615 protein-coding genes and 3 tRNA genes are annotated in these 801,758 nt (G+C 47.7%); 245 read left to right on the top strand and 373 right to left on the bottom strand.

Translation table 11 applies throughout. The features are described from left to right. Nucleotides 1-377: 377 nt before the first annotated feature. Nucleotides 378-638: a hypothetical protein gene (locus FHW36_RS14715; RefSeq protein WP_145670203.1), complete on the top strand. Its 261-nt coding sequence runs from the start codon at nucleotides 378-380 to the stop codon at nucleotides 636-638. Between the two features lie 5 nt (nucleotides 639-643). Further along, nucleotides 644-847, top strand: a complete 204-nt coding sequence (locus FHW36_RS14710; RefSeq protein ID WP_145670201.1) for a hypothetical protein — start codon at nucleotides 644-646, stop codon at nucleotides 845-847. A gap of 26 nt (nucleotides 848-873) precedes the next feature. On the opposite strand, the gene FHW36_RS14705 is transcribed toward FHW36_RS14710, so the two are convergent. Beyond that, entirely contained in the window at nucleotides 874-1,731 is an 858-nt protein-coding gene (locus tag FHW36_RS14705) for an MBL fold metallo-hydrolase (RefSeq protein WP_246121155.1), read from the bottom strand. Nucleotides 1,732-1,879: 148 nt separating this feature from the next. Between FHW36_RS14705 and FHW36_RS14700 the strand changes: the two genes are divergently transcribed. After that, nucleotides 1,880-3,460, top strand: a complete 1,581-nt coding sequence (locus tag FHW36_RS14700; protein WP_145670195.1) for a glycosyltransferase family 39 protein — start codon at nucleotides 1,880-1,882, stop codon at nucleotides 3,458-3,460. On the opposite strand, the gene FHW36_RS14695 is transcribed toward FHW36_RS14700, so the two are convergent. The 14 genes from FHW36_RS14695 to FHW36_RS14630 all read right to left on the bottom strand — a co-directional run bounded on the left by FHW36_RS14695 (nucleotide 3,461) and on the right by FHW36_RS14630 (nucleotide 21,789). Next, complete coding sequence (locus FHW36_RS14695; protein WP_145670192.1) at nucleotides 3,461-4,369, bottom strand: haloalkane dehalogenase; 909 nt, start codon at nucleotides 4,367-4,369, stop codon at nucleotides 3,461-3,463. 61 nt (nucleotides 4,370-4,430) lie between these two features. Continuing rightward, nucleotides 4,431-5,018: a Crp/Fnr family transcriptional regulator gene (locus FHW36_RS14690; RefSeq protein WP_145670190.1), complete on the bottom strand. Its 588-nt coding sequence runs from the start codon at nucleotides 5,016-5,018 to the stop codon at nucleotides 4,431-4,433. Nucleotides 5,019-5,169: 151 nt separating this feature from the next. Beyond that, nucleotides 5,170-6,165 (bottom strand): terpene synthase family protein, encoded by a 996-nt coding sequence (locus tag FHW36_RS14685; protein ID WP_145670186.1) that lies wholly within the window; start codon nucleotides 6,163-6,165, stop codon nucleotides 5,170-5,172. Nucleotides 6,166-6,208: 43 nt separating this feature from the next. Then, nucleotides 6,209-7,204 (bottom strand): terpene synthase family protein, encoded by a 996-nt coding sequence (locus FHW36_RS14680; RefSeq protein ID WP_145670183.1) that lies wholly within the window; start codon nucleotides 7,202-7,204, stop codon nucleotides 6,209-6,211. Nucleotides 7,205-7,514: 310 nt separating this feature from the next. Beyond that, a complete protein-coding gene (locus tag FHW36_RS14675) occupies nucleotides 7,515-9,317 on the bottom strand; it encodes a DUF4091 domain-containing protein (RefSeq protein WP_246121154.1) in 1,803 nt (600 codons plus the stop codon). A gap of 45 nt (nucleotides 9,318-9,362) precedes the next feature. After that, nucleotides 9,363-9,905: a gluconate 2-dehydrogenase subunit 3 family protein gene (locus tag FHW36_RS14670; protein WP_145670181.1), complete on the bottom strand. Its 543-nt coding sequence runs from the start codon at nucleotides 9,903-9,905 to the stop codon at nucleotides 9,363-9,365. Then, nucleotides 9,906-11,606, bottom strand: coding sequence for a GMC oxidoreductase (locus FHW36_RS14665; RefSeq protein ID WP_145670176.1), 1,701 nt, complete (start codon nucleotides 11,604-11,606; stop codon nucleotides 9,906-9,908). Between the two features lie 73 nt (nucleotides 11,607-11,679). Then, the gene (locus FHW36_RS14660) at nucleotides 11,680-12,132 is read right to left on the bottom strand and encodes an ROK family protein (RefSeq protein WP_186452448.1); all 453 of its coding nucleotides are present in this window, start codon (nucleotides 12,130-12,132) and stop codon (nucleotides 11,680-11,682) included. A 4-nt stretch (nucleotides 12,133-12,136) separates the two neighbouring features. Beyond that, nucleotides 12,137-12,868 carry a 6-phosphogluconolactonase gene (locus tag FHW36_RS14655; RefSeq protein ID WP_145670170.1) on the bottom strand — a complete coding sequence of 244 codons (732 nt, stop codon included), beginning with the start codon at nucleotides 12,866-12,868 and terminating at the stop codon, nucleotides 12,137-12,139. An 8-nt stretch (nucleotides 12,869-12,876) separates the two neighbouring features. Further along, complete coding sequence (locus tag FHW36_RS14650) at nucleotides 12,877-13,974, bottom strand: Gfo/Idh/MocA family protein (RefSeq protein ID WP_145670168.1); 1,098 nt, start codon at nucleotides 13,972-13,974, stop codon at nucleotides 12,877-12,879. A gap of 9 nt (nucleotides 13,975-13,983) precedes the next feature. After that, on the bottom strand, nucleotides 13,984-16,221 hold the full coding sequence (locus FHW36_RS14645; protein ID WP_145670166.1) for a glycoside hydrolase family 3 N-terminal domain-containing protein: 2,238 nt from the start codon (nucleotides 16,219-16,221) through the stop codon (nucleotides 13,984-13,986). Nucleotides 16,222-16,253: 32 nt separating this feature from the next. Continuing rightward, on the bottom strand, nucleotides 16,254-17,069 hold the full coding sequence (locus FHW36_RS14640) for a glycoside hydrolase family 16 protein (protein ID WP_145670164.1): 816 nt from the start codon (nucleotides 17,067-17,069) through the stop codon (nucleotides 16,254-16,256). 32 nt (nucleotides 17,070-17,101) lie between these two features. Continuing rightward, entirely contained in the window at nucleotides 17,102-18,637 is a 1,536-nt protein-coding gene (locus FHW36_RS14635) for a RagB/SusD family nutrient uptake outer membrane protein (protein ID WP_145670160.1), read from the bottom strand. 71 nt (nucleotides 18,638-18,708) lie between these two features. Then, nucleotides 18,709-21,789 carry a SusC/RagA family TonB-linked outer membrane protein gene (locus FHW36_RS14630; protein ID WP_145670158.1) on the bottom strand — a complete coding sequence of 1,027 codons (3,081 nt, stop codon included), beginning with the start codon at nucleotides 21,787-21,789 and terminating at the stop codon, nucleotides 18,709-18,711. Nucleotides 21,790-21,984: 195 nt separating this feature from the next. On the opposite strand from FHW36_RS14630, the gene FHW36_RS14625 reads away from it, so the two are divergent. From FHW36_RS14625 to FHW36_RS14605, 5 genes are all read left to right on the top strand, one after another. Then, nucleotides 21,985-24,894 (top strand): ligand-binding sensor domain-containing protein, encoded by a 2,910-nt coding sequence (locus FHW36_RS14625; RefSeq protein ID WP_145670155.1) that lies wholly within the window; start codon nucleotides 21,985-21,987, stop codon nucleotides 24,892-24,894. A 237-nt stretch (nucleotides 24,895-25,131) separates the two neighbouring features. Further along, a complete protein-coding gene (locus FHW36_RS14620; RefSeq protein WP_145670152.1) occupies nucleotides 25,132-27,729 on the top strand; it encodes a DUF7133 domain-containing protein in 2,598 nt (865 codons plus the stop codon). Between the two features lie 166 nt (nucleotides 27,730-27,895). Beyond that, nucleotides 27,896-28,912 (top strand): phosphotransferase enzyme family protein, encoded by a 1,017-nt coding sequence (locus tag FHW36_RS14615; protein ID WP_145670149.1) that lies wholly within the window; start codon nucleotides 27,896-27,898, stop codon nucleotides 28,910-28,912. Nucleotides 28,913-28,993: 81 nt separating this feature from the next. After that, nucleotides 28,994-29,914, top strand: coding sequence for a GIY-YIG nuclease family protein (locus tag FHW36_RS14610; RefSeq protein ID WP_186452447.1), 921 nt, complete (start codon nucleotides 28,994-28,996; stop codon nucleotides 29,912-29,914). A 170-nt stretch (nucleotides 29,915-30,084) separates the two neighbouring features. Next, nucleotides 30,085-30,966, top strand: coding sequence for a DMT family transporter (locus FHW36_RS14605; RefSeq protein ID WP_145670144.1), 882 nt, complete (start codon nucleotides 30,085-30,087; stop codon nucleotides 30,964-30,966). 121 nt (nucleotides 30,967-31,087) lie between these two features. Here the strand turns inward: FHW36_RS14605 and FHW36_RS14600 are convergent, their stop codons facing one another. The 4 genes from FHW36_RS14600 to FHW36_RS14585 form a co-directional block, all read right to left on the bottom strand. Further along, the gene (locus FHW36_RS14600) at nucleotides 31,088-31,306 is read right to left on the bottom strand and encodes a hypothetical protein (RefSeq protein WP_145670142.1); all 219 of its coding nucleotides are present in this window, start codon (nucleotides 31,304-31,306) and stop codon (nucleotides 31,088-31,090) included. Nucleotides 31,307-31,446: 140 nt separating this feature from the next. Next, a complete protein-coding gene (locus tag FHW36_RS14595) occupies nucleotides 31,447-31,908 on the bottom strand; it encodes an SRPBCC family protein (protein ID WP_145670137.1) in 462 nt (153 codons plus the stop codon). Nucleotides 31,909-31,965: 57 nt separating this feature from the next. After that, a complete protein-coding gene (locus tag FHW36_RS14590; protein WP_145670133.1) occupies nucleotides 31,966-32,823 on the bottom strand; it encodes an RNA polymerase sigma factor in 858 nt (285 codons plus the stop codon). A gap of 63 nt (nucleotides 32,824-32,886) precedes the next feature. Further along, on the bottom strand, nucleotides 32,887-33,690 hold the full coding sequence (locus tag FHW36_RS14585; protein ID WP_145670130.1) for an SDR family NAD(P)-dependent oxidoreductase: 804 nt from the start codon (nucleotides 33,688-33,690) through the stop codon (nucleotides 32,887-32,889). 184 nt (nucleotides 33,691-33,874) lie between these two features. On the opposite strand from FHW36_RS14585, the gene FHW36_RS14580 reads away from it, so the two are divergent. The 3 genes from FHW36_RS14580 (at nucleotide 33,875) to FHW36_RS14570 (ending at nucleotide 36,598) form a co-directional block, all read left to right on the top strand. Continuing rightward, the gene (locus tag FHW36_RS14580) at nucleotides 33,875-34,429 is read left to right on the top strand and encodes an RNA polymerase sigma factor (RefSeq protein ID WP_145670127.1); all 555 of its coding nucleotides are present in this window, start codon (nucleotides 33,875-33,877) and stop codon (nucleotides 34,427-34,429) included. A 160-nt stretch (nucleotides 34,430-34,589) separates the two neighbouring features. After that, on the top strand, nucleotides 34,590-34,787 hold the full coding sequence (locus FHW36_RS14575) for a hypothetical protein (RefSeq protein ID WP_145670125.1): 198 nt from the start codon (nucleotides 34,590-34,592) through the stop codon (nucleotides 34,785-34,787). Between the two features lie 149 nt (nucleotides 34,788-34,936). Beyond that, complete coding sequence (locus FHW36_RS14570; RefSeq protein ID WP_145670122.1) at nucleotides 34,937-36,598, top strand: ArnT family glycosyltransferase; 1,662 nt, start codon at nucleotides 34,937-34,939, stop codon at nucleotides 36,596-36,598. A gap of 74 nt (nucleotides 36,599-36,672) precedes the next feature. Here the strand turns inward: FHW36_RS14570 and FHW36_RS14565 are convergent, their stop codons facing one another. From FHW36_RS14565 to FHW36_RS14530, 8 genes are all read right to left on the bottom strand, one after another. After that, the gene (locus FHW36_RS14565; RefSeq protein WP_246121153.1) at nucleotides 36,673-37,539 is read right to left on the bottom strand and encodes a 2OG-Fe(II) oxygenase; all 867 of its coding nucleotides are present in this window, start codon (nucleotides 37,537-37,539) and stop codon (nucleotides 36,673-36,675) included. A 216-nt stretch (nucleotides 37,540-37,755) separates the two neighbouring features. Continuing rightward, nucleotides 37,756-39,903, bottom strand: coding sequence for a hypothetical protein (locus tag FHW36_RS14560; RefSeq protein ID WP_222429077.1), 2,148 nt, complete (start codon nucleotides 39,901-39,903; stop codon nucleotides 37,756-37,758). 254 nt (nucleotides 39,904-40,157) lie between these two features. Beyond that, nucleotides 40,158-41,231 carry a DUF4998 domain-containing protein gene (locus FHW36_RS14555; protein ID WP_145670120.1) on the bottom strand — a complete coding sequence of 358 codons (1,074 nt, stop codon included), beginning with the start codon at nucleotides 41,229-41,231 and terminating at the stop codon, nucleotides 40,158-40,160. A 30-nt stretch (nucleotides 41,232-41,261) separates the two neighbouring features. Next, nucleotides 41,262-42,470: a DUF4959 domain-containing protein gene (locus FHW36_RS14550; RefSeq protein ID WP_145670118.1), complete on the bottom strand. Its 1,209-nt coding sequence runs from the start codon at nucleotides 42,468-42,470 to the stop codon at nucleotides 41,262-41,264. Nucleotides 42,471-42,522: 52 nt separating this feature from the next. Further along, on the bottom strand, nucleotides 42,523-44,415 hold the full coding sequence (locus tag FHW36_RS14545) for a RagB/SusD family nutrient uptake outer membrane protein (protein WP_145670116.1): 1,893 nt from the start codon (nucleotides 44,413-44,415) through the stop codon (nucleotides 42,523-42,525). Nucleotides 44,416-44,441: 26 nt separating this feature from the next. Continuing rightward, on the bottom strand, nucleotides 44,442-47,828 hold the full coding sequence (locus FHW36_RS14540) for a TonB-dependent receptor (RefSeq protein WP_246121152.1): 3,387 nt from the start codon (nucleotides 47,826-47,828) through the stop codon (nucleotides 44,442-44,444). Nucleotides 47,829-48,063: 235 nt separating this feature from the next. Next, nucleotides 48,064-49,194: a FecR family protein gene (locus FHW36_RS14535; protein WP_145670105.1), complete on the bottom strand. Its 1,131-nt coding sequence runs from the start codon at nucleotides 49,192-49,194 to the stop codon at nucleotides 48,064-48,066. A 78-nt stretch (nucleotides 49,195-49,272) separates the two neighbouring features. Then, entirely contained in the window at nucleotides 49,273-49,878 is a 606-nt protein-coding gene (locus FHW36_RS14530; protein ID WP_145670103.1) for an RNA polymerase sigma factor, read from the bottom strand. 513 nt (nucleotides 49,879-50,391) lie between these two features. On the opposite strand from FHW36_RS14530, the gene FHW36_RS14525 reads away from it, so the two are divergent. Beyond that, nucleotides 50,392-50,913: a hypothetical protein gene (locus tag FHW36_RS14525; RefSeq protein ID WP_145670101.1), complete on the top strand. Its 522-nt coding sequence runs from the start codon at nucleotides 50,392-50,394 to the stop codon at nucleotides 50,911-50,913. A gap of 55 nt (nucleotides 50,914-50,968) precedes the next feature. On the opposite strand, the gene FHW36_RS14520 is transcribed toward FHW36_RS14525, so the two are convergent. Beyond that, nucleotides 50,969-51,640, bottom strand: coding sequence for a YceI family protein (locus FHW36_RS14520; RefSeq protein ID WP_145670098.1), 672 nt, complete (start codon nucleotides 51,638-51,640; stop codon nucleotides 50,969-50,971). A gap of 125 nt (nucleotides 51,641-51,765) precedes the next feature. Continuing rightward, nucleotides 51,766-52,071 carry an HP0495 family protein gene (locus FHW36_RS14515; RefSeq protein WP_145670096.1) on the bottom strand — a complete coding sequence of 102 codons (306 nt, stop codon included), beginning with the start codon at nucleotides 52,069-52,071 and terminating at the stop codon, nucleotides 51,766-51,768. 412 nt (nucleotides 52,072-52,483) lie between these two features. On the opposite strand from FHW36_RS14515, the gene FHW36_RS14510 reads away from it, so the two are divergent. Next, nucleotides 52,484-52,936 (top strand): macro domain-containing protein, encoded by a 453-nt coding sequence (locus FHW36_RS14510; protein WP_145670094.1) that lies wholly within the window; start codon nucleotides 52,484-52,486, stop codon nucleotides 52,934-52,936. Nucleotides 52,937-52,939: 3 nt separating this feature from the next. Here the strand turns inward: FHW36_RS14510 and FHW36_RS14505 are convergent, their stop codons facing one another. Further along, nucleotides 52,940-53,365, bottom strand: a complete 426-nt coding sequence (locus tag FHW36_RS14505; RefSeq protein ID WP_145670089.1) for a hypothetical protein — start codon at nucleotides 53,363-53,365, stop codon at nucleotides 52,940-52,942. 315 nt (nucleotides 53,366-53,680) lie between these two features. Between FHW36_RS14505 and FHW36_RS14500 the strand changes: the two genes are divergently transcribed. Next, a complete protein-coding gene (locus FHW36_RS14500; RefSeq protein ID WP_145670088.1) occupies nucleotides 53,681-55,141 on the top strand; it encodes a LamG domain-containing protein in 1,461 nt (486 codons plus the stop codon). Nucleotides 55,142-55,223: 82 nt separating this feature from the next. On the opposite strand, the gene FHW36_RS14495 is transcribed toward FHW36_RS14500, so the two are convergent. From FHW36_RS14495 to FHW36_RS30525, 4 genes are all read right to left on the bottom strand, one after another. Further along, the gene (locus FHW36_RS14495; RefSeq protein WP_145670087.1) at nucleotides 55,224-64,589 is read right to left on the bottom strand and encodes a Tc toxin subunit A-related protein; all 9,366 of its coding nucleotides are present in this window, start codon (nucleotides 64,587-64,589) and stop codon (nucleotides 55,224-55,226) included. A gap of 82 nt (nucleotides 64,590-64,671) precedes the next feature. After that, on the bottom strand, nucleotides 64,672-72,510 hold the full coding sequence (locus FHW36_RS14490) for a SpvB/TcaC N-terminal domain-containing protein (RefSeq protein ID WP_145670086.1): 7,839 nt from the start codon (nucleotides 72,508-72,510) through the stop codon (nucleotides 64,672-64,674). A gap of 233 nt (nucleotides 72,511-72,743) precedes the next feature. Beyond that, on the bottom strand, nucleotides 72,744-72,893 hold the full coding sequence (locus FHW36_RS30530) for a hypothetical protein (RefSeq protein WP_186452446.1): 150 nt from the start codon (nucleotides 72,891-72,893) through the stop codon (nucleotides 72,744-72,746). A gap of 189 nt (nucleotides 72,894-73,082) precedes the next feature. Next, on the bottom strand, nucleotides 73,083-73,226 hold the full coding sequence (locus FHW36_RS30525) for a hypothetical protein (protein ID WP_186452445.1): 144 nt from the start codon (nucleotides 73,224-73,226) through the stop codon (nucleotides 73,083-73,085). A 154-nt stretch (nucleotides 73,227-73,380) separates the two neighbouring features. Between FHW36_RS30525 and FHW36_RS30520 the strand changes: the two genes are divergently transcribed. Continuing rightward, entirely contained in the window at nucleotides 73,381-73,533 is a 153-nt protein-coding gene (locus tag FHW36_RS30520; RefSeq protein ID WP_186452444.1) for a hypothetical protein, read from the top strand. Here FHW36_RS30520 and FHW36_RS14485 read toward each other — a convergent pair. Further along, a complete protein-coding gene (locus tag FHW36_RS14485; RefSeq protein ID WP_145670085.1) occupies nucleotides 73,530-74,057 on the bottom strand; it encodes a hypothetical protein in 528 nt (175 codons plus the stop codon). The genes FHW36_RS30520 and FHW36_RS14485 overlap by 4 nt on opposite strands. Nucleotides 74,058-74,231: 174 nt before the next feature. Between FHW36_RS14485 and FHW36_RS14480 the strand changes: the two genes are divergently transcribed. The 6 genes from FHW36_RS14480 (at nucleotide 74,232) to FHW36_RS14455 (ending at nucleotide 85,179) form a co-directional block, all read left to right on the top strand. Next, nucleotides 74,232-74,816, top strand: coding sequence for an RNA polymerase sigma factor (locus FHW36_RS14480; protein ID WP_145670084.1), 585 nt, complete (start codon nucleotides 74,232-74,234; stop codon nucleotides 74,814-74,816). Nucleotides 74,817-74,939: 123 nt separating this feature from the next. Beyond that, nucleotides 74,940-76,151, top strand: coding sequence for a FecR family protein (locus FHW36_RS14475; protein WP_145670083.1), 1,212 nt, complete (start codon nucleotides 74,940-74,942; stop codon nucleotides 76,149-76,151). Nucleotides 76,152-76,413: 262 nt separating this feature from the next. Further along, nucleotides 76,414-79,683, top strand: coding sequence for a TonB-dependent receptor (locus tag FHW36_RS14470; RefSeq protein ID WP_186452443.1), 3,270 nt, complete (start codon nucleotides 76,414-76,416; stop codon nucleotides 79,681-79,683). Nucleotides 79,684-79,713: 30 nt separating this feature from the next. Continuing rightward, on the top strand, nucleotides 79,714-81,165 hold the full coding sequence (locus FHW36_RS14465) for a RagB/SusD family nutrient uptake outer membrane protein (protein WP_145670080.1): 1,452 nt from the start codon (nucleotides 79,714-79,716) through the stop codon (nucleotides 81,163-81,165). A gap of 118 nt (nucleotides 81,166-81,283) precedes the next feature. Beyond that, entirely contained in the window at nucleotides 81,284-84,706 is a 3,423-nt protein-coding gene (locus FHW36_RS14460; RefSeq protein WP_145670078.1) for a carbohydrate-binding protein, read from the top strand. A 95-nt stretch (nucleotides 84,707-84,801) separates the two neighbouring features. Further along, nucleotides 84,802-85,179 carry a 5-carboxymethyl-2-hydroxymuconate Delta-isomerase gene (locus tag FHW36_RS14455; protein WP_145670076.1) on the top strand — a complete coding sequence of 126 codons (378 nt, stop codon included), beginning with the start codon at nucleotides 84,802-84,804 and terminating at the stop codon, nucleotides 85,177-85,179. A 68-nt stretch (nucleotides 85,180-85,247) separates the two neighbouring features. Here FHW36_RS14455 and FHW36_RS14450 read toward each other — a convergent pair whose 3' ends face one another. From FHW36_RS14450 to pdxR, 11 genes are all read right to left on the bottom strand, one after another. Continuing rightward, entirely contained in the window at nucleotides 85,248-86,732 is a 1,485-nt protein-coding gene (locus tag FHW36_RS14450; RefSeq protein ID WP_145670074.1) for a S41 family peptidase, read from the bottom strand. A 28-nt stretch (nucleotides 86,733-86,760) separates the two neighbouring features. Continuing rightward, nucleotides 86,761-88,077 (bottom strand): MutS-related protein, encoded by a 1,317-nt coding sequence (locus FHW36_RS14445; protein WP_145670073.1) that lies wholly within the window; start codon nucleotides 88,075-88,077, stop codon nucleotides 86,761-86,763. Between the two features lie 10 nt (nucleotides 88,078-88,087). Further along, nucleotides 88,088-89,395, bottom strand: a complete 1,308-nt coding sequence (locus tag FHW36_RS14440; protein ID WP_145670071.1) for a MutS-related protein — start codon at nucleotides 89,393-89,395, stop codon at nucleotides 88,088-88,090. A gap of 11 nt (nucleotides 89,396-89,406) precedes the next feature. Then, a complete protein-coding gene (locus FHW36_RS14435; RefSeq protein ID WP_145670069.1) occupies nucleotides 89,407-91,740 on the bottom strand; it encodes a Gldg family protein in 2,334 nt (777 codons plus the stop codon). Nucleotides 91,741-91,749: 9 nt separating this feature from the next. Continuing rightward, nucleotides 91,750-92,676, bottom strand: coding sequence for an ABC transporter ATP-binding protein (locus tag FHW36_RS14430; protein ID WP_145670066.1), 927 nt, complete (start codon nucleotides 92,674-92,676; stop codon nucleotides 91,750-91,752). Between the two features lie 20 nt (nucleotides 92,677-92,696). Next, on the bottom strand, nucleotides 92,697-93,455 hold the full coding sequence (locus FHW36_RS14425) for a DUF4397 domain-containing protein (protein ID WP_145670064.1): 759 nt from the start codon (nucleotides 93,453-93,455) through the stop codon (nucleotides 92,697-92,699). 1 nt (nucleotide 93,456) lies between these two features. Next, a complete protein-coding gene (locus FHW36_RS14420) occupies nucleotides 93,457-94,953 on the bottom strand; it encodes a RagB/SusD family nutrient uptake outer membrane protein (RefSeq protein WP_145670062.1) in 1,497 nt (498 codons plus the stop codon). A 10-nt stretch (nucleotides 94,954-94,963) separates the two neighbouring features. After that, nucleotides 94,964-98,326, bottom strand: coding sequence for a SusC/RagA family TonB-linked outer membrane protein (locus FHW36_RS14415; protein WP_145670060.1), 3,363 nt, complete (start codon nucleotides 98,324-98,326; stop codon nucleotides 94,964-94,966). Nucleotides 98,327-98,468: 142 nt separating this feature from the next. Next, a complete protein-coding gene (locus FHW36_RS14410; protein WP_145670057.1) occupies nucleotides 98,469-99,626 on the bottom strand; it encodes a FecR family protein in 1,158 nt (385 codons plus the stop codon). A 62-nt stretch (nucleotides 99,627-99,688) separates the two neighbouring features. Beyond that, on the bottom strand, nucleotides 99,689-100,267 hold the full coding sequence (locus tag FHW36_RS14405) for an RNA polymerase sigma factor (protein WP_145670054.1): 579 nt from the start codon (nucleotides 100,265-100,267) through the stop codon (nucleotides 99,689-99,691). A 253-nt stretch (nucleotides 100,268-100,520) separates the two neighbouring features. Continuing rightward, on the bottom strand, nucleotides 100,521-101,936 hold the full coding sequence (gene pdxR / locus FHW36_RS14400) for a MocR-like pyridoxine biosynthesis transcription factor PdxR (RefSeq protein WP_145670052.1): 1,416 nt from the start codon (nucleotides 101,934-101,936) through the stop codon (nucleotides 100,521-100,523). Between the two features lie 151 nt (nucleotides 101,937-102,087). On the opposite strand from pdxR, the gene FHW36_RS14395 reads away from it, so the two are divergent. From FHW36_RS14395 to FHW36_RS14380, 4 genes are all read left to right on the top strand, one after another. Next, the gene (locus FHW36_RS14395; RefSeq protein WP_145670050.1) at nucleotides 102,088-102,318 is read left to right on the top strand and encodes a thioredoxin family protein; all 231 of its coding nucleotides are present in this window, start codon (nucleotides 102,088-102,090) and stop codon (nucleotides 102,316-102,318) included. 76 nt (nucleotides 102,319-102,394) lie between these two features. Next, nucleotides 102,395-103,117 (top strand): AAA family ATPase, encoded by a 723-nt coding sequence (locus FHW36_RS14390; protein ID WP_145670048.1) that lies wholly within the window; start codon nucleotides 102,395-102,397, stop codon nucleotides 103,115-103,117. Between the two features lie 290 nt (nucleotides 103,118-103,407). Then, complete coding sequence (locus FHW36_RS14385) at nucleotides 103,408-105,498, top strand: family 20 glycosylhydrolase (protein ID WP_145670046.1); 2,091 nt, start codon at nucleotides 103,408-103,410, stop codon at nucleotides 105,496-105,498. A gap of 146 nt (nucleotides 105,499-105,644) precedes the next feature. Further along, on the top strand, nucleotides 105,645-106,580 hold the full coding sequence (locus tag FHW36_RS14380) for a DUF6454 family protein (protein ID WP_145670044.1): 936 nt from the start codon (nucleotides 105,645-105,647) through the stop codon (nucleotides 106,578-106,580). 78 nt (nucleotides 106,581-106,658) lie between these two features. Here the strand turns inward: FHW36_RS14380 and FHW36_RS14375 are convergent, their stop codons facing one another. The 18 genes from FHW36_RS14375 to FHW36_RS14290 all read right to left on the bottom strand — a co-directional run bounded on the left by FHW36_RS14375 (nucleotide 106,659) and on the right by FHW36_RS14290 (nucleotide 137,719). Continuing rightward, nucleotides 106,659-108,179 carry a discoidin domain-containing protein gene (locus tag FHW36_RS14375; protein ID WP_186452442.1) on the bottom strand — a complete coding sequence of 507 codons (1,521 nt, stop codon included), beginning with the start codon at nucleotides 108,177-108,179 and terminating at the stop codon, nucleotides 106,659-106,661. A gap of 30 nt (nucleotides 108,180-108,209) precedes the next feature. Further along, entirely contained in the window at nucleotides 108,210-109,307 is a 1,098-nt protein-coding gene (locus FHW36_RS14370) for a discoidin domain-containing protein (protein WP_145670039.1), read from the bottom strand. A 41-nt stretch (nucleotides 109,308-109,348) separates the two neighbouring features. Beyond that, nucleotides 109,349-111,148 carry a RagB/SusD family nutrient uptake outer membrane protein gene (locus FHW36_RS14365; RefSeq protein WP_186452441.1) on the bottom strand — a complete coding sequence of 600 codons (1,800 nt, stop codon included), beginning with the start codon at nucleotides 111,146-111,148 and terminating at the stop codon, nucleotides 109,349-109,351. Between the two features lie 98 nt (nucleotides 111,149-111,246). Further along, a complete protein-coding gene (locus FHW36_RS14360) occupies nucleotides 111,247-114,504 on the bottom strand; it encodes a TonB-dependent receptor (RefSeq protein ID WP_186452440.1) in 3,258 nt (1,085 codons plus the stop codon). Between the two features lie 324 nt (nucleotides 114,505-114,828). Then, complete coding sequence (locus FHW36_RS14355; RefSeq protein ID WP_145670031.1) at nucleotides 114,829-116,082, bottom strand: FecR family protein; 1,254 nt, start codon at nucleotides 116,080-116,082, stop codon at nucleotides 114,829-114,831. Nucleotides 116,083-116,236: 154 nt separating this feature from the next. Beyond that, entirely contained in the window at nucleotides 116,237-116,818 is a 582-nt protein-coding gene (locus FHW36_RS14350; RefSeq protein WP_145670029.1) for an RNA polymerase sigma-70 factor, read from the bottom strand. A gap of 321 nt (nucleotides 116,819-117,139) precedes the next feature. Then, nucleotides 117,140-118,753 carry a glycoside hydrolase family 43 protein gene (locus FHW36_RS14345; RefSeq protein WP_145670027.1) on the bottom strand — a complete coding sequence of 538 codons (1,614 nt, stop codon included), beginning with the start codon at nucleotides 118,751-118,753 and terminating at the stop codon, nucleotides 117,140-117,142. A gap of 16 nt (nucleotides 118,754-118,769) precedes the next feature. Next, nucleotides 118,770-121,238 (bottom strand): beta-galactosidase, encoded by a 2,469-nt coding sequence (locus FHW36_RS14340; protein WP_145670024.1) that lies wholly within the window; start codon nucleotides 121,236-121,238, stop codon nucleotides 118,770-118,772. Between the two features lie 411 nt (nucleotides 121,239-121,649). Further along, nucleotides 121,650-123,344, bottom strand: a complete 1,695-nt coding sequence (locus FHW36_RS14335) for a discoidin domain-containing protein (RefSeq protein WP_145670021.1) — start codon at nucleotides 123,342-123,344, stop codon at nucleotides 121,650-121,652. Between the two features lie 50 nt (nucleotides 123,345-123,394). Further along, on the bottom strand, nucleotides 123,395-125,608 hold the full coding sequence (locus FHW36_RS14330) for a hypothetical protein (protein ID WP_145670019.1): 2,214 nt from the start codon (nucleotides 125,606-125,608) through the stop codon (nucleotides 123,395-123,397). A 7-nt stretch (nucleotides 125,609-125,615) separates the two neighbouring features. Beyond that, the gene (locus tag FHW36_RS14325; protein ID WP_186452439.1) at nucleotides 125,616-128,123 is read right to left on the bottom strand and encodes a glycoside hydrolase family 2 TIM barrel-domain containing protein; all 2,508 of its coding nucleotides are present in this window, start codon (nucleotides 128,121-128,123) and stop codon (nucleotides 125,616-125,618) included. 510 nt (nucleotides 128,124-128,633) lie between these two features. Further along, complete coding sequence (locus FHW36_RS14320) at nucleotides 128,634-130,382, bottom strand: RagB/SusD family nutrient uptake outer membrane protein (RefSeq protein WP_145670014.1); 1,749 nt, start codon at nucleotides 130,380-130,382, stop codon at nucleotides 128,634-128,636. A gap of 6 nt (nucleotides 130,383-130,388) precedes the next feature. Continuing rightward, nucleotides 130,389-133,730 (bottom strand): TonB-dependent receptor, encoded by a 3,342-nt coding sequence (locus FHW36_RS14315; RefSeq protein ID WP_186452438.1) that lies wholly within the window; start codon nucleotides 133,728-133,730, stop codon nucleotides 130,389-130,391. A gap of 283 nt (nucleotides 133,731-134,013) precedes the next feature. After that, nucleotides 134,014-135,150 carry a FecR family protein gene (locus FHW36_RS14310; protein WP_186452437.1) on the bottom strand — a complete coding sequence of 379 codons (1,137 nt, stop codon included), beginning with the start codon at nucleotides 135,148-135,150 and terminating at the stop codon, nucleotides 134,014-134,016. Nucleotides 135,151-135,258: 108 nt separating this feature from the next. After that, nucleotides 135,259-135,819 (bottom strand): RNA polymerase sigma factor, encoded by a 561-nt coding sequence (locus tag FHW36_RS14305; RefSeq protein ID WP_145670008.1) that lies wholly within the window; start codon nucleotides 135,817-135,819, stop codon nucleotides 135,259-135,261. 269 nt (nucleotides 135,820-136,088) lie between these two features. Beyond that, the gene (locus FHW36_RS14300) at nucleotides 136,089-136,529 is read right to left on the bottom strand and encodes a YqgE/AlgH family protein (RefSeq protein ID WP_145670006.1); all 441 of its coding nucleotides are present in this window, start codon (nucleotides 136,527-136,529) and stop codon (nucleotides 136,089-136,091) included. A gap of 37 nt (nucleotides 136,530-136,566) precedes the next feature. Beyond that, nucleotides 136,567-137,103: a GNAT family N-acetyltransferase gene (locus FHW36_RS14295; RefSeq protein WP_145670004.1), complete on the bottom strand. Its 537-nt coding sequence runs from the start codon at nucleotides 137,101-137,103 to the stop codon at nucleotides 136,567-136,569. After that, nucleotides 137,069-137,719: an FMN-binding negative transcriptional regulator gene (locus tag FHW36_RS14290; RefSeq protein ID WP_145670002.1), complete on the bottom strand. Its 651-nt coding sequence runs from the start codon at nucleotides 137,717-137,719 to the stop codon at nucleotides 137,069-137,071. The genes FHW36_RS14295 and FHW36_RS14290 overlap by 35 nt, the downstream gene beginning before the upstream one ends. 74 nt (nucleotides 137,720-137,793) lie before the next feature. On the opposite strand from FHW36_RS14290, the gene FHW36_RS14285 reads away from it, so the two are divergent. The 3 genes from FHW36_RS14285 to FHW36_RS14275 are packed head-to-tail and all read left to right on the top strand — an operon-like array spanning nucleotide 137,794 to nucleotide 140,421. Beyond that, complete coding sequence (locus tag FHW36_RS14285) at nucleotides 137,794-139,278, top strand: aminotransferase-like domain-containing protein (protein ID WP_145669998.1); 1,485 nt, start codon at nucleotides 137,794-137,796, stop codon at nucleotides 139,276-139,278. Nucleotides 139,279-139,328: 50 nt separating this feature from the next. Beyond that, a complete protein-coding gene (locus FHW36_RS14280) occupies nucleotides 139,329-140,216 on the top strand; it encodes a retropepsin-like aspartic protease (RefSeq protein WP_145669996.1) in 888 nt (295 codons plus the stop codon). Nucleotides 140,217-140,238: 22 nt separating this feature from the next. Beyond that, the gene (locus FHW36_RS14275) at nucleotides 140,239-140,421 is read left to right on the top strand and encodes a hypothetical protein (RefSeq protein ID WP_145669994.1); all 183 of its coding nucleotides are present in this window, start codon (nucleotides 140,239-140,241) and stop codon (nucleotides 140,419-140,421) included. On the opposite strand, the gene FHW36_RS14270 is transcribed toward FHW36_RS14275, so the two are convergent. The 9 genes from FHW36_RS14270 to FHW36_RS14230 form a co-directional block, all read right to left on the bottom strand. Further along, nucleotides 140,382-141,104: an SDR family NAD(P)-dependent oxidoreductase gene (locus FHW36_RS14270; RefSeq protein WP_145669989.1), complete on the bottom strand. Its 723-nt coding sequence runs from the start codon at nucleotides 141,102-141,104 to the stop codon at nucleotides 140,382-140,384. The two genes, FHW36_RS14275 and FHW36_RS14270, sit on opposite strands and share 40 nt — an antisense overlap. A 72-nt stretch (nucleotides 141,105-141,176) precedes the next feature. Then, nucleotides 141,177-142,064 carry a helix-turn-helix domain-containing protein gene (locus tag FHW36_RS14265; RefSeq protein WP_145669987.1) on the bottom strand — a complete coding sequence of 296 codons (888 nt, stop codon included), beginning with the start codon at nucleotides 142,062-142,064 and terminating at the stop codon, nucleotides 141,177-141,179. 116 nt (nucleotides 142,065-142,180) lie between these two features. Then, nucleotides 142,181-142,546 (bottom strand): SnoaL-like domain-containing protein, encoded by a 366-nt coding sequence (locus tag FHW36_RS14260; RefSeq protein ID WP_145669985.1) that lies wholly within the window; start codon nucleotides 142,544-142,546, stop codon nucleotides 142,181-142,183. A gap of 24 nt (nucleotides 142,547-142,570) precedes the next feature. Then, nucleotides 142,571-142,906 (bottom strand): ArsR/SmtB family transcription factor, encoded by a 336-nt coding sequence (locus FHW36_RS14255; RefSeq protein WP_145669982.1) that lies wholly within the window; start codon nucleotides 142,904-142,906, stop codon nucleotides 142,571-142,573. Further along, nucleotides 142,887-143,339 carry an SRPBCC family protein gene (locus FHW36_RS14250; RefSeq protein ID WP_145669980.1) on the bottom strand — a complete coding sequence of 151 codons (453 nt, stop codon included), beginning with the start codon at nucleotides 143,337-143,339 and terminating at the stop codon, nucleotides 142,887-142,889. Before FHW36_RS14250 ends, FHW36_RS14255 begins: the two co-directional genes overlap by 20 nt. Before the next feature lie 135 nt (nucleotides 143,340-143,474). Further along, nucleotides 143,475-145,076 (bottom strand): SusD/RagB family nutrient-binding outer membrane lipoprotein, encoded by a 1,602-nt coding sequence (locus FHW36_RS14245; protein WP_145669978.1) that lies wholly within the window; start codon nucleotides 145,074-145,076, stop codon nucleotides 143,475-143,477. A gap of 36 nt (nucleotides 145,077-145,112) precedes the next feature. Further along, nucleotides 145,113-148,697, bottom strand: coding sequence for a SusC/RagA family TonB-linked outer membrane protein (locus FHW36_RS14240; protein WP_186452436.1), 3,585 nt, complete (start codon nucleotides 148,695-148,697; stop codon nucleotides 145,113-145,115). 382 nt (nucleotides 148,698-149,079) lie between these two features. Next, nucleotides 149,080-150,156, bottom strand: coding sequence for a FecR family protein (locus tag FHW36_RS14235; protein ID WP_145669973.1), 1,077 nt, complete (start codon nucleotides 150,154-150,156; stop codon nucleotides 149,080-149,082). A 156-nt stretch (nucleotides 150,157-150,312) separates the two neighbouring features. Then, complete coding sequence (locus tag FHW36_RS14230; protein ID WP_145669971.1) at nucleotides 150,313-150,924, bottom strand: RNA polymerase sigma factor; 612 nt, start codon at nucleotides 150,922-150,924, stop codon at nucleotides 150,313-150,315. Between the two features lie 332 nt (nucleotides 150,925-151,256). On the opposite strand from FHW36_RS14230, the gene FHW36_RS14225 reads away from it, so the two are divergent. From FHW36_RS14225 to FHW36_RS14210, 4 genes are all read left to right on the top strand, one after another. Next, a complete protein-coding gene (locus tag FHW36_RS14225; RefSeq protein ID WP_222429075.1) occupies nucleotides 151,257-152,768 on the top strand; it encodes an alpha-L-fucosidase in 1,512 nt (503 codons plus the stop codon). A gap of 9 nt (nucleotides 152,769-152,777) precedes the next feature. After that, nucleotides 152,778-153,794, top strand: a complete 1,017-nt coding sequence (locus FHW36_RS14220) for a zinc-binding alcohol dehydrogenase family protein (protein WP_246121151.1) — start codon at nucleotides 152,778-152,780, stop codon at nucleotides 153,792-153,794. A 67-nt stretch (nucleotides 153,795-153,861) separates the two neighbouring features. Beyond that, nucleotides 153,862-154,737 (top strand): AraC family transcriptional regulator, encoded by an 876-nt coding sequence (locus tag FHW36_RS14215; RefSeq protein WP_145669968.1) that lies wholly within the window; start codon nucleotides 153,862-153,864, stop codon nucleotides 154,735-154,737. A gap of 317 nt (nucleotides 154,738-155,054) precedes the next feature. Then, on the top strand, nucleotides 155,055-155,582 hold the full coding sequence (locus FHW36_RS14210) for a class I SAM-dependent methyltransferase (RefSeq protein ID WP_145669966.1): 528 nt from the start codon (nucleotides 155,055-155,057) through the stop codon (nucleotides 155,580-155,582). Nucleotides 155,583-155,667: 85 nt separating this feature from the next. Here FHW36_RS14210 and FHW36_RS14205 read toward each other — a convergent pair whose 3' ends face one another. Then, complete coding sequence (locus FHW36_RS14205; RefSeq protein WP_145669964.1) at nucleotides 155,668-156,246, bottom strand: hypothetical protein; 579 nt, start codon at nucleotides 156,244-156,246, stop codon at nucleotides 155,668-155,670. A gap of 174 nt (nucleotides 156,247-156,420) precedes the next feature. Between FHW36_RS14205 and FHW36_RS14200 the strand changes: the two genes are divergently transcribed. Further along, a complete protein-coding gene (locus FHW36_RS14200) occupies nucleotides 156,421-156,783 on the top strand; it encodes a hypothetical protein (protein ID WP_145669960.1) in 363 nt (120 codons plus the stop codon). Nucleotides 156,784-156,967: 184 nt separating this feature from the next. Here the strand turns inward: FHW36_RS14200 and FHW36_RS14195 are convergent, their stop codons facing one another. Beyond that, complete coding sequence (locus FHW36_RS14195; protein ID WP_222429074.1) at nucleotides 156,968-158,512, bottom strand: S8 family peptidase; 1,545 nt, start codon at nucleotides 158,510-158,512, stop codon at nucleotides 156,968-156,970. Nucleotides 158,513-159,119: 607 nt separating this feature from the next. Here FHW36_RS14195 and FHW36_RS14190 point away from each other — a divergent pair. Further along, nucleotides 159,120-159,497, top strand: a complete 378-nt coding sequence (locus FHW36_RS14190) for a hypothetical protein (RefSeq protein ID WP_145669958.1) — start codon at nucleotides 159,120-159,122, stop codon at nucleotides 159,495-159,497. A 57-nt stretch (nucleotides 159,498-159,554) separates the two neighbouring features. Here the strand turns inward: FHW36_RS14190 and FHW36_RS14185 are convergent, their stop codons facing one another. Next, a complete protein-coding gene (locus tag FHW36_RS14185) occupies nucleotides 159,555-159,758 on the bottom strand; it encodes an efflux RND transporter permease subunit (RefSeq protein ID WP_186452435.1) in 204 nt (67 codons plus the stop codon). Nucleotides 159,759-159,889: 131 nt separating this feature from the next. Between FHW36_RS14185 and FHW36_RS14180 the strand changes: the two genes are divergently transcribed. Continuing rightward, nucleotides 159,890-160,393, top strand: a complete 504-nt coding sequence (locus FHW36_RS14180) for a heme-binding domain-containing protein (protein ID WP_222429073.1) — start codon at nucleotides 159,890-159,892, stop codon at nucleotides 160,391-160,393. Nucleotides 160,394-160,399: 6 nt separating this feature from the next. On the opposite strand, the gene FHW36_RS14175 is transcribed toward FHW36_RS14180, so the two are convergent. The 3 genes from FHW36_RS14175 to FHW36_RS14165 all read right to left on the bottom strand — a co-directional run bounded on the left by FHW36_RS14175 (nucleotide 160,400) and on the right by FHW36_RS14165 (nucleotide 163,176). After that, nucleotides 160,400-160,945, bottom strand: coding sequence for a hypothetical protein (locus FHW36_RS14175; RefSeq protein ID WP_145669956.1), 546 nt, complete (start codon nucleotides 160,943-160,945; stop codon nucleotides 160,400-160,402). Between the two features lie 243 nt (nucleotides 160,946-161,188). Continuing rightward, nucleotides 161,189-161,878: a GlxA family transcriptional regulator gene (locus tag FHW36_RS14170; protein ID WP_145669954.1), complete on the bottom strand. Its 690-nt coding sequence runs from the start codon at nucleotides 161,876-161,878 to the stop codon at nucleotides 161,189-161,191. Between the two features lie 116 nt (nucleotides 161,879-161,994). Continuing rightward, nucleotides 161,995-163,176, bottom strand: coding sequence for a FecR family protein (locus FHW36_RS14165; RefSeq protein WP_145669952.1), 1,182 nt, complete (start codon nucleotides 163,174-163,176; stop codon nucleotides 161,995-161,997). 464 nt (nucleotides 163,177-163,640) lie between these two features. Here FHW36_RS14165 and FHW36_RS14160 point away from each other — a divergent pair, with 464 nt between their 5' ends. The 3 genes from FHW36_RS14160 to FHW36_RS14150 are packed head-to-tail and all read left to right on the top strand — an operon-like array spanning nucleotide 163,641 to nucleotide 170,032. After that, nucleotides 163,641-167,153, top strand: coding sequence for a SusC/RagA family TonB-linked outer membrane protein (locus tag FHW36_RS14160; protein ID WP_145669950.1), 3,513 nt, complete (start codon nucleotides 163,641-163,643; stop codon nucleotides 167,151-167,153). 16 nt (nucleotides 167,154-167,169) lie between these two features. Continuing rightward, nucleotides 167,170-168,555, top strand: a complete 1,386-nt coding sequence (locus FHW36_RS14155) for a RagB/SusD family nutrient uptake outer membrane protein (protein WP_145669948.1) — start codon at nucleotides 167,170-167,172, stop codon at nucleotides 168,553-168,555. A 31-nt stretch (nucleotides 168,556-168,586) separates the two neighbouring features. Then, nucleotides 168,587-170,032 carry a peroxiredoxin family protein gene (locus FHW36_RS14150; protein WP_186452434.1) on the top strand — a complete coding sequence of 482 codons (1,446 nt, stop codon included), beginning with the start codon at nucleotides 168,587-168,589 and terminating at the stop codon, nucleotides 170,030-170,032. Between the two features lie 45 nt (nucleotides 170,033-170,077). On the opposite strand, the gene FHW36_RS14145 is transcribed toward FHW36_RS14150, so the two are convergent. The 6 genes from FHW36_RS14145 to FHW36_RS14120 all read right to left on the bottom strand — a co-directional run bounded on the left by FHW36_RS14145 (nucleotide 170,078) and on the right by FHW36_RS14120 (nucleotide 173,883). Beyond that, nucleotides 170,078-170,368: a hypothetical protein gene (locus FHW36_RS14145; RefSeq protein ID WP_145669944.1), complete on the bottom strand. Its 291-nt coding sequence runs from the start codon at nucleotides 170,366-170,368 to the stop codon at nucleotides 170,078-170,080. A 100-nt stretch (nucleotides 170,369-170,468) separates the two neighbouring features. Continuing rightward, complete coding sequence (locus tag FHW36_RS14140) at nucleotides 170,469-170,918, bottom strand: MauE/DoxX family redox-associated membrane protein (RefSeq protein ID WP_145669942.1); 450 nt, start codon at nucleotides 170,916-170,918, stop codon at nucleotides 170,469-170,471. A gap of 340 nt (nucleotides 170,919-171,258) precedes the next feature. Further along, the gene (locus FHW36_RS14135; RefSeq protein ID WP_145669940.1) at nucleotides 171,259-172,311 is read right to left on the bottom strand and encodes a cellulase family glycosylhydrolase; all 1,053 of its coding nucleotides are present in this window, start codon (nucleotides 172,309-172,311) and stop codon (nucleotides 171,259-171,261) included. 132 nt (nucleotides 172,312-172,443) lie between these two features. Continuing rightward, entirely contained in the window at nucleotides 172,444-172,956 is a 513-nt protein-coding gene (locus FHW36_RS14130; RefSeq protein ID WP_145669937.1) for a hypothetical protein, read from the bottom strand. A gap of 58 nt (nucleotides 172,957-173,014) precedes the next feature. Further along, nucleotides 173,015-173,425, bottom strand: a complete 411-nt coding sequence (locus tag FHW36_RS14125; RefSeq protein WP_145669935.1) for an energy transducer TonB — start codon at nucleotides 173,423-173,425, stop codon at nucleotides 173,015-173,017. 128 nt (nucleotides 173,426-173,553) lie between these two features. Further along, complete coding sequence (locus FHW36_RS14120) at nucleotides 173,554-173,883, bottom strand: hypothetical protein (RefSeq protein WP_145669933.1); 330 nt, start codon at nucleotides 173,881-173,883, stop codon at nucleotides 173,554-173,556. 556 nt (nucleotides 173,884-174,439) lie between these two features. Between FHW36_RS14120 and FHW36_RS14115 the strand changes: the two genes are divergently transcribed. The 10 genes from FHW36_RS14115 (at nucleotide 174,440) to FHW36_RS14070 (ending at nucleotide 186,330) form a co-directional block, all read left to right on the top strand. Next, nucleotides 174,440-174,892: a cupredoxin domain-containing protein gene (locus FHW36_RS14115; protein WP_145669931.1), complete on the top strand. Its 453-nt coding sequence runs from the start codon at nucleotides 174,440-174,442 to the stop codon at nucleotides 174,890-174,892. A 6-nt stretch (nucleotides 174,893-174,898) separates the two neighbouring features. Beyond that, nucleotides 174,899-176,578, top strand: coding sequence for a cbb3-type cytochrome c oxidase subunit I (locus FHW36_RS14110; RefSeq protein ID WP_145669929.1), 1,680 nt, complete (start codon nucleotides 174,899-174,901; stop codon nucleotides 176,576-176,578). After that, the gene (locus FHW36_RS14105; protein ID WP_145669927.1) at nucleotides 176,575-177,225 is read left to right on the top strand and encodes an SCO family protein; all 651 of its coding nucleotides are present in this window, start codon (nucleotides 176,575-176,577) and stop codon (nucleotides 177,223-177,225) included. The genes FHW36_RS14110 and FHW36_RS14105 overlap by 4 nt, the downstream gene beginning before the upstream one ends. After that, nucleotides 177,215-177,748: a c-type cytochrome gene (locus FHW36_RS14100; RefSeq protein ID WP_186452432.1), complete on the top strand. Its 534-nt coding sequence runs from the start codon at nucleotides 177,215-177,217 to the stop codon at nucleotides 177,746-177,748. The genes FHW36_RS14105 and FHW36_RS14100 overlap by 11 nt, the downstream gene beginning before the upstream one ends. Before the next feature lie 105 nt (nucleotides 177,749-177,853). Beyond that, a complete protein-coding gene (locus tag FHW36_RS14095; protein WP_145669923.1) occupies nucleotides 177,854-178,441 on the top strand; it encodes an RNA polymerase sigma factor in 588 nt (195 codons plus the stop codon). Nucleotides 178,442-178,553: 112 nt separating this feature from the next. Continuing rightward, nucleotides 178,554-179,531 carry a FecR family protein gene (locus FHW36_RS14090; RefSeq protein ID WP_145669921.1) on the top strand — a complete coding sequence of 326 codons (978 nt, stop codon included), beginning with the start codon at nucleotides 178,554-178,556 and terminating at the stop codon, nucleotides 179,529-179,531. Nucleotides 179,532-179,541: 10 nt separating this feature from the next. After that, nucleotides 179,542-182,955 carry a SusC/RagA family TonB-linked outer membrane protein gene (locus FHW36_RS14085; RefSeq protein ID WP_145669919.1) on the top strand — a complete coding sequence of 1,138 codons (3,414 nt, stop codon included), beginning with the start codon at nucleotides 179,542-179,544 and terminating at the stop codon, nucleotides 182,953-182,955. Between the two features lie 23 nt (nucleotides 182,956-182,978). After that, nucleotides 182,979-184,436, top strand: coding sequence for a SusD/RagB family nutrient-binding outer membrane lipoprotein (locus FHW36_RS14080; protein WP_145669917.1), 1,458 nt, complete (start codon nucleotides 182,979-182,981; stop codon nucleotides 184,434-184,436). 29 nt (nucleotides 184,437-184,465) lie between these two features. Then, nucleotides 184,466-185,746, top strand: coding sequence for a DUF5689 domain-containing protein (locus tag FHW36_RS14075; protein WP_145669915.1), 1,281 nt, complete (start codon nucleotides 184,466-184,468; stop codon nucleotides 185,744-185,746). 125 nt (nucleotides 185,747-185,871) lie between these two features. Further along, on the top strand, nucleotides 185,872-186,330 hold the full coding sequence (locus FHW36_RS14070; protein ID WP_145669912.1) for an SRPBCC domain-containing protein: 459 nt from the start codon (nucleotides 185,872-185,874) through the stop codon (nucleotides 186,328-186,330). 17 nt (nucleotides 186,331-186,347) lie between these two features. On the opposite strand, the gene cfa is transcribed toward FHW36_RS14070, so the two are convergent. The 4 genes from cfa to FHW36_RS14050 form a co-directional block, all read right to left on the bottom strand. Further along, nucleotides 186,348-187,469 (bottom strand): cyclopropane fatty acyl phospholipid synthase, encoded by a 1,122-nt coding sequence (gene cfa, locus FHW36_RS14065; RefSeq protein WP_145669910.1) that lies wholly within the window; start codon nucleotides 187,467-187,469, stop codon nucleotides 186,348-186,350. Nucleotides 187,470-187,686: 217 nt separating this feature from the next. Beyond that, on the bottom strand, nucleotides 187,687-188,943 hold the full coding sequence (fucP, locus tag FHW36_RS14060) for an L-fucose:H+ symporter permease (RefSeq protein WP_145669907.1): 1,257 nt from the start codon (nucleotides 188,941-188,943) through the stop codon (nucleotides 187,687-187,689). Between the two features lie 203 nt (nucleotides 188,944-189,146). Then, nucleotides 189,147-190,100 carry a bifunctional helix-turn-helix transcriptional regulator/GNAT family N-acetyltransferase gene (locus FHW36_RS14055; RefSeq protein WP_145669903.1) on the bottom strand — a complete coding sequence of 318 codons (954 nt, stop codon included), beginning with the start codon at nucleotides 190,098-190,100 and terminating at the stop codon, nucleotides 189,147-189,149. Between the two features lie 66 nt (nucleotides 190,101-190,166). Continuing rightward, on the bottom strand, nucleotides 190,167-190,730 hold the full coding sequence (locus FHW36_RS14050; protein WP_145669902.1) for a dihydrofolate reductase family protein: 564 nt from the start codon (nucleotides 190,728-190,730) through the stop codon (nucleotides 190,167-190,169). A 193-nt stretch (nucleotides 190,731-190,923) separates the two neighbouring features. Between FHW36_RS14050 and FHW36_RS30710 the strand changes: the two genes are divergently transcribed. Both FHW36_RS30710 and FHW36_RS14035 read left to right on the top strand, forming a co-directional pair. Then, on the top strand, nucleotides 190,924-193,401 hold the full coding sequence (locus FHW36_RS30710; RefSeq protein WP_222429072.1) for a DUF3748 domain-containing protein: 2,478 nt from the start codon (nucleotides 190,924-190,926) through the stop codon (nucleotides 193,399-193,401). Between the two features lie 91 nt (nucleotides 193,402-193,492). Continuing rightward, nucleotides 193,493-194,431 (top strand): DMT family transporter, encoded by a 939-nt coding sequence (locus FHW36_RS14035; RefSeq protein WP_145669900.1) that lies wholly within the window; start codon nucleotides 193,493-193,495, stop codon nucleotides 194,429-194,431. A 15-nt stretch (nucleotides 194,432-194,446) separates the two neighbouring features. Here the strand turns inward: FHW36_RS14035 and FHW36_RS14030 are convergent, their stop codons facing one another. Both FHW36_RS14030 and FHW36_RS30950 read right to left on the bottom strand, forming a co-directional pair. After that, on the bottom strand, nucleotides 194,447-195,373 hold the full coding sequence (locus tag FHW36_RS14030; RefSeq protein WP_145669898.1) for an AraC family transcriptional regulator: 927 nt from the start codon (nucleotides 195,371-195,373) through the stop codon (nucleotides 194,447-194,449). 189 nt (nucleotides 195,374-195,562) lie between these two features. Next, nucleotides 195,563-195,688, bottom strand: coding sequence for a hypothetical protein (locus tag FHW36_RS30950; RefSeq protein WP_262713394.1), 126 nt, complete (start codon nucleotides 195,686-195,688; stop codon nucleotides 195,563-195,565). Nucleotides 195,689-195,874: 186 nt separating this feature from the next. Here FHW36_RS30950 and FHW36_RS14025 point away from each other — a divergent pair, with 186 nt between their 5' ends. After that, nucleotides 195,875-197,104, top strand: a complete 1,230-nt coding sequence (locus FHW36_RS14025; RefSeq protein WP_186452431.1) for a thioredoxin family protein — start codon at nucleotides 195,875-195,877, stop codon at nucleotides 197,102-197,104. Nucleotides 197,105-197,165: 61 nt separating this feature from the next. Here FHW36_RS14025 and FHW36_RS14020 read toward each other — a convergent pair whose 3' ends face one another. The 5 genes from FHW36_RS14020 to FHW36_RS14000 form a co-directional block, all read right to left on the bottom strand. After that, a complete protein-coding gene (locus FHW36_RS14020; RefSeq protein WP_145669894.1) occupies nucleotides 197,166-197,765 on the bottom strand; it encodes a DNA alkylation repair protein in 600 nt (199 codons plus the stop codon). A gap of 81 nt (nucleotides 197,766-197,846) precedes the next feature. Continuing rightward, entirely contained in the window at nucleotides 197,847-198,221 is a 375-nt protein-coding gene (locus FHW36_RS14015; protein ID WP_145669892.1) for a VOC family protein, read from the bottom strand. A gap of 77 nt (nucleotides 198,222-198,298) precedes the next feature. Continuing rightward, nucleotides 198,299-199,105 (bottom strand): helix-turn-helix transcriptional regulator, encoded by an 807-nt coding sequence (locus FHW36_RS14010; protein WP_145669890.1) that lies wholly within the window; start codon nucleotides 199,103-199,105, stop codon nucleotides 198,299-198,301. A gap of 21 nt (nucleotides 199,106-199,126) precedes the next feature. Beyond that, nucleotides 199,127-199,636: an anthrone oxygenase family protein gene (locus FHW36_RS14005; protein ID WP_145669888.1), complete on the bottom strand. Its 510-nt coding sequence runs from the start codon at nucleotides 199,634-199,636 to the stop codon at nucleotides 199,127-199,129. A gap of 75 nt (nucleotides 199,637-199,711) precedes the next feature. Continuing rightward, entirely contained in the window at nucleotides 199,712-201,313 is a 1,602-nt protein-coding gene (locus tag FHW36_RS14000; protein WP_145669886.1) for a beta-N-acetylhexosaminidase, read from the bottom strand. A 184-nt stretch (nucleotides 201,314-201,497) separates the two neighbouring features. Between FHW36_RS14000 and FHW36_RS13995 the strand changes: the two genes are divergently transcribed. From FHW36_RS13995 to FHW36_RS13975, 5 genes are read left to right on the top strand one after another with little or no spacing between them, the layout of a single operon-like run. Next, a complete protein-coding gene (locus FHW36_RS13995; protein ID WP_145669884.1) occupies nucleotides 201,498-202,133 on the top strand; it encodes an START domain-containing protein in 636 nt (211 codons plus the stop codon). Then, nucleotides 202,120-202,923, top strand: a complete 804-nt coding sequence (locus FHW36_RS13990) for an SDR family NAD(P)-dependent oxidoreductase (protein ID WP_145669882.1) — start codon at nucleotides 202,120-202,122, stop codon at nucleotides 202,921-202,923. The genes FHW36_RS13995 and FHW36_RS13990 overlap by 14 nt, the downstream gene beginning before the upstream one ends. A 1-nt stretch (nucleotide 202,924) precedes the next feature. Beyond that, nucleotides 202,925-203,905, top strand: coding sequence for an NAD-dependent epimerase/dehydratase family protein (locus tag FHW36_RS13985; protein WP_145669880.1), 981 nt, complete (start codon nucleotides 202,925-202,927; stop codon nucleotides 203,903-203,905). A gap of 18 nt (nucleotides 203,906-203,923) precedes the next feature. Further along, nucleotides 203,924-205,000, top strand: a complete 1,077-nt coding sequence (locus tag FHW36_RS13980; protein WP_145669878.1) for a sensor histidine kinase — start codon at nucleotides 203,924-203,926, stop codon at nucleotides 204,998-205,000. Further along, the gene (locus tag FHW36_RS13975) at nucleotides 204,997-205,770 is read left to right on the top strand and encodes a LytR/AlgR family response regulator transcription factor (RefSeq protein WP_145669876.1); all 774 of its coding nucleotides are present in this window, start codon (nucleotides 204,997-204,999) and stop codon (nucleotides 205,768-205,770) included. Before FHW36_RS13980 ends, FHW36_RS13975 begins: the two co-directional genes overlap by 4 nt. 49 nt (nucleotides 205,771-205,819) lie before the next feature. On the opposite strand, the gene FHW36_RS13970 is transcribed toward FHW36_RS13975, so the two are convergent. The 5 genes from FHW36_RS13970 to FHW36_RS13950 all read right to left on the bottom strand — a co-directional run bounded on the left by FHW36_RS13970 (nucleotide 205,820) and on the right by FHW36_RS13950 (nucleotide 214,553). Further along, nucleotides 205,820-207,601: an SGNH/GDSL hydrolase family protein gene (locus FHW36_RS13970; RefSeq protein ID WP_246121150.1), complete on the bottom strand. Its 1,782-nt coding sequence runs from the start codon at nucleotides 207,599-207,601 to the stop codon at nucleotides 205,820-205,822. An 85-nt stretch (nucleotides 207,602-207,686) separates the two neighbouring features. Next, nucleotides 207,687-209,840: an SUMF1/EgtB/PvdO family nonheme iron enzyme gene (locus FHW36_RS13965; protein ID WP_145669874.1), complete on the bottom strand. Its 2,154-nt coding sequence runs from the start codon at nucleotides 209,838-209,840 to the stop codon at nucleotides 207,687-207,689. 24 nt (nucleotides 209,841-209,864) lie between these two features. Continuing rightward, nucleotides 209,865-210,779 carry a TIM barrel protein gene (locus FHW36_RS13960; protein ID WP_145669872.1) on the bottom strand — a complete coding sequence of 305 codons (915 nt, stop codon included), beginning with the start codon at nucleotides 210,777-210,779 and terminating at the stop codon, nucleotides 209,865-209,867. 45 nt (nucleotides 210,780-210,824) lie between these two features. Beyond that, nucleotides 210,825-212,948 carry an outer membrane protein assembly factor BamB family protein gene (locus tag FHW36_RS13955; protein WP_145669870.1) on the bottom strand — a complete coding sequence of 708 codons (2,124 nt, stop codon included), beginning with the start codon at nucleotides 212,946-212,948 and terminating at the stop codon, nucleotides 210,825-210,827. A 153-nt stretch (nucleotides 212,949-213,101) separates the two neighbouring features. Further along, entirely contained in the window at nucleotides 213,102-214,553 is a 1,452-nt protein-coding gene (locus tag FHW36_RS13950) for an alpha-L-fucosidase (protein WP_145669868.1), read from the bottom strand. A 230-nt stretch (nucleotides 214,554-214,783) separates the two neighbouring features. Between FHW36_RS13950 and FHW36_RS13945 the strand changes: the two genes are divergently transcribed. The 5 genes from FHW36_RS13945 to FHW36_RS13925 all read left to right on the top strand — a co-directional run bounded on the left by FHW36_RS13945 (nucleotide 214,784) and on the right by FHW36_RS13925 (nucleotide 219,557). Then, on the top strand, nucleotides 214,784-215,809 hold the full coding sequence (locus tag FHW36_RS13945) for a sensor histidine kinase (protein WP_145669866.1): 1,026 nt from the start codon (nucleotides 214,784-214,786) through the stop codon (nucleotides 215,807-215,809). Next, nucleotides 215,806-216,507 carry a LytR/AlgR family response regulator transcription factor gene (locus tag FHW36_RS13940; protein ID WP_145669864.1) on the top strand — a complete coding sequence of 234 codons (702 nt, stop codon included), beginning with the start codon at nucleotides 215,806-215,808 and terminating at the stop codon, nucleotides 216,505-216,507. Before FHW36_RS13945 ends, FHW36_RS13940 begins: the two co-directional genes overlap by 4 nt. A 99-nt stretch (nucleotides 216,508-216,606) precedes the next feature. Further along, nucleotides 216,607-218,631, top strand: coding sequence for a TonB-dependent receptor plug domain-containing protein (locus tag FHW36_RS13935; protein WP_145669862.1), 2,025 nt, complete (start codon nucleotides 216,607-216,609; stop codon nucleotides 218,629-218,631). A 19-nt stretch (nucleotides 218,632-218,650) separates the two neighbouring features. Then, nucleotides 218,651-219,289 carry a hypothetical protein gene (locus FHW36_RS13930; RefSeq protein ID WP_145669860.1) on the top strand — a complete coding sequence of 213 codons (639 nt, stop codon included), beginning with the start codon at nucleotides 218,651-218,653 and terminating at the stop codon, nucleotides 219,287-219,289. Between the two features lie 19 nt (nucleotides 219,290-219,308). Continuing rightward, entirely contained in the window at nucleotides 219,309-219,557 is a 249-nt protein-coding gene (locus FHW36_RS13925; RefSeq protein ID WP_145669858.1) for a hypothetical protein, read from the top strand. Nucleotides 219,558-219,626: 69 nt separating this feature from the next. On the opposite strand, the gene FHW36_RS13920 is transcribed toward FHW36_RS13925, so the two are convergent. The 4 genes from FHW36_RS13920 to FHW36_RS13905 form a co-directional block, all read right to left on the bottom strand. Then, on the bottom strand, nucleotides 219,627-221,120 hold the full coding sequence (locus tag FHW36_RS13920) for a RagB/SusD family nutrient uptake outer membrane protein (RefSeq protein ID WP_145669856.1): 1,494 nt from the start codon (nucleotides 221,118-221,120) through the stop codon (nucleotides 219,627-219,629). Between the two features lie 11 nt (nucleotides 221,121-221,131). Beyond that, nucleotides 221,132-224,305 (bottom strand): TonB-dependent receptor, encoded by a 3,174-nt coding sequence (locus tag FHW36_RS13915; RefSeq protein WP_186452430.1) that lies wholly within the window; start codon nucleotides 224,303-224,305, stop codon nucleotides 221,132-221,134. 239 nt (nucleotides 224,306-224,544) lie between these two features. Continuing rightward, nucleotides 224,545-225,588, bottom strand: coding sequence for a FecR family protein (locus FHW36_RS13910; protein ID WP_145669852.1), 1,044 nt, complete (start codon nucleotides 225,586-225,588; stop codon nucleotides 224,545-224,547). Between the two features lie 85 nt (nucleotides 225,589-225,673). Further along, the gene (locus tag FHW36_RS13905; protein ID WP_186452429.1) at nucleotides 225,674-226,207 is read right to left on the bottom strand and encodes an RNA polymerase sigma-70 factor; all 534 of its coding nucleotides are present in this window, start codon (nucleotides 226,205-226,207) and stop codon (nucleotides 225,674-225,676) included. A 248-nt stretch (nucleotides 226,208-226,455) separates the two neighbouring features. On the opposite strand from FHW36_RS13905, the gene FHW36_RS13900 reads away from it, so the two are divergent. Then, the gene (locus tag FHW36_RS13900; protein ID WP_145669850.1) at nucleotides 226,456-227,457 is read left to right on the top strand and encodes a S1C family serine protease; all 1,002 of its coding nucleotides are present in this window, start codon (nucleotides 226,456-226,458) and stop codon (nucleotides 227,455-227,457) included. A gap of 74 nt (nucleotides 227,458-227,531) precedes the next feature. Here FHW36_RS13900 and FHW36_RS13895 read toward each other — a convergent pair whose 3' ends face one another. The 6 genes from FHW36_RS13895 to FHW36_RS13870 form a co-directional block, all read right to left on the bottom strand. After that, nucleotides 227,532-228,839, bottom strand: coding sequence for a nucleotide sugar dehydrogenase (locus FHW36_RS13895; RefSeq protein ID WP_145670247.1), 1,308 nt, complete (start codon nucleotides 228,837-228,839; stop codon nucleotides 227,532-227,534). 104 nt (nucleotides 228,840-228,943) lie between these two features. Next, nucleotides 228,944-231,049 carry a copper-translocating P-type ATPase gene (locus FHW36_RS13890; protein WP_145669849.1) on the bottom strand — a complete coding sequence of 702 codons (2,106 nt, stop codon included), beginning with the start codon at nucleotides 231,047-231,049 and terminating at the stop codon, nucleotides 228,944-228,946. A gap of 9 nt (nucleotides 231,050-231,058) precedes the next feature. Continuing rightward, a complete protein-coding gene (locus FHW36_RS13885) occupies nucleotides 231,059-233,263 on the bottom strand; it encodes a multicopper oxidase domain-containing protein (RefSeq protein ID WP_145669848.1) in 2,205 nt (734 codons plus the stop codon). A 16-nt stretch (nucleotides 233,264-233,279) separates the two neighbouring features. Then, on the bottom strand, nucleotides 233,280-233,780 hold the full coding sequence (locus tag FHW36_RS13880; RefSeq protein ID WP_145669846.1) for a DUF3347 domain-containing protein: 501 nt from the start codon (nucleotides 233,778-233,780) through the stop codon (nucleotides 233,280-233,282). Between the two features lie 48 nt (nucleotides 233,781-233,828). Further along, entirely contained in the window at nucleotides 233,829-234,041 is a 213-nt protein-coding gene (locus FHW36_RS13875; RefSeq protein WP_145669845.1) for a heavy-metal-associated domain-containing protein, read from the bottom strand. 109 nt (nucleotides 234,042-234,150) lie between these two features. After that, the gene (locus FHW36_RS13870) at nucleotides 234,151-236,400 is read right to left on the bottom strand and encodes a heavy metal translocating P-type ATPase (RefSeq protein ID WP_145669844.1); all 2,250 of its coding nucleotides are present in this window, start codon (nucleotides 236,398-236,400) and stop codon (nucleotides 234,151-234,153) included. A 197-nt stretch (nucleotides 236,401-236,597) separates the two neighbouring features. On the opposite strand from FHW36_RS13870, the gene FHW36_RS13865 reads away from it, so the two are divergent. Continuing rightward, the gene (locus FHW36_RS13865) at nucleotides 236,598-238,556 is read left to right on the top strand and encodes a sialate O-acetylesterase (RefSeq protein WP_145669843.1); all 1,959 of its coding nucleotides are present in this window, start codon (nucleotides 236,598-236,600) and stop codon (nucleotides 238,554-238,556) included. Between the two features lie 55 nt (nucleotides 238,557-238,611). Here FHW36_RS13865 and FHW36_RS13860 read toward each other — a convergent pair whose 3' ends face one another. Beyond that, complete coding sequence (locus FHW36_RS13860; protein ID WP_145669842.1) at nucleotides 238,612-239,190, bottom strand: NADPH-dependent FMN reductase; 579 nt, start codon at nucleotides 239,188-239,190, stop codon at nucleotides 238,612-238,614. A gap of 48 nt (nucleotides 239,191-239,238) precedes the next feature. Between FHW36_RS13860 and FHW36_RS13855 the strand changes: the two genes are divergently transcribed. Continuing rightward, nucleotides 239,239-241,443 (top strand): GH92 family glycosyl hydrolase, encoded by a 2,205-nt coding sequence (locus tag FHW36_RS13855; RefSeq protein ID WP_145669841.1) that lies wholly within the window; start codon nucleotides 239,239-239,241, stop codon nucleotides 241,441-241,443. Nucleotides 241,444-241,537: 94 nt separating this feature from the next. Here FHW36_RS13855 and FHW36_RS13850 read toward each other — a convergent pair whose 3' ends face one another. Beyond that, entirely contained in the window at nucleotides 241,538-244,009 is a 2,472-nt protein-coding gene (locus tag FHW36_RS13850) for a hypothetical protein (RefSeq protein ID WP_145669840.1), read from the bottom strand. 237 nt (nucleotides 244,010-244,246) lie between these two features. Here FHW36_RS13850 and FHW36_RS13845 point away from each other — a divergent pair, with 237 nt between their 5' ends. Next, complete coding sequence (locus tag FHW36_RS13845; protein ID WP_145669838.1) at nucleotides 244,247-244,774, top strand: hypothetical protein; 528 nt, start codon at nucleotides 244,247-244,249, stop codon at nucleotides 244,772-244,774. A gap of 5 nt (nucleotides 244,775-244,779) precedes the next feature. On the opposite strand, the gene FHW36_RS13840 is transcribed toward FHW36_RS13845, so the two are convergent. The 13 genes from FHW36_RS13840 to FHW36_RS13780 all read right to left on the bottom strand — a co-directional run bounded on the left by FHW36_RS13840 (nucleotide 244,780) and on the right by FHW36_RS13780 (nucleotide 259,723). Next, nucleotides 244,780-246,159: a GDSL-type esterase/lipase family protein gene (locus FHW36_RS13840; RefSeq protein ID WP_145669837.1), complete on the bottom strand. Its 1,380-nt coding sequence runs from the start codon at nucleotides 246,157-246,159 to the stop codon at nucleotides 244,780-244,782. A 108-nt stretch (nucleotides 246,160-246,267) separates the two neighbouring features. After that, on the bottom strand, nucleotides 246,268-248,439 hold the full coding sequence (locus tag FHW36_RS13835) for an FN3 associated domain-containing protein (RefSeq protein ID WP_145669836.1): 2,172 nt from the start codon (nucleotides 248,437-248,439) through the stop codon (nucleotides 246,268-246,270). Beyond that, nucleotides 248,439-249,464: an NHL repeat-containing protein gene (locus FHW36_RS13830; RefSeq protein WP_145669835.1), complete on the bottom strand. Its 1,026-nt coding sequence runs from the start codon at nucleotides 249,462-249,464 to the stop codon at nucleotides 248,439-248,441. The genes FHW36_RS13835 and FHW36_RS13830 overlap by 1 nt, the downstream gene beginning before the upstream one ends. A 13-nt stretch (nucleotides 249,465-249,477) precedes the next feature. Next, nucleotides 249,478-250,932, bottom strand: a complete 1,455-nt coding sequence (locus FHW36_RS13825; RefSeq protein WP_145669834.1) for a DUF1501 domain-containing protein — start codon at nucleotides 250,930-250,932, stop codon at nucleotides 249,478-249,480. A 33-nt stretch (nucleotides 250,933-250,965) separates the two neighbouring features. Beyond that, nucleotides 250,966-253,284, bottom strand: a complete 2,319-nt coding sequence (locus tag FHW36_RS13820) for a PSD1 and planctomycete cytochrome C domain-containing protein (protein WP_145669832.1) — start codon at nucleotides 253,282-253,284, stop codon at nucleotides 250,966-250,968. A gap of 258 nt (nucleotides 253,285-253,542) precedes the next feature. After that, nucleotides 253,543-254,079 carry a 4'-phosphopantetheinyl transferase family protein gene (locus tag FHW36_RS13815; protein WP_145669831.1) on the bottom strand — a complete coding sequence of 179 codons (537 nt, stop codon included), beginning with the start codon at nucleotides 254,077-254,079 and terminating at the stop codon, nucleotides 253,543-253,545. After that, nucleotides 254,076-254,330 carry an acyl carrier protein gene (locus FHW36_RS13810; protein ID WP_145669830.1) on the bottom strand — a complete coding sequence of 85 codons (255 nt, stop codon included), beginning with the start codon at nucleotides 254,328-254,330 and terminating at the stop codon, nucleotides 254,076-254,078. The genes FHW36_RS13815 and FHW36_RS13810 overlap by 4 nt, the downstream gene beginning before the upstream one ends. A 10-nt stretch (nucleotides 254,331-254,340) precedes the next feature. After that, on the bottom strand, nucleotides 254,341-255,618 hold the full coding sequence (locus tag FHW36_RS13805) for a beta-ketoacyl-[acyl-carrier-protein] synthase family protein (RefSeq protein WP_145669829.1): 1,278 nt from the start codon (nucleotides 255,616-255,618) through the stop codon (nucleotides 254,341-254,343). Next, complete coding sequence (locus FHW36_RS13800; protein WP_145669828.1) at nucleotides 255,611-256,057, bottom strand: 3-hydroxyacyl-ACP dehydratase FabZ family protein; 447 nt, start codon at nucleotides 256,055-256,057, stop codon at nucleotides 255,611-255,613. The genes FHW36_RS13805 and FHW36_RS13800 overlap by 8 nt, the downstream gene beginning before the upstream one ends. A gap of 3 nt (nucleotides 256,058-256,060) precedes the next feature. After that, on the bottom strand, nucleotides 256,061-256,837 hold the full coding sequence (locus tag FHW36_RS13795; protein WP_145669827.1) for an SDR family oxidoreductase: 777 nt from the start codon (nucleotides 256,835-256,837) through the stop codon (nucleotides 256,061-256,063). After that, the gene (locus FHW36_RS13790; RefSeq protein ID WP_145669826.1) at nucleotides 256,831-257,883 is read right to left on the bottom strand and encodes a type III polyketide synthase; all 1,053 of its coding nucleotides are present in this window, start codon (nucleotides 257,881-257,883) and stop codon (nucleotides 256,831-256,833) included. The genes FHW36_RS13795 and FHW36_RS13790 overlap by 7 nt, the downstream gene beginning before the upstream one ends. Then, a complete protein-coding gene (locus tag FHW36_RS13785) occupies nucleotides 257,880-258,593 on the bottom strand; it encodes a methyltransferase domain-containing protein (protein ID WP_145669824.1) in 714 nt (237 codons plus the stop codon). Before FHW36_RS13785 ends, FHW36_RS13790 begins: the two co-directional genes overlap by 4 nt. Beyond that, entirely contained in the window at nucleotides 258,584-259,723 is a 1,140-nt protein-coding gene (locus FHW36_RS13780) for an NAD(P)/FAD-dependent oxidoreductase (protein WP_145669823.1), read from the bottom strand. Before FHW36_RS13780 ends, FHW36_RS13785 begins: the two co-directional genes overlap by 10 nt. A 232-nt stretch (nucleotides 259,724-259,955) precedes the next feature. Here FHW36_RS13780 and FHW36_RS13775 point away from each other — a divergent pair, with 232 nt between their 5' ends. Next, complete coding sequence (locus FHW36_RS13775) at nucleotides 259,956-260,264, top strand: histone-like protein 2 (protein WP_145669822.1); 309 nt, start codon at nucleotides 259,956-259,958, stop codon at nucleotides 260,262-260,264. Between the two features lie 71 nt (nucleotides 260,265-260,335). Here the strand turns inward: FHW36_RS13775 and FHW36_RS13770 are convergent, their stop codons facing one another. Next, the gene (locus tag FHW36_RS13770; protein WP_145669821.1) at nucleotides 260,336-260,917 is read right to left on the bottom strand and encodes a GNAT family N-acetyltransferase; all 582 of its coding nucleotides are present in this window, start codon (nucleotides 260,915-260,917) and stop codon (nucleotides 260,336-260,338) included. A gap of 382 nt (nucleotides 260,918-261,299) precedes the next feature. Between FHW36_RS13770 and FHW36_RS13765 the strand changes: the two genes are divergently transcribed. Together FHW36_RS13765 and FHW36_RS13760 are read left to right on the top strand one after the other, a co-directional pair. After that, nucleotides 261,300-262,598, top strand: a complete 1,299-nt coding sequence (locus tag FHW36_RS13765; protein ID WP_145669820.1) for a hypothetical protein — start codon at nucleotides 261,300-261,302, stop codon at nucleotides 262,596-262,598. Between the two features lie 38 nt (nucleotides 262,599-262,636). Further along, nucleotides 262,637-263,230 (top strand): hypothetical protein, encoded by a 594-nt coding sequence (locus FHW36_RS13760; protein WP_145669819.1) that lies wholly within the window; start codon nucleotides 262,637-262,639, stop codon nucleotides 263,228-263,230. A 70-nt stretch (nucleotides 263,231-263,300) separates the two neighbouring features. On the opposite strand, the gene FHW36_RS13755 is transcribed toward FHW36_RS13760, so the two are convergent. Then, complete coding sequence (locus FHW36_RS13755) at nucleotides 263,301-265,529, bottom strand: DUF5703 domain-containing protein (RefSeq protein ID WP_145669817.1); 2,229 nt, start codon at nucleotides 265,527-265,529, stop codon at nucleotides 263,301-263,303. Nucleotides 265,530-266,019: 490 nt separating this feature from the next. Beyond that, nucleotides 266,020-268,749, bottom strand: coding sequence for a glycoside hydrolase family 38 N-terminal domain-containing protein (locus tag FHW36_RS13750; protein WP_145669815.1), 2,730 nt, complete (start codon nucleotides 268,747-268,749; stop codon nucleotides 266,020-266,022). A 768-nt stretch (nucleotides 268,750-269,517) separates the two neighbouring features. On the opposite strand from FHW36_RS13750, the gene FHW36_RS30510 reads away from it, so the two are divergent. Beyond that, complete coding sequence (locus tag FHW36_RS30510; RefSeq protein WP_186452428.1) at nucleotides 269,518-269,655, top strand: hypothetical protein; 138 nt, start codon at nucleotides 269,518-269,520, stop codon at nucleotides 269,653-269,655. A 211-nt stretch (nucleotides 269,656-269,866) separates the two neighbouring features. Here the strand turns inward: FHW36_RS30510 and FHW36_RS13745 are convergent, their stop codons facing one another. The 4 genes from FHW36_RS13745 to FHW36_RS13730 form a co-directional block, all read right to left on the bottom strand. Beyond that, nucleotides 269,867-270,487, bottom strand: a complete 621-nt coding sequence (locus FHW36_RS13745) for a hypothetical protein (RefSeq protein ID WP_145669814.1) — start codon at nucleotides 270,485-270,487, stop codon at nucleotides 269,867-269,869. 134 nt (nucleotides 270,488-270,621) lie between these two features. Then, nucleotides 270,622-271,797 (bottom strand): glycoside hydrolase 100 family protein, encoded by a 1,176-nt coding sequence (locus tag FHW36_RS13740; RefSeq protein ID WP_145669812.1) that lies wholly within the window; start codon nucleotides 271,795-271,797, stop codon nucleotides 270,622-270,624. A 2-nt stretch (nucleotides 271,798-271,799) separates the two neighbouring features. Continuing rightward, complete coding sequence (locus tag FHW36_RS13735; protein WP_145669811.1) at nucleotides 271,800-272,945, bottom strand: glycosyltransferase family 4 protein; 1,146 nt, start codon at nucleotides 272,943-272,945, stop codon at nucleotides 271,800-271,802. Beyond that, complete coding sequence (locus FHW36_RS13730; RefSeq protein WP_145669810.1) at nucleotides 272,942-273,598, bottom strand: PIG-L deacetylase family protein; 657 nt, start codon at nucleotides 273,596-273,598, stop codon at nucleotides 272,942-272,944. Before FHW36_RS13730 ends, FHW36_RS13735 begins: the two co-directional genes overlap by 4 nt. A 313-nt stretch (nucleotides 273,599-273,911) precedes the next feature. Here FHW36_RS13730 and FHW36_RS13725 point away from each other — a divergent pair, with 313 nt between their 5' ends. Then, on the top strand, nucleotides 273,912-275,735 hold the full coding sequence (locus tag FHW36_RS13725) for an ABC transporter ATP-binding protein (RefSeq protein ID WP_145669808.1): 1,824 nt from the start codon (nucleotides 273,912-273,914) through the stop codon (nucleotides 275,733-275,735). Between the two features lie 67 nt (nucleotides 275,736-275,802). On the opposite strand, the gene FHW36_RS13720 is transcribed toward FHW36_RS13725, so the two are convergent. From FHW36_RS13720 to FHW36_RS13690, 7 genes are all read right to left on the bottom strand, one after another. Beyond that, on the bottom strand, nucleotides 275,803-276,639 hold the full coding sequence (locus tag FHW36_RS13720; protein ID WP_145669806.1) for a glycosyltransferase family 2 protein: 837 nt from the start codon (nucleotides 276,637-276,639) through the stop codon (nucleotides 275,803-275,805). Between the two features lie 397 nt (nucleotides 276,640-277,036). Continuing rightward, the gene (locus FHW36_RS13715) at nucleotides 277,037-278,500 is read right to left on the bottom strand and encodes a DNA/RNA non-specific endonuclease (RefSeq protein WP_145669805.1); all 1,464 of its coding nucleotides are present in this window, start codon (nucleotides 278,498-278,500) and stop codon (nucleotides 277,037-277,039) included. A gap of 98 nt (nucleotides 278,501-278,598) precedes the next feature. Beyond that, the gene (locus FHW36_RS13710) at nucleotides 278,599-279,006 is read right to left on the bottom strand and encodes a hypothetical protein (protein WP_145669804.1); all 408 of its coding nucleotides are present in this window, start codon (nucleotides 279,004-279,006) and stop codon (nucleotides 278,599-278,601) included. A gap of 384 nt (nucleotides 279,007-279,390) precedes the next feature. After that, a complete protein-coding gene (locus FHW36_RS13705) occupies nucleotides 279,391-280,332 on the bottom strand; it encodes a S41 family peptidase (RefSeq protein WP_145669803.1) in 942 nt (313 codons plus the stop codon). A 66-nt stretch (nucleotides 280,333-280,398) separates the two neighbouring features. Further along, a complete protein-coding gene (locus FHW36_RS13700; RefSeq protein WP_145669801.1) occupies nucleotides 280,399-281,181 on the bottom strand; it encodes a helix-turn-helix domain-containing protein in 783 nt (260 codons plus the stop codon). Nucleotides 281,182-281,185: 4 nt separating this feature from the next. After that, complete coding sequence (locus FHW36_RS13695; protein ID WP_145669799.1) at nucleotides 281,186-282,088, bottom strand: BPSS1187 family protein; 903 nt, start codon at nucleotides 282,086-282,088, stop codon at nucleotides 281,186-281,188. A gap of 77 nt (nucleotides 282,089-282,165) precedes the next feature. Next, nucleotides 282,166-285,780, bottom strand: coding sequence for a T9SS type B sorting domain-containing protein (locus tag FHW36_RS13690; protein WP_145669797.1), 3,615 nt, complete (start codon nucleotides 285,778-285,780; stop codon nucleotides 282,166-282,168). Nucleotides 285,781-285,925: 145 nt separating this feature from the next. Here FHW36_RS13690 and FHW36_RS13685 point away from each other — a divergent pair, with 145 nt between their 5' ends. From FHW36_RS13685 to FHW36_RS13675, 3 genes are all read left to right on the top strand, one after another. Further along, a complete protein-coding gene (locus FHW36_RS13685) occupies nucleotides 285,926-286,576 on the top strand; it encodes a DUF6304 family protein (RefSeq protein ID WP_145669795.1) in 651 nt (216 codons plus the stop codon). 107 nt (nucleotides 286,577-286,683) lie between these two features. Further along, a complete protein-coding gene (locus FHW36_RS13680; protein ID WP_145669794.1) occupies nucleotides 286,684-287,028 on the top strand; it encodes a TfoX/Sxy family protein in 345 nt (114 codons plus the stop codon). Between the two features lie 117 nt (nucleotides 287,029-287,145). Beyond that, nucleotides 287,146-288,378, top strand: coding sequence for a cation:proton antiporter (locus FHW36_RS13675; RefSeq protein WP_145669792.1), 1,233 nt, complete (start codon nucleotides 287,146-287,148; stop codon nucleotides 288,376-288,378). A 54-nt stretch (nucleotides 288,379-288,432) separates the two neighbouring features. Here FHW36_RS13675 and FHW36_RS13670 read toward each other — a convergent pair whose 3' ends face one another. Next, a complete protein-coding gene (locus FHW36_RS13670; RefSeq protein ID WP_145669790.1) occupies nucleotides 288,433-290,589 on the bottom strand; it encodes a glycoside hydrolase family 3 protein in 2,157 nt (718 codons plus the stop codon). A gap of 147 nt (nucleotides 290,590-290,736) precedes the next feature. Here FHW36_RS13670 and FHW36_RS13665 point away from each other — a divergent pair, with 147 nt between their 5' ends. Continuing rightward, entirely contained in the window at nucleotides 290,737-291,852 is a 1,116-nt protein-coding gene (locus FHW36_RS13665) for an aminotransferase class V-fold PLP-dependent enzyme (RefSeq protein ID WP_145669788.1), read from the top strand. Nucleotides 291,853-291,891: 39 nt separating this feature from the next. On the opposite strand, the gene FHW36_RS13660 is transcribed toward FHW36_RS13665, so the two are convergent. After that, entirely contained in the window at nucleotides 291,892-292,725 is an 834-nt protein-coding gene (locus FHW36_RS13660; RefSeq protein ID WP_145669785.1) for an aldo/keto reductase, read from the bottom strand. Between the two features lie 679 nt (nucleotides 292,726-293,404). On the opposite strand from FHW36_RS13660, the gene fusA reads away from it, so the two are divergent. After that, a complete protein-coding gene (gene fusA / locus FHW36_RS13655) occupies nucleotides 293,405-295,480 on the top strand; it encodes an elongation factor G (RefSeq protein ID WP_145669781.1) in 2,076 nt (691 codons plus the stop codon). A 63-nt stretch (nucleotides 295,481-295,543) separates the two neighbouring features. On the opposite strand, the gene FHW36_RS13650 is transcribed toward fusA, so the two are convergent. Both FHW36_RS13650 and dusB read right to left on the bottom strand, forming a co-directional pair. Next, a complete protein-coding gene (locus FHW36_RS13650; protein ID WP_145669778.1) occupies nucleotides 295,544-296,137 on the bottom strand; it encodes a nuclear transport factor 2 family protein in 594 nt (197 codons plus the stop codon). A 66-nt stretch (nucleotides 296,138-296,203) separates the two neighbouring features. Continuing rightward, nucleotides 296,204-297,241 (bottom strand): tRNA dihydrouridine synthase DusB, encoded by a 1,038-nt coding sequence (gene dusB, locus FHW36_RS13645; protein WP_145669775.1) that lies wholly within the window; start codon nucleotides 297,239-297,241, stop codon nucleotides 296,204-296,206. A 128-nt stretch (nucleotides 297,242-297,369) separates the two neighbouring features. Here dusB and FHW36_RS13640 point away from each other — a divergent pair, with 128 nt between their 5' ends. The 5 genes from FHW36_RS13640 to FHW36_RS13620 all read left to right on the top strand — a co-directional run bounded on the left by FHW36_RS13640 (nucleotide 297,370) and on the right by FHW36_RS13620 (nucleotide 303,544). Next, the gene (locus FHW36_RS13640) at nucleotides 297,370-298,749 is read left to right on the top strand and encodes a mercuric reductase (protein WP_145669772.1); all 1,380 of its coding nucleotides are present in this window, start codon (nucleotides 297,370-297,372) and stop codon (nucleotides 298,747-298,749) included. A 42-nt stretch (nucleotides 298,750-298,791) separates the two neighbouring features. Beyond that, nucleotides 298,792-299,733, top strand: a complete 942-nt coding sequence (locus FHW36_RS13635; protein ID WP_145669764.1) for an ABC transporter ATP-binding protein — start codon at nucleotides 298,792-298,794, stop codon at nucleotides 299,731-299,733. An 8-nt stretch (nucleotides 299,734-299,741) separates the two neighbouring features. Then, on the top strand, nucleotides 299,742-301,313 hold the full coding sequence (locus FHW36_RS13630; RefSeq protein ID WP_145669761.1) for an ABC transporter permease/substrate-binding protein: 1,572 nt from the start codon (nucleotides 299,742-299,744) through the stop codon (nucleotides 301,311-301,313). After that, complete coding sequence (egtB, locus tag FHW36_RS13625) at nucleotides 301,310-302,467, top strand: ergothioneine biosynthesis protein EgtB (protein ID WP_145669757.1); 1,158 nt, start codon at nucleotides 301,310-301,312, stop codon at nucleotides 302,465-302,467. The genes FHW36_RS13630 and egtB overlap by 4 nt, the downstream gene beginning before the upstream one ends. Nucleotides 302,468-302,554: 87 nt before the next feature. Continuing rightward, nucleotides 302,555-303,544: an L-histidine N(alpha)-methyltransferase gene (locus FHW36_RS13620; RefSeq protein ID WP_145669753.1), complete on the top strand. Its 990-nt coding sequence runs from the start codon at nucleotides 302,555-302,557 to the stop codon at nucleotides 303,542-303,544. 4 nt (nucleotides 303,545-303,548) lie between these two features. Here the strand turns inward: FHW36_RS13620 and FHW36_RS13615 are convergent, their stop codons facing one another. Continuing rightward, nucleotides 303,549-304,019, bottom strand: a complete 471-nt coding sequence (locus FHW36_RS13615; RefSeq protein ID WP_145669750.1) for a DinB family protein — start codon at nucleotides 304,017-304,019, stop codon at nucleotides 303,549-303,551. A gap of 180 nt (nucleotides 304,020-304,199) precedes the next feature. On the opposite strand from FHW36_RS13615, the gene FHW36_RS13610 reads away from it, so the two are divergent. Further along, nucleotides 304,200-306,890 (top strand): outer membrane beta-barrel protein, encoded by a 2,691-nt coding sequence (locus tag FHW36_RS13610; protein WP_145669747.1) that lies wholly within the window; start codon nucleotides 304,200-304,202, stop codon nucleotides 306,888-306,890. 3 nt (nucleotides 306,891-306,893) lie between these two features. On the opposite strand, the gene FHW36_RS13605 is transcribed toward FHW36_RS13610, so the two are convergent. Both FHW36_RS13605 and FHW36_RS13600 read right to left on the bottom strand, forming a co-directional pair. Then, on the bottom strand, nucleotides 306,894-307,802 hold the full coding sequence (locus tag FHW36_RS13605) for a DsbA family protein (protein WP_145669744.1): 909 nt from the start codon (nucleotides 307,800-307,802) through the stop codon (nucleotides 306,894-306,896). Between the two features lie 149 nt (nucleotides 307,803-307,951). Continuing rightward, a complete protein-coding gene (locus tag FHW36_RS13600; protein ID WP_145669740.1) occupies nucleotides 307,952-308,812 on the bottom strand; it encodes an OmpA/MotB family protein in 861 nt (286 codons plus the stop codon). 280 nt (nucleotides 308,813-309,092) lie between these two features. Here FHW36_RS13600 and FHW36_RS13595 point away from each other — a divergent pair, with 280 nt between their 5' ends. Beyond that, nucleotides 309,093-310,118: a LacI family DNA-binding transcriptional regulator gene (locus tag FHW36_RS13595; protein WP_145669737.1), complete on the top strand. Its 1,026-nt coding sequence runs from the start codon at nucleotides 309,093-309,095 to the stop codon at nucleotides 310,116-310,118. A 343-nt stretch (nucleotides 310,119-310,461) separates the two neighbouring features. On the opposite strand, the gene FHW36_RS13590 is transcribed toward FHW36_RS13595, so the two are convergent. Both FHW36_RS13590 and FHW36_RS13585 read right to left on the bottom strand, forming a co-directional pair. Continuing rightward, nucleotides 310,462-312,645 (bottom strand): S9 family peptidase, encoded by a 2,184-nt coding sequence (locus FHW36_RS13590; protein ID WP_145669732.1) that lies wholly within the window; start codon nucleotides 312,643-312,645, stop codon nucleotides 310,462-310,464. 160 nt (nucleotides 312,646-312,805) lie between these two features. Next, nucleotides 312,806-313,750 carry a hypothetical protein gene (locus tag FHW36_RS13585; RefSeq protein WP_145669725.1) on the bottom strand — a complete coding sequence of 315 codons (945 nt, stop codon included), beginning with the start codon at nucleotides 313,748-313,750 and terminating at the stop codon, nucleotides 312,806-312,808. A 152-nt stretch (nucleotides 313,751-313,902) separates the two neighbouring features. On the opposite strand from FHW36_RS13585, the gene FHW36_RS13580 reads away from it, so the two are divergent. The 11 genes from FHW36_RS13580 (at nucleotide 313,903) to FHW36_RS13530 (ending at nucleotide 322,693) form a co-directional block, all read left to right on the top strand. Continuing rightward, nucleotides 313,903-315,168: a dihydroorotase gene (locus FHW36_RS13580; protein ID WP_145669712.1), complete on the top strand. Its 1,266-nt coding sequence runs from the start codon at nucleotides 313,903-313,905 to the stop codon at nucleotides 315,166-315,168. 9 nt (nucleotides 315,169-315,177) lie between these two features. Beyond that, on the top strand, nucleotides 315,178-315,717 hold the full coding sequence (locus FHW36_RS13575; RefSeq protein WP_145669709.1) for a DUF4199 domain-containing protein: 540 nt from the start codon (nucleotides 315,178-315,180) through the stop codon (nucleotides 315,715-315,717). A gap of 15 nt (nucleotides 315,718-315,732) precedes the next feature. Further along, the gene (locus tag FHW36_RS13570) at nucleotides 315,733-316,731 is read left to right on the top strand and encodes a glycosyltransferase family 2 protein (protein ID WP_145669706.1); all 999 of its coding nucleotides are present in this window, start codon (nucleotides 315,733-315,735) and stop codon (nucleotides 316,729-316,731) included. Between the two features lie 17 nt (nucleotides 316,732-316,748). Continuing rightward, nucleotides 316,749-317,882, top strand: a complete 1,134-nt coding sequence (locus FHW36_RS13565; RefSeq protein ID WP_145669703.1) for a glycosyltransferase — start codon at nucleotides 316,749-316,751, stop codon at nucleotides 317,880-317,882. A gap of 45 nt (nucleotides 317,883-317,927) precedes the next feature. Further along, on the top strand, nucleotides 317,928-318,953 hold the full coding sequence (locus tag FHW36_RS13560) for a GHMP family kinase ATP-binding protein (protein ID WP_145669700.1): 1,026 nt from the start codon (nucleotides 317,928-317,930) through the stop codon (nucleotides 318,951-318,953). A gap of 27 nt (nucleotides 318,954-318,980) precedes the next feature. After that, nucleotides 318,981-319,556: a D-sedoheptulose-7-phosphate isomerase gene (locus FHW36_RS13555; protein ID WP_145669697.1), complete on the top strand. Its 576-nt coding sequence runs from the start codon at nucleotides 318,981-318,983 to the stop codon at nucleotides 319,554-319,556. After that, nucleotides 319,553-320,257 (top strand): nucleotidyltransferase family protein, encoded by a 705-nt coding sequence (locus FHW36_RS13550; protein WP_145669694.1) that lies wholly within the window; start codon nucleotides 319,553-319,555, stop codon nucleotides 320,255-320,257. Before FHW36_RS13555 ends, FHW36_RS13550 begins: the two co-directional genes overlap by 4 nt. 1 nt (nucleotide 320,258) lies before the next feature. Then, nucleotides 320,259-320,780: a D-glycero-alpha-D-manno-heptose-1,7-bisphosphate 7-phosphatase gene (locus FHW36_RS13545; RefSeq protein WP_145669692.1), complete on the top strand. Its 522-nt coding sequence runs from the start codon at nucleotides 320,259-320,261 to the stop codon at nucleotides 320,778-320,780. A gap of 26 nt (nucleotides 320,781-320,806) precedes the next feature. After that, on the top strand, nucleotides 320,807-321,784 hold the full coding sequence (locus tag FHW36_RS13540) for a hypothetical protein (protein ID WP_145669689.1): 978 nt from the start codon (nucleotides 320,807-320,809) through the stop codon (nucleotides 321,782-321,784). A gap of 101 nt (nucleotides 321,785-321,885) precedes the next feature. Next, the gene (locus FHW36_RS13535) at nucleotides 321,886-322,257 is read left to right on the top strand and encodes a VOC family protein (protein ID WP_145669686.1); all 372 of its coding nucleotides are present in this window, start codon (nucleotides 321,886-321,888) and stop codon (nucleotides 322,255-322,257) included. 10 nt (nucleotides 322,258-322,267) lie between these two features. Next, complete coding sequence (locus tag FHW36_RS13530; RefSeq protein WP_145669683.1) at nucleotides 322,268-322,693, top strand: MarR family winged helix-turn-helix transcriptional regulator; 426 nt, start codon at nucleotides 322,268-322,270, stop codon at nucleotides 322,691-322,693. Nucleotides 322,694-322,740: 47 nt separating this feature from the next. Here FHW36_RS13530 and FHW36_RS13525 read toward each other — a convergent pair whose 3' ends face one another. The 8 genes from FHW36_RS13525 to FHW36_RS13490 all read right to left on the bottom strand — a co-directional run bounded on the left by FHW36_RS13525 (nucleotide 322,741) and on the right by FHW36_RS13490 (nucleotide 335,796). After that, the gene (locus tag FHW36_RS13525; protein WP_145669680.1) at nucleotides 322,741-324,486 is read right to left on the bottom strand and encodes a RagB/SusD family nutrient uptake outer membrane protein; all 1,746 of its coding nucleotides are present in this window, start codon (nucleotides 324,484-324,486) and stop codon (nucleotides 322,741-322,743) included. Between the two features lie 26 nt (nucleotides 324,487-324,512). After that, nucleotides 324,513-327,983 (bottom strand): SusC/RagA family TonB-linked outer membrane protein, encoded by a 3,471-nt coding sequence (locus FHW36_RS13520; RefSeq protein WP_222429071.1) that lies wholly within the window; start codon nucleotides 327,981-327,983, stop codon nucleotides 324,513-324,515. 167 nt (nucleotides 327,984-328,150) lie between these two features. Next, nucleotides 328,151-329,182 carry a FecR family protein gene (locus FHW36_RS13515; RefSeq protein WP_186452427.1) on the bottom strand — a complete coding sequence of 344 codons (1,032 nt, stop codon included), beginning with the start codon at nucleotides 329,180-329,182 and terminating at the stop codon, nucleotides 328,151-328,153. A 51-nt stretch (nucleotides 329,183-329,233) separates the two neighbouring features. Continuing rightward, nucleotides 329,234-329,821, bottom strand: a complete 588-nt coding sequence (locus FHW36_RS13510; protein WP_145669671.1) for an RNA polymerase sigma factor — start codon at nucleotides 329,819-329,821, stop codon at nucleotides 329,234-329,236. Between the two features lie 206 nt (nucleotides 329,822-330,027). After that, a complete protein-coding gene (locus FHW36_RS13505) occupies nucleotides 330,028-332,568 on the bottom strand; it encodes a DNA gyrase/topoisomerase IV subunit A (RefSeq protein WP_246121149.1) in 2,541 nt (846 codons plus the stop codon). A 17-nt stretch (nucleotides 332,569-332,585) separates the two neighbouring features. Next, nucleotides 332,586-332,990 carry a hypothetical protein gene (locus FHW36_RS13500; RefSeq protein WP_145669656.1) on the bottom strand — a complete coding sequence of 135 codons (405 nt, stop codon included), beginning with the start codon at nucleotides 332,988-332,990 and terminating at the stop codon, nucleotides 332,586-332,588. Next, nucleotides 332,987-333,880: a DUF1835 domain-containing protein gene (locus FHW36_RS13495; RefSeq protein ID WP_145669646.1), complete on the bottom strand. Its 894-nt coding sequence runs from the start codon at nucleotides 333,878-333,880 to the stop codon at nucleotides 332,987-332,989. Before FHW36_RS13495 ends, FHW36_RS13500 begins: the two co-directional genes overlap by 4 nt. Before the next feature lie 8 nt (nucleotides 333,881-333,888). Continuing rightward, nucleotides 333,889-335,796, bottom strand: coding sequence for a DNA topoisomerase IV subunit B (locus FHW36_RS13490; RefSeq protein ID WP_145669637.1), 1,908 nt, complete (start codon nucleotides 335,794-335,796; stop codon nucleotides 333,889-333,891). Nucleotides 335,797-336,129: 333 nt separating this feature from the next. Between FHW36_RS13490 and FHW36_RS30505 the strand changes: the two genes are divergently transcribed. Then, a complete protein-coding gene (locus FHW36_RS30505; protein WP_168740448.1) occupies nucleotides 336,130-336,279 on the top strand; it encodes a hypothetical protein in 150 nt (49 codons plus the stop codon). Between the two features lie 364 nt (nucleotides 336,280-336,643). Here the strand turns inward: FHW36_RS30505 and FHW36_RS13485 are convergent, their stop codons facing one another. Continuing rightward, nucleotides 336,644-337,312, bottom strand: coding sequence for a response regulator transcription factor (locus tag FHW36_RS13485; protein ID WP_145669627.1), 669 nt, complete (start codon nucleotides 337,310-337,312; stop codon nucleotides 336,644-336,646). Nucleotides 337,313-337,360: 48 nt separating this feature from the next. Continuing rightward, the gene (locus FHW36_RS13480) at nucleotides 337,361-340,474 is read right to left on the bottom strand and encodes a sensor histidine kinase (protein ID WP_145669597.1); all 3,114 of its coding nucleotides are present in this window, start codon (nucleotides 340,472-340,474) and stop codon (nucleotides 337,361-337,363) included. A gap of 145 nt (nucleotides 340,475-340,619) precedes the next feature. Here FHW36_RS13480 and FHW36_RS13475 point away from each other — a divergent pair, with 145 nt between their 5' ends. Then, nucleotides 340,620-341,747: a beta propeller repeat protein gene (locus tag FHW36_RS13475; protein ID WP_145669586.1), complete on the top strand. Its 1,128-nt coding sequence runs from the start codon at nucleotides 340,620-340,622 to the stop codon at nucleotides 341,745-341,747. A 244-nt stretch (nucleotides 341,748-341,991) separates the two neighbouring features. Then, on the top strand, nucleotides 341,992-344,388 hold the full coding sequence (locus FHW36_RS13470) for a glycoside hydrolase family 31 protein (RefSeq protein WP_145669576.1): 2,397 nt from the start codon (nucleotides 341,992-341,994) through the stop codon (nucleotides 344,386-344,388). A gap of 353 nt (nucleotides 344,389-344,741) precedes the next feature. Here the strand turns inward: FHW36_RS13470 and FHW36_RS30500 are convergent, their stop codons facing one another. The 20 genes from FHW36_RS30500 to FHW36_RS13375 form a co-directional block, all read right to left on the bottom strand. Continuing rightward, nucleotides 344,742-344,900, bottom strand: a complete 159-nt coding sequence (locus tag FHW36_RS30500; RefSeq protein WP_168763624.1) for a hypothetical protein — start codon at nucleotides 344,898-344,900, stop codon at nucleotides 344,742-344,744. Nucleotides 344,901-345,041: 141 nt separating this feature from the next. Next, nucleotides 345,042-345,641, bottom strand: a complete 600-nt coding sequence (locus FHW36_RS13465) for a toxin-antitoxin system YwqK family antitoxin (RefSeq protein ID WP_145669565.1) — start codon at nucleotides 345,639-345,641, stop codon at nucleotides 345,042-345,044. Between the two features lie 157 nt (nucleotides 345,642-345,798). Next, a complete protein-coding gene (locus FHW36_RS13460) occupies nucleotides 345,799-346,707 on the bottom strand; it encodes a DUF4382 domain-containing protein (RefSeq protein WP_145669555.1) in 909 nt (302 codons plus the stop codon). A gap of 306 nt (nucleotides 346,708-347,013) precedes the next feature. After that, the gene (gene glgB / locus FHW36_RS13455) at nucleotides 347,014-348,966 is read right to left on the bottom strand and encodes a 1,4-alpha-glucan branching protein GlgB (protein ID WP_145669546.1); all 1,953 of its coding nucleotides are present in this window, start codon (nucleotides 348,964-348,966) and stop codon (nucleotides 347,014-347,016) included. 140 nt (nucleotides 348,967-349,106) lie between these two features. After that, complete coding sequence (locus FHW36_RS13450; protein ID WP_145669539.1) at nucleotides 349,107-350,879, bottom strand: DEAD/DEAH box helicase; 1,773 nt, start codon at nucleotides 350,877-350,879, stop codon at nucleotides 349,107-349,109. A 203-nt stretch (nucleotides 350,880-351,082) separates the two neighbouring features. Then, nucleotides 351,083-352,393, bottom strand: a complete 1,311-nt coding sequence (rimO, locus tag FHW36_RS13445; RefSeq protein WP_145669529.1) for a 30S ribosomal protein S12 methylthiotransferase RimO — start codon at nucleotides 352,391-352,393, stop codon at nucleotides 351,083-351,085. A 221-nt stretch (nucleotides 352,394-352,614) separates the two neighbouring features. After that, nucleotides 352,615-353,496 carry a cupin-like domain-containing protein gene (locus FHW36_RS13440; protein ID WP_145669520.1) on the bottom strand — a complete coding sequence of 294 codons (882 nt, stop codon included), beginning with the start codon at nucleotides 353,494-353,496 and terminating at the stop codon, nucleotides 352,615-352,617. Between the two features lie 209 nt (nucleotides 353,497-353,705). Next, a complete protein-coding gene (gene ftsY / locus FHW36_RS13435; protein WP_145669512.1) occupies nucleotides 353,706-354,668 on the bottom strand; it encodes a signal recognition particle-docking protein FtsY in 963 nt (320 codons plus the stop codon). Nucleotides 354,669-354,903: 235 nt separating this feature from the next. Further along, complete coding sequence (locus FHW36_RS13430; RefSeq protein WP_145669504.1) at nucleotides 354,904-355,077, bottom strand: DUF4295 family protein; 174 nt, start codon at nucleotides 355,075-355,077, stop codon at nucleotides 354,904-354,906. 74 nt (nucleotides 355,078-355,151) lie between these two features. Continuing rightward, nucleotides 355,152-355,334: a 50S ribosomal protein L33 gene (gene rpmG, locus FHW36_RS13425; protein ID WP_079468086.1), complete on the bottom strand. Its 183-nt coding sequence runs from the start codon at nucleotides 355,332-355,334 to the stop codon at nucleotides 355,152-355,154. 30 nt (nucleotides 355,335-355,364) lie between these two features. Beyond that, the gene (gene rpmB / locus FHW36_RS13420; protein WP_089759466.1) at nucleotides 355,365-355,601 is read right to left on the bottom strand and encodes a 50S ribosomal protein L28; all 237 of its coding nucleotides are present in this window, start codon (nucleotides 355,599-355,601) and stop codon (nucleotides 355,365-355,367) included. A 194-nt stretch (nucleotides 355,602-355,795) separates the two neighbouring features. Then, nucleotides 355,796-356,383: a carboxymuconolactone decarboxylase family protein gene (locus FHW36_RS13415; protein ID WP_145669495.1), complete on the bottom strand. Its 588-nt coding sequence runs from the start codon at nucleotides 356,381-356,383 to the stop codon at nucleotides 355,796-355,798. 89 nt (nucleotides 356,384-356,472) lie between these two features. After that, nucleotides 356,473-357,027, bottom strand: coding sequence for a peroxiredoxin (locus FHW36_RS13410; protein WP_142685120.1), 555 nt, complete (start codon nucleotides 357,025-357,027; stop codon nucleotides 356,473-356,475). Between the two features lie 428 nt (nucleotides 357,028-357,455). Next, nucleotides 357,456-358,367: a serine hydrolase gene (locus FHW36_RS13405; protein WP_222429070.1), complete on the bottom strand. Its 912-nt coding sequence runs from the start codon at nucleotides 358,365-358,367 to the stop codon at nucleotides 357,456-357,458. Between the two features lie 44 nt (nucleotides 358,368-358,411). After that, on the bottom strand, nucleotides 358,412-359,140 hold the full coding sequence (gene bshB1 / locus FHW36_RS13400; protein WP_145669485.1) for a bacillithiol biosynthesis deacetylase BshB1: 729 nt from the start codon (nucleotides 359,138-359,140) through the stop codon (nucleotides 358,412-358,414). Between the two features lie 35 nt (nucleotides 359,141-359,175). Then, entirely contained in the window at nucleotides 359,176-359,673 is a 498-nt protein-coding gene (locus FHW36_RS13395) for a hypothetical protein (RefSeq protein ID WP_145669476.1), read from the bottom strand. A 46-nt stretch (nucleotides 359,674-359,719) separates the two neighbouring features. Next, entirely contained in the window at nucleotides 359,720-360,271 is a 552-nt protein-coding gene (locus FHW36_RS13390) for a DUF4294 domain-containing protein (protein ID WP_246121148.1), read from the bottom strand. 153 nt (nucleotides 360,272-360,424) lie between these two features. Beyond that, a complete protein-coding gene (locus FHW36_RS13385) occupies nucleotides 360,425-361,426 on the bottom strand; it encodes an alpha/beta hydrolase (RefSeq protein ID WP_145669467.1) in 1,002 nt (333 codons plus the stop codon). A 132-nt stretch (nucleotides 361,427-361,558) separates the two neighbouring features. Beyond that, complete coding sequence (gene ccsA, locus FHW36_RS13380) at nucleotides 361,559-364,039, bottom strand: cytochrome c biogenesis protein CcsA (RefSeq protein ID WP_145669458.1); 2,481 nt, start codon at nucleotides 364,037-364,039, stop codon at nucleotides 361,559-361,561. Between the two features lie 106 nt (nucleotides 364,040-364,145). Next, a complete protein-coding gene (locus FHW36_RS13375) occupies nucleotides 364,146-364,544 on the bottom strand; it encodes a cytochrome c maturation protein CcmE domain-containing protein (RefSeq protein WP_145669450.1) in 399 nt (132 codons plus the stop codon). Nucleotides 364,545-364,777: 233 nt separating this feature from the next. On the opposite strand from FHW36_RS13375, the gene FHW36_RS13370 reads away from it, so the two are divergent. Genes FHW36_RS13370 through FHW36_RS13360 form a run of 3 tightly spaced genes read left to right on the top strand, consistent with a single transcriptional unit; the run spans nucleotide 364,778 to nucleotide 367,737 of the window. Then, the gene (locus tag FHW36_RS13370) at nucleotides 364,778-365,821 is read left to right on the top strand and encodes an agmatinase family protein (RefSeq protein ID WP_145669443.1); all 1,044 of its coding nucleotides are present in this window, start codon (nucleotides 364,778-364,780) and stop codon (nucleotides 365,819-365,821) included. A 16-nt stretch (nucleotides 365,822-365,837) separates the two neighbouring features. Beyond that, nucleotides 365,838-366,425: a hypothetical protein gene (locus tag FHW36_RS13365; RefSeq protein ID WP_145669435.1), complete on the top strand. Its 588-nt coding sequence runs from the start codon at nucleotides 365,838-365,840 to the stop codon at nucleotides 366,423-366,425. A gap of 16 nt (nucleotides 366,426-366,441) precedes the next feature. Beyond that, the gene (locus FHW36_RS13360; protein ID WP_145669426.1) at nucleotides 366,442-367,737 is read left to right on the top strand and encodes a radical SAM protein; all 1,296 of its coding nucleotides are present in this window, start codon (nucleotides 366,442-366,444) and stop codon (nucleotides 367,735-367,737) included. Between the two features lie 58 nt (nucleotides 367,738-367,795). On the opposite strand, the gene FHW36_RS13355 is transcribed toward FHW36_RS13360, so the two are convergent. Further along, nucleotides 367,796-368,683: an AraC family transcriptional regulator gene (locus tag FHW36_RS13355; protein ID WP_145669418.1), complete on the bottom strand. Its 888-nt coding sequence runs from the start codon at nucleotides 368,681-368,683 to the stop codon at nucleotides 367,796-367,798. Between the two features lie 171 nt (nucleotides 368,684-368,854). Between FHW36_RS13355 and FHW36_RS13350 the strand changes: the two genes are divergently transcribed. Further along, nucleotides 368,855-369,280: a hypothetical protein gene (locus FHW36_RS13350; RefSeq protein WP_145669415.1), complete on the top strand. Its 426-nt coding sequence runs from the start codon at nucleotides 368,855-368,857 to the stop codon at nucleotides 369,278-369,280. Nucleotides 369,281-369,306: 26 nt separating this feature from the next. Here FHW36_RS13350 and FHW36_RS13345 read toward each other — a convergent pair whose 3' ends face one another. Then, entirely contained in the window at nucleotides 369,307-370,545 is a 1,239-nt protein-coding gene (locus FHW36_RS13345; RefSeq protein ID WP_145669411.1) for an MFS transporter, read from the bottom strand. A 142-nt stretch (nucleotides 370,546-370,687) separates the two neighbouring features. On the opposite strand from FHW36_RS13345, the gene FHW36_RS13340 reads away from it, so the two are divergent. The 3 genes from FHW36_RS13340 to FHW36_RS13330 all read left to right on the top strand — a co-directional run bounded on the left by FHW36_RS13340 (nucleotide 370,688) and on the right by FHW36_RS13330 (nucleotide 374,509). Further along, complete coding sequence (locus tag FHW36_RS13340) at nucleotides 370,688-371,578, top strand: energy transducer TonB (RefSeq protein ID WP_145669408.1); 891 nt, start codon at nucleotides 370,688-370,690, stop codon at nucleotides 371,576-371,578. A 164-nt stretch (nucleotides 371,579-371,742) separates the two neighbouring features. Continuing rightward, nucleotides 371,743-373,218: a DUF5723 family protein gene (locus FHW36_RS13335; RefSeq protein WP_145669405.1), complete on the top strand. Its 1,476-nt coding sequence runs from the start codon at nucleotides 371,743-371,745 to the stop codon at nucleotides 373,216-373,218. A gap of 1 nt (nucleotide 373,219) precedes the next feature. Continuing rightward, entirely contained in the window at nucleotides 373,220-374,509 is a 1,290-nt protein-coding gene (locus tag FHW36_RS13330; protein WP_186452426.1) for a bifunctional folylpolyglutamate synthase/dihydrofolate synthase, read from the top strand. Nucleotides 374,510-374,511: 2 nt separating this feature from the next. Here FHW36_RS13330 and FHW36_RS13325 read toward each other — a convergent pair whose 3' ends face one another. The 5 genes from FHW36_RS13325 to fbp form a co-directional block, all read right to left on the bottom strand. After that, on the bottom strand, nucleotides 374,512-375,072 hold the full coding sequence (locus FHW36_RS13325; RefSeq protein ID WP_145669402.1) for an NUDIX hydrolase: 561 nt from the start codon (nucleotides 375,070-375,072) through the stop codon (nucleotides 374,512-374,514). 9 nt (nucleotides 375,073-375,081) lie between these two features. Continuing rightward, nucleotides 375,082-375,612, bottom strand: coding sequence for a YfiT family bacillithiol transferase (locus FHW36_RS13320; RefSeq protein WP_246121147.1), 531 nt, complete (start codon nucleotides 375,610-375,612; stop codon nucleotides 375,082-375,084). Further along, nucleotides 375,613-376,377 carry an ABC transporter ATP-binding protein gene (locus tag FHW36_RS13315; RefSeq protein WP_145669399.1) on the bottom strand — a complete coding sequence of 255 codons (765 nt, stop codon included), beginning with the start codon at nucleotides 376,375-376,377 and terminating at the stop codon, nucleotides 375,613-375,615. A 118-nt stretch (nucleotides 376,378-376,495) separates the two neighbouring features. Next, nucleotides 376,496-376,984 (bottom strand): CAP domain-containing protein, encoded by a 489-nt coding sequence (locus tag FHW36_RS13310; RefSeq protein ID WP_222429068.1) that lies wholly within the window; start codon nucleotides 376,982-376,984, stop codon nucleotides 376,496-376,498. A gap of 160 nt (nucleotides 376,985-377,144) precedes the next feature. Beyond that, nucleotides 377,145-378,155: a class 1 fructose-bisphosphatase gene (fbp, locus tag FHW36_RS13305; protein ID WP_145669396.1), complete on the bottom strand. Its 1,011-nt coding sequence runs from the start codon at nucleotides 378,153-378,155 to the stop codon at nucleotides 377,145-377,147. Between the two features lie 139 nt (nucleotides 378,156-378,294). Between fbp and FHW36_RS13300 the strand changes: the two genes are divergently transcribed. The 3 genes from FHW36_RS13300 to FHW36_RS13290 all read left to right on the top strand — a co-directional run bounded on the left by FHW36_RS13300 (nucleotide 378,295) and on the right by FHW36_RS13290 (nucleotide 382,431). Then, the gene (locus FHW36_RS13300) at nucleotides 378,295-379,563 is read left to right on the top strand and encodes an aspartate kinase (RefSeq protein WP_145669393.1); all 1,269 of its coding nucleotides are present in this window, start codon (nucleotides 378,295-378,297) and stop codon (nucleotides 379,561-379,563) included. Nucleotides 379,564-379,637: 74 nt separating this feature from the next. After that, on the top strand, nucleotides 379,638-379,919 hold the full coding sequence (locus FHW36_RS13295) for a hypothetical protein (protein WP_145669390.1): 282 nt from the start codon (nucleotides 379,638-379,640) through the stop codon (nucleotides 379,917-379,919). A gap of 70 nt (nucleotides 379,920-379,989) precedes the next feature. Continuing rightward, entirely contained in the window at nucleotides 379,990-382,431 is a 2,442-nt protein-coding gene (locus FHW36_RS13290; RefSeq protein WP_145669387.1) for a TonB-dependent receptor, read from the top strand. Here the strand turns inward: FHW36_RS13290 and FHW36_RS13285 are convergent, their stop codons facing one another. The 22 genes from FHW36_RS13285 to FHW36_RS13180 form a co-directional block, all read right to left on the bottom strand. Next, nucleotides 382,432-383,871 carry an NADH-quinone oxidoreductase subunit N gene (locus FHW36_RS13285; RefSeq protein WP_145669384.1) on the bottom strand — a complete coding sequence of 480 codons (1,440 nt, stop codon included), beginning with the start codon at nucleotides 383,869-383,871 and terminating at the stop codon, nucleotides 382,432-382,434. Next, nucleotides 383,858-385,309, bottom strand: a complete 1,452-nt coding sequence (locus FHW36_RS13280; RefSeq protein ID WP_145669381.1) for a complex I subunit 4 family protein — start codon at nucleotides 385,307-385,309, stop codon at nucleotides 383,858-383,860. Before FHW36_RS13280 ends, FHW36_RS13285 begins: the two co-directional genes overlap by 14 nt. A 23-nt stretch (nucleotides 385,310-385,332) precedes the next feature. Further along, entirely contained in the window at nucleotides 385,333-387,222 is a 1,890-nt protein-coding gene (gene nuoL / locus FHW36_RS13275; RefSeq protein WP_145669378.1) for an NADH-quinone oxidoreductase subunit L, read from the bottom strand. A gap of 12 nt (nucleotides 387,223-387,234) precedes the next feature. Then, entirely contained in the window at nucleotides 387,235-387,543 is a 309-nt protein-coding gene (gene nuoK / locus FHW36_RS13270) for an NADH-quinone oxidoreductase subunit NuoK (protein WP_145669375.1), read from the bottom strand. A gap of 5 nt (nucleotides 387,544-387,548) precedes the next feature. Continuing rightward, a complete protein-coding gene (nuoJ, locus tag FHW36_RS13265; RefSeq protein WP_246121146.1) occupies nucleotides 387,549-388,070 on the bottom strand; it encodes an NADH-quinone oxidoreductase subunit J in 522 nt (173 codons plus the stop codon). Continuing rightward, the gene (gene nuoI / locus FHW36_RS13260; RefSeq protein WP_145669370.1) at nucleotides 388,067-388,582 is read right to left on the bottom strand and encodes an NADH-quinone oxidoreductase subunit NuoI; all 516 of its coding nucleotides are present in this window, start codon (nucleotides 388,580-388,582) and stop codon (nucleotides 388,067-388,069) included. Before nuoI ends, nuoJ begins: the two co-directional genes overlap by 4 nt. Nucleotides 388,583-388,593: 11 nt before the next feature. Next, nucleotides 388,594-389,544, bottom strand: a complete 951-nt coding sequence (gene nuoH / locus FHW36_RS13255; protein ID WP_145669367.1) for an NADH-quinone oxidoreductase subunit NuoH — start codon at nucleotides 389,542-389,544, stop codon at nucleotides 388,594-388,596. A 4-nt stretch (nucleotides 389,545-389,548) separates the two neighbouring features. Continuing rightward, the gene (nuoG, locus tag FHW36_RS13250) at nucleotides 389,549-392,242 is read right to left on the bottom strand and encodes an NADH-quinone oxidoreductase subunit NuoG (protein ID WP_145669364.1); all 2,694 of its coding nucleotides are present in this window, start codon (nucleotides 392,240-392,242) and stop codon (nucleotides 389,549-389,551) included. Continuing rightward, nucleotides 392,229-393,503 (bottom strand): NADH-quinone oxidoreductase subunit NuoF, encoded by a 1,275-nt coding sequence (nuoF, locus tag FHW36_RS13245; protein WP_145669362.1) that lies wholly within the window; start codon nucleotides 393,501-393,503, stop codon nucleotides 392,229-392,231. Before nuoF ends, nuoG begins: the two co-directional genes overlap by 14 nt. A 2-nt stretch (nucleotides 393,504-393,505) precedes the next feature. Next, nucleotides 393,506-393,970 (bottom strand): NADH-quinone oxidoreductase subunit NuoE, encoded by a 465-nt coding sequence (gene nuoE / locus FHW36_RS13240; RefSeq protein ID WP_145669358.1) that lies wholly within the window; start codon nucleotides 393,968-393,970, stop codon nucleotides 393,506-393,508. A gap of 11 nt (nucleotides 393,971-393,981) precedes the next feature. After that, a complete protein-coding gene (gene nuoC / locus FHW36_RS13235; RefSeq protein ID WP_145669355.1) occupies nucleotides 393,982-395,727 on the bottom strand; it encodes an NADH-quinone oxidoreductase subunit C/D in 1,746 nt (581 codons plus the stop codon). Between the two features lie 89 nt (nucleotides 395,728-395,816). Further along, entirely contained in the window at nucleotides 395,817-396,455 is a 639-nt protein-coding gene (locus tag FHW36_RS13230; protein WP_145669351.1) for an NADH-quinone oxidoreductase subunit B, read from the bottom strand. A gap of 38 nt (nucleotides 396,456-396,493) precedes the next feature. Beyond that, a complete protein-coding gene (locus FHW36_RS13225; protein WP_246121145.1) occupies nucleotides 396,494-396,976 on the bottom strand; it encodes an NADH-quinone oxidoreductase subunit A in 483 nt (160 codons plus the stop codon). Between the two features lie 277 nt (nucleotides 396,977-397,253). Further along, entirely contained in the window at nucleotides 397,254-397,697 is a 444-nt protein-coding gene (locus FHW36_RS13220) for a CBS domain-containing protein (RefSeq protein WP_145669348.1), read from the bottom strand. Between the two features lie 208 nt (nucleotides 397,698-397,905). Then, nucleotides 397,906-399,720, bottom strand: a complete 1,815-nt coding sequence (locus tag FHW36_RS13215; protein ID WP_145669345.1) for a glycoside hydrolase family 35 protein — start codon at nucleotides 399,718-399,720, stop codon at nucleotides 397,906-397,908. Nucleotides 399,721-399,860: 140 nt separating this feature from the next. Continuing rightward, the gene (locus FHW36_RS13210) at nucleotides 399,861-401,558 is read right to left on the bottom strand and encodes a GMC oxidoreductase (RefSeq protein WP_145669335.1); all 1,698 of its coding nucleotides are present in this window, start codon (nucleotides 401,556-401,558) and stop codon (nucleotides 399,861-399,863) included. Nucleotides 401,559-401,568: 10 nt separating this feature from the next. Further along, nucleotides 401,569-403,266 (bottom strand): GMC oxidoreductase, encoded by a 1,698-nt coding sequence (locus FHW36_RS13205; RefSeq protein WP_145669320.1) that lies wholly within the window; start codon nucleotides 403,264-403,266, stop codon nucleotides 401,569-401,571. 98 nt (nucleotides 403,267-403,364) lie between these two features. Then, nucleotides 403,365-403,940 carry a gluconate 2-dehydrogenase subunit 3 family protein gene (locus tag FHW36_RS13200; protein WP_145669313.1) on the bottom strand — a complete coding sequence of 192 codons (576 nt, stop codon included), beginning with the start codon at nucleotides 403,938-403,940 and terminating at the stop codon, nucleotides 403,365-403,367. 191 nt (nucleotides 403,941-404,131) lie between these two features. After that, nucleotides 404,132-404,881 carry a L,D-transpeptidase family protein gene (locus FHW36_RS13195; protein ID WP_145669310.1) on the bottom strand — a complete coding sequence of 250 codons (750 nt, stop codon included), beginning with the start codon at nucleotides 404,879-404,881 and terminating at the stop codon, nucleotides 404,132-404,134. Between the two features lie 263 nt (nucleotides 404,882-405,144). Continuing rightward, complete coding sequence (locus FHW36_RS13190) at nucleotides 405,145-405,966, bottom strand: hypothetical protein (protein ID WP_145669308.1); 822 nt, start codon at nucleotides 405,964-405,966, stop codon at nucleotides 405,145-405,147. A gap of 287 nt (nucleotides 405,967-406,253) precedes the next feature. Beyond that, nucleotides 406,254-407,384 (bottom strand): 4-hydroxyphenylpyruvate dioxygenase, encoded by a 1,131-nt coding sequence (gene hppD / locus FHW36_RS13185; RefSeq protein ID WP_145669305.1) that lies wholly within the window; start codon nucleotides 407,382-407,384, stop codon nucleotides 406,254-406,256. Between the two features lie 44 nt (nucleotides 407,385-407,428). Continuing rightward, complete coding sequence (locus FHW36_RS13180; protein WP_145669296.1) at nucleotides 407,429-408,586, bottom strand: homogentisate 1,2-dioxygenase; 1,158 nt, start codon at nucleotides 408,584-408,586, stop codon at nucleotides 407,429-407,431. A gap of 886 nt (nucleotides 408,587-409,472) precedes the next feature. On the opposite strand from FHW36_RS13180, the gene thrA reads away from it, so the two are divergent. The 5 genes from thrA (at nucleotide 409,473) to rpe (ending at nucleotide 415,973) form a co-directional block, all read left to right on the top strand. After that, entirely contained in the window at nucleotides 409,473-411,917 is a 2,445-nt protein-coding gene (gene thrA / locus FHW36_RS13175; RefSeq protein WP_145669286.1) for a bifunctional aspartate kinase/homoserine dehydrogenase I, read from the top strand. 74 nt (nucleotides 411,918-411,991) lie between these two features. Then, nucleotides 411,992-412,918: a homoserine kinase gene (locus tag FHW36_RS13170; protein WP_145669277.1), complete on the top strand. Its 927-nt coding sequence runs from the start codon at nucleotides 411,992-411,994 to the stop codon at nucleotides 412,916-412,918. A gap of 21 nt (nucleotides 412,919-412,939) precedes the next feature. Beyond that, entirely contained in the window at nucleotides 412,940-414,235 is a 1,296-nt protein-coding gene (thrC, locus tag FHW36_RS13165) for a threonine synthase (RefSeq protein WP_145669270.1), read from the top strand. A gap of 24 nt (nucleotides 414,236-414,259) precedes the next feature. Further along, nucleotides 414,260-415,273 carry a tetratricopeptide repeat protein gene (locus tag FHW36_RS13160; RefSeq protein ID WP_145669267.1) on the top strand — a complete coding sequence of 338 codons (1,014 nt, stop codon included), beginning with the start codon at nucleotides 414,260-414,262 and terminating at the stop codon, nucleotides 415,271-415,273. Nucleotides 415,274-415,307: 34 nt separating this feature from the next. Beyond that, nucleotides 415,308-415,973 carry a ribulose-phosphate 3-epimerase gene (gene rpe / locus FHW36_RS13155; RefSeq protein ID WP_145669264.1) on the top strand — a complete coding sequence of 222 codons (666 nt, stop codon included), beginning with the start codon at nucleotides 415,308-415,310 and terminating at the stop codon, nucleotides 415,971-415,973. Here rpe and FHW36_RS13150 read toward each other — a convergent pair. Then, nucleotides 415,954-416,343 carry a response regulator gene (locus FHW36_RS13150; RefSeq protein WP_145669261.1) on the bottom strand — a complete coding sequence of 130 codons (390 nt, stop codon included), beginning with the start codon at nucleotides 416,341-416,343 and terminating at the stop codon, nucleotides 415,954-415,956. The two genes, rpe and FHW36_RS13150, sit on opposite strands and share 20 nt — an antisense overlap. Before the next feature lie 9 nt (nucleotides 416,344-416,352). Beyond that, nucleotides 416,353-419,004 carry a PAS domain-containing sensor histidine kinase gene (locus FHW36_RS13145; RefSeq protein ID WP_145669258.1) on the bottom strand — a complete coding sequence of 884 codons (2,652 nt, stop codon included), beginning with the start codon at nucleotides 419,002-419,004 and terminating at the stop codon, nucleotides 416,353-416,355. Between the two features lie 260 nt (nucleotides 419,005-419,264). On the opposite strand from FHW36_RS13145, the gene purE reads away from it, so the two are divergent. The 4 genes from purE to FHW36_RS13125 all read left to right on the top strand — a co-directional run bounded on the left by purE (nucleotide 419,265) and on the right by FHW36_RS13125 (nucleotide 422,280). After that, complete coding sequence (gene purE, locus FHW36_RS13140; protein ID WP_145669256.1) at nucleotides 419,265-419,720, top strand: 5-(carboxyamino)imidazole ribonucleotide mutase; 456 nt, start codon at nucleotides 419,265-419,267, stop codon at nucleotides 419,718-419,720. A gap of 93 nt (nucleotides 419,721-419,813) precedes the next feature. Further along, a complete protein-coding gene (locus FHW36_RS13135) occupies nucleotides 419,814-420,770 on the top strand; it encodes a PhoH family protein (protein WP_145669253.1) in 957 nt (318 codons plus the stop codon). Nucleotides 420,771-421,028: 258 nt separating this feature from the next. Further along, nucleotides 421,029-421,511 carry a DUF4878 domain-containing protein gene (locus FHW36_RS13130; protein ID WP_145669250.1) on the top strand — a complete coding sequence of 161 codons (483 nt, stop codon included), beginning with the start codon at nucleotides 421,029-421,031 and terminating at the stop codon, nucleotides 421,509-421,511. 229 nt (nucleotides 421,512-421,740) lie between these two features. Continuing rightward, entirely contained in the window at nucleotides 421,741-422,280 is a 540-nt protein-coding gene (locus FHW36_RS13125) for an inorganic diphosphatase (RefSeq protein WP_222429067.1), read from the top strand. A 126-nt stretch (nucleotides 422,281-422,406) separates the two neighbouring features. Here the strand turns inward: FHW36_RS13125 and FHW36_RS13120 are convergent, their stop codons facing one another. After that, entirely contained in the window at nucleotides 422,407-423,180 is a 774-nt protein-coding gene (locus tag FHW36_RS13120) for a C40 family peptidase (protein ID WP_222429066.1), read from the bottom strand. Between the two features lie 92 nt (nucleotides 423,181-423,272). Between FHW36_RS13120 and FHW36_RS13115 the strand changes: the two genes are divergently transcribed. The 4 genes from FHW36_RS13115 to FHW36_RS13100 all read left to right on the top strand — a co-directional run bounded on the left by FHW36_RS13115 (nucleotide 423,273) and on the right by FHW36_RS13100 (nucleotide 425,968). Beyond that, nucleotides 423,273-423,845: an RNA polymerase sigma factor gene (locus FHW36_RS13115; protein ID WP_145669244.1), complete on the top strand. Its 573-nt coding sequence runs from the start codon at nucleotides 423,273-423,275 to the stop codon at nucleotides 423,843-423,845. Then, complete coding sequence (locus FHW36_RS13110; RefSeq protein ID WP_186452424.1) at nucleotides 423,835-424,938, top strand: zf-HC2 domain-containing protein; 1,104 nt, start codon at nucleotides 423,835-423,837, stop codon at nucleotides 424,936-424,938. The genes FHW36_RS13115 and FHW36_RS13110 overlap by 11 nt, the downstream gene beginning before the upstream one ends. 74 nt (nucleotides 424,939-425,012) lie before the next feature. Beyond that, nucleotides 425,013-425,594 carry an RNA polymerase sigma factor gene (locus tag FHW36_RS13105; RefSeq protein WP_145669239.1) on the top strand — a complete coding sequence of 194 codons (582 nt, stop codon included), beginning with the start codon at nucleotides 425,013-425,015 and terminating at the stop codon, nucleotides 425,592-425,594. A 17-nt stretch (nucleotides 425,595-425,611) separates the two neighbouring features. Next, nucleotides 425,612-425,968 carry an anti-sigma factor family protein gene (locus FHW36_RS13100; RefSeq protein WP_145669236.1) on the top strand — a complete coding sequence of 119 codons (357 nt, stop codon included), beginning with the start codon at nucleotides 425,612-425,614 and terminating at the stop codon, nucleotides 425,966-425,968. 38 nt (nucleotides 425,969-426,006) lie between these two features. Here the strand turns inward: FHW36_RS13100 and FHW36_RS13095 are convergent, their stop codons facing one another. Both FHW36_RS13095 and clpB read right to left on the bottom strand, forming a co-directional pair. Then, the gene (locus FHW36_RS13095; RefSeq protein ID WP_145669233.1) at nucleotides 426,007-426,486 is read right to left on the bottom strand and encodes a nucleoside deaminase; all 480 of its coding nucleotides are present in this window, start codon (nucleotides 426,484-426,486) and stop codon (nucleotides 426,007-426,009) included. A gap of 144 nt (nucleotides 426,487-426,630) precedes the next feature. Further along, a complete protein-coding gene (gene clpB, locus FHW36_RS13090; protein WP_145669229.1) occupies nucleotides 426,631-429,231 on the bottom strand; it encodes an ATP-dependent chaperone ClpB in 2,601 nt (866 codons plus the stop codon). Nucleotides 429,232-429,613: 382 nt separating this feature from the next. Between clpB and FHW36_RS13085 the strand changes: the two genes are divergently transcribed. Next, nucleotides 429,614-430,897 (top strand): OmpA family protein, encoded by a 1,284-nt coding sequence (locus FHW36_RS13085; protein ID WP_145669223.1) that lies wholly within the window; start codon nucleotides 429,614-429,616, stop codon nucleotides 430,895-430,897. Nucleotides 430,898-430,971: 74 nt separating this feature from the next. Here the strand turns inward: FHW36_RS13085 and FHW36_RS13080 are convergent, their stop codons facing one another. Next, nucleotides 430,972-432,885 carry a DUF3857 domain-containing protein gene (locus FHW36_RS13080; RefSeq protein ID WP_145669215.1) on the bottom strand — a complete coding sequence of 638 codons (1,914 nt, stop codon included), beginning with the start codon at nucleotides 432,883-432,885 and terminating at the stop codon, nucleotides 430,972-430,974. A gap of 3 nt (nucleotides 432,886-432,888) precedes the next feature. Beyond that, a complete protein-coding gene (locus tag FHW36_RS13075) occupies nucleotides 432,889-434,904 on the bottom strand; it encodes a DUF3857 domain-containing protein (protein ID WP_186452423.1) in 2,016 nt (671 codons plus the stop codon). Between the two features lie 65 nt (nucleotides 434,905-434,969). Here FHW36_RS13075 and queG point away from each other — a divergent pair, with 65 nt between their 5' ends. Next, nucleotides 434,970-435,884, top strand: coding sequence for a tRNA epoxyqueuosine(34) reductase QueG (queG, locus tag FHW36_RS13070; RefSeq protein ID WP_145669207.1), 915 nt, complete (start codon nucleotides 434,970-434,972; stop codon nucleotides 435,882-435,884). A 3-nt stretch (nucleotides 435,885-435,887) separates the two neighbouring features. On the opposite strand, the gene FHW36_RS13065 is transcribed toward queG, so the two are convergent. Continuing rightward, entirely contained in the window at nucleotides 435,888-436,685 is a 798-nt protein-coding gene (locus FHW36_RS13065) for a DUF4350 domain-containing protein (RefSeq protein ID WP_145669202.1), read from the bottom strand. 403 nt (nucleotides 436,686-437,088) lie between these two features. Here FHW36_RS13065 and FHW36_RS13060 point away from each other — a divergent pair, with 403 nt between their 5' ends. From FHW36_RS13060 to FHW36_RS13035, 6 genes are all read left to right on the top strand, one after another. After that, nucleotides 437,089-441,174: a hybrid sensor histidine kinase/response regulator transcription factor gene (locus FHW36_RS13060; protein ID WP_145670229.1), complete on the top strand. Its 4,086-nt coding sequence runs from the start codon at nucleotides 437,089-437,091 to the stop codon at nucleotides 441,172-441,174. 518 nt (nucleotides 441,175-441,692) lie between these two features. After that, the gene (locus FHW36_RS13055) at nucleotides 441,693-441,878 is read left to right on the top strand and encodes a hypothetical protein (protein WP_145669197.1); all 186 of its coding nucleotides are present in this window, start codon (nucleotides 441,693-441,695) and stop codon (nucleotides 441,876-441,878) included. Continuing rightward, complete coding sequence (locus tag FHW36_RS13050) at nucleotides 441,875-442,189, top strand: carboxypeptidase-like regulatory domain-containing protein (RefSeq protein WP_145669188.1); 315 nt, start codon at nucleotides 441,875-441,877, stop codon at nucleotides 442,187-442,189. Before FHW36_RS13055 ends, FHW36_RS13050 begins: the two co-directional genes overlap by 4 nt. Before the next feature lie 216 nt (nucleotides 442,190-442,405). Then, the gene (locus FHW36_RS13045) at nucleotides 442,406-442,951 is read left to right on the top strand and encodes an RBBP9/YdeN family alpha/beta hydrolase (protein WP_145669185.1); all 546 of its coding nucleotides are present in this window, start codon (nucleotides 442,406-442,408) and stop codon (nucleotides 442,949-442,951) included. Between the two features lie 248 nt (nucleotides 442,952-443,199). Further along, a complete protein-coding gene (locus FHW36_RS13040; RefSeq protein ID WP_145669182.1) occupies nucleotides 443,200-445,029 on the top strand; it encodes an alkaline phosphatase in 1,830 nt (609 codons plus the stop codon). A 112-nt stretch (nucleotides 445,030-445,141) separates the two neighbouring features. Then, nucleotides 445,142-447,904 carry a glycoside hydrolase family 2 protein gene (locus FHW36_RS13035; RefSeq protein WP_145669179.1) on the top strand — a complete coding sequence of 921 codons (2,763 nt, stop codon included), beginning with the start codon at nucleotides 445,142-445,144 and terminating at the stop codon, nucleotides 447,902-447,904. 4 nt (nucleotides 447,905-447,908) lie between these two features. Here the strand turns inward: FHW36_RS13035 and FHW36_RS13030 are convergent, their stop codons facing one another. The 9 genes from FHW36_RS13030 to FHW36_RS12990 all read right to left on the bottom strand — a co-directional run bounded on the left by FHW36_RS13030 (nucleotide 447,909) and on the right by FHW36_RS12990 (nucleotide 459,132). After that, complete coding sequence (locus tag FHW36_RS13030) at nucleotides 447,909-448,613, bottom strand: NUDIX hydrolase (protein WP_145669176.1); 705 nt, start codon at nucleotides 448,611-448,613, stop codon at nucleotides 447,909-447,911. A 77-nt stretch (nucleotides 448,614-448,690) separates the two neighbouring features. After that, the gene (locus FHW36_RS13025; RefSeq protein ID WP_145669173.1) at nucleotides 448,691-449,353 is read right to left on the bottom strand and encodes an HAD family hydrolase; all 663 of its coding nucleotides are present in this window, start codon (nucleotides 449,351-449,353) and stop codon (nucleotides 448,691-448,693) included. A gap of 102 nt (nucleotides 449,354-449,455) precedes the next feature. After that, nucleotides 449,456-449,962: a hypothetical protein gene (locus FHW36_RS13020; protein ID WP_145669170.1), complete on the bottom strand. Its 507-nt coding sequence runs from the start codon at nucleotides 449,960-449,962 to the stop codon at nucleotides 449,456-449,458. A gap of 28 nt (nucleotides 449,963-449,990) precedes the next feature. Continuing rightward, nucleotides 449,991-451,163 carry a TlpA disulfide reductase family protein gene (locus FHW36_RS13015; protein WP_145669167.1) on the bottom strand — a complete coding sequence of 391 codons (1,173 nt, stop codon included), beginning with the start codon at nucleotides 451,161-451,163 and terminating at the stop codon, nucleotides 449,991-449,993. Nucleotides 451,164-451,182: 19 nt separating this feature from the next. After that, nucleotides 451,183-452,388 (bottom strand): AhpC/TSA family protein, encoded by a 1,206-nt coding sequence (locus FHW36_RS13010; protein WP_186452422.1) that lies wholly within the window; start codon nucleotides 452,386-452,388, stop codon nucleotides 451,183-451,185. A gap of 29 nt (nucleotides 452,389-452,417) precedes the next feature. Beyond that, nucleotides 452,418-453,803: a RagB/SusD family nutrient uptake outer membrane protein gene (locus FHW36_RS13005; RefSeq protein ID WP_145669161.1), complete on the bottom strand. Its 1,386-nt coding sequence runs from the start codon at nucleotides 453,801-453,803 to the stop codon at nucleotides 452,418-452,420. Between the two features lie 20 nt (nucleotides 453,804-453,823). Beyond that, nucleotides 453,824-457,312 carry a SusC/RagA family TonB-linked outer membrane protein gene (locus FHW36_RS13000; protein WP_186452421.1) on the bottom strand — a complete coding sequence of 1,163 codons (3,489 nt, stop codon included), beginning with the start codon at nucleotides 457,310-457,312 and terminating at the stop codon, nucleotides 453,824-453,826. Between the two features lie 251 nt (nucleotides 457,313-457,563). Next, nucleotides 457,564-458,517 (bottom strand): FecR family protein, encoded by a 954-nt coding sequence (locus FHW36_RS12995; RefSeq protein WP_186452420.1) that lies wholly within the window; start codon nucleotides 458,515-458,517, stop codon nucleotides 457,564-457,566. 69 nt (nucleotides 458,518-458,586) lie between these two features. Beyond that, entirely contained in the window at nucleotides 458,587-459,132 is a 546-nt protein-coding gene (locus FHW36_RS12990; RefSeq protein ID WP_145669151.1) for an RNA polymerase sigma factor, read from the bottom strand. 136 nt (nucleotides 459,133-459,268) lie between these two features. Here FHW36_RS12990 and FHW36_RS12985 point away from each other — a divergent pair, with 136 nt between their 5' ends. The 3 genes from FHW36_RS12985 (at nucleotide 459,269) to FHW36_RS12975 (ending at nucleotide 462,046) form a co-directional block, all read left to right on the top strand. Further along, the gene (locus tag FHW36_RS12985; protein WP_186452419.1) at nucleotides 459,269-460,252 is read left to right on the top strand and encodes a YncE family protein; all 984 of its coding nucleotides are present in this window, start codon (nucleotides 459,269-459,271) and stop codon (nucleotides 460,250-460,252) included. 134 nt (nucleotides 460,253-460,386) lie between these two features. Further along, nucleotides 460,387-461,187, top strand: coding sequence for an alpha/beta fold hydrolase (locus tag FHW36_RS12980; protein ID WP_145669145.1), 801 nt, complete (start codon nucleotides 460,387-460,389; stop codon nucleotides 461,185-461,187). Nucleotides 461,188-461,212: 25 nt separating this feature from the next. Beyond that, nucleotides 461,213-462,046: a hypothetical protein gene (locus FHW36_RS12975; RefSeq protein ID WP_145669142.1), complete on the top strand. Its 834-nt coding sequence runs from the start codon at nucleotides 461,213-461,215 to the stop codon at nucleotides 462,044-462,046. Here FHW36_RS12975 and FHW36_RS12970 read toward each other — a convergent pair whose 3' ends face one another. Genes FHW36_RS12970 through FHW36_RS12955 form a run of 4 tightly spaced genes read right to left on the bottom strand, consistent with a single transcriptional unit; the run spans nucleotide 462,047 to nucleotide 467,960 of the window. After that, nucleotides 462,047-463,150 (bottom strand): sensor histidine kinase, encoded by a 1,104-nt coding sequence (locus FHW36_RS12970; RefSeq protein ID WP_145669139.1) that lies wholly within the window; start codon nucleotides 463,148-463,150, stop codon nucleotides 462,047-462,049. 3 nt (nucleotides 463,151-463,153) lie between these two features. Beyond that, entirely contained in the window at nucleotides 463,154-463,735 is a 582-nt protein-coding gene (locus FHW36_RS12965; protein ID WP_246121143.1) for a chemotaxis protein CheB, read from the bottom strand. 3 nt (nucleotides 463,736-463,738) lie between these two features. Continuing rightward, entirely contained in the window at nucleotides 463,739-464,560 is an 822-nt protein-coding gene (locus FHW36_RS12960) for a CheR family methyltransferase (RefSeq protein WP_145669136.1), read from the bottom strand. Between the two features lie 7 nt (nucleotides 464,561-464,567). After that, the gene (locus FHW36_RS12955; RefSeq protein WP_222429065.1) at nucleotides 464,568-467,960 is read right to left on the bottom strand and encodes a response regulator; all 3,393 of its coding nucleotides are present in this window, start codon (nucleotides 467,958-467,960) and stop codon (nucleotides 464,568-464,570) included. Between the two features lie 284 nt (nucleotides 467,961-468,244). Here FHW36_RS12955 and FHW36_RS12950 point away from each other — a divergent pair, with 284 nt between their 5' ends. The 11 genes from FHW36_RS12950 (at nucleotide 468,245) to FHW36_RS12900 (ending at nucleotide 484,785) form a co-directional block, all read left to right on the top strand. Beyond that, nucleotides 468,245-468,616, top strand: a complete 372-nt coding sequence (locus tag FHW36_RS12950; protein WP_145669133.1) for a response regulator transcription factor — start codon at nucleotides 468,245-468,247, stop codon at nucleotides 468,614-468,616. Between the two features lie 3 nt (nucleotides 468,617-468,619). Then, a complete protein-coding gene (locus tag FHW36_RS12945; protein ID WP_145669130.1) occupies nucleotides 468,620-469,771 on the top strand; it encodes a HEAT repeat domain-containing protein in 1,152 nt (383 codons plus the stop codon). Beyond that, nucleotides 469,771-471,207: a glycosyltransferase family 2 protein gene (locus tag FHW36_RS12940; protein ID WP_145669128.1), complete on the top strand. Its 1,437-nt coding sequence runs from the start codon at nucleotides 469,771-469,773 to the stop codon at nucleotides 471,205-471,207. The genes FHW36_RS12945 and FHW36_RS12940 overlap by 1 nt, the downstream gene beginning before the upstream one ends. A 9-nt stretch (nucleotides 471,208-471,216) precedes the next feature. Continuing rightward, a complete protein-coding gene (locus FHW36_RS12935; protein WP_145669125.1) occupies nucleotides 471,217-472,704 on the top strand; it encodes a glycosyltransferase family 2 protein in 1,488 nt (495 codons plus the stop codon). A 10-nt stretch (nucleotides 472,705-472,714) separates the two neighbouring features. Continuing rightward, the gene (locus tag FHW36_RS12930; RefSeq protein WP_145669122.1) at nucleotides 472,715-475,576 is read left to right on the top strand and encodes a tetratricopeptide repeat protein; all 2,862 of its coding nucleotides are present in this window, start codon (nucleotides 472,715-472,717) and stop codon (nucleotides 475,574-475,576) included. A 22-nt stretch (nucleotides 475,577-475,598) separates the two neighbouring features. Next, complete coding sequence (locus FHW36_RS12925; protein WP_186452418.1) at nucleotides 475,599-477,824, top strand: DUF4838 domain-containing protein; 2,226 nt, start codon at nucleotides 475,599-475,601, stop codon at nucleotides 477,822-477,824. Nucleotides 477,825-477,900: 76 nt separating this feature from the next. Beyond that, nucleotides 477,901-478,518 carry a TetR/AcrR family transcriptional regulator gene (locus FHW36_RS12920; protein WP_145669116.1) on the top strand — a complete coding sequence of 206 codons (618 nt, stop codon included), beginning with the start codon at nucleotides 477,901-477,903 and terminating at the stop codon, nucleotides 478,516-478,518. 123 nt (nucleotides 478,519-478,641) lie between these two features. Beyond that, entirely contained in the window at nucleotides 478,642-480,003 is a 1,362-nt protein-coding gene (locus FHW36_RS12915) for a TolC family protein (RefSeq protein ID WP_145669113.1), read from the top strand. Nucleotides 480,004-480,017: 14 nt separating this feature from the next. Continuing rightward, the gene (locus FHW36_RS12910; protein WP_145669110.1) at nucleotides 480,018-481,061 is read left to right on the top strand and encodes an efflux RND transporter periplasmic adaptor subunit; all 1,044 of its coding nucleotides are present in this window, start codon (nucleotides 480,018-480,020) and stop codon (nucleotides 481,059-481,061) included. Between the two features lie 11 nt (nucleotides 481,062-481,072). Beyond that, nucleotides 481,073-484,201, top strand: coding sequence for an efflux RND transporter permease subunit (locus tag FHW36_RS12905; RefSeq protein WP_145669107.1), 3,129 nt, complete (start codon nucleotides 481,073-481,075; stop codon nucleotides 484,199-484,201). A gap of 68 nt (nucleotides 484,202-484,269) precedes the next feature. After that, nucleotides 484,270-484,785, top strand: coding sequence for a hypothetical protein (locus FHW36_RS12900; protein WP_145669104.1), 516 nt, complete (start codon nucleotides 484,270-484,272; stop codon nucleotides 484,783-484,785). 112 nt (nucleotides 484,786-484,897) lie between these two features. On the opposite strand, the gene FHW36_RS12895 is transcribed toward FHW36_RS12900, so the two are convergent. Further along, nucleotides 484,898-485,767, bottom strand: coding sequence for an aldose 1-epimerase family protein (locus FHW36_RS12895; protein WP_145669101.1), 870 nt, complete (start codon nucleotides 485,765-485,767; stop codon nucleotides 484,898-484,900). Nucleotides 485,768-485,860: 93 nt separating this feature from the next. On the opposite strand from FHW36_RS12895, the gene FHW36_RS12890 reads away from it, so the two are divergent. Then, the gene (locus FHW36_RS12890) at nucleotides 485,861-486,577 is read left to right on the top strand and encodes a 3-ketoacyl-ACP reductase (RefSeq protein ID WP_145669098.1); all 717 of its coding nucleotides are present in this window, start codon (nucleotides 485,861-485,863) and stop codon (nucleotides 486,575-486,577) included. A 54-nt stretch (nucleotides 486,578-486,631) separates the two neighbouring features. Here FHW36_RS12890 and FHW36_RS12885 read toward each other — a convergent pair whose 3' ends face one another. Together FHW36_RS12885 and FHW36_RS12880 are read right to left on the bottom strand one after the other, a co-directional pair. Further along, nucleotides 486,632-487,414 carry a porin family protein gene (locus tag FHW36_RS12885; protein ID WP_145669095.1) on the bottom strand — a complete coding sequence of 261 codons (783 nt, stop codon included), beginning with the start codon at nucleotides 487,412-487,414 and terminating at the stop codon, nucleotides 486,632-486,634. 30 nt (nucleotides 487,415-487,444) lie between these two features. Further along, nucleotides 487,445-488,266 (bottom strand): alpha/beta hydrolase, encoded by an 822-nt coding sequence (locus FHW36_RS12880; protein WP_145669085.1) that lies wholly within the window; start codon nucleotides 488,264-488,266, stop codon nucleotides 487,445-487,447. A 71-nt stretch (nucleotides 488,267-488,337) separates the two neighbouring features. On the opposite strand from FHW36_RS12880, the gene FHW36_RS12875 reads away from it, so the two are divergent. After that, nucleotides 488,338-488,754 (top strand): hypothetical protein, encoded by a 417-nt coding sequence (locus FHW36_RS12875; protein ID WP_246121142.1) that lies wholly within the window; start codon nucleotides 488,338-488,340, stop codon nucleotides 488,752-488,754. Here FHW36_RS12875 and xrtN read toward each other — a convergent pair. The 10 genes from xrtN to FHW36_RS12830 all read right to left on the bottom strand — a co-directional run bounded on the left by xrtN (nucleotide 488,741) and on the right by FHW36_RS12830 (nucleotide 509,895). Then, nucleotides 488,741-490,078, bottom strand: a complete 1,338-nt coding sequence (xrtN, locus tag FHW36_RS12870; protein WP_145669082.1) for an exosortase N — start codon at nucleotides 490,076-490,078, stop codon at nucleotides 488,741-488,743. The two genes, FHW36_RS12875 and xrtN, sit on opposite strands and share 14 nt — an antisense overlap. Further along, nucleotides 490,072-492,567, bottom strand: a complete 2,496-nt coding sequence (locus FHW36_RS12865; protein ID WP_145669079.1) for an XrtN system VIT domain-containing protein — start codon at nucleotides 492,565-492,567, stop codon at nucleotides 490,072-490,074. Before FHW36_RS12865 ends, xrtN begins: the two co-directional genes overlap by 7 nt. 146 nt (nucleotides 492,568-492,713) lie before the next feature. Then, nucleotides 492,714-496,679, bottom strand: coding sequence for a M61 family metallopeptidase (locus tag FHW36_RS12860; protein ID WP_145669076.1), 3,966 nt, complete (start codon nucleotides 496,677-496,679; stop codon nucleotides 492,714-492,716). Between the two features lie 12 nt (nucleotides 496,680-496,691). After that, nucleotides 496,692-499,106: a glycoside hydrolase family 127 protein gene (locus FHW36_RS12855; RefSeq protein ID WP_246121141.1), complete on the bottom strand. Its 2,415-nt coding sequence runs from the start codon at nucleotides 499,104-499,106 to the stop codon at nucleotides 496,692-496,694. Between the two features lie 197 nt (nucleotides 499,107-499,303). Next, complete coding sequence (locus FHW36_RS12850) at nucleotides 499,304-500,263, bottom strand: DUF5007 domain-containing protein (protein WP_186452417.1); 960 nt, start codon at nucleotides 500,261-500,263, stop codon at nucleotides 499,304-499,306. A gap of 13 nt (nucleotides 500,264-500,276) precedes the next feature. Then, nucleotides 500,277-500,948: a hypothetical protein gene (locus FHW36_RS30495; RefSeq protein WP_186452416.1), complete on the bottom strand. Its 672-nt coding sequence runs from the start codon at nucleotides 500,946-500,948 to the stop codon at nucleotides 500,277-500,279. A gap of 21 nt (nucleotides 500,949-500,969) precedes the next feature. Then, nucleotides 500,970-502,541, bottom strand: coding sequence for a RagB/SusD family nutrient uptake outer membrane protein (locus tag FHW36_RS12845; RefSeq protein WP_145669070.1), 1,572 nt, complete (start codon nucleotides 502,539-502,541; stop codon nucleotides 500,970-500,972). Between the two features lie 19 nt (nucleotides 502,542-502,560). After that, complete coding sequence (locus tag FHW36_RS12840) at nucleotides 502,561-505,746, bottom strand: SusC/RagA family TonB-linked outer membrane protein (protein ID WP_145669067.1); 3,186 nt, start codon at nucleotides 505,744-505,746, stop codon at nucleotides 502,561-502,563. 276 nt (nucleotides 505,747-506,022) lie between these two features. Further along, the gene (locus FHW36_RS12835; protein WP_246121140.1) at nucleotides 506,023-507,744 is read right to left on the bottom strand and encodes a DUF885 family protein; all 1,722 of its coding nucleotides are present in this window, start codon (nucleotides 507,742-507,744) and stop codon (nucleotides 506,023-506,025) included. 12 nt (nucleotides 507,745-507,756) lie between these two features. Continuing rightward, nucleotides 507,757-509,895: a S9 family peptidase gene (locus tag FHW36_RS12830; RefSeq protein WP_145669064.1), complete on the bottom strand. Its 2,139-nt coding sequence runs from the start codon at nucleotides 509,893-509,895 to the stop codon at nucleotides 507,757-507,759. A 191-nt stretch (nucleotides 509,896-510,086) separates the two neighbouring features. Here FHW36_RS12830 and FHW36_RS12825 point away from each other — a divergent pair, with 191 nt between their 5' ends. From FHW36_RS12825 to FHW36_RS12810, 4 genes are all read left to right on the top strand, one after another. Beyond that, nucleotides 510,087-510,986, top strand: a complete 900-nt coding sequence (locus FHW36_RS12825) for an AraC family transcriptional regulator (RefSeq protein WP_145669061.1) — start codon at nucleotides 510,087-510,089, stop codon at nucleotides 510,984-510,986. A 94-nt stretch (nucleotides 510,987-511,080) separates the two neighbouring features. Then, nucleotides 511,081-512,529, top strand: a complete 1,449-nt coding sequence (locus tag FHW36_RS12820; RefSeq protein WP_145669058.1) for an APC family permease — start codon at nucleotides 511,081-511,083, stop codon at nucleotides 512,527-512,529. A gap of 646 nt (nucleotides 512,530-513,175) precedes the next feature. Then, nucleotides 513,176-516,229, top strand: a complete 3,054-nt coding sequence (locus FHW36_RS12815; protein ID WP_186452415.1) for a SusC/RagA family TonB-linked outer membrane protein — start codon at nucleotides 513,176-513,178, stop codon at nucleotides 516,227-516,229. Nucleotides 516,230-516,255: 26 nt separating this feature from the next. Further along, nucleotides 516,256-517,722, top strand: a complete 1,467-nt coding sequence (locus tag FHW36_RS12810) for a RagB/SusD family nutrient uptake outer membrane protein (protein WP_145669052.1) — start codon at nucleotides 516,256-516,258, stop codon at nucleotides 517,720-517,722. A gap of 68 nt (nucleotides 517,723-517,790) precedes the next feature. Here the strand turns inward: FHW36_RS12810 and FHW36_RS12805 are convergent, their stop codons facing one another. Beyond that, the gene (locus FHW36_RS12805; RefSeq protein WP_222429064.1) at nucleotides 517,791-518,951 is read right to left on the bottom strand and encodes an aldose epimerase family protein; all 1,161 of its coding nucleotides are present in this window, start codon (nucleotides 518,949-518,951) and stop codon (nucleotides 517,791-517,793) included. A 200-nt stretch (nucleotides 518,952-519,151) separates the two neighbouring features. Here FHW36_RS12805 and FHW36_RS12800 point away from each other — a divergent pair, with 200 nt between their 5' ends. Next, on the top strand, nucleotides 519,152-521,518 hold the full coding sequence (locus FHW36_RS12800; RefSeq protein ID WP_145669049.1) for a glycoside hydrolase family 127 protein: 2,367 nt from the start codon (nucleotides 519,152-519,154) through the stop codon (nucleotides 521,516-521,518). Between the two features lie 121 nt (nucleotides 521,519-521,639). Here FHW36_RS12800 and FHW36_RS12795 read toward each other — a convergent pair whose 3' ends face one another. From FHW36_RS12795 to FHW36_RS12760, 8 genes are all read right to left on the bottom strand, one after another. After that, a complete protein-coding gene (locus FHW36_RS12795; RefSeq protein ID WP_145669046.1) occupies nucleotides 521,640-522,134 on the bottom strand; it encodes a family 43 glycosylhydrolase in 495 nt (164 codons plus the stop codon). A 64-nt stretch (nucleotides 522,135-522,198) separates the two neighbouring features. Next, nucleotides 522,199-524,175, bottom strand: coding sequence for an alpha-L-arabinofuranosidase C-terminal domain-containing protein (locus tag FHW36_RS12790; RefSeq protein WP_145669043.1), 1,977 nt, complete (start codon nucleotides 524,173-524,175; stop codon nucleotides 522,199-522,201). 289 nt (nucleotides 524,176-524,464) lie between these two features. Beyond that, complete coding sequence (locus FHW36_RS12785; protein ID WP_145669040.1) at nucleotides 524,465-525,184, bottom strand: NUDIX hydrolase; 720 nt, start codon at nucleotides 525,182-525,184, stop codon at nucleotides 524,465-524,467. Between the two features lie 81 nt (nucleotides 525,185-525,265). After that, nucleotides 525,266-526,948: a sodium:solute symporter family transporter gene (locus FHW36_RS12780; protein ID WP_145669037.1), complete on the bottom strand. Its 1,683-nt coding sequence runs from the start codon at nucleotides 526,946-526,948 to the stop codon at nucleotides 525,266-525,268. A gap of 137 nt (nucleotides 526,949-527,085) precedes the next feature. Further along, nucleotides 527,086-528,570: an L-arabinose isomerase gene (araA, locus tag FHW36_RS12775; RefSeq protein WP_145669034.1), complete on the bottom strand. Its 1,485-nt coding sequence runs from the start codon at nucleotides 528,568-528,570 to the stop codon at nucleotides 527,086-527,088. Nucleotides 528,571-528,580: 10 nt separating this feature from the next. Further along, a complete protein-coding gene (locus FHW36_RS12770; RefSeq protein ID WP_145669031.1) occupies nucleotides 528,581-529,279 on the bottom strand; it encodes an L-ribulose-5-phosphate 4-epimerase in 699 nt (232 codons plus the stop codon). An 8-nt stretch (nucleotides 529,280-529,287) separates the two neighbouring features. After that, nucleotides 529,288-530,961 carry a ribulokinase gene (locus FHW36_RS12765; protein WP_145669028.1) on the bottom strand — a complete coding sequence of 558 codons (1,674 nt, stop codon included), beginning with the start codon at nucleotides 530,959-530,961 and terminating at the stop codon, nucleotides 529,288-529,290. Nucleotides 530,962-531,042: 81 nt separating this feature from the next. Further along, complete coding sequence (locus FHW36_RS12760; protein WP_145669025.1) at nucleotides 531,043-532,578, bottom strand: alpha-N-arabinofuranosidase; 1,536 nt, start codon at nucleotides 532,576-532,578, stop codon at nucleotides 531,043-531,045. Between the two features lie 230 nt (nucleotides 532,579-532,808). Between FHW36_RS12760 and pepE the strand changes: the two genes are divergently transcribed. Next, nucleotides 532,809-533,516 carry a dipeptidase PepE gene (pepE, locus tag FHW36_RS12755; RefSeq protein ID WP_145669022.1) on the top strand — a complete coding sequence of 236 codons (708 nt, stop codon included), beginning with the start codon at nucleotides 532,809-532,811 and terminating at the stop codon, nucleotides 533,514-533,516. 40 nt (nucleotides 533,517-533,556) lie between these two features. Next, nucleotides 533,557-534,150, top strand: coding sequence for a TetR/AcrR family transcriptional regulator (locus FHW36_RS12750; RefSeq protein ID WP_145669017.1), 594 nt, complete (start codon nucleotides 533,557-533,559; stop codon nucleotides 534,148-534,150). 11 nt (nucleotides 534,151-534,161) lie between these two features. On the opposite strand, the gene FHW36_RS12745 is transcribed toward FHW36_RS12750, so the two are convergent. Together FHW36_RS12745 and FHW36_RS12740 are read right to left on the bottom strand one after the other, a co-directional pair. Continuing rightward, complete coding sequence (locus tag FHW36_RS12745; RefSeq protein WP_145669014.1) at nucleotides 534,162-534,881, bottom strand: SDR family oxidoreductase; 720 nt, start codon at nucleotides 534,879-534,881, stop codon at nucleotides 534,162-534,164. Nucleotides 534,882-534,961: 80 nt separating this feature from the next. Next, nucleotides 534,962-535,900: a helix-turn-helix domain-containing protein gene (locus tag FHW36_RS12740; protein WP_145669011.1), complete on the bottom strand. Its 939-nt coding sequence runs from the start codon at nucleotides 535,898-535,900 to the stop codon at nucleotides 534,962-534,964. Nucleotides 535,901-535,940: 40 nt separating this feature from the next. Here FHW36_RS12740 and FHW36_RS12735 point away from each other — a divergent pair, with 40 nt between their 5' ends. Next, nucleotides 535,941-536,294, top strand: coding sequence for a hypothetical protein (locus FHW36_RS12735; protein ID WP_145669008.1), 354 nt, complete (start codon nucleotides 535,941-535,943; stop codon nucleotides 536,292-536,294). A 171-nt stretch (nucleotides 536,295-536,465) separates the two neighbouring features. On the opposite strand, the gene FHW36_RS12730 is transcribed toward FHW36_RS12735, so the two are convergent. Continuing rightward, nucleotides 536,466-537,182 (bottom strand): toxin, encoded by a 717-nt coding sequence (locus FHW36_RS12730; protein WP_145669006.1) that lies wholly within the window; start codon nucleotides 537,180-537,182, stop codon nucleotides 536,466-536,468. Between the two features lie 4 nt (nucleotides 537,183-537,186). Further along, nucleotides 537,187-537,513: a hypothetical protein gene (locus tag FHW36_RS12725; protein WP_145669004.1), complete on the bottom strand. Its 327-nt coding sequence runs from the start codon at nucleotides 537,511-537,513 to the stop codon at nucleotides 537,187-537,189. A gap of 231 nt (nucleotides 537,514-537,744) precedes the next feature. On the opposite strand from FHW36_RS12725, the gene FHW36_RS12720 reads away from it, so the two are divergent. Next, a complete protein-coding gene (locus FHW36_RS12720) occupies nucleotides 537,745-537,978 on the top strand; it encodes a LexA family protein (RefSeq protein WP_145669001.1) in 234 nt (77 codons plus the stop codon). Nucleotides 537,979-538,068: 90 nt separating this feature from the next. Here the strand turns inward: FHW36_RS12720 and FHW36_RS31055 are convergent, their stop codons facing one another. From FHW36_RS31055 to FHW36_RS12705, 3 genes are all read right to left on the bottom strand, one after another. Next, nucleotides 538,069-538,272, bottom strand: a complete 204-nt coding sequence (locus FHW36_RS31055; RefSeq protein ID WP_394349217.1) for a transposase — start codon at nucleotides 538,270-538,272, stop codon at nucleotides 538,069-538,071. A 326-nt stretch (nucleotides 538,273-538,598) separates the two neighbouring features. Beyond that, nucleotides 538,599-539,930, bottom strand: a complete 1,332-nt coding sequence (locus FHW36_RS12710; protein WP_145668996.1) for a DEAD/DEAH box helicase — start codon at nucleotides 539,928-539,930, stop codon at nucleotides 538,599-538,601. 35 nt (nucleotides 539,931-539,965) lie between these two features. Next, entirely contained in the window at nucleotides 539,966-540,922 is a 957-nt protein-coding gene (locus tag FHW36_RS12705; RefSeq protein ID WP_145668993.1) for a DUF6528 family protein, read from the bottom strand. Between the two features lie 56 nt (nucleotides 540,923-540,978). Between FHW36_RS12705 and FHW36_RS12700 the strand changes: the two genes are divergently transcribed. After that, the gene (locus FHW36_RS12700; protein ID WP_145668990.1) at nucleotides 540,979-541,455 is read left to right on the top strand and encodes a hypothetical protein; all 477 of its coding nucleotides are present in this window, start codon (nucleotides 540,979-540,981) and stop codon (nucleotides 541,453-541,455) included. A gap of 73 nt (nucleotides 541,456-541,528) precedes the next feature. Here the strand turns inward: FHW36_RS12700 and FHW36_RS12695 are convergent, their stop codons facing one another. Then, entirely contained in the window at nucleotides 541,529-543,928 is a 2,400-nt protein-coding gene (locus FHW36_RS12695) for a TonB-dependent receptor (RefSeq protein WP_145668987.1), read from the bottom strand. A gap of 327 nt (nucleotides 543,929-544,255) precedes the next feature. On the opposite strand from FHW36_RS12695, the gene FHW36_RS12690 reads away from it, so the two are divergent. Then, entirely contained in the window at nucleotides 544,256-544,951 is a 696-nt protein-coding gene (locus tag FHW36_RS12690; RefSeq protein ID WP_186452414.1) for a DUF488 domain-containing protein, read from the top strand. 113 nt (nucleotides 544,952-545,064) lie between these two features. Here the strand turns inward: FHW36_RS12690 and FHW36_RS12685 are convergent, their stop codons facing one another. The 4 genes from FHW36_RS12685 to FHW36_RS12670 all read right to left on the bottom strand — a co-directional run bounded on the left by FHW36_RS12685 (nucleotide 545,065) and on the right by FHW36_RS12670 (nucleotide 551,225). Continuing rightward, nucleotides 545,065-546,126, bottom strand: coding sequence for an SO2930 family diheme c-type cytochrome (locus tag FHW36_RS12685; protein ID WP_145668981.1), 1,062 nt, complete (start codon nucleotides 546,124-546,126; stop codon nucleotides 545,065-545,067). A 14-nt stretch (nucleotides 546,127-546,140) separates the two neighbouring features. After that, nucleotides 546,141-547,421: a parallel beta-helix domain-containing protein gene (locus FHW36_RS12680; RefSeq protein WP_145668977.1), complete on the bottom strand. Its 1,281-nt coding sequence runs from the start codon at nucleotides 547,419-547,421 to the stop codon at nucleotides 546,141-546,143. Between the two features lie 18 nt (nucleotides 547,422-547,439). Next, a complete protein-coding gene (locus FHW36_RS12675) occupies nucleotides 547,440-550,190 on the bottom strand; it encodes a carboxypeptidase-like regulatory domain-containing protein (protein WP_145668974.1) in 2,751 nt (916 codons plus the stop codon). Between the two features lie 147 nt (nucleotides 550,191-550,337). Continuing rightward, complete coding sequence (locus FHW36_RS12670) at nucleotides 550,338-551,225, bottom strand: LytTR family DNA-binding domain-containing protein (protein WP_186452413.1); 888 nt, start codon at nucleotides 551,223-551,225, stop codon at nucleotides 550,338-550,340. Between the two features lie 140 nt (nucleotides 551,226-551,365). Between FHW36_RS12670 and FHW36_RS12665 the strand changes: the two genes are divergently transcribed. Next, complete coding sequence (locus FHW36_RS12665) at nucleotides 551,366-551,821, top strand: hypothetical protein (RefSeq protein ID WP_145668968.1); 456 nt, start codon at nucleotides 551,366-551,368, stop codon at nucleotides 551,819-551,821. Here FHW36_RS12665 and FHW36_RS12660 read toward each other — a convergent pair. The 6 genes from FHW36_RS12660 to FHW36_RS12635 form a co-directional block, all read right to left on the bottom strand. Next, nucleotides 551,818-552,333 carry a hypothetical protein gene (locus tag FHW36_RS12660; RefSeq protein WP_145668965.1) on the bottom strand — a complete coding sequence of 172 codons (516 nt, stop codon included), beginning with the start codon at nucleotides 552,331-552,333 and terminating at the stop codon, nucleotides 551,818-551,820. The two genes, FHW36_RS12665 and FHW36_RS12660, sit on opposite strands and share 4 nt — an antisense overlap. 29 nt (nucleotides 552,334-552,362) lie before the next feature. Continuing rightward, nucleotides 552,363-553,958 (bottom strand): Na+/H+ antiporter, encoded by a 1,596-nt coding sequence (locus tag FHW36_RS12655; protein ID WP_145668962.1) that lies wholly within the window; start codon nucleotides 553,956-553,958, stop codon nucleotides 552,363-552,365. A gap of 110 nt (nucleotides 553,959-554,068) precedes the next feature. After that, entirely contained in the window at nucleotides 554,069-555,016 is a 948-nt protein-coding gene (locus FHW36_RS12650) for a nitrilase family protein (RefSeq protein WP_145668959.1), read from the bottom strand. A 75-nt stretch (nucleotides 555,017-555,091) separates the two neighbouring features. Further along, nucleotides 555,092-555,928, bottom strand: coding sequence for a helix-turn-helix domain-containing protein (locus tag FHW36_RS12645; RefSeq protein ID WP_145668956.1), 837 nt, complete (start codon nucleotides 555,926-555,928; stop codon nucleotides 555,092-555,094). A 25-nt stretch (nucleotides 555,929-555,953) separates the two neighbouring features. Further along, nucleotides 555,954-557,729, bottom strand: coding sequence for an AMP-dependent synthetase/ligase (locus tag FHW36_RS12640; RefSeq protein ID WP_145668953.1), 1,776 nt, complete (start codon nucleotides 557,727-557,729; stop codon nucleotides 555,954-555,956). Between the two features lie 152 nt (nucleotides 557,730-557,881). After that, a complete protein-coding gene (locus tag FHW36_RS12635; RefSeq protein WP_145668950.1) occupies nucleotides 557,882-559,690 on the bottom strand; it encodes a serine hydrolase in 1,809 nt (602 codons plus the stop codon). A 176-nt stretch (nucleotides 559,691-559,866) separates the two neighbouring features. On the opposite strand from FHW36_RS12635, the gene FHW36_RS12630 reads away from it, so the two are divergent. The 4 genes from FHW36_RS12630 to FHW36_RS12615 all read left to right on the top strand — a co-directional run bounded on the left by FHW36_RS12630 (nucleotide 559,867) and on the right by FHW36_RS12615 (nucleotide 566,581). After that, nucleotides 559,867-560,427, top strand: coding sequence for an RNA polymerase sigma-70 factor (locus tag FHW36_RS12630; protein ID WP_145668947.1), 561 nt, complete (start codon nucleotides 559,867-559,869; stop codon nucleotides 560,425-560,427). 82 nt (nucleotides 560,428-560,509) lie between these two features. Continuing rightward, a complete protein-coding gene (locus tag FHW36_RS12625) occupies nucleotides 560,510-561,559 on the top strand; it encodes a FecR family protein (RefSeq protein WP_145668944.1) in 1,050 nt (349 codons plus the stop codon). Nucleotides 561,560-561,751: 192 nt separating this feature from the next. After that, nucleotides 561,752-565,006, top strand: a complete 3,255-nt coding sequence (locus tag FHW36_RS12620; protein WP_186452412.1) for a SusC/RagA family TonB-linked outer membrane protein — start codon at nucleotides 561,752-561,754, stop codon at nucleotides 565,004-565,006. A gap of 24 nt (nucleotides 565,007-565,030) precedes the next feature. Beyond that, complete coding sequence (locus FHW36_RS12615; RefSeq protein WP_145668939.1) at nucleotides 565,031-566,581, top strand: RagB/SusD family nutrient uptake outer membrane protein; 1,551 nt, start codon at nucleotides 565,031-565,033, stop codon at nucleotides 566,579-566,581. 73 nt (nucleotides 566,582-566,654) lie between these two features. Here the strand turns inward: FHW36_RS12615 and FHW36_RS12610 are convergent, their stop codons facing one another. From FHW36_RS12610 to FHW36_RS12580, 8 genes are all read right to left on the bottom strand, one after another. Beyond that, nucleotides 566,655-567,122 carry a CYTH domain-containing protein gene (locus tag FHW36_RS12610; RefSeq protein WP_145668936.1) on the bottom strand — a complete coding sequence of 156 codons (468 nt, stop codon included), beginning with the start codon at nucleotides 567,120-567,122 and terminating at the stop codon, nucleotides 566,655-566,657. Further along, nucleotides 567,107-567,652, bottom strand: a complete 546-nt coding sequence (locus FHW36_RS12605) for a DinB family protein (protein ID WP_145668933.1) — start codon at nucleotides 567,650-567,652, stop codon at nucleotides 567,107-567,109. The genes FHW36_RS12610 and FHW36_RS12605 overlap by 16 nt, the downstream gene beginning before the upstream one ends. Nucleotides 567,653-567,676: 24 nt before the next feature. After that, nucleotides 567,677-568,081, bottom strand: a complete 405-nt coding sequence (locus FHW36_RS12600; RefSeq protein WP_145668931.1) for an NUDIX hydrolase — start codon at nucleotides 568,079-568,081, stop codon at nucleotides 567,677-567,679. Between the two features lie 26 nt (nucleotides 568,082-568,107). After that, on the bottom strand, nucleotides 568,108-568,728 hold the full coding sequence (locus FHW36_RS12595; RefSeq protein WP_145668928.1) for a hypothetical protein: 621 nt from the start codon (nucleotides 568,726-568,728) through the stop codon (nucleotides 568,108-568,110). A gap of 37 nt (nucleotides 568,729-568,765) precedes the next feature. Next, nucleotides 568,766-569,065, bottom strand: a complete 300-nt coding sequence (locus tag FHW36_RS30705; RefSeq protein ID WP_222429063.1) for a hypothetical protein — start codon at nucleotides 569,063-569,065, stop codon at nucleotides 568,766-568,768. After that, on the bottom strand, nucleotides 569,032-569,397 hold the full coding sequence (locus FHW36_RS30700) for a flavin reductase family protein (RefSeq protein WP_222429062.1): 366 nt from the start codon (nucleotides 569,395-569,397) through the stop codon (nucleotides 569,032-569,034). The genes FHW36_RS30705 and FHW36_RS30700 overlap by 34 nt, the downstream gene beginning before the upstream one ends. A gap of 74 nt (nucleotides 569,398-569,471) precedes the next feature. Then, complete coding sequence (locus FHW36_RS12585) at nucleotides 569,472-570,698, bottom strand: RNA polymerase sigma factor (RefSeq protein ID WP_145668925.1); 1,227 nt, start codon at nucleotides 570,696-570,698, stop codon at nucleotides 569,472-569,474. A 53-nt stretch (nucleotides 570,699-570,751) separates the two neighbouring features. After that, nucleotides 570,752-571,105, bottom strand: a complete 354-nt coding sequence (locus FHW36_RS12580; protein WP_145668922.1) for a YciI family protein — start codon at nucleotides 571,103-571,105, stop codon at nucleotides 570,752-570,754. 171 nt (nucleotides 571,106-571,276) lie between these two features. Between FHW36_RS12580 and FHW36_RS12575 the strand changes: the two genes are divergently transcribed. The 6 genes from FHW36_RS12575 (at nucleotide 571,277) to FHW36_RS12550 (ending at nucleotide 578,013) form a co-directional block, all read left to right on the top strand. Next, nucleotides 571,277-572,299 (top strand): LacI family DNA-binding transcriptional regulator, encoded by a 1,023-nt coding sequence (locus FHW36_RS12575; protein ID WP_145668916.1) that lies wholly within the window; start codon nucleotides 571,277-571,279, stop codon nucleotides 572,297-572,299. 87 nt (nucleotides 572,300-572,386) lie between these two features. After that, the gene (locus FHW36_RS12570; protein ID WP_145668903.1) at nucleotides 572,387-573,523 is read left to right on the top strand and encodes a glycoside hydrolase family 172 protein; all 1,137 of its coding nucleotides are present in this window, start codon (nucleotides 572,387-572,389) and stop codon (nucleotides 573,521-573,523) included. A gap of 24 nt (nucleotides 573,524-573,547) precedes the next feature. Further along, nucleotides 573,548-575,098, top strand: a complete 1,551-nt coding sequence (locus FHW36_RS12565; protein ID WP_145668890.1) for an aldehyde dehydrogenase (NADP(+)) — start codon at nucleotides 573,548-573,550, stop codon at nucleotides 575,096-575,098. A 9-nt stretch (nucleotides 575,099-575,107) separates the two neighbouring features. Further along, nucleotides 575,108-575,890, top strand: a complete 783-nt coding sequence (locus tag FHW36_RS12560) for an L-fucose dehydrogenase (protein WP_145668880.1) — start codon at nucleotides 575,108-575,110, stop codon at nucleotides 575,888-575,890. Nucleotides 575,891-575,913: 23 nt separating this feature from the next. Next, complete coding sequence (locus FHW36_RS12555; protein ID WP_145668869.1) at nucleotides 575,914-577,146, top strand: DUF6786 family protein; 1,233 nt, start codon at nucleotides 575,914-575,916, stop codon at nucleotides 577,144-577,146. A 6-nt stretch (nucleotides 577,147-577,152) separates the two neighbouring features. Beyond that, the gene (locus FHW36_RS12550; protein WP_145668856.1) at nucleotides 577,153-578,013 is read left to right on the top strand and encodes a fumarylacetoacetate hydrolase family protein; all 861 of its coding nucleotides are present in this window, start codon (nucleotides 577,153-577,155) and stop codon (nucleotides 578,011-578,013) included. Here the strand turns inward: FHW36_RS12550 and FHW36_RS12545 are convergent, their stop codons facing one another. From FHW36_RS12545 to FHW36_RS12495, 11 genes are all read right to left on the bottom strand, one after another. Further along, complete coding sequence (locus FHW36_RS12545) at nucleotides 578,014-580,581, bottom strand: GH116 family glycosyl hydrolase (RefSeq protein WP_145668842.1); 2,568 nt, start codon at nucleotides 580,579-580,581, stop codon at nucleotides 578,014-578,016. Nucleotides 580,582-580,824: 243 nt separating this feature from the next. Beyond that, nucleotides 580,825-581,802, bottom strand: a complete 978-nt coding sequence (locus FHW36_RS12540) for a hypothetical protein (protein ID WP_145668828.1) — start codon at nucleotides 581,800-581,802, stop codon at nucleotides 580,825-580,827. A 29-nt stretch (nucleotides 581,803-581,831) separates the two neighbouring features. Beyond that, nucleotides 581,832-582,680: a putative zinc-binding metallopeptidase gene (locus FHW36_RS12535; RefSeq protein ID WP_145668816.1), complete on the bottom strand. Its 849-nt coding sequence runs from the start codon at nucleotides 582,678-582,680 to the stop codon at nucleotides 581,832-581,834. Between the two features lie 21 nt (nucleotides 582,681-582,701). Then, nucleotides 582,702-584,174 (bottom strand): RagB/SusD family nutrient uptake outer membrane protein, encoded by a 1,473-nt coding sequence (locus FHW36_RS12530; RefSeq protein ID WP_145668803.1) that lies wholly within the window; start codon nucleotides 584,172-584,174, stop codon nucleotides 582,702-582,704. Between the two features lie 11 nt (nucleotides 584,175-584,185). After that, complete coding sequence (locus FHW36_RS12525) at nucleotides 584,186-587,809, bottom strand: SusC/RagA family TonB-linked outer membrane protein (protein WP_145668789.1); 3,624 nt, start codon at nucleotides 587,807-587,809, stop codon at nucleotides 584,186-584,188. 99 nt (nucleotides 587,810-587,908) lie between these two features. Then, on the bottom strand, nucleotides 587,909-589,120 hold the full coding sequence (locus tag FHW36_RS12520) for a FecR family protein (protein WP_145668776.1): 1,212 nt from the start codon (nucleotides 589,118-589,120) through the stop codon (nucleotides 587,909-587,911). Between the two features lie 72 nt (nucleotides 589,121-589,192). Then, entirely contained in the window at nucleotides 589,193-589,747 is a 555-nt protein-coding gene (locus FHW36_RS12515) for an RNA polymerase sigma factor (protein WP_145668763.1), read from the bottom strand. A 213-nt stretch (nucleotides 589,748-589,960) separates the two neighbouring features. Continuing rightward, complete coding sequence (locus FHW36_RS12510) at nucleotides 589,961-591,595, bottom strand: RagB/SusD family nutrient uptake outer membrane protein (RefSeq protein ID WP_145668737.1); 1,635 nt, start codon at nucleotides 591,593-591,595, stop codon at nucleotides 589,961-589,963. A gap of 18 nt (nucleotides 591,596-591,613) precedes the next feature. Beyond that, nucleotides 591,614-594,919 (bottom strand): SusC/RagA family TonB-linked outer membrane protein, encoded by a 3,306-nt coding sequence (locus FHW36_RS12505; protein WP_222429061.1) that lies wholly within the window; start codon nucleotides 594,917-594,919, stop codon nucleotides 591,614-591,616. A 159-nt stretch (nucleotides 594,920-595,078) separates the two neighbouring features. After that, the gene (locus FHW36_RS12500) at nucleotides 595,079-596,008 is read right to left on the bottom strand and encodes a FecR family protein (RefSeq protein ID WP_145668723.1); all 930 of its coding nucleotides are present in this window, start codon (nucleotides 596,006-596,008) and stop codon (nucleotides 595,079-595,081) included. Between the two features lie 120 nt (nucleotides 596,009-596,128). After that, the gene (locus tag FHW36_RS12495) at nucleotides 596,129-596,683 is read right to left on the bottom strand and encodes an RNA polymerase sigma factor (protein ID WP_145668710.1); all 555 of its coding nucleotides are present in this window, start codon (nucleotides 596,681-596,683) and stop codon (nucleotides 596,129-596,131) included. A gap of 291 nt (nucleotides 596,684-596,974) precedes the next feature. Here FHW36_RS12495 and FHW36_RS12490 point away from each other — a divergent pair, with 291 nt between their 5' ends. After that, entirely contained in the window at nucleotides 596,975-597,487 is a 513-nt protein-coding gene (locus tag FHW36_RS12490) for a DinB family protein (protein WP_145668698.1), read from the top strand. A gap of 105 nt (nucleotides 597,488-597,592) precedes the next feature. Here FHW36_RS12490 and FHW36_RS12485 read toward each other — a convergent pair whose 3' ends face one another. The 3 genes from FHW36_RS12485 to FHW36_RS12475 all read right to left on the bottom strand — a co-directional run bounded on the left by FHW36_RS12485 (nucleotide 597,593) and on the right by FHW36_RS12475 (nucleotide 600,107). Beyond that, nucleotides 597,593-598,189 carry a porin family protein gene (locus FHW36_RS12485; RefSeq protein ID WP_186452411.1) on the bottom strand — a complete coding sequence of 199 codons (597 nt, stop codon included), beginning with the start codon at nucleotides 598,187-598,189 and terminating at the stop codon, nucleotides 597,593-597,595. Nucleotides 598,190-598,316: 127 nt separating this feature from the next. Then, nucleotides 598,317-599,420 (bottom strand): Gfo/Idh/MocA family protein, encoded by a 1,104-nt coding sequence (locus FHW36_RS12480; protein WP_145668678.1) that lies wholly within the window; start codon nucleotides 599,418-599,420, stop codon nucleotides 598,317-598,319. 156 nt (nucleotides 599,421-599,576) lie between these two features. Then, on the bottom strand, nucleotides 599,577-600,107 hold the full coding sequence (locus tag FHW36_RS12475) for an OmpA family protein (protein ID WP_145668669.1): 531 nt from the start codon (nucleotides 600,105-600,107) through the stop codon (nucleotides 599,577-599,579). Between the two features lie 271 nt (nucleotides 600,108-600,378). Here FHW36_RS12475 and FHW36_RS12470 point away from each other — a divergent pair, with 271 nt between their 5' ends. Further along, nucleotides 600,379-603,522, top strand: a complete 3,144-nt coding sequence (locus FHW36_RS12470) for a glycoside hydrolase family 31 protein (protein ID WP_222429060.1) — start codon at nucleotides 600,379-600,381, stop codon at nucleotides 603,520-603,522. Between the two features lie 78 nt (nucleotides 603,523-603,600). Further along, a complete protein-coding gene (locus FHW36_RS12465) occupies nucleotides 603,601-604,929 on the top strand; it encodes a GntP family permease (RefSeq protein WP_145668659.1) in 1,329 nt (442 codons plus the stop codon). Nucleotides 604,930-604,931: 2 nt separating this feature from the next. On the opposite strand, the gene FHW36_RS12460 is transcribed toward FHW36_RS12465, so the two are convergent. Beyond that, nucleotides 604,932-606,149 carry a trans-sulfuration enzyme family protein gene (locus FHW36_RS12460; protein ID WP_145668657.1) on the bottom strand — a complete coding sequence of 406 codons (1,218 nt, stop codon included), beginning with the start codon at nucleotides 606,147-606,149 and terminating at the stop codon, nucleotides 604,932-604,934. 127 nt (nucleotides 606,150-606,276) lie between these two features. Between FHW36_RS12460 and FHW36_RS12455 the strand changes: the two genes are divergently transcribed. The 5 genes from FHW36_RS12455 to FHW36_RS12435 all read left to right on the top strand — a co-directional run bounded on the left by FHW36_RS12455 (nucleotide 606,277) and on the right by FHW36_RS12435 (nucleotide 614,678). Further along, nucleotides 606,277-606,867: an RNA polymerase sigma factor gene (locus tag FHW36_RS12455; RefSeq protein ID WP_186452410.1), complete on the top strand. Its 591-nt coding sequence runs from the start codon at nucleotides 606,277-606,279 to the stop codon at nucleotides 606,865-606,867. Nucleotides 606,868-606,936: 69 nt separating this feature from the next. Next, on the top strand, nucleotides 606,937-608,097 hold the full coding sequence (locus tag FHW36_RS12450) for a FecR family protein (protein ID WP_145668644.1): 1,161 nt from the start codon (nucleotides 606,937-606,939) through the stop codon (nucleotides 608,095-608,097). A gap of 287 nt (nucleotides 608,098-608,384) precedes the next feature. After that, a complete protein-coding gene (locus tag FHW36_RS12445; RefSeq protein ID WP_186452409.1) occupies nucleotides 608,385-611,627 on the top strand; it encodes a TonB-dependent receptor in 3,243 nt (1,080 codons plus the stop codon). 17 nt (nucleotides 611,628-611,644) lie between these two features. Then, nucleotides 611,645-613,228 (top strand): RagB/SusD family nutrient uptake outer membrane protein, encoded by a 1,584-nt coding sequence (locus tag FHW36_RS12440; RefSeq protein ID WP_145668631.1) that lies wholly within the window; start codon nucleotides 611,645-611,647, stop codon nucleotides 613,226-613,228. Beyond that, a complete protein-coding gene (locus FHW36_RS12435) occupies nucleotides 613,218-614,678 on the top strand; it encodes an alpha-L-fucosidase (protein ID WP_145668622.1) in 1,461 nt (486 codons plus the stop codon). The genes FHW36_RS12440 and FHW36_RS12435 overlap by 11 nt, the downstream gene beginning before the upstream one ends. A gap of 36 nt (nucleotides 614,679-614,714) precedes the next feature. Here FHW36_RS12435 and FHW36_RS12430 read toward each other — a convergent pair whose 3' ends face one another. Then, the gene (locus FHW36_RS12430; protein WP_145668612.1) at nucleotides 614,715-617,228 is read right to left on the bottom strand and encodes a DUF5686 and carboxypeptidase-like regulatory domain-containing protein; all 2,514 of its coding nucleotides are present in this window, start codon (nucleotides 617,226-617,228) and stop codon (nucleotides 614,715-614,717) included. 114 nt (nucleotides 617,229-617,342) lie between these two features. Between FHW36_RS12430 and FHW36_RS12425 the strand changes: the two genes are divergently transcribed. Continuing rightward, on the top strand, nucleotides 617,343-618,191 hold the full coding sequence (locus FHW36_RS12425; RefSeq protein WP_145668610.1) for an NAD(P)-dependent oxidoreductase: 849 nt from the start codon (nucleotides 617,343-617,345) through the stop codon (nucleotides 618,189-618,191). A 415-nt stretch (nucleotides 618,192-618,606) separates the two neighbouring features. Here FHW36_RS12425 and FHW36_RS12420 read toward each other — a convergent pair whose 3' ends face one another. Further along, on the bottom strand, nucleotides 618,607-619,452 hold the full coding sequence (locus tag FHW36_RS12420; protein WP_145668608.1) for a protease complex subunit PrcB family protein: 846 nt from the start codon (nucleotides 619,450-619,452) through the stop codon (nucleotides 618,607-618,609). 162 nt (nucleotides 619,453-619,614) lie between these two features. Between FHW36_RS12420 and FHW36_RS12415 the strand changes: the two genes are divergently transcribed. Further along, nucleotides 619,615-621,630 carry a beta-L-arabinofuranosidase domain-containing protein gene (locus FHW36_RS12415; RefSeq protein ID WP_145668605.1) on the top strand — a complete coding sequence of 672 codons (2,016 nt, stop codon included), beginning with the start codon at nucleotides 619,615-619,617 and terminating at the stop codon, nucleotides 621,628-621,630. A gap of 20 nt (nucleotides 621,631-621,650) precedes the next feature. Here the strand turns inward: FHW36_RS12415 and FHW36_RS12410 are convergent, their stop codons facing one another. Then, the gene (locus FHW36_RS12410; RefSeq protein ID WP_145668603.1) at nucleotides 621,651-622,154 is read right to left on the bottom strand and encodes an Lrp/AsnC family transcriptional regulator; all 504 of its coding nucleotides are present in this window, start codon (nucleotides 622,152-622,154) and stop codon (nucleotides 621,651-621,653) included. A 209-nt stretch (nucleotides 622,155-622,363) separates the two neighbouring features. Between FHW36_RS12410 and ppsA the strand changes: the two genes are divergently transcribed. Together ppsA and FHW36_RS12400 are read left to right on the top strand one after the other, a co-directional pair. Beyond that, nucleotides 622,364-624,778 carry a phosphoenolpyruvate synthase gene (gene ppsA / locus FHW36_RS12405; RefSeq protein ID WP_145668598.1) on the top strand — a complete coding sequence of 805 codons (2,415 nt, stop codon included), beginning with the start codon at nucleotides 622,364-622,366 and terminating at the stop codon, nucleotides 624,776-624,778. A 307-nt stretch (nucleotides 624,779-625,085) separates the two neighbouring features. Continuing rightward, nucleotides 625,086-625,823, top strand: a complete 738-nt coding sequence (locus FHW36_RS12400) for a hypothetical protein (RefSeq protein ID WP_145668590.1) — start codon at nucleotides 625,086-625,088, stop codon at nucleotides 625,821-625,823. A 3-nt stretch (nucleotides 625,824-625,826) separates the two neighbouring features. On the opposite strand, the gene FHW36_RS12395 is transcribed toward FHW36_RS12400, so the two are convergent. From FHW36_RS12395 to FHW36_RS12385, 3 genes are all read right to left on the bottom strand, one after another. Beyond that, the gene (locus FHW36_RS12395) at nucleotides 625,827-626,522 is read right to left on the bottom strand and encodes a LytR/AlgR family response regulator transcription factor (protein WP_145668582.1); all 696 of its coding nucleotides are present in this window, start codon (nucleotides 626,520-626,522) and stop codon (nucleotides 625,827-625,829) included. 4 nt (nucleotides 626,523-626,526) lie between these two features. Continuing rightward, nucleotides 626,527-627,477: a sensor histidine kinase gene (locus tag FHW36_RS12390; RefSeq protein ID WP_186452408.1), complete on the bottom strand. Its 951-nt coding sequence runs from the start codon at nucleotides 627,475-627,477 to the stop codon at nucleotides 626,527-626,529. Nucleotides 627,478-627,580: 103 nt separating this feature from the next. After that, a complete protein-coding gene (locus FHW36_RS12385) occupies nucleotides 627,581-628,534 on the bottom strand; it encodes a histidine kinase (protein WP_186452407.1) in 954 nt (317 codons plus the stop codon). A gap of 297 nt (nucleotides 628,535-628,831) precedes the next feature. Between FHW36_RS12385 and FHW36_RS12380 the strand changes: the two genes are divergently transcribed. The 3 genes from FHW36_RS12380 (at nucleotide 628,832) to FHW36_RS12370 (ending at nucleotide 636,690) form a co-directional block, all read left to right on the top strand. Then, complete coding sequence (locus tag FHW36_RS12380; RefSeq protein WP_145668569.1) at nucleotides 628,832-630,073, top strand: TlpA family protein disulfide reductase; 1,242 nt, start codon at nucleotides 628,832-628,834, stop codon at nucleotides 630,071-630,073. Between the two features lie 443 nt (nucleotides 630,074-630,516). After that, nucleotides 630,517-635,961: an Ig-like domain-containing protein gene (locus FHW36_RS12375; RefSeq protein WP_186452406.1), complete on the top strand. Its 5,445-nt coding sequence runs from the start codon at nucleotides 630,517-630,519 to the stop codon at nucleotides 635,959-635,961. A 156-nt stretch (nucleotides 635,962-636,117) separates the two neighbouring features. Further along, nucleotides 636,118-636,690 carry a hypothetical protein gene (locus tag FHW36_RS12370; RefSeq protein ID WP_145668565.1) on the top strand — a complete coding sequence of 191 codons (573 nt, stop codon included), beginning with the start codon at nucleotides 636,118-636,120 and terminating at the stop codon, nucleotides 636,688-636,690. A 69-nt stretch (nucleotides 636,691-636,759) separates the two neighbouring features. Here FHW36_RS12370 and FHW36_RS12365 read toward each other — a convergent pair whose 3' ends face one another. Next, nucleotides 636,760-638,142 (bottom strand): SusD/RagB family nutrient-binding outer membrane lipoprotein, encoded by a 1,383-nt coding sequence (locus FHW36_RS12365; RefSeq protein ID WP_145668563.1) that lies wholly within the window; start codon nucleotides 638,140-638,142, stop codon nucleotides 636,760-636,762. A gap of 28 nt (nucleotides 638,143-638,170) precedes the next feature. Next, nucleotides 638,171-641,212, bottom strand: coding sequence for a SusC/RagA family TonB-linked outer membrane protein (locus FHW36_RS12360; RefSeq protein WP_145668562.1), 3,042 nt, complete (start codon nucleotides 641,210-641,212; stop codon nucleotides 638,171-638,173). 228 nt (nucleotides 641,213-641,440) lie between these two features. Between FHW36_RS12360 and FHW36_RS12355 the strand changes: the two genes are divergently transcribed. Beyond that, the gene (locus FHW36_RS12355) at nucleotides 641,441-641,983 is read left to right on the top strand and encodes an RNA polymerase sigma-70 factor (RefSeq protein WP_145668559.1); all 543 of its coding nucleotides are present in this window, start codon (nucleotides 641,441-641,443) and stop codon (nucleotides 641,981-641,983) included. Between the two features lie 35 nt (nucleotides 641,984-642,018). On the opposite strand, the gene FHW36_RS12350 is transcribed toward FHW36_RS12355, so the two are convergent. The 8 genes from FHW36_RS12350 to FHW36_RS12315 all read right to left on the bottom strand — a co-directional run bounded on the left by FHW36_RS12350 (nucleotide 642,019) and on the right by FHW36_RS12315 (nucleotide 650,197). After that, nucleotides 642,019-642,891 (bottom strand): EamA family transporter, encoded by an 873-nt coding sequence (locus FHW36_RS12350; protein ID WP_145668557.1) that lies wholly within the window; start codon nucleotides 642,889-642,891, stop codon nucleotides 642,019-642,021. Nucleotides 642,892-643,222: 331 nt separating this feature from the next. Beyond that, complete coding sequence (locus FHW36_RS12345) at nucleotides 643,223-644,065, bottom strand: carboxypeptidase-like regulatory domain-containing protein (RefSeq protein WP_145668554.1); 843 nt, start codon at nucleotides 644,063-644,065, stop codon at nucleotides 643,223-643,225. 33 nt (nucleotides 644,066-644,098) lie between these two features. Then, entirely contained in the window at nucleotides 644,099-644,674 is a 576-nt protein-coding gene (locus FHW36_RS12340) for a hypothetical protein (RefSeq protein ID WP_145668552.1), read from the bottom strand. A gap of 10 nt (nucleotides 644,675-644,684) precedes the next feature. Further along, on the bottom strand, nucleotides 644,685-645,026 hold the full coding sequence (locus FHW36_RS12335; RefSeq protein WP_145668551.1) for a hypothetical protein: 342 nt from the start codon (nucleotides 645,024-645,026) through the stop codon (nucleotides 644,685-644,687). Nucleotides 645,027-645,116: 90 nt separating this feature from the next. Then, entirely contained in the window at nucleotides 645,117-645,788 is a 672-nt protein-coding gene (locus tag FHW36_RS12330) for a hemerythrin domain-containing protein (protein WP_145668549.1), read from the bottom strand. 93 nt (nucleotides 645,789-645,881) lie between these two features. After that, on the bottom strand, nucleotides 645,882-647,675 hold the full coding sequence (locus FHW36_RS12325) for a sensor histidine kinase (protein ID WP_145668546.1): 1,794 nt from the start codon (nucleotides 647,673-647,675) through the stop codon (nucleotides 645,882-645,884). Nucleotides 647,676-647,678: 3 nt separating this feature from the next. Beyond that, nucleotides 647,679-648,317 (bottom strand): response regulator, encoded by a 639-nt coding sequence (locus FHW36_RS12320; RefSeq protein WP_145668544.1) that lies wholly within the window; start codon nucleotides 648,315-648,317, stop codon nucleotides 647,679-647,681. After that, nucleotides 648,314-650,197 carry a sensor histidine kinase gene (locus tag FHW36_RS12315; protein WP_145668541.1) on the bottom strand — a complete coding sequence of 628 codons (1,884 nt, stop codon included), beginning with the start codon at nucleotides 650,195-650,197 and terminating at the stop codon, nucleotides 648,314-648,316. The genes FHW36_RS12320 and FHW36_RS12315 overlap by 4 nt, the downstream gene beginning before the upstream one ends. A 310-nt stretch (nucleotides 650,198-650,507) precedes the next feature. Between FHW36_RS12315 and FHW36_RS12310 the strand changes: the two genes are divergently transcribed. Continuing rightward, entirely contained in the window at nucleotides 650,508-652,226 is a 1,719-nt protein-coding gene (locus tag FHW36_RS12310; protein ID WP_186452405.1) for an ATP-binding response regulator, read from the top strand. Nucleotides 652,227-652,232: 6 nt separating this feature from the next. Here FHW36_RS12310 and FHW36_RS12305 read toward each other — a convergent pair whose 3' ends face one another. Both FHW36_RS12305 and FHW36_RS12300 read right to left on the bottom strand, forming a co-directional pair. Beyond that, the gene (locus FHW36_RS12305) at nucleotides 652,233-653,096 is read right to left on the bottom strand and encodes a hypothetical protein (protein WP_145668532.1); all 864 of its coding nucleotides are present in this window, start codon (nucleotides 653,094-653,096) and stop codon (nucleotides 652,233-652,235) included. Between the two features lie 31 nt (nucleotides 653,097-653,127). Next, a complete protein-coding gene (locus FHW36_RS12300) occupies nucleotides 653,128-653,847 on the bottom strand; it encodes a metallophosphoesterase family protein (protein ID WP_145668524.1) in 720 nt (239 codons plus the stop codon). A 181-nt stretch (nucleotides 653,848-654,028) separates the two neighbouring features. On the opposite strand from FHW36_RS12300, the gene FHW36_RS12295 reads away from it, so the two are divergent. Continuing rightward, nucleotides 654,029-654,742 carry a 2OG-Fe(II) oxygenase gene (locus FHW36_RS12295; protein ID WP_145668516.1) on the top strand — a complete coding sequence of 238 codons (714 nt, stop codon included), beginning with the start codon at nucleotides 654,029-654,031 and terminating at the stop codon, nucleotides 654,740-654,742. Between the two features lie 3 nt (nucleotides 654,743-654,745). Here FHW36_RS12295 and FHW36_RS12290 read toward each other — a convergent pair whose 3' ends face one another. Beyond that, nucleotides 654,746-655,168, bottom strand: a complete 423-nt coding sequence (locus FHW36_RS12290) for a secondary thiamine-phosphate synthase enzyme YjbQ (RefSeq protein WP_145668509.1) — start codon at nucleotides 655,166-655,168, stop codon at nucleotides 654,746-654,748. A 231-nt stretch (nucleotides 655,169-655,399) separates the two neighbouring features. On the opposite strand from FHW36_RS12290, the gene FHW36_RS12285 reads away from it, so the two are divergent. Further along, complete coding sequence (locus FHW36_RS12285; RefSeq protein ID WP_145668500.1) at nucleotides 655,400-655,837, top strand: response regulator; 438 nt, start codon at nucleotides 655,400-655,402, stop codon at nucleotides 655,835-655,837. A 5-nt stretch (nucleotides 655,838-655,842) separates the two neighbouring features. On the opposite strand, the gene FHW36_RS12280 is transcribed toward FHW36_RS12285, so the two are convergent. After that, nucleotides 655,843-656,823, bottom strand: a complete 981-nt coding sequence (locus FHW36_RS12280) for a GlxA family transcriptional regulator (RefSeq protein ID WP_145668492.1) — start codon at nucleotides 656,821-656,823, stop codon at nucleotides 655,843-655,845. A 126-nt stretch (nucleotides 656,824-656,949) separates the two neighbouring features. Here FHW36_RS12280 and FHW36_RS12275 point away from each other — a divergent pair, with 126 nt between their 5' ends. After that, nucleotides 656,950-657,345, top strand: a complete 396-nt coding sequence (locus FHW36_RS12275) for a DoxX family protein (protein WP_145668484.1) — start codon at nucleotides 656,950-656,952, stop codon at nucleotides 657,343-657,345. A gap of 182 nt (nucleotides 657,346-657,527) precedes the next feature. On the opposite strand, the gene FHW36_RS12270 is transcribed toward FHW36_RS12275, so the two are convergent. From FHW36_RS12270 to nudK, 6 genes are all read right to left on the bottom strand, one after another. Continuing rightward, entirely contained in the window at nucleotides 657,528-658,202 is a 675-nt protein-coding gene (locus tag FHW36_RS12270; protein WP_145668475.1) for a class I SAM-dependent methyltransferase, read from the bottom strand. A 53-nt stretch (nucleotides 658,203-658,255) separates the two neighbouring features. Continuing rightward, the gene (locus FHW36_RS12265; protein ID WP_145668462.1) at nucleotides 658,256-659,521 is read right to left on the bottom strand and encodes an MFS transporter; all 1,266 of its coding nucleotides are present in this window, start codon (nucleotides 659,519-659,521) and stop codon (nucleotides 658,256-658,258) included. A 27-nt stretch (nucleotides 659,522-659,548) separates the two neighbouring features. Beyond that, the gene (locus tag FHW36_RS12260) at nucleotides 659,549-659,776 is read right to left on the bottom strand and encodes a hypothetical protein (RefSeq protein WP_145668451.1); all 228 of its coding nucleotides are present in this window, start codon (nucleotides 659,774-659,776) and stop codon (nucleotides 659,549-659,551) included. Between the two features lie 45 nt (nucleotides 659,777-659,821). After that, nucleotides 659,822-660,412 carry a TetR/AcrR family transcriptional regulator gene (locus FHW36_RS12255; protein WP_145668440.1) on the bottom strand — a complete coding sequence of 197 codons (591 nt, stop codon included), beginning with the start codon at nucleotides 660,410-660,412 and terminating at the stop codon, nucleotides 659,822-659,824. 98 nt (nucleotides 660,413-660,510) lie between these two features. After that, on the bottom strand, nucleotides 660,511-661,281 hold the full coding sequence (locus tag FHW36_RS12250) for a helix-turn-helix transcriptional regulator (protein ID WP_246121139.1): 771 nt from the start codon (nucleotides 661,279-661,281) through the stop codon (nucleotides 660,511-660,513). A gap of 62 nt (nucleotides 661,282-661,343) precedes the next feature. Then, nucleotides 661,344-661,922 carry a GDP-mannose pyrophosphatase NudK gene (gene nudK, locus FHW36_RS12245; protein ID WP_145668427.1) on the bottom strand — a complete coding sequence of 193 codons (579 nt, stop codon included), beginning with the start codon at nucleotides 661,920-661,922 and terminating at the stop codon, nucleotides 661,344-661,346. Between the two features lie 57 nt (nucleotides 661,923-661,979). Here nudK and FHW36_RS12240 point away from each other — a divergent pair, with 57 nt between their 5' ends. Beyond that, nucleotides 661,980-662,726 (top strand): DeoR/GlpR family DNA-binding transcription regulator, encoded by a 747-nt coding sequence (locus FHW36_RS12240; RefSeq protein ID WP_145668415.1) that lies wholly within the window; start codon nucleotides 661,980-661,982, stop codon nucleotides 662,724-662,726. 123 nt (nucleotides 662,727-662,849) lie between these two features. Here the strand turns inward: FHW36_RS12240 and mrdA are convergent, their stop codons facing one another. The 11 genes from mrdA to FHW36_RS12185 form a co-directional block, all read right to left on the bottom strand. Further along, the gene (mrdA, locus tag FHW36_RS12235; protein WP_145668402.1) at nucleotides 662,850-664,802 is read right to left on the bottom strand and encodes a penicillin-binding protein 2; all 1,953 of its coding nucleotides are present in this window, start codon (nucleotides 664,800-664,802) and stop codon (nucleotides 662,850-662,852) included. 120 nt (nucleotides 664,803-664,922) lie between these two features. Beyond that, nucleotides 664,923-665,822 carry a hypothetical protein gene (locus FHW36_RS12230; RefSeq protein ID WP_145668392.1) on the bottom strand — a complete coding sequence of 300 codons (900 nt, stop codon included), beginning with the start codon at nucleotides 665,820-665,822 and terminating at the stop codon, nucleotides 664,923-664,925. Nucleotides 665,823-665,882: 60 nt separating this feature from the next. After that, nucleotides 665,883-666,995 carry a glycoside hydrolase family 76 protein gene (locus FHW36_RS12225; RefSeq protein ID WP_145668384.1) on the bottom strand — a complete coding sequence of 371 codons (1,113 nt, stop codon included), beginning with the start codon at nucleotides 666,993-666,995 and terminating at the stop codon, nucleotides 665,883-665,885. A 32-nt stretch (nucleotides 666,996-667,027) separates the two neighbouring features. Then, complete coding sequence (locus tag FHW36_RS12220) at nucleotides 667,028-668,821, bottom strand: RagB/SusD family nutrient uptake outer membrane protein (protein ID WP_145668378.1); 1,794 nt, start codon at nucleotides 668,819-668,821, stop codon at nucleotides 667,028-667,030. Between the two features lie 18 nt (nucleotides 668,822-668,839). Beyond that, a complete protein-coding gene (locus FHW36_RS12215) occupies nucleotides 668,840-672,217 on the bottom strand; it encodes a SusC/RagA family TonB-linked outer membrane protein (RefSeq protein WP_145668373.1) in 3,378 nt (1,125 codons plus the stop codon). A 98-nt stretch (nucleotides 672,218-672,315) separates the two neighbouring features. Then, complete coding sequence (locus FHW36_RS12210; protein WP_145668363.1) at nucleotides 672,316-673,254, bottom strand: FecR family protein; 939 nt, start codon at nucleotides 673,252-673,254, stop codon at nucleotides 672,316-672,318. A 149-nt stretch (nucleotides 673,255-673,403) separates the two neighbouring features. Beyond that, complete coding sequence (locus FHW36_RS12205; protein WP_145668353.1) at nucleotides 673,404-673,994, bottom strand: RNA polymerase sigma factor; 591 nt, start codon at nucleotides 673,992-673,994, stop codon at nucleotides 673,404-673,406. Nucleotides 673,995-674,181: 187 nt separating this feature from the next. Then, on the bottom strand, nucleotides 674,182-675,630 hold the full coding sequence (locus FHW36_RS12200; RefSeq protein ID WP_145668342.1) for a SusD/RagB family nutrient-binding outer membrane lipoprotein: 1,449 nt from the start codon (nucleotides 675,628-675,630) through the stop codon (nucleotides 674,182-674,184). Nucleotides 675,631-675,649: 19 nt separating this feature from the next. After that, the gene (locus tag FHW36_RS12195) at nucleotides 675,650-679,102 is read right to left on the bottom strand and encodes a SusC/RagA family TonB-linked outer membrane protein (protein WP_186452404.1); all 3,453 of its coding nucleotides are present in this window, start codon (nucleotides 679,100-679,102) and stop codon (nucleotides 675,650-675,652) included. Between the two features lie 125 nt (nucleotides 679,103-679,227). Continuing rightward, the gene (locus FHW36_RS12190; RefSeq protein WP_145668322.1) at nucleotides 679,228-680,139 is read right to left on the bottom strand and encodes a FecR family protein; all 912 of its coding nucleotides are present in this window, start codon (nucleotides 680,137-680,139) and stop codon (nucleotides 679,228-679,230) included. An 85-nt stretch (nucleotides 680,140-680,224) separates the two neighbouring features. After that, the gene (locus FHW36_RS12185; protein ID WP_145668310.1) at nucleotides 680,225-680,755 is read right to left on the bottom strand and encodes an RNA polymerase sigma factor; all 531 of its coding nucleotides are present in this window, start codon (nucleotides 680,753-680,755) and stop codon (nucleotides 680,225-680,227) included. Between the two features lie 285 nt (nucleotides 680,756-681,040). On the opposite strand from FHW36_RS12185, the gene FHW36_RS12180 reads away from it, so the two are divergent. Continuing rightward, nucleotides 681,041-682,357: a sensor histidine kinase gene (locus FHW36_RS12180; RefSeq protein WP_145668300.1), complete on the top strand. Its 1,317-nt coding sequence runs from the start codon at nucleotides 681,041-681,043 to the stop codon at nucleotides 682,355-682,357. Nucleotides 682,358-682,367: 10 nt separating this feature from the next. Here FHW36_RS12180 and FHW36_RS12175 read toward each other — a convergent pair whose 3' ends face one another. Continuing rightward, a complete protein-coding gene (locus FHW36_RS12175; protein WP_145668297.1) occupies nucleotides 682,368-682,757 on the bottom strand; it encodes a hypothetical protein in 390 nt (129 codons plus the stop codon). 99 nt (nucleotides 682,758-682,856) lie between these two features. Then, nucleotides 682,857-683,621 carry an SDR family NAD(P)-dependent oxidoreductase gene (locus FHW36_RS12170; protein ID WP_145668294.1) on the bottom strand — a complete coding sequence of 255 codons (765 nt, stop codon included), beginning with the start codon at nucleotides 683,619-683,621 and terminating at the stop codon, nucleotides 682,857-682,859. Between the two features lie 151 nt (nucleotides 683,622-683,772). Here FHW36_RS12170 and FHW36_RS12165 point away from each other — a divergent pair, with 151 nt between their 5' ends. Beyond that, a complete protein-coding gene (locus FHW36_RS12165; RefSeq protein WP_145668291.1) occupies nucleotides 683,773-684,330 on the top strand; it encodes a hypothetical protein in 558 nt (185 codons plus the stop codon). On the opposite strand, the gene FHW36_RS12160 is transcribed toward FHW36_RS12165, so the two are convergent. Genes FHW36_RS12160 through FHW36_RS12145 form a run of 4 tightly spaced genes read right to left on the bottom strand, consistent with a single transcriptional unit; the run spans nucleotide 684,325 to nucleotide 686,620 of the window. Beyond that, nucleotides 684,325-685,092 carry a tRNA(His) guanylyltransferase Thg1 family protein gene (locus FHW36_RS12160; RefSeq protein ID WP_145668288.1) on the bottom strand — a complete coding sequence of 256 codons (768 nt, stop codon included), beginning with the start codon at nucleotides 685,090-685,092 and terminating at the stop codon, nucleotides 684,325-684,327. The two genes, FHW36_RS12165 and FHW36_RS12160, sit on opposite strands and share 6 nt — an antisense overlap. Further along, nucleotides 685,082-685,528, bottom strand: a complete 447-nt coding sequence (locus FHW36_RS12155) for an AAA family ATPase (protein ID WP_145668285.1) — start codon at nucleotides 685,526-685,528, stop codon at nucleotides 685,082-685,084. Before FHW36_RS12155 ends, FHW36_RS12160 begins: the two co-directional genes overlap by 11 nt. 3 nt (nucleotides 685,529-685,531) lie before the next feature. Continuing rightward, the gene (locus tag FHW36_RS12150; protein WP_145668282.1) at nucleotides 685,532-685,933 is read right to left on the bottom strand and encodes a hypothetical protein; all 402 of its coding nucleotides are present in this window, start codon (nucleotides 685,931-685,933) and stop codon (nucleotides 685,532-685,534) included. Between the two features lie 57 nt (nucleotides 685,934-685,990). Continuing rightward, nucleotides 685,991-686,620 (bottom strand): helix-turn-helix transcriptional regulator, encoded by a 630-nt coding sequence (locus FHW36_RS12145; protein ID WP_145668279.1) that lies wholly within the window; start codon nucleotides 686,618-686,620, stop codon nucleotides 685,991-685,993. Between the two features lie 228 nt (nucleotides 686,621-686,848). Here FHW36_RS12145 and FHW36_RS12140 point away from each other — a divergent pair, with 228 nt between their 5' ends. The 9 genes from FHW36_RS12140 to FHW36_RS12100 all read left to right on the top strand — a co-directional run bounded on the left by FHW36_RS12140 (nucleotide 686,849) and on the right by FHW36_RS12100 (nucleotide 697,049). Then, nucleotides 686,849-687,418: an NADPH-dependent FMN reductase gene (locus tag FHW36_RS12140; RefSeq protein WP_145668277.1), complete on the top strand. Its 570-nt coding sequence runs from the start codon at nucleotides 686,849-686,851 to the stop codon at nucleotides 687,416-687,418. 177 nt (nucleotides 687,419-687,595) lie between these two features. Beyond that, complete coding sequence (locus FHW36_RS12135; RefSeq protein WP_145668274.1) at nucleotides 687,596-689,338, top strand: ABC transporter ATP-binding protein; 1,743 nt, start codon at nucleotides 687,596-687,598, stop codon at nucleotides 689,336-689,338. Further along, complete coding sequence (locus FHW36_RS12130) at nucleotides 689,322-691,085, top strand: ABC transporter ATP-binding protein (protein WP_145668271.1); 1,764 nt, start codon at nucleotides 689,322-689,324, stop codon at nucleotides 691,083-691,085. Before FHW36_RS12135 ends, FHW36_RS12130 begins: the two co-directional genes overlap by 17 nt. Before the next feature lie 55 nt (nucleotides 691,086-691,140). Further along, nucleotides 691,141-691,725 carry a TetR/AcrR family transcriptional regulator gene (locus tag FHW36_RS12125; RefSeq protein WP_145668268.1) on the top strand — a complete coding sequence of 195 codons (585 nt, stop codon included), beginning with the start codon at nucleotides 691,141-691,143 and terminating at the stop codon, nucleotides 691,723-691,725. A 54-nt stretch (nucleotides 691,726-691,779) separates the two neighbouring features. Further along, nucleotides 691,780-692,577, top strand: coding sequence for a PhzF family phenazine biosynthesis protein (locus tag FHW36_RS12120; protein WP_145668265.1), 798 nt, complete (start codon nucleotides 691,780-691,782; stop codon nucleotides 692,575-692,577). 273 nt (nucleotides 692,578-692,850) lie between these two features. Then, nucleotides 692,851-693,846, top strand: a complete 996-nt coding sequence (locus FHW36_RS12115; RefSeq protein ID WP_145668263.1) for a hypothetical protein — start codon at nucleotides 692,851-692,853, stop codon at nucleotides 693,844-693,846. Nucleotides 693,847-693,905: 59 nt separating this feature from the next. Next, nucleotides 693,906-694,373: a hypothetical protein gene (locus FHW36_RS12110; protein WP_145668260.1), complete on the top strand. Its 468-nt coding sequence runs from the start codon at nucleotides 693,906-693,908 to the stop codon at nucleotides 694,371-694,373. Nucleotides 694,374-694,554: 181 nt separating this feature from the next. Beyond that, on the top strand, nucleotides 694,555-695,649 hold the full coding sequence (locus FHW36_RS12105) for a serine hydrolase domain-containing protein (protein WP_145668257.1): 1,095 nt from the start codon (nucleotides 694,555-694,557) through the stop codon (nucleotides 695,647-695,649). 134 nt (nucleotides 695,650-695,783) lie between these two features. Further along, nucleotides 695,784-697,049, top strand: a complete 1,266-nt coding sequence (locus tag FHW36_RS12100) for a glycoside hydrolase family 71/99-like protein (RefSeq protein ID WP_222429059.1) — start codon at nucleotides 695,784-695,786, stop codon at nucleotides 697,047-697,049. A gap of 241 nt (nucleotides 697,050-697,290) precedes the next feature. On the opposite strand, the gene FHW36_RS12095 is transcribed toward FHW36_RS12100, so the two are convergent. Beyond that, entirely contained in the window at nucleotides 697,291-697,680 is a 390-nt protein-coding gene (locus FHW36_RS12095; RefSeq protein ID WP_145668252.1) for a hypothetical protein, read from the bottom strand. A 250-nt stretch (nucleotides 697,681-697,930) separates the two neighbouring features. On the opposite strand from FHW36_RS12095, the gene FHW36_RS12090 reads away from it, so the two are divergent. From FHW36_RS12090 to bioA, 6 genes are all read left to right on the top strand, one after another. After that, nucleotides 697,931-698,602 carry a response regulator transcription factor gene (locus tag FHW36_RS12090; protein ID WP_145668249.1) on the top strand — a complete coding sequence of 224 codons (672 nt, stop codon included), beginning with the start codon at nucleotides 697,931-697,933 and terminating at the stop codon, nucleotides 698,600-698,602. Continuing rightward, entirely contained in the window at nucleotides 698,577-699,899 is a 1,323-nt protein-coding gene (locus FHW36_RS12085) for a sensor histidine kinase (protein WP_186452403.1), read from the top strand. The genes FHW36_RS12090 and FHW36_RS12085 overlap by 26 nt, the downstream gene beginning before the upstream one ends. A gap of 80 nt (nucleotides 699,900-699,979) precedes the next feature. Further along, entirely contained in the window at nucleotides 699,980-701,968 is a 1,989-nt protein-coding gene (locus tag FHW36_RS12080) for a TonB-dependent receptor plug domain-containing protein (protein ID WP_145668242.1), read from the top strand. A gap of 47 nt (nucleotides 701,969-702,015) precedes the next feature. Continuing rightward, nucleotides 702,016-703,968 (top strand): LTA synthase family protein, encoded by a 1,953-nt coding sequence (locus FHW36_RS12075; protein WP_145668240.1) that lies wholly within the window; start codon nucleotides 702,016-702,018, stop codon nucleotides 703,966-703,968. Between the two features lie 207 nt (nucleotides 703,969-704,175). Beyond that, nucleotides 704,176-704,577, top strand: a complete 402-nt coding sequence (locus FHW36_RS12070) for a response regulator (protein ID WP_145668237.1) — start codon at nucleotides 704,176-704,178, stop codon at nucleotides 704,575-704,577. A gap of 43 nt (nucleotides 704,578-704,620) precedes the next feature. Then, nucleotides 704,621-705,904, top strand: a complete 1,284-nt coding sequence (bioA, locus tag FHW36_RS12065) for an adenosylmethionine--8-amino-7-oxononanoate transaminase (RefSeq protein ID WP_145668234.1) — start codon at nucleotides 704,621-704,623, stop codon at nucleotides 705,902-705,904. Between the two features lie 91 nt (nucleotides 705,905-705,995). Here the strand turns inward: bioA and FHW36_RS12060 are convergent, their stop codons facing one another. The 5 genes from FHW36_RS12060 to sppA form a co-directional block, all read right to left on the bottom strand. Beyond that, nucleotides 705,996-706,490: a DUF2911 domain-containing protein gene (locus FHW36_RS12060; RefSeq protein ID WP_145668232.1), complete on the bottom strand. Its 495-nt coding sequence runs from the start codon at nucleotides 706,488-706,490 to the stop codon at nucleotides 705,996-705,998. Nucleotides 706,491-706,601: 111 nt separating this feature from the next. After that, on the bottom strand, nucleotides 706,602-707,132 hold the full coding sequence (locus FHW36_RS12055; RefSeq protein WP_145668229.1) for an SRPBCC family protein: 531 nt from the start codon (nucleotides 707,130-707,132) through the stop codon (nucleotides 706,602-706,604). A gap of 35 nt (nucleotides 707,133-707,167) precedes the next feature. Then, a complete protein-coding gene (locus FHW36_RS12050; RefSeq protein WP_145668226.1) occupies nucleotides 707,168-707,698 on the bottom strand; it encodes an SRPBCC family protein in 531 nt (176 codons plus the stop codon). A gap of 39 nt (nucleotides 707,699-707,737) precedes the next feature. Then, nucleotides 707,738-708,844: an ABC transporter permease gene (locus tag FHW36_RS12045; RefSeq protein ID WP_145668222.1), complete on the bottom strand. Its 1,107-nt coding sequence runs from the start codon at nucleotides 708,842-708,844 to the stop codon at nucleotides 707,738-707,740. A gap of 160 nt (nucleotides 708,845-709,004) precedes the next feature. Next, nucleotides 709,005-710,756, bottom strand: coding sequence for a signal peptide peptidase SppA (sppA, locus tag FHW36_RS12040; RefSeq protein WP_145668219.1), 1,752 nt, complete (start codon nucleotides 710,754-710,756; stop codon nucleotides 709,005-709,007). A gap of 86 nt (nucleotides 710,757-710,842) precedes the next feature. On the opposite strand from sppA, the gene folK reads away from it, so the two are divergent. Then, nucleotides 710,843-711,328 carry a 2-amino-4-hydroxy-6-hydroxymethyldihydropteridine diphosphokinase gene (gene folK, locus FHW36_RS12035; protein ID WP_145668216.1) on the top strand — a complete coding sequence of 162 codons (486 nt, stop codon included), beginning with the start codon at nucleotides 710,843-710,845 and terminating at the stop codon, nucleotides 711,326-711,328. Between the two features lie 40 nt (nucleotides 711,329-711,368). Further along, a complete protein-coding gene (locus FHW36_RS12030) occupies nucleotides 711,369-711,998 on the top strand; it encodes a deoxynucleoside kinase (RefSeq protein ID WP_145668214.1) in 630 nt (209 codons plus the stop codon). A 61-nt stretch (nucleotides 711,999-712,059) separates the two neighbouring features. On the opposite strand, the gene FHW36_RS12025 is transcribed toward FHW36_RS12030, so the two are convergent. Next, nucleotides 712,060-713,295, bottom strand: coding sequence for a BaiN/RdsA family NAD(P)/FAD-dependent oxidoreductase (locus tag FHW36_RS12025; RefSeq protein ID WP_145668211.1), 1,236 nt, complete (start codon nucleotides 713,293-713,295; stop codon nucleotides 712,060-712,062). Nucleotides 713,296-713,415: 120 nt separating this feature from the next. Here FHW36_RS12025 and FHW36_RS12020 point away from each other — a divergent pair, with 120 nt between their 5' ends. After that, nucleotides 713,416-715,878, top strand: a complete 2,463-nt coding sequence (locus FHW36_RS12020; protein WP_145668208.1) for an MG2 domain-containing protein — start codon at nucleotides 713,416-713,418, stop codon at nucleotides 715,876-715,878. 72 nt (nucleotides 715,879-715,950) lie between these two features. On the opposite strand, the gene FHW36_RS12015 is transcribed toward FHW36_RS12020, so the two are convergent. Continuing rightward, nucleotides 715,951-717,291 carry an anaerobic C4-dicarboxylate transporter family protein gene (locus FHW36_RS12015; RefSeq protein ID WP_145668205.1) on the bottom strand — a complete coding sequence of 447 codons (1,341 nt, stop codon included), beginning with the start codon at nucleotides 717,289-717,291 and terminating at the stop codon, nucleotides 715,951-715,953. On the opposite strand from FHW36_RS12015, the gene FHW36_RS30945 reads away from it, so the two are divergent. Further along, nucleotides 717,292-717,426 (top strand): hypothetical protein, encoded by a 135-nt coding sequence (locus FHW36_RS30945; protein WP_262713390.1) that lies wholly within the window; start codon nucleotides 717,292-717,294, stop codon nucleotides 717,424-717,426. Here the strand turns inward: FHW36_RS30945 and aspA are convergent. Further along, a complete protein-coding gene (gene aspA, locus FHW36_RS12010) occupies nucleotides 717,411-718,814 on the bottom strand; it encodes an aspartate ammonia-lyase (RefSeq protein ID WP_145668202.1) in 1,404 nt (467 codons plus the stop codon). The genes FHW36_RS30945 and aspA overlap by 16 nt on opposite strands. A 137-nt stretch (nucleotides 718,815-718,951) precedes the next feature. On the opposite strand from aspA, the gene FHW36_RS12005 reads away from it, so the two are divergent. After that, entirely contained in the window at nucleotides 718,952-720,052 is a 1,101-nt protein-coding gene (locus tag FHW36_RS12005; protein WP_145668199.1) for a lipase family protein, read from the top strand. On the opposite strand, the gene FHW36_RS12000 is transcribed toward FHW36_RS12005, so the two are convergent. Together FHW36_RS12000 and FHW36_RS11995 are read right to left on the bottom strand one after the other, a co-directional pair. Continuing rightward, entirely contained in the window at nucleotides 720,049-720,588 is a 540-nt protein-coding gene (locus tag FHW36_RS12000) for a hypothetical protein (protein WP_145668196.1), read from the bottom strand. The two genes, FHW36_RS12005 and FHW36_RS12000, sit on opposite strands and share 4 nt — an antisense overlap. A 209-nt stretch (nucleotides 720,589-720,797) precedes the next feature. Continuing rightward, nucleotides 720,798-722,003, bottom strand: coding sequence for a hypothetical protein (locus FHW36_RS11995; protein WP_145668193.1), 1,206 nt, complete (start codon nucleotides 722,001-722,003; stop codon nucleotides 720,798-720,800). Nucleotides 722,004-722,423: 420 nt separating this feature from the next. Between FHW36_RS11995 and FHW36_RS11990 the strand changes: the two genes are divergently transcribed. Next, a tRNA-His gene (locus tag FHW36_RS11990) sits at nucleotides 722,424-722,497 on the top strand. 210 nt (nucleotides 722,498-722,707) lie between these two features. Here FHW36_RS11990 and FHW36_RS11985 read toward each other — a convergent pair. Next, nucleotides 722,708-722,784: transfer RNA gene (locus FHW36_RS11985), tRNA-His, on the bottom strand. 230 nt (nucleotides 722,785-723,014) lie between these two features. Here FHW36_RS11985 and FHW36_RS11980 point away from each other — a divergent pair. The 3 genes from FHW36_RS11980 (at nucleotide 723,015) to FHW36_RS11970 (ending at nucleotide 729,001) form a co-directional block, all read left to right on the top strand. Further along, nucleotides 723,015-723,602, top strand: a complete 588-nt coding sequence (locus tag FHW36_RS11980; RefSeq protein ID WP_145668190.1) for a DUF445 domain-containing protein — start codon at nucleotides 723,015-723,017, stop codon at nucleotides 723,600-723,602. A 164-nt stretch (nucleotides 723,603-723,766) separates the two neighbouring features. Continuing rightward, on the top strand, nucleotides 723,767-726,343 hold the full coding sequence (locus tag FHW36_RS11975) for an outer membrane beta-barrel family protein (RefSeq protein ID WP_145668185.1): 2,577 nt from the start codon (nucleotides 723,767-723,769) through the stop codon (nucleotides 726,341-726,343). Nucleotides 726,344-726,514: 171 nt separating this feature from the next. Beyond that, nucleotides 726,515-729,001, top strand: a complete 2,487-nt coding sequence (locus FHW36_RS11970) for an outer membrane beta-barrel family protein (RefSeq protein WP_145668182.1) — start codon at nucleotides 726,515-726,517, stop codon at nucleotides 728,999-729,001. A gap of 42 nt (nucleotides 729,002-729,043) precedes the next feature. Here FHW36_RS11970 and FHW36_RS11965 read toward each other — a convergent pair whose 3' ends face one another. Beyond that, nucleotides 729,044-729,697, bottom strand: coding sequence for a protein-L-isoaspartate(D-aspartate) O-methyltransferase (locus FHW36_RS11965; RefSeq protein ID WP_145668179.1), 654 nt, complete (start codon nucleotides 729,695-729,697; stop codon nucleotides 729,044-729,046). Nucleotides 729,698-729,820: 123 nt separating this feature from the next. On the opposite strand from FHW36_RS11965, the gene FHW36_RS11960 reads away from it, so the two are divergent. Both FHW36_RS11960 and FHW36_RS11955 read left to right on the top strand, forming a co-directional pair. Beyond that, nucleotides 729,821-731,545 carry a phospho-sugar mutase gene (locus FHW36_RS11960; protein ID WP_145668177.1) on the top strand — a complete coding sequence of 575 codons (1,725 nt, stop codon included), beginning with the start codon at nucleotides 729,821-729,823 and terminating at the stop codon, nucleotides 731,543-731,545. A gap of 101 nt (nucleotides 731,546-731,646) precedes the next feature. Next, nucleotides 731,647-732,585, top strand: a complete 939-nt coding sequence (locus FHW36_RS11955) for a DUF2279 domain-containing protein (protein ID WP_145668174.1) — start codon at nucleotides 731,647-731,649, stop codon at nucleotides 732,583-732,585. A gap of 6 nt (nucleotides 732,586-732,591) precedes the next feature. On the opposite strand, the gene FHW36_RS11950 is transcribed toward FHW36_RS11955, so the two are convergent. Next, nucleotides 732,592-733,089 (bottom strand): phosphoribosyltransferase family protein, encoded by a 498-nt coding sequence (locus tag FHW36_RS11950; protein WP_145668171.1) that lies wholly within the window; start codon nucleotides 733,087-733,089, stop codon nucleotides 732,592-732,594. 127 nt (nucleotides 733,090-733,216) lie between these two features. Between FHW36_RS11950 and FHW36_RS11945 the strand changes: the two genes are divergently transcribed. Genes FHW36_RS11945 through FHW36_RS11935 form a run of 3 tightly spaced genes read left to right on the top strand, consistent with a single transcriptional unit; the run spans nucleotide 733,217 to nucleotide 735,860 of the window. Next, nucleotides 733,217-734,533 (top strand): (Fe-S)-binding protein, encoded by a 1,317-nt coding sequence (locus FHW36_RS11945; RefSeq protein WP_145668168.1) that lies wholly within the window; start codon nucleotides 733,217-733,219, stop codon nucleotides 734,531-734,533. A gap of 20 nt (nucleotides 734,534-734,553) precedes the next feature. Beyond that, nucleotides 734,554-735,333, top strand: a complete 780-nt coding sequence (locus FHW36_RS11940; RefSeq protein WP_145668154.1) for a (Fe-S)-binding protein — start codon at nucleotides 734,554-734,556, stop codon at nucleotides 735,331-735,333. A 23-nt stretch (nucleotides 735,334-735,356) separates the two neighbouring features. After that, entirely contained in the window at nucleotides 735,357-735,860 is a 504-nt protein-coding gene (locus FHW36_RS11935; RefSeq protein WP_145668141.1) for a hypothetical protein, read from the top strand. Nucleotides 735,861-735,996: 136 nt separating this feature from the next. Here the strand turns inward: FHW36_RS11935 and FHW36_RS11930 are convergent, their stop codons facing one another. After that, a complete protein-coding gene (locus tag FHW36_RS11930) occupies nucleotides 735,997-736,386 on the bottom strand; it encodes an XRE family transcriptional regulator (RefSeq protein ID WP_145668138.1) in 390 nt (129 codons plus the stop codon). Nucleotides 736,387-736,408: 22 nt separating this feature from the next. Beyond that, nucleotides 736,409-736,600: a type II toxin-antitoxin system HicA family toxin gene (locus tag FHW36_RS31050; RefSeq protein WP_145668135.1), complete on the bottom strand. Its 192-nt coding sequence runs from the start codon at nucleotides 736,598-736,600 to the stop codon at nucleotides 736,409-736,411. Between the two features lie 149 nt (nucleotides 736,601-736,749). On the opposite strand from FHW36_RS31050, the gene miaB reads away from it, so the two are divergent. From miaB to FHW36_RS11885, 8 genes are all read left to right on the top strand, one after another. Beyond that, entirely contained in the window at nucleotides 736,750-738,162 is a 1,413-nt protein-coding gene (gene miaB / locus FHW36_RS11920; RefSeq protein ID WP_145668132.1) for a tRNA (N6-isopentenyl adenosine(37)-C2)-methylthiotransferase MiaB, read from the top strand. A gap of 59 nt (nucleotides 738,163-738,221) precedes the next feature. Then, a complete protein-coding gene (locus FHW36_RS11915) occupies nucleotides 738,222-739,463 on the top strand; it encodes a sigma-54 interaction domain-containing protein (RefSeq protein ID WP_145668130.1) in 1,242 nt (413 codons plus the stop codon). 23 nt (nucleotides 739,464-739,486) lie between these two features. Beyond that, complete coding sequence (gene lptE, locus FHW36_RS11910) at nucleotides 739,487-740,011, top strand: LPS assembly lipoprotein LptE (protein WP_145668118.1); 525 nt, start codon at nucleotides 739,487-739,489, stop codon at nucleotides 740,009-740,011. 33 nt (nucleotides 740,012-740,044) lie between these two features. Next, the gene (locus tag FHW36_RS11905) at nucleotides 740,045-741,223 is read left to right on the top strand and encodes a hypothetical protein (RefSeq protein WP_145668105.1); all 1,179 of its coding nucleotides are present in this window, start codon (nucleotides 740,045-740,047) and stop codon (nucleotides 741,221-741,223) included. A 12-nt stretch (nucleotides 741,224-741,235) separates the two neighbouring features. Beyond that, nucleotides 741,236-741,592, top strand: coding sequence for a preprotein translocase subunit SecG (gene secG / locus FHW36_RS11900; protein WP_145668095.1), 357 nt, complete (start codon nucleotides 741,236-741,238; stop codon nucleotides 741,590-741,592). Between the two features lie 132 nt (nucleotides 741,593-741,724). After that, on the top strand, nucleotides 741,725-742,777 hold the full coding sequence (gene mltG, locus FHW36_RS11895; protein WP_145668092.1) for an endolytic transglycosylase MltG: 1,053 nt from the start codon (nucleotides 741,725-741,727) through the stop codon (nucleotides 742,775-742,777). Between the two features lie 89 nt (nucleotides 742,778-742,866). Next, entirely contained in the window at nucleotides 742,867-743,835 is a 969-nt protein-coding gene (locus FHW36_RS11890) for a YihY/virulence factor BrkB family protein (RefSeq protein ID WP_186452402.1), read from the top strand. Nucleotides 743,836-743,974: 139 nt separating this feature from the next. After that, complete coding sequence (locus FHW36_RS11885) at nucleotides 743,975-744,583, top strand: redoxin domain-containing protein (RefSeq protein WP_246121138.1); 609 nt, start codon at nucleotides 743,975-743,977, stop codon at nucleotides 744,581-744,583. Between the two features lie 69 nt (nucleotides 744,584-744,652). Here FHW36_RS11885 and FHW36_RS11880 read toward each other — a convergent pair whose 3' ends face one another. Continuing rightward, complete coding sequence (locus tag FHW36_RS11880; RefSeq protein ID WP_145668087.1) at nucleotides 744,653-747,193, bottom strand: M14 family metallopeptidase; 2,541 nt, start codon at nucleotides 747,191-747,193, stop codon at nucleotides 744,653-744,655. Between the two features lie 140 nt (nucleotides 747,194-747,333). On the opposite strand from FHW36_RS11880, the gene ggt reads away from it, so the two are divergent. From ggt to FHW36_RS11860, 4 genes are read left to right on the top strand one after another with little or no spacing between them, the layout of a single operon-like run. Continuing rightward, nucleotides 747,334-749,040 carry a gamma-glutamyltransferase gene (ggt, locus tag FHW36_RS11875; RefSeq protein ID WP_145668084.1) on the top strand — a complete coding sequence of 569 codons (1,707 nt, stop codon included), beginning with the start codon at nucleotides 747,334-747,336 and terminating at the stop codon, nucleotides 749,038-749,040. A gap of 26 nt (nucleotides 749,041-749,066) precedes the next feature. Further along, nucleotides 749,067-749,597, top strand: coding sequence for a DUF1572 family protein (locus FHW36_RS11870; RefSeq protein ID WP_145668081.1), 531 nt, complete (start codon nucleotides 749,067-749,069; stop codon nucleotides 749,595-749,597). A 3-nt stretch (nucleotides 749,598-749,600) separates the two neighbouring features. After that, entirely contained in the window at nucleotides 749,601-750,023 is a 423-nt protein-coding gene (locus FHW36_RS11865; protein ID WP_145668078.1) for a hypothetical protein, read from the top strand. A 6-nt stretch (nucleotides 750,024-750,029) separates the two neighbouring features. Further along, complete coding sequence (locus tag FHW36_RS11860; protein WP_145668076.1) at nucleotides 750,030-751,070, top strand: aminotransferase class I/II-fold pyridoxal phosphate-dependent enzyme; 1,041 nt, start codon at nucleotides 750,030-750,032, stop codon at nucleotides 751,068-751,070. A gap of 51 nt (nucleotides 751,071-751,121) precedes the next feature. Here FHW36_RS11860 and FHW36_RS11855 read toward each other — a convergent pair whose 3' ends face one another. Genes FHW36_RS11855 through FHW36_RS11840 form a run of 4 tightly spaced genes read right to left on the bottom strand, consistent with a single transcriptional unit; the run spans nucleotide 751,122 to nucleotide 757,568 of the window. Further along, on the bottom strand, nucleotides 751,122-752,105 hold the full coding sequence (locus FHW36_RS11855) for a DUF5007 domain-containing protein (RefSeq protein ID WP_145668073.1): 984 nt from the start codon (nucleotides 752,103-752,105) through the stop codon (nucleotides 751,122-751,124). Nucleotides 752,106-752,129: 24 nt separating this feature from the next. Then, the gene (locus FHW36_RS11850) at nucleotides 752,130-752,804 is read right to left on the bottom strand and encodes a fasciclin domain-containing protein (RefSeq protein WP_145668071.1); all 675 of its coding nucleotides are present in this window, start codon (nucleotides 752,802-752,804) and stop codon (nucleotides 752,130-752,132) included. A gap of 27 nt (nucleotides 752,805-752,831) precedes the next feature. Next, entirely contained in the window at nucleotides 752,832-754,394 is a 1,563-nt protein-coding gene (locus FHW36_RS11845; protein WP_145668069.1) for a RagB/SusD family nutrient uptake outer membrane protein, read from the bottom strand. 18 nt (nucleotides 754,395-754,412) lie between these two features. Then, nucleotides 754,413-757,568, bottom strand: coding sequence for a SusC/RagA family TonB-linked outer membrane protein (locus FHW36_RS11840; protein ID WP_145668066.1), 3,156 nt, complete (start codon nucleotides 757,566-757,568; stop codon nucleotides 754,413-754,415). A 751-nt stretch (nucleotides 757,569-758,319) separates the two neighbouring features. On the opposite strand from FHW36_RS11840, the gene FHW36_RS11835 reads away from it, so the two are divergent. Continuing rightward, nucleotides 758,320-763,113, top strand: a complete 4,794-nt coding sequence (locus FHW36_RS11835; RefSeq protein WP_145668063.1) for a translocation/assembly module TamB domain-containing protein — start codon at nucleotides 758,320-758,322, stop codon at nucleotides 763,111-763,113. Between the two features lie 120 nt (nucleotides 763,114-763,233). On the opposite strand, the gene FHW36_RS11830 is transcribed toward FHW36_RS11835, so the two are convergent. Further along, nucleotides 763,234-764,436 carry a bifunctional 3,4-dihydroxy-2-butanone-4-phosphate synthase/GTP cyclohydrolase II gene (locus FHW36_RS11830; RefSeq protein ID WP_145668061.1) on the bottom strand — a complete coding sequence of 401 codons (1,203 nt, stop codon included), beginning with the start codon at nucleotides 764,434-764,436 and terminating at the stop codon, nucleotides 763,234-763,236. Between the two features lie 459 nt (nucleotides 764,437-764,895). Between FHW36_RS11830 and FHW36_RS11825 the strand changes: the two genes are divergently transcribed. Continuing rightward, the gene (locus FHW36_RS11825) at nucleotides 764,896-768,102 is read left to right on the top strand and encodes a TonB-dependent receptor (protein WP_186452401.1); all 3,207 of its coding nucleotides are present in this window, start codon (nucleotides 764,896-764,898) and stop codon (nucleotides 768,100-768,102) included. A 143-nt stretch (nucleotides 768,103-768,245) separates the two neighbouring features. Then, the gene (locus tag FHW36_RS11820) at nucleotides 768,246-769,694 is read left to right on the top strand and encodes an OmpA family protein (protein WP_145668056.1); all 1,449 of its coding nucleotides are present in this window, start codon (nucleotides 768,246-768,248) and stop codon (nucleotides 769,692-769,694) included. An 8-nt stretch (nucleotides 769,695-769,702) separates the two neighbouring features. Here the strand turns inward: FHW36_RS11820 and FHW36_RS11815 are convergent, their stop codons facing one another. Continuing rightward, nucleotides 769,703-770,455, bottom strand: coding sequence for an alpha/beta hydrolase (locus tag FHW36_RS11815; protein WP_145668053.1), 753 nt, complete (start codon nucleotides 770,453-770,455; stop codon nucleotides 769,703-769,705). Nucleotides 770,456-770,512: 57 nt separating this feature from the next. Here FHW36_RS11815 and FHW36_RS11810 point away from each other — a divergent pair, with 57 nt between their 5' ends. The 5 genes from FHW36_RS11810 to FHW36_RS11790 all read left to right on the top strand — a co-directional run bounded on the left by FHW36_RS11810 (nucleotide 770,513) and on the right by FHW36_RS11790 (nucleotide 775,673). Continuing rightward, nucleotides 770,513-771,220 (top strand): esterase family protein, encoded by a 708-nt coding sequence (locus FHW36_RS11810; protein WP_145668051.1) that lies wholly within the window; start codon nucleotides 770,513-770,515, stop codon nucleotides 771,218-771,220. Between the two features lie 6 nt (nucleotides 771,221-771,226). Then, a complete protein-coding gene (locus FHW36_RS11805; RefSeq protein WP_145668048.1) occupies nucleotides 771,227-772,288 on the top strand; it encodes an ATP-grasp domain-containing protein in 1,062 nt (353 codons plus the stop codon). A gap of 154 nt (nucleotides 772,289-772,442) precedes the next feature. Beyond that, nucleotides 772,443-773,543 (top strand): carboxylate-amine ligase, encoded by a 1,101-nt coding sequence (locus FHW36_RS11800; protein ID WP_145668046.1) that lies wholly within the window; start codon nucleotides 772,443-772,445, stop codon nucleotides 773,541-773,543. 23 nt (nucleotides 773,544-773,566) lie between these two features. After that, nucleotides 773,567-774,463: a type 1 glutamine amidotransferase gene (locus FHW36_RS11795; RefSeq protein ID WP_145668042.1), complete on the top strand. Its 897-nt coding sequence runs from the start codon at nucleotides 773,567-773,569 to the stop codon at nucleotides 774,461-774,463. 10 nt (nucleotides 774,464-774,473) lie between these two features. Beyond that, nucleotides 774,474-775,673: a hypothetical protein gene (locus tag FHW36_RS11790; protein WP_145668040.1), complete on the top strand. Its 1,200-nt coding sequence runs from the start codon at nucleotides 774,474-774,476 to the stop codon at nucleotides 775,671-775,673. Between the two features lie 43 nt (nucleotides 775,674-775,716). On the opposite strand, the gene FHW36_RS11785 is transcribed toward FHW36_RS11790, so the two are convergent. Continuing rightward, nucleotides 775,717-776,472, bottom strand: a complete 756-nt coding sequence (locus FHW36_RS11785; RefSeq protein WP_145668036.1) for a hypothetical protein — start codon at nucleotides 776,470-776,472, stop codon at nucleotides 775,717-775,719. A gap of 176 nt (nucleotides 776,473-776,648) precedes the next feature. On the opposite strand from FHW36_RS11785, the gene FHW36_RS11780 reads away from it, so the two are divergent. Both FHW36_RS11780 and FHW36_RS11775 read left to right on the top strand, forming a co-directional pair. After that, nucleotides 776,649-777,776: a hypothetical protein gene (locus FHW36_RS11780; RefSeq protein WP_145668033.1), complete on the top strand. Its 1,128-nt coding sequence runs from the start codon at nucleotides 776,649-776,651 to the stop codon at nucleotides 777,774-777,776. Nucleotides 777,777-777,784: 8 nt separating this feature from the next. After that, complete coding sequence (locus tag FHW36_RS11775; protein ID WP_145668031.1) at nucleotides 777,785-778,177, top strand: RidA family protein; 393 nt, start codon at nucleotides 777,785-777,787, stop codon at nucleotides 778,175-778,177. A gap of 98 nt (nucleotides 778,178-778,275) precedes the next feature. Here the strand turns inward: FHW36_RS11775 and FHW36_RS11770 are convergent, their stop codons facing one another. The 5 genes from FHW36_RS11770 to FHW36_RS11750 all read right to left on the bottom strand — a co-directional run bounded on the left by FHW36_RS11770 (nucleotide 778,276) and on the right by FHW36_RS11750 (nucleotide 781,398). After that, nucleotides 778,276-778,581, bottom strand: coding sequence for a rhodanese-like domain-containing protein (locus FHW36_RS11770; protein WP_145668028.1), 306 nt, complete (start codon nucleotides 778,579-778,581; stop codon nucleotides 778,276-778,278). 52 nt (nucleotides 778,582-778,633) lie between these two features. Further along, a complete protein-coding gene (locus tag FHW36_RS11765; protein WP_145668020.1) occupies nucleotides 778,634-779,446 on the bottom strand; it encodes a PASTA domain-containing protein in 813 nt (270 codons plus the stop codon). 28 nt (nucleotides 779,447-779,474) lie between these two features. After that, complete coding sequence (locus FHW36_RS11760; protein ID WP_145668007.1) at nucleotides 779,475-780,461, bottom strand: D-alanine--D-alanine ligase; 987 nt, start codon at nucleotides 780,459-780,461, stop codon at nucleotides 779,475-779,477. Nucleotides 780,462-780,609: 148 nt separating this feature from the next. Then, entirely contained in the window at nucleotides 780,610-780,957 is a 348-nt protein-coding gene (locus FHW36_RS11755) for a 4Fe-4S dicluster domain-containing protein (RefSeq protein WP_145667997.1), read from the bottom strand. A 93-nt stretch (nucleotides 780,958-781,050) separates the two neighbouring features. After that, complete coding sequence (locus FHW36_RS11750; RefSeq protein ID WP_145667986.1) at nucleotides 781,051-781,398, bottom strand: 4Fe-4S dicluster domain-containing protein; 348 nt, start codon at nucleotides 781,396-781,398, stop codon at nucleotides 781,051-781,053. A 94-nt stretch (nucleotides 781,399-781,492) separates the two neighbouring features. Here FHW36_RS11750 and FHW36_RS11745 point away from each other — a divergent pair, with 94 nt between their 5' ends. Together FHW36_RS11745 and FHW36_RS11740 are read left to right on the top strand one after the other, a co-directional pair. Further along, nucleotides 781,493-782,491, top strand: coding sequence for an acyl-CoA reductase (locus tag FHW36_RS11745; RefSeq protein ID WP_145667975.1), 999 nt, complete (start codon nucleotides 781,493-781,495; stop codon nucleotides 782,489-782,491). Nucleotides 782,492-782,898: 407 nt separating this feature from the next. Continuing rightward, nucleotides 782,899-784,326, top strand: coding sequence for a trypsin-like peptidase domain-containing protein (locus FHW36_RS11740; protein WP_246121137.1), 1,428 nt, complete (start codon nucleotides 782,899-782,901; stop codon nucleotides 784,324-784,326). A 254-nt stretch (nucleotides 784,327-784,580) separates the two neighbouring features. Here the strand turns inward: FHW36_RS11740 and FHW36_RS11735 are convergent, their stop codons facing one another. The 3 genes from FHW36_RS11735 to proS all read right to left on the bottom strand — a co-directional run bounded on the left by FHW36_RS11735 (nucleotide 784,581) and on the right by proS (nucleotide 789,863). Further along, complete coding sequence (locus FHW36_RS11735; RefSeq protein WP_078672331.1) at nucleotides 784,581-785,342, bottom strand: LytR/AlgR family response regulator transcription factor; 762 nt, start codon at nucleotides 785,340-785,342, stop codon at nucleotides 784,581-784,583. Next, nucleotides 785,339-788,254, bottom strand: a complete 2,916-nt coding sequence (locus FHW36_RS11730; protein ID WP_186452400.1) for a sensor histidine kinase — start codon at nucleotides 788,252-788,254, stop codon at nucleotides 785,339-785,341. The genes FHW36_RS11735 and FHW36_RS11730 overlap by 4 nt, the downstream gene beginning before the upstream one ends. 133 nt (nucleotides 788,255-788,387) lie before the next feature. Continuing rightward, on the bottom strand, nucleotides 788,388-789,863 hold the full coding sequence (gene proS, locus FHW36_RS11725; RefSeq protein WP_145667954.1) for a proline--tRNA ligase: 1,476 nt from the start codon (nucleotides 789,861-789,863) through the stop codon (nucleotides 788,388-788,390). Nucleotides 789,864-790,148: 285 nt separating this feature from the next. Here proS and FHW36_RS30490 point away from each other — a divergent pair, with 285 nt between their 5' ends. Both FHW36_RS30490 and FHW36_RS11720 read left to right on the top strand, forming a co-directional pair. Beyond that, on the top strand, nucleotides 790,149-791,210 hold the full coding sequence (locus tag FHW36_RS30490) for a hypothetical protein (protein WP_186452450.1): 1,062 nt from the start codon (nucleotides 790,149-790,151) through the stop codon (nucleotides 791,208-791,210). A 159-nt stretch (nucleotides 791,211-791,369) separates the two neighbouring features. Then, the gene (locus FHW36_RS11720) at nucleotides 791,370-792,926 is read left to right on the top strand and encodes an OmpP1/FadL family transporter (protein ID WP_145667951.1); all 1,557 of its coding nucleotides are present in this window, start codon (nucleotides 791,370-791,372) and stop codon (nucleotides 792,924-792,926) included. A gap of 73 nt (nucleotides 792,927-792,999) precedes the next feature. On the opposite strand, the gene FHW36_RS11715 is transcribed toward FHW36_RS11720, so the two are convergent. The 6 genes from FHW36_RS11715 to FHW36_RS11690 all read right to left on the bottom strand — a co-directional run bounded on the left by FHW36_RS11715 (nucleotide 793,000) and on the right by FHW36_RS11690 (nucleotide 800,431). Further along, nucleotides 793,000-795,432: an ABC transporter permease gene (locus FHW36_RS11715; protein WP_246121136.1), complete on the bottom strand. Its 2,433-nt coding sequence runs from the start codon at nucleotides 795,430-795,432 to the stop codon at nucleotides 793,000-793,002. Between the two features lie 90 nt (nucleotides 795,433-795,522). After that, nucleotides 795,523-796,422 (bottom strand): tRNA (adenosine(37)-N6)-dimethylallyltransferase MiaA, encoded by a 900-nt coding sequence (gene miaA / locus FHW36_RS11710; protein ID WP_145667948.1) that lies wholly within the window; start codon nucleotides 796,420-796,422, stop codon nucleotides 795,523-795,525. A 103-nt stretch (nucleotides 796,423-796,525) separates the two neighbouring features. After that, the gene (locus FHW36_RS11705; RefSeq protein WP_145667945.1) at nucleotides 796,526-797,101 is read right to left on the bottom strand and encodes a plasmid pRiA4b ORF-3 family protein; all 576 of its coding nucleotides are present in this window, start codon (nucleotides 797,099-797,101) and stop codon (nucleotides 796,526-796,528) included. A 103-nt stretch (nucleotides 797,102-797,204) separates the two neighbouring features. Continuing rightward, nucleotides 797,205-798,641 carry a CCA tRNA nucleotidyltransferase gene (locus FHW36_RS11700; RefSeq protein ID WP_145667942.1) on the bottom strand — a complete coding sequence of 479 codons (1,437 nt, stop codon included), beginning with the start codon at nucleotides 798,639-798,641 and terminating at the stop codon, nucleotides 797,205-797,207. Nucleotides 798,642-798,709: 68 nt separating this feature from the next. Further along, nucleotides 798,710-799,276 (bottom strand): L-threonylcarbamoyladenylate synthase, encoded by a 567-nt coding sequence (locus FHW36_RS11695; protein ID WP_145667939.1) that lies wholly within the window; start codon nucleotides 799,274-799,276, stop codon nucleotides 798,710-798,712. Between the two features lie 15 nt (nucleotides 799,277-799,291). Further along, nucleotides 799,292-800,431, bottom strand: a complete 1,140-nt coding sequence (locus FHW36_RS11690) for a glycosyltransferase family 4 protein (protein WP_145667936.1) — start codon at nucleotides 800,429-800,431, stop codon at nucleotides 799,292-799,294. A 138-nt stretch (nucleotides 800,432-800,569) separates the two neighbouring features. Here FHW36_RS11690 and FHW36_RS11685 point away from each other — a divergent pair, with 138 nt between their 5' ends. Further along, a complete protein-coding gene (locus tag FHW36_RS11685; RefSeq protein ID WP_145667933.1) occupies nucleotides 800,570-801,382 on the top strand; it encodes a 2,3,4,5-tetrahydropyridine-2,6-dicarboxylate N-succinyltransferase in 813 nt (270 codons plus the stop codon). A 130-nt stretch (nucleotides 801,383-801,512) separates the two neighbouring features. Then, nucleotides 801,513-801,596 (top strand) — tRNA-Leu (locus tag FHW36_RS11680). The last annotated feature ends 162 nt before the right edge of the window (nucleotides 801,597-801,758 follow it).

Here is an 801,758-nt window from a genome sequence, read left to right as displayed (position 1 = left end):
AAATCAATATATTTCTCCACCTGAAACGTGGATAAACGCCCGATAAATACCAAAAATAAAAAAAGGGCTGTACCATTTATTTATGATACAGCCTCTTTTATTAGACTATGAACGATGCTCCGGTTGTCTCGCATATATTTCTGCAAAAACGATAGAGCTACAAAGCGTTGTCCCGTTGAAACTAAACGCTTCTTTCCCGTTCTTTTCTTTGATAGAGTACTGTTTACCAGTAATTTATCCGATCTTAAGTGGCCGAATAAAACTCATTCCCCAACGAATATGAATCCATTATTCCCGAATATTCATTTAAAGGCGGTCGTATTAAAAAATACTTATATCATTGATGCAGATTACACCTACTTTAAAATAACATTGAAATGAACAAAAAATTTACATTCAGTCAAAAGCCATTAGACTATGTTTACGCCCTTGTGTGGTTTGGGCTTTTTGTAGCTTTCGCCTACTATATTTTTTCAGGTAAAATGTTTCAACCCGACGCAAACGGAAAGATTCATATCGTAGCTATTTTAGTAGCATGGGTAGCGGAATATTTAACTCAAATTGGAACATCCATCCTGGTTTTATTGATAGGGTTATATATTTCCGGTAAAATGATTGTTAAAAAAGGCGTTAACTAACCAATATGCAGGTCAATTTTATCATACTGCTGTTTACCGGTATATACCTGGCAGGCACCCTACTCTACTATAAATATGCTGCAAAGAAAGGCATTGCCTTCAGGTATAAGCCTTTCACTCTAATAGTCGTATTTCTCTTATTCCTGCTCGCCCTCTATGGTATTATCACCCAGAAACCATATAATGAAATACTGCCTTTTATACGCTAGTAACCGGGAGCTGTTTCCTTCAACCTTTAAAATGCAAGCAGCTTCCCTTGTTCAGGGATGATCAACTTCACATGCAGCGGATTGTAAGCCTTTAGCTGCGTACGAATCACCTGTTCACGGTTGCCGCCAGGTTTGATATGCGTGATCACCACCGGGAAATTGTTTAACGCTTCCTTACCGGAAAGCAAAGCAAGGTCCTCTAATGAGGACATTAACCAGCGTGGGGTAAGATGCCCGAATAATTGTTTATCCGGTTGTTCATTGGCGAAAGAGACTTCAATAAAAAGCGCCTTCAATTTTTTGGCTTTCAGTAGCGGCGCCACGTGCTGCCATAGCTGATGCATTTTATCTGAATGTTCCACCGAATCGGCCCCTGTATCGCCCAGGTACAACACATAGGCCTCGTTATGACGCACCAGGAAAGCGGTGCTTTGATATGGGCTGGCATGACTTAATGAAAAAGCGGTTACCTCCATGTCGGTATTTTGTAAAGGTATTTCTATACCTGGCGTAAGTACCGTGTAATGGTATTTGCCCAGTGCAGGTTTCTCGCCTTCGTCGGCAAAGTTAGCCCAGCTTTTCCAGGAGAAGTATTTATCCTTGAGCACATCCACGCAGTAATCGAGGCCATAAATGTTTTTGCTGCTATCATCCGGCGAATTGATGATCATACCTGCCAGGTGGTCCAGGTGCGCATGCGATATGAGATATCCTTTGATATTTTTCTTCAATACCTCTTCGGCGGTGCCTCGCAGGAGTTTTGCCTGTACTGCTTTTTCAATGCCATAATGTAAGGTGCCTGCATCGAGGCATACATAGTCATTGCTTCCGGTTGGTGCAATCATGTAGGCAGACAGATTGCTTTCATCGATACCGCCTTTCACACCAAGCGGAATAACCTTGAACGAAGTTTGCGAAAAGGTGTTTTTGCAAAAAAGCACGCATGCAAAGAGAAGAATAGTTAAAACAGGTTTCATCGGTTAAAGATCAAAATTTCTGCTGAATGCTGCCAATTTTTTTTATCTTTTTCCTATGAAACCCATTCATCTTCTTTATCTCCTGGCGCTGATCAAGTTAATTTTACCCTTCTTTCTCCAGGATCCCGCCTGGGGCCCTCACCGGGACGAATTCCTTTACCTGGCGGAAGCCCGGCATATGGCCTGGGGCTATATGGAGGTACCGCCGCTGCTTTCTGTCTTTGCCTGGCTGACAAACTTCCTGGGTGGCGCGACGTGGGCCATCAAAATATGGCCTTCGCTGGGTGGCGCCCTGACATACCTCCTCGCAGGCCGTTTGGTGCTCCACCTGGGCGGCCGCTGGTTTGCCCTGGTCCTGGCCTGGATGCCCTTCGTGGCAGGCGCCTGGCTCAGGATACATTTCCTCTTCCAGCCAAACTTCCTGGATATATTCTTCTGGACAGCGATGGCCTACGGGCTAACCAGGTTTCAGCAGTCGGAAAAGCCCCTGCATCTTTACATGGCCGGTCTTAGCTTCGGCCTGGGCATGCTTAGTAAGTACACGATGGTCTTTTATGCCACGGGCCTGATGGCGGGTCTCCTCCTCACCTGGGACCGGAAGATCCTCACCAACCGCCATTTCTATTATGCGATCGGCCTGAGCTTCTTACTTTTCCTGCCTAACCTGCTCTGGCAAGTTCGCAATGGCTTTCCGGTTATCTACCACATGAAAGCGCTTCATGATGGCCTGCTTCAGTACGTGAGTAACTCCGATTTCCTAAAGGACCAACTGCTATATAATGTGGCCACGTTGTTTACGTGGGTAACCGGCCTCGTTTGGGTAGCACGCACGAAACAATACCGGTTCATTGCCTGGGCATTCTTCGTGACACTCGCACTCCTGATGGTAGGCCATGGAAAAAGCTATTATTCACAAGGGGCTTACCCGATCCTGTTCGCTTTCGGTGCTCCTGTGCTGGAAGCCTGGACGAATAAGTGGTGGAAGATAGGTATGATTGCCTTCAGTCTTTTCATAGGCATCCGCCTGGCCCCGCTCCTCCTGCCTTTTAAGGCGCCCGCCCCACTGGCAGCATATTACGTTCGTCACCCGTTGGCCAGTAAAGTGGGATTCCTCCGTTGGGAAGACCTCCAGGACCACTCCCTGCCCCAGGATTTCGCAGATATGTTGTCCTGGGAAGAGATGACCCAAAAGGTGGCCAACGCCTATGCCTCCCTCAACAGCACAGAGAAGGCCCGCACGCTGTTGTTCTGCGATAACTACGGCGAAGCGGGAGCCGTGAATTATTATGGTCCGAAATACCATCTTCCACCCGCATACAGCGACAATGCCAGCTTCCTTTACTGGATGCCCCGCGATTTCGATCAGTTCGAAGTGTTGCTGCTTGTTACAGACGATAAACAGGAAATGCAGCATGCCTTTATCAAAGAGTTCAAAGAGGTGCAGCTGGTAGACAGCATCACGAATCCTTATGCCCGGGAGCATGGCTCGCTCATCATCCTGCTGAAGGGACCCAGCGAGGCATTCCGGCAAGCATTCAGGGATAAAATCGACAAAAGTAAACTGAAGACCACCGCAGAAGGGGCTGTACAAACGCTGAAACCCAACCCACTGGAAGACGGTGGTGCGCTGCATTAACTAGCGCAACTTTCTTACAAACCCGGCAATGGCTTCACCTATTTCCATTGGGCTATCTTCCTGTAAAAAATGCTTTCCCTTTACAGTGATCTCTGTCTGATTGGGCCAGGTATTACAAAACGCCCGAAGGCTGTCGTTTTCTACGGCGCCGGGATTGCCATGAATCCAGAGCTTGGGAACCGGACTTTCTTTAAGCCAGTTTCCATAGTCAGTCACCACTTCAGCGACTTCTTTGGGCGATCCGTCCAAAGCAATCTGGCGTGGAAATGATAAGGTAGGGCGGCGATCTTCTCCCTCGTTAAGATAAGGTCGCCGGTATTCCGCCATCTCTGCCTCGCTGAGTTCCCGGAAAATTCCTCCGGGCAGTACTTTTTCAATAAACACATTGTTTTTCAACACCAACTCCTCACCGGCGGGAGAGCGCAATGTGCGGAAAAGGTCACGCACCTTCGGTTCAAATTCATCCCACTTAAAAGGGATCGCCAGCGCTTCCATGTGAACGATCCCCTGTACGCGGGAGCGGTGTTGATTGGCCCAGTCGAAGCCCAATACAGAACCCCAGTCGTGCAGCACCAGCGTCACATTCCTCTCCAGCTTCAACTCTTCCCAAAGGGCAAAAAGAAAACTGCGTTGCACGGAATAAGCATATTGCTCCGGTCCGGAACCGGGCAGCTTCTCTGAGTCGCCCATGCCAATCAGATCACAGGCAATAAGGCGTCCAAGACCCCGGCAATAAGGCATTATGTTCCGCCAGAGATAAGATGAGGTAGGATTGCCATGTTGAAATACGATTGGGTCGCCTTCGCCTTCATCGATGTAAGCCATACGGCGGCCTTTTATCTCAATAAATTTCTTTTCTGCAAAAGGCTTTTCGCTGAAAATGGTGGGTACGTTTGCTTTGTGTTCCATGTTTGTAATGATTTTATACTACAAAGCAACGCCCCAGGCATACGCCAGAAAATAAGGTACCTTAAGATTTTTTACGAAACATATTTGTTTTCATCTGGCTGAAGAATTCGGGTGTAACACCAATATAGGAGGCAATATATTTTTGTGAAATCCGGCTTTCAAGGTCAGGGTAAGCCTTGGTGAATAATTCATATCTCCCCTCCGCAGGTTGTGAGAGATTGGCATTTATCCTGTTTTGATGGAAGACAAAAGCATTTTGAAATAATATCCGGAAAAACCGTTCGAATGTGGGAGCCTGCTGGAACAAAATATCCAGGTTGTCTTTGCTGATTTGTAACAACGTGGTGGGTTCCAGCGCCTCCAGGTTATTGACGCTCTTTTGCCCGGACAAAAAACTATACAAATCACCGCTGCACCACCAATCTTCCGGCGCAAACATCAACACATGCTCCTTCCCGTTGGCGTTGATCGTGTAAGTGCGCAGGCAACCGTTGATAACAAAAAACTGCTGCCTGGCCACATCTCCTTCTTTCAACAAAATTTCTTTTCTTTTAACGGTTTTAGCGACTGCCAGGGATAGAAAAATGGCCGTTTCTTCCGGAGTCGGCTCGATGTGCCGTCGTAGGTTATTTATAATGGCGTCGTTCATTGGCTGGTGATAGTCGTTGTTTTATCTCAAAATACAACAAATATCAGGGCAGTTAGCATTGCCTTCAAAAAAGGAAAAATACCTGGCAACCGGTGGCGGGTGTCCGGTTTTGGCACATCCAGTCATTTAACAAGTACCCGTTAAAGGATCATCAACCTTTCGATGCCTGAGCCGCCTGGTAAACGTGCTTTGGAAATTCAGAGGGTATATACCGCACAGTAACTCCATTATACCAATCGTCCAGTCCCGTGATGTTAAGGGTGATATGGTATACATAGTTTTTTATGTCTTGCTGATGAATTCCGAAATCGGGCAAATCGGATACTATCGCGGCCATTTCATCCACATAGGCATCATGGATACGTTCGGTTTCCTGTATGGCCTCTTCCAGCGATATCTTGCGTTCATACTTCAACACGAGGATGTGATTACATACTTCAAACTTGCTGTCCACCATCTCTTTTTCCAGCGTATACCAATCGTTCTGCACTGCCATGATGCGACACAACAATGTTCTCAGCCGCATAATAACCGGATGTTCCATAATGTGCTTTGGCACCATATAATTCATGCCGGCTTCTATCATATCTCCGTAAGGATACATGGCAATGGTGTATTCCCTGAGAAACGATAACCGCAGCAGGCTGGGATAGCGCCCTTCCCGGCGATAGGGTGCTTCTTCCATTATGCCATAAGTAGTGTAGCGGTACATGTTTTTAGCGAGGCGCTCAATCCATTCATACGGCATATAAGTAAGCCACTCGTCCCTGCATTTAGCTATCTGCCGGTACATCCCGGTATCGGTGGGTTTAGGCGTATCACCCAGTATCACACCTATGATGCGATCTCTTTCTATCGCTATTTTATCTACCGGCCAGCGCTCATAATAATCATCATATAAAGTAAGCCACAAAAAGAAACGGGCAATAGGCCGCAGATGTTGAATGTTAGTTGTAGTAGGCGCCATCCAGGACGCTCCGTTTGCCAGGTTGTGTCCTTTGATTTTCGTGGTGGCTCCTTCCATCATAAATGTGGCATAGTCCTCGTCCAGCCACTGCCGCTCTTCTTCCGTAAAGTAGTCAGGATGCGACGGAGGGAAATGATCCCATGGATACTTCAGTGGCGGCATGTTTAATTTTCTTTGCATAACTTACTTTTTAGATTTGTACGGAGCGAGGGTTTTGATACTATTAATCGGATAACGCCGTCTTTTTGATTATTTCCGCGGAGGGAAAACCATGTAAGGAATTGTATCGCTCCAGCCGCGATGATACCGACTTCCATCCACTCAAGGTCATACTGATATAATGCACCCGGTTTACGACCACATCCTGCCATTCACCAAAATCGGGCAGCGATTGCTGCAGGCGGACAAACTCCTTAAGCTCTTCATTGTGAATCCGGACGTCTTCCAGGCATGCCTCTTCGAGCGAAAGGTTTTTATTATACTGGATAGCCTTCACTACGTTGTAATAGATGCTGTCGGTAGCTTCATCTTTCATAACAGACTGTACTTCGTTAAAATAAACCATCATCCGTACAGCGAGTGCACGTAATCGTTGCAACACCGGGTGCTCATTAACGCCCGGGGGCAATGGAATACCGGTTTCCAGGTCGGTGAGCTCCAGGAAAGGATACAAACAAAGCGAATCTTCCCGTATGGCAATACATTCTTCTATACTGGGAAAAGCTTTTTTCTGCTTGTATTCCAGTTCAAGCTCCACCCCCCTGAAATACCTGGAGAGTCCTGCAATAAAGCGTTGCAACGATTCTTCTGAAATGAATGGCAGGAGCTCTTCCCGCAGAGAGGCCAACAGTCCTCCCAGGGGAATACCTGATTGCGCGGCACTCACCTCTCCTTTTAATACTGCGATAGATTGCTGGTGGATAAAGCGGATCTGCTCAGGCGTTCCTTCTTCGTATTTGTCGTCGTTAAAGAGCGTCCACAACATAAAGCGGCAAACGGGTTTCAGGCGTTCCTGGCTGCTGGTAGGAAACCATTGCGACGCAATATGGGCCGTCTTTGTTTTCTTGTACTTCTGGCGGGTCTGCGGATCATCTTTGTATAACCAACGATATTCACCATCGATCCATTGATTGTCGGTAATCTCTTGCAAAGCATCTGCAAAAGGATTTTTCAGCGTGGGAAATGGGTAACGGAACAGGGAAAGCATTTTAGCATTCATGGCTATTTTGATTGAGGGTAAACAAATTGATATAGCAGTGCTGCCATATCAAATCAGAACAGGGGTATCATATTACAATATGATGTCATGAAGATAATTTTCTCCACTGTAATTCAACCTCAGTCAATAAAAAGTTCGGAACGCATACTAAACAATCTTAAATATTCACCAGGTTAGTGAAAGCAGCATGATTCCCCTCTTGAATCAGTGATAACAACTGACGGTCCGTTAGCTTTTCCATATCGGGAGCAAACTTAATATCCAGATATGAACTGAATATTAAGTTGCTGCTTAAATAATCGCTATTCTCTTAACGCCCCAACGCATCGCTCAAAGCCGTTATCAATGCTCTTCCTTTATCTACATCTCCCGTGATCTTCTCTTCATTAAAATCATGTTCTTTAGCGAAAACTCCCAGGTGCTGCTCCAGGGCTAACCACGCGCGCTTTGCCGCTTTGCTGCCAGATGCTGCTGCCTGCGCTTTCAGAATACGGATTTTTTCGTAATCCACCATCCCTTCCCGCAGCTTCTCGAAACGGATGCAGCTGTTACCTCCGGGATATACCAGGTAGCAATCTCCCGCAGGCCATGAGCCAAAACGGGCATCCCTCACCGGGTCTTCCGGCCAGCCATCGTAAGCCCAGCGCAGAAAGCCATCATAGCCACGTGCAAAAGAATACCAGCTGATCCAGCGCCCTTCGATAGGAGGAGAAAATACAAAGTTGTTGGGTACTGGCGGATTACAGCACACATAAAAAGTAGTGGTAGCTCCCCGGGCGCTACGTTGCCGCTGCTGGGCGTCTGTAGGCTCGTTACCATACAGGTAACAGTAATCATCCAGCAAGGTATCCAGTTCTGTATGCCAGTTACCCGCATAAGTGATACGCCATTTCGGGGAATGTTCCCTGATCACTTTAATGGCGGCCAATGTTTGGTTCATCTCATTTTCATTGATGCCCAGGTAAGTTTTGCTGAACCAGCCTTTCTTTTCCAGGTGTGCCTTCAGATCAGTTAAGAAATCATGCCAGCGGGTGCGGTACTCAGTTGTGCCGGGCGCCCATTGCGCATAAACATAATTGCCGGTGACGGCATCGGTATAACGGAAACGGTTACCCCAGGGCACCGGGGTATAGATCGTAATGGCTTTATCGATACCCAATGCCATGGCCATTTCCACATAATCGTCGAAGATATGGTAATCATATTTCCAGGAGCCATCTCTTTGCTTTATCCAGGTGATCATGCCTCCCTCTATCATATAGGAATTATCTGACCAGGGAGAATGTACGGCATAGGTGGTAATGTATTTACCTCCGGCATCGGCATATAGTTGCAGATGTTTCTTCAACAACGCCTTGTGTTCGGCCGACCAGGGTTCCAGGTGATTAGACCAGGCCACCGTCCATGGATTTTGCCAGAGATCAAGGCGGTATTGCCACTCGTGCGGTGGCGGCAACAATTGTTGTTGCACCCGGATCTTTATATACAACGTATCGGTATAACGTTCGGTATGTACCATCACTTTGCCGGTGTATTGTCCTGGTGCTGCATCTGCAGGTACATCGAGCGAAAGCCACACCGGCCGGGTGGTTTTGCCGGGCAGGTCGAACCGGTCGAAATCTTCAAACCGGTCCGGCATCAGGAATCCCTGCGTATAGGGTGTCTTCTCACAGTTGGCATCCTTTGCCCCGTAAGGGTAGTTCGACAATACATATCGCACCAAATGCAGTTTCGCGTGTTGGTGGTGAATCACCTTTCCATTTTCATTGATGAGATCACCTATGGTAAACCGTACCTGGCGAAGGCTGTCGGGCGACCATACCAGCAATTGTGCATTCAGCCGTTCATTTTTCCAGCCGGTAACTTCCCAGGTAGCGGTCACCTTTTGCGAGGGTACAGCTGTTCTGAAATAAGCATGTTCCGTGGAACCGAAAGCCGCATGTAAACCGCTGGCCTGGCCCCTCCAGGCAGCAGGATCTACCGGCTCATCAAACGTATATTCTGGCTGATAATGTGGCGACTGCGCCGGTAAACGGGCGGCATCTATTTGCCCGGGGTGCTGCGCAAAAGCGGTTGCTGAAACCAGGCAGCCGATGATGGTTAATTTCTTCACGCGCTCAATTTAATGTGTGACAGTTGCAGGAGTATGCCTCATTGCTTAAGACCACGCCGTTTCTCCACTATAAGCAATACATCCTTCATATTTCTCCGGCACAGGGAGATAGCGCAGTACTTGAGTGGCACCGGCCTTAGAAGTAAAGAAACCCAGTAAGGTGAGTTGCTTCATTAAGGTAAAATAATGCGGCGTATCGTCTGTGTTATGTTGGCGCTTTGCTGCGCCATCGATACCGCTGAGCAACGATTGCTTTTGTTCCGTAGAAAGTTGTATAAAAGGCTGCTTAAATTTCTCTTTCGATGCCGTATTTAACTGTATAATTCCCTGTTTTAATAACTGCTGTTGCGTGTTATCATAACAATCGGCGGCATATAAGGCCATAAACTTACCCACTTCGGCATCTTTCGCTCCCGGTGTATTGGTGCGGGGAATAATGGTTTCCGCCACCTCGTCCAGGAAGGCGATATCATTATTACTGAAAAGAAGGTCTTTTTTTCCTTTACATCCGGAGAGAAATAGTTCGCCGCCAACAAATGCTGCCCCGGTCAGCACGGCGATTGTTTTGATTAATTCGCGACGGTCCATTTACAACGCTCCTTTTTTTAGCAGATCCACTGCATAGGTAGCAGCTCTCGCGGTTAATGACATATAAAGAATAGAGGGACTCTGGTTGCCCGTACTTGTCATACAGGCGCCATCCGTCACGAATACATTTTTACAATGATGCAACTGGTTCCATTCATTCAGCAACGAAGTAGCAGGATCTTTCCCCATGCGTACCCCGCCCATTTCATGGATATCCAGTCCGGGCGGCTGATGGTTGTCGTACACTGCAATATTCTTAGCGCCTGCAGCAGTGAGCATGGCTTTTCCCTGTTCAATAAAATCCTTTACCATCCGGTCATCATTGTCGTCATAATCTACGGAGGTGATCAGCAACGGAATGCCCCATTCATCTTTTTTATCTTTGCTCAGTCTTACATGATTACTTTTCTTGGGAATCGTTTCGCCCTGCATATACATATAGGCGCCCCATTTTCCCGGTTTGCTGATCGCTTCTTTAAATTGAGGTCCTACCGCAGCCGGCAAGTTTTTGTCGCTTAGCTTTTCGCGGTAAGCAGCGCTGAAGATGACGTAGCCGCCTACGAAGTCGGTGTCTTTTTCATACACGTTGCGGAAGTTGGGAATAATACATTCCGACGGTTTCGATACCTTGTAGTACTTATCTTCAAAGCCGTCGAACTCCCCGCTCATGCCAGCCCGGTAATTATGAAAGCAAATGTATTTCCCCAGCAACCCATTGTCGTTCCCCAGCCCATTCGGAAAACGTTTGGAGGTAGAGTTCAGCAAAATAAGATTGGTATTTAAGGCGGAGGCATTAAGGAAAATAATCTTTGCATAGAACACCGTCGCTTCTTTTGTTTTGGCGTCGATCACTTTTACGCCTGTTGCCTTACCGGATTGTTCTTCATAAATAATGGAATGTACTACGGAGAAAGGCCGTATGGTCAGGTTCCCTGTTTTTTCCGCCCAGGGGAGTGTAGATGCATTGGAACTAAAGTAGCCGCCAAAGGGACATCCGCGCATACAGAGATTGCGGCTTAAGCACTGGCGATGCTGTTCCTTTTGAACCTCCTGCGGCTGCGTTACCTGGGCCCACCTGCCGGATACATAGTGCCGGTTGAATTGCGCTCTTACCACATCACTTATATGCTGCTCTACACAATTCAATTCAAATGCTGGCTGAAATTCGCCATCCGGCATGGTAGCAATGCCTTCCTTGTTTCCGCAAACGCCAATGAATTTTTCGACGTGGCTATACCACGGCGCAATATCTTCATAGCCGATGGGCCACTCAATTCCGTACCCATAGCGGTGCGGGGCGGTAAAGTCCATTTCGCTCCAGCGTGCGCAGGCCCGTCCCCATATGAGCGATTTTCCACCCACCTGGTACCCTCGTATCCATTCAAAAGGTTTTTCCTGGATATAGGGATGGTCGGCATCCTTTACAAAAAAATGTGCGGTACTGTCGTCGTATCCTGCCGCCCTGCTGATATAAGGATTGGCTTTCAATACCTCTTTCGGCACAGCACCACGGTACTTAAATTCCCAGGACGGCGTATTGGCCGTAGGATAGTCTTTCACATGTTCCACATTTCTCCCCCGTTCCAACACCAGTGTTCTCATTCCTTTTTCACACAGCTCTTTCGCAGCCCAGCCTCCACTGATACCACTACCAATCACAATGGCATCAAAATGCTTGGCTGCATCTGTATTATCGGCCATACATAAAAATTTTATTGGTTATTCATTGACTACAGGCGTCGGTCAGCCGTTGACAAATGCAATGCTGCTGCGCCTAAGATATTACTTCCTGCTCCCCTGCTATAATTCCCGCGCCCAGTCCGGTTCCTATCGTCAATCCCACCAGGGAGGTGAATGAACGCCCGGTGCCGAAATGAAATTCTCCCAACGCGAAACAGTTGGCATCATTTTCAATTTTGACGGCTACCTGGTAGCGCTGCTCCAACACTGCCCGGAGATCTGTTTCATTCAGCGATGGGATATTCACGATATCGTAAGGTATCCTGCTGGCCGGATCTACCAGTCCAGGCACTCCAATCCCGATGGCCTTCACCCCGGGGTTGATGATTTTGTCGATGATGCCAAAAATCTGTTCCAGGATTTGTGTCCTGTTTCCCTGTGCATACAGGGGTTTCGATACAACAGACTCACGAACGCTTTCATTGACAATGCCGGCACGTAAATTAGTTCCTCCCAGGTCAACGCCTATTATCTGCGTTTTCTCCATATCATTACTTATTTGATAAAGAGGCTGCCGCAGCTGCATCTAAAAATACGGTTACCGATGGATGCTGTAACAACAGGCTGGCCGGCACTTCATTCGTTGCAGGCGCCTCCAGCATTTCCCGGACAATCGCCGCTTTATGCTGACCGCTCACCATTAAAATAATATGCCTGCTTTCCAAGAGCGTACCCAAACCTAACGTGATCCCTTTATCCAATACCTGCGGCTGGCTAAAATACTTTTGACCCACCTGCTTCGTTACCGGGTGCAATGTTATTACCTGCGTTCTGCCATCAATGGCGCACCCTGGTTCATTCATAGCAATATGTCCATTCATGCCTACCCCCAGGATAGCTACATCTATTCCATTCCTGTTACTGATAAACTGCTCCGCTGCGGAGCATTCTCCAGGAAGATCCGTGGAGCGGCCATCAAAGAAGTAAATGTTATTTTCGGAAACATCGAGCGGCCGGAACAGGTCTTTGTCGATAGCATACCGGCAGCTGCCCTCATCTGTTCCATTAAGTCCTACCCACTCGTCCAACCCTACAAAACTCCAGTCAGCTACCTCCACTTGTTTTTCCTGGTATTTTTCCGCGAGCACCTTGTATAATCCCGCCGGCGTATCGCCGGATGCCGGGCATAGCAGCGGCTTTTCATATGCCGACATCAGCTGTATCACCTGCTCCGCTACTTTTGCCGAAAGCTCGGCATACGTTTGATAGATCGCTATTTTCACTCATCTGGTTATTTAGTGGTGGTGGTTGGGTTCAACCATAGATCAATTGGCTTTTCTACCTGCTGGTTAAAGGGAAGCGTTATCCGTTTGCCCTGCCCTGCAGATGCATAGGCGGCATAGATAATTTCCAGCACCGCTCTTCCATCTTTCCCCGTTACCAGTGGTTCACGGTCTTGTTGTACACATTCAATAAAGTGCTTCAATTCCTGCGGATATCCCTGGTTAAAGGCTTCTTCGAAGATGCAAAAGCTCCACCCTACAGTAGTATCTGTTTTTTCCATGGCATAACCATAGCCATTTTTACTATAGGCCAGCACGGAGTTCCCGGTAAAAAGATCCGCATAAGCCACCCCATCCAGGCCATGAATTTCACTGCGGTCATCCATACCGCCCTGTTTGGCCCAGGAGTTTTCGACTACGCCTGTCACCCCATTTTCAAATTCTATGATCACCACGGAGTTATCTTCTCCCCTGGTCCTCTTCTTGTGGAGCACCGTGTTCATAGATGCCATAACACTTACGGCTTTGCTGTTCTTTAACATCCACCGGAACCAGGCGATACCATGGCAACCCATGTCCATCAGTACGCCCCCGCCAGACTGATTTACATCATAAAACCAATCGGAATGCGGACCAGAATGTTTCTCTGATTGCTTTAACATATAAATCTCGCCCACTGCGCCTTCTTCCACCAGTTTCCGGGCGCGTTCGTACTTGGGCGCAAAACAAAGTTCTTCTGCATACATCAGCTTTACGTTGGCCGCTTCGCAGGCAGCAATCATTTCATCTGCTTCTTCCAGTGTAACCGCCAAAGGCTTCTCAATAATAGTATGCTTCCCTGCGGCAGCGGCTTTCAGCGTTGCTTCCTTGTGCAGGAAATTAGGGAGACAAATATCTACCACATCCACTTCAACCTGTTGCAACAACTCATCGATGGAAGAAAAATGCTGCGCAATATGATGCGTGTCGGCAAAGGCTTTTGCTTTTTCGGCATTTCTCGCATACACGGCTACGACTTCCGCTTCCGGAACAAACCGTGTATAACTTTCCATATGGATATCGGCAATAAATCCGGCTCCTAACAGGGCGACTTTCACTCGTTTCATAGTTTAATGTTAAAGTGGTTCACTAAAAATATTATTGATGGTAGCTGTTTGTAACCTGATATCATCAGATGCACTTCCGATCATGATCTGGCATGCTACAGGCAGTACAACTTTCTCTAATTTTTCATTGTAAGAACAGAGTTCTTCTTTTGTAAACACTATGGTAACTGCTTTAGTTTCGCCCGGTTGAAGGAAAACTTTTTTAAACCCTTTTAATTCTTTTACAGGGCGCAGTGGCCTGGATACAATATTATGAATATACAACTGGGAAGTTTCTTCTCCTGCATAATCACCCGTATTTTTTACCTGGAAGGACACTTTTATGTTTTCTTTCCCGGTTCTTTCCCATTTCAGATCGCTGTAAGCGAAGCTGGTGTAGCTTAATCCGTGTCCAAAAGCATAACGGGGAGAGTTGAGCAGATCGGTATAGGCCGACTTATAAAACCGGTCGGTATCGCTTGCCGGCGGCCTTCCTGTACTATAGTGATTATAGTAGATGGGAATTTGCCCTTCCGAGCGGGGAAACGTCATGGGCAGCTTTGCAGAGGGATTGTATTTACCGAGCAATACATCTGCCATCGCGTATCCTCCCTGGCTTCCTAACCACCAGGCATATACGATTGTGGGCACATGTTCCGATGCCCAGTCAAAAACCATGGGCCGCCCCGCCATCAATACCAGCACTACCGGCTTACCTGTTGCCACGATTGCCTTTATCAGTTCTTCCTGTATGCCCGGGAGATGTATGCTGGACCGGCTTTTAGCTTCCCCCGTCATGTCGGGGGCTTCCCCCATCGCCATAATCACCACATCTGATTTCCGGGCCACCGCTACCGCTTCTTCAAAGCCGGCGCGGGAAGAATCTGTAATCCCACAGCCAGGTGCGTACAGCAGCGGTGCATCCGGAAGCTGTGCATGCAAGCCATCCATCAGCGATGGGATATCTTCACCAAGATTAACATTCAAAGACCAAAATCCTTTTAATTCTCTTTTTGCTTTTACCAACGGGCCGATTAAGCCGATACTTTTACCGGAGGTAACCGGTAAGAGATGTTGGTCGTTCTTCAGCAACACGATGCTCTTTCTTGCCACCTCCCTTGCTACAGCAAGGTTTTCCGGCGTATAGAGCAGCGTTTGTTCCCGTTTGGCATCAATAAACCGGTAGGGATTTTCAAACAGTCCCAGTTCAAACTTCTTCCGGAGTATCCTGCGAACGGCATCATCGATTAACCGCACATCTACTTTCTTATCTGTTACCAGCTGTTTCAGATGCCCGATATAGCTCCCGCTTTCCATATCCATATCGCTTCCGGCCTGGATAGCTACAGCCGCCGCTTCATAGTTATCTTTCACATACCCGTGACTGACCATCTCTCCTATAGAGCCCCAGTCGCTGACTACAAACCCTTTGAAATTCCATTTTCCTTTAAGAATATCCCGTTGCAGGTAACTGCTGCCGGATGCCGGTATGCCATTCAGGTCATTAAATGAATTCATAAAGGTGGCTACACCGGCCTGCTGCGCGGCATAAAATGGTGGCAGGTAAGTTTCCCAGAGGGAATGCAGGCTCATGTCTACGCTGTTATAATCCCTGCCGCCAATGGCTGCTCCATAAGCTACAAAATGCTTGGCACAGGCCATGATCGCATCGGGGGAGCCCAGTCCTTTTCCCTGGAAGCCTTTTACCCTGGCCACGGCTATCTTTGATCCGAGGAAAGGATCTTCTCCGGCGCCTTCCATCACCCTTCCCCAGCGGGGGTCGCGGGCAATATCTACCATGGGCGAAAAAGTCCAGTTAATGCCTGATGCGGCCGATTCTATGGCTGCCACCCGTTCTGCTCTTTCAATAGCTTCCATATCCCAGCTGGCGGCCTGCGCTAAAGGAATGGGGAAAGTGATGCTGTAGCCATGTATCACATCCTGCCCGAATAGCAGCGGAATTTTGAGGCGCGACTGCATCGCCGCATCCTGGAAAGCCTTTACATGTTCCGTGCCCATGATGTTTAACACCGCTCCTACGCGACCCGCCTTAACGGCGGCTATCTTATCCCCCACCTGGGAAACAGGGCCGGTGGCTTCCCAGTTACCGTTATACTGATTCAGCTGACCAATCTTCTCTTCCAATGTCATCTTTGCCAGCAGCGCATTTACACGTACATCTACGGTATTTACCTGGCAGATAGCTTTATCAGCAACGCATAACAAGGCGGCAGCCGCAACGACTGCATATATTTTCCTAAAAGGCATGATTTCCGTTCTTTGAAATTTTTATCCGAGTGCTACTGCACCCATTCGTACATTCTTACGTAATCTACCTGCATGGCTGCAGGGAACACCGCTTCATCCACACCTTCCTTTCCGCCCCAATTGCCGCCTACGGCCACATTCAACAGCAAATAGAACTTCTTATCAAACGGCCATCCTTCATGACCTTTGTGTTCATTGGCTACCTGGTAATACACCTTCCCGTCCAGCAGGAAGGTGATATTATCAGGGGTCCATTCTATTGCATACACATGAAACTTGTCGTAGGGTTGTTTTATATAAACACCTTTTGTTTTCTGCGTTCCGATAACATGGTTATAGGTTTTGCTGTGCAAACTTCCAAAAATGCTGTCTTTCATATAGCCCACATGCTCCATCACATCAATCTCTCCGCTTTCCGGCCAGCCGCCGTATTCGTCGTCGGTCGACAACATCCAGATAGCAGGCCAAAGGCCTCTGCCCTTGGGAAGCATAGCGCTTACCTCCAGCTTTCCATATTTCCAGTCGCCTTTGTTTTTGGTAATCATCCTGGCAGAAGTGTATTGGCGATCGCCACTGCCGCCATTCCTGGCCGTTATAGACAATTTACCATTTTCTACTTTCGCATTATTGACATCGGCGGCGGTGTAAAACTGTAACTCATTATTTCCCCAGCCGGATCGCCCGGTTTGATAGCCCCACTTGGTGCTATCCGGCAACCCGTTGTAATTAAACTCATCGCTCCAGGTCAATTTCCATTTCGTATGACGTTTAATGGATTGGGCCTGGGATGTTGCGATAAAGCAACATCCCACCCAGGTTAAAACGAGACAATAGATACTTCTTTTCATTAGATTTAGCGCTTTCTTTACTATCATTAAAATTATTTCAGCAGGGAATTGATGTCTTCCTGTGCCTGTGGAATCGGAATGTATTCACTTCTTCCCTTTATAAATCCAGGGAGTACGGTAGCCGCCTGGTCGGTTCTCAACAGGTCGTTAAATCTCTCGCCCCACCATTCGCAGATTAGTTCTGCATGGCGCTCATCCAGGAGCTGTTGCAGGGTTACACCATTGATAGATGCCAGCTTTACCCGGTTTCTGACCAGGTTTACCTGGGCATCGCCGTTCTGGCCTTTGCGTATTTTAGCCTCAGCATTCATTAACAACGCTTCTGCGTAACGCATGATACGGACATTGTTATTGGCGCCATAATAATCAACCCTGCCCGGTGTCATTTGTGAGCTCGGCGTATATGATTTACCATTGAAATATTTCTTCCTGGATCCATTTCCGGAGATCGTATCACCATCTGGTGTAACGGAATAGGTGCCCGGAGCGCCATTAACGCCACAATACTGGATCGCCATTTTTAAACGTACACTATCATTACGTGATTTCAGGAAATCAACCGCTTTTTGTGTAGGCACCATCCAGCCTGGACCAGTAATAACTGAACTGTAGGTATTTTCAGGACCCTGGAAGAAAAAGAAGTTACCCCACTCTTCACCGGGGCCGCCAGAGATCACGATATCGCCACTGGATTTTCCGAAATCAGAATATTGCAGTTCTAAAATGCTTTCATCACACAACTTACCGGGCATTTTAAACAGCTGGTAGTAATTACTGAACAGGGAGAATTTACCACTGTTCACGATTTGGTTAGTACAATCCAGTACCACGTCCCAATAGGTGCTACCATTGTTGTTACCTGCCAGGTCCATGGCTGCTTTGGCTTTCAGCATCAGTGCAGTATATTTGGTCACCCCGCCAACGTGTGTAGCGGCATTAGGCCGGGCATCTTCGAGGTTGGCAATACAGAAATCCATTTCAGCCATCACATACTTATTCACGTCTTCTATACTGCTTTTCCCAACGGTTCCCAGCTTAGCCGGATCGTTGCTTTCCAATCCCAGGATGGGTACCGCGCCAAAGCTTCTGCCTAGCCAGAACTGCGCAAGCGCTCTATAGAAGCGCACCTCTGCCTGGTATCTTGCCAGCAGCTTATTTTTGTCTGCGTCAGCGGCGGGGATGTTTTTTCCAAATTTATCCAGCTCTGCCAATGCGCTATTTGCCCCCAGCACCACGGCATACATGCTGATCCACATGTCGTTGATGCCCCAATAGCTTTTTACGGTGACATCAGTTTGAAAATTGTGGATGCCTATTTGTCCGGCGTCATCATTTCCCGGCTCAATATCATCACTACGGGAAGACCGGATGGCCATGCTGATCCATTTTCCAAAAGTGCCGCTGGCAGCGGTTCTGTATACACCAGATACTGGCTGGTACATTAATGATAAATCAGTATAGTCGATAGTGGTTGCCTGCGGCTTATTTTCCGACGGTCGATCCAGGAACTTGGAACAACCGGAAGATAAAAGCAGTACGATGAGCAAAATTGATATGTAGTTTCTCATGTTTTCTTTTTTAAATTTTCTATAACGGGTATCAAGGATACTTTTCGTGTATCCTTACAAGTGAGCTTTCCTTAGAAAGCAGCCCTAACACCTAAACTGTAGGAAGAAGAAACCGGGTACACATTAGCATCATAGCCAGACACCGGGTAACCGCCAGCGGTATTGGTACCCACTTCAGGTGTAAAGCCGTTGTAGCGGGTAAATATGAATGGTCTGTCGGCGGTAGCAAATACCCTCATAGCGATAGGCGATTGTTTGCCCACATTAAAGTTATATCCCAGCTGGATGTTTTGCACGCGCAGGTAAGCGCCGCTTTCTACAAAGAAGGAGTTGCTCACTTTAAACCAACCTTGTCCCAGGGCATAAGCAGAAGGATAGGCATTGGTTGATCCCGGACCAGTCCAAAGGTTTGACGCAAATTTTTCATCCAGGTTCAGGGAAGTGGAAGCTTTATAAAGCCGTCCCCTGTTGAGATTGAAGATTTTATTGCCAGACACGCCCTGGAATGCCACGCTAAAGTCGAACTTCTTATAAGTAAGCGCTATATTGAAACCATAGGTAACCTTTGGTAAATAGCTGCCCATGTTGATACGGTCGTTATTATCCAATACCCCGTCGCCGTTCTGATCTTTATACTTCGGGAAACCAGGAACAATTTTCGAGGTAGCCGTTTGGTTGTAGTTCTTTGCAATCGGATCATTGTTGATTTCATCCTGCGTTTGATATACGCCGGTAAATTCATAACCATAGAAGTAGTTAATCGGCTGTCCTACAACGATACGGTTGGGGAATTCTGCGGTCCATTCAGGGAAACCGCTGGTGGAACTTGGCAGCGTTCCCAAATCGGTCACCTTGTTTTTCAGGGTCGACATATTCGCGCCGATCTGGTATCCCAGCTCACCAATTTTATCATTCCAGCTCAGTGCCACATCCCAGCCACTGTTCACCATACTTGCCCAGTTACCATATACACTCGCATAAGTGAAAGGAATTGGCTTGTTGAAGGCGGCCTGGGTAGTTTTCCGGTTGAAATAGTCAACGGAGCCTTTTAACCTTCCCCTTAGCAGCTCAAAGTCAACACCACCATCCCATTCAGTGACAACTTCCCAGGTAACATTGGTAAAGAACCTGTTCACGGAGTATCCGGGCACATATACGCCATTGGCGCCTGCGGTGCTACCAAAAACAGCGGAAGCACTGTTGCCGGTTTTTACGATAGCATAACCAGCATTGGAATTTACGCCGTCATTTCCAAGTTTTCCCCAGCTACCTCTCAGCTTTAAGAAATCGAAAATTCTCTGGTTCTTCATAAATGCTTCCCTGCTCAATACCCATCCAAGGCCCACTGACGGGAAATATCCCCATTTAGTCTGGTATTTCGAACTTCCATCTGCGCGGAAGGTGGCCGTCAGTAAGTATTTATTGTCATAATCATAGGTGCCGCGTGTAAAATAGGAAAGGCCGGCATTACGGGTACCATCTTCTCCGTAGTAGGCAGCGCTGGGCGTGCCCTGGCCGGCATACCACGCTTCTTCCACATTCGGTACGTCATCGGCTTCCGTCCGTGTCTGACGCCACCGCTCTTCCCTGGTAGATTGTCCCAGTAACAGGCTCCAGTGATGCAGCCCTTTGCTGTCCCTATAGGTAAGCAGGTTATCCAATATATAATTGGTGGTTCTTTCCTGGATAGATTTCAGATGAGATTTGACCGCGCCATCTGCACCAGGGCCCAGGTTCCTGGCAGGCAGGTAATTTGTTCCCAACAGCGAACCATAGATCTCACTCAACTGGGATCTGAAGGTGAGTTTATTCTGCCAGAAGCTGGCTTCACCATATATGGTCGGTAATATCTGGAAAGCCTTTGACCGGTCATAATTATAATAGGCGGAGGCCATCGGGTTTTTATCATCCGATCTTCCGATCACAGAAGCGGCGGTAAATTTCACCGGGAAAGCATTCACGTTGGCGTTGTCGTATACCGGGAACAGCGGAGAAGCCGTATAAGCATCCAGGAAAGCGCCGTAATTGGGATTAAACGTAGTAGAATTATTAAAGATAGCGGAGAATCCTACTTTCAGCCAGCTAAATGCCTTGGCCTCCAGTTGTAACCGGCCGTTATATCTTTTAAAATCATTCTGCGCGTTTAAAATACCATTCTGGTAGGTATAGTTCAGGCCCATGGAATAAGTTACCTTATCGCTTCCTCCCTGTACATCGATGCCATGATTTGTGATCAGGGCGCTTTTTCTCAATATTACATCATACCAATCAGTGCTGGTAGTAGGATTAAGCCCGGTGCCACCGAATCTTTCTGAAGACAGCAACACCGTACCGCTATCTGCCGCAGCACCCCGTTGCAGGGAAAACGAAGTATATTGCTGTCCATTGGCCATTTTGAGCACATGTGTGGGCTTTTGCACGCCTACATAACCATTATAGGTTACGCGGGTTTTCATATTGGCCTTCCCTTTTTTGGTGGTGATCAGCACCACCCCATTGGCAGCACGTACCCCATAAATGGCGGCGCCGGAGGCATCCTTCAGGATAGACATGTCGGCAATGTCGTTGGGATTCAGAAAACTAATGTCTGTCACAAACATTCCATCCACCACATATAAAGGATTTTCATTATTAAATGACCCTACCCCCCTGATGCGGACATTCGGAGAGCTTCCCGGGGCGCCATTGGCAACTACCTGTACACCGGGAACACTTCCCTGAAGGGCTTCCATTGGTGTAGCGGTAGTCCGTTTAAGCATGTTTTCTGTATTAACCGTGGTAACCGGGGCGGTGAGGTCAGCCTTTTTCTGTGTACCATAACCTACCACTATTACTTCTTCCAGTCCCGTTCTGGATGGCTCCAGCTGAATATTCAATACTGTGCCGGTGATAGCCACCGCCTGCCTTGCAAAACCAATCGCTGACACTATGAGAGAATCTGAACCGGAAGGTATAGAAAGCGTAAATGCCCCGGTTTCATTGGTGGCTGTCCCAATAGCTGTACCTTTTACACCTATCGAAGCGCCGATGACAGGTGCATTTTTGTCATCTTTCACCGTACCCTTCACAATTTTGTTTTGGGCATAGGTAGCAAGATGAACAAAAAGGGAAAGTACAAGGAGGACAAAAATTCTGGAGAACTTTTTTTTCATACGTGAGATTTAAGTTTTTTGGTCGTTCCTGATAAGCGAATCGTAGAGCAACAAATGTAACCTCACTGGTAAGAAAATGTTAAAAAAGCACCACTTCATTACTACGTCTTATCGCGTAATTCCCTATTTTTATAGCGAAAGACACTACTACAATACTACTACATCATTACTACATCGTTATGTGGGGATTGAAATATGAATAAGACACTGTTTAATATCTTGCTTTTCTTTAGGCTGTTATCCACCTGCTGTTATGCTGCTTATGCACAAAATGGATGTGGGCTTCCCGCTGTTGTCAACTATACCAAATTTGACTATCACGGAGGCAGCCAGAACTGGGGTATCGGACAAGATAAACATGGTGTGATGTATTTTGCCAATAACGATGGACTCTTAAGTTATGATGGAAGTCATTGGAAACTATACCCCTTACCCAACAGCACAGTAATTTGGTCGCTCGCAGTGAGTGATGACGGGAAAATTTATGTGGGGGGCCAGGATGAGATTGGGTACTTCGCCCCGGGTTCCAATGGCGTACTGACTTATACTTCTTTAAAAAACAATATTCCGGAACAGCACAAAAAATTTGCAGACATATGGCATATTGCCATTATGGGCAGCCGGGTATTTTTCCAGGGAGATGACCGCATCTTTGAGTACAATGGTAAATCAATCCGGGTACATCTTTCCAATGCGCAATGGTTTTTCATGGCCCGCGCCGGCGACCATATATACGCAGTTGATCGCGTAGCGGGGCTGCTACAATTCGATAACAACCAATGGGCCCCTGTTCCCGATGGCAAAAAAATTGCCGGGATGCTCACCGCAGGTATCGTTTCAATGGGCAAAGACAGTGTTTTCATTGTCAGCCGGACAAATGGCATCTTTTTATTACACAACAACTCGATAAGTCTGCAGCCAAACAACCTGCCCGGTCACCTCTACATCAACGGTGCTGCAAAAGTAAATGACGCCGAATTGATGGTAGCCAGTTCGGCGGGGGGAGCCCTGGTGGTAGATATCAGGAATAAGACCTGGCAGACTTTCTCCAATGACCAGGGACTTCAGAATAACAACGCCCTGAGCGTTTTCAAGGATGCCAGCGGTAACCTGTGGACAGGGCTGAACAGCGGTATCAGTTATATCAACTACAACTCTGCCATCAGGTATCTCCAGGTAGGTAAAACCAACAACCTGCCGGGTTATTCTGCCAGCATATTCAATAACAGGTTGTATGTGGCTACCTCCAACGGGCTGTATAGCGCCCTGCTGACCGATAATAAAAATATCCATGTGACACAGGATGATTTTGCCCTGGTAAAAAATACAGACAACCGGGAAGCGTGGAATCTTGCTGTGATAAACGGACATTTATTACTGGGCAGCGACAATGGCAGCTACGATGTACAGGGAAATGAAGCCAGGCTGCTCTCCGGAGATGCCGGCAGCTGGTATTTCCTTCCCCTCTCGTCCGTTTTCCCGGTGCAGGATATTATAGTGGGCACGTACTATGGTTTAAAGCGGCTCCGTTATGAAGACAATCATTTCAGTGATGAAGGCAAAATAGAAGGAACGCCCGACTCCTACCGGTTTATGGCGTTGGATAGCAACGGCGATATCTGGGCCTCCCACCCCTACCGGGGCATCTATCGCGTTAGCTTGTCACAAGACAAGAAAAAATACGCCTTCCATCTATATACCTCCAATGACGGCCTGCCCTCTACCTTAAATAATTTTGTATTCAAAATAAAGAACCAGGTCCTCTTTGCTACCTCTGGAGGTCTTTACGAGTTTAATACCTCCACCAATAAATTTTTTCTCTCCAGGTTTCTTTCCTCCGTTTTTGGCCGGATGAAAATACGCTATCTCATGGAAGACAAAGAAGGTAACATATGGTTCTGCGGCGAGAAAGGAACCGGCGTGGTGCATTTTTCCTCTACCGACACCACCCGTGCGCCCCAAGTCACTTATTTCCCTGAATTAGCCGGACAGCTCCTGCCAAAATTTGAAAACATCTATGCCTATAACCCCGAAAATGTGTTTATAGGCTCCGAAAAAGGATTAATTCACCTCAACTATCAAAGATATACGTCTGCCAAACAGCCTGTCGCCGTTCGCCTGGGCATGGTAAAGACTACCAGCAAATCCGACAGCACCATTTTTGGTGGTTACCAGGATGCTTACCTGGCGGCTTCTGCATCGGGCAGCGGCAAGCACCTGCTGGAATTACCATCTGCATATAATGCTTTTCATTTTGAATACAGCTCGCCGGTATATGATTTCCAGCAAAGCATTACGTATAGCTACCAGCTGGAAGGCTACGACCCCGACTGGTCTTCCTGGGATAGTAAAACAGAAAAAGACTATACCAACCTGCCCAATGGGAAATATACCTTTAGGGTAAAAGCGCGGGACTACCAGCATAACGAATCCACGGTAGTATCTTATAGCTTCATCATAAAAGCACCCTGGTATAAAACCATCTGGGCAATGCTCTGCTATATGGCCATTGCAGCCGGCCTGGTATTGCTGGTACGTAAATATTTAAAGCATAAGCTGCTGATTCAACAACAAAAATTTGAAGACGAGCAAAAGAAGCTCAAGTACATCCATCACCTGGAGCTGGAAAAAAATGAAAAGGAAATCATCAAGCTACAAAACGAAAAATTAGCACAGGAAGTACTGCTGAAGAAAAAGGAATTGGCCAATACCAGCATGCACCTCATGGAAAAAGCAGATACTTTAACGAAAATAAAGGAAAAGGTATCGCGCCTCAACACCGACGCCAACCCCGACAATAATATTAAGAGTATTACCGATCTGATCAAGGATGCAGAGAAGATTAATGCTAACTGGGACGTGTTTGCGGCACACTTTGATGAGCTGAACGACGACTTTCTGAATAAACTGAAAAAGCAATACCCTCAACTGACCAACTCCGATTTAAAAGTATGTGCTTATATTAAATTAAACCTGTCCACAAAAGAAATTGCGCAATTATTGAACATCACAGTACGAGGCGTAGAAGTAAGCCGGTACAGAATTAGAAAAAAGATGAACCTGCCCACAGAGCAGTCGTTAAGTACGTTTTTTAACCAGATTTAAATCGGCGTTACCAGTAAACGCCTATCTCCAATTAAAGCGAATAAACATCTGCCGGTTTTAAAAGCTATAGATTATGAGATTCTGATCCCTCATCGTCTCCTTCTCCCCTATTTCCATTAGCCCGCCTTTACCTCCTTCTGTCAAGAATATTCCAATATGGAAATTTATTTTTTATATCTTGACCGGCTATCCAAGTACTTAGTTATAGTAATAGTATCTAAAACACGTAGTAATTCAATGATTAAATTCCCACACACGCTGATTTGTTCTCTTACAGCGCTTAGTTTATTGAAACCGTTTTCGGGGTATGCTCAGACCGCCCCTTCTGAATTAACCATCACCCGATTTTCTGGTCCTTCCATTACCCCAAGCCCAGCCTGCCTGGCGGTAGCGCCTACCGGGGAAGTATATGTGGGGGTGGATGAGATAGGTTCGCTGGGAAAAGATCCGGGCAAAGGCCGGATACTTAAGCTGGTGGACACGAACAATGACGGAAAAATGGATCAGCATACCGAATTTGCCATGGTCGACAATCCACGCGGGATCATCGTTATGGGCAACCAGGTATTTGTATTACACACTACTTTTTCGAGCGAAACAGGTAAGGCCACCGGGATGGCCCTGGTGGTTTTTGAAGATAAAGATGGCGATGGGAAGGCCGATGGCCCTCCCAAACCACTGATTGAGCACCTCAGCAACACCAAATATATCCAGGAGCGCGGAACAGACCACGCTACCAACGGTATCCGCATGGGTATTGATGGCTGGATTTATATCGCGGTAGGCGACTTTGGCTTCCATGACGCCACCGACCGTTCCGGTAAAAAGCTGACTATGCTGGGTGGAGGCATCGTAAGGGTACGCCCTGATGGTACCGAAATGGAGGTATTTACCCACGGTACCCGCAACGTATATGATGTAGCCATTGACCCGTACATGAACGTGTTTACGAGAGAAAACACGAATGATGGCGGAGGATGGAATGTACGGTTCTCCCACCATATCCAATCCGGCGAATTCGGTTACCCGGTATTATTCCAGCATTTTACAGACGAAATATTACCAGCATTGGCCGACCTCGGCGGCGGCTCTGGTACGGGCGCCCTGTTTATGTCGGAACCCAATTGGCCGGAGAAATATAACAATGTTCCCATGATGGCCGATTGGGGAAGAAGCATGCTTTACATTCACCGCGTAAAGCCTGATGGCGCCACCTTCACACAAAAAGAAGAAGACTTTATTGCGCTGCCACAGATCACCGACCTGGATGTGGACGGATCCGGCCGGCTTTACCTCTCCGCCTGGGATGGCGCGGGTTATTCCGGTAGCGATACCATCGGCTTTGTAGTGCGGGCAGTACCCAATAACTGGACCTATAAAGCATTTCCAGACCTGGACAAGGCTTCGGTAGAAGAACTGGTGAACCTGCTGAAATCACCCAGCGCGGTAGCCCGGTTAAATGCTTCCCAGGAACTGCTCCAGCGGGGCGACCAGCAAGGATTAGCAGCTGCGCTGAAGATGGCATCGGATGCACAGCAGCCGTTATATGCCCGTGTAGCTGGTCTCTACACCTATGCCCAAGGCGCCGGCAAAAATGGTATCCCGGCTTTATTGGAGCTGACTAAAGATCCTTCTGTGAAAGAGCACGCCCTGCGTGCCCTGGCAGATCGTAAAGGCCTCCTGGCCGATGTGCCGGAGCAACCTTTCCTGGATGCACTGAAAGATCCATCTCCGCGCGTTCATGCTGCCGCCATCGTAGGATTGGGTCGCTTAGGCCGCATGGAAGCCGCCACTGCTTTGTTGCAAACCAAAGTGCCTGCGTCGTTCGTGGCTCCTCCCACCGATAAAGAAGGGCCCCATGCTACTCCTAATGCCGCCATTGTGCTGCCACATCTGGCGGTACGCTCCCTGGTAGCATTGAATGCCGTAGATGCTGCCGTATCGGCTGTCAACGGCCCCAACGCCACGCTGGCATTATGGGCTTTGCGCTATATGCACGATGAAAAAGCGGTGAATGGCTTAATTGCTGCCTACAAACAGTCGAAAGATGAAAAGCTGAAAAAGCAGATCCTGACTACCCTGGCACGCCTGTACAAAAAAGAGGACACCTATGATGCATCCTGGTGGTGGGGAACCCGGCCAGATTCACATGGACCCTACTACAAAGCAGTACTCTGGGAAGGATCACCCGTGATCGAAAAGTTCATGAAGAAAGAAGCCGCCAACCCGGCGCGTTTGGCTCTTTTCAGGGACCTCGACGCACGTCACAGGATGGAAATCGCTGCATTTGCGCCGCTGAAAAAAGCGGAACCCGTTGCGGCAAAAGAGCCTAAAGTAGACCTGGAGAAAATAAAAAGCAAGAAAGGACAAGTAGGTAAGTCTTCTATTGAAGATGTGCTGCTGGCGGTTAAACAATTAAAAGGAGATCCTGCCAAAGGCAAAATATTGTTCACCAACCAGGGCTGTGTGGCCTGTCATAGTCTCAGCAGAAGCGAAAAAATGAAAGGTCCTTTCATGGGACAGATCGGCTCTATCATGAACCGCGAACGGATTGCTGAGTCTATCCTGAAACCGAATGCTTCTATTTCCCAGGGATTTGCTACCTACACGATCACTGCCAAAGGCAATAAAACCTATGTAGGATTTATTACCGAAGAAACAGCGAACAAAGTAGTGATGAGAGATATTACCGGTGAAGTATACACGGTGAATGCGGCAGATATCCTGAGCCGTAAGGAAATGAAAACATCCATGATGCCAACCGGCCTTGCCAACGCCTTATCATACGAGGAATTTGCATCCCTGGTGAGCTTCCTGGAAAAACAAAAGAAATAACGCGGGACATTTTCTTATAGAAAAATTCCGGCTGGATAAAAAGACCTTACAATGCACTATTGTAAGGTCTTTTTGTTGTAATAAACAATCTGTGATCCTGCAATTAGTGGCTGATGACGGTCCGCCTATTTTCCCGGGTACCCGATATTGGAGTATCTTCATTTCTATGAAACCTATATTCCCCGCCGCTTATTCAACTCTTTGCCCCGACGCATTATCTTCACTCCTCTCAGAAAAATATGACGTAGGAACCGTTCAATGTAAACTCCTGGTCCGGGGCGTAGGCGACACTTACCTCGTAACATCATCTCAAAACCGTTATATACTGCGGGTGTACCGTACTTCCCATCGAAGCTTACCCCAGATAAGGGAGGAGGTGGCGTTATTAACGGCATTGAAAGAAGCCAATGTAGCGGTATCGTACCCCATTTCCGATATTTCAGGTCAAGCTATCCTTAAACTGGAAGCAGCGGAAGGAGAAAGATATGCCGTGCTTTTCAGCTATGCTCCAGGGCAGGCTGCCAGGCAATTGAATGAAAACCAGCTTCGCCACCTTGGTCATGAAATGGCCCGCTTCCATCACGTATCTGCTACCATCAGATTGGGAGGGGAAAGATGGAATTTTGACCTGGGAACAACTGTTTTTAAGCCTTTAGCCATGCTGAAGCCTGCCTTTGTTGAAGATGCCGAAGGATATGCCTGGCTGCTGGAAATGGCTGACCGTATAGCAAAAAAATTATCCTCTGTTCACACCGCTGAATTTTCCAAGGGCTATTGTCATTTCGACTTCCTCCCCAAAAACTTTCATTTTGAAAATGATGCGGTTACCTTTTTTGACTTTGATTTTATGGGTTATGGCTGGTTGGTGAATGATATCATGACCTTCTGGCAACACCTTGCCCTGGAAGTATACACCGGAAGAATGAAACAGCAAGCCGCGGATGATGCCTATCACATTTTCCTGGATGGATATCGTACATCTCGTACTATCAGTAAACAGGAACTGGCGGCGGTACCTTACCTCTCGCCTGGGTTCTGGCTTTTCTATATGGGATTTCATACTACCCATGATCAATTTTTTGCTTTTACCCAGCCTGCACAGGTAAAATCATATGTAGGATTTTTAAGGCATATTGTAAATACCTACTGGGATAAGGAGGGTGATTCACAGCATTTCGTTTAAACCTGCATCCTCCCAAAACTGCCCATCTCTCCAATATTTCGTATATTAAATCCATTATTCGGTTACCTAAAGCCAGAGATGATGTCGCAATATTCTTTCGGATTTGTTTATGTACTCACCAATAAAATAATGCCAGGACTGGTTAAAATTGGCTTGACAACGGGGCTGGCTGAAGACCGGGCTACTGGCCTTTTCTCCACTGGGTTGCCTGATCCTTTCGAGGTAGTTTTCAGGGCCACTACCTCTCACCCTGCTGAGTTAGAAAAACGGGTACATGAGCTGCTTAAAGAAAAACGATACCGTCCCAACCGCGAGTTTTTTGAAGTGACGCCGGAACTGGCCGCCAGCACCATTTTGCAGGCACGTCAGGAAACCGACGGTATAAAAGCCTGGGCAAAGAAATCGCAGCTATACCTGCAGCATGGCGATCGCCTGCTGTTATCCATGCGGGCAGGCCAGATACTTTTCTTAAGTGCCTATCCTTCCCTCGTTGCCCTGGAAGCCGCCATGATTGATCTCTGGCAGGTCCATACAGATGGAGATACATTTGAACTTTACTTTACCGATGATCCGGCACACCATTCTAATGACGAGTTCCGCTCCCCGGAAGGCGCGACTAATGCCGCAGACAACGACATTATCATTTATAAAGACCAATTGGTTCCTGGCGATCGCCTGCTCTGGATGGATGATACGGAGCCCCGCTTTATCAGTGCGCTTTTTGAATCTAAATGCCACTGCCAACTCATTGCACGCTCCCGCAACCCCAAGTTCACTGCGGAAGGACACCCCAAACTGATCAACGTAGATGCCGGCTGGACTGCCTCCTCCCAGGTAGCCACAGCGAAGCAATATGTTTGTTCTCTCCCACGCCCCAGGACCTGGGCGCCACGTCGTCCGGACACGACTAACGGTTGGGCTGATGTTGCCTGGAAAAATGCGCCACCGGCGTATTGGTTGCCGCAACTCAATCAACAGCCTGTTAACGGGGAAACCAAATAACTATGCCGTTTACAATCGGCCTATTCATTTTATTTGGATTGGCTTAGGAACATTCCCTTTTCAAAGGTAATTTTGTGCCCCTGTTAACTGGGTAAGTTGGCCAGCCTTTAAAATAGTACCCCTTGAATAATATCGTTCAATTACATCAAACATATGGAGCATAGGTATTAATGGAAAAGAAGTATATATTTTTAGTGCTGCTGATTATTGGCACCGCATTTTGGGGCATCTCATTCCCTGTCACCAAAATGGCCACGGACGCCGTTTCCCCCTCTACCTTCTTATTTTATCGGTTCCTGGCGGCGACTATTGTCCTGGCGGCGATCCTGTCGAAGCAATTAAAGCGGATCGACCGGTCGGCCCTTATCGCCGGCATGGCACTGGCTATCCCACTCACCTTTGGCATCCATTTCCAGACGCTGGGCATCAAGTACACACCCGCCTCTCAATGTGCATTTGTTGCCGGTATATGCGTAGTCATGATCCCTGTTATAAAGCAGCTGGTGTATAAAACGCGGGTAGACCTGAAAATATGGGTGGCTGCTATTATTGCGCTGGTGGGCCTCTTCATCATTTCTGTGAGGGGTAACCTGGTTATTGGCCGGGGAGATGTATATACGATTATCGGCTCCATTGGCTTTGCAATATATCTCATCCAGGTAGAACGTTACAGCACCGACCGTAATATCTTACCCACCATTGTGCCCATGTTTGCCACCTGCGCATTAATCATGCTCTGCATAGCCTTAGGTGATGAAACTGCCAACTGGCTACCGGTGAACCAGGGCTTCTGGATGGGTATCGGCTACTGCGCGCTCTTTTCCACGGCGTATATGTATACGATCTCCAACCTTTCCCAACGTTATATTTCCGCAGAAAAAGTGGCTATCATCTACTTATTTGAACCCATTTTTGCGGCCATTGCTGCCATTCTTATGCTGGGAGAACAGCTTTCCTGGCAGTTGTTGGTAGGAGGTGCACTGATTTTTGCCGGCACGCTGATTTCGGAAGCTAATTTCAAGCGAAAGGAGGCGTACAAAGATATCCATTGAACTGACTAGTCCGAAGAGGCTAACTATTTTCTAGTAGCTATCACACTATTGCTTTTTCTTCCTCCTGATCAGGGTTTCTTCATGTTTTTCCAGGGCATCTGATATCGCCATCCGGGAGCAATCAGGTGGCCAATTGTTTGCGTCTGCCTAGTTTCCTGCGGAGCCAATGTCCTTTCCACATCCAGAAACCGCTTAATGCCACTACCGGTAAAAACACCCAGCGCACTGCATTTGCTGCTGGCGGATTACTGGCTACCGGCCCGTAAATGTATCCCAGAATGGGAATACTCAGGATAATATGTAACCAGCGAATGATCTTACGTTCTACAGATGCTTTCATAAAAAATGCTTGTTACACAAAGCTAATTCGTGCACCGATAGCCTTTTTTGAAAGTAGACATGCAGGAAAAATGTGCCGATAAAATGGGAAAAATACGAGCGGAGTAGCGCCGGCGTCCCGCATTAATAGCACTGTTTTTCTTATATTGGTGTGATGCGGCGTTGTAAAACATCCGCTAAGGCATGCAGCATTTTTGCCCAGGCCGACTTTGCTCTTTCCACGAAATCAGCCCAGTTAGCGGGCATTTCCTGCGTTAATGTTAATTCGCAACCAGTCGAAAGCGTCGTAATGTCTATGAGGATACGACTGCTATCCGGCAGGTCTTGTCGTACTGCCCAGGAAAACAACAGGCGACGTGGTCTGTCTATTTCAATATATTCGCCGATATGCTCTATCTCGATGCCCTCGCGCCGGACAATAAAAGAGAAAGTACCGCCTACCCGCGCATCCGTTTTCAGCTGTACAATTTCTTCATCACGTAATGCGGGCCCAAACATAAATTTACCAATCATGCCGGTGTCCAGCCAGGCATCAAAAACCCGCTCTGGCGCTGCAGCGTATTTATGGGTAACAGTAGCATGTACAGGAAATGAGGTAGCCATCGTGATTCATTATTCGCTTACGAATATAAATGAAATCAGGCAAGCTACAGACAGGCACTACCGGGCATTGCCGGCCTTCTGCTCAAAAAAATCTTTTTTTTCACCAATAGCGGTTTTCACGCAATTCATAATAGATTCGTGCAAATCCGTACCCGCAGCATGCAGCGGGTCGATGGCCTTTACCAATACGGTTCGTAGCGCAAACAGCTGTTCCCGGTTATATTTTTTTGAGGCCTTCACCAGCTCCAGTTTCATCAATTCTTCCTGCTGATTTTGCTTAGGGTTAAAAATTTCATTGATATGGCTGCATTGATGGCAGACGCCGTTCTTGTTGACTAACGCACACCTATACTCGAAAATATCGGTCATAGTACTCCTGGCATCGTTCAATAAATGCTTTATCACGCCTTCCGTTTTTCCAAGGATGTCTGCAATTTCTTTGACAGAAAAATCATACATATCTTTCAGGATCAGCGCTACCTGGTTTTCTATCGCCAGCGTTTTTGAAATACAGGTGAAGCAAAAGTCGATATGCTCCCTCATTTCATAAGCGCCGGCCGGCGAGGTATCATGCGCTATCCAGAAAGCCCGCCTCACTTCCTCTGAGCCTATGGCCAGGTCTGCACCCCTATCCTGGGCGTCTGGCTGCCATCTCTTTAATTTCCTCAAATGATCATAAGCCAGGTTGGTGGCTATTTTAAATACCCAGGTTTTTAACGAAGACTCCCGCTGAAAAGTAGCTATCCTGGAAAAAGCTTTGATAAAAGTGTCGTGCGTAAGGTCGTCTACATCATTACGATCGGTGAGCAGGCGGTACAGGTACGATTTCAGCTGGCTTTGAAACGTGGCAAACAAGGTTTGAAATGCATTAATATCACCAGCCATGGCCGATGCTAAGACATCTTCGTTTTCCATTCCCATAATTTTTTTGCAATAATAGGGTTGCAGTCCCCGGAGGAGACTGCAACCACTAATGTACTATAATATGTTTAGCTTCCCGCAGTCCACATCCACGATATGACTGTTGAAAACAACTCCTGGTGCAGAAGCCAGGAAGGTGGCCGTTTCTCCTACGTTTTGCAGGGTGGGGCCTACCTTTAAAATATCGAAAACTTTATACTGCGCCTCCAGTTGCTCCACCGGTATATGGAGATTTTCAGCTGCTGCTTCAATCCATCCCGAGATGCGCTTCGTTTCCATAATAGCACCGGGGCAAATACAGATCACCTTAATACCTGCTCCGCCCCATTCGGCCGCCATTCCCCGCGTTAGCCCTTCCATAGCTGCACTGGCCGCCGTGATGCCGGCCATATTGGGGAGCTTAGACCTGGACAAGGCAGAAGTCAATAATAAGACGGTCCCCTCAGACCCGGTTTCCATCATATATTTCGCAGCCACCCTTGAAGTGAGGAACTGCGAACCACAGATCTTTTCCATCGGCGCCATAAATTGCCGGAAAGTAGCTACGGTAGTGGGGGGACGACCACCCATCTCACTATACTCAGCTGCAATGCCATTGAATACTACATCCAGTTTGCCATTGTCTGCCACCACCTGCTTTAAAAAATTGTCTATCTCCGTTTCATTCAGTGCATCTACCCGGGCGGCTTCTGCATACCCCCCATCGGCGTTAATGTCCCCGGCCAGCGCTTTTACCGCATCCAGGTTGCGCGCCGTAACATATACCCTGGCGCCATGTGCTGAAAATGAGCGCGCCACTGCTCCTGCAATCTCACCGGATGCCGCAAATACCACGGCTACTTTGTCTTTTAGATTTTTCATATTGCTTGTTTTCTCTATTGACGAATAAGCGCGGTAAAACGGTCGGTTTTTTACAAAAAAATTTACAACTCATTGATTACAAACCACTAATAACCCCTCCTGGCATATCATTAAAATAATTTTATTTTTATTGGGTGATAAAACACCACTCCTGGTATATAGTAGTGACTAAATTCGCTCCTGCATGCAAACAGTACCCGACAATACCCTGCTTACCCGGCTCAGCAACGACGATAACGCCGCTTTCGGGGTATTGTATGAACATTACTTTCCCGGCATAGCTGCCTATATTGTCAACAACTGCGGGAAAACTGAAGACGCGGAAGATATCTTCCAGGAGGCCCTTATCGTATTGCGTCATAAAATAAGACAACCCGATTTCCTGCTTACCGCTACCATTAAAACGTATCTCTTCTCCATTGCCCGGAACCTCTGGCTGAAACGCCTGCGGGATAACAAGCTATTGCCGGTGGCAGACGTATCCATCTATCATTGGGAAACAACCTCCTTTTCTACTACACTGCATCCCGAAAAGAGCAAAGATGAAAAAGTACAATCCTGGATATCCAGGATCACCAGGCATTGCCAACGTATCCTACACGCCATTTTCTTTTACCGGGAACCTATGGAAGTATTGATGAAAAAAATGGGTTGGAAAAACAAGCATACCGCTGCCAATCAACAATACAAATGTATTCAGCAGGTGAAAAAACTAAAACAGCAGGAAGAAGGCAGATAATTTTTTGGGTGATAATTATCATAACCCGGTATTAATAGATAAATCACCTTTAAAACTGTTTATCATGACTGCAAGAACAAAGATCATTCTCTGTATCACCTCCCTGCTCCTGACTGGCATCTGCCTTTATCATTTTTTCGGGTAATAAAAAATGAAGAAAATGAAGAGAGAAGTCAACATCTGGGGAATCAAAGCATTTGAGGGAGATGGGGAGAGCTGCCCGATAATTCCGGTGCATCTGCCCTGGTATAAAAAACTCGCCTTAACCTTTTTCCGTTTCGGGGTATGTCCGCTTTGTATTACGATGAGTGTGGGCTACAGTATCCGTCGTTTTTTCCGGCGGATAAACCCTGATTAAACACCGCGCGCGGAGGCAACTTCCACGCAAAGGCCCAACCGACGAAGCAGCACTTATCGACGCCGTGGTGGCGCAACAAAGTGCCTGATTTGCAAATGATAGTATATCAACATATATTTGTTCAATACAATCATTTACATACAGTACATATGCGTACACCCAAACTAATCACTATTCTTTTATTGGCATTAATTGCTGCGCTTTTCTTCATCCCTTTTCTGGGGCGGGTGCATCTGTTTGACTGGGATGAAATCAACTTCGCAGAGTGTTCGAGAGAAATGCTGAATCTGGACGATTACACCAGGATCTATGTCAATTTCAAGCCGTTCTGGGAAAAACCACCCATGTTCTTCTGGATGCAAAGCCTGTCCATGAAAATATTTGGTATCAACGAATTTGCCGCGCGCTTTCCCAATGCCATCTGCGGTATTGTGACCCTGATCGTGCTTTTCATTTGTGGTACCCGGTTATACGACAGAAAATTTGGTATTCTCTGGGCGCTGGCCTTTGGTGGCTCCCTGTTTCCGAATATGTACTTCAAATCAGGTATCATTGATCCCTGGTTTAACCTGTTTACTTTCCTGGCGCTCTACTATTTTATATTGTACCACTGGAAACGGAACGGATTTGATAAGGAAGGCGTTAATAAAAAACCGGTATTTTACGCCATCTGGTCCGGCATTTTTATGGGCCTGGCCATCCTGACCAAAGGACAGGTAGCCCTGATGGTGTTCCTGATGGTATTGGGCGTATATTTCTTTTATAACCGTTTCCGGCTCTTCTTTAACTGGGGCCATGCCCTATTGTTCCTGGTAGCTACTATGCTGGTAACCCTCACCTGGTATGGATATGAAACTGCCAAGAACGGGCCCTGGTTTATCACGGAGTTTTTAAAATACCAGTACCGTCTCTTTACCACGCACGACGCAGGACAGGCGGGCTTCTTCGGGTATCACTACGTGGTGTTGCTCGTTGGCTGTTTCCCCGCTTCCCTGTTTGCCATTCCTGCGTTCTTTAAAGGGCGTTACACCAGCCGGTATGATAAAGACTTTAAGATCTGGATGATCCTGTTGTTCTGGGTAGTCACCATTTTATTTACGATCGTACAATCCCGCATTATCCACTACTCCTCGCTGGCCTGGTTCCCAATTACCTTCCTGGCCGCCTATTCCTTTTACAAATGGGATAGAAAGGAAATGGATTATAAAAAATATGTAGGCGTACTCACCACCATCCTGGGCGCCATCATTGCGATAGTACTGCTGGCGGTAACCCTGATCGCCTTAAATATCAGGCGACTGATCCCTTATGTGCACGATACCTTTGCCCAGGCCAATATGGCGGCGGATGTACACTGGAGTGGCTGGGAAGGACTGGTAGGCATTTTACTGGTGGTAACGATTATCGTGGGATTAATACAGCTGCGTAAACGCAACTTTATCAATGCAGCCACCACCTACTTTGTAGGAACAGGCCTGGTTATTTTCCTGGCGGCTGCCGTTATTGTTCCGAAAGTAGAAAAGTATTCACAGGCGGCGGCTATTGAATTTTTTGAGCAAAGGCAGGGAGAAGATTGTTATGTAACCACCCTGGGTTATTGGAGCTATGCGCCTTTCTTCTATACTCACAAAGAGAAACCTGCCAATCCAAACTCTTATGAGGAAGCCTGGCTGTTGAAAGGAGATATTGATAAACCTGTTTATTTTGTTACCAAAGTAGACCGGGTAGATGATTACAAGCAGTATTCTTTAAAAGAACTGTATCGTAAGAACGGATTTGTATTCCTGAAGAGAGAAGTACCGGCTAAATAACCGCCGGTTATACGATAATAGAAAAGGCGTTGAAGTAAATTCAACGCCTTTTCTATTTATTATTTTGAACTGGTTTATTTCTTTTTCTTACCGGAAAAGAACCGCAGTATCTTACTTACTACTTTATCATTTGATCCCAGCATGCCTTTGATTTCCGTATAAACGGCCACCATGGTATTGTCCAGCTTCACCATAAATTTCTTTTTCTCTTCCCCGGGGCGTACCATGTAGTGGGTAGCTCTGCGGAAGGGCTGGGCTTCTTCGGTATAATAATACAAAGCGATAGACCTTCTGTGACGATCTTCCGGGCAAGTAGTAGGTTCCGGGTGTCCATGGTAGGAATCGGCATCTGTATTAAAAATCACACAGCGATTAAAAACCGGCAACACTTTCTTTTCACAGGCCTTCATCTGGGTATCCCACAGTTCTAGTTTACCACCCCACTCTTCTACCCAATCAGGGTTGAGATACACGAGCACGTTTACCCGGCGTTGCCAGTGGCGATGGTGCGGGTGTACGGTGAAATCGGCATGGATGTTCAGGTAACCTCCCCGCTTGGACTGATGTATGCCGCCTCCTTCCAGGAGGTCATCTTTCATCAGGCCTTTTATGCCGGTCAACTCACTGAGAAATGCCAGGAATTCCGGGGAATTCAGTTCATTGATGGTCCGCTTGATAGTGGCGGGCAACAGATCGAGTTTATTCAACCCGGCTTTGTTTTCATTGTAGTGAACATAGTTGATCCATCCATCTTCCTCATTTAATTTATCAAACTCCTGGGAGCATGTAGTTAATACATCCGGGTTCAGGAAATTTTCTAATACAATATGAGGATAAGGACTGGCTCCCTGGTAATCTTTACTTAATGTAGGGAGCTGACTATTCCAATGATCATAATCGAATAATTGCGTGTTTTCCGCTGTTTCAGTGATAGTTTGCACTTCTTGAGTTTTTAGGCATGACCTTCAAAGGAGCCATAAATATAATGTAAATATTATTTGTTTAGGCAAGGGGTTCGTCAAAATATTTTCTACCCGCGCAAAACAGCCCTGGAGCCGGGTTATGCCAGAGGCAATCACCCAGCTCCAGGGCTGTTAGCCGTAAGAGGCCGTTAAAATTATCCGAAGTATTTACCTGCTATATGGTTGCTTTTTTTCTCAATAACCACGCGCTCTTACGAGTCGGGTCAACAAGTGCTGCCCCGAACCATCGCGGTTGGATTGATACAAATTCCAGCTATTGGCATCTATGGCTTCCAGGTGAAACGACTTTGAAGGATCTGCCAGCGCCGTTTTCACCCAGCGGGGAAAGGCATTAGCCGCCCTGGCATCTTCCCAGGTTCTGATCGTCTTAAAAATGGCGTCTTTCTGCGGACAGCTCTCCACATCTTTCTGGTTCAGGTATAAGCTGTAAGTGGTACCTACCCCTACAGAAATAGCCTGTATATGCTCATATTGGGCCACGGTTGAATGTGCCTTAATAGGGAAATTGCCGCCCATGCCTACCGGGAAAAAATTAGCATACGTAACGTCCCGGAGATCTTTCCCCTGGCTGGTAGTACTTCCCCACTCCCGGGTATCGGCATCATACAGGTTCTTTCCACCGCCTACATTCCAGATACTCTGATAATGCCAGGAGCCTTCCGATAGGGTAGCGCCTGTAAAGCGGATGGAGGGAAGTCCCAGTTTAGCCGCCCGCTCAAACATTCCGCGGAAGAAACGTTTGGCGGAGTAGTAGCCATGCCCGTTGTTAAACAAAAACTCCTGTCCGTCAAAATCATAGTATTGCAAACCGTTGAGATAACAAACCTCCGCATAATGTGCGGCGATTTCATCCTGCAGCTGCATGTTAGGAATAATACCGTCGTAGCCATAGTTAACGGTTACCTGGAGCTTATACACGGTATCCCGTACTTTATGGCTAGCAGCCTGCGTATTCCAGTAACCTCGTTTTACATTCAGCAATCTATAAGGCGCTTTATCGGATACACCCAGGTAATGGATTAATTCCTTGCCAATTTTTATCATATTCAAATTGGCGCAATGCCCTTCCCAGCTGGCAATTTCTTCCAGGTGTTCAGGATTATCCACTACTATGACGGTATCGGTTGGGCTAAGGTCTTTCATCAGCAAACGGCGCTGCTGGTAGCACAGGCTGTCGCTGGGTACGGGGCTGGCATCCAGCGTGCCCGGCGCCAGCGAATTGGTGATAGTGGTTCTGCCTATGGTAATACCAAATTTGGCCGCCATCTCCGCAAATGCTTTGTGCGACACATTACCTGCGGTTAAATGAATAGGATGTTTCTCAAAATTCTTTCCATCGATATAACCGTTGTTACCCCGATCCGGTCTTAAAAAGCCCTGGTCGTATAAGCTAATGGTTTTAAAGCCCAGCCTGGATGTATAGGATATAATGCTGTCATACAGGTTACCACTGGTAATAGCGTCGGGCACATAAGCAGCCGGATCTTTTACCCATCTCCCATTAATAGTGGGATAAGGTAATTGCTCCGCTTTTACGATCTGTTGCACCACGTCCAGCAGCGCAGTGCTGTCAGGGCTACCCCACAAAGCAATGGAAGAGCCGATATAGTCTACTCCCGGCAATGGTTGCACCTGTATATGGTTGGGGATATTGGCTGCCATATGGGGGATCAGCGAATAATTTACTTCTCTTTCAAAAGAGCGGTCCCGCGACTGGTAGCTAATAGATATTCTTCCTTTATTATCCACCGCTGCTGCATCTCCATACATGATCCGGTAATAAGCTTCTTTATGGGCATAGAAAGCCACATCACTTACTCCATCGCCACCCAGGCTAAATACCTGGCCTTCATGCAGGCTATCCGGTAAAGGAAAGCGTTTAGCATCCGGTGAATGAATGATATATTGAAACGGGGCTGCATCGGCGATGGTGGCTGCTGTGCCTCCGAGCGTGTTATCATTTAAAGCCATCATGCCAATGGCATAATTCACGGCTGCACTGGTATCCCGGCTCACGCCAATGATTTCGCCCAGCAGGTTGGTAATATTGGTGTGGCAGGCGCCCCATTCAATAGCGTCAATACCATTTCGCGGTGCAAGGGATTGCAAGGTGAGCTTAAAATATTTTTCCTGCGGGAGAATGGAAACTTTGGCTACAGAGCCATTGGCGTAACTAAGTAGCAAGACTTTACCAGCCTTGTTATACGTAGCTTTTACAGGCTGATAGTATTTTTTCTGCTGGCTGTTATAAAGGCTTAACAAAGGAGAAGGCTTATCGGACGGACTGAATTCACGGTTAGGCTTCACCGTGATATTCTTCATACTGGTAATCCATCCTTTACCATCAATGTGAATTTTAAAGTATGCTGTTTTAAAATCACATTGTGCCCAAAGGCTGGAAGTAAGCGCACATGTCGCAAACAGTGTAATAATTTTTTTTAGGACCATTGCGTAAAAATAGCTACGAAAGCAGGCGAATTACAGTGCAAAATTATCCAATTCCTATGTTTTATTTGCATATCGCTCATAAAAGAGACAGGAGCCGCAAGCAGCTCCTGCCTGTAAAGCATCTCCTTTTACTTCATCGAAAAGGTTTCATCAAATGAAGTCCGGTGGGTTGCTCCTGGTTGGTTCATCCAATACTTTACTTTTAAAGTACGGGTGGCGGGGTCAAATTTATTTATACCCGAAGGGTCTAATTCTGCTGACCTTCCGTTGGAAGAAGGCTGTCCATATTTGTTAATGACGCTGATAACATTATAATTATTATCCAGGTTAAATACTACGCCAAATGATCCATAATATGAATTGCTTCCTCCACTCAGTATTTTATGGTAAACTTCGTTTGTTTGATCATTGTCTACCAATTCGAGTTGCGTGGCAGTGGCCGGGCGCAGTGTAACATTCCAGGGGTATGGCCCGGTCAGTGAGGCATTGGTATAGTCTACCATCTGGCCGGTGCAGGTATATTTTGCTGCAGCCAGGTTCACAGGCATTGTTTGCTGTGCATAAAAGGTATCGATGCCTGACAATGGTACATAAGCGGTTTTCAACACCACAGATGCAAGCTGTTTGGACGCATCTTTCAGCGTATCCTCGAAGGCGCCGGCATTGGTGTATTTCGCCGATCCGGTTGTGCCGGAGGCGGTAGTGTAAGCCGCTGTTGTATACTTACAGGTGGTATCCATAGAGCTAAAGCCAAGTATGATACCGGCCTGGCTGTTGGAAATATTCACCCGCCGCGTTTGCAGGTTATTTTCATATGCCTGTCCCAGGCTGGTTCCTGTAATCACCGCAGATCCGGGAGTGGATGGGTTCCCTGCCTTATCATATGCCACGATCTCGAATGCGTATTCCCCTTCTGTAAGGTTCGGAACTATCACCTGTTGGAGTACGCTGTCTGAAGCAGGTACTTCCAGCTTGCTGCTGCGGTTATTCCAGTAGATTACATACCTGGCGATATTGGGGTCTTTTGATTGGGTAAACTGTAACCCAACTCTTCCCCTGCCGGGATGTGCCACCAGGTTGGTGGGAACCCCGGTATAAAAAATCTCCCCGTTGGAGAGGTAGGGAGCATATTCATGATCCATTTTGGTACATGCACCTAATCCTGTTACTGTCAGCAATAGGGCATACATAATATTCTTCATGTTATTTTTTTTAAATGCTACCGGATATGATTACTTATAATCTCCCATGAACTTGATAGATGCCATTTCCAATCCTTGTCCGCCAGAAAAGTTCTGCAGGACAACCAGGCGGAAATAGCGCATGGTAACTGCCGGCAGCGGGAATGTAAATTCAGCTCCATTATTCACAACTTCGTAATCGGCGCTGTTGGTCTGTCCATAAGGAAGGCCGGATGGTTTTACCAGCTCGTATACCCCGCCTATTTGCGTCCAGGTATTGTCGAGGGCTCCGTTGGGGTTAGGATTCATACTGCCGTATACTTTGAAAAACCGCAGTGTACCGTTCCTGAACTCGGCCCCGCCGTTTTGTCGCATCCAATATCTGAAACGACTTAATACCACTGGCCGTCCAAAATCTACGGTCACCCGCGCCGGAACGGAATCATTGGGGCCGGTGCCCCCGTAAAAGGCCCAATCGCCCGATTTATACGGGTTAGAAAGCGGTACTCCCAGGTTAGAACCACAACATGCTGTCTGGTCGCCCGGCAGCACCAATCCATGCATTTTTGTACGATCCAGTTCCTGCTCATTCATGGACGTTACGCTTGCCCAGACGGTGTCGGATACATTTCCCCACCTGTCACGTACGAAGGCGCCAAACTTTCTTTCCTTGGCTGAAAATCCTCTTACAGAAAAATTACCTGATGTGTCCTTGGTATAGCTGGTATAAACCGTTTCAGGTTTCCCCAGCGTATCTACCAGCGCCACTACCGCGATATCGCTTCCTGCAATATTCCTGAACGCGATATTCGCCCCGCCAAAATCTGCCAGGATCTGCAGGGTGGATTTAACAGTGAGGTAAGGAGGTGTTTGCGGATGCACATTAACCTCGATCGGATCTGACTTTACCTCGCTCCGGCTAACGGTATACAGTTCCACCTTATAATCGGCCGATTTTTCAAAGCCCATGACTTTTAAAGTGTCGGTATAGTAAGAAGCCTTCACCTGTTGTTGCGACTTTTGATTGATCATAAAGTTGGCCTGTACATAGAGTATTTCCGGGTCGGCGGGAATATCATATATAATAAGGGCGCCACCGGGAAAGTTATTCACGTGCACATTTGTTACCACGGGAGGCTTTTTGTCGCTTTTGTATATGGGCTCCGGGTTGGAGCCGGTTTGTTTCTGACAGGAGTACAGCGCTGCCGCAGCTATTACCATAGTCATTACCAGTATATGTAGTACGGATTGTTTTTTCATTCTTTTGTGATTTAGTTAGTACCCGGTTTGCAGCGATCATTTATAGCAACTGCTACCATAGCGGATTCTGAACGAGATTAGGATTTACATACAGGTTATATTCTTTGATAGGCGCCAGGAAATCCCTGTATGTATTATGTGGTTGATAAATGGACCTCATCTTATAAAATGCGGCTGGCGTGCTTTGAGAAATATCCCAACCGGTAACAGGTCTGTTCATCAGGTCCAGTCGCTTCCATCTGCGCATATTCCAGTAGTTTTCCCCTTCGAAAATAAATTCGATCATGGTTTCCTGCTGGATAATGCTCCGCAGTCCTTCCCTGGTAGAAGGTTTGGCAGCATTCCTGGAATGCGCCGACCATGACTGCACGACTCCGTTCAATCCTGCGCGGCGGCGAACTTCATCGATATATTGATAGGCTTTGGCCGATGGGCCTTCTGATTCGTTGAGTGCTTCTGCATACATCAGGTAAAGTGCACTTAAACGGATGGCAGGCCAGGTATAGGCATCGGCAGTATAAGATCCGCCATCACCGGATGTTTTCCAGCTCACCAGTTTCTTGGGCCAGTAACCGGTAAAAGAATACCTTGACAACGTATTGGCTGATGAAGATCCCCACATGGTATTTATATACAGCAGATTGTCTTCATTGGGCCGTTGTTTCATAAAATAAGAGGAGCCATCAAAAGCCAGGTCCGCGTAGAAACGGTATTCCCGGTTCACATTAAAAGAAGAGGTGGTATAATTGGGTTTTAAGATGCTGCGCATATCACTCGACACGGTCACCAATTTCGTATACCGGTTGGCGTAATCCCAGTCGATGTCTTCTTCAATGGGCACACCATTCCCTGTATAAAATATTTCGCAGGCATTCATATTTGCCGCCCACAAGGCATAGGTATAAGAATACACATCATTCCTGGGGGCGCACTCGCGCTGTAATTCAGCTGTAGTAGACTGAGGAAAGCCCCAGATGCATTCCTGGTTCCAGTCTTCAGTAATTGCGCACCTGATGTCCATGCACTTTTTAGTAGTATCGCTGATATTGGCCAGGTCGAAAGGTTTTTCGAAATAATACAAATTGAAGCCTGCACTGTTAGCGGCAGTAATAGCTGCATTACAAGCGTCTGCGGCCTTTTGCCATTTCGATTTATCGAATGCGGTATTCACCAGCGCCCGGCCATCTTTGTTTTTCAGTGCAGCATAATCGGCATTTCCGTTAAAAATCGGGCTGGCATCCCATGTGAGCGCATAGGCTTTAATAGCCAGTGCAATCGGCGTAGTGATACGTCCTAACTCCTCCCGCTGGTTGGTGATCATTTGCGGCAGATCAGGCACGGCTTCGTCTACCAGTTGAGCAATATAGGCCGCCACATCATCTACCGGGTCCCGCTTTACCTTTACTGCCTCCACGTCGGCAGATACAGGGATGTTCTCCTTCATCATGGGAATGGGACCATACATGCGTAGCAGCAGAAAATGGTAATATGCTTTCAGCACTTTCACTTCTGCTATCCATCTTTTTCTTTCTACTTCTGTTATGTCAGGCACTTTGCCAATGTTATCCAGGAAAATGTTGCAGGTACGCATCCCGGCAAACATGGCTACACCGCCATTAGCGCCGTCCCAATAGTTAGCAATTGGGTTTACAATGTTCTGATAATCGTAACAAAGCTGCATAATCGATTCTGGTATTCCCGGCGCCTGCGAGCCAGGATATGGCGTTGCGATTTCCCGTGATCCCAGGAAAGTATAATTTTCCGAAACGCTGCCCAGCTTGGGCAGGTACGAATAACAGGTAAACAGGTATTTCTTGGCAGTAGCGCGCATCTGGAAGGCCTGTTCCAGCGTGGCTACGTTGTCGGGGATAATATCCAGGAATTTCTTGCAGGCACTACTACAGGTGATGATCATCCCCAGCAGCACTATTTTTATAGTTTTCATACTTGTTTTTTTTCGTTGCTTATTTACTATTTAAATGAACAGGTCACCCCAGCGTTAAACACCCGTTGAACAGGGTATCCCAGGCCATTACCGCCCATTTCCACATCCCAGAGATGAAATTTGCTGAAAGTAAACAGGTTGGTGCCATTCAGGTAAAACCGGGCGTTGGTAAGGCGCAGTCTTTTCATTAGCGGAGTAGGTAACGTGTAGCCAATTTCAACCGACTTAATGCGAAGCAGTGCGCCATTTCTCATAAACCAGGTGCTGGCTTGGTTATTATTAGCAATCAAACTGGTGCTGAGCCTGGGCCACAGTGCATAGATGTTCTGGTTATCTTCACTCCAATGGTTATCTGCCCATACTTTCAGCAGCTGGCGCTGATCATCGATAAAAGGCGAAGTAGACTTGGAATCTATCCAGAAAGATTCCCGGCCTAATCCCTGGAAGAAAATGTTGAAATCAAAGCGATCGTATCCTGAGGATATACCAAAGCCATACACGATTTCGGGAGTAGTGGGAAACCCGATGGGCGCCATATCCAGCTCGCTGATTTGTCCGTCACCATTTATATCCCTGTACTTAATATCTCCACCTCCATAAATACCAAAGTTTTGTTTGGGCGCATTTTTGGCATCCAGGTCGTCCACAAACAGGCGCTCTGCCACGTATCCCCATTCCTGCATCAGGGAATGGCCCACGTGCGACTTATTCTTTTCCGGGTAAGATGGTTCTTCATATACATCAAAGCGACTGGTGGCATACGTAAAGTTGGCCATTGCCTTGGCCCACCATTTCCGGGTGATCTGGTGAGAATAGTCCAGGGCTACATCTACACCATGTGCCGAAGCTTTACCCACGTTGGCGCTGAGAATGGGCGACAGCCCCATCGTAGTAGGAATAGAAGTACGGGGCATCAGGATATTGGATCTTTTTTCCTGGTACACATCTACCTCCAGGTTTAAACGGTCAAAAAAGGAAGTTTCAAATCCAATATTGGTTTTGGCCGCTTTCTCCCAGGTGATGTCATTGTTGGCATACCGGGTGATATCGATGCCGGAAAGATTATAATCTTTCAGGGTACCGAAGGTCATTCCTCTCTTGCTACTGTTCATTTCTACATTAGACAGGTAAAAGAAACGATCGTCAGAGCTGCCAATCGCGTCATTACCTACCAGGCCGTACGTGGCTCTTAATTTAAGCTTGGTAATTACATTCTTCAGGCTCTCCCAGTATTTTTCATTGGATACTGTATATGCGACACCGGCAGATGGGAAGAAACCAAAACGATGGGTTTTATAAAATCGTTCTGACCCATTGTAGCCAAAGTTGAACTCTGCTGCATACCGGTTATCATACAGGTAAGTGGCGCGGCCAGACAGGCCTACGTTCCGGAAAGGAAGGGAATTCTGCAGACTGCCGGCGTTCCCGGTAAGACTGTTTTTTGCGATGCCTACCAAAGTACCACTCAGGCCATGCACTTTATTAAATGTTCTACGATAGTCCAGCGCCAGTTCACCGTAAAAATCGGACGACAGCGTTTTATCACCTTCCGAATAGTTGAGATATTCCGTACCGGCGGGCGCCTGTGACTGGCCAACTTCCTGGTTGATTGCTTTCAGAGAATACCCTTTGGTTACATAGTCGTAGTCATATGCTACATAATAAAAAGGATTATATTGCCGGGATACTGAAAAGTACGCATTGCGCTGGATATTGAGCAATCCCCGGGCCGACAGGCCTTCCGTGATAAAAGACAGCTTTTGGTTCAGCGCCAGCTGTGCGTTGATAGCAGACCGGTTGAATTGTTTATAACCTTTCTGCAGATCGGCATAAGGATTATTAAACTTCCCATCTGCTGAGTTACCAAACATAATATGCCTCACGTACTTTGTTTCTTCAGTAGGCTGGTAATACGCCGGGAACAATACGGGATTTGATTGCATAATTTGGTTATAGATATCTTGTCCTCCTGAGATAGGACCGGAGTAATCATCAAAACTCCCGGATATACGTACAATCATTTCCGTAGAAGGCGTCAGGTTAATATTGACGTTACTCCTGATCGAATATGATTTTAGCTTAGAGTTACTGTTGAAATTACTTTTCTTGTCCATTTTCAGTATCCCGTTGTCCATGTTCATAGCGCCGGAAACGTAGTAGCGGGCTACTTTCCCGCCGCCGTTTACTGATAAGTTATAACGCTGATTCAGGGCTGAGTTGCGAAGCAGCATTTTCTGCCAGTCTGTTGCCGGAAATACTACGGGATCAGTACCATTTCTGGTATTCTCAATTTTATCTTTGGAATACAGCAAGCCTCCCAGGGGATTGCGCGTGAGCACTGCTTCATTGGCGAGTTCCATATAAGTAACAGGATCTGCCAGTTTCACATTCTGGGTAGAACGGGATAGCGAGTTTTCCGCCCTGAATGATACGGTGGCGGCACCTTCTTTACCTTCCTTGGTAGTGATCAGGATAATACCATTGGCTCCTTTTGACCCATACAGCGCTGTAGCGGTGGCGTCTTTCATAATGGAAAAGCTCGCGATGTCATCCACTTGCAGGCGTGCGAGGTCTGTGGGAGTGGCTTCAATATTGTCGATGAGGATCAGGGGCGATTTCCGGTAGCCAAAGGTAGTAACGCCCCTGACAAAGAAATCGGCGTTATCATATCCAGGTTCACCACTCCGCTGGTAAGCGATGATGCCGGCGAGCTTTCCTGCTAAAGCATTGGTGAGGTTGCTGCTGGGAATTTTCAGTTCAGATGGTTTGATAGAAGTTACCGCACCTACTACTTCTGTTTTCTTTTGCCTTCCCTGCGCTACCACTACTACTTCATCTACTTTAGACTCCAGTCGCTTCAGTATAATACGCATCATACCGGTGGAGCGCACCGTTACGTCCAGCGATTCATACCCGATAAACGATACGGTCAGCGATGCCCCGATAGCAGGTACCTGGATGGAAAAACGGCCGTAAGCATCGGTGGTAACGCCTTTGGCAGTGCCTTTCAGCTTAACCGTTGCGCCAGGCAATGGCAGGCCGTCGTCGCCCAGTACCACCCCCGTAACCTCAATCGCCGCTGGTGCAGTAGCCGACAGGGAATCTTTTCCCGGCGCTTCTGCCGCAGTGATAATGATCCTGTTTTTTGAAATCAGGTACGTTAAGGGCAGCCCTTTAAAACAGCTTTTTAAGGCATCTGGGAGCGGCGCATTACGTACGTCGATGGTAATCCCCGTAGCATTGTTTAACAGGTCATCTTCATAAAAAAAACGGTACCCGGTCTGGTGGTTGATTTCTTTCAACACCGTTTTCAGCGACACATTTTTTCCTGATAAGGTAACGCTCTGGCCGAAACCAATGGCGCTGGTCTGCATGCAAAAGCAGAGCAGGCTAAATGCGGTAAACTTCATCATCAACAATAGTTTTGTGATTGTTTTACATCGTGGGTGGGCACGGAAATGTCCTCTTAAATTCATACATTTGTTTTTGCAGCTACTCATTTTCAAATGAGTGCATGAGGGTAAATAAATAGAGAGTTATGTGCATAGCACTCCTTATCCGGATGATATTCCGGACAGTTTGCCCTTATATTAACGTCCTGTCTCGCACACAGGGCGTTTTTTTAAGGGTGGATTTTGGTGATATTTATTATGGTATTATAACTATTTTTCTATTGTTCACTTTATATTTGATTCCGGCTGTTTGCATAAATTCGAGTACTTCCGCAATACTGTCATTGCGACCAACGATACCTGTAAAACGTTTCTGGCTTACCGGCCCTTCATAGGATACTTCCACATCGTACCAACGGCAGATCTGGCGCATAATTTCCGGCAGGGTAAGACTATTGAAAACAAAATTCCCTTTCTTCCAGGCCATCACTTCATCAAGGTCGATATGCTCGTTTACATTGGCGCCATCGCCCGCTAATATAACCTGCTGGCCGGGTTGCAGCAGCACATTCTCCTTTCCACCGGCCACTTTTACTGCACCTTCCAATAAGGTTACTTTGAGGGATTTTTCATCCGTATATCCGTTTACGTTAAACTTTGTGCCGAGTACCTGTATCTCCGTTCCCGGGGCTTTCACATGGAATGGTGTGGGCGATTTTTCTATCTCAAAATATACCTCTCCCGTAATCTCCACGTTCCGGTCGTTCTTTGCAAACACGATGGGAAAGCGAATAGAGGAGGCGGCGTTCAGTAAGGCCGTGCTGCCATCCGGCAGTGTTACCTGGAACGTTTCTCCTTTAGGCGTCGATATTTTATTATATAATACTTCACTGCTTTTATCAGACGACGGCTGGTATACCACCTGTCCGTTGCCCTGTTTTAATACCAGCGTATTCCCCTGCCTGGCCACCATTCCGTTGCCCGAACTATCCAGCTCAACGGCGGTACCATCTGACAAAGTGAGGATTACCTTCTTTTTGGATGTACCAATGAGTTGCTGTTGCGCTATTTTCGCAGGATGCGCGTTGCCCTGGTAGTACCACCAGCCGGCCACCGCTATCAGCGGAAGCAATATAGCTGCCGCCCTTAACCAATATTTATAGAGAACAGGCCTGGCTGGTTCTTTCATTTTTACCGATTCCATTACGCGGGTAAACATGGCCTCCCGGCTGTCCGGACTGGTTAATCCGTCAGCGGCACCGGATTCAAGCTGCCCATGGATATCCGTATGCAGCTCATCATCATGAGCAGCCAGGTGCTGCGACAACTCCTCCTCCGACACTCTGCCCTCCAGGTATGCCTTTATTATACTGCGAAATCGTTGCATATTACTTGCTTTACCAGTGCCATTTAACTGATTCAAGATATAAAGACACTTGACTTTTGAAAATGTACCAGTGGGATACTAGGATAATGAGAAAAAAATTATTACAAAAAGAATGGTTTGTTCGTCGGAGTGTTCATGGAGGTATTCGCGTATGGACTGCAGGGCGCGTGACAAGTGATTTCTGACAGTATTCCGGGATAATCCGAGTTGCAGGGCTACATCGCCCAGCTTAAGTCCTTGTAGTTGGTTGAGCTGGTATACCAATTTCTGTTGGGGCGGCAGACTATTAATAGCCTTGGCAATAAGGCCGCGGGACTCTTTTAACACATATTCGCTTTCCGGCGATCTGAGGCAGTCGCCTTCTTCAGATAACAACTGTCGGAGATAATCTTTTTCCAGTCGTAAACGACGCAGTTCGTTGATAATCCGGTTCCGCGCAATAATAAAGATATAGTCAGCTATCTTGCTGATATCCGGCAAAGCTGTCCTTTTAAGCCATAGCTTAACAAAAACATCCTGCACAATTTCTTCAGACAGGTGTGCTGATTTGGTATAAGTAAAGGCAACGCCGTAAATTCTATCGGCATAGATCTCAAACAACTGCCGGAAGGCGGCTTCATCTCCATCGGCCACCTGGTGTAAAAGCCCGGAGTTACAAATGGACAGTGTGTTTGACGCAATCATACTAACTCAAAATTTTCCCTCAAAACGTGATTGCGTTAAAAGTAAGGATTATTTATGCTTGTTGGGAGTAGTGGGTGGGTGCATATAAAATGCCCGTATCAAAAATAAACTGCAGCACCTGGCCAGTTAATTTCCTTAAAGTCAATAACGATGTACCTCTTATCAAATTCTGCTTTTATGATAGCCTGCTGAAAAAGGATGTTATGCGGTTTATATTAGTCAAAAAAGCATCAAAATTTGATAACATCGTTGTGAAATTTGCTGTTTTGGGAGAAGAAGTTTTAATGGCTTCTAACAGCTAGGAAAACGGCATGGAGACACATTAATGGCAGTTAATAAATATTTTCTACTGCGTAATGGCGGGATATTAGCGTTAACATTGAGCCCGGAGCCTAATCGCAACCGGGGGCTGAAGTGATGACTGGTTGATAGTGATACACGGCAAAGATCAGTAGATGTAGTTATCCGGTAACATTTTCTGTTTTCATTCGTTTCACTGGCTAAACCTCCTGTATGAAAGCAAATATCTACGTATTGCTGCTATTCCTGACCGGCGTCCTGCTTACTTCCTGTAAGAAAAGCGATATCGCGTATGAAAACGATTTTAATACCAGCGTACGATACTGGATGAACTTCAAAACAGCATCGGGTAACTCCTACCGTTATGTCGTTAATTTCTCCTCGTGGGCCGGGTTTAGTACGGAAACCGTTATTACTGTTAAAGAAGGGAAAGTGGTGCAGCGTAGCTATACCGCCACACGTCGGATTGACAGCCTCCCGGGCCAGTCTGAGGTATACGAGCAGTGGACGGAAGATGAAAGTAAAGTAGGTTCACATGGGGCTGCCTATCCTCCTCAGACGTTAGATGAAATATACAAAGCAGCAAAGGACCAGTGGTTGTTAAAGCGCAGTAATGCCCAAACCTACTTTGAAACAAAAAATAATGGAATGATATCCAGTTGCGGGTTTGTAGAGAATGGCTGTATGGATGACTGTTTCCGGGGTATCAATATTAGCCTTATCGAAAAAATATAAAGCCTCGCAGGAATCCTGCGAGGCTGTTTTAATAAATGACTTATACTTAAGTATTTTACTTTTTTGCTGCCTTCAGGTTGAACCCAATTTCAACGTCTTTGCTGATCATCCAGTTTTCAGGGCTACCTTCTGTTTTATAGCTGATGCCCCAGGCAGATCTGTCGATCACAAATTTTGCGGTGGCAGTCACGTCGTTGGCTGCTACGGTGATTTGTGCAGGGAATGTGATGTTCAGGGTGCTGTCTTTCAGGGTCAGGTTACCGCTGATCAGGTTAGTAGCGCCAGGCAGCAGGCTTTTCTGTTTAGCGCTGTCATAAGGAGCTACGCCGGTGATCACAAATTTCGCGGATGGATACTTCGCTACGTCGAAGAAGTCGCCGCTTTTCAGGTGACCTTCCAGGTCAGATGCTTTCTTGTCTGGTTCGGTGATGGATGCCGGGTCTACGGCCAGGGCAGCCAGGTTCACATTAAAGCTACCGCCGGTAACAGTGCCATTTTCCACATTGAGACTACCATCTGTTACTTTGATTATACCAAAGCGAGGTGCAAATCCACCTTTGTGGGTAGCACGCCATTGAACGGTTGTAGTGGTTGTGTCGATTGCATATGCTGTGCCGGAGGCTACAGCTGCTTCTTTCTTTTCTTCGGTCTTCGCCTGGTCGGTAGAAGCACCGCCACATGCTGCCAAAGTGGCCAGCAGGATAAATGCAGGTACTGTTTGCTTCATAAATTCAAATTAAAACTATGTATAAGCCATCGAAATTAGGGGTTTAATTTAAACAACGGCACAATACATCGAAAAATATCAATATTATAACAATTCTTTTACATTACGATCTCAGGCGGCTCTATTTAAAGCATGATTACCGAGTCGATCCTGGACACCTCTTTATAGTAGGCAATCACTTCCTCCTCATCCTGCACCTGCACCTGTACCGTAAATGATTTGTACTTACCACCGGAAGAACTGGCCTCTGTGAGCCGGGCGCCCGTACCTTCGAACATAGATTTCAATGCGGTGATCTTATCGGCTTCTGCTTTTATAATGAACTTAAAAGTATACTCAGTAGGGAATACAATGGATTGCTGCAGTAATGAACGAAAATTTTCATACGGATCTCCGTTTAAGCTGGCATTTTTATTTTCATCTATAGACATATTGATTACCTGTTTAGCTATGTTAACTGGCAAAATTAGCTTAAAAAACAATTGCTCCTGCAATATTCTTGCAGCGGACAAACATGTAAAGGTCCATCTACTTCTATCACGCACTCATGCAGATTAGGCTAGAAATTTTACGCTGCCCGATTTGTTAACCACGAAGGACAGTGCCATAAGCATTTGCTTTGCTTGTCACGCATATTGAATGCGTAGGGTGTGATTACTTACTAAAGCAATCGTAACCGCTTCCCTATGTTTAATAGTATCCTCATCAACTATCACTTTCATAACAGGATATTTATTCTGAAAGCCCTGATAACTATATCTAATTATCAGGTCTTTCAATTACTTTCAACGCTACCAAAGATCTGTATATTACACTCTGTTTAACCCAAATCGCCACCACACTATGGTCACTTACATCAACGAAGGAGATATCTTCTACATTCCCGGCGTCAACAACTATGCACACGGGTGTAATTGCGCAGGTGCCATAGGCAAAGGAATTGCCGTTGCATTCAAAGAAAAATTCCCCAAGATGTACCAGGAGTACAAGCAATTATGCCGTAACAAGCAATTTACTCCCGGAAACGTTTATATGTATAACTATGGAGAAGGGATGGTATTCAATCTGGGCACACAGCAGTCCTGGACAACTAAAGCAACGATTGAATCAGTAGCATCCGCCATCGGAAAAATGCTGTTACTCGCAAAAGAAAACCAAGCCGACAAAATCGCGCTCCCCAAAATAGGCGCTGGCCTTGGAAAGTTAAATTGGGAGAGTGTAAAACAGGTAATCGACAAGCAAGCTGCCGCCTATCCAGATATAGCATTATTTGTGGTAGAGAATTTCAAAGGATAAATGCTACCAGGCAACCTGCTCCATATATGCTTTACCGATATATTCCCGGAAATCTCTTAACTTTTGTACGTCAAGCGTAGTTATATCCAGCTCCCAAACGGCTGCATTTTCCACCCATGGATCAGTCAATACTTGCACTATCCCGGGGCCGGACTGACGCATATCGTAAGGCCATGCCAGGGCAATATCGAAGGTTGCCTGGTTCTTCCAAACAGTTAATATCTCCCCACCACCCATTACGGCCCATTGCTCATCGCCGCTGATCACGGCACAAGTAGGATTTCCGTAGAACCAGTTGATATAAGTGACTTCTTTGGTAGCTAAATGAAATAAATAGCCATTTTCATACAGGCTACCTACCAACAGGCTTTTGCTCTCAACATGTTTCACAAAAGCAGTATCCCACTGTACTTTCCATAATTCTGTCATAGCGTTAAATATCCTTAGTATGAAAAAATAACACCCTTTCTTTCTCCTGTAATACCTTTGATTCCTATAAAGTTATCACACAAAATATTCTTTCAAGATAGCTTTTAAGAATAATCGTTTCAAAATCATAGGACATTGGAAATTTTACTTCAAATTTCAACTTTACAAGCCTTTTTTAAACTTCACGCACACATTCCCTTTGTTTACTTTTGCAAGTATATATGACGTCATATAAAACATGCTATATCTGTACAATTAATTTGACAACCCTTTTTTTTAACCAGTACCAGAACTGAATCATCCCACTACTTAATTATGAAAGCAACAAAAATCCTGAAAACAGTTAGCCTGTGTGGCCTAACTACGGCAGCGTTATTTTCCTGCGGAAAAGTATTTCTGTCCGCACCGGAAGCGCCGTCTAAATTAAACACCACCTTTGCCGGTGACTCTATTAGTGGCTTAATTGCCCACTGGCCAATGGACAGTGCTACGTCCGCGAACGATATATCCGGACACCTGCACCATGGTACCACCTTTAATACTACGCTTACAACCGATAGGTTCGGTAATAAAAACAGCGCGTTTTACTTCGATGGACAAACCAGTTATATCTCTGTAGAAGATCAGGCGGACCTCCGTTTGAACAACACCGATTTTACACTGAATGCCTGGGTAAAGCTGGACCAATACAATTCGTCGTATAACTCCAACATCCTGGCCAAACGTAACAATGACCCCAACGGTGGCTATGTGTATGCGGTAAGAGGATATGCCGGTAACACGCTCGGCGTATTACATTTCGGTCCGGGAGGAGATGATATCAACGCATATGGTTCTAAAGTAATTGCTACCAACGACTGGCACATGGTTACCTGCGTATACAACTTTGCCCAAAAGAAAATAAGTCTGTATGTAGATGGTGTGCTGGATAACATTACTAACGGTGTATTGCCTGCTAATGCTCCCGCATTAGCGAAATTATACATAGGCCGGGACGATGTCTACTCTCCTACCAACGGTTATTTCTTCAAAGGCGCGATGGATGACATCCGGATTTATGGCAAATCCCTGACGGTAGCAGAAATCCAGGAACTCTACAACCCCAACACCCTGAACAACGGTTTGATTGCTTACTGGCCACTGGACAGCCTGAGAGGCGCCCGTGATATCTCCGGCAATAATCATAACGGTAGCATCAGCAACACCGCTTATACCACCGATAGCCGGGGTAAATTCAACGGCGCCTTCTATTTCAACGGCATCAACAGCTTCATTACAGTGAATGATTCCGCAGATCTCCGTTTAACCAATACCAACTTCTCGCTGAACGCCTGGGTGAAACTGGACAGCTACAACTCATCTTTTGGTTCCAGTATCCTGACTAAACGCAACAACGAACCCAATGGCGGTTATGTGTACGCAGTAAGGGGATATGCTGCCAATACCCTCGGCGTATTACATTTCGGTCCCGGCGGAGATGATATCAATGCCTACAGCACCAAAGTGATCACTACCGGATCGTGGCATATGGTCACCTGCATATACGACCTGGCTCAACAGAAAATAAGCATGTATATAGATGGTGTACTGGATAATACAACTACCGGCGTATTACCTGCCAATGCCCCCGCCACTGCTAAATTGTATATTGGCCGCGATGAAATCTCTTCTCCTACCAATGGCTATTTTGTTAAGGGAGGAATGGAAGAAATCCGTATCTACGGCAGAACACTGACAGCTACTGAAGTACAACAACTCCTGAACCTGAACAACTAATCAGGTTTGTTCGGATAGAAAACGCCCATGCAGTAACTGCATGGGTGTTTTCATTTATCACGCTTTTATCCGTGCTATTCCACTACTCCATCGTATAATTTACAACCAGCCAAGCGCCTGCTATCGTAGCTTTCACCGTATTAAAATTCTGTACAGCAAAACTATAATCGATATGATCGCCAGCCAGCTTCAATGACCCGGTAATTGAACTGATCGGATCTATCAGCTGTATCTGGCTTCCAAACTTACTGGCATTCTTGGTCATAGCCTGGGCGGCGGCGCCGTTAACTGATACCATCAGGCTACCACTGTTGCTGCTGAGTACAAACAGGGCTACACTTTGTACAGTAACCTTTATAGCGCTATTCTGCGTAAAATACGGCAGGCCCGCCTTGGTGAGGCTACCACTGAAAGTACCAGCGCCATTCATAAAGGCATACCAGTTATCGGACAGTTCATGCCGCAGATCGAACATCCGGAAAAGTCCCGCTACCGGCATACTATCCACGATCTTCTTGAACAGTATTTTCAGGTAGTCGGTGGTTTCTTTCTTGAACAACCCTCCACCCTGCCGGGAAGTATAGCTCATCTGGATAATCACATCGGTGATACTCTGGTAATCGAATTGTGCCAGCGAAGCGGGGTCGTTCATTTCCAGGTGCCAGGAACTGATAGCGCCGGTACCTTCAAAAGGCAGGTATCGGTCATCATGGAAATTCAGTTCGAATAACCCGGTATCATTCTGGGCGTGGCTGGTGGCAATAGACTGGATAGCGCCGATGTTATACGTAAACCGGTCATCCCCACCGTCTTTTTCCACGTACTTATCATAGGCATCTGCCCCCGCCGGATTGAGCTGTGTATTCTTGCGATATTTATTGCTAACCTGTGACAAGGTGCAGGATACCGCTACCAATGGGCCGCTGATGCAAGGTATGCTTACCGAAATAGCTTTTATCCGGCGCAGGTAATGACCTGGATAGTCCATGTCAAACAACATTTCCGGAACATTGATATCGCATTGACCGGTATTACGCAACTGCATCAGGGCTTCCGGCGACAATGCAGCAATAGAAATATTCTTGGTCAGCTCAAATTCCCGCTGGTTATTCTTCAGGTAATTGGATTCCAGTCGTTTTACATCCAACAGCAGCCGGTCGCCCGACAAGAGTCCTTTCTTCATCGTATCCCAATAGTTATACTGGATCACATTACTATCTGCCGCCAGTTCAAACTGGTAACATTGTTCGGCCTGTTTGGCCATGGCAAATGCCAGCTGGTACGATTGGAAATAAAGGGTGCTGATCTGCCCGGTCATCCAGGCATACAGGTCTTTATTGGTATACTTGCTGGTCATAAATGTATTCACTTCCTGCGCCTGTTGAATCCGCAGCTGTTGCGTGGTGGTTTCTTTTACTGCAATATCTTTACGGATATTCGCCACTACTATCTGTTGGTCTACCTGTGCCATTTCCAGGCTGGCCAGGTCTTTCTGCAGATTCCAGTCGTCCATTCTGCGCTGGTATGCGCCAATGTTACCTATCAGGCCGGAAGTAGAATGCAGGATACCGGCAATGCCGCGGAACAGGGTACCAAACTGCCCGGTGGAACTGCCTACGTTGTTACCGCCAAAAGATACCGTCACCACGGGAGATCCGCCAAAACCGGCGCCACCACCGGTAATAATAGGTATCATATGTGTACCGCCGGATGTGGCATCCAATACAGTAGCTACGATCTCAGAGATAATGGCGCCGGCAGAAATACCAGCCTGGGCTATTTCCCATCCGTTCATAAAGTCACGGCTGCTGTAGTAATCGAATTTTTTCTGGGAAATGGCTTTGGTTTTCTGCAAGGCATCGATCGACTGTGTCGCCTCTTCCACCTGCGTTTGCCGGATGAGCAATAATTGTTGCTGGAGTTTTATTTCCTCTCCTGCCCTCAACAGGGCTAATGCCTCATTATCTTTCTTTTCCAGGGCCGACAACAATGCAGCTCCCATAGCTTTCACCTGCTCTGCCAGTTCTGTTGCTTTTTGCAGAATGACATGGAAGCGGTACAACGGCAGTGGCGCGTTGAGCATTGCGGTTACAGCACTGATATCTAATCCTGCTGCTGCAGCACGCACTAACATACCCGGATCTATTGGCGGTGCAAACAATGCCAGCACACGGTGTACGCCATTAATATCTTCACAGTTACGGATCTTGTACAACCTGTCGGCAATAGTATCCCAGTAAGACAACAAATGGTCGTTGGCCGGTATACAGAAGTAAAGGGAAGACACAGTGTTATGCGGTGTGGGTAACTCTGCCCCCTTATGTGGCAACAGGTTCAGGTCAGGCACCAGGTTCTCCAGGTCTACCATAGCGTTGCTGAAAGCATCCAGCTTTAATTCCAGCTGGTTGTAGGTCTCGTCAGGAACAGGCACCGCTGGTGGAATGATCATGGGCTTTGGCCCCAGCAACTTATCCGCCAGGATATACATCTGTGTGGCCTGTACGAGCGACTCCATGGTATTCTGCATAAACAGGTTGTCGCCCCATGCAATCAGGTTATCCAGGTATTTCATGAGCAGCGATTTCTGATAAGCCAGTGGCCGGGTACGGGCTACTTCATGCGGCATAAACGGATTTTCCCGCCAGCTTTCTACTGCGTTCACCAGGTCTTTATAAACAGTACCGGTAGGATCACTGGCGATATCAGTCAGGATAGTATCTATACGTTGGCTCACATAATCAAAGAACTCATGGAAAGGCTTCGTGATCCAGTACTTCTGCGGAGCGCTGCCACCGGCCCCTCCAATAGGATTGAAGATATAGTGATACCATTTCCGGGCCTCTTCAAATTGCTGGTTCTGACTCAGCTGGTTGCCTATGAAGAAAGGCAGGTGATAAAACAATTCCCAATTATAAGAAGAATAACTTCCTTCCGCATCAAAATCAATATTTTCTATTGGGTAAGGTGTGGCCACCGGCGACTGTGGTTGATAAGTTGTATTAAAATTAAAACTGTTGACCTTCGACTGCACTTCATAAGTCATTATAGCCGGCAATCCGCCCTTATACACCGTGCTCTTGATATAACATACCAACGGGTGATAGAAATTGCGGAACATCAGCTGGGGCTTATGCTTCTTATAAAAATCCCATTCCGCGGTAAGCCGGATGTATTCCGGGTCTGCGTACAACTGCTGTACCAACTTATTGAGGTCATGCGCGGGATCTGCCAACAGGATTTTCACATACTTAATCACTAACGCAATCAGGTCAGTCACGAATTTATAAATGTCGCTGAAGGTGCGCTCATTTTTACCATCTTCTCCAAAGAACCCTGGTATGATCACATACTCCCGAGAACCATCAGCATAGAAGAAAGGCATGAAACTGGCCATGGGTAATACCAACCTCCTATCGCTGGCAAACTCACTGTTAGTATGATAGGCATTTTTGGATGACATCAATTCCAGGGCAACATAAATCCAGTCGATCAATGAAAACTCGTGTGGATAGGTAATGCGGAAGATACCCGGTGTTTTGTTGAGGATAGTTTCGTATTTGTACGGACTCAATATGCTCCTCATCGACAAAGTATCCAGCGACCGGTTATCGTTTTCCCGGTATTGCATCTGCAGGAACTGGGTATCCATAAAATCCGGGATCAGGTCGAGATAAGGCAATGATTGCCCGCCCCAGTTAGCCACTTCCGGATAACCTTTACAACCGGTAAGGTTGAACATACCGATGGCGTAGCCGTCAAATGTACAGAGGATGCCATATCCCACGGTTCCCATATCAAAATCCAGCATGCGGAAAGTATCTTTCACGGGATTGAGGTCATTGTAATACCCCGTGTACAATACATCCTGCGAAGTCCGTTTAGGCTGCCATACCCCATTGATACACTCGCTGGTGGCCAGCTGTATCTTATAGCGTTTCAACGGCGCTGTTACCGGTTGATTAATAGGCGTACTTGGAATGCTCACGTTCTGCCCCTGCTGGATTTCTTCTGTGGGCAGGTGCCAGGCCAGGAACAGCCGGTTGTTGAGCATATAGGCCAGCAGGTGGTCGCCGGAAATATCTACGTCCACTTTTGTCCACGGCTCCCATTTGCGTTCTTTCACACCGGTGCGATAGTAATAGGTGCTCCCCCCTCGTACCCGGGCAATCACATGCATGGTATAAGTGCTCACATCATAATAGCAGGCGCGCACATCCAGGCTGGCCACATCGTCCAGTTTCTCCAGGTAATGTATGGCGGCTGTTTCTACGTTGTCGTCTGTAATTTCATTCTGTTGCAGTTCTGAGATCAGGTCAGCGAAGAAATAGGACTGGTCGGTACGCAGTTCTGGCTGTATCCAGTTTTCGGGGTACAGGAATACTTTCCTGTTGGCCACCCATACCTGGAAATTCTTCATCCACAGCCATTGGCTCCAGCCGTCATCCTGCGTTACGTCTGCAATGGCATTGGGCTCCAGCGCCATCAGGCAGCGTTGTATAAACAATTGAAGGATCCCATGCGCCATCACGATACGTGAACTTGGCTGCCCGGGTTGCATCAATACATCCATCAGGAAATAATCGTATAGGTCGTCTGGTCCGTTCAGATCAGGGTTAAATGCCAGCAGGTAGGCTACCAGCGCGTCTCTTTTCTGCGGACGCAGCACATCTTCCACGGGCTGGATAACGTTCAGCCATTGCTTGTCATCGTATTTATTGCGCAGTGTCTGGGTGATCAGGTCGGCCTCCACGTTCGTCAGCACGGGTTTAATAAATTGTGCAGCAGTGACCAGTGGTACGCCCAACAGCCGTAAAGCCGCTGTTGCCGCACCAAGCCGCTGCCAGGTGGCGGGCAGCTTAAAGTCAGCCGGATACGTATAGCCATACCAAGTAACCAGGTCATTCACATCGTTGATATCCCAACCGGTAAATAAGGCGAGGGTATGAATGGTATCTAATTGCGCTGCACCGGATGCCACCCGTCCCCATATATCTGTCCAGGATAATATCACATTAGGATCTGCCGGGCTTTGTACCGTACCATCGTTCTGCATTAGGTGTAATGCAGTCTGCCATTTCACCCATTTATCAAAATCTGCTGCGGGTACATCTCCCTGGTACCGGAGAGTATCCAGTTCCAGCCAGCCCATCACCGCATTGTTTTGCAGGAACCACTGCAAGTCTTTCGCCTGGATACCGATCTTGTTAAAATAGCTGACCATCAGTTTCAGCAGCCGGGTAGCCCGGTACTGTTTTTCAAATCCACCGGGAGTTATCACCGGTGGAATCGGTGGCGTATTCACCTGATCTATCAGCAAATCGTCCGATAATACGTCTCCGAGCACCTTAGCCGGGCCAGGGAATTTCAGGGAAGCGTATTGCAGCAATACCTGTGTAACGACATCAGTAGTACCAAAGGTGCTTTGCACAGCATTATACAACGCCGTTTGTTTGGCAGCCTGGAAGAGGTACAGGGAGATAGGCGTGCTGAAGGATTGTATCAATGCGTTTTGCGCAGCGGGAATATTGGGATCCCCCGGCGCCAACGCCAGCAATGCGGTGATCTTACTTTGGATGTCCAGGGTATTGAAATAGCCTCCCAGGTTGGCCGCCACGTAAGCCTGTGGCGACAAAGCATCCGCGAAGGTATTGCTCACAATGGCCAGCAGCTTATCTACTGCCGCAGCAGCTATGCCCGGCAGCAAATTCATTTGTTGCTTCAGGCCATTCTTATTTTCATCCGGCGTTAATGCGGCGTTAAAAGTAGACCGGGTGGTATTAAACGCTTGCTGATAGGCTCCCTGCAAGGTAGTGAGCCAGGTGGTAATGGCAGTATCCTGCATCGTGAGCAAACCAGTAGGATCACTGTTTTGCAAAAACCATTGCAGGTCGCTAACGGTAAAACCGGTTGCCTGCATAAACCGCACACTGGCCACCAATGCGCTGGTGCCAGCCGGCGTGGTAAATAACGGTAGCGTAGCCAGACTGCTATACGAAAACAGTTCCTGTACTTTTAGTCCCAGCAGGTTGGCCAGCAAACCATGCCGGTACAGGAATGCCAGGTTATCACGCGTCAGCGTAGTATCTGCAGGATTCAACTGGCTGATGAGAAAAGTGATATCAGCGGTCTTCAGCTTCAGGCTTAATCCCAGTGTAGTCAGATGCGCATTGAGTGTGTCGCGGCTACCTACCGGCAGGAGTTCGTTAGCCACAATATTCTTTACGGTAAATGCCACATCTATCGGGTTGGTGGCAATCCTGTTGAGATATATGGAAGTATACAGACTAACCGGTTGCTGCCCATAAAATGACAGGGCCTGTTCCAATGTAATACCCAGGCTGTTTTGCAGCTTGAGCAGGTCGGCGGTCAATATCAACGTAGCATCATTAAGTTGCTGGTTACCCAGGCCAGTATACATGATGATACTGTTCAGGTTATCCATGCTGATGCCCGTTCTGCGGTACATTCGCAGGAACCGGTGAATGCGGTCCAGCGCCGGCTCATCAAGATTTACAATGATCTTCTTTGCCGTATTACAGGTGTTATCCAGGTGTTGGATAAACAGGTTGTTGCCGGGATTGATAAAAGATTCGGTCAGCAGTTGTTGCAGGTCTACATAGCTCAACCCACTCTTTTTCAGGAATACATCTACTTCCTGCAAGGTAGTGATCAATGGCAGGGCGCCGGTATTCCAGTAAACCACCTGTCCTGCGGTAGTGGTATCTGGCGTTACGATCAATGTTCTTTCCGCCGGCGATATTTTCAGGTATACGGCTGCTTTGGATGGAGCATCAGGACCAGCAGCATTTCCCAACGTATCCATCAGGTCTGCCCGTTCTATATTCACTATCTCCAGCAGGCTACTGCTTCTTTGCTGATAGATATCAAAAGGAAGTCCGAAAGAAATATGTGACACCGACAACGCCTGGTAAGCGGCATCGTTTACATATTCCGGAGCGGCATTTAGTTCCGGGGCACTCAGGTGTGTTTGCCGAAGCTGTCTTACCCGCCAACCGCTGCCTTCTGCCGATATTTTAGTAGTGCTTTGGGTATCGCGCAACATATAGGTATCTATGCCTGCTGCGGAGTATTTAGGATACAACACCGCCTGGTCGGTGACATGCTTCATGCCATTGTCGGTGAGCCCTTTCAGAAGATGACTATTGATTTTCCCTATGACTATATCGGCAGTATAACTGCTATCGAGTAAAATGCCCTGGTCAGGGTTCACCGCATCTTCCAATACTTCGCATACCAGGTCGATATAGGGAATGGGGGTATTGGCGTTATCGCAGTTCAGGTCAATATCGCCGATATCTGGCCGCCGGGCAAACAATACGTCCTTGGCAGTTTTGGTGCCATTGGCCAGCAAGCGGTTCTTCAGGAACTGCAATACATCCGCCAGGTAGGCCGCCGGACCGTATACTGACCGGCAGTCCATGCATTCGCAGAGATCTGTTTCCTGGAACAGGCTTTTCAGGTTGGGGAAATCTTTCGATACCTGTTCTATCTTTAACGATAATGCTTCGCCATTTAGCACTTTCAGCTTACCTGCACTGCCGTACTCTTTCAATTCGGCACCAAGTGTCATAGCCGCAGTATGAATATTTACCGCTTTCTGATATATGGCAGCCGCTTCTTTCTCTGTAAAGGTTTGATCTTTACTGTAGCGGGTAACGAATTGTTTTTGTCCTAATCCTACTATGTGGTAAGCTGATGTGAGCTGATCCGCCTGCAATTTTTTGGCTTTATTATAGTCGGGTGTTAGCTTGTACAACCTTTGCAGGGAGCGGAGTTGTGCTTTCGCATTGTCCGACAGCGGGGAATCTTTCAGTTGTGTATCTATCGGTTTGCCTCCCAGGTCTATTACCGGTAGCTGTTTCATTTCTTCCATAGCGGCAGGCTGATCTCTTTTGAAGTCAGCCATGAAGGCCACGTGTGGATATTTTTGCCGGAAGCGCCCCTGCAAGATGGTGACATGCGTATCCAAAGCATCAGCACTGGCGGTCATGCTGGCGCGTAGTTGCTCATTAGGCAAGCGGTTGAGCATACTTTTCCACTCGTCAGTAGAAAGGGCCGCCAGTTGCGATACTTCCTGCTCATCTTTGATATTTGCAGTAGCTTTTACATGTTGTATCAGGGTATCATCGGTGCCCAGCAGGCTGGCGATGTTGATGTTTACTGCGGCGTCATTGGCTGTTGCCACATTCAAAAAAGGATTGGCGGTGATCAGGTTATTGAGCAGCTGTGGCAGGTTGCCGCCGGCGTTCTGGCTGATCAGTTCCACCAGTTTTTTGTAAGACCCCTCTTTAACACTGCCTACCAGGAGATTAGCCCATTGCCGGGGTCTTTCTTCCTGGATATATTTCTTTGCCTCTTCCTGTAGCCCCTGTAATTGCCGCAGCATAACAGGCAGTACTTTGCTTATATCCGGAATAATATGCGCAACAATAGCATCTGTAATGGCAGTACTGATTGTGTCGGTGTCTATCAATGCCGTTTCATATACCAGGGATTTCACTTCAGAAGAAATGTTGATGGTCACCCTGGTGGTAAGCCATTGTTGCAGGTCATTCTTCAGCAAAGTACCTTCTCTGAAAATAGCATAAAAGAAGGTTGGCTCAAACTGGAATTGCTGCCGGATTTTATGCGATAATGCCAGGTATTCAAGGTGGTGATAGTCGATACCGGTTTCCCGGTTTAAGAAAGTAATGTCCGGGTGGGTGGAGGATTCCTCGAGGGTATCCAGTGTTATTTTACCGGTTACGGGAGATAATACCCGCAGGTAGTTTTCATATTCACTGAACGTATTCCCTGCACTTTCTTTCAGGTGAATATCGATATTTACCCGGGGGGGAGCATTAAATACAATATCGTTGATATCTGTTTCAAACAGCAGCTGGTTGTCTTTATATACACGCATTAAGATATCCGCGCGTTGGTATTCATTTCTTTCTGCCCGCCGCTGATCGTAAGGGATGCTATATTTTCCGCTGGCATCAGTGAGGGCTTCTCCTAAAGTGGTTTCTGAGCGTAGGTCTTTGTCAAATGCTTTTACGGTGAGGTGTGGGGCGGGCGTATTATCCGGTTGATATACGGTACCGGTTACGATAGCGCTTTGTACGTCATCGTGGCCGCTTTTCGATTCTACTTCCAGCCCTATTTCTTCTGTTGTTTCATGTACATTCCAGCTTTTTGTATCATGGCTGCCGGAAAGGATGACTTCTTCCTGCCATATCCTGAAATAAATCTGCGGGTTATGCCGTAGTAATTCCTGTACCAGGCCTTCGTTGAAAGTCAGCATAAACCGGCCATTTTCGTCGGTAATACCGCTGGCTAGCGGCACGTTGATGAGTGCTTCGGTGCTCCAGGCCTCTATCCTCAATCCTTGGAGGGGGTGGCCAGTGCGGGAACTTTTAATGAACCCTTTGATGAGGTGTGCTTTCATTTTTTTTGGAATTAGAACAATGAAGAGGGATGTACAGGGTGCCGTGGTAATCTTCCGGTTACCACGGCGCCGGCTATACGTTTTATTGCTGGGCCTGTACACCACCTACCGTGGCGGCTGCGGGAGCAGCCACATTGGGCGTCAGACTTAGATATGGGCTGAGATAAGTTGGGTTGAACACGCTCGGCGATGCCACCCCTGTAATAACCGACGGTTGTACCAGGCCGGTGGTATGTGTACCGGCAAATGACACTACCGAGTTGTAGTTAACAGAACCCACAAAGTTGGTATACGCCGTGATGCTTCGTCCTGTTTCATTCGACAACGCCTGTACGGCAGCCGGATCATGGGCCACATTACACATTAACAGCGTAATCCGGCCCTGGGGAGCACTCTGTATCATGGGGGCCAGTTCGCCAATGGGCGCCATCGTTCCGGCGGTGGTTTGGAACAAACCTGGTTCACCATGACTACCGATAACGAAAACTCCCCTCGGAACAGTGGGTTCCATGGTAGCCATATTACTGATCAATCCCGTATCTGAAGACAGCTCGCGTGCCGCCCCACCAGAAAACCGGGAGATGCCGAAATTGGTAACACCATAGCCCAACTCTGCAACATTTCCGATCAATGCGCCTCTTTGCAGCCCCCTGTCGCCATCTACTGCCGCTCCTACCGTACCTCCTACCAATCCACCTGGCGAACTGAGTGAAGACACGGTACTCAATGCATGTTGCATTTCCCGGTCCTGCGCTGCGGTAGTGCCACCGCTATAGGAAACACCCAACTGTACTGCACTCGCGGTAGTCACCGCCACCCCACCTGCTGTAGCCATGGCGCCTGCCGCCAGTACCAGCAAAGGTGTAGCAGCACCGGCAGTGAAGATGGTGAGCAAACCGGCTCCTAACAATAACAGGCCACCGAGTAAGGTAGCACCACCGCGGCTCCAGAACGAACGTTCGCCACCACCACCACCGCTGCCGCTGCCTCCCGGCGTGCCGTTAGGACTGCCGCCAGGCGTACCTTGCGGGCTACCTCCTGCACTGCCTTGCGGACTACCTCCCGGCACTCCGCCTGGAGATCCACCCGGACTGCCGCCGGGTCCTCCCCCCGGAGATCCTCCGGGGGTGCCACCCGCGGCGCCTCCCGGCGTACCAGTGGGGCCACTTTGCGGGTGTGTATCCGGCGGTGGTGCACCCGCATCTCCGCCACTACCGGCGCCAGCACCCGTGGGAGGCGGCGTGGTACCAGCACCTGAACCGGAACCCGCCCCACCTCCACTGGGATGTGTAGCACCTGAACTATGGTGACTGCTACCGCTTCCCCGTGGTATGCGGTAAAGATTGTCATCACCGAAATTCCACCTGCCACCGGTGCCACTGGCATTCGGTTCCCAGGTAGGCATCCTGTGAAAATCATATCCCTGTTTTCTCAATACATTCCTGATGTCCGCTTCTGTTTCACGGCCGGTAGCATGACCAGAAATCGTTACCCGTCCTCCATCCGTACCGGTAGGATCCTGAATCATCACCGGGTTATTGGAACAATAACAATACAAATTCAATCCATCTACAAACCCGGCAGGATCACTGCTGATCCAACGTCCCAGCCAGGCCGCATAGTAACGTGCCCCGAAATAATAAAAACCTGTTTCCTCATCTCTTTCCTTACCGCAGAAACGATATCGCTTCATACTCAGGTTTGCACCGGGCTTGGCAATACGATAAGCAGACGTGCCGAAAGGATGATATTCTTCGTAAGAGATCACCTCTCCCGTACTATTGGTTTCCATCATTGCGGAACCAATATGATTGCCATACTGATAGCGTACTACCGGTACGTTTAGTGCTGTACCTGGATCGCTGCCCAGCGTATCAATGGTTTTGGTATCTACCTGGGCAATGACGCCGGTATTATCTGCTATCCGCAGTGTGTACCGCTCAAAATCAGGCGCACCCATACCGATACTTTCCCGGTAGATTTCCACCGCGCCGAGATAAATACGCTCCAGCCTTTTCCCTCCGATGCGTTCTATAATTTTCCGGCACCGTTGCCCACCGGAGCCATATACATAATAGGCCTGTCCACCGCCACCGAGGTTCACTCCACTCAACTGCGACTGGAAATTCCAGATCAGGCTGTTGGGCGCCGATAAATGCGGCATGGAAGTCATATTACCTCCGGCATTATGCACATACGTACCTGAAAATACGCCTGGTGCATCGCCAGGCATACTGGTGGCCTTCAACCGGTTGGTCACGTTGGATGGATCATCCTCGTATTCATAGTGATACCGCTGCTGCCAGGTGGCCCCGGATGCATTGTGTTTCAGCGACCGGATATTGCTACAATCATCAAAATCATATTGCTCCGTATATATCCTTACCGCTGTACTGTCATTCATTTCCGGCAATTGCGAAATAAATGCGATGTCTGTATTATTACGCTGCGTATCCATCGACAAGCCGGCATGCTCTCTGCCACTGGCTTTTGTCAATTGATAAATGGCATTGTATTCAAACTTCGACTCAGGATATACAACGGTATTCTTAAAAAAATGTGTTTGTTGCGCATCATCCCTGATCTGGGTGATGTTACCAATTGGATCGTACGTGAAAGAAATATTTTGCAGCGCTTCCGGCGTGGTATCTGTATCCTTTTGCAGTGTTAGCAAATCCGTCAGGCGGAAGGTCAGCGGGTCATAGAAATATTTCGTTATCGTGCCATTGCCATATTGCGCTATTTGCCTTTGCCCTCTTGCATCGTAGTCCTGGCTCTTCAGGAAGGGTATAAAGGCCCCTACCCCTCCGGGTTTCACATTCAGGGTAGCAATAAAATTGGCTTCATTGTAGATTGGCTGTACAATGGATTGATCCGGCAAGGTGGCTGATATAGGCCGGTTCAGCGCATCAAAGGTACCGGCCGAAGAATAGGTAGCCGTTTCCAGCAAAGGTTCGGCAGCGGTGAGAATATCGGGAATAACGATGAGTCCCTTCAGGGGTGTCCAATCTATCAGCTGCTGGTAGTGCTTAGTTAGCCTCTTTTCTGCCGCCGTAATGTTACCTTTAAAATCGATGCCTTTGATCGTACTTACCCCACTCTGGTCGTATACCTGGTATATCTTGCCTTTCATGTTGAGCGCCCTGGCCTGTGCATCGGGAAACAAGTCGCCATACACCACGCGGGCATACAACCATTCGGTAGCACCTACTTTCAGGTAGCTGCTCACTGGCCTGTCAAGGTCGTCGAACTCAAAACGATAGTACTGTCCGCCACCATTCCACATTTTATAGATGCGGCCCTGCACGTCCTGGAATACCCACTTCTCTCCTTTCTCCGCTGTTTTGGAATACATGGGTCCACCTGCCATATTGCCTGCGCCAAAGCTGATCAACCGCTTCAGTTGATCAAACGATTTGGAGTACCGCCCTAAGGCATCTGTTTCCACCCATACGGCAGTAGTTTTACCGGCGCCATAATCTGATATGGTCATCAGTGGCCGGCCGATGGCATCGGAGTGAAACATGGCCGGTGTAAGATTATGGCGTGTAGTGAGCCAGGCGGCCCTTGTTTCAGGATCGGACGGTTCCGGATCGCCTGGTAACGGGCTTCCCCGGTCGCTATACCACTGACTGGCGACTACATTGTCGTTTACATCAAAAGATTTAAAATACCAGGGGGTAAATTCAATATTGGAGAACGTGCCGTTCGGGAAAACAGTTTTTATTAAGCGCCCGGTAGGATCGTAATAACGGGTAGCGGTGACGCCGGTTTCCACCAGCTCAGCTTCTGATTCGTAGTCGGACGTGGTGCTGAAATAAGGCTCATATTTCTTTACGGCGTTGCCTTTGTTGTTATAGATGGTCCGGCCGTTGCCTATCCAGCGGGGATTGGCATCTACTTCATCTACCGTATGGGTAACGTTGTTCCATACTTTGGCCTTGCCCGGATTCACCTGGTTTTTGGTCATGATAACACCGCCGCTGCCATTGGAATAGGCGTAACTTTCCTGCCACCGTGGGTTGGCAGCGCCATGTTGTTCCCTGCTGAAGCAGTGTACATAATTAGGTTTGCCATTATTCACCCAGTTGAACAGGTCGTACTCCATGCGGTTAGTAGGATCTGCCAACGTATCGCCATCGCTGCTACCTGCCTTGCCCATCACAGCAATTTTAACAACGAATCCCAGCTCGTCAGTTTCCACGGCCGAACGGTTGCCGTTAATATCCGTGATCTGATGAGGCTTCAATACGCGGTAGTCATTATCTGCTGTAACGGTATTCCCGATGGCATCCGTGCTGCTCTCTACCAGTATGTGCAGGGCATCATATTGTATATGATGTTCCCTACCAAATACATCTTTGGTGCCGGTAGGGATATAAAAATCTGCTGCCGGTGTTGCAGAAAAAATATCCGTCCCGGAAGGCGCCCACCAGTGTACATCGGCTTCTGTGTGGGTATAACCCGCGTCTGCCAGCATGGTGGAGGTTACTTCTGTACCATAATATTTGGTCACCAGGTTTTGTGTAAACGTGAGCTGGTATTTTCTATGAACAAATCCCAGCGAAGAAAGCGTACCTAATGCCAGGGGGCCTGATAAATCGTCTTTCAGGTAGTAGATACGACCATGCGCGGATAATCTCTTCTGCACACCTCCACTGAATTCTTCTTCGTACTGGATAACGGTAGCGGCAGGTATTCCTGCCAGATTGGTTTTATGCAGGTAAAAGCCCGGAGGTTGACCGATACCACCTACTTCGTAAGCGCGCGATTCACATTGTTCGCGAAGGCGGTAGGTATCATCTGCGATCACATCTTTCGTATACCCTGTTTCGTTATAAGTAATGTGGAGCTGCCGTTGTTCGTCCCATACTTTATCGGGGATATCATTGGGAGCAGCGGGCCTGCTTAACCGCGGATATATTACCGCAGCAGCTTTCGTTGTATAGCCCAGGTCGTCTGTTTCCAATACAAAGGAATGGGCAATACGGGGGTCTGCCGGGTTTCTTTCATAGGCATAAGTAATACTTTCCGATGGCAGCAACTGGAAAGACGCGTAACGGTTGCTTCCCTTGGGCTGTATCAGGCGTATTGTATTGTTGGCCTGCATGGCAGTATAGGGATAGGACTGTTGCAGGCTGCCATCAAATGCATATACTTCTGTGCGCAGATGCTGTCCTTTGCAGGCACGTAATGCTTCATGGATTTCGTAAGGTTCCAAACCCGCTGGCAATATCGGATCTGGCATATCGTATGGCGTAATCCCATTAAAATACTCTGTGGCGCATTGGTGCAACAGTTGCTGGTTGGCCAGGTAAGCACCGGTATGGAACCAGGAGATGGTGGTAACAGGCGGTTGGTGCAGGTCTTCTTCTACCACGTTCAACGCCGTGTTGACCACAAACTGGCTGAATACTTCGGTGTCGTCCTGCTCTACCCGGGCAAACCCGCGGAATTCTTTTTCCGTGGCATCATAATAGCCGTGGCGGTAACGATAGGTGTTGGTAAAAATGGTTTCCCTTACTTTATCGGCAGTGGTGACGCGGGAAATACAATGCACCGGGAATGGGAGCTTCGTGATCCAGGGAATGCCTCTTAGTTTATCTTCCAGGTAGTAGAAGGTGGAAGATTTATATTCGATGGTCACTTCCCTGCCGCAATTATTTTTATACCCTATCAGCAATGCCGGCTTCTTGCTGCCCATCAGGTCGATATACTGCAAGGGTTTGCCGGCTATCGGCGACGCATATACGATAGTGGCGGTACCTGTGCCAAGGAAATCCATCACAGCGATGTGTGCCATCTGATTTACTGCCGGGAAAGTGGTGACTACTTCCGGCGTGGCTGCCCATTCGTTACCGTTCAGATTCATCCATACACTGAAATTATTTTTACCCAGGTAGATCACATCGGTGGTGCCGGAGCCATCGATATCTGCCAGCCTGAGGTAAGCGGGATTGAACTGCGCTGGATAGTCGAATACCGGTGCGTGGTCCATGTTTACTTTGGCACCAAACCGGCCATAACCCAGGTTGGGCCAGTAGCAAATCTCCCCGTTCCGGATACGTACAATATCGGTCAAACCGTCGCCGCTCATATCTGCGAGGAAAATACATTGCTCCTGGTCTGTAAAAACGATGGCTGGCCCCTGCTCTTCATCCGTTGCTTTTATCACGGTTTCCGGCACTTCAAAGCCTTTTTCTCCTGCGCCGGCATACCAGCGGAACTGGTATTCATCGGTATAGAGCATATCGGGCATATGATCGCCGGTGAGATCAATAAAGCGCATATTCTTTTCTTTCGGATAGAGCACCGGCGTTTGCTCGAAGTACTTCATGCCTTCCCAGGTGGCGTCTTCGGTCAGCTTAAAGAAACCATTGAACTTTTTATCTACCTGTACCAGGTACTTGATGCCATTGCCTTCCAGTTCCTGTATCATCACACCTTTGTTGAGGCCTCCATAGGATGGCCGGGGCGCTACCGGTTTTGCGGGAGAAAACTGACCGTTACCGAGATTGGATTTATAATACCATCCGCCGCCCTGTTCCGTGAGAATACCGGCGATTCCTTCGCTATAGAGATCTACCCAGAGATAGGTTTTATCATCGATACCTACCGGGGCATGGACCAGGTTATCGGGGCTTACCGCCTGTACACTGGTATTCCATTCATGCGATTGGTATTGCAGTTCCAGTTCGGGGAAATATTTTGTACGGTAGGCGTTGGCACCGGCATCCCAAAGGTGCCCGTTCTGCCGGGCTTTCACGAGAAAGGAATACCCATTTACCTGGCTGCCATTGCCCGTGAGCGACAGATGATCATCGTACAACAGTTGCAACGATTTTACCAGGCAGGGATTGACAGGTAGCTGTTCCTCCGGGAAGCAATGAAACATCATTACCCGGCAGCACCTGCGATAGGTACGGATTTCGAAGCCTGACCGATAGGAAGAAAAGGGATCTTTCCGGCAGGTCCAGCTATTCTTTTCCTGGTCTATATCTTTGGGGATATTGGCGGCGGTATCATGTTCGCCATAGTCGAAAATGACTTTGAAGAGAAAATTCTTTTCTTCCGGCATCGTATCACCCAGGTACCAGGCTTGCTGGTTTCCGTACAATATCTTCTTGATATATAGTTGTGTACAATGATGAAGGCGGTGGATTTCATTTTGTTGCGCTGGAATACCGGCAAAATCTTCTTGCTTATATACCAGTTGTACCAGGTTCCCTTTATCGTCGTGGGTACGGCAAAGCATCCATTTAAACACGCGGCTTCCGTTATCAGGGTCAACCAGTTGGCTGTCGGTGGTAAGCCCGTAGTAGGAAGTATGGTTATCGGCTGATATGATGCGCCAATGTACCTGGGAAGTGTTGGTATCTGTCCATTTTTCGATACGGGTAAAGGTGCCTTCTATCCGCGGGCGATAGCGCATCACCATGTACTGGACACCATCTACCGTTCTGGGAACGGGTATATTTTTCCACTCGCTGCCATTCCATTCCAGCAGGGGTACCAGGTCTTCGGCGCCGGATAAAACGAAGGTATCTGACTCTTCTGCATCGCGGTAGCGGGGTAGCCCATCTTCAGTTTTCCGGCTAATACACGGGATGGTTACTTCCCAGCCCAGTCCGAAACTACTGTTGCCACTACCGGAATGGTACGATAGCTCAAAACCCGGCAGGTAGCCGTTACGGCCGGGGCTGTATGGAATGGGGATAGAAAAAGCGGCGGTGCCGGTGACAGCGTTGACGTTAAATTTCTCATCAATACCTTTAATAGCTCCACCTCCTTTTGGCAATGCAACAACGGGCATCTGTATATCGCCGGGAGAAGATGAGGCGGAATCGTTGTTCGATGAGAATACGCTCTGTCCGCGATAATCCGGAGGATTACCCGTTTTTTTGGGGTCATGAAGAGGCATAATCTACTATTTACTTTTTGGGGTTTGGGGTTTCTGTAATAAAAATAAATCTTTTCTTGTAACCGGGTATCTTTTTTTTTGGGTTAGCAAAAAATTAATTTCGGGGGAAATAGCATCAATATGTACATTATACACAAACCAGAAACCATAATGTTGGGCTGGCTTTTTCCTGATTTGTTTATAGCTATTTATGATTTAAAAAAAGTATAACCGTAAACGTTAGTAATCATTATTCATTGTCCATACACTGGAAAGGGAATATTCGCCTCCCGTAATAATTGAATGGTATCTGCTTTTACACCTCTTGTTTGCAGCGCATACTGCAGCAGCGATGGCCCTTTCTCATCCTGCAAAACGCCTAGCTGGGGACACCGTACAATCATTATTAACCGTGGTGATGGTGGCGATGGTTACTACAACGGGAACAGATCAAACAGTTTAAACGGGACCGGAATGTGGATATTATGAATGCACAGCGGAATTATTATAAGTCATAGCGTTGTTAAAAAATAGCCGGCGCATGGGATCCCATGCGCCGGTTGTCATTGCTGACAAATAGGTTACCTACAGTACTAGCATACCCAATAAGTAGCAGGACAGGTTTTGTGCTGCGTAATCGGCAAGGTGCGGTTATGATCTTCCATTACAACAGTTTGACTAAGCACAGCAACTTTGATTGTAGCCAATTTCAATTTGGCAATGGGTTTCTTTTTCATAAATTACCGGTTTTAGTGATTAGAAATGCTAACAATTTATACTAAATCAAACAGACATAAAATCCTGCTTTTACGTGATTTTCCCTGCAGATATATGGCATGAACGAAAGCGCGGAAAAATAAGCATCCATCTTTACCCGGTAAACTCATAATAATGGGATTGGACCTATGGCATGCCAGGCCGATAGATAAAAAGAATAATTCGGTAGACTTTTTCTATGTAGATGAGCTAGATGAACATCCTTCATTTGTTGAAAATCACCAACAGCTGATCTGCGACTTGGTCGAGGCCTACGATGCCTCCTAACCAACCACCTCTCCCTCCAATAACTCCAACAACAGCTTCTTCGCTTTCCCACTCTCCGACTTAAACCCAATAGACACCATGGCAGCCCCTCCTATCCACATAAAAAAGGGAACCAGGGAAGGCATTATTGCTAGCCCCGGCTTCAATAGATGTAAATGGGTAATGCCATACGACAGCATTCCGATGCATACCAGGGTAACAATGCCCATCCACAATCCCATAAAAATAAGCACGGCCAGCGCCGGCGCCTGCCGGACAGATACCTCCGTTTTTCCCAGGTAGGTATTCATCTCTCCTTTTATGACTGGCAGGAAAGAGTTCCTATACTGAATGATTCTCGCTAACTCAAATTGGTTACCGGATACAGTCCCTGTAAATAATTTACCTGCCGCAGGCTGTTCGGGAAGCGAAAAAAGTCTCGTCCTGGGCGCAGTACTATCTATCATCCGTTTACTTATTTCGGGTATGCTCAGCTTCGTAACGAAGACGTATTGCTCAAAAGGGAGCAGGGATTTAATATTCATTTTCAAACAGGGGATAAGTAATAGCCAAGATAATCTTTTTATCGGAAGCGCCGGAAGAGATAACTTTAAGGCGTTTCGATATGCATTATTAAAAACGTTCACTACCCTGTCATTCCCGGGAAATTAAAAATCTTCCATAAGATTTTGCTACTTTAGCGACAGGGGCTATCCGGCATGCATGCGCAATCATATAATGATAAAGAACTCTTCCAGGCAATCTCTGAAGGCGATGAAACCGCTTTCAGGAAGCTTTTCCATATATATGTACCACAATTCCGCGCCATAGCCCAGCACATCACTAAAACAGCGGCTGTTACGGAAGATATTATCCAGGAAACCTTCCTCCGGTTATGGATTAGTCGCGACAAGCTGCCCGACATCGAGCAGCCGCGATCCTGGATGCTGCGTATTGTTTTTTACCAGTCATTTACCTATCTACGCAAACAGGCGGTACATCACAAGGCACTGAACACGCTGGCGCCCATAGAGCCGGCCTTCAGCATGGAGGAAAATATGGCCTATGCGTCTATGATAAAACAAGTAGGCATTGCCGTAGCCCAACTTCCGCCCAGGGCCCAACAAATTTACCGGCTCAGCCGGGAGCAGGGACTGAAGATACCGGAGATAGCCCAACAACTTTCCCTTTCCTCCAACACCGTAAAAAATTCCCTGGTACGCTCACTACAAGCTATCCGCAAGCACCTGGAAGCATCGGGTCATCTGATCCCCGCCCTGATATGGTGGTTATTGCGGCTCTAAAAAAAAATTTCGGGACCATAGGTCCTAGATGATCGCTTGCGCGTCTGTTGATATAGAAGGGACCTTTTCACGTTGCATAAAATACCACGTTATCCACGTTTAGAACTATAAAACAACCAAGAATTGTTGATACAAGAGCGTCTTACCTACCTGCTCCGGCAGGCGTTGAACCACTCAGCCACTGATGCAGAGCTGCAGGAACTGTCCGACCTGGTCAGGGATGACCTTACCGGAGATGTTGCGCAGCAGCTGGAAATGCTGTTACCCGACGATCTGCCGGCCGACAGCTATGATCCCGACTACTGGGATCATATCGCCAATAAAATACTGGCAGCAGATCAGCTCACCCCACACACACCGATTATTCCCCTGCCCACCCGCCGCCCGCTACGCTGGATACCCGCTGCTGCGGCTGTGCTGCTATTGTTATCAGCGGGCTGGTATGCGTGGCAGCATAAGTCGCGGCAAGCGCCTGCTGTTGCCAGCACTACGCCTGTGCTCAAAAACGATATGGCGCCTGGCGGCAACAAAGCCATGCTAACCCTCGCAGATGGTACCCAGGTACCTTTGGATAGCACTGGTGGCGAACCGTTGGCACAACAGGGCAACACCCGGATCAGCAGGCCTTCCGGCGGACAATTAATGTATACCGCAGGAGCAGGCAACTCCAATACTTCCGGAGCGCTTTCCTACAACACCTTAAGCACGCCGAGGGGCGGACAATTCCAGGTGACCCTGCCCGATGGCACTAAAGTATGGCTGAATGCCGCCAGCTCCCTCAAGTATCCCGTTGCTTTCAGTGGTCGCAGCAGGCAGGTGGAACTCACCGGGGAAGCCTATTTCGACGTGACGCCCAATGCCGCCATGCCATTCAGGGTAACAACACGCACCGGGGGCGACAGCCTCGAAGTGACAGTACTCGGCACCCAGTTCAATATCATGGCATATGAAGACGAAGGCCTGATGAAGACTACCCTGCTGGAAGGCGCCGTAAAAGTAAGCAACCACCGTAGCAGTCAACAGCTGGCCCCGGGACAAGGCGCCCAGCTCGATAAACAAAACCACCAACTGGCCATCGTGCCGCATGTGAATACAGAAGAAGCCATCGCCTGGAAAAACGGGTTCATACAACTGGAAGGCAACGACATTGCTTCCGCCATGCGCCTCATTGCGCGCTGGTATAATATGGAGGTGGTGTATAAAGCGCCTGTTACCGCGCACTTCCGCGGTATCATACCGAGAAATGTACCGGTATCCCAGGTATTAAAAATGATGGAAATGACAGGAGAAGCGCATTTCGAGATCAGGGGAAGACAGATTATCGTGTCACCCTGACATTTACCTATACGTTAAAACAACTGGTATCATGAGTCCTTAAGTTCCACTATCCCTTTACCCATACAGGCACAAAAAAACCGGAAGCGTTGCACCGCTCCCGGTAAAGCCTGGGTCTGTATGTAAATCGCTTGTGACAATTATTCATTATTTACCCAAACCATACAAATGTATGCAATTGATGCTTTTTTCCCAAGGCAGGCAAACTTGTGCCGCATGGGGCAAAAAATTTCCACGATTATCTCCAAAAACGGTACTGATCATGAAATTAACGGTGCTTTTGATGACCATCACCCTGCTACAGGTTCATGCAGCAGGGTATGCACAAACAGTTACCCTATCGCAACGGAATGCGTCCCTGGATAAAATTTTCCAGGAGATCCGGAAACAAACCGGATACAGTTTCCTGTATACAGATGAACAACTATTGCAGGGAAGAAAAGTAAGTCTCCAGCTAAAAAACGTTCCCCTGGAACAAGCGCTGGACGCCTGTTTCCTGGATCAGCCACTCTCCTGGTCTATTTCCGATAAGGTGATCATCGTAAAGCGGAAAGCCAATCCCGGGGAAACAACGCCCATCGTTGAAAAAGAAGTAAAGGGAAAAGTAACCAACGAAAAAGGCGAACCGCTGCCCGGCGCCACCATCCAGGTGAAAGGCACCAGCAAAGGCGTGGTGACAAATGAAAAAGGAGAATACACCATCGCGGTACCCGACGATAACGCTATATTGATCATCTCCTCTCTCGGGTACAACAAAATAGAAATACCGGTAGGCAACAGGAATAACTTACCTGTTATGCTGCGCCCCTCCGCTTCCAATATCAACGAACTGGTAGTTGTGGGATACGGTGAACAGCGGAAAGGTAGCCTCAGCAGTGCTATTACATCTGTCTCCTCGAAAGATTTCCAGGATGCGCCGGTCAACCGGCTCGACCAGGTGCTGCAGGGACGTACGGCTGGCGTACAGGTCACCAATTCCGCCGGGGCGCCCGGAGGCGCCGTACGTATACGTATCCGCGGTTCCAACTCTATCAATGGCGGCAACGATCCCATTTATGTAGTGGATGGTTTTGTAGGCGCAGACTTCTTTGCTATTAACCCGGATGATATTGAGTCGATACAGGTACTGAAAGACGCCGCCGCCACCGCCATCTACGGTAGCAGGGGCTCTAATGGCGTGATCCTCGTGACCACCAAAAAAGGCAATAAAGGTGGATTGAGCGTCAACTTCACCACCCGCCTGTCATCATCCACTGTATTGAAAAAACTGGACTTGCTCAACGCAGCCGACTTCGCCGAAACCGCCAATGCGCATGCAGTCGCTGTTGGAACCACGCCTAAGTTTACCGATGCGCAGATCGCGGAGTTTCGTACTAAAGGTGGCACTAACTGGCAGGATGAAATCTTTCGCGCAGCGCCCACCCAGGAGTATTTACTAAACCTTTCCGGCGGAAACGATAAATCCACTTACTTCATTTCCGGTAATTACCTGAACCAGGATGGGGTGATCAATAACTCTTTCTATAAACGTTATACGGTACGGTCCAATATCAATTCCAAACTATCCGATTGGGCATCTACTTTTCTCAATATCACCGGCTCTTATAGCACCGCACAAAATGTAGATATTCCTGCCGATGGTCCCAGCAGTCCCCTGGCACAGGCCATCACCTGGTCGCCCACCACACCGGTGCGCAATGCCGATGGCAGCTATGTTATCAGCGATCCTGTAGGGTCTTTGTTCTATAACCCGGTAGCACTCACCGAAAACCGGCTGGCAGTAAAAGATCGCATGCTCGCCAATATGATAGGTGGCTTCAAATTCAACATCATTCCCGGGCTTACGTTCAACCTGCAATACGGCGCCAATTACCTGCAAACCGACGACAAGAGCTTCGCCGGCAAAATCACCAACAACAATGTTTCCTCTTCCAGTATACGCTCCACCAAAGACATCGTGTTACAGAATACCAACACGCTGAACTACCGGAAAACATTTAACCAGGCACACAACATCGATATCACAGCGGTGATGGAATACCAGCAGGGCACCAACAATTATTCTGCTGCCGGCGCTTCTAATCTTACCTATGAAAACTTCCAGTGGAATAACCTGGCGCTGGGTACTCCTGGCAGCCCTTCCTCTGGTTATTCAAAGTGGGCGATATTTTCCCTGGTAGGACGTGCTAATTACAGCTACCGTGATAAATATCTCGTATCGGCCGCTATCCGTCGGGATGGGTCATCCAAATTCCAGGGCAATAATAAATACGGCCACTTTCCTTCTGTTTCCGCCGGATGGGTGGTGAGCAACGAACCTTTTATGCAGGACCAGCACGCCTTCAGCAACCTGAAAATACGTGGCAGCTGGGGACTTACCGGCAACCAGGCCATTAGTCCCTATAGTACGCTTTCATCCTATTCCAATATAGCCGCATCGTTTACCAACAACAGTCACCTGGTGGGATTGATGATGGGCAACATCGGCAACCCCGACCTGAAATGGGAAACTACGGAACAGCAAGATGTGGGAATAGACATCGGGTTATTAAAAGGTCGTGTAAACGTTACCGCAGATTACTTTGTAAAGAAAACTCGCGACCTCCTGCTGGTGGAAACCTTACCCATGTACCTCGGTGGGAACCCTATTACCAGGAACGTTGGCTCCGTACAGAATAAGGGCTGGGAATTTTCCATCGACGGCGATGTAATCAACCACAGCGCCATAACCTGGAATACGGGATTTAACGTGTCTTTCAACCGCAATGAAGTGCTTTCCCTGGGTGAAGGAAAAACCCGCATCTTTGATCCTAACAACCGGAGAATAGGTGGTGGCATGTCGCCGCAATCAGAATTCGTGGTAATGCCTGGGCAGTCACTGGGCGCTATCTGGGGCCTCACCTACCTCGGCACCTGGAAGCCCGGCGATGCCAAAGCCAGCCAGTACGGCGCCAAAGCCGGCGATTCCCGCTACCTCGACCTGGACAACAATGGCACCATTGATGCCAACGATTATCATGTGATCGGCACCGGTATTCCCAAAACATCTATCGGCTGGAACAACACCGTTGCCTATAAGCGATTTACGCTGAACTTACTGTTCCAGGGACTCTTTGGGTTTGACCGCCTGAACTACAACAGCGCCGCAGCCATGTACTATGGCGGCGATGCACGCGAAGCTACCCTGGCAGCCATCAAAGACCGCTACATTCCCGGTGTGAATGAAACATCAGATATACCGGCGTTCAGCACCACCAACCGCAACTTCACGCAAAGCAGCCGTTTCCTGGAAAAAGGGGACTTCCTCCGCCTGAAGAATGTGAGCCTCGCTTATACGCTTCCTAAAACAGCGCTGAAAAATACACTCGGCATTAAGGTATTTGTCAGCGCTACCAACCTGCTGACCATCACCAACTACAGCGGCCTGGATCCTGAAAGCAATTCATCTGCCGGCGATATCAGGCAGGGTATTGACTATGGCACTTACCCGAATGTGAAAACCATTACCGGCGGAGTAACACTCAGTTTTTAAAAAATAACGGTCATGACTAAACGATACAACATGAAACAGACTATATACCTGGTACTTTGCCTCGTGCTGGCGGCAGGGTGCAGCAAACAGCTTAATGAAGAGCCCCGTGGACTGGTAGCCGGCAAGGATGCCCTCAGCAGCCAGGCAGGCCTGGAAACGGTGTTGTCCGGCGCCTACGGCAGCCTGCTGGTGCCGTGGACCAGCGGCTTTACCTCCGTGGCACAAATAGCCATGACCATGGGCGGCGATGACCTCACCACGCATGCCGGCTCCAACAAGGAAGAGTTCAGGGAGTTCGACCGCTTCAATGTTTCCTCCCTGAATGGCCGGATGCCTCCCATCTGGTTGGGATGCTACAAAACCATACAATCCACTACCAATATCATCAACAACTATACGGCCGTACAGGGAGGCAATCCCGACAGCATCCGCGCCATGGTGGGTGAAGCCAGCTACCTGCGGGGGCTTTGCTACTACTGGCTCACCAGGCTGTGGGGAGAAGTGCCGATCATTCCCTCTGAAGTATATTCACCCGATTATCTTACGCTTAAAAAGAGCAAACCGGCCGAGGTATACGCCCTGATAGAAACAGACCTGAAGAGAGCAGAAGAGTGGATGCCCAATGCCCGCCGCAGCTCTGGCCGCCCCAATAAAGGCGCTGCCAAAGCCCTGCTGGCAGATGTTTATCTCACAGAAGCCGGATGGCCGCTGAAAAACCAGTCCAAATACGCGCTGGCAGCCGCTAAAGCCAAAGAAGTGATTGACAATAAAACGTTGTATGGATTTGATCTTTACCAGGGCGACTACCTGAAGATCTTCGCCGGCGGTACCGTAGAAGATGTATTCACTCTCTTCACCCGCGGACAGTGGATCACCTATAATTCCTTCTATGGCTTGTCTACCATGCCGGAAGATGAAGGTGGCTGGAGCGATTTCTTCCCCGAGCTCAACTTCTTCAACAACTTCCCCGCAGGCCCCCGGAAAGACGCTACTTTCAGTACACAGTTTACGCTGAGCGATGGTAAAACCATCTCCTGGCAACAAACCTCCACCAAGCATCCTTACTATAAAAAATTCACCATCCAGTCGGGCGCGCGCAACGTGTACATGTCGGCCAATCCCGTTATTATGATGCGGTATGCACATGTACTGCTGATTTATGCAGAAGCCCAGGCACGGTCTGCCGGCACGCCTAACAGCGACGCCTATACGGCTATTAATGCCGTGCGTCAGCGCGCAGGACTGGCCAACCTGCCAGAAGGTTTGTCCGGTGCTGATTTTGCCACCGCGGTGGTAAATGAACGCGCATGGGAATTTGCCGGTGAATGGAACCGCTGGTTCGACCTCGTAAGACTGGAGCAGGTAGAAGCGGCCAATGCGAATAAAAATCCGGGAGATCTGCCACCTTCCGGTACTATCACCAAAGCGAATTACTGGATGCCCATACCTGGTGCTGATGCTGTAATAAACCCGAATTTATGACCCTTTCGATGAACAAATGATCCTATGTAAGTAATCGTTTAACCACGTAAACAAAATCCGAAAACCCGGATCAGTCCCGCATAAAGCGGGGCTGATCCATCCACCAAAATGAAGCGTTATGAAAAAGATGTCTACACTCTTGCTGGTGTTGAGCATGCTGCTGTGCAGCCGCCTCCACGCCCAATACCTTCTGTTGGATGATATGGAAGGTCATGGTCCCTGCTCCGGCAAATGGACTTACTACGCCGGGAATACCACCACCGGGAAAGTAGAATTTGGTGTACCTAATCCTAATCCATCCGGGCTTAATACCAGCCCGCTGGTCGCTAAATTCACCAAAGATACCAGCTGCTTTGAGTACATGAGCACCTCCGTTTCCCTGAAAGATTCGTTTAATCTTTCTTCTAACAGCACGTTCAAAATGCTGGTGTATAGCAACGTACAGGAAGATATCATGTTTAAGTTGCAACCAGGCACCAATTACAGCAAAGCGGTATACTTTACCTACAGGCCCTCCCGCGTAAACCAGTGGGAAGAGGCCACCTTCAACTTTCAAAGCGTAAAAAAAAGGACCGACTTTAATACCATTGCCGTACAGTTTATCGATGGTAAGAAAGCCAATGGCATCCTATATTTCGACCTGGTGCAGGCGCCCAATCCTACCAACATCGTCTTAAAAGATACTACTATCAGGATGGGAAATGAAAACGGCGCTGTGCTCACCGCCAAAGTAAATGGCGGCGTATTCAGTTCCACCCTCCATACCAGCAGCTGGGTAGCCTCCAACCTGCCGGCTGGTGTTACGATCGGCAACGTACAACGGCTCAACGATACCATTGCCCTGGTAACGCTCAGCGGCAACTCTCCCGCCAACTATTCCCGCACTGCCCTTAAACTCACCGTGGCAGGCGCCGAACTGGACAGCGCTAACGTGGCCTCCTATACGGTAAAAGGCAACGTGGTATTTGAAGGTAATCCCAACTGGACCCTGGTATTTGCCGATGAATTCAATACCAACGGCATGCCTGATGCCGGCAAATGGAAAATAGATCCTCACCCCAAAGGCTGGATCAATGGAGAGCAGGAAGTATATACGGATAGCACACATGATAATGCGCGTGTCAGAAACGGTAACCTGGTGATTACCGGGAAGAAAGACTTCCCTAACGGCAATACCACCGAGCCCTGGTCATCCGGCATGTTGATTACACAAGGTAAATTTGATTTCCTGTATGGCCGGGTAGATGTGAGAACGAAGCTCCCCCGTGCCCGCGGCTCCTGGCCTGCCATCTGGCTCATGCCTACCTCCAGCGCCTACGGCGGATGGCCCAAAAGTGGAGAACTCGATATCATGGAACATGTGGGTAATAACTTCGGAACTGTATTATCGACCATACACACCCAAAACCATAACTGGACCAATGGCGGTGGCATTTCCAACAGCAAGAAACTGATGGATGCCGACACCGCCTATCATGTGTACAGTATGGAATGGGCGCCGGATACCCTCCGGTTTATATATGATTCCACAGTGATCCTCACCTACCCCAATCCACATACCGACTGGAAAGACTGGCCCTTTGACCAGAAATTCTACCTGATCCTGAACGTCGCTATTGGTGGAGGTATGGGAGGTACTATTGTAGAAGCCGACTGGCCAGACAGTATGCAGGTAGACTATGCACGCATCTACCAAAAAGGGCTGGGCACACCGGTACTGGACACCATTAAGGTAACGCCTGCAGACCTTTCCTTCCTCGCTGGCAAACAGCAGCAGTATACCGCCAAAGCATTTGACCAGAACGGGTATCCCATGGCCATTACACCGGTATGGAGCATTACCGGCGCAGGCAATACCATTACGGCCAACGGGCTGGCAACCCTGAACAGCTCCGGCAAAGTAAGCGCTACCGCCACCGTGGACACTATTACTAAAACAGGCAACACCAACGTCAACGTGCGGGCCACCAATTACCGAAACCTGCCCGTAAAAATACAGGCAGAGAGCTTCGACAACGGCAATGCCTGTTGCACCGAAACGACGGCCGACATCGGCGGCGGCCTGGACGTAAGCTATATCGGCGCCAATACCTGGTTTGAATATGACCTCAACGTACCCCGCGCTGATACTTACCGCCTGCAATTCCGTGTAGCGGTAAACTCGCTGGCCAGTTTGAAAATACAACTGGATACCGTTACCCTGCAAACCGTGAGCCTGCCTGTCAGCGGTGGTTGGCAGAAATGGATTACGGTTACGTCGGCGCCTGTACGATTGGAACAGGGGCAGCAAACCATCAGGATTGTATCCAACAAAGACGGCTGGAACTTCAACTGGTTAAGCGTCTTCCGCGCCGATTCCATTGGCTTGTCACGCGTTACCATCAAGCCCGACAGCGTTACCCTGAATACCGGTCAAACGCAACAATTCACCGCCACCGGCTATGGGCAAGACAGCAGCGTGTTTGCTATCACACCAGCATGGTCGGTATCCGGTGGTGGCAGCATCAGCGCCAGCGGCCTCTTTACGGCCGGCACTACCGGTAACTACGCGGTACAAGCCACAGCGGCAGGCATAACAGATACGGCCACCGTGCATGTGATTACGCCGCCGGCACTGACCCGCATTGTACTCACCCCCGATACGGTAACTGTACCACTAGGCGCCTCTCAGCAGTTCATCGCCAAAGGCTATGACCAGCGTGACAGCCTGTTTGCCTTTAAGCCAACATGGAGCACCAGCGACCCGGCGAATACCATCGACACCACCGGCGTATTTACTGCCGGTAATGCAGCAGGGACTTATAGCATAACCGCCAGCGCCGGCGCGATATCTGCTACGGCAGTAGTAGCAACAGGCTATACCTGCTCCGTAAATGATAAATACGAAGCAGAAAGCGCCTCCAACCGCGCAACAGGTCCTATACTGGAAACCTGTACCGATGTGGGAGGCGGACAGGATTTTACCAACCTGCATGTCAATGACTGGTGGGCATATAACACCCTGAATGTTCCTGTAAAAGGCAAATACACCATCAGCATCCGTGTATCGTCTACCGCCGCTGCCAGTGTATGGATAGGACATAGTGGGTTCAATTTCGGTACCATCAATATTCCATCTACCGGCGGTACCTGGCGCACTATCAAAGCAACAATCACATTGCCTGCCCTTAGCTATACCGGCATACATGTGCAATCGGGCGCCTTTAAATTCAACTGGTTCAGCATCGACAACTGCGCCGTAGATACTTCTACCGCCCGTATGGCCTATGTTAAACCAGCAATCGTAGCGGAAAGCGCCACAGCTGCAACACTACTGCCCTACCCGAATCCTACGAACGGGCAGTTAACCATTAACCTAAACAGCGCTACTTACCGGATGCTTACGCTGATGGATATACGTGGTAACATACTACGCCAATGGATTATTCCGAAAGGAGAAAAACAACTCAACAAAAATATCAGCACGCTGCCAAGCGGCACTTATATCCTAAAGCTGGAAGGAGATAATAAAGTAAAAACTTTCCGGGTAGTTAAAATTTGATGATCGCACACGCCATTGTGCTTTTATGTGAAGCTGGTCTGCATAGACCAGCTTTACTTTTTACGTATATTTAGGAGACACAATACACTGTCGATATGCCTCATTTTGTAATCGAATGCTCTAACAATGTGCTGGAACAGCAATCCCCTGAATTGATCATGGATACCGTGCACCAGGCCGCGGAATCTACCGGGTTATTTGCCGAAAATGATATTAAAGTTCGGCTCAACGCTTTTGCCCATTACAAACTGGGACATGGAAAAGACAGCTTCCTGCATATATACGCCAGTATTATGGGAGGGCGTACTACAGAACAGAAATCTCATCTATCTACTGTGATCATACAGCAATTAGCGCCGCTATTACCGGAGGTATCGTTTCTATCTATCAATGTGGATGATTTTGATCCGGAAACGTATTGCAACAGAGCATTGATTAACCCGGCGAATGTGGGGAGGAACCGGCATTTTTAAATGTGCCGGAAACAAAAAGGGCACATGCAGCTACCGCCGCATGGCCCCCACTCAACCGTTGCCACTAATTAATGTTTTTCTCCCGAAATCAACTCCAGGGTATAGCTCATTTCCGGGTCCTTACTGGCCTGGATATACGAAACAAACTTATTCATGGGCACTTCCTTGTCAGGAAGAATGCCGTGGCCTTTATCCGCTGTAGCGTTGAAGAAGTATAACTCCGACATCGGCACCGATAGTATGCTTTTGGTGCGGGGCAGCAGGTATTTCATAAACCAGGCTGCCGTGGTAGCGGCGGCACCGCTGCCAGTTTCTTTGCCGATAATCAAGCCTCTTTTATTTTGCTGTACCAGTGCGGCAAAGTAGGTGGCTGCTGATACGGTGCCGCCACCGGTAAGCACATATACTTTACCATGAAAGGCGTCTTTATCGGGCGGAAAGTTTTCGAGCAAACCGTCACGCAGCCGGGCGTTGCCGATATATAATCCGCTGCTGTCTTTATCGAAACGCTGGTAGAGGAAGTTCTTCTGGCTTTGCAAATCTTCGTCCGACAAGCGTCTCCCATTTTCTGCGATCGCATATTCAGGGTAGGCAATGTCGATGGTGCGGGTGCGGTAGTTGTATACATTCCGGAATGGCGCATCGGTAAGGAAGGAATACAGCAGTGCTGAGATGGCCGGATTACCGCCGCCATTGGCCCGTACATCGATGATTACCTGCTTATACTGACGCTTGTTGATCTCTTTAAAAAACTCACTGAATTCTTTATACGCATCCGATTCATTGATCGCGAAGGTGTTCACGGTGAGCACACCTGTTTTCGTATCATCGTAATAGTTATTGTAGATATAGTAGGCGCGCTGCAGCAGGTTCACCGGAAATACGCCCATCTTGCTGGCATGGAACGCCTGTGTAGGATCAGCGAAAGGCAGCGTTACCTTTTTGGTGTCGTTGCTGCCGGGCGTAATATAACTCACCTGGAACGTTGACTGGTTGGGCGACAACAGGCTGTACATCACCTGGAAGTTAGGATACAGACGGTCCATACCAGTGGTAATGTGGCCATCGCTGTAGGCGGAAGCCGACAATGCCTGGAGTATATCTTTCACCGGCATATTATTAATGCTGGTTACTTCCGCGCCAAAAGGAACAGGGCCGCCTTTGATATTAATAAATATCTTACCTCTCTCTATAACCACCGGGTAAGGAAACAGGTGGATCAGGCTATACAGCTCTTTCGCATTATCGTTGCTCACGCCCAGGTTGGTGTGCACATCACTCACGAGATAGACAGGTGAATATTGCAGGCAGGAAAGCACATCGGGCTGCCCCGCTGCCTTTTCCATCAGCGAATCCACCTTGCGCTGGAAGCTGATGGAGTCTATAAATTTATAAGGATTGGGATGTTGTTTCTTCAATATCTCCACTGCCAGTTTAAAATCTGCAATGAAGTCCTCTTTCGTCAGGTTGGCCAGTTTTTTCTCCTGGGCAGATACCCGCATACTGCAAAGCGCCAGCAACGCTAGGGCGCCGGAAATGATCAATCTCTTCATGTAATTTGTTTTGAAATGTATGAAAACGTCAGGAGCCGATTAATTCCAGGATACCTTCGTTGCGGATGATCATCATCCCCTGCCGGTCTTCCGTAATCCCTTCCTGGAGGCGGTAGGTATAACGCGGCCGCGCACCTTCCATTACCGTAGGCAGGAAGGCAAACCGGATGTTAGGATTCCCTTTCAGTGCCTCTCCCACTTCAATAATATGCGTAGACACGATGAACAGGCAGTCCTGGTACTCCGCGAAAGCAGAAGTAACCGCCAGCGTTCCATCGAAAGCATCTTTTACGTTGGTGCCCTTAAACAGCTCATCGAACATCAGCAGCAACCGTTTACCGCTGGCAGCTGCTTCAGCGGCCTGTTTCACGCGCATCACTTCCGCATAGAAATGGCTGTAGCCCAGGTGGATGTTGTCTGCTACGTTGATAGAAGAACAAATACCTTCTCTTACGGAAAACGACATCGTATCGGCCGCCACCGGGAAACCCATGTGGGCCAGGTACAACCCGATGCCGACAGATTTCATCAGTGTGGATTTACCGGCCATATTAGCCCCGGTGAGAAACAGTACATTACTATTTTCTTCCATAGCCAGATCATTGCCCACGGCGCCCTGCAGGCAGGGATGTCGCAAACCGGTAATCGTTAATTTGTTTTTTCCTTTCGGCAGCGCAGTGGCATAGGTGAATCCTTTGGCCCTGGCTATATCACTGACAGCAATGTTTACGTCCAGTTCATAAATAAAGGTCAATACCTGTTCCATGTCGTCGCGCAGACGCCCCTTCAGCAAATGATCATAGAAGGCGAGTGTGCTCACCGACAGTGGTTGATAGATATCAATGTTCATTAGCTTGTCTACCTGGCTGTTTGCGAGGATATCCCTGATGGCGCCCACCCGTGCGGCATATTGACCGGTAGTGGCAGGCAGCGTTTGCAGGAAACTGTAGCACCGTTTTAGCGTTACGATAGTAGCCTGCAGCCCCTGTACTTTCCGGCGATACCTTTCATCGCGGGTAAGCGTGGCCAGGCCCTTTTTGACAAGGGTATCTATCATGATTACGGCGGCACTGCGGGGAGCGCTGCCGTCGAGATATTCGCGCATCAGGTGCAGCTGCGGGGCATCGAACGGAAACGCCAGCTGCGCCTCCTGGAAGGCGCGGAAAATAGTCGCCCTTTCGTTGATAGCGGTGGCATCTTCCAATGGATGACGGAAGATGTTGTCCAGTACCTGTTCTCCTCCCCTCGTCTTCACCTGGTTGAACAGGTGGTATACAGAACCGTTACGGTATTTACCCAGCAGGTTCAGCTCATCTACGGTCTGTTTATCGATATTGAAGCTCATAACAGTTCTTTTATTGTTCCAATGCACGTTTACGGCCATTCTTCAGGATATCCGGTATCCCTTCGTTGCGAATGATGATCATCCCGTGACGATCATCTGTGATACCACGTTCAAGGGTATATGTATATTCCGGCGTATGCCCGTTCATGCGGGTAGGCAGATAGAGGAATCCCGTCCCCGGATATTGTTTCAGGTCTTCTCCTGCTTCCACAATATGGGAGGAGATGACAAACAGGCTGTTCTTCTTTTTGGTAAAGGCGCCGGTAATGGCTACCGTAGCCTCATGGGCGTCTTTTACGTTGGTACCGCGGAAAAGCTCGTCGAAAATAACCAGCAGCGATTTGCCTGCCCCCAACTCTGTCGCAATCTTTTTCACCCGCAGTACTTCCGCATAAAAGTGGCTGGCGCCCATGCCCAGGTTGTCGGGCAGGTTGATGGTGGTATAAATACCGTCCAGCACTACAAACTCCATCCGCCGCGCCGCTACCGGGAATCCCATATGCGCCAGGTATACGGCAATGCTCAGCGAACGCAGAAAAGTTGACTTTCCCGCCATGTTAGCCCCGGTCAGGAAGATGACATGTTCTGCGGCATTCAGCCGCACGTTATTGCCGATGGCGTTCTTCAGCCCGGGGTGATATACTCCTTCCAACAATAACAGATCGCCTCCCTTTTCCAGCGCTGTGGGAAATACAAAGCGCTGTTCTGTGGCTACTTTGGCTACTGAAATATATACGTCGAGGTAATATACATGCTGCAGGATTTTTTCAATGCGCTGGCGCTCCCGGGTGCGGAATAGCAGGTCATAGGCAGTTACCGCCGCATACGACAGCTTGCCTTTTCCCTTTTCTCCATGTACCGGCGCCAGCGCCGGATCATCCAGCAGGCTTACAATATCCTGGCGTTCGCGGGCATAAGCCGCAATGCCTTCCACAGCATCTGAATGAACGAAGGCGCCTACCTGTTGAATCAACTCGATGACGGCGCTCACGCCGTTGTTAATTTCCTTTTCCCCCAGGGCTGCGTTACGCGTAGCATTTTTCGTTTGTGCGTCGGCATTAGCCAGGTATTTCTCTGCCATATCAAACAAAGAGGCATTGAATGGGAACCGGATATTATATCGCGCAAAATGCTCAATGATGCTGCTTCTGCGGTTAATCTCCCCCCGGTCCGACAAAGGATGGCGGAACATATCTCCCAGTATCGCTTCACCTCCCCGGGTGTGGGTATGGTTATACAGGTCGTAGATGCCGCTGCTGTCGCGCTTGCCGAATATCCGGAGATCTTCTATAGTCTGGTCATCTGTTTGCAATATCATGCCTGTGTATTTTATTTTCTTTTTCTCCTGATCAATAATACGGTTCCTGTCAGCAATACCAGTCCGGGTAACACCCACACATATACGATTTTAAGAATGCCTGCACCGGTAGTGCCAATGGTCAGCAAGGTGTCCTGCGCCTTGGGTCTGGGCGTGTATATCGGGAAGTTGCCGTAGTCGAGCCAGGAGTAATACGAGCGACTGAGAAATGCGCCTCCCTGGCGCAAGTTGCTCATGAAATCGGCATCGGCACTCACAATAATACGCTGCTCTTTATTATTCACTTTCCGGCTAAGCGATACGGCGGTAGTATAATAAGGCGCCTGGCTATCGCCTTCTGCGGGACTATACACCGGTTGCACCGAATCAGTCACCAGGGCGCCGGCCTTCAGCCAAACCTTGCCTGCTGCGGTATTGAGCAATGGAGTAATCGTATAGCCGCTGTCGGTAGTAAATGTGAGGCCGGTCACGCCAGGCATCAGCATAGGCATACTATCCTCCTCCCCATGCTTAAGTCCGTCTTTCAGCAGCGTCAGGATAGGTTCCTGGGAAAGGTCTGTTGCCTCATGGGTAATGAATGGCTTCACCATATGCGGCATTTCATCTTTCGACAACTCAATCAGCGTACCATCCAGCATATGCACGCCCAGTCCCTGCAACAGCGGGTTGAGCATCTGCTGCTTGCCAGGCTCGCCCAATATCAGCATATTACCACCTTTGTGGAGATATTGCTGTACACGGTCCATAGTAGTAGTACTCAGCGTAGTTTTAGGATCTGCCAGCACCAATGTGGTCACATCTGCCGGGATATCATGTGTATCAGCAGACAACGTATCGGAATCAAATCCCAGGTTGATCAGGGAATAACGATTGTCTTTTGCTAATGAATGATAGCTATATTCCCGCTCTCCTTTCTTGGTAATATCGCGTTCGAGATTGCCGGTCAGGAAAATAGTTTTTGGCATTGATGGCTGAAGCAGTCGTTTAAAGGCAGCAGCTACCTGCTGTTCTTCCGGCCAAAAAGTGGCGTCATCGAAAGTGCGGAGGAAAGTGGTTTTGCCTTTGTATTTCAACTGCATGACCAGGCGGTAGTTCTCCGGCTGCAGGTCAATCGCTTTGCGCACTTCCGGGCCTGGCGTAAACAGCGACGGCTTGATGTCGTAGCCTTCGCACATCTTTTCCGCAATCTCTTTCGCGCTTTTGCCCACCCAGGTTTTATACAGGGTGCTGTCGTTATCAGCTACATCGTAATAGTATACATAGTTAAACTTCACATCCGGCTTAAACCGCAGGTAGGGTTCCCAGAGTGTCCAGAGGTAGTCGTTGCGGTTTTCAGGTAACCCACGGCTCACACCGCCGCCAAAGAGGTTACAATACAGCGTTACCTCCAGCGGCTCCCCTTTCATGTCGCGAATGATCTGCTGGGTATTGGCATGTAAGGTATTGCTTTTTGTAGCGGTGGTATCCCAGTAACCGATGTATCCCGGCCGGGAAGTAAAGTAGCCTACGATCAGCGTGGTAAGTGCTATCAGTGCATACCTGCCGACTTTCACGTACCAGGGCTTCGACTCACGACCTGCTTTTAATTTGATCAGCGTGAAGCCTACAAACATATATACGATCACAAGGAAATATACCAGGTCTTTGGTGGTGATCAGCCCTCTCAGCATTTTGGTGGTTCGGCCGGACAGGGACAGGAAATAAGTCAGGTCCCTGACGAAGTCGTACTTCTGCCACAGGCCACCAATGCGGCTTAACACAAAGATGAGGATGAAACTGCCTATCGCGGATACAATCTGGTAAGTGGTAAGGCTCGACATAAACAGCCCAATGGCGGTATAAGCGCATACGAGCAGGTAAAAGCCCAGTGCGGCCGATAACAGCACGCCATAATCTGCATGCCGGATGTTAATCAGTCCCGTTACCATGAAGATCCCTACAATCCCTACCAGCAACAGGTTATAGATCATAATGGCCAGGTATTTACCCAACACAATCTCTCTTACCTTTACCGGGGAGGAATATAATAGTTTGATGGTGCCATTGTTAATTTCCCGGCTGATCAGCCCCATGGTCAGCAGGGGCACAAAAAGATATAAGTTCTGTAATACGTTCGAAAAAATGCCATCTGGCGCCAGGAATATGCCGTTGGTCATGGATAAGCCAAAATCTTTGAACTTGGCCGTATTTTGTTGCAGCACCTCCTGCCATTTGGCCACAGGATACAAGGCATACGTGTAGTATATGCCGCATTGTACCATAAAGGCAATTGTTAGAAACCACGCTACCGGAGAATAGAAAAGGTTACGCAATTCTGTTCTCGCGATCTTGAATATCATCTTCATGTAAGAATATTATTGGAGAGATTGAATGGATAATTGCTTGAAAATATCGTCCAGCAGGCCTTTGTCGAGGTTGATCTCCCGCAGCCTCCATCCTTGCTGAACGCTGGCGCTGATGATCCTTTCGGTTATATCCTGGTCGCCATCGAAATAAATGCGTATCTGCCGGTCGCTCAGAAATTCAACTTTGGTAGCCCCTGGTATTTTCATCAGTTCTGTGGCGGAAGGAGGATTTTCCATGCGGGCTAATACGCTGTGTGGTTGTACGTAGTTGTTGAAAGCATCCATCGAGTCGGAGAAGATCACCCTTCCCCCTTCTATCATCACTATTTCCCGGCAAAGCAGGTGTACTTCCGACAGGATATGGGAAGAGAGCAATACCGTATGGTCCTGTCCTATTTCCCGTATTAATTTCCTGGCTTCGATCAGCTGGTTTGGATCGAGCCCGTTGGTGGGCTCGTCCATCACTACCAGTTTGGGCTTGTGGATGATGGCCTGCGCAATGCCTACCCGCTGGCGGTAGCCGCCCGAGAGATTGCCTATCAGTCGTGTGCTGAAATGGGCAATACCACACCGTTCCTTGGCTTCTTCTACCGCCTGTTTTATCTTTCCTTTCTCCATTCTACGCAGCTGGGCACAGTAAGCCAGGTATTCATCTACCGTAAGATCAGTATATACCGGCGGGTTCTGTGGCAGGAAGCCGATGTTCTTCTTGGCTTCTTCCGGGTTTTCCCGCATGTTGATGCCATTAACAGTTACTTGTCCTTCCGTTTGGTTCAGTACCCCGCACAGGATGTTCATGGTGGTAGATTTACCAGCACCGTTGGAGCCGAGTAGTCCTACTACCCCTGCCTGGTTTATTTCCAGGTTGATGTCACGTATAGCCCAGGCGCTGCTGTAGCGGTGCGAGAGCCCCTCTATTTTTAGTATTGTACTCATAGCGGTTGTTGAATGTTGACTCAATAATAGTTTACGACCATTACCGTTTGTTGCTGGGCACCAGTACCTCCCGGTACGCCTATCAGCGCCAGGGTGGCGTTCTGGTACAGCCAGGGATGCCGGTTTGGCGGCAACGGCGGATTTCGTATGCCCGTTGCCGTGTAAGTAGTAATAACCGCATCCGAGGCTGCGTCCCGGAACTCAAACACATAGTCTCCGTAATAGGTATTCACAGGATAAATAATAAAATCTGACATGGCCTTATAGGCGATACTGGTTACCTCTGGCTTATTCTTGCCCTGTACCACCACTTTCACCGGCCTGCTGCCGGGAGAGAGATTCAGAAACCGGATACCGGTGGTACTGTCGCCCAGGCGATGATATGGCAGGTGTTCTTCTACGAGCAGGCTATCCGGCTGCGCCAGCGTGCCTGTCACAAACAGCGAGTACATCGATCCTATGGGCAATTGCAGCTTCATTTTGAGCAACGGTACATCCTTGTCGGTCGTATCGGGATAGTTGTATATCCATAAAGGCTGTTCCCCGCTATAGGAGCTGTAGTGATTATTGATGGTGTTGAACTGGCCGTATTGCACCAATCTTAAGCGGTAGAAGTCGAATGGCAACTCTCCTTTCAGATTGGGCGCCAGCCAGCTGCTGCCTACTACGGCATTCACGATATTGAGCGAGGCAGTGCCTGGCGGGGTTACCGATTCCTTGCCACAGGATATCAATACGGTAGCTAACAGCCATGCATATATGAAAAAGTATGCTCTCATCTTAGTAACCTGGATTTTGGGTGAGGAAATGGTTGACAGTGATCTCCGGTACAGGGATTGGGTACAATGCCTGGAAGTCGCCCAGCCACGGTTGTTTGAGCGGAACGGCCGATAGCACATCATGCATCCGTTTGGTACGCTTCAGGTCAAACCAGCGGTGTCCCCATTCGGCAAAGAGCTCTGTTTGCCTTTCTTTTGCCACGGCGGCCAGCACCTGTTCTTTGCTGAGCGTAGCCGGTAAAGCAGGCAAACCAGCGCGACTGCGGATCGTATTCAGATCTGCGATAGCTGCAGCATTGCCTCCCGGACCACCATTGGCAGCGGCTTCTGCGCGAACCAGGTACATTTCCGCCAGGCGCAGTACCATGTAGTATTCTGCCGGTGGCATACCGAAGCTGCTGTTAGGACTGCCCACTTTATACTTTAACGGATAGCGGGTAACTCCCGGTTGGTTAGCGGTACCCATGGAATTGTCGGTACTGTCGGTCCATTTCTCCAGGCGCTGATCCCCTCGTTCAAAAGCAGATAACAGCGAAGGCGTGAGGCAAAACCGGGCCATTCCAACCTTCAATACGGCGGGTATCATCGCAAATCCTTCCGGAGTGCCATCTTTGAGGTACATATCCTGCAGCGACTGTTGCAGCTGCCAGATGGCTTCCCGGCTTCCTTTGAGAAATACCTTGTTAAGATCATTCTCCAACGTATAGTCGGCCGGGTTATTAATTACCGTGGTAGCCGCAGCCGCAGCATTGGCATAATCGCCCAGGTACAGGTATACCCTGGCCAGCAGTGCAGTAGCCGCAAAGCTGTTGGGCCTGGTGCGCTCCCCGTTGGTAGTGGGATAAGCGGCCGGCATGGAAGCGGCGGCGTCTTTCAGGTCCTGCAGGATCTGCTGATATACCTGCTGCTGTGGGGTACGCGGCAGGTGGGCCGTTTGGTTAAAATCTACCGTCATGGCCAGTGGCACATCTCCAAAAAAATTAACCAGGTAGAAATAACTAAATGCCCGTACAAACTTCGCTTCTCCGGTGAGCGCCTTTCTCACACTATCTTTTAGCATAGAAGATTTGGAATCTGCAATTCCTTCAATAACAGAATTAGCGCCGTAAATAGCGATATAGGCGCTTTCCCACATGGTCCAGGGCTGATCGCTGTTATAGATAGTGAGCTTATTGGTGGTAAGCCCGTAATATGATTGTTCTGCAGTACCGCGGTAGTTATACAGTTCGTCAGACGACAAACTGCCCAATACCGTAGAAAGGCCCGCAGCAAAGCTGGTCAGCCCGGCACCACTCGCATCACCTGTATTTTCACCATTGATCATACGGGTGTATACACCCGCCATAGCGCTGTTGGCTTGTTTTTCACTGCTGAATACCTGCCCGGTGGAAATGGTGTTGATCGGATCAGGTACCGTCACCAGCTTTTTACAGGCAGCCAACATTCCCAGCAGGAGGCAGCTGGAAGCGATCACAATTTTTCTCTGATATCTCTGCATAGCCGTTGATTTAGAAGTTAAAGGATAAGCCGCCGGTAATCGTTCTGGAAGGAGGAACACTGGAGAGGTCCTGTACTTCCGGGTCTATACCGGGATAGTTGGTGATGGTAAACACATTCTGCGTGCGGATAAAAGCACGGCAGGCGGTCATATGCGCCCTGGCCACCAGTTTTTCCGGCAGGCTGTAGGTGAGCGCCACATTGCGCAGGCGGAAGTAAGAAGCATTGATATATTGAGCATCCGACGACCCAATAGAGGTACCAAAACCATTGGTAAATCCCGGACGGGTGGCAATATCACCCGGCTTTTGCCAGTGATCCTGTATGGCGTCTGCCGGCAGGTTACCAAAGGCGCCCGGTACTACCACATATGGATTTAACCCGATCTGCCGCTTGAAGTCGAAGAACAGGTCCAGGCTCCAGCCTTTATAGATAAATGAGTTATTTACGCCTCCATAATACTTAGGATTGGTATCCACTTTTACATAGCGATCATCATCAGCAGTACCCGCCGGTACGCTGGTACTAACATTTACCAGCCCGTCTTTATTGAGATCTACAAAAGCGTATTTCCCGGTTTGCGGATCGATGCCCAGGTAGTGCAATACATATACGGTGCTGAGTGATTGCCCAACTTTATAAACAGAATAATAAGGCGACTGCTCAATGCCAGGATAAGAAATCAGCCGGTTCCTGTTGGTAGAGATATTGAAGGTCATGGACCAGCTGATATCTTTTTTATCGATCAGGCGGGCACGTACAAATCCTTCCCAACCAGCATTTTCTACTACCGCTGTCCAGTTGCCCACTACTGAGTTGAAGCCGGTATATTTCGGTGTAGGAATCCGTGTGATCTGGTTACCGGACCTGTTCTGGTAATAGGCACCTTCCAGGTTAACCCGGTCGTTGAGGAAGCTAATGCTCAGGGCAGCCTCATATTTTTTGTTGGACTCCCACTGGTATTCCTGGTTCACCGCATGAATAGGGGCAATAGGCTGCAACCCGTTGTAGGGGTTAAGCGGACGGCCGCCCGATGTGGTAGCCCATTGCGACAAATACTGGTAGTCGCCAATAGAGGCATCGCCACCGGTAATACCGTAGCTGGTGCGGAGCTTTACGAAGCTTACCCATTCGGGCAGCAACTGCTTCATCCAGGGTTCTTCAGATGCATTCCAGGCCAGGCCTACGGAACCGAAGTTGCCGAACTGGCTGCCGGGAGCAAAACGGGAAGAACCATCTCTCCTCGCATTGAGGTTAATGATATACTTGTTATTCCAGTTGTAGTTGATACGTCCGAATAACCCGGCGTATTTATAGCGGGCATAGGCCTCTGAATTAATTTGTATAGGCGCATTGTTGATGCTGCGCAAGAGGTTATCATCGCTGTACCCCAGTCCAAATACAGAGGCGCCATCCGTAATGGTCGACTGCAGGGAGCCGCCCACCTGTATTTTCAGATCGCCCTTGCCGATGAAACGGCTGTAGGCCATCTGTGGTTCTATGATCCAGTTGGTATTCTTAGTGGTTCCGAAATTGGCGGAGCCTACAGGATTGGTGATAGGATTTTGTGAAGCAATCGGCGTAAACATGTTACTGGAGCCAGTCATACTCGTATAGCCGGCAGTGGTAGAAACCGTGAATCCTTTCAGCAGTTCATAACTGATTCCCAGGTTGCTGCTGAACTGGTTCGTTTCGATAATATTATTCTGTTTCAGAAAAGCAAAGGGAAACCCGCTTCCGTTGCCGGTGGCATTCCAGTCGTCCCAGTTCAGGTCACCCTTGCTGTTGTAAATAGGAGGCGCATTGGGTGGCAACATAAATATGTTAGTCGAAGCATATACTGCGTCCACATGGGTATAGGAATAAGTAGTTCCCAGGGAAACATTGAGTTTCTGATTCTGGCTGCGGTGGCCGATGTTGGCGCTCAGGGTAGCCTGTTGATTGGAACCGCTTTTGCTGAGCACATCTACCTGCCGGGCATAGTTGCCGCTGATGCGGAAGGTATTATGGGTATCACCGCCAGAGAGACTGGACATGACCGACGTTTGGCTGCCGGTACCCAACAACACTTTTTGCCAGTCGGTATACCGCGTGGTATCCCAGGCCATCAGATCGGCTGCAGTTGCCGGCGAGGGCGCCACCCCGTCATTTTTGAAGGCCTCGCGGCGCATTTGCAGGTACTGCTGTGTATTCAGCATTTTACGGCGGTGTGGCACATCGATGTATCCCTGGTTAATATCCAGGGAGAAGTTGGTTTTGCCAGGCTTGCCTTTTTTGGTAGTGATCAGGATCACGCCATTGGCAGCGCGGGAACCATAAATAGCCGTAGCATCGGCATCTTTCAGTACCTCAATGCTTTCAATATCGCGCGGATTCATACTAAACAGCGGGCTTTGTCCGCCGGTAGCAGAAAAGCCGCCTTGTACAAAGCCGGAAGAAATCCCGCCATTATGTACTGAACCGGGTAAATCCAATACGGTTAGAGGTACGCCATCAATCACATAGAGCGGGTCGCCGAGGAAGTTACTTCCCAGGGAATTGCGCCCCCTGATTTCTACTTTCACCGGCGCATTGGCGTAACCGCTGGTTTGGGTGATCAGCAGCCCCGGCGCCTGTCCCTGCAAAGCCAGCAAGGGATTGAGCACAGGCTGCCTTTCTATTTCTTTGGCGGTGATCTTGGTAATATTACCAGTGGCCAGGCGCTTGCTGGTAACACCATATGCTTGTACCACGGCCTGGTCTAGTTCGCTGGTAGCGGCTTTCATCCGCACATTAAAGGATGATAACAGTTTGGCTACAGGTACGGATATCTTCTGGTAACCAATACAGGAAAAGGTGAGTATATCCTCTTCTGTTACTTTCTTCACAGTAAATAGTCCCTTTTCATCCGTCTGGGTTCCTTTGCTGGTACCGCTTATCACTACATTCACTGCCATCAGTGCGGCGCCTGTTTTGTCGTCGGATACCACGCCCGACACATCACGCGTGGGCGTTTTGTCGTCGGGCGTTATCTCCGGTTGACCGCTGTTTTTCCGGAATAGTACGATGGTGGTTCCTACAATGTTGTAGCTCACCGGCATACCGGAAAAAACGGTTTTGAGAAATGCTTCTAATGGCTGGTTTTTGGCATTGACTGGAATAGTGACACTAGCGTCTATCTGGTCTGGATTAAATATCACGACATAGTTCGACTGTTTCTTGATCTCTGCAAATACCTGCTGCAACGAAGCTTTTTTGTTGCTATAGGTAATTGTTTGCGCTCCTGCCTGCAGGGATATCCCCAGGCTGAAGGTCATCAGCAACACTACGGTCAGCTTTTTAAAAAGCCGGTTCCTCCGGGCAAACCGTTTATAAAAATTGGATGCTGGAATCATGGTAATTCTGGTTGATTAAATAATTAATTTTTAGTCAGGACAAAGCTCCGCCAGTAGCTTTCCAGCTTTTATTCAGCACAAGGCCTGTATGTTCATGCAATCTGTTGATGAGAATACGAGGTATGGCTCACATGACGGAATGTTACGGCATAATGATCAGTTTGTTGCCATCGACCCGGCAATGCACGCCCATGCTGCCCAGCACTATCAGTGCCTGTTTCAGGTCGAGGTCTCTTTTTATTTCGCCACTGAAAGGAACGTCTGGTACACCTTTCTCATACACCACCTCTACGTTGTACCAGCGGGCTAGCTGTCGCAGTACTTCATCGAGGGGGGTGTGATCAAAGCGGAACAGTCCATCCTTCCAGGCAACGGCCATTTCCGTATCGGTGTTGCTGGTCACATTCAACTGATCGTGACTGGCAATGGCCTGTTGTCCGGGCTCGAGTATGGCGGACTTCCCGTGGTGGGTCATCCTGACACTGCCCTGTAACAAGGTAGTGCGGATGGCTGGTTCGTCCGTATAGGCGTTCACGTTAAACGCCGTTCCCAGTACTTCTACCGTGGCTTTGCCATTTATGTCTACCATAAACGGGTTATTAGCCTGTTGTTTTACATCGAAATATACTTCGCCGGTCATTTTCACCTGCCGGTATTTTCCATTAAAGGCGGTGGGGAAGCGGATACTGGATCCGGCATTCAGCCAGGCGGTGGTACCATCCGGCAACAGCAGCTTATACTGGCCTCCCCGCGGCGTGGTGAGGGTATGGTATTCCATATTACCTGCCTTTCCCTCGTAATCCAGTTGGCCGCTGTCATTGTTCACTTTCAGCTCTCCGCTCTGCACGATGTTACCCTGGGCGCTGTCGAGCTGTATCTGGCGGCCATCGGCCAGCGTTAACACGGCATGATTGCCTTGTTTGGCTGGAGCGGCCAGGTTGCCGGCCAACGGCGGTGTGGTGTCCCGGTGGCGCATCAGCAGCATGGCGGTACCGGCGGCGGCCAGGATGAGCACCGCGGCGGCGGCATAGCGGAGCCAGCGCCGGCGTAAAGGCACTACCGGTGTAGCAGTACTGTCCATTAACCTGTTGAGGATACGTGCACTGGCAGCCGGCGAAAGCGCCGGCGGCTCCCCGAAAGAACGGTGATACACTGCTTCCAGCAAAGGCTCCAGTTGAGTATCTTCCTCCACAGGATTTTCCTTCAACCATGCAAACAAGGCAATACTCTCGGCATCCGTGAGGGTACCGTCCAGGTATTTTTGCAGCAGGTCAGCAACTGGAAAATTTTTTGGCTCCATATCAATAAGACTAATGAATAAAACAAATGGGTGGATGCGTTGGAAAAAAAATCCAACTTTTTTTATTTCAGGGATACCAGCAGTATCAGCAGGGAAATATTGCCATGCTCCAGCAGGTACTCCCGGATCGATTTAACGGCGAGCGACAGGTGCTGCTTAAAGGTATTACGGGAAATATTCATAAGAGCAGCCGCCTCTTCATAGCTTCTACCCTCCTGCCGGCAGAGGATAAACGCTTCCCGGCGTTGTGGCGGCAGGCTATTGATCGCCTTGTGCAACAGCTCTTCATATTGTTTGGCTTCCACGGCATTCATGAGCGACTGGTCGTCGATGCCCAGGGAAGTGCGATGCATTACCTCGTCGCGGATCGTATCAAACAAAGCAATGCGGTTCAATTGTGTAAGGGCGGTATTACGGGCCAGGCGGTACAGGTAGGCAGCAAACGACGACTTGATATCCAGCTGCGCCCGGATTTCCCATATCTTCAGGAAAACATCATGCACCAGGTCCTCCGTAAGCGCCGGATTCCGGGTAAACTTCAGCAGGTAATTATAAATACCGCCATGGTACTGCTGGTAGATAGCAGTAAACGCATCGCGGTTGCCGAGCGCCAGTTGTTGCAGTAGTTCCAGTTCATTCATCCCAATATAATGCCGTCAGCTCCCGTTCTCTGCGGCAGGGGTAAATTTAATACTAATTGTCAAATTTAATAGTGTGCAGGGCTTGGGAGCCTGCAATTATCAGCAGGAACCGCCTATATTTACAAGCAACCTAATTCGGCTGTATGACAACAAGAAACCAAAAACCGGAAGAAATTATAGGTTGGGCGAAGCGCAATCAGGAAATGGAAAATAATACCCGGAAATACCTCCGGGATACCAGGTCCCGCTAATACTATAGCAGCTTAGCCAGTGCCTGTATCCCTTCTTCCAGCTGCTCTTCTCCGGGAGAGGCGTACCCTAGCCGGATACCATTCACGGGGGCATCATAGCTGTAACTATCCGGGCAGATAATTTTAATACCTTTTGCCTGTAGCCTTTCCGAAATAAGGAACCAATCTACCGGTGCTTTGGGCACAATCCAAAACGCCAGTCCTCCATCGGGAACATGCCAGGTAGCTTTATGTTTCAGGTATTTTTGCAGCAACACTTCAGCAGCATCTCTCCTGGCTTTATAGTGCAGGCTGGCCTTTTTGATATGCCGTTTGATAGTCCCGTCTTTGATGAGCTGTAATACCGCCTGCTCCATGATATTATCTCCCTGAACATCAATAATTTTACGGAGGGCCGCTACCTTGTCGAGCAACTGCTGGTTGCTGCTGGCCAGGTAACCAATGCGCAACGCAGGGGCTACCACCTTGCTCATAGTGCCGATGTAGACATATTGTTTCAATTCAGCAAAAGTAGACAAGGGCAATACGGGGCGGTAGCCGAAGTGAAACTCATTGTCATAGTCATCTTCCACAATTGTAAACCCATACTCATTCGACAGCTCCACCAACTTCAGGCGCCGCTGCAGGCTCAAGGTAACTGTGGTAGGATACTGCCGGTGTGGTGTCAGGTAGATGGCCCTGATCTTCTTTCGTGATTTCAGATGCCGGATAACGTCCGTAATCACCAGCCCTTCTTCATCCACATTTACCGGTAACAATTTAGCGCCTGTGCTTTCAAAAGCCTTCCAGGCAGGCTTATAGCCAGGGTTTTCTATCATGATATAATCCCCCTTCTCCAATAAGGTTTGAGCCACCAGGTACAGCGCCATCTGGCTACCGCGTGTTATACAGAGCATCTGTGCCTGTATGCTCATCCCCCTTTGGTGGTTCAGCATTTGTGCCATCTCCTTCCGGAACTCCAGGTCGCCCAGTTCGGTCCCATATCCCATCATCTGCCATTTTGCTTTCCGGTTGAAGATCTGGCGGTAGGCCCTTGCCAGCTCGGCGATAGGCGCTATTTTGCTGTCGGGATAACCATCATCGAAAAAAATACGCCAGGGCTTCGTTGACGGAGCAGCAGTGGGTTTCACGCCCTTTTTTGAGGCATCGGGATGAAAAGGATAAGTAGCGGCTACAAAGGTACCCCGGCGTTCCCTGGACTCCAGCCACCCTTCTATCAGCAATACATTCAGCGCCTCCACGATCGTATTCCGGTTGAGTTTCAACTGCTGCGAAAGATACCGGCTTCCCGGCAATGCGTCGCCCGACTTCAATCTACCGGAATGAATATCTTTGATGATCGCATCTGCCACCTGGAGATAGATGGCCTTGTCAGATTGCTCATCCAATTGTACTTCTAATTTCCATGCTCTTAACATCTGGACTACCTGTTTTTGTAAATTCTGTACTAGTTACCTGGTCCAAATATAGTATACTTTTGTTTCATCATCACACAAAAGCCTGGCTGCTGAAGTGATGGCAGCCAGGCGCTCATCATACCAGTAAAATATTAACTAAATTTGCATCATCATGGGAAAAGCAATTTTCTACCACGCCGGTTGTCCCGTTTGCGTCAGCGCAGAGCAAGACATCTTACATCTTATCCCTGGAAACCAGGTAGAGGTGATTCACTTAGGGACCGACAAATCAAAAATTACCGATGCCGCCAACGCAGGCGTAAAGTCGGTTCCGGCGCTGGTAATGCCTAACGGCAACGTACTGCACATCAACTTTGGCGCTTCCATAGCAGATTTGCAGTAGTTGCCAGCTAACCCTCCTGGCATGCGGGAGGGTTGGTTGTACCAGCGAAAAAGGGAACCGCATAACAGTAACGCGAATGAATATATACGATTTGATCATCCATGATCAGCCAACCATACAGCTGGAGAATATTTTCCTCCCGGGTCAAAACAGGCAAGCAATTCAGCAGCTCATCAAAGAGCACCGGTTCATACATACACTCCATCAATATGGACTTCCGGTTAATAACAAACTGTTGTTATACGGTAGTTCCGGTTGTGGGAAAACAACTACCGCCAAAGGTATCGCCGGCGCCATGAACAAACCTTTGATGATACTGAACCTGAGTAACGTTGTTTGCCCCCGCATCGGGGAAACAGCTCAAAACATCAAATCGGTTTTTGATAAAGCTGCCAGGGAAGGCGCCGTCCTCTTCCTGGATGAGTTTGACCAAATTGGTAAAGCCCGTAGCGATGATGATAAAGATGTAGGAGAAATGCGTCGCCTGGTGAATACGCTGATCCAGCTGATCGATTACTACCCCGAAAAATCGTTGCTCATTTGTGCCACTAACCATATTGAAATGATTGATGCCGCCTTGCTGAGACGTTTTCAACTGCGCATCCGTTTTGAAATGCCCGGTACAAAAGAGCTAGATAATTATTACGAGCAACTACTGGCGCCCTTCCCACCACATTTACAACAAATCGACCGCACCTATAACATCTCCTTTGCCGAAGCCAAGGATATGGCATTTACACAGGTGAAGTCCAGGCTCATTGCTGAACTGGAGCTACACGCCACATTGACGGAAGTATAATGGACAGTATTCTTGAAAACATACAACACGTCCACCACAGGATACAGCGCGCCTGCGAAACCAGCGGGCGCGCTCTTCCAACGACGTAAAACTGCTGCTGGCTGCTAAAACGGTGCCCACTGAACGTATCCGGGTTTCCGCTATTTTGACCAATACCCCTCCTATCTTGCCTTTTACATAAGCGGATACAGAAAATCATCCGGAAGTTATTACATTAGATACGTGATAGCAACTGCTATCGCCAATGCCTGTCAGGCAGTCAATCAGTGAACAATGTTATGACTCATCAAATGAAAAAAGCTTTTCTTATTACCGGTTTAGCGCTAGGACTATTTCAGGGTAAAGCCTGGTCGCAAACTACCAACCCCGCTCCATTTGTAATACCTGGCCTGCAGGAGTGGCAGGGAGGCAACGGGCAATTTACCCTTCAACCAGCCAGTGCTATTGTATTGGAGCCAGCATCAGCAGCTGCTTTATCGGGTACCGCACAGGTGTTGCAACAGGACCTGTTGCCATTAACCCACGGTGTTTCCCTCGCTATCAGGACCGGAACACCCACAGCGGGCGATATTTTTCTACAGTTGAACAGCCCAGACACTGCGCTCGGCAAAGAAGGTTACCTGGTGACCGCCGGAAAGGAAGTGCTGCAAATAGCTGCACCGAGCGCCCGGGGCGTGTTCTGGGGTACGCGTACGCTGTTGCAGGTATTGGAACAGGACAGTCTCCATACTCATTTCCCCTGCGGTACGGCAAGAGACTATCCCCGTTACGACGTTCGCGGCTTTGTGCTGGATGCAGGACGTAAGTTCTTCAGCCTGGATTTTCTCCGGCAGTATGTGAAGTTCATGTCCTACTATAAAATGAACGATTTTCATATACATCTTAATGACAACGGTTTTAAGCAGTTCTTTGGAAAAAACTGGGATAGCACCTACGCGGCCTTCCGCCTGCAGAGCGATTTTTATCCCGGGCTTACGTCCAAAGACGGCTCCTATACCAAACAGGAATTCCGGGACCTGCAGGCGTTGGCAACTTCCTATGGTGTGAATATAGTTCCTGAGATAGATGTACCGGCACATTCCCTTGCCTTCACCAAACTCCGCCCCGAGATTGGCAGCAAAAAATATGGCATGGATCACCTCGACCTCGATAACCCGGTTACTTACCAGGTTATAGACAGCGTATTCATGGAATACCTGTCGGGCCCCAACCCGGTATTTACCGGCCCGGAAGTACACATTGGAACAGACGAGTATGCCAAAGCTGCAGCAGAGCAGTTCCGCGCATTTACCGACCATTACATACGCCTGGTAGAATCCTATGGAAAAAAGGCACGCATCTGGGGCGCACTCACACATGCCCAGGGCAATACTCCCGTGAAGGTAAAAGACGTAACCATGAATGTATGGTATAATGGCTATGCCGACCCTGTAGCCATGAAAAAGCTGGGATACAATATGATCTCCACTCCTGACGGATGGCTGTATATTGTTCCCGCAGCCGGCTATTACTACGATTACCTCAACTTACCTCAACTATACAACAAATGGGAACCAGTACAGGTAGGCGATGTACGGTTTAAAAACGGTGATCCACAGATCATGGGCGGTTCTTTTGCCGTATGGAACGACCACGTAGGCAACGGCATCACTGAAAAAGATGTACACGACCGGGTATTCCCTGCCATGCAGGTACTCGCTCAAAAAATGTGGAGAGGCGCCGATAGTACACAAAGCTATGCCTCCTTTGCAGCCAACGCTGCTAACACCGGCGAAGGCCCCGGCGCCAATATGCGTGGCAAACTAAAAGGCAAGAACGGGTTGGTGTTACAATATGAGCCTGGAAAAAATAAGAGTAAAGACAATTCCGGCAATCAAAGAAACCTCGGTAAAATATCCAATGCAGCCATCCAGCGCGATGGCCTGCATATCAACGGAGGTAGGAGTTTCGCACAAACGCCTGTTCCCGAAATCGGGTATGACTATACGGTAATGTTTACCGTTAAACCAGATGCCGGTAATGCACCCAATGCCGTATTATTCAGTTCTCCCAATGCCACCGTTAAACTCAAACAACAACAAACAGGTAAACTGGGCTTTTCACGGGAGGGCTACGATTATACTTTTGATTATACCGTACCGGCTAATCAATGGACCAAGCTCGCTATCAGCGGGGATCATAAAGGTACCCGCCTGTACGTTAATGGTCAACTGGTGCAAAGCCTGGAAAAGAAAAAGATCGGTTTTGCCGGCGCCAAAGATTCCATGGCGATTGTGCAAACATTGGTATTCCCATTGCAAAATATTGGTGACACTTCGCACGCCTTCAAGGGTGTGATAAAAGATATTCAGGTATGGAATATGGCCGATAAACTGAAATAGCAGGCATTTCCCGAAACATAATAATATTCCCGGGCTCAAATGAGTCCGGGTATATTATTTATAGCCATCCACGTTTGTTGTTAATTTTATAATATTGATCTTATTGATATTTATGTAACATTACCCACATAAACCTGGATAATAACATGCCTGCCAGAAGAGATTTTTTAAAACATAGCTTGCTCCCCCTGGGCGCACTTTGCCTGTCGCCGGATCTTAAAAGTCTCTCCCAACCCAAAAGATCAGAAAGCCACTTAAGCAAACGGCTGAAATCTATCACCCGGCATACTCCGTGGAACCAGGTGGCCGCTATTAAGATCCGGTTCAACACCTTCCATTGCCAGGGTATGGTTAAGATCGGAACAGATTTCTGGGTATCTTCCGTAGAAGTGCATCCCGGCAACGACCGATCCTCCGGAGCAGGGCACCTGTTTAAAATCGACGCCAGCGGTAACCTCCTGGCTGATATTGCCATTGGCGAGAACGCAATCTTTCATCCCAGCGGTATTGATTTCGATGGCACCCATATCTGGATAGCTGCGGCCGAATATCGACCCGACAGCCGGTCTATCATCTACCGGCTCGATCCCCGCCGAATGGCGCTGGAAGAGATATTTAGATGGGACGATCATATCGGGGGCATTGCCAGGAATCCTGATACCAACACCTTACATGGCATCAGCTGGGGCTCGCGCCGGTTCTATCAATGGGCATTGAATGAAACAGGTAAGGTACGCCATGCCAACGTCTCTCCCATTCCCAATCACGCCTATTACATCGACTACCAGGATAATCAATACCTGGGTGGTGGAGAAATGCTTTATACGGGGCTTAGCGCCTACAAGCGGCCAGGAAAGCCATCGTTTTCCCTGGGAGGTATAGAAATTATTGATCTGGACTCACATCAGCCAGTGCACCAGTTGCCCGTTGAGCTCTGGTCGCCTGCCACAGATGCTGTTATGACGCAAAATCCCAGCTTCTTTGAGCTGGGTGAAGGAGATAAAGTGCGTGGGTATTTTATGCCGGACGATAATGAGTCGACGTTGTTTATTTACGAAGCATCCGCGGCAGCACCTTTATAAATCTTCAACCATATCCGTATCGGCTTAAAAGCCCGCAGGCATATACCCGCGGGCTATTAATATATAAACATCCATCACTCAATATGCGCCAATCTCTGCCAGTGAGCAGGATTTTCCATCGTCATAACTGCTGGTAGTTACTATCCGGAAATACCGCGCATCCACTGGGGCAGTAAAAGAAATAAACTGGTCCATATCACTCTTCCTAAGCGTAAACACACCTTGCGAAGTCCAACTACCGGTAGCGGTTTTCGTATACACTGTCATTTCCTTGATGCCTGGCCATACACCCTGGCGATCCCGGAATGTAAGACCTTTCAGCTGATGAGATGTACCCATGTCGATTGTAAGCTGATGCGGATGCGTTGGCTCTGCACCACTGTACTGCGTATGCCAGTAGGTAGACGGATCATTATCCAGGGCATTGGTAGCCGGATAACCGTTCTCTTCTGAATCTACGTCGGCAATTACCCAACCTGTTTTGGGAATTTCAGGTTGGGAGCCAATAGCCGGATCAAGTACCGGCTCCTGGTTAATAAACGAATAGTGATAGGAAACGATCGTTTGACGATAACCGTTGTTGCCCAGCACGTCCACTCTCAGTGAATAACTTCCTGTCAGATCCCATAGCTCATTTATCGGCGTAGAGATGCTAAAACTGTCTGTTCCTATAGGAGCGGCCGACCAGCTGGGCGTATCATAGGAATCGGTGTTGGCATCGGGATCCTGGTACACATTAATCCCATTCACCGGCTGGGCAGCAAAAAAACGCCCGGTGATCACCATGTTACCATTGGCGTAACTGATATGTACCTTCTTCGCATAAATTTTAAAAGACTGTTGGTAGCCGGCTACTGTGGCGTTGTTAAATAATTCGCAGTTGTTCAATATAGCGCAGGCGGCTTTCGTCAGTATAGTCCCCTTGGTAAAATCGTTCCAGCTCATGAGCGAAGTACCCAAAGTAGCAGCATCACTTCTTTTTTCTTTGTCATGTGGCAAACCAAGGCCGTGACCCAGTTCATGCGCACTGCCTGCTACCCAGTCGATCCCAACCCCATATTGCCGGATGTCCAGTTTGTCGTGGTCTAATATAAATGCCCAGTTACCAATACCATAAAAGGGCACGTCAGCATGGGATACATCTGGTACCGGCGTGATCACGAGATAATGTTCACTTCTCTTTTCATCTGCATGCTGCGTAAAGTAAGCATTGATTTCCTCCATCATTGGGCCGGCGCCGCCATCGTATTTATAGGATGATGCCGGATGGGCGCCGCGAACAACTGAGAATATAACTTGCTTGCCGCTTGCATTGGTTTGTAGTCCGAAAGTTTTATTACCAAACCCGTTGCGCTTCATTTCCCCGCCATAAAAATCCCGGAAGAAAAACAACATATCAGTCATCCGCTCCCGGTAATGCAGCAGGGTGTCTTGTCCCTGTGGAACAAAATATACTACGTTCAGCTTATAGGTACTTTTGTTCACTTCTACGGCTGGTTTATCACCAGCCGTAGAAGTTCCGGAATGTTTAGCGCAATACATAAACGGAAGCGCCAGGCCTGTCAAAAAAATATACATCCATAGGTTAACCTTGCTCATATGCATGTGTTATTTTAAAGTCAAAAAAGCTTACAGTGCGCCATACAGATTAATCTCTCCCAGGAATCCATAGAAGTTAGGTCCTTTGGTCAGGACTACTTTCACATACTTCCATTGCTGCGGTGGTACTGAGAAAAATTGTTCTGCATTTTGCTGCACAAAAGGATAAGTGCCGAGATCCGCCCAGTTTTGACCATCCGTGCTTCCCATTAATTGTATTTCCGTTTGTCCGTCTTTGTGGCCCTGCCTGTTTACAAGGCCTACTCTTGAAATAGTGGTAACTTGTCCTATATTCACAGCAATCCAATGCGGATAAGGCGGTTCTCCAGATGACCAGGTAGTATGCCAAAAGGTATTGATATTGTCATCAATAGCAGCAGTGGCATAACCATTTACCGGCCCTTCTCCCCCATCTTCCTGGTCGCTGAACCCGGCAATAGACCAGCCGCTTTTAGACAGCTTGATTTCCGTTAATGGAGTAATCGTAGCGCTCACAGGGTTGGACTGGCGCCGCGATATATCCGTTACTGTTACCACTACGGTGATGGGGCTTCCACCAGGTATCCCGGAAAGATAACCTACCCCTTGCTGTACGGCCGAGGTAAACGCTTTACTTACCACTTTTCCGGTGGCCGGATCAGTATAAGCGGCGTTCACAATCACTGTTTTCCCGGAATTATTTTCCCACGCGATACGTGCTCCCCCTATAGAGGCTGTGATTTTGATGGTATTAGCGATGGCAATATACACCGGCGGTTTGGGGGTTATCGACATCGTGGAAATTTCGCTGATCGCTCCCTGGGGGCCTACCGTTTTAATGGTAAAAGTGTAAGGCTTGTCTGTCAAACTGCCTATCACCGCGGTATCGGTATAGCGGCTGAACTTCTGTTCGTTTACCTTGCCGGTGCTGTCAGTATAGCTGATAGAAGTATAGAGATAAATAGCAGAATCTTTCGGACTGCGGCCAATAGCATCCCAGGTAAAGATAGCCTCACCATAACCTGGCGTACCTTTTACGTTGGTCAACGCAGGAGGAGGTACACCTACGTCTTCTTTCTTACTACAACTGGCCAGGTGAAGGAATAAAAGTCCTGACAGTATGCCGAATAATAACTTTTTATGTAGCATGATGAAAAGTTGTTTGGATGATGAATTGTTTTCAAAAGCGACTACCAACCAGGATTTTGAACCAGGTTAGTATTCTTGCTCAATTCCTGCACGCTGATAGGAAACAGGTAGCCAGCCGGCGTACGGAATACCTGGTTAATGACTGGTGTTACCTGGTTAAATGTATTTTCATCGGTGCCCTGGAAATTCATGCCGTAAATAGTTTGATTCAGGTATTTGTCGCCCTGTTTCCAGCGGCGCACATCCCAGAAGTATTGTCCTTCAAACACCAATTCTATAGTGCGCTCCCTGCGTATAATATCCCGCATTTCATCCTGTGTAAATACAGGACCATGACCGGCAATGGCCCAGGAGGCTTGTACAGTGGGCAACATAGACCTTTGGCGGATCATGTTCAGGTTGTCCAGCACTGTTTGTTGTTGCGCTGCACCATAATACTCATTCAACGCTTCTGCATAAGAGAGGTATAGCTCAGCCAAACGAATGATAGGCCAGGGATAGTGAACAATGGTAAAATTGTTATCATCTGCTACGGTTTGTGGATGCACTACTTTCTGCACCAGGAAGCCAGTGAGTGAGTAGTTGGTAGCTCCGGAGCGCCACCCGTGTGCTTCTCCGGCTTTAAAGTGCATCGTTTCCGCTTCTCCATTTACCAGGTATTTACCATTGTCATAAGCTACAGATGCATAGTAGCGTGGTTCGCGGTGCAGGTTCACATTCATGGTGTGTGCATCCGGGTCTACCTCGTATCTTTTCCCATAAGCCCAGGTGGGGTCTTTATCTATCGGTAATCCATTTTCGGTGTAGAATGTTTCTACCGTTCTCATACTCGGCCCAATGCCATTGTAGGAATTACCCGACAGTGGCGCACAGTTCTGCTGCCATTGGTACCATCCTTCCGGCACAGAATAACCCCATATCAGTTCTACATTCCATGGGTCTACCATGGTAAAACGGTAGGCAATCATCCCGGTATCGCGGCGTGTTTTTTCAAAAATACCCGTTGGCCCTTTATAATCGGCAAATTGGTAAAGCCGTTTTCCATTCTGTGTGGCCACATCTATAGCATCTTTGATCGCATCTATGGCACGTTTCCACTTCTCCTTATCATAGGCAACATTCATCAGCGGCTGACCATTCCTGTCTTTGAAACTACTATAGTATTCATTGTTACCATTAAACAGCGGCGACGCAGCCGTCAGCAGTAAACGGGCCTTCATCGCTTTTACCGACACCGAGGTTACTCTTCCCAGCTCATTTTGAGCAGGAATAGTAGAGGGCAACATAGCTGCAGCCTCATCATATTTTTGTACAATATAATTCACACATGCGTCGTAAGGCTGACGGAATGGGAAAATATCCGTACCGCTGGTAGCACTGAAATCAATCTGATGATCAATCAGCGGGATAGGTCCATATTGACGCAGCAGGATATAGTGATAATAAGCAGCCAGAAAAGTTGCTTCCCCTTTCCAGCGTTTGGCTATGTCGGCAGTAACACCGGGCACTTTATCTATATTATCCAGGAAAATATAGCATTGCCGGATGCCCTCAAACAGGCTGATACCAGGCAAACTGTTCTTTCCCTCCCAATAGTTAAATAAGGGGTTGGAAGAATTCTGCTCCCCTCTCAATAACCTTGAAATCGTATTGCCCTGCCACACGGTAATAGCCTGGTCTGTAGCACAGGCGCTGATGTTGCCATAGCTGGCGTCATTTTCCGTAGGCATGTAAGCGTATAGCGAATACAGGAATCGCAGCGCTGTATTATAGTTTTGAAAAGCCGTATTAATAGTGGCTGTGTTGGGAGGTACAATGTCGAGATACTTTTTGCAGGACAACAATCCTGATGTAAAAAGGCAAACCAAAAGACCTCCGAATATATATTTCCGATTGAAGAGATGCATAATTTTCTTTTTCAGCTGATGAATGGATGTTATCAGAGATTAAACTGCGCGCCTAAATTGACTACTGCCTGTGGAGGATATCCTAAACCATTACCGCCCCCTTGTTCAGGGTCCCATAATTTAAATTTGGAAAACGTAAGCAGGTTAATGCCTCTCAGGTATATCCTGGCAATCTTCGCCGGGTTATAGCCTATTTCCACTTGCTTCAGGCGCAGGAAAGAGAAGTCACGCAACCACCAGGAAGAAGATTGTTCATTGTTGGGAGCCGACTCCAACGCTGTTAACCTTGGGTAGAAAGCATAGAGGTTTTGGTTGTCTGGCGACCAGTGATCGGCTGCAATAGCAGCTATCAGGTTGTTTTGCGCACGTCCGAAAGGCCGGAACCCATTGATGTAATCAGACATATGCGATAACCCCTGGAAGAAAACGCCCACATCAAACTTCTTGTAGGTAACAGTAAACCCTGCACCATATACAATTTCCGGCACTCTGGGCCATCCCATTGCCACCCGGTCGTTGTTGTTGATAGAGCCGTCGCCGTTGATATCCTTGTACTTGATATCACCGGCATGGGAAGCAATAAATACAGGACTGCTGGCTGCTTCTTTATCATCAATAAACAAACGCTCGGCCACCAGCCCGAAATTGGTATTCAGCGGATGTCCCATATATGAAAGGTTACCAAGCCCCAAGGCAGCATAATTTGGCTGGTCGTAATACAATATCTTGTTACGCGCGTAAGTAAATGTACCGCGGAACGATACCGCCAGGTCCCTGTTGATAGTATGATTATACAACAAGGTAGCATCTATACCATGGTTCAGCACCCGTCCGATATTGGAATAAGGCAATGCACTCGATACACCAGCCGTAGCGGGTATGGTACCACGCTGCTGATAGATATTGGTACGCATTTCCCGGAACCAGTCCAGGTTGAGGGTTAGGTCGTTAAACAAACCTAAATCCAATCCAACATTCAACTTTTTACTGATCTCCCATTGAATATTGTTATTAGGATAGCGGGTAATCTGGATACCAGACATCCCGTTATCGAAGTTGTACCCGGTGGTAAAACCGTTGCCACTATTCATATTCACGACGCTGAGGTAGGGAAAGCGGTCGCCCCCTATCTGGTCGTTACCTGACAACCCGTAGGAAGCGCGTACTTTCAACAGGTTAATATGGCTAGTCCATGTGGCTGTTTTAAAGAACGACTCATTGGAGGCTACCCAGGAAATACCTCCTGCGGGGAAGAAACCATAGCGGTGTCCGGCTGCAAAGTTTTCAGAACCCGTATAACCGAGGTTGGCTTCCAGGTAATAGCGCGAATCATATCCATACGCCAAACGGCCCGCCCATCCCTGTTTACGCGATGGCAACGCATCTACAATGTTACCACCAGGCGTATTGGTATTGTATTCATTTCTTAAAAACACCAACATACCAGACACATCATGTTTGTCATTGAACATGCGATTATAGTTCAACGTCGTTTGCATGTACAGTGTTCTGTCTCCGCTATTATCGCCCGACTGGCCCAGCGCCGTAGAGCCACCCGCGGCAGCAATCCAGTTCAGGTTATAAATATATTTACCATCGGCATCTTTACGGTAACTGTCCAAGGTATAGTAGTAGGGCGTATAGGTTCTCGTAATACTGCTGCTGGCCCAGTTTTTGAATGAAATGAGTGCATTGAAACTCAAACCTTTGGTAATCATGTTCAGGTCCTGTTTTCCCCTCAAAGTGGTCAACAGTGTTGAAGCAGCCGACTGGCTATATCCCTTGATCATGTCCGCGTACGGATTGTCGCGGGTATTGGCGGTCAGGAAGCCATCTGTTTTGTTACCGAAATAAATGTGATCCAATGCACCATCAGCGGGGGTAGGATAAAAGGCCGGAAAATCTACACCGTTGGCCCCCATTACACTACCAAACAAGGAAGAAGCGCTGGTGGCAGGTCCGGTGTTCCTGTAATAGTCTGCATTGATATTCAGCTCCAGTTCCGTGGTTTTCGTAGCTTTTACACTCACATTATTTACGAAATTGAAACGGTTGTTATCAATGTTATTTTTGAACCCGGTCAACAGGCCGTTGTTCAATATACCCATGTCTTTATAATAGGCTATTCCCATGTAATAACGCGCTACCTGTCCGCCGCCCTGCACGTTGAGGTTAGCGTGGTGGCTAAACGCATAATCCTTAAACAACATTTTATACCAATCGATATTTGGGTAGATGTAAGGATCTAATCCCTGTGCAGTACCGTTGATCTTCTCCTGCGAGTAACGATCCGCATTGTAAGGGTTATCATTACGCAGCGCTTCGTTATATAGTTTCATATATGACACGCCGTCTGTAAACTTCACGATCTTTGTTGGAGAAGACACAGAGCTTTCCACCAATCCGGAAATCTTTGGTTTGTCCATAATTTTACCACGTTTGGTTTCTATCAGTATTACACCATTGGCACCCCGGGCGCCATACAATGCAGTAGAAGAAGCATCTTTCAGGATAGAGAAACTTTCTATATTGCTGGGGTCAATACTATTAAGGTCGCCCGCAGATATTTCCACTCCATTAAGGAAGATCAATGCACCGGTTCCTCCATAAGTGGATACGCCACGGATCCAGAACTGGGCGCCGCTACCGGGTTCACCGGTAGACTGCCTGGCGATAACTCCCGATAATCTACCCGCAAAAGAGGAAGACAAGGTACTGGAAGGCGTTTTTAATTCCTGTGGAGAAATAGTGGTAATAGCGCCTACGATACTGATCTTCTTTTGCCTGGTATTGAATCCCGTTACTACTACGGAGTCGATGCCGATGGAAGATGGTGCAAGCTGTACTTCCAGGTAGGTTTGATTATTTACCGGCAACTCCTTCGTGGCATATCCCAGGTATTTAAACAACAGGATAGCATGTCCGTCTTTCACCTGGATCACGAATTCTCCTTTTTTGTCGGAATAAACGCCATTGGCCGTACCTTTCTCCTGTACGCCTACTCTTTCCAGGGGTTGTCCTTTTTCATCCGTAACATGCCCGCGGACGGTCATAGGAGGAGCGGGAGCGCTTTCTTCTCCTGACGCACCTGTCGGCGATTTTTTCAATATAATGGTATTATACCTGACAACGTAGGTAATCCCTCGTTTTTCAAGGCATATATCCAGGGCGTCCCGCAAGGATGCATCCTTTACGTTCAGGTCAATATTGGCCGCATCTTTGAGCAGGTCGGGATTGTATATAATCTGATATCCGCTCTGCTGGCCGATTACCCAAAAGATTTTTTCCAATGACAGGTTTTTCGCGGATATGCTAATCTTTTGCGAATACGCGTTGCCCCTGACTTGCAGGCAAGCAACCAACATAACAAAAAAAGCAAGTCTCATAACGATGTGTAGCAAGATTCTGGTTCTGCGCCAACTCCAATAAAATGAGCGCGCGTTTTGCACGTGCAAATACATATATTTGTATAGTTTCGTTTTTGATAACAGGATTACTACGCCTTGTCTAAAAAGCGGACATTACTACCGGAATACCGCCTGGCCGCGGGTTCCGGTTTATTTTTTTGGTTGATACGTGGTGTAATGGTACTATTTCATTGTTCCTCCTTATTCTTAAATACGTGATACGATAATTTTGTTCCCTGTGATCTGGAAGCGTAATCGGCCGTCTGCTTCCAGTATTTCTATTAATTCCCTGATATTTTCTTTTCTTTCTATATTTCCGGCAAAACGGATATCTGTCATATCTCCGTTGTAGTCGACGGTTACATCGTACCACCGCGACAATTGCCTCATAATGGTTTCTATATCGGTAGACCTGAACAGGAATCGTCCTTTCTTCCAGGCAATTTCTGCCTCGAGGTCAGCAGGTTTCACCTGGAGTGTATTGGTTTGTGGGAACCACAGCGATTGCTGTCCGGGTTTCAGCGTTACCGCATTTACACCTTTGCGCATATTTACCGAACCTTCTACCAGGGTCGTTTTTACGACCTTTTCATCATCATAGGCCATGATATTAAAATGAGTGCCCAATACTTTTACCACTCCTCCATCATCACCGGCACGCCGTATTTTTACCAGGAAAGGCCATTCCTCCTTTTCTCCTGAGGCATGTGCCACTTCAAAATAAGCCTCTCCTGTCAATACCACTTCCCTGTTATATTTATTAAAGGGCACCGGGAACTTCACCGTGGAGGCGGCGTTAAGAAAAACGTGCGTACCATCAGATAGTACCACTTCATACTTACCTCCTTTGGGGGTAGCTACCGTATTCCAGATCTCGCCCTGCGTAACCGCATCAGCTTTGTGATATACTAACACGCCTGCCTTCTGCTGGGCAACCAGGCTGCCACCTTGCATGGCCACGGTATCAGCAGTACTATCCTTCAAGGCTACCATGGCGCCATTCCCCAATACCAACGTAGCTTTATTACCACCTGGATTTATCTGCACCCCGCCAGCTACAGGCTCATATGCATGCTTACCCGTTTGCCGGGTAGTAATATGCCTGATCGCGATAAGCGTAAAACACAGCACGGCAGCAGCAGCGCTCCATTTCCAAAAAACAGGCCGGCGCCACAGGCCAACGGCAGGGCGGTCGGCACCCGCATACGGTGCCGGCAGCGGCAGATTCGCTGATGTAAAGATTCTTTGCGTCAGTGCATTGATATCATATTTACTGATAGCCTGTAACTCGTCTTTCCAATAAACAGGATCACTGAGCTGACGGAATGTGGCTTCATTTGCTTTGTCTGCCGCTATCCAGGCTTTCAATACCTGCAATTCCTCTTCCGTAATTCTCCCGGCTCTCAGTTGTTGTATCAAGGCTGCTATGCGCAACGCTTCGTCGATCCGTTCTTCTTTCATGACATGCAAAGGAATTTTCTATCTACAATAACAACGCCGCCTGGTACGGTTTGTACCATTGATTCCGCAGTTTTTTTTAAAAAAAATATAAACCGGACCACCAGCAACACCGGAATAAGTGTTCTAATGAGCCATGGTAGCTAATACTGGCCTGTTACCGTAACAACAGTAATAATGCAAGGTAAATTTCCAAATGAGACTGCTGTCCTAATTTGTTCCTGATAATGGAGAGGGCTTTTGTTTTCTGATTACGAACCGTTTGGTCCGAAAGATTTAATCGTGTAGCTATTTCCTGGTTGCTAAGCTGGTGTACATATCCCAGGACAAATACTTCCCGCATTTTGGCTGGCAATGCGGCGATGGCTTTCTGTAGTGCTGCCATCATTTCTGCATAAATTACCTCATCTACGGCGATGTCTGTATGCGTCTCATTAAATGCTTCGAATTTCCGCTGTTCCCGCTGCCGGTCCCTGATATACTGTAGGGAAGCATTCCGGGCAGCTACATAAAAGAATCTTTTCACGTTGGTAAATGAGTGAAACGTCTCACGCTTCTCCCACACTTTCACCAATACCTCCGTTACAATATCCTCTGCGGCAGCATTGTTCATGATGATTCGATCTGCATAACGACAAAGCACAGGTCCATATACACCGATAAGGTGGCGAAACGCGGATTCGTCTCCTGCCCTTAACCGGTTATAACAATCCTCATCATCTAATACTTCTAAAACCATAGCACAGGCAAGCACCTCAAGTTAGTACGTTAAAAATGCAGATTTTCTGGCGATTGAATAAAACTGCCGTAGCCGGCAAGACAATAATGTCGCTGGTAGCCCCTACTCTTTTTCATCAGGCATACAAACCCACATGCTTGCTAAAGTATTGGGCTACTTCCTATAAAACTACATCAAAAATGATTTATTTTATATGTTTTTTTTGCAACGGATTTATTGCCCGGAGAAAAAGTTATGGCAAAAAAATGGCCCCCCGGGAACGGGGGGCCAGGTTGAGCTATTCCACGTGCTATTAATAAAAGCATCTTTCTTTTTTACTGCTTATTGTCTTCCACCAGTAAAATGAAACCAGTTAAAATCAGCATAACCACCTTCATTTCCGGTAATAGTATTAAAGTTAAAGAGGGCAAAACGGTTGGCTGTCCACGGCAAGCCCAGCCCCATTTTCAGCTGATTGCCAAAAGGTATAAAGCGCTTGCCATCCAGGCTATAGGAAAAGCTGGCTATAAACCCTTTATCTGTTGCCGCCGCGCGGAACCAAATGTTTTTCTGTGCTATTGCCGCAATACTGTCTATCACTTTCCCATCATTGACCATTACCAGCTGAGCACCGGCCGCCTCTTTTCTGATACCAATAAAAGCATATGGTTCTTCAAAAATGCCCAGGCCTGCTATATCCCCGTCTTTTAACCCGGCAATATCCATTTCCACTATACCTGTACTGGAAGGTCCCTGCACCCGCTGTGTAAGCGTATTGCGTGCCTCCTTCCAGTTAGTTGCATAAGAAGCATGCAGGCGCATATATCCTTTTCTTTCAGTGAGCGACCATTTGCTATTGTCGGGATTATGATTCCATTGCCATTGAAGCCCCAATGGCGTAGTATTAAACTCATCCGTGGTAGCAGGCGCTTTTACTGCAAATGTTTTTCCTACATCCGGTTTTTTCCCGGTAACAAATCCTTTCCCGTTATCACCCAATATCGGCCATCCATCTACCCACTTCACCGGCAACAAATGCGGTACCCGCCCGATAGGACCACGATCCTGCATGATGATAAACCACCAGTCACCGTTTTTCAATTGTACCAGCCCTCCCTGGTGTAAGCCATTGTTGGGATATGAGCTTTCATCCTGGTAAATGATTTTTGACTCATAAGGGCCTGTAATCGATTTGCTGCGCAAACAAACCTGCCATCCTTCCGTGCCTCCGGCAGGATTGGTGATATAGTAGTAACCATTGATCTTATACACATGAGATCCTTCCATACCGTAACTGTCGTTGGGCGCTGAAGATCCCTGCGGGCGCTTAATTCCTCCCTGCCAGATCTTTACAGCCTTTTCTTTCACCGACAGTGCATCGGCCGCAAGCTCGGTCAGGTATAAAGTTCCCTGTCCATGTACTACATATACCCTTCCATCATCATCAAAAAACAATCCCGGGTCGTACAGAAATTCAGGGAAGATAGTGCGCGTCCAGGGCCCTTTCACGTCTTTAGCGGTGCAGATAGAAAAATGTCCCTTTTCAGTGCCCCATCCATACGGGGTACAGAATCCCACATAGAACAAACCGTTATGATGCCGGATAGTGGCCGCCCAGGAGCCATTGAGATATAGCGTACCTCCCTTCATATCATATCTTGGGTCTTCATCGTAGCGCGCTACTGCATAGCCTGCCATTTCCCAGTTCACCAGGTCCTTTGATCGTATGATGGGACATCCCGGTACATAGTGCATACTCGTAGATATCATATAAAACCAATCATCCACCCGGATTACATCCGGATCCGGCCAATCGCCCCATTGCAGTGGGTTGGTAAATGTTCCGTTGCCGTTATCTGCTGTCCATCCGGTAGAGTTACCTGTTTTCTGCGCTGAAGCAATGCCAGGAATTGCCGACATTGAAATCAGGAAAAGCGGGAATAATAATTTTTTCATTGTTACTGTAAATGTTTTAGTGCCTGAGCATGGCATCAGCGATACCCGGTATAATTGCTACTGCATGTAATTGCGCGCCATTGCTCGTTTGCCGGAGGCCAAATGTAAGTATATTCTTTTTCTGCTTACCCATATTCAGCCAGCATTCCGGCAGATAAAATTCCCGTTGCGGCCCTGCTTCCCAATGCCGGCCAATATTATGACCATTCAACCACATAAAACCATTGCCGGAGGCATTGATGCGCGCCATCCAGGGCACCCAGACACCGGCCGGAACATCCGGAAGTGAAAATTCAATACGATACCAGGTAAACAAACCCGTTTGTGTTCCTTTAGGCTGTACCCTGTTTCCTTTACGTGGTATTTCACCAGTAATATCGAGTCCAATGTTTTCCCAACCGGATGCATCAAAAGCTGACTGCCAGTAATTTTGCGTAACACCCGCTACATCGGCAGCGTACTCCCAGTTTAAGGGATGCGACAACAAGGTATCTGTTACTGATAGTCCGCCTGCCCGGATTCCTGCAGGTTCTTCCATAGGTACATAACCATGGGCATGTCCTAAATTTTCATAGGCCACTATTATTTCATTAGCCCCTTCCTTCAGTAATCCGGCTACATCAAAACGGTTGTCGAATTCGTTGGCCCTGATCCGTTCATCTGCGCCACGTGTAACCCAGGTCTGAGCATCCGCTTTTTCCGGAAACAGTCTTTTTGCAGGGACACCATTCACTGTTACAGAAACGATGTCGCGCGTAAACATATTAAATAGCAGAAATTTTTCTTTCCCGGTTTCGGCAGATGTTAATTGAAATGCTGTCCTGTAAAGACTGTACCTGAAATCGTTGATATCAAGGGCCGGTAAAGAAGCGCCGGCAGGCAGCGATTTCCATATTGCCTTATTTGTAGGATCTTCTGCTTTTTTAGCCCTACTGATACGTACTGGCTGAATAGTAAGCGCCGGGCGAACTGTTTGAACAGAAGCTTTAGGCCACCACTCGCCTTTTTCCGCGGATGCTCCCGGTGGTATTACCAATATCCTGGCTCCAAGGGCCGGTAAATCCACCTCTACGCTAAAAGCTGCCATCGTGAGAGCGCCCTGTGAAGTGGTATCTGCATCTTTCATCAATACCTTTTCTCCATACTGATTGATATTATACATAGGGGTAGCAGGCCTGTCCATTTTTCCCGGTACCAGCGTTACACTCCCTTTTACAGCATGGTCAGGATCCAAATTATGCAGAAATACAAACCGGGTACCATCAACGGCTATACGAATACCACCAAACATTTTTCCCGGCGCCCGCAGCTCACAAGGGCCACCCGTTGCACGAGCCAGTTTTTTGCCATATTGACCAATAAAGGCGCCAATACCTTTCGCTACGTCATACTTAGCACTCAATGCCCCATTCTCTCTGATTGCCGCATTATAATCGTAGCTGGTAGTCATCCCCCTGGCTCCCCAGCCGGCAAAATGGGTACCGCCATAAAACATATAATAATTTAGTCCCGTAGCCCCTCCCAGCAACGACATTAAACTAATCGCATTCAAATGCCGCGCATCAGAATAATTCTCTTCACTCAATCTCCCGGTAACCAGAGAAAACCATCCTCCCTGTAATTCGGTGACGAGCCCCGGCGCATCGGGCTGGGACTTACGGAGATTCACCATCCTGTGGGCACAACTGGGTGCTTCGGTCAGATCCACATAGTAGTTATCACAATCAAATACCTGCGACAGCTCCGGATCTTTACTGGCCCGGCACTCATGTGTAAGACAGGTAAACAACGGCACATCAACACCATTATCTTTAGCCGACCGGTAAAGCGCTTTTAACAACAACGCCTTATCCGGCGTACCATGCGCGTCATATTCATTCTCCAGTTGAAAGAGGATGATTCCTTTCTGTCCTTTTTTCTTCCGGGTAAGCTGTTCTCCCGCTACCGCTTTAGCTACCGCTTTAAACCAGTGTACCGACCACTTAATATGTTCGGGATCCGCGCTACGCAACCAGAGGTCGCCTTTACCCGGCCCTTTTAGACTTAACCAACGGGGATACCCTCCGCCAGACCATTCCGCACAAAGAAATGGTCCCGGCCGCACAATGGTATAAAGACCAAATTCTTCCTGCGCCATTTTTAACCAGGCTTTCAGGTCGCGGAAATCAAACTTTGATGTGTCGTTAATATCTGCCGGCATACTGCGCTCATGCCAGTTCCAGGGAATATAGGTTTCTACCGTATTAAATCCCGCCTGTTTTATTTTTCTGAAACGATCCCGCCAGAGTTCCTGCGGACAACGGAAATAATGAAAAGCAGCACTGTAAATAATTACATCTTTCCCCTCAATGGTTATACAACTACCATCATAGCGAATCCTGTCAGGATGCGGAAAATATTTAGCGGTGTCTGCATGCGAGTTCATCGCACTGCTATTGGCATTTATACCCAATGCCAACAACATAAACACGAATATCTTTCTCATTCAATACTTCTTTAAAATTTATATTTCTACAGCGATCATCAACTGATCACCTGGAAATTTTCGATCAACGGACAAGCGGCTGCATTCTCAATTTTTACCCCTACTGCATCCGGAAACTTTACACTTTAGCAGATGCGGCCCCCTGATGTACCTAGAAATATGTTTACCTAACCTGTTACTTTTAATTCGAAATATATAGGTATTAACTCCTGTCAAACAAATGCTATCTTACCTACTTTCTATCTTTTATTTGCATCCACGTTAAATTACCCGGCGCCATGAATGACGCCGGCTTAATAAGCGTGAAATTTTAAAATAAAGGATCTTTCACTCTTTCATCGTTATAATTCACATCATCTATTTACTAACATCATCTCCTGCCGACGATAGTAATCATGACTTTTGTTCCTGCTACTTTCCGCGGCTGACCCCGCACTCATTAAATGCGTCTACCCGGAAATAATAAGGCACCTGTTTATTGAGTCCCGTTAACCGCAGCCGGTGGTCACCATATACCATCACAGCAGTATACAGGCTGGCCGGCGTGGTGCCATAGTATACCACGTAGCCCGTCGCACTTTTATCTGCCTGCCAGGATACCTCTGCATGACGGCTGTCCGCGCTATCCCGGTTAATCAATACCTGGTTCACCACTGCTGGCAGGCGTCCCGGCGCCTTGCCAAACACCCGGAGATCGGACAATGAAAAGTAACCATCCGGCACCTGCACAGCGGTTACACGGATATAACGCGTATTCACCTGTTTGGCCAGCGTAATATAGTCATGCGTTATATTGGCATTGTTACCTGTTTTGTCGGTAAGCATATACCAATGCTGCGCATCTGCCGACCCTTCTATTTTATACCGGTAAGGCTTTATAGAATCAATGGCGGAAAGATGACTATCCTGGTCAGCAAAATTTACCTGCAACGCATGTACAGCGCATATCTTTCCCAGATCCATCTGTAACCATTGACCTGCATGACCCGTATCAGCACTCCACCAGGTACGCACATTTTCATCGGCCGCCAGTGCTGGTTCATGCCCGGGCAACGAAGAAGACGCCGTTATTTTTTTGTGGTACGATAGCAACATCCAGCCGGTAAAAAGGGAAGACTTCCCAAAGTCCATTTTTCTATTGGGCATCGTCATCGGGTAATCGCCAAAGGCCGTCAGGCAATGCAGCTGCCCCTGTTCATCAAAGAATGCAGGAAACAGCCCAATTCGCCGCTCAAACATATGACGCACCGAGATGGTCATGGTAGCGGAATGCCAGTAGTTGCCATATTTATCCATGAAGGTATTACCATGACCAGCGCCATCAATAAAACCACCCGGCTTATAACTAAACGGGCTATTATCCATGTAAGTGAATGGCCCCAGCGGTTTGTCGGCTATATAAACGCCATCGCCATAACCTTTAAACTCCGTTCCAGGCGCGGCGTATTGCAGGTAGTACTTTCCCTTATACTTATTCATCCAGCTACCTTCGTTCCAACCGGCTTTTCCCTTATCGTTATTCTCTCCGGGTTCCTCCCAGCCATGTTCCCTGAAACGGTGTGTTATCAATTCCTGCGGCGTACCAATAGTATCGAGGTAGTTGTTCGGGTTTAGCTCCACCCCCATAATAGGATTGGTCGCGGAGCAGCCATAGTAAAAATATACGCGCCCGTCATCATCCCGGAAGAGCGCGGGATCAGTCATATGTATAGGGAAATAGGCATTATATACTTTCCAGTTGTCTTTTTGAGGATCGGTGCTGTAATAAAGCTGTGCGTTTCCCTGGGAGGCAATAAAGAAAACCGTATCGCGAATGGTTGCCACTGCCGGCGCATAATCTTCTACCGGCAGTGTAGTACATGGCAGGTATTTCCATTGCAGCATATTGTCTGAGGTCCAGTAACCACCGGATTTGGAGGCATACAGGTAATATTTCCCCTTAAACAGATGAATCACCGGATCTGCCGCCTCCCGGTAGCTATCATTACCATAAGCGAAGCGGTAGTTCAGGTTCAGCGGGTTACAAAATGTAGACGATTGCTGCGACCACCCCGTAATGCTGCTCAGTAACAGGCAACCTCCTATCACCAGGTTTTTTATCTTCATATATTATGATCATATTTGTTTCGTGTCCTGCTGTTATACAGAAACAGGCACTAGCTTTTCTTCTCTTTCTTTAATATCCGCTTATTACCAAAGCTTCCATCGGCCGCTACACTATATAATATCCAGGTATTGCCATCCTGCTGTTCCAGGTGATAATGATTTCCTTCCTCCTGCATTTCCATTTTCAGGGATTTGCTGAACACCTGGGCATTCCTTGCATTTTGCCAGGTGCGGAAAGCCTTAAAAAGCGACTGTTTGTCTGCTCTGTTCTCTACTGCGCGCTGGCTGAGCCCCAGCATATAAGTGGCATCCCAGGCAATGGACTTAGACTGCAGGTTTTCGATAGTTTGTACATTCCAATCTTTTCCGATAGACTGTATACCAAAAGTGCAGGGGAAATAATTGCTGTTAAAAGAATAACGGATATCCTTTCCTTCTATACCCCATTTATTGTGAACAGGGTCAAACATATTATTGCCACCACCCACATTGCAAACGCTCATGTAGTGCCAGTTGCCTTCAAATACGCAAGAACCCATCACCCGCAGGTAGGGCACGCCCAGCTGTTTCAGTTCCTCAAAAAGGACACGCAAAAATCTTTTAAAAGGATATTGCCCATGCCCCTGGTAGGTGAAACTCTCAAAACCATCAAAGTCGATGAAGTTCATACCGCCATCATGCAAGAGGTTCGCGTAAAATTTTGCGTAGGTATCTCCTAATTGTACATCAGGTATAAATCCGCTGTAGCAGTTAATTTGCAGCTTGGTGAGGGTATCGCCCGACTGGTGGGCCTGCGCATTTGTTTTAAGCGCTCCGCGTTGTACGCCGGTGAGGATATATGGCGGTGTAGTGGTTACTGTTTTGTATTTGATCAGCTCCTGCCCTATCCTGATAACATTTACGCCGTTCTGGTCCCATCCGCCGGACTCATTCAGATAACTGGTATCCTTCACGGGTATAATAGTGTCTGTAGCGGTAATATTTCCCGCGATAGGTGTTGTCATTACTGTACACAAACCATCATTGGGAACCGGATGTACATCGCTGCTAAATGGTTGCACAAATTCTGTAAGGGTATGCAATCCATAAGCAATGCCCTCTTTGTTCAATTTATTTGTTAGTGCAGTAACGGGTTGTTTCTTTCCGTTCAATGTTACCTGCGTTCCGCCCCAGGGGTTGGCTGGATTTACATAATATTCTCCCAGTCCTTCGTCCTGTACAGCTTTAAGTCCCAATTGTGCCGCATAGGATGCCAGGCTGTCGTGCGGTCCTGACCAGGCCATATCTATTTCGTAATTGGCAGGGTCTTTTACCCATTTGCCATTCCGGGTTACATAAGGCAGCCCTTCTTTTTTCACTACCTGTTCAATTACTTTTAATCCCAACGAATCCGGGCAGGCATAAAAAGCGATCGATGAACCGATGTAGTCAACATCAACCGGCTTCAGTTCCATGTGGCGGGGCGCCTTGAGACTGGGAAAGTCATTGAATTCCGGGTAGAAAATAGTATATGGCTTTTTGCGATCGCGGGAGTGCATGGTAACGCTGGCCCCAAAGGCTGGTTCCAGCTTCGCGCCGTTGCCATTCATATACCGGTAATAGTCTTCCGGATGGGAATAGAAAGCTACGTCGTTAGAGCCATTTCCGCCGATCCTGAATCGTTGGCCTTCTTTTAGTTCGGCCGGCAAGGGATATTTTACGGGGTCCGGCGAATGGATCAGATAACTTGCCTGGGTCATATCTCCATCACGGGGTTCGCCACTGGTTGTATTATCATCCAATCCCAGTATGCCCACCGCAAATTCATCGTTGCGCATAACGGAAATAATTTCGCCGATATATTTTGAGATAGTGGTTTTATAGGGGCCCCATACCACGTTGTCCACATCGTTGCGGGGTGACAATGATAACAACTGGAAACGCAGGTAAGTGTCTTTTTGGTCTATTTTCACCGTAGCTACCGATCCATTGGAATAAGTAATCGCCAGGATTTTACCACCTGGTAATACTTTAGTGCTAACCGGGTAAAAATTCTCTTTATGCTTTTCCAGGGCCAGCAAAGGAGAATGCATACCTGGGGGAGTATATTCTTTCCCGGTTTTACGGTCTTTGATACTGGTAATATATCCATTGTCAATTTTCAGCGCCGCATACTTTGTCGATAAAGTTAGTTGTTGAGCGTTGGTGGCAGACACCATAAAAAAGCAGGATAAAGTGGATATGAAAGCAGTCAATTTCCGTTTACTGTCATAATTTCTTCCCATCTCTGTGTTAGTTAGCTTTTAGTAAAAAAGTTGGACTCTTCAGGTTTCCGGTGGCAACCTGGAGAGTGATTGTTTCTTTGTTTTTTCCTGATTGTACAATGAAAGTGGCAATACCTGCTTCTGCGTTTACTGTTGCGGGGCTTAGCAACCGGGCATTACCGGTGATACGGATAGTTACCGGCTGATACACGTCCCATAACAGCTGGCCTTTTGCATCGGTGAGTTTCGCATATACAAATATCATATCACCACCGGCCTGGAATGGTTTACCATTAGTGCCTGCTGTGAGTTGGATCTTCGCCAGGCTGCCGGGGGTAGCTACGCTGTATTCCTTTACGGGCTTTCCTTTTGCCAGCCCAACGGCTTTGAGCGTACCAGGTTCAAAGCGGTTAATATGAAATGTAAATGGAGGATGTTGCAGGTTGTTGGCATTTCCACCATCGAAGCCAGCGCCATCCGGCGAATAATCACTATGCCCGGTTTCCGGGCCGGCGTCCGGGCGTTGTTTGGCTACCAGCTTCCCATTAAGATACAGGGCCACTTCCTCGCAGTTGCTGAATACAACAATCCTGGAGGGATCTGATTGTGAGGTCCAGTTGGATGCGATAAACACAACGGGGCCGCTGGCAAAAGGCAGCAGGGGATTTAAAGCCAGTGGTTGCTGACTCTTATACATATAATAGCTGTACTTGGGTATGCGAAACAAATCGGCCACGCCCCAGCCTTCGATGCCTGCCACACAGCCGGCAAGCCCGTCAAAGAATGCCCAGTTAAGGTCGCCTAATGCCCGGGGATAGATTGGCCGGTTCTTATTATGCGACCACTGAAGGTTCCATGCCTGCTTCAATAATCCCACTTCTCCGGCGCCTCTCAGCTGACGGGTACTGCTGTTGCCGCCACCAAATTCATAATCACCATACTCCCTGATCAGGAAAGCGTTGTCGGGGTAAGTGGTATTATTACGTGCGCCGGGGTCACCATTCCAATCGTCATAGGGCACATCATAACAGGCTTTCGTGAGATAGGAATCGCCGCTGGTGAAAAAATTCTTTTCGTTTCTCCATTCGCTGCGGGCAACTGCCGCCTGGTGGCAGCGAAACGCTGCCGGAGGATAGGTTTCATTGAGGCTCACTTCCCATAATAGTATACTGGGGTGATTACGGTCTCTTCTCACCATCTGGCGTATGTCTCTCATCACATTATCTTCAAATACCTGGTTTTGATTAAAATACTGCCAGCCGGGAATACAGTTAATAATAAGTATGCCCAATTCATCTGCGGCATCCAGGAAAGAGGGATCCGGCGGGTAATGCGCGGCACGTACTGCATTCATACCGGCCGATTTTATCAGCCAGGCGTCGCGGTAAGAGGCCTCATCCGCTATCGCATTACCTATATAAGGGTAGTTTTGATGGCGGTTGGTACCCGTGATGGCAAAGGGTTCCCCGTTAATCAATAATCCTCTCCCCGCACTGATTTCAAAACTACGTATACCTATTGGCGTTATTTTCTCATCAAAAATTTCTTTTCCAAGCAGGACTCTTGTTCTGAGGTGATATAGATATGGATGATCAGGATGCCAAAGCATGGGGCGGGTTACTGTCAACTGCTGCACATAATGGCGTGCTGCACCGGCAGCAAGATTATACCCGGTTGACTTTTCAGTGGCCACACTGCGTCCTTCCTTATCCAGGATAGCCTGTTCTATAAAAAATGCTTGCGGTAATGTGCCATTGTTTTCCAGATGAGTTTGTACATCTACCATTGCACTTTCCTTGCTCACGGCAGGATAGGTCACAAAAACACCTCCGCCGGCCACCTGGTTGGCGGCAATACTATTGGTGATATGCAGGGGGCGGCGAATGTGCAGCCATACATCCCGGTAAATACCGGAATAATAAATAAAGTCCAGTTTGGCAACGGGCTTACCGGGAGGTACCACCGGGTTGGCCTTGTTGTTTACCTTGACCAAAATGGTATTTTTCTCTCCATACTTCGCCAGGCCGGTAATATCCATTTCAAAGGGGAGATACCCGCCGGTAAAACGGCCCATATATTTCCCATTTACCCATACCTGGCTTACCTGCATGGCTCCTTCGAACTCTATTGCCAATTGCTGGCCTTTCCAGGTTGCAGGTACGTCAAATACTTTCTGGTAATAAGCAATTCCTTCCCTGGGTTTAACAATCACCAGCGGTTCAGGAAATGCAATGTGGGGCAGTGATACTGGTTGCCAGTTGTGTCCTTTCAGCAGCGACCATTGCTTTTCAATGGCGGTATCTAATGCCTGTATCTCTTCTTGTTCATTAGTTTGCTCAATCATGAACTGGTCATTCCAGTTAACGCCCAGGCGTCTGAACGAGTCTACTTTCTCATTACTGGCAAACTCAATGGCAGTAAAGGTCCACCCGGCATTAAACAGCCGGTCCTGTGCATGTACCAGGTGGTTGGTCAACAATATGATCACGAGGCCGAGCGAAGCGGCTTTTCCGAACGACAATATTTTTGATTTCATTATACAGATAAATAGTGTGCACCAGGTTACCATCTCCTGTAGAGAGAGTTGCCTTACTACGGGTAAAGACAAAAAGATTCAACAGCCATAGCAAGCTGGTTGCGCCAAATAAAAAATGATTTCCCTGATAACGCGTCCTGGCCGGGGAAGCTATTATCCTGAAATAATAGAAAGGAGCGCGCCGTGTTTTAAATTATTACACCGTTTATTAAGCACTGGTATCGCGTCCAACAACACATTATAGCTGCTCTTATAACAAAAGCACGTTTAAAATTATTTATATCAATAGCATATCAGGGGTCCCAAAGGTGCAAAATATTTCCTGTTCTCTCCACCACGAAATTGACAATTTCAAGTATTTTTTTTGCGAAAAGTATGTTTAAACGCATATTGAACGGCACTTGATAAAGACACCCGCTGCTACCATCGGTTTAATACAATCTACCATATTAACATCCGTATAACAGGCATGGAAGCTGGCACGCCTCCATACCTGTTGCAAAATATCCACTACTGCAGGGGATCAAATGCTCCGCCCCAGTTATTGTTTTGTATTACTTTAGGATTTCTGTCCAGTACTGCTTTAGGGATTCCATAAATGTAATACTGATCACTCACTGCGATATCTTGTTTGTCGGTGGGGATGGCCGTATAGGTAAACTGGTCCCATATTGCGTTGATGTCTGCTTTAGGGTTTCCCTGGGCCCCGGTTTGTCCGGGTTTCAAGGCAATTCCTAATCCATGCCGTTGCGGCAGGCCTCTCAGGTAACCGAACATTTTCCACCTGCGCAGGTCATTCCAACGTTTACCTTCAAAGCAAAATTCTACGAAACGTTCTTTTTTATAGGCATCCCGAATCTGGTATTGCGTGGTGGCTGTAAGGCCGTAGTTACCGTTATTTCCCGGTAAAATTCCGGCCCGGTTCCTGATTTGTTTCAGCGCATCCAGCGCCTCTGATGATTTGCCCACTTCATTGGCACATTCTCCCAGGTTCATGAGCACTTCGGCATAGCGGATTTCCAGGCCATCTACCGTTGCCTGATCTACCTGGCTCCTGGTAATGTTTTTATCGATGGATTTAATACGATAAAAACTGGAGCCACTCCACAACGGATCTGGTGTGATCTGGTTATGATCTCCCTGTATGCCCACGGCGCTGTTATAATCGGTTACCCTATTGAAATAAGTCCACAGGTAAGTATTTTCATCACGCATGGCTTTAAGATACTGGTTAGGCGATCCGTTGTAATATATGTCCGCATAAAAACGGTCATCGCGTCCTCTAAAGAGGGTATCATACAGCCTGGGGATTGCATCCCAGGAAGATCCGTCTTTCATCGGAAAGGCGTTGACAAGTTCCAGGGAGGGCCTGTCTTTTCCTACGTCTCCACCTGACCAGTTAATCGGAATCAGTCCTCCCTGTGAGTATACTGCCTGCGGATAGCTATACCTGCGAAACATAATGCCTTCCTTATTCAGTTCATCATCCCAGATCTTGCTGTATGGAGCATACAATCCCTTGCCATGGGCATCCAGGAATTGTTTAGCTGCCGCATTGGCGTCGTAGGCCTTCTGCCAGGAAGCCACCCCATTTAAACCGTTAAATAAGGGGCTGGCATAAAACAACAGCACTCTTCCTTTAAAGGCCATCGCAGCTCCTTTGTCAATGCGGCCCACATCTTCGCCGGTAAAAGCATCTGGTAACAAGGCAATGGCATCATCGAGGTCTTTAAGGATCTGTGTCACACATTCCGACGTTTTATTACGGGGTTTTTGTAGCTGCGACAAATCGGAGGTGGGTGGTTGTGCCTCCAGTATCAGTGGCACGCCTCCATAGGCGCTTACCAGGCGATGATAAGCCCAGGCCCTCCAGAAAAGCCCCTGGCCTTTAATCGTGTTTTTGTCCGGCTGAGCAAAGGTGGCGTTGTCAATATTACCCAACAGGATATTGATAGACCGTATGGTATTATAAGTACCGAAATCATTGTTACTATCGAAAGTAGCGGTACCGGAAAACCAGCCATTTGTTTGTTTCTGGTAAGGCACCCCTTCGTCGGTATCATTTCCTGAACCATAAGGGTTACCAGGCATAAGGTTGGCATAAATATCATCCAGGTAGGCAGTGGCAATTTTAGCGTTGCTCCAAACGGCGGAAGGATTAACAGCTGACAGATTGGTTTTATCAAGCGCTTTGTTGCAGCTGCCTGTCATTCCTGCAATAGCGAGTGCGATCGTTATATTTCTGATCTGATATTTCATAACGTATTACAGATTTATGTTTAAGCCCAGGGAATATGTTTTTGAAGCAGGATATGCTGAAAAACCGTACAGTTCCGGGTCATAAAATTTGAATTTAGAGAGGTAGAATAAATTGGTAGCAGAAGCCCAGACACGGGCGCCGGTCAATCCGATTCTCTTCAGTGTATTTGCTGTAAGCGAATAGGATAAATTCAGGTTCTTCATCCTGATAAAGCTGCCGGGATAGGTATTGAAGTCAGACACCTGTACATACCCCTGTGCCCTGGCATCTCCCCAGGAATATAACCTGGGATGTGTTCCATTGGGATTATCAGGCGTCCAGGCATTGTCATGATAGATAGGCGTGAGGTTGCCATCAGCGAATTGTCTACCCCATGGATCATTGTAAACAATCTTAAACCCGGCCAGCCCGGAAAACAACATTTCCAGGTGCAGGTTCTTCCATCCCAGGTTCAACAGCAGGCCAAAAGATTCCTTGGCGCCTCCAGGTCCAAAGTTACTTCCCAGCACTACCCTGTCGTAGTTATCGATCTTTCCATCAGGAACACCGTTAGGCCCACTGATGTCCTGGAAATTCATCATGCCCGGTTCCGGTTTGGCGCCAAAAATGGTGTATCCCTGCGGGAGCTTATCTACTTCGCCCTGGGAACGAAGAATACCGGTTGTCCGGTAACCTGCCTGGTACGATAAGGATTTCCCATTTGGATTATCAACGTCCTGTGCATTGGCGGCAACATCCCTCTTAATCACCTTGTTCCCCGCAAAACCCAGATTGGCTTTTATACCTAATGAAAAATCATGACTCAGCTTAGTGTTGTACTCAAGCTCAAAGTCGGCCCCATGGCCATTCACAATGCCATAGTTTTCGCTGGGCAGGTTAGCGCCGTATTCCAGCGGCACCGCCAGGATACGTGAGCCCAGGATATCGTATGTATGCCGGGTCCAATAGTCAGCTGTCAGGTTAATGGACTTAAATATTCCCAGTTCAAATCCCACATCTACCGAATTAGATTTTTCCCAGGTCAGATTGGGGTTGGGAATACCACCATATGTTAGTCTTGGATTGGAGGTACCGTTAGTACCTTCGAAATAACTGTCACCAGAAATATTGTACTGCTCCAGCCAGGCCCAGCCACCTATGGCATCATTTCCCGTTTGGGCAAAGTTACCCCTCACTTTCAGGAAGTCTACAAAACTCAGATCAGCACTGTTTTTAAAGAAAGATTCATTGGAGATGATCCAGCCGGCGGAAACAGAAGGGAAAGTACCCCATCTTCTGTCGGGCGCAAATTTAATAGAACCATCTCTCCTCGCTGAAGCTGTAAAAAGAAATCTTTCATCGTAGTTATAGTTGATCCTGCCAATGTAAGATACCCGGCCATCCTGTCCTTCATTACCATTTATTCCCCAGTATTTACTATCTCCCGACGCAGCAAAGAACTGATCGAGAGGATACAATGGGAAACCTCTCCTATTGCCATTAAAAGCATATGATTGGTATTCATACTGCTCTACTATTGCATTGGCCTCCACCTGGTGTTTTCCAAATGAACGCTGGTAGTTCAATTGTCCGTTGAGCTGGTAAGAATTACTTTGTGACGTAGCATTGGCAATGAATTCTTCCGCTGGTGCATAGGATAAAGTGGTTCCGATTACCTCATTGGTAAATATCCGGCTGTTAGCACCTGCCATCTTGAATTTATACAACAGGGATTTACTCGCAAATTCCTTGGTGAAATTATTATTGTAATTCTTACTGAATGCCCCGTTTATACTCAGCCCTTCTACAAAGGGAATTTTATACTCAAAATTCAGCAATGCATCTACCTGCTGATTGCGGTTCTTCCTATAACCAGGTCCGGCAAGCAACGCCGCCGGGTTACCTATCCACCCGATATCTGGAAACTTACCGTCGATATTGGCAGGCACCCAGGGATTCATATACATGAAATTCTTGTAAAACTCCTGCTGATCAGCATTACCGCTGGTTTGCCCAAAGCTGTAGCCATTGAATATGGCGGTATTGGTGCTTACATTTAAGCCCACTGTCAGATTCTTAATAGACTTTACCTGTACATTTCCCCGCAGGTTGTATTTGTTATAATTAAGTTTAGACAAAAAACCATCCTGGTTATAGTAAGATCCACCTAAAAAATAGGTAACATCATTGCTGCCTCCTGACAGGCTGGCTGTATATCGCTGATCGCGTGGATTACGGTAAACAGACCTGAACAGGTTCATTCCATCCGGATTGTTTTTCACCAGCCAGTCTTTCTCTTCCGGAGAAACACTGTTGTATACACTGGCAATAGCGTCCATTGATTTTCCTGCCTCCATATATTTAGGCACCTGCGTATATCGCTCCGTACTCACCGTGGAACTTACTGCCACTACTGGCTTTCCGCTTTTTCCTTTTTTGGTAGTCACCATTAAAACCCCATTGGAAGAGCGGGAACCATAAATAGCAGCAGATGCTGCGTCTTTTAATACTGTTACTTCCTCCACTTCATTAGGATCCAGGGCATTAAAACTTTGTTCATCCCTGACTACGCCGTCAATTACGTATACCAACGGCGAATTATTCCAGGAGGTGTTAATCCTTACCCTGATACCTGATCCCTGGCCAGGAAATCCGCTTGAAGTCTGTACATAGGTTCCTGATAATCTCCCCTGCAAAAGGTTGGATAAACTTCCCGTGGGAATAGATTCGAACTCAGTTGCCTTCACCGTCGATATCGACGAGGTAAGCAAGGCCTTTTTCCGGGTGCCATAACCAATCACCACCAGGTCTCCCAGTTTAGAGGTAGAAGCTTTCAGGGCTATCTTCAGGTTGCTTCCTTTTGCAACCGCTATTTCCTGCGATTCGTAGCCCACAAAGGTGATTACAAGTGTGCCTCCTCCATTGGGTACTTTCAGCGAAAAATTACCGGAAGCGTCGGTGTTGGCTCCCTGGGCAGTATTCTTCCATTTCAAGGAAGCGCCAGGCAGGGGATTACCTGCTTCATCTGTTACTTTACCGCTGATCACCTGGTCTTGCACAACTTCCGGCGATGCTGCTTTCTGCTTTGTGATAACAATGTTTTTGTCGATGATTTCGAAAGTCAGTCCTCTTCCCTTCAGGACTTCGTCCATGGCTCGTTGAAGCGGCGCATTGTTAAGCTGCAGGGTAACGTTTTCACCCTGCCGCAGCAAATCCATCGAATAAAAAATTTCCCGGCCGGTTTGGGCCTTGATGAGGGTAAAAACTTTTCCCAGGGGCATATTCCTGACTGATAATGTAACCTGGGAATACGCCGTGGCGCCCAGGTGCATAATCGACACAAACAGAAAGGCAGTGGAAAGTTTCATGATCTTCAACGTTAGTTTTGATTTCCTTCGCCAGCCTGGCAAAGCTTTGCTAATTGCATTAAATTGCATACATTCATTTTTCATTTTGCTCCCTTCTGATGGCAGCATTGTGGTGAATAAATAGGTGATCTGACTTGGTTGCTTCTTTTCACCGCTAAACGGCTACATTGGAACGTGGAGGGTAATGACTCACCTTACAACTGCTTCGGTCGCGACCCGGAGCGGTTGTTCTTTAAGCCAATACTATCTTTCTTTAATATTTCAGTAACGTGGTGATTGCCCGCTAGGGACCTACTGTGATGACATTATTTTCTATTTTGCATTTAATTCCTCCTGTGGCCTCCAATATCTTCAGTACCTGGGAAATACTGGAAGACCTGGAAATAGATCCACCAAACTTCTGTTGAACATTGCCGGCATATATTACTTTCACATTATACCACCTGGATACCTGCCGCATAATGGCCTGGATATCGGACCCTTCGGGAAACAGGAAGCGCCCATTCTTCCATGCTATGACTTCGGCGATATCTGCATGATCAATTAATTGCAACTGTCCATCTGCTCTTACCTGCTGGCCGGGCCTCATACGCATAGATTTTCCTTCCCTGCTGACAAGCACAGCACCCTCTAATAAGGTAACGTTGGCAGTAGGCTCATCCTCATAAGTATTTATATTAAAATGCGTTCCTAACACCTTTACTTCCAATCCACTCTTCCGGTTAACGACTATAAATGGACGCTGTTGGTCGGCCGCTACTTCAAAATAAGCCTCTCCTTCTACCTGTACCTTTCTTGCTGTACCATTCATATTAACAGGATAGCGGAAGGATGACCCTGTATTGAGCGTAACCTGGGTGCCATCTGCCAGTGTAAGTGATACCGCTTTACTTCCCGGCGGATTGTACAAGGTATTGTAGGTTTCATTTCCAGTACCATTGCCGGGCATTTGCCTGTAAGCGGCATTACTACCAGCAATCCGGGTAAGCGGGGCGCCTGAATTCCCTCCACTGGTGATGGAGTCCAGCAACACGTTTTCTCCATTTGCCAGTACCAGCACGGCCTTACTGGATGCCGGCGCCGGTATATCCTGCACTAATACCCGTTGTGCCACTGGTGATGATACGGGCTGATGTTTTTTCAAAAACATAAAGCTTCCTCCCCCTACGCATAGCAATACCACGATAGCCGCCGCCACTTTAAATAAAGGTCTTTGCCAAAGAGGTATCACCTTTCGGTCTTCACCAAGGCTGACCTGTATCCTGCTAAAAAGCTGCTCTCCCACCTGTTCCAGCTCCGCTGTATCCGGTACTTCCTGCTGGAGGGGACCATACCATTGGTCTACCTTTTCCTCTTCACCAGGAGTCGTCTTTCCGGTCAGGTATTTTTTCAGGAGCCTGATGGCTTTGGGATACTTCATTCCTTTCATTTTAATTAACTGCCTTCCGGTTAAATTTATCAGACAACAGCACATTCCTGTTATGTAAATACCAGGAGAAAAGGGAAAGTACTAGTGCGGGGAAAAAAATTAAACGAAGAAGAAAAGAGAGGCATACTCGCGAAGCCGGGTGCGCAGCCTTTTTAGTGCGGTGGTAATGGTATTCTTAACGGTTTGCTCCGAAATATTGAACCGTTGCGCGATTTCAGCCAGTGGTATATTTTCGTCCCGGCTCAAACGAAAAATTTCTTGCATTCTGGCGGGTAGCTTATTGGTTTCATCCGCTAACACCCATTGTAGTTCTTTAAATTCAAGATGCTCGTTAACACCTTCTTCAGATAACTCCAGGCTTTCGACAGACAGTGGTAAATTTACGCCCTTTCCTGCTTTCCGATATACCTGCCTGATAATAGCATACTTCAATGCGCCAAATAAATAAAAAGAAAACGAACCAGCCGTTTGTATGTGATCCTTATTACGCCAAAAGCTGATAAAAACTTCCTGGACTACATCCTGGGCGTCTTCGCTGTTCCCGAGGCGCATCAACGCATTATGATACAGCACTTTCCAGTATCTTTCATATAATACACGGAAAGCCATGTTATCATCACCAGACAATAATATTTCCTTATCAGAAAGTTGTTTTGTCATGCGAGTTGCTGCTTACGCATAATCCTTTTTTGATTGACAATACTTATAACCGGATATTAAGGTTCAGATAGGAGCATGCGACTAATAATATATTATTTGCTGGCTGGGAAAGGATTATTTTTTCTTTTATTTCATTGTTCTTCCCGACAGCTATATTCTATAGATTCCTTTCCAAAAACATGTAAGTATATAACACACCAATCAAAGATTTAAAATAATCTTTGATTTTTTCTCCTTAAAATTAACTATTTCAGATGTTTTTTTACCCACTAAAAAAGCGCCCCTGTATTCTTTATCTCCCAACTGCCTTCTGCTATTTCTTCTTCCAACTCCAGCGGATCCCAGCCACAATAGCCGATAAACAACCGTATATCATGTGTTGCAATCGATTTATTATTGATATACTTTACAGCTGCTTTAAAATCTCCGCCCATATAAATATCACCGGCTACCGGTATACCTCCTTCAATGAGGTCCGGACGCCGGTGAAGAAAATAAAGATGTTCACGGTCTACCGGACCGCCATCATACAGCGGAAAGGCAATGCTATGGCGGAACTCTACGAGTTCATTAAACTTGCGGGGAAAAAGTTTGTTGACAACGAAACCCATCGCACCTTTGTCGTTCAATTCAGTAATGAACAGCTGCGTGTCCTCAAAAAAACTATCGTTCAGCAGTGACGTACTGTACAAAAACATACCTGCATTCATCGGCTTCTATTATGCCATGAAGGTAATTTTTTTCATACTATTTACGGGCCTCCCATTCTTCTTTGCCGATGCGATACAGGTAATTCAGCTTGGGTGGTTCACCATAGTAGTTCACTTCCTGGGTAGCGATATTCTTTGCCCCCAGCCGGCCTATGGCAACCTGGGAGCGGATATTATTGACCCCAATATGAAAATATACCTGGTCTACAAATTGAAAGGCGTGGTCCAACATTAATTTTTTTACGCCGGGGTTAATGCCGGTGCCCCAGTAAGCGGTGCCGTAAAAAGTATAGCCAATCGCCAGTCCGCTGGCGGTAGCATCGTAATCATAATAACGGGTGCTGCCAATTACCTGGCCGGTGGCTTTTTCCACGATCTTAAATGCGCCCTTGCTCTGGATAGCGCCCTCGAAGAAAGTACGGAACAGGTCGTGTTGCCAGCGGTCTTTATTGGGATGCTGCTCCCACACTTTAGGGTCGGAGGCAACGGCATACACAGCCGGGAAGTCAGTTTCCTCCAAGGGTAACAGGATCACCTGTTCATTTTCCAGTACGGGTTGTAACGTAAATTCCATGATACATGATTTGTAAATTCCTGATATGACGTGCTAAATCCTGATCGAGCGGTTGTACGCTCTTTTCCAGGTGTGCGGCAATGCGCTCCCGCTCCGCCACTGTTTTGTTCTGGCTTAATTTCTTTTGTCCCTGCAGGTTGGTCACCTCCAGTTCAAATGCTACGATCCCCTGTATCATGCCTTGCCGGTATTTGTCTGAAAGGCTATGCCACTGAGCCAGGTAAGCCGGATCGTAGAACGTGATCATTTGTTCCAGCACCTTCACTTTGGCAGCTGTATCACATAGAACCTGCGCCTGACCATAGGCATGTACCGCGATATAATCCCAGGTGGGCACACTTTCGTGTTTGTCGTAATGTGCCGGCGAAATATAGGCATGTGGTTCGGAAAATATGACCAGGGAGGGAGTGGTTTCAATATATTCCGCTTGTTCATTGGCCGCCGCAAAGTGCCCACTCAGCAATAGTTTGCCGGTGCTGTTGTTTACCACAAAAGGCAGGTGTGTGGCCACCGGCAACTGGTCTTTTATGGTCACGATGGTGGCAAAGCTATATTGCTTCATAAAGCCAATCATTGCTTCCTGGTCCTGGAACTGAAAAGAACGGGGTGTGTACATATCGATCCTTGCATTTATTGATAACACAAAAATATCAGGAAATTGGATTACCTTAGTATACCAATTTCAACAAAATGAATAGGCCAATTTCAAGACAGATTTTCACCGCTATACGCCTGCACCATACCGGTAAACGCCCCGTATACCTGCAATTGGCCGATGCCCTGCTGGCATTGATAAAAAAAGAACAGCTCCGGCCGGGGCAAAAATTACCCGGCTCACGCGACCTGGCCGAATGGCAGCAAATCAACCGGATCACTGCCGCCAAAGCGTATGAAGAGCTGCAAACACAAGGCTGGCTGGAAAGCTTTGTAGGACGGGGGACCTTCGTTGCCCGGCATTTGCCTACCATGCAGCCTAACCCCCTGCAACCTACACATACTGCCAGTTCCGGTGAAACAGCCGGCTTTTCAGTGCCTGCCCTCGCCTACCTCGCCGCAAGGTTGCCACTTGTTACCGGCCGACTGCATTTAGACGACGGATTTCCCGACCCTTCCCTTGCCCCATTGAAAGAGCTGTACCGGGCCTGGAGGAGCCAGTTGACCCGCAGTGGATTGTATTACAAATTCGGCAGCTACAGTCGCCCCGAAGGACCGGAACTATTCAGAACCGCCATTTCCAATTACCTCAACGATACCCGGGGACTCAACACCAGCCCGAAAAATATCCTGTCGGTCAACGGCACGGTAATGGGACTTAACCTGGTGTGTAACGGGCTGATTGAGCCTGGCGACGTCATCGTATCCGGCATACCTGGCTGGGGACGGGCAGAGCAAAACTTCCTGCATGCCGGCGCTAAACATATAGGCGTTCCCGTAGATGAACATGGCCTGGTAACGGAGGAACTAAAGAAAATCTGCCGCACGAAAAAAGTGCGCATGGTATATGTGACCCCACATCACCACTACCCTACCACCGTATCGCTGCGGATCGACCGCAGGCTGGAACTCCTGCAGCTGGCGCAGGAATATGGCTTTATCATTTTTGAAGACGATTACGACTACGACTTTCATTATAAGAACCGTCCCCTGCTGCCCCTGGCCAGCGCCGACGACCAGGGTATGGTGATCTATGGCGGCTCCTTCAGCAAAAGCTTTTCTCCTGCCGTTCGTATTGGCTACTTAGTGGCTTCCGAAAACGTGATACAACACCTGGCCAGCGTGCGCATGCTGCTGGACCGGCAAGGGGATCATATCCTGGACAATGCCATGGCTGAAATCCTCAACGACGGCACCGTACAACGTTACCTCAGAAAAACGCTGGCGGTATACAAAGAGAGAAGGGATTTTTTCTGCGATCTGTTGCAGCGGGAGTTGGGAGAGTTCGTCCACTTCACCATACCCGAAGGAGGCATGACAGTTTGGACTAACTTTGCGGAACATATTAACCTTGAAACGCTGGCTCAGCAAGCATCTCAGAAAGGGTTATATATTTCCGACGGGAAAGTACATCAGTATCCCGGCTATCGCACCAATGCTATCCGGCTGGGGTTTGCCTCCTCTACGAAAGAAGATATAGCCGCCAGTATAGCCATTTTAAAATCATTGCTGAAAAAATAGGGCCGCACCAAATACATCTCTCATTTACTATTTTTGCCAAAACGCAATAAATGAAATACGTACTGTACGCATTAACCCTCCTGCTGTTGCCCCTTACTACATTTTGCCAGCAGCCGGTAAAAGATGAAATTCCGTTCAACCTGCTGCCATCGGGGCATATCCTGGTAAAAGCCACGATAGACAATGTGCCCGGTAATTTTATATTTGATACAGGCGCCGGTATCTCCTTGTTCACAAAGCAGTTTTTTGAAAAACTGAAAGATACGCTCAGGGAAGATGGCGGCTACACCGGGTTTCGCGCTACCGGCGAACGCATGGATATTCCTCTCTACCATGTACGTAACTTTGAATTTGGCAGCCTGAAAAAAGACTGGGAAGAAGTGAGCTACTTTGATGTAAACCTGGGCGGCATTGATGGCATCCTCTCCCTGAAACTATTGGAAAACCAGCCGTTCACGATTGATTTCGATAAAAAAGTATTGCGACTGGAATCCGCAAAGGCATTAACGGTTATCAGGAAGACCGCAAAAAAAATGGGTATTCAGCTGGAACAATCCAGGGATAAATCGCTCACCATTTTTTCCTATTTTAAAATAAACGATCAACTGCAATTACAACTTTCCCTGGATGCCGGCGCTGGTAAAGACGTATATCGCCTCCATTCAAAGTACCTGCAACCACTGGGGATCAATATTAATGATACTGCAGCGGTTAAAAAGTTAGTTAAACGCAGCGAATTCCAGGATGGCTTTACCACTAATATTTACCTCACCCAGGTAAGCAAAATGGCGGCTGTCGGGCAACCTGATGTAGCCGTACAAAATTTCCCTGTACAGTTTGTAGATGGACTTATTTATGATGGTATTATCTGGATCAACTGGCTGGGCAGTAAAATTACTTTCGACCTGGAACAACAGGCATTGTGGATAGAACGCTAACGGCTTTTTATATTATTTCCCGATGAAAAAACTACCCCTCCTGCTATTCTGTATAACAGGCATTCATTGTAACCATACTATCCCCGGGCAACAGGCAGGTAAAGCTATTGCCAACAGGGATAGTATGGCCGGTCAAAAAACAAAGATCACAAACGACTCACACTATCACCACGCCATTTCCCCACCCGCTGCATCATTGCTGTAAAATTTCCCTGTTGGTCCATTCTCATCAAGTGTGGCAAAGCGTACAATAATAGCCGCTGCATCTTCTACGGTGCCTGTTCCCCGGTGCTGGTTGAAATCGGTGGCAGTATAACCCGGATCTATGGCATTTACCTTGAATGCGGTATCTCTCAATTCATACGCCAGTACTACCGTATAGGCATTTAATGCAGTTTTGGAAGGACCATAGGCGGCGCCTTTTACATTATAATATTTCCAGGACGGATCGGAGTGGTTGGTCAGCGAAGCTAAACCGGAGGTAACATTCACAATCCTTGGTTGTGCAGATTTTTGCAATAGATTCATCAACGCCTGGGTTAAACTGATAACGCCGAAAAAGTTGGTATCGAACACTTCCCGGATAGTGGAGCCGGGCGCGTTGATGGCCTGTTGAGCATAGCCACCGAGAATACCGGCGTTATTGATCAATACATCCAGGGAGCCGGTGGTGCTGCTTACCTGGTTGTGCGCTGCCTGGATAGAGGACGGATCGGTAACGTCCAGTTGTACAACAGCAATACGTTCCGAGCCTATCTGCGCAGCTGCTGCTTCGCCCTTACCCTGGTCGCGGCTACCTATATATACAAAATAACCATCGTTCCATAAACGCTTAGCGGTTTCAAAACCGATGCTCCTGTTGGCGCCTGTAATAAATACTGATTTCATACGATCTGTTGTTTTAAATGATGGTACAAAATTAGGCGCCCGGAGTGCCGATAAATGGTATCGGTACCGGCATTAATGGTACATTTTCCGGGTAGTATTCCGGTATAGTAAAGGTGTTTGTCCGCTGAGGCGTTTAAAGAACCGATTGAAGTAAGAGGCGTCTTCAAAGCCCAATTCGTAGGCGATTTCTTTAATAGAGTGATCGGTATGAAACAGCAGCCGCCGGGCTTCCAGCAGCAAACGGTCATGGATATACGCGATAGCGGTTTTGCCCGCCTGTTCCCGTATGGTATCTCCAAGGTGGCCGGCGCTGATATTCATCAGGTTGGCGTAGGCAGCTACTTCATGCAGATCGCGGTAATGCCGCTCTACCAGGTGGCTGAAATGTTTCAGCAGCTCCCGCCCGGGCTGCACGGCATCCTGGAACTGTTCGTTATATAACCGGCTGAGAAAGATCAGCAATACCTGCAAATAAGCAATGAGCATGGAGTTGTGCCAGGTGTCCTGTGCGCGGAACTCTGCCACCATACGTTGCATTGTATCTTTAATATGGCGCATGGAGGTTACATCGAGATTCATCTCGTGTCCACTGTGTAGATTCTGAATAATAGGAAGTTGCTTCAGGGAACGGGTTTCATCCCTGGCCAGGAAGGCATCTGTAAACCGGAGTATGATGCCCTTCATGGGCTTTGCCTGTTCTTTTACGTGCACCTGGTGGGGAGCGGAAAAATAAAAGTGGGATGGTTGCAGCGTATAAGGCTGCATATCCACCCAATGACGACTGCTGCCCTCTTCTACCAATACCAGGAAATAGTAATCTTTCCGATGGGGCTTCAGAAAAATGGCGGGATATTCCCGGTGTTCGCCGTTGACTTCCCAGATATCGAAGTGTATGGGTTGTCCGTCTGCTCCCTGCATTGGGTTATGGGGAATATTTTTGACGAGGGTATTACTTTCCATGTACTAAAGATAGCTATTTTCAGAGGTGATTGCCCGCGAAGCAGCAAAGCAGCAAAGCAGCAAAGGAATTCCTTTATTGCTTTGCTACTTCGCGTCTTCGCGTGAAAATCCCATTGTTAATACAGGAACTGCTCGGATATAATCTTCCCATCCGCTACCTCGTACAACATGATCTCATCTATTTTCACTCTTCCAAAATCCGCTACGGTAAAGTCCATCATGCGGCTTACAGCAAAGTGCCGTCCGGCTACTACCGGTGCAGAGGTAGTCAGTTGATGGATTTCCTGTATCTTTTTTACCCAGTCTTCTCCTTTTTTTCGGACAGCGGCTTTACCTTCCGCAAATCCAAAATAAGGCGAGTCTGCAGGGTCTATACTTTTTACATCTGCGGAAAAAAGCTCCTCCTGTATATCAAACCATTTTTCCTGCATGGCCAGTTCATTGAACCTGGTAGCCACGTCCTGCGTGCTGAGCGTTGTCATAATCATTGATTTTAACGTTTCCTATCAATGGCCTTTACTTTTATGGCCGGTGTTGTCCAGTAAATTTTCCAGCTTTTTCAGCCTGTGCTGCCAGAATACGTCGAAGAAGCTGATCCATTGCTGCAGGGCCTGGAAACCGTCCCGGTGCAGGGTACAATACCTTTCCCGGCCTTTGTCTTCGATGACAATGAACCCCGTGCTGTGCAGTATTTTTATATGCTTCGACACCGCCGGGCGGCTCATTTCAAAATGCGCCGCCAGGGCATTGATGGTGAGCGTATCCTGCGACAATAGCTGTAAGATCTGCCTCCTGCTGGGATCTCCAATAGCCTGGAATATATCAGGCGTTGGCTGCGTCATGTGGTACGGCGTTTAAAAGATCATCGATTTTCTGCAGCTTCTGCCTCCATCCGTCGTTCATGCCATTGTAGATATTGAAATCTTCTATCTCCCGGAAACCGCTATGCTCCAGTTTAATGGTGGTGCCTTTTTCATCCGACGAGAGCGTCCACTCTACCAGCGAATCCAATGATATTTTGCCACTCCCGGGGCCCGCTTTCCAGGAATAGGTCAACTTCTTAAAGGGTACTATCTCCAGCACTTTACAATACATAATGCCGTCTATGTCGAGGCTGGGTATTGGTTTAGTCCTGAACTGAAAATCATGCCCGACAACAGGTTCAAAATCATTGGGCATTAACCATTGCGACATCAACTCAGCGGTGGTCAGGTAGGTCCACACCTTCTCCACCGGATGTGCAAAGAAAAATTCGTGACGAATGGTCTTAGTCATAATATGTAACTTTTAGGTTACTCAAAAATATATGTAACTTTTGAGTTACGCAAATTTATTTTTGAGCGGGCAGCAGAAAGCCCCGGAGAAATACTTCCCCGGGGCCTTCTATGTAACTGCTATATGCGTAAATACTTACTTCATCCACCATACCTTCACCGTAGTGGAGTTACCTCCCATGCGGTTGGCCTGGTCGTTATAATTGGCCGTATTGTTCACTGATTCCTGTTGTGGATACTGTAAACGGTTAAAGTTGACGTAAGTAGCCGGGTTACCATCGCGCGGGGTACGACCGGTTCTTCTCCATAAGTTATAGGCAAGCCAGGGCTGACGGAAGAACGACAGCCATTCCTGCGCATAAATTTTATTCAGCTTCTGATCATCTGTACCGGTAAAGGCCACTTTAGGATTGGCAAAAAGTGCGGCCATCTGCACAGCTGTAGGGCTCGGAGGCGCTACCGCCGACCAGTTATCATTGGTAACATTGGTAGTATGTGCAATAGAATCCCAGAAGTTGACGGAAGAGGTAATACCACTGAAATATTCATTGCCGGCGCTCACCATGTCCTTATTTACACCCAGGCCGCGCGCATAGGCTTCCGCTTTCAGGAAATGTACTTCCGCGGCGGTCATGAACAATTCAGGCTGATAATAGATATCTCTCACCAACAGGTAATTAACCGGGGAAAATACGCAGTTGTCTTTGTTGGAAAAGTCAGCATCTCTATTCCCGTTATAGGGATTAGTATTATCGCTGGCTGTGCTGCCCGGCGCCAGTGGCGCCCATTTGCCGGCCTGGTTGGTTTCAAAAAACAGCTTTGCCCGCGGGTCAAAGATCTGTGCATCAGCAGTGCCATCTGCCAGCATATTCCAGCAGGTAGTACTCATACGCACAAATTTATGCGAAGTGAAAGACCAGAAACGGCTATCATTCAATACATAGTTATTGAGCTTCTGTGGCCACATACCAGCATCTTCATGTTCCCCGATCAGTGGTACCCCACTCAGCGCATATTGCAGATAAGGAGTTGCCGTAGCGGGATCTTTCTCTACTATCTGCATGGCATAACGCAATAGCAACGAGTTGCCAAATTTCTGCCACATGGTAATACTGTTGTTAAACAGTGTTTCAGAAGAACCCAGGGTTACATACGGCTTGCCTCCGGGTGTATTGGCAGTGGTGGTCAAGTGCTGGGAAGCCCATTTCAGCTGATCCAGGGTAGTTTTATAGATACTCTCCTGGGAGTCGTATGCCGGCCGGAAATCAGTCGATTGATTCGTGTAAGCGAGTCCTGCTTTAGAATAAGGGATATCTCCAAATTGGTCACTTATACGCAGCGTTTTGTAGGCTCTCAAAATATAAGCTATACCCTGGATATTATCCATCTCTGCTTTATCGCCTGCATAAGCATTGATCTTATCCTGGATCTGGTTCAGGTTCTGAAGCGCAGAATAATAGTCGTTCCAGATATCGGAGGCGCCATTCTGCACCAGGTAACCAGAATTACCACTGATGGTAGCCAGCTGCGTAATGGGATAGTAATACTCATTATGAATGGCCGCCTGCTCCTGCCCTTTCAGGAACAGGGTACTGATCACCCCATTTACCATGGGCGGAATGGTAGTGGCAGTAGGCAATCCCGGAGTGGTATTGATATCCTGGAAATCTTTCGTACAGGCGCCTAACGTCATCGAAACACCCGCTATATAAAGGAATATTTTTTTTGTCTTGTTCATGTTTGCACATTTTAATCGGTGAGTAGATCTGTTCCCTTAGAAAGAAACCCTTACCTGGAAACCTAATGAACGGAAACTTGGCAAAGACATAAACTCCAGTCCCTGGGCATTGCCGGCGCCATTTACACCTTCCGGGTTGATATGATCCGGTAAGGAAGTATAGAGATAGAAAAGATCTCTTCCTACGAGTGACAGCGATGCTGACTGGAATACTTTTGTCCGCTTGATAAAGCTTGATGGCACCTGGTAGTTGATGGATATTTCCCTCATCTTCACCCAGGTATTTTCCCGAACGGCATTCCTGTCGATCCAGTCACTTCCTTTTACGCCACCACCCAAATCGGTACTGCTCCACACACCATAAGGCATATATTTATAATAATAGTGTACTACGTTGTCGTTGATCTTACCATCAGGGAACACACCCGGCAATATTACGCCCCAGTTGGTTTTGGTACCATCTGGTGTAGTATAAGGTAATCCGCCTCCATCTCTTTCTTTCAGTGTTTCTCTTGCCTGACCCTGTTGCATAATGGTAGCATAGGTACCAGACCATATATCACCTCCTATTTTTGCATCAATCAATGCACTTAAAGAGAAGTTCTTAAACGTAAAGGTGTTGGTAATACCACCGGTTAATTTAGGTGTTGCATTACCCAATGGCACCAGTCCATCGGTTGCCTGGTACAGGGTACCATTCATTTCCGGTTTGCCATAAGGACTTGCCACCATCAATGGCAGGTGTGTTTTCGGATCATACACATAGTCGTAACCGTAAATGGTACCAAACTGATCGCCTACATGGGCAGATATTACAGGACCGTGCGCACCACCATCATTCCAGGCACTGGCCATATCTACGCGGTCCGCACCATCAGCCAAAGACAGCAGTTTATTATTATTATGTGCCAGGTTAAGGGCAACATCCCAGCCAAAATCCTTCTGTGCTATCACTTTTGCCCGCAATATTAATTCCAGGCCTGAATTTTCCAGCACTCCTGTATTCACAATAATACTGCTTACACCTGAGCTGATGGGCAGTGGCGAATTCAATATCTGGTTTTTTGATTTTCCCTTATAATACCTGAAATCGGCATTCAACCGGTTATTCAAAAAGCCTAACACGATACCAAAATCAGCTGTTTGATTGATGGTGGGCTTATAATTGAGTGCCGGCAATGCGCCTGGCAACAACGTTGCCGCCTGACCAGCAAAAGTAGATATGCTATAGGTATTGTTTACCTGGTAGGGATTCGGATCGGTAGCTGCCTGTGCCCATGCTACCCTTATTTTACCAAAGCTCAGTACAGACGGATCTATTTTAAACGCATCGGAGAATACAAAGCTACCGGCGAAAGATGGGAAGAAATAAGACCATTGGCCTTTAGGCAATGCAGAAGACCAGTCGTTGCGACCCGTGATATCCAGGAACAGGTAATCCTTGTACGACAGGTTGATGAAACTGTACACAGAGTTCATGCGTTTACGCAACTGGCTTTCTGTAGTCGGATGCGGATTACCCAGGTAGGTACCTGAATTCAGCGAGTATACAAACGGCGCCGCCCAGGTGTCGTTGTAGTTGAACATGCCCGCTGCTTCACGTTGATAAATAGTTCCACCTACAGAGAATTTACCGTTGAAATCACCACCAAATATTTTATCCTTGTGCAGGGTACCAATGAAATCCATGTTGGAAGCATTGTCGCGCTCTACGCCATGTGCATAGTATCCTTTAATTCCCAACACGTCTGTCGGCGTATTTTTCGTAGTCAGCTCATTGGTGTTATTATCCAAACCGCCACGGAAAATGAAGTCCAGGAAATCGGTGGCTTCATAGTTCAGTTGTACACCGGCCAGTAATTTGCGCCTGTTCTGGTCAGTGTTGTTTTCCATTATGTTCCATACTGTTGCTCCACCATTACCTACCCACGGAAAGTTGGTGAGCTGGTTCTGGGAACCGTCAGCATTTTTGTAAATGGGAATATCTTCCCCCCGGTAGTTTCTGCCGGCATTGTATACCAGGCGTTTCATCCAGGAGTTACCATCATCATTACCCAATTGTGGCGGGTTATGATACTGGTTTACGATATAGGAAGAGGTGAGCTGTACACTTACTCTCTTGGTTAATTTCATATTGGCGCCCAGGTTGAAAGTATTGCGATAATATTTGCTGTTGGGCAATACGGCCGAATTATCCAACCGGGAGAAAGACGCGCGTATAGATCCCCATTCATTACCGCCGGAAAGCGACACGTTATGGGATGACTGCATACCGTTCCGGAAAAGTAATTTGATATTGTCGGGTTGCGGTACATCCGCTTTCTGGGTACCATCCCACCAGGTGATCATTTTACCATCCATTTTTGGTCCCCAGGAAACGCCGGAGCCGGGCCATCCTACCTGGTTATAGGTATTGATACCGTAAGGACCGGAGCCTGTTTTTGGATCTACATACATACCATTCCAGTTCTCCGTGAGCCGGGGATTATTACCATTGGCATCTGTGAGATATTGGGGCGCATTGAGTGACACCATCCCCCCTGCACCATATTCATTCTGCAATTGCAGATAGCGGTAAGGATCTACGGTCTTATAGCCGTAGGTATAATCTACACCTAGTCCACTGCGTTTATTCCCTTTCTTAGTAGTGATGAGAATAACGCCATTGGCGCCTTTACCACCGTACAATGCGGCGGCAGTGGGGCCTTTCAGTACGCTGATGGTTTCAATGTCTTCCGGGTTGATCATGTTGATCGGACTACCGAAATCCTTGGGAGCGCTGGTATTACCGGCATCTGCACTGTTGCCGGCATACAAGGCGCTACCAGTAGGCGCAGAACGTACATCATAAGGGCGTGCCAGGTCGTTGGCCATTGGCATACCATCCACGATGATCAGTGGCTGGTTATCGCCCTGGATGGTATTGTTACCACCAATTACGATACGGGTAGTCCCTCCGTCCACACCGTTGGGACTGGTTACGTTTACGCCTGCCATTTTGCCTGCCATAGCGTTCAGTACGTTGGGCGCATTGGAGCGGGCCACTTCTTTACCGCCTACTTCTTCCTGGGAATAGCCCAGTGTCCGTACATTTCTTTTAATACCAAGGGCGGTGATGGCTACTGCGTCAAGGGAGGTAGCAGAAGATATCATCACGATGTTCATGATACCATTTCCACTAACGGTTACCCGTTGCTGGGCAAAGCCTACAGAAGAAAAGATCAGCACATCGCCTTCCTTGGCTTCCAGCTCAAAGTGTCCATCTACATTTGTAACGGTACCCCTGTTGGTGCCGGCGATCATGATGTTAATGCCGGGCAGGGGATCGCCCTCCTTTGATTTTACGAAACCGCTGATTTTCTGGAAAAGCACATTCAGACCATCTACCTCCATGCTGCCTTCATTGCTTTTCTCTTTCTTCAGAACAATCTGTTCATTGATCACTTCAAAAGTGATGTGCAATGGGCTGAGCAAACGGTATAATACCTCCCCTAATTGCTCATCGCGGGCAGTAACTGCAATACGCTGGCGCGCCGGCAGCGTATTATTGCTATAGGTAAAGTTGACGGATGTTTTCTCCGTGATAGTTTTGAGTATACTGCGCAGTTCACTGGGCGGCATATTCAATGACACCTTTTTACTCAAAACTTCCTGCGCGTGAACATTTTTAGCGAATGTGCAGGTAATCAGGCAAAACAGAAGCGCTATTTGTAGTAAGGCAACCCTCATAAAAAATATGACAGTCCTGTTGGAGTTTGCAAATTTGTGCATAACTTCAAATGTTTTGTTGTGATTAATAAAATCGATTAGTACGACAATTCATTTCCTGTGCAGTTGTCCAGACATTACAGGAAAAATTACCCGGGTGGCGATGTTAGCGCATCGCCACTTTCATTTTTGGTTGATACATTATGTAAACATTGGGTTCGTTTTTCGAGAATTACAAGTGAATTACAAGTGATTTACAAGTGAATAACAAGCGATTTATAAGTGAACAATACGGTTAGTTACAGGGTTTGCCGGTAATAAATACCTGGCCTTCCCTGATCGTATAACTGGCGTTGATAGCCGCGCAGATAATCTTTAACTTATTTTCAAACGTTTCATTCCTGATAGTGGTGGTGATAAAGCACTTGCCAAACGTTTCCTCGCTGGCATTAATCTTAATGCTGTAGGCGCTTTCCAATGCTTTAAAAATGCTGAGGACTGGTGCATTATCGAATGCAAAAGCGGGCATCTCCGCTGCCGGCTGGAGGGCCGCCAGCTGTTCGCTGTTCAGCGAATCGGCTACAAAGGCAGCGGTGCGGGCATCGAACCGTAATTGATGACCGGGTGTAATAATATAACTGTGCTGCTTATCGGTCATACTATACACGGCAATTTTTCCTGTCTTTACGGTAACCGTGAGGCTACCACTCTCTTCCGACACATTAAAACTGGTGCCCAGTACGCGGATGGCTACTTTGGGTGTATATACATAAAATGGCCGTTCCGCATCTTTGGCGATATCAAAAAAAGCATTTCCCTTCAGGTATACTTCTCTTTTAGATTGGGTAAGAAAGGCATCGTGCTTGATGGTGGCGCCTGTTTTTAATATCACGGAGGAGCCGTCTGTCAGCCACGCTACCTGGTCGGTCGTACTGGTATTAACCCGCACCAGCTGCTGCTGTTCCATATGGCTTTGCAACTTGTCGGCCAGCAGGTTTTCTTTTGTGGCGGATTTCCGGGAGATGGATACCATCGCGATACCTCCCGCTATTACAGCTGCTGCCGCCCACCACCATTTACGCAGGGAAGCCACCCTGGCGGTAGTTTGTACCGGCGCCGGCACTTCCTTGTCCAGGTACTGATCAAGAGAGGCATATACTTCTTCCAGCAAACGGTGATCTACCTTGTGGGGAACAGTTTTACCCAAAGTCTGTACCATTGTCCGGGCTTTTTCAAGCACAGGCACCCGCTCGGGATGGTCTGCCATCCATTGTTCCCACCATGCGGTATTGACTGCATCGGGAAACAATACCCATTGAACAAAATGATCGTCCTGTATAAATTCCCAGGTATCTTCTCCGAAATGCTTCATGCAACGATGATTTAAACGGCAATAAACTGCCCGTTTATCATAAATGACAAAAGCTTTGCTTTTATACTCAAAAAAAATAAAGTTTTTTTAACTTTTCTTTGAAACACCCTACCATCAAAGACATCAATAGGCTCATGAAGGAAAAATGAGGCCCGTTTATAGAAAAAAGTAGAAGGTTTCCAGCAAACGCCGGGCAAAAGGAGTTGTTTCCAGGGTTTCTTTAATACGTCCCAGCGCATTGTAAAGGAGGTTGCTGACAGACTGGTATTTCATATGCATCATTTCAGCAATCTGGGCATTGGTAAAACCCATATAAAAGCGGAGCATAATAATTTCCTGCTGACGCCGGGATAGCTTTTTAATAGCGTTGTTTAGCAACTGACTGCGTGAATCTTTTATTTCAGCATCAATGATTTGTTCTTCTACCGTGGCTTCCGGCTGAATATGATCGTGCAGGTATTGGTCTTGCTTGCCCGTGATGCTCCTGTATTGATAATTGGCCCTGATCAATTTATACTTAAGGCTGCGACACAAATAAAACCGTATGGCCACGTCTTCACTTACGTGATCCCGGCTATTCCATATCTCAATAAAAAGATCATGAATCATGTCTTTCAGTTTCTCCTGCTCGGTACAAAACCGAAAGCCATATTGAAACAAGTACACGGTGTATTCCCGGTAAATGAGCGTAAAGGCAGCTTTGTCACCAGCTTTAAATCGCTTCCATAAAGCCGCTTCGTCAAAACGAACATCTGTCATTGCAGGCATGCGTGGATCTTTTACAGCAAAACTGATTTTGGTCTTAATAATAGCTGGCTAAAACTTTTATTAGTATTGTCAATGTAGCTATTTTTTACCAATTGATCAAAAATCATTCAAATAGCATCTGTGATGCACATAAAAATATCAGTCAACCAGCCGCCAGACAGCCAAAACAATAAATGTAAATAAAACGGTTATCAGCTTCCGGCAAAATATTACCGGTATTTCGCCACTGGCAAAAAGATAAAATACACTATCAACCAGATAAAATTGTCGATCAGCGCCGGAAGTGATCATCTTATTTTTGACGGACATTGATTTTAAACAACACCGCTACTATGACCGGACCATTTACCAAACACACCCTGTATGCAGCCACCCTGGCCATTGCCATGACCCAGGCGGCAGTGGCACAGCAATTACCCGTTACTAAAGGCCCTTATCAACCTACCGACGCATCCCTTCAACAATATAAGTATCCCGATTGGTTCCGCGACGCCAAATTTGGTATCTGGGCACATTGGGGACCACAGGCCGTACCCCGTATGGGCGACTGGTATGCCCGACAGATGTATGAAGAAGGCAGCGCCGATTATCAATACCACGTGGCACATTACGGACATCCCTCAAAATTCGGCTACAAGGATATCATTCCATTATGGAAAGCAGAAAAATGGGACCCGGAGAAACTAATGGCACTCTATAAAAAAACCGGGGCCCGGTACTTTGTGAGTATGGGTAGTCACCACGACAACTTCTTTTTATGGAACTCCCGCCTCCACCCCTGGAACGCCGTAAAAATGGGCCCGAAAAAAGACGTGGTAGGCCTCTGGCAAAAGGCTGCAAAAAAAGAAGGACTTTACTTCGGCGTATCCGAACACCTGGCCGCCAGCTATACCTGGTTCCAGCCCAGCCATCGCGCCGATAAAGCAGGCCAGTACAAAGACGTTCCTTACGATGGCAACGACACCGCTTACGCCTCTCTGTATCATACCCGCGCGGCCGACAACGACAATGGCTGGCTCACCACCAATCCTGCCTGGATGAAAGTATGGTACGATGATGTAAAGGAACTGGTGGAAACCTACCACCCGGACCTCCTCTATTCCGACAGCCAGCTACCTTTTGGAGATACCGGCCGGAGTATGCTGGCCAATTTTTACAACGACAATCTGCAATATCATAAAGGCAAGGCTACCGCCATATACAACTGTAAGCAACCGTCCGACGGCAAGTGGGCCCAGGACCTGGAAAGAGGTGTACAGGATAGTATCAGCCCCTTCCCCTGGCAAACAGATACCTCTATCGGCGACTGGTACTACCGCACCGGGCAGCATTATAAATCGGCTACCGATATCCTGCGCATGCTCACAGATATTGTCAGCAAAAACGGGAACCTGCTGATCAACATCGTTCAAACACCGGAAGGCGACCTGGAACCGGATATCCTACATACCCTGGATGAGATAGGCCAATGGATGGCCGTAAACGGAGAAGGGATCTATGGCAGCCGTCCCTGGAAAGTTTTTGGAGAAAAATCCGACAACACAGCCACTATCAAAGCAGGTAATTTTAACGAAGACAAAATAAAATATACCGCCGAAGATATCCGGTTTACCACCCGCAACAACTACCTTTATGCGTATATCCTCGACAAGCCCGCCAAGGCTATACGGATCAAAGCATTAGGCAGCAACGCCCACCTGAATCATAAAAAAATTACTGCTATACAACTGCTGGGTAGTAAGGAACCGCTGAAATGGAAAGTGGAAGCAGATGCACTGGTAATCGATATGCCGGCACAACTCCCCTCCTGGACCGTTACCGGCCTGAAAATCAGCCTGAAATAACACAACGATATGATGCACGAACTGATCTGTTCTTCTCCCGGTCATCTGACCTATGCGCGCACGGACTTACCTGTATTGACACCGGGCCATGCCATTATCAAAATTAAACGGATAGGCATCTGTGGCACAGATCTGCATGCCTTTGAAGGCACGCAACCTTTCTTTCAATATCCCCGGGTACTGGGCCATGAATTATCCGGGGAGCTGATGGCCTTCGATAATGCTCCCGGTTTCCGGGAAGGCGAGGCCGTAACCTTCATTCCCTACTTCAGCTGCGGTACCTGTATTGCCTGTCGCCGGGGACTACCCAACTGCTGCGAGCAAATCAATGTGTTTGGCGTACATAGCGATGGGGGGATGAAAGAATATATTTCCATTCCTTCCGCGTCGCTGCTGCATGGTGAGGGACTGAGCTACGAAGCGCTGGCACTGGTAGAACCGCTGGCGATTGGCGCCCATGCCGTAAGGCGGGCCGCCATACAACCCGGCGAATATGTGCTGGTGACTGGCGCAGGACCTATAGGCCTCGCCGCTATGGAGTTCGCCCGCATTGCCGGCGCCCGCGTGATTGCCCTTGATGTCAACGCCGAACGCCTGGAATACTGCACCTCCCAGTTCCAGGTGCCCTTTGCGGTCAACGCCCGCGATGCCGATGCCAGGGAACAGGTAAAAGCCATCACCGGGGACGATATGCCCACCGTAGTCATGGATGCCACAGGCAATCTGCAAGCCATGAATAACGGCATCTATTACCTGGCGCACGGAGGCCGCTATGTACTCGTAGGCCTGCAAAAAGAAGCCCTGAGCTTCTCCAACCCGGAGCTGCATAAACGGGAAACCACCCTGCTTTGCAGCAGGAATGCCACCCGGGCCGATTTTGAACACGTGATCAGTAGTATTCAACAAGGCCTCATCAACCCTGCAGCATATATCACCCATCATATCGATTTTATGGCGGTAAAAGAGACCTTCCCTTCCCTGGCCGATCCGGCCACCAAAGTGGTTAAAGCGATGGTGACCCTGTAAATAAGGAATGATGGCAGAAAACAACTATTTTAGCGCTATCAGACGACTGTCTTAATCCACCACGTGTATGAAAGCAGTATTAAAAAATGTGTCTACCTCCCCTGAGTGTTCCTTTACCGTGAGAAGGGATATCGGAGAAAAAATGCGCAATAACTGGCATTATCATCCCGAACTGGAGCTGTTGTACATTAAGAAAAGCTCCGGCACCTGGCTGATAGGCGACTATATTGGTCCTTTTGCCAGCGGGGATGTGGTGCTGATAGGCGCCAACCTGCCCCACTCCTTCCGTCACGAAGAAACGTTTGTATGCGAGCAGAAAGATGTTTCCGGGGAAGCGGTGGTAGCCTTATTCAAGCAGGATATTACGCCGATGCTCACCGCTTTGCCGGAAATGCGGAAGCTCACGCACCTGTTATCGCTATCGCGACTGGGTCTGAAAGTAGAAGCGCCTACCGCCACCAAAGTGGCCCGCATGATGGAAGAGCTGCCAGAGCAATCACCCGGCAGCCGTTTGCTGTCTTTGCTGCAAATTCTTTTCCTGATTGCCGACAGCGGCGACTACCGGCTGCTGTCTACCCAAAGTATACCCGCTAATACCGCTCACCATGAAAATGAACGGCTAAAAGCGGTGATGGAATATACGCTCACCCATTTTAAAAATAAAGTCAGCCTGGAAGAAGCAGCTGCCATCATGCACATGACCAGCACTTCTTTCTGCCGGTATTTTAAAATACAGAAGGGTATCACCTATGTACGCTTTATCACGGAACTCAGAATAGGCCATGCCTGTAACCTGCTGATAGAATCGGATACCAGTATCAGTGAAATATGCTATGAATGCGGCTATAACACCCTCTCCCACTTCATTAACATGTTTAAACTGATTACCGGGAAAACACCCATGGAGTATAAGAAATTTCATTGCCGCCTGGATATAAGATAATCTCCGCAGTAAATAAATGGCCTCCAGACAATTGTCCGGAGGCCGGTAAAACATAGACAATATATGTCGCTTTACTGCCCTTTCCGATGAAGTACTATCTATCGGGCAGTTGAAGTGCCATCGAAATTTGCGTAATTATTTACTGCGTATAGGGATCCACGTTATATGGCTTCGCTTGCCTGCGCTAAAATGCATGGATTTCCGTTTAAGGACACTATAGTCAGTTATGAGGATATTGGTTTTCACTTATACAACGGGATAAAACGCGTATCCCTCTATTCGTGGAAATTTCCGGTTGTCGTGTATATTTACATCCTATGGAGCTGAGCGATGCTATTTCACTGATTCATCACCCTTATTTCAACAGGAGTCCCCACCAGGTATGGGCAGACCTGGGCGCCGGCAGCGGCTTATTTACCTTTGCACTGGCGCATTTGCTGGGTAGCAACAGTACCATATACGCCTTTGATAAGGCGCCGGTGCAGTTGCTGTCTTTACCCGATCCACCAGGGGTAAACATTCGTACCGGGCAACTGGATTTTGTAACAACACCGCTGCCCCTGCAACATCTGGATGGCCTGCTGATGGCTAACTCCCTTCATTATGTGGCCGATAAAACCGCTTTTATACGGGAAGTACAATCACATCTGCGGCCCAATGGCATTTTCCTGGTGGTAGAATACGATACCTCTTCTGCCAATACGTGGGTACCCTATCCTGTTCCTTTTAAAGAGCTGGTACAGCTGCTCCGGCGGGAGGGCTTTGGCAACGCGGTTAAAATAAATGAACGCCCCTCCGTGTTCCGGTCAGGGAATATGTATGCGGCGCTGTTCACTAGAAAATAAGACATGGAAAAGGCGGAATGCAGCAAAGAAGCACAAAACTTACGCTCTTTGCAGCTTTCCGCCTTTGCGTGACTAACTTACCTGATTACTTCGGACGGCCTTTGGTTTTAGGAATGGCTTTACAACAATTACCGTTGCTGTTTAACGGATCTGCCAGGTATACGCCATTCACTTTCTTATCTATCTTCTCTGTATACTCCGCATCTATATTGATTCTTCCTTTCTTTATTTCATAAAACCGGGACGGGAGATAATAGATAGAATCGGCCGAAGGGTGTGCCTTAGGCGCTTCGCTACCGCCAAACTCCAGCTGCCCGTCGTGGTCATAGTCTTTTACATCGGAAGCCACTGCGCTGAGCAGGGAATCGGCAATGGAGTTGTTGATACCGAATACGATCAACCTGTTCTTATTGGGAGCGGCGGTCACCTCCAGGAATAAGAACACATTGCCACCGTCTTCAATGAGGCGGTTGCGCCGGCTGTTATATACAATCTTGTCGGGCGACAATTGGTAGGTTTTGTTGCCGTTTACGAAAATAGTGCCTTTATATACCGCAATCAGCTGTTGCTTGCTGCTGGTAAAATGAAGGTTTTCAGTGGTTTTCTGAGCCGGGGCCGGCAGGCTGATCAATAGCAACAGGCAGTAGCTGAGTCGTTGGAGCATAGTATAGTTTTTAATTCCGCCCTGAACTTAAGCAAAATTCCGCGACTTTCTGCTGCCAGATAAGTGTATGGTTTTCTCCCCGCATCATTGCATTTACCAAATGTGATTATTATATTGTTATGACTTTATACCCCGGTACAACGGATAGTTACCTCCTCTCAAAAAATAACTGTTATGAAAAAATTATGCTGCATCCTGTTACTATGCGCCTTTGTTGCCCTTCCGTCAGCCCTGCTCCGCGCTGAAAGAAGCAGTACCGCCCGTTTTTTTAGTATTGGTCTTAATGTGTACAATGGTACCACATACACCGGCTCCATTTACCTTTACGGCCCCACTAACGTCAGCGCCTATCTGGACCCGTCTTCGGGTTCTTCCTATGGCCCATTAGCCGCAGGTGTATATACCATCAACATGTATACTTCTGCCCCCGGCTCACATACCTTTACTTTTGCCGGGCAATCCATCACTACCAGCTCCGGCTACGCTACCTTCAACAATGTAAATATTACAGGTACCGTTTTCGCCAGTATCTATTAATCTGCGGTTTACCTGTTGTAAGCATTTCCCCGGGATGATCATTCATGGAGGTAACTTTCCGTGTAATTGTTTGAACAGGTAACAACGTAGATAGTGCCGGGGCAGACGCCCCGGCACCGTTATTTTACTAATGGCGGCCCCGCTTACCTTATTCTAAACAGTGCCTTATCCCATAGATGTTTTTCTACTGCCCTACCGCTAAGCTGGCGTCCACATTCCCCCAACCAAACTGGTTACTCTTATGCTGGCTCAAACTGGCAGCTCTTATCATACGCGCCACAATACTGTCTTTAGGATAAGAAGGATATTTGCTCCATACCAAAGCAGCAATACCGGCACAACTGGCGGTGGCTACAGAGGAACCACCAACGGTAGAAGGATCATTACCTGTCATGGCCGTAGAAAGCGCCAGGTGGCTGTTGGATGCCTTTTCCATTACCACCGTAAACGCTACCTTGCTTCCTACGTGGCAATTGCCACAACGGTCGGTAAGGTTATCTTTCATACCGGTGACTGCATATACTTCCGGCTGATTTGCCGGGAAAATAACGCCTATAAAACTTCCGAAAAAGCTATTGGAAGTACCGGCAGCACAAAAGATCAGTTTTTGTTTGTTATAGGCATAACGGATAGCATCTATGATCACACTCACATCAATGATGGTACCCAGGCTCATACTGATGATCTTTACATCCGGATCATCTCCGCCAAGGATATACGCATTGGTTACACCGGTTACAGTCTCTTGTGAAAGAATGACCACGTTTTCAGCAGCATGCACGGTTACCAGGTTGCTGTTATAGGCAATACCTGCCGCGCTGCCACTGGTGCCCCTGGGTGCAGCCAAAGCACCAGCCATGCTGGTACCATGCCCACAAAGATCATCAGGCGTACCTCCCGGGTAAGTTACCAGTTTCTGGATAGTTCTGCCAGAAGAAAATCCCTGGTTAAACAAACTGCCCAAATTCGGTTGATCCGGGCTCACACCAGTATCAATGATCATTACTTTTACACCACTGCCGGTAGATTTGGTCCAGGCCTGCGGAATATTATGATAGGCATAATTCCAGGATTGCTTTGCACCGGGCGTAATGTTTGTGTAGTCGGCGCCAGCCACCAGGCCTGGTTCAGCGTTATTACTGCCGCATCCAAAATTCAGCAACGTAGATTCCACGCCTACTTTGCCGTCTGAGACCTTACCCGCCATATAGGCGCCATAGCCAATAGGCTCTGCATAGCGCACCAGCTTAGAGCTCCTCAATGATTTTAGTGTAGCCATGCGACTAACCTTTACATTGATACTCGGCAGTTTGTTACGGGACAACAACACCACCTCCTTTTCTGTCAAGGCAGGATTGCCCTTTTTTTCATTCTCCACGATCAGGTTAATCACCTGCTGTTTTGCTTCTTTCCAGCTTGTACTATTCAGATCAATCGCATGAATGTTATGACTAAGATCATTGAAATCTGCTGGCTGATAACCAACAGAGAGAATGCTATCTCCCTGCACCAGGGCACTCCAGGCAATATCGTTGCCCGCCATCTCCCATTTAAAATATCCGCTGTCTGCTAATTTTCCACGGATAAAGCGATTGATAGCAGATCTGGGAACTGCCGCCACAGGGTTTTTCTCGTTTGAAATGACGCCTGTTTGTGCGTTTTCATTTTTTTGACAGGAGAACAAGGCCAGGCACATCACTCCTGTCATCAGCCAATTAGAAGTTTTCATCTGTAAGAGTTAATTGATTAAAAAATAAATGGATAAAAGATTTTGGATTTCGGGTTTATGCAACGGTTCACCGTTAGCGGATACAGGATAAGCCTGGTTCCGCTAAAAATAGTATTCCCTTTGCCCGGACCATTAAATGGCCGGCAGTAAAACAGTTTTCGTTTTCGTGCAGATATAAAAGTTATATGCCGCGTGAGGCACACAGAATATTTACATCAACGTAAACAAAAAGTGATGTTGCTATATAAATTGCTGGGGCTTGCTGTGCAGGTGGAATGCGGAGCAGAGCATTTGCTATTAGTGCTTACTATTAATTAACAGGGCTTCAATAAATATAGGAATAATTCTTTAAGCTATATAATTTTAATATAAAAAAGTTCCCCTTCATTAAAACTATGCACGACCCCGATAACTAATGCAGCTGCATTTACCACAGTATATCTTGTGAAATAAAAGCCACACCAACCGCCATAATAAAGCATTGTAGCGTAAATATATTTTTTCACAAGGATGAGCGTGATCACGAAAATACTTCCCTAACACGCTTCTGGTATGTTAATTGCTTTTGGGGCATTGACTATTATTCTGTAACCAAAAATTTTAGTTTATGAAATCAATGCTTAAAATTATTGGGATACTACTATTAGCCGTCATCGTATTTGCATCTTGCAGCAAAAATACTGACCCGGCAGATACAGATATTTTTGCAGGCACCTTCAGGGGAAAAATCGGCTACATTGATAATGAAAAAAATATTAGCCAGGCGAATGGCAGTGTCTTCGTTACCAAGATAGATACCCGTTATGATTTCCGTTTTTCTGATGGTATTCCGGACCTCACCGGCGTGCAGTTTGAAAAAAAAGACGCTAACACCTTAACAAGTGTTGGATCAGATGGCACCGGACTTATTACCATTAATAAAGATAAACTGGTGATTGGATTTACCAGGAACGGCAGGACCTGGACAGCTGACTGTAACCGCTAAAAATATATTAATTATTGCCCGGCGCATCAGCGAAAACAAGCTAATGCGCCGGGTTATTTATGATCGCCTGCAATACGTCCAGCGCAATACAATTAGTAGTAACGGTAACGCCAGTATGAATCCACCGATAACTGCAATAGCCAATGGCTGATGCAACTGCGCGCCGGTACCTATTCCCATGGCAATAGGCATTAAGGCAATGATAGCCCTATGACCGTCCTTCACCCGGAAGTCTACCCATTTCGATATCCATAAGATCAATTTCCAGCCAAAAGTAATTAGCTGCCGAAAAACTGCATATCAATTTATTGTTAACATATTTTTTTAAACTCCTGGGACAGCATTTCCAAAATGCCAGAGATTACTTTACCTTCAGGTTATAAATAATTGTCATGAAGATCATCAAAAAACTCTTATGGGTATTACTGGGCATATTGCTCATCATCCAGTTCTTTCGTCCGGCGCCCAATGTATCCGCTGCAGTGAGCGACCATGACATTATGAAGGCCTACCCGGCTTCCCCGGAGGTACAGGCCATATTACAACGCGCCTGTAATGATTGTCATAGCAACAATACCATTTATCCCTGGTATTCAAAGATACAACCGGTAGCATGGTGGTTAAATAATCATATTGTAGATGGTAAACGTCATTTGAACTTCAGCGAATTTTTGGGCTATCGCATTGCCCGTCAATATAAAAAAATCGGAGAAGTAGCTGAAGAAGTGAATGAAGGCGGTATGCCATTATCTTCCTATACACTGGTACATACCAACGCAAAACTGAGTGCTGACGAGAAAAAACAAGTGAACGACTGGTGTGTTGGCATCCGTACAGCGATGCAGGCAAAGTACCCGGCCGACAGCCTGGTAATGCCTAAGCGGAAAAAAGCTTAGTGCTTATTAAAATACAACGCCCAGTGTAAATACATTGGCATTGACAGACCGGGTACCGAAATTAACCGACTGCCCGTCTTCCGCAATGCTTTTTGGAGACCGGTATTTATATCCCCGGTAAACATAGGAAATAAAAACGCCCATGGTGTTGAAGTGCCATGCTACGCCGGCACCGGCGCCATAAAAGAATTTACCCGACTGGTTGTAGGTAATGGATTGCTGACCACCACCGGTAGACAAGGGTACATTTTCGGTACGGTCTACACTGTATACATTATATCCAAACTGCCCGTTGATATAGGGCTCGATGTATTTAAACCGGTGCTTTACTTTCAGGTCCGCAAATACCGGCATCAGGGTGCGGCCTTCAAAGGAGGTAACTTCTACCCCGGGGCCAATGCCGATGGCATTAAATAATTCCACGTTACCTGTTAATCCTCCACCAATACTACCATCATGCGCCATTACATATACATACCCGCTCAACAACTTATTGATTTGGGCAAATCCCAAAGCGGGCAACAGCAGTAAACAGCATAGTAACTTTTTCATAACTGCCTTTTTATCGGGTTCTTTCTTGTGTAACAGCCAGCTAATCGATATTGTTGCCTGTTACCGGGTTCAATTTGCTAAAAAGCCCTGCAAATATGCCGCTGTATGCCCGTATACAGCTACATATTTACAAGGACTTTAAATAGCGTTTTTTAGCAGGCCCGTGTATTTGCTAAAAAACCGAACAGGATGCAATGTTAGATACCCGGGGTGACAACCCTATGTCAGCAGTTACCAGGAAAATTATTTCAATGGCCAGGCCTCCTGGTGATGCGGCGTATATTGGATAATCTTTGCCACCAGCGCTGCGATGGCCGGTCCACTATATTTCTCCACCATATGCAACGCCCCGTCGATACCGGACGATACGCCGGATGCAGTGACCAGGCGGCCGGCGTCCACATACCGTACATCCCTTACCAGCCGGGTACCGGGATACCGCGTCCCGAAATCCGTTGAAGCATACCAGTGCGTGGTAGCCGGCTTATCTTTGAGCAGTCCGGCCTGTGCCAGGAAATAAGCCCCGGTACATACCGACATCATCACCCCGGCCCCGTCTGTTAACCGCCTGAGCCACCCCATAAAAGCGGCATTACTCATCAATGAATCGATGGTTTCCAGGGGCGCGCCAGGGATCACCAGGATATCTGGCGGAGGAAAGGCCCCCTGCCCGCTGTACCCGGGCCGTATCGCGATGGTGTTGCGTTCAGTGGATACGATCTCCGGGGTCATTGCCAGGGAATATACCTGGTACTTCCCCCCGGTTACTCCGGCAGCTTTTACAAATACATCGGTAGCACCGGCGAAATCGAGTAATTCCACGCCGGGATACAAGAGTACGGCTACCCGGTATACTTTACTGGTGTCCGCCTGGGCATTACTTCGCGTAGCAACGCTAAGAAAGAGCAGGAAGATAAGATATTTCTTTAGCATAAAACAGCTTTGATGAAGGCATAAAATTATACCTGCATAGCAGAGAAGTAGCTTTACAAAGCGGGATAAGTTGTTAGAAAAACGGGGAAATACGAAACGGTCGGGCTGATGTCGTTTTAATTTAAAATAACCTGTCCGGGATGGACCTGGTAGGTAAGTTGGGTGACGGCACTCAGGTTATCCAGGAATATTTTGATGTCTTCGTCTTTATTAACGCCACCGGTAAACCGGAGATCCACCAGGGAAGGATTGTTATTCACTACTACAGACACCCCATACCATCTCTCCAGCACTGCTTTAATTTCAGCGATACCTGCATTCTGGAAGAAATAGCGGCCTTCTTTCCAGGACAGCTCTGTGCCTTGATTGGTGTTGTGTACCACAATTTCATCGTTGCTGGTCGTTGTAGCGGTGGTACCGGCTTTCAGGAGCATCTTTTGCTTAGCCGTCTGAATATTTACGGCGCCGCTTACCAATGCTACCCGGGTATGATTATTATCGTAGGTATTGACGTTAAAGGCGGTTCCCAGCACCTGTATATCTCCGTTACGCGTATGTACCATAAACATGCGACCGGGGTCTTTGGCTACGTTAATATAGGCTTCTCCGTTAATCCATATTTCTCTTTTACTGCCAGAGAATGCAAGGGGCAGGGATATGGTAGTATTGGCATTTATTTGTATATCTGACCCATCGTTTAGCTGGAGGCTAAAGATTTTACCGGGCGGTACTATCAGCTGGCCGGTACCGTTCATTTCTGCGGGTGCTTTTACCAGGAGCGCTCCCCTGCTGCGATCGAATTGAATGCCATATTGACTGAAATGTGTTCTTTCATCATCCAGGTTGATACTTCTGCCATCCGGGAGTACCAGGCGGGTGTTTTTCCCGCTTGGTTGCGCCGGAGCATTAACAGCTAGTTTAGGTTTAGCCGGGGCGAAATAATTCCCTTTGTATGCCAAAAGGATGATCGCCAATAACGCGGCTGCAGCTAATAAGGCTGCTATGCCGCTTTTGGGGGAAGCCAATATGGATAATGGCCGTTGCCTTTTTCTTTCAATTACTGGTGCAGGCCTTTCGATGGGAGCTAATGGTTCCCATAAGCGATCATCATGGAGCCTGACAAAATGACTATCGATATCTTCATGAGCATAACGCGAACAAAACTCCTCCCACCTGGCCTTTAAGGCCGGGTCGTCTTCCATCATTTCGTTTAAGCTGTTCAGTTCCCGGTCAGGTAAAGCATTCGACAGCTTCAATGTGAAATAAATTTCTATTTCTTCTTCGGTAAGTTTACCCATGATATCTTAAAAAACGCAGTACCCTTGTTAATCTTTACGCCTAAGCACAATCTATATATTTCATTTTCAGGGATTTGATGGCATGATTAAGATGCACATCAACCGCATAGGTGTTTACGAACTCAGATATGGCAATTTCACTAAATGTTAAAAGTTATGGTTTATTAATGCCGTTCAATCGCCCCAATAGTACAGCATATAGCGCGTTCAAAAAGTTAACAGAATTATCAAGCTGGCTATAAGCGATAAAATTCTCTATCCTATTTACTAACGAGATAAAACCAAAAATGGTTTTTGGACGTACTTATTTAATTTGGTTAAAGGTTTGTTAAGTGACAGATGGACAGGTGTCACGGGCAATTTACCTGGAAATGCGTTTACCAAAACAAGTCAACTAAACTAACATTGTCACGCTGGTAGGGTTTTGAGATTCAACGGTGTTTCCACCACTTAATGCTTCATTTATGACCATTTTTACCTATAGAGCATTTATTATAGGGATACTTTGTTTATTTACTTTTCATACAACGGTGGCCTTTCAGCAACCAGGAACCAGGTTGCCGGATGATATACCTGTTACCCTCCGTTTTACCAACGTCGAAATTGCAGAAATTCTGAACAGCATCCAACAACAAACAGGATTCATCTTTTTCTATAGCAACAACCTGCTCAACAACAAAGAGCGACGCACGATTAAGGTCAGCAAGGTCCCATTAGAACAGGCCCTGACGCTGATCCTGGACAATAAAAAATTCAGCTGGATCATCGACCGGAAACACAGGTCCGTTCGTATTGTGAGCCGCGAAGTCCAACGCCCTTCACCCACCATTGTAACCTCCGACTCCAGCTCTACGAGCACTATAACCGGGCAGGTAACAGATAAATCCGGTACTCCCCTGATCGGCGCCACCTTACGTATAGCCGGCACCGGTATAGGCGCCCTGTCGGACGCTGATGGAAAATTCACCCTCCAGCAAGTACCCCCAAATGCCCTGCTGCAGGTGACCTTTACCGGGTTTCAGCGCCAGGAACTCCTTATTACAGGTAGCCAACAAGACCTGCAAATAGATCTGGCGCCCAGCCCCAGCGAGTTAGGACAAGTAGAAGTGCTGTCTACCGGGTATCAGCAATTACCCAAAGAGCGGGCAACAGGGTCGTTTGATTACCTGGATCACCAGTTGCTCAACAGGAGTGTGAGTACAGACATCCTAAGCCGTTTGGAGGGTGTATCGAGTGGAGTGCTCTTCAACAAAGCGGCCAACCGGGTGGGTTTTCCGGGAAACGGCGGCGATCCCGCCATCAGCATTCGTGGCAGAAGTACCCTTTTTGCGAATACTGCGCCCCTTGTCATCCTCGACAACTTTCCATACGATGGAGATCTTTCCAACATCAATCCAAATGATATAGCATCTGTCACTATATTAAAGGATGCCGCGGCCGCCTCTATCTGGGGCGTTCGCGCCGGAAATGGTGTGATAGTACTTACTTCGAAGATGGGACAACGCAATCAAAAGCCCGTTATCTCATTCAACACCAATGTCACCATCGCCGGAAAACCTGATTTGTATGCGATACCACAGCTGACAAGTAAAGCATATGTAGACCTGGAAAAATTTTGGTTTGACCATGGAAAATACGATATCCCTCTTTCGTATATACCCTATATGCAGCAATCCCCTGTCATTGATATCCTGGATAACGAAAAAAAAGGACGCATTAGCCATGCCGATGCGGAGCAACAGCTAAACACGCTTTCTTCCATAGATACCAGGAGCGACTATTCAAAATATTTTCTCAGAAAAGCCATCTATCAGCAATATGCCTTAAATATGTCTGGTGGCAGCCAAAATGACCAATACTATCTTTCTGGCGGTTTTGACAGGAACTTATATAGTGCCGTCCCCGACAACTATAACAGGTTTACCTTAAATGCAAGAAATACCTATAAACTATTACAGGAACGCCTGGAGTTAACCAGCGACCTGTTTTTTACTAAAAGCCTGACACGTTCCAACCCTACACGCTACAGCTCTTTGTACCCCTATGAAAAAGTTGTTGACAGCAAAGGAAATGCACTACCGGTTATACGGGACTTCCGCCAGGCCAGCAAAGACGAATTGTCCAACCCCGACTATCTCGATTGGAATTACTACCCGTTTAATGAACGGTTGAACAATAATAACAAAACCGATCTTTCAGACTACAGAATAAATATAGGGCTAGAGTATAAGATTATTCCTGCATTACTTAGCCTGCATATCAACTACCAATATCAACAAGGTAATACCGATCAAGATATCCTCATGGCTCAGTCGAGCTATACGACCCGCTTACTCATCAATCAGTTTACGCAGATTGATCCCGCTGGCAATATTACTTACCCGGTACCACTGGGGGCTATTTTTGCCAATAACACCGCTAATTACAACAGTAATACAGGAAGGGCACAGCTTAATTATAATCAAACATTTTCAGCCAAACACCAGGTAACCGCCATTGGAGGTTTTGAAATAAAAGATTATAACAGTTTTACCCGCCGGACTACTTTGTATGGATACAACCCGGACAATGCAACTAATGTTCCCGTTGATTACTTTACTTACTTTACCAGGCTATTTGATGGTAACCCGGACAGGATTCCCAATATGGATGGACAGGGTGGCATCTCAGATCGTTTCCTGTCGTACTATATCAATGCCGCCTACACTTATGATCACAAATATTCGTTTTCGGTCAGTGCCAGGAGGGATGAATCAAATCTTTTCGGCGTAAATGCCAACCAGAAGGGAGTGCCGCTTTATTCATCCGGAGTCAGTTGGTTGATAAGCAGGGAAAAATTCTATCACCTGGACGCCATCCCCTACCTGAAAATCCGGATAACGCATGGATACAATGGTAACCTGAGTAAAACCCTTTCCGCATATACCACTGCCAAGGCAGATGGCCTCAACAATTATGGCGCACCGCAACAGGTGATTATAAATCCCCCCAATCCCGACCTGAGTTGGGAAAAAGTAAATATTCTCAATGCCGGACTTGATTTTGTCGCCAGGAATAACAGGCTAAATGGAAGTATCGATTTCTTTTCCAAGAAAGGTCAGAATCTTATCGGCAATAGCCCGGTAGCACCTCAGACAGGCAATACGCAATTCACAGGTAATACAGCCGACATGCTCACCAAAGGTATTGACCTAACGCTCAATAGTATTAACATAAAAGGGGCATTTACCTGGACAACCAACTTCCTGTTTAGCTATGTCAGGGACAAAATCACCGACTATAAACTTCAGACAGGCATAAATAACAATTACGTACAATCGAACTATATAAACCCCATCGTAGGGCGCCCCTATTCGGCCATATTTGCGTATGCCTGGGCGGGTCTTGACAACAACGGAAATCCGCAGGGGATCGTAGGTGGAAAGATCAGTGAAGATTATGGCGCCATCCTGAACTCTACCAACCGGGAGGGATTGGTGTATAAAGGCCCGGCAAGTCCTTCTTTCTTCGGAGGCATTCGTAACAACTTTTCCTATAAGGGCGCCGAGCTGTCGTTTAACATTACCTATAAAATGGGTTACTATTTCAGAAGAGGATCCTTCAATGCCACTAACGACAGCTATCAGCAGGCCGACTACGACAAGCGTTGGCAACATCCCGGAGATGAGAAAACTACCAGCGTTCCTTCCCTGACATACCCGGCAGATGATCAACGGGATGCCTTTTATAACGGGGCTGAAACGCTGGTGGAAAAAGGCGATCAAATTCGCCTGCAGGATATCCAGGTAGCTTATACGTTACACCGAAAAAACAATAAGTTTCCGTTTAGTAGTACAAAAATATATGGATACGTTAATAACCTGGGGATACTATGGCGGGCCAATAAACTGAAACTCGATCCGGATTTTGTGGGGAATGGAGGATATACCCTACCTACTCCCCCCAGCTATTCCATCGGAGCAACCTTCAATTTCTGATACTTAAACTTTTGCTATGGCTCACTATAAAAAATACACGGTATTGTTGACCTGCCTGCTTTGCATTGCCTGCTCCAAAAGCGACTTCCTCGACAAAAAGCCCAATACCAATATTGTGATTCCCAACAGTGTAGCCGACATGATACAGCTATTAGACAACCAGAATATCTTCAGGTCAAATAGCGCTTCCATGGGGATTATGTCAGGAGATGAATATTACTATGCTTCCGCTGATGTGTACCATGCGCTGGCGACAAAAACGGAAAAAAATTGCTATATATGGAGCCAGGATATCTATACCGGTGAAATTGCCATTCCTGACTGGAACATGCCGTATCAATCGATCTACTATTGCAACGCAGTATTGGAGCAATGGGACAAGCTGGAACCAGAACAAAAAAACAGCGTGCCCGGGCAATTTGTCAGGGGCGCGGCACTTTTCTTCAGAGGTTTCTCATATTATAATCTTGTTTCTGTTTTTTCACCAGCCTATGACGAAAGTACAAAAACAACCGACCTGGGCGTCCCCATAAAAGAATCGGCTAATATCAATGAAATTAAACAGCGTGCAACGTTGGGAGACACCTATAGCCAGGTACTTTCAGACCTGACGTCCTCCATAGGCTACTTCTCCAACACCTTTCCAGTACAGAATCGCAACAGGCCTTCCAAAGCGGCCGCCTATGCCCTGTTGGCGAGGGTATGTTTGAGTATGCGAAATTACGCCAGTGCAGCGAAATATGCCGATAGCAGTTTATCCTGCTATAACAAGTTAATTGACTACAATACACTTGATACCACTGCCAGGTATCCCCTCACCATTTACAACGATGAACTCCTATTATTAAATGCTACCGCTGTTTACTATGGCGCCGTTTTAACAGGATCTGCCTCCCTGGTGAATATCGACAGCAGCTTAATTAGCCTGTTCGATAGCAATGATTTAAGAAAACCTGTTTTCTTCAGGAATGAAACAGGGGCATTCATACCCAAAACAGTGTATGCTGGGAGCGGATCATATCCCTTCACAGGACTTGCTGTGGATGAAGTTTACCTGGTAAAAGCCGAAAGCGATGTCAGAACCGGCAGGCTAAACGAAGCCATTGCCGCCATGAACACATTATTAACAAAAAGGTACAAGGCCGGAACATTTAAATCCATTACACAGCAACCCGCCGACCAGCTATTGCGCTCAATCCTGTTAGAAAGAAGAAAAGAGCTGGTATGGAGGGGCACCAGGTGGACAGATTTAAAACGCTTAAACAAGGAAGGCGCAAATATTACTTTAAAGAGGGAGCTGGATGGTAAGACATTCACTCTTTCCCCCAATGACCCCAGATATGTGATGCCCATTCCCATAGACGAAATAGCGATTAGTAATATCCAACAAAATATAAGATAGTATGAAAAATTGCCTGCTATCAATTTTTCTGATGACTACCTTATTACACCACGCCTTTTCAAACGCCCCCGGAAATTGCGCAATCAGCTTCAAAGTAACCATTTCTGATGCTTCACTTATTGGGAAAGACCTCCGGGTGGAGCAATATATCTATTACACACCAGCTACCATTGGAACATTCTGTAGTACGTTCACTAAAAAAATAACCGGTAAAACGCTGTCCTTTTCTATTAAACAGGATCAGACCTTTGCATATATCAGGATTGTGCCACCAGCTCCTTACCTGGAGATTACCGATAAATTATTGCTGACCACATCGGGAGATGATATTGTCGTAAAACTGGATGGGGGCAAGGTCACTTTTATGGACGCCCCCCAATACCAATGTCAATGGGAATTAGCATTGGTGCCCCCTGAAACCACTTCTGAGATAACGCCAGACGATGCCAGTACGTTAGAAAGAAGATTCAAAGAACTGGACGACGTAATGGCCAGGCAGCTGTCGATACTTGCGGGGTACAAGACGAAGATCGATCGGCGTTCATGGGACATTCTCGAAATGAATGTTGTATATAAAAGTTATTCAGATAAGCTGACCTATTTCATATTCTACTTCCGGCAATCAAGGGATTCAATTATGCGGAGCAAAATGGCTGCAATTGTTGAAAAATTGATGGCGAGTATTGATTCGGCAGCAGTGAACCCCGCAACAGCACTCAATTCATCTCCATACCTGTACTACCTGTATCTAAAGGAAAGATGCCATGCAGAATCCCGTTATTTCAGTAACGACCCTAATAGCGACTACGGATTTAACGAATTACATTCCAGCTTTATGCAGCACTACTCCGGTGTAACCCGGGACAGGCTGTTAACTACATTAATATTTTCTACTAACTTTTTTGGAAAGATAAATTTACTGGATGTCCTGGAAAGAGATTTGCCTATCATTGCGGATCCTCTCAGCAGAAGTCTGCTTACAAATAAACGTAATGCATTGGGACGGGGGAAAAAAGCTTACCCATTCAAATTACCGGATGAACATGATCAATGGGTATCCCTGAGTGACTTTAAGGGGAAGGTAGTCATATTGGATTTCTATTTTAACGGATGTACCGGATGTGCGTACCTGGTCAGTGCCATTGAACCGGTTTACCAGGAATTCAGGAACCATCCCAATGTAGCTTTCGTATCTGTTACGATCGATTCATCCAAAGCGCTCTTCCTTGAGTCAGTAGCGTCGGGCATTTATACACATAAAGGAGGCATTAACCTGTACACTAACGGGGAAGGAATGGATCATGCCATCATAAAATACTATGGCATTACAGGATATCCGAAGCTTATCATCATTGGAAAAGACGGGAATATTGTTGATGGCGATCCACCCATACCGACAAACAATGGTTCCAACTCCGTAGATAAGCTAAGATCCATTATTGCCAATGCTATTGATACCACCAACAGCATAGACTGATATTGTGGAGGTTGCCTTTGGGCAACCTCCACAAACAGCCTCCTATCAAGGTAAATAAATCTTGTTAACATTCGTTTTTACCGAACCGCCGGCTGCCAGGATTTGAGTAGCCGTTGGCGTTACACCTGCTCCGAAATCTACCGGAGAGCTATAAGCACAAATCCTCGTAGATGAACTGGCGCAATTCGCAGCGTCGTAGGTAGTTGTCAGTTTGGTATAGGTACCATTGTTGAGTAAATTCACATAGGTGTAGTCGATACGGTGATTGGCGGCATAGGCGGTAGCCAGGCCAACGAAAGCGGCTGTTGCAGCCATGGCAAATTTTACGATTTTCATGTTTAGAGACTTTTAATGATTAACGATAGTGATTGAATGTTACTTACAAGTAATATGTTAGATTTTATGTTGCCTGTGATTGATTGTATTACCAGGATGGCTATCCCAGTACGTTCTGTTCGTTTGTCCTGGCCACGGATGTTTCTCCCATCAACCAAAATGCCAGTCCAATCAGGAGCATAATGGCTACATTCAGTACCAAATGCTCATTCCAGGTTAATGAAGAAATGAATCCTCCACAAGTACAAGGGATCTTCCCATAGTAGTTCAACTGTACTAACCCAATATATCCCGTGAACAACGTCATCAACGCCAGGGATAGATATAGTCCGGTTTTTCTGGTGAGTGGTAACACGAGCAGTATTACTGCCAGTATTTCTGCCGTCGGCACCGCATAAGTAAGAAAGGTACTAAACCAGGGAGCAAAAGGTTGGGCTTTCATCGTTAACACATACTCATGAAATTTCATCAGTTTGCTGGCAGGAGTATATACGAACAGGAATACCAATCCCATGATGATGAGCTCCAGCATTACTTGTTTCTTTTTCATTGCATTGTCTTTTGTCAATAATGTATTCGTTTTAACATCAGCTGGATGAAGGGAGGAGAATAATACACGTATCGCGTGGTATCATTATTATGATCGCATTTTCGGTTTTCAATTACTTTAAACGGCATCCTCATGACCTGGTTTCCTTAACGACAAATAGCTTCACTTCTGACATGATAATTTCAATGCAGAAGGAATCTTGCTGGACATAGTATAACTTTCCGGTTACCTCTTATGGAATAATGTTGGCATTTCTTTGTGTTGCAAAACTAATTTTTGCCACTGCGCTATATCTGCAGTGGGCAAAAATTCATAGTAGGGAAACCTGGCATGGCGCCTCTTACTTTTCCTGGGTAAGTTGCAGCAGCAAAGTTGTTTCTGCATTGTCAAACGGGCTACCATCCCTGTGAAAAATATCATGATACCACAGCACGGGCTCCTCTTCTCCCCCCTTATTTCCCTGCGGGAAATTTGTTTGTGTTTTGCCGGCCACCAGCCCCCAGTTGATGGCCGCGATATTGTTTTTCTTCAACATCGGCGTAATAATGGCAAACGTACTCTTGTTAACCCGCTTCATATACTCCGTACAAAACAGGGGCCTGTCGTACTTCCTGAGGCTATCAATTGCCTCCTGCATCACTGTGGAGTCCCGGTAATTGTGAAAGCTGATCACATCAGAGTTTTCCAGCTGAAAGGCATTGAAATCTTTGAAATCCTTGTTCCAGATGCCGATTGTTACCGGTTGGCTCAAGGCTATCGCCCGGGCCCAGGCCACTACATTCTTCAACAACGGCCAGCTTTTATCACCGTGCCCGAAATGACCTGGCTCATTGTACAAGTCCCAGGCCAGCACCCGGGTGTCATCTTTTAAAGCCGTTAATATATCTGTTACGTAGCGGTGTAGCGTATCCATTAATGCGGGTTCCCTGTCTATCCGGCCTCCCGGGTCTTTCAACCAGCGACTGTTATGCACGCCGGGAACAGGCGGTTCCTGTGGGCCACCATGGTATTCATCCCGCCAACAATCATCGAAGAAAACGAACATCGTTTTTACCTGGTGTTTATCCGCTATCGTCAGGTATTGCCCGATCCGCTGCTTAAACCCGGCAGGATCCTGTACCCAGGCCTCGTGGTGCAGGTATACACGCATCACGTTCATTCCTACTAATGCCGCATACCCCAGCTCCCGGTCTATTGTTTGTGGATCAAACGTGGCAGGCTGCCACATTTCCAATTGATTTACCGCCGTAGAAGGAATAAAATTAGCGCCGCAAAGCCACGGCTGAGCGGCATACCACCGTTGTGCTTTATCCTTACCCCAGGGCTGCTGCGCGTGGGTTGCCAGTGAATAAACTGAGAGTAATAATATAATGCGGGTAAAATAACGATTCATAGTATTGGTACTGGAAGATAACAAAATTGATTCCCTGCATGACTACATACCATGTCGAGGTGACACAATTAAAGCAATTCCGGGGTAACTAGTGTTAATCGGATGTTATGATTTGTTGATTCAGAGTATATATTATCTTTTTAAGCTATTATTCGGACGTGTGCCGACTGTCTTGCCAGATCTTATTAATTTCCCATTTACATATTCCTCTTCTTTCAATAACATTCCTTCTTTGTTGTAATATTTCCATATTCCTGTTCTGATTGGTTGATACCATGTCGATGTATCACGATGACGTTTCCCGGTTACAGGGTTTACAGCCCAACCATGAACTGTATCTAATTTAACAGCATCCGTGTAGCGACCGCTAAATACCATACTGCCATTGGATACCCTATGGCGTTCAAAATACATTTTCCCTTTACAACTAATCAACAGCATCCTTAAATAATAAGTCTCTCCCTCCTTAATCGTCATGGTATCTGAAGATTTGTCCAAGTAAGGTATTCCAGTTTTAATAGCATCAATATAAATTGACACCTTACATACATCATCACTAGTTTTGTGTTGGGCATTTGAGCGATATGCTAATCCAGTAAAAAGAATAAACATCCAAGTCCACTGAAAATTGAATTGAGCTAACATTTACGTTAATATTATTCTGAAAGGATTACACGTTTCTATAGTTATCATTCTTCAGGCGCTACAACCGTAAAGGCAACACAAACAATAAAGGAACAAGTTTTCCGGCACAGGAACCGGGCTTCCATTTAGGCATCTTATTCACTGCATTGACCAACGCTCGTTCCGCCGGTGACCATTCAGACGGCGATTTATTCAGGATTCCCACAGCAATTACTTTCCCGGTTCTATCAATTACAAAACGGCAGAAAAAAGTAGCCTGGAACTGATCTTGCTCAGAATTTCTGAAATTTCTGACAAGGAATCTCATTAATGCCGACTCTCCTCCGGGGAATTCCGGCATGTGGTCTATTTGTGTAAAAACGTTCATCCCTGCCAAAGTGTCGAACTGATGTGGGCATGTCTTTAATTCTGGGCTGCTGTAGCCTAAGCGTAGAAGGGTGGTTAATATTGTGATGATGATTATTTTCATCGTGTAGTTATAGGAATATCCATTTCATCATATAGAATTTACTATTTCCCCCAAGCTAGTACAAAAAAACAAATTCCAATAAAGTCCTAATATCACGAGTACTCATCCGTGCTACCCGGCGCCCCTTGCTACACTTTCACCACCGCAATCAGTGCCGCCAATATCGTTGCACCCAGCAACACGTAGTATGCCCATCTCGACAGCGGCCGTTTATCATAGATACCATTGATTACTCCCACCAGTAAAAATAAACTCAGTTTAGGGACGACCTTGTAATAGTTGACTACCGGGTATTTCAGGGCTACCAGGGCAATACCGGTGCATAGGATCAGGATGCCCAGTGGAAGTCCCCACTTGTCTTTCGCAGGTTGTTTTATGGGAAATAAAAGCGCCAGGCGGCATAAATACAACAGGAAAGCGCTCACGTGAAGGATCAGTATAATGTTGAATAACAGCATGTGAATAAAATTGATTTGTTATACCTGCAAAGCTATTCCGGCGCGCCTTGTTTTTGATGCACCTGGGTTAATAAATTGACTTACTTCAAAGAAAAGCTCGACATCCCTGGTGAACGTTCCTGCTGCCGGATATACGCCAGGGTCACCTGTTCAATATAGCTATAGAGCTGAAAGAGCCAGCTGGCCTGGGTAACACCCGGCAGCCGGTTCTAAATACGGGCATAGCAGGCCAACAGACACCCCGTTAAATACGCAGGAAAATGAAATTACAGCGCCTAAACGCATGCTATTTGCGCGGTTAAAATTGGTACATCAGGATAAATGCCGCCCGGTAACCAGGCTGGCCGACTTTTTTTCATGGGAGATAAACACTTTACTGCAATTATTTGTATTAGAAAAGAACATAAAACATTCTCTTATGCAAGACCCTAACCACCCCGAAAAATTCGTTCCCCGAGGCGCTGTGGCCTTCTTTATATTATTGGTAGTCATCGGGTTAGTGATTTGGTTCGGTATCTATTTTCTCATGCTTTCCAGGATCTAAATCATCGTCGTTATGATCGATAAATTTGAGAGAAACGTTATTATTACAGCATTCTGCCTGTCATGCCTGTTCATTTTTTCCCTCCTGTATGCCATGGGCTCCAGAAAGGCAGATGTAACAGAATGCCTGCCCTACGACAAATCGTATGAAACTGCCCGGGTAAACCAAGTCGACAAATCCACCTACCAGATCTTCTATGTGGCCAGGATGTGGAACTTCGAACCTGCTATTGCCTACATTCCGGTAGGCAGTGAAGTAGACCTGTTTCTTACCTCCCTCGATGTGGTACACGGTTTCGATATTTATAATAAAAATGTGAACCTCATGGGCGTTCCCGGTGGCGTAGCCAAAACTACAATCCGATTCGATCAGCCAGGTGTATACAAGGTGGTATGCCACGAATTCTGTGGCACTGGCCATCAAAATATGCAGGCCGAAATCATAGTCAATTTTCCCAAAAAATAATCAACAATGAATGTCAGCAGGTTCCTGAAGAACGTTATACTGGTCGAATTATTTGTACCGGTACTGTTACTCACCATTGGTATTTACCATGGCCTCATGCAGGTGATTTACCGCGCCGGCGTTATACATCAGGCATCGGTGGCTAAACTGGACTATTACCAGGGATTAACCCTCCACGGCGTCATCAATGCCATTGTACTCACCACCTTCTTCGCGGTGGCCTTCGGCCATGCTACCATCACCTTTTATCTCAAACGGGAACCTAATCCCAAAGCTACTATGTTGTCTCTCATTCTCATGGTAGCAGGTACACTGATGGCAGCGGTGGCTATACTGTCGGGCAAAGCCTCCGTACTTTATACTTTCTACCCGCCATTGAAAGCGCATCCCGCCTTCTATATCGGTACCGCCATGCTGATTGTTGGCTCCTGGGTGGCTTATTGGGACTGGGCCATCATGTATGTACAATGGAAAAAAGCAAACCGCGATATCAACACCCCGCTTGCCGTAATCGGAACGCTGGTCAATTTCACCATCTGGTTTGTCTGCACGCTGGCGGTTGCCTATGAAGTACTGGTATTACTGGTACCCTGGAGCCTGGGCTGGACTGCCACCGTTAACGTAGTGCTGGCACGTACCCTATTCTGGTTCTTTGGACACGCCCTGGTATATTTCTGGCTGCTCCCCTCTTATATCATGTTTTATACCTTGCTGCCCAAACTGGCCGGAGGTAAACTCTACTCAGGCACCGCCGGACGCATCGCTTTTTTCCTCTTCCTCATCCTCTCCATTCCCATCGGTGTGCATCACCAGTTTGGCGATCCATCTATAGGCAGAGGTGTTAAACTCACCCAGTCGGTGCTCACCTTCGGCGTAGCCATTCCCAGCTTTATTACCGCTTTCACTATTGCCGCATCACTGGAATACGCTGCCCGTCAGCGCGGGGGTACAGGCCTGTATAAATGGATATGGAAACTTCCCTTCTTCCGACAAGATGTATACCTGTTCGGCTACCTGATCAATGGACTGATCCTTTTTATTTTCGGTGGACTAACCGGCCTGGTAAATGCTTCCTATTCGCTGAACAACGTAGTGCATAACACCGCTTTTATACCCGGGCACTTTCATCTCACCGTAGCCGGCCCCGTGTTTCTCGCCATATTGGGTATGTCGATTTTTCTCGTCTCCCAGCTTACCGGAAAAAAAATATTCCTGCCGGTTATCAATACTATTATCCCCTACCTGTGGACCGTAGGCGTGCTTATATTCTCAGCCGGCCTGATGTGGGGAGGATTGATGGGTGAACCTCGCAGAACCAATATGGGACTCACTTATCTCAATCCTGCCAGCGAACAGTTTCACTCTTACTGGGTGATTTCCAGTATGCTGGGACTCGCAGGCGGTGGCATCATGTTTATTGCAGGCTTCCTTTACTTCGTGGTCTTCTTCGGTACCTTTTTCCGGAAACCCTCCTTCACCCCTGTCATCGATTTCCCCGTGAGCGAAAGCCTCCACCCGGAAAAAAGAATTCCCCTGTTCGATACCTTCCGCCCCTGGCTGGCACTGATGGTCCTCATTATACTGATGACCTATATACCTGCCATCTCAGACGCACTGAACAACACAGGCAGAAACGCGCCGCCTTACCTTCCCTCCGATCCTACACCTATTATCAATAAAAAATGAATACGCACAATTTCCATATACTCTCCTCCTGGAAAGCAGCACTGATAACATTAATCGGGCTTCCGCTGCTAGCCTGGAGCATCGTGTACTGGACCGAAAATAAATTTGGAACACTACCCCTCTATAGCCGTAATCAGCAATTGGCATCCACTGAAAGAGAAGCGGTATACCTTCCCCCCTTCTCCTTTATTGATCAGAACCAGCAAGCGACTACGAATGCCTGGCTGCAAAACCACATCTGCGTGGCAAATTTCTTCTTCACATCCTGCCCGGTAGTATGCCCCAAAATGATGCATCAGCTACAGCATTTAGCGGCGGCAGACAGCAGCATACGTATACTGTCGCTTACCGTAGATCCCGACCGGGATACCCCGGCTACATTACAACATTATGCCGCCAAATGGAACATATCGCCCCATACCTGGAAACTGCTCACCGGCAACAAAAAGAACCTCTACTATTTTGCCCGCAAAGGACTATACCTTACTGCCACAGATGGCGATGGAGGAAAAGATGATTTCATTCATAGCGATAACATCGTATTACTGGATCAACAGCAACGCATCAGGGGATATTATTCCGGTACCTCCGCCAGCGCTATCACCCTGCTCCTGTCTGATATCAAAAAATTGCAACATGAAAAATAAGGTTATCTACTTCGCCCTCTTATTGCTTTTCCCCGCCTTCCTCCGGGCAGCCGACCCCGTATCTGGGAAAAAACTATTCCAGGCCCGCTGCGCCTCCTGCCACAACGTAAATAAGAAGCTTACCGGTCCGGCCCTCGCAGGGGTGGAAAACAGACGTAGCCTGGAATGGATCCTCAGCTTTGTAAAATCTTCCCAAAGCATGATCAAAGCCGGTGATAAAGACGCATTGGCTGTATACAACCAAAACAACCAGGTAACCATGCCCGATCATCCCGACCTCAGTGATGACCTCATTAAAGATATACTCGCATATGTAAAAGAAGAAGCCGGCAAAACCCCCAAAGACGAAGCCCCCTTTGCACGGCCCCAACAAAAACAACCCCATCTCATGCCACTCACCATCTATAACATGCCTTTTATGATCGCCTATATTATGCTGGTCATCATCATCATCATACTACTCATCTTCCTCGTAAACCTCAAGAGCTATGAAAAACATATGGACGATAAAAGAAAAGAATAACACTTGCTCCTCATCAAAATATCCCCGGCGCAGTATGAACTTTTTATTAAATTAGAGCGTGTTGAAGTAATTAAACTATCCCCTTACTTAATTTCGCCACCCTATATGCAACCTGTATCAGAACTAAATGGAGCGGAGTGGAATCAACAGACTTTTAAAGTTTTGTATGATGAGTATTATGTACTGGTAAGCCGGTACTGCTACGCATTTACGGGCGATTATGAACTGGCCCGGGATATTGCCGCCGAATTGTTTTGTGACCTCTGGCGCCAGCGTGCCAACATCCGCGTGAACACCAATATCAAAAATTACCTGCTGGTAGCCGCACGCCGCCGCTGCAAAAAACATAAAGAGAAACTCCCCCTCACTGTCACCATCGCAAACGACCAACTGGAAAGCATATCGCATCATACCCCCGATACGCATATGGTGCAGAAAGAATCAAAAGCAGCGCTGCAACAACTCCTGTTGCGACTCGACCCGGTAAAAAAAGAAATCATCGATCTCAAACTATTGGGCCTCACCAATAAAGAAATTGCCCACCTCCTGCACGTAACTCCCAAGAAAGTAGAATACCAGCTAAACACCGCCATCCGGGTATTACAGGATGAAATAAAAACCATGCAGCTCACCGCACAAGACTGCGAAATTGGCCTCATGATCGGCTCCCTGTTACTGCTAATTCCTTCCTGAAAACCCTCCCAAACCCTTTACCGTATTGAAAAGCTACTTGTTAACAATTCATTAACACATATTCACAGGAATTTGGGACCGTCGCCTCCTCCTCTATAATAAATGGCTTACTTTGAACGCTAACATCTTATTTCGTTATATCCATGAACTATCAGATGCCGCCGAACGGGAAATGGTAGTTGCCTGGCTACAGGAATCGGAAAAAAACAGGGATATACTGGCCGCACTGGCGCAACGTAAACTGTCGCTCGAAAAAGCGGCCGACAAAGACAACGCCGCCAGCGACTGGCTGAAAATACAAACCGCTATACAGGAAGCGCCTGTCAAAAAAATGTTTCCCTGGAAACGATACAGTGCCGCTGCCGCCATAGCAGCCCTGCTCTGTACCGCCGCCTGGTACTCCACACATCGCCCGGCCCCCGTTACGCCACACCTGGTGAAACTGGCCACCACCGCCCGCGATAAGAAACGCATCACCCTGCCCGACAGCACCGAAGTATGGCTCCAATACAACTCCTCCCTTACCTACGACGCCGCCACCTTCCACAACAGCGAACGGTGCGTGACCCTGCAGGGAACCGCCTTCTTTAACGTTACCAGCAACGCAGCCAAACCCTTCCGGGTACAAACACCTCATACGGCCATTACCGTATTAGGTACTTCTTTCCACATCAATGCCCGCGAAAATGCACCGCAGGAAATTGCCGTGGCCACCGGTAAAATTAATGTGACCGCCGAGCAGCTCAACATCAACCTGCTACCGGAACAAAAAATCACCTACGACCCGGTTACGCATAAAACAACCACCAGCCATATTTCCCTGCACCAGGTGACTGGCCTGAGAGATAATAAACTGGTATTTGAAAACGACGACTTACCCGGCATTGCCGCAAAACTGGAACAATGGTATAACCGTAAAATTATTATCCGTGGTACACCACAACGGGTATCCTTCACCGGTAGTGTAGAAGACAATGGCATTCACGCCGTACTCGGTGGGCTCAGCTTCCTCGCAGGGATACAATACCAGGTGACCGCAGACAGTGTTATTCTTTCTTTACATTCAAATTCTCTCCGGAACAACAAATAAATAATGTAGCATGAAAAAAATTATTGGCGGGCTGTGTTGCCTGGTACTGGCGGGGTCAGTATGGGCGCAAACGGCTACCCGTGTCATCCAGTTTAGCAAAAAAAAGATGTCCCTGCAGGAGGTGATCACCACCCTCCAACAACAAGAGAAAATAGCGGTACTGTACGACGATAAAATAGTACGCGCACCTCATGAACTACAACTGCCTGCAGAAAAAATGCCGCTGGAAAAGCTGCTGGCCCTGATCGCCGCGCAAACCGGCTTCGATATAAAACTGCAGGGCAACAATATCTACATTAAAGACAAAGACACGGCCGCCGTAGAAAAAGTACCCGTAAAAGGTGTAGTATTGGGCAGCGACGCCGACGGCGCCTTGCCCGGCGTAAGCATCTCTGTCGATGGTAAAACTGCCGCCGTAACCGGTGAAAACGGCATCTTCGATATACAGGCCCCTGTTGGCAGCCACGTGGTATTCCGCGCCATCGGCCTCGTTCCATATACCTACCCGGTAGCCGGCGCTGCGGCCAATCTCAAAATAAAAATGCAGCAAAACATTACCCAGCTGGAAGGTGTAGTGGTAACAGCGCTGGGCATTAAACGTGATGAAAAAGCACTGGGATACGCTGTCAGCAAAGTAAGCAATGAACAACTTACCGACGCGCTGAGTAACAACTGGACCAACGCCCTCACCGGGAAAGTGGCCGGCCTCAATATGCTGAAATCCAACGGAGGCCCCGCTGGTTCCACTAAAATTATACTGCGCGGCGAAAACAATATCACCGGCAGCAGCGAAGCCCTCATCGTGGTAGATGGCGTTATTATCAACGGTAGCAGCGGCAAACAAACCGGGAATGGCAGCGGCTCCTATCTCGATGGCGATTCCCCCACCGATTTTGGTACCAGCCTGAATGATATCAATCCCGATGATATTGAAAGCGTATCCGTATTGAAAGGTCCCGGCGCTGCCGCCCTCTATGGCGCCAGGGGAGCCAACGGCGCCATCATTATCACCACCAAAGCCGGTAAAGTGAAAAAAGGCTTAGGCGTTACCGTTAACTCCAACGCTACCTTCGAAACGATTAACCGCTGGCCCGACTATCAATACGAATACGGGCAGGGCGCATCCGGGCAAGATACCTGGTACTCTTACGGCGCTACCGCCGATGGCGCCAGCACCCGCAGCACCAGCTCTGCCTGGGGCCCAAAATTCGACGGACAAATATACTACCAGTATGATCCCGTTACCCATACGGGTGGCACTGTCAGAACACCCTGGGTGCCTTATAAAAACAACCGTAAAGACTTCTTTAATACCGCCAAAACATTTACCAACAGCGTAACCCTGGAAGGCGGTAATAACAATACCTCCATCCGCTTATCCTATACCAACCTGAATAACAACTGGATCGTACCCAATACCGGCTACAGCAGAAACACGGTAGCATTATCCGTCAACCATAAAGTATCAGATAAACTGCAGATTGCTACCAAAGTAAATTATACCAATAAGAAAAGCGATAACCTGCCCTCCAGCGGTTACAACAACCAAACGATCATGTATTTCATCCGCGGTATGGTGCCCAACGCCAACCTCGACTGGTTCAAGGAATACTGGTTACCCGGGCAGGAACAAATGGCGCAAAACCGCCCTTTCAGCAGCCTGCTCGACAATCCTTACCTGCAGGCTTATGAAATGCTGAATAAAGTAAACCGCAACGGCGTTATTGGCAATATATCCGCTACCTACAACTTCACCAAAGACCTCAGCCTGATGGTGCGTACTTCGCTGGATTACAGCACAGAAAGCCGTTCCCAGCAACGTCCGAAAAATACCCAGAAGTTTGCAGATGGTATGTTCCGTACACAAAACATCTACTCCCGCGAACTCAACAACGACTTCCTCCTGCGTTACCACCGTGCGGTTACCCGCAAGTTTGACGCCACCATCTCCGTCGGAGGCAGCCAGATGCGCAACTTCTACAACCGCGACGAAGTACGGGCCGACAAACTCCGGTATCCCGGCGTATACAATTTTGCCAACAGCAAAAACATCCCGGTAGCATTGCCATACAGCTCCCAATATGCGGTAAACAGCTTTTATGGCCTGGCCCAGTTCAGCTACAATAACTACCTGTTCCTGGATGTGACTGCGCGTAACGACTGGAGCAGCACTCTCGCGTCAGAAACCTCCACGGACAACACCTCTTTCTTCTACCCGTCTATCAATGCATCGGCTATCCTGTCGGATATCTTTAAACTGCCGGCAGCCATCTCCCTGTTGAAGGTAAGATCCTCCGTTTCAGGGGTAGGTAGTGGCGGTACCACTCCTTACTTTACCCGCTTCGGCTACCTGAAAGAACAATTCCAGAGCGGTCTTTCCAATCCCGGATACATCGCCAACCCCAACCTGAAGCCGATGAAAACCATCAGCGTGGAAGCAGGGGTAGATGCCAGCCTGTTCCAGAACCGACTGGGCTTCGGCATCACCTTCTATCAAAACAATACACACAACCAGATTATACAAGCGCCGCTCGACAAAGCCACCGGCTTCAAAGGCGCCATCATCAATGCCGGTACAGTGGCCAATAAGGGTATTGAAATAGAAGCCAATGCCACACCGGTGAAAAAAACCAAAGGTATTACCTGGATCGTGAATGGTACTTTTGCCGCTAACCGCAGCCGTATCAGCTCTCTCCCCGATGGCATTGAAACCTATGTAATGTCTACCGGTCCCGCTGGTCGTGGTTCCATCGAAGCCCGCCCCGGCGGACGGATGGGCGATATCTATGGCCTGGGCTATCAACGCTCTCCCAACGGACAAATCATCTATAACGATCAGGGCTATCCGCTGTTGTCCGAAACCGCTTCTTACCTCGGTAATACCAATCCCGACTGGAAAGCAGGGATCACCAACACCTTTACCTATAAAAAATTCCGTTTCAGCTTCCTGTTCGACGGGCAAACCGGTGGGGTAGCTTACTCCCTCACCCACTCCGTACTGGCAGAAGAAGGCAAACTGAAAAAGACCATCCCCGGCCGTTATAACGGTATCATTGGCGATGGCGTCATCAGGAATGCAGATGGCACCTTCCGTAAAAATGAGGTGGTGGCGGCTAACATTCAAACTTATTATTCCGAACACTTCAAGCGGGACAATATCGAATCTAACCTGTTCAGCACCGACTTTATCAAATTGCGGGAAACCAGGTTGGACTACACGCTCACTCCACAATTCCTGAAAAAAATCGGGTTCACAAAAGGCACCATCGGCCTGTATGGCCGCGACCTGCTGGTATTCAGCCACTGGCCTTCCTTTGACCCGGAATTTGGTACACTGGGAGATGGAGACATCAACGCCGGTTTTGAAATCGGTCAGTTCCCCTCCACCCGGAGCTTTGGTATTAACCTTACCGCATCATTCTAGTTTTTATCGCAAAAAGAAGTATCATGAAAAATATCAGGATCACTGCCTTTTCTTTAGTGGCCGCCCTTTGTATCGGTATGATGGCCTGCAAAAAGGATTTCGTCAACATCAATAACGATCCCAACACATCGCCGGTAGCCACCCCGGAAACCTTGCTGGCGCCTGCATTATATAGCGTAATTAATAATAACCAAACCCGCGCGCTTCGCCTCACCAATGAGCTGATGCAGGACCATGTAACCACCATCAATTCCGATGAAATACACCGCTATGTCATCCGCCCCGGCGAATCAGATAATATGTGGAATAACTGGTACCTGGCCCGTACCAACTTCGTAGATATGTATAAAGGCGCCCAAAAATTGCAGTCCAGTACGTATATGGGTATCGGTTTGATCCTCGATGTATGGACCACCTCTATGATCACGGATATGTTTGGAGATGTGCCTTACTCGGAGGCCAACCGGGGGCGCGATACAATTTACCAACCCAAATTTGACGCGCAAAAGGATATTTACACCGACCTGTTTCGCAAGCTGGAAGAAGCCAATACCTTGCTCGCTAAAAAACAAACCGTTCCTACCGACGACGCCCCACTGGATCCCCTGTACAAAGGCGATTCCACGGTTAACCAATGGCGTAAGTTCGGCAACTCCCTGTACCTGCGCCTGCTGATGCGCGCATCAGCGAAAACAGAAATCAATGCAGCGGCGAAGATAAAAGAGATCGCAGAAACGAATACCGGCAACTATCCTATCTTCCAGAACAACGACGAATCCGCCATTCTCCGCTTTACCGGCGTACCTCCCTATACTTCCGCGTTTTATACTTACCGGGAGTTTGACTTCAACGGGGATAACGGGCTCTCCTCCTTCTTCATCAATAACCTGAAAGAATGGGGCGATCCCCGCATCGCCAAATGGGCTACTACCGTGAGCGGCGCTTATGAAGGCATTCCCAGCGGATATGCGCCGGGTAATATTCCCCAACGCCTGTCTTACTATCCCAAAGCACTCATGAATGAACCCTTGCTGGGGAACATCATGAACTATTCCGAGCTGCAGTTTATCCTGGCGGAAGCAGCCCTTAAAGGCTATATCTCCGGCAATCCTGCCACCTACTACAATAAAGGCGTGGAGGCCGGGATTACACTCTGGGGACTCGCTGTACCAGCGGGGTATACCAACCGCGAAGGCGTAAAATGGAACGACGCCCTTTCCCCGGAAGATAAAATGGAGATGATCATGGTGCAGAAATACTATAGCCTCTTCTTCACCGACTTCCAGCAATGGCATGAGTACAAACGCACCGGGCACCCCGTATTGCCTAAAGGACCCGGGTTACAGAACAATGGTGTGATGCCGGCACGCTTCAAATACCCGGTATATGTACAATCGCTCAACCGTACCAACTACCAGAAAGCAGTAACAGCCATGGGGGGCGATGACCTGAACGTGAAAGTATGGTGGAACAAAAATTAATTCTTTAGCGTAAATAAATAATATCAATCATGAAATATATACGTTTTTCAGCAACCCTCTTACTGGCAGGCATGGCCTTCACCGGTTGTCTGAAGAAAGATATCGACTATGCACATGGCACCCCCAGCCCAGTAGCCGCCGTGGAAGTATTGCGCAACACTTTTAAAGGCACCGCCTTTCAACTGACCACCGACCACCTGATGGGGGCCGGTCGCATCAATGGCGTAGTAATTTCCGATACCAGCTCCGGCAACCTGGCTGCCGGTAACCTGGTGATACAGGACCAGGGTCGCGGCATCCTCCGTGGTATTACCATTGCTTTGGGCGCCAGTACCGCCGTTAACTATAGTGTAGGCGACTCCGTTACCATCAACATCATAGGCGCCACCCTGTCGAATGCAACCGGCACCCTGCAACTCAGCGGCATCAGCCCGGATAAAATTACCCTGCTGAAACGGAAAGCGAAAGTTACGGTGAAGAGCATTTCTCTCTCCGAACTGGCAGCCAATTTCCCCAACTATGAAGGCACCCTGGTAAAAGTGAATGCAGATTTTAAAAACCTGCCATCCCCCACCGATACTTATGCGGGAGATAAACAGCTGTTTGATGGGTTGAATGCGTCCATCGTGTTACATACCCTGGAAAGCGCCGCCTTTGCAAAAGACAAACTGCCAGCCAGCGCCACCTTCACGGGTATCCCGGTGTACTATAACGCCAGCGGAAATTTCACGGACAGTAATACGGTTAAACAACTCCGTTTACGTACAGCCAAAGACGTTAGTAATGCCAGCGGACCTTTATATGCCGGTTACCCGGAAGATTTTGAATCGCCCGACGCCACAGAAAAAGGAAGCTACGCCGCGAAAGCCATCAACTTGAAAACAGGCCTGTGGTTGCTCGACCAGGCGATATTGGGAACCACGAAAGACCGCGACCGGTTCAATCCTACCGGCAAGCAATGTATACGTATGCAGCAAAACCTCGACAAGCCCGGGTATGTACAGATGAACTTTGATTTGCCCAATGGCGCGTCGAAGGTAACGCTGTCATATGGCGCCTACTATACCGATGCCAGTTGCAGCTGGTTGCTGGAATACTCTACCAACCAGGGCGCTAACTGGCTGCCCGCCAGCGATACTATCCGCGATGCCAGCGCCACCGCCAAAACTGCTACCTTCCTGATGAATATAAAAGGCCCTGTACGTTTTCGTATCAACAAGCTGGGATTAGGGACTACCGATAATCTCCACATCTTCAATGGTCGCCTCAGCATTGAAGATATTGCCATCTTTAAAGCGCTGAACTACTAACAAAATCAGCTACCTGCTATTACCCACTGACCTTCTTTCTAAAAAAGAAGGTCAGTTTCATTTTAAAGAGGCCTTCACAAGGCTCTTTTTCGTATATTCGTTATCCTCACCAAACACGCCCTGTTATGCAATCATTAGAAATCAATGCTGCTATCCAGGTAGCCAAACCAAGACAGGAAGTTTTCCAGGCCATTATCGATCCGAAGAAAATGTCGGGCTATTTTATTTCCAATGGCTCTGCCACGATGGAAGCCGGTAAAGAAGTGACCTGGCAATTCCCGGAATTTCCCGACCGATTTACCGTCAAAGTGCTGAAAATTGTACCGGATGAATTGGTTTCTTTTGAATGGGAAGGCGCTAAAGATCATCATCTCACCGTAAATATTGCACTCACGGAAAGACCCGGTAACGCTACACTGATAAAGATCTCTGAAGGCAAGATGGATAACAATGAAGCCGGTATCAAATGGCTGAAAGGAAATACCGAAGGATGGGCTAACTTCCTCGCTTGTTTAAAAGCATATCTGGAGTATAACATTAACCTGAGAACAGGCGGATTCGACTACCTGAAAAAAGAGGGATAGTATTTCCTGCAACCGCCCTAAGGCAGGTTAAACCGGTATCCTCCGGGAACACCATTTTTTGAAAGCACGATTTGCCACAACTGACTTTTCCTCGCCCGGAAAGAGCCGGCGCAGGAAAGCAGGTAGTACTTCCACATGCGGAAAAAAGTGGGATCATAACGGGATTTGAGCTGGTCCCAGTGCTGTACTACATTGTCGTACCAGGCCATCAGCGTACGATCGTAGTTAACGCTGAAATTTTGCCAGTGCTCCATCACAAACAATCCTTCTATAAACTGTCCTATCAGCCGGATGGTGGGAATCATGGCATGGGGAAAAATGTATTTATTCAGCCACCGGTCTGTAAACGGGTTGGCCGTATTGCCACCAATAGAATGTAGCAGAAACAACCCATCGTCTTTCAGGCAACGGTGCACCATTTGCAGGTAAGTACCATAATTTTTATACCCTACGTGTTCAAACATGCCCAGGGATACAATGGCATCAAATGGTTCGTGTACTGCGCGGTAGTCGGTAAGCCGTATGTCTACCGGCAGGCCTTTACAGAGGGCAGCCGCCAGCTCGGCTTGCTCTTTGGAGATGGTAATGCCGGTTACCTTTACGCCGTAATGCTCGGCAGCGTAGCGTGCAAAACTCCCCCAGCCGCAGCCGATATCCAGCACATGCATGCCGGGTTGCAACTGCAACTTACGGCAGCTCAGCTCCAGCTTATACTCCTGCGCTTCATCCAGGGTGTGCGCCTTTTCCCAGAAGCCGCAGGTATAAGTCATCCGCTTGTCGAGCATGGCTTCAAAAAGATCATTCCCGATATCGTAATGCGCGCTGCCATTGCGGTAGGCCAGGGAAGAGGTCTGGAAATTCAATAGTCGGGCCGCTAAAATCTCCGCCTGGAACGACAGGCTCTTTCTGACCTGTACATCCAGGTTGGCCCTCAATACTTTGGCAAAGAACTCATCGGGGCACTCGCAGTCCCATTGCTGATGCATATACGACTCCCCTAATCCCAGGGAGCCATTGTGCAATACTGCTTTATAAAAAGTGTCGTCATGTACCTGTATGTCCCATGGTTGTTGGCCGTTGACCGTAATGCCGGCGGAAGATAAAAGATGAGTGATGATTTCTTTTGGTGTACGGACCATAGCTGTTCGATCTTTGATGAATCAATGTATCTACAAAGTTAGGAACAATGAATGCGGCCCGTTTGTTCATCAGAATATCCCTTACGTTTGGTATTAATAAGAGTAACCACCATATCCAGGGTAGCCATATCGGGCCGCAGTTTGGCAGCGCCCCGTTGTGCCCAGTGCAGATAGGCCCGCCCGGAGCAGGCATATTACAAAGCGGTAGTTCATCTGCTTACCTTAGTTTATACAGTTTATAACCAAAAAGGAAAATCACCGCATAACAAACTACCGGCAGGTAGTATGCGGTAGCAATGTTGGTGTCGGCGATGCGGCCCATGAGGAAAGGAAATACGGCCCCTCCAAACATCCCCATCACAATAAAGGAAGAAGCCTGTTGGGTTTTTGGCCCAAGGTCCTTTAATCCCAGGCTGAAAATGGTGGGATACATGATGCTGAAGAAGAAGTTGATCATCAGCAGGGCGATGTAAGAAGTCCAGCCCCAGCCTTGCGCTACCAGTATGCACATCAGCATATTGCCGAGAGCAAAGGCTGCCAGCAATTTATTGGGAGCAATATAACGCATCAGGGCGGTGCCTACGAAGCGACCGGCCAGCATCATCCCCATAAACGGCAGCATAAAGTAACCCGCTTTCTCGTCGGAAAAATGCATTACCTCGTGGCCATAGTTGATGAAAAATGCCCAGGTGCCTGCCTGTGCGGCTACGTTAAAGAACTGGGCGACAACTGCCCATACGAAGTTTTTATGCTGAAATAATGTTTTGTGGTCATCCTTTACCACTGCTGCTTCCCCGGCCCCATCGTGCGGGTCTGTAACCGGCGGCACTTTCACTAAAGCAAACGCAATGGCGATAGCAGCGATTACGACACCGATATAAATATATAACTGCTTAACTGATACTAATTCATTTCCGGCCTCGTGGGTGGCGCTAAGCAGGAAATGCGTACCCAGTGTAGGGCCAACCATGGCACCAACGGCATTGAACGATTGCGCAAAGTTAATACGCTGGTCGCTGGTACGTTGATCGCCCAGGGCAGCCATAAAGGGATGCGCCACCGTTTCCAGCGTAGCCATGCCACAAGCCAGTACAAACAGGGCTATCCGGAAAACGGCAAAAGAGCCGGCATTGGCGGCAGGCACAAACAGGAAGGCGCCCATGGCATATAGAGTAAGCCCTAAAAGCACCCCATTTTTGTACCCCATCTTTTTAATAAATAACCCCGCCGGGACTCCCATCAGCGCATAGGCGCCAAAGATGGAAAACTGTACCAACCCGGATTGGGACTTGGATACATTCAATACGTTTTGGAAATGTTTGTTCAGCACGTCCCCCATCGTGAGGGCAATGCCCCAGCACATGAACAGAGAGGTAACGAATATCAGGGTAATCACATATTTTTTCTCGGTAAATTTTGCCGGGGCAGCGGAAGTAGCCCTCTTTTCGGCTGCCGGCGATTCGGGTGATAGCATCTGCTGAGTTTTTAATTTTTTTATATAACGTGGAACTGTCGTATTCAACGTTCCAATATACGGAGTAGAAAGCAAAAAGCATAAAGCGGAAAGCAAAAAGCTATTGAAGAGGATGACAAGAGCGGATATTATGTCCACTAACATCATTCGCGTCAATAGCTTTTTGCTTTCCGCTTTATGCTTTTTGCTTATAACAGCAACGACTATACGATATCTAAAGCCATTTGTATATTGGCGCGTTCGTAAGGAGAAGGCCGGTTCACTACTTTTTTAAAGCCCAGCTTTTCATATAAGCTGATGGCCGGTTTCAGGATGGTATTGCTTTCCAGGAATACATTGCGCGCACCCAGGGAACGTGCTTTCTCAATGATGGCTTGTCCCAGCAGCCAGCCTATGCTTTTGCCCTGGGCTTTGGGAGATACCGCCATTTTAGCCATTTCGTAATCATAGTCCGGGTCATCCATCTTTATTAAAGCGCACACCCCCACCGGTTCATCATTGAACAGCGCCACAAAAATATGCCCTCCTTTTTTAAGGATGTATCCTTCGGGGTTGTCGAGCGACTGATAATCGGCCGCCTCCATTTTAAACCAGCGGGATATCCATTCTTCGTTCAATGCCTTAAAGGCGGTTTTATACGCCGGTTGATAATCTACTATCTTTACTTTATCTGCTTCCCTTTTCTTCCACAAGGCGGTTACCCGGCTGATCAGCGATTGCTGCTCCAGCAGGTATTCCCACTCTGCAATAGCCTTCCACAAGTCGTTGGTAGTCTGTGCAGAAATAGCCTCGATGGCGTTACCAACATCTATCAGTTGCAGCTGCAGTGTTTCATTGAGCGCTAACCCTTTTTTGGTAAGCTGCACCAGGTTCCTTCTGCCATCGGCCTTGTCTTTATTTTCGGCTACCAGCCCTGCTTTCTTCATCTCCCCTATAATCTTGGATACAGAAGGATGCGAATGCCCGATTTCCTTGGCAATTGCCGTGATAGTTTTAGCGTCCCCCTCCGTTAATACATAATATACCGGGAACCATTTGGGTTGCAGGTTGGAGCCATATAACTGGTGAATCCGGGCAGCATCTTCCATAATGGTTTCCGTCAACATACGGAGTCTGCTGCCTATGGCAGCTTTGCCTGTTTTATTAAAGAAGTCCATACGAATCAGATTACGTAATTAATTACGTAAATATAATTAAATCGTTTGGAACAGGCAAAAATTACCCTACGCCGGCAGGTATTTGTTGAGTACTTTCCCATTTTTAAAGGGGATGGAGCGCTCTAATTTCAACACCTTCATTTCATTAAAAATGCTAAGCCCGCTACCGATAGCAACCGGATTACTGATGATATAATATTCATCCACCAGGTCATGATCAATCAGCGACCTCACGAAACCGGCGCCGCCGTACACCAGGATATCCTTACCTGGTTCTTTTTTCAGCGCCTGTACAGCTGTAGCCAGGTCCCCATTTTCCACCTCCAGGTTTCTGCCGGTAATCGCTGTTTCGGTATGACTAAAAGTAATCTTACGCATATTTACAATGAGCTGTGCCAAAGGCTGTGCGGGATGATCTGGCTGGTGATCTACCATATGCTCCCAATGATCAATGAATTCACGGGTCATTTTGCGCCCCAGCAAAATGGTATCACTGCTGTCGGCCAGCGCAATGATTTCCCTGAAACCAACTTCATCTGGCCCCGCCAGCCATACCCAGTCCTGCTCTCCATTCGGCCCTGCTACAAAACCATCAATAGTCATTTGCATTTGTAACTTTAATTTTCGCATAGCAATCGTTTTTAAAAGTGATCTTGTTGCTGTTACAAATATCTGTAGACTACTCATCATAGAGCGGGTATAATCACGACAATTAGGAGGCGATTTATACCATTATTAGCCCTTAGGCTGTTGTAAGGTTCCCCCGATTTTCTTATTTTTCAAAGATTATCCACGTAGTCCCTACGCTTAACTGAATGACAGCATGCTTTTACATAAAATATACCTGGGCCTGATGGTCAGTATTACCCTTTGTCAGGCTGACAGCAAGGCGCAGGTTCCCGGCACTGTTATCAATCACCGGCCTGCGGCCGACAGCCTGTACATTGGCTCTCCCAGCATCTGTACACTGCAGAACGGCACTTACATTGCTTCCCATGAATTTTTTGGCCCCGCTCTGAAAAATCAGCCCAATACCGTGCATGTGTTTGCCTCGCGCAACAAGGGTAAAAGCTGGCAGCAAGTAGGCCAAATCCACGGGCAGACCTGGTCGCAGCTGTTTGCCGAAAAAAATACGCTATACCTGCTAGGCCCGGAAAAAGAAGGCGGTGATGTGGTGATCCGGCAATCGACCGATGGGGGCCATACCTGGAGCAACCCGGAAAATGATACCACCGGCAGGCTGCTGAAAGGGCGGCATCATTGCGCGCCAACCCCGGTAGTCGTAGCCAACGGCCGTATCTGGAAAGGCATGGAAGATGTAAACGGCGGCGGCGGATGGGGTAAGCACTTCCGGTCATTTATCATGTCGGCCCCTCTTGGGTGCAACTACCTCGACGCCCGCAACTGGACTACCAGCAATGTGCTGGGATATAACGCCAGCTACCTGAACGGACAATTCGGCGGCTGGCTCGAAAGCAACGCAGTGCCGGCCCCCGACGGACATATGGTGATGATGCTCAGAACCGACTACCGCGTTAATGGTAACGAAAAAGCAGCCATCATCGATATCAGCCGCGATGGCAAAACAGCTTCCTTCCACCCGGAAACCGGCTTTATCGATTTCCCAGGAGGCTGTAAAAAATTCGCGGTTAGGTATGATTCCAAAAGCAGGCTGTATTGGTCGCTCACCAATTACGTTCCGGAAAAAGACAAAGGCGGCAACCCGGAAAGAACAAGGAATACCCAGGCACTGCTCTATTCATCGGATCTGTACCATTGGCAGATAAAAGGAATCGTATTGCATCACGACGATGTAGTAAAACACGGCTTCCAGTATATGGATTTTCAGTTTGATGGAAATGACATCATAGCGGTATCGCGAACAGCTTACGACGACGCTAATGGCGGGGCCGACAATCAGCACAACGCCAATTACCTGACCTTTCACAGGATCCATGATTTCAGGCACTTCAAAACCAGTAAAGCCTATGAGTCACTCCTGCCGGAAAAACAACCGACCACCGTACAACTCACCTATACCGCCGGGGGCCACACCCTCAATAGCACCCAATGCGTTTCTCCTGATGATAACTGGATAGTATATGATACCCGTAACTACGATACGCTGATCGCAGCCACGGGAGGCATCGCCATGGTAAACGTCTGCACAAAAGAAATAAGAGAATTATACCGCACTTCCCACCAAACGGATTTCGGGCCGGGGGTGGGCGCTGCCACTTTCTCCCCGGTGAAGAACAGGGTCCTGTTCCTCCACGGGATCCGTGATGCAGATAAAGATCATCCGTATAGTGTAAGTCGTCGTACAGGCGTAGCCGTAGATATCGATGCGCCCTTCCGCCCCCTGTTTATGGATGCCCGGAATATCACGCCGCCATTCACCCGTGGCGCCTTACGCGGCGGTACACATGCGCATACATGGAGCGGCGACGGGCAGTGGATCAGCTTTACATATAATGACTACGTGATGGAAACATTAAGTAAATCCGATCCCACGGTAAAAGACCTGCGCACGGTGGGCGTAATGTTTCCCGGGCCGGTAACCGTTTCCGTAAGCGATACCACAGAGAATAACAGCGGCGCCATGTTCGCAGTTGTCGTAACTGCTGTTACACCGGTGCCCAAACCCGGGAGCGATGAAATAGACAAAGCATTTGATGAAAGCTGGATAGGCGCCAACGGCTATATACGCCCGGATGGCAGCCGCCAGCGAAGAGCCATTGCCTTCCAGGGCAATGTGAGAGATAAAAATAACCAGGCGAAGACGGAAGTATTTGTAGCAGATCTGCCCGATGAGTTGACGACTGCTGTTGCCGGGCAACCACTGGAAGGCACAGCCAATAAGCCACCGGGCGTACCCGCCGGCGTGCGGCAACGACGAATCACCTTCACCGCAAATGGCATAGAGGGACCACGGCACTGGCTACGCACTACGCCCGACGGCAACCTGATTGCTTTCCTCGCTAAAGACACCGCCGGCTTTATCAATATATTTGCCGTATCCCCCAATGGCGGCGCCGTTCAGCAACTCACCTTCCACCGGTTTAATATCCAGGGCGGCTTTAATTTTAGTCCCGATGGCAGCCGCCTCGCCTATATCGCCAACAACACCGTGTTTATTACTCAACCTGCTACCCAGCGGAGCTGGCAGCTGACAAAGAACAACAGCGAAGCACCACTCACCGGCGCCGTTACCTGGTTGCACCACGGGAAATCAGTGGTATATAACCGCTATGTAAAAAACTACCTCCAGGTTTTTATGTCGGCCGTTCCCGGTAAATAACCCCAAAGCACCTCAGCCACCAGGAGATAATTTCCCATAATATCTGCAAATTTGCATACCCGTTGATCCCTTATCTCACCGGAAAGTATATATGAAACAAAAGACTACATGGCGGGGTATTATCCTGGCGCTTACGGCAGCAATATTGTGGGGAATATCCGGTACCTGCGGGCAATTCCTCTTTATGTACCGCAACATCAATACCGAGTGGCTGGTGACTGTAAGATTGCTGGTGGCCGGTATCCTGTTGTTGCTGATAGCCATGCGCCAGCATCCTTTGGAAGTGTTTGCGATCTGGCAGGATAAAAAGTCGGCCACGCAGCTGCTGGTATTCAGTATCCTGGGTATGCTGGCCGTACAATACACTTTTTTTGCGGCCATTAAACATTCCAACGCCCCTACTGCTACTGTATTACAATACTCCGGCCCCGTGATGATCGCTGTGTATATGGCCTGGCATTCCCGTAAGTGGCCCACACCCCTGGAATACCTGGCAATTGTGCTGGCCGTAGCAGGTACTTTCCTGATGGTCACACATGGGAAAACCGACAGCTTATCCATTTCCGGCCAGGCATTGGCATGGGGACTGGGATCGGCGGTAAGCATGGCATTCTACAGCATCTATCCTGCCAGGCTACTTACCCGTTATCAAACACCTGTCATTATTGGCTGGGCAATGATCATCGGAGGCGCACTGCTGGGATGCACCCATGCTCCCTGGAACATTTCCGGGGAGTGGGATATTTATACGCTGGCGTTCACCGCATTCATTATTTTGCTGGGTTGCCTGGTAGCATTTTACGCTTACCTCACGGCCGTTAAACTCATCGGGCCGCAAACCACCAGCCTGCTGGCTTCTGCAGAACCGCTTTCAGCCGCGCTGTTTTCCCTGATGTGGTTGAATGTGCCGTTTACCGTTATGGACTGGCTAGGTAGTATATGCATTATCTCCACCATATTTTTGCTGGCCAGGAAAAAACAACCGGCAAAGGTTGATCTCAAAAAAGATAACAAAGTGTACCAGGTCTGAAAAAATATTCTTGCATTATTCAGTGCAAACCAGTTGATATGTACCTGGCGTAACACCTTCCGAGCTCTTGAACAACCGGATAAAGTAGTTGGTATCATTGAAGCCGCATAGCAGTCCTACTTCGCTCACCGTTTTGTTCCGGTCGGCCAGCAGTTGCTTGGCCAGCTTGAGCCGCTCACGGTTAATGTATTGCAACGGCGTAATGCCGAATTGTTCCCTGAACCATTTGAAAAATACATTCCGGCTCAGGCAAGCTTTGTGACACAATACATCTACGGAAATATTTTCCGTCAGGTGTTCGTGTATATAGTGCAGTACATAATGCAAACGGCTGCTGTTGCTGTTGGTATTACTTTCCCGCGCAATCATACCCAAATGATCCTGCTGGATAATACGGATCAGCAATTCTTTCACACCCAGGTCGGCATATATATCCCTGGCCCGGTCGGGACTGGAGCACACCCGCATTAATTTATCTATCAGGGCAGCGGTATCCGGGTCGTTATTGAAATGATACTGGTTAAACTGCAGATGCCAGTCTTTGGTTTCTGTTCGTTCGCTGTTGTGGTACTCGTTCAGGTAATCCAGTGTTTTACCGATATAAGCCGCATCTACGGCCAGCGCCATACATTGGGTAGGATTGTTCATGGTGGCTTCGGGGAAATCGATCACCATCGTTTCGTTGGCCGGTACAATCACGGTTTCGCCGGGGCGATAATCAAAGGCCGGCTGATCGAAAAGATGCATGATCTTCTTGCCCTGTACCATGGTAGTGATTACGAAATTGTTGAAGGTAAGGGGGACCCGCCATGCTTGTTCATAACTTTCATAGATGTTTAGTTCACAGTTCTTTAAATTGAATACGCGCCTGTTTTCCACCAGTTGCTGCAGATGTTTGTGGGGAGTCAGCGCTACTGGTTGTACATAATGTTTTCCGGCCATGGTCACAGTTTTAACCCATAACAATTTAATACAATTTAATTACGCTACGAAAAACAGGCACAAAAAAAGAGCGGCTCCCCGTTATACCGGGAGCCGCCCTCATAGTGGATGTCATTATACTAATGGCCCATGCATATATACTTAACTTCCCATATAGCATAAGAGGTAGACTCCCTACCTTCAAAGGGGTCAGCACCAGGGTATCTTTTCAAAATGATACTGCGCAAAAGGACCCGGCGCGGAGGGGGCATTATCTTTTTTACATCCGGCCAGGTAAACTGCCGACAACACCAGGCAGGTAGCAAAACAGTTCATACATAAAAGCGTTTATATGTTAGAATGGTTGCCCGTAGGACGCAGGAAATAATAGAAAAGTTACACCGGCAGTTCACTTGGTATGCCTCTCTTTTTATCAACTTATCATGTCAAATAAATTCTCCTGGCGCCCCGGTGAACTACGTTAAATTAGCAAACAATCAAAACCACCAAAATCATATTAGCATGAAAAAATTATTTCTGTTAACCATCCTCGCGCCCATGATGGCGTTTGCGCAAGAGAAGGGCATCCATTTTGAACATGGCAGTACCTGGGCGGAAGTGAAAGCCAAAGCCAAAGCGGAAAACAAGTACATCTTCATGGATTGCTTCACTACCTGGTGCGGTCCCTGTAAGATGATGTCTGCACAGATTTTCCCACAGGAAAAAGTCGGCAACTTTATGAATGATAAGTATGTCAGCGTAAAGGTGCAGATGGACCAAACCGCGAAAGACAATGAGGAAGTAAAACAATGGTACGCCGATGCGCAACAGATTGAAAAAGAGTACAGCGTTCGCGCCTATCCTACCTTCCTGGTATTTGCGCCCGATGGCCGCATTGTAGACCGCCAGGTAGGAGGCAGTGAAGCCGACCAGTTCATCAACCGTTTTACCGCCTCCCTGGACCCTGCCCAGCAATATTATACCCAGCTGGATAAATACACCCAGGGTCAGAAAGACACCGCTTTCCTTCGTAAACTGGCCTACCTGGCACAGGAAAAATACGACATGGAAAATGCCGGTAAAATTGCCAAAGAATACCTGGCACAGCAGAAAGACCTGTACACACCTGTTAACCTGGAATTCCTGGGCAAATTCACCCAATCCAGCAAAGATCCGGGCTTTGATGTGTTCCTGCACCACGCCGATAAAGTAAATAAAGCACTGGGCAAAGATGTAGCTGAAAACAAAGTGATGGAAATTGCCGCCAAAGAAGATGTATATCCCCAGCTGATGAAGAAAGACAAGAGCGCACCGGACTGGGAAAGCGTAGAAAAAAGTGTGAAAGCCAAATATCCATCTATTGCGGAAGAACTGATCCTGAAAACAAAAATCCAGTACTACAGCTATGTAAAAGATGCCAACAACGCGGTGGCTAACATTGTGGCCTATATGAAAAAATATGGCCACAAAGCAGATCCACAGTCCCTGAATGAATTTGCATGGACCGTCTTCGAAAAATGCAACGATATGCAGTGCATAGAACAGGCGCTCGAATGGAGCAAACGTTCTTTCAAAGACAAGGAAATCCCAGCTTTCATGGATACCTACGCCAACCTGCTGTACAAAGCCGGTAAAAAAAGTGACGCCCTGGCCTGGGAAGAAAAAGCCATGAATAAGGCTGGCGGCGAAGAGAGAAAGAATTATGAAACTACCCTGGAGAAAATGAAGAAGGGAGAAAAATACTGGGAATAGTGACACCATTTCCCGGAAACACCGGTTCATTGAATGCTGTTAGCTTCAATGAACCGGTGTTTTATTTTACGATGAGCTTATACACAAACGCAATAACAGGATCACCCAATTCCCAGGTAGCTGTTTCCTGCTGTACCAGCGCCGCATTTTTCCTGCTGATATCCCGTAACGCATTACCCACCGATTTTCGCAGATACTCGCTTTCTTTTGACTTTAATGGGCTGATCAGACCAATGGCCACCTCGGGATGATCTTTGAAATAGGGGCGCCGGGTCCAGACCCGCAGCCCTTCTACCACGGCCCGGTTTACATTGGCAGCGGAACTTTGCAGCCAGCGTCGGATATCCGGCAACGATTTTTCATACCCTTTTGCCTGGCAATAATGATCGATCGCCTTGGCCAGCATTTCCTGTACCCGCCAGTTATTATCTGCCGCTACTTTTGTTTCCAACAGTTGCAGGGCCTCCCTGTTTTCAGGCGCCAGTAGTCCCAGCAGGTAGGTGCCCAGCATCCGTTCCTGGTAGCTTTCTCCCGACAATAAGGTAACAGCGAGGTTGAAATGGTTGGCTTGCTGATTCTTCATCAGCTCATCTCCCGCTTCCGTGATATGCTTAAAACCATGCTCTACCTTTTTCAATTGGGCGATTATCGAAGACAACATTTGCAACTGAATTGATCTATACTGAAGATACGGATAATTACAGCTCGTTAGGAGGTATTCAGTTAATGACCAGGAAAAGGTTTACTGCACAGACGTAATCCACCAGGTATTGCCAAATGGATCTTCCACACCGCAGGTACGTCCATAACTCTGGTCCGACAAAGGCAACACTTCCTTTGCCCCCGCGTCGATGGATTTCTGATAACTGTCATCCGCATTTTCTACGTAAATAAACAGGCCGGCATTCTGGGTCCCCCAATTGTCATTGGTTTGGCCAAACATAATCACACTGCCACCGATGGATATTTCTCCATGCTTAAACACCTTGGTTTCCTCGTCATATACCCGCATCTTTTCAACGGCGCCAAAGGCTTGTTGTGCAAATCCATAAAATTGTTCCGCATTTCTTATCACGAGATAAGGAATTACTTGCTGGTGTCCTTCTGGTAATTTCATCTTCATAAAATTTTAAGGTGAGATAGTCACACAAAATTGCAATACCCGGCTAACTTAAAATTGGAAAAAACCGACATTTATGCCAGATCTTCATCCCGCCAGGCGGTAGCCGGCGACCTGCCGGAGAAAAACTCCCGTGGATGCAGACCGGAAAAGGTTTTAAAATCGTTGATAAAATGGGATTGATCATAGTACCCGCACTCCAGCGCAATGCCAGCCAAACTACTCACCTCGCGCTTGTAAAAAGAAGCCGCTGCCTGGAAACGGACGATGCGGGAAAACAACCGGGGTGACAGGCCTGCATACTGTTTAAATTGCCGCTCAAACTGCCGCTCTGATAAATAATACTGTCCCGATAAGGTTGCAATAGGCACTTGTGGCCGGTAACGGATGATATCACGGATAGCGGAAAAAACCGGTAGTTCAATGGTATACCTTGCCGCCAGCCGCTGCGCTGTAAAATCACAAATAATCCTGCAACGTTCCTCGTTGTTTTTCGCCAACATTATTTTTTCTTCCAGTATACTTCCTTCCTGTTTCAGGAGGTACCGCAGTTCAGCCGTTTCATTGGTTAACTCCGCGGCGGACATATCAAACAATAAAGGAATCGCATGCGGGTAAAAGTAGACACCGAATATGCCAAATCCTTCTTCAATGGTATATTGTCGCAACACATGCGTTACCCCATGCAAACCGGCAGTAAACGATTTGCTTAAACGGCCGCTGGCAGTGATCTCATCAAACTGTCCGCGATAGTGAAATAACAACTCAGCACAAGCATCTGCCATATTGTGATGCGTATATGCGCCGGCTCCTTCCATGATCCAGAAAAAGCGGATAAGGTGTGCCAGGTGTGGCGGAGGTGGAATGGTATCATAACGCATACCCTAAATTACAAAGAATGTTTATCTTTTAGCTGCCTGCGCAGGAGCATCTTTGGTCAAACAAGCCATCACCGTCAATACCAGCGCTATAATACTGGCCCAGGTACGTACCGCATGCCAGTTGTTCCAGGCGCCGGCAAACGCCCTCCTCGCGGCAGCAGCCTGCTCCGCGGTAGCCCCGTTTACCACAAAGGTGGCCAGCTTGTCATTCAGCGGAATATTGCCCGCTATAGTAACGCCCAAAGAACCGATCCAGAATATCAGCGATGCGGCCAGCAGGTAGCCGGCCTTCCGCGAAAAAACAGGACGGGCATATATCCAGGTCACCAACGGCAACAATAAAGGTGCACCGAAAAAACTCAGGGAAAATGCAGGGTTAACGATAGCCACATTGATCTTATTCATGGCCTCGATATAGGCGCCATCCGGTAAACCAGCGAAGGCCGGGTTCACGGAAACAGAAAATGCGTAATACACGCCGGCGATAAGTCCTGTGGCAATAGTGGCAAGCGCCAGTAAAAAAGTCTTCATTGTTGGAAGGGGGGTTTTATATTCCCATGGCAATATTACCACCCTCCCCCTTCCTGAAATAGAACAAAACCGACACTAATCAAGATAGTGATCGGCCGACTTGCCCGACTCCTTATGCCAGCCGGGGTTGAATATATCGAAATAGAATAAACCGGCCTGCTTATATAATAGCTGCTGGGCTTTTAAACGATCAGTAAAGCCCTTAAAATCCTTCCGGTCAGCTGGCGTCCACGCGGTTTCTGCCAGCGCGGAAATACGGGGAAAAAGAAGGAAATCCAGCCGGTTGCCGTTATGCACGGTTTCCGTCCATATGCAAGCTTGCACGCCCAGGATCTGTGATTCATGCCCGGGTACGGCCGGCAGCTTCGCCGCGGAGAAATTGTAGACCGTTTCAAGGGAATTGAATGCGCCATTTGCTCCTCTGCGCCCAATATGGTGACTGCTATCCTGTACAAAATCAAAATAAAACGGTAACCGCGGGCACAATACCACGGAATAGCCTTTATTCAGCGCCATCGCCAGGGCTTCCGGCTTATCATGACGCCACCAGCATACAATGGTACTATCGGCCGGCAACGTGGCAGTGGCAATCTCGTCCCAGGCCATCACTTTATTATGCAGTTGTAATACGGTGTCGGCCATACGTTGTATAAAATAGTCTTCCACAGCTTTACGGTCTTTCAGGCCATGCTCCCGCTTCAACCGGGTAATCCCCGTATCGCTGTCCCAGCCCGCATTACCGAAGGTAACCTCATCACCGCCCAGGTGTATCATACCGGCAGGAAAAAGTTGAGCCGTTTCCGTTAGTATATCCGACAGGTACTTGTAAGTACCTTCCCTACCCGGGTTGAACGTAAACCGCGGATACCTGTCGGTACCGCCGCCGTCAAACGCGGGATAGGCCCTGTTGGCTGCCGCAGCATGACCCGGCATATCTATTTCCGGGATCACAGTAATATTGCGCTGCCCGGCATAGGCCACAATCTCCCGGATATCATCCTGGGTATAATACGCCGCCGGCGCAGCGGAATCAACAATATTACCGATCCCTCCTACAGTAGTCAGCAAAGGATATTTTTTAATTTCCAGGCGCCAGCCTGGAACATCCGTCAGATGCCAGTGAAAACGGTTCAATTTATAAAACGCCATCCAGTCCAGCAGCTGCAATACTTTCTTCTTCCCAAAGAAAAACCGCGATTCATCCAGCATAAGCCCTCTCCAGGCATATTGCGGCGCATCGCTAATTTGCCAGCCATCTATAGCCAGCACGCCACTATGCAAGGTTGCTGCTGTACCCAGCTGCAACAAGGTGGCTATACCATTAAAGATGCCTTCCCGGTGGGCAGCGATAATGGTGATTACTTTCTTATTCACTGTAAGCGTATAGGCATCTACGTTGGTACCCTTTCCATTTTGCTTTAAATAGATCGTTGTAGCTCCGGCTTTTTTACCGGCAGTTACCTGCAACTGGTACCGCCGTTGCAACTCCTCTTTCAGGTACACGGCCAGGGGCTGTAGTGAGGCATCACCTGCACAGATAACGGTTTGTGCGCTCAGTGGAAATACGCCAGACTCCTTTACCGCCTTTACAGGCAATGGGATCACCGGGCAAACGGTTTGCCCCCTACCAACAGAAAATACCACTACACCAATCAGCGTTAACAGGAAATGCTTCATAAACGATTGATTTTACACAAAAAAAGGCCCTCCGCGGGCGAATGGCGGCCAAAATAATAAAAACAACCAGATCCTGCAATAAAACGGCCCGTGTTTACAGGTCAGCCCTTTTATCCTACAACTCATCAGAAAATCGTTTGCCACCCGGCCACGCTGTGGCACTTTTGCTATAAATCATGAAGACATGGAGCGTTTGCAGCTATTTTGTATCGGCAGTTTAATGGTGATCAGGTCGTTATTTGCGGATACCAGCGACTTTAAGCTGGTAAAACAAAATGACGCTATCGCATTATATGAACGGTGGATTCCCGGCGCTGACGGGGAAAATGTAAGGGAAATAAAAGCAGTATTCCGGGTAAAAACTGCTGTACCCGCCGTGGTAAAGCTTTTCAAAGACCAGGCAAAAGGACGCCAATGGAATACCAACGCGAGCGACTATAAAATTGCATCCACCCCGGAAGCCGGGCGGTGGATTACCTATATCCGGTACGCCATCCCCTGGCCTATGGACGACCAGGACTGCTGCCTCCTCTATATGTACCAGCCCACGGCAGGCAATCAGGCGGAAATACGCTTTGAAAGTACTACCGACCACCGCTTTCCGCCCTTCAATAAAACTACCCGGATTACCGGCACACGGGGGAAATGGATGATGGAGCCCGCCAGCGACGGGCAATTGAAAATTACCTACCTCGTTACCACCGATCGCAGTAAGAAAATACCCCGCTGGGTATCTGACCCGATCATTCACGACAACCTGTTTAAGACCATGACAAAGTTCAAAGGTCTGCTTGAAAACGATGGATATGCCAAACAATAACTACACCCTCATCACCGGCGCCAGCTCCGGTCTGGGGAAAGAATTTGCCATTCAGTGCGCCCGCATGGGCAGGAATATCATCCTGGTGGCCTTACCTGGCAGCCACCTCCAATCGGTAGCCGACAACCTGATGCTGGAATACCGGGTGCAGGTAAAAGTATTTGAATTTGACCTGTCCAACAGTCAGCTGCTCAAAGAAGCGCTGCAACGCATGACGGAACTGTATGACATCGATTTTCTCATCAATAACGCCGGCGTAGGCGGCACTTCTCCCATTACCCATACCTCACGGGAACGGATAGACGATATTATTATGCTGAATGTAAGAAGTACGGTATTACTTACGCATCAACTCCTGCCCCACCTACTCCGACATCCACAGAGCTATATCATGAACATAGCCAGCATGGCCGCTTTTACGCCCATTGCCTATAAAACGGTTTACCCGGCATCTAAAGCCTTCATCTCTTCTTTTTCTCTGGGGCTGAAAGAAGAAATGACGAATACCGGCCTGTCTGTCAGCGTGGTATATCCCGGCCCCATCATGACCAACTCCCACACCTCCCGCCGTATCATCAGCCAGGGGATCAAGGGAAAGATGGGGTTATTGTCTACCCCCGCTATTGCCCGCATTGCGCTGAAAAAGACACTGGCAGGTAAACCAGTAATTATCCCGGGGATGATGAATAAAATTAACCATGCCCTGATGCAATTACTGCCCCTGTCACTAAAAATGAGAATTGTATCCAGGGAAGTAAAAAAAGAAATTCCATACACCTTATCTGTATAAAATGAATAGGAAGAAAGTACTGATTACGGGCGCCAATGGCTTCCTCGGCTCTAACCTGACCCGGGAATTGTTCCGCCTCGGATATGATATCCGGGTGATCATCCGTCCCACGGCCGATATACAAGGCATTGCGGATATTCCCTGCGATGTTTTCTATGGCCACATCGATAACAGCGACCAGGTACACGAAGCGGTAAAAGGTTGCGATATCGTGATCCACGCCGCCTGTATCACCGGCCAATGGGGCATTTCGTTTGAAGCGTATGAGCGGGCTAATTTCACCGCCACCAAATATATCACGGCCGCTTGTATCGCTCACCGGGTAGAGAAATTCATTTACGTGAGCACAGCCAACACCATTGGTCCGGGCAAGAAAAATAATCCCGGCAATGAACTCAATGGGTTCACGTTGTTCAACGCCAACTCCGGCTATATCAACAGTAAATACCTTGCGCAGCAATATGTGCTGGAACAGGTAACGAGCCGGCAATTACCCGCTGTAGTGGTCAACCCCACTTTCATGATAGGCCCGCACGACGTAAAGCCCAGCTCCGGCCAGTTGCTGCTCTATGGACTCAAACACCGGCTGCTGTTCTATCCGCCGGGAGGAAAGAATTTCGTACATATCAAAGATGTGTGTCGTGGTATCATCAATGCCATCTCCAAAGGAAAAACAGGCGATTGCTACCTGCTGGCCGGGCAAAACCTCAGCTACGGGGAGTTTTTCCGGCTGCTGAAAAAAATTTCCGGCAAACGCCAGGTTCTGATCCGTATCCCGGCCTTTGTACTGAAACTGGGAGGATTGATTGGCTCTATTCCCGGTATCTCCGGAAAATTAAACTATAGCACCGCTTATATGTTATGCCTGGATAACTATTATTCCGGCAAAAAATCCGAGCGGGAACTGCAATTAAGCTATACACCGGTAGAAACTGCCGTGAAAGGCGCATTTACCTGGTTTAAGGAAAATAACTATTTTTAGTAACAGACAAACGACCCGATGAATTTTCAAGAGAATGAAAAGCTATTTTCCAGCAAGCTGTTTCTGTACCTCTCCCGGATACTGATACTGTACACCTTCAGTACTATCTTCAAATCCTTTGACCACACCTTTGTAAAAGGGTTGCGGATACTGGATTTCAGGGGACAAATGTTCAGTCTCTTTTACGTGGTGTTCGGACTCATTGTATGGGAAGGCGCAGCCCGCCTGGCCGGTTGGCTGGAAAAGAAAACGATCCGTCATAACAACTCAGGGCGGCTCGTGATCCTCTGCGGAGGCCTGTTGCTGTACGGGATGATTGTAGCATTTTTATTCGGCTTCGGGTATGCAGTTTCAGACATCGGGTTGTTTCACCGGTATGAAGCCTGGGAAAGCTTCCGCAATTTCAGCTACGACCTGAACTTCGGCACCTTTATGTTTTACCTGCTGATCCTGACTTTCAACGGTATCATTTTTTATTACTCCGGCTGGAAAGAATACCAGCTACAGGCAGAGCGGCTAAAACGGGAAAATATACAGGCCCGTTATGATGCGCTGAGAAACCAGATAGACCCGCATTTTTTCTTTAACTCATTAAGCGTGTTGACCAACCTGGTATATAAAAGCCCCGACTTGTCGGCCGATTATATTACGCAGCTGGCGAAAACTTACCGGTACATCCTGGATAAAAAATTTGAGAACCTGGTCACCATTCAAACGGAGCTCGATTTTCTTGACGCCTACCTTTTTCTCATTCGCATCCGCCACCAGCAAAGCATACAGTTTAGTGTAGTACTGCCGGAAAAGGTAAAAACCAAAGGAATGATACCGCCGGTAACCCTGCAAATGCTGATTGAAAATGCTATCAAGCACAACCGCTTTTCGGCACAGGATCCTTTGCTGGTAAAGATCAGCGAAGAAGACAACTGCCTGGTAGTATCCAATCATATACGTCCCCGCACCAACCCGGAAATATCTTCCGGCATAGGACTGGAAAATATCCAGAAAAGGTATGCCTTAGTTGGGAATAGCAATGTAGTCGTGTGTCAGCGGGATGATCTGTTTATTGTAAAATTACCCATTATCACTTCCTCATGAGAATAGTAATTTTTGAAGACGAAATACACAATGCCGAACGGCTGATTCAATTGTTGCATAAATGTGATCCGGACATAGAAATTGTAGCGGTGATTGAATCGGTGGCGGAAGGCATGAAATGGATGGAACAGCAACAGCGGGTAGACCTGATGATGATGGATATCCAATTATCGGACGGCAACTGCTTTGAATTGTTCGATAAAACAAAAGTGCAGACGCCTATTATCTTCACCACCGCCTACGATGGTTTTGCTTTGCAGGCATTTAAGGTAAACAGCATTGATTACCTGATGAAACCTATTGAAGTGGAAGCGTTGCGGAATGCCTTAAAAAAATATGAACAGTTCCGCCCTGCCAATAATTACACCCTGGATATCAGCCGCATTGCAGAAGAGTTCCTGCGCCGCGACAGCACCCGTTTTATTGGCAGGATCAATAACCAGTTGATTTATGTAAAAGCGAAAGACATTGCCTGGCTCCAGTTTAACAAAGGCACTACCTGGGCCACTACCAATGCCAACCAGCGGGTACCACTGGATTATTCGCTGGACCAGATAGAGAAGCTGCTGGATAGGAATCAGTTTTTCCGTATTAACCGGCAGTTCATCATTCACCTCGACGCCATCAAAAAAATTACCACCTATTACAATAGCCGATTAATTCTTCAATTAGCACCTGATGTTGATACTGATGTTATTATTAGCCGTGAAAGAGTTACTGAATTCAAAAACTGGCTCGAAGGGAAGGAAGACCACCATACTACAGGCTAAGCAAGAGGATCACCGGCATAGGTAATCCTCTTGCTAAAAGTGGTTTATGTTACATTTTCAGGTACTTGTCGATCAATTCTCCCAGCTTCCCATAGCCTTCTTCATTAGGATGTAGCCCGTCAGAAAAAAGGCTCTCATCAATTTTTCCACCTGATTTCAGGAACAGTTTACCTGCATCCAGGAATTGTATGTCTTTGCCGGAAGGGATAATACGGGCGTAGCGCTTATTGATACCTGCTACCCTGCTTTCCATATTTCTCCTGGGTAAAAGCCCCATGAGAATGATATGCGTAGTGGGCAGCTTGGCACGGATCTCCCGCAACAGGTATTTGACTCCCGCTGTGATCTCTGCATCGGTGTTGAGTTGCAAGTTGTTGGTACCAATCATGAGTACCAGGTATTTGGGGGCTATGCCATCCAGTTCGCCATGCTGTACCCGCCACAACGCATTTTCTACGCGGTCCCAGCCAAAGCCCATGTTTTCAGCTTGTTTGGGCGCAAAGTATTTATCCCACGACTGGGTGCCTCTCCGGGTGCGGGCTACCGGCTCACCACCCCAGAAATGTGTGATAGAGTTGCCCATAAACACCACCTGGGGCTGATGTGTTTTATTGTATGCCATCACTTCCTGGTGGCGTACTTCCCAATCGTACGTGGCAAAGTCGCGCCGCTGGGTAATGGCCGTAGCAGTAATGCCCTCGCCATTTTGCATGTGCAGGATCTCCCGGATCTTTTTCGTATAAGCGTTGGCGTAGTTCATCATGCCCAGGTCATTGGGATGCGTGCCATCCACCATACAATCCAGGTCCTGCCCTATTTCTGCCTTGGATAACAGGCTGAGGCCCTTTACCCCGGCCTTTTGCAGCGAATCTACCACTTCCCGCAGGGTGGCATTCACCTGTTCATAGGCCGCCTTGCTGTCGGTATTGGTTTCATCGGTCGTATATCCGTCGTGTTCGGTGAGCAGGATAGGAATGCCGGGCCGTTTGGTTTGCAGCATAGTCACCGCATTGGTGATCCGTTTTTTCAGCTCTGCGCCTGCATAGGCGGCGCCGGTGAGATTGGGCAGGCAGTCCAGCACATAGAGGCGGGCGTTCACCTCTCCTACCAGATCCAGTACTTCTTTTTCCAGTCGCCCATTTCCGGAAAATGCCAGGTTAATGACTGGGCTTTCCAGCCGCCGGCTCAGGATATTGGTCCATGCCATACCCGGGCGGGAGGCACAGGCCCCCTGCGCAATGGAAGTACCGTAAACGACTACCGGCGCTTCGGTACGCACTGGCAATGGCGTAAACATACTTTCTGTTGGCACATCCACTGTTAGCCATTTTACCGAGTTGTACAAGGGCAGATACAAGGTATATTCCACATGCTTTACATGTTGGTCGGCCTGTTTCAGGTGAGAAAACCGGTATACGATGGTGTCGCCAAAGCTATACTTACCGCCACACCACATCCATCTGCCATCAATACTTTTCGCATACATATCTACACCGCTTACGCCGGTTGCAGGCATATGAGGCATTTGCTTGTCACCAGCCACGGCATACTTGACGATGATTTCATCGGCATCTGTCCGGAAGCGGAGACTCAGACCGGCGCTGTTATTTGACAGGCTCCAAACGGGTGGGCGTACATCTTTCTGCGCCCTTTCCGGAAAGCGGTCGTAGTAATTTCTAAGCCCTGTTTTCCAACCTTGCCCTTCCAGTGCATACACGGTATCGGTAGCAGGTGTCCAGGTTTTATAGGTACGTGAAGCAGCTTGCTGCGCCATGCTTCCCGCTGTAGTGAGGAGAAGAATAGCAATCGTGGAGATTATTTTCATTTTCATATTACCAGGTAAATTGTAATTGCCTTTTTCAGCAGCAGATAAAATACAAAAAGCAGGACGATTCCTTTAAAAAAAGGATGGCTGCTTAATGGTCTGTCACACAGCGGAATCCTAATGTGCCGGCACGATCCATGCCAGGCGACAGCAACAGGTATTTTCCATGCTGCGTCAGTTGCTGCGCCTGCGGAAAATACCAGTAAGACGTTTGCGGGTGATAGTAGCTTCCTCCTTTCAGCACGGCCGAACGGGTATGCGTGTCGGTATATTCGTCGGTCCACTGCCATACATGGCCGGTGAGTGCCATCACGCCAAAGGGACTGGCGCCTGCCGGGTACCCATCCACGAAAGGTGGCGCATTCCGCTCCCGGCTGGTATCAGCAGGTGGGATGCGACTGGAGTCGGCAGTCATGCCCCAGGGATGTAACCGTTGGTCGTTACCCTGTGCGGCATATTGCCATTCCCATTCATGCGGAAGCCTTTTCCCGGCCCAGGCGGCATAAGCCCTGGCATCTTCTATGCTAACCCACGTCACAGGGCGCTGCTCCCATCCGGGAGGATAGGTGCCCTGCTGCCAATCTTTCAGGAAATTGTGATCATCCGCCGGATGATAGCGGGTAGCATCCATAAATTGTTTGAACTGCCGGTTGGTAACCGGGTAGCGGTCTATATAAAAAGCGGGAATGGCCAGGGTGTGTTGATGATCGCGCTGCGGATGCGCTTCCCAGGGATATTGTACCCCGATGGCATTGGGCAGTTCATTGCCTTCAATCATCACCCCGTGCGACTCAAACCGGTATTCCTTTGCAGCAGGAATAAGGATCATGCCTTCCGGCGCTTGTGCAGGTTTCCTGGTGGTGGCAACCGGTGTAAGCCGTTGCATCAGGGGCTTGCTATCGGCGGATAACCCAGACAGAGGTACGCGGGCCTGTTGCCGGATCTTATCCAGGAAAGCATTGAAGCCTTTGCCGGTAAAGGTGTCGGGGAGAACGGCTATTGCGCCATAGCCACAGGCTTCCATATTGAAACGCAGTATCACGTTGCCTTGTTCCTTTACGGGTTGTAGTTCAACCCCGTTCCAGACGTCGTAGTACCGGTAGCCTCGTTTAGCCGCCAGCGTTATTTGCCGGCCGTTCCGGGCCACGGAATCCCTGTTGATGAAAGTATACAGGGTAGCTGCTTTTCCAGGGAATGCAGCCGCAAACACACCCGGTTGTATCACCGGGATATGCGGCTCCCACTGTTCGCTGCTCCATACTTCAGGAAACTGCCGGTATATCATCCTGATTCTGCGAATGACGGCGGCATAGCGCTCCGGCAGCTGGTTCCAGATGCCCCATATATTCTCCCAGGTATTATAACCTACACCGTTGAAAAACGCAGACTGTAAATCGTCTGTCTTATTCACCGACCAGCGGTCAGTAACATGTACCTGGTGCCGGGGTTCCAGCCATTTGTACAGGCTCACGCCGGGAATATATCCAAAGGCTGGACTACCCCATTTTAACCAGTAGTAGCCCCAGCTCATCGTATTCCAGGCTACCATCTTCAGGTCGCCGATATGTATCTCGGGTTGTAATACCAATGGATAACCCATACGGGTATACGCTTCTTTAAAATCGAGCGTTACGCCGTTCATGGTGTCACCATTCAATCCATCGGCGCCCAGCTCTTTCATTTCTTCGGTGAGCGCAGCGGCCATGGGAATGGTTATTTTACGGGTGCCATGATCCCAGATCATAATGGGAAAGAATACCCGTACGCCCCGTTGATGAAAGTCGCGGATCATTTGTTTCACCGCCGCCTTTCCTCCGGGCAAATCCGCTACCAGGTCAAACTGGTTACGGTTATCGATCCCTATATTGGGATAGGTAGGCCATATTAATACGGCATCCAGTCCACCGTACCGTTTTTCAAGATCATCCAGGAAGTGATCTACAGTATATTTCCGGCTTGCCGGGTCGTACAGGTAGCGGTCGTGCGCCATGATCTGTGCATACATAAAAGTAGTGCTGACCCAGCTGAATTCCTTTCTGCTATATTCGTCACCGTTATATTGCAACCTGTCTTTTTCGTGTAGCCGCCACTGTTGTATAGAATCTAACCATTGGGCCCGTTGTGAGGGGGATCCGGGGCCGGCAATGAGTTCTGATTCTGCTCCCTGTAACCTGACCTGCTGCGCAGTGAGGGCTGCGGGCAACAGTAAGGCGGCAACACCTAGTACTTGTGTGATTTTTTTCATTGAATAGTGTCGGATTTAATTTGACTAATACCCCCATTTTTTCATTATCTGTAAATCAACTTTTACAGCATCCAGCGGCGCCTGTCCCTGGTAGGATTCCTGCTCTATTATAAAGTAGCAGGTACCTCCCGATTGCTTTCCCAGGTCGATCACTTCCTTCACCGGGATCACGCCTTTGCCTAGCACAGTACTTTCATAACTGCTGCCCATTTCGCCTTTGGCACTTTTAATTTCATCCTTCACATGCATGAGCTCAAAACGGCCGGGATATTTTTTGATGATATCCAGGGCAATGCCGCCGGCATGATACATGTTGCCGATATCCAGCTGTTGCGCCACCAATGCGGGATCGGTGCTGGTTAATATCAGGTCAAAGATTTTTTGTCCATTCAGCTGCTGGCTGAATTCAAAGTCGTGGTTGTGATACCCAAACTTCATTCCCGAGCGTTTACACAGGGCGCCGCTTTTATTGAAAACATCCATATAGGCTTTGAAGTCGTCGTAGTTTTTACGCAGACTTTCATCCAGCCAGGGGCTGATCACGAAATGCTGCCCTACCGTGGCGGCATCTTCCACCGTCTGTTTCCACTCATCGGTAAAATCTTTTTTCGCCGTATCCCAGTGGTCTTTGCGCATCACCGTATGACCGCTGGGCATAGACAAGCCCAGGTCGCCGAGCCGTTTTTTAAATTCGGTAGCGCTATACCCGTAAAATTTCCGGTTGCTGTAGCCGGCATGCTCTACATATTTATAACCCATGGTGGCCAGCTGTTTGAGGGTACCGGCAGGATCTTTTTTCATATCCTCGCGGATAGAATACAGCTGTATGCCCAATATGGGCTTCGATGCAGCCGCCGCCAGCAATGACTTAGGCAGCAGCGCGGTGCCGGCAATCGCCAGGCTCCCTTTCAGCAGAAAATTTCTTCTTGAAATTTGCATAATAACAGATATTTAAATGTGGAATAGATGTCATCTTTGTGCTGCTTACAGCGAAAAAGCGAGATAAGTATCTCCGGAGGGTTTTCCCAGCTTACCACCACCACAGCTGATCACCACGTATTGTTTCCCCTTCACTTCGTATACTGCGGGTGTAGCAAAACCACATGCAGGCAAAGTAGTTTCCCATAGCAACTGCCCGGTTCTTTTATTATATGCCCTGAATTTACTGTCGGCCGTAGCGGCAATAAATAACAGGCCGCCGGCGGTAACTACGGGGCCTCCATAGTTTTCGGTACCGCTATGAATACCCCTGGCTTTCAGCTCCGGGTAATCGCCCAACGTATCTTTCCACAGCAGTTTCCCGGTGTTCAGGTCAATGGCGCTGAGGGTGCCCCAGGGAGGCGATACGGCAGGGTAACCTTCTTTCGTTAAAAATTTATTGTAACCGGTAGCCCGGTAGGGTAAATCTACGTATGGGTCCGACTTTTTCCGCATGGCCACAAAAGCGCTTTGCTGCTGCGTTTTCAGATCGAGGATAAAAGTGGCCAGGGCATGTTTTTCGCTGCTATCGAGCTGTTTGAAGGCGGGCATCATTCTCCTCCCGGCATCTACCAGCTGTGTAAATCCTTTTTCATCATATCGTTGATGAATGTCCAGGAGAGATGGGAAATTACCGCCCCCTTTCCGCTCCGGTCCATGGCAAACCATGCAGTGAGTAGTATACAGGCGTTTACCGGCCTGTAGCTGCGTTTCTCTGGCTACAGCAGGCTTTGCATCGGCATCTACCATGGTGAGCACCCAGGGCATTTCACTGGCGTTTACGTACAGGATGCCGGTAGCCGGATCAGCAGCCGGGCCACCCCATTCTGAACCGCCATCAAATCCCGGAAAAATGACAGTACCCTGCCGGGACGGAGGCATAAAAAGATGACCTTTCTTATAGGAGGCGAGTCGCGCCCGGATATCTGCATAGGAAGAGTCGGATACCAGGCGGTTAAGGTCCTGCTCCCCCAGCGACTGACGTACAAAAGGTGCAAAAAAAGTGGGCACTGGCTGTGTGAGCGATAGCAGTTCTCCCGGCAATACCGTATCTCCCGGTACGGGCGTTTCCGTAACCGGGTACAGGGGTAGACCAGTTTTCTTATCCAGCAGGAAAATAAAACCGGTTTTGGTGACCTGCACCACCGCATCAACAGGTTTACCTTCTTTTTTGACCGTTAGCAACATGGGCGCAGTGGGCAAATCCCGGTCCCATACATCATGATGTACCGTTTGAAAATGCCAGATACGTTTGCCCGTGGCTGCATCCAGGGCGAGTACACAGTTGGCAAACAGGTTGTTGCCCTTTCTTTTACCACCGTAAAAATCGTAAGACGCCGACCCGATAGGTGCATACACCACACCGTTTTCCTCATCCAGGCTGAAACCGGCCCACGCATTGGCGCCACCGGTATGCCGCCAGGCGGCGGTATCCTGCCAGGACTCATATCCAGGCTCTCCAGGCTGCGGAATGGTATGGAATATCCATTTCCGTTGCCCGCTGTGTACATCATACGCCCGGATATAGCCCGGCGCACCACCCGCTTCTTCCGATACCCGGGTGCCGATAATGATCAGGTCTTTATAAATAGTGCCGGGCGTGGTGGAGGTAATATACATACCATCCATATTCCATCCCATATCCCGGTGCAAGTCTACAAATCCGCTATCTGCAAAAGTAGTAATAGGCCGGCCAGTGGCGGCATTGATGCAATACAGCCTGGAGCCTACGGTATAAAACAGGCGTTGATCAGATGCGCCATTGTCATAAAATGCTACGCCCCGGCAGGTGTTGGATGGCCTGGTATGCGGATCAAAGACCCAAATCTCCTTGCCGGTCCCCGCGTCTACTGCAAATAATTTCAGGCCCGCAGAAACGCCATATAGCCGGTCGCCCACCACCACCGGGTTTACCTGCATCTGCGTCATCTCCTTCGCATCGCCGGTATGATAGGCCCAGGCAACTTTCAACTGCGATACATTGTTGGTGTCGAGCGCCGTTAACGCGCTGTAATGAATATTTTCTTTACTCCCACCATATACCTGCCAGGTACGGTGCGACTTATCTTGTGGAGTACAGGCAGCCCATAACGTGGAAAGGAGCAGCCACCGGAACAGAGTGGAACGCATGAAAAATAGCTATTGGTTTTCTACTCCTTTAAAAATATACTTTTTAAAATAATTTTTTAAGAAAACTACAACAGCGGTGGGTAACTTTTCAATTGACAAAAAATCCCCCCGCCGAATGGCGGAGGGATCTCATAAAATTGACAGATGGACGATTTATCCTTTTATTTTAATCACCAGCAACCCTTCCGGCACATCGCCATGACGCAGCGCTGATAAATCCACAACACAATCTTTTCCTTTCTGCGTCCATTTCACTGCTTTGCTGCTGCCTAACACGGTCACTACGGCGCCTTTAGCCGGTGTATAGTTACGGATAGTTACCTGCTGCCGGTAAGCTGGTGCAAAGCAGTACAATGCCCCCGGCTTAGCCGTAAAGAATAATTCGATGTTGGCATGATCGGCCGACTTCTTCACCAGGTCATTTACACTGTAGTGCGCCATATACGCCGCTTCTTTGGTTTCCGGGCGCTTGCCATTGCTCCACTGCCGGCTTTCTTTCCAGGGTTTGGTATCATAAATAGCCTCTCCGTTCACTTCCAGCCATTTACCAATGTCGAGCAATTTCTGCTGCATGATCACCGGGATACGTCCGTCGGCCGTGGGACCTATATCGAGCAACAAGTTGCCGCCTCTTGATACAATGTCTACCAGCATCAGCACCAGATCGCTGCTTTTCTTGTAGTCATCGGCAGTTTCCATACGGTTGTAACCATACGACTGCCCTATACCCTGGCTCTCCTCCCAGATCACGCCGGGCTGCATACCGCTGCCATATTCTGAAGTGAGGTAAGTAGCGCCATTATTTTTACCACGGGTATTATTGCCCCAGCGGTCATCTATGGCTACTTCGTCTTTTACCGGCGACTCATTAAACAGCCAGGCCAGCAACGAAGGGCTTTGCCAGGCGGTATCCGACATCTCCCATTCTCCATCAGAAAAAATAACAGAAGGCTTATAGCGGGTCACCAGGTCTTTGAACTGGGGAGTCATCACTTCTTTTACATAACGCTGACGGTCTTTCAGCCACAGCGGGTTAAACCACTCATACAGGGAATAATAATACCCCATTTTTAGTCCCTCCTTCCGCACGGCTTCTGTGAGGTCGCCCAGCAAATCGCGTTTAGGCGTGCCCGTCACCGCATTCCAGGAATGACCCCAGGATTCATTGGCTTGTTTGTTATCCCAAAGGCAATAACCTTCGTGGTGTTTGGAAGTTAACACCACATATTTAGCGCCCGAGCGCCTAAACACTTGTGCCCACTGCTGTGGGTTAAACAGCGATGCGGTAAACTGGCTCTCAAACTGTTCATAAGGAGTGCCCTTCCCATAACTCTTATCATGAAATGCCTGTACCTGCGCATGAGATCCTTCCTGCGTTCCTCTCAGGTTATACCAATACCATTCAGAATAACCACCCGGGCCTACTACGGCATAGGATGGCACCGCATATACGCCCCAGTGAATAAAGATCCCGAACTTGGCATTATTAAACCAGGCCGGAATACCCCGCTTATTGAGCGACTCCCAGTTGGCTTCATATTTTTGGGCAAAAACAAGTGAAGTACTTAGTAATAGTAACAACAACCCGATACAACGTTTTTTCATAACTCGTTTTTCATTTAAATCTATACGAACTCAAAAATAGCAACTTCCGCTCCCCATAATAATGGTATTTTCTCTGAGTATAATAATTACTTCCCATCGCCGTACTTTACGGTCTCATCGCAACATTTACGGGTATTATCTACACCTTTTCCTATATCTTCCTATTTGCAGTAATTTCACGGGGCTACCAGATAAAAGCGAAAAATCAGTAGCTTTAAGGAGCGCAACAAATGAGCATTCGTATTCCATTCAAAAAAATAACTATTGCATTACATATCCTGATCTGGAGTGTACTGCTGCTGCTACCTTACCTGGTGTCCAACGCAGCCAGTCAGTACAGTATTGGCGCTATTCCCGGGCTATTCTTTTCCCTGATAGTAATCATTCACATGGCTATATTTTATATCCATGCGTTACTGATTTACCCGGCCCTCTGTAACCGGCAATACTGGTGGCTGTATGTTCCGGCCGTACTTGTGCTGATCGGTGGCTCTTTCCCGCTGAAATATGCGATAATGGCCAACTGGTTTCCTGACATGCTACAGCATTATTCGGTATACAAATTTGTATTTGCGCCTTCAGTAGGCATCTACTTCATCAGTGTAGTATACTGTAAAGTAGTAGATAGAATACGGGCCGAAAATATCCTAAAGGAGAAACAGGCAGAACAACTCAGCACAGAACTCAAATTTCTCCGGTCGCAGGTAAGCCCGCATTTCCTGTTTAATGTACTGACTAACCTGGTATCGCTGGCCCGGAAAAAATCCGATCAGTTGGAACCTGCCCTGATCATGCTTTCCGATCTCATGCGTTATATGCTGTATGATACCACCGGGAAAAAAGTACTGCTCAGTAAAGAGGTAGCGTATCTCAACAGTTACATCTCCCTGCAAAAGCTACGCTTTGGTAATGATGTTAAAATCAACACGCACATGGCCGCAGATGCAGCCATCGCTCATTACACCATAGAACCCATGCTGCTGATTCCCTTCGTGGAAAATGCTTTTAAACATGGTACCAGCTATACGGCGCAGCCGGAAATCAATATTCGTTTAACCGTTCACGATGCCATCCTTACTTTTGAAGTAGCCAACAAATTTGACAACGATCCGCTGTCCAGCAAAGACAGCAACTCTGGTATCGGCCTTGCCAATGTACAATCCAGGCTACAGCTGCTCTACCCGGGCAAACACCAACTGTCGGTGGTACGGCAGGCTCCTCTATTCCATGTAACACTTATCCTCCAATTATCATGATACGCTGCATTGCCATAGATGATGAAGCCCTGGTGAGGGAACTACTGGAAGATAACATCCGGCAGGTACCTTTCCTGCAATTAGTCACTACCTGCAAAAATGCCATGGAAGCCCTCGCCGTCTTGCAGCGGGAAAAAATTGACTTATTGTTCCTCGATATACAAATGCCTGGGATCAATGGTTTACAGTTACTACAGTCACTACCGCAGCCACCACTGGTCATCCTCGTAACAGCCTACGAATCGTATGCGTTGGATGGCTTCAACCTGCAGGTAGTCGATTACCTGCTGAAACCCTTTTGCTTTGAACGCTTCCTGAAAGCCTGCAACAGGGCCAGCGAATTGTTCCGGCTAAAACAACCGCCAGTAGCCACTCCCCAGGAAGTACCCGCTTTCTTTGTGAACGTAGAATATACACAGGTAAAAATTGTACCCGCCCACGTGATCTATATCGAGGCATTGAAAGACTATGTCAAAATACATCTCCTCCACCACCCCAAACCAATACTCACCCGTATGACCCTGAAAGCCATGGAGGAAAAGCTGCCTGCCCCCGCTTTCATACGTACCCATAAATCCTGGCTGGTGGCGGTCGACAAAATCACCACGATCAAACGCGACCTGGTTTGTATCGGTGACATAGAAATTCCTGTCAGCGAATTTTACAAAGACAATGTCAACAAGCTGCTGAACCAGTAGGCTTTTCCCATTTCATCGCGACACTTATCCATCCTGTCTACACACCAAAAACGCAGTAGCTATTCCCGATAGCTTTGTGGACAGATCATTCTTCAAGCGATGAAAACATGCTCCATCATAGGTTTCCTGTTATTGTTTGCCGTTGGCACACCTGCACAGCAAAAAACGCCGGTAGCCGACAGTACCGTGAAGCCCGACACGACCATCAAAAGTACCAGGGGCTTACGCGAGGTAGTAGTCAGCGCCGGCGCTTTTGAAGCCAGCGATAAAGCCAAAGGCGCTGCCCTTACGCCAATAGATGCCGTCACCGTAGCCGGCAGCAATGGCGATATTTCCCAGGCATTGCGCTCCCTGCCCGGCGCCCAGCAAATCGGCGAACAGGAAGGACTTTTCGTGCGCGGCGGTACCAGCGATGAAACCAAACAATTTATAGACGGCACCCTGCTCAGAACGCCTAACTATCCAGCTGTTCCCGGCGTACCACAATACGCCCGCATTAATCCCTTTCTCTTTAAAGGCATCTTATTCAGCTCCGGCGGCTACTCCGCGTTATACGGCCAGGCCATGAGCAGCGCACTCATATTGGAAAGCGTAGACCTTCCGGAAAAAACGTCGGCCAGCTTCAGCATATTTCCAATGAACCTTTCTGCGGGTATGCAATGCCTGGCGCCAAACAACCGCAGCAGCTACGGCGCCAAAATTTCTTATAGCAACCTCGCATTGTATAACTCCATCGTGCCGCAAAAGCCCGATTTCTATGCCGGCCCCGCTTACCTCGATGGCAATGCCAACTTCAGGATACGTACCGGCAAAACCGGTATGCTCAAATTCTATAGCAACTGGGGCTACAGCGATGTAGGCCTGAACACCCCTGATATCGACAGCAGCGCCCTCAGGGCCGGTTTCCGGGTAAAAGGCTGGAACAGCTATAACAACCTCAGTTTCCGCAGCCTGCTCGGCAACAACTGGAAGATAGAACTGGGGGCGGCTTACAGCTACAACAAGCAACAGAACAGCTACCTGCTCAGTGATGCCAAAGGCGATCCGGTACACCTCCCTGCCGTTCCATTTCTCTATAAAAACGGCCAGCGTACTATCAACACTAACTTTGCACAGGCCAGGATATTGCTTACCCATTTCTTTTCACAGGGACAAGCGCTGCGTGTAGGAGCAGAACAATTCTATACACACGACCAGGGAAATGCCAACGATAGCGCCCTAAGGCTCACCGATCACCTGACTGCTGTGTTTGCCGAAGGGGATATCTACCTGGCCAACAATCTTGCCGCCAAAGCCGGCCTGCGGATGGAGTATGCCAGTGCATTGGGCAAGGTGGTGCTGGCGCCCAGAGTAAGCTTCGCCTACCGCCTCCATAACGGTGGGCAATTTAACCTGGCCTATGGCATCTTTTACCAGGAGCCGGCGAATGACTTTCTCTATCAATCCCGTCAACTGGATTTTTCCAGCGCTACGCACTATGTGCTAAACTATACCCGGAAAGCCAGCAACCGCCTATTCCGCGTGGAAGCATATTATAAACAGTATCAACGCCTGGTTAAAACAGTGCCGGCTCCAGACAATAACGGTAAAGGTTATGCGCAGGGAGTGGAATTATTCTGGAGAGATAAAAAAACGTTCAAAAACCTCGACTACTGGGTCACCTATACGTATCTGGATACCAAACGCAATTTCCTGGACTATCCCTACTCCATCCATCCATCTTTTGCCGCGCCGCATACAGCTACCATCGCGATAAAAAAGTTCCTGCCCGATATCAATACCAGCGTAAATGTATCCTGGGCCTTTGCTACCGGCCGGCCTTACTATCATATTACCAACAACGGCATCACCGACCAGGGCACTACCAATGCGTATAACACACTTAACCTGCACGTGGCCTACCTCTGCTCGTTCTTTAAGCATAGCCGCTGGAAAGACTTCTCTGGTATTGCTGCAGGCATCAACAATATTACCGGCACCCGGCAGGTGTTTGGATATAATTATAGCTATAACGGGCAAATCAAAGAAGCTATAACACCGCCGGCTACACGTAGTGTATTCATAGGAGTGTTTATGAGCTTAGGCATAGACCGTACAGAAGATTTTCTCAACAATGATTTATAAATCTCACAAAAAAAGAAAAATGAAAAAGCTACTCTTCACCCTATTTTCAGCGGTTTTATTGCAGTACAGCACGTATGCACAGTCTGGCAGCTTGTCGGCAGCTATTGCTAAGCTAGACCAGGCACAAACAGTAAAAGACTACGAGCAACTGGAAAAAACATTTACCGGGATCAGCGAACAGCCTACCTGGCTGGCGCCCTACTATGCTGCCTTCTGCAATGCTAAAATCGGTTTCCTCTTACAAGATGATGGCGACAAAATTGAAAACTATGCCAACCGCGGAGAAGAACAGGCCAAGAAAGCACTGTCGTTGCTGGATACAGGCTCCCAGCAAAAGGAAGCGGCGGAAGTGTACACCGTGCTGAGCATGATCTACCGCACCAAGGTATTTATCAACCCAATGACATACGGACGTAAATACGGCATGCTATCAGACCAGTTCCTGAAGCAGGCCACCGCCCTGGATGCACAAAATCCAAGAGCCTTGTACGTATCGGCCTGGGTGAAATATTATACCCCCAAGATGTGGGGCGGCGACAAAGACCTCGCAAAAAAACTCGCCGGCGAAAGCCTGGCTAAACTGAGTACCCCTGCCAATAGCAACTATCCGCGCTGGGGTAAGGCAGAAGACCAGGCCCTGCTGAGCAAATTCAAGTAATCTTTAAATCTGTGTTATTATGGGATTCGTGTTCATCATCATCCTGCGCATATTATTTGCCGCTTGTATGGTGTTTATTATCGGTTATGTTTTTGGCGGCTTTTCGAAAAAACCAGCCCTCCGAACCATCACCAAAGTGGCGGCTATACTGGTGATTGTATTGTTTATCGGCACTAATATGCTGTTGATGCGGTTCGCTTTCCGGCATGCCAATGGCCCCTGGTGCCACGACAGAGACCTGCCAAGAACAGAAATAAAACAGCCCTAGCTGTTCACTTAAAATGGCAGCAGCGAATGACCAAAGTCATTCGCTGCTGTTGTTTTATAAAGGTGGTTATTATTTGTATCCTTCATTCTGCACCAGGTTAGGATTGGCATCCAGCTGGGCCTGCGGAATGGGGAATAACCGACGGAAAGGCTGGTCTGCAGGATGAAACTGCCAGGTGCTATTCCACTTGCCAAAACGCACGAGGTCCTGCCGGCGGCAACCCTCCCAGATGAACTCCCGTCCCCGCTCAGCAAGGAGGTTATCCAGCGTGAGCGTGGTGAATGGGTTACCGTTTTCAAAATTGCGGCTTCTCACCTGGTTTACCAACGCTACTGCGGCGCCTTCCTGGCCGGTGCGCAACAGGCATTCTGCTTTCAGCATTAATGCATCAGCATAACGGAAAATTACCAGGTCGTTGTCCTGGTCGGAATAAGGCGTATTCTTCTGGATTTCATATTTCACAATGCGCACACCCTCTGTTTGCGTAGCATTAGCCAGATCGCCTATGGTACTGGTAAAGACCAGCGGCGCTCCCTGCTCGGTTTTCAACGGCGTACCATCCTGGGCATACTGCTGCCCGATCAGGAACATGGTTTTACGTTTATCATCGGCATCATAGGATTCGTAAAATGCTTTCAGGGTACACCAGCCATTCCACGGCGAGCTGGGCAGCCCGTAGGTATAACGATTGTTGTAGTGCAGCGTAAGGTAATGCAACATCATGCCCTTGGCGTTGATAGCATCGTAGGGCACCACGAAAATATTCTCTTTAGAATTTTCATTTTTTGTAGAGAAGTTAGCAAAGTAATCAGCTTCCAACTGATAGCCCATCTTGGTAACGGAGTCGCACATACGCATACAGTCGGCCCAGCGCTGGGTACCGGTGTACACTTCTGCATTCACATATAATTTAGCCAGCAGCATAAAAGCCATACCCCTGGTTACTTTGCCATAGTTTTTGGTATCCAGCGTGGTGGGCAGCGCCGCCAGGTTATCTTTGATCTCTTTTTCTATAAAGGCAAAAGCCTGTGCCCGGGGCGTATTCTTTGGCGGCTCCGTTTGTGCAAAGGAGGTTACAACGGGAATATTCCCGAAAGCATCCATGGCCAGGTAGTAATGAAAGGCACGCAATACCTTCATCTGCGCAATCAGCTGATCTTTGGTAGGCAGTACGATAGTTGAACCTTCCAGCTTCTGCAGGATGGCATTCACCGGGTTTACCCCATCGCGGTAAATGAAGTTCCACATATCGTTGATATATTGGTGGGTGATCGGAAACTCATGACTGATCAATACCCGCCATAAACCACCTTCATTCCAGTCGGCTCCGCGGGAGGGCACCGTAGTTTCATCGGTGGTGACTTCATTCATTTTCCAGTAACTGTCGCGGTATCCGCGCAACTTGGCATAAGCCCCGTTGGCAAAGGCATTCAGCTCATCTTCCGTCTTCAGGAAATTATCATCAGTACCCCTGTCATAAAATGTTTCATCCAGTTTGGTACAACTGAACAGGGAACATACCATCCCTGCGAGTAAAGTATATGTAAAGAAGGTTGCTTTCATGTGGATTGTTTTTATTTAAAGTTGACCGTAAAGCCCAGTGCAAACGAGCGTGTTTTCGGATAGATATTACGGTTATCGATCCCTGGCGCCAGGCCATCTATGGGCAGTTCAGGGTCGAGACCAGAATACTTCGTGATCACGAACAGGTTTTGTCCTGAAACATATACCCGGGGATTGGCAAACCACTTGCTATGCACTGCCGGGATATTGTATCCCAGTGAAAAATTATCCAGGCGGAGGAAGGCGCCGTTTTCAATAAAGCGATCGGATACATAGGTGCCTTTAATATTGCTGTTGGCATATTTAGCCATGGCATTGCGGCCGGGCAGGCGACTGAAACGATCGCTCAGCACCAGTTCGGTAGCATTAAAGATCTGGTAACCAAAAAGACTGCGCAGCAAAAAGTTCAGGTCGAAGTTTTTATACCGGAAGCTGTTGGCCAAACCCGCCTGGTATTTGGGCAGGCCATTCCCCGCCACGCGGCTGTCGCTGCGGAAATCGAATGTACCGCTGCCGTCGAGGTCTTCGAACTGCTGGTTACCATTTGCATCGGTACCAATGTAATGCGGAATGTAAAACGTACCGATAGAATAGCCGGGCACTACTTTCACAATCTGTACAGCGGTGAGTCCACGCGCACCCACAGTACCATCGTAAATAGCATCGCTTTTAAACTGGTCGTTGGCGATAGACAATATCTCGTTGTAGTTACGGGAAATATTGAAAGACGCACTCCAGCTGAAATCTTTATGATCGATAATAGCGCCATTCAACGACAATTCCACTCCTTTGTTGCTGATCTTACCTACGTTGGCCAGCATGGAAGGGAAAAGATAAGGCGGCGAAGGAACATTGTAATTGAACAGCAGGTCTTTGGTGCGCTTGTCGTAATATTCCAATGTTCCGCTCAGTCTTCCTTTAAACAGCGTAAAGTCTATGCCTGCATTAAATTGCGCGGCCGATTCCCAGCGGAGATTGGGATTTTCATTTTGCCCGATCTGGTAGGAAGTCACCCAGCGCCCATTATCCAGTACCTTACCACCGGGACTATAAGTGAGCGGCGATTTATAGTTCTGGATTTCCTGGTTACCAGTGATACCATAACCTACCCGTAGCTTAAGATCCTGCAACCAGCTACTGTTCTGTAAAAACGGTTCCTGTGTAATACGCCATGCCAGCGAGGCGGAAGGGAAAGTCCCCCATTTCTTGTCTTTCCCAAAACGGGTAGATCCGTCCCGGCGCACAGTACCGGTGAGCAGGTACTTATCGTTATAGCTGTAAAATACGCGGCCGATGAAGGATACCAGGGAATTTTCCTCTGCACCGGATGATACCGCTGGCTGATCGCCCTGGCCAGCACCTAAGTTATTGTAGCCGAAAATATCAGATACAAACTGGGTATTGCCGGCCGACATGCTATTAGCAAAGAAGTTCTGGTAAGAATATCCTGCGGTGGCTTTCAGCACATTCTTTCCCCAGGGCAGGTTATAGGTAAAATAAGTTTCCAGGGTTTTATTATCCCAGGTTTTGGATGCGCGCGTAGCGGTACCGTTGCTGCCGGCGCCTTCTGTTACCGGAGAGTATTTGGAATAATATAACCCGCGATCGCTGGAGGCGCGCTCCAGTCCCAGCAACAGGTCGTAGCTGAGGTGGGGGGTGATATCGTAGGTAGCTTTCGCTGTTCCTATAAAGCGATTCAGCGCCCGCTGGTGTTTAATTTCGTTTGCCAACGCTACGGGATTATAGTTATCGTTGATATCCAGTTTTTCGAAAAAGGAACCGTCCGGGTTATAAGCGGGCGCAGTGGGATTATAGGCGACAGATTGTTCCCAGATGCGGTTATCTCCGTTGCCGTCGGGGTCGAGGCCCTGGTATTTATTCTTCTCTCCCACATAATTCATGGATAATCCCAGGCGCAGGCGATTATCAAACACGCCCTGGTCCAGCGTAATGCGACCAATCATGCGTTCCAGGCCGGAGTTGAGCACAATGCCTTCATTGTTGAGATAGTTAACAGAGGCGCTGTAGCGGGTATTGGCCTTGCCACCGCTCATAGAAATATTGTGGCTATGGCTGATACCTGTACGGGTAATAGCTTTCTGCCAGTTGGTAGCAGCGCCCAGGTCGAAGCCTGCGGGATCGATGCTATTATCTTTCAGGTATTGGCGATAGGCAGCGGCGCCGAGGACATCATAGGTATTGGAGAGCTTTTCCATGCCGATATAGCCACTGTACGAAACCTGGGAGGCGCCGTCTTTACCACGGCGGGTAGTAACGATAATAACGCCATTAGCGCCCCTGGAACCGTAGATGGCTGCTGCAGAAGCATCTTTTAATACATCGATAGATACGATATCATCGGGAGGTACGGCATTGATATCGATACCCGGGATACCGTCTACCACGAACAGCGGCTGACTGCTGGCCGATAGAGAAGAAGCACCTCTCAGGCTGATGCTGATCTTACCGTTGGGATTGCCGCCGGGTTTACTGATCACCAGGCCGGCTACTTTTCCCTGTAACACCTGTACCGGGTTGCTGATGATGCCTTTGTTAAACTCCTTGGGTGTTACGCTGGCGATAGACCCGGTGAGGTCTTTTTTCTGTGTAACGCCATAACCGATTACCACCACTTCCGTGAGAGCGCTGGATGATTTTCTTAGCTGCACTTCCATATTCGCTTTGGCGGGCAGTTCCAGCGGTTCATATCCTACATAGCGAAACAGCAGGATGCCATCGGCAGGTGCGTCGAGAGAGAAGTTGCCGTTGGCATCGGTCACCGTACCGATGGCGGTACCTTTCACCTGTATCGTAACGCCGGGCAGGGCGGCCTGGTCGTCGATGCCGGTAACGCGGCCTTTTATTTTTATATTTTCCCAATGGGTATTTTCTGGGATGATCACCACCAGTTGTCCTTCCAGTTCTTTATAGGTAAAGCCGGTGCCGGCCAATACCTTGTCCAGTACCGTTGGCAGGGGTGCTTCCCAGGTATTGACGCTCACACGCTGTTGCAGGTCTACCTTACGGTTGCTGTACAAAAAGCGGACATCCGACTGTCCCGCAATGCGGTCCAGCACTTTTTTCAGCTCTGTATCTTTCAGGTTAAGGGTGATGCGCTTCTGGGAATACCCGGTGGCAGCCACCTGCATACATGAAAACAAGACAATAAAGAATGATAGCTTCATAATGATCAAATACTTGCGCATAGCCGTGCTTCGCCGGCATGCATCCGATTGGTTGACTTTTTCCATAAATTTGTGATAACGGGTGATAAAATAGCAAGGCCCTGCCGTCTGTTCCAAAAGGGGCCGGCGCTTTGCTGATTTGCCTTACACAGGAAATGTTAGCCGCATTTCCTGTTTTTTTTCATTGGACTGTGTTACAGGTTTTTAGTTTTTCATAAACGCTTTTTAAGTGAACGTGTTTAATATATAATGATCTGCGTGCCTTTATTTTCAAAGTGAAAATCCTCCGTCAGCTGTAACGCCTGTAAGGCCTGTGTAACTGATTCGGAAGCAAAAGAACCGCTGAATACATACTGTTTTACAGCATCGTTCCGGAATACGATCTGTATCCCATACCAGCGTTCGAGCAAGATGCCCAGCTGCTGGAAGTTGACCGAATCGAACTGCAGCCGGTTACTCACCCAGGCGGTTTCCCGTAAGGTACTGTCTATCGCCGGCTGCATCCCTGCTTTGGCAGTAACCGCTTTAGATACCACTGGTTTTATCTCCAGCTTCCCTGCCGGCAGTTCCCGGAGCTGGTTACGCGCCACCGCTATTTTTTCGTAGGGGCGTAACCGTATTTTATCATTGGGTGTCTTATCAGTGTATACTTCTACGGCTCCCTGCAACAGGGTAGTTTCAAACAGGGCGTCCCCGGGATAAGCTTTTACATTAAAGGCAGTACCCAGGGCGTGTATGTTGAGGTGATCGGCATGTACTGTAAAGGGGCGGGCCGCATCGGGCGCTACTTCAAAGTAAGCCTCTCCTTCCAGCCATATCTCCCGGCTACGGGCATTCAATTGACAGGTAAGCCGACTGGAAGCATTCAGGTGTACGATGCTACCATCGCTGAGGATAAGCTGTCTCCGTTCTCCATTGCGGGTGGCCACCAAGGCGGCGCCAGCAGCAGATTGTCCGCCATGCCACCAGGCCTGGTAACTGAGCGCGCCCAGCAAGCCGGCTACGGCCGCGGCAGCCGCCCACTTCCACCAGCGCATCCGCTTTATCACCGGGGCGTTCCCTGTTTCCTCTGCCGCCAATGCTGTTGTCATCATTTTATCAAAAACACCGGCAGCGGGTGCTTCCGGCGCCGGCGGCGACTGCCAGTATTGTTCCAGCAAACCAAGCTCCGTTCCCCATTCAGGGTGTTGCTCCAATAACGCCGCTAACTCCTGCTGCCCGCTCTCATCCAGCGTGCCGCTCAGTTTAGCGGTGATCAATTCATCCAGGCGATGCGCATTCATGTAAGATCGGTTTAATCGACAAAGGGTACCTTACCGGATAGACACCAGGAAAGAGACAATTACTTACAAGCGGAGAAAAAATTTTTCAGCGGCCGGGGATGGGCTGGTTAAAACCGCCGCCATATTGATGTAATGCCTGTCGCAGGCGACTGGTAGCCCGTACCAGCTGGGTTTCTACTGTACGGGGAGAGATCCCCAGGATATCGGCCACTTCTTTATACTTAAATCCTTCTTCCCGTACCAACCGGAAAATGGTCCGCCCCTGGGGAGAGAGGCTTTCCACGGCCCTATCCAGCCACCGTTGCATTTCTTTCCATTCCAGTTGCGGATGCACCTCATCCTCGGCAGGGAGCGCGTCTTCTGCCTCCAGCTCCAGCCATTGATGCTTTTGCTGGTCGCGGTGATGATTATAACAACGGTTACGTACGGCCGTATATAAATAGGTTTTAAAATACAGGATGGGATCTTCCTGTTTCCTGTTTTTCCAGAGCTGAATAAAAACATCGGCTACCAGTTCTTCCGCCGCTTCCCGGCTGATCGTCAGGTCCATGGCAAACCGCACTAATCCCGGGTAAAAATGATTAAACAGCTGGCGGAACGACTGTTGATCGTCCTCCATACAAACAGCTTTCCACAGTGCCTTTAAATCGATTCCTGGCATAGACTGTCAAAATAGGTAATTAAGAGCAGAAAGCGGAAAGCAGCAAGTAAAAAGCTATTGTAGAGAATGATTTTAGCGGGTATTTTTGGGTCATTCACGTCAGTAGCTTTTTGTTCCTTTCCGCTAACTTGTCATAAAAAAACGCCACTTAAATGCCAAAACGACATCTGCAGTAAACTGGAAATATATTTGACCCGCTAAAGATTATGGATAACTCAATTTCATTTCTTACGCACCAGGCGTCGAAAGACAGGAGTTTATTAGATGCCTATTCTCAGACCGTTACCGGCGTGGTAGGTACGGTGGCTGAATCTGTGGTACATATAGAAGTACAGAAAAAGATAAAGGCAAATGATCCGCGAACGCGGGATAAGCGCCCGCAAACAGGCGCAGGTTCCGGCTTTGTTATTTCCTCCGACGGCTTTGTTATTACCAATCACCACGTCATAGAAAATGCCGACAGCATCCGGGTATCTTTTGCGGATGGTCGTAAGGTAGCGGCAGAAATCAAGGGGACCGACCCGTCTACCGATGTTGCGGTATTGAAAATTGATGAAACCGGGCTGAAAGCCATGCAGCTGGCGGACTCGTCTGCGCTACAGGTAGGGCAGATTGCTATTGCCATTGGTAACCCAATGGGACTGCAACATACCGTTACTGCGGGCGTAGTCAGCGCCCTGGGGCGTACGTTGCGCGCAGCCAATGGCCGGTTGATCGACAACGTTATTCAAACGGATGCCGCCCTCAATCCCGGCAATAGCGGCGGACCACTGGTTAATTCGGAAGGCCAGGTAATTGGCGTTAACACGGCCGTAATTGCCGCGGCGCAAGGCCTTTGTTTTGCCATCTCCTCTAACCTGGCCGCGCAGATAGCCGGTCAACTGATCCTGCATGGCAAAATCAGGAGAGCCCAGCTGGGAATAGCCGCTCAACCGGTAAACCTCAGCAGCCGTATGATTGCCGCCAATAAACTGACCACCCAAACGGGCGTATACATTTTTGAAATTGTACCGGACGGAAATTTCTATAACAGCGAACTGCATATCGGTGATATCATCGTTGCCTTCGACCAGCAACCTGTAGCCGCTGTGGATGATCTCCATCTCCTGCTCTCTGAAAAACAAATTGGCAGAAGAATACCGGTCACTATTTTGAGAAATGGCGCCAGACAAGTGGTAGAAGTAATTCCAGGGGAAATCAACCAGTAAAAAGATGTAAAAAAAAATGAGGGCGTTTCCACAACAGAAACGCCCCCATTTTTTAATTTACTATCACAACTATCTTATAGTCTTCCATCTACCAATCCCCGGTCTATACAGGCTTTGGTATCGAAGATAACGCCATTGTTGCGCCGGTGCTTCGCGAAGTCAAAGCTCAGGAACTCTTTATGTGCCACCGCCACAATAATGGCATCGTACACCGCTCCTTCGTCAATAGCACCTAAGATCTTCAGTCCATATTCTGCTTCCACTTCCGCCGGATCGGCCCAGGGATCATAAATATCTACTTTCAGTCCAAACTGTTTCAGCTCGTGGTAAATATCCACCACCCGTGTATTCCGTACGTCCGGGCAATTTTCCTTAAAGGTAATACCCATGATCAACGCCCTTGAGCCCTTGATCTTATGGTCTTTGTCAATCATCAGCTTCACTACCTTGTTGGCTACAAAGTGACCAATATGATCATTTACCCGGCGGCCCGACAAGATCACCTGTGGATGATATCCCAGGGATTCCGCTTTATGCGCCAGGTAATATGGGTCTACCCCTATACAGTGACCACCTACTAACCCTGGTTTGTATTTCAGGAAATTCCATTTGGTGCCGGCAGCCTCAATGACATCGTTGGTATCAATACCAATTTTGTCGAAGATCAATGCCAGCTCATTTACAAAGGAAATATTCACGTCGCGCTGAGCATTCTCAATGGCTTTGGAAGCCTCCGCTACCTTCAGGCTGGGCGCTTTATGGGTACCAGCTGTGATAATGGAACCATATAACGCATCTACCTTGTCGGCGATGGCCGGTGTAGAACCACTGGTCACCTTTTTGATTTTGGTCAGCGTATTCACTTTGTCCCCAGGGTTGATACGTTCCGGCGAATAACCCACGAAGAAATCAGTATTGTACACCAGGCCGGAAGTCTTTTCCAGAACGGGCACACAGTCTTCCTCCGTACAACCGGGATAAACAGTGGATTCATAAATAACCAGGTCTCCCTTCTTCAATATCTTTCCCAGCATTTCAGAGGCTTTCAGAAGCGGGCCTAAGTCTGGCGCTTTAAAAGCATCTATAGGCGTTGGCACGGTAACAATAAAGACATTGTAGTTGCGCAGATCTGCTGTATCGGAAGAAAAAGAGAGTCCGACCGTTCCCTGGGTTTTCAATGCCATCACCGTCTTCAGGTCTTCCATATTGGCTTCCCGGGTGCGGTCAGCTCCCGCCGCCAATTCGGTTACCCGTTCCCGGTTAATGTCAAATCCCAGCACATCGTATTTTCTGCCAAACTCAATAGCCAGCGGTAATCCAACATACCCCAGGCCGATAACTGCCAAATGTATATTCTCCAGGCTTTGGATATTCGTCACCATATAATATTTAAATCCTCTTTTTGTTTTTACCCTGCCTTTCCATGGCAAAATAGTGATCAGTGCACGAATATACATAATATCACAATGTGACTTCCAGCCCCTGCTTATTTCCCCCCGTTCTTTACCTTCAGGAGACTGGCATTAATCGCTACCACCACAGTGCTGACGGTCATCAATACCGCGCCGGCAGCGGGACTCAGCAAGATCCCTTCTTTATACAGCACTCCCGCTGCCAGGGGAAGAGCGATGACATTATAGCCTGTTGCCCAGGCCAGGTTCTGCATCATTTTACGCCAGGTGGCTTTTCCGAATAATACCAGGTTCACCACATCCTGGGGATTGCTGTTGACGAGCACAATACCGGCGGTTTCGGCTGCAATGTCGCTGCCGCTGCCTATTGCAATGCCCACATTTGCCTGGGCCAGCGCCGGCGCATCATTGATACCATCTCCCGTCATGGCTACAAATTCCCCCTGCTGCTGCAGTTCCTTGATCTTGTCCAGCTTCTGATGTGGCAACACTTCGGCAATGAAGCTGTCCATGCCCAGTTGCTTGCTCACACTTTCTGCCACCACTTTATTATCGCCCGTCAATAGAGTAGTTTTGATATGATTGGCCTGCAACGTGGCAATGGCGCCTGCCGATTCTGGTCTTATCTGGTCTGCCAGGGCTATAAATCCCGCGATAGTATCGTTTACCACTACATATACCAGCGTTTCTCCTGCCTGTATGTTTACCACCGGTGCATTGCTAAACGCCGTGGTAGCATATCCGGGGCTTACCACTTGTACCTGTTTGCCGTCCACGCTGCCGGTGATCCCCTTCCCGGTAATGGCCTGGATGTTGGCGGCGGCGGGTAAGGATAACTGCAATGCCTGCGCTTTACTGATAATGCCCGTGGCAATAGGATGCTCCGAACTTCCTTCTACGGCTGCGGCCAATTGCAATACCGTTTCCCTGGATACACCCTGCTGTAGCGACTCAAACCGTACTACCTCAAAACGGCCGACGGTGAGCGTGCCTGTTTTGTCAAATACGATCGTAGTAATGTTACGGGAGTTTTCAAAGTCGGTGCGGTTCTTAATCAGCAAGCCATGCCGGGCCGATAAAGCGGTAGAGCGGGCAATGACCAGTGGTACCGCCAGTCCCAGCGCATGCGGACAACAGATCACGATCACCGTTACCATACGTTCTATCGCAAAAGCCAGGTCACGGCCACTTCCCCACCAATATAAAAAGGTGACGATACCCGATAAGATGGCAATACCGGTTAACCAACGCGCCGCTTTGTCGGCCAATAGCTGTGTTTTTGACTTCGACTGCTGCGCATCCTGTACCAGCTTTACTACCTGCGACAGGTAAGAGTTGGCGGCGCCGTGCGCAACGGCCACTTTAATAGCACCGTTACCGTTAATAGATCCTGCGATCACATTATCATTCTTTTGCTTTTCCACCGGTTTAGATTCCCCGGTTAGCATGCTCTCGTTCAACCAGGTGGTCCCTTCTATCACCTTACCATCTGCCGCCACTTTTTCACCCGGCTTTACCAGGATCACGTCGCCTTCTTTCAACGTAGCAGTTTTTACATCCATGATATGTTCCCCATGTACCAGGTGAGCGTCGTCGGGCATGAGCTGTACCAGCAACTCCAGCTCCCGCGAAGCACCGGCTACCGACTTCATCTCAATCCAGTGTCCCAGCAACATGATGAGAATCAGCGTAGTCAGTTCCCAGAAAAAATCCATTCCCTTCAACCCCGCTACAGTAGCTACGCTATAGATATAGGCTACCGTGATGGCGAATCCTATTAGTGTCATCATGCCTGGTTCCCAGCCCCTCATTTCTTCCCACCAGCCTTTTAAAAATGGCCAGCCTCCGTAGAAAAAGACTACAGAAGAAAGCAGAAGCAGCAGGTAATTATCTCCCGGAAAATGGATACTAATACCTAACCAATGCTGGATCATTTGCGAAAGCAACATGACAGGCAGGGTGAGTACCAAGACCACAAAAAATCGTTTTCTGAAATCTGCAATCATCATCGCATGATGATCGTGATGGCCACCCTGACCACCGTGATGGTCGTGTTGACTGTGTTTGCCTTGTTGACCATGTTGGCCCTGGTGCTGATGTTCACTGTGTTCCATAGCACTATGATCATGGGATTTTCCTCCGTCCATGTGTGTGTGATCGTGCTGATGCTGATGTTCCATAATAAAAAATTAATAGCTTAAGGTAATTCCCGCTCCAAGTCCCATATCACTATCATAATGTGTTGAAAAAGCAAAGTTCCTGGTAACGATATACCGGAAACCGGCCATATATTCCTTGTCGGTGTTGACCATAAAGCTAAACCGCAAACGTTTGGTAACCGGTACATCATCGCGCATCAGCTGGAACCGTACCCGGCCATCGGTATCTACCGATGCATCGGCTACAATCAGCATGGGCAATGTATATTCCAGGCCCACATGAAATACCTGCCTGAAATCTTTCGTATTACGTTGTCCGAATAAATTCTTTTCTTCTTCATGCATCTTACGGTAACGCATATCCCAACCAATGTAAGGAAACAGCCACTGCATTTTCCCCAGGTAACGTCCAAAATGGCTTTCACTTTCATAACCATGACGGTCATTCAATCCCAGCCTCCACTCAGTAGATAAGCGGTAACGCGTGTTGGCCACCATGATTTCTCCATCACTACCGGTGCTCTCCAGTCCTACCCTCGCCATCGCATGCAACATGCGATCATCTTTCTTCAGCATACGGTACGCCATAGCAGGATCCGGCACCTGTGGATTGGGAGGCGAGTCTTCATAGCTGAACACTCTTCCCATGCCGCTCATCATATGATACAGGATATGACAGTGAAAAAACCAGTCGCCACTTTCCGTTGCGGCAAACTCAATCGTATCTTTTTCCATCGGCATAATGTCCAGCACAGTTTTCAGTGGTGAATATTCACCCTGACCGTTCAGTACCCGGAAAAAATGCCCGTGCAGGTGCATCGGGTGCCGCATCATGGTGTTATTGTACAGCACAATGCGTACAATCTCTCCCTTTTTTATAAGGATCTTATCGGTTTCTGATACGGTTTTGTTATTGATACTCCATACATAACGGTTCATATTGCCTGTTAGTTCAAATTCCAGCAGCTTCACCGGCCCCGGCGGCAGCGTGGTTTTCTCCGGCGCCCGCAGCATGCCATAGTTGAGGGTTACAATATCCCCGGCGCTGCTGTCCATTTGCATACTATGCATATCATGTTGCATGGGCGCTGGTTTTTCTTCCCCGGTTATTTCAGGATACATCACGGTATTCATATCCATTTCCTGGTTGGTCATCTGCATACCACCGCTGGTATCGAGGTCGCCATTCATCTTCATCATGTCGTTCATCATCTTCATACCCTCGAAGTATTTGAGGCGTGGCAGAGGTTTGGCAGCCATTTTCATGCCCTGCCCCAACCACAGGGAGGTAGAGCCGGTGCGATCTTCCGCAGTGGCCATAAACTCGTACTGCATGTTGTCGGGGATGGTCACCTCCACATCATAAGTTTCTGATACACCCACGATGAGCCGGTCTACTTCTACCGGTACTACTTCTGCGCCATCGTTAGCTACAACTTTTATTTTGCCTCCGGCATAGTGCAGCCAGAAATAAGTGGAAGAGCTACCGTTAATCACCCGCAGCCTTACTTTGTCGCCTGCTTTAAACTGCGGGGCTTCATTGCTCGCTTTACCATTGGTCAGGAAGCGGTTATAGTACACATCGCTCACATCCATGGCGTTCATGCGTTTCCACTCGTTGGTCACTTTGGTACCGAAATGCTTGTGTTGTACCGCCTCCGAGTAGCTTTGTACAGATCCTTTCTTAATGGCAAACCAGTCGTTAGCGTTGTGCAGGTAGCGGTTTACCGTATGGGGATGCATGTCGGTCCAATCGCTGAGTAACAATGTATACGCTTTACCGGGAGTTTCATTTCTTTTATGAAAGATCAGCGCGCCATACATACCGCTTTGTTCCTGGAACATGGTATGACTGTGATACCAGTAGGTGCCATGTTGCACGATCGGGAAGCGGAATTTATGTGTTTGTCCGCCTTTAATCGGCTGGGTAGTCAGGTAAGATACGCCATCTTCCTGGTTGGGCAGGATTACGCCATGCCAGTGGATAGAGGTTTCTCCTTTGAGGGTGTTGTGTACATAAATTTCGGCAGTGTCGCCTTCGGTAAACTCCAGTGTAGGTCCGGGTATGGATCCGTTAATGGCCAGTGCATGGCTGTGTTTACCGGAATAATTTACCATGGTATCGCCTACATAGAGTTCGTAGCGTACCACGCGGGGTGGCTGGTTTAAAGAAGCCTGTGCGGCAGCAATGCTACACAGGCTCATAAAGGTGATATACAGAAAAAGTGCTCTCATGATGGAAATTAAAAAACTACTGAATGGTATCGCTTACTTTTCCGCAGGTCAGCATCTGGCTGCCGAAGTAAGGATTTTTGATGGCATTGCTGCTGCTTAACCAGTATGCTTTTTTCATGGGGCAATATTCCTGGTATACTGGTTGGGCAGATAAAGATACTGCTTTGGCCAGTTGATAAAAGTTATCGGAAAATGTTTTAAAGTAAGCCCGTTGTTTGCTGATATCTTTTGTATCGGCAATGGCCTGAGCGTCGGCCGCCAGTTTAGCTGAAAGTGGCATATACGCATCATGTGCAGCAGCAGGCATACTATTCATATCAATGGCGGCAGCAGTTTTTACGAAAGCGGCAGCTTCTGCGGATGCGGTACCGGCATTGCTGCCAATCAGTGCATCTTTAATATTGTAATACTCCGTCAGCAAAGGCGATAATTGTTTGGATACAGGGCGATCCTGCGCCATGCCGGGTTGTAAAAATGCTGCTACCAGTGCTATACCTGTCAATAATATCTTTTTCATATGAATCGGTTTTAATGTTGAATAATTGATGCCTGCGGCTGCTTAATTTTATGCCAGTGATTCTGCTCTATAGCCGGCTTTTTCTATGGCGTTGCGTACTTCGCTCTTATCGATATTTTCTTTGGCGATGGTTAACACTTTATCAGGGCTCTGCAGATCTACTTCCCAGTTATCTTCGCCTACCAGGCTGTTTAATACGGGAGTTACAGTGGCTATACATCCTGAACATTTGATATTGGTTTTGAATTGAGTCGTTTCCATGATATACTGTTTTTTATATTGTTATTGATTTGTTTGATAATGTAAAATTACTTCGACCCAGGGGGCATATCGTTATATAATTCATGTTTCGTTTTATATAATTACCGGCTTATAATTTAGCGGCTTTCAGTCGCAGGCTGTTACTTACCACGCTAACAGAACTCAGGGCCATGGCGGCGCCGGCAATCATAGGATCGAGCAGGAACCCATTGATCGGGAATAATACGCCTGCTGCTACCGGTATCCCGATGATGTTATATATAAACGCCCAGAAGAGATTTTGTTTAATGGTGCGCACTGTTTTTCCGGATAATTTCAGGGCCCGGGGAATACTATTCAGGTCGGAGGTGATGAGCGTCATTTTAGCCACGTCCATCGCTATATCAGATCCTTTACCCATGGCGATGCTTACATCTGCCTGTGCCAGTGCCTGGGAGTCGTTGATACCATCACCGGCCATGGCCACCACTTTACCTGCCTGTTGCAATTCTTTTACGAAGGCAGCTTTGAAGGCCGGCAGTACTTCCGCCCGGTAGTGTTTAATACCTGTTTGCCGGGCCACTGCGGCGGCAGTATGGGCGTTATCACCGGTGAGCATGTACACTTCAATACCACTACGCTGCAGGGTTTCAATGGCTGTTTTGGAAGTAGCTTTCACTTTATCGGCGATGGCTATCACTGCCAGTAAGGTAGTGCCGGAAGCAAAGTAGATCACGGTTTTGGCCGCAGCCTGTAAGGCGCTGGCACTGGCGGCGGTAGCGTCGCTGATCACCACCTGGCGGCTAGCCATCAGTTTTTGGTTGCCGGCATACCAGGTACGGTTTTGATAACGGGCTTCTACTCCCTGACCGGTAATACTTTCAAAATGAGGTAACGTTACCGGCTGTATGTTTTTTTCAGAGAGATGAGATACAATAGCTTCTGCCAGCGGATGCTCAGACTGTCGTTCCAGGGCATACAACACAGACCAGGCGGTATCCTCCTTGATATAGTCGAGCACATCGGTTACCACCGGCTTCCCTTCGGTAATGGTACCGGTTTTATCCAGTATCAGCACATCTACTTTATGGGCCAGCTCCAGGCTTTCTGCATCGCGGATCAGGATATTATTTTCGGCGCCCTTTCCTACACCCACCATGATGGCGGTAGGTGTGGCCAGGCCCAGGGCACAGGGACAGGCAATCACTAATACGGTAACCGCAGTCAGTAACGCATGAGTAAAGGCATTATCACCTCCCAATGCCATCCACGTAATAAAGGTCAGGATAGCGATCCCGATAACTACCGGTACAAAGATACCGGCAATGCGGTCTACCAGCTTCTGTACCGGAGCTTTGCTACCCTGTGCTTCCTGTACCATCTTAATGATCTGGGCCAGGAGGGTATTAGCGCCCACTTTCTCGGCCCTGAACTGAAAGCTTCCTTTCTGGTTAATGGTACCTGCAAACACCGGATCTCCGGCTTTTTTGGCTACCGGCACCGGTTCACCGGTGATCATACTTTCATCGATATACGAATTACCATTATCTACTTTACCGTCTACAGGGATTTTTTCGCCCGGCTTTACCAGCAGCAGGTCATTTACTTTTACCTGTGCAATGGCTACTTCAGTAGTATGGCCATCGGCGCCCACCAGCAGTACAGTTTTAGGCTGTAACCCCATCAGCTTTTTGATGGCAGAAGAGGTATTGGATTTTGCTTTTTCTTCCAATAATTTTCCAAGAGAAATAAACGCAACTACTACTGCTGCTGCTTCGAAATATACGTGGGCATGCAAGCCGCGCTGGTGCCAAAACTCAGGGTAAAAGGTGTTGAATGTACTGAATATCCAGGCGATACCGGTGCTCAGCGCCACCAGCGTATCCATATTGGCTTTGCCGTGGCGGGCCTGCTTCCAGGCGTTCACAAAAAAGTGGCGGCCCAGGAAAAATACTACCGGCGTGGCCAGGGCCATCATGATATAATTACCGTAAGGCATATCCATGAAAAACATACCGATAATGACTACAGGCAGCGATAATATAGCTGACCAGATGGTACGTTGTTTCACCTGGCGATAATGCCTTTGCTGGGCGCTGGCCTGTTCTTCTTCCTGGTTTTCCTTATCGATCAGCAGGTCGTATCCCACGCTGCGTACACTTTGTTGTAGCTGCTCCGGGGTAACAGCTCCCGGGTCGTATTCTACCCAGGCGCTCTGGTTGGCGAAGTTAACGCCGGCATCTGCCACGCCGGGTACAGATTTCAACATAGATTCTACGCTGACAGCACAGGCTGCACAAGTCATTTCCAATACGGGGAATGTTTCTTTTACCGGGCGTTTCGTGTGTGCAAAAGGTTGCATTGATATAGCGGTTGACATAATTTATTCGATTTAATGCAAAGCTACGCCGTCCCCCGGCCGGTCTTGTTACACTATTGCCTGTTAGTTTTATATCTTTTTAAGCCCCTGTTGGCGGCCAACAAAAAAAATATAAATATGAAATTTGTGTTTGCTACATTTATAGGCGCGATTCCACGGAGTTACCCTCCTTTCTTTATACAGACAATACCGACATCATGAAAAAAACAGTTCTTTTATTGGCGGCTGCCATGATCAGCACTGCCAGTTTTGCCACCGTTCGTTTGCCCAATATATTCGGGGATAACATGGTGCTACAGCGTGATAAACCCATCCCTGTATGGGGCTGGGCCGATAAAAATGAAAAAATTACTATCCAGTTCCACGACCAGGTAAAAACTGTAAAAGCAGATAAAAACGGTCAATGGAAAGTGTTCCTGCAACCTGAAACTGCGGGAGGTCCTTACAGTCTTTCTGTAAAAGGCAATAATACCATCACCCTGCGCGATATCCTGATGGGCGATGTATGGGTGTGCAGTGGACAATCTAACATGGAATTCCAGGTAAATGGCGTGATTAATGCTGCTGCCGAGGAAGCCGGGTCCGCCAACCCCGGTATCCGCCATTTTTATTTACCGAAAGATATTGCCATTACACCCCAAAGCGATGTAAAAGCAAGCGCCTGGAAGGCCGCAGATCCTGCTACTACCGGCAACTTCACGGCGGTGGGCTACTTCTTTGCCCGCACCCTGCAGGCACAGCTGCATGTGCCTATTGGCCTGATCCATACGTCCTGGGGAGGCACCATGGTGGAAACCTGGATCAGCCGCGATGGCATGGCCGGCAGCGAAACCTTCCGCGACCTGATGAAAGGCTTGCCGGTGCTCAACATCGATTCCCTTTCCCGCGTAGCCAAAGAAAAACAGGTCCAACTCATACAAAAGGTACAGGGCAGTCTCCCCGACGCAACTACCGCTGCGTCCTGGTCTTCCGTGAATACCGACGACCAGTCCTGGAAGAAAATGAAAGTCCCCGGCCTATGGGAGGAGCAACAGCTCCCCAACTTCGATGGGATAGTTTGGTTCCGCCGCAGCTTTAACATTGATGCCGCCGATGCCGGGAAACCAGCAGTACTCAGCCTGGGCACAATAGATGACAATGATGTTACCTATATCAACGGCACAGCGGTAGGCAATACCAATTCCTATAACACCGCACGTACCTACCAGGTTCCCGCCGGTGTATTAAAAGCCGGTAACAACGTGATTGCGGTTAAAATAGAGGATAATGCCGGTGGCGGCGGATTCTATGGCGAAGCCGCCAATATCTTTATCAAGGTAGATGACCACCAGCAACCGCTGGCCGGCGACTGGGCCTTCCGCATTGCATCAGCCATTTCACCGGAAAAAAGCGTAGGCCCCAACAGCTATCCTTCCCTGTTGTACAATGCCATGATACACCCGATCCTGCCCTTCGCCATCAAAGGCGCCATCTGGTACCAGGGCGAAACCAACGCCGGCCGCGCCTACCAGTACCGGAAAGCATTTCCGCTGATGATCAGCGACTGGCGCCGCCTGTGGAACCAGGGCGATTTCCCATTCTATTTTGTTCAACTGGCCAGCTTCAACGCCAACAATGGCAACAGCCAAAAAGGAAGCGACTGGGCAGAACTCCGCGAAGCCCAAACCCTTACGCTCCAACTACCTAATACCGGCATGGCGGTGATTACCGACGTAGGCGATCCGAAAGATATACATCCCCGGAATAAACAGGACGTAGGTAAACGCCTCGCCGCTGTAGCGCTTCACAACACTTACGGACAAAATATCGTGTATAGCGGACCTGTATTCCAATCTATGCAGATCAATGGTAATAAAGCCCAACTCAGCTTTACCGGCATCGGTTCCGGTCTGACGGTAAAAGATAAATACGGCTATATCCGCGGATTTGAAATCGCCGGCGCCGATCAGCAATTCCATTACGCAAAAGCCTATTTGGAGGGCGATAAAGTAATCGTAGCCTGCGATGAAGTGACTACCCCCGTAGCTGTACGCTATGGCTGGGCCGACGATAATATAGAAGACAACCTGTTTAATAAGGAAGGATTTCCGGCAGCGCCATTCCGTACGGATAACTGGAAAGGCATCACGGAAAACAAACAATTTACGGTTAATTAAAAACCATAATGAGCAACGGTGGCGCAGCGCCACCGTTGCTCATTATGATATCTTTCTAAAACAACGACGGCGGCGGCAAACAGGCAGTAACACTACCATCCGCCAATCCCGCGAGGGATTGTATCAACTTACGTATGGCTGCCAACGTTACTTCGTCGGTAATCACACCCTGGTCATTGACCTTAGTCCTCACCGACGACACCACCACCTGCGTATCGTCACTGATCCGCGATTCAATAATCAGCAAAGTTCCTAACAGCGACTGATGCGCCTTATGGCCGGAGGTTCCGGCGGTAATCAGCGCCACCGGCTTCTTCGAAAAATGCATGGAAGACACCGTCCAGTCAATCGCATTCTTGAGCGTACCCGGTACCCCAATAGCATATTCCGGTGTGCTGATCAATACAGCGTCGGCCTGTTCCAACTGCCGGCGAAAATCCTGTACAGGCGCTGGGGCACTGTCCGGCGCCATATCTTCATCGGGGTTGAAATGTGGCAAATGAGTAAGCTCCTCGTATAATTGTACATCAAAAATATCGTTGCTTAAAGCCGTAAAAGCCTTGATAATATTATGATTGGAAGAAGATTGCCGCGTGCTGCCGCAAATAGCCAGCACTTTTATTTTGTTGGTCATAATAGTTTATTACTTTTATTGGGATAGCCAAAGTTAAATGAATCCGTAATGCGTCCGTTCTTTTATATCCTTCTTATTTCTTCGCTGACCACCTTATCCGCCATCGCACAACAACGCGACCTGGTGCCCTACGTCAACCCGTTGACCGGTACCGCCAACAGTACTACGCTGACTGCTGTTAAACATGGCGCAGGTACAGAACAACTGGCCAACACCATCCCGGCGGTAGGCACCCCGTTTGGAATGACACAATGGACACCACAAACGCGACTCACTGAGCAAAAATGCGTAGCTCCGTACTACTACAAAGACAAACTTTTCAGCGGTTTCCGGGGCACACACTGGCTCAGCGGCTCCTGCACCCAGGACTACGGCAGCTTTACCATCATGCCCCTTTGCGGCACACCGAAAACACGGCCTAACGATTACGCCACTACGTTTTCGCACAACAGCGAAGTCGCCACGCCCGCTTATTATGGCATTACGCTGCCTCAATATCACCTGAAAGCAGAAGTATCCGCCACCGCCCGTTGCAGCATGATGCAATTCAGCTTCGACCAGGACGATGACTGCTATTTTATCATACGCCCCAACAGCGACCGTGGCAAAGGGGCGATATACATCGATCCACAGCACCACGAAATCAGCGGCTACAACCCGGCTTATCGTATTTACCAGGGACAGGGACAACCCGCCGGGTTCAGTGGCTATTTTGTGGTACAATTTGAAGAAAGCTTTGATGCACCCAGGGTATTCAACGATACCACACTAGCGGATGCCCGTAGCATCGAATCTCAACCAGGCATTGGTGGCATCGTTAAGTTCAAAGTGCATAAAGGCAGCATCCTCAAAGTACGCATTGGTACCTCTTTTACCAGCATTGCCGCTGCCCGCGAAAACCTCCGCGCCGAAATCAATCACTGGGATTTTAAGGCGGTCGCCAAAGCAGGCAACGATACCTGGAATCAGGTTTTGAATAAAATCATAGTGGACGGGTCTCAAGAAAAAACCAAAAAAATATTTTATACTGCCCTGTATCATACCATGCAGCATCCCCGTCTTTTTAACGATGTCAAAGGCACCTACCCTGCCTTCTCCCAATCCTACCAGGTAAAACAATTGGCGGCAGGCAATTACTACGACGATTTTTCCATGTGGGATATCTACCGGGCACAGTTGCCATTGTACGAGATACTAAAGCCGGAGTTAGTCAATGATTTTGTGCGCTCGCTGATCCTGAAAGGACAACAGGGCGGCTGGCTACCCATCTTCCCCTGCTGGAACAACTATACTGCGGCCATGATCGGCGATCATGCCATTGCTTTCATAGCATCGGCCTATAACAAAGGGATTCGTGACTACGATGTAGCAGCAGCCTATCGCCTCATGCGCCAAAATGCTTTCGATACCGCCGCACCGGCCGATTATCATCAGGGCAAAGGCCGCAGAGCCCTGGCCTCCTACCTGCGATATGGCTATGTACCGCTGGAAGATGCTGTGCCCTTTGCCTTCCACAGCAGGGAACAGGTGTCACGTACCCTCGAATATGCTTATGATGACTATGCCTTGTCGACTGTAGCGAAAGCACTGCATAAAAACGACGACTACCGCGCATTACAGCAACGGGCCCAAAACTATGTGCATGTATTTGACACCGCACTGGGCGATGTAAATGGCCGCTACGCCGATGGCAGCTGGTATCAACATCCCAACCGCGATCAGAAACTCTTTTTTATCACAGAAGGTACGCCTCGTCAATATGGCTTCTACGTACCGCAGAATATCCCCGGTTTGATCCGCCTCACCGGCGGCAAAGCCAAATTTGAAGCGGCGCTCGACAGTCTCTTTATCAAAAAAGAATACTGGCATGGTAATGAGCCTGGGCAACAGATTCCATTCCTATATAACTACGTCAACAGCCCTACGAAAACAGCCGCCTGCGTTCGGGAAATACTGACTAATGAATATGATGAGGGTCCCGGTGGCCTTTGTGGCAACGACGATGCCGGCCAGATCAGCGCCTGGTATGTATTTGCAGCCATGGGATTTTATCCGGTCAACCCCGTAGCGCCGGAATATGCGCTGACGGTTCCTTCATTTGATCGCGTTGTCATTCATACCGGGAACAATACGGTGACTACGCTAACTACCGGTTCCCAGCCCGGTGTTAAAAGAAATGGTAAGCCGTATTCGGCGCTGATACTGCGACATGAAGATTTGATGAAAGGCGGCGTGTTCGAGATTGGTAAATAAAGCGTAATGCCTCCTATAAAAGCAAAAGGCTGACTAAAAAGCGCAAGCGCTTTTTAGTCAGCCTTATTAATAAAAAGACATTTATTCCGCGGTCTTAGCGACCTGCGTGAATGATTTCCGGCGCTCCGCTGGCACGTACTTCAAGCTTCACATCTGCGCCATTTTCTCCGGAATACTTTCCATCAAAAACAATTTCATTGGCATTGCTAGATAGCACCGGTAAAGGTTTGCTCAGTTCCACCGTTTGTATTAGCTGCCATTGCTTGTTATACAACTTCACCACTTTGCCATCGCATTTCAGGAATTGATTCCTTTTCAGGCTTACCGGCAACACTAACGCATCCTGGTGATTGATAGCAATGGATATCTGATCGAAGGTAACATCCGGATCAAAATCCTTACCGCCAGCGAGAGAAATAATAAAGGAAACGGGTTGGCTGGCTGCCGGATTATTGAACTGGAACGTGGAAAAGACAGGCTCTCCGGGCTGTTTCATCTGTTGGCTATGCTTAAAGTAAGCATTGTATACCGGTGTTAACCGGTATTCATTCGTCCCTGTCATCTCCAGGTGGAATTCATGCTTCAGGCTCCGCATCTGCGCTTGCTGGGCTTCGCTGAAAATATGTTGCATACGCGCCTGTTCCCAGGTTTTGATCAATCCAAGTACCTCATCTTTTTTGCCGTGTTTCTGCAACGTTTCCAGGCTGGTCGACAGTCCGAAGCCGGCATTATATCCTGCTGCCATGGCCAGCATCCACTCTATATCTTCCGGTGTGGTTTCCGGACGCAGGCTGAACCAGCCCAACATAGAAGGCATCAGGTTGCGGCGGAAAAACTGCTGGTTCTTGAGGCGTAATTGTAACTGGCTTTCCCGGAAACCCGCGTACCAGGGCTCTCCCCAGTTCATCCGGGTGTAAATATGCCAGAAGTAGTGACCTGGCGTGCTGGCATCATTGATTACTTTTCCTTTTAATTCAGGCTTCAGGTGATCATACCATGTTTTGGTAAATAGTTGCCGGGCATATTGTCCCATACCAGAAGATAAGCATCCTTCAAGTCCGTCGAAAGAAATCTGCATCAGACCTGTTTCATTGAAAAGGTTGGCAATGGTGGTAGCCATTTCTTCCTGCAGCGCATAATCAGTTAGAAATACTTTGTAAGCATGATCCATCAATTTTCCTATACTATCATTTTGCTGGTGTGCAGCAGCATGAGTACCAAAGGCGCCACGCTGGCAGTCCAACAGTTTCCATGGAGCAGCGGCAGAAACACTTCCATACCGGATAATTTCATTACCAATAACCACCGACTTCAGTGTATTATTTTGAAATTGATTAAAGAAAACCGGGTCTTCGATGCCGATTTCCTTTGCGTTGGCATCGATCGCCTGGCTAAGTGTTGAATAACCCACTTTGCCCAATCTTGGATCAGGTACCGGTGTTACGTAGGGATCGTTGGTAGTAATAAAGTTGGATAAAGTATGTACGCCCAGTCGCACTCCTGCTGCTTTCGCCGTTTCAACACATTGCTTCATGCTTGCCCAGTTCTGCGGAAACTCCTTCGCATGCAGTTTGAAATGCCCCCAGGTATCAAAAGGATCGCCATGATAAAGATACCGGAGACCAGCCTGTTTGGTAGCCGCTATCGCAGCTGGCAGATTATCCACGCCAAAATCCATGATGAGATACGATTCCGATGCATGGCTGGCCTGCTTACCCCATTCGCCATCCAGTAAAGGATGTGGTAACCCTTCTTTTAGTTCAATCTGGGAAATGGTGGGTAACACCTCAGCATTGCTCACGCCAAACAGTGCAATCTTGCTACCCACAACACCGCCGTCTTTAAAGGCGGGCGCCAGGTACGCAGCATGTCCCCAGTTCTCAATCACCCGGTCCTTATCGCGATTGCGGCAATAGGCCTGCAACGAAGCCCCATATTCCGTTGGTCGCGCTACATCGCCCCTGAACAATTGCTTGTTCATGTCATCTGCTGTTACATCCAATCTATGGCCGCTTTCAAATATATCGTACGATGGCTCTACATCGCTTTCCGCGTTGGGGTACCCTCCCAGCGTTTTTATATTCAATGCCTGGATGCCGATCGCAAATTCCTTATTACGCACCACTCCCACCACTTCTCCTACGGTATCTGCTATGGTGGTAGGATACGGGCCCCATAACACCAGGTCAATGTGTTCAGCCGGCGCCAGGTTGATCAGCTCAAAACTGATATAGCTGTCGTTGCGCTGCACTTTTACGGTTGCTGTCACTCCCGCTTGTGGGTAAGATAACACCAGCTCTGATTTTTTCGGATTCCAGGTACAACTTTGAGAAGGAAGGATGGCCCCATCCTTTTTAATGCTCATTAACGCCGTTGCTTTGTCTGTATACAGAAATTCCTTCTGTAATGCAAGACTCTTCATACTGGTGAGTTTCCCGGAATTGTCCAACTGAAGGCTCCATTGCCGGGTTTTGAAATTTACTTGTGCCACCGCCGGCACCACAGCCACTCCTGTCAAAACTGCCAGGCACACAAACAGACTTTTAAAGAAACATCTTGGTTTCATTTCGATTTTTTACTTGATAAAGAAAATGCGCTTATTGAGATGCGCCTAAATTTGCGCATTCCAATCCCGCTATACCACACCATTCTTAGCTTTTTCTGCCGTTTTTTTTGCCATAGTATTTCAAATGAAGCACAGTTTTTGTAAAATTGCCGTACACCGAAACGAATAAAACGTCATATGGAGTATTGTAGCAGCATTATAAAACATCGGGAGAAGACTATCTGCCTCGCCCTTTTTATGTGTATCAGCACAGCGCTAAGCGCCCAAAAGAAGATCACAGGCATCTATCGTACCATGAATGACTACCTGAACAAACAGCTCAGCTATACGGCAGATAATGGGCAGGCTTCTAAAATAAAGCTGTATACCCTGGCGCCTAAAAGCTACGTGACTGTTAGCGCTGCGGGCAGCACCACTCACATCTATAAAAAAGATATCTTTGCTTATCAGCTCACCTCCGGGGAAATTTATCGCATTGAAGGGAATCACAGTTACCAGATTCTAAACAATAACCCCAAGCTGCTGCTTTACAAACGGAAAAAACCCACTTCTCCCAAAGAAGGACCTGCCGACCAGTTTAAATACTATTTTTCCGCACCCAATGGCGCCATGCAGGCACTCACTACCTGGAATATAAAGCAGGCATTCGCCAACACACATGCCAGTCTGCCCGACCAGGTGGATGCACTGTTTAAGCGCGACGCGGAGTTACTACATTACGATTCCTTTCACCGCATGTATAAGCTGGAATGGCTGTTGCAATAAGCCCCCTACCGATATACAGCACGCAAGATAAAATCCACGATAGGCGTAGGATCCGGAAAACTATGCGGATGATGGGCAAAACCTGGTTTATGCATCACCGTTATATTTCCCTTTAATGCTTTTATCTTTTCTTCAAAAGGAAGGGTGTTCTCCGCTGGTGGAACATCGGTATCGGCATCTGCCAATACATGTAATAAGGGGTACTTTCCTTTTACTATTTCTTTGGTCTTGTATAACGGGCTACCTTTAAAAAGCAGCGCAGCGCTGTCCGACGTCAACCCATAGTCCTGCTTAAACTGGTTCCACTCGTTACTGCCACTTCCCCGCTTTGCGGCACCACCAGGCCAGCTACATAGGTCCAGCACCGGGTTATCTACATATACCGCAACTACTTTCCCGGGATTTACCGCCGCCCAGTTATATGCATATACGGCTCCCCTGCTCATCCCTTCCAGCACCGCTTTAGTTGATAATCCCGCTTCATGCAGATAGGCATAATAGCGGTTCCATACCTGTATAGCTTCTGCATTGCCAAATAATTCCGCGACATCGCAAAACACCACATGAAAACCTCTTTCCAGCAAGGCAATATCTGCCTGTGGTTCATGCCCCCAGAAGCGGGCCCTCCAGATCCAGGGATGCCCCAACGCCGCTTTCTTTGGTGCTACTACTTTACAGGCATGCCCGGCAAACTGGAAGTCGGCACAACGATAACCATAAAAAGAGGAGATACTTTTCTCTTCCTTCAACCAGTCAATAAGATCGTAGGCATTGTCCCTCCCGGTATGCAATACTTCGTACAGGGTTTTGGCCATCAGCGTAGTCCCTTCCAGGTTAGGGTGAATACCATCCGGCAGTAAGGCAGGCTTGCCTTTGAGCAATGCGTTCATATTCACCAGCTCCACCTGTTCTTCATAAGCCACCTGCTGTACTTTGGGCAGAATGCGTTGAGTAATCACCGGGTCCCAGATTTGACTGGTATCAGTAACAAACGACACGATAGGTTGCAGCAACAAAATACGTGGATGCGAAGGCAAGGCCTTGAACGCACGTATCAATGCCCGATAATCAGGTACATATTCATCCAGGTGTATCCTGTTTACCAATTTGCTGTCATTACCTCCCAGGTCGATCAGTACAATATCCGGCAAGGCCGCCAGGGCCGCTTTATACTGATCTGTATTCCAATAGGGATGATCCCCTCCCTTCAATAAGGTAGTGCTGCTTACGCCGTAATTGGTTACCTGGTAACGGGCTCCCAGCTTATGCCCCAGCTGTGCCGGGTACGATTCATTTTCCGGATGCGCCAGTCCGGCGCCAGCACAAATGCTGGCACCTAAACAGGCTACTTTTATAGGATGTGGTTGTTGTGCGGATGTGACCATGCTGTTTAACAGCACTGATAAAAGCAAAAAACACCGGGAAAGCTGTTGCATAAATACGTGGAATGATGGATATTAAATTAATACATTCCTTTTATTTTTACGTATGTTTTAATTAAACAGGACCTCGTCGGCAAATACCCAACCATGGCCACCTTTCCCAGGATGCCACAGCGGTAGCTTATCGATAGGCGTTAGTACCAGCTTTACACAGCTAACAGTGGTCTGCGGAAAAGTACAGTCAATATTCATGGCCGTGAGCGGGTCGTCTTTCTGGCCCGCCGCCGGGATCATGCGCTTCAGCAACTTCATATGTTGTGCATCCATACCTCCCCACACTTCTACCTTGGTCGGCGGGAAGATATACGCGTTGATACTTCTCAGGATACCCACCGACACGGATTGCACCGACACGGGTTGCTTAAACAGCAACATCGCTTCAAGGTTATTGCCGGTATAACCCAGCCATTTCCCATTGCCCTGGTCCTGTCCTCCTTTGAGGCCGTCCGACAGGGTTTTGGCCCCACTGGCAACATAGCCGCTGTTAGGCTGTGTTAACAGGATCACACTGTCGGGCCTATAGGTAGATTTATAAAACGATACCTGTAGCGGGTCACTGGCCAGCCAACCTTTCTTGCAGGCGATAGCACGAATCGTTGTACTACCCTCCAGCAACAGGCTGTCTTTAAATACCGGTGAATGGACACTATCGGGCGTGGAACCATCGGTCGTATAACGTATTTCCACTCCCCTGATAGGATGTTTAAGCAATAACTGCATGTGTTGGTCAAATACCATGACGGTATTGCCCAGCTGCGGCTGGTTCAATTTCAGCAATTCGCTGCCATCGTTCACAAACCCTTTGATCACCGCTACCTGCCTAAAGGAGGCCTGCAAACGATCCAGGTCTGCCGGCGACAGGGCCGTATTCCACAGGTACAGCTCTTTCAGCTTGGTGGCCGATTTCAGCGCCTGCAGTTGCGCCAGCGTAACTGGCGTACCCGACAGCGATAAGCTTTCCAGGTGCGGCAGGCTTGCCAGGGCCGATAACGTTTGTCCCTTTACGTTAGTGAAGCTGAGATTCAGCACCCGCAGTTGTTCGAACCGCGCAATGGTTTTTAAATCCTCATCATGCACAGGCATTTTCTGCAGGTGCATTTCAATGATCTGCTTTTTTAACGGCAACAGCTCTTCTATTACTTTGCTGTTAAACTGGTCTTTGTTATAACAGTTTACCACCAACGGCGCTGCGTGCAGGGCTATCGGGTAAATAACACGGTAGTTATTGTTCAGCTTTTGCACCAGCTTTTCATCAGCGGCAGAAAAATCGTATACTTCCGGAGCGGCAGCAGCCGGTTTTAACAAGGTAGCGGCCACCAGGCGTAAACTATCCTGCGGAGGCAAACTGGCTACCTTCATTTTGAAGTCGGCGCCGCTCTTTATCCAATAATACAACAGTTCCGTTTCTTCAGGCGTTAGTTGGGGTTTTCCCGCCGGAGGCATATGTTTTTTTGCATCCAGCGGCAGGTGCAGTCTATCCATGAGCAAGCTCAGTTCCGGTTTGCCCGCTATAAACAACTTACCGCTCTTCCCGCCCTTCAGCAATTGCTGTGGTAGTTCCATGGCCAGCTCTCCTTTGGCCTTGCCGGCGTTATGACAACTCATACACTTCTCTTCCAATACAGGTTTCACCAGGTGCTCATATACCAATGCCTGGTCAAAGGGAACCTGCGGCTTTCCTGCCGGCATTACGGGACCCAGCACAAAGTTATTGCCATGGGTAATGTCGGCTCCCAGGTGCCCGGTAATCACCAGTAACAGGGTGGTTAGCGCAGCGCCAGCCTGCTGCCATCGTAGGCGGGGTACGGCCGATTGCCCCAGCCAGTACAGTGTGGAGGCGAGCCAAAGCATAGTAACGCCGCTCCATTTATGCCATTGCAGTTCCCCACTGCCATGGTAACCATCTTCTGTAGAAAGGAACAAGCCCATGATAACGGTAACGGCTGCACTGAGTGCCCCTGCCAGCAGCAGGGCTGCGGTGAGCTGCTGTTTCCAGCTTTCAGCTGCCGGCTCCCGTAAACGGATAAACGTTAAAATACCTGCGATGATGATCAGCACAATGGGAAAATGCAGCAGCAAAGGGTGCATGCGTCCCAATACCTGCAACCAGGGCGGTAATACCAACCGGCTGCTGAAAACCAGCAAAAACAGGATAAAAATATTTGCAGCAAATAACAGGCTACTGCCCACTTGCTGCCAACGAAAGCGCTGTTTCAATTTCATTACACCCTCCTGAGTTTATAGGGATACACTTTCCCGGCATTCCACTGCGCTACATATAAGTTTTCGTCATTATCCACACATACGTCATGCGGATGAACAAATATTTTTTCTGCCTGCTGCATAGGCTGTAACTGGCCATTGGTGTATACCGGCGCGGTACCACCTATATTGGATACTACCTTATTGTCTTTATCCAGGATGGTGACAAAGCCGCTGCCATTTGCATCCATATTGGGCGAGCGAAGCACCGCTGCATACAGGTGATCGCCCTTGATTACCGGGCGGCAAACACAAGCCCCTGGTAAGGTGATGACTTCCTGCAGCTTTCCATCCATGCTGAAACGCTTAAAGCTGTTGCGGGTCCGGTCGGTTACGATCAACGTAGGCTCGCCGCGGCGGGTATCTACGCAAATACCATGGGCATTATCCAGGTGTTCATGGCCTTCGCCACGGCCGCCGAAGTACCCCAGCAGCTTACCATTACGGTCATAACGCATCACATATTGCGCACCGTAGCCATCTGCAATATAAAAGTCGCCATTGGCTGCCACGGTAGTTTCAGTAGGAACAAACTCTTCTTTCTTCTTGTATACGCCGGTTTCTGCCGGGTAATCGATGGTCAGCAGGATCTTGCCATCCATCGTGGTTTTATATACCTGGTGCTTTTCTGTATCGGTGATGAATAAAAACTCGGTACCATTCTCATTCGTCAGGGTTAGGCCATGTGCCCCGGGGAATTCATGTCCCCAGTTTTCCAACAGTTTGCCGGATTTATTGTAGACGAGAATATTATTTTTGGTTTCATTGGTCAGCAGGATAATACGGCCTTTCTTGTCCTGTACCATTTCATGACAATCTTTTACGGGGTACCGGCTGCTGTCCAGCGTTCCCCACTTGGTGTCGAGGGCATACCGCATGCCATTATGACCATATACGGGTCCTTTGGGTTTGGCAAAAAGATCCCGGGAAATATAAAAGGAGGCAGCTACTAACGCCGACGACTGTATGAATTTTCTTCTTTCCATAATAATTGATTTATCAGGCCATTAATCCCGGTAGCACTTTACCGGCAACATCTGTAAGCCGGTAGCGGCGACCCTGGTGTTTAAAAGTTAGTTTTTCGTGATCCAGTCCCATGAGATGCAACACCGTAGCATGAAAATCATGCACGTGTACAGGATCTTTGACGATGTTGTATCCAAATTCATCTGTTTCTCCGTAAACAATACCCGGCTTTACACCTCCTCCGGCCATCCAGATGGAAAAGCAGCGGGGATGGTGATCACGGCCGTAATTGTCGGCCGACATCTTACCCTGGCAATAGTTGGTACGGCCAAACTCTCCGCCCCATATTACCAGCGTTTCATCCAGCAGTCCCCGTTGTTTCAGATCGGTGATCAATGCAGCAGAAGCCTGGTCTACATCTTTCGCCTGTCCGGCCATTTCATTGGGTAGGTTACCATGCTGGTCCCATCCCTGGTGATACAGCTGTATAAAGCGTACCCCGCTTTCTGAAAGTTTCCTCGACAACAGGCAATTGGCCGCAAAAGTGCCTGGTACCAGGCAATCCGGGCCATACAACTTAATAATATCATCCGGCTCCTTCGACAAATCAGTCAACTCAGGCACCGCGGTCTGCATGCGATACGCCATTTCATATTGCTGTATTTTGGTGCTGATTTCCGGGTCGCCGAACTCCTTGTAGGATTGGTCATTTAACGCCGCCAGCTGATCCAGCATCTGCCGGCGGTTGGCCATATCAATACCATCGGGGTTATTGAGATACAACACCGGGCTTTCCCCGCTGCTGAACTGTACGCCCTGGTGTATACTATCTAAAAATCCGTTAGACCATAATTTGGAATATACCCCCTGTCCATTCCCTTTTCCACGGGACAACAACACACAAAACGCCGGCAGGTTTTTATTTTCGCTACCCAGTCCATAGCTCATCCAGGAGCCAAAGCTGGCACGGTTTCCCTGCTGTGCACCCGTCTGAAAAAAGGTAAGCGCCGGGTCATGATTGATAGCTTCTGTAAACATCGACTTTACGATACAGATATCATCCACTACCTTGGCGGTATGGGGAAATAAGTCGCTGATCCATGCGCGGGAAGCACCGTACTGCTTAAAGTCATAGTGCGAACCTACCAGCGGGAAAGAAGCCTGACCGGAAGTCATCCCCGTTAACCGTTGCCCCATGCGGATAGAAGGCGGTAGCTCCTGTCCCATCATCTCCCGCAACTTGGGCTTATAGTCGAAGCTTTCCAGCTGCGACGGCGCACCGTTCTGGAACAGGTAAATAATCCGTTTTGCCTTCGGCGCAAAATGTGGAATACCTGGAATAAACGGCGCCTCTTCTGCACCGCCCTTACCAAAAATATCCGGGATCAGCAAAGAACCCAGCGCAATGCTGCCTACGCCTAAACTAAGGCGGGACAGGAACTTGCGGCGGTTCATATTCAGGTGATGTTCTATGAATTCATTTTTCATTTGCCTGGTATTGAAAGGGGATATCCCGATGAATTATGTTTTTGACAGTGTTTCCTCCAGGTTATAAATCGTGGTAATAACCTGCATCATGGCGGCCCAGGAAGCATTGTCGAGGTGCTCGGCCATGGGATACTCTCCATGGTGCAACAACTTCACCGCCGCAGCCGGCTGTTGTTTATATTGCTGTTGTTGCTGGTCATAATACTTTTGCAATAACGCCACTTCCTGCGGTTGTGGTGTACGGCACACAATCATTTTAAATGCCTGTGTAATATTCTTCGCCGGGTTAGTATCTTTTTCCAACAGGCGGGAGGCCAATACCCTGGAGGCTTCCAGCACAGTAGGATCATTCAGCATGATCAACGCCTGTAATGGTGTGTTGGTAGTGGAGCGTTTTACCTCGCACTGATCACGGTTGCTGGCATCAAAAATCATCATGGAAGGCGGCGGCACGGTACGTTTAATGAACGTATACAAGCCCCTGCGGTAAAGATCGTCGCCATGATCCTGTTTGTAAGTGGTCAATATGCCCCTGCCGGAAGTGGCCATTTCCCACAGCCCTTTGGGCTGGTAAGGCTTCACGCTGGGGCCACCGATGGTATGTACCAACAAACCACTGCTCTGCAATACCAGGTCGCGCACACCTTCCGCTGGCAGGCGAAAACGCGGACCACGGGAGAGATACATATTTTCGGGATCGGCTTTGAGTTTTTCTTTTGGCGCAATGGCCGACTGGCGATAGGTAGCCGACATCACCATCTGTTTCATCAACCGCTTGATATCCCACCCATGCTGCATAAAGTCGGTTGCCAGCCAGTCGAGCAGCGCAGGATTTACGGGCAGGTCGCCCTGCATGCCAAAGTCACCGGTGCTCTTTACAATACCGCGACCAAAGATCTCCTGCCATTGCTGGTTCACGAAAACCCTTGCAGTGAGCGGGTTACGTTTATCAAACAACCAGGCGGCCAATCCCAGCCGGTTAGCCGGATACTGCTTTATATCAAAAGGCAATACTGCATGCGGCGTTTCCGGGGTTACCTCCAACGTTGGGTTGTCGTAGTTACCACGTCCAAGGATATACGTTTTTCGTGTAGTATCCCGGTCTCCCATCACCGATACGATCAGCCGGTTGGTGTCTTGCTTGTTAATGAAATGCAACACGCCCTGGAGATCTTCTTTCGTGATCTCCATATAGGGGTTCTTTGCATAGGTATTCGGGCCACCCACGGTCGATTGCAGCCCCACTTCCTTCACGTTATTAAAGAAGGCAAACAGTTCGTAGTATTCTTTCTGTGAAAAAGGATCATATTTATGGTCATGGCAATGGGCGCATTCTATGGTGATGCCCAGCAGGCTTTTCCCGAAAGTGTTGGTACGGTCGGTTACATATTCAATGCGGTATTCTTCATCGATTACGCCACCTTCTTCAGTAATTTTGTGATTACGGTTAAAACCGGTTGCCAGCAGCTGTTCCCGGGTAGCGTTGGGCATCATATCGCCCGCCAGCTGCCAGGTAACAAAGTCTTTATAAGACAGGTTTTCGTTAAACGCGTGAATGACCCAGTCGCGCCAGGGCCACATGCTGCGGTAGTTATCATCCTGGTAGCCATGTGAATCCGCATAGCGGGCCACATCCATCCAGTGTACCGCCATTTTTTCGCCGTAGGCGCTGTCCTGCAACAGCTCATCTACCATGCGCTCATAGCCTTTATCGCTGGTGTCTTTGGCGAAACGCTCCATTCTATCCAGGGAAGGAGGCAAACCGGTAAGATCAAGACTAAGGCGTTTCAACAGGCGTTCATGATCCGCCACAGGATTGGGCTCCAGGCCTTTTTCTTCCATCTTTGCCAGCACAAAACGGTCTATTTCATTACGCGACCATTTTTCATTGTTCACTGCCGGCAATGCAGGTGCAACTGGTGCTACAAAAGCCCAGTGCGGTTTGTATTTGGCGCCTTGTTTAATCCATTTTTCAATCAGCTTAATTTCATACGCGGAAAGCGACATGTTAGAAGACGGTGGCGGCATACGCATCGCGGTGTCCTTGCTGCTGATACGCTGATATACCGCTGAGGCCATGGGATTGCCAGGCACCAGTGCGTGGGCTCCCGGCGTTTCCCGGAGCGCTTTATACGCGCTGTCGGCAATATCCAGTCGCAACCCTGCCTCCCGCTTATTGGCGTCGGGACCGTGACAGGCATAACACTTATCCGATAAGATAGGCCTTATATGAAAATTGTAATCCACTATTTCAGGTAACTTTTCCTCCTGCTGGCCAGGTGCACCACCGTTGTTGCACGCCGACAAAACCGCCAGGAAACAGATCATGGATCCTACATAACGCTGGAACATATCCTTACAATATTAAATATTCACTGTACGCGTCCCCCTCGATGATCGCGATACATTAATAACATGGAAACTCCTGTCTGATTGTCAAACTATAGCTAATGAGAGCATTTACTTCCGGTAAATATCGGGCATTCAGCCTTATATTTTCGGCAGTATTTTGATGTAAAATAACACTTTTTTGTAAATATGTATATACATACGTACAAATAAAGAATAAAGCACTAAAAAGGAGCAAAAGGACGAGGCTGATAAGAAGAGTCAGATGCTAACAATGCCGAGGTACTTTCCGTGGTGACTGACAGAAATGGGGCGGGACTCACAGGTATAACGGTTGCGGGTAAACGGCACTCCATCGGCGTCTTTATAAAAAACACGCCCGGGCAACAACGTGGTATAGTCTGTAGTAAAAAGATAACCGGTAAACACCTGCACCTCCTCCAGCAATGACGGGCTGGCGGCAGCCAGGGTATGGATACAGGCGCCCATACCGGTGCTTCTAAAAAACCAGGTTTGCTGCTGATGCGTAACGGTACCTGTGACTATGGTGCTGGTAACCTCCTGTAAGGCACAAACATAATGATGTGGGGCATATAGGCGTTCCCGTGTGTGACGGTGAATAATTTTATACACGGCTTCTTTACAACTCCAAAGCAACCATACCATAGTAGCCGGTTGAGTGGCCGCTGCAATGATATCCTGCTCTTCCGGCAAAAACAATTTGCCGAGGAAGCCCCGGCGGGAGATATTACTTTCTCTCTCCGCCAGGTGAAGGTCAATGATATCATTGCCGATCATTTTTCCTGTAACTTGGCGTTGACAATATCCATCGCAGCCTGCACATTCAGCATACGTTCCATCTCCTCATTCTGGATGACGATATCGTATTTTTCCTCCACATCCAGTACCACATCTACCAGGTTGGCGGAATTAATTTTCAGGTCGTTGATAAAATCGGTCGACAGGCTAATTTGCGCCAATGCGTCCTGGTTCTTCGCGTAAGGCTTTACTATCTCTCTTAATTCTGTAATAAATGTTGCTTGGTCCATCTCTGTTCGTTTAAGATTGCGGGTATTTTTTCAATATTACACAGGCATTTACATCGCCAAAACCAAAGCTCGCTTTTGCCACTAAATGTAGGTCTTTATACAATAGCTGACGGGGAATTCTTTCCGGGTCTACATATTCCAGTATGTCGGGGTGCAGGTCTTCGCAGTTAATATTGGGGAATATAAATCCTTCTTTCAATTGCAGGGCGGCGGCCACCAGCTCTATGCTGCCGGAAGCGCCCAGACAATGCCCTATTTGTGATTTCAGCGCATTGAGATAAGGAAAATCTGCCCCTGACCGGCCCAACGCAGCACTCCAGTTTTTTACTTCTTCCGCATCTTTGCCGGTAGCCGTGAGATGCCCATTGACCAGGTCTATATCTTCCGCCTTCACACCCGCTTGCATCAATGCGTCGGCAATGCAACGCTGTACTGCTTCGCTGTTGGGGGCAGTCATGCTGCCGCCATTCCGTTGTCCGCCGGAATTAATATTACCGCCCAGCACTTCTGCATAAATGGTCGCTTTCCGCTCCAGTGCACTCTCCAGCGATTCCAGCAATAAGGCGCCGGCGCCACTGCCCGGCACAATACCGCTGGCGCTGGCGCTCATAGGTCGCGAACCGGCTTCCGGGTGATCATTATGCCGGAAAGTACTCACCTTCATGGCATCAAAGCCGCCCCATATATAGGGGCCGCTATCGCTGGTACTCCCTGCCAGCATACGTTTGGCATGCCCGTACTTTACCCGTTCATAAGCCATCAGCAGGCTTTCCGCGCCGGTCGTACAGGCGGAGGAATTAGTAGTTACCTGGTTTCCCAGGCCCAGCTTACCTCCTAAAAAAGCACTGATACCGCTGGCCATCGTTTGGGTTACGGCCGTACTGCCTAAGCGGCGAACCTGTAGCTCATCCAGCTTATAAACGGCCTCCCGGAATTTATCGACGCCCGAAGTCCCGGTGCCAAACACCGTCCCACTGTCCCAATCCGGCGATGCCTCCTGCAGCAGCAGTAAACCGGCATCTGCCCAGGCCTCCATGCCTGCCATCACCCCGTAAATAATGCCCGATGCTTTTAATTGCTTCAGCTCCAGCTCATCAAAATAAGGATGCAGCATCGCCTCCTCCAGTGGAGGACGGCCCCCGATCTGGCAGGAAAACTGCAGCGCAGCCAGCTGCTCCTCATAACGGATACCGGATATACCATTTTTAATAGCTTCCCGGAAGGCCGCTATCCCTATACCATTGGGCGCTACTACACCCAGTCCTGTTATAACAACCCTGTTATGCATGTTGTGGATAAATGATCATACCGGCAATAACGCCATCGCAAACCAGTTTCCCGGCAGCGTTGTATAGCGATACCCGGCATTTCAGTTTATTGAATCTGAAATATATCTTTTCTGCCTTTACCTCTACGGTTTCACCGGGAAACACCGGCAGGTAAAAATCTACCTGGGTAGAAGTCATGGCCACCGTAGGAAACTGCTGCTTAATACTATCTCTCAATAAATAAATCCCCAGACACACGACCCCAATTTGTGCCATCACTTCCGTCAGCAAAACGCCCGGCGTAACCGGGTGCCCTTTAAAATGCCCTTGGTAGCAGGGCATATCCGGCTGAAAAGTATACCTGCCCGTCACCTTTTCTTCATCGATATCTATCAACTCATCTACAAACAGGAAAGGCGCTGCGTAAGGCAGGTGTTGTAATATTGCTGCTGTTGTCATAGCCTAATGAATATGTGTGCCCCCATCAACGGGTATAATAGCCCCATTGATCCATGCGGCTTCATCTTTACACAAGAGGTATACCACGTTTGCCACATCTTCCGGTGTGGTGACCCGTTGAAAAGGATTACGTGCTTTACTATGCTGCAACAGCTCACTCCCACCGGGAATCCGTTGCAGCGAGGCGGTATCGGTAACGCCTGCACGAATACAGTTAGCGCGTACACCCTGTGGTGCAAACTCCAGCGCTATACTCCTGGTAATAGCTTCCAGCGCTGCTTTGGCGGCAGATACGGCGGCGTAATGGGGTATCGCTTTATAACTCCCGTCGCTGGTAAAAGACAATACCCGGGCGTCCGGAGCAAACAGCAAGTGTTGAAGTATAGCCGCCGTCCACTCATACAGGCTGGTAGCCATATGTGCCACCGTGAGCTGGAAATCATCGCCACTCAACGCCGGCATAGCTTTGATATTCCCCCTGGCAATGCTGTGCAACAGGCAGCGAACCCGCCCCTTAGCACCCATGGCAGCCTGTAATTGCAACAGGATATCGTTACGTTTTTCCGGATTCAATACATCAGCGTTGAAGTGCAGCAATTGCACGCCTGTTGCCTGTATAGCGGCAAAAGACTGCTCAATACCCGGCCATTCCACCCGCGTATTGCGGTGCACAATACAGATATTCATGCCGTGTGCCGCCAGCTTATGCGCAGCCGCGAGGCCCAGTCCTGTACTGCCCCCCAATATCAATGCCCAGTAATCGCTAAACTCTTTTACCATTGCAATAAAATTCGCTGTGCAGAAAATCCCGGTCCGAAACTCAGCATCAGCCCTTTATCTCCTTTGGGGAGCTGCCGGTCCATAAATCGTTCCAGTACATATAACACAGTGGCGCTCGACATGTTGCCATATAAGCGCAAAATTTCTTTGGTATCATCCAATTTCTTGCCCATGGTGCGGAAAAGATCTTCCACCAGGCTGATAATCTTTTTACCCCCGGGATGGAAAATCAGGTGGTCAATATCTTCAATAGTCAGCTGATGTTTGGCGAGAAAAGGGTGGATAATGTCCCCAAAGTGCGCTTCGATCTTCTCCGGCACCTCTACATCCAGTACCATTTTCAAACCGGTATTAGACAGGTGAAAACCCATCAGGTAATCAGCATCATAAAAATGATACATCTCCTCCCCGATGATCTCCGGCCCGGGGTCCTGCTCATAGGAAGACAAAATAGCGCAGGCGGCGCCATCCCCGAAAATAGCAGCGCTGACAATATTGGCCATAGAAAAATCATCGAGCTGGAAAGTAGCCGTAGGCGATTCCACGGCAATCACGGCGGCTCTTTTGCCGGGGTTAGCCTGCAACATCTTTTTAGCGTAAATAATGCCTGATACGCCGGCAGCACAGCCCATTTCCGTTACCGGCAACCGCACAATATCCTGCCGTAACTGCAATTCATTGATCAGGTAAGCATCCATGGAAGGAATCATGATGCCGGTGCAGCTGACGGTAATAATAAAATCGATATCAGCAGGTTGCAGCTGTGCTTTTTGCAGCGCATTTTGCAAACAAGCCTTTCCCAGCGCAATAGCCTCACGCATATAGAGATTGTTCTTTTCTTCGAAAGACGTTTTGGTAAACACCTCTTTCGGTCCCATAATCCCATAACGGTTATCTACGCCCGCATTCTCAAATATCTTCTTTACTTTCTTTACGAAACGCTCTTCCTGCCCGGATAACCAGATATCTAAGAAAGGAAAAATATCCTGGGTAGATCTGGTATAGGGGGGCAATGCTTTCGCGACAGACTGAATTTTAACGCTCATAAATTATTAATTATCCATTGATACCGGAAAGCCCATTTCCACTGAAGGGAATACCGACCGATATTGAGAACCGCTGATAGTTGATGTAATTCTTTTTTCTTGAAACCACGGAGAATAGACACCTGCCCGTCATACCTGACCATGCTGTTGAGATTAAATACTACGCAGACCAGTTGAAACAGCCGGTAGGCCAATGCACTCCGGTGAAGATCATTGATGACAATCCCGATTTTTGCCTGTTGCCTGAAAATATTCATCAGGTGGTAAATTTCTTCTTCTTTAAAATGGTGTAAAGTGAGGGTACATAAAATAATATCATATTGTTGTTGCTGAAAAGCAGGATCCATCATGTCCTGGCAATGATATTGAATATCCGGCCAGGAACCTGATAATTCCCGTGCATACGTTACCGTAGCCGGGTTAGCATCTATCCCTGCCAGTTGAAATAACCGGTTATTTTTCCTGGCATAATCCGCTAACTCCCTTAACATATCTCCATTACCACATCCCACATCCAGGATGGTAATCCGTTGGTGGACAGGAATATTCTTTATCAGTGCAGATACGCCATTCCTGGTAATACGGTTGCCTCCCAGGAGACGGTTGATTTTTGCAATTTTGTGCAGGGTATCTTTCAATAACACCCCTTCCATGTTAAAATCATCCATGATCTCAGGAGCCTGACTTCGATGCCGGGTATCTACACGCATACTTCGGCCCCCTTTAACGGTTTACCATGGGTATGCCTGATAATACCGGGCAGGAGTCCGGGAAAGATGATCAATCCCTTCATCATGGTAGCCGACAATTTTTCGTTGCTGAATAATCGGGATAGTAAACGGCCGGTGCGCATACGGCCGCTGAACATTTTATTCCAGGCTTTCGTATAATGTTGTTCCATCGTTAGTCTATTCCCCGCTGTTACATTGAAATAGGCCAGTACATTTTCCGCTGCTATCTGCGCGCTCTGGATGGCCATCGCCATACCATTGCCACAAAGGGGGTGGATAAGTCCTGCCGTATCTCCAGTCATTAAAATATGATTGACCACTTTTTCCTTTTCCGAGAAAGATACCTGGCTAATCGTTAAGGGTTTATCGAATAGCGGCGTACTTCTTTCAAAAATTTCTTTCAGGTGTGTATTCCGCGCCAGTACCTGTTCCTGGTGTGCTTCTATATGCTTGTAGCCTTTAAAACTTTCATAGCTTACCAGGTAACAGATGTTCAGGATATCATCTTCCACCTTGGAAACCCCACAATAGCCTCCATCGAAATTATACAGCCCTACGGTATCGGCAGGGAATTCACCACGGTAATGTCCTTTTACCGCCAGCCAGGGCGATTTTTCATTCATGAAGGGACGGCCCAACTTCAGATCCAACGCCGCCCTTTTGCCATATGCTCCCAATACCACCGGCGCTGAAAATACACCCTGCTCATTGGTATCGATAAAAAAACGGTCGTTTTCGAAAAATACATTGGTCACTGTATCTGTAATCAGCTCTACCCCATTTTGCAACATCTGCTGCATCAGGAACTGGTCGAATGCATAGCGGCTGATCCCAAAACCACCCAGTGGCAAATCCGTTTCCAGCGTTTTGCCATAATGATCTGAAATAATTAAACGGCTGATCCGGGAAGGACCTAAAACGGCGGGATCGGCTCCCAGCGACGCCAGGTAAGGTAATACCTCGTTGGAAACATACTCGCCACATACTTTATGTAACGGATAGGTGTTTTTCTCAATCACCGTTACATGCAATCCGGCCTTCGATAAATGAATGGCACTGGTGAGCCCTGACAGCCCACCCCCGATAATAATGACATCTCTTGAACCCATACCCCTATGGTTAAAACAATAACAAGCTCCTACACAATGTGGTAGCTTACCTCCAATATAACGAATTTATAATTGATTTCCCTTTCGCCCATTCAAAGTACCAGGAACACATATATTTATTTTTTACATTACACATACCTCTTTTGTCCAAAGGACTATAAAACTTAACATTGACAATATTATATAATTGTTAATTTTGAATATCATCACTTTTTGTAAAAATTATAAATCCATGAGCGATTCCAGGAAACCAGTAGGCAAGCATCTGAAAAAAGAAGCTGGTTTAAAAGTTGCCGAAGTATTAACAGCCGCATTGGTTGATTTAAAAGAGAAACTGGGAGAGAAGAAATTCCTCCGCAATATTAAGAAAGCCAGTAAGGCCATGGTAGCAGGACTTTCAGACAAGAAAGCAGTAACGCCTAAAAAGAAAGCTGCTGGCAAAAAAACAGCTGCAAAAAAAACAACCGTCCCTAAAGCCAGTTCCCCGAAAACTGCCACCAAGAAAGCGGCTCCTAAAAAAGCGGCTGCCCACAAGAGCTAACTCAATAACCACGGTATAAAAAGTGTCTTTATTGTTCCGCTACATCGGAACAGCTGTCATTGTCATGCTGTTCAACGGCGGTCAATAAAGATACTTCCCGGCGGCGGATCGGTAGCCAACCGCGCATACATATTAATATCATAAGCCACACCATTCCACATCATCCCCTGCCGCAACAAGCCCTCATGTTGAAAACCTGTTTTCTCCAGCACCCGTTCGGATCCTGTGTTTCCCTGTAACACTTCCGCCTCGATCCGTTTTAACTGCAAAGTATCAAACCCATATTGTACCACGGCATTAATCGCTTCTGTCATAATCCCCTTGCCCCAGTATTCCTGCACCAGCGCATAAATTAATACCGCTTTATGACCCGCCACCCAACTGTTGAAACCGATGGTACCGATTAACTCCTGCTGATTTTCTAACGCAATCCCCCAGCGTATGGCCTGTTTATCCTGGAAACGCTGTTTCAGCATATCCACGATCTTCCTCACATCGGCCACTTCCCGCAATGGCACTACATGATAATACTGTGTTACCAGCTTGTCGGTAAACAGGTAAAATAAATCCGGCTGATGGACATGCTGTATTTCGATGAGGCGTAACCGTGAGGTTTGCAGTACAGGAAATTGATCGGGGAATAAATGGTGCATATTTATAAAAGTGGCTTGAAAAATTAAATATAGCACAGTTTTACTGTCTTCTATTATCTCTACTCAAAAAAAGCTATTCCCAGGAACTTTAAAAACATTGCAGACATAGCCCCTTCAAGGCTATTGTTGGAAAGCGTCACAAAATCAGGAAAAGGCTTCCCCCTATTAACACCGTTATTCAACCTGATGATATTTCAACATTAATACATCAACTCGAAGCATCAACGAGTGGCCCCGTTATTAAGCACTGGAAATTTAAGTACTACTACGTAATTATTTTTATCCGGTTTTTCACCGAAGCTGGCTTCATATGCCTGCGCTAGATTTGCCACCGCAAAGAGTAGCCCCTCTTTTATTTATCAAATTGTTATAAACAAGCATCATGTGTTCATTTTTTAAAAACTCCAAAACATTCCTCTTATTGGGCGGTATGCTGATCGCCCTTTACAGCTGTAAAAAGAACGATAACAATCAACCTGCAACGGTTCCCCAACATGGTACCGTACACGATAAAGGCGCCCCTGTGGGAGAAGCGGTACATGCCCAAATAGGCCCTGCTGGCGGCACACTTACCACCACCGATGGTCGCATGAAATTGGACGTGCCTGCAGGTGCAGTAACCAAAGAAACCGATTTTACCATTCAACCGGTTACCAATACATTGCCTGGTAGTCCCGGTAATGCGTATCGTCTGTTACCAGAAGGGCAAACCTTTACCAAACCGGTAACCCTCTCCTTCCATTACAACGACAACGACCTGGAAGGCACTGCAGCACAAGTATTATTCCTTGCATTCCAAAGCAACGATGGCATTTGGAGATGTATTCCGCAAACAGCTCTGGATGAAACGGCGCGCACGCTCACCGTCAATACCACGCACTTTAGCGACTGGGCGCCGTTTGCCGAATTCTGGCTGAATGTAGAACACCATGAACTGAAACCTAAAGGATCTACTACCGTCGACATTTCATCACCTTTCCTGCTGGCACCGCTGGGAAAAGACGATCCATTAGAAATAGCGGATACCCATGCTGAAGACAATCCTAAGAATATAAAGAACTGGCAGATATTCCAGGATGGTAAGCTCACGGTTGAGTCCAGCAACAAACGTGCGCTCTATACCGCCCCGGATCAGATACCAGGCCACAACCCGGTACAGGTAAGCGTAGAAATATACAATTTCATCCCTGCAGGGTATGTACGCCCAGGCGCTACCGGCAAAGCCGTGCTGCTGTCCAATATTTATATCGTGGATGAAACCTATTTCACTGCAGAAATAGATGGCATTCCGTATACCCTCAATAGTATCTTCTATATGATGGAAGATGGAAAGTTTATCATCAATGGTAATTTATCTGCCACCACCAGTATTATGCTGGTAACCAATGGCGCCAATTCCGGATTTTATCCATTCGCAGTAGAGGAAAGTGCAGGAACAGGCATCGCGGTATATAACGGCGGACCAGGCAATGGATACGTTCACAACTATACGCCTTGCATGTCGGACCCCATAGCCTCACCCGGCGGAATAGCGATAACGAAAACAGAAAAATCGGGAGATGTAGAATACCTGGAAGGTTCCTTTAGTGCCACTGTATATAAAGAGGAAGGCCTGTGCCCTAACCTGGTAGTGCGCCATAAAAATATGAAGGGCCGGTTTCGCGTCATCAGAAAAATGTAATCAACCCCATTACCAACATCCAATAAACGCTAGTTAATATGAGATTAAAATTACTCCGCTCCATAACAGGAACGGCATTAGCCACTATCTTGCTCAGCCTGAACATTGCCTGCAAAAAAAACAAAGACGATAAAGGCACTCCCGCTACTCCACGCACCGACATCACTACCGACATCGCCGGCGATTCCTGGTTTGGCCTCGATGAAGCAAATATGGATCCCGATCTGCATTTCAATCTTACAGTATACAATCCTACTACCGGCATTTGGTTTAACAACGCGCCTACCCCATGGGATATGGTACCGCGCCCAGGCAATGGTATCCGTTTCAGCGCTAACGGAGATTTTGAAATTTGCCGCTTTACCAGCTCAGGATTGGGTGGTTTGAAATCATATGCATTCTTTTATATGAAAGGTACCGCCGAACAAAAGGGAACCGATATCACCCTTCACCCTACTATCTATCGGAACAAATATAACAGCGTGAGTGATCCCAGCCTGGATTATGACAGGGAACTACCCAGGGATGCAATGAAGATAAAATATGCCACCCATCGGTATACCAACGGTTGGGATCATGTAGACATCACCTGGAGTGATAATACGGTTACCCGCTATTACCGGAAGTATTAAAAAATAATAGAAGCAAACGGGTTAAAAAATAAAGAGGGACCAGCTGTCCCTCTTTATTTTTTAATTTTCTCTATTTTTTCCCTTCCAGCTTCAACCGCCCATCTTCAACAGTACCTTTGTAAACTTTCTTCCCCGGTCCGGCTATTTTAAAACGCGCATTCCATTCCCGGGGCCATGCCGGCAATAACTGTACATCGTCGTCACCGTATTGGAGCAGCATACGCTGTAATGCAAGGGAGGCTACACTACCATGGTCCTGATCGGGTGTCCAGTCATAATTGGGTCCCCAAAAAGCGGGGAAACGAAAGTTGCTGTCCCATTTTGAAAAACTTTCCACAATCATTTTCCTCGCATTCTCCGCCAGTCCAAGATAAGCTGACTGAATTGCATTTTGTTGCCAGCCGCCGTTTTCCTTGTGTGCTGCTGCCGCAAATGTTCTGCGGGCCATTTCTATACCGGGTTTACCAACCCTGAACATCCGGTATGGAAATATGGCATACATTTCCGGGTTCTCCGAATTGGCCTTATTGCTGTAGCTATGCGCAGGCGCAAGCAGGGTATCATTACCCAGCATACGAATAGGTAATGCCGGCAAATCAGCTATTAATTTTGCCCACTTCGTTTTCCTTTCTTTGTTGGCCAGCTGCTCCGGTAAACGAAGCATTTTCCCCGCTACTACCGTAATGCCAACTATTTCAGGTAGTGGATTCACGGCGGTGTGAAAAGTTTCCAGTGACATAGCAGGATCAAAAAGTATTTTTCCGTCGCTACCACGTTTCCAGTGCTGGTCATAGAAAGTAAGTATCTCAGATACAAACGGAACTAAGGTATCTTTTGCAAATTGGTCGTCCTGCGTGAAAGAATAGTAGTCCAGCATCATGAGCGACAGTTCAAGTCCGCTTTGCCAGTAATAACGTACATAAGGATTCTTCACGTAACCATCTGCTATATTTTCGCGGTTACATCCATAATCTCCATCTGCATAAGTGCCCCAGAAATTCATGGTTTCAGGAAAGAATGCGCCACTATGTCCATAATATTTTGTGGTGGCCGCTTTTCGCAGGGGGAGCGCCTTCATATACATGGAAAAGAGTGGTGCCATCAGGTCAAAGTCGCCCGAAGCAAGCAACGACCAATATGGCAAACGCGTATTTTGCCACCAATAACATCCTCCCCAACGGCGGAAATCGGCATTGAGCCCGTGATATTCGTCATTACGGTGATAGGTATCCGCTGTAAAAATGCTGCCGTTAAACTTAATGGGGGAGCCTCCTCTTCCACTACCCGCATTCATGAAACGTTGTAAAATATAGCCTCGTGTTACCGTTTCCGCCTCAGTTCTATTTACCGAATCTTTTGCAGTGAGGAAAATATAAGAGCGGTTCCAAAAACCGGCCCACCACGCCTTGTGGGCCACCTCCCGCCTGGATGCTGGAATGGCCTTAATGGATTTCGCCCGGGCAAGAAGCGTTTGTATCCACGCTGCTACCTCACCTGTTTGTGTAAAGGGGAAAATATTTACCCGGAAACTATTAGCAGCGTTGTCGCTTACAAGCACGGTATCTGCAATATTTCTCATCCCCGAAGCGTCAATCAATAATCCAAAATTCCGGTGAAGCAATGGGTCCGGGCTTTGCGCCGCAACAGCAGACAATGCCTGTATTTCCATATTATTCTTCCAGATAGAATTAACATTATGGTGAAAAGCAATGATTGTCTCTGTGTTATTCAACATCAGCGAATCAGCTTCTGCATATATCACTTTCGAACAATCACCCGACATCTGCCTGTTTCCAAGCCCCCAAACACTCCATCCCTCATTCCCCGTCAATACCGTCCGCTCTTCACGCCAGTTTTCATAAGTCACCCGTACATTCACGGGTTTACTGCTTTTCACATCCACCTGCATAACAGGGTGATTGGCATCTATCCAACATTTGATTTCCGTGCCTCCATAGCTGACCAGGATTTCTCCTTCCGGTAGCTTCAACTCCTGTAAAAAGTCCTTTTCGTTAAATGGGTTAGGTGTAACAGACACCCGCACCTTCCCCAACTTCACCAGGCGCCCCAGGTCATCCCAGGCGTCCGTTTTGGAAACATAAAACGAAAGATCTCCGTTGGCTTCCACCCATACGTTGGCGCCAATATCACCGTTACCAATAGGCATAGACCCCTGTGAATTAATACCAGGCGTGTTCCACCTTATATTATAATCTTCCAGCGTTGTTTTCTGCGCGTAAACTATCAATGTATTTAATAGACAGCTCAGCAGCACCGTCGTTATTCGAATATTTTTCATAACGCAATAAATTTGTATCCGCCGCCTTAACCAGGAAAACCTGGCACAGTTGACAAAATCAGTAAAGTGTACCGCTAATAGTGTTATTGTTAGTAATCCTACGCGTATGCTTACTCCGGGCATCTTTTTCTGTGCTTCCTCAGCCTTCATGGTTTTAAGGGCACAGTCTATCATATCAGTGCTGCAGTACTGTATAATATCCTTTACCGGTGTGTATAGCCAATGTCGAAATGCGTTTTAAAAACGACGATGATCTCTTTCACAGGTGTGTTGACAAGCGAATCCCCGGAATGCCTGTTTTTTTTTTGCGACGGAATTTGGCTTCATCTCTTTACTGTAGCTATGTGCAGCTGCACCAATATTAAAAAGCTACCTTGGATTTTTTTATAGTTACGATTTTTTTTGTCAAGCCTTAATGCATGGTGCTGCCGTCCCGTTGATTACGGCGGCCAGCGATTGCGGCGCGTATGGCTCAACAGCATATAAGGAACTACTTCAATATAAATGTCCGTGGCTGGTTAGCGCCAATTTCAAATGTAAAAGAGCTGTTTGAAATTACAATCCCGTTTTTATCTAACAATTCCCCCCGCAAATTACACAGGTAGGCTTTTTTGAATGAAGCATTCCCGGGAAGCGTTACGGTACATTTCCCTGAACGACCTGCTTCTTCCCAAAACCGGATCTTCGCTTCAGCCCCGGTTTTGTTGAATGAAGTAACCAAAATCCCTTTCCGGTCAAGTGAAAGACCGCTTTGGATATTCGGCAGCTCACCGCTGGTTTCATAATTATACGCAAATGCCAACCCTGTTGGCGCATAAAAAGCTGCGCTCAATGGCGTGCGTGTTTCTTCTGCGGGAGTAATGAAGGAGGAAGCTGCATCATAGTTTTTGTAGCTCCAGATATAAAATTTCGCCGCGTGTGATCCCTCTACCCATTCAGTGAAATTTGTACCCCAAACATTGTTGTAAAGGTTAGAGAATACTGTGCCGGTAGAAAGTGTTCTTGTTTGGGAATAAACGCCTATTCCTGGCTGATCGATACTCACACCTGGCGTATGTGGGCAATTCAGCCCAATACCGCCCACGTTATCATACATTGCCATCGCGGTGTTGAGAAAATAAAAATCGTGATTGGTCTTGTTCACCAAATCCTTTTGCGGATCTACTATACCACCGGTACGCAGCAACCGGTATTCCGGTTTGTTTAAGGCAAAGGGGAAAGCCAGCCAACCCGCTTCAGGATTGGATACAGGCTTCTTGCCATCCAATCCAACGGTAATTTCTATATAGGGTTGGTTTTCATAAAGCGTATAACTAACCAGGTAACGCTGCGCACTGCTGTCATTTAGCTGGCACATAGCTGTGGCACGTATCATACTTTTGTCTTTAAGCCATTCTATTCTATCACATCTTCCCGTGAATCTTATGCGTTTTTGATTTGCCAGCTGATCTTTTAACCGGATGAACTCCTGACCAGCCCATCCCTCGTTTCCCGGCTTTATGTAATTATTGTTGTAGGTGGCTACGTCTTCTTGCCCCAGCTGTTCATAAACATACTCGCCAAAAGCATATTTACTCTGCGTATCCACCAGCTCCCGGTTGTTTTGTTTATCAAAGACCGACAGCAATGTTCCTGTAGAGGAGTTAATCGTCAATTTGAAATATTTATTCTCAAATATATTGTTTTGCTCATTAGCTGAAAGCGTTGGAGAAATGTCTGTATGCTCATCAGAAACAACAAAGGTTTTATATCCGCCGGCTGGAATATCAGTGGCATCAAAAGAAAGCAGGTTATGATCCTGGTATACGGGAATAATCTTTCCTGTTTCCAGATCTTTCAATGAGGTAACGGGTGGCACAGGATGTAACGGGTTTTCGTATTCGCTCTGGAACAACGCAACCCGCCCGCTTCTTTTCCAAGGCAGGGGGTTGTAAACAGTAACGTGTGCTGATTTATCCTGTACAGATTTCACTAACTCAAAAAGGAGATTACGTTTTAGTGGCCATATGGTTCTTTCTGCCATTTTTGTATAGGCTGATTTCTCCTCCCATGACTTTTCCAGGAAGTAGTAATTGCCGGCAGCCTTGTTAATTTTAAAGTCATCTCCATATTTCCAAAACGATTGATGTCCGTGCGAAATGGCAGCGCCAAATGTATGTTCGTCAAATAATAACATGTTCTCCATTGCTTTATTGACGTACCGGTCTATTGAAACATTTTTCCCTTTCCATAAGTTCATATGGGTATTCAACTGCTCGGCCACATAAGTTTCGCGTTGGAAAACTTTATTTGTTTTCACTTCTTCGGGCATCGACATAAAGCCATGAATCCAGGTATCCGGCATATCGCCTTTTATAACCGGCAATTTTGGATTTTCCTTCATCAACAAGTCGTAAAAATCAGCAATTCTTCCGATATGTATCCGCGCATTGGGCATTTTTTCCTTTGCTTCCTTTATCAAAGCAGCTACATCTTTAGGGTCCGGCGCACCCGTATTTTCATGCGTATGGATCATGGCCAGCCATGTTTTATGCGGCCAATTTTTGGGTGGCAAAATTCCGGAACCATAATATTGTGCCCAATAAAAAGTGAGGAGTTTCGAGCCATCCGGTCCCTGCCACCAAAACAAGGTGGGCACGTCGGGTGAAGCTGAACCGGGGTTACAACCAATATGCAAAATATCTATGCCTGCATTTTTTAATAATGTCGGAATGACCCACGAATGCTCAGGCACATCAGTGAACTTGGCGTCACGGGCAGGTTCAAGTCCTAACCGGCGATTGATATTGTCGGCAAATGACAGCCCCCGGGTAAGGTTTTCCATGTCGCTCGACTCGGTTTCCAGCGTAAAAGGCAGCGCATGCGGGATGATGCGTTTTTCTTTAATGGCCTTTTCCAACCGCACTTTATTTTCAGGCGTACAATTGTCAAGCATGTATTGCAAAGGCCAGGCAGGGATGGTCCATACAAACTGCTCACTCTTGGGTAGCGAAGCCGTTTGATCAATGAAGCTCAGTGTTTTTTCCAACATGTGACCCGAATATTTTTGAAGCACAGCCTCCGCCCAATCTGTATAGCCGATATCAACGTGCATTTTAAAAGCTACCACAATATCTGTAACCGTATTATTTACGGCCCCATTACCAGCATCCACAGCGGCAATCTGTGCATTTAACATCACTGGAAAGGTTAATAAAAGGATCAGTTTTAGCAATTTCATATGGAATAACCTGTATTTACTTTAAAGTATATATATTAACTACCCTATCACTCAGCTCCTTTTTAAGCTAACATCTTTTCTATCTCTTCCAGGCTTTTCCTTTTGTTTCCATTAGCTTACGCTTAGCATAGAAAAAAGAAAGCAAACAGAAAAAAGAAAAATTAAAAAAGGTCGCAGCGATTCCTAAACAATCTCTCATAACGGGAAACAGTTTCACGAACCAGTGGTCATAATAAAAACCTATACTACCGTACCCCGTATATGTGCAGGATTGGCTAGTCCCAATATGACCTGGTGAAAAGAACATCGTTCGTAACAATACCTGCCGACTTCATGATAGTAGGGCCATAAAAGAGAATGCCATTTTTCCTGTTCCCGGTTTTCATCCGTGTCCGAGCATTTAAAATTTATTGGTAAATCAATCTCTTGCTGCCAGGAGATACCAGGTTCCGAAAGAGATCATTAATGGTAATTTCCGGATCGTTTCCCGAGGCTATATATGTATATATGTACAAACATATCTCTAAATTGATAATTTCCAAAATATTTTCTTTCAAAATCGCAGTTAAATCCCATGAAAAATGGGGTTTACAATATACTCCGGGTAAACAGGCGCCCAAGAATCAATATAGTAACAATAAATAAGCGTCTAAACAGATCCGGGAGGCTAATTCCTGTTTGTGGTAAGTGGTAATGCCATCGTTACTCCCTGCTACGCTACGCACTGTAGATAAAGCAGTTGACCCGGTAACAATGCAAATATATGCTATGAAACGACCAGCCTGGTTAAAAGCGAATCGCTTTCTGAAAAGGATGGCAGCGCCTGGTCTCAGCTGTAATTCGCCCGCTAAAAATTTACCGGTAGCTTTCGTATTGATTTCTTCCCTGGAGAGATTAGCCCATTAATTATATTGCCTGAAAAAGTAAATCATATTTCAAAAAATCAGTAAAATGATATCAATATGTATATATGTATATACATTTAAAGAAATAAATTCCCGGCTGGGTGAACCGGTGGGAATACTAAACGGCAAATCCCCATACGAAAAATACAATGCCCCCAAAAGTTTCCAACTTTTGGGGGCATTGCAAAAAAGATGCTTCTTATTTTTATATTTTACTTCTTCACACACTTAACCACCTGCGACCCCGAGAGCTTTGTTCCCGGCGCATTTACCTGGGCCAGGTCTACAGTCAGTACTAAGGTATCTCCACTCCAGGATATTTTAGCAGCTCCGCCGGTTGATTCGGTACCAATCATACCCGAAACATCCTGGATGAATCCTTTCTCCATATAAATTGTATTATCATCCAGCTGCTTATAGGGAGCGGAAGAATTATATGGAGGCAAAGCCATACCCAGTGGCATAGTCATATCATTCAGTACGGTGCTGCCTTCAGATAAAACTGATCTGATACTTCCATCTAAAATATAACCCAAGTTTTTAGCAGTCATATTTTTACCGTCAAAAATAATATCACCCTGGTTGTCGACAGTTTTGTAAGAACAGGTCATTACAGCTGTCATTCCCTGCTGGGAAGAAGTGGCCACACTATAATTTGTGGCGCCTACAAAGCTCCAGGTGCCTTCTACTTTACTCTTGCCACCACCTGTGGAAGGTGTACCAGGGGGATTCACCGGCGTGGGGCCATCGGGATGCGCCATTTCAAGACTGCCACAGGCACTAAGGGTTAGCAGGGAAAACGCCAACAGATACAGGGATGTAAAACGACTCATTTTCATCGGTTTAAAAACACAAAAAGGGATTATGGTGCAAAGATAGGGGCTGGAAGTAATTATGAAGGGAATTAGTTACACATAATTATCTAGCTAATAGCACATCTTCAACACGGAAAGGATTAAAGCCATCCCTACCCCGCCATCCTGATCTCCTCAAAAAAAGGTGTCCGCCTTTCTGCTACACATTTCACCGCATATAGGTACAGCGCCGCGCTCCAGGTCTGCCATTCCTGCCCTTTGGCGCTTCCATCCTGCGCTTTAAGCCACTCGTTAAATCCATATGGTACAGTGCCGCTATTGCTGATGGTCACTACCCGTGTCAGTTCCACCAGCTTTTCTTCCGCCAGCCGGTACTTTTTGGCGGCCACCAGTGCGGCGATATAAAAGCCGCAGATAAATGGCCAGATGCCTCCGTTGTGATATTCTCCCGGCTGGTTGAAGATGGCATATCGCTCATGCCAGTCGTAATCTCCCGGCTTCGTATAGGGGAAGAAGTTAGGCGGCAGTTTTACGGCCAGCTGTCCGCTGTTGATCAGGGCGGCGCATTCTTCTTCAATCCAGGCCACCATTTCAGCAGCACGCGTGGGTGGCGCTATGCCGGAAAGAATGGCCAGGCTATTGCCCAGCAGGTCGAACCGCTCGCTGCTCAGTACTTTATACGACCACATAGCATAGTAGGGTTTATACTTCACCATCAGTCCTTCATGTACATGCCGGTGTTGTACACCGGCAGTGATGGTAAACCTTCCCATGTCTTGCTTTACTTTCGCTGCGCGTTCATGATGACCTAATATCCGCAGGTAGCTATATACCAGGGTGTTTACGAATAGCCCATAACCTAATACCCATTGCTCATCCCGCCAGTCGCTGGTAGGCTGCTGTGCTACCAGGTAACGGTCAGATGGCGTCTGGTATTCCATCCAGGTGAGCGATCTGTCTACCGCTTCTTCCAGGAAAGTGGTATCGCCGGAAAACTGCCGGTACATCCCTGTCGCCAACAGGAATAAAGGGGTGCTATCGCTGGAACCCAGGTCCTCTTTATCATGTACCAGGGAGGCAATATGTCCGTGCCGTGTCTGGTTTTTGGCCAGCGTTTCCAACACCCGCTTAATACTTTTGATGAGTACTTCATTCCCTGTTACTGCCACACCGAAAAACGACAGCAACAAATCCCTCGTATACGGCTCGGGATAGCCCCAGCCTGCAGTGCGGGGCAAACCATGAAACGGACCGTTTACATTATGCAGTAATACCTGCAGGGCAGCATCTCTTGCCGCGTTGATCGTTACCCAGGTAGCAGCTTCCATGTTCAATGAATATTAAGTTTTTCTTCCAGTATCTGCACAAATTGCCGGGCTACCGTGCGATAATCAAATTTGGAGGTTACCCGCTGCCGTGCTGCGTGTCCCAGTTGGCCCCGGTAAGTTTCATCATTCATTAATCGTTGCAAATGCGCGCGGATATCGTTGATGTCTGCACGGTAATCTACCGTACGTGGCGTACCGAATACCACTTTATGATTTTCCGGGTAGCCGGACTCCAGCCCCAGGATGACTTCATTCACTACAATTTGCTCGGCTACTTCAGCCATCAGGGCTGTTTCTTCATGTACCAACGTGTCCAGCATCCCCATGGCCTGAATACCGATCACCGCCTTACCACAGGCGCCGGCTTCTACCTGCGGCATGCCGAAACCCTCTAACCTCGACGGCCCCACGTACAGGTCGCAGGCATTGAGCAGGTACGGCATATAGTTTCGGGATACGATACTGGTCACATACTGTATTTTATGTTCTAGTCCCAACTGTCGCGCCAACTCCATATCCAGCTCATTTTGCAGCCGGGTACGTGGCTGCGGCCATACTTTACAAATATATTTCCAGTTGGAGGGTATGTCGCCGGCTAATCTTGCCAGCGCCTGCATTACTTCCCTGGCCCCTTTGGAACAGGCGTCCCCTCCTACGGTCAGCAGCATTAGCTCATCCGGCTTTACCCCCAATGAAGCGCGAACGGCGCTCACCCTGGGATGTTCTTTGGGCAAGGGTGTAAACAGGTCGGTATTGCACCCTACCGGTAATACCACGATGCGATCGCCGCAGATGCCATCACGTATATACATTTCCTTTACCCACTGTGAGGTGACTAATATCAACGGCAATTGGTTTAATACCTCCTGGTAGTTGGCGATATAACCATCTGCTACCAGCCAGGGGACCGGCTGCAAACCAAATTGCTGTGGATGCAGCACCAGCTGTGGCGTATATCCCCAGTAACCAACACCCAATACGATGTCTGGTTTAAACCATTGGTAATACCACTCTTTTTCCAGGGGTGAATCGTAATGCACAGCATGTGCTTCTACGCCGATGTCCAGTAAACCCTGGTACAATAAATTGCCTTGTGTGGCCAGTCCTCCCGGGGCTGGCGGATAGTCGTATAACAAAAGTATTCTCATAACGATGCAGATAAAGTATGAAGCCACTGCAGGGCTTCCTGAGGATGATGAAAACACCAGAATGCTTCTGCCAAAGGCGTGGTGGCTGCTTCCCAGCTATCTTCCCTAAAACCGTACGTGTTAGTCATCAACGCATATTTCCGCTGCCAGATCTCTTTCTCCAGTACATGGTAAATGGTAGCCTGCGGCACTGCTTCCGGATAATAAGCCCGCTGCCCGTCTTCATAAGCAAATACCCATAGTTCTGTTGCCTCCAATTTTCCTGCCGCCCATAAGGCAATCACTGCCCTGCTCACTTCTTCGTGACGCCGGTGCCGGGTATATTCTCCCTGTGGATGATGCGTAATAATAAGATCATAATGTTGTGCAGGCAACAAAGAAAGTACCTGGTGTTCTACTTCAGCTTCCGGCAAAGGCGTCTGTTCCGGCCCATCTTCCAGGTCTCCCAATACACCCTGTGCGCCTAATGCCTGTAATACTTTGAAAAATTTCGGCGCCCGGTCAGGATCGCTGGCCCGGCAAAGCCCTGCCACAGTCCAATCCCATTGCGGGTGAAACAGGATCGTTCCACCGGCCCATAATGTTTCGTCATCTGGATGAGCTACCACAACGGCAGCCTTCTTTTTCAGAACTGTAGGGGTTTCCGGGTGCATGGCTATTTGAATTTAATGGAGGATAAATAGGGGTATTTAAAGTTACTGAAACTTACGCAGGCTGACAAGACAGGCAAAACCTTATCAGCGGAAATTGCCGCCCCGCACGTAAATCTTTTGACAATTGAGGCAAAAGGGTTATTTTTGGAGATTGATCACAGTATTTACTGGTGATCTGCAGGCTTGAATGTGTGTTCAAAAAATAATTCTTTAAGTTATTGATAAATAGGAAATTAAAACTTAAGGAACCGCATCAGCAACGATGCGGTTTTTTTTATGCACCGTTCCAATCATTATTGATTATTATTTAAACATGAAGACATACTTCCGACTTTTATCATTTGCGAAGCCTATTAATAAATTTGCTTTCCCCTATATTATTTGCACGCTGCTGTCTGTTATATTCAGCACCCTCAATCTCGCACTGCTGGCTCCTTTGCTCGACACGTTGTTTAGCAAGGTGCCCGTAACGAAAGTGGTCCCGATGCCGGATAATTATTTCAAACTTTTTGAGATATTTAAACACTATACCTCTCTTATATCCGTAGAATATGGGCGGCTCACCAGCTTAAAGTTTGTGTGTATTACCATTGCTACCTCGGTGTTGTTGGGCAACCTGTTCCGCTACTTCGCCGATCGCACCATGGAAAACCTTCGCATTCAAACCTTGCTGAACCTGCGCAGAAGAGTGTTTAACAATGTAATGGACCTGCACCTGGGGTATTTCAGCAATGAACGCAAAGGTGATATTATCTCTAAAATCGCTTCAGATGTACAGGTTGTACAATTTTCCGTTACCGGCACACTCCAGGTATTATTCAAGGAGCCAGCCCAGCTGATAGCCTTCCTGGTAATGCTTTTCCTGATTTCTTATAAGCTCACGCTGATCTCCATGCTGGTTATCCCGGTGGCGGGCCTGGTCATATCCAGGATTGTAAAACGGTTAAAAACACAGGCTACCGATTCCCACGAAACTTATGGCATCATGATCAGCTACCTCGATGAGGCACTGAATGGGATCCGCATCGTAAAAGCCTTTAATGCGGTTAAGTTTATTACCGATCGCTTCGAAGGACAAAACAGGCGCTATTCAAAGATTACGCGCTCTATGGCTAAAAAGCAACAACTGGCTTCTCCCGTTTCTGAAACGCTTGGCGTATTGATGGTGGCCTTTATCGTGTTTTATGGCGGTTCCCTTATTATCAACAACCAGGGGGATATGGACGGTTCTACCTTTATCGTATATATTGCCCTCTTCTCCCAGATCATGCGCCCTGCTAAAGCGATATCCACTGCATTCAGTAATATCCATTCGGGCGTGGCTGCAGGCGAACGGGTGTTGCAGCTGATCGATGAAAAACCAGCGATCAACAACCTGCCGGGCGCGGAAGTACTGACCGGCTTTAATGATGCCATCCGCTTTGAAAATGTATCCTTCTCTTACGGCGATAAAAAAATATTGGACAATATAAATATTACGATCCCGAAAGGCACTTCTGTGGCGCTGGTTGGCCCTTCTGGTGGCGGTAAATCCACATTGATGGATTTAATTCCCCGGTTTATGGACCCGCAATCCGGAAATATAACGATGGATGGAAAAAACCTGAAAGCGGTTACCATGGAGTCGCTCCGCTCCCTGTTGGGCGTGGTGAACCAGGAATCTATCCTCTTCAACGATACCATTTTCAATAACATCGCCTTCGCAAAACCGGATGCTACGGCTGCTGAAGTAGAAGCGGCCGCCAGGATCGCCAATGCGCACGATTTTATTCTCAATACAGAAAACGGCTACCAGACAAATATCGGCGACAAAGGCTCCAAGCTTTCAGGCGGCCAGCGTCAACGTATTTGTATTGCCCGGGCTGTGCTATCCAACCCCCCATTGATGCTGCTCGATGAAGCCACATCTGCACTGGATACTGAATCGGAAAAACTTGTACAGGAAGCGTTGAATAACCTGATGCTCAACCGCACCTCCCTGGTGATTGCCCACCGCCTTAGTACTATACAAAATGCCGATCTTATTATTGTACTGGATGATGGTCGCGTAGCAGAACAAGGCACGCATACCCAATTGCTGGAAAATAACGGTATTTACAAACGCCTGATAGATATGCAGACATTTGCCAACTCATAAGCAACTATAACGCATAAAAAAAGCGGATGTAACCATATGGCTACATCCGCTTTTTTTATCAATATTTTTAGTCGGTCAACTGATGCTGATGATGGTGGTGATGGTGGTGATGCCGGTGATAACCATTCGCGCAGTAGGCAATCCCCCGATGCAAGGTATCCAGGTACACCCGGTAGTTAATCGTTTCCTGTCCCCGGTCATTATAAGGGTGATATAAGTGGTAGCACACCGCCTTTAGCTTTACTCTTTTCTGACGCAGCCCGGAGTTAATGAAACGTGCCGCCAATTCTATATCTTCATGGCCCCAGCCCGACAATTCATTGTTATAGCCATTCACTTTCATAAAGTCCTCTTTCCAGAAAGCACAATTGCAACCAATCCAGTTCCGGGAACGGCTGGTTCTCCTGATCAGTAAATAAGAAAGGAATGGAATACGAAGAGAGTTAAATTTATTACGTACATCGCTGCTAAGGGTATAAACAGGTTCAAAACTACCATTGCGGATACAACGCTTGGTGATCTTCTCCTGTAACAGTACCCGGCTTCCCCGGATATAATACCCTCGCTCGGCCTCGCTGATATGATCCTGTATGAAAAGCTCATGCAAAACAATATCTCCGTCAATCTGTATGATATACTTGGAAGAAGTACCGGTGATAGCCTGGTTAAGGATAAGCGTTTTGCGGAAACCTTCATCAGGGTGCCAGAAGTGCTTTACCGGAATATTGGTCTTTTTTCTGAACGCATCCACAACAGCCTTCGTAGGAGTCCCAGATCCATCATCCGCGATGATGATCTCATCAGGGAAAACAGTTTGTACCAAAACACTATCAAGTACCAATTTTAACGCTTCAGGCCAGTTATACGTTGTTATCAGTAAGGCCACCGACACTCTTTCACCCATATAGATTAGATATAAAATTAATATTTAAAATACTCACCTCGCTATCTCTGTAGCATATAACGCCGTCCTACCTTCATTATTTTATGTCCTGAGCTTTTTCACCTGCATAGTAGTATCCAGTCATGCGTTGCATATAATTAAGATTGTAGGTTTAATGCTGTAATAAATCGGCTAATTATATTTTCAAGTTAGCTTGTAATTACTAATAACGTTCCAAGGATTCAATAAGTTACATTCCAACGATACTTTCAATAAAATTATGCCAGTTTGGCCTTTTCCAGAATTTATCATGAGTTTTCTAAGGCTAAAAATGTTGGAATGGAAAAACATAATAATTTTATGCAATTTATAATATAATTATCATAACAACATAATATTTTTTAGATCACGAAAACCACTATTCTCCTGTATCAATTTTTTTAATCAGTTCCTGCCTTACTGCTGCTGGTATTTTGTCTAATAGTTTATAATGAGTGACCCGCTCAATATCATCCACTGTGGTCAGGTAAGCTGACCATCTCGTATTTACCTCGTTTTTATTAGGTGTATTTATGGCAATGATCCGGGTATGCTTATCTATACGTTGCAGGTCGTTATTTCCTTCCGGTAATATCACCAATATTTTCCATATATGATCGGGCACTATGATATTGCTATGGTCTATTGATTTGCTCATTCCCTTGCTGCCAACGCCCCCACTGCCATAACTTCCCATGATCACATACACCTCATTACCATCCATCACCAGCTCCCGCGTATAGTCTTCCAGGTTCTTCCATAAATGCTGATTGTGATTAGGCGCCTGGGGAATCATGTTGGTCATCAGGAAAGTAGCTTCATTGGCCTCGCGTGTAGCCGTACGATCACCGGAAGGGCAATTATGGCCTCTGTCAAAGCCGCTCCCTATATAGCTCGATTGCGTTACCTGGTACCAATCAACCGGCAAATCAGCATCCGGCCTGAAATCATTGGCACGCGACATAGACCCCAGGTCTTTACGCGACACATGCCAGCACACCCAATTGGGCGTCCCCCGGTCGCGGTTATAAGAAAGCTTGTAATAACCCTTATCCATCAGGTAATTGTTGGCCATTACCAGCGAACTTGCAGCACCACTGGGATTTCCCAGCAACAAATTATCATCGTCGCCACCAACACCACCAGCAGGCTTCGTGTCTGGGGCAGCCGGAGTCAATTGACCGCCGGCAGCTACCCGAAACACATCAAAGTTGATCCTGCTATTGCCTTTATCCGTTTTCCGGATATCAAATCGGATGGTACCTGTGCTGGTAGCAGCAGTGAAGGCAGCACTACGTAAAGTAGCGGCTGTAACAGTGACTGGCGCGCCTATACGAACATAACTTTGTCCCCGGTTCACAGATGCCCACAACTCCCAACTTCCGCTTTCATCTGCTCCATAGAGCGCATACTTCAACGTTACAGTAACAGTACCATTCACGGTGATATCAAAGTTCATCACCGCCATCCCATTGTCCCTGATACGCAATGCCTGGCTACCGGTTTTATGATCTTCGTCCAGGGCACCCGTAACGGCATCCTTGAATTTCCAGGGGCCACTCAACAAGGTCACTACGCCATTGTTGTAATTGGTTTTATTGCCCACTTCAAAGTCCTCCGCTAATAACGGCGCTGTGCGGGCAGCTGATTTATTATTTTTTTTCCGGTGAGATTTTTTCTTTGCAGTATGCGCAGATTTGCCCGGATCTCCGGGAATTTTGCGGGAACAGGTAGTAACGGCGAATGCAGCCAGTATTAATATAACAATAACGACTATACTACTGAAACCCTGGTTCTTCTTTTGTGTCTTTTGCTTTTTCTGCTTCTTTCTCTTCTTTGACATGGAATGGTAACGAACGCCCGCGAAGATAGAAAAAAGCAACAATCGAAACACTAAAAGTGTTTCGATTGTTGCTTTAAACTTTTACTTAAAAAATTCTGCTAGAAAAAAAGTTGTGACAACACGTTTGTTACATCATTGGTCTTGGGCTTCAATCCCAGTAATTTTGTGTATTGACTGATCGTGAGCAGTGTTTTCAGCTTGGAAAAAAGCCCGCTCTTCAAACCACCGAACTTCGACGTATAGGCGCTGGGGTTAGTTTGTTGTAAGGGCAGTATAGTCGCCTTCTTCTTCAAAAAAGTAGTCAGCAAACTTTGTACTTTGGGTTGCTGCGTATTGGTTAATCCCAGCGCAGGCGTAAGTTGACTTAATATACTGCCTGCATCCGGCAAAGCAGGGCTTTGTACTGTACCGGCAGCCTGCTTGGCCTTATCCAGGATGCTCTGCGCCTGTACGCCGGAAATACCTAAAAAACAAACACATGATAATGCGAGAACAATACGCTTCATAAAGAAGGGAATTTAATAATGGTGAAATAAATAGACTCTCCCACTAAATATAACGAAATACCCGCAATAACAAGCTGGCCGGTTCAAACAAAGAATTGACCCAAAAACGCATAGCCGCCACCCGCAGGCAGCGTAATTTTGTTTCCGCAAAATAATTGCGTGTACGCCAGCTATCGCGACGCACCGAACAAATATTTTTCCAATACCTGTAAGCAGGCAGCCAAACGCCCACGGCTTATAGGAGGCCCTTAGCTGGCATAGTCGCTTTCAGGAAAACGGAACCATGCTTAGAACCATTCCTGTGTAGTTTGATAGTGATGTGTGTGATGACAAAGAAGCCGGTTCTGCACTGAGAACCGGCTTTCTTTTTTATAGGTTACGCTTTTACTGCAAATGATTCATTTCTTCACCGGGCGCTGTTACTACATCCGGCTGTACACCTTTCAACTCCCAATTGTTCCGGGTACCTGGCAATACCGCTGCCATCACCGACACAGAAATAAATACCTGGTCATTGACCACATAAAACTCATTATGGTTGGCCGCCCCGGCAGACGCCTGGCCAATGATCTTCGCCCGGCGATGCGCCTGCATCACATAGGCAAACGCCTCCGCCGCGGAAGCGGTTCTTTTGTTAATCAATACATATAGCGGGCCATCATACCTATAGGCCGAATCTACCGCCACTGTACGATCTACTTCTCCGGGCCCAGTACCGCCATAAGACTCCAGCAACGTTAGGCCGGCCGGCAAAAAGCACCCCTCAAACACCAGGTCTATTTCACTACCACCACCGCCATTGTCCCGCAAGTCGATGATCAACGCCTTGGTACGGTGCACAAAAGCCATGGCCGCCTGTAATACAGGCAAACTCTCTGCTGAAATATTAATCTGGTCCAGTTTAATATACCCCGTATCGCCTTTCAATATCTTCACCTCACGGAAACCATAATTGTGCTCCCGCGCTTCCGGACTGTGAAAGAAATCATCTGTGCCACCACTCTCCTCACGCTGCGCACGGATACCCTTCACTCTTTCAGGGCTGTATCGCATATACAGGTGCCCATCCTGGCTAAACTGATGCAGTATAGTAGTGCCGATAGAGTCAAAGGCTTTCCAGCTGGGCAGATGATTAAAAGCACCGGCTTTATATTGCGCTTTAAGATGATTGGCGATAGCATCGCCTTTGTCCGCAAAAACATAGTGACGTTTGATAAGGACCGCAGCACTGTCTACCGCCCTGGCTACTTCTTTGGGGGCCAACTCCTGTTGTGCCTTTACCAGCAGGGGCATACAGTACAATCCCAGCCAGATAAATCTTTTCATACCTATAAAATTTATCTGCCAAAGATCCGATGTTCTTCCTTCCTGAAATAGTATAAAATTAGCCTGCTATATTTGTTGGTACCGGCGGGGCAGAAAACCGGTAACTGACTTGAAGGTCCGTATAAAGTGGCTCTGGTCAAAGAATCCACAGCTGTAAGCAATATCAGTAAGCGATGCTTCCTGCGTTTGCACCATTACCAGCGCCCGGTCTATTTTTATCTTGCGCATATATTCCCCCAGCGAGCAATTAAAATAAACAGGAAAATACCGGGAAATAGTCACCGGGTGTATGCCCAGGATAACAGACATCTCCTGCAGGGACAATGTTTCATTCCAGCGGTCGTTCAACAGCATTTTCAATTGCAATACCCAGGGCGGCATTTCGGCTTTACGCACCAGCGGCGCGGTAAACCCGGGCAACAACAGGGATGGAATGAGAGCCGCATCTCCCAGCTTACACGCCTGATAAGCCTTTAGCACGGCATATTTCATCTGCTCCAGTTGCTCCGGGAAACGGTCCACCGCACTGAACGACAATCCATAGTGCTTTAAAAAGCTATCAGGTATCTCCAGGTTGATGTTAACGGAAGGACACTGGGTATGGCTATTTTTATGCGACTCCCCGCTACGATAAAATAATACTTGCCCGGCCAGCACCTCTTTCTCCTTAACGGAACGATGCTCTACGTTTCCTCCTCTTACCACTACCGTTAAATGGTGATGCTCATGATAATGCCAACCCTGGTACACGGGAGGCTGCCTGTAAACAGCCTTGCTTACAATCACCCCTTCCTGGTGAAACACCCCATCCGCTTCTCCTAAAAACACGCCCGCTTCCAGTTTGCGCATAAATCTATTTTTTTGTTGCGTTGCTGATCATATAACGCCACACAGGCACAAATTCGGTACTCAGGGTGGAACCATGCGTATCTTTGCGGTCTATATCGGTCACCAGTATCTGCCGTTTACCCGCCACCGTTACACCGGGAGATACCATGGTGGTATCTGCGGCCGCAGGTCTTATAACCGCTGCCACATCCTGCGCCTGGTAGTCGAACACATAAGGATCGCGTACATGCAGGAAAGCATAATACCTTCCTACCGGCGTCAATCCATGTTCCCATTGCCAGCCGGCCGGCCGGTGGAACTGTTGCAGGTAATCCTGTGGTCCGGAAAATAACAGCACACCGCCCATCCGGAAATGTTTACCCATAAAAGCAGCATGACCGGCGCCCTGTGAATGGCCCGCCACAACAATCTTATCCCAGGCCGGCCCCCCCTGTTTTAAAAACATTTTCCAACCGGCATCTTTTCCTGCCAGATATTTCAACAGCGCCGTTACACGATGCACAATACTATTCATGGAATCTACTGCTACCTTGTCACTCACCGGGGTGCCAAACATAATTTCTTCCCTGAAATGATCAAAACAAGTACTGTCTTCACTCTTGGAACAAACGGTAGTAATCACGTTATTCATATAATCCAGGCTGATCACATAATATCCCATGGCGGCAAAACAGCTGTCGAAAGAACGCATATGTACTGCAGCCCCACCGGTACCCGGAATCATCAGCAACAGCCGATGCTGGTTGGTACCCGCCGCTGGCTGCATCGCCATATGTGGGGAATGAACGGTTTGTATACCCGCCTGCGTAGCTGCAGGATCTATCAACTGTACTTTCACCTGCGCATAAGCCGTGGCAGCCAGCAACCAGGTCGCGAAAAGAAGAACAATGGCTTTCAATATTCTCATAACAAACATAACAGGATTTGATGTCAAGATACACCTTTTGCAGCGCTTTAAACAGTGCGATGTGATATGTGGCGCAACTACCGGATCAGCGTCACTGCACCCTTTACCAACTGTGTACTGCCATCCATAAACTCTACCGTAGCGTAATAAACATAAGCACCCATCGCTGCCGGCTTATCGTTGATCATCCCGTTCCAACCGTAGCTCCGGTCGTTGGCTGGCGTGTTATGCGCTTCAAATACCTTATTTCCCGACCGGTTATAGATATAAAAGTCCCGGATCATCTTAATATCCCAGCTGCCTATCACATAAAACCAATCATTTTGCCCATCTCCATTGGGCGTAAAGGCATTAGGCATGGTAATGCCTGTATTGGTGAATGTTTTGATATAGACAGATGCCGTATCCGTGCAATAATATTTGTTGGCGGCCATCACCGTATAACGCATAGATGACAAAGCCGATGCCACCGGAGCCACGCAATTGCTGCAGGACAAACCTATAGCCGGCGTCCAGGCGTAAGAAACAGCTGGTCCTCCTTCTACAATGGCCAGCAACCCAGTTGCCGCCGGCCGGGGAAGCTCAATCAACGTTCGGTCCATGGTAACGGAAAACGGCGTATAACCAATGTTCGCCAGGTTATTGGCATAATCTGTTTCTTCCACCACATAGTTGGCCGATTGCCGGTTTACAACCGCCGTAATGTCCCGCCCCTGTGGCGAGGCCACCACCGTGGTAAATTCCCTGCAAACGCCATCTGTCACCGGCGTATAAAACAACGGCAACAACACGCCTGTCCGTTCGCTGGCTGGATCCCCATCATAAAAAGATATCGGCAATTTTGCCGGTATGCTGTCGTAACCATTGGCGGTACACACCTTAAACTTCACCAGCGTATGCTGGTTGTCATAACAGTCGGTCTGCAACAGATCTATTGTAAAATCCGGCGGGAAAATATGCACATACTGCCGGTCCCTGATCGTACAACCGTACCGGTTAGTCAGCTGCACGCCAATAAAAGCGCTGTCTTTCATCACTGCCTGGGGCGCAGCACAGGTGTAGCAACTCAACGTATAGGCGTTATCGTTCTGCCATAAAATATCCCTGGGTGTAAAGGCGGATACCTGGTAACGCAGCGGAAACGTTGCTTTCCGCATCACCATGGTATCTTGTGGAAAGATAGATACAGTAGGCCGCTTGTATTGCCATTGCGTAGTATTATTATGATAATCGGCTTCATTCAGCCCGGTTTCCGGCACCTGCGGCCGGGCATCCATATTCACGATGGCAAATACATTGCCGGTAGACGTTCCCTTGATATCACTGCCATAGTCTTCACAGGCGCCGGTACTGGCAACAGGCGTAATAAACCCATTACCCAGCACGTTGGCGGCAGGATCTCCCGGGGTCCTGTCGTAAAACGCCACCGTCAACTGCGCAGGGATATTACCCTTTTTATAGCCATTACAAAGAGAGAAAGTAACATGCAAACTATCTCCATGGGAACAATCTACACTTTTCACCTGCACCGTATAATCATCTACCACGGGGATATGCAGGGTGGCAATGGCACTATCGTAACAGGCATAGGGCGAGTAGGCCAGCACCTGGTCGGTAGTCACAGTATCTTTCCGGTAAGGTGCCGTAAAAGTAGGTGTTACACAACTAGTACAGCTGAGATAGTTACCCGTCCAGCTGGCACTTTGCAGGGTACCATTTACGCCTTTGGGTGTTAACACCACCTGTTGTTCCGGTGTCAGGGTAAAATCTGCCGGATCCAGGACCACCCTGAACTTAAACCCTTTCTTTATGGCGATATTATTACCATAGTTGGTTTCCACGAGGCTGGTATTGGGGAGAAGTAATGGCAAAGTGGAACCATTATCGTTCAGCACTACGCTTAGCGTATCTATCCCTGCCCTGCCTGCATCTACCACGGTAGACAGCAACGGCGTGGAGCATTTACCTGGAAGGTCCGATGGCAGCGGCCATACAGCACCGACCTTCTTCGTACCAGGCTTGCGGGGATCGCCATCGTAAAAAGATACTGGTGTGTTTTTGGGGATGGTATCGTAACCAAAATTATGGAAGTATAAGGTAACCTTTACTTTGGTTTGCTGATAGCATTCTACTTTAGTCACATATACGGCACCATCAGGCGTAGGATCATCTACAATAATCTGTACAACATTGGAGGTATCAAAACAGTGTCCATCAGTAGCGGCTAAACGAACATGGTAATTGCCGGGCGTTTTAAAAACGTATGTAAGTTGTTCGATGGTGCTGATTTCCTGTTCCACCATGCCCTTGTCGTTGCTCATCAACCAGCTCCAGCTAGTAGCGTTGCGCGACCGGTTATGAAACATCACGCTGTCCAGCGAAAAGCCGGCTTTAGAAGCAATCTTTCGCTTGCTGGGCCAGAAACGGGCAACCACGCCGCAGCTTACCTGTATCACATCATTGGTGGTGGCAAAGCACCCGTTCACGGTATTGGTTACACGCAATATAATTTCATAATTCTTCTTTTGTGTTACGGTAAGCTGTAAAGTGGGGGCATTCCCCTGTGGCACGCCATCTACCAGCCACTGATAGGCATTCCCACCCGTACCGGTGCTGGTAAAGGTAACCTTGTCGCCTACTACGGGGTATTCAATATCGCGGGTAAAAGCAGCAATGATATTATCCGTACAGGGATCGTTACAAACCGTACTGGCGAGCATTCCGGTGAGGGCTACGGCAATAAAATCGTGCATCCGCTGGGCTTGCCCGGCCGTAAATGATAACACACATCCGGTACCCTGGCCATAGTCCATGAAATTATCCGGCAGGTCGGGCACGTCGGTAGTAAACCCGGATAAGGTATCGGTACTACAGGAGTTCTGCGGAGCGGAACAGGCATATCCGCCGGTAATCGTTCTTTCCGGCGGTGTATCACACACTTTATCTCCATCTACCAAACAATCGTCGTTCTTACAGTCCCTGTTGGCAAAAGTATGCAACAGGCTCAGGTAGTGTCCCATTTCATGCGCCAGCACACCTACCCCTAACCCTGCCACCACAATATCGCCACCGGCGCTGGCATAACCGCCCATTTTTAGACGGGTCCATACGCCGCAGTTAAAGTCCTGCATATACTCCGACTTGATATCGGTAACTACCCATATGTTGATGTAACGGCTGCCGTCCCACTTACCCAATGCAGTAAGATCGCTGCCTTCCATTTCGTTGTCAAAATCAGATAAATAGGAATGTGTCCGTACAATGCCACTGGTTTTGCCACCATCGGGGGCTGTTTTAGCCAGGCAAAACTGGATCTTGGTATCGGTACGGGCGCCGGTGAACGCGCCGGTGGCAGCATAGGCGTCATTTAGTTCCTTTAGCGCCGCTATCACCGCCGCATCCGGAAATGCCGCCGGATCTTCGTTGATAATATGAAAAACTACCGGTAATACTACCGGTGCAAAGGAAGCCACCGAGCCTGGGGTGGTAATGTATTGGCGCTTCAGGATAGCATTGTTTATGGCCTGCTCCCGCGCCAGGTAAGAGGCATCCTTCCGCCATCGTTCCTGTAAGGCATCGGCGCCGCAAGGACGTATGTTCACTGGCATTCCTTCCTGTGCCCGTGCAACCACAGGAAATAAGAGGCATAGCAATAACAGTGCATGCAGGTTCTTCAAAAGTGGCAAGTGCATTAACGACAGATGTATTAAAGTAGAGCAAATATATGATCATTTTTGCTAATCAATAAAATTATCGCGTCGCACCATTAAAAAACATGATGAAATAAACTGGCAGCGGAATCGCTATCTTTATCGACGCATATAACGCCACTTTCTAATGACATTCCCTGTTATTTATACCGACAGCACCGGCACCGTACACACACAATTTACCAGCGATGGCGCAATGCTCCGCGTCCCCATCCGGGATATCACATTTACCGGCAGCAATTTCGACAGCCTGGAAAAAGACGATCCGGCACCACTGCCGCCAGGCATTACGCTCGATCCTTTTCAATATGTCACCAATTGCACCTTTCAAATAACCATCCCCATTAAGATGCGCATAGCCCAGGCTACAGCTACAGCAGCGTTGACTATCAGGCTGCTGCTCCGCAGCGGTATACAAGCCCGCTACGACCAATGCAGCCTCACCATCGATGGCCTAAATACCTATACGCTTCCGGATGGTGGTGGAGAATTTACAATGGAAGGAATATTATCTCAACTACAAAAACTATTGCCGCAAAACGCTGCTTTTCAATGTTGTTATTATTGCGCTTTTTCCCATTATCATCCGTTAGGAAACGATACTTTCGGTGGCATGAATTGTTACCGGTATTTAAAAAAAGAAATTCTCGGGGTAAGCAATAAACATGAACTGATGGAGCTTGCCCACCTGCACCGGCAGCAGATTCCGAACACCCAGGAAACCTGGCACTGCAGCGAGTTTACGGAGGCAACGCCAGATGTCTGGAGATACATATAAGCACGATAACGTATACGAAACCATTGCAGCATTAAGAGAAGCCCTGGAAAGCAGTACAGCAATTAGCGGGAAATCGTATCTTTATTATCTCCCAAAAAAATTACGCCATGGCATACAATGAAAAACTGGCAGACCGCGTTCGCGAAATATTATCCGCCACTACCACCAATATTGTTGAAAAGAAAATGTTTGGAGGCCTGTGCTTTATGGTCAACGATAAAATGTGTATAGGCGTACGACCCGATAAAATGATGGTAAGAATAGATCCCGCTAAATCTGATGAAGTGCTGGAAGCCAACAGCGGCGCAGAAGTGATGATACATGGCGGCAAAGAAATGAAAGGATTCATCTTCGTTGACGAAAACACCCTCCACTCCAAAAAGCAATTACAGTATTGGATTAAAATGGCATTAGAATTTAACGATAAAGCACCATCTTCCAGGAAAAAGTAAATCGAAAATGCAAATCAGCCCATGATTGCCTGCTTTTTTTCTATCTTTAAAGCCCTCCGGAATAACTGTAGCATCATTAGGAACCTGATTTTTTAACTGGCATTATTCGATTTGCTTATGAACACTTTCACGCTGATAACGGCATTAGTTACCATTAGTGCATTAATCTCCTATCTCAACAACCGGTTTATCAAACTACCCGGCACCATTGGTGTAATGGTAGTGGCTATCTTGTTGTCGGTCCTCATTTCCCTGACCGGTAAAATATTCCCGGATGTATTTTCCTTTATCAAAGACGTTACCCACGGTATCGATTTTACGGGCACCCTGCTGGATATTATGTTAGGCTTCCTCCTCTTTGCCAGTGCCCTGCATTTCGATTTCAATAAACTGAAAGAACAACGATACCCGGTGCTGGTACTTAGTACCATAGGCGTAGTGGGTTCTACCTTCATCTTCGGTTTCCTGCTGTACTGGGCCACAGCGCTAATGCATATCGATATCCCTCTCGTGTACTGCCTCCTCTTTGGCGCATTGATTTCACCTACCGATCCGGTAGCAGTATTGTCTATCCTGAAAAAATCAAAAGTGCCCGCATCCCTGGAAACGATTATCGGTGGTGAGTCGCTACTCAACGATGGTACCGGTATCCTCCTTTTCGTCATTCTCAAGGAAGTAGCCGGCGCCACGGATCCGCATGTTACCTTCGGCCATGCGGCCGCCGTTTTTTCCCAGGAAGTATTCGGAGGCGTACTACTCGGCGTCATCTCCGCCATTGTCGCTTACCGGACCATGAAACGAGTGGATGATTTCCAGATTATTGTGATGGTATCATTGTCCATGGTGATGGTTATTTCTGTGCTAGGCGCCATGTTACACGTATCTATTCCACTGGCGGCCGTTTCTGCCGGACTGATATTGGGTAACACTTCCCTGGGTACCAAACAGTCTGAAGATATACAACGCTACTTTCATAATGTATGGAATCTCATCGATGAACTCCTGAACACCATTTTATTCGTGATGATTGGCCTCCAGATTGTGATTATGCCCTTCCTGCAAAACTATTGGTTTACCGGCCTGGTATCGGCTATCTTTATATTGATGGCCCGCGCAGCCAGTATTGTAGGGCCTTCCGCTATATTTAAACGCACGCTGAAACTCAATTACAAAAGAATTACCATCCTGGTATGGGCAGGACTCCGGGGCGGCATTTCCGTAGCATTGGCGCTGTCTTTACCGGAATCTCCCTATAAAGAACTCATTTTATCCGCCAGCTACTTCGTGGTGCTGTTCTCTATCATTGTACAGGGACTCACGCTGAAGAGAGTGGTAGATCGCATGGCATAAAAGTAAATGGGCTGGTGTGATTACACCAGCCCATTTACTTTTATATACTATTGCTTACTTTATTTTGACATTTTCACTCAGCACAAAATTGTCAGAACTCTTGCCTATATTCACTTTATACGTCCCCTTATATAACTTCCACGCGTGCTTTTGCAGGTCCCACTTCTGTAACTCGGTAACAGGTATTTCCAATTGCACTACTTCCTGTCCTCCTTGTTTCACCATCACTCTTTTAAACGCTTTCAGTTCTTTTACCGGCATCCGCTCTACATCGGGGTAACTGATATATGCCTGTACTACCTCATCTCCATCGTAAGTACCGGTATTTTTTACAGCTACGGATACACGAATGGTATCTTTGCTGCCATATTCCTTTGCAGGCGCCTGTTGCCAGGCATAGTCAAAGGTGGTATAACTTAAGCCATAACCAAAAGGATATTCCGCTTTGCCTTTAAAATAACGATAGGTGCGATTCTTCATGCTATAGTCCTTATAATCGGGCAGGTCCTGTAAAGATTGATAAAAAGTTACTGGCAAACGACCTGCCGGTGAATATTTGCCGAAGATGATATCAGCGAGTGCATTACCACCCTGCTCACCGGGATACCAGGCCAGTATCACCGCATCAGCATAAGGAGCAATCGCTGATACGTCTACTGCGCTGCCAGCTGTGATCACGGCAATAATGGGTTTTTTATGGGCCTCCCGCAGCTTCTTCATAAACAGTACCTGTGAACGGGGTAAGCTCAGCGTGCTTTTATCTCCACCGGAAGCCGACAGGAAGGCATCTCCTTCTTCTCCTTCCAGCAAAGGCGTTAATCCTATCACCGCTACGGTTACATCGCAGTTCTGGGAAGCCCAGATACCGCCAAAATGCAGGGTATCGGTAAAGTCGCATCCCTGGTCGTACTGCATGGCCATACCCGGACCAGCAGCTTTGGCAAGACCTGCAGCAAAGGTCACCATGTTGCCGGATACGCCGTGATAATTACCCATCAATGCTTCCAGGGAAGCGGAGTTGGAACCGGCTACCAGCATAGATGTATACTTATCGGCCTTCAATGGCAATATCCCATCATTCTTCAGCAGCACCATGCTTTCCCTGGCCGCCTGGCGGGCCAGTTGCGCATGCCAGCTGTTGTTAACGCTATCTGCCCCAAACTGGCCGTAAAGGGCTGATGGCGCAGCATCAAATAATCCCAGCTTCATACGGGTACGTAAACTGGCCGCCAGGGCACTATCTACATCCGCATTGGTTAGCCATCCCTTTTGGATAGCCTTCATCACATCGTCCTGTAAAATGTTGGCGCAGTCGAGGTTTACCCCGGCTTTAATAGCCGCAGCAGCTACTTCTTCACGGGTAGGTATCGCCTTATGTCTTAACCAGATATCATCCAATGCCCAGCAGTCGGTTACCAACTGGCCACCAAATTTCCATTCATGCCGCAAAATGTCCTGCAGCAGGGTATTGCCGGTACAGCAAGGTTGACTGTTTACCCGGTTGTAGGCGCACATGATCGATTCTACTTTCCCATCTACCAGTTTTTTGAAAGCATAGAGATAGGTTTCTCTCAGGTCTTTTTCATCGATGATCGCATTAAAGCTATGGCGGTCAGCCTCAGGACCACTGTGTACTGCGAAATGCTTGGCACAGGCAGCCGTTTTCAGCTGCCCGGGGATATCTCCCTGTAAGCCCTGCACAAAAGCACCGGCCATCGCGGCGGTCAGGTAAGGATCTTCTCCATAGGTTTCCTGCCCGCGGCCCCAGCGGGGATCACGGAAGATATTAATATTGGGCGTCCAGAAATTCAGCCCCATATACTGTACATGCCGGTGTTGCTGTACGGCCAGGTTGTATTTGGCACGCGCCTCTGTAGAAATTGTATTGGCTACCTCTTTAGCTAAAGGGGCATTAAATGTAGCAGAAAGACCTATAGCCTGCGGATACACGGTGGCTTCCCCGCCACGGGCAATACCATGCAGGGCCTCATTCCACCAGTTGTACGCCGGGATCTGCAGCCGGTCTATCGACGGCGTGTTATACCCCAGCATCGAAATCTTTTCAGCCAGGGTCAGCGTATGCAACAAATCATTAACCCGCTCCTGTACAGGAGCATCCGGCCTTTTGAATAGCGCAGGTTGTTGTGCCCCGGCCTTCAACACAAACAAAAATACGGCCGCATAAATAACAAGATATTGTTTCCTCAACATGCTAAAAAAGTGAATTTGAAATGATATTGTTCCCTGCCCTGTCCGCAAGTTATCATATAAAAAACATAATCAGGACGCTCTGCCCCGTCAGTTGTTTATTTTGTTTATTATCGTGTAATAATTAATAAAATAGTATAACCGGCATATATGAATAAATGGGAAAAAATAAGGGCCGACTACCCGGTAACCAGCAAATGCGTATACCTGTTCACCAATGGCGGAGGCCCTGTAAGCACACCCTTTGTGCAACATGCGCACCACCTGCTGACCGAATTGTCGGAAAAAGGAAGGGAGGTAATGCCCGCATGGGATAATACCAGCAATGAAATACGCAGCCTGGTTGCCCGCATGGTCAATGCGCAGCCGCACGAAATCGCGTTCGTTACCAATACTGCACATGCCATGACCATGCTCTATGGCATGTTTCCCAAAGACTACGAAATCATCACCATGCGGGATGAATTTCCTACCAGCTTCGTGGGATGGCTGCACAACGGCTTTACAATCCGATTCGTCGGCAGCAACGATACCGGCCATATCTCACTGGAAGATATCGCTGCACAAATTACACCGGCTACCCGCATCCTCATTACCAGCCATGTGATGTTTAGAACCGGCTTCCGCCAGGACCTGAAAGCCATCGGCGAACTATGCCGGCAACATAATATTATCCATATTGTAGACGCTACCCAATCGTTTGGTGTAAACCCGATAGATGTGCAGGAATATAACATCGACATCCTCATTTTCCACGGGTACAAATGGGTAACTGCCGGCTATGGCGCAGGGGCTATGTATGTATCACAAAAAATACTGGAGCAATATCCTCCTACGCTGATGGGCTGGTATAACGTGGAATACGAAATACCGGATTTCCAGTCGGTGAAAGACTATACCCACTTTACCCCCAGGAAAGACGCGGGAGTGTTTGAAACCGGTACGCTGCCCTATATTAATATCCAGCTGCTGGGACATGCCCTGCAATACCTGGAGCGTATAGGCATCGCTGATATTGATGACTATATACAATCATTGATCAGCTACCTGGCGCAACAAGCTGCTGCACACGGCGTTCCACTACTTACTGCTTATCCGGAAGCGCACCGCTCTGCTATCCAACGACTGGATATCACCCCGGAACAATATGCCCGGGCTGCGCAGCAAAATATAGTGGCCAGGTATAAAAACAATCAACTCACCGTCGCCCTCAATTTTTACAATAACCAGGAAGATATCGACCGCCTCCTGGCGGCTATCGCATAAAACAAAACAGGGTGTGATCATCTCACACCCTGTTTATATTTAGAAATTGAAATTATCCGGATCCGGCCCTACCCGCTGCCCCCGGTCTAACGCAGCTATCTTTTGTACATCCTCCTCGCTGATGGAAAAATTAAAGAGATCGGCGTTGGAAATAATCCGGTCTCTGCGAACGCTCTTGGGAATAGTTACCACCCCTTTCTGTAAATCCCATCGCAGGATCAACTGTGCTACCGACACGTTATATTTTACCGCCAGCTCCTGCAGCAAAGGCACTTCAAAGGCTTTCCCCTGCATAAGAGGGCTCCAGGCTTCAAACTGGATCTGATGCTGCTGGCAGAAATCCAGTAAACGTTGTTGTACCAGGTAAGGATGAAACTCCAGCTGGTTTACCATAGGCGTTACTTTAGCCGTTTGGAAAAGATCTTCCAGGTGGTGCTGCAGGAAGTTGCTCACGCCAATGGCTTTAATTCTTCCATCCGCATACAGCTGCTCCAGCGCACGCCAGGTTTCTTTATACTTCCCTTTCACTGGCCAGTGTACCAGGTACAGATCCAGGTAGTCTGTCTTCAAACGGCCCAGCGAGGCATCAAATGCTTTCAGCGTACTGTCGTAGCCCTGATCCGCATTCCATACCTTCGTGGTCAGGAAAATATCTTTCCGGTCTACTGCATGCTGTGCAATGGCTACCCCCACCCCTTCTTCATTACCGTAAACAGCAGCGGTATCGATATGCCGGTAACCGGCATCCAACGCATAGGTTACAGCATCTACCACTTCCTTTCCTTCCTTCGTCTTAAAAACACCCAATCCCAGGTAGGGCATCTCTACACCATTGGACAGCCACACTGTCCCGTTCAAATTCGTAATATCCATAAAACATTATTTTATCCAGTTATTTGAAACGCCGGTAAGGCATATTTGTTCAAACGGAACGATAATTACCCCTTCAGCAACCGTCAAATTTACAACGGTTCACAGACGTATAACTGGTAAAAGTTAAAGATTTTTTTGTATAAAAATAAGAAGCCGGCCTTAGCAGATTTCAACAAACGTCCCGGTCGTCTTTCTTCATCGATTTCGTACCTTTGTAAAAGTATTGCTATTACTGACGACGCACTGAATTAGTTTTTTTAATGAATTATTACTATCTTTGCGGAGCATTTTAAAAACGTATGAAACGTATACTCACATATCAGACAAGCAGCTATTCAAATGCCGTTATCAGAGCGGTAATTGCAAGTACGCGTATTGTCTTAATTCAAGACGGGGAGGCAAATCCATCCCGGATATGAGAGGTTAATATATAATTCTCCTGAATTTATTTCAAGAGGCCTCTTCATCCGAAGAGGCCTCTTTTATTTGCTTCCCCCACGCTCCAAAATATCATTAGCACTACTAACATTTATTCATCATGAACGGCAACAGGAAATTTATTATTAAAGCAATTTTATCACTTACCTGTCGGTAATGCAGGGCTGCCTGTTGCATGTTTGCAAAAGCCTCTCATTACCAGATGAGAGGCTTTTTTTATGCTTCTTTTAAACAAGACTTTATGAAACGCTTAGCAGATTTCAGAAATATAGGTATCATGGCGCACGTAGATGCAGGTAAAACAACGCTCACCGAACGCATGCTTTACTTCACCGGCCTTACACATAAACTGGGTAATGTAGACGATGGGAATACCGTGATGGATACGGATCCACAGGAAGAAAAAAGAGGTATCACTATTTCATCTGCGGCCATCACTACTTATTGGAAATACAATGATAACACCTGGCAGATCAATATTATCGATACACCGGGACACGTGGACTTTACCGCCGAGGTAGAACGTTCCCTGCGGGTGCTCGACAGCGCCATCGCCGTATTCTGCGCCCGCTCCGGGGTACAGCCGCAATCCGAAACCGTATGGCACCAGGCTAACCACTACCAGATTCCCCGCATTGCGTTCATCAATAAAATGGACCGGCAAGGCGCCGACTTCCGGCGTGTAGTGCAGGAAATACGGGAACGCCTCAACGCCAATGTGCTGCCGGTACAAATACCCATCGGCGCGGAAGATGATTTCAGCGGCGTGATAGACCTGATCGCCATGAAAGCCCTGGTATGGACTACAGACGATGGTAAAACTTACGAGACCCGCGATATCCCGGCTGCGTTGCTGGAAGACGCGCAGGCCGCACGCCGTTATCTGCTGGAAGAACTTTCACTGTTGGATGAATCGTTGCTGAATAAATACGCCAGCGATCCGGCCACCATCAGTACCACAGATATACATCGCGCGTTGCGCAATGCTACCATCCGCCTGGAAGCAGTGCCGGTACTGGCAGGTGCCGCCTTTAAAAATAAAGGTATACAACCCCTGCTCGATGCCGTGGCTGCCTGGCTGCCTGCACCGTCAGATATTGCCGAAGTGAAAGCGACCGATCCAGATACGGATAACACGGTAACTATTACCGCCAGCGAACAATCACCTTTAGCCGCACTGGCATTCAAAATCATCACCGATGATTTCGTAGGGAAGTTAACGTTAGTACGTGTATATGCCGGCGTGTTACGCAACGGAGACACCCTCTGGAATGGCCGTACCGGCCGCAAAGTGCGGATCAGCCGCCTGATGCGTATCATGTCCGATAAATATGAAACGGTGAATGAAATAGGTGCCGGCGACATTGGCGCCGTAGTGGGACTGAAAGATGTGAAAACAGGCGACAGCCTCGCAGATCCGGATCATCGCGTATTGCTGGAAAAAATCAGCTTCCCTGAACCCATGATCGGTTACGCCATCGAGGCCAAATCCTCCAGGGATAACGACAAGCTGGGTGAAGCGCTGAGCAGGCTGCTCGATGAAGATCCCACCCTCAGCGTAACCGTAGATAATGCAACGGGGCAAACGATTCTCAAAGGTATGGGCGAACTACACCTCGAAGTAGTACTGGAAAAACTGGCTACCCAATACCAGGTGCAAGTCAACAAAGGCCAGCCACAGATTGCGTACAAGGAAATATTCACCAAGGTAGTTACCCACCGCGAAATCTATAAAAAGCAAAATGGCGGCTCCGGTAATTTTGCTAACATTGAATTTGAATTGTCGCCAAGAGCCGACGATGAACCTGGACTGGAATTCATCAACGAAATAAAAGGCGGCGCCATACCGAAAGAGTTCATTCCGGCTATCAGCAAAGGCTTTGAGTCAGCCATGCTCAATGGCGCCCTCGCCGGCTACCCGCTGAAGTCAATGCGCATACGCTTGCTGGATGGGGCCATACACCCCACCGACTCGCACGCGCTTGACTTTGAACATGCGGCGGTCATTGGTTTCAAGAACGTGGCAGCCCAGGCGGCTCCCCGCCTGCTGGAACCCTGGATGAAAGTAAGCGTTACCCTGCCGGAAGAATATACCGGCGCCGTAACGGGCGATCTCAACAGGCGCCGTGGCCTGATCAAACAGATAGCTACGGAAACACAGGTACAAACCATCACGGCGATGGTTCCCCTGTCGGAACTATTCGGTTATATCACCGCATTGCGCACCCTCACCTCCGGAAGGGCCACCGCTTCGCTGACGTTTGAACAATACCAGGCCGTACCTGGAAACATCAGTCAACAGGTACTCGCTAAATAAAAAGAAATGGCCCCGCGCTACAACAGCGCGGGGCCATTTTCATTTTTCACCAGTATATACAACTTATTTTAAAACAGGGGCATCTGCTCTCACATCCTGGTAAAATTGCTTTACCAGCCTGCTGTCCGGCAGCGAATTCAATACGGTAATGAACCATTCATCTCCCTTCTTCACCACTTTTCCTTTATAATATCCCACCGACATCAGTTGAATTTGTCCGTTGGTTAAATCGGTCCATAAACAGCTGGCATACATACTTACTTTTACGGTATCGTTCATACCAGGCGTAAACTGCATGTTGGTAATCATATGCCGTTGCTGGTAATGCGAATTACGTACACTTAATAACAGGGAATCGATTTTAGCCGTCCAGTTCTGCTTACCTTTTAATTTCACCCCATCTATATCGCCCCGGATATTATCATCCATATAGGCCACACATTTGTTCAAATCTCCATTGTCGAAATGTTCACAAAAACCATATATCACTTTTTCTATATGGCGCTGGTCCCTATAATTAAAATCGGTGCCGGCTACAGCTGCTGCGGAAATATTATTGGAGTCTGATAAAGGTTTTTCTTTTGGAGATGAATTACAGGAAAGAAGGCCTGTTAAACTGCCAAACAAGGCAGCTGTCATTAGGGAGTTTTTGAACATTTGTTGAATTTTATGATATAACAAAACAAACGCATAATAAGTTTTATTATAGCATAAAATTCCCCGTTATAACGGACACTTTTGATGATAATCAATCAGTTCAATAGGGCTATTTTCCAGTTCAATGCCTTTGTAATAAGCGGCTACCTCGTCCAGGGTGGCTTCTACTTCTTCAATCGTTTTGCCGGTTACCAAACGGGGACGAAACTGCTTGATATCCGGTAATCCTTTCAGGTAATTGGCATAACAGCCCCGCATTTCGTTAATCCCCTGTACGGGCCCTTTCCATTCTACCGACAGGCGCAAATGCTTCTTGCTAACAGCAATTCGCTCTTCCAACGTAGGTCCTGCCAGCAATTCGCCGGTTTTTACATAGTGCTTGATTTCCCGGAACAACCAGGGATACCCGATCACGGCACGGCCAATCATGATACCATCCACGCCATAGCGGTTTTTATATTCCACCGCTTTCTGGGGACTATTGATATCTCCATTACCAAAAATAGGAATATGTATACGCGGGTTGTTCTTTACTTTACCAATCAGGTCCCAGTCGGCCTGCCCTTTATACATCTGGCAACGGGTACGCCCGTGTATGGCCAGCGCTTTTATCCCTACATCCTGGAGGCGTTCTGCCACTTCTTCTATATTCTTGGATTCTTCATCCCAGCCCAGTCTTGTTTTCACGGTTACCGGCAAACGGGTAGCTTTCACACAGGCTTCGGTGAGCCGCACCATCAGGTCGAGATCCTTTAGCACGCCGGCTCCGGCTCCCCGGCCAGCCACTTTCTTCACCGGGCAGCCAAAATTAATATCCAGCAAATCGGGATTGGTAACATCTACGATTTTGGCAGCCATGGCCAGGCTGTCTTCATCACCACCGAATATCTGGATTCCCACTGGTCGCTCGTACTCAAAAATATCCAGCTTTTTCCTGCACTTGATGGCATCACGGATCAACCCCTCACTGGAGATAAATTCCGTGTACATCAGATCGGCCCCTGCGTCCTTACAGATAGCCCTGAACGGAGGATCACTTACATCCTCCATAGGCGCCAGCAGCAACGGAAAATCCGGCAGCGTTATGTTATCAATCTTTACCAAAATCTGTTTTTTTCAGAGAAACCGCAAAGATAAACAAATATTGCCGAACCAATGGAACGCCAGCATTCGTAAATTTTAACTACATTCCATTGGTATAATCTTTGGCCCCGCTCTCAAAAGCTCTCTGTATGCTGAAATTCGACGCTATTATCATCGGATCCGGTCAGGGTGGTAACCCCCTGGCAAGAAAACTGGCTAAGAAAGGATGGAAAACTGCCCTTGTCGAACAGCGATACCCGGGCGGCACCTGCATCAACGACGGATGTACACCCACTAAAGCGATGATAGCTTCAGCAAAGGTGGCGAACACCGTGTTTCACAGCAAATTCTGGGGCATCCATTCCCATGGGCTCTCCGCCGATCTCCCTGCCATCATATCCAGGAAAAACAATATCGTGGAAGATTTCCGGGAAGGAACCCTGAAAGGACTCCTCGATGATCATGTTGAGGTGTTCCTGGGCACCGCTGTATTCAGCGGTCTATATACTATCCAGGTAACCGGTCACCAGGACGAGTCTGATGTCCTCACCGCAGAACATATCTTCGTCAATACCGGCTCACGCCCATATATCCCCGATATCCCCGGCCTCCAAGAGGTGCCTTATCTTACCTCCACCACCCTGCTGGAAGAAGTAATCATTCCTAAAGACCTCATCATCCTGGGCGGTAGCTACATTGCCCTGGAAATGGGACAACTCTACCAGCGTTTAGGCAGCAACGTTACCCTTATCGAGTCGGCGCCGCAGCTGGTCAGTAAGGAAGATCCGGATGTAGCGGCGGTGATCAAGAAGATGCTGGAATCTGAAAATATGCAGATATACACCGGTACCCAGGCCACCCGCATCAGCAGATCAGGTAAGCAGATCAACGTAGATATAGTGACAGGTACCACCCGGGAAAAACTAACGGGCACCCATATACTGGTAGCCACCGGGCGTACACCCAATACCGCCGGGTTACAACTACAGCATACACAGGTACTCCTGGACGAAAAAGGGTATATACAGGTAAACAACCGCCTGGAAACCAGCGCACCAGGCATCTATGCCCTGGGCGATGTAAAGGGCGGACCTGCCTTTACCCATATCTCCTACAATGATCACCTGATTATTTACAAAAACCTGTTTGAAAACGCTAACTTATCCATACAAACCAGGCAGGTACCCTACTGCATGTTTACAGATCCGCAATTGGGTCGTATAGGCATGACCGAAACGGAAGCGAAGAACAATAATATCCCGGTGAAGGTGGCGCACCTGCCAATGGAAAAAGTTGCGAGGGCCATTGAAACCGGGCAAACAAGAGGATTTATGAAAGCGCTGGTACACCAGCAAACCGACAAAATACTGGGCGTAGCCATACTCGGACCGGAAGGCGGCGAAATCATGTCTATCCTGCAAATGGCCATGCTGGGCGGCATTACAGCCTCCCAGGTACGCGACATGATATTTGCCCACCCGTTGTATGCAGAGGCGTTGAACAACCTGTTTATGTCCCTGGAAAAATAGGCGGCATATTGAGCAAATTTTTCCCCATCTTATTTATCGCCCATGATTAAACTGGATCATGTTTTCAAAAATTTTGGACCGCAAAAAAATGCCGTCAACGATCTTTCATTGGAAGTAGCCGATGGAGAAACCCTCGTATTACTCGGCACCAGCGGATGCGGGAAAACAACCACCTTGCGCATGATTAACCGCCTGCTGGAACCAGATAGCGGACACATCTATGTAAACGGTAAAGAAATCAGGCAACTGGCCCCGGAAACACTCCGTCGCACCATCGGTTACGTACTGCAAAATACCGGGCTGTTTCCCCATTACACAGTCAGTGAAAATATAGCTATTGTACCTTCTTTACTGCAGTGGGATAAAGCCACTATTCAGCAACGGGTAATAACACTAATGGATAAACTCCGTCTCTCCCCCGCCGAATATGCCAACGCCTGGCCCCAACAGCTCAGCGGCGGACAACAGCAACGCGTAGGGCTGGCCCGTGCCCTGGCAGCCGATCCGCCAGTAATGCTGATGGATGAACCCTTCGGCGCCCTCGACCCGCTCACACGTATCAGCGTACGAAGAGAATTCAAAGCCCTCGATGAACTCAGCAACAGAACCATCATCCTGGTAACCCACGATGTGGAAGAAGCATTTGAACTGGGTAGCCGCATATGCCTGATGAACGAAGGAACCATTCAGCAACTGGGCACTCCTTTAGAACTCCTCCGGCGTCCGGCAAACGAATTTGTGGCCGCCTTCCTGGCTCCCCAACGCCTGCAGCTGGAATTAAAAGCATTAAAAATAAAGGATCTCTGGGCCTGGCTTCCACATCAGCACAGTCCCGGCTATACAACAACCCTCAGCGCCGATCAAACCTGCTGGGAAGCCATGGAAGCCGTCATCTCCCAGCCCATATTGGTACAATATGCGCAGGAACAAAAAATATTGGATAGCAGCGGGCTAATGCAAGCCATTGCCGCCTGGAAAAACTGATACCAAGAATGGAAACAAAGGAAACACTATTCGACTTCTTACAACAACAGTCCGGCAAATTACTGGAACAAACCCTCACACACACCGGGCTAACCTTTATATCCGTGCTGCTGGCCGTAGCCATAGGAGTACCCGCCGGCATATTCATCTCCAGGAGAAAAAAACTATCGGGCCTGGTACTCGGCTTTGCTGGTGTGATGCAAACCATTCCCAGCATTGCATTACTGGGCTTTATGATTCCCCTGTTGGGCATTGGCCCAAAACCCGCTATAGTGGCGCTCTTCCTTTATGCCCTGCTACCTATTATCCGTAATACCTACACCGGTATACAGGGAGTAGATGCCACCGTAATAGAAGCCGCCACCGGTATGGGAATGAGCCGGCGTCAGCTATTATACAAAGTACAACTTCCCTTAGCCATGCCCGTTATACTGGCAGGCGTCCGTACAGCTACCGTCATCAACGTAGGCGTAGCTACCCTCGCGGCTTATATTGCCGCCGGTGGATTAGGCGAATTTATCTTTGGCGGCATTGCCCTCAACAACACCAATATGATGCTGGCCGGCGCTATCCCCGCGGCATTGCTGGCTATCCTGTTCGACTGGCTGTTGTCCCTGCTGCAACATATCAATATCCGCAAAACCAGGAAAATGGTATACCTGCTGCCATTAATTTTCCTGGTATTATCTTCCTTCTATCTGCTGCCCGACACTTACAGGGGCAAAATGCTGGCAGGATTTACACCGGAATTTATGGGAAGAAAAGATGGATACCTCGGCCTCCGGTCCGTTTATGGCCTGCATATGCGCACCCTGGTGATCAGCGATATGATCATGTATAAAGCAGCCTATGAGAAAAAACTGGACGTAATCAGCGGCAGCAGCACTGATGGCCGCGTAAAAGCATTTGACCTGGTTGTGCTGGAAGATGATAAACATATTTTTCCACCCTACTATGCAGCCCCCATCCTGCGTAACGCCACCCTCACCAAATACCCTGCGCTCGCACCTGCCCTGAATCGCCTCGCCGGCAGGATTAATGATAGTATCATGACGGAACTGAACTACCGGGTAGATTATCTCAAACAAAATCCGGAAACGGTAGCCCGGGATTTTCTTCGGTCACAACACCTCCTGCAACCCGCAGGTAGCGGCACAGAAGGTACCATCCGCATAGGCTCTAAAATTTTTGGCGATGGCTATATCCTGGCCAGCATCTATAAAATGCTCATTGAAGGTTATACCAATTACGCAGCCGTTACTAAAACAGGATTAGGCGGCACCAAAATTGTTTTCGATGCACTGACCAATGACCAGATAGATCTCTACCCGGAATATACCGGCACCGGGCTGCTGGTGTTGTTAGAAACGCCACAACATATTACCGACAGCATTATTGGCGACAAACAAAAAGTATATAACTACGTGAGCCAGGCATTCAAAAAAGAATTTGATATCGTTTGGCTGACACCTATAGGTTTTAATAATACATATGCCTTAATGATGCGCAAAACAGACGCAGAAAAATGGCATATCAACAATATTTCAGCATTGACAGACTTTGTAAACAAACGGCAATGACATCATTACAGGCACAATACGAAACCGTGCGCCGCAGAACCGAAAGTATCTGTGCTCCACTAAAAACCGAAGACTATGTGGTGCAGCCCGTGGTGGATGTAAGTCCCCCGAAATGGCATCTGGGCCATACTACCTGGTTCTTTGAAACCTTTATACTGCTTCCTAACGACAAGGACTATACGGTATTTGACCCGCAGTACAACTATGTGTTCAACAGCTATTATGAATCTGTAGGCGCGCGGGTTATCCGCACCAACCGGGGAAACCTGAGCCGCCCGGCCGTAGAAGATATTATGCGGTATCGCCGGTATGTGGATAACGCCATGGGCGCGTTCCTGGCAAAGCACTCCCTCCCCCCGGGGCTACAGGCGCTGTTTATCTTAGGGCTCAACCATGAAGAACAGCACCAGGAGCTGCTTTATACCGACATTAAATATATACTGGGGCATAATCCACTATTTCCTCCTTACGATAGTACCCGCAAAGATATATTGCTGGTGAACAATCACGGCGATTCATGGTTAACTATGAAGGCTGGTATTTACGAGATTGGATTTTCAGGTGATGGTTTTTGTTTTGATAATGAACTAGGGAGACATAAAGTGTACCTGGGCGATTACAGCATCAGTCACCAGCTCGTAACCAACGCAGAATATCTTGCCTTCATCGATGCCGGTGGATACCAGGATTTCCGCTACTGGCATGCCGAAGGCTGGGATTGGGTAAAAAATAACCAGGTCACTACCCCTCTATATTGGTACCAGATAGAAGGACGGTGGATGCATTATAACTGGCAGGGGCTTCAACCATTGATGCCGGAAGCGCCGGTAACGCATATCAGTTTTTACGAGGCCGCCGCATTTGCTGCGTGGAAGGGTTGCCGATTGCCCACAGAGTTCGAATGGGAAGCAGCGGCGCCGCATCTTTCTTTCGGCCTTCGCTGGGAATGGTGTAACAGCGCCTATCTGCCTTACCCCGGCTTTGTACAGGCGCCTGGCGCTATCGGGGAGTATAACGGGAAGTTTATGGTAAACCAGATGGTACTGCGCGGTAGTTCCGAAGTTACTTCTCCCAACCACAGCCGTATTACCTATCGTAATTTTTTTCATCCCCCGTTGAGATGGCAATTTACGGGAATAAGATTGGCAAGGTGATTGAGCAGCCGTTATGAGATAAATCCACTTGCCGGTGCTGTCTGAGACAAACCCGGCATCCTGGCTTCCGAACATCAAAAAGTGTGTATGACTGTAATTCCGACAATGCTGGCTCCCGGCAAGCGCAAGCCTGCAACCGACATATTTTACCACGATGTAATACAGGGCCTCACCGCACCGCAGAAATACCTGGATCCCAAATATTTCTACGATGCCACCGGCGATGCCCTCTTTCAGCAAATCATGCAATGCCATGAGTATTATCTTACCGGATGCGAAATGGAAATTCTCCGCCAGCAGTCGGCGCAGATTGCGCAGGCTTTGCAATACTATGCCGGCACTTTCGACCTCGTGGAACTGGGCGCCGGCGATGCTACCAAATCGGTACACCTGCTGCAGCAGTTGGTTAATAACGGCGTCGACTATACGTATTTCCCGATAGACATCTCTGCCAATGTAATCAGCCAGTTAGAGAAATCCCTACCGGCCATGATTCCCGGCCTGCGCCTGCATGGGTTAAACGGCGAATATTTTCACATGCTCCAACAGGCCAATCTCCATACCAGCCGGAAAAAAGTACTGCTGTTCATGGGGGCCAACATTGGAAACTATAGCCTGCATGCTGCCAGGACTTTCTGCCAGCAACTGAGAGGCTACCTGCAACCCGGCGATCTGCTGCTGACGGGGTTCGATCTGAAAAAACACCCCAAAATTATCCTGAACGCGTACAATGATGCAGCCGGCATTACCCGTGCATTTAATTTTAACCTGTTACACCGCATCAACCGCGAACTACAGGCAGATTTTGATACCAACAAATTTGAACATTACCCTACTTATGATCCGGCTACAGGCGCTTGCAAAAGTTACCTTATCAGCCTGGAAGACCAGGTAATACATATAGGAAAAGAGGTAAGCATCCCCTTTGCAGAAAATGAATCGCTTTACATGGAGATATCCCAGAAATACAGCCTGGAAGAAACGGACCAACTGGCTGCACAAGCAGGTTTCAAACCAGTTGCCCGCTTTTTTGATCACCGGCACTGGTATACCGACTGTTTATGGAAATGTGTGTGAGCACTTACCCCCAGGCGCCTAAAAAACGCCGCAGGGCCACAATTTCCCCTACGTGATAACTGTTATGATCTATCAGTAAAATAGCCTCCCTGAAGAGATGCTGCCCCGTGCCATGCGGAAAAGGGGCAAACAGGTCTTTTGAAGTCTCCAGCAGGCCTACAAAAGCATGCAGATCTTTATCCACCTGCTCAATACTATGCTTCCAGGCCGCTTCGCTGTCTGGCGCGGTAGCCACCGGCCAGTAATCTTTGGGCCAGTCAGGCTCCTTGTAATCAGGATTACGCGAAAAATCAAGAATATCATGCTGGGCAATCCGGATATGTTCTACCAACTGCCAGATGCTATAGGGTATATGGTTGGGTACTACCCCTCTCAGCGCAGCGGGCAAATCCCTGACCGCATCTTTGAAAGTCACATGTGCATTGGCTTTCAACAACATTTCCTTTAAAGACTTTACTAAAGTTGGTGTTGTCATAAAATAGTACTGGGTTTTCGCTATAACATCCCTACCCGCCTGAAAGTTGTAAATGATTCGTTAATACGATCATTATTATTCTTTTTTCACACTTTTGCGAATATTCATGTTTGATTAACTAACTGTCAGCGCCCCCGCGGTATCATTGCAGTAATTCTTGTTTTTAACCAAATCGTACCAATGGTCAAATTCACGGTTACTATCATTACATGGTTGACAGTTATTCATTTCACAGTTTTTGCCCAACGGGAAATAAAAGGTCACGTATACGATAAAGACGACAGGAAACCGTTGCAGGAAGCCAACGTATTCCTCTTTACAGCAGAAAAATCCATCCTGAAAGGACAGGCAGTAACGGATCAGCATGGCGACTTTATCATTAAAAATATACCGCCGGGTAACTATGTGCTGACTATCAGCTTTATGGGCTACCGGGCAGCCACGCTCCCCGTAGAATTTACCGAAAGAGCAAGACTATGGCAAATACCGCTTCCCCAAACCGGGCTGCAAAAAAATGCCATCACCCTGAATAGTATCAGTATCAAAATAAACAAGCCGCTGTTTATCATCCGGAAAGATACGATCGAATTTTCCGCCAAAGATTTTCCTACAGCGGAAAACGCGTCGATGAAAAACCTGCTGCAAAAAATTCCCGGCTTAACAATAGACCAAGACGGAAATTTCTACTATCTGGGCCGTCGCATCCGTGAACTCTATATCAATGGACGCCCGGTTTTCTCGCAAGGGCCGAACTCCTCTGGCGATCCGCAAAAAATATCAAGAATGCTACTGGCCAACCTGGTGGATAAAATTCAGATTGCCGACAAAAAAGGCATAGATGGCATGATTGAAGGAGGTAAAAATGAAAAGGTCATTAACATTACCGTGAAACAGGACATGAAGAAGAAAATCAATGGGGTAGCCGGCGCCGGCTACGGCACTGATGGCCGTTACAACCTGGCCGCCAATGCCAACTTATTCAGGGATGATAAACAAATTATCACCTCGGCCAACATAAATAATACGAACGCCCAACAAGGCCCCTATTCAACTGATGATGCACTGTCAGCGGAAAACTTCGGCCGCGGAGTGTCAAAAAGAAGAACGCTCAATGGAAATGCCTCCATTGACCTTGCTCCCAAAGTTAAGCTGAACACTAACCTCATGGTTTACAGCGACCGCCCAACAAATGATCAGGAACTACAACGGGATAATGTACTGCCCGACAGCACTTTCCGTTACAATAGCCATACGCAAATGGAAAACACTTTTTCACAAAATATGCTGTTTGCCAACCTTAGCATACAGCTCAACGATCGAAATATTATCACATTGGATGTATCGGGAAGTGTGGGAAGATTCGATATCAATACTCAAAACAAATATGTATCTACCTCAGGAAAAAATAATGATACCATTAACCAGGGAAATACCAGCAATGCTGCTCTTACCAAAAAAAATGGATTCATGTACACTGGCATGTATACTAACATATCACACAACAAGAAGGGGAGAGTTAATTTCTCCATGAGCATAAACCAGGAAAATTCCGACAATGAGCAACAAAACAATACGCTTAACATCAGTGCAGCTACACATCTATCAGATACCATCAACCAAAAAATAAATGCGACCACCCATACCCGTAACATCAGCACATCAGCCGGCTACCAATATTCGATCCTGCCAGAGCTCGCGCTGACAGCCGGGTATAAATTTAACGGCCAATATACTGGTAATGATCAACAAGCCTTTGATTTTGACGAGGGGAAAAGAGGGTTCTATCGCAGCAATAAAGACTTAACCTATAATTTCCGCAATAACCTCAATACACATACCGTTACCGCAGGGATATTCAAATCTGGCAAAAAGCTGGAAGGCGTATTCAATCTTTCCTTTGTTAGCTCCAGCTCTAACAGCGACAACTTTACACTCGCAGCACACTACTACCAAAGAGTTAATTACTTGTCACCTAACTTATTCATGTCCTACAAGATTGATAACTACAAAACTCTTAGTGCCAATTTCGTCCGGGAAACACAACCTGTTCAGGCTGCGGGGACGCTAATACCCGTCATATCAACCGCCAACCCATTATATATACAACTGGGCAACCCTGACCTGAAACCAACAATCTCTAATACAGCCAACTTAGATTACCGCTCTTTCAGTGTCAATGGGCTCTCCTTCAGCACTAACCTGTCTCTTAATATACCACAACATGCTGCTACCAAAAGTATTTCTTCTGATTCATCCGGCAAACAAATCAGCCAGACGATCAACACAAATGGGAACTATATTATCAATCAAAGCATCACGCTGAGCAAACGTTTTGCTAAATCAGGACTATCACTGAACTATTACACGATGTATGATCTTAATCATGTGAATACATTCATTAATAATCTACAAAACTCCACCTCTCAATTTCGTTATCGACAACAATTAAACGCCTCCTGGATGTACAAAAAATTCCTCGAAGTAGAAAGTATCGCTGTAATGGAGTATATCAACAATACCTATTCTATCCAGGGCAATGCGCACCATGACTACCTCAATTATTTGCTCAACTTAAACACCAATACTTACCTTCCCCTGGATATAAATGTAGGTGTCGGCACCCTATATGTCAACAGCACGGCCCAGCATCAACAGTTTATAGTGGTAAACTCCTGGATATCAAAAACTTTTCTTCCGAAAAAAAGCCTGCAGGCAAAACTATTTGTATATGATTTATTCCGAAAAAACCAATCATTAGTCACCACCCAGACCTTCACCTATATAGAACAACAAACCAACTCCGTTCTGGCTCAATACTTCCTGTTCAGCCTCTCCTGGTTCTTCGGGAAAAGCAACCCTACAGCTAAATAGGGCTTATTTCAATGACCAAAGTTGTCCACTGGCAATAGTATGCACCTGCAGCTTGTCCTCTTCCAACAAGGCATTTAACCGCACAGCCGCCTCTTCAAAAGAAAGCTGGTTTAATCCTGCAAATTCTTTAGTAGTCAGCGTGGGATAATAAGAAAATAACGCGATGCCGGTAGCGTAAGTCCTTGCCTGCGCTGCCGGTAACATTTTATGCAAAGCCGTAGTAAATACCTGGTAAGGCTTGGCGCCGTATACCAGCTCAGACTTCCCATCTCGATCAATGAAAAATATGGAGGGGAATCCCCTCACCCCCAGCTGCTTTCCCAGTTGCAGATCTGCTTCAAACAACGCGGCCCCTGCGCTCTTAAAATCGGTCTCGAGTCGCGGTAAATCCAATCCCGCGTAACCAGCTGCTTTTAATACCGGTCCGGGTTTGCAGATATTCTGTTTATCCATAAACAGTAACTCTCTCATTCGACGCAGGAAAATTACCGCCTTATGCGGATCCTGTTGCTGTGCAGCCTTAAACCAGATAGAAGGTGGATAGGAAGAAGGTAATGGATCTTCCAGCCATACATTGCCATCAATCGGCATCTGGTAATGTTGACTCACCTCATCCCAATGATGGGCAACATCACCCGGACCATTAATGCCTCCGGAACTATACACGTCCCATGATGGCAACAATCCTCCCATATGATAATGAATATCGAGTACATGGCCGTATTCCAGCTTCAGGCGCCGCCATTGGGGCTCTATCCCCCAACAGGTAGAACAGATCGGATCCGTAAAATAAATGAGTTTAATAGGCTTATCAGTTGCTTCCAGTCCTTTGATAGCAGGCGCACTGCTCAGCACTGATCCAGGGATTTCACAAACTCCGCTCACAGGATCACAAAACATAGGTCCATTCATATAACTATTATTAGTTGCTGACAAAGATAGGAAAGCCGAAGGCATAAAGCATAAAGCTATTGAGGCGAATGACTTGGCGATTTAATTCGCTTTGATCATTCGCCTCAATAGCTTTATGCTTTATGCCTTCGGCTTTATGCTTTATGCTATTAATTAGCTGGTTTTTCCAGCAGCTTAAAGAACTGATCCAGCTGTGGCAATATCACAATCCTGGTTCTGCGGTTAGCAGCCTTACCTTCTGGTGTATCGTTGGTGGTAACCGGTACATATTCACTTCTACCCGCAGCTGTCATACGCGCAGGCGGAATACCATACTGGTTCTGCAGGATACGTACCACAGAAGTAGCTCTTTTTACACTCAGATCCCAGTTATCCAGCAATATATTAGGACGGTAGGGAACATTGTCGGTATGTCCTTCTACCATGAATTCAATATCCGGTTGCGCAATCAATACTTTGGCCACTTTCCCCAGTACTTCCTTCGCTCTTTCGTTGATGTCATAACTACCGCTCTTAAACAGCAATTTATCGGAAATATCAATGTACACAACACCTTTATCTACCTTGATATTGATGTCTTTATCATCCAGGTTGCCGATGGCTCCTTTCAGGTTCATTACCAGCTGCATGTTCAGGGAGTCTTTACGGGCGATAGCGGATTGCAGGTCCTTGATATAGGCATCTTTAGCCCCGATATTATCCAGCGACTTCTTAATACTTTCCGCCTGTGAGCTGGAAATAACAGATAATTCCTTCAGGTGATCCAGCATCTGCGTGTTATTGGCTTTCAACTGATCCTGCTGTTCTGTTAAATTAGTTACCTTCTCCTTATAGGAAGCGGCAGCACGCGCAGCATCCTCTTCGCAATTTCTCAACTTACCGTATGTTGCCCTGTACAGGCTATCCAGTTGAGCGTTTCTCGCCTGGGATTCCCGCAATTTGCGTGGGGCAGAACAAGAAGCTAAAATGGTTACTAAAGCTACCGGTAAGGCTAGGTGTGCTATTTTCATAAAAATGACAAATTTTGTTAATCTAATAATAGGCTATATATGATCTTTTAGGGATACAATGGAAGGCACCCGTTCACAGCAAATAGCAGGCCGAAGCAGCTCATCAATAGTTAGAAAATTGTTAGAATACCTGAAACAGGGGCTATTCTTCCTTCAAAAAACTAGCTTCATCTTATCTAACGACCTTTATTCATAAAAAAAAGTTAATGTTTTGTAATATCTAAGTAACTTGTCCGCCAGAGTATATGCTGTATCTATTTTCTATTAATTGCTGAAATGTATGAGAAAGGTGGTTTCTTCGGGTCAACCAACAATAAAGGAAATTGCAAAAAGGCTGAACATCTCTGTATCTACGGTATCAAGAGCATTACACGATCATCATAGTATTGGTTTAAGGACTAAAGCCAGGGTGAAAGAGCTGGCAGCTGAACTGAACTATGAGCGCAACCAGACGGCTATTTATTTCCAGCAGGGTAAAACATTTACCATTGGTATCCTGCTGCCCGAATTATCGGAAGCGTTCTTCGCCAGTGCCATCAGCGGCATTGAAGATATGGCCTATAGCAACAACTATACGGTGTTACTCGGACAATCACACGATGATGAAGCCCGGGAAAAACAGATCATCCAGAGTATGAAGCAACACCGGGTAGACGGCTGTATTGTGTCTATCGGCAAAAATACCAGCAATTACGAACATTTTGAGATGCTGCAACAGGCGCGCATTCCGGTAGTATTCTTCGATCGCATTCCCGACCTCCCTAATATGCACGCCGTTTCCTGTAACCTGGAGTCCGGCACCGTACAGGCAGTAGATTTCCTGCTAAAGCAAGGCCACCGCGTTATTGGCATGATCAATGGCCCCGAAACCATGGTGGCCAGTAAAGAGCGGGCAGCCGGCTATATCAGGGCCCTGCAGAAACACCGGCTGAAATACGATCCTAAGCTGATCGTAAATGCCGACCTTACTGCTGCCGGTACCGCCGACGCCATGGAATACCTCCTGTCACTCAAAAGAAAAGTAACAGCAGTGGTCACCTTCAATGACTATGTAGCCATGGATGCGGTCCAATATGCCCTCAAACAAAAATTGGAAATAAATAAGGATATAACTTTTGTATCTTACGCCAATACACCGGTAAGCGGGTATACAGCATTCCCCCCTGCGGCTTCTGTGGAACAATTCCCGTATGAACAAGGGCAGGCAGCTACTAATATGTTATTGTCACTGCTGAGTGGAGAACATGCATTGAATGATTACCAACGCACTATTATGGAATCACAACTGGTGATCCATAACCGTTGAGGAGTTATTTGATCGATAACCTTGCCACAGCTGCTTACCGTGGCAGGTTATACGACTTCATTGTTCGCTGTCTATAATTGCTGCTTTTCAGGCTTAATCTACTTGCTGATTAATTGCTAATTGCTACAACGATTCTACGTGATTTTTTTAACATTCTGTATACGCAAACGCTTGCGTTATCAGCGCAAGCGTTTGCGTAATGCCTCTAAAACATCGTTATGCCCTATTTCTGCACCATTCAACGATTAAACGGTATAACGCATATTAAATAAAGAAGCGAAGAGGATAATGAAAAAGTACGATTCATTATCTTCTTCGCTTCCCTTGTATGCCTATCCGACGACTACTTCAAATGTGCATCAAAATAATCGGTAATCTTCTGCATCAGGTGTACCCTGTCTTTTCCCAATACATTATGTAAATGTCCTGGGTATACAAAATAATCTACCTGCACCCCATTATCTACACAGGTTCTGATAAAATCAATAGAATGCTGCCACACCACTACATCGTCATTAGTGCCATGTATCAGCATCAGCTTACCCTGCAGGTTCTTTGTTTTGGTGAGCAGGTTAGCATTGGCATATCCTTCGGGATTGTCCTGTGGCGTATCCATATAACGTTCGGTATACATTACTTCATACATGCTCCAGTCAATAACCGGTCCCCCGGCAACACCTACCTTAAATACATCCGGATGACGCAACATCAGCGACGTGGTCATAAAACCTCCAAAGCTCCAGCCATGCACTCCCATTTTATCTGTGTTGATAAATGGTAATGATTTCAGGTAGGCCACTCCCTGTAACTGGTCATTCATTTCCACGGTACCTAACTGGCGGAAAGTAGCCTGTTCAAAGGCTTTTCCGCGGTTATCACTTCCCCGGCCATCCATCGTAAAAATCACATAACCATGTTGCGCCATGTATTCATACCAGAGATTACCACTGTAAGGATAGGTATTACGGATCAACTGTACATTGGGGCCGTTATATAGGTATACTATAACAGGATATTTCTTTGTCGCATCAAAATTTACCGGCAATATCAGTTTGCCGTATAAAGGCGTACCATCGTCTGCTTTCAGCGTTATCTCCCTGATTTCCGGGCGTTGAAAATTTTTCAGCGGATCCTGGGCAACCAGCACATTTTTCGACCATTTGCCGGCAGTTGCCGCTACCCGGGCGGTATAGGGCGTGGTACCAGAACTGTAAGCATCTACCAGGTAACTGCCATCACTGCTCACCTGCGCATCATGCCAGCCGGCAGCGGTATCTAAACGCATGTTATCAGACCGGTTTACGCCGTATTTCGTGGCGTAAATATGTTTTTCCATCGGACTTTCTTTCGCGGCTGTATAAATGACCTCATTACGTTTGGCATTGATGCCCACCAGCTCATTTACCACCCAATTGCCAGCAGTGATCGCCTTACGATCCCCTTTGGTATTACAGAGATATAAATGTTCGTAGCCACTGGCATCGCTCCACCAGATAAACTGATCGTGCTTACCCGGTATAAAAGTTAAAGTGTGTGTGGGATGTATATATTTAGTATCTGTTTCTTCAAACACAGTCTTTACGAGGTCGCCGGTAGCGGCATTGTATTGATTTAACCATAGGTGATTTTGTTCCCGGTTTAGCAGCGCCACGAAGATAGACTGCTGGTCAGGCGCCCAGGTTACACATGTGAGATAATGATCTGCCGGTCCTCCCGTTTTCAGGAATACCGTCTTTTGCGTAGCCGGCTGGTATACACCTAAAGTGACTTCGTGAGAAGGGCCTCCAGCCATGGGGTATTTAATATTATTGGCTTTGGCGGGAGTTACCGACCAGTCGATGATCGGATAATCTTTTACCATGCGCTGGTCCATGCGGTAAAATGCCAGCAGGTCGCCCTGGGGAGAAAAGAAAATGCCTTTATCGATACCGAATTCCTCCCGGTGTACACTTTTGCCATTTACAATGTTCACATCGGTATCGCTGGTTACAGCCTGTACGGCGCCCGCAGCGGTACGGATATATAAGTTATTCTTTTCCGTCCACGCTACCTGGCCAGTTTGATTGTTGACCGTGATATTTTCAACGGCAGCTGGCAATGTGCACCACTGGCTAAAATGCATGGTGCCGTTTTCCAGTTGTCCTTTGTACAAATTATTGCTCATAGAAAACCAGGCGCTGTTGTCAGACATCCAATGCAACACCGGCATACCCCGTAATTCGCCGGAGGCAAACAGTTGCTGGTTCAGCGAAGACAAGGTCAACAAGGTATCTGCTTTTATTTCGCTTCCTGCCCTGGTGGCGTCAGGAGTATACTTTACCCAGGCATAGCTGCCATTTGCTGGTACTACACGGGTATAGGCATTTTGATTCGGAATCCATTCAAACTGTTTTAACCGTTCCGGCGCCAGTTGCTGGCGGAGTCCATTGGTGGCTTCTGCCATCGTATACTGGCGTTGCTGGGCTTTTGCTCCCGGAGTTCCACTACACATCCATCCGGCTAAAATCAATAGGAAAGCTTTTTTCATGGTGGCTTTTTTAGGGAAACAAAAGTAAGGAATTAGAAGAAAGCATAAAGCCGAAAGCAAAAAGCTATTGTGAAGATGGATCTAAGCGATTTTTTAATACTCGCCAGGTTCTTCTCCACAATAGCTTTTTACTTTCAGCTTTCGGCTTTATGCTTTCCGCTCAATGTGCCAGGTGCCGTTTCACCCACTCCTTTTCTTCAGGTAGCAGGTAATCGGCTCTCTTTTCTGTTATCCAGGAAAAAGTTTTCCGGATATCTGATTTCGCGGTGCGAAAACGGAACAGGAATTCCATCCCCAGCATCAGGTCTGTAAACCCATTTTTCACAGTTTCTATGGTCATCCGGGCGTTGCTGCGCCTTTTGGATAAAAGTTCAGTAATACGGGTGGTAACCGCCTGGATGGCATTTTCATCTGCATATTTATAGATGGCTTCCATGGCTTCGAATTTCAACTGACCGCGGAGCAGGCAACGCATATAAAACATGGCCTCCTTTTCCTTTTCAATATCTGCCAGGGTAGCAAATGCCAGGCTTTTTACATCTTGTCGCTGGTATTCCAGTAATCTGCGGAGGATAGGTACACTCTTTTGGGTACCTACTTTGTGTAGCAGCAAGGTAATATAATAGACATCATACTCATTGCTGGTGCGCTTCAGCAGGTTGTGCGCCCACTCTTCCACTGCCGGGTTGTGGGTGCCCCGCAGGGCCAGCAAGGCCGAGCGGCGTACATTATTATTGAGCGATAAGGTATTGTTAAATAATGGTTCCAGGTCAATATACCCGGGGATGGCCGGCCCGCGCTCCAGGTCTTGCTGAATCGCCGTAATTATATCGGCATCCTGTTCCAGCTTCAGACGGTCCAGCAGGAAGCGGATTACCTCCGGATCGCTGGTATTACGGGAAAGCTGGGTGATAATGAAATAAGCGGCACGGCGTTTTTCTTTGCCAGGTTCTTGTTCAATAAATTGATACAGCTGGGGAATATAGGCATGATTCGCCAATTGCTCGGCCTCGCGGAGGGCCTGCCAGCTGATTGTCTGGCCATTATGCAATTCTTCCGAGCGGTCGCATATCCGGGCTATGAGGTTAGAAAGATAATCAGTCATCACTTGTTATTTTGATCTGCTACCCCTGCATTTTCAATTATCATACCAACCTGCATATCTATCCGAAAACTACGGTCGACGGGGCTTCATCAATTAATAGTTTTATGTTACATTTGCCCCTGTATTTTCGGACCGGTTATAGAACGTAACGCATGCACATACTACTCAAGAACGTAAAGATTATCGCGCCTTCCTCCCCCCTTCACGGGCAGCAAAAAGATATTTCTATTCAAAATGGTATCATTCAACAGGTAGCAGATCACCTGGAAGATGCCCGGGCAACAGTTATTTCAGGTAACAACCTGCACGTATCTGCCGGCTGGATGGATGTTTTCTCGCATTTCTGTGATCCTGGACAGGAACACAAGGAAGACCTGCAAAGTGGTATCAGGGCCGCGGCTACCGGTGGTTTTACTACCGTTATGGTGATCCCCAACACCCAACCCGCTTTGCATACCAAACCGCAAATCGAATATGTACTGAGTAAATCACGCCATTCGGCAGCTACCGTTCTGCCAATTGGCGCCATTACTAAAAACCTGGAAGGCGCCGGGCTGGCAGAAATGTATGAAATGCAGCAGGCAGGCGCCGTAGCCTTTTCAGATGGCATTAAACCGGTACAGTCGCCGGGACTGATGCTCAAAGCCCTTCAATATGTGAAAGCCTTCAATGGCACCGTGATACAGCTCCCGGATGATCAGAGTATTTCCGCGCATGGACTCATGCACGAAGGTATTTACTCCACGCAACTTGGCATGCCCGGCAAACCAGCCCTGGCAGAGGAGCTGCTGATACAACGTGATATCGAACTGGCCAAATACACCGATTCCCGGATCCACTTCACCGGCGTTAGTACCCGCCAGTCGATAGAACTGATCGCTGCCGCCAAAGCAGCAGGTATCAAGGTAACTTGCTCCGTAACACCTTATCACCTGTCGCTCACAGATGCGCAGCTGATTAATTATGATACCCATCTGAAAGTAAACCCGCCGCTACGCACCGCAGATGACGTAAAAGCGTTACAGGAAGCGGTGTTACATGGTACGGTAGACTGTATCGCTACCCATCACCTGCCACAGGACTGGGATGCCAAACAGGTGGAATTTGAATATGCGAAAAATGGTATGATCGGGCTGGAAAGCGCATTTGGCGTATTAAGACAATACCTGCCGCAACTGCCGCTGGAACAGCTGATTAATATGTTGACCATACATCCCCGCAATATATTCGGATTACCACAACCTGCCCTGCAGGAAGGCGCCACCGCCAATCTTACTATCTTTGATCCGGAAGCTGGCTGGCAATTCAATACCGACCATATTGCTTCCCGGTCCAAAAATTCAGCGTATATTGGCGAACAGCTGAAAGGTAAAGTACATGCCACGGTGAATGGACCCGTTTTTCATATAAATAACTAACGTGCGCATATGCAAAAAAATACGAATCCCGGCCTGAAATGGGGATTGCTTGTCGGTGTGATCATGATTGCCTGGAATTTGATAACCTGGAAAGCCGGATATGAATACCTGTTTTCACTGAAGCTGAAATTTATACAATTTATTGTGTGGGCGGTGTTGGGAATGCTCGCAGGAATAGCCAGGAGAAAGGAACTTGGCGGATATATCGGTTTTAAAGAGGCAATTAAGCCTATTTTTACCACATTTATTCTCAGCTCGCTGTTAGTGGCAGTATACAATTACGTTGTATTTAACTATATGGCCACACCAGCATTCCTGGAAATATCCAAACAACACCTGATGAAGGATACTGAATGGTTATTACACGCATTTAAAGCGCCACAGGAGGAGATTGATAAACAACTGAATGACCTGAAAAACGCTGATTACCGGGTAACCATGGCTTCTTCCTTCATCGAATACCTGAGAAACCTGATCAAATTTTTCATCGTATCAGCAGTGTTGGCACTGATTGTCCGGAAAAAAGCACCAGTAGGCACCAAACCATAATACTATTCTATAAAGATGAACATATCCGTAATCGTTCCTTTAAAAAACGAAGAAGAATCATTACCTGAACTGACCGCATGGATTGAGAGGGTGATGGACGCTCATCATTTTACCTACGAGGTATGGATGATAGACGATGGCAGCACCGACGACTCCTGGAGCGTTATCCAGCAGCTGGCGGCGCAAAATCCACGTATCAAGGGGATTAAATTTCAGCGTAACTATGGCAAATCTGCTGCCCTCAATGAAGGCTTCAGCGCCGCACAGGGCGACGTGGTAATTACCATGGATGCCGACCTGCAGGATAGTCCGGATGAAATACCTGAATTATACCGCATGATAATGGAAGACGGATATGACCTGGTGAGCGGATGGAAAAAGAAACGTTACGACAATACCTTTACCAAAAATATTCCTTCCAAGTTATACAACTATACCACTACCCGTATGAGCGGCGTAAAGCTGCATGACATGAACTGCGGCCTTAAATCCTACCGTAAAAAGGTGGTTAAATCTATCGAGGTATACGGTGAAATGCACCGCTATATCCCGGTAATAGCCAAATGGAACGGATTCCGGAAAATCGGAGAGAAAGTAGTAGAACACCGTGCACGCAAATACGGCGTCACCAAGTTCGGCCTGGAACGCTTTATCAATGGCTTTCTCGACCTGGCCACCATCATGTTTATCGGTAAATTCGGCAAACGGCCCATGCACCTCTTCGGCGCCCTGGGTTCCCTCTGCTTTTTTGTGGGTTTTGTGGTAGCGGCTTACCTGGCGCTCGCCAAAATCTTTTTCGATAAAGTAAACATGACAGACCGGCCCCTTTTCTTCTTCGGGTTGCTCTGCATGATTATTGGTTCTCAACTGTTCCTTACCGGGTTTATCGGAGAACTGGTAACCCGCAACGCCACCGAGCGCAATGCCTACCTGGTGGAAGAGCGGATGGATCACACCCAACCAGTTACAGATTACGATCTGCAAGTGTCAAACCTGGCGGAGAGACGCCTCTAATCCCGTAATTTGTAGCTATGTCCAACAAAAAGAAAATACTTATTTTAGGTACAGCCTATCCTTTCAGGGGTGGGCTGGCTGCTTATAACGAGCGGCTGGCAGAAGAACTGCAACAAACGGATGATGTGGAAATCTGGACGTTTACCGTTCAGTATCCCAAACTCTTCTTCCCTGGAAAAAGCCAGTTCTCCAGCGACCCTGCACCCACACATCTGCGGATTAAACGGCTCATTAATTCCGTTAACCCGCTTAACTGGTGGATCGTAGGCCGCAAAATCCGGAAAATGAACCCGGATATTATTATCTCCAAATACTGGTTGCCTATTATGGGGCCGGCGCTTGGCTCCCTGCTGAGACTGGGAAAAAGAAAAAATACTAAAGTCATCGCCGTGCTCGATAACGTGGTACCACATGAGAAACGCCCGGGCGACGTGGCTTTTACCAAATATTTCCTGAAACCGGTAGATGCCTTCATCGCCATGAGTCAGTCAGTACTCAACGACTTACGGGTGTTTGAACCTTCCAAAAAAGCATCCCTCATCCCCCATCCTATTTACGATAATTACGGCGCCCTGATCAGCAAGGAAACTGCCAGAGCGCAGCTGAAGCTGCAACCCGGCAAACGCTATATCCTGTTTTTTGGATTCATTCGCCAATATAAAGGGCTGGACCTGCTGCTGCAGGCCATGGCGGACGAGCGGCTCAAAAAACTGGATGTACACGCTATTATCGCAGGGGAATATTACGAAGATGCCACTCCTTACCTGGAATTACTCCAAAAGTTACAACTGGGCGACCGGGTACTGATGCATACCGACTTTATTCCCAATGAAGCAGTGAAAAACTATTTCTGCGCTGCCGACCTGGTGGTACAGCCGTATAAAAGCGCCACCCAAAGCGGGATTTCACAGATTGCCTATCACTTCGAAAAACCCATGGTAGTGACCAATGTAGGAGGACTCGTAGAAATGGTACCAGACGGTGTTGTAGGATTCCAGGCAGCACCTGACCCCGCCGCTATCGCAGCCGCTATCGAAAAATATTTTGTAGATAACCGCGAAGCAGATATGGTAGCCGCTCTTCAGAAAGAAAAACTGCAATATTCCTGGGCAAGGCTGGCCAAAGAAATCCATATTTTAGCAGGAAGCTGAAAGACCAGCCGTGCACATTGCACAACAAACATTTAAACAACAAAAATGATATACAGAAGTAAAGCACCATTACGTATAGGCCTGGCCGGTGGCGGTACAGATGTAAGCCCCTACTCGGACTTATACGGTGGCGCCATCCTGAATGCCACGATCTCTTTATACGCCCGCGCATCCATAGAACCACTCAGCAACGGGAAGGTGATCTTTGATTGCGCCGACAGAAGGGAAACAGCTATCTACGATGCCGTATATCCTTTACCGTTAGATGGCAAACTGGATATCCTGAAAGGGGTGATTAACCGGGTACAGAAAGACTATGGATCGTTGCCTGCCACGGGGTTTAAGTTGACCACCTTCGTAGACGCTCCTGCAGGATCAGGACTCGGCACCTCTTCTACCCTGGTAGTAACCGTGCTGGGCGCATTTGCCGAATGGCTGAAGCTCCCATTGGGAGAATATGATATGGCTCACCTGGCTTACTCTATCGAACGCGAAGATTTACAACAGGCTGGTGGTAAACAGGATCAATATGCCGCCACTTTCGGAGGCGTTAACTTCATGGAGTTTTACAAAGGCGACAAAGTAATTGTAAACCCGCTGCGTATCAAAGAAGTTAACCTGCATGAACTGGAAAATAACCTGGTATTGTTCTATACTTCTACCAGCCGTTTATCCTCCTCTATTATATCGGAACAACAGAAAAATGTTACTGATAAGAAGGATACTTCCATTGAAGCCATGCACCACCTGAAAGAACAGGCCGTAATGATGAAAGAAGCATTGCTGCGTGGTACCATTAATAAAATAGGTGAAATCCTGGACTACGGATTTGAGTATAAGAAGCAGATGGCACATGGGATCACCAATCCGCAACTGGATGAAATTTACGATGCTGCGCGCAAAGCAGGCGCCAGCGGCGGTAAGATTTCAGGTGCCGGCGGAGGAGGATTTATGATCTTCTATTGCCCGAAAAACACCCGCTTTGCGGTGGTAGACGCCCTGAGCAGTTTTGGCGGCGATGTAAAACGCTATACCTTTACGAATCACGGTATTCAAACCTGGAGTATTTAACGTTGCAACAATTCAAAAATCTGCCTGATGATAAAAGTTATTGATAAAATCCGGGAAAGCATTGCTGTGAAAGAAGCCATCTGCCAGGATGAGCGGTTGCTTAATACCATCAAACTGGTAGCAGATACCATCACACACAGCCTGCAAACCGATCATAAAGTGCTCTTCTGTGGCAATGGTGGCAGCGCTGCTGATGCGCAACACCTGGCAGCTGAATTTTCCGGCCGCTTTTATAAAGACCGCCAGCCTTTGTATGCAGAAGCGCTGCACTGCAATACTTCCTATATAACGGCAGTGGGTAACGACTATGGATATGACCAGGTGTATGCCCGCATTCTCCGGGGAATAGGCCGTCCAGGCGATGTACTCGTCGGCATTTCTACTTCAGGCAATTCCGCTAATATTCTCGAAGCAATTAAAGTGGCTAAGGAACAGGGAATGATTGTAGTGAGCATGACCGGCAGCACTGGTGGAAAAATGAAGGATAACAGCGATTACCTGATCAATATTCCTTCTACCGACACACCCCGCATCCAGGAAGCACATATCACCGTAGGACATATCATTTGCGAAATAGTGGAAACCAACCTGTTTGGAGAATGACCCAGGAATGTATTGTCCTCGCCGGAGGCTTAGGCACCCGCCTGCGTAGCGTAGTAGCCGACAAACCCAAGTGCATGGCTCCCCTTGGAGCACATCCTTTTTTATATTACCTGTTGCAATACCTGCACCACCAGGGTATTACCCATGCGGTATTATCCCTGGGATACCTGTCGGAGCAAGTGATTGACTGGTGCAATAGCATGGAGCTACCACTTCGTGTATCCTTTACCGTAGAACCGGAGCCCCTGGGCACCGGCGGTGGCATAGTACACGCCCTGCCCGCCATTACCGGCGAGGAAGTATTCATTGTAAATGGGGATACTTACTTCGACGTAAACCTGGCGGCATTGTACCAGTTTCACCAGGCGCAACAGGCGCCTCTTTCGCTGGCGCTGAAGCCTATGCAGCAATTTGACCGATATGGCAGCATCGAACTGGATGCACTGCAGAAGATCACCGCTTTCCATGAAAAACAATATTGTGAAAACGGGTTGATCAATGGAGGCATTTATCTTACCAGCATACATTTCCTGAAAAGCCTCGCTTTACCGGAAAAATTTTCCTTCGAGAAAGAAGTGCTGGAACCTGGCGTGGTGGCGGGACAATTGTACGGCTTTGTCAGCGATACCTATTTCATCGACATTGGTATTCCGGAAGATTATGAAGCGGCAAAAAAATACCTGGTAACTGCTAAACACTGATATGACTTTATTCCTCGACAGAGACGGCGTTGTAAATGATGAAATCAGGGACGGATACGTATTACGCCCTGACATGTTCCATTTCAGTGCAGGCGTATTAACGGCCATGCCTATACTGGCTAAGCACTTCGGCCGCATTATCCTGGTCACCAATCAACGTTGTATTGGCCGGGGGCTGTTGACAATAGCCGGTTTGCAGGAAATTCACACCCGGATGCTGCAGGAAATTGAAGCGCACCAGGGCAGGATTGATAAAATTTATTTCTGCCCGGATGTGGATAGCAATAGTCCTTGTCGTAAACCAGCTACCGGTATGGGCTTGCAGGCAAAACAGGATTTCCCGGATATCGACTTTCACCAGGCGGTGATGGTGGGTAATACCCTCAGCGATATGCAGTTTGGGAAAAGCCTGGGCATGAAAACTGTTTTCATTCCCTCTACCCGCCCCGAAGTACCATTTCCACATCCGCTCATCGACCAGCGATACGAAAACCTGTTGCAGTTTGCGCAGTCTGTACAATAATTCCCTTTCTGAACCGTATAATAGATATGGCAAAAAAATCACTCCTGTCAATTATCCTGCTCCTTATCAGCTTACTCATCTATGCACAGCAACCAGATGCTGCCGGCTTAAAACAGCTGAAGCGCGACCAGGATACCCTGCAGGCACTAAGCCAGGAAATCTTTAGCGGCAAAGGCGACGATGGCCGGACCAGGGCCACAGATGAGTTCATTCCCCTCCTGGTGCGGGCATTGAAAACAAAATATTCTTTCCGTTTCCGGTTCGATTCGCTGAAAACAGTATCCATTCAGTATCCACAGGATAGTACCTTCCGGATCTTTACCTGGGCACTTGAACATGAAAATGGCTTCTACAGGCATTTTGGGGCCATCCAGATGAATACGCCCGATGGAACACTCAAATTGTTTCCATTATTTGATGCCTCCGACTTTATGACTAATACCGACACGATTACCAACAACAAGTCCTGGTACGGTTGCCTGTATTACAATATCATTCACCGTCATTATTTCAACCAGGAGTTTTATACGCTCTTTGGCTGGGATGCCAATAACCCACGTAGCCAGAAGAAAATAATTGAAATGCTGACGTTTAAAAACGGTGTGCCGGTATTCGGCGGTCCCTACTTCAGCTTTGCAGAAGATAGCGCCCCTAAACCGGTCAGAAATCGTTTTATCATAGAATATAAAAAGGAAAGCACGGCCACATTGAACTATAATAAAGACCTGGATATGATCGTATTTGATCACCTGATATCCGAAACCAATGAACCCGGGAAAAAATATACCTATGTATCCGATATGGACTATGAAGGTTTTAAATGGGCAGCCGGTAAGTGGATGCATGTCGATAAAATCTTCCATGATGCCATTCCATTGGGAAAAGGCGCTCCTACTCCCCTGCCACTGGACCAGAAAAAGAAAAGCATGACCCAGCCTAAAAGTGCGGAAGACTATCTGGAACAACCAGCTCCGAAGAAACCGGCCCAAAAAAAGAAACAATAGGCAGCACCTCCATTTCTCAAAAAAAATAATTTATAAAAGAACAATCATTCGTTTATATTTGCACTTAAAAGAGCGAACATTCATTTATTATCTGTTTAAACATGCAATTAAATCACCTCAACCTCAGCGTGCAGGATGTGCCGGCAACACGCGCTTTATTCGAAACCTACTTCGACTTTACCTGTACGGACCCTAAACCCAACGATGCCCTTTCTGTTTTGAAAGGCCCCGACAACTTTGTGTTGGTGCTGATGCACCAACGTTTTAACGAGAAAGGCAATCACACTTACCCGGATACCTTTCACATAGGATTTTACCTGGATAGCCAGGCTGCTGTGAACCAGATGCACGAACGCCTGCTACAGGGCGACATCCCTGCAACACAAGCGCCGCAGTTCATGCGTAAAACCTATGGATTCTATTTTTTATTTGATACATTTTTGATAGAGGTTACTACACCTGTCAACGATTAAAAGCACTTTTATGCAACCCGACATTGCCCACAAACTTCCCATTGGCTGGTACCTGAAAGAAGCCGACAGCCTGATCACCGCCTTCACCAACGCTGCTTTTGAAACGCACGGCATTAACCGGTTTCACTGGCAGGTACTGAAAAGCATCGACAAACACGGAAAAATCAGCAAACAACTATACTATCACATGGTCGACAAGTTCCTGACCGTTGAAGAACTCGATGAGGTGATGGCTGCACTGGTGGCCCGGGAATGGCTGCAGCAGACTGAAGACCTGTATATGTTTACCGAAAAAGGGAAAACCGCTTATGCAGAAATAGCAGCCTTACAGGAAGAAAACCGGAAAAAAGTACTGGAAGGAACTACGGTGGAAGAATACCTGGCTACTATCCGTTTCCTGGAAACGATAATCACCAATATGGGAGGCAAAATTTAAAACGAATCAAGGCCGGAAGCAAATGCTCCCGGCCTTGATCATCGTTGTTATAGTCCATCATTCCAATTGGGATTCTGTGTCAGATTCCTGTTCAGCGTACGTTCCTGTATAGGTACAGGATACAGGTAATCACGTGTTTCGTTGAAGGTTTTACCGATATTCCGGTTTACAACAATAGCGCCTCCGGAGGTACCATTTTCCAGGTCTATTTCTGATCCCAGTTTCAGGTAAGCTGGTCCTTTCGGTCCTGTTGGTTTGGTGCCTTCATAGATCACGATATCCACTTTGCCGTCGTTATCCAGGTCAAATGAACCGGTGCCAGGGAAATACATGCCCTTAAACTGTCTGGTAAGCATCGTTCCTTCTTTCCAGCGACAGATATCATTCCAGCGGAAATTTTCCATTAGCAGTTCTATACGGCGCTCACGGCGGATCTCCAGGAGAACGCCACTGATATTTTTATTGCTGTAACGGGCAGCCTCATAAGGATCAGGATTGGCATTAGCTGCCGCCATATCCAGGCCAGGCATACCTACCCGGTTGCGCACTAACTTGATCGTCTGATCAAGATCGGCCTGCGTTAATTGCCCTAACTCTGCTTTCGCTTCAGCGTAGTTAAGTAATACTTCCGCATAGCGAAACACCGGCATGTCATTATCGTTCTTCACATAAGAATCCTGCGATTCGTCGGTCACATATTTGATCACCTGGTATCCTGTAACCGCGGCGCCAAAATCCGGCACCAGTTTATTGGTATTACCAATACGCGTATAACCAGGGGTGCGGATGGTTTGGGCTAACCGTGGATCGCGGCCCTGGCATTCCTGGAAAAACTGCATTTTATCATACCCTGGCTGATCCGTAAAACGGGTACCATCCTTCATCAGGTAACTGTTTACCAAACTCTTCTCCAGCCCCGGTTGTCCGTAGGAAGCAGTAATCGTATAGTAGTTGGCGTTATGATACAGTTGCAGTCCTGCACTATATTTCCTGCTCAAAATAATTTCATCCGGATTGGCATTCTTGGTAGCAAATAAATCGCGGTAAGCTACATTAGGGCTGCTGGTAAAAATACGATACTGTCCGCCGGCCATTAGCTGGGCAGCAGCATCTGCAGCGGCCTGCAGGAATTTGTTCTCATCCGGTAAATTGAATTCCTTGTGATACTTGCGGAAAGTGCCTTCAAACAAACCAATACGTGCTTTCAATGCCAGGGCAGTCCATTTAGTCACCAGCTCATTACTCTTAACACCATCCAATGACACAATTGCCGAATCAATATCTGCCATCACGGAATCCATTATCAGCTTACGCGGGTCCCTCGCTTTTTGCAGCAGCGCCTTGTCATTTACATCCAACGGAGTAGTGTACCAAGGCACATCTCCAAACTTTTTAACCATCTCAAAATAAAACCAGGCGCGGAAAAATTTAGCGGCGCCTACATACTTGCGGGTAGTGGAATAAGGCAACACCTTATTGCAATTGACCAGGAAATAATTGATTTTCCTCAACTCGGTCCAGGTCCATCCCCCACCGGTTACCGGCACCTGACGCTTGCCGGTGAGAAACTCAGAAGTGCTCGATTTTACCACATTGTCCATGTCTTCGTTGTAGATGCCCTCTGCATCCGGCACCATGGTATACATGGAGTTTACGTACAACCGTAAATCCTTTTCTGTTTTAAAGAAGTTATCGGGAGAAATTTTCGCCAGCGGGTCTCTGTCCATAAATTTATTACAGGAGCCGATCATCAGTCCCAGCAAGCATATGATAAGTAAGTTGATTTGTTTCATCGTCATTTCTTTTTCGTTGGTAAACATTAAAAACTGATATCCAGACCGGCAGAAAACGTTTTGCTGAAAGGATATACACGGCCATTCACATCTGTTTTAACCAGGTTAGGATCGGTGGTCAGCTGCTCCGGATCCAGGTACCTGCTTTTCAGCTTGGTGAAAGTGAGCAGGTTTTCTCCACTCAGGTAAATGCGGCAACGGGTAAGCTTAATACGTTTCAGCAAAGTCTCCGGCAGGGAATAACCTACTATCACGCTTTTCAAACGGATATAAGCCAGGTCCTGCATGTATTTATCGTTGTTCTCTTTTAATGATCCATTATCGTTCAGGGCGATATATCCTCTCAACCGCGGGAAATAGCTGTTGGGGTTTTCAGGGCTCCACAATTTATCGGCAAAATCTGTCGGAATAAAAGACATATACGGACGGGAGAAAGGTCCCCAGAACTTATCTGCGTTGGCGCCGGGATACCAGTTCTGATGGCCCACACCCTGGAAGAAGAAACTGAAATCAATACCATTCCAGTCTGCTCCACCCCGGATACCGAATGTATAACGAGGCAGCGAATTACCTACTATTTTCTGGTCACCATGATCTTCCAGTGTATTCTTTCCCTTGTTGATAATACCATCGCCATTGAGGTCCATAAACTTGAGGTCGCCTGCGCGGAGTTTACCCCATTCACCGGGAGCAGAGAAAATGTTATTACCTACCTGCGTCTGGTCTACTTTCCACTCGGCCGCTTCTTTATCTGACTGGAAATATCCGGCGATGCTGTAGCCCCAGATATCCCCTAAACGCTGACCGGTATAATAATCGCTCAGAATTTTGTTGGGATTATCGAAGCGGGTAATTTCTGCTTTAAAGTCAGCAACGTTAAATCCAACATTATAAGTAAACGCTTTGCCGGCTACCTTCAGTGAATTGCGCCAGTCTACGTTCACTTCCCAACCTTTGGATCTCAGGTCTGCTGCGTTTTCCCGGGGTTCTGAAGCGCCAAAAACACCAGGCAGCGTCATACCTTTGGTCAACATATCTTTGGTATTACGCACATACCAATCGAACGTTACATTCAACCTGTTGCGCAGGTAGCTCATATCTACCCCGAAGTTGGTGGAGTTGACCTTTTCCCAGGTAAGGCTGGGAGAAATAGGCGCAGGGAGGCTTACATACTGCGTACGTTTGCCTTCGGTGATATAACTTAAAGTACCCATTCCCATGATCGGGATATAAGGATAGTTGTTGTTACGCACGTCCTGGTTGCCCAATGCACCATAAGATGCCCGCCATTTGATATCGTTGATCACGTTCTTCACCGGCGCAAAAAACGCTTCCTCGCTCATACGCCATCCGGCAGATACTGAAGGGAAGAAGCCAAAGCGACGGGAAGAAGGGAAGCGGGAAGAACCATCATAGCGACCGTTAAATTCTACCAGGTACTTATCGGCGTAGCTATAGGCTGCACGACCGAAAGCGCCAAGCAACGCCAACTCCTGCCTGTCGCTGTTTACAGTAGCATCGCCGGTGCCCAGCGCCACTTCGTTCAAATCTTCTGATAGCACATCTTTCCGCTGCGAATACAACATGCGATACCGTTGTAATTCACCATTCACCCCGGCAGTAAGACTAAGGGAATGTTTGCCAAAACGTTTGTTATAATTGCCATACAGGTTTACCACCTGGTTGGTCCAGTTATCGTCTTGTTGCCACAGATCATCATTATTTACATAACTGATGATGCCCGGGAAAATAGACCAGGGAGAGGCTGTTTGCCGGTGATAGCTGTTGCCGTTAATGACTGTCAGTGAGTAGTTGGCATTAATATTAAAGTCGGGCGTAATTTTAAACACGGCTCCAACGGTATTAATCAGTTCTGTTTGTTTGGTAGCACCCTTGCTTTTACCATGCAGCAGATCGGCGTATATACCATCTCCGATGGTGTAGTTATTCAGCTCTGTACGATAGGTAGCAGTACCATCGGGATTTACGGGTACATATGACGGTAACGCGTGGACGCTTACAGAAACAAAGTTTCCGTTAACGGAACTGCCAGGATAGGTATAGTCGTTGGCATTAAACTGGGTGTTGCTGGTTAATGTCAGCCAGGGTTTTACTTCTGCTTCCAGCTTCGCGCGGAAGTTATAGGAATTATATACATCCTGCGAAATGCGCATCATCCCTTTCTTCTGATATACCCTGCCTGATACCAGGTAGTTGATTTTATCGGATCCGCCGCTTACGTTCAGGCTATGCTCCAGTGATGGCAGCTCATCGCGGAACATCGTATGCCACCAGTCGGTATTTCCGTAATAGATGTACATATCTTTCCCCTTGCGGTTCTGTATAACAACAGAAGGTAAAGTAGGATCTGTTTTTCTTTTCAGCAATTCGGCGTAGTCTTCATCGGTATAACCGGTGTAGGTTTTTCCCAGGGTAATTTTAAATGCTTCATCATTGAGCATAGCGGCATCATAGCCACTGGTAATAAAATTGGTGCTGGTAGTAGGCGTAGCCCAACCGTAGTTAGTGCCATAATTGATCTGCATTTTGCCGGACTTTCCTTTCCTGGTGGTTACCAATATCACACCAAACGCGCCACGGGCGCCATATATAGCAGCAGAGGAGGCATCCTTTAATACTGATACCGATTCAATATCCCGGGGGTTTACGGTATTGATGTTAGCAGGAATACCATCTATGAGTACCAGAGGAGCGCCACCGGAGATGGAGGTAAAGCCACGTATATTCAGTGAGGCGCTACCACCAGGGCGGCCGTCGCCAAAATTAATGTTCAGGTTAGGAATAGCACCCTGCAGGGCTTGTCCGAGGTTAGCTATAGGGCGGCTTTCGATGGCACTGGCATCGATCTGGCTCACGGCGCCGGTAAGGTTTACTTTCTTTTGGGTACCGTAACCTACCACCACCAACTCATTGATGCGGGCATTGCTGCTTTTCAGGGCGATGGTCAGAAAAGTATCGTTGGAAACAATCACTTCTCTTGTTTCGTAACCCACATACGATATCACCAGCACATCACCTGGCTTTACGGAAGCCAGCGTAAAGCCACCTTCCGCGTTGGTAACGTTACCGCGTTTGGTGCCCTTTAATGACACCGTTACACCCGGCAACGGCGTCTTACTCCCTTCGTCTATCACCTTTCCGTGCAGGCCAAACTCCTGTTCATCTTTATGATAAATTACCAGCAGGTCATTCACCTCGCGATACGCCAACGTGGTAGGCGCCAGCAGAGAATCCAGCAGTGCGTCTGCCGGGCGTACCCTTGTATCCAGCGAATCCATGTAGTAATTGTCGGCCTCTTTTGCATCGTAGATCAGGCGCAGGTGCGTTTGACGTGCAATCTGCTGTAAGATACGGTTAAGGTTAGTGCCGGTTACTTTAAGAGACACATTCTTTTTGAGAGATTGCCCCTCCAGGCTTTTGGCCCACAAAGACAAGCTTGCCACGGCCAGGCAGGTTGTCAGTAAACTTAGGCGCATAAGATAACGGATTGTAGAATTGCTTGCTACATTTTTCATAAATTTGAACAGTTTTTATGTTGAATTAAAAACACGCTGCCTCATCCGGTAATTAGCGTTACGGAAGGATTAGTCAGCAAAACAAGTGACCGGTTATGTTAGCGCATAGCCGGTTTTTTATTTATTAATTAATAGATGAAAAATTCATTGTTCTTCTTTTTGTAAGACAAACGATGTACAAGGCATATAGCGTCCAATACTTCAGTGATAGTATGACTCCTGGTAAAGTTGCCCGAAACGCGGCATTGCTGCGTGGCAGGTGAGCCCAGCCGGATACGGACCTGGTAGCGATTTTCTAATGCTTCTGCCACTTCTTTCATGGTATTCTGTTGAAATTCCAGCACGCCATCATACCAGGAAGTAATGCTATTTGCGGGCTGGAAAAAGGTGCGTATACTATTATGAACGGTATTAATTTCAACGCCCTGCTCCGGCTTCAGCTGCCGGGTACTGTCTGCTATGGATAAACCGGTGGCTACCTGTACCTTCCCGGTTTTTACTACTACTCTGATCGATTTAACGTTATCGGATATACGAATATTAAAAGAAGTACCTAATACGGTCGTCCTGGTTTTTGCCGCATGTACAATAAACGGATGGACGGCCAGTTGCTTCACCTGGAAAAAGGCCTCTCCGCGCTCCATATATATTTCCCGCGCTGCATGATCAAATGGAATGGTATAATACAGGCTACTCGCACGGTTTAGCATCACGATAGAACTGTCGGGCAGCGTCACTCTCCGGACAGCATCGGTGGCCACTACCCTCATCCGGTAAATGGTAACTGGCGCCGGCGTACTCACTGCTGCTACCGGAGGCCTGGTACGGGTGAAGGTACGCCCCCAGTAAAATAAAGCTCCCACACTGATAGCTACTACCAATACTGCCGCTATGCGCTGTAGCCAGGATAGTAACCGCCGCTCCCTTATTTCCGGGTATGCGGTAGTACCCACGGGCTTCTCTTCTGCGAGGGTATACCCATTCTGAATTCTCAGGTGTTGGAGCATATCCACACGGATTTCCGATAACTCATCGGCAGTCAGGTCTACCGGGTTATCCTCCGTAGCGGCCAGCCAGGCCTCAATCATCGCCTGGTCGACGGCACTGGCCTCTCCTTTCAGGTAACGTTCAACAATACTTTTAAATTCAGATGTACTCATGCTATAGTGAAGCATCTTAAACCCGAAGGTAGTACCATTCCAATATGTTAACTAAATGTTAAGGAAATAAAAAATGCAGGGAAAGAGCACCGGGATAACGGTTGCTTCTTTTAAATGCTGACGCAGTCGCAGCAAGGCTTTGGAAAGCTGGTTTTTCACGGTTTGTTCAGATAAAGATAATTCCTCCGCTATGATAGCAACAGGTTTATGTTGGTGCCGGCTCAGTAAATAGATTTCTTTCATTTTAGCCGGTAAATGATCAATAGCGATGGTCAACGCATGCTGCAGTTCCTTCTCATTCAACATATCCATAGTAGCCGCTTCTACCGGCATTAACATCATTTCCTCGCTACCTGATGTTTTCTTCGACTGTGCTATTTTTCGCAGTAACTCATACCGGACTGCGGTGAAAAGATAAGTTCGCAGGGAAGCTGTTAACTGCAGGGTGTTTCTTCGCTTCCATAAATTGATAAATACATCCTGCACAGCATCTTTCGATTCATCCTTATTTTTCAGCCGCTTGTAGGCAAAAAGAAAAAGCGGTTGCCAATACCTGTTATACAATACCTCATAAGCGGCGCCATTATCAGCGGCAATCAATTGTAACAGTTCAGTTTCGGCTAAGTTCTCGTATTTCATCCCAACAATAAAAATATGGACAGGTGCAAATTAAACATCCATATTAAGATACTGTTTTATTTAATTGTTAAGGAAAAAAAACGGTAAAAGCGGAAAGCTTAAAGCATAAAGCAAAAAGCCATTGTAGTGAATGAGCAATGCGAGTATTTATCAATATCCGCTGGTGTCATTCGCTACAATGGCTTTATGCCTTGAGCTTTCGGCTGCTAAAATAATTCCCCTTGTCCGCCGCTTGACGGTCCTTCTTCATTAGGATCCGGATCTTCGTCTTCCGACAGCAATTCAGCACTGATCAGGTCATCGCCGGCAATCCTTGTCCCTACAGCTTTCCAGCCGGTTACTTCCACGAACTCGGAAAGGTCTATTTCTTCCTCTTCCGGGCTGCGTTTCTTGCCTGTTTTCAGCAATACAACCGGTTGGGAATGGGTTGTCACCATCTCCAGGTAATTAGCAGCGCCCTCCTTGATGAACAGGAATTTATTGTTCAATGTCTGCGTTTCAATACGGAAACGTTTTACATTGAACTGTTTCTTATCCGCATCAAAATAGATGGCGGTGACTGTTTTTTCCGGGTTGAATTTCTCAATATATACAACATCATTCGACTCGTAACGATTCGTAAGGTCGTAATTGGTCAATTCATAGGTACCATTCTTAAACGCCACAAATATTTTGTCGTCACCCTCAAAGGCACCTATATATACCCCACGTTCTTCCGTATTTAAACGGCCAGTTTCGGTATCGTACCAGATCTTCTGCCCCGCGAGTGTTGATACGCCTTTTTCCTTAAACTTCACCCCGCGGATAGGATACTTGGTCACTACATTTCCCATGGAGCTACGCCCTTTGATGGCAATCTGCTCAAAGAAAAGGTCAAATTCCTTGTTACGGGCGCTACAGTTCGGACTCAGCTTGATCGTCACCACTTCTGCTTCCCCATTCGGATTGGCAGAGAAATAATGCACCTTGGAATTTTTCTCTCCTTTATGTGCCAGCTCATACTCCTTGTCGCGGGTAACACCGGTTACATTGAAGCGCTTCGCATAACTTACGCCCGTTTTACCTTCTACATAGATCATGTTGTAGGTAGTACGTTCGTCGTTCTTGCGGAAGATATCTACGTGGATAATATCCTTACCCACAAATGTTTTATCGGCTACTTTAGTCACCAGCATCTTACCATCACGGCGGAATACGATGATATTATCCAGGTCGGAGCAATCGGCTACAAACTCATCTTTCTTCAGGGAAGTACCGATAAACCCATCTGCCCGGTTCACATATATCTTCGTATTGGCAATGGCCACCTGCGCCACCTGGATGGTATCGAAGGTTTTAATGAGTGTTTTACGCTCCCGGCCTTTACCATATTTCTTCAGCAGGTTGTCATAATAAGCCACCGTATAGTCAACCAGGTTAGCTAAATGATGCTTCACCTCTTTAATATCTGCCTCAATACCTTTGATCTGCTCGTTAAGCTCGTTGATATCCAGGCGATAGATACGACGTACAGGTTTCTCCGTTAACTTCACAATATCTTCACGGGTAATTTCGCGTTTCAATTGCTTCTTGTACGGGTTAAATCCTTTATCGATCGCTGTCAGTACGGCTTCCCAGTCTTTATGTTTTTGCTCCAGTTCCTTGTAGATTCCTTTTTCAAAGAAGATCTTTTCCAGGGACGTATAATGCCATTTTTCCTGCAGTTCCGCCAATTTGATTTCCAGTTCCTGCTTCAGCAAGTCTTTGGTATAATCAACAGAAGCTTTCAGCAAGTCGGATGCCGTCAGAAATTGCGGCTTGTCGTTAACAATTACGCAGGCATTCGGAGAAATGGAAATTTCACAATCCGTAAAGGCATAAAGCGCATCGATGGTAATATCCGGAGAAATACCAGGCGCCAGCTGCACTTCAATTTCCACATCGGCAGCGGTATTATCCACTACCTTTTTGATCTTGATTTTACCGCTGTCGTTTGCCTTTACGATCGACTCCATCAGCTGGGTGGTAGTAATACCATGCGGTACATCCTTTACCAGCAGTGTCTTTTTATCCTTTTCTTCAATATGCGCACGTACCCTTACTTTTCCACCGCGTTTACCATCGTTGTAGTTGGCGATATCTATCATACCACCCGTGGTAAAATCGGGATACAGCTCAAATTTCCGGCCTCTGAGGTACTTCACGGCGGCTTCTATCAGCTCGCAGAAGTTATGTGGTAATATTTTGGTAGACAGCCCTACGGCGATACCTTCTGCTCCTTGTGCCAGCAGCAGCGGGAACTTCATTGGTAATGCCAATGGCTCGTTTTTACGGCCATCGTAGCTCAGCTGCCAGGCAGTAGTTTTAGCATTAAAAGCTACGTCCAAGGCAAATTTCGACAGGCGGGCCTCGATATACCTGGCAGCCGCCGCGTCATCACCGGTTCTTACGTCCCCCCAGTTACCCTGGGTTTCGATGAGCAGGTCTTTCTGACCCAGGTTTACAATAGCATCACTGATAGAAGCATCCCCGTGCGGGTGATACTGCATCGTTTGCCCGATGACGTTGGCCACTTTATTAAAACGGCCATCATCCATTTCTTTCATGGCATGCAGGATACGACGCTGTACAGGCTTCAACCCATCTTCCATGCTGGGCACGGCCCGCTCCAGGATTACATAGGAAGCGTAATCCAGGAACCAGCTCTCATACATGCCTCCCACGTGGATGACATTGTGCAGAGATTCGTCTGATGTTTTATTTTCCATATCCATGTATAATACACTTACGGTTTTACGTTAATCATTTTTTCAAAATCGGGCCTCCATACACGGACACTGTCCTGCTGTACATCTTCCAGGGAATTCATTTCTATAAAACAGCAATCTGTAATGGCAATCAGCTGATGCCATATATTGATGGGGATTTCTACCCTTGCTGGTGCGGTTACTTCGCTGACGGTAATAGTATCTCCATCCTTTGCACACCAGTGAATAGCAGCCTTGCCGGTAAAGAGATACATGATTTCCGGGTTCTTGTTATCCCGCTTGCCTTCGTGGTAATGTTGCCCACTGCTGCTACCTGCATTGCGATAGCATACCACGAAATTGCCGGTGCGGTTACAGTCCCAAAAGTAGCCACTACCGCGGTCATCGGCGCCCATTAACGCAAGCGGTGTTATCTTAATCATACAGTATGGGGGTTTTCAGTATTTTCTGCCGGCGTATTTTCTCCTGGTAGCTTCACCTCAAAATCACGGATGGTTTTTAGCTCCCCTTTGCTTTCCAGCTTACCCTCGCGGATCAGCTCTTTCAGCCGCCAACCCAGGAATTGGTCCATTACCGGGTATTTCAGCTTACCAGTTACCTGTTGCACTACCCGCCATGCTTTCACAAATTCTTTTCCGCTCTGCGCCAGCAACTCCTTATCATAAAACAGGGTGGGCTCTCCTTTAATTTTCTTTCCTCCTTCCAGCAGGCGAATACCTGCATTCTCATTCATCAGGCGATGCCATTCATCTCCATCCAGCTCATACTCCGCCAGGGAAATAGCACGCGCCAGCTTCTTCGCTTTCAGGAATTCTTTTGGCAAAATCTGGTGCAAATGGGTAGGATAAAATACCGCCCCTTTCTCATTCAGGAAAGGCAGGTTGTTGAGGTAAATAATATGAATACGGCCTGCAAAATCATACAACTGGCTTACCAGCCAATAGTAACCACACACATCCCGCGCATTTTGCCCGGCCCAGATCCATACTTCCAGGTCAGGGTTTTCTTTCAGCTGTGCTTTCAGCGCCTGGAACCGGTCGGCATCTTCCGGTGCTTCATCTGCCGGCGTTACCGGTGCTGCCGGGGTTTCCGTTTCGGCGGCTGTTATCGCAGGCAAAGCAACACCTGCCAGCTGCATCCAGAACTGCTTACGCCCGGCCCGGCCTTCTTTGGTGTCCAGTATAAACAGGGGCCCAACCGACAGATCATCTTCAAAACAGAGTAACTCTCCGCTCATCTTTTCATCCATCGCCACGGCTTCGTTCAACACCGGTACCGAAGACTGACCAAAAACAATGTGTACTAAACCCATATACCTAGCTATACAGTTTCTTCAACTAAATCCTTTTCATACCGCAGGTTGTTAATAATAAACTCCTGGCGGGTCTGGGTATTCTTACCCATATAATATTCCAGCAATTTCTGGATATGTATATCTTTCGATAAAATAATCGGATCTATATGCATATCATCGCCAATAAAACGGCTAAACTCATCCGGGGAAATCTCACCTAATCCTTTAAAGCGGGTAATTTCAGGCTTACCTCCCAGCTGTTTTACCGCTTTCTGTTTCTCTTCTTCCGTATAGCAGTAAAGCGTTTGCTGTTTATTACGTACCCGGAACAAAGGCGTTTCCAGGACATATACGTGCCCGTTCTTCACCAGGTCGGGGAAGAATTGCAGGAAGAAGGTGAGCAACAGCAAACGGATGTGCATCCCGTCTACGTCGGCATCTGTAGCAATTACAATGTTGTTGTACCGCAGTCCTTCCAGCCCCTCTTCGATATTGAGCGCATGCTGTAACAGGTTGAACTCTTCATTTTCATATACGATCTTCTTGGTCAACCCGTAACTATTCAGTGGCTTACCTCGTAAACTAAATACCGCCTGTGTTTCCACGTTGCGGGATTTGGTAATGGAACCACTCGCAGAATCACCTTCGGTAATGAAGATAGTAGAATTTAAACGGCGGGCTTCCTGCTCTGCCTTGTCTTTCCCCGTCAGCTCATCATTCAGGTGTAAACGGCAGTCACGCAGTTTACGGTTATGGAGATTGGCTTTCTTAGCTCTTTCGTTGGCCAGTTTCTTAATCCCGGCCAGCTCTTTACGCTCCCGCTCACTCTGCTCTATTCTTTTCTTCAGTGCTTCTGCTACTGCAGGATTCCGGTGCAGGTAGTCATCCAGGTGTTTGGAAAGGAATTCCAATACAAAGGCTTTCACAGAAGGACCACCTTCATATACTACCAGTGAGCCCAGCTTGGTTTTGGTTTGCGATTCAAAAACCGGCTCCTGTACCCTGATGGAAACCGCAGCACAAATAGAAGCGCGGATATCGGTAGCATCGTAATCTTTTTTGTAGAAATCGCGAACGGTTTTTACAAATGCTTCACGAAACGCTGCCAGGTGAGTACCTCCCTGAGTCGTATGTTGACCGTTTACAAAGGAATAATATTCTTCGCCATATTGGCCCTCGTGGGTGATGGCTACTTCTATGTCTTCTCCTTTGAGGTGGATAATAGGATAGCGCAGCTCATCTTCGTTGGTTTTGCGTTGCAGCAAATCCAGCAAGCCATTTTTAGAAAGATATTTCTTGCCATTGAAATTGATCGTGAGACCAGCATTCAGGAAGCAATAATTCCAGATCTGGTTTTCCAGGAACTCAGGGATAAAACGGTAATTCTTAAATACCGTTTCATCCGGTGTAAATGTAACCTGGGTACCATTCGCTTCGGTGGTAGTCCCTTCTTTATATTCTTTTACCAGCACGCCTCTTTCAAACTCAGCGGCTTTTATACGGCCGTCGCGAACAGATTGTACCCGGAAATAGCTCGACAAAGCATTCACTGCCTTCGTACCTACACCGTTCAATCCTACCGATTTCTGGAAGGCCTTGCTGTCGTATTTGGCGCCGGTATTAATCTTACTCACTACATCTACCACTTTTCCCAGGGGAATACCTCTCCCGAAATCGCGGACAGTAACATGATGCTCTGTTACCTTGATGTCAACCTGTTTACCGAAACCCATGGTATGCTCATCAATACAGTTGTCGGTTACCTCCTTCAGGAGGATGTAAATACCGTCATCCATACTCGATCCATCTCCCAGCTTTCCAATGTACATACCAGGCCGGAGGCGGATATGCTCCCGCCAGTCCAGCGACCGTATGGAGTCTTCCGTATAGGAAGCAAATAGATCTTTGTTATCCGTTTTGTCCGTGTTTGCCATATATATATTAAATTTCCTAAATACTATTGTTTCAAGGATGTATTCAATTTTGCAAGGATACTAAATCTTTTAGCAAAATCTGATTGCTGGCAAAAATAAAGGATTCAGTGAATCATCCCAAGTATAAGTTATACACTATGCTTACAATACTGACAATCAATACAATAAGACTTGTTAAAAATAGGCGAATCATTCGTTTTCTACCCCGAAAAAATTTCTTCCGGCATAGTACCGGTAATAGGATAAAAAAAATTATGCAAAATAAAACTTATATCAAATATTTATCTATATTTACAACAGTCTAATTTTTGAACAATCCTAACCTATGTCCTTATGAAAACACTATGTCTGATCCTGCTATCTGTCCTATTATTAGTGGCCCTGGTAGCTACCTACTTTATCAAAAAAGAACAGGATAACCGTATTGGTAATAAATTTCTGCAGCTAATGCAAAAGTTTGATTCCTGGCAAATGATGCGGTAATCAATTCCTCTTTCACTAGTTTATTTTATAACCGGCACTGCACCACAAGCCTTTACAAGTTTCATCAGCCTGGCATTAGCCATCAGGGAGTGTTATGTCTATACTTTACCGTATTCACCTATTAACCGTATAATCCCTATCTCATGAAAACTGGTCTTCTATTTAAGCTTACCTGTCTGTTGATAGCCGCTGTAGTCCTGACTGCGCACAATCTTTCCAAAAAGCTGGAAGCTAAGCAAAAAGCATAAAGCTGAAAGCAAAAAGCTATTGTAGTGAATGAAAACAGTGAGTATTATTATATCTCCGCTTATATCATTCGCTACAATAGCTTTTTGCTTTCAGCTTTATGCCTTCAGCTTCTTCATTATCTGTTATAGTATTTATTTACTGCATCGGTGCGGCTTCTTACATGCAGCTTCTCGTAGATGTTGTGCACGTGGCGGCGTACTGTTTCGATACTGATGAAAAGATTGCTGGCAATCTCTTTATAAAGATAGCCTTTGGACAACTGATCCAGGATTTCCTTTTCCCTGGTAGTCAACGCTTCCAGGGCCGGATTAGGCTTTGCCTGCTTCTGGAAAAATGCTACCACCCTTCTCGCTATCTGCGAGCTCATAGGTGAACCGCCATCATATAAATCGCGGATAGCTTCGAGCAATTCACCTGGTGAAGTTTTCTTCAGAATGTACCCGCTGGCACCTGCTTCCAGCGCCATAAAGATCTTGTCGTCATCTTCATATACCGTGAGCATCATAAATTGCATATCCGGATGGTCCCGCTTCAGCTGGGCAATACATTCTATGCCATTCATACCTCCCGGCAGGTTGAAATCCATCAGCACTACATTTGGCATCAATTGAGGGATCTGTTCAACTGCGGTTTCTGCATTATTAAAAGTACCAACACAGGCGTAACCGTCAGAACCATTAATCAGCAATTCCATCGCCGTGCGGATATCATGATTGTCTTCTACTATCGCAATGGTGATAGTGTCCATGTTATCCTGGGACTTTTTCTTAGAGTATACCGTCATGTTTAAAAGGAATTATAACACTTAGATGTTATTAAAAACAAATGTATGTCAATTTAGTGGGATATCGAGAAAAACTATTGTCCCATTGTTCGATGTAATATCGGCATTTCCCCCTACAGACAACATTCTTTTCTGAATGTTTTTCAACCCATTACCGAATAATCTCACTTTCTCCTGGTCAAATCCTTTCCCATTATCCTTAATCATAATCGTCATATTCTTATGCACTTTTACCTCTACAATTACCTCTGTAGCCTTCGCGTGTTTCACCACATTGTGCAGCGATTCTTTCACCGCCAGGTAAATATTCCTCCGCGTTCCTCCACTCAGCTTGATATTGGGAATAGTTTCAGGAATGTAGAACTGATGCGTAATATGGGCATGCTCCAGGAACTCCGCCGCAAAACTCCGCATATACGCAATCAGGTTGGCCAGTGAATCATTCGCAGAACTCATCGCCCAGATAATCTCACTCATTTTATCCACCATCTCTCCTGCTGTCTCTGAAATACGCTCTACTTCCCTCGTTTGCGATGGGTCCTTAATCTTACGCTTGGCCACTTCGCTCAACAGGCGAATGGTAGATAATCCCGATCCCAGGTCATCATGCATATCGCTCGAAATACGCGCCCGCTCCTGGTCTACCGCCTGCTCTTTTTCCAGCTTCAGCTTCTCATGCCGTATCTTATAGTCGAGATACAGCGTGGAAAAATAATAGGCAATTCCCAATAACAACAGCAACAATAAAAACCGGAACCACAATGATTGCCAGAAAGGTATTTTAATCACGATTTCCAATGTGGTAGGCACCGTGCTCCAGATATCATCATTATTAGATCCTCTCACTTTAAAAGTGTAACTGCCCGGATGCAGGTTGGTATAACGGGCCATGCGGAATGTACCTGCCTGCACCCAATCTTCATCCGCACCTTCCAGCTTATACTGCACGCGGTTCTTTAACGGATTGGTATACTCCAGCGCCACAAACTCAATGGCAATCGTGTTCTGGTTGTAAGGCAGCTCCACCTTCTTCAGCAGGGATATGGCCGTATCGGATTCGTAGGGCTTATCCAGCACTTCCATACGACGAATAATCACTTTGGCATTAGACAGATTATCCCGGAAATTCTTAGGATAGAAGCCATTTACACCCCGTATGCCACCAAAAAACAACTCACCGTCTATCGATTTATAAAATGCACCAGTATTAAACTCATTCGATTGTAACCCATCTTCATAATTAAAAGTAGTGATCTCTCCTCCTAACGGATTAATCATCGATAACCCCTTATTATGACTCACCCAAATTTTATCTTTATCGTCCAACAACACCCCATACATGTAGTCGTTAATTAGTTTCGGATTGTCGTAGCTGTTGTAATGCTGTTTGATATTGTTGGCTTCGTCGATGATAAACAATCCTTTGTTAGTGGCCACCAGCAGCTCTTTATGTGCATTCTTGTTGATCGACTTCACGGTAGTACCAGAAGGCAATTGCACCCACTTCCAGCGCGAGTCGGTAGTTTTCTTTACATACAAAGCTGATTTCGTACCTACGTACTGGTTACCCAGCATATCTTCGAAATAGGTGGTCAGCGTTTCGTCGGTAAAATTATGCACCACCGCTACTTCATAACCAGTCCGTGTATCACTGCGCAGATCGTTGAATAACAACAGGTAGCTGCCATAGTTGAAATACAGTTCGCCATTGGTACGTTTAAACAGGAACGGATAGGCATCACGCTGCTTCGGCAATCCCAACGCCGTCACTTTGCCAGTGAGATCCTGGAAAGCCTTGGTTTGTACATTGAACAAGCCTATATGCATCTCTGCAAAATGCAGCCACAAATGATCTGCATCTTCGCGGCAAATAGCACCCAGGTCATCTCCCGGAAATTTCCCCGGGTATAACTCGTTTGAAATACGCTCCAGGAACCGGCCTCCTTCCGCATAAATGTTCAGCCCGTCACGCATCAGCCCTACATAGAGCTTCCCATCATCGTGCTTATATAACGCCTGCACCATGTTATGCGTGATATAAGGCGACCGGTACAGGTTGAATACCTTTTTATGCGGGGAATATTTCTTCAAACCATCCCCATCTGTGCCTACCCACATATTATCCGAGCTATCCCGGTACAGGTAAGATACGTTATTGAAAGAACGGGTTTCAAAGGTGTTGAAACTAACAATATGACGGATAATTTCATTACGGGTAATACTATATATGAGCACGCCATCACTACCGCCTATCCATACATTTCCGTACTGGTCCTGCTCTGCTACAGCAGGCTCAAAAGCTTCGCCCCGCTCATTTTTCACATCAAAGGCCAGGTCACTGAACTTGTTTCTTTGTTTATTGAAGATGGTAATATGCCCGGGACTTACGATAATCATCGAGTCCTTGTTCAGGCTCCGCAACAATGGCTGGGCGCCTACTCCCGGCAAACAATAGGTAGATAAACGCAGGTTCCTGGTATTCAGGGAAAGCAGCTCCCCCGGCTCTCCATTCATCCAGATGGTATTGCCGTCTTTGATCATGGCCGATGGCAATATACCTTTCTGCCGGAACTGCGGCGGGTACAGAATAATACGCCGGATGGCATAAGAGGTATTATCCAGGATATACAAGCCTTTCATAGGGCGCCATACCCACAACGAATTAGTGGCTGTGTCTTCGCCCAGTATACTGAATTTTACGTTGGCATCGCGCTCTTCTGCATTTACATTGGAGGTATCTTCCAGTAGGGTGCGGAAATTATTGCGGTATTTGTTGTATACGCTGATTCCGTTGTTATGCGCCAGTAACAGCTGATGACGGCTATCTTTATAAAAAGAAAAGCCCTTATATCCCTTCAGATCAAAGCGATTGATAACGGCGCTGCTGCCGGTGGCTCCCCGGGGTACTAGTTCCCCTTTACCTTCCCCGGCCTTGTATAAGGCACTGGGCTTATAACGGTATTCATTGAAAGTATAACCATCAAACCGGTTCACCCCATCGCGGGTGGCAATCCACATAAATCCCTGGTCGTCCCGTGTAATATCGAATACCGTACTCTGAGAAAGTCCTTCATTTACACTATAGCTATCAAAAATATAGGGTTTATCCTGTGCATGCAGCGCCCCGGAGATAATCCCCCATAAGCAGCACAGGACGAACATTTTTAAGCGACGCGGTTGATGCACTATAGTAATGTATTGAAGTAAGCAGGTCAGGTAATTTGCAAATATATAAATCTGCCTCACACTTTGCAGCAATTTTGTAATTTTCTTCCCGATAACAGATTGGAAATAAATGATATACTTTATGACTACCGCTCTGGCCTCATCCGGCCGCTTTTCGTTCAAAGCCTTGCTGCGGCTGTTTACCAGCAGCAAGCCGGCCCGCCGTTCTCATATATTTTTCATAGGATATCTGGGCTGCTTCCTGGGGTGGCTACCCGCATCGGCACAGCAGCATGCTCCCTTATACCAGATTAAAGTCATTTCCCAGGCGCCGCCGGCAAAAAGTATACGAGGGCTGAGCGTAGTCACAGATAATATTGTGTGGGCTTCTGGTACCGGCGGACAGGTAGGCCGTAGTACTGACGGCGGTGCGCACTGGCAATGGACACAGGTGCCGGGTGGCGACAGCTGCGACTGGCGCTCTCTTTATGCCTTTAATGACCGTAAAGCCATAGTACTGAATGCGGGCGCTCCTGCGCTTATTTTTCTGACGGAAGATGGGGGCCAGTCATGGCGCCGCGTTTTCTCCGATCATCGCCCCGGGATCTTCTTCGATGCCATGCAGTTTTTTGATGATAAAGAAGGAATCGCTATCGGCGATCCGATCGATCATAAATTTATTGTCATTCGCACACATAATGGAGGACTCTCCTGGGAAGCAGATCCGGCGGGTATTTTGCCGGTAGCGAAAGAAGGAGAAGCAATTTTTGCCGCCAGCGGCACAAGCATAGTCAACCTTCCCGGGAAAAAAGTTTATTTTGCCACCGGCGGAACCGTAGCCAGGCTGTTTAAAGAAACTGGTAACTGGCAAGCCTATACGATACCAACCGTACAGGGCAACAGTACTACCGGCGTATTTTCCATTGCCTTCCGTAACGCCCGCGATGGGGTAGCAGTAGGCGGCGATTATAAACAGGATACCGCCAGCAAAGGCAACTGCCTGCTTACCACCGATGGCGGCCAAACCTGGACAACGCCCCAGACACCACCGGTAGGCTATAAATCATGCGTGGCCTTCCAGTCGCCCCGGTTCCTCGTTACCACCGGTACCTCTGGCACGGCTATTTCAACGGATGGCGGGCAAAACTGGCTGGAAATCGGGAAAGGATTTAATGTGGCTGCCAGGGCAAGAAAAGGCAGCAAAATATACCTGGCCGGGAAGGAAATTGCTCAGCTGGATATCATAAAAAGTACGACAGGTAACAGGTAATCGCCAATAAAAAGGTGCTCCTGGAAAGGTGCACCTGCTAAAATAGGTTAAAGCAAAAAGTAATTATATTGATATGAAGTTAACGAGTAATTGAATCACTTTGTAGTATTTTTTGTCAAGCATACTAATAATCAGGTAAACGCAGAAATATCTGCCTCCAACGCGATACGTTACCACTAGTCTGATTTTTTTATGTAATTTAAAACCACGGTATTATATTGCCACGGACCCAGAAAAAGAGATTATGCAAGTTGAAACCTCGTCAAGTAAATATGGCGCCAAACATTATCCCGATAGTATAAGGGAATGGAAAAAAGAAGGAAATTACTTTTGTTTTTATACCACTGAAACGATACTCGAAGTAAGGGTCATAGCCGACAAAATTATCCGCTTCAGGTATGCAGCGGAAGGAACCTTTCAACGCGACTTCTCCTACGCCACCAGCGATACATTGCAGGAATCGCCCATTTCGTTTGGTATCAAGGAATGGGAAGAAACTTTTGAAATATATACCGATGCCCTCCGGGTATTTATTGCCCGCGACAACCTCCGTATCACCATTTCCGACAAAGAAGGCAAAGTAATTAACCAGGATGAAATGGGCTATCACTGGCAGCATTACCTGCTGAAAGGCGGTAAGATCCAGTATTGCAGCAAACTCGTACAGGAAGGCGAATGTTTCTATGGGCTGGGCGATAAACCTACGGAACTGAACCTGCGGGGCAAGCGCCTGGAAAACTACGGTACCGACGCCTATGGCTATCAGAAAGATACCGACCCCCTCTACCGCAATATTCCCTTTTATTACGGGCTGCACCATGGCATTGGCTACGGCATTTTCTTCGACAATACCTTCCGCACCATTTTCGATTTTGGAAAAGAAAGGGAAGATGCCTGCAGCTTCTGGGCCCGTGGCGGTGAAATGAATTACTACTTTATTTACGGACCGGATCTGCTGGAAGTGGCGGAATCCTATACTAAAATTACCGGTACACCGGAACTCCCTCCACTGTGGGCACTGGGATATCACCAATGCCGCTGGAGCTACTATCCCGATACCCGTGTAAAAGAAATTGCTAAAGAATTCAGAACCAGGAAGATCCCCTGTGATGTCATTTACCTCGACATCGATTATATGGAGGGCTTCCGCTGCTTTACGTGGAATAAAGAGTGGTTCCCGGACCCGGTAGGCCTGATAAAAGAACTGGCAGCAGAAGGGTTTAAAGTGGTCGTAATTATAGATCCTGGAATCAAGGTAGATCCCGACTATGCGGTTTACCAGGAAGGAGTTAAAAATAACTACTTCTGCAAACGCGCCGACGGCGCCCTCATGGAAGGTGATGTATGGCCCGGCAAATGCGTATTCCCCGATTATACCAATCCCGAAGTGCGGGAATGGTGGAGCAGCCTGTTCAAAAGCCTGGCAGAAACAGGAGTGCGTGGTGTATGGAACGACATGAACGAGCCGGCGGTCTTTGAAATGGGTACTTTCCCCGAAGATGTACGCCACGACTACGATGGAGAAGAAGTAAGCCACCGTAAAGCGCATAACATATATGGCCACCTGATGAGCAAGGCCACGGCCGCTGGTATGAAAAAATACCTCATGCCACACCGCTCTTTCCTGATCACCCGTTCCTGCTATTCTGGCGCACAGCGCTGGTCTTCCGTATGGACGGGCGACAATGTATCCAGCTGGGAACATCTCTGGCTGGCCAGCGTACAATGCCAGCGCCTGGCCGTATCCGGCATCTCTTTTACCGGTAGTGATATCGGCGGATTTATCGGGGAACCCGATGGCGAACTGTATACCCGCTGGATTCAGCTGGCGGTCTTCCATCCACTGATGCGTACACACTCAGCCAGTAATGAAACCGGTTTTAACCAGGAACCCTGGAGCTTTGGACCGGAATACGAAAAAGTGGTCACCAAGTTCATTACCCTTCGTTACCGGCTCCAACCCTACCTGTACACCACCTTCTGGCAATATGCTACGCACGGCACGCCGATGCTCCGCCCGCTGGCATTTGTAGCCCAGCAGGATCCGGCCACCCACAACTGCTCACATGAGTTCATGTTCGGTGATTCCATGCTGATCAGCCATGTCAGTGAAAAAAGCATGAAAGAAAAAGGTGTGTACCTTCCTGCAGGTAACTGGTATTATTTCTGGAACGACCAGCAATATACCGGCGCCCGGGAAGTTACCGTGCCTACTCCGCTTGATGAAATGCCTTTGTTTGTAAAGGCAGGTGCGGTTATTCCGCAGTATCCCGATATGCAATACACCCAGGAAAAGTCGGTTACCGAAATGCTGCTGCATGTATATTACAGCGACCAGGAAGTAAAGAGCGTGTTGTACGAAGATGCCGGGGATCATTACGGTTATAAAAACGGCCAATACAACGTAATCCGCTTCAAACAACATTCTACGCTACAACAGTTTCAGCTGAGAAAGCAGTTCTATGTGAATTATGAAACGGCCTATAAAAACCACCGGATCATTATACACGGACTCCCCTTCAAGCCGTCCTCGCTGATGGTAGATGGTGCGCCGGTAGCCTGGCAGCCGGAAAATGCGCTAGCGGATAATACGGTGGCGATTCTGGTACCACGTAGTTTTGAAGAAATAAAAATCAGCTAAACAAAAAAGCGGGGAAAAAAGAAAAGGCACTACAGATAGAGATCTCGCGCCGGTTTCATAACCTATGCCAACTTTAGATATATAAAAGTAGATGCTAAAAATCATTGTACAAAATATGTAACCGCCTGAAACTCACAATGAACAAAATGAATGACCTGTTAACATTGTATTAAGAGTGCAGGCGGAAAAGAAAACGTAAGTTTCTTCTGAAAGGCATAACTGACAAGCATTTCAAAGGAAAAAATCAATTTAGCAATGGGGTAAAGTCCATGCTAAAACAAAAGCGCAAGGATTACAAAAATCCTTGCGCTTTTTTCTGACGGGCAATGCCTGCAGATAATAGTTATCTATGCTTAATAAAAAATAGACAGGAAAAATATCGATACCAATGCACAGAACACCAGGAAAATAAAAATACCTCTGAACAGCATCTCCATCCGGGAAGTACCGCTGTAGTCAATTCCATGTAATTCAGGAGAGTTTTCCGCGTGGTTGATTGTCAGGCTTTTCATACAAACAAGTTAAAAGGATTTACACAAAATAATAATCAACTGATGGGGTCCTAAAATTCAATCCTCTTAATGAAATTACATAAAAAAAGCTAAAATGGACAAATCTTTTTGTTCATTTTAGTTTTTTGGCCTGTTCATTTTTTAACCCTTCTTTTTCTGCCTGGTATTATGTTCATGAGGCAACTGCAACGGCGCTTTCTTTACCGGCGCAGGTTCTACGGTTGTACTATCCCCTAACTCCTCCGCAGTAACGGTATCTCCTCGCCTGTAATACTCCTTTACCATCTTACCGGTTTCTTCATCATATAGTTTCCAAACGCCGTTACGCACGGAATTTCCTTTACGTACAATTTCCGTGGGGGTTTCTACATTAGTCACCGGGTCTATAACCATAATCGTGTCCCGTTGCCCGTCGATTTCCGTGGCCATATAAGCGCCTTCTTCACTGGGCTTGCCATTGGGATAGTAATACTTGCAATAGCCATCCAGCACATTGTTCTTATACGTTTCCTCTGCCAACAGATTGCCGATGGCGGAAGTCTTTTTCCAAACTCCTTCTTTACGATCGTTTTTGTATACCCCTTCCCAGGTGTATCCCGGCTCTCCTCTTACCTCTCCCACTACTTCTACCCAGTACCCCTGTTTACGATGCTGGGCATCCCGCTGGTTGGATTTTACCTGCGCCATACCCACTCCAAACGTCAGCTGCAACAGCAGATATAAAAAGAATGTCTGTTTCATCTTAACTACTTTTACCACAATTTATATATTTTATGCATATAAAACGATGGCGTCTTCAATGATGTTTTCCTTTTACATATAAAAAATTAGCGCCAGCCAGGGGCCAGCGCTAATCATGTAAATGTCAACTTCAGGATAACTGGTAATAAACAGTTTACTATTTATGCAGTTTGATATCTCCTATCCTGGTATCTTTTCCGCGTTCTACCGACACATTGGTAACAGTAGTGTCTTTGTAACCATTGGAAGCATTTACAAATACATTCCAGCTACCTACCTTCAAACCACGTACTTTGAAGCCGCCATCTCTCCATGGCAATGCGTACAATGTATCTTTATTGCTGTTGTAGATAGAAATCACCGGATATGCATCCCAAGGAGTTACTTTACCGGAAATACTACCCATTTTAATAATAGTGAATACATTGATAAACGGACGGAGAATAAACTTGCCATCCCATACTTTGATGATAGAACGTTGTACATCGAAATCCAGCCATAACTGGAGATTGTCGGTGGTCAACGCATCCCATTCGTTGTGACGTACCCTTACGATAATTTTAGTCTGACCAGAAACGGATTTCAACGGATAGGTAACGCCATTCTTAACCAGCGAATTGTTGTCGCCCACGGTAATACGAATGCGTTCCATAGTACCTTTGTGAACAGCGCCACCGGCCAACAGTGTATCGGCGCCATTACGCAGGGTTAACAGGTCATATACCCCTGGATGAATGTCTAAGGAATCCCATACCTGGCAGCTGTCAGGCTTGCTACCCCGGTCATGGTCATGATCTTCATCCCACCAGCAGCGATCTTTATCATCCCAGCCTTCATCATCTGTCTTTCCACACGTATCTACCAGCACTTCCACTTTACGGATATCCAGGAACACTTTATCGAAAAATCCAGGATCATCTGAAAGGTAAAGACTAACTTTTTGCTGATTGGCGGCAATTGGCTTTGTAGAGGCTGAATTATCCTTGTTACAGGCCTCCATGAGTGAAACGGCAGCCACTGCTACCATCACTAAACCTAGCCCCGAATTACGGAGAAAGTTTTTCATAAATTAATGGTTTTAAAATAACTAAATAAAAAGTATGGCTCGATCGATCTGGCTGAAAGTTGACGTAATAATAAAAACGCTCATTTCCCCATCGTTATTGCTATTCCGGAACAGCTTGAATATAGATCGATGAAAGATAAAAAGGTTTAAAGCGGTGTTAAAATTTATAGCGAACAAGTATCCAACATGAGGTATCGGCATAGCCCAATCTTTTTATAAAAGATAGCCTATCAACAGGTTATTTATAAAAAAAGGCAGGCTTTGCTAAAGCCTGCCCTAACATTAACGTATAAAAATCATTATTCTTTATTTCCCGGAAGCTGTTGGCTGCCACTTCAATATGGTAGCTCCCAGCGGCGGCAAACGCAGGGATAGCGTATAATCCCTGCCGTTATATGTTTGCTTCACCGTTCTTAATATACCGGTGTTTACCACACCACTACCATAATATACAGGCATATCACTATTCAATACTTCTACCCACTCACCTGCGACCGGCAATCCTACCAGGTAGTTTTCCCGCACTACCGGCGTCATATTCAGTATCACCAGTAACACATCTCCCGGTTCTTTCCCTTTTCTTACATAACCCAGTATACAATTGTCATAGTCGTTGACTACTACCCACTCAAACCCTGCCGCGTCAAACTGTTGTTCATACAAGGCGGTAGACTGCGTATATAGCTGGTTTAAATCTTTTACAAATGCCTGTAATCCTTTGTGTGTAGCATGCCGCATCAGGTGCCAGTCCAGCTCTCCACGGAAATTCCATTCAGACGTTTGCCCGAATTCATCTCCCATAAATAATAACTTGGTGCCCGGATGCGTGTACATATAACTATATAGTAAACGCAGATTGGCAAACTTTTGCCAGTCATCTCCCGGCATCTTATAAATCATGGGAGATTTTCCATGCACCACTTCATCATGGCTCAGCGGCAACATAAAATTCTCTCCAAATGCGTATACAATGCTGAAGGTGAAATCATGCTGGTACCATTTGCGATGAATAGGATCTTTCTTGAAATAATCCAGCGTATCATTCATCCAGCCCATCATCCACTTCATACCAAATCCCAAACCGCCCATAAACGTAGGCCTCGATACGCCATAATGCGAAGTGGAATCTTCTGCGATAGTTTGTACATCGGGAAACAATGCATAAATGGTTTCGTTCAGCTTCTTCAAAAAGCTGATCGCTTCCAGGTTCTCATTTCCTCCCAGCTCATTGGGGACCCAGGCCCCTCTTTCCCGGGAATAGTCCAGGTGAATCATAGAGGCAATAGCGTCTACCCGCAACCCGTCGGCATGAAAACGATCCAGCCAGAAAACAGCATTGCTCAGTAAAAACGAACGTACCTCGTTACGGGCGTAGTTAAAAATATAGCTATTCCAATCCGGATGATAACCCTTGCGCATATCTGCATATTCGTACACATGCGATCCGTCGAAACGGAAAAGCCCGTGCGCATCATACGGGAAATGCGAAGGCACCCAATCCAGTATTACTCCTATATCCGCCAGGTGGAATGCTTCTACCATTTCCATGAAATCCTGTGGCGTGCCATAGCGTGAGGTAGGCGCGAAATAACCGGTCAGCTGGTAACCCCAGGAACCATCGAATGGATGCTCCATCACCGGCATCAGCTCCACATGGGTAAAGCCCATCTCTTTTACATAAGGTACCAGCATGTCGGCAATCTCCTGGTAAGAGTATACCCGTTCCGGATCTGCCGGATCCGGGCGACGCCAGGAAGCAAGGTGCACTTCATATACAGCAAATGGGCTATTCAGTGAATTACGCCGCTGTCGTTGGGTCATCCATTTCTTGTCATCCCACTCATAGTCCAGCGGATGCACAACAGAAGCCGTTTTTGGGCGCACCTCCCAATAATTGGCATAAGGATCTCCTTTAATCAACTCCTCACCGCTGTTAGACCGGATAAAATATTTATACAACGACCCCGCTTTCACACCGGGTACAAACCCTTCCCAGATGCCTGAATTGTCCCAGCGGGGCAATAAGGTATGACAGTAATGATCCCATTCGTTAAAATCACCCATAACGGCCACAAAAGCAGCATCCGGCGCCCACACGGCAAAATAGGTACCATTGGCACCTTCCACCTCCATCGGGTGGGCACCAAATTTTTCGTATAGCCGGTAATGTGATCCCGACTGAAACAACGTAATATCAGTGGAAGAAAACAGGGTAAAGGGCTCTACATACTGTATAGTGCGATTAGTATCTCCGGTCATAATAACGTGTGAATTGGGTGTCTTTATTAACAAGATAGTTTAATTTTTGGGAAAATGACAGATACAATGCAACAAGATATAAAAAAGAAAAGGTGCCCGCTTGGACACCTTTTCTTTTTATCGCTATTCCGGTAACGGAATTAGTATTTCTTTTTGTACGGAGGTTTGTTACCGCTGCCGAAAGACTCGCGCTTATCGCCGCGGCTACCGCCCGGGCGACCGCCTTCGGAACTCCAGGTTCTCTTACGGTTACCGTCGAAGCTGCGTGGACCACGATCACCACCGCTACGGGGCCGTCTGTCGCCATCCTGCGACATTTCAATCCGCACGCTACGGCCATTGTATTCCACTTTCTTGAAAGCTTCTGTTACCTTCGCCAGTTCGTCGTTCTCTACCTCAAAGAAAGAATATACGCCCTTCAGGTCGATACGGCCAATCTTATTACCACGTAAACCAGTGTTATCGCACAGGTAACGGAGCATATCACCACGGTTGAAATCATCTACTGAACCCAGGTTAATGAACAAACGGGTAAATTTACCGTCGCTTCTGCGTGGGCCCTTGTCATCACCTATACGGCGATCGTCCTTCGCATTGAGATCCGGTGCATCCTGGTAGTAATCCAGGAACTGGTTGAACTCCAACGAAGCGAAACGTTTGATCAGCTCTTCCTTGCTCATTGTTGCAAACTCTTCATTGATACGCTCCATATAAGGCTCGATCTGCTCATCGTTTACTACAACATTATGTACTTTATGCACCAGGCCAAACAGTTGTTTTTCACATACTGCAAAACCATCCGGCACTTCCGATTTCACAAATTTCTTTTGGATCACCCGCTCAATCTGGCGGATTTTACCAACATCGCGACTGCTGATAATAGCAATAGAGATACCTGATTTCCCCGCTCTACCGGTACGACCACTTCTGTGGGTATAGTTTTCTACGTCATCCGGTAAGTCGTAGTTAATTACGTGCGTTACGTTATCTACGTCGATACCGCGCGCTGCCACATCGGTAGCCACCAATACCTGTAAGGCTCTTTCACGAAAACGCTTCATTACCTTATCACGCTGTTGCTGGGTCAGGTCACCGTGGAGGGCATCCGCATTGTAACCATCTTTAATCAGCGATTCAGCGATTTCCTGGGATTCAATCTTGGTACGGGTAAAGATGATACCAAAAATCTCAGGATTGAAATCCACGATACGTTTGAGGGCCGCATATTTATCACGCGGACGCACTACATAGTATTCGTGTTCTATATTAACGTTACCACTGTTTTTACTACCGACAGTCAGTTCAAATGGATCTTCCATGTATTTCTTGGCGATCCGGCGAACTTCCTGTGGCATAGTAGCCGAAAACAGCCAGGTAGTTTTACCTTCCGGTGTATTAGATAAAATACTGTTGATATCTTCCTGGAAGCCCATGTTCAGCATTTCATCTGCTTCATCCAGTACGGCGTAACGCACATTTTCAAAGTTGATGGCGCCACGGTCGATGATATCCAGTAAACGGCCCGGAGTTGCCACTACAATGTGTACACCTCTTTTCAGCTCGCGCAGCTGTTGCACGATGCTGGAACCGCCATATACCGCTACGATGCTTACTTCGCCGAGGTATTTACTAAAGTTTTTCAGATCATTGGTGATCTGGAGACAAAGTTCACGGGTAGGACATAAGATCAGTCCCTGTGGTTTATTAATCTTCAGATCCAGCTGTTGCAGCAAAGGCAGACCAAAAGCTGCCGTTTTACCAGTGCCCGTCTGGGCAAGACCTACGAAATCGCGGTCACCTCCTAACAATACTGGTATTGCCTGTTCCTGGATGGGGGTTGGGGAAACAAAACCCAGGTCTGTAATTCCCCTTAAGATGGACTCTTGTAAGCCCAGTGATTCAAATGTTGTCATTGATTTGCATTAATCAAGCTCCGTCGGGAGCTGTGGATATGGCTTTTAGCTATTTGCTATCGGCCGTTAGAAATATTATTTCAGCTATCAGGTGTTTGCCATTAGCTGTGTGGCCGCCGGTGTTTACGGCTGGCGCTTGAATCGTGTTGCCTCGTTTATAAAAATAATGTGGCCGGAACGAATCGCCGCCGGGTCCCTACCCGTTAACTCAGCAGTTCGCCTTCCAGGTCGTAGTCGAACGCCTTGGTAATCCTGACTTCCACGAAATCGCCTGATTTCAGGCGTTTGGTGGTGTCAATGATCACCTCATTGTCTACTTCCACAGAGTCGAATTCTGTACGAGCCAGGTATCTACCCGCTTCTTTCTTATCTATAATTACCCTGAATGTTTTCCCTACTTTCTCCTGGTTTTTCTCAAGAGAGATTTCCTGCTGTACTTCCATGATTTCTTGCGCTCTTCTCTCCTTTTCTTCTGCCGTAATATCATCTTCCAGTTCATAGGCGCTGGTACCTTCTTCGTGGCTGTAAGTAAATACACCCACCCGGTCGAAGCGCATTCTTTCCAGGAAACCTTTCAGTTCTTCCACGTCATCCTCCGTTTCACCAGGGAAGCCGGCTATCAGGGTGGTACGTAAACAGATACCCGGCACTTTTGCCCGGATATTATGTACCAACTCTTCAATTTCTTCACGGGTAATCTGACGTTTCATGGCTTTCAACATGGCATTGGAAGCATGTTGCAAAGGCATGTCAATGTATTTGCAGATATTGGGGAACTCGTTCATCACATCCAGTATCTCCATAGGAAATTTGGTGGGATATGCATAGTGGAGTCGAATCCACTCCAGCCCTTTTACACCTGCCAACGCCCGCATCAGGTCTCCCAGGCGACGTTGCTTATACAGATCCAAACCATAATAGGTCAGCTCCTGTGCAATCAGCATGATTTCTTTTACCCCTGATTTTACCAGCTTTTCGGCTTCCTTTACCAGTTCCTCAATCGGTTTGGATACATGGCTACCACGCATCAGCGGGATGGCACAAAAAGAACAGGTACGGTTACAGCCTTCGGCTATTTTCAGGTAAGCATAATGAGAAGGGGTACTTAAAAGTCTTTCTCCTACCAGCTCTGCTTTATAATCTGCGTCAAATTTTTTGAGGATCAATGGCAGTTCCATGGTGCCAAACCAGGCGTCCACTCCTGCAATCTCTGATTCGAGGTCGCCCCGGTAACGCTCACTCAAACATCCGGTAACGTATACTTTATCCAGTTTACCACGCTGCTTCAGCTCTACTTGCTCCAGGATGGTGTTAATCGATTCTTCTTTGGCCTTGTCTATAAATCCGCAGGTGTTCACTACCACAATATTGTGGTCACGTTTAGCACTCTCATGTACCACGTCGATATCATTAGCCGCCAGCTGTCCGCTGAGCACCTCTGAATCCACCATGTTCTTGGAACAACCAAGCGTAATAATATTAACCTTGTCTTTCTTTAAAGTTTTTGTCTTCAAGCGCGAATGTTTTTAACAAGCGGTCAAGCATTCATTGAACCGCTACCGCCACGAAGACACACAGACACTGATTGAATTTAACAGCAGACTTACTGTATGTGACTTTGAGTCTTAGTGGGGGTTGAATAAGGAAGGTGCAAAGGTAGCAAAAAGAATTGATAATTAGAAATTTATACTAACTATCTGTTAATTAGTAACTTAGCTATTCCCGAACGTATTTATCAATGTAACTCCTGTAAGGCCTTTTCTGCACGCTGCCGGGCCATTTCTCTTTTTTTATGATACCACCACTTAGGCGCCATCTTAATCATCAGGTTATTCATGCCCCGTAAACCCACGATATGATATAACCCATTAAGTTTACCCAGCAGGCTGGGATCCAGGGCACGTAAACTCATGGCAAAACCGCCATCCAGGTATTCCATATGATGCCAGTAGCCGGCGGGCATAAACATCGTATCGCCGTGATTTAATATGGTGGTATAACCCCGTGCATGCTTTAAGGCAGGAAACTGGTCCGTATCCAGGTGTTCGCTCCAGTTTACAAAATTGGCAGCGCTCTCCACGGTAAATGGCATGCGGTAAATAAAAGGAGATTGATTGTTTTCTAATAATAATACCCGTTTACGGCCTATAAACTGGGTATGAAAGATATGTGACAGGTCAATATCATAATGCATATGTGCTACTGAACCTGCTCCTCCCACGAATAACATGGGGTATTTTTTTAGAAATCCCGATGCCAGCTCATCCGGCCAGGCAAAATCTTCTACCAGTTGAGGTGCATGCTGGAAGATATTAAATAGAAAAATGCGGAGGGCTACTGGTCCTTTTTCCACCATACTCAGATACTCACCAAAAGTGATGTAGTCATCCGCCCCGTTTACCAGGGTGTTCTCATTTGCCCGTTCATTGTTGTAAACTCCTACTGTCTTGTCTCCCACTATCGATTTGAAATAATCCCATGTCCACTTTGAGTATGCCGGCCAGTTTTGACTGAGTCCCGTTCCGGCAATAATAACAGGTTTACGTGGAGTGTAGTAATGCTTCTTGAAATCCGCTGGTGTAATTCCTTCAACTCGATCTATGTTTTGTACTATCATACTTACGAATTGGTTAAAAAAGGGTACAAAAAGGGAACAATATCAAATGTAATAAATGCAGAACTATTTTAAAGAAACAAAGAACGTGCTGGAAAGTTATAAAAATGTCCGGACTCCTTCATTTGGAGCCCGAACTTCATTTTACTTAAAGTGAAATATTAAATACAATTTATTTTAATTGACAAACAGGCAATGTAATTTACAGAAAATCAGCTATTTATACTAAACAGCGAATCTACGAAAGACTCTTTATTAAACACCTGCAAATCCTCCATTTTTTCACCTATACCGATATATTTTACCGGTATTTTAAACTGGTTGGCAATTGCGAGCACCACCCCGCCCTTGGCAGTACCATCGAGTTTGGTAATGGCCAGGGCCGTTACTTCTGTGGTAGCTGTAAATTGCTTGGCCTGTTCCAGGGCATTCTGACCAGTAGATCCGTCCAGCACCAGCAACACTTCATGTGGTGCCTCTGGAATCACCTTTTTCATTACCCGCTTGATTTTGCCCAGCTCATCCATCAGATGCAGTTTGTTGTGCAAACGCCCGGCGGTATCTATGATAATAACGTCTACATCTTTGGCAGCCCCGCTCTGCACCGTATCAAAAGCTACTGCTCCGGGATCAGACCCCATCTGCTGCTTTACAATAGGTACACCGGCCCTTTCACTCCAGATCGTTAACTGATCTACTGCGGCCGCACGAAAGGTATCCGCCGCCCCCAGCATCACAGATTTGCCGGCTTTCTTAAAATTATAGGCCAGTTTACCAATGGTAGTGGTTTTACCAACACCGTTTACACCGACTACCATGATCACATAAGGCTTTTTACCAGCTGGTATGTCGAAATCACGGAAGCCACTATCCGGCGCTTCTACCAGGAGCGCTGCAATTTCTTCCTGCAACATCCTGTTCAACTCACTGGTTCCCAGATATTTATCTTTTGCTACACGGGCCTCAATCCGGTCAATAATTTTCACAGTGGTATCTACTCCTACATCCGCAGAAATAAGGGCATCTTCCAGGTTATCCAATACTTCGGTATCTACGGTCGACTTCCCTGCAATGGCGCGTCCTATCTTACTCAGGAAGCTCTCCTTGGTTTTCTGTAATCCCTGATCCAGATTCTCCTTCTTTTCCCTGGAAAATAGTTTATTGAAAAAGCTCATAGTTAGTTTAGTTGGGTATGGGTGCCCCTTTTTGAGTGATCCGGCTGCCTTACTGCAGCACCTGTTATAATAAGTTGCTAAAATACGTCTTTTGTGTTAACAATCGCGAAGCGGATTTTACCCGCAGGTGGTTCATTACATGAATCATTCTCCCGGAATAATTCCGCCAAGGGTATTAACACAAAAAGCTGTCCGTTTAACGGGACAGCTTTTCAGTATTATTAGTAAAGCCGAATTACTTTTGGTTTATGTGCTCGAGGACTTTGTCCTTGTGCACGATAGCATCCTTAAAGGTGTAAGCACCGGTTTTAGGAGAGCGAACGGCTCTGATAACCTTGGTCCAAACCTTTGATTCAGCTGCTGCTTTAGCATCTTTTACTTTCGCGTTCTTTGAAGCTACTTTTGCCATAGTATACTATTGTTTTTATGGTCTAATGGCTAATTGGCAGTATGCAAATACAGCCATTCACCATCAACAATTACTTATTTAATTTCTTTATGTACAGTCACCTTTCTCAGGATCGGGTTGTACTTCTTCAACTCCAGACGCTCAGGAGTATTTTTCTTATTTTTGTTAGAGATATAACGGGAAGTTCCAGGCTGGCCAGAAGCTTTGTGCTCTGTACATTCCAGAATTACCTGTACTCTATTACCTTTTTTTGCCATTGTGTATTACAAATTAAGTGAGTCTTAGAATTAGATTTCCTGACCAGCTGCACGCAATTCCTTCACAACTGCATACAGACCTCTCTTGTTGATGGTTCTTAAACCGTCAGCAGATACTTTTAATGAAATCCATTTGTCCTCTTCTGCCAGGAAAAAACGTTTCTTTTGCAGGTTAGGAAGAAACCTTCTGTTTGTCTTGATGTTGGAGAAGGAAACATGGTGACCCGTAATCGGCTTCTTTCCTGTCACCTGACATACTCTTGCCATGATCTAAAAATTTAGGAATGCAAAAGTCCATATTTTTTACGGATTTTGCAAATATTATTAAATGAATTTATTCACATACGCATAAAAAACGGCCTTAACACCGGTTTTACTTAATAAGCGAACACAATGCAAAAGATTGATAACCATTAGATTATCGGACAAATTTTCATCTGTCCTTTTGCCTGATATTTTTTTTACAAAAGTACAATAAGACTCCGTAACACCGCTCCTAATCTTACCGCCTCCAACACACGTTGTTGTTCCGTTCCATGTTTCACTACGGCTTCTTCGTGGGAGGTAACACACATTTCACAGCCATTGAGGGCAGACACCACCAGGCTAAGCAGCTCAAAAAACTCTTTACCCAATACCGGGTTAGCCATAATGCTCATGCGGATACCGGCAGGTGTAGCGGTATAATATTCCTTATTTACGAAATGCCTGAAACGATAATATACGTTATTGGCAGCCATGAGGGAAGTACAACTCAATACTTCGGCCGTTTCTTTTTCTGTGGCGCCTTCCTGTACAGCCAGCTTTTCGAAGGCTGGCTGCAAATCGGCGTGCCGCTCATTAACGGCTACCGCCAATCCGATCAGGTAAGCTTCTTTCTTGCTTAATGTTCCCGCCGCAATAGCATTGGTCACATTAATCTTCAGATCCTTCAGATAACGAGCATCCACGTTAGCCAGTGACTGCAGTTTTCCGGAAAGATGCGCCCCCGTCAAACCTACCGTTTCCAGCAATTGTACTGCCGTATCCTGATTTGTAGTTGCAAACATAATATGTAGATTTTCTAAAAGAGGACATTTTATGCCGGCGCTTGGCCGGTGGCATAAAATATCCCCTTATAAAATAAGTAATGAATTAATTAAACGCTCAGGGTAGCTTCACCCTTAGTCCAGTTACAAGGGCACAGCTCATCTGTTTGCAGCGCATCCAGTACACGCAGTACTTCTTTTACGCTACGGCCTACAGACAGGTCGTACAGGGAAACCCAACGTACGATACCTTGTGGATCTACGATATAAGTGGCACGGTAAGCTACTTTTTCATTGGCTTCCAGGATACCCAGTTCAGTAGCAAGAGATTTGGAAGTATCTGCCAGCATAGGGAATTGTAAACCACGGAGGTCTTCATGATCTCTTCTCCAAGCAGCATGCACAAACTCACTGTCAGTAGATGCCCCGATCAATACTGCATCACGATCCGCAAAATCCTGTGCATGTTTGTTAAATTCAGCTATTTCGGTAGGACAAACAAATGTGAAGTCTTTAGGCCACCAAAACATCACCATCCATTTACCAGAGTTTTTCAGCTCTTCGGAAGACAGTTCATAAAACTCTTTACCTTTTTCGATGGAAACAACAGCCGTTTTTTTGAATTCGGGAAACTCTGACCCTACGGATAAGATAACATTTTTCATAATTACAATTCTCTTTTTAATTTACAGACTAATGATTTTTCTTCTTTGACGCCGCAAAGATCACATTACATTCATTATTAATCAAATAGATTTTAGAAATACGATATTGAGTTTCTCTATATATATGCTTTTTCGCTGCTACTACACGTATAGGTGGAGACATGCCCGATATACACAAAAAAAATATTATGGAGTTAACATTTTAATGCTATTTCTGTAACCTTTTGGCACGTTATTTAGTTATATAGGAGGACTTAATTATTAATATTTATAGCATGGAAATGAAGAAAAAATACATTTTACTGGTGGTTATAACGATTGGACTTGCTTTGATTCCGTTTATTAAAAACAGTATCATTAAACACGATGAATTTGACGCTACCCGAGATCTGTTCATTTAGTGTTTAGCGGGTCCCATTGACCGTTACTTAATACTGCCCCAAGGCGGGGTCGGGTTTCCATGCGCTGGCCGGTTCATAGTATTGCCAGATCGCAAATCCCACCTTCCGCAATAATTGCCATGCCTCATTATCATGGTTCCATCCCTGATCCTTGTTGTTTTTGGTAATCATACAATATACATAGTCGCCACGAGGCGCATTCACCATTATCACTTCCGAACGTGATTCATCCACCGCGCCATTTTTTGACGCGGTGCGAACGTTTGGGGGTACCTGTAATATTCCCTGGGCATCCCAGTAATTACGGGTAAGATTACGATACATCCGTTCACTGGCCGTTTTATTGATTACCTCTCCCCTATAGATCATTTCCATTAACCGGGCCATTTCGCGGGGGCTCGTCTGCCCCCAGCCATATGCTTCCCGGTTCGCCTCCCGCCCTTTGGTGCGGGAATTTACCCGCAAATGCTCGAAGCCCTGCCCCGCCAGCCACTGATTGATCACCGCTCCCCCACCGGCCAGCGATTGCAGCCACAAACTGGCCGTGTTATCGCTCATGGTCAGCATCAGCATCACCACCTTATCCAGTGCTATCTGTTCGCTGTCGCGAAAGGAACCTAATATGTCTTCCCCTTTATACAATAAGGAGTCCCGGTAGAGGAGGTTTTGGTGATATTGCAGTTCGCCCGCAGCCAGTTTATTGAAAATACCTACCTGGATCACCATTTTGATCATGCTGGCGGTAGGAAATACCGTATCGGCATTGATCGCCACGGTGCGGTCCTTTCCAAGGTGATGTACATAAATGCCCGCTACGCCATGAAAGGACTGCAACATGGGCTGTAAGATGGCAGTAAGGCGCTCATCATTCTTTTGAGCGCCCGCAGCAAAGCTGATGAAAGTAAGGCACAGCAGGATGGGTAACTTCATTGGATTCATACTACCAATATAATAAAAGAACGGGCTGTTTCCCGTATTTATCCTCAGGTAGTTTTATTAATCAGGTCGGCAAAACTCTTTACGCCGATCATTTTAGCAGAAGTATAGCCTTCGGCATATTCCACGCCCACCATTTTACCCAGCATCTTTGCCCGGTAAATAACACTGTCGAAGAAACCGGCGCCGGAAATATAGGTCTGCGGTTCGTGATCCTTCGGCGCCAAAAATTGTGAGCTGAAGCTGCGGATGGCATCCAGTTTTCTTTCCATCACCGGAGTAATATCTACTACGAAATCAGGCTCGTGGTAGCGGTCCTGCAGGAAATGAAATACCTGGGCAGGGCGCCAGGCTTCCTGCTCCTGTCCATCTACGGTAGTAATTACTTTTCTTAATCCGGCCAGGAAACAGCTGTCGGCAATCAGTTTGCCGGCCCTTCCATGATCGGGGTGACGATCGTCCATAGCATTGGCCAGTACGATGTCGGGACGGTATTTGCGGATGGCCGTAATGATGGCCATTTGCTCCATGGTGTCATTTCTAAAGAAGCCGTCGGCAAGACCCAGGTTTTCCCGTACTTCCAGTCCCATAATCTTTGCCGCATCCTGGGCTTCCTTTTCTCTCAATTCAGGGGTACCTCGGGTACCCAGCTCTCCGCGGGTAAGATCTACCACGCCTACTTTCATTCCCTGTTGTGCATGTATCATCAATGTGCCGGCACATCCCAGTTCCACATCATCGGGGTGCACGGCTATAGCCAGTATATCCAGTTTCATATGCTGTAAATTGAGGTGCAAAGATGGGAAAATATTTAATCTTCTGTGCTGGTAATGATCACACCGGCTTTCTTATCCATGATACGGTATTTATCCTGTAACACCGCTTCAGAAATTACCTGGAGGGAGCGGAATGTTTTCCGGTCGAGGGTCATAAATCCGGTTTCATTCACAGGCGTTACCGGGGTACCGTTCACGATAAAATAAAAGCTGCTGTCGTTGCCATATTTATGCAACAAGCTATCGTAGGCGGGAGATTGGCTGCTTAGCAATACATTGACGCGTTGGCGGGCAAAGGGTTTGGTTTCAATATATACTACGCCATTGGCGGCCTGGCTACCGTATTTCAGGATAGCTTTTGAGCCTTTGGCAATGGTAATAACACCGATACGATCCGGGGATACCTGGCCGATAGCAGTTTGCGTAACCACCACACTGTCCAGTATATATACCGGGTCGTCGTCTGCTACAGACTGGGCCATGGCCCCCATTGATATAAACAATAAGCTGATAAGTAAGATCCTTGCTTTCATAATAATCCCTTTTCCGGTTCAGGCGAATATTACGAAGATAGCTGAATTAATTGTAGGCGCGGTAGTGCTGGTACATTTCCAGTTCCTGTACGATGATTTCTATGTCGTGGTCTTCCTGTTTATCGTAGTCACTTTTGAGGTTGCCACCAAAGAAAAAGGCTACGGTTTGCCATACGCGGGCATTGAATCCGCCTTTCAGTTCCTTGATGATGTCGTAGCAATTCTGCCCGGTTTCCCGGTCAATCAGTTTCATCAGTACTTTTCCCTGGTACACGGACAAGTTTTCGAGCTTATCGCCAAATTCGGCTTTCAGTTCTTTTTCCTTAGTGGCCAGGTAAGCTTTCCGCTCTCTTTTACTATTCATGGTAGCCAGGCGGCTGTTCACGTCTTTCAATACCCGGGCGGCTGAGCGGGCGTAGGGATAAGTTACATATACTGCATTACGCAGACGACTCCAGCGTTCCCGCTCTTTACGCAATGCCTTCGGCATTTTTTCTACTATATCCACTATGGCGAGGGTGATAACAGGTATAGTGTCTTTTCCTACTACAATGGCGTGTAAAGGTATCACGTCTGCTCCATGCGCTTCCTGTGCCATCGCCCTTGTGTAGCAAAGGGATATGCCCATTAACAGGAAAGTGGAAACAAGAAATTGTTTAAGACGGAACCGCATAGATACCTAACGTTGCTTGTATGTATAATGTTATCACAAGTTATAAAAGATTTCAGATTTGCCGCTAACTAAATAGTGTCAGTGGATGGGTGTCAAATTAAGCTTATTTATAGCGAAATCACTGATAAGCTTTTCTACGCCAGGAACATCATGCGCCACCAGCGAGCAGCCCATTACATGCCCACCGGCATTGGGCACAGGAATGGCTTCTTTCAGGGAGGCAGGTGTCCCTAATGCTTCCTCCATTTGCAGGATAGCGGATACTTTTACGGTAGGGTCCTGGTGTTCTTCATCCTTATAATAATATAAGTTGAGCACCGGCTGGTGGATATTTTCAAATGTTTCCTTCGTCATAGAAGATTCCAAAAGGCTTTCCAGCTGTACTACTGCTTCCAGGCGGTAACTGTTGTACCAGTATTTGGCCACTTCCGGGTTGGTGTCTTTTCCCCGTCTGAAATCGCCTTTATTAACAAGCCGCGCCAGCTGTAGTCCCCAGGGATTATTAGCCAGGAATGCGAGGTTGTCATTGATCGCTATATTGGGCGACATATTGATCACAGCATATACATCATTGGGGTACGCAGCTGCCAGCTTGAGCGCCAGGGTACCACCGGTAGAAGTACCTACCAGGATAACTTTGTCTCCCAGGGCCTTGCCTATGCTCAATGCCTCTTCCGCATCTTTCCATAACCCTTCTGCCGTCATATGCAGCAAGGGATCGCTGGTATCGATGCCATGCCCGTCGAGCCGCGACAGGTAAAGGTTACAGCCGAATTTTTGTGCAAAATTGCGATGCACGGGATTTCCTTCCTCCTGGCTGGCGGAAAAGCCATGCAGGTATACCACCGCATAAGGTGTTTTATGGAACCCTGAGTCCTGCCACACAATGCGGGCCTGGTTATCAGGTTTGAGGAGGTGCCGGGATTCCTTCGCAGCTATATAGCTGTTGAGCGCCGGACCAGCCGCCGGAACGGGCGGTAAGACACGGCTATATACCGGATCTGCTGGTTTGGGACCCAACAGATATACCACCAACAATGTGGCAATAACGATGAGGGATATACGTAACCACCTGGGCATTACGAGGATTTTTAATAAGATTAAATGTAGATAAGATTTCTGATATGCCATACACGGCGGGAACATTTAATAAAGAAAAAATCCTCCAACGGACCAGCCGCTGGAGGATTCCTTTTATTAAATATCTCCCGGTTATCTTCTTATTCTCTGGAAAATACTCATAGCAGTACCTATAATCGTAATGATTATGCCCAGCCATAGTACATTGATATAAGGGAATATCATGGCTTTCATTACAATGTAGTCGTTGAAGCCCGTTGATTCCTTTACTTTCAGCTCAATCTTATTTTCCGCAGGTAAAATCTTAGAGAACCTTACGTTCAGCGACAATGGCGCCAGGGTGTCTTCCACACTGTACTGGTAGCTGCTGTCGCGGATAAAGTAAATGGGCTGTAACTTAAAGTGATCGTCTGTTTGGGTATATACTTCCAGTTCTGCTCCTACTGCCAGGTCGCCGTTTTGCGGAATATAGTTGCGGCTTTCCGGTTTGGTATTTAACCCTTTAAGCACCATGAACCCTTTGGAGAAGAAGATGGAATCGCCCTGTTTAATTTCATGCGTCACGTATGCTGTAGTATCCGCTTTTGCTTCTTCTTCCTTATTGGGCGCAGCCGATACATAAGTAAAGATATCGCGGGTCAGATAGTGGCGGGACGCAGGATTGGAAGAAATAGCGTTTTCCTTCCTGTTTACAAACGCATCCGGGTAAAGGGTAAATTTCTCCAGGATATTACCTGTTTGCTTATCCTTTTTCTCGTAGTGTACAATGTAATAAGTTTTCGGATCGCCTTGTGCGATAGAGTCGCCGGCATAGGTGACATGGTACTCACCCATCTGAACCGGTACATCTTTCGGCAACATGATATTTTCGCGCGGATTTTGCTTGCTTTCCTTTCTAAAGAAGCCGTCATTCAGCATTCTCATCTTATCCAGGGAAATTACTTCCATCCTGGATGAGGAGATCAATATGCCCAGCAACACCATCCCAAAACCGATATGCGCCACAGAAGCGCCAGCATTTTTGAGTTTGCCTTTCAGCCCGGAAAATATGTACACAAAATTACCTGTAATAGCATAAATGCTGGCAAAGAGCATCAGGTAAATGGCTGTCAGGAATCCTGCGCCATAGTTATCGTAGGTGATGGTCCCTTTCCAGGCTACCAGGCCGGTAAGCAGCAATGCCAGTACAGTAGGCACGGCCAGCTTCCTGGTCAGCTGTCCACGCGGAGTGTCTTTGTATTTCATGAATTGTACAATGGCGGTCAATACGCCCAATACAATGGCAATCCAGACCTGGATTTTATTATAGTGGAAAATAACATCCGATGGTGGCGCGATGTCATTCATTTTAAACAATGTTTTCAACCCAGTAGCGCTGAGCACTTTATTCCATACCGGGATAGAGGTAGTGAAGGTAATCTGGATGCCTGCAATCAGCAGGATCAGCGAACCTACAAACAGCCAGAACTCACGGGAGTAGCTGCTTTCCTCTTTCCGCACCGTAGGAATTTCTTTCCTGCGCATCACCAGCAGTGCAATAGATGGTATGGTAAATACCAGCATGGCAAACAGTAGTTGGGCGGTCATTCCCATGTCTGTAAAGGAGTGTACAGAGGTATCTCCCAAAATACCACTCTTGGTCAGGAAAGAAGAGTAGAGGATCAGGATATAGGAGATGAAAAAGAAGAATACGGTAGATTTCAGCGAGTGGCCGGTCGATTTATAAGCCAACAGGGTATGCACACCCGCTACCATGGTAAGCCAGGGCACCAATGAAGCATTTTCTACCGGGTCCCAGCCCCAGTAGCCGCCAAAGTTCAGGGATTCATATGCCCAGGCAGCTCCCATCATAATACCGGTACCCAGGAGCGCTACGGCAAAGAGTGCCCAAGGCTGCACTGGTTTTACCCAGCCGGTGTAGTCGCGGGTCCAGATGCCGGCAAAAGCAAAGGCAAACGGGATGATCATGGAAGCGAAGCCCAGGAATAGGATTGGCGGGTGTATCACCATCCAGTAGTTCTGGAGGGTTACGTTCAGGCCATTACCATCGTGGATATGCTCCATATAGTTAGGTGTCTGGAATATAGGCGCCTGTTGATTTTCAGCAGCCTGGCGGAGGAGCATGAACGGATTGCTGCCCACTTTATACCCCAGGATGAAAATACCCAGCAACATGCTGGCCATAATCAGCTGTGCCAGGGAGAAGGTGGTCATTACCGGGGCTTCCCATTTTTTGGAAGTACGGATCAGGATCACTCCCAGGATACTGTTCCAGATGCTCCAGAGCAGGAAGCTACCTTCCTGGTCAGACCAGAGGCTGGATAATAAATATTGAATAGGCAAGTCGCGGGAAGTATTGCGCCAGGCATATTTATATTCGAAATAGTGATTATACAGAATATGATACAGACAGGCAAAAACACCAATAACTGCGGCAGATTGTATAATAAAAGACCAGCGGGCCAGTCTTTTCCAGGACTCCTGTAAAACGGGATCCTTTAATTTAACCACGTTATAATAAGCCACGGTGGCTACCATGGATGCTACAAATGCCAGTATGGCAAAGAAGTGGCCTATCTGGCCTGGCAGTAAATGTTCCCCTACAAACTTCATAAAATTCCTCTGAGATGTGAATATTCCGGCATTTGAAAGCTTTCACGCGATACCGGCTTACTTCGGGAAGTAAGCTGATCACCTGTAAAACCCTCAAACAATTAAATTACAGTTGTTTATTGCCTACGACAACCTGGTCGTCCTTGTATTTGGAAGGACATTTCATCAGTATTTTGCTACAATGGAATTCATTGCCTTCCATTTTACCGGTGAGCACGATAGACTCTGCTTTTTCAAAGTCGGTAGGTTTAGCTCCGTAGAATACTACTTTATGTGATTCCCCGGTTTTATCGTGTACATAGAAGCTGAACAAGTTAGCATCTTTTGTTGGATCATAGCTCATGGCCTGGAGGGTATCGAGCTTACCAATAACATGGAACTCCTTCCCTTCCTTTTCCCTTGCGGTTGCGAAAGTTTCATAGGTACTGAAATCTCCCACCATTGTGACGATCACTCCAATTGCAATGGCAATTACCACCAGCAGAATAATATTTGTTTTTTTCATATGAAAATTATCTTCCCTATTTGACATAAGCGGCAAAACCCACTACCAGCACACGATTACACTTTCGTCCTTTTTGCTCCTCTCTAATTGTTTCCGATCGATCGGCAAAATTAAGTCAAAATGACCTTCCTACGGCAAATTTTATATAAAAGGCAATTCTTTTTCCGGGAAGGAAGGCTGGAAGTAAACAGAATCCTATCTTTGCGCCGAATTTAGAAAAGTACGATTTTATCATGGCAGATTTATCTCAATTTGACCCTAATTCAGTTGGCCTGCTGTCCAACAACGTTTTCGGCTTACCTTTTTCCGAAGAAGAAGCGCGCCTGGTATTATTACCAGTACCCTGGGAAGTAACGGTATCGTATAATAATGGTACTGCCCGTGGACCGGAACATATTTTCCGCGCCTCTTTCCAGGTAGACCTTTACGATGCGGATGTAAAAGATGGCTGGAAACAGGGTTTTTACATGCGTGAACCAGATAAGCACCTTTTGCTGCGCAGTGATTACCTGCGTAAGGAAGCGGAGTTGTACCTGAAATTCCTGACTGAAGGGGGAGATATTTCCGAAAACGAATTCCTGAAGAAAACGCTGGTAGATGTGGGTAATGGTACCCGTGCGATGAACGAATGGGTATACAACCAAACCAAGGCTTTACTGGAAAAAGGCAAACTGGTAGGCCTCGTGGGTGGCGACCACAGCACGCCCCTGGGCTTTTTCAAAGCTATTGGCGAAAACAAGGGCGAATTTGGTATCCTGCAAATCGATGCGCATTGCGATCTGCGCGATGCTTATGAAGGCTTCCATTATTCGCATGCTTCTATTATGTTTAATGCATTGGCCGAAGTACCGCAGCTCAGTAAACTGGTGCAGGTAGGTATCCGCGACTATTGCGAAGAAGAAGTAGATTATATCAATAATAGCGAAGGTCGGGTAGTGACCTTTTTTGATAAACAGATCAAAGAAAGACAATTCGAGGGTGAAACCTGGAAGTCCATCTGCGATAGCATTGTGGACGCCTTACCGCAACAGGTGTATATCAGCTTTGATATAGATGGACTGGATCCGAAATTATGCCCCAATACCGGTACGCCGGTGGCTGGTGGTTTTGAAGCAGAGCAGGTATATTATCTTTTCAGACGTGTACTGGAAAGCGGGCGTAAGCTGATTGGCTTCGATCTGAATGAAGTGAGTGCTTCCCATGATGAATGGGATGCCAATGTGGGCGCCCGGGTACTGTTTAAGCTCTGTAACCTGTTGATCAGTTCTAATTCTTAATCTTACATTTCCATTCATGCACCGTTTGCGCATCCTGCATCCTAATACCAGCAGCAGAATACGGTTATTACCGATTATGCATGGCCTCACCGGCATACTGTTTTTGTTTAATGCCATTGGCGTGTACCGTAGTCCGCAGCCCAACTGGTTCCTGGTATTTTTCTTCCTGGTAGTAGGAATAGCCTGTATTGGCTTCCCTTTTATGATGAGGAAATTTAAAAAGTTTACAGAAGCCAATACGGTAGCAAGGATGATAGAAGCCTTTATTTGCTTCACCGGCAGCCTGTATTTCCTGTCGCACCTGTACCCGGTTACAGCGTTGTTGCTATTTGCAGTAGGTAGTTGTATGGCCTATGTAGGTTGGATGGAGTACAAAATATTCCAGCCTTCTTATGTAACGATGGACAATACCGGTATTATCCTGCCTACCCTCTTTTCTAAAAGGCTGGTTGGCTGGAACGAACTGAATAACGTAATTTTGCGGAACGACCTGCTGACAATAGACTATAAGAATAACAAGATTTTGCAACTGGAAGTACTGGATGAGCTGGGGCAGGAACAAAGAACTGCATTAAATACCTTCTTTCAGAGCAGGGTTCAATAATTTATAAAATCACCCGATGTTAAAACAAACACCTTACATATTATATTCCGACGGTAAAGGAAATATTTTTGAAGATACCAGCATGTATGTTACCGGCCGTAGTGGCTGGGATGCATGGCCGGTAGAAGTGGATGAATGGATTGAATTACCGGAAGGAGGTAATCTGTATGAGTTGCCTGGCCGCCGCGGTATTGGCATCAATGCCGAAACCGGCGACATGCAGCTTTGTGAAAAGGGCTGGGCCGTAGCCGCCTTTATTCCGCCGGCTCACACTGGCTTTTACCTGGCAGCCTACGAAACCATGCCTGATGCGCCTACCCTGCCGCTGTTTTGTTACACCGCTGTGGGTTGGCTGGATGGTAAATTTTATGTACCAGCTACCCGCATTGAAGCCGATATCCGCCAGGAATGTGCAGGATTTGATGCCAAAAAAGTAAAACAAGGGGTAAAAACCCTACTGGAAGCGTATCCCCATAACCGCCTGGTACAGCACCTGGCTGAAAACTGTGCGCTGACTTATGAATGTCCTGCTGCCCGTAATTATTTTATGGGGAGATGGGAATGCCCGATTCCTTCTTCCCCAGCATGTAACGCCAATTGTGTAGGTTGTATTTCCTTCCAGCCGGAAGAAGAAAGCATTGTATCCACGCAAGACAGGCTGCGCTTTAAGCCCACTGCCGAAGAAATCGTGGAATATACGGTTCCTCACCTGGAAACAGCCCCTTACCCCATCGTGAGCTTTGGCCAGGGTTGTGAAGGAGAGCCTTTACTGATGTGGGAAACCATCCGTGAGTCGATTCTTGAAATACGCAAACATACGCCTAAAGGCAGTATCAATATCAACACCAACGGAAGTAAGCCGGATGCCGTAAGAGCCTTGTGTGAAGCAGGTTTGAACAGTATCCGTGTAAGTATGAACTCCGCCCAGGAAAAATACTATACGCCTTACTATCGTCCGAACAATTACACGTTCGATGATATTGTAGAGAGCCTGAAAGTGGTGCGTGAATTTGGCGGATGGACGTCTATCAACTACTTTGTGTTTCCAGGTATGACTGATAGTGCCGATGAATATGAAGCACTGCGCAAGCTGATTAAGGAAACAGGGCTGAACATGATCCAATGGCGCAACTTCAATATTGATCCTGACTGGTACCTGGGAAAGCTGGGTGTTACTGAAACCGGCGAATGCCTGGGGGTAAAACAATTACAGGAATTGATACGTGAAGAATTCCCGGACGTTAAATTCGGTTATTTCAATCCACCGATCGAACGTATTACCGGCGACTATATGAGCGATTTTGCCCACTAATTGATACGGCCTTTGGTAGTTTTCCCGGTTGTTTCCGGTCAATTGCCAAAGGCTATTTTTATTCCGCCACCTCTTCAAAGCGATATTGTCTGGCATAGGCAGAAGGCGACATCCCCGTCACCTTTCGGAACACCCGGTTAAAAGTAATAGGATTGTTGTACCCTGTAGCATAGGCCACTGCAGCAATACTATCGAAATCGCCGTTAATAATTTTCTTACAAGCTACATTGATCCTGATTTCATTCAGGAACTCGAGGTAGGTTTTGCGGGTATGTTTCTTAAAGTATTTGCAGAATGCATACGTTGTAAGATGTGCTACTCCCGCAATCTGGCTCAGAGAGATATTTTCTGCATAATGTTCCAGCGTGTACTGGTAGATATCATTCATGCGCAGGCCTTCCGATTCGCTGTAGGAATGGCGGGAAAAGCCGGTGGATAGCGATTTCCAGTCTTTCACCTGTTTGGAAAAATACACCAGCATGCCTACAAATGCCAGGAGTCGCTCAGCACCGGAAAGGCGGGAAATCTTTAAAATTTCCGCTTTCATCTTTTCCTCGTGTATGGCAGGTAGCTGCAGGCTGTTAGCCGTCAGTTGCAGAAATTTCCGGACGCTGTCCATTTCCTTCAGGGAAAATAATCCCTGCAACGCATGTTCATGATCGAAGAAGATATGGATGGCGTGGATATTCTTCTCCTGTAAATTTTCAAAATAGCGGGCATCCCCTTTAAACATATGCGGTTGGTTAGCGCCAATCACATAAATCTCCCCTGCCCGGAATGGCTGGGTATAATTACCTGCAATCAGCGTCCCCTCCCCTTTGATGATGAGGGTTACCTGGGCCTCTTTGTGCCGGTGCAGGTAGTTATAAAAGTAGGGTAAAATGTCTTCCTGTATGACCACCGCTCCTTCTTCAGCAACGGGGACCGTGAATTGAATGACTTTCATTAACCAATTTTACTAGTTTTTCTGCAAAATTACCGATTTGAAGACAATAATTGTAAAGTGTTGAACAATATTGGGTCATTAACACCTACTTCTCATGATGAATTTCTAATATGTAACGAAGCGGGAATTACTTAAATTAAAGCATTGTTTCATCTAAAAAATATAACCCACATGAAGAAGCATTCCTTTTTATCAGCGCTTTTCCTGTTATTACTGACCGCCAGTAGTTTTAGTTTACCTGGGGCTACGCCCAAAAAAGAGAAGAAGGGCAGCCATACAAAAGCTAAGAGATGTAGTCCAATTATTACTGTTTATAAGCAGGCATCTGCAACAGTATCGAGCATGCAGCTAACATTCGTGCCTACTGGCGCCTCGGTAATAGTTGCTAATCCGACCTTCCCTTATGTATTTCCTCAAATGGGGAATGGCGATTATGTTATCAAAGTATGGTTTTCCAGTGTGCCAGCTCAGGGGGTGTATGTAGGGCTCAATGATCTTTGCGCGCCGGCGGTCAATAAAGTCGCTACGCTTTCATTTTATGCCGCTGAATGTCTTACTCCATTTGATATCAATATTACCAATTATCAGTGTTTATAAAATAGCTGCCTGTATCCGTCTCCGCTTTATACGGCGGCGCCGGATGCAGGTACTGTTTTTTCTACTCCCAGCTTTTTTTGCACCCAGAGAAATCCTCCACCGGCCAGTAAAGACCCCAGCGCTGTAATAGCCCACCAGGGCTTAAATCCAAGATGTTGTACCACAAAGGCCCCTGTAGTAGGCGACACAATATTGGCGAGAGAATAGGAAATAGTATAAAGCGCTGCATATTGACCGCGGTTATGATCGCGGCTCCGGGCAATCCAGAAGCTATTCATAAACGGGAGACAGAACATTTCCCCAAAAGTGATGACCATCATAAATACGGCGGCGAGGGCCCAGAAAGGAGGCATTACCGACAATAACAGGTAAGCGGTACATACCATCACTGCGCCCCGCGCTATAAACACCAGGTTGGGCTTCGTCCCTTCCAGCCGGTATACCATCACCATTTCCAACACAGCGATCATAATGCCATTGAGCGACATAGTAAGTCCGATGGCCCACTCTTCCATGTGTATGATTTCTTTATAGTACAGGGGTACCATGCTGGTGAACTGGAACATACAAATGGCGCTGAGCGTAGCGAAAAACAGGAACCAGAGGTAAATATGGTCTTTCCATACTTTATCTTCCGGCTTCACAGCAGCCTTTATTGCTTTGGGCGGCGCCGGAACAGGGGGAAGGAAAATACGCATCAGGAGGGCCGCCACCATACAGGTGCCTCCATCTACATAAAAAAGCAGGTGGTAATTGAAACTGGCCAATATACCTCCTATGGCTGGGCCTACTGACCATCCAAGGTTAACGGCCAATCGGTTGAGCGCATAGGAACGGGTCCGGTTTTCGGGCGCGCTATAGGCCGCAATGGCAATACTGTTGGCGGGCCGGAAGGCATCACCTACAGAGCTCATCACAAATACACAGATACAAATTTGTTCAAACGTGCGCATTTGTCCCAATAAAACGAACAATAATCCGTTAGAGAACAAACTCCAGAATTGTACCTGGTAGAAACCTATTTTATCTGACAGCCATCCGCCCAGCAATGCGCCTACAATAGCGCCAGTACCAAAGCAGGCCATTACCAGCCCTGCCTGGGCAATGCTGAAGTGCAGGTGTTGGGTAAGGTAAACGGTCATAAACGGAATTACCATCGCTCCGCTCCGGTTAATCAGCAGCACGAGCGATAACCACCAGGTGGCGGGGGAAAGACCAGTATAGGCGTTTTGATAAAGTCGAACGGTTTGTTTTATAAGGTTCATAAAAATTGACTCAAATAAATAGCAAAAACAGGATTAACAGCATAGTTTTTGTAAAGATCCGGAATTCATCTTTTGGATAGTGATTATTTTTTCTGGCGCAAAAGATTAACTTTGGTCTAAACAGGCGCTCAATAAGGTTATCATGGAGGATAAAAACGGTAAAAAAAATATTCAGGCATTAGGGGTTACTATCGGCGTTCATGCGTTGCTGTTAGTAGCGCTCATATTTACCGGCTTTTCAGCACCTCCCCCGTTGCCAGACCAGGACCTGGGCATGGAAGTCAACCTCGGCACCTCCGATGACGGTATGGGAGATGTACAGCCCATGAATCCTAATCCTCCCAGCGCTGCGGCAGCGGAACCTGCCCCGGCAGAGAGCCCGGCCACTGCCGTCAAAGATAACAGCGAACCTCAACAAGATATTGCTACCCAGGATGAAGAAGAGGCGCCGGAAATCAAGAAGCCGGAAAAGCCGGTAGAGAAACCGAAAGAAATTCCTAAAAAATTAGAGCCCAAACCGGTTACCAAGCCCGTTAAGAAACCTACAGAAGCACCTCCCAAACCTGCGCCTCCGGCGCCTAAACCCAAAGCGGTATTTTCCGGTGGTACTGGTAATAGCGCCAATAGCGGTAATGGAGCCAACGGGTCTAATAATGCAACCGGGGAAGGTAATACGGGCAAGCCCGGCGATCGCGGCCAACTGGGAGGTAACCCCAACGGCGGCGGCTATACGGGCGGTGGCCTCGGCGGTGGTCGTTCAGATTTTCACCTGAACGGCAGAAGCCTCATCGGAAGGCCACAAGTAACCTACGACGGCACTGAAACAGGCTATGTAGCCATCAATATAAAAGTAGACCAACAAGGAAATGTGACATCTGCCACTTTTAGTATGAAGGGGTCTACCATCAGCAACCCGCAACTGATCGAGATTGCCAGGAAGGCCGCGAGAAGCGGACAACTAAAGTATAATGCCAATCCGGATGCGCCAGAAGAGCAATTTGGCACTATACGCTTCTATTTCAAAGCTGAATAATCTGTAATAATGACACCGGATACCCTTATTCATTTGCAGGACTGGTAAGTCTGATTGCAAAAAATACGTATTCACCGGCTCCTACATCTCTACCTATGACTATAAACATCAATATGCGCAAAGTTTGTGTGTGTTTTCGAGAAACCTATTTTTTATCGCCAACGATGATTGAAAAACTTAACCGTATCTTTTTCCGAGCCGCAGCATTGCTATTATTGCTGCCCGCTACTACTATTGCGCAAACATTTCCGGGATATAATAACAGCACTTACGCCGGTGTTCACGGCGTTCTGTCCAACCCCGCCAGTGCGGCGGGCTATCGCTACAAATGGGATGTAAATATTGTTGGCGTCGATGTAAATGCGGGCAATACCTACGCGAGTGTGCCCAAATCAGTCTTGTTCCATATGCCTGATACCTTCCGGCTGGGTAGAGATTACTTCCTTGACGAGGGCGCCAACCGAAAGCAGAATGGCTGGGAGATGGCAGAAGTGGTATTGCCTTCCGTACTTTACAAAATTGATGAAAAGCAATCTGTTTCCTTCGTATGGCGTATGCGCAGCAGCAGCAACGGCGGCAATGTAACTACGCCTATTGCTAATTTTTTCGGTGTCAATTTCCCCAATCCGGCATTCGTAGATAAAAGTCTGAGTATTCCGCAGGTAGGCGTGTCTTCTCACATCTGGCATGAATTGGGACTCAGTTATGCACGGGTGATCAAGGAAACCTATTCAGGACGCTGGAAAGCGGGTGTTACCCTGAAACTGCTGAGCGGTGTGGCCGCCGGGTACGCAGCGGTAAAAAATGTAGACTTCCAGTTAAACAATACCCATGATGGCACCATTACCAGTGGTACCATGTACTACGGTTATAATAAAGAGCTGGACGACTGGCAATCACCTGCACAAAAAAACCTGCACCTGTTTCAAAATGCTGGAATTGGCGCCGATATCGGCGTGATATACGAGTATCGCCCGGATAATGGCGGCTTCGGCGAATACGAAGGCTCCGATGTGGATGACTATCAATTTCGTATTGGCGTTTCCATTACAGATATTGGTCGTATTAAATATAATAAGGGCGCTATCAACACCGATTTGAGCCTGGTAAAAGACCATGTAGTGCCCAATGATTTGCAGTATAAGAAGAATGAAAGTTTGCAACAATATGCCCGGCGGCTGAATAACTACTTTACGCCGCTGCCAACTGATTCTACCTTCAACATGACCTTACCTACTGCGCTCAATTTAATGGGCGATTACAATATAGATGGCCGTTTCTTTGTGAGCGCACAAGCGGTGATAGCCCTTACAGCGGGACAACGCGACATTACCAAAACTTATGCGCTTACCCAATTTAATATTACGCCCAGGTATGAAAGCTACCTGTTTGGTGCTTACCTCCCATTCACCATTAATCACAATGGCCAGGCAGATGTAGGCGCGGCCATTCGCATCGGCCCCCTGGTAGTTGGCTCAGGCACAATTTTTACGAACCTGCTTGAAAAGCATATCGATCATGGACAGGCTTTCGTAGCTTTGCGTTTAAACTCAAGCATGTTTAAACGGGGCGATGGCAATGGTGGAGGCATCTTCCAGATGCGCAAGCGCCAGGTTGGCTGCCCGGTTAATAATAATTAATATGGCCTCTTATAAAGAAACGCTGGATTATCTATATGCGCAGCTGCCCATGTTTACCAGAGTGGGCGCCAGTGCTTTTAAAACGGATTTACACAACACCCTGGCGTTATTGGAGCAACTTCAACAGCCACAACACACCTTCAAAACCATACATGTAGCCGGCACCAACGGGAAAGGCTCTACCAGTCATATGCTGGCAGCGATCTTTCAACAGGCGGGCTATAAAACAGGATTGTATACTTCTCCCCATTTACTGGACTTCAGGGAGCGTATCCGCATTAATGGCGCCATGGTACCAGAAGAGTTTGTAGTGCGTTTTACAGAAGACATGCATACGCATATTACCGATATTGCGCCCTCCTTTTTTGAGCTGACGGTTGCCATGGCTTTTCAATATTTTAAACAGGAAGCGGTGGATATCGCCATTATCGAAGTGGGCCTTGGCGGGCGGTTGGACAGTACCAACGTGATCACACCGGAACTGTCGCTGATTACCAATATCAGCTATGATCATAAAAATATGCTGGGAGATACTCTCCCGGAAATTGCGGCGGAGAAAGCAGGCATTATAAAGCAGGGTGTACCCGTTGTAATCAGTGAAACCCAGCCTGAAGTACAGGAAGTATTTATTAATACTGCACAATCAAAACAAGCCCCTATTCACTTTGCCGACCAGGAATGGATGGAGTCTTCCAGCGCTATTGAAGGCCATCACCTCAACCTGATGCTGATGGACCGGCAACAGCAGCAAATGCGGAAGTTTCAGCTCGACCTGAATGGCCAATACCAGGAAAAAAATGTGATGGGCGTTTTGTCGGCCGTGAAGTTATTGCAACAACAAGGCTGGCATATTACATGGGAACATGTTGGCACCGCACTTTCCCATGTAAAGAAACTTACCGGCTTAAGAGGGCGCTGGGATGTTATTCAACAACATCCGCTGACGGTATTGGACGTAGGTCATAATGAAGCTGGCATAAACGAAATTGTGGAACAGTTAGGGCATGTCAATTACCAGCAATTACATATTGTAGTGGGGTTTGTAAAGGACAAGGAAGTAGAAAAGGTACTGCCTTTGTTTCCAGGTACCGCTCATTACTATTTCTGCAAGGCGCAGATTCCCCGTGCACTGGACGAAGTAGCACTGGCGGAAATGGGCGCTGCAGCCGGCTTACAGGGTCATGCCTACCCTTCTGCGCAGGCAGCCTTACAGGCAGCACGGCAACATGCCAAGCCGGATGATATGATATTGGTTTGCGGAAGCTTTTTTGTAGTGGCAGAAGTGATGTAACATTACTTCATGCCCATTTTACCCAGGTGCAGCAGCGCATAGAAGATACAGGTAGTATGCAGGCTGTGTACTATTTTGTTGTCGAGCAGGAGTTGCTGCAGCTCACCAATAGGCATTGTCACCACTTCTATTTCTTCATTGTGGTCCAGCTGCTGTTCCTGTACTTTTACCCCGCCGGTGGCCAGGAACATATAGGTGTAATTGTTGCTGGATGCGGTATTAGGCGCAATGGTACCCAGTTCTACCCATTCTTTGAACTCATACCCGGTTTCTTCCAGCATTTCCCGTTGCATCGCAAATAAAGGAGAAGGGTCTGAAGGATCCATCGTACCTCCGGGGATTTCCAGCAAAGTTTGGCCGATGCCATGGCGGTATTGACGGATCATGATCACCTGTCCATCTTCGCGGATGGCCACGCCATTTACCCAATTGTTATATTCCAGTACATAATAAGGCTCTACAATTTTACCCAGAGGGGTTTCACATTTATCTGCCCGGGCGGTGAGCCAGGCGTCTTTAAACAGGTATTTCGAAGAGAGTAGTTTCCAATCCATAGTCATCATATCTGTACGTTACCAATCCATCCTTTCTTTCAGGCGCAGAATATGCTCCAGATGGTGTTTTCCATGCCAGGCATAATTTGCCGCATGTGTTTTGAGATTATGTTGGGTACCGTTGGCCGGGTGTATAAAAGTCCGTTCCCAGTCGGCCTCCTCCAGCCGTTCCATGAGGTTGGTCCAGCGGGTATGCAGGGCATGCAGCAGCGTAATGGAAACATTGATGGGGGTAGCAGCTACATCTGGCAATAGCGCCCAGGCGCCTTCCTCATATGGCTTGATCACCGGCTTATCTTCCGTGAGGGCCAGCTTCATACGGGTATATCCATTCATATGGCTGTCGGCCAGGTGATGTACCACCTGTGCTACCGTCCATCCTTCCGGGCGATAGGGCGTTTGCAGCTGGTATTCGTCGAGGTGTTGTACCGCAATTTCTATCAGCTGTGGCAGGTAGTGAATATCTCTTATAAAGCCCTGCAACATGGCGGGTGTGTATGCCGGCAGTGGCTCAAAGCGGCCAATTGGATATTTGAGTGCTTCCATCATCTATTCCTCCCGGAGGTCTTTACCAGTGAGATGAATAAATACATCTTCGAGGTTCGCTTTCTTCACTTCTTTCCTTCTTTCGAAACCGGAAGATACCAGGTTATCGATGAGTGCATCCGGCGAATTGATGGCGATGATGCGGCCACTGTCAACGATGGCGCAGCGATCGCAGAGGAATTCTGCCTCATCCATATAGTGGGTGGTGATGACTACCGTAGTGCCCTGGTTGCGTACCTGTTGGATAAGATCCCAGAGATTGCGCCTGGCCTGGGGGTCTAACCCGGTGGTAGGCTCGTCGAGGAATATGATCTGTGGCTTATTAATCAGGGTGGTGGCAATAGAAAAGCGTTGCTTTTGTCCACCGGAGAGCTCTTTAAACTTTGCCTTGGCCTTGTCTTCCAGGTTAAACATTCCCAGTAGTTTCATGGGCTCTACAGGCTGGTTATACAACCCTCCGAACATCTCAATGAGTTCTACCAGGTTCAGCCCCGGGTAGTATCCTGAACTTTGCAGTTGTACGCCAATAATTTTTTTGATTTCGTTCGGGTCTTTGTCGAGGTCGTATCCTCCTACAATCACCTTTCCCTCGGTTTTATCGCGCAGGGTTTCAATAATCTCCAGGGTAGTGGATTTTCCGGCGCCGTTAGGGCCCAGCAGGCCAAAGATCTCGCCTTCATACACCTCAAAGCTGATTCCTTTTACCGCCATAAACTCCCCGTATTTTTTTACGAGGTTGTTTACTTCGATGATCTTTTTCTTTTCCATGGGGCCAAAGTACGGAAAAAAGCAGAAAGCCTAAAGCAAAAAGCCGTTGAAGCGAATGATCCGGCGAATATTCGCTAGTTCACCCGCTTCAACGGCTTTTTGCTTTCAGCCTTCGGCTTTATTGCTTAATAAAGACTTGCGTAAAAAACGTTATCCGGCCTTTATCTGCCGTGCCTATGCCGATCAGGGTATAGTCGCCCAGCATATTCCTGCGGTGGCCGGGGCTTTTGATCCAGCCGTTTACTACGGCTTCGGCATCGAGGGTGCCATAGGCCACATTTTCAGCGGCGCTGCTCACACGGCCCATCTTCTTAGACACGTTTGCCACGCGGTCCTCGAATCCTTCGTGTCCGAACCCGGTGCTGCCGTTGGCCATATCGCGGCTGTGGCGGCGGGCCTGCTGACTGATCGTTTCATCGAGTTGCAGGGGCTTCAGACCTTTGGATTGACGGAACTTGTTGGTGTAGTAGAGGATTTGTTCATCCATGCTACCTTCCCCGTTATGGTCGCCCTGGTGGCTGGTAACACGTGAGCACGCATTTACCTGGAAGAAAGCCAGCATGGCTACAAACAGTAAAAAGATCCGTTGGTTCTTCAAAATCGACATAGAACTAAAATGGTTAATAATTAAAAATAAATAATGAATAGTACTTAATAAGACTAATAAATTAGCCGGGGGTTTAGCAACTGTTATACCAAAAATTAAAAACGGTGTGAAATGAATATTTTGTATTCATTCCACACCGTTTTTATAAAAATCTTTTCCCCTATTCGTTGACAATATGCAGCCAGGTATCCATCATATTTTTGGACCCGATAAAAATAGGTATGCGTTGGTGTAGTTGCGCTGGTTTCAGCTCCAGCAGGCGTTGTTTACCGTTGGCCATAGCCACGCCGCCCGCCTTTTCCATGATAAATGACATGGGGTTACATTCATAACACAGCCTTAAACGGCCGGATACCCATTTCCCATAAGCAGGGTACATAAAAATACCGCCCTGTATCAGGGTACGGTGTATTTCAGCCACCATACAGCCTACAAAACGATGGCGGTAAATGCGGTCGTTTTCATTCCTGGCCATAAAGTGATCGATTGATTTGCGGATCTTTGCTTCGTAAAGGTGGTAATAGCCCACATTCACAGAGAAAATATCGCTTTCAGGGGGGCATTTAAGATTTGGATGCGACAGGCAGAACTCTCCAATAGATGGATCCAGGGTAAAACCCTGTACACTACGTCGGGTTGCATATACCATCATCGTAGACGAACCGTAGATGATATAACCGGCAGCAATTTGCCGGGTACCGGGTTGAAGAAAGTCCTCCAGCTCGCATTCCGTACCTTCCGGGGTTAGCCGGCGATATACAGAGAAAATGGTACCGATAGATACGTTGACATCTATATTGCCGGAACCATCCAGGGGATCCATTAGCACCACGTATTTAGATTTCTTGGAGTGCTCATCGTTGAAGGCAATGAAGTTTTCGTTTTCCTCGGAAGCCACGCCGCAGCAGTAAATGCTGGTTTCTAATGAGTTGATGAATTGTTCATTGGCAAATTCATCAAGTTTCTTTACCGATTCACCCTGTACATTGATTTTACCGGCTTCTCCCAGGATATCGGCAATACCTGCCTTATTTACCTCCACATTTACACGCTTAGCCGCCAAACCAATATCCCGCAGTAAGCCGGATAATTGCCCTGTTGCGCCCGGGTAATTACGCAACTCCTGGATGGTAAATTCATCCAGGGTCATAACTTTTTGCTTAAGATTCATAACGTTAGGTTCTGTCACGAAATTAACGGAAATGCCCTTATTTTAAGAGAACTGTCATTTATCTGCAAACAGATTTTAAAACAATTCTAAACTTGTCTTACTTTGCCAAATAATTTTTTAATAGAAGATAAACTATCATATGAAGGTTTTCAAGTTTGGTGGCGCAAGTTTAGAAAGTGTTGAACGTATCCGGCAAGTGGCGCAGATCGTACAGTCATTTCCTGACGAAAAGCTCCTCATTGTTATTTCTGCAATGGCAAAAACGACCAATGAGCTGGAAAAGGTGGCAGAGAACTTTTTCCTCCGCAAAAGGGAAATCGCTGCGCAATTGTTGTTCAACATCGAACAACATCACCTCAATGTGGCGGAGGCGTTGCTGGGCAATCGCCAGCACGCTCTTTTTACACAGCTGCAGCAGTTTTTTACCGAGGCCGAATGGACGCTGGGCGAAAAGCCTATGCGGACCTATGACTATTATTATGACCAACTGGTAGGCCTGGGTGAGTTACTCAGTACCTCCATTGTCAGTGCGTTTTTCAATAGCATAGGGCTCACGAATACCTGGGTGGATGTGAGGGATGTATTTCGTACAGACGACAACTTCCGGGATGCCAACATTGACTGGGTTTATACACAGCGGCAGGTGACCGAAAAAGTAGCCCCACTGTTCAACAGCACTAACATCGTCATTGCACAAGGCTTCATAGGTAGTACCGACCAAAATGAAAGCGTTACCCTGGGCAGGGAAGGCAGTGACTATTCCGCCGCCGTTTTTGCCAATATGCTCGATGCGGAAAGCCAGACCATCTGGAAAGACGTAGAAGGGTTAAAAAATGCGGACCCCAAACTGTTTCCCAATACCGTAAATATCCCGGAAATCAGTTACGGCGAGGTGATAGAAATGGCGTATTATGGCGCCCAGGTGATACACCCTAAAACCATTAAACCGCTCCAGAACAAACAAATTCCTTTGCTGGTAAAATGTTTCCTGGACAAAAACCTTCCCGGTACCATTATCAAGGAAACTGCCGACGTAAAGCAGCTCCCTCCTATTATCGTACTGAAGAAGAACCAGGTTTTATTAAACATTACCTCTAAGGATTATTCCTTTATTACGGAAGATAAGATCAGCGATATCTATGAAATCTTCCATGGATTGAAGGTGAAAATCAACCTGATGCAAAATGGGGCCATCAATTTCTCCTGTTGCATCGATAATAACCCGGAAAAAATAGAGCTGCTGATAAAAACCTTGCACCAGCAATTCAAAATCGTTTATAATGAAGGGCTGGAGCTGCTGACGGTACGTTATTACCAGGCCAGCCTGCTGGAGGAACTGAGCAACGGACATACCATCCTGTTGGAACAACGCTCTCCGGCTACCATACAGCGTCTCTGGAAAAAATAAATTTATCCAGCAAAATTATTTCTCTTCTTCGTGCAACTTTTTTCGTGCCTGTTCGTCTTTAGTAAAAATGTGGTATGAAAAAAGTTGCTATTCTTTTATGTCTGAGTTCCTTAATAATGCTGTTGCTGGCATTTGGAGGGAAAATAGCAAACCATGGCCACCTTTCGGCCAAAAACCCGGATGAACTTCCTGTCTACCTGATTACCCTGGGAAACTTCCAGGCTCCCTCTTCCTGTACTGCCAATACCCAGTCATGTGTAGCAAATGACAATGCACAAATGCCCCTTGGACAAATACAAAATGTGCTGAAAATGGCATTGCAGTATTACGAAGATCAAGTTAAAATTAGCAAATAGTAGATTGTAAGGACCCGACCCAATATATACAGGAAATAGCTTTTGAGAAATTAACAACGGAAACGATCGTATGAAAACAATCATCGTCGCCCTGGGAATGCTTTTTTGCTGCGTAGCCCCTATGTTCGCACAACAACCCATCACAGGAAAGATTACACTGACAATAACAGATAATAATGGGAAACCGCTTCCCTTTACCAGCGTAATACTGCGCAAGGTGAAAGACTCCAGCCTCGTTAAAGGAGAAATGAGCGCTGAAAACGGCGGCTGCGCCTTTCAACAAGTGTCCCATGGACACTATTTCATCCAGGCCTCCCAGGTGGGATATACCACTACGTACACGAAGCCGTTCCAGGTAGATGCCACCCATAAAGCCATTGCCCTGGGTAATGTATTATTGCCGCCACTGGGCAAAAACCTGCAGGCAGTGAATGTGACGGCACAAAAGCCCCTGATCGAAACCGCTGCCGGCAAAACCGTGATGAATATCGAAAACAGTGTAAGCGCTGCCGGTAATACTGCGCTGGACCTGCTCCGCAGGGCGCCGGGCGTACAGGTGGACAATAACGAAAATGTAACGTTGAAAGGCCAGAGCGTAACGGTTATGATAGATGGCAAACTGACCTATCTCAGCGGGGAACAACTCACAAACCTCTTAAAAACCACACCGGGAGAGAGCATTGCCACGATAGAAATACTGACCAGTCCTTCTGCCAAATATGACGCTGCCGGTAACGGTGGAATCATCAACATTAAAACTAAAAAAGGAAAACTGACAGGAATCAATGGTGCAATCAATACCACGCTTACCCAGTCTAAATACGGCCGTTATGGCGTATCAGGGAATATTAACTGGAGAACCGAAAAGTTTAATCTCTTCGGCGACTTCGACCAGGGCGACTATCCCCGGATGGTTACCCGCAAATATGACCGGTTGTTCCAGGAAACTGATGGCAGCGTTACTTCCCTGGACCAGAGCATTTTCCAGCGCAACCGCTTTAAAAATAACTACCTGAAAGTAGGATTGGATTATTTTCTTACCGAAAAACATACCATCGGGATACTGGCCAATGGCTATAAAAACGCTTTCAGTAACCAGATATTCAGTGATGCCTTTCTCGGTAAACAGCATATGACACCGGATTCCGTCATTCATAGCCTTACCACCAACAACAATAAATTCGACAACATAGCCCTCAACCTCAATTACAAGGGGGTATTGGATACCGTAGGCGGACGGGAAATCAGCTTCGATGCAGACTATGCTCAATTTAACAACCACCGCCTGATGCAGCTGAATGACAGCCTGTATGATCCCCATTCCAATACGAGCCGTAACCCGAATAGTATTCGCACCAACGGTAATACCCAGGTAATCATTAAAAGCCTGAAAGCGGATCTCAGCTGGCCTATAGGCGCGTCGGGAAAACTGGAGACCGGCGCCAAGGTAAGCTTTGTTACCACCACCAATGACCTGCGATTTGATTCCCTGATGCAGGGCGCTTACAAGCCGTCCCTCTCACAGAGCGATCGTTTTAATTACCAGGAAGATATTTATGCCGCCTATGCCAGCTTTAAAAAGCAGATACAAAAAACGGGGGTACAACTGGGATTGAGGGTGGAGAATACCCGGTCGGCCGGACGCTCTTTTACTACCGATACCTATGTAAAACGGTCTTATACCGATTTCTTCCCCAATATTGGGATAGAGCAAAAACTGGATGATAAAAATAAACTCAGCCTGGCCTTATCCCGCAGGATAGAACGTCCGGGTTATGGGCAGCTAAATCCATTTATGTTCTATCTCGACAAATACACTTACTTCAGGGGGAACCCTTACCTGCGGCCACAGTATAGCAATATTGCCGAGCTGTCGTACACCCTGAAAGATAAGTACATTGCTACCTTCCGGTATAGCCGGATAAAAGATATGATGGAGGAGTTTATTACCCAGGATGATAGTACCAAAGCCTCCATCAGTACCGAGCGGAACTATGACAAGACCGATTTCTACGGCCTGATATTTACTATCCCGGTACAGGTCACCAAATGGTGGAGCAGTGATAACAACGTAGAGTTTTCCTATAACAAGTACAAATTTGAAGACCCTACTACCAGTGAGCCTTACAGCCGGTATAATTTCCATGCCTACGTAAGCAGCACCAATACTATCACGCTGCCGCATGATATGAAGATGGAAGTAATGGGATACTACAACTCTCCTTTTATCTTCGGTATGTTCAGGGGGTATAGTCAATATAACCTGAACCTGGGAATACAGAAATTATTCCTGGATAAGAAGCTGACCGTAAAAGCGAGTTATAATAACATCCTGCGTAATGAAAGCTATCGCGGCGCCGCAGAGTTCAAGAACCTCAACCTGGGCATCTTCAATACCTGGCAGTTCAGGACCTTTAACCTCTTCTTCAGCTATAAATTCGGCAATGCCAGCATTAAGGCTGCGCGGGAAAGAAAAACAGGCACTGCCGACGAGCAGAACAGGGCCGGATGATCAGCTTAAAATGCGCATCATTTGCTGTATCAGCTGCATCATGGCAGTAGGGTACACGCCCAGCCCAATCAACAATACCGTTAAAATACCCAGGGTAATATTCCCTGCCATAGGTAACGCCGGTACCACCGTTGTTTGCTGTCCCGGTACAGGCACAGCAAACATGGTGGCTACCAGGCGGATGTAATAATACAAACCTATTACGCTATTGATGGCCAGCATAAATAGCAGGAACCATTGATGACCATTTACCCCGGCCATTACCACGTAGAACTTACCAATAAAACCTGCTGTCAACGGGATACCGGCCAGTGACAACAACATCGCGGTAAATACCGTAGCCACCCATGGATAACGCCAGAACAGCCCTTTGTAATCGGCCACTGTTTCCGCATCCTGCAAACTACTCGACATTACGATTACTACACCAAAAGCGCCTATGCTGGTAATAAAATAGGCAACCAGGTAAAATGCTAATGCCTCCAGACCCGTTTGCACGCCCGACAAAAATGCCACCAGGATATATCCCATATGTGCAATAGACGAGTATGCCAGGATACGTTTAATATTTTGCTGGGTAAGGGCCAGCCAATTGCCGGCAAACATGGACGCCACTGCTATAATAGCCACCATCCACCACAACATGGGATAATCATTACCCTGGATATCCTGGTAAAATCGGATCAGCAATACCAGCATAGCGCCCTTGGAAACGGTAGCAATAAAGGCTGCTACGGGCAACGGCGCACCTTCGTATACATCTGGCGCCCACATGTGAAAAGGCACTACCCCCAGCTTGAACCCTACTCCTATCAGCATCATCCCGAAACCAGCCATGACGCTTACCGGCAAATACCCCGCCTGTCGCAGTGCCGCTCCGATTCCCGGAAAATCCATATGCCCGGTAAAAGCGTATACCAACGCCATTCCAAACAACAGGAACGCCGATGACAACGCCGCCAGCATCAGGTACTTAATGCCCGCCTCGTCGGAGCGCTCACGGGCACGCAAGTACGCAATGAGTCCATATAAGCTGATACTCAGTATTTCCAATCCCAGGAACAGCGACATAAAATGCCGGCTTACCACCAGTACCAATGCCCCGATGGTGGCCAATATCAACAGCATGTAATACTCCTCCTTGCGCTCCTCTCTTTCTTCAAAATAGTTAAATGACAGCAACAGAATGATCAGCCCGGCGGTTAGTATCAGACCCGTATTGAACAGCGAAAATTCATCGATTACCAATAACGGAGGTACCGGATGGGGAATGTATTTAATAGCTGGTATTACAGCCGCCATCGACATTAAAAACGCGATAATGGCAAAGCTGTATACCATACGGTGATTACGCCATATAGCCACCAACAGCATCGCGATCACCGATGCCGCGCAAAGTGTGATCAGGGGTCCCAGGCTTAAGAAATCAACGAATGACATAAGCGGTGTTTTGAGTGGTGTTGAGAACCGGCTGCGGATGAAATCCCAGCCAGCAGATAACAATAACCAGTGATATAATGATCACCAATTCACGCCCGTTAAGATCCCGTATGGCATATTGCCGGTCGCAGGGACCTAAAAAAACTTTCTGCATCAGGCGCAGGGAATAGGCGGTGGCAATCACCAATCCAATCGTAGCCAGGATCGTAAACAGGTGGCTGGCGGGCCAGCTGCCCAACAGGATCAGGAATTCAGCGATAAAGTTGCCCAGGCCCGGTAACCCGAGAGAAGCCATTACAAAGATCAAAGCGGCACTGCCCATTAAAGGCATCCTTAACCAGAGCCCTCCCATTTGCCACAGGTTGCGGGTATGGATCCGTTCATACAAAGCGCCCGCAATGATGAAGAGCGCCCCTGTGCTGATACCATGGGTGATCATTTGCATCACTACTCCCTGGTAGGCTATTTCATTAAAAGCGAATGCCCCAAGCAGCACAAATCCCATATGACTCACGCTGGTATAGGCGATCAATCGTTTGAGGTCTGTTTGTGCAAACGCCAGCATGCCTCCGTACAGGATGCCTGCTACTCCCAGTAACATCGCCAGCGGCGCTATTTCTGCTGCAGCAGCCGGGAACAGCGGTAATACAAACCGGAGGATACCATAGGCGCCGGTCTTCAATAATAATCCGGCCAGCACCACGCTACCGGCGGTAGGCGCCTCTGTATGTGCATCCGGCAACCAGGTATGGAAAGGCACCGCCGGTAGCTTCACTAAAAAGGCCACCAGGAATCCTAACATCAGCCAACGTGCGGTAGCCCCTTCCATGGGCGTATTCAGCAATTCGAAATAATTAAACGTATATACGTTAGTGTTAGCTGCATGTACAAAGTAGAGTCCCAGTATGGCCAGCAACATCAGCAGCCCCCCGGCCTGGGTAAACAGGAAAAACTTGTTGGCCGCATATTCCCGGTGTTCATGCCCCCATATCCCTATCAAAAAGTACATGGGTATCAACATCATCTCCCAGAAAAAATAAAAGAGGAACAGATCCATGGTGAGGAAAACACCGGTGATACCGCAGAGTACAAACAACAGGTTGAAATGAAAGAACCCCACCCTTGTTTGCAGTTCTTTCCAGGAAATGAGCACTGCCAATGCGCCCAGGAAAAAAGTAAGGGCCAGCATCAGCAGGCTGAGGCCGTCCATGGCCAGGTGCAGGCTGATACCAAAATGTGGCACCCAATCTATTTTATACTGGTACCACCAGCGACCGGAGATCGCAGTATGCCCCAGCCAGATACGGATCACTATCCCCAGGTTGAACAATAAACTGCAGAGTGCTATCCAGCGGCACGCTGCATGGCTTTTTGCCCCTGCTACCCAGGATAGCAGCGCGGCAGCAAAAAGAACGATTAATAGCACCAGCAGAATCATATTTTTTCGTTTAGTCGTTTAAGTTATATGTATATTCTCCAGATGAGTACCGACAACACCGCTACAGCGCCCAGCACTACTGCCATGATATACCATCGTAACAAACCGCTCTGCGTACGTGCCAGTACGTTGTGGCACCATTCCATCAGGGCAGCCAGCCCGGTATACAGCTTATCGACCAGGTCTTTCCGGTTGATGCGCGACAGGTGGACATAAGGATGTACCAGTAGGATGTTGTACACATAGTCGAAATCCCAGCCCCTGGCCCAATACTTCCGCAACCAATCTATGGCAGGCATTTCCAGGAAATCGGACATTCCTTTTGGGCGCAATACCACCCAGGCATAGGCAAGGCCTATGCCGCCTATAGCCAGCAGGGCCGACATGGCCTGAGACGTCCACTCCATAGCATTACTGTCGTTTACTACCGTTACCGCAGGCAATACGGGGTGTAACCAATTGCTGAAAAGTGTTACATGCCCCATCGTATGTGGTAGTTCTATAAATCCGGCTATGGTTGATAAAACAGCCAGTATATACAAGGGGATCATCATGCTTTTACCGGGACGGTGGTGCACCGCTGTTTTAGCTTCTCCATAAAATACCAGGAAAAACATACGAAAGGTATACATGCCTGTAAGCAAGGCCCCCAGCAAAGCTGCCAGCCACAGGGCCACATGCCCGTGTGTAGCGGACAACGACAACCAGATGATCTGGTCTTTGCTATAAAAACCAGCGGTTACAAAGGGAATAGCTGCCAGCGACGCACAGCCGACCAGGAATACCCCATATACGCCAGGCAATAGCTTTCGGAGTCCACCCATTTTAGTCATGCGTTGTTCATGATGCAAAGCAACTATCACTGCCCCCGCGGCCATGAATAATAACGCTTTAAAAAAGGCATGGGTAACAAAATGAAAGATAGCGGCCGACCAGGCTCCACAGCCTAATGCCAGGAACATATATCCTATCTGGCTGATGGTGGAATAAGCCAGCACCCGCTTAATATCCGTCTGCACCAATGCACTGAAACCTGCCACTACCAAGGTAACAGCACCAATAACAGCTGTAGTGGTTTCAGCCAACGGGGCCAGTTCAAAAAGCACATGCATACGCGCTACCAGGTATACTCCCGCCGTTACCATGGTAGCGGCGTGAATCAGGGCGCTCACCGGCGTAGGACCCGCCATCGCATCAGGTAACCACGTTTGCAGGGGCAGCTGGGCCGATTTACCTACTGCTCCGCCCAACAGTAACAACGCAATGATGGTCACGACCGGCGCCCCGGTAGTCCATAGCTGCGGACTCTTCCCGAGTATATCCGGGATATTGAGCGTACCTGCATATTGAAACAACATAAATAACCCAATGGCCATAGCGGTATCGCCTACCCGCGTTACAATAAATGCTTTACGCGCGGCATATCCATTGGCGGGGTCTTTATACCAGAAACCGATCAGGAGGTAGCTGCAAAGCCCTACGCCTTCCCAGCCGAAATAAAGTAGCAATAAATTGTCGGCCATCACCAACGTGAGCATAGCGCCCACAAAGAGGTTCATACACGCGAAAAAACGGGCATAGTCGGGGTCGTCGTGCATATATCCCGCCGCATATACGTGAATCAAGAAGCCTACTACTGTAATCACCAACACAAAAACAACCGACAACGCGTCGAGCCTGAAATCGATACCAGCCTGGAAAGTGCCGGCCAGTACCCAGTTGGCCGCATGTTGTACAATGGCTTGTTCGGCATTACCGGCAAACTGTATGGCAATAATGACCGCCACCAGTGCTGCCAACCCAATGCTGCCACAACCCAATACGGCAACGGCTGTACGGCTCAGGCGTTTCCAGCCCAGCATGAGCAGGAAAGCACTGATAAAAGGAATGATCGGTATGAGTACAGGAAGCATAATAAGTTCATTTTATCCGTTCATTTTAGCGGCTTCGTCGCTGTCCAGTGTTTTAAGCTGATGATATAACTGTAGTATCAACGCCAATCCTACCGACACTTCCGCCGCCGCCATTGCCAATATGAAGACGAACATCACCTGTCCGTCGGCCGTACCCCAGTGTGCAGAAGCCACTACAAAAGCCAAAGCAGCGGCATTGAGCATTACTTCTACGGAGAGTAACATAAAAATGATGTCGCGGCGCACCAGTATACTAATCAGTCCCAATACGAACAAAACGCCGGCCAGCAGCATACCTGCGGTGGTAGGGTGTATATTCATGTTCTTTAATTTTCAAGAAATCGATGTAATGTTTTTTCTTTTTGTCGCCCTAAATGATAGGCGCCCACAATACCTGCCATCAACAATATGCCTGTGAGCTCCACCGCCGCCATATAGGGACCGAATAATGCCATACCTACCGCTTTAGGATCTACCACTTTTATCTCTGAGGGTGGCTGATGATTCTGGGATATCAGGAAAACCAGCTCTCCCAGGAGCACCAGGCAGAGTAAAGATGGGAATATCCAGATGCGGGGCTTTAACCATTGTTGCTCCTGCATGGCCGACTCTTTACCCAGGTTGAGCATCATCACAAAAAATATCAGCAATACCATGATAGCGCCGGCATATACAATCACTTCGAGGGCCGCGATGAAGGGCGCGCCATAGAGATACAATACCACCGCCACGGCTAATAGCGATACCACCAGGTATAGCAAAGCATGCATGATATTATAGCGGGTAATGACCATTACCGTGGCAATTACCGCAATAGCGGCCGCTATGTAAAAGGCTGGTTCCATCATGGCAGTAAGCTTTTAACGTCTACCGGCGGTTCTTCATTCTTTGCATCGCCTTTATCTTTCCCCTGAATAGCCATCCCTGCTACTTTATAGTAATTATAGCCAGGATATTTCCCCTCGCTGTTGATCAGCAGGTCTTCTTTTTCATATACCAGCTGCTGGCGGCTGTATTCGGCCATTTCAAAATCGGGTAACAGTTGTATCGCGTAAGTAGGACAAGCTTCTTCACAAAACCCGCAAAAAATACAGCGGGAGAAGTTGATCCGGAAAAATTCGGGATACCGTCTTCCTGATTCATCTTCTGTGGATTGCAGGGAAATACAATCCACCGGGCAGGCCGCTGCACAGAGATAACAGCCCACACAGCGCTCTCCCCCATCCGGATCGCGGGTGAGCGCGATGCGTCCACGCCAGCGGGCCGGCAGCGGCGCCTTCTGTTCGGGGTACTGATATGTTTCCCGCTTGTGAAACATATGCAGGAATATCAACCACATACTTCTAACCAGACTAAACATTGTTTTCTGTTTTAAGTATTTAACCAAAGTTTGATAGCTGCCGTTACCAGCAGGTTCAGAATAGACAACGGAAATAATACCTTCCATCCATACTCCATCAACTGATCATACCGTGGCCTTGGCATGGAAGCCCGGAACAGGATGAAGAGCAGGATGAAGCAAAAAGTTTTTATTACAAACCATATCACTGGTGGCAGGAAGGCAGGGCCCAGCCAGCCGCCGAAATAGAGCGTTACCAGCATCCCTGAAATCAGGGTGATTCCCAGGTATTCCCCGATGAAGAACATACCGAACTTCATCCCGGAATATTCGGAGTGGAAGCCCGCTACCAGCTCACTTTCTGCTTCCGGTATATCGAAAGGCAGACGGTGCGTTTCTGCTACGCCGGCCACGAGGAAGATGAGAAAACCCAGGAACTGTGGCACGATAAACCACATGGTTCGTTGTGCTTCCACGATCTCCCGCAGGTTAAAGGAGCCGCTCAGTACCACTACTCCCATGAGTGCCAACCCCATGAATACTTCGTAGCTGATCATCTGGGAAGCCCCGCGCATAGCGCCCAGCAGGGCATACTTGTTATTGGATGCCCAACCGCCCAGTACCACGCTGTACACACCTAATGATGACATGGCGAGAAAAAACAATAAGCCAATGTTTAAATCGGCCACAATGATATGTGGTCCGAAAGGCATCACCACAAAGCTCATCAGTACGCTGAGCATCACTACGCCCGGCGCAAACACAAATACTATTTTATCTGCAAAGGGAGGGATCCAATCCTCTTTGAAAAACAGCTTCAGCGTATCTGCCAGCACGACCAATAGTCCAAACGGTCCGGCCCTGTTGGGTCCATAGCGGTCTTGCCAAAGCGCCAGCATCCTGCGTTCCACCCAGATCAGGCCTGCAGCCGTATTCAGTAGTGCAAAGAGCACTCCGCCAATGATCCACCAGAAGTTTGTCATATCGTTATACTTTTATCAGCTGCGGCGCCTCAGCAATCTGCATGCCCGGCAGGCCTACAGGTATTCCGGCTACCCCTTGCTGTAAGGTATCGTTAATAATCACCGGTAACGTATAGTGGTGACCGTTATCCATAAAATGCAACAGGTGTCCTTCTGTTACCTGGAAGCGTTTGGCATCTTCGCTGTGCAGCAGCAGGTAGGGAGCGGGCATACGTGCAGCTATACCTGGCGTATGAATGCTCAGCTCTTCCGACCCGAATATATGGTAACAGGGCACCAGCAATAAATGTTCTTTGAGCGGCAGGTAGGGCTCGGGTACTTCCGTATAAAAAGGCGTGTGCCCGTTTACGTTAGGTTCAATCAGTCGCTTTCCTGCATTGCCGTCGTGCAGCGGGCCACCGGTTTCTACCTGGTACTTGTTGACCGCCTGCACTGAATTCCATCCTGGTTGCCAGAAAAAAGGAATCATGGAAGAAGGAGGTTCTCCCCGGTATCCCTCCATGGTGAAGGATAGCGCGGTATCTTCATCTTCTGCCGGCTTTGGTTCGCTCACATTTTTATTTGCCAGCATAGCGGTACGACCGCTATAGCGATGTGGCTCCCGGGGCACTTTCTGCCCGGCGAGGCGGAAATGAGCGTCCGGTGTCAGTGTAGTGATGCCGTCGAACTGCGGGTAAGTAGCCGCGATGTATTTTACTACGTCGTCCAGGTGTTGCAGGGAAGATAAAGTAGTATGGCCACTGGCAGCGGCTACCTGTAGCAGCCAGCGCCAGCTTTCCTGGACAGCAGTTGCTGGGGCAAATACCTGGAAGAAACGTTGTGCGCGGCCTTCGTTATTCACGAGCGTGCCATCCGACTCCGCAAAAGTACCTGCGGGTAGTATGATGGTCGCTTTTTCGGCGGTGATATTATAGAGGTGATCCAGCAGGATCACGCTTTTGATATTACTGAAGAAAAGATCCGCGCTGTGCTGGTTCAGGCGGCGATAAAGATCATTTTCCAGGACGATGGCCGTATCTACACCATTATTCAGCGCCCGCTCTACGGCCGATTCCAGCCGATGCCCGTCCAGCATTTCCAGTCCCATGCTATTACACTCAGGCACCGTAAAGCTGAGCATGGCGTCAATTCCCAGGTCATGCAAGGCCCAGGCTACGTTGGCGGCCGATTTGAGAATGGCTTCGCTGCCGCCGCCATAGCCGGCAATGATCAACGGATGGGCAGCTGACTTCAATGTTTTTGCAATGGTAGCGGCAATATCCCTGCCCTGCTCCGACATACCGGTTACTTCCGGGATGGTATCATTGAGCAGGTGGCTAACGGCATAACCTATACGAGCAATATTATCAGGCGCTGTATGCCAGGCGCCCTGTGCTATTTCATCCAGTTTGGTTTCCTGTACGCTGAGAATAAACAGGGGCCCTTTATCGTCCTGCACTGCTTCGCGTATGGCGGCATCCTGCCAGGCGGCGAGATGCACCTGCTGCTGCGCTGCAGCTACAGGAATACGCCGCACGGCTTGTCGCACGGATAACGCCAGCATTGGCGCTGTATTCGTTACATCTTCTCCCAGGATCAGTACTACATCTGCTGCGGCGGCATCCTGCAAAGAAGCTGCCCGTACAGGGCCCTGCCGGAGCAGGCGAAGTGATAACGACACCAGGTCGTGATCGGCGGCGGATACGCCCAGGTAGAAATTATCTGCTCCTACCAACTCTTTTAACACTGTATTGGATTCCAGCGATGCTCTCGGAGACCCGATACCGATTGTTTTCCCCGGTACTATTCTGTGGTGCACGTGTTCCAATATAGGGATCCCGTTGGATTGTTCAGCTGGCCCGTGGTGTACCATGGGCGTTTTAATGCGCTGGTCGCTGTTTACAAATTCGTAGCCGTAGCGGCCGCGATCGCAAAGGAAATATCCATTCACGGCGGCATTAAAGCGATTGGTGATCTGCCTTACTGCACCGTATCTTTCTCCTGCCAGGATATTACATCCCAGGCCGCAGCCCTGGCATACGGAGGCGGCAGACGTGAGATCCCATTTACGGGTATAGTGCTGTTTGAGTGTTTTATCCGTGAAAACGCCAGTAGGGCAGATCTCTGCCAGGTTGCCGCTGAATTCACTTTCCAGGATACCGTCCTGCTGGCGCCCGAAGTACACATGATTATGCGCCGCAAATACATCCAGGTCTTTTCCGCCGGCGAAGTCTTTATAAAAACGTACGCAACGGTAACACTGAATGCAGCGGTTCATCTCATGGTTCAGGAATGGTCCGAGATATTGGTTGTTGTAAGTTCGTTTGGTGAAATGATAGTCGCGGTAACTATGGCCGGTCATCACGGTCATATCTTGCAGATGGCAGGCCCCGCCTTCATCGCATACGGCGCAATCGTGCGGGTGATTGGTCATCAGCCAGCCGATCACATGCTCCCGGAAGTTGCGGGCGTCCTTATCGTCGATAGACATACGCAGCTGATCTTTTACCGGCTCCATGCACGACATGATGATCCTGCCTTTGGTATCATCTGCGTCTTTGAACACTTTCACCGCACATTGCCGGCAGGCGCCCACGGCGCCCAACGCGGGATGCCAGCAAAAGTAAGGAAGGTTCAAACCCAGCGACAGGCAAGCTTCAAGCAGGTTCTTCCCCTCCTTTACCTCGTAGTTTTTATTATCTATATTAATGATGGGCATATGGGCATTTTTTATCTTTGATATGTTGCTCAAAATCCTCCCGGAAATATTTCAGTGCGCTCTGCAATGGTTCCATGGCGCCAGGCGCCAATGCGCAGAAAGTATTTCCAGGTCCCAGCAATTGCGTATGTATTTCCAATTGTTCCAGGTCTGCGTATGTTCCGTTTCCCTGTTCCAGTGCCAGTAATATTTTTTCCGTCCATGGCAGCCCTTCCCGGCAGGGCGTGCAAAATCCGCAGGATTCCTGTGCGAAGAAATGTTCCAGGTTATGAACAAATCCAACGGGACAGGTCTTGTCATCCAATACCACCATAGTGCCGGTACCCAGGCGGCTTCCAGCAGCAGCTACGCCGGCAAAATCCATTTTCACATCGAGGTGGGCATCGGTCAGGAAATCGGTGGAAGCGCCGCCGGGCAGTACGCCACGAAAGCGAAGGCCTGCTTTCATGCCACCGGCGTGTTCCTCCAATAATTCGCGCATCGTAACCCCCATAGGTAGCTCCCAGGCACCGGGCTTGTTGACCTTTCCACTTACGCCATAAATTTTCGTTCCCCCGTCGGCGGTATAACTCAGTGATTTGAACCAATCGCCTCCGTTATTCATGATATGTGGGATATAAGACAGGGTTTCCACGTTGTTAACAATAGTAGGTTTACCAAACAGGCCGCTCACCTGTGGGAATGGTGGCTTAGCACGGGGTGTAGCACGTTTGCCTTCAAGCGAATTGAGCAGCGCAGTTTCTTCTCCACACATATATCGGCCTACGCCGGTATGCAGTTGCATGTCCAGCTGAAAGTCTTTACCAAGTATATTTTTACCGAGATAGCCGGCAGCATAGGCGTCAGCAATGGCCCTGGTCATGATCTGCGCCGCCTCTTTATACGCCCAGCGCATAAATACAAAGGCCTGTGTAGCCTGTATGGCGTAGGCGGCAATGATCATTCCTTCCAGCAGCTGATGGGGATTACCCTGTAACAGCCACCGGTCTTTGAAAGTACCGGGCTCCATTTCATCGGCGTTAGCAATCAGGTACTTGGGGCCAGTAACATTCATGGGCACGAAGCTCCATTTCATACCGGTGCTGAAGCCCGCACCTCCTCTCCCTTTGAGGTTGGCATCTTTTACTTTTTCGGTTACTTCTTTGGGAGTCAGCTCCTGTAATACTTTGCGCAGGGCGCTGTAACCACCCACGGCTTCGTATTCCTTCAGGTGAAGGGCGGCTCCGGAAGGAGGAATATGTTGTGTAAGTGGTCGTTCCATTTTTATAAATATTGATCCAGTATTTGTGGTAAATCCGCGATGGCTATATCGCGATACAGGTCGTTGCCGATCATCAGGGCCGGCGCGTGATCGCAGGTACCCAGACAGGCGTTAGGCAGCAGCGTAAAGCGATCGTCGGGCGTTGTTTGCCCATAGCCGATATGCAACAACTCCACCAGCGCCTGCTTAATTTTCGTATAGCCCATCACGTAACAACTGATACTGTCGCAGAGCAGGATTACATGGCGCCCTACCGGTTGCCGGAAGATAAGATTGTAGAACGTGGCCACACTATCTACTTCGGCGGTGCTCATGTCGAGCATGGCGGCAATGTCGGCCACACTTTCATCGGATATCCAGCGGCGCTGCTGCTGCACAATTTTGAGCGCTTCAATGCAGGCCGCCTTTTTTACCGGCACCTGTTGCAGCTCATGGGTGATCTGTTCTATTTCAATAGCTGAAAGCATATATGGTTCTATTATCTGTCGATATCTGCCAATACATAATCCATTCCTCCCAGTATCGATAAAAGATCTGCCACGGTATATCCGCGGCTGATCAGCGGAATCATCTGCATATGCGGGAAAGAGGGCGTTCGTACTCTTACCCGGTAGGCAGCGGTATTGCCATCGCTCACGAGGTAATAGCTGTTCCATCCTTTGGTGGCTTCTGTACAGCTCATGGCTTCCCCGGAGGGAATAACAGGTCCCCAGCTCACATTCAGGAAATGGTGAATCAGTGTTTCTATATCCTGCATGGTGTTGGCCTTCACCGGAGGGGTTGCCAGCGGGTGGTGCGACTTATAGTCTCCTTCGGGCATCCAGCTCATGCATTGCTCTATGATGCGCAGGCTTTGCCTCATTTCTTCCACCCGTACCACGGCGCGGTCGTAGCAGTCGCCATTCTGTGCCACCGGGATCTCGAAAGCAAAGTTTTCGTATCCGCTATAGGGACGCTTCTTGCGCATATCCCACTCCAGGCCGCAGGCACGCAGTCCGGGCCCGGTAACGCCCCATTCAATTGCCTCCTCCAGGGTATAGATACCAATGCCTTTAGTACGGGCTTTAAAGAGGTAATTCTTCATCACCATGGCGTCATATTCTTTCAGCTGCCGCGGGAAGTATTGCAGGAAGTTTTTCACCAGCACTTCCCAGCCTTTGGGCAGGTCTTGCGCTACGCCGCCAATGCGGAACCAGTTGGGGTGCATGCGGCCGCCGCAGATGGCTTCTATGATCTCAAAAACGCGTTCGCGGTCGGTGAACATGTAGAATACGGGCGATAGCTGTCCCAGGTCCTGGGCGAAGGTGCCATACCATACCAGGTGACTGGCAATGCGGAACAGTTCGCAGAGCATTACCCGGATCACCTGTGCCCGCAGCGGCACGTCGATGCCTCCCAGTTGCTCTACTGCCAGGAGATAGGCCAGGTTATTGTTAACGCCCCCCAGGTAGTCGATACGGTCTGTATAGGGGATGTAGGTATGCCAGGACTGGCGCTCTCCCATTTTTTCAGCACCGCGGTGATGGAAGCCAATATCCGGTACGGCGTCTACAATATCTTCTCCGTTGAGTTGCAGGATAATGCGTAAAACGCCATGTGTACCGGGATGTTGCGGACCTATGTTGAGGAACATGAAGTCGGCATCCTCGCTATGGCGTTTTAAGCCCCATTCTTCGGGCTTAAAGCGCAGCGACTCCTGCTCCCTATCCTGTTTCTCATCGTAGAGCTTAAACGGCCCCATTTCAGTAGCCCTGGCCGGATGCTCCTTACGGAGCGGATGCCCCTCCCAGGTGGTAGGCATCAGGATGCGTTTCAGGAAAGGATGGCCATGGAAGCGGATACCAAACATATCATATACTTCGCGTTCGTACCAGTTGGCAGCAGGCCATACCGTGGTGATGCTCTGGATGGCTGGATATTCGCCGTGGAGACCGGCTTTAAGGCGCAGGAATTCATTTCTTTCGAAAGAAAACAGGGTATACACGATAGTGAAGTCATAGGGTTTATGCCCGTTCTGCTGCCGTTTATACGCACGCTCATCGATGGCCGTGAGGTCATAGAGCATGCGATAAGGCATTTGTATTTCAGCTTTCAGGAACTGTAGTACGGTCACAATATGCTCTTGTGGCGTCCAGAAGGTGGGCGTCCCATCCCGTGTAGCCTGAGGCTGAAAGGTGATATCACCAAAACGGGTGCTTAATTCCGCTGCAATGCGCTCTGGCATAGCGTATTAAGTTTTAGACGATGAGGGTAAACAATCTTATGATTTCTTCCGGTTATTTATTTCATATATCCGTTATTGTTAGTAACCTTTTATATTTCATCAGGTGTTTTAAAATTGATCATTTGTTGTCTTTTTTCGCGCAGGGTTTCTTTCATAGAAATCTTCTCCGGCCGTATTACGCCTTGTTCGCCGATCACCCAGCTCAGCGGCCTTTTCTCTTTACCTACGCTGTCGCGCAGTAATACGAGTCCCTGCATAAACGCATCGGGGCGTGGCGGGCAACCGGGCACGTATACATCTACCGGTAAAAATTTATCCACTCCCTGCACTACGCTGTAGATATCATACATGCCGCCGGAGTTGGCGCAGGAGCCCATTGAAATCACCCAGCGGGGCTCCATCATTTGTTCATACAGCCGTTGAATAACCGGCGCCATTTTAATGAATACGGTGCCTGCAATGATCATAACATCAGCCTCCCTGGGTGTGCCCCTGATCACTTCTGCGCCGAAGCGGGCCATATCATACTTGGGGGTCATGGCGGTAGCCATCTCCACAAAACAACAGGAAAGGCCGAAATGAAAAGGCCAGAGCGAATTTTTCCGCCCCCACGCCAGCAGGCTTTCTACAGAAGTCAGCATCACACTTTGTTGTATGACTTCTTCCATAGATGTATTGCCGGAGATTTTACCGGTTACCTCATTTGCATTAGTCAGCCACCATTTCATACGAAATTGATTTAGCTATGCGTGATTATTTGCTGCTGTTACGTGAGTGCCGGAGGTGTTGAAGTCTTATTTTCCTGGTAATGGTGAATTCCTGAGGGGTGCTTCCTTTTCATTTTTTTGTATGCGCGTAAAATCCTTTTTCCATCGGGCCCGAAGTCCAATGCGCCGTTACGCCATTCATAAATCAGTACTGCCAGTAATATAAAAATGAATATAGATACGCCTATAAATCCCGTCCAGCCTACTTCCTGGTATGCAATGGCCCAGGAAATAATCAATACGGTTTCGATATCGAAGATAACGAACAGCATTGCAACGAGATAAAATTGGGAAGGAAACCGGAGCCTGGCAGACCCCGTGGAGATGATACCGGACTCATATGCTTCACCGGTAGCACGATCTTTATGATGCTGGCCCAGCACATAAGACAGGCCCAGGATGGTACCAATCAGTACCACCACGATAGCCGCATAGGCCAGTAAAGGCCACATGGGCGTAATGTCAGAAACAGCGCTTTTCAAAGTGTTCGCCCTCCGAGCGATTTACTTAAAAGTCCGTTATGCCATGCTTTAGAAAAAAACCAGTAGTCTGCTTTCCAATCTACTGAACACGTCTGCTATTAATGATTAACTAGTCTGTAAACAACAATTAACCAGTCTGTAAACCGCCATCTCACAGAGGGGCACCGGATATACATCCGGCTCATAACATGTCATTTTCTTACTAACGGTAAAGACTCTATGAAAATAAAGTTACTAAAACTACCGCGAATGAACAAAACTGTTTATACTGCACTCATCAGGTATGTGTACCGGTAATATAACACTCGAGACTGGTAATGATATACCGTTGGTCATCGATAATAAACTTCACCACGTCACCGATAGAAATCAATCCTATCAGTCTTTCTCTATCATCTACCACCGGCAGGTGACGAATTCTTTTATCTGTCATTAATGCCATGCAGTCTTCAATAGCATCATCTTCTGTAACAGTAATAGGCCGCTCTGTCATAATTTCCCGGATCAATGTTTCCTTAGAGGCACGTCCCTTCAGGATCACCCGGCGGGCATAGTCACGTTCTGAAAAAATTCCCAGGAAACGATCATTCTCATCTACTACAGTCAACGCACCTACGTTATGGTCTACCAATTTCTGAAGGGCCTCAAAAACGGTGTTGTCAGGATTTATGGAGTATACTGCATGACCCTTAGCCTGCAGGATATTACGTACTTTTCCCATGGCAAGCTGCTTTTTAAGAAGTAAATAAATGAAAAACCACCATTCCTAAGTTACCATTTTTCAATGTTAAAAGCAAGGCAGTGGAAAAAGAAAGTTATTTGTGTAAACAATACACAATGATAGAAAACTGGTTAGCACAACTATCTTCCGGCGCATAAAAAAGCCGGGAACAAACGCGTTCCCGGCTCCTTATGGTAAAGTAGAAAAATTACAGCGCAGTTGCTCCGGATACCGGTGCTGCCGCTTCCTGGTGCAAATCAAATACCACGATGGTATTCTCTCCTTTCTTCAGCCAGGGGGCAGGACAGTATAGACGTTTCTGTGGGCCTATTTCCCAGTAGCGTCCCAGGTTATGGCCATTTACCCATACTATGCCTTTCTTATAATTCGACATATCGATATAGGTATCGCCGGTTTTATCCAGCTGGAAAGTGGCTTTATAGAACTGGCCCGGCTTTGCCGCGTTGCTGGCAGACGGGGTGAGTTCCTGTACATATTTTTCTGTCATTGGCAAACCGTATACTTCCCAATTCATCAGGGTCATACCGTTCAGGACTACACGATCCGTAATTCCCTTGCGGTCAATGATAGCCTCTGCAAAATTGATACGGCCCATGCCTTCTACCAGGATTTCCAGTACCGGGTCTTTCACGTCGCTCGCAGGAATATCGATCGTTTTTTCACCGAGGCAGCGATCCAGCTTCCCGATATATTTTCCGTTCAGAAATACCGTGGCATAGTCGTGCAGATCCCTGATGGTGAGCTTACCGCTCTTATGCCCGATGAGGGTAGTTTTATACAACATAAAGCCATAATCCTGCCCAAATGCCTCAAATGGCTTAGGCTGCGGCGTTTGCACGGCCTGTGGCAAATGATCCCATACGGAAGTGAAAGACGTCAGGTTGATAGCTGGAATAGTAATCGTAGGAATAGGCGCCGGAACCGGTGGTAATTTTTTACCCTTTGGGAGATAACTACCGATAAGTTGACGCAAAGCCTGGTATTTAGGCGTAGCGCTCCCCTGCTCGTTAATAGGCGCATCATAGTCGTAGCTGGTTACATCGGGCTCATAACCGCCTTTACCACCTGAATTAGCCCCGGCGGTATAACCGAAGTTGGTACCTCCATGAATCACATACAGGTTAAAAGAGCGTTTGGTGTCCATCAGGAATTTTACCTCTTTGGAGATACCTTCAATGCCCGGGCGTTGCCATTGTTCGCCCCAATGCGTTAACCACCCCGGGTATGATTCGCTACTGAAGGCGGGTACATTGGGATTCTGTTTTTTAGCTGCTTCAAAATCTGCTTCAGATCCGCCAGAATCCAGTCCTATAGCTGCGCCATCTACACCACCAGCTTCCAGCATATAAGAGGTAGGGCCATCAGCTGTATAGAAAGGAATATTGATTCCCTGTTTTATCCACAGGTCTTTCAGGGCGTTTAAATATGTTTTATCGTTACCGTAACTGCCATATTCATTTTCTATCTGCATCATCACCACCGGGCCGCCATTGGTGACCAGCAACGGCTTTACTTCCGCTGCCAGGTGCTCCACATAGCGGGTCACCGCTTCCATATAATGCGGGTCCATGCAGCGTACCTTAATATCCGGCGTCTGCAACAGGTAAGGTGGTAAACCACCGAACTCCCATTCTGCACATACGTAAGGCCCCGGGCGCAATAGTACCCACATGCCTTCCTGCTGGGCTATTTTAATAAACTCCGCGATATTATGGTTCCCGGTACTAAAATCAAACTGACCTTTCACAGGCTCGTGATAGTTCCAGAAAACATAGGCAGCAATGGTATTGCAACCCATAGCCTTTGCCATTTGAATGCGATGACGCCAGTATTCGTGTGGAATACGGGCCGGGTGCATTTCTCCGCTGATCATCTGGAAAGGTTTGCCATCCAGCAGGAAATCCGTTTTGCTTAAAGCAAAAGCATGTTTACTCTGTGCCTGTACGGCCTGTCCCATCCAGCAGGACAACGCCAGCATGCCACTTAGAATTATTTTCTTCATTGTTCAGATAAATTGCCGATAAGCGTTCAAAATACGCTAAATATTTTAAAATCGGTAAAATTGAAGGGCTGCAATTTTATACCCGGATATGCTCCGGTCATAAAACTACAGCCCTTTCAGACAAGCCCTATATGGCCTTATTAAATATTTCCTTTTTTGCGTTCGCTGATCGCGTGATCGCAAGCCCGCGCGGTAAGCGCCATGTAAGTGATAGATGGATTTACGCAGGAAGAAGAAGTCATGCAGGCGCCATCTGTTACATACACGTTTTTAGCCGCGTGTACCTGGTTGAAACCATTGAGCACAGAAGTTTTAGGATCTTTACCCATGCGGGCAGTTCCCATTTCGTGGATACAATGGCCCGGAGGAGGCGCCGCGTCGTAACCTCCCACGTTTTTCAGCCCCGCTGCTTCCAGCATTTCAATGGCACTGGCCTGCATATCCTTGCGCATGGCCAGTTCGTTTGCCTTGAACTCGCAATCGATATCGAGCGTAGGCAGACCATATTTATCTTTCTTATTCTTATTGAGCGTTACCTTATTTTCAAAATAAGGCAGGTGTTCACCCCAGGAGCCCACGCCCATATGCCATTTTCCAGGCTCAGTCTGAGCTTCCTTCAGCGCCACGCCAATACCATCCCAACTGATACCTCTACCCCTGCCGGCGCCGCCCTGGTAGCCAAATCCACGCACATAATCTTTCTGCATGGTTTTGTCATTGGTATTGCGGAAACGGGGGATATAGATGCCATTCGGCCTGCGGCCGCTGCTGTAATACTGATCCTCAAAACCTTCAAACTCGCCACCGGCGCCTACACCAAAGTGGTGGTCCATCAGGTTATGCCCCAGCTGTCCGCTGTCGTTACCAAAACCATTCGGAAAACGATCGGATACAGCGTTCAGCATAATCCAGCTGGTGCCCAGTGTAGAAGCATTCAGGAAGATGATGTCGGCATAATATTCTACCGTTTGCAGGGTATGGGAGTCCATCACCCTTACACCGGTAGCTTTGGCTTTATCCTTATCATATAATATTTCCAGTACAATAGAATCCGGACGCAGGGTCATATTCCCCGTGGCGGCGGCAGCCGGCAGGGTAACGCCATTGCTGCTGAAATAGCCGGTAAACGGACAACCGCGGGCGCAGAGGCTACGGTACTGGCAAGGGCCGCGGTTGTTCAGTCCTTTGGTCAGATGTGCTGCCCTACCGATGGTAATGATGCGGTCATTGTATTTTTCCTTTATTCTGGCGGCCACATGTTTCTCCAGGCAGTTCATCTCCATAGGGGGCAGAAAAACGCCATCCGGCAGTTGCGGCAAGCCCTCGGCTTGTCCGCTCACACCGATGTATCTTTCCACGTATTCGTACCAGGGAGCAATATCCTTATAACGGATAGGCCAGTCCACTCCGTGCCCGTCTTTCGCGTTGGCTTCAAAGTCGAGATCGCTCCAGCGGTATACCTGGCGGCCCCACATGATGGAACGTCCGCCTACATGGTATCCCCGGAGCCAGTTGAACGGCTTTATTTCGTTGTAGGGATTTTCTTTATCATTTACCCAGTATTGCTGGGTAGCCTCGTCAAATGCGTAGCAACGGCTCTGGATAGGGTGATTTTCCCTCATTTCGTTGCTGATGCTGAGATGATGGGCAAATTCCCAGGGGGCTTTCATGGCAGTGGTGTAGTCCTTGATATGTTCTACGTTACGGCCTCTTTCCAGCACCAGTGTTTTCAATCCCTTTTCACTCAACTCCTTCGCCGCCCAGCCTCCGCTGATACCAGAACCTACCACGATCGCATCGTAGGTATTTTCCTTGACGGCTTTAATATTCAGATTCATAGATCCCTTTTTAGATATTACCTTTCTTTAACTCTTTCACCGCGTAGTCTACTGCACGGGCAGTCATTGCCATATAAGTGAGGGAAGGATTCACACAGGAAGCAGACGTCATGAAGGAGCCATCTGTTACAAATACGTTCTTCACCGCATGCATCTGGTTGAAGCCGTTGAGCACGGATGTTTTAGGATCACGACCCATACGTGCGGTACCCATTTCGTGAATGGCCATACCCGGATAAGAGCCGTTGTCGTATGTTTTCACGTTTTTAATACCTGCTGCTTCCAGCATTTCTGCCGCGTCATTCATCATATCGACCCGCATTTTCTTCTCATTTTCCTTGAATTCGGCATCGAACTTCAGTACTGGCTGGCCCCATGCGTCTTTCACGGAATTGTCGAGCGTTACCTGGTTGGCTTCGTATGGCAAGCATTCGCCGAAACCACCTAAACCGATGCTCCATTTGCCCGGTTCAGTAAGCATTTCTTTGAAGTCTTTACCCACGCCCATTTCCGCGATACCGCGGCTCCACCCGGAGCGGCTGGCGCCACCCTGGTAACCGAATCCGCGGATATAATCGCGCTTATCGGTACCGATGTTGCGGTAGCGGGGAACATAGATACCGTTGGCACGGCGACCGAAATAGTATTTGTCTTCATACCCTTCTGCGGTACCGGAAGCGCCTGTACGGAAGTGGTGATCCATCAGGTATTTACCCAGTACGCCGCTGTCGTTGCCCAATCCGTTGGGGAAGCGGGAAGAGGTAGAGTTGAGCATTACAAAGGTAGAACCCAGGGTAGAACCATTGATGAAAATGATTTTAGCGTAGTATTCTACCATTTGTTTGGTGTGCTTATCGATCACTCTTACGCCGGTAGCTTTGCCTTGTTTTTCGTCGTAAATCACGGAGTTCACGATAGAATCAGGACGCAACGTGAGGTTGCCGGTAGCCCGGGCAGCCGGCAGCGTAGAGGATTGTGTGCTGAAGTAAGCGCCAAACGGACATCCGCGGCTGCAGAGGTTACGGTACTGGCATTTTTCACGGCCGGGCAGTGGTTGCGTGATGTTCGCTACACGCCCCATGGTAATGATACGGCCTTTGAATTTATCTTCCACACTCTTCTTTACATCCTTCTCCACGCAGTTCATTTCCATGGCGGGCATAAACTGACCGTCAGGCAGCTGCGGCAAGCCCTCGCGGGTACCGCTGATACCGGCAAATTTCTCTACATAATCATACCAGGGGGCAATGTCCTTATAACGGATAGGCCAATCTACCGCGATGCCGTCTTTCAGGTTGGCCTCGAAGTCGATATCACTGAGGCGATAAGACTGACGTCCCCACATAATAGATTTTCCACCCACGATATCGGGGCGGTACCAATCGAAACGTTTTACCTCGTTGTAGGGGCTTTGTGAATCGTTGATCCAGTATTTTTCGTTGTGCTCACTATAAGGATAGTCACGGCTGAGTTTAGGATGCGTTTCCCGTTGATCTACCGTAATACGGCCACGGTGTGGAAATTCCCAGGGATCTTTAGTAGCCGTTTCGTAGTCTTTCACGTGTTCCAGTGGTTTACCACGGTCCAGCATAAGTACTTTCAAGCCTTTTTCAGTCAGTTCTTTGGCAGCCCAGCCACCACTTACACCAGAGCCAATTACAATAGCATCAAAGGTGTTTTCTTCCTGTGCTTTTATATTCAGGTTCATGTATTATCAGATTTAACGCATAAAGAAAGAAAGCATTCGGTTGTTAGTGCTTAGTGGGTTAACACGTCTGCATTCGCTAACAGCCGGCAACCATTATATTATACCGCCCAGGCTTTTTCGCCTTTGGTATACGGCGTACAGCCTTCATACTTACCTGGAACAGGCACATAGCGCAATGCCTTGGTAGCGCCTGGCTCAGAGGTAAAGTAGCCCAGGAGGGTTAATTCCTTCAGGTATTGGAAATAATGGGTAGGATCTCCTTCTTTTTTGTCTTTGCGTTTATTGTAGTCTACACGTTCCTGCTCAATTTTAGTCAGCAGTTCAGTACGTTGTTCCGGGGTGATGTCCATGAAGCCTTTCTTAAATTGTTTGTCACTCGCTTCATCAATTTTCTTCAGGCCATCCAGGAATACTTTCTGGTCTTCTTTCTTGTAGCAATCGTTCATCATCACGATGATGAAGTCTTCTACTTTAGCGTCTTTGGCGCCTGGCGTACCGGTTCTGGGTATAATAGTTTCCGCGATCTCTGCCAATAATGCCCTGGTTTCAGGCTTTTGCAAATCATAGTTCTTCGGTGCGGAACCTGTGCAGCTTTCTAAAGCTGATAACGTGGAAGCGGAAATGGCTGTACCCAACAAAATTGCCACATTCCTTATTGCGTCTCTTCTATGCATAAATAGTAAATTGATTTGACCGTTGAACAAGTTGAAAAAAATAATTCTAAAAACCAAATTAATATTAGAAAAGGCATAACGCATAAAGTTGAAAGCAAAAAGCTATTAAAGCGAATGACCAGCGCGATTTTTAATATTCGCAAAGATCATTCGCTTTAATAGCTTTTTGCTTTCAGCTTTATGCTTTCGGCTTAGAGTATGTACTTGCCTTTGGCATCGACCAGTACTACTGGCAGCTTATGGTGCTTTTCGAAATAGTCGTAAGCAGATCTGAGCTCCGTCCAAAACTGTTTGGAAGAACCATCGGTGAGTGTAAAGGTGCCAAGGTAGTTCATGGAACCCTGATTGTTGAATTTAACGGGAAAAACGTGCACGGGGATAAAATCCTGTCCTGCATTTTTAGCATTTACGGCCAGCACGTATACCTCATCGATAAACTCGTCGGTTAACGGAATACAACCTACTGTGATACAGTTGCCGTGGATATAGATTTCACCTCCCGGATTTTTCTGATCGCTCAGGATGCGGTCGGAATAGTTGGGATAATTAATACCCAGGGAGAGGTGATAGTTACTGTTTGGATTGAAGTCGTTGATATAATAGAACCCTTCCGGCACCTGGCGGTCACCTTCTTTACGCTTAGGCCCCATTTTCCCGGACAAGGTACAAACCCGGTAGGATTTGAACAGGCGGAAGCTATCTGATGCGTTATTCTTCACCCAGATCTCCATTTCGCTGTCCAGTTTAAAAGAGCGTATGAAAATATATTTCGCAGGATAGGCAAGCCCTTTCTTTTCAAACTCTTTTTTGAGCAACTCCTCTTTTTCCCGGTAGGCCTCCCCTACTTTGGGAAACATTTTCTGATTTTCGAGGAAAGACTGCTGCGCAAAAATTTTACCGGCACCGAGCAATATCAGAACGATTACAACAAGTCGCTTCATATACTAATTCAACAAAATTTTAATATTAAACCAGATTCACGTAAGCAAGATAAAACAATAACAGCGAAAGAATAAAATATACTACCATACTCACCTTTTTGCTGGCAATCTTAAGTATATAGTGTTTATGTCCCTGGTAGATCAATATAGCCGTGAACGCCTGAAAAATTCCTCCCAACAAAAATAGTACGCCGAATAATGTTTGCATCTTCATAAAAAACGAAACTCCTGGTTTTAATATTGTAAAGTTACAGATTATTGCCTTACTGTAGCTTTATCCATTCCAGTTTCACCACTGCTGCATCCACACCGGAGATATAAGTGCCACGCATGGGAAATTTACCGGTATTATAGGCATAAGAATACGTGCTGGTGATTATCCGGGAAGAATTGGCGCTGTTATAGTTTTCTGTTACGATATTATGCGCCGATAAATGTGCCACGTTCAGGTCCATCAGGCCGGCCAGCTCCGGGTGTTGCTGTTGCGGATTAGGGCGGTTATCGTAAGTATAGGTGACCATGGCCGTATGCATAAACCTGCTGTAGCCCGGTTGCTTACCGTAAGTATCCATTCGGGAGATGTCGCCGTCTTCATTCCAGGTAAACTGCTGGTAACCGGTATTTTCCCAGGCGCCTTTCTGTGCGTTTTTACTTACCTGGTAGCGGAAGGCCAGTTTACCGGCATCGTTATATACCAGCGAATCGTAGGCATATACGGCATTATTGCGGTAGTAGCTGATTTTGGCCATATTATCACCACCAGGCGCATAATCGTAGGATGTATACAGTTCGCCGGTAGTGGCATTTTCGTCATCTGCCATCAGGCTTTTTACCAGGCGGCCATTTTCATATACCGGCAGCTGTACATCGTTGTAATCAGCATTTTCTGTTTTGTGCTGTTGCACAATTTTCCGGATCGTTTTGTCAGCATTGTATTCCAATACGGTTTGCCCTGCCGGAGAAGATATTTTATGCAGATAAGTATCTGACTGGCCATTGTTATCAATGCGGAAAGCTGAAAAGGCAAGGGCAGAAGCGATGAGCATGGCTGCGCCAGCCCATTGAATGGATAATCTGTTGAGCATAGGTTTTACATTAAGAAAAGTTAAAGTATATAAAAGAAGTCATAAAAATAACCGGAAATAAAGGAAGTGTTAGTTATTAAGTTGTTAACAACAAGGAACTTCCAGAACAATATTTATTATGCACGCATTCTCTTATTATCTAAAATTACATATTAAAATTAATAAATATTTATACAAATAAAAATAAAAAAGCCCGCCGGGCAATCCAGGCGGGCTCTGCATTTAATAGTTGTAACCATCAGTGGCGGGTTATAGTAACCGTACACCTGATAAAAAGGTCGTGTTTATTATAAGTTACCACGCAGGGCCTGTTCTCTTTCGATCGATTCAAAAAGGGCCTTGAAATTGCCTTTACCGAAAGACTGTGCTCCTTTACGCTGAATAATCTCAAAAAATACGGTTGGGCGGTCCTGTATAGGTTTGGTGAAAATCTGCAACAGGTATCCTTCGTCATCCCGGTCTACCAATATGCCCAGTTTTTGCAGCGGGGCAATTTCTTCATCAATTTTGCCTACCCTGTCGAGCAGCGTTTCATAATAAGAAGAGGGCACTGTGAGGAATTCTACTCCCCTGCTTTGCAGTTCAGTCACCGTTTTTACGATATCATTGGTGGCAATGGCCACGTGTTGTACGCCAGGGCCGCCGTAGAAATCCAGGTATTCTTCGATCTGGGATTTTTTCTTTCCTTCTGCCGGCTCATTGATCGGGAATTTCACACGGCCGTTGCCGTTACTCATCACCTTACTCATCAGGGCAGAGTATTCGGTGGAAATATCGCTGTCATCGAAAGAAATCAGGTTCCTGAATCCCATTACACGTTCGTAGAACGATACCCAGGTATTCATTTCATTCCAGCCTACGTTACCCACGCAATGATCCACATATAATAAACCGGTATCCGCAGGATTATAAGCAGTTTTCCATTCTTTATAACCAGGCAGGAAAAGTCCCTTGTAATTTTTCCGCTCCACGAAAATATGCACTGTGTCACCATAAGTGCGGATACCGCTGCGTACGACCTCGCCAAACTCGTCCTTCTCTACCACCGGCTCCAGGTAAGGGGTGCCACCGCGTTTTACGGTTTCTTCAAAAGCAGCGCGGGCATCATCTACCCAAAGAGCCAGTACTTTAACGCCATCGCCATGCTTGGCCACGTGGCGGGCAATATCAGTATCGGGCAACAGGGAAGTTGTCAGCACAAACCGCAGTTTATTTTGTGCCAACACATAGGAAACCCGGTCTCTTACCCCGGTTTCCGGACCTGCATAAGCCACAGATTGAAAGCCAAAAGCTGTTTTATAGTAATGGGCCGCCTGCTTGGCATTGCCTACATAAAACTCAACATAGTCGGTACCGTTGAGTGGTAAAAAATCCTGCTGACCGGTTAGGTTGTCGGCATTCATTAATGCTGTTTCCATAACATTCAATTGTTTTGGTTCTATTAAGGAGGTTGATTTTGTTATTACTCTGCCCAGCTCATTACATAGCTGCCATCTTCAATGTCTAATGCTGCTGCTGTTATCTGTAACGGATGGAAAGTATCCACCATCACTGCCAGTTCTTTTGTTTCTTTAGCGCCGATGCTCTTTTCCACGGCGCCCGGGTGCGGTCCATGCGGGATGCCCGCCGGGTGCAGCGTAATCATACCGCGTTCCACATGCTTGCGACTCATAAAGTCGCCATCCACATAGTATAATACCTCATCGCTGTCGATATTACTATGGTTATACGGAGCCGGAATAGCCTGCGGATGATAGTCGAACAGGCGCGGACAGAAGGAGCATACCACGAAGTTGTTGCCTTCAAATGTCTGGTGCACCGGAGGTGGCTGGTGCACCCTTCCGGTAATTGGCTCAAAGTCGTGGATGGAAAAGGCAAACGGGTATTCGCAGCCATCCCATCCTACCACATCGAACGGATGATGTTTATAATGGAGCGGGTAAATAACGCCTTTCTTTTTGGCCAGGATCAGGAAATCGCCTTCTTCATCGATCGTTTCCAGGTTTTCCGGCTGCCTGATATCCCTTTCGCAATAGGGCGAATGTTCCAGCAGCTGGCCATATTTACTGAGATATCTTTTGGGATAACGAATCGGACTAAACGACTCTACAATGAACAGGCGGTTGTCTGCCGTGTTAAATTTGATCTGGTAAATCGTACCACGTGGAATTACCAGGTAGTCGCCATAACCGAAAGTCAGTTGTCCGTACTGTGTTTTCAGGGTACCGCTTCCTTCATGCACGAAGATCATTTCATCGGCATCTGCATTTTTATAGAAGTACCCTTCCATGCTTTTGCGGGGAGCTGCCAGTACAATATGCAGGTCGCTATTGACCAATACCGCCTTGCGGCTCTGCAGGAAATCATCTTCCGGCTTTACTTTGAAGCCCATGAAGCTGCGGTGTTTCAGCATTTTTTCTTCCGCTATTTTGGGCGCTACGGAATAGGGCTCGTCTACCTTCACTATCTCCGTAGGTGGGTGACAGTGATATAATAAGCTGGAGTGAGAAGAAAAGCCTTCCGTGGAAAATAGCTGTTCCGAATACAGCTTGCCATCCGGTTTGCGGAACTGGGTATGGCGCTTATGTGGTATTTGTCCAAGTTTATGATAATGTGGCATAACAGGTAAATTGAAAAGATTGTGCTGGTGTACGATGATTGTGCTGGTGTACAATTAATAATTGAATGGGTGTATGATTGCCCGGTTGCCGGTAAATAAAATCATTTGCGTAGTGGGTTGCAGGAAACCTGTAAATGTGAACTGGTAAACAGTTGTACACGCACAGGAATAGCAACGGAATACTATTACAAAGTTACGGTATATAAACACGAAGAATGGCCGTTAGAGGCCGTTGGGAAAGGTTATGCCAAAGCCGAATCCATGGCAAGCGTTGCCATGAGGAAGTAGTAATTTGACTGACTGTTGCTTGTATATTTCAACGAAATGGACAAGTGGCGATTGTTTAGGTCACTAAGGTAAGGATATAATTTAATAATCTCCAAAAGATGTTATGGAGATGAAAGACAAGTCGGGGTATATGACAATCCGGTCAGTGGAGCAGTAAAAATCCGGCTAAGAACAACTACAATTGTCTCAATATTATCATTGATTCAGTATTTATTGAAAATAATGAAATAGTAAAATTATCAAATAATTTTTCCTTCATTGAAAATATATCATTAAAAGCAGCACAATAACACACAAATACAAACTAAACAGCCTTTTTTTGAAACATTTCTAAAAATGCTCACTGCGCTTTTATTTACCGGTGTAATTGCGGACTTTTGTTACACAATCGTCATATTTCAATAGTGATACCGTTTAATACATATCAATCCTTTACAATAACCACTGCTTCCCGGCAGGTGGTTTCGGGCACTATGGCGACCACGTCTACCATTATTACAACCCCAGTGCGGGGTTAGTTTTCACATATGATCCAATGACCACAACAGGTGGTACCTAACCGGGAGGACCCGGAGTTATCTACGTATAAATTTTCCATATGCAAGTATTAAAATTCGGCGGCACTTCAGTAGGAAGCGCCAAAGCAATAGAACAGGTTTGTCACATCCTCAAACAATATAAACCTGCAGGACAGTATGCCATTGTAGTATCCGCACTGGGAGGAATTACGGACAAGCTTATACGCTGTGGTCAACTGGCTGAAAAAGGCAAGGAAGCCTACAAAGAAGTGTTGCAGGAAATTGAAGCCAGGCACCTGGATACCATCCGTGAACTGTTCCCTATCACCGCACAAAGCAGCCAGATCAGCCAGCTGAAGAAAAAACTCAATGCCCTGGAAAACCTTTGTGATGGCATCTTCCAGGTAGCGGAACTAAGTCCCCGTACCCTTGACAAAATCATGAGCTACGGCGAATTGATGTCCTGCGTGATCGTAGCAGAAAAGTTGAAGCAACAGGGATTTTCCGCCAGCTGTAAAGACAGCCGCGAACTGATTGTTACCGATCAGCAGTTCGGTCATGCTACCGTTAACTTTGTTACCACCAACCACAATATTGCACAGTTCTTTGCGCAGAATACCAGCGACTACGTAGTACTTCCCGGCTTTGTAGCCGCTACTGCAGAAGGAGAAACTACTACGCTGGGCCGGGGCGGCTCCGATTATACCGCCTCCATTGTAGCAGCCGCTGTAAATGCATCCGTACTGGACATATGGACCGATGTAAGCGGCATGATGACCGCCGATCCCCGCATGGTATCACAGGCTATTCCTATTTCACATATCTCTTATGTAGAAGCGATGGAGCTGTCGCACTTCGGCGCCAAAGTCATCTACCCTCCCACCATTCAACCAGTGATGAGTAAACGTATTCCCATCTGGATCAAAAATACTTTTGCGCCTGAAGATCATGGTACCCTGATACAGGACAACGAAGAACGGAGTTTACCCGTTACCGGTATCTCCGGTATTCAACATATTGCCCTGCTCACCCTCGAAGGTAGCGGTATGGTGGGTATTCCCGGTTTCTCCAAACGGCTGTTTGAATCCCTGCTACGGGAACGCATCAACGTTATCCTGATTACCCAGAGTTCCTCTGAACACTCCATCACCGTAGGCATTCATGAAGCGGATATGCTGAAAGCCAAAACTGCGGTAGACAGTGAGTTTGGACAGGAAATACTGGAGAAGCGTATAGAACCGTTGCAGGTAGAAAAAGATCTCTGCATCGTGGCCGTAGTAGGCGACAACATGAAAAATCATCATGGCACCAGCGGCAAGCTTTTTGGCACCCTTGGCAGAAATGGTATCAATGTAAGGGCCATTGCACAGGGATCTACCGAAAAAAATATTTCCGCCGTCATCAACAAGGCTGATATCAGGAAAGCGTTGAACGTGATGCATGAAACCTTCTTTGAAACACCGCTCAAACAGATCAACCTCTTTATAGCGGGCGTAGGCAACGTGGGTAGTAAACTACTGGAACAACTGCAACAGCAGGAACATTACCTGCGCAACGAGCTGGGCTTGCAGGTGAGGGTGATCGGGCTGGCTAATAGCAAACATACCCTGGTAGCTGAAACCGGCATTGTACTCGATGACTGGCGTACCCAACTGGCCAGCGGAGCGCATTTAAATACTGATGATTTTGTACAACAAATCAAAGCGCTGAACCTGCGCAACAGCGTATTTGTAGATAATACCGCCAGTGCCGATATTGCCGCCGTATACCACGAGTTCCTGCAACATGGTATTTCCGTAGTTACCTGCAATAAGATTGCCTGTTCTTCCGATTATGCCTACTACAAGAAACTCAAGGACCTGGCCCGGAAATACAATGCCTCCTTCCTATTCGAAACCAATGTGGGTGCCGGTTTACCAGTGATCAACACACTGAATGACCTGATCCGGAGCGGCGATAAAGTACATAGTATAGAAGCCGTATTGTCCGGCAGCCTGAACTTTGTATTCAATCATTTTGTGAATGGCACCAGCTTCCGGCAGGTGGTAAAAGCCGCACAGGATGAAGGATATACCGAACCAGATCCGCGGATAGACCTGAGCGGGAAAGACGTGATGAGAAAGATTCTGATCCTGGCACGGGAAAGTGGCGCCGCCATTGAGATGGATGAAATCACCAACTACTCTTTCCTTCCCGGTGCCTGCCTGGATGCGCCATCGGTGGCAGACTTTTATGAAACGCTGGATGTACATGCCGGCCATTTCCAGGGATTGCGGGAAGCCGCTGCCGCTGAGGGCAAGCGATTGAAATTTGTAGCCCGTTATGAAGATGGTAAAGCATCTGTGGGCCTGCAAAGCGTAGGCGTGGATCACCCGTTTTTTAAACTGGAAGGCAAGGATAACATTGTACTGTATAGTACCAGTCGCTATAAAGACCAGCCGCTGATCGTAAAAGGCGCCGGTACAGGCGCCGATGTTACCGCCTCGGGCATATTTGCAGATATTATCCGCAGTGCCAGATTATAAATTTTATATGAAGACTTTGCGGATTGTTGCAAACGTAAAAATCAATTCTTAAATTAAACTAACTAATACGGTTTATGGATAGTATCAAAGTATTTGCGCCGGGAACTGTGGCCAATGTTGCCTGTGGATTTGACGTAATAGGACTGGCACTGGATGCGCCGGGAGACGAGATGATTCTCCGCAGGAGCAGTGAACCAGGTATCCGTATTACTGCCATCCATGGTGCCGACCTGCCCCTGGAAGCATCCAGGAACGTGGCCGGGGTGGCTGTTCAGGCGTTATTACAGAAATATGAGCGACCTGATATTGGTATTGAAATAGAGATCTTTAAAAATATACATCCGGGCAGCGGCATTGGCTCCAGCGCCGCCAGCAGTGCGGGCGCTGTAGTAGGCGTAAATCACTTGCTGGGCGAGCCTTTTACCAAAAAACAACTGGTGCGTTTTGCCATGGAAGGCGAAAGGCTGGCCTGTGGCTCTGCTCACGCAGATAACGTAGCGCCGGCCATCCTGGGTGGCTTTACCCTGGTAAGAAGCTACCGCCCGCTGGATATTACCGGTTTACGTACCCCGGAACATTTATGGGTGACCGTTATACACCCACAGATCGAAGTAAAAACATCGGATGCACGGGAGATCCTGAAACAAAAAGTACTGATGACCGATGCCATCCGCCAGTGGGGTAATGTGGCCGCGCTGGTAGCTGGTCTTTACCAGGACGATTATGAGCTGATCAGCCGTTCGCTGGAAGATGTGATTGTAGAGCCGGTGCGGGCCATCCTGATCCCGGCATTTCATGAGCTGAAATTAAAATGCAAAGAAGCCGGCGCACTGGGCGGAGGAATTTCCGGTTCCGGCCCATCTGTTTTTATGCTGAGCAAAGGTGAAGAGAATGCCCGCAAAGTAGCGGCCACCATGGATAGCGTTTACGCACCACTGGGAGTAGATTATAAAATCTATGTATCCCAAATCAACACCGCAGGTGTAAAAGTGATTGACTAACCTTTTAACAACGTTTTATTCATGCAGTATTTCAGCTTACAAAACAAGCAGCACCAGGTAAATTTCGAGACAGCAGTTGTACAAGGATTAGCACCAGACAGGGGACTTTACTTCCCGGAGCAAATTCCCAGCTTAGACAAAGAGTTTATCAGTCACCTGCAAGATTATACGGATCATGAAATCGGACTTAACGTCATCCGCCCGTTTGTTGGAGATGAAATACCCGAAGCAGCATTAAAAAAGATCGTAGCAGATACCTTACATTTTCCTTTTCCGGTACAGAAAGTAACCGGTCATATGTATGCGCTGGAGCTGTTCCACGGCCCTACACTTGCTTTTAAAGATGTAGGCGCCCGGTTTATGGCCGGCTGCCTTGGCTATTTCCGCCGCAATGCCACACAACCGGTTACCGTGCTGGTAGCCACTTCCGGCGATACCGGTGGCGCCGTGGCCCATGGCTTCTACCAGGTGCCGGGCGTAGAGGTAGTGATCCTGTACCCCTCTAAAAAGGTGAGTACCTTACAGGAAAAGCAGCTTACTACCTTAGGGCATAACATCCATGCACTGGAAATTGCCGGCACCTTCGACGACTGCCAGCAGCTTGTAAAGTCAGCGTTCCTGGATGCAGAATTACAGGCCCACCGGCCATTGACCAGCGCCAATTCCATCAATGTGGCGCGCTGGCTGCCGCAGATGTTTTATTATTTCCTGGCTTACAAACAAATGAAAGCAGCCCATCCACGGCTGGTATTTTCTGTACCCAGCGGCAATTTTGGTAATATATGCGCCGGTATGATGGCTGCCGCCATAGGGTTGCCTATTTCACATTTTGTGGCCGCTACCAACGTTAATGATACGGTACCCCGCTTCATGGCCAGTGGCAAATACGAGCCGGGTACCGCTACGCCCACCCTCTCCAATGCAATGGATGTAGCCGACCCCAGTAATTTCGTACGGATCTTACAGTTATTCGGCAACAACCTTCCCCAGCTGGCAGAGCGATTTACCGCCTATAGCTTTAATGATAAAGATACCATCCGCACCATGGAACAGGTATGGAAAGAGCATCATTATATGCTGGACCCGCATGGGGCCGTAGGTTTTATGGGCTTACAGCGCTACCTGCAAAATTCGCCGGAACTGACGGGGGTTTTCCTGGAAACAGCGCATCCTGTGAAGTTTGAAGACACTGCACCGAAGTCTATCCGGGAAGAAATATACACGCCAGCCAAGGTAATGTCGTTATACGGCAAGGAAAAAGAAGCTACCTTATTACCAGCAGATTATGCTACGCTTAAAAACTGGTTAATGCGGTAATGATTCTGTAGTTTTGGCGCCAGTATGAAGTATTTATTTATCCTCCTGTTGTTCGTGGGTGCCGTAGGCTGTCATGAGTCCGGCACCCGTCACGCAGCTGATGCCAATGCTGCTGATTCGGCCTTATATAGTGATATTATCCGCCCTGTTACAGATTCTATACAACGGTTTCCGGAAAATGATGCCCTGTATTACCGCCGTGCCCTGCTGTTGTTTAACACCAACCCGCAGCTGGCGCAGGCTGATTTTGAGAAAGCGGCCTCCCTGCAACCTTCCAATACAGATTACTGGGCCGGCGCCGGCGAAGCCGCGCTGGTAGTGAACAATTATCCCAAAGCCGCCAGCAGTTTCGAAAAGGCACTGGCTATCGCTCCCGGCTATACGTACCTGCAATACCGCCTGGCCACCGCTATGATTGAAAATAAACAGTATGGTCCGGCCGATAGTATTGCCGGTGTGCTGGCACAAAGCAAAGAGGCCCGTGATAAAGCCTTTTACCTGAAAGCCAGGATGGCAGAAGACCGGCGCGATACCGCAGCTGCTATCCAGTACCTCACCACCGCTATACAGGCAGCCGGCAACCAGGCAGAATTTGAAGCCGTGATGGAACTGGGCGATTTGTTGCGCAGCAGGAAAGAACCCCGGGCCGTTGATTATTATCAACAAGCCTGGCGGATGGATACGACCAATGCCCAGCCCCTGTACGAAGCCGGGCAGGCACAGGAAACTTATCTCAATAATCAGGAGCGGGCGTTGGCCACTTATCGCCAATGCATTATAGCAGATCCGGGGTTTGAGCCGGCTTACCTGGCTATTGGTAAAATTTACAGGGGTAAGCGGGACTGGAAACAGGCTTATACTTATTTTAACCTGGCCGCCAAAGCAGCACCTACTGATGCGTGGGCATATTACTACCGGGCGGAGAGCCAGGAGCAGCAAGGCAATAAAGCCATGGCCGTAGATGATTATACCAAAGCTGCTTCCTTCAAAAAAGATTTCAAAGAAGCCAGAGAGGCCTTACAGCGACTGAAGCCTTAATTGCTTACATTTACATGACTCAAAAATATTGCAGTTGGAAAAACATCCTGTTTTAGTGGCGCCGTCCTTGCTGGCAGCGAATTTCCTGGAGCTGGGAAAAGAAGTGGACATGGTTAATCGTAGTGAGGCCGACTGGTTTCATCTCGATGTGATGGATGGCCGGTTTGTACCGAATATCAGTTACGGTCTGCCGGTGATTGCCCAGATCAAACAAAAGGCCAATAAGCCCTGCGATGTGCACCTGATGATAGAAGAGCCCGAGAAGTATGCAGCAGATTTCAAAAAAGCAGGCGCCGATATTTTAACTGTACACTATGAAGCCTGTATACACCTGCACCGGAATATTCAGCAAATCAAGGGACTGGGCATGAAAGCCGGTGTAGCCCTGAATCCGCATACGCCTATTGAGCTATTGGAAAATGTGATTCGTGATATCGATGTAGTACTGGTGATGAGTGTAAACCCTGGTTTCGGTGGTCAAACCTTTATAGAGCAGACCTATCATAAAATCAGGCAACTGCGGAAACTGATTACAGATCATCATGCCCATGCGTTGATAGAAGTGGATGGAGGCATAGGACCAGAAAATGCCGGGCAGTTAATCCAGGCGGGAGCCAATGTGTTAGTGGCAGGCAGTGCGGTCTTTTCCGCTGCCGATCCCGAAAAGATGATTCATCTCCTTAAGACAAGTGCGCAATAATCTCCTTAGATAAAGGTTTGGTGAGATAGCCGGTTACAAAGCTGTAGCTGCTCACGCGCTCTTTGTCCTTCTCATCAATGGATGAGGTCAATACAAAGATCCGGATGTTCTTGGGGAGTTGTGTACAGAACCCGGCATACTCTTCCAGGAACTCCCAACCATCCATCACCGGCATATTGAGATCGAGCAAAATAAGATCAGGTAAGGCTTCGGGACTGCTGGCGTTGGTACGGAGATAGTCCAGTACATCCTGCGCATCTGAAAATACCCGGATGTGGTTACTGATAGCCTGACGTTCGATCATGATTTTAGCAATCTGCTGGTGAATCGGGTCATCATCTACAATAAAAATCGTATCGATCAACTTCATAAAGGGGGTTTATTCAGATCTAAATGTAATAATAAATTTTGTTCCCTCGCCAGGATGACTTTCAGCCCGTATACTACCGCCCATCGCCTCCACCTGGGTTTTGGTAATGAACAGGCCTATTCCCTTTGCATCTTTGTTTTTGTGAAATGTTTTTCTGAACCCAAAAAGTTTGTTGCCAAAACGTTCCATATCTATGCCCACCCCATTGTCCTGTACGCTTAGTACGATGTTGTCGTTCTCCTTCCAGGTTTTCAAATGAACTGCGGGCGTGCGTTCTGACGAACGATAGCGGATCGCATTGGTGATAAAATTCTGCAGGATACTGTCCAGGTATACCTTGGGATATTCAATCATTGGTTCTTCATCAAAGTCAAAGGTAATCTGAATATGGCTGGTTTCAATATCTACCAGCAGCACATCCTTTACCTTTTGTAAGCGCTCGGCAAAGAGTAGTTTTTCCTTTTCCACGTTTACGTCTTTGCGTATCTGTACTACTTCCACCAGGTCGTTGAGGGTTTCATCAATTTTTTTGATGACTTCATGTACCATGCCCAGGTACAGATCCCGCTCGTGCTGCGCAATGGCTTCATTATGCATTTGCATCAGCGCCTTGAGATTGGCGATGGGCGCCCGCAGGTTATGAGAAGTAATATGGGCAAAGTCTTCCAGCTGCTTATTCTGGTTAACCAGGTTTTTATTGAGATTAGATAATTGGTCGTTGGCTTTTCTCAGTTCTTTTTGCAATTTCCTGCTGTCGGTGATATCGCGCATAAATACAGAAATACCGCCGTCCTGCATGGGGGTGAGCAGGAAATCGTACCATTTGTCGACCACCGGGAAGTAGATACCAAAAGACTGAGAGGTTTGTTGTTGTATACATTCCCGAAGCCGGGCGGAAAAAACGGTGCCACTGAGGCGGGGAAATTCTTCGAAGATATTGCTGCCAATGGCTACCGGATGGCCGATCATCTTTTCAGCCTTGCGGTTGAGGAAGTTGAGATTGCCGTTTCTTTCCATAGCGGCGTATCCCATATCGATGGTATCGAAGAAAAGCCGCATCAGCTCTGTATTGCGGGAGAGTGCGTCCTTTATTTCCACCTGTTCGGTAATATCCTGTACTACCCCGTACATGCGTACCAGTTTCCCATCTATATATCCCGGCTGACCGATAGAGCGTACTCTTTTCAGCTGCTGGCGGGCAGAGATAATAGAGAGTTGGGCATCGAAGGGCTTGCCGGTGCTCATACACTGATGGACCAGTGTTTCCAGGCTTTCGCGGGCTTCGGGGGTATAGAACGACAGGGCGCTTTCGTAGTCGACCGGGGATCCGGGGATGCAGTCGTGGATATAATACGACTGGTCGGTCCACCGCACCTGTTTACTTTCCAGGTCCAGTTCCCAGCCGCCTATTTTGCCGATGCTGCCGGTTTGTTGCAGGAATTCCTGGTTTTTCCGGTTTTCCAGCTCCTGCATTTTTTTATCAGTAATGTCGTTGACCAGGGCCACTACGATCATTTCCTTATCCACGGGCTCAATTACCGGGAACACGGTGAGGTCGAAGTATACTTCACGTCCGACTGTGGTCCAGCGTTTGTCCTGGGAGAAGTCGATACGTTTTTCCACGCGCAGGGACTTATTTTCTTCCAGGGCCTGGAGGAAGAGTTTATCCAATTCGAACATGGTGGCCAGGCTATCGTTCATTACATTGAAGGGCTGGCGCATCATGGTGGGATGCGGCGATTGGAAGAACTGGCGCTGGGTTTGATTAATGCGGCGTATAAAGCCGAAGTTATCGAACTGGATGTAGCCTATGGGTAGGTTTTCGATGATATTGTCGAGGAGCCTTTCGCTTTTCTGCAGGCTGAGTTCTGAGAGCTTTTTTTCCGTGATATCATCCAATATGAGGAAGATATTGACCATATTCCGCTGTGGATCGGTCAATGGGAAGATGGTGGCTTCAAAGTATACCGGGTATAGCCTGGTGATGTTTTCGTTAGTTTTTTCGCGGTAGCTGAGGAGTACTTCCCGTTTGAGTGTTTTGCCGGTTTTACGGACTTCATCAAACATCCCTACGAGGCCATTGAGGCGGTAGAAGGGATCTTCCAGCCAGTTGTAGCCTGGTTTGGTGAAGAAGGCATGTGTTTCTCCCCATATTTCCCGCTGGCGGGTATTCAGGTCGAGGCTGGTCCCGTCCGGAGAAAACTGCTGAAGGCCAAGTGGAAGATTTTCCAGTACCTGGCTATAGTAGGGCTCATTCTGCGCCCGTTTGATTTCAGCGAGTTTGCGGGCGGTGATATCCATGCCAATGAGTATGCAATGGGCCATGGTACCATCTTCCTGCATAAGGGGGCTGATGCCGGCTTCGACCCAGAGCGGTTGTTGGTCTGGTTTCAGGAAGCAGACCTGTTCCTGTACAGGCTGCCCTGCGAGCAGGGATGTCCAGATGCGCTGCCATTGGCGGGGATCGGCTGGCGGGAGTATGCTGGTAGCCGGCTGCCCAATTAATGCTTCGGCTGGTTGCAGTAATGCCGTTACCACCTGCGTATTTACCGCAGTCACTGTTCCCACAGTGTTGATTGTAACAGAGAGTGCACAGGCATTAATGGCGGATTCAAGGTGTTGCAAGTGCCGGTAATGCTGTTCCAGCATAACTACATTCATATGATAGCTGTGACTATGATCGTTGTGTCCCGAATGCCGAAAGTAGGCATAATATAACAAAAAACACTATTGTACAGGTAAAAGTAATAAAATGTTCCGGAAAGGTCAATTCCTCATAAAAGCGCTATTAACAAGGGGTGGCACGGGTAAAGTGTATCATTTATCCACTAGCTGTGGATTTTCAGTTTTTTCAAATTGTTAAACGATCAATATCTTTGGGACAACTTATTACATTAACATTTTTACTTAAATATCAAGAGATGAAAGTTTTGATTATCATGGGTTCTGAGAGTGACAAGCCAGTGATGGAAGAATCACAGAAACACCTTCAGTACTTTGGCATCGAGAATGAGATGATTGTGGCTTCAGCGCATCGGAATCCGGATAAAGTAAGAGAATTGTGTATAACCGCACAGGAGAAGGGATTTGGCGTAATTATTGCCGCGGCCGGTATGGCAGCAGCCTTACCGGGAGTGGTATCTGCTTACACTTCGCTGCCTGTTCTGGGAGTTCCTTTAGATGGTGGTTTACCTGGTGGTGTTGATGCGTTGTATTCTATCGTACAGATGCCTGCGGGTTTACCGGTTGGTACCCTGGCAGTGGGTAAAGCAGGTGCCCGTAATGCAGCTATCCTGGCCGCCCGTATTCTTGCTTTAGGCAACAAGGATATAGCCGCTAAAGTGGAATCCTTCAAGCAGAATGGGTACAGAATTTAGTGATAGCTTAACAATTGCGTCCTCCAGGTTATACAAGATTTAAATATATTCGATACGAACAGCGATTTCCTGGACAATTAAATCATAGAATCATTGACTGAATCCATTATCAATTTAGACAGTATTAATCCCATTGAGTTTTTCGGCGTTAACAACGGAAAGCTCGATCTGCTGAAAAAGAAATTCCCGTTGCTGAAGATCCTATCCAGGGGCACCCAGTTAAAATTGAGTGGGGCACCGGAAGAAGTGGCTACAGCGGAGGAAAAAATCAGTCAGATTGTGAAGTACCTGGAACGGAATGGTAATCTTACGGAGAACTATTTTGAACAGATACTTGGAGATGAGGAGGGCATAAAAATCGATAATTTCAGTGAGCGTAACCCCAATGAAGTATTGGTGTTTGGTCCTAACGGCCGTACAGTAAGGGCGCGTACATCCAACCAGAAGAAGATGGTGGCTATGGCGGAAAAGAATGACATTATTTTCGCGATAGGGCCGGCTGGTACTGGTAAAACCTATACGGCAGTGGCATTAGCGGTACGCGCATTGAAAAACAAAGCGGTTAAAAAGATTATTCTGACACGTCCTGCGGTGGAAGCGGGTGAAAGCCTGGGTTTCCTGCCGGGAGATCTGAAAGAAAAAATTGACCCTTATCTGCGTCCCCTGTACGATGCGCTGGACGATATGATCCCGGCTGAAAAGCTGAGTTATTATATGACCAACCGTGTTATTGAAATTGCCCCGCTGGCGTATATGCGTGGCCGTACCCTGGATAATTCCTTTATTATCCTGGATGAGGCCCAAAACGCCACTGATTTGCAGATCAAGATGTTTCTAACCCGTATTGGAGCTTCTGCACAGGCCATCATCACCGGTGACCTTACCCAGATAGATTTACCCAAAAATCAGCAATCCGGTCTGGAAAGAGCCACCCGTATCCTTCGGAACATTGAGGGGATAGGGCATGTGGAACTTGATGAAGAGGATGTGGTAAGACACCGCCTGGTAAAAGCAATCATCAAGGCATACGACGCTAACAAGGACAAATAAACCGATTTATTACCGGCTATTTTGTGGGGACTGTTGCGCTTCCGGGGTATTCCCGGTAGACGGATTAGTATCTGGCAAAATAGCCGGATTATCAAATATTAACTCTTTGTTAACGGCGTTTACCGTAAGTTCACCTGTTTTTACGAGAGGGAAAATTCAGTCCGGGAGCCTGTGAATAAGCGTAGCTGTAGTCGTAAGACTTTGCAGAATTGAAGTTTACCCCTATTTTTGTTGTGATATATTATAATTATCGACCGCATGACCAATTTTTTTCGAATCATGACACTGGCATTGACTACAACCTTCCTGCTGGGCAGTTGTAAGAAGAGAGCTACCCCAGAAGAGGTGGCGCTGGCCTTTATGCATGCCATTCAGGATTCGAACTACGACCAGGCAAGGGATTATGCCACCAAAGAATCCCAACAGGTAATACAGATCTATGCTATTTTCGACGGCCGCCGCAGTGGAGCAGAAAGGGAGAAAATTAAAAATGCGAAGATAGAAGTGGTGAATATAGAAGAGAATGGCGACAAAGCGGCTGTTACCATCCTGAACTCATCTGCCCACCAGAAAGAAGTGCTACAAATGGTGAAGGAAAACGGACAGTGGAAAATTTCCCTGACCTTCGACAGCATCATTCCTAATTACGCGCCACAAACTGGCAACACATTTGACTCCACCACTGTATTGCCGGCAGATACGACATCTTCCGCCGGTGCTATACTGCCTGAAACTAAATAATATTCTCCGTTCTTTGGCTTTTTGTACAAAAGGAGGATAATTTTTAGCTATTAACGGCCAGTTACCTTAATTTTGCCACGCATTAATGATTGAATGTGTGGCTTATTTCTTGTTTTTACTTAACGGAACCTTTTGACCATATCTTCATGAAAAGTGAGGTGAGTATTTTATTCACTTTTCAGCATTAATCCAATATTGAACAATAAACCTTAAAGTAAAGTAGATTATTATGATGACAAATCCCTGGCACAGTGTGAATCCCGGTTCTGAAGTGCCTAACATTGTAAATGCCATTATAGAGATTCCAAAGGGATGCCGTGCCAAATATGAACTGGATAAAGAAAGCGGTTTGCTGAAACTGGACCGTGTACTGTATTCATCTGTATACTACCCTGCCAACTACGGATTTATTCCACAATCTTATTGCGATGACCACGATCCACTGGATATCCTGGTGATCTCTCAAATAGAGTGCGTACCCATGTGTATCATTGAAGCCAAGGTAATTGGTGTGATGCAAATGATAGATGGTGGTGAAGCTGATGACAAAATCATCGCCGTAGCTGCCAACGATATGAGTGTAAACTATATCAACGATATCTCTGAATTGCCTCCTCACTTTATTGATGAAATGCGTCATTTCTTCGAAGAGTACAAAAAGCTGGAAAAGAAAACAGTGGTAGTAGAAGAATTCCAGAACAAAGCAAAAGCAAAAGAAATTATTGTAAAGAGCTTCGAGGACTATCGCAAAATTTTCAAACAGAGCTGATAAGAGCGAAAAGCTGAAAGCCGAAAGCAAAAAGCTATTGTAAAGATTGATCTAAGTGAATTTTTAAATACTCGCTAAGGTCCTCTCCACTATAGCCTTTTGCTTTCGGCTTTATGCTTTCTGCTCTTAAAAGAATCGTTTTATAATCCGCAGGCGGTGCGTACGAATGCCGGTATCCGTATTAATAATCCCTTCATTATCGATGGCATCGATGCGTACTTTGCCAGAGGAGTGAATGATTTCATGATCGTTGAGCAGGATCCCGACATGCGTAATTCGTCCTTCTTCATTATCAAAAAAGGCCAGGTCGCCCAGCTGGGCCTCTTGTAGAAATCCTACCAACTGTCCCTGACCAGCTTGTTGATAAGCATCCCGAAGGAGGGATATGCCGGAGAGTTTGAACACATTTTGCGTAAAGCCGGAACAATCCACGCCAAACACACTGGTACCTCCCCAGAGGTAGCCGGTATTTAAGAATTGCGCTGCCGCTGCTTTAAGTGCATCAACATCTACAGAATTGTTGTTATTTAACAAAACTGGTTTATCTTCGAATTTTATGGTGATAGAACCCCATTGAACGGTTGTGTTGCCGTGCCCTTTCACCAGGCAACCGAAAGGCACCTGCATAGGCACCCCGTTCATCGTAACGCGATTTACCCAACCCGGCAGATACCTGGTGGCCGGTTCCAGGAAAAGCGCTTCATCAATGGTTTCCAGGTGGGCGGCGGTGACCCACCCCATATATCCGTCGTATTGATTTTTTACCTGTACCCAGCCATCCGGAGCCGTATCAATAACAGATACAGCGGCACCCCATAACAGCTGGGAAATCATTTCACTCCTGTGTGAGGCCGTTCTCCGCAATGGCGCAACTGGCACAGTTACAATGGCGTATGGCATATTAATTGTGTAAATCCGTTTTATTATTCAATAATATTATGCGCTGAATGAACTTTTTCCGCTTTTGTACGTAAATATAAAGTAATAAGTTTATGCAACAACAGTTAACCAATTTATCGGACAAAGAGCTAATATCCCGCGCCAGAAAACAACATGACCGCGAGGCAGAAGGCGTATTGATGGACAGGTACAGCCATCTGCTGGTTGCAGTTACCCTTCCCCATATAAGTCAGCAATCCAACCTGGACCCCAACGTAGTCTTTCCTTCCCTTCTCCAGAGATTAAGTGCCAGTCTTAAAACCCAAACGATCTACAAGGTAAACGAATGGATTTTACATATACAGAAAGGGTATCTCGGTAAACCAGAGAAAAATACCCCATTCTATCCATCACGCGATGGGAGAGATTTACTCCATATCGAAAATACCGTAGACAAAGCCGCTACTAATATCATCGACCGACAGGACCTGATAGTGCGGCTGGAACAGGCTTTACAGCGACTTAATGCCGACGATCGGGCACTCATCACGCAATTCTATCTTGAAAATAAACCCTTTTCCGACCTTTCCGCTACCACTGGTATCTCCAGGGAAAAATTGAGAACACAGCTGAAAGCCGCCAAAGGAAAACTTGCCAAGCTATTTATGAATGGATATGTTAAGTAGTAAACCGAATAATGATAAAGTACTAAAGATTTTTTCTACGATCCGTTGCCTCAGCAGGGATCAGCTCCCACGTTACCTGGAAGGCCGGTTGACCGATGTAGAAAAACACCTGGTAGAGCAGCACCTCACAGATTGCGACCTGTGTTTTGATGCGCTGCAGGCATTGGAAAAAGAAGAAAATACAGACAGGTACCAGGACCTGACCAATAAGCTGCAACGCTATGTACATACCAGTATTCAGCCTGTTTCACACACCCAGAAGATAGCCCAGTATACCCGCAAGGAAAAGAACAAAGAGCATATGCTGGTATATTTCTGGATCGTTGCTTTTATTGGGCTCGGTATAGGCAGCGTATATGTAATGCGTGGTCATATCAGAAACCAGCCGCCGCCCATGCATATAATGGCCGGCCTGCCTGCTAAAGATAGCTCCGTTACTACCGCTGTCAGCAATCCACCGGTGGTAACACCTGTAGATCATACGACTACACCAGCACCGGAAGCCACACATACAGCGCCCGTTACACCACCAGCGAAACCAGTTCTGGCGGCAGCCCAGAAACCTGTAGATTCTGCTGCATTGAAAAAAGCTGCCGCCCTGAAAGCGGCGCAACATAAAGCTGCAGCCGACAGTATCCGCAAAGTACAGCAAGCCAACCTACTGAAGCAAAAACAGGATTCCATCCGCAAAGCCGCGGCCGATAAGGCAGACAAGGACAATAAAGCCAAAGATGACGATAACAAGGCGCCAGCAAAACCGGATAATAAGCCTGCACAGGTAGCCAAAGAACAAAAGGCGCCAGAACCAGCTAAAAAAGAATCAGTCGCTGCCTCTCCCATCAACAGTGACGAATACCTTTACAAAGCTGCCATGGTATACCAGCAACAAGGTAACCTGAGTGAAGCGATAGACAGGTACCGCAGATTAGAAGCTGTCAGCTCCGGCAAGTACGTAGAACTGGCCCGCTATCAACTCGCCATCTGCTATCGCAGCAAAGGACAAATGGGCAAAGCCCGCCGCATGTTCCGTGAAGTAATACGCATGGACGGCAGCATGAAAGACGCCGCCAAGCAAGCGCTGGATAGTATGTAAACTTTTTATATCAGAAAATATTATGGATTTTTGTGAATGCTGCATCTAGTATGCAGCATTCCATTTATTAGCCTGTGAATAATCCAGCCACACAACAACTAACAGACCAGGAGCTACTACAGCGGTTCAAAGCTGACAACAACAGTGATTGGATCGGTGTGCTGTTTGATCGCTATGCCCTGCTACTGCTGGGTATGTGCATGAAGTACCTGAAGAATGAAGAAGATGCGCGGGATGCCGTGCAGCAAATCTTTCTCAAGATGTTGTCCGACATCAATAAACATGAAATACAGTATTTCAGGGCCTGGATATACCAGGTAACAAAAAACTACTGCCTGATGCAGTTGCGACAAAAGCATATGAAATATAAGGAAGAAATTTCCGATAAGCATATGGGAGGTATCGCAGCAGAACAGGAAGATAAGCGGGTATACCAAGAAAAGGATCTCCTGCTGGAAAATATGGAACAGGCGATGAACCTGTTGAATCCTGAGCAACGGGACTGTGTGCGGCTGTTTTACCTGGAGAAGAAATCCTACCAGGAAATAGCCGATCAAACAGGGTATAGTTTACTACAGGTGAAAAGCTATATTCAAAATGGCAAGCGAAACCTGAAACTTTTACTGGAAAAACAACAACGCGCAAATAAAAGTTAATTTGCATCCATAGTGATATGAACGAGCATTTCAACGATATCTTTTCAACAACACGCTGTCTTTCGCAACAGCAGCTACTGGACTATGTACAGGGTAAGCTGACGGCTGAAGAACAACATGAAGTGGAAATGCACCTGTCTGATTGTGAGCTGTGCAGCGATGCACTGGAAGGGCTGGAAGCTATAAAAGATAAGGAAAAGATCCCCGGGTGGATCCGGCAGATGAAATGGGAGCTGCTGAAAAAATTACGCACCCGTTACCGGTCCCGGAGAAAATCTGAAAATTATATATACCTGGCCGTTATAATACTCTGTATACTTTTCTTATTACTGGCACTTTTCTGGACCTATCATTTTTCTACTATAAAACATTAAAGCAGATAGCTGTTAGCCAAAGCTAACAGCTATCTGCTTTAGTACAATGTCTTATCTCCCTTCTCTTTCCAGTCGCTGAATACTTCCAGGGCAGCAGCTTCCGGCATAGCAATGAGCGGAATCTTTTTATCGGTATGCGGCACGTTTATTTCCCGGTAAATGAATGAATCATCAAAATCGATCGCAGCGGCATCTTCCTTAGAATTGGCATAATATACCCTCTGCGGACGCGCCCAGTAAATGGCGCCCAGGCACATAGGACATGGCTCGCAGGAAGTATAGATTTCACAATCGTGCAACTGGAAAGTGCCGAGTTTTTTACAGGCTGCGCGAATCGCCACCACTTCTGCATGTGCCGTAGGATCAGTATCACAAAGCACCTGGTTCCATCCCTCTCCTACTATCTCATCGCCTCTTACGACAATAGAGCCAAAAGGCCCGCCATCACCATTTTCCATGCCCCTGCGGGACAATGCAATGGCATGCTGCATAAATCTTCTTTCTCTTTCTCCCGGCATATCGTTTAAGTTTTGATTCTTTCAAATTTACTGAAAGCGACTGATAAAACCCGTCTCCTCCGTGCGGTATAAGTACAAACCATAAAAAAAGCCCCGCGAAGAATCGCGGGGCTTATCGTTAACTATGTATCGTCGTATTTAGAATTACTTGTTTCTTATTACTACTACGCCATCAAACACATCAATCAACACTGGTTTGGATTTATCAATGTCGCCTGCGAGAATTTTCTTACTGAGCAGGTTAATGATTTCTTTCTGAATGAGACGTTTCAGCGGTCTTGCTCCAAACTGTGGGTCGTAGCCCTGAACTGAGAGGTATTCGAGTGCATAATCAGAAAATTCCAATATCATGCCATTTTTTGCAACCATGTCCTTCAGTTGTTGTAACTGAATGTTAATTATTCCTTTAATTTCACTTCTCATCAAAGGCTGGAACATGATTACTTCATCGACCCTATTCAGGAACTCCGGACGGATAGTTTGTTTCAGCAATGACATCACTTCTTCCTTCGTTTTATCTACTACTTCTTCCCTGTTGGCATCTGTGATATTTTCAAAGTTTTCCTGGATGATATGACTACCCATGTTGCTGGTCATGATGATGATCGTGTTTTTGAAATTCACCACCCTTCCCTTGTTATCGGTGAGGCGTCCATCGTCCAGCACCTGTAACAAAATGTTAAAGGTATCGGGGTGTGCTTTTTCGATTTCATCGAGCAGCACCACTGAATATGGTTTACGGCGTACGGCTTCTGTGAGTTGTCCGCCTTCATCATATCCAACATATCCCGGAGGCGCTCCTACCAGCCGGCTTACGGAGTGCTTTTCCTGGTATTCGCTCATGTCGATGCGGGTCATCATGTTTTCATCATCGAACAGGTATTCTGCCAATGCTTTGGCCAACTCTGTTTTACCCACACCGGTTGTACCCAGGAAGATAAAAGAACCGATAGGCCGGCGCGGATCCTGTAAGCCTGCGCGGCTGCGGCGAATAGCATCGGATACCGCGATGATGGCTTCATCCTGTCCTACTACCCGTTGGTGCAGCTCTTCTTCGAGCTGCAACAATTTATCTTTTTCACTCTGCATCATTTTAGATACGGGGATACCGGTTGCTTTCGCCACATTTTCTGCGATATCCTCTGCATCTACTTCCTCTTTAAGAAGACGTTTATGATTGGCAGATATTTTATTTAATTCTTCTGTCAGGTCGGTTACCAGTTTTTCCTGTTCTTTCACTTTACCATAGCGGATTTCCGCTACGCGTCCGAAATCGCCGTTACGTTCGGCCTGTTCTGCTTCCAGTTTCAGGTTTTCGATCGCTGACTTGGCGTTTTGTATCTGGTCTACTACTTCTTTTTCCGCCTGCCATTTAGCTTTGAAGGTATTGCGTTCTTCGCCGAGGCGGGCAATTTCTTCGCCCAGTTCACGCAATTTATCTTCATCGTTTTCGCGCTTAATCGCTTCTCTTTCGATTTCCAGTTGCCTGATCCTTCTTTCCAGTTCATCCAGTTCTTCCGGCATAGAATTCATTTCCAGCCTGAGTTTCGCCGCGCTTTCATCAATCAGGTCGATGGCCTTATCTGGTAAAAAGCGATCGGTAATATAGCGGTGCGATAATTCAACAGCGGCAATAATAGCTTCGTCTTTGATCAGCACATGATGGTGGCTTTCATACTTCTCTTTCAATCCGCGTAAGATAGAGATGGCATCTTCTACAGAAGGTTCGTCTACCAATACTTTCTGGAAGCGGCGTTCGAGCGCTTTATCTTTCTCAAAATATTTCTGGTATTCATTGAGTGTGGTAGCACCAATAGCGCGGAGTTCTCCTCTTGCCAGGGCGGGTTTCAGGATATTAGCCGCATCCATGGCTCCTTCCATTGCGCCGGCGCCGATCAGGGTGTGGATCTCATCTATAAAGAGGATGATTTCCCCATTGCTTTCGGCCACTTCTTTTACTACGCCTTTCAGTCTTTCTTCAAACTCACCACGGTATTTAGCGCCCGCCATCAGGGCTCCCATATCCAGCGCATAGATGGTTTTGGATTTAAGGTTTTCCGGTACGTCGCCGTTGATGATCCTGTGTCCGAGACCTTCCACGATGGCGGTTTTACCAACACCGGGTTCACCTACCAGGATAGGGTTATTTTTTGATCTGCGGGAAAGAATATGTAACGTTCTACGGATTTCCTCATCACGGCCGATCACGGGATCGAGTTTACCTTCCCGGGCCATTTCGTTGAGGTTCTTCGCATATTTCTGTAAGGTGTTATATTGATTACCACCTGTCTGTGAATTAACCGTGTCGCCTTTCCGCAGCTCTTTGATAGCGGCTTTCAGGCCTTTTTCAGTTAATCCGGCATCTTTCAGCAGTTTGGCGGTATCGTCGCTACCTCCAAGTATGCCGAGCAGCAGGTGTTCCACACTTACAAACTCATCTTTAAACTCCTTGATGGCAGCGCCGGCGCGGAGTATCGCGTTATTGGCATCGCGGCTCAGGGTTTGACCACCTTCTCCGCCTACGATGCGGGGATATTTATTGATCTGCTCATTGAGTTTACTGGTAACGAAAGATGTATTCACATCGTTCTTTTTTAATAAGTACTCAATGGGACTATCTTCATCATTTAATAAGGCCTTCAGCAAGTGACCGGTTTCGATGGACTGGTTCTGATTATTAAAGGCCAGTTGTTGGGCTTGTTGCAGTATTTCCTGCGATTTTATAGTGAAATTATTCAAATTCATATGTAGTTATTTTTGTCCTTTTTTTGATGTCATCAAACGTGCTTACGTAACAACAAACCCTGATCCAATGTTGTATATCCGGAAATTATGACATATACAATAAAGTTTTACTGCATTTTTAGCAGGAAGAGAAGGAGGAGACTGCTATTTTTTCAGGTTTCAGTAGCTGTAACAGCCTGGCAGTTAAAAGCTATCTCCTTATCAATCAATTCATTAATTAAAGAAAAATAGGTATTCTCAGCAATGTACAAGGTAAATTCTGATAGAATCAAACAACACGGCCGACTCTGTTGTTATAAAATTCCTGTGATGGCATAGTGGTATACCTATAGAGAAGCATCGAATCTAAGCAATACATTCCTCATTATTAAACCCTACAATTATGTCTTTCGATTTACTGGAAAGCGCCAAGAACATTTTCAACAACAATGTAGTCAGTCAGGCTTCCTCACAACTTGGAGAGAGTGAAGGAGGTATTCAGAAAGCATTAAGTGGAATTGTGCCGATGGTATTAAGCGGGCTGTTAAACAAGGCCAGCTCATCGGGCAACGCGGGCAGTTTACTGGACATGGTAAAAAGCGTAGCCGGGGATGCCAATCCCGTGGCTGTAGCTGGTGCGATCCAGGGTGGCGCAGGTGGTTTACTTGCTAAGGGGGCAGACCTGTTGCGCAGTTTATTCGGAGACAAAGTAGATTCCATTATCAGTATGCTGTCTAATTTTGCGGGGATAAAGGAATCGTCGGCCAGTACGTTGTTACAATCAGCGGCGCCGGCCACATTAGGTACGGTGGGGCAATATGCGGTACAAAATAATCTCACGCCCAATTCATTTCTGTCGTTACTGGATACGCAAAAAGATAAGATCCTGGGCGCTATACCAGGGGGGCTGAATATTGCCGGTATACTGGGCCTGGGCAGTATTGGAGAGTTGGGAAAGAAACTGGGGGGACTGGCCAGCGGCCTTGGCAGCACTGCTGCTACCACTGCAGGTGCAGTAAACCTGAAACAGGCCAGCAGCAGTAATCGCTGGATATGGTCGCTGTTACTGATATTGATTGCTATTATATTGCTGTGGTACCTGATGCGGGGTTGCGGTGGTAATAAAACCGGTACCACCACGACCGATAGTATCAGTACCGGGCAGCTGGCAGATTCGGCTTCTATGACCGTGCCGAGTCCAACCGCGCCTGTTGCTACCACCCGGGAAAGCATCAAAGTCACTTTACCCAATGGCACCGTACTGGATGCGTTCAAAGGAGGTATAGAAGACCAGCTGGTCACCTTCCTGAAAGATGATAGCCGTAAACCGGGCAAAGATGTATGGTTTGATTTCGATAACCTCAACTTCAAAACCGGCAGTGCAGAATTAACAGAAGAAAGTATGAAGCAGGTAGGCAATATTGCCGCTATTCTGAAAGCCTTCCCGAAAGCAAAAATCAAAATAGGCGGTTATACTGATCGTACAGGTGATAGTACTGCCAACCTTCGTCTTTCTAAAGAAAGGGCGGAATCCGTGCTTACGGCATTGAAGAAACAAAGCGCCAATGAAGCCCAGCTGCTGGGAGCAGAAGGCTATGGCTCACAATTTGCCAAAGCAGCTGCAGATGCTCCGGATGAAGAACGGAAAAAAGACAGGCATATTTCTGTGAGTGTGAGGGAAAAATAAACCATTGCTATAAAACGAGAACAGTCCCTCCCGCAGTTGGCGGGAGGGACTGTTCTCGTTTTATAAAGCTATTCTTATTCCTTTACCAATACCAACCGGTTTCTGTCGGCCCGGTAAATGCCGCCATAGAACTTCACGAGCTCGGGATATTCTGCCGCAGGAAATGTACCCGACTGCCGTTCCATTTTTCGTATATAGGTTACCGTATTGCCTTTTAATATGACGGTGGCGCTATAGTTACCAAATTTTGAGGACAGGCTTACCGGTGTTGGTACTGATTCCGGCTGATATCCCACAGGGAGGATGATTTCTACAGAATCTACATCGCGGTAGGCCATATTCAACCGGATATCCGACTGGCGGGAGCTATCGGGTTCCAGCTTCACCCCATCACGGGCGAAGATATTGGGATTGATAAACATTCGTTTACCCGTTACCGTGGCATAGTTATTCCCCTTTACCTTCATCATCTCTTCAATAGCCGGGGTGGCGGTTTCCAGCTCTTTATAACTATAATCTACAATATCATAGCTCGATAGCCCGAGGCCCTTACGCAGCAATTCCAGTTGTCTTTCCCGGCTCAGGCGATGAATCGCATCGCGCAAATCATCCTGTTGGAGTCCACTGGTTACTTTTACTGCGCTCAGTGCCATGTTTCCACTGGAATCTATAGTGGCGTTAATATGGCGGATTTGCTGGTTAAAATCCATACCATATACCGGTGTTCGCACCAGTTTGCTGTCTTTTTCATCCAACAGTAATACGGGCCTGTTGTCGGTAAAACCTCCCAGGTAGCCGGCGGGTAAATAAGGGTTGGTACATTCCAGCCAGGTGGTGTCCTTTTCGCCGGGTACGCACAGGATGACGTGGTTGAACTGGGAAGAAGGAAAATCCTCGCGGATAGTATGCGCATTTTCACCTGCTTTCACAGACACACAATTGGATTTGATGCCAGCTTCTTTCAATAATGCCATCATGTAGTTGGATAAGGCTTTACAGTCACCATAGCCTTTAGTGGCTACCGAAGCCGCATCAAAAGTTTGCCATCCTCCTATTCCCAGCTGTATGCTAATGTAGCGGCTGTTGCGCTGCATAAACTTATAGAGTGTTTTGATCTTTTCTTCCCGGCTATGCAGGCCATCGATCAGTTCGTGCACCTTTGCTTTGGTGGCATCCGGCAATACATCCCGGCCGGCATTGAGCTGGTAAAAAAAAGCGCCCAGTCCTTTCCAGGAATTTGAATTACCCTTATATTTATCCAATTCAAAATCGGTAGTACCCAGGAATACCGCAGGTGTACGACGGTAAAACTCTACGGCATTTAACTCTGATTTCAGCGCTTTGATTTGCTTTACCTCCCAGGCGTATGTTTTGGTACCCTTATCGGTAGTGGTAACCGGTTCCCCGTTGTATAAATAGCTGCGGAAGCGCAGGGTAAAATCGGCTGGTGTCGTTACTTTCAGGGTACTTTGTTCCACGGTACAATCAATATCTGATTGTGGCATCCAGGTGGGAAACCAAAGCGTGCTATAAACGCGTTCACTAAGTTCATATTCTACCGTATACGGGTATACGTTATAATAGAACTGGTGTGCTTTCAGGCGTTCATCCGTCATCAGGCTCCCATCATCTACGGCGCTCAGGTCTTTGATATCGCTTTGTTTGAGGCGTTTTATCTGTTTTCCTTCCGCATCATAGAGACTACCGCTGATACTAAGTATTTCGCTGAGCTTACTGTAGGGAACGACCAATCTTGCGTCATTAGCGCCTGCTTCATCCAATACAGTAACAACGTAGTGCCGGTTGATACGCATGTCTGTGAGATCATTTATCCTGATGGCCGTTTCCTCCAGGCGCTTAACGATGTGCGCATTTTCTTTCAGGGATGCCGGGATATTTTTCGCGGGATATTCGGGATCGCCCGCCCTTGCAGGCTGACCAGCCACGGCGAGGAGCAATGCAGCGGTTGTTGTTAGCAGCTTATGCATACGTTATTTTTTCTTCTTTAACACAATCTGTTCTGCTTCCTTTTTTACGATCAGGTCGTAAAATTCGCGCAGGCCACTATAATCTTCAGGCATAAAGTTGGCCTTTGTCAATTTGATGCGGCAACGTAATTGGATGTGGTCTTCTACCTGTTGAACCATGTATTGAAACAGGCCTTCCGTTTCATTAAAGTTGGCAATCGCCGATTTGGGCAGTTCATCTACCACATAGCCCTCTGGAACATCCATATTGAAAGAATAGATTTCATCAGAAACGCCGGTCATTTCCACAGGGAATTTGCGTTCCATGGAGGTGAAGGGATTCGATTTGTAGGCCTCTCCCATCAATGGGTTGATGTACACAATATCATCTCCTCCTACCTGCATTTTGAATTCATATTTTGTCATCACGGGTAATTCCAAGCTGTCGATGTCTTCAATTTCTTTGCTGGTCAGTTCAATTTCGCCGGTATAGGACTTGGCTATTTTTTTGAAGAACTCATCGCGGCCTTTGGCTTTCACCTGTTCCCGGATGTCGTACGATTCAAAGTAGGTGGGCCTTTGCATAAATGTACCGGCTACTGCACCATTTTCCATTTTACCCAGCAACACCGACGTAAACTTCTGTTCCCGCAGGGAATCGGCATTTAAAAACACGGGGGTGGCAAATTCATCGATGGTCCTGGCGGCGCCGTTATAGCATCCGGGCGGCAATTTTCCGAAGCCCATCAGGGGGTCCGACGCATCAAGGTCGTGAGATTCTTCTCCAATAGTCAAGTGCACTACCATGTAGTTAAAGTGGGTGAACAAAGGATAAAACTGGTACACATAGCCGTTGTCGCGGGTGCTGAGCAGCACTGGATCTGCTTTCAGACCAGCTTTGCGGAGCATGGCGGTCAGCAGCATGTTTACTTCTACTACGTTGCCGCTCTTCCCGGAAAACACTGTTTTCAGGGATTTCTCCATCCACAGGGCACTGTGGTCGGTACAGGTATAGTTATTACGTACCCAGTTATAGATCCGCTGTGCTTTTTCCTGGTCTGTTTTAGCATTTTTTACCAGGTCTTCCACCGTTCCGGAAAGGAATCCGTTATTATTATTGAGTACGCCGCCCAGGTCTTCTGCTTTCATCAGGTCTTTCATCAGTTCTTCCCAGGAGCTCTGTACAGGTTTCCGGGCTTCGTTGGGCCAGTTGTAAGCCGACAGCTGGAACTCTATTCTACGTACGTAGTTATCGACCGTTGTGATGAAGCTTTCGGGGTGGATCGCTGGTATTTCTTTCACCGCCCAGTGGTAGGTGGTTACGCCTGGTGTTACGGTAACCATGTCGGCAGGACCGGTAGCGCCGCTACGCTCCGTACGGAAGGAAAAAGTAACCCTGCTATAGTCTTTCTTTTCTATGGCAAACTTTTCATATCCCTGTGGGATGAGCATATAGTCGAAATATTCCGGAATGGCCACGCTGTATTCGCTCCAGAGACGGGGATATTCTCCCTGGAAGGTCCAGGAGCGCAGGTAACGGTAAAACGGGGACGTCACCGTATAAGCATATTCGATGATCGTACCTTCCTTTACGGCCGGCAGCGTAAACTTTTTTACCAACAGGGACTTATCCTGCTTATCGTTAAAGATGTTTTTACTGTCCATCCGGGTTTCCACCACTTCCCCGTTTTCCAGGTTATAGGCGGCGGCTTTGAGGTTGAGGAGTTTCTCTTCCCTGGTATCTCCTTTGTAGAGGGGCACTCTCACCGTGGCCACGTCGAAGCCGTTTTTATCCACGATTTTCACGCGGCGGTGCACTTTATAGACCAGGCGCAAGTCGCCACCATCTGCCTCAAAGGCAGAAGATCCAATTTCCGACAATACGATCGCATGGGCGCCGGTATCTTTCTCAAATCTTTTGTCGGTAAATTCTTCTTTGGAGACTTTTCCGAATTTCATTTTTCCATTTTCCTGGGCCAGGGCACTCAGGGACAACAAACCGCTTACCACGCAGGTAAGCAAACAAGGGATATAACGCATACAGTTACAAGGCATAGGGTAATTATGCCACATGAAGGTATAAAAAATCATGTAATTTTGTGGGGATGACCCATACTTTATTCATAAAGCAGCTGGCAAAGGAGCTGGGATTTGATCACTGTGGTATAGCCCGTGCGGAACAACTGGATGATGATGCGCGCCGGCTGGAGTCCTGGCTGAATAAGGGTATGCATGGCAACATGCAGTATATGGAAAACCACTTCGACAAGCGGATAGATCCTCGGAAGCTGGTAGAGGGCGCCCAGTCGGTGATTACGCTGTTGTTCAATTATTTTCCTTCCGCCGCGCAGCGGGCAGATGCTCCCCGTATTTCCAAGTATGCTTACGGCCACGATTACCATGAGGTGATCCGGGCCAGGTTAAAAACTATGCTGCTGCGCATGCAGGAGCATATCGGGCCGGTGCAGGGACGCGGGTTTGTGGATTCGGCGCCGGTATTGGAGCGGGCATGGGCGCGGCGTAGCGGGCTTGGCTGGATAGGCAAAAACGGGAACCTGATCCACAAGCAGGCAGGCTCCTTCTTCTTTATAGCCACCCTGATTACTGACATTCCCCTGGAGTACGACGGGCCGGTGGCCGACTATTGCGGGTCATGTACGCGCTGCCTGGACGCCTGTCCCACCGAAGCGCTGGTAGCGCCGGGCGTAGTAGATGGCAGCAAATGTATTTCTTACTTTACCATAGAGCTGAAGGATCAGCTGATACCGGAGAAGATGAAGGGACAGTTTGACGACTGGATGTTTGGCTGTGATACGTGCCAGGACGTATGTCCCTGGAACCGTTTCTCCAAAGCCCACCAGGAAGCGGAGTTCAACCCTATTCCGGCTATCCTGAACTTTACTACCCGTGACTGGGAAGAGCTGACAGAAGAAGCATTTAAAACCATTTTCCGCCACTCTCCCCTGAAACGCAGTAAGTTTGCCGGGATCCGCAGGAACCTGCAATTCCTGGGACATTAGCCATTATCGTTTTATTTTCGATAACAGCCATTTGGTGAGATCCACAGCTGCTCCATAGTTTTCATAATCAGGCGTAAGCCTTTCCCCGTTTACATATTCATTATAAAACCAGGGGTCGCCTACCGCAAACACGGTGCCTTTACCCACGGCGGCAACCGCCATAATTACATGGCCACCATCTTCATACACTGTCCTTGCGGGCTTTTTCAGCGTGAGCGTAGATAGTTCTTTGATATATACTTTGCTTACGCCTGAGAATATTTCATGCCCCGGGGGAATTTTAAAAGCACCCTGCGCCCAGTTACGGCCTTGTACGCGGTTTTTACTGTCGCCGTTGAAATGAATACCGAATTTTTCACTGAGTTTATTAAAATGTAAGAAGTCGGCGTTTAGCGAATCATTTTCCATCAATACCAATACCCCACCGGCTTTCACCCAGTTATAAATTTCCCGGGCATCCTTTTCATTCATGTAATTAGGATGTGGCGATTCAGTGTCGGTATCCGGATCAATGATCATATAGATATCGGTATGCTGTAAGTTAGCCATGGTAGGAGCTTCCAGCAGGCTATCTTTTCTTACGCCGAGGGAATCGAAGATGCCGCCCCAGATAGACAAGCCACCGTTATCGGTTTCATTCCAGATATAGTGCCACCTGAATGGGTTACCGGCGTGGTCTTTTTTAAATTCGTTGTTGTAATAGTAATCAAGGGTGACCTTTGGAGACTTTGCGGGCTGTTGGGCTACGCTGACGCAGGCAAGGCCGGTCGACAAGAATAGGCTGAGTGCGAGTACTTTCATGGAATTTTTAAAATTGGCAAAAAAATACTCAATATTCTTTAAAGATTATAATTCCAACCGGTTGCTGAAATTATCATGCAAGTAAAAAGGAGACGCCAGCCTCCCTTCCTATAATTTTAAAAATATAGTTTGCTAATTTCTTGACAATCGTTTTAGCTTCCCCTACTTTTGTATGGCAAGTGGCTGGCAACCCGCACACCATCGCAAAATATCACTTATTATATACCGGTTTTACCGGGCTATTAGCTGATTAACTTTTTATGGACCTGAGTGCCATAACGTGGAATTTTAGCAATAAAGGTCGAATTCTTTCGACCTTTCTTTGTTTATAATCGTTTTGTGTTATATTGTTGCGCCATAATAATTGTCAGGCTAACATTTTTTTCAACCAAGGGCTGTGCACATGCGGAAGTGGGCTATTACATTTTTCTTTTTTCTACTATTTACCGGGACATTACCGGGTCAGACCCTTGCTTACCAATTTAACCGGATTGATATTAACCAGGGCCTATCAAACAACCAGGTGAACTGCATTTTCCGGGATAGTACCGGCTTCCTATGGATTGGCACAGGAGCAGGACTGAACCGATTTGATGGTTACCATTTTACTGTTTATCTCCACGACTTGCGGGATAGCAGTTCTTTATCCGACAACAATATCAGCCAGATCATGGAAGGGCCGGCGCGGCAGCTCTGGATCAGGACCCGCAGCGGTATCGATATTTATGATCCCGTTACCGGCCGTTTTAACCGCCACCCGGAAATATTGCTGCAGCAGTGGGGCATTCCAGGCAATACACTAACAGCTATCATCAGGATGCCTTCGGGCCAGTACTGGCTGCTACACCCTACTGCCGGCATTTTTATTACAGATGGACAACATACGGCCACACGGCTTACGCATAACGCCGACACCAGCAGTATAGCCACCAATAGCGTTGCTGCACTGGTAGCCGACAAAGCCGGTTATTGCTGGCTGCTGCACAACAACGGTATCCTGGAAAAGATGGACAGCCGTACTCATCGTGTCCTCTATCGCAATAACAGCCTGGCCGGTGCTAACTGGTCGATGGTGGCCGACAATGACGGAGATCTCTGGCTGTTCAACAACAATGAAGACAACGGGGTCTACCACTTTAATGTCCGTCAGTATACCTTCCGGCATATAGACCAGCATACCCCTGGCCTCGCGCTTAATAATAATATCGTGAGAGGCATTGTACCTGATAACAATGGACTGATATGGATAGGCACCGATCATGGAGGCATTAATATTATAGATAAAAAAGCACAGCTGGTCCGTTATATCGAAAACATCAGCGAGGATAGCCGCAGCCTGAGTCAGAATAGTATTAATGCCCTGTATAAAGATAACACCGGTATCATCTGGATCGGCACCTTTAAGAAGGGGCTCAATTACTACCATGAAAACATGGTAAAATTTCCGCTTTACCAGCATATGCCGTATAGCCGTAACAGTTTGCCGTTTAATGATGTGAACCGGTTTGTGGAAGACGAAAAAGGCAATCTCTGGATAGGCACCAATGGGGGTGGATTAATCTATTTCGACCGCAGTCACCATACCTTTACCACCTACCGCCATGATCCCGCCAACCCCAATAGCATATCAGGTAACGTAGTTGTGAGCCTTTTAATAGACCATGCCCACCAATTGTGGGTAGGTACTTATTTTGGAGGATTAGACCAGTTTGATGGCCAACGGTTTGTACACTACAAACATGATCCTAAAAACAACAGCAGCTTAAGTGACAATAGTATATGGGAATTGCTGGAAGACAGTCAGCATCGCCTTTGGGTGGGCACCCTGGCGGGGGGGCTGAATCAACTGGATCCTGTCACCAATAAAGTTGCGCATTTCCAGCCGGCCGTTCCTTCCAAATATGTTTCTGCGCTGCTGGAAGACAAGCAGGGAAGCCTGTGGGTAGGTACCTCTGATGGTTTGGATATACGTAACCCTGGAACGGGGATCTTCCGGCATTACAGCAATGATCCCAATAATGCGGCGGGCCTGAGTCATAATAACGTAGTATGCATTTTCCAGGACAGCCAGGACCGTGTATGGGTTGGTACCCGTGAGGGACTGGATCTTTACAATCCGAAAGACGACAGCTTCACGACGTTCCGGAAAAGCGATGGTCTTCCGGACAATACCGTATTGAACATACTGGAGGCCAATGATCATACCCTTTGGATGAGCACCCCCAATGGTTTGTGCAATATGACCTTTCAGTCCGGCACTAACAGTAAGGGACCTACGTATCACTTCAAGAATTACGATGAATCGGATGGGCTGCAGGGCAAGGATTTCAACGAAAATGCCGCCCTGAAAACCAGCCGGGGTGAGCTGATCTTTGGCGGAGGGAATGGGTTCAATTTGTTTTATCCCAACAGCATTGCCCTTAACAAAAACATACCACCGGTTGTATTAACCGATCTGCAGGTTTTTAACAAGAGCATACGATCCGGTGAAAAAATCAACGGAAGGGTACTATTGCCGGGGGCCATCTCTGAAATACGCAGTATTACCCTGCAACATGGAGAGAACGTTTTTTCCCTCGAGTTTGCGTCACTGAACTACTTTCATCCGGAAAAGAACCTGTATGCCTATATGCTGGAAGGGTTTAACAAAGACTGGCTGTATACCGACGGAACGCAACGCAGAGCTACTTTTACCAACCTGGACCCGGGAGAATATACCTTCCGGGTAAAGGCATCCAATAATGACGGCATATGGAATGATGCAGGACTTACCTTAAAGATCAGGATAATTCCCCCTTTCTGGAAAACCTGGCCCGCCTTCCTGTGTTATGTGTTACTGATCATAAGCGCATTGTTACTGGCCCGCCGGATCATCCTGGAGCGGGAAAGGCTGAAGTTCCGGATGGCGCAGCAAACACAGGAAGCTGCCCGCATGCATGAACTGGATAGCCTGAAGATCCGCTTCTTCACCAATGTGAGCCATGAATTCAGGACGCCGCTCAGTCTCATTATTACGCCCCTGGAAAAAATCATCAAACAAACCGGGGAGGCGTCGTTAAAAGCGCAATTGGAGCTGATGCAACGGAATGCACGGCGGCTGCTGAACCTCGTTAACCAGTTGCTCGACTTCCGTAAAATGGAAGTACAGGAAATAAAATTGCATACCAGCGAGGGAGATATCATCAGTTTTTTACGGGAGCTCACCGGTTCCTTTTCAGACCTTTCCGATAAAAAGCATATCTCGCTTATCTTTCAGAGCAATGTGCAGGAATTGAAGATGCTGTATGATGCTGACAAAATAGAAAAGATTCTCTTTAACCTGCTTTCCAATGCCTTCAAGTTTACCCCGGAAGACGGCGCCATTAGCGTGCAGGTACAGTACCGGGAGTCCAATGCCCAACTGGAAATAGCTGTAAAAGATAACGGTATTGGTATTCCGCTGGAAAAGCAGGATCATATCTTCGAGCGTTTCTTCCAGCATGATTTGCCCGCATCTGTAGTGAACCAGGGCAGCGGCATTGGCTTATCCATTACCCACGAGTTTGTAAAAATGCATGGCGGCAATATCAGCGTAGACAGTGCGCCGGAAATGGGCAGCTGCTTTACCGTGGTATTGCCGGTGAAGGCAGTTACTCCCGCCGTTGCCGGCGCCATGGAGGAAACCATCCGCACACAGCAAGCCACACCTGCCGTTGCCACCCCGGTGAACAACAACAGCAAAAAGCCGGTAGTGTTGTTGGTGGAGGATAATGAAGATTTCCGTTTTTACCTGAAAGATAATCTGTCGCAATATTTTCAGATACTGGAAGCCGAAAACGGGTTGGTGGCCTGGAAGCTGTTGCAGCAAACCCTCCCACACTTAATTGTCAGCGATATTTCCATGCCCGAAATGGACGGCCTGGAACTTTGTAAAAAAGTGAGGGCTCAACAACGTACCGCCCACCTGCCGGTAGTATTGCTCACCGCCCGGGCGGAAGAAGCCCAGCAGCTGGAAGCCCTGGAAACAGGTGCATCAGATTATATTACCAAGCCTTTTAATTTTGAGGTATTATTATCGCGACTCCGCAATATTATCTCTCAACAAACATCCCTGCGGAAAACCTTCCAGCAGTATATAGAAGCCAATCCCAGCGAAATTGCCATTTCTTCTGCCGACGAGCAATTTATTCAGCAGGCTTTACAGACTGTAGAGAAAAACATTTCCAATCCCGACTTTTCCGTTGAGGAACTAAGCCGGGCGTTGTTTATGAGCCGTGTATCCGTTTACAAGAAAATACTGGCGCTTACCGGGCGGTCGCCCATTGAGTTTATCCGGAGCATCCGGTTGAAACGTGCCGTTCAGCTGCTGGAAAAAAGCCAGCTCACCGTAGCGGAAGTAGCCTATGAGGTAGGATTCAACAACCCTAAATATTTCACCCGTTATTTTAAGACGGAATATAATGTATTGCCATCGCAATATAGAGCAGAAAGCATAAAGCGGAAAGCATAAAGCGATTGTAGCGAATGGCCAACAAGTGATAAAATTGCTATCTACTATAAGAGCTTTATGCTTTCCGCTCTTTTAAAACAAACCTACCCTATTAAATAACGAAACGGGTCCCCTCACAACGGGGGGCAATAGATAATTTTGCCCTGGAAACTATTACATCTGTCTATGTTCAAGCACAATTTTAAGAAGAGCAACCGTTTGTATTTATTAATAGAGATCATCCTGTATGGTTTGATTACCGCATCGCTCATCGGCTTATTCATGATTTAACTCACTCAAAATCAACCACTCACATCTTTCTGAATTAACATTTTATACCCTGTTACCTATCATTCTGTTGCCCCGCAGCCGGAACAGATTAACATAATCGCCCCACATCTAAAACATATCCATACCCTGTGAATCCGGGGGGCCATTTATTTTTGTTTCCACATGTTTTGAAGTAAACACGTTTTGGAAAAAGATCAGTTACCTATCACCAGCAACCACGTTCCATCAAGGTAAAATCCAGTCAAGTTATGCAGATAAAGAGGGCGATACCGACTGTACCAGCCACACTTCTTACCACGGGATGTTTTGCCGGTCAGGTAGATAAACTGTCGGATGGTATAGTAGTGCATTTAAAACAGCCCGCCCGTAACGGCGCCAGGCAGATAAAATTACAGGTGGTGTCAGACAAAGTGATTCATATAACGTTCACATGAAAAACAGGTACGCCATCAGCAATTTTATTCCGCGGCAGTATGTCTTATGGACGATTGCTCCATCCACGTTATTGGCCTCCGTTATTAACGGAAACACCTATATGCACTCAGTAAAACAAACCATTACCGGCAAGGTACTGGATGCCAAAGATAGCGCGCCGCTTCCCGGGGTTAATATAGTAGTAAAATTAGCTGGGCGACAATGTTGCTTACAATATTATAAAGCTGAACGAAACGAGATGACGCTGGTACAGCAGGGAGATGGCTGGCGTAATATCTGGATGTTCAAGCGGAAAGGGTTTGTATTTTAAAAATCCACTTATGTACACCGGCGGGAATATTCCTGCCGGTATTTTTAAAATCGACGATACTCAGTATTAATAATGCTGTTTTGGTTGTTACCTGTTGCCGGTACTTTCCAGTACCGGCTATTTTTTTGTGGCAGGCCTTGTTCATGGCCGGTCTGTAAATCGCCCTGTGTTATTCCTTATTCTTTTACTATCTTTCAACATACAACGCTTCTTGTCATGGAAATTAAAGTTCTGACAGCGCCCGGACTAGGTAGCTCCGGGCCATTACACTGGCAAACACTGTGGGAGCAGCTGATACCAGGTACCAGACGGATTGAGCAGCGCAGCTGGGATGCCCCGGTATGCGAGGATTGGGTAGCCAGCATAGAGCAGGCAGTGGCGGATGCCGGCCCACAGGTAGTGATTGCTGCCCACAGCCTGGCCTGTATAGCATTGGTGCATTGGGCAGGAAAAACCAGGTTGAAAATTACCGGCGCTTTGCTGGTAGCGCCTGCAGATGCCGAAAGACCGGACTTCCTTCCGGAGGCGCAAGGCTTTTCTCCTATTCCTTTGGAGAAGCTGCCCTTTCCTACTATGGTAGTTGCCAGTACCAATGATCCCTATTGTACGCTGGAAAGAGCAGCTTTTTTAGCCAACCACTGGGGCAGCCGTTTTGTGAATGCGGGCGCCAAAGGCCATATTAACAGTGAATCAGGTTTGGGTGAATGGCAGGAAGGCCAGAATCTCCTGAAAGCGCTGATACAAAACTGGCCTACCCTCTGATGCCGACTTATTTTCCGTTTAGCCTGTAACCACCATTTTCCTTCCCACCGATTCCAACGTTTTTCTTTTGCTGTCAAAAAATATATCTTGCTGTCCGAAGCCAGGACTAAATCGATTTTTCTATCGGAACAATTAACACAAAGATAAAGTCGCGGTGTATGGATACAAGATAGGATTATGTCAACTTTGGCCCCTTAAAACGGGTACTTTTCCCATTTAACAGGTTATAAATCAGATTTTAGGATACAATGAAGAATTTTCTGCCCATACTATCAGGTATACTACTGGCCGGCAGTGCACAGGCCCAAATGCAACAGTATACCATGGCCAATGCACACTCCCATAATGACTATGAACGGGCTACTCCTTTTTATGCCGCTGCTTCACTCCAGTTTGGTTCCATTGAAGCCGATATACACCTGAAAGACGGTGTACTCTATGTGGCCCACGATCCCAGTGCTATCACTCCTTTCCGCACTTTTAAAGAAATGTACCTGCAACCGGTACTGCGACAGTTTGCGCTTTATAATGGGAAACCCTATGCTAACGGTGCTCCCATGCAGTTACTGATAGATCTGAAAACAGCCGGTAGTCCTACGTTACAGGCATTACAGGAACTGTTACTCCCCTATCGCCAGTATTTTGACCGCAGCCAGAACCCTGCCGCTGTGAAGCTGGTCGTCTCCGGGAACTTACCTCCTATGGCAGAATGGTCTAAATACGATCCCATCTTTTTCTTCGATGGCCGACCCGACAGCGTATACCCGGCAGCGTTAAAATCGCGCATTGCCATGCTGAGCGTTGACTTTGGTGCCTATAGTCATTGGAATGGCAAAGGCACGCTGGTACCGGCAGAGTTGGAAAAGGTAACCCATGTCATAGAACGGGTACACCAGCAGGGCTATGCGTTTCGCTTCTGGGGCGCGCCTTCCACCCGCTCTACTTATTATAAGCTGATGGACCTGGGCGTAGACTGGATTGGCTCCGACCATCCGGAAGAGTTATATGATGTGTTGCACAATACCCAACACAACACCGCTTCCAATATGCCGGTACATCCCGTATATACGCCTACGTATGTATCCGATGCTACCCAGGTACGTTCTAAAAACGTGATCCTGATGATTGGTGATGGTACCGGCCTGGCAGAAATGTTTTCCGGTTATACCGCCAACAAAGGTGCGCTGAACATCTTCCAGATGAAACAGCTGGGCTTATCCAAAACCCAGTCTACTGACAATTACCACACTGATTCTGCTGCCGGCGGGTCCGCCATGGGTACCGGGCAGAAAACGCATAACCGCGCCATTGGTCTCGACAATACTTACGTGTCTATCCCGGTATTGCCGGAAATACTGGCGCCTAAAGGCGTGCAGAGCGGCGTCATTGTGACCGAAGAAATTACCGGCGCCACGCCTGCTTCTTTCTACGGCCACACAGCTGACCGTGATAGTACCTATACCCTGGAGCGTCAGCTGCTGAACAGCAAACTGCAACTGGCAGTAGGCGGCGGCCGGGAATCGCTCGACAAAGACTTCGGCCCGCAACTGGCGACTTCCGGCATACAGGTATATGATAACCTCGATAACTGGAACGCCACTACGAAAAACCGTACCCTGGTTATTCTCCCTAATAAAGTAGTGAGTTCCATGCGCAATGGCCGGGGCAACTACCTGAAAACAGCGCTGAAGAAAGCTTTACAGCAGCTCAATGCTTCCGGCAAAGGCTTCTTTTTGATGGTAGAAGGCTCGCGTATTGACCAGGGTGGTCATATGAACGACCTGGATTACCTGGTACGTGAGATGCTCGATTTCGATGAAGCCGTAGGAGAAGCCTTACGCTTTGCCGACCAGGATAAGCAGACGACCGTGATTGTAACTGCTGACCATGAAACCGGCGGCCTCGCCCTCATGGATGGCGATATTGCCAAAGGCACGCTGCGCGGCCATTTTGCTACCAACGACCATACCGGCATCCCGGTGATGGTATTTGCCTATGGTCCTAACTCCCAGCTTTTCCGGGGAGTATATGAGAATAATGAGATTTTTAAGAAAATGATGGCCTGCTTCAAACGCTAGTTGGCAACGGGCCCTGTAAATAGCCACCGGCCAATACCTGGTAGAAGTGAAAACTTTACTGGTATTGGCCTTTTCTTTTTTTATTTTTAAGGGCATTTTTAAAATTCCAGTTATGTCAGTACGCATTGCTTTACTCCTGTCGGCCCTATTATACCTGCAGACCACGTTCGCACAGGAAACCCAACGCATCTATCTTTCCGGCACCGATAAAGATCATACCATTAACTGGGACTTTTATTGTTCCGGCGGCCGCAAAAGCGGACAGTGGACTACCATTCCCGTTCCTTCCAATTGGGAACAGCAGGGATTTGGTAGTTACAACTACGGACATGATAAAATAAAGGCAGATGAAAAAGGCAGCTATCGTTATCGTTTTGAGGCGCCTGCCAACTGGCAACAGCAGCAGGTAAACCTGGTATTTGACGGGGTGATGACCGATGCCGACGTAAAAATCAATGGTCGCGTTGCCGGCGCCATCCACCAGGGCGGTTTTTACCGGTTCAGCTACGATATCAGCAAACTATTACATAAGGGCAGCAACCTGCTGGAGGTAACAGTGAGTAAAATGTCGGCCAATGCCAGTGTGAACAGGGCTGAGCGCAACGGCGATTTTTGGGTATTGGGCGGCATTTACCGGCCCGTTTACCTGGAAGTAAAGCCCAGGGTACATATTAACCGTCTGGCTATTAATGCTACCGCCAAAGGCGACTTTACCGTGCAGGTATTTACCAACAACCTTCCTGCCGGATATACCATCAGCGCACAAGTATTTAGTTTCGATGGCAAGCCGGTACAAGAGGCTGTCATCGCCAACGAGAAAGCATATACTACACTTCCAGACGAGCGCCTGTATACGTTACAGCAGCAGGTGGCGCGTCCCCGCACCTGGAGCGCTGAGTTTCCCCATCGTTACCAGGCGGTCATACAGGTGAAGAACGGTTCCCTGGTAGTGCACAGCGTTACGCAGCCCTTTGGCTTCCGCACCATCGCGGTACGCCCACGGGATGGGATATACGTGAATGGTGTGCGGGTATTGCTAAAAGGTGTAAACCGTCACAGCGCGTGGCCGGAAACCGGTCGCACGCTGAGTAAAGACATCAGCATACTGGATGTAAACCTCATGAAAGAGATGAACATGAATGCGGTGCGCATGTCGCATTACCCGCCGGATGAGCACTTCCTGGATGTATGCGATTCACTGGGACTTTTTGTACTGGACGAACTTACCGGCTGGCAGGCCGCTTACGATACTGTTACCGGGCGGCGGCTGGTAAAAGAGCTGGTGGTACGGGACGTTAACCACCCTTCCGTCATCTTCTGGGATAATGGTAATGAAGGTGGTTTTAATCGGGCCCTGGATGGCGACTATGCCCTTTATGATCCGCAACAGCGGCCGGTCTTACATCCCTGGGAGCGATACAGCGGCATAGACACCAAACACTATCCCGACTACAACTACATAGTGAATTCAAGCTTATATGACCAGCAGGATATCCTGATGCCCACCGAGTTTATGCATGGCCTGTACGATGGCGGTATGGGCGCCGGGTTACAGGACTTTTGGGCGCGTATTTCCCAGCATCCACGGGGTGGTGGCGGCTTCCTGTGGGTATTGGCGGACGAGGGGCTGGTGCGCACTGATAAAGACGGATGGATAGATACCGACGGGAATCATGCCCCTGATGGCATTGTAGGCCCTCACCGGGAGAAAGAGGGCAGCTTTTATGCCATCAAAGACACCTGGTCGCCGGTACAAATATCATTGCCTGTTATTACAGCCGCCTTCAACGGCCGTATACCTGTGGAGAACTGTTATGACTATACATCTCTCTCCCAGTGCGGGTTCCGGTGGCAGCTGCTGCGGTTGCCTTCTCCCGGAAAAGATAACCGGGCAGATACCATCAATGCTGGTTATATTACTGCGCCGGCATTAGCGCCACATACCAAAGGTTTCCTGCAACTGGCACATCCCCGGGACTGGGAGCAGGCCGACGTGCTATATATTACGGTGACCGACCCTTATGGACGGGAGATCTTACAAAAGAGCTGGCCTTTACGGTCGCCGGCGCCGCCGGCAGCCACTGCCAACGGACAACAGGTGACAGCCATGGTTAGCGGAGATACCTTAAACGTTACTGCCGGCAATGCCCGGTATGCGTTTAGCCGTACCAGTGGTCAGCTTATGCATATCGTTGCCAACGGGCGGGTGGTGCCACTCAGCAATGGGCCGGTGCTGGCGGGCGTAACGCAAACCCTGCAACAGTTCAGTCATAGCCCGGGCGACAGCGGTTACATTGTTACTGCCCGTTATGAAGGCAATGGTTTTCTCCAGGTAAAATGGACGATTAAGGCCGGCGTCCCCGCCCAGCTGGATTATAGCTATGGCGTAAAAGGAGAAACGCCGTTTACCGGCATTACCTTTAACTACCCGGAAAATATGGTGAAGGGAATGGCCTGGATTGGCGAAGGGCCGTACCGGGTATGGAAAAACCGGTTGCAGGGGCAGCAGTTTGGCAGCTGGTTTAAAACCTATAATAATACAGTGACCGGTGAGAGCTGGGAGTATCCTGAGTTTAAAGGGTATCATGCACAGGTGCGCCGGGCTACTTTTTACACCACCAGTAACCCGGTTACCTTTTATATCGGTAATGAGGGTACGTTTTTGCAGGTCTTTCGTCCCCAGTCACCCAAGGGAGCGGGCAACAACTATACGGCGCCTGCCTTTCCAGACGGAGATATCGGTTTTATGAGTGCTATTTCGCCCATAGGTACCAAGTTCCAGGAAGCTGCCCGGATGGGACCTGAAAGCCAGGGCAACCTGATGCTGAATTATACGCCGGTCAGTGGACGTATATGGATAGATGCTGGTATGTAAAGGATCAGCGCAGGTTGCCGGGATCTGTCACAAAGTTCAGGAAGGCATTGAATTTCGCGTTATACTTGCGCTTGTCCAGTTTAAAATAGAACGCGCCCCGCTTGGAGCTCAGGCGGTCTTTATCCTTTTGTTTGATGAGCAGGCCGGTAGACAATACTTTACGGCTAAAGTTACGTTTGTCGAAAGTAACATCGTATACCGCTTCATAGAGGAGCTGAAGTTGCGGAATGGTAAACTTCAGTGGCAGCAGCTCAAACAGGATGGGATGTATAGCGGCTTTATAGCGGAGCTTTTCCTGGGCCATCTTTACCATTTCGGTATGGTCGAAGATGAGGTCCGGCAGCTGATCGAGGGCAATCCATTCAGCGTGGTATTCGTCGCTGATCTGCAGCTTGTACTGGTTAATGTCTATCAGTGCAAAGTAGGTGATGGATACGGTACGTTCTACCGGATCGCGGGAAGGATCGCCGAAGGCAAACAACTGTTCCATATATACGCCTTCCAGGCCGGTGAGCTTATGCAGTACACGTTCAGCGGCGGTTTCAAAGCTTTCGTTGGGTTGTACAAACCCACCCATCAGGCTCCATTTGTTCTTCTGGGGCTCGAACCCGCGCTTTATCAGTAACAGTTTTAATGCTTCTCCATCAAAGCCAAAAATGATACAGTCAACTGCCACCAGCATTCTTGACTGCCCGGAATAACGTGTCATACCAGCAAAATTTTATATAACCCAGCAATTTATAATTCCCTGTTGACATTAAGAAATTATATTGTCAGATTCGGGAATTATGCCAACAGTTGTTGCAACACCGGATCGGTGTAATCTGTCACGAAAGCGATAATATTATCGTAGGCCGCAAATTCCCCGCGGGTATGCATGGTCGTTAGCACCACGGCTTTCATACCTGCATTCAATGCCGCTTCCACCCCTTTGGGTGCATCTTCAAACACGATGCAGTTGGCTGGCGCTATATCCAGCGCTGCAGCACATTGCAGGAATACTTCCGGGTTGGGCTTACTGGTAGCAACCTGTTCGGCCCCGATGATGGCGCTCATATAGTGGCGGATATGCAGATTATCCAATACGTAGTCGATATTAAATGCATTGGCCGCAGAGCCAATGGCCATGGGGATATGTGTGGCGGCGGCTTTTTCCAGGAAGGCAGGTAAGCCGGCAATCAGCTCCAGGTGAGGACGAAAGGCTTCCTGGTACAGTACTTCTTTTTCATGAGCTATTTCGCTCATCTGTTGCGGCGTGAAGTGGTTTTCTCCGAAGATGCGTACCAGCAGTTCTTCGTTCTTACCATACATATGACTCCTCACTACCTCTCTTGAAAGATTGGCGCCCAGCCTGTTCAACATGTTGAACCACCCTTCCAGGTGGAATTCCATGTCATTGATCATGGTGCCATTCATATCAAATAAAAACGCTTTTTGCTGCTGTATCATAAGGCCCTTTTTAGTAAGGCGCAAAGATACACGATTCCCTCGTTTTTTTCCTGCCCTGGTAATGCTATAAGGGCCACCGGGCAGGAAAAAAACCATCTCTATTTATTCCAGCATCTTTTTCAGTCCGGTTTCGTAGTTGGCAATTTCGGCAGAAAGCGTATCTACCAAAGGCTTGCGGCTACCTTTATCTCCCTCCAGTATAATACTCCATCTTACTACCGACATATCATCCTTATCCGGCATGGATTCTACCAGGGCGGTTACCGTAGCACGGGTAATGCCCGCCGGCAGCGGGGAAACGATGTTGAATACAAAAAACTTATAGGATTCATGTACCTGCTCAATCGCATCTTTACGTTTGGTGTTGTCGGCGAAAGTAATTTCCCGCACACGGTTATCGCCTTCCCCGGTGATCTGTACGTCTTTAATCATGCCATTAGAGTAATCCTTTACCTGTGGCAGGTTCCGGATGACCCGCCAGATTTTCACGGGAGAGTTTTTGATGATGGTTTCGTGGGTATAATCCGGTATGATCTTCTTTGCTGCCTGTATTTGAGCCATGGTGGCGGTACTGCAACAGATTAACAACAGTGTGAGTATTCTCTTCATAAACGTTACTTAATTACAGGTGATTTCATTATTTACCAAAAATCTGTTCCAGCTTGCTGGTCAGCTCTTCGCCGCGCAGGTTTACGGCTACAATTTTCCCTTCTTTGTCGATCAGGAAGTTGCTGGGAACTGCCCGGATATTGTATTCTTTCGCTACTGCATTTTTCCAGCCTTTCAGATCGCTGACATGTGTCCATTCGAGACCGTCATCTTTGATGGCTTTTATCCAGGCGTCTTTCTTATCATCCAATGATACGCCCAGTATTTCCAGGCCTTTGACGTGGAAGCGTTCGTAATTGTCCAGTACATTGGGATTTTCTGCGCGACAAGGTCCACACCAGCTGGCCCAGAAGTCGAGCAGCACATATTTACCACGGTAATCCGACAGCTTTATCGGTTTTCCGTTGGTGTTATTCTGTACAAAGTCCATGGCTACCGCGCCGATGCCGGTTTTCCGGGCAATGGCTTCTGCTCTTTCTATGTCTTCCCTTTTCTGTTTAGCTTCTGCCAGCCAGGGATATGCTTTGGCGAGGCGGCTTGCTTCTGCCAGGATCAGCTCCTTATCCTTGCGGGGATGCAGGTAGTCCAGCGCATACATCAACACCGGCGTGTGCTGGTTCATGCGAATGAGTAGCTTTATTCTCTCTCGCATGTCGTTACTCAACCAGTCGTACTGCCTGCCCAGCGCTTTCTCCAGCGCTGTGTCTTTGGCCAGCGAAGCCTTGTATTGCAGCTGTCCGTTTTCAATTGATTGCTGGTAGTTACGATAGCTGATAAAGTTCACCTGGTTAATCAGGTCATTTTCTTTACTCCCTTCAATAAATACGTAGGGAGGATTTTTATACTTGATTTTCGCGGTATCCATGCCACGGAAATCGATCTTCAGGTTGTCTTTTCCAGCCCAGATGGTAAGGCGGTCTTCTTCAAACTCGTTGAGAATATAGAATTGTGGCCTGGTGGCATCGATCTTAACGCTATAGCTACCATCGGGTTTCAGGTGAATGGTGTCGATGGTCACCCGTTCATCGCCTACTTGTTTCTGTACGCGGAAGGGGAACTTTTGTTGTTGTTCTGCCGGCGGCGGAAATTTAATTTTACCACTTACGGTGATAAACTTCTTTCCCTGCTGCGCCGTGGCGGAGAGCGTACTTCCCGCCAGCAGCAACAGTATGCCGGCAAATGCATGTTGGCATCGTTTCATGTAAAAGTGTTTGATGAAGTTATTGCATGGTAGCCATAGGAATGGCTTTTGTGATCTTACCGGTGGCTGGTTTAGACGTTTCTGCTGTAGTTACCTTTCTTCCGCCAAACAGTTCTGCCAGTTTCTTTTCAATAGCACCGGTTCCATCGGAATTAAAACCAACTTCTTTCATCAGGATCACGCCATCGGGGCTGATCAGGTAAGTGGTAGGTACGCCGGTGATGGCAAAGCCGCTGCCTGCAATATTGATATTGTCCAGCGTTTGCTTCCAGGGATTGTTTTCCTGCGCCACTGCTTTCAACCAGTCCTCCTTACTCTTATCGATGGAGATGCTGTAAATATCAAAGTTCTGATCTTTATACTGCTGGAATACTTCACGCATATGCGGGAATGATTTACGGCAGGGACCGCACCAGCTAGCCCAGAAATCGATCAGCACATACTTTCCTTTGAACTGGCTGAATGCGAGGGGTTGATCTTTTTCATCCGGCAGAGTAAAGTTTTTCACTTTTCTGCCTACGGCTGAATTTTTAAGTCCCTGTGCGAATTCGTGAAACTCTTTGGCTTCTTTTGTTTGTTTCATCTTAGAAGACAACCCTTCGTACAGCCGATTCTGTTGATCTATCGTCATGATACTTTTGGATTCTCCCAGGCTAAATACCGATGCATAGGAATCCGGATGTTCTTTGACCAGCTTTTGCAGCAAGGGCACCAGGTATTGTTGCTGCAAAGCTTTCTGTCTTTCTTCGAACGCGGCGTAGCGGGGATCTGATTCCTGCAGCCACGGCTGGCCATATTCTTTCTTCAGCACTTCACTGATAGATTTCCAGGCGGCCGATTTATCCTTTCCGTAGGCCTGTAATAATTCTACTGCTTCTGAACCTTTTACGGTGGAGGCATTCAGTCCTTTGGCGATATCGCTGGTAACCGTGTAAGTAACGGGTTTATCCATGAGAATACCGAAGGGTGTATACATTTGCCTTTCCGCCTTTATGTATTCCGGGTACAGGATCAGGAATACGGGTTCCTTAAAGGGGATATGAAAGGTATATTTCCCGTTTTCTATCGTGGTAGAGTCGTGATAAGTGCGGGAGTAGAGATACATTTTATTGTGTCCTTTCAGATCGCCGGTAATGGTGCCCTGGAGTATGATCTCCTGGCCAGTTTGGGCAAAGCTGCCCAAACTGATCAGGGTCCCCGAAATGGCTGTGATGATTTTCTTCATTTGCATGTATTTTAGTTTCCGTATGATAATCAGTAGCCTGGATTTTGTTTGATCAGGCCTTGGGTGATATCTATTTCATGCTGGGGAACCGGCAAGGCATAGCGGTTGGCCGGCAATTGCGGGTTGGGCGCCATGTCGTTGCGGATGGCATCGAAGCGGGCAAATCCTTCAAAGGCCAGTTCCCATTTGCGTTCCTGCAATATGCGGGTAATGAGGTCCGTGGGTGTGCCAAAATCTGCAGCCGTATATACATGCGGCACGCCATTTTTCGTATAGGCGCGGGCGTATACCTGGTTAAGCAGGTTGATAGAAGTGCCGTTAATACCCTGCGTATGCGCCAGTGCTTCTGCAGCGGTGAGCATTACTTCCGGCAAGCGTATCATGGGCACATTATCCCTTGTATTTGTATCTGTGAATTTGCGGATAATGGCTTTATAATACAGCATCAGGCTGTCATTTCTTTCATCTCCTGCGCCATAAGTTGCCAGAAAGGAAGGCAGCGGCTTGGTATAGCCGGAAGCGTAGTAAATACCGTTATTATCGTTGTACTTAGATGACTTGTTATAGCTTTCCGGGAAGGCAAACAGGAGTTCGCTGCTGAGCGGGTAGCTTCCGGTACTCTGCTTGTTATGATCCGGCCACAACGTCCAGAAATTGGATTGCAGCTGGTAATAGTTACCGGCCATTGCTGCCTGGGCGTAAGCGGCGGCTTTGTCGTATTGACGGGTATACAGGCAGGTTCTGGCAGCCAGCGCATTGGCAGCACCTTTAGTAGCACGACTCGCCTGGTTTAGTGCATCGCCGCGGTTCGCCGGCAGATCTGCAATGGCTTCATCCAGGTCTTTCAATATCTGCGTGTATACGGCCTTATTGGTAGCACGGGGTATATCCTGGGAACCATCATAACCATCGAACGCGCCGAGGCGCAGCGGTACGCCCATATTATCCGGTTTGTTTTGCAGTGCACCATCACCGTACAATTGGATCAGGGTCAGATAACAAAATGCGCGGATAAATTTGGCCTCAGCTATATACACCGCTTGCCTGGACTTATCGAATTGTGCCCATCTTGGCAACTGTGTAATGATCACGTTCGCCTGGTTAATGGCCAGGTAAGGAGCAGACCACAGGGAAGCGTAGTTTTCACTACTCGGGTCGATGGTTCCGTTTACAATATTCTGATCAAAACCACTGGCAACATTACCCGTAACATCTCCAAATATGTAGTTATTACCGGCGCAGGCATTCATCATACGGATATAAGTATCCGCAAGGTAGTTGACGGTGGTAGGTTCGTTCTTCAGCAATTCCGACTCTACCATGGTATTTTCCGGCTTCAGGTCCAGTTGCTTGTTGCAGGCACAAAGTGCCAGCAACAAGGTAAACAAGCTTATATGGTATCTGTATTTTTTCATATCCGGCTCAGTTTAAAATTTTAGAAAGATGCTTTCAATCCAATTCTCCAGGTACGCGGAGCAGGCATGGTTAATTCATCATACCCCATATTCAACGCAGACGATCCATATGCGCTTACTTCCGGATCGAGTCCTGAATACTTCGTGAGGATAAACACATTGTTTGCTTCGGCATATACTTTCAGGGCGGTCAGTATTCTCATACGCTTCAGCGCATCTTTGTTGAAATTATATCCTAACACGACGCTGCGCAATTTGAGGAAGGAAGCGTCTTCCAGGAACCGGGAATTTTTCCGGTCGAGTGTATAATCATAAGAGGTACCGAAACCTGCAGGTGAATAGTTGGAGTTATTGAAGAGGGCCGGGATACTTGTTTGCTGTCCTGGTGTTTTCCAATAATCCAGCAGGTCTGTGGAGAGGTTGTACACATTGTTGGCAAAATAAGAGCTACCCAGGTAGCTGTACATACCTGCCTTAGCCCCGTTATACATTTTATTGCCTGCGGAGAAGGAGAAGAAACAGTTCAGTTCAAATCCTTTATAGGTAAAGTTGTTACCAAATCCGCCAAATACAACCGGCATGGCATCACCCATATATTTCCGATGGGTATAGGGAGCATTGGGATATTGCACCTGGATGGGCTTTTCTGAAAGTTTGCCGCCGTTATCGCTCCACTGTGGTTGCCCGTTATCAGGATTTACGCCTGCCCAGTCATACAGATAAAAGGCAGTGGCAGAATGGCCCACGCGCCAGAAGCGGCCACCAGAAGTTTCATTTTGTTGTGCCAATTGTTCTTCATTGATCTGGTGTAAACGGGTAACGATGTTACGGTTACCTGAAATATTGAAGGTGGTGGTCCAGGTGAACGCCTTGTGGTTGATGTTTTGTGTGGTTACACTAAACTCCAACCCTTTGTTGTTGAGGTCCGCGCGGTTCTGTTGTTGCAGGCTGAAGCCCATAAAGTAAGGCAGGGCAGATTGCAGGATGGCATTGGAAGTTTGACGGCGATAGTAGTCTAACGTAGCATTGATACGACCGTTCAGTAAACTGATATCAGCGCCTATGTTCCAGGTGGTGGTACGTTCCCATTGCAGGTTGGGATTAGCCGGTTGTTTGTTAGCAATGGTAGGTGTATTGCCATAGGTAGCGCCGTACACGTCTATAATATACTGGCCCTGGTTACCGTAGTAGCCATTACCGCCATCATTGCCCGTAAATCCTACGCTGGCACGTACTTTCAGCTGATCAATTCCTTTTACGCCTTTCAGAAAACTTTCCTCACTGGGCACCCATCCCAGGGCAAAGGAAGGAAATCCTACATAGCGGTGATTGGCGGAGAAACGGGAGGAGCCATCCATGCGATAGGTAACGCCGGCCAGGTAGCGGTGTTTGAATTCATAGTTCAGGCGACCCAGGTAAGATACCTGTGCCCACTGCTGTTGCAAAGAGTTCAGTACTCTTTTATTGTTAGCGGTAATGATACTCAGCATGTCGTCGTTGAGGAATTGGGTACCATATACGGTATTAATATTTTCTACTGATTTTTCGTAGCTCTGTCCCACCATGGCGCTGATGGCATGTCCATCGCCGATCATTTTGTTAAAGTCGAGGCGGTTGTTGATCACCCATTTGCGGAGTTGCTGCTGGGATTCATTCGCGCTACCACCCACGGTTCTGGGGCGATCGATGATACGGTCGTAGGAACGGGAATTAATCCAGTCTATTCCCATGTCGGTGTGCGCGTTAAGCCCCGGTAATATTTTCAGGTCGGCAAATACATTGCCCAGCACACGGCTGTCGGTGCTATAATTTTGGCCGGAACGTGCCTCGCCAACCGGGTTGGATACATCTTCCGGACCGGTAGGATTTTTACCAAACAGCCAGTTATATTTCCCGGTGCTATCGTATACACCGATGTTGGGTGCTTTTTGTACGGCGCTGCGATACACACTTTGCGCGTTGAGTGAGTTATTGGTAGCCTGGTTCATGGACATGCTCACTCCTACTTTGAGCGACTTAAGCACCTGGTTATCGAAGTTCACACGTGCCTGGTAGCGGGTAAAATCGTTGTTGACGATATAAGATTGCTCCTTATTATAACCCAGGCTTACATAATAATTGGATTTATCAGTACTGCCACTCATAGATACCTGCGCATCCTGGCCAATGGCATTGCGTACTATTTCATCGAGCCAGTTGGTGTTCAAGCCTTTAGGAAATTTGTAATTAAGTGGAATGTACCAACCGGACTGGGCTTTACCGATAGAATCCTTCTGCCTGAAAAGTTCGTTATAAAAATCTGCGTACTGATCACCTGTCATGAGAGATGGTAAATTACGGGGCTTGCTCACCGACAAGCTGTATTGCGCATCTACCCGCATTTTACCACGGCTTCCCTTCTTGGTGGTGATGAGTATTACACCGGCAGATCCCCGGGAACCATAGATGGCGGTTGAATAGGCATCTTTCAGCACCTCTATGGATTCAATATCATCCGGGTTAATAGTAGCCAGTGGATTTTTTTCAAAGGTGGTGGGCTGACGGTATTCATTCTGTACCTGGTTACCTCCGAAAGAAAAGCCCTGTGCCTGGCCCTGGTTATAGTTGACGGTATTGAGATTTGGATCAATACCATAAATCGGTACCCCATCTACCACAATCAGTGGCGAGTTACCGTTTGGATTCAGCGTACTGATACCGCGGATGGTAATATTGGTGGCCGCTCCAGGCACACCGCTGGAGGGAGCAATGAATACACCGGGCAATTTACCCACCATGGCCTGATCCAGCGTAATGGGCGTTTGACCGGGTTCTTTACCGGGTGAGTAACTGGCCACAGATCCCAGCAGACTTCGTCTCTCCTGTACGCCGTAACCAATTACCACCGCTTCAGTTAAATGAGAAGCCGCAACAGTCATCACTATTTTTTGCATAGCTACTGCGCCGGAAAGTACTTTCACGGCAGGTACCGTTTGAGCTGCAAATCCGATGCTGGTAAAGGCAAGTTGATAAGTGCCGGCGGGCACGGTGATTTCAAAGCTGCCATCAGCATTGGTAACTGCATAGTACTTTGTACCTTCCAGTTTTATCGTCACTCCCGGTATCGGCGTGCCGCCTGGGCCATCGGTGACAACGCCCCTGATTTTGCCGGGACCCGTTTGTGGCGGCGCCAGAGCGATAGCAGGCGTAGCTGCTTTTACAATGAGCAGCACCCCGTTTTTCTCCTGGTAATGGAGCGGCGTATTGGTTAACAAAGCAGCTAATACTTTGTCCAGCCGTTCATTTACAAATTTCATTTTTTTCACCTGGTAGCGTACCAGTTCCTGGTTATCGTACCCGAAAGAAAGGTGATAGTTGGATTCTAATTTTTTGACACAGGAAGCGAGTGATTCGTTCTCAAATTTTTCTGTCACCCTTACCTTTTGTAACAGTTGGCTATAGCCGTTGTTGGCATACAAGAGGGTGAAACCTCCCAGTATAAAGACAGTGACCATTACGCTCCATCTCATAAGACCTGGTATAAAAGTTAGCGTAAGCGATTTTTGCATATATTTGGTTGATTTTAGTGTTAACTAAATGCATATACCAGTCATCAAGCGTGTCTGCAATTCACTGCCTGACTGTTATATAACTTTTCTAAAACCGTGTCTGCGCCAACAGACGCGGTTTTTTATTCCCTATGGGACATAGCTATCGCAGGGATGGTAGTAGCTGTAGCCATCCTTACCTATTTTGGTTGCATCCTCCTTGTATGCGCGTATTAGTTTTTACGATGTATAGTAATCTCTTTCTCTTTTATATCATATTGTACGGGATGAATACTGTTCACCAGGTCTAATACCTGTGTGATAGTGAGTTGTTTACTGCATCGCAGTGTGTATTCGTCGTGTTTCATTTCTGCCGGATTAAAGCGGATGTGTACTCCGTATTGATTTTCCAGCGTCAGGGCCAGTTCAGCAAAGCTTACCTGGGAAAGGCTGATCATTCCATTGGCCCATTCATTGATTTGTTGGTTGTCTGCCTTTGATTTCATGTATTGTTGCGCCGACCGGCTAAACGTGAGCTGGTCGTTAGCACTGAGTACATCTAATCCTTTTTGGTCGTGCAGTACCTTTACCATCCCGGTTTTTACCGTCACCTGGGTTTCATCCAGCGTGCTATAGGCCTTTACATCAAAGGAGGTACCGAGTACCTGCACATGAATATCTTGTGTATGTACTTCAAACGGACGATGTTCATCTTGTTTTACATCAAAGAACCCTTCTCCATCCAGCTTCACTGTACGTACGTCACCAAATTCCTGCGGATATTCCATTTTAGCGCCGGCATTGAGCCATACGTGGGTGCTATCCGGCAGGAACAGTTCCTGTTGCAGTCCCGCAGCCACTGCTATCTGTATCATTTTATGACGAGGCTCCCAGCTATGCATAAACCACCAGCCGCCTGCTCCTATCACTCCGGCCACCACTGCTGCCGCTATCTGCCAACGATAGCGCATTCGAACTACGGGTACTTCTTCCGGCTCCAGTTGCGCGTGAATTCCCTCCAGCACACCTGTTTTCAGTTGCTGTTTATGGGCTTCATCCCGGAATGTATACGCCGGTTGCCCGTCCCGGGAATGATACCAGTCTTGCAGCCATTGCAGTTCTTGTGGAGTACAGGTTCCGGTTTCAAGCCTCTGGAGAATCCCTGCTATTTTATCTTGATCATCCACGCTTTTAACCATTTGTATGGTTAAAGACACCGCTGTGAAACGGTAGTACTAGGTCGGTAAAAAAAATTTTTATTGGTAGTTGCCCAGCCGTTCTTTCAGGCGTTTCAGGGCGGAGGTGAGCTGGTTTTTTACTGTTTGCTGGGAGATATCCAACCGGGTGGCTGTTTCCTGCACCGACAGGCCGTCACGGCGACTCAGGAGGTATACTTCCTTCATTTTTTCGGGCATATCTGCGATGGTTTTACTGATCACCTGTTGTATTTCTGCCAGGAAAAGGTGGTCATCTGCCGAAGGCAAAATCGGATGAGGAAACGCGGAAAAAACGTCGAGATGCTTTAAGTAATTGTTATGATTACGGAGATGGTTGAGCACACGATACTTGAGCGAAACGAAAAGGTAAGCGTCCAGCTGCTCCCGGATGACAATTGCTTTTCTTTTATGCCATAGGGCTACAAACACTTCCTGTAAACAATCTTTTGCATCTGCTTCATTCTTCAGCCTGGCGTATGCTGCGATGTATAGCCGTTCCCAATAACGGTGGTATAGCTCATCGAAGGCAGCTCTATCGTCCAGTAACTGCATGCGTTCCAGCAGTGCGGAATCCGACAAGTCCATCAATCACAAAAAAGGTTTAAACGTAAATATATGTAAAAGCCCTGCAAAAAAACAAGGAGTTTTTTGCCCCGGGTATACATCCTACAGGTTATCTACAGAATCGCCACCGAGTTTTGTTCAAAATCCATTCATTCGTATGAAACAAATCTTCACCGCAGCATTCCTGCTATCCGTGGTTGCTGCCTCCGCACAATCTGGCCAGTATCATGTATCCAAAACGTTTGCCGTTGCCGGTGATAGCAAATGGGACTATATTGCCCTGAATCCTGTTACGCAACAGCTATATGTTGCACATGGCACCCGGGTAAATGTACTGGATAAAATAAAAGGCGACAGTACCGGCGTTATTGAAAATACAGCCGGCGTTCACGGGGTGGCATTTGCCGTGAAAGCCGGAAAGGGATATACCACCAACGGCAAGTCTAATACTGCCACTGTATTTGACATCCGCAGCAACCGCGTGCTGGGTGAAATTAAAACTGGTAATAAGCCCGATGCCATTCTATTTGAGCCATTTTCCCAGAAAATTATTGTCTGCAATGGAGAAAGCGACAACCTGAGTGTTATAGATCCGGCCACCGACAAGGTAGTAGCCACCGTAGCACTGGGAGGTGGTCCCGAAACGGCGGTGAGCGACGGTAAAGGGAATATTTACGTGAACCTGGAAGATAAAAACGAAATTGTAAAAGTAGACGCACGCACATTTGCCGTCGGCGCCCACTGGCCGCTGGGCAAGGGCGAAGGACCCACCGGCCTGGCTATCAATACAGCAACGAACCGACTTTACTCTGGCTGTGCCAATAAACTACTCGTTGTGATGGATGCCGGCAACGGACATATTGTGCAATCGATCAATATAGGCGGAGGCTGCGATGGGGTAGCTTTTGATGCCAGTCAAAAAAACATTTTCACTTCCAATGGAGAAGGCACCTTGTCGGTGATTGCCGCCGAGGGCGCAGATAAATACCAGACCGTGGCTACCGTGCCCACCCGTAAAGGCGCGCGTACCCTGGTAGTAGACCCAGCTACGCATCGTGTATACCTGCCGGTAGCAGATTATCAGGGCGCCACCAAAACCATTGTTCCCGGCACTTTCAGGGTATTGGAAGTGAGTAAGTAGTTCGTTCGGACTAATTGCGTTATATTTGAAGATGTGAAGATGATGACGGACCAGCCCCATGGGCTGGTCCGTTATTCCAAATAACCAGGTGTTTTGTTTGCTATAGTGTACATTTTCAATTATTAACGCGTCTTATGGACATCATCCAAAGAAATCACATCCATGTAGTTGGTGACCTCGGTGCCCCGCAAACCCTTGTTTTTGCCCATGGATTTGGCATAGATCAAACCACTTTTCACCAGGTCATCGCACCATTTCGCCAGGATTATAAGATCGTACTGTTTGATAACGTAGGCGGCGGAAAAGCTGAGCTTAAAGCCTATAGTCCCCGTCGTTATGAAACCATACACGGCTACGCTACCGATGTAGCCGATATTTTACAGGCCCTGGAACTGAAGAACGTTACTTTTATCGGACATTCCGTGAGTGGCATGATCGGGCTGCTCCACAGTGTATACTACCCCGGCATCATCGATAAACTGGTATTGCTGGGTTCCAGCCCCCGTTACCTCAACGATCCGGCGAGCAACTATATCGGCGGTTTTGACGATGCAGCATTGACCAGTCTCTTTGAAGCCATGGAAGCCAATTATCACGCCTGGGCGGCCGGCTTCTCCAAACTGGCCATGAGAAATGAAGACAGGCCTGAACTGGCTGCGCAATTTGCCGCCTCCCTGCAAGAGCTGCGACCCGACATCGCCATACAGGTAGCCAAAGCTATTTTTTATATGGATTACCGGGACGAGTTGCCCAAAGTAACCATTCCCACCCTGGTAGTACAAACCACTAACGATATTGCCGTTCCGGGAGTAGTCAGCGAATACCTGGAAGCGCATATACCTAATAGCCGACGAACCAAAGTGAATACAGAAGGACATTTTCCGCATATCAGTGCGCCCGGGGAAGTGATTGCCGCTATACAGTCCTTCCTGTAATTATTTCATTCTTTAATTTCATACTGTGAGTAACTGGGAGCGTAAAGCCTTAAATTTTATTAACCAAACAGGTCGCTGGGATAAAGACAAACATATTTCTTCTTTTCTTGCGTTCAGCATTTCACTGGTAAAAAGCCTTACCTCGGCAGATATTGCCTTGCAACTGGAGTTTGAAGATGAAGACACTGCCAAGGTAAAGTGCGCGTCGCCGGTTCACCTGAATGGCATTGTACTGAATCCTGATCCCATCAAAAAGCTGCTGTATGCACAGGGGTTTAAAATTATTTATTGGTCGAAAATACCCCCACCTAAAGAAAATGCCTTGTCAGGTATCCTGCAGGCACTATCCTCTGCTGTTATTATCCCGGTAAATACCACTCCCAATAATAGCCTGATGATACTGGGCTGGAGTGCGCCCCAAACCTTTATGCCTGAATTCCAGGAATGTATCGAAACTATTAGTTTGCGACTGAAAGAAATCCTGTTGCAATCTGAGCAGCAACTGTACTTTCAACGTATTGCTGCCCGTTTTTCTGCTATCCTGCACACCATTCCACATGCCATGGTATTTATTAACAACGATGGATTTTCGGGGTGGATTAACCAGGAAGGTGCCACCCTACTGGGACTTTCCGGGCCGGGGGAACAACTGCCGGCTATCTTATCAGATGCTATGACGCAACTACGCAACAGCGCTACCAATAGCGAAGATATTTACAGGGAGGCCGTCCAGCTATTCTCTTCTCCCGAAAATTCAATTACCAACTGGCGCTGGCAAATGGAAAACAAAACCCTGAAGGTATCCTGCTTCCCGGTGAACACCCAGCAAATCAGCGGACGTTTATGGATATTTGAATAATCAGGACTGACGCCAGAGGAAATAGAAAGTACTGCCTTCGCCCGGTTGAGATTCTACCCATACCTTTCCCCCCTGCTCTTCTACCAGTAGTTTAAAAATATTTAACCCGATACCACTACCTTCTTCTTTACCATCGTTGTCTAATCTTTCGAATAACCGGAATATACGGTCAGTATCACGTTTGGCCACTCCGGGGCCATTGTCTTTTACATAAAATTCGTAGTACTCTCCTTTATCAGTACCGCCGATAGTAATCAATCCTTCTTTCTTATCGTTGTACTTGATGGCGTTGGAAATAAGATTCTGAAACACCTGCTGAAGCTTCAGTTTATTGGTTTCCAATACTGGTAAGGTGCCTTCCGTTACAATATGGATATGTGCCGGCGGAAACAGTAAATGCGACAACTGTGCAATGAGTTCATGCACATTTACGTCTTCAATCGTTTGTTCCATATCGCTCTGCCGGGTATACTCCAGCATGGAAGTAATCATTTCTGTAAGGTGATTGGTAGCACCCAGTACTATTTTCATATACTCTTTCAGATCGGGCGCATTTTGGATACGCTCATCGTCGTTAATCAGGGCCAGCAACCCTATAGCGCCCGACAATGGCGACTTCAGGTCATGCGCTACCACGTACATAAAACGCTCCAGTTGCTTATTAATCTTTTCTTTTTCTGCTATGGCCTCTTTCAGCGCTGACTGGGAACGATATAGTTTCTCAAACACGCTGACTTTCGCCCGGGTAACATTGATATCGAGTGGTTTTGACAGGTAATCTATCGCGCCTTCCCGGAAACCACGCATTACAAATTGCTCATCTTTATTAATAGCGGTAACGAAGATGATAGAAATATCTTTTGTTTTGGGATTTGTTTGTAATAAGCGGGCAACCTCGTACCCGTCCATATCCGGCATTTGTACATCCAGCATAATCAACCCGATATCATTGTGCCGTAATGCCACTTTTAATGCCTCATTACCGGAATTGGCTTTAATGATTTCCCGGTTTTCCCCTTCCAGCATGTGTTCCAGCGACACCAGGTTTTCCGGTTTATCATCTACCAATAGGATAGTAAGTGTTTTCGGTTTGAGCTGCTTCATTTGTCAACTTTTATTTTCTGTACTTATGTTATTTATAAAGTGGATGATTTCTTCTACAGACATCGCCTGTACGCCGGGATTGGCGTCGATGGCTGCCTGCGGCATAACGTCGAATTCCGCGGTAGCAGGGTCCTGTACAATGCCGGTACCACCTGCGGCAATAATGCGTGACAATCCTGCGGCCCCATCATTGTTGGCGCCACTCAGCAAAATACCCAGCACATGAGCGCCAAAAACGGCAGCAGCACTTGTAAAGCTCAAGTCTATGGCCGGGCGGCTAAAATTCACCAGCTCCGAATAATCCAGCGAAATGGTAGCATCTTCTTCTATCAGCAGGTGATAGTTTTGCGGCGCCAGGTAAATTTTTCCCGGTAATAGTTGCTCTTTGTCTTCCGGCTCCCGGATCACCTGCTGTACTGACAGCAGTTTATCCAATTCACTGACTACGTTCTTTAACCTATGCATAATGATCACTACCGGTATCGGAAAAGGAGAGGGAAAATGGTTCAGCAACGTCACCAATACGGCCATACTACCGGCAGAACCGCCGATAAGCAGGATACGGTATTTAGGGGGAAGCGTCAACGGCTATGTTTTACGTCTGAATATTTTATTGGCCGCATTTACCGGTTCAAACTTTACTCTTTCTTCATTATACAATAACGACTCTTTTAAACCTAACGCCAGATAGCCCAGCGAAGTTAAGCTTTCATAGAATAATTTTACCACCCGTTCCTGCAGTGTCTTGTTAAAATATATAAAAACATTCCGGCAACAGATCAGCTGAAATTCGTTGAACACCTGGTCGGTAACCAGGTTGTGCTGAAAGAAAATAATATTACGTTTTAATGCCGGCTGAATAATTACATGATCTGCGTAGGCCGTATAATAACCAGAAAAGTCATGAAGCCCACCCGATTGTATATAATTATAAGTATAGTCTTTCATTTCCTTCAGCGTAACCTTACCCTCTTCCGCCTTTTTCAGGTTGGCAGCATTCATATCCGTGGCGTAAATGCGGCAACGGTCCATTAGCCCGGCTTCTTCCAGCAGGATCGCCATGGAATAAACTTCTTCCCCAGAGGCACAGCCGGCATGCCATATTTTGATATTAGGGTAAGATGCCAGTCGCGGTAACACCTGTTCCCGGAGCGCTTTATAGAACGACGGATCGCGAAACATCTCTGTTACATTCACCGTAATATACTGGACCATTTCCTGGAAAAAGTGCGTCTCATTGAGCAGCCGGTGTTTCAGTTCGAAGATGCCATTGATATGTTTATACGCCATAAAGCGGATAAACCGGCGTTTTAGCGACGCTACGGCATAGTTGGTAAAATCATAGCCATACCGCTGTTGAATGATCTTCACCAGGTCAGTAAAATCGCTATTGCTGATACCTTCTACCATATTAGCTTTAAGATAACCAGACTTTTAACAATGATAACAATTTAATATTATCTACGGGTTTGGCAATATAATCGGAGGCGCCAGCTTCCATACATTTCACCCGGTCTTCCGCCATTGCTTTGGCGGTGAGGGCAATCACCGGCAACTGCTGAAACCTTGGATCGGCACGGATCAGGCGCATGGCTTCGTAACCGTCCATTTCCGGCATCATAATATCAAGCAGTACCAGGTCGAGCTGAGGATGTTCCTGCAGGGTTTGCACTGCTTCCTTACCATCTGCCGCTGTGAGCACTTCAATGCCCTGGTCTTCCAGCAGGGCGCTGATAGAAAATACATTGCGCATATCATCATCTGCCAGCAGTACCTTTTTTCCCGACAGGATCGTGGTAGCGCCGGGCGTTTCCGGGTATGCTGCTTTTTCTTTTTTCTCCAGTTTATACAGGAAGAGTTCCAGTTCATCCATCAACCGATCGGTAGCGAGGGCGGAGTTGCGCACAATAGCGGCCGCATATTTCTTCAGCTGCTGTTCCTCGCTGCTGGTAATATCCTGGTCGAGATATACGATCAGCGGGGCATTGCCGGTTTCGGGCATGCTGGTCAGGGCCTCTAACTGCTCAATCACTTTGTCCAGCTCCAGTTCCGCGCCTATTTCCATGATAACGGTATCGTATTTCTTTTGTGCCAGGAGTTGCCTGGCTTCTGGCATACTGGCGGCTATGTCGTATTGGGTTTCCAGGTGGCGTTCTTCACTTTTGGCTTTGATGGCCGCATCTGCGCTCCGTGGGCCGGCCGACAGGAGCAGTACTTTTTTAAGCCCCGCCTGCATGCGGGTACTGATGTTGGTAAATACGGCCTCCAGGTCGGGCAGTTGCAGCGGTTTCCTCGTATAACCATGTACGTTATCCTCGCCAATACCAGCATTATCGGCTGCGGTGACAACATGTACCAGTATTTTGCTCAGCTCTTCATTGCTTTTCAGGATTTTCAGGATGCTCTTACCATCAATAACGGGCAGGTTCATATCGAGGATAATCGCTACCGGCAGGTATTTGCGGGCGTAGGCCAATCCATCCTGGCCATTGTAGGCTACTATCGTTTTAAATCCTTTATTGCGGGCAAAGTCACGGAGGATATCCGCGAAATGAATATCATCTTCTATAATGAGGATCAGTTTGTCCTGCTTGCTGATATTATCCCGGTCGTCGCTGATAGCGGGTGTCGGCAACGGCGACGGCGTATACTCAGGGGCATCGGCCGTAGTAACGATCGCATCAGCATCAGGATGAACAGGAATGGTAATGCTGAAGGTACTGCCTGCCGGGGAGCTGTTGTCGAGCTCCAACGATCCTTTGAGCAGCTGCATCAGTTCGCGGCTGATGCTCAGTCCCAGGCCGGTACCGCCAAATTTGCGGCTGGTGCTGCCATCCCCCTGGTGGAAGGCATTAAATATCAGGGCCTGTTTGTCGGCCGGGATGCCTCCACCGGTATCGCTAACGCTGATACAAAGTGTGTCGGGGTTGACCATATACCAGGAAAGCGTGATAACGCCGGCAGCGGGTGTAAACTTAAACGCATTGGATAAAAGGTTGCGGATCACCTGTTCCAGCCGGAGTTTATCCGTAAACAGGGTGGTAGGGACGTCGGGCGCGATGGTTTTAATGAATTGTATTTTCTTCTCCTGGGATACTACATCAAAGAGATCGGAAAGATCATCCATAATTTCGCTCACCGGTATGGCTTCAAAGTTCATTTCCACCTTACCGGCTTCTATTTTGGAGAGATCCAGCACATCATTGATCAGGTGGAGCAGGTCAGAGCCGGACTTATGGATAATGCCGGCATATTCCATTTGTTTTGTAGTCAGGTTTCTATCTTTATTCTCCTGGAGCATTTTAGCGAGAATAAGCACGCTATTAAGCGGTGTACGCAGCTCATGCGACATATTGGCCAGGAATTCGGACTTATACCTGCTGCTGGCTTCCAGCTCTGCGGCCTTCTGGGATAAATCGTTCCGGGCAAGTTCCAGGGCGTAATTTTTTACAGTGATCTCCGTGTTTACCTGTCGCAACTCTTCTTCCTGGACTCTCAATTCTTCTTCGGAGGCCTGTAATACTTCCGATTGACGGCTCAGTTCTTCGTTGGATTGCCGGAGTTCTTCCTGTTGGCTGATTAGTATTTCTTTTTGTTCCTGTACCTGGCGGAGGAGTTGCATTACCTTTTCGCGGGCATTGGCTGCATTCACCGCTACGGCAATGTCTTTCTTTAATATTTCCAGCAGGCTTACCTGCAGCTGGGTTACCGGTTTAAAGGAAGCCAGTTCAATGACTCCCAATAGTTCGTTATCCACCCAGAGTGGTATCAATACCAGTTCCCCGGCAACGCCGTTGCCGCTGGCAGATGCCAGTTGCCAGTAACTGGGTGGCACCCCGCGGATCACCCGCAGGTCGGGGTTGCTGGCGGCAGTACCTACAAATCCATCATTAATAGCCACCACAGCGGGAACGGCCGCTGGCATATTAACAGTGGCTTCTAAACGCAGATGCTTAGCCTCCTCGTTAAAGTGGTAAAAAGCGCCGGCGGCAAATTCGCCGAAAGTGGTTAAGGTTTGCAGGGCATGGTGTACCAGCTCTTCCCGGCTATTCGCTCCCTGAAGGCTATCATTCATTTTATTCACACCGGTGAGCATCCAGTTGCGCTCATTGGCGGCCTCATTGAGGTCTACTACTTCTGTCAGTTTAAGATTAAGCGTTTTCTGCGCACGGATCCTTCGCTTAAATTCTATATAAGTAACCCGCATCAGAATAAAACCGACCAACAGGATAAACGCATTATTGATCAGCAGCGCTCTGACGGCTTTGGAAAAAGACTCGTTTTTATAATTTTCCCGGAGTGACAGCAGGCGGCGTTCCTCCGCGTTGACCAGCGATATTTTAGCCCGTACCCGGTCCATCAACAGGGCCTCCGTTTCAGTGATGGATTTGTTTTGCTCGAAACGTTGCTGATCCAGCGAATGGTCCAGTTCATTCCAGTAACTAAGCAGGTTATTGACTTCATCCTCCAGGGAATCCACATTTTTGTATTGCTCCGGATTATCCGACACCAGGGTATGCAGGTCATTGAGGGCCGGCGCCACTTTTGGCAGTGCCAGTTCATAGGGCTTCAGGAATTTATGGTCGAAAGTGCTCCTAAACCCTCTCCGGGCAGCTTCCATATCAAAAAGAAGCCGTTGTACCCTTTCTGAATTATTGAGCACGTGGTAGGTATGCTGTACCCAGCTGGATTCCTCCATTTGGGAATCAAACGTACGCCAGGTTAATAAACCACTCAGCAATACCAACAATACTACTAATGCGAAGCCGAGGTACAACCTGTTGGCCAGTGAAATTTTGATTGGTGCCACGTTGAAAAAAGGAATTCGTTAATGTCTGATAATTTACTATATTAGGTATAAAAGTACCGAAATGCCTTCATATTCAATACCTTTGTGTCATAGTATGTAGTGGTTTTAGTATTAATTTAAAAATAATTTTTTAGATAGAAAATCTAATCATTTCTGCTATTAGTATATATCTACGCATACACTGGCAAAACTGATATCTAAAAAGAGAGACATCAATACCATATTTTATAAAAATCGGTAAACAATTGTTCATTCACATTGTTTACGGAACAAACGCAGCCACTATGAGTAAAATACTGTTAATAGAAGACGATGAAATAATGCCCAAGATAGTGGCAAGAATTCTCCCATCCTCTGAATATGAGCTGGATCATGTATCTAATGGCAAAGAAGCATTTGAAAAGCTGGAGTCGACCCAGTACGGTTATGACTTGATTATTACCGACATTATGATGCCATACGCCAATGGATTTGAAATTCTGAGCAAGGTAAAAAGCCAGCCCCGGCCTATCCCGGTGATCATTGTATCCAATGCAGGCAACGAAGACATGGTGATGGAAGGGTTTAAGCTGGGCGCAGATGATTTCCTCAAAAAACCTATCATCCCTGCCGAATTAATGATCCGCGTTAAACGATTATTAATGAAGAATAAATAGCTGATGTTCGACATACAACTACCTGCCTTCCTGGAACCTGTCATCAATACCTTCCGGTATGCTCCGCTGGTGATACAGCTAGCCATGATATTTATAGTAATTGCTGCCGTAGGTACCCTGCTCGCCTATTTTTCTATTTTGAGAAACCGTTACCTCGGTAACCGCCGGGATAAGCGTTTGGCGAAACTGCTTCCAAAAATAGATAACCTCATTATCGATGAAGTACTGACCCATCCGGAAGCCGAAACAGTGCCGGCTGACCAGGTAGTGCTGAACCTGGACGCCTTCCAGGAACTACCCCTGGATAAAAAGTGGGCCCGGTCTGCTCTTACGGAGCGTATTATCCACTTTCGCCGCAATGTGCGGGGAAATATGGGGCTTTTGCTCCGTAGCCTCTACATGCAGCTGGAGCTGGACAAAGACGCTATGAAAAAGATGAAGTCCGGCCACTGGGAGAAGAAAGTACAGGCGCTGACTGAATTTACCAACATGGACATGTCGGTGGCAGATGTCACTATTTTACCATTAACGAACAGCCGTAACCGCGAATTGAGAGCTGCCGCCCGTCATGCCTATATCAAACTCAGTAAAAATGAGCCATTTAAGTTTTTTGATGTGGTAACGGAACCCCTGCTGATGTGGGACCAGGTAGAATTGCTTCGTATTATCAGCACCACCGAGGACATTGCGATTCCTAATTTTGCCCGCTGGGTTACTTATTCCTCCAATAAAAGCGTAGTTTCTTTCTGTTTGAAGCTGATTGTGCACTACAACCAGTTGCCCGCGGTACCTGCCGTTATCAAACTTTTGGATACAAAAGACCATTACCTGCGGGCCGACGCCATCAATTGTTTGGGGAAATTGCAGGTGCCCGACGTGGAAGACAAACTGGTAAGCATTTACAGTACGCAACCGCTGCATTGCCAGATAGAAATATTAAAGGCCATTGGCCGTATCAGCAGCGGACGTCATATAGATTTCCTGAAACTGGAATTCCTGCACTCCACCGATTTCGACCTCCGTAAAAGCGCCGCCAAGTCGCTGGTAAAAAATGACTGGATTGCCAAACAGGTGATAGAAGAACTGATGGCCACCGCTACACCGGAAAACCTACGCATTCTGAAACACTGTATGAACCCATTAATCAAATACTAATGAGTGGTATTTTAGAAATACTGGGAAAAATATATCAAAGCGCGATTTTCGTATATGGCTTGGTGTTACTACTGGTATATGCTTTACTGGCCATATTCTCCAGGCTGGCAGTCCGCCAGTACACCCGGAAAAATTCCCTGCACCAGCGAGACCTGCTTTCAAGTTCCCCGCTGGCACCCGGCATTACCATACTGGCACCTGCCTTTAACGAAGGAATGACCATTATTTCCAATGTACGTTCCCTGCTCACCCTCAATTATCCCCGATACGAGATTGTACTTATTAACGATGGCAGCACCGATAATACCATGGAACAACTCATTACAGAGTTTAAAATGGTAGAAGTGGCCTACGCCTATAATGTGAAAATACGGACACAGCCTGTACGGAAAATATTTAAGTCAACCGATCCCGCCTACGCATCACTAATAGTGATCGATAAAGTAAACGGGAAAAGTAAAGCCGATGCCGTAAATGCCGGTATCAACCTCGCTACATTCAACTACTTCGTTTGCACGGATGTAGACTGTATACTGGATAAAGACACCCTGCTCGAGCTGATCCTGCCGGTTATGCAGGAAGAAAACAAACGGGTAATTGCCGTAGGCGCCACTTTGCGCATCGCCAATTCCTGTGAATTTGACGAAGGCGTGATGACCCGCATGCGCCCTCCGAGGCAGCTTCTCCCCCGCTTCCAGGAAGTGGAGTACATCCGCTCCTTCGTATTGGGAAAAATGGGCTGGAGTTATATCAACTGTGTTCCCAACGTATCCGGGGGACTGGGCCTGTTTGATAAGGAAGTAGCCACCCGCTGTGGCGGATATGATCATAGTTCCTTTGGAGAAGATATGGAATTGCTGACGCGGATGTGCCGCTATGCGCATGACAATGAAATCGATTACGCCATACGTTATATACCTAAAACCTTGTGCTGGACAGAAGCGCCGGCTACGCTCAAAATATTTAACCGGCAGCGCACCCGCTGGGCCAGGGGGTTGGCACAGCTAATGTATAGTCACTTCCACATGTTCATGAATCCCCGTTACGGAAAAATGGGGCTGATCATTTTCCCTTTCAATTTCTTCTTCGAGTTACTGGCGCCCCTGGTTGAATTCAGCGGTATCATTGTATATATTGTGCTGGCTGTTACCGGCAACATTAACTGGCCATATGCCCTGCTACTGCTGCTTTTTGTGTACCTGTACTCCGTGATGATCACCACTATTTCCATCGTGTGGGACCAGCTCTCCTTCCGGTATTATAAATCCTGGTGGGAAGTAGCTTATTTGTGCATGACGCCCTTTATGGAATTTTTAATCTATCATCCCCTTATTGTGCTCTATTCGCTGCGTGGTTACTATTATTTCCTCACCGGCAAAAAAAGCACCTGGGGAAATATGCAGCGACAAGGCTTTGGGAAAAAGAAAATAAAGTAATAAAAACATATGCTGAAATCATTTTTTGAAGGCGGTGTATTTATATATGGAGGTACCATGTTATTTATGTATGCCCTGTTGGCTTACTTATCTTACCGTGGTATCAAACTTTTCCGGCGCAAGAGCAGTTATACCAACTACGATCAGTTGCTGGAATCGCCGCTCACACCAGGTATCTCGGTGATAGCTCCGGCTTTCAACGAGGGCGTTACCATCATCATGAATGTACGCTCCCTCCTCACCCTGAACTATACCCGCTTCGAAGTGATCATTGTAAACGATGGAAGCACCGATGATACGCTGGAAAAACTCATAAATGAATTTGAACTGGTAGAAGTAGACTTTGCCTATAACGAGCGTATTACAACCCGGCCGGTACGACGCATATTCAAGTCCACCAACACGGCCTATGATAAACTGATGGTGATCGACAAAGTAAATGGAAAGAGTAAGGCAGATGCTTCCAACGCCGGTATTAACGCCGCTTCCTTCAACTATTTCCTGTGTACAGATGTAGACTGTATCATCGAAAAGGATACGTTACTACGTATGATCAAGCCTTTTATGGATGAGGAACATAAGAAAACAAAGGAAGTAGGCGAACCTTGCCCGGAATGCGGATATGTACATATGATAGAAGACAGCCGGCGGGTGATTGCCACCGGCGCCACACTGCGTGTTGCCAACTCCTGTGAAGTAGATGAGGGCATTATATTGCGGGTACGTCCCCCGGAAAAACTACTACCCCGCTTCCAGGAAATGGAATATATACGGGCGTATGTGCTGGGGAAAATGGGTTGGAGCGGTATCAATTGTGTACCCAATGTATCCGGAGGTTTGGGTTTATTTGACAAGGAAGTGGCCATTAAAGCCGGAGGCTATGACCAAACCTCCTTTGCGGAAGATATGGATATCGTGACCCGCATGTGTGCCTACATGATCGATAATAAACAGAAATACGCCATCCGTTATATTCCCACCACCCAATGCTGGACGGAAGGCCCACCCAATATGAAAATATTTGGCCGGCAACGTACGCGTTGGGGCCGGGGGCTGAGCGAAATCATCACCATACACCGGAAGTTCCTGTTTAATCCCCGTTATAGAAAACTGGGGTTGGTTGTACTTCCCTACAACCTGTTTTTTGAATTCCTGGCGCCCATCATCGAGTTTATAGGTATCTGCTATTATATTTACCTGATTGCTACAGAACAGGTGAGCTGGCAATACGCCATTATTTTGCTGGGATTTGTGTACCTGTATTCCGTAATGATTACCACCCTGGCCATTTGCTGGGATCAGCTTACGTACCGGTACTATAAAACCTGGCGGGAGGTGATAGGCCTGGCATTAATGGCCTTCCTGGAACCGCTGATCTATCACCCGCTGATCGTATTTTTTGCACTAAAAGGATATTGGTTCTTTCTCACCGGGAAAAAAACGACCTGGGGAAATATGCAGCGACAAGGTTTCAGTAAAAAGAAAGTAAACGCTTAAATAAAAAATAATGGCGGTATTAAAACAGCTGTTAACGGGCATTGTGATGTGTTGCGCCCTGCAAACGCAGGCACAGCTCTCTAAAGGAAAAGACAACGCTGAATCCCTGTACAACCAGGCGGTGCAGGAAACGAAGCAGGAGCACTATGACAAAGCTATCAGCCTGTCGAAGCAGGCATTAGAAAAACAACCTGACTTTATCGACCAGCAGCTACTGTTGGCCAGGCTCTATATGCTCACGAAACAATACGATCTCTCCAGGAAATATTTTAAAGCCGTACTGGCTAAAAATCCCCGCTACCGTGATGCTTACTATTATGCCATCAACGTAGAACTTACCACGGGTAGATATCCAGAAGCGGAGTGCTATGCCGATGAAGCGCTCAGCAACTTCCCCGGTAGCCCGGAATTTATGCGTAAGAAGCTGGGTATACTGGACCTGCAACATAAGGTATACCAGGGAAATGAATATGCTGAAAGGCTGATGAGCAAGTACCCGGAAGATACTACCGTACGTAATGCGTATATAGAACATTACCTGGTAAGTGGTAAATACTTTCAGCAACTGGGCAACAGCAGTATGGCCCGGCAAAGTTATGACCGTGTATTACTGGTAGATCCCCGCAACCCCGACGCCCGCGAAGCCAATCTATCAGTAGCGCTGAAAGGCGGCAATTATCAATCGGCTTTAGACCAGGTAAACGAAGCCCTGGCGGCGCGGCCGGGCGCTTACGACCTGCTGATGCGCAAATTAGGCATAGAACAGGAAATGCATGCCTATACCGATGCACTGCTTACCCTGGCCGAAATACAGCGGCGGTATCCTTCCGATGCCAAAGCCCGCACCCTGGCTACCTCGCTGCGTTTGGAAGCCGCTAACTACTATGCTAACACCGACCCCTATACGCTATATGCGGGCGTACTGGCAAAAGATCCGGGCAACCGCGAAGCGTTGGATAAACTCATCGGCTACAGTATGACCCGGGGCGCCTATAAAGAAGCCCTGGCCTGGATTAACCAGGGATTAAAGCACCGCCCGGCCGATGCTAAGTTGCTGGCCATGAAAATGGATGTACTGGAAAGCGACCATAAATACAGCGCTGCCGCTGCGCTGGCAGAAACGCTGTACCAGCGTACTCCCAATGCAGCGCTCCGGGAAAGATTGGTAACACTGCAAACCGCCAGTGGGCGCGACTATCTCGCACAGCAGCAGTACGACCTGGCCGCCGCCTCTTTTGAAAGTGCCCTGAAAGCCAGTCCCAATGACAGTACCGCCCTTAACCTCCTGGCCAATACCTATATCTCCCAAAAAAATAATACCGCCGCACTGAAAGTAATAGACCAGGCACTCGCCTACTATCCCGACAATGCCGGCTTGCTGCTGAAAAAATCATCCCTGCTGAGCGAAACAGGCAAATATGAAGAAGCTGCCGCCATTGCCCGGCAACTGGCCACCCGGTTCCCGGCAGATGAACGTTTGAACAATCACCTCACCGACCTTTACCTGACCAACGGGCGCAATTATATGAGAGCAGAGGAGTACGACCTGGCCAAACAACAGTTTAAGCAAGTGCTGGACGTATCTCCCAATAACATGGATGCGCTGGATTATATGGTTAACCTGGAAAGCGCCACTGGCCAGCCTGACAGCGCCTTGTATTACGCCGACAAAGCATTGGGATACTACCCGGGCAACCGCGATTTCCTGTTAAAGAAAGCTTCCGTATTGCAGGACCAGCATGAATATGCTGCTGCTGCCGCCATTACCGGCGAATTGATGAACAGGTATCCTTACACGCAGAAATATAAAACGGCGTATGTCAACAGCCTGATGTTGGCCGGAACCGAATACCAGCGCCACCAGCAGCCCGACAGCGCTTTGCAGCGCTTCAACCAGGTGCTGGCCCTGCATCCGAAAGACTCTATGGCCCTGCTGTATAGTATCAATATCCTGAACGGGCAACAACGCTACGACAGCGCCCTGGCCTATACAGCGCAGGGGCTTAAATACTACCCCGACAATGAGGGCTTCTTAATGAAGAAAGCCATCACGCTGGAGAATAAAAAAGATTTTTCGGCAGCCGCGCTGGCAGCCGATGCTGTGGTAAAGTTGCATAACACGCCGGAAAACAGGGATTATCACGACTACCTGGAAAGCAAAACGCTGAAAAACCAGTTCGGCTTGTACTACCTGAATTCCAGCTTCGACTACTCGGGCAATAAATACAATATTGCCACGGTGGAGTACCGCCGCTTTATGAAGCGGGGCTCTTATGCATTCCAGGTGAACTATGCCGGAAGGCAAACGGGTAACGGCTTACAGGGATTGGCCGAAATGTACTACACACATAGTCGCAGCCTCTATTCCTATGGCATGGTGGCTTATTCCAATAAAGAGGTATTCCCTCAATGGAGAGCAGCTTATTCCATCTTCAAAACATTTAAAAAAGAGATAGAAGTAGAGCTGGGCGGGCGTTACCTGAACCTGGACAGTACCAGCAGTATTTCTGGTGTGGTTTCTGTAGCTAAGCCGTTCGGTGATTTCTGGGTGAACCTCCGGGGCTTTGTGATCAACGAATCTTCCAAAAACTACACTGCCTTTAATCTCACTACCCGCTATTTTATGAACAAGCGGCAGGATTACCTGCAATTGGTGGGTGGATTGGGTACTTCTCCGGATGACCGGAGCCGGCTGATTAACTTTCCGAATCTTTCGGGGTTGCTGACGCATAGTGTGGGGGTGGGTTATCAAAAAGTATTGCATTACCGCACTACGCTGGGATTATATGGCACCTGGATCAACCAGAAAATTACCGATGTGGGCTATCAGAACCAATATGATATTTACCTGATGCTCCAACGGAAATTTTAACGGACTTACAATGTGCAGATTTATGAGCAGTGTTTTGTTAACGGTGACAACGATGTTATTCAGTGCGTGTCATCCGCAAACGGGTGAATTACCACTGGTACAACAGGGGCGCAGTGCCTACGTTATTGTAGTACCCACGGAGGCCACCAAAGCGGAAAGTAAAGCAGCAGATATATTCAGGGATTATGTAAAACGTATTTCCGGGGCTGCTTTACCCGTGATCCCGGAAAGCCAGTATAAAGATCAGCCGGCGGTATTTGTTGGCAATACCGATCATACCTATGGCCCCGAAAAAATAAAGCCAGAAGGCTTTTTTACCGGCAGTAAAGACAAGTTTCTCTATATCCGCGGGGGCAGCGGGCAAGGCGTAGTGTACGGCGTATATCATACCCTGCAGGCATATATGGGTTGCCGTAAGGATGCCGCAGGCCCGGCGTTTGTACCAACGGCAAAGGATATACGTATCAGTGGGTCCCTGTCTGATTTGCAGGAACCGGCTTTCCTTTACCGGGAGAGTTACTACCCTCCTTCCATGGATGCGGAATACCTGTCGTGGCACCGGTTACACCGGTTTGAAGACCTGTGGGGACTGTGGGGACATTCCTTTTTTAAGCTGCTTCCACCAGCTACTTATTTTAAGGAACACCCGGAATATTATTCCCTGGTAAACGGCAAAAGACAGGCTCAGCAACTCTGCCTGAGTAATGAAAACGTATATACATTAACGGTAGCATGGTTTAAAAAAGCCATCGCAGATAACCCCGATGCAGCATACTGGTCTATATCGCCCGAGGATGGCGGCGGCGCCTGTACCTGTGACTTATGCCGTAAGGCAGATGCAGAAGAAGGCGGCCCCCAGGGTTCCCTGATCCGTTTTGTAAACCGCGTGGCCAGCCAGTTTCCGCAACAACGCTTTACCACGCTGGCTTATGGCTATACCGCCAGGCCACCGTTGAAAGCGAAGCCTGGTAGCAATGTATATATCATGTTGAGCACCATAGATGCTTTCCGACAGGAGCCATTGGCACAAACGTCTTCGGCGGCGGCCTTCCGCAAGCACCTGGAAGGATGGGAAGCGATGACCAGCAACCTGTTTATCTGGGACTATACCACGCAGTTTACCAATTACCTGGCCCCTTTCCCGGATTATAATAACCTGCCATCCAATATCAAATATTTTGCAGCACATCATGTAAAAGGGGTATTTTCCCAGGGTAGCGGCGAAACTTACGGCGATATGGCGGCGTATAACAGCTACGTACAGGCGGCCCTGTTATGGCATCCTGATGCTGATATGCAGCAAGTCAACCATGATTTCCTGAAAGGATATTATGGCCCCGCAGCGCCGTTTATAGGGCAATACCTGGAGGCGCTCAGCAATGCCGTTAAAAGCACACATAGTACACTGGATATTTACGGGAACCCGGTTTATAATATCCGTGACTACTTATCACCCAAGCTGATAGACCAATACTCCACCTTGCTGGACAAAGCTGAAGCAGCAGCCGGTGATAATTCAGTCTTCCAACAGCGGGTAGCTGGTACCCGCCTGTTTCTCGAATACGTGGTATTACAGCAATCGCGCTACTATGGAAATGAGCCATACGGCTACCTGGAGGCCGATGGGACGGTAAAGGCAAAGTGGCCGCAGCGCGTACAGCAATTCGCGCAGCAATGTAAGGCAGCCGGCGTACAGGAGCTGTCAGAAGGCGGTTTATCGCCCGATGCTTATGTACAGGAGTGGCAGGAGCTTTTTTCCCGTAAATGGATCAACAGCCTGGCATTGCATGTCCCGGTAACGCTGGTGCACCCTTATACACCGGAGTATTCGCCCAAGAAGGAGGCCACGCTTACCGATGGATTAATGGGTGGTAGGGATTTTAGTTATAACTGGCTGTTTACCTATGGCAAGGATATGATTGCCACTATCGACATGGGTAGTAACAAAACTATTCACCAGGTACAAATGAATTTCCTGCAGGATGCCCGGCATTACATTTTTACGCCGGTACGGATACAGGTAGAAACGTCGATGGACGGACAACATTTTACCGCTGCCGAGGAAAAAGATATCCCGGTGCCGGGCGAAGATTATGCCGTCCAAATTCAGCACTACTCCTTTTCTTTACCAGGCACTTCCGCCAGGTATATCAGGGTTACTGCCAAATGCCCGGCCGGTTTACCGGAATGGCGGCTGGTAGCGGGTAAGCAGCCGGCTCTATGCTGCGATGAGGTAAGCGTGGAGTAGTTTTAAAGGGCGTCTGCTGAAAATAAATTTGGAAAATAAACACTGTTCAGTATATTTGCACTGTAAACCTAACAACTTGGGCATTATTGAAAGAAAAGAGCGTGAAAAGGCAGAAATGCGCCGGCGCATTGTAGATGCTGCTGTTCAGATGATTGTGGAAGAAGGATATGAGAAAGTATCTATCCGCAATATCGCTGACAAGATTGAGTACAGTCCGGCTACCATTTATCTTTATTACAAGGATAAAGATGAGCTGTTGTATGATGTACAGAGCCAGGCTTTTGCCACCCTCGCAGAGGAGTTCAGGGAGAAGATAAACGCTGAGGATCCGTTCAAACGATTAGAGCAACTGGCCATTGCCTATCTTGAATTTTCCCGGCAACACCCGGAGTTGTACGACCTGATGTTTATTATTAAAGCGCCAATGAATACCCTGGTAGAGAAAGAGAAGTGGGAGAACGGGGATCCTTCTTATGATGCGTTACATGGGCTGATGCAGGAGTGTATAGAAAAGAAGGTAGTGAAATTTAAAGATGCGACTATTGCAACGCTGTCAGTTTGGGGCTTTGCGCATGGCTTAATCAGCCTGCATCTGCGGGGCAGATGTACGAAGGTATCCAGGGTACCGGAAGAAGAGGTACCGAGGGTAATCGCCACCGCCATTGACGAATACCTGGAGATGATTAAAGCATAAATCAGTAAAAAAGCCATTCTGGCTTTTTTTTAACAATACTATTAAACACTGTTTAGTATATCAACATTGATTATAGAAGCCTGACGGCTTTATTTTTTTCTGCATCAATAAACACCGTTCATTATGTACACGTCAATTATTAAAGGAGCATTGTTAATAGCTGTATTACTGGCCGGACGCCCTATCCTGGCGCAAAACAATGTGCTGGACCAATATATTCAACAAGCTTTTCAAAATAATAAAGGATTGAAGGAACAGCATTTCGAGCTAACGAAATCGATGCTGGCCTTGCAGGAAGCCAGGAGCTTATTTGGTCCAAACGTATCACTGCTGGGCAGTTATACCAAATCGTCGGGAGGCCGTACCATCGATTTTCCGATCGGCGATATCATGAACCCGGTGTACAGCAGCCTGAACCAGCTCACCAATAGCCACCAGTTTAAATCGCTCGACAATGTGCGTGTACAACTGAACCCCGACAATTTTTACGATGCCAAACTGCGGGCCTCCCTCCCATTACTGAATGCTGAAATCTATTACAACCAGCTGATAAAAAAAGAACAGATTACACAACAGCAGGCAGCAGTAAACGTATATAAGCGGGAACTGGTGAAGGATATCAAAACCGCCTACTATCAATATTACCAGGCCTCCCAGGCGGTGGTTATCTACAACAATGCCTTATCGCTGATCCAGGAAAATATCCGCATCAATGAAAGCATGGTGCGCAACGGCGTACGCAACAACACCGCCTTGTACCGCGCACAAACGGAGAAAGAAAAAACGGAAGCCGATATCAATAAGGCCGTTGCCTCCCGGCAAAATTCCAGGGCTTATTTCAACTTCCTGCTGAATCGCGGTCTCACTGAAAACATTACACTCGACAGCACTTTGCTCACCGCTCCGGCACAATTGCCCGGCAAAGACATCAACGACAGGGAAGAGCTGGCGCAATACAAAAGCGCGACTAACGCCTACCGGTTAAACGAAAAATTACAGCGGGCTTACCTTGTACCTAAGCTCAGCACCTTCGTCGACGTGGGCTCCCAAGGCATAGGCGGCAACTTCAACCGGGATACGCGCTATTACCTGTTCGGCGTAAACCTGGAATGGAACTTATTTGCATCTCACAAATACAAATACAAAATCAAACAGGCGGCTAATGATGTACAAACCATTACCAATGCGGCCGACCAAAAAGCAGCCGCCCTGCGGCTGCAGGTATACCAGGCCGTTAACGACTACCAGACTGCCCTGCTGAATTTCAACACTGTTAAAAGCCAGTTGTCGTTCGCAGAAAGATATTACCGCGATCAGCTGAAGGTGTATAAAGAAGGGCAGCTGCTGTATATAGAACTCCTGGATGCGCAGAACCAACTAACCCAGGCACAACTGCAAACCACTGTTGCCCAGGCGGCCGTACAAACCGCTTACGCCGCAGTAGAACGGACCCAGGCATCTTACCAGATTGATAACAACAACTAATAAATTATACTCACATGAAAAATACCTTACTGCTGCTGCCACTTTCCCTGCTCCTGTTTTCCTGCGGCAGCAAGCCGGCGGCTGTTACCAGCAATTCAGACACTATTCCGGTGAAAGTAATGCCCCTGGCCAAACAGGGCAGCGCTATCACTATCCATGCGTCTGGCCAGTTTACCACCGATGATGAAGTATATCTCTCTTTCAAAACCAACGGGATTATTAATAATATACTGGTGAAAGAAGGCGACCGGGTGCATAAAGGACAGCTGCTGGCCACCCTCAATCTCACAGAAATTGATGCACAAGTGCAGCGCGATCAGCTGGCGTTTGATAAAGCCCAACGGGATTACCAACGGACCATGCGGTTGCACAACGACAGCGTAGCTACCCAGGAACAGCTGGATAACAGCAAAACCACCATGGACCAGGCCCGGCAGCAACTGAGCACCTCCCAGTTTAACCGCAGCTACTCTTCTATCCATGCCACCCAGGATGGGTATGTATTGCATAAGCTGGTAAGCGCCGGTCAGCTGGTAAATGCCGGCACACCTGTGCTGCAAACCAACGGCGCCAGCAGCGCACACTGGTTATTACGTGTAGGCGTAAGCGATAGAGAGTGGGCACAGATAAAAACAGGAGACAAAGCCAGCATAGAAATTTCCGGCGTACCGGGCGATAGTTTAACAGGCATGGTTACACGTAAATCGGAGGGTATCGATGCGCAGAGCGGTACTTTCCTGGTAGACGTGCAACTGACCGGCAGCAAGCCCGCCGCTATCGCGGCCGGCATGTTTGGCCGCTGCCATATCAACGCCGGCGCCGCCACTGCCGGCAGCACCTGGAGCATTCCTTATGCTGCCCTGCTCGATGGAAACGGGAGTACCGGTTTTGTATTTGTGACCAACGATAATAAAACAGCACAGAAGCTGCCCGTCACCGTAGCCGGTATGGAAAAAGAAAATGTACTCATCAGCAGCGGCATGGAACAAGCCCGGGCACTCATCATCTCCGGTAGCGCCTACCTGAAGGATCAATCACCTATCCGCATCATCCAATAATCATTACTACCATGAAAATAGCGAGATATGCCGTCAAAAATTACCAGTTTACCCTGGTGATATTCATCATGATCATCGTGCTGGGGCTCACCACCATCCTCAATATGCCCCGCTCTGAAGATCCGGAAATGAGAGCCCCACAGTTTACCGTGGTGGTTGTATACCCCGGTACCAGTCCCAAGGACATGGAAGACCTGGTAGTAGATCCTATGGAAAAAGAAATCTATGGGCTGGATGACATCAAACGGGTGCGCACCACCATCAACGATGGTGTGGCCCTGATACGGGTAGAGTATAAATACAGTTCTAACGTAGACCAGAAATACCAGGAACTGGTGAGAGAGGTCAACAATAAGCGGAAAGACTTGCCGGCAGACATTTACAGCATGGAAGTGAGAAAGCAGGAACCCTCCGACGTAAACGTATTACAGGTTGCCCTGATCTCTGAAAATGCCTCCCGCGACAAACTGCGTTACTACGCAGACAAGCTGCAGGATGAACTGGAAAAAATTCCTTCTCTCAAAAATGTAAAACTGCATGGCCTGCCGGACCAGCAGGTAAGAGTAGAATTACAGCTCGATAAAATGGCCCAGCTGCATTTGCCGGTAAACACGGTGATGGCTGCCGTACAAAGCGAAATGGCCAATATCCCCGGTGGAAGCATCGACGCAGGCGATAAGAGCTTTAATATCAAAACCAGCGGCAACTACCAGCATATCGATGAAATCAACAACACCATTGTATCCAATGCCAATGGAAAAATTGTATTCCTGAAAGATATCGCCCGGATATATTATGGTTTTGAAGATGAGAAATACTTTGTACGCCTCAACGGGCATCGCAGCGTAGTGGTTTCTGCCGCACAGAAGAGTGGTGAAAACATCTCCAAAACACAGCAGCAGTACAAACCCGTTATAGAAAAATTCAAACAAACCCTGCCCGCCAATATTGACCTGGTGCAGTATTTCGACCAGGCCGATGCGGTCAACAACCGGTTAAGCGGACTGGGAAAAGACTTCCTCATTGCCATACTCCTGGTGGCCTTTACCCTCTTACCGTTAGGACAACGCCCGGCATTGATTGTGATGATATCCATCCCCCTGTCGTTATCTATTGGCATCGTATTGCTGCAGTTCTTTGGCTATAACCTGAACCAGCTGAGCATTGTAGGGTTGGTAGTGGCGTTGGGACTACTGGTAGACGACAGCATCGTGGTGGTAGAAAATATAGAACGATGGATGCTGGAAGGTCATTCCCGCATGGAAGCCACACTGAAAGCAACTTCCCAGATTGGGTTAGCCGTTGTTGGCTGTACTGCCGCACTGATTATTGCCTTTATGCCGCTGGTGTTTATGCCTGAAGGCAGCGGTGACTTTATCCGGAGCCTCCCGCTGGCCGTCATTTTCAGCGTATTGGCCTCCATGGGCGTGTCGCTGACTATTATCCCCTTCCTGGCCAGCCGGTTGTTGAAAGAGCATAGCGGTCACCGGGATGGCAACCTGTTTATGCGTATGCTGAAAAAGTTGATCCATGGCAGTTATGCCCGCCTGCTGGACAAGGCGCTACAAAGGCCGGTACTGACATTGATTGTATCTATGATGATTTTTGGCGGCGCCATTGGCCTGTTTAAAGTCATTGGTTTCAGCCTGTTCCCCGCCTCTGAAAAGCCACAATTCCTCATCAATATTTTTGCACCGCCGCAGTCAAATCTTGCTTATACCAACGGCATTGTACAGCAAATAGAACAAACGCTGAAACAGGAAAAAGGCATCCGTTCTTATGTAAGCAATATTGGGAAAGGCAACCCACGCATTTATTACAACGAAATGCAGGAGAACGAACGGGGCGATTATGCGCAGATCTTTGTGCAGCTGGACCCTCATGCCAGTCCCGCGGAAAAAACCAGGCTGATTGAGGCGCTCCGCAAGCGCTGGACACCTTATCCCGGCGCCAAAGTGGAAGTAAAGAACTTTGAGCAGGGCCCGCCAATGGTGGCACCGGTAGAGGTAAGGCTCTTTGGCGACAACCTGGACACCTTGCGGGCAGTAGCCGGCAACGTGGAAAAGCTGCTGGAAAAAACCGCCGGCACTATTTATATCAACAACCCCGTAAGCACCCTGAAATCGGATATCCGGGTAAAGATAGACCGGGAAAAAGCGCAGCAGTTAGGGATTCCTACTGCCAATATCGACCGCGTAGTGCGTTTAGCCATCTCCGGTATTAACCTTGGTCAATATAACGATCAAAATGACAACGATTACGATATCCTGCTCACCAAAGAAAAAGCGGGTAAGCCAACGTTGGATGTATTTAAGGATTTATACGTGAACAACAGCCAGGGAACGGCGATTCCGCTCTCACAGGTAGCACAGCTACAGCTGGAAACATCTCCTCTGACTATTAATCACCAGGAAAAAAACCGGGTAGTAGCCGTGAGTGCCTTTATACGCAAGGGTTTTCTGACCGACCAGGTTATTAACGACGTCGTAAAACAAATGGATGCCATGCATTTACCCAAAGGATACAGTTATGAAATGGGTGGCGAAGTAGAAAGCCGTAACAACTCTTTTGGTGGCTTTATGAGCGTGATTATTGTAACCGTATTCCTGTTTGTGGCCGTACTGATCCTGCAATTCAAAACCTTTAAGAGTATGCTGATTGTATTGTCAGTAATTCCGCTGGGTATTGTAGGGGCGGCAATGGCGCTTTGGCTGACCGGCAACTCCCTGTCCTTTGTGGCGATTATTGGTTTGATAGCCCTGGCTGGTATAGAGGTGAAGAACACCATCTTACTGGTAGATTTCACCAACCAGCTGCGCATGCAGGGTACTCCGCTGGATGCCGCCATACGGGAAGCCGGGGAAGTGCGTTTCCTGCCAATCGTACTCACTTCGCTCACTGCCATAGGGGGGCTGATACCGGTGGCCATATCTACCAATCCGCTGATTGCGCCACTGGCGATTGTATTAATTGGAGGGTTGATCAGTTCTACTTTATTGTCGCGTATAGTGACGCCCGTAGTGTACAAGCTGATACCGCCTAAAATAGAATTACCATCCGGCAACGGTCATCATTCCACCGGCGATCATCAACGGGAAGATTTGACGATATCTCATCCCGGACTAATTCATCAGTCGTAATTAACAATTAGTTACGTACTTTTATGGCTGATTGTTTAGTCAACCATTTCCTTTGAAAACTAGTTCTTATGAAAAAAATCGTCCTGGCATTTGCCACCATGCTCCTGGTGATGTGTATCAGTACACAGTCGACGCAGGCACAGTTGAAACGTTTCAGTATCGGACCTTTTGTAGAAGCCGGTTTCCCCGTTGGTAAATTCAATGATACCCACAATACGGGTTATGGTATCGGCCTGGGTGCCGATGTGAAGCTGGTAGCAGGTTTAACAGCGGTAGGTTCTGTCAGTTACTTCCGTTTTCCCGGTAAGGATTACACCAGTAACGGTAGCACCTATACGTACCCTAATTATAACGCAGTGCCTATCCGCCTGGGGCTGAGATACCAGTTGATTTCGCTGTTGTATGTGAAAGTGGAAGGTGGTACGGTACAGTATACAGGTAAGAACTACAACGGCGTAGGCGGCCTGGTGGCTCCAGGTATCGGTATCCGTTTACTGGGCCTGGACGTGGAAGCCAAATACGAAGCCTGGTTTAAAGATGGCACCAGGGGCTTCTTTGGACTCAAAGCAGGATATAACTTTTAGTAGCTGAAAGCATAAAGCAAAAAGCTATTGAGGCGGATGATCAAAGCGAAGAATATTAAAAACTCGCTAAGGTCATCCGCCTCAATAGCTTTTTGCTTTATGCTTTCAGCTCTTAAAAAAATGCTGCTGTCCACGTTCTTTCAAACACGGCGCCCGGCGCCAAACGGTTGATCCCTTCTTTCTCTGTTAATTCCCCGTTGGCGTTTACGCTATCTGCGATACCGCACCAGGGTTCGATGCATACAAAGTTAGCCTCTTTAGCGGCCCAGATGCCCATGTAGGGGAACCCTTCAAATTCCAGGGTGAGGCCATGCGCGGTGTGTTTGCTGGCAATGCTGATGGCGGTAGAGGCCAGTGATTTAAACACCAGGGCATCCTGGTAGAACAAGGATTTTTTCAGAGGCAGTTCCTTTGTTTGCTGTAGAAATGGTACAGGAGCGGCTTCTATTTGTCCTCCTGGCGACAGGGGCCATATACCGGTCGTTTCTTCTTTATTGAAATGCAGGTAATAGTCTTCATAGGTAGTACCGTCTACCAGTGGCAGTTTAAAGGCGGGATGAGCACCTACTGAAAAGAGGAGCTCTTTGCTGTCTTTATTGGTAACCAGGTAAGTTACCTGTAGCTGGTCGTCCTGCAGGAGGTATTGGATGGTAAAGCCGAACCGGAAGGGATATACTTCCCTGGTAGTATCATTGTCGGAGAGATGGAGGCTAACATGGTTTGCTTCCTGCTCCGTAACCGTAAACAGTTGTTCCCGGGCAAAGCCGTGGCGACCGAGGGTGTAAGATTTTCCATTGTACCGGTACGTGTTATTTTTCAGGCCGCCTACAATGGGAAACAGCACCGGGCTTTTCTTTCCCCAGAAGGCCGGGTCGCCGCTCCACAAATATTCCTGGTCGTTGTCGTTGCGTACAATGCTTTGCAGTTCTGCTCCCTGCGGATTTACCTGTACGGTGAGTTTTTCATTAGAAATCTGTATCATGATCTGATGCGGTTAATGAGGATATGCTGCGAAGATAACCTGTAAATGGAATACCTTTGCCAGGTATTTTACAGCAAAAAAAGAATATATCATATGGAGTCATTAAAAGGGAAAAAGGCCCTCATTACGGGCGGAGGAAAAGGGATAGGTCGCGCGCTGGCCATAGCCCTGGCAAAGGAAGGCGTAGATATTGCCCTGATGGGGCGTACAGCGGGTTCACTGGAAGCAGTGGCGAAGGAGGTACAGGCCAGCGGCGTAAAAGTGGCCTATGCTATTGCCGATGTGAGCGATATGTCTGCTGTAGATGTGGCAGTCGCTACTTTAACCAAAGAGCTGGGCGCCATCGATATATTGATCAATAACGCAGGTATCGCCGCCTTTGGCGGTTTCCTGGAGTTGACACCCACGCAGTGGGAACAAATCATCCGGGTAAACCTGATGGGGGCATACTATGTTACCCGGGCGGTATTACCGGAAATGATTGCCCGGAAAACCGGCGATATCATCAACATTGCGTCCACTGCCGGTCAACGTGGCGCGCCTACCACCAGCGCCTATAGTGCCTCCAAGTTCGGGTTGCTGGGATTAACAGAATCGCTGATGCTGGAAGTACGGAAGCATAATATCCGGGTGAGCGCATTAACACCCAGTACCATTGCTACCGACATGGCGAAAGATTTACAATTAACGGATGGTAATCCGGAGAAAGTATTGCAACCGGAAGACCTGGCGGAGTTGGTTGTAGCGCAGCTGAAGCTGAACCGGCGGGTATTGCTGAAATCAGCGGGGTTATGGTCTACTAACCCTTAAATAAAAGATTGGCATTTGTTTCTTCCGAAACAAATGCCAACCTCTTTAGCGGTATTATTTACAAATACGATAAGCATACCCAATAGAAGCAGTAGCTGCACCTGTATTATTTTTACCATTGGCAGAACCTTTCTGAATATTCAGGAAGCCGTAGTTCCCCCCACCTTCCACAAATACCTGGCTGCGGCCGAAAAGATAGGCCAGCCCAAGGTTTCCACTTACGCCGAAATTGAATGTATTCAACTGGTCTTTAATATCTGTTGTCCGGTTGAAATCAACAGTACCGATAGGTACCTGCATCGTTTTCCCCTCATCAAAATACACATTGCTGCTGCCGCTGGTAACTTGCTTGGCTCCTACCAGGAATCCGAAAAATGGTCCTGCATCTACGTATAAGCGCAGGGGTGAATGCCCCAGGTTCCAACCAAACTTAGCCCAGATGGGTACCATCAGGTAATTCAATTTTGCCTGGCTTTTAAAATCGGCATAGAGGTAAGGAGGAATAGGTTGGCCGGGAGGAACAACGGGTTTCGCTTCGTCGGGGAATGGATAGGCCTGGAAGCCATTCTTTTTACCTCCCTGGGAAGAATAACTAATCATGGCCTCAATAGAAAACAGTTTACTGAGGTGGTATTCGCCCAGGATACCAAAGTCCGGGCCCTGACGGGAACTATAGCCGGTATTCAAGGGATTTTGCAGGCTGCTGCCGCCACCGGTAAGATTAGGGATACTGATACCTCCGCGAACACCGAGATCAAACTGTTGTGCATTCACTTTTGAGGAAAAAAACATGACAACGGCTGGTACCAGCCATTTCAAGGATTGTTGGATTTTCATAATTAATAAATTGTAAGCTCAAGTTACTAATTATCTCATATTACTCAGCCAACCGGCTATAAACAATAGCACTTCCCGGTATTCGGGTTCATTATGCATTTCGTGGTACAGCCCTTCCCATTCACGGTAGGTAATCATGCCGGCGGGCGCCCTTTCTGCGAACAGGCGGGAGCCTTCTACCGCGGTGAACTCATCCGCACTACCATGGATCAGCAAGGATTGGACCCCAAGTTCTCCGGCATGTTGCAGGCACCAAAGGCCATTTTGTATCATGTCGTTGGCCAGGCGTAAACTGAGCCGATCATGCCGCAAGGGGTCGGCTCTAAACTTTTCCACCGCCGACTTATCATGAGAAATTTTACTGATATCAAGGCCCTGGTTCATCCGGAAACCCGGGGCAATGGCACTGAGCAATTGCAAGGCACCCCGCAATAGTTTGCCGGGACGGCGGCCAATAATGAGTGCAGGCGCTGAAATAACGGCGGCCTGGATATTCGGTTGCCGGTGGAGTAAAAAGCCAGTAAGCACCCCACCGCCCATACTATGCCCGTACATTACTACGGGTTGCTGATAAGTAGCCCGTAGTTCCTGCAACCAGGCCTCCAGGTAGTCGAACATGAAGGCAAAGCCCCTGGAGGCTCCCCTGAGGCCATCGCTCTTACCATGGCCGTAATGGTCGATGCCCATGACCGCGAAACCTTCCTGCATGAAAAATTCCGCCACATGCTCATAACGCCCTACATGCTCCCCAATACCATGTACAATAATCAGCAGGCGGTTGAAATGCGCTGGCACCCACCGGATGCCATGAAAGGTAGTTTGCTCCCAGGACCAGTAAAATTCGTTCCTCATATGTGATGAGCTGGTGTAAAAACGAAGATAAAGAATATCTTTATCCCCTGTAAATTAACCGTCAAAGCAACATGAGTAAGTCGTCAACCACATCACCGGTGTACAGTATTCCTTTAAGTTACCGTAAGATGGAAAACCTGCATATCGTTTTCTGGTTATTGAAAGATATCAGCTGGTGTATGATCTGGAAACCATTGGGTATTACCATGATCTTCCCCACCCTGATCATTTCTATTATTATTGCCTGGCGTACCCGCCAGTTTGTGGCTGAATTATGCCACAACGTAGCCATCAGCGTATGGATTGCCGCCAACTCCTACTGGATGATCAGCGAGTTTTTACATTTCGATACCCGGGTTATCGTTGGAGATATTACCTACAAACACCTGGCCCTGATTCCTTTCTTGACAGGATTACTGATACTGGCTTATTTCTATCTCTATTATCAACCCCGCCACAAAGAAGATACAGAAGTTATTCCGGGATAAGATGCGCGTTCAGCAGGTTTGTTACGGTAGGTACCAGCAGGAATTGCTTTTCTACCGTAACATTCACCAGCGCATAGTTATTGCCGTTAATACCCGCATCCCAGCGCCATTCCAGTTGGCTGTTGGTGGCACGGGTACCGCTTTCATACCACCAGGCGGTATAAAGCGTGCTGCTATCTTTCTTTAATTCCGCGATAAAGACCGTTGTCCCCCTGATGGTGACTTCCTTCACCTTATGAAATTCGAAGCCACTCCCTTTCCAGCAGATCATGGGCTGATGATCCGTGAAATAAAAACCTTTTACCGGCTTTACATACAGCAACACGTCCGCATTCGTAGCTTTCACTACGTTATCAGGCAATACAGTATAGGTATAGCCAGGTAACTGTTTTACCGGCATAGCGCGGGCCGTGGCTTTAGGTGGCGCCCAGCAATAAATACAGCTGATAACTACGGCCAGCAACCACTGTAATCCCACCCCATAGCCGTAAGGTACCGGCGCACGCGGCCCTTGAACCTGCGCCTTACCCCACCGTTTTATTAACCGGGGCAGCAGGAATAACAGGGGTAACACTACGTAGATCAACAAGGTAACGATGCCGCCCATTTCATGGGCAGCGGTACCAGGGGGCAGCGCAAACTGCACGAGTAAGATAATACGAAACAGGTTGGCGATTACATTTAACACTACAATGGAAGCCAATACCAGCAACAGTAATGGCGAAGATAAAACGCACTGCAGCCTCCGCTGGTACAACGCTATCAACGCCACGCCACAGAGCAATGATGTCAACAGCATTTGCAAGCCCATACAAGCAGTGTCTACGCTAAATTCGCTATTTCCTACCAGGATCAGGTTACCACTGGTGGTGATAGCGGGGTTTACGAAGTGTAACAGGCGACCGGCTATTCCACTCAATCCCAGGCGGATGGGGAATGTGAATACACCGGTGATATTGTCGATCGCGGGACTGGCGAGGATGGCTGTTAATAGCACCAGGAATGACAAACGTCCGTAAAAATATTCTACTACAAAAAAAGCCGCGGTCACTAAAGTAGCATATCGTAATGTAAACACCGGCAATTGCCAGGAGAGCAAACCGAAAACCAGGGTTATCCAGCCCCAGCGGGTGTTACCTTTCCGGGAAGCATCTACCTGGAATACCAGCATCATCGTCAACAGACATAGTAAAAAGAAAGGGCTACGCCATTCGAAATAGCCCTGTAACTGCAGGATGGCCAGGATAAAATAAACTGCCAGCAGCATAGCCGCCGACAGTTTTGCCCCTCTATTCAAATTACGTATATCCAATAACGTTAGCATACCTGTTTTTTTCTGCGAAATAATACTTTCTCAAATCTTACATAAGCAAGGATCAGTACAGCGATGATAAACAAGGCCCATTCATGCGGTTCCGGCACGGCGCCATGGCTTTTCAGCGAGGCATTTTGCAGGGAGTTCAAATCTTCCTTTATGTCAAATCGCTTATAGTCGTTTGTAGATTCCAGCACTACCAGGCTGGATAATGGCGTTACGATATAGGCTTTGGTGGCGGTATTAATTAACGCGGTGCTATCGGTTGCTACATGCCGGCCCATTTGCTGTAACACCTGGTTGTAGGCAAAGAGGCGGGCCAGGTGATCAGGTCCGGTATTTCCGGCATTGTCTGCACTGCTAACTATCCGAATACCGGCATGTGCAATCACCTGGTCGGTGCTATCTGCTTCCGGGCGCAGGAAACGCTGTTGCTTCAGCTGGCGCAGCAATTCTCCTATGGAGCCATGATCGTAGATCAGCGATCGTGATTCTCTCAAAGTGGCCAGATAGGGGGAAATGGCGGCGCCTATGTTATATACCCTCACCGGTTGATGTGCCAGGAATTGCAGCAACGGCTCCCGGAAGGCGCTATCCAGATCTTTCAGCTGCGGTGAAATGTTATCCGTGGCAGTAATTACCAAAGCATTGGCCGCCTCCGGCAGTTGATGAAAAGGGAACAGGGAAAAACGCGCCTGTTGCAGGTGGTTAAAGAGGGACTGCTGGTTAGCGTCTGTGATGGCTATTTTTCCGTTAACCGGGTGAAACACCCATACTGGCTTACCTTTCAGCTGCAGCAATATTTTCCGGTAGTCTTCATAGCGCCAGTTGCAGTTAAGATCCAGGTAATAGTCGGCTGGCAGGAATACTTCCTGACTGGGTGTGTAGGGCAACAGCGTATAGCGTTGACCGTTAAAATTGAATGCCGCGTTGTCTATTGGTTCGGCTGGCAAGCGCAGCTCCCAGTTGGCATCATAGTCTCCTTTCCGGGTGATGGTGTGCTGGCTGCCGTTGCGAAACCCTGCAGGCAGGGTGATACCTGCAGGCCAGCGATCCATGCGCAGGGTGGCCTCATAGCTAGCACCTTCATGTGGCGGGCCTTCAAACCAGGCGGGCTGGTAGTATAACTGCCCCTTTTCTACGGAGAGTGGGGAAGTGATACCGATCTTGAATTTTCTTTCTCTCGCTGTTGGTACAGGAAATACGCGTACCACTACCCGGTCGCCTTCCTGCCAGTGTACTACAGAGGGATCGTGCCGCTCCACTCCTACTATCTGTTTATAGGCCTGGGTAGCTTTCTGCCGGGTAGTGAGCACGCCTTTTTCTTCTTTGCCATTCATCCAGAGGGACAAGGAGGTTACCACCGCACCTTGTGGCAGGTGAAAAGTGTAAATCGCTTCTTCATCACGGGTCCAGGTTCTTTCATCGTGATTGGCTACGGTAAGGGTATGTTCGGTGTAGGCCAGGTGGTATTGCGGCCATATATCCGCAGCGGTAGCCACCCGGGTTGTTACCAGGTCGTTGCCGCTCCAGAGGCGTTCTTCTGTGTAGTGGCGTTTATCATAGATCACATTGAGGATATTGAGGCGGTCGTCTCCGCTGATGGTGGTACGGCCACATAATGCGCTGGCGGTTACAAAAAGGGGGTCATGTATCAGCTCATGATCGTAGCGCCTGTCGGGTACATCCCAGAAACTGGCGTCTGTCCATACCGGGCTTACATATACCAGGTCTGTTTTCAGTATTTTCTCAACCAATGGTCCGCGGGGCAGGGTTTGCGCGGTTTTTATCCAAACAGGTATTCCATTGTTTTGGCTGATCGCAAAGCGTTCGCTATCATCTATGGCCTTTACCTGTACACTGTACACGATCACGTAAGCAGCCGTGAGAAGCAGGGCAGCCGCGCCGCTATACAGGTAAGTAAGCCTGTAACGTTTTACTTTCCAGACTTCCTGTTGTACCATCCTTATATTAAACCAGCAAAGGAATATAGGCGTAAAGGTGACCACAGAAATACCGATAGCGATGAGTGCTATCAGGCTGATAATATACAAGGGCAAGAGATAGATCGCCAGGTATACAGGCGCCAGGAAGGTAAATCCCAATACCGCGCATTGCAGGAGCCTTACCCATTCCGGCCAGCGGTCAAAATAGCCGAAGGCCAGGGTATTGGCACAGAGTAGCACCAATACTACCACAAACCAGGGAGCAGAGGTTTGAAAAACAGAGAAAACATTATTGACGGTATAAGCATCTATGAATAACAATACAAATGCGGCTGCCGTTACTTTCCGGCGGTTAGGGCTTGCTTTCAGCGCCCCGCTCCACCAAAGCGCCAGGAAATAGAAAAGAGCGATCAGGTGATTGATTAAAAACGCAAAGGCGGCTTTGTCTTCTACCACGTAGCACGATGTTACAAACAACGGCAGGGATACTGTTAACAATACAAGGCCTAATAAAAAGGGCTCTGGTAGCCTTTTAGAGGGGGCTGCTTCCATATACAGGTTTTGAATACAGCGTAAAATTATAAAATAAAAAGTACTTTGCAATACAAAGTGCAAAATATTTTGTCTGGATAATAACAAAGCGGTGATAGTTGCTAACTATCACCGCTTTGTTGCATCTTAAGCTCGTTATTAGATAATTATAATCCCAGGGACTGGCGGATAGCCCGCTGCGCAGTATTGGGCGATGGCAGGAGATAAATACCTTCCTCTTTGATACCCAGACCAGCATAAGACAAGTACTGCTGATAATTAACAGGAGCTGCCGTGGTTGCATACGTAAAAACATCTGCCAGGGATTCGCCGGCGATGGTTTCACAGGTTTGGCGGAATTCTGCACTGGTGAAACCGCGTTGCAGCTGCTGGTAGTAAGTGGTATACAACGCACGCATCACATCATCGAGCGACTGACGGTTATTGGTGGCATGACGGATGCGGAGATCGAGCAGGAATGCCAGCACCGGACCTTTTTCGTAATAGGAAATGGTTGTAGCCGGATCGCCACCGAAGGGGCCTTCATCCCAGGTTTGGAGGCTGGAGGCAGTGAGTGATTGCACTTTGCTGCCAGGGCGGCCCTCATAGTTCCGGATATTCCGGGATAATGACTGTAAGCATTGCTGCCCCGACATTAATCCCGCCCGCTGCAGCATACGGTATTCATAATACACCGTAAAGCCTTCTGATACCCATAATAACTCCGTACGATCGGGCGCAACGTAATTAAAAGGTCCCAGCTCCACTGGACGGATACGCTTTACATTGTAGTGATGGAAATATTCATGTGCGAGGAATGCGTAAGTACGCAAACGGCCCGTACTATCTTTCAACTCGTTACCAACAAAAGATACCGCCGTTGAATTCAGGTGTTCAATCCCTCCCTGCCCAGGTCCTATCCCCAGGAAAGTATAATGTGAATAGGGAATATCTCCTATGATCTCCGCACCGGCGGTAACGATTTTCTTCAGGTCGCTCATCAATGTCTGCCGGTCGAATTGACCCGCCTTCCAGGCTTTGAAATAATGGGGAATCCCATTTACTTCAAAAACAGGAAAAGACTCCAGCTTCCCCAGCAACAAGGGACTATCGTATAAAATATCGTAGTTGTCGGCGATAAAGGTATGATGCGCCAGTGTATCCATGCCAGTAGCCGCTTCCCAACCGGGATAAGGTTGCACCGCTACCTGCACTGGCACATCTGTTTTACCGGCAGGATACATAAATACACCCGCCGGCGTTATATAACCATGATCGGGTCCCAGGTAGCTATCAGCTACAAAATTGCGGTTGGCTTGTACCTGCCAGTCCGCCTGTATAGCGGTGCCCAGAGCATGGTATATACGCCAAGTAGCGCTGTCGGTTTTCTCCCAGCGCAACGTACTCCCGTCGACGTTAGTAACCACGAATGCTTTCACTTTGGATGCATAGTTCATCCGCTGGTAGTAGCCGGGCGTCCAAACAGGCAACTTCAGATCCGTGTATGACGCACTATCTGCCTGGTATTTCATATGTATCTGGTAGGTGCCTGCCACCGGATCGGGCATGCTTACCTGGAAGGTTACCCGTGGCGATTTTAACCGGATAATATTTATGGATAAAGCGGGCGCCGTCCAGTTAAAGTTCGTACCAGCGTTAGCGATCGTGCTTGTTTGCGGTACATAGGCGGTGGGCGTTGCAAACGAGTTTTCTGCCGTGGGCTTATCTCCCTTAAGGGTAATTACCTGTGCCACGGGGCTTACCGTTTCCATCCCATCCAGGTGGATAGTGGTGCTCACCGGACTTTCAGCAGCATTAACTATTTTCAGGATAATATCACCGGTTGGCTCATTCTTTCCGGCGATAGCAAATAATTTTTGTGGTTCCCGGTAGGTCATTAACAAAGTATCATCTATGTAACATTTTACTTCCTCTGCTCCTACTTCCAGCCGGATATTATACCAGCGGTCTTTTTCCAGGGGGACTTTCAACCGTACCGGGTTGCTGATACCGGCTACCTCTTCTCCGTTGGTGAGACTTTCAAACACGGCGTGAGAATTGAGCCAGGAGCCAATATGTGCACGCAGGCAGGTGTTGGTATCCTTTACGGCAAAAGGAATAATGAAGGCATTAATCCCACCAGTTTTACGCGCTTTTAAAGTCAGCGTATAGGCGTTGAAGTGATACCCTTTCAAGATGGCCAGTTGTTGAGGACCTTCTGCTGTTTGCCCCAGGATATCCCCTGATTTTTTCCACTGTCCTCTTACCGGTAGCCAGTCTGCCCACTGTGGGTCTTTGGCACTGTTGTAAACCGTATCCTTATCCTGCACTACTACGATGTCTTTATAATCGGCTTCTGTATCCCAGGTAGCGAGACCGATACCGCCTGAAAACCTGGGTTTCACCAGCGTTTCCGGTTGCAGGATAGTGCTGACCGGGTAGTTGTAAGAAGCTTTATGATCATTGAGCAGGTTGAGGGCATAATAAGAGATCCTGGCGAAGCTGTTTGCCGCATCAAAGTGGATCAGGTTTACGGGCCAGTCAACATCATGCTCATTCACCAGCAAAGGGGCATAGCTGCTCATGTTGACCAGGTCGGCGTTTTTCTCCATGCTCATCACATATACCGCATCGCTGAGGGCCGCCTGCAGGTTACCGCTGCCTACGCCGGCATTGGTGGCGTACTCGCCCACATACATTTTCCAGTCGCCCCGTTTATAACGATCGAAATGGTCGAAGTTCCGCAAGCTCCAGCCGGCATCTTTATAAGCATGTTCATCTACGATATCCGTATGCTGCATACTGTCGAGCGTATGGCGGTTTACATCGCCAATGCCCATGCTGGCAATAATGCTGATCTGCGGATACCGGGCATGAATAGCGTTGTAGAATTTATTATACCTTTTCGCATAGGCGGATCCATGCTGCTCGTTGCCCACTTCTACATATTTAAGCGGGAAGGGCGCCGGGTGGCCGTTGGCAGCGCGTACTTTTCCCCAGTGGGAAGTAACCGGTCCTATGGCGTATTCAATGGCATCGAGCGCATTTTGTATCACCGGGGCGAGACTGTCATCCGGGAGGAAGGTACCGCTGCGGTATTCGCAGGAAATGCCTACGTTGAACACGTACAACGCCGCGGCGTTAATATCTTCGCAAAACTGCAGGTATTCGTGGTAGCCGAACCCATTGCTGCTCCAATACCCCCAGGGACTGAACGCAGGCACCCGTTGCTCCAGCGGGCCGATGGTATTTTTCCAATTGGGCGCACTTTCTACGGTGATGCCTTCCACATAGCAACCGCCGGGCCAGCGCACAAAAGCCGGCTTCATGCGGGCAATGAGTGTTGCCAGGTCGTTGCGCATGCCATTGGGACGGTTGCGGAAAGTATGAACAGGAAACAGGGATACCATGTCGAGTAACAGTGTCCCCTTGTTATGGAAAGAGAGCGCCAGCTTACCTGCCGGATCACTTTCCTTTGCAGTGAGCACTGCCGAATATTGTTGCCAGGAAGCGGAACCGGCCATGTCAAACGTCGTATCGGCCAATACCTTACCAGTACCCGATTGCAGGGATATAGTAACCTTTCCCATATAGCCCTTTACGTTATTCGCGAAGAAAGACAGCCGGTAAGATTCCCCCTGGGTAATTTTCATTCCCCAGAAACCTTCATTGACCAGGGAAGGATAATTGTGTGTATCCGTTGCTATTATCTTCACCTGCAAAGCATGCGGTGTAGCTTTGTGTAATGGATGGTCTGTTGCCAGCGACAGCTGCAGGCCTTTGTTTTCGGTGTGCCAGGCAGGCCATTGGCTATGAACGGGCCATTCCATTTTCCAGTCGGAGGGCTGCCCGAGCATGAAGTGGGGCTTTGCCGGGAAAGGTTTCAGCCAGCCATTTTCCAGGCGGGTACCGGCGGGGATCACCTGATCTTCGAAGCCGCGGTTTTGCACCATTTCTGCGTACAATCCACCTTCCCCGGCATGGCTGATTTCTTCGAAGAAAATACCATGCAGGGTGGTGGGCACCGTAGCGCCCTTCACCGTTGTATTGACATGGATATCAGCCCTGGATTGGGCCATAGTATGATAACACCCCATCAGCAACCCGATGGCGGCCAGATAACCCTGTTTCATGCGTTTATTTTATTACTCCACTATCCATTCGTGAATCCCCGATGAATTATCTGCCGGCAACTGTACTTCCAGCTTCAGGGCGGTAGTCGTTACCGGTTCGAAGGATACTACATTGTACTTGTCTTTTTCTGTTGTGTAGGGCGTGGTATTCTTTACCGGTATCCACTCGCTACCCTGTTTGTAGTAGAGTTTCCAGGCAGTGGGGATGCGGCAGCCACCGAAGGGACCATCATCATACCAATATACTTTGGAATGGCTGATGGTATGAGCGCTGTCGAAGTCATACTGCACCCATTCGCTGCTGCCTTTGGCAGGCCACCAATGTAAATACAGCGCGCTGTTATCTTTGGAATCCTTTGGCTCATATTGGTCATTGAGGGCCATGAACATGCGCTGATTCTTTACCGATGCGCTGATCTTGCTTTTAGATGCAATGGTAGGTGCAGGCTTAGGACGGGCGGCGGCAGCTTCAAATGGAATCCATACCGTCATTTCAGCGGCACCGCGGTTAGCCCAGGAATAATACGGTATAGCCGTTACCGTTTGCTGGCTGTTGATCAGCGCATCTGAATGCAGCTGCCGGCTGGTAGAGCTGCCCGGCATTTGCAGCGTCATTACGCCGCTGAGCAGGTTAGTTTGGAAGACAGGGGTTACGGCAGCATCTTTTGCCACTACGATATTCTGTACCGTGGCGTCTTTATTATCCGGCCCTTCCAGGCAATACATGATAGGACCACGTTCCAGTGCAAAGCGGTATTGATCGTCTTTCACTGGCGCTGCTGCCAGCACCTTCTTCACCTCCATCGGTAAATCGAGCGTTACTTTATCTCCTTTTTTCCAGGTGCGTTTAATCACCGCATATCCTTTCTCCACCGCATAGTGGAGCGGTTGGCCGTTCAATAGGATGGGAACAGTCGCCGCGGCGCTGTCTTCCTCGAAGTAAAGGTTACCGGGTACCGGGCGGTTTTCAGCCCATCCGGGGATACGTACTTTCAGGGTAAAGGCCGTAGGTTTCGCCGTGTTGATGGTGATATCATCTTTGCCGTTCCAGGGATAGTTGGTTTGTTGTACGATGCCTACCTTACCGGCTTTCAGCTGGATGGTGGCGGCATTGCCCACAAAGAGATTTACGTATAGGTCGTTGTCTTTCTGGGCATATACATAACCCGGCATAGAAGGCAGGAAGCGGGTCATATTGGAAATACAACAGGCGCATCCAAACCAGGCACTACGCTGGTGCTGCCCCATAGAGGCCAGCGGATTGGGATAGAAGAAACGATCGCCGCTGATAGATACCCCGGACAACAACCCGTTATACAGGGTACGCTCTAATACATCGATGTATTTAGCGTCGCCATGGAGCAGGAACATACGGTTGTTCCAGTACACATTGGCAATAGCGGCGCAGGTTTCTGCGTAGGCCGACATGTTCGGGAGTTCATACGCAGCCCCGAAAGCCTCGCCGGCGCCGGTAGCGCCAATACCGCCGGTAATGTATAATTTCTTGTCCACCACATCTTCCCAGATATCGTCGATGGCAGATAAGTATTTGCCGTCGCCGGTAAGAGCGGCTACATCGGCCATACCGGTATACATGTAGGCAGCGCGAACGGCATGGCCTACTGCTTCATGCTGATCCACTACTTTCTTATAGGCCTGGTTGTACTCCTGGCTGTCTTTGGTGCCGGGACCGCGTACATCGAGGAAAAATTTGGCCAGGTCGAGGTACGACTTATTGCCGGTAACACGGTACAGGCGGGTAAGGCCGGTTTCCACGATCTGGTGACCGGGAAACTTCTCTTCCTTGCCCCAACCAAAATCCTTTACCAGGAGATCGGCGTTCCGGATGGCAATATTGAGGAGGGTTCTTTTACCGGTAGCCTGGTAATGTGCTACGGCTGCTTCAAACAGGTGACCGGCGTTATACAGTTCATGGCTCAGGTCTTCTTCTTTTTCCCAGCGTTTACTACCTATCCAGTCATGAGGTTTCGCCGCTTTCATGGTGCGGAAGGTATAAAGGTAGCCGTCCTTTTCCTGGGCATTACCGATGATGGTGATCAGGGTATCGAGATACCGTTCCAACGCCGGGTTCGGCTGCGTTTGCAGCCCATAGGAAGCGCCTTCAATAATTTTATATAAATCCGTATCATCAAAAGGATACTCGGTAAATTTATCGCCTGGTAATTTGCCGGCTGCCCGCAGGAAATTGTCTATCCTGCCCGTTTTCCTGCATTGCTCCAGTGTATACGGGATGGTAACGCTGGCGTTGGTCCTTATTTTTGGCGCCCAGAAATTATCATTCACCTTTACCTGTGTAAAGGCCACTGGCTTTATCGGATAATCTTTTTGCAACTGGGCCTGCAATCCTGTGCTGCCTAAAAGCATACCGGCGCCTGCTAACGCCATCTTCTCCAAAAATGATCTCATACCTTTAATCTTTATGAACACCTAATATAGAAAATTGGATTTATGGTTGACAAGTATTCACAATATATAATTGTCAATATGACAAATAAAATTATTTATAAAAAAAGAGGAATACTGCGTAGATATTAACGAGTATTCCTTGCATTTTATCTTAGCGCAGAAAGCTGAAGGCTTTAAGCCTTCAGCTTTCTGCGCTTTTACAACTTGGTGACATTGGGTAAATGTATAATTACCTCGTAAGTACCCTCAAACAGGATTTGGAAGCCAAAACGGGGGTTGGCCGACCAGGCTTTGGGGGCTGCCCCATCCATTTTAATGAACCAGGCAGGTATACGGTAGTAAATCAGGTAGTTCACATAACCGGGAATCAGCTTAGCCGGGTAGGGAGCAATGGCATAATCTGTAATCAGGGCGGTATCTGTCACAACCACCGGGTTAAACCTCGCATATGACGCAAAAGAAGGGCGGTCGCCGCGGGTAATTACCTCTCCCTTTTTGGGATTGAACAGCTTACCATTTTTATCCATGATCTTCAGCATCACCTGGGTACCCTGCGGGGAAACACGCCTCAGCTCCATTGTTCCCTGTAGTGATGTAGGGAAAGTATTGGTAACAGAATCGTAGCTGGCAACCACCGGCACTTCCGTCATCCGGATGTATTCCGGATCTTCGATATGCAAACGTGCCAGGTTCTTATACACTTTGCTGCCATTTACATTGCTCGCCTTCACATCAAATTCATACACGCCGTTGGGTAGGTTGGCCGACGGTGCTTTAAACAGGAAACCTCCGTTTACCGGGTTAAATTCGAACGGCAGCTCCTGCAGGCTATCCTGCTTGGCGCGTAACAGCGCAATGGTGGTATCTGTATCGGGGTCGAACGACATTTTATCTTTGAACACCCATACCGGGTATTTGGTATTAAAAGCTGCCGGCAGCTTCCCTCCTTCCACCGGCCGCATATCCAGGATCTCAAACTTTACCGGCGGCGTAGATCCATCGAAAAGAATACCGGGATAGCGCGCTGTAATCCCTTTGGGAATAAATATTTCAGGGCTTTTATAACGGATACCATCACTTAAAAAACCTTCCTGTACTTTAGTACAACCCAACACCAGCAATGCCCCTGCCATAATTGCGAATAAGATATATTTCATACTTCGCTGATTTTTAGTTTTCTCTATAAATGTAAAATCCGTAGTTGGCGTCGGCATCCAGCACATGCACCATACCGGTAGCTGTACGGACTTCCGACGTTTGTACATAAGTGTAAAAATCCGGTTCCCTGTTTTCCACTCCTTCCGGTACGTCTTCATCCGGCTGGCCAAAAATGCGCCGGAACTGAATCCTGTTGGTGGTAGAGCGAATACCACTAACGTCTATGTAATACTTTTCCAGGTTGATATAGTAGTTCCCTTCTCCACTCACATTGGTAAAACTTTTCTTCGTATACGTCAATGCTTTCTTATCTATCACGCCCTTGAAAATGTGCCGACGCAGATAGAATTTAATGCTGTCGGCAGACAGGCTATCGAGCGTAAACTTTATATTTTCGTCGTTGGTACGTCTTTGCAGGGCAAGGGTTTGCTGTTTGAGAAAAGCGTTTACCCCGTAGGTAGTGGGAGAGAAAAAAGTAATATCTCCATTGATTTCGTCTTTCATTCCCGCCCGGTCTATCAGCAGTACCACCGTATCCAGGACCTTACTTTCCCGCAGGAAATCGTAGGTCGACATCTTCCTGATCCTCTCCAGGTCAGTGCCTCCCTCATTCACGAGGTAGTTATCTTTTTTACATCCTGCGAGGGCCAGCAGCAACAGGAGTAGCAGGTGAATATATTTCATGATGAATAATTTTGTAGATGATTAAATTTTACCCGCCCAATATTTATTCTGCACCAGCAACCTGTTATTGTTAAATAACGCCGGATCCAGCGGCAGCAGGAAACCTTCCTGGTTATAGCGGGAAGGCGTTAGCCAGGGTACAAAGGAACGCTTCATTCTTACATCATCGAAGTACAGTTGGCCTTCCATGAACAGTTCACAGGCGCGTTCCGTCATAATTTCATCCAGCAGGCGGTTATACGACAATGGCGCTTCGCTCACGAAAGTGGCGGAATCCATTTGCGGGCGGTTGCGGCTCTGGCGAAAGTCCCTGAGCTGTGAATACGCTAATCCAAGCTGGCCTTTATATACCGCAATTTCCATCCGGCTTAATAATAAATCGGCATAACGCAGCAAGGTTACGTTATTATCCAGGTAAGGGTCGGCCTGTTGGTTTGGATTATTATAAATCACGTTACTGTACTTCACAAAAATGGGATTGGCGCCGTCTGCATCATATAGGAATACCCTTCTTCGTATATCCGTATTAGTTACCGTATCTTCCGGGTTAGGCCCTACCTGTACAATCCTCGGAAACAGATTATTCACGTAACTGGCGCCAAGCTTTAGGCTGGGGTAATCTGTCTTTGCCAGGATAGGCGTTCTGAGGAACTTAATTGGCATCAGGTTATTGGACCCTTCATTATAAGCGTAGCGGGTATACAATTCAAATAAGCTTTCCCGGCTGTTACCGGTGAATACTTTCGCATACTGAATGCTGTCTATTTTCCCCCCGGGGGCAGCCAACCCATACAAGCCACTGTTCACAATGGCTTCAATCAGGGCAGATGCTTTGTTTACATCATCCATATCAGGCGTAGCTTCAAAAGCAGGGTGCTTGATTACGCAGGCGCGCCACAGGTATACCTGGGCTTGCAGTGCCATCACGCTGGCTTTGTTGGGCACCGTACCCCGGGTCGTTTCCACTTCATACGACATATCCAGGCAGTTGGCGGCGGAGTCCAGGTCATTCAGGATCTGCTGTACCACCAGGTTTTTGTCGGTGCGGGCCAGGGGTTTGTTGGCAATAGGATTGGGATCCGGTGTGGTTACCAGCGGCACATCCCCAAAGGTGCGCAGCAGCTGAAAATACACATAAGAGCGGATAAACAGGGTTTGTCCCGCTATGTTCTTACGTCCCTTTACCGGGTCGTCCTGGAAGGTATTGTCTGGTACCAGCGGAAGTTTTTGCAGCATCAGGTTGGTTTGGAGGATGGTGCTGTAAAACCTCGACCAGTTCCGGAATACATCGAGATAGTTCATTTCAAACTTGCCCACCTGCAGATTCCAATCGGAGTTGGAGAAATAGGGAGCGCTTTGAATCACGATATACTCGCTGCCCAGGGTCATATCACCCAGGTTATGCAAATAGTCCTGGTCCAGCAGGTTGGAACGCAGCGATGCGTAAGCCCCTGCCAGTGCTTTCTTCATGTCGTTTTCCGACTTCCAGAATTTCTCCTCGTAGGTGGTATCCTTCGGTTCCTGGTTGAGCATTTTCTTACAGGACGATAAAAATGCAGTTGTTATGATGAGTGTAATAAAGATCCGTTTCATAAAAAGTGTTTAGCTGTGTTTAAAATCCTACATCAATGCCCAGGGTATATTTATGCGGGCTCGGATAGCCGACACCGTTATACTCTCCATAAGGATTTACGTTTTCGGCATCCGGCAATTTCTTCGACGCCTGGAAAATGTATACATTATCCATCAGACCGTAGAAGCGCAGTCTGCTCAGGTGCAGCGGCTTCAATGCTTTCTGGGAAAGTGCATACCCCATAGAAATGTTCTTGATGCGGAAATAATCGCCTTTTTCCAGGAAGAAAGTCTGATCGGCCCGGTAGTAATAACGGTAGGTGCCAATGTCCATCCTGGCGTACTCCGCTTTATCGCCTGGTTTGCGCCAGATATTCATTTTGGAGAGATCAGACACAGCATATTTGGAGAACTCGCTACCTGATTGATCCCAACCATAGCGGCCGTAGGTATCTGAGTCATAGAGATTTAAAACATCTCTTTTAAAAGTGAAGGTGCAGAGGAACCCGAAAGTGAAATTCTTCCAGTAAAAATTCTGTGTAATACCACCTGTCAGGAAAGGATTGGGATTACCATAGGGAATCTTATCACCTGAAATGCCGCCGTTGAATGCATCTATAATCCCATCTCCATCAAGATCAGCAAAAATGAATTCCCCGGCCCGGAAAGGGTTGTTGGCATTGGGATCGTTCACGGCACCCACCTGGAATTTCTTGCCGGTATATCTATCTGTGGGCACATCGTCGTCGGTGGCATACACGCCCAGTGTTTTCAGCAGGTAAAAAGTATTCACCGCTTTTCCGCGTGTAAGGATATGCGTAGTGTTAAACAGGTTGCCGAAGGTAATATCCCGATTGTCGTTCGGCAGGTTAACCACCAGGTTTTGGTTCATGCTCACATTCCATAAAATTTCCCAGCGCAGGGCGCTCTTTTCCGGCAACACATTGCGGAACTGGAAATTGATATCAATCCCCGAGTTACGGATCTGGGCACCGTTTGTTTTGGCAGTAGCAATACCGGTCGTACTTTGCAGGTTCATATCAATCAATCCGGCTTTACTGTTTTTCACGTATACGTCTGCACTGAAATAATACTTTCCGTTCATCAGCTCTGCTTCTATCCCTCCGTTCCAGCTACCGGTTTTCTCCCAGCTGATATCCTTCTGCGCTACGCCGCCAGAGCCAAACTGCGGCGTAATGGTTACCGTACCATTATAGGTGTTAGGATTCAGGTTGCTACCATTGTAGCCGGCGCCGCCAATGTTATACAGGCTGTATTGCAGGTAGTAATCGCCGGGCAGGTTACCCAGTACGCCGTAGCTTCCTCTTAATTTCAGCATCGACAGCCAGCTGGCGTAGCGACGCATAAAAGGTTCATTGCTGATGATCCAGCCGGCAGAAACTGCGGGAAAGTAGCCCCATTTATTATTGGGCCCGAAGCTGGAAGCCGCGTCGCCACGCAGGGAGGCCGACAGCAGGTAAGTACTTTTATAGTCATAGTTGATACGGGAAAACAGCGACAGTATCCCGAAAGCCGAATACGAAGAACTACCATAGAGATAAGGTCCCTGTGGAAATCCGTTCACCACCTGGATCTGATCGCTGGCGCCGCGATCGCCGCGCGCATACGTATTCTGGTAAGTGCTGTATTGTACTTCCTGGCCTATGATGGCGTTAATGGTATGTTCTTTAGCCTTGCCAAAAACGGCATTCCAGTTGAGGTCATTGGAGGTAGTATAGCTTTGTTGTAAGCCACTGTTGGAGGTAGCCGAATTTCCTAAGTCTGCATTCAGATCACCGGGTACCGATACGTCGCGGCGGCTCATTACCATGGCCACGGAGTTTCGGGAGCGGAAAGACAACTGCCTGGATAATCGCAGGTTAAGCGAAATATCGCCGTTCACCTGGTTATCGGTATTGATATCCATATTGCTGTTGTACCGGCCTAGTACGCGTTGCAGGCTATTATCATCGGCGGCGAAAAGCGAAGAAGGCATACTTTGCCCTACTGCGCCCAGCAGATCAGCGCTACCCGACCCGCGGCCTCTTTCCATACGGGCCAGTCGGATATTGGGAATCACTTCCAACGCACCATTTTTAGTGCGGATAGAGGAAGAGTAATTGAGCGTATAACGTTTGAATCCGGAGGCTTTTACAATACCATCTTCCTTATAATAGCCGGCGGATAAGCGGTAGGTGTTGTACTCCGTACCCCCGTATACGTTAAGGTCTACGTTGCGGATAAACCCGTTGCGGTAAAACAGCCGTTGCCAGTCGGTAGCCTTATTCAGATCAGGATTGAGGCTATCCGTCATGATCAGGCTCCGGTGAATGAGGCGGTCCTGGTTACCGGCAAAAGCGTCGTCGTAGAGACGTATTTTTTCCCTGCGCTCTGCTGCGCCTACCAGTACGGTACGGAGCTTAGGTATTTCCGTTAGTCCTCCGTAAGTAGAAATACTAAAACGGGGTGATCCGGTGCGGGCGCGTTTTGTTTTGATGATAATTACGCCGTTGGCGCCGCGGGAGCCGTATACCGCCGCAGCGGCGGCGTCTTTCAATACGTCCACGGATTCAATTTCGTTAGGGTTTAAGCCGGCAATGTTATTGGTCCCGGTGCCTATGTCCGGACCTACCATATCATCGCTGAACTGCGGTACATCATCAATAACATACAGCGGTTTGTTGAGGATTTTGTATTGGTTGTTCTGGTAAGAAGTACCGATAGCGGTGTTACCTCTTACCGAAATAGTGGGTGCGGCGCCGGGTTCACCGGTAAAGTTCTGTACGTTTACGCCCGACATACGTCCCTGGAGCAGTTGTTCAAAACTACCGGCAGGGATGTTTTCAATATCTTTGCCCCGGATGCTGGATACCGCTGCAGTAGCTTTTCTCCGGTTTACGGTCTGGTAACCGATAACAACCACATCTTCCAGTGCACCGTTCTTTTGTGTTAGTACAATGCTGAGATGGGACCGGCCTTTTAATTTTTGTTCCTGTTTGAGGTAACCAACAAAACTGATTTCCAGGGTAGCATCCGGCGATGCCATGATAGCAAATTCACCTTTGTCGTTGGTGACAACGCCCTGGGAGCCCCCCTTAATTTTTACGGAGGCGCCGGGAAGTGGCCCGCTTCTTTCATCTGTGATGGTACCCGTTACTTTTACTGTTTGGGCAACAGATGGTAAGACCGCCAGTAAGGCGATAAAGGCCATGACAAGTTTTCGCATGGAGAAGGATTTAGCTGTGTTGAAAAATTCTGGTTGATATTCTATGATACAGGTCTATACATGCACTGTCGACAAGGCAATGGACGTTCTTTTTGGCTGATTTTAATTAAGTGTTGTATTGACAATTATTATTTGTTACAAAACTATTTTAAAAGTGCGGATATTACTACCTGAAAATTAACTCATAGGCTGATGATTTTAACAGGCAGGCTTCTGTAAAAGAAAGGAGGAATGCCCTGGGGGCGTTCCTCCTTTACATCTGTTTGCGATCTCCTTTTATAATTTATAAAAGCGCCAGCCGCTGTTAAAGTCTTTCGGCACGGGCTTATTGAGCAGGATAGCCCGCAGCATTTCTATGGGCATCATATTTTCTCTCAGTACGGCGTCATGGTATTGTTTGTACGTCATTTTTCCACTGTCTACCAGTTCTTTCTTAAGGGCTTCGAACTGGAGGCCACCAATCATGTAGGCGATCTGGTAAAGGGGACTGTAGCCACCCACGAAAGAACGGCGTACCTCTCCTTCTGCATTGGCGCGTTCGTGGCCTACACGGTCTACCAGGAAGTCGATACATTGCTGGGGCGTCCACTTACCGAGGTGGTAGTTGATAGAGAAGATGATCCTGGCACAACGGTGCTTACGCCAGAAGAGCATACCGATACGGTCTTCCGGAGATTTGGCAAAGCCCTGGTCCCACAACAATCTCTCCCAATACAGGGCCCATCCTTCGATCCAGAAAGGCGTTTCAAAATGCCGGTAAGCTTTGTAACGGTTTTGCATAAACTCCTGCAACGCATGTCCGGCCAGCAATTCGTGGTGCACCGTAGCACGGGAGAAATGGGGATTATTACCGCGCATGCTCATCATCTTGTCGTCGTGGCTCATGCTGCTAACGGGATAGGATACACTGAACTCCTCTCCTCCGGTAAAGAAGGGATTTACCAGCTGGCGCTCCGGCGTCATCATGATCATACGCCAGGTTTCCTCTGCCAGCGGCGGAAGGGTGATGAGGTCTTTCTGCTTCAGGAAGTCCACTGATTCGTTGTATAACTTCATCATTGCCTCCGGCTGATCGGCCGGTGCCACATAGGTATTCTTTATCTTTTCCATGGCTGCTTTCCAATCCGTACCCAATCCCATTTCACGGGTAGCTTTTTCCATTTCTGCATCGCAGAAAGCAAATTCTTTATTGGCAATGGCCAGTAGCTCTTCAGGGGAATAGGGAATCATTTCTTCCTGTAGCCCTCTGATCAGGGCAGCGCGACCGATAGGATGACCGGCAATGCCGCTGCCATCGTCCGGCATTTTAGCGCTGCTTTTTTCTTTGACGGCAAAGGTGGCGCCATAGTTTTTTAAGAGGCTGTCTACTTGCTGATAGGGCGCCGGTATCCACCAGGAAAAGAGCGGATCATAACCATTATAAAATAGGTATACGCTGTTGAGCGCCTGGCGCAGACCTTTAGCTGTAGCCGCTCCCCTGCGGGCAACCTGTTGCGTAAAGCTGCTGTCTTTTTCCAGCCGGGCTTTCAATCCCACAATTTCTTTGGCAATACTGCTAAGCTGCGCTGCCAGTGCGAGCGCATCCGGTTTGGTACCGCGGCGGCGGCTTTGTTCCACCTGGTAAATCTTATCCGCAAAGGGGAACCATTTCTTCACTTGTTCATTTTCCTCGCTGCCCTCTTTCAGGTCTTCTGCCGCGGAAATGAGCCGGCGACGAAACAGCGTATAGTCTACCTGGGCACCTACATTAAGATGGCTGTAGTCCAACGCCTCCAGGCGTTGCTGGTAGCTTTTTATGAGCGCATTCATACGGGTAATATGCTCCGGCGATGTTTCTACAAAATAAAAACGACGTAGGTTGCCGGCATCCGCCTCGTATTGCACCATGATATTATTTACTTCACTGGTTTGCTGATACAGGTCGTTATCGGCAGATTGCGCATAGGTGATGGCCTGTTGCAACAGCAGACCGGCCATCAGTGATAGTATTTTTTTCAAGTAGCTGATATTTTATTCGTTGATATTTTTATCGGGTGGTGTGGTATGTAACAGGTGCTGAACAAAAAAGTCGCGGCGCCGGGAACGGCCATAGGGGCCACCATCACTATGTCCCATGCCTGGTATGGGCAGGAAATCAAATCGCTTCCCGTTTTTAATCAGCGCGTTAATAACACGATAAGTCGACTCCGGCGGCACGTTAGTATCTGCTTCTCCTACCATCAACATCAGATCACCTTTTAATTTGCCGGCATTGGTAACATTGGACTGTTCTTCATAATGTTTGCCTACCGGGTATCCCATCCATTGCTCATTCCACCATTGCTTATCCACGCGGTTATCGTGGCAGCCACAGGAAGCCACAGCCGCTTTATAAAACTCCGGATGGAAAAGTAACCCGCCGAGTGCATTTTGTCCGCCGGCGGAAGTGCCGTATAGCCCTACCCGCGAGGTATCTACAAACGGGTATTGCTGTGCCAGGGCTTTAATCCAGGCAATGCGGTCTGGGAAGCCCGCGTCGGCCAGGTTCTTCCAGCATACATCATGAAAGGCCTTGGAGCGGTTAGCAGTGCCCATGCCGTCGATTTGCACCACGATAAATCCCAGGTCGGCCAGGCCTTGCATATCGCTGTAGTAGCTCATGAAATTCTTGGGAACAAAAGCATCCTGGGGACCTGCATAAATGTTTTCTACTACCGGGTATTGTTTGGTGGAATCAATATCTGTCGGGCGGCACATAATGCCCCAGATATCCGTTACGCCATCCCGGCCTTTGGCAGTAAATGGCGTCGGGAAAGGCACCCCGATCGCCTGCCAGGCGCTTACATCTGCTTTTTCCAGCACGGTGATGAGCTTCCCGTCTTCCGTACGGCGCAATTCATTTACCGGTGGCACGTTTACCTGTGAGTATTTGTCTATAAAGTATTTTCTGTCGGGAGAAAAGAAAGCCAGGTGGTTACCGTTGCCTGGAGTAAGGTCTACCAGCTTATTGCCGGCGAAGTTGACACGGTAATAATGTTCGAAGTAAGGATCTTCATTCTTATTCCTGCCGCTGCCACGAAACCAGATTTCCCGTTTCTTTGCATCTACGCTGTCTATTTCCCTTACCAGCCAGTCGCCTTTTGTCACCTCGTTTTTAATTTCCCCGGTGAGGGTGTTTACCAGGTAGATATGCCGCCAGCCGTCTTTTTCGGAGGTCCAGAGCATTTCGTTGGTTTCGGGGAGGTAGTGGGTATACAACCTCGATTCATAAATAAAGGTGGGCGACTTCTCATCCAGTACCGTACGGGTTTGTCCGTTGCTGGCATCTATCTCCATAACCCGGAAGCGTTGGTGTCCGCGGTCTACTTTTTCGTAGAGGAAGTAGCGGGCATCGTTATGCCGCCAGTGCAATACGGGCGCATCGAAGAAGTCGATGATGTCGGTATTGACTTTGGTGGTGGTATGGCCGGCGAGTGTAAACAGGTACATTTCGTAGGAGGTAAACGGATCGCCAGGTTGCTTATAGGGCTGAGAGCGGAGTTGCCCGCGGGTGGTGCCGGGTACGTCGGTGAGCACATAGTAAACGGACGAATCTTCTACGGGGTGGATGCGGTAGCCTACGAGGTACTTACTGTCGGGCGACCAGGCCAGTGCGCCGTAGAAGTCCTTAGCGTCCTTGCCATCTTTGGTAAACTGGGTGAGGGACCCGTCTTTCACCGAGCGGACATACACATTGCCATCGATTGTAACGGCAACCCATTGTTTGTCCGGTGAAAGGCTGTCGGTCGCAAACCCTTCCCAGCGGCTGGGTTCATGGGAACGAACGGCGTTAGGCGCCAGGGCGTCTTTTTTGAGTTGCGCAATTTTTGCGGAGTCGGTCACCAGCTCTTTTTTCCCTGTGGCGGCTTGTACCAGGTAAAAAGTGCGACTGCTGTCCCTGGCCGTATTGGCATACCAGAAAGACGTTCCGCCGGGCAGCCAGTTGGCGTCGACATTGTGTTTAAACACCGTTTTCCGGGTAACGGTATCCAGTCGCTGCGCATTGCGGTAGCGTTGCAGTATCTCTGCATGCGTGGGCTGATAAGGTGTTGGTTTACTTTGCTGTGCATGCAGGCAGGCGGCAGGAGCGCCCCATAAAAACAGCCAGCAAAGTATTTTCTTGTATTTCATAAGTCATTCCGGTCTGTTGTAAATAAATGTAGTTTCGACAGTTAATCGATAACCTGGTGGATATATTTTTATTAAAAGTACTATGCACAAAGTTTAGTTTTTAAACGTTTTTTAATAACTTGTTCTCATATCTTCACCTAAATTGAGGCTCAAATCCTTCAAAGGTGTTAAAAAAAGAATAATGTGATTCCATGAAAGTATTACAGTTTACCATCCCTGTAGCGCATGATAAAACTATTATCACGCAGCATGATTCCTTGCCTGCATTTTATCCGCATCTGCACCGGCATGAAGAGATCCAGTTAACCTGGATACAGCATGGGCAGGGTACCCTGATAGTGGAAAACAATATGCATGCTTTCTGGTCCAATGAAATATACTGGATAGGCAGTAATCAGCCGCATGTGTTAAAGAGTGAGGCGATGCCGTTTGTGGGAAAGAACAAAAAGAATGTGCAGGCGCTCACGGTGTTCTTCAATCCCGATGGTAAGCTGGCGCCATTATTTGATCTGCCGGAGTTCAAGAAGATCAAATCATTTGTAGAGCAGTCGAAAAATGGATTTAAGATCCCGGAGGCGCATGTGCTGGAGGTATCCAGCCGCATGTTGAAAATCCATCAGTCGCAGGGCATCTTGCAGTTCATGGCGTTTGTAGACCTGATGAATTTCTTTCTTACGCTGAAAAACCTGGAGCCATTGATTACCGGGTCGAGGTTATCGTCTGTAAATGAACAGGAAGGTATCCGTATCGGGTATATCTACAATTATATCATGCAGCATTATGATACCGAGATAAAGCTGGAAGACATTGCCCGCGAGGCGCATATGACGCCACAGGCCTTTTGCCGGTATTTTAAAAAACATACCCGTTTAACCTTTGTATCATTCCTCAACGAAGTGCGGATCAATGAAGCCTGTAAAAAGCTGGCGGGCGGTTCATTCGACAGCATTGCCACGGTAGCTTACAACTGTGGTTTCAACAGCATTGCCAACTTCAACCGGGTATTTAAGAGTATTACGGGAAAATCGCCCCGCAGCTACCTGCGGGAATATGACCAGCTGGACCATGACGGCAGTACAAAATCTGCATAGTATTGGTCAATAAGCGAATAGAATAGCCAGCAAAGTAGCTGTAGTTTTAAGGAGTACAAATACCTGCATATCAACCAAATTACGATAGCTACTTATGTCAGCCACTCCTTCATTCAAGCCTTCTATCAAGCTGCTGGATGCCACCATGATGGTGGCGGGCAGTATGATCGGTTCCGGAATATTTATTGTCAGCGCCGATATTACGCGGCATACCGGTAGCGCGGGCTGGCTATTGCTCGTATGGCTTATTACGGGCTTTATGACCCTTACCGCCGCGCTGAGCTATGGCGAGCTGAGTGGCATGTTTCCCCGCGCTGGCGGACAATATATATACCTGAAAGAAGCCTACAACCCGATGACGGCCTTCCTGTATGGCTGGAGTTTTTTTACGGTTATACAAACCGCAACCATTGCGGCCGTGGGGGTAGCCTTTGCCAAGTTCACCGCTTACCTGTTGCCGGTATTCAGTGAAGAAAATGTAGTGCTGCCACTGGGCAGCCTGCAGATCACGGCCGCACAGCTGTTGTCGATACTCGTCATTGTATTTCTCACGTATATGAATACACGGGGTATTGAGGGAGGTAAAACCATACAAACCACCTTCACCCTCACCAAATTAATCAGCCTGGGTGCGCTGATTGTGTGTGGACTGGTGGCCTTAAAGCCGGCGGTATGGCAGGCCAACTGGCAGGATGCCTGGCACCTGCATGCGTTAACTGATACCGGTACCGCTGCTTCCTATACTACCATGGCCGCTTTTGGCGCAATCGCGGCTGCTATGGTGGGGTCTGTATTCAGCAGCGACTCCTGGCATAATGTGGCTTTTGTAGCCGGCGAAATAAAGAATCCAAAACGGAATATAGGGTTAAGTTTATTCCTGGGTACCGCTATTGTAACCGTAGTTTACCTGCTCACCAATATTACCTATCTCTCCGTACTTCCTTTATCCGAAATAGCACATGCCCCTAAAGATCGTGTAGCCGTGTCCGTGTCACAGGCTGTGCTGGGAAATGCAGGCACGATAGTCATTGCCGTGATGATCATGGTATCTACTTTTGGATGTAACAACGGGTTGATACTGGCCGGTGCCCGGGTATATCATACCATGGCCAATGATGGTTTATTTTTCAAGCGGGCCGGCACACTCAACAAAGCGGCGGTACCATCTTTTGCGCTATGGATTCAATGTTTGCTGGCTTGTTTGTGGTGCTTAAGCGGCCGGTATGGCGACTTACTCGACATGATATCCTTTGTGGTGGTAGCTTTTTATATGCTTACCATTGCCGGTATTTTTATCCTGCGTAAGAAACGCCCCCATGCAGAGCGCCCCTATAAAGCATTTGGTTACCCGGTACTACCGATATTATATATTATTATGGGGCTGGCGTTTTGTGGGTTATTATTTATTTACAAGCCCAGGTTTACCTGGCCGGGATTGATCATTACTTTGTCGGGCATTCCTGTTTACTACCTGGCCAATAAACGCAAAAATGGCGAAGCAGCGGCTGTTTCCGCGCGGGAAACTGCAGATGCACAGCCTTAAAATTACCTGATAAACCAACCTTTGCCGGGGGCCCTTTAAGTGGTTCCCGGCTTTTATTTTGCCAATAAGTATTCCTTCTCCCCTGTTTCCACAGTTAATACTTATTTAATCCAGTATCAATCCCCGATAAAAAACTATACCCTTACATTTGTAAAATTCACTACCTTTCTGGCAACAGAAAAAAATTCTGTGCTTGTCAGCCAAAAAAAAGTGTATTTTTCGGTTGAACCAACCATGTTGTGAAGTGTGTACTGTGGGAGTGTAATACCAATAATCAACGGATCATCTGCGGTGTGGTCACCATCTGTCGAACTGTGAGAATGCTAATCGAGTAACCATGTCAACCTCTTTCATCCCATTTTTGTACGCCCGTTTATTTATCTAAATCTAACAATACCTACAACAGCAGCGTGCCATAACAATTTAGCAATCATTATTCGTCCACATTAAAAACCATATTACGCCGACAAAAAAACAGGCAACATCGCAAAAACGATTTAGCAAATTTTATTTTATCACCGCCAAAAAACAGCAAAGCGACAACAGAAAAGAACAAGCCGTATAACTGTTGCGATCACGTTTCTTCTATTCACGTCTTATTCATTTTATCATGAGGTATTCATTCACTGGAAAATTATGCTTTCTGATGGTCTTCTTATGTGCCGCTGCCAGCGCGGCTTTTGCCCAAAAGACCATTACCGGGAAAGTCACCGGAGCAGCTGACGGGCAAGGATTGCCCGGCGTAAACGTAACCGTACCCGGCACCAGCAATGGCGCCATCACCGATACAAAAGGGAACTACACCCTTTCTTTATCCGCGGGTGCTAAATCGGTTTTGTTCACGTTTATAGGCTATGAACCGCAAACAATCACCATTGGCGACAAAACAGTGATCAATGTATCCCTGGCCGCTACCACCAAAGGCCTGGGAGAAGTAGTGGTAGTAGGTTACGGTGTACAAACCCGCAGAGATGTGACCGGTACTATTGCTTCCGTGAAGGGATCCGATATTAAAAACATACCGGTACCGGATGCCGCACAAGCCATCCAGGGCCGCGTTTCCGGCGTGGACATCGTCCGCTCCGACGGCGCCCCCGGCAGCACCCCCTCTATTCGTATACGTGGTACCGGTACCATCAACAACGCCGATCCACTAATCATTATCGATGGCATCCCCGCCGGCGGACTCAGTGATGTAAACCCTAACGACATTGCCTCCATGGAAATACTCAAAGACGCCTCCTCTTCCGCGATCTACGGTACCCGGGCCGCCAATGGCGTAGTGATCATCACCACTAAAAAAGGTAACTATGGTGAAAAACTGAAAACCTCCGTTAACTTATACCGGGGCGTTTCCAACACCGTCCGCTATATTCCCCTGCTCACCGCACCCGAACTGGCCATGCTCAAACAGGAACGCTATACCAACGATGGCGTACCGGTAGATGCCATCTGGAAAGACGCGTATTATTCCACGCAGCGCACCGATTGGCAGCGCGCGCTATTGCGTTCCGGCGATATCACCAACGCTGACGTAAGCCTGCGCGGTGGCAACAGCAGCTCCAACTACCTGGTCAGCGCAGGGTACTACAAAGAAAATGGTATCATCACCAACTCCTATTTTCAACGCTACTCTGTTCGCATCAACTCAGAACACAAGCTGGGCAAGCGTTTTAAAGTAGGTGAAAACATGCAGCTGACGTACAAGAAAAGTAGCGGTCCGGATACCTATTCCAGCCAGACCGGCCTTATCTTCAGCGCCCTTCGCTTCAACCCTGCTATTCCCGTGCATAACCCGGATGGCAGCTATGGCAGCTCCAAAGCCAGCAATGAACTGGGCGATATCAACAACCCGGTATACACCGCGGAAACCACCGATACCTGGATTAAAAACTATCGCATGCTGGCCAGCGTATACGGCGAACTGGAAATTACCGACGGCCTCACCCTCCGCGGTAACTTCGGCTTCGATGGCTCCATGGCCAATCAATACAGCTTTGCGCCTAAAGTGCTGGATCAGACCAGGGCCCGCGACCACGCCGAATTATTTAACCGCAATGAAACTAATAATAACCAGCTCAGTGAAGTATTCCTGACTTACAACAAGGTATTTTCACAAGTGCACCACATCACCCTCACCGGCGGTTATTCCCAGCAAACCTTCAATGGCTCCTGGTTCCGGGGCGACCGCTGGGGCTATAACGACGAAGCGTTGGATCAACGGGTATTAAGCAATGGTAACGATATCCACGATGCAACCGGTAACTACTACGCCTCCAACGCCATCGCTTCCGGCTTTGTAAGAGGCTTCTATGGCTATAAAGACAAGTACCTGCTCACCGTTACCTTCCGCGCCGACGGTTCCTCCCGGTTTGCACCCGACCAACGCTGGGGCTATTTTCCCGCCTTTTCCGCAGGATGGCGCATTTCAGACGAAACCTTTTTCAAGGATAACGTGAAAGCCATCAGCAACCTGAAAATCACCGGCGGCTGGGGACAACTTGGTAACCAGAACGTGGCCGACTTCCAATACCTGGCACCTATCGATAAAGACAGACGCTATAACTTCGGTGAAAACCCGTACACCGGCGTGTGGAATTCCCGCCTGGCCAACCCTGATATTACCTGGGAAAAAGCAGAAATGACCAATATCAGCCTGGAAGCAGGTTTCCTCAACAACCGCCTGAACACCACCATCACCTGGTTTAACAAGAAAACCCGCGACATGCTGGTGCCAGCACCGGAGATGGACCTGCATGGTACTTCCGCTATCCCCGACCGTAACCTGGGACAGCTGAACAACAAAGGTTGGGAACTTGAAGCCAGCTACCAGGGCGGTAACGACCGTTTTCACTATAACATCAGCGCCAACGCTTCCTTCATCAAAAATGAAGTGACCAAGCTCTATGATCCTACTTCCTATATCGGCTCCACCCCTTATGGCCGCCAGGGACAGGAAATTTCCCGTACCTATGTAGGACAGCCGCTGGCCTCCTACTACGGTTGGAAAACAGATGGTATCTATCAAAACGATGCACAAATCAAGAGCGATCCGAATATTAAAAATGATCCCAACAAGGATAACATCAAACCCGGCGATGTCATTTTCGTTGACACCAACGGCGATGGTATCATCAATGAAAAAGACCGCGTTAACCTGGGCAGTCCCAATCCGAAAATGGTATACGGTATCCAGGCCAGCGCCGGCTACAAAGGATTTGACCTGAGCCTGTCCTTTGCCGGTGTAAGCGGCGTAAAGCTCTACAACGCCGATAAAATGCAGGGCATGGATCCCAACTATCCCTACAATATGTACGCCGATGCGCTCAACCGCTGGCATGGCGAAGGTACCAGCAACTCCGTACCCCGCATGACCCTGGGCAATGCTAACCAGAACAACCGCGTATCTGATCGCTTCGTGGAAAATGGTAATTACTTTGCCCTCAAAAATGCGTCCCTGGGATATACCATCCCAGCCAAAGTATGGGGCCGTAGCGGTATTTCCGATATCCATGTATATGTGGCAGCGCAAAACCTGTTTATCCTCACCAAATATTCAGGACTTACCCCACAACTGGGATACAGCACCTCCACCGACGGCGCTAACGGCACCAGGGATGGCAACAGGCAAAGAGGGGTAGACGTAGCCGCCTATCCACAGGCCAGGACCTTTACTTTTGGCGCTACGCTCAACTTTTGATTAACGGGAACTTAAATTGAATTATCATGAAACGGATCAAATATATACTCGCATTTTCCGCATTATTTATGGCAGGCTGTAAAAGCGTGCTCGATGTAAAACCCAAGGGGAACTACACTACCGGCAACTACTGGCGTAACCAGAGCGATGCAGTAGACGGTGTTACCGGTATCTATAACGTGTTACTGGAAGAAGATTATACCGGTTTCAACGAGTTTGTTTTTGACAACTGCTCCGACGACCAGGTACGCGGTGGTGACCACGACTACGATGCTGCCATCGAAGATTATAGCTATGACGCATCTACCTATAGTGTAAAAGTAGGCTGGAGATGGAAATATGAAACGATTAACCGCGCCAACAACGTACTGATCTACGTGCCTAAAATAACCGATATAGACCCGGCTATTAAAAACCGTTGCCTTGGAGAGGCCCATTTCTTCCGCGCCTTCGCCTACTGGCGACTGCTGCTGATTTATGGCGAAGCGCCAATGGTTACAGAGGACGACGTGGTGAAATCCAACTACAACAAACCTAAAGTAAGTGCAGATCAGCTGCGTGCCCAGATTGAAACCGATCTGCTGGCCGCCGCTGACCAGTTGCCCGAAAGCTACGGCGACGGTGATAAGGGCCGTGTCAGCAAAGGTACTGCCTGGGGCTTATTATGTAAGCTGTATATGAACTGGGAAAAGCTGGATAAAGCCATTGAAGTTGGCAATAAAGTGATTACCAATGCCAACTACAAACTGGCGCCCCGCTATGCAGATAATTTCAGCGTAGCCACCGGCAACAACAGCGAAATGCTGCTGGCCGTTCAAACCGTAGATGGTAGCGGTTATTCCGACTTCATCACCTATCACGCACCGAGGAATTGGAATGGCTGGAGCTTCTTCTACCCTACCAAAGGGTTGGTAGATGAATTTGAAGCCGGCGATCCCCGCAAAAACATCTGCATCATGCAGCCTGGTGACCAGGTAAACATTGGTACCGGTATAGCTACTTATAATGCAGCTGCCTCCTGGACAGGTTACCACTATAAGAAATTCTGTGCCTGGAAGCCTTCCGGTGGTTTAGACTATTCCTTAAAAACGCCGCTGATGCGTTCGGCCGACATCTACCTGCTGGTAGCCGAAGCTAAGATCCGCCTCAATGGCCCCGGCGCCGGCGATGCGGAAATCAAAGCCATACGTCAACGTGCTTCCGCCACACTGCCAGCCGTTACCAATGCCGGTATGAAAGAACTAATGCATGAACGCCGGGTAGAATTGTGCGGTGAAAATGAGCGTCAGCAGGACCTGCTGCGTTGGGATAAAGCTAAACTGGTAGATATCGTTGCCCTGAATGCCAAGCCGAAGTTGGCCTATGATGGCTCGGTAGTGACCCGTGGTGGTGCTCCCCGCAAGTTTACCCGTCCGAAGAATTACTTTTTCCCGATGCCGCAAACAGAAATCGATAGAAGTAAAGGCACTTTGATACAGAATCCGAATTATTAATCGGCATTCTACTAAAATAAAAATCCCGGTGGCAGGTAGCCACCGGGATTTTTATTTTAAGTGCACTATTATTTAGTGGAAAACTTATATACCGTAGTCTGTGAAAATGTTTCTCCTGGTTTCAGGACCACGCTGGGGAATGATGGCTGATTGGGAGAATCAGGGAAGTGTTGTGTTTCCAGGCAGAGGGCCGCATGTTGTCCATACTTTTGTCCCCCGCGGGTATTAGCCAGCGTACCATCCAGGAAATTGCCGGTATAAAACTGGATACCGGGTTGCGTAGTAGCCACTTCCATATAACGGCCACTGGTAGGGTCATACAGGGTAGCGATGGTTTCCAGTTCATTATCTTTCTTATCCAGTACCCAGTTGTGATCATAACCACCTTTTACCTTGTCGATATCGGCGCCAATTTTCTTAGGGGCGGTAAAGTCCATAGGCGTGCCTTTTACAGGGTCCAGCTTACCGGTAGGGATGAGTTTATCATTTACCGGCGTATAGCGACTGGCTTTGAGCGACAGCTCATGTCCGAGGATGTTGCTGTCTTTGCCTGCAGAGAGGTTAAAGTAAGCGTGGTTGGTGAGGTTGATAGGCGTTGGTTTATCGGTGGTAGCCTTATAGTTGATTTGCAGGGCATTATCAGCAGTGAGTGTATACACTACAGTAGCCTGTAAGGTACCAGGATAACCTTCTTCTCCATCTTTACTGGTGTAGGTGAGCTGCAGGCTGCTGTCGCCGGCCGGGGTGGCGCCCCATACTACCTTATCGAAGCCTTTGAGGCCACCATGGAGGGTATTACCGTGGTCATTGGCTGCCAGGGAATATTCTTTACCATCCAGTTTGAATTTAGCGTTGGCAATGCGGTTGGCATAACGGCCAATCAGCGCGCCAAAGTAAGGCTGGCCTTTCTGCTGGTAGCCGGACAGGGAGTCGTAAGATAAAACGACGTTGCCTTTCTGCCCATTCTTGTCAGCGGTAATAATATCTGTAATGATACCGCCATAGTTCAGTATTTTCACTTCCATGCCATGGGCATTCTTCAGGGTGTATTGCAGCACCTCCTGGCCATCCGACTGTCCGAATTTAGCGGGAGCAGAAGGGCTGGCAGTGGCGGTAGTTGATGTGGAGTCCTTATCTTCCTTTTTGGTACTTGCACCATTATTGCAGGACGCAATGAGGGTTCCACCGGAAATCAATAGGGCGGACAATGCCTTTAAGTTCATATCCATAACGTATTTTGGTATTAAGTGAAAAAAGAGTGTCTAAATATCGGGATAATCTTGCTACAATCAAATAAATTTATTTGAAATTTATTGTCAAATTAACAATTAAAAACGTGATTGATTAAAATACGTGTACTATCTGTCAATAATTAAAAAGTAAGTATACGGGGTGGTAGCTAGCTTTAGCCTTGTTAAACATTGACGACATGAAAAGACTGATCATTCTCTGCCTGTTACTGGCGGGCGGCCTGCAAAGCTATTACAGCGCGCAGGCACAATCCTATGTTCCCGGATGGAAAGAAAGTAAGATGAAAGTGTTGCCGGCTGTAGACATTAAAGCATATCCTTTTCCTATATCGGATGTTACTTTATCTGATGGTCCCTTCAAAACCGCCATGCTGGCTGATGCACATTATCTGCTTAAAATAGATCCGGACAGGCTGTTGTCGGCATTCCGTTCCAATGCTGGCCTGGAGCCTAAAGGCAAACAATATGGCGGTTGGGAAACCGGCGGCCTGGCGGGTCATACCATGGGGCATTACCTTTCGGCCTGTGCCATGCAATACGCCGCTACGAAAGATACAGCGTACCTGAACCGGGTCAACTACCTCGTGAGTGAACTGGCCATTTGCCAGGACAAACGCGGGAATGGCTACATTGGCGCTTTTCCCAACGATAATAAATTATGGTCGGAGATTGCCGCCGGCGATATCCGCTCCCGGGGCTTTGACCTGAACGGCGGCTGGTCGCCCTGGTATACCGTGCATAAAATTATGGCCGGCCTGCTGGACGCCTGGCTATATTGCGATAATGCTACTGCCCTAAAAGTGAATAAACGCCTGGCCGACTGGACCGGCAATATCATTAAAAACCTCTCGGAAGAGCAGATGCAAAAAATGCTGATCTGCGAATACGGCGGCATGGCGGAAACACTGGCCAATACCTATGCCCTCAGCGGCGATAAAAAATACCTGGATCTCTCCTATCGCTTTTATGATAAACGGATCCTGGATTCTTTAGCTATCGGGAGAGATATTTTACCAGGTAAACATTCCAATACCCAGATCCCCAAGGCCATTGCCAGCATACGCAGGTACGAACTGAATAAAGATGCCAAAGACGCTGCCATCGCCAAATATTTCTGGGAAGTGGTAACCCGGGATCACTCCTACGCCAACGGGGGCAACAGCAACTATGAATACTTTGGCCCTGCCCGCCATCTCAACGACGCTTTAACCGACAACACTACCGAAACCTGCAATACCTATAACATGCTGAAGCTGACAAGACACCTGTTTGCCTTGTCGCCACAGGCCCGGTTAATGGACTATTACGAAAAGGCACTGTACAACCATATCCTGGCTTCACAAAACCACGAAACCGGTATGATGTGCTACTTTATACCCCTCCGTATGGGTGGCCGTAAAGAATACAGCGACGAATTTGAAACCTTCACCTGTTGCGTAGGCTCCGGCATGGAAAACCATGTAAAATATGGAGAGAGCATTTACTATCGAGGGGAAGACGGCAGCCTGTATGTGAACCTCTTTATTCCTTCTGTACTAAACTGGCAAGAAAAAGGTGTTACCGTAACACAGACCTCCACCCTGCCAGCAGATAATCGTGTAGCCCTTACCGTTACCACGCGCAAAGCAAACGCCTTTACCCTGCGTATCCGTAAACCAGCCTGGGCCCGCCCCGGCATCAGCCTGCAGGTAAACGGACAGCAGGTACCGCAGACAACAGATGAAAGTGGCTATCTTACCATCACCCGTACCTGGAAAAACAACGACCGGGTATTGCTCACTTTACCGGCCGATGTATATACAGAAGCGATGCCTGACAATCCTAATCGCCAGGCGCTGTTCTATGGCCCCGTATTGTTATCGGGTATACTGGGAGAAAAAGAGCCCGACCCGGTAAGCGGAGTGCCCGTATTGGTAACGGCCAATCAAACCCCCGATACCTGGATCAAGCGTGTCAACAACCGCGAGCTCAGCTTCCGTTCCGCCGGCACCGGCCAGCCGCAGGATGTTACCCTGGTGCCTTTCAACACCACCCGCAATGAGTATTACACTGTGTATTGGGATGTATTTAGCCCCGATAGCTGGAAACAACAACAGGCAGTATATGCGGCGGAAAAGAAAAAGCAACAGGAGCTGGATGCCCGCACCACCGATATCCTGCGCCCGGGCGAAATGCAGCCCGAACGCGATCACAATTTTACCGGCGAAAAAACCACTACCGAAGAAGAGCATGGCCGCAAATGGCGCATCGCCTGGCCCGAAGGATATTTTGCCTTTACCATGAAAGTAGATCCACAGGCCACGCATACACTGCAATGTACCTACTGGGGCATGGATAACCGCGGCAGAACCTTCGATATCGTGGTAGACGGTACTACCATTGCCACTGAAGATATCAACAAGTACAAAGGCAGCCGCTTCTATGACATTTCTTATCCTATCCCGGCGCACCTCACCAAAGGCAAACAACAGGTACAGATCCGCTTTGTGCCTAAAGCCAACAACAGTGCAGGTCCCTTGTACGGATGCAGGATGATCAAAGATTAATACACTACCGGCCACCCATTCTTCCATTGAATGGGGGCCGTTCTTAATACCGGTTTTCCCTGGTTAACGGCATCATAGGCATGAAACACCAGGTAGTCGGTGCTATCCAGTTTAAACAGCTTTATCCCCCCCAGAAGGAGCCCAAACTCAGCCAGGGCACTCCGGCCCCGTCCAGGATAAAATCGGGGTCTATAGCGTTCCAGGCATCTCTTCCGGGCACTGACTGTACCACCATGCCTTTATCGATCCATTTATAATCGGGTGACGCACGATTCAAGGTCTTATTAACGGCCACGCCTATCGCAGACCTGTTTTTACCAAAGGTGGATACCGCGTAGTACAGGTAATACCATCCCTTATAATAGCTGATATCCGGCGCCCATAAATGCCCTTTAAAACTTGGTATCGCAGCAACGGTCCAGCCGGGCACACTATCAAATACGGGAGGCTGCAGTTGCCAGTTGTTCAGTTCTGCAGAACGGTACACCGTAATGCCATTTCCCCTACAGAAAAGATACCAGGTGCTATCTTGGCGGATGATCACCGGGTCGTGTACATACTGGGCCTGGCTGACTGTGAAGAGGAACAGGAAGCCGATAATTAGTGCTTTATTCATAGTAAAATGGAATAAAAAAACCGTTGACACCTGTCAACGGTTATAACAATATGTCAAGAGACAACTACGGATTTATCTTTGTGCGGATCACATAAAAAGACCAGGGCGCCATGGTAGTTTTAATCGTTTTGCGGCGGGTGTCGATGGTCTTTTCTGTAGGTGCAATATGGGTAGGCGCGTCCAATGAATTCAGCGCCTGCAGATCGTTGCTTTGCAGCGTAATAAGGCGGCTGCTGGCAGCCAGCCCTTTCACGCCCTGCACGGCTACTTCCACCGGAACGGGCGTAGCAGCAGCATTCACCATTTTCACTACCAGCTCCCCGGTGGCCTTGTCGAGTACCGCAGAAGCATATACGCTGTCTTGTCCGGTGATTACCTGGTTTCCTTTCAGCATGGATACAACTTCCGATCCTTTATGGTTGGCGTAGAGCTTTTGTACATAGTAGTTGGGCGTACCGTAAGACCGCAGGTTATCGAACCAGATCAGGTCCGGCGCCCATTGCCAGCCATCTACATGTGCCAGCAGCGGCGCATAGGAGGCCATCACCACTACATCGGTGTTGCGCTCCAGGCCTGTCATAAACGCGGCTTCCGCCAGGGCCGCCTGCCAGGAGTTTTTATTGGCCCCATTATCTTTGGTATGCGCTGCATACTCGCCGGCAAAGATCTTAGGGCCTTTACGGTCGTAATGATCGTAGCGACCTGCATTGCTCAAAAACCATCCGGGTGAGCTGTAGTAGTGCTCATCCAGGATGTCGGCATTCAGGCGGCGGAGCGTATCATTCAGGAACTCGAATTTATCGCCATCGGGACTGGGCCCCAGGCTATTCACCAACTTGATGTCGGGGTATTTATCTTTGATGGCTTTTGCAAAAATAGTATAGCGTTCCACATACTGAGGCCCCCATTGTTCGTTGCCCACGCCCAGCATTTTCAGGTGGAACGGCTCAGGGTGTCCCATTTTGGCGCGCAATGCGCCCCATTTGGTGTGGGTATCGCCATTGGCAAATTCCACGAGGTCGAGTGCATCCTGGATATAAGGCTGCAGCTCATTAACGGCTACTACTTCCCCGCTGTTATACTGACAAGCCATGCCACAGTTGAGAATAGGCAGCGGCGATGCACCGATGTCTTCCGCCAGCTGGAAATATTCAAAAAATCCCAATCCGAACGACTGGTAGTAATCCGGTGTGGCGCGGTGTGCAAACTCCGTATTCCAGCGGTTGATGATCAGTTCGCGATCGTTCACATCACCTACAGTTTTCTTCCATTGATAACGGTTGGTCAGCTCCTTTCCTTCTACAATACAACCGCCGGGGAAACGCAGGAAACCCGGGTGCAGGTCGACCAGCAATTGCACCAGGTCGGCTCTCAGCCCGTTGCTGCGTTCTTTCCAGGTATGCTGTGGAAACAGGGAAATCATGTCGGCGTCAAGAATACCCGGTCCGCTGAATGCTACCTGCAATTTGGCTTTGGCCACGGTAGCGGATGCAGTAAATGATGCTTTATAAAGCTGCCATTCACTACCCTGGGGCGATACAACTGCATTGCCGATCTCTTTCCCGGATTCATCCAGCAGGGCTATCCTGATCTTTACCGGTGTACTGCCCTGTTGACGGGCATATACAGAAAAATTATATTGCTCGCCGGCTTTAATACCCATACCACGGAAGCCTTCATTCACCATATCAAAACTGCGTGTGCCCGTTACTGTTATTCGCGCAAAGCGGGGATTGGAAGGATGGGTATCATGCCGATTCACCACCAGTACATTGCCGTTAGCCGCCGTTTCCTTCGGGATACTCCAGCCCATCAGGGGAGTATTGAATTCGAAGGAGCGGTTTTTCACCAGTTCTGCATAAATACCGCCATCGGCACTGAGGTTGATATCCTCGAAGAAAATCCCCCACATATGGGGTGCTACGGGCGCTTTTACCTCGTTGGCCTTTATGGTAAATTGCAGTGACTGTTGCGCTACCGACGGGAAGGTATACATGCCCATCAACAAAGCCGCTGTTGTAATAATACGTTCTGTTTTCATATGTGGTGATTACTTTTTTCACACTCCCGCTTCCGGAGTAGCGGCCAATGGCCATGAAAATAAAAAAGGGACGATAGCAAAAATACAGTCGTCCATTTCATATACGGTGTTTTAAAAATTTATATCAGTCATTAATTGAATATCTCTATTAATTGTCAAATAAACAATTATAAAAAAATGTATAAAAAAGTGTTCCGAAGAACACGTTCACTATCCCCTTGCATTGCGTGGGCCTAAGTTACGGAAGTTTTTTAATTGTTTAGCAAACACGTAAAAACTTATATTTCACTTACACCCCGTTTGTAGCGGCCAATACATGCGGATCCGGCACGAAATTGAGGAAAGCATGGAAATTAGCGTTATACTTCTTACGGTCAATCTTGTAGTAAAAAGCGCCTTTTTTTGAGCTGAGTTTATCTTTGTCTGCCAGCTTTACCAGCAATTTGGTAGACAGGATCTTACGACTGAAATTACCCTTATCGAAGGCCGCGTTATAAACAGATTCATAAAGGTGCTGCAATTGCGGAATGGTAAACTTACCTGGCAGCAGTTCCAGCAACAGCGGATGCAGCGCAGCTTTATACCGCAGCTTTTCCTTGGCCTGGTCTACCATCTGTTTATGATCGAAGATCAGTTCCGGGTGATGGTTGATAGGAAACCACACGGCATGAAAATCTTCGTTCAGCTGCTGTTTATATTTTTGTATATCAATCAGGGCGGTATAAGCCACCGATACGGTACGTTCTACCGTATCGCGGGAAGGGGAACTAAATGTATGCAGTTGTTCCATATAGATGCCATCCAGCCCGGTCAGGTCCTTCAACACCCTGCTGGCGGCATCCTCCGCGCTTTCACTCTCCTGTACGAATCCACCAACCAGGCTCCATTGTCCTTTGAAAGGCTCAAAGCCCCTTTGTATCAGCAGCAATTTCAGCTCTTGTCCGTCAAATCCAAAAATAATACAGTCAACAGCGAATAATAAGCGACTTTGCTGCGAATATCTTTTCATAGCGATTGATTAAACAATAAAAATACAAATTAAGTTTAGCCCCGCGAAACACGGGGCTAAAAAAGATAGTCGCCACAGCTGTTACCAGAAACGTATATACAAAGCAGATAGTAACAGTAACGTTACAACGATCAGCACGGTTGTAGCAGGACTGATCCTGAACATACCTTTGTCGAATATAAATGCCTTCGGATTTACCTTAGGGCCCGCGAGGCTGATGGCGATCATGACGATCATGGTAAACAGGAAAGCCAGGCCCATACAGATCAGGAAAGGAATTTCGTAGCCGCCTTTAGCATTGGGGTAAGCGGTATAGAAAATCGTTTCATGTCCCAGCACCGCCGGCGCAAACTGGTTGAAGAACACGCAAAGAGTAAAACCGGTAACAATACCTGCCACCGCTGCTGCGCCGGTAGTTCGTTTCCAGAACATACCCAGCAGGAACATGGCAAATACACCGGGGCTGATAAAGCCGGTATATTTCTGGATGAAGGTGAACCCACCAGCTCCGCCTATGCCCAGCAAATCATTCCAGGTAAACAGGATAGCCAGCACCATGGCTGCTACCACTGTAATGCGACCGGTCCACACCAGCTTGGCTTCCGAGGCATCCTGGCGGATGTATTTACGATAAATATCCAGGGTAAAAATAGTAGAGATACTGTTGGCCTTACCTGCCAGGGAAGCTACGATCGCTGCTGTTAAAGCGGCTATCGACAATCCTTTCAGGCCGGAAGGCAGAAAGCCGAGAATAGCGGCATATGCCCCATCTTTATTCTCCAGTCCCGGTAAATGGCCATTCTTCTGTAACACGTATGCTGCTATACCGGGCAGCATGACGATAATAGGCATCATAATTTTCAACAGACCGGCAAACATAATCCCGTTTCGGGCGGTTTGCAGGTTAGCGCCCAGCGCGCGTTGGGTGATATACTGGTTACAACCCCAATAGTTGAGGTTCACAATCCACTGCCCGGCTGCATACATCAGTATACCGGGAAGTACCAGGTATTTGTTGATATATTCCTGGGAAGAGGAGGCATCCGGCTTGGCAAGGATCATATGAAAATGATCGGGCGCATCTTTCATCAGCGCGCCGAAGCCGGCAATCGCATCATGTCCCAATCCAAATTTCTCGCTTACCATGGTCAATGCCATATAGGTAGTGGCCAACCCACCGATAATCAATACTCCCACCTGTATCACGTCGGTATACCCGATAACCTTCATACCTCCCAGGGTAATGATCACCGCAAAAACCGACAGCGCAATCATCACTATATGCAGGTATTGGCCGCCCAGCAGTCCATTGATGGCCAGTGCGCCCAGGTATAAAATGGAGGTGAGGTTAACAAACACATAGAGGAACAGCCAGAAAATTGCCATGATCAGCGCCACTGTTTCATTGTAGCGCGTTTTCAGGAATTGCGGCATGGTATAAATTTTATTCTTCAGGTAGATGGGAATAAACCAGACGGCGATAATGATGAGGGCAATGGCGGCGATCCACTCATAGGCGGCTACCGCTATTCCTACAAAATAACCATCGCCACTCATGCCGATAAACTGTTCGGCCGAAATATTGGAGGCAATCAGGGAGGCGCCAATGGCCCACCAGGTGAGGGACCCTTCGGCCAGGAAGAAGTCTTTTGTATCAGTAGCCGCTTTTTTCTTCTTCCGGTATATCCAATAACCATAGGTGGCAACGATGACGAAATAAATAACAAAGACGATGATATCGCCAATGGAAAGTATATTTTTCATAACGGGTAATTTGTGTACCTTTTAGCGGTTGGCAATCAGCATTGGGCTTATGCGTGTTGAAAGATCGGTTGATATAGCGGCGGTAGGGCAGCAGACATCTCTATATTATTCAAATACCTGCTGCCCATCGCCCGCATTTAGTAGCTCCGGTAGCTGGCGTCATTCCAGCGCAGCTCATTCTTAAACTCGCGGAGATCGGTACCTTTACCTATCAGCGCCAGTTCTATTCCGGCCATTTCTGCAAAGTCCTGCATATGCACGGAGGTAAGGTTTTGGCTATAGCAGGTATGGTGGGCACCTCCTGCCAGAATCCAGGCAGTACAGCCTTTCTTCATGTCTGGATATGGTTTCCACAATACTCTCGCTACCGGCAGTTTAGGCAGATCCTGTGGCGGCAATACCGCTTCTACCTCATTTACCAGTAAACGGAAACGGTTACCCATATCCACCAGGGAAGCGTTGATAGCGGGACCTGCGGCCGCATTGAATACCAGTCGCACCGGATCGGCTTTACCGCCTATTCCCAGCGGATGTTTCTCACAGGAAGGTTTACCGGCTGCAATCGACTCGCAGATTTCCAGCATATGTGAACCCAGTACCATCGGGTTGGCCGGGTCAAAATGATAAGTATAGTCTTCCATAAAAGAGTTACCACCGGCTAACCCGCTACCCATTACCTTCATCGCTCTTACCAGTGCCGCTGTTTTCCAGTCGCCCTCACCGGCAAAACCATAACCTGCCTTCATGAGCCGTTGTACGGCAATACCCGGCAGCTGGATCATGCCATGTAAGTCTTCAAACGTATCGGAAAAGCCTTTATAATTACCTGCTTCCAGGAATGCCTTCAATCCCAGCTCTATCCTGGCTGCATCTTTCAGGGCTGCGTCCTGCAGCAGCGCTGCAGAAATTGTATAGGTGCCGGCATATTCCTTCACCAGGGCATTCACTTCGCTATCTCCAATACTATTGATCACGGCTACCAGGTCGCCTATACCATGCGTATTGCAGGAAAAGCCCAGTTTTGATTCTGCTTCTACTTTATCGCCATCAGTTACTGCCACAAAGCGCATATTGTCGCCAAAGCGTACAAAACGCGCGCCCTGCCAGTCGTTCCAGCCGGCGGCTACCCGGGCCCAGCCACCCAGTTCTTCCAGTACTTCGGGGTCTTGCCAGTGACCGGTAATCACTTTGCGGTTCATGCGCATACGGCTCATCATAAATCCAAACTCCCGGTCACCATGTGCGCTCTGGTTCAGGTTCATGAAGTCCATATCTATTTCCTTCCAGGGAATATCGCGGTTAAACTGCGTATGCAGGTGGCAGATAGGCTTCGCCAGCGCTTTCAGGCCACGGATCCACATTTTAGCCGGTGAAAAAGTATGCATCCAGGTCACGATACCGATACAGTTCTTAGCAGCATTGGCCTCCATGCAAACGGCATAAATTTCATCCGGTGTTTTTACGGTAGGCTTGTATACTACGGTAACGGGTATACGCGCATCGTTATTGAGGGAAGCTGCTATCTCCTGGCTATGTGCCGCTACCTGTTTCAGTGTTTCTTCTCCGTATAAATGCTGGCTACCGGTTACAAACCAGATCTCAAAATTTTTCAGATTCGTCATGTTGTTTGGTTTATTGCCCATAATAGGAATTGGGGCCATGTTTACGTTCAAAATGTTTTTTTATCAGTGCGTCTTTCAGACGGGGAGCATTGCTGTTGATAGACTCTGTAAGGTACGCCATCTGGGCAACAGACTCCAGTACGGCGCTGTTATACACGGCCTTGGCTGCAGTTTTACCCCAGGTAAAAGGGGCATGGTTCCCTACCAGGATCATTTCAATTTCTTCGTACGTGAGGCCACGTTCGCGGAGGGTATCCATAATCTGGAAACCAGTCTGGTACTCATAATCACCGGCAATCATGGCATCCGACATGGGCGATGCACAAGGGATGTCTACCGTGTTATGATCGGCGTGCGTGGTGCCATAAATGGGGATATCGCGCTGACTCTGCGCCCATGCGGTGGCATAGGTGGAGTGGGTATGTACAATACCGCCGATATGCTCCCAATGCTTATACAATACTGCATGGGTGAGGGTATCAGAAGAAGGGCGCAACCGGCCGTCTACTGTTTTCCCGTCAAAGTCTACGATGACCATCTTGTCGGGCGACAACTCCGCATAAGGCACGCCGCTGGGCTTAATCGCAAATACGCCCAGTTGCCGGTCTACCGCACTTACATTGCCAAAGGTGAAGATCACCAGCCCCAGTGCAGGCAGCTGCATATTGGCTTCGTAGGCAGCCTGCCGGATATGTTGATACTGTTGCATACAATAAATTAATCGATGTTGATATTTGCGGTGAAAGCACCCAACGCTTTATATTTCCCATACCTGTTTTCGTATATACCGGCCCGTTGGGTATCCGGATGGTAGGTTACTTCAAATCCCTGTCCCATCGCTTCCATGGCTTCTTCTACCCGGGTAAAGAGCCCCGCGGCGGTAGCGGCAAACATAGCGGCGCCTAACGCACAGGTTTGTTCAGAGCGATGAATACGGATCGGCATGTTCATTACATCGGCCATCATCTGCATGATGAAGGGCGACTTCTTCGCCACGCCGCCGATGCCGATAAGGCCTTTCACCGGCACGCCCTCTCTTTCGAAACGTTCTACAATCGCTTTGGCGCCGAAGCAGGTAGATTCTGCTACAGAGCGGAAAATACGCGGCGCATCGGTGGCGAGGTTGAGTCCAGTGAGACTTCCTTTCAGGGATTGGTCTGCGTCGGGAGTACGGCGACCGTTCAACCAGTCGATGCCCAGCTCACTGTGCTCGTCCGGGGCAATCCCGGCAGCCTGTCTGGATAATTCGGCAATCATTCTGCCGGAGGTTTCGGCTGCCAGCTTTGCAGCCAGCTCCGGATCTATAAGCGAAGAACCCGGCAACAGCTGTTGTAACGGCCATGCCAGTACGTTGCTAAACCAGGCATACGCATCACCGAAAGCAGATTGTCCTGCTTCCATGCCCATCATACCGGGGATCACCGATCCGGGCACCTGCCCGCAGATGCCTTTCACCAGCTTATCTTTCATTTCTCCCATAGGTGCTACCAGCATATCGCAGGTAGAAGTGCCCATTACCTTGCTCAGGTGATAAGGCTCAATTTGTCCGCCTACAGCGCCCATATGCGCATCAAACGCGCCTATGCCAATCACCACGCTGGTGGGTAGCCCCAGTCTTTCTGCCCATTCTGGGCAAAGGTGACCGGCGGCTTCACTGGAAGTATATGTTTTTGTAAACAGCCGTTGGGTAAATCCCTTTAACAGTGGGTCTATTGTCGTGAAAAAATTATCCGGCGGCAACCCGCCAAATTCAGCGGCATACAGGGCTTTATGTCCTGCGCTGCAGATGCCCCGTTTCAACTCACTGGCGTGCTTTCCGCCCGACAGCAGGAATGGGATCCAGTCGCAGTGCTCCACCCAGGAATGCGTAGCATTTCTCACGGATTCGTCTACCCGGAGAATATGCAGGAGCTTAGCCCAGAACCATTCAGAGGAATAGATGCCTCCTACATAGCGGAGGTAGTTTTCCCCGAAAGTGGAGGCGGTAGCGTTGATAGCAGCAGCTTCTTTCAGGGCGGTATGATCTTTCCACAATACAAACATGGCGTTTGGATTGTCCTGGAAAGCGGGGTTGAGTGCCAGCGGCGTACCGGTTTCGTCTACCGCTACCGGGGTAGAGCCGGTGGTATCTACGGAAATGGCTTTGATATTGGCGGCCACGGTGCTGCCGGCCTGTTGCAGACAGGCTTTGATAGTTGTTTCCAGTCCTTCTACATAATCCAGCGGATGCTGACGGAACCGGCTCTGCGCTGCGTTACAATAGAGACCATCCTTCCAGCGGGGGTAGTAAAATACCGATGCGGCTATTTCCTGCCCGTTTTGTACATCTACTATGATAGACCGGACAGAATCCGTTCCATAGTCTACTCCTATTACGTATGACGCCTTCATATTTATTGTAATATTGACACTTATTTAAAAGAGATAAAAATTACGGGTGCGTTTACACCCGTTTATTGACCGGTGACCTTTTTACTTTAGTTCCAGTACCACTACGGAGAACGGAGGTAATTTCACGCTGACCTGGTTATTCTTCAGGGTAGCGCCTTTAAAGTCGGCCGGCTTGATATTATCTGGTTTGGTAAAGCTGTTATAGTCCTGTAGTTTGGCAGAAGCCAGTATGCGGCCACTGATGGACTTATATCCCTGTCCATGTGTATCCAGCGTAATGTCCTGCGTTTTATGTGCATCGATGTTAACCAGTGAAATATGGGTAACGCCATTTTTATCTTTCGAAGCGGAGGCAGAAACGGCCGGCAGTTTCTCGTTTTTATATACGTAGTCATTGCTGTGTAACGCGATGGGAATAAGGGTGGCATCCTGGTGAACGTTATACATCTCCATGACGTGGTAGGTAGGCGTTAATACCATCACATCTCCTTTAGTGAGAATAACGGATTGCAGCACATTAATGGCCTGCGCCAGGTTGGCCATGCGTACCCGGTCGGAGTGGTTGTTGAAGATATTGAGTGTAGCGCCGGCAATCATGGCATCGCGCATCGTATTTTGCTGAAACAGGAAGCCGGGATTGGTACCGCCTTCCACATCATACCATCCACCCCATTCGTCTACCACCAGGGCTACTTTCTTGGCAGGATCGTATTTATCCATGATAGCGCTGTGTTTAATAACCAGGGTGTCCATAAACAACGCCGATTTCATGGTCGCGAAATATTGCTGTTCGTTAAAATTTACTGCATCGCCTTTTTTACTCCATTCTACCGTGGAGTAGTGGTGCAAGGCAATACCCTGCAACAAATGATGGGGAATATTTTTCATGAGCACCTCTGTCCAGTTATAGTCCGGGCCATTGGCGCCGGAAGCGATACGGAAGACGTTTCCCTGCATAAAAGTGGCGTACTTCCGGTAGAGGTCAGCGTAATATTCAGGGCGCATGTTACCACCGCATCCCCAGGCCTCATTGCCTACTCCCCAAAATTGCACCTTCCAGGGTTCCTTGCGGCCATTTTGCTGGCGCAGGTCCGACATCGGGCTTTTGCCGGGGAAGTTGGCATACTGCACCCAATCGGTCAGTTCCTGCACGGTACCGCTTCCTACGTTACCGGAGATATAAGGCTCCGTGTTCAGCTCTTCGCACATGTTGAGGAAGTCGTGTGTACCAAAGCTATTATCTTCTGTTACATTGCCCCACCAGGTATTTACGATGGTGGGTCTTTTATCTTTGGGGCCTATACCGTCTTTCCAGTGGTAGGTATCTGCAAAACATCCTCCCGGCCAGCGAAGGTTGGGGATCTTCATTTTGCGCAGGGCGGCAATTACATCTTTGCGTACCCCGCTTACGTTGGGGATATGAGAAGTATCACCCACATAAAACCCACCATAGATACAATTCCCCAGGTGTTCGGCGAAGTGCCCATAAATATTACGGTTGATGGTTTGTGTAGGCGCGTCCGGTTTAAAAGTAACCGTGTTCTGGGCAGATGCTGCCCCCGCGGAAAGCAGGACTCCTAAAATACCTGTGCGGATATACTGATAGTGCTTTTTCATAACGAGGCTTTTAAAAAAACAGGGCCAGGCATTCTTGCCTAACCTGTGAGAATTCAAAAAAACAAAATAATTGTCATACATACAATTAAAAATAGAAAAATCTTTTGAAAAGCAGAAGGCAGAAAGCAGAAAGCTATTGTAGCGAATGATCTGAGCGAATATCTAAAAACCGCGTTGGTTAACCGCCACAATAGCTTTCTGCTTTCCGCTTTTCTGTACCTTTATGTCCTATGAAACATTTTATATTGGCAAGCACTTCTACCTTGTTTGGGGAAACTTACCTGGCTTACCTGCAACCGGCCATGAAAGTGTTGTACGAAGGGATAGACGAGATCATATTTATTCCATATGCCCGCCCGGGCGGGATTTCGCATGATGACTATACCAGCAGGGCGGCCGAAGTTTTTGCGGCTATTGGTATAAAAGTGCGGGGGCTACATACTTTCGATGATCCGGGAGCCGCCATTGCGGGGGCGAATGGTTTTTTTACCGGTGGAGGCAACACCTTCCTGCTGGTAAAACAGCTGCATGAAAAAGGCCTGATGAATATCCTGGGAGAAGCTGTGAAAGCCGGCGCCGTTTACATGGGTTGCAGCGCAGGCAGCAACATCGGGGGCGTGTCTATGCAAAATACCAACGATATGCCGATTGTATATCCGCCCAGTTTTGCTACCATGGGGCTCATTCCTTTCAATCTTAATCCACATTACCTGGACCCCATCGAGGGTTCCCAGCATATGGGCGAAACCCGGGAAACCAGGATCAAAGAATACCATACACAAAATACCACCCCGGTGCTGGGATTGCGGGAAGGTAGCTGGATTTACGCCAGGGGCAAGCAACTCACCCTGGAAGGCACCCTGTCTGCCCGCATCTTCGAAGCAGGCAAAGAAGCCTATGAGCTGCCAGCAGGAAGTTCACTGACTTTCCTGCAATAAATATTCTAAAAAGAACAATCATTCTTTTATCTTTGTCTTTATGCGTATTAAAGATGAAAATAAAGCATTGGCCATCCGGGAGAAGGCAATGGAAATGATTGTCCAGGAAGGATTTGATGGACTTAGTATGCATAAACTGGCCAAAGCGGCCAATATATCGGTATCTACGATCTATATCTATTTCAAGAACCGGGAAGATCTCCTCAATCAACTGTATGCTACTGCTACCGCTACTTTTGTGGAAGAAACCATGAAAGGATTTGATCCTGATGTAGATTTTGAAACCGGGTTATGGCAGCAGTGGTACAACCGCTATCAGTATATTACGCAATACCCGCTGCATTACCGCTTTGCAGAACAGTTCCGGAACTCTCCCCTGATTGAAAAACAGGACGGTTCCCCGGAGTTTGCCTTCAAGGCAGCCATGCAGCGGTTTACCCAAAATGCCATCGACCGGGGAGAAATTATTTCCCTGCCCATAGAAGTGTTCTGGGCGATTGCCTATGGCGCCTTCTACACGTTAGTCAAGTTTCATATTGATAATGCCAGCATGTCGGGCAGGCCCTTTTCCCTTACCATGGAAATGCTGCGGCAGGTATTTCAACAGGTGATGAAATCCCTGCGGCATACATAGTCGCCTACCTGTTACAAACTCAACCCTCCATCGCAACGTATAATCGTTCCTGTTATATTCCTGTTCCGCATCAGGAACAGGATACTGTCTGCTACCTCTTCGGCCTCTCCCACCCTGCCTACCGGTGTTTGTGTGGCAAACTGCTCAAAGGTGGCTGCTTTAGCCTCTGCAGGCAGGAAATCCCACCAGGCAGTATTTACCACACCGGGTGAAACAGCGTTGATACGTAAGGGTTGTATTTCCCGGGCAATAGAAGGAATCATTAACTCCAGCGCCCCATTGATAGCGGCCAGCCCGGATACGCCAGGGGCCTGCGTAATAGCGGATATCGCGGTAATGAGGGTAATACTGCCTGTTTTATTGACATAGGGCAAAGCTGCCTGTAAGGTATTCAGCTGGGGCCAGAACTTCCCTTCAAATCCTTCCCGCAGTTCCTGCAGCGACAAGCCGGCAAAAGTACCGGCTCCTTTGGCGCCACTCAGCGCAATCACCAGGTGGTCGATAGGCCCATGGGCCTGGAAAAACTGATCCAGTGCCGTTCTGTTACAACTATCCATCGTGGCAGTATGTAACCCGGGATGGGCCGCCGCTGCCCTGGTTAGTTTATCAGCATCGCGACCAGTAATGGTTACCTGTGCCCGTTGTTGTACCAATGTTGCTGCGGTGGCTAATCCAATGCCGGAAGAACCGCCGGCAATCACTACTTTCTTACTTTCAAATGAGGTAGACATATCGTTAACTTTTATGCTCACAAAGTTGCGGCATAAAAGGCGGGGCACTGTTATCGCAATTATGCATTGTATTAACCAGATTATGCATTTTTACGAAACGCCAGCGGCGTTTGCCCGGTCTGTTCCCGGAAAAACCGGTTAAAGCCGGCAGGGTCACTGAAATTCAGTCGCCACGAAATTTCCGCCACAGAAGTATCTGTATACCGCAGCGCCGCTTTGGCCTCCTGAACCAGCATATCGGCAATTGCCTCCGACGCGGTATGGCCGGTGACTTCCTTTACCGTGCGGTTTAGGTGATTGGGGGTAACGCCCAACAGTGTGGCATAATCCGCTACCTTTCTCTTGGCTAGGAAATGCTGGCTCACCAGCTTTTTGAACCGTGGCACCAGGTAGGTATTACGTGTATCCGTAGCCGTGGTATCCAATCCCTGTGCTACATAACTTCGCTTTACTTCCAGCAATAAGAGGTACAGGTACATGTGGATAGCCTTTTCGCAACCGGACCGGTGCTGCTGCAGCTCTTCATTGATCTTTCTCACAAAATCCGCTACCGCTGTAATGGGGGCAACCTCCAGCTGTATAAAGGGAACGCCCGAATAGTCGAAAAAAGGAAATTCCTCCGGTATGCTGGCAGCCGGGATAATATCTTCCAGGAAGTCGGCATTGAATAAAATATAATAACCAAATGTATCAGCGCTGATATTGTCTTTACTGAATACCTGGCCGGGAAAGGTAAAACTCAACGTGCCGGGCCGGTGTCTAAACAGCTCCAGCCCCAGCTGCACATCCACACTACCGCTCAGGGTAATGCTGATCCGGTAGAAGTCGGACTTCAGCGGTCCTACTGCCGGCCGCAATCCTTCGCTGGAGTATATTTCAAAGCCTGGTATACGCCTGGCCGCATCCAGGTTGCTGTAACCAAAATCGGAAATATCGTGCTCCATCCGATGCAAATGCCGGAAATCATTCAATACATACTGTGGGATGTCTTGCCGGCGGAGTTGGGTATTCGTAGCCATTATGTTATATTCGTCACTAAAATTAGACAAATTATCTGCAATGGAGTTAACCACCTTATATCGCCCCGTAGGACCAGATGAACTAAAATTAATAGAACAGTCGGGCTGGAAAAGATTCCCGCCCCGAAGACCTGATCAACCCATTTTTTATCCTGTTATGAACGAAGCTTATGCGATCCAGATTTCCGTAGAATGGAATGTTCCGGCATACGGCTCCGGCTTTGTAACCCGCTTTGCGGTGGATAGCCGTTTCCTAGAAAGATACCCGGTGGAAAATGTGGGTGGCGCTATACATAACGAATTATGGGTACCGGCAGAGGAGCTGGAAGCGTTTAATGATCATATTGTGGGCGTGATTGAGGTTACGCAGTCTTATTACCAGGAAGGGAAATAACGTGTTACTGAAATTCAAATATAAAAACCAGGTACTGATAAATATTTTGAGAAAAGCGAGGAATATTTTGAAACATTTAAAAATGTTTGATTTCCTATTTATTAAAGCGGCCGAAAGGGTTGGGATTTCTGAATTAACCAGCAGTTTTCCCCATAAAACCATCAAAGAAATTTACACACCAAGTTTCTGCAACACATAAGCATCAAACCAGGTTGGGATATCGTCTGTTTCTATTTTAAGCGTTTCTCCGTCTATTACTTCGGCCACCAGCCGGTAGGCATCTGATGAATTATCAAAGAAAAAACAACGACGGCAAAAGGACAGCATATCAGCCACCAAATCCATAGATCTTATATATCGTTCCCGTATCTTTTGCTCGTCTACAGGGTGTCCTCCTTTCTCTACCCGCTCCTTGACCCGGTTTACATTGATATCTGCCGATTCTGTGGAAATAAAATACAGGTAATTTTTAAATCCGGCGGCATGTGCACTTTTCAGTACGTCCAGCTTAGAAAAGTGCGACATAACAGTTTCAAAGGAAAAAGTCTCTCCTTTAGCGATCAATAATCTCCGTAAATATTCAGATATCAGGGCTGCCTCATAGCTATTGGAATCTTCTCCTATGGTAATCACATTATTGGACAGGTTCAAGTCAATATTAAAACCCTCTTCCCTGGCCTTTGCCAGTAAAGTGGAGTGTTTAAGGTAGATATTAAAATCTGCGGTATCAGCTTCAAGATTATAATCTCCGAGGTTAACAAATCCTTTTTCCTTTGCGGCCTTTTCAATATCATCTGCATTGATGTAAGTACCGGTTTTATATAATTTCTGGATTTCCTTAATAATCGTGCTTTTGCCGGAGCCGTTGGGACCAGCAAAAACACGCATTCTTTTAGCCTTTTTTTCCAACATGGATAACTGCGCCTTTTACTAGTTTGCGTTCTTTGTACTGGTTATTTGGTTTCACGAGGATTTGTGAAATCTGCTGGTGACTGCCATCTGGCATTTCACGCACCACCCAGCCATCTTTTACACTGGTAATAGATATTTTCATGGCTCGGTTCTCGTTTATCGCGTTGCTGGCGGCGCGGCGCCCAACCACATCGAAGAAACCAGCCGGAAGGTGCTCTTCATAAGCTGTTATCTCTCCAACCTTCCTCCATGCAGCCCTGTCTTTAAGGGACTGATAGAAGCCACTGCTGTTTCTTTTCTTAGCCATAACTTTAAATTTACGAACTATAGGTTAACTCAATCATAAAGGTACAAATTTTCTGCCCTATAACATCTAAATAACAAATCGCCCGACAAGAATTTACTAAAAATATTAGTACACCTGTATCGACATATCATTCATCAAAGAAAGTCACGAGAATCTTATTTATTATGGATACCGTGACTTTTTTTGTGTGATATACACTAAAAATATTAGCAATACATAAACAATAGTTGCATGGAAGCAATGAAGTTGAGTGAAATGAGCCTGCCGCTGCTCTTCGCTAATACCATCCGCGTAAATGGAGCCAATATGCCTGATGGCTGCCTGGTGGTAGACCCCGCACTAAGACCTCAGAGCGGCAGTATCATCGTGGCGATACTGGACGGAGAGTTTACCATCAAGCGCCTGGTAAAGGCCGGCCGCAACTGGGTATGCACCCGGAAAGCCCATTTTATAAACCCATCCTGAACGGCGAAGACGCCGATTTCCAGGTATGGGGTGTAGTGACCAACACCGTTGTCTCTGCCCAATGTCATCCAAAGTCAATATAGCCGCGGTCTACGACGTAAAAACATCAGGCTGAAATGTGATATTATCCAGGATATTTACCTCATGAACCGATGCCGGAGTTATTTGAATAAATTCCGGAATGGCCGTTTTCAGGTCTAATTGAACCTGCACTTTGACACCACCTTGGTGGGTTGTTCTGAATTTTGCCCAACTGAATGCTGACAGGCATACATCCATGACGGTGGCATCTATTGCGAATACATTGTTCGTAAGGTCGACTTACAATGATTTGCTTCTTCAATCAGAATCATTGCCATCTCCGAAAAAATTCTATGATCACGATTTTCATTCGCATCAATAGACGCTCCATCATTTGTTGATCTAATAGCGTATTGGGTTTTAAATCCTCTATTCCACAATTCCCTGACAAAACCGTCACGTAAATTCTTTCTCTTAATTTTACATAAGCTTTATTACCTTGACCCAAAATATTTTCACCAGGAAATTGCATAGGAATAATTTTACGATCCTTAATCCAAAAAAACAGAAATTTCATCTGGATATTCTATAAAGCGTTATTATCTCGCTATATCAATCTTCACTTTCTTATTCTTGATCTTTTCATTCTTAATTTGTTCCAGGGCGTGTCCTACTTTGGATTTTACCACGGCTACAAATGAAAAGAAGTCTTTCACTTCAATTAAGCCGATATCTTCTTTTTTCAGGTGTGCTTGTTTGGCGAGGAAGCCTACGATATCTACTTTATTTACTTTATCCTTTTTGCCGGCGGCAATGAACAGCGTAGTCCATTTAGGTTTCTCCGGCAATTTCGCTGTTTCAGGCAGCTCAATAGTCTCGATGGTTTCATCGGCCAGGTAAGGCATCAGCTTTTCTTCGGGCGCAAGGATCACGATAGCAGTGCCACTGGCTTCCATCCTGGCGGTACGACCGTTGCGGTGTGTCCAGCTGTCTTCCGTATGTGGCAGGTGAAAGTGAACGATGTAGCGGATATTGGGGATGTCGAGTCCACGGGCGGCCAGATCAGTGGTGACCAATACGTTTACGGACCCGTTACGGAATTTGCAGAGGGCGGCATCGCGTTCCTGCTGCTCCATGGCGCCATGGTAGAAGGTATTGATGATACTTTTCTCCGACAGCATTTTGCTGGTACGCTCTACGGCTTCGCGGTGGTTGCAAAACACAATGGTAGAGCGGTTGCCCAGGTAGCAAATCAGGCGGAAGAGGGTATCTACCTTATCATTTTCCGGTGATAACACCTGTTTGATCGCGAGCCTTTCCGCCGGCGTACCGTTTTCCGGCAGGAAGTTCAGTTTTGCCGGCTGGTCCAGCACCAGGAATGCCGGGATGTCTACGGCTTCTGTGGCGGAGGTGAGGATACGCTTTTTGATATTGGGCAACGATTCCACGATGAAGGATACTTCTTCCTGGAAACCCAGTTCCAGGGTTTTATCAAATTCATCGAGCACCAGTGTTTCAATGGCGGCGATCGTAATATTTTCGCGACGGATATGATCTCCCAGTCGTCCGGGTGTGCCTACAATGACTGCGGGGGGCTGAATGAGATTATTTTCTTCAGTTTCCCGCAGATGGCCGCCATAGCAGGCCGTAATTTTATAGCCGGTGCCCATTTGTTTGAACACTTTTTCTATTTGCAGGGCCAATTCCCGGGAGGGCACTACGATGAGGGCCTGGGTATTTTTATTGGCAGGATCCAGTCTTTCCAGTATGGGCAGTAAAAATGCCAGCGTTTTACCAGAACCGGTGGCCGACAGCAGGATTACATCGGCATGTTGTTGGTTAGCCGTTACCGATGCATGTTGCATGTCGTTGAGTGAATCGATCTTAAGATTGGTAAGTATATTACCTACGGAGTACTTTTCTTTTTGCATTTGCGCAAAAGTACGAAAATTAAATTTGGCGCGCCTTAGCGGCAAAGATGCAGCTGATCATGGGCCGGGTAGCTGAAGGTATTGGGCAATACCCATCTCGCTTTATAAATTTTCCAGCCTTTTTGGGAGAAGACGGTATGCCCGCTGGCATCTATCACTTCGTCTGTCCACCACGATTCCTTGGGTTTTACCAGGAGCACCGGGTAACCGGCTGGTCCGGAGGATACGCTTTTAATATCGTGCTGTAATACCGGCGCCTGCGTGGCTTTCCGGGTTTTTACATCGAAAGTATATACGTTGGTCGTGTTCGTTAGCCATAAACCATTTTTACCATATATAGGAAACAGGTCATGCGCTTCCGTCCCCGGGATGGCTACAGCTGCTTCCGGCGTCAGGTCAGGGGCCTGGCAGTTGAAATTATAACTGAATACATGCATGGTATCCATAGCGGCCGTCCACAGCCGTTTGCCGGTAGCCTCCCATACCACATTGTGCCCAAAAGCTACCGGTATCTTTTTCGCATAAACGCCATCAGGATAGTGAAGGGTATCTGTTCTGAACAGCATTAGGTAATTACCGGTGCTGGAGGCGCTTATGATATTGCCATCGGGCAACAGCTCCACCGAATGCGTATTACCACCGGCATAGGCATAAAACACGGTTTTCTTATCTGCAATGCGGATAAGGGCTACGCCCCCGCCGGAAGCATTGGTTAAAATGTATTGGTTATTATATACCACTTTAGCGTCGCTGGGATTGCTGAACCATTTAACGTGCGCAGGCTGGATATTGGATAATTCTGGTTTCCACTCCCAGATCGTGGCGCCGGTAGTGATATTTACAATCACGATGCGATGTTGCGATTGTTCCGCCACCACTATACATTTATGACAATTGGCCACGGTAGATGCAGTATCAGACAGGTTTTCATATTTGGCAAAGCAGGTAACCGCCAGCAGGCAGCATAACCAGGAGCAGATAAGTTTTTTCATGATGCCACATAATTACAATTTCTTTCCGGGAAATAAAATAGTGTTAATTTAAGGGTATGAAAACACCTATTATCTTACTGGTACTGGCAGCAGACATGCTGATATCCTCCTGCCAGCAACAGGCGTCCAAACAGGCCGCTACGGTAACGGATACACTGACTACCGCCGCACCCGCTGAAGAAAAGAATACCACTCATTGTTACACCAAAGCGGTGGGCAGAGATACTATCCAGCTCAGCATCTCCTTTTCCGATAGCGTAGCTACCGGTGCGCTCCTTTATAATTTCTTTGAGAAAGATAAAAATACCGGCAAATTCAATGGCGTGCTGCACAACGGGATTATCCGGGGTAAGTATACTTTCTTCAGTGAAGGGGTAGAAAGCTCCAGGCCGGCTATTTTTAAGATTTCCGGGCAACAGGCCTATGAAGCCCTGCCGGAGAGTATGGACCGCCTCGGTCAACCTGTTTTTAACCTGGATAATGATAAATTGAAGTTTGATAGTATTCCGCTGGTAGCGGGCGAGTGTAAATAACTTACTGACATCTTCTATAAAACGCGACAGCCGGTCCTTTTAAAAGGACCGGCTGTCGCGTTTTTACATTCCTTTAGAATTTATAGGATACCGTTCCGGTAAACTGGGTAGGTGGTATCGGGTTAATGCTGTAGTTTTCGTGTACGTAGTAGTTGTAAGTATTGGTAACGTTAGCTACTTTGGCCATCACTGCAAAACGTTTGAAGTTGTACCCGGCGCTCAGGTCGAGGGTAGAAAAACCTGGCACAGAAATCAGGCGGCTGAATTGCTGTGATTGACCTACGGTATTATTCCAACCTGCATAACGCTGACCAATGTAATAAAATCCTGCACCGAATTTCAGTCCTTTCAGTTTAGTTTGCTGTAAAGTATAGAAGGCGCTGGCGTTGGCAGTATGATTAGGGTTACCTACCAGGCGTTCTCCTTCTATAGAGCTGCCTTTCAGACCAGCCGTCTTTTCGATGGTCATATTGTTGTAGCTATAACCGGCTACTACATCCAGTCCTGGCAGCGGGTGGCCGGCGATATCCAGCTCTACGCCCTGGCTCAGGGTTTCACCAATCAACGTTTTGATAAGCGTGTTGTTATTCTGCGTTACACCATCTTTCAGGTAAGGCGCCGTTTGTGCGTAGTTATTATTCCGGATGCGATAAGCTGTTACATTTACAGACAGTAAGCCATTGAAGAAATCGTTTTTAACACCTGCTTCATACTGGCTGATGATAGAAGGCTTCAGGGTTTCACCGTATATATCATTTCCGGTATTAGGTGTAAAAGAAGTTGAATAGCTGGCAAAGATGGCTGTATTAGTTATTGGCTTATACACGATACCAAAACGGGGAGAAAATGCCTGGTCATATTTTCCTTTGCCTACTGTTTTACCACCCTTAAAATTATATGCTGCTGTAGCTTCTGTTTGCAAATAAGAGTAACGAACGCCTGCCAGTACTTTCAATTTTTCTGAAATGCTGACTAAATCCTGCACATATACGCCCACCCTGTTGATTGGGTTATTGGTAACGGTGCTAAGTGCAGAGGAAGGCAGATCGGTTCTGCGGTTATATTTAGCCGGGTCAAACACATTGATACTATCATAAACACCTGTTTTACCTGGTAATACAGTAGGTACGCTGTAAGCATAAGTGCCGGTCAGGTATCTGTCGGCATCCACACCGGCGAGGATAGTATGTTCCAGGGAACCAGTTCTTACTTTACCGGTAAGATCCAATTGACCGGAATAATAATCTTCGTTGGTAGCATTTCTGCCCAGCAGGCGTCTGTATTTACCGTCGGACTGAACCTGTATTCTTTCTATTGCGTAGTAATCACGTTGGTACTTAGAGTAAGACACGATACCGTTCAGTGACCAGTCTTTGCTCAGCTTATGACGGATATTGGCAGAGGCAGTAGTTTGTTGGGTATGTGCATATTGCCAGCTTTCTCCAAAGAAGGTATTGCGCGGTACTTTCATGATCGCCGTATCGGAGATAGAACCAATACCGAAGTCTGGTGTAAAGTCGTGTTTCAGGTAGTCGGCCTGTACGACTAATTCGGTACGGTCGCTCAGCTTAAACAACAGGGAGGGGTTGATATAGTAACGTTTGGAGTGTACCTGATCGCGGTAACTATCAGCGGTTTCGAAGGTGCCGTTTACGCGGAACGCTACTTTTTGGGAGATTGGACCATATACATCGAAAGCTGGTTTCAGCAGTCCGAAGCTACCGGCTCTGAGGCTTACTTCTCCGCCGAAGTTAAATTTAGGTTGTTTGGTTACCATGTTCATCACTGCTCCTGGTGCTACGTTGCCGTAGAGGATGGCGGCGCTGCCTTTCAGCACTTCTATTCTTTCCAGGGAGCTCATTTCCGGCATGGCACCGGAGTTCACGCGGGCGCCGTTTTTGAACATATTGGTAGAAGAAAATGCGTATCCGCGGGCGTTGAAAGCTTCCTGGGTACCTGCGCGGGTGGAGGCCATGTATACGCCGTTGATATTTTTCACCACGTCGCTCATGCGTTGCGACTGCTGGTCTTCCAATACTTCATGCCCAATGATAGCCACGCTCTGGGGCAGGTCCATCACAGGTACCGGTAATTTACCGATGCTCACTGGCTTTTTATTGATGGTGCGGGTTCTTGTACCATCTACCACAATTTCATTCAGCTGGCTGGAAGTTGCTTCCAGGGCCAGGTGCAGGGCGGTTACCTCATCGGCAGCCACGGTAATGTTGTTGTGGAGGGTTTTAGTACCGGTATAGGAAACCACCAGGACGTAATTACCTGGCTTTACATTTTTGATGATAAATTGACCTTCTTCATCGGTGAGGGCGCCTTTCTTGGTATCCTTTAATCCAATGGTGACAAAGCTGGCTGGCTGGCCATCTGCAGAAGTGATCTTTCCTTTAACGGTGCCATTTTGCGCCAGTACAGTAAGGTTTATTAAAATGAGGCTGAGAATAAAGTATAAATGCTTCAACTACTAATATTTTTCGCAAAGTTGCAGCGATTCAGTTTGTTTGGTGTATCAGATCGGGAAAATGATTTACGCAATCGGGAAAAAAATAGGGAGTTTTACGATAAGGAAAATGATTATTATTAATAATCAATTATTTACAAAAAATAATAATTTATATTTTAAAAAACGGGAAGTTACTTAAGGACAAAGCATATTATTAAATAAGCCTATCCATTAGGCTTTTAATGATAGAACGATTTATCATACTTTTTAAAGTCAACAGCTTTAAATAAATTATGCTAATTTATTTAGTAATTGCATATTTGTACAATGTTTTATAGAAGGAAATTGGTACTGGCTTTATTGCAAAAATTTGAAGGCTCTTTAGGAAAAACCAGCTTTCAAAAATTCCTCTTATTATTAACTAAGATGCAAGAGCGCCCAGATTACCACTTTGTTCCTTATAAATTCGGATGCTTTTCATTTCAAGCAATGGCTGATATATCCACTATGACAAAGTATGAACAAGTTGTCCTGGATAGTCACGGAATAAAAAAAATTGACAAAGCCGATTATATCATTCAATTAAAGGAAACCGATAAAAGGGCTTTAAATCAATTGTTTTTATTGCATGGTAAGAAGAACTATAAAGACCTGATTAAATACACCTACAGTAAGTATCCTTTTTACGCAATTAATAGCGAAATTGCTGATAGATACTTAGCAGAAGATGACTTAAGAATAGTTCGGCAGCATAGGCCCCAGAGCAACCGCACTATTTTATATACTATCGGATATGAAGGTATTACATTGGAAGAATACCTCAATAAACTCCTTCTTAATGATGTTAAAGTACTGGTAGACGTTAGAAACAATCCACTTAGTATGAAATATGGCTTTAGTAAAAGCCAGTTAGTGAATTCATGTAAAAGTGTAGGAATAGCATACATCCATATTCCGGAAGTAGGAATTGTTTCTGAACAGCGGCAAGAATTAAAATCGCAGAAAGACTATGATGATCCATCGGCATTTTTTACCCTTTAAAAGAAATACAGGGTTCCTTGTTTTAACTCTACTAACGCTCTTTCTTATAACCTGAGGAAAAATCGCCTGCGTTACCAACGCAAGCGATTTCCAATCTATTTCTACCGCCCCTCTCAATGCCCCGGCTTCATCTCATTTACCCACTGCCGGATCAACGCCACTCCTTCTTTATGAATCACCGTGCGGGCCAGTTCTGGCATGGCCGTACCAGGCTCGGTACTATTCATCCGGTATACCAGGATGGAGTGTTGTGCATCGCCGGGGATCACGTCGTAGTCGAGGCCGCCGGCGCCGCCACCTGCCGATACCGGCGATTTCATCATACCCAGGTGATCGGCCCCGGTTTGTTCATATTCCAGGAATAGACCAGTATTATAGGCATCACCACCCTTGGTATGGCAATGTGCACAGTTTACGTCGAGGTAGGCGCGGGCACGCTGACTCACGCTAAAGTGTACACTGTCTTTCCAATCGGGCAGTTGCGGCACTTTATCCGGGGCAGGCAAACCCGCCAGTAGTCTATTACTGGCCCACTCCTGCAACTGGTTGGCCGTTTGTCCATGACGTACGTAGTTGAGGTTACGCGCCTTGGGGCCAATGGGTGTAAGCACGCTGTTGTTGATATGGCAGCGTTTACAATCGTTGGTATTGGGCATCTGGTATACAGTCGACTGCTCGTGCCCGTTATCGTCCAGGAAGGTGATCGGGATTTTCTTACCCAGTATCCACTTGCCGGCATCCTGCTGGTCTTTATTCCAGAGGTAATTCATCACTTTCCACTGATGATCGGCCGGATCCCTAAACAGGAGCCGGGTTTCTATCATCACCTTTTCGTGCGCGGGACTGGTGTAAGCGAAGTTTTTAATGATGAAAGTCGAATCAGGAAAATCCAGTGCACCGTGATCGGTATAACGGATTTGTTTTCCCTCCGGCACAACTACAAAGCGATCTTTCACCGCATAGTCGGTAAACAGTGGCGTGGCTAATTCATAATTCACTACGCCCTCGCGGGGAGTCAGTGTTTTCAATGCGCCGGTAAAAAAGCCGTAGTCCGACAATTTATCTTTAAACTGAAACAGTCCGGCCACCACAGCAGGCGCCGGGCGTTGCTGGCAACTCTGCACAGCGGCCAGCCACAGTATTACACACAATATCAATAAGCAAAGCTTCCTCATCTCCCGAAAAAAATTTATTTACAAACATAAGGTGTCACATCCGTGCTGGGATGCCAGGTCTTCGATTTCATATTCAGCGCATCGACATTCACAAATAGATTGGGCCCCTGCTGCTGAATACAGAGCGAGTCCGGGTTCACTGCTGTGCCTTTTGTGAGCAGATTGGTGGTAATGCCATCGTAGGTAATAAATGGCAAACGGGCATTTTTGCGGGACGGATCCATGGCATTCAGCTGCTGCTCAATACCTACCAGTATTTTACCGGTATGGTGCTCATAAACAGCCGGAGGAAACGCATTTGCCACTTCCATAGTATTATCATGGATATGCACATTGCGCGGAATCGGGAAATAGTGATCATTGATCTTTGATCCTGCACTTTCATCGATAAAAAATCCGGATACTACAGAAATAGCGCTGGAGTTGTTATTGATAATACGATTGTGATGGAGGTCGATATCAGAAGCGGCTAAAATCACCACCCCGCTACCGGGAGCTGCGTTACCAACACCCCAGGTAGAACCAAAGCTACCGGATTTGGCGAAATTACGTTCGTTGTTATCGTGAAAATAGTTGTTGTATGCTTTTACAAAACCACCCCGTTTAGATAAATCCGGCAAGTCGAAAATCAGGAAGCCGGCGGTATTTCCCCAAAATTCGTTGTCATATACTTCTGCGTGGGAAGTATTTTCGATTTCGCAGCCGGCCACATTCTTATAGGCTTTGCATTTACGTACAATGGCGCTATCGGTTTGCCCTACGTAAATACCGGCATCAGAAGCGCCCTGCGCATAACAGTTTTCTACCAATACATTTTTACACATTACCGGGTAGATAGCATATCCGCCGGTAGTGGAATCTGATACCGACCACACCGCATGCAGGTTAGTGATTACCACATTTTCGCTTTTGTTGATCTTGATCAGATCACCTTTGGAATCCCGCAGGGTAAGGCCATCGATGGTAAACCCTTTTACATCGGTAACCCGGATACCTTCCCCACCCTGGCTTTGCGCCGAAAAGTCGAGGATCGTTTTATCCGGACCAGCACCCTGTATTTTAATATGTTTTAGCTGGGCAATGCTCAGGTTATCAAATTTGTACAGTCCCTCTTTCAGGGTAATATTGCTGCTGTCGATGAGCGTCAGCAATGCTTCCGCTATTTTCGTTTCGTCTCCGGGACCAAAGCTCAGCTGTTTCTTATAACCGCCGGCATCTCCGGCATCTTTTACTTCCGGCCCCTTACAGGCCGCCAGCAAGGATAACAACAACAGGTAGTGTGTGTATCGTTTCATGTAATTTATATTTTATTATCAGAAAACATTGTACGCAAAAGTGATATAGTACATACCGCCAATAGCAGGACTACCAAAGCCATTCCTGTAATACGTATTGGTAAGGTTGGTACCGCCCAGCTTGATCGTGGAATGTGCCTGGAGCAAGCGATAGCTCACCTGGGCATCGATCACTGCAGAAGCTGGTACCGTACCGCTTCCGAAGCCTATCTGGTAGAAATAAGCCGGGCGATAACGGAAGGTAGTATTGAAAGAATAACGTTCTTTCTTACCAAAGCCCGTGTTACCAAAATCTACATTGAATTTATAGTTAGGCGTGTTGAAATTGTTTACCTGGCTGTTGTTCCGGTTCTTGAGGAAGTCGGACGAGAAATTGACCTTCCCCAGGAAGTGGTGGGAGAAATCGATGCTCACGCTGGCTGCATAGCCATAGGTATTTACTTTTTCAGCGCCATTATAGGCGATATTGTATTGAATATATTTGCTGTGGTCCAGGAATGCCTGCGGATCGTCGGTGCCCGGCGTGTTGGCCACGTTTACATAGCCGATAAAGTTTTTCCAGGTGGAGTAGTATCCCAATACATCAATTAATACCCTGCCCGCAATCAGGGAAGAGTATCCCAACTCAAACGCATCTACGGATTGTGGCCGGATATCTTTCAGTTGAAACTGTTTCAGGTCGGCCGGATTTTTACTATGTTGGAAAGAATCTACGCTGCTCAGGGTGTAAGCCGGGTATTTATCAAAATGATACACGCCATTCAGTAAACGGTCGGAGCCCCCGGAAGCGAAGCTGTTATAGTCTATCAGGGTGCTTTGCAGCGATTGGATATTGGAAGGGAAGCTATAGGCATTCTGGTAAGAGAAGCGGATGAAACTTTCCTTGTTTACTTCTAGTACGGCCGATACCCGGGTGGTGATGCGGGGTTTGGCGAACAAGGTATTTTTATCATACCGGAATGCCGCCGCCAGGCTGAGTTTATCGTGTATTACTTTTTTGGTGAGATGGGCATAAGCGCTGTATTCTGCTACATCGATCGGGGCATCATTATCGGGAAATAAAGTGCCTTTGGAGTCCAGCCGGTACAGGCGATAGTTGAGCCCTGCAATCAGCTCCGCAAACTTCACCAGGTGGGTAAAGTTGTATTGTACTTCTGTGTTGAACAGGCGGCTTCGGTCGGTAAACAGGGTCCCTCCTTTCGACGTCGGGATACTGGAGATACTGTCTTTCAGGTGCAGGAACTGGGGGCTGCCGGCGTCGGGCCGGCCCTGGTCGGCAAATACCCTGGCCATATTGCTGGCATCGAGGTAGCTTTTGCCCTGCGACATGGCTTCCAGCAAAGCGCTGGTATACTGCGGGTACCAGCCATCGCCGGTATTAGCGTTGTAGCTGGGCTTCCAGGCTTCGTTGAGCAGCTGCACCGTAGGCATGGCAATGATGGTGTGCCCGGAGTTTTCGCGACTGGTATAGGCACGAACAAACCAGTGTTCGGCCTTTAGTTCTGCCCGGTATTGCCCCAGGTGAAAGCCGGTCAGCGCATAACGGGTATCATTGCTGTATACCGCGTTACCCTGGCCATAGGTACCGGATAAAATAGCTTCCAGCTTAGGCTTTATTTTATAGCGGAGTTCTACGTTGGCTTTAAACATTTTGGCATCGCTGCTCAGGTAACCATATTCAGGGTAGCCGGTGCGGGCCACATAGTGGCTGCCTTCTGCCAGCATGGGGTTGATAATAGGCGCCAGTTCCGGCACTTGCGCCAGGGCGCCTTCCAGGAAGGGGTTAATGTCAACGGAGGTCTTGCTGCCGTAAATGTTTACGCCATTGTAGTTAGGATCTTGCCGCGGGCCACCGGGGCCATTGGTATTCGTAGTATCGTTGGCCATCCAGTCTTTCGCCTGGGTGTACTGTACATTTATTTTAAACGCAAACTTATCGTTCACTTTCTTTCCCCAGCGCACGGTCCAGTCGTAGTAGGGCGAAGGTCCCAACGGGTCGTTAGACTTCCTTTTTTTTACATGATTTACGCCCTGGGTGATCTGGGCGCTGAGCCCCTGGTATTTAAACGGGTCTTTACCGGTCATCACCATGGTGCCGTTTAGTCCGCGGGAGCCATACAGGGCGGATGAGGCGCCAGAGAGCACTTCCAGGTTATCCACATCCAGCTCTGTGAGCCCGATGATAGCGCCGATGGGAAAGTTGAGCCCGGGGGCCTGATTATCCATCCCATCCACAATCTGGGTAAAGTTGGTGTTACCGCTGGTGTTAAAGCCACGGGTGGTGATAGTGGTAAACAGCAGGCTGGAGGTGGTCACGTCTACTCCCTTGAGGCCCTGGATCATGTTATAATAGCTGGGTTGCGGGGAGTTGATAATGTCTTTGGTACCGATCCTTTCGATGGTGACGGGCGACTCAATCTTTTTTTGTACAAAGCGGCTGGCAGAAACCACCACTTCCTTACCCAATACCGAGGCAGGTGATAATTCCACCCGCTGGAAACCGGGGCCGGAAACGGTGATTTCCTTTGTTTCAAAGCCAACCGATGACAGTATAAGGGTAACAGGATATGTTTTCCGGGTGGAGAACTTAAAGTTCCCCTGGTCGTTGGTATAGTCGCCGTTGGGGGCTTCTTTCATGGTAACAGATACTACAGGTACTACTTCTTTGGTTACGCTGTTCCGAACATTTCCTGAAATGACAATCTGTGCGGTAGCAACAAATTGCAACCCGAACAGGCAAACCATACTTATAAAAGTGGATTTAAACATCGGCAGAACGATTTAGATGGCTTGGTTGTTAATTTTTAGTGGGCAATGAAAGGCAATGTGTGATACAGCGATATTAATAAAATACCGAAAGGGGAAGTGTTACCAGGTAAGACTTTGGGGCGAAAACAGGGCTATTAGGGGTAGAAATCAGGTGGCCGGGGTGAATCGTTCCTGGAACACCGGCAAACAGGTAGCCGATACCGGTACCGGGAGATCATGTAATCCCTCCAGCTCCAGGTAATGTCCTTTTGTATTTTTCTTAAAAAGCACCACCTTGGTAATATTCACGAGGTAAGAACGGTGTGCCCGCACAAAATGCCGGGGCGATAAATAACTTTCCAGTTTCTTCAGGGATGTTCTCACCAGCTCTTTACAAACCTGGTTACCCGACAGGTAATACACCTGTACATAATTATCTTCTGCCTTTACCAGCAGCAGCTTACCAGGATGCAGCGTTAATACAGGCTTATCATGTTCATCGCGGATCAGGATGCAGCTTTCTTCCGTTTTCACCCCTACCTGGTCTTTATCTTTCTCCAGGCTTTTGAGCTGTGCTATTTTCTCCCTGGTAAAAAACCAAAGCAGGGCTATACAATAAGGTAATGGAAAAATCAGGGAGGTATAACGGAGGGTATTGACAAATTCTGTCCAGGTAAAAAAGAAAGTATCCGTGATAGACACGTTTACGATGGTAACCAGCAGTGACACCAGCAATACTTCTCCCAAAAACCAGCAGCCATAGGTGGCATTGGTTAACTTCCTGCGCACTTTCCAGCCTGCCAGGGCAAACTGGGTGACACAGAGTACTGCTACCCCGCATAAAGTAAAAATCAGGAACAGGGGCATCAGGGCAAGGTGCTGACCTTCATACCAGATGTTAATATTAAAAGGCAGAAAAATATACATAAACAGGAAGCTGAAAATGCTGCTAAAAGCAACCAGGATCATCCTGTTGGCAATGGGATCCAGTAAAGTAAAGCGCGGTTGCTCTGCAACATATTTCGACAGCAGTGGCAAAGTAGGTATGCTTTTCATATCGTGGATGATTTTCTTCATTTAAGATAAGTAAAAAAGCTGTAATCAGAACGCAGCGGCTCCCCGTTGTAATGGCTGCATTTTTTGAGGACGCAAATATATAAGATATTATCTTACAGGCAGATTTAAACCCATCGTAAATGAACAGGGAATTTCGGATACCCGCTTTTTTCAGGATCACCTGCCTTGTCATGAGCGTAGTAATGCTGGCCATGACCGGCTATGCCATTTCCCAGATCAATGAATCGCCACTGTTCATCTTTATCACGTTTGCCTGCCTGCTACTTGCCTGGTCAATGTTTGCCTATACCCGGCTGAAGCTCACTTTTTCCGAAACGTCGCTGGACTTTACCGGCGGATGGTTCCCTCATCATGCCCCCTGGAACGAAATTCATAAAATAGAAATGACGGAAGTGGGGAAATTTATGGAGCCACAGGTTACCCTGTTTTATGGCGATAAAAAGCTGACAATTACCCGTAGCATGTTTCTAAAACGACAATACAAAGAAATATTGCTGTTATTGGAACAACGGTTGTCGCCCCACCTGTTTACAGCACAATACCAGCAGATACGACGAAAAGTGATGCGGCCTTAAAAAACCGGTACTTCTCCTGGTCGCAGTGCTTTACCCCGCTGTATTTCTGCCGCAGCAAAAGCTTTATCATCCAATGGTGTAAAGCCTTTAGGCGCTTTGTCGGCCCGTCCTTTATAGATCCCGATAAATGGTTTGGAAAATGTTTTATGGGTAACGGGGTCGGTCATACGAAAAAACTGGGGATACCAACCCTGTACCACCCGGGTATCGGGTGCAGGCTTGCTGGCGGCGGTCACCCTGTTGGCCTGTATTTTTTCCAGGGAGATCTGATCAATATCGGTGGCTGAAAAGAAGTAAACCCGGCGCCCACCCAGCTTACCGGAAGCTGCCCGCTTAAATACGCCGGCATGATGCCATTCGGAGGCAAATACTTCCAGCTCCTTTGCCGCGATCTTCGTATTAAAACGCTTCGACAGCAACGCTGCTACCTCACCGGCTTTCAGCAATCCTTTCGCTTCTGCGTCCTGGTAATTTTCAGACTTTCCCTGCCGGAGATAATGACTCATTTTCATGCGGGCAAGGTACTATTTATGCGGGAGTTCTATTCGCTTTCTTCCGACTTCATCCTCAGCAATTCTTCTTCAATATCCACCAGCTCATGGTATTTCCGGATAATTTCATGCTCCATATGCGGGTCTTTATTCAACTCATGCAATACATGGCGCTGGTGATCCAGCATTTTCAGGAATACATTTTTATATCCTTCATGGTCCATCCCCGGCCGTTTGTGCCGGATGGCAATTGCCTTACCGGCAGCCAGGTCGGTCCGCAGATCCTGAAGCTCCACGATGGCCTGCATATCGCTGGTATGGTATGCATCGAGGTATTGAATACTATGATCCACCAGCGCTTCGCGGATCTTTTCTTCCTGCTCTTCGGCAGACCATACCTTATCAGGGTCTTCCATCTTCACCCAACGGATCACCAGGGGTAAAGTTAGCCCCTGTACCACCAGGGTGAGCAGGATTACCGTAAACGTGATAAACAATACCAGGTTCCGTTGCGGAAAAGGCTGACCATTGTTCATCAACACCGGGATAGACAAGGCCGCCGCCAGCGACACCACGCCCCTCATGCCCGCCCAGCCAATAATGATGGGGCCTTTCCAGCCCGGGCGGTTGTCGGCGGTGGTAATATAGCGACTGATAAATACCGTGAACACCGAAGCGCCCAACGTGCAACACAAGCGCGTTACAATCAGGGCGACTGTAATGATACAACCATATTTAATAGCGGCGCCTATGCTCACGGTTCCCAGCTCGCGGATAATAACAGGCAGCTCCAACCCGATGAGCATAAACACGAGTCCATTCAACAGGAACCCCAGCGTAGCCCATGTATTAGCGCCCTGCAGGCGGCTGCGGTAATTAAGGATACGTATGCTGCGGGAGGAGAGGAAAAGTCCCCCGCTGACAACTGCCAGTACGCCGGAACCATGCAGCGATTCTGCCGCGATGTACATCACATAAGGCGCCGTTAGTGTCAATACTACATCCATCTGTGTGCTGGTAGGCAACCAGCGATGAATACCATAGTATACCACCGCCACCGCCAGCCCAATGACCACTCCTACTACAATGGCCACCACAAAGCTTCCCAACGCCTCGTGAAATACAAATACGCCCGTCATCACCGCTGTTTTGGCAAAGCTGAATACAATCAAACTGGAGGCATCATTCATCAGACTCTCCCCTTCCAGTATCGCAGAAATCCGTTTCGGTACTTTTACATATTTCAGGATCGTAGTGGCTGATACCGCATCGGGAGGCGATACAATGCCTCCTAACAGGAAGCCCAGTGCCAGCGTAAATCCGGGGATCAACGCCTTCGATACCACCGCCACCACCAGGGATGTAAATACAACAATGAGAAAAGCAAAGCTGGCAATCACTCTTCGCCATCGCCAAAACTCTTTCCACGACGTATACCAGGCCGCTTCATATAACAAGGGCGGCAAAAAGATCAACAGGATCAATTCCGGGTTGATTTGTATGGAAGGGAGAAAATGAAACTGGCTCACCAGGAGTCCGCCCAGCACCAGCACAATCGGGTAGGCGATCTTCAGCTGCTGCGCCAGCAGTACAAAAAACAGGATAATAAAAACGAGCAGGATATATTCGATGACCGATGTAAGCATATGACGACTTGCTTTTACCATATTTCCCGGCAGGGTTACACCCGACGGGTATAACCAAAATACTGTATTTCCGGGAGATAATCTTGTCTAAGCCATATGCCGGTGATTGATTATTTGTTCAACCATACCACCTTTTGTTCCGGTGCATGTTCCTGTCCGATTATATCGCGGTACAAATCGGGACGCCGCGCCTTGATATACCGGGAACCGCCCGCCTGTGTGAGCTTTTCGGGGTTGATGGTAGCGGTAATAATATCGTTGCCCAGGGTGCGGCATTCCGCGATTACATCTCCAAAAGGATCTATTACCATGGCACAACCATTTTTTAACTGGTCGTCATCCATACCAATGGGGTTGGAAAAAACTACGTATACAGCATTATCGTAGGCCCGTGCCGGCAACCATTTCATGAGCCAGTCGCGCCCCTTCATACCATCAAATTCCAGTCGCACAGAGGTAGGATCTGTTTCCCGGCGCTCCCACAGCACAGGATCCACAAACCCGGCCCCCGGGCGGGTGGAAGGCGTACACATCGTTACATGCGGCATGAAAATGATATCGGCACCCAGCAAGCGGGTGGCCCGCACATTTTCGATGATATTGTTATCATAACAAATCAGGATACCACATTTCCAGCCCTGGATCTCAAAAATGCAATAGGCATCTCCCGGCGTAAGATGAGGATTAATGAAAGGATGCAATTTCCGGTATTTGGCCACCAGCCCATTTTTATCTACACATACATAGGCCTTGAACAGGCGCTGTTGCTCATCTTTCTCAAATAAGCCGGCCAGCACCACGATATTGTGGCGGGTGGCTATTTCCTGAAGCCGCGCTATGCTGGGACCCTGGGGTATAAATTCCGCCAGCTCCAGCATTTGTTCTTTACTAAGGTTTCGGGCAAAAGTGTAGCCGGTAATGGCGCATTCATGAAAGGCAATGACGCTGGCACCCTCGCTGGCGGCTTTCTCCGCCAGTTTTTCGATTACAGAGAGATTATAACTTTTATCACCGCTCTTATTCTCAAACTGCGCGGTGGCAATCTTTATATTGTTCATGGCTATCTGGTTATAGCACAAAACTAATGGCTCCCTTTTTGGGAAAAATGTACAAATCCGACAAAAGCATTTTTCTTAAACGCCGGGTGACCGAAACGCCAGGAAGTTGACCGCCAGCGGGTGTACCTGGTGCCGGTATTGAGAAGGGGTGAGTCCGGTATATTTTTTAAACTCCCGGATCAGGTGCGGCTGATCAGCATAACCCGCATCATACGCCAGGGAGGTAAGGTGTGTGGAAGATGGCGACGTTTTCAGACAGCGGAGGAATACATGCAGCTTTACAATCCCCGCAAACTGTTTAGGAGAAACGCCGATGCCGGCGGTAAATGCCCGCTCCAATTTTCGTTCGTGGCAGCCCGTTAGTTGAGTAAGCTGCTGTACCGTTACCAGGCCCTTGCTGGTGGCAATAAAGCGCATAGCGGCAGTTACGGGCGACTGCACCGGAAAACTTTTCCCCGACAACCATGTACCGAAAAAGTCTTCCACCATCCGGATCTTTTCGGAGATATCGGGTTGTTCGAGTAGTCTGTCATATAAAGTTCCTGCGGCAGAACCGAATAGTTCGGCTGTTGGTAAAATATCGTCTTTGAGTTCACCGGAAGGGATGCCTAGCAGGCTGTAAACAGCATGTGCGTGAAACACCACAATCATCAGGGAAATATGTCCATGGCCATACAGGTCACGGAAAGCATTTACCTGTCCGTATACAAAGCTATCCGGTAAATAAGCGGGTGTACCGTCGGGGGTAAATCCGCGGATCAGCCGGTCTTTAAACGAAAATACCCAGCCCGTATGCCCATCGGCAAATAACCGGAGCTGCTTTACCGCTTCCGTGGTCGTTTCCAGGAAAAGATAGTGTTTAATAAAACCAGATAGCGCTATGGATGGAGGTACCTGCATATAACGCTGCAAATATACAGCGACTTTAGCTGGCAGCTTATTCGTACATGGCGTTTATTTCTTTTTCGAATTGTTGCTCTACCACTTTTCTCCTGAGCGAGAGTTTAGGCGTGAGAATACCGTTATCGACGGTCCATTCGCCGGGGAGCAGCGTAAATTTCTTTACCTGTTCAACGTGTCCGAAGAGGGGGTTGTAGCGGTCCACCTGCTCCTGGATCAGCTGAATGGCAGCCGGCAATTTGATCAGCTCGCGGTTATCATCTGGTAGCGCAATGCCCTGGCTGGCCAATCGGTTCCGCACCTGGTCGAAGCCAGGTACAATCAGTGCCGACACGAACTTACGGCCGGGGCCTACGATCATCATCTGCGCGATGAAAGGGCTTTCCCGCATCTTATTTTCAATAGCCTGTGGCGCCACATATTTTCCACCGGAAGTTTTAAAGATTTCCTTTTTCCGGTCGGTGATTTTTAAGAAGCGGTTTTCTACGCAAACACCTATATCGCCGGTGGCCAACCAGCCATCCGGTGAAATAACGGCCGCCGTTTGTTCAGGCTTTTTGTAATAGCCCAACATGATATTGGGGCCGCGGCAAATAATTTCTCCATCTTCGGCCAGCTTTACTTCTATGTCATCGATCAGCGTACCTACGGTGCCAATGCGGCGGTCTTTACTTTCGATACGGTTCACAGAAATAACCGGTGAGGTTTCCGTTAGGCCATAACCTTCCATGACGATAATACCGGCGGCAGTAAAAATACGGATAAGTTTTTCCTGCATGGCGGCCGATCCGCTCACAATGGCATCTACCCTGCCACCCAGCGCTTCCCGCCACTTATTAAAGATGAGTTTATTGGCCAGGGCCAGCTGCACGCGATAAAAAATGCTGCCCCGGTTTATGTTGTCATATCGCTTGCCTAAGTCGACTGCCCAAAAGAACAGCGCCCGTTTGATCCCCTTCAACTCCATGCCTTTTGCCATAATCCTTTCGTACACTTTTTCCAGTAACCGGGGCACACAGGTAAATATCATTGGTTTTATCTCTCTGAGATTATCTCCAATGGTATCCATACTTTCGGCGTAGTAAATACTGAGACCCGCCTGTATATAGATATACGTCACTGTTTTTTCGAAGATGTGGTTCAGCGGTAAAAAGCTGAGGCAGCGATCATCTTTGCGGGCAAACGAAAATGCCGGCATGGAGCCTATAACATTGCTCACAATGTTGCGGTGCGTGAGCATCACTCCCTTGGGAGTACCGGTGGTGCCGGAGGTATAGATGATGGTCGCTACCGTTTCGCCGGTAATGCGGTCGCATACAGCTTTTCGTTTGGCTTCACCGGCCGGCGAAGCGGTGAGTGTTTTCCAATGCTTTACACCGGGCACTTCATCAAACGTGTATACATGGGTGAGTGTAGGAATATCTTTAAACGCTGGCTGGAAGCGGTCGTACAGCTCTTTACCGGCAAAGATCATGATGCGTACCTCTGCTTCGTTGAGGATCAGTGCAAATTCGGTGGGACTGATCGTTGGATAAATGGGCGTGAGTATGGCCCCGGTTTGCTGAACACCCAGATCTGCAATAATCCACTCCGGCCTGTTTTGCGACACGAGGGCTATTTTCTCTTGTTTCTCCGGCAGCAATTCATCATTTTGTATCCCCAATTCCAGTAATCCATCGGCAAAAGCGGCTGCCTGTTCCATTACTTCCCGGCAAGTGAGGGTTTGCCAGGTGCCATTTACTTTTGAGGCAAGCATAATGCTGTTGGGACGTGCGGTGGCCTGCGCTGCGGCCAGATCAAATAACCTGTTCATATGATAACATTGTTTCGTGGACTCCTGACCGATAATAAATAAGTATAGGTGCTGCTCATCCGGATGATTACAGTGATAACAGTTGGGCCGGTATTTGACTCCCGGCCATTCTTCCAAAAATAATTATTCCCTGCTAAACTTTAGCTGAATTTTCACTTTTCTTCTTTTACGCGGTCCGCGCGGAATGTGCCGTTTGGTTGCATTAATTTTACTGCCGTCACCTGGTCTCCTTCTTCCTCAAAATTCAGTTTATAGTTCTTTAGTTCCTTTACCCTGAAAAGGTGACCATCTTCCGCTTCCAGCGTGAAAGTGGGTTGTCCGGGTACATACACCTGCAACACGTTATTGGCGGCAAGTTTAATGGTAATAGAGAATCCTTCACTTTTATACTGGCCGGTAAATTTCCTGAGCGTATCCGGTGATAGCGTTACCGTTTTGCCTACCCGGTCGAAGATAACCGGCCCGCCAGCGGGATCGAAGGAGAATTGCAGCTGGTCCACTTCGCCGGTGGTGGCCAGGAGAAATTGTACCCGCATATTGGATTTGTATTTCACATCGATCACCGAGTCGGCCGCATTGAACGGGGAAAAGATATCATAGTTTTCGTGGTACAGGTACCAGGTGATATAGGGGAACCTGGCATATAAGGAATCATTTTTTACATAGAGGTCAAAATACCCATAGGCATCATTCTTATACTGACCGGCGAAAGCCGATAACGGATGGGACGCCGGGTGTGGGGTAAAGGTGGAATCTTTTTCCGGCCCCAGGCCGTCGTTCTGTTTAGGCTTGGGCTTCTCTCTCTTAGTGGTATTGATACCCATCAGGTGATCAGAAACCAGGTCTGTCACCAGGGTAGGCACGGGAGAATTCTGCTGGTTGCTGAGTACCACGATGCCGATGCTATCAGTAGGGTAAAAGGCCATCAGTGCGGTGAACCCATCTATGTTGCCGCCATGTTCCACGCGGTAATGTCCCCGGTAGGAAAACAGCATCCAGGCAAAGCCATAGTTGAGGAACTGGGAATAAGTGGATTTGCTGTCCGGCAAGTTTCCCGATACGACCATTTGAGAGGAAATCGCATCTTTTACATAGCTGGCCGGGAGAATTTCTTTTTTATTGTAGGTGCCTCCATTGATCCAGGTGATCAGCCATTTCGACATATCCATTACCGTGCTGTTGATAGCGCCTGCCGGGCCCATAGCGGTAATGGGATGATATTTCATTTCCTTGATCGTGTTTTTATCATCTACCTCGTATCCAAGGGAGCGCTCGGGGGCGGCGGCTAAGGCCACGGTACCGATAGACGATGCCTGCATGTCCAGGGGTTCAAAAATCTGGCTGCTGATATTTTGTTCCCATGATTTGCCGGTAAGCTGCTCTGTCACCATGCCCTGCACCATAAACATGAAGTTATTGTATTGCCAGCGGGCGCGCAGCGGACAATCGGGCTTCATGTAATACATCCGTTTCAGGAGCGTATCCCGAGAGTCGGTGCCAAACAGGTACCAGGCCATATCATAGCGGGAATAGCCGGTACGGTGGCACATCATATCGCGGAGGGTTAACTGGTGGTCGAGGTCGGGGTTATTGAAATGCAGCGCTGGCAGGTAAGTAGTGGCCGGTTTATCGAAATCTACTTTTCCCTGCTGCCGCAGATTGCCCAGCAGCGCGCTGGTAAAGGATTTGGTACAGGAGCCGATGGCAAAACGGGTATCAGGAGTAACCGGCAGCCTGGCGGCCTGGTCGCGGTAGCCAAACCCTTTGGCATATACCACTTTATTTTTTTCTACAACGGCAACAGCGAATCCGGCGGTATGGGTTTCTGCCAGCATTTGTGTGAGCGCGGGTTCCAGCCTGGAGAGGGTGCCAATTCTGTCTGATAGCTGCGCATGGGCGGTTGTTGTTAATCCAAGGCAAACAAGGCTAGCGATGGAGCGCTGAAGGGATGAAAATTTCATGCAGTATAATTATTCCCTGAATCTAGCGGGAATTATTTAATAATTACATTAATGTTTACCTAAATAAAGCAATGCCTCCGGGAGGAATGTCTATTTCAGGTAATATACTATTATATATGGGTAATCCACCATACTGCGTGCATTAAAAGAAATGTTACTTTAGTTTACACTTTGCTATGATCAACGTCAACCAGCTTTACACATCCTTTTGGGTCATGGGGGATCTTTCCGCGTTTAAGGAAATGATGAGGGCATTTACGCCTTCATTAAAGTATTTCGCGTATAGTATTGTAGGTAATGAGGAAGAAGCGGAAGAGATTGTAGCCGATGTATTTATTAAAGTATGGGAGCAACGGCAACAGGTAGCCTGCCCGCAGAACGTTCGTTATTACCTGTTTAAAGCCGTTAAAAATACGGCATTGAACTACCTGAAAAGTCAGGGACGCCGCGAGGCCCAGCATGCTGCCTGGGAAATACAGGTGAACCGCCACCACCACCGCAATCCGGAAGCCATTATGATCAGCAAGGAGCACCTGGATCTTATACAGGCTGCTATACGGTCGCTGCCGCCCCGCTGCCGGCAGATATTCGTTCTCGTAAAAGAAGAAGGGCTCTCCTATGAAGAAGTAGCTACGTTGCTCGATATTTCCAAAGCCACTGTAAATGTACAGATGACCCTGGCCCTGAAAAAAATGTGGCTGTCCCTGGGCACTACCCTCCTCTACTCCTACTCCTGAAAAATTTTTTCGTTTCGCTTAATTGTTTTTTGTTTGGGTGTTGTCTTTATAACATATCCATGAATCATTATATCTTGAATAAATGACCAAACGGCTATGGGAGTTACTGTCCTTGCATTGGAACAATGAGATTTCCGATGAGGAAAAGGCAGAACTGGATGAGTTGTTATTGCAGCATCCGGGCGACTGGCTTCGGTCGGGGATGCTAAACCAGCTTTCGTTCAGCAGAAAACCTGCGGAAGACGAGGACGAAGCTACTGCGCGCCTGATGGATAAGGTTACGCAGGCCATTACTGCGGAGCCTCCGGCAGCTGTGCCGCCACGTCGCAAATGGCCGGTACTTAAAATGCTGATGGGCTTTTTATTTATGCTGGGCTGTGCCGGCGCCCTATGGGGTTACCTCTATGGCGGGAAACAGCATGGATATAAAATAGTAAGCACCGATGCGGGGATGCGAACCAAAATCCGCTTGCCGGATGGCAGCACCATCTGGCTCAATGCCGGCAGCACACTGCGTTATCCCGCTAAAATGGATAAGCATCAGCGGGAGGTATACCTGAGCGGGGAAGGATTTTTCGATGTTAAACATGCGGCCAACCGGCCTTTTATTATCCATGCCGCTACCATGGACATCCGGGTGCTGGGTACTTCTTTCAATGTACGTTCTTATAAAGAGGAAGATTTTGAAGAAACAGCCGTGATATCCGGTGCAGTGGAGGTAATATTAAAAGAGGGGCAACAGCGGCTCAAAGTAGCGCCCAACGAAAAAGTAATAGTGCGTACAGGAGCAGCGCCTTCCGGGAGAAATATTGGCGTAGCCCGGGAGCAAACAAACAACATGGCAGTGGAACGCCAACCATTGTCGCCTATTTCAACGGCCGACAGTACACATGTGCTGGAAACCGCCTGGATCAATAACCAGCTGATATTCCGCAATGAAACATTGCAAAGCCTGGCACTCCGGCTGGAACGCTGGTATGGCGTTAAAATCATTATCCGGGATTCAGAGCTGGCAGGCCTGCGGTTTTCTGGCCGCGCCGACAACGTATCAGTAGAAAAACTATTAAACATCTTACAAGAAATTCAGCCATTCAAATATTCCATCCAGGACGATATCATAACAATTAACTAAAATCCAGCTATGATGCACGTTATCATGATTGGGGAGCGACCTCCCTAGTGGGAAAGCTATGCCCGGAATTTCCCGGTGTTTTATTCCATGTTTCACATTTTAAAAGTATTCATAAGAATTCTACAGGTTATGAAAATAGCAACCAAACTAATTTCGTTTGCAGTGCCATGTAATGGAAGTAAATTGCTACTCATGTTCAAGTTTACTGGTGTTCTACTCTTCTTATTCTTTCAGGCTTCGGCAGCCGGATATTCACAAAACAACCTGTCGCTCTCCTTTGTAAAAGCAGATGCAGAAAAAGTATTCCGTTATCTCGAAAAAAAATCGGGCTTCACCTTCTACTACAGCAATAGCGACATAGAAAAGCTACCCAAGCTGACACTCACCATGGAAAAGGCCGACATCAAGGCGGTGCTGGATGAAATCACCCACCAAACGGGATTACATTACAGCATCCTGGAAAACAATATGGTGGTGCTAAAAAACGCTGCAGAACAAATCCGCAGCAAAAAAATCAGCGGGAAAGTGGTAGATGAAAAAGGGAATCCCCTGCCCAATATTACCGTACAGATCAAAGGCACTACACAGGGCGCCCTCACCTCCCCGGAAGGATTGTTTTCACTGGAAGTACCCGACAACGCAGTCCTCGTTATTTCCGCCATCGGCTTTCTCCGCCAGGAAGTAGTAGTAGGCGATCAGCGCCAGCTCACTATCACGCTGAGAGAAGATGTGGCCGGGTTGAATGAAGTAGTGGTAGTAGGCTACGGCACCCAGGAAAAACATAAGCTCACCAGTGCCGTAGCAACGATATCGGGGGCCGACCTCAACAAACGCGTAGCCACCAATCCCGCCTCCCTCCTGCAAGGCCAGCTACCGGGCTTACAGGTAACACAGGGATCGGGCGAACCAGGCAATGAAAATGTGCAACTGCGGATCCGCGGCGTGAGCACCTTCAGTGGCGCCGGCAACGATCCATTAGTGATCATCGACGGACTACCCGGCAACATGAGCATCTTAAATCCTAACGACATTGAATCGGTATCGGTGCTAAAAGATGCGGCATCTGCTGCTATCTATGGATCACGCGGCGCCAACGGCGTGATCGTGGTGAAAACGAAGAAAGGGAAAGGAGGCTTTTCTTTGAGCTACAATTACAACCTCGGTATTTCCAAAGCCGCCAAACTCCCTGATATCATTACCAACTCAGCCGAATACATGCAGTTGTCGAATGAAGCCCGCACCAATTCCGGCCTGGCCCCCCTTTACACCCAACAGCAAATTGACCTCTATCAAAATGCTACCGACCGTGTTAAATATCCTAACCACAACTGGTTGGATGATATTTTCCAAACCGCATATACCCAGAATCACTACCTGAACATGAGCGGCGGTAAAGACAATACCAACTATAGCCTGGGTGTGGGCATCAGCACGCAGCCCGGCGTATTGATTGGCTTCGACTATAAAAAATATACGCTCGACCTCGGCCTGAGCTCCAGGGTGAATAAAAGAATCACTGTAGGCGCCAATGTACAAATGCGCTATGCCGACAGAAAATATCCCGAAAACGGGGCAGGCGATATGTTCCTGTCTGCGCTGGCACAATCACCGCTGTACCCCGCCTCTGTAGATGGTAAATGGATCAAAAAAGCCTACTCTAATGAACTGGGCAACAAAAACCCGGTGGCCATTGTACAGGAAGATATCCGTGTAAGAACAAGCGACTACTATGCACAAGGCAACCTGTCGCTCGATGTAGATATCGTGGATGGATTGAGATGGGAAAACAAGGCCGGTATGAACTACGACAACTACAAGTACAACGACTTCCGCCCTACAATTCCTACTTATTATTTCAGCGACATGAGTCCCGCCGGATTGCTCGACGATGGTACTCCCGGCCTCACCGTGGGCAATATGGGGTATCTCTACACCGTGTATTATTCCCAATTCACCTACAAGAAGAAATTCGGAGACCACCAGTTATCCGCACTGGCCGGTTATCAGCAGGAGCTGAATAAAGCAGATACTTTGGGCGCCAGCCGTACGCAGTTTCCCACCAACCTGCTGCGGGAATTGAATGCCGGGCCACAAGATGGACAAGCCAACAACGGTACATCAGGACAATGGGGTATCCGCTCCTTTTATGGTAATGTCAATTATGACTATGCAGATAAATACCTGTTTGGCGCCAGCGTAAGGTACGATGGTACTTCCAGGTTGCCTTCCAACACGCGCTGGGGTTTATTTTATTCCTTCTCCGGCGCCTGGAGAATATCTTCAGCAGCATTTATGAAAGAGGTGTCCTGGATCAATGACCTGAAGTTAAGAGCATCCTGGGGACAATTAGGTAATCAGAACATTGGTACCTATCCTTACCAATCCACCCTCGACAATACGCCTTATGTATTTGGCACCAGCATTGCCACCGGCTTCAATGGCCGCCAGGTCATTGATCCGGGACTTTCCTGGGAAACCACACGGGTACTGGATTTAGGATTGAACCTGACCGCGCTGAATAATAAACTCAACTTTACCGCCGACTGGTTCAATAAATATACTTTTGATATTCTCCGCACCTCACAAGTACCGCTGTGGTTAGGATTACAACCACCTGTTATCAACAACGGCGCTGTAAGAAACAAGGGCGTGGAATTTAGCGTACAGTATAACGACCGCATCGGGAAAAATTTCACCTGGTATATAGGCGGTAATTTCCAGGCATATAAAAATATGCTGGAGAAATTTGGCAAAAGAGAAATCAGCAGCACCACCATCCGGGAAGAAGGCCATCCCCTGGATGAATTTTACCTGTATACCTGGGATGGCATTTTCCAGAGTGCAGATGAAATTGCCAAATCGCCCAAACAGCCTGTCACACCTACTCCCGGCGATCTGAAAATAAAAGACATCAATAACGACGGCGTGATTGATGATAAAGACCGCACTTACATCAAAGGAAAATATCCTTCTTTCCAGTATGCCATTAACCTGGGCGCCTCCTGGAAAAATTTTGACCTGAGTGCTCAACTGTATGCGTCCGAAGGACAGAAAATTTATGTGAACGGCTGGGGTATAGAACCCTTCAGACAGGGCTCTGTTCCGACCACTGCGTGGAGAGACCGCTGGACGCCAACGAATCATACCAACACGATGCCCAAAATTTATGTAGCCGATGGTTATAAACCCGTACAGAATTACGCATCCACCTATTTCCTAAAAGATGCGTCTTTCCTGCGTTTGAGGAATGTACAGCTGGGCTATAATTTACCTGCCCCTATGCTGAAACAGGTAGGTATTAAATCGCTCCGCGTATATTTCACTGCCGACAACGTATTTACCATCAGCAAATTTCCCGGACTGGACCCGGAACGTGTAAGCAGCGGCAACTATGTTACCTACCCGCAAACAAAGACCTACACCTTTGGCGCGATGGTACAGTTTTAATTTCTTCCTGTTAAATGATTAGTTATGAAAAAATATCAGCAGTTATTAATATTAGTAGGAATAGCGATGATCATAGGCAGCGGCTGTGGTAAAAATGTGCTCGATGTAACGCCGCCGGATAAGCTGGCCTCCTCCCTGTTCTGGAAAACGCCCGATGATGCCGATAAGGCACTCACCGGTTTGTATAATACCTTATACGCCAGCAGTGGTGGGTATGCTACCTCCCAATACACGGTATTTGCCTGGGATAACTTTACAGATGATTCCTATGGGCAATACAACTACGGCGGTGGCCTCGATGCACTGACCGGGGGTATTACGCCACAGTCGGGCGATTTTGTATTATCGTATTATACCAACTGTTACCAGGCTATTGCCTCTGTGAATAGCTTCCTCGCTAACGTAGACAAAGTGCTGAGTGGTGACAAACTTACCCAATACAAGGGAGAAGCTTATTTCCTGCGGGCATTCAACTACTTCTGGCTGGCACAACTTTATGGTAATACCGTAATAGTAACAGAAGACCCATTCAGCCTCGACTATAAATCCAGCCGGGCAAAATCAGATCGTGATGCCGTGCTGAAGCAAGTGCTGACCGACCTTGATGCAGCTATTGCCGCCCTGCCTGACGATGCCTATGGTAACGGACATGCTGTAAAGAGCACTGCCCAGGGATATAAAGTACGGGTATTGCTTTTCCAGAAAAACTATGCTGCTGCAGCGGCACTGGCGCAGCAAATCATTACCGGCAACAAATATTCGCTGAATCCCAGCTATGCCGGCAACTTCTATAAGCCTGATCAGAATAACAGTAAGGAGATCATGTTTTCCGTGAAGTACCTGCGTCCCAATATCCTGCACCAGGATGTGGCCATTTCCGTGAACCTGCAACGCTGGAAGGGAGAACAAGGCACCCAGGATCTAATCAACGAATACGAAGCCGCTGATGGCAAAGATACCGCTTCCTCTGCGGTGTATGTACCTGGCAAACCATACGAACACCGTGATCCGCGTATGCGCCAGACTTTCTTCTTCCCCGGCGATACCAAAGCACAAGGCTGGCCATTTACCGGCGCCTTAGCCATTGCCACCCCGGGTAAAGACAGCTGGACCACCGGCTACTATGCGGTAAAGAAATGGCTGGACCCTTCCCTCGTAGACCCTGACTATGGTACCATTGATGATAATGATTTTGTATTGCTGCGTTTTGCCGACGTGTTGCTCATGTATGCCGAAGCCCAGAATGAAGTGGCTGGTCCTGACGCCTCCGTGTATTCCGCTATTAAACTGGTGAGAAACCGCAGCAATATGCCCGACTTACCAGCGGGCTTGTCGCAAACCCAGATGCGAGCCAAGATCCGGCATGAAAGAAGAGTGGAATTTGCCCTGGAAGGACTCCGCTACTTCGACCTGAGAAGGTGGGGAATTGCTGCCCAGAAACTGAATGGATTTGTGCCTAATCCGCTACAGCCCACTATCAAAACCAAGTATCTGCCCCAGTATGATTTCTGGCCTATTCCGCAAACGGAGATAGATAGAAATGCCCCTGTGTTGATACAGAATTCAGGATATTAATATCACGTATAAAACAAATGGGAGTAACGCTGAATGTGTTACTCCCATTTGTTTTATACAACTGTCATGTAATCTACCATTTGTTATAAGGCATCGTTGTCAGATTGGCATTATAATACCGGGCATCTGCCGTCACTTCTTCCGATACCCACACTGGTCGTTCAAAAGATTCATCTTCGCTTTTCAGCTCTATCTCTGCCACGATCAAACCGGCATTGTCCCCCAGGAATTCATCTATCTCCCAAACTTTATCCTTGTAGGTAAGGGTATACCTGATCTTCGACAGCTCAGCGATCGCAAACTGGTCTAACAAAGCGCTGGCTTCGTCCATCGGTATTTCATATTCAAATTCTGCCCGGGTAGCGCCGGTAGTCTTCCCCTTGATGGTCAAAAAACCCTTGGTGGGTGTGAGGCGCACCCGGATCGTTTTATGCGGGTCCAGCAGCAGGTATCCCTGCCTGTAATGTTCTCCCACAGGCTTTTCTGCCTGCTGCCATTGCGTTGCGTTTACCAAAAACTTCCTTTCTATTTCCTGTCCCATTCCTGGTTATTTTTATTGATGAGGCGATCTATTCGTGCTTTTTGCCGCAGATGATGTTGCATATGCATGGTGGTAAACTGTAACCATTCTGCTGCGCTAAAGAAATGTAATCCGGGGTGCATGGTTTTGCCCCGGGATTGTATAATATCGGTAGCCGATAATAGTTGTTGTACTTCGCGCTTTACCTGCTCCAATCCCTGTAACAGTACAACTCTGTCCACCGGCTGCGGTACGCTGTCGTAAGTAGCCGGACCGGTTATCAACACATCGGGAAATCCCTCTTGTGCGAAAATAGCTTTGGCATCAGGATGCATCTCTTTATCGCTGTTCCCGGTAGCCAGTAAGGCGGCCTTCATTTGTTCGATATGATATGTAGTATCGTCGATGAGGTGCATGTATAGCTGTCCCAATGACCAGGCTCCTGGCGCCGGCGACTGCAACAATTGTTCCAGGGAGTAGTGGTCCAGGAAAGCCATCCATTGATCAATGGTGTCATTAAAACGCTGTAGTAATAGCTGGTGTGATATCATGCAATGGTATCAAAATTCATGAATTTAATCTACTAATCCGTCGTCACGCAGTTTGTCGAAAGCCATTAACACTCCTGCTACCTGGTGGGCTTCCATTTGATAGCTGGCAGGTGTAAAGTAACGCAGGGCGCCGATTTCAGCAGAAGGAACAGGCTCCTGTTCCAGCTCATGCAAAAAACAATGTTGTCTCATTTCCAGGTTATCCTCACCAAAAGCAGGAGCCGTAATGAAGTAATACCATTGCAGGCTATCTGCCGGCAAATGGATATTCAGCTCTTCATTAATTTCCCGTTGCAGGGCTGCCACCGCTGTTTCTCCCGGATCTACTTTTCCTCCCGGCAAATACCAGGCGCCTTTATTATTACTATAGGCGAGCAATAGCCGACGGTTTTTTATCACAATCAGGCCCGCACAATCTATATGTTTCATGGTGTAAAAATAAGAAAGCTACCTGTTTAAATGACTGGAAGTATTATTTCGGGAATATATCCAGCCTTGAAAGCCCGGATGATGGAAGCCGGCGTTAACACGGTTCCTGTTTCGTTAGGGCTGATGGCTATAGGTGCACCATAACCGAAAGGCGACCAGGGATAAGCCATCTGCCGGAATACCAGGCAGGGCTGTTCGTTTATGACGATAAAAGCGCCATCCGGCAGTTGACCAAAAGTGTCTTCATAGGTGACTTTTTCCTTCGTTCGGTTGATCCTTTCCTGGTGTAAAATTTTATCTATTTCCTGTATCGATACTTCCGCGGTAAATCCATATTGGGGATTACCCGCCAGCCAGCAGGATTTAAAATGCTGGTAAGCGGAGCGCCTGCATTCAAAGCAGGGACGATGCCCTGCGGAGAAGGCGGTGGCTTCATCCAGGAAAAATAATTCTGTATAGCGACCGGGCGTCATCACCGTTCTTTTGCGGTTTTTGAATTGCAGTACGCAGGTGATCCAGGCGGTGGATTTATATGCCCGGCAAATATGTTGCTGCTCATCGTGCAATATGCCCCGATTGCCCATCCAGCCGCCGCGGGCACTGGTTTTAATGAGGTAGCCGAATGGGTCTACCCTGTTTTGTAACATACCCATCACATTTTATCCTATTGAATGTAAGAAAGTTTTACCGTTTCGAAACGGCGTACAGGTGTTCGGGGATTTGTGCCAATACTGATTCTTCCAATCTCTCCCCTAACCCGTACAGTTGCTGAAAGCTCATGAGCAAGGGCCGCCATTTATCCGGATCTACGCGGTTAGGATGCCCATCCATCCCGATACTGGGGTGGAGGTGCACCCGGATAATATCCAGGTGGAAGATGCATATACTTTGCGTGGCGCCCAGGGAATGTACTGCCGACACTGTGGCTTCGAGGTGTACGGGGCATTCTGCTACACGGGGTGCAGGTACTTTGTCGGCAGGCAATGTGTAAAACCAGCTGTTTCGAATTTATGGGGTTCAAACCGGTAGCCTCTTTGCTGTTTCCGTTCCGGAACCGGGTTAGTACCAGTGGTGAGTGCCAGGCGGTTTACGCCGGCCACTTCCTTTACCGAAGGGAGGTTGAGTACACAGCTGCGGGTGCGCAACAGGTTTTCGGTCGTTTTGGATGAGGCTCCCAGTCCCAATACACATTGTTGTCCCAGCCAGAATGCCGATGACATGGGCGCAAGGTTAGCTGATCCATCTTCATTGAGGGTGCTGATTAATACGACCGGTGTTCCGAAATAGAGGATAGCCGGTTCACTGACTACATGCATAACGTCTGTTTTTACAGTAAAGGTGACGTTTGCACCGGGGGTACACAACCCGTTTCTTGCGGAGATGTACCGGCTTATAGCACATCTATCTTCCGCTGCATAGTCCGTTTATCCGTGTCCGTTATTGCCAGCTGGTAAGCCCGTTGAAAATGCTCGCGGGCCTTATTGGGGTTAGTACTGCTATACAGTTCTCCCAGCAGGGCAAAATAAAAGTGATTGTTTTCCAGCTTCAATTTTTCCGCTTCGGTAATAGCAATGGCGGCGCCGTGTACCTTAGCGAGTGCATAGGTTCTGTTGAGCGCGGCAATAGGAGAATAAGCTACCTGGAGCAGGCGGTTGTAGAGTTGCAGCACCTGTTCCCATTTTTCGGGCGTATCATTTTTTTGTGTGCTCCAGTAAGCTATCGCCGCTTCGAGATGATAACGGGAAAGCCGTTGTCCCTCCGAAGCCCGGTGCAGGAACCATGCTCCACGGCCTATTAATTCCTGGTTCCAGCGGGTTTCGTCCTGGTCGTGGTACAGTATAATTTCCCCATTGTCGCTTTTACGGGCTTCAAACCGGGAAGCATGAAAACACATCAAAGCAAACAGCGCATTCACTTCTGGCTGGTTGGTGGCTTCGTATTCAATCAATAAATAGGTGAGCCGCATCGCTTCCAGGCAAAGGTCTTCCCGTAGTACAGCGTCCTGGCTTTCCGAGTAGTAGCCTTCATTAAACAGCAGGTACAAAGTAGTGAGCACCGCATCGAGGCGTTGATTGATTTCCGTTGGTGCGGGGAACTCGATGGGAATTTTCTCTTCTCTTAACTTCTCTTTTGCCCGGAATAACCTTTTATTGATAACTTCCTTGTTCGTTAAAAAAGCGGTGGCAATTTCAGGAATCCCAAAACCACAGAGGATGCGAAGGGCCAATCCTATCTGGGCTTCCACCGGGATAGCGGGGTGACAGATAGCAAACAACATCTGTAGCTGGCTGTCTGTAATATTTTTTTCCGAGAGATTGATATCCAGCTGTTCACTGTCGGTTGCCGCGGCCTTCATCTGCGGGGCTATTTTTTCTGCAAAGTGCTGGTTACGTAAAAGATAATTCCTGGTTTTATTTTTTGCCACCAGGTACAACCAGGCTACCGGGTTCTCCGGAATACCCTTATAGGGCCATACTTCCAGGGCAGATAAAAACGTTTCGCCTGCGATATCTTCCGCTACGGCGATGTTTTCTATTCCGAAAGCCTTGCAGAGCACCGCAGTGATCTTTCGAAATTCTGTCCTGAATAAATGTGGTATTAAGGCGGGTTGTTCCATGACATAAAAATAAAACAGTCCCGGTAACCTTGCTACCGGGACTAACTTCTCTTTTAATGTACGCCGTCACCTTTAGCGATCTGCCGTACCTCCACCGTATTACCGTCGCCCTGCAAAATGGGGCAGCCCTTTGCAAACTCCACAGCTTCTTCCACAGAACCAGCTTTTACGATAATGTAGCCTCCAATGGTTTCCTTTATTTCGCCAAAAGGGCCGTTGGTCACGGTTCTATTGGCATGTACCACCCGGGCATCTGCAAAAGGAAGGCCATTACCGCCTACAAATTTGTTTTGTGCGGCGATACCGCCGATCCAATCCATGGTTTGTTTCATCCATATCTGGTTTTGTTCCGGAGAGGCTATCTTATGGCCGTCTTCGTGTCTGAAAATCAGGATAAACTCTTGCATTGTTGTACGTTTTAATGTTATACCTGTATAACAAATGGTTTTGGACGGATTGGACAAGGCATTGGATTTTTTTTCGGCCGCCGGCCGCAGCCGTATAAGTATTTGTAAGGGGAAGGTAGAAAATTTTCCAAAAAACTTGCATCCTTAAACGTTTAAGCATATTTTTAACTAATGAAGAAAGTCTCACTAAAAGATATTGCAACCGCAGCGGGCGTATCTACTGCCCTGGTATCTTATGTGCTGACCAACAAAGAAAAAGAGGCCCGGGTAGGAGAAGAAATTGCGAAGAAGATCCGGGAAATTGCCCGGAAGCTGAACTATCAGCCCAATTATATTGCCCGCAGCCTGAAGAGCGGGCGTTCTTTTACCATTGGATTGATCGTAGCGGATATTTCCAACCCATTCTTCGGCAATATTGCCCGGACCATTGAAGATGAAGCCAAGCGGAATAATTACACCGTTATTTTTGGCAGCTCTGATGAAAATGCCGCTAAGTCGGGCGACCTGGTAAATGTGTTGTTGAACCGGCAGGTAGATGGATTGATCATTACTCCTGCCGAAGGGTCGGAGCAACAGCTCCGGCAACTGCAGGCGCAAAATATTCCCTTTGTACTGATCGACCGTTTTTTTCCGGACATAACTGCCAGCCACATTACGGTGGATAATTACCAGGGGGCTAAGAAAGCGGTGGAGCACCTGATCCGTAAAGGCAGGCAGCGGATAGGCATGATTGCGTATAAAACGACCCTGCATCATATCAGTGAGCGCAAACGCGGCTACCAGGAGGCCTTGCAGACACATGGATATAGCGCCGGCCGCAGCCTGCTGAAAACTGCCCGCTATTCGCATCTCAAAGAAGATATGCAACTGGCCATCGATCAGCTGCTCAACAGCCGCCATCGCGCCGACGCCATCTTCTTTGCCACCAACAGCCTGGCCATAGAGGGGTTGAAATATATCAATGAACGGGGTATCCGTATCCCCGATGAACTGGCCATCATCACGTTCGATGAAACGGATGCGCTGGACCTGTTCTACTGTCCCGTTACCTTTGTACGGCAACCTATCCCCGAAATGGGTAAAGCCGCCGTGCGGGTACTGTTGGAACAAATTAATCAACCGCATAAAGGCATAGAACATATTTGTATCGATACCACGCTGGTAGTCAGAAAATCCTGTGGCAAACGCCGCTAACCAGCCACCAGACAGGAACCCGTGTAGTGTTATGCCCATGCTTAAACGTTAAAGCTTATTACTCACTGTGATCTAATACCACGTAAAATGAAAAAACTATTGCTGCTTGTTCTTACCGTTTGTGTCAGCGCGGCCATCTATGCACAACAACCTTTTAATGGCCTGGATATGAACATGGGTAACCTGTTCCGTTTATCTGATGCTAAAACCCGCTCTATCAGCCCGGAAAACCCGACCGGCGAGCCCGGCAAAGGCGGCATCACACCGGTAGACCAGGGCACCGCAAAAAATGCCGCCAGGGAGTTGGGACAAGGATGGAAAGTGAATCCGTTCATCAACATCGAAGCCGGAAAAACCTTTACCCTGGCCGAAATGAGCGGCCCCGGCGCTATTCAGCATATCTGGATGACGCCCACCGGCAACTGGCGTTATGCTATTCTCCGTATTTACTGGGACGATGAATCCACCCCTTCCGTAGAAGTGCCTGTAGGTGATTTTTTTGGAATGGGCTGGGGAGAATATGCTCCGCTTAGTTCCCTTGCCGTATGCGTAAACCCGGGTAGTGCCTTCAACTGCTACTGGGCCATGCCCTTCCGCAAGAAGTGCAAAATCACCATGGAAAATATCAATACCGAAAGAATGACCCTCTACTACCAGGTAGACTACACCCTTACCCAGGTGCCGGAAGATGCCGGCTATTTCCATGCGCAATTCCGTCGTAATAACCCGGTAAAAGGCGCGGAGTTTACCATGATAGATGGCGTGAAAGGAAAAGGCCAGTACGTAGGCACCTACCTCGCCTGGGGCGTTAACAACAATGGCTGGTGGGGAGAAGGCGAAATCAAATTCTTCCTGGATGGCGACCGCCAGGCCCCTACTATCTGCGGTACCGGTACGGAAGACTATTTCTGCGGTTCCTACAACTTTGATAACAAAGGGCATTACCAGGAATTCAATACACCCTACACCGGTCTGCACCAGGTAATCCGCCCCGATGGACTTTATAAATCCCAGCAACGTTTCGGCTTATACCGCTGGCATATTATGGATCCTATCCGCTTCGAAAAAGAGCTGAAGGTTACCATACAAGACCTGGGCTGGCGCAGCGGCGGACGGTATCTGCCACAGCAATCGGATATCAGCAGCGTAGTATTCTGGTACCAGCGCGAACCACATGCCCCCTTCCCGGCGCTACCGGCAAAAAATGATTTGGAAGTAAACTAACGTATACGCATAAACTACCGGACGATGAGCAGAACTATGTTAACAGGATTACAATTGATCGGCACCAGTTTTTCCGGAGAAGGCGACCACACCTTCCGGGCCTTTGACCCGGTACAGCAACAATGGCTGCCCACCGAATTCCGGGAAGCCACCGCCGGCGAAATGGATGCCGCCCTCACCCTGGCGGCCAAAGCCTTTCCACATTACAAAAAGCTGCCCGCCACCCGGCGCGCTGCCTTCCTGCAAGCCATTGCAGCAGAAATCATGGCTTTGGGCGATGAACTGATCCAGGTGGCGGCTGCCGAAAGCGGGCTACCCGTAGCGCGACTCCAGGGCGAAAGAGACCGCACCACCGGGCAGCTGCAATTATTTGCCGACACCATTACCGAAGGTTCCTGGGTCAACGCCCGGATCAACACCCAACCCGATATCCGCCAACTGCAAATACCCATTGGCGTAATCGGCATCTTTGGCGCCAGCAATTTTCCGCTCGCCTTTTCGGTAGCGGGCGGCGATACTACCGCTGCGCTGGCCGCCGGTTGTACGGTGGTGTTTAAAGCACATCCCGCGCATCCGCATACCTCTCACCTGGTAGCCACTGCCATCCGTAAGGCCGCGCTCAACACGCAAATGCCCGAAGGGGTATTTTCCATGCTGCATGGCACCTCTCATGAAACGGGGCAATACCTCGCCGCACATCCCCTGCTGTCGGCCATTGCATTTACCGGCTCTTTCCGGGGTGGTAAAGCACTATATGAAACGGCTACACGAAGAACTACGCCCATCCCGGTGTATGCAGAAATGGGCAGCGTGAACCCTGTTTTCTTTCTCCCGGGAATTTTGCAGGAAAAAGGAGCCGAACTGGCACAACAATTCCTGCAATCCGTGACGCAGGGCGTTGGACAATTTTGCACTAATCCCGGTATGTTCATCACCGCTAAAGACGACGCCAGTACCTTTGTACAAGCGTTGCAACAAGGCATTGCCACCGCCGCCGGCGGGTATATGCTTACGCCAGGCATACTGGAAGCCTATACCAGTGGTGTGGAGCAATTGACCCGGCAAGGCGCACTCGTACTCGGAAAAGCACCTGCCAACCCACACCAGGGCAGTCCCTGCCTGTTACAGGTATCTGTGGCCCAGGCGCTTGAAAACCCCACGCTCTGTCATGAAGTATTCGGGCCTTCCTCCCTGCATATACAAGCCACTAATATGGAAGAACTATACTTGCTGGCACAGCGACTGGAGGGACAGCTCACCGTTACCATTCACGGTACGGAAACAGAGCTGGCCGCACATGCTCCCCTGATAGATATCTTACGGGAGAAGGCAGGCCGGATCATTATCAATGGTTTTCCTACAGGCGTTGCCGTTAACCACGCCATGGTACATGGAGGCCCCTGGCCTGCCACCACACCCGCTGCCGGCACATCTGTAGGCACTGCCGCTATTTACCGCTTCTGCCGGCCGGTATGCTTCCAGGGATTCCCCGCATCGCTATTGCCACCGGAATTGCAGGACAGCAATCCTTTGGGGATATGGCGATTGGTAGACGGTCATTTTTCAAACACATAATAATCAGCTATGGACCTTGGTCTGAAAGATAAAATCATCCTCGTTACTGGCGGCGCCAAAGGCATAGGTGCCGCTATTACCAGCATACTGGCGCAGGAAGGCGCCATCCCCATTATCATTGGCCGCAGTGAAGCCGATAACCAGGCGCACCTGCAACATATTCAGCAAGCCGGTGGGAAAGCTGCACAGGTGGTAGCGGAACTCACCGACCCTGCTGCCTGTGAACAGGCCATTGCCGCCGTGGCCGCCCAATTTGGCAGGATCGACGGACTGGTGAACAATGCCGGCATTAATGACGGCGTAGGGCTTAAAACAGGCTCCTACGAAGGGTTTATGCAATCCCTCCACCGCAACCTGGTACACTACTACCTGATGGCACATCATGCACTCCCTTTCCTGATTGCCAGCAAAGGCGCTATCGTAAACATCAGTTCTAAAACCGCTGAAACAGGCCAGGGCAAAACTTCCGCTTATGCCGCTGCCAACGGTGGCCGCAATGCGCTCACCCGGGAATGGGCAGTAGAGCTTCGCTCCTTCGGCATCCGCGTCAACGCCATCATCGTGGCAGAATCATGGACACCGCTGTATGAAAGCTGGATCAATACCTTCCCGGATAAAGAAGCCAAACTGGCCAGCATCGTGGCCAACATTCCCTTCGGTAAACGCATGACGCACCCGGAAGAAATTGCACAAACCACCGCGTTCCTGTTGTCAGAGAAATCGAGCCATACCACCGGGCAACTGATACATGTAGACGGTGGCTATGTACATCTCGACAGGGCGCTGATATAAACATTCACCTCAATTCCACCGATATGAAATCTATCCTCCTTTCCAGTTGCCTCGCTGCAGGATTGGCCGCCTGTAACAGCGGAACAAAAAACACGGCGCAACAGGCCACCACTCCCGGCAACTTCAACGAAGACGTGGCTTTCCTGCAACAACACCTGCAAAACGTAGTAGTATTAAAACACGCCGGTGACAGCGGCCGTGTAGTCATAACCGGCGACTACCAGGCCCGTGTAATGACCAGCACCACCGGCAGTAACAGCGGTAAAAGCTTCGGTTGGATCAACTATCACCTGGTAGCTTCCGGAAAATATGCGCCCCATATCAATGCATTCGGCGGCGAGGAACGCTTCTGGCTTGGGCCGGAAGGAGGACAATACGCCCTTTTCTTTCCGCCGGGAAAGCCCTTTGATTTTGCTAACTGGCAAACACCCGGATTGATAGACACCGCGCACTATACCGTTACCACGCAATCCGATACCGCTATCACCTACCAGCAAGAGGGCGCCCTGCAAAATTATTCCGGCACCCATTTCCACCTCCATATCAGTCGCACTATCCGCCTGCTCAACAACCAGGAGATCAACACCACACTGGGTTTTGCTTTGCCGGCAGGCATGCACAGCGTGGCTTATGAAACCACCAACACACTCACCAACAAAAGCGATAGCGCCTGGCAGGAACAAAGCGGTCTGCTGAGCATATGGCTGCTCGGCATGTTTAAACCGTCGGACCAAACCGCTGTGATAGCACCTTTCAGGCATATCCCCGATGCTCAAAAACATATCACCGATGACTATTTTGGTAAAATAGGCCCCGCTAACTTACAGGTAAAAGACAGCCTGCTGTTGCTGCGCGCCAATGGCAAATCACGCGGCAAACTGGGACTCTCTCCACTTGTGGCTAAAAAAGGCGCCGGCAGTATTGACCTGGCCAACAATACACTCACCGTACTATTTTATGAAGTAGTACCACAGGGACGTTATGTGAACGCTAAATGGGAACTGCAACAGGAACCGTTTAAAGGCGATGCGGTGAACTGCTACAATGATGGTCCCCTGGCCGATGGCACACAAATGGGACCTTTCTATGAAGTGGAATCTTCTTCCGATGCCAGGGCCTTAACACCTGGCGAAGCCATGACCTATAAACAAGTAACTATGCACTTCGAAGGGAGCCGGGAGGCACTACAGGCAATGGCACAACAACTGTGGCAGCTGCCGTTGGAAGAAGTTCAACATTTTCTCACCAGCAAATAAACACACATGGATATCCTCCATATTTATAAAACATCTCAGTTCCTCCTGGTAGTGCACCAGGAGCAATACTACTCCATTAATGCCGCCTGGGATCAATATGTAAACAGACCAGGATTATACCAGCACGTGCTCGCGGATATCAGCAGCCGTACGCCTATCTCCAGGGATGTTGCAGCAACGGTACTCGCACACGATTTGCAGGCGCCTATCGGATCGCAGGAAGTATGGGCTGCCGGTGTTACCTACTATCGCAGTCGCACCGCCCGCATGGAAGAATCGGAAATATCCGGTGGCGCCACCTTTTATGATAAAGTATATGTGGCCGAACGTCCGGAGCTCTTCTTTAAAGCCACCCCCCACCGCGTTTCCGGCCATCAGCAAACTTTATATATCCGGGAAGATTCTACCTGGGATGTACCCGAGCCGGAGCTTACTCTATTTGTAAGCAGCCAGGGTACCGTGGAAGGCTATACGATAGGCAACGATATGAGCTCCCGCAGTATTGAAGGAGAAAATCCGTTGTATCTGCCGCAGGCAAAAGTATATGAAAAATGCGCCGGACTTGGCCCCTGCCTGATGGTGCCCGACCAGCCCATCCCGGCCAATACCACGATCAGCATGTCGATTTACCGGCAGGAACAGTTGCAATACAACGACAACGTACCTATCAGTCAAATGAAGCGCAGCCATGAAGAGCTAGTCCGCTTTCTCTTTAAAGGCTGTGCTTTCCCTACCGGTTGTTACCTGATGACCGGCACCTGCCTGGTACCTGGCAACGACTTCACCCTGCAGGATCACGACCGCGTTGAAATCAGTATCGATCATATTGGTCAACTGGTCAACAACATCCAAACGCTGCGCGGATAGTTATACCAATTGCAAAGACATTTTCTTACCTGCCACCACGGCGTGCGTGGCAGGTATAGTACCATATGCCACCTTCAGCGAAGGAACACCCTTCTTCCAATTCACCGTACCAAAACCTGTATTCGTGGAAATAAAACTGGTGAAATCGCCTATCCGGGAATCGATATACAATGCCTGATCCACAGCGTCGTAACGCACGCCGGTCAGCCCCTGTAATAACCCGTAGCTCGACATGGCCCTCGCATACCAATGCCCGCACTCGTACTCATTGAAAGGATTACGCACCGTGCCGTCGTATCGCTGGCGACAGGCACGTACAATCTCTAACCCTTTTTCCACTTCGCCATGAAACATCAGGTGAGCAGCCACCTGGTATTCGATACCGGTCCACACTTCATTGCTATATACAAAGGGAAGCGACAACATGCCTCCTTTAGGCCAGGAACACAGTAACAAGCCGCCCTCCCCTCCCAGCGCATAGGTGGAGCGTTGCGGGTTTACATGGGTGCTCAAATCTTTCTTCAAGTTGTATTTGTGTACCGCCAGCAAATGACTTTTGGTTTTGGCGGCATCAACAGGCTCTTCCAGGCCACATACCCGGGCTATCCAGGCCCCCAGTATGCCGTCGGACAGGCAACCCTCGCCATACTGGTATTTGGGGCCTTCTTTTTTCAGCAACACCAGCGCTTCTTCCGCATATTGTGTACCGAACGACTGTGCCTTTACCGGGTCGGGCGCTTTTAAGCCGGTCCACTTAATTTGCTGTATAAAAAATTCACCGTTGTATAAGGTAGTTTCCAATGCCTGTTTCCCCTTCTGATAAAGACTGCTGTAAGCCGATATATCCTGGTGCAGGAAGGTACCCATGTGCATGATGGCCTGCAATGCACCCAGGTAAAAACTGGTACACATGCTGGTAGGTCCCCAGAACTCAATGTCGTAGGTATTGTGATGTGGTTCTTCCACCAGTCCTTTTCCTTCGGGGTCCCAGGTACGGATACAGTAGTCCATGCTCACTTTTATGAGCGGATACATTTTCTTCAGCCAGTCGTAGTCACCGCTGATGCGCCAGTCGCGGTATATTTTCATAATCCCACCCAGCTGTCCATCTGCTGCGGAATGAAAATTATGCACCAGCGGAGAGATGGGCAGATTGGCGCGGAAACCCTGGTGGCCTTCCGCATTTTGATTCTCGTTGAACTCCGTGTTGCGCAAGCTTCTTTCCAATGCGGGAAAGAGGTGAGGTACCGCCTGCGCATAATTCCATACGTGGGTGCAGGTGCCGTGACAGCTTCCCCAGCTGTCGCCGGAGCCTTCCCAGCACCAGAAACGTCCATCGTGCTGGCGCATAACGGTAGCCGATTTCAGGATAGTAAGATTAGCCGCCACCGCTTCCAGTACCTCCGGCGGCAAAGAGCTGTTATAAAAAGTATCAGTAAAGCGTTGGGTGTTTTCCTGAAGGGTATTGTAATGCTGTGCCCAGTAATCTGCCACCGCCTGTATGCTATCGAACCGGCTGCTGTACCAGGGCTTATAATAAGCAGGTGCGCCTGGTTGATTACCCACAGTATCGCCTATACGCAATTTAGAATCCGGTACATACCAGGCCATCATCACGCGAATAGTTTTCTTTTCACCGGGTTGCAGGCGGAAAGGCACAAACAGGGATGCGCCGGGTGCATCCTGCGCTACGGGTGGCGTGTTGCGGGTATTACCCTCTTTCAGCGTATTCCATACCATGGTGAGCGGATCGAACCAGTTGCCGCGAAACCAGCAATGATCCACCACGGTATTGGGCTCGCTGGTATAGATAGCAAAATGTCCTTGCTTCTCCGGCGCATCTGCTACGGCGGCCTGTGATAATATAAATCCGTTGGCATAGGGTTTTATGGCATTACCAGCGTCGCCCTGGCGCATAAAGTTCCGGGTGTTGTAAGAGAAGACATATTCTTCCTCCTGGTGGCTTTTGTTGGTAAACTGGTATTCCAGTCCGCCAACAGGCATGCTGGCGTGATCTTCATCTGTGGGAATAAAAGGACTCCACCCTTTTATGCTTACTTGCAATGGCAGTTGTGGGTCGGCGAGTGTAATATGTGCAAAAGGAAAGCGGGCCTGCAGCGTAGCCGTTTTAAACCGGGGCAGTCCCCAGGTAGCGCCACCAGTACCTCCCAGGCCAGCATCCCGCTGTCCGAATTTCTTCCAGTCGGGTACCGGGCCTTCCAACACCCGGGCCAGGCCGGGCGTACCTTTCAAGCTGATGGCGGCAAACATGGCCGGTTCATGAAACATTTCCGGATTATGGCGCACCGATAAATGAGAGATCGCGCCGGTACCTTCCAGGCAAAACATGCCAGCGCCAATGCCGCCAATAGGAAACGCCGCCCGGTTATTATATTTCCCGGCATAAACGTCGTTGAACCTGCGCCGGGTTTCCGCTGTCTTATTATACTCTTTCTCCTCGTCAACAGGCAGATTGGCTGCTCCGGCTACTGAAGGCAGCGCTGTTACACCGAAAGAGGCAATGGCTATATTTTTCAGGAAAGAACGCCGGTTGTTATCTTTTTTCATACGCATGTTTTTTTGAGACGGCTACCGGGTCGGTCGTTTTCATGCGCCAATCCTGGTTACATAGCCCATAACGGGAACACCTGTTTGTGAATATGGGCAACAAAATGCTTAATCGTTTAAGCTAATCTATATAAAAATAGATAATTCATCGTTAGTAAGCAATGCTTTTGGGGGAGAAATAAAAAAAATAAAGCAGGTGTCCCCATTAAAGGGAACACCTGCTTTATAGGAAATGACAATCGCTTACGGTCTCGCTTCCAGCAAGCCCGTAATCACTTCATTCCCATTTTTGTCTACGGCAAACACCGTTACCTTAGCGCGATCATTACTCACTGCCCGTACGATCAGGTGATCGGTTTTCAATTTCTTGATAATAGCCCGTGGTAAGTCGATAAACAGCCAGCCGGGAGAAAATCCATTGTCTACATGCGAGAAAAAGCTGTTATTACCCAGGTGATACAAACTGAAATAATCCGGATCTCCGTTTACCGCCACCGCTGCAGGATACATTTTCATATCCCGGTTAAATGGTACATAGGCGTTCAGGAATGCCAGGTCATCGGGGCCCATGGCGAAGAAGGCCATACTGAGAGAACTGGGCGCCGATCCATTCTGGTAGGTCAACTGCAATACGTTGATGCTGCTCTTCTGGAAAGGCGATGCTCCTGACAGCAACAGCGAACGCAGGTTGAAGGGATTATCAAACCAGGTGATAGGCGCTTTCAAACGGATCATCTTCATGGGAATACCGCCTTCCGACTGGTAAGTCTGCCCCTTACGATAAGGTTGTATATCGATGGTATCCTGGCCTACGTTCAATACTTTAAAAAAGAAATCGCTGATACCGCCCGATTCGTTCCAGCCGGAGAACACACTGCCGCTGGCAAAGCTCAGCAACGGGGCGCCGGTAGCACTGCTCACATCAAACAAAGTGGGCGTGGTGGCATTGGATACCGGGAATGGCGATTTGGAAGTGTAGGTACGGCTGGCCGTATCAAACTTCAGGATGATAGGCGTAGCACTCAGCACCGCCGTATCCGGGTTAGGCACGTATATCACCCAGCCATTGGGCGCATCTGCCAGCCGTTGCAAAATTTGTGTATTGAGCCGGTCCTGTTTGGCCGACAATTCATCCAGGTTAAAATCCTTTTCATATTTTGTACACCCCACCATACTTGTCACCATTGCCAGGGCTATCAGGAGTTGATATGTAGTTTTCATTTTCCCTTTTTTTAATGTCATTAAATACGTTAGGGTACCAGCGCCATCACGGTGGAATCCAGCTTTACCTTCATCAGGTGCAGGTCAATACCTTTACTCAGGTAAAAAGCATTGACCATCTTATACTTCTTTTCCAGCTTTGGGTTGATGGCGGCAATGCGGAGCACTTCCGACTTAGGCAAGCGGATCATGGTTTCTACCGTAGTGGCAAAATCTTCTTCCGGTAAATATCCCCCGTAAGCAGTAAAAAATCCGTCCTGATTAGCCTGTTCATCTGTTTTATACTGGAACTGTAAGTCGTAATAAGTCCCTTGTGATACCTGGTCGTATCCTACCGGGCGCCCAAACTTCTGATCCAGCTGATGCGCATGTTCGTGGTATACTGTGCAGATATGATCCCTTATCCAACCCCGGTCCAACGCGTAATTATCTACATCTCCCATACCTAACCGGTAATATTGGGCGTTCAATCCTGCGCCTGCAGCGGGTCCTGAGTTCAGCGAGTTAAAGTGGATACCTGTTCCTACCGTCAGGAATTCGATGGGTATCTGGTGCTTGGAAAATTCTGGCGCATAGATGCTGATCGGTTCCAGCCACATTTTCTCCACCACTATTTTCGTATAGGGCTTGGCTTTATCATATTTGGCCGGCACAAAAAAAGTAGTCGGATCAATCACCCTCGGTTCGAACTTGTAAATAACCCGCAACCCATATTTTTGCTGGATGGTGTCTATGAGGCTGTCCAACCCGTTTCTCAGCGCCCCCCTGGGAAAATAATCGATGGTATCGTTGATCGCCGGCTGCTTGTCTTTCACACAAGAGAAACAGATCAGGCTGATCAACGCAGTTATGACAGATAATTTGATTACTTGTTTCATAATAAAAAAGTTTGCAGGTGGTTATCTGGGATTTAATTCGGAGGCGATAGGTACATTCCGTTCCTGTTCCAAACGTGGTATCTGCAAAGCCTTTCGCAGATCGCTGGCATTCAGTACATCTGCCGGAGGGCCGCCCCTGGAGGTGCGATGCTCCACTCTTAATCCCAGCCTTTTTACATCATACCAACGCAATCCTTCGTTTACAAATTCCTTCCTTCTCTCCAGCAATATGATATCCAGTAACGCCTGTTTCGTGATAGCCGGATCTAATGACATATAGGGTACGTATCTTTCCTTACGGATAGCTTCCACGTCGGCCAGCGCGCCGGCAACAGCATTACCGTTAGTGCTTCTCAGCAAGGCTTCTGCATGATTGAGCAATACCTCTTCCATGCTGAAGTAAGGCGTTTTAATGGGCGTGTTATTGGGACTGTTAGGCTGCGTACCATACTTGATAGCGATCAGCCGCCGGTCAATCACCGTACCTACTGCGGTAAACACCCTTCTTCTCAGATCGCTGGTGCCCGCCGGCTGATACAGCGGAACGATAGAATCGCTGGGGAAAAAACCACAGATAGAAAAGCCGGTTGGGGTAATGGGCGACAGGTTAGTTACATAAGACAACATCAACAAATTTGGATGAGAGGCCGGGTCCATATACCTTGCCGCAAAAAAAGGTAAGCCATTGGATTGCTGGAAAACGAGATCAGCCGCCAGATTCCGGACGATACGCCCTTTTTCTGCTATCACGGCATCTGCATATTTCACTGATTCATCCCATTCTCCCTTATATAGCTTGATACGGGAAAGGAAAGCATTAGCGCTGGCTATGGAAAAATGGTAAGGATTAGCGGGCACGTAACTACCTCCTTTTTGCAACAACGCGAGGCCATCGGTAGCATCTTTTTCTACCTGGTCGTATACCTGCTTCACCGTATTGCGATGATAGAAATTAATATTGCCTTTATTGATTTCAGTCACCAACGGTATACCCAGGTCTTTGGCAGCCGTGGCCGTATTGTAGTGTTGCCCGAAAAGGTTCACCAATATAAAATGACAATAGGCACGGATCAGCAGGGCCTCTCCTTTTACCGCCGCTTTCTGTTCCGGGGAACCGGTAGCGGCATCAATACCTTCTGTGACTAAATTGGCATAGTATATTTTTGAATAGAACCCAGCGTAAGCCACTGCCGGTCCGGTATTAATGTTATCCGGGTAATCATCTTTCCATAAATACATGGGCAGGTAGGCACTGATATTAGAGGCCTGCGCCAGCTGCGCATGAAAGTCATAGTCGTCGGTAAGAATATCTGTAAACAGGTCATGTCTTACCGGGTAGGCATTTACCAATACTTTGGCATACTGATCGGCCGATTCTATTTGCGCCCGGTTATCATATGCCTCTTCTGTAAACTTCTTACAACCTGTCATTCCCACACAGAAGAGCAACAATAACATCGCCAGGTTGCTTATTTTCAGAGCTGTCTTTACCATAGCTGAATATTTTAAAATTGGGCGTTTAATCTGAGTGTATAAGAAGTAGGGTTAGGGAGATTGACACCCGAAATAATGCTTTGCGGATCCACTCCACGTAAGTCCCTGTCGGCCCAGAAATAAAGGTTGTTGGCAGCGAGCGACAAACGCGCCATTTTCAACGGGCTTGCTTTCTTCGGTACAAAGTCGTACGACAAAGTCACTTCACTCAACCGGAGCACGGCGGCATTCACCACCATCAGGTCGCTCCTGTTGTACGCAAACTCCCGCTGAATAAAAGCAGCCTGGTTATAGGCATCCTGGATATTGGATACCAGCCCAGGGATATTGGTGATCTTCTCATCGCCGGGAATACGCCAGCGGGCGGCCACATCTTTCTGGGTAGCCAGGTTGTCGTCGTAAGTGCTGCTAACGATGGGGTTTCTGAACACTTTGTTGCCAAAGCTATAGGTAAAGAAAACCCGCAACTCAAATGATTTGTAATTGAAACTGTTGGTAAAAGAGCCGGTTACGGTTGGATCACGGGAACCCTGGTATGCAATCAGTGAGTCATCCTGCGAAGACAACACGATGTTACTGTACTTGTTATTTTTGGCTCCGTAAAACAGGGGTTGCCCCATATTATCCAAGCCGGCAAAACGGTAGGCGTATAAACCGTTGAGTGGCCTGCCCACCTCTCCATAACCTGTTGGCGATGTTTTCTGGGTTAACAACGGTGAAAAAACACCCTGTGTTAACCGGTTCTTCACCTGTCCCACCAGGACATTGAAGTTCCAGTGAAAATCCCGCGTACGTACAATGTCTTTAATCCCCAGGGTAACATCTATCCCTTTATTGGTCATGCTGGCCCAGTTGATCGTTTTGGTGGGGAAGCCGTCCTCATAGGATACGTTCCTGGATGCCACCAGGTCTTTGTTGGCGCGGTTATAATATTCTGCTGTCAGGGTAATTTTGTTGAACACCCCTACGTCAATACCCACACTGGTGGTATAATCTTTCTCCCAGTTGAGGTTATATAATTCCGGGGAGAGGATGTTGATGCCTAACTCATCATAGTTAGGATCGCCGCGATAATAGTTTTGGTATTTGGCATTTAACGCAGGAGAACTTTGCCAGGCGTTCCCACGCAAAGCATAGCTACCTCTTACTTTCAGGAAATCTATTTTGCCCGCGCTGTTCAGCTGCTCCATAAATTTCTCGCGGCTTACGTTCCAGGCCAGCCCGATACTGTAGTTAGGCAGGAACCGGGTTTTGGTGGCAGAACCAAACAGGTTGCTGCCATCAACCCTGGCGGCCAGGTCTACGATATATTTTTCGTCGAATACGTAGTTGGTATTGAGGAAGAAGGCCGTTTTATTTTCCCGGGTAAATGTTTCGGTATAATACGGTTCATTCTTTTCAATGGCCGCTCTTAATGCCAGCGGGCTGGGGGAAATAATTTTACCGGCATAATACTGGTATCCCCATCCGCGGGTGGTGGTAGTGTTCACTTTGTCGCTGCCTATTTCAAAGCCGCCAAATACGTTGACAACATGAAGGCGATTAAAAGCATGGTTCCAGTTTAACGCGTGCCGCATCGTTAAGAAACTTCCCCGGGCGGTTTGCTGATCGAGGATACCGCCTGTGGGTAAAATCGTTTGTGGTATGGCGTTAGGATCGTTCGGATCCTTATACAGCAAGGTATTGAGGTTAGCGATCGACAGTGGGGAGGCTACCCGGTAAGCGGCCGCCACATTGGATCTTTCGGTCATCACGTGGCTCAGATCTGCGCTCGTTTTCCGGGCCGACATCAACGTTTCATAGGTGAGCCCGGGGATGATCTTATACGTCAGCTTCAACGCCGTTCTGATATCCGTGCTGCTGAGCGTATTGAAATTTTCATGCAGCTCATTCAGTACGTTGAAGGGAGCAAAATCACGCAGGTAATATTTGTAGTTGCCGTTTTCATCGTAAGGCACCATGGCGCGGCTGGTATTGACCGCATAACTGAATGGGTTGAGGTCGAAGTTACGGGACGACTGGCCATTACGGGTACTGCTATTAAACGTTCCCGGGGTGAGTTGATCCCGGTAGGTGAAGTTGGTGATAAAGTCCAAGTCCAGCTTCTTGGTAACGTTAATCACTGTACGGAAGTTAGCGGTATAGCGGTTGGTATTATATCCCTTTGCCTGTCCATCGTCGTGCAGGTAGCTGCCAGACAGGAAGTAAGTTGCTTTTTCACTACCGCCACCGATAGAGAGGTTATGCTCCTGCACCAGGTTGTTCCTGAACAATACCTTAAACCAGTCGGTATTCACCGCGCGGGCTTTATTCAGCAATTCGTTGGCCTGGGCCTGGGTAATGTTACGCTGGGTATATTGATTATAGATATCTGTAAAGGCGCCGGTGGTGCTGGGATAGTTTAATACCGAAAGATAACCATAGCGGTAAAGCTCACTGGAAAGCTCCATTTGTTCCTTGGAGTCCATGAGGTTAAAGGTAGCTACGTTGGGGCGGATGCCGAGTGTCAGGGCGCTTCCTGCGTTGACCGTCATCTGTCCTTTTTTCCCTTTTTTGGTGGTGATGGATACCACGCCGTTGGCGGCGCGGGTACCATATAGGGAGGTCGCGGATCCATCTTTCAGGATGGCGATATCTTCAATATCTGCAGGGTTGAGGCCGGCAATGGCAGATCCGAGCAGGGCGGCGGGGTCGCCGGAATATAACTGGTTGGGTTGTATATTGGCAGGAGAGCTAACGGGTACGCCATCTACCACATATAGGGGTTCCTGGTTGGCGCTGATGGAGGCACTTCCCCGGATCCTGATCTTTGGCGTACTGCCGAAGGTGGAGGATACGTTTTCCACGCTAACACCGGCCACGGCACCCTGCAGCATCCGCGACACATCACCCACGCCGGAACGCTGCAGCAGGGCTTTATCTACCTTGCCTACGGCGCCGGTAAACGTTTCCTTGTTCAACTGTTGAAAACCGGTGATGATCACCTCATTCAGCGATTTTTCCGGCACTTTTAATATTACCTGTAGTGTTTGCCCTTTCCTTACGGGAATTTCACGGGTCGTAAAGCCGGGGTTATAGATTACCAGCACATCTCCATCAGCAACAGCGATGGAAAAGCTACCGGTTTTGCTGGTGGTTACCGCGGTGCTATATTTTCCTTTCACGAAAACAGTCACCCCAGGCAAGGGAGCACCGGTAGAATCAGTCACCTTACCGGTTACGGGTTCTTGCTGCCGGGTAACGTCTTCTCTTTCGTTTTTTTTAGCATCATTTTTTGCGGCCGTCGAATCGGGGAAAATAAATACGGAATTTTTACCGATGGTGTATTGCAACCCCTGGTTTCTGAGGGTCAGGTCCATCAGGTTGCGCAGCGGCATGTCTTTTACATTCAGGTCTACCGGCTTCATATCCTTTATCACCGACGACTTACAGACAACGGCATAAGCAGTTTGTTTCTTAATGGTGAGAAATACCTCTTCCACGGGTATTTTCTTTCCGGAAATGGAAACGATCTGCGTACTACCGTTTACGCTGATGTGTAAACACATAATGAGGAAGACAAATGCAGTCAGCTTCCGCAATAGCTTACTTAGCCGTTCCTTTCCGGGACGACCTTTGCAGGGTGTAAAGTGCATAGACTTGGTTTACTTTGATTGATAAAATTGCGCTCCCCGTTGTAACGGAACTACAGCTACCTTTCTGACTTTCACAGGAACAGGGGTATGCTACCTATTTTAATTACTCTTTTTGACGATTATTTGCTTTCCTCCGTCACCGATGCTGAATTTAATGCCTGATTCTTCCATAAAGCCAAGTACAGTTGACAGGTGTTCTGATCTGCTGATCTCGCCCCAGAAGGTAATATCCGGGATATTGCCTTCATACACGACATCGATATTATACCATCTTGATATTTGCTTCATCACTTCTGCCAGGGCCATGTTATGCAGGTTGAGCATACCATTCTTCCAGGCCATTACGCGGCTGGTATCGGCGGTTTGCACCTTCATATTCGCCAATTGGCTATTCATGAGGGCCGCTTGCTGACCAGGTACCAGGATGGCGCCTTTACTGTCGCCCTGCGACGGGGTTACCAATACTTTGCCATCCAGCAGGGTTATTCTGGCGGCCGGGTCGTCCTGGTAGGCACATACGTTGAAGCTGGTCCCTAATGCTTGTACAGTACCCTGACGGCGGCCTTCCGCCGATATGAAATGTACCCGGAAAGGTTTGGATTTATCGGGGGCCACTTCAAAATAAGCTTCTCCACTTACCTCCACACTTCTTTCATTACCGGCAAATGCGGTAGGATACCGGATAGCGGTAGCGGCATTCAGCCATACTTTTGTGCCATCGGGCAATATCAGCTGAAACTGTTTTCCCCTCGGCGTCGACATTTTATTATATACTGCTTCTCCGTCCCGCTGACCGGCCATCGTTGCCTCATAGGCCAGCTGACCTTTGCTGATCACCGCGTTGATGCCTTGCTGTTTGGCCACTATCCCATCGCTCAAACTATCCAATACCACCTGGCTACCATCGCCCAGCGTAAGAATAGCCCCGTTGTTACCCGGCGCAATATCTGTTACCGCCAATATCGGTGCAGCCCGATGTGTGTAGACATAATACTGCCAGCCTACCAATGCCAGCAGCAATAATACCGCAGCGACTGCCAGCCAACGACGCAGCAAGTGTACCCGCGTATCTGCCAATCGCTCCGGTGGCGCCGCCGAAATAATACGATGGGCCAGCGCAACTTTGTCCGATCCCGTAAACGTTCCCCCATCCCGCGCAGTAGCCCAGCTGTCGTCCAACATATTTCCCAGCACTTCCGCTTCACCGTATTGCTCCAGCAACGCCACATACTCTTCCTGCTCCGCTACAGAAAGGGATTGTATGGACCATAAATGATGCAGGTGCGCTAACCTGGTACGGTAGTCTTCCAAAATCGGACATTTTTATACATAAGGACAACGCGACTCAGAAAAAGGGGGTAAAGGAGGAAAAAAAATTTTAAATTATATACCCGGGTGACTCGCAATGTACCGGGTAATAGCTGCATTGGCATGTTGGATATAGGTTTTAACGGTTTCCCTGGAAATATTCATCGCCACAGCTATCTGCTGGTAGGTCATTCCCTCCTGCCGGTTAAGGGTCCATACTTTTTTTTGTTGCGGAGGTAAACGCCGGATAGCCGCTTCTATCAGGTTGTATTGCTGCTCTATTATCGCAGTATCTTCTTCCAGTACACCCACTGCGGCATGCACCCACTCGGCATGACGCTTCCGCTCCCGCATCAGCCGCTTGATTTCATTGAGTATACGGTTACGGGAAATAACGTACAAATAAGTACGGAAATTCCGGATTTCCGCCAGGGTTTCCCGGGTCTGCCAAACTTGGGTAAAGATATCCTGTACAATTTCTTCCGCTACCTCCTTTACCCCGGTATGCCGCAGCACAAAACTGTACAGCAACCCTGAATGCTCCATCAGCAGTTGGGTAAATGCTTTTTCATCTCCACCGGCAATACGCAGGAGCAGCTCCTTATTGATATGTGTGGCATCTACAGACAAATGATTTCCTCGTTTTTTAAAACACAGCAGTTTTGGGTAACATCCCTATTGGCCAACGATATAGGTGTTTTCTTGTTGATTTCAGTTGATTGAAAATAGGTGATTTAATGACATTATTTGCATAAATATACATATAAAAAAAGCTGCCCGGTGGGTATTTTTTCGCGCCGTTGCACGAAGAAATACCCACCGGGCAGCCGTCTCCTGATATCTCTAATACCCCGGATTCTGGGTCAGGTTGCCATTCTTCTGTATTTCCGTTCTGGGAATCGGGAACAGGATCCTGTTGTTATTGTTAGTAACCGCATGCGATAACCACGACTTTTTGGTAAACACGCCAAACCGGATCAGGTCTGTGCGCCGGTGGCCCTCCTGGTCAAATTCCCAGCCCAGTTCATCGAGGAAACGGCCGTACTCAATATCGGCGCCGCCTTCGTTGGTAAACTGGTTATTTACCTGGTCTTTCATACCGTAAGCATAGACGCTGCCGGCTTTCAGCTGCGTACCCGTTACTACTGCTTTGGCCGGGTCGTTGATGAAATCCCGCTGCCTTACCTGTGTCACTATTGCCGCCGCTTCATCGGCTTTACCGGTGCGCAATAAGCTCTCTGCTTTCATCATCAGCACCTCTGCATAACGGAATACCGGGAAGTCGTTACTGAGTCGGTTAGAAGCACCCATTTTTATTTCAAACTTACCTAGCCTGAATCCATGTACTGATTCGCCTTTCTCCAGCCCCGGCAGTTCATTTACGAAACTCAAAGGCTTGCCGGCAAAATCGCCCTGCGCTACATACAGCATTTGCCCGGAGGAGGTATATTGCTGCCCTTTGATCCAGTTACGCTGGTAACGGGCATCGGCCTGGTCAAAGGTGCTGATGAACTGCGGGATAGCGCAAATACCGCCCCAGGGCGTATTTTTCAGGTTATAGGTGGCCTGGTTTTCTTGTTGCAGCGTTTGCATGTGCAGGTCAAAGGCATTCCAGTTATTGGTATAATCTTCATCCATAGGGATGGCCAACACAATTTCTTTGGAGTGCTGGTTTTCGGTTATAAAAACATTTTTCTGCGCCGCCTCCAGGATATAGGCGTTGGAGTGGATAACGCTGTCGCAGGCACTGAGGCATTTGTCCCATTGCGGGGTGCCGGTATACACGCCGGCATTCAGGTACATCTTGGCCAGCAGGGTAAACGCCGCCCATTTGTTGTACTTGCCATAGGTGCTCACATCGTTGGCGCTGCTCAGCAACTGAATATTGCCGGTGATTTCTTTTACAATGAAATCATATACTTCTTTTCTGGTGTTCTGTTTCGGCAGATATCCCATGGGCAAGTCGAACTGGGTCACCAGGGGAACATTGCCATAAAAGTCGCACAACACGGCATAGTACGATGCCCTGAGCACTTTCAGCTCTGCCAGCGTAGCAGGCTTCGCCTCCCCTACCGGTATCAGGCCGGATTCGATCTGGTAAATAATCCGGTTACAGTTGGTAATCCCCGCATAAGTTCTCGACCAGGTTTGATTCACCACATCGTCGTCGGTAGTCCAGGTATGGCGATGTAAGCGTTGGTATACGCCATCATCAAACCAACCCCAGGGACGTTTGGGAATCACCAGCTGATCGGCTGTTACTTCCTGGGCACGCCATAAGCCGTTCCAGTCGAGCAATATAAATCGCCACTGCGAGTATCCGGCGCCTACCAGCGCCGCTATATCATCTTTAGTAGGATTAAATTCCGTGGAGATAATGGTTGTATACGGCTTATCTTTTAATTTGGTGCAGGCCATACCCGTTACGATCATCAGCATCGCTAACGGTAACGCATATATGTTAAAGCGCATTTTCATGTGCAGTCATTTTAGTGGTTAAAAATTCAGGTTCACACCCAGGGTAAAGGAACGGGTAGTAGGATATTTATCACGGTCGTCCATACCGGGGCTCAGACCGATCCGGTTTACCTCAGGGTCCAGTCCTTTGTAACCGGTAATGGTAAAGGTATTCAGGGAAGACACATATACCCTCGCTCCTTTCAGGTATTTATTTTTCAGACCGGCAAACGTATAGCCCAGTGTAATGTTATCTATCTTCCAGAAATCCCCATTTTCTACATAGTAGCTGTTAAATTCCAGGGCATTTACTTTTAATTCTGTTTTCCCAAATACCTTGTCATAGGCGGATCTCAGGATATTATAATTCTGGATGGTAGGGTTTTCCATGTACATGCGCTGGGAGTTGATAATCTGGTAGCCGAAAGCCCCACGCATGGTAATACCCAGGTCGAAGTGCTTGTAGGAGAAATTATTATTCCAGCCTGCATAATATTTAGGCAATCCATTTCCAATCACTTTCTTATCCTCGAAAGCATGTGGGAAATCATCGTACTTAACCGGCTTACCGTCTCTTCCTTCGTAGATCCATTTCCCTTTATCATCGATATCAATTACTTTATAACCATAAAAATCGCCTATTCCCTTTCCAATAGTTACAATATTGGTAAAGGTTTGAATAGGTACGCCTGCTGCACCGGTGGTGAAATAAGGGGTGGTAGTCTGGTACAATTCGTTGGACAAACTGATTAACTTGTTGGTGTTGGTAGAAAAGTTAACGCTGGTACTCCAGGTAAAATCACTTGTTTTTACCGGTACAAAATTCAGCATGATTTCTATCCCTTTGTTCTCCATTTTACCAACGTTGGCGGTAGTGAGCGGGTAAAGATTCGGGGGACTCGGCACTGCGTAGTTATACAGCAATCCTTTGATACGGCGGTTGTATACATCGATGTTACCGCTGATACGGCCTTTGAGCATACTAAAGTCTAACCCGATATTAGCTTCGGATTTTTCTTCCCAGCGGATAAACGGATTGGGGTTTGTAGCAGGTACCAGGATCTTTGACCATTTACCGTTCGTATACACATAATCGCCATAGCCGATCAATGGTTTGCTGAGAAAGCCGGCATTAGGCGGATTACCGGTGATACCGTAACCGGCACGCAGTTTCAGATCATCGAACAGTCCTTGCCCCTTCATAAATCCTTCGTTGGAAATTCTCCATCCGCCTGATACTGCCCAGAAATTACCCCAGGGGTTATTGGCGCCATACAGCTGGCTGGCACCCTCTCTTCTCAAACTCGCCAGCAACAAGTATTTGTCGGCATAGTTATAATTGAGCCTGCCGAAAAAACTAATGAGGTTTGTTTCGGTTTTATAACTGCTGATATTGGCCAGCTTATTTTTGATGCCCTCTCCCAGTCCCAGGTTATTATACCCAAACAGGTCGGTAGGAAAATCCTGGTTATCGGCATAGTTGCCGGAGGATTCGTTTTCCTGGTAACCGTAGCCGCCCAATACCGTAAAGTGGTGCTCTCCAAAGTTGCGGTTATATTCCGCCGTCCACTCCGTGAGGCGGTCGATCGACAGGTCGGCTGCCACAGAGGCAAAGCCATTCACCCCGCTTTTGATATTGGAAATATGCTTTTTGGATTCTGCGTATCCTTTGTTGGAATTAAACCGGGCATAGGAAAACAATGCCGACAGTTTTAAGTTATTAACCGGTGTATACGTTACCGTGGCATTCATGCGGGAGTTTACATTCTTGGCTTGTCCGTCGCTTTCATACAGCAAGGCCAGCGGGTTTTCGTAATCGAAGTTGCCCGTTTGCTCGTAGAAATCGCCATTGGCTTTACGCACTGGTTCTGTAGGATTACGGATCACGGTTTGCCGGTATATCCATCCGTTGAAACTATTGTCGCCGTTGTTGTTGCGGGTATAGTTATTGGTTTGATTGAGGATGCCCACGTTCAGTTTCACTTTATCGTTGAACATGCTGTGGTTGACATCAATTCTTCCGGAAAAGGTATTGTTATCGCTCTTTTTAAAGATGCCTTGCAATGCGCGGTAGTTGCCCGACACGAGGTAGTTGGTGGTAGCGTTGCCTCCGCGGATAGTAAGATTATGTACATGAGAAATGGGCGTGCGGGTAGCTTCTTTCAGCCAGTCGGTGGAGCTGCCGGCATCCCAGGAAGCCAGTCGGGTGCCGGCTTTGATCTGGTCGCGGTAGTCCTGGGCGGTGAGCATATTCAGCTTCCGGGCAATCACCTGTGTGGTCGTATAGCCGCTATAGTCCACCGTGTTGGAGAAACTGCCGCGGGCTCTTTTGGTAGTGATGATGATAACGCCATTAGAACCTCTTACGCCGTAGATGGCGGCAGAAGAGCCATCTTTGAGCACATCCACCGATTCAATATCTTCCGGCGCTACTGTTTTAAGATCACCGGGTACGCCATCGATAATGACGAGAGGGTTGGCATTGGCGCCATACAGGGTGGTGTTACCACGGAGTAATATCTGGGAGCCGGCGGTAGGGTTACCGCTGGGCGTACCGATGGTCATACCTGCCACTTTTCCCTGTATCAGTTGTCCGGCATCCTGCACGGGTCCTTTCACAAAGTTGGCTGATTTAACGGTAGCCACAGCGCTGGTCACATCTCCGCGGCGCTGGGTACCATAGCCAATTACTACAGCTTCCTGCAGGTTGGCCACGGTGGCTTTCAGCACCACGTCGATCGAAGTTCGGCCGGACACTGGTATTTCCTGGTCCTGGAAGCCGAGGAAGGAAAATATGAGAACAGCATCGGGGCTGTTGATATGCAGAGTATAGTGACCGGTAACATCGGTGACCGTACCGGCAGCAGCGTTCTTTATTTTTACGTTTACACCGGGCAGCGCTTCACCTTTGTCGTCTGTTACTTTACCTTTTACAGGTTCCTGTTCGTTGAGATGACCGCTGTCATTGGCGGGTATGGAGGTAGTTTTATTTTCCTTTTCTACGATGATTACCAGGTTGTCTTTCTGCAGATAGTGCAGCCGGGTATCTTTCAGGATCTTATCCAGTATGGCGGTTACTGGTTGTTGGTTAGCGGTAATGGAGATGTGGTCATAACCGGCTACCAGCTGATCGTTATATACCATGCCTAAGCCGCTCTTCTTTTCTATGAGGCTCAATATTTCCGGTAGTGATTTATCGGTGAGCCGCAGATCGATCTTCACCCCGCTTGCGCTGGGTCTGGCTTGCGCTTCTGCCCACCCACTGGTAGCGGTAATGCTGAGCAGGAACAGGATACACCCTATTCTCCGCAGGGCATAGAGATGACACCAAATGAATTTTTTCATACATTTGAACGTTTTGGTTAAATAAATGGTCGTTTATTTTTCTAGACAGGGCGGCCATAAGCTGCCCGATAGCCAGCTATGATTTCGCGGATCATGCTGGTTATTTTTTGTTGATGATTGTCAGTACATGCACAAGTGATTTAGTTCAACCTATGGTTGTTAGAGTGATATGATTTTATCTTTCATGGAATAACTAAGTTTGTTGGCTTTGGTGATGGCAAAAAGAATTTTATCCAGCGGGTCGTTGGTACTGAAGGTAGCGGTAAAACGAATATGCCGCGTTGCTTCTTTGCTGAAAGTAATCGTTACATCGTAATTGTTTTCCAGTATCAATGCTACCTTCTCCAGGCTTTCATTCCTGAATTGCAGTTTTCCCTGTAGCCAGCCGGTATTGTCGGTGGCGCTGACTTGCTTTTTCTGTATCCCTGCGGGCGACAAGGCCGCCTGTTCATCCGGCAGTACTACCATGGCTTCAGATCTATGGGACTCCTTTACTGCTACTTTTCCACTCACTACAGTTATCTTTACTTCCTTAGCAGCTGCATAGGCCTGTACATTAAAAGCAGTACCCAGTACTGTTGTTTGTATATTGGCAGTGCCTACTATAAAAGGGCATCGTTCCCGTGGTTGTATCTCAAAAAAGGCTTCTCCTTCCAGCAGGGTAACATGGCGGCTATTACCTTTAAAAACCCGGGGATAGCGGAGGCTGGAGCCTGCATTGAGCGTAACCACAGAACCATCGCTCAGGGTAAGTCGCAAGCGTTGTCCCCTGCCTGCCCTGGTAGTGGCATAGGTAGCGTTGCCTGTTTCTGTGTTTTTAAAAATGAGGAAAGTACCCAGCAATATCACGATAACAGCAGCGGCTATACGAATTACGCGCGACATGTAAACCAGTGGCCGTGCAGCCAGTTGCCGGTCAATTTTCGCTTTGAGGCGCTGCTGCACTTCATTCCGGTTAAAGGAGGTGGTATCGTGCGTATCGGCCGCCGACCGTTCATCCAGCCATTGTTCCAGGCGTTTTTGTTCTTCCGGTGTACATTCCCCTTTTAAATAACGATCCAGCAAACGTCCGGGCGTTTCATCTTTCATTAAAAACAATTTGGGCAGTCATCATAACACGTGGTCAGTAAAGTAGTGTCTGAAAAGAAACGTTGGTAGTAGATGAAGGAAAAAAAATTTCAGCAGCGGGATATTTTCATGCAACAGCGGTTACACATTGAGTTTCAGGTGCAGATATTTCAGGGCATTATTGATTTGTTTCTTCACCGTTTTATCGGAGATGTTAAGTTTATGGGCAATTTCTTTATGGGAAAGATCTTCTTTCCGGCTCAGGATAAATACTTCCCGCATCTTCAGGGGGAGTCTATCAATTTCCCGGTTTACCAGGTGTAATAGTTCATTAGCGTCCAGTTGCTGTTCAAAAACCTCGTCGGCTTCGGAAAACAGGAATCCCCACGACTTACGGAACGTAGTTTTTTTCATTTGTTGCCGGATATAGCGGAAGCCGCCATATCGTACACAGGAAAAGAGATAGGTATATAATGAGGTAATGCTGCCCAGGTTGTGGCGCCGTTTCCATAACGATACAAATACTTCCTGCAGGATATCTTCCGCCTCTTCGGTGTTTTTGATGGCTTTTACCAGGTAAAAGTAAAGTTGTTCCCAATAGCGCAGGTATATCACATCAAAAGCTTCCCTGTTGCCATCTTTGAGCAAGTTTAATAGAACATCGTCTGCATATTGTTGAAGATGCACACCATTCATAAGTGGAAAATTAACATAAACGTGAAACCTGTCTGCCCCCGGGAAAAACCACCTGCTGCGAATTGATTTTTACACCAGGGCCGATGCCTGTCATTATTAATTGTCTAATATACAATTAATAATTATTAGCCGCTTATTTTTTTTAAGACCTCCAAAAACAGGGAGAGAGGAACCTGGAAAACTCCCGGAACGCTGTCGCTTTTTGCCCGCTTATTTGTCGCATTACCACCCCGTATAACTCCGCAGATCACCCTAAGTTTGCAGTATTATTCATCCTTTAAAAAATCACTTATGAGAGCGCAATTGATCAGCGAAACAGCACTAACCGGCCAACTGTTGGTGCAGGTATTGTCGGCTTTTGATGATAAACAACTCAATACCGTACCTTTCGAAGGTAGCTGGACGGCGGCGCAGGTAGCAGAACATATCTGGAAAGCGGGAGATTGTGGCGTGGTGTATGGCCCGTCAGCGCCTACACAGCGGGCGGCGGATGAAAAGGTAAATGCGATCAAAGCCTTGTTCCAGGATTACAACGCAAAATTTAATGCAGCTGAAATGATTGCCCCCGGCAATGCGCCACATACGCAAACACAGGTAATGGAACATATTCACCAGGTATGGGATAAGCTGACTACCGCTGCCAACAACGTAGATCTCAATGAAGAATGCCTGGCTTTTGAAGTACCTGGATTTGGTCCTTTCACCCGGCTGGAGTGGATCAAATTCATCAATATACATACCCGGCGTCATATCCGCCAGCTGGAAAATATCCAGGCGCATGTGTTGAAGGAACAGCGGGCTTAAAGCAGAAAGCAAAAAGCTATTGCAGCGGGTGACCAATGCGATTTTAAATAGTCGCAAATATCATTCGCTGCAATAGCTTTTTGCTTTCTGCTTTAAGCCTTCTGCTTACTTAAAATTAATCCCCAATCCCACCTGCAGCTGCTGGGTTTTCCATTGGTAACGATCATCAATATCATTGATATTGGAAAGGCCCAAGACATAGCGGGCGTATACATGCAGCACATCAAACGTTAACGTAGCGCCTGCGGCAGCCCCCAAATTTCCGCGTTTAAACGCGCTGCGGTTATAGGTGAGCAGGTTGTCATTTTCGTAAAAGAGATAGCTATATTCGGGTCCTGCATTAACTGTAATCATTTTATTGATGTTATAACGCAGTAATACCGGGAGAGTGATGTAACTCAATTTGATATTTTTATTGGCGCCATCGTTACTATCATGAATATAACGCGCGCTGAAATCATCTGCCCGCTTAGGTCCTACCTGTGAAAACAACAGCTCCGGCTGTATCCCCCATTTCTTCGTAACATCATAGGTGGCAAATACGCCAATTCTTCCTCCCAGCGTGTAGTTGGGATTAATACCTTCTCCATCCAGTTTAAACATATTCAGGTCGGCTTTCAGGCCATAGTGAAACCCCTGGGCACTGAGGGATGAAACAGCAAAGCAAAAAACACACAAAGCTGCCAGCATTCGTTTTTTCATAGTTGTTATTTTAACCATAAAGAAACGAATGGATCTGATACGTATTGCTGGCGGGCATTCACTAATAGATGATCCTGCCGATTTTAACCGTCATGCCCGGAATTTCCTCGGCCAATTCCGGGGCTGATCAGGCGAGGTTGACCTTTTTGCCTGTTTTTACCGCCTGGTAGATAGCGTCTATAATCTTCAGGTCTTTCAGCGCCTCTTCACCGTTGACCGCTACCAGCGGCTGTTTTCCGGCCAGCAGAATATCTGCCATTTCGTCCATCTGCACCGTTTGATGGGTCATATGTGGTTGGGTGAGTTCTCCTTTAAACGTACGTCCTTTGATGGGTCCGTAGCCGGTGGAAGGTTGCAGTTCTGCAAACCCCTTTTCCCCGTTAAGGAAGAAACGGTCGAGGTTATTCATATTATAGGTAGACAGGCAGGAGGCCACTGCCCCGCTGGGAAATCCCAGCTGGAACTGTATGGTTTCATCTACGCCCGCATTAAACTTTATGGGATCTGTTTTGGTTTCCTGGGCGGTCACCCACAGTGGTTCTTCGCCCGTCATATAGCGGGCGCCGTTGATGGCATAAATGCCGATGTCCATCAGTGAGCCGCCGCCGGCCAGCTCTTTATTCAACCGCCATTGGGTGGGATCGCCTATGCGAAAGCCGCACTGTCCCTGGAAGAATAAGATCTTTCCGAATTCACCGCTATTCCGCATGCGGATAATCTCCAGCGTTTTGGGTTCAAAATGCATGCGATAACCTACCAACAATTGCACGTTGGCTTTTTTACAGGCCGCTATCATGTCAGCGCCCTCGTGGGCATTGAGGGCCATCGGCTTTTCACAGATCACATGTTTGCCTGCAGCGGCTACCCGCAGGGTTTGCCCATGATGCAGCGCATTGGGTGTAGTAATGTACACCACATCGATATCAGGATTATCCCTGATACGGTCGAAGTTGCTGTAGTTATAACAATTGGCGGCCGGGATGTCAAAACGTTGCTGCCAGTCGGTGATCTTGGAAGGCGTTCCGCTAATTACGCCCACCAGTTTGGCCTTCGTGCAGGACTTCATGGCATCGGCTACGCGGTTGGCATAGCTACCTAATCCCATGAGAGCTACCCTCAGTACTTTTCCTTCTTTCGGGCGTCGGGTAACGGCCCAGCCGGGGAGCGACATAAAAGGCAATACCATAGCCGTAGCGGCGATCTGCTGTAAGAAATTGCGGCGAGAATGCATAACGGGAATATTTTGGGTTTCACGAATGGTTTAATAATACAAAAAAAATCCGGTACGGGAAAGTATATACGAAAAGGGGGTAACGCATTTAAAACAATCGCCGGCAGGCCCGGAAAATCCGCACCTGCCGGCGATCCTATCTCACTAAAAAATTTATTACTGTTTTACATCATACAAAATTACGAACTCTACCCGGCGATTACGGGCCTTGCCGGCATCTGTATTGTTGGAGGCAATCGGGTCACGATCCGATAATCCCCAGGTAAACATACGATCGTTATTCACATTAAAACTGCTGAGCAATCCTTTCGCAGAAGCAGCCCGCTTTTCAGACAGCTCCCGGTTGTAATCGGCTGAACCGGTATTATCCGTATGACCTGTAATTAATATCTTGGTTTTGCCATACTTATTGAGGATCTCCGCAAAACGGCTAAAAGTAGGCTTAATAGCGTCATTTACCTGGTCGGAGGAAGAGGCAAATAATACGTTGTTGGGGAAAATAACCTTTAAACTGTCTTTGATAATACTTACTTCCGCCTCATTCAATACGTTCTTCAACTCTTCGTACTGCTTGCTCATATATACATGGGGACTACTGCTTTTCCTGGTAGATGCGCAGGAAGCCATAAATGCCATTGCTACCAGGGCCAGCAAACAATAGCGTGTCGTGAATAACATTCTTTTCATATCCTGTGTATTAGGGCACAAAGGTATGTAAAATAGCCATTATCAAGCTGTTGCATCGACAATCTCTAATATTCAGAAAAACATATATGCGTTAATGTTATATACTGTTATGGCAACTCCCCGGATGACAGCTACCAGTGCCGGGATTCGGCGAAAAGTAGCGCGAATGTCATTTTCTCTACCTATGGCTGGTATGGGACATTACAATAACATAATATTGGGGTTCCTTCCGGTCTCCCGGAATTTTTTTGATTTTAACGGTGAACAATTCATGAAAAAAGCACTGCTATTTGCACTACTGGCCGTAGCTGGCCGGCAGGCCATGGCCCAAAATGCCCCCGTCGATACCCGGGTGTTCTGGGCAGAACATTTTAATACCGGCGACCTGCCCGACGGATGGAAAAACATAGACTCAAGTCATAAACAACTCAACTGGATTGTCACCAATCAGCCTTATCCCGGCTCCTTCGAATACCAGCAACAGGCGCCTCCTATCGCTTCCAAAAGCCGCGGCTACCACCTGCAATTCCAGGCCGGCTACTTCGTAGATGAAGACCAGCCATCCTGGGTTAAAAAGAAAGAATATCCCGATACCTGGGTACAAACCGCCCCTATTAACTGTGCCGGCAAATCGTCTGTGATCCTGCGTTTCCAGCATACCTTCCGATATAACAACGCCTTTGCCGCTCCAGGCGCCGCTTTGCTGGCAGGCGTAAGTACCGATGGCATTCACTGGACCGACTTCAACGTGATGAACAACGTACCCGCGGCCAATGACATGTTTATTCCCATTAACCAGGAACTTAACATCACTAAAATAGCCGCTCACCAGCCACAGGTATATATCCGTTTTTACTGGAAAGGATTTTACAGCTGGTACTGGATGATCGACGATATCGAACTGGCGGAAGGCTACAAAAAAGACCTGGCCCTCACCCGCCTTACTTCTCATACGGAAGAAAAAAATACATTCACCCAAGCCGATGAACTGGCTATCACCGTAAAAAACAGCGGCATCGATGCCATTAAATCTGCTTTTACCGTGCGCTGCAACATCGACCAGCGGCCTCCAGTGACGGTGACCGTGCCCGCCAATAAAAAGGGACTGCAGCCTGGCCAGGAACTGAGCATTAAATTCCCGGCTACCGACCTCACCGATCGCCCTATGCATAATGTGGCGTTTGTGTTGCAATACCCGGAAGATGAACACCGCGCCAATGACTCCCTGCGTGTACACATCAACGCCAATGCGTCGCACATCGGTAATGTAACCGGCTTCCAGGCTGCCGGCGCCAACGAATTTGATATCCGCGCCGGCTTATCTGCCTTTAAACTCATCTTCTATGCAGACGATATCTTCCGGCTCTGGATGGCTCCCGATGGCGAATTTACCGACCCCGCCGGCAACGATATCGTAGTGATGAACCAGCCCGGTAAGGTTACGCTCAGCAGCAGCGACAAAGGCGCTTACTACCAGGTGAAAAGCAACAGCTGCGTGGTGCGTGTATATAAGCAGCCCTTACGCTTTGCCCTATACGATATTACCAACACCAGGGCTATCTGGGAAGAGTCGACCCCGCTTACGTTCGGCTCCGTGACTACCCAAACCATGAAACGTCAACCCGACGAATATTTCTATGGCGGCGGAATGCAGAATGGCTATTTCTCCCATCGCGGCCAGGAAATTTTAATCGAAAAAGGAAATGGCTGGGATAATGGCGGTCGCCCTAACCCCGCACCATTTTACATGTCCACCGCCGGATACGGCGCTTTCAGGAACACATTCGATGTGGGTAAATACGATTTCAGGGATACCCTGCAATTCAAACACAATGAAAACCGTTTCGATTGTTTCTATTTCTACGGTCCTTCCCTCAAACAAATTCTCGATGGCTATACCCGCGTTACCGGTCGCCCTTTCCTGATGCCCCGCTGGGCGCTGAGCCTGGGCGATGCCAACTGCTACAATCGCGGTGGCGCCGGTACCGATTCCAAAGCATACAAAGGCACCGGCACTACCGGCACCACACCCGATGTGATTAAGCTGGTGGCCGACAAATACATAGAAAACGATATGCCCCGCGGCTGGATCCTGCCCAACGATGGTTACGGTTGCGGCTATACGAAATTGGACTCCACCATCATGGAACTCCATAAGCGCGGCTTCTATACCGGTTTGTGGACAGAAAACGGGGTAGATAAAATAGCCAAAGAAGTGGGCGTATACGGCTCCCGCCTGGCCAAACTGGATGTAGCCTGGGTAGGCCCTGGTTATAAGTTTGCGCTGGATGGTTGCAAAGCCGCCTATGAAGGCATCGAAAATAACAGCAACGCCAGGGGCTATATCTGGAGCGTGATGGGATGGGCGGGTACCCAACGCTATTCCACCGTTTGGTCGGGCGACCAATCAGGCAACTGGGAATATATCCGCTTTCATATCCCCACCGTTATCGGGGCCGGTTTATCGGCCCAAAACGCCGCCACCGGCGATGTAGACGGCATTTTCCGGGGCAGCGACTCTACCTATGTGCGCGATCTGCAATGGAAATGTTTTACGCCCGTACTCATGGTCATGAACGGCTGGGCAAAGAAAAATAAACAGCCTTATCTCCAGGGAGAAACAAATACCGCTACCAACCGGAAATACCTGCAACTCAAAATGCGGCTTACCCCTTATATGTATACCCTCTGCGCAGATGCCCATGCTACCGGCGTTCCCGCATCCAGGGCTATGATACTGGAGTTTCCGGAAGATACGGTATGCCGTGGTACCAGTACCCAATACCAATTTATGAACGGGCCTTCCTTACTGGTAGCGCCTGTGTATAAAAGTGAAGGTAAACGGGACAGCATTTATCTCCCTGCCGGCACCTGGTACGATTACTGGGATGGTACAGCTTATACCGGCGCCACCGTACTGAATAACTATAACGCACCGCTGGATAAACTGCCCTTGTTCGTAAAACAAGGCGCTATTATTCCCATGTACCCACAGATGAACTATGATGGGGAGAAAAAAACAGATACCCTCACCCTCGACATTTATCCCGCCGGTAAATCTTCTTTCGATTTATATGAAGATGATGGACTGACCCGCGAATACAAAAACGGCGTCTTTGCCAGAACGATGATTGAAGTGGATGCCACCCAGGGTACGCGCATCACCATCAACGCAGCCAGGGGCACTTATACCGGTATCAATAAACAACGTGCATACGTGCTCCAGGTACATCGTGCTACCGCTCCGAAAAAGGTAATGGTCAACGGGCAGGCAGTAAAAGTGTATAGCAGTCAACCGGCCTTCGACAAGGCAGCTACGGGCTGCTTCTTTAACGCGTCGGACAAAAAAGGTACGTTACATATTAAGACATCTTACCTGGATACCGCTACTACACAGCAAATCGATATCCAGTAAAATTTATTGTTGCACGAGAGAGGCCGGATCCAATGATCCGGCCTTTTTTATAGCATTAATTTCTATCTTGTAGTAACTATGACGACCATTCCTTTACTACAAAGCCTCTCTGGCCTGTTAGCGGGCGTTGCCCTCATTGTATTGCTTACGGCCCGGTTCCGGGTACATGCCTTCTTTGCCTTACTGCTGGCAGCAGTATTGACCGGTTGCATATTAGGACTACCGGCAGCTGATATTCTCGCCAGCATTAAATCCGGCATGGGTAACATTATTGGTTCATTAGGATTGCTGATTGTACTGGGCACTACCTTGGGGCTGATACTGGAACATAGCGGCAGTACGGCGGTACTGGCCAATTATGTATTGCAACGTATAGGTACCGGAAAGGCGGCTCTGACCATGAATATGATTGGTTACCTGGTAGGTATGCCTATTTTCTGTGATTCGGGATTTATTGTACTAAGCGGATTAAACAAGGCGCTGGCACAGCGTTCCGGCGTATCGCTGATGATCATGGCGTCCTCTCTGGCTACAGGCTTATATGCCGTACATTGCCTCATGCCGCCGCATCCGGGTATTACCGCGGCTACTGTTACCATTCACGCCGAAACAGGCAAGGTAATGCTCTATGGCTTGCTGATCGCTATTCCCGCTGCCGCCGGCGGTTATGCCTGGTCGGTATTTGCCGGAAAGCGTTTAGCCGCTCATGTTAGTACCGAGTCTGCCGTTGCTCCGATTGCTGCCGGGCCTTCTGTGGGCATGTCGGTGCTGCCGGTGGCGGTGCCTATTTTACTGATTGCAACACGCTCGCTCTTTAGCCTGGAAACCGGCGTGGCGCCGTCTTTTGGCCTAAAGACCGTGGCCTTGCTGGGCACACCGGAGGTAGCGCTCAGCGTAGGCATCCTGCTGGCCTTAACACAGTTGAAGGATAAAGTAAGTGCGCTGTTGCAGGAAAGCGCAGAAAAAGCTGCCGGCATACTGGTGATTATCGGCGCTGGTGGTGCTTTTGGAGCCATCCTGGCGAAAGCAGATATTGGCAGTCACATTGCGCAAAACCAGGCAGTGGCCGCCATGGGTTTATTACTACCGTTCCTGGTTACCGCCCTGCTTAAAACGGCCCAGGGCTCTTCTACGGTGGCCATCATCGCCGCCGCTGCCATTATGCAGCCATTGTTGCCCATGATCGGGTTGGATTCCGGCAATGGCCACATCATTTGTGTACTGGCCATGGGTGCCGGTTCTATGATGATTTCCCATACCAACGATGCCTACTTCTGGGTGATTTCCCGGTTTTCCGGGCTGGAAGTAAAGGATATGCTGCGGGTATATAGTACCAGCACTATTGTGATGGCGCTGGTATCACTGGCAGGCGTGTACGTGTTATCACGCTGCCTGCCCGGGGTATAGTGTTATGCGGAGAGCGCCTGATCCAGATCGCGGATAATATCGTCTACATGCTCCAGCCCCACGCTCAGGCGGATTAAGCCATCAGAAATACCTGCTTTTTCCCGGTCCTCTTTCTTCATACCGGAATGCGACATAGACGCCGGGTGAGAGATGAGGGTATCTACGGTACCCAACGACACTGCCCGCAAACACATTTGCAGGCGATCGATAAATCCTACCGCCGCTTCAAATCCCGCTTTTAATTCGAAGCTCATCACCGCGCCGGGGTGGCGCATTTGCCGGGCCGACAATGTATAGTCTGGATGATCCGGCAACCCATTAAAGTTTACTTTGGCTACCGCCGGATGTGCCTGGAGAAATTCTGCTACCTGTTGCGCATTACTGCAATGTTGCTTCATACGCAGCTCCAGTGTTTTAATGCCCTGGATGAGCAGGTAGGTGTCAAAGGGATTAGCGCAACCACCCAGCAAGGTGGCGGTTTTGCGTGCCTTCGACTGCATGAAAGCCATATCTTTTCCGATGAACACCCCGCCGATAGCGGTGCCGTGCCCATTCAGGAACTTGGTAGTAGAATGAAATACGAAGTCGGCGCCATAGCGAAATGGCTGTTGCAGGTAAGGCGTGGCAAAGGTATTGTCTACACTTACTTTCACCTGGTGCCTGCCGGCGATGCAGCATACCGCTTCCAGGTCTACACAGCGCATAGAGGGATTGGCGGGCGATTCAATATGGATCAGTTTCACGGCACGATTAGCCGCCAGCAGGGCATCGAGTCCTTCCAGGTCATGCAGGTCCACAATTTGTGCTGTTACCCCGAAGGCAGGCAGGAAATTAAACAGAAACTCATGAGTGCCTCCATACAATGAATAATGGGTGAGCACCTGGTCGCCCGCCACCAGGTTCGACAGCATCAGCGTAGCCATGGCTGCCTGTCCGCTGGCATGTAAAATAGCTTTCAGCGGCAGTGGACTGCCATCTGCCTGTTCCAGCCCCAGCGCTTCCAGGGCGGCGATCAGCTCTTCTGCAACGGTTACCGTAGGATTGCCGAAGCGGGAATAAATATAACCAGGCGCCGTACCCTGGAAACGGTCCATGCCTTGTTGTGCATTATCGAAAGTAAACGTAGAGGTGGCGAAAACAGGCACCAGGTGCGCATTTTCAGCGATATGGGATTGCGCAGCATGGATAGCTGCGGAAGCCATGTTAGTATAATTAGCCATAGTGATATAAAAATAAAAAAGTAAAATGAAATGCCATCTATCAAAGAAAGCGTTTGCAGAAAACCCTTAAATGCCCTAATATTGAGGGCAGCTAAACATTTTTGCCACCAATAACCAGGAACACGCTGTGAACATACCAGACGACAGGAAACTTTTTTCAGCAATCGCCCATGGAGATGAAGCAGCTTTTCGTTTATTATATCACCGGTACAATGCTGTGCTGATAGGCTCTGTCAAAAAATTGTTGAAATCAGATACTGCCGCAGAAGAAGTGATGCAGGAAGTGTTCCTGAAAGTATGGCTGCTCCGGGACACCCTGGCAGCTATCGAAAATCCCGGCGGCTGGCTGTACACGCTGGCTTCGAACCGGTCGTTGTCGACGCTCCGTCAACATGCCCGGGAAAAAAACCGGCAGGATGATATCATCGCTGATGTTCCTGACCAGGAAGACTTTTCAGCCGGCATCTATGCAAAGGAACTGCAAAGCCTGATTAAAACAGCGGTGGAAAAATTACCGGCCTCCCGCAGGGAAGTATTTATGATGAATACCCAGGACGGCAAATCCCGCAAGGAAATTGCCGAAGCGTTGGACATCTCCGAAAATACCGTTAAAAACCAACTGGTTACCGCCCGCAAATTTATCCGGGAATACCTGGAAAAACATACCGGCACCCGCCTTCCTATCTTACTGATTATCCTGTTGTCGAGATTTTTGTGATTTTTTTTCAGACGCATAGTACACTTGTTAGTTTTTAGCGTCTAACCAGCAAAAGAAGGGAACAGTATCGTGGAAGCTAAAGATTATTACCGCTTTTTACTACAGCGTTATTACGAAGGTACCGCCTCCGCAGCGGAGGAAGCGGAATTGTTTGCAGCATTGCGAACCAATGACGATGACGACGAATGGACTGCGCTCATCAACGAGCTGCATACCACTGCCATAGCCGATCCGGCTTATGATCCTTCTGAATATGAGCCACAGCTCCAACGTATTTTACATGGGGAACCGGTGGTTAAAAAAATCCGCTTCTATCGTCGCCCTTATGTGGCGGCAGCAGCTATCGCAGGGCTCTTCCTCTGCACGGCAGCCTGGTTTACCTGGCGGCAGCATACGCCGCCACCACCCGTGGTGATAGCGGCCAATACCGATGTACAACCCGGTAAAAACGGCGCGGTATTAACGCTCGGAGATGGCAGCCAGGTAGTATTAGACAGCCTAAACAATGGCGTGATAACCACCCAGCAAGGTACCCGCGTTACCCTGCACAACGGCCAGCTGGCTTATGATGCCTCTGCCGCCGGCATGGTAAGCTACAATACCATGAGTACGCCCCGCGGACGCAAATTCAGACTGCAACTCCCGGATGGTACCCTGGTATGGATCAATGCCGCCAGCGCCATCAGCTTCCCTACCGTTTTTACCGGCAGCAACCGAACCGTTGCCCTCAATGGAGAAGCCTATTTTGAGGTAGCACCCAACAGCCGGCAGCCATTTATTGTGAAATTAAATAATGAAACCAGCGTAGAAGTGCTGGGCACACATTTTAATGTCAATAATTACCAGGAAGACGCCAACATCAGCACTACTTTACTTGAAGGCGTGGTACGCGTAAATGTGCAGCATCAACCAAAAGTACTACAGCCAGGACAACAGCTGCTGATCAATAAACCAACCGGCGCCACCACCCTGCAACACCAGGTAGATACCCTGGCCGTTATTGCATGGAAAAATGGCATACTCAATTTCCAGGATAAAAAACTCACCACCGTCATGAGCATTATTGCCCGGTGGTATGATATTGAAGTCGTATATGAATCAACACCGCCAGACATCACCTTTGTAGGAGAAATAGGTAGTGATGTAAACCTCTCCAGCGTACTCAATTTCCTGAAAGATTCAGGCATTCACTTCCAGCTGACAGGCAGAAAAATAATTATAAAATCATAAAAAGACGTTTTCATCAGACATGTTATAGAAAAACAGTGAACTAAACAATTCAATCATCAACAAGAAGGCCACCTGTAATAAAAAAACCGGAAGTGTTTCGACCCACCTCCGGCTAAGAAAGATTACAGCTATGCAAAACAGTTGAGTATTCCAGACAACCATCTATTTACAAGCCAAATCAATGCAAAGCTATGCAAAAAATTGCTCTTTGTAACCGGCATTCCCATGCGCCTATGTTAGGAAAAATACGCAACAGGAGCCGGTTTTCAACCAAAATGCTGTTAGTTATGAAACTGACTTTCTTATTATTAACTACCGCTTTACTGCAAGTGAGTGCCACAGGGTATGCGCAACTGATCACCTGGTCGGGGCACAATGTGCCGGTAGAAAAACTCTTTTCCGTTATCCGCAGGCAATCCGGTTATACCGTTGTAGCCAGCCGCGACGTACTGGAAAAAGCACGTCCCGTTACCCTGAAAGTGGAAAATGTATCTATACAAACTTTCCTCGATCTCGTGCTGAAAAATCAGCCACTGAAATATGTGATTGAAAACAGGTCTGTCTTCATCTCTCCCGCGCCAACTACGTATAACAGCAATAGCAGCCTTGCCGCCCCTCCTATCGAAGTACGGGGAAAAGTAACCGATGAAACCGGCCACCCTTTGCCCGGCGTTTCAGTAAGGGTTAAAAACACCTCCCAGGGTGTGAGTACTGACAATGATGGCTCCTATACCCTGCGCATCAGCGCGGAAGGCCCGCAGATATTGATCTTCTCTTTTGTAGGAATGACGCCCCAGGAAGTTGCCGTTGCCGGCAGCGGCACGTTCAACGTAACACTGAAAGCTTCGGTAGAGCAACAAACAGAAGTGGTAGTAGTAGGTTATGGTACGCAGAAAAGAAGCGATGTAACCGGTGCTGTATCTTCTGTACCGAAAGAAAGACTGCAAAATCTTCCCGTTACAAACGTTTTGCAATCGATTCAAGGCACTACGCCCGGGGTAAATATCATCAGCAACAGCAGCAAGCCGGGAAGTTCTCCCGCCTTCTATTTGCGCGGTCTTAAATCCGTTAACGCCAGCAACGAGCCTCTCATCGTATTGGATGGTATCCCTTTCAGCGGCAGCTATAACGATATCAACCCCAACGATATCGCATCTATCGACCTCCTGAAAGATGTTTCTGCCTCCGCTATTTACGGCGCCAGAGGCGCCAATGGCGTGATCATGATCACCACCAAGCAAGGTAAAACCGGTAAACCACAGATCAGCTATAATGGCTACGCTGGACCGGAATACCAGTCCAACGTAGTGAAACAAATGAACGGCGAACAATACCGCACCAAAAACCACTGGTATAATATCCAGGCAGGCCGCCCCGATGCACCGGACTTGCCTTACCTGTCTGAACAAAATAATTTTGCCAACGGCGCCAAAGAAGTAAACTGGCTCAAAGAAATTGCGCAACAGGGCTATATCCATAGCCACGAGCTGAGTATTTCAGGCGGTAGCGACAACGTGAAATATTATCTCTCCGGTACCTACCTGAAAGAAGATGGTACCCTGAAAGGCTACCAGTATAACCGCTCCAGCATCCGCGCCAATGTAGACGCGAAAGTAACGTCCTGGCTGAGAACCGGTGTGAACATGTTCCTCGTTAATAACAACAACGATGGCGGTGAAGTATCCCTCTTTAGCGCCAATGCCCTCAGTCCTTACGGTACGCTTTACAACGCAGCCGGCGACTACGAAGTATACCCGATTGCGCCGCAAACACTGTATACCAGTCCACTGATCAACCTGTACGATCCGGCTATCAGCCGCAGTAAAAACATGACGGCCAGCGGATATGCGGAAATAGCACCTGACTTCGTAAAAGGACTGAAATACCGGGTCAACGCCTCCTATTCTTTCCGTCCTAATCGCAGCGGCGACTACACCGGCCGCAAAATGGGCGATATGCAAGGTACTGCCCAGGTGATTAACGGAGAAGGTAAGCAATGGATCGTAGAAAATCTCCTCACCTATACTACCCAGTGGAAAAAGCATCACCTCGACCTCACCGCCTTGTACAGTGCGCAGAAAGACGAAAACTTTACTTCCCAGCTGGATGCCAATTCCTTTGTAAACGATAACCTCGACTTCTATAATATGAAAGCGGCACAGGTACAGAAAACTACCACTTCCTACACCGGTAGCATGCTCCTGTCGCAGATGTTCAGGATCAACTATAACTACGATAGCCGCTACCTGCTCACCGCTACTATCCGTCGTGATGGCTACTCCGGCTTCGGCCCGGATAATAAATACGGCGTATTCCCTTCCGTGGCAGTAGGCTGGAATATTCATAATGAGAAATTTATGGCGCAACTCCCATTGATTTCCCAGTTGAAACTACGTGCCTCTTATGGTACCTCCGGTAACCAGGCGGTAGGCAGCTACCGCACGCTGTCGCGCCTCGCCACCACCAACTATGTATTTGATGGCGTTACGGCTGTAGGTGTAGTGCCAGATATATTGGGCAACAACAAACTCAAATGGGAAACGACTTCCGGTTTGAACCTGGGTATCGACTTTGCTTTGTGGAATAACCGCCTCAGTGGTAGCATTGAAACCTATAGCACCCGCACTTACGACCTGTTGCTGAGCAGGAAAATACCGGCTGCCAATGGTTATACTTCCGTATACGACAACATCGGTGAAACGGCCAATAAAGGGTTGGAAATATTATTGAACACCCGCAACATACAATCCGATAACTTCACCTGGCAAACGGCTTTCAACATCTCCTTCAACCGGAATAAAGTAGTATCACTGTATGGCGACAATAAAGATGATATCGGCAACAACCTGTTCATAGGCAAGCCACTGTTGGGCATTTACGACTATACCATGGTAGGCATCTGGCAGGAAGGTGAAGACAGCAAGATTGATCCCGGCGCCAAAGCAGGTTATATCAAATTTAAAGACCTGGACAACAGTGGTAAAATAGATGCCGCCGACCGTTCCTATCTCGGTACACAATTACCGAAATATATTGCGGGTTTGACGAATACCTTTACCTACAAAAACTTTTCACTGAACATCTTCCTGCAGGATGTACACGGATCGCTGCGGGCCAACAACATCCTCGATAATCGCGACCAGGCAGGCATTATCAACCTGCCGGCTTCCATTCCTTACTGGACTACCGAAAACAAGATCAATACCAACCCGGCCTTGTTTTACACCAATCCAAAAGGATATAAATATGCCCAGGATGCTTCCTTTATCCGCGTGAAGGATGTAACGCTCAGCTACAACTTCAACAAACAGGCCTTGCAGCGTTACAACATTTCCAACCTGCAGGTATATGTCAGCGGCCGCAACCTGGCTACTATCACCAAATGGCAGGGATACGATCCGGAAACATCGCCATCCTCTATTACTTCTTCCAGTACCCGCTTAAGTAACGGGCAGGGTGCGGGCCAGCAGAGCTCCGATTTTTATCCGCTGAATATGTCGTTGATATTGGGTGTTAATATCAGTTTATAATTTAAAAAGAGATGACCATGAAAAATTGCTTATATATATGCAGGATCTTAGTAGCGGGGGTATTGACACTGTCTGTTTCCTCCTGTAGTAAACATTTTCTTGACGAAGACCTTAAATCAGCCTATGCGCCGGATAATACGCTGGTAGATGAATTAGGCTTCGAAGCCGCCAGCACCGGGATGCTGAGCGTAATGCGTAATGATTACGGAGATACACAGGGCCTACTGGCTACCTTTTCCGTGGGTACGGATATGGCGATTACCGGTCAGCCGAATACCATACAGGCGCCGTACGAAAACTATCAGAACCTCAATTCTCAAACTGGTTCGCTGAGCAGCATCTGGAACTATGGTTATAAATTAATCAATACCGCCAATGTGATCATTACCGCCTCGGCCAACGCGAAGGCTACGCTCACACAGGCCCAGCGCGACTTATACAAAGCGGAAGCCTGTTTCTTTCGTGCATACGCCTATAACCATCTCTCTATCCTGTTTGGTGGCGTACCATTGATCACCACGCCGGTAACTGCGCCGCGCACCGACTTTACAAGGGCCACCGAAGCAGCGGTGATACAACAGATCATCGATGACCTCACCTTTGCTGAAGCACACCTGCCAGATCCGGCCAGTGTAAAAAGACAGGGACGTATCAATAAATTTGCGGCGGCACAGCTGTTGACCGAAGCGCTGCTGCGCGCCAACAAGCCCGCCGATGCGGAAGCGGCCGCCAAAAGGATTATCAACAGCAACTTCTTTAGTCTCATCAATGCCCGCTACGGCGTAAAAGCATCCCAGCCCGGCGATCCTTTTGCTGATATGTTTACCTACGGTAATATGCGCCGCAACCAGGGCAACACCGAAGCCATCTGGGTCATAGAGCAACAATACAACATTACCGGGGGCGCCTCTGCGTTTGACCAGCGCCGCCGCGAGTGGGGACCGTTTTATGTAAACGTGGCCGGCATGAAAGTATGCGATTCCCTCGGCGGACGTGGCATTGGCAGAATACGCCCTACCAACTGGTGGACGTATAACCTGTATGATAACGACGATATGCGCAACTCCCGCTTCAATATCCGCCGCCAGTACTATTACAACGATCCGGCCTCTCCTAAGTACGGCCAACCAGTGAATGTTACCGGCTTCGATACGATCCAGAATATCTACGCCCATACCACCAAATGGTATGAGTTTCAGCCACAGGAAATACAGGGCGCACAATCGTACAAAGACAGGATACAAATGCGTCTCGGGGAAACTTACCTGCTGCTGGCAGAAGCACAGTTCAAACAGGGACGCAATGCTGATGCTGCCGCCAGTATCAACGTGATCCGCAACCGCGCCCACGCTGCACCGGTACAACCCGGCGATGTAACGCTGGACTATATCCTCGATGAAAGAGCCCGGGAGCTCACCGCAGAAGAGCTGCGCCGCCTCACCCTCATCAGAACCAATACGCTGGTGGCCAGGGTACGCAAATACAATCCGAAAGTAGCGCCTACCATCAGCGATTTCAACATACACCTGCCTATCCCGCAATCGGAAATTGATGTGAATAAAGATGCCGTGCTTACACAAAATGATGGCTATGGTAAATAAACTGATCCTGATGCACAAAATATTGCGTGTTATAGCCGCCAGTGCCCTATTGCTATTACAACAGTACGGCCACGCACAAACGAATCAAAGCATAAAAGACACCCTCCCCCTGGAACATGGCGCCCACCGCATTGGCAACAGAACAGACGCCGACATGACCCGCTGGCGCTCACAGCGCCTGGGGCAATTCATTCACTGGGGACTATACGCCATTCCCGGTGGCGAATGGAAGGGGAAAACCTATAACGGCGCCGCCGAATGGATACGCTCCTGGAAAGAAATGCCACAACAGGAGTATGATAACCTGTACAAGCAATTTAACCCGGTAAACTACAGGCCGGAAGAATGGGCGCAACAAGCCAGCGATATGGGCGCCAAATACATGATCATCACCACCAAGCACCACGATGGATTTTGCCTGTGGCCCAGTAAATACAGCAAATATACCGTGGCTGCCTCTCCCTGGAAAAAAGATATTATTGGTCCCATGGTAGATGCCTACAATAAAAAAGGGATTGATGTATACCTGTACTTTTCCATCATCGACTGGAACCAGCCCGACTGGCGCGCTGCCTTAAAAACACCGGCAGATGCTGCTGCCTATCAACGGTTCAAAGTATTTGTAAAAAACCAGTTGACTGAATTATTACAGCGATACCCTACCGTAAAAGGTTTCTGGTTCGACGGTACCTGGGACGATTCCTGGAAAAATGATGGCGCCTTCTCCGATGAACTGGAGCAATACCTGCAGCGGCTGCATCCCGGCCTCATTATCGGCAGCCGTTTACGTGCCGATGAAAAAGGCGCCCGTCACTTCGACTCCAACAGCCGCCTGATGGGCGACTACGAACAGGGCTGGGAACGCAAGCTACCGGAAAAATCAGCCGATGTACATGGCAACGACTGGGAAGGCGTAATGACCATTCCGGAAAACCAATGGGGCTACAACGCAAAGTGGACGGGACATATTAAATCATCCAACGAACTCATTGAAATGCTGGTGAAATCTGCTTCGCTGGGCGGTAATTTCGTGATCAACTTCGGACCTAAAAGCGATGGCACCTTCCGTACAGAAGAAGTGCAACGCATGCAGGAAATAGGCCACTGGATGAAAATAAATAGCAGCGCCATTGATGGCGGTACAGATGCCGGCTTCGCAAAACAGGACTGGGGATATTACATCCGCAAATCCGGCACCGACAGCGTGTACATGGTGGTTTGTAATGTACCCGTGTCTGGCAACCTGCGGGTAAAGCTTCCTGCGCAAACCACGTTGGCAAATGTGACTTCCCTGGAAAAAAACATCATCAGCGGAACACCGGAACTGATTGGTAAAAACGAGTACTTTATTCACCTGGATCATAAAAGCCAGGATGCTCCCTTTGTAATCCTTTTGCAAACCAGCAAGGAGAACCGGGATAACAGCAGCTTTGAAAAAGCAAAAACCTGATACCATTTACAACAGCCGGGAGCTATCGCTCCCGGTTTAAAACTGTAGTCGCAAACTGCCAAACAATCCAAAATTGCCGGTATGCGATACATTTTTACTATTCGGATATAATCGCCACACGGCATCAACACGGAAAAATTTAAAGATATTATCTATCCCCGTACCTACTTCTGTATATACATTTCCTTTGAGAGAGCGCATACCATAGTCAGAAAACTCAATGTGATTAAAGCTCCGGTTGCTGGCCGACATACTGCCTACTACCGTCTTCACATTCCAGAACTGACGCACACCGGTTCTCCGCATAAAAGGCAACAGGTTTAACAATTTGCGGTCGAAATGATGTTCGATATTAATCCCTGCATATTGATCGCTGAAAAATTCGTACTTGTTCATCAGGCTAAACGACTGCTTATTGTAATAGTACGTCTCATTGCCGGGGTGCATCCGCAATAACATAAAAGGCAGCCGGTCGCCGAAAATTTTTCCGCCATACACCATATAGCTCAACTGTCCCCAGTTAGGCAATTGTACCTGTTGCATCAGGCTTACATTCACCTTCTGGTAGCTATACCGGCTGTCGAGAATGCCGGAAGGCGCCAGCGCATAATTCAGTTCCAGCACGGGTTGTTGTCCGCGTATCCTGCGTATCTTCCGGAAGGTGTGAATTTCCTTTTCTCCCGGTGCATAACGGAGATTGAGTTCCATCTCCATATTCACCAAATTATTTCTTTCTTCTCCCTGGCGCAGGAACATTTTATGGGACGGCAGTGGATCAAAAGTGGTGTAGGCACTATGTGACACCGCTCCCTGTATGGAAAAAGTGCCGGCAATTTTTTTCATGGCCAGCAGTTTAAATTCCCGCTGGCGTATAAACTTTTGTGGAATGCCATGCCGCCGTACGAGGGCGCCAAATATATTATCCAGGGACACTTCTTCCCCGTTAAATCCGCGTTGATTATTATCGAGATCGTCTTTATACCAGGAGGCAAAGCTCCATCCTGTTTTAGGCATTTCGTATGCTACCGCCATTTTGCCTTTCAGGGCTTTGTCTTTACTACCGTAGGCCAGATAGCCGAACAGGCGCAGGTTACGGCTAAATTCGGGCGTGGTGCCGAGGTCGAAACGTAACCGCATACCTTCAATGCGGTTACGGCTGATCCATTTATACCAGGGGCCTATTTCTACTTTCCCCAGCTTGATATGTCCGTCTACCAGGAAAGTAAAAGTATTGCTTAAACGGGTAAAGGCAGGCATCGATTTTAGTGTATCCACCAATGTGATGGCATGCAGTTCATTTTTGGTCAGGGCTTCGGGGCGGTGTTGGCTCATATATTCCTTACCTGCCGTTAGTGCCGTGTCGGCAATCAACACTTCCTCCGCTTTTTTATTGGCCATTACCTTACTGGCAATATCGGGCGCATTTACCCTGATTTGTTGATACTGCGTGGTTTTCCGGCCAATGAACGTAGTTTTTTCCCTGCCCAGCGGCGCCAGTTCCACGACAAATTTATCTTTCGTCACTACCCAATCTTTTTCATTCAGTTGAGCGAACTCCTGGATGATGTCGAGTCGTTTTACAAAGTTGATATCCACAGTACCCGACACCGACAAGCTGATTTTCAGTAATGCCCAGCTATGGCTGTTGACCCAGCAATCACCTGAGAAAAGGTTTTCTCCTTCCCGCTTCGGCGTAAAGGCAAGATGAAAATAAGACTGTCCATTCAGTTGTATGGTATCCAATCCTTTATAGTGATAGTAGCGGTCGCCGTTTTCGCTGACCGGGCTGATAAATTCCCGTTTAAATATCAGCATGTAGTTGTTGTAGGTATTAATTTTCTGGTTGATACCACCGAGGTATTCCATCACTGATTCATTTTTAATACCGCTGGTATGTAATGCTTTGATTTCTTCCCGAATCCGGGGAGGTGTGCCGGCCGCATAATAATCCGATACCGATTCGGTGAGAAATACCGGAAGGAAAGGCTTTTGCTCGGAAGTGCTATCCACACGATCCAGTACAAATGCAAAGGGTTGTAGCAATTTATTATTGGCCAGTCGTTTCCTGTTGAAGTTGGCCAGGTCGAGTTCCAGTTTATTATATAATTCGGCGTAGTAGTTACTATAGTGCCGGGGGCTATTTTCGGCTTTATGCGCCACTATTTGTCGCCACCAAACCAGGCCGCGGTCCAGCTTTGCTTTTACTTCCACGCCTTTGTTCATGTTAGCTTCCAACTGCAGGACCAGCTCCGTATTGTTGTACGGATGCTGCATAGTCAGGTATTTAACGGCATATCCTACATAGCGCACCACCAGCGTATCTGCCGGGCGGCTACTTGGTTTCAGCTTAAATATGCCGGCATTGTCTGTCATACAACCAAAGCCGGCAGCTTTCCAGTAAACAGTGGCGAAGGGCAGTGGTTCCTGCGTAAATTGATTCACCACTTTTCCGGTGATCCCGGGCGCAGTTTGTCCATATACTGCCCCCGAAATCAACCACAATAACAGGCACATTACGCCCTTTCGGGTACAGTTGTAGGTAAACGGCATCAAGTCCAATAATTTCCTTAAAAAAGAAACAACACAATCGTTTATATGACGTGTAAGATGTCACTTCCCCCCCATACCTTTTAACTTTTTCCTATCTTCGAAAGAAAAAAGGTTATGATAGCATTCTTAGGCATGGGCCTTCTTGGGTCAAATTTCGTAAGGGCGTTGATTAATAAGGGGAACAGTGTGCAGGTATGGAATCGTACCACCTCCAAAGCCACTGCACTGGAGGCTTATGGCGCCAAAGCATTTGCCGATGTAACGGCTGCTGTTAAAGGCGCCAGCCGCGTACATATTACATTAAAAGATGATCATACGGTAGATGAGGTACTGGCGGCGGCCGCTCCGGGGCTTCAACCCGGCGCCGTGATCATAGATCATACTACCACCTCTGCTGATGGGGCCGTGCAGAGAACAAAAGATTGGAAAGCCCGTGGCTTTACCTATCTCCATGCACCGGTATTCATGGGTCCGCAGAATGCCCTGGAAAGTACCGGGTACATGCTCGTTTCCGGCGATCAGGAAGTGATTGCCACCTATACGCCTGTACTCGCAGAAATGACAGGACAAGTAATCAATTTTGGCGATACAGCAGGAAAGGCAGCGGGTATGAAACTGATCGGCAACAGTTTCCTTGTCAGCCTAACCGCCGGCCTGGCAGATACGCTGTCGCTCGCCAAAGCGCTGAACATTCCTATTAGTGATGTGACTGGCCTCTTCGGCGAATGGAATCCCGGCAACGGCCTGGCTGCCCGGATAAAACGTATGGCTTCCGGTTCCTACGACAGCCCTTCCTGGGAGCTGAATATGGCGCGGAAAGATACCCAGCTGTTTATTGACGCCGCTGCCAAAGCGGACGTTCCCCTCGCCATACTGCCGGCCATTGCCAAAGAAATGGACCAATGGATTGCCAAAGGCCATGGGCAGGATGATTGGACAGTAATTGGAAAGAACAGTATTTAGAAAAGATAAAAAAGGAAGCGCCTCCGGTGTTGTAAATACCGGAGGCGCTTCCTTTTTATTGTTATACAGTGCTCAGTTATTTTTATTCACTTTACTTTTTCGCGTTCTTGTTATAGGGGAAGGATCAACCAATGGAAAGATTACTTTACCTAAAACATCTTTCTTCCCTCTTTCATGCAAGAGCCCCCTTAAGGAATCATAAGCAATCCCAATCAGGTAGCTTTCCAAAGCACTATCTATCACTGAACCTTTCTTTTCTTTTTTTGAACTGTTATTCCAGACAATGTCCTTAAAGCCTGGAAATACAAAATATATGGGGAAGTAATCTTAGCGCAGTGGTAGGGTTGTCAGCATGAAGTGGAGACACTTCATGCTGACTTCAGATCATATAACTAGCACGACTATACGTCACACTTTAATCTTCCTGTAATACTACATTATAGGTAGATGGAATATAAGTAGTAGCCTTGGGTGTAGTAATCACCTGGATATTCATACTGCCAGGAGGCGGTGGCATCAACTTATAGTGAATAATAGCGTCAGTTCCGGAAAACACGATACTGTTCACCAACAGGTCATAACCACCGGTAGGTTTTTCTCCAGCTGAAAGCACCACACTTTTCACTTTTTCATTTACCGGTTTGGTGGTGTAGGTAACTACTTCTTTACCGGCATTATCATTTTCAGCGACGCCGTGGTGTGACTTTACAAAATCAGCGGCGGCTTTCACCATCTTACCTGCTTCTGCTTTGGTGATATAAGCTTTGGGCCGGAAGCTGCCATTTTCCAGCGTTACCACTTTGTACTTGCTGAGCGATTGTACGGCCGACAACCCGCCATCGGTAAAAGATTTTTCATCTTTGATGATCACCCAGTTCATGGTTTCCGGGTATGGGCCGGTAGACTTTATCGCTTCAAACAGGGCCAGGGCAAATTGTTCGCGGGTAGCCGGCGACTCGGGATTCAGCGAGCGGCCCGACTCTATACCATTGTTGGCCGCAATAATCAGCGATGATGCATAAGACGCTTTGTTATTCGCCTTCGCGAAGTAATCGGTGGCCTTGGGCTCCTTGATAAAGCGGATATTATCGATGTTTAATCCCAGTCCTTTTACAATAAGATCGATACCACTGCCAAAGGAAATACGTGACTGGGGTTTAGGGGCTACTGCTTCTACCACCGCTTTGTCTTTACTGAAAAGCGCATCAGGGTGTATTGTCAGCAAAAATGCCGGAATTGCTACTGCCATATATAGCTTCATAAATAGGTGTTTTTCGTTATGCAAAAGTAGGAATTTGTGGCTATTCAACTTTCAATCCCGGCACTTTCCTGATACATTTTAGCGAAACAATGAGCAGATCCGGCTAACTACCGGCTGTTTTTACTCCTAACTTGCCTGTCTAATCAGCGCTGAACAGCAAGCATGAAGAAACGTATTGCTATTTTTTCCACGTTATGGCTTGGTCTTTTATGGGGTAATCCCGTAAGCAGCCAACAGGCCACGAATTACATTTTTAACCGGGCCCCTTTATACCAGAAACCTTTTACCGAATTGCCCATTGGGGCGATTGCTCCCAAAGGATGGTTACGGCATATGCTGATACAGCAAAAAAATGGCGCCACCGGGCAGCTGGATAAACTGTATCCCCTGGTGATGAACCAGCGCAATGGCTGGCTGGGGGGCGATGGCGATCAATGGGAACGAGGCCCTTACTGGCTCGATGGATTACTGCCATTGGCCTATATTCTGCACGATACGGCGCTTATTGCCAAAGTAAAACCCTGGGTGGAATGGTCTATCCAAAGTCAACAGGCCGACGGCTATTTTGGCCCGGCGAAAGACTATCCCTATGAACCCGGCATACAACGGGATAATAGCCGCGACTGGTGGCCTAAAATGGTGATGCTGAAAGTGCTGAAACAATACTACCAGGCTACCGCCGATCCCCGCATCATCACCCTGCTAACCCGTTATTTCCGTTACCAGCTCAAAGAACTACCACAGCACCCACTTGACCACTGGACGTTCTGGGCGCGCTATCGCGCCGGCGACAACCTGATGGTGGTGTACTGGTTATACAATATCACCGGGGAGGCCTTCCTGCTCGACCTGGCGGAACTAATTCATAAACAAACATTCGACTACACGCAAGCATTCTTACATACCAATCTCTTATCTACCACCGGTAGCATACACGGAGTAAACCTGGCCCAGGGCATGAAAGAGCCCTTGATCTACTACCAGCAACACCCCGACAACCAATACCGGGAAGCTATCCGCAAAGGTTTCGACGACCTCCAACGCTTCAATGGCATGGCCCACGGCCTCTATGGCGGAGATGAAGCCCTGCACGGCAATAATCCCACCCAGGGATCAGAGCTATGCACGGCTGTGGAAATGATGTTTACCCTGGAAAGTATCCTGGAGGTTAGCGGGGAAGTAAGGTATGCCGACCAGCTGGAGAAAATTGCGTTCAATGCATTACCTGCCCAGGTAACGGGCGACTTTATGCAGCGGCAATATTTCCAGCAGGCCAACCAGGTAATGGCCACCCGCCATATCCGTAATTTCGATGTAAACCATAGTGGCACCGACGTGTGCTATGGCCTTTTATCAGGGTACCCCTGCTGTACGTCCAACATGCACCAGGGCTGGCCTAAATTGGTGCAACATCTCTGGTATGCCAGCGCCGACAGCGGCGTGGCCGCCATGATCTATGCTCCCAGCGAAGTAAACGTAAGCGTGGGGCCACAACGTATACCCATTACCATTACCGAAACCACACAATATCCCTTTGAGGAAACGGTTACCTTTACCATACAAACCCGTAAAAAAGTACGCTTCCCGCTTCACCTGCGCATTCCTGTCTGGTGCAAAAAAGGAACAATTACCATCAACGGGAAAACCTGGCAGGAGGCAGCCGGCAACCAGGTAGTACCCATATCACGGGAATGGACCTCCGGAGATGTGGTAACCCTGGAACTGCCTATGACCATACAACAACCCTCCTGGTTCGAAAATTCGGTATCGGTGGAACGCGGCCCGGTTACCTATGCGCTGAAGATCGGAGAAGCGGTAAACACGGTTAAAAACACCAGGGATCCGCTGGAATACGGCGATACTTACCAGGAAGTACGGCCCACTACCCCCTGGAACTATGCCCTGATAGCCATGCCCGCTGATCAACTGGCAGCGCACTATAAGGTAGTTAAAACCGGGACACTGGCCGACTATCCCTGGAACCAGGCCAACGCTCCTGTCTCTATTACCACCAAAGCCAAACGTATTCCGTCGTGGCAGTTATATAACGACATGACCGGTCCCCTTCCCTATAGCATTACCTATGGTATGGAAATGGGAGCAGAAGAAGAAATTACATTGATACCTTATGGCTGTACGCAATTGCGCATTGCCCAGTTCCCGGTAGTGGAGAGATGAGAAATCTTTACTTTTTAAATTTATTTATTTTTAGGAACCAGCTTCGCCTGCCAGTTTGTTTTCAGGTTTAATTCCACCTCATGCTTGGTTTCTGACAATACAAAAAGGCTACGGATCTTATAGATATTATCGAGCCGCGATAATTTCGTGAGGTTAAACACTTCATAGGCTTCCATATCTGCTACCAGCACTTTCAGCAGGTAATCGAACTGCCCGTTCATCTTGTAGCATTCCATCACCTCGGGGAAAGAATTGATCTTTTGCTCGAACGACAACAGGCGGTCATGACCATGCTCCTTCAGCGTTACGCTGGTATAAGCCACCAGGTTCTTACCCAGCTTATGTTTATTCAGTACGGCAATATACCGCAGGATATAGCCTTCTGCTTCCAGCCGTTTTACTCTTTCAAATATAGAAGTAACAGACTTACCTAACCGGGAAGCAATCTCTTTATTGGTTGTCCTGGCGTCTTCCTGCAATATGTCCATTATACACATATCAATCTGGTCAGGTATGAAAGTCATGGGCGTATTTTTATCAAAAATAGGAATATGGCCACTGATTCAGAAAAAAAGTCTGTTATAAGCATTCTTTTTAGTTTTCTTTTCGCTTTTGTCTGAATCCTTATCGTAGCACCGCTACATGGTCTAATTTGCTGGTAACAAAAACACAACCACGTTCGGAAGACTTAAGTTATCCTTCCATATTTTTTATTCACTAAACTCATTTTTACATGAGAGAAAGTATTGTACTGCCGCTTGAAGCGGTGGGCATGGACGCTATTGCCCTGGTAGGAGGCAAATCGGCCTCGTTGGGCGAAATGATTGCTAACCTCTCTAAAGCCGGCGTAGCGGTGCCTTCCGGGTTTGCCATCACCACCAACGCTTACTACGAATTCATGAAACAAAGCGGGCTGGAACAGTTTATTGCCGAACAGGTAGCCTCTGTTGATTTCAGTGACATCGTTACCCTCCGCCGGGCCGGGCAGAAAATCAGGCAAGCCATCAGCAGTACTCGGTTTCCCCATGAACTCAGCCAGGAAATTATTGCCGCTTACTACGCCCTGTCGCAGCAATACGGACAAGATCAGACCGACGTAGCCGTAAGATCTTCTGCCACCGCAGAAGACCTCCCAGATGCATCTTTTGCAGGCCAACAGGAAACTTTCCTCAACGTAAGAGGCCCCGCAGCACTGATCGATGCGGTAAGAAACTGTTTTGCATCCCTGTTCACCGACCGTGCCATCAGCTATCGCCGCAACTTCGGATACGACGATTTCAGCATAGGCTTATCAGTATGCGTACAGAAAATGGTACGCGCCGACCTGGGCGCCTCCGGAGTAGCCTTTTCTCTCGATACAGAATCCGGGTTTAAAGATGTAGTGGTGATCAACGGCTCCTGGGGACTGGGAGAAATGGTGGTGCAGGGCGCCGTATCGCCCGATGAATTCATGGTATTCAAACCTTGTATGCAGGAAGGATACACCCCCATTATTGAGAAAAAAATGGGCGTGAAGGATAAGAAAATGGTGTACGGCGAAAGCAGCGATCAACGTACCCGGATTATCCCGGTAGAGAAAAAACAGCAACACCATTTCTGCCTGAATGATCAGCAAATCATGCAGCTCGCCACATGGGTGTGTTGTATTGAAGACTACTACTCTGAAAAGAAAGGACGCTGGTGTCCTATGGATATAGAATGGGCGGTAGATGGACTTACCAATGAGCTGTATATTGTACAGGCCCGTCCGGAAACCATCCACTCCCGGAAAGATCATAACCAGGTATCTTCTTTTGCCATTCACCACAATGGTACCATGCCTAAAGTATTGCTGAAAGGCATCGCCGTAGGCGATAAAATAGCCGCCGGCAAAGTAAATATTCTCTTTTCCCTCGACAACCGTTTAATCACAGGCAGTGAATTTAAACCCGGCGACATCCTGGTCACCGACATGACAGATCCCGACTGGGAGCCCATCATGAAAATGGCTTCCGCTATCGTTACCAACAAGGGCGGGCGTACCTGCCATGCTGCTATCGTAGCCCGTGAAATGGGCATACCTGCCATCGTTGGCTGCGGCGATGCCACAGAAAGACTCAATGCAGGCCAGGAAATCACCGTCAGCTGTGCAGAGGGCAGCGATGGGATTGTATATGAAGATATACTCCCCTTCCGGGAAAATCACCTGGACCTGTCTACCCTCCCGGCTATACGCACACCGCTGATGCTGAACGTAGGCTCTCCCGGCATGGCTTTCTCCTTTACCAACCTGCCCAACAAAGGCGTGGGACTGGCCCGGGAAGAATTTATTATCAACAACTACATCAAAGTGCATCCGTTGGCATTACTCAAACACAAAGAGCTCAATGACCCGGAACTGTCGGCACAGATTGCACAGCTGATGCAGGGATACGACAATGAAGCCGACTTCTTCGTGAGCAAACTGGCTTACGGCATTGGAAAAATTGCTGCCGCCTTTTATCCTGAAAAAGTAATCGTTCGTTTCTCTGACTTCAAAAGCAACGAGTATTTCAATCTCTTAGGGGGTAAATACTTCGAGCCGATAGAAGAAAATCCCATGATTGGCTGGAGAGGCGCCTCCCGCTATTATTCCCCCCAATACAAGCCTGCTTTTGAACTGGAATGCAAAGCCATTCAAAAAGTAAGGCAAACCATGGGGCTTAAAAATGTAGTGGTAATGATTCCGTTCTGCCGGACTATAGAAGAACTGCAGGCGGTGCTGGCCACCATGGAATCGTTCGGACTACGCCGTGGCGAACACGGTCTTGAGGTATACCTGATGGCAGAATTGCCTTCCAATATTATGATGGCGGAAGAATTTGCCGCCCTCATAGACGGCTTCTCGATAGGATCTAATGATCTGACACAGCTCACACTTGGTCTCGACAGGGATTCCTCCCTTGTGGCCAATATTTATAACGAGCGGAATCCGGCGGTGCTACGCATGATCACTCACCTGATACAGGTAGCCAAACGCATGAAGGTAAAAGTAGGTATCTGCGGACAAGGGCCTTCCGATTTCCCGGATTTTACCAAATTCCTGGTATCACAGGGAATTGATAGTATTTCAGTTACGCCAGATGCAGTCATAAAAACAGTGATGGCGATTCACGAGGCGGAAAAATAATACACCAAAACAATCGCGCTGATGCAATGCAGCCCAATTAACGAGGACCGGTATCAATATACCGGTCCTTTTTCCTATCAACGATTATCATTTCATCTGTTCCTACTATCACAAAATCCTTGCTTTATACCACAAAAGTAAAGAGGAATGAATGCCTGTATATAAGCAGCAATATTCATTTACATAGGTAACACTACCTATATGGCAACATTACCCAGGTAAATAAACACTATTACCTATGCGCCTTACCCCATGCTATCCCTAGTTTTGTGTACGTTAATATTTTCCTTACACACAACAACAGGATATGAAAAAATTACTCATCATAGTCATGGTGCTGCCGCTGGCTGCCTGGCTGATGTCATTCAAAATCATGGGCAATAGCCTTGTGGAAGAAATAGGCCTTACCGATAAGATGGCACAAAAATATATCTGGGATAACTTTACACAGGGATATTTCAGCATCCCAGCCTTTAAAGCGCTTGCTAAAGTAGCGGTGAGCGACCGGGCCGGTAAAGTAAAAGCCTATTGCGAATACCTGAAAACGTACGTTAATTCGCCCACATTTAAAGAGCAATATGAAAAAGACCGGCAGGGGAAAAAGCCTATTACAGCCCCTGATCCGAGCCTCCTGGCCTCGCGGCAGGAAATGAAAAAAACATATGTAGAAATGGTAGAAACGCTGAAAGAATCAATGAAAGAAACGTCTGGTGAAGTAAGAGAAGGTTATAAGAAAACAATCAGCGATTACCAGGCGGTGATAGCCGACCTCGATGATCCCAACCCGGAGCTGACCAAATGGCAAAAAGAATACCCTGCTTCTCCCAACATCAAAATAAAAGCAGGACTGATGAAGTTATTGAACGAGATGAAGGAAGTAGACTTCGGCGCCGCGCTTAAAGATGGCGCACGTAACAAGAAAGTATTTGTAAACCCCGAATACGAAAAGAAGCCTTACATCTGGAAAATGTGCTACCGTGCCGGCCCCGAGGCTACGCACACTGTACAGCAATTTTTTTTTCAGTGGAGCCAGGAACTGAATTAATGCCTACCGCGGCATATTGATCACTTCCAGGAATTGTTTCACATAGGCGTCACCGATAGGAATGCTGTGCGAGCCGGTAAAAATACGTTGCCTTTCTATGCTGTCTATTTTATCCAGTGAGATAATATACGACTTATGTACCCTGAAAAACCGGAACGGCGCCAGGATTTCTTCGAAACTGCGCAGATTCTGCAAGGTGAGTATTTTCTGGCGACTGGTTTGTATCGCCACATAGTTACGAAGCGCTTCTACGAAAAGAATATCTTTCAGGTCCACACGCACAATACGCTTATCGGTGCGTACAAAAATATAGTCAGTGCCGGCGGGCTGAGATATGGCGGGTGTACTTTTTGCCAGCACCCGCTGTACTGCCCGCGCAAAGCGGTCGAACGACACCGGTTTCAGGAGGTAGTCTACCGCCTCCCGGTCAAATCCCTCCACGGCATACTCATCATAAGCCGATACAATCACGATCTGCAAGCCCGGTGGCGCCAGCTGCATCAATTCTATCCCGCTGAGTTCCTGCATCTGGATATCCAGGAATACCAAGTCTACTTTCTCCTGCTTCAGAAACTGCAATGCTTCCAGCGGATGGTGAAAGGTTTTCAACAGTTGAAGGTCCGGCGTTTTATTGATAAACGACACCAGTACCTGCGCTGCCAACGGTTCATCATCTACCACTATACACTTTAAAGCCATGTCATTACCAGTTAATCACTAAGTTACTATAATATTCATTGCCTGAATCCCGGATCTCCAGCTGGTGACGTCCGGGGTAAATCAGCTGCAACCGTTTCCTCACATTATCCAACCCGATACCACCGGTTTTATCCCGCTGATGCCCCGAAATATGGTTGTGCACCCGGAATACCAATTGCTCCTCGCTACACTCCAGCGTAATGGTAACGGGCATTTCCGGCCGGTTACTCACCCCGTGTTTAAAAGCATTTTCTACAAAGGGCACCAGCAATAAAGGCGCTATCTGCCTATCCGGCCATTGGCCCGGGATATTAAATACTACCCCGGCTTCACAACCGGTACGGATACGCTGCAATGCTACAAAATCTTCCAGGTAACGGATTTCAGCGGCTACCGGCCCCCGGTAGTCGATATCGGAAGGTTGATCCACCATGTACGACAGGAGATCTGTCAGCGTTTTATTGGCCCTTACCACTTCCGGCGAACCCATCAGCGCCAGGGAGTAAATGCTGTTTAAACTGTTGATCAGGAAATGCGAGTTTAACTGCATCTTCAGAAATCCCGATTCTGCCTGTAATTGCTGCTTTTGCAAAATAGCCCTGCGCTTGTCTTCTGCCAGCCACCATATAAAAAACCGATAGGAAAAAGCAGCTAATACTACCAGTATCCCGCTCCATAAACTGCTGATAGCGTACTCCGCCAGCGTAACGTATATATCTACCCGTTGCCTGTTTTCAATACGATACCCGCGGTATAGTACATCTTTCGAAAAACAGCCAGCAGCAATGGTATATTTCATAATAATGAACCCGGCAAACACCGGCAGCAACTTCCCGATAAAGGATTTCCAGTTCCTGTTTTGCAGGAACGGGGTAACCATCCACTGCAGGTAAATATAAAACTGGGCGAAGTTGATCAAGCCAAATACACCATTGTTGATGTTGATATTGCGCATACTTTCTGCTGTATAATTTCTCAACAGCAAAAAGCTACCTACATACATTAATAGTATCCAGACCAACAGCAGGAGCAAAAATTCACGGATATGTATACGCGTTTTATACATGGTCAGGGAACAGCGGAATATGTTGATGATTTTTTTTCTGATGGGGTGTTTCGAGCGACAACGTTACCACTTCTTCACTGCAAGTCAATGCGATAGTGATAGTACCGGTTACCTGCTGCCACTGCTGCAAACTGGCTTCTACGCATTGCTGTAGCCACAGCCCTTCAATTGTCCCCTGTGGTATTCCACCCGTCGTATGCAGTGCTATAGATTGTTGAGGATGTAGTAAATTACGCAGCGCTATATAGCGTTCAAAGTGAGCTAATTCCTTTTTAAAAGGAACCCTCTCCTTTTCCAGGGCTTTATCATACAACATGTATCGCAACAGGTCTGACAGGAGCAACACCGCTTTGGTACCTTCCTCTTCCCGTTTTTGTTCGTCTTCCAGCACGGGCGTGAGCAATTGCAAATGATGCAACAACTGCCTGGACCCTTCCTGCATACGGTCGTACCGGGAGCGGGCCTGTGCCGCCGCTGTAGCCAGTATCCTGTCTTCCGGCTCGGTATTGCGCCATTGCAGGAAAAGCCGGTAGCCATAAGCCAGCAACGCTACTCCCAGCCCGGTTCTGATGGTGACCGGCAGGTATTCCCGGAAAGACATATAGATTTTAGGAACGCCGGTTAATGCGAACATCCGTTGCAATACCTGGTCGGGGAACAGGTAATACCCCACGAGGAATTTAATAACCGAAAACAACAATATTACCAACAGTGTACCTGCCGCCGCTTTGGCATACTGACGCCGCTTTACCGGCAATGGTAACCAGGCAAACACCAACACGTAAAAAAGGTGAAAATTGATAAACCCATAGGCAATATCATGTACCAGCACCCATTTCAGTCCCACGGCGGAAGGCCAGTTGACCCGCAACTGCGGAAACGCATACAGTCCCAGCAACGCCATCCAGATGGCGAGATGTATCAAATAACGATATGATGATTTCAATAATATCATTGTTAACCGCGCTGAAGATACTATATGCCGCAAAGGTTTCGCTATAAAAACCCGCTTATTTTTTTCGTCCTTCCCATTGGCGGGTTCATACTTTTAAAAAGGCAGGTCATACACAAGTTTATGCCGCCTGTGTCGGGCGTCCACAGCTAACGGGCCTGAAATGCGTTCATCCTTTCAAAAAGGGAGAACGTACATAAACGTACCCGGTATGTCCATTATTTGCGGCGGGATATACCCGGTGCTGTATTTTGCTGCTACGTTCGTAATAAACTTAAATCACTACCAATAATGAAGAAAGCAGTTCTTGCCTTATCTATGCCACTGGCCATGCTGGCCATACCTGCCGCCCTGCTGGCGCAGCAAAACAATGTGGTAAAATCCATTACCGTTCGCGGTAAAGTAGAGTTTACTGATCCCAAAGTTGAAGTAAATAAAGTTTGGTTGTCCAAAGATAACTTTGGCGGTAAGCCACAATTGGTGGACTCCTGCGTACTGGGAAAAGATAATACCTTCACTTTTAAAATTAAACAGGATCACCAGGGTGTTTACAACATAGACGCATTGCATTGGGATCATGCTACCTTCTGGAGCGATGCCGATGTGAACGTAGCAATGAGGGGATATGATACGGCTTTCTATAAGGTAAAAGTTCCCCACTACAACTATGTAGATGGATCTTATGATAACAACTATATCAACCTGTCGGTGTTAAACAACGAGTTGAACTACCGACGCCTGATAGACGAATATAACATGGAGTATTTTGCCCAAAAAGCGGCCGATAAAGACACTACCTGGATCGGCTATATGAAAAATCATATAAAGTATAACCCCATGCGTGAAGATTACAATATCCGACAGGATATACTCAATCGCGCTTATGCCGACAGACCCGTAATGGTATATGGTTTACGTGGAATGGCCCGAACCGAATCCAGCGACCAATACGACAAAGCGATGGCTGCCCTGGAAAAACTGATTACCCGCTATCCGTGGTTGACAGAGGCCAAACAGTTAAAGCAAACCATTCTTACCAACCGTGCACAGGCCATGAAGCTGAAAACCGGCCAACCGATGCCATCTGTGAAATACCCTGATGCCAACGGTTCACTAGCCGGACTCGAAAAATACAAAGGTAAATACCTGCTGGTAGACTTCTGGGCCAGCTGGTGCGGTCCTTGTCGCCAGGCTATTCCAAAAGTGAAAGAACTATACGAAGCCTATCGCGCTAAAGGCTTCGATGTGGTAAGCATCTCTATAGATACTGATAAAAACGCCTGGAGAAAAGCCATGAAAGAAGAAGAAATGCCCTGGGAACAATTGCTAAGCGATAATAAAGATAAAACGATGGAGCAATTCCAGTTTTCCGGTATCCCTACTTTATACCTGGTAGATACAGAAGGTAAAATCATGGAACGTTTCACCGGCTTCGGTCCTGATACCGAAACTAAAATCAAAGATGCAATGGCCCGTGGCACCAAAGCGAACGCCCCTAAAGCTGCCGCTGCCATGCCCATGAGCAGTTTCTAACCCAGCAAAAACCAACCAATTATATAAAGGGACGTCTCAAAAATAAATGAGACGTCCTTTTTACGCTTTAAGTAAACCCCAACTGATTTGGGCTGCCAACAGGTCATGCAATTTAGGAAAATACTCACCTGGCAAGGATTCTCCGTTTTAAAAATATTTTCCTGTTCCAACTACGTAGTTTGTTCTTCGCAAACGTATTACTCTATCAGCTGTACATATTGTGAAACAGTGATGAATGAATGATTGATCATGTTTATCAAATAAACTGTCAATCGGAAAACCGACGCACAGCCCTGCCAGGGCTGTTCCCGATAGCCTGTTACCATACTTCCGTCTTTCGATTTTAATGACACGTGCCAGGGCGGCATTGAAGATGCGCCGCTATTACTATGAGAACATCAACCGGGATCATTTTTTAAAACCCTTATAATTCCACTATGAACATGAAAAAGATTTGCTACACATTACTATTTACTTTTTCTTTCCTGGCGGTCTTGCAGGGCGTACGTGCGCAAACGTACACCTGGAACCAGGTCCGGATAGGCGGGTCCGGTGCGCTACCCTCTTTTGTACCGCACCCAAAAGTACCCGACCTCTATTTCATCACTACCGATGTAGGCACTCCTTACCGGTGGAATAAGAACCTCCAAAGATGGGAGGATTTAATGTTGTTTAAAAAGATGCCTATTAACTACTGGGGCTGGGAATTTAGCCAGCGTTGCGGCAGTATCGGCGTAGATCACAATGATTCTACCGGTAATATCCTGTATGCTACCGTAGAACATATAGCCGGTTCCGGCCCCGGCAAAGGCACCAGTGCAGGCACTATTATGAAGAGTACCGACCGGGGCGATTCATGGACGGATTTGCATGTCCCCATTTGGGTAAGTCCCAATAACACGCAGGCTTACGGGGACCGTATACAGGTAGATCCTGCCAACAGTAACCGGGTATGGGTAGTAACCGACCAGACCGGCGCCTGGAAATCGGAAGATGCCGGCGCCAGCTGGTCGCAGGTAAGTTCCGTTACAACGGCGGGCTACTGCTCGTTCCTGCTTTACGATAAAAGTGCCGGCACCATTGCCCTCAATGGCGTAAATGTGGGTAAGCGGATTTATATTGGTCGCGCCAATGGCGTATACGTATCAAACGATGGCGGTGGTTCGTTCAACCTGATGAGCAATAGTCCCCTGTATCCCATCCGGGCCACGATTCATGCCGATGGAACCCTGTATGTGTCAGCCGGGGCCGAAGATCTGCCAAAGGGCGTTTTCAAGTATAAGAACGGCACCTGGCAAGACATTTCACCTGTAACTTTAGTTCCCGATCCGGTTAAAAACGACAGGTTCTTCTCCAAAGTGGCCGTAAGTCCTGCCAATTCAGATTATATTATTGTAAGCACCCGTGGCTCCTGGCAAAAAGATCCTTATTATATTTCAAAGAACGGTGGCGCCCCGGGCTCTTATAGCCCGGGGGTCATCACCCGTGATAATTCAGAAGCGCCACATTCGGCAAATGATGGTTTACCTTATAATGACCCCGGACATAATGCGCTCGCATTTACCTGGGATCCTTTTTATCCCAACAGGGTATGGATCAACGACCTGCTGGATATACTTTCTACCGATAACATCTCCGATGCCGTTAATAACTGGAAGATCCGTGTAGTAGGATTGGAAGAAATCATGGTAACAGGTCCTATGCTGTGCCCTCCCAGCGGCAAGAACGTACTGCTTACCACTACAGCGGATGTGGGTGGCGGTCATCACCGTTCCCTGACGGAGCCGTTATACCAGGGTGCTGTTTCCAATACCGTGCTGCACAACAACGTCTTTAGCGCATTCAATATGAATGGTGTGGCTTTCCAATATACCGATCCCAATTTTATCGTGCGTGCAGGCTCTGATGGCGCCGGTACCTCCAACATCAGCGATTCGCGCGCAGGTTATTCCACCGATGGCGGCGATACCTATACCCTCTTCCCAAAGTCGCCGGGTTTACGCGGACGTATAGCTGTATCGGCAGATCGCCGGAACATTGTCTGGCTCACACAAATGGATGGCAACAACCTGGGCAACGTTTACTGGTCGTCCGATCTGGGTACCAGCTGGACTAAATCCACGGGCCTTTCTTCCGGGATCTTACCCGCAGGCGGTCAATGGATGGTATATCCCGGGGAAAACCACCTGGCATCGGATAAAGTAAACGGCAACTATTTCTATGTCTGGGATCGCGGTTCCTTTTTTGTTAGCTCCGATGGCGGAAAATCATTCGCGCAAACAGCTGCCGCCGGGCTTACTGCCAATGGTGGCAATAACTCAAATGGCTCCGCTTATGCCACTACTTCCAACGTGGAAACAACACCGGGGAAAACAGGGGATGTATGGATTTGCTATCACAATGAATCCTATCCTCAAAACAGCGCGCTTTATCATACCACAGACACAGGTAAAACATTCGTGAAGGTAGGCGGCGACAGTATTAAGCCTAAATGGGTGGCAGTGACCATGTCCGACACTACCCCTAATGCACACCTGACTTTGTTTGTCACCAGTCAGGCCATTCCTATCAATGGTATTTACTACGGCGCCTTCCGCTCAGATGATACAGGCCGCACCTGGACCACCATCCTGGACCGCTTACCAGGCGTGGCGCCAAGCATTGCTGCCGATAACAAAGGTAGAATGATCATTTCTGCTCATGGAAATGGTATCTACTTCGGTGCACCGATAGGAGGCCCTGTACAGTCGGTCGAAATCGTCAATCCTTCCTCAGATACCATTGTAAAAGGATACTCCATCAAACTGAATGCGAAACTGACACCTACCTATCCTACTAATCCATCCGTCGCATGGAATTCCTCCGATACATCGATAGCAAAGGTAGATCCCTTCGGAAACGTAAAGGCCATCAATGCAGGCACCGTCACGATCACGCTCACCTCAGTCGATGGCGGGAAGACAAATACACGACAACTGGTCGTCATTCCGCCTACCATATCCACTGGAGTTACGATAGACAGTATCGTATACGGTACCATAAATACGCCTAAACAGATCACCGCGGCCGTTATACCTGCCAATACTACCAATAAAACCCTGAATTGGTCGATAACGGATAGCACGATTGCCAGGGTAGATGCCAGCGGCGTAGTAACCGGTTTTAAGATGGGTACTACCACCCTTACTATTACTGCGGCAGATGGCGGTTTCACTAAAACCGTACAACTGGTGGTAAATACCACCGTGATGGCAATCAATGCAGGAACTACGGGTAACCCCGCAACTCCCTATCAGAATACCAATGTAGGTCAATATATACCTGAAGGCATAGCGGGTACAGATAAATTATGGCATGCAGGATATACCGGCAATGTCAAAATCACCGCAACGGTAGATCTGACCCAGGTAACTTCGCCTGCTCCCCGCCAGGTATATGAATACATGCGCATCTCCAGGTATAATCAAACACCGATGCGTTATTATTTCCGCAACCTGATTCCCAATGCCAACTATTCCCTGCGACTGCATTTCATTGAGCCCAGCGATGTGGATAAAGCCAACCGGTTATTTAGCGTAAAAACAGGTGGCGATAGTCTCATTAACTTCAACCCTTACCAGGCGGCAGGTAATAAGCTGAATACCGTGGTTACACGCACCCTGGAAGCCAAATCAGATAACCAGGGTTTAATAGCCGTGTTCTTTTATCCCAATGGCGTTATCAATGGCCCATATACCGCTTCTATAGCCGCCCTCGAGGCAAATATTATCCCGCTGCAGGGAATTACTATCTATTCAGATAGCAGCAATTTGTATGTGAGCTATAAAGACACGCTGAAATTCACGGTAACACCGGCCAATGCCACTAACCGGAACCTGGTATACAAATCCTCCAACGACTCTATTGCTACCGTGGACCTGAATGGAATCGTAACAGGGAAAAGAGCCGGCACGACTACCATCACGGCTACATCCGTAGAAAGTGGTTTCACTGCTACCAAAACGTACAACGTTATCTATATACCAGTTGCCACGTTAACGTTAGACAGCACTTCCGCCAGTGTATTTGTAGGATCATCCCTGCAACTGAATGCGACCATCTCCCCTGCCAGAGCCAGCAATAAAGACGTGATATGGACCTCTTCAGATACCACCCTGGCTACCGTTAGCGCCACCGGTCTTATCAGCGGCATCAAACAGGGCGATGTGATCATCAAAGCTACATCAGCAGATAACCCGGCTATTGCGGCGCAAGCCAATGTACACGTAGCCAATGTACTGGCCACCAGTTTAACGTTCCAACCATCTCCTGTTGTCATTGGGGAAAGAGATACGATACGGGTAAGCGTTTCCTTTATGCCCGCTAATACGTCCATCAAAAAAGTAACCTGGAGCTGCTCCAATACAGCGTTAGCTACCGTCGACAGCGCCGGGTTAATCACGGCCATTAAACAGGGTACACTTACTATTACCGCTAATACGGTCGACAGCTCCGGCGTTTCAGCTACATTACCGGTAACGGTAGTACCGTATGATTCGTGTGGAGGTATCCCCAACTATGGCTTTGAAAGTGGTATGGTTAGCTGGCTCACCTATAAAGATACCACGCTCACGCCAGGTGCTGTATACGCCGTTAGCGGGAAAGGCCACTCCGGCGACAAGGCAGCTACCCTGGGTTACACCACCGCAAAAACCGCTTTGAACATGCAAGGCGCCATACCGGTGAGGGGCGGTAGCATCATCGTATTTACCCAATGGATTAAAGTAGAAAAAGATGCCATGGGCTATCCGTGGTGGGCTGGATATGGCGTTGGTTTCATCGATAGTACCGGTGCAGCAACGGGCAATGCGTCCTATTCAAAAAACGTGTACAACGTACCCGCCTATCTCGACAACTGGGCCCAGATAAGAGATACCATCAATGTGCCCGACAGCGCCACCGGGCTTACCTACTGGATCGCTAAAACAGGAACCGGCACTGTGTGGGTGGATGACTATTGTATAGAAGTTTTAAAGACAAATAAATCGGCTGTTTATGGTATCAATGCCGGTACCACCAACACGCCTGCCGGCCCGTATGCCAATACCACCTTTGCACAGTATATTCCCGAGGGTCCTACGGGTACTGATAAGCTGTGGCATGCCGGTTATACCTGGGTGCAAAAAGTGGATGGCCCGGTGGACGTATCTCAGGTAGTTGATCCTGCCCCACCACAGGTATACGAGTATATGCGCGTATTCAAAGACAATGTGACCCAGATGCGCTATTACCTGCGCGGCCTTACGCCTAATGCCGTTTATGCCATCCGGTTACACTTCGTGGAGCCGCAGGATGCACAGAAAAACAACAGGATATTCAGCGTAAAAGCCACCAATGGCCTCGACAGCCTGACGAACTTCAATGTATACCAGGCGGCAGGCAATAAGCTGAACACTGTTGTTATCAAAACCATCCGGGCAAGAGCTAACAGCACAGGTTTGATACAGGTATTCTTCTATCCTAAAACAGGGCAGTATGATCCCTACAGCGGCTCCATTGCGGCGATCGAAGTGCGGAACACCTCTCCGGGAGATACCCTGCAAAGTCTGAACGAAAGCCCCGGCATGATGGTAGTGGGCGACAACAAATTAAATACGCACCCTAGACTGGATTTTACTACCAGCATATATCCGAATCCTTCAGGTGGTGCATTTAATGTAAGAATGACTTCTTCTTCGAATGCCCCGGCATTGCTGATGATTGTTAACAACGCTGGCAACACCGTTTATTCTACCAGGATAAATGCCGGCGCCTACTATCAGTTTGGCCAAAACCTGACACCGGGTATCTATTATATCCATATCAGGCAGGATACACAAAGCAAGACGATCAAAGTAATAAAACAATAATTATCCCTACATCAAAGAAGAGGGTGTCTCCTGTTTATGCAAACATTGGGAGGTGCCCTCTCCTTCTGATATTCACTTAATATTCCATTCATATAAGTAAAAAAAACATTCTCTTACTTTGAAGAAGTTTCAATAGTTCAGTTTATCCCAAAAGATATGGATAGCAATGCTACTCCCGAAAAAATGGCCGCCTTTGCATGGAATGAGTTTCTGGCACTGAACTGGGAATCGTCTTACCGGTTGAATGGCAAGCGCGATTACCCGAATCTGAATTGGTCATATAAGCAGCTTCCGGCTGGTCTTGCCGTTTGGGAAACATATGCCCACCGGACAGAGTTGAGACCTTATAATGATATGATGCAAGACTTTGATAATCCACCCCATTACAGCATTGGTGATGTTCCCATTCCCAACCTGTTAAAGACAGACTCTTTTAAGCTTTTTAACAACCTGGATGAAAATAACGAAATTGGTTCCTGTGATGTATTTGCGTACGGTAAAACACTCAGGGTACTTTATCAGGCGAAAGTGAACAGAGAAGAATATCAGTACATCCATGATCATTTCAAGACCAAAGAAAGCTTACTGGCAGCTTCCACTGCTACCAGTAAGCTAATCAATAATCCCGATAATTATTATAAAGCAGGTGGCCCCTGTAATATTACTGAGAAAGGTATCATTTGTTTGCCTTGCGGTGGAAATATCGATAGCAGTGGTCACCCTTTTTGATAAAAAGAAGAGGATGCCTCAATATTACTTTTGAGGCTCCTCTTCTCGTTATATTTTTGCGATGCTATCTTAATTATCCCACCAAACCTTTGTACTCTGGACCGCTGTTTGCTGAGGTTGTGCATTTGTTATTATCTCGCTTTGAGGGTATAATAACCGCCGGGGGATGTCTATCAATGCGCCGTCTACCTTCTGCAGTTTAGGGAAACCTGTTCTCCTCCAGTCGTTATACGTTTCAAAGTTGAAGATGTTAGCCACCGCTTTTTCTTCCATGATCAGCTGTAATGCGTTGGCAGCAGTTAATTTGCGGCTGTTTACATACGCAGTGGCTGCAGCAGAGGTAGTGTCGATACCGAGTTTGGACAGATGGGCATTGATGGCATTTACATACACGGGCTGCGCCGCGGCATAACCGCTGGTAATCAGCAGGGCCTCTGCCTGTATAAATAATGCCTCTGTATAACTGAAGATATAATTGGAAGAAGATCTGGCGCCGTAAAATGCAGCAGGATAAGCATACTTGGCCAGGTCGCCGGTAGGCGTACCAATCCTTCTGCCGGTATATAATCCTGTTGCTGTAGCAGGAGCAATCATCTTTGGTAATCGGGGATCGTTCCGGTTACGCAATGAATCTACTAACGTGGCATTCATCACGTAGGTAGTTACCGGCGTAAAGGTGAGATACCAGATATTTTCTGCTCCCGCCGCGCCTGCGTAACTGAACTTAAGATCGTCGTCGTTGGAAGCCATGCCGTTCTTTAAAGCCGCCATTGCGTTTTCTGCCTGCGTTTTGGCGGTGTATCCAGGCGCTTTGGTAAGATGTATATAATACCGTGCTTTCAGCGACCAGGCGAGCTTGCGCCAGGCGCTCATATTGCCATTGTAGAAGTAGTCGTCGCTAGCAGGACTTTTGGGACTGCTATTCTTATCGATGTTGGCGATAGCATCGCTGAGCAGTGACTGGATACTTTTGTAGATGTCTTCCTGTTTGTCGTACGGCACGGTGAAAACGCCGCTGGTAAACCCATTTGAATAAGGAATATCTCCCCAGAAATCGGTGGCAGTGCCGAGCGTGTACGCAGTAAGTATTTTGGCGATGGCTGCGTAGTTCCAGTTGTTATTTGCTTCTGCCTTTTTATTCAGGGTAATCAGGTTGTTGAGCGAGGTAACGTAAAAGTTGGACCAGTCGCCATCCATATCAATATTAAACAGCTGGTAACTGCCTACATATGGATTCAGTTGGTTGGCAGCGATGTTCTGCACATAGTTCTGTATAATGATCCCGGCATTACCGCCCTGGATATTATCGGAAATATTCAGTTCTGCCGGCGCCAGGATCAGTGACTCCTGCACATCTACCGGGTTGTTGGGATCTTTATTGACGTCCAGGAACTTTTTACAGCCCTGTAAACAAAGTCCCCCGAGCAGCAGTATAAAAAAAGACTTTCTCATGTTGATAAATTTTAGTGGTGCTGGCATACTAAAAACTGAATTTCAGTGAAAAGTTGATAGAACGTGCTGTAGGCGTAGAAAACGCATAAATGCCCTGTGAGCTGTTGCCCGTGCCATAAGAGCTTACCTCCGGATCAGCGCCGGTAAAGTGCGGGCTATAGATCCAGAGATTCCTGCCGGCTACTGCCAGCGAAGCAGTTTTGAACGGCGTTTTAGCCAGGAAGGATGTCGGCAGGAAGTAAGAAAGACTTACGTTCCGCAATTTGATATAAGTACCATCCTGGATGGTAGATTCGTATTGCCTGGTTTGATAGTACGTTTGCGCATCTACTTCCACGTTGTTAGCCTTTCCGTCAACTTCACTGATTCCTTTTATGACGATTTTGCCACGGTTGGTTGTCTCTTTTGAAGTGCCGTAGTAAAGCCCTGCTGCTTCTACATCATTTTGCACGTCGCCGCCTTTTTTCATGTCGAAGAAAAAGGAAAGGCTGAATTGTTTATAGCGGAAACTGTTATCCAGGCCAGCCAGCCAGTCCGGGTTGATATCTCCGACAATACCTTGTTGTGGATCTACCACGGGCAATCCGCTGGCGTCGATCAACAGTTCTCCATTGTCTGCGCGTTTATAGCGGGCGCCATAAAAAATATTATAAGGTTCTCCCTTGATCAGGCGCCCCAGCTGACCGATGCCCGGTCCCAGTGTAAGCACTTTGTTTTTGATCTTCGAAAAGTTCAGGGTAACATTCCAGCTAAAATCTTTTGATTTTATAGGTGTGGCGCCCAGCAACAGTTCTATTCCTTTGTTGGATATCTCTGCAGCGTTAAAAGTGGTATTACTGAAGCCGGTTGCATTAGAGATTTGGGAACCCGGGATGAGCCCATTTCTGGAGCGACGGCTAAAATAGGATCCTTCAAAGCTGATCCTGTCTTTCAGGAAACGCATTTCAAGTCCTGCTTCATATTCATTGAGCCGTTCATTAATGAGTGTCGGGTTACCCAGCGCTGATGTCAGCAAAAATCCCTGTTGTCCCTGGAATGGGAACAGGAAATAACCAGCATTCGTGTTCCGTCCGGCCTGTATATAAGGGGTAGATAACGCATACGCACCTACGCCGTCGTTACCTACGGTGGCATAGCTCAGCCGCACCTTTCCGAAGTTAATGACATTGGAAGCCTTAGGCCCCAGGAATTCGGAAAAGATAAAGCTGGCCGCAGCCGATCCGTAAGGGTAAAAGTTTTTATCGGGATTGAGCACGGAACTACCGTCGTACCTGCCGGTTAAAGACAGGTTCAGGAAGCGGTTGTACTCAATGTTGGCTTGCGAGTAGAAGCCTACTTTCCTGAGCTGGGTATGGTTTTCCGTACCGGTAATAGTGGTACCGGACGATAAGTTGTTAAAATCGGTAATATTCAGCCCGGTGCTATTAATATTCATATACTGGTTGTAGGTAGTATAGATATTATTACCGAGCAGCAGGTTCACATTAAACTTGCCAAATGTTTTGGTGGCGTTCACAATCAGGTCATTGTTAAACTGCTGAAAGTTGATATTCTGGTTCCTGATCTGCCCGGTGAGCCCGATCTGCGGGCTGGGATGCTCTATATATTTATCAGACTCCGTGTATATATCTGCGCCCAGCCTTTCTGTGATAGTAAGCCAGCTGGTGGGAGTAATGTTGGTAGTAAATACCGGGAGGAACCTGTTCACTTTAGCATCGTTGCTGATGTTATCAAGCGTCCACAGGGGCATATTCCTGGAATTACGGTAGCCGCGCTGGCTGCCGTCCGGCTTAAATACCGGGTAAGGGTTCCAGGATACCGGTTGCACCAGCAATACAAATAAAGGTCCGTTGCTGGCGCCTTCCGGCAACCTTTCCTGGTCGGAGTTACTGTAACCTAACTGGAAAGTGGTACTTACATACTTGCCTATTTTGGAATTGTATTTTGCAAAAAAGGAATGCCGTTTAAAATCATTTCCCGGCATTACCCCTTTCTGGTTAAAGTAAGAATAGCTGAGAAAGTAGTTGGAATTATTGTTGCTGCCGGAAGCAGAAATGGTGTTGTTGGTAGTAATACCGGTGCGGAAAAAATCGTATGGGTTATAAGTGGGCGCGGGTTGTCCATTTATCTTGAGCGTATCCATGCGGGGCCCCCAGGAAAGACTTGTTTTCTTGTCGGCGTCCTCTCCGTTATAAAAGATGCCGTTAGTGCCCTGTCCATACATGGTTTGCCGTTCCGGCAACAGCGGGTGTTCGAAAGAGGCGTCTGACGAAAAATTGAACACCGGCTTTTTATCCACGCCACCATTTTTAGTGGTGATGAGCACTACGCCCCTGGCGCCGGAAGAACCGTACAACGCGGTAGCGGCTGCACCTTTGAGGATATTCACATTTTCAATAATAGCGGGATCGATGTCTGCGATACGGTTTACGCCAGAACCTGCTGCTCCACCGCTGATATTACCGGTTTCCGTGTTATCTACCGGCACGCCGTCGATCACAAATAATGCCTGGTTTTCCCCGGTAGGAGAAGAATTGCCCCTGATCACAATACGCGAGGAGGCCCCTGCATTACCGGAAGAACTGGTGATCTGTATGCCCGGTACCTTTCCCGCCAGGGTATTCACCAGGTTGGGCTCCTTGGTTTTTAAAAGTTCCTCCCCGTTCAGCTGCTGGGAGCTGAATGTCAGGTTGCGTTTTTCCCGTTTTACGCCCAGCGCCGTTACTACCACTGCGTTCAGCGCGGCCGTGTTGCTGGTTAACGTGATGGCGAAAGTGGTCCTGTTGCCCACGGGTACCTCTGCATTCAGGAACCCGATACTGGAAATGAGCAGGGAATTTTTTTCATCTACAGTTAATTTAAAAGTCCCGTCGGCGCCACAGGTAGTGACAGCCTTGCCGCCTTTTTCCCGGACGGTGGCGCCGATAACAGGCATGCCGGATGAATCGGCCACAGTACCTGTAATCGCCCTCTTCTGTGCTGATGCAGCACGGGGGAAGAGCGCAAGAAAACATACCACGCATAGCAGTACGAAGCATCGTGATACTGCTGATTTTACTGATTGTGCCATTTGATTAACGTTTGGTTGACAGGTTGAAGGCGCTCATAGAATAGTTAGCACAATAAAAGTAGGGGTAAGCAATAAACATGGATACAGAATAATTAACCGATTATAAACGTATATTATCCCAAAGTACCTAATGACATTATAATACAACTATGTTAACTGTCGTATTGACAATAATATAGATAAGAAATGGAAAGATGTTTAATTTAAGAGTTATTTTGACACTAATTAGTGGTATTACTGGCGAACAATGACAACAAGGCCTTCGAAACCTTGTATCAGCGTTATGCTGCCGACCTGTATCATCATGCCTACAACAAGTTTCCAGTGCCGCATCTGCTGGAAGATATGCTCCAGGATATTTTTATTGCACTATATAAAAACCGCCAGACCCTGGGGGAGATAAAAAATATAAAAGCATACCTGTACGGCGCGCTGCGCAACAGGAGATTCAATGAGATCAGGAATTCGCTATTGCACCAGCAACACCATCAACATCTCCCCACAGATAAAATAACAGAAACCGCCAACACTTATGATGTAAAACTGCTGGAACAGCAGCTGGAACGGGCACTGGATAAATTAACAGAACGCAGCCGGCAGGTATTTTTACTCAGTCGCCGTGAGCACCTCAGCCACAAAGAAATAGCCCAACGTTTAGGCATTTCTGTTAAAGCCGTGGAAAAACATATGGGGAAATCCCTGCAGGTCATGCGTAGCGAGTTTAAAGATTACGGACTGGCACTGGCATTGATCGTAGTAATGTCCCGTTAAAAAACGGGGCAAGCCTTCAGCTTGCCCCGCTCCCATCAACGTTTGAAATAATGCGCATTCAATAGCAACATGGCCAGCAGCATCACCACTACTCCGGCCCATTGCACGCCATTTACCGGCTCCGCCAGCAACAAATGGGAACAAATAATAGCAACCGGCAGTTCTGCCGTCATGATAACAGCGCTGATACCCGCACCTACTTTGGGAATGCCCCGGGCAAATAGCAAGGGTGGTATAATGGTACCGAACAGCGACAGGAACAAAGCCCATTTGATAAGACCCACATTAAAATGTGTGCTCACCACCAGCGCGGACGCATTTACCAACAGCACGCCCATCGTAGATCCGGTCATGATGATGGCGCTCTTCCGTAACGGATGCAGCTGTTTGGCCACCCGGCTATTGGCAATCACGTAAATGGCATACAGCACTGCGGAGGCGCCCGCATAAGCCAGCCCTTTTACCGACAACGCTTCCGTACGCCCACTGGCCAAACCACTCGCCAGCCAGGTGCCCAGCAGGATAAGCCCCGCAGTGACCCATTGCAGGCCCGATGGACGTTTTCCGAAAATGATCCAGTCGAGCAACAACCCTATCCAGGTAAATTGCATCAGCAGGATAATAGCTACAGAAGCCGGTATATACGCTACCGATACATAATATACAAAACTCGTGAGCCCAATGGTGGCACCGGTAAATAACAACCATCGCCACTCCTGCCCACTCAGCTTTTCTTTACTCCGTTGATAAATCAATGTAAGGATCCATAACACCAGCATGCCAGTAAAGGCTTGCGTAACGGATATCTCTGCAGCGGCATACCCCTCCCGGTAAGCCAGTTTTACAAATGTAGAAAGGATGCCGAAGCTACACGCGCCGGCAAAAACCATGAATATATACCTGGTCATTATTTTCGTTTAAAAACAATAAAAAAAGAGAAAATACAGGGGCACGAAGAATAACCAGGTCTGACTGACTTAGATATAAAATGAACATGCTGCTGCCCGCAACAGGCACAGCTGCTAAGTAAAAGAACGCTGGTTATTGTGCAGATACCACAACAACAACAGCAGGAGGAGGTGTACTTGAATAAATGCGATGCATAAAAAATTCGGTTGAGGATGGCAAGATACTAAAAAATTCCTTTTGGAGCATTGCGATATACACTATAATAAAAGGACCTGCCCTGCCAGAGGGAGGTCCTTTATCTTGGGGTTATGCCCTGACATTGCGCAGTGCTTACTCTAAATCCATATAAAAAGGTGTATCTGAATTGCCTTTCAAGCCGCCGGCATAAGAAGCCGTGGGCGCCGGTTTAAACATCCAGTTGAGGGAATTTTTATACGGTTCCTCTCCGTTAATATCACGATGGTCTGTTAACCGGATCACTTTATTACCAGATCTCGCAGTGATGATATACTTGCATTGCGGGATATCGGTAATCCAGTAATTATCCTCTCCGTCTTCAATGGTAAAGGTCTTTTCCACTACCTGCGGCGTTGACCCATCCAGCAACCTACTACCGGGAATCGGCGTCAGTATAATTCTCACCGGGGTGCTGACCGGCATTTTCTTAAATGCTTCCAGCCCCAGGTTTACAAACTGCAGGGTACCGCCATAATAGCCCTGATCCGGCTGATTCTCCGACCGGGGAATATCTTTGATACGACCGGTGAGCCGAAGCTTAAAATGTTTGGTCTTCCCGGCTTTATCAATACTGAAAGCATTGTAGTCGTCATCTTCCGGCGCTACGCGCAAATGAAAGGTATATCCTTCATATTCCTGTTCTTTCCAGGCATATAGGTTCCAGCCGCCCAGGTCCAGTTTAGGGGTCATATAAGCGCCTTTGGCATCTGTAAATACATCTGCCGAAGCATCCAGTAATACCGGGTTCACGGCTCTTACCTTCGCGCCGCTTACCGGGCTGCCATCTGCATTCTTCACTATGCCAGCCGCTCTGTAGGCCAGTTGTTCAGACCCGCTGTTGTCGAGTGTATCATTACCTGGTTTTTTACAGGCGCCCAGCCATAGGAGGGCAGTTAAGCATAACAGGCCAGCTGTTTTGGAGTAATAGTTGTTCATCACGCTTTTTTAAGCTCAGTATAATGGGGGTTCTTAAAGTGCTTTGGGCATTACACCCGGCTGGGTAGCGATCGCGGCATCGTGCAGGATAATCGCTTCCTGGTCGTCTCCTGCATAAGAAAAACGTATCCATCCAAAATAAACTTTATCATTCTTCTTTATCCGCACCGCCAACGAGCGCTTATATTGTTGCTTCCATACGCCTTCCCAATGCGAAAGCTGAGTAGCGGGATCATGTATTTTCGCCACCAGTACCGGCGACTGATGCACGGCCCATACCAATGGCGACTGATCGGTTAGCGGCGCCCGTTCTCCTGCAGCATAGCTCACAGGTAAATTGCCATTCAATAAGGTGCTGTTGCCAAGGGCCGGCACTACTACAAACCGCATTTCGCTACGCCCATTCTCCATTACCAACGGTATCATCACGGTGAAGTCCAGTGCACCGTCTTTATCCAGGTCAATAGCAGTAGGATGTGCATAAGCAATGGCACTATCGCCAAAAGAAGTATAGGTTTGGGGGACAACCGGCTCCGGCTGTTCTGTTGGCCGGTGGCGACAGGCCATCATGGCCAGCAGGAAAATGCCTGTAAATATTGCGCGTATCATTATAACTGCTTTAATTGTTAGCGGTGGCGGAAAATATCTGTATACTGTCTACCGGCACCTTCATCACCGATGCCACACCACCAGGGTTTATAACCATGCCGGGCTGATGTTGTATCTGTTTAATACGGCGCTGCATTTTCGCCTTTCCCGGATCCATCCAGCTGCCATTGATACGTATGGTATGCAAGAGCTGATCTGCTGGGGTATAAAATCGTATAATTGTATAGATAACTGGATGGCGTCCGGTTTCCACAGTCCAGTAAGCATCTGCGGCGCCTTGCTGTGAAAAAGCGTGCGGACCAGCTATCATTATAGCAATAACCATAACAGCGATGAAAGAAAACAGTTTCATGTTATTGTAGTTGATGACGCAAATTTATCAGGCGCTACAAGCGTAGCCAATAAGCGTTAGTGATCATTTATATAGGCAGCACTACCTATATCATCCCTCCATAACAGCGGTAATATGTTGCATCCTGCTACCCTCCAATATTTGTACTGCAGTAGTATACAGGCGCTCATATACAGGCGCGGGTGCACTTTCTTTTACACGTTGCAGCCATTGCGCTACTTCTTTATCGCTGTTACCTTTCAGCATCCAGGGTATAAAGAGTTCGTTTTTGGCCGGAGGTATTTTCTTCACGGCGGCAGTGGCTACTGCCAATATTTCGTCGTCGGTATATTGCGACCATAAAAAAGGATTCAGCAGGCATTCCTCCTGGCTCATATGTTCCAGGTTAAAAACTGTGAAGGCGATGAATTCATGCAACAGCGTATTACCTGCCACCAGCAGGGCCGCCGGGCTATCTGCCAATTCATACTGCTCAAAATTTTTATGGAGATTCATGATCAGTGCTTCATCTTTTTCATGCTCCTTTTCGAAGTGCGCTACCACGGCGGGCGCTATTTGCGACACCATAGGAAATATATCCTGGTCTTCCAGGCCCGCATGTACATGAAACAGTTGCAGGGTAGTTTTTATGGTGGCTATACAGGCGTTTCCTTCCGCCGGTATAGAAAAATCTGTTTGCTGAATTGCCTGTATGGTATCGTTTAATAAGAGTCTCAGACCTTTGTGCGCCTGTTTAAAAACGTTGAACCGTAATGGTGCCATATCTTCAGAATTACTATACCACAAAAGTAATTTCGGCTCCCCACCCGGGAAATGAGCATTACTATTTAATTATATAGGCAGCAATACCTATGGTCACCAGGGCACTACGGGCAACGACATATCATAGCCGCTGGCATGCACCAGGAAGCGGCCCCGTAATATGCTCACCCGCTCGCGTATATCCCTCAACAGGATGTCGTTCTCCATTGGTACATACGGATCTGGTGTAAAAAATAAATGTACCTCTTCATTCGTTTTGCGTAAGATCAGTGAAAAAGCGTTTACCATGGGCGCCTGGGGCAACGCCTGCTGTAAAAGTGTTTGCACAATCCGGTAAATATTGATTTCATTATCTGGGGAAAAAAGTCCATCTATGGGGTCTATCGACAAATGACAAGAGATACCTGCGGCAGCGGCCTGTTCTTCCGCCAGGCTTTGCAATGCGTGCGTGAGCCCCATCAGGTCGATCTGGTAAGGACGCAGCGAATAGGAAATATTTCTCACCTCCTGTATAATAGCGCCTACATTCCCTGAAAACTGATCCTCTGGCAAATCAATGCCCTGCTTCCGCGCCAGCAGCAATTTATGCTTAATCAGTATCAGCTTTTGCCCCAGGCTATCATGTAATTCGGCGGCGATGCGCTTACGTTCTTTCTCCTGGGCCTGTATCAGGTCGTGTGAAAAGGTGATCGCCAGCTTCAGTGCTGCCCGCCGGATTTTTTCTTCCTTCCTTTTATAATAATTGAATTTCTGTGCCAATGCGAGCGACAGGATAAATGCTTCTGCAATGGCTCCCCAATGCATACTGGTACGGGTGAGGAAAACATCCGGTAATATATCCAGGTCTTTCAGGTTGTTGATCGTATTTCCCAGCACAAAAGCGCCAAAGCCGGCCAGGTAATAGCCTGCAGGAATAAATCCCCGGCGATAACTGACCACTCCCGCCCCTATCCAATAAAAAAAGAATGGGTACATGATCCATTGAATCACGGTGAACCCTGCCGCCCAATATCCCAATATCCCTAATGCCAGGGGGATAACCAAGATACCGGTCAGCCACCAACCCAACTGGTAAAAACGGCAAGCGTATATTTTTGTCTGTAAAAAAGTGTTGGTAAACCAGATACTAAAAAACGTACTGACCGGAATCAGCACCGAAGCGCTGTTCATCCAACCAGGTGTTTGAACGATCAGCGGAAGATACCCGTTATAAAAAGCGAGGTTCAGTCCCCAGCAAAAAACACTGCCCACATAAAAGAAATAAACAGGCTCTTTTAACAGGAGAAAAATGAAAATATTGTACACCATAAACGCCGCCAGCACACCCAGCACAATGCCATTCAGCACGTCCTGCCGGTGATTGCGTTCATACAAGGTTTGTATATCCGCCACCACCATAGATAGCCGTAGCATATTATCGCCCCGTACCCGGAGGTAATAGTCCGTAGTAGTGCCTGCTGCAGGCCGCAGCGGGATAATCGTTTGATTTAATGTCTTACTGTTTTCGGAGAGATGAAAAATGCGACGGGGTTGCTGCTGTGTTAATTCATATAACGTCACTTCCTGCATCACCGGGGGACTGGTCAGTTGCAAATACCAGTGGGTGTCGGCAGTACGGTTATCTATGCTGATCTTTACCCATACTGCGGCGGCGGTGGTATGCAAAGATAGCAGCGAGGAAGGAGCCCGGTGAAAATGCCCGGCGCGCTGCAATACTTCGGTGATATTCATCTGCCGGCTGTTATCCACGTAATAGGAAATGTCGCGCACCGGGTATATGCCCCTGTTTTCCAACAGCAGCACTCCTCCCCCTTTTGCAACAGGCGGCAAAAAAAAGAGTACTTCCAGCAACAGGAATATAAACCGGGTACAGCTACTTATGCGCATATGTTATTGTTTCCACTCAATGGCAAACCGGAGCAGACTATTCTTCCCGGTCAGCTGCAATTTTTTGGTGATGTTCATCCGGTGATTGGACACCGTTTTTTCGCTGATATATAATTCGTCTGCTATCTCTTTCGTACTCTTATATTCTCCCACCATCTTTAATATTTTTATTTCGGAAGAAGTGAGTAAAGTGGCTATATTATCCATCGCCGGTTGCCGGCTACGCTTCTGCGCCAGTAAAAAGGAGGTCATCTCCGGGCTGATATAGGAATGTCCGCGTAGTACCGCTTCTATCGCATACATGATATCAACCACGGCATTTTCCTTCAGCACATATCCCATCACCCCTATATCCAGCGCTTTTAAAAACGCATCTTTTGCTTTATGCATGGTCAATAAAATGACCGGCATTTCCGGTTTTAGCTGTAATATTTCCACGGCAGCCTGCAAACCATTTTTAACAGGCATATCGATGTCGAGGATCACCACATCTACCGATTTGGTCGTTACGCCGGCTATAGCATCTTGTCCGTTTGTTGCCTGGTAAATCACCTGCAGGTGATTACCTGCTTCCACCACTTCTTTCAATCCCTTTAAAAAAATAGGGTGATCATCTGCAATTAAAATATTTACTGTACTCATGGTTTTACCGGTATGATTATTTTAACAACTGTTCCTGATGGCATATGTGGTGTAATGTCCAGGTTGCCCTCCAGCAGCGCTACGCGCTCCCGTATACTGGTTAGCCCCAGGCCCTTTACTTTTGTATCTGGAGAAAAACCTTTGCCATTATCCCGGATAATAATTTCCAGCTGATCAGGCTCCCGGCGGATACTGATAGCTGCCAGGGAGGCGCCGGCATGTTTAACAATATTATTCAGCACTTCCTGCACAATCCTGTACAGGTTCATTTCATGCTCCCTGCCCAACACCTGGTCTATATCATCCACCGCGATGGTGCAATCGGTACCGGCAGCTTCCATCATATCGGCAGCCAGGCTTTTCACCGATTCTGTTAACCCCAGCATATCCATCTGGTAAGGGCGTAGTGAATAGGAAATATCCCTGATCTCCTGCAATACATCGCCTATATCCTGCCCCAGGTCATGCGACAACCGCTGTACTTGTTCGTCGGCATGTCCTCGCAGGGAAAGGGTTCGGTTCTTCAGCAATATCAGTTGTTGCCCTACACTGTCGTGCAATTCAGAGGCAACTCTTTTCCGCTCCATTTCCTGCATGGTAATCAGGTCGCGCGAAAAAGTATTGGCCTGTGCCAACGCCATCGCCTGGGTCTTTTCTTTTTCCTGCTTATAGCGGTTCAGTTTCACCGCCAGGGCAAAAGACAGTATCAACGCTTCCAGGCAAGGGCCAGTTTGCAATGTCAGCATAGAAAACCAGTGATCCGGTATTCTCCCATTGTCGCGTCCATTAAAAATAAGACTGGTAACAATCAACGTTACAAAGGCCAGCAGGTAATATTTAGCGGGGGGATACCCTTTGCGCCAGCTCATGATGCCAGCATACAGCCAAAAGATAAAACCGCCGAACATCTCCCATTGAAAAACCCGGAAGCTCCATTTGCCAAGGCCGGTCATCAGCAACAGTACGGGAATACAGAGCAATCCAATCAGCCAGGGCTGCCAGCGGTAAATATGCGGCAGGTCCCGGGCGGTTTGCAGAAATGCATTGGTAAACAGCACACTGAAAATCATAGATATGGCACAGGCCAGGGAAGCCAGGTTTAAAGCACTACCCGGGAAGAAGTCTAACAGGTATCCATTCCATATCAATTGTAAGATGGCGCTGAAAAAAATATATCCTGCATAATAAAGGTAGGTAAGGTCTTTCAACAGCAAGAATACAAACAGGTTATACACCGTTAGGGTAACCATCAGGCCAAAATAAAATCCATTCCCGAAATCGATACGATGATTGGTTTCATACAACCGTTCCATCGTGGCGATGCGCACCGGGATGCGCAGGGTGTTGTTGCTGGTTACCCGCAGGTAAATACGGGAAACCGTATCCGGCGCGAGGTGCAGCGGAAAGATCAGATCATTTACTTTCACCGGCCGTTCGGCAAACCTATGATCATCCACGGCCACCTGCATATGCCGGGTGCCGGCGGCATCCTTAATATATACGTCCACGGTATGCAACGCCGGCGCCGCTACTTCCAGGCACCAGTTATCCCGCCCGGTTTGATTGACTACATCAAAGTAAATCCAGGCGGCGTCGGTAGTTACGCCCAGGGCTACCACCGCCTGACGCGAAGGGGCAAACGGGGCCGACTGCACCGCGGTTATGTCCATGTTCTTGCCCGTATCGCGGAACAGTGCGGGGTACGTTAAGGTATATATGCTGTCGGTATTGCGGAGTGTCAGGGCCTGCCCGCAAGTGTGGGCACCGATAAATACGATCATCAGTATCAACAAAGTGATATGCCTGGTATAAGCGGATAACATGTGGTCACGCAAAGCTATCGCGGAAACAGTACCTGGAATATAGGTAGTACTGCCCATCTGCGGGCGTATTAAATGTAGTAAAAAAAATTACGATAAAAACATGGGACAACAACTATATGGATAAATCATTTAAGAAACAACCGGCTGTATGTAGTGCATTTTGCAGATATGATGCAATGTTCATAACCCCGGTAAAAATGTGCGTTTCTTGTGAAAATCTTCCCCCACTCCCTTTAAACTTACTCTAAAATAAGTATGTTGTTAACAAAGAATTTACAATTGATAATCTGCATTCCTCTACCTTGAATGCGGCAAGATGGAAAACCTGCCCCGATTTGAAACAATCAACCTGGAAAAAAATAGGATTATGAAAAATGTATTACCCAGGCCCGAGCACTATTGTACTGATATGAATAAAGCAGACGACCCCACCGCAAGAGTGGTTTCCATTATTAATTCACTGGCCATTGGCGCCAGTTTACTGGCCTTTGCACTGGGCTGCATACTATATTATATGACGGGCTACAAAATTATCCTGTACCCGGCCATGATAGAAAGTGCCTTGTTCTTATCAGTATTACTGGTAACCAGGTATAGCCGGCCTGAATATGGGCAGCAGCTGATGTTTTTCCTGCACAGCCTGGCCATCTGGTACTTCGGCATATTGCTGGGCCCCGCTTCCCAGATCTATCTGTTTGCCCCCTTCCTGGTATTCTGCGTATTCCTTGTTTTTCACACCACATTACTGCAGGTCCTTGCTATCACAGCAAGTGCCGCCGCCATACTACTGGTAGAATTAAACTACCGGCACCCGGTCATTGCCGGCCTTCCGATGGATAAGGCATCCAATGATGCCCTCCACTGGCTCGCTATATTTGCCGCCACGTTTCTAAATGGTACCGCACTCTATTACTTTACTAAAGAAAGCCGCTTCCGGAATAAACAGTTGCAGGCATTGGTAAACCAACTTGACAAAACCAACCAGGCGATGCGGATTTATGTACGGGAAACTACCCATGAAATAAGGTCTCCCCTCAATGTGGTGAACAGTATTCTCCAAAACTATATTGAAACGGCCGACAAAGAAAAAAATACCGTACAGGTAGGCATCGCTCACCTGGAAGCAATACACTTTGCCTGCCAGGATATGCAGCTGGTTATCAGCAACGCGCTGGGATGGTCCAGGATTGAAGCCGGGAAAGATGAAATCAACAAATCACCCTTCCACTTCACCGACTGGATCCTGCAACTCTGCGATACCTACGAATACCTCGCTAAAAGAAGATCCGTACATATCAATATCGCCTTCAGCGACCAGGTACCTGAATATATCCTGGCCGACAAATCCAAACTACGCACTATCATCACCAACCTGCTGAGTAATGCAATCAAGTTTACCAAAGCACGCTCCATTATCACCGTGAAAGCCGTTGTCAAAAACCAACAACTGATCTTTTCTGTCACCGACCAGGGCATGGGAATCCCGGTCGACCGGAAAGAGCATATCTTCGACCCTTACGTTACGGAAATGGGACAACATACAGAATCCAGTGGTCTTGGCCTGCCTATTGCCAGGCATATCGCCCGGATGATGGGAGGCGATCTCACCGCTACCGATAACCCCGAAGGCGGCAGCATCTTTACGCTGGTAATGCCCCTGGAAGCCTCCGCCCCTCCGCTTAGTACTAACAATAACGTTGACTATGGCCGCCTGAATGGTATGAAAGTATTGGTGGTGGATGATGACCCGCTGAACCACCTCGCCTTCTCTCTCGCCCTCAAGCGACTGGGAGTAGAAGTAATACTAGCCGACACCGGCCATCAGGGCTTTACCAAAGCCCGCATCCATGAACCAGATGCCATCCTTATGGATATGATCATGCCGCATGTAAGCGGCGTGGAAATGCTGGCACAATTCAAAGCAGATAAAAAGCTAAGACAAATACCTTTTATCCTGGTATCAGGCAACAGCTTTAATGAAGTAAAAGAAGAAGTCACCGCCGCAGGCGCCGACGGATTTTTAAGTAAACCGGTAAATATCGAACAACTATACAACACCCTGAAAGAACTGGTAGTCATGGCGTAGCACAACCTACATAGCTAACTTTAGCCGCCAGGTGGCCCTGGCACGCCCTACACTGCGCATTTGCTGCAACTGCCCTTCGGTAGCTACATCCAGCAAGCGGGGAAGCGCCGTTAAGCGGGCATGTTCACGTACCGCCATCTTATCTACCACAAATCCCATACTGTTGAAAAAAGATTCCGCCTGGTCAAAACTATCAAACTTGTTTTCATGGATCTGATGCTGCCGGTAAAATTCCTGCCACTCCTTGCTACGCTGCATATCCATCTTCCGTTCATCCGTCTTGATATAAATATCTCCCGTGATCCAGTATCCACCGCGTTGCTCCAGCACCTGGCGGATAATACCGCACAGCTGCTCCTTTTCCGTGGTATTGAGGTACATCAGCAATCCTTCGTTAACGATTGCCAGTGCTCCTGCCGGGAAATGCGCTACCACCTGCGAAAACGCCGCTTCATCCAAAGCATTCAACGGCAGCAACTCCAGCGTACCCGTAGTAGACGTCGAGTCTAAAGCGGCCACCAGCTGCTTCTTCACCCGGATAATATCCGGCAGGTCGGTATCCACATAATAATATCCCGGCTGCTGCATCATCGCCAATCCACGGAAAGAAAAGCCGGAAGACAACTCCAGGATATTCCGCAGCGGCAGCCCTGCCAACAACTGGTCAATACTCCAGTAACGGTCTTCGAAATGTAATACTCCCGCCCACATGGCCAGGTCCCTGCTGTTGAAGTCGGGTGCGTAAGGGTCGGGCGACAGGATCAACTGGGCCGCTTCTTTCATAAACGGGATAGCGGTCATCCCTTTCAGTAACAACAGCGCTCTGGCTGTGGGGCTAATACTGCTGTAATCCCGTGGCGTGGCTTCCATACGTATGATTTAGTATATAAAGATACTAATATCATCCCGCTAAAAAATCAGCATAAAAATCCGGTATCGGGCTTTGTCGGATAGCCATCACCGTATCCCTCACCGGGTAAGCAATCTTGCGGATCACCGGCGTGATCGCTTCCGGAGTAATTGTCAGCCGGAGATAAGCCGCTAAACGATCCGTTTCCTTCGTCCGTCCCACCGATCCTGCATTGATGATCGTCTTGCCCGGTACAGATAAGGGCCGCACATACGATAAATGTGTATGCCCCGTAATCAACACATCGGCCTGGTGTGCGGCCATCATATCCAGGATATCATTTTCATCATGTTGTTCATACAGGTACTCATCATTGCTGCGGGGGCTTCCATGTACAAGCAACAACGTAAAGGAGGCAAAAACAAGTCGCAGGTACCCTGGCAAACTTCCCAGGAAAGCGCGGTTGTTGGCCGTAATCGTTGTCTTGGTATGAGTAATGGCTTTAATACGGGCTTCCCGTTCTTCTTTGCCATGTTTACTCAGCGGCAGCACAGGGTGATCAAAAGCAATACGTTCATCGTGATTCCCCATGATAACCAGGATACGCCGCTGCCTTACCAGCTCAATTACTTCGTTATGCCAGGGTGCTGCATCTGTCAGATCTCCCAGGCAATAAACCTGGTCGGCCCCAAACTGGTCTATATCGTCCAATACTGCCTGCAATGCAGGCAGGTTTCCATGAATATCACTCAGGATAGCTACCTTCAACATTTCGCTACTTTTTTAAACTTCCGCAACATTACGACTTAATGTTTCCCCGTCAAACAGGTTGTCTAAAAAACGCCACGCATACTTGTAATAATACCATCGCCCAACTTTACAAGACCGCAAGAACCGGGTTTTCCCGCCGTCCTGTTACGACTAATTTTACTTCACATTAAATGCTAAACAGATGAAAACGATTACGGAAAGATTGCAGGCGCATGCCTGGCTGGATACGACAGCGCAATTGCTGGAACAGGGATATGCCGTGGTGAACCAGGTGCTCACGCCAAAAGAATGTGAAACGCTTATCAATGCTTATCAGGCTGATCATACTTATCGCAAAACGATTGTCATGGAACGCTATCGTTTTGGCAAAGGAGAATATAAATACTTCCAATATCCCCTGCCCGGTCTCATCAACAGCATCCGGGAAACGGTATATCCTTTTATTGCGCCGGTAGCCAACAAGTGGATGGAACTGTTACAGCTACCCTCCCGGTTTCCGGCTACGCATGCTGATCTGAAAGCATATTGTCATTCCCACGGTCAAACACAGCCCACAGTGCTCATATTAAAATACGGCGCCGGCGGATTCAATACCCTGCACCAGGATTTATACGGTGATATTTATTTTCCGATGCAGCTGGTTATTTTTTTGAATGAACCGGGAGAAGATTATACGGGAGGTGAATTCGTATTGACCGAACAAATTCCCAGGGCACAATCAAAAGCCAATGTGTTGCGCCCCGGGCAAGGCGACATGCTCATTTTCACTACCAATTTCCGCCCTGCTAAAGGGAGCAAAGGATACTACCGGGTAAATATGAAACACGGTGTAAGCCCGGTATTAAGCGGACAAAGGCATACCCTGGGTATCATTTTCCATGACGCACTGAGCTGAGCACTATTCACCCCAGGCCGTGAGCAATAAATTGCGGGCGCCTCCATAGTTGCGGTGCTCGCATAAGTAAACGCCCTGCCAGGTACCCAATGCCAGCCGGCCATTATAGATAGGAATCATGACGGAACTACCCAGCAAGGCCGCTTTTAGATGAGCGGGCATATCATCTGGTCCTTCGTCATTATGACGGTAATCAGGATCATTTTCCGGCACCGCTTTGTTAAACCAGGTTTCAAAGTCCATCCGCACAGTAGGATCTGCATTTTCGTTCAGCGTCAGCGATGCAGAAGTATGCTGGATAAATACCTGTAGCATACCCGCTTTAATTTCCGATAGCCGGGGAAATGCCTGTACCAGCTCAGACGTAATCAGATGAAAACCCCGTTTTCTCGGATGTAATTGTATAGCTTGTTGAAATATCTTCATATTATTCATTTACCGGCTCACAAGTGAATTGTTTTACCAGGTAGTTATATTTTCTTTTCAGGCATTATCGGCGCACCCCGCCAACATCCAAGTGTATAAGTATAGGCTCATCCCAGGTCAGCCGTATGTATTAGAAAATAATTAATTCGACTACTCTCACATTTTTCTTTATCTTCATATTTCCCGCCATTAAAGTAGAATGAAAATCCAATGTCTTAAAATTTAGCCATTATGATGAAACCACAAAAAATAATGATTATTGATGATGACGCGGATGACCGGAACTTCTTCCAGGAAGCCATCAATAATATCTCACCGGTGATAGAAACACAGGTGTGTGACAGTGGTATACAAGCCCTCGCCTTATTCCAGGAAGAGAAAAGTCCGCAGCCTGAATACGACTACATCTTTCTCGACTTTAACATGCCCCTGATGAATGGACGGGAGTGTTTAATTGAGCTGAAAAAAATCCTGCAGCATAAATTAACCAACATCATTATTCTCAGTACTTCCGACATGAAAGAAGATATGGAAGATGCCCTCCGTTTGGGTGCCAAACTATTCCTGACCAAACCGAATACCTTCCAGGAATTATGCAGCATGCTGAGAGGCGTATTGGAAGGCCAGTGGCAGAAATTATTTTCTGTTCCTTCCAATCATGACCATTAAATCGCTTACCTGGCAACCGCCTTGTTATATTTATTTCTGTATTCCAACGGCGACAACCCGGTGGTTTTCTTAAAAATAGTCCTGAAAGCCTTTGTATCAGAATAACCAACCTCCCACATCACCTCATTAATGTTTTTCCGGCTGCTTTCAAATCCTTTCTTGGCCACTTCTACTTTTACCCGTTGAATATATTCCGATACCGTATTGTTGGTTGCTTTTTTGAAACGTCTTTCCAAACTCCGGCGCCCCACTGCAAACATGGACGACAGCTGCTCCACGGTGATCTTCTCCTGGAAGTTTTGCTCAATAAACTCCTGCGCCGCCTTTACTGATTCATCCTGGTGTTCCCGCTGCCCTTTGAATATGGTGAAGAAAGACTGGTTGTTCCGGTCTATTTCTATCTCAAAATATTTAGCCGCTAAAATAGCCATATCCCGGTCCGTATATTTTTCCAGGATATACAGCAACAGGTTCCAGAATGAATTGGCGCCCCCGCTGGAATAGATGCCGTTTTCATCGGTGATGATTTTCTCCGACACCAACTCTATATCGGGAAACATGCTCCTGAATTCATCCGCCGCCAGCCAATGTGTAGAGCAACGCCGGCCTTTCAGCAAGCCCGTAGAGGCCAGTAAAAAAGCACCCACACAAAGGCTGGCCACTTCTGTGCCTTTCTGGTGTTGCGCCACTATCCAGGGATAAAACTCCTTGTTTTGTTCTATAACATCTGCCCGTTCTCCATTCACCGCCGGAATGATGATCAGGTCAGAAGCCGGCGCCTGCGAAATGGTAGTATCCGGCGTTACCTTAAATAAACGATCGTATACCTGCGCCTCATTCGTTAGCCCCACCAGCTGTACCTTAAACAGCGGCGGACGGCCTAAGCTCTCCAAAAAATCGTTTGCCTTGGTAAAAGCTACAAAGGAGCCTTCAATACAACTGAGTGCTACCGCACCCCTGGGAACGAGAATGGATATCTGTTTCATATTCCAAATCTAAGACAAAAGATTGTCGGAATCAACCCTTTTTAAGTCGTGTACACCCCGGCGTTCTTCAAAGCAGGAAAGTACTTTTGTATCGTTCATTACACCTCATCAAAATCGCTGACAAATATGAAAAAGACAAAAATTACTTACTGGATTTTCACGGGCATATTATCTGCCCTCACCCTGCTGGGTGCTATTCCTGATTTGCTGAGCACTCCGGAGGCGCTGGCCGTATTCAAACACCTGGGCTATCCGGCTTATCTCTCCCCTTTCCTGGGACTGGCTAAAATACTGGGTGTTATAGCGATACTGGTTCCCCGTTTCCCCCGGCTGAAAGAGTGGGCTTATGCGGGGCTGTTCTTCGACTTTACCGGCGCCATGTATTCCGGTATGGCCGTAGGTGATCCGGTACCACAATGGGCGGCTATATCTGTGGCATATATACTCCTGTTTGGCTCGTATGTTTTTTATCACCGCTTAGCTGCTGCAAAGGAAAATACGCCGTTAACATACCTCCGCTAATACGCTTCTACAACACGCTTCCCCGGGATGGTACCTGAATGTGCCATCCTTTTTTGTTGCAAAAAATTTCCGCTATTTTCACGTCGTTATTCTGTGAGCGAAAGCTGTTCCAGTTGTGGTAACCCTGTAGTATAATCTCACCTGCGATTCACTCCCCACTTTCATTGCCTATAAACAATAACTTACTCGTAGTAAGATGTAACCGCACCCTGTCCTGTATAATTAGGCCCTGTAGTATCGTCTGCACCCTGATAAGTATATGGATAATCAAATAGCAATGGACCGCTACAACTGATTAACCTGCTACGATGCTGATAACTGAATCCATTGCCGGTAAATAATTTTGCGGTAGCACCATGGCTATTCACCTGTATATTCTGCAAATCGAGATGCGCCACAAAATATCCATCTGGTTGCAACGCATTGGCAGCCATACGGATCGTCTGTAATTTATCTCCCAGGTAATGTAATCCGTGGGAACAAGTAATTAGGTCGTAAGTACGTGGCGTTTGCCAATTGACAACTGACCTCACCTCCCATTGGAGACAGGTGATATTTTCGTCTGGCGGTGGAAAGGTATCCAACAAATCAATTCCGGTGAGCGAAGCCTTTGATTGTAACCCTTTAGCAGCGAGGATAGCAGCGGTTTGCGTGAGCGCCCAACCGCTGCCGCAACAAATATCCAACCAGGCAGCATACCCGTTTTGTGCTATTTTTTTCTCTAGGAATGCCGCCGGTATAAACTTAAATTCTTTCTCGTAGCTATTGATGCCACTGGCATTCCTGTCGCGGTTCATGGCAGCATTAGCGACTACCGCCGACCAAATTAAATCCTTTTCCTCCAGCAGAAACTTCATATGTAATAGTATCTTCTAAAGATACATCAAATGCGAGCCAATTCATAGCCCTATCACGCTTCTGCCGGAAGAGGAGCTCCCCGCATCACAGCACCTTTTGCCAGTTTCTTTTTAACAAGCATGCTTACACGATATACCAGGAAAATGCAGGGAACTGTGAGCCCAACAATCACCCAGCCCAGGGTATCGTAATGTTCCAATGGACTGTACTTGCTTTGCTGTGATACGATCATACCGGCAATGAGCGCTGCTATTCCACCGGCTATTTGTTGCAGGGAGGAGTTAACGCTCATAAAGGCGCCCCTGTCCGATAAATCTGGAATACCTGTAATGAGCGTGGTAAACGGGATCATACGTCCCATAATGCCGCCCATCATCAGGATATTTAATCCCATGATCATCCACAGCGGGTGTGGCGACAAGTGCGTATACACAATCACTACACCCATCATAAACAGGGCGGCGGTAGCGAAAAGGCGGAACTTATCTATTTTGTCGCTTAGCTTACCCAGTAATGGCATGATGCAGAGTGAACTGACACCCGTTACCATAAAGAGCAGCGGAAGTTGTTGGGCCGTGATGTGCAGGTTGTTAATCGCAAAAGCACTACCAAAGGGCATCATCATAAAACCACCGACCGACATTAATGCAGTAGCGGTAAAGCCTATACGATAATCTCTTTTTTGCACGGTGTGCCAAAGGTGTAAAAATGCGCTCTTATCTCTTTGTACAGCCAGGTGTGCGTTCACGGGTTCCAGGATAAACCAGATGAGCAATACGATTACCAGTGCCAGTCCGGCAATTAACAGGAACGGCGCTTCCCAGCCCCAGGCGTTGGCCAGGTACAGGCCAATGGGAATACCCAGCACCTGGCTGGCCCCAAAAGCCATTTGGGTAAATCCCATTACGCGGCCACGCTGGGAAATATCAAACAAGTCGGTAACAATAGCTAATGAAATAGCGCCTATCACGCCGCCGAATAAACCAGTAACAATACGGGCGGCCACCATCGTTACATAACTGTTGGCCAATCCACAGCAGAAAGTGCCGAGGATAAACCCGCCGTAAAAAAATACGAGTAACCGCTTGCGGTCAAAACGATCGGCAAAGCCCGCGGTGAGCAGGCCGGATACGCCTGCGCTGAAGGCGTAGGCAGATACGATGAGACCAAATTGATTTGGCTTAATGCTCATCGATTTCATGAGCATATCTCCCAGAGGAGACATCACCATAAAGTCAAGTACGACGGTAAACTGGGTAAGGGCCAACAAGGTGATCACCAGCTGCTGATGGGTGGTGAAAGCAGACATTTGTTTCATGATGCAGGTATTAAATAGTCAATGATGTTAATCTTCCAACTCCGCACATTCATAATTACGCGAACGGATCAGGTGAATGATCGGCGCGGTAGCTGCAATAGCCGATTCTATCCGCAGTACGCAGTCTATATCTTCCATATCTACCGTCCATTTACTGATGAATGGCTGCTGGTCGAGGACGGCAGCTACTTCCAGCCGGTCTTCCGGAGTAGTGATGTTCGTTTTGAAAATGAGAATATGATTTGTTGTTTTCATATTATATAAGCAAGCGCTCATTTATTTTTTTGAGAAAAAAAATAGCTATTTCGATAGTCCCTTTACCACGCAATCAAATGTTTGTTTCATGATACTTTCAGAAAATTTAAACTTACGACCATCCAGGCTTTGTCCTTCATTGTGAAACCTGATCAGGGCATACAACGGGGCAAATGCTACCGACCAATACACTTCCAGCGGCATTTCGTTAATCTCTCCCCGCTTCACAGCATTTTCCACGAAGCTGCCCATACTTTTGCGGAACTCCATGCTGATCGCCTCCCTCATTTTATCTTTATAGGTGGAGTTACGCAGCTGCTCGAAAAACTCGGCCGCCTGGAGGTTATCCAGCGAAAACGCTGCCCGGTTCTTCCATTGCACCCATAACCCTTCGCGGAACGACGCATTCGGATCAAATCCTTTCAGGGTAGCACGGGTCATTTTCACCCCTTCTTCAATACTAATGGAGGTGAGTAAATCCTCCTTGTCTTTGTAATAAATGTAAATAGTAGCCGGAGATACACCTGCTGCCTTCGCCAGGCGGTTGATCCCAAAATTTTCCAAACCATTCTTTGCTACCATCTCAATGGCACAATCCCGAATAGCCTGCATTTTATTTTCGTCACGGTATCTCATTGCCTGCAAATATAAGTGAGCATTTGCTCATTTAAAAATTTTCCTTGATTATTTTTTTAAAAACATACGCCCTCCGCAGAAAAACCTGCTTTGCGCTGCTACCACCAGTCGGCCGACTGGAAAAAAGCCTGGGGCGATTGTCCGGTAAACCCTTTAAAGTCTTTAATGAAATGTGCCTGGTCGAAATACCCGGCGCTATAGGCAGCTGCCGTCAATGAAGTATGTGGCCTGTAATGTGCCAGCAAGTGTCTTAATCTCACGATAGCAGCAAACTGCTTGGGCGAAGTACCTACACTACGCCGGAAACGCTTTTCAAATGCATCCTGGCTGATAAACAGCGAAGCGGCCAGGGACTTCATTTTTATATGCCCGTCCGCTGCTTTTATTTGTGCCACTGCCTGGTGAATCAATACGTCGGGCTGCCTGATCAGCTCCTGTTGGAGAAACTGCTCTACGATAGCTACCCACTGCGAAGGCTGCGCAGCTTCGCGCAACTGTTCTTCTACCATTTCCAATTTCCGTAGCTGCACCAGGTCATCCAATGGCAAATGCGTATCAAATAATTCGTGTAAAGGCGCTTTGAAAAATGCGGCGGCTCCCCCTTCCTGGAATATAACCAGCAACATGGTGGTGCCCGGTGCATAGCGCAATAGCCTGGCGGATTTCCGCAATCCCGATATACCCGTTTCTGATAATGGCGTCAACAATGCTTCCTGTCGCAGGCTCACCGTGCCCTGAATACGGAAGCTCATTACCACCGAGGTATCCGGCAAGGTATTGTTCTCTATCCCTTCGTCACTTTCTATTACCAGGAAAGTTTTGATAAAGGGAGCCAGTAGAGGCGATGGTGAATAATGGGCCATTTTCATATGCTGCCGGATAATACCTGCAAAGATAAAATGTTTTCTCTACCAACGCCCCTTTCATCCCTCTAGCCCAAAATACGGTGAAGCGCCGCATATTGCAGTAACATAATGGTTTTGGCATCCTTAATATCACCACTGCGGATCATTTCCATGGCCTGCATAAACGGCAGCTCCAGCACCTGTATATTCTCCTGTTCTTCTGCCAATCCTCCTCCTTCCTGCACTTTCTGCGCAGCGGAATAGGCCGCCACAAAAAAGTGCAAAATCTCTGTAACAGAGCCGGGCGACATATACGCCTCAAACACCTTACGCACGTCGGTAACGGCATAACCAGTTTCCTCCATGGTTTCGCGACGAATGCAGTCTTCCGGGTTATCCGCATCGAGTAGCCCCGCACAACATTCTATCAGCATGCCCGATGCATTGCCATTGATATAGGTAGGCATGCGGAACTGCCGGGTGAGCACCACCGTTTGCTGCTCCTGGTTGTACAGGAGAATGGTAGCCCCGTTCCCGCGGTCATACGCTTCCCGCTCCTGTTTTACCATTACGCCATCACTTCCTTTTATTTCGTAGGTGATCTTCTTCAATGTATACCAGTTGTCAGATAATATGGCTGTTTCGAGAATGTTGATTGCTTTCATATAAATTGATCGTTTTTGATCGTTTTTGATTATATTTGATCAAGTTAGTCATTTCATATGAATTTCCAACAACGAAAAAATAAAATACTGGCACAACTGGCATCCCGGGGAGAAGTGGATACCCGGGAACTCGCAATGGCCCTGGACACATCAGAAATTACCATCCGTCGTGACCTGAACCGGCTATCCGACGAAGGGCAGCTATACCGCACCCACGGCGGCGCCATCCCGGTAGATCAGCCCCCGCTTCCGTTTGAGTTTACACAGAAAGCCACAGCGAATCAATCCGCTAAAGACAATATCTGTCGCCAGGCAGCTGCCCTCATCAACGACGGCGACATCATCTTCATGGACTGTGGCAGCACGGTTTTCCGACTATGCCAGTTTATTAAAAACCGGAAAATCAAAGTGATCACGAATTCCATGCCCGTCATCCAGGCTTTGCAAAATACCGCTGTATCTCTCAATATCATCGGCGGCGAATATGATGCCGCGCGACAAGCCATCCATGGCAGCATGGCCATCGAACATATTGCCCGTTACCAGGCCCATAAAGCGTTTATTGGTGCAGATGGCTTATCGGCCAAGGGGTTGTTTGCGCATAGTGAAAAGGAAGCAGACATGGCACTGGCATTGGCCCATCATAGCCATATTACTTACCTGCTCTGCGACGCGGCCAAAATCAACAAACCTTCTTACCTGCATTTTGCACCGCTGGAAACGGTACAAACCATCATCACTGATGCTGCTCTCGGCCAGCTCTCGTATTGCAAAAAGAAAGGGGTAAAAGTAATCACGGTATAGTACGTCATTATCGTAATAGTTTACTGATCGCCGCCTGGTAAACAGGATTACCTGTAATGCCGTTATGCCCTTCCAGATAAACATCGAAAGGAGATTTTCTTACCCAAGATACGAATAAGGGATCTAGTGAAAATACTGCTTTAATATATCCGCCGCCGTTAACGCGCCTGTAGTAGTATTCAGCGAATCAATCTTCGAATTCCCCTGCTTTTCCGCCGGAATGGTGCTACTTTCCAACATCCGTTGCATAATAGCTATTTTGGAAGCCGGCAGCGTATCCTTCAGGTATTTTTCCATCATCAGATTGGCAATAGGCACTGCAAACCGGGCGCCGGTACCGGCATTTTCCACAATTACGGCAATGGCTATACGGGGATTATCCCGTGGCGCAAAAGCTACAAATACAGAGTGGTCTTCCAGGTCTACCACCTTCCCATTTATCCGGCCCCGGTTCTGCGCCGTGCCGGTTTTGCCGCAAACGGCAATCCCGGCGATTTGAGCTCCCCGGCCGGTACCATGTTCTATTACATCTTCCATCCCATAAATAACAGAACGATAGGCCGTATCAGACACATTGCCAATAGCATGCTTCTCTTTATATTTCATAAGCAGGTCGGAATGATCATTATCAATCGACTGCACCAGGTGAGGCAGGTAATAATATCCACGGTTGGCAATCATGCACATCACATTGGCCATCTGCAGGGGCGTTACCGCCACCTGGCCCTGTCCCATTCCTACATATAATTCAGAACAGGAATTCCACTGTCCCCGGTAAAGCCGGTTCAGTACCGTGGTATCTGCCACAATACCACCGTTTTCTCCGGGGATATCAACGCCCAGCTTATGTCCCAACCCAAAGCGGGTCATATATTCCCGCCACCTGGTATGGCCTTTCTTTACACCTCCCCATTTGTCGGCATCTACCTCCATACGGTACAAATGAATAAAATAAGCATTGCAGGAATGTGCCATCGCCACCCGCAGGTTAGCGGCATGCCCTGCTTCGCTGTGTAAACATTTCACCACATGCCCGCAGCTGGTATAGGCGCCATGACAAGGATAACCAAACCCGGGTGTAATCAATCCTTCATCCAGGGCTACCAACGCCGTTAATGGCTTCATGGCCGATCCTGGCTGATAGGTAGCCTGTATACCCCGGTTGAGAAAAGGTTCCGTAGGATCGCTAAACAACTTGCCCACATTGCGGGTACGGGAACTCCCGGTTAACAGGTTGGGATCAAATACCGGTCCGCTCACCATAGCCAGTATACCACCTGTTTGCGGATCAATAGCCACAATACTCCCCACCTTATTACGCATCAGGCGTTCGCCCAATACCTGCAATTCTATGTCCAGCGATAAGCGAAGATTCTTTCCTGCTATAGCCGCAGTATCAAATTCGCCATTTTCCAGTGCTCCCTGCGGACGATTCAGGTTGTCTTTAAGAATGTACTGTGTACCCCGCTGCCCCATTAACACGGCTTCGTAGGTCTTTTCCAATCCAGTTAGTCCGATGTAGTCGCCCGACTGGTAATCCTCGTACGCGCTCATTTTCAGCATCGCCGGCGATATCTCCCCGATATACCCTAATATATTGGCAGCAGCCTTATAAGGGTACGACCGGATGGGCCGGGGCACCAGCTCAAAACCCGATTGAAACAAATACATGCTCTCCTGCAAACGGCTATACGTAGTGGCCGACAATAAGCCTGCAAACACAGAAGGCCGTACCCTCCCGTTTTTCTTAACGGCATCGGCAATACGTGACCGGAATTCCGCCTTGTCTATTTGCAGTATATTACAGAGGTAAGCAGTATCAATTTTCTTAACAGCAGCCGGCGTTACCACCAGGTCATAAAGAATATCATTGCTTAAAATACTCCGGTTCTGCCGGTCAAAAATAATTCCCCGGCTGGGGTATACTATTTTCCTGACCACCGCATTAGCATCTGCCAGGCGGACATATTTTTTTTCAATTACCTGCAGGAACAATAACCTTGCAGTAATGATCAGTACTAAAGCCGTAATAATGAGTATGATTACGCGTTTTCTGGGTTGATGGTAAACGGACATGGGAAGTAATGACGGGCGGTTTTTACACTTACAAAGCTATTTCAATAAAACAGCAAGATGTAAAAATTATAGATGAACGGCCATTACAAATGATGAGGTTACCAAGTTTATTTTGCTACTTTAAGACCGCCATTTACCCATCTTTTTAAAAGCACCATTCACTCCATCCCAGGCATATTTGCTGGATTCTTTAATATTAGTTTTCATAATAGGATTACCATCCTTATCATCTTTATCTGTTGCTTCTTCTTCTTCCACATGCCAGATAATGGTGTCTGGTTCCCCGCCTTTTTCTACCGGGAAGATAAAAGATTCATCATGATAAAAAGCGCCGGCATCGCCTACGCACATTCTTTCCGGTAAAGCTACCAGCCGGTTGTCGTTCAACCAGGCAAAATAATGGTAGTTGGTAGGGATACCACAAGCTTCGCCTCCAAAGCTCAGCACCATGATGTATTGTACATTGGACAAGCCCAGTCCGCTCATTACTTTGGGCTCGGCAAAGTTGGCCGCTTCGTCGTCCATCATACGGAAGGAATTGCTGGCAATTACTTTTCCTCCCTGCACGGCTTTGATTTTTACTAAAAACTGTTTTCCCGGATTTTTACTGCCATCATCGTATACCAGGGTGGTATCCATGCGGCGCTCCATTCCGGCCACCAGTTTAAGCTCTCCCCGGCGCATCGGCGCCAGTGATATTACGCCCTGCCAGAGAAAACCTTCTTTGTCCTGCCCTTCTTTTTTATACTTAATTTTTATCCAGGGCAATTTCATCCCTTTGAGATTTAATACCTTATCGGTGATAGCGGTAATCGCAATTTCATCCCCGGTATACAAAGTATCTATGGGAGCTTGTTTGGTATCGGCGCTGACACGTATAAATGCCGTATCACCATACACGTAGCGGGATTGGTCGGCAAATAAACCCCAGGTACGACCATCTGTTTCTTCCTGGGCAAATACAGTACAAGTTAGGAAAGAGAGGATACAAACAAAACAAAAAAAGAACATCGTCTTCATATGGTACAAAATATTGAAGTGCAAAAGTAGCACTTTACCTAATGAAAACGATGTTCCTGTTTACTTAGCCGGCGGGCAAACCTGCATCATATACACCGCACTGCTGGCCTCATACGATTGCAGTTCACCGGTTACACACGGCACCTTATAATTACGGTAGGTAAGCCCCCGCGCAGCATCGCGGTTCCCCCAGGCAGCATTGATATTCTGCTGTACCCAGGGCAAAAACTGGGCTTGTTTGCCGTCATTGATTAACATCATGATATACTGACCGAAAATTGCTTTCAGCACACCTTGTTCATTCCAGTCGCCCTCCGCCGGCAGTATACCATTTACATCGCTCATGGTTTTCTGCGTATAGGTAGCCGCCAGCTTCGCCTGGTCAAGATAAGCCGGAGCGCCGGTGGCCTTATACAACATTACCGCGGCGCCGATAAAAGTTCCCTGGTTATAGGTATAGTCTGTCCAGTCCTTGCGACCATTTACATAGTAGTCGGCCACCCTGCCGGTACTGGCATCATACAGGTTATTAACGCCCCAGCTATACACGTCTTTAGCCTTTTGCAGGTAAGTGGCATCGTGCGTAATATTGTATAAGGTCATAGCGCCTATCACGGTGGGGAAGTTAATACAGGCATTTTTTCCATTATGACTAAAATCCCAGAACATACCGCCGCCTGCAGGGTCATAGGAACCATCCCATACCCGTTTGAATCCCGACAAAGACAAGTCGAGGTAGTTCTTGTTTCCTGTGAGCTGATGCGCCCGGGCTAAGGAAATGATCCACCACATCATATCATCGTAGATAAACCACTCTTTGGTATTGTTCCAGTTATACTGGTCGTAGCGGTTAAAGCCTCCCTGGAAAATATCATTTACCCGCTGGAGATCTGCCGCTGCGCCGCTGCGCTTATATACGTTCATGGCCATGTCCCAGTAAATGGCCTGGGTCCAGATGGCGCCGATCGTCTTTTGCGCGGTAGTAGCATAATACAGCTTATCGCTGCTGCTGTAGAAATATTGGTTAAACGTATTATAGGCCGTAGTGGCGTCTTTCAGCGTAAAAGAAACGCCTTGTACCGGGGTGGGCCCCGGTACATCATTTTTAGCGCCGCTACGGGAACAATTACTATGCAACAGCAAAGCCGCAAGCAATATAAAGGTTCGTTTCATAGCTGTTTATTTACTGATTGTGTTAAGCATTGTTACCATCCCGGGTTCTGTATCAGTTCACGGTCATTGTCTACATCATCGGATGGGATGGGGAAAAAGTAATGACGTTTATTAAACACGCGGGTCTCGAAAGGTACCACTTTCAGGAAGTCTGGCAAGTCGGCACTGATATTTAACCCATAAATAGGACCATTTTCTGTTTGCTCTGCGATCTTCCAGCGCCGCACATCAAAGAAACGGTTGTTCTCAAAGGCCAGCTCTACACGACGTTCTTTGCGGATAGCATCTCTCATTGCCGCCTGCCCGATGGGCGCCGGCAATGAAGCCGAGCCATACTGTGGAATACCCGCTCGTTCCCTGATCAGGTTAATGTATTTCAACGCATCCGGGTTACCGGGATCGGCTTCATTTACACACTCTGCATAGCTCAGGAAAATTTCCGCCAGGCGGATCAGCATCAGTGTACGGCCACCAATATCCCATTTATCTAATCCCATGGCTTTACGCACGATGTAGCCAGTAGGCGTGTAATCATTACCTCCCGTTTTCTTTCCGGAGTTACCCGTGTTATACAGGCGGGTTACAATATTCGGATAACTTTTATTCAGCCAGATGCTGCCATCATAAGTGATGTTTACGTAAAACCTCGGCTCGCGGTTTACCCACTGGTTATAGATACTTTGCGTTACCTTGTCGTTAGGCGCCCGGAAATCGGAGTAACCGGTTTTCACATAGCCCGACAACGGATCATCGATACTTCGGCCATTCTTCGTAAAAAATGCGTCTACCATATTCTGCGTAGCGCCCAAACCGCCACTGCCTCTTACATCCCTCGAATCCTGCCCGCTGTGATAAGGTGTCATCTCGTACTGGCGGGAGCCGAGAGAGTTGTCGGGACGAGCCAGGATCACTTCCGGGTTCCAGTCGGTCAGGAATACATCGCGACAGGAAAGATACGGATCAAAATTACCATTGGCATCATTCTTTGTAAACAGGTGATAGGTACCTGGTACAAACTCATCTATAAAAGCTTTATAGGCCGCGGCAGCATCCTTCCATTTCTGGGGATTGTAGGTCTGCCCGATCAACTGCTTGCCATCCTTATTTTTCAGGGCCGCCAGGTCGGTATTACCATTGTACAAAGGACTGGCGCCGTACATCATGGCATTAGCCCGGAAAGCCAGCGCGATCCCTTTCGTAATATGCCCCAGCTTATCGGAAGAATAATCTACCGGCAATATTGCCGCCGCTTTCTGCAATTCATCTGCTACATAGTTCACACATTCTTCAAAGGAATTGCGGGGAATTTGCAGGGTGGCATCTACCGCTACCGGCTTTTCCCCCATTAATACTACGGGACCGTATATACGCATCAGGTAAAAATAGTACATGGCTCTCAGCGCACGGGCCTGCGCCTTGGCCTGTTCTTTTAGCTCCGGCGTAAGGTCAATGATTTTGTCGGCATTGTCGATAAATACGCTGGCAGCGCGGATACCTTTGTAAAAATTTCTCCAGTAATCACCTACAAAACCTGACTTGGCATCCCAGTTACCAATGTTTACATCGTTCGACTGTACAAAGCCCCATACGTAATCAGCTTCATCGCAACCACCGGTCCACAGTCCGCGGTTGGTATTATCGCCTGGATTACGCTGTCCGAATTCATCAGGAATCCTGCTGTATACGTTGTCGAGGAAACGCTGGGCAGTGGCCCAGGTACGAAACGTTTCCTCAATGGTTAACCGGTCGTCTGGCACCTGGTCCAGGTATTTTCTACAGGAAGATAATAATCCTATAGCCAGCAAAATATATAATAGCTTTTTCATGATCAGTGACTTATGTGATTAAAACTTCAGGTTAGCGCCCAACGAAATCGTTCTTACATTAGGATAAGAAGAGCCGTTATCTGTATTCAGTTCAGGATCCCACAACTTAAACTTGCTGAAGGTGAGCAGGTTGATACCATTGAGGTAGATAGCCGCATTCCGGATTCCTATGCGCTGTAACCAGCTGCCAGGGAGGTTATACGCCAGCTGCAATTGCTTCAGCCGGATAAAGCTCACATCTTTCACCCACCAGGAACTGGCCTGTGTATTGTTTTTGTTCTCTGCTTCGCCATAGGCAAGTCTTGGATAAAAGGCATCCTGGCGGGGATTGTCCTCTGTCCACCGGTCGGTAGCAATACTGAAGGCGTTGGTAACGCCGCCACCACCGTTGAAAGGAATCACGGCACTGCCGGATAACAGGCGGTCGGCATCGGATAAGCCCTGGAAGAGGAAAGTGAGATTGAAACCTTTATAGCTGATATCCGCTCCGAAGCCATATACCACGGCCGGTATATCGCCGCGGCCAATTTTTGTAACATCGGCAGAGTTGATGATGCCATCGCCATTCAGGTCTTTATACTTGATATCTCCTGGCTTTACCTGGGAGCGGTCGCCGGGTACCGCGCTTTTATCTATCTCCCCCTGATCTTTAAACAATCCTTCTGCGATATAGCCATAGCGGGCGTTTACATTGTTGCCGCGATGCTCCATCCAGGGGTATAACTGCGGCGGACGGTCATCTTCTATCAGCTTATCCTTATTCCAGGTAATGTTGCCCCGCACATTTACGGCCACCTGTCCTATCTTCATACGGTATTCGAGGTTAGCATCCAGTCCCTGGTTGTCGACTACGCCCAGGTTACCAAACTGCTGGTTCTCCAATCCCATAAACATCACGTTAGAAGCACGCTGCAGGAAGATACCGGTACGATGTTCTTTAAATACGTCCAGGTTCACTCTCAGGCGGTCGCCCAGCACCACCATTTCCACGCCCAGGTCTTGCTTATTGGACACCGACCAGCGTACATCTGTAGCGTAGCGGTTAATACTGATACCGCGTCCGTTATCTACGAAACCGGTTCCATATTTATAAGTATTGTCGTTGGTATTCAGGTTGGTGATATACAGAAACCTTTCACGCGCACTACCCAAACCGGTGTTCCCATTGGAGTAACGGAACTTCAGAAAGGAGATCGCGTTTTTCAGCGGTTCAAAAAAGCGTTCGTTCGATACTACCCAGCCCACGCCAATAGCGGGGAAGAAACCATAACGATTTTTCGGTGCAAATAATTCTGAACCGTTATAACCAAAATTGAACTCCGCAAAATAGCGGTCATCGTAAGAATAGGCCGCCTTACCCGCTATGCCCAGGTAACGTTCGGGGATAGAGTTAATGAAATCGCCTGCCAGTGTATTGGTCTTGTCGCTGGAATAGAACAATCCCAGACCGGTAACATGATGCTTACCAAATCCGCGATCGTAGTTGATAGCAGCTTCTGTATAAAACTGCCGGCTGGTTTGACGATCGTTGTTGGCGTTGTCGAATCCCAGGTAATCATCTCCCACAAAAGTTTTAATCAGGTTCAGCGAACCATCTGGTTTGTAGGGATTATTCATGTCCGGGTAATACGTATCCTCTCTTTTGGAACGGATAATATAGTTCTGGTTGTAGGTATCAAACGCAAACATAGCTGTTACCGATAATCCCGGTGTAAGGGCTCTCAGGTCCTGGGTAGCGCGGATATTGGAATACAGCTGGTTTTTAAACTCATTACGGTATCCACGGCGGGTCAGGTCTGCATAGGGGTTGCGGAAACCACCGTTGGCAGATTGCCCGGGTACCAGGTTGCCCGGGTACATAATAGGATAAGCTACCGGAGAAGCATCCATGGCGCTCTGGAAGATATCGTGGCTGGGAATGCCGGGGTAGTTACCATTGGAGAAATATCCCTGTATACCTACATCCAGTTTAGTTGTTTTAGTGACTTTCAGGTTGAGATTGGAGGTGAAGTTGTAGCGGTTGTACTTTAGGGAAGAGTTGTACTTCGACAGTTCGTCTGTTTTCAGGAAACCACTTTCATTAAAGTAGCCGAGTGATACGTAGTACTGTGCATTTTCCACGCCACCGCTGGCATTCAGGTTAGCGTTGCGGGTATGGCCGTATTTATTAAATACGGCGTCCATCCAGTTTACGTCGGGGTACAACAACGGATCGGCGCCTGCTTTTGTTTTATCAATTTTTTCCTGGGAATAGATAGGATTCTGGTTACGGCCGGTAGCCGCTTCATTGGCCAGGTTCATATAGGTAATACCATCCAGCATTTTAGGCCTTTTGGTAAAAGAATTAACGCCTTCGTTGTAGTCAAAATAGATCTGTGGTTTACCTACCTTACCGGTTTTTGTTTTCAGCAGGATAACGCCGTTGGCCCCACGTACGCCATATACGGCTGTTCCGGCAGCGTCTTTCAGGATAGTAAATGACTCAATGTCTTCCGGAGAGATATTATTGATAGCACGTTCTACGCCGTCTACCAATACCAGTGGTGTAGATTTGTTGCCGTCGCCAAAGGTAGCAATACCGCGGATCCAGATGTCGGCGCCGCTTTTGCCGGGCTCGCCGGAGCGCTGTACACCTACTATGCCGGATATACGGCCCGCCAGCATAGTAGAAATATCTGATGCCGGCTGTTTGAATTCACTGGGATTGATGGTGGACTGCGCCCCCACCAGGCTTACTTTACGCTGGGTACCGAAGCCCACTACAGCTACTTCTCCGAGCGATTTGCTGGCAAGTTTCAATTGCAGGCTGATCACTGTTTGGCTACCTACCGTTACTTCTGCTGTTTCATAACCGATAAAGCTAAAAGCCAGTACCGCATTATCCGGATTCACCAGGATTTTGTATTTACCTTCCGCATCGGTGGTGGTCATGGTGCTCACCCCTCTAACGGCTACGCTTACACCGGGGAGTGGTTTACCGGTTTCATCCCTGATGATCCCCGACACCACTACTTCCTGGCGGGCAGGGCTACTAATGGATGATGCCGGTGTATTCAATTTACTGATGACGATAATATTATTCACTTCCGCGAATCCCAGCGATTTATGCTGCAATAATTTTTCCAGAACATAGTCGAGTCGCTCGTTGGAAAAAGAGTGCCCGTCTACTTTATAGGCACGGATCAGTTGCCGGTCGTAGGCAAAGGTGATCTTCGTATGCCGGTGCAAATCGCGCAATGCTGATTCCAGGCTACCGCTTTTCAGGGCGATGGTAACGCTGGTTTCATGGAGGATTTGCCCTTGTCCTGCGTATACCGGCAATAAGGTCGGCGCACAGGTTAGCATTAAAACGATGACCAGCATTCGTTTTTTAAATTCTTTTACAATTTTCTTCATACGTGGTTAGGCATTAATTGTTAGCATTAACAAAAGGTTCCATTTACGTGGCATTGCTGTCTTTTTTTGCGTTTAGCTTTTGGTGATATATTTATTTATTACTCGTAAATCACGGTATGCGGGCTTACTACCCGTACTTTCAGGTGATGGATAGCTGCCAGTACCTGCGCTGCTTTTCCCGGATCCATGCCGGTTGGTAGTTCTGTGGTATACCGGGTCGACTTCACATGATCTGCTGTAGTGCTGATGCTGATGCCAAAGTTCTTTTCCATCAGTATTACCATATCATCGAACGATACGTCGTTAAATACCAGTCTGCCTTCTTTCCATCCAGGTAAACTTTCGTCTACCGAGGCCACTCTCATTTGCCGGTTTGTTTTATTATAGATGAGTTCCTGGTCGCGTTCCAATACCTGTAGCTGCTCGTGGTTGGTGGCGATGCGTACTTTTCCGGATACCACGCCTACGGTGAGCGTCTGCATGTCTTTATAAGCCGCTACATTGAAGGAAGTACCGAGTACCGTAGTGCGCACAGGGCCGCTTTCTACGATAAAAGGCAGGTCGGGGTTCGTTTTCACATCAAAGAAAGCTTCTCCATCAATGAGTTGCAGGGTTCTTGTTTTGGATAGATCCTCCGGTACCCGGATGGTAGTACCGGCGTTCAGGGCCAGCAGGGAGCCATCTCCGAGGTGAATGGTAATTCTTTCTCCCACGCGGGTGGTATAAGTGGCATAACGTGGTGCAGTGCTGCGAGAATGAAGCATCAACCAGGTGGCGCCGGCGCCGGCCAGTAACAATATAGCTGCCGCCGCCCTGACCCAGGGCCGTTTGAGATAAAACGTTTTAGCCACTACAATTTGCGGTTGTATACCCCGCCATATTTCCTGTTTTACCCGGGCTTGTTCTGCTTCGTCCATATTGGGCAAAACATCGGCATCAAACAGTTGATACCACTGCTCTACCACCTGTTGCTCCTCCCCGGAGGTATGCCCCAGCATATATTTCTTAAAGAGTTGTCTGATTTTACTGACTTCCAATGCCTGCGATTTTATTACTTATCTGAAAAAATTTGGTCTGGTACTAGTCTGCTGAAAAAAAAATTTTACCCGCCAGTCTACCGCACATACTTTTCCCCGGTTGAATCACAACCAACAGAAAACAGGTGACAAGGATAGTAAGGAACGGATTAATGGTTATTATGTACGTGGAAGAACAGGTAAAGCAATACCAGGGTCCAATCGCCCGTAGAAGAGGCTTTGAGGGAGGTACGGAGCCTTTTCAGCGCATCCGTCAGCTGGTTTTTCACCGTTTGCTCCGACAACTGGAGCATATGCGCAATATCTGCAATGGTATGATCATCTTCCCGGCTCAGGCGGAAAATCTGTTGCATCCTGGCTGGTAGCCGCCCTATCTCCGCTTCAATACGGGCCTGCAACTCTTTCGCTTCCAGGGTATCTGCTGTTATTTGATTTTCAAAAGTGTCGAAAAAACCGGCCCGCTTAATTTCTGTGGCGGTAAATGCATAGTGACTGATCACCCGGTACCGGATGGCGGTAAACAGGTACCGTCCCAGATCTCCTTCCTGCTTCACGCTGATCTCCTGCCTCCTTCTCCATAAAGTGATCATCACTTCCTGCACTATATCTTTTGCCTCATCCTTATCCACCCGCTGACAAGCCTTTAAATAAAGGGCCTGCCAGTATTTATCATAAATAGATTCAAATGCGGCTGTGTCATCTTGCCTTATAAGCTGTAGTAAATCACCATCGCCCATCATTATTGCGCATATTAAGTGGCCAAATACCCCGGAAAAATAGTGATAATCTTTGGGAAAAGCAGAAAGCTTAAAGCAGAAAGCAAAAAGCTATTGCTGCGAATGACCAATGCGATTTATAAATATTCGCTAAGATCAGTTGCAACAATAGCTTTTTGCTTTTTGCTTTCTGCTTTAAGCTTTCTGCACCCTATTGCTTATCCCACCACACCCGGCTGCTCAGGTCATCCGGGCCACCCAGGCGTTGCACGGCTGCATCATAATGTGCTTTATTCAATAATGCTTCCCTGGAAGGATACCCATGGCGACGGGGAATTTGCCCATCACGGGTTTGTGCATTGGCAGGCGGCTGTAGTCTGGGAAAACCTGTTCGTCTCCATTCATACCAGGCCTCCCAGCCGTTGAGGAACAGGGCCACCCATTTTTGGGTACCGATCTGCTCCAGCGCATGGGCAGGATCGTAGGCTACACCAGGGGTAGCAATGCAGGTGGCATAGGCCGCATCAGTGTATACGCCAAACTGTTGCAGTGAATATTTAATACCATTGAGATAATAAGTAGCGGCATCGATATCATTGCCAGGTATCCAGCCCAGTTTCACCGCTTCTGCCAGCGCAAACTGTACTTCAGCAGCGGTATACACATACACCGGCGATTCCGGCTTACGCATCCCCGCGCCCAGCATAGACATGGAGCCGAAGTTGGTATTGATGACGCCATAAGGCTGCCCGTGATATAAACCATCTCCCGCTTTATCGCCAAACTTCGGTAGGCGGGGATCATTATTGGCCAGCAACATATCTACCAACGTCTTGGACAACGCATAGGGGTTGTTGTCTACCCGCCAGCTGTACGACCAGTAGTTTTCATTATTCTGATCGCCTGCCAGGTAGTTGTACACCACGTTGTCTTTATTATCCGTGATCACGCCATCGGCCAGGGCAGCATTAAATTCCGTCTTTCCTTTAACAGCATCTATTTTCGACAAACGCAGGGCCATCACCAGGCGCATAGTATTGGCAAACTTTTTCCATCTTGACGGATCGCCGCCGAATAAAATATCTCCCTTTACATTTACCCCTCCATCAAACTGCGCCGCCGCCGCTTTTAATTCTTTGAACAGATCATTGTAAATATCCTGTTGCCTGTCGTAAGCCGGGGTAAGATTATCGTTGCCTTTCAGGGCTTCAAAGTAAGGGACATCTCCCCAACGATCGGTCAGGTGTAAAAAGAAATACGCCCGGAGGATACGCGCCACCGCCAGCTGGTTGGCATTGGAGCCAAATGATAGCGCCTGGGCCTTCCTGGCAGGATCCGAGTTAACGCTGATCACTACCTGCAAATCATTTAATGCTCCCTGGTAGTAACCAAAATCCCAGTTACCTTTTACGTATACCCCTTCCCGTTGGTAAGTCATTTCAGATAAATGCTGCGCGTATAAAGGCGCTTCCCGGATAGGGCCGCCGCTGCTACCGCCAATGGTAGAGGCCATGTCCCTGATAATGTTGGTGAGCAAATAACCGGTGTAAGGCTTCGTAGGCATGTTGGGGTTGGTATTAATGTCCCCAAAATCGCCCGGCTTACATCCATATAGTGATAATACCAGCAATAGTATATAAGTAATATATTGACGCTTCATAAGTAAATGTTTTGATAGCCTACAATACCAGTTTCAGATTAAAGCCAATGGTGCGGGTAGCCGGCACCTGTCCTCTTTCTTCCCAGAAACTTTCCAGTTCGGACGTGTCAATACCTTTCAGGGCTGTATAAATCAACCACGGATTCTGTGCATACAAGGCTACATTCAGGCTGTTGACGCCCAAACGCCTGGTCCAGGGCTTTGCCGCAAAAGTGTATCCCAACCGCAATTCCCGCAGCTTTACATAACTGGCATCGAAAATAAATGGCGGCGCTACTTTGTTAAACAGGTAAGTCCAGTAATACGTACGTGCTTCCACGTAGCCGTTAAACGGCGTACCGTCGGCCAGCACGCCATCCGGCTTGATACCGCCACCCTGGGCTACCGGCAAACGCCAGTCGATACCCTTGTCGTTGGTGCCCACAGTAGCCGGATCCAGGCCTGTGCCCAGCAGGAACATCTTGGTGAGCGATAGGAATTTACCGCCTACCTGGTAGTCGATGGAAAAACTAAAGTCGAAATTCTTATACACAAAGGTGCTCCCCAATCCGCCGGTAAATTTAGGCAAGATAGAACCCAGTGGCTGATTTTCGTTGGTCAGGTAAGCACCGTTGGCGTTGAGTATAGGTTTACCATTCGAGGCGCTTTCAATTGGTTTGCCATTGGCATCTTTGGCCTGGTAATACTGGAAGGTTGGCCCTACGAGCAGGCCCCATTCAGCGCCCTTGCGGTGATCCAGCTCCAGTCTTAATCCATTTTCCCGGGAGGCTGCCAGGTAGTTGTCCATATTGGCGGCCAGGTCAATGACCTTCGATTTGTTGGTGGCGATGTTGGCATACAGGTCCCAGCTGAAATCGCGGTTTCGTATGGGGGTAGCCGTTATAGCCAGGTCCACTCCTTTACTCTGTATTTCACCCAGGTTGGTCAGGTAGCTGTTGTAGCCATTGGTTTCGCTGATCTGCAGGCTGGCCACCTGTTTGGTATTCTTATTTTTGTAGACGCTCACATCAATGCCTACACGGTTATCGAAGAGCTTCAACGCCAGCCCCGCTTCTATGCTGGTGCTCAGCGAAGGCGACAGATGAGGATCTATCAGCTGGTCGGGTGTATTCAATGCCGGGGAATTGCCATAAGGATTTTGCAGGTTATACCCGGTGTTGATGGCGTAGATACCGGCATCCGATCCGGCCTGCGCCACCCCTAATCTTACTTTACCAAAGCTCAGCCAGTTACTCTTCGGCAGCAGCTCTGTAAAAATAAAGCTACCCGATACGGAAGGATAGAAATAATAATTCTTCGCAACGGGTAAGGTAGACGACCAGTCATTACGCCCGGTTACATCTATATACAACAAATGCCTGTATCCCAGCGACACCTTACCATATACACTGCGTACTTCCTGTTCAAAGTAATCGTTGAAGGCATTGGGCCGCTGGTTGGAAGCATTGATGGCGTAGAGGTTGGGCACACTTAATCCGCCCACGGTGTTGGCTTCATTACGGGTCATTTTATAATGACGGATATTGCCGCCGAGCAACGCATCTACCGACCAGTCGCGTAATTGTTTGTTGTAGTTTAGGGTCATTTCGTAGTTGAACTCACGCGGCAGCGAGGAGCCGGATTTGTACCAGTCCTGCTTTACCGTACCGGATGCAATGCGATCGTCGTAGTCATCCACCATAATATCGGCCCGTACCAGCGACGTTAACTTCAGGTTAGGCAAGATCTTGTAGTTGAACCCGGCATTACCAAACACGCGAAAGTTGGAGTAGCGGCGATAGCTTTCATAGTACACGCTGTAGGGGTTATCGCGCTTGCGGGGACGTAAGGCGGTAGCAGAATCATTACCGTTGGGACCCAGGATATTCCAGGTGCGGTAGGTGCCATCCGGTGTTTTGTAGGGCCTTAACCGCTTCATGTCTACGGAGCGTTGAAACTCCTGGTTAAACTGGGCCATGATGCTCCGCTGGTTGGAGTTACCACCGTCATAGGGTTCGGCAATCTGTTTGGTGGTCACAACGTTGATGTCTGCAAAAACAGAAAACTTATCGGTTACATCAAACGTACCGGCGAAGTCGATAAAATTACGTTTACGGTTGGCATTGGGATAAATAAGATCCCGGTACTGATTGGCGTACGACAGGCGGTAAGACGCCCGCTCAGAGCCACCGGAAAAAGCTACGCTGTTGTTGAGATTGATGCCGGTACGAAAAAAGTCGCGGATATTATTGGGATGCGATACAAAGGGTGTTTCCTTACCAAAATCTTCGCCGGGGTACCAGCTAAACCATTCTCTTACCATGGTGCCATCCATTTTCGGGCCCCAGCTCTGGTCCATATAATATTGCACCATTTTTTGCCCGTCAAATCTTTGCCAGTCGGCCGGGTGTTTGTTGGGATCAAAATGGAATACATCAAAATTGGTATTATCTCCTGCGCCGTAAATATTCTGGTATTGCGGGATCACCGACAGCTTTTCGAAAGCGGTACCGGAGTTGACTTCCACCCGCATGCGCTGATTCCGTTTACCTGTTTTGGAAGTCAGTAATACAGCACCGGCAGCAGCGCGGATACCATATAGGGCGGTAGCGGCAGCGCCTTTCAGCACAGAAATAGATTCTATGTTGTCGAGGTTAATATCGGTATGGGAAATGATGGTACCATCCAGTACATAAATCGGGGAACCGCCTCCCAGGCTGTTGGCGCCGCGTATCCTGATACCGGCATCGCGAAAAGTGGAGCTGGGAGCGCCTACCAGCTGAGCGCCTGCAATCTTTCCTGCCAGCGCTGTTTTGAGGTCAGTGATCTTGCTGGTCCCCACCTGCTCGCCGCCTATTTTCTGTACGGCATATCCCAGCGAACGTTCTTCTCTTTTGATGCCCAAAGCGGTTACCACTACTTCTCCCAGTTTTTGTAAATCCCCTTCCATGTTAACGTTCAGGGTACCTTCTTCCGCAACAGGAACTTCCTGCTTTTTGGAACCGGTTAAACTGAATACGAGGGTAGCTGGTACGCTTTTCAGCTTAATGGTATAGCGCCCGTTTTCATCGGTAACAGTGCCGTTGTTGGTGCCCTGCTCAATGACAGTTACACCGGGAAGAGGGCCGTTTTTGTCGGTAACGATACCGCCGGTTTTCTTCGTGGGCCTGCCGGGAGCGGCATCCTGCGCCGCACCCGGTAAGATGACGATCACGCCCGACTGTTCATTTACTACCGATTTCGTGTTTTTCAATATACTGGCTAATATCTCACGCAGGGATTTGTTGTCGTATACCTGCCGGTTTACCGGGAAATTCTTTAGCTGGTTGGCATTGTAGGCAAAATTGAGCCCGGTTACTTTTTCAATTTCTTTCAGGGCGTCCAGTGCATTGCCGGCGGCAATGGTCACATGGGGGATTTTTTTGTCGAGCTGCGCGCCGGTTTGCCCTACCATGGTAGTGCTCCAGGCCAGGGGCAGCAGCCATAAAAACAATCGGAGTACTTTTGCCCTAAATAATTGGCAAATAGGTATCCTTTCTCTAATTTTAGAAATGAGAATCATGAGCTTACATTTTATGTGAGAGTTTTTCAGCAGCATTCGTTAGGGCGAATGCTGTTTTATTTTACATAGACGTGAATTTTGTTTTGGTCGTCTTTTTTATCGAACCGCACATTACTAATGGTTTCTACAATGGTCAGCACCTGCGGCAGGGGCGTGCTGGCGTTGAAGGTGATTGTCCGCAGCGAATCGTCGGGCAACGAATGCCGGTCAAATGTTACCCCGTAAATCATTTCCAGCCGCTCCAGGATAGCTGATAAAGGTTCTTCCCGCATGATGATACGGCCGCTGGTCCATTCATCGCCCTGTAGTCCGTCATCATGGCTGCTGGTAAAATGGCCGGTTTGGGCGTTTACCAGCATCATATCTGCTGGCAGCAGGTTGCCCAGTACTTTGCTGGTGGTACCTATCTGTACCTTTCCTGTTTTCACCGTAATCTTCACCGTATGGGCACGGGCATATTTCATGACATTAAAAGAGGTGCCCAGCACCGTTGTGCTGATACTGTCGGTAAGCACCCTGAAAGGAATAGTAGCGTTGGTATGTACGTCGAAGAAGGCTTCTCCCTGGTGCAGCGTAACTACCCGGTCCTTTTTATTAAAGGCGGTACTATAACTCAGCCGGGTACCGGCATTTAATATAATAATGGAACTATCGGGGAGCATTACCCGCTTTTGTTCCCTTACCCCGGTGCTGATCCACGTAAGGGCTACAGGCGTATTAACGGAGCGCTGTTGCCATAGCCAGGTAATACCGCCCAGCAATAAGAGCGTAGCTGCGGCCACGGCAATGCGGGCCATGCTGATAATGCGACCGGTAGGTGGCGCAGGCGCTTCCACCCTTGCCATAATGCCGCTGAGCAGACGTTGTTGCGCCTGTTGTCGCTCTTCTTCCGAAGCAAATGGCGTAGCCTTATTCTCCTGACTAAGCCGATCCAGGAAGTCCGCTATTTTTTTGTCTCTTCGCCGCATAATAACCGGTATGTGTATACGAAGACAATTGGGCCGTTACTTTTTGATCAGGCGATTCTCGTATTTAACATTTCATTAACAAATACTATTTCCCGAGAAGTCGTCGCTTTACATTGGCGAGTTGATTACGAACGGTATGTTCTGAAAGGGAGAGTTGATCGGAAATTTCTTTAATATTATGGCCTTCCAGGAGATAAAGGCGCGCAATGGCCCTCATTTTTCCAGGGAGCGTCTCCAGGTGGGAAAGTAAGCGCTGTATATAATCTTTCCGGTCTATGGTAGCATCTTCCTCTGCCAGCTGGCTCATACTATTGAACAACGCCTCGTAATGCGCGTTTTTCACTGCATTGGCTTTTAGAAAATTATAGATCCGGTTTTTAAGACTTTTATAGAGATAGGCTTTTACATGATGGTCTATACTAAGACGCTTCCGCCGGTCCCAGATATGCAAAAAAAGTTCTTGTAGTATATCTTCTACCGGCGCTTTGTCTTCCAGTATCTTCCAGGCATACCCATACAACTCCTCCCAGTACCGCATATACAATGCTGTAAAGGCCTCCATGCTATCCTCCTTGATAAGATGAAACAGTGCTATGTCTGTTAAACGGGTTGTCATATATTGAATGATCGCACCTGACGAAATTACTTTTATCCGTTTACCGGGTAAACGAATGTTACATTATTAAAACATTAATTAAGTTGGTCTGATTTATGCCATAGGGGGGCAATGTAGCGCAGACAATGCTTTTCATAACGGCTGAAATTATATTTTGGTTGTACAACGTTTCTTTTTGAAAATTAATCAAATTGTAAGAAGAAATCTGAAAAAAATGACATTTCAATATCCCGATTACCTTATATACCACTATACCAAAGAAATCTTTTTGTTTAAATTCGTATCATGTCAATAAACAGTAACCGGAATCTGTCGCAGCGAGTACAAGGAATGGTTCATAATATTGTCGGTGATCCACTTCATTTTTCCCTCGAGAACCGCATTTTTAATACCATTTGCGCCATCGCTATCTTTATTATCACTTTTAATATTCCTTATAACTATGCCACGGGCCTGACCGTCACTTCCCTGATATTTTCGATCCTGACGCTGGTATTCGGCTTTATCTATTACCTGTCGAGGTGCCGGAAGCAGGTAAACCTGGGAGTTGCCCTGGCGGTGATCAGCACCAACGTGATGTTTGCCGTCAATTACTTTTACAGCAGCGGCATCGAAGGCGCTTCCTTGTTATCTTTCACCCTGGCCTTTTTCCTGACCATGTTGATTTCCCCGAGTAAACAATATTACTGGTGGCTGGCCTTCAACCTGGTGACCGTGATCGGGCTAATTTGTTATGAATACTATTACCCGGGGGCCATATTGAACGTCTATCACACCCGGGGGGATATTTTTGCAGATATGACGCCGACTTATATTACCTGTATATTGGCCATTTTTGTGGGAACCGTCTATCTGAAAAATGCATACAACCAGGAGAAAAAAAGGGGGGAGGAAAAAAACCGTAAACTCGAACTGCTGAATTCCGAAAAAAGTAAACTCTTTTCCCTTATCTCCCACGACCTGCGTAATCCCCTGGCCTCCATACAGTCATACCTGCAGCTGATGCGGGATATAGAGCTCGATGCGGAAAACAAGGCCCAGATAGAAACAGAGCTGTTGTATGTGGTGAACAGCACCCAGGAAATGTTGTATAACATCCTGGTATGGTCTAAAACTCAGATGGATGGACTTAACACCCATCTCACCCCGGTAGATGTGGCTACAGCCATACACCCTATCCTGAAAATCAATAAAATGGCAGTGGCTAAAAAGAAGATCGCCCTCGATATTAATATAGATGCCTCCATCAAAGTAATGGCCGACATGAACATGCTACAGCTGATTGTCCGCAACCTGGTAGGTAATGCAGCTAAATTTACCCCTGCCGGCGGAGCTATTTACATCCGCACCAGCAGAACCGCCGATGCCAAATGCCGCATTGAAGTAAAAGACAGTGGTAAAGGAATCGATCCGGCCAGGCAGGCAGATATATTTTCGCTGAAAGTAAGGTCCACCTTCGGCACCGACAATGAAAAAGGAACTGGCCTGGGATTATTTCTCTGCAAGGAGTACACCTTAGCGCAACAGGGACAGATCTGGTTTGAAAGCAATGAAACAGGTGGCAGTTCCTTTTTCCTGGAACTTCCCCTGGCCGGTAATTAACCCGGCTACTCTACCGGGCCACAGGCCTGGCTCTTAAGGCGGTCCAGGTATCATCGATAGACACACTGCTGACAGCTTCCAATCCCACTTTTTCAAAGGCCCCCCATACCGTTTCTCTTTTGATATCGCTTTTAATACTGCCAGTTCCTTTGGGATAACAAGCCCAATAGATACAATCGGGCTTCCCCGCTCCTACAGTAGCCTGTACGAGTTGCTCCAACTCCTTTTGGGTTGTGGCAAATATCTGCACAAATTCGTAGGCCCCTTTCTTTTGGGCCACCGGACGCTGGTCGTAAACCACGTCCCCGATTAAGGCGATATATACCTCCGGCGCATTTACTATTAAAGCACTGCCGGCCTTATGAAAGTATAATTTCTTCAGTACTGCTTCTCCCGACATTGTTTTTTAATTTAAATGTAGGGCAATTTAAAAAAACGGCCACTTACAAAAATGACTGCCCGATAACCGGACAGCCACTTCATCTTTCAACATTAGATATCACAGAAACATTCCGCCAGAAGCCTCAATACGCTGGGCGGTAATCCAGCAGGCTTCTTCGGTACACAGGAATGTCACAATTCCGCCGATATCATCTGGTACGCCGGTACGGCCCAGTGCCGTTTGCGACTTGATATGCGCAATGGCCTCGGGGGCATGCTCAAATACGGACCTGGTAAAATCTGTTTCAATAATGCCGGGGGCTACTACATTGGCGGTAATACCACGACTGCCCACTTCTTTGGCCAGGTAACGGGTAAATACTTCGATACCGCCTTTCATGGCGGCGTAGGCGGCGTATCCCGGCGTAACAAACCTGGCCAGGCCAGTCGATAAGTTAATGATACGTCCATGGTCGTTGATAAAAGGCAATGCCTTTTGCGTCAGGAAATACACGCCTTTTAAATGCACCTGGAATAGTTCATCAAATTCCTCTTCCGTCGTTTGTGCAATCAACGCCCTGCGATCGATACCTGCATTGTTGACCAGGAAGTCGAACCGGCCATTACCGTTGTCCTTCTCCAGGTAGTTGGATAAAGTAGCGAAGAACGTGTCAAATGCTTTGGTATCTGCGGTATCCAGCTGAAAGGCAGCCCCAGATGTTCCCATCTCCAGGATAGCCGTTATCACCTTCTCTGCTTCTTCCTTATTGCTTTTATAAGTGATCAGCACCTGGTAGCCCTGTTGTGCCAGTCGCAATGCCATATTTTTGCCTAATCCGCGGCTACCGCCGGTAACCAGTGCTATTTTGTTTTTCGTTGCCATTTGTTTGTTTTTTGATAGACCAAATTTCCGGCAAACGGGTTAACTGTTTGTGGTGATAGTTTAAGTATTTATGGTGAGTACTTAAGTATTTTGCCATGAGAAATAAAGTGGGTAAAATGGGTGCAGTATATTTGACAAAGCATTTAACTATATGGATAATACCCTGTTCCGCTTTGCTGGCGCCAATATTGGCCGTTTCTATATACCGCCCTTTACGGTGAGCCCCGGCGAGGTAGTTATCATCGGCTTCCCCGGCGGCCCCTACTTTATGGAAACGGTTAGATTAATGGTGCCCCAACTCCAGGAGATATACCCTTTCACTTATGCAAAAAAAATTGGACCCAGGTCTTTATGGCACAAATTGATCCCCGAAACGGTGCAGTCCTACGTGACAAAAAATGGGAACCCCTATCATCCAATTATCCGGGAGATATACCAGCTACCAAATGTTTATCCCCACAGCGATATACACGAGGTTAATGCGAACGATCGGGCAATTATCCAATTGTGTTGCGCTTTATCGCTTTCCAACGTTGTAATGGCCGACTTCCAGGCGGTGGGAGTAGCCAGGGAAGATTTATTCCTGGAGCTGGTCACGCAACAGGTGCAACGTCACCAGGGCGCAGCTTTATTATTCGACGAGTGCCGGGATCTTCAACACCGGTGTACCCGGTTTATTACAGCAGAATACCTGGGAGATACGTTATAACGCGGTTTTCTGGACAAACTGCTGTACAAATTCGCTGTATGCATCTTTCATGGGCAATTCGGTATTGCTAAACAATTGCCGTCTTTTTGCGGTGACCGCTGCCTGAGTTTTTACATTAAAGCCTTCCTTTTCCACCTCTGCCCAATAAATACCGGTTCCCCGCTTCTGCCATTGGGGTAAATCATTGAAGTTGACGCCGTAGGAAAATAACAACTCGTTCTTATCCGCCGCGCTGGCGCCGGAGAGTCGCTGGGTGGCTTCATTCCGGGAGTAACCATCCTTTCTGAGACGCCAGTAGCAATGCGCTTCCAGGGCATTGCGGCAAGCATCTTCATTACGCCAGCGAAAATAGTCTACCACCAGTCTCTCATGGGGAAACTGGGAAATACGGCAGTCGAAGGCGGCTACACATCCCAGCAACATAGAAAACTTAGCGCTGGCTTCTCCAGCCAATATGGAATGATACTTCCTGAGCTTGCGTGAAAAGGCAGCTTCGTTAAAATCAAACAGCAGCGAAATTTCATCGCTTTGGGTATAACCATATACTACGTGAAAGCCGCAATTCATCAGGTGTTGCGTAGTGGCAATCATGTAATCCCTGAACCGCTCATCAAATGGGGCTTCAAAGGCGTGTATTTCTTTAGTGAGGCGGGTAAATCCTCGTCCATCAATCCTGGCTACCATGTACATTTCCGGTAAAACCACCAGGTCGTGCGCAGTTTCATACAAGCGCATCTTCTCATCTAATTCATCAAATTTCATTTTTCCAGGGTTTAACGACAAATAGATTATCAACAATTTCTACGAAATATAACTCATCAAATCCTTCTTCCGGCGAAGGAAGTTCGAGGCGGTTATAAGTACCGCGGATTCCTACTTCCGGGATCAATGCTTTGCCGGAGCGCTGGCTGTTTCGCGCCATGGCACGTGCCAAGGCCGACTGAAAATAATATCCCGTTACTTTAAATTTGTGTTGCCTGGCCAGGGCAATATACCGGGCGCGGTCGGCCCGCGCCGGGTTCGTATTATCAGATACGAAAGCCTGCTGCATTGAAAAGCAAAGTTCAAGGAAACGGCTTTCCTTGTTGCGCGTATGCAGTTGATCCATAGAAATCCGCATATGCGTATCGAAAAACCGCTCCCGGTAAAAAGAAGATTTACCCGTGGCCTGTATGCCACAAAAAATTACTGCTTCCATCTGTTATTCACTCATCTTTTTAACAGCCAGGTTCGACAATGTAATCAATCCTGCACTCGCAATAATAGCCCCGCCTACAAACGGAAAGCCAGCCCCTATCAGATCCGCCATGCGGGCGGAGAACAGGAATTGCAGGCAGAAAAACATGCCCGCTACCCCTAATCCTATCGCGGTTAATGCACCCCATTTTACGAGCGAGCACATAAACCGCTCCTCCTCTTCCACGATCTTGGAAAGCGCTGTTAAACCAGCACCCGCGATGATAGCGCCCCCCGCAAACGGAAACCCTGCGCCGATCAGGTCTTCATGAAGAGCAGAAAAAAGAAACGGAAAACAAAAAAGCATACCGGCGGTACCGGCGGCGATGGCTACCAGGGAGGCCCATCTTACTACAAGTGTGATCATAGAATATTGGTTGGGATAGATACTATTACTATTTAATATAGCGTGTGCGAAAAAATATTACGTTCCACTAATACGATAAACGCAGCGGCGCTGCCCTGATGGCAAATGTTCAGTACGTGTGATATGCGCCTTCTTTCCAAGTACTTCGGTAAACATCTCCTGTTCCGACTGGCAAAACCATTGACAGCATTTGGCCGCAGCACGAATAGGGCAGTGATTTTCTATGAGCAGAAAGCTATCACCTTCTTTTTGAAACTCCGCCATGTAACCATCCCGTTTACGGAGGTCAGCCAGCACACGTACTTTGCTCTCCAGGTCTTTACTGTCTTTCAACGCCTCGCGGTATTTTTCCACGATGCCCTGTGCGGTGGCGCGTAGTACTTCCCCCATTTTTTCCGGCGACAAGGTGCTGCTCATCGTACACAGCAGGCGGGTGGCCAGGTCCTGGTGCCTGTCCGGAAACCGGGCATGTCCCGCTTCTGTCAGCGACCATATCTGCTTGGGTCTTCCCCTGCCTTTGGCTTCCGTGCTGGCCTCTACCAGGCCTTCATTGGCCAGTTTAAGCAACTGGAAACGCGCGCCCTCCATCGTTATCTTTAACTCCTCTGCCACCACACACAAGGCCTGTGGCCCTTTTGTCTTCAGTATCCAGATGGCCCGGTCGTTGTCCGGAAAATTATTATTCATAATAAACAAAGTGTTTATTTGGTTTATTCGACAAAGATACTATCTTTGTTCCACAACTAAAACGAAACGTGGTAAACCTACTACAGGCCTGGTATACAGACCGTGGCAGCGCTTGCGTTTTTCCCATCTGTCAGCTGGCCGGGCCCTCCGGCTGATAGCTTGTAATAATAATGCGGTCGCCATACATCCGGCACTGCCTGCTTTTATTTACACATAAAATCCATTGCGATGAAAATAGCGATATTAATCGGGAGCATACGCCAGGGAAGGCAGTCCCATAAAATAGCACATCATCTTCAGCAGGCGTTACAGCAACGGGGCCTGACCATCGACCTGGTCGATCTGGCCGGCGTTCAACTGCCCCTGCTGGAAGAACGCGTAGGCAAGCATCCACAACTACCACATACAGCACAGGAACTCAGCAACCGGCTCCATGCAGCAGATGCTATTATTCTAGTAACACCGGAATATCACGGGAGTTTTTCCGGCGTACTGAAAAATGCATTGGACTACTTCTACGCCGAATTCAACAAAAAAGTAGTTGGTACGGTAGGCGTCAGCGCAGGAAAATTTGGCGGGATCAATGCTGCATCACAGCTGCAGCAGGTCATCCTCAGCCTGGGCGCATTCCCGCTGCCTACCAAATTGCTGGTACCAGAAGTATACGGCGCATTCAATGAAGGACACGAACTGACGAATGAACACACCACCCGGTCGGCACAAAAATTCATCGACGATTTCTACTGGCTGGCATCTGCCGTCCAGGAGAAAAAACAATTACAACCACTCGCCGTATAACACCCAGATATAGCGGAAGAAATGGGCTTCTTCCGCTATATTCTTTCCCCAATTTTTATCCCCCAGGAGCAAAAAAATTGTGATATCTTGCTCCCCTTTACAATATTTGCAGTACGGATTCGTCTCCAAATGGAAAACCTTTTTTAGCTGCATACCGCCAAACACACACCTGTTAAGATGAAACAAGAAGCTGGTACTAAAAAGAAAGAAGCCGGCATATTCAGTTTGCTGCAACCATATATGGGCATGGTTGCACTGCTCATACTGTTTACGCTGGTGAGCAATGGGCTCAACCTATGGCTACCCAAAATCATTGGAAATGGAATTGACGCCTATGGACACGGCACCTTTCAACTCCAACCCCTACTCATAAAATTTATGGTAGCGGTCATCATCATCCTCACCTTTACCTACCTGCAGAACATCATACAAACTTATGTGTCTGAACAGGTAGCGCGCAACCTGCGCACGAAAATATCCAACAAAATATCCGGGCAAAGCTATGCCTGGGTAGAACAGGCCAACCCTTCCCGGTTGCTGACCAACCTCATTGCCGATGTAGACTCCATCAAATTATTTGTTTCACAGGCCATCGTTTCCCTGGTATCATCCCTGTTCATTATTATCGGCGCAAGCATCCTGCTGTTGACCATTAACTGGAAACTGGCACTGGCAGTCATTGCCACCCTTCCTGTTATCGGCATCACCTTCTTCCTGGTTTTACGCAAGGTAAGGGCCCTGTTCATGAAAAGCCGGGAAAACATGGACTGGCTCAACAAAGTCATCAATGAAAGCATTCTCGGCGCAGCCCTTATCAGGGTCATTAATTCCCAGCAACTGGAATACGAAAAATTCCTGGATGCCAATGGCAAAGCGATGGGCTTCGGCCTGTCAATTGTTCGGCTGTTTGCTGGACTAATTCCCGTAATCACCTTTACCGCCGGTATTGCCGGGTTGATTATCCTGTCGCTGGGCGGCCATTTTGTGATCACCAACAGCATGTCCCTGGGCGATTTTGCGGCGTTCAACAGCTACCTCGCACTACTCATCTTCCCGATCCTGGTAATCGGCTTTATGAGCAACATCATTGCGCAGGCTACCGCCTCCTACCAGCGAATCAGCACCGTGATCAATATGCCCGACCTGATGCCCGGTGGTACGCTTACAGCGCAGTTAAAGGGAGATATCTCCTTCAACGGGGTGACCGTCAACTACGGTCAGAAACCAGTGCTGAAAGACATCAGCTTTTCTGTAAAGGCTGGTTCAAAAGTGGCGGTGATCGGTCCCACCGCTGCCGGGAAAACGCAATTACTCAACTTACTCACCGGACTCCTGAAACCATCATCAGGCTCCGTGCTGGTTGATGGCCACCCGGTAACAGACTATAACAGCGAATCCTTCCACAGCCAGGTGGGCTTTGTATTCCAGGATAGTATCATTTTCAATATGAGCATCCGCGAAAACATCGCCTTCAATGATACCGTTACCGACGAAGCCCTGGAAAAAGCGATCCAGGCCGCCGAACTGAAAGAGTTTATCAACAGTCTCCCTGACAAACTGGACACCATCGTTTCAGAAAGAGGAGCTAGTCTCTCCGGTGGACAGAAGCAACGGATCATGCTGGCCCGCGCGCTGGCCGTGAATCCTAAAATATTGCTGCTCGACGATTTCACTGCCCGCGTAGATACCAATACCGAACAAAAAATCCTGCGTAATGTACAATTGCTGTACCCTGGTATCACCCTGTTGTCTGTTACCCAGAAGATAGCTGCCGTAACCCACTACGACCAGATTATCCTGCTCATGCAGGGCGAAATTATTGCCGGTGGTACGCACCAGGAACTGATGCTCACCAGTCCTGAGTACATCCAGATTTTTAACTCCCAACAAAGCACCAGCAACTATGAATTACAATCTTAATAAATATACCGGCAAGGAGCATAAAACGTCGAACTATACGGCGTTCAGAAACCTGCTGCAATTAATTTCTCACGAGAAGAAAAACCTGGTGGTGGCCTTGTTAGCTATCCTGCTCAACTCTACCCTCAACCTGTTGGGTCCATTCCTTATCGGGTATACCATCGACCACTACGTGCAACATAAACAGTATCATGGCGTGCTGGTGTTTTCCGGCATCCTGCTGGCGATGTACCTGGTAGCGCTTTTTACCAGTTTCTTTCAAACAAAGCTGATGGGAAGTGTGGGACAAAGAACACTGTTCACCTTGCGGAATACGATCTTCAGCAAAATACAGCAGCTGCCCGTAGCTTTCTTCAACCAGAACAAAGCCGGCGATCTCATCTCCCGGGTAAACAATGATACTGATAAACTCAACCAGTTCTTTTCCCAATCACTGATGCAGTTTGTGGGCAACATCGTTACCATGATCGGTGCAGGTGTTTTCCTGCTGATCATCAACTATAAAATCGGCATTGCCGCACTGGCGCCTGCTTTGCTAATCCTGCTATTTACCCGTATCCTTTCGCCCTGGATTAAGAGAAAGAATGCGGCCAACCTGAAAACGGTAGGTGGTATGAGTGCAGAGATACAGGAAAGTCTCAGTAATTTTAAAGTGATCATCGCCTTCAATCGCCGCGATTATTTCCGGCAACGTTTTAATGAAGCCAACGAAAAAAATTATCAAACCGCTATCGGCGCAGGTTTAGCTAACAATATCTTCCTTCCTTTCTATGCCATGTGCGCCAGTATAGCGCAATTGTTGGTGCTCACGGGAGGTATTTACCTGATCAGCGAGGGAGAATTCAGTATAGGCTTGCTGGTGAGCTACCTCGCCTACGCTACCTATTTTTATAATCCGCTGCGGCAACTCGCTACGCTCTGGGCCAACTTCCAGGTGGCTATGGCGGGTTGGGATCGTATCGCCGAAATACTGGAGCTGGAAACAGACCTGGTCACCATTCCCGATACCGCGCAGCCATCCCTTTCGCCGGCGCTGCTGGAGTTCAGAAATGTGCATTTCGGTTACCCGGAAGGCAGGGAAATATTGCACAACATCAATTTATCTTTAGAGAGAGGCAAAACCTATGCGCTGGTAGGACCTACCGGCGGAGGCAAAACTACTACCGCCTCCCTGATTGCCCGCCTGTATGATCCTACCCAGGGTACCGTTTTGCTGAATGGGAAAGATATCCGGGCTTATGCCGCAGATGAGCGTTCCCGGAAAATCGGGTTTATTCTCCAGGAACCTTTCCTATTTACCGGTACCGTAAAAGAGAACATCCTGTACGGCAACCCTCGTTATAAAGATTATACCAACGAACAACTCACGGAAGCGATCCGCGAAGCTAACCTGGAAAAGTTGCTGGCCATTTTTGAAAACGGGCTGGATACCAAAGTGGTGTCTGGCGGTGATGGTGTGAGCTTAGGGCAAAAACAACTGATTGCCTTTATGAGAGCGGTGCTCCGTCAGCCAGACCTGCTGATCCTTGATGAGGCCACTGCCAATATCGACACCGTTACGGAACAACTGCTGGGAGAAATCCTTGAAAAATTGCCCGATACCACTACCCGTGTAATCATCGCACACCGCCTGAATACCATCGAAAATGCCGATGAGATATTTTTTGTCAACTCCGGGGAGGTAACGCGTGCCGGGTCCCTGCAAAATGCCATGGAAAAATTGCTGCATGGTGTGAGGGAGAGTTAGTTCTTTTTGTACTACCCGGTAAAGAATATATCTTTGCTGGATAAAACAACCATACATGTCGGGCAGGCCAAAAATATTCGATAACGAGGAAGTCATTTCCAAAGCGGCGGAAGTATTCTGGCGCCAGGGCTATGAAGCTACGTCCACAGAAGATTTGCTGGCCGCCATGGGAATTGGTAAAGGTAGTTTTTACCTTGCCTTCAAAGGTGGTAAGAAAGAGCTGTATGAGAAAGTGCTGGAACAGTTCGACCAGGCTGCGGTGAGCCGGTTCCGGAAAGAGCTCGATGCTGCCGCAGATCCTGTTGAATACATCCGGGAATTCTTCCGGAGCATCGCACGCCAACCCAAAAAGGTACATCAAAAAGGGTGCATCTTCGGCAATGCAGTCGCTGAATTATCCAATATAGACCCGCTGCTGATGAAGCAGGCAGCCCATCACCTGCAGGAACTGGAAGCCAATTTCCTGGAAGCGCTGCATCGCGGCAAACAACAAGGCATCCTTACTTCTAAACAGGAGCCCGCCCTGCTGGCCCGGCTGCTGCTCAACAACTGGAATGGGCTGGGTATTACCCGGAGGATGTACCCCGACAGTGAATCACTCTCCACATTGATTGAAGCACAACTCAGCATACTTGATTAAATGCTTCCCTGCGGGAAATGCAATACCTTTGCGATAGCAATCAAACGTTTCGTTATGCCACATATACCCATTTACCAGGTAGATGCCTTCACAGACGAATTATTTAAAGGAAACCCCGCTGCCGTTTGCCCCCTGGAAGCATGGCTATCCACCGAAGTACTACAGCTCATTGCAGCGGAAAACTTCCTGCCCGAAACAGCTTTTTTTGTCCCCACCGGCCAACCGGGGCACTATGAATTACGCTGGTTTACCCCTGAAATAGAAATGGATCTTTGCGGACATGCCACTCTTGCCAGTGCACATATCCTCATGAACCACCTGGGCTGGGATATGCACCAGATTACCTTCCACACCCAAAGCGGTATATTGATGGTATATAAACAGAACGAACGCCTGGTGCTTCAGTTCCCCGCAAGACCGGCTACCGCAGCTTCTCTCCCTCCTGAAATAGCAAAAGGCATGGGCGTATATCCCATGGAGGTGCTCAAAGCGAGAGACTACCTGCTGATTTATCATGACGAAGAAATTATCCGTAACCTGCGCCCGGACAGAAGTATTCTCGACCAGATCAATCTCGACCCCGGCGGAATTATCGCCACCGCCAAAGGCAAAACAGTCGATTTCGTATCCCGCTTCTTTACCCCACAGGCCAGCATCTTCGAAGATCCAGTTACCGGCTCTGCACATTGCTCCCTCATTCCTTTCTGGAGTCAGCAGCTGGGCAAAAAAACAATGACGGCGTTGCAGCTGTCTGCCAGAACAGGCAAACTTTATTGCGAAGACGCCGGGGATAAAGTACTGATTGGAGGGACGTGCAGGACTTACCTGGAAGGAAATATTTTTGTGGCGTAAACGGCGAAGGTTTGTTACGCAGATTGGTTACGTAATGTGTTATTATTATTGCTACGTATATTTATTAAAAACCCAATTATCTGTACAAAATTGCTGTTAAACTCACTGACTATAAAACTGTCTTTGCCCATGAAAAAAACAACACTCCAGTTATACCCAAAAGTGCAATAGCAGCCTTTTTTAACGGTGAATGCCTTTCTTCAATAAAGCCCAATAGAAAGCTTGCGGGAACTGAGTGCGACCAACATGATCATTTTAAATTTATGCTCTACTATGAAATATATAATCACCACAGCCATTGTGCTGTTTGCCGCTTTAACGGTTAAAGCCCAGAACATTTATCCTCCCACGGGAAATGTGGGTATTGGAACAAACACACCATCCGCTTCGTTACATGTAAACAATGGCAACATCAAAGTAACCAATCCTAACTTTTATCCTTACGGCGTGAATATCGACATGGATTCTACTACATCTCCCTGGGCAAGGGAATTTGGTATTTCTTATAAAGCTTCGGGGAAAGTGGCGTCCTTTGGTGCTTATATGAACAACGGAGTATTTAATTATGCCTACATTGGCGGTAATACCACGAACTATGCATCGCATAACGCTACCTGGATGACATTTAAGCCCAATGGCTATGTAGGCATCGGCACCATTGCACCATCCTCCCTGCTGGATGTAAACGGAGGAAATATCAAAGCCACTAATCCCAATGGCTATCCATATGGAATTAATATAGACGTAGATTATAATACCGGCAACTGGGCAAGAGAATTTGGCATTTCCTATAAGGGCGCCACGCTGGGTACAGGAAAACTGGTGTCCTTAGGGGCGTACGCCAATAACGAAAACCTTATCTACGCTTATATCGGGGGCAATACCACTGCAAATATACCTGTTTCCACCCCCTGGATGGTATTTAAACCCAATGGCAACATAGGCATCGGCACTACCGATCCTGGCACCAGCAAACTAGCTGTAGAAGGACTCCTGAGCGCCCGGAGAGTAAAGGTTACGCAAGCCAGTCCCTGGCCGGATTACGTATTTGAAAAAACGTATGAACTTCCCAAACTGGATACCCTCGAGCAATTTATTGACCAACATAAACACCTACCCCAACTTCCCTCAGCCGCCACCGTAAATGCCGAAGGAGTAGATCTGGGAGAAGTTAACCGGGCATTGGTCCAAAAGGTGGAAGAATTAACGCTGTATATTATTCAATTGAATAAGGAAATACAATTGTTAAAAAAAGAGAAGAATAAGTAGGTCCATTCCTGTTACAGTATGGACAGTAGGCACTCATGTGACATCCAAAGAAATAAAATATGAAGAAGATAGCTCTTATCGTTAGTATATTGTCTTATTGTTTTAAAGCAAATGCACGACAAAATATAGATGAACATAAATTACTAGTAGATTCAGCCATTAGTATTATGTATACCCAATATTTGGATGCAATAAAAAAACAGCATAATGATTATTACCTTAACAATCTATATCTATTAAACGAACAAGACCAATCATTAAACTATCTACCGTCCAGCAGTAAGTTTAAACTTATTAATATTTATGATACTCGAAACAGGAAAGCACTCTCAAAAGGCATCTATGCCTGGAAAGTATTTACAACATTAAGAAAGAATCAGTTTAAAATTGACATTGTAAATTTTTATATAACTTATAAAAAACGCATTTATAACTTCTCTAACGGAGGTGGATCAACAACAGTCTTTGAATATTCCTGCAATGAAGACAAATGGAAGCTAATTACTTTCAATAACCGGGGCATTTAGCCTCAGTACAAAACTGCAAACAATTCCCCGCAAACTCAATACCAGCAGCCGGGATAAACCTTTACTACAAAAAATACCGGAAAAAGAATATACTTTCATAAAGGAACTTAATCAGCCTTGAAACTACCTTGATGGCTTCAACCGCCTTATTCCCCACAAAATATTTCCGTACCTTCCTCCCATGACATACTCCCGCATACTCCTCCCCTTCCTGCTCCTTCTGTCCCTGCGCTCAAACTCCCAAAGCATCCCGGAAATCGACAGCACCATCCAGGCTTTCATGACTCAATACCAGGTACCGGGTATGGCCATCGCCATTACCCATCATGGTAAGTTAGTATATGCCCGCAACTATGGATATGCTGACACGCTTCGCAAAATACCCGTTAATAACAACAGCCTGTTCCGCATTGCCAGCGTTTCCAAATGTATCACCGCCACGGCTATACTGAAACTGGTGGAAGCAAAACAGCTATCACTCGATAATACTGTGTTCGGCCTGCAGGGTGTACTGGGCACCACTTATGGCCAACAACCTTATGCCCCCAACCTGGAAAAGATTACTATCCGGCAACTGCTGCAACATACCGCCGGCGGCTGGACCAACAACGGGTCCGATCCGATGTTTATGCACCCGGCAATGACGGCCGAGCAACTCATCAGCTGGACACTCGATCATCAGCCACTGGTGGATACGCCCGGAAAGATGTATGCATACTCCAACTTCGGCTATTGTGTGTTGGGCCGGGTCATTGAAAAAGTATCAGGCATGACCTATGAGCAATACGTAAAAACAGCCGTATTACAACCATGCGGCATTACAGGTATGCAAATTGGCGGTAATACGCTGGAACAAAGAAAAAATAACGAGGTAGTATACTACGGCCAGCATGGAGAGCAGCCTTATGTCTACAATATTTCGCGGATGGATGCTCATGGCGGATGGATTGCGTCTGCCACCGATCTGGCCAGGCTACTGGTGCACGTGGACGGCTTTCCTGCACCCACCGACATCCTGACACCCGCTTCTATTACTGCGATGACCACTGCTTCTGCGGCCAACCCCGGCTATGCCCTCGGGTGGGCGGTGAATCCCTATCACAACTGGTGGCATTCTGGCTCCCTTCCAGGCACCGCCTCAGAAGTAATCCGCTCTCATCATGGCTTTACCTGGGCTATGCTTTGTAATACCCGCACCGACAGCAGCTTTTTCAACGACCTGGATGGTCTGCTCTGGAAGGCTGTCAACAACCCCGCTACCCCCTGGAAAGAGTAAAAAACAACATTTATTGCCATTAATCTCGCTTATTAATGGTTTGTTAGGCCTTTCGTTAGGCCCACCTGCTTTACTTGCAGCCTTATTCAAGGCGAATGTCCTTACCATTCCCGTTATACACAAATAGTATGCATATGAAGCGTTATGTAACCGCATTCCTTTTCCTGTTGACCATACCCGCCCTGGCCCAGCGAAAACACAGCCGGGAATCGCAGTACCCTACTTATCATGGATTGATCATGGCCGGCTACCAGGGCTGGTTCCGTGCCGCCGGCGATGGCTCCGGCGCCAAACATTTTGCCTACGGCGATGAAACCCGCAGTGGGATCGATATGTGGCCTGATGTTAGTGAATATGAGAAAACCTATAGTACTCCTTTTAAACTCGCCGATGGCCAGCCGGCAAAATTCTTCAGTTCTTACGATAAAAGCACCACCGATCTGCATTTCAAATGGATGCAGGAGTATGGCATTGACGGCGTTTTCATGCAACGCTTCTTCAACAATGCCAAGCACCGCGACAGCAGCTCCGGCGTGATCCTCAAGAATGCCTTCGCCGCCGCTTCCAAATATCACCGCGCTATAGCCGTTATGTATGACCTGTCGGGACTTAAAGCCAGCGGGGAAGACTGCTCCGCCATCATTGCCGACTGGAAATACCTGGTAGATCAACTGAAAGTAACCAACCAGCCGGACGCTAAAACTTATTTACAGGAGAATGGGAAACCGGTGGTAGCCATCTGGGGCATCGGGTTCCCGGATCGTCCCTATCAACTACGGAATATTGGGCTGGAACGCCTGATCGACTTTCTCAAGAATGATCCGGTATACGGAGGTTGTGCCGTAATGCTGGGCGTACCTACCGCCTGGCGTACGCTCAACGCCGATTGTATACCAGATCCCTACCTGCACACCCTGATCCAACAAGCCGATATCGTGCTTCCCTGGATAGTACAACGCTACTCTCCCCTGCTGCACAATGATATGGACCGCTACCGCGACAACACACTGGAAGACATGGCCTGGTGTCGTCAGCACCAGCTGGAGTATGTGCCCTGTGTGTATCCCGGCTTCAGCTGGCATAACCTCAGCCGTTACGAGTTTCCGGACGATGTAAAGCCATCCGGCTCTATTCCCCGGCAGGGCGGCCGCTTCTACTGGCAGCAAATCACTACCGCTATCAGCGCCGGCGCCACCATGCTGTATGTAGCCATGTTCGATGAAGTGAATGAAGCAACGGCCATCTTTAAAACCACCGATCAGCCACCCGCGAGTGCCACCACTCCTTTTATCAACCTGGATGGAAAACCGGCGGATCACTATCTCTGGCTAACCGGGCAGGCCGCGAAGATGCTCCGCCACGAGCTCCCGGTCAGCATCAGGATGCCGGAAAGAAATTAACCATCACCGGGCAGGTGCATCCCTGCCCGGGAAAAGCCTTACAACAGGCAATACAATGTCGTCACCAACCTCTTGGCCCAGGATCAGTAAACCGATATATACAAACAGCTTAGAAGAGGGAAAATGGAACCGGGGAGAGGCAAGGTTTTCGATAGCTCAATAACCCAGGCAGAAAAGTAATTACAGGAGCTAACAATTCATTCCAAACACTACTATTCATGAGGGAAAGTGTAGAAGCAGCTTATTTAAAAGCCTGTACAGCAAGATGCCGGCTCCTGGTCAACAAATAAACACCTCCGAAATAAGAAGTAATCCCCACCAGGATAAATATGATCAACATCCAGATAACCTTGCGTTTATTGCCTTTACGCCTTATCTCCCGGTCCAGAATCATTTGTTCTATCTCCAGCCAGCGTCTGCCCGGATCACCGGTATTAAAACGCTTCTCCAGTGAGCCAGATTTCATCATTTGCCGGTACAGGGTGGCCACTGACCGGGCATTGGGGATATGATCCATCAAAGCAATCAACTCCTTTGTGTCGTCGTCGGGCACAGGCCGCGTCCGTATTGCATCTTCTGCCAGCGTACCGGGTATCAGCCGGTTTGCAACGATTTTAAAATACGTGTTCATATAGTAAGTACCATAAGTATTTTAGTTATCCGTAATGTATCTACGATATTCAACCATGCATAGTTTTATCATTTATCAAAAAAAACGGTCAGTAATCACCGGCATTGACAATGCTACTAAATCCATTTTACTAATATGGATACCTAACTACGCGAATTCAAAAACAGCCACCAGACACCACTTCCAGCGTAGCTTCCGCCAAATACCGCTACTACAGAATTCCTTTAGGAATTATCCCTAATTTTAGCCCATGAAAGTGCTGATTATAGAAGACGAACCCGCACTCAGAAACAGTATACAGGAATACCTGACTCACCAGGGCTATATCTGTGAACTGGCGGAAGATTTTAACCAGGCCATCCACAAAGTCAACGAATTTGACTACGATTGTATTGTGGCAGACATAGGCCTTCCCCTGGGAAATGGACTCGATGTGGTCAAAGAACTGAAAATACTGGAATCCAAAGCCGGTATCATCATCATTTCTGCGAAAGATTCACTGGAAGATAAACTCAGAGGCCTGGAACTCGGCGCAGACGACTATCTCACCAAGCCTTTCCATCTCTCCGAACTCAACGCCCGCGTAAATGCCATTTTACGACGCAAGAAATTTGACGGCAATACCACCATCAACTTCAATGAAATCACCATCAAGCCTGCGTCTAAAACAGTATTGGTACATAACAAATCAATTACCCTCACCGGTAAAGAATACCAGCTACTGCTTTATTTTATCGCCAACCAACACCGGGTAGTCACCAAATCCGCACTGGCCGGACACCTCTGGGGCGACGAATATGACCAGGCCGGGTCTTATGACTTTATCTATACCCACATCAAAAACCTCCGTAAAAAAATGCTGGAGGCAGATGGTGAAGACTATATCAAAACCGTATATGGCACAGGATACCGCTTCGGTTAAAATCTCCCTGACAGTGAAAAAAGATACCCACTCCATGAAGCTGCTGACCAAAACAATGGTGTATTTCCTGCTTATCATGCTGCCTGTTTTTACAGCAGGCGCCTTCTATCTCTATGCCACCTTCAATAAGGAAATAAAACACGAAACAGATGAAGAACTGGTCAACGATAAACTCCAGTGGATGCGCTATCTTGACACAGCTACTATCAACAATCCTGTATTCGCCATCAATACACCCGAATTTAATTTACAACCCACCGATAAACCGGTTCAAACCAAACATAAACTCAAAGGAGTCAGCATTTACCAGGAACCGGAAGATACGTATGCCCCCTTCCGGCAACTGACCCAGGTTATTGCCGTGAATAACAAAAATTACCAGCTAACACTACGCAAATCTCTCATCGAAAAAGATGACCTCATAAAAAACATTATCCATGTAATGCTGGCCGCCTTTGGAGGCCTCTTCCTGTTTGTTTTGCTCTCCAACTGGCTGATCAGCAAGAGTATCTGGAAGCCGTTTTATGCCTCCCTGGATAAAATACAGCGGCTCCAGCTCAACAAACTGGAAAACACCGTGTTTGACCATACAGCTACCCACGAATTCAACCAGTTGAATGCAGCACTTAATAACATGACCACCCGCATCCACCAGGATTACACCAACATCAAAGAACTTACGGAAGATGCCGCCCATGAAATGCAGACGCCATTAGCCATTGCGCAAAGCAAACTGGAACTGCTGCTGCAGGACGACTCCCTTTCCGAAACACAACTCAAAGGCATCCTCACCAGCTATGATGAACTGCAACGCTTATCAAGATTAAATCATAATCTCCTTCTCCTGGCAAAAATCGAAAACCAGCAATACCCGGTTACTGATCAGCCAGACCTATGCACCGTGGTGGAAAAATATCTGTCGCTCTTTGAAGAACTGATCCGCGAAAAAGAACTGCAGATCCACACCGATATGATTGCCACCGCACCCTGGCCCCTGCATCCCGCGCTTACCGACATACTGGTGAGCAACCTGCTCGGTAATGCTATCAAGTACAACTATCCCCATGGCAATGTCCGCATCCATATCAGTGCACAAACCTTCAGCATCTCCAATACCAGCGAATTGCCACAGATTCCACCAGACATACTTTTCCAGCGCTTTAAAAAGCAACATAACGTGTATACGAACTCTAACGGCTTAGGGTTGGCTATCGTAAAAAAAATTGCTGACTCCTACCAGCTGTCAATCCAATACAGCTACGAAAACGGGTGGCATACTTTCAGCGCAGGCATATAATCAGTTATCAACAACAGATATTCAGATTTACTCCAGATTCAATTCTTTTCTTTGCGCTATTAAAGCATCAGAGCCATCATATGAAACGAATTTTACTGGCAGCCATCGTACTGAGCATCACCGGAACCATATACGCACAAAATCGTGTGCCCGTCCCCGTTAAAGACACGCTGCCCGCACCTTCAAAAGATACTATTAGCAAGGTATCTGACCTGGGAGAAGTAGTCATTTCATCTACCCGTAACAACAGTCGCATCGAAGACCTACCCATGAAAGTAGAAGTGCTGGGTAAGGAAGAAATGATTGAAGAAAGCGGTATCAAACCGGGTAACGTAGCCAGCATATTGGGCGACTTATCCGTGATACATATTCAAAATACCTCCGCCGTTAGTGGCAATAACGCCATCCGCATGCAGGGACTCGATGGCAAATATACCCAGCTGCTCCGCGATGGCATGCCGGTATATGAAGGATTAAGCGGCAACTTTGGAGTACTCGCCATCCCTCCACTGGACCTTAAACAAATTGAAATTATCAAAGGCTCCGTATCCACCCTCTACGGCGGTGGCGCCATTGCCGGTATTATCAACTTCATCGCCAAAACGCCTGGCAGCAAACCCGAACTAACCATATTGGCCAACAGGAGCACACTCAAAGAAACCAACGTAAACGCTTTCTACTCCGAACGTTATGGTAAAACTGGCTTAACCCTGTTTGCCGGCGTTACCACCCAAAACCCGGTAGACGTAAATAAAGACGGATTCAGCGACGTGCCCCGCGTTCGTCAATATCTCCTCCACCCACGGTTTTTCTGGTATATCAACCCACAAAGCACGCTGATAGCGGGGTATACTGGCACCATCGAAAAACGCGAAGGAGGCGATATGCAAGTACTGGAACATCAGGCCAACAATATTCACCAGTATACAGAAGTAAACAACAGCAATCGCCACAGCGTAGACCTGCAGTTTACCCGTAAAAACCTGGGCGGCGGTACGCTCACAGTGAAAGGGGTGGGTAGCTTCTTCCACCTGCAAAACGATGAAGGCACCTTTTCCCTAATAGGTAACCAAACCAGCACCTACGCGGAAGCTGCCTACAATAAAAAAAGCGGTCGCCATGATTGGGTCGTAGGACTAAACAACACCGGCGAAATATACCGCCGCGCAAAAGGCGACAGCACACTGCTGAATAACTATACCTACAACACCATGGGCGCCTTTGTACAGGACGGCTACCACATTACCAACCAGTTCATGGCCGAAGCAGGGCTCCGTGCCGATTACCACAATGTATTCGGCTGGTATGTACTGCCACGCCTGGCCTTTGTATACAAACCCATAGAAGATCTGTCCATTCGCCTCAGTGCAGGTACCGGCTATAAATCACCAGCCGTATTTACCACCCAAACGCAAACCATTGGCTACCGCAACCTCCTCCCGCTGGGGGCTGATGTGAAATCAGAAAAAAGCCAGGGCATCAACTTCGATGGTAACTACCGGACCAATATCGGCAAGGTGGAAATCACCCTTAACCAGGCATTGTACTACACCCATATCAAAAACCCTATCTTACCTGTAGCAGATGATGCCAAAAAAATGATTCGGCTGGAAAATATGCCCTTCGCGGTAAATAGCCTGGGTACTGATACTTACCTGCGCATGGCCCTCGACCACCTGGAATTGTACCTCGGTTATAACCATACCGTGTCTAAGTATGATAATGCATCTGCTACACATGTAGCCTTTGCGCCGCAGGATAAATTTGCCGGCACCCTGGCCTATGAAATAGAAGAGAAATGGCGCTTTGGCATAGAAAACGCCTGGGTAGGCAATCAATATGATTACAACAATCAAAAAACGCCGAACTACTGGTTCTGGGCAGCGATGATATCCCGCCAATTCGGCGAGCATATTACCGTGGTGCTCAACGGGGAAAATATCTTCGACGCCAGGCAGGGTAAAAATACACCGCTATATACCGGCCCGGTAAGCAACCCTACCTTTGCCCCACTATGGGGACCTATCGATGGCCGTACCATCAACCTGTCTGTAAAATTTAATTTATAGATAATATGGAGAACGGCGTACCTTTGCGATCCTAATTTTCTGTGCAAATGAGATCGTTTAAATCCAGGTACGCCGTCCTTTTCGGGTTCGGCGCCTTAGTCCTTAGCCTGTCCTTCCTCGTTAGAACTGCATTGTTAATCTGGGCCCTCCCACAGTCTGGTCTTCATATTTCCGATATACCCGCTATTTACGGTAAAGGTTTTATCTACGACCTGGGTGTAGCACTGTTTTTCACAATTGCCTATGCCGCCTACCTCCTGCTGTTGCCACAACGGATCAACAACACCCGGTTTAACCGCATCTTTACCTATACTGGCTTTTTCCTGGCCACCATGATCCTGGTATTTTCCTTTTTTGCGGAGTTTACCTTCTGGGGAGAATATGCCGGTCGTTTTGATTTCATTGCGGTAGATTACCTGATTTATACCTACGAGGTAATAGAGAATATCAACGAGTCGTATCCTTTGCCCCTGCTGATCGGTGGCGTGTTGCTGTTTACCGCCCTGCTCACCTGGCGTATGGCACGCCGGGGCATCTTCCGCAACAGCTTTCAATCGCGTACCCCCTTCGGCAAAAGACTACTTACCTTTTTGTTACTGCTGGGCGTTTTACTACTACATGTATTCCTCGTCAGCAATACCTGGGCTGAAAAAAGCAAAAACCGTTATGCGCAGGAGCTCTCCAAAGCAGGCGTGTATTCCTTTGTATCTGCCTTCCTGAATAATGAGCTGGCCTACGATAAATATTACCTGATGGAAGATGAAGACAATAACTTCCACCAACTCCGCACACTACTCCGGGAGCCTGGCAGCCAGTACCTGGAAAACAGCCGCAGTATTTACCGGAATATCACCGATACCGCTGCCATCGAAATGCCCAACATCATGATGGTCACCATCGAAAGCTTCAGCGCCGACTTCATGGACCGCTTCGGCAATACCCAGCATATTACACCGGTACTGGATAGCATCGCCAAACAAAGCATCCTGTTTACCAACCTGTATGCCACCGGCACCCGCACCGTGAGAGGCATGGAAGCCTTGTCGCTGGCCGTTCCGCCTACACCGGGACAAAGCATCGTACGTCGCAAAAACAACGAAAACCTTTTTACTATCGGACATATTTTCGAACAGGCCGGCTATGAAAGCACCTTCTTTTATGGAGGCGATGGCTACTTCGATAATATGAACAAGTACTTTGGCAACAACGGCTACGATATTGTGGACCATAAAAATCCCAATAACCTGGTAGAAGACAACATTGCTACCACGCGGACCAGCATCCCGAAAAGTGATATCCAGTTCGAAAATGCGTGGGGGATCTGCGATGAAGATATTTATACGGCTGCCATTAAGAGCGCCGACCAGAAATATGCCGCAGGCAAGCGATTTTACGATTTCATCATGACCACCTCCAATCACCGGCCCTTTACCTATCCGGCTGGAAAAATTGATATTGCCTCCGGCAGCAGCCGGGAAGGAGCGGTAAAATATACCGACTACGCCATTGGGGAGTTTTTGAAAAAGATCAGCACCAAACCCTGGTTTAAAAACACAATCGTCATTTTTGTTGCAGACCACTGCGCCAGCAGCGCCGGCAAGAATGAGATTGAAATTAGCAAATATCATATTCCCTGCATCCTGTATAACGTACCTGGCCAGGCGCCCCGGGAAATTACCCAGATGTGCTCCCAGATTGATATTTACCCTACTTTGCTCAGCTTATTGCATTGGACCTATAAAAGCAAACTTTATGGAGAAAATGTACTTGACGCCACCTATCAGCCACGGGCCATGGTAAGTACCTACCAAAAGTTGGGCTACCTGGAACCGGGCAAACTACTGATCCTGAGCCCACAGCAGAAGGCCCAGTGCTTCAGCTGGAACGATGCAAAAAATGAGCAACATCCTGTACCAATGGATAGCAGCCTGCTGAAAAACAGCCTGGCATACTACCAGACTGCCTACTACCTGTTTAAAAACAATGGCATGAAGCAATAGCATACCACTTTTATATATTCAACGGCGTGCAGGCACAGCGGTACCTGCACGCCATTTTTTTTAGGATACCCCTGGACTGTTCATATTCCCCGGTAAATACTTACATTTATTATTCCAGCAGCACAGTTATGCTGGATCGTGTTAAGCAACCAAAACAAAATGGCATGACGGCGTCTGGCAGAGTCGCACCATCACTAAAAACGAACCATGTCCTATCAAAGTAACACCAGCAGCCCTCATTTTCTCCATGGCATCCGGTTGTTGATCGTGGAAGACAACGCCATTAATGTCCGCATACTGGAATTACAACTAAGAAAAACCGGCGCCATTATTACAACCGCCAGCAATGGGCGAGAGGCGCTGTCTACAATACAAAGCGCTGCTTTCGATGGTATTATCCTCGACCTGCACATGCCTGAGATGAATGGATACGATACTATTCCGCATATACGGCGCCTGCAGCCCGATGCGTTCATTGTGGTGGTAACGGCCGATATACTACCAGAGGTATCCACGCGCCTGGCAGCCTTACAGATAAAAGATATTCTGCCTAAACCTTATGCAGCAGAAGCGCTGCTGGACATACTTGCACAGCATAGACCGGTATAAACCCTTTTGTACTAACTTCGCGCCTGCACAAAAGCAGGCAACTATGCAAACGAAATCTTTGTCGGCCCGCGACCTCGACGTGATCTGGCACCCTTATACACAAATGCAGACGGCCCCCGCGCCTATCGGCATGGTACGCGGACAAGGCGCCCTTCTTTTCGACGAAAACGATCAAAGCTATATAGATGCCACTTCCAGCTGGTGGGTGAACATACACGGTCATGCGCATCCACATATTGCACAACACCTGGCTGCCCAGGCGTTGCAACTGGAACATTGCATTTTTGCGGGGTATACACATCCCCCGGCGGTGAACCTGGCAGAACGTCTGCTCCAGGTATTGCCCGGTAACCAGCGTCGCGTTTTCTATTCAGACAATGGCTCTACTGCCATCGAGGTAGCTCTCAAAATGGCCATACAGTATTGGGACAACCAGGGTATTCGCAAACGCAAAATACTGGCGTTTAACAATGCCTACCACGGCGATACTTTTGGCGCCATGAGCGTTAGCGGTAGAAGTGTGTTCACCCGCGTATTCGATGACCTCCTGTTTGATGTATATTTCATCGATGTGCCCAATGCAGCTAATCTCTCTCAACTCATTGCTACCATAGATGCTTTACAACCGGAGGATATAGCCGCCTTTGTATTTGAACCGCTGCTGCAAGGCTCCGGCGGCATGATCATGTATGAGGCCGATGCCTTTGATCAGTTGCTGCAATACTGTAAATCCAGGAATATCTTACTGATTGCAGACGAGGTGATGACCGGTTTTGGCAGAACCGGAAAGAATTTCGCTATGGAATATCTGCAAACAATGCCGGATATGATTTGTCTCTCCAAGGGGCTGACAGGGGGCACGATGGCGCTGGGCGTTACTACCAGTACTGCTGCCATCTACGAAGCTTTTTTGTCGAACGACAAATTAAAAACGTTGTTTCACGGGCATTCCTTTACGGCCAATCCACTGGCCTGTACTGCCGCCCTGGCCAGTATGGACCTTTTTATGGATCCCGCCTGTGCCGCCAATCGCCAGCGTATACACGAAAAGCACCAGGCTTTTTTACAGGAGCTGCAACCAATAGCCGTCGTAAAACATCCCAGGTTGCTGGGTACTATCCTGGCGTTTGAAATCAGCACTACTAACGCCGACGGTTATACGAATTCATTGGCAGATGAATTACATCGCTTCTTCCGGGCCAGGAGGATTATGCTTCGTCCGCTGGGCAATACCCTCTACATCCTTCCTCCCTATTGTATTACCAATGAACAGCTGGAACAGGTGTATCAGAGCATCCGCGAGCTGCTGAAAAAGCTGAAAGCATAAAGCAAAAAGCTATTATGGAGAAGAACTTAGCGAGTATTAAAAAATCGCTTAAATCAATCTCCACAATAGCTTTTTGCTTTGTGCTTTATGCTTATTTAATCGGTACGCTGATCCTGGTGTCATCCCATTCGAACACCACCGCGTTTCCGGGTAAAGTGAAAGTCAACTTTTCAGCAGGAGTAGATAATGCTTCCCGCTTAACTTTCACGGCTACTACATCTTCGCCTTTATTCTTTTCGTAATCGTAAGCGCCCCATTGTCCCAGTTTACCGTTCAGGATTACTGTCCATGTTTTAGGATCAGGAATGGAGAAGAAAGTGTAAGTGCCTGCCTTTACTGGCTTTCCGCCAAAAACAACATCTTTGGAGAAGGTAATTTCGGTAGCCTGGTCAGCGCCGGTACGCCATACTTTACCGAATGGCTCCAGCGTGCCAAAGATAACACGGCCTCTTTTGGAGGGCTGTCCATATACTACTTTGATACCGTTGGCCTCTACAGTTACATGTGGGCTTTTAGGTGGTTTTTCCTGGGCAAAAACGAGGCTGGTAACGGCCAAAAATAAGGTTGCCAAAAAGAAATGTTTCATTTGCTAAGTTTTTTCTGGAATGAGATGATTGTTTTGAGTTAGCTTAACAATTTAAACTATTCTATCCATCAGCAACAAAACTATTGGATCAATGGTAAAATAAATCCATATTTAACGGTGCTCACAAACCTGGCTGAGCTTCGTCAGCCCGCTTTCCATCACAGGTCCGTAGATTTTATCGGCCACGAAGCCGCGGAGCTTCCACCAGGGCAGTAATCCCAGTTTTATTTCCTGGTGCCAGAATATCGCCGTGCCTTTACCATCGGCGGTGGGCTTTAGTTCTATTCCACTGTTTACCGGGCGCACCCCTTTGATATCCAATAAGTAGTGTACTCCTTTGCCTGGCGCGCTATCTAGTATGGTCACTTTACCGCTGTTTAGCTTTCCTTCCCAGCTGTACCAGGCGCCGGTACCGGCTGCCGGATCGGAATATACAAGGGTAGCCGTGCTATCGGGCCGGGTCCATGGATTCCAGCCATCCCAGGCCCGCAGGTTGCTCACATGAGCGTATACCGTGTCAATAGGCGCATTAATAACCCCCGTACGCTCTACCACCGCAGTGGAAGGGAATAACAGGGATAGTAAGAAACTCAATCCACATAAAATGATCACACCGATCACCAATAACTTAAAAAGACGCATAGAAAAAATATATTATCATTGAAGGGGCCATCCCCTTATCGTTGCAACAGGCGCCTGATATTGCCTAATCCCTTCTCAAAATCCTTCCCTACCCACTTATCCATCATCAGTCCCATTACCTTCCGTAGCGGATGCTGCCCCATATCGCATATCATTCCCCAGGTAACCAGCGTGCCTTCTGGCATAGGATCGAAACGGAAATATCCTTTGGCCATCCCCATTCCCCCGAAATCCGTGTTGGTAGCAATATATTGGTCCTCCCGCGATTCGGTGACCGACATATGCCCCCTTCCCACGTTACGGTTGCGGCTTTCCCAGCTATAGCCTGCGCCCACGCCGCTTTCCTTCTCCCCATAGGTGATCTTTACCATCGGATCCTGTTCTTTCCAGGGCGACCATAGCTCCCAGTTGTGCACTACATTGACCAGCGGGAAAATGGCGCCCGCTTTGGCTGGCATGAGCAACGATCGCTCTACTTTTACGGATGGGGACAAGAATAAACTGAAAATGAAGAGCCCCAGCACTAGGACAATAAATGCACCCAGGATAATGAAAAAGGCTTGCATCTGACTGGATTTAGATAGCACAAAGCTAACGAAATCGCATTACTCCCATTTGAATACTTTCACGGCTACCGCATACACGACAATACCCCATAAGGTAAGGATAGCAATATCCCAGCTTACATGCCATAAATGCTGCCCTTCAAACGCTACCTTGCGCAGGGCATCTATCAGGTAAGTCAGTGGCATAATTTTACAAATGGGCTGCAACCAGCCAGGGAAAGAATCTATCGGAAAAAAGGTGCCCGCCAGCAGAAACTGGGGCAGGGTCACAATATTAGCCAAAGGAGGGATCGTGCTTTCATTCTTCGCCAGGCTACTTACCACAAAACCAAAACCCATGAATACCAGCAGTCCAAATACAGATAATACCAGCATTTCCAGGAAGGTGGCAAATCCGTGCACCAGCGTAAAGCCAAAGGCAAAATGCCCTAAAGCGATGATTACTACCGAGCTAATCAGCTGGAAAATCATCCTGCTCACAGCTTCCGCCAATACAATATAAGTACGCTTGATAGGAGTAGCAAAAAAACGCTTGAGTACCAGCGTTTGACGCATATTATAAAACAAGAAAGCAGTACCAAAAACCGCCGCACTCATCAACGCAAAACCCAGCTGTCCGGGTAAGATAAAGTCAATCGTCTTAAACTCCCGCCCCGGGATCTCCGTTTGACTAATGGTAGCCACCGTAGGACGTTTATACGCCTCGTCGTCCAGTTTAGTCGTCACCCCCTTCAGGATATTCAGCAGGATCTGCTTCTTGCTGGCATCCGACGCCGTGGAAGTACGCATCTGGATGTCATAGTGCATCACATGATCGGCCCCCTCGCTGGGTACAATATTCAGAATGGCTACCAAACGCCCCTTTTTCAGGTCATCTTCCATCTCCGATGCCGGCTGATCGGCAATCATCTTCAGGGTGTTCACATGCATCAGGCCCTGGTAAAACTCACTCTTGATATCCGTTTGCCGGTCAATTCCCACTTTTACGGAAACACTGCTACCGCCAATAAACCCGAATACCAGGATAAATACCATCGGGAAGCCTAAACTGAATACCACGGCGGAAGGACTCCGGAAAATACCCCGTAAACTGCCCTTCGTAATGGCCAGCATGGCCCTTAACTGACTGTACTTAGCTCCATTCATCTGATCTGCTTTTAAAAACGGCGGTAAAACTACTATAAAAAAGCAGAAAGTAACAGGCAGAACGTAAAAAGCTATTGAGGAGATTGATTTTAGCGGATAAAAACCACTTTGATCAATCTCCTCAATAGCTTTTTGCTCTCTGCCCTCTGCTCAAAATCGCTTAAAAACTGTATTTAAATGGCATTCTTGCCTGGATATCCCCGTGCATAGCCTGCACTTCCTTGATCTGTTGGTATAACTCATAGTTAACACCCAACTCTTTCTTTACCATATGCGTACTTACATCCGCACCAACTGTCTTCATCAGCTTCGACAGCGGATCCTTTACCTCTGGATACTCACTTAAACGGTATTCAGATAACTTGGCCAGGCGGGCCGCACAAGCCAGGGCTTCGGTAATACCGCCAATACGGTCTACCAATCCCAGCTTCTGAGCTTCTACCCCACTCCATACGCGCCCCTGCGCTATACTGTCCACAATAGCGGCATCCAGTTTTCTACCAGCTACTACGCGGGATTTGAAAGAAGCATAGGTACTATCTACTCCATTCTGTATAAAACGTTTTTCTCCTTCTGTCAACGGACGGCCTACGGAACCCAGGTCTGCATACTGAGCGGTTTTTACACCATCGAAAGTAACGCCCAGCTTATTTTTAAAGAAGTCCTGCATATTAAACATCACGCCAAATACACCGATAGAGCCGGTCAACGTATTGGGTTCCGCAAAGATGCTGTCGGCCATACAGGAAATGTAATATCCTCCGGAAGCCGCATAATCTCCCATAGAAACTACTACCGGCTTCACTTTTTTGGCCAGCGATAATTCCCGCCAGATCACTTCAGATGCCAGCGCGCTACCGCCGCCGGAATTAACGCGAAACAGGATCGCCTTTACTTCTTTATCCTGCCGGGCCTTACGGATTTCCCGGATATAGTTTTCACTGGCAATGATATTATCACGCTCCGATTCTCCTCCAACAATATCGCCCTGTGCATAGATCAGCGCAATTTTATTGTCACCGCTGCCATCGCTCAATGTGGTGCTGTTATTATATCTACCCAGGCTTACCAGGTTTACCTTCTCATCTGACTTGATACCAGTTTTGCCCTGCAGCTCCGCCACTATTTCATCATCATATTTCAATCCATCTACCAGTTTATATTTCAGCGCATCCGCAGGCTCCTGGATCAGGTTTTCATTGGCATAACCATGCAAGGCAGCAGTATCTATATGACGTGCTTTACCCACGCCCGTAAGGAAGTTGCTGTATAACTCGCCCAGGAACTGGGTGGTCTGCACCCGGTTAGCCTCAGTCATCTGGGTTTCGCGTAAAGGCTCTGTTGCACTTTTAAATTTCCCGCAATAAAAGATCTCCGGCTTGATCTCCAGTTTTTCAAGCGTTCCTTTTAAAAACGTCAGCTGGCTGGAAAAACCGGTAAAATCTAACGCTCCCTTAGGGTTCAGGTAAAGCTTATCCGCTGCAGTGGCCAGGTAGTAAGCGCTCTGCTCCATCACTTCTCCATAAGCCACCACAAATTTGCCGGACTTGCGGAAACGAAGCAATGCATCGCGCAACTCTTCCGTGCTGGCAAATCCATTGGGATTACCATTTACTTTCAGGTAAATACCCTTGATATTGTCGTCAGTAGCCGCATTGCCAATCAAGCGTATTGTCTGATACAATCCTGGTACCTCGCCCGGTTCATCTCTTAACAATGCGCCGATCGGGTTCACTAACTTTTGTTCTTTATAGACCTGTCCGGTTTCGAGTACCAGCACGCCATTGGGGGAAATATTTACCTTTTCTGTGGTAAGCGCCCTGCCTATCATGACCGTTAATACGATGAAGCAAATAATCGTGAAAACAACAAAGGCAAGCAGGGAAGCGAGGAAAACTTTAAAGAAACGCATACGTTTTTATTAAGATGAAACTGAGATAACAAGATACATTTTCTCAAAAATAAGGAATATGGCTACTTTTGAGGTTCGAAATATACATGAATACAGCAATATTACTTATAGGTGGCAATTTAGGAGATCGTACCGGGAACCTCCAGCAGGCGGTACAACTTATCCAGGAAACTGCCGGAGAGGTAGTACAAACCTCCGCCTTATACCAGACCGCTCCCTGGGGAGCCGTGGATCAACCCGATTACCTGAACCAGGGGGTGGAAATCCGCACCAACATGGATGCACTAACGTTATTGCATACACTATTGGAAATTGAACGGAAAATAGGACGCATCCGCCAGCAGAAATGGGGGTCGCGCGTGATCGACATTGATCTAATCTTTTTCAATGACAGCGTGATATCACTGCCGGAACTGAAAGTTCCGCATCCCAGGATGCAGCTCCGGCAATTTGTATTAGTACCACTATTGGAGATAGTACCCAACTATGTTCACCCGGTATTACACCAAACAGTGCGCGAACTGGCGGCCAGCTGTACCGACACGCTGCCGGCCGGCCGCTATCAACCTTAATACCTACCCACAGCGATGCTTACATACTAAATAAACATTCATGCACTATAAATTTATTACGGTAGAAGGAAATATAGGCGCCGGGAAAACCACCCTGGCGAATATGTTGTCTGCTCATTTCTCTGCTAAGCTCATCCTGGAAGAATTTGCCGATAACCCTTTTTTACCTCTCTTTTATGACCGCCCGCAGCAATACGCCTTCCCGCTGGAACTGTTTTTCATGGCCGAACGCTATAAACAACTGAAGGAAATGCTGCAGTCGAAAGATCTCTTCAGCGATGTCATCATTTCTGATTACCTCTTTATCAAAAGCCTGCTGTTCGCAAAAATTAACCTGCCGGAAGAAGAATATTCCCTGTACCAGAAATTATTCGATATCATCAACCCACAGCTGGTACAACCCGAACTGCTTATCTTCCTGAATGCGCCTGTAGCTAAACTACAGGAAAACATTAAACACCGTAACCGGTCGTACGAACAGCATATTCCGGATGAATACCTGCTGAATGTACACGACACCTATATGCAATACATTAAACAACACCCGGTACGTACCCTCGTGATAGATACCACGAAAGTGGATTTCCTGCGGCAACCGAAAGATTTTGAAAACCTGCTGCTGGCACTGGAAAAGGAATATGCACCGGGAGTACATTATCTCAAATTATAATTATAAAAAAAGGAAAAGAACGATAGCACTATCGTTCTTTTCCTTTTTTTTATACATAAGCTCAATCCTGTTGGGCAATAGCGCTTGCCGCTACAAAACCACTGGTCCAGGCATGCTGGAAATTAAAGCCGCCTGTGATCCCATCTACATCCATTACTTCTCCGGCAAAATATAAACCAGGCGCCATACGGCTTTCCATGGTAGCCGGGTCAATTTCACTGAGTGTGACGCCGCCACAGGTCACAAACTCCTCTTTAAATGTCGTTTTACCTTTCACAGGAAACTCCATACTCACCAGCAGCTTAATGAGCCGGTTCTGGTCTTTGGCCGGAAGGTCGGCCCAGCGTATGTCTTCTCCAATACCTACCTGCTGTAACAGGAACTGCCAAAGTCGCTGAGGTAATCCAAAAGGATTTTTATTATATATTTTCTGCTTACCCGCGTCGATACGTGCCTGTTGCCAGTAGTCGCGCAGCGTATTTTCGTTGTAATCCGGTAACCAGTTCACGACCGCAGTAAAGGTATATTGCATTTGTTGCAGCTCCCGGGCGCCCCAGGCCGACAAGCGCAATACTGCCGGACCGCTCATCCCCCAATGGGTGATCAGCACCGGGCCCAGTTCCTGTAGTTTGGTACCGGCTACCTTTACCTGCGCCGTGGTTGCCACGCCCATCAGGCTGGTAATCGGATTCCCCGGCATATTAAAAGTAAACAGGGAAGGCGCCGGAGGTACGATGCTATGTCCGCAGGCCTCCAGCCAGGCAAACTTACCCGCCTGGGCATAGCCGCCGGCAGCAATACACAGGTAATCCGCTTTCAGCGTAGTACCCGCCTGCAATTGCAATTCCCAACGCCCCTGGGCCGTTTTCGTAAAACCCATTACTTCTGTGTTGGTGCGTATGCTCACATGATACTTATCGGCCTCCTTCAACAGGCAATCGATAATGGTTTGGGAGCTATCCGTTACCGGGAACATTCGGCCATCCTCTTCCGCCTTCAGTCTCACCCCTCTTTCTGCAAACCAGGCCACGGTATCAGGTACAAAAAACCGCGAGAAAGCCTTCTTTACAAAATGTTGTCCCCTTGGATAGCGTTTAGCCATATACGTAATATCCGGGGCGTTGTGCGTTACATTACAACGCCCACCACCACTCACTTTTACTTTAGACAACAACTTACCGGTTTTTTCCAGCAGTATCACCTCCAGCTGCGGACAAAGCCGCGCTGCATTCACGGCACAAAAAAAGCCGGCAGCCCCGCCACCAGTCACCACTAAACGTTTTCTTTCTGAATTCATTAAAATCTTGTTAAAACCAAGGCTTGAACACGCAATAATAACAAACCTACCGTAATCTTATCGATTAATCTTCCGAAGTTTATATTTTTACATATATTATACTGGCTCAAACTATATTGCATGCAACCGCACCTGAAGAAAAAGCGACATCACCTGAAATGGATGATCCCAGCCGTTCTGTTAACCGGCGTAATGAGTGCACTGGCTATCCTACCATCGAATGATGACTGGTCCGACCGCATCATAAAAGCTTTACATACATTTGGCTCCCGCTATCCTGCGGAAAAGGTATACCTGCACCTCGACAAAGACTATTATGCCGCCGGGGAAACCATCTGGTTCAAAGGATACCTTACGCTACAGGGCGCGCCGGCTACTACCGCCACCAACCTGTATGTAGAACTGCTTGATAAAAACAATACGATTGTCCAGAAAAAATTATTTGCCGTAGGCAATGGGGGTTCTCCCGGCTTCTTTGAACTGCCGGAAACACAGAAACCAGGCGTATACCAGCTCCGTGCCTATACCTCCTGGATGCTCAACTTCGACCCCGCCTTCAGCTATAGCAGGAATATTGAAATATTTGACGCCTCCGGCAAAAGCAAGGCACCGGCAGATACTGCCGCCGCCACTACGCCCGACTTTTCCGTACAGTTCTTCCCCGAAGGAGGAAACCTGATTGCCGGTCAGCCTAACATTGTTGCCTTTAAAGCCATCGACAACAACGGCTACCCGATCGAGGTATCCGGTATGGTAAAAAATAGCAAAAACACCAGCAGCGCCGCCATTAAAACCCTGCATGATGGAATGGGTAGCTTCGAAATTACACCTGCCGATGCCCAGGATGCATTCCAGGCGGTGGTGAAAAGCGCAAAAGGCACCAAAACCATTGCCCTTCCGGCAGCGGTAACCACCGGCGCTTCCCTGAAAGTATTTAACAAAGGTAACCGCATCTTCTACCAGGCGGTTCCTGGTAATGTTACCGACACCTCACTCAATGACCTGATCATCCTGGCGCAAATGGGCTCCCAGCTGGTCTATAAAGCCAGTCTCAATGTAGGAGAAGGCCGCATCAGCGGTTTTATCCCGGCAGATCACATCCCTACCGGTATCCTCCACATCACCCTCTTTGCCAAAACAGGACTGCCTTTGTCTGAGCGACTGGCCTTTGTACGTAAAAACGATCTGCTGGAAATGGACGTACTGGATGCCGACACCCATAAAGAACCCAGGTCGCTGAATACCATCGAGCTGCGATTACCCGATAGCATACAATCCAACATTTCCGTGTCTGTAACAGATGCTGACGCAGTACCTGTAGATAAAAATTCCAACAACATTGTATCTACCTTTTTGCTGACCTCCGATCTGAAAGGATATATTTATAACCCATCCTGGTATTTCCGGAATACCGCCGACTCCACCCTGAAAGGACTGGACCTGGTGATGATGACCAATGGTTGGTCGCGCTTCAGCTGGGAAAAAATTGTTAATAACCAGTTCCCCGACATCCGGTTCCCTTACGAACAGGGACTCAGCATGAAAGGAGTAGCCACCATGCTCAATGGCCGGCCCATGCCTACCGGCAAACTGGATATGATCATCCGCCTGCCGATCGACAGCTCCTCTATGTTTGCTTCTGCACCTATCAATGACAAAGGACAATTTGAAGTGGCCAACATGGTATTCCCGGATACAGCTTATATCTACTACCAGGGCAACGACCTCGTGAAAAAAGGAGTGGATGTAAATGTGAAGTTCGATAACCACTTCTTCGAACGTCCCACACAAATTAAAATACCTTATCCGCTGCGGGTACCGCCAGCAGTAGATCCCAACGCATTGAAGCAATTCCTGGTAACGGCATCAGAAGGCAATAAAGTAATGCGCTCTATCAACAATAAAACGGTATACCTGCAGGAAGTAAACGTAAATGCCAAAAAGGTGAAACCGGAAGAAACCACCGAAAAACGCTATACTTCCGGTATGTTCTCCGGCGGCGATGGTTATACCTTCGACCTCACCAAGGAAACACCGATTTCACTCAACGTATTCCAATATCTCCAGTCAAAAGTAGCAGGGTTACAGATCACCGGTGATCTCAACAACCCCTCGCTTTCGTGGCGCGGTGGAAAACCAGGTTTATACCTGAATGAAATGCAAACAGATGTGAGCATGCTGAGCACCCTCTCCATGCAGGATATTGCCCTGGTAAAAGTATTCCGCCCTCCATTTATGGGTGGCTTTGGCGGCGCTAACGGCGCTATCGCGGTATACACCAAGAAAGGTGGCGACAATGCACCTAAAAATGATCCCAGCATCAGAGGATTTAAACTGTACAAGAAAGCTGGCTATACGGTGGTAAAACAGTTCTACTCCCCGGATTACTCCGTGAAGAAAGAGGTACATGCCTTACCGGATAAACGTCTCACGCTCTATTGGAACCCGAACGTAGCGATAGACACCACGATGCATACAGCCCGTTTCCATTTCTACAACAACGACTTCACCAAACGTTTCCGTTTAGTAGCGGAAGGTATTACCGAAGATGGTAGTGTAGGCCGACTGGAAAAGGAATTCTGATAAAATCATGTCATAAAAAAGGGAAGGGCGAATGATGATCATCATTCGCCCTTCCCTTTTTTTATGATAGTATTACAACAATATTCCTGCAAGCAAAAAACCCACTACTACAGATACCGCCACACTTACAATACCCGGTATCATAAAGCTATGATTCACCAGATATTTTCCTATATGGGTGCTGCCGGTGCGATCAAAGTTAATAGCCGCCAGCAGTGTAGGATAACCTGGCAATACAAAGTCGCCGTTTACTGCCGGGAACATAGCCAGCATATAGGGCGGTACAATGCCCAGGGTTACCCCGAGCGGCATCAATGCCTTAGTAGTAGCCGCCTGGCTGAAAAGCAGGATGCTCAGCAAGAACAGGGCAATGGCGAAAGTCCAGGGCGCCGAACGCACCATATCTCCCAGGGCATGCTCTATAGTAGCGGCATTACTTTGCATGAAAGTAGCGCTCATCCACACCACGCCAAAAATCGATACCACCGCCTGGGCGCCAGAATTGAACAAACTGGCCTTAGCTACCGCTGCTGCCGTAGTACGGCAAATCAACATAATAGCCGCAGCTGCCGCCAGCATCACCAGTTCTATGACGGCCGACATCTTAATATGCCCCAGCGCATCTACCGACAGGTTACTGTTACCTGCCCCAAATGAAGGCAGCATGGCGGGAAACGCTCCCACCAGCACAATCATTAACACCGCTAGTCCAAAAATAAAAACCGAAGCTTTGGCGCCAGGCAACAACGGTGCTTCGGCTGTAGCCACGTTTGTATCGATACTTGCGGCGAAAGCCGGGTCTTTCATTTTCTCAAGGAACAACGGGTCTTTATCAAGGTCCTTCCCTTTCTTCCAACATACAACCACACCCGCCAAGGTACCTATCAGCGTAGCCGGGATGCATACTTTCAGGATATCCAGCAGCGACATCTTGCCACCAAGGATCGTCAACAACGCCGCAGTAGCCGCCGATATGGGGCTCGCAGTAATAGCCAGGTGGGCAGAGATCACGGAAATACTCAGCGCCCTTTCGGGCCGTATACGTTTTTTGGTAGATACTTCTGCGATAATGGGCAGCAGGGAATACGTGACATGCGCCGTACCGGCGAATAGGGTAAATACATAAGTGACCAGGGGGCCCAGTAACACAATCAGTGAAGGTTGGCTGCGAAGGATCTTCTCTGCCAGCCTTACGAGGTAATCCATTCCCCCTGCAGCCTGCAAGGTAGCAGCAGTGCTGACTACCGCTAATATGATCAGCATTACATCAATAGGCGGATCTGCTGGACGCATCCTGAACAGGAATATATAAATTGCCAGGGCCACCATACCCATCACTCCTAATCCTATGCCCTTCATACGGGCACCAATAAGGATAGCCCCCAGTAAAATTGCAAATTGTAACCAGATCATATGAAGAAAGTATGGCTGAAGATAACCATATTCGGTCATAAATACCAGTCGCACTCAATGCCTGTAACGCGGCGGTACAGCACCGGCCAACCGGATGCCCGGTTAACCGGTACCGGTACTTATTGTATAAACTGAGGTCTGATCAGGTTATCGAAGGTGAAAATTTCATCCCACTTCTCCTGTGTTACCCATTGCTTTTCCTTTACTGCCAGGTCGTGCACCGATTTACCTGTTTCCAGCGCTTCGCGCGCAATAGCAGAACATTTCTCATAACCGATAATAGGATTCAGCTGGGTCACTATACCAATGCTCTGCATCACCATTTCCCGCGTACGGTCGGCATTCGCCGTAATCCCTACCACACATTTATCTTTCAACGTTTTGCAGGCATTACTCATATAAGTGATAGCGGTAAACAACGCAAAAGAAATCGTAGGCTCCATCACGTTGAGCTGCAACTGTCCTGCCTCTGCGGCCATGGTCACCATCAGGTCGGCACCAATAACATAAAAAGCCGTTTGATTCACCACTTCCGGGATTACAGGGTTTACCTTTCCCGGCATAATAGAAGACCCTGGCTGCATAGGGGGCAGGTTAATTTCGTTTAGCCCTGTACGTGGACCGGAAGATAATAACCGCAGGTCGTTGCATATCTTGGAAATTTTTACCGCAGTACGTTTCAACACGCCCGATAGCTGCACGTAAGCACCTGTATCGTAAGTAGCTTCAATGAGGTCGCCTGCCAGCACCAGTTCCAGCCCGGTTATTTCGGCAAGGTATTTAGTGACCAGCGCCGCATATCCTTTGGGCGCATTTACACCCGTACCAATTGCCGTAGCCCCCATGTTGATTTCTGAGATCAGGCGTTTGCTGTCTTCTATACGTGATAGCTCTTCATTGATATTGGTGGCAAAAGCTTTGAATTCATCTCCCATGCTCATGGGTACGGCATCCTGCAATTGGGTGCGGCCCATTTTCAGTACATCTTTGAACTCCTCGCCCTTGGCCTGGAAGGCTCCTGCCAGGTCGCCCAGTATCTCCTTATAACCGGTAAGTTTATTGATCAGCGCAATGCGGAAAGCGGTGGGATAGGCATCGTTGGTAGACTGGGAGCAGTTTACATGATTGTTGGGATGGCAAAATTCATACTGCCCTTTCTCCTTGCCCATCATTTCCAGGGCAATATTGGCAATCACTTCATTGGCATTCATATTTACCGACGTGCCGGCGCCACCTTGTATCAGGTCGCTCAGGAACTGGTTGTTGAACTCCCCGGCTATCACCCGGTCGCATGCCTTAATAATATATTCCGCAATATTTTTATCCAGTACGCCCAGGTCCCGGTTAGCCATGGCCGCACCTTTCTTCACATAACCCAAAGCCTGAACAAATACGGGTTCCACCATCAGCGGAATACCGGTAATATGAAAGTTTTCAATAGCACGCAATGTTTGAATACCATAGTAAACATCCTGGGGTATTTCCTTTTCTCCGAGGAAATCGTGCTCAATTCTCTTTCCCATATTTAGATTAATTTAGGCATGAAAGTTAAACGCATTTAGAACAATAGCACCAGCCGAATTGTTTCATTTTGTTTTAAAGCAACGCACTTTTATTAGTATTTTATACGTTGTTAACGTTTTGTAATTCGTAATTATCTATGGGGATCCGTATTTCACTGTTCTGTTTTCTAATTTTATTTTTCGGGAGAAATAATGCTGTTGGACAGCACCTGTCACCTAATTTCAATCCTTCGGAATACAGCGAACTGTTAAAACTGGTAGACCGTATGGCGGATACGCCGTGGACAAAAGTGATGAGTACCTCACCGCGCGATTGTGAGCTGATGTACCGTTCACCGGTAGTGGGACTGGAAAATCGCTGGGACTTATGGCTGCGCAAAGATGGCGTAGGCATTATTTCTATCCGCGGCACCAACGGTACCAGTACTTCGTGGCTGGAAAACTTTTATGCAGGCATGATCCCTGCCCAGGGAAAACTAAAACTGAACGACAGTACCATTGTTCCCTACAAAGTGGCACAAAATCCGAAAGCTTATGTACACGCCGGCTGGATGCTGGCGGTAGCCGCCATGGGACCCGACATGATCCGTAAAATCAATGAATACTATCAGCAAGGCATACACGAATATATCATCTTCGGGCATAGCCAGGGCGGTGCGATCTGTTTTCTGATGCGCTCCTATTTCGAATATACAGAAGGACTTCCCAAAGGCCTGGTGTTTAAAACCTACGCCAGCGCTGCTCCTAAACCGGGTAACCAGGAATATGCATATGATTTTGATTACATCAGCCGCGATGGCTGGGGATTGAGGGTAGTGAATACCCGGGATTGGGTACCGGAAACGCCGTTCTCTATACAAACTACCCGCGACTTTACTACAGTTAATCCCTTTACAGATATCAGCGGTGCTATCAAAGCACAAAAATGGCCTATCCGCGGCGCCTTACGCTATATGTACGGACGCCTCGACCGTCCTACCAAACGATCTTCCCGGCGTTTGCAAAGGGTATTGGGAAAGTTTGCGGCCAAACGGGTGCAGAAAATTTTGCCGGAGTATGGGCGGCCGGATTTTGTGAACAGCCACAGCTATACCCCGGCAGGTACCCCGGTGATATTATATCCGGTAAACGGGTATGATGAAAAATTTCCTTTCAACGGTAAAAACGTATTCACCCATCATATGCTGGGACCCTACCGCTGGGAACTGGAACAGATTTACCACATAGATACAAACTAGTCGTTGGTCTTCTCCCCGGTAAACCAATGCTCCTTATCTCTGAACAATACATTGAAGGTGGTAAGAGAGCCGTAGATACGGGTAATATACTGTTGTATATTTACCTTCTCTTCATCCGTCAGCACTTTATGGCTGTTGATATTTTGCTCCAGTACCCGCAGGCGGTCACGCAGCATCACTATTTTATGGAAGAAGGTATCTATCGGTAATTCCTTGGCTTTAAGGCTAGTGTCGCCGGGTTGCAGGATCATTGTACCACCCTTCCAGCGGTCGCCCAGGGGAACTACTTCCGTAATGCCGCCCCAGAGCCGTAGAATCTTGAGTAGCGATGTTTCCACGTCTGATGCGGTTTCAACTTCAGGCGTTGCGTTTTCTGCTACGAGCACTTCAAAAAGCGGATCCGTTTTATCGATCATTTTAATCCCATGGTCCATGAAGGTAACACGGTACTGCGCATATTTTACCGCTACAATTACGCCGGGGCCGAAGTGGGCGTGCTGTACCCTGGAGCCAACGCCCAATGTAAGTTCTTCCATTTTTTTTCCTCAAACATAAAAAATTCCCCGTAAGGAAGAAACTAACATTTGTTAAGGGGCCGCAATAAACAAGCAGGTATTTTATATACAGGCGTTCTTTTACTGGCCATATGTGTGCTCACGCTGGGCATTGGATTGCTGTAGTCCTAAATGATTGAGGCGAATGATTTACATCATTCGCCTCAATCATTTTATTTTGTAGCCTGTTGTTACTCCTTCACTTTATTCAGGAAGAAAGACAATTTAAACAGGAGCTCATCCTGTAAGCCTGCACGGAGCTTGGCTTCTTCATCGGTGATGCCGAGGCGGCGCAGCCGCTGGTAATATACATAAGAGCCACCGATCAGTTCCAGGCATTCCTGTATTTTACGTTTTACTTCCGCTTCTTTGGTACGTTTTTCAAATTCTTTTTTAGAGAGAATTTTATCCACGAAGTAGAAGTTGTCTTTGTCTTCTACCCATTTGCTGCCTTCCCGGTGCTGAGGTTTATATACCTCGAGATAGCAGTTGTCGAGTTTCAATACATCTCCGAATTCGGCGCGTATATCTATCACCGTTGGTTTTTCCGCAGCGGGATTAGCCAGGCGCTTTTTGATATGATTGCTGATTTCTACCCCCAGTTCATCGCTGCTCATCAGGATCTGGTTCAATTCTGAAAACTCCAGGCTGATGGTGATACGGGCGTAACCGCGACCACTCTTTATCTTACCAAATAAGCTGGGAGAGGTTTGCTCATCGAAGATGATGTCTTCCACCTGTACCTTGGTAATGGTTTTGTAGTTGGGTGTATAGCCTTCTTCCAGGGGAGTAGCGCGTTTATTCACCAGCCGGGATGGTTCCTGGCGGCGGGTAAACTGTATAAACTCATCGATAAAACGCAGCTCATGCTTTTTCAGCTTGGCATACAGTTCATGGGTAGTATGATTATGTATTTTGCTCAACAACATCAGATCACCCCAGCTGTCGAAGTGCTGCATTTTTTTCAGCTCATCCACGATATCGGTAGCGGCCATGTTGCGGCGGTAAAAGAGTTCACCCAACAGGAACAATGCATATTCATGTACCGGGTAGCCCAGCTCCGGTAATACATCGTAGGGACTCCGTTTCTGTTCGCGGGCTCCTTCCAGCAGATCAATGTCCGACATAACAGGCGATAACAGGTATTTGCGTGCAGCAGTACGCAGTTTCTTGCTCACAAAATCCAGCAGCTGGTCGCTCACATGACCGTGATGTACAAAGTCGTGCAGTATCTGCACAAATCGACGGGACGTCGGCAATCCAAACTGTGAAAGAATATCGTTTTCCATGTCCAGCACGTCCTCAAAACCAGGCTCCTCCTTTCCAGGCTTCACCCGTTGGTCCATTTGCTGGTAACGCTGATAGTACTCCTGTAACTTCAGTTTTAGCTGATCCATAATGTATATACAATTAAAAATTAAACACTTATATTACTCTAATTGACAGTAGCAAGGGAATTTTGTTAAATATTCCGTCCTGGGCAACATATCCACACTCAACCGCATCGAAATACCCGGAAACAAGGGCTTTTCTGATGCTAAGCAAACAACATTCAGCTGATAATCAACTAATTAAAAAAATGGGAATGGAATGGGAAAGTGCGCAAAGATACATTTTTTCCGGAAGTGTGCAAAACCTGTGAATAATTCTAAAACGCGTAGTAAACACCTGCAAACAACCAGATCAGTTAATACGGCGGACAGACAATTACATTTAAAACATTCCTCATGTGTAACGCCTTGAAATTTTTTTGTTCAAAGTTTTTGGAATTTAAAAATACTTTCGCTTATCTTTGCACTCCCAACAACGGAAAAACGGTGGTTGTAGCTCAGTTGGTTAGAGCATCAGATTGTGGTTCTGAGGGTCGAGGGTTCGAAACCCTTCAATCACCCAGGTTTTAAAAAGGCTTCGTAAAATACGAAGCCTTTTTTGTTCCTCGTAAGGAACAAAAAGTAAAGGAGGTTTTCAGCGTGACTACCTCATCGCCTTATTTCTTCATCGAAAAAATTTCTTGTGAACTTATTGCTGTAAAAAATTGCTTAGCGACTTTGCGAGAGATATAAAAATAAAAAAGGCTTCATTACTGAAGCCTTACTTTATTTGGGGTGATTGAAGGGTTTCGAACCCTCGACCCTCAGAACCACAATCTGATGCTCTAACCAACTGAGCTACAACCACCGTGTCCAAACGATTATCTCGTTTTTGGGAGTGCAAATATAAGAGAATCTTTCTCTACAAAAGAAATTTTTCAGCTGTTTTTTTAAAGAAGATTTTTCAGCGCAAAAATAACCGTGATAATGATGCCGTCTATACGAGCGCATCCCGTTAAAACAATCTTATTATAAACTATGCAAGAATTGCCCATTGATTCTCTACATTTGTGATAACCTGAAAATCAATTACTCATAATGATCTTTTTCCTCCCACTTATTGCTGCCCTCATTGGTTGGTTGCTTAACAGCCTTGCCACTACACTGCTGTTTCGCCCCTATCAACCCGTAAAAATCGGATTCATTACCCTGCAGGGAGTGTTCCCTAAAAGACAGGCGCAATTGGCCGCAGGCATCGGCGCTATGGTGGCCGGAAGCTTTTCCTTTGAAGATATTAAGCGCAAACTGACAGATCCGGAAAAGATAAAAAAAATCATTCCGCTGGTGGAAACTCACCTCGACTCCTTCCTCCGCGAAAGACTCCCCAAAGCAATGCCTGTCCTCTCCATGTTCATTGGCGACAGCATCGTTAACCAGATCAAATCACACCTGGTAACCGAACTGGATACACTGTTCCCCGTTTTAATTAGCCAATATCTCGACAACGCAGAAAAAGACCTGGACCTGGAAAAAATGGTGACAGAAAAAATAACCGCCATATCCGCAGAAGAGCTGGAGCGTACGGTTCATCGCCTCCTCCCCGCTGCCCTCCGGCAATTTAAATGGCTGGGCGCGCTCACCGGGTTTATCACCGGGCTTATTGCCATGGGCATCAGCCTCCTTTAAGCCGCCATAAGGGCTTTGTTAACTACTGTTAAGACCTCTTAGCGCCTGTTTTTGTGATTTCCTGCGGATAATAATCCCACTCATCACAATCTCCGACCTTTCATACCTATACCCCGATACTTTTGTTTCATCTGATAAGAAAAGTCGGGACAAAAATAAACAGGATGAAAAAATGCTATGCAGTACTTGCCGGGCTATTACTATGGCAAGTCCATACCCATGCACAGACGCCGAGAGCTACGAATCCCCAGCAAGGACCTGCTCAACAGGGACGCCCCAACATGCCGCAGATAGGCCACCTTTATGGCAAACTGGTGGACGCTAAAACAGGAAAACCCATAGAATATGCTTCTGTTACGTTACTGAAACAAAGAGATTCGGCCCTCGTAACAGGCATGCTCACCAAACCCAACGGAGATTTCAGCCTCGAAAATCTACCCTTTGGGCCCATGATACTACGTGTTAACTTCATGGGTTATACCAGCGTGATCAAAAAAGTAGTCATCACTGGCCAGGCTATAGAACAGGACCTTGGCAATCTTAAAATGCAGCCCAATGTAAAAACCCTGCAAAGCGTGGAAGTAACCGGCCAAAAAAGCGCTTTCACCATGGGCATCGATAAAAAAGTATTTAATGTAGACAGAAACCTTAGCAGCGTAGGCGGTACGGCACAAGACGTATTAAAAAGTGTACCGGCGGTAAACGTTGACCTCGATGGTAACGTTACCGTACGTAATGCTTCTCCCAATATTTTTGTAGATGGCAAACCTTCTACGCTCACCCTGGACCAAATACCGGCCGATGCTATTGAAAGCATTGAGCTGGTGACCAATCCCTCCGCCAAATATGACGCAGAAGGAATGTCAGGAATACTAAATATCGTCCTGAAGAAAAACCGAAAAGCTGGATTCAACGGTTCGGTAAACGCAGGCGTAGGCACAGGAAACAAATTCAATGGTGGCGGCAATATCAACATTCGCCAGGGTAAATTCAATGTATTTGCCAACTACAACATCAACTCCAATCACAACTGGGCCGATGGTACTACCAATCGCAGCAACTACCACAGTGCCGTTGCTAAAGATACCAGCTATCTGCTCCAAAACAGCAACAGCACTACCAAACCGTTGTTCCAGTTTGGGCGCTTCGGACTCGACTATATGCTCGATAACCGGAATACCATTTCCGTTTCTCAAAACATCGTAGCAGGGGATTTTAAAAACCAGGAAGACCTCGTCAGTACTTTCTCTGACCGCAATCATACGATCACCAGCAAAAGCGACCGGCTCAACAATAACAACTTCAACTTCCGGAACTATACCACCGCATTGAGTTTCAAACATACGTATGCTAAACCCAATAAGGAGTGGACAGCCGATATCAACTACAACCGGAGCTCCAATAGTCGCAATGGCGACTACCTCACCCAGGCGCAGAACCCCATGGGGCAGCCATTGGGGCAAGCCATGCTGCAAAATAATACCACTTCCGGTAAAACAACTTTCATGACTTTCCAGACCGATTATACTAATCCAATCGGGAAAAACGGGAAACTGGAACTGGGCGCCAAAGCCACCGTGCGTGACTATACCAGTATGTATAACGTGTTTGACAAGGATACTATCAGTGGCAATTTTATTTCGAACCCACTGTTGTCCAACAACTACAAATACAACGAAGAAATATATGCCGGCTACGCCAACTTTGCCAATACGATTGGTAACTTCGGCTATCAGGCAGGCTTACGGGTAGAACAATATGTATACGCCGGCGAAAATGAAGGCACCAAATACAAACCAACCAAAGCCGTACCGGGACTGTATCCGAGCTTATTCCTGTCGGAGAAATTGAAACATGACCAGGAACTGCAACTCAACTACTCCCGCAGAGTAAACAGACCGAACTTCTTTCAGTTGATTCCTTATCGCGACTACAGCGATCCGCAGAACCAACGCGAAGGAAATCCGAACCTGAAGCCGGAATACACCAACAGCTTTGAGTTTTCTTATGTTAAGAATTGGGCTAACAGCAATTTCCTCGGAAGCGTATATTTCAGGAATACCAATAACATGATTTCCACCATCAGTACACCTATTGGTGCAGATACACTGCTCACCCAGTTTATCAACGCCAACAGGAGTAATTCCTATGGTGCAGAACTCACGCTGAAAAACCAGGTAGTAAAAGGATGGGATCTTACCAGCAATGTGAACCTTTATCAAACAGATATGAAGGTAAACGCCAATGGTCAAAACTATAACAACAACGGCTTTAGCTGGTTTGCCAAGATAAATTCAGAAACAAAGTTACCTGCCAATTTCACCGTACAGGTAAATGCCACCTACCAGGCGCCTACCATTGCATTACCGGCATCCGGTGGTGGTGGCGGAGGAGGCCGTGGCGGCGGCGGCGGTGGCTTCAACCAGATTCCCACCACCGCACAGGGCACCATCAAAGGCTTCAGTACAGTAGATATTGCGGTGAAGAAAGAATTCCTCAAAAACAAAGCAGCAGCTGTTACGCTTAGCCTGTCGGATATCTTCAATACCCGACAATACGAGCTAAATCAGGCCACTCCTGAGTTTGCGCAGGATTATATCCGCAAGCGCGAATCCCGTATACTGAAGCTCAACTTCAGCTACCGCTTCGGAAAATTTGATGCGTCGCTCTTTAAAAAGAAAAAGAAAGATCAGGGAAATGGAAACGATATGCAGATGGGCGATCCTATGCAGAGTTTCTAAAAGATATCTAAGAAGGTGAATGCAAACCACAGGCCGGTTAGCCACGCAACAGCGCGGCTGCCGGCCATGTTTTTTTAGCTACCACTCATCATATTTCGTCGATGTTTAACCATACGCCTATTACTTTTATGGGGTTGTTGTATCAAAGAATTAAAGTTGCTAAATCCACGCATGCGAAATTATCTCTTTCTCATCGCCGTGTTGTTCGTGGCGTCGTATAACGTGAACGGCCAAACGACAACACCGGCCCCGTTAAAAGTTACCGGAAAAATAGCAGACATCGCTACCGGTAAACCCGTTGAATATGCATCAGTAGTATTACTTAAACAAGCCGATTCGGCAATGGTTACCGGCGCTTATACGAACCCAGCCGGCAACTTCTCCCTGAATAATATCGCCCCGGGCATATATGTGTTACGCATCACCTTCATGGGATATGAAAAGCTCGAAAAAGCCGTAAGGGTCACCGACGGAAAAAATACCTTCGCCGGCACCTTAAGATTGCAACCCGCCGGAAAAGTGCTGAACGCCGTGGAAATAAAAGCAGAAAAACCTGCCTTCTCCATGCAGATAGACCGCCAGGTATTTGATGCCGGTAACATGATCAATGCGGAAGGAGGAACCGGTACTGACATATTGAAAAACATTCCCAGCGTAGATGTGGATATAGACGATAACATCACTTTACGAGGGAAAAGCGTCACCATCTATGTAGATGGAAAACCGTCTCCCTTCGGCGATGCTAAAACAGCACTGCAAATGATTCCCGCCGAAAGCATCGACCGGGTGGAAGTGATCAACAATCCTTCCGCTAAGTTTGAAGCCAATGGCAGTGGCGGTATTATCAACATCGTACTAAAAAAAGATAAGGCGATTGGCTACAATGTAATGATCAACGCCGGCGGCGCCACCCGCGGCGAAGGAAGCGGCAGCCTCAATGCCAGCCTGCGTTTAAAACGTTTTAACTTCTTCGGCAACTACAACGGTCGCTATGAACAGGTAAACGGCAGCGGCTACAGCTATCGCCAAAACCTGGTAGCCGACAGCAGCCATACCAGCTTCTTCTCCCAATCGAGCCGGAATGAAAATACCAACAGCAACAATGGAGGACGCTTTGGCTTCGATTATTTCCTCGACGACCATAATACCTTTACCATCTCACAAGGTATTAACCGTAATAATAACCAGAATGAAGACAATATCCTCCTGAACTACCTGGATGATAAAAAGGCTACTCTTCGTTATGGAGACCGGAATAATATCAGCCGCAGCAACAACGGTAACAACAACACCAATCTCAACTATAAACATACTTTCGATAAGCCCAACCAGGAACTCACGGCCTATGTCAGCTACAGCGGTAATAGCAGCAACAGCAGCAGCAACTATTATACGCAGTACCATATTACCGGCATAGATACCTTGCCCAACGCAGATAAACAATACAACACCTCCCGCAACAAAAACAGTTTCTGGAACCTGCAATCCGATTACACCTCTCCCATAGGTGCAAAGGGAAAGCTGGAAGCAGGCGTAAAAAGCACGATGCGGCATATCGATAACAATTATATTGCCTCCCTGTATGATTGGAGTATACCCGATTACAAGGTGAGTCCGGTGTTATCCAACCAGTATAATTATGAAGAAGATATCTTTGCCGGGTACTTCAACTTTGCCAATGCTATCGGCAATCTCGGCTACCAGGTGGGTGTACGCGCCGAGCAATCCCATCTCAAAGGATATTCTGTTACCCGGGATACTACAGTGAATAATCGTTTCTTCAACCTGTTTCCCAGTGTGTTCCTGAAGTATAATCTGCCTAAAAACCAGAACCAGAGCCTGGTATTCAACTACTCTACCCGTATAGACCGGCCCAACTTTGATCAGTTGTTACCGTACGTCAACAACTCTGATCCGCAAAATATCCGTACGGGTAACCCGGAACTGCAGCCAGCTTTATCGCATAAATTCGAGGTCAGTTATTCCGAGTATTATCCTAAAACCAACAATTACATGAGCATCAGCAGCTACTATGCTCAAACCAACGATAATATAGACCGGATCAGCACCCTGGACACCATCTCGGGGATAACCACCACCCGGCCCATGAACCTGGCTACGCAGCAAAACATTGGCGGCAACGTTTCCTATAGCCTCAATCTTTCCAAATGGTGGAAAGTATGGGCCAACCTCAATGTGGAATATAACAAACTTACCAGCGTTACCATCAACAATGAAAATTTCAGCTATGGGCTCAATGGCAACACCCAGTTTCGTTTACCCGGCAGGGTGAGTGTGGAACTGAGCGGCCATTTCCGCTCCCCCCGCATCCAGCCCCAGGGTACATTTAAAGCCATGAATGGTATGGACTTCGGCGTTCGCAAAGAGTTTCTGAAAACCAGGGCCCTGGTGGTGGCGCTTAATATTTCAGACATCCTGAACACCCAGCAATTCAATTCGCATTACCAGACCGCCACCTTTATACAGGACTACGACCGCAAAAGGGCTACCCGCTTTATCCGCCTGAATGTGCGCTATCGCTTCGGCAAAATGGATCCCAACCTGTTCAAGAAAAAGAAGCCGCAGGACGAGGATGATAAGAAAGAGGAAGACAAGAAAGAAGAAGAGAAACCTAAAGAAGGTACTGGTAGGTTATAAAAGCAAAAGGGGATGGTACACACCCCCTTTTGCTTTTTAGTATTATTTCTTTCCTGCCAGCATAGGCACGAAAGAGAAGTTATCGAACAGTTCCTGTTCGTTTTCAGTATCGCTGATTTTGGTAATGCGCAACATGCGCTGTATTTCATGCCCCCCCACCGGGATAACCATCTTTCCCCCGGGCTTTAGCTGTTGCAGCAGTTTCTCAGGGATATGCGGCGCCGCCGCAGTCACCAGTACTTTATCGAAAGGAGCATAGGTAGATAAGCCTTCATAGCCATCTCCGTAGAAAAACCGGAGATTGGGATACTGGGCTTTAAAAGGGAATGCCTTTACCTGGTCGAACAGCCTGCGCTGCCGCTCAATAGTAAAAACATTAGCCTTCAGCTCCGCCAGCACACAGGCCTGGTAGGCGCTGCCGGTACCGATTTCCAGCACTTTTTCATAGGGTTTTACCTCCAGCAGCTGGGTTTGATAAGCCACTGTATACGGTTGGGAGATGGTTTGCCCCTCCCCGATCGGAAAAGCCCGGTCATCGTATGCAATGCTCTCAAAAGCCGTATCCAGGAAAAAATGCCTCGGAATGGCGCCAATAGCCGCCAGTACGCTTTCATCGGTAATACCTTTCTGACGGATACTATCCACTAGTTGTTTACGCAAGCCCTTTTGCTTATAAGTATCTTCATACCGCCTCATGGCCGCAAAATTAACCATTACCCACAATATTCAATGCTTTTTTGAAATCTGTAATTTCCCACATTCATTTTTTTATTTTTACTTTACACTTCGTTTTAGCATTTACGGCTCAAAAAAAATACCATGGATATAAGTATTCAAAACAAAGTATCACAATGGCTCGACGGTAATTTCGACGCCGAAACCGTGGCCACCATTAAGAAGATGCAGGAAGGTAACTCCGACGAACTCACTGATGCCTTTTACCGTAACCTCGAATTTGGGACCGGCGGACTTCGTGGTATCATGGGTGTGGGCACCAACCGGATGAATAAATATACCATTGGAATGGCTACCCAGGGCTTCTCCAACTACCTTAAAAAAACATTTACCGGCGATATTAAAGTAGCTATTGCCCACGACAGCCGCAATAATGCCCGCTTTTTTGCTGAAACGGTGGCAAATGTGTTCGCTGCAAACGGTATTAAGGTATTTCTCTTCGAAAGCCTGCGCCCTACACCGGAGCTGTCTTTCACCATCCGCCACCTGCACTGCCAGGCGGGCGTGGTACTGACCGCCTCCCATAACCCCAAGGAATACAACGGATACAAGGCCTACTGGAATGACGGCGCACAACTGGTACCTCCCCACGACGGTAATGTGATCCGCGAAGTGGAAAATATAGCATCGCCTGCCGACGTGAAATGGACCGGTGGCGAAGAGAATATTACCCTGATTGGCGCTGAAATAGACAAAGCTTACCAGCAGGAGCTTATCAGCCTGTCGATCAACCCAGACATCAACAAACAACAACACGACCTTAAAATAGTATACACCCCTATCCATGGTACAGGTATTACCCAGGTACCCGCCGTACTGGCTGGTTATGGCTTTACCAACGTTACTATTGTAGAAGAACAGGCTACACCCGATGGTAACTTCCCAACGGTCGTATTCCCTAACCCGGAAGAATCCGAAGCAATGAACCTGGGGCTGAAAAAAGCCAAAGCGCTTGATGCCGATATCCTCCTGGGTACCGACCCTGATGCCGATCGTGTAGGCATTGCCGTAAAAGACCTGAAAGGCGAGTGGATACTGCTCAACGGGAACCAAACCGGTGTGCTGCTTTTCAACTATATCGTGGAAGGCCGCAAAAACAAAGGATTGGCCAAACCCAATGATTTCATTGCCAAAACTGTGGTAACCTCGGATCTGATTGATGTATTTGCTGCTAAAAACAATATTAACTGCTATAATGTACTAACCGGCTTTAAATGGATTGCTGACCTGATCCGCCGGAAAGAACCACAGGAAAACTTTATCTGCGGAGGAGAAGAATCTTATGGTTACATGATAGGCAACAATATCCGTGACAAAGACGCAATTTCTTCCGTGGCCATGATCTGCGAAATGGCTGCTTATGCACGCAGCAAGGGTAAATCCCTGTTTGAAGAACTGATCGACATCTACGTTCGCTACGGCTACTACAAAGAATCGCTGATTTCCATCACCAAGAAAGGCATGAGAGGCGCCGAAGAAATTGCAGACATGATGCGGGGATACCGCGAAAACCCGCCGGCAGCCATCAACGGCTCTCCGGTAGTGACGCTCTACGATTACCAACTGCAACAGATCCGCGATATTAAAACCGGGGAAACAAAAGCACTCGACCTCCCAAAATCCAATGTACTCCAGTTTTTACTGGCCGATGGCAGCAAAATATCTGCCCGCCCATCCGGTACGGAACCTAAAATTAAATTCTACTTCAGTGTAAATGCGCCGCTGGCCAACGCAGCAGATTATGATAAAGTAACCGCTGAACTGGACCAGAAAATAAATGGTATTATCCAGGATCTGAAGCTGAAATAATACCCCTTATCCTCTAAAGAGGAAGCCACCGGGAATGTTGAAAGGACGCCTCAAACAAACATCCTTTTCTGCATTCCCGGGTTTATTGTTGATATACCCGCATGAAAAAAAAACTACTGATGCTGATCCTGCTGCTGCATTTTCTATGTGGCGAAGCACAAAAAAAAGTGTCTTTCTTTTCTATTCCCGATACTACCACCCCTTCACACGTATGGATACTCACCGGTACTACTGCAGCATTATATGGCGTCAGCCTGGCCGCCCTGAATACCGCCTGGTATAAAGGCTATCCCAGGTCCGGATTCCATTTTTTCAATGATGTGGGCGAATGGAACCAGATGGATAAAGCCGGGCATATCTTCAGTGCTTATTTTATTGGTAAATACAGTCGCGAAATGTGGCGATGGTCGGGCCTTCCCAGGAAAAAACAAATCTGGATCGGGGGACTGACCGGCTTCGCCTTTCAGTCGGTTGTGGAAGTACTGGACGGGTTCTCATCAGAGTGGGGATTTTCCTGGGGTGATATGGGCGCCAACGCCATAGGCTCCGGCATACTTGTCAGCCAGGAATTATTATGGAATGAACAACGCATCCAGCTTAAGTTTTCGTCGCACCCCGACCTATACAATGATCCTACATTACGGGCCAAGACCGACCAGTTGTTTGGAGAAAGTTTCTGGGAAAGAACCCTGAAAAACTATAACGGACAAACCTATTGGCTGTCAGTCAATGTTTACTCTTTCCACAAGGAGAGCCGCTTTCCAAAATGGTTGAATATAGCCGTAGGATATGGCGCGGATAACATGCTGGGCGGCAGGGATAATACCTGGACAGATCAACATGGCGTGGACCAGGACTATAGTCACCTGAAACGGATAAGGCAGTTTTATTTATCTCCGGATGTGGACTTTACTAAAATTTATACCCGTAAAAAAGGCATAAAAGTACTGTTCCAGGTACTGAACATGATTAAATTTCCCGCGCCCACCCTGGAGTTGAACTCATCAGGCCAGGTGAAATTACACGCTTTGTACTTCTAGTCAGCGTTATTCAAAATAAGCAGATACAATTTCTTCTCCGTTCATTTCTACCAGTACCATGTCTTGCAGCGTGGTAGCCAGTGAATAGCCTACGAAGTCGACGGATAACGGGAAGGACTTATGCTTGCGGTCAACCAGCACAGCGGTCTGGATTTTTTTAGGCAGGTATTTCAGGAAAGGTTTCAGGGCATACAGCATCGTACGACCAGAATTAGCCACATCATCCACCACTACAATTACTTTGTCGTTGAAATCGAGATCTTCAGATACCACTACATCTCCCGGGCTTTGTTTATCGAGGCGTAACTCGATGATATGGGTTTTCAGGGGAGAAATCTGCTCCAGTATAGCGGCAATCTTGTGCGCTACAATCACGCCCCGGTCCCAGATACCAGCCAGAATGATTTCACCGCCATCGCTATTGAGTTCATAAATTTCATAGGCGATGCGTTCAATTTTCTTTTGAATGATATCCTGTGTTAGAATGATGTTCCTGCTTTCCATACCGGCAAAAATAAGCAATTAGCCATTAGGCTGCTGTTATCTCTTAAAAAATCAATACTACATAAATATAGCAGTCGAATGGCCGGCACCTAAAAAAGACATAAATTAGGGAGTCAAATCTGAGATAATGCGAATTGTACAAGAATTATTATTTGTCATCCTGTTTGGGACAGCCGTATACCTTTTCTCCCGAAAGGCCGGCCAGATAAGGAAAAACATCTTGCTTGGACGGGATAAAGACCTGAACGATCATCCCGACCTGCGTTGGAAAAATTTACTCCTGCTGGCATTTGGCCAGCAAAAGATGTTCCGCAACCCACTGGTAGCTGTACTCCACTTTTTTGTGTATGCCGGCTTCCTGATTATTAATATTGAAATACTGGAAATTATCCTGGATGGTATCCTTGGGCAACATCGTTTATTCGTTCCCGTACTGGGAGGTTTGTATCCTGTTTTAATCGGTTTATTTGAGATACTGGCAGTACTGGTTATTACCGGCTGCGCCATATTCCTGGTACGCAGGAATATTTTAAAGCTGAAACGCTTTATCAGCAAAGATCTCGATGGGTGGCCACGTTCCGATGCCAACTACATCCTGATTACTGAAATAGTGCTGATGCTGCTCTTCCTGACCATGAATACCGCTGACCAGGCCTTACAAGCCAGGGGCGCCGCGCATTATATCCCTACCGGCAACTTCTGGATTTCTGGTATGCTTACGCCTGCATTTGCGGGCATGTCTGATGGCACCATCGAAATAATAGAGCGGAGCTGCTGGTGGCTGCACATTGCCGGGGTACTGGCTTTCCTGAACTATCTCCCCTACTCCAAGCACCTGCATATTATCCTGGCCTTTCCCAATGCCTACTATGCCAGCCTGGAACCTAAAGGCGAAATGGAAAATATGCCTGCCGTACAACACGAAGTACAGCTGATGCTGCAACCTGAACTGGCTGCCAATGCACCGGCTTCGGATACTATGCCTAAATTCGGCGCCAAAGATGTAACAGATCTTACCTGGAAAAACTTATTGGATGCCTACAGCTGTACGGAGTGTGGACGCTGTACCGCCGCCTGCCCGGCCAATATCACCGGTAAGCTGTTGTCGCCCCGTAAAATTATGATGGATACCCGCGACCGCCTGGAGGAAGTAGGCCGCAACATCAAAGCCAATAACGGCACATTTACAGACGACAACAAAACACTGTTGCGCAACTATATCACCGAAGAAGAACTGCGCGCTTGCACCACCTGCAATGCCTGTGTACAGGAATGCCCCGTAAGCATCAACCCACTGGATATTATCCTGCAACTGCGCCGCCACCTGGTGATGGAGGAATCCAGCGCCCCGGCGGAATGGACCGGGATGTTCAGCAATATTGAAAATAATATGGCTCCCTGGAAATTCAGTATGGACGACCGGGATAAATGGGCTACAGAATAACCAATTTAAAAAAGATACGAATGCATATAAAAACAATGGCAGAATATGCCGCGAACGGAGAAACCCCTGAGGTCCTTTTCTGGGTGGGTTGTGCAGGCAGTTTTGATCAGCGTGCTCAAAAAATAACAAAAGCATTTGCCACTATATTGGATAAAGTAGGAATTTCCTTTGCCATACTGGGTAAGGAAGAAAGCTGTACAGGAGATCCTGCAAGAAGAGCCGGCAATGAGTTCATTTTCCAGATGATGGCACAGAACAACATACAGCTATTGAATATGTATGGCGTGAAAAAAATTGTGACTGCCTGTCCACATTGTTTTAATACACTGAAGAATGAATATCCCGCGCTGGGCGGCAACTACGAAGTAATACATCATACCAGCTTCCTGCAATCACTCATCGATGAAGGCCGGATTAAAATGCAGGAAGGTGGCTCCTTTAAAGGGAAAAAAATCACCTATCATGATTCCTGTTATCTCGGGCGCGCCAATAATATATATGAAGCGCCCCGTAAAGTATTGGAAACGCTCGACGCCGAACTGATAGAAATGAAACGTTGCCGGAGTAAAGGACTTTGCTGCGGCGCCGGCGGCGCACAGATGTTCAAAGAAGAAGAGAAAGGGACCACCCGGATCAACTTCGAACGCGGACAGGAAGCCGTAGCTACCGGCGCCTCCGTGATTGCGGCTAACTGCCCCTTCTGCATGACCATGCTAACTGATGGCATAAAGGAAGCCGGTAAAGAAGAAAACGTAAAAGTGCTCGACATCGCAGAATTAATCGAGCAAAGCATGAAATAAATTCATTTGCGTAAATTTGCGGTATGAATATGAACAACATCTTCCCTGCAGACTTCTCTCCGGCCTCCAGGGTGTGGATATACCAGAGCAACAGACCATTCAACGAACAGGAGATACTTGAGATAAATGAGCAGCTGCACCAGTTCACTGCCCAATGGAACGCTCACGGCGCACCCGTAAAGGGCTGGGGACAGGTAGTGCTGAACCACGTGATTATTCTCATTGCAGATGAATCCCAGACTACGGTAAGTGGTTGCAGTACAGATAGTTCCGTTAGAATCATTAAAAGCATAGAAAGGCAGTACGGGGTAAATATGTTTGATCGCCTGCTGCTGGGCTTTATCGTAAAAGATAAGGTACAACTCCTGCCGATGGCCCAGGTGCCCTACGCACTGGAAAAAGGCTATATCGATGAAAACACACTCTACCTGAATAATACCGTACTCACTAAGCAAGAGCTGGATACACAGTGGCTGTTGCCGCTGAAAGACAGCTGGGTAGGGAAAAAACTGGCAGCGAAAGCATAGTCAGGTATAAGATATTGAAATGAGGGCGTATCAAAAGTAATTAGATGGCTCTGAGAATTGTATAAACAAAAATTCTCTCCATCAGGTACTCGAATAAAATCGGGAAAAATTACTTTTGACACCCCTCATTTTTATGCTACGCAATTTCTAATTGGGTCAGTTCTTTTCCTAATTCCCGTACTCCTCCTAAAATTTTGTGCACTTGTTTTTCACTTGGTTTTTTGGAGCCGGCAATGTATTGTGATAATAAAGTATAATTCATTCCTATGCGCTGTGCAAAGGCCTTTGCATTTATCTCGCTATAATATTCAAAAAACTGCCTTAAATCGAGGCTTACCACTACATCTTTCTCCGTAACTGGTTTTTGATGTTTGTAAGCCCTGTATTCATTCATAGCCTCTAAAACACGTTGTTTCAGTTCTTTCATGTGCTTGCCTGTAGTACCAACGGGGGTAGACTCAAAATCAGAAGCATAGGCGGAGTATCCGGTAGCTGTTTTTTCAACTACAAATAAGTGTTTTTTCATATTTCGTCGTGATTTTATTTAATTATTTCAATCCTGCCTGTTTTAAAATCCGTATCTCTAATCCTCTACCCATCTCAGCACTTCCATGATCGGGGAAAACTATTTCAATGCCGGGTTTACTTGGATGTATCATAATTAAGTGGCTTCCTTTACCGCTTCTCAATATCTGCCAGCCCGCTCTCATTAATATCCGCTTTAACTCAGAACATTTCATGACATTTACTCATCATGCAAAGGTATATTATAATATACTTTTCAGCAATTAAAAAAGTATATTATAATACACCCATTTTTAATCTTGCTGCCATTCTGTCATTTTGTTGTTTTTATTACTTATTTTTGCCTTCCAAAATTTTTGTCAGGATGCTTGATCTGGAAACTAAAGTGCATGATGAAAGTCGCCAGGGAGAAGCTTATGCTCCCGCCGTGACTGGCACCCAAACATATACTAAAAAATTTTACATTGAAAGCTACGGCTGTGCAATGAATTTCAACGATAGTGAAATTGTTGCCTCCATACTTGGGCAAGAGGGCTATGGCCCTACCCGCAACGCAGAAGAAGCAAGTCTCATTCTCCTCAATACCTGTTCCATCCGTGAAAAAGCGGAACAAACCGTTCGTAAACGACTCACCGAATTCAAAAAACTGAAACGGGAAACACCTGGCATGCTGGTGGGCGTTTTAGGCTGTATGGCCGAACGCATCAAAGGAAAGCTCCTGGAAGAAGAGAAACTGGTTGACCTGGTAGTGGGCCCGGATGCCTATCGCAGCCTCCCTGCCCTGATTGCAGAAGCGGAAACCGGGCAAAAATCAGTGAATGTATTATTGAGCCGTGAAGAAACCTACGGCGATATCAGCCCGGTAAGACTGGATAACAACGGGGTTACCTCCTTTGTGTCTATTATGAGAGGTTGTAACAATATGTGTACTTTCTGCGTAGTACCGTTCACCCGTGGCCGGGAACGTAGCCGCGATGCTTATTCCATCGTACGGGAAGCCCGCGAACTGTTCGACAACGGTTACCGGGAAGTCACACTCCTCGGGCAAAACGTTGACTCTTACTACTGGACCAGTGCCGATGGCAGCGAAACCATCACCTTCGCCATGTTGCTGGAAAAAGTAGCACAGATTGATCCATTGCTCCGCGTACGCTTCAGCACCTCCCATCCGAAAGATATTACCGACGAAGTACTCTTTATCATGCAGCGGTATGAGAATATCTGCAACTATATTCACCTGCCGGTACAAAGCGGCAGCTCCCGTATCCTGCAGCTCATGAACCGTACTTATACCAGGGAATGGTACATGAAGAAAGTAGACCGTATCAAAGAATTGCTTCCTGACTGTGGCCTGTCGACCGACATCATCTGTGGCTTCTGCACGGAAACGGAAGAAGATCACCAGGATACCCTCAGTCTCATGAAATACGCCCAGTACGACCTGGCCTATATGTATTTCTATTCCGAACGCCCGGGCACCCTGGCGGAACGCCGCTATGACGACGATATCCCGGAAGAAGTAAAGAAAAGAAGGCTGGCCGAAGTAGTGGAATTACACCGCAAACATTCACAGGCAGGGATGGAAAGAGAAGTAGGAAAGACCTTCAAGGTATTGGTAGAAGGGACGTCCAAACGCTCTGCCGAGCAGCTTTTTGGCCGCAACGACCAAAACAAAGTCATTGTTTTCCCTAAAGAAAACTTCAAAAAAGGCGACTATGTAATGGTAAAGGTTGAAAGCTGTACCTCTGGTACCCTGATAGGAAAAGCCGTACAATAGCTGCCGGCAGATAACAATGCCGCTATAAATTTAACCATCAAACATATGAACAACCGCTTATGGACATACAGGCTATAAAAAACAGGTTTGGCATTATTGGTAGTAGTCCCGCACTCAACTACGCATTGCAGGTGGCTGTTCAGGTGGCCAACACCGACCTCACGGTACTGATTAACGGAGAAAGTGGGGTGGGTAAGGAAGTATTTTCCCAGATCATTCATTCCCTCAGCGCACGTAAGCACAATCCCTTTATTGCGGTGAACTGCGGCGCTATCCCGGAAGGAACCATCGATTCAGAGCTTTTCGGCCATGAAAAAGGATCCTTTACCGGTGCGGTAGACAGCCGTAAAGGTTACTTCGAAACCGTTAACGGCGGTACCATCTTCCTTGATGAAATCGGGGAAATGCCCATGGGCACACAAGCCCGCCTGTTGCGCGTATTGGAAACCGGTGAATATATCCGCGTGGGTTCCTCCAAAGTACAGAAAACCGATGTACGCGTAGTCGCCGCCACCAACCGTGATTTACTGGAACGTACCCAACAGGGCAAATTCAGAGAGGATCTGTATTATCGGCTCAATACCGTGCCTATCCGCGTTCCCGCCCTGCGCGACCGCAAAGAAGACATTCCCCTGTTATTCAGGAAATTCTCGGTAGACTTCTCCGAAAAATATAAAACTCCTTCTATACAACTGGATGAAGAAGCCCGTAATATACTGGTGAATTATCCCTGGAGAGGTAATATCCGCGAATTGAAAAATATTGCAGAACAGATTTCTGTATTATCGTCAGATAAACTGGTGACAGCCAACGACCTGAAACGTTTCCTTCCCGATCAGCCGGAAGTAAACCGTTTACCAATGTTGGCCGCTCCACAGCAGCAAAACAGCGATTTTGCCAGTGAAAGGGATATACTGTATAAGCTGTTCTTCGATATGAAGAAAGATGTAACTGAGGTAAAGAAAATGTTCTTCGATATCCTGCAGAATCCCAATATGGCACATGCGGCCGAGTATCACCCGGAGAATAATCACGTACTGCATAGTTTCCCTGCCACCACAGATCTGGGCACGCCATCGGGCAGCAACATCGCCACGGCACAACCCATTATCATCTCTGATAATAAAATTGATCATCACGAAGAAGTAGAAGAAACATTGTCTATTGCCGATAAAGAGAAAGAACTCATTGTAAAAGCGCTGAAAAAACATAAAGGCAAACGTAAAGATGCCGCGCTGGACCTGGGTATTTCGGAAAGAACCCTTTACCGCAAGCTCAAAGAATATAACATCGCAGAATAAACGAATTTAATATCAGCACTACAATGATAAAAAGTATTAAAACATGGCTGTCGGTAGCTGTACTAGCGGTATCCGCAGCAGGTTGCAGCGTGAAATATTCTGCTACCGGCGCCAGTATAGACCAGGGCGCTTCTACGGTGAACGTGCGCTTTATTGAAAACAGGGCACCGATCAACAATCCCACTCTGAGCCAGAAACTGACACAGAAACTGCGCGATAAAATCACCTCACAGACCCGTCTGACACAGATCAACGAGAACGCACCGAAGGCCGACTACGAATTCAAAGCTACTATTACCGGGTATTCCTTCTCCAACGCGGCGGTTACCAACGTTGACCAGGCAGCCACCTCCCGTTTGAACGTGACCGTTAACGTAGTATTCATTAAACGTATAGGCGATAAAAAAGGATTTACCCAGTCATTTTCCCGTTCTGCTGAGTTCAAGGCTACCCAGCTGCCCAGCACCGTGGAAAACGGACTACTGGATGATCAGATCATCCCCGGTATCACAGATGATATCTTCAACAGGGCTTTTGCGAACTGGTAACCGGTAACTCATTTTTTATTACATTAGTAACCTATGACGGTAAACAGGATTATATCGCATGTGTTTCTACAGTCTTCCCTGCAACAGGTGGACGAAGCTGTAATGGAGCAACTCGTAGCAGATCACCCTTATTTTGCGGCAGGCAGGCTGTTACTGGCCAAAAAAGTATACCAGCAAACCGGTAATCTTCAAAGCGATGCCGTGAAAAAAGCGCTGTTGTATACCGACCAGCACCATTATGCCTACCAACTGATCACTGGTGACATGCCGGAAAGTACGCACGTTGAAGAAGATGCCACTACCTCTATCGCTGCGGAAATAGCACAAGACACTACCTTACCGGTAGCAGAAGACCGCATTGCACCCGTAATCCCCGAAGATGCCCTGCCACAGCAGGAACCGGGGAATATGATTGCCGCCGTCCACAGCCCTGCAGAAATCCCGGCACCAGAAGCTACTGTTTCCGTCGCACCCGAAGGTATCGTTCCGGAAGAAAACATTGCAGCCACCATCGCCGCGGAAATAGTACAGGAAACTACCTTGCCCGTAGTGGAAGACCGCATTGCACCCATAATTCCGGAAGATGCCCTGCCACAGCAAGACATTATTCACCATACACCGCTTGCCGTGGCCGACTTTGAACAGGATACCAAAGTGCTTCCTGCAAACGCCACCACAGTAATACCCCCTCCTGCACTGGTTGACCTACCGGTAGCGGAAGAAGAAGATCCTTCTCCGGGGCCTATTAAAATATTCCCATTGGCAGTAGATACAACAGAAACGGAACTTACTTTCCAACCTTTATACACCGACGACTATTTCGCTTATAAAAGATTGAAAAATCCGGAAGAAGCTGATGAATTAAGCATACAGCGCGCCGCAGAAATGAAAAGCTTTACTTCCTGGCTGCGGCAGATGAAAGACAACTTTGTGGGTAAAACCAGCAAAGATTGGTACCAGCAGCAACTGCACCGCATTTATGAAGAAGACGAAGAACCGGAAGTGTCTGAAACCGTAGAGAAAATGGCTATGAACTCTATTGTATTCAACAACGACATCGTTTCAGAAACGCTGGCAGAAATCTGGATACGCCAGCATCAATACGGCAACGCGATTAAGATATATCAAAAATTAAGTTTGCTTAATCCCGACAAAAACGCTTATTTTGCGCAAAAGATATTAGAACTAAAGTCACTAACAGACAAAAAATAAACAATAATTTCTATGTTGATAATTTTCGGTATCCTGATCATATTAGCCTGTGTGTTGTTAGGCTTCTTTGTGCTGATCCAGAATCCTAAAGGTGGCGGATTATCCGGCAGCTTCGGTGGTGTTGGTAATCAGGTGATTGGGGTGCGTCAGACTACTGACGTGTTGGAAAAAGGTACCTGGATCCTGGCGATAGTGATCGCATTACTCTGCCTGACTGCTCCTTTTTTCATTGGTAAAACCAGCAAAGTACAACAAATGGCTCCCAGTGCAATAGAAAAAGCAGCTGGTGGTCAACCAGTAGTACCACAGGCTCCGGCTCAGCAACCTGCCGGTGCTCCGGCTCCGGCCCCTGCTCCTGCACAGAAATAAATAACATATTGAATAATAATATTTAAAACCTCGCCGTTAAAAGCGAGGTTTTTTTTAATGGCGACTGACAGAGTATATTGAAAAACCAGCTGATAGCGCGCATTCGCCCCACTCTAATGTCCAACACTATCTATGGCAAAAAAAAGTAAACAACCCAGCTCAAAGTCTGTCTGGATAAGGCGAATACTGGTTATTGCCGGCTGCCTGCTGGCCGGAGCCCTGGTATACATCTCCTATCGCGTATTTGGTCCCAACACCAAAGCTTTTGGCGATAGCAAATATTTCTATGTCCGTACCAACAGCACTTATGCTAATGTGCTGGATGGACTGGAAGAACAAGGCATCATTCGCAACCGCAACAGCTTCAATTGGGTAGCTCAACAGCTGGATTATCCTTCCCGGGTAAAAGCCGGCCGGTATAAGATTAACCGGGGGATGAGCAATTTCGATATCGCCCGCATGCTGCGCTCGGGGAAACAATCACCCGTAGACCTGGTTATCAATAAAATACGCACCAAGGACGATTTTGTCAGGAAGATAGCCAATAACCTGGAAGCCGATTCCACAGTGTTGCGCTCGCTGATGGCCGACGCAGTATACCTCCGTCAGTTTGGCCTCGATACCAACACCGTGATGTGCGGGGTACTGCCTAATACGTATGAGTTTTACTGGAATACCGGCGCGGAAGCCGTCTTCAAAAAACTGGAAAAAGCCAGGATGGCTTTCTGGACGGACGACCGGAAAGAAAAAGCCTCCAAGCTGGGCCTGTCTATCAATGAAGTGACCATACTGGCCTCCATCGTGGAAGAGGAATCGAATAAAAACGATGAAAAGCCGCTGATCTCCAGCGTATACCTGAACCGCTACCGTAAAGGCATGCGCCTGCAGGCCGATCCTACTGTGAAGTTTGCCTTGCAGGACTTTGGATTGAAACGGATAAGGGAAAATCACACCCTGTTCGATTCTCCGTATAATACCTACCGTTATAGCGGATTTCCCCCCGGTCCTATCTGTACCCCGTCAGAAAAAACATTAAATGCCGTATTAAACACACCTGATACAGATTACCTGTATTTTTGCGCCAGATCCGATTTTTCCGGTTACCATGCCTTTGCAGCCACCTACGAAGAGCACCTGGTGAATGCCAGGAAATACCAGGCAGAACTCAATAAAAGAGGATTCTAGCAAACACTATATTATATTTAATTATTCCCTTATTTTAACAGTAATAAACGCTGTTGAAATAAGGGAATAATCAATTTTAAAAAATAAACTTGCCGTTTAAACCCGAAAACATCATTCTACATTCCCGCCCCTACCGCCGGTTGGTGGAAAGGACTAAAACCCTTATCCTGCCCGGATTTGAGGGGTTACCGCTGTATGATGTACTTAAACACTTCGGACAGGAAACCAAAAACAGGGGCCTGGGCGACCGCGCCAGGGCCATCTCTTTCAACTTCCTGCTGGCCATTCCGCCCTTCTTTATCTTCCTCTTTACCCTGGTACCTTATATACCGGTAAAAAATATAGAGCCTACTCTCTATGACCTGGCCCAGGATCTGACACCCAACTATAATACCTACATGATTGTGCGGGGAATGATCCACGATTTCCTGTATACCCACCGTAATGGGTTGCTCTCCATCGCCTTCTTGATGGGTTTCTTTTACTCGTCTAACGGCGTCATGGGCATACTCCGCTCCTTCTCCAAAATACAGGGCGCCGGCTTCCGGAAAAGAAAATGGTGGCAAAACCGGTTAATCGCCCTCCAGCTTACTGCCATATTGGTACTGTTGCTGTTGGTTACCGTAGCGCTCATTATTGCCCAGGGTACCACGCTCCGCTGGCTGTTCAACCTGGTAGGCATTACCAGCGCCCCATTAAGAAATGTGCTCGATATTGCCAGATGGGTAGTGATTGTAATGCTATTTTACTCGGTCAACGCAGTACTCTATCGCATCGGCGCGGCTACCACACGCAAATGGAAATTCATTACCGCCGGCGCTACGGTGGCCACAGTTTGTATGATCCTCGTTACCATCGGCTTCTCCTGGTTTGTTAACAACTTCGGCAACTACAATAAAATCTATGGCTCTATCGGTACCATCCTGGTACTTATGCTCTGGATCTTCTTCAATTCATTCTTTCTCCTCGTAGGCTTTGAGTTAAATGCCAGCATCCGGAGTGTGAGCGACGCAAGACAAGAAGAAAAATCCAGCACTACCCCGCTATCCGCCAGATAGTCAATTTATTACTTTTTTACACTTGATAATTATTTTTATTTTGTAATTTTCTTCTATATCTTGATATGATTATTTGCCAAACACATGCAAATAACTGTCGCATTTACTATATTTAGTCCGGACCTGAAAACCATTTGTTATGATGAAGGCCACCTTTTATTTATCCTGTTGTACTGTACTACTTTCTTCATTTCAACCTGAACTGGAAATACCGTTGGAGCCGGGCGGCTTATTACCTAAATCCGAGCTCAACTGTACGGATGTGTCAGGCAAAGAGATTTCCCTGAATACTGCCAAACAGGAAAACGGGCTGCTGGTGATCTTTTGCAGTAATAGCTGTCCTTATATGCAACGGAATCACGACCGGCTGCGCGAGGTATGTACTTATGCCCGTAAAAACAAAATCGGTGTGGTAATGGTCAACTCCAATGAAGCAGCCCGTAATGACCTGGAATCCTTTGCAGCGATGAAGGAATATGCCATCCGACAACAATTTAGCTGGTATTACGTGGTGGATAAGAAAGCCGTGCTGGCAGATGCCTTTGACGCCAATCACACCCCTGAATGCTTTTTATTTAATAAGAATAGCCGCCTGGCCTATAACGGAGGGATTGATGATAGCCCGGGAAATGCCGATGCAGTAAAAACACGGCTGCTTCATAATGCCATTAATGACATGCTGGCCGGAAAACCGGTAGCAGTAAATACTTCCCATAGCCTGGGTTGTAATATAAAGCGCAACCTATAAGGGGTACAAACTGTTTTGAAGGCAGCTATTTTGCACGGCTGGTGCAAAACAGCTGCTTTTTTATTGCTTTTATTGTCCTACCAGGAACACCGCGTTGCCGAACAACAACTTACCGTTTTCCCAGAAGCTTCTGAATAATGGGTTATCTGCCAGGATAATCAACTGACCACTGCCCATTTCCTTCACCCCAAACAGTAATCCGTCTTTCAGCTGCGCCCGGGTATCTGCACCCACAAAACCACTGAGGTAACTGTCTTTCTTCAATACGCCTACATTCCAGCCGCCATTTTCAATGAAATCATACAAATGGGCATCCTGCTTTAGGGTATAATAGTAAGGGCCATAGCCAAATGCCAGCGGATGGGTAGTGTCCAGCTGCACTTTATAAATAGCGCCTGGAACAAACTGGCGGATACTCTCTCGTTCCCTATTGGCGTAGGGCTTCAGGATATCGTAGTTATTGACAGGGGCAACTTTTCCCTTATCGTCCTTCTGTTCTTCTTCTTTTTCTTTTTCTTTCTTCAGTTTTATGCCCCAGTCCAAACCGGCCAGTCCCACCGCAGCACCCTCGATGGTAATAAGTTTACCGCCATTGTTCACCCATTCTTTCAAGCGCTCTGCAGCAGCCTTATCACTGAATAATTTATAGTTGCCTTCCGGTAAGATCAGGACATCGGTCTGATCCCAGTTGACATCTCCTAAATTTCGTTCATTCACTACCGTTAGAGGATAATCCAGCTGTTGCTCAAAGAAATGCCAGATTTCCCCTGTGCCCAGTGAAGAAACGCCGTCGCCGGTCAGCAACATTACGCTGGGCTTTTTGATGAACCGGATTTTATCAGAACCAAAGTCAGTTCCCTTATCTACAAATCCGCTGGACACTGCGTCGAGGGAGATTTTGAAACGATTGGCCTGTGAGGTAATAAACTGGTCGAACTGGTCGCCACGGGTGGAATTACCGGAACGGGTGATGATCAGCGTACCGGCAGAGAAGTCCTTTCCACCAACGCTAAAAGGCGCCTCTGTAAAACGTACTTTAATATCATGCTGCAATAACGCCGACAGGAACTTCACGTCACGTACGCTGTTCCATTGGGCCAGGTAGGCATAAGGCTTCTGGGCCGATAACGGCGTGTTGTTACGTATAGTTGCCGTGGTGGCCGCTGGTGTAAGCGGCTGTTTTACGGCATAGGAAGTGAGCCCGTAAGCATAGGGCAGCGCCCAGGCAGTAATATCATAGGTTACGGAATCTGTCAGGTGAGATACTGGCTCAAACAGTACCCGCAGCATATTGGAGTGAGGCTGAAAGGCGCTGATCACCAGGTCTTCTTTATCGATGGTAAAGGACTCCGTTTTGCCGGTGAAATAGTTAAATCCACTGGCACTGCCTGTATTGGCGCCATAGCCTACTTCAATATTATTCCGGCGCAGGAGATCGGCCAGCGCATTCAGCTTTTCAGTGTTGCCGTTGGCTTTCACCACATAGGCTTTATAGCCTCCCTGCGGCGTTTTCTGGGCTGTCTGAAAATAATGGGCATATTCCGTGATGATCTTTCCGGCTTGCAGGGAAGCTACTTCAATGGTAGACATCCCCGTGGTAAAATGATGTGCAATACGATCAGATAAGGTCAGGGTATCGCCATCTCTCTTCAGCACAGCCACACCTGCCCTTCCGCTGCCCCCCTGTTCATAGGTCATGCCAATAGCTCCGTTATACATGGGATAAGTGTCGCCATAGCTGGGATAGAACAAGTCGAAACGCTCCCTGGTAAAGTACAACCAGCCCTGCTGATCAAAATATTTTGCATTATTGCGGCCTATCAACACCTGTATTTCCCGCTGCCAGGGCGTAATGGCATCATGGAACGGTTCTGCTGCCGGCGCGAAATAATAAGGTGCTTCTATTTCCTGCTCGTGAAAGTCAACGTGGAGTTGGGGCATCCATTGGTTGTATTTCGCGATCCGTTGTTGCGATTCTTTCTGTGTTTGCCAGGCCCAGTCGCGGTTTAGGTCAAAATAGTAGTGATTGGACCTTCCACCGGGCCACGGCTCATTATGCTCGCGGGACCAGGCGTATACATTGGGTTTCACCGCGCGGGTAGCATTATAAAAATTCACGTATCGCTCCCTCCCATCTGGGTTCAGGCAGGGGTCAATAATGACTACGGTATTTTTCAGCCACTGCTGCGTTTGTGCATTGGCGTTATTCACCAGTTCATAGAGCGTTTGCATCGCCGCTTCTGTAGATACGGCTTCATTACCGTGTACATTGTAGCTTAGCCATACAATAACCGGCTCCTCTCCGTTGCTGCTGCCGCGGGCATTGGAAAGATCAAGGCTATGCTGCCGGATTTCTTCCAGGCGGCCAAAATTTTCCGGGGAGGCTACAATGGCCATCATCAGGGGCCGGCCTTCGTAAGTGGTGCCATACTGTTCCAGCTTTATATTTTTAGCGGTAGCAGCTACCTGCCTGAAATAGTCGAGTACCCGGTAATGAGGAGTAAACTGAGCCCCCAGGGGATAGCCGAGGAATTGATCCGGAGTAGGTACCTGGGCATGGGTATAAAGAAAGCCCAGCATCACGAACGTCAATAAAACGAGTCTGTGCATAGAAAGCCTGATAATTAGACACGTAAGGTAGGAATTGTTTTCCGGTTATGGCTGTTTGAATGAAGGTTTCCCCTGTTCTCAGGATGATAAATTTCCTATAGTTCGGCGCTTATCTTAATTTAGCTTCAAACACGATACCCATGCGTTTCCTGATCCTGCTCGGACTGGCGGTGTGTACCTGGCAGACCGGCCGTGCCCAACAACCCATAGATGATCTACATCCTTTCGATTATACGATTGAGAAAGACATCAAAGTATTGCATGGTGCTGTAGTATCAGCACATCCCCTGGCCAGCCGGGTGGGCGCCATGATACTGCAACAGGGTGGGAATGCCATCGACGCCGCCATTGCCACCCAGCTGGCGCTGGCAGTGGTATACCCCGGCGCCGGTAACCTTGGCGGCGGTGGATTCCTCGTGGGGCATCTGAAAAATGGACGCAATATAGCTATCGACTACCGCGAAACCGCCCCGGCTAGCGCCAGCAGGGATATGTATCTCGACTCAGCAGGCAATCCCATTACCCAGCTTAGCCTGGATGGACACCTGGCGGCCGGCGTCCCCGGCACCGTAGCGGGACTCTTTACTTCCATGAAATACGCCAAACTGCCTTTCTCCAAACTAATAGCTCCTGCTATCCGGCTGGCAGAGAAAGGATTCGTGATCACAGCAGCCGAGGCCAATGGGCTAAACGCCGCCAGAGCCGATTTCGAAAGACTAAATACCAGCAAAACAGCATTCGTTAAAGATCAACCCTGGAAAGCAGGCGATACCCTGATTCAGAAGGAGCTGGCACATACGCTCACGCTTATACGCAATAAAGGCGCAGCCGGGTTTTACCAGGGTGAAACTGCCGCTAATATCGTAGCAGAAATGAAAAGAGGCCATGGTATCATCTCCCTCCAGGACCTGAAAAACTACAAGGCCCGTGAAAGAGACGCCGTAGCTTTTAACTACAAAGGCTATACGATTGTAACCATGCCTCTGCCTTCCAGCGGAGGCATTTGCCTGCAACAGCTGATGGGGATGGTGGAAAACTATCCGTTGTCGCAATGGGGCTTTCAATCCCCACAGTCTGTACAATTGATGGTGGAAGCAGAACGCAGAGCCTACGCCGACCGTGCACAGTTCCTGGGCGACCCCGACTTTGTGAAAGTACCAGTAGCAAAATTGACCAACAAAAAATACCTGGCCGCCCGCATGCAAGACTTCACGCCAGGCAAGGCCGGTTCCAGCGATAAAACCAAAGCTGGCGTACTGCCAGAAAGTGAAGAAACTACCCATCTAAGTGTTATCGATGAAGACGGGAATGCCGTGGCGGTAACCACTACGCTCAATGGCCACTTCGGTAGCAGAACGGTAGTGGGCAAATCCGGCTTTTTGCTCAATAACGAAATGGATGACTTCAGCGTAAAACCCGGCGTACCTAATATGTATGGCCTGGTAGGCACCGAAGCCAACTCCATTGCACCATCCAAGCGCATGCTCAGCTCCATGACGCCTACCCTGGTATTACAACAAAACCAGGTGCTATATTCTCTCGGTACTCCCGGAGGGTCTACCATCATCACGTCTGTCTTCCAGGCATTGATGAACACCCTGGAATTTGGTATGTCGCCGGCAGATGCCATTAATAAGCCCAAATTTCACCACCAGTGGCTACCGGATGAAATTGCCGTGGAAAAAGACTTTCCCGACAGCACCATCCAGGCGCTGGAAGCCATGGGATATAAAATTAATAACCGTGGGCCCATAGGCCGCACCGAAATCATTAAAAGAGCTCCTGAGAGCCGCTTTCTGGAAGCATCCGGCGATAAACGGGGCGATGATAGTGCGGCAGGATACTAAATCAATAACACCCAAATACCTTTTTTATGTCCTTCCAATCCATCTATCTGCAAAGCGTATTAAACCGGCTGGAAACCCACCGGCAGCTGGGACAGAAAACCATTGAAAGATTAGATACCGCGCAACTGCACTGGCAACCTGCTGGAGAACCCAACAGCATTGCTCATATTATACAACACCTGCATGGTAACATGCTATCGCGCTGGACCGATTTCCTGACAACCGATGGGGAAAAGCCCAACCGGGACCGGGACCAGGAATTTGAAGAACACGATACCACCGCTGCCCAACTGCTGGAACAATGGAATGAAGGCTGGGACTGTATGATGAATGCGATCCGCAGCCTGCAGGAAAGTGACCTCGACAGAACCGTTTTTATCCGCAATGAACCGCATATCGTAGTAGATGCCATCAATCGCCAGCTGGCGCATGTACCCTACCACGTAGGCCAGATCGTATATATCGGCAAAATGATCCTCCAGGATAAATGGCAAAGCCTGTCTATCCCCAAAGGAGGATCGGCCGCCTTTAACAAAGCAAAAACAGGGAATAAATAATTCATGAAAATACGTATAGTCCTGTCCGTTATATCCGCCTTAGGACTGATGGCAGCCTGCAAGAGCCAACAGAACAATGAACTGTTAATGAATAAAAAGTGGCGGGTATATGACGTAAAAGTGCCGCCCGACGCGCCTATCAGCAACACCCAGTACATCCAGGCAGAAGATCTTAAAAAGACCTACTACCGGGATGCCTACTACCAGTTTCTGAAAGGAAATGTTTTCGTAGCTACCATTGCCGGCAGATCGGATACCGGTAAATATTTTATACTCAGTAATGGCGCCATGATTTCTGTTACCGCTAAAAACGGTGACCGGAAAGTGGAGAACCTGGTCACCATTACGAAGTTAACCGACAATTACTTCGATATGAAAGTAACCTCGACTGATTTCCAATTTATCCTTTGTACCAAAAAAGAATAAAGCCAGATGCAGTATACAGATCATACGCCCGGCAGAACCACCTTACTGGAAGGCCGGACCTGTTTGTTTTTTTCGGGATTTGCTTACCTGGGGTTGCACCAGCAGCCTGCCTTTAAGGCATTGCTGGCACAGGGAGTGGAAAAATATGGCACCGTTTTCCCGTCCTCCAGGGCTGGTAACTTACGATTATCCTTATATGAAGAAATAGAACATGCGCTTTGTACACTGCTGCACCTGCAGTCGGCCGCCGTATTTTCCTCCGGCTTCCTCGCCTCCCAGGCGGCCGTGCATTATGCGCTCACCTGTGGAAAACCACTATATGCGCCGGATACGCATCCTGCGTTGTGGGGACTGCCGGCCGCGCTTCCCCTCGTAACCCGGGAAGAGTGGATCCGCCAAACAATTGAACAGGTAAACAGTCACCCCGATCATACCTTTGTGATTATCACCGACGCCGTGAACCCGCTGACCAGCACGCTGCACCCTTTTCAATGGCTGCAGGAACTGGAACGCAAAGTGCTGGTGGTAGCCGACGACTCCCATGGTATAGGAATACTGGGCCCCGCAGGACAAGGCAGTATTCACTTTATGCCGAAAACGCCTCATGTGCGTTACCTGCTCACCGCCTCCCTGGCTAAAGCTTACAGCATACAAGGCGGCGTGGTAGCCGGATCATCCGCAGATATTATGGCCTTAAAAAAGAGTCCTCTTTTTGCAGGAAGCACTCCTATGATGCCCGCCAATGCCCATGCCTGGCTGCATGCAGGGGAACTGATACAAAAAATGCGCAAACTGTTATTACTGAATATTACGCATATGCTGCAAACCTTGTCAGATCTTCCGGTGCATAATCCGCATGGGTTACCGGCATTTATCCTGCCACCGGGAGAAGCATTGGTAAAATCGCTGGAAGACCGCGATATCATTATCTCCAGTTTTCCTTACCCCCAGCCACAGAGTGTACCCGTGAACAGAGCCGTGGTATCTGCGTTGCATTTGCGGGAAGATATCAACACGCTACACCAGTTCCTAAAAGAAATTGTCTGAACCAGGATCACTCCCGGTTCAGACAATCTATACGCCATAACGGTATCCTTATCAGATATGCGTTACTTTCGGCAGTTTTATTTCTACTACATATACGCCTGCTTTCATCAAACGGAAGGCAAACAGCGGATTGGCGCTACCAATCTTACTGGTTAAAGCCGGATCCACCTTTAAAAAAGCGGAAGGAACACGATAATACATCAGGTAATTCCAATTGGTACCTCCACTGGAATACTTGCTCAGTGGAAACGGTGCAATTTCAAAATTACAGATCATCGCGGTATCCGTATACTGAATAGGGTGGAACCTGGCGTAGTTTTCGAAGCGGGGCCGGTCGCCGCGCTTGATAATTTCTCCTTTATTCGGGTTAAATGGCTTTCCATTCTTATCCGTAATTTTCAGAATCACAGATGCACCACTTTCATTCACACGGGTAATGGTCATCGTAGGCGCTCCCATGGGTATAGTAGCAGAGCCATCATCGGGGAAGAAATTACAATTGGCTGTTGTTTCCGTTATCAAAGGCGGATCGACGGTAGTCATGGTAGCAATATTCTTGTACACCTTAGATCCTGCCACATTAGATACCTGGATATCATACTCATAAGTAACACCCAATGGTAAACTATCTGTGGCCCCATTGAATATGAACTGGCCACTTGTCAAAAACACAAATGGTTTCAGGTTTTTAAGGGTACGCTTCTTATTCACCTGCTCGATGGTGGTATCAACGGCAGGATCTACCGATGCCGTGTATACGTATACCGGGTACTCCTTAAAAAATTCATCTGCATGTTTTTTGGTATCTGCCCTTCTCACATCCAATAAGGTAATGGTCATTGGCTGCGTAGTCCCGTCGGCCAGGATGGCATTAGTTTTCTGGAAAGGGTTACCCCGTTGTATCGTAAGAGGATTATCAGGCACATAGAGTCCATCACTCAAAAAACCTTCATCGATCTTTTTACATCCTCCCATGAGCACACCCAGCAGGATAGCAGGTCCCAGTAATTTTTTCAGGCTATATTTTTCAGACATACTTTTAAGTTTTTTGATAAATGACTATTTCCAGTAAAAGGCATGTTTGTTTTCCAATACATGCAACACGCCCGTAGTGGTGATAATGCCAGTAGTTTGCAGGATGTTTGTTTTGTCCTTATCACCGTCGGGGTAACCATCAGGCAGCGGATCCGGATCCAGGCCATTGATGATTTTAGCTATCGACAGGTAACGCACTCCTGAAGAAAGTATATCGGAATAGTCGCCTGATTTTACCTGCTTGAAAGCAAAGCTCTCTCCCACTTTATTCTTATACACCTGGGCTTCCAGTGATAAGTCTGCTCTTACAATCTTGCCGTCGAACATATAAGCCATCAGGGAGTCGCGCAGTTCAGGTGCTTTCAGGCTATCGATGGTGTATTTAACGTTCTCATCGTTTGTAGCTTTTTGCAACTGGATCGTCCGCAATGCCAGGAACGTTTTAATAGAATAATCGGTAGGTGCAATAAAAGTAATATTGCTATTTACCGTTTCCTTTAAACCGGCTTTATCGATCAGCAAAATCAGTGTATCAAACAGCGGATTCGCCTTCAGGTAATCGTAAGTGGTCATTGGTGTATGATCATTGGTGGGACTGCCTCCAATAAAGTGGTCATCCTTTTTACAGGCGGTAAACAACAACGCCAGCAACAGCATAGCCCATCCGCCCCGGGTAGTATATATTTTCAGTTTGTTCATGTAAATACGTTTGTAAGATTTTAAAAGCTATTTCACTTTGCCCAGCCAGAAACTGTTTTGGGTAATCACGTTGTTATTGAGAAACAGTACTCTTCCTACCGGCCATTTCCAGCCATCGGCATCAAAGCGGCTCTGCGGGAATATGCCACCACCATTCAGATCCTGGTTGGTCAGGAAACCGGTCCGTACCAGGTCATACCAACGTTGGCCTTCGCCATACAGCTCGCGGGAACGCTCGCGGAGCACTTCCCATTTAATGTTGTCGATATCATCGGCAGTACGTGGAGTCGCTTGTGCACGGGCTCTTACGGTATTGATATCCTGCAGTGCAGCACCTTCATTACCCTGATCGGCATAGGCTTCGGCACGCAGCAGCAATAAGTCTGCATAGCGCAACAACATAATATTGGCATCTACTGATGCACCGCTGTTGTCGCCCGGATTTTTATAACTGATATTTTCCCGGTTAGGACCTGCAAATTTACACAGGATCACATCATAGGCATTGCTATTGTCAGTTAACCCGGAGAAGAAATAATTGGTACGTACATCGGAAGAAGGCACGTCATACAGGGAGTAGATCAGGTCGAGATTTACCACATCTACTTTGGAGCTTTTATTATAGATAAAAGGCGCCTTCATCAGGCTATAATAAAAACCGGTTTGTATTTGTTGCTCGCCGTTAGCAGCCTGCATGTTAATCTCGAAGATACCTTCGTTTGATTTTCCGTGGAACACTTTCGGATAGTTCGCATAAGGCTCCAACTGGTACATACCGCTGTTTTCCACAGAGTCAACCGCCGCAATAGCGTTGGTAACATCAGAAATCACCTGTCCTTTATTCAGGAAATTTTTCCACATATACACATGTGCCAGCAACCCAAAAGCCGCGCCTCTGTTTGCTCTTACCGCTCTTTCTGTACCGGATTTATACTCCCAGGGCAGCAGGCGGATCGCATTTTTCAGATCGCTTACGCAGCTATCCAGGATGGTCTTTTCGCTGGTTCTGGGAATGTTGGTGGAATGTGCGGGGTCAGCATCATATTGAAATACCGCCGGTACATCGCCCCAGATACGGGCCATATAGAAATAAGAAAATGCACGCAGGAAATACGCCTCTCCCAGGAAACGGTTACGGGTACGGGTAGGGTTGTCCGTAAACTGGTTATCGGGGATGTTGGGAATATTATGCAACATAATATTCGCCTGGGTAATTATTTTGTAGTACGGCGACCAATCGTGATATTTATCCAGGTAAGAACCCAGGAAATCGGCATTGCTGAATCCATCTCCGCCCTTTACCAACGCTCTTACATCGTAGGTGGTATAGTCTGCGAACTCGAATGCCGGCAGTGAACCATACGCAAAATGCGACATGCTCTGGTCCCAGTCTGTATTGGTGGTTAAGGCCCGGCGCAATAACGCATATCCACCGGCTGCCCCCTGCTCTGCATCCCGCTGGTTTTGCCAGAAAACATTGCTATAAGGCGAGTTAATCGGATCCTGGTTTAATAACTTGCGGCAAGACACCAATGGCGATAGCATCAGCCCCGCTGCCATCACTGTAAATATATTTTTAAGACAATTCATATCAACTTCTTTTTAAAATTAAAAACCAACATTTACGCCCAATGTGAACTTCCTTGGAATGGGGTATCCACCACCGGTGTAAGTACCTTTCTCATCCACCGCTTCCGCATCGGGTACGCTGGATTTCTGGAACATTTTCACGTTGTCGATCACGCCGTAAATCTGCAACTTACTGAGTCTTGCGCGTTGTAATAATTTAGGCCCTACGGTATAAGAGAGGTTCAGGTATTTGATACGGGCATAAGAACCGTTTTCCACAAAGGCAGAAGAAAATGGTAAGAACTGGTAGTAATAATTCTGGCTATAAGGGATTACCTGCGCATACTTGCTTTGGTCACCCTCTTTATGCCAGCTGTCGATGGAAGCAGGGTCAATAGCTGCTACATCTGCATAACGGTTGGTTAATGCCTCCAGCCTGTCGGACATGTATTTATTATAGATATCACGTTTCAGGGTAAAGGTCATATATACCTGCAGGCTCCAGGGGCCATACATAAAGGTATTGGTAAAACCGCCGGTGCAACCCGGGTTAGGATTACCTGCACGTACTTTATCATTCCAGTCCCATACGTCGTAGTCGCCATTCTGATCTACCCAGATAAAATCACCCGGTTGCACAGTATGGTTACCATTCCAGTAGGTCAATTTCTCACCAGTATAAGGATTGAAAGGAATATCTTTTGCGGTACTGTATACGCCCTTGTTCTGCATCAGGTAAAACTCGTTGATCGCTCTTCCTTTGGTCAGGATATAGGTCATACCGGTATTATTATCAGGTACTACGAGATCACGGTTGCCATTAGGCAATGCCACAATCTGGTTTTTGATGAAAGAGAGAATCAGGGTAGAGTTCCACTGGAACTTGCTGTTAGCCGGCATAATACGACCTTGTACGGTAAATTCCACACCGGTGTTACGTACATCTACCGCGTTGGTGTTAACTTTATTATACCCGGTAGTGGCAGGCAGCATCAGGTCGAACAGTTTGCGGGAAGTGCCGCGGTTGAACGCATCTGCTGTAACATTCAGACGGCCGCTAAAAAAGCTCGCATCAATACCGATATTAGATTGCAGCGCCTGTTCCCAGGTTAACCCATTCTGTGCTACCCCGTCGCTAAAGTTGGGTGTTACTGCATTCACTCCGTTGTAAGTACCGCCATTAGACCCTCCGTAGGTTCCCTGGTTGATGCTGTAGGTATTGAATGGCAGGTAATAACCAGCAGGCAAACTACCGGTAACCCCGAAGCTACCGCGTATTTTGAGGTACTCTACCCACTTTTTCACCGGCGCCATAAACGGCTCTTCGGAGATATTCCATCCGGCGGAAACAGAAGGGAAGTATCCCCATCTGCTGTCCTTACCAAAACGGGAGGAAGCATCTGCGCGGTAAGCAAGTGACAACAGGTATTTTTCTTTATAATCGTAGTTCACGCGGGAGAAGAAAGACAGCAGACCGGCAGATTGATAATTGGATCCGGAAATCAGGTTTCCGCCAGCATCATAGAACGCCAGGTAGTTTGGAACAAAGCCCTGTACTACTTTCACGTTGTCGTTGCTCAATGCACCTGCACCGATACCGGTGTATTCATTCTTCACACTATTGATGGTGTTACCCAGCAACACGTTGAGGTGATGATCATTGTTCACTATGTTGGTCGTGTAACTCAGGGTGTTATCGAGGTTCACGTTTTCATAGCGCGACTTACTGCTTTGTGCATAAGACAGGCCTGCTACATTGAGTGCTCCCGGTCTGAAAATATCGCGGGAGTTCACGCTCGACTGTATAGAGCCCGTAGAAGCAAAACGCAGCTTTTTACTGAAATCGTAGTTGAGCGTTACACTGGCAGTGATATCGTCATTGATATTTTTATCTCTTCCATCGGTAAAGTCGCCTACGTAGTTTTTCTTATCTAAATCTGAAAGGTTAAAGAGAGAAGATAAGTACTGTCCGCCGCTCAGCGGGATCACGTCTTCACCAGGTGCTGTACCGCGGCCCCTGGATCTATCGCCGCGGCTCAGGCGGAACAGGGAGCTAACATTCAGCTTAGTGCTCAGCTTCACGCCCATGGCAGCAGACACCGTGTAGCGTTTAAAGCCGGTCCCTTTAATGGTACCTTCTTCATTGTAGTAGTTGCCGCTAATACGGTAGTTGGTCATGTCGTTGGCGCCGGCTACAGAAAGATCATAGTTCTGTATCAGGGCTTTCTGGTAAAACAGGTCCTGCCAATCGGTAGCTCCTGTGAAAGCCGGATTGAGACTGTCTGTCAGCAGCATAGGTATTCTGATGGCCAACTGGTCATAGCTCAGGTTCTTTTGGAGGAAATTCATTTTAAACTGCCTTTCTTCCGCGCCGCCAAATACTTTTTCGAAATTAGGCTGCTGCACTAAACCGGTATATGCGGAAACGTTTACCTGTGGTTTACCAGGCTTTCCGCGTTTTGTTTTCACGATCACCACGCCGTTGGCGCCACGGGAACCGTAGATAGCTGCCGCAGATGCATCTTTCAGGATGTCGATCGATTCAATATCGTTAGGGTTAATACCGGCGATATAGTTGGTACCGGTGTTATCAAATGCAGCCGCATCATCCATAGAAATGGGAATATCATCGATCACAAATAAAGGCGAGCTCAAAGTGCGGGCAGCAGAGGCGTTGCGGCTAATGGAAGTATTTCCTCTCACCACAAAAGATCCACGTACACCAGGTTCACCGGTAAAGTTTTGTACGTTCAATCCCGCAGCACGGCCTTGTAACAGCTGGTCGAAGCTGGGAGAAGGCAGGTTTTCAATTTCCTTTCCTTTCACGCTGGAAACCGCGGCTGTTACGGTTTTACGCTTTACTTCCTGGTACCCGATCACCACTACGTCTTTCAGACTTTTAGCATCGGGTTTTAATGAAATGGTGTAGGAAGTATTACCCGTGAGGACGATGGTTTGCGTTTCAAAGCCTATATAGGAGATGGAGAGCTTGCCAGAGTTACCTCTTAACGTCAGGGTGAATTTACCATCTGGTGTAGTAGCGGCCCCATTGTTGGTCCCCACTTCTTTCACAGATACACCGGGTAGTACAACCCCCTTGTCATCTTTAACAGTACCGGAGATTTTTCGCTCCTGGGCCCATACCTGCAGGCATAGCAGTCCCATTAGCGCTAGCAATAGCAACTTTTTGTGCATAGATTCTGGTTTAATAAATTAAGCTGGAATTATCAGATGGGTTGATAACTACCTTTTGTTCACTGGAAATCGTTTATTGTTTTTTTTGTTTTTCGGTTGACAGTCCTGAAATGTTATTCACTTATTAACGTTCACGGGAAATAATCTTCTTCTTTTGAAATTTGTGTAAGAATGTCATTATCGATCCTGGTTAATGTTACTGATATTAATGCTCGTAGGTATTGTTCACTTATTAATGCACGTTGATAATAACTGTCTACTTTTTTGGTTGATATTACCTCAATTGTTCACAGTTCCGGGGGGGAAATTAGAAATGTTAAAATTTTCTTAATAGGTAATGGGGTAATTATTGACAATACCGTGACGAAGTGAATTACTATACCAATATTGCTCCGGGCAGAATAAAGCACATGATAATCAATAAATTAAAAAATACTCATTTATCATATCAAGACATAGAAGATGAAAATAAAATCATAATACGGTAAAATAACACCATCACAAAGATACATACAAGACAATCCGGTGATAAAAACTTATCATGCATTTTACCCATACAAATATTGATCACCAGCGCCAAAAACAGCTTTACTCACTGTTATCTATATACGAAAAAAGCACCCGTCATTACGTTGTTTAAACGGGAAATCTATCTTATTTATTGGCTTGTTGCCAAGGACTGGCAACTATTAATTATTTTTGCCGGATAAACTTTAGGCGCCTGAAAAAAGTACGGAAAATATTATCTGTCGTGTTACTCTGTTTGTTAGGCCTTGTCATCCTGATCGGAATACTGGTAAACATCCCGGTGGTACAGAACTTCCTCGTAGGGGAAGTGACCAGCCGTTTATCCGAACAGTTGAAAACAAGGGTACAAATTGACCGTGTAAAGTTTCAGCTGTTCAATCATATGCAGCTGGAAGGCGCGCTGATAGAAGATCAACACCGTGATACCCTGTTGTATGCCGGCAAATTACAGGTACGCATTACCGACTGGTTCTTTTTCCAGGACAAGCCGGTGATTAAGTTTATAGGGCTGGAAAACGCACAGGTCAACCTTCTCCGTTCCCGCAAAGACTCTGTGTGGAACTATCATTTCCTGGAAGAAGCGTTCTCCGGTCCAACAGATACCAGCCATACGCCCAGCAAAGGCATTTCGCTGGACCTGAAAAAAATAGACCTCCGCAATATACAGTTCAACCAGGTAGACGCCTGGGTAGGTGAAGATATGAGGGCCTCCGCCAAGCGCATTTACCTGGATGCCAAAAACCTCGACCTTCAAAAACATAATATCGATATCCAGGAGCTCACCCTCACCTCACCTGCTTTTATTGTGAGCAGTTATGCGTCTTCCCCCCTGCGCCACCGCCGACGCCCTGCTCCGGGCACCAACCCCGTGGATAGTAGCCAGATCAATGAGCTCCGGTGGAACAGTGCTAACTGGAAACTTATTATAAAAGAGATTAATATCAAAAACGGGATTTTTGGCGTCGATAATCCCGACGATACCACCAAAATTGAAGAAGGCTACTTTGCGCCACATCATATCCGCTTCAATGATATCAACCTATCCCTCACCAATACCAGCCTGGTAAAGGACAGCGTGATAGGCGACCTTACCCTGCGCACCAAAGAGCGCAGCGGCTTTGAAGTGAAGAAACTGAGCAGCCGATTTAAAATGTCGCCCGTAGAAATGGAGTTCTCGCAGCTCGACCTGGAAACAAACCGCAGTCATATTGGCGACTACTACACCATGCAATACAGCGATATCAGTGATATGAGCAATTATATCGACGATGTGTTCATGCAGGCGCATTTTAAAAACTGTAAGCTGTCATCCGACGATATTGCCTTTTTTGCCCCGCCTCTCTCCTCCTGGAAAAAAGAAATTATCCTCAACGGAAAGGCCCGGGGTCCGGTAAGTAACCTGAAGGCATCAGAAATAGACCTCAGCGCCGGCAATACCACCCGCCTGAAAGGAAGCCTGGAAATGCGCGGCCTGCCGGACATCTACGAAACATTCATCGATTTCCATACCGACGAACTGGTCACTACTGGCAAAGATGTGATGCAGATCATGCCTATCATAAAAGACGTCGTTAATACCGTTCGCATCGACCGGTTGTCCAATATCCATTTTCAGGGAAGCTACACCGGCTTCATCAACGACTTTGTGGCCTATGGCCAGTTTCAGACCAACCTGGGAAAGCTCAACTCCGATCTGAACTTTAAAACCAGCAGGGATATACCGGTGTACTCCGGTAGCCTCAAGGCCAGCAACTTTGATATAGGCAGCCTTTTCGACAACGATAACCTCTCCACCGTTTCCCTGGATGCCAAAGTAGACGGCGCCGGCTTTAACTTTAAAACGCTCAAAGCCAGTGTGGATGCCAACATCCAGGAAATTGCCCTATTCGGCTACAATTATCGTAATATCAAAACCAAAGGGGAAATGAGCCGGAAATTTTTCAATGGCTCCCTCACTGCCAATGATCCCAACCTGGATATGGACTTTGCCGGTACCATCGACTTTAACGAGGCCCTCCCCGTATTTAATTTCAATTCAGAAATCCGTAAAAGCGACCTGAAAGCACTGCACCTCACAGAAGATTCCGTTACCCTGCAGGCCAAGCTGGATCTCAACTTTAAAGGCAGTAACATCGACAATTTCGATGGAAGCGCCCGGATGTATGAAGTATCGGTGTTCAAAGACAACCGGCGACTGGAGTTCGACTCCCTTAATGTACTGTCGCATATCGTGGATAATAAAAAAGTACTGGAATTTGCCGGCAGTGAAATCAGCGGGTTTGTAAAAGGACAATATAGCTTCCTCCAACTACCCAATGCCTTTCACCTGCTGCTGTATAAATATTATCCCAGCTATTTCAGTCCACCGGCACAAACCAATATCAACCAGGACTTCACCTTTGCCTTCAACCTGGGAGACGTGGACAAACTGTTGAAAGGGTTTACCAAACAGTTTACCGGCTTTAATCAAAGCCGGGTCGACGGCGCCCTGAATACCATGAACGGCGGCAACCTGGCACTGAATATCAACATACCGGAAGCCGGCTTCCAGGGTTACCATGTACAGGATTTACAGGTAAAGGGAGAAGGTAATTTTAATAAGGTCAATATCAGCACCAGTATTGGTAAAATATTGTCCGGTAAGAATGTGATGTTTGAAAATCCCGTGATACTGGCCAGCTCCGGGCATGATACCTCCTATGTGAAAGTAGACCTTTCCGCAGAAGACACGTCATCCCTGGATGGCTTTTATGCCCGTATCATCACTGTAGCGGAAGGGGTGAAAGTCAATTTCCTCAACAGTGCCTTCACCGTTAACGAGCGCCAGTGGAACGTAACACCCGGCAATGAAATTTACTGGAGCAAACACTTTCTCACAGTAAAAAATTTCCGCATTACCCGCAATGATCAAAGCGTTACCATAGAAACGAATGAGTTTAACCCGGATGAGTCGAAGTTCATCGTTACCCTTAAAAACCTGAACCTGGCCGACGTTATTCCCGCGCAACTCATTACTACCCGCATTGAAGGGATTACAGACGGTACCATCAATATTGCGGATCCAACCGCCAACCTGGACATTAATACCGCATTGAGAACCCGGGAGCTGCGCATAGACAACGATTCTATCGGGATCGTGAATGTAGATGGCTCCTATCATCATCAAACGGGCATAGCTACCTTTAGTGTGCAATCTGACAATGAAGGCAAAGCTTTCGCCGCACAGGGACAGATAGGCCTGCTGGCCAGCAACAATAATATCGACGCGGGCATCCAGCTTAATGGAACCTCTATCAGCCTGTTGAACAAGTACCTGGCGGGCTATGTATCGAACCTCACCGGTACCGTAGCCGGTAATCTCAAAATTGGCGGCACTACTATGCAGCCATCGGTGAAAGGCACTCTTTCCCTGGATACCGTGGGCGTAACAGTAGATTACCTGGGCACCCATTACCGGATACCCAAGCTGAACATCAATGTGGATGATAACCTGATTGAATTCGGCAACTTCGTACTGGTCGATAAAAACAATACCCAAGGTAACGCCAGCGGCTATATCAGCCATGATCACTTCGACAAACTCAATTTCGATTTCGATGTAACCGGCCGTGGTTTCGTTTTCCTGGGTACCACCGCCAATGACAACGACCTGTTCTACGGGGATGTTATTGCCGATGGCAAAGTATACTTCTCCGGCCCCATCAACGATATGCAGATGCATATCCTGGCCAGGCCCATCAAAGGCACCCACTTCTACCTGCCTATGTCCGACAGCAAGGATATCGGTAAATACGATTACATCACCTTCAAAACCTATGGTACCGAGATCGTAGAAAAGAAGAAGAAAAAAGATAATACCAAGCTCACCGTCAAGCTTGATATCGCTGCCAACCCGGATGCACAGATAGATGTTATCCTGGATGCCACTACCGGCGATATCATTTCGGCCAACGGTACCGGCAACCTGCAGATCACCGTGAATACTGAAGGTGATTTTACCATGTTCGGGAATTACGAAATCAATAACGGGTCCTACAACTTCACGTTCCAGCGCTTAACCAGCTGGAAATTTGATATAGAAAAGAACAGCAGCATTATCTGGAATGGCGATCCTTCGGAAGCGCGGGTAAATATTATGGCCAAGTACTCCCTGCCCAAGGTGAGTCTTTATAACCTGGTAGGACAAGGCACCAATATCAGCGCTGACAAGCTGGCTACCCGCACCGAAAAAGTGGATGTACTGATCAACCTGCGTGGCGCACTGTTGAAGCCTGACATCACCTATTCCATCGAATTACCAGAAGTAGGCAGCCTGGCTTATGAAAGCGGGGTAGCCGCCCACCTGAAAGAAATCAATAACGACCAGAACAAAGCCTTGTTCCAGGTATGGGGACTATTATTTTCCAACCAGTTTTTACCCGATGATGCCACCACTACCGCGGCGGCCAATGTAGGTATTACCGGTAAAAATAGTGTAGGGCAGGCTTTATCTGCCCAGGCCCAGGCCATTTTGAACAATATTACCGGCGCCCTGCTGAAGGGAAGCGGTATAGGCGTAAACGTTAACTACCGGGCTTATAACGTGGGCGGTCCCCAGGATAACTCTTCCGTAGACCGTAACCAGGTAAGTGCTGGTATTACCAGCAACCTGTTTAACAACCGTTTCCGTTTATATGCCGGTGGCGACTATGACTGGGGTAAAACGGCCACGTCTGCTAATACCAACCGGTTTGCGGGCGACTTCCGCGTCGAATACCTCCTGACGCCTGATGGCCGTTTCCGTATCAACGCCTTTAGTAAAACGGACTACGACGTATATAACCTCAACAACCGTACGAAATCCGGCGTAGGCATTTCCTATATCAGGGAGTATAACCGATTTTCCGAACTATTCAACGGGGGGAGCCGTGGCCGGCGCACGCCGCTGCTGGATTCGCTACGTAAGGCCGCTGCCTTGAAAAAGGAGCAGGAGGATTCCGCAAAAGCGACCAAAAAGACTACAAAAAATAATGAATAAGGCGGGTTAAACGACAAAGGAGAAAACCAGTTGTAGCACCGGTTTCCTCCTTCGCGTGGTTTATGGGTTACCGGCATGTTACCACACCGGTCACGCGGCCTTATGGGCCGTCATATGTGTCTATCCTCTGAGGATATCATGACCTAATTTATCTCTCTTGGTTTTCAGGTACCCTTCATTATGTGGGTTAGGATGAATTTCGATAGGTACATTTTCCACTACTTCCAGTCCATAACCGCTTAAGCCGGCGCGTTTGCGCGGGTTGTTGGTAATCAGGCGGAGTTTGGAGATACCCATCTGGCGGAGGATTTGTGCACCTACGCCATAATCGCGCTCATCCATTTTAAAACCAAGTTCCAGGTTAGCTTCCACGGTATCCAGTCCTTCTTCCTGGAGTTTATAGGCTTTCAGTTTGTTCATGAGGCCTATACCGCGTCCTTCCTGGTTCATATATAATATAAGACCTTTCCCTTCTTTTTCCACCATCTGCATAGCGGCATGAAGTTGTTCCCCACAGTCGCAACGTAATGAATGGAGTATATCTCCTGTTACACAAGAGGAGTGCACACGTACTAGTACCGGCTCATCTTTTTTCCAGTTCCCTTTTTTCAGGGCCATGTGAATTTCACCGGAATTGATCTGTTTAAAGGCCACCAGCTCGAAGTTGCCGTATTTGGTGGGCATCTGTACCTTAACGCCTTCCTCGATCAGGGTTTCGGTGCTGAGCAGGTAAGCGATAAGGTCTTTGATGGAAATGAGTTTGAGATCGAATTTGGTAGCTATTTCGCGCAGTTGTGGCAGGCGGGCCATGGTACCGTCTTCATTCATGATTTCCACCAGTACGCCGGCGGGTTCGAATCCTGCCAGGCGGGCCAGGTCGATCGTAGCTTCGGTATGGCCTGAGCGGCGTAATACGCCTCCTGTTTTGGCTTTCAGCGGGAAAATATGCCCGGGCTTGCCCAGGTGTTCCGGTTTGGTAGTAGGATCGATCAGCGCCTGCACAGTTTTGGCCCTGTCATGTGCGGAAATGCCGGTAGTACAGCCGTGCCCGAGCAAGTCGACCGATACTGTAAAAGGAGTTTGGTGCAGGGCCGTATTATCGCGTACCATCATCTCCAGTCCTAATTCCTCACAACGTTCTTCCACTAAAGGAGCACATATCAGCCCACGGCCGTGGGTACTCATAAAGTTGATAATCTCGGGTGTTACATTGCGTGCTGCTGTTACAAAATCACCTTCGTTTTCACGGTCTTCGTCATCTACTACGATCACCAGCTTACCGTTTTTTATATCTTCTATTGCTGCTGCTATTGTATCTAACATATAATATTCCCTCCGGGTCAGTAATGTGAATGGCGCAAAGTTACGACATATACCTGTGAAAAGATGAAGTGGAGGAACCGTTGATTTTTGTCAAAAACATATTGCAGACAGGTTAATTATACAAAGCGATTTTATTGTATAAACAAATAAATTAATACGATTGAATTTCATACAATTAAATACAGATAAAGTTCACGCGGGGTGTATGTTTCATTCATTATTAATAACACCTATTTGAAAAATTATAATTTTTGATACAAATTCTCAGAAATCGTATTATTTATTACGCGTCCACTAGATGATGTTCAATTTTTCAACCAGCAGGCGAGATATCCACAGTCTACTTAACAATTTGTTAATTTGAAGTTAAAATTTTCACAAGAAAAATGATCAACTTTGCGCCTGAAACAACAACATCTTTGCTTTATGGGGTTTAAAAAATTACTCTTAACTTTTTCATTGTTAATCACTGTTCTCTTTACTTATGCACAGGTTACCACCAGTAGCATCACTGGTGTGGTAACAGATTCAAAAGGCCAGGGCCTGATTGGAGCTACAGTAAAAGCAACCCACACACCTACCGGAACCATTTATGGAACAACAACCCGTAATGGTGGTGAGTTCACCATCCCCAACATGCGTGTTGGCGGACCGTACAAAGTGGAAGTATCTTTCATTAGTTATGGTACCGAAACTTTCAGCGACATCTTTCTGAAACTGGGTGAACCGCTGAAGATTAACGTAAAGCTATCTGAGGGATCTACTACTCTGAAAGAAATTAGTATTACTGGTACTAAAAACACCGTTAAAGGTAACGGCGGTACTGCCATGAACATTTCCCGCACTCAGCTTAATAACCTTCCTTCCGTTAACAGAAGCGTACAGGATTTCGTTAGACTGAGTCCCCAGGCTTCCGTTTCTACCAACGGTAAAGACGGCTCACCAATGGGTATTTCCTTCGGAGGCCAAAGCAATAAATACAACCAATTTGCAGTAGACGGCGCTGTAACCAACGACGTATTTGGTTTGTCTGCCTCCGGTACCAATGGAGGCCAGGCCGGAGCAAATCCTATTTCTATAGAAACGATTGACCAGTTACAGATTGTACTGAACCCTTACGATGTTAAACAGAGTGGCTTTACCGGTGGTGGTATCAATGCCATTACCAAAAGCGGAACAAACGATTTCCACGGCGCTGCTTATTTCTTCTATCAGGGCCAATCTCTGGTAGGTAAGGCTCCGGATTCAACCCGCGCCCGCTACGGCGATTTCACTAATAAGATTTTCGGTGCTTCTCTGGGCGGACCCATCATAAAAAATAAACTGTTCTTCTATGTAAACGCCGAAAGATCTGTCAGAAAGAACCCAATAGATTTTAATCCTGGAACTGGATCTTCCAATGTAACCACAGATGAACTGAAAAGTATTTATGATTTTGTGGCAACTAAATACAAAGTGGATCTGGGAAGCTATACGGACCAGGAACGCAATAAACCAGCTACAACGCTTTTCGGCCGTATTGACTGGAACATCAATTCTGTTCACAAACTGACGATACGTCATAACTATTTGAATGCGAGTGATCTAATTTACAGCAGGAGCAATAGTTCTGCCGCTTTTGCAAACAACTATTACAAATTCCCTTCAAAAAGTAATTCCAGTGTTATTGAGTTGAACTCCAACTTCTCTAACAAATTGAGTAATGAATTGAGGGTTGGTTATAATAATGTAAAAGACAGGAGGACTTACGAAGGACAGCCTTTCCCTACTGTTACTATTAATGACAACGGGCGTACCATCAACCTGGGTAGTGAGTTTTCCTCTACAGCCAACGCCCTGGATCAGAGTATCTGGACTATTACAGATAACCTGACCATGTACAAAGGTAAGCATACCATCACTGTAGGCGCAAATGCTGAAATTTACAAGATCAAAAATACTTTTATACAGGGCGCTTTTGGTTCTTACACATATGATTCCATCAATGGATTCATTAATAATCTGAAACCAAGACAATACCAGATCAACTACAATACAGCTGATTCAACCCTTCGTGATGGTATTGGCTTTAAAGCAGCCCAAATCGGTATCTATGCACAGGATGAGTGGAATGTCAGGAAAAATTTCACCTTGACTTACGGTGTAAGAATAGACATTCCGATCTTCCCAACCACTCCTCCGGATAACGTTGCATTTTCAAAAGATCCCAGCTTTGCCGGTTACTCCACTACTACCATTCCGAAATCAAGACCTCTGATCGCTCCACGCATTGGTTTCAACTGGGATGTTACTAATGATGGAATGACCACCATTCGTGGTGGTGTGGGTATTTTTACCGGCCGCGTACCATTTGTATGGATCTCCAACCAGTATGCCAATACCGGTAACGTTTATACCAATGTGAGCTTGAGCGGTGCCGCCCTTCCAAACAACTTCCGCTTCAACTACGATGGAAATAGTCCTTTCTATGGACAATATTCTGCCGCCAACCTCGCTGCAATGGGGGCTAATGTAGGAAGCCGCCCTTCCAATATCAACCTTTCTGACAGGGACTTCAAATTCCCTCAGATGTTTAAAACCAACCTGGCAATAGAAAGAAAACTGCCATGGGGCATGAGCGCTACTATAGAAGGTAACTTTACCAAAACGCTTAATAATGCCATCTGGGAAAATCTGAATATTATCCAATCTAACGACAGTATTTCTTTAGGCGGTGGTATTAAAAGACCAACCTGGGTAAAGAAAAACAAAAACTGGGGTGACCAGATTCTTTTGTTGAAAAATACCAATGAAGGTTATACTTATAACATCTCCGGTGAGTTAACCAAACAAACAAGCAATGGTCTATTCCTGAAAGTTGGTTATTCTTATGGTGATTCCTATGCAGTTAATGATGGTACTTCTTCCACAGCCGGCTCTAACTGGCGCTTCGGACCCAATGTCAATGGATTGAACAACCTGGAATTAGCCCGCTCTAACTACAGCATGGGTAGCCGGGTACTGGCGGTAGTTTCCAAAACCTTTAAATATGGTAAAGAAGACAAATTCCGTACTACGGTAACGTTGTTCTATAATGGTCAATCCGGTATTCCTTACTCATGGGTATACTTCAACACAGTTGATCCTACTGGTGATGATTTAGGCTCCAATGGCAACAACGATCTGATCTACATTCCTAAGGCAACAGAAGTTGCTGCTATGAACTTCGATCTGATTTCCCAGAAAGATTCCAAAGGTAATGTGATCTACACCCGCACTCCAGATCAACAAAAAGCTGACCTGGAACGTCTGATCACCAATGATAGCTACCTCAGTAAGCATCGTGGTGAAAATGCCAAGAAGAATGCCAGCCGCACTCCGTTCGAAAATATCTTTGACTTTAAAATAGCGCAGGTATTGCCTATTTATAAAAATCATAAAGTGGAAATCACTTTCGATATCCTGAACGTAGGCAACCTACTTAACAAAGACTGGGGCAGAACATACTTCATTGCTAACAACGCGTCTACACCACTGACCTTCAGAAAATTTGATGCAGCTGGCAATGCAGTTTTCCAATATGACAGAAGAAGAGAGATAGATGGTTTTGGTAATGAAAAACCATACTTCATCAACAACTTCACCGCCCGTTGGAGAGGTCAATTAGGTCTTCGCTATAGCTTCTAATCATTTTCTAGCTTATAAAATAGAAAACCCTCCGTATAGACACGGAGGGTTTTTCTATTTTATCAACTTTCCAAGATTACCGTCCTCCCGGCCTTCTACAATAATCCCCACTCTGCCATCGTTATCCTCCAAACTATCTGCCCTTGTCCTATCTACGTTATACGCTGTTGCTCCTTGCTACCTTTATTGCTTCCATCAACCTCCGGGCACAAAACATGATTGCCAATGCAGGTTTCACGGACGTAAACATCTGTACAGAATACAGCTATCCCTGTGCACCCGCAGCCTGGGAATCGGTAGCACCCAACACCAGTAAACTGATGTATACCGCAGATAAAGGCAACCGCTATATTACCCTTACCCTTTACAGCAGCATTGATCCTGACTTCCGCACCTACAGCCAAACCCAGCTGCTTTGCCCCTTACAGAAAGGACAACAGTACCGGCTGAAAATATACCTGTTGATGGACGAAGATCGCCCTTATCCGTTCCCCGCGGTACTGTTTGATACTGCCGCCGTATATCGCTGGACGCCTCGCCCCCTCCAGGTAGCACCCACTTTCTACTTCTCCCGCACCACCGACAAACACCAGGAAAACAAATGGACAGTACTGGAAAAAACGTTTACGGCCGCTGCTGCTGCTAACCACCTGGTGATTGGGAACTTTGATACGTCTACCGCCAATTATCCCGATAAGGCCGATTACTACCTGAGCATCGACAGTATATCACTCACACCTCTCTCCGGCCAGCTCTGCGCCAGTGCGCCTGCAACCAAAAAAGTACTTTATGCACAACACGACCGTCACCACTATATTTCTCCTAATAACGATATGGGACTTCAACCGGTAGCCCCTACGTTACAAACCGTTTTCTTCAGCAAAGGCACCTGTGATACCCTGCTGTTGAAAAACGATTTCTTTGTGCCTGGTACCCGGTATATTAATTCTGCCTACAGCTCACAATTGGAAAAAATATTACAGTTGCAGGGAGACAATGTCCGCAACAAAATAAAACTGACCGGCTATGTGTTCCGGCATACCAACGAAAAATATAATGAAATCCTGGGCCAGGACCGCGCAAAAGCGGTAGCTTCCTACCTGGTATATCAAAAGGGATACAGTTTTGATGACTTTGTCATTGCCGGTATAGGAAAATGCGCTCCCGGTGGCGATTCTACAGAAAGAGTGGAATTTATCAGTTGTCAGCCTGCCGGCGAAGTCACAGTACCGGTTACACACGCCGATACCCTGTTGATTCCCGACCTCCTGTTCGAAGTCAACAGCCACCAGCTGAACCACCAGATGCTGGGGGCATTGGATAGCCTCATTGCCCGCATTCCTGCAGGGGAGCATATATCCGTTACCGTAACCGGGCATACGGACAATACCGGTACACCGGTGTACAACCAGGAACTATCCATGCGCAGGGCATTTACCGTATCAGACTATATTCGTGAAAAAGACCCTGCCATTCATATCACGGAGGTGACGGGCATGGGGGAATCTGTTCCTGTGGCGGACAATAACACCGTAGCTGGCAGAAGAAAAAACAGGCGGGTAGAAATTGTGATTTATCACCTTTCGCAATAACGATTTGGTTAGTCGCGGTGAAAGAAAGGCAGCCCTAGAAACAGGTCCATGGCAATTTTCCAGGTACTTACATCGTGCCGCCCGTTCTTTACCTCCACGTAAAATACCTCCTCATTACGTCTATATCCTTTTAACACCAGCTCCTTTATTAAGTCGAGGGTATCATCAATGCTGTCAATGATGCCATTCTGGTTGCGGTCGGCCGTTTCATCATCGGTACCGCATTCAAAGAAAAACTGTTGCCCTGTATGATAGGTCCCCTGGCGGACTAACTGGTGCATAATACGGTCCTTATCGTCCTGGTAATCGCCGCCCAGAGGCTTGCTCCGCCACCAGAGCGACCCGGAAAATACGCCAGCCAGCTGGAAAAGATCCGGATAGCGCCACACAATATCCAGGGCAGATAGGCCTCCCAGGGAGAAGCCGGCAAAAGCACGCTGCCGGATCTCCGTATCCGGATACTGTTGTTGCAAATAGGGCAACATCTCCCGGAGTATAAAACGGGTGTAATTTTCCGCCAGCGCCCCCTGACCCAGGTAATCCAATACACCTGCAGTACCATATTCAGCTCGACGTTGCTCACTGGCATAAATACCTACGATCAATACAGATGCGGGCAAATCCGGCGGTAACAATGCTTCCAGCTCTTGTCCATCATTTACCAGCAGCAATATGGAAGGCGCAGGCCCCTCCCACCAGGCCTCTAGTCTCACCTGTCGTTGCAGGTATACGGAGGGAATATCATGTCGACTTGTCTGCATGCCAACAATTTACCAATAAACCAATAATCTTCTTTAAATTTAACTAAACGCTTTCCTGTGACTGAAAACTATTTGAAATGGCATTCGCCCAACCTGGGAAAAGACTTTGAGATGCTGGTATTCGGTGACAGCGGATATCCCCTGCTGCTATTCCCTACCTCCATGGGACGCTACTATGAGAGTAAAGATTTTGGCCTGATCGACGCCATCAGCTGGTTTATTGAAGAAGGCAGAATAAAAGTTTATTGCCCTGATAGCATCGATGCCTTCAGCTGGTATAATAAAGATATTACACCGGAAGAAAGAGCGTATAATCATTCCTGTTATGACCAATTGCTGATGCAGGAAGTACTTCCCAGGATAGAAGCCGAAACCGGCTATCAGCGCATTGTTTCAGCGGGCTGTAGCTTTGGTGGATACCATGCTGCCAACTTTGCCTTCCGGCACCCGGATAAAGTATCGTACCTCTTTAGCCTGAGCGGTGTATTTGATATCAAACCAAGAGTAGATGGCTATTACAATGATACCGTGTACTATAACAATCCCGCCGACTTCATGCCAGATAATGAACATGCAGACCTATGGAGAATGGGTATTGTGCTCGGCGTAGCGGACCGGGATGTGACCCGGCCACAAAACGAACAGTTGTCAGGCATACTTGCCCATAAAAAAATTGCCCACTGGCTGGACATACGCCCCCAAACGACCCATGACTGGGCTGTATGGCGGGAAATGTTACCGCACTATATCTCACTTATCAAGTAGCAGGATATGAAAAAAATTGGTATTCTCTTCGGACAGGAAAACACTTTTCCCCAGGCATTTGTAGACCGGGTGAACCGTATCAATCCCCCCGGCATCTTCGCCGAGTTTGTAACCATCGACAAAGTGATGCAGGGCGCCGATTCCGGCTACGCCGTTATCATAGATCGCATTTCCCAGGATGTGCCATTTTATCGGGCTTATCTTAAAAACGCTGCCATGGCAGGAACTGCCGTCATCAACAATCCCTTCTGGTGGAGCGCTGATGATAAGTTCTTCAATAATGCACTGGCCGAAAAAGTAGGCGTCCCCGTACCCCGTACGGTACTCCTACCCTCCAATAAACACCCGGAAGATACCAACGACAAATCATTCCGTAACCTCATTTACCCGTTCGACTGGAATACGATTTTCGATTACGTGGGTTTCCCCGCTTACATGAAACCCTATGCGGGCGGCGGCTGGAAACATGTGTACCGCCTCGAGGATAAAGAGGACTTCTTCCGCCAACACAGTGAAACCGGGCAACTGGTGATGATGCTGCAGGAAGAAATTGATTTCAGTCAATATTTTCGCTGTTTCTGCATAGGTGGAACAGAAGTGCGGATTATGCCGTATAATCCCCGGCACCCACACCATTTGCGCTATGACGCCAACTATACGTCCTCTCCCGCCCTGCTGGAACAAATTACCCAACACGTACAAACGCTGAATCAATACCTGGGCTACGACTTCAATACCGTGGAAATAGCCGTACGCAGCGGCGTTCCTTATGCGATCGACTTCTGCAACCCTGCACCCGATGCCGATTTACACTCTATCGGCGCAGAGCATTTTGAGTGGATAGTGGAAACCAGTGCCCGTTATGCCATTGAAAGAGCTATTGCACAGAAGCCGGGAAAGGATAATCTGACCTGGGGCAGGTTTGTGCAACGCAGTCCGGCAAGAAGTAAAGCTGCAAGCGAAAAAAAGAAAACGGCTGCTCCTAAAGCGAAGAAAGAAGCGGCCCCCACGGAACGAAAAGCAACAGCGAAAAAAAGCCCTGTTAAAAAACAGCCAAAAGAAAAATGATTCCATTTTACTACGCTACATTTGTAAACAACAATTCGCTTTTTTGAAAGTAATATTATCCATATCCGGGCAGCACTGCAAAAAACCGACAACTATATAAAAACATTAACCGATGCTGTAAGCCGGTAACAGCTCACAGCTAAAAATACACTACATGTTTAAGGCCTTCACGCTCGGCATCGAAGAGGAATACATGGTAATTGACCCTACTACCCGCGAGCTCAGATCACACGAACAAAAGATAGTAGAACAGGCACACAAGGTGATCAGCGACCAGGTAAAGGCCGAGTTTCACCAGGCTGTGGTGGAAGTAGGTACCCGCATCTGTGCCGATATCCATGAGGCCAGGGCTGATGTAGCCCTGCTACGCCGCACTATTGCACAAATAGCCGGCGACCTGGGCTTTCACATTGGCGCTTCTGGTACGCATCCCTTCAGTAAATGGGAAAAACAGCTTATCACCGACCATCCCCGGTATTTCGAAATCGTAAACGAAATGCAGGACGCTGCCCGTTCTAACCTCATCTTTGGGCTGCATGTGCATGTGGGCATGGAAAACCGGGAAATGGCTATTCATATAGCCAACTCCGTTAGGTACTTTCTCCCGCACATATTTGCACTCAGTACCAATTCCCCTTTCTGGGAAGGCAGAAATACCGGTTTCAAATCCTTCCGTACCAAGGTTTTCGACAAATTTCCCCGTACCGGCATACCCGATTATTTCGCCAGCATAGAGGAATACGACAACTATATCAAACTACTGGTTAAAACCAATTGTATCGACAATGCCAAAAAAGTGTGGTGGGATTTAAGAGTCCACCCTTTCTTTAATACGGTAGAGTTCCGGATCTGCGATGTACCGCTTACCCTGGACGATACTATTATGATAGCCGGCCTGTTCCAGGCAGTGTGCGCAAAAATTTACAAGCTGCGCATGCAAAATCTCAACTTCATTATCTATAACCGCGCCCTGATCAACGAAAACAAATGGAGGGCCTCCCGTTATGGTATCGACGGCAACCTGATCGACTTCGGTAAAGAGATAGAAGTAAACACCCGGTCCCTGATCTTTGAGTTGCTCGACTTCATAGACGATGTAGTAGACGATCTTGGCAGCCGCGACGTGATTGCAGCTACCACCAGGCTCATGGAAACTGGTACCGGCGCCGACAAACAACTGCAGGTGTTTGCCGATACCAACGACCTCGTAGCAGTGACCGATTTCATTCATGACCAGTTTCTGCGGGGCTGTTAGTCCATATTTCGTAATTTTGCAGTATGCATCCAACTAAAAAAAGCTGGAAGGTGGCTGTGCTGGATATGTACGAAGGTGTTCCTAACGAAGGAATGCGCTGTATCCGTGAAATATTGACGAAATATGCCAGCATGCATGCGCTGGACCTTCAATTTGATGAATTTGAAGTAAGGCAGCAGATACAAGTTCCCGACACCAGCTATGATATCTATATTTCTACCGGCGGACCCGGTAGCCCCGTTGCCAGTGAAGGAAGCGACTGGGAAAACGCCTATTTTTCCCTGGTAGAAGATTTATTGGAATGGAACCGTACAGAGAAAGTTAAAAAGCCGGCGTTTTTTATTTGTCACTCTTACCAGATCATGTGCCGGTACTACCAGTTGGGCAATGTTTGTAAGCGTAAATCACCTGCTTTCGGCGTTTTCCCCGTACATAAATCCGCAGCTGGTATGCAGGAAAAAGTGTTCAGCGCCCTCCCTGACCCTTTTTATATTGTAGATAGCCGCGACTGGCAGGTAATAGAGCTGAACTACGCAAATCTGCAAGCCATGGGCGGGCATGTACTGGCGCTGGAAAAAGAAAGACCGCATGTGCCTTTGGAACGCGCCACCATGGCCATCCGCTTCAATGAGCATTTCATTGGTACACAGTTCCACCCCGAAGCCGATGCTGCAGGTATGCACATGTACCTTCAGCAGAACGAAAAGAAAAAACAGGTGATAGATCACCACGGCATGGAAAAATACAACAGCATGATCAGCCAGCTAACAGACCCGGATAAGATTATGCTTACTCACGACCGGTTCATTACCGCTTTCCTCGACTACGCCATTTATGGCCAACTCTCAGAAAGACTCGCAGCCATCGAACGATTGGTACAGGTGGCCGCCCATACAGATAATGAACACTCGTTCTTTTAATGAAAACATCATGATTCCAGACGTCAGAACATCCTATAATCAACAATTTACCCCTGAACAATACCAGGCTTTCCTGGATGGTATTGCGACCGATGCCGGCGTAGCCCCGTCTTTCCGGATTGCAGAAACCCCTGTTTTTGTTCCAGCCGCACTAGGTAGTAAACTGGTGCAGGCCTGCGAAGAAATCGTGGAAGTATTGCTCCGGCCCGACTTCAAAACAATTACCCAGGATGCCATTCCCCCTGCACTGAAGGTGCCGCGCGAAAATGAACATCCTCACTTTATCGTAATTGATTTTGCAGTTTGTAAAACAGCCTCCGGCGAACTGGTACCGCAGCTGATAGAACTTCAGGGATTCCCTACCATGCTGGCTTTCCAGGAGGTAATGGCCCGGCAGTTTAAAACGCATTTCGATATTCCTGACCACCTCAATAATTTCTTTAACGGGCTAGATGAAGCAGCCTACTATGAGTTGCTCAGGGATATGATTGTAGGGCCTTACGCACCGGAAGAAGTGATCCTGCTGGAAGTAAAACCAGAAGAGCAAAAAACAAAAATCGATTTCTACAGCACGGAAAAGAGCCTGGGCATTCCAACCGTGTGTTTAACAGAACTTATACAAGACGGGAAGAAATTGTATTACCTGCGCAATGGCGCTAAAACACCGGTGCAGCGTATCTATAACCGTATCATCTTCGATGATCTGCAAAAGCAATCTGCTTCCCTGGGCGAGCATGTAAATCTTTTCCAGGATCTCGACGTAGAGTGGATTACGCATCCCAACTGGTTTTATCGCATCAGCAAATACATCATGCCTTTTATTCATAGCGAATATGTACCAAAAAGCTGGTTCCTGCATGAGTTGCCTGTGATTCCGGCCGACCTGGAAAACTACGTATTAAAGCCCCTGTTCTCTTTTGCGGGACAAGGCGTATTGATAGATGTTACCCAGGAAGATATTGACCGTATACAGGATCCCGAAAACTGGATCCTGCAACATAAAGTGAAGTATGCACCTGCTATTGAAACGCCCACCGGGCCTGCTATCTGCGAAATACGCATGATCTATATCTGGCAGGATGGCGCTGCCCGTCCTATGTTGGTACACAACCTGGCCCGCATCAGCAAAGGCAAAATGATTGGCGTAGGATTCAATAGTAAAGATACCTGGGTGGGAGGAAGCTGCTGCTTTTTTGAACAACCTGCATAAGCGCATAAAATAAAACAGAGAGCTTTCGGCTCTCTGTTTTACCTTACAACCCAAATTCTTCAATCAGCGGGCCGGTTACATATTCACTTCTTTTGCCCAGCCCCACGGCAAATTCTTCATTTTCGCCGTTTTTTACAATCAGAAAAGGTTGCCCGAATTTTTGTTTTCCGGAGAAAATAACCGCAATGTCTGTACAGCAAAATTCGTCAGACTGACGCAGATTCAAGTCCTTGTTATCTGCCAGGATATTGGTGGTTTTTATATTTTCTTTCAGGAGATGTAGCTGTTTTCCTACATACTTCCTTTTCATCCACTCATAATTGCCATTGATAATCACCGGGGTACCCGCCAGGTTGTCGGCGGATACCTGGTACAGCAACAACTTGCGGTCTTCATCACGCAACGTGAATACCAGTGTAACTTCGCCCGACTCCGCACTTTTCCGGTCGTAATCCACAATTTTGAATGTTTTATTCTCTATTGCCTTATACGGCGTATAAAGATGCCCACCTCTAAGTACGCTTTTATAAGGCACTTCTATGGCCGCTTTTACCTTAATGTTCTCCAGTAGTGAGTCTTCCTTGTTCTTCACCCCGCGTTTCGGATTCAGTTTAAGAAAGGTGATCTCCTGGCCTACCAGGGTGAGTTGGGCAATATCTGGTGTAAGATGCTGGAAAGCGATACTACTGTCGTAAGGCACTAAAGTTGGCTTCTTCTCCGTGTCCCTGTATTTGATCTGGGCAGAAGCGCTACCCGCCACCACCAGCCCCATACACAGGGATAAATGTTTCAATTTCATATAACTTAAAATGTACGCAAATATATAATGTCTGAAAATGGTTTTACACAGGTGGTCTTTTACCACGCTCTACCAAAGATAACGGTGAGTTGACAAATACATTGCGTAGCCGGTGGGTAACTTAGTAATAATAATTATTATTTTTATGTATATATGTCAACTAAATACACTATCCTATGTTTAGCAACCTGGCCATAGATGTGGCCCTCGGCCTTATTTTCATTTACCTGCTTTATAGCTTGCTGGCTTCTGTAGTACAGGAATTCATTGCAAGAATGCTGAATGCCCGGGCACGCGGGCTTACCAAAGGATTACGGCGGCTATTGGAAGGAGATCCCCGGCGCCGGGACCATCGCTGGTTTCGCCGGTTTACGTTTTTCAACTGGTTTTATGAATTAGGCTGGAGCATCATCTATTTCTTTGCGCCTTTCAAAGGCAGTCCTTTCCTGGAAAAATTTTACGACAGTCCCTCAATCCGCCACCTGGGGGAAAATACCGCTGCTTCGCGGCCTGCATATATCAGTCCTTCTATTTTTTCACAGGCCATCATTCATTTACTGCGCAGCAGTTATAAAGCGCAACCACCCACTACCGCTGCCAGTCCCGGCGATCCGGAAATGATCTATACCGCGCTGCGGGACAATTACCTGCACTTAGCGCCGGATACCCTGGAACACCTGCAACAACTTTTTGATGATGCGGCACATGATATAAAAGCTTTCCGAGTGGAACTGGAAGGCTGGTTCAATGAAACCATGACCCGCGCCAGTGGCTGGTACCGCAAGCAAACACAAACCTGGTTGTTGTGCCTCGGTATGGTGATTGCCGCTGTTTTTAATGTCGATTCCATTGCCATTGCACGTATCCTGATGAAAGATAAAAATGTAAGGACGCAGCTGGTGCAGCTGGCCGCCAGCCGGGTCCCGGCTTATACCGCTGTTACCGATACCCTGATCAGTAAGCACCTGGTACATAAAGACAGCTCCTTTTACCGCGCAGATACCTCCTTGCGTGTATTCGTAAATGATACCTCACTGATAGGCATATACGCCACGCTCCGCAACGATGCCGGCGATGCCAGGAATGTGCTGGGCATTAGCCGGGGCTGTGTAGCCGATAGTAGTAACGGGCAGGTAACCATCCGCTGTGGCTTTACCCACCCTCTCCAGCAAAATAAGCGACTGGTATGGGCCGGATGGGCGCTCACCGCACTGGCGCTTTCTTTAGGCGCCCCGTTCTGGTTTGATTTGCTGGGGAAAATTGTTAAATTTAGTAAGGAGCAACGCACTCAAGGTGCTCCTTAACAACGCATATGAAACGTACCAATTATTCCTCCGGAGCCCTTTGGGAAGGGAAAGTAGGTTACTCCCGGGCTGTAAGGATCGGCAATGTGATAGAAGTATCCGGCACGGTTGCTTCCGACAATGATAAGGTAGTAGCAGAAGGAGACGCCTATGAGCAGACCAGGTTTGCCCTGGCTAAAATAGAAGCAGCGCTGATCAACGCCGGTGCCACGCTGCATGATGTAGTACGTACCCGCATGTTTGTGACGGATATATCACGATGGGAAGAGTATGGCCGGGCACACGGAGAGTTCTTTAAAAGTATTAAACCAGCTACCACAATGGTGGAAGTAAGCAAACTGATAGATCCGCGATACCTTGTGGAAGTGGAAGCTACCGCCATTGTAGAGCAGAAAGCATAGGAGCATAAAGCAAAAAGCTATTGAAGCGAATGATTTAAGCGGATATTTACTCACGCTGATCATTCGCTTCAATAGCTTTTTGCTTTATGCGCTTATGCTTATTTATACAGTTCTGTCCATTTCAGCATACCGCCCACCAGGTTTTTGGTGTTGGTAAAGCCCATAGAATCCAGCAGCATACAGGCTTGTCCGCTACGGTTGCCGCTGCGGCAATACACGATAATTTCTTTATCCTTCCAGTCTTCAATTTCATCTACCTGCATTTGCTGTACAAAGCCCAGCGGAATGTGTACACCACCAATATTGAATTCTGCGCGTTCGTGCGGTTCTCTTACATCTAAAATATATAGCTCTTCCCCGTTGTCGATACGTTGTTTCAGTTCTTCTGCTGTTATATTTTGCATAGTTGTATAGTTATAAAGTATTTAAAATCAGGTTCAAATTACACTATTTCTTTTATTCCTGTTTAGCAGGCTGGGTAGCCGTGCTGTCGGTTACCGGTTTGTTGGCAGATAACCAGAAATCAACGCTTTCACCGGCTCTCACCATGTTAAAGTCACCGATTTCATTTTTGCGGGCCGGCACCTGTTTAATAATATAGGCGTTGGCGGTATCTGTTACATTTGGATCGATGATCACCGTGCCTGGGTTCAGGTTGCTGGCGCTCAGCATTTCCCGGGCTTCGGCGTAGGTAAGTCCCACGAAGTTAGGCACCGGGTTTTCTACACTTCCGGTACCACTACTGAGGATCAGCGTAATATTGCTACCTTCTGCAACCAGGGTGCCTGGCTTTATTTTCTTGCCTCCAAACAGCTGTTGTAATACGGTATTGGTGGCAAAGTCTGGTTTATAGATGGTATCTCCTACGTTGAGGCGCAGGCTTTTCAGCATCATTTCGGCGCTGCGGAAGGTAAGCCCTTCCAGGTCCGGCATTTTCACCATAGGGGCTACGGTCTTGTTCACCGTCAGGTAGATGGTTCTGCCCACCTTTACCTGTGCTCCTTTATCGGGAGTTTGCGCATATACTGCCAGTGGGGGAATGGAATCAATATAAATGGAATCTCTCACATCAGCTTCAAAACCGGCATTTTCCAGCAGGCTGATAGCTTCCTTTACATTTTTTCCGCGCACATCCGGTACTGTCAGCTGCTGTCCATGCTTGGTGATCACGCCCAGCAAAGAAAAGAACAGCAGGGCCAGTGCAAAGAACATGGCGATAACAGCGAGCAGGTTGATCCCAAATGAGCGTTTGGTAATAAAGTCGAACACGATAATGATATATTAAGTGTGATAATCCTTACTTCATGCTTTCTTCTAAAAGCACGCCATAAAATTCTTTCAGCGTTTTCCCCGCAGCTCTTACCTGTTGCGGCACCAGACTGTTTTCGGATTGTCCCGGCATCGTGTTTATTTCCAGGAAAAATAATTTTCCGGTGCCTTCTTCATAAATAAAATCCACCCTGGTAATACCCTTACAGTTCAGCTTATTATACAGGATGGTAGCTGTTTCCTGCACTTTCCGGGTAATCTCGTCCGATACGGGTGCAGGAGTAATTTCGTTCGATACCCCCGGGGTGTATTTGGCCTCGTAATCGAAAAATTCCTTGCTGCTCACTATTTCCGTAATCGGCAACACCGTAATGGCGCCATTTTCACGATACAAGCCAATGGTGAGTTCCCGGCCTTTGATAAATTCTTCTATCAGTACCTGCGCATCTTCCTTAAAGGCTTTATCAATAGCTGATGGCAGTTCTTCCGCTGTTTTTACTTTAGACATACCGATACTGCTGCCTCCTTCTGCCGGTTTCACGAACACGGGTAAACGTAACTGTTGCAGGATATCGGTGGTATTATGAGGCTGATCGCGGAAAATATGTACTGACTTAGACACGTTTACCACGTTCAGGGCATCTACTATCTTATTGCAAAAGCTCTTATTGAAGGTAACGGCGGAGGTAACCATGCCACAGCTGGTAAAGGGAATGCCCAGCATTTCAAAATAGCCCTGTAAGCGGCCATCCTCGCCAGGAGTGCCATGGATGCCGATAAATACGGCGTCAAAGGTGATTTTATTTCCCTGAACGGTCAACGAAAAATCATTTTTATCTACTTCCACAACGGCACCATCGGCCGCTGTATAGCTCCAGCTGTCTTTTGTGATAATGATCTTATACACATTATATTTGCTGCTATCCAGGTTATTTTCAATTGTTACGGCACTCTGCACAGATATCACATATTCTCCGGAATATCCACCGGCTACCAAAGCTATATTCTTCTTCATAAGATGTTTTACAATAAGCGGGTAAAGTTAAAGGTTATTTGTTAATTGGCAAGAGCAACGGCCCTGACAGCTGCTGCTGTTCAAATTACATAAAAAAAACCGTCCCGGCTAAAGCCGTAACGGTTTTTTAAATTTCCTTTAAAATATTTCAGGCATGCAGCTTTGCCTTCTTGTCTGTCAGCTCCGCCACCGTTTCCTGGTACATGTCGTCGGGTACGCAGCAATCTACCGGGCAAACGGACGCACATTGCGGTTCTTCATGAAATCCCTGGCATTCTGTGCACTTGTCGGGCACAATGTAATAGATATCCGTGCTGATAGGTGCATTGCGCTGGTCGGCATCCATAATGCTGCCATTTATCAGGGTATAAGCGCCTTTGATAGTGGTGCCGTCGGCCATAGCCCATTCTACGCCACCTTCATAGATCGCATTATTGGGACATTCTGATTCGCAGGCATTACAACTTATACATTCGTCTGTTATTTTAAGCGCCATAGGTATATTTTTGGGTTAGCTGTTGTTCAAAATGATATAAAAAAACCGTTGCGGCCGTAGCCGGAACGGTTTTTAAGCTCCCTTTAAAATATTTTAGATGTGCAGTTTTGCTTTCTTGCCCATCAGCTCATCCACCGTTTCCTGGTACATTTCGTCAGGTACACAGCAATCTACCGGGCAAACAGCCGCACATTGCGGTTCTTCATGAAATCCCTGGCATTCTGTACATTTGTTGGGCACAATGTAGTAGGTATCTACACTGATAGGCGCATTGCGCTGGTCTGCGTCCATTACACTACCATCCATGAGGGTATAGGAGCCTTTTACGGTGGTGCCATCAGCAATGGCCCATTCTACTCCGCCTTCATAGATCGCATTGTTAGGGCATTCTGGTTCGCAGGCACCGCAATTTATACATTCGTCTGTTATCTTAATTGCCATAGTGTAAACTTTTTGATTAAGTAGTAAGCCATTAATTTTGTGTGACAAAAATAAAATTTTCCCGGTTTAATTAAGTCATTATTTATATAGTTTCATGAACATTATAGAAAAAGAAGCCGCATTGGTACGCCTGGGGCAGTATCTGGCCGCTAAAAGCCCCGAGTTGGAAGCAGTGAAAGAGCGCGCTTTTATCGCCAATGGATGGTTTACACCTGCCTTTATAGACAACGCCCTGGATAATATCTCCCGGTATTTCCTTTCCCCGGAAAAATTAAAAGACTGGCTGGAGGGCTACCCGAAAGTAGCGGAGGCCCGTGAAGCTAAAACGGTGGGCATCGTAACAGCGGGAAATATTCCCCTGGTAGGCTTCCATGACTGGCTTTGCGGTTTCGTGAGCGGACACCAGGTTAAAATGAAGCTATCTGCCAAAGACGAAATCCTCCTGAAACATATCCTGGAAAAGATAGGCGAATGGTATCCTGCCCTAGCCCATCAAACCGAAATCCAGGAGATGCTGAAAGGCTGCGATGCCTATATTGCCACTGGCAGCAACAACTCTGCCCGGTATTTCCACTACTATTTTGCCAAATACCCGCATATTATCCGGCATAACCGTACCTCTGCCGCCATTCTTACCGGCCACGAATCAGCCGCTGAACTGGAAGCCCTGGCAGATGATATTATGCTGTACTTCGGACTGGGCTGCCGGAATGTGACTAAGATATATGTACCGACCAACTACGATTTTGTACCGCTACTGAAAGCACTGGACAAGTACGGCCACCTGGCAGAACACCATAAATACAAAAATAATTACGACTATAACCTGGCCTTACTGCTGCTGAATAGCAGTCCTTATATTACCAATGGTACAATACTGCTGCAGGAAAATACCGCCCTGTTTTCTCCGCTCAGTGTATTGCACTATAGCTACTATATAGATATGGCCCAGCTGCAACAGGAGCTTTCCGGTGAAGAGGCTATCCAATGCTTGGTAGGCCAGTCATTTACGCCTTTCGGTTATGCCCAGCAACCCAACCTGATTGACTACGCCGACGGCGTAGATACCCTGAAGTTTCTCCTGGAATTATAAACGCAGGGAAGGCGCCTGCCTTCCCTGCCATTCATCCCTCTTCTAACAATTTGTCGCATTTACTTGTTATATTGACATGCAACCTGACAGCCCTGTCAGTGGGGTTTTAAGCCGTGTTTAACGATTACGATAAAAATGTGTTAAAGTAAATATGGGTACTTGCGTTTCATTCGTTGTACCTGTTAAATTTGTAGCAAGGGCATGCAAATTGATCTTATGCCCTTGTTATGTCATTAATTATCACGCAAACACACTATAATATGAAATTCAAGCAAATTGTTACAACTGTCCTTATCAGTGCAGTAACGGCAACTGCCTCCATATTTGTGTATGGCAAATATTTCCAACCGAGGCAGCCGATAGTTTATCAGAATGGCACAGAAGTCCCAGTTAATTATGCACGGTATATGCCTGGTTCCGAAGGCAATACCAACGCTACCCCACCCTCTGATTTTACCATAGCCGCCAAGGCCGCAGTTCCCGGCGTAGTACACATCAAAACAAAAATCAATCCCCGCCAGGTCACGAATGGCAATAACCTTCAGCGTCAACGCAGTATCCTGCAGGATCTTTTTGGCGATGACTTTTTCGGAGATGAATTCAATGGTGGCGGTGGCGGACGTAAATATTACATTCCCGGCCAAATGGCCTCCGGTTCCGGTGTGCTGATTTCCGGCGATGGATATATCGTTACCAATAACCACGTGATCGCTGATGCCGACGAAATCAATGTAACGCTCAACAGCAACCAGAACTTCAAGGCTAAGCTGGTAGGCGCCGATCCCAGCACCGACCTGGCCGTCATTAAAATAGACGCCAAAGGCCTTCCTTACCTGATGTATGGTAACTCCGACAACGTGGACATAGGACAATGGGTACTGGCCGTAGGTTATCCCTTGAACCTCGATGCTACCGTTACCGCTGGTATCGTGAGTGCCAAATCCCGCTCCATTGGTATTAACCGCAGCGGTGGTAAAATGAACAGCGCTATTGAATCCTTTATACAAACCGATGCCGCTGTAAACCAGGGTAATAGTGGCGGCGCACTGGTAAATACCGCTGGTGAGCTGGTAGGTATCAACTCTGCTATCGCTTCGCCCACCGGTTCTTATGCTGGTTATTCCTACGCTATCCCGGTTAACCTGGTGAAAAAAGTGGTCAACGATATCCTGAAATATGGTAACGTACAAAGAGCTTACCTGGGCGTGAGATATGCACAGTCATCCCTCATCAATAATATGAGCGATGAAGAGCTGAAAGATGCCGGTATTAAAAGGAACGTAAACGGCGTACAGGTAACAGAAGTACTGCCCAACAGCTCTGCAGCCGCTGCAGGACTGCGTGCCGGCGATGTGATTACTGCTATTAACGGCGTAAAAATTCCGGCTACTTCCCAACTCGGTGAACAGGTAGCCCGTTACAAACCAGGCGATAAAGTCAGTATTACTTACCTGCGTGGCAACAAAGAAACCACGGTGGATAATGTAGTCATGAAAAACCTGAAAGGGAATACCGACCTGGTGAAAGTAACTGCCCTGGACCGTTTAGGCGCTGATCTGGGTGAACTGAGCCAGGACCAGGCAGCCCGGTTAGGCATCAATGGCGGCGTTATTGTAAATGATATCGGCAACGGTATCCTGAAAAAACAAACTTCTATGGCGCCAGGCTTCGTGATCCTGAAAGCCGGCGATACCCCGGTAACCTCTGTAGATGCACTCAGCAGTGCTTTGGACAAGAACAAAAACCTGAAACTCATCGGTTTTTACCCCGAAAGAGGCAACAGCATCTACTATTATAATATTTCAACAACCGGCAGCGCTTCACAAAACCTGTAAGTCTAAGCCGTTATAAAGCTTTCAAAAGCCCCCCATGATCCATGGGGGGCTTTTCCATTAAGTCATACATGGATTACCTGGAAAGGCAAATCATGCAATCAGCCATATCTATGAAAACCCATTATAAAAATAATGCAAGTATCTGAAACGGGAATTACCTATTCCGTAAACACTGTAAAGAAATACGGGAACGCAGCAAAAAGCCGGTTAAGCGCTGAGCAACCGGCTTTAATAATTAAAAAAATTTAATAATATTACAGATTGATTACCCCTTTCAGCTGGGTAAAGAATTCGTCTTTTTTGCGGGAGGAGATGGGAATGTTCTTTTGATCGCTCATGACTACCGCCGTACCGAGGCCTTTAATGATCTTAACGATATGGTGGATATTGATCAGGAAGGATTTATGCACCCGATAAAATCCTTTATCGGAGAGCATTTCCTCATATTCCTTTAACGATTTGGAAATCAGGTGGGAAACGTTGTTGATCAGCTGGATTTTGGTGTAGCTGTCGAACGCTTCACAGTAAATAATATCTTTCAGGTCGATGACATTATAGCCGTCATTCACCGGTATTACGATCTTGGAGAAGGCGTTATCGTTGTTTTTGACATAATCCTTCAGTATAGACGCCAGTTCATTGAGCCGGCCTTTCTTGCTCTTTTTTACCTTTTCCAGGGCATCTTCTACCTCGCTTACCTTGATGGGTTTCAATAGGTAGTCCAGCGCAGCAAATTTGATTGCTTGCAGCGCATATTCCTGGAATGCGGTGATAAAAATGACCTCAAAATTCAGGACCGGGAACATTTCCAGGAGCTGAAACCCATTGTGTGGTGGCATCTCGATGTCAAGAAACAGAACATCAATGGGGTTGTTTTTGATCATTTCTGCCGCCTCATTGATATTTTGCGCTTCACCGACAACTGTCACATCTTTGCAGTAGTTCTCCAGTATATTGCGTAAAATATGAATGTTGCGGACTTCATCGTCTACAATGGCAGCTTTTATATTACTCATAACATCTTAACAATGGGAATCAGAATTTCAACTAAGGTACCTTCCTTATTGCCGAAACCAGATTTAAATTTATCAATAATTTCTAACTTTCCAACACTTCCATTAAAAGATTTTATAATCTGCAAGCGCTCTTTAATCACGCTTAATGCAGTAGACTCGTGTTTAATGAGCCTCGAACTTTTAATGCTATTTGACTTATCCCAGCCTATTCCGTCGTCATCTACTGAACAATATAAGAGATCATCCACCATTTCCAGCTTTATTTCCAGGTAACCGCTAATATTTTTTGGAGCGAGGCCATGCTTAATGGCATTTTCCACTATCGGCTGTATAATCATGGGAGGAATGTAAATGGTATACTCTTTCAGCGCATCCTCCATAATAAAGCGGTACGTAAAGGAATGGGCAAACCGGATCTTTTCCAGCTCCAGGTACCGGGTCAGGAAGGCGATTTCCTCTTCCAGGGAAATATAGGATTTCCGGGAATTATTGAGCATTTGCCGCATTAAAGTGGCAAAATCTGCCAGGAAATTCAGGGCTTGCTTCTCCTCTTTTTCAAGGATGAGATGTTGTACTGAATTAAGGGAATTGAAAATAAAATGCGGGTTCATCTGGTTGGTCAGCGCTTTGGCCTCCAACTCAGCGATACGCCGGTTGTATTCCGTTTTCCGTTTTTCTGCCTGCTTTATGCGCCGGATAATATAGCGCAGGCCAACCAGTACCAGCAGCAGGGCCGCGAGCAACAATATACCCCTGGACCACCATTGCTGGTACCACCTGGGCAGGATGCTTACGTCCATACTCAGGGTATTGGACCAATCGCTCTTGTACTTACGGGCTCTTACCATCAGTTTATAGGTTCCTGGCTGTAAGTCAGGGAACGGGATGATGTTTGACCGGGTAGATACCCATCCGTTAGTGGTATCTCCAGAAAAATTATACTGATATTCTACCAGTTCTGGCAGGTCGAAGACAATAGTACCAAACTCGGCCTCAAAGGAAGCTTTGCGGCGGTATAGGTGCACAAAATTATTGATGGCCATGTAGGTACTGTCGCCATAGCGGATATTATTCAGGTAGATGACTGGCGGGATGGTGTCTACCGGGATATGATCTGCATTGAAATAGCATAAGCCATTGGAAGTGGCTATGTATAACAGATCGTTATCCGAATAGACCCCACGAATATCGTCTGAACTCAGTCCATCGTTGGAGGTAATATTGCGGGTAATGGATTCGTTTTTCACATCGATAACCGACAGCCCGCGGTTAGTAGCCACATACAGGCGGCCGATACCATCGTAATAGAGTTGCTGACAGATATCGCTGGCCAGGTTATCGGCGGAAGAAAAATGTTTCACAATGGCATCATGGCGCATCACGTAAATGCCCTGATCGCTGGTGCCGATCCACAGGGAGCCATCTATCCACTTCAGGTCTTTGATATTAACTTTACGCAGGATATCCGTTCCCGTTGGTATCAGCTGACGTTTACCATCAGTGCAGTAATAAAGTCCTGTATTGGTACCCACATAATAGGCGGAGTCGTTAATACAGGCTACGGAATTCACCAGCATATCCAGGTCACCGATGAAATAATCATCGAGCGCGATCACCTGGTTTTTAGCGGCTATCCTGATTTTGCCGGTAGGGGAAATATCCACGTCCTTCAGCATTCTGACTGCTTTCAGCAGTGTTGCTTTCTGGGTGGCGGTATTAAAATTATACAGCCCGTTATCAGTGCCAATAAGCATATTATTGTCGCCACGGGGCTGGATAGTGAGCAGGCTATTTCGGCCGGAAGTAGTATCCAGCGTGTATTGGCGGATTCGATTTTCCGCATCCATGGTATTTAGGATACCCGCATTTTGTCCTATCAGCAGCAGGTTATTTTTTTTGTCTTTGGAGATGCTGAAGATTGAATGCGAGTAAAGGCCGTTTGTATTATCGAGGTAGCTGAAATAAAAATTCTTGTAGGGAATATTGTAAACCCCATCGCCGAAGGTAGTGATCCAGATGTTACCATCGCGGTCTTTCAGGAGGGAAGTGATGTAGTGGTTATCGAGCAACCTGGTCACTTTTCTTTGTCCTTTAAAGAAATCTTTGAGGAAGTAAAGCGCCCGCTGGGTACCTACCCAGAGGTTATCGTTATCGAGACAAACGTGGCTGATGTCATCGTGAATGCCCCATTCGCTGCCATTGAAAAAGCAAATGGCATCCTTTGCCGTGTAGGAATACAGCGTATTGCGGATGATAACCAGGGCCTTATTCGTGATCCGGGCATGCAGCGAGGAATCATCTAACGGCAACGGGCATACGGGAAATATTTTCTGGGTAGAGTTATTCATATCTGCCAGTCCATCCAAATGAAAAGATGGCTGCAATGGATGATAGATGCTGTCGTTGCGCATCATGTGAAAGAGGTCAAACGCCCCCTGTATATAGGCGGTTTCTTTACCCGTATACATAATGATACGGTTGTTGGTATTGAGAAACCAAACGTAGCCGCCTTTTCCATCGAAGGCGTACTGCATGTAGTGACTGCGACTGTTGAAGATCAGTGATGAATCATTTTCTTCGCTGTGAATGAGTGGTTTCTCGTAGAAAGAGGGTTTCCCGTTGAGCGTAAAAAACCATACCCTTCCTTTGGAATCGGCAGCCAGTTTAATAACATCATTGTCGGTAAGTCCATCTTTTTTGGTGTAGTTGCGGAATCTTTTCCCGTCGAACTTACTGACGCCGGTGGGTGTAGCAAACCATATGAAACCGTCTTTATCCTGCACGGCAGCATAAACAGTTGCGTTGGCCAGTCCATCCTTCACATTATAGTTACGGATCATGAGCCCCTGTCCCATGCATGTGGTAACCTTAGAGAAGAGGACCAGCGCCCATAACATTATAAAACGGTTCAAGGGCATTGGATCATTTTAGTGATTAATTGTCCAATAGGGATATACGGAAAGTTGTTTATTCCCCTACCGGCGTATTTTATTACATGGAATACAGCCAATATAGTAAAATACGCCCATAAGGGAATAAACGATCTTAATATGCTCTTGCGAACAGCACCCTTTCTTTGGAAGGCTTACCGGTCAGGATACAGGTACCTGCTTCTTGCGGGTTATTCAGCGGGATGCAGCGAATGGTCGCTTTTGTGCGTTCTTTGATCTGTTCTTCTGTTTCGGCGGTACCGTCCCAGTGAGCAGATACAAAGCCACCTTTTTCATCCAGCACTTTTACCAGTTCATCGAAGGTATCTACCCGGGTAATGTGGCTGTCGCGGTAAGCTTTAGCCTTATTAAAGAGATTGAGTTGTATTTCGTCGAGCAGGTCTTTGATGCGGGCTGGTAGTCCGTCGAGCGACATGCTCATTTTTTCTTTTGTATCCCTTCGGGCTACTTCCACGCTATTGTTTTCAAGATCCCTTGCACCGATGGCGATGCGAACGGGCACGCCTTTCATTTCATATTCTGCGAATTTCCATCCTGGGCGGGAGTTGTCGGAGTCGTCGTATTTCACGATGATACCGGCGTTTCTCAGCGCTTTCACGATCACGTTCACCTTTTCATCGAGGCCGGCTTTCTGATCGGCACCTTTATAGATAGGCACGATCACTACCTGGACAGGTGCAATTTTAGGTGGCAGTACCAGTCCTTCATCGTCGCTGTGTACCATGATGAGTGCGCCGATGAGGCGGGTGGATACGCCCCAGGAGGTAGCCCATACGTGTTCCAGTTTATTTTCTTTATTGGAAAACTGTACATCAAAGGCTTTGGCGAAGTTTTGCCCCAGGAAGTGGGAGGTACCGGCCTGTAAGGCTTTACCATCCTGCATGAGGGCTTCCACACAATAGGTTTCTACTGCGCCGGCAAATCTTTCGCTGGGTGATTTCACGCCACGGATCACAGGAACGGCCATAAAGTTTTCTGCGAAGTCGGCGTATACGTCGAGCATCTGTTCAGTTTCCGCGATGGCTTCTTCGGCGGTGGCGTGGGCGGTGTGGCCTTCCTGCCAGAGGAACTCAGCGGTGCGGAGAAACAGTCGGGTGCGCATTTCCCAGCGAACTACGTTGGCCCATTGGTTAATGAGCAACGGCAGATCGCGGTAAGATTGAATCCAGTCTTTATAGGTATTCCAGATAATAGTTTCGGACGTAGGGCGAACGATGAGTTCTTCTTCCAGTTTAGCTTCGGGGTCTACAATAACGCCGCCGCCGTTTGGATCATTTTTCAGGCGGTAGTGTGTTACTACGGCGCATTCTTTTGCGAAGCCTTCTACGTGGGCGGCTTCCTTACTTAAAAAGCTTTTGGGGATGAACAGCGGGAAATATGCGTTCTGGTGGCCGGTTTCCTTAAATTTGCGATCCAGTACGTCGCGCATTGCTTCCCATAATGCAAAGCCGTATGGTTTAATTACCATACATCCCCGCACGGCAGAGTAGTCTGCCAGTCCGCCTTTCAATACCAGGTCGTTATACCATTTTGAATAGTCTTCCGAGCGGGCTGTAATCTCTTTACTCATAAAAATTATACCTTATTTATATATCATTGTTTTCAAACTAATTACGCATCAATTTATCCTGACAAAAATAACTTCACCAGTCGGCTGATAAAGGCTGAATTGGCTTAGTTTTTGTCGAATTTTACGTAAGAAGAAAATGCCACAAACATAGATGAAAAACATAACTGTGCAAACAGTTATCACAAAATATTATATAGTCGTCTGTGTTATTGTAACTTTCTGACTATTAAATCCGTTAAAAAGAAGTAAATTTACTACACGAATCACGCTTAAAATATATTTCAAATGAGGCCTATATTATACATGGGACTGGCAGCATCGCTCGCATTGGGGGCGTGTTCCAGCACATATAAAACGGCTCAGACACCGGATGATGTTTATTATTCTCCGCGTCAGCAGCAGCAAGGCTCCTATGCCTCCAACAACGGATCCAACGGCAATAGCCGCCAGGATGAGAATGATGGTAACTATGTAGAAGGTGTACAGGATGAAGGTAACTATGTGACCTATGACGATGACCAGGGCGATTACCAGCGTCGTTTAAACAGATTTGGCAGCAGTGGCAGCAGCTATTCCGGTGGTTACTGGGATGGTTACAATGCGGCTTCCAACCTGTATTTCGGCAGTTATGGTATGGGCTGGGGCAGCGGATTTGGCTGGGGTTACAGTCCATATAGCAGCTTCTATGGTCCTTCTCTGAGCCTGGGCTTAGGCTGGGGCTGGGGAGGCGGCTACTATAGCCCATGGGCCACCGGTTTCTATGGTGGTTGGGGTTATCCTTACATCGGCAGCTACTGGCCTTCTTACTACTATGGCGGTTACCCTTATTATGGTGGTGGTTATTGGGGGCATGGCGGTGGATATTGGGGACATGGTGGTGGTTATTACACCAGCCGTCCTTCTAACTCCTACGGCCCGGTAAGATCCAGTGGTGAAAGAATTCCCAGGGCCAGCTATACCAGTGGTGGCGGTGTGGTAGGCGGCAGCGGCAATGGCGGTTATTCCCGTCCTTCCCGGAGTGGTACTTTGCAGCCTGTGAACGGCAATGGTAACGGTGGTTATGTAAACCCATCAGGAGACAGACCCCGCAGAGTTTTCCAACAGAGCAGCTCTGAAAGACCTGTTATTTCTCGTCCTTCTGGCAACTATAACAATTATCCGAGCAATAACAATAGTGGTGGCAATTATTCCCGTCCACAGCGTGTAGAATACAGCAGACCTGCACCCAGTCAACCTAGCTACTCTCCTCCTTCCGGTGGTAGTGGTCGTGTTGGCGGCGGCGGAGGTGGTAACTCCGGCGGTGGCGGAGGCGGCGGTTACAGCCGTCCTTCCAGAGGGGGCCGTTAATTAAAAAACATTGACAAGATAAGCGTAGCCTAAAAATCTACGCTTATTTTTTGTCTCCATACAAGGTTTTGCCTATATAACCGTTATACAGACTGCAGTACGTGTTAGCAATTACAGCGTTTACCTGCAAGCAAATCTCAATATTTAAGACCACAGATCATGATTAAAAGACTTTATCCTCTTTTAGGCGGCTTGTTTATTTCTGCGACAGCCCTGGCACAGAGTTCCAACGATGCATTGCTTTATTCGCCCTTACAACCTCATGGTACCGCCAGAACCCAGGCGTTAGGCGGAGCAGGCGTTGGCCTGGGAGGAGATTATTCATCCGCACATATTAACCCGGCAGGTATTGCCGTATTTAAAACAGGAGAATTCCTGATTTCCGGAGCCGTCAATATCAATAATAATACATCTACCTGGTTACCTAATCCGAATGGAGATAAGACGACTGGTAACCGGAGCAATTTCCAGGTGCCTAACATCGGGGTAATCTTTGCCACCAACAAAAACAGCGGCCGCAGTACCTGGAACAACATCACTTTTTCACTGGGTATGGACCGCCTGGCCAACTATAATAACCAAATCGCTATTGCAGGAAGGAATTCCAATTCCTCTTATTCCGATTCCTGGGTAGATGATATTTTCAGCGGTAACAAAGCTACCCAGGCCCTGGGTACTGACCTCGGCTTCAGCACCGGGCTGATTGCCGACTTCCAGCCAACGGGCGGAGGTAATAAAGAACCGATGAGCTTAGCTTCTCCCAAAAGACAAATTGGGAACCTTCCATCTGTTGACCAACGCGGTATGCTGAAAACAGAAGGTGGTTTGAACGAATATGTTTTTGCCATCGGCGGTAACTATGGCGATCGTCTGTACATTGGCGCCAGCCTGAACCTGCCCAGCATCAACTACAAGGAATCTCTCACCTGGTCGGAAGATGATGTAAGCAAAGCCCCGAACAACAATTTCTCTTACTTCGACTATTACAAAAACCTGAAACGTACTGGTTTGGGTATTGGCGGTAAAGTGGGTATTCTCTACAAAATAACGGATCGCTTTAGAGTGGGAGGTACTTTTGTGACACCAACTTTCTATTCACTGCATGACGCCATTACTTCTGAACTTTACTCGGATGTAGAAGATGGAAAAAAAGAGGTGAGCGCATTTTCTGTTGATCAAACCAATGGCTATGCCGTAGAAAGTGACTACAACTTTACCGCTCCGCTGCGTGCAGCTGCCGGCGTGTCCTACTTCTTTGGTAACCTGCAGGATCCGCGCAGCACACAGGGCTTTATCACGGCTGATTACGAGTTTGTAAACCAGGCCAGCGGTAAGTTCCGGATGAGTGATGATAAAGGCACCCAGAACCTGTTAAACAATAATATCAATGCTATCTACCGCTCTACGTCCAATTTACGTGCAGGCGCTGAACTGAAATTCATGTCGATGTATGCAGTGAGAGCCGGTTTTGCCTGGTATGCCAACCCCTACAGCAATGATGCTTATAACGCCGGTATAGATGCTTCGCGTAAAGTATATAGCGGTGGTATCGGTTTCCGCAACAAGGGTTTTTATGCAGATGCTACTTACGCCTATACACAGGGTAACGACAGATACCAGCCTTATACAGTGTATGAAGCATCCCTCAGTCCAAAGGCAGCCAGCCTGGATTACACGCGGAGCAATATTATGCTGACCATCGGGTTTAAATTTTAAGCAAATTATTTCCTGATAAATAACAGGTCCGGGTACTACCTACCCGGACCTGTTATTTATCAGAAGTTTGACATTATTCCATTTTCAAGCTCTTCACTGGGTTTTCAGTAGCTGCGCGGATGGTCTGGTAACTCACTGTTAATATTGTAATGCCCAGGATAGCACCACCTCCCAACAGGAACTCACCTGGTTCCAGCTGAATACGCCAGGCAAAGCTATTCAGCCAACGATCCATACAATACCAGGCCAGTGGTAATCCAATCAACACCGCCAGTAGTACGGCACGCAGCAGCTCTTTCGATAGCATTATCACGATATTGGTCACCGTAGCGCCTAACACCTTGCGGATGCTGACTTCCTTGCGTTTGTTTTCTGCTGTAAACATGGCCAGGCCAAATAATCCCAGGCAGGAAATCAATACCGCCAACCCTGTGAAATACCGGGAAAGCGCCGCCACCCTATTTTCTGCGATATATTGCGCCTGGTAATCTTCATCCAGGAATTTGTAATCGAAGGTAAATCCCGGATTGTACGATTGGTAGAAAGCAGCCAGTTTGTCGAGCACCGCTTTTGTTTGTCCTGCTTTTATTTTAATCATTACCGTGCTGTTGTGAAAGTCCAGCGTAAAAAACTGGGGCTTGATGGTTTCGTGCAGCGACTGGAAATGGAAATCCTTCACCACTCCTATGATCGTGGTGGTGATGCCATTGAACGAGATCACTTTTCCCACCGGATCGGCAATACCCATGGCTTTGATGGCGGTTTCATTAAAGATGATATTGGATCTATCTGTACCGAAGCGGCGTGAAAACGACCGGCCAGCTGCCATTTCCAGGCCCAGTGTTTCTATCATATCATAATTGACCTGCACCGGGCGGTAGATAATCGTTTCATCTATCCCGCGCCCCTTCCAGGTGTAACCCATAGAAGGCGCACCCAGCAGGTTGCCTACCATGCCGGAGGCATTTACGACGCCTGGGATTTTCTTTACAGCTGCTAAAAAAGCCGGCATGCCTTCTTTGGCAACTTTGCCTTCCGCATCGAAGTATACTACATTGTCTTTATCGTACCCGGGATTTTTAGACTGTATATAAGCGATTTGCCGGTAGATGGTAATTACTGCCACCATGAATAATACGGAGAGCGTAAACTGGAATACCACCAACCCTTTTCGGGCGAGCAGCTGCCCTGTTGCACTGGGGAGTTTTCCTTTCAATACCGTGAGTGGATTGAATCCGGAGAGATAGAAAGCTGGGTAACTGCCCGCCAGTAAACCAGTAAAAAAGGTGATACTTAGTATAGACAACACCATGCCTGGTGTGGGCGTCAATGATAATGTTTTACCTGTAATAAGGTTGAATTGTGGCAGCAGCAAGGTTACCAGTAAGAGCGCGATGAGGAGTGCGAGGAAAGTCATCAGCATAGACTCCCCCAGGTGCTGGAAGATCAGGATAGCGCGGTTGGCGCCAATAGCTTTACGGATACCCATTTCCCTCATTCGGTCGGAAGCCCGGGCAGTGGAGAGATTGACGAAGTTGATGCCTGCAATCAACAGGATAAAAAGCGCGATGAGTGAAAATAATTTTACATAGCTGATCCTCCCTCCTGTTGATACGCCATTTTCGAAATCACCGTAGAGGTAGTTGTTGCTGTACCGTTGGAGAAACAACTGCCTCGGCGTACTGGCACCTGGCGTGATGCTGGTCATGTATCGGCTCAGCTTTGCATTAAACGCGGGTATGTTGGCGCCATCTTTAGTGACCAGGTACGTGAGGAAGGGGCCTTGCGGATCCATCTGCGTAATGTTCATGATATCTTTGAACGCATCGAATGGTAGTATAAAATCAACGTGCACCGAGGAATTAGCCGGCATGTTTTTCAGGACCCCGGTAACAATGCTGCTTTTTTTAATGATATCGAACTGCCAGCTGATGGTTTTCCCTACTGCACTTGCTGCATTATGAAAGAGTGCCTGGGCAAGTTTTTCGGAAATCACGATGCCGTTTTTATCCTGCAATACCTGCTGTGCGTTTCCCTGCAGTAGTGGATAGGAGAAGACGCGGAGATAATCTTTCCCGGCGAAAATGCCACCGGCTTTACTGCGTTGTTTACCGGCGGCCATTATTGCTTTAGGAAACCAGGATGGGTGTGTACTCACCGTTGCATATGCAACTTCCGGCATGGTGGTAACAAGCGTTTCCGCTAACATGGCCGGTGTTTCCCCGGAGGTAACGATGCCTTTTTCATGTGGTTTATTTTCCATTACCTGGAACAGGTGCTGGTCGTGCTGGTGAAAGCGATCGAAGCTCAGTTCATCGTGTATCCACAAATATATCAAAAGCGTACAGGCGAGACCGGTAGAGAGGCCTGCCAGGTTGAGCGTGGTAAAGCGCTTGTTCTTAGTGAGCTGGCGCCAGGCAATTTTCAGGTAGTTTTTAATCATAAGCGGCTCTTTTACCTTCTGGAGGTGATGGTTTGGAAAGCGGAGCAGCGAATGGAGTGCCATGATCCCATCTCTATAAAAGTAAAATATTTATATATACAATATAAATAAATGGTGTTCGTTTTTGATACAGTGGTTGTTCGTAAATGAAGGTTATAGCTGTTGCTGTACCCAGGTAACGATGTCTTTCACCTGGCGGGGGTCGAACCATTGAAAAGCGGGATCTTTCCTGAACCAGGTTAGTTGCCTTTTGGCATATTGGCGGGTATGCGTTTTGATATCGTTGATGGCCTGATCAAGGGAGATATGTCCATCAAGGAACTGGAAGATTTCCTGGTATCCTACGGTGCGCAATGCATTATGTTCGCGGTAGGGGGCTACCGAGCGTACTTCTTCCACGAGGCCGGCGTGGATCATTTGATCTACGCGGTAGTGAATATTGTGATGTAGTTGTTCTTTAGGGAGGGTGATCCCTATTTTGATGATACGGAAATCGCGGGGTATGCGATTGGCGGTGCGGAAGGTGGTAATAGATTTTCCGGTAGCGTTGAGCACTTCCAGGGCGCGGATGAGGCGCTGTGGGTTCTGGGTTTCCGCGATGGCATAGAAGTCCGGATCTCTTTCCTGGAGCTGTTGCTGAAGCCAGGCGATGCCGTGTTGAACAAATTGCTCATTGAGATGGGTGCGTATACCGGGTGGAATAGCGGGCATATCGTCTATTCCTTCGGCGAAGGCCCTGATATAGAGGCCAGTCCCACCACACATAATGGCCACGTCGTTCTGTTGAAATATTTCCCGGGCATAGCCGAGGGCGAGTTTTTCGTAGATGCCGGCGTTGATATCTTCTTTTATGCTGTGAGAATTAATGAAATAATGGGGAACGGCCGCCAGCTCTTCGGGAGAGGGCTTTGCAGTACCGATGGTAATTTCGCGGTAGCACTGCCGGGAGTCGGCAGAGATCACGGCGGTATTGAACAGTTGTGCCAGTTGTATGGACAGGGCTGTTTTACCGGAAGCAGTGGGTCCTGCGATGACAATGACCGTTTTTTGCATATCTGATGAGCTGAAAAGTGACGGAGTTTTGAGCAGATGACAGGTAGCACAATGGCTGTTAGCATCTTCCCAAAACTCCGTTATATCGTATTGGATAAATTAACTAGAAACTACTTTCTTCTTCTGCGCCGAATTCTTCGCTATCCCCGCCCATGGCATCACTTTCTTCTCCTTCTTCACCGAATCCATCGGCATCCATGCCTTCTTTGTTGAGGTCATATTTTTCTTCCATTTCCACCAGTTTGTCACCTACGAGGCCTTTGGTGCCGTATTGACTGGGCGCGAGGCCTTCTTTACGTACGCAGGCGGGGTAGGTGATTTTGCTGTTTTCGTCTTTGGAAACACCGATCAGTTCTACGAGGAAAGACCAGTTTTTAGCGAAATCGTAGAGGTAAATAAATTTCTGGTTAGGATCCTTTACGGCGGCGGCGATCATGGTATCCGCCATGAGCAAGGGTTCCGCTTTGCGTGGCTGGTTATCCAGTTCGAGGATAATTTCGCGGCCGCGTTGCCAGTTATCATTGCTACGGAAAAAAGTAGCTTTATGTTTTGAGTCAAATTCGAATGCCTGCAAAATAGCTTGGTGAAATAATAAAAACGTCTGATTCGGCTTAATGGCAATGTCTCTGTAGACACTTTCATCTTCTTCCCAGTAAACTCTGAATTTCAAAACCGGCATGACAAAAAGGTTATATGTTAGATAATGTTTAAACAGGCCGCAGTGAGCGGTAGCCCCTATGCTGATGATTAGTTGTTATTATGGTTACGTAAAATTACCAATTTTATTTAACAGGGGTGAGATTCAATTCCCCCGCTTTTTCCAATAAAAAAGCGTATGCTGCTTCGTATGTATTTGGGATATGGCCATCCAGGATAGCTTCCCTGATGGCGTTTTTGAGATCACCTACTATCCTTCCGGGTTTCAGGCCGAAAGTTTCCATGATCATTTCACCGGTTACAGGAGGCTGCCAGTTGCGGATTTTGTCGCTTTCTTCCACTTCTTTGAGGCGTTTGCGCACCAGTTCAAAATTTTCCAGGTAGCGTTTTACTTTGGCCCTGTTTTTTGAGGTGATATCTGCTTCGCAAAGCATCATGAGACTTTCAATATCATCGCCGGCGTCGAACAGCAATCTGCGGATAGCCGAGTCTGTTATATTCTCTTTAGTGAGGCTGATAGGCCTGAGATGCAGTTCTACCAGTTTTTTCACCAATTTCATTTTATCGCCCAGTGGTAATTTCAGCCGGGTAAAAATACGGGTGACCATCTTCCCTCCCACCGCATCGTGGCCGTGAAATGTCCAGCCGTGGCCTGGTTCAAATTTCTTGGTAGCGGGCTTACCAATATCGTGTAGCAGTGCGGCCCATCTCAGCCAGAGATCGCGGGTATTTTCCGAGATATTATCTACTACCTGCAAGGTATGATAAAAATTATCTTTATGCCCTTTTCCTTCGTACATCTCTACTCCCACCATATCGATCATTTGAGGGAAAATAATTTTGAGCAGGCCGGATTTATATAATAAGTCGAGGCCCACCGATGGTTTAGGGGAGAGCATGATCTTATTAAACTCATCGGTAATTCTTTCCTGGGAGATGATGCGGATACGTTCTGCATTGCTGCGGATAGCTGCGAAGGCGCTTTCGTCGATGGTAAACTGCAGCTGGGATGCGAAGCGGATGGCCCGCATCATGCGCAGGGGATCATCGCTGAAAGTTTGTTCAGGCGCCAGGGGTGTGCGGATCAGTTTTCTATCAAGGTCTGCTAGTCCATCAAACGGATCGAGCAGGGTACCATAATCGATATCTCTAAGGCTGATAGCCATGGCGTTGATCGTAAAATCGCGGCGGTTCTGGTCGTCCTGCAAGGTACCTGCAGTTACTTCCGGGTTACGGGATTCCTGGCGGTAGCTTTCTTTGCGGGCGCCTACAAATTCTATTTCGAGGTCGTTCCACTTTACCTGGGCGGTGCCGTAGGTTTTGAAGAAGCTAACGGGGATATTATCGCCCAGGCTTTGTCCGACTTTATGTGCGAGGGTGATCCCATCACCAACGCACACGATGTCCATATCTTTAGTTTTCCTTCCCAACAGTTTGTCCCGCACAAAGCCCCCGATCAGATAGGCGGGCACCCCCAGTTCATGGGCGGCCAAGGCTATCTTTTCCAGCACTTTTCTTTCCTGCAGGGAGCAGGGTATATCTAACGGTTTGCTGCTGATCATATCAATATATTCCTGTTAAGTTTGTTCCTTTCGCTGAAACCAGGGCGCAAATGTAATAAATAAACAATTTAATCCCGGATTATGGCGATAGAACCGTCTTTGTTTATCCGGATAATCCTGGACGGCGTAGCGGGTTCGATATCGTCCTGGCGGTATTTTACGACGTAATCTACGCCATTCCGGATTTCTTCCGACACGTCCTTAAAAGAAGCCGGGGATGGGGCTCCGCTGATATTGGCAGAGGTGGATACCAATGGTTTACGCAGTCTTTTAACCAGGTGGCGGCAGAAAGGATCTTTCACGATGCGGATAGCTACGCTACCGTCTTCGCTGATGACGTTGGGCGCCAGGCCCAGGGCGCCTTCATAGATCACCGTGGTGGGGCGGGTAAAGCTTCCGATGATGTCGGCAATATCAGGCAGCGGGTTAGCGCTGTACTGCAACAGGTCGCGCACATCGGCCAGGAGGATTACCAGGCTTTTACTTTCGCTGCGTTTCTTCAGGGCAAATACTTTTTTCACCGCCACTTCATCTGTAGCATCGCAGCCAATTCCCCAGATGGTATCGGTGGGATAAAGGATTAGTCCGCCGCTGCGCAGCACCGGCATGGCCGCGCTGATATCGTCTTCAAACATTTTATCCGTTGTTATTTATTGGTTATTTATTTTTTTATATACTTCCATCATGGCGGCTGCGCATTTTTCCGGAGTAAACTGTTGCGCATGCTGCCAGCCTTTTTCCCGCATTTCCGCTACCAGCTGTGGATTACCTGCCACTTCCTTCATAGCTTCCGCAATCGTTGCAGGGTCGAGTGGATTTACGTACAGGGCGGCATTGCTGGCAGTTTCCGCAAAGCAGGAGCCATTGGATGTAATAACGGGAGTACGACTCCACAACGCCTCCAGGATGGGAATGCCGAAACCTTCGAATATGGAAGGATAGATCAGCGCCACCGCGCCCTGGTATAGCAGCGGCAACTCTTCATTCCGGAGTCTTGCCTTCTCATTCAGGAAGATCACCCGGCTGGTAAGTCCGTGGGCTTCCAGGAAACGCTTCACCTTCTTCTTATAACCGCTGCCACTGCCCAATACCACCAATGGGATATCGAGTGTTCCTTTTAGTATATTCATGGCCGTTACAATGCCGAGCAGGTTTTTCCGTTCGATTAGCGAGCCCACATATAGAAAATATTGGGATGGCAGCTGGTATTTAGCCACCATGGCGGCTATGTTGGCCGTGCTATGCATTTCTGCAAAAGCCGGGTCACAGCTTTGGTACACCACCTCAATTTTTTCTGCGGGCGTATGATAATAAGTGATCAGGTCTTGTTTGGTTTGTTCGCTGATAGCCACCACCCTATCGGCATAGCGACAGGCATACTTTGCCTTGCGGCGATAAGTGAGTACGTCGATCGGGTTGTATTGTTCGGGGTATCTTTCGAAAATCAGGTCGTGCATGGTCACCACCGCGCGGATACCGCTTTTATGGATCCCAAAGGGCAGCTCATGGCTGAGGCCATGAAAGATATTGATATGATAGCGCAACAGGTCTTTCACGATGAAGCGACTGCGCCAGGCGGATTTAAACCAGCGGTGCAGGGCTTTCACCGGCGTTACCACTTTCAGGGCCGGCATATTACGCAGGTCATACATCGTTGTTTGCTTAGGTGCAAACAGGAACCAGTCTTCCCCCGGAAAATCCTTTACCAGTGAAGATATTAACGTGCGACTGTAGTTGCCGAGACCTGTATTATTCTGGAATGCCCGTTTGGCGTCGAATCCTATTTTCATATAGCGCTATCAGACGAAAACGCGAAATTACGAATTACAGATGGCGATTTACGTATATCTGATAAGATTTCCCGAATTCCCCCTTCCTGATTCGTAATTTTATTTTTTACGTATTATGTTTGCGGAAAATAAAAAAAGATGGAATTACAACAACAAATACTGGCTGCCTGGGCTGATCGCAGCCTCTTACAGGAAACCTCCTATACAGATGCGGTGAAAGCAGTGATAGAAGCAGTAGATAAGGGACATCTGAGAGTAGCTGAGCCTACGGCTAATGGCTGGCAGGTAAATGAATGGGTGAAACAGGCCATTTTACTGTATTTTTCTATACAACCCATGGAAACAATGGAATTGCCTCCATTTGAGTTCTATGACAAAATGAGATTGAAATCTAATTATAAAGACCTGGGTGTAAGAGTAGTACCTCATGCGATTGCCCGTTATGGCGCTTATATCGCCAAAGGTTGTATCCTGATGCCTTCTTACGTAAATATTGGCGCCTTTGTAGACGAAGGTACCATGGTAGATACCTGGGCTACCGTAGGCTCCTGCGCACAGATTGGCAAACATGTACACCTGAGCGGTGGCGTGGGCATTGGCGGTGTACTGGAACCCCTGCAAGCCAGCCCCGTAATCATTGAAGACGGCTGTTTCGTAGGCTCCCGTTGCATCGTAGTAGAAGGCGTAGTGGTAGAAAAAGAAGCTGTATTGGGTGCTAACGTAGTGCTGACACAGTCTACCAAAATTATTGACGTAAGCGGCAGCGAGCCAATTGAATACAAGGGCCGGGTACCAGCGCGCAGCGTAGTAATTCCGGGTACCTATACCAAGAAGTTCCCTGCTGGCGAATACCAGGTATCCTGTGCACTGATTATTGGCCAACGTAAAGCCTCTACAGATCTAAAAACCAGTCTGAATGACACTTTACGTGAGTTTAACGTAGCAGTATAAATCATTTTTCTTATACTTCATCGCGCAGCGGGTATGCCTACTGCGCGATTTTTTTTGCCGGTTTGAAAAAAAGTTTGGCAGATTTAAAAAAACGTGTACTTTTGCAATCCCTTAACGGGGACACTGCGATGCCCAGATGGCGAAATTGGTAGACGCACTGTGTTCAGGTCGCAGCGCTCGCAAGGGTGTGCTGGTTCGAATCCAGTTCTGGGCACAAAATGGACAAACTCAGGTTTGTCCATTTTTGTTTTTAGGCAGGCCCCCAAGTATTCAAGGATCAAGGGATCAAGTTGAAAACTTGGGGGATTAGGCATAAAGTTTATATAATCTAAACAGAAAGAATTCTACATCCCGTACCCCTCGAAGAGCGTTTCTA

The organism is Chitinophaga polysaccharea (assembly GCF_007829335.1).
GTDB lineage: Bacteria > Bacteroidota > Bacteroidia > Chitinophagales > Chitinophagaceae > Chitinophaga > Chitinophaga polysaccharea_B.
Note: the sequence above shows the minus strand (reverse complement) of the source record. Positions and strands in the feature narration are given on the sequence as shown.

What these genes read in the sequence shown, in the direction of transcription:
- FHW36_RS14715 (WP_145670203.1), top strand. Translation starts at nt 378, where the DNA reads ATGAACAAAAAATTTACATTCAGTCAAAAGCCATTAGACTATGTTTAC.
- FHW36_RS14710 (WP_145670201.1), top strand. Translation starts at nt 644, where the DNA reads ATGCAGGTCAATTTTATCATACTGCTGTTTACCGGTATATACCTGGCA.
- FHW36_RS14700 (WP_145670195.1), top strand. Translation starts at nt 1,880, where the DNA reads ATGAAACCCATTCATCTTCTTTATCTCCTGGCGCTGATCAAGTTAATT.
- FHW36_RS14695 (WP_145670192.1), bottom strand. Translation starts at nt 4,369, where the DNA reads ATGGAACACAAAGCAAACGTACCCACCATTTTCAGCGAAAAGCCTTTT.
- FHW36_RS14690 (WP_145670190.1), bottom strand. Translation starts at nt 5,018, where the DNA reads ATGAACGACGCCATTATAAATAACCTACGACGGCACATCGAGCCGACT.
- FHW36_RS14685 (WP_145670186.1), bottom strand. Translation starts at nt 6,165, where the DNA reads ATGCAAAGAAAATTAAACATGCCGCCACTGAAGTATCCATGGGATCAT.
- FHW36_RS14680 (WP_145670183.1), bottom strand. Translation starts at nt 7,204, where the DNA reads ATGAATGCTAAAATGCTTTCCCTGTTCCGTTACCCATTTCCCACGCTG.
- FHW36_RS14670 (WP_145670181.1), bottom strand. Translation starts at nt 9,905, where the DNA reads ATGGACCGTCGCGAATTAATCAAAACAATCGCCGTGCTGACCGGGGCA.
- FHW36_RS14665 (WP_145670176.1), bottom strand. Translation starts at nt 11,606, where the DNA reads ATGGCCGATAATACAGATGCAGCCAAGCATTTTGATGCCATTGTGATT.
- FHW36_RS14660 (WP_186452448.1), bottom strand. Translation starts at nt 12,132, where the DNA reads ATGGAGAAAACGCAGATAATAGGCGTTGACCTGGGAGGAACTAATTTA.
- FHW36_RS14650 (WP_145670168.1), bottom strand. Translation starts at nt 13,974, where the DNA reads ATGAAACGAGTGAAAGTCGCCCTGTTAGGAGCCGGATTTATTGCCGAT.
- FHW36_RS14645 (WP_145670166.1), bottom strand. Translation starts at nt 16,221, where the DNA reads ATGCCTTTTAGGAAAATATATGCAGTCGTTGCGGCTGCCGCCTTGTTA.
- FHW36_RS14640 (WP_145670164.1), bottom strand. Translation starts at nt 17,069, where the DNA reads ATGAAAAGAAGTATCTATTGTCTCGTTTTAACCTGGGTGGGATGTTGC.
- FHW36_RS14635 (WP_145670160.1), bottom strand. Translation starts at nt 18,637, where the DNA reads ATGAGAAACTACATATCAATTTTGCTCATCGTACTGCTTTTATCTTCC.
- FHW36_RS14630 (WP_145670158.1), bottom strand. Translation starts at nt 21,789, where the DNA reads ATGAAAAAAAAGTTCTCCAGAATTTTTGTCCTCCTTGTACTTTCCCTT.
- FHW36_RS14625 (WP_145670155.1), top strand. Translation starts at nt 21,985, where the DNA reads ATGAATAAGACACTGTTTAATATCTTGCTTTTCTTTAGGCTGTTATCC.
- FHW36_RS14620 (WP_145670152.1), top strand. Translation starts at nt 25,132, where the DNA reads ATGATTAAATTCCCACACACGCTGATTTGTTCTCTTACAGCGCTTAGT.
- FHW36_RS14615 (WP_145670149.1), top strand. Translation starts at nt 27,896, where the DNA reads ATGAAACCTATATTCCCCGCCGCTTATTCAACTCTTTGCCCCGACGCA.
- FHW36_RS14610 (WP_186452447.1), top strand. Translation starts at nt 28,994, where the DNA reads ATGTCGCAATATTCTTTCGGATTTGTTTATGTACTCACCAATAAAATA.
- FHW36_RS14605 (WP_145670144.1), top strand. Translation starts at nt 30,085, where the DNA reads ATGGAAAAGAAGTATATATTTTTAGTGCTGCTGATTATTGGCACCGCA.
- FHW36_RS14600 (WP_145670142.1), bottom strand. Translation starts at nt 31,306, where the DNA reads ATGAAAGCATCTGTAGAACGTAAGATCATTCGCTGGTTACATATTATC.
- FHW36_RS14595 (WP_145670137.1), bottom strand. Translation starts at nt 31,908, where the DNA reads ATGGCTACCTCATTTCCTGTACATGCTACTGTTACCCATAAATACGCT.
- FHW36_RS14590 (WP_145670133.1), bottom strand. Translation starts at nt 32,823, where the DNA reads ATGGAAAACGAAGATGTCTTAGCATCGGCCATGGCTGGTGATATTAAT.
- FHW36_RS14585 (WP_145670130.1), bottom strand. Translation starts at nt 33,690, where the DNA reads ATGAAAAATCTAAAAGACAAAGTAGCCGTGGTATTTGCGGCATCCGGT.
- FHW36_RS14580 (WP_145670127.1), top strand. Translation starts at nt 33,875, where the DNA reads ATGCAAACAGTACCCGACAATACCCTGCTTACCCGGCTCAGCAACGAC.
- FHW36_RS14575 (WP_145670125.1), top strand. Translation starts at nt 34,590, where the DNA reads ATGAAGAGAGAAGTCAACATCTGGGGAATCAAAGCATTTGAGGGAGAT.
- FHW36_RS14570 (WP_145670122.1), top strand. Translation starts at nt 34,937, where the DNA reads ATGCGTACACCCAAACTAATCACTATTCTTTTATTGGCATTAATTGCT.
- FHW36_RS14560 (WP_222429077.1), bottom strand. Translation starts at nt 39,903, where the DNA reads ATGAAGAATATCACGGTGAAGCCTAACCGTGAATTCAGTCCGTCCGAT.
- FHW36_RS14555 (WP_145670120.1), bottom strand. Translation starts at nt 41,231, where the DNA reads ATGAAGAATATTATGTATGCCCTATTGCTGACAGTAACAGGATTAGGT.
- FHW36_RS14550 (WP_145670118.1), bottom strand. Translation starts at nt 42,470, where the DNA reads ATGAAAAAACAATCCGTACTACATATACTGGTAATGACTATGGTAATA.
- FHW36_RS14545 (WP_145670116.1), bottom strand. Translation starts at nt 44,415, where the DNA reads ATGAAAACTATAAAAATAGTGCTGCTGGGGATGATCATCACCTGTAGT.
- FHW36_RS14540 (WP_246121152.1), bottom strand. Translation starts at nt 47,828, where the DNA reads ATGATGAAGTTTACCGCATTTAGCCTGCTCTGCTTTTGCATGCAGACC.
- FHW36_RS14535 (WP_145670105.1), bottom strand. Translation starts at nt 49,194, where the DNA reads ATGCAACGATTTCGCAGTATAATAAAGGCATACCTGGAGGGCAGAGTG.
- FHW36_RS14530 (WP_145670103.1), bottom strand. Translation starts at nt 49,878, where the DNA reads ATGATTGCGTCAAACACACTGTCCATTTGTAACTCCGGGCTTTTACAC.
- FHW36_RS14525 (WP_145670101.1), top strand. Translation starts at nt 50,392, where the DNA reads ATGAAAGCAAATATCTACGTATTGCTGCTATTCCTGACCGGCGTCCTG.
- FHW36_RS14520 (WP_145670098.1), bottom strand. Translation starts at nt 51,640, where the DNA reads ATGAAGCAAACAGTACCTGCATTTATCCTGCTGGCCACTTTGGCAGCA.
- FHW36_RS14515 (WP_145670096.1), bottom strand. Translation starts at nt 52,071, where the DNA reads ATGTCTATAGATGAAAATAAAAATGCCAGCTTAAACGGAGATCCGTAT.
- FHW36_RS14510 (WP_145670094.1), top strand. Translation starts at nt 52,484, where the DNA reads ATGGTCACTTACATCAACGAAGGAGATATCTTCTACATTCCCGGCGTC.
- FHW36_RS14505 (WP_145670089.1), bottom strand. Translation starts at nt 53,365, where the DNA reads ATGACAGAATTATGGAAAGTACAGTGGGATACTGCTTTTGTGAAACAT.
- FHW36_RS14500 (WP_145670088.1), top strand. Translation starts at nt 53,681, where the DNA reads ATGAAAGCAACAAAAATCCTGAAAACAGTTAGCCTGTGTGGCCTAACT.
- FHW36_RS14495 (WP_145670087.1), bottom strand. Translation starts at nt 64,589, where the DNA reads ATGAAAGCACACCTCATCAAAGGGTTCATTAAAAGTTCCCGCACTGGC.
- FHW36_RS14490 (WP_145670086.1), bottom strand. Translation starts at nt 72,510, where the DNA reads ATGCCTCTTCATGACCCCAAAAAAACGGGTAATCCTCCGGATTATCGC.
- FHW36_RS30530 (WP_186452446.1), bottom strand. Translation starts at nt 72,893, where the DNA reads ATGATTGTACGGTGTCCCCAGCTAGGCGTTTTGCAGGATGAGAAAGGG.
- FHW36_RS30525 (WP_186452445.1), bottom strand. Translation starts at nt 73,226, where the DNA reads ATGAAAAAGAAACCCATTGCCAAATTGAAATTGGCTACAATCAAAGTT.
- FHW36_RS30520 (WP_186452444.1), top strand. Translation starts at nt 73,381, where the DNA reads ATGGGATTGGACCTATGGCATGCCAGGCCGATAGATAAAAAGAATAAT.
- FHW36_RS14485 (WP_145670085.1), bottom strand. Translation starts at nt 74,057, where the DNA reads ATGAATATTAAATCCCTGCTCCCTTTTGAGCAATACGTCTTCGTTACG.
- FHW36_RS14480 (WP_145670084.1), top strand. Translation starts at nt 74,232, where the DNA reads ATGCATGCGCAATCATATAATGATAAAGAACTCTTCCAGGCAATCTCT.
- FHW36_RS14470 (WP_186452443.1), top strand. Translation starts at nt 76,414, where the DNA reads ATGAAATTAACGGTGCTTTTGATGACCATCACCCTGCTACAGGTTCAT.
- FHW36_RS14465 (WP_145670080.1), top strand. Translation starts at nt 79,714, where the DNA reads ATGAAACAGACTATATACCTGGTACTTTGCCTCGTGCTGGCGGCAGGG.
- FHW36_RS14460 (WP_145670078.1), top strand. Translation starts at nt 81,284, where the DNA reads ATGAAAAAGATGTCTACACTCTTGCTGGTGTTGAGCATGCTGCTGTGC.
- FHW36_RS14455 (WP_145670076.1), top strand. Translation starts at nt 84,802, where the DNA reads ATGCCTCATTTTGTAATCGAATGCTCTAACAATGTGCTGGAACAGCAA.
- FHW36_RS14450 (WP_145670074.1), bottom strand. Translation starts at nt 86,732, where the DNA reads ATGAAGAGATTGATCATTTCCGGCGCCCTAGCGTTGCTGGCGCTTTGC.
- FHW36_RS14445 (WP_145670073.1), bottom strand. Translation starts at nt 88,077, where the DNA reads ATGAGCTTCAATATCGATAAACAGACCGTAGATGAGCTGAACCTGCTG.
- FHW36_RS14440 (WP_145670071.1), bottom strand. Translation starts at nt 89,395, where the DNA reads ATGATATTGCAAACAGATGACCAGACTATAGAAGATCTCCGGATATTC.
- FHW36_RS14435 (WP_145670069.1), bottom strand. Translation starts at nt 91,740, where the DNA reads ATGAAGATGATATTCAAGATCGCGAGAACAGAATTGCGTAACCTTTTC.
- FHW36_RS14430 (WP_145670066.1), bottom strand. Translation starts at nt 92,676, where the DNA reads ATGAGTACAATACTAAAAATAGAGGGGCTCTCGCACCGCTACAGCAGC.
- FHW36_RS14425 (WP_145670064.1), bottom strand. Translation starts at nt 93,455, where the DNA reads ATGAGAGCATACTTTTTCATATATGCATGGCTGTTAGCTACCGTATTG.
- FHW36_RS14420 (WP_145670062.1), bottom strand. Translation starts at nt 94,953, where the DNA reads ATGCAGAGATATCAGAGAAAAATTGTGATCGCTTCCAGCTGCCTCCTG.
- FHW36_RS14415 (WP_145670060.1), bottom strand. Translation starts at nt 98,326, where the DNA reads ATGATTCCAGCATCCAATTTTTATAAACGGTTTGCCCGGAGGAACCGG.
- FHW36_RS14410 (WP_145670057.1), bottom strand. Translation starts at nt 99,626, where the DNA reads ATGGAGCCAAAAAATTTTCCAGTTGCTGACCTGCTGCAAAAATACCTG.
- FHW36_RS14405 (WP_145670054.1), bottom strand. Translation starts at nt 100,267, where the DNA reads ATGAATGAACTGGAACTACTGCAACAACTGGCGCTCGGCAACCGCGAT.
- pdxR (WP_145670052.1), bottom strand. Translation starts at nt 101,936, where the DNA reads ATGTTAAGAGCATGGAAATTAGAAGTACAATTGGATGAGCAATCTGAC.
- FHW36_RS14395 (WP_145670050.1), top strand. Translation starts at nt 102,088, where the DNA reads ATGGGAAAAGCAATTTTCTACCACGCCGGTTGTCCCGTTTGCGTCAGC.
- FHW36_RS14390 (WP_145670048.1), top strand. Translation starts at nt 102,395, where the DNA reads ATGAATATATACGATTTGATCATCCATGATCAGCCAACCATACAGCTG.
- FHW36_RS14385 (WP_145670046.1), top strand. Translation starts at nt 103,408, where the DNA reads ATGAAAAAAGCTTTTCTTATTACCGGTTTAGCGCTAGGACTATTTCAG.
- FHW36_RS14380 (WP_145670044.1), top strand. Translation starts at nt 105,645, where the DNA reads ATGCCTGCCAGAAGAGATTTTTTAAAACATAGCTTGCTCCCCCTGGGC.
- FHW36_RS14375 (WP_186452442.1), bottom strand. Translation starts at nt 108,179, where the DNA reads ATGAGCAAGGTTAACCTATGGATGTATATTTTTTTGACAGGCCTGGCG.
- FHW36_RS14370 (WP_145670039.1), bottom strand. Translation starts at nt 109,307, where the DNA reads ATGCTACATAAAAAGTTATTATTCGGCATACTGTCAGGACTTTTATTC.
- FHW36_RS14355 (WP_145670031.1), bottom strand. Translation starts at nt 116,082, where the DNA reads ATGAAAGAAGAACGGATCGACGAAGCGTTGCGCATAGCAGCCTTGATA.
- FHW36_RS14350 (WP_145670029.1), bottom strand. Translation starts at nt 116,818, where the DNA reads ATGGTTTTAGAAGTATTAGATGATGAGGATTGTTATAACCGGTTAAGG.
- FHW36_RS14345 (WP_145670027.1), bottom strand. Translation starts at nt 118,753, where the DNA reads ATGAAAAAATTATTATTCCCGCTTTTCCTGATTTCAATGTCGGCAATT.
- FHW36_RS14340 (WP_145670024.1), bottom strand. Translation starts at nt 121,238, where the DNA reads ATGAGAAAGATATTCGTGTTTATGTTGTTGGCATTGGGTATAAATGCC.
- FHW36_RS14335 (WP_145670021.1), bottom strand. Translation starts at nt 123,344, where the DNA reads ATGAAGATAAAAAACCTGGTGATAGGAGGTTGCCTGTTACTGAGCAGC.
- FHW36_RS14330 (WP_145670019.1), bottom strand. Translation starts at nt 125,608, where the DNA reads ATGGGAAGAAATTATGACAGTAAACGGAAATTGACTGCTTTCATATCC.
- FHW36_RS14325 (WP_186452439.1), bottom strand. Translation starts at nt 128,123, where the DNA reads ATGAAATCAAAAATATTGTCGTTCGGAAAAGCCGCTTCGCTCGGCCTC.
- FHW36_RS14320 (WP_145670014.1), bottom strand. Translation starts at nt 130,382, where the DNA reads ATGAAATATCAGATCAGAAATATAACGATCGCACTCGCTATTGCAGGA.
- FHW36_RS14315 (WP_186452438.1), bottom strand. Translation starts at nt 133,730, where the DNA reads ATGAAACTTTCCACTGCCTTTCTGTTTGTGTCGATTATGCACCTGGGC.
- FHW36_RS14310 (WP_186452437.1), bottom strand. Translation starts at nt 135,150, where the DNA reads ATGAAGTATCCCAAAGCCATCAGGCTCCTGAAAAAATACCTGACCGGA.
- FHW36_RS14305 (WP_145670008.1), bottom strand. Translation starts at nt 135,819, where the DNA reads ATGACAAAACAACTTTCTGATAAGGAAATATTATTGTCTGGTGATGAT.
- FHW36_RS14300 (WP_145670006.1), bottom strand. Translation starts at nt 136,529, where the DNA reads ATGAATGCAGGTATGTTTTTGTACAGTACGTCACTGCTGAACGATAGT.
- FHW36_RS14295 (WP_145670004.1), bottom strand. Translation starts at nt 137,103, where the DNA reads ATGGAATTTACGTTACAACCCGTACTGGAAAATGAACAGGTGATCCTG.
- FHW36_RS14290 (WP_145670002.1), bottom strand. Translation starts at nt 137,719, where the DNA reads ATGTACACACCCCGTTCTTTTCAGTTCCAGGACCAGGAAGCAATGATT.
- FHW36_RS14285 (WP_145669998.1), top strand. Translation starts at nt 137,794, where the DNA reads ATGAATAGGCCAATTTCAAGACAGATTTTCACCGCTATACGCCTGCAC.
- FHW36_RS14280 (WP_145669996.1), top strand. Translation starts at nt 139,329, where the DNA reads ATGAAATACGTACTGTACGCATTAACCCTCCTGCTGTTGCCCCTTACT.
- FHW36_RS14275 (WP_145669994.1), top strand. Translation starts at nt 140,239, where the DNA reads ATGAAAAAACTACCCCTCCTGCTATTCTGTATAACAGGCATTCATTGT.
- FHW36_RS14270 (WP_145669989.1), bottom strand. Translation starts at nt 141,104, where the DNA reads ATGAAATCAGTATTTATTACAGGCGCCAACAGGAGCATCGGTTTTGAA.
- FHW36_RS14265 (WP_145669987.1), bottom strand. Translation starts at nt 142,064, where the DNA reads ATGGAAAGTAATACCCTCGTCAAAAATATTCCCCATAACCCAATGCAG.
- FHW36_RS14260 (WP_145669985.1), bottom strand. Translation starts at nt 142,546, where the DNA reads ATGACAACGCTCAGCACGCAGGACGTGGCTACCAGGTTCAATGAACTG.
- FHW36_RS14255 (WP_145669982.1), bottom strand. Translation starts at nt 142,906, where the DNA reads ATGACGCAGCCAACGCCTGATATATTCCAGGCTATTGGAGATCCCAGC.
- FHW36_RS14250 (WP_145669980.1), bottom strand. Translation starts at nt 143,339, where the DNA reads ATGACTAAGACCATTCGTCACGAATTTTTCTTTGCACATCCGGTGGAG.
- FHW36_RS14245 (WP_145669978.1), bottom strand. Translation starts at nt 145,076, where the DNA reads ATGAACAAGACAAAAAAAATATTCCTTTATATAGCGGGTGTTTCGATG.
- FHW36_RS14240 (WP_186452436.1), bottom strand. Translation starts at nt 148,697, where the DNA reads ATGCCGCCCAGTGAACTGCGCAGTATACTCAAAACTATCACGGAGAAA.
- FHW36_RS14235 (WP_145669973.1), bottom strand. Translation starts at nt 150,156, where the DNA reads ATGAAGCATTTCGGAGAAGATACCTGGGAATTTATACAGGACGATCAT.
- FHW36_RS14230 (WP_145669971.1), bottom strand. Translation starts at nt 150,924, where the DNA reads ATGCCTGCAATGACAGATGTTCGTTTTGACGAAGCGGCTTTATGGAAG.
- FHW36_RS14225 (WP_222429075.1), top strand. Translation starts at nt 151,257, where the DNA reads ATGACCGGACCATTTACCAAACACACCCTGTATGCAGCCACCCTGGCC.
- FHW36_RS14220 (WP_246121151.1), top strand. Translation starts at nt 152,778, where the DNA reads ATGATGCACGAACTGATCTGTTCTTCTCCCGGTCATCTGACCTATGCG.
- FHW36_RS14215 (WP_145669968.1), top strand. Translation starts at nt 153,862, where the DNA reads ATGAAAGCAGTATTAAAAAATGTGTCTACCTCCCCTGAGTGTTCCTTT.
- FHW36_RS14210 (WP_145669966.1), top strand. Translation starts at nt 155,055, where the DNA reads ATGGAGCTGAGCGATGCTATTTCACTGATTCATCACCCTTATTTCAAC.
- FHW36_RS14205 (WP_145669964.1), bottom strand. Translation starts at nt 156,246, where the DNA reads ATGCTCCAACGACTCAGCTACTGCCTGTTGCTATTGATCAGCCTGCCG.
- FHW36_RS14200 (WP_145669960.1), top strand. Translation starts at nt 156,421, where the DNA reads ATGAAAAAATTATGCTGCATCCTGTTACTATGCGCCTTTGTTGCCCTT.
- FHW36_RS14195 (WP_222429074.1), bottom strand. Translation starts at nt 158,512, where the DNA reads ATGAAAACTTCTAATTGGCTGATGACAGGAGTGATGTGCCTGGCCTTG.
- FHW36_RS14190 (WP_145669958.1), top strand. Translation starts at nt 159,120, where the DNA reads ATGAAATCAATGCTTAAAATTATTGGGATACTACTATTAGCCGTCATC.
- FHW36_RS14180 (WP_222429073.1), top strand. Translation starts at nt 159,890, where the DNA reads ATGAAGATCATCAAAAAACTCTTATGGGTATTACTGGGCATATTGCTC.
- FHW36_RS14175 (WP_145669956.1), bottom strand. Translation starts at nt 160,945, where the DNA reads ATGAAAAAGTTACTATGCTGTTTACTGCTGTTGCCCGCTTTGGGATTT.
- FHW36_RS14170 (WP_145669954.1), bottom strand. Translation starts at nt 161,878, where the DNA reads ATGCTAAAGAAATATCTTATCTTCCTGCTCTTTCTTAGCGTTGCTACG.
- FHW36_RS14165 (WP_145669952.1), bottom strand. Translation starts at nt 163,176, where the DNA reads ATGGGTAAACTTACCGAAGAAGAAATAGAAATTTATTTCACATTGAAG.
- FHW36_RS14160 (WP_145669950.1), top strand. Translation starts at nt 163,641, where the DNA reads ATGACCATTTTTACCTATAGAGCATTTATTATAGGGATACTTTGTTTA.
- FHW36_RS14155 (WP_145669948.1), top strand. Translation starts at nt 167,170, where the DNA reads ATGGCTCACTATAAAAAATACACGGTATTGTTGACCTGCCTGCTTTGC.
- FHW36_RS14150 (WP_186452434.1), top strand. Translation starts at nt 168,587, where the DNA reads ATGACTACCTTATTACACCACGCCTTTTCAAACGCCCCCGGAAATTGC.
- FHW36_RS14145 (WP_145669944.1), bottom strand. Translation starts at nt 170,368, where the DNA reads ATGAAAATCGTAAAATTTGCCATGGCTGCAACAGCCGCTTTCGTTGGC.
- FHW36_RS14140 (WP_145669942.1), bottom strand. Translation starts at nt 170,918, where the DNA reads ATGAAAAAGAAACAAGTAATGCTGGAGCTCATCATCATGGGATTGGTA.
- FHW36_RS14135 (WP_145669940.1), bottom strand. Translation starts at nt 172,311, where the DNA reads ATGAATCGTTATTTTACCCGCATTATATTATTACTCTCAGTTTATTCA.
- FHW36_RS14130 (WP_145669937.1), bottom strand. Translation starts at nt 172,956, where the DNA reads ATGTTAGCTCAATTCAATTTTCAGTGGACTTGGATGTTTATTCTTTTT.
- FHW36_RS14125 (WP_145669935.1), bottom strand. Translation starts at nt 173,425, where the DNA reads ATGAAAATAATCATCATCACAATATTAACCACCCTTCTACGCTTAGGC.
- FHW36_RS14120 (WP_145669933.1), bottom strand. Translation starts at nt 173,883, where the DNA reads ATGCTGTTATTCAACATTATACTGATCCTTCACGTGAGCGCTTTCCTG.
- FHW36_RS14115 (WP_145669931.1), top strand. Translation starts at nt 174,440, where the DNA reads ATGATCGATAAATTTGAGAGAAACGTTATTATTACAGCATTCTGCCTG.
- FHW36_RS14110 (WP_145669929.1), top strand. Translation starts at nt 174,899, where the DNA reads ATGAATGTCAGCAGGTTCCTGAAGAACGTTATACTGGTCGAATTATTT.
- FHW36_RS14105 (WP_145669927.1), top strand. Translation starts at nt 176,575, where the DNA reads ATGAATACGCACAATTTCCATATACTCTCCTCCTGGAAAGCAGCACTG.
- FHW36_RS14100 (WP_186452432.1), top strand. Translation starts at nt 177,215, where the DNA reads ATGAAAAATAAGGTTATCTACTTCGCCCTCTTATTGCTTTTCCCCGCC.
- FHW36_RS14095 (WP_145669923.1), top strand. Translation starts at nt 177,854, where the DNA reads ATGCAACCTGTATCAGAACTAAATGGAGCGGAGTGGAATCAACAGACT.
- FHW36_RS14085 (WP_145669919.1), top strand. Translation starts at nt 179,542, where the DNA reads ATGAAAAAAATTATTGGCGGGCTGTGTTGCCTGGTACTGGCGGGGTCA.
- FHW36_RS14080 (WP_145669917.1), top strand. Translation starts at nt 182,979, where the DNA reads ATGAAAAATATCAGGATCACTGCCTTTTCTTTAGTGGCCGCCCTTTGT.
- FHW36_RS14075 (WP_145669915.1), top strand. Translation starts at nt 184,466, where the DNA reads ATGAAATATATACGTTTTTCAGCAACCCTCTTACTGGCAGGCATGGCC.
- FHW36_RS14070 (WP_145669912.1), top strand. Translation starts at nt 185,872, where the DNA reads ATGCAATCATTAGAAATCAATGCTGCTATCCAGGTAGCCAAACCAAGA.
- cfa (WP_145669910.1), bottom strand. Translation starts at nt 187,469, where the DNA reads ATGGTCCGTACACCAAAAGAAATCATCACTCATCTTTTATCTTCCGCC.
- fucP (WP_145669907.1), bottom strand. Translation starts at nt 188,943, where the DNA reads ATGCTATCACCCGAATCGCCGGCAGCCGAAAAGAGGGCTACTTCCGCT.
- FHW36_RS14055 (WP_145669903.1), bottom strand. Translation starts at nt 190,100, where the DNA reads ATGGACTTCTTTAATAAAACAGGCAAAGCTGCCATAGGCAGCAGACTC.
- FHW36_RS14050 (WP_145669902.1), bottom strand. Translation starts at nt 190,730, where the DNA reads ATGCGAAAATTAAAGTTACAAATGCAAATGACTATTGATGGTTTTGTA.
- FHW36_RS30710 (WP_222429072.1), top strand. Translation starts at nt 190,924, where the DNA reads ATGCTTTTACATAAAATATACCTGGGCCTGATGGTCAGTATTACCCTT.
- FHW36_RS14035 (WP_145669900.1), top strand. Translation starts at nt 193,493, where the DNA reads ATGAAACAAAAGACTACATGGCGGGGTATTATCCTGGCGCTTACGGCA.
- FHW36_RS14030 (WP_145669898.1), bottom strand. Translation starts at nt 195,373, where the DNA reads ATGGCCGGAAAACATTATGTACAACCAGTAGCGCTGACTCCCCACAAA.
- FHW36_RS30950 (WP_262713394.1), bottom strand. Translation starts at nt 195,688, where the DNA reads ATGAACTGTTTTGCTACCTGCCTGGTGTTGTCGGCAGTTTACCTGGCC.
- FHW36_RS14025 (WP_186452431.1), top strand. Translation starts at nt 195,875, where the DNA reads ATGAAAAAATTATTTCTGTTAACCATCCTCGCGCCCATGATGGCGTTT.
- FHW36_RS14020 (WP_145669894.1), bottom strand. Translation starts at nt 197,765, where the DNA reads ATGTTGTCTTCGATAATCGCCCAATTGAAAAAGGTAGAGCATGGTTTT.
- FHW36_RS14015 (WP_145669892.1), bottom strand. Translation starts at nt 198,221, where the DNA reads ATGAAATTACCAGAAGGACACCAGCAAGTAATTCCTTATCTCGTGATA.
- FHW36_RS14010 (WP_145669890.1), bottom strand. Translation starts at nt 199,105, where the DNA reads ATGCGTTATGATACCATTCCACCTCCGCCACACCTGGCACACCTTATC.
- FHW36_RS14005 (WP_145669888.1), bottom strand. Translation starts at nt 199,636, where the DNA reads ATGAAGACTTTTTTACTGGCGCTTGCCACTATTGCCACAGGACTTATC.
- FHW36_RS14000 (WP_145669886.1), bottom strand. Translation starts at nt 201,313, where the DNA reads ATGAAGCATTTCCTGTTAACGCTGATTGGTGTAGTGGTATTTTCTGTT.
- FHW36_RS13995 (WP_145669884.1), top strand. Translation starts at nt 201,498, where the DNA reads ATGGAGCGTTTGCAGCTATTTTGTATCGGCAGTTTAATGGTGATCAGG.
- FHW36_RS13990 (WP_145669882.1), top strand. Translation starts at nt 202,120, where the DNA reads ATGCCAAACAATAACTACACCCTCATCACCGGCGCCAGCTCCGGTCTG.
- FHW36_RS13985 (WP_145669880.1), top strand. Translation starts at nt 202,925, where the DNA reads ATGAATAGGAAGAAAGTACTGATTACGGGCGCCAATGGCTTCCTCGGC.
- FHW36_RS13980 (WP_145669878.1), top strand. Translation starts at nt 203,924, where the DNA reads ATGAATTTTCAAGAGAATGAAAAGCTATTTTCCAGCAAGCTGTTTCTG.
- FHW36_RS13975 (WP_145669876.1), top strand. Translation starts at nt 204,997, where the DNA reads ATGAGAATAGTAATTTTTGAAGACGAAATACACAATGCCGAACGGCTG.
- FHW36_RS13970 (WP_246121150.1), bottom strand. Translation starts at nt 207,601, where the DNA reads ATGAAAATGAAAATAATCTCCACGATTGCTATTCTTCTCCTCACTACA.
- FHW36_RS13965 (WP_145669874.1), bottom strand. Translation starts at nt 209,840, where the DNA reads ATGAAAAAAATCACACAAGTACTAGGTGTTGCCGCCTTACTGTTGCCC.
- FHW36_RS13960 (WP_145669872.1), bottom strand. Translation starts at nt 210,779, where the DNA reads ATGCAAATTTCAAGAAGAAATTTTCTGCTGAAAGGGAGCCTGGCGATT.
- FHW36_RS13955 (WP_145669870.1), bottom strand. Translation starts at nt 212,948, where the DNA reads ATGCGTTCCACTCTGTTCCGGTGGCTGCTCCTTTCCACGTTATGGGCT.
- FHW36_RS13950 (WP_145669868.1), bottom strand. Translation starts at nt 214,553, where the DNA reads ATGAAAAAACGTTGTATCGGGTTGTTGTTACTATTACTAAGTACTTCA.
- FHW36_RS13945 (WP_145669866.1), top strand. Translation starts at nt 214,784, where the DNA reads ATGAGCATTCGTATTCCATTCAAAAAAATAACTATTGCATTACATATC.
- FHW36_RS13940 (WP_145669864.1), top strand. Translation starts at nt 215,806, where the DNA reads ATGATACGCTGCATTGCCATAGATGATGAAGCCCTGGTGAGGGAACTA.
- FHW36_RS13935 (WP_145669862.1), top strand. Translation starts at nt 216,607, where the DNA reads ATGAAAACATGCTCCATCATAGGTTTCCTGTTATTGTTTGCCGTTGGC.
- FHW36_RS13930 (WP_145669860.1), top strand. Translation starts at nt 218,651, where the DNA reads ATGAAAAAGCTACTCTTCACCCTATTTTCAGCGGTTTTATTGCAGTAC.
- FHW36_RS13925 (WP_145669858.1), top strand. Translation starts at nt 219,309, where the DNA reads ATGGGATTCGTGTTCATCATCATCCTGCGCATATTATTTGCCGCTTGT.
- FHW36_RS13920 (WP_145669856.1), bottom strand. Translation starts at nt 221,120, where the DNA reads ATGAAAGCAACCTTCTTTACATATACTTTACTCGCAGGGATGGTATGT.
- FHW36_RS13915 (WP_186452430.1), bottom strand. Translation starts at nt 224,305, where the DNA reads ATGAAGCTATCATTCTTTATTGTCTTGTTTTCATGTATGCAGGTGGCT.
- FHW36_RS13910 (WP_145669852.1), bottom strand. Translation starts at nt 225,588, where the DNA reads ATGAATGCGCATCGCCTGGATGAATTGATCACCGCTAAACTGAGCGGC.
- FHW36_RS13905 (WP_186452429.1), bottom strand. Translation starts at nt 226,207, where the DNA reads ATGGAGGACGATCAACAGTCGTTCCGCCAGCTGTTTAATCATTTTTAC.
- FHW36_RS13900 (WP_145669850.1), top strand. Translation starts at nt 226,456, where the DNA reads ATGGATAACTCAATTTCATTTCTTACGCACCAGGCGTCGAAAGACAGG.
- FHW36_RS13895 (WP_145670247.1), bottom strand. Translation starts at nt 228,839, where the DNA reads ATGGTGACGAATATCCAAAGCCTGGAGAATATACATTTGGCAGTTATC.
- FHW36_RS13890 (WP_145669849.1), bottom strand. Translation starts at nt 231,049, where the DNA reads ATGGAACATCAGCATCAGCACGATCACACACACATGGACGGAGGAAAA.
- FHW36_RS13885 (WP_145669848.1), bottom strand. Translation starts at nt 233,263, where the DNA reads ATGAGAGCACTTTTTCTGTATATCACCTTTATGAGCCTGTGTAGCATT.
- FHW36_RS13880 (WP_145669846.1), bottom strand. Translation starts at nt 233,780, where the DNA reads ATGAAAAAGATATTATTGACAGGTATAGCACTGGTAGCAGCATTTTTA.
- FHW36_RS13875 (WP_145669845.1), bottom strand. Translation starts at nt 234,041, where the DNA reads ATGGAAACGACTCAATTCAAAACCAATATCAAATGTTCAGGATGTATA.
- FHW36_RS13870 (WP_145669844.1), bottom strand. Translation starts at nt 236,400, where the DNA reads ATGTCAACCGCTATATCAATGCAACCTTTTGCACACACGAAACGCCCG.
- FHW36_RS13865 (WP_145669843.1), top strand. Translation starts at nt 236,598, where the DNA reads ATGAAAAAAACAGTTCTTTTATTGGCGGCTGCCATGATCAGCACTGCC.
- FHW36_RS13860 (WP_145669842.1), bottom strand. Translation starts at nt 239,190, where the DNA reads ATGACCAACAAAATAAAAGTGCTGGCTATTTGCGGCAGCACGCGGCAA.
- FHW36_RS13855 (WP_145669841.1), top strand. Translation starts at nt 239,239, where the DNA reads ATGCGTCCGTTCTTTTATATCCTTCTTATTTCTTCGCTGACCACCTTA.
- FHW36_RS13850 (WP_145669840.1), bottom strand. Translation starts at nt 244,009, where the DNA reads ATGAAACCAAGATGTTTCTTTAAAAGTCTGTTTGTGTGCCTGGCAGTT.
- FHW36_RS13845 (WP_145669838.1), top strand. Translation starts at nt 244,247, where the DNA reads ATGTGTATCAGCACAGCGCTAAGCGCCCAAAAGAAGATCACAGGCATC.
- FHW36_RS13840 (WP_145669837.1), bottom strand. Translation starts at nt 246,159, where the DNA reads ATGGTCACATCCGCACAACAACCACATCCTATAAAAGTAGCCTGTTTA.
- FHW36_RS13835 (WP_145669836.1), bottom strand. Translation starts at nt 248,439, where the DNA reads ATGAAATTGAAACAGCGCTTTCGTTGGCAGCAAGTGGGCAGTAGCCTG.
- FHW36_RS13830 (WP_145669835.1), bottom strand. Translation starts at nt 249,464, where the DNA reads ATGGAAAGAAGAAAATTCATACAGTCGTCGGCGTTAGTAGCTGCCTCC.
- FHW36_RS13825 (WP_145669834.1), bottom strand. Translation starts at nt 250,932, where the DNA reads ATGAAAAATGAATTCATAGAACATCACCTGAATATGAACCGCCGCAAG.
- FHW36_RS13820 (WP_145669832.1), bottom strand. Translation starts at nt 253,284, where the DNA reads ATGTTCCAGCGTTATGTAGGATCCATGATCTGTTTCCTGGCGGTTTTG.
- FHW36_RS13815 (WP_145669831.1), bottom strand. Translation starts at nt 254,079, where the DNA reads ATGATCGGCAATGATATCATTGACCTTCACCTGGCGGAGAGAGAAAGT.
- FHW36_RS13810 (WP_145669830.1), bottom strand. Translation starts at nt 254,330, where the DNA reads ATGGACCAAGCAACATTTATTACAGAATTAAGAGAGATAGTAAAGCCT.
- FHW36_RS13805 (WP_145669829.1), bottom strand. Translation starts at nt 255,618, where the DNA reads ATGCATAACAGGGTTGTTATAACAGGACTGGGTGTAGTAGCGCCCAAT.
- FHW36_RS13800 (WP_145669828.1), bottom strand. Translation starts at nt 256,057, where the DNA reads ATGACAACAGCAGCAATATTACAACACCTGCCTTACGCAGCGCCTTTC.
- FHW36_RS13795 (WP_145669827.1), bottom strand. Translation starts at nt 256,837, where the DNA reads ATGGTAAAAGAGTTTAGCGATTACTGGGCATTGATATTGGGGGGCAGT.
- FHW36_RS13790 (WP_145669826.1), bottom strand. Translation starts at nt 257,883, where the DNA reads ATGAGCGTTAAAATTCAGTCTGTCGCGAAAGCATTGCCCCCCTATACC.
- FHW36_RS13785 (WP_145669824.1), bottom strand. Translation starts at nt 258,593, where the DNA reads ATGCGTGTAGATACCCGGCATCGAAGTCAGGCTCCTGAGATCATGGAT.
- FHW36_RS13780 (WP_145669823.1), bottom strand. Translation starts at nt 259,723, where the DNA reads ATGGGTTCAAGAGATGTCATTATTATCGGGGGTGGGCTGTCAGGGCTC.
- FHW36_RS13775 (WP_145669822.1), top strand. Translation starts at nt 259,956, where the DNA reads ATGAGCGATTCCAGGAAACCAGTAGGCAAGCATCTGAAAAAAGAAGCT.
- FHW36_RS13770 (WP_145669821.1), bottom strand. Translation starts at nt 260,917, where the DNA reads ATGCACCATTTATTCCCCGATCAATTTCCTGTACTGCAAACCTCACGG.
- FHW36_RS13765 (WP_145669820.1), top strand. Translation starts at nt 261,300, where the DNA reads ATGTGTTCATTTTTTAAAAACTCCAAAACATTCCTCTTATTGGGCGGT.
- FHW36_RS13760 (WP_145669819.1), top strand. Translation starts at nt 262,637, where the DNA reads ATGAGATTAAAATTACTCCGCTCCATAACAGGAACGGCATTAGCCACT.
- FHW36_RS13755 (WP_145669817.1), bottom strand. Translation starts at nt 265,529, where the DNA reads ATGAAAAATATTCGAATAACGACGGTGCTGCTGAGCTGTCTATTAAAT.
- FHW36_RS13750 (WP_145669815.1), bottom strand. Translation starts at nt 268,749, where the DNA reads ATGAAATTGCTAAAACTGATCCTTTTATTAACCTTTCCAGTGATGTTA.
- FHW36_RS30510 (WP_186452428.1), top strand. Translation starts at nt 269,518, where the DNA reads ATGAAACGACCAGCCTGGTTAAAAGCGAATCGCTTTCTGAAAAGGATG.
- FHW36_RS13745 (WP_145669814.1), bottom strand. Translation starts at nt 270,487, where the DNA reads ATGAGTCGTTTTACATCCCTGTATCTGTTGGCGTTTTCCCTGCTAACC.
- FHW36_RS13740 (WP_145669812.1), bottom strand. Translation starts at nt 271,797, where the DNA reads ATGGAAGCTGCTACCTGGGTAACGATCAACGCGGCAAGAGATGCTGCC.
- FHW36_RS13735 (WP_145669811.1), bottom strand. Translation starts at nt 272,945, where the DNA reads ATGAGAATACTTTTGTTATACGACTATCCGCCAGCCCCGGGAGGACTG.
- FHW36_RS13730 (WP_145669810.1), bottom strand. Translation starts at nt 273,598, where the DNA reads ATGCACCCGGAAACCCCTACAGTTCTGAAAAAGAAGGCTGCCGTTGTG.
- FHW36_RS13725 (WP_145669808.1), top strand. Translation starts at nt 273,912, where the DNA reads ATGAAGACATACTTCCGACTTTTATCATTTGCGAAGCCTATTAATAAA.
- FHW36_RS13720 (WP_145669806.1), bottom strand. Translation starts at nt 276,639, where the DNA reads ATGGGTGAAAGAGTGTCGGTGGCCTTACTGATAACAACGTATAACTGG.
- FHW36_RS13715 (WP_145669805.1), bottom strand. Translation starts at nt 278,500, where the DNA reads ATGTCAAAGAAGAGAAAGAAGCAGAAAAAGCAAAAGACACAAAAGAAG.
- FHW36_RS13710 (WP_145669804.1), bottom strand. Translation starts at nt 279,006, where the DNA reads ATGAAGCGTATTGTTCTCGCATTATCATGTGTTTGTTTTTTAGGTATT.
- FHW36_RS13705 (WP_145669803.1), bottom strand. Translation starts at nt 280,332, where the DNA reads ATGAAAAGATTTATCTGGCTGGGATTGTACTGTATGCCCCTGCTGGTA.
- FHW36_RS13700 (WP_145669801.1), bottom strand. Translation starts at nt 281,181, where the DNA reads ATGCGCAAACTGGAAGCGGGCGTGTTTTTAGGAGAAGCGGATGGGGTG.
- FHW36_RS13695 (WP_145669799.1), bottom strand. Translation starts at nt 282,088, where the DNA reads ATGAGAATATTGAAAGCCATTGTTCTTCTTTTCGCGACCTGGTTGCTG.
- FHW36_RS13690 (WP_145669797.1), bottom strand. Translation starts at nt 285,780, where the DNA reads ATGCACTTGCCACTTTTGAAGAACCTGCATGCACTGTTATTGCTATGC.
- FHW36_RS13685 (WP_145669795.1), top strand. Translation starts at nt 285,926, where the DNA reads ATGACATTCCCTGTTATTTATACCGACAGCACCGGCACCGTACACACA.
- FHW36_RS13680 (WP_145669794.1), top strand. Translation starts at nt 286,684, where the DNA reads ATGGCATACAATGAAAAACTGGCAGACCGCGTTCGCGAAATATTATCC.
- FHW36_RS13675 (WP_145669792.1), top strand. Translation starts at nt 287,146, where the DNA reads ATGAACACTTTCACGCTGATAACGGCATTAGTTACCATTAGTGCATTA.
- FHW36_RS13670 (WP_145669790.1), bottom strand. Translation starts at nt 290,589, where the DNA reads ATGTTGAGGAAACAATATCTTGTTATTTATGCGGCCGTATTTTTGTTT.
- FHW36_RS13665 (WP_145669788.1), top strand. Translation starts at nt 290,737, where the DNA reads ATGAATAAATGGGAAAAAATAAGGGCCGACTACCCGGTAACCAGCAAA.
- FHW36_RS13660 (WP_145669785.1), bottom strand. Translation starts at nt 292,725, where the DNA reads ATGGATATTACGAATTTGAACGGGACAGTGTGGCTGTCCAATGGTGTA.
- fusA (WP_145669781.1), top strand. Translation starts at nt 293,405, where the DNA reads ATGAAACGCTTAGCAGATTTCAGAAATATAGGTATCATGGCGCACGTA.
- FHW36_RS13650 (WP_145669778.1), bottom strand. Translation starts at nt 296,137, where the DNA reads ATGTTCAAAAACTCCCTAATGACAGCTGCCTTGTTTGGCAGTTTAACA.
- FHW36_RS13640 (WP_145669772.1), top strand. Translation starts at nt 297,370, where the DNA reads ATGCTGAAATTCGACGCTATTATCATCGGATCCGGTCAGGGTGGTAAC.
- FHW36_RS13635 (WP_145669764.1), top strand. Translation starts at nt 298,792, where the DNA reads ATGATTAAACTGGATCATGTTTTCAAAAATTTTGGACCGCAAAAAAAT.
- FHW36_RS13630 (WP_145669761.1), top strand. Translation starts at nt 299,742, where the DNA reads ATGGAAACAAAGGAAACACTATTCGACTTCTTACAACAACAGTCCGGC.
- egtB (WP_145669757.1), top strand. Translation starts at nt 301,310, where the DNA reads ATGACATCATTACAGGCACAATACGAAACCGTGCGCCGCAGAACCGAA.
- FHW36_RS13620 (WP_145669753.1), top strand. Translation starts at nt 302,555, where the DNA reads ATGACTGTAATTCCGACAATGCTGGCTCCCGGCAAGCGCAAGCCTGCA.
- FHW36_RS13615 (WP_145669750.1), bottom strand. Translation starts at nt 304,019, where the DNA reads ATGACAACACCAACTTTAGTAAAGTCTTTAAAGGAAATGTTGTTGAAA.
- FHW36_RS13610 (WP_145669747.1), top strand. Translation starts at nt 304,200, where the DNA reads ATGGTCAAATTCACGGTTACTATCATTACATGGTTGACAGTTATTCAT.
- FHW36_RS13605 (WP_145669744.1), bottom strand. Translation starts at nt 307,802, where the DNA reads ATGAATGGACCTATGTTTTGTGATCCTGTGAGCGGAGTTTGTGAAATC.
- FHW36_RS13600 (WP_145669740.1), bottom strand. Translation starts at nt 308,812, where the DNA reads ATGAAAATAGCACACCTAGCCTTACCGGTAGCTTTAGTAACCATTTTA.
- FHW36_RS13595 (WP_145669737.1), top strand. Translation starts at nt 309,093, where the DNA reads ATGAGAAAGGTGGTTTCTTCGGGTCAACCAACAATAAAGGAAATTGCA.
- FHW36_RS13590 (WP_145669732.1), bottom strand. Translation starts at nt 312,645, where the DNA reads ATGAAAAAAGCTTTCCTATTGATTTTAGCCGGATGGATGTGTAGTGGA.
- FHW36_RS13585 (WP_145669725.1), bottom strand. Translation starts at nt 313,750, where the DNA reads ATGACTGATTATCTTTCTAACCTCATAGCCCGGATATGCGACCGCTCG.
- FHW36_RS13580 (WP_145669712.1), top strand. Translation starts at nt 313,903, where the DNA reads ATGCACATACTACTCAAGAACGTAAAGATTATCGCGCCTTCCTCCCCC.
- FHW36_RS13575 (WP_145669709.1), top strand. Translation starts at nt 315,178, where the DNA reads ATGCAAAAAAATACGAATCCCGGCCTGAAATGGGGATTGCTTGTCGGT.
- FHW36_RS13570 (WP_145669706.1), top strand. Translation starts at nt 315,733, where the DNA reads ATGAACATATCCGTAATCGTTCCTTTAAAAAACGAAGAAGAATCATTA.
- FHW36_RS13565 (WP_145669703.1), top strand. Translation starts at nt 316,749, where the DNA reads ATGTCCAACAAAAAGAAAATACTTATTTTAGGTACAGCCTATCCTTTC.
- FHW36_RS13560 (WP_145669700.1), top strand. Translation starts at nt 317,928, where the DNA reads ATGATATACAGAAGTAAAGCACCATTACGTATAGGCCTGGCCGGTGGC.
- FHW36_RS13555 (WP_145669697.1), top strand. Translation starts at nt 318,981, where the DNA reads ATGATAAAAGTTATTGATAAAATCCGGGAAAGCATTGCTGTGAAAGAA.
- FHW36_RS13550 (WP_145669694.1), top strand. Translation starts at nt 319,553, where the DNA reads ATGACCCAGGAATGTATTGTCCTCGCCGGAGGCTTAGGCACCCGCCTG.
- FHW36_RS13545 (WP_145669692.1), top strand. Translation starts at nt 320,259, where the DNA reads ATGACTTTATTCCTCGACAGAGACGGCGTTGTAAATGATGAAATCAGG.
- FHW36_RS13540 (WP_145669689.1), top strand. Translation starts at nt 320,807, where the DNA reads ATGGCAAAAAAATCACTCCTGTCAATTATCCTGCTCCTTATCAGCTTA.
- FHW36_RS13535 (WP_145669686.1), top strand. Translation starts at nt 321,886, where the DNA reads ATGCAATTAAATCACCTCAACCTCAGCGTGCAGGATGTGCCGGCAACA.
- FHW36_RS13530 (WP_145669683.1), top strand. Translation starts at nt 322,268, where the DNA reads ATGCAACCCGACATTGCCCACAAACTTCCCATTGGCTGGTACCTGAAA.
- FHW36_RS13525 (WP_145669680.1), bottom strand. Translation starts at nt 324,486, where the DNA reads ATGAAACAAATCAACTTACTTATCATATGCTTGCTGGGACTGATGATC.
- FHW36_RS13520 (WP_222429071.1), bottom strand. Translation starts at nt 327,983, where the DNA reads ATGCGCCTAAGTTTACTGACAACCTGCCTGGCCGTGGCAAGCTTGTCT.
- FHW36_RS13515 (WP_186452427.1), bottom strand. Translation starts at nt 329,182, where the DNA reads ATGAGTACATCTGAATTTAAAAGTATTGTTGAACGTTACCTGAAAGGA.
- FHW36_RS13510 (WP_145669671.1), bottom strand. Translation starts at nt 329,821, where the DNA reads ATGAAATACGAGAACTTAGCCGAAACTGAACTGTTACAATTGATTGCC.
- FHW36_RS13505 (WP_246121149.1), bottom strand. Translation starts at nt 332,568, where the DNA reads ATGGAAAATAAAACATCAGACGAATCTCTGCACAATGTCATCCACGTG.
- FHW36_RS13500 (WP_145669656.1), bottom strand. Translation starts at nt 332,990, where the DNA reads ATGATTAAGATAACACCGCTTGCGTTAATGGGCGCCGATGACCGCGGT.
- FHW36_RS13495 (WP_145669646.1), bottom strand. Translation starts at nt 333,880, where the DNA reads ATGGGTTTAGTACACATTGTTTTTGGTCAGTCTTCGGTACCGGTGTTG.
- FHW36_RS13490 (WP_145669637.1), bottom strand. Translation starts at nt 335,796, where the DNA reads ATGGCAAACACGGACAAAACGGATAACAAAGATCTATTTGCTTCCTAT.
- FHW36_RS30505 (WP_168740448.1), top strand. Translation starts at nt 336,130, where the DNA reads ATGAAAACACTATGTCTGATCCTGCTATCTGTCCTATTATTAGTGGCC.
- FHW36_RS13485 (WP_145669627.1), bottom strand. Translation starts at nt 337,312, where the DNA reads ATGACGGTATACTCTAAGAAAAAGTCCCAGGATAACATGGACACTATC.
- FHW36_RS13480 (WP_145669597.1), bottom strand. Translation starts at nt 340,474, where the DNA reads ATGTTCGTCCTGTGCTGCTTATGGGGGATTATCTCCGGGGCGCTGCAT.
- FHW36_RS13475 (WP_145669586.1), top strand. Translation starts at nt 340,620, where the DNA reads ATGACTACCGCTCTGGCCTCATCCGGCCGCTTTTCGTTCAAAGCCTTG.
- FHW36_RS13470 (WP_145669576.1), top strand. Translation starts at nt 341,992, where the DNA reads ATGCAAGTTGAAACCTCGTCAAGTAAATATGGCGCCAAACATTATCCC.
- FHW36_RS30500 (WP_168763624.1), bottom strand. Translation starts at nt 344,900, where the DNA reads ATGAAAAGCCTGACAATCAACCACGCGGAAAACTCTCCTGAATTACAT.
- FHW36_RS13465 (WP_145669565.1), bottom strand. Translation starts at nt 345,641, where the DNA reads ATGAAACAGACATTCTTTTTATATCTGCTGTTGCAGCTGACGTTTGGA.
- FHW36_RS13460 (WP_145669555.1), bottom strand. Translation starts at nt 346,707, where the DNA reads ATGAAAAACTTTCTCCGTAATTCGGGGCTAGGTTTAGTGATGGTAGCA.
- glgB (WP_145669546.1), bottom strand. Translation starts at nt 348,966, where the DNA reads ATGACCGGAGATACTAATCGCACTATACAGTATGTAGAGCCCTTTACC.
- FHW36_RS13450 (WP_145669539.1), bottom strand. Translation starts at nt 350,879, where the DNA reads ATGACAACATTTGAATCACTGGGCTTACAAGAGTCCATCTTAAGGGGA.
- FHW36_RS13440 (WP_145669520.1), bottom strand. Translation starts at nt 353,496, where the DNA reads ATGATAGTACAAAACATAGATCGAGTTGAAGGAATTACACCAGCGGAT.
- ftsY (WP_145669512.1), bottom strand. Translation starts at nt 354,668, where the DNA reads ATGAGCTTTTTCAATAAACTATTTTCCAGGGAAAAGAAGGAGAATCTG.
- FHW36_RS13430 (WP_145669504.1), bottom strand. Translation starts at nt 355,077, where the DNA reads ATGGCAAAAGTAGCTTCAAAGAACGCGAAAGTAAAAGATGCTAAAGCA.
- rpmG (WP_079468086.1), bottom strand. Translation starts at nt 355,334, where the DNA reads ATGGCAAAAAAAGGTAATAGAGTACAGGTAATTCTGGAATGTACAGAG.
- rpmB (WP_089759466.1), bottom strand. Translation starts at nt 355,601, where the DNA reads ATGGCAAGAGTATGTCAGGTGACAGGAAAGAAGCCGATTACGGGTCAC.
- FHW36_RS13415 (WP_145669495.1), bottom strand. Translation starts at nt 356,383, where the DNA reads ATGTTTGCAACTACAAATCAGGATACGGCAGTACAATTGCTGGAAACG.
- FHW36_RS13410 (WP_142685120.1), bottom strand. Translation starts at nt 357,027, where the DNA reads ATGAAAAATGTTATCTTATCCGTAGGGTCAGAGTTTCCCGAATTCAAA.
- FHW36_RS13405 (WP_222429070.1), bottom strand. Translation starts at nt 358,367, where the DNA reads ATGAATCCAATGAAGTTACCCATCCTGCTGTGCCTTACTTTCATCAGC.
- bshB1 (WP_145669485.1), bottom strand. Translation starts at nt 359,140, where the DNA reads ATGAAACTGGATATACTGGCTATAGCCGTGCACCCCGATGATGTGGAA.
- FHW36_RS13395 (WP_145669476.1), bottom strand. Translation starts at nt 359,673, where the DNA reads ATGAAAGCAAGGATCTTACTTATCAGCTTATTGTTTATATCAATGGGG.
- FHW36_RS13390 (WP_246121148.1), bottom strand. Translation starts at nt 360,271, where the DNA reads ATGGCACAGGAAGCGCATGGAGCAGACGTGATACCTTTACACGCCATT.
- FHW36_RS13385 (WP_145669467.1), bottom strand. Translation starts at nt 361,426, where the DNA reads ATGCCCAGGTGGTTACGTATATCCCTCATCGTTATTGCCACATTGTTG.
- ccsA (WP_145669458.1), bottom strand. Translation starts at nt 364,039, where the DNA reads ATGAAGTTTGTAGGGGAACATTTACTGCCAGGCCAGATAGGCCACTTC.
- FHW36_RS13375 (WP_145669450.1), bottom strand. Translation starts at nt 364,544, where the DNA reads ATGAAAAAAACAAATATTATTCTGCTGGTGGTAATTGCCATTGCAATT.
- FHW36_RS13370 (WP_145669443.1), top strand. Translation starts at nt 364,778, where the DNA reads ATGGCAGATTTATCTCAATTTGACCCTAATTCAGTTGGCCTGCTGTCC.
- FHW36_RS13365 (WP_145669435.1), top strand. Translation starts at nt 365,838, where the DNA reads ATGCACCGTTTGCGCATCCTGCATCCTAATACCAGCAGCAGAATACGG.
- FHW36_RS13360 (WP_145669426.1), top strand. Translation starts at nt 366,442, where the DNA reads ATGTTAAAACAAACACCTTACATATTATATTCCGACGGTAAAGGAAAT.
- FHW36_RS13355 (WP_145669418.1), bottom strand. Translation starts at nt 368,683, where the DNA reads ATGAAAGTCATTCAATTCACGGTCCCCGTTGCTGAAGAAGGAGCGGTG.
- FHW36_RS13350 (WP_145669415.1), top strand. Translation starts at nt 368,855, where the DNA reads ATGAAGAAGCATTCCTTTTTATCAGCGCTTTTCCTGTTATTACTGACC.
- FHW36_RS13345 (WP_145669411.1), bottom strand. Translation starts at nt 370,545, where the DNA reads ATGAACCTTATAAAACAAACCGTTCGACTTTATCAAAACGCCTATACT.
- FHW36_RS13340 (WP_145669408.1), top strand. Translation starts at nt 370,688, where the DNA reads ATGGAGGATAAAAACGGTAAAAAAAATATTCAGGCATTAGGGGTTACT.
- FHW36_RS13335 (WP_145669405.1), top strand. Translation starts at nt 371,743, where the DNA reads ATGATTGAAAAACTTAACCGTATCTTTTTCCGAGCCGCAGCATTGCTA.
- FHW36_RS13330 (WP_186452426.1), top strand. Translation starts at nt 373,220, where the DNA reads ATGGCCTCTTATAAAGAAACGCTGGATTATCTATATGCGCAGCTGCCC.
- FHW36_RS13325 (WP_145669402.1), bottom strand. Translation starts at nt 375,072, where the DNA reads ATGATGACTATGGATTGGAAACTACTCTCTTCGAAATACCTGTTTAAA.
- FHW36_RS13320 (WP_246121147.1), bottom strand. Translation starts at nt 375,612, where the DNA reads ATGATGGAAGCACTCAAATATCCAATTGGCCGCTTTGAGCCACTGCCG.
- FHW36_RS13315 (WP_145669399.1), bottom strand. Translation starts at nt 376,377, where the DNA reads ATGGAAAAGAAAAAGATCATCGAAGTAAACAACCTCGTAAAAAAATAC.
- FHW36_RS13310 (WP_222429068.1), bottom strand. Translation starts at nt 376,984, where the DNA reads ATGTCGATTTTGAAGAACCAACGGATCTTTTTACTGTTTGTAGCCATG.
- fbp (WP_145669396.1), bottom strand. Translation starts at nt 378,155, where the DNA reads ATGAATCTTAAGCAAAAAGTTATGACCCTGGATGAATTTACCATCCAG.
- FHW36_RS13300 (WP_145669393.1), top strand. Translation starts at nt 378,295, where the DNA reads ATGAAGGTTTTCAAGTTTGGTGGCGCAAGTTTAGAAAGTGTTGAACGT.
- FHW36_RS13295 (WP_145669390.1), top strand. Translation starts at nt 379,638, where the DNA reads ATGAAAAAAGTTGCTATTCTTTTATGTCTGAGTTCCTTAATAATGCTG.
- FHW36_RS13290 (WP_145669387.1), top strand. Translation starts at nt 379,990, where the DNA reads ATGAAAACAATCATCGTCGCCCTGGGAATGCTTTTTTGCTGCGTAGCC.
- FHW36_RS13285 (WP_145669384.1), bottom strand. Translation starts at nt 383,871, where the DNA reads ATGTCATTCGTTGATTTCTTAAGCCTGGGACCCCTGATCACACTTTGC.
- FHW36_RS13280 (WP_145669381.1), bottom strand. Translation starts at nt 385,309, where the DNA reads ATGATTCTGCTGGTGCTATTAATCGTTCTTTTTGCTGCCGCGCTGCTA.
- nuoL (WP_145669378.1), bottom strand. Translation starts at nt 387,222, where the DNA reads ATGCTTCCTGTACTCATACCGATCATTCCTTTTATCAGTGCTTTCCTG.
- nuoK (WP_145669375.1), bottom strand. Translation starts at nt 387,543, where the DNA reads ATGAATATACACCCTACCACCGCAGGTATGCTGCTGGCCGGCGTTTTG.
- nuoJ (WP_246121146.1), bottom strand. Translation starts at nt 388,070, where the DNA reads ATGATGGAACCAGCCTTTTACATAGCGGCCGCTATTGCGGTAATTGCC.
- nuoI (WP_145669370.1), bottom strand. Translation starts at nt 388,582, where the DNA reads ATGTTTAGTCTGGTTAGAAGTATGTGGTTGATATTCCTGCATATGTTT.
- nuoH (WP_145669367.1), bottom strand. Translation starts at nt 389,544, where the DNA reads ATGACAAACTTCTGGTGGATCATTGGCGGAGTGCTCTTTGCACTACTG.
- nuoG (WP_145669364.1), bottom strand. Translation starts at nt 392,242, where the DNA reads ATGCCCATCATTAATATAGATAATAAAAACTACGAGGTAAAGGAGGGG.
- nuoF (WP_145669362.1), bottom strand. Translation starts at nt 393,503, where the DNA reads ATGGAACGACCACTTACACAACATATTCCTCCTTCCGGAGCCGCCCTT.
- nuoE (WP_145669358.1), bottom strand. Translation starts at nt 393,970, where the DNA reads ATGCTTTCAGCTATTGAAATAGAACAGATCACCCATGAGCTGCAACAG.
- nuoC (WP_145669355.1), bottom strand. Translation starts at nt 395,727, where the DNA reads ATGCCAGAGCGCATTGCAGCGGAATTAAGCACCCGTTTTGGTGATATC.
- FHW36_RS13230 (WP_145669351.1), bottom strand. Translation starts at nt 396,455, where the DNA reads ATGAAATGGTGGCTGACTAATGCAAATGAGGTAACCGGTAAAATCTCC.
- FHW36_RS13220 (WP_145669348.1), bottom strand. Translation starts at nt 397,697, where the DNA reads ATGGGAAAAGTACGTAATATCCTGCAGGCTAAGGGTCATGCAGTATAC.
- FHW36_RS13215 (WP_145669345.1), bottom strand. Translation starts at nt 399,720, where the DNA reads ATGAAGAAAATAATTCTAAGTGGCATGCTGGCGTTGTCCTGCTGGATG.
- FHW36_RS13210 (WP_145669335.1), bottom strand. Translation starts at nt 401,558, where the DNA reads ATGAATCTGAATATTAAAGCCGTCAAGGAAAATACCTACGATGCGATC.
- FHW36_RS13205 (WP_145669320.1), bottom strand. Translation starts at nt 403,266, where the DNA reads ATGAACCTGAATATAAAAGCACAGGAAGAAAACACCTTTGATGCTATT.
- FHW36_RS13200 (WP_145669313.1), bottom strand. Translation starts at nt 403,940, where the DNA reads ATGCATAGAAGAGACGCAATAAGGAATGTGGCAATTTTGTTGGGTACA.
- FHW36_RS13195 (WP_145669310.1), bottom strand. Translation starts at nt 404,881, where the DNA reads ATGAAGCGACTTGTTGTAATCGTTCTGATATTGCTCGGTGCCGGTAAA.
- FHW36_RS13190 (WP_145669308.1), bottom strand. Translation starts at nt 405,966, where the DNA reads ATGCTCAACAGATTATCCATTCAATGGGCTGGCGCAGCCATGCTCATC.
- hppD (WP_145669305.1), bottom strand. Translation starts at nt 407,384, where the DNA reads ATGGAAACAGCATTAATGAATGCCGACAACCTAACCGGTCAGCAGGAT.
- FHW36_RS13180 (WP_145669296.1), bottom strand. Translation starts at nt 408,586, where the DNA reads ATGCCACATTATCATAAACTTGGACAAATACCACATAAGCGCCATACC.
- thrA (WP_145669286.1), top strand. Translation starts at nt 409,473, where the DNA reads ATGCAAGTATTAAAATTCGGCGGCACTTCAGTAGGAAGCGCCAAAGCA.
- FHW36_RS13170 (WP_145669277.1), top strand. Translation starts at nt 411,992, where the DNA reads ATGGATAGTATCAAAGTATTTGCGCCGGGAACTGTGGCCAATGTTGCC.
- thrC (WP_145669270.1), top strand. Translation starts at nt 412,940, where the DNA reads ATGCAGTATTTCAGCTTACAAAACAAGCAGCACCAGGTAAATTTCGAG.
- FHW36_RS13160 (WP_145669267.1), top strand. Translation starts at nt 414,260, where the DNA reads ATGAAGTATTTATTTATCCTCCTGTTGTTCGTGGGTGCCGTAGGCTGT.
- FHW36_RS13150 (WP_145669261.1), bottom strand. Translation starts at nt 416,343, where the DNA reads ATGAAGTTGATCGATACGATTTTTATTGTAGATGATGACCCGATTCAC.
- FHW36_RS13145 (WP_145669258.1), bottom strand. Translation starts at nt 419,004, where the DNA reads ATGAATGTAGTTATGCTGGAACAGCATTACCGGCACTTGCAACACCTT.
- purE (WP_145669256.1), top strand. Translation starts at nt 419,265, where the DNA reads ATGAAAGTTTTGATTATCATGGGTTCTGAGAGTGACAAGCCAGTGATG.
- FHW36_RS13130 (WP_145669250.1), top strand. Translation starts at nt 421,029, where the DNA reads ATGACCAATTTTTTTCGAATCATGACACTGGCATTGACTACAACCTTC.
- FHW36_RS13125 (WP_222429067.1), top strand. Translation starts at nt 421,741, where the DNA reads ATGATGACAAATCCCTGGCACAGTGTGAATCCCGGTTCTGAAGTGCCT.
- FHW36_RS13120 (WP_222429066.1), bottom strand. Translation starts at nt 423,180, where the DNA reads ATGCCATACGCCATTGTAACTGTGCCAGTTGCGCCATTGCGGAGAACG.
- FHW36_RS13115 (WP_145669244.1), top strand. Translation starts at nt 423,273, where the DNA reads ATGCAACAACAGTTAACCAATTTATCGGACAAAGAGCTAATATCCCGC.
- FHW36_RS13110 (WP_186452424.1), top strand. Translation starts at nt 423,835, where the DNA reads ATGTTAAGTAGTAAACCGAATAATGATAAAGTACTAAAGATTTTTTCT.
- FHW36_RS13100 (WP_145669236.1), top strand. Translation starts at nt 425,612, where the DNA reads ATGAACGAGCATTTCAACGATATCTTTTCAACAACACGCTGTCTTTCG.
- FHW36_RS13095 (WP_145669233.1), bottom strand. Translation starts at nt 426,486, where the DNA reads ATGCCGGGAGAAAGAGAAAGAAGATTTATGCAGCATGCCATTGCATTG.
- clpB (WP_145669229.1), bottom strand. Translation starts at nt 429,231, where the DNA reads ATGAATTTGAATAATTTCACTATAAAATCGCAGGAAATACTGCAACAA.
- FHW36_RS13085 (WP_145669223.1), top strand. Translation starts at nt 429,614, where the DNA reads ATGTCTTTCGATTTACTGGAAAGCGCCAAGAACATTTTCAACAACAAT.
- FHW36_RS13080 (WP_145669215.1), bottom strand. Translation starts at nt 432,885, where the DNA reads ATGCATAAGCTGCTAACAACAACCGCTGCATTGCTCCTCGCCGTGGCT.
- FHW36_RS13075 (WP_186452423.1), bottom strand. Translation starts at nt 434,904, where the DNA reads ATGCGTTATATCCCTTGTTTGCTTACCTGCGTGGTAAGCGGTTTGTTG.
- queG (WP_145669207.1), top strand. Translation starts at nt 434,970, where the DNA reads ATGACCCATACTTTATTCATAAAGCAGCTGGCAAAGGAGCTGGGATTT.
- FHW36_RS13065 (WP_145669202.1), bottom strand. Translation starts at nt 436,685, where the DNA reads ATGAAAGTACTCGCACTCAGCCTATTCTTGTCGACCGGCCTTGCCTGC.
- FHW36_RS13060 (WP_145670229.1), top strand. Translation starts at nt 437,089, where the DNA reads ATGCGGAAGTGGGCTATTACATTTTTCTTTTTTCTACTATTTACCGGG.
- FHW36_RS13055 (WP_145669197.1), top strand. Translation starts at nt 441,693, where the DNA reads ATGCAGATAAAGAGGGCGATACCGACTGTACCAGCCACACTTCTTACC.
- FHW36_RS13050 (WP_145669188.1), top strand. Translation starts at nt 441,875, where the DNA reads ATGAAAAACAGGTACGCCATCAGCAATTTTATTCCGCGGCAGTATGTC.
- FHW36_RS13045 (WP_145669185.1), top strand. Translation starts at nt 442,406, where the DNA reads ATGGAAATTAAAGTTCTGACAGCGCCCGGACTAGGTAGCTCCGGGCCA.
- FHW36_RS13040 (WP_145669182.1), top strand. Translation starts at nt 443,200, where the DNA reads ATGAAGAATTTTCTGCCCATACTATCAGGTATACTACTGGCCGGCAGT.
- FHW36_RS13035 (WP_145669179.1), top strand. Translation starts at nt 445,142, where the DNA reads ATGTCAGTACGCATTGCTTTACTCCTGTCGGCCCTATTATACCTGCAG.
- FHW36_RS13030 (WP_145669176.1), bottom strand. Translation starts at nt 448,613, where the DNA reads ATGACACGTTATTCCGGGCAGTCAAGAATGCTGGTGGCAGTTGACTGT.
- FHW36_RS13025 (WP_145669173.1), bottom strand. Translation starts at nt 449,353, where the DNA reads ATGATACAGCAGCAAAAAGCGTTTTTATTTGATATGAATGGCACCATG.
- FHW36_RS13020 (WP_145669170.1), bottom strand. Translation starts at nt 449,962, where the DNA reads ATGAAGAGAATACTCACACTGTTGTTAATCTGTTGCAGTACCGCCACC.
- FHW36_RS13015 (WP_145669167.1), bottom strand. Translation starts at nt 451,163, where the DNA reads ATGAAACGATGCCAACATGCATTTGCCGGCATACTGTTGCTGCTGGCG.
- FHW36_RS13010 (WP_186452422.1), bottom strand. Translation starts at nt 452,388, where the DNA reads ATGAAGAAAATCATCACAGCCATTTCGGGGACCCTGATCAGTTTGGGC.
- FHW36_RS13005 (WP_145669161.1), bottom strand. Translation starts at nt 453,803, where the DNA reads ATGAAAAAATACAGATACCATATAAGCTTGTTTACCTTGTTGCTGGCA.
- FHW36_RS13000 (WP_186452421.1), bottom strand. Translation starts at nt 457,312, where the DNA reads ATGAGATGGAGCGTAATGGTCACTGTCTTTATACTGGGAGGTTTCACC.
- FHW36_RS12990 (WP_145669151.1), bottom strand. Translation starts at nt 459,132, where the DNA reads ATGGACTTGTCGGATTCCGCACTGCTGGAACGCATGCAGTTACTGGAC.
- FHW36_RS12985 (WP_186452419.1), top strand. Translation starts at nt 459,269, where the DNA reads ATGAAACAAATCTTCACCGCAGCATTCCTGCTATCCGTGGTTGCTGCC.
- FHW36_RS12980 (WP_145669145.1), top strand. Translation starts at nt 460,387, where the DNA reads ATGGACATCATCCAAAGAAATCACATCCATGTAGTTGGTGACCTCGGT.
- FHW36_RS12970 (WP_145669139.1), bottom strand. Translation starts at nt 463,150, where the DNA reads ATGAAGCAGCTCAAACCGAAAACACTTACTATCCTATTGGTAGATGAT.
- FHW36_RS12960 (WP_145669136.1), bottom strand. Translation starts at nt 464,560, where the DNA reads ATGGTAGAAGGTATCAGCAATAGCGATTTTACTGACCTGGTGAAGATC.
- FHW36_RS12950 (WP_145669133.1), top strand. Translation starts at nt 468,245, where the DNA reads ATGAGTAAAATACTGTTAATAGAAGACGATGAAATAATGCCCAAGATA.
- FHW36_RS12945 (WP_145669130.1), top strand. Translation starts at nt 468,620, where the DNA reads ATGTTCGACATACAACTACCTGCCTTCCTGGAACCTGTCATCAATACC.
- FHW36_RS12940 (WP_145669128.1), top strand. Translation starts at nt 469,771, where the DNA reads ATGAGTGGTATTTTAGAAATACTGGGAAAAATATATCAAAGCGCGATT.
- FHW36_RS12935 (WP_145669125.1), top strand. Translation starts at nt 471,217, where the DNA reads ATGCTGAAATCATTTTTTGAAGGCGGTGTATTTATATATGGAGGTACC.
- FHW36_RS12930 (WP_145669122.1), top strand. Translation starts at nt 472,715, where the DNA reads ATGGCGGTATTAAAACAGCTGTTAACGGGCATTGTGATGTGTTGCGCC.
- FHW36_RS12925 (WP_186452418.1), top strand. Translation starts at nt 475,599, where the DNA reads ATGAGCAGTGTTTTGTTAACGGTGACAACGATGTTATTCAGTGCGTGT.
- FHW36_RS12915 (WP_145669113.1), top strand. Translation starts at nt 478,642, where the DNA reads ATGTACACGTCAATTATTAAAGGAGCATTGTTAATAGCTGTATTACTG.
- FHW36_RS12910 (WP_145669110.1), top strand. Translation starts at nt 480,018, where the DNA reads ATGAAAAATACCTTACTGCTGCTGCCACTTTCCCTGCTCCTGTTTTCC.
- FHW36_RS12905 (WP_145669107.1), top strand. Translation starts at nt 481,073, where the DNA reads ATGAAAATAGCGAGATATGCCGTCAAAAATTACCAGTTTACCCTGGTG.
- FHW36_RS12900 (WP_145669104.1), top strand. Translation starts at nt 484,270, where the DNA reads ATGAAAAAAATCGTCCTGGCATTTGCCACCATGCTCCTGGTGATGTGT.
- FHW36_RS12895 (WP_145669101.1), bottom strand. Translation starts at nt 485,767, where the DNA reads ATGATACAGATTTCTAATGAAAAACTCACCGTACAGGTAAATCCGCAG.
- FHW36_RS12890 (WP_145669098.1), top strand. Translation starts at nt 485,861, where the DNA reads ATGGAGTCATTAAAAGGGAAAAAGGCCCTCATTACGGGCGGAGGAAAA.
- FHW36_RS12885 (WP_145669095.1), bottom strand. Translation starts at nt 487,414, where the DNA reads ATGAAAATCCAACAATCCTTGAAATGGCTGGTACCAGCCGTTGTCATG.
- FHW36_RS12880 (WP_145669085.1), bottom strand. Translation starts at nt 488,266, where the DNA reads ATGAGGAACGAATTTTACTGGTCCTGGGAGCAAACTACCTTTCATGGC.
- FHW36_RS12875 (WP_246121142.1), top strand. Translation starts at nt 488,338, where the DNA reads ATGAGTAAGTCGTCAACCACATCACCGGTGTACAGTATTCCTTTAAGT.
- xrtN (WP_145669082.1), bottom strand. Translation starts at nt 490,078, where the DNA reads ATGCTAACGTTATTGGATATACGTAATTTGAATAGAGGGGCAAAACTG.
- FHW36_RS12865 (WP_145669079.1), bottom strand. Translation starts at nt 492,567, where the DNA reads ATGGAAGCAGCCCCCTCTAAAAGGCTACCAGAGCCCTTTTTATTAGGC.
- FHW36_RS12860 (WP_145669076.1), bottom strand. Translation starts at nt 496,679, where the DNA reads ATGAAACAGGGTTATCTGGCCGCCATCGGGTTGCTGATGGGGTGTTAT.
- FHW36_RS12855 (WP_246121141.1), bottom strand. Translation starts at nt 499,106, where the DNA reads ATGAGATCATTTTTGGAGAAGATGGCGTTAGCAGGCGCCGGTATGCTT.
- FHW36_RS12850 (WP_186452417.1), bottom strand. Translation starts at nt 500,263, where the DNA reads ATGAAATATATCTTATTCGCAATTATGGCAGGGGCATTGCTGGTGTTG.
- FHW36_RS30495 (WP_186452416.1), bottom strand. Translation starts at nt 500,948, where the DNA reads ATGAAATATATTCACCTGCTACTCCTGTTGCTGCTGGCCCTCGCAGGA.
- FHW36_RS12845 (WP_145669070.1), bottom strand. Translation starts at nt 502,541, where the DNA reads ATGAAACGGATCTTTATTACACTCATCATAACAACTGCATTTTTATCG.
- FHW36_RS12840 (WP_145669067.1), bottom strand. Translation starts at nt 505,746, where the DNA reads ATGCGAAAACTTGTCATGGCCTTTATCGCCTTACTGGCGGTCTTACCA.
- FHW36_RS12830 (WP_145669064.1), bottom strand. Translation starts at nt 509,895, where the DNA reads ATGAAATACAAGAAAATACTTTGCTGGCTGTTTTTATGGGGCGCTCCT.
- FHW36_RS12825 (WP_145669061.1), top strand. Translation starts at nt 510,087, where the DNA reads ATGAAAGTATTACAGTTTACCATCCCTGTAGCGCATGATAAAACTATT.
- FHW36_RS12820 (WP_145669058.1), top strand. Translation starts at nt 511,081, where the DNA reads ATGTCAGCCACTCCTTCATTCAAGCCTTCTATCAAGCTGCTGGATGCC.
- FHW36_RS12815 (WP_186452415.1), top strand. Translation starts at nt 513,176, where the DNA reads ATGGTCTTCTTATGTGCCGCTGCCAGCGCGGCTTTTGCCCAAAAGACC.
- FHW36_RS12810 (WP_145669052.1), top strand. Translation starts at nt 516,256, where the DNA reads ATGAAACGGATCAAATATATACTCGCATTTTCCGCATTATTTATGGCA.
- FHW36_RS12805 (WP_222429064.1), bottom strand. Translation starts at nt 518,951, where the DNA reads ATGGATATGAACTTAAAGGCATTGTCCGCCCTATTGATTTCCGGTGGA.
- FHW36_RS12800 (WP_145669049.1), top strand. Translation starts at nt 519,152, where the DNA reads ATGAAAAGACTGATCATTCTCTGCCTGTTACTGGCGGGCGGCCTGCAA.
- FHW36_RS12795 (WP_145669046.1), bottom strand. Translation starts at nt 522,134, where the DNA reads ATGAATAAAGCACTAATTATCGGCTTCCTGTTCCTCTTCACAGTCAGC.
- FHW36_RS12790 (WP_145669043.1), bottom strand. Translation starts at nt 524,175, where the DNA reads ATGAAAACAGAACGTATTATTACAACAGCGGCTTTGTTGATGGGCATG.
- FHW36_RS12785 (WP_145669040.1), bottom strand. Translation starts at nt 525,184, where the DNA reads ATGAAAAGATATTCGCAGCAAAGTCGCTTATTATTCGCTGTTGACTGT.
- FHW36_RS12780 (WP_145669037.1), bottom strand. Translation starts at nt 526,948, where the DNA reads ATGAAAAATATACTTTCCATTGGCGATATCATCGTCTTTGTTATTTAT.
- araA (WP_145669034.1), bottom strand. Translation starts at nt 528,570, where the DNA reads ATGACGAATCTGAAAAATTTTGAGATCTGGTTTGTAACCGGTAGCCAG.
- FHW36_RS12770 (WP_145669031.1), bottom strand. Translation starts at nt 529,279, where the DNA reads ATGCAACAGTATCAACATATCCGGCAGGCTGCCTACGAAGCCAATATG.
- FHW36_RS12765 (WP_145669028.1), bottom strand. Translation starts at nt 530,961, where the DNA reads ATGAAGGCGTCATACGTAATAGGAGTAGACTATGGAACGGATTCTGTC.
- FHW36_RS12760 (WP_145669025.1), bottom strand. Translation starts at nt 532,578, where the DNA reads ATGAAAAAGCACTATCAGTATATCCGCACAGGTATTTTAGGAGTCCTG.
- pepE (WP_145669022.1), top strand. Translation starts at nt 532,809, where the DNA reads ATGAAACATTTTATATTGGCAAGCACTTCTACCTTGTTTGGGGAAACT.
- FHW36_RS12750 (WP_145669017.1), top strand. Translation starts at nt 533,557, where the DNA reads ATGCGTATTAAAGATGAAAATAAAGCATTGGCCATCCGGGAGAAGGCA.
- FHW36_RS12745 (WP_145669014.1), bottom strand. Translation starts at nt 534,881, where the DNA reads ATGTCTACCTCATTTGAAAGTAAGAAAGTAGTGATTGCCGGCGGTTCT.
- FHW36_RS12740 (WP_145669011.1), bottom strand. Translation starts at nt 535,900, where the DNA reads ATGGCTACGAATACCCAACTCCGCCGGCAAGACATCCCACAGTATGTA.
- FHW36_RS12735 (WP_145669008.1), top strand. Translation starts at nt 535,941, where the DNA reads ATGGAGTTAACCACCTTATATCGCCCCGTAGGACCAGATGAACTAAAA.
- FHW36_RS12730 (WP_145669006.1), bottom strand. Translation starts at nt 537,182, where the DNA reads ATGCGTGTTTTTGCTGGTCCCAACGGCTCCGGCAAAAGCACGATTATT.
- FHW36_RS12725 (WP_145669004.1), bottom strand. Translation starts at nt 537,513, where the DNA reads ATGGCTAAGAAAAGAAACAGCAGTGGCTTCTATCAGTCCCTTAAAGAC.
- FHW36_RS12720 (WP_145669001.1), top strand. Translation starts at nt 537,745, where the DNA reads ATGGAAGCAATGAAGTTGAGTGAAATGAGCCTGCCGCTGCTCTTCGCT.
- FHW36_RS12710 (WP_145668996.1), bottom strand. Translation starts at nt 539,930, where the DNA reads ATGCAAAAAGAAAAGTACTCCGTAGGTAATATACTTACCAATCTTAAG.
- FHW36_RS12705 (WP_145668993.1), bottom strand. Translation starts at nt 540,922, where the DNA reads ATGAAAAAACTTATCTGCTCCTGGTTATGCTGCCTGCTGGCGGTTACC.
- FHW36_RS12700 (WP_145668990.1), top strand. Translation starts at nt 540,979, where the DNA reads ATGAAAACACCTATTATCTTACTGGTACTGGCAGCAGACATGCTGATA.
- FHW36_RS12685 (WP_145668981.1), bottom strand. Translation starts at nt 546,126, where the DNA reads ATGAGGAAGCTTTGCTTATTGATATTGTGTGTAATACTGTGGCTGGCC.
- FHW36_RS12680 (WP_145668977.1), bottom strand. Translation starts at nt 547,421, where the DNA reads ATGAAACGATACACACACTACCTGTTGTTGTTATCCTTGCTGGCGGCC.
- FHW36_RS12675 (WP_145668974.1), bottom strand. Translation starts at nt 550,190, where the DNA reads ATGTTTAAATCCACTTTTATAAGTATGGTTTGCCTGTTCGGGTTGCAA.
- FHW36_RS12670 (WP_186452413.1), bottom strand. Translation starts at nt 551,225, where the DNA reads ATGAAAAGCATACCTACTTTGCCACTGCTGTCGAAATATGTTGCAGAG.
- FHW36_RS12665 (WP_145668968.1), top strand. Translation starts at nt 551,366, where the DNA reads ATGAACAGGGAATTTCGGATACCCGCTTTTTTCAGGATCACCTGCCTT.
- FHW36_RS12660 (WP_145668965.1), bottom strand. Translation starts at nt 552,333, where the DNA reads ATGAAAATGAGTCATTATCTCCGGCAGGGAAAGTCTGAAAATTACCAG.
- FHW36_RS12655 (WP_145668962.1), bottom strand. Translation starts at nt 553,958, where the DNA reads ATGCTTACATCGGTCATCGAATATATCCTGCTCGTTTTTATTATCCTG.
- FHW36_RS12650 (WP_145668959.1), bottom strand. Translation starts at nt 555,016, where the DNA reads ATGAACAATATAAAGATTGCCACCGCGCAGTTTGAGAATAAGAGCGGT.
- FHW36_RS12640 (WP_145668953.1), bottom strand. Translation starts at nt 557,729, where the DNA reads ATGAACAGGTTATTTGATCTGGCCGCAGCGCAGGCCACCGCACGTCCC.
- FHW36_RS12635 (WP_145668950.1), bottom strand. Translation starts at nt 559,690, where the DNA reads ATGAAATTTTCATCCCTTCAGCGCTCCATCGCTAGCCTTGTTTGCCTT.
- FHW36_RS12630 (WP_145668947.1), top strand. Translation starts at nt 559,867, where the DNA reads ATGATCAACGTCAACCAGCTTTACACATCCTTTTGGGTCATGGGGGAT.
- FHW36_RS12625 (WP_145668944.1), top strand. Translation starts at nt 560,510, where the DNA reads ATGACCAAACGGCTATGGGAGTTACTGTCCTTGCATTGGAACAATGAG.
- FHW36_RS12620 (WP_186452412.1), top strand. Translation starts at nt 561,752, where the DNA reads ATGTTCAAGTTTACTGGTGTTCTACTCTTCTTATTCTTTCAGGCTTCG.
- FHW36_RS12615 (WP_145668939.1), top strand. Translation starts at nt 565,031, where the DNA reads ATGAAAAAATATCAGCAGTTATTAATATTAGTAGGAATAGCGATGATC.
- FHW36_RS12610 (WP_145668936.1), bottom strand. Translation starts at nt 567,122, where the DNA reads ATGGGACAGGAAATAGAAAGGAAGTTTTTGGTAAACGCAACGCAATGG.
- FHW36_RS12605 (WP_145668933.1), bottom strand. Translation starts at nt 567,652, where the DNA reads ATGATATCACACCAGCTATTACTACAGCGTTTTAATGACACCATTGAT.
- FHW36_RS12600 (WP_145668931.1), bottom strand. Translation starts at nt 568,081, where the DNA reads ATGAAACATATAGATTGTGCGGGCCTGATTGTGATAAAAAACCGTCGG.
- FHW36_RS12595 (WP_145668928.1), bottom strand. Translation starts at nt 568,728, where the DNA reads ATGTTACAAAACAGGGTAGACCCATTCGGCTACCTCATTAAAACCAGT.
- FHW36_RS30700 (WP_222429062.1), bottom strand. Translation starts at nt 569,397, where the DNA reads ATGCATGTAGTCAGTGAACCGGCTATCCTCTATTTCGGAACACCGGTC.
- FHW36_RS12585 (WP_145668925.1), bottom strand. Translation starts at nt 570,698, where the DNA reads ATGGAACAACCCGCCTTAATACCACATTTATTCAGGACAGAATTTCGA.
- FHW36_RS12580 (WP_145668922.1), bottom strand. Translation starts at nt 571,105, where the DNA reads ATGCAAGAGTTTATCCTGATTTTCAGACACGAAGACGGCCATAAGATA.
- FHW36_RS12575 (WP_145668916.1), top strand. Translation starts at nt 571,277, where the DNA reads ATGAAGAAAGTCTCACTAAAAGATATTGCAACCGCAGCGGGCGTATCT.
- FHW36_RS12570 (WP_145668903.1), top strand. Translation starts at nt 572,387, where the DNA reads ATGAAAAAACTATTGCTGCTTGTTCTTACCGTTTGTGTCAGCGCGGCC.
- FHW36_RS12565 (WP_145668890.1), top strand. Translation starts at nt 573,548, where the DNA reads ATGAGCAGAACTATGTTAACAGGATTACAATTGATCGGCACCAGTTTT.
- FHW36_RS12560 (WP_145668880.1), top strand. Translation starts at nt 575,108, where the DNA reads ATGGACCTTGGTCTGAAAGATAAAATCATCCTCGTTACTGGCGGCGCC.
- FHW36_RS12555 (WP_145668869.1), top strand. Translation starts at nt 575,914, where the DNA reads ATGAAATCTATCCTCCTTTCCAGTTGCCTCGCTGCAGGATTGGCCGCC.
- FHW36_RS12550 (WP_145668856.1), top strand. Translation starts at nt 577,153, where the DNA reads ATGGATATCCTCCATATTTATAAAACATCTCAGTTCCTCCTGGTAGTG.
- FHW36_RS12545 (WP_145668842.1), bottom strand. Translation starts at nt 580,581, where the DNA reads ATGAAAAAAGATAACAACCGGCGTTCTTTCCTGAAAAATATAGCCATT.
- FHW36_RS12540 (WP_145668828.1), bottom strand. Translation starts at nt 581,802, where the DNA reads ATGAAAACTACATATCAACTCCTGATAGCCCTGGCAATGGTGACAAGT.
- FHW36_RS12535 (WP_145668816.1), bottom strand. Translation starts at nt 582,680, where the DNA reads ATGAAACAAGTAATCAAATTATCTGTCATAACTGCGTTGATCAGCCTG.
- FHW36_RS12530 (WP_145668803.1), bottom strand. Translation starts at nt 584,174, where the DNA reads ATGGTAAAGACAGCTCTGAAAATAAGCAACCTGGCGATGTTATTGTTG.
- FHW36_RS12525 (WP_145668789.1), bottom strand. Translation starts at nt 587,809, where the DNA reads ATGCACTTTACACCCTGCAAAGGTCGTCCCGGAAAGGAACGGCTAAGT.
- FHW36_RS12510 (WP_145668737.1), bottom strand. Translation starts at nt 591,595, where the DNA reads ATGAAAATGCGCTTTAACATATATGCGTTACCGTTAGCGATGCTGATG.
- FHW36_RS12505 (WP_222429061.1), bottom strand. Translation starts at nt 594,919, where the DNA reads ATGAAAAAATTCATTTGGTGTCATCTCTATGCCCTGCGGAGAATAGGG.
- FHW36_RS12500 (WP_145668723.1), bottom strand. Translation starts at nt 596,008, where the DNA reads ATGAAAGATGAAACGCCCGGACGTTTGCTGGATCGTTATTTAAAAGGG.
- FHW36_RS12495 (WP_145668710.1), bottom strand. Translation starts at nt 596,683, where the DNA reads ATGAATGGTGTGCATCTTCAACAATATGCAGACGATGTTCTATTAAAC.
- FHW36_RS12490 (WP_145668698.1), top strand. Translation starts at nt 596,975, where the DNA reads ATGAGAGCGCAATTGATCAGCGAAACAGCACTAACCGGCCAACTGTTG.
- FHW36_RS12485 (WP_186452411.1), bottom strand. Translation starts at nt 598,189, where the DNA reads ATGAAAAAACGAATGCTGGCAGCTTTGTGTGTTTTTTGCTTTGCTGTT.
- FHW36_RS12480 (WP_145668678.1), bottom strand. Translation starts at nt 599,420, where the DNA reads ATGCATTCTCGCCGCAATTTCTTACAGCAGATCGCCGCTACGGCTATG.
- FHW36_RS12475 (WP_145668669.1), bottom strand. Translation starts at nt 600,107, where the DNA reads ATGAAAAGAATGTTATTCACGACACGCTATTGTTTGCTGGCCCTGGTA.
- FHW36_RS12470 (WP_222429060.1), top strand. Translation starts at nt 600,379, where the DNA reads ATGAAAAAAGCACTGCTATTTGCACTACTGGCCGTAGCTGGCCGGCAG.
- FHW36_RS12465 (WP_145668659.1), top strand. Translation starts at nt 603,601, where the DNA reads ATGACGACCATTCCTTTACTACAAAGCCTCTCTGGCCTGTTAGCGGGC.
- FHW36_RS12460 (WP_145668657.1), bottom strand. Translation starts at nt 606,149, where the DNA reads ATGGCTAATTATACTAACATGGCTTCCGCAGCTATCCATGCTGCGCAA.
- FHW36_RS12445 (WP_186452409.1), top strand. Translation starts at nt 608,385, where the DNA reads ATGAAACTGACTTTCTTATTATTAACTACCGCTTTACTGCAAGTGAGT.
- FHW36_RS12440 (WP_145668631.1), top strand. Translation starts at nt 611,645, where the DNA reads ATGAAAAATTGCTTATATATATGCAGGATCTTAGTAGCGGGGGTATTG.
- FHW36_RS12435 (WP_145668622.1), top strand. Translation starts at nt 613,218, where the DNA reads ATGGTAAATAAACTGATCCTGATGCACAAAATATTGCGTGTTATAGCC.
- FHW36_RS12430 (WP_145668612.1), bottom strand. Translation starts at nt 617,228, where the DNA reads ATGCCGTTTACCTACAACTGTACCCGAAAGGGCGTAATGTGCCTGTTA.
- FHW36_RS12425 (WP_145668610.1), top strand. Translation starts at nt 617,343, where the DNA reads ATGATAGCATTCTTAGGCATGGGCCTTCTTGGGTCAAATTTCGTAAGG.
- FHW36_RS12420 (WP_145668608.1), bottom strand. Translation starts at nt 619,452, where the DNA reads ATGAAGCTATATATGGCAGTAGCAATTCCGGCATTTTTGCTGACAATA.
- FHW36_RS12415 (WP_145668605.1), top strand. Translation starts at nt 619,615, where the DNA reads ATGAAGAAACGTATTGCTATTTTTTCCACGTTATGGCTTGGTCTTTTA.
- FHW36_RS12410 (WP_145668603.1), bottom strand. Translation starts at nt 622,154, where the DNA reads ATGACTTTCATACCTGACCAGATTGATATGTGTATAATGGACATATTG.
- ppsA (WP_145668598.1), top strand. Translation starts at nt 622,364, where the DNA reads ATGAGAGAAAGTATTGTACTGCCGCTTGAAGCGGTGGGCATGGACGCT.
- FHW36_RS12400 (WP_145668590.1), top strand. Translation starts at nt 625,086, where the DNA reads ATGAAAAAATTACTCATCATAGTCATGGTGCTGCCGCTGGCTGCCTGG.
- FHW36_RS12395 (WP_145668582.1), bottom strand. Translation starts at nt 626,522, where the DNA reads ATGGCTTTAAAGTGTATAGTGGTAGATGATGAACCGTTGGCAGCGCAG.
- FHW36_RS12390 (WP_186452408.1), bottom strand. Translation starts at nt 627,477, where the DNA reads ATGCGCAATATCAACATCAACAATGGTGTATTTGGCTTGATCAACTTC.
- FHW36_RS12380 (WP_145668569.1), top strand. Translation starts at nt 628,832, where the DNA reads ATGAAGAAAGCAGTTCTTGCCTTATCTATGCCACTGGCCATGCTGGCC.
- FHW36_RS12375 (WP_186452406.1), top strand. Translation starts at nt 630,517, where the DNA reads ATGAAAAAGATTTGCTACACATTACTATTTACTTTTTCTTTCCTGGCG.
- FHW36_RS12370 (WP_145668565.1), top strand. Translation starts at nt 636,118, where the DNA reads ATGGATAGCAATGCTACTCCCGAAAAAATGGCCGCCTTTGCATGGAAT.
- FHW36_RS12365 (WP_145668563.1), bottom strand. Translation starts at nt 638,142, where the DNA reads ATGAGAAAGTCTTTTTTTATACTGCTGCTCGGGGGACTTTGTTTACAG.
- FHW36_RS12360 (WP_145668562.1), bottom strand. Translation starts at nt 641,212, where the DNA reads ATGGCACAATCAGTAAAATCAGCAGTATCACGATGCTTCGTACTGCTA.
- FHW36_RS12350 (WP_145668557.1), bottom strand. Translation starts at nt 642,891, where the DNA reads ATGACCAGGTATATATTCATGGTTTTTGCCGGCGCGTGTAGCTTCGGC.
- FHW36_RS12345 (WP_145668554.1), bottom strand. Translation starts at nt 644,065, where the DNA reads ATGAACAACTATTACTCCAAAACAGCTGGCCTGTTATGCTTAACTGCC.
- FHW36_RS12340 (WP_145668552.1), bottom strand. Translation starts at nt 644,674, where the DNA reads ATGATACGCGCAATATTTACAGGCATTTTCCTGCTGGCCATGATGGCC.
- FHW36_RS12335 (WP_145668551.1), bottom strand. Translation starts at nt 645,026, where the DNA reads ATGAAACTGTTTTCTTTCATCGCTGTTATGGTTATTGCTATAATGATA.
- FHW36_RS12330 (WP_145668549.1), bottom strand. Translation starts at nt 645,788, where the DNA reads ATGGCACCATTACGGTTCAACGTTTTTAAACAGGCGCACAAAGGTCTG.
- FHW36_RS12325 (WP_145668546.1), bottom strand. Translation starts at nt 647,675, where the DNA reads ATGCGCATAAGTAGCTGTACCCGGTTTATATTCCTGTTGCTGGAAGTA.
- FHW36_RS12320 (WP_145668544.1), bottom strand. Translation starts at nt 648,317, where the DNA reads ATGAGTACAGTAAATATTTTAATTGCAGATGATCACCCTATTTTTTTA.
- FHW36_RS12315 (WP_145668541.1), bottom strand. Translation starts at nt 650,197, where the DNA reads ATGGGCAGTACTACCTATATTCCAGGTACTGTTTCCGCGATAGCTTTG.
- FHW36_RS12310 (WP_186452405.1), top strand. Translation starts at nt 650,508, where the DNA reads ATGAAAAATGTATTACCCAGGCCCGAGCACTATTGTACTGATATGAAT.
- FHW36_RS12305 (WP_145668532.1), bottom strand. Translation starts at nt 653,096, where the DNA reads ATGGAAGCCACGCCACGGGATTACAGCAGTATTAGCCCCACAGCCAGA.
- FHW36_RS12300 (WP_145668524.1), bottom strand. Translation starts at nt 653,847, where the DNA reads ATGTTGAAGGTAGCTATCCTGAGTGATATTCATGGAAACCTGCCTGCA.
- FHW36_RS12295 (WP_145668516.1), top strand. Translation starts at nt 654,029, where the DNA reads ATGAAAACGATTACGGAAAGATTGCAGGCGCATGCCTGGCTGGATACG.
- FHW36_RS12290 (WP_145668509.1), bottom strand. Translation starts at nt 655,168, where the DNA reads ATGAAGATATTTCAACAAGCTATACAATTACATCCGAGAAAACGGGGT.
- FHW36_RS12285 (WP_145668500.1), top strand. Translation starts at nt 655,400, where the DNA reads ATGATGAAACCACAAAAAATAATGATTATTGATGATGACGCGGATGAC.
- FHW36_RS12280 (WP_145668492.1), bottom strand. Translation starts at nt 656,823, where the DNA reads ATGAAACAGATATCCATTCTCGTTCCCAGGGGTGCGGTAGCACTCAGT.
- FHW36_RS12275 (WP_145668484.1), top strand. Translation starts at nt 656,950, where the DNA reads ATGAAAAAGACAAAAATTACTTACTGGATTTTCACGGGCATATTATCT.
- FHW36_RS12270 (WP_145668475.1), bottom strand. Translation starts at nt 658,202, where the DNA reads ATGAAGTTTCTGCTGGAGGAAAAGGATTTAATTTGGTCGGCGGTAGTC.
- FHW36_RS12265 (WP_145668462.1), bottom strand. Translation starts at nt 659,521, where the DNA reads ATGAAACAAATGTCTGCTTTCACCACCCATCAGCAGCTGGTGATCACC.
- FHW36_RS12260 (WP_145668451.1), bottom strand. Translation starts at nt 659,776, where the DNA reads ATGAAAACAACAAATCATATTCTCATTTTCAAAACGAACATCACTACT.
- FHW36_RS12255 (WP_145668440.1), bottom strand. Translation starts at nt 660,412, where the DNA reads ATGAGATACCGTGACGAAAATAAAATGCAGGCTATTCGGGATTGTGCC.
- FHW36_RS12250 (WP_246121139.1), bottom strand. Translation starts at nt 661,281, where the DNA reads ATGAAAATGGCCCATTATTCACCATCGCCTCTACTGGCTCCCTTTATC.
- nudK (WP_145668427.1), bottom strand. Translation starts at nt 661,922, where the DNA reads ATGAAAGCAATCAACATTCTCGAAACAGCCATATTATCTGACAACTGG.
- FHW36_RS12240 (WP_145668415.1), top strand. Translation starts at nt 661,980, where the DNA reads ATGAATTTCCAACAACGAAAAAATAAAATACTGGCACAACTGGCATCC.
- mrdA (WP_145668402.1), bottom strand. Translation starts at nt 664,802, where the DNA reads ATGTCCGTTTACCATCAACCCAGAAAACGCGTAATCATACTCATTATT.
- FHW36_RS12230 (WP_145668392.1), bottom strand. Translation starts at nt 665,822, where the DNA reads ATGAAGACGATGTTCTTTTTTTGTTTTGTTTGTATCCTCTCTTTCCTA.
- FHW36_RS12225 (WP_145668384.1), bottom strand. Translation starts at nt 666,995, where the DNA reads ATGAAACGAACCTTTATATTGCTTGCGGCTTTGCTGTTGCATAGTAAT.
- FHW36_RS12220 (WP_145668378.1), bottom strand. Translation starts at nt 668,821, where the DNA reads ATGAAAAAGCTATTATATATTTTGCTGGCTATAGGATTATTATCTTCC.
- FHW36_RS12215 (WP_145668373.1), bottom strand. Translation starts at nt 672,217, where the DNA reads ATGAAGAAAATTGTAAAAGAATTTAAAAAACGAATGCTGGTCATCGTT.
- FHW36_RS12205 (WP_145668353.1), bottom strand. Translation starts at nt 673,994, where the DNA reads ATGATGGGCGATGGTGATTTACTACAGCTTATAAGGCAAGATGACACA.
- FHW36_RS12200 (WP_145668342.1), bottom strand. Translation starts at nt 675,630, where the DNA reads ATGAAGCGTCAATATATTACTTATATACTATTGCTGGTATTATCACTA.
- FHW36_RS12190 (WP_145668322.1), bottom strand. Translation starts at nt 680,139, where the DNA reads ATGCGGCGAAGAGACAAAAAAATAGCGGACTTCCTGGATCGGCTTAGT.
- FHW36_RS12185 (WP_145668310.1), bottom strand. Translation starts at nt 680,755, where the DNA reads ATGACAACCCGTTTAACAGACATAGCACTGTTTCATCTTATCAAGGAG.
- FHW36_RS12180 (WP_145668300.1), top strand. Translation starts at nt 681,041, where the DNA reads ATGTCAATAAACAGTAACCGGAATCTGTCGCAGCGAGTACAAGGAATG.
- FHW36_RS12175 (WP_145668297.1), bottom strand. Translation starts at nt 682,757, where the DNA reads ATGTCGGGAGAAGCAGTACTGAAGAAATTATACTTTCATAAGGCCGGC.
- FHW36_RS12170 (WP_145668294.1), bottom strand. Translation starts at nt 683,621, where the DNA reads ATGGCAACGAAAAACAAAATAGCACTGGTTACCGGCGGTAGCCGCGGA.
- FHW36_RS12165 (WP_145668291.1), top strand. Translation starts at nt 683,773, where the DNA reads ATGGATAATACCCTGTTCCGCTTTGCTGGCGCCAATATTGGCCGTTTC.
- FHW36_RS12160 (WP_145668288.1), bottom strand. Translation starts at nt 685,092, where the DNA reads ATGAAATTTGATGAATTAGATGAGAAGATGCGCTTGTATGAAACTGCG.
- FHW36_RS12155 (WP_145668285.1), bottom strand. Translation starts at nt 685,528, where the DNA reads ATGGAAGCAGTAATTTTTTGTGGCATACAGGCCACGGGTAAATCTTCT.
- FHW36_RS12150 (WP_145668282.1), bottom strand. Translation starts at nt 685,933, where the DNA reads ATGATCACACTTGTAGTAAGATGGGCCTCCCTGGTAGCCATCGCCGCC.
- FHW36_RS12145 (WP_145668279.1), bottom strand. Translation starts at nt 686,620, where the DNA reads ATGAATAATAATTTTCCGGACAACGACCGGGCCATCTGGATACTGAAG.
- FHW36_RS12140 (WP_145668277.1), top strand. Translation starts at nt 686,849, where the DNA reads ATGAAAATAGCGATATTAATCGGGAGCATACGCCAGGGAAGGCAGTCC.
- FHW36_RS12135 (WP_145668274.1), top strand. Translation starts at nt 687,596, where the DNA reads ATGAAACAAGAAGCTGGTACTAAAAAGAAAGAAGCCGGCATATTCAGT.
- FHW36_RS12130 (WP_145668271.1), top strand. Translation starts at nt 689,322, where the DNA reads ATGAATTACAATCTTAATAAATATACCGGCAAGGAGCATAAAACGTCG.
- FHW36_RS12125 (WP_145668268.1), top strand. Translation starts at nt 691,141, where the DNA reads ATGTCGGGCAGGCCAAAAATATTCGATAACGAGGAAGTCATTTCCAAA.
- FHW36_RS12120 (WP_145668265.1), top strand. Translation starts at nt 691,780, where the DNA reads ATGCCACATATACCCATTTACCAGGTAGATGCCTTCACAGACGAATTA.
- FHW36_RS12115 (WP_145668263.1), top strand. Translation starts at nt 692,851, where the DNA reads ATGAAATATATAATCACCACAGCCATTGTGCTGTTTGCCGCTTTAACG.
- FHW36_RS12110 (WP_145668260.1), top strand. Translation starts at nt 693,906, where the DNA reads ATGAAGAAGATAGCTCTTATCGTTAGTATATTGTCTTATTGTTTTAAA.
- FHW36_RS12105 (WP_145668257.1), top strand. Translation starts at nt 694,555, where the DNA reads ATGACATACTCCCGCATACTCCTCCCCTTCCTGCTCCTTCTGTCCCTG.
- FHW36_RS12100 (WP_222429059.1), top strand. Translation starts at nt 695,784, where the DNA reads ATGAAGCGTTATGTAACCGCATTCCTTTTCCTGTTGACCATACCCGCC.
- FHW36_RS12095 (WP_145668252.1), bottom strand. Translation starts at nt 697,680, where the DNA reads ATGAACACGTATTTTAAAATCGTTGCAAACCGGCTGATACCCGGTACG.
- FHW36_RS12090 (WP_145668249.1), top strand. Translation starts at nt 697,931, where the DNA reads ATGAAAGTGCTGATTATAGAAGACGAACCCGCACTCAGAAACAGTATA.
- FHW36_RS12085 (WP_186452403.1), top strand. Translation starts at nt 698,577, where the DNA reads ATGGCACAGGATACCGCTTCGGTTAAAATCTCCCTGACAGTGAAAAAA.
- FHW36_RS12080 (WP_145668242.1), top strand. Translation starts at nt 699,980, where the DNA reads ATGAAACGAATTTTACTGGCAGCCATCGTACTGAGCATCACCGGAACC.
- FHW36_RS12075 (WP_145668240.1), top strand. Translation starts at nt 702,016, where the DNA reads ATGAGATCGTTTAAATCCAGGTACGCCGTCCTTTTCGGGTTCGGCGCC.
- FHW36_RS12070 (WP_145668237.1), top strand. Translation starts at nt 704,176, where the DNA reads ATGTCCTATCAAAGTAACACCAGCAGCCCTCATTTTCTCCATGGCATC.
- bioA (WP_145668234.1), top strand. Translation starts at nt 704,621, where the DNA reads ATGCAAACGAAATCTTTGTCGGCCCGCGACCTCGACGTGATCTGGCAC.
- FHW36_RS12060 (WP_145668232.1), bottom strand. Translation starts at nt 706,490, where the DNA reads ATGAAACATTTCTTTTTGGCAACCTTATTTTTGGCCGTTACCAGCCTC.
- FHW36_RS12055 (WP_145668229.1), bottom strand. Translation starts at nt 707,132, where the DNA reads ATGCGTCTTTTTAAGTTATTGGTGATCGGTGTGATCATTTTATGTGGA.
- FHW36_RS12050 (WP_145668226.1), bottom strand. Translation starts at nt 707,698, where the DNA reads ATGCAAGCCTTTTTCATTATCCTGGGTGCATTTATTGTCCTAGTGCTG.
- FHW36_RS12045 (WP_145668222.1), bottom strand. Translation starts at nt 708,844, where the DNA reads ATGAATGGAGCTAAGTACAGTCAGTTAAGGGCCATGCTGGCCATTACG.
- sppA (WP_145668219.1), bottom strand. Translation starts at nt 710,756, where the DNA reads ATGCGTTTCTTTAAAGTTTTCCTCGCTTCCCTGCTTGCCTTTGTTGTT.
- folK (WP_145668216.1), top strand. Translation starts at nt 710,843, where the DNA reads ATGAATACAGCAATATTACTTATAGGTGGCAATTTAGGAGATCGTACC.
- FHW36_RS12030 (WP_145668214.1), top strand. Translation starts at nt 711,369, where the DNA reads ATGCACTATAAATTTATTACGGTAGAAGGAAATATAGGCGCCGGGAAA.
- FHW36_RS12025 (WP_145668211.1), bottom strand. Translation starts at nt 713,295, where the DNA reads ATGAATTCAGAAAGAAAACGTTTAGTGGTGACTGGTGGCGGGGCTGCC.
- FHW36_RS12020 (WP_145668208.1), top strand. Translation starts at nt 713,416, where the DNA reads ATGCAACCGCACCTGAAGAAAAAGCGACATCACCTGAAATGGATGATC.
- FHW36_RS12015 (WP_145668205.1), bottom strand. Translation starts at nt 717,291, where the DNA reads ATGATCTGGTTACAATTTGCAATTTTACTGGGGGCTATCCTTATTGGT.
- FHW36_RS30945 (WP_262713390.1), top strand. Translation starts at nt 717,292, where the DNA reads ATGAAGAAAGTATGGCTGAAGATAACCATATTCGGTCATAAATACCAG.
- aspA (WP_145668202.1), bottom strand. Translation starts at nt 718,814, where the DNA reads ATGGGAAAGAGAATTGAGCACGATTTCCTCGGAGAAAAGGAAATACCC.
- FHW36_RS12005 (WP_145668199.1), top strand. Translation starts at nt 718,952, where the DNA reads ATGGGGATCCGTATTTCACTGTTCTGTTTTCTAATTTTATTTTTCGGG.
- FHW36_RS12000 (WP_145668196.1), bottom strand. Translation starts at nt 720,588, where the DNA reads ATGGAAGAACTTACATTGGGCGTTGGCTCCAGGGTACAGCACGCCCAC.
- FHW36_RS11995 (WP_145668193.1), bottom strand. Translation starts at nt 722,003, where the DNA reads ATGGATCAGCTAAAACTGAAGTTACAGGAGTACTATCAGCGTTACCAG.
- FHW36_RS11980 (WP_145668190.1), top strand. Translation starts at nt 723,015, where the DNA reads ATGATCTTTTTCCTCCCACTTATTGCTGCCCTCATTGGTTGGTTGCTT.
- FHW36_RS11975 (WP_145668185.1), top strand. Translation starts at nt 723,767, where the DNA reads ATGAAAAAATGCTATGCAGTACTTGCCGGGCTATTACTATGGCAAGTC.
- FHW36_RS11970 (WP_145668182.1), top strand. Translation starts at nt 726,515, where the DNA reads ATGCGAAATTATCTCTTTCTCATCGCCGTGTTGTTCGTGGCGTCGTAT.
- FHW36_RS11965 (WP_145668179.1), bottom strand. Translation starts at nt 729,697, where the DNA reads ATGAGGCGGTATGAAGATACTTATAAGCAAAAGGGCTTGCGTAAACAA.
- FHW36_RS11960 (WP_145668177.1), top strand. Translation starts at nt 729,821, where the DNA reads ATGGATATAAGTATTCAAAACAAAGTATCACAATGGCTCGACGGTAAT.
- FHW36_RS11955 (WP_145668174.1), top strand. Translation starts at nt 731,647, where the DNA reads ATGAAAAAAAAACTACTGATGCTGATCCTGCTGCTGCATTTTCTATGT.
- FHW36_RS11950 (WP_145668171.1), bottom strand. Translation starts at nt 733,089, where the DNA reads ATGGAAAGCAGGAACATCATTCTAACACAGGATATCATTCAAAAGAAA.
- FHW36_RS11945 (WP_145668168.1), top strand. Translation starts at nt 733,217, where the DNA reads ATGCGAATTGTACAAGAATTATTATTTGTCATCCTGTTTGGGACAGCC.
- FHW36_RS11940 (WP_145668154.1), top strand. Translation starts at nt 734,554, where the DNA reads ATGCATATAAAAACAATGGCAGAATATGCCGCGAACGGAGAAACCCCT.
- FHW36_RS11935 (WP_145668141.1), top strand. Translation starts at nt 735,357, where the DNA reads ATGAATATGAACAACATCTTCCCTGCAGACTTCTCTCCGGCCTCCAGG.
- FHW36_RS11930 (WP_145668138.1), bottom strand. Translation starts at nt 736,386, where the DNA reads ATGAAAAAACACTTATTTGTAGTTGAAAAAACAGCTACCGGATACTCC.
- FHW36_RS31050 (WP_145668135.1), bottom strand. Translation starts at nt 736,600, where the DNA reads ATGAAATGTTCTGAGTTAAAGCGGATATTAATGAGAGCGGGCTGGCAG.
- miaB (WP_145668132.1), top strand. Translation starts at nt 736,750, where the DNA reads ATGCTTGATCTGGAAACTAAAGTGCATGATGAAAGTCGCCAGGGAGAA.
- FHW36_RS11915 (WP_145668130.1), top strand. Translation starts at nt 738,222, where the DNA reads ATGGACATACAGGCTATAAAAAACAGGTTTGGCATTATTGGTAGTAGT.
- lptE (WP_145668118.1), top strand. Translation starts at nt 739,487, where the DNA reads ATGATAAAAAGTATTAAAACATGGCTGTCGGTAGCTGTACTAGCGGTA.
- FHW36_RS11905 (WP_145668105.1), top strand. Translation starts at nt 740,045, where the DNA reads ATGACGGTAAACAGGATTATATCGCATGTGTTTCTACAGTCTTCCCTG.
- secG (WP_145668095.1), top strand. Translation starts at nt 741,236, where the DNA reads ATGTTGATAATTTTCGGTATCCTGATCATATTAGCCTGTGTGTTGTTA.
- mltG (WP_145668092.1), top strand. Translation starts at nt 741,725, where the DNA reads ATGGCAAAAAAAAGTAAACAACCCAGCTCAAAGTCTGTCTGGATAAGG.
- FHW36_RS11885 (WP_246121138.1), top strand. Translation starts at nt 743,975, where the DNA reads ATGATGAAGGCCACCTTTTATTTATCCTGTTGTACTGTACTACTTTCT.
- FHW36_RS11880 (WP_145668087.1), bottom strand. Translation starts at nt 747,193, where the DNA reads ATGCACAGACTCGTTTTATTGACGTTCGTGATGCTGGGCTTTCTTTAT.
- ggt (WP_145668084.1), top strand. Translation starts at nt 747,334, where the DNA reads ATGCGTTTCCTGATCCTGCTCGGACTGGCGGTGTGTACCTGGCAGACC.
- FHW36_RS11870 (WP_145668081.1), top strand. Translation starts at nt 749,067, where the DNA reads ATGTCCTTCCAATCCATCTATCTGCAAAGCGTATTAAACCGGCTGGAA.
- FHW36_RS11865 (WP_145668078.1), top strand. Translation starts at nt 749,601, where the DNA reads ATGAAAATACGTATAGTCCTGTCCGTTATATCCGCCTTAGGACTGATG.
- FHW36_RS11860 (WP_145668076.1), top strand. Translation starts at nt 750,030, where the DNA reads ATGCAGTATACAGATCATACGCCCGGCAGAACCACCTTACTGGAAGGC.
- FHW36_RS11855 (WP_145668073.1), bottom strand. Translation starts at nt 752,105, where the DNA reads ATGTCTGAAAAATATAGCCTGAAAAAATTACTGGGACCTGCTATCCTG.
- FHW36_RS11850 (WP_145668071.1), bottom strand. Translation starts at nt 752,804, where the DNA reads ATGAACAAACTGAAAATATATACTACCCGGGGCGGATGGGCTATGCTG.
- FHW36_RS11845 (WP_145668069.1), bottom strand. Translation starts at nt 754,394, where the DNA reads ATGAATTGTCTTAAAAATATATTTACAGTGATGGCAGCGGGGCTGATG.
- FHW36_RS11840 (WP_145668066.1), bottom strand. Translation starts at nt 757,568, where the DNA reads ATGCACAAAAAGTTGCTATTGCTAGCGCTAATGGGACTGCTATGCCTG.
- FHW36_RS11830 (WP_145668061.1), bottom strand. Translation starts at nt 764,436, where the DNA reads ATGTTAGATACAATAGCAGCAGCAATAGAAGATATAAAAAACGGTAAG.
- FHW36_RS11815 (WP_145668053.1), bottom strand. Translation starts at nt 770,455, where the DNA reads ATGCAGACAAGTCGACATGATATTCCCTCCGTATACCTGCAACGACAG.
- FHW36_RS11805 (WP_145668048.1), top strand. Translation starts at nt 771,227, where the DNA reads ATGAAAAAAATTGGTATTCTCTTCGGACAGGAAAACACTTTTCCCCAG.
- FHW36_RS11800 (WP_145668046.1), top strand. Translation starts at nt 772,443, where the DNA reads ATGTTTAAGGCCTTCACGCTCGGCATCGAAGAGGAATACATGGTAATT.
- FHW36_RS11795 (WP_145668042.1), top strand. Translation starts at nt 773,567, where the DNA reads ATGCATCCAACTAAAAAAAGCTGGAAGGTGGCTGTGCTGGATATGTAC.
- FHW36_RS11790 (WP_145668040.1), top strand. Translation starts at nt 774,474, where the DNA reads ATGATTCCAGACGTCAGAACATCCTATAATCAACAATTTACCCCTGAA.
- FHW36_RS11785 (WP_145668036.1), bottom strand. Translation starts at nt 776,472, where the DNA reads ATGAAATTGAAACATTTATCCCTGTGTATGGGGCTGGTGGTGGCGGGT.
- FHW36_RS11780 (WP_145668033.1), top strand. Translation starts at nt 776,649, where the DNA reads ATGTTTAGCAACCTGGCCATAGATGTGGCCCTCGGCCTTATTTTCATT.
- FHW36_RS11775 (WP_145668031.1), top strand. Translation starts at nt 777,785, where the DNA reads ATGAAACGTACCAATTATTCCTCCGGAGCCCTTTGGGAAGGGAAAGTA.
- FHW36_RS11770 (WP_145668028.1), bottom strand. Translation starts at nt 778,581, where the DNA reads ATGCAAAATATAACAGCAGAAGAACTGAAACAACGTATCGACAACGGG.
- FHW36_RS11760 (WP_145668007.1), bottom strand. Translation starts at nt 780,461, where the DNA reads ATGAAGAAGAATATAGCTTTGGTAGCCGGTGGATATTCCGGAGAATAT.
- FHW36_RS11755 (WP_145667997.1), bottom strand. Translation starts at nt 780,957, where the DNA reads ATGGCGCTTAAAATAACAGACGAATGTATAAGTTGTAATGCCTGCGAA.
- FHW36_RS11750 (WP_145667986.1), bottom strand. Translation starts at nt 781,398, where the DNA reads ATGGCAATTAAGATAACAGACGAATGTATAAATTGCGGTGCCTGCGAA.
- FHW36_RS11745 (WP_145667975.1), top strand. Translation starts at nt 781,493, where the DNA reads ATGAACATTATAGAAAAAGAAGCCGCATTGGTACGCCTGGGGCAGTAT.
- FHW36_RS11740 (WP_246121137.1), top strand. Translation starts at nt 782,899, where the DNA reads ATGCCTGGTTCCGAAGGCAATACCAACGCTACCCCACCCTCTGATTTT.
- FHW36_RS11735 (WP_078672331.1), bottom strand. Translation starts at nt 785,342, where the DNA reads ATGAGTAATATAAAAGCTGCCATTGTAGACGATGAAGTCCGCAACATT.
- proS (WP_145667954.1), bottom strand. Translation starts at nt 789,863, where the DNA reads ATGAGTAAAGAGATTACAGCCCGCTCGGAAGACTATTCAAAATGGTAT.
- FHW36_RS30490 (WP_186452450.1), top strand. Translation starts at nt 790,149, where the DNA reads ATGAGGCCTATATTATACATGGGACTGGCAGCATCGCTCGCATTGGGG.
- FHW36_RS11720 (WP_145667951.1), top strand. Translation starts at nt 791,370, where the DNA reads ATGATTAAAAGACTTTATCCTCTTTTAGGCGGCTTGTTTATTTCTGCG.
- FHW36_RS11715 (WP_246121136.1), bottom strand. Translation starts at nt 795,432, where the DNA reads ATGGCACTCCATTCGCTGCTCCGCTTTCCAAACCATCACCTCCAGAAG.
- miaA (WP_145667948.1), bottom strand. Translation starts at nt 796,422, where the DNA reads ATGCAAAAAACGGTCATTGTCATCGCAGGACCCACTGCTTCCGGTAAA.
- FHW36_RS11705 (WP_145667945.1), bottom strand. Translation starts at nt 797,101, where the DNA reads ATGCCGGTTTTGAAATTCAGAGTTTACTGGGAAGAAGATGAAAGTGTC.
- FHW36_RS11700 (WP_145667942.1), bottom strand. Translation starts at nt 798,641, where the DNA reads ATGATCAGCAGCAAACCGTTAGATATACCCTGCTCCCTGCAGGAAAGA.
- FHW36_RS11695 (WP_145667939.1), bottom strand. Translation starts at nt 799,276, where the DNA reads ATGTTTGAAGACGATATCAGCGCGGCCATGCCGGTGCTGCGCAGCGGC.
- FHW36_RS11690 (WP_145667936.1), bottom strand. Translation starts at nt 800,431, where the DNA reads ATGAAAATAGGATTCGACGCCAAACGGGCATTCCAGAATAATACAGGT.
- FHW36_RS11685 (WP_145667933.1), top strand. Translation starts at nt 800,570, where the DNA reads ATGGAATTACAACAACAAATACTGGCTGCCTGGGCTGATCGCAGCCTC.